At 63.5% G+C, this 789,245-nt stretch carries 774 protein-coding genes, 4 tRNA genes, 42 pseudogenes and 3 riboswitches (1 of these 823 only partly in view); of the genes and pseudogenes, 431 read left to right on the plus strand and 389 right to left on the minus strand.

Annotation, left to right across the window (positions count from 1 at the left end; genetic code table 11):
- Window positions 1-350, minus strand: the 5' portion of a protein-coding gene (locus IPK59_13685; protein MBK8159761.1) for a glutathione S-transferase family protein. It extends 319 nt beyond the left edge of the window; the window shows 350 of its 669 coding nt (coding positions 1-350); the start codon lies at window positions 348-350; its stop codon lies beyond the left edge, outside the window.
- A gap of 104 nt (window positions 351-454) precedes the next feature.
- On the opposite strand from IPK59_13685, the gene IPK59_13690 reads away from it, so the two are divergent.
- The 10 genes from IPK59_13690 (at window position 455) to IPK59_13735 (ending at window position 16,180) form a co-directional block, all read left to right on the plus strand.
- A complete protein-coding gene (locus IPK59_13690) occupies window positions 455-1,438 on the plus strand; it encodes an NADPH:quinone reductase (protein ID MBK8159762.1) in 984 nt (327 codons plus the stop codon).
- A 56-nt stretch (window positions 1,439-1,494) separates the two neighbouring features.
- On the plus strand, window positions 1,495-2,430 hold the full coding sequence (locus tag IPK59_13695) for a polyphosphate kinase 2 family protein (GenBank protein MBK8159763.1): 936 nt from the start codon (window positions 1,495-1,497) through the stop codon (window positions 2,428-2,430).
- Window positions 2,431-2,566: 136 nt separating this feature from the next.
- Window positions 2,567-3,793: a pentapeptide repeat-containing protein gene (locus tag IPK59_13700; protein MBK8159764.1), complete on the plus strand. Its 1,227-nt coding sequence runs from the start codon at window positions 2,567-2,569 to the stop codon at window positions 3,791-3,793.
- A gap of 109 nt (window positions 3,794-3,902) precedes the next feature.
- Window positions 3,903-5,702: an adenylate/guanylate cyclase domain-containing protein gene (locus IPK59_13705; protein ID MBK8159765.1), complete on the plus strand. Its 1,800-nt coding sequence runs from the start codon at window positions 3,903-3,905 to the stop codon at window positions 5,700-5,702.
- A gap of 100 nt (window positions 5,703-5,802) precedes the next feature.
- Window positions 5,803-6,297 carry a hypothetical protein gene (locus IPK59_13710; protein ID MBK8159766.1) on the plus strand — a complete coding sequence of 165 codons (495 nt, stop codon included), beginning with the start codon at window positions 5,803-5,805 and terminating at the stop codon, window positions 6,295-6,297.
- Between the two features lie 62 nt (window positions 6,298-6,359).
- Window positions 6,360-7,412: a PQQ-dependent sugar dehydrogenase gene (locus IPK59_13715; GenBank protein MBK8159767.1), complete on the plus strand. Its 1,053-nt coding sequence runs from the start codon at window positions 6,360-6,362 to the stop codon at window positions 7,410-7,412.
- A 112-nt stretch (window positions 7,413-7,524) separates the two neighbouring features.
- On the plus strand, window positions 7,525-9,678 hold the full coding sequence (scpA, locus tag IPK59_13720) for a methylmalonyl-CoA mutase (GenBank protein MBK8159768.1): 2,154 nt from the start codon (window positions 7,525-7,527) through the stop codon (window positions 9,676-9,678).
- 96 nt (window positions 9,679-9,774) lie between these two features.
- Complete coding sequence (locus IPK59_13725) at window positions 9,775-10,152, plus strand: hypothetical protein (protein MBK8159769.1); 378 nt, start codon at window positions 9,775-9,777, stop codon at window positions 10,150-10,152.
- 233 nt (window positions 10,153-10,385) lie between these two features.
- Window positions 10,386-14,516 (plus strand): hypothetical protein, encoded by a 4,131-nt coding sequence (locus tag IPK59_13730; GenBank protein ID MBK8159770.1) that lies wholly within the window; start codon window positions 10,386-10,388, stop codon window positions 14,514-14,516.
- Window positions 14,447-16,180, plus strand: coding sequence for a hypothetical protein (locus IPK59_13735; protein ID MBK8159771.1), 1,734 nt, complete (start codon window positions 14,447-14,449; stop codon window positions 16,178-16,180). Before IPK59_13730 ends, IPK59_13735 begins: the two co-directional genes overlap by 70 nt.
- A gap of 9 nt (window positions 16,181-16,189) precedes the next feature.
- On the opposite strand, the gene IPK59_13740 is transcribed toward IPK59_13735, so the two are convergent.
- Complete coding sequence (locus tag IPK59_13740; GenBank protein ID MBK8159772.1) at window positions 16,190-16,660, minus strand: PAS domain-containing protein; 471 nt, start codon at window positions 16,658-16,660, stop codon at window positions 16,190-16,192.
- A 220-nt stretch (window positions 16,661-16,880) separates the two neighbouring features.
- Here IPK59_13740 and IPK59_13745 point away from each other — a divergent pair, with 220 nt between their 5' ends.
- The gene (locus IPK59_13745) at window positions 16,881-18,080 is read left to right on the plus strand and encodes a glycine C-acetyltransferase (protein ID MBK8159773.1); all 1,200 of its coding nucleotides are present in this window, start codon (window positions 16,881-16,883) and stop codon (window positions 18,078-18,080) included.
- 12 nt (window positions 18,081-18,092) lie between these two features.
- Window positions 18,093-19,118 carry an L-threonine 3-dehydrogenase gene (tdh, locus tag IPK59_13750; protein MBK8159774.1) on the plus strand — a complete coding sequence of 342 codons (1,026 nt, stop codon included), beginning with the start codon at window positions 18,093-18,095 and terminating at the stop codon, window positions 19,116-19,118.
- A 66-nt stretch (window positions 19,119-19,184) separates the two neighbouring features.
- Here the strand turns inward: tdh and IPK59_13755 are convergent, their stop codons facing one another.
- From IPK59_13755 to IPK59_13765, 3 genes are all read right to left on the minus strand, one after another.
- Entirely contained in the window at window positions 19,185-19,544 is a 360-nt protein-coding gene (locus IPK59_13755; protein ID MBK8159775.1) for a hypothetical protein, read from the minus strand.
- Between the two features lie 81 nt (window positions 19,545-19,625).
- Entirely contained in the window at window positions 19,626-19,769 is a 144-nt protein-coding gene (locus IPK59_13760; protein ID MBK8159776.1) for a hypothetical protein, read from the minus strand.
- A 67-nt stretch (window positions 19,770-19,836) separates the two neighbouring features.
- On the minus strand, window positions 19,837-21,222 hold the full coding sequence (locus IPK59_13765) for a methyltransferase domain-containing protein (GenBank protein ID MBK8159777.1): 1,386 nt from the start codon (window positions 21,220-21,222) through the stop codon (window positions 19,837-19,839).
- Window positions 21,223-21,813: 591 nt separating this feature from the next.
- Here IPK59_13765 and IPK59_13770 point away from each other — a divergent pair.
- The gene (locus IPK59_13770) at window positions 21,814-22,461 is read left to right on the plus strand and encodes a calcium-binding protein (protein ID MBK8159778.1); all 648 of its coding nucleotides are present in this window, start codon (window positions 21,814-21,816) and stop codon (window positions 22,459-22,461) included.
- 28 nt (window positions 22,462-22,489) lie between these two features.
- Here the strand turns inward: IPK59_13770 and IPK59_13775 are convergent, their stop codons facing one another.
- Window positions 22,490-22,639: an ATP-binding protein gene (locus tag IPK59_13775; GenBank protein ID MBK8159779.1), complete on the minus strand. Its 150-nt coding sequence runs from the start codon at window positions 22,637-22,639 to the stop codon at window positions 22,490-22,492.
- The gene (locus tag IPK59_13780) at window positions 22,626-24,278 is read right to left on the minus strand and encodes a PAS domain S-box protein (protein ID MBK8159780.1); all 1,653 of its coding nucleotides are present in this window, start codon (window positions 24,276-24,278) and stop codon (window positions 22,626-22,628) included. The genes IPK59_13775 and IPK59_13780 overlap by 14 nt, the downstream gene beginning before the upstream one ends.
- A 337-nt stretch (window positions 24,279-24,615) precedes the next feature.
- Here IPK59_13780 and IPK59_13785 point away from each other — a divergent pair, with 337 nt between their 5' ends.
- Complete coding sequence (locus tag IPK59_13785) at window positions 24,616-25,317, plus strand: tellurite resistance TerB family protein (GenBank protein MBK8159781.1); 702 nt, start codon at window positions 24,616-24,618, stop codon at window positions 25,315-25,317.
- Between the two features lie 6 nt (window positions 25,318-25,323).
- On the opposite strand, the gene IPK59_13790 is transcribed toward IPK59_13785, so the two are convergent.
- Both IPK59_13790 and IPK59_13795 read right to left on the minus strand, forming a co-directional pair.
- Window positions 25,324-26,148: an alpha/beta hydrolase gene (locus tag IPK59_13790; protein ID MBK8159782.1), complete on the minus strand. Its 825-nt coding sequence runs from the start codon at window positions 26,146-26,148 to the stop codon at window positions 25,324-25,326.
- A 31-nt stretch (window positions 26,149-26,179) separates the two neighbouring features.
- Window positions 26,180-26,740: a cysteine hydrolase gene (locus tag IPK59_13795; GenBank protein MBK8159783.1), complete on the minus strand. Its 561-nt coding sequence runs from the start codon at window positions 26,738-26,740 to the stop codon at window positions 26,180-26,182.
- A gap of 109 nt (window positions 26,741-26,849) precedes the next feature.
- On the opposite strand from IPK59_13795, the gene IPK59_13800 reads away from it, so the two are divergent.
- Entirely contained in the window at window positions 26,850-27,854 is a 1,005-nt protein-coding gene (locus IPK59_13800) for a GlxA family transcriptional regulator (protein ID MBK8159784.1), read from the plus strand.
- Here the strand turns inward: IPK59_13800 and hslU are convergent.
- Together hslU and hslV are read right to left on the minus strand one after the other, a co-directional pair.
- Complete coding sequence (hslU, locus tag IPK59_13805) at window positions 27,844-29,223, minus strand: ATP-dependent protease ATPase subunit HslU (protein MBK8159785.1); 1,380 nt, start codon at window positions 29,221-29,223, stop codon at window positions 27,844-27,846. The two genes, IPK59_13800 and hslU, sit on opposite strands and share 11 nt — an antisense overlap.
- Window positions 29,224-29,227: 4 nt before the next feature.
- The gene (hslV, locus tag IPK59_13810) at window positions 29,228-29,770 is read right to left on the minus strand and encodes an ATP-dependent protease subunit HslV (protein ID MBK8159786.1); all 543 of its coding nucleotides are present in this window, start codon (window positions 29,768-29,770) and stop codon (window positions 29,228-29,230) included.
- A gap of 259 nt (window positions 29,771-30,029) precedes the next feature.
- Between hslV and hisB the strand changes: the two are divergent.
- From hisB to IPK59_13840, 6 genes and pseudogenes are all read left to right on the plus strand, one after another.
- Window positions 30,030-30,657, plus strand: a pseudogene (hisB, locus tag IPK59_13815) (imidazoleglycerol-phosphate dehydratase HisB).
- Entirely contained in the window at window positions 30,654-31,292 is a 639-nt protein-coding gene (gene hisH, locus IPK59_13820; protein ID MBK8159787.1) for an imidazole glycerol phosphate synthase subunit HisH, read from the plus strand. Before hisB ends, hisH begins: the two are co-directional and overlap by 4 nt.
- Window positions 31,293-31,309: 17 nt before the next feature.
- Window positions 31,310-31,837, plus strand: coding sequence for a GNAT family N-acetyltransferase (locus tag IPK59_13825; protein MBK8159788.1), 528 nt, complete (start codon window positions 31,310-31,312; stop codon window positions 31,835-31,837).
- On the plus strand, window positions 31,834-32,583 hold the full coding sequence (gene hisA / locus IPK59_13830; protein ID MBK8159789.1) for a 1-(5-phosphoribosyl)-5-[(5-phosphoribosylamino)methylideneamino]imidazole-4-carboxamide isomerase: 750 nt from the start codon (window positions 31,834-31,836) through the stop codon (window positions 32,581-32,583). The genes IPK59_13825 and hisA overlap by 4 nt, the downstream gene beginning before the upstream one ends.
- Entirely contained in the window at window positions 32,583-33,347 is a 765-nt protein-coding gene (gene hisF, locus IPK59_13835; protein MBK8159790.1) for an imidazole glycerol phosphate synthase subunit HisF, read from the plus strand. Before hisA ends, hisF begins: the two co-directional genes overlap by 1 nt.
- 29 nt (window positions 33,348-33,376) lie before the next feature.
- Window positions 33,377-33,727 carry a phosphoribosyl-ATP diphosphatase gene (locus tag IPK59_13840; GenBank protein MBK8159791.1) on the plus strand — a complete coding sequence of 117 codons (351 nt, stop codon included), beginning with the start codon at window positions 33,377-33,379 and terminating at the stop codon, window positions 33,725-33,727.
- A gap of 55 nt (window positions 33,728-33,782) precedes the next feature.
- Here the strand turns inward: IPK59_13840 and IPK59_13845 are convergent, their stop codons facing one another.
- From IPK59_13845 to IPK59_13855, 3 genes are all read right to left on the minus strand, one after another.
- Entirely contained in the window at window positions 33,783-34,352 is a 570-nt protein-coding gene (locus tag IPK59_13845; GenBank protein MBK8159792.1) for a hypothetical protein, read from the minus strand.
- 79 nt (window positions 34,353-34,431) lie between these two features.
- Window positions 34,432-34,890, minus strand: a complete 459-nt coding sequence (locus IPK59_13850) for a polymer-forming cytoskeletal protein (GenBank protein ID MBK8159793.1) — start codon at window positions 34,888-34,890, stop codon at window positions 34,432-34,434.
- 191 nt (window positions 34,891-35,081) lie between these two features.
- A complete protein-coding gene (locus tag IPK59_13855; GenBank protein ID MBK8159794.1) occupies window positions 35,082-35,744 on the minus strand; it encodes an EI24 domain-containing protein in 663 nt (220 codons plus the stop codon).
- Window positions 35,745-35,874: 130 nt separating this feature from the next.
- Here IPK59_13855 and IPK59_13860 point away from each other — a divergent pair, with 130 nt between their 5' ends.
- The 3 genes from IPK59_13860 to typA all read left to right on the plus strand — a co-directional run bounded on the left by IPK59_13860 (window position 35,875) and on the right by typA (window position 39,444).
- The gene (locus IPK59_13860) at window positions 35,875-36,255 is read left to right on the plus strand and encodes a hypothetical protein (GenBank protein ID MBK8159795.1); all 381 of its coding nucleotides are present in this window, start codon (window positions 35,875-35,877) and stop codon (window positions 36,253-36,255) included.
- Between the two features lie 118 nt (window positions 36,256-36,373).
- Entirely contained in the window at window positions 36,374-37,366 is a 993-nt protein-coding gene (locus IPK59_13865) for an adenosine kinase (GenBank protein ID MBK8159796.1), read from the plus strand.
- Between the two features lie 236 nt (window positions 37,367-37,602).
- On the plus strand, window positions 37,603-39,444 hold the full coding sequence (gene typA / locus IPK59_13870) for a translational GTPase TypA (GenBank protein MBK8159797.1): 1,842 nt from the start codon (window positions 37,603-37,605) through the stop codon (window positions 39,442-39,444).
- Between the two features lie 207 nt (window positions 39,445-39,651).
- Here the strand turns inward: typA and IPK59_13875 are convergent, their stop codons facing one another.
- The 4 genes from IPK59_13875 to IPK59_13890 form a co-directional block, all read right to left on the minus strand.
- Window positions 39,652-40,692 (minus strand): porin, encoded by a 1,041-nt coding sequence (locus IPK59_13875; protein ID MBK8159798.1) that lies wholly within the window; start codon window positions 40,690-40,692, stop codon window positions 39,652-39,654.
- 46 nt (window positions 40,693-40,738) lie between these two features.
- Window positions 40,739-41,410 carry a YggS family pyridoxal phosphate-dependent enzyme gene (locus IPK59_13880; GenBank protein MBK8159799.1) on the minus strand — a complete coding sequence of 224 codons (672 nt, stop codon included), beginning with the start codon at window positions 41,408-41,410 and terminating at the stop codon, window positions 40,739-40,741.
- Between the two features lie 182 nt (window positions 41,411-41,592).
- Entirely contained in the window at window positions 41,593-42,729 is a 1,137-nt protein-coding gene (locus tag IPK59_13885; protein MBK8159800.1) for a porin, read from the minus strand.
- A gap of 424 nt (window positions 42,730-43,153) precedes the next feature.
- Window positions 43,154-43,996: a sulfotransferase domain-containing protein gene (locus IPK59_13890; GenBank protein ID MBK8159801.1), complete on the minus strand. Its 843-nt coding sequence runs from the start codon at window positions 43,994-43,996 to the stop codon at window positions 43,154-43,156.
- A gap of 459 nt (window positions 43,997-44,455) precedes the next feature.
- On the opposite strand from IPK59_13890, the gene IPK59_13895 reads away from it, so the two are divergent.
- The 5 genes and pseudogenes from IPK59_13895 to IPK59_13915 all read left to right on the plus strand — a co-directional run bounded on the left by IPK59_13895 (window position 44,456) and on the right by IPK59_13915 (window position 49,091).
- Window positions 44,456-44,917 carry a DUF3576 domain-containing protein gene (locus IPK59_13895; protein MBK8159802.1) on the plus strand — a complete coding sequence of 154 codons (462 nt, stop codon included), beginning with the start codon at window positions 44,456-44,458 and terminating at the stop codon, window positions 44,915-44,917.
- Window positions 44,918-45,075: 158 nt separating this feature from the next.
- A pseudogene (locus IPK59_13900) lies at window positions 45,076-47,657 on the plus strand (leucine--tRNA ligase).
- Window positions 47,658-47,698: 41 nt separating this feature from the next.
- Complete coding sequence (locus IPK59_13905) at window positions 47,699-48,244, plus strand: hypothetical protein (protein ID MBK8159803.1); 546 nt, start codon at window positions 47,699-47,701, stop codon at window positions 48,242-48,244.
- 140 nt (window positions 48,245-48,384) lie between these two features.
- Window positions 48,385-48,663, plus strand: coding sequence for a hypothetical protein (locus IPK59_13910; protein MBK8159804.1), 279 nt, complete (start codon window positions 48,385-48,387; stop codon window positions 48,661-48,663).
- Complete coding sequence (locus tag IPK59_13915; GenBank protein ID MBK8159805.1) at window positions 48,642-49,091, plus strand: hypothetical protein; 450 nt, start codon at window positions 48,642-48,644, stop codon at window positions 49,089-49,091. Before IPK59_13910 ends, IPK59_13915 begins: the two co-directional genes overlap by 22 nt.
- Here the strand turns inward: IPK59_13915 and IPK59_13920 are convergent.
- On the minus strand, window positions 49,088-49,780 hold the full coding sequence (locus IPK59_13920) for a helix-turn-helix transcriptional regulator (protein MBK8159806.1): 693 nt from the start codon (window positions 49,778-49,780) through the stop codon (window positions 49,088-49,090). The two genes, IPK59_13915 and IPK59_13920, sit on opposite strands and share 4 nt — an antisense overlap.
- A 266-nt stretch (window positions 49,781-50,046) precedes the next feature.
- On the opposite strand from IPK59_13920, the pseudogene IPK59_13925 reads away from it, so the two are divergent.
- Both IPK59_13925 and IPK59_13930 read left to right on the plus strand, forming a co-directional pair.
- A pseudogene (locus tag IPK59_13925) lies at window positions 50,047-51,200 on the plus strand (acyl-CoA dehydrogenase family protein).
- Between the two features lie 89 nt (window positions 51,201-51,289).
- Entirely contained in the window at window positions 51,290-51,748 is a 459-nt protein-coding gene (locus tag IPK59_13930) for a thermonuclease family protein (protein ID MBK8159807.1), read from the plus strand.
- A 124-nt stretch (window positions 51,749-51,872) separates the two neighbouring features.
- On the opposite strand, the gene IPK59_13935 is transcribed toward IPK59_13930, so the two are convergent.
- The 7 genes from IPK59_13935 to IPK59_13965 form a co-directional block, all read right to left on the minus strand.
- A complete protein-coding gene (locus IPK59_13935) occupies window positions 51,873-52,754 on the minus strand; it encodes a ParB/RepB/Spo0J family partition protein (protein MBK8159808.1) in 882 nt (293 codons plus the stop codon).
- A gap of 174 nt (window positions 52,755-52,928) precedes the next feature.
- A complete protein-coding gene (locus tag IPK59_13940) occupies window positions 52,929-53,711 on the minus strand; it encodes a ParA family protein (GenBank protein MBK8159809.1) in 783 nt (260 codons plus the stop codon).
- A 39-nt stretch (window positions 53,712-53,750) separates the two neighbouring features.
- A complete protein-coding gene (gene rsmG, locus IPK59_13945; GenBank protein MBK8159810.1) occupies window positions 53,751-54,353 on the minus strand; it encodes a 16S rRNA (guanine(527)-N(7))-methyltransferase RsmG in 603 nt (200 codons plus the stop codon).
- A gap of 23 nt (window positions 54,354-54,376) precedes the next feature.
- Window positions 54,377-56,257 carry a tRNA uridine-5-carboxymethylaminomethyl(34) synthesis enzyme MnmG gene (mnmG, locus tag IPK59_13950; protein ID MBK8159811.1) on the minus strand — a complete coding sequence of 627 codons (1,881 nt, stop codon included), beginning with the start codon at window positions 56,255-56,257 and terminating at the stop codon, window positions 54,377-54,379.
- A 46-nt stretch (window positions 56,258-56,303) separates the two neighbouring features.
- The gene (gene mnmE / locus IPK59_13955) at window positions 56,304-57,752 is read right to left on the minus strand and encodes a tRNA uridine-5-carboxymethylaminomethyl(34) synthesis GTPase MnmE (GenBank protein MBK8159812.1); all 1,449 of its coding nucleotides are present in this window, start codon (window positions 57,750-57,752) and stop codon (window positions 56,304-56,306) included.
- The gene (locus IPK59_13960) at window positions 57,749-58,147 is read right to left on the minus strand and encodes a (2Fe-2S) ferredoxin domain-containing protein (protein MBK8159813.1); all 399 of its coding nucleotides are present in this window, start codon (window positions 58,145-58,147) and stop codon (window positions 57,749-57,751) included. The genes mnmE and IPK59_13960 overlap by 4 nt, the downstream gene beginning before the upstream one ends.
- A 15-nt stretch (window positions 58,148-58,162) precedes the next feature.
- Window positions 58,163-58,414: a hypothetical protein gene (locus IPK59_13965; protein MBK8159814.1), complete on the minus strand. Its 252-nt coding sequence runs from the start codon at window positions 58,412-58,414 to the stop codon at window positions 58,163-58,165.
- Between the two features lie 174 nt (window positions 58,415-58,588).
- On the opposite strand from IPK59_13965, the gene IPK59_13970 reads away from it, so the two are divergent.
- A complete protein-coding gene (locus tag IPK59_13970; protein MBK8159815.1) occupies window positions 58,589-59,059 on the plus strand; it encodes a hypothetical protein in 471 nt (156 codons plus the stop codon).
- A 4-nt stretch (window positions 59,060-59,063) separates the two neighbouring features.
- Here the strand turns inward: IPK59_13970 and IPK59_13975 are convergent, their stop codons facing one another.
- Window positions 59,064-59,561, minus strand: a complete 498-nt coding sequence (locus tag IPK59_13975; protein MBK8159816.1) for a PAS domain-containing protein — start codon at window positions 59,559-59,561, stop codon at window positions 59,064-59,066.
- A 115-nt stretch (window positions 59,562-59,676) separates the two neighbouring features.
- Between IPK59_13975 and IPK59_13980 the strand changes: the two genes are divergently transcribed.
- From IPK59_13980 to IPK59_14000, 5 genes and pseudogenes are all read left to right on the plus strand, one after another.
- Window positions 59,677-61,764, plus strand: a complete 2,088-nt coding sequence (locus IPK59_13980; protein ID MBK8159817.1) for a thioredoxin domain-containing protein — start codon at window positions 59,677-59,679, stop codon at window positions 61,762-61,764.
- Between the two features lie 183 nt (window positions 61,765-61,947).
- Window positions 61,948-63,000, plus strand: a complete 1,053-nt coding sequence (gene hemH / locus IPK59_13985; GenBank protein ID MBK8159818.1) for a ferrochelatase — start codon at window positions 61,948-61,950, stop codon at window positions 62,998-63,000.
- Window positions 63,001-63,002: 2 nt separating this feature from the next.
- A pseudogene (gene hemJ, locus IPK59_13990) lies at window positions 63,003-63,430 on the plus strand (protoporphyrinogen oxidase HemJ).
- A gap of 262 nt (window positions 63,431-63,692) precedes the next feature.
- A complete protein-coding gene (rho, locus tag IPK59_13995) occupies window positions 63,693-65,054 on the plus strand; it encodes a transcription termination factor Rho (protein ID MBK8159819.1) in 1,362 nt (453 codons plus the stop codon).
- Window positions 65,055-65,262: 208 nt separating this feature from the next.
- Complete coding sequence (locus IPK59_14000; protein MBK8159820.1) at window positions 65,263-66,945, plus strand: CHASE domain-containing protein; 1,683 nt, start codon at window positions 65,263-65,265, stop codon at window positions 66,943-66,945.
- A gap of 10 nt (window positions 66,946-66,955) precedes the next feature.
- Here the strand turns inward: IPK59_14000 and IPK59_14005 are convergent, their stop codons facing one another.
- Window positions 66,956-67,789, minus strand: a complete 834-nt coding sequence (locus tag IPK59_14005) for a hypothetical protein (protein ID MBK8159821.1) — start codon at window positions 67,787-67,789, stop codon at window positions 66,956-66,958.
- A gap of 122 nt (window positions 67,790-67,911) precedes the next feature.
- On the opposite strand from IPK59_14005, the gene IPK59_14010 reads away from it, so the two are divergent.
- From IPK59_14010 to IPK59_14020, 3 genes are read left to right on the plus strand one after another with little or no spacing between them, the layout of a single operon-like run.
- Window positions 67,912-68,850 carry a PAS-domain containing protein gene (locus IPK59_14010; protein ID MBK8159822.1) on the plus strand — a complete coding sequence of 313 codons (939 nt, stop codon included), beginning with the start codon at window positions 67,912-67,914 and terminating at the stop codon, window positions 68,848-68,850.
- A complete protein-coding gene (locus tag IPK59_14015; GenBank protein ID MBK8159823.1) occupies window positions 68,811-69,176 on the plus strand; it encodes a PAS-domain containing protein in 366 nt (121 codons plus the stop codon). The genes IPK59_14010 and IPK59_14015 overlap by 40 nt, the downstream gene beginning before the upstream one ends.
- Window positions 69,166-69,873, plus strand: coding sequence for a HAMP domain-containing histidine kinase (locus tag IPK59_14020; protein MBK8159824.1), 708 nt, complete (start codon window positions 69,166-69,168; stop codon window positions 69,871-69,873). The genes IPK59_14015 and IPK59_14020 overlap by 11 nt, the downstream gene beginning before the upstream one ends.
- A 13-nt stretch (window positions 69,874-69,886) precedes the next feature.
- On the opposite strand, the gene IPK59_14025 is transcribed toward IPK59_14020, so the two are convergent.
- From IPK59_14025 to IPK59_14040, 4 genes are all read right to left on the minus strand, one after another.
- Complete coding sequence (locus IPK59_14025) at window positions 69,887-70,876, minus strand: quinone oxidoreductase (GenBank protein MBK8159825.1); 990 nt, start codon at window positions 70,874-70,876, stop codon at window positions 69,887-69,889.
- Window positions 70,877-70,958: 82 nt separating this feature from the next.
- The gene (gene ribB / locus IPK59_14030) at window positions 70,959-71,615 is read right to left on the minus strand and encodes a 3,4-dihydroxy-2-butanone-4-phosphate synthase (protein MBK8159826.1); all 657 of its coding nucleotides are present in this window, start codon (window positions 71,613-71,615) and stop codon (window positions 70,959-70,961) included.
- A 110-nt stretch (window positions 71,616-71,725) separates the two neighbouring features.
- Window positions 71,726-71,888: riboswitch (FMN riboswitch) on the minus strand.
- A gap of 123 nt (window positions 71,889-72,011) precedes the next feature.
- Window positions 72,012-72,557, minus strand: coding sequence for a methylated-DNA--[protein]-cysteine S-methyltransferase (locus IPK59_14035; protein MBK8159827.1), 546 nt, complete (start codon window positions 72,555-72,557; stop codon window positions 72,012-72,014).
- Complete coding sequence (locus IPK59_14040) at window positions 72,554-73,597, minus strand: uroporphyrinogen decarboxylase (protein ID MBK8159828.1); 1,044 nt, start codon at window positions 73,595-73,597, stop codon at window positions 72,554-72,556. The genes IPK59_14035 and IPK59_14040 overlap by 4 nt, the downstream gene beginning before the upstream one ends.
- Before the next feature lie 460 nt (window positions 73,598-74,057).
- Here IPK59_14040 and IPK59_14045 point away from each other — a divergent pair, with 460 nt between their 5' ends.
- Genes IPK59_14045 through IPK59_14060 form a run of 4 tightly spaced genes read left to right on the plus strand, consistent with a single transcriptional unit; the run spans window position 74,058 to window position 77,118 of the window.
- Window positions 74,058-74,927: a kinase/pyrophosphorylase gene (locus IPK59_14045; protein MBK8159829.1), complete on the plus strand. Its 870-nt coding sequence runs from the start codon at window positions 74,058-74,060 to the stop codon at window positions 74,925-74,927.
- A gap of 6 nt (window positions 74,928-74,933) precedes the next feature.
- On the plus strand, window positions 74,934-75,545 hold the full coding sequence (locus IPK59_14050; protein MBK8159830.1) for a Maf family protein: 612 nt from the start codon (window positions 74,934-74,936) through the stop codon (window positions 75,543-75,545).
- A complete protein-coding gene (locus tag IPK59_14055; GenBank protein ID MBK8159831.1) occupies window positions 75,542-76,408 on the plus strand; it encodes a shikimate dehydrogenase in 867 nt (288 codons plus the stop codon). Before IPK59_14050 ends, IPK59_14055 begins: the two co-directional genes overlap by 4 nt.
- Entirely contained in the window at window positions 76,405-77,118 is a 714-nt protein-coding gene (locus IPK59_14060; protein MBK8159832.1) for a hypothetical protein, read from the plus strand. The genes IPK59_14055 and IPK59_14060 overlap by 4 nt, the downstream gene beginning before the upstream one ends.
- Before the next feature lie 15 nt (window positions 77,119-77,133).
- Here the strand turns inward: IPK59_14060 and IPK59_14065 are convergent, their stop codons facing one another.
- Window positions 77,134-77,931, minus strand: coding sequence for a hypothetical protein (locus tag IPK59_14065; GenBank protein ID MBK8159833.1), 798 nt, complete (start codon window positions 77,929-77,931; stop codon window positions 77,134-77,136).
- A gap of 316 nt (window positions 77,932-78,247) precedes the next feature.
- Window positions 78,248-78,850, minus strand: coding sequence for a TetR/AcrR family transcriptional regulator (locus tag IPK59_14070; GenBank protein ID MBK8159834.1), 603 nt, complete (start codon window positions 78,848-78,850; stop codon window positions 78,248-78,250).
- A gap of 144 nt (window positions 78,851-78,994) precedes the next feature.
- Between IPK59_14070 and IPK59_14075 the strand changes: the two genes are divergently transcribed.
- On the plus strand, window positions 78,995-79,714 hold the full coding sequence (locus IPK59_14075) for an MBL fold metallo-hydrolase (protein ID MBK8159835.1): 720 nt from the start codon (window positions 78,995-78,997) through the stop codon (window positions 79,712-79,714).
- A 46-nt stretch (window positions 79,715-79,760) separates the two neighbouring features.
- Here the strand turns inward: IPK59_14075 and IPK59_14080 are convergent, their stop codons facing one another.
- Entirely contained in the window at window positions 79,761-80,210 is a 450-nt protein-coding gene (locus IPK59_14080; protein MBK8159836.1) for a hypothetical protein, read from the minus strand.
- Window positions 80,211-80,509: 299 nt separating this feature from the next.
- Between IPK59_14080 and lepA the strand changes: the two genes are divergently transcribed.
- Window positions 80,510-82,309 (plus strand): elongation factor 4, encoded by a 1,800-nt coding sequence (lepA, locus tag IPK59_14085; GenBank protein MBK8159837.1) that lies wholly within the window; start codon window positions 80,510-80,512, stop codon window positions 82,307-82,309.
- Between the two features lie 6 nt (window positions 82,310-82,315).
- Here lepA and IPK59_14090 read toward each other — a convergent pair whose 3' ends face one another.
- On the minus strand, window positions 82,316-82,606 hold the full coding sequence (locus IPK59_14090) for a hypothetical protein (GenBank protein MBK8159838.1): 291 nt from the start codon (window positions 82,604-82,606) through the stop codon (window positions 82,316-82,318).
- Window positions 82,607-82,826: 220 nt separating this feature from the next.
- Here IPK59_14090 and IPK59_14095 point away from each other — a divergent pair.
- A tRNA-Ser gene (locus tag IPK59_14095) sits at window positions 82,827-82,916 on the plus strand.
- Between the two features lie 52 nt (window positions 82,917-82,968).
- Here IPK59_14095 and IPK59_14100 read toward each other — a convergent pair.
- Window positions 82,969-83,829, minus strand: a complete 861-nt coding sequence (locus IPK59_14100; GenBank protein MBK8159839.1) for a hypothetical protein — start codon at window positions 83,827-83,829, stop codon at window positions 82,969-82,971.
- Between the two features lie 226 nt (window positions 83,830-84,055).
- Between IPK59_14100 and IPK59_14105 the strand changes: the two genes are divergently transcribed.
- Window positions 84,056-84,565 carry a PAS domain-containing protein gene (locus tag IPK59_14105; protein ID MBK8159840.1) on the plus strand — a complete coding sequence of 170 codons (510 nt, stop codon included), beginning with the start codon at window positions 84,056-84,058 and terminating at the stop codon, window positions 84,563-84,565.
- A gap of 49 nt (window positions 84,566-84,614) precedes the next feature.
- On the opposite strand, the gene IPK59_14110 is transcribed toward IPK59_14105, so the two are convergent.
- From IPK59_14110 to IPK59_14120, 3 genes are all read right to left on the minus strand, one after another.
- The gene (locus IPK59_14110) at window positions 84,615-85,136 is read right to left on the minus strand and encodes a hypothetical protein (GenBank protein ID MBK8159841.1); all 522 of its coding nucleotides are present in this window, start codon (window positions 85,134-85,136) and stop codon (window positions 84,615-84,617) included.
- A gap of 102 nt (window positions 85,137-85,238) precedes the next feature.
- Entirely contained in the window at window positions 85,239-85,883 is a 645-nt protein-coding gene (locus tag IPK59_14115) for a hypothetical protein (protein MBK8159842.1), read from the minus strand.
- Window positions 85,870-86,448 (minus strand): DUF2239 family protein, encoded by a 579-nt coding sequence (locus IPK59_14120; protein MBK8159843.1) that lies wholly within the window; start codon window positions 86,446-86,448, stop codon window positions 85,870-85,872. Before IPK59_14120 ends, IPK59_14115 begins: the two co-directional genes overlap by 14 nt.
- Window positions 86,449-86,615: 167 nt before the next feature.
- Here IPK59_14120 and IPK59_14125 point away from each other — a divergent pair, with 167 nt between their 5' ends.
- From IPK59_14125 to IPK59_14140, 4 genes are all read left to right on the plus strand, one after another.
- A complete protein-coding gene (locus tag IPK59_14125) occupies window positions 86,616-87,431 on the plus strand; it encodes a transporter substrate-binding domain-containing protein (GenBank protein ID MBK8159844.1) in 816 nt (271 codons plus the stop codon).
- Between the two features lie 304 nt (window positions 87,432-87,735).
- The gene (msrB, locus tag IPK59_14130; protein ID MBK8159845.1) at window positions 87,736-88,161 is read left to right on the plus strand and encodes a peptide-methionine (R)-S-oxide reductase MsrB; all 426 of its coding nucleotides are present in this window, start codon (window positions 87,736-87,738) and stop codon (window positions 88,159-88,161) included.
- Window positions 88,158-88,559, plus strand: a complete 402-nt coding sequence (locus IPK59_14135) for a response regulator (protein ID MBK8159846.1) — start codon at window positions 88,158-88,160, stop codon at window positions 88,557-88,559. The genes msrB and IPK59_14135 overlap by 4 nt, the downstream gene beginning before the upstream one ends.
- 157 nt (window positions 88,560-88,716) lie before the next feature.
- Window positions 88,717-91,707 (plus strand): PAS domain-containing protein, encoded by a 2,991-nt coding sequence (locus IPK59_14140; protein MBK8159847.1) that lies wholly within the window; start codon window positions 88,717-88,719, stop codon window positions 91,705-91,707.
- Window positions 91,708-91,765: 58 nt separating this feature from the next.
- Here the strand turns inward: IPK59_14140 and IPK59_14145 are convergent, their stop codons facing one another.
- On the minus strand, window positions 91,766-92,737 hold the full coding sequence (locus IPK59_14145; GenBank protein ID MBK8159848.1) for an endonuclease/exonuclease/phosphatase family protein: 972 nt from the start codon (window positions 92,735-92,737) through the stop codon (window positions 91,766-91,768).
- A 213-nt stretch (window positions 92,738-92,950) separates the two neighbouring features.
- On the opposite strand from IPK59_14145, the gene IPK59_14150 reads away from it, so the two are divergent.
- The gene (locus tag IPK59_14150) at window positions 92,951-93,712 is read left to right on the plus strand and encodes a caspase family protein (GenBank protein ID MBK8159849.1); all 762 of its coding nucleotides are present in this window, start codon (window positions 92,951-92,953) and stop codon (window positions 93,710-93,712) included.
- 153 nt (window positions 93,713-93,865) lie between these two features.
- Window positions 93,866-94,318 carry a PAS domain-containing protein gene (locus IPK59_14155; GenBank protein MBK8159850.1) on the plus strand — a complete coding sequence of 151 codons (453 nt, stop codon included), beginning with the start codon at window positions 93,866-93,868 and terminating at the stop codon, window positions 94,316-94,318.
- A 12-nt stretch (window positions 94,319-94,330) separates the two neighbouring features.
- Here the strand turns inward: IPK59_14155 and IPK59_14160 are convergent, their stop codons facing one another.
- The 5 genes from IPK59_14160 to IPK59_14180 form a co-directional block, all read right to left on the minus strand.
- Window positions 94,331-95,053, minus strand: coding sequence for an SDR family oxidoreductase (locus tag IPK59_14160; protein ID MBK8159851.1), 723 nt, complete (start codon window positions 95,051-95,053; stop codon window positions 94,331-94,333).
- A gap of 120 nt (window positions 95,054-95,173) precedes the next feature.
- A complete protein-coding gene (locus tag IPK59_14165; GenBank protein MBK8159852.1) occupies window positions 95,174-96,187 on the minus strand; it encodes a cytochrome d ubiquinol oxidase subunit II in 1,014 nt (337 codons plus the stop codon).
- A 4-nt stretch (window positions 96,188-96,191) separates the two neighbouring features.
- Window positions 96,192-97,559 carry a cytochrome ubiquinol oxidase subunit I gene (locus tag IPK59_14170; protein ID MBK8159853.1) on the minus strand — a complete coding sequence of 456 codons (1,368 nt, stop codon included), beginning with the start codon at window positions 97,557-97,559 and terminating at the stop codon, window positions 96,192-96,194.
- Window positions 97,560-97,689: 130 nt separating this feature from the next.
- Entirely contained in the window at window positions 97,690-98,943 is a 1,254-nt protein-coding gene (locus IPK59_14175) for an adenylate/guanylate cyclase domain-containing protein (protein MBK8159854.1), read from the minus strand.
- 49 nt (window positions 98,944-98,992) lie between these two features.
- Window positions 98,993-101,482, minus strand: a complete 2,490-nt coding sequence (locus IPK59_14180) for a methyl-accepting chemotaxis protein (protein ID MBK8159855.1) — start codon at window positions 101,480-101,482, stop codon at window positions 98,993-98,995.
- Window positions 101,483-101,883: 401 nt separating this feature from the next.
- On the opposite strand from IPK59_14180, the pseudogene katG reads away from it, so the two are divergent.
- A pseudogene (gene katG, locus IPK59_14185) lies at window positions 101,884-104,073 on the plus strand (catalase/peroxidase HPI).
- A 59-nt stretch (window positions 104,074-104,132) separates the two neighbouring features.
- On the opposite strand, the gene IPK59_14190 reads toward katG, so the two are convergent.
- The 14 genes from IPK59_14190 to IPK59_14255 all read right to left on the minus strand — a co-directional run bounded on the left by IPK59_14190 (window position 104,133) and on the right by IPK59_14255 (window position 118,957).
- A complete protein-coding gene (locus tag IPK59_14190; GenBank protein ID MBK8159856.1) occupies window positions 104,133-104,705 on the minus strand; it encodes a chromate transporter in 573 nt (190 codons plus the stop codon).
- Between the two features lie 181 nt (window positions 104,706-104,886).
- Window positions 104,887-105,459, minus strand: a complete 573-nt coding sequence (locus IPK59_14195; GenBank protein ID MBK8159857.1) for a chromate transporter — start codon at window positions 105,457-105,459, stop codon at window positions 104,887-104,889.
- A complete protein-coding gene (locus IPK59_14200) occupies window positions 105,456-106,277 on the minus strand; it encodes a chromate resistance protein (GenBank protein MBK8159858.1) in 822 nt (273 codons plus the stop codon). Before IPK59_14200 ends, IPK59_14195 begins: the two co-directional genes overlap by 4 nt.
- A gap of 96 nt (window positions 106,278-106,373) precedes the next feature.
- Window positions 106,374-108,176 carry a sulfate permease gene (gene sulP, locus IPK59_14205; protein MBK8159859.1) on the minus strand — a complete coding sequence of 601 codons (1,803 nt, stop codon included), beginning with the start codon at window positions 108,174-108,176 and terminating at the stop codon, window positions 106,374-106,376.
- 10 nt (window positions 108,177-108,186) lie between these two features.
- On the minus strand, window positions 108,187-109,950 hold the full coding sequence (locus tag IPK59_14210; GenBank protein ID MBK8159860.1) for a TIGR01244 family phosphatase: 1,764 nt from the start codon (window positions 109,948-109,950) through the stop codon (window positions 108,187-108,189).
- A gap of 24 nt (window positions 109,951-109,974) precedes the next feature.
- Window positions 109,975-110,850 carry an MBL fold metallo-hydrolase gene (locus tag IPK59_14215; GenBank protein MBK8159861.1) on the minus strand — a complete coding sequence of 292 codons (876 nt, stop codon included), beginning with the start codon at window positions 110,848-110,850 and terminating at the stop codon, window positions 109,975-109,977.
- 96 nt (window positions 110,851-110,946) lie between these two features.
- Window positions 110,947-111,270, minus strand: coding sequence for a helix-turn-helix transcriptional regulator (locus tag IPK59_14220; GenBank protein MBK8159862.1), 324 nt, complete (start codon window positions 111,268-111,270; stop codon window positions 110,947-110,949).
- A 67-nt stretch (window positions 111,271-111,337) separates the two neighbouring features.
- Window positions 111,338-112,231 carry a LysR family transcriptional regulator gene (locus IPK59_14225; protein ID MBK8159863.1) on the minus strand — a complete coding sequence of 298 codons (894 nt, stop codon included), beginning with the start codon at window positions 112,229-112,231 and terminating at the stop codon, window positions 111,338-111,340.
- Window positions 112,232-112,252: 21 nt separating this feature from the next.
- Entirely contained in the window at window positions 112,253-112,465 is a 213-nt protein-coding gene (locus IPK59_14230; protein MBK8159864.1) for a formate dehydrogenase subunit delta, read from the minus strand.
- 36 nt (window positions 112,466-112,501) lie between these two features.
- On the minus strand, window positions 112,502-113,350 hold the full coding sequence (gene fdhD, locus IPK59_14235) for a formate dehydrogenase accessory sulfurtransferase FdhD (protein ID MBK8159865.1): 849 nt from the start codon (window positions 113,348-113,350) through the stop codon (window positions 112,502-112,504).
- Window positions 113,351-113,354: 4 nt separating this feature from the next.
- On the minus strand, window positions 113,355-116,192 hold the full coding sequence (gene fdhF, locus IPK59_14240) for a formate dehydrogenase subunit alpha (GenBank protein MBK8159866.1): 2,838 nt from the start codon (window positions 116,190-116,192) through the stop codon (window positions 113,355-113,357).
- A gap of 7 nt (window positions 116,193-116,199) precedes the next feature.
- The gene (locus IPK59_14245; protein ID MBK8159867.1) at window positions 116,200-117,759 is read right to left on the minus strand and encodes an NADH-quinone oxidoreductase subunit NuoF; all 1,560 of its coding nucleotides are present in this window, start codon (window positions 117,757-117,759) and stop codon (window positions 116,200-116,202) included.
- Window positions 117,756-118,250, minus strand: a complete 495-nt coding sequence (locus IPK59_14250) for a formate dehydrogenase subunit gamma (protein MBK8159868.1) — start codon at window positions 118,248-118,250, stop codon at window positions 117,756-117,758. The genes IPK59_14245 and IPK59_14250 overlap by 4 nt, the downstream gene beginning before the upstream one ends.
- A 179-nt stretch (window positions 118,251-118,429) precedes the next feature.
- Complete coding sequence (locus tag IPK59_14255; GenBank protein MBK8159869.1) at window positions 118,430-118,957, minus strand: N-acetyltransferase; 528 nt, start codon at window positions 118,955-118,957, stop codon at window positions 118,430-118,432.
- A gap of 93 nt (window positions 118,958-119,050) precedes the next feature.
- Between IPK59_14255 and IPK59_14260 the strand changes: the two genes are divergently transcribed.
- From IPK59_14260 to IPK59_14290, 7 genes are all read left to right on the plus strand, one after another.
- Window positions 119,051-119,833 (plus strand): carbon-nitrogen hydrolase family protein, encoded by a 783-nt coding sequence (locus IPK59_14260; GenBank protein ID MBK8159870.1) that lies wholly within the window; start codon window positions 119,051-119,053, stop codon window positions 119,831-119,833.
- A 324-nt stretch (window positions 119,834-120,157) separates the two neighbouring features.
- Window positions 120,158-121,048: a proline iminopeptidase-family hydrolase gene (locus IPK59_14265; protein MBK8159871.1), complete on the plus strand. Its 891-nt coding sequence runs from the start codon at window positions 120,158-120,160 to the stop codon at window positions 121,046-121,048.
- 13 nt (window positions 121,049-121,061) lie between these two features.
- Window positions 121,062-122,006 carry an ABC transporter permease gene (locus IPK59_14270; GenBank protein ID MBK8159872.1) on the plus strand — a complete coding sequence of 315 codons (945 nt, stop codon included), beginning with the start codon at window positions 121,062-121,064 and terminating at the stop codon, window positions 122,004-122,006.
- Window positions 122,003-122,854: an ABC transporter permease gene (locus IPK59_14275; GenBank protein MBK8159873.1), complete on the plus strand. Its 852-nt coding sequence runs from the start codon at window positions 122,003-122,005 to the stop codon at window positions 122,852-122,854. The genes IPK59_14270 and IPK59_14275 overlap by 4 nt, the downstream gene beginning before the upstream one ends.
- Complete coding sequence (locus IPK59_14280) at window positions 122,851-123,831, plus strand: ABC transporter ATP-binding protein (protein MBK8159874.1); 981 nt, start codon at window positions 122,851-122,853, stop codon at window positions 123,829-123,831. The genes IPK59_14275 and IPK59_14280 overlap by 4 nt, the downstream gene beginning before the upstream one ends.
- The gene (locus IPK59_14285; protein ID MBK8159875.1) at window positions 123,828-124,838 is read left to right on the plus strand and encodes an ABC transporter ATP-binding protein; all 1,011 of its coding nucleotides are present in this window, start codon (window positions 123,828-123,830) and stop codon (window positions 124,836-124,838) included. The genes IPK59_14280 and IPK59_14285 overlap by 4 nt, the downstream gene beginning before the upstream one ends.
- Window positions 124,831-126,351, plus strand: coding sequence for an ABC transporter substrate-binding protein (locus IPK59_14290; protein ID MBK8159876.1), 1,521 nt, complete (start codon window positions 124,831-124,833; stop codon window positions 126,349-126,351). The genes IPK59_14285 and IPK59_14290 overlap by 8 nt, the downstream gene beginning before the upstream one ends.
- Window positions 126,352-126,454: 103 nt before the next feature.
- Here IPK59_14290 and IPK59_14295 read toward each other — a convergent pair.
- Window positions 126,455-127,269, minus strand: a pseudogene (locus IPK59_14295) (phosphodiesterase).
- A 182-nt stretch (window positions 127,270-127,451) separates the two neighbouring features.
- On the opposite strand from IPK59_14295, the gene IPK59_14300 reads away from it, so the two are divergent.
- The 7 genes from IPK59_14300 to IPK59_14330 all read left to right on the plus strand — a co-directional run bounded on the left by IPK59_14300 (window position 127,452) and on the right by IPK59_14330 (window position 134,040).
- Window positions 127,452-128,285 carry a pirin family protein gene (locus tag IPK59_14300; GenBank protein MBK8159877.1) on the plus strand — a complete coding sequence of 278 codons (834 nt, stop codon included), beginning with the start codon at window positions 127,452-127,454 and terminating at the stop codon, window positions 128,283-128,285.
- Window positions 128,286-128,438: 153 nt separating this feature from the next.
- Window positions 128,439-130,010, plus strand: a complete 1,572-nt coding sequence (locus tag IPK59_14305; GenBank protein ID MBK8159878.1) for a trimethylamine methyltransferase family protein — start codon at window positions 128,439-128,441, stop codon at window positions 130,008-130,010.
- Between the two features lie 102 nt (window positions 130,011-130,112).
- Window positions 130,113-131,282 (plus strand): polyphosphate kinase 2, encoded by a 1,170-nt coding sequence (ppk2, locus tag IPK59_14310; GenBank protein MBK8159879.1) that lies wholly within the window; start codon window positions 130,113-130,115, stop codon window positions 131,280-131,282.
- Window positions 131,283-131,363: 81 nt separating this feature from the next.
- A complete protein-coding gene (locus IPK59_14315; protein ID MBK8159880.1) occupies window positions 131,364-132,167 on the plus strand; it encodes a M55 family metallopeptidase in 804 nt (267 codons plus the stop codon).
- Window positions 132,168-132,396: 229 nt separating this feature from the next.
- The gene (locus tag IPK59_14320; GenBank protein ID MBK8159881.1) at window positions 132,397-133,134 is read left to right on the plus strand and encodes a hypothetical protein; all 738 of its coding nucleotides are present in this window, start codon (window positions 132,397-132,399) and stop codon (window positions 133,132-133,134) included.
- A complete protein-coding gene (locus tag IPK59_14325) occupies window positions 133,058-133,264 on the plus strand; it encodes a hypothetical protein (GenBank protein MBK8159882.1) in 207 nt (68 codons plus the stop codon). Before IPK59_14320 ends, IPK59_14325 begins: the two co-directional genes overlap by 77 nt.
- 2 nt (window positions 133,265-133,266) lie before the next feature.
- Window positions 133,267-134,040 carry a transporter substrate-binding domain-containing protein gene (locus IPK59_14330; protein MBK8159883.1) on the plus strand — a complete coding sequence of 258 codons (774 nt, stop codon included), beginning with the start codon at window positions 133,267-133,269 and terminating at the stop codon, window positions 134,038-134,040.
- A 13-nt stretch (window positions 134,041-134,053) separates the two neighbouring features.
- On the opposite strand, the gene IPK59_14335 is transcribed toward IPK59_14330, so the two are convergent.
- Window positions 134,054-134,914: a hypothetical protein gene (locus IPK59_14335; GenBank protein ID MBK8159884.1), complete on the minus strand. Its 861-nt coding sequence runs from the start codon at window positions 134,912-134,914 to the stop codon at window positions 134,054-134,056.
- 133 nt (window positions 134,915-135,047) lie between these two features.
- Window positions 135,048-135,941, minus strand: coding sequence for a LysR family transcriptional regulator (locus IPK59_14340; GenBank protein ID MBK8159885.1), 894 nt, complete (start codon window positions 135,939-135,941; stop codon window positions 135,048-135,050).
- A gap of 114 nt (window positions 135,942-136,055) precedes the next feature.
- Here IPK59_14340 and betC point away from each other — a divergent pair, with 114 nt between their 5' ends.
- Complete coding sequence (gene betC, locus IPK59_14345) at window positions 136,056-137,582, plus strand: choline-sulfatase (GenBank protein MBK8159886.1); 1,527 nt, start codon at window positions 136,056-136,058, stop codon at window positions 137,580-137,582.
- 14 nt (window positions 137,583-137,596) lie between these two features.
- Here betC and IPK59_14350 read toward each other — a convergent pair whose 3' ends face one another.
- A complete protein-coding gene (locus IPK59_14350; protein ID MBK8159887.1) occupies window positions 137,597-138,589 on the minus strand; it encodes a zinc-dependent alcohol dehydrogenase family protein in 993 nt (330 codons plus the stop codon).
- A gap of 115 nt (window positions 138,590-138,704) precedes the next feature.
- Between IPK59_14350 and IPK59_14355 the strand changes: the two genes are divergently transcribed.
- The 5 genes from IPK59_14355 to IPK59_14375 are packed head-to-tail and all read left to right on the plus strand — an operon-like array spanning window position 138,705 to window position 141,439.
- Window positions 138,705-139,550 (plus strand): LysR family transcriptional regulator, encoded by an 846-nt coding sequence (locus IPK59_14355; protein MBK8159888.1) that lies wholly within the window; start codon window positions 138,705-138,707, stop codon window positions 139,548-139,550.
- Window positions 139,551-139,592: 42 nt separating this feature from the next.
- Window positions 139,593-139,934, plus strand: a complete 342-nt coding sequence (locus IPK59_14360; protein MBK8159889.1) for a winged helix-turn-helix transcriptional regulator — start codon at window positions 139,593-139,595, stop codon at window positions 139,932-139,934.
- Window positions 139,935-139,945: 11 nt separating this feature from the next.
- A complete protein-coding gene (locus IPK59_14365; protein MBK8159890.1) occupies window positions 139,946-140,383 on the plus strand; it encodes a YeeE/YedE family protein in 438 nt (145 codons plus the stop codon).
- The gene (locus tag IPK59_14370) at window positions 140,380-140,811 is read left to right on the plus strand and encodes a YeeE/YedE family protein (protein MBK8159891.1); all 432 of its coding nucleotides are present in this window, start codon (window positions 140,380-140,382) and stop codon (window positions 140,809-140,811) included. The genes IPK59_14365 and IPK59_14370 overlap by 4 nt, the downstream gene beginning before the upstream one ends.
- A 13-nt stretch (window positions 140,812-140,824) precedes the next feature.
- Entirely contained in the window at window positions 140,825-141,439 is a 615-nt protein-coding gene (locus IPK59_14375; GenBank protein ID MBK8159892.1) for a flavin reductase family protein, read from the plus strand.
- Between the two features lie 21 nt (window positions 141,440-141,460).
- Here IPK59_14375 and IPK59_14380 read toward each other — a convergent pair whose 3' ends face one another.
- The 4 genes from IPK59_14380 to IPK59_14395 form a co-directional block, all read right to left on the minus strand.
- Window positions 141,461-142,321: a TIGR01459 family HAD-type hydrolase gene (locus IPK59_14380; GenBank protein MBK8159893.1), complete on the minus strand. Its 861-nt coding sequence runs from the start codon at window positions 142,319-142,321 to the stop codon at window positions 141,461-141,463.
- 133 nt (window positions 142,322-142,454) lie between these two features.
- Window positions 142,455-143,237: an EAL domain-containing protein gene (locus IPK59_14385; GenBank protein ID MBK8159894.1), complete on the minus strand. Its 783-nt coding sequence runs from the start codon at window positions 143,235-143,237 to the stop codon at window positions 142,455-142,457.
- Complete coding sequence (locus IPK59_14390) at window positions 143,218-143,805, minus strand: hypothetical protein (protein ID MBK8159895.1); 588 nt, start codon at window positions 143,803-143,805, stop codon at window positions 143,218-143,220. The genes IPK59_14385 and IPK59_14390 overlap by 20 nt, the downstream gene beginning before the upstream one ends.
- A gap of 62 nt (window positions 143,806-143,867) precedes the next feature.
- Window positions 143,868-144,929 carry a quinone-dependent dihydroorotate dehydrogenase gene (locus tag IPK59_14395; protein MBK8159896.1) on the minus strand — a complete coding sequence of 354 codons (1,062 nt, stop codon included), beginning with the start codon at window positions 144,927-144,929 and terminating at the stop codon, window positions 143,868-143,870.
- Between the two features lie 522 nt (window positions 144,930-145,451).
- Between IPK59_14395 and IPK59_14400 the strand changes: the two genes are divergently transcribed.
- From IPK59_14400 to IPK59_14410, 3 genes and pseudogenes are all read left to right on the plus strand, one after another.
- Window positions 145,452-146,171, plus strand: coding sequence for a helix-turn-helix transcriptional regulator (locus IPK59_14400; GenBank protein ID MBK8159897.1), 720 nt, complete (start codon window positions 145,452-145,454; stop codon window positions 146,169-146,171).
- 95 nt (window positions 146,172-146,266) lie between these two features.
- On the plus strand, window positions 146,267-146,863 hold the full coding sequence (locus IPK59_14405; protein MBK8159898.1) for a hypothetical protein: 597 nt from the start codon (window positions 146,267-146,269) through the stop codon (window positions 146,861-146,863).
- Window positions 146,864-147,055: 192 nt separating this feature from the next.
- Window positions 147,056-147,908 (plus strand): annotated as a pseudogene (locus tag IPK59_14410) (branched-chain amino acid aminotransferase).
- 130 nt (window positions 147,909-148,038) lie between these two features.
- Here IPK59_14410 and IPK59_14415 read toward each other — a convergent pair.
- From IPK59_14415 to IPK59_14425, 3 genes are all read right to left on the minus strand, one after another.
- Complete coding sequence (locus IPK59_14415) at window positions 148,039-148,449, minus strand: tellurite resistance TerB family protein (GenBank protein ID MBK8159899.1); 411 nt, start codon at window positions 148,447-148,449, stop codon at window positions 148,039-148,041.
- Window positions 148,450-148,555: 106 nt separating this feature from the next.
- Entirely contained in the window at window positions 148,556-151,354 is a 2,799-nt protein-coding gene (locus IPK59_14420) for an ATP-dependent DNA helicase (protein MBK8159900.1), read from the minus strand.
- Window positions 151,355-151,542: 188 nt separating this feature from the next.
- On the minus strand, window positions 151,543-153,324 hold the full coding sequence (locus IPK59_14425) for an EAL domain-containing protein (GenBank protein MBK8159901.1): 1,782 nt from the start codon (window positions 153,322-153,324) through the stop codon (window positions 151,543-151,545).
- Between the two features lie 418 nt (window positions 153,325-153,742).
- Here IPK59_14425 and IPK59_14430 point away from each other — a divergent pair, with 418 nt between their 5' ends.
- The 9 genes from IPK59_14430 to IPK59_14470 all read left to right on the plus strand — a co-directional run bounded on the left by IPK59_14430 (window position 153,743) and on the right by IPK59_14470 (window position 160,631).
- Window positions 153,743-154,255, plus strand: a complete 513-nt coding sequence (locus IPK59_14430; protein MBK8159902.1) for a hypothetical protein — start codon at window positions 153,743-153,745, stop codon at window positions 154,253-154,255.
- A gap of 41 nt (window positions 154,256-154,296) precedes the next feature.
- A complete protein-coding gene (locus IPK59_14435; GenBank protein ID MBK8159903.1) occupies window positions 154,297-154,650 on the plus strand; it encodes a helix-turn-helix domain-containing protein in 354 nt (117 codons plus the stop codon).
- 89 nt (window positions 154,651-154,739) lie between these two features.
- Window positions 154,740-156,065, plus strand: coding sequence for an MFS transporter (locus IPK59_14440; protein ID MBK8159904.1), 1,326 nt, complete (start codon window positions 154,740-154,742; stop codon window positions 156,063-156,065).
- A complete protein-coding gene (locus IPK59_14445) occupies window positions 156,062-156,349 on the plus strand; it encodes a SelT/SelW/SelH family protein (protein MBK8159905.1) in 288 nt (95 codons plus the stop codon). The genes IPK59_14440 and IPK59_14445 overlap by 4 nt, the downstream gene beginning before the upstream one ends.
- Window positions 156,350-156,486: 137 nt before the next feature.
- Window positions 156,487-157,074 carry a histidine phosphatase family protein gene (locus IPK59_14450; protein ID MBK8159906.1) on the plus strand — a complete coding sequence of 196 codons (588 nt, stop codon included), beginning with the start codon at window positions 156,487-156,489 and terminating at the stop codon, window positions 157,072-157,074.
- A gap of 224 nt (window positions 157,075-157,298) precedes the next feature.
- On the plus strand, window positions 157,299-157,910 hold the full coding sequence (gene leuD, locus IPK59_14455; protein ID MBK8159907.1) for a 3-isopropylmalate dehydratase small subunit: 612 nt from the start codon (window positions 157,299-157,301) through the stop codon (window positions 157,908-157,910).
- Window positions 157,911-158,061: 151 nt separating this feature from the next.
- The gene (gene leuB, locus IPK59_14460; protein ID MBK8159908.1) at window positions 158,062-159,177 is read left to right on the plus strand and encodes a 3-isopropylmalate dehydrogenase; all 1,116 of its coding nucleotides are present in this window, start codon (window positions 158,062-158,064) and stop codon (window positions 159,175-159,177) included.
- A gap of 241 nt (window positions 159,178-159,418) precedes the next feature.
- The gene (locus IPK59_14465) at window positions 159,419-160,300 is read left to right on the plus strand and encodes a universal stress protein (protein ID MBK8159909.1); all 882 of its coding nucleotides are present in this window, start codon (window positions 159,419-159,421) and stop codon (window positions 160,298-160,300) included.
- A gap of 28 nt (window positions 160,301-160,328) precedes the next feature.
- A complete protein-coding gene (locus IPK59_14470) occupies window positions 160,329-160,631 on the plus strand; it encodes a hypothetical protein (protein MBK8159910.1) in 303 nt (100 codons plus the stop codon).
- Between the two features lie 127 nt (window positions 160,632-160,758).
- Here IPK59_14470 and IPK59_14475 read toward each other — a convergent pair whose 3' ends face one another.
- Window positions 160,759-160,983 (minus strand): hypothetical protein, encoded by a 225-nt coding sequence (locus IPK59_14475; protein MBK8159911.1) that lies wholly within the window; start codon window positions 160,981-160,983, stop codon window positions 160,759-160,761.
- Here IPK59_14475 and IPK59_14480 point away from each other — a divergent pair.
- Both IPK59_14480 and IPK59_14485 read left to right on the plus strand, forming a co-directional pair.
- Window positions 160,982-162,010, plus strand: a complete 1,029-nt coding sequence (locus tag IPK59_14480; GenBank protein ID MBK8159912.1) for an aspartate-semialdehyde dehydrogenase — start codon at window positions 160,982-160,984, stop codon at window positions 162,008-162,010. The genes IPK59_14475 and IPK59_14480 overlap by 2 nt on opposite strands.
- A 162-nt stretch (window positions 162,011-162,172) precedes the next feature.
- The gene (locus IPK59_14485) at window positions 162,173-162,703 is read left to right on the plus strand and encodes a GNAT family N-acetyltransferase (protein ID MBK8159913.1); all 531 of its coding nucleotides are present in this window, start codon (window positions 162,173-162,175) and stop codon (window positions 162,701-162,703) included.
- Here the strand turns inward: IPK59_14485 and IPK59_14490 are convergent.
- The gene (locus tag IPK59_14490; GenBank protein ID MBK8159914.1) at window positions 162,671-163,594 is read right to left on the minus strand and encodes a hypothetical protein; all 924 of its coding nucleotides are present in this window, start codon (window positions 163,592-163,594) and stop codon (window positions 162,671-162,673) included. The two genes, IPK59_14485 and IPK59_14490, sit on opposite strands and share 33 nt — an antisense overlap.
- A gap of 97 nt (window positions 163,595-163,691) precedes the next feature.
- Window positions 163,692-164,753 carry a hypothetical protein gene (locus tag IPK59_14495; GenBank protein ID MBK8159915.1) on the minus strand — a complete coding sequence of 354 codons (1,062 nt, stop codon included), beginning with the start codon at window positions 164,751-164,753 and terminating at the stop codon, window positions 163,692-163,694.
- A 229-nt stretch (window positions 164,754-164,982) separates the two neighbouring features.
- Between IPK59_14495 and IPK59_14500 the strand changes: the two genes are divergently transcribed.
- Window positions 164,983-165,861: a hypothetical protein gene (locus IPK59_14500; protein ID MBK8159916.1), complete on the plus strand. Its 879-nt coding sequence runs from the start codon at window positions 164,983-164,985 to the stop codon at window positions 165,859-165,861.
- Window positions 165,862-165,876: 15 nt separating this feature from the next.
- Here the strand turns inward: IPK59_14500 and pdxY are convergent, their stop codons facing one another.
- The 4 genes from pdxY to IPK59_14520 form a co-directional block, all read right to left on the minus strand.
- Window positions 165,877-166,722 carry a pyridoxal kinase gene (gene pdxY / locus IPK59_14505; protein ID MBK8159917.1) on the minus strand — a complete coding sequence of 282 codons (846 nt, stop codon included), beginning with the start codon at window positions 166,720-166,722 and terminating at the stop codon, window positions 165,877-165,879.
- A gap of 108 nt (window positions 166,723-166,830) precedes the next feature.
- Window positions 166,831-167,577, minus strand: coding sequence for an SDR family oxidoreductase (locus IPK59_14510; protein MBK8159918.1), 747 nt, complete (start codon window positions 167,575-167,577; stop codon window positions 166,831-166,833).
- Between the two features lie 23 nt (window positions 167,578-167,600).
- Window positions 167,601-168,275: a hypothetical protein gene (locus IPK59_14515; protein MBK8159919.1), complete on the minus strand. Its 675-nt coding sequence runs from the start codon at window positions 168,273-168,275 to the stop codon at window positions 167,601-167,603.
- The gene (locus IPK59_14520; GenBank protein ID MBK8159920.1) at window positions 168,272-168,760 is read right to left on the minus strand and encodes a hypothetical protein; all 489 of its coding nucleotides are present in this window, start codon (window positions 168,758-168,760) and stop codon (window positions 168,272-168,274) included. The genes IPK59_14515 and IPK59_14520 overlap by 4 nt, the downstream gene beginning before the upstream one ends.
- A 148-nt stretch (window positions 168,761-168,908) precedes the next feature.
- On the opposite strand from IPK59_14520, the gene IPK59_14525 reads away from it, so the two are divergent.
- The 5 genes from IPK59_14525 to IPK59_14545 all read left to right on the plus strand — a co-directional run bounded on the left by IPK59_14525 (window position 168,909) and on the right by IPK59_14545 (window position 173,689).
- The gene (locus IPK59_14525; GenBank protein ID MBK8159921.1) at window positions 168,909-169,985 is read left to right on the plus strand and encodes a MaoC family dehydratase; all 1,077 of its coding nucleotides are present in this window, start codon (window positions 168,909-168,911) and stop codon (window positions 169,983-169,985) included.
- Window positions 169,986-170,224: 239 nt separating this feature from the next.
- A complete protein-coding gene (gene sdhC, locus IPK59_14530) occupies window positions 170,225-170,644 on the plus strand; it encodes a succinate dehydrogenase, cytochrome b556 subunit (GenBank protein MBK8159922.1) in 420 nt (139 codons plus the stop codon).
- Window positions 170,644-171,039 (plus strand): succinate dehydrogenase, hydrophobic membrane anchor protein, encoded by a 396-nt coding sequence (gene sdhD, locus IPK59_14535; protein MBK8159923.1) that lies wholly within the window; start codon window positions 170,644-170,646, stop codon window positions 171,037-171,039. Before sdhC ends, sdhD begins: the two co-directional genes overlap by 1 nt.
- Before the next feature lie 27 nt (window positions 171,040-171,066).
- Window positions 171,067-172,902 (plus strand): succinate dehydrogenase flavoprotein subunit, encoded by a 1,836-nt coding sequence (locus IPK59_14540; protein ID MBK8159924.1) that lies wholly within the window; start codon window positions 171,067-171,069, stop codon window positions 172,900-172,902.
- A 10-nt stretch (window positions 172,903-172,912) separates the two neighbouring features.
- A complete protein-coding gene (locus IPK59_14545; protein MBK8159925.1) occupies window positions 172,913-173,689 on the plus strand; it encodes a succinate dehydrogenase iron-sulfur subunit in 777 nt (258 codons plus the stop codon).
- On the opposite strand, the gene IPK59_14550 is transcribed toward IPK59_14545, so the two are convergent.
- The 5 genes from IPK59_14550 to IPK59_14570 form a co-directional block, all read right to left on the minus strand.
- Window positions 173,661-174,866 carry an adenylate/guanylate cyclase domain-containing protein gene (locus IPK59_14550; GenBank protein MBK8159926.1) on the minus strand — a complete coding sequence of 402 codons (1,206 nt, stop codon included), beginning with the start codon at window positions 174,864-174,866 and terminating at the stop codon, window positions 173,661-173,663. The two genes, IPK59_14545 and IPK59_14550, sit on opposite strands and share 29 nt — an antisense overlap.
- Before the next feature lie 3 nt (window positions 174,867-174,869).
- The gene (locus IPK59_14555) at window positions 174,870-175,916 is read right to left on the minus strand and encodes a pentapeptide repeat-containing protein (protein MBK8159927.1); all 1,047 of its coding nucleotides are present in this window, start codon (window positions 175,914-175,916) and stop codon (window positions 174,870-174,872) included.
- A 145-nt stretch (window positions 175,917-176,061) separates the two neighbouring features.
- On the minus strand, window positions 176,062-176,253 hold the full coding sequence (locus IPK59_14560) for a DUF2892 domain-containing protein (GenBank protein MBK8159928.1): 192 nt from the start codon (window positions 176,251-176,253) through the stop codon (window positions 176,062-176,064).
- A gap of 88 nt (window positions 176,254-176,341) precedes the next feature.
- Complete coding sequence (locus IPK59_14565; GenBank protein ID MBK8159929.1) at window positions 176,342-177,004, minus strand: Crp/Fnr family transcriptional regulator; 663 nt, start codon at window positions 177,002-177,004, stop codon at window positions 176,342-176,344.
- The gene (locus IPK59_14570; GenBank protein ID MBK8159930.1) at window positions 177,001-177,564 is read right to left on the minus strand and encodes a histidine phosphatase family protein; all 564 of its coding nucleotides are present in this window, start codon (window positions 177,562-177,564) and stop codon (window positions 177,001-177,003) included. The genes IPK59_14565 and IPK59_14570 overlap by 4 nt, the downstream gene beginning before the upstream one ends.
- Before the next feature lie 309 nt (window positions 177,565-177,873).
- Here IPK59_14570 and IPK59_14575 point away from each other — a divergent pair, with 309 nt between their 5' ends.
- Window positions 177,874-178,296 (plus strand): hypothetical protein, encoded by a 423-nt coding sequence (locus IPK59_14575; GenBank protein MBK8159931.1) that lies wholly within the window; start codon window positions 177,874-177,876, stop codon window positions 178,294-178,296.
- 47 nt (window positions 178,297-178,343) lie between these two features.
- Here the strand turns inward: IPK59_14575 and IPK59_14580 are convergent, their stop codons facing one another.
- The 4 genes from IPK59_14580 to IPK59_14595 are packed head-to-tail and all read right to left on the minus strand — an operon-like array spanning window position 178,344 to window position 185,363.
- A complete protein-coding gene (locus IPK59_14580) occupies window positions 178,344-178,889 on the minus strand; it encodes an alpha/beta hydrolase (GenBank protein ID MBK8159932.1) in 546 nt (181 codons plus the stop codon).
- Window positions 178,889-179,377: an NUDIX domain-containing protein gene (locus IPK59_14585; GenBank protein ID MBK8159933.1), complete on the minus strand. Its 489-nt coding sequence runs from the start codon at window positions 179,375-179,377 to the stop codon at window positions 178,889-178,891. The genes IPK59_14580 and IPK59_14585 overlap by 1 nt, the downstream gene beginning before the upstream one ends.
- 2 nt (window positions 179,378-179,379) lie before the next feature.
- Window positions 179,380-183,912 carry a glutamate synthase large subunit gene (gltB, locus tag IPK59_14590; protein ID MBK8159934.1) on the minus strand — a complete coding sequence of 1,511 codons (4,533 nt, stop codon included), beginning with the start codon at window positions 183,910-183,912 and terminating at the stop codon, window positions 179,380-179,382.
- 11 nt (window positions 183,913-183,923) lie between these two features.
- The gene (locus IPK59_14595; protein MBK8159935.1) at window positions 183,924-185,363 is read right to left on the minus strand and encodes an NAD(P)-dependent oxidoreductase; all 1,440 of its coding nucleotides are present in this window, start codon (window positions 185,361-185,363) and stop codon (window positions 183,924-183,926) included.
- Window positions 185,364-185,708: 345 nt separating this feature from the next.
- Here IPK59_14595 and IPK59_14600 point away from each other — a divergent pair, with 345 nt between their 5' ends.
- The 3 genes from IPK59_14600 (at window position 185,709) to IPK59_14610 (ending at window position 188,354) form a co-directional block, all read left to right on the plus strand.
- Entirely contained in the window at window positions 185,709-186,527 is an 819-nt protein-coding gene (locus IPK59_14600) for an undecaprenyl-diphosphate phosphatase (GenBank protein MBK8159936.1), read from the plus strand.
- Between the two features lie 68 nt (window positions 186,528-186,595).
- Complete coding sequence (locus IPK59_14605) at window positions 186,596-188,020, plus strand: DUF2029 domain-containing protein (protein MBK8159937.1); 1,425 nt, start codon at window positions 186,596-186,598, stop codon at window positions 188,018-188,020.
- A 19-nt stretch (window positions 188,021-188,039) separates the two neighbouring features.
- A complete protein-coding gene (locus IPK59_14610) occupies window positions 188,040-188,354 on the plus strand; it encodes a hypothetical protein (GenBank protein MBK8159938.1) in 315 nt (104 codons plus the stop codon).
- Here the strand turns inward: IPK59_14610 and IPK59_14615 are convergent.
- Both IPK59_14615 and IPK59_14620 read right to left on the minus strand, forming a co-directional pair.
- Window positions 188,323-189,057 (minus strand): type 1 glutamine amidotransferase, encoded by a 735-nt coding sequence (locus tag IPK59_14615; protein MBK8159939.1) that lies wholly within the window; start codon window positions 189,055-189,057, stop codon window positions 188,323-188,325. The genes IPK59_14610 and IPK59_14615 overlap by 32 nt on opposite strands.
- A 26-nt stretch (window positions 189,058-189,083) precedes the next feature.
- The gene (locus tag IPK59_14620) at window positions 189,084-190,025 is read right to left on the minus strand and encodes a complex I NDUFA9 subunit family protein (GenBank protein ID MBK8159940.1); all 942 of its coding nucleotides are present in this window, start codon (window positions 190,023-190,025) and stop codon (window positions 189,084-189,086) included.
- 179 nt (window positions 190,026-190,204) lie between these two features.
- Here IPK59_14620 and IPK59_14625 point away from each other — a divergent pair.
- The 9 genes and pseudogenes from IPK59_14625 to ptsN all read left to right on the plus strand — a co-directional run bounded on the left by IPK59_14625 (window position 190,205) and on the right by ptsN (window position 197,927).
- Window positions 190,205-190,289 (plus strand) — tRNA-Leu (locus tag IPK59_14625).
- A gap of 150 nt (window positions 190,290-190,439) precedes the next feature.
- Complete coding sequence (locus IPK59_14630; GenBank protein MBK8159941.1) at window positions 190,440-191,063, plus strand: ribonuclease D; 624 nt, start codon at window positions 190,440-190,442, stop codon at window positions 191,061-191,063.
- A gap of 225 nt (window positions 191,064-191,288) precedes the next feature.
- On the plus strand, window positions 191,289-192,359 hold the full coding sequence (locus IPK59_14635; GenBank protein MBK8159942.1) for a KpsF/GutQ family sugar-phosphate isomerase: 1,071 nt from the start codon (window positions 191,289-191,291) through the stop codon (window positions 192,357-192,359).
- Window positions 192,360-192,365: 6 nt separating this feature from the next.
- Window positions 192,366-193,046, plus strand: coding sequence for an LPS export ABC transporter periplasmic protein LptC (gene lptC / locus IPK59_14640; protein MBK8159943.1), 681 nt, complete (start codon window positions 192,366-192,368; stop codon window positions 193,044-193,046).
- Complete coding sequence (locus IPK59_14645; GenBank protein ID MBK8159944.1) at window positions 193,043-193,951, plus strand: hypothetical protein; 909 nt, start codon at window positions 193,043-193,045, stop codon at window positions 193,949-193,951. The genes lptC and IPK59_14645 overlap by 4 nt, the downstream gene beginning before the upstream one ends.
- Window positions 193,952-194,070: 119 nt before the next feature.
- Window positions 194,071-194,826 (plus strand): LPS export ABC transporter ATP-binding protein, encoded by a 756-nt coding sequence (lptB, locus tag IPK59_14650; GenBank protein ID MBK8159945.1) that lies wholly within the window; start codon window positions 194,071-194,073, stop codon window positions 194,824-194,826.
- A gap of 13 nt (window positions 194,827-194,839) precedes the next feature.
- Complete coding sequence (gene rpoN / locus IPK59_14655; GenBank protein ID MBK8159946.1) at window positions 194,840-196,432, plus strand: RNA polymerase factor sigma-54; 1,593 nt, start codon at window positions 194,840-194,842, stop codon at window positions 196,430-196,432.
- 376 nt (window positions 196,433-196,808) lie between these two features.
- Window positions 196,809-197,404: pseudogene (gene raiA / locus IPK59_14660) on the plus strand (ribosome-associated translation inhibitor RaiA).
- Window positions 197,405-197,459: 55 nt separating this feature from the next.
- Window positions 197,460-197,927, plus strand: coding sequence for a PTS IIA-like nitrogen regulatory protein PtsN (gene ptsN, locus IPK59_14665; protein ID MBK8159947.1), 468 nt, complete (start codon window positions 197,460-197,462; stop codon window positions 197,925-197,927).
- Between the two features lie 58 nt (window positions 197,928-197,985).
- Here ptsN and IPK59_14670 read toward each other — a convergent pair whose 3' ends face one another.
- Together IPK59_14670 and IPK59_14675 are read right to left on the minus strand one after the other, a co-directional pair.
- The gene (locus tag IPK59_14670; GenBank protein MBK8159948.1) at window positions 197,986-198,219 is read right to left on the minus strand and encodes a DUF1150 family protein; all 234 of its coding nucleotides are present in this window, start codon (window positions 198,217-198,219) and stop codon (window positions 197,986-197,988) included.
- A gap of 5 nt (window positions 198,220-198,224) precedes the next feature.
- Window positions 198,225-198,722: an Hsp20 family protein gene (locus tag IPK59_14675; protein ID MBK8159949.1), complete on the minus strand. Its 498-nt coding sequence runs from the start codon at window positions 198,720-198,722 to the stop codon at window positions 198,225-198,227.
- Between the two features lie 285 nt (window positions 198,723-199,007).
- On the opposite strand from IPK59_14675, the gene IPK59_14680 reads away from it, so the two are divergent.
- The 3 genes from IPK59_14680 (at window position 199,008) to IPK59_14690 (ending at window position 202,121) form a co-directional block, all read left to right on the plus strand.
- Window positions 199,008-199,847 (plus strand): PAS domain-containing protein, encoded by an 840-nt coding sequence (locus tag IPK59_14680; protein ID MBK8159950.1) that lies wholly within the window; start codon window positions 199,008-199,010, stop codon window positions 199,845-199,847.
- 233 nt (window positions 199,848-200,080) lie between these two features.
- Window positions 200,081-201,730, plus strand: a complete 1,650-nt coding sequence (locus tag IPK59_14685; GenBank protein ID MBK8159951.1) for a cache domain-containing protein — start codon at window positions 200,081-200,083, stop codon at window positions 201,728-201,730.
- Window positions 201,731-201,980: 250 nt separating this feature from the next.
- Complete coding sequence (locus tag IPK59_14690; GenBank protein MBK8159952.1) at window positions 201,981-202,121, plus strand: hypothetical protein; 141 nt, start codon at window positions 201,981-201,983, stop codon at window positions 202,119-202,121.
- 76 nt (window positions 202,122-202,197) lie between these two features.
- Here the strand turns inward: IPK59_14690 and IPK59_14695 are convergent, their stop codons facing one another.
- A complete protein-coding gene (locus tag IPK59_14695) occupies window positions 202,198-203,862 on the minus strand; it encodes a hypothetical protein (protein ID MBK8159953.1) in 1,665 nt (554 codons plus the stop codon).
- Between the two features lie 254 nt (window positions 203,863-204,116).
- Between IPK59_14695 and IPK59_14700 the strand changes: the two genes are divergently transcribed.
- Window positions 204,117-204,392: a DUF4242 domain-containing protein gene (locus tag IPK59_14700; GenBank protein MBK8159954.1), complete on the plus strand. Its 276-nt coding sequence runs from the start codon at window positions 204,117-204,119 to the stop codon at window positions 204,390-204,392.
- A 145-nt stretch (window positions 204,393-204,537) separates the two neighbouring features.
- Here IPK59_14700 and IPK59_14705 read toward each other — a convergent pair.
- Together IPK59_14705 and IPK59_14710 are read right to left on the minus strand one after the other, a co-directional pair.
- Window positions 204,538-204,613, minus strand: a tRNA-Ala gene (locus IPK59_14705).
- A 160-nt stretch (window positions 204,614-204,773) separates the two neighbouring features.
- On the minus strand, window positions 204,774-205,106 hold the full coding sequence (locus tag IPK59_14710) for a TIGR02300 family protein (protein ID MBK8159955.1): 333 nt from the start codon (window positions 205,104-205,106) through the stop codon (window positions 204,774-204,776).
- A 271-nt stretch (window positions 205,107-205,377) separates the two neighbouring features.
- Here IPK59_14710 and aroA point away from each other — a divergent pair, with 271 nt between their 5' ends.
- From aroA to IPK59_14755, 9 genes are all read left to right on the plus strand, one after another.
- Window positions 205,378-206,727: a 3-phosphoshikimate 1-carboxyvinyltransferase gene (aroA, locus tag IPK59_14715; GenBank protein ID MBK8159956.1), complete on the plus strand. Its 1,350-nt coding sequence runs from the start codon at window positions 205,378-205,380 to the stop codon at window positions 206,725-206,727.
- Window positions 206,728-206,737: 10 nt separating this feature from the next.
- The gene (locus IPK59_14720) at window positions 206,738-207,409 is read left to right on the plus strand and encodes a (d)CMP kinase (protein ID MBK8159957.1); all 672 of its coding nucleotides are present in this window, start codon (window positions 206,738-206,740) and stop codon (window positions 207,407-207,409) included.
- A gap of 103 nt (window positions 207,410-207,512) precedes the next feature.
- Complete coding sequence (rpsA, locus tag IPK59_14725; protein MBK8159958.1) at window positions 207,513-209,252, plus strand: 30S ribosomal protein S1; 1,740 nt, start codon at window positions 207,513-207,515, stop codon at window positions 209,250-209,252.
- A 266-nt stretch (window positions 209,253-209,518) separates the two neighbouring features.
- On the plus strand, window positions 209,519-209,887 hold the full coding sequence (gene ihfB / locus IPK59_14730) for an integration host factor subunit beta (GenBank protein ID MBK8159959.1): 369 nt from the start codon (window positions 209,519-209,521) through the stop codon (window positions 209,885-209,887).
- A gap of 80 nt (window positions 209,888-209,967) precedes the next feature.
- On the plus strand, window positions 209,968-210,318 hold the full coding sequence (locus IPK59_14735; GenBank protein ID MBK8159960.1) for a LapA family protein: 351 nt from the start codon (window positions 209,968-209,970) through the stop codon (window positions 210,316-210,318).
- 131 nt (window positions 210,319-210,449) lie between these two features.
- On the plus strand, window positions 210,450-210,698 hold the full coding sequence (locus IPK59_14740; GenBank protein ID MBK8159961.1) for a hypothetical protein: 249 nt from the start codon (window positions 210,450-210,452) through the stop codon (window positions 210,696-210,698).
- An 8-nt stretch (window positions 210,699-210,706) separates the two neighbouring features.
- Window positions 210,707-212,101 carry a class I SAM-dependent methyltransferase gene (locus tag IPK59_14745; protein ID MBK8159962.1) on the plus strand — a complete coding sequence of 465 codons (1,395 nt, stop codon included), beginning with the start codon at window positions 210,707-210,709 and terminating at the stop codon, window positions 212,099-212,101.
- 139 nt (window positions 212,102-212,240) lie between these two features.
- Complete coding sequence (locus IPK59_14750; GenBank protein MBK8159963.1) at window positions 212,241-213,698, plus strand: hypothetical protein; 1,458 nt, start codon at window positions 212,241-212,243, stop codon at window positions 213,696-213,698.
- A gap of 37 nt (window positions 213,699-213,735) precedes the next feature.
- A complete protein-coding gene (locus IPK59_14755; protein ID MBK8159964.1) occupies window positions 213,736-215,292 on the plus strand; it encodes a hypothetical protein in 1,557 nt (518 codons plus the stop codon).
- A 12-nt stretch (window positions 215,293-215,304) separates the two neighbouring features.
- Here IPK59_14755 and IPK59_14760 read toward each other — a convergent pair whose 3' ends face one another.
- Window positions 215,305-216,492 (minus strand): ROK family transcriptional regulator, encoded by a 1,188-nt coding sequence (locus tag IPK59_14760; GenBank protein MBK8159965.1) that lies wholly within the window; start codon window positions 216,490-216,492, stop codon window positions 215,305-215,307.
- Window positions 216,493-216,814: 322 nt separating this feature from the next.
- Here IPK59_14760 and xylF point away from each other — a divergent pair, with 322 nt between their 5' ends.
- The 4 genes from xylF to IPK59_14780 all read left to right on the plus strand — a co-directional run bounded on the left by xylF (window position 216,815) and on the right by IPK59_14780 (window position 220,990).
- Window positions 216,815-217,846, plus strand: a complete 1,032-nt coding sequence (gene xylF / locus IPK59_14765) for a D-xylose ABC transporter substrate-binding protein (GenBank protein ID MBK8159966.1) — start codon at window positions 216,815-216,817, stop codon at window positions 217,844-217,846.
- Between the two features lie 119 nt (window positions 217,847-217,965).
- Entirely contained in the window at window positions 217,966-219,201 is a 1,236-nt protein-coding gene (locus IPK59_14770) for a sugar ABC transporter permease (GenBank protein ID MBK8159967.1), read from the plus strand.
- Window positions 219,202-219,215: 14 nt separating this feature from the next.
- Window positions 219,216-219,965 carry a sugar ABC transporter ATP-binding protein gene (locus tag IPK59_14775; GenBank protein ID MBK8159968.1) on the plus strand — a complete coding sequence of 250 codons (750 nt, stop codon included), beginning with the start codon at window positions 219,216-219,218 and terminating at the stop codon, window positions 219,963-219,965.
- Window positions 219,966-220,027: 62 nt separating this feature from the next.
- A complete protein-coding gene (locus IPK59_14780) occupies window positions 220,028-220,990 on the plus strand; it encodes a hypothetical protein (protein MBK8159969.1) in 963 nt (320 codons plus the stop codon).
- Between the two features lie 197 nt (window positions 220,991-221,187).
- Here IPK59_14780 and IPK59_14785 read toward each other — a convergent pair whose 3' ends face one another.
- A complete protein-coding gene (locus tag IPK59_14785; protein ID MBK8159970.1) occupies window positions 221,188-221,691 on the minus strand; it encodes a type II toxin-antitoxin system YhaV family toxin in 504 nt (167 codons plus the stop codon).
- The gene (locus IPK59_14790) at window positions 221,688-222,047 is read right to left on the minus strand and encodes a type II toxin-antitoxin system PrlF family antitoxin (protein ID MBK8159971.1); all 360 of its coding nucleotides are present in this window, start codon (window positions 222,045-222,047) and stop codon (window positions 221,688-221,690) included. Before IPK59_14790 ends, IPK59_14785 begins: the two co-directional genes overlap by 4 nt.
- A 225-nt stretch (window positions 222,048-222,272) precedes the next feature.
- On the opposite strand from IPK59_14790, the gene ffh reads away from it, so the two are divergent.
- The 7 genes from ffh (at window position 222,273) to leuC (ending at window position 227,850) form a co-directional block, all read left to right on the plus strand.
- On the plus strand, window positions 222,273-223,676 hold the full coding sequence (gene ffh / locus IPK59_14795) for a signal recognition particle protein (GenBank protein ID MBK8159972.1): 1,404 nt from the start codon (window positions 222,273-222,275) through the stop codon (window positions 223,674-223,676).
- Entirely contained in the window at window positions 223,673-224,077 is a 405-nt protein-coding gene (locus tag IPK59_14800; protein MBK8159973.1) for a VOC family protein, read from the plus strand. Before ffh ends, IPK59_14800 begins: the two co-directional genes overlap by 4 nt.
- Before the next feature lie 42 nt (window positions 224,078-224,119).
- Complete coding sequence (gene rpsP / locus IPK59_14805; protein MBK8159974.1) at window positions 224,120-224,491, plus strand: 30S ribosomal protein S16; 372 nt, start codon at window positions 224,120-224,122, stop codon at window positions 224,489-224,491.
- A 34-nt stretch (window positions 224,492-224,525) separates the two neighbouring features.
- Window positions 224,526-225,098 (plus strand): ribosome maturation factor RimM, encoded by a 573-nt coding sequence (rimM, locus tag IPK59_14810; GenBank protein ID MBK8159975.1) that lies wholly within the window; start codon window positions 224,526-224,528, stop codon window positions 225,096-225,098.
- A 65-nt stretch (window positions 225,099-225,163) separates the two neighbouring features.
- Window positions 225,164-225,835, plus strand: coding sequence for a tRNA (guanosine(37)-N1)-methyltransferase TrmD (gene trmD / locus IPK59_14815; GenBank protein MBK8159976.1), 672 nt, complete (start codon window positions 225,164-225,166; stop codon window positions 225,833-225,835).
- 54 nt (window positions 225,836-225,889) lie between these two features.
- Window positions 225,890-226,285 carry a 50S ribosomal protein L19 gene (gene rplS, locus IPK59_14820; GenBank protein ID MBK8159977.1) on the plus strand — a complete coding sequence of 132 codons (396 nt, stop codon included), beginning with the start codon at window positions 225,890-225,892 and terminating at the stop codon, window positions 226,283-226,285.
- Window positions 226,286-226,449: 164 nt separating this feature from the next.
- Window positions 226,450-227,850: a 3-isopropylmalate dehydratase large subunit gene (gene leuC / locus IPK59_14825; GenBank protein ID MBK8159978.1), complete on the plus strand. Its 1,401-nt coding sequence runs from the start codon at window positions 226,450-226,452 to the stop codon at window positions 227,848-227,850.
- Here leuC and IPK59_14830 read toward each other — a convergent pair.
- Window positions 227,820-228,794 carry a diguanylate cyclase gene (locus tag IPK59_14830; GenBank protein MBK8159979.1) on the minus strand — a complete coding sequence of 325 codons (975 nt, stop codon included), beginning with the start codon at window positions 228,792-228,794 and terminating at the stop codon, window positions 227,820-227,822. The two genes, leuC and IPK59_14830, sit on opposite strands and share 31 nt — an antisense overlap.
- Before the next feature lie 1,002 nt (window positions 228,795-229,796).
- Here IPK59_14830 and IPK59_14835 point away from each other — a divergent pair.
- On the plus strand, window positions 229,797-231,770 hold the full coding sequence (locus IPK59_14835; GenBank protein MBK8159980.1) for a PAS domain-containing protein: 1,974 nt from the start codon (window positions 229,797-229,799) through the stop codon (window positions 231,768-231,770).
- Between the two features lie 27 nt (window positions 231,771-231,797).
- Here the strand turns inward: IPK59_14835 and IPK59_14840 are convergent, their stop codons facing one another.
- Together IPK59_14840 and IPK59_14845 are read right to left on the minus strand one after the other, a co-directional pair.
- Complete coding sequence (locus IPK59_14840) at window positions 231,798-232,316, minus strand: L,D-transpeptidase family protein (GenBank protein ID MBK8159981.1); 519 nt, start codon at window positions 232,314-232,316, stop codon at window positions 231,798-231,800.
- 9 nt (window positions 232,317-232,325) lie between these two features.
- Complete coding sequence (locus IPK59_14845) at window positions 232,326-233,159, minus strand: MBL fold metallo-hydrolase (protein ID MBK8159982.1); 834 nt, start codon at window positions 233,157-233,159, stop codon at window positions 232,326-232,328.
- Between the two features lie 181 nt (window positions 233,160-233,340).
- On the opposite strand from IPK59_14845, the gene IPK59_14850 reads away from it, so the two are divergent.
- On the plus strand, window positions 233,341-234,534 hold the full coding sequence (locus IPK59_14850; protein MBK8159983.1) for an MFS transporter: 1,194 nt from the start codon (window positions 233,341-233,343) through the stop codon (window positions 234,532-234,534).
- Here IPK59_14850 and IPK59_14855 read toward each other — a convergent pair.
- Entirely contained in the window at window positions 234,516-235,205 is a 690-nt protein-coding gene (locus tag IPK59_14855) for a response regulator transcription factor (protein MBK8159984.1), read from the minus strand. The genes IPK59_14850 and IPK59_14855 overlap by 19 nt on opposite strands.
- Before the next feature lie 264 nt (window positions 235,206-235,469).
- Here IPK59_14855 and ribA point away from each other — a divergent pair, with 264 nt between their 5' ends.
- The 3 genes from ribA (at window position 235,470) to IPK59_14870 (ending at window position 238,755) form a co-directional block, all read left to right on the plus strand.
- Complete coding sequence (gene ribA, locus IPK59_14860) at window positions 235,470-236,651, plus strand: GTP cyclohydrolase II (GenBank protein ID MBK8159985.1); 1,182 nt, start codon at window positions 235,470-235,472, stop codon at window positions 236,649-236,651.
- A gap of 88 nt (window positions 236,652-236,739) precedes the next feature.
- A complete protein-coding gene (locus IPK59_14865) occupies window positions 236,740-237,831 on the plus strand; it encodes a hypothetical protein (GenBank protein MBK8159986.1) in 1,092 nt (363 codons plus the stop codon).
- An 87-nt stretch (window positions 237,832-237,918) separates the two neighbouring features.
- Complete coding sequence (locus tag IPK59_14870) at window positions 237,919-238,755, plus strand: class I SAM-dependent methyltransferase (GenBank protein ID MBK8159987.1); 837 nt, start codon at window positions 237,919-237,921, stop codon at window positions 238,753-238,755.
- Window positions 238,756-238,782: 27 nt separating this feature from the next.
- Here IPK59_14870 and IPK59_14875 read toward each other — a convergent pair whose 3' ends face one another.
- Window positions 238,783-239,697 (minus strand): hypothetical protein, encoded by a 915-nt coding sequence (locus IPK59_14875; GenBank protein ID MBK8159988.1) that lies wholly within the window; start codon window positions 239,695-239,697, stop codon window positions 238,783-238,785.
- 195 nt (window positions 239,698-239,892) lie between these two features.
- On the opposite strand from IPK59_14875, the gene IPK59_14880 reads away from it, so the two are divergent.
- Together IPK59_14880 and IPK59_14885 are read left to right on the plus strand one after the other, a co-directional pair.
- Window positions 239,893-241,221 carry a hypothetical protein gene (locus tag IPK59_14880; GenBank protein MBK8159989.1) on the plus strand — a complete coding sequence of 443 codons (1,329 nt, stop codon included), beginning with the start codon at window positions 239,893-239,895 and terminating at the stop codon, window positions 241,219-241,221.
- A gap of 228 nt (window positions 241,222-241,449) precedes the next feature.
- Window positions 241,450-242,472, plus strand: a complete 1,023-nt coding sequence (locus IPK59_14885; protein ID MBK8159990.1) for a PstS family phosphate ABC transporter substrate-binding protein — start codon at window positions 241,450-241,452, stop codon at window positions 242,470-242,472.
- 21 nt (window positions 242,473-242,493) lie between these two features.
- Here IPK59_14885 and IPK59_14890 read toward each other — a convergent pair whose 3' ends face one another.
- Entirely contained in the window at window positions 242,494-242,856 is a 363-nt protein-coding gene (locus tag IPK59_14890) for a hypothetical protein (protein MBK8159991.1), read from the minus strand.
- Between the two features lie 81 nt (window positions 242,857-242,937).
- Here IPK59_14890 and IPK59_14895 point away from each other — a divergent pair, with 81 nt between their 5' ends.
- Complete coding sequence (locus IPK59_14895) at window positions 242,938-243,810, plus strand: LysR family transcriptional regulator (GenBank protein MBK8159992.1); 873 nt, start codon at window positions 242,938-242,940, stop codon at window positions 243,808-243,810.
- A 3-nt stretch (window positions 243,811-243,813) separates the two neighbouring features.
- Here the strand turns inward: IPK59_14895 and IPK59_14900 are convergent, their stop codons facing one another.
- From IPK59_14900 to fsa, 3 genes are read right to left on the minus strand one after another with little or no spacing between them, the layout of a single operon-like run.
- The gene (locus IPK59_14900; protein ID MBK8159993.1) at window positions 243,814-244,824 is read right to left on the minus strand and encodes a tyrosine recombinase XerC; all 1,011 of its coding nucleotides are present in this window, start codon (window positions 244,822-244,824) and stop codon (window positions 243,814-243,816) included.
- Window positions 244,800-245,522 (minus strand): DUF484 family protein, encoded by a 723-nt coding sequence (locus IPK59_14905; protein ID MBK8159994.1) that lies wholly within the window; start codon window positions 245,520-245,522, stop codon window positions 244,800-244,802. The genes IPK59_14900 and IPK59_14905 overlap by 25 nt, the downstream gene beginning before the upstream one ends.
- Window positions 245,523-245,576: 54 nt before the next feature.
- Entirely contained in the window at window positions 245,577-246,233 is a 657-nt protein-coding gene (gene fsa / locus IPK59_14910) for a fructose-6-phosphate aldolase (GenBank protein MBK8159995.1), read from the minus strand.
- Between the two features lie 173 nt (window positions 246,234-246,406).
- Between fsa and IPK59_14915 the strand changes: the two genes are divergently transcribed.
- The 16 genes and pseudogenes from IPK59_14915 to IPK59_14990 all read left to right on the plus strand — a co-directional run bounded on the left by IPK59_14915 (window position 246,407) and on the right by IPK59_14990 (window position 262,573).
- Window positions 246,407-248,608: a primosomal protein N' gene (locus IPK59_14915; protein MBK8159996.1), complete on the plus strand. Its 2,202-nt coding sequence runs from the start codon at window positions 246,407-246,409 to the stop codon at window positions 248,606-248,608.
- 120 nt (window positions 248,609-248,728) lie between these two features.
- The gene (locus tag IPK59_14920) at window positions 248,729-249,724 is read left to right on the plus strand and encodes a neutral zinc metallopeptidase (GenBank protein ID MBK8159997.1); all 996 of its coding nucleotides are present in this window, start codon (window positions 248,729-248,731) and stop codon (window positions 249,722-249,724) included.
- A gap of 52 nt (window positions 249,725-249,776) precedes the next feature.
- Window positions 249,777-250,601 carry a glycosyltransferase family 2 protein gene (locus IPK59_14925; protein ID MBK8159998.1) on the plus strand — a complete coding sequence of 275 codons (825 nt, stop codon included), beginning with the start codon at window positions 249,777-249,779 and terminating at the stop codon, window positions 250,599-250,601.
- A gap of 46 nt (window positions 250,602-250,647) precedes the next feature.
- Entirely contained in the window at window positions 250,648-251,316 is a 669-nt protein-coding gene (locus tag IPK59_14930; protein ID MBK8159999.1) for a glutathione S-transferase family protein, read from the plus strand.
- Between the two features lie 141 nt (window positions 251,317-251,457).
- Window positions 251,458-252,593 (plus strand): annotated as a pseudogene (locus tag IPK59_14935) (toxic anion resistance protein).
- A 41-nt stretch (window positions 252,594-252,634) separates the two neighbouring features.
- A complete protein-coding gene (locus tag IPK59_14940; GenBank protein MBK8160000.1) occupies window positions 252,635-254,239 on the plus strand; it encodes a substrate-binding domain-containing protein in 1,605 nt (534 codons plus the stop codon).
- 54 nt (window positions 254,240-254,293) lie between these two features.
- The gene (locus tag IPK59_14945; GenBank protein MBK8160001.1) at window positions 254,294-254,467 is read left to right on the plus strand and encodes a hypothetical protein; all 174 of its coding nucleotides are present in this window, start codon (window positions 254,294-254,296) and stop codon (window positions 254,465-254,467) included.
- Window positions 254,457-254,909 (plus strand): 5-bromo-4-chloroindolyl phosphate hydrolysis family protein, encoded by a 453-nt coding sequence (locus IPK59_14950; GenBank protein MBK8160002.1) that lies wholly within the window; start codon window positions 254,457-254,459, stop codon window positions 254,907-254,909. The genes IPK59_14945 and IPK59_14950 overlap by 11 nt, the downstream gene beginning before the upstream one ends.
- Complete coding sequence (locus tag IPK59_14955; GenBank protein MBK8160003.1) at window positions 254,906-256,015, plus strand: substrate-binding domain-containing protein; 1,110 nt, start codon at window positions 254,906-254,908, stop codon at window positions 256,013-256,015. The genes IPK59_14950 and IPK59_14955 overlap by 4 nt, the downstream gene beginning before the upstream one ends.
- 329 nt (window positions 256,016-256,344) lie before the next feature.
- Window positions 256,345-256,908 carry a F0F1 ATP synthase subunit delta gene (locus tag IPK59_14960; protein MBK8160004.1) on the plus strand — a complete coding sequence of 188 codons (564 nt, stop codon included), beginning with the start codon at window positions 256,345-256,347 and terminating at the stop codon, window positions 256,906-256,908.
- Complete coding sequence (locus tag IPK59_14965; GenBank protein ID MBK8160005.1) at window positions 256,908-258,437, plus strand: F0F1 ATP synthase subunit alpha; 1,530 nt, start codon at window positions 256,908-256,910, stop codon at window positions 258,435-258,437. The genes IPK59_14960 and IPK59_14965 overlap by 1 nt, the downstream gene beginning before the upstream one ends.
- A gap of 26 nt (window positions 258,438-258,463) precedes the next feature.
- The gene (locus IPK59_14970; protein MBK8160006.1) at window positions 258,464-259,345 is read left to right on the plus strand and encodes a F0F1 ATP synthase subunit gamma; all 882 of its coding nucleotides are present in this window, start codon (window positions 258,464-258,466) and stop codon (window positions 259,343-259,345) included.
- A 35-nt stretch (window positions 259,346-259,380) separates the two neighbouring features.
- Window positions 259,381-260,802 (plus strand): F0F1 ATP synthase subunit beta, encoded by a 1,422-nt coding sequence (gene atpD, locus IPK59_14975; GenBank protein ID MBK8160007.1) that lies wholly within the window; start codon window positions 259,381-259,383, stop codon window positions 260,800-260,802.
- Window positions 260,803-260,883: 81 nt separating this feature from the next.
- Complete coding sequence (locus IPK59_14980; protein MBK8160008.1) at window positions 260,884-261,087, plus strand: NUDIX domain-containing protein; 204 nt, start codon at window positions 260,884-260,886, stop codon at window positions 261,085-261,087.
- A gap of 185 nt (window positions 261,088-261,272) precedes the next feature.
- Window positions 261,273-261,689: a F0F1 ATP synthase subunit epsilon gene (locus IPK59_14985; protein ID MBK8160009.1), complete on the plus strand. Its 417-nt coding sequence runs from the start codon at window positions 261,273-261,275 to the stop codon at window positions 261,687-261,689.
- Window positions 261,690-261,757: 68 nt separating this feature from the next.
- A complete protein-coding gene (locus IPK59_14990; GenBank protein MBK8160010.1) occupies window positions 261,758-262,573 on the plus strand; it encodes a ferritin-like domain-containing protein in 816 nt (271 codons plus the stop codon).
- Here the strand turns inward: IPK59_14990 and IPK59_14995 are convergent.
- The 7 genes from IPK59_14995 to IPK59_15025 all read right to left on the minus strand — a co-directional run bounded on the left by IPK59_14995 (window position 262,570) and on the right by IPK59_15025 (window position 268,156).
- Window positions 262,570-263,232: a glutathione S-transferase family protein gene (locus IPK59_14995; GenBank protein ID MBK8160011.1), complete on the minus strand. Its 663-nt coding sequence runs from the start codon at window positions 263,230-263,232 to the stop codon at window positions 262,570-262,572. The genes IPK59_14990 and IPK59_14995 overlap by 4 nt on opposite strands.
- On the minus strand, window positions 263,225-263,941 hold the full coding sequence (locus tag IPK59_15000; protein ID MBK8160012.1) for a DUF599 family protein: 717 nt from the start codon (window positions 263,939-263,941) through the stop codon (window positions 263,225-263,227). The genes IPK59_14995 and IPK59_15000 overlap by 8 nt, the downstream gene beginning before the upstream one ends.
- Before the next feature lie 33 nt (window positions 263,942-263,974).
- On the minus strand, window positions 263,975-264,634 hold the full coding sequence (locus tag IPK59_15005; GenBank protein ID MBK8160013.1) for a DUF599 domain-containing protein: 660 nt from the start codon (window positions 264,632-264,634) through the stop codon (window positions 263,975-263,977).
- Between the two features lie 77 nt (window positions 264,635-264,711).
- Window positions 264,712-265,083 (minus strand): PilZ domain-containing protein, encoded by a 372-nt coding sequence (locus IPK59_15010; protein ID MBK8160014.1) that lies wholly within the window; start codon window positions 265,081-265,083, stop codon window positions 264,712-264,714.
- A 122-nt stretch (window positions 265,084-265,205) separates the two neighbouring features.
- On the minus strand, window positions 265,206-265,577 hold the full coding sequence (locus IPK59_15015; GenBank protein MBK8160015.1) for a PilZ domain-containing protein: 372 nt from the start codon (window positions 265,575-265,577) through the stop codon (window positions 265,206-265,208).
- A 112-nt stretch (window positions 265,578-265,689) separates the two neighbouring features.
- Window positions 265,690-267,018 (minus strand): hypothetical protein, encoded by a 1,329-nt coding sequence (locus IPK59_15020; GenBank protein MBK8160016.1) that lies wholly within the window; start codon window positions 267,016-267,018, stop codon window positions 265,690-265,692.
- Window positions 267,019-267,472: 454 nt separating this feature from the next.
- A complete protein-coding gene (locus tag IPK59_15025; protein MBK8160017.1) occupies window positions 267,473-268,156 on the minus strand; it encodes a glutathione S-transferase family protein in 684 nt (227 codons plus the stop codon).
- Window positions 268,157-268,350: 194 nt separating this feature from the next.
- Here IPK59_15025 and IPK59_15030 point away from each other — a divergent pair.
- The 3 genes and pseudogenes from IPK59_15030 to IPK59_15040 all read left to right on the plus strand — a co-directional run bounded on the left by IPK59_15030 (window position 268,351) and on the right by IPK59_15040 (window position 271,015).
- Window positions 268,351-269,876: pseudogene (locus IPK59_15030) on the plus strand (leucyl aminopeptidase family protein).
- 266 nt (window positions 269,877-270,142) lie between these two features.
- The gene (locus IPK59_15035) at window positions 270,143-270,631 is read left to right on the plus strand and encodes a hypothetical protein (protein MBK8160018.1); all 489 of its coding nucleotides are present in this window, start codon (window positions 270,143-270,145) and stop codon (window positions 270,629-270,631) included.
- A gap of 81 nt (window positions 270,632-270,712) precedes the next feature.
- On the plus strand, window positions 270,713-271,015 hold the full coding sequence (locus IPK59_15040) for a YkgJ family cysteine cluster protein (GenBank protein MBK8160019.1): 303 nt from the start codon (window positions 270,713-270,715) through the stop codon (window positions 271,013-271,015).
- A 15-nt stretch (window positions 271,016-271,030) separates the two neighbouring features.
- On the opposite strand, the gene IPK59_15045 is transcribed toward IPK59_15040, so the two are convergent.
- Complete coding sequence (locus IPK59_15045) at window positions 271,031-271,771, minus strand: hypothetical protein (protein MBK8160020.1); 741 nt, start codon at window positions 271,769-271,771, stop codon at window positions 271,031-271,033.
- A complete protein-coding gene (locus IPK59_15050) occupies window positions 271,771-272,727 on the minus strand; it encodes a transcriptional regulator GcvA (protein ID MBK8160021.1) in 957 nt (318 codons plus the stop codon). Before IPK59_15050 ends, IPK59_15045 begins: the two co-directional genes overlap by 1 nt.
- A 152-nt stretch (window positions 272,728-272,879) precedes the next feature.
- On the opposite strand from IPK59_15050, the gene IPK59_15055 reads away from it, so the two are divergent.
- Window positions 272,880-273,137 carry a DUF1127 domain-containing protein gene (locus IPK59_15055; GenBank protein ID MBK8160022.1) on the plus strand — a complete coding sequence of 86 codons (258 nt, stop codon included), beginning with the start codon at window positions 272,880-272,882 and terminating at the stop codon, window positions 273,135-273,137.
- 263 nt (window positions 273,138-273,400) lie between these two features.
- Entirely contained in the window at window positions 273,401-273,904 is a 504-nt protein-coding gene (locus tag IPK59_15060; GenBank protein MBK8160023.1) for a DinB family protein, read from the plus strand.
- Here the strand turns inward: IPK59_15060 and IPK59_15065 are convergent.
- The 6 genes from IPK59_15065 to IPK59_15090 all read right to left on the minus strand — a co-directional run bounded on the left by IPK59_15065 (window position 273,901) and on the right by IPK59_15090 (window position 279,318).
- Window positions 273,901-274,524 (minus strand): phospholipid methyltransferase, encoded by a 624-nt coding sequence (locus IPK59_15065; protein MBK8160024.1) that lies wholly within the window; start codon window positions 274,522-274,524, stop codon window positions 273,901-273,903. The genes IPK59_15060 and IPK59_15065 overlap by 4 nt on opposite strands.
- 127 nt (window positions 274,525-274,651) lie before the next feature.
- Window positions 274,652-275,626, minus strand: coding sequence for an NADPH:quinone oxidoreductase family protein (locus tag IPK59_15070; GenBank protein ID MBK8160025.1), 975 nt, complete (start codon window positions 275,624-275,626; stop codon window positions 274,652-274,654).
- A gap of 135 nt (window positions 275,627-275,761) precedes the next feature.
- Window positions 275,762-276,103, minus strand: a complete 342-nt coding sequence (locus IPK59_15075) for a hypothetical protein (GenBank protein MBK8160026.1) — start codon at window positions 276,101-276,103, stop codon at window positions 275,762-275,764.
- Between the two features lie 134 nt (window positions 276,104-276,237).
- Window positions 276,238-277,512, minus strand: a complete 1,275-nt coding sequence (locus IPK59_15080) for a cystathionine gamma-synthase family protein (GenBank protein MBK8160027.1) — start codon at window positions 277,510-277,512, stop codon at window positions 276,238-276,240.
- Window positions 277,513-277,594: 82 nt separating this feature from the next.
- Window positions 277,595-278,662: an asparaginase gene (locus tag IPK59_15085; protein MBK8160028.1), complete on the minus strand. Its 1,068-nt coding sequence runs from the start codon at window positions 278,660-278,662 to the stop codon at window positions 277,595-277,597.
- A gap of 71 nt (window positions 278,663-278,733) precedes the next feature.
- Window positions 278,734-279,318: a CGNR zinc finger domain-containing protein gene (locus IPK59_15090; protein MBK8160029.1), complete on the minus strand. Its 585-nt coding sequence runs from the start codon at window positions 279,316-279,318 to the stop codon at window positions 278,734-278,736.
- A gap of 74 nt (window positions 279,319-279,392) precedes the next feature.
- On the opposite strand from IPK59_15090, the gene IPK59_15095 reads away from it, so the two are divergent.
- The 7 genes from IPK59_15095 to IPK59_15125 all read left to right on the plus strand — a co-directional run bounded on the left by IPK59_15095 (window position 279,393) and on the right by IPK59_15125 (window position 286,205).
- Window positions 279,393-280,271 carry a DMT family transporter gene (locus IPK59_15095; GenBank protein ID MBK8160030.1) on the plus strand — a complete coding sequence of 293 codons (879 nt, stop codon included), beginning with the start codon at window positions 279,393-279,395 and terminating at the stop codon, window positions 280,269-280,271.
- Window positions 280,272-280,345: 74 nt separating this feature from the next.
- The gene (locus IPK59_15100) at window positions 280,346-280,918 is read left to right on the plus strand and encodes an RNA methyltransferase (GenBank protein MBK8160031.1); all 573 of its coding nucleotides are present in this window, start codon (window positions 280,346-280,348) and stop codon (window positions 280,916-280,918) included.
- Window positions 280,919-280,940: 22 nt separating this feature from the next.
- Complete coding sequence (locus IPK59_15105; protein MBK8160032.1) at window positions 280,941-281,609, plus strand: hypothetical protein; 669 nt, start codon at window positions 280,941-280,943, stop codon at window positions 281,607-281,609.
- A gap of 19 nt (window positions 281,610-281,628) precedes the next feature.
- The gene (rlmN, locus tag IPK59_15110) at window positions 281,629-282,789 is read left to right on the plus strand and encodes a 23S rRNA (adenine(2503)-C(2))-methyltransferase RlmN (GenBank protein MBK8160033.1); all 1,161 of its coding nucleotides are present in this window, start codon (window positions 281,629-281,631) and stop codon (window positions 282,787-282,789) included.
- A gap of 58 nt (window positions 282,790-282,847) precedes the next feature.
- On the plus strand, window positions 282,848-283,876 hold the full coding sequence (locus IPK59_15115; GenBank protein ID MBK8160034.1) for a tetratricopeptide repeat protein: 1,029 nt from the start codon (window positions 282,848-282,850) through the stop codon (window positions 283,874-283,876).
- Between the two features lie 464 nt (window positions 283,877-284,340).
- Window positions 284,341-284,919, plus strand: coding sequence for a hypothetical protein (locus IPK59_15120; protein ID MBK8160035.1), 579 nt, complete (start codon window positions 284,341-284,343; stop codon window positions 284,917-284,919).
- 74 nt (window positions 284,920-284,993) lie between these two features.
- Window positions 284,994-286,205: an argininosuccinate synthase gene (locus IPK59_15125; protein MBK8160036.1), complete on the plus strand. Its 1,212-nt coding sequence runs from the start codon at window positions 284,994-284,996 to the stop codon at window positions 286,203-286,205.
- A gap of 40 nt (window positions 286,206-286,245) precedes the next feature.
- Here the strand turns inward: IPK59_15125 and IPK59_15130 are convergent, their stop codons facing one another.
- Window positions 286,246-288,138, minus strand: a complete 1,893-nt coding sequence (locus IPK59_15130) for a hypothetical protein (protein ID MBK8160037.1) — start codon at window positions 288,136-288,138, stop codon at window positions 286,246-286,248.
- Between the two features lie 444 nt (window positions 288,139-288,582).
- Between IPK59_15130 and IPK59_15135 the strand changes: the two genes are divergently transcribed.
- The 4 genes from IPK59_15135 (at window position 288,583) to IPK59_15150 (ending at window position 293,593) form a co-directional block, all read left to right on the plus strand.
- Window positions 288,583-290,394 (plus strand): LTA synthase family protein, encoded by a 1,812-nt coding sequence (locus tag IPK59_15135; GenBank protein ID MBK8160038.1) that lies wholly within the window; start codon window positions 288,583-288,585, stop codon window positions 290,392-290,394.
- Window positions 290,391-292,055, plus strand: a complete 1,665-nt coding sequence (locus IPK59_15140; GenBank protein ID MBK8160039.1) for an LTA synthase family protein — start codon at window positions 290,391-290,393, stop codon at window positions 292,053-292,055. The genes IPK59_15135 and IPK59_15140 overlap by 4 nt, the downstream gene beginning before the upstream one ends.
- Before the next feature lies 1 nt (window position 292,056).
- A complete protein-coding gene (locus IPK59_15145) occupies window positions 292,057-292,527 on the plus strand; it encodes a GNAT family N-acetyltransferase (protein ID MBK8160040.1) in 471 nt (156 codons plus the stop codon).
- Window positions 292,528-292,600: 73 nt separating this feature from the next.
- Window positions 292,601-293,593 carry a cellulase family glycosylhydrolase gene (locus IPK59_15150; GenBank protein ID MBK8160041.1) on the plus strand — a complete coding sequence of 331 codons (993 nt, stop codon included), beginning with the start codon at window positions 292,601-292,603 and terminating at the stop codon, window positions 293,591-293,593.
- On the opposite strand, the gene IPK59_15155 is transcribed toward IPK59_15150, so the two are convergent.
- The 7 genes and pseudogenes from IPK59_15155 to sucC form a co-directional block, all read right to left on the minus strand.
- Window positions 293,575-295,455 carry a tetratricopeptide repeat-containing sensor histidine kinase gene (locus IPK59_15155; GenBank protein MBK8160042.1) on the minus strand — a complete coding sequence of 627 codons (1,881 nt, stop codon included), beginning with the start codon at window positions 295,453-295,455 and terminating at the stop codon, window positions 293,575-293,577. The two genes, IPK59_15150 and IPK59_15155, sit on opposite strands and share 19 nt — an antisense overlap.
- Before the next feature lie 29 nt (window positions 295,456-295,484).
- Window positions 295,485-296,888, minus strand: a complete 1,404-nt coding sequence (locus tag IPK59_15160; protein MBK8160043.1) for a dihydrolipoyl dehydrogenase — start codon at window positions 296,886-296,888, stop codon at window positions 295,485-295,487.
- Between the two features lie 57 nt (window positions 296,889-296,945).
- Window positions 296,946-297,665: a peptidase C39 family protein gene (locus IPK59_15165; protein ID MBK8160044.1), complete on the minus strand. Its 720-nt coding sequence runs from the start codon at window positions 297,663-297,665 to the stop codon at window positions 296,946-296,948.
- 1 nt (window position 297,666) lies between these two features.
- Window positions 297,667-298,916 (minus strand): annotated as a pseudogene (gene odhB / locus IPK59_15170) (2-oxoglutarate dehydrogenase complex dihydrolipoyllysine-residue succinyltransferase).
- A 49-nt stretch (window positions 298,917-298,965) separates the two neighbouring features.
- Window positions 298,966-301,857, minus strand: a complete 2,892-nt coding sequence (locus tag IPK59_15175; protein ID MBK8160045.1) for a 2-oxoglutarate dehydrogenase E1 component — start codon at window positions 301,855-301,857, stop codon at window positions 298,966-298,968.
- Window positions 301,858-302,207: 350 nt separating this feature from the next.
- Entirely contained in the window at window positions 302,208-303,083 is an 876-nt protein-coding gene (gene sucD / locus IPK59_15180) for a succinate--CoA ligase subunit alpha (GenBank protein ID MBK8160046.1), read from the minus strand.
- Window positions 303,084-303,089: 6 nt separating this feature from the next.
- Window positions 303,090-304,256 (minus strand): ADP-forming succinate--CoA ligase subunit beta, encoded by a 1,167-nt coding sequence (gene sucC, locus IPK59_15185; GenBank protein ID MBK8160047.1) that lies wholly within the window; start codon window positions 304,254-304,256, stop codon window positions 303,090-303,092.
- A gap of 15 nt (window positions 304,257-304,271) precedes the next feature.
- Here sucC and IPK59_15190 point away from each other — a divergent pair, with 15 nt between their 5' ends.
- The gene (locus IPK59_15190; GenBank protein ID MBK8160048.1) at window positions 304,272-304,454 is read left to right on the plus strand and encodes a hypothetical protein; all 183 of its coding nucleotides are present in this window, start codon (window positions 304,272-304,274) and stop codon (window positions 304,452-304,454) included.
- Window positions 304,455-304,533: 79 nt separating this feature from the next.
- Here the strand turns inward: IPK59_15190 and IPK59_15195 are convergent, their stop codons facing one another.
- The 5 genes and pseudogenes from IPK59_15195 to IPK59_15215 form a co-directional block, all read right to left on the minus strand.
- Window positions 304,534-304,686, minus strand: a complete 153-nt coding sequence (locus IPK59_15195; GenBank protein ID MBK8160049.1) for a hypothetical protein — start codon at window positions 304,684-304,686, stop codon at window positions 304,534-304,536.
- Window positions 304,683-305,646 (minus strand): annotated as a pseudogene (mdh, locus tag IPK59_15200) (malate dehydrogenase). Before mdh ends, IPK59_15195 begins: the two are co-directional and overlap by 4 nt.
- Before the next feature lie 153 nt (window positions 305,647-305,799).
- Window positions 305,800-306,948 (minus strand): AFG1 family ATPase, encoded by a 1,149-nt coding sequence (locus tag IPK59_15205; protein MBK8160050.1) that lies wholly within the window; start codon window positions 306,946-306,948, stop codon window positions 305,800-305,802.
- A 291-nt stretch (window positions 306,949-307,239) separates the two neighbouring features.
- Window positions 307,240-308,937 carry a hypothetical protein gene (locus tag IPK59_15210; protein ID MBK8160051.1) on the minus strand — a complete coding sequence of 566 codons (1,698 nt, stop codon included), beginning with the start codon at window positions 308,935-308,937 and terminating at the stop codon, window positions 307,240-307,242.
- Window positions 308,938-309,171: 234 nt separating this feature from the next.
- A complete protein-coding gene (locus IPK59_15215) occupies window positions 309,172-310,539 on the minus strand; it encodes an SEL1-like repeat protein (protein MBK8160052.1) in 1,368 nt (455 codons plus the stop codon).
- A 144-nt stretch (window positions 310,540-310,683) separates the two neighbouring features.
- Between IPK59_15215 and IPK59_15220 the strand changes: the two genes are divergently transcribed.
- On the plus strand, window positions 310,684-311,031 hold the full coding sequence (locus tag IPK59_15220) for a DUF1636 domain-containing protein (protein ID MBK8160053.1): 348 nt from the start codon (window positions 310,684-310,686) through the stop codon (window positions 311,029-311,031).
- A 9-nt stretch (window positions 311,032-311,040) separates the two neighbouring features.
- Here the strand turns inward: IPK59_15220 and IPK59_15225 are convergent, their stop codons facing one another.
- The 8 genes and pseudogenes from IPK59_15225 to IPK59_15260 all read right to left on the minus strand — a co-directional run bounded on the left by IPK59_15225 (window position 311,041) and on the right by IPK59_15260 (window position 318,263).
- Window positions 311,041-311,613: a DUF924 domain-containing protein gene (locus IPK59_15225; GenBank protein ID MBK8160054.1), complete on the minus strand. Its 573-nt coding sequence runs from the start codon at window positions 311,611-311,613 to the stop codon at window positions 311,041-311,043.
- The gene (locus tag IPK59_15230; protein MBK8160055.1) at window positions 311,610-312,239 is read right to left on the minus strand and encodes a hypothetical protein; all 630 of its coding nucleotides are present in this window, start codon (window positions 312,237-312,239) and stop codon (window positions 311,610-311,612) included. Before IPK59_15230 ends, IPK59_15225 begins: the two co-directional genes overlap by 4 nt.
- A 97-nt stretch (window positions 312,240-312,336) precedes the next feature.
- Window positions 312,337-312,978: a glutathione S-transferase family protein gene (locus tag IPK59_15235; GenBank protein MBK8160056.1), complete on the minus strand. Its 642-nt coding sequence runs from the start codon at window positions 312,976-312,978 to the stop codon at window positions 312,337-312,339.
- Between the two features lie 98 nt (window positions 312,979-313,076).
- The gene (locus IPK59_15240) at window positions 313,077-313,892 is read right to left on the minus strand and encodes an ABC transporter permease (GenBank protein MBK8160057.1); all 816 of its coding nucleotides are present in this window, start codon (window positions 313,890-313,892) and stop codon (window positions 313,077-313,079) included.
- Between the two features lie 14 nt (window positions 313,893-313,906).
- Complete coding sequence (locus IPK59_15245; protein ID MBK8160058.1) at window positions 313,907-314,779, minus strand: ABC transporter permease; 873 nt, start codon at window positions 314,777-314,779, stop codon at window positions 313,907-313,909.
- A gap of 152 nt (window positions 314,780-314,931) precedes the next feature.
- Window positions 314,932-316,074 (minus strand): annotated as a pseudogene (locus tag IPK59_15250) (spermidine/putrescine ABC transporter substrate-binding protein).
- A gap of 115 nt (window positions 316,075-316,189) precedes the next feature.
- Window positions 316,190-317,638, minus strand: a complete 1,449-nt coding sequence (locus IPK59_15255) for an ABC transporter ATP-binding protein (GenBank protein ID MBK8160059.1) — start codon at window positions 317,636-317,638, stop codon at window positions 316,190-316,192.
- Complete coding sequence (locus tag IPK59_15260) at window positions 317,529-318,263, minus strand: Bax inhibitor-1/YccA family protein (GenBank protein MBK8160060.1); 735 nt, start codon at window positions 318,261-318,263, stop codon at window positions 317,529-317,531. Before IPK59_15260 ends, IPK59_15255 begins: the two co-directional genes overlap by 110 nt.
- 191 nt (window positions 318,264-318,454) lie before the next feature.
- Here IPK59_15260 and trpS point away from each other — a divergent pair, with 191 nt between their 5' ends.
- The 7 genes and pseudogenes from trpS (at window position 318,455) to IPK59_15295 (ending at window position 323,908) form a co-directional block, all read left to right on the plus strand.
- Window positions 318,455-319,486, plus strand: a complete 1,032-nt coding sequence (trpS, locus tag IPK59_15265) for a tryptophan--tRNA ligase (protein MBK8160061.1) — start codon at window positions 318,455-318,457, stop codon at window positions 319,484-319,486.
- Between the two features lie 105 nt (window positions 319,487-319,591).
- Window positions 319,592-320,095, plus strand: a pseudogene (locus tag IPK59_15270) (DUF2333 family protein).
- Between the two features lie 49 nt (window positions 320,096-320,144).
- Window positions 320,145-320,636, plus strand: a complete 492-nt coding sequence (locus IPK59_15275; protein MBK8160062.1) for a DUF2333 family protein — start codon at window positions 320,145-320,147, stop codon at window positions 320,634-320,636.
- A gap of 245 nt (window positions 320,637-320,881) precedes the next feature.
- Window positions 320,882-321,808 carry a sulfite exporter TauE/SafE family protein gene (locus IPK59_15280; protein MBK8160063.1) on the plus strand — a complete coding sequence of 309 codons (927 nt, stop codon included), beginning with the start codon at window positions 320,882-320,884 and terminating at the stop codon, window positions 321,806-321,808.
- Window positions 321,809-321,849: 41 nt separating this feature from the next.
- On the plus strand, window positions 321,850-322,545 hold the full coding sequence (locus IPK59_15285) for a TIGR02186 family protein (GenBank protein ID MBK8160064.1): 696 nt from the start codon (window positions 321,850-321,852) through the stop codon (window positions 322,543-322,545).
- A gap of 44 nt (window positions 322,546-322,589) precedes the next feature.
- A complete protein-coding gene (locus IPK59_15290) occupies window positions 322,590-323,096 on the plus strand; it encodes a universal stress protein (protein MBK8160065.1) in 507 nt (168 codons plus the stop codon).
- Window positions 323,097-323,215: 119 nt separating this feature from the next.
- Window positions 323,216-323,908: a FecR domain-containing protein gene (locus tag IPK59_15295; protein ID MBK8160066.1), complete on the plus strand. Its 693-nt coding sequence runs from the start codon at window positions 323,216-323,218 to the stop codon at window positions 323,906-323,908.
- A gap of 186 nt (window positions 323,909-324,094) precedes the next feature.
- Here the strand turns inward: IPK59_15295 and IPK59_15300 are convergent, their stop codons facing one another.
- Genes IPK59_15300 through IPK59_15310 form a run of 3 tightly spaced genes read right to left on the minus strand, consistent with a single transcriptional unit; the run spans window position 324,095 to window position 326,022 of the window.
- A complete protein-coding gene (locus IPK59_15300; protein ID MBK8160067.1) occupies window positions 324,095-325,036 on the minus strand; it encodes a threonine/serine dehydratase in 942 nt (313 codons plus the stop codon).
- 17 nt (window positions 325,037-325,053) lie between these two features.
- Window positions 325,054-325,542, minus strand: coding sequence for a cupin domain-containing protein (locus IPK59_15305; GenBank protein ID MBK8160068.1), 489 nt, complete (start codon window positions 325,540-325,542; stop codon window positions 325,054-325,056).
- A gap of 36 nt (window positions 325,543-325,578) precedes the next feature.
- Window positions 325,579-326,022 (minus strand): Lrp/AsnC family transcriptional regulator, encoded by a 444-nt coding sequence (locus IPK59_15310; GenBank protein ID MBK8160069.1) that lies wholly within the window; start codon window positions 326,020-326,022, stop codon window positions 325,579-325,581.
- Window positions 326,023-326,292: 270 nt separating this feature from the next.
- On the opposite strand from IPK59_15310, the gene IPK59_15315 reads away from it, so the two are divergent.
- Window positions 326,293-327,480: an MFS transporter gene (locus IPK59_15315; protein ID MBK8160070.1), complete on the plus strand. Its 1,188-nt coding sequence runs from the start codon at window positions 326,293-326,295 to the stop codon at window positions 327,478-327,480.
- A 177-nt stretch (window positions 327,481-327,657) separates the two neighbouring features.
- A complete protein-coding gene (locus tag IPK59_15320) occupies window positions 327,658-328,119 on the plus strand; it encodes a hypothetical protein (protein MBK8160071.1) in 462 nt (153 codons plus the stop codon).
- 9 nt (window positions 328,120-328,128) lie between these two features.
- On the opposite strand, the gene IPK59_15325 is transcribed toward IPK59_15320, so the two are convergent.
- The 4 genes from IPK59_15325 to IPK59_15340 all read right to left on the minus strand — a co-directional run bounded on the left by IPK59_15325 (window position 328,129) and on the right by IPK59_15340 (window position 330,211).
- Complete coding sequence (locus IPK59_15325) at window positions 328,129-328,734, minus strand: demethoxyubiquinone hydroxylase family protein (GenBank protein ID MBK8160072.1); 606 nt, start codon at window positions 328,732-328,734, stop codon at window positions 328,129-328,131.
- Between the two features lie 15 nt (window positions 328,735-328,749).
- Entirely contained in the window at window positions 328,750-329,226 is a 477-nt protein-coding gene (locus IPK59_15330; GenBank protein MBK8160073.1) for a disulfide bond formation protein B, read from the minus strand.
- A gap of 56 nt (window positions 329,227-329,282) precedes the next feature.
- A complete protein-coding gene (locus IPK59_15335; GenBank protein MBK8160074.1) occupies window positions 329,283-329,861 on the minus strand; it encodes a DedA family protein in 579 nt (192 codons plus the stop codon).
- 86 nt (window positions 329,862-329,947) lie between these two features.
- Window positions 329,948-330,211, minus strand: a complete 264-nt coding sequence (locus tag IPK59_15340) for a Usg family protein (GenBank protein ID MBK8160075.1) — start codon at window positions 330,209-330,211, stop codon at window positions 329,948-329,950.
- A gap of 369 nt (window positions 330,212-330,580) precedes the next feature.
- On the opposite strand from IPK59_15340, the gene groES reads away from it, so the two are divergent.
- The 3 genes from groES (at window position 330,581) to IPK59_15355 (ending at window position 333,547) form a co-directional block, all read left to right on the plus strand.
- The gene (groES, locus tag IPK59_15345; GenBank protein MBK8160076.1) at window positions 330,581-330,898 is read left to right on the plus strand and encodes a co-chaperone GroES; all 318 of its coding nucleotides are present in this window, start codon (window positions 330,581-330,583) and stop codon (window positions 330,896-330,898) included.
- 60 nt (window positions 330,899-330,958) lie between these two features.
- Window positions 330,959-332,602 carry a chaperonin GroEL gene (groL, locus tag IPK59_15350; GenBank protein ID MBK8160077.1) on the plus strand — a complete coding sequence of 548 codons (1,644 nt, stop codon included), beginning with the start codon at window positions 330,959-330,961 and terminating at the stop codon, window positions 332,600-332,602.
- Window positions 332,603-332,953: 351 nt separating this feature from the next.
- Entirely contained in the window at window positions 332,954-333,547 is a 594-nt protein-coding gene (locus tag IPK59_15355) for a tetratricopeptide repeat protein (GenBank protein MBK8160078.1), read from the plus strand.
- A gap of 183 nt (window positions 333,548-333,730) precedes the next feature.
- Here IPK59_15355 and IPK59_15360 read toward each other — a convergent pair whose 3' ends face one another.
- Together IPK59_15360 and IPK59_15365 are read right to left on the minus strand one after the other, a co-directional pair.
- Window positions 333,731-334,879, minus strand: coding sequence for a patatin-like phospholipase family protein (locus tag IPK59_15360; GenBank protein MBK8160079.1), 1,149 nt, complete (start codon window positions 334,877-334,879; stop codon window positions 333,731-333,733).
- 21 nt (window positions 334,880-334,900) lie between these two features.
- Window positions 334,901-335,683, minus strand: coding sequence for a 3-hydroxybutyrate dehydrogenase (locus IPK59_15365; GenBank protein ID MBK8160080.1), 783 nt, complete (start codon window positions 335,681-335,683; stop codon window positions 334,901-334,903).
- Between the two features lie 200 nt (window positions 335,684-335,883).
- On the opposite strand from IPK59_15365, the gene IPK59_15370 reads away from it, so the two are divergent.
- Window positions 335,884-336,252, plus strand: coding sequence for a DUF1850 domain-containing protein (locus IPK59_15370; GenBank protein MBK8160081.1), 369 nt, complete (start codon window positions 335,884-335,886; stop codon window positions 336,250-336,252).
- Here the strand turns inward: IPK59_15370 and IPK59_15375 are convergent.
- Window positions 336,249-336,848: an urea carboxylase-associated family protein gene (locus IPK59_15375; protein ID MBK8160082.1), complete on the minus strand. Its 600-nt coding sequence runs from the start codon at window positions 336,846-336,848 to the stop codon at window positions 336,249-336,251. The two genes, IPK59_15370 and IPK59_15375, sit on opposite strands and share 4 nt — an antisense overlap.
- Window positions 336,849-336,931: 83 nt before the next feature.
- Here IPK59_15375 and hemN point away from each other — a divergent pair, with 83 nt between their 5' ends.
- Window positions 336,932-338,272, plus strand: coding sequence for an oxygen-independent coproporphyrinogen III oxidase (hemN, locus tag IPK59_15380; GenBank protein MBK8160083.1), 1,341 nt, complete (start codon window positions 336,932-336,934; stop codon window positions 338,270-338,272).
- A gap of 1 nt (window position 338,273) precedes the next feature.
- Here hemN and rdgB read toward each other — a convergent pair whose 3' ends face one another.
- The gene (rdgB, locus tag IPK59_15385; GenBank protein MBK8160084.1) at window positions 338,274-338,885 is read right to left on the minus strand and encodes an RdgB/HAM1 family non-canonical purine NTP pyrophosphatase; all 612 of its coding nucleotides are present in this window, start codon (window positions 338,883-338,885) and stop codon (window positions 338,274-338,276) included.
- On the minus strand, window positions 338,885-339,619 hold the full coding sequence (gene rph, locus IPK59_15390; protein MBK8160085.1) for a ribonuclease PH: 735 nt from the start codon (window positions 339,617-339,619) through the stop codon (window positions 338,885-338,887). Before rph ends, rdgB begins: the two co-directional genes overlap by 1 nt.
- 315 nt (window positions 339,620-339,934) lie before the next feature.
- Here rph and IPK59_15395 point away from each other — a divergent pair, with 315 nt between their 5' ends.
- From IPK59_15395 to IPK59_15410, 4 genes and pseudogenes are all read left to right on the plus strand, one after another.
- Window positions 339,935-341,029: a hypothetical protein gene (locus IPK59_15395; GenBank protein MBK8160086.1), complete on the plus strand. Its 1,095-nt coding sequence runs from the start codon at window positions 339,935-339,937 to the stop codon at window positions 341,027-341,029.
- Window positions 341,030-341,278: 249 nt separating this feature from the next.
- Complete coding sequence (locus tag IPK59_15400) at window positions 341,279-343,438, plus strand: PAS domain S-box protein (GenBank protein MBK8160087.1); 2,160 nt, start codon at window positions 341,279-341,281, stop codon at window positions 343,436-343,438.
- Between the two features lie 155 nt (window positions 343,439-343,593).
- The gene (gene tldD, locus IPK59_15405; GenBank protein MBK8160088.1) at window positions 343,594-345,027 is read left to right on the plus strand and encodes a metalloprotease TldD; all 1,434 of its coding nucleotides are present in this window, start codon (window positions 343,594-343,596) and stop codon (window positions 345,025-345,027) included.
- Between the two features lie 248 nt (window positions 345,028-345,275).
- Window positions 345,276-346,003 (plus strand): annotated as a pseudogene (locus IPK59_15410) (class I SAM-dependent methyltransferase).
- A 3-nt stretch (window positions 346,004-346,006) separates the two neighbouring features.
- Here IPK59_15410 and IPK59_15415 read toward each other — a convergent pair.
- The 3 genes from IPK59_15415 to IPK59_15425 all read right to left on the minus strand — a co-directional run bounded on the left by IPK59_15415 (window position 346,007) and on the right by IPK59_15425 (window position 348,419).
- On the minus strand, window positions 346,007-346,927 hold the full coding sequence (locus tag IPK59_15415) for a DMT family transporter (protein ID MBK8160089.1): 921 nt from the start codon (window positions 346,925-346,927) through the stop codon (window positions 346,007-346,009).
- Window positions 346,924-347,109, minus strand: a complete 186-nt coding sequence (locus IPK59_15420; GenBank protein MBK8160090.1) for a DUF1289 domain-containing protein — start codon at window positions 347,107-347,109, stop codon at window positions 346,924-346,926. The genes IPK59_15415 and IPK59_15420 overlap by 4 nt, the downstream gene beginning before the upstream one ends.
- A 92-nt stretch (window positions 347,110-347,201) precedes the next feature.
- Entirely contained in the window at window positions 347,202-348,419 is a 1,218-nt protein-coding gene (locus tag IPK59_15425) for a diaminopropionate ammonia-lyase (protein ID MBK8160091.1), read from the minus strand.
- Window positions 348,420-348,491: 72 nt separating this feature from the next.
- Here IPK59_15425 and IPK59_15430 point away from each other — a divergent pair, with 72 nt between their 5' ends.
- Genes IPK59_15430 through IPK59_15440 form a run of 3 tightly spaced genes read left to right on the plus strand, consistent with a single transcriptional unit; the run spans window position 348,492 to window position 351,822 of the window.
- Window positions 348,492-350,222: an adenylate/guanylate cyclase domain-containing protein gene (locus tag IPK59_15430; protein MBK8160092.1), complete on the plus strand. Its 1,731-nt coding sequence runs from the start codon at window positions 348,492-348,494 to the stop codon at window positions 350,220-350,222.
- A gap of 56 nt (window positions 350,223-350,278) precedes the next feature.
- Window positions 350,279-351,154, plus strand: coding sequence for a fatty acid desaturase (locus IPK59_15435; protein MBK8160093.1), 876 nt, complete (start codon window positions 350,279-350,281; stop codon window positions 351,152-351,154).
- Window positions 351,151-351,822 (plus strand): hypothetical protein, encoded by a 672-nt coding sequence (locus tag IPK59_15440; protein ID MBK8160094.1) that lies wholly within the window; start codon window positions 351,151-351,153, stop codon window positions 351,820-351,822. The genes IPK59_15435 and IPK59_15440 overlap by 4 nt, the downstream gene beginning before the upstream one ends.
- A 118-nt stretch (window positions 351,823-351,940) precedes the next feature.
- Here the strand turns inward: IPK59_15440 and IPK59_15445 are convergent, their stop codons facing one another.
- Together IPK59_15445 and IPK59_15450 are read right to left on the minus strand one after the other, a co-directional pair.
- On the minus strand, window positions 351,941-352,414 hold the full coding sequence (locus IPK59_15445) for a tetratricopeptide repeat protein (GenBank protein ID MBK8160095.1): 474 nt from the start codon (window positions 352,412-352,414) through the stop codon (window positions 351,941-351,943).
- 163 nt (window positions 352,415-352,577) lie between these two features.
- A complete protein-coding gene (locus IPK59_15450) occupies window positions 352,578-353,240 on the minus strand; it encodes a sulfite oxidase-like oxidoreductase (protein MBK8160096.1) in 663 nt (220 codons plus the stop codon).
- 229 nt (window positions 353,241-353,469) lie between these two features.
- Between IPK59_15450 and IPK59_15455 the strand changes: the two are divergent.
- Window positions 353,470-356,942: pseudogene (locus IPK59_15455) on the plus strand (FAD-dependent oxidoreductase).
- Window positions 356,943-357,253: 311 nt separating this feature from the next.
- On the opposite strand, the gene IPK59_15460 reads toward IPK59_15455, so the two are convergent.
- From IPK59_15460 to IPK59_15470, 3 genes are all read right to left on the minus strand, one after another.
- Window positions 357,254-357,451 carry a hypothetical protein gene (locus IPK59_15460; protein MBK8160097.1) on the minus strand — a complete coding sequence of 66 codons (198 nt, stop codon included), beginning with the start codon at window positions 357,449-357,451 and terminating at the stop codon, window positions 357,254-357,256.
- Window positions 357,452-357,764: 313 nt separating this feature from the next.
- On the minus strand, window positions 357,765-359,444 hold the full coding sequence (locus IPK59_15465) for an MCP four helix bundle domain-containing protein (GenBank protein ID MBK8160098.1): 1,680 nt from the start codon (window positions 359,442-359,444) through the stop codon (window positions 357,765-357,767).
- A gap of 262 nt (window positions 359,445-359,706) precedes the next feature.
- Window positions 359,707-361,065 (minus strand): globin-coupled sensor protein, encoded by a 1,359-nt coding sequence (locus IPK59_15470; protein MBK8160099.1) that lies wholly within the window; start codon window positions 361,063-361,065, stop codon window positions 359,707-359,709.
- A 435-nt stretch (window positions 361,066-361,500) separates the two neighbouring features.
- On the opposite strand from IPK59_15470, the gene IPK59_15475 reads away from it, so the two are divergent.
- The 8 genes and pseudogenes from IPK59_15475 to IPK59_15510 all read left to right on the plus strand — a co-directional run bounded on the left by IPK59_15475 (window position 361,501) and on the right by IPK59_15510 (window position 368,911).
- The gene (locus IPK59_15475; GenBank protein ID MBK8160100.1) at window positions 361,501-362,133 is read left to right on the plus strand and encodes a DUF1638 domain-containing protein; all 633 of its coding nucleotides are present in this window, start codon (window positions 361,501-361,503) and stop codon (window positions 362,131-362,133) included.
- Between the two features lie 6 nt (window positions 362,134-362,139).
- Window positions 362,140-362,454 carry a virulence factor gene (locus IPK59_15480; protein MBK8160101.1) on the plus strand — a complete coding sequence of 105 codons (315 nt, stop codon included), beginning with the start codon at window positions 362,140-362,142 and terminating at the stop codon, window positions 362,452-362,454.
- A gap of 5 nt (window positions 362,455-362,459) precedes the next feature.
- Entirely contained in the window at window positions 362,460-363,026 is a 567-nt protein-coding gene (locus tag IPK59_15485) for a methylenetetrahydrofolate reductase C-terminal domain-containing protein (protein ID MBK8160102.1), read from the plus strand.
- Entirely contained in the window at window positions 363,026-364,033 is a 1,008-nt protein-coding gene (locus IPK59_15490; protein ID MBK8160103.1) for a methylenetetrahydrofolate reductase, read from the plus strand. Before IPK59_15485 ends, IPK59_15490 begins: the two co-directional genes overlap by 1 nt.
- A 35-nt stretch (window positions 364,034-364,068) precedes the next feature.
- On the plus strand, window positions 364,069-365,010 hold the full coding sequence (locus tag IPK59_15495) for a methyltetrahydrofolate cobalamin methyltransferase (GenBank protein ID MBK8160104.1): 942 nt from the start codon (window positions 364,069-364,071) through the stop codon (window positions 365,008-365,010).
- Window positions 365,011-365,200: 190 nt separating this feature from the next.
- Window positions 365,201-367,265 (plus strand): annotated as a pseudogene (locus IPK59_15500) (DUF4445 domain-containing protein).
- A 162-nt stretch (window positions 367,266-367,427) separates the two neighbouring features.
- Window positions 367,428-367,754 (plus strand): DUF559 domain-containing protein, encoded by a 327-nt coding sequence (locus tag IPK59_15505; GenBank protein ID MBK8160105.1) that lies wholly within the window; start codon window positions 367,428-367,430, stop codon window positions 367,752-367,754.
- Complete coding sequence (locus tag IPK59_15510) at window positions 367,751-368,911, plus strand: coproporphyrinogen III oxidase (GenBank protein MBK8160106.1); 1,161 nt, start codon at window positions 367,751-367,753, stop codon at window positions 368,909-368,911. The genes IPK59_15505 and IPK59_15510 overlap by 4 nt, the downstream gene beginning before the upstream one ends.
- A gap of 4 nt (window positions 368,912-368,915) precedes the next feature.
- Here IPK59_15510 and IPK59_15515 read toward each other — a convergent pair whose 3' ends face one another.
- Window positions 368,916-370,094: a penicillin-binding protein activator gene (locus tag IPK59_15515; protein ID MBK8160107.1), complete on the minus strand. Its 1,179-nt coding sequence runs from the start codon at window positions 370,092-370,094 to the stop codon at window positions 368,916-368,918.
- 107 nt (window positions 370,095-370,201) lie between these two features.
- Here IPK59_15515 and rsmI point away from each other — a divergent pair, with 107 nt between their 5' ends.
- From rsmI to gshB, 5 genes are all read left to right on the plus strand, one after another.
- On the plus strand, window positions 370,202-371,119 hold the full coding sequence (gene rsmI / locus IPK59_15520) for a 16S rRNA (cytidine(1402)-2'-O)-methyltransferase (GenBank protein MBK8160108.1): 918 nt from the start codon (window positions 370,202-370,204) through the stop codon (window positions 371,117-371,119).
- Window positions 371,109-371,489: a YraN family protein gene (locus tag IPK59_15525; protein ID MBK8160109.1), complete on the plus strand. Its 381-nt coding sequence runs from the start codon at window positions 371,109-371,111 to the stop codon at window positions 371,487-371,489. Before rsmI ends, IPK59_15525 begins: the two co-directional genes overlap by 11 nt.
- Before the next feature lie 208 nt (window positions 371,490-371,697).
- On the plus strand, window positions 371,698-372,384 hold the full coding sequence (locus IPK59_15530; protein ID MBK8160110.1) for a BON domain-containing protein: 687 nt from the start codon (window positions 371,698-371,700) through the stop codon (window positions 372,382-372,384).
- A 51-nt stretch (window positions 372,385-372,435) separates the two neighbouring features.
- Entirely contained in the window at window positions 372,436-373,287 is an 852-nt protein-coding gene (locus tag IPK59_15535) for a transglutaminase family protein (protein MBK8160111.1), read from the plus strand.
- 62 nt (window positions 373,288-373,349) lie between these two features.
- Window positions 373,350-374,288 carry a glutathione synthase gene (gene gshB, locus IPK59_15540; protein MBK8160112.1) on the plus strand — a complete coding sequence of 313 codons (939 nt, stop codon included), beginning with the start codon at window positions 373,350-373,352 and terminating at the stop codon, window positions 374,286-374,288.
- An 18-nt stretch (window positions 374,289-374,306) separates the two neighbouring features.
- Here gshB and IPK59_15545 read toward each other — a convergent pair whose 3' ends face one another.
- Together IPK59_15545 and IPK59_15550 are read right to left on the minus strand one after the other, a co-directional pair.
- Window positions 374,307-375,977, minus strand: a complete 1,671-nt coding sequence (locus IPK59_15545; protein MBK8160113.1) for a calcium-binding protein — start codon at window positions 375,975-375,977, stop codon at window positions 374,307-374,309.
- Between the two features lie 174 nt (window positions 375,978-376,151).
- A complete protein-coding gene (locus IPK59_15550; GenBank protein ID MBK8160114.1) occupies window positions 376,152-377,120 on the minus strand; it encodes a DMT family transporter in 969 nt (322 codons plus the stop codon).
- Between the two features lie 125 nt (window positions 377,121-377,245).
- Between IPK59_15550 and IPK59_15555 the strand changes: the two genes are divergently transcribed.
- From IPK59_15555 to IPK59_15575, 5 genes are all read left to right on the plus strand, one after another.
- Window positions 377,246-379,282: a caspase family protein gene (locus tag IPK59_15555; protein MBK8160115.1), complete on the plus strand. Its 2,037-nt coding sequence runs from the start codon at window positions 377,246-377,248 to the stop codon at window positions 379,280-379,282.
- 106 nt (window positions 379,283-379,388) lie between these two features.
- On the plus strand, window positions 379,389-379,808 hold the full coding sequence (locus IPK59_15560) for a transcriptional repressor (GenBank protein MBK8160116.1): 420 nt from the start codon (window positions 379,389-379,391) through the stop codon (window positions 379,806-379,808).
- 182 nt (window positions 379,809-379,990) lie between these two features.
- Window positions 379,991-380,410, plus strand: a complete 420-nt coding sequence (locus IPK59_15565) for a rubrerythrin (GenBank protein ID MBK8160117.1) — start codon at window positions 379,991-379,993, stop codon at window positions 380,408-380,410.
- 161 nt (window positions 380,411-380,571) lie between these two features.
- Entirely contained in the window at window positions 380,572-381,903 is a 1,332-nt protein-coding gene (locus IPK59_15570) for a glycerol-3-phosphate dehydrogenase (protein ID MBK8160118.1), read from the plus strand.
- Between the two features lie 174 nt (window positions 381,904-382,077).
- Entirely contained in the window at window positions 382,078-382,671 is a 594-nt protein-coding gene (locus IPK59_15575; GenBank protein MBK8160119.1) for a DUF3501 family protein, read from the plus strand.
- A gap of 133 nt (window positions 382,672-382,804) precedes the next feature.
- Here IPK59_15575 and IPK59_15580 read toward each other — a convergent pair whose 3' ends face one another.
- Complete coding sequence (locus IPK59_15580; GenBank protein ID MBK8160120.1) at window positions 382,805-383,170, minus strand: SH3 domain-containing protein; 366 nt, start codon at window positions 383,168-383,170, stop codon at window positions 382,805-382,807.
- 478 nt (window positions 383,171-383,648) lie between these two features.
- Here IPK59_15580 and IPK59_15585 point away from each other — a divergent pair, with 478 nt between their 5' ends.
- Window positions 383,649-384,632, plus strand: coding sequence for a D-glycerate dehydrogenase (locus IPK59_15585; GenBank protein MBK8160121.1), 984 nt, complete (start codon window positions 383,649-383,651; stop codon window positions 384,630-384,632).
- Between the two features lie 110 nt (window positions 384,633-384,742).
- A complete protein-coding gene (locus tag IPK59_15590; GenBank protein MBK8160122.1) occupies window positions 384,743-385,147 on the plus strand; it encodes a hypothetical protein in 405 nt (134 codons plus the stop codon).
- A 12-nt stretch (window positions 385,148-385,159) separates the two neighbouring features.
- Here IPK59_15590 and IPK59_15595 read toward each other — a convergent pair whose 3' ends face one another.
- The 12 genes and pseudogenes from IPK59_15595 to ubiE form a co-directional block, all read right to left on the minus strand.
- Window positions 385,160-385,672 carry a hypothetical protein gene (locus tag IPK59_15595; protein ID MBK8160123.1) on the minus strand — a complete coding sequence of 171 codons (513 nt, stop codon included), beginning with the start codon at window positions 385,670-385,672 and terminating at the stop codon, window positions 385,160-385,162.
- Window positions 385,669-386,436: a molybdopterin-synthase adenylyltransferase MoeB gene (gene moeB, locus IPK59_15600; protein ID MBK8160124.1), complete on the minus strand. Its 768-nt coding sequence runs from the start codon at window positions 386,434-386,436 to the stop codon at window positions 385,669-385,671. The genes IPK59_15595 and moeB overlap by 4 nt, the downstream gene beginning before the upstream one ends.
- 133 nt (window positions 386,437-386,569) lie before the next feature.
- Window positions 386,570-387,532, minus strand: coding sequence for a cysteine synthase A (gene cysK, locus IPK59_15605; GenBank protein ID MBK8160125.1), 963 nt, complete (start codon window positions 387,530-387,532; stop codon window positions 386,570-386,572).
- Between the two features lie 43 nt (window positions 387,533-387,575).
- Window positions 387,576-388,031 (minus strand): Rrf2 family transcriptional regulator, encoded by a 456-nt coding sequence (locus IPK59_15610; protein MBK8160126.1) that lies wholly within the window; start codon window positions 388,029-388,031, stop codon window positions 387,576-387,578.
- 35 nt (window positions 388,032-388,066) lie between these two features.
- The gene (gene dut / locus IPK59_15615) at window positions 388,067-388,531 is read right to left on the minus strand and encodes a dUTP diphosphatase (GenBank protein MBK8160127.1); all 465 of its coding nucleotides are present in this window, start codon (window positions 388,529-388,531) and stop codon (window positions 388,067-388,069) included.
- Window positions 388,528-389,736: a bifunctional phosphopantothenoylcysteine decarboxylase/phosphopantothenate--cysteine ligase CoaBC gene (gene coaBC / locus IPK59_15620; protein MBK8160128.1), complete on the minus strand. Its 1,209-nt coding sequence runs from the start codon at window positions 389,734-389,736 to the stop codon at window positions 388,528-388,530. Before coaBC ends, dut begins: the two co-directional genes overlap by 4 nt.
- Window positions 389,737-389,918: 182 nt before the next feature.
- Window positions 389,919-392,192 carry a hypothetical protein gene (locus tag IPK59_15625; GenBank protein ID MBK8160129.1) on the minus strand — a complete coding sequence of 758 codons (2,274 nt, stop codon included), beginning with the start codon at window positions 392,190-392,192 and terminating at the stop codon, window positions 389,919-389,921.
- Between the two features lie 137 nt (window positions 392,193-392,329).
- Window positions 392,330-394,156 (minus strand): DUF4166 domain-containing protein, encoded by a 1,827-nt coding sequence (locus IPK59_15630; protein MBK8160130.1) that lies wholly within the window; start codon window positions 394,154-394,156, stop codon window positions 392,330-392,332.
- Between the two features lie 355 nt (window positions 394,157-394,511).
- Window positions 394,512-394,959 (minus strand): annotated as a pseudogene (locus IPK59_15635) (DedA family protein).
- A 72-nt stretch (window positions 394,960-395,031) separates the two neighbouring features.
- The gene (locus tag IPK59_15640) at window positions 395,032-395,391 is read right to left on the minus strand and encodes a hypothetical protein (GenBank protein ID MBK8160131.1); all 360 of its coding nucleotides are present in this window, start codon (window positions 395,389-395,391) and stop codon (window positions 395,032-395,034) included.
- A gap of 69 nt (window positions 395,392-395,460) precedes the next feature.
- A complete protein-coding gene (ubiB, locus tag IPK59_15645; protein MBK8160132.1) occupies window positions 395,461-397,014 on the minus strand; it encodes a 2-polyprenylphenol 6-hydroxylase in 1,554 nt (517 codons plus the stop codon).
- On the minus strand, window positions 397,015-397,791 hold the full coding sequence (gene ubiE / locus IPK59_15650) for a bifunctional demethylmenaquinone methyltransferase/2-methoxy-6-polyprenyl-1,4-benzoquinol methylase UbiE (protein MBK8160133.1): 777 nt from the start codon (window positions 397,789-397,791) through the stop codon (window positions 397,015-397,017).
- 107 nt (window positions 397,792-397,898) lie between these two features.
- Here ubiE and mutM point away from each other — a divergent pair, with 107 nt between their 5' ends.
- The 3 genes and pseudogenes from mutM to IPK59_15665 all read left to right on the plus strand — a co-directional run bounded on the left by mutM (window position 397,899) and on the right by IPK59_15665 (window position 400,757).
- Window positions 397,899-398,723, plus strand: a complete 825-nt coding sequence (gene mutM / locus IPK59_15655) for a bifunctional DNA-formamidopyrimidine glycosylase/DNA-(apurinic or apyrimidinic site) lyase (GenBank protein MBK8160134.1) — start codon at window positions 397,899-397,901, stop codon at window positions 398,721-398,723.
- Between the two features lie 170 nt (window positions 398,724-398,893).
- A pseudogene (locus IPK59_15660) lies at window positions 398,894-399,720 on the plus strand (UDP-2,3-diacylglucosamine diphosphatase).
- Window positions 399,642-400,757, plus strand: coding sequence for a glycosyltransferase family 1 protein (locus IPK59_15665; protein ID MBK8160135.1), 1,116 nt, complete (start codon window positions 399,642-399,644; stop codon window positions 400,755-400,757). The pseudogene IPK59_15660 and the gene IPK59_15665 overlap by 79 nt, the downstream one beginning before the upstream one ends.
- Window positions 400,758-400,762: 5 nt before the next feature.
- Here IPK59_15665 and IPK59_15670 read toward each other — a convergent pair whose 3' ends face one another.
- The gene (locus IPK59_15670) at window positions 400,763-401,959 is read right to left on the minus strand and encodes an acetate/propionate family kinase (GenBank protein MBK8160136.1); all 1,197 of its coding nucleotides are present in this window, start codon (window positions 401,957-401,959) and stop codon (window positions 400,763-400,765) included.
- A gap of 126 nt (window positions 401,960-402,085) precedes the next feature.
- On the opposite strand from IPK59_15670, the gene IPK59_15675 reads away from it, so the two are divergent.
- The gene (locus IPK59_15675; GenBank protein ID MBK8160137.1) at window positions 402,086-403,306 is read left to right on the plus strand and encodes a CCA tRNA nucleotidyltransferase; all 1,221 of its coding nucleotides are present in this window, start codon (window positions 402,086-402,088) and stop codon (window positions 403,304-403,306) included.
- Here IPK59_15675 and hemF read toward each other — a convergent pair.
- Window positions 403,303-404,187, minus strand: a complete 885-nt coding sequence (gene hemF, locus IPK59_15680) for an oxygen-dependent coproporphyrinogen oxidase (GenBank protein MBK8160138.1) — start codon at window positions 404,185-404,187, stop codon at window positions 403,303-403,305. The genes IPK59_15675 and hemF overlap by 4 nt on opposite strands.
- Window positions 404,184-404,654, minus strand: a complete 471-nt coding sequence (locus IPK59_15685) for a tRNA methyltransferase (protein ID MBK8160139.1) — start codon at window positions 404,652-404,654, stop codon at window positions 404,184-404,186. Before IPK59_15685 ends, hemF begins: the two co-directional genes overlap by 4 nt.
- A gap of 313 nt (window positions 404,655-404,967) precedes the next feature.
- Here IPK59_15685 and petA point away from each other — a divergent pair, with 313 nt between their 5' ends.
- From petA to IPK59_15710, 5 genes are all read left to right on the plus strand, one after another.
- The gene (petA, locus tag IPK59_15690) at window positions 404,968-405,510 is read left to right on the plus strand and encodes a ubiquinol-cytochrome c reductase iron-sulfur subunit (GenBank protein MBK8160140.1); all 543 of its coding nucleotides are present in this window, start codon (window positions 404,968-404,970) and stop codon (window positions 405,508-405,510) included.
- 13 nt (window positions 405,511-405,523) lie between these two features.
- On the plus strand, window positions 405,524-406,840 hold the full coding sequence (locus tag IPK59_15695; protein MBK8160141.1) for a cytochrome b/b6: 1,317 nt from the start codon (window positions 405,524-405,526) through the stop codon (window positions 406,838-406,840).
- Entirely contained in the window at window positions 406,840-407,634 is a 795-nt protein-coding gene (locus IPK59_15700) for a cytochrome c1 (protein MBK8160142.1), read from the plus strand. The genes IPK59_15695 and IPK59_15700 overlap by 1 nt, the downstream gene beginning before the upstream one ends.
- Before the next feature lie 192 nt (window positions 407,635-407,826).
- Window positions 407,827-408,714, plus strand: a complete 888-nt coding sequence (locus IPK59_15705; GenBank protein ID MBK8160143.1) for a VOC family protein — start codon at window positions 407,827-407,829, stop codon at window positions 408,712-408,714.
- Window positions 408,715-408,724: 10 nt separating this feature from the next.
- The gene (locus IPK59_15710; protein MBK8160144.1) at window positions 408,725-409,477 is read left to right on the plus strand and encodes a class I SAM-dependent methyltransferase; all 753 of its coding nucleotides are present in this window, start codon (window positions 408,725-408,727) and stop codon (window positions 409,475-409,477) included.
- A 9-nt stretch (window positions 409,478-409,486) separates the two neighbouring features.
- Here the strand turns inward: IPK59_15710 and IPK59_15715 are convergent, their stop codons facing one another.
- From IPK59_15715 to IPK59_15740, 6 genes and pseudogenes are all read right to left on the minus strand, one after another.
- Window positions 409,487-410,806 (minus strand): DUF3422 domain-containing protein, encoded by a 1,320-nt coding sequence (locus IPK59_15715; protein ID MBK8160145.1) that lies wholly within the window; start codon window positions 410,804-410,806, stop codon window positions 409,487-409,489.
- Window positions 410,807-410,893: 87 nt separating this feature from the next.
- Window positions 410,894-412,324, minus strand: coding sequence for an MFS transporter (locus tag IPK59_15720; GenBank protein MBK8160146.1), 1,431 nt, complete (start codon window positions 412,322-412,324; stop codon window positions 410,894-410,896).
- Window positions 412,325-412,467: 143 nt separating this feature from the next.
- Complete coding sequence (gene ychF, locus IPK59_15725; protein ID MBK8160147.1) at window positions 412,468-413,571, minus strand: redox-regulated ATPase YchF; 1,104 nt, start codon at window positions 413,569-413,571, stop codon at window positions 412,468-412,470.
- A gap of 176 nt (window positions 413,572-413,747) precedes the next feature.
- Entirely contained in the window at window positions 413,748-414,383 is a 636-nt protein-coding gene (locus IPK59_15730) for an aminoacyl-tRNA hydrolase (protein ID MBK8160148.1), read from the minus strand.
- Between the two features lie 35 nt (window positions 414,384-414,418).
- Window positions 414,419-415,150, minus strand: coding sequence for a 50S ribosomal protein L25/general stress protein Ctc (locus IPK59_15735; GenBank protein MBK8160149.1), 732 nt, complete (start codon window positions 415,148-415,150; stop codon window positions 414,419-414,421).
- Between the two features lie 97 nt (window positions 415,151-415,247).
- A pseudogene (locus tag IPK59_15740) lies at window positions 415,248-416,182 on the minus strand (ribose-phosphate pyrophosphokinase).
- A gap of 713 nt (window positions 416,183-416,895) precedes the next feature.
- On the opposite strand from IPK59_15740, the gene IPK59_15745 reads away from it, so the two are divergent.
- The gene (locus IPK59_15745) at window positions 416,896-418,395 is read left to right on the plus strand and encodes a hypothetical protein (GenBank protein ID MBK8160150.1); all 1,500 of its coding nucleotides are present in this window, start codon (window positions 416,896-416,898) and stop codon (window positions 418,393-418,395) included.
- A gap of 49 nt (window positions 418,396-418,444) precedes the next feature.
- On the opposite strand, the gene IPK59_15750 is transcribed toward IPK59_15745, so the two are convergent.
- Window positions 418,445-419,596, minus strand: a complete 1,152-nt coding sequence (locus IPK59_15750) for an aminopeptidase P family protein (GenBank protein ID MBK8160151.1) — start codon at window positions 419,594-419,596, stop codon at window positions 418,445-418,447.
- A gap of 85 nt (window positions 419,597-419,681) precedes the next feature.
- Window positions 419,682-419,900, minus strand: a complete 219-nt coding sequence (locus tag IPK59_15755) for a DUF1127 domain-containing protein (protein MBK8160152.1) — start codon at window positions 419,898-419,900, stop codon at window positions 419,682-419,684.
- Window positions 419,901-420,035: 135 nt separating this feature from the next.
- Between IPK59_15755 and IPK59_15760 the strand changes: the two genes are divergently transcribed.
- From IPK59_15760 to IPK59_15785, 6 genes are all read left to right on the plus strand, one after another.
- Complete coding sequence (locus tag IPK59_15760; GenBank protein ID MBK8160153.1) at window positions 420,036-420,731, plus strand: helix-turn-helix transcriptional regulator; 696 nt, start codon at window positions 420,036-420,038, stop codon at window positions 420,729-420,731.
- 99 nt (window positions 420,732-420,830) lie between these two features.
- Window positions 420,831-421,196 (plus strand): hypothetical protein, encoded by a 366-nt coding sequence (locus IPK59_15765; GenBank protein MBK8160154.1) that lies wholly within the window; start codon window positions 420,831-420,833, stop codon window positions 421,194-421,196.
- Between the two features lie 15 nt (window positions 421,197-421,211).
- Window positions 421,212-421,988, plus strand: a complete 777-nt coding sequence (locus IPK59_15770; protein MBK8160155.1) for an enoyl-CoA hydratase — start codon at window positions 421,212-421,214, stop codon at window positions 421,986-421,988.
- A 9-nt stretch (window positions 421,989-421,997) separates the two neighbouring features.
- Window positions 421,998-423,161: a DNA alkylation repair protein gene (locus IPK59_15775; protein MBK8160156.1), complete on the plus strand. Its 1,164-nt coding sequence runs from the start codon at window positions 421,998-422,000 to the stop codon at window positions 423,159-423,161.
- Between the two features lie 220 nt (window positions 423,162-423,381).
- A complete protein-coding gene (locus IPK59_15780) occupies window positions 423,382-423,591 on the plus strand; it encodes a cold-shock protein (GenBank protein ID MBK8160157.1) in 210 nt (69 codons plus the stop codon).
- Window positions 423,592-423,768: 177 nt separating this feature from the next.
- Window positions 423,769-423,996 carry a hypothetical protein gene (locus IPK59_15785; GenBank protein MBK8160158.1) on the plus strand — a complete coding sequence of 76 codons (228 nt, stop codon included), beginning with the start codon at window positions 423,769-423,771 and terminating at the stop codon, window positions 423,994-423,996.
- Window positions 423,997-424,114: 118 nt separating this feature from the next.
- On the opposite strand, the gene IPK59_15790 is transcribed toward IPK59_15785, so the two are convergent.
- The 3 genes from IPK59_15790 to hppD are packed head-to-tail and all read right to left on the minus strand — an operon-like array spanning window position 424,115 to window position 426,752.
- On the minus strand, window positions 424,115-425,119 hold the full coding sequence (locus tag IPK59_15790) for a fumarylacetoacetate hydrolase family protein (protein ID MBK8160159.1): 1,005 nt from the start codon (window positions 425,117-425,119) through the stop codon (window positions 424,115-424,117).
- Complete coding sequence (locus tag IPK59_15795) at window positions 425,116-425,667, minus strand: VOC family protein (GenBank protein MBK8160160.1); 552 nt, start codon at window positions 425,665-425,667, stop codon at window positions 425,116-425,118. The genes IPK59_15790 and IPK59_15795 overlap by 4 nt, the downstream gene beginning before the upstream one ends.
- A gap of 11 nt (window positions 425,668-425,678) precedes the next feature.
- Window positions 425,679-426,752: a 4-hydroxyphenylpyruvate dioxygenase gene (hppD, locus tag IPK59_15800; protein ID MBK8160161.1), complete on the minus strand. Its 1,074-nt coding sequence runs from the start codon at window positions 426,750-426,752 to the stop codon at window positions 425,679-425,681.
- 109 nt (window positions 426,753-426,861) lie between these two features.
- On the opposite strand from hppD, the gene IPK59_15805 reads away from it, so the two are divergent.
- Both IPK59_15805 and IPK59_15810 read left to right on the plus strand, forming a co-directional pair.
- Window positions 426,862-427,656 carry a helix-turn-helix domain-containing protein gene (locus tag IPK59_15805; GenBank protein ID MBK8160162.1) on the plus strand — a complete coding sequence of 265 codons (795 nt, stop codon included), beginning with the start codon at window positions 426,862-426,864 and terminating at the stop codon, window positions 427,654-427,656.
- 173 nt (window positions 427,657-427,829) lie between these two features.
- The gene (locus IPK59_15810; protein MBK8160163.1) at window positions 427,830-428,162 is read left to right on the plus strand and encodes a hypothetical protein; all 333 of its coding nucleotides are present in this window, start codon (window positions 427,830-427,832) and stop codon (window positions 428,160-428,162) included.
- Here IPK59_15810 and IPK59_15815 read toward each other — a convergent pair whose 3' ends face one another.
- From IPK59_15815 to IPK59_15825, 3 genes are read right to left on the minus strand one after another with little or no spacing between them, the layout of a single operon-like run.
- Window positions 428,163-428,633: a molybdenum cofactor biosynthesis protein MoaE gene (locus tag IPK59_15815; protein MBK8160164.1), complete on the minus strand. Its 471-nt coding sequence runs from the start codon at window positions 428,631-428,633 to the stop codon at window positions 428,163-428,165.
- A gap of 7 nt (window positions 428,634-428,640) precedes the next feature.
- Window positions 428,641-428,892, minus strand: a complete 252-nt coding sequence (moaD, locus tag IPK59_15820) for a molybdopterin converting factor subunit 1 (protein MBK8160165.1) — start codon at window positions 428,890-428,892, stop codon at window positions 428,641-428,643.
- Entirely contained in the window at window positions 428,889-429,392 is a 504-nt protein-coding gene (locus IPK59_15825) for a PAS domain-containing protein (protein ID MBK8160166.1), read from the minus strand. The genes moaD and IPK59_15825 overlap by 4 nt, the downstream gene beginning before the upstream one ends.
- A gap of 139 nt (window positions 429,393-429,531) precedes the next feature.
- Here IPK59_15825 and arsC point away from each other — a divergent pair, with 139 nt between their 5' ends.
- Window positions 429,532-429,879, plus strand: a complete 348-nt coding sequence (gene arsC, locus IPK59_15830; protein MBK8160167.1) for an arsenate reductase (glutaredoxin) — start codon at window positions 429,532-429,534, stop codon at window positions 429,877-429,879.
- On the opposite strand, the gene IPK59_15835 is transcribed toward arsC, so the two are convergent.
- The 4 genes from IPK59_15835 to IPK59_15850 form a co-directional block, all read right to left on the minus strand.
- Window positions 429,876-430,277 (minus strand): hypothetical protein, encoded by a 402-nt coding sequence (locus IPK59_15835; protein MBK8160168.1) that lies wholly within the window; start codon window positions 430,275-430,277, stop codon window positions 429,876-429,878. The genes arsC and IPK59_15835 overlap by 4 nt on opposite strands.
- Window positions 430,274-430,546, minus strand: coding sequence for a hypothetical protein (locus IPK59_15840; GenBank protein ID MBK8160169.1), 273 nt, complete (start codon window positions 430,544-430,546; stop codon window positions 430,274-430,276). Before IPK59_15840 ends, IPK59_15835 begins: the two co-directional genes overlap by 4 nt.
- A 116-nt stretch (window positions 430,547-430,662) precedes the next feature.
- The gene (locus IPK59_15845) at window positions 430,663-431,424 is read right to left on the minus strand and encodes an SDR family oxidoreductase (GenBank protein MBK8160170.1); all 762 of its coding nucleotides are present in this window, start codon (window positions 431,422-431,424) and stop codon (window positions 430,663-430,665) included.
- 89 nt (window positions 431,425-431,513) lie between these two features.
- Window positions 431,514-432,647, minus strand: coding sequence for a hypothetical protein (locus IPK59_15850; GenBank protein ID MBK8160171.1), 1,134 nt, complete (start codon window positions 432,645-432,647; stop codon window positions 431,514-431,516).
- A 254-nt stretch (window positions 432,648-432,901) separates the two neighbouring features.
- Window positions 432,902-433,133, plus strand: a riboswitch (cobalamin riboswitch).
- A 64-nt stretch (window positions 433,134-433,197) separates the two neighbouring features.
- Here IPK59_15850 and cobU point away from each other — a divergent pair.
- The 5 genes from cobU (at window position 433,198) to IPK59_15875 (ending at window position 440,840) form a co-directional block, all read left to right on the plus strand.
- On the plus strand, window positions 433,198-433,716 hold the full coding sequence (gene cobU, locus IPK59_15855) for a bifunctional adenosylcobinamide kinase/adenosylcobinamide-phosphate guanylyltransferase (protein MBK8160172.1): 519 nt from the start codon (window positions 433,198-433,200) through the stop codon (window positions 433,714-433,716).
- Between the two features lie 35 nt (window positions 433,717-433,751).
- A complete protein-coding gene (gene cobW / locus IPK59_15860; protein MBK8160173.1) occupies window positions 433,752-434,822 on the plus strand; it encodes a cobalamin biosynthesis protein CobW in 1,071 nt (356 codons plus the stop codon).
- 3 nt (window positions 434,823-434,825) lie between these two features.
- Window positions 434,826-438,563, plus strand: coding sequence for a cobaltochelatase subunit CobN (gene cobN, locus IPK59_15865; protein ID MBK8160174.1), 3,738 nt, complete (start codon window positions 434,826-434,828; stop codon window positions 438,561-438,563).
- Window positions 438,560-439,174, plus strand: a complete 615-nt coding sequence (gene cobO / locus IPK59_15870; protein MBK8160175.1) for a cob(I)yrinic acid a,c-diamide adenosyltransferase — start codon at window positions 438,560-438,562, stop codon at window positions 439,172-439,174. Before cobN ends, cobO begins: the two co-directional genes overlap by 4 nt.
- 220 nt (window positions 439,175-439,394) lie before the next feature.
- Window positions 439,395-440,840 (plus strand): cobyric acid synthase, encoded by a 1,446-nt coding sequence (locus tag IPK59_15875; protein ID MBK8160176.1) that lies wholly within the window; start codon window positions 439,395-439,397, stop codon window positions 440,838-440,840.
- On the opposite strand, the gene IPK59_15880 is transcribed toward IPK59_15875, so the two are convergent.
- Window positions 440,829-441,803 carry a cobalamin biosynthesis protein gene (locus tag IPK59_15880; protein ID MBK8160177.1) on the minus strand — a complete coding sequence of 325 codons (975 nt, stop codon included), beginning with the start codon at window positions 441,801-441,803 and terminating at the stop codon, window positions 440,829-440,831. The genes IPK59_15875 and IPK59_15880 overlap by 12 nt on opposite strands.
- Before the next feature lie 92 nt (window positions 441,804-441,895).
- Here IPK59_15880 and IPK59_15885 point away from each other — a divergent pair, with 92 nt between their 5' ends.
- Genes IPK59_15885 through IPK59_15900 form a run of 4 tightly spaced genes read left to right on the plus strand, consistent with a single transcriptional unit; the run spans window position 441,896 to window position 444,720 of the window.
- Window positions 441,896-442,291 carry a GFA family protein gene (locus tag IPK59_15885; protein MBK8160178.1) on the plus strand — a complete coding sequence of 132 codons (396 nt, stop codon included), beginning with the start codon at window positions 441,896-441,898 and terminating at the stop codon, window positions 442,289-442,291.
- A gap of 9 nt (window positions 442,292-442,300) precedes the next feature.
- On the plus strand, window positions 442,301-442,699 hold the full coding sequence (locus IPK59_15890; protein ID MBK8160179.1) for a cobalamin biosynthesis protein: 399 nt from the start codon (window positions 442,301-442,303) through the stop codon (window positions 442,697-442,699).
- A 6-nt stretch (window positions 442,700-442,705) separates the two neighbouring features.
- Window positions 442,706-443,464 (plus strand): precorrin-4 C(11)-methyltransferase, encoded by a 759-nt coding sequence (cobM, locus tag IPK59_15895; GenBank protein ID MBK8160180.1) that lies wholly within the window; start codon window positions 442,706-442,708, stop codon window positions 443,462-443,464.
- Window positions 443,465-443,469: 5 nt separating this feature from the next.
- On the plus strand, window positions 443,470-444,720 hold the full coding sequence (locus IPK59_15900; protein MBK8160181.1) for an MFS transporter: 1,251 nt from the start codon (window positions 443,470-443,472) through the stop codon (window positions 444,718-444,720).
- A gap of 271 nt (window positions 444,721-444,991) precedes the next feature.
- On the opposite strand, the gene IPK59_15905 is transcribed toward IPK59_15900, so the two are convergent.
- Window positions 444,992-446,113 (minus strand): cobalt-precorrin-5B (C(1))-methyltransferase, encoded by a 1,122-nt coding sequence (locus IPK59_15905; GenBank protein MBK8160182.1) that lies wholly within the window; start codon window positions 446,111-446,113, stop codon window positions 444,992-444,994.
- Window positions 446,114-446,182: 69 nt separating this feature from the next.
- Between IPK59_15905 and cobA the strand changes: the two genes are divergently transcribed.
- The 4 genes from cobA (at window position 446,183) to IPK59_15925 (ending at window position 450,436) form a co-directional block, all read left to right on the plus strand.
- The gene (cobA, locus tag IPK59_15910; protein ID MBK8160183.1) at window positions 446,183-447,022 is read left to right on the plus strand and encodes a uroporphyrinogen-III C-methyltransferase; all 840 of its coding nucleotides are present in this window, start codon (window positions 446,183-446,185) and stop codon (window positions 447,020-447,022) included.
- 9 nt (window positions 447,023-447,031) lie between these two features.
- Window positions 447,032-448,354 (plus strand): cobyrinate a,c-diamide synthase, encoded by a 1,323-nt coding sequence (locus IPK59_15915; protein MBK8160184.1) that lies wholly within the window; start codon window positions 447,032-447,034, stop codon window positions 448,352-448,354.
- A gap of 145 nt (window positions 448,355-448,499) precedes the next feature.
- Window positions 448,500-449,084, plus strand: a complete 585-nt coding sequence (locus tag IPK59_15920) for a HupE/UreJ family protein (GenBank protein MBK8160185.1) — start codon at window positions 448,500-448,502, stop codon at window positions 449,082-449,084.
- Between the two features lie 206 nt (window positions 449,085-449,290).
- Window positions 449,291-450,436, plus strand: a complete 1,146-nt coding sequence (locus IPK59_15925; GenBank protein MBK8160186.1) for an MFS transporter — start codon at window positions 449,291-449,293, stop codon at window positions 450,434-450,436.
- Here the strand turns inward: IPK59_15925 and IPK59_15930 are convergent.
- On the minus strand, window positions 450,433-450,915 hold the full coding sequence (locus IPK59_15930; GenBank protein MBK8160187.1) for an ASCH domain-containing protein: 483 nt from the start codon (window positions 450,913-450,915) through the stop codon (window positions 450,433-450,435). The genes IPK59_15925 and IPK59_15930 overlap by 4 nt on opposite strands.
- Before the next feature lie 138 nt (window positions 450,916-451,053).
- On the opposite strand from IPK59_15930, the gene IPK59_15935 reads away from it, so the two are divergent.
- Window positions 451,054-451,548 (plus strand): PAS domain-containing protein, encoded by a 495-nt coding sequence (locus IPK59_15935; GenBank protein MBK8160188.1) that lies wholly within the window; start codon window positions 451,054-451,056, stop codon window positions 451,546-451,548.
- A 10-nt stretch (window positions 451,549-451,558) separates the two neighbouring features.
- On the opposite strand, the gene IPK59_15940 is transcribed toward IPK59_15935, so the two are convergent.
- Window positions 451,559-451,849 carry a 4a-hydroxytetrahydrobiopterin dehydratase gene (locus IPK59_15940; GenBank protein ID MBK8160189.1) on the minus strand — a complete coding sequence of 97 codons (291 nt, stop codon included), beginning with the start codon at window positions 451,847-451,849 and terminating at the stop codon, window positions 451,559-451,561.
- A 20-nt stretch (window positions 451,850-451,869) separates the two neighbouring features.
- The gene (locus IPK59_15945) at window positions 451,870-452,478 is read right to left on the minus strand and encodes a hypothetical protein (protein ID MBK8160190.1); all 609 of its coding nucleotides are present in this window, start codon (window positions 452,476-452,478) and stop codon (window positions 451,870-451,872) included.
- Between the two features lie 215 nt (window positions 452,479-452,693).
- Here IPK59_15945 and IPK59_15950 point away from each other — a divergent pair, with 215 nt between their 5' ends.
- Together IPK59_15950 and IPK59_15955 are read left to right on the plus strand one after the other, a co-directional pair.
- The gene (locus tag IPK59_15950) at window positions 452,694-453,236 is read left to right on the plus strand and encodes a hypothetical protein (protein MBK8160191.1); all 543 of its coding nucleotides are present in this window, start codon (window positions 452,694-452,696) and stop codon (window positions 453,234-453,236) included.
- Between the two features lie 205 nt (window positions 453,237-453,441).
- Complete coding sequence (locus tag IPK59_15955; GenBank protein ID MBK8160192.1) at window positions 453,442-455,265, plus strand: HAMP domain-containing histidine kinase; 1,824 nt, start codon at window positions 453,442-453,444, stop codon at window positions 455,263-455,265.
- Window positions 455,266-455,303: 38 nt separating this feature from the next.
- Here IPK59_15955 and IPK59_15960 read toward each other — a convergent pair whose 3' ends face one another.
- The 22 genes and pseudogenes from IPK59_15960 to IPK59_16065 form a co-directional block, all read right to left on the minus strand.
- Window positions 455,304-456,278: an Hsp33 family molecular chaperone HslO gene (locus IPK59_15960; GenBank protein ID MBK8160193.1), complete on the minus strand. Its 975-nt coding sequence runs from the start codon at window positions 456,276-456,278 to the stop codon at window positions 455,304-455,306.
- Between the two features lie 10 nt (window positions 456,279-456,288).
- Window positions 456,289-457,215, minus strand: a complete 927-nt coding sequence (gene argF / locus IPK59_15965) for an ornithine carbamoyltransferase (protein MBK8160194.1) — start codon at window positions 457,213-457,215, stop codon at window positions 456,289-456,291.
- Between the two features lie 2 nt (window positions 457,216-457,217).
- The gene (locus IPK59_15970) at window positions 457,218-458,411 is read right to left on the minus strand and encodes an aspartate aminotransferase family protein (protein MBK8160195.1); all 1,194 of its coding nucleotides are present in this window, start codon (window positions 458,409-458,411) and stop codon (window positions 457,218-457,220) included.
- 101 nt (window positions 458,412-458,512) lie between these two features.
- Window positions 458,513-458,992 carry a GNAT family N-acetyltransferase gene (locus IPK59_15975; protein ID MBK8160196.1) on the minus strand — a complete coding sequence of 160 codons (480 nt, stop codon included), beginning with the start codon at window positions 458,990-458,992 and terminating at the stop codon, window positions 458,513-458,515.
- A 226-nt stretch (window positions 458,993-459,218) separates the two neighbouring features.
- Window positions 459,219-460,031: an ABC transporter permease gene (locus tag IPK59_15980; protein ID MBK8160197.1), complete on the minus strand. Its 813-nt coding sequence runs from the start codon at window positions 460,029-460,031 to the stop codon at window positions 459,219-459,221.
- Window positions 460,031-460,828 (minus strand): ABC transporter permease, encoded by a 798-nt coding sequence (locus IPK59_15985; protein ID MBK8160198.1) that lies wholly within the window; start codon window positions 460,826-460,828, stop codon window positions 460,031-460,033. Before IPK59_15985 ends, IPK59_15980 begins: the two co-directional genes overlap by 1 nt.
- A 63-nt stretch (window positions 460,829-460,891) precedes the next feature.
- Entirely contained in the window at window positions 460,892-461,620 is a 729-nt protein-coding gene (locus tag IPK59_15990) for an SDR family NAD(P)-dependent oxidoreductase (GenBank protein MBK8160199.1), read from the minus strand.
- Between the two features lie 2 nt (window positions 461,621-461,622).
- Window positions 461,623-463,080 carry an amidophosphoribosyltransferase gene (locus IPK59_15995; protein ID MBK8160200.1) on the minus strand — a complete coding sequence of 486 codons (1,458 nt, stop codon included), beginning with the start codon at window positions 463,078-463,080 and terminating at the stop codon, window positions 461,623-461,625.
- A gap of 25 nt (window positions 463,081-463,105) precedes the next feature.
- Complete coding sequence (locus IPK59_16000) at window positions 463,106-463,831, minus strand: CvpA family protein (protein ID MBK8160201.1); 726 nt, start codon at window positions 463,829-463,831, stop codon at window positions 463,106-463,108.
- Window positions 463,828-465,309, minus strand: a complete 1,482-nt coding sequence (gene radA / locus IPK59_16005) for a DNA repair protein RadA (protein ID MBK8160202.1) — start codon at window positions 465,307-465,309, stop codon at window positions 463,828-463,830. Before radA ends, IPK59_16000 begins: the two co-directional genes overlap by 4 nt.
- Window positions 465,310-465,319: 10 nt before the next feature.
- Window positions 465,320-466,093, minus strand: coding sequence for an ATP-binding cassette domain-containing protein (locus IPK59_16010; GenBank protein ID MBK8160203.1), 774 nt, complete (start codon window positions 466,091-466,093; stop codon window positions 465,320-465,322).
- Complete coding sequence (locus IPK59_16015) at window positions 466,090-466,869, minus strand: ABC transporter permease (GenBank protein MBK8160204.1); 780 nt, start codon at window positions 466,867-466,869, stop codon at window positions 466,090-466,092. The genes IPK59_16010 and IPK59_16015 overlap by 4 nt, the downstream gene beginning before the upstream one ends.
- Window positions 466,866-468,005, minus strand: coding sequence for an alanine racemase (gene alr / locus IPK59_16020; GenBank protein MBK8160205.1), 1,140 nt, complete (start codon window positions 468,003-468,005; stop codon window positions 466,866-466,868). Before alr ends, IPK59_16015 begins: the two co-directional genes overlap by 4 nt.
- Window positions 468,006-468,019: 14 nt before the next feature.
- Window positions 468,020-469,510, minus strand: a complete 1,491-nt coding sequence (locus tag IPK59_16025; GenBank protein MBK8160206.1) for a replicative DNA helicase — start codon at window positions 469,508-469,510, stop codon at window positions 468,020-468,022.
- 187 nt (window positions 469,511-469,697) lie between these two features.
- A complete protein-coding gene (locus IPK59_16030) occupies window positions 469,698-470,210 on the minus strand; it encodes a c-type cytochrome (GenBank protein ID MBK8160207.1) in 513 nt (170 codons plus the stop codon).
- Window positions 470,211-470,220: 10 nt separating this feature from the next.
- Complete coding sequence (locus IPK59_16035) at window positions 470,221-470,691, minus strand: copper chaperone PCu(A)C (GenBank protein ID MBK8160208.1); 471 nt, start codon at window positions 470,689-470,691, stop codon at window positions 470,221-470,223.
- Between the two features lie 4 nt (window positions 470,692-470,695).
- The gene (locus IPK59_16040) at window positions 470,696-471,280 is read right to left on the minus strand and encodes an SCO family protein (protein MBK8160209.1); all 585 of its coding nucleotides are present in this window, start codon (window positions 471,278-471,280) and stop codon (window positions 470,696-470,698) included.
- A 69-nt stretch (window positions 471,281-471,349) separates the two neighbouring features.
- Window positions 471,350-471,781, minus strand: a complete 432-nt coding sequence (locus IPK59_16045; protein ID MBK8160210.1) for a hypothetical protein — start codon at window positions 471,779-471,781, stop codon at window positions 471,350-471,352.
- Window positions 471,782-471,945: 164 nt separating this feature from the next.
- On the minus strand, window positions 471,946-472,521 hold the full coding sequence (gene rplI, locus IPK59_16050; protein MBK8160211.1) for a 50S ribosomal protein L9: 576 nt from the start codon (window positions 472,519-472,521) through the stop codon (window positions 471,946-471,948).
- 13 nt (window positions 472,522-472,534) lie between these two features.
- Window positions 472,535-472,762, minus strand: a pseudogene (locus tag IPK59_16055) (30S ribosomal protein S18).
- 107 nt (window positions 472,763-472,869) lie between these two features.
- Window positions 472,870-473,397: a 30S ribosomal protein S6 gene (gene rpsF, locus IPK59_16060; GenBank protein MBK8160212.1), complete on the minus strand. Its 528-nt coding sequence runs from the start codon at window positions 473,395-473,397 to the stop codon at window positions 472,870-472,872.
- A gap of 276 nt (window positions 473,398-473,673) precedes the next feature.
- Window positions 473,674-474,018 (minus strand): GFA family protein, encoded by a 345-nt coding sequence (locus IPK59_16065; protein ID MBK8160213.1) that lies wholly within the window; start codon window positions 474,016-474,018, stop codon window positions 473,674-473,676.
- Between the two features lie 103 nt (window positions 474,019-474,121).
- Here IPK59_16065 and fabD point away from each other — a divergent pair, with 103 nt between their 5' ends.
- The 8 genes from fabD to IPK59_16105 all read left to right on the plus strand — a co-directional run bounded on the left by fabD (window position 474,122) and on the right by IPK59_16105 (window position 481,687).
- Window positions 474,122-475,072 carry an ACP S-malonyltransferase gene (fabD, locus tag IPK59_16070; GenBank protein MBK8160214.1) on the plus strand — a complete coding sequence of 317 codons (951 nt, stop codon included), beginning with the start codon at window positions 474,122-474,124 and terminating at the stop codon, window positions 475,070-475,072.
- A 16-nt stretch (window positions 475,073-475,088) separates the two neighbouring features.
- Window positions 475,089-475,826, plus strand: coding sequence for a 3-oxoacyl-ACP reductase FabG (fabG, locus tag IPK59_16075; GenBank protein MBK8160215.1), 738 nt, complete (start codon window positions 475,089-475,091; stop codon window positions 475,824-475,826).
- A gap of 202 nt (window positions 475,827-476,028) precedes the next feature.
- Window positions 476,029-476,265, plus strand: coding sequence for an acyl carrier protein (locus tag IPK59_16080; GenBank protein MBK8160216.1), 237 nt, complete (start codon window positions 476,029-476,031; stop codon window positions 476,263-476,265).
- A gap of 193 nt (window positions 476,266-476,458) precedes the next feature.
- Window positions 476,459-477,721 (plus strand): beta-ketoacyl-ACP synthase II, encoded by a 1,263-nt coding sequence (gene fabF, locus IPK59_16085; protein MBK8160217.1) that lies wholly within the window; start codon window positions 476,459-476,461, stop codon window positions 477,719-477,721.
- 107 nt (window positions 477,722-477,828) lie between these two features.
- Window positions 477,829-478,830 carry an endolytic transglycosylase MltG gene (mltG, locus tag IPK59_16090; protein ID MBK8160218.1) on the plus strand — a complete coding sequence of 334 codons (1,002 nt, stop codon included), beginning with the start codon at window positions 477,829-477,831 and terminating at the stop codon, window positions 478,828-478,830.
- A complete protein-coding gene (locus tag IPK59_16095; protein ID MBK8160219.1) occupies window positions 478,791-479,522 on the plus strand; it encodes a hypothetical protein in 732 nt (243 codons plus the stop codon). The genes mltG and IPK59_16095 overlap by 40 nt, the downstream gene beginning before the upstream one ends.
- A 36-nt stretch (window positions 479,523-479,558) precedes the next feature.
- Entirely contained in the window at window positions 479,559-480,005 is a 447-nt protein-coding gene (locus IPK59_16100) for a hypothetical protein (protein ID MBK8160220.1), read from the plus strand.
- 176 nt (window positions 480,006-480,181) lie between these two features.
- On the plus strand, window positions 480,182-481,687 hold the full coding sequence (locus IPK59_16105; protein ID MBK8160221.1) for an endonuclease/exonuclease/phosphatase family protein: 1,506 nt from the start codon (window positions 480,182-480,184) through the stop codon (window positions 481,685-481,687).
- 7 nt (window positions 481,688-481,694) lie between these two features.
- On the opposite strand, the gene IPK59_16110 is transcribed toward IPK59_16105, so the two are convergent.
- From IPK59_16110 to IPK59_16125, 4 genes are read right to left on the minus strand one after another with little or no spacing between them, the layout of a single operon-like run.
- A complete protein-coding gene (locus IPK59_16110) occupies window positions 481,695-482,273 on the minus strand; it encodes a hypothetical protein (protein MBK8160222.1) in 579 nt (192 codons plus the stop codon).
- The gene (gene dapE / locus IPK59_16115; GenBank protein ID MBK8160223.1) at window positions 482,266-483,417 is read right to left on the minus strand and encodes a succinyl-diaminopimelate desuccinylase; all 1,152 of its coding nucleotides are present in this window, start codon (window positions 483,415-483,417) and stop codon (window positions 482,266-482,268) included. Before dapE ends, IPK59_16110 begins: the two co-directional genes overlap by 8 nt.
- The gene (dapD, locus tag IPK59_16120) at window positions 483,417-484,265 is read right to left on the minus strand and encodes a 2,3,4,5-tetrahydropyridine-2,6-dicarboxylate N-succinyltransferase (protein MBK8160224.1); all 849 of its coding nucleotides are present in this window, start codon (window positions 484,263-484,265) and stop codon (window positions 483,417-483,419) included. Before dapD ends, dapE begins: the two co-directional genes overlap by 1 nt.
- Entirely contained in the window at window positions 484,262-484,957 is a 696-nt protein-coding gene (locus tag IPK59_16125; protein MBK8160225.1) for a pyrimidine 5'-nucleotidase, read from the minus strand. Before IPK59_16125 ends, dapD begins: the two co-directional genes overlap by 4 nt.
- Window positions 484,958-485,503: 546 nt before the next feature.
- Here IPK59_16125 and IPK59_16130 point away from each other — a divergent pair.
- The 3 genes from IPK59_16130 to IPK59_16140 all read left to right on the plus strand — a co-directional run bounded on the left by IPK59_16130 (window position 485,504) and on the right by IPK59_16140 (window position 490,064).
- Window positions 485,504-486,841, plus strand: coding sequence for a diguanylate cyclase (locus tag IPK59_16130; GenBank protein MBK8160226.1), 1,338 nt, complete (start codon window positions 485,504-485,506; stop codon window positions 486,839-486,841).
- A 2-nt stretch (window positions 486,842-486,843) separates the two neighbouring features.
- The gene (locus IPK59_16135) at window positions 486,844-488,043 is read left to right on the plus strand and encodes a DUF2336 domain-containing protein (GenBank protein ID MBK8160227.1); all 1,200 of its coding nucleotides are present in this window, start codon (window positions 486,844-486,846) and stop codon (window positions 488,041-488,043) included.
- Window positions 488,044-488,219: 176 nt separating this feature from the next.
- Window positions 488,220-490,064 (plus strand): EAL domain-containing protein, encoded by a 1,845-nt coding sequence (locus IPK59_16140; protein ID MBK8160228.1) that lies wholly within the window; start codon window positions 488,220-488,222, stop codon window positions 490,062-490,064.
- A gap of 130 nt (window positions 490,065-490,194) precedes the next feature.
- On the opposite strand, the gene IPK59_16145 is transcribed toward IPK59_16140, so the two are convergent.
- Window positions 490,195-490,566: a nuclear transport factor 2 family protein gene (locus IPK59_16145; GenBank protein MBK8160229.1), complete on the minus strand. Its 372-nt coding sequence runs from the start codon at window positions 490,564-490,566 to the stop codon at window positions 490,195-490,197.
- Between the two features lie 115 nt (window positions 490,567-490,681).
- Here IPK59_16145 and IPK59_16150 point away from each other — a divergent pair, with 115 nt between their 5' ends.
- A complete protein-coding gene (locus IPK59_16150; protein ID MBK8160230.1) occupies window positions 490,682-491,494 on the plus strand; it encodes a helix-turn-helix transcriptional regulator in 813 nt (270 codons plus the stop codon).
- On the opposite strand, the gene IPK59_16155 is transcribed toward IPK59_16150, so the two are convergent.
- The gene (locus IPK59_16155) at window positions 491,474-491,902 is read right to left on the minus strand and encodes a DUF2000 domain-containing protein (protein ID MBK8160231.1); all 429 of its coding nucleotides are present in this window, start codon (window positions 491,900-491,902) and stop codon (window positions 491,474-491,476) included. The genes IPK59_16150 and IPK59_16155 overlap by 21 nt on opposite strands.
- Here IPK59_16155 and IPK59_16160 point away from each other — a divergent pair.
- The gene (locus IPK59_16160) at window positions 491,901-492,809 is read left to right on the plus strand and encodes an AraC family transcriptional regulator (GenBank protein MBK8160232.1); all 909 of its coding nucleotides are present in this window, start codon (window positions 491,901-491,903) and stop codon (window positions 492,807-492,809) included. The two genes, IPK59_16155 and IPK59_16160, sit on opposite strands and share 2 nt — an antisense overlap.
- A 16-nt stretch (window positions 492,810-492,825) precedes the next feature.
- Here the strand turns inward: IPK59_16160 and IPK59_16165 are convergent, their stop codons facing one another.
- Window positions 492,826-493,551, minus strand: coding sequence for a hypothetical protein (locus IPK59_16165; GenBank protein ID MBK8160233.1), 726 nt, complete (start codon window positions 493,549-493,551; stop codon window positions 492,826-492,828).
- Between the two features lie 142 nt (window positions 493,552-493,693).
- Here IPK59_16165 and IPK59_16170 point away from each other — a divergent pair, with 142 nt between their 5' ends.
- On the plus strand, window positions 493,694-494,209 hold the full coding sequence (locus IPK59_16170) for a DUF1993 domain-containing protein (protein ID MBK8160234.1): 516 nt from the start codon (window positions 493,694-493,696) through the stop codon (window positions 494,207-494,209).
- A 37-nt stretch (window positions 494,210-494,246) separates the two neighbouring features.
- Here the strand turns inward: IPK59_16170 and IPK59_16175 are convergent, their stop codons facing one another.
- On the minus strand, window positions 494,247-495,500 hold the full coding sequence (locus IPK59_16175) for a D-amino acid dehydrogenase (GenBank protein ID MBK8160235.1): 1,254 nt from the start codon (window positions 495,498-495,500) through the stop codon (window positions 494,247-494,249).
- A gap of 181 nt (window positions 495,501-495,681) precedes the next feature.
- Between IPK59_16175 and IPK59_16180 the strand changes: the two genes are divergently transcribed.
- The 4 genes from IPK59_16180 to IPK59_16195 are packed head-to-tail and all read left to right on the plus strand — an operon-like array spanning window position 495,682 to window position 499,953.
- The gene (locus IPK59_16180; GenBank protein ID MBK8160236.1) at window positions 495,682-496,917 is read left to right on the plus strand and encodes an MFS transporter; all 1,236 of its coding nucleotides are present in this window, start codon (window positions 495,682-495,684) and stop codon (window positions 496,915-496,917) included.
- The gene (locus IPK59_16185; protein MBK8160237.1) at window positions 496,917-498,143 is read left to right on the plus strand and encodes a Zn-dependent hydrolase; all 1,227 of its coding nucleotides are present in this window, start codon (window positions 496,917-496,919) and stop codon (window positions 498,141-498,143) included. Before IPK59_16180 ends, IPK59_16185 begins: the two co-directional genes overlap by 1 nt.
- 14 nt (window positions 498,144-498,157) lie before the next feature.
- Window positions 498,158-499,351, plus strand: coding sequence for an OsmC family protein (locus IPK59_16190; protein MBK8160238.1), 1,194 nt, complete (start codon window positions 498,158-498,160; stop codon window positions 499,349-499,351).
- A complete protein-coding gene (locus IPK59_16195; protein ID MBK8160239.1) occupies window positions 499,348-499,953 on the plus strand; it encodes a DUF938 domain-containing protein in 606 nt (201 codons plus the stop codon). Before IPK59_16190 ends, IPK59_16195 begins: the two co-directional genes overlap by 4 nt.
- Here the strand turns inward: IPK59_16195 and IPK59_16200 are convergent.
- Genes IPK59_16200 through IPK59_16210 form a run of 3 tightly spaced genes read right to left on the minus strand, consistent with a single transcriptional unit; the run spans window position 499,950 to window position 500,998 of the window.
- Entirely contained in the window at window positions 499,950-500,507 is a 558-nt protein-coding gene (locus tag IPK59_16200; GenBank protein ID MBK8160240.1) for a GNAT family N-acetyltransferase, read from the minus strand. The two genes, IPK59_16195 and IPK59_16200, sit on opposite strands and share 4 nt — an antisense overlap.
- Before the next feature lies 1 nt (window position 500,508).
- Window positions 500,509-500,694, minus strand: coding sequence for a hypothetical protein (locus IPK59_16205; GenBank protein MBK8160241.1), 186 nt, complete (start codon window positions 500,692-500,694; stop codon window positions 500,509-500,511).
- Between the two features lie 28 nt (window positions 500,695-500,722).
- Window positions 500,723-500,998: a GIY-YIG nuclease family protein gene (locus IPK59_16210; GenBank protein MBK8160242.1), complete on the minus strand. Its 276-nt coding sequence runs from the start codon at window positions 500,996-500,998 to the stop codon at window positions 500,723-500,725.
- 189 nt (window positions 500,999-501,187) lie between these two features.
- Here IPK59_16210 and IPK59_16215 point away from each other — a divergent pair, with 189 nt between their 5' ends.
- The gene (locus IPK59_16215) at window positions 501,188-501,493 is read left to right on the plus strand and encodes a hypothetical protein (GenBank protein ID MBK8160243.1); all 306 of its coding nucleotides are present in this window, start codon (window positions 501,188-501,190) and stop codon (window positions 501,491-501,493) included.
- Window positions 501,490-502,905: a cardiolipin synthase gene (cls, locus tag IPK59_16220; protein MBK8160244.1), complete on the plus strand. Its 1,416-nt coding sequence runs from the start codon at window positions 501,490-501,492 to the stop codon at window positions 502,903-502,905. Before IPK59_16215 ends, cls begins: the two co-directional genes overlap by 4 nt.
- Here the strand turns inward: cls and IPK59_16225 are convergent, their stop codons facing one another.
- Window positions 502,906-503,496 carry an endonuclease/exonuclease/phosphatase family protein gene (locus tag IPK59_16225; GenBank protein ID MBK8160245.1) on the minus strand — a complete coding sequence of 197 codons (591 nt, stop codon included), beginning with the start codon at window positions 503,494-503,496 and terminating at the stop codon, window positions 502,906-502,908.
- A gap of 172 nt (window positions 503,497-503,668) precedes the next feature.
- Here IPK59_16225 and IPK59_16230 point away from each other — a divergent pair, with 172 nt between their 5' ends.
- Together IPK59_16230 and IPK59_16235 are read left to right on the plus strand one after the other, a co-directional pair.
- A complete protein-coding gene (locus tag IPK59_16230) occupies window positions 503,669-504,286 on the plus strand; it encodes a LysE family translocator (protein ID MBK8160246.1) in 618 nt (205 codons plus the stop codon).
- Between the two features lie 7 nt (window positions 504,287-504,293).
- Window positions 504,294-504,701, plus strand: a complete 408-nt coding sequence (locus IPK59_16235; protein MBK8160247.1) for a DOPA 4,5-dioxygenase family protein — start codon at window positions 504,294-504,296, stop codon at window positions 504,699-504,701.
- 3 nt (window positions 504,702-504,704) lie between these two features.
- Here the strand turns inward: IPK59_16235 and IPK59_16240 are convergent, their stop codons facing one another.
- Window positions 504,705-505,073 (minus strand): hypothetical protein, encoded by a 369-nt coding sequence (locus IPK59_16240; GenBank protein MBK8160248.1) that lies wholly within the window; start codon window positions 505,071-505,073, stop codon window positions 504,705-504,707.
- A 148-nt stretch (window positions 505,074-505,221) separates the two neighbouring features.
- Here IPK59_16240 and alkB point away from each other — a divergent pair, with 148 nt between their 5' ends.
- The 3 genes from alkB (at window position 505,222) to IPK59_16255 (ending at window position 507,240) form a co-directional block, all read left to right on the plus strand.
- Window positions 505,222-505,857 carry a DNA oxidative demethylase AlkB gene (gene alkB / locus IPK59_16245; GenBank protein ID MBK8160249.1) on the plus strand — a complete coding sequence of 212 codons (636 nt, stop codon included), beginning with the start codon at window positions 505,222-505,224 and terminating at the stop codon, window positions 505,855-505,857.
- Between the two features lie 79 nt (window positions 505,858-505,936).
- A complete protein-coding gene (locus tag IPK59_16250; protein ID MBK8160250.1) occupies window positions 505,937-506,380 on the plus strand; it encodes a carboxymuconolactone decarboxylase family protein in 444 nt (147 codons plus the stop codon).
- Window positions 506,377-507,240 carry a sigma-70 family RNA polymerase sigma factor gene (locus IPK59_16255; protein MBK8160251.1) on the plus strand — a complete coding sequence of 288 codons (864 nt, stop codon included), beginning with the start codon at window positions 506,377-506,379 and terminating at the stop codon, window positions 507,238-507,240. Before IPK59_16250 ends, IPK59_16255 begins: the two co-directional genes overlap by 4 nt.
- Here IPK59_16255 and IPK59_16260 read toward each other — a convergent pair.
- Window positions 507,237-507,731, minus strand: a complete 495-nt coding sequence (locus tag IPK59_16260; protein ID MBK8160252.1) for a DUF1772 domain-containing protein — start codon at window positions 507,729-507,731, stop codon at window positions 507,237-507,239. The genes IPK59_16255 and IPK59_16260 overlap by 4 nt on opposite strands.
- 178 nt (window positions 507,732-507,909) lie before the next feature.
- Between IPK59_16260 and IPK59_16265 the strand changes: the two genes are divergently transcribed.
- The 5 genes from IPK59_16265 to IPK59_16285 all read left to right on the plus strand — a co-directional run bounded on the left by IPK59_16265 (window position 507,910) and on the right by IPK59_16285 (window position 511,040).
- Entirely contained in the window at window positions 507,910-508,266 is a 357-nt protein-coding gene (locus tag IPK59_16265) for a DUF1428 domain-containing protein (protein MBK8160253.1), read from the plus strand.
- A 92-nt stretch (window positions 508,267-508,358) separates the two neighbouring features.
- A complete protein-coding gene (locus tag IPK59_16270) occupies window positions 508,359-508,769 on the plus strand; it encodes a VOC family protein (protein ID MBK8160254.1) in 411 nt (136 codons plus the stop codon).
- A 201-nt stretch (window positions 508,770-508,970) separates the two neighbouring features.
- Window positions 508,971-509,729 (plus strand): hypothetical protein, encoded by a 759-nt coding sequence (locus IPK59_16275; protein MBK8160255.1) that lies wholly within the window; start codon window positions 508,971-508,973, stop codon window positions 509,727-509,729.
- Window positions 509,730-509,821: 92 nt separating this feature from the next.
- A complete protein-coding gene (locus IPK59_16280; protein ID MBK8160256.1) occupies window positions 509,822-510,418 on the plus strand; it encodes a hypothetical protein in 597 nt (198 codons plus the stop codon).
- Complete coding sequence (locus IPK59_16285) at window positions 510,318-511,040, plus strand: hypothetical protein (protein ID MBK8160257.1); 723 nt, start codon at window positions 510,318-510,320, stop codon at window positions 511,038-511,040. The genes IPK59_16280 and IPK59_16285 overlap by 101 nt, the downstream gene beginning before the upstream one ends.
- 30 nt (window positions 511,041-511,070) lie before the next feature.
- Here the strand turns inward: IPK59_16285 and IPK59_16290 are convergent, their stop codons facing one another.
- From IPK59_16290 to IPK59_16315, 6 genes and pseudogenes are all read right to left on the minus strand, one after another.
- The gene (locus tag IPK59_16290; protein ID MBK8160258.1) at window positions 511,071-512,321 is read right to left on the minus strand and encodes a hypothetical protein; all 1,251 of its coding nucleotides are present in this window, start codon (window positions 512,319-512,321) and stop codon (window positions 511,071-511,073) included.
- A 126-nt stretch (window positions 512,322-512,447) separates the two neighbouring features.
- Window positions 512,448-513,158 (minus strand): DUF1223 domain-containing protein, encoded by a 711-nt coding sequence (locus IPK59_16295; protein MBK8160259.1) that lies wholly within the window; start codon window positions 513,156-513,158, stop codon window positions 512,448-512,450.
- An 82-nt stretch (window positions 513,159-513,240) separates the two neighbouring features.
- A complete protein-coding gene (locus IPK59_16300) occupies window positions 513,241-513,654 on the minus strand; it encodes a DUF3047 domain-containing protein (protein MBK8160260.1) in 414 nt (137 codons plus the stop codon).
- Window positions 513,620-513,961 (minus strand): annotated as a pseudogene (locus tag IPK59_16305) (DUF3047 domain-containing protein). Before IPK59_16305 ends, IPK59_16300 begins: the two are co-directional and overlap by 35 nt.
- Window positions 513,962-514,020: 59 nt before the next feature.
- The gene (locus IPK59_16310; protein MBK8160261.1) at window positions 514,021-515,193 is read right to left on the minus strand and encodes a patatin-like phospholipase family protein; all 1,173 of its coding nucleotides are present in this window, start codon (window positions 515,191-515,193) and stop codon (window positions 514,021-514,023) included.
- A 215-nt stretch (window positions 515,194-515,408) separates the two neighbouring features.
- Window positions 515,409-515,732: a hypothetical protein gene (locus IPK59_16315; protein ID MBK8160262.1), complete on the minus strand. Its 324-nt coding sequence runs from the start codon at window positions 515,730-515,732 to the stop codon at window positions 515,409-515,411.
- 180 nt (window positions 515,733-515,912) lie between these two features.
- On the opposite strand from IPK59_16315, the gene IPK59_16320 reads away from it, so the two are divergent.
- Window positions 515,913-516,809, plus strand: a complete 897-nt coding sequence (locus tag IPK59_16320; protein ID MBK8160263.1) for a DMT family transporter — start codon at window positions 515,913-515,915, stop codon at window positions 516,807-516,809.
- 101 nt (window positions 516,810-516,910) lie between these two features.
- On the opposite strand, the gene IPK59_16325 is transcribed toward IPK59_16320, so the two are convergent.
- A complete protein-coding gene (locus IPK59_16325) occupies window positions 516,911-517,939 on the minus strand; it encodes an endonuclease/exonuclease/phosphatase family protein (GenBank protein ID MBK8160264.1) in 1,029 nt (342 codons plus the stop codon).
- Between the two features lie 197 nt (window positions 517,940-518,136).
- Window positions 518,137-519,327: an MFS transporter gene (locus IPK59_16330; protein ID MBK8160265.1), complete on the minus strand. Its 1,191-nt coding sequence runs from the start codon at window positions 519,325-519,327 to the stop codon at window positions 518,137-518,139.
- A gap of 218 nt (window positions 519,328-519,545) precedes the next feature.
- On the opposite strand from IPK59_16330, the gene IPK59_16335 reads away from it, so the two are divergent.
- The 7 genes from IPK59_16335 to IPK59_16365 all read left to right on the plus strand — a co-directional run bounded on the left by IPK59_16335 (window position 519,546) and on the right by IPK59_16365 (window position 526,279).
- Entirely contained in the window at window positions 519,546-520,424 is an 879-nt protein-coding gene (locus IPK59_16335; protein ID MBK8160266.1) for a phytanoyl-CoA dioxygenase family protein, read from the plus strand.
- On the plus strand, window positions 520,415-521,434 hold the full coding sequence (locus IPK59_16340; protein MBK8160267.1) for a LacI family DNA-binding transcriptional regulator: 1,020 nt from the start codon (window positions 520,415-520,417) through the stop codon (window positions 521,432-521,434). Before IPK59_16335 ends, IPK59_16340 begins: the two co-directional genes overlap by 10 nt.
- Before the next feature lie 193 nt (window positions 521,435-521,627).
- Window positions 521,628-522,494: a hypothetical protein gene (locus IPK59_16345; protein ID MBK8160268.1), complete on the plus strand. Its 867-nt coding sequence runs from the start codon at window positions 521,628-521,630 to the stop codon at window positions 522,492-522,494.
- 144 nt (window positions 522,495-522,638) lie between these two features.
- Entirely contained in the window at window positions 522,639-523,409 is a 771-nt protein-coding gene (locus tag IPK59_16350; GenBank protein ID MBK8160269.1) for an SDR family oxidoreductase, read from the plus strand.
- Between the two features lie 104 nt (window positions 523,410-523,513).
- Window positions 523,514-524,356 carry an alpha/beta hydrolase gene (locus IPK59_16355; protein ID MBK8160270.1) on the plus strand — a complete coding sequence of 281 codons (843 nt, stop codon included), beginning with the start codon at window positions 523,514-523,516 and terminating at the stop codon, window positions 524,354-524,356.
- Between the two features lie 72 nt (window positions 524,357-524,428).
- The gene (locus IPK59_16360) at window positions 524,429-524,911 is read left to right on the plus strand and encodes a PAS domain-containing protein (protein MBK8160271.1); all 483 of its coding nucleotides are present in this window, start codon (window positions 524,429-524,431) and stop codon (window positions 524,909-524,911) included.
- A gap of 165 nt (window positions 524,912-525,076) precedes the next feature.
- Window positions 525,077-526,279, plus strand: coding sequence for a pentapeptide repeat-containing protein (locus tag IPK59_16365; protein MBK8160272.1), 1,203 nt, complete (start codon window positions 525,077-525,079; stop codon window positions 526,277-526,279).
- A 21-nt stretch (window positions 526,280-526,300) separates the two neighbouring features.
- Here the strand turns inward: IPK59_16365 and IPK59_16370 are convergent, their stop codons facing one another.
- The 5 genes from IPK59_16370 to IPK59_16390 all read right to left on the minus strand — a co-directional run bounded on the left by IPK59_16370 (window position 526,301) and on the right by IPK59_16390 (window position 529,151).
- The gene (locus IPK59_16370) at window positions 526,301-526,813 is read right to left on the minus strand and encodes a PAS domain-containing protein (protein ID MBK8160273.1); all 513 of its coding nucleotides are present in this window, start codon (window positions 526,811-526,813) and stop codon (window positions 526,301-526,303) included.
- Between the two features lie 191 nt (window positions 526,814-527,004).
- Window positions 527,005-527,181 carry an antibiotic biosynthesis monooxygenase gene (locus IPK59_16375; protein ID MBK8160274.1) on the minus strand — a complete coding sequence of 59 codons (177 nt, stop codon included), beginning with the start codon at window positions 527,179-527,181 and terminating at the stop codon, window positions 527,005-527,007.
- Window positions 527,182-527,184: 3 nt separating this feature from the next.
- The gene (locus IPK59_16380; GenBank protein ID MBK8160275.1) at window positions 527,185-527,670 is read right to left on the minus strand and encodes a DUF3828 domain-containing protein; all 486 of its coding nucleotides are present in this window, start codon (window positions 527,668-527,670) and stop codon (window positions 527,185-527,187) included.
- Between the two features lie 9 nt (window positions 527,671-527,679).
- Window positions 527,680-528,774, minus strand: a complete 1,095-nt coding sequence (locus IPK59_16385; GenBank protein MBK8160276.1) for a nitronate monooxygenase — start codon at window positions 528,772-528,774, stop codon at window positions 527,680-527,682.
- Complete coding sequence (locus tag IPK59_16390; protein ID MBK8160277.1) at window positions 528,774-529,151, minus strand: nuclear transport factor 2 family protein; 378 nt, start codon at window positions 529,149-529,151, stop codon at window positions 528,774-528,776. Before IPK59_16390 ends, IPK59_16385 begins: the two co-directional genes overlap by 1 nt.
- Window positions 529,152-529,278: 127 nt before the next feature.
- On the opposite strand from IPK59_16390, the gene IPK59_16395 reads away from it, so the two are divergent.
- Both IPK59_16395 and IPK59_16400 read left to right on the plus strand, forming a co-directional pair.
- Window positions 529,279-529,647, plus strand: a complete 369-nt coding sequence (locus IPK59_16395; GenBank protein ID MBK8160278.1) for a helix-turn-helix transcriptional regulator — start codon at window positions 529,279-529,281, stop codon at window positions 529,645-529,647.
- Window position 529,648: 1 nt separating this feature from the next.
- Window positions 529,649-530,098, plus strand: a complete 450-nt coding sequence (locus IPK59_16400) for a transglutaminase-like cysteine peptidase (protein MBK8160279.1) — start codon at window positions 529,649-529,651, stop codon at window positions 530,096-530,098.
- Here the strand turns inward: IPK59_16400 and IPK59_16405 are convergent.
- Window positions 530,099-531,276 (minus strand): annotated as a pseudogene (locus IPK59_16405) (aminotransferase class V-fold PLP-dependent enzyme). It lies immediately after the preceding gene.
- 88 nt (window positions 531,277-531,364) lie between these two features.
- On the opposite strand from IPK59_16405, the gene IPK59_16410 reads away from it, so the two are divergent.
- Window positions 531,365-532,777 carry a CZB domain-containing protein gene (locus IPK59_16410; GenBank protein ID MBK8160280.1) on the plus strand — a complete coding sequence of 471 codons (1,413 nt, stop codon included), beginning with the start codon at window positions 531,365-531,367 and terminating at the stop codon, window positions 532,775-532,777.
- A gap of 20 nt (window positions 532,778-532,797) precedes the next feature.
- Here the strand turns inward: IPK59_16410 and IPK59_16415 are convergent, their stop codons facing one another.
- A complete protein-coding gene (locus tag IPK59_16415; GenBank protein ID MBK8160281.1) occupies window positions 532,798-533,718 on the minus strand; it encodes an AraC family transcriptional regulator in 921 nt (306 codons plus the stop codon).
- A gap of 240 nt (window positions 533,719-533,958) precedes the next feature.
- On the opposite strand from IPK59_16415, the gene IPK59_16420 reads away from it, so the two are divergent.
- The 4 genes from IPK59_16420 (at window position 533,959) to IPK59_16435 (ending at window position 538,612) form a co-directional block, all read left to right on the plus strand.
- Complete coding sequence (locus IPK59_16420) at window positions 533,959-534,693, plus strand: SDR family oxidoreductase (GenBank protein MBK8160282.1); 735 nt, start codon at window positions 533,959-533,961, stop codon at window positions 534,691-534,693.
- A gap of 7 nt (window positions 534,694-534,700) precedes the next feature.
- Entirely contained in the window at window positions 534,701-535,027 is a 327-nt protein-coding gene (locus IPK59_16425) for an Atu4866 domain-containing protein (protein MBK8160283.1), read from the plus strand.
- A 107-nt stretch (window positions 535,028-535,134) separates the two neighbouring features.
- Window positions 535,135-537,636 carry a cation-transporting P-type ATPase gene (locus tag IPK59_16430; protein ID MBK8160284.1) on the plus strand — a complete coding sequence of 834 codons (2,502 nt, stop codon included), beginning with the start codon at window positions 535,135-535,137 and terminating at the stop codon, window positions 537,634-537,636.
- 118 nt (window positions 537,637-537,754) lie between these two features.
- Complete coding sequence (locus IPK59_16435) at window positions 537,755-538,612, plus strand: formate/nitrite transporter family protein (GenBank protein MBK8160285.1); 858 nt, start codon at window positions 537,755-537,757, stop codon at window positions 538,610-538,612.
- Between the two features lie 59 nt (window positions 538,613-538,671).
- Here the strand turns inward: IPK59_16435 and IPK59_16440 are convergent, their stop codons facing one another.
- From IPK59_16440 to IPK59_16455, 4 genes are all read right to left on the minus strand, one after another.
- A complete protein-coding gene (locus IPK59_16440; GenBank protein ID MBK8160286.1) occupies window positions 538,672-538,941 on the minus strand; it encodes a hypothetical protein in 270 nt (89 codons plus the stop codon).
- Window positions 538,942-539,007: 66 nt separating this feature from the next.
- Window positions 539,008-539,199, minus strand: a complete 192-nt coding sequence (locus tag IPK59_16445) for a hypothetical protein (GenBank protein ID MBK8160287.1) — start codon at window positions 539,197-539,199, stop codon at window positions 539,008-539,010.
- Between the two features lie 29 nt (window positions 539,200-539,228).
- Window positions 539,229-539,591 (minus strand): hypothetical protein, encoded by a 363-nt coding sequence (locus IPK59_16450; GenBank protein MBK8160288.1) that lies wholly within the window; start codon window positions 539,589-539,591, stop codon window positions 539,229-539,231.
- Entirely contained in the window at window positions 539,588-540,130 is a 543-nt protein-coding gene (locus IPK59_16455) for a macro domain-containing protein (GenBank protein MBK8160289.1), read from the minus strand. Before IPK59_16455 ends, IPK59_16450 begins: the two co-directional genes overlap by 4 nt.
- Window positions 540,131-540,317: 187 nt before the next feature.
- On the opposite strand from IPK59_16455, the gene IPK59_16460 reads away from it, so the two are divergent.
- Window positions 540,318-540,887 carry a hypothetical protein gene (locus IPK59_16460; GenBank protein ID MBK8160290.1) on the plus strand — a complete coding sequence of 190 codons (570 nt, stop codon included), beginning with the start codon at window positions 540,318-540,320 and terminating at the stop codon, window positions 540,885-540,887.
- On the opposite strand, the gene IPK59_16465 is transcribed toward IPK59_16460, so the two are convergent.
- Window positions 540,866-541,594, minus strand: coding sequence for a hypothetical protein (locus IPK59_16465; protein MBK8160291.1), 729 nt, complete (start codon window positions 541,592-541,594; stop codon window positions 540,866-540,868). The genes IPK59_16460 and IPK59_16465 overlap by 22 nt on opposite strands.
- Before the next feature lie 294 nt (window positions 541,595-541,888).
- Between IPK59_16465 and IPK59_16470 the strand changes: the two genes are divergently transcribed.
- A complete protein-coding gene (locus IPK59_16470) occupies window positions 541,889-542,257 on the plus strand; it encodes a helix-turn-helix transcriptional regulator (GenBank protein ID MBK8160292.1) in 369 nt (122 codons plus the stop codon).
- The gene (locus IPK59_16475) at window positions 542,254-542,796 is read left to right on the plus strand and encodes an ImmA/IrrE family metallo-endopeptidase (GenBank protein ID MBK8160293.1); all 543 of its coding nucleotides are present in this window, start codon (window positions 542,254-542,256) and stop codon (window positions 542,794-542,796) included. The genes IPK59_16470 and IPK59_16475 overlap by 4 nt, the downstream gene beginning before the upstream one ends.
- A gap of 479 nt (window positions 542,797-543,275) precedes the next feature.
- On the opposite strand, the gene IPK59_16480 is transcribed toward IPK59_16475, so the two are convergent.
- A tRNA-Gly gene (locus IPK59_16480) sits at window positions 543,276-543,350 on the minus strand.
- A gap of 222 nt (window positions 543,351-543,572) precedes the next feature.
- On the opposite strand from IPK59_16480, the pseudogene IPK59_16485 reads away from it, so the two are divergent.
- The 5 genes and pseudogenes from IPK59_16485 (at window position 543,573) to IPK59_16505 (ending at window position 546,560) form a co-directional block, all read left to right on the plus strand.
- Window positions 543,573-544,147: pseudogene (locus IPK59_16485) on the plus strand (prolyl-tRNA synthetase associated domain-containing protein).
- Between the two features lie 107 nt (window positions 544,148-544,254).
- Complete coding sequence (gene trxA, locus IPK59_16490; GenBank protein MBK8160294.1) at window positions 544,255-545,187, plus strand: thioredoxin; 933 nt, start codon at window positions 544,255-544,257, stop codon at window positions 545,185-545,187.
- Between the two features lie 22 nt (window positions 545,188-545,209).
- The gene (locus IPK59_16495; protein ID MBK8160295.1) at window positions 545,210-545,905 is read left to right on the plus strand and encodes an LON peptidase substrate-binding domain-containing protein; all 696 of its coding nucleotides are present in this window, start codon (window positions 545,210-545,212) and stop codon (window positions 545,903-545,905) included.
- Between the two features lie 36 nt (window positions 545,906-545,941).
- Window positions 545,942-546,115 carry a Trm112 family protein gene (locus tag IPK59_16500; GenBank protein MBK8160296.1) on the plus strand — a complete coding sequence of 58 codons (174 nt, stop codon included), beginning with the start codon at window positions 545,942-545,944 and terminating at the stop codon, window positions 546,113-546,115.
- A 1-nt stretch (window position 546,116) separates the two neighbouring features.
- On the plus strand, window positions 546,117-546,560 hold the full coding sequence (locus IPK59_16505) for a DUF971 domain-containing protein (GenBank protein ID MBK8160297.1): 444 nt from the start codon (window positions 546,117-546,119) through the stop codon (window positions 546,558-546,560).
- A gap of 49 nt (window positions 546,561-546,609) precedes the next feature.
- On the opposite strand, the gene IPK59_16510 is transcribed toward IPK59_16505, so the two are convergent.
- Both IPK59_16510 and IPK59_16515 read right to left on the minus strand, forming a co-directional pair.
- Window positions 546,610-547,167, minus strand: coding sequence for a YbhB/YbcL family Raf kinase inhibitor-like protein (locus tag IPK59_16510; protein MBK8160298.1), 558 nt, complete (start codon window positions 547,165-547,167; stop codon window positions 546,610-546,612).
- An 86-nt stretch (window positions 547,168-547,253) separates the two neighbouring features.
- Window positions 547,254-548,096 (minus strand): AraC family transcriptional regulator, encoded by an 843-nt coding sequence (locus IPK59_16515; protein ID MBK8160299.1) that lies wholly within the window; start codon window positions 548,094-548,096, stop codon window positions 547,254-547,256.
- A gap of 136 nt (window positions 548,097-548,232) precedes the next feature.
- Between IPK59_16515 and IPK59_16520 the strand changes: the two genes are divergently transcribed.
- The gene (locus tag IPK59_16520) at window positions 548,233-548,619 is read left to right on the plus strand and encodes a cytochrome-c oxidase (GenBank protein ID MBK8160300.1); all 387 of its coding nucleotides are present in this window, start codon (window positions 548,233-548,235) and stop codon (window positions 548,617-548,619) included.
- Window positions 548,620-548,626: 7 nt separating this feature from the next.
- On the opposite strand, the gene IPK59_16525 is transcribed toward IPK59_16520, so the two are convergent.
- On the minus strand, window positions 548,627-548,971 hold the full coding sequence (locus tag IPK59_16525) for an antibiotic biosynthesis monooxygenase (protein MBK8160301.1): 345 nt from the start codon (window positions 548,969-548,971) through the stop codon (window positions 548,627-548,629).
- Entirely contained in the window at window positions 548,968-549,315 is a 348-nt protein-coding gene (locus IPK59_16530) for an NIPSNAP family protein (protein ID MBK8160302.1), read from the minus strand. Before IPK59_16530 ends, IPK59_16525 begins: the two co-directional genes overlap by 4 nt.
- Window positions 549,316-549,488: 173 nt before the next feature.
- Here IPK59_16530 and IPK59_16535 point away from each other — a divergent pair, with 173 nt between their 5' ends.
- Entirely contained in the window at window positions 549,489-549,860 is a 372-nt protein-coding gene (locus IPK59_16535; protein MBK8160303.1) for a cytochrome-c oxidase, read from the plus strand.
- A 76-nt stretch (window positions 549,861-549,936) separates the two neighbouring features.
- Window positions 549,937-550,701, plus strand: a complete 765-nt coding sequence (locus IPK59_16540) for an SDR family oxidoreductase (protein ID MBK8160304.1) — start codon at window positions 549,937-549,939, stop codon at window positions 550,699-550,701.
- A 133-nt stretch (window positions 550,702-550,834) separates the two neighbouring features.
- On the opposite strand, the gene der is transcribed toward IPK59_16540, so the two are convergent.
- Genes der through IPK59_16555 form a run of 3 tightly spaced genes read right to left on the minus strand, consistent with a single transcriptional unit; the run spans window position 550,835 to window position 554,352 of the window.
- Window positions 550,835-552,259, minus strand: a complete 1,425-nt coding sequence (gene der / locus IPK59_16545) for a ribosome biogenesis GTPase Der (GenBank protein ID MBK8160305.1) — start codon at window positions 552,257-552,259, stop codon at window positions 550,835-550,837.
- A gap of 38 nt (window positions 552,260-552,297) precedes the next feature.
- Entirely contained in the window at window positions 552,298-553,650 is a 1,353-nt protein-coding gene (locus IPK59_16550; protein ID MBK8160306.1) for a PQQ-binding-like beta-propeller repeat protein, read from the minus strand.
- Between the two features lie 36 nt (window positions 553,651-553,686).
- The gene (locus tag IPK59_16555; protein ID MBK8160307.1) at window positions 553,687-554,352 is read right to left on the minus strand and encodes a tetratricopeptide repeat protein; all 666 of its coding nucleotides are present in this window, start codon (window positions 554,350-554,352) and stop codon (window positions 553,687-553,689) included.
- A gap of 240 nt (window positions 554,353-554,592) precedes the next feature.
- Here IPK59_16555 and IPK59_16560 point away from each other — a divergent pair, with 240 nt between their 5' ends.
- The 5 genes and pseudogenes from IPK59_16560 to IPK59_16580 all read left to right on the plus strand — a co-directional run bounded on the left by IPK59_16560 (window position 554,593) and on the right by IPK59_16580 (window position 558,271).
- Complete coding sequence (locus IPK59_16560; protein MBK8160308.1) at window positions 554,593-554,949, plus strand: hypothetical protein; 357 nt, start codon at window positions 554,593-554,595, stop codon at window positions 554,947-554,949.
- Window positions 554,950-555,055: 106 nt separating this feature from the next.
- Window positions 555,056-555,391, plus strand: a complete 336-nt coding sequence (locus IPK59_16565) for a DUF2794 domain-containing protein (protein ID MBK8160309.1) — start codon at window positions 555,056-555,058, stop codon at window positions 555,389-555,391.
- A 222-nt stretch (window positions 555,392-555,613) separates the two neighbouring features.
- Window positions 555,614-556,168 (plus strand): GcrA cell cycle regulator, encoded by a 555-nt coding sequence (locus IPK59_16570; protein ID MBK8160310.1) that lies wholly within the window; start codon window positions 555,614-555,616, stop codon window positions 556,166-556,168.
- Between the two features lie 869 nt (window positions 556,169-557,037).
- Window positions 557,038-557,317 (plus strand): annotated as a pseudogene (locus IPK59_16575) (hypothetical protein).
- Window positions 557,318-557,620: 303 nt separating this feature from the next.
- The gene (locus IPK59_16580) at window positions 557,621-558,271 is read left to right on the plus strand and encodes a hypothetical protein (GenBank protein MBK8160311.1); all 651 of its coding nucleotides are present in this window, start codon (window positions 557,621-557,623) and stop codon (window positions 558,269-558,271) included.
- Between the two features lie 80 nt (window positions 558,272-558,351).
- Here the strand turns inward: IPK59_16580 and IPK59_16585 are convergent, their stop codons facing one another.
- The 3 genes from IPK59_16585 to IPK59_16595 all read right to left on the minus strand — a co-directional run bounded on the left by IPK59_16585 (window position 558,352) and on the right by IPK59_16595 (window position 560,622).
- Window positions 558,352-559,425 (minus strand): glycosyl transferase family 2, encoded by a 1,074-nt coding sequence (locus tag IPK59_16585; protein MBK8160312.1) that lies wholly within the window; start codon window positions 559,423-559,425, stop codon window positions 558,352-558,354.
- A 77-nt stretch (window positions 559,426-559,502) separates the two neighbouring features.
- Window positions 559,503-559,907 carry a cell envelope integrity protein TolA gene (locus IPK59_16590; GenBank protein ID MBK8160313.1) on the minus strand — a complete coding sequence of 135 codons (405 nt, stop codon included), beginning with the start codon at window positions 559,905-559,907 and terminating at the stop codon, window positions 559,503-559,505.
- Window positions 559,908-559,992: 85 nt separating this feature from the next.
- Complete coding sequence (locus tag IPK59_16595; protein ID MBK8160314.1) at window positions 559,993-560,622, minus strand: TetR/AcrR family transcriptional regulator; 630 nt, start codon at window positions 560,620-560,622, stop codon at window positions 559,993-559,995.
- A gap of 121 nt (window positions 560,623-560,743) precedes the next feature.
- Between IPK59_16595 and IPK59_16600 the strand changes: the two genes are divergently transcribed.
- Together IPK59_16600 and IPK59_16605 are read left to right on the plus strand one after the other, a co-directional pair.
- A complete protein-coding gene (locus IPK59_16600; protein ID MBK8160315.1) occupies window positions 560,744-561,418 on the plus strand; it encodes an NAD(P)H-binding protein in 675 nt (224 codons plus the stop codon).
- On the plus strand, window positions 561,415-561,630 hold the full coding sequence (locus IPK59_16605) for a hypothetical protein (protein MBK8160316.1): 216 nt from the start codon (window positions 561,415-561,417) through the stop codon (window positions 561,628-561,630). The genes IPK59_16600 and IPK59_16605 overlap by 4 nt, the downstream gene beginning before the upstream one ends.
- 9 nt (window positions 561,631-561,639) lie before the next feature.
- Here the strand turns inward: IPK59_16605 and IPK59_16610 are convergent, their stop codons facing one another.
- A complete protein-coding gene (locus tag IPK59_16610) occupies window positions 561,640-563,058 on the minus strand; it encodes an aspartate aminotransferase family protein (protein ID MBK8160317.1) in 1,419 nt (472 codons plus the stop codon).
- 169 nt (window positions 563,059-563,227) lie between these two features.
- Here IPK59_16610 and IPK59_16615 point away from each other — a divergent pair, with 169 nt between their 5' ends.
- Window positions 563,228-563,878, plus strand: coding sequence for a glutathione S-transferase family protein (locus IPK59_16615; GenBank protein MBK8160318.1), 651 nt, complete (start codon window positions 563,228-563,230; stop codon window positions 563,876-563,878).
- A gap of 4 nt (window positions 563,879-563,882) precedes the next feature.
- Here IPK59_16615 and IPK59_16620 read toward each other — a convergent pair.
- The 3 genes and pseudogenes from IPK59_16620 to IPK59_16630 form a co-directional block, all read right to left on the minus strand.
- Window positions 563,883-564,231: pseudogene (locus IPK59_16620) on the minus strand (ArsC family reductase).
- A gap of 22 nt (window positions 564,232-564,253) precedes the next feature.
- On the minus strand, window positions 564,254-565,102 hold the full coding sequence (locus IPK59_16625; protein MBK8160319.1) for a DMT family transporter: 849 nt from the start codon (window positions 565,100-565,102) through the stop codon (window positions 564,254-564,256).
- Between the two features lie 53 nt (window positions 565,103-565,155).
- Window positions 565,156-565,626 (minus strand): winged helix-turn-helix transcriptional regulator, encoded by a 471-nt coding sequence (locus IPK59_16630; GenBank protein ID MBK8160320.1) that lies wholly within the window; start codon window positions 565,624-565,626, stop codon window positions 565,156-565,158.
- Window positions 565,627-565,671: 45 nt separating this feature from the next.
- On the opposite strand from IPK59_16630, the gene IPK59_16635 reads away from it, so the two are divergent.
- The gene (locus IPK59_16635) at window positions 565,672-566,043 is read left to right on the plus strand and encodes a DUF488 domain-containing protein (GenBank protein ID MBK8160321.1); all 372 of its coding nucleotides are present in this window, start codon (window positions 565,672-565,674) and stop codon (window positions 566,041-566,043) included.
- Window positions 566,040-566,963, plus strand: a complete 924-nt coding sequence (locus IPK59_16640; protein ID MBK8160322.1) for a cysteine synthase family protein — start codon at window positions 566,040-566,042, stop codon at window positions 566,961-566,963. The genes IPK59_16635 and IPK59_16640 overlap by 4 nt, the downstream gene beginning before the upstream one ends.
- A 1-nt stretch (window position 566,964) precedes the next feature.
- On the opposite strand, the gene IPK59_16645 is transcribed toward IPK59_16640, so the two are convergent.
- Both IPK59_16645 and IPK59_16650 read right to left on the minus strand, forming a co-directional pair.
- Window positions 566,965-567,669, minus strand: coding sequence for a glutathione S-transferase N-terminal domain-containing protein (locus IPK59_16645; protein MBK8160323.1), 705 nt, complete (start codon window positions 567,667-567,669; stop codon window positions 566,965-566,967).
- A 109-nt stretch (window positions 567,670-567,778) separates the two neighbouring features.
- A complete protein-coding gene (locus IPK59_16650; protein MBK8160324.1) occupies window positions 567,779-568,825 on the minus strand; it encodes a helix-turn-helix domain-containing protein in 1,047 nt (348 codons plus the stop codon).
- A 179-nt stretch (window positions 568,826-569,004) separates the two neighbouring features.
- Here IPK59_16650 and IPK59_16655 point away from each other — a divergent pair, with 179 nt between their 5' ends.
- Complete coding sequence (locus tag IPK59_16655) at window positions 569,005-570,081, plus strand: methyltransferase domain-containing protein (GenBank protein ID MBK8160325.1); 1,077 nt, start codon at window positions 569,005-569,007, stop codon at window positions 570,079-570,081.
- A 51-nt stretch (window positions 570,082-570,132) separates the two neighbouring features.
- Here the strand turns inward: IPK59_16655 and IPK59_16660 are convergent, their stop codons facing one another.
- The 4 genes from IPK59_16660 to IPK59_16675 all read right to left on the minus strand — a co-directional run bounded on the left by IPK59_16660 (window position 570,133) and on the right by IPK59_16675 (window position 572,652).
- Window positions 570,133-571,356 carry an MFS transporter gene (locus IPK59_16660; GenBank protein ID MBK8160326.1) on the minus strand — a complete coding sequence of 408 codons (1,224 nt, stop codon included), beginning with the start codon at window positions 571,354-571,356 and terminating at the stop codon, window positions 570,133-570,135.
- A 75-nt stretch (window positions 571,357-571,431) separates the two neighbouring features.
- The gene (locus tag IPK59_16665) at window positions 571,432-571,845 is read right to left on the minus strand and encodes a GFA family protein (GenBank protein MBK8160327.1); all 414 of its coding nucleotides are present in this window, start codon (window positions 571,843-571,845) and stop codon (window positions 571,432-571,434) included.
- 31 nt (window positions 571,846-571,876) lie between these two features.
- Complete coding sequence (locus IPK59_16670; protein ID MBK8160328.1) at window positions 571,877-572,356, minus strand: SRPBCC domain-containing protein; 480 nt, start codon at window positions 572,354-572,356, stop codon at window positions 571,877-571,879.
- Window positions 572,353-572,652, minus strand: coding sequence for a helix-turn-helix transcriptional regulator (locus IPK59_16675; GenBank protein ID MBK8160329.1), 300 nt, complete (start codon window positions 572,650-572,652; stop codon window positions 572,353-572,355). Before IPK59_16675 ends, IPK59_16670 begins: the two co-directional genes overlap by 4 nt.
- Before the next feature lie 318 nt (window positions 572,653-572,970).
- Here IPK59_16675 and IPK59_16680 point away from each other — a divergent pair, with 318 nt between their 5' ends.
- Complete coding sequence (locus IPK59_16680; protein MBK8160330.1) at window positions 572,971-575,571, plus strand: hypothetical protein; 2,601 nt, start codon at window positions 572,971-572,973, stop codon at window positions 575,569-575,571.
- Between the two features lie 114 nt (window positions 575,572-575,685).
- Here IPK59_16680 and IPK59_16685 read toward each other — a convergent pair.
- Window positions 575,686-576,580: pseudogene (locus IPK59_16685) on the minus strand (LysR family transcriptional regulator).
- A 135-nt stretch (window positions 576,581-576,715) separates the two neighbouring features.
- Here IPK59_16685 and IPK59_16690 point away from each other — a divergent pair.
- From IPK59_16690 to IPK59_16700, 3 genes and pseudogenes are all read left to right on the plus strand, one after another.
- A pseudogene (locus IPK59_16690) lies at window positions 576,716-578,157 on the plus strand (MFS transporter).
- A 105-nt stretch (window positions 578,158-578,262) separates the two neighbouring features.
- Window positions 578,263-578,628, plus strand: coding sequence for a helix-turn-helix transcriptional regulator (locus IPK59_16695; GenBank protein MBK8160331.1), 366 nt, complete (start codon window positions 578,263-578,265; stop codon window positions 578,626-578,628).
- Window positions 578,606-579,112 (plus strand): SRPBCC family protein, encoded by a 507-nt coding sequence (locus IPK59_16700; GenBank protein ID MBK8160332.1) that lies wholly within the window; start codon window positions 578,606-578,608, stop codon window positions 579,110-579,112. Before IPK59_16695 ends, IPK59_16700 begins: the two co-directional genes overlap by 23 nt.
- 39 nt (window positions 579,113-579,151) lie before the next feature.
- Here the strand turns inward: IPK59_16700 and guaA are convergent, their stop codons facing one another.
- The 3 genes from guaA to IPK59_16715 form a co-directional block, all read right to left on the minus strand.
- Complete coding sequence (gene guaA / locus IPK59_16705) at window positions 579,152-580,699, minus strand: glutamine-hydrolyzing GMP synthase (GenBank protein MBK8160333.1); 1,548 nt, start codon at window positions 580,697-580,699, stop codon at window positions 579,152-579,154.
- A gap of 86 nt (window positions 580,700-580,785) precedes the next feature.
- Window positions 580,786-581,373 carry a GNAT family N-acetyltransferase gene (locus IPK59_16710; GenBank protein MBK8160334.1) on the minus strand — a complete coding sequence of 196 codons (588 nt, stop codon included), beginning with the start codon at window positions 581,371-581,373 and terminating at the stop codon, window positions 580,786-580,788.
- Entirely contained in the window at window positions 581,370-582,143 is a 774-nt protein-coding gene (locus IPK59_16715) for a class I SAM-dependent methyltransferase (GenBank protein MBK8160335.1), read from the minus strand. The genes IPK59_16710 and IPK59_16715 overlap by 4 nt, the downstream gene beginning before the upstream one ends.
- A 103-nt stretch (window positions 582,144-582,246) precedes the next feature.
- On the opposite strand from IPK59_16715, the pseudogene IPK59_16720 reads away from it, so the two are divergent.
- The 3 genes and pseudogenes from IPK59_16720 (at window position 582,247) to IPK59_16730 (ending at window position 584,734) form a co-directional block, all read left to right on the plus strand.
- Window positions 582,247-583,529, plus strand: a pseudogene (locus IPK59_16720) (UbiH/UbiF/VisC/COQ6 family ubiquinone biosynthesis hydroxylase).
- Between the two features lie 11 nt (window positions 583,530-583,540).
- Entirely contained in the window at window positions 583,541-584,200 is a 660-nt protein-coding gene (locus IPK59_16725) for an HAD family hydrolase (protein MBK8160336.1), read from the plus strand.
- Between the two features lie 126 nt (window positions 584,201-584,326).
- Window positions 584,327-584,734: a DoxX family protein gene (locus IPK59_16730; GenBank protein ID MBK8160337.1), complete on the plus strand. Its 408-nt coding sequence runs from the start codon at window positions 584,327-584,329 to the stop codon at window positions 584,732-584,734.
- Window positions 584,735-584,782: 48 nt separating this feature from the next.
- Here IPK59_16730 and IPK59_16735 read toward each other — a convergent pair whose 3' ends face one another.
- The 3 genes and pseudogenes from IPK59_16735 to IPK59_16745 all read right to left on the minus strand — a co-directional run bounded on the left by IPK59_16735 (window position 584,783) and on the right by IPK59_16745 (window position 587,273).
- Window positions 584,783-585,271, minus strand: coding sequence for an NUDIX domain-containing protein (locus tag IPK59_16735; GenBank protein ID MBK8160338.1), 489 nt, complete (start codon window positions 585,269-585,271; stop codon window positions 584,783-584,785).
- 10 nt (window positions 585,272-585,281) lie between these two features.
- Window positions 585,282-585,839: an ActR/PrrA/RegA family redox response regulator transcription factor gene (locus tag IPK59_16740; GenBank protein MBK8160339.1), complete on the minus strand. Its 558-nt coding sequence runs from the start codon at window positions 585,837-585,839 to the stop codon at window positions 585,282-585,284.
- 66 nt (window positions 585,840-585,905) lie between these two features.
- Window positions 585,906-587,273: pseudogene (locus tag IPK59_16745) on the minus strand (ActS/PrrB/RegB family redox-sensitive histidine kinase).
- A gap of 143 nt (window positions 587,274-587,416) precedes the next feature.
- Between IPK59_16745 and IPK59_16750 the strand changes: the two are divergent.
- Both IPK59_16750 and IPK59_16755 read left to right on the plus strand, forming a co-directional pair.
- A complete protein-coding gene (locus IPK59_16750; GenBank protein ID MBK8160340.1) occupies window positions 587,417-588,181 on the plus strand; it encodes an ABC transporter ATP-binding protein in 765 nt (254 codons plus the stop codon).
- A 127-nt stretch (window positions 588,182-588,308) separates the two neighbouring features.
- Window positions 588,309-589,109 carry an ABC transporter permease gene (locus IPK59_16755; protein ID MBK8160341.1) on the plus strand — a complete coding sequence of 267 codons (801 nt, stop codon included), beginning with the start codon at window positions 588,309-588,311 and terminating at the stop codon, window positions 589,107-589,109.
- On the opposite strand, the gene IPK59_16760 is transcribed toward IPK59_16755, so the two are convergent.
- The 4 genes from IPK59_16760 to cobT form a co-directional block, all read right to left on the minus strand.
- Complete coding sequence (locus IPK59_16760; protein MBK8160342.1) at window positions 589,063-590,352, minus strand: CBS domain-containing protein; 1,290 nt, start codon at window positions 590,350-590,352, stop codon at window positions 589,063-589,065. The genes IPK59_16755 and IPK59_16760 overlap by 47 nt on opposite strands.
- A 108-nt stretch (window positions 590,353-590,460) precedes the next feature.
- Window positions 590,461-590,751, minus strand: a complete 291-nt coding sequence (locus IPK59_16765; protein ID MBK8160343.1) for a hypothetical protein — start codon at window positions 590,749-590,751, stop codon at window positions 590,461-590,463.
- Complete coding sequence (locus IPK59_16770) at window positions 590,744-591,925, minus strand: winged helix DNA-binding domain-containing protein (GenBank protein MBK8160344.1); 1,182 nt, start codon at window positions 591,923-591,925, stop codon at window positions 590,744-590,746. The genes IPK59_16765 and IPK59_16770 overlap by 8 nt, the downstream gene beginning before the upstream one ends.
- A 27-nt stretch (window positions 591,926-591,952) precedes the next feature.
- Window positions 591,953-592,978, minus strand: a complete 1,026-nt coding sequence (cobT, locus tag IPK59_16775) for a nicotinate-nucleotide--dimethylbenzimidazole phosphoribosyltransferase (protein MBK8160345.1) — start codon at window positions 592,976-592,978, stop codon at window positions 591,953-591,955.
- Between the two features lie 124 nt (window positions 592,979-593,102).
- Between cobT and cobS the strand changes: the two genes are divergently transcribed.
- Together cobS and IPK59_16785 are read left to right on the plus strand one after the other, a co-directional pair.
- Window positions 593,103-593,933 (plus strand): adenosylcobinamide-GDP ribazoletransferase, encoded by an 831-nt coding sequence (gene cobS, locus IPK59_16780; protein ID MBK8160346.1) that lies wholly within the window; start codon window positions 593,103-593,105, stop codon window positions 593,931-593,933.
- A gap of 11 nt (window positions 593,934-593,944) precedes the next feature.
- Complete coding sequence (locus IPK59_16785) at window positions 593,945-594,583, plus strand: histidine phosphatase family protein (protein ID MBK8160347.1); 639 nt, start codon at window positions 593,945-593,947, stop codon at window positions 594,581-594,583.
- Window positions 594,584-594,707: 124 nt separating this feature from the next.
- Here the strand turns inward: IPK59_16785 and IPK59_16790 are convergent, their stop codons facing one another.
- On the minus strand, window positions 594,708-595,130 hold the full coding sequence (locus IPK59_16790; protein MBK8160348.1) for a VOC family protein: 423 nt from the start codon (window positions 595,128-595,130) through the stop codon (window positions 594,708-594,710).
- 241 nt (window positions 595,131-595,371) lie between these two features.
- Between IPK59_16790 and IPK59_16795 the strand changes: the two genes are divergently transcribed.
- The gene (locus IPK59_16795) at window positions 595,372-596,316 is read left to right on the plus strand and encodes a methylated-DNA--[protein]-cysteine S-methyltransferase (protein MBK8160349.1); all 945 of its coding nucleotides are present in this window, start codon (window positions 595,372-595,374) and stop codon (window positions 596,314-596,316) included.
- Between the two features lie 168 nt (window positions 596,317-596,484).
- Window positions 596,485-597,195 carry a M48 family metallopeptidase gene (locus IPK59_16800; GenBank protein MBK8160350.1) on the plus strand — a complete coding sequence of 237 codons (711 nt, stop codon included), beginning with the start codon at window positions 596,485-596,487 and terminating at the stop codon, window positions 597,193-597,195.
- Between the two features lie 164 nt (window positions 597,196-597,359).
- On the opposite strand, the gene IPK59_16805 is transcribed toward IPK59_16800, so the two are convergent.
- From IPK59_16805 to IPK59_16875, 15 genes are all read right to left on the minus strand, one after another.
- Window positions 597,360-598,337: a threonylcarbamoyl-AMP synthase gene (locus tag IPK59_16805; GenBank protein ID MBK8160351.1), complete on the minus strand. Its 978-nt coding sequence runs from the start codon at window positions 598,335-598,337 to the stop codon at window positions 597,360-597,362.
- A gap of 2 nt (window positions 598,338-598,339) precedes the next feature.
- Window positions 598,340-599,122 carry a 3'(2'),5'-bisphosphate nucleotidase CysQ gene (gene cysQ / locus IPK59_16810; GenBank protein ID MBK8160352.1) on the minus strand — a complete coding sequence of 261 codons (783 nt, stop codon included), beginning with the start codon at window positions 599,120-599,122 and terminating at the stop codon, window positions 598,340-598,342.
- Window positions 599,123-599,271: 149 nt separating this feature from the next.
- The gene (locus tag IPK59_16815) at window positions 599,272-602,145 is read right to left on the minus strand and encodes a response regulator (protein ID MBK8160353.1); all 2,874 of its coding nucleotides are present in this window, start codon (window positions 602,143-602,145) and stop codon (window positions 599,272-599,274) included.
- A 333-nt stretch (window positions 602,146-602,478) separates the two neighbouring features.
- Window positions 602,479-603,828: a c-type cytochrome biogenesis protein CcmI gene (gene ccmI, locus IPK59_16820; GenBank protein ID MBK8160354.1), complete on the minus strand. Its 1,350-nt coding sequence runs from the start codon at window positions 603,826-603,828 to the stop codon at window positions 602,479-602,481.
- Window positions 603,825-604,352, minus strand: a complete 528-nt coding sequence (locus IPK59_16825; GenBank protein ID MBK8160355.1) for a cytochrome c-type biogenesis protein CcmH — start codon at window positions 604,350-604,352, stop codon at window positions 603,825-603,827. Before IPK59_16825 ends, ccmI begins: the two co-directional genes overlap by 4 nt.
- Entirely contained in the window at window positions 604,349-604,882 is a 534-nt protein-coding gene (locus tag IPK59_16830; protein ID MBK8160356.1) for a DsbE family thiol:disulfide interchange protein, read from the minus strand. The genes IPK59_16825 and IPK59_16830 overlap by 4 nt, the downstream gene beginning before the upstream one ends.
- 18 nt (window positions 604,883-604,900) lie before the next feature.
- The gene (locus IPK59_16835; GenBank protein ID MBK8160357.1) at window positions 604,901-606,886 is read right to left on the minus strand and encodes a heme lyase CcmF/NrfE family subunit; all 1,986 of its coding nucleotides are present in this window, start codon (window positions 606,884-606,886) and stop codon (window positions 604,901-604,903) included.
- Entirely contained in the window at window positions 606,883-607,380 is a 498-nt protein-coding gene (gene ccmE, locus IPK59_16840; GenBank protein ID MBK8160358.1) for a cytochrome c maturation protein CcmE, read from the minus strand. The genes IPK59_16835 and ccmE overlap by 4 nt, the downstream gene beginning before the upstream one ends.
- A gap of 3 nt (window positions 607,381-607,383) precedes the next feature.
- Window positions 607,384-607,557: a heme exporter protein CcmD gene (ccmD, locus tag IPK59_16845; GenBank protein ID MBK8160359.1), complete on the minus strand. Its 174-nt coding sequence runs from the start codon at window positions 607,555-607,557 to the stop codon at window positions 607,384-607,386.
- On the minus strand, window positions 607,554-608,294 hold the full coding sequence (locus IPK59_16850; protein MBK8160360.1) for a heme ABC transporter permease: 741 nt from the start codon (window positions 608,292-608,294) through the stop codon (window positions 607,554-607,556). The genes ccmD and IPK59_16850 overlap by 4 nt, the downstream gene beginning before the upstream one ends.
- A gap of 73 nt (window positions 608,295-608,367) precedes the next feature.
- Entirely contained in the window at window positions 608,368-609,159 is a 792-nt protein-coding gene (locus tag IPK59_16855; protein ID MBK8160361.1) for a hypothetical protein, read from the minus strand.
- 134 nt (window positions 609,160-609,293) lie between these two features.
- On the minus strand, window positions 609,294-610,022 hold the full coding sequence (locus IPK59_16860) for an OmpA family protein (protein ID MBK8160362.1): 729 nt from the start codon (window positions 610,020-610,022) through the stop codon (window positions 609,294-609,296).
- A gap of 282 nt (window positions 610,023-610,304) precedes the next feature.
- Window positions 610,305-610,970, minus strand: a complete 666-nt coding sequence (ccmB, locus tag IPK59_16865; GenBank protein ID MBK8160363.1) for a heme exporter protein CcmB — start codon at window positions 610,968-610,970, stop codon at window positions 610,305-610,307.
- The gene (ccmA, locus tag IPK59_16870; protein ID MBK8160364.1) at window positions 610,967-611,626 is read right to left on the minus strand and encodes a heme ABC exporter ATP-binding protein CcmA; all 660 of its coding nucleotides are present in this window, start codon (window positions 611,624-611,626) and stop codon (window positions 610,967-610,969) included. The genes ccmB and ccmA overlap by 4 nt, the downstream gene beginning before the upstream one ends.
- 81 nt (window positions 611,627-611,707) lie before the next feature.
- Window positions 611,708-613,048 (minus strand): TldD/PmbA family protein, encoded by a 1,341-nt coding sequence (locus IPK59_16875; protein MBK8160365.1) that lies wholly within the window; start codon window positions 613,046-613,048, stop codon window positions 611,708-611,710.
- Window positions 613,049-613,223: 175 nt separating this feature from the next.
- Here IPK59_16875 and IPK59_16880 point away from each other — a divergent pair, with 175 nt between their 5' ends.
- The 3 genes from IPK59_16880 (at window position 613,224) to IPK59_16890 (ending at window position 617,439) form a co-directional block, all read left to right on the plus strand.
- Entirely contained in the window at window positions 613,224-614,723 is a 1,500-nt protein-coding gene (locus tag IPK59_16880; GenBank protein MBK8160366.1) for a diguanylate cyclase, read from the plus strand.
- A gap of 68 nt (window positions 614,724-614,791) precedes the next feature.
- Window positions 614,792-615,676, plus strand: coding sequence for a FecR domain-containing protein (locus tag IPK59_16885; GenBank protein MBK8160367.1), 885 nt, complete (start codon window positions 614,792-614,794; stop codon window positions 615,674-615,676).
- Between the two features lie 41 nt (window positions 615,677-615,717).
- The gene (locus IPK59_16890; protein MBK8160368.1) at window positions 615,718-617,439 is read left to right on the plus strand and encodes a cation:proton antiporter; all 1,722 of its coding nucleotides are present in this window, start codon (window positions 615,718-615,720) and stop codon (window positions 617,437-617,439) included.
- Here the strand turns inward: IPK59_16890 and IPK59_16895 are convergent.
- From IPK59_16895 to IPK59_16910, 4 genes are all read right to left on the minus strand, one after another.
- The gene (locus IPK59_16895; protein MBK8160369.1) at window positions 617,436-618,662 is read right to left on the minus strand and encodes a PLP-dependent transferase; all 1,227 of its coding nucleotides are present in this window, start codon (window positions 618,660-618,662) and stop codon (window positions 617,436-617,438) included. The genes IPK59_16890 and IPK59_16895 overlap by 4 nt on opposite strands.
- On the minus strand, window positions 618,659-620,254 hold the full coding sequence (locus IPK59_16900; protein MBK8160370.1) for a lysine--tRNA ligase: 1,596 nt from the start codon (window positions 620,252-620,254) through the stop codon (window positions 618,659-618,661). The genes IPK59_16895 and IPK59_16900 overlap by 4 nt, the downstream gene beginning before the upstream one ends.
- Window positions 620,255-620,359: 105 nt before the next feature.
- Window positions 620,360-621,331: an endonuclease/exonuclease/phosphatase family protein gene (locus tag IPK59_16905; GenBank protein MBK8160371.1), complete on the minus strand. Its 972-nt coding sequence runs from the start codon at window positions 621,329-621,331 to the stop codon at window positions 620,360-620,362.
- A complete protein-coding gene (locus tag IPK59_16910) occupies window positions 621,328-622,461 on the minus strand; it encodes an endonuclease/exonuclease/phosphatase family protein (protein MBK8160372.1) in 1,134 nt (377 codons plus the stop codon). The genes IPK59_16905 and IPK59_16910 overlap by 4 nt, the downstream gene beginning before the upstream one ends.
- Before the next feature lie 231 nt (window positions 622,462-622,692).
- Between IPK59_16910 and IPK59_16915 the strand changes: the two genes are divergently transcribed.
- Window positions 622,693-623,475, plus strand: a complete 783-nt coding sequence (locus IPK59_16915; GenBank protein ID MBK8160373.1) for a hypothetical protein — start codon at window positions 622,693-622,695, stop codon at window positions 623,473-623,475.
- A 10-nt stretch (window positions 623,476-623,485) separates the two neighbouring features.
- On the opposite strand, the gene IPK59_16920 is transcribed toward IPK59_16915, so the two are convergent.
- Window positions 623,486-624,253, minus strand: coding sequence for an MBL fold metallo-hydrolase (locus tag IPK59_16920; GenBank protein MBK8160374.1), 768 nt, complete (start codon window positions 624,251-624,253; stop codon window positions 623,486-623,488).
- A gap of 4 nt (window positions 624,254-624,257) precedes the next feature.
- On the minus strand, window positions 624,258-625,043 hold the full coding sequence (locus IPK59_16925) for an enoyl-CoA hydratase/isomerase family protein (GenBank protein ID MBK8160375.1): 786 nt from the start codon (window positions 625,041-625,043) through the stop codon (window positions 624,258-624,260).
- A gap of 108 nt (window positions 625,044-625,151) precedes the next feature.
- On the opposite strand from IPK59_16925, the gene IPK59_16930 reads away from it, so the two are divergent.
- From IPK59_16930 to IPK59_16950, 5 genes are all read left to right on the plus strand, one after another.
- Complete coding sequence (locus IPK59_16930; GenBank protein ID MBK8160376.1) at window positions 625,152-625,526, plus strand: DUF423 domain-containing protein; 375 nt, start codon at window positions 625,152-625,154, stop codon at window positions 625,524-625,526.
- Entirely contained in the window at window positions 625,526-626,290 is a 765-nt protein-coding gene (locus IPK59_16935; protein MBK8160377.1) for a DUF1311 domain-containing protein, read from the plus strand. The genes IPK59_16930 and IPK59_16935 overlap by 1 nt, the downstream gene beginning before the upstream one ends.
- Complete coding sequence (locus IPK59_16940; GenBank protein ID MBK8160378.1) at window positions 626,287-627,213, plus strand: histone deacetylase family protein; 927 nt, start codon at window positions 626,287-626,289, stop codon at window positions 627,211-627,213. Before IPK59_16935 ends, IPK59_16940 begins: the two co-directional genes overlap by 4 nt.
- Before the next feature lie 136 nt (window positions 627,214-627,349).
- Entirely contained in the window at window positions 627,350-627,868 is a 519-nt protein-coding gene (locus IPK59_16945; GenBank protein ID MBK8160379.1) for a hypothetical protein, read from the plus strand.
- 137 nt (window positions 627,869-628,005) lie between these two features.
- Window positions 628,006-628,293, plus strand: a complete 288-nt coding sequence (locus IPK59_16950) for a GIY-YIG nuclease family protein (protein ID MBK8160380.1) — start codon at window positions 628,006-628,008, stop codon at window positions 628,291-628,293.
- An 88-nt stretch (window positions 628,294-628,381) separates the two neighbouring features.
- Here IPK59_16950 and IPK59_16955 read toward each other — a convergent pair whose 3' ends face one another.
- On the minus strand, window positions 628,382-629,041 hold the full coding sequence (locus IPK59_16955; GenBank protein ID MBK8160381.1) for a DUF2062 domain-containing protein: 660 nt from the start codon (window positions 629,039-629,041) through the stop codon (window positions 628,382-628,384).
- A gap of 346 nt (window positions 629,042-629,387) precedes the next feature.
- On the opposite strand from IPK59_16955, the gene IPK59_16960 reads away from it, so the two are divergent.
- From IPK59_16960 to IPK59_16985, 6 genes are all read left to right on the plus strand, one after another.
- A complete protein-coding gene (locus tag IPK59_16960) occupies window positions 629,388-629,651 on the plus strand; it encodes an exodeoxyribonuclease VII small subunit (protein ID MBK8160382.1) in 264 nt (87 codons plus the stop codon).
- Between the two features lie 129 nt (window positions 629,652-629,780).
- Window positions 629,781-630,560 carry a polyprenyl synthetase family protein gene (locus tag IPK59_16965; GenBank protein ID MBK8160383.1) on the plus strand — a complete coding sequence of 260 codons (780 nt, stop codon included), beginning with the start codon at window positions 629,781-629,783 and terminating at the stop codon, window positions 630,558-630,560.
- Window positions 630,561-630,576: 16 nt separating this feature from the next.
- Window positions 630,577-631,491 carry a hypothetical protein gene (locus IPK59_16970; protein MBK8160384.1) on the plus strand — a complete coding sequence of 305 codons (915 nt, stop codon included), beginning with the start codon at window positions 630,577-630,579 and terminating at the stop codon, window positions 631,489-631,491.
- Complete coding sequence (locus IPK59_16975; protein ID MBK8160385.1) at window positions 631,395-631,994, plus strand: hypothetical protein; 600 nt, start codon at window positions 631,395-631,397, stop codon at window positions 631,992-631,994. Before IPK59_16970 ends, IPK59_16975 begins: the two co-directional genes overlap by 97 nt.
- Window positions 631,995-631,999: 5 nt before the next feature.
- Complete coding sequence (locus IPK59_16980; GenBank protein MBK8160386.1) at window positions 632,000-632,743, plus strand: TlyA family RNA methyltransferase; 744 nt, start codon at window positions 632,000-632,002, stop codon at window positions 632,741-632,743.
- 127 nt (window positions 632,744-632,870) lie between these two features.
- A complete protein-coding gene (locus tag IPK59_16985) occupies window positions 632,871-634,160 on the plus strand; it encodes a class I SAM-dependent RNA methyltransferase (protein ID MBK8160387.1) in 1,290 nt (429 codons plus the stop codon).
- Here IPK59_16985 and IPK59_16990 read toward each other — a convergent pair.
- The 6 genes from IPK59_16990 to IPK59_17015 form a co-directional block, all read right to left on the minus strand.
- Window positions 634,147-634,668: a hypothetical protein gene (locus tag IPK59_16990; protein MBK8160388.1), complete on the minus strand. Its 522-nt coding sequence runs from the start codon at window positions 634,666-634,668 to the stop codon at window positions 634,147-634,149. The genes IPK59_16985 and IPK59_16990 overlap by 14 nt on opposite strands.
- A gap of 43 nt (window positions 634,669-634,711) precedes the next feature.
- Window positions 634,712-635,203, minus strand: coding sequence for a PAS domain-containing protein (locus IPK59_16995; GenBank protein MBK8160389.1), 492 nt, complete (start codon window positions 635,201-635,203; stop codon window positions 634,712-634,714).
- A 117-nt stretch (window positions 635,204-635,320) separates the two neighbouring features.
- The gene (gene aroC / locus IPK59_17000) at window positions 635,321-636,406 is read right to left on the minus strand and encodes a chorismate synthase (protein ID MBK8160390.1); all 1,086 of its coding nucleotides are present in this window, start codon (window positions 636,404-636,406) and stop codon (window positions 635,321-635,323) included.
- Window positions 636,407-636,418: 12 nt separating this feature from the next.
- Window positions 636,419-637,261: an enoyl-ACP reductase FabI gene (gene fabI, locus IPK59_17005; protein ID MBK8160391.1), complete on the minus strand. Its 843-nt coding sequence runs from the start codon at window positions 637,259-637,261 to the stop codon at window positions 636,419-636,421.
- Window positions 637,262-637,385: 124 nt separating this feature from the next.
- Window positions 637,386-638,555: an FAD-dependent oxidoreductase gene (locus tag IPK59_17010; GenBank protein ID MBK8160392.1), complete on the minus strand. Its 1,170-nt coding sequence runs from the start codon at window positions 638,553-638,555 to the stop codon at window positions 637,386-637,388.
- Window positions 638,556-638,614: 59 nt separating this feature from the next.
- Window positions 638,615-639,316: a hypothetical protein gene (locus IPK59_17015; GenBank protein MBK8160393.1), complete on the minus strand. Its 702-nt coding sequence runs from the start codon at window positions 639,314-639,316 to the stop codon at window positions 638,615-638,617.
- Window positions 639,317-639,528: 212 nt separating this feature from the next.
- On the opposite strand from IPK59_17015, the gene IPK59_17020 reads away from it, so the two are divergent.
- Together IPK59_17020 and IPK59_17025 are read left to right on the plus strand one after the other, a co-directional pair.
- Window positions 639,529-639,996 carry a hypothetical protein gene (locus IPK59_17020; protein MBK8160394.1) on the plus strand — a complete coding sequence of 156 codons (468 nt, stop codon included), beginning with the start codon at window positions 639,529-639,531 and terminating at the stop codon, window positions 639,994-639,996.
- A 17-nt stretch (window positions 639,997-640,013) separates the two neighbouring features.
- Complete coding sequence (locus IPK59_17025; protein MBK8160395.1) at window positions 640,014-640,442, plus strand: hypothetical protein; 429 nt, start codon at window positions 640,014-640,016, stop codon at window positions 640,440-640,442.
- Window positions 640,443-640,446: 4 nt separating this feature from the next.
- On the opposite strand, the gene IPK59_17030 is transcribed toward IPK59_17025, so the two are convergent.
- On the minus strand, window positions 640,447-640,839 hold the full coding sequence (locus IPK59_17030; GenBank protein MBK8160396.1) for a low affinity iron permease family protein: 393 nt from the start codon (window positions 640,837-640,839) through the stop codon (window positions 640,447-640,449).
- Between the two features lie 226 nt (window positions 640,840-641,065).
- On the opposite strand from IPK59_17030, the gene IPK59_17035 reads away from it, so the two are divergent.
- The 3 genes from IPK59_17035 to IPK59_17045 all read left to right on the plus strand — a co-directional run bounded on the left by IPK59_17035 (window position 641,066) and on the right by IPK59_17045 (window position 643,757).
- A complete protein-coding gene (locus IPK59_17035) occupies window positions 641,066-641,680 on the plus strand; it encodes a hypothetical protein (protein ID MBK8160397.1) in 615 nt (204 codons plus the stop codon).
- Between the two features lie 197 nt (window positions 641,681-641,877).
- Window positions 641,878-642,828 carry a hypothetical protein gene (locus tag IPK59_17040; GenBank protein MBK8160398.1) on the plus strand — a complete coding sequence of 317 codons (951 nt, stop codon included), beginning with the start codon at window positions 641,878-641,880 and terminating at the stop codon, window positions 642,826-642,828.
- Window positions 642,829-642,842: 14 nt separating this feature from the next.
- Window positions 642,843-643,757, plus strand: a complete 915-nt coding sequence (locus IPK59_17045; GenBank protein MBK8160399.1) for an inositol-1-monophosphatase — start codon at window positions 642,843-642,845, stop codon at window positions 643,755-643,757.
- Window positions 643,758-643,790: 33 nt separating this feature from the next.
- Here IPK59_17045 and IPK59_17050 read toward each other — a convergent pair whose 3' ends face one another.
- A complete protein-coding gene (locus IPK59_17050) occupies window positions 643,791-644,126 on the minus strand; it encodes a hypothetical protein (protein ID MBK8160400.1) in 336 nt (111 codons plus the stop codon).
- The gene (locus IPK59_17055) at window positions 644,113-644,475 is read right to left on the minus strand and encodes a hypothetical protein (protein MBK8160401.1); all 363 of its coding nucleotides are present in this window, start codon (window positions 644,473-644,475) and stop codon (window positions 644,113-644,115) included. The genes IPK59_17050 and IPK59_17055 overlap by 14 nt, the downstream gene beginning before the upstream one ends.
- A gap of 230 nt (window positions 644,476-644,705) precedes the next feature.
- On the opposite strand from IPK59_17055, the gene IPK59_17060 reads away from it, so the two are divergent.
- Window positions 644,706-645,227: a hypothetical protein gene (locus IPK59_17060; GenBank protein ID MBK8160402.1), complete on the plus strand. Its 522-nt coding sequence runs from the start codon at window positions 644,706-644,708 to the stop codon at window positions 645,225-645,227.
- A gap of 58 nt (window positions 645,228-645,285) precedes the next feature.
- Complete coding sequence (locus IPK59_17065) at window positions 645,286-645,759, plus strand: hypothetical protein (GenBank protein MBK8160403.1); 474 nt, start codon at window positions 645,286-645,288, stop codon at window positions 645,757-645,759.
- Between the two features lie 108 nt (window positions 645,760-645,867).
- Here the strand turns inward: IPK59_17065 and IPK59_17070 are convergent, their stop codons facing one another.
- The 5 genes from IPK59_17070 to IPK59_17090 form a co-directional block, all read right to left on the minus strand.
- Entirely contained in the window at window positions 645,868-646,437 is a 570-nt protein-coding gene (locus IPK59_17070) for a fasciclin domain-containing protein (GenBank protein ID MBK8160404.1), read from the minus strand.
- 153 nt (window positions 646,438-646,590) lie between these two features.
- Complete coding sequence (locus IPK59_17075) at window positions 646,591-646,944, minus strand: hypothetical protein (protein ID MBK8160405.1); 354 nt, start codon at window positions 646,942-646,944, stop codon at window positions 646,591-646,593.
- Between the two features lie 86 nt (window positions 646,945-647,030).
- Window positions 647,031-647,564, minus strand: coding sequence for a PAS domain-containing protein (locus IPK59_17080; protein MBK8160406.1), 534 nt, complete (start codon window positions 647,562-647,564; stop codon window positions 647,031-647,033).
- 225 nt (window positions 647,565-647,789) lie between these two features.
- Window positions 647,790-648,446 (minus strand): SOS response-associated peptidase, encoded by a 657-nt coding sequence (locus IPK59_17085; protein MBK8160407.1) that lies wholly within the window; start codon window positions 648,444-648,446, stop codon window positions 647,790-647,792.
- A gap of 177 nt (window positions 648,447-648,623) precedes the next feature.
- Window positions 648,624-650,846 carry a response regulator gene (locus tag IPK59_17090; GenBank protein ID MBK8160408.1) on the minus strand — a complete coding sequence of 741 codons (2,223 nt, stop codon included), beginning with the start codon at window positions 650,844-650,846 and terminating at the stop codon, window positions 648,624-648,626.
- Window positions 650,847-651,110: 264 nt separating this feature from the next.
- Here IPK59_17090 and IPK59_17095 point away from each other — a divergent pair, with 264 nt between their 5' ends.
- Window positions 651,111-651,482, plus strand: coding sequence for a response regulator (locus tag IPK59_17095; protein MBK8160409.1), 372 nt, complete (start codon window positions 651,111-651,113; stop codon window positions 651,480-651,482).
- Between the two features lie 27 nt (window positions 651,483-651,509).
- Here the strand turns inward: IPK59_17095 and IPK59_17100 are convergent, their stop codons facing one another.
- Window positions 651,510-651,983, minus strand: a complete 474-nt coding sequence (locus IPK59_17100) for a PAS domain-containing protein (GenBank protein ID MBK8160410.1) — start codon at window positions 651,981-651,983, stop codon at window positions 651,510-651,512.
- A 426-nt stretch (window positions 651,984-652,409) separates the two neighbouring features.
- Between IPK59_17100 and IPK59_17105 the strand changes: the two genes are divergently transcribed.
- Together IPK59_17105 and IPK59_17110 are read left to right on the plus strand one after the other, a co-directional pair.
- On the plus strand, window positions 652,410-652,991 hold the full coding sequence (locus IPK59_17105; protein ID MBK8160411.1) for a PAS domain-containing protein: 582 nt from the start codon (window positions 652,410-652,412) through the stop codon (window positions 652,989-652,991).
- The gene (locus IPK59_17110; GenBank protein ID MBK8160412.1) at window positions 652,966-654,270 is read left to right on the plus strand and encodes a hypothetical protein; all 1,305 of its coding nucleotides are present in this window, start codon (window positions 652,966-652,968) and stop codon (window positions 654,268-654,270) included. Before IPK59_17105 ends, IPK59_17110 begins: the two co-directional genes overlap by 26 nt.
- Before the next feature lie 28 nt (window positions 654,271-654,298).
- On the opposite strand, the gene IPK59_17115 is transcribed toward IPK59_17110, so the two are convergent.
- From IPK59_17115 to IPK59_17125, 3 genes and pseudogenes are all read right to left on the minus strand, one after another.
- Window positions 654,299-655,231, minus strand: coding sequence for a LysR family transcriptional regulator (locus tag IPK59_17115; protein ID MBK8160413.1), 933 nt, complete (start codon window positions 655,229-655,231; stop codon window positions 654,299-654,301).
- Between the two features lie 147 nt (window positions 655,232-655,378).
- A pseudogene (locus IPK59_17120) lies at window positions 655,379-656,303 on the minus strand (DnaJ domain-containing protein).
- 47 nt (window positions 656,304-656,350) lie between these two features.
- Window positions 656,351-656,884, minus strand: coding sequence for a glycine zipper 2TM domain-containing protein (locus tag IPK59_17125; protein MBK8160414.1), 534 nt, complete (start codon window positions 656,882-656,884; stop codon window positions 656,351-656,353).
- Between the two features lie 120 nt (window positions 656,885-657,004).
- Here IPK59_17125 and pdxH point away from each other — a divergent pair, with 120 nt between their 5' ends.
- The 6 genes from pdxH (at window position 657,005) to IPK59_17155 (ending at window position 664,018) form a co-directional block, all read left to right on the plus strand.
- On the plus strand, window positions 657,005-657,646 hold the full coding sequence (pdxH, locus tag IPK59_17130; GenBank protein ID MBK8160415.1) for a pyridoxamine 5'-phosphate oxidase: 642 nt from the start codon (window positions 657,005-657,007) through the stop codon (window positions 657,644-657,646).
- A gap of 157 nt (window positions 657,647-657,803) precedes the next feature.
- Window positions 657,804-658,781 carry a cation diffusion facilitator family transporter gene (locus IPK59_17135; protein MBK8160416.1) on the plus strand — a complete coding sequence of 326 codons (978 nt, stop codon included), beginning with the start codon at window positions 657,804-657,806 and terminating at the stop codon, window positions 658,779-658,781.
- A 164-nt stretch (window positions 658,782-658,945) separates the two neighbouring features.
- On the plus strand, window positions 658,946-659,689 hold the full coding sequence (locus IPK59_17140; protein ID MBK8160417.1) for an SDR family oxidoreductase: 744 nt from the start codon (window positions 658,946-658,948) through the stop codon (window positions 659,687-659,689).
- A 68-nt stretch (window positions 659,690-659,757) separates the two neighbouring features.
- On the plus strand, window positions 659,758-661,806 hold the full coding sequence (locus tag IPK59_17145) for an ATP-binding protein (GenBank protein MBK8160418.1): 2,049 nt from the start codon (window positions 659,758-659,760) through the stop codon (window positions 661,804-661,806).
- Between the two features lie 336 nt (window positions 661,807-662,142).
- Window positions 662,143-663,345, plus strand: coding sequence for a DUF3800 domain-containing protein (locus tag IPK59_17150; protein ID MBK8160419.1), 1,203 nt, complete (start codon window positions 662,143-662,145; stop codon window positions 663,343-663,345).
- A gap of 28 nt (window positions 663,346-663,373) precedes the next feature.
- On the plus strand, window positions 663,374-664,018 hold the full coding sequence (locus IPK59_17155) for a glutathione S-transferase family protein (protein MBK8160420.1): 645 nt from the start codon (window positions 663,374-663,376) through the stop codon (window positions 664,016-664,018).
- Window positions 664,019-664,159: 141 nt separating this feature from the next.
- Here IPK59_17155 and IPK59_17160 read toward each other — a convergent pair.
- Both IPK59_17160 and IPK59_17165 read right to left on the minus strand, forming a co-directional pair.
- Window positions 664,160-665,250 (minus strand): annotated as a pseudogene (locus IPK59_17160) (IS3 family transposase).
- A gap of 107 nt (window positions 665,251-665,357) precedes the next feature.
- The gene (locus tag IPK59_17165; protein MBK8160421.1) at window positions 665,358-665,528 is read right to left on the minus strand and encodes a DUF3309 family protein; all 171 of its coding nucleotides are present in this window, start codon (window positions 665,526-665,528) and stop codon (window positions 665,358-665,360) included.
- Between the two features lie 226 nt (window positions 665,529-665,754).
- Here IPK59_17165 and IPK59_17170 point away from each other — a divergent pair, with 226 nt between their 5' ends.
- Window positions 665,755-665,976: a hypothetical protein gene (locus tag IPK59_17170; protein MBK8160422.1), complete on the plus strand. Its 222-nt coding sequence runs from the start codon at window positions 665,755-665,757 to the stop codon at window positions 665,974-665,976.
- Window positions 665,977-665,991: 15 nt separating this feature from the next.
- Here the strand turns inward: IPK59_17170 and IPK59_17175 are convergent, their stop codons facing one another.
- Window positions 665,992-666,603, minus strand: coding sequence for a LysE family translocator (locus IPK59_17175; protein ID MBK8160423.1), 612 nt, complete (start codon window positions 666,601-666,603; stop codon window positions 665,992-665,994).
- A gap of 83 nt (window positions 666,604-666,686) precedes the next feature.
- Complete coding sequence (locus IPK59_17180; protein MBK8160424.1) at window positions 666,687-668,672, minus strand: PAS domain S-box protein; 1,986 nt, start codon at window positions 668,670-668,672, stop codon at window positions 666,687-666,689.
- A gap of 166 nt (window positions 668,673-668,838) precedes the next feature.
- Between IPK59_17180 and IPK59_17185 the strand changes: the two genes are divergently transcribed.
- The 4 genes from IPK59_17185 to thrS all read left to right on the plus strand — a co-directional run bounded on the left by IPK59_17185 (window position 668,839) and on the right by thrS (window position 671,975).
- Window positions 668,839-669,498, plus strand: a complete 660-nt coding sequence (locus tag IPK59_17185; protein ID MBK8160425.1) for a TetR/AcrR family transcriptional regulator — start codon at window positions 668,839-668,841, stop codon at window positions 669,496-669,498.
- Complete coding sequence (locus IPK59_17190; protein ID MBK8160426.1) at window positions 669,495-669,980, plus strand: SRPBCC family protein; 486 nt, start codon at window positions 669,495-669,497, stop codon at window positions 669,978-669,980. The genes IPK59_17185 and IPK59_17190 overlap by 4 nt, the downstream gene beginning before the upstream one ends.
- A 14-nt stretch (window positions 669,981-669,994) precedes the next feature.
- Window positions 669,995-670,471: a VOC family protein gene (locus IPK59_17195; GenBank protein MBK8160427.1), complete on the plus strand. Its 477-nt coding sequence runs from the start codon at window positions 669,995-669,997 to the stop codon at window positions 670,469-670,471.
- 226 nt (window positions 670,472-670,697) lie between these two features.
- Window positions 670,698-671,975 carry a threonine--tRNA ligase gene (gene thrS, locus IPK59_17200; GenBank protein ID MBK8160428.1) on the plus strand — a complete coding sequence of 426 codons (1,278 nt, stop codon included), beginning with the start codon at window positions 670,698-670,700 and terminating at the stop codon, window positions 671,973-671,975.
- Here thrS and IPK59_17205 read toward each other — a convergent pair.
- Window positions 671,972-672,256, minus strand: coding sequence for a hypothetical protein (locus IPK59_17205; protein MBK8160429.1), 285 nt, complete (start codon window positions 672,254-672,256; stop codon window positions 671,972-671,974). The two genes, thrS and IPK59_17205, sit on opposite strands and share 4 nt — an antisense overlap.
- Window positions 672,257-672,361: 105 nt before the next feature.
- On the opposite strand from IPK59_17205, the gene IPK59_17210 reads away from it, so the two are divergent.
- Together IPK59_17210 and IPK59_17215 are read left to right on the plus strand one after the other, a co-directional pair.
- A complete protein-coding gene (locus IPK59_17210) occupies window positions 672,362-672,595 on the plus strand; it encodes a hypothetical protein (protein ID MBK8160430.1) in 234 nt (77 codons plus the stop codon).
- Between the two features lie 36 nt (window positions 672,596-672,631).
- Complete coding sequence (locus tag IPK59_17215) at window positions 672,632-672,877, plus strand: hypothetical protein (protein ID MBK8160431.1); 246 nt, start codon at window positions 672,632-672,634, stop codon at window positions 672,875-672,877.
- 7 nt (window positions 672,878-672,884) lie between these two features.
- Here the strand turns inward: IPK59_17215 and IPK59_17220 are convergent, their stop codons facing one another.
- From IPK59_17220 to IPK59_17230, 3 genes are all read right to left on the minus strand, one after another.
- A complete protein-coding gene (locus IPK59_17220) occupies window positions 672,885-673,580 on the minus strand; it encodes a DUF1275 domain-containing protein (protein MBK8160432.1) in 696 nt (231 codons plus the stop codon).
- Between the two features lies 1 nt (window position 673,581).
- Window positions 673,582-675,438 carry an amidohydrolase gene (locus IPK59_17225; GenBank protein MBK8160433.1) on the minus strand — a complete coding sequence of 619 codons (1,857 nt, stop codon included), beginning with the start codon at window positions 675,436-675,438 and terminating at the stop codon, window positions 673,582-673,584.
- A gap of 152 nt (window positions 675,439-675,590) precedes the next feature.
- Window positions 675,591-676,271 carry a hydrolase gene (locus IPK59_17230; protein MBK8160434.1) on the minus strand — a complete coding sequence of 227 codons (681 nt, stop codon included), beginning with the start codon at window positions 676,269-676,271 and terminating at the stop codon, window positions 675,591-675,593.
- Window positions 676,272-676,411: 140 nt separating this feature from the next.
- On the opposite strand from IPK59_17230, the gene IPK59_17235 reads away from it, so the two are divergent.
- Window positions 676,412-677,323, plus strand: coding sequence for a LysR family transcriptional regulator (locus IPK59_17235; GenBank protein MBK8160435.1), 912 nt, complete (start codon window positions 676,412-676,414; stop codon window positions 677,321-677,323).
- A gap of 66 nt (window positions 677,324-677,389) precedes the next feature.
- Entirely contained in the window at window positions 677,390-678,409 is a 1,020-nt protein-coding gene (locus IPK59_17240) for a membrane dipeptidase (protein MBK8160436.1), read from the plus strand.
- On the opposite strand, the gene IPK59_17245 is transcribed toward IPK59_17240, so the two are convergent.
- Entirely contained in the window at window positions 678,399-678,560 is a 162-nt protein-coding gene (locus tag IPK59_17245; protein MBK8160437.1) for an entericidin A/B family lipoprotein, read from the minus strand. The two genes, IPK59_17240 and IPK59_17245, sit on opposite strands and share 11 nt — an antisense overlap.
- Window positions 678,561-678,748: 188 nt before the next feature.
- Here IPK59_17245 and IPK59_17250 point away from each other — a divergent pair, with 188 nt between their 5' ends.
- Complete coding sequence (locus IPK59_17250; GenBank protein ID MBK8160438.1) at window positions 678,749-679,471, plus strand: response regulator transcription factor; 723 nt, start codon at window positions 678,749-678,751, stop codon at window positions 679,469-679,471.
- 3 nt (window positions 679,472-679,474) lie between these two features.
- On the opposite strand, the gene IPK59_17255 is transcribed toward IPK59_17250, so the two are convergent.
- Window positions 679,475-681,796, minus strand: coding sequence for a response regulator (locus IPK59_17255; protein MBK8160439.1), 2,322 nt, complete (start codon window positions 681,794-681,796; stop codon window positions 679,475-679,477).
- Between the two features lie 13 nt (window positions 681,797-681,809).
- Complete coding sequence (locus tag IPK59_17260) at window positions 681,810-682,313, minus strand: molybdopterin-dependent oxidoreductase (protein ID MBK8160440.1); 504 nt, start codon at window positions 682,311-682,313, stop codon at window positions 681,810-681,812.
- A 281-nt stretch (window positions 682,314-682,594) separates the two neighbouring features.
- Between IPK59_17260 and IPK59_17265 the strand changes: the two genes are divergently transcribed.
- Both IPK59_17265 and IPK59_17270 read left to right on the plus strand, forming a co-directional pair.
- Window positions 682,595-683,029: a response regulator gene (locus IPK59_17265; protein ID MBK8160441.1), complete on the plus strand. Its 435-nt coding sequence runs from the start codon at window positions 682,595-682,597 to the stop codon at window positions 683,027-683,029.
- 234 nt (window positions 683,030-683,263) lie between these two features.
- Window positions 683,264-683,959 carry a VIT family protein gene (locus IPK59_17270; GenBank protein MBK8160442.1) on the plus strand — a complete coding sequence of 232 codons (696 nt, stop codon included), beginning with the start codon at window positions 683,264-683,266 and terminating at the stop codon, window positions 683,957-683,959.
- A gap of 20 nt (window positions 683,960-683,979) precedes the next feature.
- On the opposite strand, the gene IPK59_17275 is transcribed toward IPK59_17270, so the two are convergent.
- From IPK59_17275 to IPK59_17285, 3 genes are all read right to left on the minus strand, one after another.
- A complete protein-coding gene (locus tag IPK59_17275; protein ID MBK8160443.1) occupies window positions 683,980-684,339 on the minus strand; it encodes a hypothetical protein in 360 nt (119 codons plus the stop codon).
- A gap of 248 nt (window positions 684,340-684,587) precedes the next feature.
- Window positions 684,588-686,036 carry an aldehyde dehydrogenase family protein gene (locus tag IPK59_17280; GenBank protein MBK8160444.1) on the minus strand — a complete coding sequence of 483 codons (1,449 nt, stop codon included), beginning with the start codon at window positions 686,034-686,036 and terminating at the stop codon, window positions 684,588-684,590.
- 185 nt (window positions 686,037-686,221) lie between these two features.
- Window positions 686,222-688,000, minus strand: coding sequence for an SLC13 family permease (locus IPK59_17285; protein MBK8160445.1), 1,779 nt, complete (start codon window positions 687,998-688,000; stop codon window positions 686,222-686,224).
- Window positions 688,001-688,197: 197 nt separating this feature from the next.
- On the opposite strand from IPK59_17285, the gene IPK59_17290 reads away from it, so the two are divergent.
- The gene (locus IPK59_17290; GenBank protein ID MBK8160446.1) at window positions 688,198-689,175 is read left to right on the plus strand and encodes an ABC transporter ATP-binding protein; all 978 of its coding nucleotides are present in this window, start codon (window positions 688,198-688,200) and stop codon (window positions 689,173-689,175) included.
- Window positions 689,176-689,181: 6 nt separating this feature from the next.
- On the opposite strand, the gene IPK59_17295 is transcribed toward IPK59_17290, so the two are convergent.
- Window positions 689,182-690,051 carry a LysR family transcriptional regulator gene (locus IPK59_17295; protein ID MBK8160447.1) on the minus strand — a complete coding sequence of 290 codons (870 nt, stop codon included), beginning with the start codon at window positions 690,049-690,051 and terminating at the stop codon, window positions 689,182-689,184.
- 100 nt (window positions 690,052-690,151) lie between these two features.
- On the opposite strand from IPK59_17295, the gene IPK59_17300 reads away from it, so the two are divergent.
- Window positions 690,152-690,751 carry a LysE family transporter gene (locus IPK59_17300; GenBank protein ID MBK8160448.1) on the plus strand — a complete coding sequence of 200 codons (600 nt, stop codon included), beginning with the start codon at window positions 690,152-690,154 and terminating at the stop codon, window positions 690,749-690,751.
- The gene (locus IPK59_17305) at window positions 690,748-691,128 is read left to right on the plus strand and encodes a cupin domain-containing protein (GenBank protein MBK8160449.1); all 381 of its coding nucleotides are present in this window, start codon (window positions 690,748-690,750) and stop codon (window positions 691,126-691,128) included. The genes IPK59_17300 and IPK59_17305 overlap by 4 nt, the downstream gene beginning before the upstream one ends.
- Here the strand turns inward: IPK59_17305 and IPK59_17310 are convergent.
- Window positions 691,094-691,351 (minus strand): hypothetical protein, encoded by a 258-nt coding sequence (locus IPK59_17310; protein MBK8160450.1) that lies wholly within the window; start codon window positions 691,349-691,351, stop codon window positions 691,094-691,096. The two genes, IPK59_17305 and IPK59_17310, sit on opposite strands and share 35 nt — an antisense overlap.
- Before the next feature lie 120 nt (window positions 691,352-691,471).
- The gene (locus tag IPK59_17315; protein MBK8160451.1) at window positions 691,472-691,765 is read right to left on the minus strand and encodes a hypothetical protein; all 294 of its coding nucleotides are present in this window, start codon (window positions 691,763-691,765) and stop codon (window positions 691,472-691,474) included.
- Between the two features lie 14 nt (window positions 691,766-691,779).
- Between IPK59_17315 and IPK59_17320 the strand changes: the two genes are divergently transcribed.
- From IPK59_17320 to IPK59_17355, 8 genes and pseudogenes are all read left to right on the plus strand, one after another.
- Complete coding sequence (locus tag IPK59_17320) at window positions 691,780-692,433, plus strand: hypothetical protein (GenBank protein MBK8160452.1); 654 nt, start codon at window positions 691,780-691,782, stop codon at window positions 692,431-692,433.
- Window positions 692,430-693,305, plus strand: coding sequence for a pirin family protein (locus IPK59_17325; GenBank protein ID MBK8160453.1), 876 nt, complete (start codon window positions 692,430-692,432; stop codon window positions 693,303-693,305). Before IPK59_17320 ends, IPK59_17325 begins: the two co-directional genes overlap by 4 nt.
- A gap of 18 nt (window positions 693,306-693,323) precedes the next feature.
- Complete coding sequence (locus IPK59_17330; GenBank protein ID MBK8160454.1) at window positions 693,324-693,833, plus strand: PAS domain-containing protein; 510 nt, start codon at window positions 693,324-693,326, stop codon at window positions 693,831-693,833.
- 146 nt (window positions 693,834-693,979) lie between these two features.
- Window positions 693,980-694,486, plus strand: a complete 507-nt coding sequence (locus IPK59_17335; protein MBK8160455.1) for a PAS domain-containing protein — start codon at window positions 693,980-693,982, stop codon at window positions 694,484-694,486.
- 96 nt (window positions 694,487-694,582) lie between these two features.
- Window positions 694,583-695,263, plus strand: coding sequence for a dienelactone hydrolase family protein (locus tag IPK59_17340; protein MBK8160456.1), 681 nt, complete (start codon window positions 694,583-694,585; stop codon window positions 695,261-695,263).
- Window positions 695,264-695,439: 176 nt separating this feature from the next.
- A complete protein-coding gene (locus tag IPK59_17345; GenBank protein ID MBK8160457.1) occupies window positions 695,440-696,003 on the plus strand; it encodes an HNH endonuclease in 564 nt (187 codons plus the stop codon).
- 124 nt (window positions 696,004-696,127) lie between these two features.
- Window positions 696,128-696,748, plus strand: a complete 621-nt coding sequence (locus IPK59_17350; protein MBK8160458.1) for a hypothetical protein — start codon at window positions 696,128-696,130, stop codon at window positions 696,746-696,748.
- A gap of 48 nt (window positions 696,749-696,796) precedes the next feature.
- Window positions 696,797-699,243, plus strand: a pseudogene (locus IPK59_17355) (alpha/beta hydrolase).
- Between the two features lie 13 nt (window positions 699,244-699,256).
- Here IPK59_17355 and IPK59_17360 read toward each other — a convergent pair.
- The 4 genes and pseudogenes from IPK59_17360 to IPK59_17375 all read right to left on the minus strand — a co-directional run bounded on the left by IPK59_17360 (window position 699,257) and on the right by IPK59_17375 (window position 703,359).
- Complete coding sequence (locus tag IPK59_17360) at window positions 699,257-699,769, minus strand: GNAT family N-acetyltransferase (GenBank protein ID MBK8160459.1); 513 nt, start codon at window positions 699,767-699,769, stop codon at window positions 699,257-699,259.
- A gap of 100 nt (window positions 699,770-699,869) precedes the next feature.
- Window positions 699,870-700,724: a hypothetical protein gene (locus tag IPK59_17365; GenBank protein ID MBK8160460.1), complete on the minus strand. Its 855-nt coding sequence runs from the start codon at window positions 700,722-700,724 to the stop codon at window positions 699,870-699,872.
- Window positions 700,649-702,149: pseudogene (locus IPK59_17370) on the minus strand (malate dehydrogenase). Before IPK59_17370 ends, IPK59_17365 begins: the two are co-directional and overlap by 76 nt.
- Before the next feature lie 175 nt (window positions 702,150-702,324).
- Window positions 702,325-703,359, minus strand: a complete 1,035-nt coding sequence (locus IPK59_17375; protein MBK8160461.1) for a zinc-dependent alcohol dehydrogenase — start codon at window positions 703,357-703,359, stop codon at window positions 702,325-702,327.
- A 177-nt stretch (window positions 703,360-703,536) separates the two neighbouring features.
- Between IPK59_17375 and IPK59_17380 the strand changes: the two genes are divergently transcribed.
- From IPK59_17380 to IPK59_17420, 9 genes and pseudogenes are all read left to right on the plus strand, one after another.
- Window positions 703,537-704,331: a helix-turn-helix transcriptional regulator gene (locus IPK59_17380; GenBank protein MBK8160462.1), complete on the plus strand. Its 795-nt coding sequence runs from the start codon at window positions 703,537-703,539 to the stop codon at window positions 704,329-704,331.
- 147 nt (window positions 704,332-704,478) lie between these two features.
- Window positions 704,479-705,837 carry an extracellular solute-binding protein gene (locus IPK59_17385; protein ID MBK8160463.1) on the plus strand — a complete coding sequence of 453 codons (1,359 nt, stop codon included), beginning with the start codon at window positions 704,479-704,481 and terminating at the stop codon, window positions 705,835-705,837.
- 111 nt (window positions 705,838-705,948) lie between these two features.
- Window positions 705,949-707,052 (plus strand): ABC transporter ATP-binding protein, encoded by a 1,104-nt coding sequence (locus IPK59_17390; protein MBK8160464.1) that lies wholly within the window; start codon window positions 705,949-705,951, stop codon window positions 707,050-707,052.
- On the plus strand, window positions 707,049-707,921 hold the full coding sequence (locus tag IPK59_17395) for an ABC transporter permease (protein MBK8160465.1): 873 nt from the start codon (window positions 707,049-707,051) through the stop codon (window positions 707,919-707,921). Before IPK59_17390 ends, IPK59_17395 begins: the two co-directional genes overlap by 4 nt.
- A complete protein-coding gene (locus tag IPK59_17400; protein MBK8160466.1) occupies window positions 707,921-708,748 on the plus strand; it encodes an ABC transporter permease in 828 nt (275 codons plus the stop codon). Before IPK59_17395 ends, IPK59_17400 begins: the two co-directional genes overlap by 1 nt.
- Before the next feature lie 66 nt (window positions 708,749-708,814).
- Window positions 708,815-711,493 carry a DNA mismatch repair protein MutS gene (gene mutS / locus IPK59_17405; GenBank protein ID MBK8160467.1) on the plus strand — a complete coding sequence of 893 codons (2,679 nt, stop codon included), beginning with the start codon at window positions 708,815-708,817 and terminating at the stop codon, window positions 711,491-711,493.
- A 599-nt stretch (window positions 711,494-712,092) separates the two neighbouring features.
- Window positions 712,093-713,079, plus strand: coding sequence for a tripartite tricarboxylate transporter substrate binding protein (locus IPK59_17410; GenBank protein ID MBK8160468.1), 987 nt, complete (start codon window positions 712,093-712,095; stop codon window positions 713,077-713,079).
- The gene (locus tag IPK59_17415; GenBank protein MBK8160469.1) at window positions 713,076-713,630 is read left to right on the plus strand and encodes a tripartite tricarboxylate transporter TctB family protein; all 555 of its coding nucleotides are present in this window, start codon (window positions 713,076-713,078) and stop codon (window positions 713,628-713,630) included. The genes IPK59_17410 and IPK59_17415 overlap by 4 nt, the downstream gene beginning before the upstream one ends.
- A gap of 5 nt (window positions 713,631-713,635) precedes the next feature.
- A pseudogene (locus tag IPK59_17420) lies at window positions 713,636-715,125 on the plus strand (tripartite tricarboxylate transporter permease).
- A gap of 10 nt (window positions 715,126-715,135) precedes the next feature.
- On the opposite strand, the gene IPK59_17425 reads toward IPK59_17420, so the two are convergent.
- Together IPK59_17425 and IPK59_17430 are read right to left on the minus strand one after the other, a co-directional pair.
- On the minus strand, window positions 715,136-715,639 hold the full coding sequence (locus IPK59_17425; GenBank protein ID MBK8160470.1) for a hypothetical protein: 504 nt from the start codon (window positions 715,637-715,639) through the stop codon (window positions 715,136-715,138).
- A gap of 128 nt (window positions 715,640-715,767) precedes the next feature.
- Window positions 715,768-716,856: an aromatic ring-hydroxylating dioxygenase subunit alpha gene (locus IPK59_17430; GenBank protein MBK8160471.1), complete on the minus strand. Its 1,089-nt coding sequence runs from the start codon at window positions 716,854-716,856 to the stop codon at window positions 715,768-715,770.
- Between the two features lie 168 nt (window positions 716,857-717,024).
- On the opposite strand from IPK59_17430, the gene IPK59_17435 reads away from it, so the two are divergent.
- A complete protein-coding gene (locus IPK59_17435) occupies window positions 717,025-717,723 on the plus strand; it encodes an aspartate/glutamate racemase family protein (GenBank protein MBK8160472.1) in 699 nt (232 codons plus the stop codon).
- Between the two features lie 12 nt (window positions 717,724-717,735).
- Complete coding sequence (locus IPK59_17440) at window positions 717,736-718,740, plus strand: Gfo/Idh/MocA family oxidoreductase (GenBank protein ID MBK8160473.1); 1,005 nt, start codon at window positions 717,736-717,738, stop codon at window positions 718,738-718,740.
- Window positions 718,741-718,777: 37 nt separating this feature from the next.
- Here IPK59_17440 and IPK59_17445 read toward each other — a convergent pair whose 3' ends face one another.
- The 3 genes from IPK59_17445 to IPK59_17455 are packed head-to-tail and all read right to left on the minus strand — an operon-like array spanning window position 718,778 to window position 720,360.
- Window positions 718,778-719,242, minus strand: coding sequence for a hypothetical protein (locus IPK59_17445; protein ID MBK8160474.1), 465 nt, complete (start codon window positions 719,240-719,242; stop codon window positions 718,778-718,780).
- A 12-nt stretch (window positions 719,243-719,254) separates the two neighbouring features.
- Window positions 719,255-720,055 carry a hypothetical protein gene (locus IPK59_17450; GenBank protein ID MBK8160475.1) on the minus strand — a complete coding sequence of 267 codons (801 nt, stop codon included), beginning with the start codon at window positions 720,053-720,055 and terminating at the stop codon, window positions 719,255-719,257.
- Complete coding sequence (locus tag IPK59_17455; protein MBK8160476.1) at window positions 720,055-720,360, minus strand: PepSY domain-containing protein; 306 nt, start codon at window positions 720,358-720,360, stop codon at window positions 720,055-720,057. The genes IPK59_17450 and IPK59_17455 overlap by 1 nt, the downstream gene beginning before the upstream one ends.
- A gap of 182 nt (window positions 720,361-720,542) precedes the next feature.
- On the opposite strand from IPK59_17455, the gene IPK59_17460 reads away from it, so the two are divergent.
- The 4 genes from IPK59_17460 to IPK59_17475 are packed head-to-tail and all read left to right on the plus strand — an operon-like array spanning window position 720,543 to window position 722,926.
- Window positions 720,543-720,914 carry a PepSY domain-containing protein gene (locus IPK59_17460; GenBank protein ID MBK8160477.1) on the plus strand — a complete coding sequence of 124 codons (372 nt, stop codon included), beginning with the start codon at window positions 720,543-720,545 and terminating at the stop codon, window positions 720,912-720,914.
- Window positions 720,911-721,576 (plus strand): response regulator transcription factor, encoded by a 666-nt coding sequence (locus tag IPK59_17465; protein MBK8160478.1) that lies wholly within the window; start codon window positions 720,911-720,913, stop codon window positions 721,574-721,576. Before IPK59_17460 ends, IPK59_17465 begins: the two co-directional genes overlap by 4 nt.
- Window positions 721,573-722,358: a hypothetical protein gene (locus IPK59_17470; GenBank protein ID MBK8160479.1), complete on the plus strand. Its 786-nt coding sequence runs from the start codon at window positions 721,573-721,575 to the stop codon at window positions 722,356-722,358. The genes IPK59_17465 and IPK59_17470 overlap by 4 nt, the downstream gene beginning before the upstream one ends.
- The gene (locus IPK59_17475) at window positions 722,270-722,926 is read left to right on the plus strand and encodes a hypothetical protein (GenBank protein ID MBK8160480.1); all 657 of its coding nucleotides are present in this window, start codon (window positions 722,270-722,272) and stop codon (window positions 722,924-722,926) included. Before IPK59_17470 ends, IPK59_17475 begins: the two co-directional genes overlap by 89 nt.
- Before the next feature lie 32 nt (window positions 722,927-722,958).
- Here the strand turns inward: IPK59_17475 and IPK59_17480 are convergent, their stop codons facing one another.
- Complete coding sequence (locus IPK59_17480) at window positions 722,959-723,825, minus strand: hypothetical protein (protein MBK8160481.1); 867 nt, start codon at window positions 723,823-723,825, stop codon at window positions 722,959-722,961.
- A gap of 392 nt (window positions 723,826-724,217) precedes the next feature.
- On the opposite strand from IPK59_17480, the gene rimP reads away from it, so the two are divergent.
- The 10 genes and pseudogenes from rimP to IPK59_17530 all read left to right on the plus strand — a co-directional run bounded on the left by rimP (window position 724,218) and on the right by IPK59_17530 (window position 736,196).
- A complete protein-coding gene (gene rimP, locus IPK59_17485) occupies window positions 724,218-724,718 on the plus strand; it encodes a ribosome maturation factor RimP (GenBank protein MBK8160482.1) in 501 nt (166 codons plus the stop codon).
- Between the two features lie 17 nt (window positions 724,719-724,735).
- Complete coding sequence (gene nusA / locus IPK59_17490) at window positions 724,736-726,262, plus strand: transcription termination/antitermination protein NusA (GenBank protein MBK8160483.1); 1,527 nt, start codon at window positions 724,736-724,738, stop codon at window positions 726,260-726,262.
- Window positions 726,263-726,313: 51 nt separating this feature from the next.
- On the plus strand, window positions 726,314-726,994 hold the full coding sequence (locus IPK59_17495) for an RNA-binding protein (protein MBK8160484.1): 681 nt from the start codon (window positions 726,314-726,316) through the stop codon (window positions 726,992-726,994).
- A 78-nt stretch (window positions 726,995-727,072) separates the two neighbouring features.
- Window positions 727,073-729,679: a translation initiation factor IF-2 gene (infB, locus tag IPK59_17500; GenBank protein MBK8160485.1), complete on the plus strand. Its 2,607-nt coding sequence runs from the start codon at window positions 727,073-727,075 to the stop codon at window positions 729,677-729,679.
- A 121-nt stretch (window positions 729,680-729,800) separates the two neighbouring features.
- Window positions 729,801-730,290 (plus strand): annotated as a pseudogene (gene rbfA, locus IPK59_17505) (30S ribosome-binding factor RbfA).
- On the plus strand, window positions 730,287-731,213 hold the full coding sequence (gene truB, locus IPK59_17510; GenBank protein MBK8160486.1) for a tRNA pseudouridine(55) synthase TruB: 927 nt from the start codon (window positions 730,287-730,289) through the stop codon (window positions 731,211-731,213). The pseudogene rbfA and the gene truB overlap by 4 nt, the downstream one beginning before the upstream one ends.
- Window positions 731,214-731,232: 19 nt before the next feature.
- Window positions 731,233-731,502: a 30S ribosomal protein S15 gene (gene rpsO / locus IPK59_17515; protein MBK8160487.1), complete on the plus strand. Its 270-nt coding sequence runs from the start codon at window positions 731,233-731,235 to the stop codon at window positions 731,500-731,502.
- 260 nt (window positions 731,503-731,762) lie between these two features.
- Window positions 731,763-733,928, plus strand: a complete 2,166-nt coding sequence (pnp, locus tag IPK59_17520; protein ID MBK8160488.1) for a polyribonucleotide nucleotidyltransferase — start codon at window positions 731,763-731,765, stop codon at window positions 733,926-733,928.
- Window positions 733,929-733,989: 61 nt separating this feature from the next.
- A pseudogene (ugpQ, locus tag IPK59_17525) lies at window positions 733,990-734,738 on the plus strand (glycerophosphodiester phosphodiesterase).
- A 54-nt stretch (window positions 734,739-734,792) separates the two neighbouring features.
- Window positions 734,793-736,196, plus strand: a complete 1,404-nt coding sequence (locus tag IPK59_17530) for a nitronate monooxygenase (GenBank protein MBK8160489.1) — start codon at window positions 734,793-734,795, stop codon at window positions 736,194-736,196.
- A gap of 2 nt (window positions 736,197-736,198) precedes the next feature.
- On the opposite strand, the gene IPK59_17535 is transcribed toward IPK59_17530, so the two are convergent.
- Window positions 736,199-737,578, minus strand: coding sequence for an aminotransferase class III-fold pyridoxal phosphate-dependent enzyme (locus IPK59_17535; GenBank protein MBK8160490.1), 1,380 nt, complete (start codon window positions 737,576-737,578; stop codon window positions 736,199-736,201).
- Window positions 737,579-737,780: 202 nt separating this feature from the next.
- Here IPK59_17535 and IPK59_17540 point away from each other — a divergent pair, with 202 nt between their 5' ends.
- The 4 genes from IPK59_17540 (at window position 737,781) to IPK59_17555 (ending at window position 741,485) form a co-directional block, all read left to right on the plus strand.
- Complete coding sequence (locus IPK59_17540; GenBank protein MBK8160491.1) at window positions 737,781-738,716, plus strand: EamA family transporter; 936 nt, start codon at window positions 737,781-737,783, stop codon at window positions 738,714-738,716.
- Between the two features lie 26 nt (window positions 738,717-738,742).
- Window positions 738,743-739,306, plus strand: a complete 564-nt coding sequence (locus IPK59_17545; GenBank protein ID MBK8160492.1) for a hypothetical protein — start codon at window positions 738,743-738,745, stop codon at window positions 739,304-739,306.
- 90 nt (window positions 739,307-739,396) lie between these two features.
- Window positions 739,397-740,404, plus strand: a complete 1,008-nt coding sequence (locus IPK59_17550) for a hypothetical protein (protein MBK8160493.1) — start codon at window positions 739,397-739,399, stop codon at window positions 740,402-740,404.
- Between the two features lie 151 nt (window positions 740,405-740,555).
- Window positions 740,556-741,485 (plus strand): calcium-binding protein, encoded by a 930-nt coding sequence (locus IPK59_17555; protein ID MBK8160494.1) that lies wholly within the window; start codon window positions 740,556-740,558, stop codon window positions 741,483-741,485.
- A 3-nt stretch (window positions 741,486-741,488) separates the two neighbouring features.
- On the opposite strand, the pseudogene IPK59_17560 reads toward IPK59_17555, so the two are convergent.
- A pseudogene (locus IPK59_17560) lies at window positions 741,489-742,184 on the minus strand (queuosine precursor transporter).
- A 137-nt stretch (window positions 742,185-742,321) separates the two neighbouring features.
- On the opposite strand from IPK59_17560, the gene queA reads away from it, so the two are divergent.
- From queA to IPK59_17585, 5 genes and pseudogenes are all read left to right on the plus strand, one after another.
- Window positions 742,322-743,362, plus strand: a complete 1,041-nt coding sequence (gene queA / locus IPK59_17565) for a tRNA preQ1(34) S-adenosylmethionine ribosyltransferase-isomerase QueA (protein ID MBK8160495.1) — start codon at window positions 742,322-742,324, stop codon at window positions 743,360-743,362.
- A complete protein-coding gene (gene tgt, locus IPK59_17570) occupies window positions 743,359-744,480 on the plus strand; it encodes a tRNA guanosine(34) transglycosylase Tgt (GenBank protein ID MBK8160496.1) in 1,122 nt (373 codons plus the stop codon). Before queA ends, tgt begins: the two co-directional genes overlap by 4 nt.
- A gap of 12 nt (window positions 744,481-744,492) precedes the next feature.
- Window positions 744,493-744,960, plus strand: a complete 468-nt coding sequence (gene queF, locus IPK59_17575; protein ID MBK8160497.1) for an NADPH-dependent 7-cyano-7-deazaguanine reductase QueF — start codon at window positions 744,493-744,495, stop codon at window positions 744,958-744,960.
- 7 nt (window positions 744,961-744,967) lie between these two features.
- On the plus strand, window positions 744,968-746,098 hold the full coding sequence (gene queG, locus IPK59_17580; GenBank protein ID MBK8160498.1) for a tRNA epoxyqueuosine(34) reductase QueG: 1,131 nt from the start codon (window positions 744,968-744,970) through the stop codon (window positions 746,096-746,098).
- 192 nt (window positions 746,099-746,290) lie between these two features.
- Window positions 746,291-747,539, plus strand: a pseudogene (locus IPK59_17585) (class I SAM-dependent methyltransferase).
- Between the two features lie 35 nt (window positions 747,540-747,574).
- Here IPK59_17585 and IPK59_17590 read toward each other — a convergent pair.
- The 3 genes from IPK59_17590 to IPK59_17600 all read right to left on the minus strand — a co-directional run bounded on the left by IPK59_17590 (window position 747,575) and on the right by IPK59_17600 (window position 751,252).
- Window positions 747,575-748,876, minus strand: a complete 1,302-nt coding sequence (locus IPK59_17590; GenBank protein MBK8160499.1) for a GAF domain-containing sensor histidine kinase — start codon at window positions 748,874-748,876, stop codon at window positions 747,575-747,577.
- A gap of 280 nt (window positions 748,877-749,156) precedes the next feature.
- Window positions 749,157-750,512, minus strand: a complete 1,356-nt coding sequence (locus tag IPK59_17595; GenBank protein ID MBK8160500.1) for a HAMP domain-containing protein — start codon at window positions 750,510-750,512, stop codon at window positions 749,157-749,159.
- Window positions 750,509-751,252: a response regulator gene (locus IPK59_17600; GenBank protein MBK8160501.1), complete on the minus strand. Its 744-nt coding sequence runs from the start codon at window positions 751,250-751,252 to the stop codon at window positions 750,509-750,511. Before IPK59_17600 ends, IPK59_17595 begins: the two co-directional genes overlap by 4 nt.
- A 201-nt stretch (window positions 751,253-751,453) precedes the next feature.
- Between IPK59_17600 and IPK59_17605 the strand changes: the two genes are divergently transcribed.
- Together IPK59_17605 and IPK59_17610 are read left to right on the plus strand one after the other, a co-directional pair.
- Window positions 751,454-752,983: a DegQ family serine endoprotease gene (locus tag IPK59_17605; GenBank protein MBK8160502.1), complete on the plus strand. Its 1,530-nt coding sequence runs from the start codon at window positions 751,454-751,456 to the stop codon at window positions 752,981-752,983.
- Window positions 752,984-753,213: 230 nt separating this feature from the next.
- Window positions 753,214-753,576, plus strand: coding sequence for a DUF393 domain-containing protein (locus tag IPK59_17610; protein MBK8160503.1), 363 nt, complete (start codon window positions 753,214-753,216; stop codon window positions 753,574-753,576).
- 63 nt (window positions 753,577-753,639) lie between these two features.
- Here IPK59_17610 and IPK59_17615 read toward each other — a convergent pair whose 3' ends face one another.
- A complete protein-coding gene (locus IPK59_17615; protein ID MBK8160504.1) occupies window positions 753,640-754,512 on the minus strand; it encodes a branched-chain amino acid aminotransferase in 873 nt (290 codons plus the stop codon).
- A gap of 99 nt (window positions 754,513-754,611) precedes the next feature.
- Between IPK59_17615 and IPK59_17620 the strand changes: the two genes are divergently transcribed.
- The 4 genes from IPK59_17620 (at window position 754,612) to IPK59_17635 (ending at window position 758,186) form a co-directional block, all read left to right on the plus strand.
- The gene (locus tag IPK59_17620) at window positions 754,612-755,202 is read left to right on the plus strand and encodes a MarR family transcriptional regulator (protein ID MBK8160505.1); all 591 of its coding nucleotides are present in this window, start codon (window positions 754,612-754,614) and stop codon (window positions 755,200-755,202) included.
- Window positions 755,203-755,205: 3 nt separating this feature from the next.
- Window positions 755,206-755,949 carry a response regulator gene (locus IPK59_17625; GenBank protein ID MBK8160506.1) on the plus strand — a complete coding sequence of 248 codons (744 nt, stop codon included), beginning with the start codon at window positions 755,206-755,208 and terminating at the stop codon, window positions 755,947-755,949.
- 18 nt (window positions 755,950-755,967) lie between these two features.
- Window positions 755,968-757,311, plus strand: a complete 1,344-nt coding sequence (locus IPK59_17630) for a HAMP domain-containing protein (protein ID MBK8160507.1) — start codon at window positions 755,968-755,970, stop codon at window positions 757,309-757,311.
- A gap of 110 nt (window positions 757,312-757,421) precedes the next feature.
- On the plus strand, window positions 757,422-758,186 hold the full coding sequence (locus IPK59_17635) for a hemerythrin domain-containing protein (protein MBK8160508.1): 765 nt from the start codon (window positions 757,422-757,424) through the stop codon (window positions 758,184-758,186).
- A 17-nt stretch (window positions 758,187-758,203) separates the two neighbouring features.
- Here the strand turns inward: IPK59_17635 and IPK59_17640 are convergent, their stop codons facing one another.
- The 8 genes from IPK59_17640 to IPK59_17675 all read right to left on the minus strand — a co-directional run bounded on the left by IPK59_17640 (window position 758,204) and on the right by IPK59_17675 (window position 765,774).
- On the minus strand, window positions 758,204-759,538 hold the full coding sequence (locus tag IPK59_17640) for a GAF domain-containing protein (GenBank protein ID MBK8160509.1): 1,335 nt from the start codon (window positions 759,536-759,538) through the stop codon (window positions 758,204-758,206).
- Window positions 759,535-760,056 carry a hypothetical protein gene (locus IPK59_17645; protein ID MBK8160510.1) on the minus strand — a complete coding sequence of 174 codons (522 nt, stop codon included), beginning with the start codon at window positions 760,054-760,056 and terminating at the stop codon, window positions 759,535-759,537. Before IPK59_17645 ends, IPK59_17640 begins: the two co-directional genes overlap by 4 nt.
- Window positions 760,057-760,226: 170 nt before the next feature.
- A complete protein-coding gene (locus IPK59_17650; protein ID MBK8160511.1) occupies window positions 760,227-761,798 on the minus strand; it encodes a Rieske (2Fe-2S) protein in 1,572 nt (523 codons plus the stop codon).
- 66 nt (window positions 761,799-761,864) lie between these two features.
- Window positions 761,865-762,227, minus strand: a complete 363-nt coding sequence (locus tag IPK59_17655) for a tRNA-binding protein (GenBank protein ID MBK8160512.1) — start codon at window positions 762,225-762,227, stop codon at window positions 761,865-761,867.
- 734 nt (window positions 762,228-762,961) lie between these two features.
- Entirely contained in the window at window positions 762,962-763,192 is a 231-nt protein-coding gene (locus tag IPK59_17660) for a biotin attachment protein (GenBank protein MBK8160513.1), read from the minus strand.
- Entirely contained in the window at window positions 763,189-764,232 is a 1,044-nt protein-coding gene (locus IPK59_17665; protein MBK8160514.1) for an alpha-ketoacid dehydrogenase subunit beta, read from the minus strand. The genes IPK59_17660 and IPK59_17665 overlap by 4 nt, the downstream gene beginning before the upstream one ends.
- A gap of 15 nt (window positions 764,233-764,247) precedes the next feature.
- Complete coding sequence (locus IPK59_17670; protein MBK8160515.1) at window positions 764,248-765,204, minus strand: thiamine pyrophosphate-dependent dehydrogenase E1 component subunit alpha; 957 nt, start codon at window positions 765,202-765,204, stop codon at window positions 764,248-764,250.
- 123 nt (window positions 765,205-765,327) lie between these two features.
- The gene (locus IPK59_17675) at window positions 765,328-765,774 is read right to left on the minus strand and encodes a 2,4'-dihydroxyacetophenone dioxygenase family protein (protein MBK8160516.1); all 447 of its coding nucleotides are present in this window, start codon (window positions 765,772-765,774) and stop codon (window positions 765,328-765,330) included.
- Window positions 765,775-765,919: 145 nt separating this feature from the next.
- On the opposite strand from IPK59_17675, the gene IPK59_17680 reads away from it, so the two are divergent.
- Window positions 765,920-766,864 (plus strand): helix-turn-helix domain-containing protein, encoded by a 945-nt coding sequence (locus IPK59_17680; GenBank protein ID MBK8160517.1) that lies wholly within the window; start codon window positions 765,920-765,922, stop codon window positions 766,862-766,864.
- Window positions 766,865-767,005: 141 nt separating this feature from the next.
- Here the strand turns inward: IPK59_17680 and gcvPB are convergent, their stop codons facing one another.
- The 6 genes from gcvPB to IPK59_17710 all read right to left on the minus strand — a co-directional run bounded on the left by gcvPB (window position 767,006) and on the right by IPK59_17710 (window position 772,864).
- Window positions 767,006-768,520 carry an aminomethyl-transferring glycine dehydrogenase subunit GcvPB gene (gene gcvPB, locus IPK59_17685; protein ID MBK8160518.1) on the minus strand — a complete coding sequence of 505 codons (1,515 nt, stop codon included), beginning with the start codon at window positions 768,518-768,520 and terminating at the stop codon, window positions 767,006-767,008.
- Window positions 768,517-769,863, minus strand: coding sequence for an aminomethyl-transferring glycine dehydrogenase subunit GcvPA (gcvPA, locus tag IPK59_17690; GenBank protein ID MBK8160519.1), 1,347 nt, complete (start codon window positions 769,861-769,863; stop codon window positions 768,517-768,519). The genes gcvPB and gcvPA overlap by 4 nt, the downstream gene beginning before the upstream one ends.
- A 1-nt stretch (window position 769,864) precedes the next feature.
- Entirely contained in the window at window positions 769,865-770,242 is a 378-nt protein-coding gene (gene gcvH, locus IPK59_17695; GenBank protein MBK8160520.1) for a glycine cleavage system protein GcvH, read from the minus strand.
- Window positions 770,243-770,320: 78 nt separating this feature from the next.
- Window positions 770,321-771,463, minus strand: coding sequence for a glycine cleavage system aminomethyltransferase GcvT (gene gcvT, locus IPK59_17700; protein ID MBK8160521.1), 1,143 nt, complete (start codon window positions 771,461-771,463; stop codon window positions 770,321-770,323).
- Window positions 771,464-771,675: 212 nt separating this feature from the next.
- Window positions 771,676-771,797, minus strand: a riboswitch (glycine riboswitch).
- A 236-nt stretch (window positions 771,798-772,033) separates the two neighbouring features.
- Complete coding sequence (locus tag IPK59_17705) at window positions 772,034-772,594, minus strand: hypothetical protein (GenBank protein MBK8160522.1); 561 nt, start codon at window positions 772,592-772,594, stop codon at window positions 772,034-772,036.
- 30 nt (window positions 772,595-772,624) lie between these two features.
- Window positions 772,625-772,864: a CDGSH iron-sulfur domain-containing protein gene (locus IPK59_17710; protein ID MBK8160523.1), complete on the minus strand. Its 240-nt coding sequence runs from the start codon at window positions 772,862-772,864 to the stop codon at window positions 772,625-772,627.
- A gap of 246 nt (window positions 772,865-773,110) precedes the next feature.
- Here IPK59_17710 and ispH point away from each other — a divergent pair.
- The 4 genes and pseudogenes from ispH to IPK59_17730 all read left to right on the plus strand — a co-directional run bounded on the left by ispH (window position 773,111) and on the right by IPK59_17730 (window position 776,056).
- Window positions 773,111-774,055: pseudogene (gene ispH / locus IPK59_17715) on the plus strand (4-hydroxy-3-methylbut-2-enyl diphosphate reductase).
- 18 nt (window positions 774,056-774,073) lie between these two features.
- Window positions 774,074-775,034 (plus strand): annotated as a pseudogene (locus IPK59_17720) (homoserine kinase).
- Complete coding sequence (gene rnhA / locus IPK59_17725) at window positions 775,031-775,480, plus strand: ribonuclease HI (GenBank protein ID MBK8160524.1); 450 nt, start codon at window positions 775,031-775,033, stop codon at window positions 775,478-775,480. The pseudogene IPK59_17720 and the gene rnhA overlap by 4 nt, the downstream one beginning before the upstream one ends.
- Before the next feature lie 16 nt (window positions 775,481-775,496).
- Window positions 775,497-776,056, plus strand: a pseudogene (locus IPK59_17730) (cysteine hydrolase).
- Here IPK59_17730 and recQ read toward each other — a convergent pair.
- The 3 genes from recQ to IPK59_17745 form a co-directional block, all read right to left on the minus strand.
- Window positions 776,053-777,900 carry a DNA helicase RecQ gene (recQ, locus tag IPK59_17735; GenBank protein MBK8160525.1) on the minus strand — a complete coding sequence of 616 codons (1,848 nt, stop codon included), beginning with the start codon at window positions 777,898-777,900 and terminating at the stop codon, window positions 776,053-776,055. The pseudogene IPK59_17730 and the gene recQ overlap by 4 nt on opposite strands.
- Window positions 777,901-777,988: 88 nt before the next feature.
- Entirely contained in the window at window positions 777,989-778,471 is a 483-nt protein-coding gene (locus IPK59_17740) for a peroxiredoxin (protein MBK8160526.1), read from the minus strand.
- A 157-nt stretch (window positions 778,472-778,628) separates the two neighbouring features.
- Window positions 778,629-780,572 carry a thioredoxin family protein gene (locus IPK59_17745; GenBank protein MBK8160527.1) on the minus strand — a complete coding sequence of 648 codons (1,944 nt, stop codon included), beginning with the start codon at window positions 780,570-780,572 and terminating at the stop codon, window positions 778,629-778,631.
- A 143-nt stretch (window positions 780,573-780,715) separates the two neighbouring features.
- Between IPK59_17745 and IPK59_17750 the strand changes: the two genes are divergently transcribed.
- A complete protein-coding gene (locus tag IPK59_17750) occupies window positions 780,716-781,291 on the plus strand; it encodes a YqgE/AlgH family protein (GenBank protein MBK8160528.1) in 576 nt (191 codons plus the stop codon).
- Between the two features lie 130 nt (window positions 781,292-781,421).
- Here the strand turns inward: IPK59_17750 and IPK59_17755 are convergent, their stop codons facing one another.
- The 6 genes from IPK59_17755 to IPK59_17780 form a co-directional block, all read right to left on the minus strand.
- Window positions 781,422-782,060 carry a GNAT family N-acetyltransferase gene (locus tag IPK59_17755; protein ID MBK8160529.1) on the minus strand — a complete coding sequence of 213 codons (639 nt, stop codon included), beginning with the start codon at window positions 782,058-782,060 and terminating at the stop codon, window positions 781,422-781,424.
- 63 nt (window positions 782,061-782,123) lie between these two features.
- Entirely contained in the window at window positions 782,124-783,329 is a 1,206-nt protein-coding gene (locus tag IPK59_17760; GenBank protein ID MBK8160530.1) for an insulinase family protein, read from the minus strand.
- Between the two features lie 98 nt (window positions 783,330-783,427).
- On the minus strand, window positions 783,428-784,843 hold the full coding sequence (locus tag IPK59_17765) for a threonine synthase (protein ID MBK8160531.1): 1,416 nt from the start codon (window positions 784,841-784,843) through the stop codon (window positions 783,428-783,430).
- A 146-nt stretch (window positions 784,844-784,989) separates the two neighbouring features.
- The gene (locus tag IPK59_17770; GenBank protein ID MBK8160532.1) at window positions 784,990-787,080 is read right to left on the minus strand and encodes a PAS domain-containing protein; all 2,091 of its coding nucleotides are present in this window, start codon (window positions 787,078-787,080) and stop codon (window positions 784,990-784,992) included.
- Window positions 787,081-787,251: 171 nt separating this feature from the next.
- Window positions 787,252-788,748 carry a carboxypeptidase M32 gene (locus IPK59_17775; protein ID MBK8160533.1) on the minus strand — a complete coding sequence of 499 codons (1,497 nt, stop codon included), beginning with the start codon at window positions 788,746-788,748 and terminating at the stop codon, window positions 787,252-787,254.
- Window positions 788,745-789,245: SURF1 family protein (locus IPK59_17780; GenBank protein MBK8160534.1), on the minus strand; the 501-nt coding region annotated here is incomplete at its 5' end. The genes IPK59_17780 and IPK59_17775, both read right to left, overlap by 4 nt.

Below are 789,245 nucleotides of genomic sequence, written 5' to 3' on the forward strand. Positions count from 1 at the left end.
TTCAGCATCTTTTCGTGAAACAGGTTCTGCGTCACTTCCCGCTCGAACTTGCCGTCGAACCAGGCGACCAGACGCCGCGTTTCCGCGCGCGCCAGCGCCGTGCGGCCCAGCAGCGGGTTTTCGGCATAGGCATCTTCAAGATATTCGCCGATGGCATAGGCACCGGCGATGATGGCGCCACCCTCTTCCACCAGCACGGGCGTTTCGCCGGCCGGGTTTAACTGCAGCAGGCCTTCGCGCCGCTCCCAGGGTTTCTCTGGCACGGGGTCGAAATCGAGCTTCTTCTCGCGCAGCTGAATGCGCACGCGCCGCGATTGCGGCTGAAGCGAAAAGTGATGGAGCGACCGCATCTTGTCTCCGAATCGGCGGCGGAGACTATCACTGGCCGCCAGCCTCGGCTAGGCTTCGCGACAGCGATATTTCGGTGATTCCCGGCGCGGTGGAGACGAGACAAATGCGGGCGGCTTTCTATGAAAAACTGGGGCCGGCCCGCGCGGTGCTGCAGGTGGCCGAGATGCCGGATCCGCTGCCTCAGGCAGGCGAGGTGCGCGTGCGCGTCCATGCCTCCGGCGTCAACCCCTCGGACGTCAAGATGCGGACCGGGACCGGCAGCGCCGCCAGCGATTTTCCGCGCATCATCCCCCACAGTGACGGGGCCGGCATCATCGACATGGTCGGATCCGGCGTGCCGCCTTCCCGCGTCGGCGAGCGTGTCTGGATGTGGAACGCGCGCTGGAACCGGCCCTTCGGAACGGCGGCGGAATATGTGACCCTGCCCGCGATCCAGGCTGTGCCCTTGCCGGACGGCTCTGACTTCGCCGCCGGCGCCTGTCTTGGCATTCCCGCACTCACGGCCTGGCAGGCGGTCGAAACCGATGGCGGCGTCCTGGCCGGCGATTGGGTCCTGGTCAATGGCGGCGCCGGCGCCGTCGGCCATTACGCGGTGCAGATGGCCAAGGCCAAAGGTGCCCGCGTTATCGCGACGGTGAGTTCGCCGGCGAAGGCCGCCCATGCGCAGGAGGCCGGTGCCGAGTTCGTCATCGATCGCAAGCAGGAAGAAGTTCCCGCCACGATCCGGAAACTCACCCAGGGCAAGGGTGTCGCCCGCGCGATCGAGGTGGATTTTTCCGGCAACATCTCATGGCTCCCATCCGTGATGGCCGATTACGGTCTCATCGCCATTTACGGCTCAAGCCAGCGCGAAGCGATGGTCGGCTTCGGCCCCTCCATCCTCGGCAATATCGGCTATCGCTTTTTCATCGTCTACAACCAGCCGGCGGCACTGCGCGCCCGCGCGATCGCAGCGCTTACCGACATGCTGCGCGGCAACCAGCTTCGGCACAGTATCGCCGCGAGCTATGTCCTGAAGGATATTGCCGTGGCGCATGAGGCCGTCGAGAGCGGTACCGTAATGGGCAACGTCGTGGTGACGCCATGAAGGAATCTAAGAGGAACGGGAACGGCAAGAACGGCGGGGGCAAGTCGACCGCTGGCATGAATGCCAAGGAGATGATCGCGCCCTATCGTGTCGAGACCGGCAAGGGTTTCCGGCTCAAGAACTACGCCGCCGCCAACGCGATCGGCAATGCGATCGACAAGGACAAGGGCGAGGACCTGCTGAAGGAGTGCAGCAAGAAGCTCAACAGCCTGCAGGAACGACTGCACGCCGAAGGCCGCTGGTCGCTGCTCCTCATCCTCCAGGGCATGGATGCCGCGGGCAAGGACGGCGCCATCAAGAATGTCATGTCGGGCGTCGATCCCCAGGGCGTCGACGTCACCTCGTTCAAGGCGCCGGCCGGTGTCGAGCTTGAACATGATTTCCTGTGGCGCTGCAGCCTTGCCATGCCGCGGCGCGGTCGTATCGGCATCTTCAACCGCTCCTATTACGAAGAGGTCGTGGCGGTGCGCGTCTACCAGCACTTCCTGGACGGGCAGCGCCTGCCGGCAAAGATCGTCAGCAAGAGGATCTGGGACGAGCGGCTCGGCGATATCTCGAACTATGAAGATTACCTCGCCCGGAACGGCATCGTCGTACGCAAGATCTTCCTCAACATCTCGCCGGAGGAGCAGAAGAAGCGGCTGCTGGCGCGCATCGAGGATCCGGACAAGATGTGGAAGTTTTCACCGGACGACCTTCGCGACCGCCAGCGCTGGCCGGATTTCATGGCGGCCTATGAGGCAGCCATCGCCGCCACCGCAAGCAAACAGGCGCCCTGGTTTGTCGTGCCGGCGGATGACAAGCCCTTTGCCCGCCTGGTCGTGGCCGGCATTGCCATGGACGCCCTGGAGGAGATGAACCTCGCCTTCCCCACGGTCGACGCGCAAAAGGCGCGCGACGCCCGGAAGGCCGCCGCTCTGCTGGCGGGCGAGACGTTGCCAGGGAGGAATTCTCCAGGAAAGGATTCCTCGGGCAAGAACAGGAAGGCGTGATATTTGTGTGCGCCGCGTTAATATTACTTACACCAGATATTCGAGATACGGTGCCAATTAACTACCATCACTGGATTCTTTAATATTTCTATGGTTAAACTCTCGTCTAGTTGGGGGACGATAGAGAACGATCGCCATGGATATGGACATCTTGCGCGCGACGCTGGTCGCGCACCGTCGATGGCTTCGCCAGGAGCGCGGCGGTAAGCGCGGCGACCTGTCGCTCGTGGTCCTGGAGAATTTCGGCCTGCCGGGCGTGGTCCTGACGCGCGCCAAATTGACCGGCGTGCAGATCCTCAATTCCGACCTCAATGATTCGAAGCTCGACGAAGTCGACTTCTTTGCCGCCAACCTTGCCGGCAGCACCTTGCTGCGTGCCGATTGCCGCGGGTCGGATTTTCGCGGCGCGCATCTGCAGGGAACCGATTTCAGCGAGGCCCTGCTGACCGGCGCCGATTTCCGTGATGGCTCGCTGCTGGTCAATGTCGATGGCAATACCGGCCCGGCGCAACGCAACAACGTGATCACGGCGCAAAACGGCACGGGCATGACGCGCGCCAATCTGGAAGGCGCGAAGCTCCATGCCTCGGTGGTGCGCAAGGCCGATCTCTCCGGCGCCATTTTGCGCAATGCCGATCTCAGCCAGGCCGATTTTTCCGGCTCGTCGCTGAAGGACGCCGATCTGCGCGGCGCCAATATGGCCGGCTGCAACCTCACCGGTGCCATGCTCAACCGGGCCGCCATCGAAGGCGCCAAGCTTGACGGTGCCATCCTCAAGGATGCCAACATCTTCGGCGTCGAGATCGAGAAAGCGAGCTACACAAAACTTGATCTGACCGAGGCGATTGCCGTCGATGATTCCGCCGAAGCCGCGGTGCGTATCGCCGATCTGGTGATGGCCCATGAACTATGGGTGGAAAGCTCCGGCGCCAGCGGCGCACGCGGCGATTTCTCCGGCATGGATCTGTCCGGCGTCGACTTCACCGGTCGCAATCTCAGCGCCGCGATCTTCGTTCATGCGCGCCTGCGCTCGACCAGGTTCAACAAGGCGATCCTCGACCTCACCGATTTCACCATGGCCGATCTCACCGGCGCCAACCTTGCGCATGCCGATCTGCGCGGCGCCAATCTCAGCGACGCCATCCTGCGCCGCGCCAATTTCACCGGCGCCGATCTCAAGATGCAGACCGCGCATCTCCCCAATGGCACGACGCGCGAATTTCCGGTGAGCCTGCGCGGCTGCCGCTTCGGCGAGACGAATTTCAGCGGTGTCGCCTGCGACCGCTTGAAGGCCGCCGGCACCGCCCCCGCCGGCATTATCGCCGAGCCGGAATTCCGCGCCCTGTTCACGGCATCTGCCTGACACACAAACGCCTGACCCACAAACTCCTGGCACACAAACTCCTGGCCAGCCGTCGCCGTGATCCGGCAGGATGACCCACACGTAAAGCTGGGGTCCCGGATGGAGCAGCATGAGCGATCTTCAAAGCAGGTCTTGGACTTGGCGCTTCAAGAATCCACCGGCGGCGATCTGGCCGCTCCTCGCCGATACCGCCCGCTTCAACGAAGCGGCCAATCTGCCACGCCACAAGATCACGGAGATTCCGGGGCCGGATGGGGCCGTCGCCTATTACGGCGCGGTGAAGATGGGGCCGTTCGACATCAAATGGCAGGAACGGCCGGTCAATTGGGTCAGTGAGCAGTTCTTCGAACATATCCGCGATTTTTCGAGCGGCCCGCTGGCCCAGCTTGGTGCGCATCTTGAAATCAAGGCCGATGCCGAGTCGGGCGGCGCCACCGGCACCTACACGCTGAGTGCGGCACCGCGCAACTGGATCGGCCGGTTGCTGCTGGGAACGAAGTTCTTCAACGCCTCGGGCGAGACATTCGGGCGCCTGGTGGCGGAAGCCGATCGCTATGCCGCCGGCGAGACGCCGACCATCTTCACCTATGCGGCCCCCGGGGTCAGCCCCGAAACCCGGACCAAGCTCGACCGCATGGTGGCGGAGATCGAAGCGACACCCAATGGCCATGACCTCGCGCGTCGGCTCGCCGATCATGTGCTGACGGCGCAGGAGGTCGATCTCTGGCATGTTCGGCCACTCGGGCTTGCGCGTGCATGGGCCGTGCCGGAACGCCATGCCATCGAGCTTTGCCTGCAGGCCGTGAAGGCCGGCCTTCTCGAACTGCGCTGGGACATTCTGTGCCCGCGCTGCCGGGTCGCGAAGGCCTGGGCCGGCGGTCTCGATCGCCTGCCCACGGGCGCCCATTGCAGCTCGTGCAACATCGATTACGACCGTGATTTCTCGAAGAATGTCGAGGCGAGCTTTCGCCCGGCAGCGGCTATCCGTGCGCTGGAATCCGGCGAATATTGCATGTGGGGACCGATGTCGGTGCCCCATGTGCGGGCGCAGATCCATCTGGCGCCGGCCGAGATCCGTGACCTGCCGGGTCACCTCGCCCGGGGTCCCTATCGCCTGCGCACCCTGGAACCGGGACCGGAATGCGACATCGTGCATGACGGCGCGGCCTTCCCGGCCGTGATCATCGGCAGGGATGACGTCAGTGCCGGCCAACCGGCGCCGGCCGGCAGGCTGCGCTTCGAGAATCACAGCGACCGCCCGCGCATCGCCATCATCGAAAGCCGGCATTGGGTGGCCGATTGCCTGACCGCCGACCGCCTCACCGCGCTGCAGGCCTTCCGCGACCTCTTTTCCGAAGACGTGCTGCGACCCGGCGACGAAGTCTCGGTCGGCCGCGTCACCCTGCTCTTCTCCGACCTCAAGGCCTCGACGGCGCTTTACCAGCAGATCGGCGATGCCGCCGCCTATCACCTGGTGCGCGATCACTTCGCCTTCATGGCCGACATCATCCGCCACCATGACGGGGCGGTGGTGAAGACCATCGGCGATGCGGTCATGGCTGCCTTCGCGAAGCCCGAGGACGGCTTGCGCGCCGCCCTCGCGATCCAGCGCGACCTCGCAGCGCGGGGCGACGCCGAGAGCAACCGGGCGATCATCGTCAAGCTCGGCCTCCACCAGGGCCCCAGCATCGCCGTGACCCTCAACGACCGGCTGGATTATTTCGGCTCGACCGTCAACATGGCGGCCCGCCTCCAGGGGCAAAGTGTGGGCGGCGATATCGTCCTGTCGCAGGAGATGATCGACGATCCCACCGTCGCACCCGCCTTGGGCGGGTTGCAGCCACTGCCCTACCGCGCGGCGCTCAAGGGATTTGCCGAGCCGCTGACCTTCTACCGGATCACACCCTAAGGGAATTTTTAACCATACTTAGGCTGAATATCGGCGCTATCTGCTTGACGTCGCACCTCTTTTTGGCCCAAGAGGGGTCATGAGCGCCACCAACTCACCCATGGCCACGAGCGAGGCCGAGCAGCGTTTTCGCGAACTGAGCGCGCGCGCCGTTGGCTCCAACGTCAATGAGCGGTCGCTGCTGGCGACCGACTATCTCAACCACATCAATGAAATCGTGATGCTGCTCGAGATCGTGCCGGACGCGCCGGAATGCCTGGATGATTGCAAGGCCTGGGAACCGCTGGAGTATACCGAGCATTTCCGCAATTCCGGCATCGCCGACCGCGAGCTTGCGATCGAGGCCTATCCCTTTTCGCCGCCGCAATACAAAGAGCCTTTCGACCAGCTGGTGCGCGAGATGAACCGCCTCATCGCCATCTCCATCAAGCGGCTGGATGTGATCCTCGCCGAGGGCAATGAAGATCAGACCCGCCATGTGGCGGCGCGCGCCTCGCAGAACCTGCAGGACCTCATCGGCCAGGCCTCGGCCATCATCCATGGCGACGATCATGTCATCGACCAGGCCCAGATCGACGCGTTGATGCAGCTCTGAAGGCTTGATGCCGGCGCTATTCGTCCCACATCCTGGGTTCAGGCTGTAGAGGGATCGAAGTCATGCGTCGCATTCTGCTGGTCATCGCGTCACTGCTGCTGGCAACGCAGCCGGTGCGCGCGGAAGCGCCCTTTACCGTCACGACCCTCACCGATGGTCTCGAACATCCCTGGACGATCGCCGTGACACCCGACGACAAGGTGCTGGTGACCGAAAGGCCGGGCCGCCTGCGCCACATCGATCCCGCGAGCGGCAAGGCCCGCAAGATCGGCGGCCTGCCGGACATCCGTGTTCAAAGCGAATCCGGCCTGATGGGCATGGCGCTCGACCCGGCCTTTGCCGAGAACGGCCATCTCTATCTCTGCTATTCGACCGGCGGTGTGTTGAGTGCCGGCAACCGCCTGTCGCGCTTCACCCTCAAGGGCAATGCGCTGCAGGACGAGCTGGTGCTGATCGACGATCTGCCGGGTGCCCGCTGGCACAATGGCTGTCGCGTCGCCATGTCCCCGGACGGATTCCTCTATGCCAGCATGGGCGATGCGACCGAGGCCGCCGACGCCCAGGACCCGACGACCTTTCACGGCAAGATCTTTCGCCTGAAACGCGATGGCACCATCCCCACCGACAACCCGTTTCCCGGCTCCCCCGTCTGGAGCATCGGTCACCGCAACCCGCAGGGCCTCGCCTTCCGCCCCACGGACGGTGCGCTGTGGTCGACCGAGCATGGGCCGGACAGCCAGGACGAATTGAACCGCATCGTGAAGGGCGGCAATTACGGCTGGCCCAAATGCCGCGGCATCGATCCCTGCAACGGGATCGCCAATTACCAGCCGGCCATTGCCGAATTTGAGCGCAGCTCCACCATCGCCATCTCGGACCTCATCTTCTATCGCGGCGCGGCCTTCCCGGACTGGCAGGGCGACATCCTGTTCGTGGCGCTCAAAACCGGCCGCCTCTATCACCTCGAGCTCGACGGCGACAAGGTCGTGAAGTCGGAGATCCTGATCGACGACCAATTCGGCCGCCTGCGCGATATCGCCGAAGCCCCCGATGGCAGCCTCTATCTTGCCACCGACAATGGGGACGATCAGATCCTGCACCTCGTGCCGCGCTAGGTCTTATCCCTTCGCATCGTCTGGACTCTGTTGCCCGACCTCTGCTAGCTTGAGCAAAATGCTGCACTGCGAAATAGCCGGCAGCGAGAAGATTGGGTGAGGAGGAACGCGCGTGGCCGATTTTCCGAAGAAGTCGCTGGCCGACTGGCAGAAGCTGGCGGCTGCGGAGCTGAAAGGCGCCGATCCCGCGACCCTCAACCGCGAGACGCCGGAAGGCATCACCCTCAAGGCCCTCTATACCGAGGCCGACCTCGCGGGGCTGGAGAGCGTCGGCACCTTGCCGGGCTTTGCGCCCTATACCCGCGGTCCCCGCGCCACCATGTATGCGAACCGCCCCTGGACCATCCGGCAATATGCGGGCTTTTCCACCGCCGAGGATTCCAACGCCTTCTACCGCGAGAATCTGCGTCGCGGGCAGATGGGGCTTTCGGTCGCCTTCGATCTCGCCACCCATCGCGGTTATGACAGCGACCATCCTCGCGTCATGGGCGATGTGGGGAAGGCCGGTGTCGCCATCGATTCCGTCGAGGACATGAAGATCCTGTTCGACGGCATCCCACTCGACAAAATGTCGGTCAGCATGACCATGAACGGCGCGGTGCTCCCGGTGCTCGCGGCCTTCATCGTCGCCGGCGAGGAACAGGGTGTGCCGGCGGCGAAATTGTCGGGCACGATCCAGAACGACATCCTCAAGGAGTTCATGGTCCGCAACACCTATATCTATCCGCCGACGCCCTCGATGCGCATCGTCGCCGACATCATCGAATACACGGCGCAGAACATGCCGAAATTCAATTCGATCTCGATCAGCGGCTATCACATGCAGGAAGCCGGCGCCAATGCGGTGCAGGAGCTGGCCTTCACGCTCGCTGACGGTCTTGAATATGTGCGCGCCGCCTTGTCGAAGGGTCTGAAGGTCGACGAGTTCGCGCCGCGCCTTTCTTTCTTCTTCGCCATCGGCATGAACTTCTTCATGGAGATCGCGAAGCTCCGCGCAGCGCGCTATCTGTGGGCGAAGATGATGGTGCAGTTCGACCCGAAGGACCCGCAATCCTCGGCGCTGCGCACGCATTGTCAAACCTCGGGCGTCTCGCTGCAGGAGCAGGATCCCTATAACAATGTGATCCGCACCACCATCGAGGCGATGGCCGCGGTGCTGGGCGGCACCCAGTCGCTGCATACCAATGCGCTGGATGAAGCGATTGCCTTGCCGACACCCTTCTCCGCCAACATCGCGCGCAACACGCAGCTGGTGATCCAGGAGGAAAGCGGCATTCCCGCGGTCATCGATCCCATGGCCGGCAGCTATTACGTCGAGAGCCTGACGGCGAGCCTTGTGGCTCATGCCGAAAAACTTATCGCGGAAGTGGAAGCATTGGGCGGCATGACCAAGGCTGTGGAAAGCGGCATGCCGAAGCTGCGTATCGAGGAAGCCGCCGCCAAGCGCCAGGCGCGTGTCGATCGCGGTGAAGACGTCATCGTCGGCGTCAACAAATACCAGTCGAACGAGACCACCCATGTCGACGTGCTCGACATCGACAACAGCAAAGTGCGCCTGTCGCAGATCGAGCGCCTCAACAAGATGAAGGCTGCCCGCGATCCGGCGAAGGTCAAGGCCGCGCTCGATGCGCTGACACAGGCGGCCCGGAATAGCAGCGGCAATCTGCTGGCGCTTGCCGTTGATGCGATGCGCGCCCGCGCCTCGGTGGGTGAAGTCTCCAGCGCGCTCGAACTGGTGTATACGCGCCACAAGGCCGAGATCCGCTCGATCGCCGGCGTCTACGGCGCCGCCTATCGCGACGATCCGGACTTCGCCGCGATCCAGCGCAGCATCCAGGATTTTGCGACCGCCGAAGGCCGCCGCCCGCGCATGCTGGTGGTGAAACTGGGCCAGGACGGCCATGACCGCGGCGCGAAGATCATCGCCACCGCCTTTGCCGATCTCGGTTTCGACGTCGATGTGGGGCCGCTGTTCCAATTGCCCGAGGAGGCCGCGCGCCAGGCGATCGAGAACGACGTCCATGTCATCGGCGTCTCCAGCCAGGCGGCCGGACACAAGACCCTGGTGCCGCAGTTGATCCAGGCCTTGAAGGACCAGGGCGCCGACGACATCCGCGTCATCTGCGGTGGCGTCATCCCGGCACAGGATTATCCGATGCTGCGCGACGCGGGCGTCGCCGCCATCTTCGGCCCCGGCACCAACATCCCGAAAGCCGCGGCCGAGATCCTGGGACTGCTGCCGAAGCACGGCAGCAAGGCCGCCTGATATCGTCACCTGAACGTGATCGCCGGGTTCGGCACCGGGATCCGTAGAATCTCATGTCGGCGCCGCGTTCGGCGTCATTCATGAGAAGGGACGATCATGTCAGTCACCACGCGTTTGCAGGTTCTGGGCGCCGTTCTGGCCGTCTTGGCCATTGCCGGCGCGGCAACGCCGGCGGCCGCCAAGGAGCGCTACAAACCGGTGCCGGCGCCGTTCGGCTGGCAGCAGGTCGACCGCGACGGCAATGGCGATGTCACCAAGAAGGAATGGAAATGGGCCGAGAAGCACGGCTATGACCGGCTTGACCGCGACGACAACCACCGCGTCTCGCGCAAGGAATACCAGGCCCGCCTCAACCACTACCTCGCCTTCCGCAATCAGCAACAGGCGCGCTACCAGCGCTGGGACGAGGCGGACCGGTTCGACGATGACGGCAGCCAGGCCTGGCCCGGCGTCTGGCAGGGTGGCCGCCGCTGAGGGCTGACATCCGCCACGCTGAGGGTATCGCAGCCCCACCCCGACCGGGTGGGGCTGTTGCTTTTTACGGCCTTGTCACGCGCCGGGAATTGCACGTGTCGGAACAATGGCTTAGAGTCATCCTTTCATTTACCGCCTGAGCTATGGGTAGGGGCTGCAGGGCCAGCGCGGCCTAGATGCAGCATGTGCCCGTCGAATCAGGCGGCGAGTCAGGGTGCTTCAAGGGGTTTGTCATGGGTAAAGGGGATCAGGAAACCGGCACGGCGCGCGGCCTGCTCAAGGCGGCTGCGGGCGGCGATCCGAACACCCGGCACCACAAGCATGCCGTCATCCTGGGGGCGGCCCTTACCCTGGCCTGGTTCCTGGTCTATGGCTGGCATGTGGCCGATGCCGTTGGCCTCGACAACCTCCAGGATCTGCTCCCCTCGGAACTGGCCCAGATCATCATCGCCTTGTTCGCCCCGGCGGTCTTCGTCTGGGTGGTGATCGGCTATGTGATGCGCGGGCGCGATCTCGAACGCCAGACAGCACTCCTTGCTCAGCAGCTCAACATGCTGACCTACCCCAATCCGCAGGCGGAGCAACGCGTCAGCACGGTGGCCGATGCGATCCGCCGCCAGACGATTGAACTCAAGGCCGCGACCGAGGATGCGGCGGCAGCCTTGTCGCAGATCGAGAACCGCTTCCAGCATCAGCGCGGCGATCTCGACCACGCCGCCGAAGCCGCCCGTGCCGAAACCCGCGCGGTTGAGGCACAGCTTGCCAGCCAGCGGCAGTTGCTGGCCGAGATGCAGGCGACCCTCGCTGAGCAGAAGGGTGCCCTCACGCGGGCCGGCGAACAGGAAAGCGAGGCCCTGCAGCAGATCGCCGTCGATTCCGCCGACCGGATCGTCGCGGTGTTCGAGGAACGGCGCCGCGACATCAGCGCCATTCTCGACCGTGTGCTCGATCATGGCTCGTCCGTGCGTGACGCCGTGGAGCGACAGGCGGAGATCCTGGCCGACAGCGCCGAGAAGGCGACGCTCGGTCTGCGCAACGAGCTGACCGGCATCGGCCGCCGGTTGGACGAAGCGGGCGAAGCGGCGCGGCGCGAAGGCAAGGCCTTGGCCGATGCGGGCGATCAGCAACTGGCCAGCATCAGCGAAATCCTTGGCCGCACCACCAAGGAGTTCAATCACCAGTTGGAACGCCTGGCGCACGAGACCGGCGAAGCCATCGAGGCCGGCAAGCGCAACAGCGCCGAGGCCGAAAACGCCTTGCGCAAGGTGGTCGTGGAAATCACCGCCCAGGCCGGCCGCCATGCCAATGAAGTGGCACAAGGTTTGGCGCTGCAATTGCAGGGGATCAACGCGGCCAAGGTCCAGGCGCTCGATGCCGGCGAGGAATTGCAGGCAGCCCTCACCGCCCAGGCGGCGCGCCTTGCCGAACGCACCACCGACGCGTTTGCCCTGATGCGCGGCGAGATCGCGACCGAGATCAACGCCCTGCACCAGGCGGAAGAGAAAGCCACTGAGCGCTATCGCCAGCTCGACCAGCACATGGCGGGGCATCTCGCCGCGCTGGATCGCAGCTTCGAAAGCGCCAACGAGACATTGGGCGCGCGCTCGGAAGCCGAGCAGGCGGGCATCATGGCCGCCACCGCCGCCACCGAGACGCGCATCAGCGCCGTGTTGGCCGCCATCGAACGCCAGAGCCGGGAAATGCACGACCAGGCCGAGGCCAGCGCCGAGCGTTTCGCCAACACCTTGCGCCGTCACCACGAGCTGGTCTCCGCCACGGCCACCGCGACAGTCGGCGAAGTCATGCGCAAGACGGCCGAGATCCAGCGCCAGATGCGTGAAGAAGGCGATCTCTCGGTCGCCGCCGCCAAGACCCTGGCCGAGGATTTCGTGACCTCGCTCAACCGCATCGGCGACATCGTCGCGGAAAGCTCGACCCGTGCGCGCAGTGACAATGCGGCGCTGGAGGAAACCACGCGCAGCCAGGCGGAGCGACTGACCAGTGCCGCCCTCACCGCCGCCGACCAGTTCCGCCAGTCGCTTGACCGCATGTCGGGCGACACCGCGACCATGATCCGCGCCCTCATGGACAAGATCAGCGAGCAGAACCAGGCCGTGAAGACGGCGCTCCGCGCCGAGGCCAATGATTTCACCGACGCCACTGGCCGTGTCGGCGAGCAGATCGGCCAGCGTTTCTCGGAAATGCTGAAGGAGATCGAGGCGGTTGCCGGCACCACCGGCGAACAGACCGCGTCCCTGGTGACCAAGGTCGATTCCCAGGCCCAGCGCCTGGCGCTTGCCGCAGATGCCGCGGCCCAGCGCCTGCGTCAGCACATCGATGCGGAAACGGCGAAGATCGCCGAGCTCAGTGCCGCCAACGAGTTGCGCCAGACGACCATCGTCCAGGCCGTCGAAGCCGCCACCGGGCAGCTCGATACCGCTGCCGAAAGCCATGCTGAACGCTTTGCGACGCTGTTGAAGCGCCAGGAGGAACGCCTGGTGGTCCTGTCCGATGCCCAGGATGCCGCCAGCCGTCGCCTCGGCACCGCGATCGACGCCCAGGGTCATCTGCTCGAGCAGGCGGCCGACCGAGCCGCCGAGCGCCTCGCGCAACGCCTGCGCGAGAACGAAACCGCCGTGACGACGAGCGTCGCGGCCATCGTCGCCGAAACCAAGGCCCTGGATGCGACCATCGCTTCGCAGCGCGAGCGCCTGCTGGAAGCCGGTGCCGAGGCGAGCGGCAAGGTGCGCAGCGAACTCGACAACCATGCCGCCAGCCTCAACGAAATGGCCGCGGGCCTTGCCGCCAAGGTGGCTTTGCTCAGCAGTGCCGTCGATGCGGAAGGTCTCGCCCTCACCAACGCGCTGCAGGCGGCAGGCGACCAGGCCCTGGCCAAGCTGCGCGGCGAGATCGAGCGCCAGCAGGCCGCCATGAACATGCACGCCGACAATGTCGGTGACCGGATGCGGGCCAACGAGACCGCCATCACCGCCAATGTGAACGAGGTGCTGGAACGCGCCACGGCACTGGAAGCCGCCATGGCGGCACAGCGCGGGCGCCTCGCCGAGGCCGGCTCGGCCGCCAGCGATCTCATCCGCGCCGAATTGGCGACCCATGCCGAGAGCCTCAACGAAATGGCCGCGGGGCTTGCCGCCAAGGTCGCCCTGCTCAGCACCACGGTCGGCACTGAGAGCGGCAATCTTGCCGCTTCCCTGCAGGCCAATACCGACCGCGCGCTCGAGCGGCTGCGCGCCGAAATCGAGCGCCAGCAAGCAGCGATGAATGCCCATGCCGATGCCGTCGGCGAGCGCATGCGCGTGAACGAGGCGGCGATCACCGGCAATGTGACCGAAGTGCTGGAACGCGCCGAAGCCCTGGAAGGCGCCATGCTGGAACAGCGCACACGCCTGGCCGAGGCAGGTGCCGCCGCCAGCGATCTGGTGCGCGCCGAACTTGCCGCCCATGGCGACAGGCTCACCCAGATGTCGGCGGATCTTGGCGCCAAGGTGAAGGAATTGGGCGAGGCCGTCGCCGCCGAAAGCCTCGCCATGGCGGGTGCCGTGCAGAGCGCCGGTGACGGCGCCATCGCGCGCCTCAAAGGCGAAATCGAACGGCAGATCTCCGGCATGGAGGGCCTCACCGCCACCCTCATCACCCGCACCACGGCCTTGGACGGCACCATCCTCAGCCAGCGCGACCAGTTGGTGGAATCGGCCTCGGCCGCCGCCGAAGGGTTCCGCGATATCCTCCGCCGCCAGGCCGATGAATTCGTGTCGGCGGCGGAAGCCGTCGCCAGCCGCTCGGCCGCCCTCGAAGGCGTCACCCACGCCCAGCGCGACGAGCTCATCGCCGCGTCCAAGAGTGCCGCCGAACATTTCGCGGGTGCCCTGCGGCTGCAGGCGCAGGAGATCGCCGCCGCCACCGCAGCGGCCGTGCAGCAGACCGAAGGCCTGGGCGCCGCGGCCCGCGTCCAGGCGGAAAATCTCGCCGCCATGATGGCGGACAGCACCAGGCGCTTCGAGGAAGTGACCGCCCAGCACGGCGAATCCCTGGCCAGCGCGGGCGAGCGCGCCGGCGACACCGTGCGGGCGCGCCTCGCCGATCAATATGCCGAGATCAACCAGCGTTTCAGCGATGTCATCGCTCAAAGCGACCGGCTCCATGCCAGTGCCGATGACCAGGCCGTGACCCTGGGCAAGGCCGCGGAACAGGCGGCCTGCTGGCGGAACAGGCCAAGCATGCCAATCTCGCCGGGCTCGAGATCAACGAGCGGGCGCTTGAAGCCGGCCGCGTCATGCAGCGCCAGGCGAGCGATCTGGCCGACGCGCTGCAGGCGATCGTGCAGAAGAACGCCGCCAACTTGAAGGCCGCCACGGAGACGGCGGGGCTGCAGGCCATCGAACTGGGCCAGACGCTGATGCGCCAGAATGACGACCTCGCCGGTGCGCTCAGCCGCACCCAGGCAGCGACGACCGAGATCCGCAATGCGCTGCAGACGCAGATCGAGGAATTGTCGGCCGTGACGCAGAAGGTCGAGGTCGAGGCGCGCGTGATCGGCACGGTCTTCCGCACCGAGGCCGATACCCTGCGCGAAGCGGCGACCAAGGCCTCCGGCACAGCCGGCGAATTGCAGCAGCAGATGCGCGACGGCCTCACCGCCCTGGAGCAAGTCGCCAGTCGGGCGCTGGAGAAATCGGCCTTGCTGCATCAGGACGTCGCCCGTCAGGGCGAGTTGGTGAAAGCCGCCACCGAGGAAGGCGGCAAGCGCACGGCGGAGCTGGCCAGCCTCTATGAGGGCCATGCGCGGCAATTGTCGGAAGCCTCCGAAATGGCGCGCGAGAAACTGGAGCAGATGGGCCGGTCCCTGGCAGCCCAGGCCGAGATCCTCTCCACCATCACGGATCAGGCCGTGGGGCGCCAGCAGCAGCTCAACGTCACCCTGGGCCAGCGCGTCGAGCAGTTGTCGGCGGTCGGCAAGGAAGGCCAGCACCAGCTCTCGACGCTCAACATCTCCGCCCAGAATCTGGGCGAGTTCCTGCGCGCGACCACGGCGGAAAGCGCGCGCCAGGCCAAGGACACGATCCAGCTGTTCCGCGACGGCGCCGAGGCCTTGTCGCAGGTGACCAAGAAGGCGGCGCAGCAGGTGAGCGGCGTCAAGGCCGCGGTCGCCGAACAGATCACCGAGCTCTCCGACCTCTCGGTCAAGGTCCATGACATGGCGGAGCAGGTGCGCGCCCAATTGCGTGCCCAGGCCAAGGAATTCTCCGACGCCGCCCTGTCGGCAAAGGCCAGCGCCGAAGGTGCGCGCGGCGATGCGCAGCAGGCGAGCGAGATCCTCAATCGCCAGGTTGAATCGCTGGCCCAGGCGGCAGCGCGCATGAACCAGCATCTCGCTGGCCTTGGCACCGATATCGACAAGCGCATCGAATCGATGAGCCGGGCGGCCGAAAATGCCGCCGGGCGCGTGGGTGCCATCGGGCAGAGTTTCGAGCGGCAGGCCGAAGGCTTCGGCCGCGCGCTCGATTTGGCACAGGCCAAGGCCGCCGAACTGGGCGAGACCTTCCGCGGGCAAAGCCTGGAGCTGGCCAAGACCTCGCAGATCGCGCTGGAGCGCATCGACAGGCTGCGCGAGACCCAGAACAATTCGACCCGCGACAGCTTCCTGCGCGCAGCCTCGGTGATGATCGAGGAGTTGAACGGGCTGGCCCTCGATATCCACTCATTGCTCGACAACGAGATCCCGGAGGATATCTGGAAGCGCTACCGCGAGGGCGACCGCTCGATCTTTGCAAGGCGCCTGTTCCGCAACAAGGACTCTTACGTCATCCCGGCGATCGAGCAGCGCTACCAGCGCGACGAAAGGTTCCATGACATCGTCGACCGCTACATCAAGAAGTTCGAGGATCTGCTCACGCAATCGGCCAAGGCCGATCCGGAGGCGGTGCTCAACGCCGCGATCATCACCGCCGATGTCGGCAAGCTTTATCTGGTGATGGCGAAGAGCCTGGGTCGCAGCGCCGAGAACTGATCGCGAAGGCTATTTCTTGGTATCCACTTCGGCGAAGGTCATCACCATGTTGACCGTTTCGTCGTCATCGGAGAGCGGCAACAAGAGTTCCTCCTGGCTGCGCAGGAAACCGGATTTGCTGAGATAGTCGGACCAATCATAGAGCGGGGTCCGCTCCGTGATGACGATGTCGAAATTCTTCAGTGTCTCATCGACACTCATGCCGATGCAGCATTCCTCGACCGTACGGCCGGTCGGGTTGAAACCCCGGAAAGCCACGTCAAGTTCACCCACCAGCCGATAGACCATGCGCCGCGGGTTATGGCTGATATCGATCAGCTGCATGTTGGCAAGCCACGGCTTCATCTCGATGGGGTCGATATCCCGGCGCGAGGGCATCCGCCGCCCGGCACGCTTGCCGTCCCAGTATTCATAAACCGCCCGCGTGCTCGGCAAGCAACGGCCGAACATCAGCGTCATATCGGTGCTGCGTGGATACATGGTCTTTTCTATCGTTTCCCGATGGGCAGATCAATCTGACTAAAGTCGCGCATATGTCTGGGAGAAGGGGCCTGGGAGAAGGGGCCAGGCAGAAGGGGTCCGGCAATACGGGTTCGGTAGAATGCGTTTCGGGCCGGGGACTGCGTTCGCAAAAGTCATTTGCATCGCTCCCGCGATGCGGGATCATGCCGCCCTCGGGTCTGAGGGGAGAATAGGATCGATGGCCGTGGATTTTATCAGCCATATCAGCGGCATCCTGGATGGTATCCGGGCCGACGGCTTCTGGAAGGGCGAGCGCGTGATCGCGACGCCCCAGGGCGCCGACATCGCGCTTGAGGGCGGCCGCAAGGTGCTCAATTTCTGCGCCAACAATTATCTGGGCCTGGCGAATGACCAGCGCCTCATCCAGGCCGCCAAGCGGGCGCTCGACGATCATGGCTTCGGCATGGCGTCGGTGCGCTTCATCTGCGGGACCCAGGATCTGCACAAGGCGCTGGAGGCGGAGATTTCCCGCTTCCTCGGCACCGAGGACACGATCCTCTATTCCTCCTGCTTCGATGCCAATGGCGGCCTGTTCGAGACGGTGCTGGGGGAAGAAGACGCCGTCATCTCCGATGCCCTCAACCACGCCTCGATCATCGATGGCATCCGTCTGTGCAAAGCCAAGCGTTTCCGCTACGCCAATAACGACTTGGCCGATCTCGAAGCGAAGCTGAAGGAAGCGGATGCAGCGGGTGCCCGCTTCAAGCTCATCGCCACGGACGGCGTCTTCTCGATGGACGGCATCATCGCCGATCTGAAGGGCATTACCGACCTCGCCGCGCGCTACAACGCCCTGGTCATGGTCGATGACAGCCATGCGGTGGGTTTTGTGGGTGAGACCGGCCGGGGCTCCGGCGAACACAATGGCGTTCAGGGCAAGATCGACATTTTCACGGGCACCTTCGGCAAGGCCCTGGGCGGTGCCTCGGGCGGCTATATCGCGGGCCGGAAACCGGTCATCGATCTCCTGCGCCAGCGCTCGCGCCCCTATCTCTTCTCCAATTCCCTGATGCCGGCGATCGTCGCGGCAACCAGCGCCTGCCTGGCACTCATCGACAGCGAGGAGGGCGCCGAGCTGCGCGCGACGCTTGCCCGCAATGGCAGGCATTTCCGCGACGCCATGAGCCAGCTCGGCTTCCGCCTCGTGCCGGGCGAGCATCCGATCATCCCGGTCATGCTGGGCGATGCGAAACTCGCTTCCGCCATGGCCGAGGCGCTGCTCAGGCAAGGCATCTATGTCATCGGCTTTTCCTATCCCGTGGTGCCCAAGGGCCAGGCGCGCATCCGCACGCAGATGTCCGCCGCCCACAGTTCCGCCGATATCGACCAGGTCATTGCTGCCTTTGCCAAGGTCGGCAAAGAGCTCGGCGCAATTTAAGGAGTCTGCATCATGAAAGCGCTCGTCAAGGAAAAGGCCGGGCCCGGCCTCACCCTCACCGATGTGCCGAAGCCCGAGGTCGGGCATAACGATGTCCTCATCCGCATCAAGAAGACCGCCATCTGCGGCACCGACATCCATATCTGGAAATGGGACGAATGGGCGGCGAAGACCGTGCCGCTCGGCATGCATGTCGGCCATGAATATGTCGGCGAGATCGTCGCCATGGGCCAGGAAATGCGCGACTTCGAGATCGGCGACCGGGTGTCCGGCGAAGGTCACGTGACCTGCGGCTATTGTCGCAATTGCCGTGCCGGCAGGCGGCATCTGTGCCGCAACACCTTCGGCATCGGCGTCAACCGGCCGGGCGCCTTTGCCGAGTTCCTGGCGCTGCCGGCGGTCAATGCCTTCAAGATCCCCGACAACATCGCCGACGATCTCGCGGCGATCTTCGATCCTTATGGCAATGCGACCCACACGGCGCTGTCCTTCAACCTGGTCGGCGAGGATGTGCTGATCACCGGCGCGGGACCCATCGGCATCATGGCGGTGGCGATCGCCAAGCATGTCGGCGCCCGCCATGTGGTCATTACCGACGTCAATGATTACCGGCTGGACCTTGCCCACAAGATGGGCGCCACCCGCGCCGTCAATGTGACCAAGGAGAAGCTGACCGATGTGATGGCCGAGCTTGGCATGGTCGAGGGCTTCGATGTCGGCATGGAAATGTCCGGCGTGCCGTCGGCCTTTGCGGGCCTGCTCGATGTGATGAACCATGGCGGCAAGGTGGCGCTGCTCGGCATTCCGCCCAGCCAGACGGTGATCGACTGGAACAACGTCATCTTCAAGGGGCTGGAGATCAAGGGCATCTATGGCCGCGAGATGTTCGAGACCTGGTACAAGATGATCGCCATGCTGCAATCCGGCCTCAACCTCAACCCGATCCTCACCCACCAGTTTCCCTTGAGCGCCTATGCCGAGGGGTTCCAGACCATGCTGTCGGGTCAGTCGGGCAAGGTCATCCTGAACTGGCCGTAAAGAAAATCCCGCCCGGGAGGTCCTGGGCGGGAATGAGGTAATGGCTCGCTGGCAAACTAGGGGTCGTCAGAATTCTCTCAGGGTATCAATGCGCACCTTGCGCTTTGGTTCCATGGTATCGGCCTCGGGAATGTTGGCGGTCCCCATCTTGTTGGGCGATGAGGCCGTCTCCGCCGGATCCGCTGCGACGCCCAGCAGCTTGATGGCCTCGCGCACGGTGCGCAAACGTTCGGAGGTCTTGCCGGAATCAGGTCCGGCCATGTTCTCTTCCGCCGCCACCAGCAACAGGCCGAGATCGTAATCCCATTGCTGCAGCAGCTTCAGCTTCTGCGGGCGCGTCAGATCATCATCGGCCAGCAGATCCGCCGGGCTGCCATAGACCTTGGCAACGTCCTGCATGGCGGCATCAAATTGCTTGGTCTCCATCTTTCGTCCTCCGCGTCAAATGCACCCTGTGCACGTCCCAATCAACGGAGGGGCGTCACTTCGGTTCCACCAGCCCGGATATCAGCGGAAGAAGAACCAGATCAGGATGAGAACGGGGATGGGCACGCCCAGCAGCCACAACAATCCATAGCGCATGAAAATTCTCCGTCTTTCGAGGTCAAAATCGTCCGCTCGCCGCGGCTGCTTGCCGCGCCAATGGCACATCTCATGTCCGATAGCCGTGAATAAACTGGTGACGGGCGGAGTGGTTCCCGCAAAGAAGCGGGACGGATCAACCGGCCTTGATGATGCGCGCGGCGAAGAATCCATCGAGGCCGCCCTGGTCGGCGAGATGGCAGGGCAGCGAGCGGAAGTCACCGGCGGGCGAGATGAGCTCGAACAGGCCGCCCACTTCCTCGGTATGAATGCGGTCGCGCTTGAGGCCCGTCTGGCGCGCCAGCAAGGCTTCCACGCGATCGGGACCTTCTTCCGGCTGCAGCGAGCAGGTACAGAAGATGAGCGTGCCGCCGGGCCGCAGAAGGGAGACGGCCTTGTCGAGCAAACGGTCCTGGGTCGCCGTGAGCTTGTTGAGATCGCGCGGATCCTTGAGCCAGGCGACATCCGGATGACGGCGGATGGTGCCGGTGGCCGAGCAGGGCGCATCCAGCAGCACGGCGTCGAAATCGCGGCCGCGATCCCACAGCGCCGCATCGGCCGCTTCCAGTTCGGCATGGAGCCGCAGGCGGTCGAGATTTTCCTTCACCCGTGCGAGGCGCGGCCGTGACCGATCGAGCGCCGTCACCTGGGCACCCGCCGCCGCCAATTGCGCGGTCTTGCCGCCGGGGGCGGCACAGAGATCGATCACGCGCTGGCCAGCCACATTGCCAAGGAGGCGCGCTGGAATCTGCGCGGCGAGATCCTGCACCCACCAGGCACCCTCGGCATAACCCGGCAGGTCTTCGACCCGCTGGTGCAACCGCTCGCCACCTTCCGACGCCACCGGGCGGCGCAGGGTGCCGGGCAGCGACATGGTGCGGGCATGGAGCTGGCTCGCCCAGTAATCGGCCTCGGCCGGTCGCCTGCAGCAGAAATCGAGCGGCGGTTCGTAGAGATGGGCGGTCGCGATCTGCGTTGCCTTGGCGACGCCATAGGCCTTGACCCAGCTCTGCCACAGCCAGTCAGGGAGACTGACGGCGCCGGCCGGGGCGGAGGCGAGATAAGCCTGGGGATCGCGCGAGATGCGGCGCAGCACCGCGTTGATGAGGCCCTTGAAACCGGTCTCGCCGCGCTGGGCGGCGAGCGTCACCATGGTGTCGACGGCGGCATGGGGTGCGGTGGAGAGGAACATGATCTGGGCCGCCCCTAAGCGCAGGATGTTGCGCACGATGAGCGCGCGCGCCGGCAGGGGCTTTTCCAGGCATTGGCCCAGGGCATGGTCGATCTGCCCCATGTGACGCAAGGTGGTGGCGACCAGGGCGCGCACGAATTGCCGGTCGCGCGGCGCGAGCTCGTCGAGTTCGGCATGTTCGCCCAGCGCCTCGTCCAGAGGCTTCCGGAGCCGGAACCCGGCATCCATGAGGTCGAGCGCGATGGAACGGGCCGAGAGGATCGGCGATTCGCCGGCGGCGGCGCTTTCGGCGGCGTCTTTTGGGTCCGATTGGGGGTCTTTTTGCGACATGGCCGCCCTGATAGCGGATAAGGCGGCGCTTGTCTAATGGGCCGAGGCATGCGGAGGGCGTCGAATCTGGGGCGAATCCCCCGCGGTCCGGGTGGATTCGTGATGACCGTCACGCAAACCCGGCGAACATTCCAGGGCGCCGGGGTGACCAAGCTGTAACGGTTCCGGCGCTACCGCCCCTCAGCGCCGACCTTGCGGAGGATATCATGGCTCTGGTCACCAACACCGGCACGACCCCGATCGGTCAGTATCCGGAACCCTATTACCCCTATTATTTCCCGATCTACGGCACCAACGGCGCCGAGACCATCAATGGCACCAATGCCGCCGACACGATCTACGCCCTGGGCGGCCATGACACGGTCAATGCCGGCGGTGGCAATGACACCGTCGATGGTGGGTCGGGCAACGACTCCATCGACGGCGCGGCCGGCAATGATTTGCTGATCGGCGGGCATGGCGACGACAATATCTGGGGCGGCACCGGCAACGACACCATCTTCGGCGACAGCAATGTGCCGCCGAGCCCGGTCGCCGGACCCGCCAGCGGCAATGACAATCTCCATGGCGGCAGCGGCAACGACACGATCGATGGCGGCCTTGGCGACGACTATCTCTATGGCGATGGCGACAACGATCTGCTGTTCGGTGGCGCCGGCTATGACTGGCTCTATGGCGGCAGCGGCAATGACGATTCATGCCGGCACCGAGAATGATCGCCTGTTCGGCGATGCCGGTGACGACAAGCTGTTCGGTGATGAGGGCCAGGACCGGCTCTATGGCGGGCTTGGCAATGATTTCCTCGATGGCGGCGCCGGCAATGATCGCCTCTATGGCGAGGAGAACAACGACGAGCTCAGCGGTGGCGGCGGCAATGATGATCTTTACGGCGAAGCCGGCGACGACGCTCTCTCCGGCGGCGACGGCAATGACCGCCTGTTCGGCGAAGAAGGCTCGGACGTGATGAAGGGCGGCGCCGGCGACGATACCTTCTATGTCGATACGATGCTGGACGGCCACGACATCATCGCCGACCTCGATGTCTCGATGGAAGCTCTCGTGCTCGAAGGCCTGGCCGATGCCAACGCACCCGGCGTCACGGTCACCTCGACCGATGATGGCGACGTGCTGATCAAGTTTGCCAATGGCAGCTCGGTCGAGCTTGACGGCATCCAGAACCAGGGTTGGAGCAATCTCGACCAGCTCGACGATTTCGTGCAGATCAGCTACCAGCCGTAATCGCGCGTGGCACCAGCGAAGGCGCGTATCATCCCTGGATGATGCGCGTCTTCGGCAACCACAAGGTGACCCGCGTCCCCACCCCGATGCGGCTGTGAAGATCGAGCCTGCCGCCCTGTACCTCAGCGAGGGCGCGCGCGATCGGCAGGCCGAGACCGGCACCTTCATGGCCACGCACGAACGCATCCTCGACCTGGCCGAAGGCCGAGAACACCAACGGAATGTCCTCGCTGGCGATCCCGATACCGGTATCGGAAACGGCAAGGACGACGCCCTCGCCGACATCGCCCTGATTGACCAGCGCGCCCTCGACCTTGACCTCGCCGCCGGGCAAGGTGAACTTCACCGCATTGTTGACGAGGTTGAGCAGGATCTGGGTCAGCGCCCGTTCGTCGGCCAGAACCTGCGGCAGCGATTCCGGAACGGCATTGATCAGTTTCAAATTCTTGGTCTGGGCAGCATTGGCGACCAGATTGAGGGGCGTGGCGCGTCAGTTCGAAGAGGTTGCAGGGCGCCTCGCTCAGCACCATGCGGCCGGCCTCGACCTTGGAGAGATCGAGGATATCGTTGATGATGTTGAGCAGCAGGCGCCCGCTCTCGTGAATGTCGGCGGCGTAGGCGCGGGTCTTTTCGGCGCTGATCGGCCCCAGTGAATCGCGCGACAGAATTTCCGAGAAGCCGAGAATGGCATTCAGCGGCGTGCGCAATTCATGGCTCATATTGGCCAGGAACTGCGACTTCGCCTGATTGGCCGCCTCGGCATGTTCCTTGGCCTCGATCAGCTCTTCCTCCGCCAGCTTGGCCGCGGTGATCTCGACGCCGATGCCGCCGATGGCGACGATCGCGCCATGCTCGTCAGGCACGGGGAACTTGATGTCGCGGTACCAGCGCTTGCCGCCATCGCGCTCGTAGCAGATCTCCCGCGTCACCGATGCGCCGAGGGCGCGCATCTCGGTCTCCAACTGGACGACGGTGGGCCCGCCCTTCGATGGTTCGATATCGGTGATCCGGCGGCCGAGAATCTGCTCGGCGGGCAGGCCATAGAACCGCTCGCTGGCATGGTTGACCATCAGGTAGCGGCCGTCGAGGTCCTTCACCGACATGGTGATGGGCGCATGTTGCATGAAGGCGCTCAATCGCGCCTCGGTGGCGCGCAAGGCCTGGGTGCGTGTCGATATCTCCAGCTCCCGCTCGCGCAGCAGGCTGCGCAAGGCGATCTGGTCGCTGCATTGATTGGCGAGGCGGGTCAGTGCCGCGCGTTGTGCGTCGCTGAGCGAATGCGGCCGGTGATCCAGGACCGAGAACGTGCCGAGGATTTCTCCATCGCGGGATTTGATCTGCGCCGCGGCATAGAAGCGGAAGCCGCAATCGCTCACCAGCTCCTCATCCTGGAATCTGGTATCCGACGCCAGGTCAGAGACTTCAAAGATGCCCGGCGCGCGGATGGCATGATCACAGAACGATCTTGTCCGCCGATACTCCTTGAGGTTGCCGCCATGGAAGGATTTGAACCACAGCCGATCGCGGTCGACGAAACAGACCAGCGACAGCGGCGTTTCGCAGATCTGGGCGGCAAGGGCGGTGAGGTCGTCGAAGTTCGGCTCGCTCTCGGTATCGAGGATGCCGCTGTGGTGCAAGGCAGCCAGACGCCGTTCTTCCCACAACAGCGCCTGCTGCGGGTCCTCCGGGCAGGCGCCGACCACGGCCTCGGGATTTTTACCGTCGCGTTGCAAGCCAGTCTCCGGCACGTCCGACCATCTCTTGATCTGTCCATGTCTGCGACCGGCCGCGCCGGTCCGCGTGTTAACCAATTCCATGCGCAAACCCGGATTTCTACATCAGCAGGTAATTTCCCTGACAATTGCCTCGACAATTCCTAGGAGTAGAGGAGGTTGGCCGACAAGTCTTTTCTTGCGGCGGCGCGCGCAATGTCACGGATTAGGGGCAGGGAGTGAACGTTCTGCCTCCCCACTCACACCCGGCTGTCCAGTGCCGGTCCGGCTCGCGTTCGAAGCACCCTGTTTTCCCGGTTGAACAACCGGCCGGCAACCCTATCTGGATACCTCTTGATGTGATCATGGCCGGAGGTAGCGCGTGTTCGATCCGAAGCGGTTGCTGGAAGATTTCCTGGGGAATGGGTCGGCTTCGGCCGGCATGGGTCGCACGGGCGTCGGGGATTTGCTGGGTGGCATCAACCGGCAGAAGGCCGGCACCTTCGCGGCCGGCGCCGCCACCGGTGGTCTGATCGGCCTGCTGCTCGGGTCCAAGAAGGCCAAGAAGATCGGCGGCGGCCTGCTCGGCTATGGCGGTGCGGCGGTCCTCGGCGGCCTTGCCTACAAGGCGTGGCAGAACTATCAGCAGAAGCAGGGCGCGCCGGTGCCGGCACCAGCCGCACGCAGCAGCGTCCCCGCGGCCGGTGTTCCGGTCCTGCCGGCACCGGTCGACAGCCCGTTCGACCCTGCCCACGGCATCTCCAGCGACGGAAGGCCCTTCGCCCTCGCTTTGGTGCGCGCGATGATTTCAGCCGCCAAGGCAGACGGGCATATCGACGCCCAGGAACAGACCCAGCTTTTTGCGCGGATCGAGGAGCTTGGCCTCGACGCCGAGGCCAAGGCCTTCGTGTTCGACGAACTCGGCCGTCCGGCCAATCTCGAGGCGATCGCGGCCTTGCCGAACGGCCCGGAGCAGGCCGCCGAAATCTGGCTCGCCTCCCGCCTCGCCATCGATCCCGATGACGTGCGCGAGAAGGCCTATATCTCGGCCTTGAGCGCCAAGCTCAATCTGCCCAAGGAACTGGTGGATCAGCTGGAAGCCCAGGTCAGCGCCGCGGCAGCACCTATCGCTGCCGCTGGCTGACCATCATCAGGATTTGATGAAGGCGAGCAGATCCGCGTTAAGCTGGTCCTTGTGGGTCTCCGTGATGCCGTGCGGGGCGCCGGGATAGACCTTCAGGGTCGAGCCCTTCACCAGTTTATGTGAGGCGCGGCCCGCGGCGTCGATCGGCACGATCTGATCGTCATCGCCATGGATGATGAGCGTCGGCACGTCGAATTTTTTCAGATCCTCGGTGAAGTCGGTTTCCGAGAACGCCTTGATGCTGTCGAAGGTGTTCTTGTGGCCGCCCATCATGCCCTGGAGCCAGAAGGAATCGATCGCCCCCTGGCTGGGCTTCGCGCCGGGGCGGTTGTAGCCGAAGAACGGCCCGCTCGCGATGTCCTGGTAGAGCTGCGAGCGGTCCTTGAGGCTCCCTGCACGGATGCCATCGAAGACATCGATCGGCAGGCCGCCGGGATTGGCCGCCGTCTTCACCATGAGCGGCGGCACCGCCGAGACCAGCACGGCCTTGGCGACGCGCTTTGTGCCATGACGACCAATATAGCGGGTGATCTCGCCGCCGCCGGTCGAGAAGCCGATCAGAATGACGTCTTTCAGATCAAGCTGCTCGATGAGCGCTGCGAGATCGTCGGCATAATGGTCCATGTCGTTGCCGGCCCAGCTCTGGGTCGAGCGGCCATGGCCGCGACGATCATGGCCGATGGCGCGGTAGCCATTGTTGGCGACATGCAGCATCTGCGCTTCCCAGCTGTCCGAGCTGAGCGGCCAGCCATGGGCGAAGACGACGGGCTGTCCCGTACCCCAATCCTTGTAATAGATCTCGGTACCGTCCTTGGTCTTGATCGTGCTCATCGCATGCGTCCCTCAATGGCGTGGCGGAATCTTACACTGCCTTCAGAGTAGTGTTGATGACATCCGCCGTCGATACGACCTTGGCATAGGAGCCGAGGGCCGACATGAAGGCGGCATGCACCTGGGCCGCCGGCACCGCGATGCCGTTGAAGTCCGCATCGCGTGTCGCACAGGCATCATGTGCCAGTGTCACCTGGTAACCGAAATCAGAAGCGGCACGCGTCGCCGCATCGACGCACATATGGCTCATGGCCCCGCAAACGATGAGGTCTTTGACGCCGGCCGCATCGAGCCTGGCCTTGAGGTCGGTGCCGAGGAAGGCATTCACCTCGCTCTTCACCACCAGGGCTTCGCCCGCAGCCGGCTTTGTCTTGGCATGAATCTCGGCACCATCCGTGCCCTTGGTGAAGAAGGGCGAGCCGGCTTCTTCCATGATGTGCTGCACGTGGAAGACCGGATGGCCGCCGGCGCGGGCGGCGGCGATGAGCTTCGCCACATTGTCGCTGGCCTTGTCCATATCGCTGAGGACGCAGCGGCCGCCGGGGAAGTAATCGTTCTGCACGTCGACGACGAGAAGGCCGTTCTTGCTCATGTCGGATAGCTCCTGACCTGGGTGGTTGCGTTTCGATCTGGCTTTCTTAGCCGGATCCGCCCATCCTGCCCATTGGCGGAACTGACATAGATCTGGTTAAAACTGACAAATGACAACCCCCGTGACATCCCGGGCCAGATTCATCGATATCGGCATCCTCGCTTATCCAGGTGCGCAGGCGGCGGCGCTGCATGGTCTCACCGACATGTTCCTCACCGCCAACCGGCTCTGCGCCGAAGAAGGGCTTCGTGACGTGCCCACCTTGCGGGTAAGCCATTGGGTCCAGGGCGCGGAAGGCCGGGTCACCCGGGGCTTCACCGCGCCCGACGCCATACCCAAACTGCTCGACGTGCTCATTCTGCCGCCCTGCCTCGGCGACCCGGTCTGGACCGCGCAAGGGGCGCCGCTGCTGCGCTTCCTGAAACACCAGCATGGCAAGGGCGCGGTCATGTCCTCGGTCTGCGCCGGCGCCTTCCTGCTGGCCGAGGCGGGCCTCCTCGACGGGCGCCCAGCCACCACCCATTGGTCGCTGGCCGAGAAACTGCAGGCCCGTTTCCCCGAGATCGCGGTCGATGGCGACAAGCTGCTGATCGAGGATGGCGACATCATCACCGCGGGCGGTGTCATGGCCTGGGTGGAACTGGGGCTCAAGATCATCGAGCGCTTTATCAGCCCGGCCATCGTGCTCAGCGTCGCACGCTTCTTCCTGGTGGATGCGGCGGGGCGCGAGCAGCGTTTCTATTCCGCCGTCAGCCCGAAGCTCGCCCATGGCGACGCGGCAATCCTCAAAGTGCAGCATTGGCTGCAGCGCCATGCGGCGGAGAAGTTGACCCTGCCGCAGATGGCTGCTCAGGCGAAACTGGGTGAGCGCACGTTCCTGCGCCGCTTTCAGAAGGCCACGGGTTTCAATCCCACCCGCTATCTGCAGCTCCTGCGCATCGCCAAGGCTCGCGAGATGCTGGAACTCACCAACCACAAGGTCGACCAGATCGCCTGGCGCGTCGGCTATGAAGACGCCGGCGCCTTCACCAAGGTCTTCCAGGCCAGCATGGGCCTGACGCCCAGCGACTATCGCCGACGTTTCAGCGTAGGTGGAAAGCGCGCTACAGAATGAACTTCGAGAGATCCGTGTTCTTGGCGAGCGGGGCCACGCGGTCGCGCACATAGGCGCCGTCGATGGTGATGGTCTTGCCGGTCATCTCGGAGGCGGTGAAGCTCACTTCCTCCAGCAACCGTTCCAGCACCGTGTGCAGGCGTCGCGCACCGATGTTTTCGACCGAGGTGTTGATGTCGGTTGCGAGGTCCGCCAGCGCATCGATGGCGTCATCGGTGAAGTCGAGCGTCACACCTTCGGTGCCGAGCAGCGCCACATATTGCTTGATGAGGCTGGCTTCCGGTTCAGTGAGGATGCGGCGCAGATCTTCTCTGGTCAGCGCATCCAGCTCGACGCGGATCGGCAGGCGGCCTTGCAATTCCGGCAGCAGATCGCTGGGCTTCGCCAAATGGAAGGCGCCCGAGGCGATGAACAGGATGTGGTCGGTTTTCACCGGACCATACTTCGTCGCCACCTGCGTTCCTTCGATGAGCGGCAGCAGATCGCGCTGCACGCCTTCGCGGCTGACATCGGCGCCGGCCCGTTCGGAGCGTGCGCAGATCTTGTCGATCTCATCGAGGAACACGATGCCGTTCTGTTCGACCGCGCGGATCGCCTCAGCCGTCACCTTCTCCTGGTCGAGCAGCTTGTCGGCTTCTTCCGACAGCAGCACTTCGTAGGAATCGGAGACGTTCATGCGCCGCGTCTTGGTGCGGCCGCCCATGACATTGCCCAGCATCTCGTTCAGATTGATCATGCCCATCGAGGCGCCGGGCATGCCGGGGATGTCGATGGTCGGCATGGATGCCGCACCGCTATCCTTCACACTGAGTTCGATCTCCTTGTCGTCGAGCTCGCCCGCGCGCAGCATGCGGCGGAACTTGGCGCGGGTCTCAGGACCCGAGCCTTCGCCGACCAGCGCATCGAGGACACGTTCCTCGGCCAGGGTTTCCGCTTTCGCGCGGACCTGGCGGCGCATCTTCTCCTTCGACATGGCAATCGCAATCTCGATGAGGTCGCGGATGATCTGTTCGACATCGCGCCCGACATAGCCGACTTCCGTGAACTTGGTCGCTTCCACTTTCAGGAACGGTGCCTGGGCGAGCTTGGCCAGACGCCGCGCGATCTCGGTCTTGCCGACACCGGTCGGCCCGATCATGAGAATGTTCTTCGGGCTCACTTCCTCGCGCATGCCAGGGTCCAGCTGCTGCCGGCGCCAGCGGTTGCGCAGCGCAATGGCGACCGCGCGCTTGGCGTCGTTCTGGCCGACGATGAACCGGTCGAGTTCCGAGACGATCTCGCGCGGCGTCAGCGACGAGGTCACCAAGGGTTCTTCGGCCTTGGCAGATGGCTTGCGATCGGCGTTCTGGGCAGCGTTTGAATCGGGCATCGGTTTACAGCTTTTCGATCATGACATTGTGGTTGGTATAGATGCAGATATCGCCGGCGATCTTCATCGCGCGCCTGGCGATCGTCTCGGCATCCAGCCCCTCGATATCAATGAGGGCGCGCGCGGCCGCCAGCGCATAGGCGCCCCCGGACCCGATACCGATGAGCCCGTCTTCCGGTTCCAGCACGTCGCCGGTGCCGGTCAGGATCAGGCTGACGCTGGGGTCAGCGACCGCCATCATGGCTTCCAGGCGCCGCAGATAGCGGTCGGTCCGCCAATCCTTGGCCAGCTCCACGCAGGCACGGGCCAATTGGGCCGGGTATTGCTCCAGTTTCGCTTCCAGCCGCTCGAAGAGGGTGAGGGCGTCGGCGGTCGCCCCGGCAAAACCGGCGATCACCTGGCCCTTGCCGAGCCGGCGCAGCTTCTTGGCGTTGGATTTCATCACCGTGGGTCCCACGGTCACCTGGCCGTCGCCGGCCAGGACCACCTCGGTCCCCTTGCGCACGAGCAGGATGGTGGTGCCATGCCAGGGAGCAAGGCCATGCATCAGGGGGCCATGCTTGTCGTTCTCATCACGCGACATGAATGATCCTCAAAGGGCCCGGCTCGAAAGGTCCGGGGAAAGGGTGCGTCGGGCCGGCTGAATGGGCTACCCGGGGAGATAGGTTAACGTTTGGCGGCAATCAAGCCCGCAATCCGGGACCGTGCCGGCCGCCCGAGGGCGTCTAACCACTGGCCAGAACGGCTCATCGCTGCTAAGAACCCGGCAATTAAGGCCTTTTTACCCAAGCGGGCAGGAATTCGTGATGCGTATTGGCAAGAACGAGCGCAGGACCAAGGAAACCGAGATCGCCGTCGAGGTCAATCTCGACGGCCAGGGACGGTCGGAGATTTCGACCGGCATCGGCTTTCTCGACCATATGCTGGACCAGCTCGCGCGCCATTCGCTGATGGACATCAAGGTTCATGCCAAGGGCGACCTCCATATCGACTATCACCACACGACCGAGGATACCGGCATCGCGCTGGGCCTGGCCGTTTCCGGAGGCTTTTGGCGAGCGCGTCGGCATCAACCGCTATGGCGAAGCGACCATCCCGATGGATGAGACGCTGACCCGCGTCGCCCTCGACGCCTCGAACCGCGCCTATCTCATCTGGAAGGTGACTTTCAGCCGCGACAAATTGGGCGAGATGGATACGGAGCTGTTCAAGGAGTGGTTCCAGGCCTTCGCGCAGAATGCCGGCCTCACCCTCCATGTCGAAAACCTCTATGGCGAGAACAACCACCATATCGTCGAGAGCTGCTTCAAGGCCCTGGCGCGCGCCTTGCGCCACGCGATCGAGATCGATCCGCGCAAGTCGGATTCCGTGCCCTCGACCAAGGGCACACTGAGTGGAAGCCTTGGGGTCGCCTCACGCGCCAAGCAGCCATGACGGTCGCGGTCATCGATTACGGCGCGGGCAATCTCAGATCCGCGGCCAAGGCGCTGGCCTTTGCGGCCAGGACAACCGGCGAGGATGTCATCGTCACCGCTGATCCGGACGCCATCGCGCGGGCCGATCGCGTCGTGCTGCCCGGTGTTGGCGCCTTTGCCGAATGCAAACGGGGCCTGGAAGCCGTGCCCGGCGTGGTGGCGGCGATGTCGGAAGCCGTGATCGTGAAGGGGCGGCCGTTCCTCGGCATCTGCGTCGGCATGCAGTTGATGGCGACGGTCGGTGTCGAATATGGCGAACATCCTGGTCTGGACTGGATCAAGGGCAGGGTAGTGAAGCTGACGCCGAACGATCCCACGCTGAAGATTCCGCAGATGGGCTGGAACGATCTCAATTTGCGCCGACCCGACCACCCGATCTTCGCCGGGCTTAAATCGGGTGCCCATGGCTATTTCGTGCACTCCTATCATTACCTCCTCGACCGCCCGCAGGACCTGCTGGCCGATGTCGATTACGGCGGTCCGGTCGCTGCGGCCATCGGGCGCGACAATCTGGTGGGCCTGCAGTTCCACCCTGAGAAAAGCCAGGCGGTCGGCCTCGCTTTGCTCGGCAATTTTCTGCGCTGGAAGCCGTAGGAGCAGAGGACCGCACCATGGCCGATCTATCGATCAGCATTGTCACCGAATTGAAGCGCAACGAGCTTGAAGAACTGTGCGATGCGACCCAGGCCGCGATCGAGGCCGGCGGCGGCTTCGGCTGGCTGAAGCCGCCCCACCGCAACATCCTCGAAGTGTTCTGGAAGGGCGTTACCCTGGTGCCGGACCGCGCGCTGTTCATCGGCAAGCTCGACGGCACCGTGGCTGGCTCCGCGCAGCTGGTCCGCCCGACGCGCAACAACGAAGCCCAAAGCCATTCGGCTCATCTCACCACGTCTTTCGTCGCCCCCTGGGCGCGCGGCCATGGTCTGGCACGGCTGTTGACGGAAGCGGTCGAGACGGAAGCGCGCGCGCGCAATATCAAGGTGCTCAACCTCGATGTGCGCGAAACGCAGCAGGCGGCAATCAGCCTCTACCGGGCCTTGGGCTATCACGAGATCGGCCGGCATCCGCGCTACGCCCAGGTCGACGGGCACTATGTCGGCGGTCTCTATTTCTGGAAGTCGCTGGAAGGTACCCAATGATCATTTTTCCGGCGATCGACCTCAAGGGCGGTCAATGCGTGCGCCTCATCAAGGGCGACATGGCGCAGGCGACCGTCTTCAACACCGACCCCGCCGACCAGGCCCGCCAGTTTGCCGCCGCCGGGGCCGAATGGTTGCATCTGGTTGATCTCGACGGTGCCTTTGCCGGCGCCCCCGTGAACGAAGCGGCGGTCGAAGGCATATTGGCTGCCACCGCCCTGCCGGTGCAATTGGGCGGTGGGATCCGCGATATGGGCCGCATCGAGGCCTGGCTGAAGAAGGGTGTCGCACGCGTCATTCTCGGTACCGTCGCCTTGAAGAATCCCGACCTCGTCAAGCAGGCCTGCAGGCGCTTTCCGGGCAAGATCGCCGTCGGCATCGATGCCAAGGGCGGCAAGGTCGCCGTCGAAGGCTGGGCGGAAACCTCGGAACTGACGGCGCTCGATCTCGCGCGCCGCTTCGAGGATGCCGGTGTTGCCGCCATCATCTATACCGACATCGATCGCGACGGCCTGCTGCAGGGCGTCAATGTACCAGCGACGGCAGAACTCGCCGCCGCGCTCAGCATCCCCGTCATCGCCTCGGGCGGCGTCTCCTCGCTTGACGATATCCACGCCTTGCTCGATGCGCTGCCCTCATCGCGCGGCAAGGGCGGCGGCATCGTCGGCGTCATCTCAGGCCGCGCCATCTATGACGGCAGGCTCGATCTCAAGGAAGCACTGCAGCTCCTTCGGGAGCGCGCGTGATGCTGAAGATGCGCGTCATACCCTGTCTCGATGTGAAAGACGGCCGTGTCGTGAAGGGCGTCAATTTCGTCAACCTCGTCGATGCCGGTGATCCGGTCGAGCAGGCGAAGCTCTATGACGCCGCCGGCGCCGATGAGCTCACCTTCCTCGACATCACCGCCAGCCACGAGAACCGCGACACGCTTTATGACGTGGTGTCGAAGACCGCCGAGGCCTGCTTCATGCCGCTCACCGTCGGTGGCGGTGTGCGGAAGTCGGAGGACATCCGCAAGCTGCTGCTGGCCGGTGCCGACAAGGTGTCGATCAACACGGCGGCCGTGAACGATCCCGATTTCGTGCGCCAGGCGGCGCAGAAATTCGGCGATCAATGCATCGTGGTCTCGATCGACGCCAAGGAGACGGCGCCTGGCAAATTCGAGATCTTCACCCATGGCGGCCGCAACCCGACCGGCATCGATGCCGTCGAATTTGCCAAACGCATGGCGGAAAACGGCGCCGGCGAATTGCTGGTGACCTCGATGGACCGCGATGGCACCAAGGCCGGCTACAATCTGGCCCTGACCCGCGCCATCGCCGATGCGGTAACAGTACCTGTGATCGCGTCTGGCGGGGTGGGTTCGCTCGACGACCTGGTGGCCGGCATCCGCGAAGGGCATGCGACGGCGGTCCTGGCCGCCTCGATTTTCCATTTCGGGACGTTTACCATTGGTCAAGCAAAAGAGCATATGGTGAGGGCTGGTTTGGCGATGCGCCTGGAGCGCTGATATCTCCTGGAAAGGTAAGGGTTTGCGTCATGTCTGCTGATAAACTCGACGGCACCGTGCTCGATTGTCTGTTCAAGACGATCGAAGGCCGTAAGGGCGGCGACCCGACGCAATCGCATACCGCCAAGCTGTTCAGCAAGGGTACCGCCAAGATCGCGCAGAAAGTGGGCGAGGAAGCGGTCGAAGCCTTGATCGAGGCGATGCGCGGCGACAACGCAGCGCTGGTCGCCGAATCCTCGGACCTGCTTTATCACCTGCTGGTGCTATGGTCCGATCGCGGTGTCGATCCCGCCGATGTCTGGGCGGCCCTCAAGGCGCGCGAAGGTATTTCGGGGATTGCCGAGAAGGCCGCGCGGCGCGAAGCCAAGGGCGGCAAGTAGCCACCAAGGATCAACTGGCCGACAATCAGCTCGCCAGTAGTCAGCTCGCCAATATTCAGCTCGTGGGTGCGTTATCCGCGACGATCGGTGCCGGCAGCGATTTCAGGCATGCATCGACCGGTTTCTTGTCGGCGCGCACCGAGCGCGCCTCGGCATAGGAAACCCGGTAGCTGCCCTCGACACTCTGATAGAGGAAAAGGTCGAGCACGCAATCGCTGCCGATATACTGATAGATGCGTCCGGTTTCTTCATCGCGGATGCGCGCCGGCGCGCCGAGGGCGGCCTGCAGTTCTTCCGGTGCGAGGCCCATCAGCTTGTCGGCGCTTTGCCAGATGGTGGCGATCGAGGGCATTGCCGGTGTCGTCGCTGCGGGTGCCGTCTCCGCGGGCGCCGTCACTTCAGGCGCCGGTGACGTGGCGGCTTCTGCCGCCGGCATCATGATTCCATGCGCCGGCTTCTTGGGCTGCTTGGTGGCGCCGTTAAGTGCCACGGCCTTGCCGGTCTGGGCGCAGGCAGAGAGCAGCACGGCTGTGGCGAGCAACAATGTCGGGAGGGCGGTCGCGCGCGCGGTCTTCAGGACTGCAGTGCGGCGCTTTGATGTAAGAAATGTTTGGGAACGATACACGTTCCACTCTCCCCCAGCACGAACCCCCGAAGCCTGCGGGCCCCCGGCCGACCGGCCGGGGATCCAAAGGCACTAACGCTTAGCGGCCGTTGCCGGAAGCGGGGGGAACCGCAGCGCCGTCGGCGAGCGCTTCGATGGTACCGGAGATGACACCGCCGCGTTCGACCTCGAGCTGGCCGTAGCGGATCTTGCCGAGCACCTTGCCGGTGGCACGGATGGTGAGGCGCTGGCGCACGATGAGGTCGCCGTCGAACCGGCCCGAAATGTCGGCGGATTCGATTTCGGCCGAGCCGCGGAATTCACCGGAGCCGGCGATGTCCATGGCGCGGCAATCGGACAGCACCGCTTCGACCTTGCCTTCGACGACGAGGCTGTCGCAGGTGCGGATCTCGCCATTGAGGAAAATGTCGCGGCCGACGATGAGCTTCTTCTGCTCGGCCTCGGCGGTGGTGCGCTGGGCGGGGCTGGTGCTGCTGCCGGCAGGACGCGGCGCAAAAGCGCTCATGTCCGGGCTGCGGCGGGCGATGTCGGGGTTCATCGCCGGGCGGGCCGGCGCCGAGGCGGCCGCCGCATCGGGCTTTGCATAATTCTTGCTGTCGCCATCGGCCGGGCTCGCGGTCGAACCTTGGGTCGGTTGTTCGTCTTTCTTTTTGCCAAACATGCGGTGCTGGTCCCTAGCCTGAAACTTGAGAAAATGATCCCTGGAAGTTGCGCGCCGTCCCCGAACGCCTACCCCCGACGCGATCCCAGATTTACCACAGATTCAAACATATGCACCATAAAAGCGATGCCGATGATGGGTGCGATGAGGTTGAGGAACGGGATTGTCGACAGGAAGGCGATCACCACCCCGGAGAGGACGAAACGGCCGCGGTGGCGCAGGAACAGGGCCTTGGCCTCGGGCCGCGGCAAGCGCCGGAACGCCGGCATTTCATAATATTCCCGCCCCAGCAGGTAGCCGTTGAGACCATAGGCCACGAACGGGTAGACGAAGGGCACGAACAGGAAGACCAGCGCCAGCACGTTGCCGACGAGGGCGATGACGGCCATTTTCAAGCCATCGGCGATCATTTCCGGGATCGAGACCGAATGGGGCATCTGCCGGCCCGGATAATGCCTGGCCATCACGGCATCGATCACCTGATCGGAGAACAGGGCAGCGAGGGCCACGGCAAACATGGGAAAGGTGAACCAGGCGATGAGGAAGGTCCCGACACCGCTGAGAAGGTTGCCCCACCAGCCGTCCAGGCTGAGATAGGTGGAAATGAGGTAGTCGGCCAGGAAATAGAGACCGACGAACAGGCCCAGGGTGATGGCGAGGCTGAAGCCGATCAGTTTCAGGATGCGCGGATCGCTGAGCTGGCCAAAGGCCAGGGAAAGGGCGTGCAGCAAGAAATTTATCCAGTTCTGTCAGAATGTTGCCATTATTTAGCGGAAACTGGTGGGCTCGGCAATCGGGGGCTGGGCAATCCGGGGCAGGCAGGAGCAGGATCATTTGGCTCATTCAGGAGATAAGCGGGTGATGCGCCGCCGCAAGATGTGCCGTTTCATGGTCGCTGGCCTGATCCTGCCGCTGCTGGCAGGGCCGGCCCAGGCAGCCGAGCGGCTGCTTGGCCATTGGTGCGACGATACCGGCTACCGCATCCATTTGACGGCGGACCGCATCACCTTCAGCGACCGGCAGATGGGCGACCCGCCGGATGGCACGGACCTCGCCTTCGGCGAGGGCATCGCCGTCTACCGGCAGGATTTCCGCAACAGCCCCTGGCCGCATATCGATCTCATCGATTGCACCTTGCGCCTGGTCGGTCCGGACAGTGCCGAGGAGACCTGCCGTGGCCCGGGCTTCGGCTTCGTCCCCATCTATCTGTTGCAGCGGTGCCCCACCGATCATATCAGCTGACCGACCATATCGGCTGACCCCACTGCCTTGCCCAAAACGGCGCGATCCCTATACTTCGCGGCCATTGGCGCCCGGCGCATCTTGCGGTCGGGGCGTAGCCTTATCAGTGCGGGGATGAATGACCGACAAGCTGTTTGACGTGTGCGGCATTGGCAATGCCATTGTTGACGTGCTGGCCCATTGCGATCTCGACTTCATCGAGACCATGCGCCTCAACAAGGGCACCATGACCCTGATCGATGCCCCGCGCGCCGAAGAGCTTTACGAGGCCATGGGACCGGCGGTCGAGGCCTCCGGCGGCTCCTGCGGCAACACCATTGCCGGCATCGCGAGCCTGGGGGGCCGGGGCGCCTATATCGGCAAGGTCGGCAATGACCAGCTGGGCGGCATCTTCCGCCACGACATGCGGGCGACCGGCGTTCATTTCGAAACCGCCACGGCGACCACCACCACGCCGACGGCCCGCAGCATGATTTTCGTGACGCCGGATGCCGAGCGCACCATGAACACCTATCTCGGCGCCTGCGTCGAATTGACGCCGGACGACGTGGATCCCATGGTGGTGACGCGTTCGAAGGTCACCTATCTCGAAGGCTATCTGTGGGATCCGCCTTTGGCCAAGCAGGCCTTCCTGAAGGCCGCCAACCTCGCCCATGGCGCCGGTCGCGAGATTTCGCTGAGCCTTTCCGATCCGTTCTGCGTCGGCCGCTATCTCTCGGAGTTCCAGGACCTGGTGAAGAACCATGTCGATATCCTGTTCGCCAACGAGCATGAGATCACGGCCCTGTGGGAAACCGCCGATTTTGACGAGGCGGTGCGCATCACCCGCGAACATTGCAGCCTTGCCGCCATCACCCGGAGCGCCAAGGGTTCGCTGATCGTGGCCGGCCCGCAGCTCATCGAAGTGCCGGCCTGGCCCGTCGCCAAGGTCGTCGACGTGACCGGGGCGGGGGACCTTTATGCCGCCGGCTTCCTCTATGGCTACACCCAGGGGCGGGACCATGCCGATAGCGGGCGCATCGCGGCCCTGGCCGCCGGCGAGGTGATCAGCCATTTCGGGGCCCGGCCGGAGACCCCCCTTGCAGAGCTTTTGTTGCAGCAAGTGGGCTAATAGGGTAAAAGCCCGCTTGAAAAAGCACCCCTCATTCCAGCCGTTTCCCCAATGTGCGGGGCAAGGGTGAGGAAATCGCGGCCGGTTTGCCGGAAGCGCTAGTAACTGGTTGCCATTCCACAATAATTCCCTCCGCCCTGTTCGCGGGGTGAGGGTTAGGGTGAAGGCGGCCGATGGCGATTGTAACAATCGCCATGGGATGATGGGCGTTACCGCAATTTTTGAAAAGCGAAGCCATGAAACTGCGCAATATCGCCATCATCGCCCACGTCGATCACGGCAAGACGACCCTGGTTGACCAGCTCCTGCGCCAGTCCGGCGCCTTCCGTTCCAACCAGATCGTGGCGGAACGGGTGATGGATTCCAATGATCTGGAAAAGGAACGCGGGATCACCATCCTCGCGAAATGCACCTCGATCCAGTGGAACGATACCCGCATCAACATCGTCGACACCCCGGGCCACGCCGATTTCGGCGGCGAGGTCGAGCGCATCCTCTCCATGGTCGACGGTGTCGTGCTGCTGGTCGATGCCGCCGAAGGCGCCCTGCCGCAGACCAAATTCGTGACCACCAAGGCGCTGCGCCTCGGCCTGCGTCCGATCGTGCTGATCAACAAATGCGACCGCCCCGACGCCGACCCGCATGCCGTCCATGACCAGATCTTCGATCTGTTCGCCGCCCTCGACGCGACGCCGGAACAGCTCGACTTCCCGACGCTGTTTGCCTCCTCGAAGCAGGGCTGGGCGACCGAGGATCTGGAGAAGGGCGAGCGCAAGGATCTGGCGCCGCTTTACGACCTCATCGTCCGCCATGTGCCGGCCCCGACCGTCGAGGAGAACAAGCCGTTCTCGATGCTGGTGACGACGCTCGAATACGACAACTATCTCGGCCGCGTTCTCACGGGGCGCATCGAGACCGGCACCGCCACCGTCAACATGCAGCTCCGCGCCATGCGTCCCGACGGGACCCAGGTCGAAGTGGGCCGCCTGACCAAGCTCCTGGCCTTCCGCGGCATCGAGCGCACGCCGGTTGAATCCGCCGAGGCCGGCGACATCGTCGCCATCGCGGGCCTCACCGACAGCACCGTCGCCGACACCATCGCCGCGATGGAAGTCGAAGTGCCGCTGAAGGCGCAGCCGATCGATCCGCCGACGCTCTCCATGAGCTTCTCGGTCAATGACAGCCCGCTCGCCGGTCGCGATGGCGACAAGGTGACGAGCCGCATGATCCGCGATCGCCTGATGCGTGAGTCGGAAGGCAACGTCGCCATCCACGTCACCGAGACCGAGGACAAGGACGCGTTCCAGGTTTCCGGCCGCGGTGAATTGCAGTTGGGCGTGCTCATCGAGCAGATGCGCCGCGAAGGCTTTGAGCTCTCCATCAGCCGCCCGCGCGTCATTTTCCAGATCGATCCGAAGACCAATCAGCGCCTGGAGCCGATCGAAGAAGTCGTCATCGACGTCGATGATGATTTCACCGGCATCGTCATCGACAAGCTGGGCCAGCGTCGCGGCGAACTGGTCGAGATGCGTCCCTCCGGCGGTGCCAAGACCCGCCTCGTCATGCTGGTCCCGGCGCGCGGCCTCATCGGCTATCACGGCGAGTTCCTGACCGACACCCGCGGCACCGGCGTCATGAGCCGCCTGTTCCACGGCTATGCGCCCTATAAGGGCCCGATCGAAGGCCGTCGCAACGGCGTGTTGATCTCGAATGCCGACGGCATCGCGGTCGCCTATGCGCTGTGGAATCTCGAAGAGCGCGGCAAGCTCATGATCGATGCCGGCGTGCCGATCTATGAAGGCATGATCATCGGCGAGCACAGCCGTGCCAACGATCTTGAAGTCAATCCGCTGAAGTCGAAGCAGCTCACCAACATCCGCACGACGTCGAAGGACGAAGCCATTCGCCTGACGCCGCCGATGAAGCACAGCCTGGAGCAGGCGCTGGCTTACATCGAAGACGATGAGCTGGTGGAAGTGACGCCGAAGGCGATCCGCATCCGCAAGGCGGTCTTGGATCCCAACGAGCGCAAGAAGGCCGAACGCGCCGCTGAATCAGCCCGCGCTGCGCAAGGCTAAGTCTGCGGCGCTGGTTTTCGCAGAATGAAAGAACGGCCGCCTGGCAACAGGCGGCCGTCTTTTTATGTGCCGTCGTGAGAAGGCCAGGTCGTCAGAAGGCCAGTCCGTCAGAAGGTTGGGTCGTCAGAAGGTCAGGGACGAACCGATCGATATTTCGAACGCATCATACTCGTCGGCTGAATCGCCCGCATCATCGGCCGCATCGTTCTAGCTATAGAAAATCCCGGCATCGAGATCGATGCCTGTGGCCATGGCATAGCTGACATCGAGACCGGCACGTTGCAGCAGGTTCTCGTCCTGGAAGCCTTCTTGTTCGGTGCCGAAATAGGCATAGCCGCCGCCGATGGTCCAGGCATCGATCGTGTAGGCAAAGCCCGCACCGAGCACCAGGCCGTCCTCGCCCGGCCCATTGAAGTCATCAAGATATGTGCTGGCGACGCCGAACTCCAACGCGCCGATCGCGATATTGGCGCCGAGATTATAGGCGGCCTGTTCGGTGTCGTCGGCCGATGAGCCTTCGACATCACCTTCCCAATAGCCGGCGCCACCCAACGAAAGACCCCAGCCATCGCCCGCATAGTCATAGTGCAGTCCGATGGCCACATTGTGATTGGCGCTGCCGGTCGATCGATCGGGATGGAACGAGCTGGCGACCGCATCGGTGCCGCTTTGCGTCTTCTCGTCATCATTGGGCGTGTAGGAGAGGCCGAAGCTGAAGCCGTTCCATTCCGGCGAGAAATAGACGAGCTTCATCACCGCGTCCTGCAGCGCCAACGACAATTCGGGAGCGAAGAAGCCGGGACTGAGCACCGCGCCGATGGTGTTTGGAGAATAGGGGCCAAAGTTGGCCGTGGATCCCGGCGGCAGCATATACATGGTGCCGGCGGCGCCATCCAGCGCGCCGATGCGGACATCGCCGAAGCCGCCCTTGAAGAAGGCATAGACATTGTCGATCTGGTCGCCGCTATCATCCTCGGCTTCCAGTTCCACCCGCGCGCCGACGGTCACGCCATTGTCCAGCGCCACCTCGCCCATGAAAAAGATCTCGCCGTCGGACCCGACACCATCGAGATTGCTGTCATGGCCGAGCTCGCCATCGCCATCGTCATCGACCGTGAAGCCATAGGCGCTGCGCAGGAAGCCGCCAAGGCTGAGCTTGACACCGTCCGACGCAGCGGCGGGCGATGCCGCAAGTCCCGTCGCCATGAGCGTGAGGAGAGACGTGGTGGCCAGCAGATTGGTACGCATGGTCGGATTCCCGTCCCTGGTCTCCCGATGACCGAGCGCCCTTGATCTAGCGCTGGCCGAAAATCGCCGTGCCGATCCGGACATGGGTGGCGCCGAAGGCAATGGCCGTTTCGTAATCGCCGCTCATGCCCATGCTGAGGCAGCCGAGGCCATTGCGCCGGGCCATCTCACGCAGCAATGCGAAATGTGGTGCAGGATGCTGGTCATGGGGTGGGATGCACATCAGACCGATGACCGGTAGCTGCAGCTCATCGTGACACAGCTTGGCAAAGTCATCAACGTCCCTGGGGTTTATGCCGGCGTTCTGCGGCTCTTCGCCCGTGTTGACCTGGATGAAGAGGGCTGGCCGTCGCTGCTGCTTCTGCATTTCATCGGCAAGGGCGCGCGCCAGCTTTTCCCGGTCAAGCGTTTCGATGACATCGAACAACGCCACCGCCTCGCGCACCTTGTTGCTCTGCAGGGGTCCGATCAGGTGGAGCTCAAGGGTCGGATGGGCCGCTTTGAGGGTGGGGAATTTTGCCTGCGCTTCCTGCACCCGGTTTTCGCCGAAGACCGATTGGCCGGCGGCGATGGCCGCCGCGACGGCGTCGATGGAATGGGTCTTGGAGACAGCAACCAGATTGATGTCCTGTGGCAGACGTGTGTGCTCGGCGGCAGCGCGTGCGATGCGTTGCCGGATCTCGGACAAATTGCCGGCGATGTGATCGGTCGTGGTCATGGGGCGGGACTATGCCATGGAAATACCAGCCTCGTGGCCGGACAGGCTTTTCCTATAGATCATGCCCGGCCTCAAACCAAGCACAGCGCGCGATAGCAAATGGTCAAAAGCAAGAAGGGGTGCAGTTGCCTGCACCCCTTCAAGTCTAGTCCTGACTTTATCCAGCTTGCGCTGGGCAGAAATCAGAAGCTGATCGACGAACCGACCGCGAACTCGATCGAGTCGTAGTCATCGAGCGCGCTCGAGTCATCGGCGGCTTCAGCCCAGCTGTAGAAGATGCCGGCGTCGAGCGCGATGCCCGGGCCCATCTCATACGAACCGGTCACGCCAAGGCGATCGACGATGTCGTTGTCGCCAAAGCCAGCCTGCTCGGACTCAGAGTGAGCCCAACCGGCACCGACGGTCCACGCGTCGACGTTGTAGCTGACACCGGTACCAACGACCCACGCGTCATCGGTTTCGCTGTTCGCGTCATCGAGATACGTGAAGGCCGCACCGAGGCTCAGACCACCAAAGCCGAGGTTCACACCGACGTTGTAGCCGGCCTGTTCCGGATCACCATCGCTCTCTTCAACGTCGCCTTCGAAATAGGCGGCGCCGCCGAGGGCGAGGTTCCAGCCTTCGCCTTCGTAATCATAGTGCAGACCGAGGCCAACGTTGTGGTTGGCGCTGCCGTCTTCACGGTTCGGATGGAAGGTACCGTCGGCATTGTCGTTGCCGGAGTATGACTCTTCGTCATCGTTCGGCGTGTAGGACAGGCCGAAGCTGAAGCCCGACCAGGTCGGCGAGTAGTAAGCGATCTTCTGCGACTTGTCCTGGACGGCAAGCATGCCTTCCGGATCGAAGATGCCCGGCGAAATGGCCGAGCCGATGGTGTTCGGCGAATACGGGCCGAAGTTGGACGACGAACCCGGCGGCAGCATGTACATGTTGCCGGCAGCACCCGCCTGCGAACCGATACGGATGTCACCGAAACCGCCCTTGAAGAAGGCGTAAGCGGCGTCGATCTGGTCGCCTTCGGTTTCGCCTTCGAGTTCGATACGCGCACCGACCGTCACGCCATTGTCGAGCGTGACCGAGCCGAGGAAGTAGACTTCGGCATCGGTGCCGACGCCGTCGAGGTTACGATCATGGCCGGTATCGCCATCACCGTCATCGTCGAAGGTCATGCCGTAATACGAACGCATGAAGCCGCCAAGGCTCAATTTGACACCATCGGACGCCGCCGCGGTACCGGCCAGAAGGCCAACACCGAGGAGAGCCGAGGTCCCCAGGAGAACTTTTTTCATCTCGAGATTCCCTAAGTTTGCGATTGCCACCGGGACTTTCCCCAACCTTTGCGGTTTTAAGGAAGGCCCGGATGCCCCTCGTTTCGGACCGGCTTGCTGGGTCGATTTTGCCAAGTACTTGACCAGATCGACTCAAAAAGCCCGCTCAGTCCGGAACACGAGCTACCTTCTCGGAATGGTCGGGGGGTGTCAAACCATTTGAGCCTAACACTGTGGCATTTTTCGGTGCCTGTTGCGCAATTACCACATGGCGTGCCCGATTGGCCGCGCGCGGAATTGGCCAGCAATTGCAAGGCGGCCAACCGTCGGTAGGGCGATCCAGTCGGCCCAGTGGGGCATGATTGCCGCAGCGCAACAGCCACAATTTGGGCATTTCAGCCCCACCTTGACGCCTGTTCCGCAGCGCAGCTCGGACACTCGCCCGGGTGGGCCTAGTCGCGATCAAAACCTGCCTTCAGGCGGGCGTCTGATCCGGTAGATAGTTGAAGCGTTGCATCTGTTCCCGGTGATTTTCGACCAACCGGTCAATTTGGGCCTTGGTCAGCACCTTGCGCCATTGGCCGGCCTGGCCGACCCGGAAGAATTTGGTGCCCCGTTCCGATTTCTCGCGGAACCCCTTGGCTTCTTCCTGCTGGCGCAGGTTCTTGAAGGAGGAAAGCTCAATGGCCCGGTCAAGCCGTTCGCGCGGCGTTTTCAGCCCCATGAAACGGGTAATCCCGCCGAATGTGTGGAGCGGCTTTGCCAGCATGTCCTCGTATCTCACGACCAGGAGACCCGGATGCGGCTTCTGGGTCCAGGATCTGACATGGGCGGACCAGGAGCTGTGGATTTCGAACACGATATTGCCATCGGCGAGGCCCCCGTTATTGGGGTCGTTCATGACCTCGATCGCCTTGTCGATGTCGACGCCGTAATGGTCAGCCATGGAAATGACCAGGTCGAGCGGATTGCGCACCACATATATGGCACCCGCGGTGAGATCCATCTGGATGATCTGCTTGCCATGGGGCGCCAGCAGGGCGTTATGGGTCTTGACGATGACCGTATCCGGCTTCGAGGCGACCATGGCGAGCTGTGCCCCGCGGCGCATTTTGGCCACATCCTCGCGGCTCCAGGCCAAAGGCGGGCGCGGGTCGAGATGACGGTACCACTGCACCAGGGAATCCCCGGTGGTCAGGGTGTTCATGTCGTTGATGTCCACCGGGGCCGCCGGGTTGCGCATCAGATTGTGAATAAACGCCCGAAGCCAGGTGTTGCCCGATTTCGGATAGCTGGCCAGCCACAGGATCTTACCCATTCACTCTTCCATTCTTCCCCGGCCACTGCCGGCAGCGCCGCGCGCTGCATCCCCAGCGTTTCCGCCATCCTGGACAGATCCCTGGCTGAATTCCTTGTCCCCGAAAATCTGCCCGGGGCGATTTTTGGCGGGAGGGGCCACAAGATTTGGTCCATTTGACGCGATTCGGTTGACGAAGGCCTACCATTTCGCATACCAGTTCTGGGCTGCTTTCTGGGCTGCTTTTCGGCCGCAGGGTGGCTTTAGGGTGAAGAGCGTCGGGCCGTCAATATGAAACTCCCACATCGTCGTGCCGACCAGTCCGCCTCGGGCGAGTTCAATGCCATGAGCGGTAGCGATTTCAATGCTATGAGCGGTAGCGATTTCAACGCCACAGGCGGTAGCGCTGGATACACCGGTTCCTGTTGATCGTGATGGCGGCTCTGGCAGCCATCACCCCTCTCGGCCTGCAACGCCAATCTGGGCGGCGAGGAGAAATATCCGACCACCCGCGAGAAGGGCGATGCCGGGCCGCAATATGGCGAAGGCAGCACCGTCTTCGGCGAAGGCGGCCTGTTCGGCGGCCAGAGCAAGGAAGACGGTTCCGGTGGCGGTGGTGGCGTCGGCGTCAATTCGCTGCTGTGGCGCGCCAGCCTCGACACCGTCTCCTTCATGCCGCTGGTCTCGGCCGATCCCTTCGGTGGCGTCATCATCACCGATTGGTACACGCCCCCGGCGACACCGGACGAACGCTTCAAGGTCAATGTCTATATTCTCGGCCGCGCCTTGCGCGCCGATGGCATCCGCGCCTCGGTGTTCCGCCAGCAGAACCAGGGCGGCACCTGGATCGACGCCCCGGTCGCCCTCAACACGGCGACCGACCTCGAAAACGCCATCCTTACCCGCGCCCGCCAGCTGCGCCAGTCCGGCCAGCAGGAATAGAGCCTGGGGCGTAAACCGGGCAAGAATATCGGGCCATAATAATATCGTCATGGTCCGCGAAGGCGGACCACCCACGACTACCAAGCCGCTGCTGCTAAACTCGTGGGTGGTCCGCCTTCGCGGACCATGACGTTTAAGACGAGCGGAACGTAGTAATCATGTCGCGATATAATTTCCTGGAAGCGGAAGGCAAATGGCAGGCGGCTTGGGCTGCCCGGAACTGCTTTGTCTCCGCGGTCGATAAATCCCGCCCGAAATATTACGTCCTGGAGATGTTCCCGTACCCGTCGGGCCGCATCCATATGGGCCATGTGCGCAACCTATACGATGGGCGACGTGGTGGCCCGCTACAAGCGTGCCAAGGGGTTCAATGTCCTGCACCCGATGGGTTGGGATGCCTTCGGCCTGCCAGCGGAGAACGCCGCCCGGGACATGAAGGTCCATCCCGCCGCCTGGACCTATGACAACATCGCCACCATGCGCGCCGAGCTGAAGCGCATGGGATTGAGCTTGGATTGGTCGAAGGAACTCGCCACCTGCCATCCCGGCTATTACGCCCAGCAGCAGCGCATCTTCCTCGATTTCTTCAAGGCGGGCCTCGCCTATCGCAAGGAGGCCTTCGTCAATTGGGACCCGATCGACCACACCGTGCTGGCCAATGAGCAGGTGATCGACGGCAAGGGCTGGCGCTCCGGCGCCCCCGTGGAGAAGCGCAAGCTCAGCCAGTGGTTCCTGAAAATCACCGAATATGCCGATGACCTCCTCTCGGCGCTGGGCAGCCTCGACCGCTGGCCGGAAAAAGTCCGCCTGATGCAGGAGAACTGGATCGGCAAATCGACCGGCGCCCATGTGCGCTTCAAGCTGGCCGGCCGAGCCGATCGCATCGAAGTCTTCACCACACGGCCCGACACGCTGTTCGGCGCGAGCTTCATCGCCATCTCGCCGGATCATGCGCTGGCCGATACCGCCGCCAAGGCCGACCCGAAGGTTGCCGCGTTCATCGCCGAATGCCGCGCTGCCGGCACGTCCGAGGCCGCCGTCGAGGCGCAGGAGAAGCGGGGCTATAAGCTCGCCCTCGAAGCCGAGCATCCCCTGATGCCGGGCAAGAGATTGCCGGTCTATATCGCCAATTTCGTGCTCATCGAATACGGCACCGGCGCCATCTTCGGCTGCCCCTCCGGCGACCAGCGCGATCTCGATTTCGCCCGCAAATACGGTCTGCCCGTGATCCCCGTGGTATTGCCGGCGGGCGAAGACCCCAAGACCTTCGCCATCGGCGACACCGCCTATACCGATGACGGCACCATCTTCAATTCGGGCTTCCTTGACGGTCTTGACGTCGAGACCGCCAAGAAGAAGGTCGGCCAGGTTCTGAAAGATCAGGGTGACGGCGAACCCACCACCGTGTTCCGCCTGCGCGACTGGCTGGTCAGCCGCCAGCGTTATTGGGGCTGCCCGATCCCGATCATCCATTGCGATGCCTGCGGCGCGGTGCCGGTGCCGGAGAAGGACATGCCGGTCCTGCTGCCGGACGACGTCACCTTTGAGAAGCCCGGCAACCCGCTCGACCATCACCCGACCTGGAAGCATGTGAACTGCCCCAGTTGCGGCAAGGCGGCACGGCGTGAGACCGACACCTTCGATACCTTTGTCGACTCCTCCTGGTATTTCGCGCGCGCTTCTGCGCACCCGCGATGCCGATCCGGTCGATGCCGAGGCGGTCGATTACTGGCTGGCGGTCGACCAGTATATTGGCGGCGTCGAGCACGCCATTCTCCACCTCCTCTATTCGCGCTTCTTCACCCGCGCCATGAAGCAGGTGGGCCTCGTCAAGCTGGACGAGCCCTTCGCCGGCCTGTTCACGCAAGGCATGGTCTGCCACGAGACCTATCGCGACCCACGGACCGGTGAATGGCTGCTGCCCGACGATATCAAGCGCAAGGGTTCCACCGTCATCCGCACGGATACCGGCGCCCCGATCGAGATCGGCCGTTCCGAGAAGATGTCGAAATCGAAGAAGAACGTGGTGGCGCCCGACGTCATCATCAACGGCTATGGCGCCGATACCGCGCGCTGGTTCGTCCTTTCCGACAGCCCGCCGGAGCGGGATATGGAGTGGACGGCGGCCGGCGTCGATGGCGCCTGGCGCTACTCCCAGCGCCTGTGGCGCCTCTCCTACACCTGGATCGAGGCCCTGCCGGCCCTCAAATCCCCGCAGACCGCCCCGGCGACCTTCCCGGAAGCCGCTCTTGCTCTGCGCCGCGCCAGCCACAAGGCCATTGCCGGCGTCTCGGAGGATATCGAGAAGTTCCGCTTCAACCGGGCCGTGGCCAAGCTCTATGAGTTTGCCAACACGCTGGCGGAAATCCAGGACGGGACCCTCACCGACGCCGCCGGCCTCTATGCCCGCCGCGAGGCGCTGGAAACCCTGGCCCAGCTGATCGGCCCGATGATGCCGCATCTGGCCGAGGAAATGTGGGCGTCCTTGGGGCACCAGACCCTGCTCGCCGAGACCGCTTGGCCAACCGCCATAGCTCAGCTTATCATCGACGAAACCGCGACCGTCGCCATCCAGGTCAACGGCAAGCTGCGCGCGACCATCCAGTTGCCGCGCAATTGCGACCCCAAGGTGGCGGAAGCGGCGGCCCTGGCCGAGGATGCGGTGATCCGCGCCCTCGACGGCAAGGCGCCGAAAAAGGTGGTGGTGGTGCCGAACAGGATCGTCAATGTCGTGGTCTAGAAGAGAATTTATCCGCATGGGGTGCAGCCGGCTTTGCCTTGATGGCCGGCGGCTCGCTGCTGACCGCCTGCGGCTTCAAGCCGCTTTACGGTAATGCCAGCACGACGCCCAGCGGCAATGGCACGGTCGATGCCAATCTGGCCGCGATCTCCATCAAATCGCCCTTCTGGGAACGCGACGCCGCCCCCTATGGCGAGTTCAGCCAAGCCGGCAAGGCGAAATTCGACGCCCGGACGGGTCAGATCCTGCACAACGCCCTGCGCGATGGGCTCAATCCCTATGGCCAGCCGAGTGCGCCGGTCTATACCCTCGCCATCGAATTGTCGGAGCGCATCAACCGCACCATCACCGCCGATGAAGGCGATGCGCGGCGCGAGGATCTGACGCTGAAGGCGAACTTCCTGCTGTCCGGGCCCAAGGGCGAGGAACTGCTCAAGGAACAGACCCGCTCGATCGTCGCCTATACCGTGCTGCAGGATCCCTATCAGGATCTCGTCGCCCGCAACGATGCGCGCGACCGCACCGCGCGCCAGGTCGCCGAACTGATCAAGCTGCGCCTCTCGGCCTATTTCGCGGCACATGGGTGAGGCTGTCATTGATGGCCCCCTCACCCCAACCCCTCTCCCCGGAGGGGCGAGGGGCTTATTAGTCGTCTCGCTCAAAACTCCCTCGCCCCGCCCCGTCGGCGAATGCCGACATTCGTCGGCCGGGCGGGGAGAGGGTCGGGGTGAGGTACGAAGCGCGTGCCATTGCCATGATGGGCGGGCGGCGCGTGGTGCGGGTGACGCGCGTGACCGATGCGGTGGAACCGGCCTTCGCCGCCTTGCTCGCCGACCACAAGGACGGCGCGCAATGCCTGGTCGTGATCGAGGCCGGCGATGTCGACGGCATCGAGATCGGCGCGACGCGCTTTCATATCTTGCCGCCAATCTTGGCGGCGACCGCGGCATCACGCGGGCCGAGCTCGACAAGCTCATTCTCTATATGGGCGCCGAAAAGAAGGTGACGCTCAGTGATGCGCTGGCCTGTGTCGGCGACCAGGCTGCGATCGGCCAGGACGATCTTTGCCAGGCGATCGGCATGGGCGATCTCAAAGGCATCGAGCGCCAGATCGAGCGCAACCTCGCCGAGACCAACGAGATCTCGCTGTTACGCGCCGTCGCGCGGCATTTCATGCGCCTTCACCAGGTGGTCGGCCGCGTTGCGCGCGGCGAGCAATTGGAAAGCGCCATGGCAGGCCTGCGCCCGCCGGTCTTCTGGAAAGCGGTCGACGGGTTCAAGGCACAATGCCGCCGCTGGCCGGTCGAGAGCATCGGCAACGCCCTTCTGCGCCTCACCGAACTCGAAGCCGAAGTGATGCGCCAGCATCAATTCGCCGACACCCTCACCCGTCGCGGGCTGATGGAAATCGCCGTCATGGGCGTGAAGCGCTAGGCGCCTGCGCCCCCCTTCGGATGGGCGAACGGGCTGAGGCCCAGCCAGGTCTGCATCGTGCGCACGATCTCCTTGTCGCCGTCCGCCTCGAAGCGGCCGGCCGCCATCTCGCCTTGCACCGTGGCGATGCCCATCCAGATCGAGGTCATGCTTTTGAGCGACGTCTCGACGAACAGATCCACCTCGAAGCCCGGATCGGCCTGGCACAGATCGACATCCTCGTTCTCCACCACCAGCCACCAATCGCGCCGGTTGGTGAGTTCCGGATAATGAAAGTGAATGGTGTAGCGGCGCGGCGGCATCGGCGTCGGCCGCAGGTTCCGGCGCATGTCCCACATCAGCAGTGAGGGATCGAGGTTCTTCAGCGATTTCTGGGTATCGATCCAGCGCGTCCCCCAGAAGCCCAACCCCATGACCAGGTCGCGGAGGTCCTCGCCGGCCTCGGTGAGATTATACTCGGTGGCGCCGCCGGCGCCTTCAACACAAGTCAGCAATCCCGTCTGCTGCAGTTCCTTGAGGCGCTTCGACAGCAGCGTCGGGGAAATGCGCGGAAGCCCACGCCGCAGATCGTTGAAGTGTTTGCTGCCGCAGAGCAGTTCACGCAGGATGAGCGGCGTCCACCGCGTGCAGAAAATCTCCGCCGCCATGGCGACCGGGCAGAACTGGCCGTAACTGGCCTTGATGTCCATCGCGATCCCTCATGTTCAAGGTTGCCGGGGGCCAAGACTACCGAGGCGGCACCTGACGCTAACGGGCAGACGCTAATTCGCAGCCACGCAAGGCGCGAGTCCAGAAACTGTATCACCCTTTCTTGTCCGTGGCGGCGGAAAGTCAGCCGTCTCACCCTTCATCGCGCCAGGCGTTCGCATCTCGGTACACTTCCTGCACTAGAGGGGAAACGGCCCCCATGAGAGCATCTGGGCAGGGACGCATTACCTCTCAGGAGAAATTCTCGATGACCCTCGCCCAAGCTCTCATTCCGGATGCCGCGCCGATTGACTATCAGGCCCTTGCCCACAAATTGGGTCCGGTCTTTGCAGCCCGTGCCAATGAGGCCGACGATCATGATTCCTTTGTCGCCGCCAATTTTGCTGAACTGAAGGCGGAGGGCCTGGTCGAGGCCGGCGTGCCGGCGGATCTCGGTGGTGGTGGTGCGACGGTTGCGCCCCTTGCCGCCATGCTGCGCGAACTCGCCCATCATTGCGGCTCGACGGCGCTCGCCTTTTCGATGCACACCCACCAGGTGGCGATCCCGGCCTGGCGCTGGACGCGGCAGCAGGCAGCGCCCGTCGTGCCTTTGCTGAAGCGCGTCGCCGCCGAACGCCTCGTTCTCCTTTCCAGCTGCGGCTCCGACTGGATCGCGGGCTCGGGCAAGGCCGAAAGGTGGAGGGCGGCTACCGCATCACCGCGCGCAAATGCTTCACCTCGGCCTCGCCGATCGGCGATCTGCTGATGACCGGCGCCGTCCTGGAGGGCGAGCCGGAAGGTCCGCAGGTCCTGCATTTCGGCATTCCCATGAAGTCGGCGCAGGTCTCGGTCCTCCCCACCTGGAAGACCATGGGCATGCGCGGCACCGGGTCGAACGACGTGATGATCGACGGCCATGTCGTGCCGGAAGCGGGCGTTGCGCTGAAGCGCAAACAGGGCGAATGGCATCCCCTCTTCCACATCATCTCGATGATCGCCTTTCCGCTCATCTACGCCGCTTATCTCGGCGTTGCCGAGGCGGCGCGCGACCGTGCCATCGCGATGGCCGCGAAACGGCGCCCGAGCGATCATGTCGTGAGCCTCGTCGGCCAGATGGACACCGAGCTCCGCGCCGCGCAATACGCCCATGCGGCGATGGTGATGACGGCCGAAACCGCGATGCCGGGTGCTGCCACCACCAACGAGATCATGATCGGCCGCGCTTTGGTCGCGCGCCATGCCTTGGCCGCCGTGGAGCTCGCCATGGAAACCGCCGGTGGCGCCGCCTTCTACCGCGACAATGGATTGGAGCGGATGTTCCGCGACATCCAGGGCGTACGCTATCACCCGATGCAGACCGGCCCGCAACATGAATTCGCCGGCAAGGTCGCGCTGGGCATGGATGTGTCGACGACGTTCTAAAGTCTCTGGAAACAGCACGCGAACAACTCATCGCCCATCACCCGCATCGGTCGCTTGCAACGACTCACGCGATGCGGTGCTGATGGGCGATGCTTCGCCCCCACCAACTCATCCGCGCCCTCATCATCACCGCCCTGCTTTCGCTCGCCGGCACGACCGCCTTTGCCGATACCGTTTCCGATGGCCGCTACGACTGGCCGGTGCTCGGCGCCATTGATGGCGACACGCTGAAAGTCCATCTTCCCGGCCTGCCGATGGAATTGCAGCCGATGAAGGTGCGCGTGCGCGGCATCGACACGCCGGAGATACGCGGCAAATGCGACCGCGAAAAGCAAGCGGCCAACAAGGCCACGGCGCTCACGCGCTTTCTCATTTCGCAAGCCAAGGCGCGGAAGAAATCCATCGTGTTTTCCGAGATCGGCTGGGACAAATATGGTGGCCGTCTTGATGCCATCGTCACCATCGACGGCCAGTCACTCGGCGCCATCTTGATCAGCGCCGGATTGGCGCGCGCCTATGATGGCGGCAAGCGGATGGGATGGTGTTAGCCCCCCACCCCACCCTCCCCCCTGAAGGTGGGAGGGCTTTCAGTCGAGACGGCAGGAATACCTCGCTCCAACTCCTCCCACCTTCAGGGGGGAGGTCGGGAGGGGGGCCGCGCTCAGACCCGCTCTACCCCAGCTTCGCAATGATCCCGTCAAGCTGATCGAGCGATTTATAATGCAGGGTGACGCTGCCGCCCTTGCCGTTGAAATCGATCTCGACCTTGAGGCCGAGCTTCAGACCCAGATCATGTTCGAGCGCCTTGGTGTCGGCGTCCTTTTCCTTGGGCGCCTTCTTCGTGCGCAAGGTCTTGAGCAGTGATTTCGGCTTGTAGTTCTCGGCGAGCTTCTCGGTCTGGCGCACATTCAATCCCTGCGCCACGACTTCACTGGCGAGGCTCACCGGGTCGGAACATTTCAGCAGCGCGCGCGCATGGCCGGCCGTGAGCCTGCCATCGCTCAGCATCGAGCGCACGGCACCCGGCAGGTCCATCAGGCGCATGAGATTGGCGATGCCGGAGCGGCTCTTGCCCATCCGCTCCGCCAACTCCTCCTGCGTGTATTTGAATTCGTCCATCAGGCGGCGATAGCCTTCCGCCTCTTCCAGCGGGCCCAGATCCTGGCGCTGGATATTCTCGATGAGTGCTATCTCGAGCGCATCGCGATCGGTGAGCGACCGCTCGACCACGGGCACTTCATGGAGCTGTGCCATTTGCGCGGCACGCCAGCGGCGCTCGCCGGCGATGATCTCGAACTCGCCCTTGGGCCGGTTGGGGTGCGGCCGCACCAGGATGGGCTGGATGATGCCATTGCTGCGGATCGATTGCGCGAGGTCGTCCATCGCCTGCGGGTTGAAGGTCCCGCGCGGCTGGTACTTGCCGGGATGCAGCAGTTCGATGGGGACATGACGCTGGCCGGCCACAGGTGCCGTCGCCGTTTCGGATGTCACCGCCGCCACCGTGTCATTCCCCAGCAATGCCGAGAGCCCGCGGCCCAGATGTTTTTTCGCCATGATGTGTGTCTCGTTCTACTCGGGCTTCGTTCTTCGGTTTCCCCTCACCCCAACCCTCTCCCCGCAAGCGGGGCGAGGGAGTTTCGAGCGAGTTCGATCTGGAGCCCCTCGCCCCGCCGCCGACGAATGTCGGCATTCGCCGACTGCGGGGAGAGGGGTTGGGGTGACGGGCGCTTACGCCACCTTCAGCGATCGTCCCTCGAGCCCCTGCTCCCGCCGCAGCAACTCGCTCGCCAGATGAATATAGGCCTGGGACCCCGCGCAGCGGATGTCATAGAGCAAAGCGGGCTTGCCATAACTTGGCGCCTCGGCGATGCGGACGTTGCGCGGGATCGCGGTTTCATAAACCTTCGTGCCGAAATGCGCGCGCACATCGGCCGCCACCTGTTCGTTGAGGCTGGAGCGCTTGTCGTACATGGTGAGCACGACGCCCTGGATCTCCAGCACCGGATTGAAATGCTGGCGCACACGCTCGACCGTCTTGATGAGCTGGCTCAAGCCCTCCAGCGCATAGAATTCGCATTGCAGCGGCACCAGCACGCAATCGGCGGCCACCATCGCATTCAAGGTGAGCAGCGAGAGCGAGGGCGGGCAATCAATGAGGATGAAATCATAGGCAAGGTTGGTGGCCGCCAGCGCATCCTTCAGCCGGTATTCGCGGCGCGGCAGATCGATGAGCTCGATTTCAGCACCCGCCAGATCCGGCGTCGTCGAGACGATCGACATGTTCGGTACAATCGTGGGTTGTGTTGCCTCGACGATACTCGCGCCGTGGACCAGGACTTCATAGGAGCCGGTCTCGCGCTGCGCAGCTTCCAGGCCCAATCCGGTCGAGGCATTGCCCTGGGGATAGAGATCGATGATTAGCACCTGCTTGCCGCAGGCGGCGAGCGCCGTGGCGAGGTTGACGGCCGTCGTGGTCTTGCCGACCCCGCCCTTCTGGTTGACGACAGCCATGATCCGCGGCTGCTTCCGATTCTGGCCGTCGCTCAACGCTCAACCCCGCCGCTTGATGTTGTGAAGTTTGAGAATCACGCCGCTGGAATCCGTGAGACTCTGATGACGCTCGACCGCCATTGTCCAAGAGCGGCCGGCCGCGGTCAATTCATCTTCCGCCTTGGCACCCTTTAAGAACAGGCAGGTCGTCTCCGGGGTGAGATAGGGCTCGGCCCAGGCCAGAAGCTGATCCAGCGAGGCCAAGGCCCGGGCGGTGATGATCGGTGCTTTCCAGGCCTTCGCCGCCTCGATCCGGGTCGAATGCACGGTCACCCGGTCAAGGACACCGGTCTGGCGCGCCGCTTCCAGCAGGAAGGCACCCTTCCGCTGGTCGGAATCGACGAGATGCACGTGCCGGTTCGTCATGATGGCCAGCACCAGGCCGGGAAACCCGGCGCCGGAGCCCAGATCCGTGATTGGATCGTCACCCGGCGGGAGCAGCGGCAGGAGTTGGGCTGAATCCAGGAAATGCCGCCGCCAGAGCTCCTGGAGGCTGTCCTTGGCGACCAGATTGATCTTGGCCTGCCATTTCCGCAGCAGGGCGGCATAGGTCTCGAGGGCGGAAAATGTTTCACGTGAAACATTTTGGCCGGCAGCGCTCATGGCCGAGGCGAAGGCGGCTGGGGTCACGCGCTCTGCCGCTCCGCCCGGTACCGCCGCACATGGCGCAGCAGGATGGTGAGGGCCGCCGGGGTGACGCCGGAAATACGCTGCGCAGCACCCAGTGAGGCGGGCCGCGCCGCCTTCAGCTTTTCCCGGACTTCGGTCGAGAGCGAGCCGATCTGGTCGTAATCAAGGTCCTCGGGCAGCAGCAGCGCCTCGTCCTTGCGGAAGGCGATGATGTCGGCATCCTGCCGCTTCAAATAGCCGGCATAGCGCCCGTCGATCTCGATCTGCTCGGCGATCTCCGGGGCGAAACCGGCAATTTCCGGCCAGATCTGGACCAGACGCGGCATGGTGATCTCGGGGTAGGCGAGCAACCCCAGGGCCGTGCGGCGCTGGCCGTCCTGGTTGATATTGAGGCCCTGGGACTTCAATTCATTGGGCGTCGCTGAGAGCGATTGCATGGTGGCCCGGGCCGTCTCGAGCGCCACCATCTTGGCGGAAAAGGCTGATTCCCGGGCTTTTCCGACACATCCCCAGGCCAAGCCCAAGGGCGTCAGGCGCTGGTCGGCATTGTCCTGGCGAAGCTGCAGCCGGTACTCGGCGCGGCTGGTGAACATGCGGTATGGCTCGGCTGTTCCACGTGAAACAAGGTCGTCGATCATGACGCCGATATAGGCGGTGGCCCGATCGAGGGTGACACCCTCCCCGGCCCCACCGGCCAGCCGCGCCGCATTCAACCCCGCCATCAGGCCTTGCGCCGCCGCCTCTTCATAACCCGTGGTGCCGTTGATCTGGCCGGCCAGGAACAGGCCGGGCATGGCGCGCAGCTCCAGGCTGGGCTTCAGGGCGCGTGGGTCGACGAAATCATATTCAATGGCATAGCCCGGCCGCAGCATGACCGCGTGTTCCAGGCCGGCGATGGTCTTCAGCAGCCCGGCCTGCACATCGGCCGGCAGCGAGGTCGAAATACCGTTGGGATAGACCGTGTCGTCGTCGAGACCCTCCGGCTCCAGGAAGATCTGGTGGCGGTCCTTCTCGGCGAAGCGCACGACCTTGTCCTCGATCGAGGGGCAGTAGCGCGGGCCTGTCCCTTCGATCTGGCCCGAATAAATGGGCGCCCGGTGCAGATTCTCGCGAATGAGGGCGTGGCCGGCAGCCGAAGTATAGGTGATGCCGCAGGCGATCTGCGGGGTCGTTATGTCGCGCGTCAGATAGGACATCGGCACCGGCGGGTTGTCGCCGGGCTGAGAATCAAGGGATTTCCAATCGATCGTGCGGCCGTCAAGGCGCGGCGGTGTCCCGGTCTTCAGGCGCCCCATGGGCAGGCCCAGCCGATAAAGGGTCTCCGCCAGCTGCTTCGAGGGCGCCTCGTCGACCCGGCCGGCGGAAATCCGCTCCTCGCCGCAATGGATAAGACCATTGAGGAAGGTGCCGGTGGTCAGCACCACGGCGGCGCAAGCCAGGCGCTCGCCTGTCTCGGTGATGACGGCGGCAACCCGGCCATCGGGGCCGATTTCCAGATCGCCGGCGGCACCGGCCAGGATGGTGAGGTTTGGCTGTTCGGCGAGGAGCGCCTGCACGGCCTGGCGGTAGAGCTTGCGGTCGGCCTGGGCACGGGGGCCGCGAACGGCCGGACCCTTGGACTGGTTCAGCATGCGGAACTGGATGCCGCCCTGGTCGATTGCCTTCGCCATGATCCCGTCGAGGGCGTCGATCTCGCGCACCAGATGGCCCTTGGCCAGGCCGCCAATGGCCGGGTTGCAGGACATCTCGCCGATCTTCTTGGGGTCGTGGGTGAGGAGCAGCGTGCGGGCGCCCAGGCGCGCGGATGCCGCGGCAGCCTCCGTCCCGGCATGGCCACCACCCACCACGATCACGTCGAATTTCAGGTCAGTCGTCATGTTTCACGTGAAACAATTTCATAAATACCATATTTCCATGGCTTGATTACTTGCCGATGCAGAATTCCCGGAAGATCAAATCGAGAACATCATCGACTTCCACCCGGCCGGTGATACGGCCCAAAGCCTGCACCGCCAACCGCAAATCCTCGGCCTTCAGCTCCACAACCGGCGCCTGCAGGCCCCGCTGCAGGGCACCGAGGCACCGCTCCAGCGCCGCCCGGTGCCGCAACCTTGTCAGTGCCGGCTGTGCCCCGGGGCTCAGCGCCTGGGCGGCCTTCTCGCTCAGCGCCGTCACCAGCGCCTCGATCCCGGCCCCGGTCACCGCCGATACCGGCAGCAATTTGCGTCCGGCAATCTCGGCTTCCACCGGCTGCCCGGCCAATTCGGCCTTGTTCAATACGACAATGGCCTCGGCGTCAATCTGTGCTGCGACCTCGGCGTCAAAATCCGGCCAGGTGGCCGCGTCGAACACGATGAGCTTGAGATCGGCATATTCCGCGCGTTTCAGGGCCCGGCGGACACCTTCCTGCTCGATCTCGTCGGGACTTTCGCGGAGGCCCGCCGTGTCGGCGATCAGCACCGGATAGCCGCCGAGATCGAGCTTTACCTCGATGACATCGCGCGTCGTGCCGGCGCGTGCCGAGACGATCGCTGCCTCGCGCCCGGCAAGGCGGTTGAGAAGGCTCGACTTCCCCACATTGGGCGCGCCCAGGATCGCCACCGACAATCCCTCGCGCAGCATCTCGCCGCGATGTCCGTCAGAGAGATGCTGCTCGATGCTTTCAGCCAGCACCCGCATGGTCTCGTCGATGAGCATCATCAGCCCCTCGGGCAGATCCTCGTCGGGAAAATCGATGGCAGCCTCAATGCGCGCCAGCGCCGAGATGAGCGCACCGCGCCAGTTTTCATAGAGTTTCGAGAGCTCCCCTTCCGCCTGGCGCAGGGCCTGCCTGCGCTGCGCTTCGGTTTCCGCGGCGATGAGATCGGCGAGACCCTCGATCTCGACGAGGTCAAGTTTGCCATGATCAAACGCACGCCGCGTGAACTCGCCAGGCTCGGCAAGGCGCAGGCCCAAGGCCTGAAGGGTTGAAGCCATCGCCGCGAGGATCGCGGGTCCGCCATGGGTATGCAGCTCCACCACATCCTCGCCGGTGAAACTGTTGGGTGCCGGGAAATAAAGCGCGAGGCCATCATCGAGGGGGATGCGGGACTCTTCAGTTGCTCCCCCCTCACCCCGACCCTCTCCCCGCAAGCGGGGCGAGGGAGTTTCGAGCGAGCTCGATGCACAGCCCCTCGCCCCTCTGGGGAGAGGGGTTGGGGTGAGGGGGCTTTCTTGTGCATAAAACCGCCGCTTCGCCGCGACGCGCGGTGCTGGCAAGGCCCGGTTTGTCAGCGTTTCCAGCACCTCGCCCGCGCGTGGGCCAGAGAGGCGGAACACGGCGCCGCCGGATCTTCCGGCAGGTGTCGCCAAGGCAAAGATGGTGTCGTTCATCGCTCCGCTTTGACGAGACGGTCTTGCCTCAGGAGGTCTTCCGGCAGCTTGTCGGTCGGCTGCAGCATCAACCGTTCAACCCGCTCGCCCTTGATCAGGTGTCGTTGCAGAATCTCTTCCGCATCCTCGACCGAGTGATAGCTGTACCAGATGCCTTCCGGATAAATCACCATGGTCGGCCCCAACTCGCAGCGGTCGAGGCAACCCGATTGATTGACGCGGATGTTGTCGATGCCCAGCTCCTTGGCGCGCGCCTTCATGTAGTTGCGCAGCGGCTCGGCCCCGCGCGACTTGCAGCAGCCGCGCTTGTGCCCGGCCGGGCGCTCATTCACGCAACAGAAGATATGGGTCTCGAAATAGGGTGCCGGATCACCGGGTTTGGAATGCGAATTCATCTCTGATCTGAAACTCTATTTGCTGCTGTCTTTGCCGGCACCCTGCCCGAAAGCCTGCCAGAACATCTTCTGCATCTGCTCGAGGCCGGCGATGCCGGCCGGCATCCAGGTCTTCATCAACGTCTCGGCATCGGTGCCCTTCATCGACGCCATGACCCGCTCCTGCACTTCCTGCATCACGGCATCCTGCATCGGCGCCACATTGGGCAGGCCGAAAAAGGCCCGCGCTTCTTCCGGTGAACATTCGATATCGACATTGATCTTCATCAAGAACTCCCGCCGCTCTGGGCTCATAGTTAAAGGGACACTAGCCCAAGGCATCACAGAACAAAAGCATGACGGCACACGGGATGACGGCAGGTGGGATGACGGCAGGCGGGGGGACGTGGTAAAGCGGGACAGGCCTGCGGAACCAGATCATTTGGCGGTAATTGGGACGGCATGACCGGCTATATCAACTATCTCGACCGGAATCCCGATCCCCGGCTGCTGCACCTGCAGGAGATCTGGGAGCAATTGGTCAAGGACGGCAAACTGCCGGCCTATTCGGCTGCCGGCCTGGTGAAGTTCCCCGTGGCACCCGACCATGCCAGCATCATCGAGGTGCGGCATGACGGCAAGCGCCGGCGCTATTTCGTGGTCAAGGACGGTGCTGCCGTCGTCGAGGCTGTCGGCATCGATTGCAGCGGCACCTATCTCGACGCCCCCAGCGACACGCCCGAATACCACACCATCCTGATCAGCGATTATGACGGGGTTGTCGCCAGCCGGCGGCCGCGCCTTTATGCCGAGGAACATCATCTCGACAACCGCGCCCGCCTCATCGCCGGCATCCAGCTGCCCTTTGCCGCCGATGGCGAGCATATCGACGTGATTGTGGAGTTCGTCTACGCCCTCGAGGAACTGGCCTGACCGCTCATCGTCGCGATCCGCCAGGACTTGCTCCCTGGCGCGCCCGGTCCAGATCCTCCATCACCAGCAGCCGCTCGACCTTCCCCTGGTCACCATAGGGCAGCACGACGAATTCGGAGATATGGGAGACCCCATGTTCCGACTGCCAGCGATACCAGCCACAGCGCGGCGCGCCCGATAGCGCCACCTCGCGATAGATCGCGGCAATGGCATCCGCCTCCGGGAAAGGCGCCGCCCGGACCTCCGTGCCGGAAAAATCCTGACTGAAGAACTCGCGGTAGCCGGAGCCGAAAAGGCGGAACTTCGGATGGTCCGGATCACGCACATCGACCACGACGAGATCGGTTAGGAATTGCTTCAGTTCGACCGGATCAATCGCCGCGAGCGCCGGAAACGTCGCGCCGGCACAGCCGCCTTCCCATTGTGCGTGAAGCTGCCGCAGGCGCGCCGATTGCAGGGCGGCGGCGCTGTCGTAAAACACGGGCAGTCCATCTTCCGCCATGACGTCTTCGAACCGAACCTCGCTTCCTTGATATGTCAAATGGCCGATACCTGTCATTACCCTTTGGCGGTTTACGGTTGATATGAATGCCGCGGCCCCCCACTCTCTGCCCATCATGACCAGACACGCAGCCGCCACGCACCCGACCAAGCCCAACCCCAACAACCAGCTCGTTCACGAGACCAGTCCCTATCTGCTGCAGCACAAGGACAATCCGGTCGATTGGCGGGCCTGGAACGACGCGACCCTGGCCGAAGCAAAAGCCAGCGACAAGCCGATCCTGCTCTCGGTGGGCTATGCCGCCTGCCATTGGTGCCATGTCATGGCCCATGAGAGTTTCGAGGATGAGGGCATCGCCGCCCTGATGAACCGGCTCTTCATCAACATCAAGATCGACCGCGAGGAGCGCCCCGATCTCGACCAGATCTACCAGCAGGCGCTCTCGCTGCTCGGGCAACAGGGCGGCTGGCCCTTGACCATGTTCCTGACACCCGACGGCCAGCCCTTCTGGGGCGGCACGTATTTTCCGAAGGAGCCGCGCTATGGTCGGCCCGGCTTCGGCGATGTGCTCAATGCGCTGTCCGAGGCCTATCACACCGACAAGGAGAAGGTCGGGAAGAACGTGGCGGGTCTCGCCGAAGCGATGCAGCGTCTATCGTCACCGCAGGGCGGCGGCGACATCCCGGTCGAGGTGATGGACCGCATCGCCGAGCGCCTGCTGCAGGAAGTTGACCTGGTGCGCGGCGGCATCGGGGGTGCTCCGAAATTTCCGCAGCCCTCGGTCATGGGCCTGCTGTGGCGCAGCTACCGGCGCAATGGCGATGGCCGCTACCGCGAGGCGGTCCTCCTCAGCCTCACCCGCATGCTGCAGGGTGGCATCTATGATCACCTCGGCGGTGGTCTTGCGCGCTATGCGACCGATGCCGATTGGCTGGTGCCGCATTTCGAGAAGATGCTCTACGACAATGCCGAACTGCTGGGCCAGCTCGCCGAGGCCTGGCTCGAGACCGGCGAAAAGCTGTTCGAGACCCGCGCCCATGAAATCGTCGGCTGGCTTACGCGCGAGATGCTGGCTGAAGCCGATGCGCAAGGCCACCGCGCTTTCGCAGCCTCGCTCGATGCCGATTCCGAAGGCGTCGAAGGCAAATTCTATGTCTGGGACGAAGCCGAGATCGACGAAGTGCTGCGGGCCGAGTCCAACTTCTTCAAACATGTCTATGACGTCAGTGCCGCCGGCAATTGGGAAGACACCAACATCCTCAACCGCAGCCATCAGATGGGCCTGCTGATCGAGGGCGATGAACAGCGCCTCGAGGTGGCTCGACAGAAATTGCTGGCGCGACGCGCGACGCGCATCCGGCCCGGCTGGGACGACAAGGTGCTGGTCGATTGGAACGGCCTGATGATCGCCAACCTGGCACTTGCCTCGCTGGTCTTTGCGCAACCGACCTGGCTCAAACTTGCCGAAGATGCGTTTGCCTTCATCGACGGCAATATGCGCGATGGATCGGGCCGCTTGAAACATGCCTGGCGCGCGGGACGGCTGGCCCATCCGGCAACGCTCGACGATCACGCCAATCTCGCCCGCGCCGCCCTCATGCTCTGTCAGGCGACCGGCAACGCCGCCTATCTCAAGGCCGCGCAGGCGATCGTTGCCGATCTCGACGCGCATTACTGGGACATACAGGCTGGCGGCTATTTCTTCAGCGCCGACGATACCGCCGACGTCATCATCCGCACCAAATCCGCCAATGACAACGCGACCCCCAGCGGCAACGGCACCATGGTCGAGGTGCTGACGCGCCTCGCCTCGCTGACCGGCGACGATGCCTATGCAAGCCGCGCCACCGATCTGCTCCGCGCCTTTGCCGGCGAGATCCAGCGCAATTTCTTCCCGCTCGCCAATCTCCTCAACGGCAACGACTTCTATCTCCAGGTCGTGGACGTGATCATCATCGGCGACCGGGCCGCCGCCGACACGCAGGCGCTGCTCCAGGCGCTGCACCGGCAGTCGTCGCAGAACCTCGTGCTGCAGGTCGTCGCGGACAGCAGCCATCTGCCGGCGACCCATCCGGCAGCGGCCAAGACGCGGATCGGCGGCAGGGCCACGGCCTATGTCTGTCGTCAGCAAACCTGCTCGGCGCCGGTCACGGAACCGGCCGACCTGGCGCTTGCCTTGAGCCGGCGCGGCGATCTGGGCTAGCTTCGGTCAACCTCGGGTGAACCACGAAGAACCCCCTCACCCCAACCCCTCTCCCCAGAGGGGCGAGGGGCCTAGTAGCAAACTCGTCAGAAACTCCCTCGCCCCGCTTGCGGGGAGAGGGTCGGGGTGAGGGGTGGCAGATCATGGCCGCTCCCACCGTCAGCAACGCAAGTCAGGTCCCTCATGAAGCCGCGCCGTATCGCCATCGTGCTGTTCACTCTCGGCGGCCCCGACGGGCCGGCGGCCGTGAAGCCGTTCCTGTTCAACCTGTTCAACGACAAGAACATCATCGGCGCTCCGGGTCCCATACGCTGGGCGCTCGCCAAATTCATCTCGGCGCGGCGCGGGCCCATCGCCCAGCATGTCTATGACCAGATGGGCGGCGGCTCGCCGATCCTGCCCAACACGTTGGCGCAGGCCGATGCCCTCACCCGCGCCCTCCTCGACCTCGGCGAGGTCAAGACCTTCATCGCCATGCGCTACTGGCATCCCTTCACCGAGGATACCGCGCGCGCGGTGAAAGTGTGGGGACCTGACGAGATCGTGCTCCTGCCGCTCTATCCGCAATTCTCCACCACCACGACGGGCTCGTCGCAGCGCGTCTGGCACGACACTGCGCGCCAGATCGGCCTCACCGTTCCCGCGCATTTCATCTGCTGCTATCCGGACGAGCCGGGTTTCGTGACGGCGCTGGTCGACATCACGAAGCAGGCGATCGCCGCGGCCGCGACGGAAGCGCCGAACAAGGCGCAGATGGTCATCTTCTCGGCCCATGGCCTGCCGCAGAAGATCGTCGACAAGGGCGATCCCTATGTGCGGCAGGTCGAAGCCACGGTGGCGGCGACGGTGGCAGGGCTCGGCCTAGCGCCGGATCAATGGATCATCGCCTATCAAAGCCGCGTCGGCCCGCTGAAATGGGTCGGCCCCTCGACCGATGAGGTGATTACCGAGCATGCCAAGGCAGGCCGCGCCATCATCGTGGTGCCGGTGGCCTTCGTCTCCGAACATTCCGAAACGCTGGTCGAGCTCGACATCGAATACCGGCATCTCGCCACCAGCAACGGCGCCGCCGCTTATGTACGAGCGCCCACCGTGGCAACCCATCCGGCCTTCATCGACGGCCTTGCCTGCCTGGTCAAACAGGCCCGCCGGGACGGCGCCGCCCTCCAACCCGGCTGCAGCCGCGAGGCCTGCCGCGGCCAGAGCCAATGCGCCATGACAAAAGCGGGGATGTGACCATGGACCTCTATCTGTGGCTCAAAGCCCTCCATGTCATCGCCGTCATCGCCTGGATGGCCGGGATGCTCTACCTGCCGCGCCTCTTCGTCTATCACACCGAGGTGCCGGCCGGCTCGGCCGAGAGCGAGCGCTTCAAGGTCATGGAGCGCCGCCTGCTGCGCGCCATCATCAACCCGGCCATGATCGCCGCCTGGGCGCTCGGCCTCACCATGGCCTGGATGGGCGACCTCTGGGCCGAGGGCTGGTTCCAGGCAAGCTGCTGCTGCTTCTCGGCATGCAACTGATCCATGCCGGCTATGCGCGCTGGCGCCGCCATTTCGCGGTGGATGCCAACCGCCACGGCGACAAATTCTACCGCGTCATGAACGAGGTCCCGACACTGCTCATGATCGGCATCGTCATCCTGGTCGTCGTGAAACCGTTCTAGCGGTCACAGCCGGTTGATTTGACTTCCGCCCCGATTTCCGTTAGGGATTTTCGCAGGTTCCGGTTCACCATTCGGGTTGGACCGGCCTGTCTTCGAGAAAACCTCCGCGCCACATTTCAGATCAAAGGCCCTGGACCACAGGGTCACGGCGTTAGGTTCGAAGACCACATTCCCGGCGACGCCGTTCCAAGCACCCATTCCCAAGCATAGCCGAGCCAGCGCCCCAGGGTCCCCTTCTCAGCTTCACAACTCCAGAAAACACATGAACTTACAAGAACTTAAGCGCAAGTCCCCAGCCGAGCTCCTGGCCTTTGCCGAGAGCCTGCAGATCGAAAACGCCAATTCCCTGCGCCGCCAGGACATGCTGTTCGCGATCCTGAAGCACCTCGCCGATAACGACACCGCCATTTTCGGCGCCGGCGTGCTCGAGATCCTGCAGGACGGTTTCGGCTTCCTGCGCAGCCCGGAGGCCAATTACCTCCCCGGCCCCGACGACATCTATTGCTCCCCCTCCCAGGTCCGGCGCTTTGGTCTCCGCACCGGCGACACCGTCGAGGGGCAGATCCGCGGGCCCAAGGAAGGCGAGCGCTATTTCGCCCTCCTCAAGGTCAACACGATCAATTTCGAGGATCCGGACAAGATCCGCCACCGCATCAATTTCGACAACCTCACCCCGCTCTATCCGGATGAGAAGTTGAAGATGGAGCTGGAAGGCAAGGGCGACGACGCCATGCCGGAACCAGCGGCACTGCCCAAGGCGGAAGCCGCCCGCACCGTCGAGATGAGCCGTCGCGCGCTGAAAGCCCGCGAGAACCGCGATATCAACCGGGTCGACATCACGGGGCGCGTCATCGATCTCATCTGCCCGATCGGCAAGGGCCAGCGCGCCCTGGTCGTGGCGCCGCCGCGCACCGGCAAGACCGTGATGCTGCAGAACATCGCCAATTCGATCGCCACCAACCATCCGGAAGCCTATCTCATCGTGCTGCTGATCGACGAGCGGCCGGAAGAAGTCACCGACATGTCGCGCTCGGTGAAGGGCGAGGTCGTCTCCTCGACCTTCGACGAGCCGGCGGCGCGCCACGTGCAGGTTGCCGAGATGGTGATCGAGAAGGCCAAACGCCTGGTCGAGCACAAGCGCGACGTCATCATCCTCTTGGATTCCATCACGCGGTTGGCTCGCGCATACAACACCGTCGTGCCATCGTCCGGCAAGGTGCTGACCGGCGGTGTCGATGCCAATGCGCTGCAGCGCCCCAAGCGCTTCTTCGGTGCCGCGCGCAACATCGAGGAAGGCGGGTCGCTCACCATCATCGCCACCGCCCTCATCGATACCGGCAGCCGCATGGACGAGGTGATCTTCGAAGAATTCAAGGGCACCGGTAACTCGGAAATCATCCTCGACCGCAAGCTCTCCGACAAGCGCACCTTCCCCTCGATCGACATCACCAAATCGGGCACACGCAAGGAAGAGCTGCTGGTCGACCGCGCGACGCTCTCCAAGATGTGGGTGCTGCGCCGCATCCTGATGCCGATGGGCACGGTCGACGCGATGGAGTTCCTGCTCGACAAGCTGAAGCACGCCAAGTCGAACGCCGACTTCTTCCAGTCGATGAACCAGTAGGTGCAAAAGGGCCGGTGCGAAATCACCGGCCCTTCTTTCCTTGCCCCGCCCTGCTCGGCCACATCACGCAGGATATGAAGCTGCCGGGCCTGGTGACCGGCGGCATCCGCGGACGCGCCGCTTGACCGACTGCCATCCCTTAGCAAAGGCTTAATTCTCTCCGCCCATAATCCCCCGTTGTTCTCGATGATGGGGAGACTGCCGCCAGATGCCCCGGACCGCGCCGCCCACAGACCAGCCGGATCGAATCGGCGTATTTTCCTATGGACTGACGCTCGCGCTCGGCGCGATCGGCTACTTCGCCATGGCGCGGCTGGGCCTGTCACTCGCCACGCTCCATGCCAGCGCCTCACCCATCTGGCCCGCCTCCGGTCTCGCCACGGCCCTCCTCGTCGCCTTCGGGCCACGGTTCTGGCCAGCCATCGTGGCTGGCGCCTTTGCCGCCAACCTCCTCTCCGGCGATCCGCTGACGGCGGCCGCCATCAGTATCGGCAACACGGCCGAGGCCTTGCTTGGACAATGGCTGATCCGTCGCCTCGATTCGCTCAGCGGCGATCATTTCCCGATCGGCCGCGCCGCCGGCTTCGCCATGGCGGCGCTGTTCGCCCCGCTCGCCAGCGCGGGCATCGGCGTCGGCACGCTCATGGCCGCCGGTCAGCTCGGCGCTGCGCCGCCGGCCGACGTCGTCATGACCTGGTGGGCCGGCGACGCGCTCGGCATTCTGCTGATCGCCCCACCGCTCCTGGCCCTGCGCAGCGGCATGACCCTTCCCTCCCTGCGCTACGTTATCCCCCTGGCGCTCGCCACACTGGCCAGCAACGGACTTGCCTTCCTGCTGCCGGGCTGGGGCGCGGCCGTCTTCCTCTCGTTCCCGATCCTCATCCTCGCCGTCCGCTGGGGCGGCACCTTCGGTGTAACCTTCGTGGTCCTGCTGACCAGCATCCTCTGGCTGGCCGGCACCAGCAACGGAATGGGTCCCTTCAACGAGCCACGCATCAATGACAGCCTGATCAACATGCAGATCATGCTGGCGCCGCTGGCCATCGCCGGACTCGTCCTGGCCGAGGTCCGCGGCAGCCGACCGCTCATCCCGGCGGCCGTGTATCTGGTCGGCGGCCTCATCAGCTGCGCCATCTTCGTCGCGGTTTCCGCGACGGAGAACGCTGTCGACGACCGGCATATGGCAACCGTCATTACCCGCCTCGAGAGCCATATCAGCGACCGGATGAACCTCTACATCAACGCCCTGAAGGGCGGCGCCAGTCTGTTCGCCGCCTCTCGCGAGGTGAAATCCACGGAATGGGCGGCCTATGCCAATTCGCTCGACCTGACAAACCAGTTTCCAGGGATCAACGGGATGGGCGTCATCATCCCCGTGAACAAGCGATTCGCCGATCCGTTCGCCGAGATGATGCGCATCGATCTCGGCACCGATTTCGCCATCAAGCCGGTACCCAATGTCAGTGCCGACGCCGCGGCCTTTCCGCAGCACTTCGTCATCATCTATGCGCAACCAGAGGTGCGAAACCAAGCTGCCATCGGCCTCGACGTCGCCTCCGAACCGCGACGCCGGGCCGCCGCCATCGCCGCGCGTGATACCGGCAAGCCAACCCTTACCTCACGCATCACCCTGGTCCAGGACGTGAAGCGCGGTCCCGGCTTCCTGGCATTCGTGCCGATATATCGCGACCTGACCGAGCCGCTCGAGCCGAATGGCGCCAAGGGCAGATTCTCCGGCTGGATCTATGCACCCTTCATCGCCGAGGCGTTTTTCCGCGAGGCGCTGATCAACCAAGACCAGGAAATGCGGCTGCGGGTCTTCGACGGACCGCGGGCCGACGCGGCCGAGCTCATCTTCGACAGCGCGGTGCCGGTGGAAAAAGGCGGGTGACCTACCGATTTCAGCGCTGAAAAAACCACGACATTGCAGCTCTACGGTCACGATTTTCAACCTGGCCTGGCAAAGATCCGCCGGCTTCCTCGCCCTGGGCCATCGCAAGCCGGTCCTGTTCAGCGCCGGCATCATCATGTTCGCGACCCTGCTCGCGGCGCTGGTCGCCACCCTTCTGTCGCAGAAGGAACGCGCCACCAAGATCGCCGCGGACATGAACGCCGCCCTCATCGCCAGCAATGACCGCTTCGCCCTCGCCACCGCCTGCACCAAGGACGGGATCTGGGATCGCGATCTGCGCACCGGCAAGGACTGGACCTCCCCGCGCTACGCCGAAATGCTCGGCTACACCCCCGCCGACGTGGAGAATCTCCAAGCCTTCTGGCTCAAGGTCATCGCGCCGGAAGACATCGCGCCGGCACGCCAGCAATATGAGGAACTCCTTTCCGGCAAGCGCGCCACCATCGAGCTCGTGCAGGCCTACCGGCACAAGGATGGCAGCACCATCCATGTGCAGACGCGGGCGATGGCGGTCCGCGCCGCCGACGGCAAGGTCGAGCGCATCGTCGGAGTCCACACGGACATCACGCCGCTCATGCGCCTCGAACAGCAATTCAGGTCCGCGATCAACGTCATGGAAGACGGTTTCGGCCTGTTCGACCGGGATGACCGCATCATTCTCTGCAACGACGCCTTCATAGACGAGGGCACGCGCAAAACCCTGGGCGACCCGATCGGGCACACTTTCGAAGAAGTCGTCCGGGCCTATGCCTACCACGACATGCCGGTGCCCAGCCCGGACTTCGATCGCGAAGCCTGGATCGCCCAGCGCATGGAACGCCACCGCAATCCCCCCGCCGATCCGATCGAGGTCGAATGGAGCGGCGGCCGCACATGCGCATCAGCGAACGCCGCACATCGGATGGCGGCTATGTCGGCACCTGGACGGATGTCACGGCCGAGCGGATGGCGCAACACCGGCTGCGCGACGCCATCGACTCCCTGCCCGACGGCTTTGCCCTGTTCGATGCCGATGATCGCGTCATCATTCATAATGCCGGCTTTCTCGACGCTTACTCCAGCAAGATCAAGAGCGACGTCACCGGCCAGACATTCGAGGAGACGGTCCGCACCTTCGTCGAAAACACCATGCCGGAAGCCCAGGATCCCGCCTTCGACCGCGAAGCCTGGATCGCCCAGCGCATGGCGCGGCACCGCAACCCGCCCCGGGAGCCTTTCGAGGTGAAATGGGGCGGCGACCGCTGGATGCGCGTCAGCGAACAGCGTACGTCCCACGGCGGCTATGTCGGCATCTGGACCGATGTGACGGAAATCAAGCGGATCGGCCAGCGGCTGCAGGATGCCATCAACGCGCTCTCGGACGGTTTTGCCCTGTTCGACGCCGAGGACCGGCTGATCGTCTGCAATGAGGCGTTCCGCAGTCAATCGGCCCTGCACGGTGGCGACGACCTCGTCGGACAGACGATGGAGCAGATTCTGCGGGCCTTCGCCGCGTCCGATGTCACCGATACGCGCGCCAGAACGGATCTCGAAGGCTGGATCGCACAGCGCCTGCAACACCACCGCAACCCGCAGGCCGAGCCCTATGAACAGGTTCTGACGAACGGCCGGATCCTGCATATCTCGGAGAATCGCACCAGCGACGGCGGCATCGTCGGCATCTGGACCGATGTCACCGCCCTCAAGCAGGCGGAGCGGCGCCTCGAGGATGCGATCAAGAGCCTCAACGAAGGCTTCGTGCTGATCGACAAGGACGGACGCTTCGCCGCCTATAACGAGCGCTTTCTGCAGCTCTATCCCAAGACCGCGCCCCATGTGGCGGTCGGCGCGCCTTCGACGAGGTGTTGCGCCAAGGTGCCCGCGCGGGCGAGTATCCCGGCATAACGACGGCGGCGGACATAGACACATTCGTCCAGACCTGGATCGAGCGCTTCGCCAATCCCGAACGGCTGTCGACCATCGCGCAAACGGCGGACGGAAGCTGGCGCATGGTCAGCCATCACGGCACGTCAGATGGCGGCTATGTGAATGTCTATTCCGACATCACCGAACTGAAACAGCGCGAAGCCGCTCTCGCGGAGTCAACAGAGCGTCTGGAAAGACAGGCGCAATCCCTGACCATATTGACCCAGGAACCTGCAAGCCGCACGCATCGCCGCCGAGAACGCCAATGTCAGCAAGTCGCATTTCCTCGCCAATATGTCGCATGAATTGCGCACCCCGCTGAACGGCATCCTCGGCTTCGCCGAGATCATCAAGAACGAATTGTTCGGCGCGATCGATCCGCCCCGCTATCGCACCTATGCCGAGGACATCCACCAGAGCGGCAAGCATCTGTTGACGCTCATCAACGATCTCCTTGATCTGTCCAAGATCGAGGCCGACCGGATGACCCTGGACATCGACGCCATTGAAACCGCGTCGGTCGTGGGTCAGGCCCTCCGCCTCGTGGAGACGCTGGCCGAGGAACGCGGCGTCAAGATAGCACCGCCCGACATCGCCGGCTGTCCGGTGATCCATGCCGACGAGACCCAGGCCCGCCAGATCCTGCTCAACCTGCTCTCGAACGCGGTCAAATTCACCCCCGATAGCGGCACGGTCGCCTTGTGCGCGGCCGAGGCCGGCGATGCGGGGGTCGTCATCACCGTGACGGATACGGGCATCGGCATGACGCCGCAGGAAATCAGCAAGGCCATGGAGCGCTTCGGCCAGGCCGAGGCCAGCTATTCCAAGACGATGCCGGGCACCGGTCTCGGCCTGCCGCTGGTCGAAGGCCTCGTCAAGCTGCATGGCGGCAGCCTGGTCATCGAGAGCAGGAAAGGTCACGGCACCACCGTGACCGTCCGCCTCCCCTGGCACGAGGGTCTCTATCGCCAGCCGGCGCGGCCATCCGCCGCGGTTTCCTGATGCCACCGCTCCCTCAAGGCAGCAGAACCACCGAACCCGTGGTCTTGCGCGCCTCGAGATCGCGCTGCGCCTGGGCCGCTTCCCGCAGCGGATAGGTATGGCCGATGCGGATCTTCACGATGCCCTTCGACACCACGTCCATCAGCGCCTGGGCCGAGAGTTCCAGTTCCTCGCGCGTGGCGGTATAGGCCATCAGCGTGGGGCGGGTGAGGAAGATCGAGCCCTTCTGCGAGAGCGTCAGCGGCTCGATCGCCGGCACCGGGCCCGAGGCGTTGCCGAAGGTCACCAGATAGCCGCGCGGCCGCAGGCAATCCATCGAGGGCACGCAGGTATCCTTGCCGACGCCGTCATAGACCACGTGGACACCCTTGCCGCCGGTGATGTCCTTGACGCGCTTGACCCAATCTTCCGCCCGGTAATCGATCACGTGATCCGCGCCCAGTGATTTCACGATGGCGCATTTTTCCGCGCCGCCGGCGGTGCTGATGACGACGGCACCCAGCGCTTTCAGCCATTGCACCGCGATCGAGCCCACGCCACCGGCCGCGGCATGGAACAGGACAAGGTCGCCGGCCTTTACCGGATAAGTGCGGCGGATGAGATATTCCACCGTCATGCCCTGCAGCATCATGGCGGCGGCGGTCCGGTCGTCGATGCTGTCCGGCAGCTTCACCAGTTTATCGGCCGGGTAGTTGCGCCATTCCGCATAGGCACCGAGCGGCGCCGCGCAATAGGCGACCCGATCACCGATCCCGAGGCCGCCGACACCCGCCCCCAGCGCCTCGACCACCGCGGCGCCTTCGAGCCCGATGCCCGATGGCAGCGCCACCGGATAAAGTCCGCTGCGATGATAGGTATCGATGAAATTAAGCCCGCAAGCCTTGTTGCGCAGCGTGACTTCGCCGGCGCCGGGCGTGCCAAGTTTCACCGTCTCCCATTTCAGGACGTCCGGCCCGCCGGTCTTGTGAAAGCGAATAGCGTTGGTCTCGATGGGAATGGTCATGGATGATGCTCCGGTCAGGATGTTTCCGGGAGCATAGCCAGCGACAGCGCGCGCGTCATCCATCCGCGCGCGCTGTCCGCTGTTACGCCGCTTTCGCCAGCAGATTCTGGCGATAGGCGACGATGTCGGCGATGGTGAGCACCGGGAAGCCGTTGCGCCGGCCATAGGCCTTCGCCTGACGGCCGCGCAGCATCTCGCCATCGCGGGTCATCAGCTCGCACAGCACCGCGGCCGACCCCAGGCCGGCGATCTCGGCGAGATCGACCGAGCCTTCGGTATGGCCGCGCCGGGTCAGCACACCGCCGGGACTGGCGCGCAGCGGGAACATGTGGCCGGGGCTGACGATATCGCCGGGCTTGGCATTTGGCGCGATCGCGGCCTTGACCGTGGTCAGGCGATCCGCCGCCGAGACGCCGGTGGTGACGCCAAGCCGCGCCTCGATCGAGACGGTGAAGGGTGTCCCGAAACGGCTTTCGTTGCGGCTTGCCATCATCGGCAATTGCAGCCGGTCGACAGTTGCCGCATCGAGGCAGAGGCAGACGATGCCGCTGCAATCGCGGATCATGCGGGCCATGACGTCGTGGCTGAGGTTGCTGGCGGCAGCCACCAGGTCGGCTTCGTTTTCGCGGTCGTCATCGTCGAGCACGATGACGGGGAGGCCCGATTGCATTGCCTGGACGGCAGCGTTTATGCGGGACTGGACGCGGTTTAGGTCGATTTGGGAAATCAGTTTGGACATGTGAAACGCTCCTCGCACGTGGTGGCGACAAACGTTCCAGGGCGTGACCACGACAGCCGCTCAAGCCCTTGATCGCGCAAGCGATTCCAGGCCCAATACGGGCGTCATGACCGCGTCTTCTTCCATCCGGACTATGACCGTCGGCTCAGGATTTCGACCTGATCTGCTTGACCCAGTTCCTTGCGGAGCTGGCGCTCGCGGGCTCAACATAAGGGGTGTTCCCCCGTCTGTCCTACCGCCGGTGGGGATTTTCACCCCGCCCTGAAGACGTATTGACGTGTTGCTACAGTAACGAGGGGCAACATGGCAGGTCGCCCCCGATCCCGTCAAGGACCCCCAAATCCGTCACGGAATCGGGGGATATCTGCAAGTTTCCGGGGGATATTGGCAGGTTTCCTAGAACAACCGCCCCTGGCCCTTCTCGAGATCGAGGAGGTAGCGCTTGGCGGTCAGGCCAAGATCGCTGGAATAGCCGCCCAGCGCATTGGAGCCGACGACCCGGTGGCAGGGGATGATGATGGCGATCGGGTTCTGCCCGCAGGCGGTGCCGACGGCCCGGGCATCGGTGTAGTCGCCCTTGCCGAGCAGGGTCGCGAGATGGCCATAGCGCCTGGTCTCGCCATAGGGGATGCGCAGCAGCATTTCCCAGACGCTGACGACAAAGTCGGTGCCGGGATAAGAGAGTGGCAGGTCAAAGCGGGTGAGCCTGCCCTCGAGATAGGCCGCGACCTGGTTCTTCGCTTCCTCGGCCAGGGGTGAGGAAACTACCACCTTGGGTTCGATCTTGCGCCAATAGCATTGGGTGATGGCGGCATCGTCGCAGCGGATCTCGATCCAGCCGATCTTGGCGCGCAAGGTCGCACCCACCGGGATCCCCGATCCGATTTTATCTGGGCCGATCTTCTCGTCGCTTTCAGCAACCACGCTCAACCCATTGCTCATCTGCGGCGCCAGGCCTTCACCAGCTCGACCAGTTCGCCGACATGCTCCGGCGGCGTTTCGGGGACGATGCCGTGGCCGAGGTTGAAGATGAAGGGTCCCTGCCCCAGCGTATCCAATATCTTCGTTGCGGCCTCGCGCATCGCACCGCCGCCGGCCACCAGCAATTGCGGATCGAGATTGCCCTGGAGGGCGATGCGGCCCTGCAACTGGGTGAAGGCCCAGTCGAGCGGTACGCCGGAATCGAGCCCCAGCCCATGCATGAAGCTCGCCCGCGCAAAATCGAGATAACCGGCGCCACAGGCACGCGGGAAGACAATCACCGGCACTTCCGGATGCGACATGCGCACGCGGTCGACGATGGCCTTCATGGGCGCAAGGCTCCAGCGCAGCAGGCTCGCGTGATCCAGGGCACCCGCCCAGCTATCGAAGAGCTGCAGCACTTCGGCCCCCGCCTCGATCTGGGCAATGAGATAGGAAGCGGTCGATTCCACCAGCAGATTGGTCAGGCGCTGGAAGCTTTCCGGGCGCTGATAGGCCCAGGCCTTGGTCTTGGCGAAATCGCGCGAGGAGCCACCCTCGATCATATAGCTCGCCACCGTCCAGGGAGCGCCCGCAAAGCCGATCAGCGCCGTTTCAGGCGGGAGTGCCGCCCGGATGCCGGAGACGGCGCTGTAGACCGGCCGCAGCTTGCCATGGAACTGGTCCATGGCGAGGCGAGAGAGATCATCATCGCCCTTCAGCGCATCGAGGAGCGGCCCGCGTCCTTCCTCGAAACGGAGATCCATCCCCAGCGCATGAGGCACCACCAGGATGTCGGAAAAGAGGATCGCGCCATCAAAACCGAAACGGAGGATCGGCTGCAATGTCACCTCGACGGCGAAGTCGGGATTATAGCAAAGATCGAGGAAGGAGCCGGCCTTGGTGCGCAATGCGCGGTATTCCGGCAGATAGCGCCCGGCCTGGCGCATCAGCCAGATCGGCGGCCGTTCCAGGGTTTCCCCCTTGAGGGCCCGCACCAGCAATTTTTCCGCAGTCTTCATGGCAGATCATATCCTCTCATCAGCTCCCCTTCCTACATCTCTAAAAGATAAGACTCTAGGTGGAAGATGATGATGTGCGGTGAATCAGGAGAATCCCCGCTGTTAGCCACCACTCCCCGATCGGCTGGGGGTAAGACAGCATCGCCGGCAGCAGGGCAATATCCAGGTCAAACGGCGAAGCCTGTGGGTCATATCCCACCATTGCCCGGTGAGCCAGCCGCATCTTGCGCGCCTGGAACAGCGTGAATCACGGGGATGGAATCCGGCCCGCTTGCCAGTCACGTTATCCCCATGATTCAGAGCCCGCGGGACCCGCCCTTGTCAGGCGGGACAAGCGGTGTCATGAAAGTTGGGTGAATGTGGATGAAACAGCGCGGGGTCGCTTATCCACAGCCCATCGGCCGCTTGTCAACCGATCCGCTGTGGATATCTTGCCCCCGCGTGGACAAGCAGGCGCAAGATGCCGATTACCAGTGCCGCAGGGCAATTGCATATCCACCTGGTCTCCGATGCGACCGGGGAAACCTTGAACAGCATCACCCGTGCCTGCCTGGTGCAGTTCGAGCGCGCGCATCCGATCGAGCATCACTGGACCCTCATCCGCACCAATGGACAGATGGACAAGGTGCTGGCAGGGATCGAGGCGCATCCGGGCCTGGTGCTGTTCACGGTGGTCAATGACCGGCTGCGCCAGCATCTCCTCAACGGTTGCCTGCGCCTGGGTGTGAAGGTGGTATCGGTATTGGATCCCATCATGGGCGCGCTCACCGATCATTTCGGCCAGGCGGCGCGCGGCCAGTCGGGACGGCAGCACGCGCTCGATGCCGAATATTTCGACCGGATCGCCGCGATGGATTTTGCCCTCACCCATGATGACGGCCAGTCGGCCAGGTCCTATGAGGATGCCGACGTCATCCTGCTGGGCGTCAGCCGCTCCTCCAAGACGCCGACCTGCATCTATCTCGCCAATCGCGGCATCAAGGCCGCCAATGTGCCGCTGGTGCCGGGCTGTCCGCTGCCGCCCGAGCTTTTCCAGGTGAAGAAGCCGCTCATCATCGGCCTCACCAAGGATGTGAATTCGCTGGTGCAGATCCGCCGCAACCGGATGGCGATGATCGCCAAGGACGAGGAATCGGATTATGTCGATCCGCAATCGGTGCGGGACGAGATCGCTCAGGCGCGGCGGCTCTGCTCCGAACATAACTGGCCGCTCATCGACGTGACGCGCCGCTCGATCGAGGAGACCGCCGCCACCATCGTGCAGATGCTCTCCGAACATCGCGACACGACGCGCGATGCCGGCCAGGTGCAAACCGAGGCGGAAGCCTGACCCACCATGGCAGCGCCGCTCATCCTTGCTTCCGGCAGCACCGCCCGTGCCAAGATGCTGCGCGATGCCGGTGTCGCCCTCGACATCGCCGTGCCGCGCCTCGACGAGGATGAGATCAAGGCCAGCTACCGCGGCGAAGGTGTCGGTGTCGAGGATACCGCGATCGCCCTCGGTGAAATGAAGGCGCTGGCGGTGAGCCGCAAGATGATGGACCAGGAAGCCGGCCGTTACGTGCTGGGTGCCGACCAGATGCTGGAATGCGGCGGCATCTGGTTCGACAAGCCCGTGGATCTCGCCGCCGCCCGCGCGCAGCTCATTGCTTTGCGTGGCCGCCAGCATCATCTGGTGAGTGCCGCGGTGCTGGTGAAGGACGGGGTGCGGATCTGGCATCATGTCGACCGCGCCGAGCTCACCATGCGCGATTTCACGGATGCCTATCTCGACAGCTATCTGGGTGCGATCGGCGCCGATGTGCTTTTGAGTGTCGGTGCCTATCATCTCGAAGGACTGGGGGCGCAATTGTTCTCGCGCGTGCGCGGCGATTTCTTCACCGTGCTGGGCCTTCCTTTGCTGCCGGTCTTGGCGATCCTGCGCCAGCATGGCATGTTGCCGACATGATCGACGATCCCAAGACCCTCACCGGAAAGACATTGGTGGCCGGCGTGTTCGGCTGGCCGATCAACCATTCCAGATCGCCTCGCCTCCATGGTTTCTGGCTGGCGAAATACGGCATCGACGGTGCCTATCTGCCGTTCTCGACGCGGCCGGAAAATCTGGTGGACGCCATCCGCGCGCTGCCGAAGCTGGGCTTTCGCGGCGGCAACATCACGCTGCCGCATAAGGAGCGGGCACTGGCCGCGGTCGATGAGCTGTCGAATGTCGCGCGGCGCATCGGCGCCGTCAACACGCTGATCGTGCGCGAGGATGGGACGATCCTCGGCGATAACACCGATGGCTACGGCTTCCTGCAGCATTTGAAGACGAGCGCGCCGCAGTGGCGGGCGGAAGCTGGCCCCGCCGTGGTGCTGGGGGCGGGTGGCGCCTCACGCGCCATCATCGTGGCGCTCATCGATGCCGGTGTGCCGAAGGTGATCCTCACCAACCGCACGGCGTCACGCGCCGACAATCTGGCGCGGGAACTGGGCGGCGATATCAGCGGCCGGATCGAGGTCATCGACTGGACCTTGCGCGAAGCGGCCCTCGAGGGGGCGGGCCTGCTGGTCAACACCACGCAACTGGGCCAGGCGGGACAAGCACCGCTGGAACTCAACCTGCGGCATCTGCCCATCACCGCCGTGGTCGACGACATCGTCTATGTGCCGCTGGAAACCCATCTGTTGGCTGCAGCCCGCGCGCGCGGCAATGCGGTGGTGGACGGCATCGGCATGCTGCTCCACCAGGCAAGGCCCGGCTTCAAGGCCTGGTTCGGCGTGGAGTCGGAGGTCGATGCGGCCTTGCGGGATTTTGTGTTGCGGGGATGAAGGGACGGGCTGGCCGGTTTGCATCGCGTGGCCGCAATACCTTGCGCGACCTGTGCGCCATCATCGCCTTCATTGCCGCAGCGATCATGTTTTATGCCTTGAACCGCTATAGTTTTCACCTTGACCTGCAACCCGAGGCCGAGCTCTCGGCCTACGCATTGAATGTCGAGCGGCAAACCGGCCGGGTGATCGCCATTACCGGCCGGGTTACGAAGTCGGCGATGGATCTCCCACCTGAGGCGCTGCGTGCCATAAGCCCGTTGGTGGATGGTGCTCTGCAGGCGCGGCATTGTCGCAAGTCAAAGAGGGGCTATCGAAACTGCACAGAATGGGGTGCGACGACAGCGCAGATCATGGGCTATGCCATATCGCCACAGCTTGCCACGGTGCAAATGTCAGCATCTTCGCGCAGAATTGCCGGTGACGGGTGGCGTCTGGAAATCTGGCCTGTCGGCACCCGCTATACGATTGTCGCGTCACTGGACAAAGACGGGCGAACGCTGATCCCTGTCGGCTGGGCGCCGGGCAAGCATTCAGGCCGAGCCGAAGTTATTGACGCCCAGCAGGACCCGACGCGCTACATGGCCGACAAGGCACAGACCGCTTATGCCTGGGCTTGGGGCGCATTCATTGTCTTGATCCTGGCCTTGGCATTTCTGGCAGCCTCCCTCATGCGCCAGAACAAACGCGCCTCAACAACACGGGGATGACGAGGAAGGACCTGATCACCTGTTGAACCACTCGCGCCAGGTGGTCGGGCGGTAGTCCGGCCAGAAGCGCTGCAGGATATGCGTGCGCAGGTTGCGAGGCGCGAAACTCGGTGGCAGCTTTTTATCCAACACCTCGGCCGAGAGCGGATAGAGCGCCGGCTTCTCCACGGACAGCAGCGCTTTCTTCAAGCGCGCATAAAGCTGTTCCGCATGCGACTCAAGATCGGGATGGAAGCATAGCGGATAAACCACCAACTCGTCGTCGGGCGCGCATCTGATACCCAGATAAACGGTTGGTGCGAAGGGCATGCCCAGCCATTCACGCTTCCAGTTCATGCCTTCATGTCGCCGCTTCGGCGGCCCGTCACCCCGGTCGAACTCGACCTGCGAAATCATCGCGGTCGGCAGCGAGACTTCATGGCAAAGATCAAAGCTGGCGAGGTGTAGAGCTGTGTCGTCGGCATTGAGGCGTACACCAGCCGCCGGAACCCAGAGCATTGAGCCCCAGGCCTCAACGAATGGTCCCGGCTCATCGGTCGCAAGGGACAGGGGTGCCGACGGCAAGCGCATCGCCTGGAAGAACGTGTTCCAAAAACGCCGGTGTCGCCGTCCTTCAAATGGAATGGCCGCCAGACCGACGATGGCCGAAGCCATCAGCAATGCCAGAAAGAAGTTTAGCCAGTCGGCAATGCCCAGGTATTTGTCCGAGCAGTAAAAGACAATCCCGAAGACCGCTATGCCGAGCACCCAGCCGGAAAGGTGATAGAGCCCCGATACGACCCCACCCCAGACCCGCCCCCAAAGTCGCTGCACCGTGCACTCCGAATTGCCTGCGCCCGAACCATGTTGCTCAACCGGCGCGAGAGTCAGGTAGTGAGCCGAGCCGCGTTTGGCAAGATGGTGTGCCGGCTATGCTCCCCCTGAAGATGGGAGGGATTGTATCGAGGGCGCTACCCCACTCGTCATCCTCCGCGAAGGCGGAGGACCCACGGTGCTTTCTTCATGTTGCCGACAAACTCGTGGGTGGTCCGCCTTCGCGGACCATGACGATGAAGGATGCGATCAGGCGCGGCGTGCTGCGCTTCTCCTCCCCCCTGAAGGTGGGAGGGATTGGACCGAGCCTGCCCGCTCATTCGCCGAAGATGGCGCGGGACATTGTGGTGAGGGCGGATCTGTGGCTGAGGTCGCTTTCCTGCACCAGGCTGCGCCAGGTGTGGAAGCTCATCGCCAGATGCAGGAGCGGGCGCTGGCGGGCTGGGATGCCGTCGCTGAGGATCTCCGCCATCCGGTTGAGGTGCGGGGTGATGCGGTGGGCGATGGTCTCGGCGGTCACCGGGTGGTGCTCGGCATCGCGCAGGACGGCTGCCACGAGCCGGGCGTTGCGGCCGTACCAGTCATAAAGCGCACCCAGGCCCTTCATCAATCTCGCCTTGGGGTCAGCGACCGCGCGCCAGCCTTCCGCATCGGGCATCGGGTCCTGTTCCTGATGGAGGCCGGAACAGGCGAGGAAGAGGTCGGTCTCGTCGGGGAAATGGGCATAGAAGGTGTGGCGCTGGACGCCGGCGCGGTCGGCGATCATGCTGACCGTGGTCCGGGCCGGGCCGATCGTGCCATGAAGATGGAGGGCCGCCTCGACGATGCGCTGCCTGGTCTCGGCCGCCTGCTCGGCACGCAGCTTCTGTTCATAGGGGCGTTTTTTGGGCGCGCGCTTGGGTAAGGAACTCTTGCTCATATTTCGCTGCACACTAGTGTTTTTCTAATATTGACAGGCCGGGCCAGTTTAGATACACAGCGGCGTGCAATCAAATCATTTCATGCCCAGTCTGGAAAAGAGCGGGCCTGGATGGAAGCGGGCCAACCTGATGAGGAATGAGTCATGGACACCAACGTCACCGAGATCGCCGACGGCATCTACCGTCTGTCCACCTTCGTGGCCGAAATCGCCCCGCCGGCGGGCTTCGTCTTCAACCAGTTCCTGGTCAAAGGCGATGAACCGCTGCTGTTCCATACCGGTCCCCGCCGCATGTTCCCGCTGGTGCAAGCGGCGGTCGCCAAGGTGATGAAGCCCGAAGACCTCCGCTGGATCAGCTTCGGCCATGTCGAGGCCGATGAATGCGGCGCCATGAATGCGTGGCTGAGCATCGCACCCCGCGCGGAAGTGGTGCATGGGCGGACCGCCTGCTTCGTGTCGCTCAATGATCTGGCCGACCGGGCGCCGCGACCGCTGGCGGATGGCGAGGTGCTGGATATCGGCGGCAAGCGGCTGCGCTGGTTCGACACACCCCATGTGCCCCATGGCTGGGAAGCGGGTGTGATGCATGAGGAGACGAGCGGGACCCTGCTGTGCGGCGATCTTTTCACGCAGGTGGGCAACGGGCCGGCGCTGACCTCGGGCGATATCGTGGGGCCGGCCATCGCCGGCGAAGACATGTTCCACGCCTCGAGCCTCGCCCCCAGTTCAGGGGCAACCTTACGGCGCCTGGCCGAGCTGAAGCCGCAGCGCCTGGCGCTGATGCATGGGCCGAGTTTTGCCGGGGATGCGGCAGCGGCACTGAACGCGTTGGCGGCGGATTTTGATCGACGGGTGGGGGTGTAACCCCGTTCGTCATGGTACGCCTTCGCGTACCATGACGATAAAAGGATTACGGCTGGATCATGATCGGTTTCTTGTTCAAGCCGCCGTTGAGCTTGCCGCTGTTCTGCTGGCCGAACTGCTGCTGGCCGATATTGATCTGGCCCGGTTTCACCTTGACCGGATTGGTCGCGGGGTTCTGCACGAAGATCGGCTTCTGGGTGACGATCACCGGGTCGCCCGGATTGATGACCGGCTTCTTCTCGACCAGGATCGGCACATTGTTCGGGTTGATCTCGGGCTTGGGCTGCGGGTTGAGCGCTTCGACCAGGCCCGGATTGAGGGGCATGTAGCCGTTGCCGCCCTGATTTGGATCCTGGGGATCGGGCTGGGGCTGCGGGTTCTGCTGCGGCGGGTTGTTGGCGCTGTTCATATTGCCGCCGCCGCTCTGGGCGACGCAGCCCGACAGCAGCACAGCGAGGGTGAAAATGGTGGCGCCGCTCAACAGGGAAGTCTTCATGATCTGAGTACTCCTTCGTTTGTTGGCGGGGCAGAAGCCGGCGCCTTCAGGAGTTTGGTCGGCCGGGCGGCCAGGAATGTTCGCGGCCGATGCATGGGACTGTGATGGGGGGCACCTAAATAGGCGGGGAAAGCGAGACCGGCGGCCCCCCTCCCGGCCTCCCCCCTGAAGGGGGGAGGGGTTTGGAGCGGGTAAGTGCCTGGAAAAGCATCATCTTTCGCTGGTTGATTATACCGGGCCCCACCCCTATCTTGCGCCGCGACCGAACCCCCCATCATTCCCCTACTTCCATGGGCCAAATGACCGATCTCGCGCATATCCGCAATTTCTCGATTGTTGCCCATATCGACCATGGCAAATCGACGCTCGCCGACCGGCTGATCCAGGCCTGCGGTGGTCTCACCGACCGTGAGATGACCGAGCAGGTGCTCGACAGCATGGATATCGAGAAGGAGCGCGGCATCACCATCAAGGCGCAGACCGTGCGCCTCCAATACAAGGCCGATAATGGCGAGACCTATCAGCTCAACCTGATGGACACGCCGGGCCATGTCGATTTCGCCTATGAGGTCTCGCGCTGTCTTGCCGCCTGCGAAGGCTCGCTGCTCGTGGTCGACGCCTCACAGGGTGTGGAAGCGCAGACGCTCGCCAATGTCTACCAGGCCATCGAGCATGGCCATGAGATCGTGCCGGTCTTGAACAAGGTCGACCTGCCCGCCGCCGAGCCCGAGCGCATTCGCCAGCAGATCGAGGACGTGATCGGCATCGACGCCTCGGAAGCGGTCGAGATCTCGGCGAAGACCGGCCTCAACATCAAGGGTGTGCTGGAAGCGATCGTCACCAAATTGCCGCCGCCCAAGGGCGACCGCGACAAGCCGTTGAAAGCCATGCTGATCGACAGCTGGTACGATCCCTATCTCGGCGTCGTCATCCTGCTGCGCGTCATCGACGGCGTGGTGAAGGTGAAGACCATGGCGCGCATGATGGCCGCCAACGCCGTTTATGAAATCGACCGGGTCGGCTGCTTCACGCCGAAGCAGACCATGACCGGGGAACTCGGGCCGGGCGAAGTGGGCTTCATCACCGCCGGCATCAAGGCGGTGGCCGACTGCCGCATCGGTGACACGATCACCGACGATCGGAAGCCCTGCGCCGAGGCGCTCACCGGTTTCAAGCCTTCCGTGCCGGTGGTGTTCTGCGGCCTCTTCCCGATCGATGCCGCGGACTTTGAAACCCTGCGCGACAGCATGGGGCGCTTGCGCCTCAACGATGCGAGCTTCCAATATGAGATGGAAACCTCGGCGGCTTTGGGCTTCGGCTTCCGCTGCGGGTTCTTAGGCCTGCTGCATCTCGAGATCATCCAGGAGCGGCTCGAGCGCGAGTTCAACCTCGACCTCATCACCACGGCGCCCTCGGTCGTCTACAAGATCCATATGCAGAACGGCGATTTGATCGAGCTGCACAACCCGGCGGATTTCCCGGACATCGTGAAGATCGAGAAGATCGAGGAGCCGTGGATCAAGGCCACCATCATGGTGCCCGATGAATATCTGGGCTCGATCCTGAAACTTTGCCAGGAACGCCGCGGCGTGCAGATCGACCTCACCTATGCCGGCAGCCGCGCCATGGTGGTCTATCGCCTGCCCCTCAACGAAGTGGTGTTCGATTTCTACGACCGCCTGAAGTCGATCAGCCGCGGCTATGCGAGCTTCGACTATCACCTCGATGGCTATGAGGAGAGCGATCTCGTCAAATTGAACATCCTCGTCAACAACGATCCCGTCGATGCGCTCTCCTGCATCGTCCACAAATCACAGGCCGAGAGCCGCGGCCGGGTGCTTTGTGAGAAGCTGAAGGACCTCATCCCGCGGCAGCTCTTCAAGATCCCGATCCAGGCCGCCATCGGCGGCAAGGTCGTGGCCCGCGAAACCATCTCCGCCCTGCGCAAGGACGTGACGGCCAAATGCTATGGCGGCGACGCCAGCCGCAAGCGCAAGCTCCTCGACAAGCAGAAAGAGGGCAAGAAGAAGATGCGCCAGTTCGGCAAGGTGGAGATCCCGCAGGAAGCCTTCATCGCGGCGCTCAAGATCCACGAATAGCTCGGCCTAATCCTCGCCACGCTTGCCGAAGACCAGCATCAGGATGCCGATGGCGAACAGCAGCACCCAGGCCGGCAGCATCAGGATGGGCAGCAATATGCGCTGCCACAGGGTGACCGAGATGCCCTCGATGAAATGCTGCACACCTTGCAGGCTCGCCGGCCAGACCATCGACCAGATATAGCCCGTGGCCATGCCGTTCCAACTGTTGGACAGCAGGTTCTGCATGACGTCCAGCACCAGCAGCAAGGCTGCGGCGGCGAGGATGGCCAAAGCGGTGACGCGGATCGGGTTCATGGGGTCGATTTATGCACGAGCGGCCCTTGGCGGTCGAGCGGGAGAGCGGCAAAACTGCGCCCGCCCCGGCATTTTTTCGATCAGAATCAAGATAATTGCCGCCTTTTGCCGCGGGAAAGGGGCCCGTGCGCGATCCGCCCTTGCCAGAAATGGGACCCTTCGCTAGGTTCCCGCCCGCGCAGTCCGGTGCATGGGCACATGCACCGATTTGACGACATCCGGAGGGATGGCCGAGTGGTTTAAGGCACACGCTTGGAAAGCGTGCATAGGGTAAAACCTATCGTGGGTTCGAATCCCACTTCCTCCGCCATCCTGCTGCGCGCCTGGCGGCGCTTCGCAGGACGGGTCCTGCGCCCCGCTTCCTATTTCTGGATCTTCGAGAGAAGGGTCTTCAGCAGGCCTTTCTTTTCCGCATCCTCATTGGCGGCGAAGCCCACCGTGCCGATCGCGGGATCGTCGGCGCGCTCGGCGAGCTTCTGGCGCATGCCGCGGATCATGCGGGAGATCTCCTCGGCCTCGATATTCTCCTCCAGCGCCTGGGTGGTGCGGCTGAGGCCCAGTTCCTCGGCGCTCACATCCATCTCCGAGGCGGCGGCGATGATGCGGTCCGACATCTGCTGCGCCGACACGCCGCCACCATGCACGACCGCATACTGGCCTTCCTCCGGCTTGGTGACGATGCCGGTGTCGCTGGCATGGATGAGGGCGTCGCCGATCTTCTGGTCAAGCTCGGCGCGGCGTTCCTTGGTCATCTTGCCGAAGCTGCGCTCGGTGACGGCGTTCGAATGGAACAGGGTCACGTCGAGCTTGCCGCCCGCGCGCTTGGCGGCGTTCTTGGCGAGCTGGCCGAATTCGTCGCCGGTTGCCATCGGATCGTTGCTGACCTGGGCCGACAAGGGCAGGTAGCCGCGGAGATTGGAGGCGGAGAGCATCAGCCACCAGGTCTTGGGGCGGGCACTCGCCTGGGCGTCGAGGGCGAAGATCTTCTCGCCGATGATCGGGGTGTGGATGCGCGCGGTGGCGGTGGTGCCGCCCGAGCCCAGCAGCAGCCGCGCCATGAAGCGCAGGAACAGCAGCCGGTCCTCCTGCGCCACGAAGCTGATCAGGTGATCGCCGACGAGACCGCGCAGGGGCTTGCCGAGATGCTTGCCGAAATTGCCGCGCGCCTCATGAATCCTGGTCGACTGATCGATGAGGAGGGACATGTCCCAGGACTCGGCCATCTTGATCCTGTGCTGGCAGTTTCGGGCGGGCCCAACAGTCTCGCCCCGGCTCGTTAAGCAAAGGTAAAGCCCAAGCCCGGCGCCAGCGTGGCCGGGCCTGCCGACCGCACCGCCGGATGTGCGTGGAGTGATTCCTGCAACCGACGCTTGACTTGGCGATCGGGCGCGCCTGCAATGATCGCGGATGGGGCGGCATCCGCCTGCCCGCGCATCCCTGGAACAGAACATGCCGCCCAACCGCCCCGCGCCCGGCCATGGCACACAATATCCGCGCCTGACATCGGTCGATTTCCTCGAGCAATGCAGCGTTCATGTGGCGTCCTTCTATCGCCATTGGGACGCGAAGCGGCTGGGGCGCCGCATGCCGTCGCGGGCCGATTTTGATCCCCTCGAGATGAAGGAATGGCTGCCCGGGATCATCCTGGTCGATGTCACGCACCATCCACGGACGCTCACCTATCGCCTGGTCGGCTCGCGCTCGGTCGCCCTGCGCGCGAGCGACGTCACGGGAAAGACCGTCGAGGAGGGCTATCACGGGCCGACCCTGGATGAGGTCCTCGAAAACTATCGCCTGGTGGTCGACGCGCAACTGCTGGTCTATGACCGCGCCGGCACGCTTGCCAGAAGCGGGCTGATGCGGGATTCGGAAACGCTGATGCTGCCGCTCTCCAGCGACGGCGTCACCGTCGACAAGGTCATCGTCTATCTTGAGATCGAGGAATTGTCGCTGAGATGAAGCCTGTTCCTGGGGACAACTTATTCGTCTGATACAATCGCAGCTCCGTTCAGAAGGCCGGCCCTGGTTGCGGGCCCGTCAGCCAGCAATAATAGAGACCCATCAGCGCCCCGAGGCCGCCGAGATAGAGCGTTGCTCCGATAAAGGCATCGTCGACCAACATCTGTGCGGCAAGCAGGCCGCCGGCCAGCGCGCCGAAGAAAAAGCCAGAGCCGATGGATATCAACCATGCCGGGCCCTGATGACGAACGAAGAGCTCGATGGTAAGCGCATTGAGAACCGCTGCGGGCAGAATCAGTATCTGCCCGAAGATGCCGATGTACAGGACGAACAGCTGGAAGAATCCGATACTCATCGTCATCCCGGTTTCGCTATAGACCTCCGGGGCTATGCCGTAACCGGTGCGCCCATACAGCCAGTGTCCCAGGATCGTGCCGAGCCATATCAGATAGGACAACGAGACAATTATCGTGGGCGTCGCGATACAGATGGCCACGATTGCCCACACACTGCGCGCCCGATTGAAGGCTCGTCTATTTCGTATGCGCGCTGTGAACGATTGCAATGACATGCGCGGCCACTTCCCCGGTCGTGACGTGTTGTGAAAGTTTGCAATGCCGCCGGGCTCAATGCATCAGGCTCGGTGCGAGACTCGTTCACATTGAGTAACGCGTCATGGGACATGAAAGACGATCTCGACATCCGGCGGCCGCATTGTCGCGGCGAAGGCTTGCGCCTGCCGGGTGTGGCCGACGATGAGGTCAGGCGGCGTCTCGGCGAAGACGAGAATGATGTAGACGAGAAGCTGCGCCGTCCCGCTCTCCGGCACCGAGCGCAGTTGCGCGCTTGCCTCTGCCAGCCGCGTGGCGAGTTTCGTGCAGAAGGCTGGTGACAGCGGGGCGGTGCCTGAGACCTTGATGACCTTCACCTCGCATAGAATCTGCGCACCGCCCAGGGCTGCGCGCAGATCCGGTGTCTTGGTGGCCGTGGTGGCGGGGACGAAGTCGATCTCCTTGCAGCCGCGCCCAACCAGATATTGATAGGCATGGGCTTCGCGAAGCCGGTCGAGGGCTTGCGGCCAGCCATGATGGGGATCGCGCCGATGGATCTGGCCCAGCACGGATTGCCGAAGCGCGGCCCAGGCTTCATCGCCGAGTGAGCCGAGGGCCGCCTCGATCTCCAGCAAGCGGCCCCGAGCCGCGCTCTCGGAAATCGCCCGCGCAAAATCCTGTTGCCAGAGCCTGCGGATTTTCGCCGGCGCCATGCCGGCCATGAAATCACCAAGCCTTGGCCAGGCGTCGAGATCAGGCGCCGACATCGGCGAGCTTCATCGCATGGTCGCGGATATCGGCGGGCCAGCCTGCCATCCGTGCCACCATGGTCGCGCGGTCGTCGGCATAGAGGGCGCGGATCGCTTCCTCGAAACCGGGCAGGTCGCCGGCCATGGCCGACATGAAATGATAAGCGGCATCCTGGGCGGCGCGGCGACGCTGCCGGTTGCCGCCTTTGCCGCGGGCCTCCTCGACCAGCCGCCGGAGGGCCACCGAGGCACCGCCCTGCTGCGTCGCCAGCCAGTCCCAATGGCGCGGCAGCAAGGTCACTTCGCGCGCCACCACGCCGAGCCTGGGCCGGCCGCGGCCGCGCGGTTCCGGTTCAGCGACCGGGAGGGCAACCGGCTGAGCGCCGTAGCGCGCGTTGATGTCGGCCTCGGCGCCGCGCAGGTCGAGGTCGATCGCGCGGCCCGTGCGATCATCATAGATCAGGATGACGGCGTCCGGCCGCGCCGCCAAGGCGCGCTTGACCGCCAATGCCACCTCGTTGAGGGGCGCGGTAATGAGGCGGTCTGTGCCGGTAAAGGCGGTCCAGCTGGGGGCGTCGATCATGGCGGCTTCTTTCCGATAGGGCATGGCGCTTAATACCCGGGTAAAAACAGCCTGTCAATATCATCCGGGTAGAAATATGTCATCTGCCGCCAGCCATCAGCCACCGGACGCCGCGGCAACCGAATTTATTAAGCAATCGGAAAGGCAGCGCAGATAGTGTGGCTTTCATGAATCGACGCGGTTTCCTGCTGGGCGGTGCCACGCTGCTTGGGACCTTGCCCCTCGGCAATCTGCTGGGTTTGGGGGCGGATGCGCTGGCCGAAAACCCGGCCGTCGATCCGGCACGCCTGCTCAGAATCGCCTATCCCGACAAATCGCCCCCCAGTTCCTGGCAGAACGACGATCAACGCATGCAGGGGCTGTTGGTCGATGTGATGGCCGAGGTGGCAGAGCGCAGCGGCTATGTGTTCCGCCCGCTGCCCCGCCCGCTGCCGCGCGTGCAGCTCGAAGTCGAAAGCGGCGAAGCGGACGGCATGTGCCTGGTGGTGACCCCGGCGCGCCTCGGCTACGCGGTCCCCAGCAGGGAACCGCTGATGACCGGCCCCATCACCATGTTCGCCCGCCGCGACAACCCGGCGCTCGACCGCCTGATGGCGGTGAAGTCGCTCGACGATCTCGCCCGCGCCGATGTCACCGTCATCGCCTTCACCGGCAATGGCTGGATCAAACGGAACGTCGAGAGCCGCGGCATCCGCACCGAACATGCCAGCGGCACCATCGGCACGGTGCGCATGCTGCTGGCCAGGCGCGGCGACGTCATCATCGACATGTCGTCGCAGATCAACTGGATCCTGAAGAGCGATCCCAACGCCGCCGAGGTGGTGGAGCTGCCGACCGTGATCGAACGCGTCGACTGGCATCTCCTCATCGGCAAACGCTCGCCGGCTCTCAAGGACATGGCCCGGTTCGACGAGGCCATCCACGCGCTGAAAGCCTCGCCCCGCTATGCCGAGATGTTGCGCCGATACGGCATGGATGTGTGACCGGGGGCGAGGTAGGTGATGGCGGGGAAACTGTAAAGCCGGTGGCGATGGCGGCCGCCCCTTCCGACCACCCCCCGGCGCCCCGCTCATCTGTGACCCGGATCACAGACGACACCCGCCGCCGGGGGTAAGGTCCGTCACATGAAGCGGGGCTCACCCAACCGTCCCCATCCCTGCTTCGTATCGCGGGCGCCTGATGCCATCCCCATCGGGCGCCCGCAGCTATATCCCCACCGATGATCCCGGACCGGCATTCCTTGCTTTAGGCGAGCGGCATCGCCATGTTAACGCGATGGAGGGTCCGATGCAGACCAAGACGACATCCGACGCGGTTTTCCCCGTCACCAGGAGCGACGCCGAATGGCGGGCGCGCCTCACACCCGAGCAGTATCACGTGATGCGCGGCCACGGCACCGAGCGGCCGGGTTCCTGCGCGCTCAACTATGAGAAGCGCGCCGGGACGTTTTCCTGCGCGGGCTGCGACAGCAAACTGTTTATCTCCGGCACCAAGTTCGAGAGCGGCACCGGCTGGCCGAGTTTCAACGATCCCGTCCCCGGCTCGATCGACACGACCGTCGATCGCAGCCTGTTCATGACGCGGACCGAAGTGCATTGCGCGACCTGCGGCAGCCATCTCGGCCATGTGTTCGAAGACGGGCCGCCACCCACGCATCTGCGCTATTGCATCAATGGCGTTGCCATGAACTTCACGCCAGACGACACGCTGTGAACAGCGTGGGCGGGCTTGATCTCGGGATCCTCACCGGCAAGAGCGTTCTGGTGGTCGAGGATGACGCCCTCATCGCCCTGGTGCTGGAAGAGGTGCTGGCGGAGGCCGGAATGAACGTTGCCGGCAGCGCCGCATCGGTCGACGCGGCGCTGGCGCAGCTTGCCGGGGGAAAGCCCGACATCGCCATCCTGGATGCCAGTCTCGATGGGCAGAACAGCGGCGAGGTGGCGCGCGAGCTGCAGCGGCGCGGCGTGCCCTTCATCTTTGCCACCGGCCATCGGGAAGCGGGCCTGCAGCAGCACTTCCCGGGCGTGCCGATCCTGACCAAACCCTATCTGGAAGGCGAGCTGCTGGGGGCTTTGGCAGGGCTCTTCCCACCCACCAACACCGGGCGCTGAGCCCTTCGCTGGGCCCTTCGCGGGGCCCGATTTGCCCGGCCGGGAACCAAATCGCCCACGGCGCATTGCACCTGCGGGGCTGCTGATGGCTTTGCCCCGGCTGGCGCATGCTTTCCGTGCGCGGAACCAGGCATGCGCCGCTTCTAGAACAGGCTTCATGACGATGACGACAACGCCGCGGACGATGGCCGTCCCCATTGATCAGCAAGATGGGGATCAGCGCCGGGAGGATGAACGCGGGGAGGATCAACGCGGGGAATATCAACGCGGGGCAGAAGAGGCGATTCCGGCCTTCGGCCTGCCGCCTGGCGGCGAACTGGGCCGATTGATCCGCGCCAGGGAAATGGCGGGGGATTGGGGTCGGCATCCGCTCGGCGCCATCGCCACCTGGCCCCAAAGCCTCAAATGCGCGCTCGGCATCGTGCTGGCATCGCCGGTGCCGATGACCCTGATGTGGGGCGAGGCGGGCTGGCTGCTTTACAATGACGGCTATGCCGCGATCGGCGGGCCCCGCCATCCCGCCATGCTGGGTCAATCCGTGCTGGTGGCCTGGCCGGAGGCGGCCGACTTCAACGGCCGGGTGCTGCGATCGGGACTTGCCGGCAGTTCGCAGAGTTTTCGCGACCAGCATTTTGTCCTGCGCCGAGCCGGCGCCGACGAGGATAGCTGGTTCAACCTCGACTATTCGCCCGTGCTGGATGAGAGCGGCCGGCCGGCAGGCGTCCTTGCCATCGTCACCGAGACCACCGAACGCCTGCGCACGGCGGCGGCCCTTGAGCGCGTCGAGCGGCGCTGGACGGGCCTGTTCGACCAAATGCAGGAAGGCTTCTTCATCGCCGAGGCTATCCGCAACGGGTCGGGCCGTCTCCTCGACATCCGCTTTCTCGACGTCAATCCGGCGTTCCAGACCCTGACCGGTGCCCTCGACGCGGTCGGGCGGACCTTGCACGAGGTCTTCCCCGGCACCGATACCGACATGGTGCTCGCACAATATGCCGAAGTGCTGGCCGGCACCCAGTCACGCCAGTTCGAGCTGTTCGACCCCAGCGCCGGCAACCGCTGGTTCGAGATGCGCGCCCGCGCCCTGGGCGAGGATCGCTTCGCCGCCCTCTTCATCGACATCACCGCGGACAAGCAAGTGGCGAGCGACCTCCTGAAGAGCGAGGGCGAATTCCGCACCCTGGCCGAGGCCGTGCCCAACCATGCCTGGGCCGCCGATGCCGAGGGGCGCCACAACTGGTTCAACCGGCGCACCTATGACTATGCCGGCGTCGAACCCGGTGCGCTCGATGGCGATGGCTGGCTCAGCATCATCCATCCGGAGGATGCGGTCGTGGCCGCCGCCGCCTGGCAGCAGGCCCAATTGACGAAATCGCTCTATCAGGTCGAGTTCCGCCTGCGTCGCGCCGACGGTGCCTATCGCTGGTTCCTGGCCCGTGCCCTGCCGGTACTGGCCAAGGAAGGGCGCGTGTTGCGCTGGATCGGCACCAACACCGATGTCGATGACCAGAAGACCGCGCAGGCCGCCTTGTCGCAGCTCAACGCGACGCTGGAAGAGCGCGTCGCCAAGGCCATGACCGCGCGGCGCCTGTGGGCCGACATCTTCGAGATGACCGGCGCGCCGATTGCCGCGATCGATCCCAATTTCTGCTTCATGGCGCTCAACTCGGCCCATGTCGAGAAGTTCGAGCGGCTCTATGGCGTCAGGCCCAAGGTCGGCGACAACATCCTCGATCTGCTGCAGCACCGGCCGGCCGACCGCGCCATCCTGCGCGAGCGCTGGAGCCGGGCTTTGGCCGGCGAGCATTTCACCCTGATCCACCAGCAGGATGCGGCCGTCGAGGGATCGCCCGCCTACCAGCTCACCTACAACGCGGTGCGCGACCGCAGCGGCGCCCTGACCGGGGCCTTTCAATACGCGCTCGACGTCACCGACCAGTTGCGCGACCAGGCGCGGCTGGCCGAGGCCGAGGCGCAGTTGCGCCAGGCGCAGAAGATGGAAGCGGTGGGCCAGCTCACCGGCGGCGTCGCCCATGATTTCAACAACATCCTGCAGGGCATCACCGGCGCCATGGAAATGGTGCGGCGTCGCATCGCCAGCGGCAAGCTCGAGGGGATCGATCGCTTCCTCGACGGGGCGCTGCAATCGGCCCAGCGCGCGGCCGGCATCACGCAGCGGCTGCTGGCGTTTTCACGCCGCCAATCCCTCGACCCGAAGCCCATCGACGTCAACGCGCATATGACGGACATGCGGGAATTGCTGGGCCGTACGCTGGGCCCCAACATCGAATTGCAGACGCGCCTTGCCCCTGATCTGTGGCCGGCGGAATGCGATGCCAACCAGTTGGAAAGCGCCGTCCTCAACCTCGCCCTCAATGCGCGCGACGCCATGGAAGCGGGCGGCGAACTCATCATCGAGACGCGTAACGTGACGCTGGATGACGACGACGCGCGCAAAGAGGCCGATCTCGTTCCCGGCGACTATGTCGCGATCTATGTCACCGACAGCGGGGTCGGCATGCCGCAGGATGTGATGGAGCGCGCCTTCGATCCCTTCTTCACGACAAAGCCGATCGGCCAGGGTACCGGCCTCGGCCTCTCCATGATCTACGGCTTTGCCAAGCAATCGCACGGCCATGTGGCCCTGATGAGCGCGCCGGGCGCCGGCACCACGGTCCAGCTCTATCTGCCGCGCAGCACGGCGGCACCCGGCAAGGCCGCCCCCTGGGCCCGGGTCCCGCCGGTGAGCCTGCCGGGCGCACCCGATGCCACGGGCCGCAAGGACGAGACGGTGCTGGTGGTGGAAGACGAACCCGCCATCCGCCTGCTGATCGGCGATCTGCTGCAGGAATTGGGCTACCGCGCCATCATCGTCGAGGATGGGCAGCAGGCCATTCCGATCCTGCGCTCGGATGCGCGCATCGACCTCCTCATCTCGGATGTCGGCCTGCCCGGCATGAATGGCCGCGAGGTGGCCGAGATCGGCCGCGCCGGCCGGCCGGATCTACCCGTGCTGTTCATGACCGGCTATGCAGAACATGCCGCCACGCGCGGCGGCTTCCTTGCCCCCGGCATGGACATGATCGCCAAGCCCTTCCCTCTCGAGGCGATGATGGCGAAGATCCGCGCCGGGATGGCGCGGAGCTAGGGGCTGTCACCTTTTGACGGAAACCCCTCTCCCTTCAGGGGGAGGGGAATGGCGCAGTTCAGAATCCGATTTTTGCCACCGTGGCGCGGTGATCGGACGGCCAGGGGGTGACGACGATCTCGGCTGTCTCCGGCTTCTCGCCGACGATGGCGGCGCTGATCACTTTCAAATCCTTGGCGCGGGCGAAGGCGAAATCGATGCGGTCGTGATGATCCTCGGGGTCGCTGGGCTCCGAGGTCGGCGTCCAGGTGTAAGCGGGCTTGGCCACGGGATCCGGGAACGCCGCGCGGTAGGTGTCGGTGAAGCCCGCTTCCTCAATGGCCGCCGTGGTTGGGAATCGGACCGGGATGGGATTGTGCCCGGCCTTCACCGTCTCCGCCGTCCAGTCGCGGAACGAGGGCTCGTTGAAATCGCCGAAGATGAAGGCGGCATCGGCCCCTTCCGCGCTTTTCAGATCCTCGAACAACAGCTTCAGGGCGGGGCCGCGCGTGTCGGTCGCGAATTTCACCGCCTCGGCCTCGGTCTTCAGGAAGGGGAAGGCGCCGTATTCGATGTTGAGCAATTGATAGGGCTGGTAGGGCGAATCATCGAGATGGATGTTGAAGGCATAGACCTTGCGGCCATCGACATCGAGCACCACGCCGAGATCGTTGGGGGTCGCCTGCCCTATCGGATAGCGGCTGATGATGGCATTGGCCCAGAGCGCGTCATTGACCTTGGTCTGGTCGTAATAGTGATAGCCGAGCGCCGTTGCGATGGCTTTGGCCACACTCTCGCCGGCCGGCGGGCAGACATCGGCGGTGCAGGGATCGGCCTCGAGCCGCGTTTCCTGGATGCCGATGATATCGGCGCCGGCGGCCTTGATCACCGCCACCGTCTCGTCGATCGGCTTCTGCTCATTGCCGCCACCGCCCCAGACATTGTAGCTCATGATGGTGAGCTCGGTTTCGGCCGAGGCCGGCGAGATGGCGGCGGCAAGGCCCAGTGGGAATGAGAGTGCGAGTACGGCCGGCAGAAGTGTGAAACGCATGGTGGATCCCCCCGATGTGTTGGATATCGATGAACAGCCCTAGCAGATCGATGTTGCAATTGTCGGACGCTAGCACGGGATAAAAGCGCCTGTCCCGGGCTGCGTCGGGGTCGTTAGCACTCGTGCGATCCATTGGCGGATCTGGGATATTGTCGATCCACGTACCAAGGCATAGGCTTTTGACTTGGGGGTCGATTTCAGCCTGGGGTTCAGATGCGCCTGCTTGTCCGTGTCGTGCGATATGCTTTGCTGCTGATGGCGATGTTGGTGGCAGCACTCTCGCCTGCTCTCGCCGAGCCGCGCCTCGCCCTGGTCATCGCCAACGGTGCCTATGAGGATGGCTTGCCGCAGCTCGCCAACCCGGTCCCTGACGGCAAGCTCATCACGGCCACGCTGGAGAAGACCGGCTTCACCGTGACGCTAGTCAGCGATGTCGACCAGCAGGAGATGACGCGCGCCATCGCACAGTTTGGCGATGCGCTGGGGAAGGCAGGCCCCACCACCACCGGCCTTTTCTATTATGTCGGTGGCGGCGCACAGGTCGACGGGCATGACTATCTGGTGCCGCTCCATACGGCGATCCTGCAGGAGGCTGACTTCGGGATCAACACGATCTCCGCCGAAACCGTCCTGAACCAGATGGCGCATGCCGGCATCAGCACCGGAATTGTGATCCTCGATGCGAACCGCGACAACCCGTTCGGCAGGAGCATCGGCCGGAGAACAGCGGATGCGCCACCAGGATTCTTCATCGCCTATTCGACGGCGCCGGGGGGATTTGCAAGGCAGAGCGATGGCTTGAATTCGCCCTATGCCGAGGCGCTGGCGGCCGAGATGGTGAAGCCGGGCCAGATGATTGAGGAAGTCTTTCGCCATGTGCGCAATCGCGTCATGGAGGCCACATCCGAGAACCAACTGCCCTGGGAGTCCTCGTCTCTGACGAACGCCTTCTATTTTGTCGGTGCCGATGGCTAGCGGCACTCCGCAGGTGGGAACCAATCCCGTTCACGGCGCCGATAAGATGATCCGCCCCTGACATTCTCCTGTTTCCGGACAGGCGATTTCATCGCCCACCCCGCGCGCGCTGGTCTATGCTGTGGGCGGGCGCCACCAGCCAGATCCAGGATCATGCCACCACTTCCCAGTCTCGATGGTTTGCAGCTGATATGGGATGAGCTGTGCGGCGGCAACGCGCTGCCACCGCACAGTGCCTTCGGGCCTGAAATCCTCAAGCCCTGGCTCAGCCATCTTGCCATTGTCGAAGTGCATCAAGGCCCGAGGCGCTTCTACTATCGCCTGGCCGGCAGTGTACTCGAGGACCGCTTCGGGATCGACTTCACCGGCCGCTGGCTGGAGGATCTGCGCATTCCCGGCAGTCCGGGCTATTGGGAACAGCATTATGCGGCGGTGGCGCAAACGCGCCGGCCGCAGCAGGGCAGCGTTGCGCATTTCGATCCGCGCTTCAATCAGAAGGTCTGCAATTGGCTGATGCTGCCGCTGCTGCCCGATCTCAAACCGCGCGGTGGGCCGGGGCCGCTCGATCTTGTCATCCTCGTCGCCGTGGCCTTCGCCAAGGCGTAAGCAGGGCGCGCGCTATCCCTTGGCGCGCAAAGACGAACGGCCGCCATCGATGCCGATCACCTGGCCGCTGATCCAGCCGCTCTCCGGTGAGAGCAGCAAGGCCGCCATGGCGGCGATGTCATCGGGTGTGCCCAGGCGCTGCAGGGCATGCATGGCTGAGATGGCGTCCGCCATCTGCGCATTGGCAAGCAGCGGCTCGGCCAATGCCGTGCGGGTGAGCGAGGGGGCGATGCAATTGACGCGGATGCGGGGTGCGAGTTCAGCCGCCAGCGACCGGGTCAATCCCTCGACGGCGCCCTTCGCCATGGCGATGGCGGCATGGTTGGGGAAACCCTGGGCCACGGCCACGGTCGAGAAGAGCAGGATCGCGGCATCGCCCGCTTGCCTGAGGGCCGGCAAGGCGGCCTGGATGGAAAGGGCCGCCCCCAGCGCGTTGAGGCGGTAGGCCGCCAGCATGTCGTCGGGGCTGAGGCGTGCCAATGGCTTCAGGTTGATCGAGCCCACGGCATAAGCGAGCCCATCCAACGGCCCCTCGATGGCGCCAATGCAGGCCTGGATCGCCGCGGGGTCGGTCACGTCGCAGAGGCTGTGGCCGGCGCCAAGCTCCCCGGCCAGCGCGCCGAGGCGCTGTTCGTCCCGGGCGACGAGATGGAGCTTGCGCCCGGCCGAGGCCAGCCTGCGCGCAAGGGCCGCGCCGATGCCGCCGGTGCCGCCGAAGATGAGGGTGGTGCCCATGATGCCGCCTCTCCTGTTCCGATCTGGTCCTGTGCTCGATACGGGATGGCGGCGGGATCAGTTCAGGGCCCGCGCCGGCAGCGCATTTATGCTGCGCAGCAAATATGTTATATCAATGGGTTAGTCGTAGCTGAGCGGCGTCGCCTTGCCGCGGAAGACATGATAGCTCAAGGCCGAATAGGCGATGATCGCCGGCAGCACGAACAGGGCGCCGAAGAGGATGACCAGCAGGCTTTCGGGGGCGCTCGCTGCCTGGAAGAGGGTGAGCTGGTCGGGCACGACATAGGGATAGAAGGAATAGGCGAGGCCCGCGAAGGCGAGCGCGAAGAGGCCCGTCACCGCGATGAAGGGCAGGCGGCACCAGCGGTCGGCGGCATCGGGCAGGTTGCGCAGGAGCACGGTGAGGCCGATGAAGATGATGGCGGAGCCGATGGGGAGGGGGGCCAGCACCAGGATGGCGGGACCGCCGAACCATTTCTCGAAGATGCGGGGGCTGACCAAAGGCGAGGCGACCGAGATCGCTCCCATGCCGATGGCGGCGAAGATGAGTGCCCGCCGGGCCCAGGCGATGGCGCGGTGCTGCAGCGGCCCTTCCATCTTGATGATGAGCCAGCAGGCACCGACCAGCATGTAGCCGGCGACGAGGCAGATCGCGGTGAGGAACCCGAAGGCGATGGCGGCCGCATCCTGGCGGAGACCCATGATATAGACGCCCAGCATGTAGCCCTGGGTGAGGGCGGTCATCAGCGAGCCCAGGATGAACACCTGGCTCCAGCGGCGCTTGGCGCGCCCCTCCGACTTCGCGCGGAATTCAAAGGCGACACCGCGCAGGATGAGGCCGATCAGCATGAGCGCCACCGGCAGATAGAGGGCGCCGAGGATGATGCCGTGGGCCGCCGGGAAGGCCACCAGCAGCAGCCCCACCGCCAGCACCAGCCAGGTCTCGTTGGCGTCCCAGAACGGCCCGATCGAGGCCATCATGCGGTCCTGTTCACCGTCATCGGCCAGCGCGAACAGCATGCCGATGCCGAGATCGAAACCATCGAGCACGACATAGATGAGGATCGAGAGGCCCATGAGGCCGGCAAAGGCCAGTGGCAGCCAGATCCGGGGATCGCCGAAGAGATCGAGCATGTGCCTACTCCGCCGCGGCGAATGTGCCGGCTTCGACCGGCGCATCGGGTGAGGGTTTCTGACCCCGCGCGGCCTTGCGCGCAAGGTTGGTGATGACGCCCATATAGGCGACGATGAGGACCGTATAGACGATGAGATAGAGGGCGAGACTGAGGCCGATCATCGGTGCCGGCACGGCGCTCGCCGCATCGGCGGTGCGCAGGATGCCGCTGACGAGGTAGGGCTGGCGGCCGATCTCGGTCACGTACCAGCCGGCGATGGTTGCCACCCAGCCGGAAAAGGTCATGGCGATGAGGGTGCGCTGCAGATAACGCGGCAGCTCGCGCCCGCGCCACAGGAAAAAGGCCGCCACCCAGGACACCGCCAGCATGAGGAGGCCGAGGCCGACCATGATGCGGAAGGCGAAGAACAGGGGGAGGACCGGCGGATGCTCGCCGGCAAAGTCGTTGAGGCCGGGCACCACGCCCTCGGCGCCATGACGCAGGATCCAGCTCGCACCATTGGGAATGGCGATCTCGAAATGGTTCTGACGCGTCTCGATATCGGGCCAGGCGAAGAGCAGCAGCGGCACATGGCTGCTGGTCTGCCAATTGCCTTCCATCGCCGCCACTTTCTGCGGCTGGTGTTCGAGCGTGTTGAGGCCATGGAGGTCGCCGGCCGCGATCTGCAGCGGGATGAGGAGGGCGGCGAGATAGACGCCGGTCTTCAGCCCCGCCTTGAGATCGTCGGAGCGCTCGCCCCAGAACCAGCGCAGCGCCGAGACGCCGCTGATCAGGAATGCCGCCGTGAGGCCGGAGGCGAGCAGCATATGCGCGAGGCGATAGGGGAAGGAGGGATTGAAGACGATGGCCCACCAATCCTCGGCATGGGCGACGCCGTTGATCATCACGTGGCCGGTCGGCGTCTGCATCCAGGAATTCAGCGCGATGATCCAGAAGGCCGACATGGTGGTGCCGAAGGCCACCAGGAAGGTGGCGAGCGTGTGCACGCAATTGGGCACGCGGCGGAAGCCGAACAGCATGATGCCGAGGAAGACCGCTTCGAGGAAGAAGGCGGTCATCACCTCATAGGCGAGCAGCGGACCGGCGATATTGCCGACCGTCTCCATATAGCCCGGCCAGTTGGTGCCGAACTGGAAGCTCATGGTGATGCCGGAGACGACCCCCATGGCGAAGGAGAGGGCAAAAACCTTGATCCAGAAACGATAGGCGAGAATCCAGCGATCGTCGGTGGGATCGCTACGCCGCAGGTGGTCATGGCGCAGCTTGAAATAGAGCAGCACCCAGCCCAGGGCGATGGTGATGGTGGGAAAGAGAATGTGGAACGAGATGTTCGCCGCGAATTGCAGCCGGGCCAGAATGATGGCGTCCATGATCTTCGCCTCCTGCGGCCGCAACCGGCGGCACGACAAAATCTGGAATCACTCTAATCGGCAATCATCGCGAAGCCCAACCGGCATTTGGCCGCATGCGGCGCAAACGCCCACAACTGAAGTCGGGATATCAATGCGGGATATCCCGGGGCGCAAAAATATCGATCGGCGCCGAGACGCCCCGCACCGTTCGGGCACCCAGAAATCGCAGGGCCTCGCCGGCCAGTGCGGCGAATTCGCCGGAGGCGAGAATGGGCACGCCCATCTCCTTGGTCAGGTCCTGGATACGGCTCGCCTGGTTGACCGCCGGGCCGATGACGGTGAAGTCGAGCCGCGACTTGGTGCCGATATTGCCGAAGGCGACCGTGCCGGCATGAAGCCCGATGCCGAAATCGACGGGCTGTTTCCCCTCGTCGCGCAAGGCGGCGTTGAGGGTTGCAAGATTGCCGCGCGCGGCCTGGGCCGCCTTCAGTGCCAGGCCATGGACAGCGGTGCGCTCATCCGGACCCGAGATCGGAAAGACCGCGAGCAGTCCGTCGCCCATGAATTTCAGGATCTGCCCGTCATGGGCGGCGATGGCATCGCCCAGCGTGTCGAAATAGCGGTTGAGCAGTTCGACCATGGCGATCTCACCCAATTGCTCGCTCATCTGCGTGAAGCCGCGGAGATCAGCCATGAGGATGGCGGCGTCGATCGGGTCGACGGCACCGCGGTCGATCTGTCCGGCATAGACGCGGGTGCCGGCGATCTTGCCGACATTGGCGTCGAGCAGGTTGAGCGCGATGATGCGGAGCGCCACGCGCTCGACATAGGGTGTCATCAGCCAGGCCACGCGCCGAAGCAGACCCAGGCCCTGCTCGTCGCCGCCGAGATTGCCGAACCCGCCCGCGCGCCGCGTCGCAAAGGACATGGTGCTGGTGCGCGACGTATCCTGGATCGGTAGTGGGAAGAGGCAGTAGTCGGTGATGCCCTGTGCGGCGAGATCCTGGATGAGCGGCATGTCCGGGACGGGCTCGCCCGCGCGCCAGCGCCAGGGCCTGTTGGTCTGTTCCACCACATAGACGGGGCTGCGGAGATAGCCGTCCAACTGTGTGACACCGGCGCGCATCATCTGCGCTTCCTCGATCTCGCCATCGCGCCAATACATGGTGCCGCCGGAGAGTTCCGGATGCAGCACCTCCATGCCGAAGGAGATGCGTGAGAAGGGACCGAGCCAATCGTGCAGGCGGTCGCAGAAACCGGCGAACACATCGATCATCGGCAGGGCGCCGAGATTGTTGTCCGACGATCCATCGGCGCGCTTGCCGGTATCGCCCAGCGCCGCGGTGGCGAGCCAGGCAGCAAGGCGGCCGAATCCGGCATCATCATTGGCGGGTACGGTCATGGGTGGGAGGATAAGCGGGCGTCGCGCCCGGCGCAAACACCCCCTTCTCTTACGACAGCTTCAGCGCCATGCGGACGGCGCCCCAATGCTTGCCGGCGGCCTTGATCGGCGCGTCGATTTCCTTCAGCACGACGAATTTGCCGCCGCCCATGTCGCGGGCATAGGTCTGCACCACGGTCTTGGTGGCGCGGCCGGCGAGGGTCCCGGCGCGGTCGGTATAGATGCGGCGGTTCCTGGAATTGGCGGTGTTCCACACGGTCTCGCCCGGCTTCTGCGGTGCCGAGTATTTCTTGTTGTGGGCGGCGATATAGCCCTTGCGATCGATGATGCAGCAGAAGACCAGGCGCTGGTCCTTCTCGAGCGGCGGCTCGATCAGCGGCGGGAACACGCGTTCCACGAGTTTCGTATGCCGCGCCATGACCTGCTGCGGATCGGTGCCGGGGATCGGTTCGTATTCGACGTCGAAGAGATCGTCGCGCGTGATGCTGCCGTCTTTCAGCGCCCGTTCGAGAGCCTCCGAGGCGCGGTTCGCGACATCGTTGGCAAGCTGCATATAAGGCTCGTCATCCTTGGCTGATTGCAGCAACTGCGCCTCGATGGCGGCCACCCCGGCGGCACCCGGATTGATGAACTGGATATGAATGCCGAGCGGATCCTGGGCGATGAGGCGCGCCTTGAAATGGCCGACACCTTTCAACTCGCAAGCGCCGTCGCCCGGCTTCAGCACGGCATTGCCATCCGCCACCACGAGGACACCAGTGGTCGAGACATCGCCGGTGAAACCGCTGACGGTCTGCCCACCAAACTCGCCGCGGAAGGCCAGGGCCGCCGTGCGGCGTGGGGCACCCCGGCGATTGCCGCCGACCGAGGAGCGCAGGATGACATAGAGCCGCTGCTGCAAGGCGGAGATATCGCGGTTGACCAAGGCGGAGAGATCGTTGACCTGGCCCGCGGTGACGCCGGTGAGTTCGACGCCTTCCAGCATGCGGGCGACATTGCCGGCGACCGACCGTGTCGAGGCCGCGGCCTGGCCGGCGCTTTCCATGATCTCGGCGGTGGCGGCGCGCTGTTCCTCGCTGGCGCGCGCCACCTCGACCGTGACGGCGTCGATATCGCGGATGCCGCCCGCCACGGAATCGACGATGCCCACGGCCTTGGCGGTTGATTGCGTGATAGCCTCCGCCTGGGCATTGACCTGGGCGATGCCGTCCTCGGTCTGCTTGGCAAGGCTTTTGACCTCATCGGCGACGACCGCGAAGCCCTTGCCCATCTCGCCGGCGCGGGCCGCCTCGATGGTGGCGTTCAGGGCCAGCATGCGGGTGCGCGCGGCGATCTCCTGGATCATGGTGACGACATTGCCGATATGGCTCGCGGTCTGGGCGAGGCCGGCCACTTCGGTGTTGGCGATCTCGGCGCCTTCGCGCGCCTGATTGGCCAGCCTGGTGGAATGGCCGATCTGGGAGGAGATCGAGCGGCTCGAGGCTTCCAGCTCCGCGGTGGCGCTGGCCACCGTCTCGACGCTCTGATTGGTGGTCGCCACCAGGCCGTTCACCTCCTGCGCCATGTCGCGCAGATGGCCGGCGGTCTGCGTCAGCTGCAGGGAGCTTGCGGATAGTTTGTTGGACTGGACGGTGATGTCGCCCACGGTCTCCTTGACCTCGTTCTCAAGGGTCTCGGTCAACTGCAGCATCTCGCGCTTCAGCTCTTCCTCGGCAAGCTGGCGGCTTTCCTCCTGTTTGCGCCGTAACGCTTCGTTCTCGCGCGCATTGTTGCGGAAGACCTCGACCGCGCGTGCCATGGCGCCGATCTCGTCACCGCGGCCCGATGAGGGAATCTCGATCTCGCTCTGACCCGCGGCCAGTTGCGTCATGGTTCCGGTCATGCGGATGATCGGGCGGATGACGCCCAGCGCCATGGCGGCGATGCCGCCGGCGACCAGCATCAGCACGACGATGGCGACGGTCCAGACGATGGCGGTATAGCTGCCATCGGTGGTGGCGGCGATGCTCTCGGTCTCGGCATTGGCGGCGTTGGCGCCGGCCACGATTTCATCCACCACCTTGCGATGCGCTTGATAGGCGCTGCTCACCGCGTCATAGGCGGCATCGATCGCGGCCTGGTCGTTCTGTTCGATGGCGGGCAGCAGCGCGTCGATGGCGGCGAAGAATTTCACCACCTCGGCATGGCTGTCCTCGGTGAGCTTCTGGCGGAGGCCCGCATCGTAATCGGCGGTCAGCCAGTATTCGTGGCGCAGATCGTAATCCTTGCGCAACTGCGCCAGGCGGTCGCGGTGTGCGGCGAGCTCACCGGGGTTCTTCACCGCCAGCGTCGCCTCGAGATAGGCCTCGATCACATATTCCGGCGGCGGCAGGATGTCGGCGATGAGATCCTTGCCGAGCACGATCTGGCGGTAATGGGGGCCGCCGACCTTGAGTTCAGTGAGGGCCAGCGAATTGGTGACGAGCACGGAAGCGAAGCCGCCGGCGATGAGGAGGCCAAACAGAATGAGGGCTTTCGCCAGGCTCAGTCGAAATCGCATTGTCGGGTCAACCCACGGATGTTTCCTCGGCGCGCCTGTTGGAGTGTCGACGCATTGATTTAATGCTGGGTTAATCGTCCGGGTTAATAAACACCGACAATGGTCGCAGGCCTGGGGTCGCAGGCCTGGGCTCGCAGGTCTGGGGTCGCAGGTCTGGGCTCGCGGTATGGGGTCGCAGGTCTGGGCTCGCGGTATGGAGGGGCCGACCGACGTCCTATTGTTCACCTGTACTGCAACAGGTGGGACCCGGGCCGCCCGCCACCCGGCCACCGCCTTGCCGGTTGATCGATTTTGTCCATGACCGGGCCCATGACAATCAATTTTACCGCCTTGCGCGATGGGGCCATGATGCGGGCCGTGACAGACAGTCGCCGGAACAAGCACATAAGGGAACCGCAGCCATGAATGACGTCAAAGCCGAGGGAAAATGCCCGTTCCATCCCGCTGCCGCCCGCGGCACGGCGAACAGCGATTGGTGGCCCAACCAGCTGCGCCTCGACATTCTCAACCAGCATTCGGCGCGCTCCGACCCGATGGGGCCGGAATTCGACTATGCCCAGGAATTCAAGAGCCTCGACCTCGAGGCGGTGAAGCAGGATCTGCGCGCGCTTATGACGCAGTCGCAGGATTGGTGGCCGGCGGATTTCGGCCATTACGGGCCGTTCTTCATCCGCATGGCCTGGCATAGCGCGGGCACCTACCGGATCGGCGACGGGTGTGGTGGCGCCGGGGGCGGGCAGCAGCGTTTCGCGCCGCTCAACTCCTGGCCGGACAATGTCAGCCTCGACAAGGCGCGCCGCCTGATCTGGCCGGTGAAGCAGAAATACGGCCGCAAGATCTCCTGGGCCGATCTCATCATCCTCACCGGCAACGTCGCGCTGGAATCGATGGGCTTCAAGACCTTCGGCTTCGGCGGCGGCCGCGCCGATGTGTGGGAGCCGGAAACCAATGTCTATTGGGGGTCCGAGACCGCCTGGCTGAAGGGCGACAAGCGCTATTCGGGCGAGCGGCAGCTGGAAGGGCATCTCGGTGCCGTGCAGATGGGCCTCATCTATGTCAATCCGGAAGGACCGGACGGCAACCCCGATCCGCTCGCCGCCGCCAAGGATATCCGCGAGACGTTCAAGCGCATGGCGATGGATGATGAGGAGACCGTGGCGCTGATCGCCGGCGGCCATACCTTCGGCAAGACCCATGGCGCCGGCCCCGCGAGCCATGTGGGTGCGGAACCGGAAGCAGCCGATCTCGAGCAGCAGGGCCTGGGGTGGAAAAGCAGCTATGGCAGCGGCGTCGGCGCCGATGCGATCACCAGCGGCCTCGAAGTCATCTGGACCTCGACGCCCACCAAATGGAGCAACAATTTCTTCTGGAACCTGTTCGGCTATGAATGGGAACTGACCAAGAGCCCGGCCGGCGCCCATCAATGGGTGCCCAAGGGCGGCGCCGGGGCGGGTTCGGTGCCGGATCCCTTCGACAAGAACAAGCGCCGGGCGCCGGCGATGCTCACCACCGATCTCGCGCTCAAGGTCGATCCCATCTACGAGAAGATCTCGCGGCGCTTCTATGAAGATCCGGATGCCTTTGCCGATGCGTTTGCGCGCGCCTGGTTCAAGCTCACCCATCGCGACATGGGGCCGCGCGTCCGTTATCTGGGGCCGGAGGTGCCGGCCGAGGAACTGATCTGGCAGGACCCGGTGCCGGCGGTCGATCACAAGCTGATCGACGACAAGGATGCCGCGGATCTGAAAGCCAAGGTGCTCGCCTCGGGTCTCACCATCGGCGAATTGGTCGGGACCGCCTGGGCCTCGGCTTCGACCTTCCGCGGCTCCGACAAGCGGGGTGGTGCCAATGGCGCGCGTATCCGCCTTGAGCCCCAGAAGAATTGGGACGCCAATCAGCCGGCGCAGCTTGCCAAGGTGCTGAAGGTCCTGGAAGACATCCAGGCCGAGTTCAACAAAGCGGCTGGCGGCAAGAAGATCTCGCTGGCCGATCTCATCATCCTTGCCGGCAATGCTGGCGTGGAAGCGGCGGCGAAGAAGGCCGGGCATCATGTGACCGTGCCTTTCACGGCCGGCCGCACCGATGCGACCCAGGAACAGACCGATGTCGAAGCCTTTACGGTGCTGGAACCCATCGCCGACGGTTTCCGCAACTACCAGAAGGGTTAGCTCGGATCGGCGGCAAAGCATCTGCTGGTCGACAAGGCCAATCTGCTGACGCTGACGGCGCCGGAACTCACCGTGCTGGTGGGTGGCCTGCGCGTGCTGGGCGCCAATGTCGGCGGCGCGCAGCATGGTGTCTTCACCAGGCGGCCGGAGAGCTTGACCAACGACTTCTTCGTCAACCTCCTCGACATGGGCATGCAGTGGAAGGCGGTCTCGGAGGCAAAGGAGCTCTTTGAGGGCAGCGACCGCAAGACCGGCGAGGTCAGATGGACCGGGACCCGCGTCGACCTGGTGTTCGGTTCGAATTCCGTGCTCCGGGCGCTGGCCGAAGTCTATGGCAGCGCCGATGCGGAAAAGAAGTTCGTAGAGGATTTCGTGGCGGCCTGGGTGAAGGTCATGAACCTCGACCGCTTCGATCTCGCCTGAGTTTCGGTCTGTCTTTGCAGCAAGGGGGCGACCGACCGGTCGCCCCCTTTTTCACGATTCTATATCAGCCTGAGTGCGACACCGCAGGCCGAGGCGAAGGCCAGGGTGCCGAACACGCCGAGTTGCAAGCGGAACAAGGCGATGGCTGCGAGCAGGGACAAGGCGGCGGCCGCAGGATCGATGCTGGCCGGCACCGGCAGGTCGACCGTGAGCGGCCCCATTTTGACCGTCTCCTGCGCGGTGAAGATCACATGGAGCGCGAACCACAGCGCCAGGTTGGCGATGACGCCGACCACGGCCGCGGTGACGGCGGCAAGGCCGCCAGCCAGCAACCGGCTGCCTTGCATCTTCTCGATCCAGGGGGCGCCCAGAAAGACGAAGGCGAAACAGGGCGCAAAGGTGACCCACAGCGTGATCAGCGCCCCGGCCAGCGCGCCCGGCACGCCGCCGTCGCGAAAGCCGGCGAGGAAGCCCACGAATTGCAGCACCAGGATGAGCGGCCCGGGCGTGGTCTCGGCGAGGCCCAGGCCGGTCAGCATCTCGGCCGAGGTCAGCCAGCCATAGGTTGCGACCGCATCCTGTGCCACATAGGCCAGCACCGCATAGGCGCCACCCATCGTCACCACCGCCATCTTGGAAAAAAAGGCGGCGATATCGCCATAGGTCCCGCCGACGAGGAAGATGAGGATCAGCGCCGGCACCAGCCACAGGATGAGGGCGCCGAGGCCGGCCCATCTTGCACCGCGCGCCAGTTCCTGCGCGCGGCCCGGTTCACGCAACAGCAACCCGTCGATGAGCGCCGGTGCATCCCTGTCATCCGCGTCGTGCCAGCGATGGGTGAAGGCGCGGGAAGAGGAGGCCGATCAGCCCCGCGCCGATCACCACCAGCGGGAACGGAATCTTGAGCAGGAACAGGCCGATGAAAGCGGCAGCGGCCATCGCATAGGCCGCACGGCCCTTGAGCGCGCGCCGGCCGATACGCAGCAGGGCCTCGACCACCAGCACCAGCACCGCGCATTTGAGGCCGAAGAACAGGCCCGCCATCAGCGGCAGATGCCCCAGCAGCACGAAGGCGAGCGAGAGCGCCAGCATGACCAGGGCGCCCGGCAGGATGAAGAGGAGGCCCGCGGCGAGGCCCCCCTTCACGCCATGCATCAGCCAGCCGAGATAGGTCGCAAGCTGCTGGGCTTCAGGCCCCGGCAGCAGGGTGCAGAAATTGAGCGCGTGGAGGAAGCGCCGCTCCCCCACCCAGCGCAACTCATCGACCACTACCTTGTGCATGAGGGCGATCTGCCCGGCCGGTCCGCCGAAGGAGAGCAGGCCGATCTTCAGCCAGACGCGGAGCGCCGTGCCGAATGACGGCAGGCTCGAGTGATGATCGCTCATGCGTCACGGGGTCCTGCATTGGGCCAGTTATGCGCTTCCGCCACGGCATCGCGGCACCAGCGATAGAAGGCATCGTAGAGCGCCATGGTGGCATCCAATTGCGCGAGATCGTCGCGGTACATGCGCGAGAAGCCGAGTGAGGCCGCGAGCAGCCCGGCCGATTGCGGGCTGAGGTCGAGCCGGTCGGTATCGGCGCCGCGTACGATCGTGGCGAGGCGCGCGAGCGGCGCGGCATCGAGGCCGAACTCCTGCAGCATGACGTCGAAGCTGCACATCTCGCCGCGATGGCTCCAGAACACGCCGTCGATGTCGAAGGGGGTGGCGTTGAAGCGCTCGGCCACCGCCAACACTTCCGATTGCGCGACATAGAGAAAGATCGCGTCGCGGTCGATGAAGCGGCGGATGAGCCAGGGGCAGGCGATGCGGTCGATCTTGGGCCTGGCGCGGGTGACCCAGACGGTGCGGCCATCGGCCTTTCGCGCCGGCAAGGCCGCATCGCGCAGCAGCGGGCCGCCTGCGGCGACCCAGGCTTCGTGGCCACCTTCCAAACTCTCGGCGGGAATGCCGGCCTGGCGCAGCCAGGCGGCGACGCCCTGGCTCAGCTTCAGGCCGCGCTGGCAGGTGACGATGGCTGTCTTGCCGGCGAAATCCGGTGCCCAATCGGCAACTGTCCGATAGTCGCGCCGGATCGCGGTCGGGACCGAGCGCGGGTCGCTCGCATAATCCTCATCGTCGCGCACATCGATGATGATCGGCGCATCGGGCAGACCGATGCGGCGGGAAAGCTGGGCGGTGGTGATGCTGTCGGGGCCGGCCATGGACGTCCACTCCTAAACGGGAGACAGGACGCGATGCTCTAGCCAAGGCCTCACGGGGCGATCGCGGTCAACCCCTTGAAGCACATCTTGCAGATTCTAGGCGACGCCTGTCAAGGGCGCGCCGATGCTGGGCTCACTCAGCGGACAGGGGCTGCCATCGGCGCGTTTGCCGGTGAGGAGTGCGGGATCGAGCGCGCTCAAAGCCGCGAACTGGCTGAGGAAGATCTGCCCGCCGCCCTTCCGCAGATGGTCGAGGAAGTCGCTGCGGCGGAGCGCATCCATGACCGGGCCTTTCACCTCGGAGAGATGGAACACGGCGCCGGCATCCTTCAGGCGATGCTGGATCGCTTCCAGGCTTTCGAGCGCACTGGCATCGATGAGGTTGACCGCCGGGCACATCAGCACGACATGGCGCAGGGCCGGGTGCGCCGCGATCTCGGCATAGATGCGGTCCTCAAGCGCGCGGGCATTGGCGAAATAGAGGCTCTCATCGACGCGGATGCTGAGCACCGTGTCGCTCACCAGCACTGGGTGGCGCTCAACATTGCGGAAATGCTCGGTCCCGGGCACCAGGCCCACGATCGCGACATGGGGCCGGCTGGTGCGCCACAGGAACAGCACCAGCGACAGCACCACGCCGGTGAGGATGCCGGGTTCGACGCCGACGCCCAGCACCACGATCATGGTCGCGGCCATGGCGCTGAAATCGTGGCGCGAGTAACGCCAGACGCGCGGCAGGGCGCCAAGATCGACCAGCGACAGCACAGCGACGATGATGGTGGCGGCCAGCACCGCCTGCGGCAGGAAGTGAAAGAGCGGGGTCAGCAGAAGTGCGGTGAGCAGGATGCCGAGCGCCGTCAGGCCACCGGCCAAAGGCGTCTCGGCGCCAGCATCGAAATTGACGACCGAGCGGGCAAAGCCGCCGGTCACCGGAAAGCCGCCGGTGAAGGCCGCGGCGAGATTAGCGGCGCCGAGGCCCATCAGCTCATTGTCGGGCGTGATGCGCTGGCGACGCTTGGCGGCCAATGTCTGGGCAACCGAAATCGATTCGACGAAGCCCACCAGGCTGAGGAGCAGCGCACCACCCAGCAGCGACGACCAGAGATCGGCGTCGAAGCGCGGGATGGTGAGCGGCGGCAAGCCTTGCGGAATAGCGCCGACGATCTTGACGCCCTGGCTGTCGAGGGCGAAGAGCGCGACACTCACGGTCGAGACGATGACGGCCGCCACCGGTCCCGCCTTGGCAATCACATCGGCCATGCGCGGACCGAGACCGGTTTTGATCAGCAGCGGCTTCAGTGATTTGCGGACCCAGAACAGGAAGCCGGTGGCGCTCACGCCGATGATGAGGGTGGGTATATTGACGGCGCCCAATTGCGACGCGAGGGCCTCGGCAATTTCCGGCAATGTGTCGCCGCCGGCCTTCAGGCCCAGGATATGTTTCAACTGGCTGGCGGCGATGAGAATGCCGGACGCGCTGATGAAGCCGGAGATGACGGAGTGGCTGAGGAAGTTGGAGAGAAAGCCCAAACGCAGCACCGCCATCGCCACGAGGATCAGACCGGAGAGGAAGGCCAGCACGAGCGCTGCTTCGATGTAGAGCGGCGAGCCGGGTGCCGCGATCTTGGCGGCCGCTGCCGCCGTCATCAGCGAGATGACGGCGACCGGCCCCACGGCCAGCGTACGGCTGGTGCCGAAGATGCCATAGGCGATCAAGGGCAGGATGCTGGCATAGAGGCCGATATAAGGCGGTAGTCCCGCCAGCATCGCATAAGCGAGGCTCTGCGGGATGAGCATGATGGTGACGATGACGGCCGCCACCGCATCATTGCCGAACATCTGCGCGTTATACTGCCGCGCCCAGATGATCGAGGGCAGCCATTGCTCCAGGCGGGACATGCTCTTGTGCCTATTTGCGCGGCGGGACGGCGCTGGGATCGACGCAGGCAGCGGCCGCTTCATGGGCCTGGGGCTGATGCGGCAGGATGGTCGGCGTCGCCAGCCATTCGCGCCCCTTCAGCATGAGGTCGAAATAGAGCCAGGGCAGCAGCGAGACCTTGGCGAACCAGGCGCTCCAGCGCGGCTTGGTGGAATCCCACGGGAAGCTCGGCAGCAATTTGCCGCCATAGCCGAACTCCGCCATGATCACCTTGCCGCGTTCGACGGTGAGCGGGCAGGAACCATAGCCGTCATAGATCGCGCGCGGGTTCTTGCCGTCGATGATGGCGAGCACATTTTCGGCCACGATCGGTGCCTGCTTGCGGATGGCGGCGGCCGTCTTGGCGTTGGGCGTCGAACCGGCATCGCCCAGGGCAAAGACATTGCCGAAGGATTTGTGGCGCAGGGTCTCGGGGTCGACATCGACCCAGCCGGCGCCGTCGGCCAGGGGCGAGTTGCGGATGAAGGCGGGGGCTGATTGCGGCGGCACGACATGGATCATGTCGAAGCTCTTGGTCACGCGATCGACCGAGCCGTCTTCCTGCTTCACCTCGAACACCGCCATCCGATTGGGGCCGTCGATCGATTTCAGATTGCTGTTGAAGGCGAGGTCGGCGCCGTAGCGCGCGACATACTTCATCAGCGGCGGGACGTAATCCTTGACGCCGAACAGCACGCCGCCCGCATTGTTGAACTCGACCTTGATGTTCTTGAGGACGCGTTGCTTCTCCCAGAAGCTGCATGAGAGATACATGGCCTTCTGCGGGGCGCCGGCGCATTTGATCGGCATCGGCGGCTGGGTGAAGAGCGCGGTGCCGCCCTTCATGCCCTGCACCAGTTCCCAGGTATAGGGGGCAAGGTCGAACTGATAATTGGAGGTGACGCCGTTTCGGCCCAGCGTTTCCTTGAGGCCCTCGATGAGATCCCAGCGCAGCTCAAGGCCGGGGGCGGCGATCAGGGTCGAATAGCCGATCGGCGTGCCGTCCTCGAGCAGCACGGCATTGCCGGCGGGTTCAAATTTGGCGACCGCCGCCTTGATCCAGTCGACGCCCTCGGGGATGCAATCCGCCATCGGGCGCGAGGTCTTGCGGCGGTCGAACACGCCGCCGCCGACCAGGGTCCAGCCGGGCTGGTAATAATGCGTGTCCTTGGGCTCGATGATGGCGATCTTGAGCGTGGGGCGGCGGCGCAGGAGGCTCGCCGAGACGGCACAGCCGGCGGCGCCACCGCCGACCACGACCACGTCGAAGCTCTTGGCTGGCCTTGCCGGCGCGCCGATGGCGCCGCTGCTGATCGTGCCGCTGTCGCCGGCCAGCCAGCGTGCCTCGAGGCGCGGTCGCAGCGGGTTGAGGTCGTAGCCCGCATCGGCCGCGACCCCGATGATGACGGCCGGATCAAGACGAGAGGCTTCGGTCAACGCCCACAAGGTGGTCGTGCGCGTGCCGGTGCGGCAGAAGGCGAAGACCGGCCCGCGCAGGTCGCGCAGGGCGGCGCGGAACGCCTCGATATCGGCCTCGGTCACCTGACCGGAGATGACGGGAATGTGGCGATAGGCAAGGCCATGTCGCTTGGCCGCTGCTTCAAGCTCGGCGGAGCCCGGCTGATCGTCGCCTTCGCGGTCCGGCCGGTTGTTGATGATGGCGTGATAGCCGCGCGCGGCCAGCGTGCCGATATCGGCCTCGCTGATCTGGGGGGCGACCGAGAGGAAAGGCGTCAGGCGGCGGAGATGTTCCATGGCATCGATCCTTTGCGGCGAGGGTCAGAGCGCGTTGATGGGCAGCTTCAGATAGGAAACGCCATTGTCCTCGGCCGGCGGCATGTGGCCGGCGCGCATGTTCACCTGCACCGAGGGCAGGATGAGGCGCGGCATGTCGAGCTTGGCATCGCGCGCCTTCCGCATGGCGACGAATTCGTCCTCGCTCTTGCCAGCGCCGACATGGATGTTGTTGTGCTTCTCGGCACCGACCGTGGTTTCCCAGACATAGTCGGTGCGGCCCGTGGGCAGGTAATCGTGGCACATGAAGAGGCGCGTGCTCTCGGGCAGGGCGAAGATCTTCTGGATCGAGCGGTAGAGGATGCGCGCATCGCCGCCGGGGAAGTCGCAGCGCGCGGTGCCGTAATCCGGCATGAACAAAGTGTCGCCGACAAAGCCAGCATCGCCGATGAGATAGGTCATGCAGGCCGGCGTGTGGCCGGGCGTGTGCATGGCTTTGGCTTCGATCGAGCCCAGCTTGAAGGTCTCGCCATCCTTCAGCAGCCGGTCGAACTGGCGACCGTCGCGCGCGAACTCGGTGCCGGCGTTGAAGACCTTGCCGAACACGTTCTGGATGGTGACGATCTCGAAGCCGATGGCGAGCCGGCCGCCGACCTTTTCCTTGAGGTAGGGAGCGGCCGAGAGATGGTCGGCATGGACATGGGTTTCCAGCAGCCATTCGACCGTGACGCCCTTTTCCTTCACATAGGCGATGAGGGCATCGGCGGATTTCGTGCTGGTGCGGCCGGAGGGTGCATCGAAATCGAGCACGGAATCGACGATCGCCGCCTTCTTGGTGGCCGGATCGATGACGACATAACTGACGGTGAAGGTCTCGGGATCGAAGAAGCCCTTCACATCGGGGCGCGTATTGGCGGTCATGTGGCGTCTCCTCCTGGATGTCGATTGTCGTGCTTCGGTTTTCCACCGAATCAGTGTTAAATCTTGCAGGTCTTTCAGAGGCTTACGACGCCCCTGTCAGCCCTGTTCGGGACCCTCTTCGCAAAAGGGCTGGCAATAGGTCGCGTAGAGAAATTCGATCAGCTTGCGCACATCGACGCGGTCGAGGGCATAGAGCATGTTCTGTCCGTCGCGCCGCGCACTGACGATGCCGTCCTTGCGCAGCAGGGCCAGCTGTTGCGACACGGCCGGTTCCTTCATGTCGATGAGGCGCGCCAACTCCGAAACCGAGCGCTCCTGCTCCACCAGCTGGCAGAGGATCAGCAGCCGCTTGGGGTTGCCGAGCGACTTCATCAGCTCGCTCACCTTGTCAGCCGTCTCGAGAAGATCTTGTACCTGCATATCTGCCGATCTCTGCAATTATGCAGGCAAGTACAAGAGATTTCGCCTGCGCCATCCTGACGCAGGTCTATCTGGCGTCGTTAAAGCCCGGAAATTGCATGGAAAAGAGGGCAAGGCTGATGGGCGAGAGGGGCTCGCGGTCGGGGACGACCAGGCCCACCTGGCGGCTGATATCGGGTTCGGTGAGGTCGAGGGCCACGGCACCCGATGGCATGCCCAGGACCTGGATCAGGGATTTGGGCACGATGCTGGAGAGGCGGCCGGAGCGCACATGGGCGCAGAGATTGACCACGGAATTGGTCTCGAGCTGCGGGCGGGGGCTGCAATCCAGCGATTTGAAGATGGCGTCGATGATGCGCCGGTTCTGCATGTTTGGGGTGAGCAGGCAAAGCGGCAGTTCCGCCGCTTGGCGCCAGGTGGCGACCCGCGCGGTGCCCAGGGGGCCATGCTCCGGCGTCAGCAGCACATAGCGCTCGGTGTAAAGCGGGCGCTGCAATACGCCCTTCAGCGGCTCGGATTCGAGATAGGTGATGCCGGCCTCGAGCTCAAAATGATCGATGCCCTGCTGGATCTCGGCCGAGCTTGTCGACCAGACGGTGACGCGCACCTGCGGGTGGCGGTCGTAAAGCGGGTCGGTGACGAGGGGCACCAGAGGCAGCGCCGAGGGAATGACGCCGAGGCGCAGCGTGCCGGTCAAGGACCGCTTGGCGTTCTGGATGCCCTGGCGGAGTGAATCATAGTCGGAGAGGATGCGCCGCGCCCAGAGCAGCACCTCCTGGCCCTCCGGCGTGAAGCCCTTGAAGCGCTTGTCGCGATCGACCAGGGGGACACCGAGTTCCTCCTCGAGCTGCTTGATCGCGGTCGAGAGGGCCGGCTGCGTGATGTTGCAGGCGGCAGCGGCGCGGGCGAAATGCCGCTCGCGGGCAAGGGCTGCGAGATAGACGAGCTGGCGCACGAGCATGCTAGCTCCGGCGCCGCCTGGTCACGCGCTCTTCGACAGATTGGGTTGCGTTTCAGCAAGATGCTGCAGGGCCTTCAAGGCGATCGGCTTCAGCCCGGCGCCGCCGGCGTTGAGATGCGCGAAGATGCCCTGGCGCAGGCGCGGGTCCCAGAATTTGTGGATATGGACCGAGACGCCTTCGACGGCTTCGGCTTCCGGATAGCTCTGGAAGAAATCGGCAATCTGGTTGGCCATCGAGACGAGGCGGTCATTGTTCACGGCCGGAAACTCCTAAAGCGAAATGCGTTCTGGATGGGTGACGGCAAGCGCGCTGTCGTCGCGCGCCAAGGCGAGCAAGGTGATGCCGGCCTCGTCGGCGGTGCGCCGCGCCATCAGGGTCGGCGCCGAGACGGAAACCAGGATGGGCATGCCGGCGATGACCGCCTTCTGCACCATCTCGACCGAGCAGCGGCTGGTGATGACGCAGAAGCCGCGCGTGGGATCGAGGCCCGATCCCATGACCGCGCCGATCAATTTGTCGAGCGCGTTGTGGCGGCCGACATCCTCGCGCACCAGCAGCAGCTTGCCATCCCGGTCGCAGAAGGCCGCGGCATGGAGCGCATAGGCCTGGGCATTGTAGGTCTGCGCCGCGGGCAAAGAGGCCAGGGCATGCTTGATCGCGCCAAGTGAAATCTTCGTATCGGCCGCGACCTTGGGCAGATCGCGCGCCACGGCTTCCAAACTGTCGAGGCCGCAGAGGCCGCAGCCGGTGCGCCCGGCGATGGTGCGGCGGCGCTCCTTCAAGCGCCAGAAGGAGCCGGGGGCGAGATCGATGATGAGCTCGATGCCCTTCGCGTGCGGGATCGCCTCGACACCGCGGATCTCGGATGATTGCTCGATGATGCCTTCGCTCAAGGAGAAACCGCGGGCGAAATCCTCGAGGTCGGCGGGGCTCGCCATCATCACGGCATGAGAGACGCCGTTATAGACGAGGGCCACCGGCACCTCCTCCGCCAGCATGTCGAGCCGGTCGAGGACGGTGCCGTCATAACGCAGCTGTTGCAGCTTCACAGGCATCACCACCGGCGGCATGTCGGCCACCGGTGGTTCGCTGTTGTCCTGCTTCAGGCGCTTGTCCATCGGTCTATTCGGCTGCCTTGTGGATGCGGCGGGTGGCGTCGCGGAACAAGGCGTTTTCGCGCTGCCATTCCGATTGATGGTTGGAGAGCCGCACCTCGACCGCCGTCACCTTGTATTCCGGGCAATTGGTCGCCCAGTCGGAGAAGTCGGTGGTGATGACGTTGGCGCCGGTGCCGACATGGTGGAAGGTGGTGTAGACCACGCCGGGCTGCATGCGTTCGGAGATGACGGCTTTCAAGCTCGTCTCGCCGACGCGGCTCACCACCGCCACATTGTCGCCGTCGCGGATGCCGCGCTGCTCGGCGTCATGGGCGTGGATCTCCAGCACGTCCTCGGGATGCCAGGCGACATTCTCGGTCCGTCGTGTCTGCGCGCCGACATTGTACTGGCTCAAAATTCGGCCCGTGGTGAGGATGAGCGGGAAGCGCGGTCCCACCCGTTCCTCGGTCGGCACGAATTCGGTGATCATGAAGCGGCCAAGCCCACGCACGAACTTGTCGATATGCATGGTAGGCGTGCCTTCGGGTGCCGCGTCATTGCAGGGCCATTGGATCGAGCCCAGCTCCTCGAGGCGCTTGTAGGAGACACCCTTGAAGGTGGGGGTGAGGCGCGCGATCTCGTCCATGATCTCGGACGGATGCGTGTAGTCCATCTTGTAGCCCAGCGCGTTGCTGAGCATCATGGTCACTTCCCAATCGGCATAGCCCGGCATCGGCGGGATGGCCTGGCGCACCATGTTGATGCGGCGTTCGGCATTGGTGAAGGTGCCGTCCTTCTCCAGGAACGTGGTGCCCGGCAGGAAGACATGGGCGTAGTTCGCGGTCTCGTTCAGGAAAATGTCCTGGACGACCACGCATTCCATCGCCTCGAGGCCGGCGGTCACATGCTTGGTGTTGGGATCGGACTGCGCGATGTCCTCACCCTGGATGTAGATGCCCATGAAGGTGCCGTCGACGGCGGCATCCAGCATGTTGGGAATGCGCAAGCCCGGTTCCGGATCCAGCGTCACACCCCAGGCCGCTTCGAACTGGTGGCGCACGGCATCGGTTGCGATATGGCGGTAGCCCGGCAGTTCATGGGGGAACGAGCCCATGTCGCAGGAGCCTTGCACATTGTTCTGCCCGCGCAGGGGATTCACGCCGGCGCCGACATGGCCGATATTGCCGGTCGCCATGGCGAGGTTGGCCATGCCCATGACCATGGTCGAGCCCTGGCTGTGCTCGGTGACGCCGAGGCCGTAATAAATGGCGGCGTTCTTGACACTGGCATAGAGGCGCGCTGCGGCACGGACGTCGGCTGCCTTCACGCCGGTATACTTCTCCATTTCCTCCGGCGCATGGCGCTTGTCGGAGACGAAGTCGCGACAGCGGTTGAATTCCATCATGTCGCAACGCTCGGCGACATAGTCTTCCTGCACCAGCCCCTCGGTCACGATGACATGGGCGATGGCGTTGATCATGGCGACATTGGTGCCGGGCTTGAGCGGCAGGTGGTATTGCGCCTGGATATGCGGCGACTTCACCAGATCGATGCGGCGGGGATCGATGACGATGAGCTTGGCGCCCTGGCGCAGGCGCTTCTTGAGATGGCTCGCGAAGACCGGATGGCCGTCGGTCGGGTTGGCGCCGATCACCATCACGACATCAGCTTCGCGCACCGAATCGAAATTCTGCGTACCGGCCGAGGTGCCAAGGGTGGTCGAGAGGCCGTAGCCGGTCGGGCTGTGGCAGACGCGGGCGCAGGTGTCGACATTGTTCGTGCCGAAGGCCGCGCGAATGAGCTTCTGCACAAGATAGGTTTCTTCATTGGTGCAGCGCGAGCTGGTGATGCCGCCAACCGAGGTGCGGCCGTATTTCTTCTGGATGCGCTTGAATTCGGAAGCCGCGTGGTTGATCGCCTCCTCCCAGGTGACTTCCGTCCAGGGGTCGGTGATCTTGGCGCGGATCATCGGCTTGGTGATGCGGTCCTGATGCGTGGTGTAGCCCCAGGCGAAACGGCCCTTGACGCAGGAATGGCCGTGATTGGCCTGGCCGTCCTTGTAGGGGACCATGTTGACGACTTCGGTGCCGCGCAGCTCGGCCTTGAAGGAGCAGCCGACACCGCAATAGGCGCAGGTGGTGACGACCGAATGTTCCGGCTGGCCGGCCTCGATGATGGTCTTTTCCATGAGCGTCGCCGTGGGGCAGGCCTGCACGCAGGCACCACAGGAGACGCATTCGGAGCCGAGGAAATCTTCCTTCTGGCCGGCCGAGACGGTGGAAGCAAAGCCGCGGCTGTCGATGGTGAGGGCGAAGGTCCCCTGCACTTCCTCGCAGGCGCGCACGCAGCGCGAGCAGACGATGCATTTCGAGGCGTCGAAGGTGAAATAGGGATTGCTCTCATCCTTCTGGGCATCCAGATGATTGGCGCCCTTGAAGCCGTAGCGCACATCGCGAAGGCCCACGACGCCCGCCATGTCCTGCAATTCGCAATTGCCGTTGGCGGGGCAGGTCAGGCAATCCAGCGGATGGTCGGAGATATAGAGTTCCATGATGTTGCGGCGGAGCTTGGCGAGCTTGCCGGTCTGGGTCCAGACCTTGAGCCCGTTCTCGACCGGTGTCGTGCAGGAAGCGGGCGTTCCCCTGCGACCCTCGATCTCGACCGCGCAAAGCCGGCAGGAGCCGAAGGCCTCAATGCTGTCGGTCGCGCAGAGCTTCGGCACCTTGGTGCCCATCTCGGCCGCGGCGCGCATGATCGAGGTGCCCTCGGGCACCGTCACGTCCTGGCCGTCGATGGTGAGCGTCACCAGCTTGGTGGAGAGGCGGATCGGCGTCCCGTAATCGGTTTCTTGGATCAGCATGATCTATCTCCTACTCAGCCGCCGCTTGGGCGTGCGGGCGGTTGAAATCTTCCGGGAAGTGGCGGATGGCGCTTTGCACGGGGAACGGCGTCAGGCCGCCCAGCGCACAGAGCGAACCATCCAGCATGGTGTCGCAAAGGTCGGCCAGCAGCTCCATGTTCTTCTGCCGGTTCTCACCATGGCGGATGCGGTCGATGACTTCGACGCCGCGGGTCGAGCCGATGCGGCAGGGCGTGCACTTGCCACAGGATTCGATGGCGCAGAATTCCATGGCAAAGCGCGCCTGGAGCGAGAGATCGACACTGTCGTCAAAGACGACAATGCCGCCATGGCCCAGCATGCCCTTGGCAGCGGCCATCGCTTCGTAATCGAGCGGCGTATCGAGGAGCGCATCCGGGAAATAGGCGCCCAAGGGACCACCCACCTGCACCGCGCGGAGCGGCCTGCCGGTGGCGGTCCCGCCGCCGAATTCCTCGATCACCTGGCGCAAGGTGATGCCGAAGGCTTTCTCGACCAGGCCGCCATGGCGGATATTGCCGGCGAGCTGCAACGGCATCGTGCCGCGTGAACGGCCCATGCCGTAATCCTTGTAGAACGTCGCCCCCTTGTCGAGGATGGTCGGCACCGCCACGAAGGAGAGCACGTTGTTGATGACGGTGGGTTTGCCGAACAGGCCCTTGATGGCGGGAAGCGGCGGCTTTGCGCGCACCATGCCGCGCTTGCCCTCGAGGCTTTCCAGCAGCGAGGTTTCCTCGCCGCAGATATAGGCGCCGGCGCCTAAGCGCAGTTCGAGATCGAAGGCCTTGCCAGAGCCCATCACGTCGGGGCCGAGATAGCCCTTGCGGTTGGCGGCGACAATGGCTTTTTCGAGTTGCCGGTAGGCGTCGGGATATTCGCTGCGGATATAGATGAAGCCCTTGGTGGCACCCACAGCCAAGCCGGCGATGGTCATGCCTTCCACCAGCAGGAAGGGATCGCCCTCCATGATCATGCGGTCGGCGAAGGTGCCGCTGTCGCCCTCATCGGCATTGCAGACGATGTATTTCTGATCCGACTCAAGGCCCAGCACCGTCTTCCACTTGATACCGGTCGGGAAGCCGGCGCCACCGCGACCGCGCAGGCCGGATTCCGTGACGGCGTCGACGATGGCAGCACCCTGCAGGCGCACGGCGTTCTTCAGGCCGCGATAGCCCTCATGGGCGATGTAATCCTCGATGTCGGTCGGATCGATGATGCCGCAGCGCGCGAAGGTCAGGCGCTCCTGGTTCTTCAAGTACGGAATCTCTTCCGGCTTGCCGAGGTAGAGCGGGTGCTTCTTGTCGCCGTGGAGGAAATTGTCGGCGAGGAGGCCTGGGACATCGCCCGCCGTCACCGGGCCATAAGCGATTCGGCCTTCGGGCGTCACCACTTCCAGCATCGGCTCCAGCCAGAAGAGACCACGGCTGCCGTTGCGGATGATGGTGAGATCGAGCTTGCGGGCAAGGGCCTCGACCTTCAGCGCATGTTCGACCTCGTCGGCGCCCAAGGCGAGGGCGGCTGAATCGCCGGGGAGATAAAGGGTGATGCTCATGAACGCTTCTCCGCGATGAGGGCGTCGAAACGCTGTGGTGTCACGCGGCCGTGCAGTTTGCCGTCGATGCTCATGGCCGGCGAACAGGCGCAGAGGCCGAGGCAATAGACCGCCTCGACGGTGAAGACCTTGTCGGGCGTGGTTTCGCCCATCGCGACACGCAGATGCCGTTTCACATGCTCCTCGAGATCGCGGCCCGCCATCGACTGGCAGGCTTCGGCGCGGCAGATCTTGATGACATGGCGGCCGGCAGGTTCCTTGCGGAAGTCATGATAGAAGGTGAGCACGCCATGAACCTCGGCGCGGCTCAAATTGAGCTCCTCGGCGATCACCGGGACAACGCTGGCATCGACATAGCCGAATTCGTCGTTGAGGGCGTGGAGGATGGGCATGAGCGCGCCATCCAGGCTCTTCTTCTCCTGGACGATGCTCAAGGCGGCATCGTTATCCCAGGATCTCGCGGGGGAATTCGCGGCGGCTAATCCCGACATTGGCTTTCTCTCTCCCGACGGCCGGATCACAATTGGCCTTTGGTGTAAGGCGGAAGTGCCGGCTTTGGTGTCTTGAAAACGACATGGGATCAGTAATCCACAACCGAAGGCCGGGATTCAAATCGCTCTCTATTATGATCTGATAAAAGAAATTTATCAAAAAGGGCGATAGTTGGTTATCAAACCGTCGCCGGGGCGTCCCCGGAGGCTGGAATGCCGAAGGGTGCTGGATAAATGATCCTGCCTTTTCTACCACTTAACGACGCATTGGTCAATTCCAGCGCCATGAAGGCCGGGCCGGAAAAGGGGGCGTCGAACCCTTGCGCGAGGTCGGCCCGGAAACCGAAGCGGGCATAGAATTCCGGATGGCCGAGGACGATGACGGCCTCCCACCCCGCTTTTCGCGCCCGGGCAAGGCCGACCTTGGTGAGGGCCGAGCCGATGCCGCGACGCTGGTGGTCTGGATGGACGGCAAGGGGTGCCAGCGCCAAGGCCAGCACGGTTTCCCCGTCGATCTCGACAATCATCGGGCTGAACAGGATATGGCCGACGATGTTTCCATCTTCGAGCGCTACCAGGGACAAGGCGGCAAGGTCCGCCGCCATGAGCTCGGCCACCAGCTTACCCTCGAACAGGGTGCCGAAGGCCGCATCATGCAGGGCCGTCAGGGCGGCCAGGTCCGCCGCCGATGTCGTTCTGATATCCATCCATGAGATATAAGCCTGTGCCACCTGACGCCAAGCTTAAGCTATAGAGGCTCGCATAGATTTGATGGCGGGCAAGACTTTCCGGGGATGTCCATGCGCCTCGCGCTGCTGCAGAACGATTCGGTGCCGGGTGATAAGGACTGGCAATTGACGGCGATCAGCGAAGTGGCGCGGCATCTCGCCGGCCGCGCCGATCTCCTGGTGACGCCGGAACTGTTCATGACCGGTTATCGCCTGCCCGCAGCCGATCTGCGCGCGCTCGCTGAACCGGCGGACGGCGCCTTTGCGCAAGCCGTGGCATTGCTCGCCCAGGAAACCGGAGTCGCCATCCTCTATGGCTTTCCCGAGCGGGATGGCGATCTCATCTACAATTCGGTGCAGGTGTTCGGCGCCGATGGCAAGAGCCTTGCCCTCTATCGCAAGCTGCATCTGCCGAGCGACGAGGAGCGTGCCGTGTTCGCGGCCGGCGACCGGCTGGTGACCTTCGAGCTCTGCGGCATGAAGGTGGCGCCCGTCATCTGCTACGACGTCGAATTCCCGGAAACCGTGCGCGCCTGCGCGCTGGCCGGCGCCCAATTGGTGGTGGCGCCGACAGCACTCCGCAAACATTGGGCGCAGATCGCGGAGATGATGAGTCCGGTGCGCGCGGTGGAGAACGGGCTGTTCGTGGCCTATGCCAACCAGGCGGGGTCGGAAGCGGATTGGGAGTATGCCGGCCTCTCCTGCATCGTCGGTCCCGACGGCCAGGTGCTGGTGCGCGCGGCGGCCGAACCCGCCGTGATCCTCGCCGAGCTTGATCCCACGTCGGTGGCAACGGCGCGGGCGACACTCGGCTATCTCAGCGATGCGCGGTTCAAGCTCACCGGGCCGCGCTAAACCCCTCACCCCAACCCCTCTCCCCAAAGGGGCGAGGGGCTTAAGAGCTAGCTCGCCAGGAACTCCCTCGCCCCATGAAATGGGGAGAGGGTTGGGGTGAGGGGAACCAGATGCGATGACGGCGCGCCCTTGCGGTCAAGCGTGGGGCGTCAGGCGTCAAGCGGGAGCGAGGCACGCAACCTAGTCTTGCGAGGTTCGGGCAGCGAATGCGCTTGATCTCGCAACTGCGAAAGCCCTAGCATCACAACTGCACACGTGTCGAACAAGAACGCGTGGCATGACAGGTTGGCCGTGACTGGCTGGGTGACGTGAGAGGGACGGGGCATGTGGCGCGAGATGGCGGCCGATGAGCGGCGCGAGATCACGGTCGATGGGTTTAAGGTCGTCACCTACAGTTTCGGCCAGGGAACGGACACCGTTCTGCTGCTGAATGGTGGGCCGGGCCTGCCCTGTGATTACCTGCGCGAGGCGCATTCCTGCCTCGTTGACCAGGGTTTCCGGGTGGTGACCTTCGATCAGCTGGGCACCGGGGCCTCGGACCGGCCGACCGATGCGAAACTCTGGAACATCACGCGCTATGTGGCGGAGGTCGAGACGGTCCGCACCACGCTCGGCCTGGGCAAGGTGCATCTCGTCGGCCATTCCTGGGGCGGCTGGCTCGCCATCGAATATGCGGTGACGCATCCCCAAAATCTGAAGACCCTCATCCTCGAGGACACCAATGCCGACATGCCGCATCTCATCGGCGAGCTGATGCGGCTGCGTGATGCGCTGGGCTCGGAAACGGTCGCCATGATGCAGCGGCATGAGGCGCAGGGGACGCTGACCCATCCGGAATATCAGGCGGCGGTCACCATCCTCAATTACCGGCATGTCTGCAGGCTTCAGGAATGGCCGGCGCCGGTGAAGCGCTCGCTCGACGATTGGAACATGGGGCCCTATGGCACCATGCAGGGACCCAATGAGTTCCTCTATACCGGGAACCTCAAGGATTGGAACCGCGTGCCGGACCTGCACAAGATCCCCTGCCCGGTCCTGATCACCACGGGCCAGCATGACGAGCTGACGCCGGCCTGCTCGCTGCGCATGAAGCTACACCTCAAGGATGCCGAGTTGCACGTCTTCCCGAACAGCAGCCACATGCCGTTTTACGAAGAACCGCATGCCTATTATCCGGTGCTGATCGACTTTCTGACACGCCACGGCGCCAGATGAGCCTGGGCGGCACATGAACCTGCATCGTTACCGCTTTATCCTGGCGCGTCCGCTGCAGCTCATTCCCGTGCTGTTCGGCATCAGCCTTGTGACCTTCGTGCTGGTGCGGCTCATCCCCGGCGATCCGGCGCGGGTGCTGCTGGGGGCGAAATCCACGCCCGAGGCCATCGCCCGCATCCGCGCGCAGTTCGGGTTGGATGAGCCGATCTGGCTGCAATATGTCTATTTCCTGAAGAACCTCAGCCTGGGCGATATGGGGAAGTCGATCCTCTACAAGATCCCCGTTCTGCAATTGGTGGGTGAACGGGTGGGGCCGACGCTGGCCCTCATCCTCGGCAGCGTGCTCCTCTCCTTGTTGCTGGCCATTCCGCTGGCGTCGTTGGCCGCGACGCAGCGCGGGCGCTTTACTGACCATGCCATTCGCCTGTTCTCGACCGCGGGCCTCGGCTTCCCGCCCTTCTGGCTCGCCATCATGCTGATCATCGTCTTCAGCGTGAAGCTCGACCTCTTTCCCGTGGCGGGCTGGGGCGACACGCTCATCGATCAGCTCCATCACCTGGTGCTGCCCTGCTTCACCGTGGCGCTGGCCCTCTCCGCCGTCATCACGCGAAACCTGCGCGCCAGCATGATCGCGGAACTGGCCTCCGACCATGCGACGGCGGCCCGCGCGCGGGGATTGTCGGAGTCGCGCGTGTTCTGGCGACATGTGTTGCCCAATGCGGTCATTCCGGCGATCAATCTGCTCGCGGTCAATATCGGCTGGCTCATCGGCGGCAGCGTCGTCATCGAGACCGTGTTCTCGATCCCCGGCATGGGGCAGCTCTTGGTGCGCGGCATCTTCACGCGCGATTACATGGTGGTGCAGTCCGTCGCTTTGGTCTTTGCCTGCGCCACGGTGGTGGTGAATTTCCTGGCCGACATCCTCACCGTGGCCATCGATCCCCGGGTGGAATTGTGAGCCGTGCGGCGGTGGCAACACGCCCGAACTGGCTGCCGCGCTTTGGCCGCTATCCGCTGCCGCTTTATCTCGGCGGCGGGCTGATCGGTTTCATCATCCTCATCGCGATCTTTGCACCTTGGGTGGCGCCGTTCGATCCCATCGCGCAGAATCTTGCGGTCAAGCTGCAGCCACCGAGCTTCGCCTATCCGTTCGGCACCGACAATTTTGGCCGCGACATTCTCTCGCGCATCATCTGGGGGGCGCGCATCGATCTGCAGATGGGGTTGATCGGCGTCGCCTTCCCCTTCCTCATCGGCACCACCGTGGGCGCCATCGCCGGTTATGCCGGCCGCGCGGTCGATGCCGTCGCCATGCGGGTGGTCGATATCGTGCTGGCCTTTCCCTTCCTGGTCCTGATGCTGGCCATCATCGCCATCCTCAAGCCCGGTCTTTCCAGCTTCTACATCGCCATGGCGCTGGTGGGCTGGGTCTCCTATGCGCGGCTCATCCGCGCGCAGGTGCTGGTGCTGAAGTCGGCGGATTTCGTGCTGGCGGCGCGGAGTCTCGGCTACAGTCATCCGCGCATTCTCTTTCGCCATATCCTCCCCAATGTGCTGACCGGTTCGATCGTGTTCTCGATGTCGGACGTGGTGCTCGTCGTGCTGAGCGGCGCCGCCATCTCCTATCTGGGCTTGGGCGTGCAGCCGCCCACCGCCGAATGGGGCATCATGATCGCCGAGGGGCAGAATTTCATCACCACCGCCTGGTGGATCACCGCCTTCCCGGGCCTTGCCATCGTCGTCATGGCGCTGGGCTTCAGCCTGCTCGCCGATGGGCTCGGCGAACATCTCGGGGTGCGGGAATGACCAAGCCCCTGCTCGATGTCCGCAATCTGCGCGTGACCGCCCGGCGCCACGGGCACTCCTTCGACATTGTCGAGGAAGTGAGCTTCACGGTCGGGCGCGGCGAGGTGCTGGGGCTGGTGGGTGAGAGCGGGTCGGGGAAGAGCGTCACCTGCCGCGCCATCCTGCGCCTGCTGCCCGGCGCCAATCTTCGTCTGAGCGAGGGCGAGGTTATTTTCGACGGGCGCGATTTTGCGCGCATGCCGGAGGCGGAAATCCGCGCCGAGCGCGGCGCCTCGGTCGGCATGATCTTCCAGAATCCGGCGAGCCATCTGGACCCCGTTATGAGCATCGGCGACCAGGTGGCGGAGAGCATCCTCGTCCATCGCGGCGTCAGCCGCGCCGAAGCGTGGAGCCAGGCCATCGACCTGCTGCGCCAGGTGGGCATTCCGGATCCGGCACGCCGGGCGCTCGGCCACGCCCATGAATTTTCCGGTGGCATGCGGCAGCGGGCGATGATCGCGGCGGCCTTGGCCTGCGACCCGCAGCTCCTCATCGCCGACGAACCCACCACGGCGCTGGATGTGACGGTGCAGGCGCAGATCCTGCGCCTGCTGCTCGATCTCCGCGACAGCCGCGGCTTGTCGATCATCCTGGTGACCCATGATCTGGGTGTGGTGGCGCAGGCCTGCGACAGCATCGCGGTCATGTATGGCGGCAGGCTGGTGGAGACGGGACCCAAGCGCGACGTGCTTCAGGCGCCGTTCCATCCCTATACATCGCGCCTCATTGCCTGCCAGCCGGGACACAAGCTGGACGGGCGCCTGCTACCGAGCATTCCCGGCCAGCCGCCCAGTACCGGGCAGATGCCAGATGGCTGCCGCTTTCATCCGCGCTGCGATCTCGCGGTGGCGAGCTGCCGGCAAATGGTGCCGCCCTTGACGTTGCGCGCGGCCCAGCATCTCGCGGCCTGTCCGGTGACGGCGGGTGTCGCGTCATGAGCGCGCCGTTGCTCCGTGTCGAGGACCTCGCGGTTCATTTCAAGGCCGGTGGCGGTCTCGGCCGCAAGGCAAAGCTGGTGCGCGCGGTCAATGGCGTTTCGTTCGAGCTTGCAGCCGGCGAGACCTTGGGACTGGTCGGCGAAAGCGGCTGCGGCAAGAGCACGCTGGGGCGGGCGCTCCTCCATCTCGGTGCCATCACGCAAGGCCGCGTCTTCTTCGATGGGATCGATGTGGGCGGGGCGGATGCGGCCGGCATCGCTCGCCTCCACCGCGAAACGGCGATGATCTTCCAGGACCCCTATAACGCGCTCAATCCCCGCATGGCGATCGGCAACGCCTTCGCCGAGGTGCTGCGCGTGCATAAGAAGGTGCCGGCTGGCGACATCAAGGCGCGTGTTGCCGAGTTGATGGAACTGGTGGGCCTCAGTCCCGATCTTGCCGACCGTAGGCCGGCGGCCTTGAGCGGCGGGCAATGCCAGCGCGCCGGCATCGCCCGGGCGCTCGCCATCAACCCGAAGCTCATCATCGCCGATGAATGCGTGGCGGCCCTCGATGTCTCGATCCAGGCGCAGATCATCAACCTGCTCATCGAGCTGAAAAGCCGGATGAACCTCGCCCTCATCTTCATCGCCCATGATCTTGGCGTGGTGCGGCGCCTGTGCGACCGGGTGATCGTCATGTATCTGGGGCGCATCGTCGAGGAAGGTCTCACCGAAGATGTGTTCGGCAAGCCGCAGCATCCCTATACCAGGGCCTTGATGCGGGCCATTCCGGAGATCGATCCCGATCGCGGCCTGCCCGACGATCCTTTGGGCGGCGAACCGCCAAGCCCGCTCGATATCCCGGCGGGCTGCGCCTTTCATCCGCGCTGCCCGGACGTGATGCCGGTCTGCAGGACAGGCCCGGCGCCGGCGCAGCGCTTCGTCAACAATTGCCATGTTGCGTGCCATCTCTATCAGGACCAAAATTCGACCGATCAACAAACCAGGGAGACGATCCATGCTTAAGAAAAAATGGTTGGGAATATGCGCGGCGAGCGTGTTTGCGCTGCTGACACTGGGAACGAGTATGGCCGAGGCCGACGGGACTTTGAGCATCGGACGGCGCGAGGACGGCACGACCTTCGACCCGATCAAGACCACGCAGAACGTCGATTTCTGGGTCTTCTCGAATGTCTATGACGTGCTGGTGCGGGTGGACAAGAGCGGCGCCAAGCTGGAGCCGGGCCTCGCTGAAAGCTGGGAAATCTCGGATGACGGCCTCACCTATACGTTGAAGATGCGGGACGCGAAATTCTCCGACGGCTCGCCCATCACGGCCAAGGACGGTGCCTTCACCCTGCTGCGCATCCGCGACAATCCGGGTTCGCTCTGGGCCGACAGCTACAAGGTGATCAAGACGGCGGAGGCCAAGGATGACCGCACGCTGGTCATCACGCTCAACCAGGCGGCAGCACCGTTCCTGGCGTCACTTGCCATGCCGGGTGCCTCGGTGCTCTCTGAAAAGAACGTGACCGAGATGGGCGAAGACGCCATCGCGGAAAAGCCCCTGGCGTCGGGCGCCTTCACGATGGAAGAGTGGAAGCGCGGCGAAAAGGTGGTCTTGAAGAAGAATCCCAATTTCTGGGAAGCCGACCGCGTGCAGCTTGACGGCGTCGAGTGGATCTCGGTCCCCGACGACAACACCCGCATGCTGAAGGTGCAGGCGGGCGAACTGGATGCCGCGATCTTCGTGCCCTTCTCGCGCATCGCCGAATTGCAGAAGGATGCCAATCTCAACATCCATCTCGACCCCTCGACGCGCGAGGATCATCTCCTCATCAACCATCGCAACCCGCCGCTCGACAAGGTCGATGTGCGCCGCGCCCTTGACATGGCGATCGACAAGCAGGCGATCGTCGACACGGCGACCTTCGGCTTCGGTGAAGTGGCCAATTCCTACGTGCCGAAGGGCGCTCTCTATCACAACGACAAGAACCTCGCGCGCCCCTACGACCCCGAGGGTGCGAAGAAGCTGCTCGCTGATGCGGGGGCTGCGGACCTCACACTCAACTACATCGTCGATACCGGCGATGAAGTCTCTGAGCAGACCGCGATCCTCATCCAGCAGCAGCTGGCCAAGGCCGGTGTCACCGTCAACATCACCAAGGTCGATCCCAGCTCATCTTGGCAGATGGAAGTGGATGGCGAATATGATGTCGCCACCAATTACTGGACCAACGACGTCATTGATCCCGACCAGAAGACGACCTTCGTGCTGGGCCATGACGCCAACAACAACTACATGACCCATTACAAGAACGACAAGGTGAAGGAACTGGTGGCCGCGGCCCGCGTCGAGATGGACCCGGCGAAGCGCGAGGCCATGTATATCGAGATCCAGACCATCGCCAAGGACGAGGCGCATTGGATCGATCTCTATTACAGCCCCTATCGCAACGTGACGCGGAAGAACATCGAGGGCTTCTACCAGAACCCGCTCGGTCGTTTCTTCCTCGAGGATACGGTGAAGAAGCAATAATCGGGTCAAGCTCGAACGCCTGGTCAGGTCACTGCCCAACCTGGCAAGACGATGCTGTCGATCTGATAAGGCCGGATGTGATCCCACATCCGGCCTTGTTCAGTTACAGCCGGAAGCGCTCAGGCCCGGCCATGAACGGGCGTTGATGCACCAGCACGAGATCGCCCTCGATCAGCACCACGCCGTAATGGGGCGCTTCATGCGATCCCCAGACCGGGGCGTTTTCCACCACCGCCTGGGCCGGCGACAGATAACCGCCCAGCGTCAACGCCACCTGATGGTTCGTGCCATGGAGGGTCGAAAAGGGCAGGCCGCGCCAGCTGCCGGAAACCGGACGATGCACATGGCCAAAGAAGATATGCCGGATGCGCGCGAGATGCGGTGCGATCGCCCGTTCGAATGCCGCGCTGTCGCGCAGGGTCAACCGGTCCATGCCGGGAATGCCCACCGCAAAAGGCGGATGATGGAGGCAGAGATAGATCGGGTCGTCCCCATTCTCGGCCAATGTCCGCGCCAGCCACGCGGCGCGGCGGTCGCAGAACACGCCGTGGGAACAGCCCGGCTCGATCGTGTCCAGGATGAGAAAGCGCCCTTCCGGCGTCGTGACAACGCCCTGGACGAAGCCTGAATATCGCTGAATGCATCCGGAAAGGCTGCGCGCAGCGCAGATCGGTCGTCATGGTTACCCACGGCGAGATGTACCGGCATCGGCAGGGGGGCCAGCACCTCGCGCAGCTCGGCGAAGGCGTCGCTGCTGCCCCAATGGGTGAGATCGCCGGTGATGACGCAGAAGGCGGCATCGCCATGGGCGGCGAGGATGTCGGCGACACAGGCGCGGAGGCGCCAGGCGGGATCGGTGCCATAGAGCGCCGCGCCGCGTCCGACCAGATGCGTATCGGTGAGATGGATGAATTTCAGCACGGTAGGTCTCGCCGCAGGTTGAAATGTCGACACCAGCTATAGCATGCCGGCGCGGCCGGGGAGATTGTTGCAATAAGGGAAACATTCAGGTGACGCCGCGCCTTATTGTTCATGCAGCGTCCAGGCCCTAATCTGTCCCCATGAACGATAGCCCACATGAAGAATCGCGAGGTGCCGCAATGGCCAGACGTCAGACACAGCACATCATCACCGGCCAGGAGACCTCGGACGGCGCCGGCGTCCATATGAAGCGCCTGTTCCCGGTGCAGGGAATCATGCAGATCGATCCCTTCCTGCTGTTCGACGAGTTCGGCTCGGACGATCCTGGTACCTATATCGGCGGCTTTCCCGATCATCCGCATCGCGGCTTCGAGACCGTGACCTACATGCTGGCCGGCCTCATGCGGCATTTCGACAACAAGGGGAACAGCGGGTTGCTGGAGCCGGGCGGTGCGCAATGGATGACGGCCGGGCGCGGCCTCGTCCATTCGGAAATGCCGGAACAGACCGATGGCCTGATGCGCGGTTTCCAGATCTGGATCAACCTGCCGGCGGCGGAAAAGATGGTGGCGCCGCGCTATCAGGATTACCGGCCGGACCAGATCCCCGCGACCACACTCACCAACGGCGTCACGCTGAAGGTCGTCGCCGGGACGGCCGGCGGTCTCAGCGGACCGGTCAACGGCGTGTCGCGCCAGCCGCTGCTGGTCGACGTCACTTTGCCCGCCGGCACGTCGTGGCGGAGCGATGTCGACGCGCAAGCAACGGTGCTGGCCCATGTGTTCGAAGGGTCGGCCCAAATCGGCGGCCGCGATCTCGGTGTGACGCAGATGGCTGTGCTGGGCGAAGGCGACGAGATCGAGATCACGGCTGGTCCCGATGGCGCCCGTGTGCTCATTCTCGCAGCCCGGCCGATCGGCGAGCCGGTGGCGCGCGCCGGTCCCTTCGTGATGAACACCAGGGCCGAAATCGAACAGGCCTTCGCCGACTACCAGGCCGGCCATTTCGGGTGATGATCAAAGCGCATCGCGCCAGTGCATAATTGTCATCGGTCGTTCTGTTCAGGCTGAGCGCGCGGCACTAAGCTCGTTCAAATGCTCTCGACGTCATGCCCGGGCCAAGCCCGGCCATAACGGAAAGAGCGACGTAACGAGGGCAAGCAGATCATGACCAATGAAACCGAGAGCGGGGCGCGCGTGTCCGCCATGCGCCGGCGGCCCGATGCCGAGCATCCGCGCCGCCCGCGCGACAGCGGGCTTTCGCAGGGGCATTTCCCCGCGATCCTCAAACGCCACCTCAAGCCGATCGAGCCGCTCAGCCCCGATCAGCTCGAGGCCATTCACCAGGCTTCCCTCACCATCCTCGACGAGATCGGCATCGAGTTCATGGGGAAGCAGGCGCGTGCCTTGTTCGCCAGGGCCGGGGCCAGGGTCGATGAGGGGAGCGGGCTGGTGCGCATTCCAGCCGAACTGGTGACGGAAGCGCTGGAGACCGTCCCTGGCCGCTTTCGCCTGACGCCGCGCAATCCTCTGCGGACGATTGAACTCGGTGGCGATGCCCTCGCCTTCGGCCTGGTCGCTGGGCCGCCCATGGTCGAGGACCGGATCAACGGGCGGCGCCCCGGCAATCTCAAGGATTATCAGCGCCTCATCCAACTGGCGCAGAGCTTCGACATCATCCATCTCATCGGCAACCAGCCGACGGCACCGCAGGAACTGCCGGCGGTGAGCCGTCATCTCGATTGCTACCTCGCCAACCTCACTTATTCCGACAAGGTGTTCCATTGCACGGCGATCGGTGCCGAGCGCGCCCTCGACGGGATCGACATGATGGCGATCTCACGGGGCAAGACGCGCGAGGATCTCGTGGGTGATCCATCCGTGCTCACCATCATCTCGGTCAACTCGCCGCGTCGCTTCGACGAGGCGATGAGCGACGGGCTGATGGCGATGAGCGAATGGGGCCAGGCTGTCGTGGTGACGCCCTTCACCCTGATGGGGGCGATGGCGCCGGTCAGCCTCGCCGCGGCACTCGCCCAGCAGAATGCGGAGGCGCTCGCCGGCATCGTGCTCACGCAGTTGACCCGGCCGGGCGCACCGGTCGTCTATGGCGCCTTCACCTCGAATGTCGATCTGCGCTCCGGGGCCCCCGCCTTCGGCACGGCGGAGAATGCGCGGGCGACCTTGTGCGGCGGGCAATTGGCACGCCGCTACGGCCTGCCCTACCGCGCCAGCAACGCCAGCGCCAGCAATACGGTGGATGCGCAGGCGGCCTATGAATCGCAGATGTCGCTGTGGTCGTCGGTGATGGGCGGCGCCAACCTCGTCTATCACGGCGCCGGCTGGATGGAAGGCGGACTCTGTGCCTCGTTCGAGAAGATCGTGCTCGATGTCGAGATGCTGCATTTGATGGCGACGCTGGTGCAGCCTTTCGTCATCAACGATGCGGAGCTGGGGCTGGATGCGCAGCGCGAGGTGCAGCCCGGCGGCCATTTCTTCGGTGCGCAGCATACGCTGGAACGCTACCAGAATGCGTTCCACAAGCCGCTGCTCGCCGATTGGCGGAGTTTCCCCGCCTGGGCCGAAGACGGGTCGAAGGACGCCACCATGCGTGCGACCGCGGTCTGGCAGCAGGCGCTGGAGGCCTACACAGCGCCGGCGATGGATGTGGCGGTGGTCGAAGCGCTGGCGGCTTTCGTGGCGCGGCGCAAGGAAGAGCGTCAAAGCGCCCAGGATTAACCTTCGGCCTTCGAGCCAGACGGTCGTTTGACCCAGATCAATGCGGCTCCCGCGGATGTAGATGTCATATTCATGACATCTCAGCGACAGGGGAGTGGATTGATGGCCCAGGACGTGAAGACAACGGCGCTGAAAGCCACGCCGCCTGCCCAGGTCACGGCGCCCGCGAAGGCTGGCCCGAAAGCCCCCGAGCAGGCGCCCGGCAATGCCCCGGTACATGCCCCGACTAGACCTGCGGCCAAGGACCCGGCAAAGGCCGCCGCCAAGGCGGTTGCCCGGGAAATCGCCGCCGGTGCCGCGCAATTGCACGATTTGAGGATTGGCGGCGACGACGATACCGCCCATCACCGCGCCAGCCGACGGGGCGCGCCCTGGGTCAGGGCCGGGCTGTCGGAAGCCGAGACCCTGCCGGGCTATCATGAGCTGCTGCGCGACCCCGCCCGGCTGAAAGCCAATTTCCAGAGTGATTCCTATCCCTATGAGACCGGTCTGCGCGCGTCCCATTACGAGGCGCAGAAGGCGCAGCTGCAGGTCGAACTCCTGAAGGTGCAGGCCTGGATCAAGGATACCGGGCAGCGCATCGTGGTGCTGTTCGAAGGGCGCGACGCGGCCGGCAAGGGCGGTACCATCAAGCGCTTCATGGAACATCTCAACCCGCGCGGCGCCCGCGTCGTGGCGCTGGAGAAGCCCACCGACAAGGAACGCGGGCAATGGTATTTCCAGCGCTATATCGAGCAGTTGCCGACGGCCGGCGAGATCGTGCTGTTCGACCGCTCCTGGTATAACCGCGCCGGGGTCGAACGGGTGATGGGTTTCTGCAGCTCCAGCGAATATCTCGAATTCATGCGGCAATGTCCTGAACTGGAGCGCATGCTGGTCAACAGCGGCATGCGCCTGTTCAAATACTGGTTCTCGGTCGGGCGCGCGGAACAGCGCAAGCGCTTCCACGGCCGCAAGAACGATCCGCTGAAATTGTGGAAGCTCAGTCCCATCGACCTGCAATCGATCGACAAGTGGCACGACTACACCCAGGCCAAGGAGGCGATGTTTTTTTATACCGACACAGCCGATGCGCCCTGGACCATCATCAAGGCCAATGACAAGAAGCGCGCGCGGCTCAACTGCATGCTGCATTTCCTGAGCTGCCTGCCCTATCCCAACAAGGATTTGGAAGTGGCGACGACACCCGATCCGCTCATCGTCGGCTCGGCCACCCATGTCATCGACCGCGCCGGCCTGCAGCCGAGCCTGACCCTCTCGAAGCGAAACTGAAGGAGCGCGCAATTTGCTTTTTGGGACTGCTTGAGGCATCAATCGCGACAGCTTTTTACAGCCGTACGATTGGGAAGCATCATGAAGGTCTTCATCAGCAGCGACATCGAAGGCACCGCCGGCATCACCCATTGGGACGAGGCCGAGAAGGGGCATTTCTCGTATCAGGAATTTCGCGAGCTGATGACGGGCGAGGTCCTGGCGGCGATCGAGGGCGCGATCGAAGGTGGCGCGACCGAGATCCTGCTCAAGGACGCCCATGATTCCGGGCGCAACATCATCACCGAGAAGCTGCCCTCCTGTGTCCGCATCATCCGCGGCTGGAGCGGGCATCCCTTGAGCATGGTGCAGGGGATCGAAGACGGGTTCGACGCGGTGATCTTCACCGGCTATCACAGTCGCGCGGGATCGGAGACCAATCCGCTGGCCCATACCATGAACCTGCGCATCAGCGAGTTTCGGCTCAACGGCGTGCCGGCGTCGGAGTTTCATCTTCATGCGACGGCCGCTGCCTATTACAAGGTGCCGGCCCTGTTCATTTCCGGCGACAAGGGCATCTGCCTTGACGCGCAGAAACTCAATCCCGGCATGGTGACCGTGACCACCATGGAAGGGATCGGCCGGTCGACCATTTCCGTGGCACCCAGCGTGGCGCGCGCCAACATCAAGGCCGGGGTGAAGAAGGCCCTGGGCCTGGACCGTGCCGCCTGCCTGCTGCCGGTGCCCAAGGAGATCACCCTCGACGTGGTGTTCAACAACCCGACCGATGCCTATCGCGCCGCCTGGTATCCGGGCGCCAGGCATGTCGGCAATCGCACGGTGCAGTTCGCCAGCAACGACTTCTTCGAGATCATGCGGGCGCAGAAATTCATCCTGGGCATTTGATTCCCGGTGATCTGATCCTGTACTTCCGTACAAAACGGCGATGAGGGTGCCCTGTGGAACGACAGCCTGCTGCTGCCGATCCGGGACAGTGCCGGCCGCATCACCCATGGCGATGGCGTCTCGCGCAATAGCAGGATGCTTGCGGCATAACGGGTCCTGTTGCGGGGCATCGGGCTGGGCTATCGTCGGGCGAGGCTATGTGGGGAAAGACCTTGGGTAGAGGGATGCCATGACCGAAGCGCGGCCCGTTACCATCTCGATCGCCCAGTTCAACGCCCAGGATGACGACAAGCCGGGCAATCTGGCGCGTGCCTGCCATTATCTGGAGCTTGCCGGCACGCGCGGCAGCAACATCGTGGTGCTGCCGGAGCTTTTCAGCGGCACCGGCTTTTCCAGCGGTGAGGCCCATCAACTGCTCGCGGAACCGATCCCCGGACCGACTCTCACGATGATGGCGGCAGCGGCGCGCAAACACGCCATGTATGTGACCGGCTCGTTCTACGAGCGCGGTGCCGATGGGCGGATCTACAACACCGCGCCGGTGCTGGGGCCGGGCGGCGACCTGCTGGGCTGTTACCGGAAGACGCATCTCTTCGACGTGCCTAACCGCACCGATCTGCCGCCCGGCATCATGGAATCGAAGAAAGTGTCGCCGGGCGCCGAACTGCAGCTTTACGACACCAATCTATGCCGCTTCGGGATCGGCATCTGCGCCGACATCCGCTTCCCGGAAATGTTCCGCGCCTATGCCAAGGCCGGGGCCGAGCTCATCCTGCTGCCGACCGCTTTCTTGAGCCCCCCGCTTCGATCACTGGGATTTCCTGTTGAAGGCGCGGGCGACCGATCATCAGATGTTCATCGCCGCCTCCGGCATGACAGGGCGCGAGAAGGTGACCGGCATCGGCTTCATCGGCCGCTCGACCGTGGTCGATCCCTGGGGCGTCATCCTGGCCGGCGCGCCCGATGAGGAGGCGCTGCTGACCACCACCATCGATCTCGACCAGGTGCGCCGCGTGCGCAACTGGTGGCCGCTCAACGAGCAGATCCGCCCCGAGCTCTATGGCAAGGTGGCGGTGAAGTCGGTGACGACAAGCTGATCATGCGGTCCCTCCTCCTCATCCTGTTGGTGCTTTTGGCGCCGGCCCTGCCCGCCCCCTTTGCCCGTGCCGACGAACCGTTTCAACTCGTGGCCGAGGATGACTGGTTTCCCTATTCCGGCGAACGGAACAATGTGGCTGAGGGGATGGCCGTCGATCTGGTGCGTGCCGCCTATGACGCCGCCGGGCATCAGGTGACCTTCATCAGCCAGCCCTATGCGCGCTGTCTCGAGGAGGTGGAACAGGGCTTGCAGCTCGGCTGCTTCGACACGACACGGGAGCCGGAGAACGAGGCACGCTTCCTGTTCCACAAGGTGCCGCTGTTCGCAGCACGCATCGTGATCATCGCGCCGGTCGATTCAGCGGCGGCGGACCTCGTCGCCGGCGACCTCCAGGGTGAGCGCGTCGCCGTCACCAACGGCTATACCTATGGCGAGCCGTTCCAGAGCGATGCCACGGTCGACAAGGACGTGGTGACGTCGGATCTTGCGGTGCTGCGGCTGGTGGCACTGAGGCGCGCATCCTATGGCGTGATCTATGACCGGGTGATGGCCAGCCTTATCGCCGAAAACGCCGGGGAGCTGGGCGGCAAGGTGAAGGTGGTGGGTTTGCTGGCCGAGCCGGAGCTCTATGTTTCCTTCTCGAAGCAGCGGCCGGAGGCCGCCGAGGCGATGGCGGCCCTGGACCGGGGCATCGCCCTCATCAAGGCCAACGGCACCTATGCGGCGATCGAAGAGAGATGGGCGGCGCGCTTCAGCGTGGCTGGATCGCTCTAGCCGGGCTGGATCGTCAGTTCGCAGCCGACAGCAGATAGGCTTCCGCCCCTTCGAGATTGCGCACCGGATAGCCAAGATCGATCAGCACCGCGGCGAGCCAATGGGCTGCCGGACCTTCGGCGCCATCGGTCGCAAGATCGGTGTCGCGGTCGATGCCCTGCCCGTCGAGCCAGGCCTGGATCACGGCGCCGGGCTTGCGGTGGCCGTCTTCGGTGAGGAGATCGGGGGCTGATGCCGCCTTCAGCAGAACGAGACCATGGGCGGCCTCGGCAGGCAGGAGCGACCAATCATCGTGCCGCTCGACCACAAAATTGCCGGCCCCCAAAGGCGGCTGGATGGTGGGGAGGCCGGAAGCGAGAAGGGCCGGCAGGCCGCCATCGACCATGACGGTCTGGCCATGGCCGAGGGTGCGCAGCGCCCAGACCACCCGCGCATCTTCGCCCAAGGCCTGGAACGGGTCGGCCAGCACCACGACCGGCTGGTCGGCAGAGAGCCCGAGGGATTGGAGCCGCAGGGACAAAGCGGCGTAATCGGTCGACAGGCTGCCATCGGCAGAACTGAGGTCGCGCCAGCGGATCGGCTGGGCGTTCCTGACCGGGGAAGCTGTGCGGAGATCGGCATTGCGGGCATCGAGCACCAGGGCGCCGCTTGCCATGAGGGCGCGCGCTTCATCGACCGAGACCAGCCATTTCTGCTGGAAGCCGATCACATCGATGGCCACGGCTGGTGTGGCGGCGAGGCCCGTGAGGGTCGCGAGAGTTCCCACAGCGATCGGCGTGCCGGCGATAAAAGCGGCCGCAATCAGTGACTTGGGCTGAAAAAGACGACGAAAATTCATGATCTGCACCGTCCCGGAAACCGGTTGGCGGTTCACCCCTGTCCCCATGGCTTGCGCCAAAAAGGTCAGCACAGCGAACCCATCAGGCTGCTTTTAAACACTATCAGATCGATAGAGTAAAGAGAGAAATGCTTGGGGCGGCTTCAAGGATTTCTTGATGATGGGTCGCTCAGCCCGCCGCCTCGGCCAGGACCCAGTCGCGGAAAAGGCGCGCCGGGCGCGGCAGGCGCTCGCCGGCGCGTTCCACCAGATAGAAGGCTTCGCTGCTTTTGATCTTGGCGGCGAAGGGGGCGACCAGGTCGCCCTTGGCGAGGTAGGAATCGACGAAGCAGGAGCGGCCCAGCATGAAACCGCCGCCGCTGAGCGTGAGATCGACGGCGAGGGTCGCGGTGTCGAAGATGATGGTCGAGCTGTCGGTGACGGGGCCGGCCCCCCCGGCGCCGCGGAACCATTCCGGCCAACCTTCGGCAAAGCTCTGGATATGGATGAGGCGCTGCTGCTGCAGGAAATCGGGGGCGAGCGGCCGGTCCATCCCCGCAACCAGTTCCGGCGCGCAGACCGGGAACAGCCGGTCGCGGGTCAAGGGATAGGCGGCGAGGTCCGGCCAGGCGCCGATGCCGCAGCGGATTTCGAAATCGGCATCGCGGTCCAGCTCCAGCGGCGTCCAAAGGGCGGTCAGCAACCGCAGCCGCAGATGCGGCGCCTGTTCCAGAAAGCGCGGCAGACGCGGTGCCAGCCACAGATGGGCAAAGCCCGCCGTGACGCGGAGCGAGACCACATCCGGGCTGCGGCCATGAAACAGCTCATCGGTCCCCGCCCCCATGCGATCGAAGGCATCGCGCAGTACGGTGAGATAGGAAAGGCCGGCCTCGGTGAGGCTCAGCCCCTGCGCGCGGCGCAGGAACAGGGCTTGGCCGAGATGTTCCTCAAGGCCCCGCACCTGCTGGCTGATGGCAGCGGCGGTGACACCCAGTTCGGCCCCGGCCCGGGCGAAGCTCACATGGCGGGCCGCCGCCTCGAACGCGCGCAGCATGGCCAAGGGCGGCAGTTTCCGGAACGTCATCGGAGACTCAAGGCTAAGGTCGACTAAGCCTAGGACTCTAGTATTTATCGTTTGTCCCGGCCAGATACAAAGATGACACTTAGCGTATATCGATTTTCATGGGGAGCGACCGTCATGGCAGCCAGACAGCCCAATTTCGTCATTTTCATGCTCGATCAGTTGGCGCCGCAATTCATGCCGAGCTACGGCCATAAACTGGTCAAGATGCCGGCGATGCAGGCCTTCGCCGACAAATCGGTCGTGTTCGACGCGGCCTATTGCAACTACCCGCTCTGCGCCCCCGCCCGCTATTCCTTCATGTCCGGGCGCCTGCCCACCAAGATCGGCGCCTGGGACAATGCCGCCGAATTCGCGGCCGAGATCCCGACCTTCGCCCATCACCTCTCGGCGCTGGGCTACGACACCACCCTCTCCGGCAAGATGCATTTCTGCGGGCCGGACCAGCTCCATGGATTCCACCGCCGCCTTACCACCGATGTCTATCCGTCGGACTTCGCCTGGGTTCCCAATTGGGACCAGCCGGAGGCCAAGCTCGACTGGTTCCACAACATGGATGTCGTGCATCAGGCCGGCATCTGCACACGCTCGGCCTATCTCGATTTCGACGACGAGGTGGTGTTCCAGGCGAAACGCCATCTGTTCGACCTGGCCCGCAAAGGCGACGACAAGCCGTTCTGCCTCGTCGTCTCGCTGATCAGCCCGCACGATCCCTATCTCGCGCGCCGCGAACATTGGGATCTCTACCGGCATGACGATATCGACATGCCGAAACTGAAAGCCGGCTCCGTGCCGCTCGACCCGCACAGTCAACGCATTTCCAACGGCATCGGCATGCTGGATCCGGCCCCGAGCGAAGAGGCGATCCGCAATGCGCGCCACGCCTATTACGGCTCGGTCTCCTATATCGATGAACGCTTTGCCGATTTGATGCAGAGCCTCAATGAATCGGGCTTTGCCGACAACACCGTCACCATCGTCACGGGCGATCATGGCGACATGCTGGGCGAGCGCGGGCTGTGGTTCAAGATGAACTGGTACGAGAATTCGGCACGCATTCCGATGATCATCAACGGCCCCGGCATCAAGGCCGCGCGCGTGAAGGCCGCCGTCTCGCAGATCGACATCCTGCCGACGCTGCTCGATCTCGCCAGCAATGGCGCGCCCTTGCATGACGAGGTGATCACCGAGGGCCGCTCGCTGGTACCGCATCTCACGGGCGGGCAAGGTCATGACGAGGTGATCGGCGAATATATGGGCGAGGGGGCCAAGGCGCCCGGTGTCATGATCCGCCGCGGTCGCTACAAATTCGTGCATTTCCAGTCGGACCCAGACCAGCTCTATGATGTCGAGGCCGATCCGCTCGAGGTGACCAACCTCGCCAAGGATCCGGCGCATGCCGCGCGTGTCGCCGCCTTGCGCGCAGAGATTGCCAAGGGCTGGGACATGGAATCGATCCGGCAACAGGTGGTGGCCAGCCAGCGCCGCCGCCGCTATCTCAACGACATCATCCGCGCGCAGGGTGTGGCCTGGGATTACCAGCCGGTGGCCGATGCGCGGAATCTCTATATCCGCAACACCGTGCCGATCTTCGAGCTCGAAATGCGCTCGCGCTTTCCAGCGTTCAAGAAGGCTGCGGAGTAGACACGCGGAGGGGTCTACGCGATCTCGATGACGACTTTGCCTTTCGCATTTCGGTCTCGGACAGCAGCGTGGGCAGCTTCGGCCTCGGCCAGCGCGTAGCGCGTTGGATCGAGGCGCGGGCGCAGCCGGCCGGCTTCGGCGAGCCTGGATGCTTCGCTAAGAATCTCGCCATGATGGGCGCGGCCTTTACCGGTGAGGAGCGGCAACAAAGTAAAGACGCCGCTATAGCTCGCAGCCCGGAAGGAGAGCGGGGCCAGCGCATGCGTGCCCCAGCCAAGGCAGCTCACCACGCGGCCGGTATAGGGGCGCACAGCCGTGAAGGCCGCGTCGAGTGCCGCTCCGCCCACCGTGTCATAGACAATATCGAAACCCTCGCCACCGGTATGGGCGGCGACGATCTCCTCGACGGGGCTGTTGCGATCGATCGCCGTCGCGCCGTCAGCTTCGATGATGGTCTTTTTCGCGGCCGCATCGACCGCAAACACCTCGGCGCCGCGTGCCTTCGCCAATTGCGCGACCATGTGCCCGACACCCCCGGCGCCACCCAGCACCAGGACGCGCTCGCCGGCCCGCAGTTTCGCGCGGTCGATGAGACCCTCCCAGGCGGTGATGAAAATGAGCGGCAAAGCGGCCGCCTCACGCATCGGCATGCTGCCCGGTTTCACGGCAAGGAGATCGGCATCGACCGCGGCGAACTCAGCGAGCGAGCCTTGATGGCCACCGACGCCGCCGGTCATGCCGAAGACCTCATCGCCGAGGCGGAAGCGGGTGTCGCCATCGCCCACACCCGCCACCACGCCGGCAAGGTCGATGCCGAGGATGGCGGGCAACGGGTGGCGCGCATGGGAAGCCTCGCCGGCGCGGATCTTGAGGTCGAGCGGGTTGACGCCGCTGGCGCGAATGCGGACCAGCACCTGGCCGGGGCCGGCAACCGGGCGCGGCTGGTTGACCGATTGGAGCGGTGCTCCGGGGGCGGCGGCATGTTGGGCGCGCATCTCATTCGACATGGCCGTTTCCTTTGATTGAGCGGATAACCAAACCTGGCCCATGCGGGAATATTTACCAATCAACGAGATTGTATAATATCCATGCAAATTCGCATGATCCGGGCTATTGTTGCGCATGGAATGGAGCGATCTCAGGCTGTTTCTGGCCATTGCCCGGGCCGGCACGCTGGGGGCGGCGGGCCGCAAGCTCGGCCTCACCCAGCCGACCATGGGACGCCGCTTGCGCGCGCTGGAGCTGGCGTTGGGCCAGACCCTCTTGCAGCGCAGCAAGGACGGCTTCGTGCTGACCGATGAGGGCCAGGCGGTGCTGGTCCATGCCGAACGCATGGAGGAGGAAGCACTGGCGGTTGAGCGGGCCCTGGCCGGTGGTGCGCAACTTCAAGGGCAGCTGCGGGTCACGGCCTCCGACTGGTTCGGCGCCCATGTGCTGACGCCGATTTTTGCCGATTTCGTGAAAGGGAATCCGGGCGTCACGGTGGAACTGCTGACCGATCAGCGGCGCCTCAGCCTCGCGCGGCGGGAAGCCGATCTTGCCTTCCGCATCACGCCCTTCGAGGAGCCGGAAATTGTGCAGCGGAAAGTGCTGCGAATCGATTACGCGCTCTATGGACCATCTGGAACCGGAAAGGTGATGCGTGGCGACGGGCGCGGCCAGTCGCTGGTGACGATGGATGCGGCGCTCGGCAGCTTTCCCGACCTCACCTGGCTGCTCCTGATGCTGCCGCAGGCGCATATTGCCTTTCGCAGCAACAACCGCGATGTCCAGGCCCAGGCCTGCCGCGCCGGTGCTGGTCTTGCCGTGCTGCCGCGGCCGCTGGGCGATCAAGTTCCGGGCCTGGAAATCGTCGATCTGGGCGAAGCACCGCCCAGCCGCGATGTCTGGGTCGGCTATCACCGCGACTTGAGGCGCCTCGCGAGGCTGCGGGCGCTGCTCGATCACACCCTGCAGCGCCTAAGCTGATGCCGGCTTGACAGACGCCTTTATATTCGTATATTCGAATATATGAATAAAAAGACCAACATCGCCAAACCGACCGATCTCCTCGCCAAGGCCGGCGAGGCGGCGGCGTTTCTGCGCTCGCTCGCCCATGAGCATCGCCTGGCCATCCTCTGCGTGCTGGAGGACGGGCCCCTGAGCGTCGGCGAAATCGCGTTGGCGCTGGACCTCGCCCAGCCCAAGGTCTCGCAGCATCTGATGCGGCTGCGGGCCGAGGGGCTGGTGGCCACGGAACGGGCGGGGACGACGATCCATTACAGCGTCACCAGCGAGCCGGCGCGTGCCATCGCCGGGCTGCTGAAAGCGGCCTTCTGCCCGCCCGCCCGCAGAAGCCGCACGAAAAAGTAAGGAGACCGAATATGGACTGGACTGAATTCAACCCATTGGCAGCGCTGAGCGGCGGCGCGCTCATCGGGTTTGCCGCCCTCATCCTCTTCCTGGGGTTGGGCCGCATCGCCGGGGTGAGCGGTGTGCTCGGCCAGGTGCTGCAACGACCCGACAGCGAGACCGGCTGGCGCCTTGCCTTCCTCATCGGCCTGCCTGTGGGCGCGCTGCTGATGGCCAAGGTGCTGGGCGATGTGACGCCCCGTGTCGCCACCGGCACGCTCGGCCTCGTCGCTGCCGGCCTCCTGGTCGGCTATGGCACGCGCCTCGGTTCTGGCTGCACCAGCGGCCATGGCATCTGTGGATTGGCGCGCCTGTCGCCGCGCTCGCTGGTCGCGGTGCTGCTGTTCATGGCCAGCGCCATGGCGACCGTCTTCGTCACCCGCCACCTCCTCGGCGTGTCATCATCATGACGCGCATCATCACAGCCCTCCTCGCGGGCCTCATCTTCGGCGCCGGCCTTGCCCTCTCCGGCATGGCCGATCCGCAGAAGGTGCTGGCCTTCCTCGATCTCGGCGCCATCGCCACGGGTGGCTGGGATCCGAGCCTGGCCTTCGTGATGGGCGGCGGGCTCATCGTCACCCTGCCCGGCTTTGCCATTGCCCGGCGCCGCAGCCGGCCGGTCGTGGCTGAAACCTTCGCCTGGCCGACGGCCAGTGCCATCGACAAGCCGCTGATGGCAGGCGCCGTCCTGTTCGGCATCGGCTGGGGCTTGGCCGGCATCTGCCCGGGACCGGCCCTCACCTTGTTGGCGCTTGACGGCACCGCCGCCATCATCTTCTTTGGCGCGATGCTGGCCGGCATGATCCTCTTTGCCGCGCAGAAGCAGATCGGCCGCTGATCCGGAGAGCAGAATGTTTTACGAGCCGCGCCTCAAGAACAGCGGGTTGCAGATCGATCCGCTGAAGGCGCTGGTGGTGCCGCGGCCGATCGGCTGGATCAGCAGCGTCGATCTCGAAGGGCGGGTCAATCTGGCGCCGTTCAGCTTCTTCAACCTGGTGGCGAATTCGCCGCCGATCGTGATGTTCGCGCCCAACGGCCGCAAACCCAATGGCGAGATCAAGGATTCACGCCGCAATGTCGAGGCGACCGGCGCCTTCGTCGCCAACCTCGCCACCTGGGATCTGCGCGAAGAAATGAATGCGACCTCGGCCTCCCCGCCCGCCGGCACCGATGAGGCGGCCGTGAGCGGGTTGGCGATGGTGCCGTCCAGCATCGTGGCACCGCCGAGGGTTGCCGCCTCGCCGGTGGCGCTGGAATGCCGTTATCTGCGGACGGTGGAACTGCCGAGCGACGATGCGGATGAGCCCAATGCCGTGCTGTTCGGCGAGGTGATCGGCATTCATATCGGCGATCATCTCATCGCGGATGGCCGCGTCGACATCACCAAGGCAAAACCCATCGCCCGCATGGGCTATTCGCTCTATGCCGTGATCGACGAGACGTTCCGGATGGTCCGGCCGGGGTAAGATTGTCTCTCGATTGGGGCGCTACCACGCCAGATAGGACAGCGCGTAATCCGGCTGCGGGCCGCCTTCGGCGAGGCGCGCCAGGGCGTCCTGGTCAAGCACGGTGCCTTCCAGCAGCTCGGTGTGATGAATGCCGCCGGCGATGAGCAGTGATTTGGCGCCCACCCCCTTGGCGCCGGCGACGTCGGTGCGCAGCGCATCGCCGATGCCCAGCACCCGCCTGGGATCGGTAATGCCGAAATCCTTGAACGCGCGGCGATAGATGCCGGGATAGGGCTTGCCTTCGATGATGACCTTGCCGCCCATCTCCCGGTAGGCTTCCGCGATGGCGCCGGCGCAGATCTCGGCGATGCCGCCGCGATGCACGATGAGATCGGGATTGGCGCAGACCAAGGGCAGTTTCCGCGCGCGGGCCGTCTCCAGCACCGGCATGAAATCGGCCACCATATCATTGGGGCTGTCGACGCCGATCACCAGCACGAAATCGGCTGACGAGACATCGTCCACAGCACTCACCTCAAGCCCGTCAAGGAAGGAAAGATCCTGCCCGCCGACGATCTGATAGACGCGGGACCCCAGGGCCGCGTAGTCCGGCTGGTCCTTCCTGGCGATATGATTCCAGACTTCCTCGCCCGAGGTGTAGAGGCCGGCATAGAGCTCGTCGGCGATGCCGATCTCGCGCATGCGCGGACGAACCACCTCGATGCGGCGCGGGGCGTTGGAGACGAGCGCCACCTTGATTCCGGCCAGCTTCAACTGTCGCAGCGCCTCAAGGGCCGCCGGATAGGCGGCGATGCCGTCATGCATGCAGCCCCACAGATCCATCACGACAAGGTTGATATCGTCGATGATGGCGCCAAGGCCATTCGGGAAACGAGTCATGGTTTGAGTACCTTCGGTCTATTATTTACGTCATGCCCGGACTTGGTCAGGGCATCCACGACTTTCTTGTCGCTGGCAAACTCGTGGATGCCCGTGCCGAGCACGGGCATGACGGATCGGTGGTTGTGTAACATCAGTGAATGGCGCTGGTTTCGGCCCGCGCGATGCGTGGTTCGCCGAACAGATAGCCCTGGCCGTAATCAAGATGCATGTCGAGAAGCTCGAGCAGCATCGGTTCGGATTCGACATGGTCGGCGATGAGATCGATGGCGAAGGAATCCAGCATGCGCTTGAACTCCTGCGGGTCTTCGCCCAAGGCACCGGCGCGTGCCGCAGCGATCAGGCGTTCGGCCTCGATCTTCATGAAGCGGAAATGATGGCTGGAGAGCTGCGACGGGTTGATGTCGAAATGGGTGACCTGGTCGAGGCTGAAGCGATAGCCGAGCTGTGCCAGGCGATCGAGATCGCGCAGCAGGGCCTCGTCGGCCATCTCCATCGCCCGCTGGGAGAATTCAAAGACGATGGCAGGGGCCAGTTCCGCATTCTGCGCCATGAGGTTGATGAACTCGCGGAAGAAGTCGCGATCGGCCAGCGTATGATGCGAGATGTTGAGGAAGAAGCCGACACTGGCATTCGATTTCCGGATCCGGCGCAGGGTCTGGATGCAGCGAAAGAGCTGCATGTTGTCGATGGCGGTGACCAGGCCATGGCGTTCGGCAAGGTCGAGATATTGTTCCGGCGTGAGCACGCGGCCATCCGAGATGCGCACGCGTGAGAAGCATTCGAAGAAGCGGCGCTTGCGCTGTGGCAAGGTCACCACCGGCTGCAAGGCAAGTTCGACGCCGTTCTCGCGCAGCCCATCGCGCAGCGCATCCAGAATCTCGTCCTCAGCCAGGTCATAGGCGATGGGTGGCATCGGCAGGCTGGCGCTGCCGCCGGCCGGCGATGCGGGGCATGGCGGGAGCGGAAGGCATCGCAGCGTTGGGCGGCGTGGTCGCGGCGATGCCGGGCGATGCCGAGGCGGGAGCAGGTGACGCGGCTTTTGGCGCGGCAACAGCAGGCTTCACCGCCGCCTTGGCGGCCACTTTGTTGGGCGCGCCGGTGCGGGCGGTGTAGAGCTGCTCGATGAGGGTCTGCAGCACCTTCACCTCATTGACGACATCGCCCACATCCTGCTGCGGCGAGGTGGCGAGGTTGGCCAAGGTCGCGCGCAATTGCAGCATGTCGTCTTCGAGCTTGCGCTGATCGCGGAGAATATCGGTCAGCATGCGGTTGAGGTCGCCCAGCGATTGCGCCTGGACCCGGTGGTGGCCCTTGGCGAGCGCTGCCTGATGCAGCAGCGCGCCCGCCATCACCACGAAGCCGCCGGCGATGGCGCCGAGGATCGGCGAGACGCTCGGCAGGAATTCGGGCAGCCAGAAGGCCAGCACAACCGCCGCCAGCGCATAAAGCAGGAAGATGAGGATATGAGCGCGTGCCGTCATGGGATAGCACTAGCCTTTGCTTGGTTAAGACGATGTTAAGATAGCGGCGGGCGACAGGTTCATCATCTGTGATCTGCGCCGATGGCGTCGGAAATCGTGGCAAAGCCATCGGCCGCGAGCAAGGCGGGCAGGTCGCCGGCAAGACGCGCCGCGAGGCCCGGCCCCTCATAGACCATGGCGGAGTAGATCTGCACCAGAGAGGCACCGGCGCGGATCTTGGCATAGGCGTCCCTCGCGGTGGCGATGCCGCCGACGCCGATCAGCGGCAGCTTGCCCTCGGTGAGCTGGTACATGCGGCCGAGCAGGGCGGTCGACGGGGCGAACAGCGGCGCCCCGGAGAGGCCGCCCGTTTCACCGGCATGGCGGGTCGCCAGCAAAGGCGGCCGGGCGATGGTGGTGTTGCTGATGATGAGACCGTCCAGCCCTGAGTCCTGCGCCACGGCGGCGATGTCGCGCTGGTCATCATCGGTGAGGTCGGGGGCGATCTTCAACAGCAGTGGCGGGCGGACCGCGAGCAGGTTGCGCGCGGCGCGGGTGCGGAAGATGAGATCTGCCAGCGGTTCCTTGCCCTGGAGCGCGCGCAGCCCCGGCGTGTTGGGCGAGGAGACATTGATCACGAGATAATCGGCAAGCGGCCCCAATCTTGCCACGCCCAGTTCGTAATCGGCGGCGGCGTCGGCCGTTTCCTTGTTCTTGCCGAGATTGACGCCGACGATGCCGGCCTTGGGGTCGCGGCCGGCAAGACGTGCCGCCACAGCGTCCATGCCGTCATTGTTGAACCCCATGCGGTTGATGACGGCGCGGTCCTCGATTAGGCGGAAGAGGCGCGGGCGCGGATTGCCGGCCTGGGGGCGCGGGGTAACGCTGCCGATCTCGACGAAGCCGAATCCCAAGCCGAGCGCGCTGCGATAGCATTCGGCATTCTTGTCGAAGCCGGCGGCCAGCCCGATCGGGTTGGGAAAATCGAGCGACCAGAGGCTTTGCCGCAAGGCCGGCTGCGGTGCTGCACCAGGCCCTACGGGTCCGGCACCCAGCAGACGGACGGCCAGGCGATGTGCCCGTTCCGCCTCGAGCTGGAACAGGGCCGGCCGCAGGAGCCGATAGAGGGAATCCGGGAAAGTCATGATGTCCTGATGGGAAAGTCCTGATGGGAAAGTCCCGATGAGAAAGTACCGATGTGAAAGTACCGGGCGACGCCTGATTGCGATCACCGAGCTATAGAAACTTGGCAAAGGGACAAGAGCCACGCCGCGTCGGTTGGGAATAAAGCACTCGTCCGCTGCATAATACAACTTGGGCGGGATGCCGGCGCGATCTCGGAATGGGCCGGGATGGGCTCAAATAAACGTTTGCCGGGCTGCGGATACTTAGGCGGGACAAGGGAATCGGCATTCATTCTTAAGGGCCCTTGAGAATTATTCTGATCTGATTATTTGTAAATGAACTGTTCTTTCTATGGGTTTCCTAGGTTAAACTAGGTTCGCTAATCGTTGGTGATCGCCTGTCTTCGGGGGGGGACGGCAAGCTGGCGGAACATGGTCCTGGATCAGGAATGATTCAGGTCTCAATTGAAATAAAGGAGACGCTTCGTCCTGGGGCTGCGGCAAGCGCGTCGTATTCTGGCTTGATTTTTAGGAGAAGCGATCGTGTCAGTTCCCATGTTGCAGCATGCCGATGTCTGGCGTGGTATCGATAAACTTGCCGCCAAACACGGCCTTTCGGCGTCAGGTCTCGCGCGTCGTGCTGGATTGGACCCGACCGCTTTCAACCCCTCGAAGCGCATCACGCGCGAAGGCCGCCCACGCTGGCCATCGACCGAATCCCTCTCCAAAATCCTGACTGTGACCGGCGAGCCCTTCGTCGATTTCGTGCTCCTCACCGGCGCCAGCGGCAGCGATGCCAGCAGTAACGGCCATGGCGGTGCAGCCGGGTTCGACCAGCCGGCCGCTGGCGGGCGCGTCGTGGCGCGGACCCCGGCGAACCGGGCCATTCCCGTCATTTCCCTGGACCGGCTCGCAGCCGGCGATTGCTTCGACAGTGCCGGCCAGCCGACTGGTCCGGAATGGGGCCATCTCGATTTTGCCGGCGCGACCGGGCGCGAGACCTTCGGGGTGGAAGTCACCGGCGCCGATTTTGACCCGGTGTTTCGCGACGGCGATACGCTGATTGCCTCCCGTGCCGCCGAGGTTCGGCGCAATGACCGCATCATCGTCGTCACCGCGTCCAACCATGTGCTGGTGCGCAAGGTCGCCCGTCACGATGCGGACGGCTATTACCTGGAGGCGATCCGCCAGCCGGGACAGCCGCAATTCGTGCCGCAGGAGCAGGTTCGCTTCGCCGCTCGGATTCTGTGGGTCAGCCAGTAAGTCCCTGAATGTGACCGCGAGCACTTGCGGCAAGGGCATTTGACGCCCATATATGTTCCTGTTATGTTCTATCCGCGAACAACAGGAGCAGGGCCATGGCCCGGAACCCCGGTATCGAAACAGAAAAAAGCAGATCCGAGGCGCTGCATGTCCAGGCGGCCTTCGACTTCCTGCCCCAGGAAATGCGGCACCGGATGCGTTTCAAGGATGTGCTGCAGGCCGGCCGTGCCGATCTCCGGAACCACTCCCGCCTGATCGACCGGCAGGTCGTCGGCATCGGGTCGCGCATCGCCGCTGCGCGCCTGCGTGAAATCCTCAGGCCCGCTGATGAGGTCGCAGCTGGGTGGGCGCAGTCGGCGCCAGGCATGAATATGCCGGAAGGTGCCGCGGCGGAGACCAAAAGCCTGGAGATGGACGCCATGACCACCGATACAGGATTAATCTCGCAGGCAAGGTCGAATACGGTGGCGCTGGCTCAGCAGCGCGAGATCCTGCGCGAGATCGGCACCGCGGTGTTCTACTTCCGCGATGAAGACGAAACACCGTCCACCAGCATAGGGATGCAGCGCCTGCATCCGCGGCCCCTGCCGGCGCGCTATTATGGCGCCCCGCCGCAACAGGCCGGTGCCGCCGTTACCCTGGCGCGCGATTCCGGCGATCGGGTATCGGCCCCGTCGCGCAGGATCGCCTGAAACGAGCGAGCCGTCGCGGCGTGCTACACCTGCTGCCCGCGCAGATTGCCGCAGCTGCGGCATGCCACGGACCTTGACGCGCCGGGAAGAAGCGTCCTAGCGTTTCACTCTGGTATCCGATGATCCTTGCTGCCGACGCCGCGATGGCGCGATGGCGCGCTTTTCAGGATCTTCTCGAGAGTGAGGTTCGCCATGGAACAATGGCATTTCGTTGACGGCAAATGGGTGACCGGCAATCCGCCCTTGATGCGCGCGTTCGATCACGCGACCTGGCTGATGGGCGGCATCTTCGACGGCGCGCGCGCCTTCGATGGCGTGACACCGGATCTCGATCTCCATTGCCGCCGTTCCGTCCGCTCCGCCACCAATGTCGGTCTACGTTCACCCCTGTCGGCCGGCGAGATCGAGGAGATCTGCCGCGACGGCATCGCGCGCTTTCCGCGCGGCAGCCATCTCTATATCCGTCCGTTCATGTGGTCGGAAAGCGGCTGGATGGCGCCGGACCCGGCCAGCACGCGCATCTGCATTTCCGTCGTGCTCGAACCGCTGCCCGAACCAAAGGGGGCGAGTGCCATGATCTCTCGCTTCCGCCGGCCCTCGCCGGAAACGGCGCCGACCGATGCGAAGGCCGTTTGCCTCTATGCGCAGGCGGGCCGGGCGTCGGGGGAAGCACGCGCGCGCGGCATCGACGAAGCAGTCATGCTGGATCCGCTCGGCAACATCGCCAGAATTCGCCTCCGCCAATCTGTGGATCGCCGAGGATGGCGCCGCGATCACGCCGGCCGCCAGCGGCTGTTTCCTCAACGGCATCACGCGCCAGCGGCTCATCCGCCTGTTCAACGCGGCGAAGATTCCGGTCTATGAACGGACGCTGACGCCCAAGGACATCCTGGAATGCGACGAGCTGTTCTCATCGGGCAATTTCGGCAAGGTGATGCCGATGACCTCGATCGAGGACCGCAAGCTGGAGATCGGCCCGATCTTCCGCCGCGCCCGCGAACTCTACATGGACTTCGCTCATGGCGGGCTGAGGTCGGCGGCGTAGCAACTTATCAACTCAATCGTCATCCCCGCACTTGGTGCGGGGATCCACGAGTTTCCATCATCCACTCAATAAAGTCGTGGATGCCCGGGCCAAGCCCGGGCATGACGAGAGTTTCTAGCTGAGAAAATTCTTAGACCGTCAGATGCCGTGCACGCGCGCCGCGTTCGATGGCGGCGGCGACGAGTTTGCCGATCTTCAGTTCAAAGCGGATGAGGTCGAGGAGGCGCGCTTCTTCCGCCGTCATCTGGCTGTCGGCGGCCGCGACGTCGCAGGCCAGCGCATAGGCGGTCTCGCGCAGCTTCTCCGGCAGGCTCTCGCCGATTTTCTTCAGCACGGCGTCCAACCCATCCGTGCCGCTCAGCAGATCGACGCAGGAGGCGGCGGTCTTGGCGATCTTGGCGCGGTCGTAATCGCGGAACACCGGCAGATGGCCGACCATGTCGCCGATCGAGGACATTTCCGCATCCGACATGTCGCGGTCCGCCGCGGCCATGAGCACCATGGTGTAGATCAGCGCGGCATGATGATTGAGAGCAGCCATAATTTTTCAGATCCTATTGCTTAACCCATGAACAGGCGGGACGCCCGAAATCGCCGGAACAATAGCGGCGGTGCCGGTTGCGCTCAACCCCCCGGTTGCCCCAGCGTCAGTCCTGGGAAACCGGCAATTCCTTAACGTTTTCAGCCAGAAACGCCGCCGTCTGCTCGATGACGGCCTTGAGGCCAATGCGTTCCACCGTCACATCGGCCGGAAATGCGGTGAGCAGGCGGGATGGCATGGCCTTGTCGAGCAGCACGAATACGCCGTGGTCGTCGGCGCGGCGGATGAGGCGCCCGAAAGCCTGTTTGAGCTTGAGGCGCGTCAGCTGGTCCTCATAGGCGGTGCCGCCGAAGGCCTGTTTCCGGGCACGATGGAGGAGGTCGGGGCGCGGCCAGGGCACGCGGTCGAAGACGATGAGGCGGAGCGCATTGCCCGGCACATCGACGCCGTCGCGCACCGCATCGGTGCCCAGCAGGCAGGCATCGACATCGCCGCGGAAAATGTCGATGAGGGTCGCGTTGTCCATGGCATCGACATGCTGTGCGAGGAGATTGAGCCCGGCGCCTTCGATGGCAGGTGCGATGCGCCGATGCACCTCGCGCAAGCGCTGGATCGCTGTGAAGAGGCCCAAGGCACCACCGCGCGCCGCCAGGAACAGGGTGCGATAGGCGGACGCCACCTGCGCCATGTCGTCCTTGTCGAGATCGGTCACGATGAAGACGCGCGTCTGCTTGGCGTAATCGAAGGGCGAGGGCACGCGCAGGCGATAGGCCGGCAGCGGCAGATGATTGGTGCCGGCGCGCACCTCGGCGCCCATCCAGGATTGCTCCGACCCGCTGCCATCGGTGAGGGTCGCCGAGGTCACGACGATGCCGTGGGCGGGCTTCATCACGGCTTCGGCAAAGGGGCGGGTGGGATCGAGGAAATGGCGGTACATGCCGACATCAAGCTCGCGCCCGTCGATCCGCTCCAGGCCGAACCAGTCGACGAACATGGGTGCGTCCTGCAGCGGATCGGGTAGCTGTTGCGTCGAGAGCGCCTTCAGCATCGCGCGCCAGGCGCCGATCTCCATGTCGCCGCGCCGCTGCAGCCCGCGCGCCATGGCGTCGATGCGCTGGCGTTGCGCGGATTCGAGATCTTCGGCTTCATCATCGAGGCGGCGCAGGAGTTTGGCAGCGAGTTGCAGCATCGGTTCCATGAGGGCGCTGAGTGCGCGATCAAGCGCGACGCTCGCCAGGGCAACATCCGGCTCCAGCGGCGCGCAGGCGCATTCGAGTGAATAGCCGCTGCGCGGGGCTGTTGCGCGCGCCAGCACCTGGTGGCGCACGGTGATCAGAAATTTTTCGGCAGCACCCATCGGTTGGCCATCGGCCATGCGCTGCTGCCAGCCTTCACCGGCCAGTGACTTCGCGGCGGCCAGAATGTCGTCGACCAGAGCCGGCATGTCGGTGTCGTCAAGGATGAGATCATCGAGGCGGCGTTTCAAGCCGCGCGCACGGCTTGAGCGGCCGCCCTCGGCGCCGAGCAGCCAGCGGCGGAGATCCGACATCTCCTGTCCGGTGAGATGGGCCGCGAAGGCGCCGTCCGTGGCGCTGAACAGATGATGGCCTTCGTCGAACACATAGCGGGTGGGGAGGCGCTGATCCTCGCCGCCACCCATCGCGGCTTGAATCATGACGAGGGCATGATTGGCGATGACGATCTCGGCCTTCTTCGCGCGGCGGGCAGATCGTTCAATGAAGCAGCGTGTATATTGAGGGCAGGCGGCATAGATGCATTCGCCGCGCCGGTCGGCCAGGGCATAGCTGCGACCCTGGCCGATGAGGTCCGGCAGCCAGCCTGGAAAATCGCCGCCGACCATGTCGCCGTCGCGGGTCTGCATCGCCCAGCGCGCGACCAGGCCGAAGGCCACGGCATCCATGGGCCGACCGGAAATCCCGCCGCCCATTTCGGCAAGATTGAGGAGGCAGAGATAATTCTCGCGCCCCTTGCGGATGACAACCTTCTGCGCCTTCTGCGCGGGATTGGGATAGAGCCGGTCAAGCTCGCCGTCGATCTGGTGCTGGAGATGGCGCGTGTAGGTGCTGATCCAGACGGGCCCCTGATTGCGCGCCGCCCAGATGCTGGCGGGCGCGATATAGCCCAGCGTCTTGCCGACACCGGTGCCGGCTTCGGCGAGGACGACATTGGGAGCCCCGTCTTCCGAGCGCGGCACGAAAGCCGGCGTCAAACCGGCGGCGAAATCCGCCTGTGCGGCGCGCTGCTCGGCACCTTCGCCGATGAGCTCGGCCAAGCGCCGCCGCGTTTCTTCCGCCGTGATGGGGAGGTGATCGGGTTCCGGCGGCGGGGCGCCGTCGGCCCATTCGGGCAAGTCGTCCCAGACGGCAACACCCGGCGCAGTGACGCCCCCCTCGGCCTGGAAGTCGAGGGCGCGCAGCACGAAAGGCCCCCAGGCCCAGCCGGCCTTGGCCATCGCCCAGGCGAGACCCGTCGTGCGGCGACGCTGGCGGCCAAGGGCAGAGAGTTCCACCAGCAGCAGCCGCGCGCTTTCATGAAGCAGTCTTGCTTCCAGCAGCGGGTCGTGGTGGGGCGGCACGGTCTGGCCGAGGACCTCGGCGATGCCCTTGGGCGTCGGCAGGCAGAAACTCGCCGGGCGCACGAAGGCATAAAGCTCAAGTAGATCGAAGGCCGCGAAGCGCTCGACCTTGAGGCGCCGTGCCGTGGCCGGGGCATGGACCACCAGCGGCGCCCGCGCCCGGGCGGACAAAGCGGCGGTGCCATGGCTGACACGCTGCGGCGCCCCGCGCCCCTGATCCAGCCAGGCCGCCTCGGCGTGGAAGGCGACCAGGGCGGGCAGGGCGCCAAGCGACAGCGTGGCCGGGGAGGATGTACCGGTTTCGTTCATCACGCCGCTTTATGGACCAGGGAAGGGCCAGGATCAATTGAGAAGGTCCCCTCACCCCAACCCTCCCCCCGCTATCGCGGGGCGAGGGAGTTTCCAACGAGTTTGGCTCAGAGCCCCTCGCCCCGTTCTTGCGGGGAGAGGGGTTGGGGTGAGGGGATCATGGCGATGCGATTTGCCCGGGTGGCGGCTCAAGTCGACAGGATGCGGGCGCCGATGGCCCAGGGGCGGTCGAATTGCGGGCGGCCGTAATGATAGCCCTGGAGATAATGGACCCCGGCATTGATCAGGACCTGGGCATCGGCTTCGTTCTCGACGAACTCGGCCACGGTCTCAAGGCCGAAGGTGCCGGCAAGGCCCATCAGATTGCGGATGAAGAGCTGCTGGTCGACATTGTTGGCAAGGTTGCGCACGAAGGAGCCGTCGATCTTGACGAGGTCGACGGTGAGCGCCTTCAGGTGCCGGAAGCTGGTGAAGCCGGCGCCGAAATCGTCGATTGCGACCCGGCAACCGACATCGCGCACGACGTTCACGAAGCGCGCCGATTCCTCGATATCATGGAGCGCCGCCGTCTCGGTGATTTCGACAATGAGGCGCGAGGCGATGCTGGGTGTCGATTTCACCGCGGCGATCAGGGCGCGCAGCCAGGATTGATCGGTGGCGGTGAGGCCGGAAATGTTGAGCGAGAGCACGGCCGCGGGATCGTTGCGCAGTTCGGCAACCGTCATGTCGAGGACATAGCGGTCGAGCAGCCGCGTCATGCCCAATTGCTCGACGACCGGGATGAAGGCGCCGGCGGGCAGGATGTCGCCTTTCAGATCCTTCATGCGGATCAGGCATTCATATTTCGAGACCGTCATCGATTGCGCGTGGATGATCGGCTGATAGGTGAAGATGAGGCGCTGGTCGCGCATCGCCTGCTGCACCTGGGTCCCGATATCCATGGCGCGGCGATGCAGCAGGGTCTGCTGTTCCGACGGACGGTAGACATTGTAGCAGCAGCGCCCGGCCTTCTTGGCGTAGGTGAGGGCCGATTCCGCCTTGGTCATCACCTCATAGGCGGTGTTGACGAGGCCCGGGAACAGCACGCAACCCACCGAGACGGTGATGGGGATCGACTGGCCGTTGATCTCGATCGCCTGGTCGCGCATCGCTTCGATGATGCGGTCCATGCAGTTGACGACGCAATCTTCCGGGCAATTGCTGAGCAACACGCCGAAGCGGTCGCCGCCCAGACGTCCGATGACATCGGCGGCGCGGAGAGTCCGGTCGAGGCGCTGGCCGATCGCCACCAGCACGGCATCGCCGATCTCGTAGCCATAGGCGTTGTTGACCATGGCGAGCTTGTCGACGCCGATGACCAGGAAGGCGCCCTCGACCTTGAAGCGGCGGCTGAAGGAGATGGCCTGTTCCAGTTCGTCGCGCAGGCGCGCGCGGTTGAAATGGCCGGTGAGCTCGTCGTAATTGGCGATGCGCTCGAGGCGCGCCTCGTTCTGCTTGCGCTGCGTGATGATGCGCATGGCGCCGGACATGGCGACCGGCATGCCGTTGGCATCGATCTCGACCCGGCCGCGGTCATGGACCCAGATGACCAGGCCCTGGCCGTTCCTGACACGGTATTCGCAATCGTAATTGTCGCCCTGGCTGAAATGATCCGAGAGCGCCTTCAAGCGCCGCGGCAGATCTTCCGGGTGGATGCGGTTGTTGAAGCCATGGCCGCTGGCGATGGCATTCTCGCCTTCGCCCAGCACTTCCTCGATCTCACCGGCCCAGATCAGCCGGTCGGAGAGGATGTCCCATTTGTAAAGGATGTCGCCGGAGGCGCTGATCGCATTGCGCAGCCAATCCGGGGAGGTCGGCAAGCCTTGGGAAATGCCGTTCTGAAGGTCGGTCAGGGACTCGGCATGATTGGAAACCTGACCCGTTGCCGGCGTCAGGGATCCCAGTCCTTGCTCGCTCCTCAAAGCCGTCACGAGCGCTCCTGTGTCGCCGCCACCCGGTACCATCGGCAAACCTTAATGGGAGAGTCTAAACAAAGTCCTAAAACCTGACTGATCGGGCATTTTTCGAGCGAATGGTGGGTCCGCGGGTGGGTGGTCAAGCCCGGTCCGGAACGGGTCGGCGATGGTCGCTGCAGCATGGTAAATATTTGGTAAATCTCAGTAAATGTGAACAACCGACTCACGATGATGTGCGCAGAATCCGCGACTCGCCCCTTGAATCGGCTTGTGCCTACCTCCAATTTATCTAAAATTCTATCTATTCCTGAAGTCGGGTGATAACGCCGCGCTTGGCCGACCCGAATGATGGTCTGACGGTGTGCCAGACTTGCTCTTTCTGACCTTGCTTCTGCTGACCGGCTTTTTCTGATTTTGGGGAAACCTGGACCTTATGGCCGATATCGGTCGCCTTCTTCTGCCGCCACTGTCCATCGTCGCCGGACGGAGCAGCCTTGTCCGCATTTCGGACGGCAAGGGTGGGGACCGCGATGCTGCGCGCGATGAGCAGGGGCAGGTCACCCGGATTGACGAAACGCCGGATGCCACCAGCGGCGGACGCGCCAAGCAGTTCCGCTTCCGCGTGGTCGATGGTGGGCGCAGTGACCAGCTGGCCGGCAATGCGGAAGTGCCGGCCAGGACCCAGCCCAATCAGGACAGCACCGCGGAAGCAACCGGTGCCAAAAGCAGCCAGGCGGCCACTGGGCGCGGATCCCAAGGAAATGCCGTGCCGCTGGGCACGCCGCAGGCCACCTTCCTCGCCCAATTGATCGCCCAGGAGCAGTTGGCACCTGGCCTCTATGACCCGCCGGTGAAGGCGGCCGACCGCGCCTATCGCCAGGCCGGCGGCGAACCGGCGCTCTCGGACAGCACACGGTCGACCTCGCGCTACCAGATCGCGGTCTGAGGTTGCTCAGGACAGCGTGCTGTCTCTAAGCTCCACCCCGCATGACACCCTTCGGACAGAAACTGCGCGAGCTCAGGCAGGCCCATGGCCGGCAACTCAAGGATATGGCGAAGGCGCTACGGGTCAGCTCTGCCTATCTCTCGGCGCTGGAGCATGGCCACCGGGCGCGGCCCAAGACCGGCTTCGTGCAGCAGGTGGCGGCCTTCTTCAACCTCGCCTGGGATGAGGTCGACGAGTTGAAGGCCTTGGCCGACATATCAGACCCCAAGGTCACGATCGATACCGGCGGCCTCTCGCCCTTGGCCACCGAACTCGCCAACCGCCTCGCCCAGTGCATCGGCGAGCTGGACGAGCCCTCACTGCTGGCGCTCAACGAGCAGCTGAAGCCCAAATAGCCGCGCATTGCCCCGCACGCCAAGATGATTCAGCATGGCGCGGAACGCCGCGCCTGAGTCGAGAGCCGCGCTGAAGGCAAGGAAAGATTATGGCGGTAGAACGATCGGTCGGTTGGCTTGAGGCGATGGGAGTCTATTTCACGCGGCGCCAGCTCATCATCCTGGTGATGGGGTTTGCCAGCGGGTTGCCACTGCTGCTGACGCTGTCGACACTATCGTTCTGGCTGTCCAAGCTCGGCGTGGACAAAACGACCATCGGTCTTTTTGCCCTCGTCGGCATTCCGTATACCTTCAAGTTTGCCTGGTCGCCGATCATTGATCAATTGCCGATCCCGGTACTGACGCGCATCCTCGGGCGGCGCAAGAGTTGGCTGCTGGTGTTGCAGATCGGCCTTGCCGCGGCGATCTTCGGTATGGGTCAGACAGACCCGGTGGCAGCACCGAGCGCCACGGCGCTCATGACCATCCTGATGGCATTCTTCGCCGCCAGCCAGGATATCGTCATCGATGCCTATCGCATCGAACTTCTCGATGATCGCGAGCAGGGTGCCGGTGCCGGCACGACACAGGTCGGCTACCGCATCGGCATGCTGCTGGCGGGCGCGGGGGCCGTTGCGATGTCGGATTTCATTTCCTGGCCGACGATCTTCGCAACTCTTGCAGCGGCGATGCTGCTTTGCGCGGCCTTTACCCTGGCGATCCCGGAGCCAAAGGCAGGCATCCACGAGGTTCGACGGACGACTGGCTATGTCGAATGGATCAAGGGTGCCGCCATCCGCCCCTTTGTGGATTTTCTCGGGCGCCGCGGTTGGATTGCCATTCTGCTCTTCATCTTGTTCTACAAGTTCGGCGATGCCTTTGGCGGCACGATGGCGACGCCCTTCTACAACGAGCTCGGATTTACCGGCACCGAGATCGCGGCGATGTCGAAAATCTATGGCCTCATCGCCTCGCTGGTCGGTGGTGTCCTGGGCGGGCTGATCGTCGTGCGCATCGGCCTATTCAGAACTTTGATCATCGGCGGGGTCCTGCAGGCCGTCACCAATCTGCTGTTCAGCTATCTGGCGATCAAAGGCAACAGCCTGCTATGGCTTGGCATCGCGATCACGGCCGACAATCTTGCCGGCGGGGTTGCGGCCGCCGCCTTCGTGGCTTATCTCTCCGGTCTCTGCAATGTCGCCTTCACGGCTACACAATACGCCTTGCTGACCTCATTCATGGCGCAAGGGCGGACGGTGATGTCGAGCGGCAGCGGGTGGCTGGCCGATCATATGGATTGGGTGAGCTTCTGGGCGTTGACGGGGCTCATGGCCTTGCCCGGCCTCCTCCTCCTTCTATGGATCGCACGCCTCTACCCGCAGGGGCTCATCAGCAGGAGAGTATCTGAAACCGTCGCCGATACGAGTGTCTTTTGACAGCCAAACCCGTCGTCGCCATCACCTATTGCACGCAATGCCGCTGGTTGTTGCGGGCCGGGTGGTGTGCGCAGGAGTTGCTGGTGACATTTGAAGACGAGCTGGGCGGCGTTACGCTCATCCCCGGCACCGGCGGCGTGTTCGACGTGAAGGTTGATGGCCAGTTGGTCTGGTCGCGCAAGACCGAGGGTCGATTCCCGGAGCTCAAGGAATTGAAGCAGCGGGTGCGCGATGTGGTGGCGCCCGATCTCCCGCTGGGGCATTCCGATCACAAGGCCGACTAAGTCTGTGACCTGTCGCATAGCTGACGGGATCGTGACTGCTTTTCCCTGAATTTTCATGACGCTGCCCCATTTCCGCCCCGATTGCGGGCGAGTCTCCGGCGCATCACGAATCGCGACCGAGGGAAGGGGAAACCCCCATGCAGCTACTCCGCCAAACTCTCGAATTTCTGCCTTTCTATTTTCTGCGCCACGGCGAAACCGATTGGAACCGCATCGGTCTCGTCCAGGGTCAGGTTAACATGCCTTTGAACGGCACCGGCCTTGCCCAGGCGCGCGCCGCCCGCCAGGTGCTGGCCGACCAGGGCATTGGCACGATCTGCACCTCGCCCCTCGACCGCGCGCGCCTCACCGCCGACATCATCGCCGCCGGTCTCCATGTCCCGGTGCGCGAGATCGACAACCTCAAGGAATGCAATTTCGGCGCCCGCGAGGGCCATCCCAAGGGCGCCTGGTACGATGCCTGGCGGCAGGGTGAAACGCCGCTGGGCGCCGAGCGCTTCGTCCATTTCATGGAGCGGGCGCTCGACGGCATCAACGAGGCGCTGCGCAATCCGGGTCCGGTCCTCATCGTCGCCCATGGCGGGATCTATTGGGCGATCGAGCGCTTCGCCGGCATCGCGCGGCGCGACCGTATCCCCAACGGTGTTCCTCTGTTCCACGCCCCGCCGCCCAAGCCGCTTTTGCCCTGGCACCGGCAGCGGATCGGGGCATTCGTGGCAGCTTAAAAGTGTTTTTTTCCAGATAGATACTGCCGAAATAGCTCTCCCCCTCTCCCCTCGCGGGAGAGGGGAGAGGGGGAGATCACCGGGCAATGGTTGGGCTGCGACGCCCCATAATCTTGCACCCGTTCCCCTCGCGTGACATAACAACCGCCGCCTGTTCCGGACGTGCCGGAACGCTCAGAACCTGTTCCGGCATGGCCGGGACGCCCAGAACAAGTTGGCGGATTATGGACAAATTCACACAGTTGAGCGGGATCGCGGCACCCATGCCGATCCGCAATGTCGACACCGACATGATCATCCCGAAACAGTTCCTGAAAACCATCAAGCGCACCGGCTTGGGCAAGAACCTGTTCGACGAGATGCGCTATACGCCGGACGGCAAGGAAATCCCGGATTTCGTGCTCAACAAGCCGCAATACCGCAAGGCGCAGATCCTGGTGACCGGCGACAATTTCGGCTGCGGCTCGTCGCGTGAGCATGCGCCCTGGGCCTTGGCCGATTTCGGCATCCGCTGCATCATCGCCACGAGCTTTGCCGACATCTTCTATAACAACTGCTTCAAGAACGGCATCCTGCCGATCAAGCTTTCCAAGGAAGACGTGGCGAAGCTGATGGACGACGCCGAGCGCGGCGCCAATGCGGTCGTCTCGATCGATCTCGACAAACAGGAGATCAAGGGCCCGGATGGCGGCACGATCAAGTTCGACATCGACGCCTTCCGCAAGCATTGCCTCATGAACGGCCTCGACGACATCGCGCTCAGCCTCGAGAAGAAGCCGGCGATGGATGATTTCGAGATGAAGAACAAGCTCAGCCAGCCCTGGCTGTGGAATTGACCTTGACCTAGTCCCCCTCACCCCAACCCCTCTCCCCGGAGGGGCGAGGGGCTCTAAGATCGAACTCGCTCGAAACTCCCTCGCCCCGCTTGCGGGGAGAGGGTCGGGGTGAGGGGCCCTTCACAACCGTCCCGCTTCCCATGAGAAAAACATGACCAGCAATTCGAAGAAAATCCTGATCCTGGCCGGCGACGGCATCGGCCCCGAAGTGATGGGCGAAGTGAAGCGCACCCTGGGCTGGTTCGAGAAACGCCGTGGCTCGGGCTTCGAGACCGAGGACGGGCTGGTCGGCGGCTGCTCCTATGACAAATACAAGACACCGCTCACCGATGAGACGATGCAGAAGGCGATCGATGCCGATGCCGTTTTGCTGGGTGCGGTGGGTGGCCCCAAGTGGGACAACCTGCCCTTCGCCGACAAGCCGGAGCGTGGCCTGCTGCGCTTGCGCAAGGACATGGCGCTGTTTGCGAACCTGCGTCCCGCTCTGGTGTTCGATGCGCTGGCCGAGGCGTCGTCCTTGAAGACCGAACTGGTCAAAGGCCTCGACATCATGATCGTGCGCGAGCTCACGGGCGGTGTCTATTTCGGCAACCCGCGCGGTATCGAAACATTGCCCAATGGCGAGCGGCGCGGCGTCAACACCCAGGTCTATACGACCAGCGAAATCCAGCGCGTGGCGCGGGTGGCGTTTGAACTCGCGCGCAAGCGCAACAACAAGCTGTGCTCGGTCGAAAAGGCCAATGTCATGGAATCCGGCGTGCTGTGGCGCGAGGAAGTGCAGAAGCTGGGCGACACGGAATACAAGGACGTGCAGCTTTCCCACATGTATGCCGACAATTGCGCGATGCAGCTGGTGCGCCAGCCCAAGCAGTTCGACGTCATCGTCACCGACAATCTCTTTGGCGATATCCTCTCCGATTGCGCGGCGATGTTGACAGGCTCCCTCGGCATGCTGCCGTCGGCGAGCCTCGGTGCGGCCGATGCCGGTGGAAAGCGCAAAGCGCTCTATGAGCCGGTGCATGGTTCCGCCCCGGATATCGCCGGCCAGGGCAAGGCCAATCCCTTGGCCTGCCTGCTCTCGCTGTCGATGATGCTGCGCTATTCCTTCAACCAGGATGCGGATGCCGATCTCCTCGACAAGGCAGCCAGCAATGTGGTGGCCAAGGGCTTCCGCACCGGCGACATCATGGCGCCGGGCTGCACCCTGGTCTCAACCACGCAGATGGGTGACGAGATCCTGAAGGAACTCGACCGCCTCGGTGCCTGATCGCCGACGCTGGGCAACAAGTGGCCATTTCTTCGCACGGACCCGCCCTTTCGGCGGGTCCTTTGCATTTGTGGCCGGGCAGTTGCGCGTCTCAAGGGAAGCGCCATGCTTGCCGCCCGCACCTGATCTAAGTCAAACTGCGGCAGGATTTTCGTGATAGTTAATTGATCCTGTCGAGATGCCCGGAGATGGCAGGTCGATCCGCCCCGAATGGGCGCAAGGACAACAGGGAGATGAAGTCATGACCATCCGACATATCCTCGTGCCGCTGTTCGGCTATGACGGCGACCGCACCTCGCTCGACGCGGCCCTGGTCGTGGCCAAGCGCCATGGCGCCCATATCGCGGCACTTCATGTCGAGACCGATCCCCTGGAGCAGACGCCGCTCATGGTCGATGTCGGCGTCGCCATCACCGAATTGGTGGAAGCGGCCGAGCGCCATGCCGCCCACCGCGCCAAGAATGCCGCCAAGACCTTCGCCGATTGGCAAGCCGCGAGCGCCGTGCCGATCGACGGCACGCCCACCGTGCACCCGGCGGTCACCACCGCCTTCCGGAACATCAAGGGCAATGAGGAGGACCTCATCGGCCGCTTCGGGCGCCTGACCGATCTCGTGGTGCTCGCGCGACCGAAGAAGAACGAAGCAGCCGACCTCATCGCGGTGCGCATCGAAGACGTGCTGTTCGGCGCTGGAAGGCCCGTGCTGCTGGTGCCCAACGGCATGTCCGCCGAGGCCCTGGCGCGGATCGAAGAGGGCCCGGCCCTGGTCGCCTGGAACGGCAGCATCGAGGCGACGCGGGCGGTGACCGCCGGCCTCGACCTCATCAAGGCGATGGGCAAGGTGCGCGTGCTCTCGGTCAAGGAAGGCAAGCGCGAGGCGCATCCGGCGGCCGATCTCACCCATTTCCTCGCCTGGCACGGTGTCGCCGCCTCGGTCGGCGAAGCCCCGGCCGACGCCCACAAGGCGACAGCGGAGCATTTCCTCAGCGCCGCGCGAGAGGCGAAGGCCACCCTCATCGTCATGGGCGCCTATAGCCATGGCCGCTTGCGCCAGCTAGTCTTGGGCGGTGTGACCAGCCACATGATCGATGCCGCCGATTTGCCGGTGCTGATGGCGCACTGATCGCGATATCGGGAGCGATGGGACGGGTATGCGGGCTGCGGGCTTCTTGTGCATCGTTCTGGTGGGGACCCTGATCGGCGCGGCACCGCTGGCCGCCGGCGGCTGCCCCTGCCCGAAAGCGAAGATGGTCGAGCTCTACGGCAGCGTCTCGATGTTCCCGCCCAAGATGCCGGGGTCTCGCGTTCACCGCCAGCCCAGAGCCTCCAAGGAACCCCCGGTCCCCGTCACCGCGCTTCCCAGCATGGCGGAGATCACAGGATCGGTGCCGGTCAGTGCCCTCGACCCGATGGCCGCCCCCCGGGGGTGGGAGCCCTTGTTCGTCCAGCAATAAAATTACCAAACTCGCTGCGGCGCAAAGTCTCTCGACAAGTTTCCGCCCTGCGGTATAAATGGCCCGTTTTCGGCGGAATGGTTCCGCCCGTTTTCAGGATGATGATGGCGATGCGCGCTGTTGCGGATCAGATGTGGGCGATGTTGGACCGGGCGGCTCTGCCGACCGCGAAGGCTGTTGCCACGACCATCACCACCACCACCAAAACCACCGGCAAAAAGACCGGGGGTTGAGACGCGGCCATTTGGGTTTCATCCCAATACAAAGGCCGCATCCCGATGCGGCCTTTTTGTTTTTGGGCGGGTTTGATCGGCGTCTTGTGACGCCACAGCGAAAGAAGTGAGGATGTCATGGGTTATCGCGTAGCCGTGGTCGGCGCCACGGGCAATGTCGGGCGGGAAATGCTGCAGATCCTGTCGGAGCGCCAGTTTCCGGTCGACGACGTCATTCCGCTGGCCTCCGAGCGCTCGTCCGGCGCCGAGGTCTCGTTCGGCGAGGACCAGGTGCTGAAGGTGCGGCCCCTGGACAGCTTCGACTTCAAGGGCACCGACATCGTGCTGTCCTCGGCCGGCGCCAAGATCTCGGCAGCCTTCGCGCCGAAGGCCGCGGCGGCGGGCGCCGTCATCATCGACAATACCAGCCATTTCCGCATGGATCCGGATGTGCCCCTGGTGGTCCCGGAAGTGAATCCGCAGGCCATCGCCGGCTACAAGAAGAAGGGCATCATCGCCAACCCCAACTGTTCGACCATCCAGATGGTGGTGGCGCTCAAACCCCTCCACGACATCGCGAAGATCACGCGCGTCGTCGTGGCGACCTATCAATCGGTCTCGGGTGCCGGCAAGGAGGGCATGGACGAGCTCTTCAACCAGACGCGCGGCGTCTACATGAACCAGTCGCCGGAACGCACCAAGTTCACCAAGCAGATCGCCTTCAACGTGATCCCGCATATCGACGTCTTCATGCAGGACGGGTTCACCAAGGAAGAATGGAAGATGACGGTCGAGACCAAGAAGATCCTCGATCCCAATATCCAGGTGGTGGCGACCTGCGTGCGCGTGCCGGTGTTCATTGCGCATTCCGAAGCGGTGCATATCGAGTTCGAGAACGAGATGAGCGTCGAAGCGGCACGCGCCGCCTTGCGCTCGGCGCCCGGCATCACGGTCGTCGATCACCGCGCCGATGAAGGCTATGTGACGCCCTTGGAAGTGGCCGGCGAGGACAATGTCTATGTCAGCCGCATCCGCAAGGACCCGACGGTGAAGCACGGCCTCGCCCTCTGGATCGTCGGCGACAATCTCAGGAAGGGTGCGGCCTTGAACGCCGTGCAGATCGCCGAAGTGCTGGCCCAGGATTATTTGAAGCGCCAGGCGGCGTAACGCCGAAAGAAGACCCCTCACCCCCAGCCCTCTCCCCGCTATCGCGGGGCGAGGGAGTTTAGATCGAGCTTGAGCAACAAGCCCCTCGCCCCGCCCCGTCGGCGAATGCCGACATTCGTCGGCAGGGCGGGGAGAGGGGTTGGGGTGAGGGGCTCTTTAAACATGCCGGTTTCCATTATGCCCACCCCACCCATCACGCTCCGCGCAGCAACATCCGCCGATCACGGCGCCTTGCGCGCCTTCGATGCGCGGCTGATTGCCGAGGCGTCACTGCCCGGCGCCACGCGCGACGATTTCATCCGCTTCCAGCGGAATTTCACCGACAAGGCTCTTGCCGACATCAACCCCGACAGCCGGCTGATCGTGGCCTGCGATGCGGCGGGTGTCGTCTGCGGCTACATTCACCTGCAGCCGATTCATGACGAGGTCCTCGACCAAGCGATCGGCTATGTCAGCATCATCGCCGTATCGGAGAATGCGGGCGGCCAGGGCATCGGCCGCAAGCTCATGCAGGCGGCGGAGGATTGGGCGCGCGAGATGAACTATCCGGCCATCGTGCTCGATGTCTTCGCCAGCAACGAAACTGCGAGGCGATTCTATGAAAAAGCTGGATATGGCGAAGATAGCCTGAGGCTAAGAAAAGAAATCGAGCGCCCGACCCTAGGGGTCCTTCCAAGTGTCAGGATCGATTGATTTTGGCAGTCGCTTGTCGAGGCCCTGTTCCCTGCGGGCAGCGAAGTCCATCCGAGTCAGCTTCTTAACGTCTTTGGGCAAAGTCTTGCGTCCGTATGGCATCCCGGCCTCCAGACGCACCCGTTTCAGAACCCGGGGCGCTGGTCCGATGAACGACACCCGACCTTCCTGATTGGCACCCGGGCCAATATAAAGATCATCCTCCAAGGCACATCGTCGATGCAGGCGAAGGCTCGTGCCGAGAGTTTTGAATGTATCCAAGGGCTCTCTTGTCAAAATGTCGTAGGAACCTTCTACAGTCGTCATCAGTCCGCGCAAGCACAAGCGGACCAGCTTCTCAAACTCAAGCATCTCCGGATCGCTGGCATCATAGAGAAATCCGATGTTGCTATATGACATGTGGTGTCGGAAGAAACGGATCTCCGGGATATCTCCAGGATCGACCCGTAAGAGGTCGGCAATCGCTGACCGATCAACTGTGACGACCTCTTCGCTGATTCCGCCGTTGAGGTACACGACTCGGCCGAAACATCTGAATTTCTCTGGCCCATCTTCGTAAGCGTGTCTATTGCGCCCACCAATCAATCGCTCCGGATCGCCCGAACGCAGGTCCTCCGGCCAGGGTATCCGCAGGACGAGGCCATGGGGAGACAGGCCGCCAGCTAGTAGGGGGTCACTGCAGTAGTGACTAGGGCTATCCCAGAAACGAATCGGCACATTCTCATAAAGATCGCCCTTGAGGTTTGGGCGATGATGCAAGCAGCGTGGAAAAAGAACCAACTCCGGACAATGGATGCGCAATCTCTCGACAAATTCGTCCATATCGGCCAGGAGCAGCCTTGCGCCCACTTCATGCCATCGCAAAGGCAAATTCGGATTGCCATAGGACATAAAAATACCGCCGTTAATGCCGCTGCCGTGCAGAACTACAAGAAGGTGAAATTATCACCTTTTGGCTTTCATTCACACACTGCCTATTAGGCCATGCTTACTCTCTGAATTCAGGATCGTTCGGATCGTCTAGCGGGAAGATATCGGGCTCTCCTACCGGCAGACAGTCCTTGTAGAGTTGATCATATAGCTGCTCAACCTTGCGGCGCACATGTCGCCGAATTTTGTCTAACTCCCAACCCCATTTTTTGCCATATACCCACACATGTCCCGGACGGTTAATGGCTCGATGAAGCTCCTTAAGTAATCTTGGGTCTGCAGCCAATTGTTTTTCGGTGTTTCGCAAGATTTGTTGCGCCGAAGCTATTTCTCGCACGATCGGCGTTATCAGGTCAGCTTTCGTTGAAGCAGTATTGACATAAATGGCGCCTTTATTGCCGTGGCCAGAAAGATTAGTCGTAGCATCAGGTTGCGCGCTGCCCCTATGACCCGGTTGACCGATATCCGTGATCCGGCTTTGAGAACCCTTGGTTCCTCCATAGATAGATTTCCCGTCCTCTCGAGGTGATGTCGGATCTGGCTCCGGATCGCAGCCTCGCGAAGATGCTACGTCTATGATTGCCTCAATGATGATCTGATCCGTAGCGGTCGTGTGTGGATGTTGTACCAGGACCACATCACCGATCTGTATGGTCACCTCGTCGAAATTGATCAAGCTCTCTCGGAATTGACGCATGCTCATGGTCTTGAGCTTTGGTCCGCTACTTGTCTTGCTCGTTTCGAGCGCTTGCGGTTCCGAGGGCGATGAAGTTTGGACGGAATCTTGAGTGTCCTCAAAAATATCCGGCAATTCCACCGGCCCATCCAGGGCGCGGTCGATGTTGAGAGCGGTGACCAGGGCCTTTGCCGGCAGATTCAGGCGCGCGTCGAGCAGTAGCCGGCCAATGGCTTTCATCCGGTCCAACGGCATTCCCCTGATGACGCGCGCGGCGGCGACCGTGCCGCCGAGAAGACTTTGTGTCATCTCGACATTGAGATTGTCGACGGCGACATGGAAGGGCACGGTCGTCTCTGCGGCTGGACCCCAGTCGAGTTCCAGCCGCATTGCCTTGAGCACATCCTCCATATAGTCGGGATTGGCTTCCTGCGGCGCGAACACGATGCCCCTTGGGCGAAGCGCTCCTGATATCGGCCAGCCGCGCTTCTTCCTCGTCGGATAAATCCTCGCCGGCCTGTGCTTTTCTGACGATGGCGATCAGCTGCGGCATCTGCGCCGTGGCGTTGCGCAGACGGTCCATCGCCACAGCATCAAGATCATCATCAGACGGCGTCGCTGCGTCCGACGGTCGGGGCGATGTGGCTTCCGATCGTGTATCGCGATCCAGATAATGTCGCGCTATCTGCCCGATCAGTTCAGGATCGTTGTCATTGGCGTTCTCCGCGCCGGCTTGCCCAAGCCTTATCCTCCGCACCTCCTCGCTTTCCCGGGTCGATGCATTGGGCCGGTAGATCCAGCCATCGTCGAAGCCCTGATAGAACAGGGGCAGGCCGCCGATCTCCGACTTGTCGCCGGGAAGTGTTCTCTCGATCTGGGCTTTCAGCTGCTCCTGCGCCTTTCTATCCACCGGATCGCCGAGATGCGCCTTGTCAGGATCGACGCCGGCTTGCGCATAGTGGCGGATGAGGGCGGTACGTTCTTCGGCAAGGCTCATGTCATTGGCAGGTCGTTCATGGTGCGGTGTGCCGAACGGATGCTTGAGCGGAACCTCGTCGATGTCGACCAGATCCTCGATCTTGGGCGTCGGCGTAACAGGGCTGCCTTTGCCCGATCGTTCAGCGATGTAAGCGTCTGCAATAGCCTTCGCTTGTTGCGGCGTTGCGGTCACGACCGGCGACCAGTCGTAGAGCTTGCCGCCGACCTCGAACTGGTTGTCCTTTGGCTTCCGGCCGGTCGTTCGAAACGTCGCCTGATCGGATTGCGGCGCCGGATGCGCCTCTGTCCAGCGGACCGGGTTGATCCCCTGGTCATGGAGATGCTGGGCGAGTTTCCGTTGTTCTGCGGTGACCTCGCGCCGGGATTCAACCTGGGGCGCGTCGGTGAGATGGCTGTCGAGGGGCTTATTCACGGGTGGACGCATGGTTTCACTCCTCCAAAGGGAGTACGTAAATTACCAAACGTCTATTGCGTACGCAAGAGAAATGTTCGTTATTTGTTCTTGTTGAGGTCGCGCGATGAAAATCCCTGCAAAACAAAACTATGTCAATGATTTAGGATCGTGAAGTCACGCCCCGAGTGCCGCCACCCACTTGTCCTGGGTCTCGATGATCTTCAGCTCATCCGACCCGGTCGCGGCGGTTTCAGAGACGATGTGGCTCATGCCGGCGACCGCCGCTTCGATGGCGCTTTTCAGATTCTGGTCGCGGAGGTAGCGGGCGGTGAAGAGGGCGGCGAAGGCGTCGCCCGTGCCGGAGGCGAAGATCGGGTGGCGCCGTGTGACCGCCATCGAGATCGTGCCGGGGTCCGATTTGCTGCTGCGGGCCAAGGCCAGCACGGCGAGTTCGTCCGGGTGGTCGGGATCGGGGATGCCGGTGCCGATGATGGCGCGGGCCGGCGTACGTTTCGCCAGGGCATGGAGCGCACCCACCGCTTGCGCGCGCGAATGGACCTCGAGCCCCGTGAGATGCCCCAGCTCATAGACATTGGGCGAGAGCACGTCGGCGATGGGGACGAGGATCGAGGACAAGGCCAGCGCCAGCTCCGGCTTCACATACATGGCGCCCTGGTCGCCAATGACGGGATCGAAGATATAGAGGGCATGCGGGTTGAGCGCCTTCACCTCGGCCACCACCTCGGCGACGAGCGCCGCCGTCTCTGGGGCGCCCAGATAGCCGGTGAGGATCGCATTGGCCTTGCCCAGCACGCCCAGCTTCCGGACACCGTCGATGAGCTCGCGCACTTCGGCTGCCGGCAGCACACGCCCCGTCACCGTCTTGTGGGCGAGATGGTTGGAGAACAGCACCGTGGGCGCCGCCCAGACCGGATGGCCCATGCGCTCCAGGATGAAGCGCGAGGCCTGATGGCCGACATGGCCGTAAACGACCTCGGACTGGATGGAGAGAATGGGCATGGTTGCTGGTTCTGGGCCGATATGTCAGGGAAAAGCACGGTTTCCGAGCCTAGGCAATCGCCGAACCCCACGCAACGCCGATCATGTCTGGATACAGTCGGGCGGCGTTCAGCGCCCGCCGCTTACATCGAGCAGGGCCCCGGTGATGTAGGAAGACTCGTCGGAGAGCAGGAAGAGGATGGCGTTCGCGACCTCATCCGCCGTGCCGGGACGGGCGAGTGGGACCATGGAGGCGAGGCGAAAGGCGCGATCCGGGGCGCCGCCGCTCGCATGGATCTCGGTATCGATGAGGCCGGGGCGGATCGCGTTGACGCGGATGCCCGCGGGCGCCAGTTCCTTGGAAAGGCCGATGGTCATGGTATCGATGGCACCCTTCGAGCCCGCGTAATCGACATATGCAGTGGGCGAGCCAAGGCGGGCCGCCGCCGAGGAAAGGTTGACGAGGCTGCCACCTTTCCCACCGCGATCTGTGCCCATCCGCCGCGCCGTCTCGCGCGCCACCAGATAGGCGCCGGTCACGTTGACCGCGAACATGCGGGTGAAACGCTCGGCGCTCATCTCGGCAAGCTTCATGCCCGGTGCGACGATGCCGGCATTGTTGACGACACCGGTGATGGGGCCGAAGGCCTTTTCGGTTGCATCGAACATGCGGATGATATCGGCCTCAAGTGCCACATCGCCCTGGATGGCGATGGCCTTGCCGCCTTCCGCCTCGATGGCGGTCACGGTCGCCATGGCCGCCTGCTCATTGCCGGCATAGTTGACGCCGACCGACCAGCCGCGCCTGCCGCATTGGATGGCCACCGCGCGCCCGATGCCGCGCGATGCGCCGGTGATGAGGATGGTTCGGGTCATATAAGTCTCCCTTGTCGCTGCCATCAACTCAGGCGGCGAATGATCCAAGTCGAAAGGGCTGCGCATTGAGCGATAAAGACACAATACCGGTCAACACCCTCGACATGGAATATGCTAATCCACCCAACCAGAATAAGGATTGCAACGGAAAGGAATTGAAACGGGTATCGCTCAACGCTCCAATAACCGCGCAGCCAGCTAAAGAGGCCTTCGCAGGCGCCCCATAGTGCGACCCCAACTATGCCGCCTGTCACCAGTGCGATCAGCATTGGACCCAGTGGGGGAAGAACCGTCGGGCTCGCTGGTGCTAACTCCAGGAGGGCCATCAGAACAGTGGGAGACAAGCCCAGAAAAACAGCGGACGTGCTGGGAAGTTGCCGGATCAGCGCCAACCAGCGGCGTAGTGTGGGCAACAGGAGAACGACACAAAGGGTGCTCAGCCACAGCGCCAGCAGATAGCTCTGGCACCAGACGATTTCAGAGTCTGGTAGAAAAGGTGTCGAGTCTTTAACATTGCCGAAAAGCGGCGACATGACGCGCCATACTGAATCGCCAGCCACACTGAAGGGAAACCAAATCAAGAGGGCGAGCAAGTTTCGTGGCCGGAGCTTGGGCTCGGACAGAGCGATCGTGTTGAATTGTGGATCTTCGGTGTAGTCAACAAAGGCAGCCAAGCAGCCAGCCAGCATGATTGTCAAAAATACCCTTGGCGCGTCGCGCCTTGAACAAAACCATCCAAGCCGTGGAGCGATACGAGATAGAGAGAGATTCCGGCACCAATTGCGGAGCCGAGCGCGATCATGTCAACGGCAACGGTATCGTCGCTCGCTACGTCGTTGCCTTCTTCCGTCTGATCACGTCTGCGTTGCCCCACCGCACCGACGACAAAGAAGCCGCCGCTGCCGCCACAGCCCATGGCGATCATGACCAGGGCGAACGTCTCCAAGCCCGACCCATTGGCAAGGAATCGGAAGGCAGCGATGGTCACGATGAGAAGCAGGAAGCCTACTGCAAATTTCAGACGGGTGGCGGCACTGAATTTTTGCCAGAGTGAAGCCGTCGCCGGCGGCCCTGTGACTGTGGTCGGTTGCGCAAACAAAAGACCGAGCCGCGACGCAGCCGCAACAAGGATGGCGACAATCAGAACTGCAATGGTGGCTGGGAAAAGTGAAGTTGAGGGCATAGCGGGTCAATGAGCTCTTGAAAGGATTGTCGGCGCAATGCCGCTACGCGCCAGGGTTGTCTAGCGCCTGTCATTTCCCCCTGAATTGCCACGCGATGCCGACCTGTGTCATATCCTCTCGCAGGCGGCGAGAGACGGGGATAATCCAGTGACCACACCGAAAACCAACCCAGGCAACTTCTTCGAGGATTTCAAGCTCGGGCAGGATATCCTTCATGCCATTCCGCGCACGGTGAGCGAGGGGGATGTGGCCCTCTATATCGGCCTCACGGGATCGCGCTTTGCGCTGCATTCCTCGGACAGTTTTGCGCAGAGCCTGGGTCTGCCCTCGGCGCCGATCGATGATCTGCTGGCCTTCCATCTCATCTTCGGGCGGACGGTCGCGGACATTTCGCTCAATGCCGTCGCCAATCTCGGCTACGCGGTCGGGCGCTTCGGCGTGCCGCTTTATGCCGGCGACACGATCATCGCGCAGTCGAAAGTGATCGGGCTCAAGGAAAACTCGAACCACGAGACCGGCATCGTCTATGTGCATTCGGTGGGGCGCAACCAGGCTGGCGAAATCGTGCTGGATTATGTGCGCTGGGTGATGGTGCGGAAACGCGATCGCCTGGCGCCGGCGCCGGAGCCTTCGGTGCCGGACCTGCCGGACGTGCTTGATGTCGCCGATATCGAGGTGCCGGGGGAACTGGATCTTGCCGCCTATGATGACGAGCTCGCGGGCTCCCCCTTTCTCTGGGACGATTATCTGGCGGGCGAGCGGATCGATCATGTCGACGGCATGACGCTGGAAGAATCCGACCATATGACCGCGACGCGGCTCTACCAGAACAATGCCAAGGTGCATTTCAACCAGCATACCGAGGGGCAGGGGCGGTTCGGCCGGCGCCTCATCTATGGCGGGCATATCATCAGCCTGGCCCGCGCGCTCAGCTTCAACGGTCTCGCCAACGCGTTCCGGATCGCCGCCATCAATGGCGGGCGCCATGTGAATCCGAGCTTTGCCGGCGATACGATCTACGCCTGGTCCGAGGTGGTCGAGAAGATCGAGCTGCCCGGCCGGCCCGATATGGGGGCGCTGCGCCTGCGCACCATCGCCACCAAGGACCAGCCCTGCGCCGGCTTTCCGGGTGCAGCCGCAACTGGTGCGGGGGCGACAGGAAAATATCCTGATTGCGTCGTTCTTGATCTGGACTATACGGTGTTGATGAAACGGCGCGGCTAGGCGCTTAAATGTCGCTATCGGCGTGTGTTCGTTGACGGTGTGGTAACAATTAAGTATCAAGATCACGCTTTCTGCTGCACCGCGGAAGCACTTGGACCGTATCAAGGTTCAAGACCCAGGGAATCCGGTCCGGGATGGCGTTGGATTTCTGAGGCAAACCAGCTTGCGTCGCCACCACCCAAAGGGCCCAGCTCAGGGTCTTCCCAAGGGGCGGCGCGAGGTATCGGACGGGAAATATCATGGCCGAAAGCCTGTCGAACGGGGCGAAGCCCCATCCAAGACCGCTCTCACCGCATCTGCAGGTCTATAAGCCGCAGCTCACCTCGATTACCTCGATCCTGCACCGCTTCTCCGGCATCGCGCTCTCGGCGGGCGTTCTTTACCTGCTGTGCTGGCTGCTGGCCGTGGCGGGCGGGGCCGAGACCTTCGACCGGCTGCAGGACTTCAATGGCAGCCTCATCGGGCGCCTGCTGCTGCTCGGCTGGTCGGTCGCGTTCTTCTATCATCTCCTCAACGGTATCCGGCATCTGGCCTGGGATGCGGGCTTCGGCTTTGAACTGCCCACGGCCTACAAATCCGGCTATGCGGTGCTGATCGGCACGGCGGTGCTCACCATCGCCGCCTGGGTCATCGGCTATTTCCAGATGGGGGCGTTCTGATGAGCGGTCCTGAGAATTCGCTGCGCTCCCGCCTCGGCCGCGCGCGGGGCCTGGGCTCGGCCCATGAGGGTGTCCATCATTGGTGGGCGCAGCGCATGTCGGCGCTGGCGCTCATTCCCTTGAGCCTGTGGCTGGTGGCGTCGCTGGTCTGCAATGCCGGCGCCGATTACGCGGTGGTGAGCGCCTGGCTTTCCGGCCCGTTCACCCTGGGGGCGCTCGGCCTCACCATCCTCATCACCGTCTATCACGCGGTGCTGGGCCTGCAGGTGGTGGTCGAGGATTACATCCATGGCCAGCCGACGAAGCTCATCCTCCTCATTCTGCTGCCGATGGGCGGCGTTGCCCTGGTCGTCGCGGCGATCGTCTCGCTGCTGGTGATCGCCTTCGCCGGTTGAGCCGTACACATTCAAAAGTGAAACATCATGGCTGATACAGCAAATACCCAGATCGGCACCGCACCGCACATCACCGGGAACGCCTATCCCTTCGTCGATCATGTCTATGACGTGGTCGTGGTGGGGGCGGGTGGCGCGGGTCTCCGCGCCGCGTTCGGCATGGCGGAAAAGGGCCTGAAGACGGCCTGCATCTCCAAGGTCTATCCGACGCGTTCACATACCGTGGCGGCGCAGGGCGGCATCTCCGCCTCGCTCGGCAATATGGGTCCGGACGATTGGCGCTGGCACATGTACGACACCGTTAAGGGGTCGGACTGGCTGGGCGACCAGGATGCGATCGAATACATGGTGCGCGAGGCGGTGCCCGCCATCGTCGAGCTCGAACATTACGGCCTGCCCTTCAGCCGCAACGAGGAAGGCAAGATCTATCAGCGACCCTTCGGCGGCATGACCACGGAATATGGCAAGGGCATCGCGCAGCGCACTTGCGCCGCCGCCGACCGCACGGGACACGCCATCCTCCACACGCTCTATCAGCAGGCGCTGAAGCACCGCGCCGAATTCTTCGTCGAATATTTCGCCCTCGACCTCATCATGGATGATGACGGCGCCTGTGTCGGCGTCGTTGCCTGGAATCTCGACGACGGCAAGATCCACCGCTTCCATGCCAAACTCGTCGTGCTGGCGACCGGCGGCTATGGCCGTGTGTTTTTCTCGGCGACCTCGGCGCACACCTGCACTGGCGACGGCAATGCGATGGCGCTGCGCGCCGGATTGCCGCTGCAGGATATGGAATTCATCCAGTTCCACCCGACCGGCATCTATGGCGCCGGCTGCCTCATCACCGAAGGTGTGCGCGGCGAGGGTGGCTATCTCACCAACTCGGCCGGCGAGCGTTTCATGGAACGCTATGCGCCGTCGGCGAAGGATCTGGCCTCGCGCGATGTCGTCAGCCGCGCGATGACGATGGAAATCCGTGACGGCCGTGGTGTCGGTCCCAACAAGGACCACATCCATCTTCATATCGAGCATCTCGACCCGAAGATCATTCATGAGCGCCTGCCCGGCATTTCGGAAACGGCGCGCATCTTCGCCGGTGTCGACGTAACCCGCGAACCCATCCCGGTGCTGCCCACCTGCCATTACAATATGGGCGGTGTGCCGACCAATTTCCGCACCGAGGTCGTGACCAAGAAGGACGGCAATCCGGACAGTGTCGTCCCCGGCCTGATGGCGATCGGCGAAGCGGCCTGCGTTTCGGTCCATGGCGCCAACCGGTTGGGGTCGAACTCGCTTCTGGATCTCGTGGTGTTCGGCCGCTCGGCCGCGATCCGTGCTGCCGAGATCGTGAAGCCCGGCGAGGCCCATCGCAACCTGCCCAAGAATGCCGGCGACTATGCCGTGGCCAGGCTCGACAAACTACGCAACGCCAAGGGCGACATTCCGACCTCGAAACTGCGCCTCGACATGCAGAAGATCATGCAGAACGATTGCGCGGTCTATCGCACGGGCAAGACGCTCAACGAAGGTGTCGCCAAGATCAACGATGTCTGGAACCAGCGCGACCGCGTGAAGGTCGAGGACCGCTCGCTCATCTGGAACAGCGATCTGGCCGAGACGCTGGAGCTCGACAACCTCATGTACCAGGCCAAGGTCTCGATCGAATCCGCCGCCAACCGCGAGGAAAGCCGCGGCGCCCATGCGCGCGAGGATTTCCCGGACCGCAATGACGAAAAATGGATGAAGCACTCCATTGCCTGGCTGGGCGAAGACGGCAAGACGAAGATCGATTACCGCCCGGTGCATATGACGACCTTGACCAACGACGTCCAGGTCTTCCCGCCCAAAGCCCGGGTGTACTAAGGACCGCATCATGGCCGAGTTGACACTGCCAGCGAATTCGAAACCCACCACCGGCAAGCTCTGGAAAGCGCCGGCGGGGACGAAGAACATCAAGACGTTCAAGATCTATCGCTGGGATCCGGATACCGGCGCCAATCCGCGCATCGATTCTTACGAAGTCGACATGGATGCCTGCGGACCGATGATCCTGGACGCGATCATCTGGATCAAGACCAACGTCGATGCGACGCTGACCTTCCGCCGCTCCTGCCGCGAAGGTGTCTGCGGATCTTGCGCCATGAACATCGACGGCACCAACACGCTGGCCTGCACGAAGTTCACGTCGGAAGTGAAGGGCGATGTGAAGATCTATCCGCTGCCGCATATGCCGGTGGTGAAGGATCTGGTCCCCGACCTCAACCATATCTTCGCGCAGTATGAGACGATCGAGCCCTGGCTGAAATCGGACACGCCACCGGCCACCCGCGAACGCCTGCAATCGCCCGATGAGCGCGCGAAGCTCGACGGATTGTGGGAGTGCATCCTGTGCTTTTGCTGCTCGACCTCCTGCCCCAGCTATTGGTGGAACGGCGACCGGTATCTCGGCCCCGCCATCCTGCTGCAGGCTTATCGCTTCATCGCCGATTCCCGCGACGAGGCGACCGGCGACAGGCTGGATGCGCTTGAGGATCCGTTCCGCCTCTATCGCTGCCACACGATCATGAACTGCACCAAGACCTGCCCCAAGGGCTTGAACCCCGCGAAGGCCATCGGCGAGATCAAGAAGCTGATGGTGGAGCGGCGCTGACCGCGTAGACATTCATCCGGTTCGCAAGACCACGCAACGCCTGGGGCCCTAACGGTCTCAGGCGTTCTGCCTTCTGGGGTAGCAGTTTGGCGAGATCGCCCGACACCAGAATCGATTCCCCCAGCGCACCACAGAGCGATTCCATGCGCGCCACTTCGTTGACGGCCTGGCCGATGACGGTGAAGTCCAGGCGCCGTGCCGTGCCAATATTGCCGTAATTGACCGTGCCGACATGAAGCGCGATGTCGAGGGCGAGGGGCAATGCGGCGGCGGCCAGCAGGCGTTGTGCCTCGATGGCGGCGGTGATGGCATTCTGAGCCACGATGTCGTCGGGCTGGTTCTGATCCAGCAGGAAGATCGCCAGCACGCCGTCGCCCATGAATTTCAGGATCTGGCCGCCTTGCGTCTCGATCGCGTCACCGACGCAATCGAAACTGTCATTGAGGGTGGCGAGCGTCAAATCGATCGGCTGTTCGGCGCTGTAGCGGGTGAAGCCGCGGAGATCGGCGAACATGAGGACGGCGCGAACGTTGTCGACGCTGCCGCGCGTGATGGCGCCGCGCATGACGCGGTGGCCGGCATCCTCGCCGACATAGGCGGAGAGCACATTGCCGGCGCTCTCGACGACGACGAGCGATTTCACGGTGGCGGCGAGGGCACGCACGCGCGGCCGCAGGAAGGCAATTTGCGCGTCCGAAAAACCCGCCGGGTCGCGTGTCGCCCAGGAGCTGACCATGCCCATGCCGCCCCCCTCGATATGCTCGGCATCCCAATGGAACATGTGCGTGAGTGCCAGCCAGTCGGTGAGGCCCTGTTCCTTGAGGTCACGGAAGAGGTCGTAGTCGCCCTCGGCCAAGGGATCCGCGAGGTGCCGGCGCATGTGCCCCGTACCGGTGCGGATCATCATGGCAAGCGGTCCCTGCCGCCAGGCAAGGCTCGATTCACCATGCGGGAAGGAAACTTCATGGGTGCCCTCGCCGCGCGACCAGGTCAACGATCGGGCGCGGATCGCCGGATGGAGTGACGCCATGGCAATGAGACCGCGGGAAAGATCGATGCCCTGCTGGTTCAGGCGCTCGCAGAAACCCTGGAGCAAGTCCTTGAGCGGCGTGTTGCTGAGCCCCGCCTCGGCCAGCCAGTCATAAAGATCGGAGCCGGGGGTATAGGATTGTGGCACCGGTCAGCTCCGGAAGCCGCGCGTCTTCATGCCGACCCCAGGGATCTCGCCAGTCTTTGCTTCGTCGGCGGTGAGACCGCGCTGATGCGCCTCACGCAAATCAGCACCGCGCAGATCGGCGCCGCTGAGATCCGCTTCCGACATGTTGGCGCCTTGCAGATCGGTGGCCAGCAGCCAGGCGCGGCGCAGATTGGTGCGCGTCAGGCGGCAGCCGACCAGCCTTGCCGCCGCAAGGTTGGTGCGGGAGAGGTCGAGGCCGGAGAGATCGAAACCTTCGAGTTCCAAGCGCTGACCAGCCTGACCCAGCGTGTTGACCCAGCGCGCATGAAGGCCGAGGCGTTCCTTCACTTCGCCGGGCGACAGGCGCGGCGCCGATCCAACCGGCAATTGCGCGGCGCGGACCTGGTCGCGGGTCATCTGGTCGACCGAGGCATGGCTGAAATCGGCATCCTCCAGCTCGGCTTGGGTGAGGCGGATTCCCTGCAGTTCGGCGGCGGCGAAATTGGTGCGGCGCATATCGGCGCCGGAAAAATCGGTCTCCAGCATGTAGGAGCCGGAAAAGTCGACGCTCACGAGCTTTGCGTCCTTGAAGATGGTCTGGGCCAGCTTGGCACCGCGGAAGCGGCAGGCCGGCGCCTCGTCCCATTGGGTCCCGGCCCCGCCCGTGCGCTGGCTGAAATCATGCCTGAGATCGGCGGCGGCCAACGCCGTCCGCGTCATGTCGGTGCCGTGGAAGACGGCGCCGCGCATATCGGCACGCTCGAAATTGGCGCCGGTGAGATCCGCTTCATCGAAGATCGAGCCGGTAAGGACGGCGCCGCGGAAGATGGTGCCGCGCAGATTGGTCCGTTCCAGATTGCAGCGCACCAGATAGGCGTCGGTGAACTCCATCAGGCTGAGGTCGAGCTTGGCGAGGTTGCATTCGCTGAGCATCAGGCGCTGGCCGTTGACCCGGCCGAGACGCCAGTTGCGGTGCACCTCTGCCAGCCGGCGCAGGGCACCGGCATTGAGGGTGAGCTTCTTGAGAACCTTGGGCGCCTGGGGATCCATCACCGGACCAGTAACAACGACTCGATGGCGCCCATCGTGCCGTTCCGGACCCCGCCTCACAAGCCCGATGTTCCGTCCCCGATATTCCCCTGGTGTTCCCTGTCCCGGGGCGGCTCAATCGCCCCGGGACATCAGCGAAACAGTCCTATTTACGCAGGCCACACGTATTGAGACCAATGAGGCGGTAGGCCGGGCAGAAGCCGATGAGGGCGGTGGCGAGCGGCACGATGCCGATCCAGCCCCAAGGCGTCTGCGGGCCGACAAAGACCAGTGCGATCAGCACGATGCCGACGATGAGGCGCATGGCCCGGTCGAGCGTTCCGATATTCTTGCCCATGACGATATCTCCATTTCCGCTGGTTGTTATGGCGGAAGACTAGGCTGATCGAGGGGGCGGGTCAGTGATTTCGTCACCGACAGCAGCGTCAATCGGCGGTGTGGAGCTGCGACAAGGCGTCCCGGTCGGCAATCTCGATCTGGCCGCGGGTGAGTTTGACCCAGGCGCGGCGTTCGAACTCCTTCAATTGCCGGCTGACGACCTCACGCGCCGTGCCCAGTTCGGCAGCAATTTCCTGATGCGTGACGCTGAGCGGCCGCGCGGAATCCTGCGCCAGCAGATAGGCGGCAAGCCGCGCATCGATGCGGCGGAAGGCGACATCCTCGAGCAGCGCCACGATCTCCTGCAGGCGCGCGCCGAAGGTGGCGAAGATCAATTGGCGAAAGGCGGGTGCCGTCGCCATCAGCTGCTGGAAAACGGAATCAGGCAAGGCAAAGCCGGCGATATCGGATTCCGCCACCAGCTCGGCGCCGAGGGACAGATGGCCCAGCAGGGCCGCGGAAGAAAGGACGCAGGTTTCCCCCGCCGCCACCCGGTAGAGCACGATCTCGCGACCGCCTTCGCTGAGGCCCCGCACCTTGACGGTGCCCCTGGTGAGGAAGACGAAATGCGGCAGCGCCTCGCCCGGCCGTGCCAGGATGGTGCCGGCGGGTGCTGCGATCGGGCGCGCCTGCTCCGTGAGGTGCCGCGCCGCCACAGCATCAAGCTCACCCAATTGCGGAAAGCGGATGAGGAGTTCGGAATCGATCATGCCCGTGTCTCCAGCACATCGATCCGCCAGCGCGGTGCTGTATCGGGAGTCGGCCTGAAATGGGCCAACGTGGTGTTGGCAAGATCGGTTTCGACCGGCAGGCCCATCAGATGTTCGAGCGCCCAGACGACACCGCCATGGGCGACGACCAGCACCGGCCCTGGCAGTGCCAGCACCTGCTGCATGGCGGAGCGGATGCGGGTGGCAAAATCGGCAAAGCTCTCGACGCCGGCCACAGGCTGCCCGAGGCGCCAATCCAGGAACCAGTCGCGTGCCTCGGACCCCTCATAGGGACCGACATCGAATTCCTGCAACTCATCGAACAGGTGCAGCGGCAATTTCAGGTCGCGGTTGAGAATCTCGGCCGTGCGCCTTGCGCGCGACAGGGGCGAGGCGGCAATTGTGCGGAAACCATGGCCGCCGATATGTGGCCGCAATTTTTCGGCCTGGGCCTCGCCGGTCGCGTTCAAGGCGATATCCCGTCTTCCCTGCATGCGGCCGGTCTTGTTCCAATCGGTCTCGCCGTGGCGCACGAAATGGAAGGGAATGGGGGGAATCATGAATCTGTTGCTGCCTGCTGATGCCTTGGGAGCCAGCAACTTGACGTAATCCGAGGCTTTGTTAAAGTCCCCCCATGTCTCGACGCTTTCATCGCGCGCATGCGCCGCGAATTATAAACCCGGCCTGATCCGTTCAGGCCGGGCCCGATCGCGCGCCCAGGGTTCAAGATCGATCATCCGCCATTTTCCCGATCGACCCGGCGTCCAGCAGAGATATTCCGGAAAGCCCGTATCCAGCGCCCGAATTGCGCGGGCGGCGTTCCGAAAGCCCCAAGGTCACAAACCATGTATGCCGAAACCACTTCTTCGATGCGCGCATCCGCGCGTGCCCGTGCGTCGCAACCGGTGCCAAAGCCGGATCCGACGGCGGACCTCCAATGCCTGTTCAAAGCCTATGACGCGGCCTGGTTCGATTTTGATGCCGATGCGGTCGCCGGCTTCTACGACCTGCCTTGCCTGCTCTCATCGTTGGGTGGCAATGCGAGCTTCACCGCGCGGGGCGAGTTGCGGGCGGCGATGGCGCGGCTCTTCACCCACTACCGGCAACGCGGGCTGGTCTCGGCCAGCATCGTGGATCTGAAGCTGAGGATCCTCGCCGGCGATTTCGCGCGCGGAGCTGCGCTGGTCGCTCAGCAATGCGCGCGGCATGGAGATCACGGGCTTTGCCAGCCTCTATACGCTGCGCCACGCCGACAGACGCTGGCGCATCGCCCATGCCGTGTCGTTGGATGACGTGACACCGCCTGCAGAGCTTGCGCCGCGTGGACCCGTTCTCAGCCTCACGCCCCGCTAGCGGCGCAGAGTTCGTCGAGCAGCAGACGGCCAAACTGCCAGGCGCCGAAGCCGGACGCCGTGTTGATATGGCCGGCAGCGCCGATATCGACGAAGCGGCTGCCCCAGGCCGCGGCGAAGGTGGCTGCCCGCTTGCGATCGACATAGGGGTCGTCGCTGCTGGCGATGACAATGCTCTCGAAGGGCAAGGCAGTCATGGGCATCGGCCGGAAAGCACGCGTCTCCGGCGGCGTGTGCGCATCCGAATCGACATCGGCCGGCGCCACCAACATGGCGCCGGCGATGGCATGGTTCTGTTGGACCGACCAATGCGCCACCAGGGCGCAGGAAAGGCTGTGCGCCACCAGCACCGGCGGCTCAAGGCTGGTCGCAATCGCGGCATCAAGGCGCGCGACCCAGTCGGCAAAATCGGGCCGGTCCCAATCGGCCTGTTCGACGGCGCGCGCCTGCGGCCCCAATTCCGCCTGCCACAGGCGCTGCCAATGCTGCGGACCGGAATTGCCGAGGCCCGGAACAATCAAGACGGGGTGCATCAGAGAACTCTCCTGAACGGGGCCGGAGCCCGGTCGACGAAATCATGCCAGATATCGGCCAAGGCCCGGCGCTGTCCGGCAAAGCTGAACAGCTCCAGAGCCTCCGCGCGGCTGCACCAGCGAAACTGATCGCTGCCATGATCCAGCGTCGCCGTGACCGGCGCCGGCACATAGGAGACAAAGATAGGCATCAGCTCAAGTACACTATCTGGACCGAAGTAGAAGGTCTCGGTAAGGCCCGTGGTGAACAGTTCCGGCACCTTGATCCCGGTCTCCTCAGCGATCTCGCGCTGGACGGCGGCGATTGCGGTTTCACCGGGCTCGATGCTGCCCGTGATCAGTCCCCAGGCACCGCCGGCCACGTCGCCGGCACGGCGCAAGGCTAGAATGCGCGCCGCCTCGCCCCCCTCTGAACCCAAAGGCCCGGCAAGGATGGCGGCCGCCACGGCGCGGCACCTGATGGGCACGTCGCCATAGCGGCCGCTCACCTCTACTTCGCCTTCTTCGCCGTGGGTTTCGCCGGCTGGTCCGACAGGGGATGGGTGAGCTTGTCCAGCATCTCCTTGGGCGCCACCTGCCAGAAGCGCTTCTTCTCCTCGGCCCAGTCATTGAGGATTCGCCCGGCGAATTTCGACTGCGTTTCAGCCGCATGTTCCTCGATGAGGGATTTGAGATGCGCCTCCCAATAGGCGCTTTCGAGGCGCTGCGACACCGCCGTCTCGCCATTGATGCGCAAGGGGAAGCGGCCGTCCTCGTCATAGACGAAGGCCATGCCGCCGGACATGCCGGCCGCGAAATTGTCGCCGACCGCCCCCAGGATTACCGCCGTGCCGCCGGTCATGTATTCGCAGCCATTGGAGCCGCAGCCTTCGATGACGACGTCGGCGCCCGAGTTGCGGACCGCGAAGCGCTCGCCGGCCTGGCCCGCGGCGAAGAGCCGCCCGGCCGTGGCGCCGTAGAGCACCGTGTTGCCGATGATGGTGTTGCGGTTGCTCTCGAGCGGCGAGGAAGGCAAAGGCCGCACCACGATGGTGCCGCCGGACAATCCCTTGCCGACGTAATCGTTGGCGTCGCCGAACACTTCGAGTTTCAACCCTTGCACCGCAAAGGCGCCGAGTGACTGGCCCGCCGACCCACGCAGGCGCACGGTGAGGTGGTTGGGCTTCAGCCCCATCATGCCGAAGCGCTTGGTGATGTGCGAGGAGAGGCGCGTACCGATGGCACGGAAGGTGTTGCGGATGTTGTATTGTAGCTGCATCTTTTCGCCGGCCTGGAACAGGGCCGCGGCATCCGTCACCATGCGGGCATCCAGCGTGTCAGGCACCTCGTTGCGGCCTTCCAGCGTGCAATAGCGCGCCTCGTTGCCAGGATCGGCCTGGGAGAGGATCGGGTTGAGATCCAGATCGTCGAGATCGGCGGCACCGCGGCTGACTTGTTCGATCAACTCCGTGCGGCCGATGACGTCGTTCAGGGTCTTGACGCCGAGTTGCGCCAGCACTTCGCGGACTTCCTCGGCAATGAAGCTGAACAAGTTGACGACCTTCTCCGGCGTGCCGGTGAACTTCTCGCGCAACGCCTTGTCCTGGGTGCAGACGCCCACGGGACAGGTATTGGAATGGCATTGCCGCACCATGATGCAGCCCATGGCGACCAACGACGCCGTGCCGATGCCGAACTCCTCGGCGCCGAGGATGGCGGCGATGACCACGTCGCGGCCGGTCTTGATGCCGCCATCGGTCCTGAGCTTCACGCGGTGGCGCAGGCGATTGAGCGTCAGCACCTGATGCACTTCCGCCAAGCCCATTTCCCAGGGGATGCCGGCATATTTGATGCTGGTATGGGGCGAGGCACCCGTGCCGCCGACATGACCGGAAATCAGAATCACATCCGCCTTGGCCTTGGCAACACCCGCCGCGATCGTGCCGATGCCGGACCGCGCCACCAGCTTCACGCAGACCTTGGCCTCCGGGTTGATCTGCTTGAGATCGTAAATGAGCTGCGCCAGATCCTCGATTGAATAGATGTCGTGGTGCGGCGGCGGCGAAATGAGCGAGACACCGGGTGTCGCGTGACGCAGCTTGGCGATCTCGACCGTGACCTTGAAGGCCGGCAGCTGGCCGCCTTCGCCGGGCTTGGCACCCTGCGCCACCTTGATCTCGATCTCGCGGCAATTGACGAGATATTCCGCGGTGACACCAAAGCGCCCGGACGCAATCTGCTTGATCGCGGAATTGGCGTTGTCGCCATTGGGCTGCGGCTTGAAGCGCAAGGGATCCTCGCCGCCCTCGCCGGAGTCCGACTTTGCGCCGATGCGGTTCATGGCGATGTTGAGCGTGCCGTGGGCCTCCGGCGACAACGCACCCAGCGACATGCCCGGGGTGACGAAGCGCTTGCGGATCTCGGTGATGCTCTCGACCTCATCGGTCGAGATCGGTGTCGTGCCCGGCACGAAATCGAGGAGATCGCGGATGGCGACCGGCGGCAGCTTGGCGACCGCCTCCGAATAGCGCTTGAAGGTCTGGTAGGATTCGGAAGCTACCGCCGTCTGCAGGGTATGAATGAGCTCCGGCGCCCAGGCATGGGTTTCGCCGGATTTGCGGAATTTGTAGAAGCCGCCCACCGGCAGGGTAACGATGTTCTCGCTCCAGGCGCGCTCATGCAATTCGACGACGCGGTGCTGGATGCCGGTCATGCCGATGCCGGAAATGCGGCTCGGCATGGAAGGGAAGTATTCGGCGACGAGGGTGCGCGAAAGGCCGAGCGCTTCGAAATTGGCGCCACCGCGATAGGAGGAGATGACGGAGATGCCCATCTTCGACATCACCTTGAGCAGACCCTGATCGACCGCATAGCCGAAATTGTCGAGGCATTGCTCGAGGCTGAGATCGCCGAAGAGGCCGCGGCGGCGGCGATCCTCGATCGCGGCTTCGGCGACATAGGCATTGACGGTGGTGGCGCCGACACCAATCAAGACAGCGAAGTGATGCACATCGAGGCATTCGCCGGAGCGGATGTTGAGGCTGGTGAAGGTGCGGAGCTGCTGGCGCAGCAGATGCACATGCACGGCACCTGTCGCGAGGATCGTCGGAATAGCGGCGCGCGTCGCACTCACCTGCTCGTCCGACAGAACCAGATGCATGGCGCCACCACGCACGGCGTCCTCGGCCTGGCGGCGCACCAGCTGGATCGCCTCGCGCAAAGCGTTGTCACCGCCGTTCACATCGAAGGTGCAATCGATCTCGGCGACGCTCGATCCCATATAGGCACGCATCGCCTGGAATTCGGCGGTGGTGAGGACGGGGCTATCGAGCTGCAGCAGGCGGCACTGACTCTCATCCTGGTCGAGCACGTTGCCGAGATTGCCAAGCCGCGTCTTCAAGCTCATCACCCGCTTCTCGCGCAGGCTGTCGATCGGCGGGTTGGTGACCTGGCTGAAATTCTGCCGGAAGAACTGATGAAGGCCCCGGTAGCGGTCGGAGAGGACGGCCAGAGGCGTGTCGTCACCCATCGAGACCACGGCTTCCTTGGCCTCCTCGACCATCGGCTGGAGGACCACTTCCATGTCTTCCATGGTGAGGCCGGCGGCGACCTGCCGGCGGCGCAGGTAATCCTTCTCGAAGATCGCGGGCTCGCCGCGTGTCTTCTTGATGAGGTCGTCGATGACGGTGATGTTCTTGACCCAGCCGGAGAAGTCGGCGGTCGCGGCCAGCTTGTCGAGGATCGCATTGTTGTCGTAGAGCTTGCCCTCGGCCAGATCGAGCGCCAGCATCTGCCCCGGCCCGAGGCGGCCCTTGGTCTTCAACCGCGTCTCGTCCAATCGCACCATGCCGGTTTCCGAGCCGGCAACCAGGATGCCGTCCTCGGTGATGGCATAGCGGAGCGGCCGCAGGCCGTTCCGGTCGAGACCGGCCACGACCCAATGGCCAGCGAAGCCGCAGATGGCGGCGGGCCCGTCCCAGGGTTCCATGACCGAATTGCAGTAGCTGAACATGTCCTTGATGTTCTGCGGCATGGTCACGCGCCCGTCCCAGACATCTGGGATGAGCAGGCTTTTCACCATCGGCAGCGGCCGATCCTCGGTGGTCAGGATCTCGAACACATTGTCGAGCTGCGCCGAATCCGAGCCGCCGGCCTGGATCACGGGTTTGAGATCGCTCATGCGGTCGCCATAGACGCTGGAATAGAGCCGCGTCTCATGGGCACTCATCCAGTTGACATTGCCCTTCAGCGTATTGATCTCGCCATTATGGGCGATGACGCGGAAGGGCTGGGCGAGGCTCCAGGTCGGAAAAGTGTTGGTCGAATAGCGCTGGTGATAAATGGCGAAGTTGGAGACGAAGCGCTCGTCGAGGAGATCGGGATAGAAGGAGGTCAGCTGTTCGGCCAGGAACATACCCTTGTAGATGATCGAGCGGCAGGAGAGGGAGCAGATATAAAGCTCGCTCACCTGGGCCGCGATGGCGGCGCGCTCGATGCGGCGGCGGATGACATAAAGATCGGTCTCGAAATCCTCTTCAGAGACACCCTTCGCGTTGGCGATCATGATCTGCTCGATCTCGGGCCGCGTCGCATTGGCCTTCTCGCCGATGATGCTGATATCGATCGGCACCTGGCGCCAGCCATAGATCGTGTAGCCGGCGTTGAGGATTTCCTGCTCGACAATGACGCGGCAGCTCTCCTGCTTGCCGAGATCATTGCGCGGCAGGAAGATCTGGCCGACCGCGAACTTGCCTGCCTGCAGGGTCTGCCCGGCGCGGCGGATGAAATCCTCGAAGAAGGCGTGCGGAATCTGCACATGGATGCCGGCGCCATCGCCGGTCTTGCCATCGGCATCGACCGCTCCCCGGTGCCACACGGCCTTCAGGGCTTCGACACCCATCAGCACAACTTCGCGGCGCGGCTTGCCGTCGATGGCGGCAATGAGACCCACACCACAGGCATCGCCTTCATCGGCCGGGTCATACATGCCGGTCGCGGCAAGGTGGGCTGCGTTCTTGCGGAACATCTCGATTTCGTCGGACATGAAGCTGCTCCTTATTCCGCCGCGACTTTGCGCGTGTTTTCCTTAAGGTACGCGTCGATCCCGGCGGCGGCATCGCGGCCGTCGCGGATCGCCCAGACCACCAATGACGCCCCGCGCACGATGTCGCCCGCCGCGAACACGCCGGGAATGGTGGTGGTGAGGTTGCGCCAGTTGACGCGCACCGTGCTGGCCTTGGTGATCGACAAGGCCGGCGCCTTCAGGCGCTGCGGCAGATCTTCAGGCTCGAAGCCCAGCGCCTTGATGACGATGTCGGCCGGAAGGTCGAACGCCGATCCCTCGATGACGCGCGGCGTCTGGCGGCCGGTCGCATCGACCATGCCGAGATGGATGCGTTCGGCGCGGACCGCGCGCACATAGCCGTTATCATCGTCGAGGAAGGCCGAGGGCGAGGATTGCCAGATGAACTCGACGCCTTCCTCCTCGGCATTCTGCACCTCGCGCTGCGAGCCCGGCATGTTGGCGCGGTCGCGGCGATAGAGGCATTTCACGGATTTCGCCCCCTGGCGGATGGCGGTGCGCACGCAATCCATGGCGGTGTCGCCGCCGCCGATGACGACGATATTTTTGCCCTTGGCATTGAGTTCGCCATTGGCGATCTCGACCACCTTGTCGCCGAGGCCGTCGCGGTTGGCGGCGGTGAGATATTGCAGGGCGGGGACGATGCCTTTCGACCCCGAGCCGGGGGCCAGATCGCGCGCCTTGTAGACGCCGGTCGCAATGAGGACCGCGTCGTGGCGCTGCCTGAGATCATCCAGGCTGATATCGCGGCCAATCTCGACATTCAGTTCGAACTTGATGCCGGATTGGCGCAGCAGCTTCTCGCGCCGCGCCACCACCTGCTTGTCGAGCTTGAAGTTGGGAATGCCGTAAATGAGGAGGCCGCCGACGCGGTCATACCGGTCATAGATGGTGACCTGATAGCCCTTGCGGCGCAGTGCCTCGCCAGCCGCCAATCCGGCCGGCCCCGCGCCGATGATGCCGACGCTCTGCGCCAGTTCGTGGACCGGCTTTACCGGCTGGACCCAGCCCTTTTCAAAGGCTGTGTCGGTGACATGGCGTTCGATGGCGCCGATGGTGACGGTGCCGTGGCCGGCCTGCTCGATGACGCAGTTCCCTTCGCACAGGCGGTCCTGGGGGCAGATGCGGCCGCAGATCTCGGGGAAGGTGTTGGTGGCGGCCGAGATCTCGTAGGCCTCCTCCAGCCGGCCCTCGGCCGTCAGCTTCAGCCAGTCGGGGATGTTGTTGTTGAGCGGGCAATGCACCTGGCAGAAGGGCACGCCGCATTGCGAGCAGCGGCTGGCCTGGACCTGGGCGGATTTGGCGGCGAAATCGGCATAGATCTCGCCGAAATCGTCGCGGCGATCGCTGGCGGAGCGCTTGTCGGGCATCGACCGGTTGATCGACACGAATTTCAGCAGCTTTTCCGCCATGGCATTCCCTCGCTTTGGCTCATTCGACAGGCTTGGTCCCGGCCTTCTGAGGCGGCCGGGCGGGAAACAATATCAGCCAGATTTGTCAGAGCAATGACGAAATGACGAATAAGGACATATCTACTGACTTATTTTTTGTCCAGAAGGTCAAATTCAAGGGTCGTCCGAGCATTCTCCGGGGACGCCTCGAAGAAATAGTGCCGAAAAGGGACTAATTATCCAATCGGCAGGATTCGGGTCACGTGCTATAAGCCAACGCACTGATTCTGCTGATAGTCTTGCAAGCAAAGCGGCGCGTGGGGCGATTGACCGTCCCGACGCCCGCCCGGTGGGGATTGCTGTAGCGTGCCCAATATCGACATCCTGGTCCTGGCGGTGGTGCAAGGCATCACCGAATTCCTGCCCATTTCCTCCTCCGGCCACCTCATCCTGGTGCCGAAATTGTTCTGCTGGACGGATCAGGGCCTGACCCTGGATGTGGCGGCCCATGTCGGGACCCTGCTTGCCGTGCTGGCCTATTTCTGGCGCGACGTCGCCAACATGACGGGCGGCCTGGTGAAGATCGCGCAGGGCAAGCGCGACAACCGGGCGCGGCTGATCTGGCTGCTGCTGGTGGCCTCGGTGCCGGCGCTGGCGATCGGCTTCATGCTGGACCGCTGGGCGGGCGACGCCCTGCGCGATTACCGCATCATTGCTGGAACCCTCATCGGCTTCGGCATCCTGCTCTATGTCGCCGATCGCATGGGCCTCACCGTGCGGCGCATCGAGCACATGACCGCCGGTTCCGCGCTGGCCATCGGCTTCTTCCAATGCCTCGCCTTCATTCCCGGCACCAGCCGGTCCGGCATCACCATGACCATGGCGCGGTTGCTCGGCTATGAGCGCCAGGAAGCGGCGCGCTTCTCCTTCCTGCTGTCGATCCCGACCATTGCCGCGGCCGGGATCTGGAAGAGCATCCAGCTCTACCAGTCGGGCGATTATGCCGATGTGGAACGCGCCCTGATGATGGTGGCCTTCTCCGCCGTCACCGGCTTCTTCGCCATCGCCTTCATGATGTACTGGCTGCGCCGCGCAAGCTTCGCGCCCGTCGTGATCTACCGGATCATTCTCGGCTGCGTGCTGCTCTATGGCATCTATACCGGCTGGTCGGGCGAATGCCTCTGACGGCGGATCAATCTCCGTCGCCACTCAAGGGCCGGATCGGAACCGGCCCCCTCATCTTCGCAAATGTCATGGTCATGCTCGCGGTCGTGGCGCAGTGGGTGCACGCCGCCATCACCGGCGACCTCGGCTTTCGCGGCCATGTGATCGGCCTCGACTTTGTCAACACCTGGACCGGCGCGCGCCTGGCGCTCAGTGGCGACGTCACGGCCCTGTTCGATTTCGCCGCCTATGACGCCTTGCTGCAGAGCGAGTTCGGCGCCGGCTTCCCGGGCCATATGTGGTCCTATCCACCGCATCTTCTGCCGCTGATCATGCCGCTGGGCGGGCTCGGCTATGTGCCGGCCTATATTCTCTGGTGCGCGATCACGACGCTCATCTTCCTGTGGGGCGCGCGTGCCATCGGCTTTCGCGGTCCTGAGCTGCTGCTGCTGGCCACATCACCGGCCCTCGCCATGAACATCGTCGTCGGGCAGACGGGCGCGCTCACCGCCGGGCTGCTGATGGGGGCGCTGGGCTTTATCGGCCGGCAGCCGATCGTGGCGGGCGTGTCGGCGGCACTCCTCACCGTCAAGCCGCAATTCGGCCTGCTCATTCCGATCGTGCTGCTGCTGCGGAGGAACTTCACCATCATCGTTGTGGCGGCGCTCACGACGGCTGCACTCGTGGCGCTCACCGTGCTGTTGCTGGGCTGGTCACCTTGGCGGGGTTTCATCGACGTGACTACGCCCGCCATGCGCGAGGTGATGATGTCGGGCGACCTGCCGGCCGCCAGCGTCATGCGACCGAACTGGGCGAGCGCGCTCCAGTTGCTGCAGGTGCCGACACAGGTCGCGTTTGCTATTCAGTCGGCAATCTCGCTGGTACTCGTGGGATTGTGGCTGTGGCTCTTCTGGCCTAGTCGCAATTCACCGCAGCCGCTGAGCCACGACCGAGCGCGTCTTGCGCTGCTGCTGCTGGTGAGCGTGCTGGCGACACCCTACATCCATAATTACGACCTCGTCATCGTGGCGCCGGTGATCCTGTGGTGCTGGCGCGATCCGGAAAATTCTGGGTGTCATGCCCGGACCGTTGCGCAGGCTCCTGCTGATCTTCGCGTGGATCCTGCCCTGGGCGATGATCCCCTTGCATCAGGGCCGCATCATCCTGGCGCCGTTCCTGCTGACAGCCCTTGCCTTGCTGCTGATCTGGGCGATCTGGCGCCGACAGGCTGCCCAGAAATAGTTTCGAACCAAAAGCAGGGCGACCGCGACAGACGATCCGGCAGCCGATTCCGGCCGGCCGTCCCCTGTGCCAGGGCGGCTGCCTCGGGCGTCGCAGCCGGATCCCCAAGGTCCGGTGGCGGCGTCCGATTGGTATTGCTCGAAATAGATGTTCACGACATGATGCGACCGAAAAGATCACTCTGCGTGGGATCATGTTTCGGTGGGGTCGATGGAAAAGCAATCTGTAGCGGCCGCTGGGCGCCGTGGATTTCCGCCTTTTGGAAAGCTTGATTGGATCGTCAGCCGAGGAATGCTCGGCTGGGGCACCGGGACCGCACTCTTTACCTTGCTTTGGAAGATTTATGATGGCCAACCGCTGACGTTTGAGAACGCGGCAGTGATTGCAGCAATCAATGTTCTTCTTGGCGGTCCGCTTTTCGGGTTTACGATGTGGCGGTTCATGGGGCGCCGGTCCGGTGGCGACAGCGGACATGCTGACAATACCCACATGCCCGAACTTCTGCTGACAAACGTGGTTTCCGCAGGTGCTGCGACCGGATTCTCGCGACTGGGCGGCGGCACCCGGACAGGAGCTATTGTGCAGCGCGCTTCGCGTCGCGAATGAGGCCCATCCAGTTGTCGTAGAGCCCCTTCGCTGCGCGGTTGAAGTCCGGCATCAGCTTGGCCGCATCATCGCGCAGGCGCGGCAGGGCGCCTTTGCCCAGCGTGTCATCGAGCGCGCAGGCATAGGCCGGCACGTCGCCCCATTCGGGCACGGTGCGGCTGGTAAGCTCGACATGATATTGGAGGCCATAGGCATGCGGGCCGACGCGCATCGCCTGGATGGGGCAGAGCGGCGAAGAGGCGAGCAGCACCGCATCCCTGGGCAGGGATTTCACCTCGGCGCCGTGCCATTGCAGGGCCTTTTGCCGCGCCGGCAATCCCGCCATCAGCGGATCGGCCAATCCCGCCGGGGTGAGCTCGACATCAAGCAGGCCAACCTCGGGGGCTGACATCTTGCCGACCGCGACACCCAAGGCCGATCCCAGCAATTGATGGCCGAGGCACAGGCCCATATAGGGCATTCGCCGGTCGAGCACAGCTTCGCGGATGGCGGCCTTTTCCGGAATCAGCCAGGGATGCTGGTCTTCTTCCCACACATCCATCGGCCCGCCCATGACCCAGAGCGCGTCATAGCCGTCGAGCGCGGGGATGGCCTCGCCTTCATCGAGTTCAATGGCGTCGCAAGCGATGCCGTCCGCCTTGAAGAAATCGCGGAAGATGCCGGGATGCTCGCAGGCGATGTGCTGGAACACCAGGAACCGCATGCGAGGCCTCCCTAGCGTGCCTTGGATCAGGCCCGGTTGTAATAGCCGAGCGGACGATACTTATCGAGATAGGTCGGCAGCACCGCTTCGAGGGCTGTGGGTGTGAGGCCCAGCTCCTTGAAGCCCAACGCGCCGGCCGTAACGACATTGTCCTTCTTCAGCAGGCGGACCTGGTCGACGGTGAGGAGCGGCATCGGCAGCAATTGCAGGAAGCTCGCCTTCAGCATGGCAAGCGGGAAAGGCAGCGGCACCAGCAGGCGGCAGCGGCCGATCTCCTTCAGCATCATGCCGAGGAGATCGCGGAAGGTATAGGCGCGGGCGCCGCCGAGTTCGTAGGTCTTGCCGCTGGTGCCGTCATCCTCAAGCACCCGTTCCACCGCGGCCGCCACGTCGGCGACATAGACCGGCTGGAACCTGGTGTGGCCACCGCCGATGAGCGGCAGGGCGGGGGACAGCATGGCCATGCGGGCGAAGCGGTTGAAGAAATCATCTTCCGGCCCGAACACGATCGAGGGGCGCAGGATGGTGGCGCCGGGGAAGGCGAGCTTCACCGCCTGCTCCCCTTCGGCCTTCGAGCGGGCATAAAGGGAATCAGAGGTGGCATCGGCGCCGATGGCCGAGATCTGGACGAAGCGTGTGGCACCCGCAGCCCTGGCGGCGGCGGCGACGCGGGCGGCACCCTTGGCCTGCACCGTGTCGAATTTCTGCCGGCCGGATTGATAGAGAATGCCCACCAGATTGACGACGGCATCGGCCCCGGCGACGGCGGCCGCCACGGAACGGTCGTCGCGGATGTTGGCGGCGACCGGCGTTACCTGGCCGACATCGCCGGCCGTCTTGAGGAACAGCGCCTCGTCGGGCCTCCGTACCGCCACCCGCACCTGCCAGCCGGCGCGCGCCAGGCGCTGCACCACATAGCGTCCGATGAAGCCCGAACCGCCGAACACGGTCACCAAGCCGCGAGCCATGATCTCATCCTTATTCACGTCGTGATCTGCCGGAAAGAAGCCTTAAAATACGGATATCGGGGCTGATTTGGCAATGTATTCACGCATCGCGCCTTGGATCGTAAATACTTGGAAAAAGTCCCAAATCAGGGTTGACATTCAGTCGCGCCTGACGAGAATGCGCGGGCTTTCGGCCCCCTGCCCAGGTGGCGGAATTGGTAGACGCGCAGGTTTCAGGTATCTGTGGGGCAACCCGTGGAAGTTCGAGTCTTCTCCTGGGCACCATTCTCCAGCTTCATGTTGGGGGGCTTCTCTCCCATAGGGGCGAAGCCCCGTTGAAAACGGTGGGCGGGGTTTGCAGCCCCCTACCATCGGCGGGAGCAGCCGAAGCCTTGGCCCCGTAAGGGCCCAAGGATCATCAGGTTGGGAGGCGATATGAGCATCCATCTCCATCAGGGCGATTTGCCGGAGGGCCTCGACTTCGGCGCCTCTGTCGCCATCGATACTGAAACCATGGGCCTCAATGCCCATCGCGACCGTCTTTGCCTGGTGCAATTGTCGTCGGGGAACGGCATCTGCCATCTGGTCCAGATCCCGCTCTGCCGCCCGGACAAGCCGCACCGCGCCCCGCGCCTCAAGGCGCTGCTGGAAGACCCGGCGGTCGTCAAACTGTTCCATTTCGCGCGCTTCGACCTTGGGGTGCTGTGGCACTATCTCGGCATCGACTGCCGCCCGGTCTATTGCACCAAGATCGCCGCCAAGATGACGCGGACCTTCACCGACCGGCATGGTCTGAAGGATCTGTGCAAGGAGTTGCTGGGCGTTGAAATCTCGAAACAGCAGCAGAGTTCCGATTGGGGCGCCCCGCAACTGACCGAGGAGCAGCTGAAATATGCCGCTTCCGACGTCCTCCATCTCCATCGCCTGAAGGAGAAGTTCGACGAGATCCTGGTCCGCGAGGGCCGCACGGAGCTGGCGCGCGCCTGTTTCGACTTCCTGCCAGCCCGTGCGCGCGTCGATTTGCTGGGCTATGACGAGCCCGACATCTTCGCCCATTGAGGGGCCGCGGGGCGCGCCGCGGCGATTTGCCGGTTTAACAGCTAAGCCATTGTCCCATATGGGGGCTTTTCCTTGACAGCGCGGTTGGCTGACCCTAGTTAGGGGGTGGGTGCGCGCTGCTGGTGGATTCGCCCCGGAAATGGCGGTAGTTTGATGCCAGCCAGCGATTTTACTGAAATTTGACCCACTGGATTTGACCTTCTGGGATTTGCCTCGGTGCCGAGAATGAGCCAAGCGAGCGCCACGAAGTCTGGGGATGCGTTGCGCGGGGCCAACCCGTCCGGCGGCGCCTCGGCACAGCCCGGCAGCGGCGCCCCTGCCGATCGGTCCGCCCGGGGTCTGAGGGCTGCCCTTTCCGTCCTCCATGAGGAAGCCGACGCGCTTTCGCAACTGCTTGCGACTTTCGAAGCAGCCGATGGACGCCTGCTGGTCGACCGCGCGCTCGATCTGCTGCACGGCGCCACTGGGCGGGTCATCGTCACCGGCATGGGCAAGTCCGGTCACATCGCCCGCAAGATCGCCGCCACCATGGCCTCGACCGGCACGCCGGCCCAGTTCGTCCATCCGGCGGAAGCCAGCCATGGCGATATGGGCATGATCACCTCCGCCGATGCGGTGCTGGCGCTCTCGAATTCCGGTGAGACGGCGGAACTCAACGACCTCATCGCCTATTCGCGCCGTTGGCGTATCCCGTTGATCGGCATTACCAGTCGCGGCAACAGCACGCTGGGCAACGCCGCGGATGTCACCCTGGCCCTGCCGCCGACGGGCGAAGCCGGGGCGCTCGGCCTTGCGCCAACCTCGTCCACGACGATGATGCTGGCCCTGGGCGACGCGCTGGCCCTGGGCCTTCTTGAGCGCAAGGGCTTCTCGGCCGAGGATTTTCACCAATTGCATCCGGGCGGCAAACTGGGCCAGCGCCTGTTGCGGGTCGCCGACCTCATGCATCGCGGCCACGAAGTGCCGCTGATCGACAAGGCGGCGCTGATGTCGCAGGCGCTCATCGAAATGTCGAGCAAGACCTTCGGCTGCGTGGGCGCGACGGACGCGCTGGGCCGGCTGGTCGGCATCGTTACCGATGGCGATTTGCGCCGGCATATGGGCGCCGACCTCGTGGCGCAGCAAGTGGGTGCCGTGATGACGCCCAAGCCCCTCACCATTGGCACCCAGGCGCTCGCGGCCGAAGCGGTGCGCATCATGAACGAGCGGCAGATCACGACCCTGTTCGTCATCGATGACGAGAAGCCGGTCGGCATCATCCGCCTGCATGATTGCCTGCGCGCCGGGGTGGCATAAGCAATCATGGCGATGCGCGATTTCATGGACAAGCTGCGGGCGCCCAAGGATCTGGCGGGACCGGCCATATCCGGCCCGCGGGCGATCTTCAATCGCAAGCGCGACCGCCTGCTGTGGCTGAAGATCAGCTTGCCGATCCTTGCCATCGGCATCATCGGCTATCTCACCTACAGCTCCTATGACAGGCAGTCCGACACGGTCGTGACCATTCCGGTGGACACGGACATGCCCAAGCTCGATGCCGGCATGAAGGTGAGCGGCATCGCCTTCGAAGGCATGAGCAAGTCAGATCGACCCTTCACCGTGACGGCGCTGTCGGCAGCCGAGACGACGGGCAACAAGGATCTCATCGACCTTGAAGAGCCGCAGGCCGAAATCGAACTGTCCGAGATCACCTGGATCGCGATCACGGCGGAACATGGTCGCTATGACCGGAAGCTCGACCGCGTCGACCTCACCGGCGCGGTGACGGTCTATCACGATAACGGCCTGACCTTCACGACCGAGCAGGCCGCGATGGATCTGCAGGCCAACACCGCCTCGGGCACGGCGCCGGTCACCGGCAGCGACGACCGGCGCGAATTGTCGGCGGAAGGTTTCGAAATGCTCGATGATGGTGCGACCGTTCTTTTCAAAGGCCGGGCGCATCTCAAGATCCTGCCCAAGCAAAAGGGGACCGGTGGATGAGGGGGCTTGCAATCGCTGTGGCGGAGACCGCCTGGCGCAGGAAGAACTGGCTTTGGGCTGGCGCCATCGCGCTGCCGCTCCTGCTGGCGGCATGGCCTGGCGTGGCGCAAGAGGCGACGCCCGATGCGGTCGCGGTTGATGCGGGTGCCAGCGGCGGCTCCGGCATGGATTTTGGTGACGAGACCCAACCCTTTGAACTTGGCGCCGATCAGGGCATCGAATGGCGCAGCAAGGAAAAGACCTATACGGCGCGCGGCAATGCGGTCGCCAAGCAGGGCGATTCATCGATCGCCGCCGACACGCTGGTATTCTACACCAGCGGCGATGAGGGCTCCTTCGACCGCATCGTCGCCACCGGCAACGTCAAGGTGATCTCCGGCAGTTCCGTGGGCTATGGCGACCAGGGCGAGTACAACGCCACCGAAAAGCTGCTGCTCCTGACCGGCAGCAATCTCAGGATCGTCAGCGACAGCGATACCGTGACAGCGCGCGACCGCATCGAATACTGGACCGGGCGCAATGCCATCACGGCGCGCGGCAATGCCGTGGTGGTACGCGAGGACACGCGGATCAACGGCGATGTGGCGACGCTTTATTTCGCCGACGATGCGGAAGGCAAGAGCAAGCTCAGCCAGATCGAAGCCGACGGCAAGGTCAAGGTCATCAACGGCACCCAGACCATCTATTCCAAGCATTTTGCCTTCAACCCGGAGACTGACATCGCGCTCATGACCGGCGACGTGCGCATCATCGACGGCGGCAATGAATATTCCGGCCAGCGCGCCGAGATCGACAACAAGCGCAAGATCAGCCGCATCCTGGGCGGTGGGTCCTCGAACCGGGTGCACACGCTCATCAAGCCGAAATCGAGCAGCGGCAACCCGTCGGGTAATGCGACACAATGATTGACGGTGCCGATAACGCCCAGCAGGCGGACGAACAGCCGGCCGCTGCCGATCAGCCATCAGCGGCCGATAGGGAAACGCGCGAGAAAGAGGGTCGGGTGAACGGTCAGGCCTCGTTCATGGTCAATGGCGTCGCGGTCGATCCCGCCGGGGTCGAGGGCCTGTGCGCCTATCATCTCGGCAAACAGTACAAGAAGAAGCCTGTGTTGCGCGATGTTTCCATCGGCGTCCAGCGCGGCGAGGCGGTCGGCCTGCTGGGCCCCAACGGTGCCGGCAAGACCACCTGTTTCTACATCATCACCGGCCTCATCAAGGCGGATGCCGGGGCCATCTATCTCGATGGCAGCGAGGTGACCGATCAGCCGATGTTCGAGCGCGCCCGCGGCGGTATCGGCTATCTGCCCCAGGAAGCGTCGATCTTTCGCGGCATGTCGGTCGAAGACAATATCATGGCCGTGCTTGAGGTGGTCGACAACGATGCGGCCTCAAGGACGACCCGGCTCGATGCGTTGCTGGGCGATTTTTCGATCGCCCATCTTCGCAAGGTGCCGGCGATGGCGCTGTCCGGCGGCGAGCGCCGCCGGGTGGAAATCGCCCGGGCGCTCGCGACCAGGCCCAGCTACATCCTGCTCGATGAGCCGCTGGCCGGCATCGATCCCATCGCCGTCAACGATATCCGTGACATCATTTCGCATTTGAAGGATCGCGGCATCGGCGTGCTGATTACCGATCACAATGTCCGCGACACGCTGGAGATCGTCGACCGGGCCTATATCCTCCACGAAGGCGAGGTCCTGCGCGAAGGCAGCCCGGCCGACATCGTGTCGGACCCGAATGTCCGCCGCGTTTACCTTGGAGAAAGATTCTCCCTGTAGTACGCTTGTTGTCATGGCGATAACGCAGCGCATGGATTTGCGCCAGGCCCAGAGCCTGGTGATGACGCCGCAGCTTCAGCAGGCGATCAAGCTCCTTGAGCTTTCCAACCAGGAGCTCGCGGCCTATGTCGAGCAGGAGCTCGAGCAGAACCCGCTGCTGGAACGCGGCGAGGACGAACGCGCCATCGCGGGCGACGCCGGCGAGGAAGGCGGGCGTCTCGCCAGCCTTGAAGCGATGACCAGCGATCCCATCGAGGCACCCGGCCCTGACCGCGTCATGGACAGCAGCGAATATGTCCAGACCGAGACCCTGGGCGATGACCGGCGCTCGCCGCTCGATACCGACTATGACAATCTCTACAACACCGCCGAGGACACGCGCGCCGAGCGCGCCGTGGGCGAGGGTGCCGTCAGCCAGGAATCAGGCTTTGCCGACAACTGGTCCGGCACCGGCTCCGGCGGCGGCCGCAGCGATTTCTCCGATTCGGAATTCGGCCTGGAGCAGACGCTGAGCAAGCCGGAGACGCTGCGCGAACATCTCGAACGCCAGCTCTATCTCGACATCCAGGATCCGACAGAGCGGATGATCGGCCTGCAGCTGATCGATCTCGTCGACGAGGCGGGCTATGTCACCGGCGATCTCGCCCAGTTGGCCGAGCGGCTCGGCTGCACCCTGGCGCAGGTCGAAGCGGTGCTGGCGCGCGTGCAGCAATTCGACCCTTGCGGCGTATTCGCGCGCAATCTTGCCGAATGCCTGGCGCTGCAGCTGAAGGAGCGGAACCGTCTCGATCCGGCGATGCAGGCGTTGCTCGACAATCTTGAGCTACTGGCCAAGCATGATCGGCATCAGTTGATGAAGCTGTGCGGCATCGATGCCGAGGATCTCGCCGACATGGTGGCTGAGATCCGCGCCTTGAACCCGAAGCCCGGCGCCAGTTTCGAGCAGGCCGATGTGCAGGCCGTGGTGCCGGACATCATGGTCTGGCGGCGCCAGGATGGCTCCTGGTCGATCGAACTCAACAGCGAACAATTGCCGCGCCTGCTGGTCAACCAGCAATACCATGCGCGCATTCTGCCAAAGACGCACAACAAGGCTGAGAAGGATTATCTCAACGAACGGCTCGCCACCGCGAACTGGCTGGTGAAGACGTTGCACCAGCGCGCCACCACGATCCTCAAGGTCGCCACTGAAATCGTGCGGCAGCAGGAAGAGTTTTTTCTGCACGGCGTGCAGCATCTCAAACCGCTGATCCGGCGCGATATCGCGGACGCCATCGGCATGCATGAGAGTACGGTGAGCCGTGTTACCACCAACAAATTCATGGCGACACAGCGCGGTGTGTTCGAGCTCCGGTACTTCTTCACCGCCGCCATACAGGGGTCCGACGGGCAGGCGGCGCATTCGGCCGAAGCGGTGCGCCAGCGCATCAAGGAACTGATCGACGCGGAAGGTGCAGCCGATATCCTGTCCGATGACAGGCTTGTCACCATTCTGCAGGGACAAGGTGTCGATATAGCCCGTCGTACAGTCGCCAAGTATCGAGAATCATTGAAAATATCATCATCTGTGCAGCGCCGTCGCGAGAAAGCCTTGCGTTCCGCCTGAGAGGGGCCACATCATCTTAAGTGGGGATTTTGGACGGCGTGCCCGTCGCAGCGATTCCTTAACGCCCAGCAGTGTATAGGAGGTGTTAACGCCAGAAGGATAAGGCTCTGACTGCCGATCCTTGACCCCCGCCGTTGGGGCGTTGACATCGCCAAGAAGGTCGCTATGGTCCCTGCCGCGCCGCCGGATCCTCCATGGAGACCGGCGGCGTGACGCTTCTGAGGGAAGTTCCTCGGTCCCGGGGTCCAGGATTTCCGTTGGTTGGCATTGCGCGCGCGTCTTGTTACGCGGGCGCTGAAATGACCGGCTGAAGTGTCGATGGGTTCGACGGCGAGATAAATCCCGATCGTCGCACCACGTTTGCAGGAACACGCTCATGAACCTGACCGTCAAAGGTAAGAACATCGATGTTGGCGATGCGCTGAAGACGCGCGCCTCCGAAAGCCTCGATCATATCTTCGGGAAGTATTTCTCGAATCCGATCGAAGCCAACGTCACGATGTCCAAGCAGGCGAACATCTTTACCGCGCAGATCTCCGTCCATGTCGGTCGCGGCATCTTGCTGCAATCGGAAGGCGAAGCCGATCAGGCGAATTCCGCCTACGACCTCGCTGCGGAAACGCTGGCCAAGCGCCTGCGCCGGTACAAGCGACGCCTGCGCGATCATCATCGCTCCGAGACGGAAGACCGTCGTGTTTCGCAATACACCGTGCTCGCTGCCGAGGCCGACGAGGGCGAGAGCCCGAGGTCGATCATGGCAATGGTGAAGCGCATCCCGTCGTGGTCGCAGAAATGCAGACCACCATTCCAATGCTCACGGTGGGCGAGGCTGTCATGCGCCTCGATCTCGCCAATCAACAGGCCATGATGTTTCTGAACAGAGCCCATGGCGGGCTCAACATGGTCTACCGACGCAACGACGGCAATATCGGCTGGGTCGATCCTGGTCTGGAGGCCGGCACGCGCCAATAGTCGCGTTTCTTTCGACGCCCCCGGGTTTCCGCCCGGGCGGCGTGTAGAGGCAAAAATGGAAATTGAAGATCTGCTCGGAAGCCCAGCGCATGTTTTGGCGCGATTGAAGGCCAGCAACAAGAAACAGGCTTTGCAGGACATGGCGCGACGGGCGGCCGAATTATCGGGTCTGCACGAGCGCGCCATCTTCGACGTGTTGCTCGAGCGCGAGCGCCTCGGCACCACCGGTGTCGGCAACGGCATCGCCATTCCGCATGGCAAGTTGCCCGAGGCCAAGAAGATGTTCGGCCTCTTTGGCAGGCTTGAAACGCCGATCGACTTCGATGCGATCGACGAACAGCCGGTTGATCTCATTTTCCTGCTGCTGGCGCCGGAAGGTGCCGGTGCGGATCATCTGAAGGCTCTGGCGCGAGTCTCGCGCCTGCTGCGTGACCGGGCGATCTGCGAAAAGCTGCGCGGCACCGATCAGGCCGATGCGATCTATGCGCTGTTGACGGATGGGGCGCATTCACACGCCGCCTGAGCAGCCTGCCCATCTCGCCTGTTCCTGACAACGCCCCGCATCCGCGGGGCGTTCGTCTTTAGTGCAAGGTCACCGGTGCCAGGCCATTTTCCCAGGCGGCGGCAATCGCTGCTTCGCGGTCCGGCATGATGGCGAGCTGTTGGCCGTTGGCAGCGAAGATGCCGAAGGCGGTGGCGCCGTCTACATCGACATCCCGCACATAGGCAACGTCGTTGAGGCCAAGGGCCAGCAACTGCTGGCGGGTGATCTCGCGCGCCGACTCGATATCTGTCTTGGTTTCAGTCTTGGTCATGATCGTCACTCCTCTCGTGGCGCACGTTGGGCGGCACTGTTGCCGTCAATAGCGACACGGCCTTCTCTCTTGCGGTCGCCGATATCATCGGCGCCTGCCCGCTTGATCGGTACGGTGCGAATCTGCGTTTCGATCCGTGGCCGATCGAGATCGATGGCGAGCAAGCCGTTATCGAGCGTGGCACCGGCGACTTCGATGCCCTCGGCAAGGACGAAGCTGCGCTGGAACTGCCGCGCAGCGATGCCACGGTAGAGGAACACCCGCGCCGGATCATCCTTCTGCTTGCCGCGGATGGTGAGCTGGTTGTCTTCCAGCTGGATCTCGAGATCCTCGATGGCAAAGCCGGCGACAGCGAGCGTGATGCGCAGCCGATAATCGCTGACCTGCTCGATGTTATAGGGTGGGTAGCCTTCGGCACCCGCCTTGGCGACGCGGTCGAGCGTGCGCTCGAAATGGTCGAAGCCCAGCAGGAGCGGGCTGTTGAAGAGCGACAAACGTGACATGGCCCCTCCTTTCGAGCGAGCACTTGAACCCTGGTCATCCGGCGCCCGCCAGCGGCGCGCCGGTCCTCCGGTCCCAATTGGCAAACACGCCGGATGGTCGTGTTCCACCGCACAGGGCACCTTAGAGAGAGAAATAGTAATCTAGGTTAAGAAATCAAGGCATGCTCGCGCCGGAACCCACTTGCGTGTGCGGTTTCAAGCGCTAAAGTATTACGGGGACATGAAATTCGGGGGAATCAGATGATTTGCAATACACGCCGCCGCCTTTTGACCGGCTTCTTGTCCGTGAGTGTCCTCGGTGCCGGGTCGCTGCTGCTCACGGCCTGCGCCGGACCGAGTGGTGGCGCAAACACCGGTCTCGGTCGTCTTGAGATTCCGGACCAGCCGGCGAGCCAGGCCACCAAGGATCTGTGGCGCGCCGCGGAGACGGGTGACGTGGCCGGTGTCAAGGCCGCCCTGGCGGCCGGCGCGGACATTGAAGGGATCGATTTCTCGGAGAACAAGAACGGCCGTCGCGCGCTCAATTACGCGGCTCTCAACAACCAGTCCGCGGTGATCGACGTTCTTCTGCTCTGCTCCTGGTGCCATGACGCTTTTGGGCATGCACAATCGGGCCGCATGAACGGGCAGACGCAGCATCAGGTACTGCGCCGCGAGACCGACATTGCGCGCATTGCCTCTCCGATCATAAGTGAGCTGCATGCCTATTGGACGGCCAAGCGCGGTCTGAAAGAGATGCCGGCATGGGCCGACATTGAACCGACCGAGATGCGCGGATTGCTGCCGAATTTGATCGTCGCCGGCATCGAACATGATCCATTGCGCGTATTCTACCGCTTGGCGGGAACGCTGATCGTCGAATTCCGTGGCGAAATCACCGGTCATTTTCTGGAAGAGGTTCCCTGGAGTTCCCCAGCCGGCCAGGCCAATGCCAAAGAGGCCTTTGCGCGCGTGGTCGCTTCCCGGGCGCCCCTTTTTTCGGAGGTCGACATCACGACCTCGCGCGGCGCCGTCCACCGCATGTTTTCCGGTGTGTGGCCTCTGGCACCGACGCCCGGCGGCGTGATCGACCGCTGCCTTGCCGCGGAAGACTATGGTGATCTGACACGCACCGACCTCGCCTGATGTCGAGCGCTACCGGGCGCCGCGTGGCAACCCTGCGGCGATCCAGCGCAACGCCCTGGTCCTAAGGAAAGCCAGAAAAGGATCAAAAGCCTAGAGTCGGCCGAATATAGTCAAACGGCTTTAATGAAGCGTTAGAGGATGGCTCCTAAGCTGCTGCACAAGAGCGCAACGTAAGTGTGGTCTTTGAACCGGCACCGTTGCGCTGCAGCCCAGTTCAGTGAGGATCCGCCCCCATGCGTTTTCAGGACTTCCGCATTGCTACGCGCCTCGCCATGGTCGTGCTCATCGCGATGGTTGGCATGATCATCATCGGCGGCGTCGCTGGCTTCAATCTGCGCCAGACGCTGCTCGAGGATCGCAAGATCAAGACACAACATGTCGTCGAGGTCGCCCATGGTGTCGTGAATTATTTCGGCGAGCTGGCCAAGGCAGGCACACTAACGGAAGATCAGGCCAAGTCACAGGCGATGGTTGCGCTCGAGCAGTTGCGCTACGACGAGAAGGAATATTTCTGGATCAACGATATGACGCCGCGGATGCTGATGCATCCCTTTGCCAAGAAGCTCCTCGACCAACCAACACTGGCCGAGCTCAAGGATCCCAACGGCAAATTCATCTTCTCGGACATGCTGGCCGTCGTCAAAGCGCAGGGTGCGGGTTTTGTCGATTATATGTGGCCGCAGCCGGGCGCCGAGCAGCCGGTCCCGAAAATCTCCTATGTCAAAGGCTATGCGCCCTGGGGATGGATCATCGGCTCGGGCATTTATATCGACGACGTGAACAAGATCTTCATGGACCAGATGCTGACCCAGGGTGCCATCATCATCGGCATCATGGTGCTCACAGCGCTCATCAGCGCCCTGATCGCCCGCAGCATCTCGCGGCCCTTGGCGCGCACCACCGGCAACATGATGCGCCTCGCTGACGGCGACAAGAGCATCACCATCGAAGGCACCGAGAACAAGGCCGAGATGGGCGCGCTTGCGCGGGCCCTTGCGGTGTTCAAGGACAATGCCCTGGCGATGGATCAATTGGCGCTCGAACGCGCCGCACAGGATGAACGTGCCCGCGCCGAGAAGCGGCAGGCGATGCTCGATCTGGCCGACAATTTCGAAAGCTCGGTCCAGCATGTCGTGGGCCAGGTATCAGCCGCCTCGGTCGAGCTGCAGACATCGGCCCAATCGATGGCTGGCAACACCGACCAGACCACCAACCAGGCAGCGCGTGTATCGAGCGCCTCGGAGCAGGCCTTCGGCAATGTGCAATCGGTGGCGGCAGCGACCGAGGAGCTCAGCGCCTCGATCAGCGAGATCAGCCAGCAGGTCACTCAATCGACCAATATCGCCTCGAAGGCCGTGGCGGAAGCGAAGCAGACCGATCAGACCATCAATGGCCTGGCGCAGGCCAGCCAGCGGATCGGCGATGTCGCCAACCTCATCCGCGACATTGCCAACCAGACCAACCTGCTGGCACTCAATGCCACCATCGAGGCTGCCCGCGCCGGTGATGCCGGCAAGGGCTTTGCGGTGGTTGCCTCCGAAGTGAAGAACCTCGCGAACCAGACGGCACAGGCGACCGAAGAGATCACCGGTCAGATCAGCAGCATCCAGGGGGCCACCGGCGAGGCGGTGACCGCCATTCGCGGCATCACCAACACCATCACCGAAATCGACCAGATCGCCAGCGCCATCGCGGCGGCGGTGGAGCAGCAGGGGGCAGCTACCCGCGATGTCTCGCAGAATATCGCGGGCGTGTCCGAGGCCTTGACTGAATCCGGCCGGCTTGCCGAAGGCCTGCTTGGTGCTGCCTCCGATCTCTCGCGCCAGGCCGATGTCATGCGCACCGAGATCAGCCGCTTCGTCGAACGCGTGCGCGCGTCCTGATCCATCACCTCAGGCGGCGCCCAGTGCGCCGCCTGACGCTGATCAGCCCGGTAGGCCCAGGCCAGCGCCGGCCGGCGGCTCTGAGCGGCGTGGAATGTCCAGGTTACAGCCCCGCGCCCTTGCGCTATGGTACGAACGCGCTCGCATCGGTGCCCATCCATCTTGCCGGCCAATCCTGCCGGCCCGGCCTGGCCGGGTGTCCGTCTGCTTAAGCCCGCGCATCGGAGAAACTCAACTAGGGAGACGTGCCGTGGCTAAAGGTCAAATGAAGAGCAATCGCGAAAAGAAGAAACCGAAGCAGGACAAGGTGAAGTCGGCACCGGCCGGCACCGGTTTTGCGTCGGCCACCTCCAACCCGGCTTCCTCGGGCTATTCCGGCAAGAAGAAGTGAGAGGGGCGCGAACAGCGCCCACTTTCTCCAAACAAAACCCCCGCACGATGGCTCGTGGCGGGGGTTTCGTTTGAGTTCACCATGCAGCCGCCAGGGCCTGACGCAAATGGGCATCGGCATGGGTTCTGGCCGCCATCGAGACGAGCTGGCGGGTGTGAAAACCAGCCTGTTCCGCAGCACCGGCAAGCCGGCTGCATTTTGCCAGATCGGCGAAGATCTCCACGAGCAGCGCCGCATAAGGGTCCGACACGCGCGCACAATGATCGCGCGCCCGAACCAGCCATTGCAGGGCCGTGTCGTGTGCGTCCGTGGCAGCAAAGGTCAGCGCCATGGCCCGGGCGGTGGCGGCTTCCCAGCAGGGATCGCCCAATTGACAACTCAGCGCGAAGGCGTCCTCCAGCCCGGGACGCAGCGATACCGGATCCACTGCCAGCCTTATCTGCGCTTCGGCCAGGAGAGCGAGCGGCCAGGGGCGAAAGGCCAGCCAGCGCATATCGTCGCATTGCCCGAGGCAGTTTGTCAGCCATTGCCGCGCCATGTCCGGTTTGCCGGCCGCCAGCTGTCCCCATCCACCCATGCCCAAGGCCCATATTTCCCGCCGGCGATTGCCGGCGCTGCGGGCATGGTCCAGCGCCATGTCATACTGCGCGAGGCCATCTTCGACCTTGCCCCAATCAACCAGATTGAAGGCGATGACGGCATGAATGCCGGCAAGGCTGTCGTGACTGCCATCGGCGCTTTCAAGAGCTGCCTGCAGTATCTTGGCAGCGGCGGGACGGCGCCCGGCGAGTGCGTCCACATAGCCGAGTTCGCGCTGACCGGTCGCAGCGATGTCGTGGGCGCCGCACTGCCGGGCATGTTCGACGGATTGTCGCAGGAGGATGGCGCCTTCGTCGTCATAGCCCCGTACCGAATGAACCAAGGCGGCGCCCAACTCCAGCAGCGCTTTCGCTTGCAGGTAGCGATCCTTGATCAACTCGGCATCGGCCGCGGCGCGGCGCAGGCAATCGAGACCGGCCTCGACGGCACCGGCGGACAAGGCAGCGACACCGGAATTGATGAGGGACTCGATGAAGGTCCTTGCCGGGATGCCGCCCGGTGGCGCTGCGATCGTCCGGCGCGCGGCGCTGCGCAATGCCGGTGACGGCTTCTCGCCAATTTCAGCGAGGAACATGCGCTCAGTTGCGTCGACATGTTCCAGCGCCACCTCCGGTCGTCCACTCAGGGCGAGACTCTTGGCGAGCAGGATATGCGCACTTTCTTCGAAGGGCCGGCGGCGCACGCCGAGTTCGGCAAGACGGATGGCGCGGTCGTAATTGCCGGCTGATATGGCGACCATCGTCTCCTGCCGGAGGCGCGCATCGACGCGGCCGGCGGTTCGCTCTCGTTCGATCAGCAGCCAGGTCGTGAACTCGGCGCTGGCGCGGGGCTCGACGTCTTCAAGCAGATTGCCGGCATTTTCGACAGACAGATCGCCCTCTTCGATATGCTGGACATCAACATGGGTGCCGACCGGCAGGTTCGCCATGATCGGGTCGCCGGAGAGCGTCTCACGGCCGATCGCACGCCGCAGCGACGCGAGGCACCAGCGCACCGAGCCGAGAGGATCGACCGTATCGGGAAACAATTCAGCGGCAAGGTCACGCCGGTATATCGGCCGCTCGGTGAGAAGGATGCGGGCCAGCACGGCCCAGGCTTGATGGCCACGGACCAAGCGCGGCTCGCGCTCGTCATCGGCCATGATGGTGGGTCTTCCCAGAAGGCGGATATCAAGGCCCATCGCCCGCAATCACTCCCGTGCAATCATTGCCATAGCGGCTTCGAAATCTGTTCTGCATCGGGTCACATGGCCGTTTGCGCAACCGTGTGACGGCCGGGATCGGAAAAACCGGCGCACCCCACGATCGCGCCATCGGCCTGCTGCAATGATGCAGGCGTCCGTCCAACAGCCAGTCTGTTCAACAAGCGGACTGTTCAGCAATAGGAGATTCATTCATGCCAAAGTTTCTCATCGAACGTAACATTCCAGGAGCCAGCATGCTGACCCGCGACGAGTTGCGCGACATCTCAGCCAAGTCCAACGCAGTCGCCGCCGGGCTTGGCGAGCCCTATACGTGGCACACCAGCTATGTGGCCGGCGACATGGTCTATTGCGTCCATGAAGCCAAGAGCGCCGATGTGATCTACCGGCATGCCAAGGAAGGTGGCTTTCCTGCCGACAAGGTCACCAAGATCGAAGCGGAGATCGGCCCGAAAACGGCCGCCGCCTAGCGCTTTTTCACGGCCAAGCGCCAATCCGCGGCCTGAATCGCCGACTCCCAGTTCGGGCGATCGTTGGTCTCCCTGGAGTCGCTGCGCCGTGAAGCCGCAAACGAAAACCCCCACCCGAGATCTCTCGCGGCGGGGGTTTTCAATTTGGTGGACCCAAGCGGGATCGAACCGCTGACCTCCACAATGCCATTGTGGCGCTCTCCCAGCTGAGCTATGGGCCCGAAGATCGGGTGATCGCCGGACGGTGCCCAAATCAATCCTTGGGGCCGTCTCCGGGTGGGCGATCGAACGGGCTGGAACCTAAGTGGCCGACGCCCGGAATTCAAGCACAAAAAAGGACAATGATATCAAAGGCTCGATATCAACGGCAGTGCTGACCGCTCAGCGTTCGCCCTCATCCTCGCCTTTCTCGATGGCTTCCGAGATATCTTCATCATCTTCGCCGAGTTCGGAGGCGTCCTCGAGGACCACATCCTCCTCATCGCCCAGATCCTCCTCCTCGACATCGGTCTCGACATCGACCACGGGATCGTCGATCACGGCGGCCTTCACCGGCGTCATCTTCTCGGCGACGCGGCGGCGGCTTTTCATGACGGCGTCGGGATCATAGACCGTCTTGCATTTCGGGCAGACGATCGTTGCCTTGCGCATGTCGTAAAAATGCGCACCACAGCTTGGGCAAACGCGCTTGGTGCCCCATTCCGGCTTGGTCACGTGATCTCTCCGCTGAATTCCATCTCGGGGTGCCAATTGCCATAGCCCTTGCGGCCTGTCAACGCCCTCAAACGGCCGCCGAAAGCGGCCCCCCTTTCTGCGCGGATGTCCACTGGAAAGCTGTATTTCCGAGGTGGCTGCAGGAACCTCGGAACGGCACTAAATCGGTCTTTTTACCGAATCCGGGTTTACGCCGGGCACCCCGCCTGTGCTAGAGAAACGCGCCCCTCTTGCGCAGAGGGCCCGATTTCTTTGAGAGGCCGGAACTGGCATGAGCAAGCATGAGTCGAAACCCCGCGCCCTCACCTCGGGCACTGGTGGCGGATTGCGCGGCAGGTTGCGGGTTCCCGGCGACAAATCCGTGTCGCACCGCGCGCTGATGCTGGGGGCCCTGGCCTTGGGCGAGACGGAGATTCATGGCCTGCTGGAGGGCGAGGATGTGCTGCGCACCGCCAGCGCCATGCGCCAGCTGGGTGGTGAAACCGAGAAGGGTGCCGACGGTATCTGGCGCGCGCGGGGCCGTGGCAATGGCGGCCTTGCGGAAGCTGCCGATGTGCTGGACCTCGGCAATGCCGGAACCGGGACGCGCCTCTTGATGGGTCTGGTGACGCCCTATCCGATGACGACCTTCTTCACCGGCGATGCGTCGCTGCGCTCGCGGCCGATGGCACGCGTGACCGATCCCCTGCAGTTGATGGGCGCCCGCTTTGCCACGCGCAGCAAAGGCCGTCCGCCGCTGGCGGTCATCGGGACATCGTCCCCCCTGCCCATCACCTACAAGCTGCCGGTCGCCAGCGCCCAGGTGAAATCCGCCATTCTGCTGGCCGGCCTCAACACGCCGGGTATCACCACGGTGATCGAGCCGGAAGCGACGCGCGATCATACGGAGTTGATGCTGCGCGGCTTCGGCGTCGACGTGAAGGTTGAGGAAACGCCTGAAGGACGGGCGTCTTCGATCATTGGCCAGGTGGAACTCACCGGCCGCAAGATCATCGTGCCGGGCGATCCGAGCTCCGCCGCTTTCCCGATCGTGGCCGCGCTGATCCTGCCAGGATCCGAGATCGTCATCGAGAATGTCGGCCTCAACCCGCATCGCATCGGCCTCATCGAGACGCTGCTCGAGATGGGCGCCGCGATCGAGATCGAGAATGCGCGCATCGAGGCGGGCGAGAAAGTGGGCGACCTCAAGGTCAAGCATTCGCATCTGAACGGCGTCACGGTGCCGGCATCGCGCGCGCCGTCGATGATCGACGAATACCCGATCCTCGCCGTGGCGGCGTCCTTCGCCGAGGGCGAAACGAAGATGCTGGGCCTTGGCGAGTTGCGCGTCAAAGAGAGCGACCGTCTCGGCGCCATGGCGCGGGGCCTCGCCGCCTGCGGCGTCACGGTCGAAGAAGGCCCGGACTGGCTGAGCGTCAAAGGGACCGGCAAGCGCCCCAAGGGTGGCGCCCATATCGCCGTCAATCTCGATCACCGGCCGGCGATGTCGTTCCTGGTTTTGGGCATGGCCGCCGAGAAACCGGTCAGCATCGATGATGGCAGCCCGATCGACACCAGCTTCCCGGGCTTTGCCGACCTCATCAATGGGTTGGGCGGCAGTATTTCGGCGGTGAAGGGGTGAGCGTTTCGCAATGACCGGCAAGCCCTTCGTCATCGCCCTCGATGGACCTGCCGCGGCCGGCAAGGGGACCCTTGCCAAGCGGCTGGCCGCCCATTTCAACCTTGCTTATCTCGATACGGGGTCGCTCTACCGGGCGGTGGGCCTCAGCGTTCTGCGTCAGGGCAAGGACCCGACCGACCCGGTTGCCGCGACGGAAGCCGCCAGGAATCTGCCGGCGGAGCTGCTCCAGGACCCCGATTTGCGCTCGGCCGCGGCGGGCGACGCCTCGTCCAAGGTGGCGGCCATCCCCGGGGTTCGGGCCGCCCTCTTCGATTGGCAGCGTCGATTCGCGGCCGACCCACAACCGGCGGGGGATGGACGCCCATGTTCCGGCTCTGTTCTTGACGGTCGCGACATCGGGACGGTCATCTGCCCCGATGCCGAGGTGAAGATTTTTGTGACGGCTAGCCCCGAAGCCCGCGCCAACCGGCGCCTCAAAGAGTTGCAAGCGCGCGGCGAGAAGGCTATATACGCCCGGGTTTTAGAGGATATCGTGGCCCGCGACGCCCGTGACACAGCGCGCGCCGATGCCCCGATGAAAGCGGCCGAAGATGCCGTGCACCTCGACACCTCGGATCTCGACATCGATCAGGTCTTTGCGAAAGCCAAAGCGATCGTCGATGAGCGCCTGAAACCGTCATAGGTCTTCAGCGCTGATTGCGGGTTTCGATTTTTCAACGCGTACCCAAGACCGCCGGAGACAACCGGCTGGCCGGAAAAAATGTTTGTGAAAGGAACTACCTCTAATGGCTAGATCAGCTACGGCGCGTGTCGCCACCCATGAAGTTGCCGCTGCGAAGGAAAGCTTTGCCGCGTTGCTCGAAGAATCATTGGGCTTTGCCCAGGGCCTCGAAGGCTCGGTGCTCTCCGGCACCGTTGTCGGTATCGACGGCGAATTTGCCCTCATTGATGTTGGCTTGAAGTCCGAAGGCCGCGTGGCCTTGCGTGAGTTCGGTGGCCCGGCCGGCAAGGCTGAAATCAAGGTCGGCGATGTGGTCGAGGTGTTCCTCGAGCGCATGGAAGACAAGAACGGCGAAGCGATGCTGAGCCGCGAGAAGGCGAAGCGCGAAGAAGCGTGGACCGCCCTCGAAAAGCAGTTCAAGGACAACCAGCGCGTCACCGGCGTGATCTTCGGTCGCGTGAAGGGTGGCTTTACGGTCGACCTCTCCGGCGCCGTCGCCTTCCTGCCCGGCAGCCAGGTCGACATCCGCCCGGTGCGCGATGTGGGCCCGCTCATGGGCACGCCGCAACCGTTCCAGATCCTCAAGATGGACCGTGCGCGCGGCAACATCGTCGTTTCGCGTCGCGCTGTGCTCGAAGAGAGCCGCGCGGAAGCCCGCAGCGAACTCGTCGCCAACCTCAAGGAAGGCCAGGTCCTGCAGGGCGTCGTGAAGAACATCACCGATTACGGTGCGTTCGTTGACCTCGGCGGCGTCGATGGCCTGCTGCACGTCACCGATATCGCGTGGCGTCGCATCAACCATCCGTCGGAAGCCTTGCATATCGGCCAGAACGTCAACGTTCAGGTCGTGCGCTTCAATCCGGAAACCCAGCGTATCTCTCTCGGCATGAAGCAGCTCGAGGCGGATCCCTGGGAAGGCGTTGCCGCGAAGTACCCGGTGGGTGCGAAGCTGAAGGGCCGCGTCACCAACATCACCGACTACGGCGCGTTCGTCGAACTCGAGCCGGGCATCGAAGGCCTGGTCCACGTCTCCGAAATGAGCTGGACCAAGAAGAACGTGCATCCGGGCAAGATCGTCTCGACCAGCCAGGAAGTCGAAGTGATGGTGCTCGACGTGGATCCCACGAAGCGCCGTATCAGCCTCGGCTTGAAGCAGTGCATGGACAATCCGTGGTCGTCCTTCATTGATAAGCATCCGGCCGGTTCCGAACTCGAAGGCGAGATCAAGAACATCACCGAATTTGGTCTGTTCGTTGGCCTCCCCGGCGAGATCGACGGCATGGTCCATCTTTCGGATCTCGATTGGGATCGTCCGGGCGAAGAAGCCGTCCAGGATTTCAAGAAGGGCCAGATGGTCAAGGTGAAGCTGCTCGATGTGGATATCGAGAAAGAGCGCATCAGCCTCGGCATCAAGCAGCTCAAGAAAGACAACTACGCTGAGACGGCCGGCACCCTGAAGAAGGGCGACGTTGTCACCTGCACCGTGACCGCGGTCACCGATGGTGGTCTCGAAGTCACGGTCGGCGACGGCATCTCCGGCTTCATCAAGAAGATCGACATTGCCCGCGAACGTGGCGAGCAGCGTCCCGATCGCTTCGCCGTCGGCGAAAAGGTCGATGCCAAGGTCACCCAGAACGACGCCAAGACCCGGAAGCTCACGCTCTCGATCAAGGCGCGCGAGATGGAAGAGGACAAGCAGGCGATGGCCGAATTCGGGTCGTCCGATTCGGGCGCGAGCCTCGGCGACATCCTCGGTGCGGCCCTCAACAAGGCCAAGAAGACCAAAAAGGGCGACGACGAGTAACTCAAATTTGAGTAATTTTGTTGCGCCCATGACACGGTAACAGTGTCAAAACACGTCAAGACGGGCCGGGAAGGGCGACCTTTCCGGCCCGTTGTCGTTTGAGGATGACCTTTCCGCCAAAAAACATAGAGAAATGAGCGGCTTATCCTTGACGAGGCCGCTTTTTCCCGGCACGCTTGCGCACAATATGGGCAGGGGATGCGCCCATGGCCTTGGCGGGCAAGGAAAATGACCGTTTGGGCCGGGGGCGGATGGGGACCGAAAACATGACCAAATCGGAATTGATTCTGCGCATTGGCGAGCTCAATCCACACCTTTACCACCGGGATGTGGAACGCATCGTCACAGCCATCTTCGAAGAAATAACCAATGCGCTGGCGCGGTCGGACCGTGTCGAGCTGCGCGGCTTCGGCGCCTTTTCGGTGAAGCAGCGTGACGCCCGCAAGGGCCGCAACCCGCGCACCGGGGAAACCGTCGCGGTTGATGAAAAAGTGGTGCCTTTCTTCAAGACCGGCAAGGAACTGCGCGACCGGCTCAACAGCCGCGCCGAACCGGCGCCCAAGGCCGGCAGCGGCAGTGAACCAGCCCAGCCCGGCATGACACAGCCTGCCAAGGACCCCGGCGCCGGCAATTGATGCTCCATGCCCGGTGATCGACTGGAATTGGTGGGCGCTGCCCGAAAAGCTGTTGCGGCAGTTGGATAGAAGCAAAGCCCATGAAGCGCATCACCTGGATCGTCACCCTGCCTGCAGCCCTGCTGGTGATTCTGTTCGTGTTGATGAACCGGCAGGAAGTGGTGCTGAGCCTGTGGCCGCTGCCCGGCGAGACGCCGCCGCTCATTCTGTCGGTCCTGCTGTTTGCGACGGCGGTCATCGGCTTCCTGGTCGGCGCCTTGGCTGCCTGGCTATCCGCCGGTGCCACGCGTCAAAAATTGCGCGCCGCCAATCGCGCGCTTGCGGAAACGCGTGACGAGATCGCGATGCTCCGACGCCAGCAGACGCAGCCAGGGAGCCAGACAGGACGCATCGAGCGACGGCCGCCGCCGGCACTACCGCCCGCGGCCTAAGCAAGCGCGGCGGCATTTGAACAATGTCGACAAGGCATATCGCTTGAATTTACCGAAAGTTGCGGTGGTTGCGAGACTCTGTCGTTGCGCCTATCGTGATGGCATCCCGAACGTTCCAAGACAGGTCCCACATGATTGAACGCAGTATCGGCTTGGCCGCCTGGCTTGCGATGGTCTATCTCGGCCTCGGAATCAGCAGCGCCCATGCGTATCTGGATCCGGGGACCGGTAGCATCATCCTGCAGGCGGTGATCGGTGCCGTCACCGGCGCCCTCATCGTCATCAAGCTCTATTGGTACAAGCTGAAGCAGTTGTTAAAAGGTGACGGCAAGCATGGGGCAGGCGGCGGCAACGAGGGTGGCGACAAGGGCCAATCGTGACCGACGCGGTGCGTGACCCAGGATCGTTCCGCGATCCCAGCGGCCATGTCTATGATCATGAGGGGCGCATTCTCCGCACGGTCATGCCGCCGGCAGCCGAGAGCTATCGCGCGCTCCGCGATTCCGGACTGCTGGCTGATCTCACAGCGCGTGGCCTGTTGCTGCCGGCGCAGGAGATCGATCCGGCCACGGTCAACCTGACGGGTCCGCTGCCAGCCCATCTTCTTGAACATCCGCGCCTGCCTTTCGTCTCCTACCCCTATGAATGGGGGTTTGCATCACGGCGTGCGGCGGCCTTGAAGCATCTCGACCTTCATCTGGCAGCCCTCGACAAGGGCTTCACCCTCAGCGACGCCAGCGCCTATAACATCCAGTTCCGTGGACCCGAACCGGTCTTCATCGATCATTTGTCGCTGCGGCCCTATCGGCCGGGCGAGATCTGGGCGGGCCACCGGCAGTTCTGCATGCAGTTCCTCAATCCGCTGCTGCTCGAGGCCAAGCTCGATATCAGCCCGCAAGCCTGGCTGCGCGGTCAGATCGAGGGGATCGATCCTGGCGATCTTGCAAAAATGCTGCGCTGGAAGCACAGACTATCCTGGACCATTCTCGCCCATGTCTTCCTGCAGGCGCGCTTTCAGTCGGGCGCGCTCGGCAGCGCGCGGCAATCAGAGGCGAAACTGAAGCAGGCGCAATTACCCTTGCCGGCATTCCGGAACATGCTGGTGTCCTTGCGCGACTTCATCAGCGGCCTGGTCCGCCGTGGCGGACAGACCGTCTGGTCCGACTATGCCGGCCATACCAGCTATGCCGACGCTGAAACCGAACTGAAGCGCGCATTCGTCGCCGCCATGGTGGATGCTGTGAAACCAGCGCGGCTCATCGATCTGGGCTGCAACACCGGCGACTATTCAGCACTGGCCCTGGCCCATGGCGCCGGTACCGTGATCGGCTTCGATTTCGATCTCGGCGCGCTCGATCAGGCTTTTGCGCGGGCGCAACGTGACCGGCTCTCGTTCCTGCCATTGTGGCTCGATGCCGCCAGCCCCAGTCCCGATCAAGGCTGGGCGCAGCGCGAGCGCAAGGGATTCGCCGCGCGCGCAAGGGTCGATGGGTTGCTGGCACTGGCGCTGCTCCATCATCTGGTGATCGGCCGCAACATACCGATGGACGATGCGGTGGAATGGCTGATGGCGATGGCGCCGCAGGGCGTCATAGAATTCGTCCCGAAAAGCGATCCGATGGTGCAGCGCCTCCTGGCACTCCGCGAGGATATTTTTCCGGCATACGATGAAGCAGCCTTTCGCGCCGCGGTCGAACGTCGCGGCCGCCTCCTGCGGGCGGAACAGCTTTCGCCGAGCGGTCGCCTCCTGATCTGGTACGAGCGGACAGGCGGTGCTGCGTGAGTGTCGCGGGTAGGTCCATCCACCGCGATGGTCTCCTGGCGCGGCTACCAATTCATCCACTGTTCCTGCCGGTCTGCTTCGCCCTCACCGTCTATGCGCGCAACCGATACGAAGCGGATCTTGCGGGTGTTCTCTGGTCATGCTGGCGCTGGTGTCGGGCGCGATGGTGTTGCTCCTGCTGCTGCGTCCGTTCTACGGCACCTGGCGCCGTGGCGCGGTGGCGGCCAGCGCCATTCTGTTCTATCTCCTCTATGAACCCAGTCTTCTGTTCTGGCTTGAGCCGAGCAACGGCCTCAGCGTCGCGATCTTTGCCGGCGCCACCCTGTTGCTGCTGATCGTGCTGCTGCGTTTGTGGCGCAGCCCGACGCGTGCAGCAGGCTTGACCCTTGCCTTGAATGCCATTGTCCTGGTCGCACCCTTGCCGGACATCTGGCAGCTTGCCAACTGGGCCGCAGAGACCCGATCGGCCACCGTTGCTGCCAGCGAGGTCTTTCCCGATCTGCCGCTGCCGGCCGTTGCCGGCATGCGCGACGAAGACCAGCCGGACATCTGGTATCTGGTACCGGACCGGTACAGCAACGAGGCCATCCTGCGCGGCAGCTTCGGCTTCGATAACGGCCCCTTCCTCGCCACCTTGCGCGACAAGGGATTCACGGTCGTCGACAACGCCCATGCCAACTACCAGCGCACGGCCGTGTCCATGGCCTCGACCCTCAATCTCGACTATCTCGACCCCTTGTATCAGTATCCTGAAATTGATGGGCGCGACTGGCGACCGCTCTATCGAACGCTCACCGACAACCGCGTCAGCCGCTTTCTCGATCGGCTTGGCTATCGGATCTACCGGTTGGGCTCCCATTGGGAGCCGACCAGACGCGACCCTTACGCGGATGCGCATTTCAATGTGTTCGACATGCCGGAATTCGGCCAGCGCCTCCTCACGGTGACGGTGCCGGGGCAACTTGCCTATGCGACCGGGTTCGGCGCCATCGATGGCTGGCACGCCCATTGCCAACGATTGCAGCGACAGTTCGACGATCTGGTGGCATTGGCCGGGCGCGATGAGCGCAAATATGTGCTGGCGCATCTCCTGATCACGCACCCGCCATTTGTCATGGATGACCGGGGGAACTGTCTTGCGCGCGCGCAAGCCAGCGCGCGACCGGGCGGACAGCCTTATGTCGACAGCGTGAAGGTCGCCAATACGCAGTTCACCAGGCTGATCGATGCCATCCAGGCAGGCCCAAGACCAGCCGTGATCGTGCTCATGGCGGATGAGGGGCCATGGCCACCATCGATGACGCTGCTGAAGCCCGCGACCTTCGCTAGCAGCGAAATGGTCGATTGGACGACCCTTTCGCCCGAACAACTCGACCTCAAGATGGGCATCCTGATGGCGGTCCATCTGCCGAAGACCCTGCCATCCAACGCGGCGACTGACGATCCATTGCCGCCATCGCCGGTCAATGTCTTCCGCATGATCTTCAGGCGATATTTCGATATGCCGCTGCCGCCCCTGAAGGACCGCCATTTCATCTACCGCAGCGATGAATCGATTTATGATTTCATCGACGTGACCGATCGGTTGCCGAAATGAAGCGCGACAGGTCAGCGACATTCCACAGTGAGGCTTCATGAGAAACATCCTGGGGCGCTGGCCACTTGCCCCCATTCTCGCCGGTTTCAACCTGTTCCTGCCCTATGCCGCAGGCAACATCACGCAGCTCGAGCTCTATGAAATCGGCATCGTGGCCGCCACCGTGCTGGGTTTCGCGGCGCTCCTCACCCTGCTGCTCTATTTTGTCGTCGGCAGCTGGCAGCGTGCCGGGATCTGCGCCACGGCCGTCATCTATGTGCTGTTCATCCTGCCGCCGGCGATCGCCAAGCCGGGAGAAGCCGGCTTTGTGGGCTGGTTCATGATGCTGTCGGCAATCGCACTGGCGATCGTGCTGATCGTGCAATCGCGCCGCTCGCAGAACGATTACCGGCTGCCGAACATCATCATCAACAGTCTGCTGATCGGGCTGCTGGCGGTGCCGACAATATCGGTGGTCCAGGCAGCTTATTACCTGCGCGGGGCGAGGCCGGCCCCTGACGCCCTGTTTCCCGACCTGCCCGCGGCGCCCGGCGTCACGCCTGGGCCTGATATCTGGCACCTGGTGCTCGACCGCTATGCCGGCGCCGAGACATTGCGCAAGGTCTATGCTTACGACAACGGTCCGTTCCTCGCGGCCCTCCAGGCCCGTGGCTTTGCTGTTGCCGATGACGCCGCGGCAAATTACCAGCGCACGGCGCATTCCCTGGCCTCGACCCTCAACCTCGATTTCCTTGATGTGTTTGCCGGGCAAAAGGCCATGATGCGCGACGACCTGCTGCCGCTCTATCGCAGCATCCGCAACAACCGGGCGGCGCGCTTCCTGCGCGCACAGGATTACCGGCTGATTCATTTCGGGCCGTGGTGGGAACCCACGCGGCACAGCGATCTTGCGGAGACCCATGTCAATTATCTCGACAATCCGGACTTTCTGCGCCTGACCCTGGAGCGCTCGATCCTCAGCCACATTGCGGCTGCCACCGGATTGATCCCGGGAGACGGGCGTGCCGATCAATGCCGGCGGCTGCATTTCCAGTTTGATGAATTGGAACGCCTGGCCCGGACCGATGGCGCGGCGCGCCGCAAACAGGTCTTCGCGCATCTCCTGCTGCCGCACCCGCCTTTCGTGGTGGATGCGACAGGGCGCTGCAAGACGCTTGCCGAAGCGCGCGCCCATAGTCGCGCAGACAATTATGCGGCCCAGGTGGCATATGCCAACCAACGTGTCCTGGCCTTGTTGGACGCGATCACGGCGGCTGGGCGGCCCGCGGTCGTGATCGTGCAGGCCGATGAGGGGCCCTGGCCCGAGGATTTCGCCGGCGATGAGACAACGCTCGGCCTCGATACCAGCAATGTCGATTGGTCGAAAGCAACGACCGAGCAGCTCCGCGAAAAAATGTTGATCCTGCTGGCCGTGAAGGGCGTGGCGGTCGGCGATCTACCGCTCGCTGCTGACGCGACGCCGGTCAATGTCTATCGCCAGGTCTTTGCGCGCTATTTCGGCAGCGACCTGCCACCACTCCCTGATCGCAGCTTTCTGTTCAAGGATCGCGATCACCCCTACCGCTTCATCGATGTGACAGATCGACTGCGCTGAGTGGTTGCGGTCTCAACCCGCCCTGGCGCCGCCCAGCACCTGGAGGACGATGCCGCGGATGGTGAGGTCCTCGTCCCACGGATAGGCGCGGATTTCAGTCTGTTCGAGGAGCGTGTCGACCAGCGCCTCTTCCAGGCTGCGGCGCATCTCTTCCTCCATCTGGGCATAGCCGCGCACGCCGCTGCCCGTGAGCAGCACGAGGTCAGGGCCGATGAGGGCGATGAGGTTGGAAAGGCCGTAGCCCAGTGCGCGGCCGGCCTGCTGGAACAGGCTGGTCGCGACCGGATGGCCGTTGCGGGCAAGCTCCACCAGCGCCTGCATCTGTTCTTCGGACGGGTGCAGCGCATCGGTGTTGGGCAAATCGAGCATGGAACGCGCGTCGCGATAGAGCGCGTAATCGCCGACGAAGCTTTCGATGCAGCCGCGCCGGCCGCAATGGCAGAGCGGCCCGTCGAGCTGGTATTTGGTGTGGCCGAATTCGGCGCCGGCGCCGGAGCTCGCGGAATGCAGCTTGCCGCCCAGAATGAGGCCCATGCCGACGCCCGCACCCAGCATGACCACGGCCAGATTCTCGACCGCCTGCAATTCCGGCCGATGGCGGATGGCAAGGGCGATGCAATCGGCGTCGTTCATGGCGATGACGGGCAAATGGAAGCGCCGCGCCAGGGGTGCTGCGATGTTGACGTTGCGCACGGTCAGCGCCGGGGACCAGACCAGGGTTTCGTTCTTATGCACCAGCCCCTGGACAGCAAGGCCGATGCCGGTGAGCGGCCCGAACTCCGCAGGGATGGACGCGATACAGGCATCGATCATGTCGGCCAGGGCCTCGATCAGGCCGGAATCGGTGAGCTCCAACGTGTTCAAGGCGCGTACCTGCAAGGGACCGATGCCGCCCGCAAAATTGCCCAGGGCCACTTCGATGCGGTTGATCGAAAGCTTGACCGCGATCATGCAGGCGGCGGTGGGGGTGAGCTCGATCATCACCTTGGGTCGGCCACGGCCGCGACCGGCATCATTGCCGGGTACTTCGCGAATGAGGCCGTCGCGCATCAGATCGCCGGTGATGCTGGAGACACTCGCTGGACTGAGAGCCACGATCGCGCCGAGATCGACCCGCGCCAGGGGGCCATGCAGCCGCACCGCCTGCAGGATGCGGTGGCGGTTGAGCGGCTGGCTGTGGTCGAGGTCGATCTTGTCCATCACGTCTCTGGGGCAATCCGGAAGCCAGTCTATGCCCGACCAGCACTCCTTTTTATTTCATAGCATGAATGAAATCGAGCCAATTTTCTGCAGGCGGACGCCACTATTAGCGCGGAATATCCTCCCGCACTTGCGAAATAGACAATTCCCTTGACGCAAAGAAGATCGTCGGGTGATATTAATTTCGTTAGATGAAGATAATAGATCGGGGAAAACCCGGCTTTCACCGCGCAGCCCTGTCTGCGCGCAAACAGGACTTACCTCTGGGAGGAGATGAGATATGAAGAATTTTCTGGTCCGTCCGTTGGGACGGCGTGTTGCCATGGCCGCACTCGGCGCTGGCCTGCTGACCGGCGCCTCGGTGCTGGGCTTGCAGCCGGCACAGGCCGAGGATCTGGTCGTCGGCGTCAGCTGGTCGAACTTCCAGGAAGAACGCTGGAAGACCGATGAAGCGGCGATCAAGGCGGTGCTCGACGCCGCCGGTGCCAAATACACTTCGGCCGACGCGCAGAGCAATCCGTCGAAGCAGCTGTCCGACATCGAAAGCCTGATCGCGGGCGGCGCCAATGCGCTCATCGTGCTGGCGCAGGATTCGGCCTCGATCGGCCCGGCCATCACGGCCGCCACCAATGCCGGCATTCCGGTGGTGGGCTATGACCGCCTCATTGAGGATCCGGCCGCCTACTACCTCACCTTCGACAACAAGGAAGTGGGCCGCCTGCAGGCAGCGGGCGTGTTCGCGGCACAGCCCAAGGGCAATTATGTCTTCATCAAGGGCAACCAGGCCGATCCCAATGCGGACTTCCTGCATGAAGGCCAGCTCGAGGTGCTGAAAGCCGCGATCGATGCGGGCGATATCAAGGTGGTCGGCGAGCAATATACCGAGAACTGGGATCCAGCCGTTGCCCAGCGCAACATGGAACAGATCCTGACCGCGGCCGACAACAAGGTCGATGCGGTGGTGGCGTCCAATGACGGCACCGCCGGTGGCGCCGTCGCGGCGCTGACCGCGCAAGGCCTCGCCGGCATCCCGGTCTCCGGCCAGGATGGCGACAAGGCAGCCCTCAACCGCATCGCGCTCGGGACGCAGACGGTTTCCGTCTGGAAGGACTCGCGCGAACTCGGCAAGGCCGCGGCCACCATCGCCCTCGATCTTGCCAAGGGTGCCAAGCTTGCCGACGTGCCGGGCACCATCAAATGGCAGAGCCCCAAGGGCGTCGAGATGAACGCCACCTTCCTGAAGCCGGTCGCCATCACCAAGGATAATCTTGATGTGGTGATCACTGCCGGCTGGATAGCCAAGGCCGAAGCCTGCCAGGGCGCCGACGCCGCCAAAGTCGCGGCCTGCAAGTAAGAGCAACTTAGACCCGAGACCGTGGTTGCCAACACCGGCAGCCACGGTACTCTTTTTTGATCACATCCGAATCCGAAGAAGCGTTGGCCATGAGCACTGTCAGGGGCATTTTCGCGCGGCTGGAAATCGACGAGCGCCTGCTCGGCATGATCCTGTGTCTCGTGGGAATCTGGATCGGCTTCCACCTCCTCTCCGACGGCCGCTTCATCACGCCGCGCAATCTCTATAACCTGTCGCTGCAGACGGCCTCCGTCGCCATCATGGCGATCGGCATGGTGCTGATCATCATCATCCGCCAGATCGATCTCTCGGTGGGCTCGATGCTGGGCGTCACCGCCATGATCGTCGGCGTGGTGCAGACTTTCTGGCTGCCGCAGATCCTCGGCGGCGGTCATCCGATGATCATGGTCATCGCCGTGGTGTGCGGCATCACCATTGGTGCAGCCCTCGGCGGTCTCAACGGCTTGATGATCGGCTATCTCGGCGTGCCCTCCTTCGTCGTCACCCTGGGCGGCCTGCTCATCTGGCGCGGCTGTGCCTGGTGGGTGACGCAGGGCCAGACCGTGGCGCCGCTCGATGAGAATTTCACGCTGCTGGGTGGCGGCGTCTACGGCACGATCGGCTCGACGGCGAGCTGGATCTGCGCCATCCTCGCTGCCATCGTCATCGCCTTCGCCGCCCATCGCCGCCGTCGCCGGCACATCTCCTTCGGTTTTCCGGTGCGGCCGGCCTGGGCGGAAATCGCCGTGGTGGTCGCGCAATGCGCGCTGCCCTTGGGCTTTGCCGCCGTCATGAACGCCTATGAAATGCCGGCGGTCGCGGCGCAGAAACTGGCCGAGATGAAGGGCTGGGACATTCCCGAAGGCGGCATCCATATCTTCATGGGCATTCCCATTCCCGTGCTCATCCTGGTGGCGCTCGCGATCAGCGTCTCGCTGCTCCTGAACAAGACGCGCTTCGGCCGCTATGTCTTCGCCATGGGCGGCAATCTGGAAGCCGCCGAACGGGCCGGCATCAACGTGAAGCGCATGACCGTGTGGGTGTTCGTCCTCATGGGCGCCTTGGTCGGTGTCTCCGCGATCGTGGCCTCGGCGCGCCTGCAATCGGCCGGCAACTCGATCGGCCAGCTGGATGAGCTGCGCGTTATCGCGGCAGCAGTCATCGGCGGCTGCACCTTGGCGGGCGGCGCCGGCACGATATCGGGCGCCATCCTCGGCGCCGTCGTCATTCAATCCCTGCAGAGTGGCATGTCCTTGCTGGGCTATGACGCCAGTCTGCAGAACATCGTCACCGGGCTGGTGCTGGTGCTGGCTGTCTATATCGACCGGCTCTATCAGCAGCGCCGGCCGGGTTGAGGGGGAGAGAGAAGATGGCGACACCCCTTGTTGAAATGCGCAACATCTCGATCAGCTTCGGCGGTGTCCGCGCCGTCGACGATGTCTCGATCGATCTTTATCCGGGCGAAGTCGTGGGATTGCTCGGCCATAACGGTGCCGGCAAATCGACCCTCATCAAGATCCTGTCCGGCGCCTATCAGGCCGACAAGGGCGAGATCCTGATCGACGGCGCGGTGGCTGACATCAAGAGCTCACGCGACGCGCGCGACCATCGGATCGAGACGATCTACCAGAACCTCGCCTTGGCCGACAATCTCGACGCCTGCGCCAATCTGTTCCTGGGCCGCGAGATGACCAGCATGGGCCTCCTCGATGAACCAGCGATGGAAGCGGCGGCGAGGCAAGTCATCGGCCGCCTCAATCCCAATTTCAAGAAATACCACGCGCCGGTCTCGGCCTTGTCCGGCGGCCAGCGCCAGTCGGTGGCGATTGCCCGCGCCGTGCATTTCGATGCGCGCATTCTCATCATGGACGAACCGACGGCGGCCCTCGGCGTTCAGGAAACCAAGATGGTGGCCGAACTCATCCAGCAGCTGAAGCGCGAAGGCATCGGCATCTTCCTCATCAGCCACGACCTCCACGACGTGTTCGATCTCTCCGATCGCCTGTCGGTGATGAAGAACGGCAAACTGGTCGGCACCGTTCGGACGCAGGATGTGACCAAGGACGACGTGCTCGGCATGATCATCCTCGGGAAACAGCCGGGAGCTGCCGCTGCTTAGCTAGATTTTATATGCACCAGAGGGCAAGATGCAGGTCTGCTATAATAGATGGCACCGGTATCATGTGGTTTACTCCGCCGCGCATTTCGGCCCTCAACTTGCGACTTCGCAGCCTGAATGGTGGCGGGAGCTACCCGTCACAATTCGATGGTGTGACAGAAGATGGCCGACCAATCTTTGTGCATTATCGGGGTGGGTACATATCAATCGATCAAGGAGATATCGGCGCGTCCCCGGGCGATCCAATGAAGGAATTGCTCTCGACGCGGATTGGCCCGCCATTGCACGGTGTGATATTGATCGAACAAGCTTGCGAGATTCTCGGCCTGAGCGCCCCTGGAATTTCAAAGCTGACCAAAGAGCGCTTCGATGCCGCAGTCGATAAAGACCCTATTGAGGATCTATCCGGCGCGACGACATTTTGGGATCGCTCTCTTCTTGCTCATCAAGAAGACATCGTCGATTTAGTTCATTATTTAGGCGCGCACTTCAGTCGAGTGGCGATCCTTGAACCATATTTGGAAGGTTCCAAGAGGCGCTACCGCCAGTCCGAAACGGTTCCCGACGGCGCTTCATTTCTACAGCTTGGCTTCGAAGGCGAAGACGTCGCGATAGGGCGGCTCATCACAGAACCGAATGTATCGATATCAGAATTCAAGGATGCGTTTGCTGTAATCCTGAATATTCGAATACACAGGATCACCGCCGCCAATCCGAACGACGAGTTCCCGGATGAGGAAATTGCAGCTTGCCACACGATTTTCCTAAGCATGCAATGCCCGACGCAATCTGGAAGTCGGCGCGACATGGCGGAAGAAATCGCTGCCGCAATTGCATCGCAGATAGAACGTCGCGTTGACAGAATTGAGATAGAGACAGGTCGAGTGCTGGAACGGAACGACATCTGGCACGGTCGCAGTCTCGCCAATTGGTGCAAGCAAAAGCCGAATCGTTTCCTTCGGATCTTCAATGATAGAAGTACCGGAGAAAAGCAAAGAATCGGCCTGCAGTCAGGGAGCGATTAAGGGCGGAGCCGCTAGAGCTCATGGATGAACACGGCGATGCCCATTCCATCGCCGCCAAGAATCCGGCCGGTCGCGCATCAACTGCGTTCGCGTGCAAGGGCTTCACTTGGTCAAAACTCAGCGGGACCTCAGGGCCTCCAATCATCATCACGCGCGGCGCAGAGATCGTGCATGATTTGGCCGGAGCAGCCGGGTGTCTAGTCGAGCTCGATCTGCGCGGACAATGATTGCATTCGGGTTCTCGCCGCTTCGCTCTCGGCCTTTAGCGCCGCCCAATCATCCGGCGGCTGGTCCCGCGCCAGCATCTTCTTGAACACGGCATAGGCGTCGGTCTTGGCTCCATAGGCACGTAGGGTCGCCGTGTCGTTGACCCAGGCATAGAGGATGATCCTTTCGGTTTTGCGGTAGCGGAAGAATAGCCGGTACTGCTGGAAGAATTTGGCGCGCAGCCAGTGCTTGTGCTCCGGCCCCAGTGTATCGCCATGGCGATACTCGTCCCGTTCGGGGTCCTGCGGGATGACCTCGAAGGCGAGCTTGGCAATGGCGGCTAGGCGTTTGGTGACGTTATTCTGGCGATATCCGGCGGGGTCCTTTGCGCGCGCGCGTTCGACCTCGGCAATCAGCGCTTCCAGCTGATCCAGGAAGAGGCTGTGGGCAAGGATGGTCCATCCTTGGATGGTAAGAGGTCGCTGGTCGCTCACGCGTCTTCATCATCCGATGGCAAGGGTTGGTCGAGATCGATAGCCGTCCCGTTGGTCAGGGCGCCGATGCGGTCTACCAACTCATGCGTCACCGGCCGGATTGAGGCCGTGCCGGCCGCGATATCGCTTGCCAGGAAATCGAGGAACCGTCCCAGCGCGGGGTCTTCCTCAGGGTTACTCTGCCGTTCGAGGATCACCGTGTTCTCATCAATTACCTTGAAGACGATCTTGTCGTGCTTCATCAGGTGGAGGGCACGGCGAACGCTGGCTGGGATCGTCGTCTGGTAACGTTCGGTGAGCGTTCCCACATTTTCGATGATAGCCACGGCGCTTCTCCTGCAGCAATGCACATGCATTACTATATGTAATGCGTTCGCATTACCTGGTCAAGCACCTCCCGCAAACATTGACTCTCCCCCCCAAAACGCCTAGTTTCCGGCCGCTTTACCGAATTTGGCAGAGCCTTTGGCCCCGAGGGGCCCCGCCCGTCTGCGAGTGTCGCACACGGGCGTGAATGCGTTTTGGGCCATCGGCCCGACATTCAAGGCATTGACCGGATTTGGAAATTTGACGGAACACGCATGTTCGAGAAGCTGAGTGAACGGTTAGGCGGGGTACTCGAGAAACTGACCAAGCGCGGTCAGTTGTCCGAGGCTGACGTCGACGAGGCGCTGCGCGAAGTACGCGTGGCGCTGCTCGAGGCCGACGTCGCTCTGCCGGTGGTGAAGGATTTCATCACCCGGGTCCGCGTCGAAGCGGTGGGCGAAAAGGTCGTCAAATCCGTCAGCCCCGGCCAGATGGTCATCAAGATCGTCCATGACGAGCTGGTGAATGTGCTGAAACCCGCCGAGGGTGAAGGCGCCGGGCTCGACCTCAACCACCCGTCACCCGTGCCCATCCTGATGCTGGGCCTGCAGGGTTCCGGCAAGACCACCTCGACCGCCAAGATTGCGCGCCGCTTTGCCGAAAAACAGGGCAAGAAGGTGCTGATGGCGTCGCTCGACACGCGCCGTCCAGCAGCCCAGCAGCAGCTTGCCATCCTTGGCGAACAGACCGGCGTCAAGACGCTCCCCATCGTCCCGGGTGAGCCGCCGGTCGCCATCGCCAAGCGCGCCATGAACACCGGCCGCCTCGAGGGCTATGACATCGTCATGCTCGATACCGCGGGCCGCCTCGCGATCGACGAAGAATTGATGGCCGAGATCGTCGCGATCCGCGATGCCGTGAAGCCCCATGAAAGCCTGCTGGTCGCCGATGCGATGACCGGCCAGGACGCGGTCAACACGGCAAAGCATTTCCAGGACAAGGTCGGCATTACCGGCATCATGCTGACCCGCATCGACGGCGATGCGCGCGGTGGTGCGGCGCTCTCGATGCGCGCCATCACCGGCAAGCCGATCAAATTGCTGGGCACCGGCGAAAAGCTCGACCAGCTTGAAGATTTCCACGCCGACCGCGTCGCCGGCCGCATCCTCGGTATGGGCGACATCGTCTCGCTCGTCGAAAAGGCGATGGAGGCCACGGAACAGGCCGAAGCCGAAAAACTCGCCCTCAAGATGCAGAAGGGCCAGTTCGACTTGAACGATCTCGCCCAGCAGATGAAGCAGCTGCAGAAGATGGGCGGGCTTGGCGGCATCATGGGCATGCTGCCCGGCATCGGCAAAATGCAGAAGCAGCTCGAAGGCAAGGTCGACGACAAGGTGGTGAAGCGGTCGCTTGCCATCATCTCGGCGATGACGCCCAAGGAACGCCGTGTCCCCGACATCATCAAGGCGTCGCGCAAGACCCGCATCGCCAAGGGCGCCGGCGTCCAGGTGCAGGACGTGAACAAGCTCCTGAAGCAGCATCAGGAAATGTCGCGCATGATGAAGCAGGTCTCGAAGATGGGCCAGAAGGGCCTGATGCGCCACGGCATGGCCGCCCTCATGAAGGGTGGCGCCGGTGGACTTGGTGGCGGCGGTGGTGGTTTTGGAGGGATGCGATGATCGATCACGTCTCCATTGGTGTTTCAGACCTCAAGAAGGCGCGCGCTTTCTACGACGTCGTGTTCCTGGCGCTCTCTTATGTGCGCGTCCATGATGTTGAGATCCCGGGTCAGGGCATGGTGGCCCATGGCTATGGCGAGGCCGGCAGCCAGGCGCGCTTCTGGATCGGCGTGCCCGACAAGGTCGACGCCGCGGCCAACCGTGCCGGCGGCAATCACTTCGCCTTCCAGGCCAAGTCGCGCCTTGAAGTCGATGCCTTCTATCTCGCGGCCATTCGCGGCGGCGCCAAGGACAATGGCGCGCCCGGCATCCGCGCCCACTATCACCCGAATTACTACGGCGCCTTCGCCTTTGATCCCGACGGGAACAAGATCGAAGCGTGCTGCCATCTTCCGGAATAACGATCGAATACGCAGTTTGAATCTGAAAGGAGAACTACCCTCATGTCTTTGAAAATCCGTCTTGCCCGTGGTGGCGCCAAGAAGCGTCCGTTCTATCGCATCGTTGTGGCCGAGAGCCGCTTCGCCCGCGATGGCCGCTTCGTGGAACGTATCGGCTCGTACAACCCGATGCTGACCAAGGAAGACCCGAACCGCGTGCTGATCGAAGTCGAGCGCGCCAAGCATTGGCTGTCGAAGGGTGCCCTGCCGACCGAGCGCGTGCAGCATTTCTTCGCGAAGCTCGGTCTCATGGACGCGCCGAAGCGCCATGACCAGACCAAGCAGGACAAGCCGAAGGCGAAGGCCGTCGAGCGCGCCAAGGCGAATGCCGAAGCCGCCGCCAAGGCCGCTGAAGCCCCGGCCGCCGAAGCCTGAGCTGAGCAGGCCTTAAGTGGGTGAGAAACCGGCAATGGTTCTGATGGGCGCGATCATCGGTGCGCATGGCATCAAGGGCGAGGTGAAGGTGAAGTCCTTCGCCGGCACGCCCGCTGCCATCGCGGCCTATGGCGCCCTGGCGGATGCCAAGGGCCGGAGTTTCGATGTCACTTTGGTCGGCAAGGCCACCCCGGGAAAAGGTCCTGGTGGGAAGGATACCCTCATCGCCCGCATCACTGGTGTTGGTGATCGCAATGCAGCCGAGGCGCTCAAGGGCGTCGAGCTTTATGTGGCGCGCGATCGCCTGCCACAGATTGCCGGCGACGAGGAATTCTATCTGGCGGATCTGATCGGTCTTGCGGTTGTCGACCAGCATAATGCGGCCTTGGGCCGCGTCGTGTCGGTCGAGAATTACGGCGCTGGCGATGTGCTGAGTATCGAGGGCGGCCCTAAGGGTGCCTTCGATGTGGCCTTCACCCGCGCTCTGGTGCCGGTGGTCGATGTGGCCGGTGGTCGCGTCGGCCTAGATCTGCCGGACGGTTTCTTCGACCGTCCGGAAGGCGAGCCGGAAAGTGATGAACCAGCAGTTCGCTCGGCTGCGAACTGACGGATGTGGAGGTGACCGACGTCTCCAAAAGCTGGACGGCGCGCATTCTGACCCTGTTCCCGGAAATGTTTCCGGGCCCGTTGGGCCAGAGTCTTGCCGGCAAGGCCTTGGAGAAGGGCATCTGGCGATTGGAGACGATGCAGATCCGCGACTTTGCGCGCGACAAGCATCGGACCGTCGACGATACCCCCTTCGGCGGCGGTGCCGGGATGGTAATGCGGCCCGACGTGATCGATGCGGCTTTGGCAGCGGCGACCGCGGATGGGTTGAAACCGGCGATCTATCTGACACCGCGCGGCAGGTTGCTGACGCAGGGGTTGGTGGAAGAGCTGGCGGCGGGACCGGGGGCGGTTGTGCTCTGCGGCCGCTACGAAGGGTTGGACGAACGGGTGATCGAGGCGCGCGGATTGATCGAGGTGAGCCTCGGCGATTTTGTGCTCTCGGGTGGCGAGCCGGCTGCCCTGGCCTTGATCGATGCGTGTGTACGGCTGCTGCCCGGCGTGATGGGTGCCGAGGCGACGCTGGACGAAGAGAGTTTCGAGAACGGCCTGTTGGAGTATCCGCACTACACCAGGCCGGCGGTATGGAATGAGCGAGCGGTGCCCGAGATTCTGATGTCCGGGCATCACGAGAAGATCAAGGCCTGGCGGCAAGCACAGGCCGAGGAGACGACCAGATCACGGCGGCCCGATTTGTGGGACGCCTACAGGAAACGCGGGACCCAAGGGGACCGTTGACAGAAACGACTGGTGCAAGCCGGTCGACCGTTGAAAGAAGAAAGGACCAAGACCATGACCATGTTGCATGACTTCGAAGCCTCGCAGCTCTCCAAGCTGCAGAACGCCAGCAAGGTGCCGGATTTCCGCCCAGGCGATTCGGTGAAGGTGAACGTGAAGGTTGTCGAAGGCGAGCGCGAGCGCGTTCAGGCTTTCGAGGGCGTTTGCATCGGCCGCAAGAATGCCGGCGTGAACTCGTCCTTCACGCTGCGCAAGATTTCCTATGGCGAAGGCGTGGAGCGCGTCTTCCCGCTTTTCTCGCCGCGTCTGGTGAGCATCGAGGTCGTGCGTCACGGTGACGTGCGCCGCGCGAAGCTCTATTACCTCCGCGGCCTCCGCGGCAAGGCCGCGCGCATCACCGAGCGCGCGCAGGTCCAGGCCGAGAAGACCACGGATACGGCCGGCGAGTAATCGCCCCACCTGCCGGTGGCAATCGCCGGCAGCTGGGACCAAGTATCTACCCCGTCCTTTCTCACTGCGGTCGTCCCAAGCGGGATGGCCGCAGGATGAGAGAAGGATTTCGGCAATACCGGCCCTGATGCAGGCTAGATGCTGGCGGGCCCCAAGGACGTAAAATGGCGAAGACGCTGTTCGACAAGATCTGGGAAAACCATCTGGTGCATCGCCAGGATGACGGCACCTGCCTCATCTATGTGGATCGCCATCTCGTGCATGAAGTGACCTCTCCGCAGGCCTTCGAAGGCCTGCGCATGACCGGCCGCAAGGTGCACCGACCGCAGGCGACCCTCGCCGTGGCCGACCACAACGTGCCGACCTCGGACCGCTCCAAGGGGATCGTCGAGGCCGAAAGCCGAATCCAGGTCGAAACCCTCGAACAGAACACCCGCGATTTCGGCGTGCCCTATTTCTCGATGGACGATATCCGCCAGGGCATCGTGCACATCATCGGACCGGAACAGGGCTTCACCCAGCCGGGCATGACGATCGTGTGCGGCGATTCGCACACCTCGACCCATGGCGCCTTCGGTGCGCTCGCCTTCGGTATCGGCACTTCGGAAGTCGAACATGTGCTGGCGACGCAGACGCTCATTCAGCGTCCGGCCAAGAACATGCGCATCTCGGTCGAAGGCAGCTTGCTGCCGGGTGTGACCGCGAAGGACGTGGTGCTCGCCATCATCGGCAAGATCGGCACTGCGGGCGGCACGGGCTATGTCGTCGAATTCGCCGGCTCCGTCATTCGCGGCCTGTCCATGGAAGGCCGCATGACCGTCTGCAACATGACGATCGAAGCCGGCGCCCGCGCCGGCCTCATCGCGCCGGACGAGACCACTTTCGAATATCTCAAGGGCCGCCCGATGGCCCCCAAGGGTGCGGCCTTCGAACAGGCGCTGGCCTTCTGGAAGACGCTGCCTTCCGACCCGGGTGCCAAATACGACGTCGAGATCGAGCTCAAGGCCGAAGACATCATCCCGCAGGTCACCTGGGGCACCAGCCCGGAAGACGTGCTGCCCATCACGGCCAAGGTGCCGAACCCGGCCGATGTCGCCGACGAGGACAAGCGCCGCGCCATGCAGCGGGCGCTCGACTATATGGGCCTTACCGCCGGCACGCCGCTGACGGAGGTGAAGATCGACCGCGTCTTCATCGGCTCCTGCACCAATGGTCGTATCGAGGATCTCCGGGAAGTGGCGAAGCTCGCCGCGGGCCGCAAGGTGGCATCCCATGTCAATGCCATGGTGGTCCCCGGTTCAGGTCTCGTGAAGGCGCAGGCGGAAGCCGAAGGCCTCGACAAGATATTCATCGAAGCCGGCTTCGACTGGCGTGAGCCGGGCTGCTCCATGTGCCTTGCCATGAACCCCGACAAGCTCGCCCCTGGCGAACGCTGTGCCTCGACCTCCAACCGCAATTTCGAAGGCCGCCAGGGCCGCGGTGGCCGCACGCATCTGGTCAGTCCCGCCATGGCCGCCGCCGCGGCGATATCGGGTCACTTGACCGATGTGCGAGATTTTGCCTGATCGGAACGGGTATGTCCGTCTATGTTGAGGTCAACATAGACGGCTTGATTCCGTCCCGCGGATTTCGCGCAGTACAATGCCTTGTCGACTTCCTTGAACAAGCTGCTCTCCGTGTGGTGTTCCTGGGGACCGACGGACAAGAAGCCGATGCTGACACTGACCTGGGTCGACTGCTCGGGACAGATCCTGATATCTCGGGCCGCACTGAGGATCGACTCTCCGATCCCATGCACCACTTTGAGTCCGCTGTCGCCGAGGTCCAGAATAAGGGCAAACTCATCGCCGCCGAAGCGTACGGCTAGATCGCCCGGTCGGCGCGCATGGGCCAGCAGAATCTGCCCGATGGCGTTGAGCAGCTGATCGCCTGCGGCATGGCCGTATAGATCATTGAAGCTCTTGAAATTGTCGACATCAACGAGTGCCAGGCCAATCGCTCTTCCCGCGCGCACATTGCGGCGAATTTCCCGGTCGAGGAATAGCTTGTAGGCCCGCCGGTTGCTCAGCTCGGTAAGCGGGTCCCGCATGGCCAGCTCTTCCACCAGCTCCTCGGCCAATTTGCGCTGGGTGATGTTGTGATGCGAGATCACAAACAGCGCCCCTTGTCCCAAGCCATGCAGCGCGCTAACGCGCATTGTGAACCAACGTTTCTCGCGCGGGCTATGGCAAGGATACTCGCAGTAGAAGGAATCACGCCTCCGTGCGAGTACATCCGCGATGCCGTGCATCGCCTCGTCCGTGAAGCTATCTCCTGCAGAAGTCGAGCAGGCCAGCGTGTCGAGATAGTTCTTGCCACGACAATCGTACGATTCCGGCATCCCGTTTTCGGTGCCAAAGTTCTGCCAGGCGAGATTGAAGTCAAGAATTGTCCCCGCGCTGTCGATCACCGCGATTTGTTCGTCGAGCGAATGATACACTGCGGTATGAAGAGCAACTGGCAACTGCATCGCGATGGTCTCAGGGACTGACATTCGATGTGGAGCGGTGCAATCTTCGAGTATTGATACCCTTTGTACAAGCGCGGTTTTCCAGCGTTTCCTTGATGTGCCTTACGACCTATCAATTGCCGAGATGCTTGCAGCAACCGGACCAGTTTCCTCGAATCCAGCGCACTATGATGTCAGGAGCTTCCAGTCCTCTGCAGATAGGTGGCCCAGCCTAACCTGGGTTCACGATCCTCAGTTTGAAGCGATCTGCCTATGAGCCAACCGCTACCGCGCTGTAGAAGGAATACCTTCACGTCAATCGCGCATATTGGGTGCTGGCGAATGGGATCGAACTCAATCCACCAACAGCACCTACGAGATCGAAAAGATCGCCGAAGAGATCCACGTTGCGGCGGAAGCCACTGTCCAGGAGCTATCGGCGGCGACAGCCGAGATCGCGCGCAATGTCGGTCAGGCGGCCGAAGCCGCCGAGGACCTTGCCGAACGAATCTATCTCATGGCCGAACAGACGGAAAAACCGGCGGCCAGGCTGCCAATGCCAAAGCTCTGGCCGATGATGTCGACAGCTCGATCCGCGATCTGCTCTCAGCTTTGGTGCGCGCCGCGCGACATGTCGATGCCTCGGTCAACCGGCGCCAGCACGAACGCGACAGCATCGCCCGCAAGGCCGTCAGGGCCGCGGTGGCCGCACCGGTCTGGTCAGCCCCGCCATGGCGACGGCTGCTGCCATCACCGGCCAACTGGCCGACGTGCGAAAACTGACCTGAAGAGCCAAGCATCGCGATGTGCCAAGCATAGGCTGAGTGAGAAGACAATCTCATCCAGTCTTTTCTGCTATGGGACTAATGTCAGTATTTGATTATGACGCTTTTAATACGCACACCATTATACACCTTCCTTCATGTTACATTAACTTTTGATAGGTATTCCATCCGATAGTTCTGACCAGGGATGGAGCCCATCATGCGCCTTAATAACCCTATTTTTGATAAGGAAATACTGATGCCCGATGGCGCGGTGCTCGTCACGAGAACCGATTCCGCCGGGCGGATTACTTTCGTCAACCAGGCCTTCCTCGACATCAGCGGCTTTTCCGAAGAGGAACTGATGGGTCAGCCGCACAACATCGTGCGCCACCCGCACATGCCGCCGGCAGCCTTCGCCGATCTTTGGGCGACAATCAAATCTGGCCATGCCTGGGAGGCGCCGGTGAAGAACCGGACCAAGGCGGGCGAGTATTATTGGGTCCGGGCCAACGTCACGCCGGTCGTTGAAAATGGTGCCGTGACCGGCTTCATCTCTGTGCGCAGCAAACCAGGCCGTGACGAGGTGGCAGCGGCGGCGCAGATCTACGAAGCGATCCGCACCGGGCGCCAAGGTGGAGTGGAGCTCGCCGGCGGGCGCATCCAGCGCAACGGATTCATGGCGCGGCTTGCCCAGATCAGGCAGAGCATCGCCGCACGCTTCGCCGGCACGCTGAGCTTCCTGCTCGTTTGCCTTGGCGCCACCATCTGGCTTGGTCTCGGCGGTTTGGCAGATGCCGTCAGCGCATTGCAGGCATTGTGGGTGGTGGCGGCTTCCGGTTTTGCCGGCGCCTTCTTGATGTGCCTCTTCCTCTATCGAAGCCTCAAAGGACCAATCGCTAGGCTCGAGCAGCAGTTGACGGCCATCGCCCGTGGCGAGTTCGGCAAACCGGTACCGGACGATCCGATGGTCGAGTACCGGGGCATCAGCAATGTGGTCCGGGCGATGAAGGCGCAACTCAGTTTCGCAGCGGAGGAGAAGGCGCAACTCGACCAAACCGCTATTGCCAAGCGTAGCCGCGATCTTCAGGAAATGGCCGACGCGGTCGAAACGCAGACCACGCAAGCAGTCAGCAATGTGGCCGGCTTTACCCAGAACATGTCGGCCAACGCACGCCAGATGGCCGCCGCCGCCAAGAACGTCAGCGAAAATTCTCAGGCAGTGTCGGCCGCTGCGACGCAGATGCTGACAACCACGCAGACAGTCAGCTCCGCAACCGAGGAACTGGCTGCATCGATCCAAGAGATTGCCGGCCAACTCGACCAAACCGTGACGGTCAGTCGCGCGACGATGATGTCGTCGCAATCGACCAAGGACGACATCCAGAACCTGGCGGACGTGGTCGACCGGATATCAGCCATCACCGGCGTCATCCGCGACGTGGCCGCGCAAACCAATCTGCTGGCGCTCAATGCCACCATCGAAGCGGCCCGTGCCGGTGATGCCGGCAAGGGCTTCGCCGTGGTTGCCAACGAAGTCAAAAATCTCGCCGCGCAGACGGCCAACAGCACGGCGGAAATTGAAAAGACCGTCACGGAGATCCGGACCGCCACCAACGTATCGGTGGCCTCGGTGACGGCGATCGTCGACAAAATCCGCGAAGTCGATTCCTTTGCCAGCAGCATCGCGGCGGCGGTCGAGGAGCAATCATCGGCCACCAGTGAAATCGCGCGCAGCGTCGGCCAGGCGGCCGATGCCGCCAAGGAAGTGGCCGAGCGCATCACCCTCGTTGCCGGGCAAGCGGAAGTCACGGGCACGCAGGCAGCCTCGGTCCACACCCTCGCCAACGATGTCGACAGCAGCATCCAGGATCTGCGCTCGACGGTCGTGCGCGTCGTCCGCCATGTTGATGCCGCCGTCAACCGGCGCAAATCGCCACGCTTCAACCTGCCGATCGGAATTGAGGTGACGAATGGAGAGGAGCGTTGGGACACCCAGCTGGTGGACATCTCGCTGGGCGGTGCGCGTCTGGTGTGGCCCTCGGACAAGAAGGCGGCACCGGCGATCACCATCAAGCTGGGCGTCGGTGGACTCAAGCTGCGCTTGGTGGTGATGGAGCAAAAAGGCACCATGCTGCGCGGCCAGTTCGATCTTGCGCCAGCCGAGCAACAGGCATTGGCGGGCTTCCTGGCGCGGGCCGACGGGGTCGGGCAGACTGGAAAAGTCGCCTAGGCCATTGCCACAATGGGCGGGTGATTGTCAGGGCTGCCTGACCGCCACCCGGTCGGTGGGGCCGATCTGGCCCAGGATCGTCTCGAGATCCGCGCGCTTGAACGCGATGCAGCCTTCGGTCGGGCGGTAATCGTCATGGGCGAGATGGATGAAAACGGCGCTGCCCATGCCCCTGACCACCGGATCGTCATTATGGCCGATGACCAGCACCAGGTCATAAAGATGATCGTCGCGCCACAGTCGCTCATGGCTCGCGGCATAGGGGAGAGCCACGGCGCGGTTATAGGCGATGTCACCCGGCGCATCGCACCAGCCGTCGTCTTCGTCGATGACGGTGATCGGCAGTTGCGACTTGGGTATCGCGCCTTTGTCCGTGCGCACCAGCAGGCGGCGCAAGGGAAACGCGCCGACTGGCGTGCCGCCATCGCCTTCGCGCTTATCGGCGATGATGCCACCGCGGCCAAGCGCGCAGCGAAAGCGTCGAGTGCCCAACGTCGCCCAGCCCTGCTTCGCATCCGGTGAATCGGCGGTGACGATAAGGTCCATTGCTGCCCCTTAAGGTGTCAGGACAAGGCCTTCCTGCGCGACGATGGTGCCGGGCCGCAGCTTCGCGGCTTCCGCCGCCACCTTGTCCATGAAGGTGTCGTCATGGCTGGGATCGTGGTGGAACAGCACCAGCGTCTTGACATGTGCTGACTCGGCGAGGCGCACGGCTTCCTGCCAGGTCGAATGGCCCCAGCCTTTGAAGCGCGTGTATTCTTCGTCGGTATAGGTGCTGTCATAGACGACGATATCGGCACCTTCGATCAAGGTCAGAATCACCGGATCGAGCGCCTTTGGGTCATGCTCGCAATCGGTGACGTAGCAGATCGACTTGCCTTCCCAGTCGACCCGATAGCCGGTGGCGCCGTTGGGATGGTTGAGCGGGCAGGTCTGGACCTTGAGGCCCGGATAGGGTTCCAGCGTCTCCCCGGCGATGAAATCATGGTACACGGGCTGGGCGGAAAAGATCTCGAGGGGCACCGGGAAGAACGGCTCGGCCATCAGCCCGGCGAGCGATTCCTTCAACGTGCGGTCCGGCTTCAGATGACCAGCCCAGATGCGGATCTGGCTGCCCGGGACATAAAGGGGCGCAAAGAAGGGCAGGCCGACGACATGATCGATATGAGTATGCGTGAAAAAGAGATCCGCATCGACCGGGCCTTGGGCGGCGAGCTCGCGTCCCAACTGGCGAATACCGGTGCCGGCGTCGAACACAAGAACGTGGGGGCCAGCGCGCACTTCGAGGCAGGAGGTATTGCCACCGTAGCGCACATATTCTGGACCGGAACAGGAAAGGGAGCCACGTACTCCCCAAAAGCGAACGGAGAAACCACCCGATTGCGACAAAACACTCAATCCTTTTTCGGCGTCCCCGTCTATTAGACCGCCATCCCTTAAGGCCGGTTTCACCCTGCTACCCGGCGCGCCCGAATGATGGCATTGTTTGCGGCGATTGCAAAGTGAGGCGGTAAGCTTTTGCCAAAGTTCAGTTTATGGCCGTTTAGAGCCCGATACCGGAGTATGGTTATTGAACGTTAACAGAGAGCAGACCTTTTGGCCGGTGGTCCTGCTCGGGGTCGGGATCAGTGCCTTCGGAGCCTTTCTGCAGTTCAAACTGCCCCCGGTCCTGCCGGCCTTTCTGAACGACTATCCGCACAGCGCCGATGTCGCTGCCGGTTTCATGTCGGTCTTTGCCGCGGTCGGTCTGCTTGCCTCGGCGCCGATCGGGCGCCTCCTGGAGCGGCATGCCCTGATGTGGGCACTCCTGGTCGGACTCGGTGTGGCCGGCCTTGGCATCGCGCTTGGCCTTGTCGCGCCGCAATCCGGGTTGCTGATGCTGGTGGCGCGCGGACTCGAGGGTTTCACCTTCGCCATCTTCGCCCTCATCGGTCCGGTGATCGCGAACTCGGCGGCTTCGCGCCGCGACCTTGGCCTGGTTACCGGTTTCATTGCCGCGTGGATCCCCATCGGACAATTGCTGGCTGGCCTGCTCGCCCTGGCGGGCGCCGATTGGCGTGCCTTGTGGCTGATCAATCTTGCCCTCATGGTGCCGTTGCTCGGGCTGGCTCTGTTCCAGCGTCGCTGGCTGGGACCGATCAAGCGTCCCACGGCTGCCGCCCGCACTATCAAGACCGATCTTGGCCTTGTGATCGGCGCCGGCATCTTCCTGCTGTGGTCGCTGCAGTTCTTTGCCTTCATGACATGGCTCACCAAATATCTCACCGGCGAGCTGCATCTCAGCGCCAGGCTGGCGATCACGGCCTATCTGCTGCCGGTGGTGGTCGTGATGCTGTTCAACATCGCCACCGGTTGGCTACTGGCACGAGGCCTGAAACTGCTGCCGGCGCTGGTGGCGGCATTGCTGCTGCAAGCGGTCGTCTGGTTGTCGGCACCTTGGCTTGACGGCATTCCAGGCATTCTGATGCTGATCGCCTTCGGGATCGGCGCCGGCGTGGCACCCGCCTGCTTTTTCCATCTGCCGCATCATCTCGGGCAGGCGGGTCCCAAGGCTTATGGCGTGCCGATGACCGGGCGCAATTCCGGCGTGTTCCTGGGGCCGATCCTGATGGCCTGGCTGTTCCAGGGCACCCTTGGCTGGGCAGGCGCTGCCTTCGTCGTGGCAGGCATCACGACGCTGGCGGCAGTGCTGGCCCTGTTCCTTGCGCCACGCCTCAGGCTGCGCGATCACCTCAGGCAGCGCGCTCAGGGAACCAGCTTGTAGCCGCCGGCATCGGTGATCAGGATCTGCGCCTTGGCCGGATCCTTCTCGATCTTCTGGCGCAGGCGATAGACATGGGTCTCCAGCGTGTGCGTGGTGACGCCGGCATTGTAGCCCCAGACCTCGCCCAGCAATGTTTCGCGACCGACCGCGCGCTGCTCGGCGCGGTAGAGATATTTCAGGATCGCGGTCTCTTTCTCGGTAAGGCGGATCTTCTTGTTGGCCTTCTCGTCGACCAGCATCTTCACATTGGGCTTGAAGACATAGGGACCGATCGGGATCAGCGCGTCCTCGCTATGCTCATGCTGGCGCAGATGGGCGCGGAGGCGCGCCAGCAATTCACCCAGGCGAAAGGGTTTGGAGATGTAGTCATTGGCGCCCATATCGAGGCCGCGGATGGTATCCGCCTCGCCGGACGATGCGGTCACCATGATGATGGGCACGCTGATGCCGGCCTTGCGCAGCGACTGGCATACCTGGCGACCATCGCCATCGGGCAGCCCGACATCGAGCAGGATCGCATCGGGCTTTTCGCGCTGCGCGACCGTCAAGGCTTCTGCTGCCGTGCCGGCTTCGACGCAGGTGAATTCGCCGTCGACGGCCAATTGTTCGGCCAGGGTCTTGCGCAGGGCCTCGTCATCGTCGACGAGCAGAATGCGGCGCTGGTGGGTCAAGCTCATGAGTGAGGCAACTCCCCTAATTCTCTGGTTGAGATAACATCGCCCCTGGCGACTGACAAGGGATTCACGAGAATATTACGTAATCTCGCGGGTTTAGCGGCGGGGACAGGATGCCGCGGCAGGGCCTTCCGGCCCTGGGGTGGGCTTGACCGGATCAATAAATAATCCCCATATGCGCAAGAAGCTATCACGGCCGCGCGGGTTCTTTCCTGCGGCCGCGCCCAGCCACCCAAGCCAGTATCGCGACCCGGGATTGCCATGACGCCGATCGATCCGGCCGCCCTCGACCCAAGTGTCTGGACGGCAACCTGCCTTGCCCAAGTTGAACGCGCCGTGGCCGAACTGCGCCGCGGCGGCGTTGTCGCCTTGCTGGAAGGGGAGAAGGCGGCTCTGGTGCTGGCGGCCGAGACGGTCGAGCAGCCCGCCCTGGCGGCCCTGCTGACGGCGAGCGCTGCCGGCAAGAAGGGCGAAGTTCGCCTGGTCCTGACGGCCGAACGCGCCCAGGCGCTGCAGAAACGGGGGCTGGGTCCTTTGCCGGCCAACATCCCCGACCAGGATTACCGCCTGCTGGCGGTGGCCGGCAACCTCGCCGCCGAGGCGGTCCGGCAACTGGCCGACCCGACCGTGCCGGCCTTCGATGCCCAGGCCCTCGGCGTGACCTTGGTCAGCGATATTTCGCCGGCCTTCTGCCAGGGATCGATTGAGCTCGCCAAGGCGGCGCGCCTGCTGCCGGCGGCCATTCTGGTGCTGGTGCCGCGTGCCGGTCTCGATCATTGGGTCGACGCGGCCTTCCGGCTGGAAGCACGGGATCTTGCCCATTGGCGCCGCAATGCCGCCGCCAATCTGCGCCGGGTCAGTTCGGCGCGCGTGCCGCTGGAGGGTGCCGAAGAGGCGGAGATCATCGCCTTCCGCCCCCATGACGGCGGCAAGGAGCACCTCGCCATCGTCATCGGCAAGCTGGATACCACCAAGCCCGTGCTGACGCGGCTGCATTCGGAATGCTTCACCGGTGACCTTCTGGGGTCGCTGCGCTGCGATTGCGGCGAACAGCTGCGCGGCGCCATCTCGGCGATCGCCAATTCGGCACCTGATGGCGGCGGCAACGGCATTCTCCTCTATCTTGCCCAGGAAGGCCGCGGCATTGGCCTCGTCAACAAGCTCCGCGCCTATCGCCTCCAGGATGCCGGGGCGGATACGCTGGATGCCAACCTGCAACTGGGTTTCGGCGCCGATGAACGGCTCTACCAGCCGGCGGCTGAAATGCTGCGGCAGATGGGGGTGGGGGCGGTGCGCCTCCTCACCAATAACCCCGACAAGGTGACGGGCCTCGCGCAATGCGGCATCAATGTCACCGAACGCGTTCCGCATGTGTTCCCGTCGAACGACCATAACGAACGCTATCTCACCACCAAGGCGATGCGCTTCGGCCATATGTTCTGAAGCCGATCGACGGACTGGCACGACCATTGCTTGGTTAACCCTGACGGATCCCGGGTCGGTGCCTGGGATGGGTGCAGGGAAATTGCCGGTGGCCGAATACCCGAACATCACAGCGACCCCTTCAACGATACCGACCTATAGCCAGAACGGCGCGGTCAGTGGCGGAATCCTGCGACCTGGCGCCATCGACCAGACCGCCTTCCAGGAGCAGCTCCAAGCCCAATATCGACTGCAGAATCAAGGCAAGGCGCCTGCCGCCCCGACCGGATTGACGCTGGCCGACTATCGACGCCTGGCCGGGATACCATCGGTCGCAAGCGCCCCGCCACCACCCGCCGCGCAGGCCAACGCCGACGTCGCGAGCGGCCCCCAGATCGGGCCGATTTCGACGCCCACGGCACCATCGGGCGACGGCATCCCGACGCTGAGCTTGGCACAATTTGCCGCGCTGACCGGCATAACCCCGCCGGACGCGCCCCCGGCCGTCCCTGCCGAGGCGCCCCAGATCGCCGAGCTCACGACGGGCAATGCCGTCGGGACCGAAGACGTTGGCGTGCCGCTCGACCTGGCCGACGGCGTCCCGGTACAGGCTCCGGCCGAAGAAGTGGAGACCACTCCAGACACAACGACGGCAGATTCCGCGGTGACGGATAGCCGCATGGTGCTGCTCGATACCTATCCGGACCGCGATGAACAGCGCGCTCTTGCCGCCCAGGGCAAAAGCTGGCGAATGAATGAGACGCCCGGCGCGCGTGAACTGTTCCTGGGGCCTGACGGCGAATTCGGCTGGGATGATTTTGTCGACATCATCAACCCGCTCCAGCATATCCCGGTCGTGGCACAGATCTATCGTGCCGTGACGGGCGACCAGGCCTATGGCCTCTCGGCGTTCATTGGGGCAGCGCCTTTCGGTCCCTTGTCTCTGGCGGGCGCTGTGGTTGATACCGTCATCCGGAGCCAGACGGGCCACGACGCCGGCACCGACATGGCGGCGAAGATCCTCGGCATCGACAATCGGACGCCGGAAGAAGCCGATCTGCGCTTGAGCCCGGGCTATGCCGATGGCGCGGAATTGGCGCAGTCCGGCAGCGCGCCGATTCAGGTTGCGGATGCCAGCATGTCGCCAGCGAACACCGAGTCGGCCTGGACGCGCGATTCCGCCGGTATTGGCCGCGACTGAAACACCTGCATCTTCAAGCCCGGCTCTTGCCTGATGGTAGCCGAAAGGCCATGGTCGCCGCGGTGATTCGCATCATAGGTTTCTGGCATGCCGATCGGTTCCTGGCGCAAACTGGCTCTCGGCCTGCCCACATTGCTAGGCGCGCGGGCGCGCGGCTTCTTCATTCCCTATCGCTATGCGCATCGGGTGCGCCCGCCCGCAGGTTATGAGGTAGCCGGCGAACTCTTCAGGCGGTCGGCCGCCGATTTCATCGCATCACTGGCACAGCTCGATCGCTATCGCGATGACCTTGCGCGGATCGAGGCGATGGCACCGGCGCCGGCACCGCGCTGGAATCAGGATTGGTTTGGCACGCTCGATGCCGCCCTGCTCTATGCGATCATCCGCGCGCGTGCGCCGCGGTTGTTGCTGGAGATCGGCTCGGGTCATTCGACGCGCTTTGCAGCACGGGCGATCGCCGATGGCACCCTGTCGACGCGCCATATCGCCATCGACCCGGCACCACGCGCCGATTGCAGCCAATTGCCGGTCGATTTGCGCCGCTGTGTGCTGGAAGAGGCAGATTCCGGCATCTTCGCCAACCTCGCGGCAGGCGACATCCTGTTCATCGATTCCAGCCATATCCTGATGCCCGGCACCGACGTCGATCAATTGCTCAACAGCGTCCTGCCGCGCCTGCCAAAGGGCGTGCTGGTGCATATTCATGACATCTTCCTGCCGGACGACTATCCGCGTGATTGGCACTGGCGGAGTTACAACGAGCAGTCGGCGGTGTTGCCGTTGCTCACGGGCGGTGCCTATCGCCCGCTCTTTGCCAGCCGCTTTGTACAGACGCGGATGCAAAAAGAACTGGCAGCGTCGCTGGTGGCGACGCTGCCATGTCATCAGAACCTGGCGACGTCTCTCTGGCTCGAGAAAGCCTGAGAGGGCGACGCTGAGAGGGCGACGCTGCTAGGGCAGCGGCTTCACGGCCACTTCGCGGATCCAATAGCTGCCGCCGACATTGGTGAGCAGGATGCCGTCGAAATCGCCTGTCAGGCTCTTGTCGCTGGCGGCGATGACGGTCTGGCCGTCGAGCAGCACCGTCATCTTGCCGGTGGAATCGCGGCTGAATGTCAGCTCATGAGCATTGCCGTCTTCCAGATTGATGGCGCCGTTATAGCTGCCAAGCAAGGTGGCGCCGCTCGCCGCCACGCGCTGCAACAGCAGCGCCTGGGAATTGCCGGGCTGATAGGAGACGCGGTACTGGTTCTGCGCCGAGGCACCCTGATAGAGGCTGAGCTGCAGGCCGCCATAGCGATCCTTCGAGGTGAACTTGGTGCTGGCGGTGAAATTGCCCGGCAACTTTGCCTTGGTGTAGATCGCCGCATATTGCGGGTTGGCCTGCTGCGCCGTGCCCTGCGGGTTGAGAAGATTCCCGAGCAGCGAGTTGAGATTGGCTTGCTGGCGGATCTTGCTGACCAAGCCGCGATTGCTGCCTGATTTGTCAACCTGCCATGTACCGGCGGTGACTTTCCAGGTCGGGTTGGTTGCGAATTCGTTGTCGCTGAAATTGTCGAGGAAGGGCTGCGCCTGAGACACCATGGTGGCAGCTTCGTAATCCGCGATCAGCTTCTTGAGGTCGTCCAGAAAGTCCGGCGACGCTGCCTGGTCCTTTTCGGCCTGGGCGACCTTGGCCTTGAGGTCGGTCAGCAGCTTCTGCGTGGCCTTCCCTTGCTGGGTGCCGGTCCAGGGCTGGTAGGTGGGCACGGCGTTTTCGGCCAGGGCCGGGATGGTGGGCGCAAAGACGCTGCCGAAGGCGATGCCGGCACCGACCAGCACGGCAAGGGCCTTGATCGAGCCTGATTTGCGGCGTGAATTATCCATGACAGGGTTTCCTCTCTTCGGAAAGTTTCTTTACCTTGGTCCGATTCGCCCTCTGCTGCGACACTGGCAGGGCGGCGTGACATTGGGAGCGCGGCGCTTGGGTGTTGGAGTTGACCGGATCGTCGCCGGTTGCAGGCATTTTATCTTAACTACTGCAGCCAGCCTTCGTTCCCATTATGGGGTGAGATAGGTACCGTGCGGAAGGGCTTTGCCATACTTTTTCGTGATCTGGCCATTGTCGTCGTGTTCATGACGGCGGTGGTCGGGTTTACCGGTCGGAACGATTGGCCGCTCCTGGTCGTGTTGCTGGCGACAGCCCTTTCAGCCCTGGCCTTCATCGTGCTGCGGCACCAATCACCCCAGCCGGATGTCGCTGTGTCAGGGCCACTATCGGCGGGGACCGCGGGCCATGTGCCGGACGTCTTGGACGGCATCAGAGCTGTTCTCGATGCCCTGCCGGAGCCGGTCCTGGTGCTGGACGCGCAACGCCAGATCCGCATCGCCAACATGGCCGCCCGATCCCTGCTTGGTGCTGAAATCGAATCGCGGAGCCTGCTTGCGGTGCTGCGCCAGCCCGGGCTGCTCACAGCGCTGGACGCGCTGGCGAACGGTGAATCGCCCGAGGCCATGGAACTGCCGGAAATCGCCGGTCACTCCCTGGTCGCGAACCTGGCCTTGATCGATCCAGGCGGCGCCGATATCGGACACACGCTCATCGTCTTTCATGACGTCTCGAACCTGCGCCGCGCCGAATCCCTGCGCAGCGATTTCGTGGCGAATGTCAGCCACGAACTGAAGACGCCGCTGGCGACCCTCATCGGCTTCCTGGAGACGCTCAAAGGTCCGGCCCGCAATGACGAGGCGGCGCGCGCCCGTTTCCTCGACATCATGCTGACCGAGGCGCAACGCATGAGCCGGATCGTGGCCGACCTGCTGTCGCTTTCAAGGATCGAGCTCAACGAGCACCAGCCGCCGGAAGGCGAGGCCGATCTCAAGCGTTTGCTTGCCGCCGTGGTCGACGGCCTCACGCTGAAAGCGGAGCAGCGCGGCATCGTCATCAGGACGCCGGATCCCGCCATGTTGCCAATCGTGCCGGGCGACGCCGACGAATTGACCCAGGTGGTGCAGAACCTGGTCGACAATGCCCTCAAATACAGCCGTGACCAGTCAATGGTGACGATCGGCGCCGAGATTTTGACCGATCCGGCGCTGTTGCGGCTGCATCTGCCGCATCCAAAGGGTGTGCCCGCGGCGATTGCCTTGAGCTTCCGCGATCAGGGACCGGGCATTGCGCGTGAGCATCTGCCGCGGCTGACCGAGCGCTTCTACCGGGTCGACACGGCACGGTCGCGGGAGATGGGCGGGACGGGGCTGGGCCTTGCCATCGTCAAGCACATCGTCAATCGCCATCGCGGCAAGCTCGAAATCCAGTCGGTCATGGGTGAGGGCAGCACCTTCATGGTCTACCTGCCATTGGATGATGCGCCAAAACCTGCCGCCGCGCTGACCCAACACGGATCCTGACGCGGCGTATTTTCCTATTGATCAAGAACGCGTCGTGACATGAAAGCGTCACGGCTGCCGACTTCTCTGGATTTTTCATTGCGCCAGACCTGGATAGCCCGGCTGGCTCAGCGGAAATCCGAAGAAAGGCCGGCGACGTCATCGAACTGTCACAAAAACGAAAACCGGCTGTCATGGAAGCGACCTAATAACGGCCCTGCTTGGTTTCACCCAAAAAAGGCTTCTGCCATGAAACGATTTTCTCTTGCTCTCGCCGCGACCGGTATCGTCATTCTGACGGCTGGCGCCGCTGAGGCCCGCGACCAGCTGCACATCGTCGGTTCGTCGACTGTCTATCCGTTCTCGACCGCGGTCGCCGAGGAATTCGGCAAGAGCGGCAAGTTCAAGACCCCGATCGTCGAATCGACCGGCACCGGTGGCGGTCTGAAACTGTTCTGCGCCGGCGTCGGCGTTGACAGCCCGGACATCGCCAATGCCAGCCGCAAGATCAAAGACAGCGAAATCGAAGATTGCAAGAAGAACGGCGTCACCTCGATCACCGAAGTGGCGATCGGCTATGACGGCATCGTGCTCTCCAATTCCAAGGCAAGCGGCCGCATGGAACTCACCGTGAAGGACGTCTGGCTGGCCTTGGCCAAGGAAGTTCCCGTGAATGGCGCGCTCGCCGCCAACCCCTACAAGACCTGGAATGAAGTCAACCCGGCGCTCCCCGCCGAGAAGATTGAAGTCCTGGGCCCGCCGCCCACTTCCGGCACCCGCGACGCGTTCATCGAACTCGTCATGGACAAGGGCTGCAAGGGCATCGCCGAAATCGACGCCATCGAAGACAAGAAGGCCAAGGCCGGTGCCTGCGCCTCGATCCGCGAAGACGGCGCCTATATCGACGCCGGCGAGAACGACAACCTCATCGTCCAGAAGCTCGAAGCCAATCCGAAGGCGCTCGGCATTTTCGGCTACTCCTTCCTGGAGCAGAACGAAGACAAGCTGCAGGGCAGCATCATGGACGGCGTCGAGCCGACCTTCGAGAACATCGTCGGTGGCAAGTACGAGATCAGCCGCACGCTGTACTTCTACGTGAAGAACCAGCATGAAGGCCAGGTCCCGGGCATCCGCGAATTCGTCGCCGAATTCACCAGCGACAAGGCTGCCGGTGAAGAAGGCTATCTCGCCGACAAGGGCATGATCCCCTTCCCGGCCGAGATGCTGAAGGAAGTCCAGCAGAAGGCTGGTAGCCTCACCCCGATGATGTAAGTCATCGCTCTCGATAAAGCCTCAGGCCTCAAGACCCTTCCCCGGCAACGGGGGAGGGTTTCTTGTCTCTATCGTTGGCGCAGTGGGTGCCAGAGTTCGGCCCTGATGAAACACGCGCTGCCATTCGAGGATGCGATGAGACCGTCGCAACCCCACCGGCCAGAAGGGATCAGCCTCGATCAGTTTCGAGACGCTGTCGGCATCCTCTGCATCGACCAGCCATAGGCCGCCCATTGGTTCGCCCGCAACGTCGCGCAGCGGACCGGCCGTCAGAATGGCGCTGCCATGCCTCTCGAGAAAAGATAGATGCTCTGGCATGAAGCGCCTGCGGATCTCCACGGCGCGGGCAAAATCATCCTCAAACAGTACGGCAAATATCATCACGGCCTCCTTGGCTGGACAGGGTCATGATAGTGCGGCAGAATTGCAGGTCGACGAGCAATGCAGCCGGAGTGAACTGCAAAAATGCAGCCTCTCGATTGGAACGATCTTCGTTACCTGCTGGCACTTGCCAGGACCGGCTCGTTTTCGCTTGCCGCGCGCCTGTTGCGGGTCAACGGGACGACGGTCGCGCGGAGACTGAAGGTCATCGAGGCGCAATTGGCGGTTCGCCTTTTCGAGCGCGATGCAAATGGAACGATGCAGCCGACCGGCCCCGGCCGTATCGCCATCTCCCAGGCCGAGATAATCGAGGCTGAGGTCGGCAGCCTGACCGCGGCAATCAAGGGTGCCGACATGCCCGCCATCGGCACTGTTCGGCTGACTGCCGTGCCGGCCTTTGCGAATCGGCTCCTCATTCCAGCTTTGCCCGCCTTGCTGGCCAAGCATCGCGGCCTGCGGGTCGACCTCATCGCTGATCCGCGCGGCTTCAACCTCACCCGCCGCGAAGCGGATATTGCCCTGCGCCTTGCGCGACCGGAGGCTGCCCTGGGTGCCCGGGTCCTGGCGCGGCGCATCGTGACATTGAGCTACGCTGCCTACATGCCGATCTCACGGCCGGGCAAAGGCGCCGACCTGCCGTGGCTCACATATGAAGAGGGCATGGCTCATCTGCCCCAGGCGCGTTGGATGGAGAAGGCCGCAACCAGGCAAGGCGGGCTCGCAGCCCTGGCGGTCAACGATGGGGACGTACTCATCCACGCTGTCCAGGCCGGGTTGGGCCGCACCTTGTTACCATGCATCATCGGCGACCAAACGGCCGGCATAAAGCGCATTACGCTGCCGGGCGAGGCGCCGCCGGGGCGCGAACTCTGGCTGCTCACCCACCGCGATCTGCGCCCGCTTGCGCGCATTGCTGCCGTGATCGATTGGCTGGAGGAGCTCTTCAAAAAAACCTGAACGCTAGGCCTTCGCCCTGGGATGGGCCGCCTGATAGACGCTCATCAATTGCGTGGCGTCGATCTCGGTATAGCGCTGGGTGGTGGAGAGCGACGCGTGTCCCAGCAATTCCTGGATAGCGCGGAGATCGCCGCCGCCGGCCAGGAGATGCGTGGCGAAGGAGTGGCGCAGGGCATGCGGTGTCGCTGTCTCCGGCAATCCCAATTGCGCGCGGAGTTTCTGCAACGACCGCTGGATGAGCCGCGCCTTCAGCGGCCCGCCCTTGGCGCCGACGAACAAGGCGCCGTCTTTGGCAATCGGCCAGGGACAGATGGCGAGATAGTCGGCAATCGCCTCCGCCACCACGGGCAGGACAGGGACGATCCGCGTCTTGTTGCCCTTGCCGGTGATGCGCAGCGTCCCACCGGCCTGGGGAGCTTCCCTGCGGGCGAGGCCCAGGGCCTCGGAGATGCGCAGGCCGCAGCCATAGAGCAACAGCAGGACGGCGAGGTCGCGCTTTTGCAGCCAGGGCTCGTCATGAAGCATGTCGACATTGTCGAGCGTCGCTTCCGCCTCCGCGGCGTTGAGCGGCTTCGGCACGGAGCGCGGCAGGCGTGGCCCGCGCTGTGTCCCCAGCACGCCGATCTCGATCTTGCCGTCCCGCACCAGGCGGCGGGCGAGGCTCTTGATGGCAGAAAGAGCGCGGGCATTGCTGGCAGCTACCAGGCCGCGACCACCCCGTTGCGACAGCCAGGCGCGGATATCGCCGCGGGTGAGGGCGCCAAGGCGCGCCACGTTCGGCGCGTCGCCGTCATAGAAGCTCAGGAATTTGAGGAAGTCGCCGACATCGGTCTGATAGGCACTGATGGTGTGGGCGGAGGCGCGGCGTTCCTGGGCGAGGTAGGCCAGCCAGTTCTTCAAAGCAGCCACGAGATCGGCCTTGGCAAAGAGCAGCGGATTGGCGGCGAGTTCGGCCGTCGCATCGGCCGAGCGGGCTTGTGACGGCGTCTTCAGGGTTTTGGCAGATCCAGCCATGAGCGGACGCCGAATTCGATGATGCGGCCGAGGAAGCTCATCAACTCGGTCCCCTGGCCGGCATGGAAATAGCCGGGATGGCGCGTGCCGAAGGCGATGAGGCCGGCCGGCGCCACTTTGCTGATCGACAGACGCAGGACAGCGTCGGAGCGGACCAGGTCGGCCGCCCCGCCATAGATCTCAGGGTCACCCTCGACCTCGTCACGCAGCCAGACCTTGCGGTTCTTGCCGATGAGCCGGTCGACGGCACCCCGGTCGAGGAACTGGATGCCGTCATGCTTGGGTCGGCGCGAGGTGACGTCGGTCAGTTCCAGGCACAGGCAGACGACGTCAACCTCGAGCAGGAACGCCAAGTCGCCGGTGACGATCTCGATGAACTGCTCGAAGCTCTCCGCCTCGAGCAAGGCGATGACCGCATTGTGGATCCGCTCGGTGGTGTTGAGATTGTCGCGGCTGTTGGCGATGATCTCGTCCTGGTCGGCGCGCAGGCGCTGCACATCCGTCTTCAGCCGTTCCATCATGAACTGCTGCAGATCGACGACGCCTTCACCCTTGTGGCGCTTGGGGCTGACCTGGGCATCGAGCAATTCCGGATGACGCGACAGAAAATCCGGATTGCGCTTCAGGTAAGCAGCAACCTGCGCGGCGCTGACGCCCGCATTCGGTTTCGCTTTGACGTCTTCGACCGGTTCCGACATCGCTACTCGTGATCAGCCGTTACGTTCTCAAACGAACTTACAGAATGGCCATTCTTACAGAATAGACTGGCCGGTCTTGGCCCAATCCGCAAGGAACGCGGACAGGCCCTTATCGGTCAGCGGGTGGTTGTACATCTGCTTCAAAATCGCCGGCGGCAGGGTGGCGACATCGGCGCCCATCTTGGCAGCAGCGATGACATGCACCGGATGACGGACGGAAGCCACCAGCACCTCGGTCTTCAGCGCAGAGTAGGACGAATAGATCTGGATGATGTCGGCGATGAGTTCCATGCCGTCCTGGCCAATATCGTCGAGGCGACCGACGAAGGGCGAAATATAGGTGGCGCCGGCCTTGGCGGCGAGCAGCGCTTGTGCTGCCGAGAAGCATAGCGTCACGTTGACCTTGGTGCCTTCCGAGGAGAGGACCTTGCAGGTCTTGAGGCCATCGACCGTGAGCGGCACCTTGACACAGACATTGGTCGCGAGCTTGGCGAGCTTATGACCTTCCGCCAGCATGGTCTTGTGATCGGTCGCGGTCACTTCGGCGCTGACCGGCCCATCGACGATGGTGCAGATCTCCTTGATCACATCCAGGAACGGACGTCCGGATTTGGCGACCAGGGACGGATTGGTTGTTACACCATCAAGCAAGCCTGTGGACGCAAGCTCCTGGATTTCCTTGACGTCTGCGGTGTCGACGAAAAACTTCATGACAGGGTTCCTGAAAGTAACGCCCGGAAACCTCCAGGCCTTTATCGGTGATGCGCCACGCACTAGGCTATATAGATCGCCCAATCAAGTGCCAGTATGAGCATCTGTGCGGCGAATCAAATTCACCCCGAGTCTAGCCCCCGAGCTCCGCAATGCCAACCGAAACCGATAACATGCCGGAGACCCTGCCGGGCCTGCCTGTGGTTTCGCCGCCACCCGCGGTTGGTGTGCTTGTACCCTTGGCGCTGTTTCAGCCTTATGACTATCTGGTACCGCCGGAACTGACGTCAGCCGGCGTGACCCTCGCCCGGGGCGATTTCGTGACCGTGCCCTTGGGACGGCGCACAGTCACCGGCGTCGTGTGGGGTGCTGCTGCCGGCGATGTCGATCCGGCCAAACTGAAACCTGTCACCGCGCGCTTGGCCTTGCCCCCGCTGCCGGAGGCTACCTGCGCCTTCATCGACTGGGTGGCGCAGTATACGATGGCGCCGGTCGGGGCCGTGCTGCGCATGGCAATGAGCGTGCCGGATGCGCTGGAGCCCGAGCGCGCGCTCAAGGGTTGGGCGATCGGCGCCACGGAAGGTGCAAAACTCACACCGACGCGCCAACGCGTTCTCGATGTGCTGCAGCAATCGCCGCCCTTGCCACCGACGGAACTGGCGCGGCTTGCCGGTGTCAGTGCCGGTGTCATCAGCGACATGGGGAAGACGGGTTTGTTGCGCGCGGTGACGCTCAGCCAGAAGCGGCCCTTCGGCCAGCCGGATCCCGCGACCCTTGGTCCGTCCCTGTCATCGGCACAGGCAGCAGCGGCGCAGGATTTGGCACAATTGCAGCATGGCGTCACGCTGATCGACGGCGTCACCGGCTCGGGCAAGACGGAGGTCTATTTCGAGGCGATCGCCGCCGCGTTGCGCGCCGGCCGGCAGGCGCTGGTGATGGTGCCGGAAATCGCATTGACGCCGGAATGGCTGAAGCGCTTTGCGATACGCTTTGGCGCGCTGCCGGCGCAGTGGCATTCGGAACTGACCGGGCTGGAACGCCGCCTGACCTGGCGCGCGGTGCTTGATGGCACGGCGCGCGTCGTCGTGGGCGCACGCTCAAGCCTGTTCCTGCCGTTCCGCGATCTGGGCCTCATCATCGTCGACGAGGAACATGAAAGCGGATTCAAGCAGGAAGAGGGCGTCATCTACCAGGCGCGCGACATGGCGGTGGTGCGCGGCCACCTTGCCAGGATCCCGGTGGTGCTTGCCTCGGCGACGCCATCGCTGGAAACCATGGTGAATGTCGAAACCGGCCGCTATCGCGCACTCCACATGCCCGACCGTCACGGCGGCGCCACCATGCCGGTGATCGACATCATCGATCTCAGGCGTGACAAGCCGCTCAAGAATTCGTGGATCGCACCAAGCCTGCGGGCCGAGATCGACCGCGTCCTTTCGGCCGGCGAACAGGCGTTGCTGTTCCTCAACCGGCGTGGCTATGCGCCGCTGACTTTGTGTCGTGGTTGCGGGCACCGTCTGCAATGTCCGCGCTGCACGGCCTGGCTGGTCGAGCATCGCTTTCATCAGAAGCTGATGTGCCATCATTGCGGCTTCGAAGCGCCAGTGCCGCCATCGTGCCCCGCCTGTGGCGCCGAGGGGCATTTTGCCGCCTGCGGTCCCGGTGTTGAGCGGTTGGCGGAGGAAACGGCGGCATTGTTCCCGGATGCGCGCCGCCTGGTGCTGACCAGTGACACGGTGACGGGTCCAGCAAAGGCCGAGAGCCTGATGCGCAGTGTGGCCGAACGCGAGGTCGATCTTGTCATCGGCACGCAGATCATCGCCAAGGGCCACAATTTCCCGCATCTCACACTGGTCGGCGTGGTCGATGCCGATCTTGGTCTTCACGGCGGCGATCTGCGCGCGGCCGAACGCACCTATCAACTGATGCAACAGGTGGCGGGCCGTGCCGGGCGCGGCGACAAGCCCGGCCGGGTCTATCTCCAGACCTATGATCCGGACCGCGCCGTGATGCAGGCCTTGAAATCCGGCGACCGCGACTCCTTCATGGCGGCCGAGGCGGAAGATCGCCGTCTCTCCGGCATGCCACCTTATGGTCGTCTCGCAGCTCTCATCATCTCAGGCCGTGAATTGCCTGCCGTGACGGCCAAGGCGCAGGAGCTTGCGCGCCAGGCGCCGCATCGCGAGGGCGTTACAGTCCTTGGACCAGCACCAGCACCGCTCGCCTTGCTGCGCGGTCGTCATCGCATCCGCTTCCTGTTGAAAACCCGGCGCGATATCGCGCCGCAAACAATCCTAAGGACCTGGCTGCGCGGCCAGAAATTCCCCGGCGACCTGCGCCTGCAGATCGACATCGATCCCTACAGCTTCGTCTGATGCTGCGGAAGTACCGCTGGGAACTGCAACGCCCCTGAGCTGTTATGGGCGGGGGTGATTCTGAATCCCGGCTCCGTCGTGCTAGTCTGGTTGCACGACACGATAGGGGAGTGCCACGTCATGCAATGGCGGGGTGGGCGACGCAGTTCAAACGTTTCGGATCAGCGCGGGTCGGGCGGCTCTCGCGGTGGATTTGGCGGGCTCGGTGGCCTGGGCGGCGGGGGCCTGGGTGGTGGCCGGGGCCCCCGTATCGGCGGCCTTGGCATCGTCGGTATCATCGCCTTCTTCGTGATCGCGAGCTTCATGGGCGTCGACCCAATGGCGATCCTCTCCGGCATGACCGGTGGAACATCGGGTGGCAGCAGCTATGATGGCACCGGTGGCAATGGCGATGTCGTCGGCGACGTCCTCGGCGGCAAGTCGAGCTATGTTCCCTCTTCAACCACAGGCAGCGGCGATGCCACGGAATCCGAATTGAAGGACTTCGTCGCCGTGATCCTCGGCAGCACCGAAGATGTCTGGGGCGGCATCTTCGCGGAGGCCGGCGGCACCTACCAGGTCCCGACACTGGTGTTGTTCTCAGGCGCGGTGCAATCGGCCTGCGGCTATGCGCAATCCGCCATGGGACCCTTCTATTGCCCGCCCGACCAGAAGGTCTATATCGACCTCGATTTCTATCGCGACCTCAGAAGCCGGTTCGCAGCGCCCGGCGACTTCGCCCAGGCCTATGTCATCGCGCACGAGGTCGGGCACCATGTGCAGAACCTGCTGGGCATCGATGAAAAGGTGCGCGAGGCTACCGCGCAGATGAGCGAAACGGATGCCAACGCTCTCTCCGTCCGCGTCGAGTTGCAGGCCGATTGCTTCGCCGGCATCTGGGCACATCAGGTCGAGGCGCAGGACGAAAACCTGCGGTTGGAGCCTGGCGATATCGATGAGGGGCTGGGAGCCGCCAGCGCCATCGGTGATGATCGCCTGCAAAAGGAAGCCAGCGGCCGGGTGACACCCGACAGCTTCACCCATGGCAGTTCCGCGCAACGCGTGCGCTGGTTCAAACGCGGGCTCGACACCGGCGATATGGAAGCCTGTGACACCTTCAATGCGTCACAGCTCTAGCGCGGCGGATTGCGGAATTGAGGAACCCGGTGCACTTGGCTAATCTCCTTGTGTGAGCACAGCACCCGAGGTCTCCATCATCATCGCGGCCTTTCAGGCCGTCGACTTCATCGCAGACGCTGTGCAGTCTGCGCTGGCGCAGGGTCATGCGAATTTTGAAGTTCTCATTGCGCCCGATGAGCCGCGCGCAGCGACCGACTACACGTTCCTGCAGGCGCTCGATCCGCGCGTGCGTGTCCTTGGCGAAGTGTCCGGGCCAACCGGCGCCGGGATGGCCCGCAACCGCGCCTTGGGTGCGGCGCGGGGCACCTTCATCGCGCTCCTTGATGCCGACGATTTGTGGGCGCCGGACTATCTCGCTCAGCTGATGCCCTTGGCGGAACGTCATGGTGCCGCCTTCGGCTCGACCCACCTCACCGATTGGGACGGCAAGCTTGTGCGCAGGATCGGGCCTCTGGGCGATGTGATCGATTTTGCTGATTTTGCCCACGCCTTCGGCTCCCTTCACGGCATCACACGGCGTCGCGCCGATCGGCTCTGGCGAGACGTCCTTGCAGAGGATGTGCTGTTCGATCTGGAGACGCTGGCGCTGTGCGATGGGCGGGCGCCTTTCGCATCGGCAGCAACTTATGAGCTTCGATTGCGACCGAATTCGACGACCAGGGGCGATCATTTCATCACCGAGATCGGGGCCGGCTATGACCGCCTGATGGCGATGATCGCCAGTGGCGCGACGTTGATTCCGCCGGCCCATCACGCCGCGGCCATGGCGGTCTTTCGCCGGTGGCAACGCATGAATGCGAATTTCGGCGTGGCGGCGGCGATTGATCCGGCGCTCGACTTCCAAAGCTTCGTTGCCAGGGGCTTGTCCGACTAGGTGTGTTCTTGTATTGTTCCCGCCCAATTCGACGAGGCACATCATGCTGAAGCTCTATCTCGGGCCGCTAAGTCTCTTTTCGCGCAAGGTCGAGATCGCCCTCAATGAGAAGGGCATCCCCTATGAGCGCGAGTTTGTCGCCTTCACCCAGGAGCGGGGCTACGAACCGCGCCATCCGGCGGTGGTGGCGGTGAACCCTAAGCGCCAGGTGCCGGTGCTGGTCGATGGCGATCTCGCCCTGTTCGATTCGACCGTGATGCTGGAGTACCTCGACGAGCTTTACCCCAACCCACCACTCTACCCGGCGACACCGCAGGAACGGGCCCGCTGCCGCCTCTTGGAGCTCGATGCCGACGAGATCCTGTTTGTACCGGTCCGGCAACTCCTGTTCCGGACCGAACCACCCCATCCTGACCCGGCACGCCATGCGGCGCATGAGGCCGCCGGCAAGGCGGCCGAGGGGGTGATCGAGGCGCGGTTCGCCGATCTCGACCGGAAGCTGGGCGGCCAGGATTTCTTCTGCGGCAGCCTCAGCGTCGCCGATATCGGCCTGTTCATGACCGTTCTCTTCACCCAGCGTCTGAATGGTCCGGCTCTTTCCCCTCACAAGGGGCTCGCGGCCTGGTACCGTCGGCTTCTGGCGCGGCCTGCTTTCGCCAAGGCGGCCAGCGAAATCGCCGCGGCAGACCGAGAATTGTCGCCGGCTTTGGGCTGATGCCCCCTTCCAGTTCACCATGTAACTGCAACAAAAACGTCACATTTGCCTCCCTTATCACTGGGATTGCTCTTCATTAGGTTCTTCCTGTGGTAGCAGCGACAAGTCGTCGTGCGGCCACAGCAACGGGCGTCAACGCAAATGGGGGCAATTTTGACAAACTCAGTGACCGTATCAGCAATCGCACCGGTCAACAGTGGTACTGATACGTCCGACCTGCCGGCGCTCATTCCATCCGCCGAGTTGGTGACGCGTATCAGATCGGAACTGCGGCTTGACGATCGGGCAGCCTTGATCGATTTCGGCGATTAGGCCCAGCGCAGTGTCACCGACTTTGCCGAACGCGTGCTCCGCCAGACCAAGAACAAGGAGTTGGGCGACACCGGCAACCTGCTGACCGACATCATCGCCAAGGCGAAGGGTCTCGATCCGGCGACCCTGGAGCAAGCAGGCTTCTTCGAACGGCTACTGGGCTCGGTTGAGCGGCGCATTCTCAAATTCCGCGCTCGTTTCGAAGAAGTTTCCGGCCAGATCGAGGGCCTGTGTTTGGAGCTGGAAAAGCGCAAGGAGATCCTCCGCCGCGATATTGCTCTCCTTGATCAACTGCATGACGAGACCCAAACCTCGATCCTAGCGCTCAGTGCCTATATCGAGGCGGGCAAGGCCTTTGCCGATCAGTTCGAGAGAGAGGAACTGCCGAAGCTGAAGGCAGCCGTCGATGGTGCGGCATCCAGCGGCAATGACGGCTTGCTGCAGGCGCAGGCCTATCAGGATGCAGTGCAGGCGGTCGAGCGCCTGCGCAAGCGTGTCTTTATCTGCAACAGGCCCGTCAGATCGGCATCCAGCAACTGCCGCAGATCCGTATCGTGCAGGCCGGCGACGAGACGTTGATCGAAAATTTGCAGGCCTCGGTCTCACTGACCGTGCCCGCCTGGAAGCAGAAAATGATCCTCCTGCTTGGCCTCAATCGACAGAAGGAAGCGCTGGAACTCCAGAAGACGGTCACGGACGCGACCGATCAAATGATCCGGCAGGCATCGGAAATGATGAAAACGCAGGCGGTGGAGATTGAGCGGCAAAGTCAGGAAGGCCTAGTCAGCATGGAGACGCTGGCGAAGGCCAACCAGGATCTTATCGACACCATCAATTCAGTGGTGAGGGTCCAGAGTGAAGGCACGGCCAAGCGGGCGGCTGCGGAAAAGCAGATGGAACAGATGACCGAAAACCTACGCAAGACACTGTCCGAGGCCGGCCAATTGAAGGTTGCCCGGTCATAGCCTTCTTGCCGATTTCCCTTGCCGTTCTGGAGCCAAGAACCATGAAAACAGGTTGGTTGTTGCCGAGGGCTGGCCAAAAGGGCGCCCTGCATGTCTGTGCGATGTTGATGGCGATCCTGCTCTGCGCCTGCGAACAGAAAGCCCCGGTGGATTTCAAGATTGTGGCCGGCTCGGAAAACATGACATTGGAGCCGATCGTCGCGGATTTCTGCCGGTCGCAGAACATGACCTGCAGCTTCGACTATAAGGGCTCGCTTGATATCGGCATCATGCTGGCACCCGGCACCAAACCGGAGGTCGACGCCATCTGGCCGGCAGCGTCACTTTGGGTCGATCTGTTCGATACGGGTCGTCAGGTGAAAGATCTGCAGTCCATCAGCCAATCGCCGGTTGTTCTCGGTGTGCGCCTTGGCAAGGCCAAAGAGCTGGGTTGGATCGATCGACCGGTGTCGACCAACGAGATTGTCGAAGCGGTCAAAGCGGGCAAGCTCAAATTCCTGATGACGTCTGCGACGCAATCGAATTCCGGCGCGTCGGCTTATCTCGCCATGCTGGCAGTGCTGATCGGCAAAGGTGATGTCCTCGAACCCGGCGACCTCGACGATCCGCAGCTGCAAGACAAGATCCGCGGCCTGCTTGCGGGTGTCGAACGGTCCTCCGGTTCGAGTGGCTGGTTGAAGGACTTGTTCCTGGCCAAGCGGGCCGATGGCACCGAATTCGACGCGATGTGGAATTACGAGGCGGTGCTGAAGGAAACGAACGACGCGGTGGCAAAAACGGGCGGCGAGAAACTATGGGCGGTCTATCCCAGCGACGGTGTTTTCATTGCCGACTCGCCTTTGGGCTTCATTGATCGCGGACGTGGCGCTGATGTCGTGGCGCGTTTCGCCGCGCTGCAGGAGTATCTGCATTCGCCGGATGTACAGGCGAAGATCGCGGCCACTGGCCGGCGTGTGGCCGCTGCCGGGGGTGCTGCGGCAGAGGCGAAGGCCGAACCAGATTGGAATTTCGATCCCGGTCGCTTGGTGACCACCGTGCGCAGCCCGGCGCCGGCCGTCATCAGCCATGCCCTGACGCTCTACCAGGAAAGCCTGCGACGACCTTCGCTGACGGCTTTCTGTCTCGATTATTCGGGTAGCATGGCCGGCGAAGGCGAAAGCCAACTGAAGGAAGCCATGCGCTTCGTCTTGACGCCCAGCGAGGCGGCCCAGGCTTTGGTGCAATGGACGCCAAAGGATAAGATCAACGTGATCATTTTCAACAACCGTGTCGTCGCGTCGCACCATGGTAGCGGCACCCCGGACGACCAGGACGGCCTCCTCGATTTCGTCACGCAGCATCGCGCGGATGGTGGGACCGATATGTATGGCTGCCTGGAAGCGGCCGAGGCCTGGATCAATCAGCAGCCGGATCGCGACGCCTATCTGCCGGCCATCCTGGTCATGACCGATGGCCGTAGCGAAGGTGACGCAGCGGGTTTCCGCAAATCCTGGAGCAGCAAGCCGGCCGTGCCCATTTTCAGCATTACCTTTGGTGATGCCGATCAAAGCCAGCTCGATGAACTGGCAAACCTGTCGCGTGCCCGCGTCTTCGATGGTAAGCAGGATCTGCGTGCCGCCTTTCGGGCCGCACGCGGCTACAATTAAATCGGCGACGCAGATGATGATCTCGACAATGGCTGTCGCCAGCGGGCGGATGACATGGATGTAAGGGGCGACGGCCGCTATCTGATTGCTGGACTGGCAGCGGCTGGTGCTTTGCCGGCGGCGGTGTTTGGCGCCGATATTCCGTTCTATGCGGCCGTACCGATTGCCATCGTGCTGTTTGCCGCCTTGGCCCTCATTCTGGCGCCACGACGTCCGCTTGAGGGTTGATGCGGCCGCATTGGGGCGCGGCAATGTCCTGGCGGCGCAGGCGGCCCTCCAAGATGCAGACGACGATCTCGATGCCATTGAGGCAGCCGCCAAGCGCATCCGCACGCCAGATGTCGCCAAAACCGTTGGCCATCTGGTCATTACGGCGCGGAACCTGTTGAAGCAGGTCGAGGCGGAGCCAGCCAAGCTTGCCGATATCCGTCGTCTCGTCGCCGTCTACTTGCCGCGCACGCGCGACATCACGGAAAGTTATGCCGATATCGAATCCGGCGGCAAACTCGACCCGGCGCGCGTCGAGCGCGTCCGGGTCGTTCTTGGGCGCATCGACGATACCTTTCAACATTTCGGCCAGCGCCTCGTCGAGGGCCAGGCGAAATCGCTGGATGTCGATCTGGCGCTGCTGGAAAGCAGTATCAAACAGGAATTGGAGTCACGGCCATGAGCTTGACGCGCCGACAGCTTGGCTTGGGTCTGCTGGGTGGTGCCATTGCCCTGACTGGTGGCGGCCTCTATTTGCGCGACCATAATTTCCTGATGAAGCCGACGCCCAAACAACTGTTCGGCTTCATAGGCGGCGAGAAGAAGCAATTGCTATCGAACGAGAGGGTGAAGGCACTGCTGGCTGACAAATTCGGCCTTGCTCTCGACGCGCGGCAGGCAGGCAGCGTCGAAATGGTGCGCGAAGAAGCGCTGCTGGCACAGAAGCCGCAGTTCTTGTGGCCGTCATCCGACGTCATGGTGGAGTTGGCCAAGCAGAGCAAGGTCAAGATCCAGAGGTCGCAGGTGATCGTCAATTCGCCGATCGTCATCTACAGCTGGGAGCCGGTCGCGCAGGGCTTGATGAAGGCCGGGATCGTGACGCAGGATAGGGGCAACTACTACATCACCGAAACCAAGCGGCTGCTACAGGCGCATATCGACGGCGGCAGCTGGGCCAGTGTCAATGTGCCTGAACTCTACGGCAAGTTGCGTATCCTATCGACCGACCCAAACCGCTCCAACAGTGGGTTCATGTTTGCCGGACTGGCGGCCGACATCCTGAATGATGATGTGGCGACGCTTGGCAGTGTTGGTCGGGATCGGGACATGCTGAACACGATCTTCAGGCGCATGGGCTTCATGGCGCCATCCTCGGGTAAATTGTTCGAGGATTACCTGGTGGGCGGCATGGGCGCCTATCCGCTGGTCGTAGGCTACGAAAGCCAACTTCTGGAATGGAGCCTCGCGGATCCGGGGCGTTGGGAGCGGGTGAGGCAGTCCGGCGGACCGCAGCCCGTGATGCTCTATCCGACACCGACGGTTTTCTCGGCGCACCCGCTGATCGCCGTCGCGCCGGAGGCCCTGACCCTGATTGATGCCCTCCAGTCTGACGACTTTCTGGGCATTGCCTGGACAGAGCATGGTTTTCGCGGGCCACTGGGCGCCGTCGACGGAGCGGCGCACGCGGCTTCCGGCTTCACCATTCCGCAGACCCTGACAGCGATCGTGCCGATGCCGGACGCCGACGTTATGCTGAGCCTGACGGCCGAATTGGCGACCGCTGGGTAACCGCCAGATGCGCCATCGACGCCGATCTTCGCCCCTCTGGCAAACTTGTTAACGGCGGGGCCCTGTCCTCACGGCTGCGGCATCTCGCGCAGGTAATATTTCAGGCTAGGGGGCGACAGCGAATTATCGTCCGATTTCAGAGACTTGATGAATCGATCGGCAGCCCGGCTTGGGCCTGTTGATTAGCCCGAAACCATATGTTACTAACCCGCCGCCTGTCGCAGCGCGGAAATCTGCTGAGACGGGCCGGTTGAGTTTGTGCCGGCGCCGATGCCGTTTCGGAATTCTCCGTAAAATCAATATTTAAGACCAGGGATGGGGGCGACATCGTGGCAGCCCAGAACGCGACAGAAACAGGCAGCCTTGCGAAGCGTTACGCAGGTGCCCTGTTTGATCTCGCTGACGACAAGCAGCAGCTCGACGCCGTGGTGGCGGATCTTGCCGCTATCTCCAAGATGGCCAATGAATCAGCCGATTTCCGGCGCCTGATCAATTCCCCCATTCTCACGCGTACCGAGCAGGGAAAGGCGATCGCCAGCATCGCCCAGGCGGCCCAGTTCGGGCCGCTCACGGCAAAGTTTCTCGGCCTTCTCGCGCAGAACCGGCGCCTTTTTGCGCTGCCGGCGATGATCCAGGCCTTCAAGAAAATGCTGGCCGATCACCGCGGTGAAATGACCGCGCTGGTCTGGTCGGCCAGGCCGCTCTCGGCCGAACAACAGAATGCTCTCACTGAAACCATCAAGCGGGCCCATGGCGCCAAGGTGACGATGGAGGTCAAGATTGATCCTGACCTTATCGGCGGCCTGATCGTCAAAGTGGGTAGCCGCATGATTGATTCGTCTATTCGAACCAAGCTGCAAAAGCTGCAGCTCTCCATGAAAGGGGTTGGATAATGGAAATCCGTGCCGCCGAAATCTCTGCAATCCTCAAGCAGCAGATCGAAAATTTCGGCAACGAGGCCGATGTCACCGAAGTGGGGCAGGTCCTCAGCGTGGGCGACGGTGTTGCCCGCGTGCATGGGTTGGACAATGTCCAGGCCGGCGAAATGGTCGAGTTCCCGGGCGGTATCCGCGGCATGGCCCTCAACCTCGAATCCGACAATGTCGGCGTCGTCATCTTCGGTGACGACCGCGACATTAAAGAAGGCGACACCGTCAAGCGCACCGGCGCCATCGTCGACGTGCCGGTCGGCAAGGGCCTGCTCGGCCGCGTGGTCGACGGCCTCGGCAACCCGATCGACGGCAAGGGCCCGCTCACCGATGTGAAGCGCACCCGCGTCGAAGTGAAGGCGCCCGGCATCATCCCGCGCAAATCGGTGCATGAGCCGATGCAGACGGGCTTGAAGGCCATCGACAGCCTGGTGCCGATCGGACGTGGCCAGCGCGAGCTGATCATCGGCGATCGCCAGACCGGCAAGACCGCCGTCATCCTCGACACCATTCTCAATCAGAAGGCCGCCAACGCCGGCGCCGACGAATCGAAGAAGCTCTATTGCGTCTACGTCGCCATCGGCCAGAAGCGCTCGACGGTTGCGCAGTTCGTGAAGACCCTGGAAGACAACGGCGCGCTTGAATATTCGATCGTCGTTGCCGCGACCGCGTCGGAACCGGCGCCGCTGCAGTTCCTGGCCCCCTATTCGGGCTGCGCCATGGGCGAATTCTTCCGCGATAACGGCATGCATGCCGTTATCTTCTATGACGATCTCTCGAAGCAGGCCGTCGCCTACCGCCAGATGTCGCTGTTGCTGCGCCGCCCGCCGGGACGCGAAGCCTATCCGGGCGACGTGTTCTACGTGCACAGCCGCCTCCTTGAACGCGCCGCCAAGATGAGCGACAATTTCGGCAATGGCTCGCTGACGGCACTGCCGGTCATCGAAACCCAGGCCGGCGACGTCTCGGCCTACATTCCGACCAACGTGATTTCGATCACCGACGGCCAGATCTTCCTGGAAACGGGCCTCTTCTATAAGGGCATCCGACCCGCCATCAACGTCGGTCTGTCGGTCAGCCGCGTCGGCTCCGCCGCCCAGATCAAGGCGATGAAGCAGGTTGCGGGTACCATCAAGCTCGAGCTCGCGCAGTACCGCGAAATGGCGGCGTTCGCGCAGTTCGCCTCCGATCTCGATGCCTCGACGCAGAAGCTGCTCGCCCGTGGCGCTCGCCTCACCGAGCTCCTGAAGCAGGGCCAGTACAAGCCGATGCCGGTCGAAGAGCAGGTCGTCTCGATCTTCTCCGGCGTGCGCGGTTATCTCGACGGCATCGCAGTCAACGCGATCAACCGTTTTGAGACCAGCCTGCTCGGCGAGATCAAGGCAAAGAATCCGGAAATCCTGAATGCGATCCGGTCCGAGCGTGAGATTTCGAAAGCGACGGAGGCCAAGCTGCACGAGGTCCTCGGCGCGTTCACCAAGTCGTTCGCTTAAATCCCGATCGTTGAGAAGGGGCAGCAATGCCGAGCCTTAAGGATCTAAAGATCCGCATCAACAGCACCAAGAACACGCAGAAGATCACTTCTGCGATGAAGATGGTGTCGGCGGCGAAACTGCGACGCGCCCAGGAACAGGCGATTGCCGCCCGTCCCTATGCCGAGCGCATGGAACGTGTGCTGGGGTCCTTGGCCGCCAGCATGGCCGGCAAGGACAACGCTCCGGCACTGCTCGCCGGGACCGGCCGCGACCAGGTGCATCTGCTGGTCGTCATGACCTCTGATCGAGGCCTGTGCGGCGCCTTCAACTCGTCGATCGTGCGCCAGGCGCGCAAGATCGCGCGTGACCTGAAGGCTGCCGGCAAGACCGTGAAGATCCTCTGCGTCGGCCGCAAGGCCAAGGACCAGTTGAAGCGCGAATTCGCGAACGACGTTGTCGGCGCCATCGAGGATGTGGCAAAGCCGCGCCTCACCTTCGAAGCCGCCGCCAAGATCGCCGTGCAGATCCGCCTGATGTTCGAAGCCGGCGAATTCGACGTCTGCACGATCATCTACAACAAGTTCAAATCGGCTATCGCCCAGATCGTGACGCCCCAGCAGCTCATTCCGTTTGCCCTGCCGTCGGCAAACGAGAACACCGCGGCTGTGTCCCAGCTCTATGAATATGAGCCGGACGAGGAATCGATCCTGGCGGACTTGCTGCCGCGGAACATGAGCATGCAGATCTATCGCGCGCTACTGGAAAACGCTGCCTCCGAGCACGGCGCGCGCATGACCGCCATGGACAACGCGACCCGCAACGCGGGCGAAATGATCAACAAGCTGACCATCAATTACAACCGGACACGTCAGGCCAACATCACCAAGGAGCTGATCGAAATCATCTCCGGCGCTGAAGCCGTCTGATCCGGAACACGAGATCGTTGTAAGGAGCAACCAGTATGTCGAAGAACATCGTCGGCAAGATCACGCAGGTCACGGGTGCCGTCGTTGACGTGCATTTCGATGGCGAGCTGCCCTCGATCTTGAACGCGCTGCATGTGCAGAACCAGGGCAAGCTGCTGGTTCTTGAAGTCGCCCAGCATCTCGGCGAAAGCACCGTGCGCGCCATTGCCATGGACACGACCGATGGTCTGGTGCGCGGTACCGAAGCGGTCGACACGGGTGCGGCCATCACCGTGCCGGTTGGTCCGGAAACGCTGGGTCGCATCATCAACGTGATCGGCGAGCCGATAGATGAGCGCGGTCCGGTGGGCGCCAAGGAATCGGCGCCGATCCATGCCAAGGCCCCGGAATTCGTCGAGCAGTCGACCGAAGCCCAGATCCTCATCACCGGCATCAAGGTCGTCGATCTGCTGGCGCCCTATCTGAAGGGCGGCAAGATCGGCCTGTTCGGCGGTGCCGGCGTCGGCAAGACCGTCACCATTCAGGAACTGATCAACAACATCGCTAAGGCCCACGGCGGCTATTCCGTGTTCGCCGGCGTCGGCGAACGCACCCGCGAAGGCAACGATCTCTATCACGAGATGATCGACTCGGGCGTCATCAAGCTCGATGGCGGTGAGTCGAAAGTGGCCCTTGTCCATCGCCAGATGAACGAGCCGCCGGGAGCCCGCGCCCGCGTCGCCCTCTCCGGCCTGACCATGGCGGAATACTTCCGCGACAAGCAGGGCCAGGACGTTCTCTTCTTCATCGACAACATCTTCCGCTTCACCCAGGCGGGTTCGGAAGTGTCGGCGCTCTTGGGCCGTATCCCGTCGGCCGTGGGCTATCAGCCGACGCTCGCCACCGACATGGGCGCGCTGCAGGAACGCATCACCTCGACCAAGAAGGGCTCGATCACCTCGGTGCAGGCCATCTACGTGCCCGCCGACGATTTGACCGACCCGGCGCCGGCGACCTCCTTCGCCCATTTGGACGCGACCACCGTGCTCAGCCGTTCGATCGCTGAAATGGCCATCTTCCCGGCCGTCGATCCGCTCGATTCGACCAGCCGCGCCCTCGATCCGCGCGTCGTCGGTGAGGAGCACTACAACACCGCCCGCCGCGTGCAGGAAGTGCTGCAGGGCTACAAGGCGCTCCAGGACATCATCGCCATTCTCGGCATGGACGAGCTTTCGGAAGACGACAAACTGGTCGTGGCCCGCGCCCGCAAGATCCAGCGTTTCCTCAGCCAGCCGTTCCACGTCGCCGAAGTGTTCACCGGTACGCCCGGCGTGTTCGTGAAGCTCGAAGACACCATCAAGGGCTTCAAGGGCATCGTCGAAGGCAAGTATGACGACCTCCCCGAATCGGCCTTCTACATGGTCGGCACGATCGAGGACGCCGTTGCCAAGGCCCGCAAGATGGCCGAAGCGGCGTAACAAGGCTCCGGGGAGCCAGTTGTGGAACAAGCAACCGGCTCCCCTGTTCATCTCGGGAAACCGCCCGTTTGGCCGGTTTCGATCAAGGGAGTTCTGCTCGTCGCAAATGAGGTCGTTCTGCTGAAGAACGAGCGTGACGAGTGGGAGCTTCCGGGCGGCCGGCTTGAAGCCGGTGAGGAACCAGATCTCTGCCTCGCCCGTGAAATCACGGAAGAGCTGGGGATCGCGGTGAGGGTCGCGGACCTTCTCGATTGCTGGCGCTATCCGGTGCTGGCCGATCGCTAGGTTCTGATCGTCACCTTCGGGGTGCAGCCCCTGGCGCAAGCCGAGCTGCATCTCAGTCATGAACACAAGGCGCTGGGACGCTTTCCGATCCAAGAGATCGCGACGCTCCAGATGCCGGAAGGTTATCGGCGCAGCATCCGCGATTGGGCGAAACGCTGCGGCCTATAGATGGAGTGGGTTGCGTCATGGCGGATCAGGTGCATTTCGAGCTCGTCTCGCCGGAACGGTTGATGTTCTCGGCCACTGTCGGCGAAGTCATCATCCCGGGCACCGAGGGTGATTTCGGTGTGCTGGCCGGCCACAGCAACCTCATTTCCACCGTCCGCCCCGGCGTCATCAACATTCTCGACGAGGGTGCCCGCGTCACCGACCGGATCTTCGTCGAAGGCGGCTTTGCCGAGGTGAACGCCACCAGCTGCACCGTGCTCGCCGAACGCGCCCAGAAGGTCGACGAGATCGACCGCGCCAAGGCCGAGCAGGCGCTCGCTGATGCGCGCGAAGACGTGGCTGACGCCAAGAATGATATCGAGCGGGCGATTGCCGTTGCGGCCCTGGACATCGCCGAAGCGCGCGTCCACGCCCTCGCTGTCAGCGTTTACTAAGGGACCGGCGTTACACTTGAGCTTGAGCGAGTTGGGCGAAGACCGATAGACGGGAGCATCGGCCCAAGATGGCGCATTGGACCCTCGACCAGATCCCCTGGGATCAATTCGACGCGAGCAGGGTCGATCCCGAGTTGGTCAAGCTCGTGAAGGCGGCAGCGCTCGTCGAATATAACGGCGGCGACTACGCCACTTATCTCAACAATGTGTTTCACGATGATGACGGCTTCCAGGCTGTTGCCCGTGCCTGGGCCCTGGAAGAGGTACAGCATGGCGCTGCCCTTGCACGCTGGGCAAAATTGGCCGATCCCAACTTCGACTTCGACGCCAGCTTCAAGCGCTTTACCGACGGCTACCGAATTGCGCTCGATGTGAACGCCTCGGTGCGCGGCAGCCGCTCTGGCGAATTGGTCGCGCGCTGCATCGTCGAAACCGGCACCTCGTCCTATTACACGGCGCTTGCCGAAGCCTGTGCCGAGCCGGTACTGCACGCCATCTGTCGCAAGATCGCCGCCGACGAACTGCGCCACTACAAGCTCTTCTACACGCATCTGCAGCGCTATCTGGGTTACGAAGGGTTGGGCGCCTGGGGTCGAGTCAAGGTGGCGCTCTCGCGCATTACCGAATCCGAAGACGACGAGCTGGCCTACGCCTATTACGCCGCCAACCACGCCACTGAGCCCTATGAACGCAAGCGCTTCTCCAGCGCCTATGCCCGGCGCGCCTATGCCTACTATCAACCGCCGCATATCCAGCGCGGGATCAGTATGGTGCTGAAGGCCGCCGGCCTCAACCCCCAGGGCCTGCTGCACATGCCGCTCAGCAATCTTGCCATGTGGTTCATGCGCCGGCGCGTGGCAAAGCTGAACGCTGCCGGGGCTTAAGGCGCCTTTCCTTCGGCCTGATAACGAGTTGCCGCCATGCTGGGCCGCGCATTCATACGCTCCCACCATCGGACGAGACGCGGCTGCTCCCGCAGCAGGGCAAGACCCTCGGCAGTCAGGCAGCCATAGGCGATCATCGGCGCTACGTGAAGGTCGGCCAGGGATAGCGCCGGACCCGACAACCATTCACCGCCATCGCAGAGGCCTGCAAGTGCCGCCAATGCCAGCCGCGAAGTGGCAACCGCCGCATCGAAGGGCGCTTGATCCAACGCCACGTTGTTCTTGGCCGCCTCATCGCGGGCGACATAAATCCCCCAGACCAGCGGCCGGTAGAGATAGTTGTCGGCGATGCTGATGATCTGGTTCATGCGGGCGCGTGCCATCGCGTCGGTGGGCTGCAGCCTTGCGCCAGCGAAGGCCTCATCGACATAGCGCGTGATGGCAGTGGTTTCGTAGAGCGCGAAGTCGCCATGCACCAAGGTTGGAATCCGCGCAAAGGGATTCAGGCGCATATAATCAGCCGGCGGACCGCCCGCCGCGAAGATATCGACCTCGTGTGTGTCATGGGCGATGCCCTTCTCGAGCAAGGCAAGCCTGGCGATGCGGACATACACGCTGTAATGCGCGCCAAAAAGCTGCGGCCGCGTCGGGTCAATCATCCGGTTTGTGCGCTGTCGGGGATTCTGGCGGGTTCAATTCGACATAGCGCTGGATGGCGTGTGCGCTGTGCGAGGAAACCTGACGCCGCAGCAGGACCAGCATGATGCCAATCGTCGCGACAATGAAGGCCACGGGGTCGATCAGCCAGGCAAGCCAGGCGAGGGCGAAATAATAGCAGCGGATGCCGCCGCCGAAGCTGTTAAGGGCGCTGGTATAGACCCGCGCCATCTGGTCGGCGAGTTCCAGCCGGTGCGGGTAATCGTTTTTCGCGAGCGGCGCGGCGCCGATCAAGGTGCAGCAGTAATTGTATTGCCGCAGCGCCCAGGTGAACCGGAAGAAGCCATAGACGAAGACCGCGACCAGTCCGATGATCTTCAGTTGAAACAGCGTGGCACTGCTATGGACGACGAAAACCCAGCCCGCCACGACCGCTTGTGCTTCTTCCGCCTGGCCGAGCACACCCAACAGACCGGCCACGACCAGGATCGTGGCGGAGCTGAAGAAGGACATCGAATTGACGGTATGTCCGGTCAGTGCTGCGTCGACGATGCGATCCGGCCGCTCCATCATGCGCTGCATCCAGGCGCGCCGCACTTCATGCATCAGGGAATTCACATTCTTGCCACGACCGGCGAGGTCGGCGATGCGCGCATATCCGAAAAAGGCGATGGCAAAGAGGCCGAGGCCGATGAGATCAATCATCATCATGCGATCACCTCGAGATGTCGCCGTGCCAAGGCCTCATCCTCCGGTCGCATCGTAATACTCGGCGACGCTTGCCTGGCTGCGACTGTTGACCTGGCGCTTCAACAGGACGAGGACGACGATGCCGTTGGCGACCGCGAAAGCGAGCGGATGAATGAACCAGCACAGCCAGGCCATGGCAAAGTAATAGGAGCGGATGCCACCATTGAAACTCACGACCGCGAGCGACATGACCCGTGCGGCCTGGTCGGCGAATTTGTCACGCGCCCTCATGTCAACAGGCGGCAAGGGTGCCGCCCCGATCAAGGTGCAGGCGAAATTGAACTGCCGCAGCGCCCAGGTGAACTTGTAGAAGCCCACCATGAACAGGCAGATGAGGCCCAGCACCTTCAGTTCAAACAACAGTTCGGAGGATATCACGGCGAAACCAAAGGACTGTATGACGGCGTGGGCATCTGCTGCCTTGCCCAGTACGCCCAGCAAGCCGGCAATGATCAGCATCGAGGTTGAAGCGAAGAAGGTCGTCGAATTGACCTGATGGCCGGTCAGTGATGAGTCAAGAATCCGCTCCGGCCGGTCGAGCATGCGCCGCATCCACAGCCTGCGAAGCTGGTGCATCATCTGATTGAGGTTCTTCGGCGCCACCTCATCGGCAGGCAGTTTGTCGGCGAAACGACCATAGACAAACCACAGCATCAACATCCACGCGAAAGCCAGAGAGTCCGGCCAATTCCATTCCGACCAAGATATTTCCATAAGGTCGACCAATCGCGCTAGGCGGGTGACCGTTCCCGGCCGTGGAAGCGCTTGTTGAACCCGCGCTCGAAGAAGTCGTAGATGGATGGGCTGAGTTCGTCGTATTTGACCGCAAGGCGTCGGTTTTCGCGGTCGTTCCGCACTACCTTGGCCTGGATCTTCATGGCGAATTCAGCGTGCTCGTCCTTGATCTTGATATCGATCACGACCGGCATTTCAACCAGCAACTGGCCATCATAGTTTTCAATCAGCAGCCCGCCCAGCGACCAGTTGAGGGTATCGCAGACCTGCCCACCCACCTTGACCGTGAAGATCGGCAGCGGCATGCGCTTATCGCGCCGGTGTTCCGGGCCCCGGGCCTTGCTGAAACCCATGGTGAAGCTGGTCATCCAAACTCTCCCGACATGTATGCCTGCAACTCTAACAGATGGCTGGATTCCTGTACCAGCCGATTGGGGCCCTAAGGCCAATGCCGGCGACGGTCCTCGGGTCGCTCCAGTCGACCGCGCCGTCAGCGAACCCGATGGCGATGTGCTAGGTAGCTCCGCTCCAGAAAACGGATCGCGGCCGGCGTCAGTTTGACGAATTTAAGGGCCAGGAGTCGCTTCTGACGGTCATTTCGCACCACCCTTGCCTCGACCGACACGACGTTCTGCGCGCGCTGGTCTCGGGTGTCGCCCTTCACTTTGATATGAACCAGCACCAGCATATTGGCAAAGAAGCGCCCATCATAGTTGCGCAGCAGAAGGCCACCCAGGGACCAGTTCTCGGTGTCGTAGCGGTAATCGTCGATCTCTACCGAGAGGGTTGGCTCGTAGAAGCGCTTGTCGCGGCGCAACTCGACTTTGCCGACCTTTCGGAACCCCAATGTGAAAGAGATCATTCGTAGAACCTTGAAAATGCTAAATAATTTCAACGTACCGACGGATAAACCCAGCATCGGTCCGAGGCGCAGCGGAGCCCATCATGGCAAAGAAAGTGTTAAGCTGTGCTTACTAGAAATTGCTGTTGAGCGTTTTGCCCTTGGTTGCGGTCACGGCGCTGGTCGGCCAGATCGCGACCCAGCGGTCCCGGGCGACGCCGCGATAATAGGGCAACGCCGGCAGGCGCAGCGGGCTGCCGTCGAAATAGCTGACGATGACACCCGCCGGATTGGCCCTTGCCCAGGCCAGCGCGGCATCGCGATCCGGCAGCGAAATCGGCGCGGCGGAGAGGCGGCCATAGAAATCGAATTCACCGCGATAGGGGCCATAAACCGCCAGGGGCTGACCAGCCTCCTCCAACTGCCGCAGCCGCTGGGCCACGGGTTCAAGGTCGAAGAACTGTCGCAGGTTGAAGGGAAATTCGATGTTGATGCAGGTCATGAGCAGGACCGGCAGGGTCGCCACCTGAATCGTCCGCGAGAGCAGATGAGTCGGTGAAAGCTGGGCGATGCCATAGCCGGCCACCAGCAGGACCAGGCCGGACGTCATACCGATACCGCCGATCCAGATCGGCAGCGGTACGTCGAACAATTGTCGCCACAGGGCATCAAGATGCGCAGTGGGCACAATGTTCATCAGAAAGAAGAACAGCCCGAGCAGCAATGCGAGGAGCGAGGGCACGATGGCATGAAAATCCTTGGCACGGATTTCCTGTGTCGACAGCAGCCGTGCGCCAAGAAGCGACAGTGGCAGGATGATGTAGATCATTCCCTGCATTTGCCATCCGCTGGCCATGCCGCCGATCAATGTCGTTGCCAGAAACAGCAGGCACAGGCGAAAGCTGCGACCGACGCGGCTGCGCCATTGCTTGGCCATGGCGCGCCACAAGGTCTTCCAGCAGATCCAGGGATAGAGCAGGATCGGGGCCAGAAACAGCGACCACAATTCGCGTCGGCTCGCTTCCGTGGCCGGATGCGCCCAGCCATTGCCAAAACCGATGAAGCTCGCCGTGTTGCCGGTCTGGCGCAGATACTGAATCCAGGCGAGCCAGGCGATCGCCGCCGGCAGCAGGCTGACCAACAAAGCCAGATGCCATGCCGGGGAAAATTTGAGAACGATCCGTGCCGAGCCGGCGACGGATTGCGCCGGCGCCGTGCGGATGCCGACCGGATTCTGCCGCGGCGCCAGGGCCGCAATCACCGGCAGGATGAGCCAAACGATGTTGCCGATCGCAAACAGGGCCAACAGGATCGTGCTACCGAAGATGGCCCACCACATCATTGCCGCGCCGGCGGAAATGTTGCTGTGCCACAATCTGGTCAGCGCGTGAAAGCCAAGCGCGGTGAACAGCAGGCCCAGCGGTTCCGCCTGGACCATGGTGGCGATCAGAGCGAAGGCCATCACGCCGGCCAGCAGAATGCGGGCATAGCTCCGTCATCCGCCGGTGTGGCCAAAGAGAGACGGCGCTGAGGCCGATCAGAATGAGCGTCGCGAGGCTGCACGCCACGCTGAGGATTCGTGGCCAGCCATCGCCGATACCGAAGATTTTCCAGCCGACCAGAATGGCCCATAGCTGCAAGGGCGGCTGGTCACCGCTGCCAATGCCGCTGCGCAACGGAATCCAGATATTGGCCTGCCACATATGCCAGGCCGAGGCGAGCATCTCCAACTCATAGGGTGCCGTCGGCGGTCGACCAAGCAAGGCACCCACGACAATAATGAGCCAGAGCAGGAAGGGCGCCACATACCCCCAGCGCAGGAAGCCGATGCTGGGCGGCGTCATCTCGTCGGGTCGGCTCAAAGATGTATCGATCTCCGGGCTCGCCTTGTTGCTCATGGGCTGGGTGCCAGTCACTCAGTCGGCCTTCTGAAAGACGTCAAACTGGAAGACGGCAGTTTCCTGAAGCGCTGCCGCTTCCCATTCCTTGAATCCCGGCCAGGCAAAGATCGCATCGCAGTAAAGTTGGCTGGTTTCGTCCAATTTGATGCCATAGGTTCGAAATCTTGTCGCCACAGGCGCGAACATCGCATCTGCAATCGTGAATCCGCCAAGCAGGAAGGGTCCCGTGCCATTGGCCCCGCGGGCGCCAAATCTCTCCCGCGCTTCGTTCCAGATGGCGGTGACGCGCGCGATCTGATCGGCCACGAGATGCGCGCGCGATTCATGCCGCCGGTCCCGTGCGAGATCCATCGGCATGTTCTGACGCAGCGCGGCAAATCCGGCATGCATCTCGTTGGCGATCGACCGGCCAAATGCGCGGGCTTCCGCGTCCTTCGGCCACAGATTGGCCCCGGGCGCCAATTCAGCCACATATTCGCAGATTGCCAGGCTCTCCCAGACCTTGATGGCGCCGTCGAGCAGAACGGGCACCGTGCCGGATGGGGAATAGAGACGGATATGCCGATAGGTGTCCTCGGTCCGCAAGGGGATCAGCATTTCGCGGAACGGCAGGCCGGCCGCCTTCAAAGCCAGATAGGGTCGCAACGACCATGACGAATAATTCTTGCTGCCGATGATCAGCGTCAGGTCGTTTGTCATGCGAGGCTCCGCTAGTCCTTCTGGTTCGGTCAATTGTTCGGTCATCATAAGCGAACTGGCCGTCCTGTGAACCATGACGATTCAGCCAGTTACCATCGGACCTGCCAGGCGGTACAATTTATCGCTACAATCCGGGCGAATCAGACGGGTAAGTCATCCCGTCCGCCCCAAAGACCCATTCAAGGACCACGCCCTTGCTCGATCATCTCGTTTTGCGCACCTCGAAAGCCGGCGGCAAGGCCGCGGTCAAAGCGACAGCTATCCTCCCGCTCAGCGAAAAGACACTGGCTGCCTGGCTCAAATCGCAATCGTCATCATTGTCGGCCTGGACAAAGGCTGCCGGATTCAAGGCCAAGCCCGGAACCTTCGTGTTGCTGCCGGACAGCGCCGGCCGTGTCACCCGAATTCTCGCCGGTGTCGAAGACGGGATCGACCGCTGGTCGCTGGCTGGCCTGCCGGCTGCCTTGCCCGTTGGACTCTACGAGTTGGAGGAGGACGATCTGTCGCCGGTACAGGCGTCAGCCCATGCCTTTGCCTGGGCCATGGGCTGCTATCGCTTCGCGCGCTATCGCAGCGACAGCAAGGAATTTGCGACGCTGGTCTGGCCCAAGGGCGCCGACAAGGCGGCCGTCGAACGGGCGGCCAGGGCCATCGGCCTCGGCCGCGACCTCATCAACACACCGGCAGAGGATATGGGGCCGGCGCATCTGCAGAAGGCCGTGGAGAAGGTCGGCGCGGCCTACAAGGCCAAGGTCACCAGCATTGTCGGTGACGCGCTGCTGAAACAGAACTACCCGACCATTCATGCCGTCGGCCGGGGTGCGGCGACTTCCGGTGTCCGTGCGCCGCGCCTGATCGACCTCACCTGGGTGGGGACCGGCGGCGACAAGGGGCCGTTGCTGACATTGGTCGGCAAAGGGTGTCTGCTTTTGATACCGGCGGCCTCGATATCAAGCCACGTGGCGGCATGATGATGAAGAATGACATGGGTGGTGCGGCCACCGTGCTGGGCCTCGCCCAGATGATCATGGACGCCAATCTGCCCCTGCGCCTGCGCCTGATGATTCCGGCGGTCGAGAACTCGATCTCCGGCAATGCCATCCGCCCGCTGGATGTGGTGAAGACCCGCAAGGGCATCACCGTCGAAATCAACGACACCGATGCGGAAGGCCGCCTCATCCTCGGCGACGCGCTGGCGGAAGCCGACACGCAAAAGCCGGACCTCATCATCGACATGGCGACACTGACCGGTGCGGCCCGCGTGGCACTCGGCCCCGATCTCCCGGTGCTGTTCGCCAATGACGATGATCTGGCCGACAGCCTGCTGCGCCATGGGCGCAATGAAGGCGACCCCTTCTGGCGCCTGCCGCTGTGGAAGCCCTATCGCAAGATGCTGGAGAGCAAGGTCGCGGATATCGCCAATTGCGAACCGGGAGCCTTTGGCGGCGCCATCACGGCAGCCTTGTACCTTGCCGAGTTCGTCTCGCCGACCACCAAATGGCTGCATATCGATACCTATGGCTGGACCGCGGGCAAGGGTGCCGGCCGGCCGGATGGCGGGGAGCCGCTGGGCCTGCGCGGTCTCTTCGCCTTCGTGTCGGATTGGGTGAAACAGGCGACCAAGACGGCCGTTCTGCCGCAGCGGGCGGCCCCGCGGGCAAAACCGCTCGCCCGTGCGGCAAGCAAGCGACCTTTGCCGCGGCCACGGGCACGCCGGTGAGGGCGTCGCAACGAAAAGCCATAGGTCACGCATCATCCGTCAAAAATGTCTCGTCCTGGAAATTAACTTCATTTCGGTTAATCGTTGAGACTGAAGGCGATTTTTCCAGTATTACCTCTGTAATGACTGGATATTTCTGACGGCGTGGCGCTGCGGCTCTTTAGGTTGCATATGTCGAAAATGCCCGATAACGCAATTTTCTTCCTAGCTATTTTATACAATCGGTCCAACATCTGAGTAGCTGAACTCAGTAAGGACTAAGTGAAATGCATACATCATCGTATGCGAATGAGCTTCTCGCACCGCCAGTGGCGGCCATCTGGCTCGAGGCCGCAGCGGAGATCCAGGAATTCTGCGCGCATTGGGACCGCTCCCGGGCCGGCCGGCCGATGCCCCGGCGTGGCGATATCGACTTTGCCGAGATAGCCGGTGCCTTTGCCGGTGTGCTGCTGGCGGAACGGTTACCGGGCAGCGAAGGCCCGGCAACCTACCGCTATCTCCCGATCGATACGCTGGAGGACAAGGAGCATGCGGGGATCGACCCGGCTCTGTTCCAGCATATTCCGATCAGCGGCTGCCACACTGCGACCGAGACGGGGGCGCCACATCTCGAACAACACAGCCTGTTATCGGGTGACGGCGTCCTGCTCGATTACGATATCATCTTCCTCCCGCTGGCTGCCGCCGGCGGATCGGATGCTGATGTCGTCGAGGGGCTGCTGGTCTTCGCGGTCGAATTGCTGCCGGTCGCCTAGGTCCTGCGCAATGGAACGGGTGCCGGGGGTCCGGTTGCGCTATACCGGCTCACATCAACCCGGATGGGACCGCTTCGCCGTATGACGGATGTCGCCACGTCACCTTGCCAGACCTGTGGCGCCTGCTGCGCCTATGACAAGAGCTGGCCCCGCTTCTCGCTCGAGGCCGAGGAAGACCTCGCCCTCATTCCGGAGGCGCTGGTCGCACTCGACAAGAGCGGCATGCGCTGTGAGGAGAACCGCTGCGCGGCACTGGGTGGCGAGATCGGTGTCGCCACCGCCTGCACGATCTATGGCCTGCGCCCGGATGTCTGCCGCGCCTGCCAGCCGGGTGATGCCGAATGCAACATCGCCCGCGCACATTACGGCTTCGCGCCGATCTAGCGGCGGCCGCCTGCTTTAGTGGGCGAGGTTGAAGACCGTTTGCGCCCGCCCGAGATCGAGCAATTCGCTTTGCAGGCCCTGAAGGCGGCCCTGGAATGCTGTCAGCATGACGATGGCGCCGCGGAAGTTGCTGCCTAATATCTTCGCCCGGCGCTGCAAGTCCATGCTCCAGAAATCCAGGAAGTCCTCATGGTCGAGGGCCAATGGATCGGGCAGGGCTGCGAGGATCGCGGCGCGTTCGGCGCTCCCAAGCGCAGGATCCACCATGATCAGGATCGCATTGCCCGGCCAATCCGCGGCCGTAACGATCCGATCCGGCTTGCCGAAACTCCCTTCCACCATCTGCATCACCTGGGCAATCCCGGTTTCGTCGGCAGCGCCTTCAAGCGGCTTGCGCGTGCGGATCCAGAAGAGCCGGTGCTGATCGGCGGCGCTGGAAAAATAGAGATCCATCTGCTCGTGGCGGGAATCGCTCTCGACCGCCTGGTTTGCATCCCCTTCGGCAAGCTTGCCGCCCACCTTCAAGGTCGAATGAATGTGATAGCTCGGCCATTCGGTGAGCACGCTGTACATCAGTCGGTCGTGCAGCTTCTCCTGGTAGATGCCCTCCAGGAATTCACCGTTCAGCGCGTCATCGAGCGGCATGTCGAGAGGAATATTGTTGATGCGCCAGCGCGTGGCGCCGTCGTCGGCGTGCGCCGGCACATTGCTGGCGATGCACAGGGCGATCAACAAGCAGGCGAGATGGCGCAGCATCAGACGGCGCCCTCGCTCCGGGCAATGCCGGGTTTGGCGGCAGCCCCGATCTTCTTGTCGCGGAAGGTGGACATCTGGCCCAGGATCCAGTCGCGGAAGGCCTTCACCTTGGCCTGGCGCAGGGCGCCCTTGCCATAGATGAGATAATAGCCGGTCTCCAGCAGGACGGTCTGCGGGAAGGGCTGCACCAATCGCCCGTTCCGCAAATCGTCGCCGGCCAGCATGGTATTGCCGAGCGCGATGCCCAGCCCGTCGATCGCCGCCTGGATCATCAGATTGGAATAGTTGAAGGTCAGGTTGGTCTTGAGTTCAAGGTCGGGAACGCCGGCGGCAGCCAGCCAGCGCGGCCAGAAATCGAACTGCGCGCGCCGCCAATCCATATCGGAGATGAGCGAGAAGCGGGCAAGATCGCGCGGTTCCTTCAGCGGCTGTGCGCCATCCAGGATGCTGGGCGCGCAAACCGGGAATACTTCGTCCTGCAACAGCAGTTCCGCCTCGACCCCGGCCCATTGGCCGCGGCCATAGCGGATACCGATATCGACATCGCCTTCGCCGACGGGATCGAGCCGGTCGGTGGCGGAGATGCGAACCTCGATCTCCGGGTGGCGGGCCTGGAAATCATAGAGCCGCGGCACCAGCCATTTCGAGGCGAGGGAAGGAAGCGCGCTGACCGTGAGCGGGCCACCGCCCGGGAAGAGCCGCATCTCGGCCGATGCCTCGGCCAATTGATGAAAGGCGGCGCGGACCGGGGGCAGATACCGCCTCCCGGCTTCGGTGAGACTGAGGGAGCGGGCGCCGCGATCGAACAGGCTGATCCCCAGCCATTCCTCCAGCGCCTTGATCTGATGGCTGATGGCGCTGTGGGTGACGCTCAGCTCATCGGCGGCCTTGGTGAAGCTCAGATGGCGCGCGGCACATTCGAAATATCGCACGGCTTTCAAGGGCGGCAGGCGCATCGCGGGACTTCCTCAATGGAATCAATATCAAGCCGTTCTGGTGTTACGCAGGCTAACAGAACAAGTTAGAAACGGTCGTTTGTACCCGCAGCAATGCAAGCATAATCTCTGACCAACGGCAATGGTGCCGGTTAGTTAAATGTGAGGATACAATGACTCAGATCAGCCTCTTCGCCGGGTCGCAGGCGTCTTCGCAGGGCGCTTCCCACCAGTTCGGCCGAGCCTATCACGCGACCAAATTTGTGCCCACCAGCCGACTCGGCGGTCTTGTCGTCGCCTTCTTCGAGTGGCAGGAGCGCCATCGGTCCCGCCGCGACCTGATGCGCCTCTCCGATTACCAGCTCAAGGATATCGGTCTGTCGCGCCTGGATGCCGAGGAAGAATACAGCAAGCCCTTCTGGCGTGGGTAATGGCCTTGCCCGCCGCGCCGGATTTGGGCTGGACCCAGTTTGCGATTGCTACCTTCGTTCCTCCCCATCACGGCGCTCTCGCCGGTGATCGGGGATGGAACATTGTGAAGGGCGGTCACGCCGCCCTTGGGCATCCGACCCCGGATGCCCTTTGGGCCAACTCCCCCCTTGGCCCTGCCCTGGATGACTAGGCCGCCGGTCCGAAGATCTCCCTGATCGTTCGGACCGGTGGCGCATTTTTTTGGACAGGCTAGAATCACCTGATGAAAGACTATTTCGCCAGCCTCGCCCGCTACAATCAATGGGCCAATCGGCGCATCTATGGTGCCGTGGGCGAGTTGTCGCCGGCAGAAATCGACGCACCGCGCATCGGCTTCTTTCCGTCGCTGCTCAAGACATTCAACCACCTGATTGTCGCCGATCGCATCTGGCTGAGCCGCCTCACCGGCATTGCGGATCCCGAGATGCGGGCACTGGACCAGATCGTGGCAGCGGAATTTGCTGCCCTGACGACGGCCCGCGCGGCACTCGACCAGCGCATCATCGCCTTCGTCAACGACATGCCGCCTTCGCAACTGTCCGAGGTGCTCTCCTACCGGACCGTCGCCGGCATCGCGCACGAAACGCCAATAACCCTGGTGCTGGGGCATATGTTCAATCACCAGACCCATCATCGTGGGCAGGCGCATGGCATGCTTTCGGGCACGAGGGTGCCGCCACCCTCGCTTGATCTCATCGCATTTCTCCGAGAGGAAGGATCGCTTTAGGCAGCGATCTCCAGCTTGCTCTTGGCCTTGCCATGGCTGCCGGATTTGACGGCACTGCCGGCCGGGCGCGAATAGCGCCACACGCTGGCGGGCGGCAGGTTCTGAAGCACCCGTTCCTCGACCTCACCGGTGATGCCGAGGCGGCTGCGCGGCAAGGGCGAAAACAGACCATAGGTGAACTGGATGAACGGCGCGCCCGGCTGCAGCACGGCAAAGGCCTGGGCACCGATGCGGAGCTGAATCGATTTCTTGAGGCTGAGGAGCGGCAGGCTGGAGACGATCGCCGTGACCGGTTCGACGCCGTGCCGCCGCAGAAGCGAGGGGAGATGCATGGCATCTCCCAGCAGAATCTTCACGCCGGGAAACCGGTCGACCAGATGCTTGTGCAGCATCGGGTCGCGCTCCACCACGATCAGCCGCTCCGGTGCAACACCCGCGGCCAGAATGGCACGGGTGACGGCACCGGTGCCGCCACCCAGTTCGACCACATAGCCGAGACCGTTCTTGGGCACCTGGCGCGCCATGGCGGCCGCCAGTTCCGGGCTCGACACCGTGACGGCGCCGATGCTGCGCGGGTTCTTCAGCCACAATTTGAACAGCAGACGGGAATCTTTAAGCATCGCTATGCGTGATCGTTTCTTGAAGGCCCTTGGACAATAGGGCCAATCTGTCACTTCAACGCCCTGACGGCAATCGGCTTCGGCCAACGTCACAGGTAAATCGGGCCAATCGCGCGCCCTCTACCCTTCAGGGTGTCAGCACGATCTTGCCCGCCGACCGACGACCCAGGAGGGTTTCGAACCCCTCCCGCCAGGCGCCCAGAGGCAGTGTATGGGAGACATGCGGACGCAACTGGCCGTTTTGCACCATCCGAGCCAGCGCAAGGAAGCTGTCAGCCAGCAGGTCCGGCGCCTCGCGCCAATAAAAACCCCAATAAAAACCAAGGACGTCGACATTCTTGACCAGCAGAATGTTGGCGGGAATCTGCTGCACCTTGCCGGCAGCGAAGCCGATCACCACCAGCCGCGCATTCCAGGCCACGGCCCGGAGCGAGGCCTCGAAGATATCACCCCCCACCGGGTCATAGACCACATCGACTCCGCGCCCAGCGGTCAGGGCCTTCACGCGCTCGCGGACATCCTCGACCTTGTAGTCGATCAGCTCGTCGGCGCCGTGGGCCGCCGCGATCGCGCATTTGTCGGCCCCGCCCGCCGTGGCGATGACCCGGGCACCCAATGCCTTGCCGATCTCGACCGCCGTCAGGCCAACCCCGCCCGCGGCGCCATGGACCAGCAGCGTTTCGCCCTTCTGCAGCCGCGCCTTCCAGACCAGGGCGCCATAGGAAGTGCCGTAGGCAATCGGAAAGCCCGCGGCCTCATGAAAATCCAGTCCGTCCGGGATGGGAAAGACATCGGCCCGGCGGGCCGTCGCGAAGGTGGCAAAGGCGCCATGATCGACCACGGCCATCACGCGCTGCCCGATGGCGAGCCCATCGGCCCCGGCACCCAGCCCAGCCACAACGCCCGCCAGTTCCAGCCCCGGCACAAAGGGCGGTTCTGGTTTCACCTGGTACTTGCCGGCGACCATCAGCGAATCAGCGAAGTTCATGCCGGCCGCCTTGACCTCGATCAGGACCTCGCCAGGACCCGCCTGGGGCGACGGCATCTCGCCGAGCCGCAGATTCTCATAACCGTCGGGCTGATCGCAAATGAGGGCCTGCATGAATCTTTCCTTCCGTTCCGCGGCCGGAATGTCGCGGCCGGCACGAAAGGATATAACGGCTGTTGCAGGTCCGGCAAAGCAGATCGGGAAGGGCGCTTGCTTGCCCTTCCCGTCGCATCCAAGGGAAATGCCGGTTCAGTCGAACAGCGGCACGACAATGTTGATCGATGGCCGTTGATAGATCACCGGTGCTGGTTCGTAATAGACCGGTGCCGGCTGTACATAGACCCGCTCGCGGACAACAACCGGACGTGGCTGCACATAGATCACATCCGGGCCATCATAATAGCGCACCTCGTCATAGCGATGATCGTGACCATGGTGCTTGCCGTGGTCATGCTGCCAGTTCTTGTGCTTGCGATCGGCCAGCGCCGGCGAAGCCGATGCCACAGCCAATCCCGCTGCCACCAGCAGTCCAACGGCCATGCGCGATCGTGTCGCCTTGATGATAGTCATGTCCCCGCTCCTTGAGGTCATTTGTCGACAGGGAGCCTTTGCCGCCTGTCGACAATAATCATACGGTTCGGAGTCAAGGCCGACTTGTGAGGTCTCTGTGGCAGGCGCCGTGACGCCTTCACATTCCGGTGAGCCGCAGCGAGCCCAATACCATGTCAGATCTTCTCCAGCGCCTCGGCGAGATCGGCAATGAGGTCGTCGGGATTCTCCAGGCCGACCGAGACGCGGATCAGGCTGTCGGTGACACCGACCTTGTCGCGAATCTCCTTGGCGACGCCGGAATGTGTGGTGGAGGCGGGATGCGAGATCAGCGATTCGGTACCGCCGAGACTGACGGCGAGCGTAAAGAGATGAAGGTCGTTGACGAAACGGAAGGCTCCCTCCTGGCCGCTCTTCAGGGTGAAGGAAAAGGTCGAACCACCAGCCTGCGCCGTCCTCTTGTAGACGCGTTGATAGCTGCCGTGATCGATGAGGTCGGGGTGATAGACCTGATCGACCTTCGCCTGGTCATGCAGCCAGCGCGCGATCTTCGCAGCACTGTTGCTGGCGCGCTCCATGCGCAGATGCAGGGTCTCGAGCGAGCGGCCCAGCATCCAGCTGGAATGCGGGTCGAGCTGCATGCCGAAGGCGCTGCGGATCTTCTTGATGGGGACGAGGTCCGCCGCGCGGCCGATGACGCCACCAGCCACGAGGTCGCTGTGCCCGCCGACATATTTGGTCAGCGAATAGACGATGATATCGGCGCCATGCTGCAACGGCTGCTGGAAGATTGGGCCCAGCATGGTGTTGTCGACCACAATCAGCGGCCGCGATCCCTGGCGTTTCTCGATCGCATCGGCAGCTTTGACCATGAGCTCGAAATCGACAATGCCGCAGGTGGGATTGGCGGGGGATTCGACATAGATGATCGGCACCTTGGAGCCGGCGGTCTGTGCGACGGCCGCGTTGATCACCTGCTCGTCCAGCCCGTCCATAAAGCCGACAGCCTTCAACCCGAACGGTGCCAAGGTGCCCACCAGCAAAGTTTCGGTGCCGCCATAGAGCGGCTGGCTGTGGAGGATCGTGTCGCCCGGCCGCGCGAAGGCCAGGATCGATGCCGTGATGGCTGCCATGCCGCTGGCAAACATCAGGGCGCCTTCGCCGCCTTCAAGGACGGCCAGCCGTTCTTCGACAATCTGCAGATTGGGATGATTGAAGCGCGAATAGACGAGGCCTGCATCCTGCGCATTGGGTGGAGTCTTGCGGCCGGCGACATAGTCGAAGAAATCCTTGCCGTCCTCGGCCGATCTGAAGGCGAAGGTCGAGGTGAGAAAGACCGGTGGCTTCACCGATCCCTCCGACAGGAAAGGATCGTAGCCATAACTGGTCATCAAGGTTTCGGGGCTGAGCTTCCGGTTGCCGATCGACCGCTGGCGATAGCTGGATTTCATGACGGGCTCCTCATGAGCGATGAGATGCCGTCATCATGTCACCCAAAAAGTCGCGAGGAGAAACGATTAATTTGTCGTGCAGCTAGAACGGCGCCGTCTCATTGAGGTCGGGTGACGGCTTGATGGAACCCACCGCCGTCCCGGCCCAGTTCTTGAGGGTCGGCTGCAGCGATTGCTGCAACTGCTCTGCTTGCGCCGCGTCGATGATGCCGAAATGGCGCAGCAACTGGCCCATCACCAACTCGGCGCCGCGACCATTGCCGTCCTCGACCTTCAGGCAGATGCCGAGGCCCAGTTCCGGCAGCGCACCCATATAGACGCCCTCGGCGCCGGTCTTGATGGCGGCCTTGGTGCCGGTCACCTTCATCACCTCGGTGCAGAAACGGCCCGTGCCGGCGACGTACCAGGGCTCGTGCGACATGGCGGTGAGAATCCGCGCACAGGCCGCGGCGCGCGCTGGCGACAGATCCTTCGTGTCCGCCATCTTCGCCATGCCGAGCGCATGGTGTCCCACTGGAATGGCGATGGTGGGGATGCCGCAGCCATCGATGCCGCGCGGGACATGCGACAGATCCTGACCGCACATCTGTTCAAGGATGCCGAGCAGGCGCTGCTGCACGCTATGTTCGTATTGAATGTAGCCAGCGGTCTTTTCGCCGAGATGAACGGCGGTCGACAGGAACCCGGTATGCTTGCCGGAGCAATTATTGTGCGAGCGTGTCGGCGTGATGCCGCCGCGCACCATGTCGTGAAGCGCCGGCTCGTAATAGGGAAAGTGCGCGCCGCATTCGAGATCGTCGGCCGACAGGCCGATCTTCGCCAGCCAGGCATTGACGGCCTCGACATGGCCGGGCTCGCCGCTGTGGGAGGCGCAGGCCAGCGCAATCTCGCGCTCGGTCAGGCCGTATTTGTCGGCGGCGCCCGATTCCACCAGCGGGATGGCCAGCAGCGGCTTGATCGACGAGCGGCCATAGATCGGCGTCTCGATATCGCCCCAGGCCTTTACCACGTCGCCATCGGAATCGACCACGGCGGCGATGGCGCGGTGGCGGCTCTCCACCATATTGCCGCGCCACACCTCGACCAGGATCGGCGCGTCACCTCGCGGCAGGTCGGCATGGATATGGAGGTGCTGGTGGGGCTTGCTCATGGTGGTGGTCTCTCGCGCCAAATCGGTTCGGCGCGCACAATGCCCCTCTCCGCCGATACTGGCAACAAGCGCTAGAAAGCGGGCTGCTTGCGGCGAAAACGCCGAACCTTGTCCTTCACCCCGCAATCGGCCATGGCGCACCAGCGGCGCGTGCCGTTACGGCTGGTATCGAAAAAGAACCAGCGGCAATCATGGGCAGGGCAGCGCTTGATGCGCGCCTGGGCGGTGCCGGTGAGGAGATCGACGGCATCGGCGATAAGTGCCTGGCGCAGCTGGTCGAGCTTGCCGCCGGCGGCAATCGGCAGCGCGCGTCCTGCCACCCTGTCCCAGACCAGCCGCGGCGGAAGGCTGATGCCGGAAAGCCAGTCCAGGGCCGCTTGAGGTGGCGGCTTGCAATCGGCCAGGGCCTCAAAAATCGCCCTTAGCTCGCTGCGCAGGGTGATGCAGGCATCAAAGTCGGCCGGTCCCGGCACGCCATCCAGCGGATAACCCGCCCGAAGCGCCCAGGCGGCCAGGCCCTCAGGGTCGGCAAATCGGTCGGCGGCATCGGGCAGGGCCACGGTGTTGCAGAAGGCGAGGCAAAGCCGGCCGGCCACGAATTCCGATCTCGGCACCCGGTTCGGCAAGGCGACGATCTGGCTCACAGCTGTCACCATTAAAACTCAATTGACTGGTTACAGTACCGGATTATGATGTAACCATCAAATCATAAATAGACGGTTGCACCCGAATGACCCGATCGACCTGCAATCCAGCACTCCTGGCACTCTTCGCCGGGATCTTCCTGTCGGGTTTCAGTCCGATTCTGGTGCGCCTCAGTCCCCTGGATCCGGCTGCTACCGCCTGCTGGCGGCTGCTGGTGGCGGCCCTCCTGTCGCTCATCTTTGCGCGCCTTAAGGTGGCCCTGCCACCACGAGTCCTGCTGGCGGTGATCTTCGCCGGTTTCCTGCTGGCGGCCGATCTGGTGCTGTGGAACATCGCCATCATGACCACGACGGTGATGGAGGCGGCTCTTCTGGTCATGCTCTATCCGTTGCTGGTGGCGGCGGTAGAGATCATCTTTCTGAGGCGCCCGCTGGGCTGGCAATTGGTGGCGGGCGGGCTCATCGCCTTTACCGGTGTCGCGGTGATGACGGCGGGGCCGAGCCTGGGATCCTTCGGATCGGGCCAGTCCAGCACGACCGGGAATCTCCTCGCGCTGACGGCCGCGTTCTTCTATGCCGGCTGCCTGCTGATCACGGCGCGGTCCTGTCGCGGCCATGACGTGCGGGCGGTGACCTTCTGGGAACTGATCAGCGCCGGCCTGTTCTGCATTCCGCTGCTGTTCTGGGAGGATCATGGCGTGCCCGTCGATGCCGGCGAAACCGGCTTCATGGCGCTCTACGGCCTCATCACCTTTGCCGGGTACTATCTTATGAACATCGGCCTGACGCGCATTTCGGCCAGTGTGGCCGCTGTATTGGGCTATGGTCAGCCGGTCATCGCCAGCGTCATCGCCTTCTTCCTGCTCCGCGAAGTGCCGAGTGGGATGGCCCTGGCCGGCGGGGTCACGGTCTTGTTCGGCCTCGCCTTTGCCAGCCGTGCGGCCCGGGCGCCCGTCTCAAGCTGACTGAAGCGACAAGCCGACTGGTCTTTTTGCCGGCCCTTCGCTAATTTGCGCCGCGTCACGGCCAAGGGCAGAAGATGAGCACAAATCCGGTCAATCGCGGCTATTTCGGGATCGGCGTCGAGGGCATCTCGAAGCCGATGAACCTGGGCGCGGTGCTGCGCACGGCGCATGCGTTTCATGCCAGCTTCTGCTTCACCATCGGCGCCTGTTTCAATGTGCGCGATGTGCTGGCCTCCGACACCTCGGTCGCCTTCGACAGCATGCCGGTCCAGGTCTATCCGGACGTGGCCTCGTTTTTGCCCCCCTTGGGCTGCCGCATCGTCGGTATCGAGATTACCGATGAGGCCATCGACCTGCCGACCTTCACCCATCCGCCGGCCGCCATCTATGTGCTGGGGGCGGAAAAGGACTCGCTGTCGCCCGCCATGCAGGCGCGTTGCGATTTCATCATCAAGATTCCGACCCGCTTTTGCGTCAACCTCTCGGTCGCCGGCGCCATCGTCATGTATGACCGCATGATCAGCCTGGGGCGCTTTGCAGAACGGCCGGTCCGGGTCGGCGGACCCACGCAAGCCCTTGCGGCACATAAGCGCGGACTTCCCGTGTGGAAGCAGAAACAACTGAAAAAACAGAGTAATTCGGATTGATCCACAGGCGGACACGTCGCCTTTGGGTGGATTTTCGCGCCAATCCTTGCTACAGGAGGACCACCAGCCGCCCCCATTCCGCCCTATTTTGCGGGTAGATGGGCTGCCGCTGGAAAATGTCGCCTTCCCCAAGGATTTGAGCATGCGCGTTGCCACCGCCATTCATCAGGACCTGATTGCTATCGCCCGCGGACTCATGCTGGGCCTGGTCGTGCTGAGCGCAACACTGGCCCCGGCCTTTGCGGAGGCCCCGAAGAATCTGGGGGCGTTCAAGAAATGGCGGGCGATGACGGTCAATGCCGATGGCACCCGCACCTGTTATGCGATGAGCCAACCCGTTACCAAACAGGGTAACGTCAAGGAGCGCGGCCAGGTGGCGGCGATGGTGACTCATTTCCCGGAGATCGGCGCGCTCGATCAGGTTTCCATCGTGCTCGGATTCGAGCCGGCCGCAAAGAGCCCCGTCATCGTCAAGATTGGTGGCTTCACTGTCAAGTTCACCGAATTGGAAGAGGACCGCGCCTGGGCCAAGACCCACGCCAATGACAAGGCGCTGGTGCAGGCCATGCGCAAGTCGAACCAGATGATCGTGACCGCGACCACGACGAAGGGCCTCAAGGTACAGGACACCTATGATCTGTCCGGGTTTACCAAGGCCTATCAGACCATGAGCAAGGCTTGCTCAAGCTAAAGATCGGAAGTTTCCTGAGATGAGTACCGAAAAACACGCAGCGTCTTTCGCCCCGCCTTCCGTGGATGCCAGCGGCCGGCGCGACCTCATCGGTCTCGATCGTGGTGAACTCGAGGCCCTGATGCTTGAGGTGGGTGAGCCGAAGTTTCGTGCCAGGCAGCTGTGGCATTGGCTCTATCATCGCGGCGAGCGTGATTTTTCAAAGATGCTCAACCTGTCGAAGGACTTCCGCGTCCGGCTGGAAAACCAGTTCTTCGTGGGCCGTCCCGGAATCGCCGTTGATCTGGCCTCGAAGGACGGGACGCATAAGTGGCTGCTCAACCTGCGCGACGGACAGCAGGTCGAAACGGTGCATATCCCCGAAGAAGATCGCGGCACGCTGTGCGTGTCGTCGCAGGTCGGCTGCACCCTCACCTGCAAATTCTGCCATACCGGCACACAGCGCCTGGTGCGCAACCTTGCGACCGACGAAATCGTCGGCCAGGTGATGATGGCGCGCGATCATCTGGGCGAATGGCCGAGCCCCAAAGATGGCCGCCTGCTGTCCAACATCGTGATGATGGGCATGGGGGAGCCGCTCTATAACTTTGACGCCGTGGCAAAGGCGTTGAAGATCGTGATGGATGGGGAGGGCATTGCCATCTCCAAGCGACGCATCACGCTGTCAACGGCAGGCGTGGTACCGATGATCGAGCGCTGCGGCGCCGAGCTCGGCGTCAATCTTGCGGTTTCGCTGCATGCGGTGACGGACGAGTTGCGCGACCAGATCGTACCGATCAACAAGAAGTACCCGCTGAAGGAATTGATGAAGGCGCTTGAGAATTATCCGGGCCTTTCCAACGCGCGGCGCATCACGTTTGAATATGTGATGCTGAAGGGCGTCAACGACAGTCCGGCCGATGCCAGGGCGTTGGTGAAGCTGATCTCACGCGTGCCGGCCAAGGTCAATCTTATCCCCTTCAATCCATGGCCGGGGGCACCCTTCGAGCGCTCGACGCCGGCCTCCATTCGCGACTTCTCCGACATCATTTTCGATGCGGGCTATTCGAGCCCGGTGCGTACGCCGCGTGGCGAGGACATCATGGCGGCCTGCGGCCAGCTGAAGAGCGAAAGCGTCAAACAAAGGCGCTCGGACCGCGACAAGGCCGCTGCCGATACCAGTGCCGGCGAGGCGGCGTAAGTTGCGCCTTACCGCATGGTGCTGCCGGGCCGGGTTGATCATTGCCTTGGGTGCCTGCATGGCTGTTCCGGCAATCGCCGAGGATGCACCGAAGAAGGCGGCGGTGCCCCTCAATCCGCTGTTGGAAATCTGCCTCAAGCCAGCCGATACCCAGTCCGCTATCGTCAGCTGCACGACGGCTATCGAGAGTCGGCAGTTGCAAGGCGATCAGCTTGCCGCGGGCCTCTATCGGCGCGGTTTGGCGCAGGGACAGCGTGGACAACTCACCGCGGCCGTCAATGATTTCGCGGCCGCGCTCAAACTGACGCCCGATGCTGCCGACATTCTTTATGCGCGGGCTTCTGCTTATGGTGCGCTGAAGCGCCATGATCTCGCCATTGCCGACTATGATGCGCTGCTGAAGCTCGTGCCGAATGATCCGGACTCGCTCTATCGACGCGCCTGGTCACGCTCGGCCCTGGGCAAGGACGAGGCGGCGGTCGCCGATCTCACCGCCTTGCTGGCCGCCGTCAAGGATGATGTCGATGCGTTGATGGATCGTGGTGGGCTTTATCTGCGCCTCGGCCAGTTCGACAAGGCGGCGGCGGATTTTTCAACCATCGTCAAGCTCGACCCCAAGGCCGCGGCCGGCTTCTACAATCGCGGCCGCGCAGCGTTCCTCAAGGGAGATCTCAAGGCGGCAACCAAGGATTTCACGCAGGCCCAGTCATTGCGGTCCGACAATCCCTATGCTGCTTTGCGCCGTTATCTCGCCGCAGGTCAGGGTGTCGGCGACGGAAAGAGCAAGGTGCATGCTGAATTCCTGACGGAGGCCATGGCGAAGTTTCCGCCGGACCAATGGCCGGTGCCGATCCTTGCCACGCTTGCGGGGCAGATGACAGACCGGGATTTGCTGTCGGCAGCGGCCGTCGGCGACAAGGCGGTGGCGCGGCGGCTGGATGCCGAAATCCACTACTATCTTGGCGAAGCGGCCCTTCTGAAGAAGGACGCGAAATCCGCGCGAGACCATTTCTCGGCAGCGGCCAAGGGCGATCGCGGCGTTCCCGAAGTCGTGGATGCCGGCTGGCGGCTCAAACAGCTGAACTAAACGCTGGCGCCGGGTGTGCTCTCGGCGAGAGAGGGGCGCCCGGCAAGCCATCTGCACGATGGGGGGGAGTGTGCAAACGCGATGGCCTGCCGGGTGCTCTTGGGGGTTATCCGGGGCTGCGGATAAATCCCCAAGTCGACCAAGAAACTATTTACCCACTTAACCTCGTCGCCCTGGCGACGCCGGTTCGACAGCACGACAGATCCCAGCAATTCGATATACGCCATCTTTTGGGTCGTGGATTACCGATAGGATCAAAACCGACATCCGAGCCGCAAATCCGACATGTTTGCGTACAATAAATGGTCAAATATTACGAAAACCTGAAGGTTTCCCGGTTTGATTGCCGTTAGCTCAGGTAAAGAGTTAATTTTTCAGCCTAGATCTCATTAAAAGGGTAGGTGCGGGGTGAAGTGCATCATGACGCCAGGTGAGTTGCCGTGAAGCTGGGATGGATAGCGACGATGGGAATTGCCGTCTGGGCCAGCTTCACGGTGCCCGTCTCGGCGCAGACAGCCGCATTCGACGCCTGCTTGCTGTTCGACCGAACGGCTTGCAGCGCCGTCCTGTCGACCGAACCTGAGAATCTCACAGCCCTCTTCATGCGTGGGCTGTCGGCTGAACTTGTTGGCGACGATGCCGCCGCCCTGGCGGATTTCGACGCTACCGCCGCGCGTGAGCCCCGTCATTTCGGGGCCCAGCTATGGCGACATGTGGCCGCGATGTCGCTGGGTCAAAGCCGGGCCGCCGAACTCAGCGCCTATCTTGCGAGCGCCAAGATGCTGGGACCATGGCCAAGGGCGTTGGCTGAGCTTTATCTCGGTCAGACGTCGCCGGCGGACACCTTGGCATTGGCCGGCCAGCAACCAGCGTCGGCTCGGGCGGAAGCCTTGTGTGCCGCCGAATACCATATTGGCCGCGCGGCCCTTCTTGCCGGCGGCGCGGATGCTGCGACGTCGCATTTCCGCGCCGCCTTAGCGACCGGCGCCGGACATGTGTTCGAGTATCAGGCGGCCGACCGGGCCATTCGGGAGATGCCCTAGGGCCCCCCCTCACTCTTGCCACCACCCCCCATTTCCCCTAGGTTCCGGCCGCTTTCTTTTGATGAGGATGGTTCATGTCGCGCGATATCAAGAAGGTCGTTCTGGCCTATTCCGGCGGTCTCGATACCTCGGTCATTCTGAAATGGCTGCAGGAAACCTATGACTGCGAGGTGGTGACCTTCACCGCCGATCTGGGGCAGGGCGAAGAACTGGCACCGGCGCGCAAGAAGGCCGAGATGCTCGGCATCAAAGAGATCTTCATCGAGGATCTGCGCGAGGAATTCACCCGCGACTTCGTTTATCCCATGTTCCGCGCCAACGCCCTTTACGAAGGCCAGTATCTGCTCGGCACCTCGATCGCGCGGCCACTGATCGCCAAGCGTCAGATCGAGATCGCCAAGCTCACCGGCGCCGATGCGGTCGCCCATGGCGCCACGGGCAAGGGCAACGACCAGGTGCGCTTCGAGCTTTCCTATTACGGCCTCAACCCTGATATCAAGGTGATCGCCCCCTGGCGCGAGTGGGACCTCACCTCGCGCACGACACTCATCGAATATGCCGAGAAGCACCAGATCCCGGTTGCCAAGGACAAGCGCGGCGAAGCGCCGTTCTCGGTCGATGCCAACCTCCTGCACTCGTCGAGTGAAGGCAAGGTGCTGGAGGATCCTTGGGAAGAGCCCGAGGAGATGGTCTATCAGCGCACCATCTCGCCGGAAGCCGCCCCGGACAAGGCCACCTATATCGAGATCGGCTTCCTGAAGGGCGATGCGGTTTCCATCGATGGCGAGAAACTGTCGCCGGCCAGTCTGCTGACCAAACTCAACGAACTTGGCAAGGCGAATGGCATCGGCCGGCTTGATCTGGTCGAGAACCGCTTCGTCGGCATGAAGTCGCGCGGTGTCTATGAGACGCCGGGCGGTACGATCCTGCACGCAGCTCATCGCGGGATCGAGAGCATCACGCTCGACCGGGGTGCGGCACATCTCAAGGACGAGTTGATGCCGCGCTATGCCGCGCTGATCTACAACGGCTTCTGGTTCAGCCCGGAACGCGAGATGCTGCAGGCGCTGATCGACAAGAGCCAGGAGCATGTCGAAGGCACGGTTCGCCTCAAGCTCTACAAGGGCAACACCACGGTGGTCGGGCGCAAGTCACCGAAATCCCTCTACAGCCTGAAGCACGTCACCTTCGAAGACGATGCCGGCGCCTATGATCAGCGCGATGCCCAGGGCTTCATCAAACTGAACGCCCTGCGGCTCAGGCTGCTGAAGAAGTCCGATCGGTAGGAGTCGGCCATTGGTCGTCATGCGGGCGCTGACAAGCGGATCAACCGGCCTCACCCAATAGAGACCGGCGCAAGTCGCGCTTGACATGCCAGGCCATCAATCGGCCAAGCCGCGCCGACCCCAAGGGCTGTCGGGCGGTGCGCTGGATGATGTCGAGGTCCGGCGCGCCATTGGCCTCGATGATGCACGGCCCATCGGGCAGGATTGCGACATCCCAGCCGATCACGGCAAAATCGCTGAAATGCGGATGCGCACGTTCGACCAGAGCGCGCGCTTCCTGCCAGTAGGGCAGCACGCGACCGTCGATCAGGGCGCCACTAACCGGATGCGTTTCGAACCATCCTGATGTGGGACTGAGGCCGAGATCCGTTGCCGGCCCCAGGCGACCAACTGAGATATCGACCGCGGCGGCGATGCCGCCGGCGTGGAAGTTGTCGACTGCCGAGCCCGTCACGCGCGGCATGCGGAAGGCGGCATTCGTCACTTCATATTGCCCGCTCTCGTTGCGGCAGGTCACGATTCGGATTGTCGCCAAGGTCCCGCAATTGATGTCCGATAGATCGGGGTGATTGACCAGAGTCGCTTGGACAAGCAGGGGCTTCTCGCGTGATTGGTCGATGATTCGCTGACGCAAGGCGGCGCCCGTCAGGCGCGTCCCGTTCTTGTCGATGAAATCGGGTGCGACGAACTGCCACTTCTCCGCCCCACGGCCGCCGCTGCCCTTGCGCGGTTTGATGAACAGGTCCTGGGCCGGTAGATCGGTCGTGTCGACAAATTGTCCATCCGCAGCGCCATCGATGGCGGAAAAGACCACGGGTGCCACCGGCAGGCCGAGATCCCGGCAGCGATTGTGGAAGACCAGTTTTTCGCTCAGCCGATGGCCGGTGTGCCGATGCATGATCTTGTAGGCCGAAGCCTTGGTCTCGTTACGCTGCAGATATTGCGCGGCGATGCGTTCGCGGGCCGGATCAAAAAGCTCAAAGAGATAGTAGGTCTTGGGCGCCAGTCCAAAGGCGAGCATCAAGCGCATCTGCGTGGTGAACTGACCCAGCAGGGATTTGCCGGTTCGGCGTCTGATGCTGGGACCAAGACGTCGCGTGATCTGGACTCCGTTCACAAAACCGCCCAGGCCACCACCGGCGATCAACCCAAGGATAGCGCGGGAAAGACGACGGCGATTGATCCTGTTGGAGCAGAAGGCGGCGGTGACAAAGGCGAGTTGGGCGGCGCGCAGACAGGCAGCCGGATCGTCGATGCGTTCCGTCCTGGCGATCTGGGCGCGCAGGGCATTGTGTGCCGAAATCTCAGCCGCGAGACCGATGAGGCCCAGAAGATAGAGTTGAAGAAAGATGAATTCGATAAGGTCGCTGAAATTATCGAAACTCTGCGAATCCATGCCGAGCTGGCCCGGGAGGTCGGATACGCCGATGTCCAGGCCGAGGGCGATGCCTTGCAAGGCGAAGCCGGCCGCCAGCAGAGCCAGGACCGGCGCGACGATCTTCTCTGAGCGCTTTCGATGGCGCCGCGACCGCACCGCCAACAGGATGAAAATGCCGGCTGCCAGCCAGCAGACCAGGTCGCCGAGCCAAGCCGGTGACAGTTTGGTTTCGTACTGTTCGATGATGTCCCCGCCCAGTTCCGACAGGACGAAGACCGCGCAGAATCCGGCGGCGATAAGCCAGAAGAACCTGCCAAATGGGCCTGTGGCAGCGGGCCTGTCCGCCTCGGCCGGCAGCGCTGACTGGCGTGCCAGAGCGACAGCCAACAATCCGCCGAAGGCATAGATCAGGGCATTCACCATATCGACGAGGTCGATGTCGATCAGCTCGCCGCCCAGAAACGCAAGCAAGGCCAGGGGAATCAGCAGCGCCCAGAGCATAACGGAGTAGATGAGGTTGCGAGGATCGAGGACTCGGAAAACAGCGGTCGTCATGATGCCGGGGAAAGTCCTTCGTAGTGACTGCTGACAGCCTCGCGGGCCGCTATCGGGTGTCGACCGCTGCGCCTGACTGGCTGCAAGGCGCACAGTGTTCATGACGGCTTAGTCGAAAACCGGCGCAGTGTGATGACTGTTTGCTGACAAACAGCTTACGGCCGCGGATTACCCCGCAAATCGCAGTTAAATAATTGTTCTATAATTATTTTTCGAGATCCAGGCCCATCTTCATCGGACGCCCGCCCCAACCCGTCGATCACGGTCTTTTGTGACGATCAACGGCACCAACTCAAGACTCTTTTGTTAAATTCGGCTAGAAAGGCGCCGTTTGGGCGCTCAATCGCCCGTGCAAGTGGGCGACAGGCGGGCGTGATGGCAAGGTCTGACAAGATTGGGCGCAGAATCAGGCGCCGTGCCGCCCCATTCTGGGCGAGATGGAGGGTGCCGATCGTTACGACCGGCATCTGCTATCTGATTGCCTATCTTGTCTCAGCGGCGGCTTTTGGTGTCGTCGTCGAGCCCCTGCGCGCCATTCCTGATTTCATGACCCTCTCGCTCATCGCCTGCCTCGTTTTCACGGCGACGCGCCGGACTTGGGCCTATGCGGCTTTCATGGCCCTGCTGATCGGTGCCTTCTTTGTCGGCTCCAGCGCCAAGATCGCGTTTCTGGGTCGGCCGGTCATGCCCGACGACGTCTACAGCGTGGTGGCGCTGGTTCGCATCATGGGCTGGCTCGGCTGGGTCGTCGTGGCGCTGCCCTTGCTGGTGATGGCGGGCCTTTTGCTCGGCAATCTGCAACTTCGCGGGCGCGCAGCGCAGAAGGCGCTCGCTATCCTGGTCGGTATTCCGCTCGGTCTCGGCGCGCTCGGCGATTCAGCCCTCAGAGGTGCCGACATCGCGATCGGCAACCATCCCTGGGATCAGCGCGAAAACTTCACCATGCGCGGGCCGACACTGCACATGCTGCAGGAGACCTTGCGCGCCTATGCGACCAGGAAACCGGCGCCCAGCGAAGCCGAGGTAGCCGCGGCCATCGATCGTTTGGACGATCAATCGGGCGGCAGCAACCAGGCGATGAATGGTGCGCCTTTGGTGCCGATCAATTTTGACCAGTCAAAACCACGCAACGTGCACATCATCCTGCTGGAGAGTTTCTGGGATCCGACGCCCCTGCTGTCCAAGGATCGCACGACGCCGTTGTTGGATCCGCGCTTCTATGCCTTGTGGGACGAGACAGGCCGCAGCACGGCCCTGTCGCCGACCTTCAGCGGCGGCACGGCCAATGCCGAGTTCGAGGTACTGTGCGGCGTTCCGGTCGACAGCTGGGCGGTGAAGTTCGAGCAGGGCTTCAACACCGTGCCGTGCCTGCCGGCGCTGCTCAAGGACCAGGGCTATCGCACAGTGGCCTCGCATCCGAATGCGCCTGGCTTCTGGAACCGAACCACGGCCTATCGGCGGCTTGGCTTCGAGACCTTCTGGTCGAAGGGTGATTTTGATCTCGACGAGATGATCGTCTGGATGCTGTCAGATAGATCGCTCTATCGTCAGATCGCGGCCAAGCTGCAGGCGGAAACCGAACGGCGGCCGGTGCTCAATTTTGTCGTGACGCTCTATGGTCACTGGACCTACGACATGGTGCCGGAGCGGCCGGCGGTGGTGCCGATCGATCCTGAGCGTACCGAGCTCGGGCAATTTGCGACCGCCATGCACTACAAATCAATCGAACTCATGGACGAGATCGAGCGGTTGCGCCGCGACGATCCCACAGCGCTTATCGTCGCCTTCGGCGACCACTTGCCGAATCTCGGCTATAACTGGGGCGAGTACAAGAACAACGGCTTCTTCGCCGGTGGCTGGGGCGATTTTCCGGCGGATATGTATGCGCGCTCGCGCGCGACACCCCTCATCGTCATAGATGGCGCGAAAGGGCCGCAACGGCTCGGCCAGATGCCGCTTTACCTGCTCAATCAGCTGGTGGTCGAGCGGCTTGGCATCGTCCAGCCGAATATCGGCGCGCTGGTGCCGCCGCCCAAGGACCTCATCGTCCGCCCAGTTCCCGATACGGTGATCGGCTTCGATGCCCAGCAACAGCCTTTCCTGTGCAAACAGGCCGAAGCAGTCGGCGACTGCGGCAAGATCGCCACCTGGCTGGAAGATGTCAAACTGGTCGCACGTGATATCTTTGATGGCGACGGACACGCCCTGTCCTTGATGTCGCGGCAGCGTCACGACGTGACGGCCCATCTCCAATGATCAGGACGGGCAGGCTATCCGGCGGTCATCGTCTGCGCTGGCTGCTGCCCCTCATCTCTACGCTCGTCCTCTATGCGGCCGCCTACGTTGCTTCTGCCTGGCTGTTCAACGTGGCTATCGTCCCGCGCCGCGTCCCAGCCGATTTTGCGGCGCTGTTGGGCATTTCACTTCTGGTTTTTGCCGTTTCACGCCGCGTCGTTCTGTTCCTGCTGCTCCAGTCATTGCTGGTGGCGACCCTTTACCTGGGCAGCGCCGCCAAAAGCGCCATTGTCGGCCGGCCATTGATGCCCGATGACATCTACAGTCTCGATGCTTTCATCCGATTGATGGGGCCTCTTGGATGGCTCGTCGCCGGAATTCCCTGCCTGCTGATCCTGGGTCTCTTTATCGGCAACCTTCACATCCGGGGGCGCTTGCGCCACGCGGCTTTTGCAGCCGTCATCGGCCTGCCGGTCACTGCCCAGGCCGGATCGACCGGCCTGGTTGACTGGATGGATGCGCTGTGGGGTGACAAGCCCTGGGACCAGCGCGAAAACTTTGTCTGGCGCGGCGGCACCATTCACCTGCTGCAGGAATTGATCCGGACGGCCGCCCTGGTGCGACCGGCACCTGACGCTGACGCCGTCGAGGCGGCAATCGCCCGGCGCCTGGATGCGGCTGACCTCGATCCCTCGCCCGTGGGCGCAAAGCCCCGCAATCTCCATGTCGTGCTGGAAGAGAGCTTCTGGGATCCGGCACCGCTCACGGCCGCCGGGCTACGGCAATCGCCGCTCGATCCGCGCTTTCTGGCAATGTGGGCGCAGGCCGGACATTCGACCGCAATGTCGCCGGCCTTTGGCGGTCAGACCGCCAATGCGGAATTTGAAGTGCTGTGCGGCTTTCCGCTGGCGCAAGGAGCTGTTCGTTTTGAGCAGGTGCTCAACGACGATCTGCCTTGCCTGCCCCGATTGCTGCGGGAGATAGGCTACCGGACCGTGGCCTCCCATCCCAACACGCCAGGTTTCTGGAACCGGCAGGCAAGTTATGACCGGATCGGGTTCGAGACCTTCTGGTCGATCGGTGATTTTGTCCAGGACGACATGACATCCATCTTCCTGTCGGATGCGTCCCTGCATCGACAGGTCGCCGAGAAGCTGAGCGCCGGGCAAGATAAGCGGCCGGTACTGGACTATATCGTCACCTATTACGGCCATTGGATGTACGACCTTGATGCGGAGAGGCCGCAGGTCGTCGACAGCAAGACCGAGGTCGAAGACCTATCGCGCTATCTCAGTATCGTGCACTGGAAGTCGCGCGAGATGATGGACGCGATCGAGCGCTGGCAGCGCGAGGATCCCGATTCTCGTTGCAGCTTGGCTCGCTGCCGATGTACCGCCTGTCCTCGGTACTGCTGGGGCTTCTCGGACTTCCGGCCAAGGGAATTGCCGATCTTGCAGCACCACCAGCGGATCTTGCGCTGCGGCCGCTCCCTGGGCATGTGGTTGGTGTCAGTGGCGACGGGCAGCCCTTCCTGTGCCAGGGCAATGACCGGACCCCGCCCTGCGATGCGGTCGCCGCCTGGCAGGCGGATACGGCAATTCTCGCCCACGACATCTTTGCCGGATTTAGTCATGCCAGCGACTGGCAGGGCCAGGTCCAGCCAGATCTCATGGCCAGAATGAAATGACGATCACCCGCCCGCTTCTTGTCACTGATGTCGACATCGTTCAGGACATGGTCCTGGAGTTCGGTGCTTATCTCACCGGTCTCGGCGATTCCTGGCGGCATAATTTCACGGCCGAACGCTACCTCGCCGATGGCTTTGGACCCAATCCGGCCTTTCGCGGATTCCTCGCCGAAGGTGACGGGCAGGCCCTGGGCTATCTGCTCATGGCACCCAACTATGATGTCGATCAGGGCATCCGCATCGAGATTGTGATCGATCTTTGGGTGCGTCCGACCGCGCGTCGCAGCGGAGCCGGCCGTGCCCTGATGCGGGCTGCCGGGGCGTCGGCGCTGGCGGCCGGCGCCAAGCAACTGCTCTGGTCGGTTTATCGTCCCAACCGCCTTGCCACCGACTTCTACCTGGCCATTGGCGGTCAAATGGTGCGCGATCTCGACTGGATGTATCTGGACCTCGTTGAGCCGGGCTGATCCACGCGCCGTGGATGCCGAGGTCAGTGGCGCGACAGGGGCTAGCCAGATCGGCTAGACTGACAGGATGCCGATGCCTAGATCGCTGCCAATCCTGGTCACCATGATCGTCCTGCTGCTATCGGCAGGGCCTGGTTTGCAATCGGCTGCGGCCCTTGAGATCCGAGGTCACCACTTTATCGACCAGGGACAGATCCTGCGCCTCAAGGGAATTGCCATGGGCGATGTCGGCGATCTGCCGGCCAATGAAGACCCCTATCCGGAGATCGCCCAGGAATGGGGCGCCAACGTCGTGCGCCTGTCGATTCATCCCGGCTACTGGCGCGACGATTCCGTGGGAGCCCTGGCGCGCTTGACGCAGCATGTCGAATGGGCGCGCGCGGCCGGGCTCTATGTCATCATCGACTATCACGTCATTGGCTGGCCGGACGGTTACATGCAGAAGTTCTTCGTCGCGGGCGATGCCGAGACGACGGATTGGTACGATACGCGCATGTCCCTGGCGCTCGACTTCTGGCGCGCCATTGCCGGCACGTTCAAGGACGACGACATCCTGTTCGAATTGTGGAACGAACCGGTTTCGGGCAATGACGAGGATATGACCGGCGACGGCGCGCGCTGGCGAAAACTGACGCCCTATTGGCAGCAGTTGACGCATCTCATCCGCGGCCAGGGCAACAGCAATGTCATCCTGGCTGCCGGATCGCAATGGGCCTTCGACCTGTCCGGCATCGAAGACTATCCGCTGCCCGACGCCAACACCGCCTATGTCTGGCATGTCTATCCACGCGACGATCTCAAGGACTGGGAGAAGGGCCTGGCCAGTCTGGCCGAGGCGAGGCCGATCATCGTCACCGAATGGGGTTTTGAGCCCGGCGCCAAGGAGCACTGGTCGGGAACGGCAAAGAGCTTCGGCGAGCCTTTCGCGGGCATGATGGATGGCTACGGGCTGTCCTATACAGGGTGGTGCTGGAATGTCGATTACGGCCCGAGCCTGCGCAGCAGCGACGGCAGGTCGCTCACGCCCTGGGGCGCATTCCTCAAACGCTATCTGCGGGTGAATTGATTCCGCGCAGCGGGGCCGGGTGCCAGCGTTTCCGGGACGAGGTTGGGCAGGCGAATGATGACGCTGGTGCCTTGATGCAGCGCTGAACTGATCGACAGTGTCCCGCCATGCAGTTCGACCAGGGATTTGGCAAGCGGCAGGCCGAGGCCCGAACCCGTGTTCTGGCGCGCATAGGCGTTGTCGAGCTGGCCGAAAACGGTGAGGGCGCGCGGAATGTCGGCCTCCGCCATGCCAATCCCGTTATCGGTGACGGAAATCTCGACGCCACTCTCGATCCTGGCCGCGCGCATGGCGATCCTGCCGCCACGTGGCGTGAATTTGAGGGCATTCCCGAGCAGGTTGACCAATACCTGTTTGAGGGCGCGCGGATCGGCCTGGACGATCAGGCCGGCCGGGATATCGTCAGCAACCAGCGCGAGGTCTTTCTGTTCCGCCTGCACCATGATCAGCGCCAGGCAGTCGTCGACCAGCGTGCGGACCGGCAAGGTCTCGCGGTAGATCTCCATCCGGCCGGCCTCGACCTTTGAGAGATCAAGGACCGAATTGATGAGCGACAGAAGATGCTGACCGCTGGTCCAGATGTTGCGGGCATATTCGACATAGCGCGCCTCGCCCATGCGCCCGAACAGTTCGAGAGCCATCGCTTCCGAATAGCCATTGATGGCATTGAGGGGCGTGCGCAATTCATGGCTCATATTGGCAAGAAACATGCTCTTGGTGCGGTTGGCCCGTTCCGCCGCTTCCTTGGCAGCGCGCAGCTCCACGGTCCGGGCGGCGACCTGGCGTTCCAATTCCTGGCGCGCGAGGTCGACTTCGCTATGGCGCGACCTTTCCTGTTCAACCTCCAGCCGCAGCCGATCGAGCCTGATGTCGGTCCGGCTGTTCATCAGGTCGGCTTCGAGCCGCCGCAAGGTCTTCAAGTGCTCAAGCGCCAGGACCACATTGCCGCCGCGCTCGCAGATCTGCGCGAGTTCAGAGTGGCATTTTAGAGTGAGGTCCTGGATCCCGGCGAGCACGGCCGTCTCAAGCGCTTCCGAGAGCAAAGCCTGTGCCTGGCTGAAATCACCCAAGGCGTCGCGGGCGCGGCCGAGATGCATCAGGCAGCCGACGCGCTCATAGGGTGACTCGGCGCGAGCCAGGGCATGGCGCGCCGTGGCCGCCGTAGCGAGACTGGCGGCGCCATCCCCCTGGCGGGCTTGCGCCAAGGCCGCCATGCTGTGGCAATAGGCTTCGAGATTGCTGTTGCCGATGGTACAGACCTGCTCGAGTACGCGACCCACCGTGGCCAGCACGCGCGTGTCGTCGCCAGCCTCCAGGCAGGCATCCAGGAGGCCGCCACCAAGATGCGCCTGGGAACGCGTGATGGCCATTTCCGGCGGCAACTCATCCAGCAAGGACAACCCGTTCTCGAAGGCAGCTATGGCTTCGGCATGATAGCCGCGCCGACGCATGATGTTGCCGGTATCTTCAAAGCAGATGGCCCTGAAATGGGTCTCGTTGATCTCTTCAAACAGAGCGAGGGCGCGCTGGTTACTGTCCAGGGCCTCGTCGAACAAGCCGACTTCATCATAGATCGCCGCATAGGTGCGAAGCGCTATTCCCTCGTGCAGCCGGTCGCCAGACTGCCTGAAGAAACGGAGGCTGTCTTCCAGATTGGCCTGTGCTTCGCCATATCGACACATGACCCGCTGCTGCCGGGCGCATTCCAGCTGACAGCGCGCGACAAGCTCCGCATCACCATCACTCAGGGCCAAGGCAAGCGCTTTCAGAGTCAGCCCCAGGGCCTGCGCGTGACTCCCTTCAAACGCATTCTCTGCTTCCGCAAGCAGGGCAACTATGGTCGGTCTTGCATCTTCCGGCATTGCCTCTTCGATTCCGACCTTCCGCGAGACTACATGTGGATTGTCTTGCTGCTGATGGCGAGTGCCGCTTCCTTGATCGCCTCATTGTGCGTCGGGTGGCCGTGGAAGGCGCGGGCGACATCCTCCGCCGACGCCTGAAATTCCATCGCCATGACGCATTCATGGATCAAGGTGCCAGCACCCGGGCCAAGAATATGGGCGCCGAGCAGCCGATCGGTCTTGGCATCGGCCAGCAGCTTGACGCTGCCATCGGTATCGCCTGCTGCCTTCGCCCGCGCATTGACCATGAACGGGAACTTGCCCACCTTGTAGGCGATACCGGCTGCCTTCAATTCCTCCTCGGTCTTGCCGACCGAGGCGAGTTCCGGCTGGGTATAGACGATGTTCGGACAGGTGTCGTAATTCACATGGCCCTTCTGGCCGGCGAGAATCTCGGCCAGGGCAACACCTTCTTCCTCGGCCTTGTGCGCCAGCATGGGGCCGACGATGACATCGCCGATGGCAAAGATGCCAGGGACATTGGTCGCGAAATGGCCATTGGTGGCGATGCGGCCCTTCTCATCCAGCTTCACACCAGCCTTGTCGAGGCCGAGGCCCTCGACATAGGGGCGCCGGCCGATCGAGACCAGCACGATGTCGGCGACGATGCTTTCTCCAGTACCGCCCTTCGCTGGCTCGACAGTCAGTTCGGTCTTGGCGCCCTTGGCTTTCGCGCCGGTCACTTTCTGGCCAAGGCGGAACTCGATACCTTGCTTGGCGAGGAGCTTCTGGAACTGCGCACCGATCTCGGTGTCCATGGTGGGGACGATGCGGTCGAGAAATTCGACCACGGTCACCTTGGCCCCCAAACGTCGCCAGACGGAACCGAGCTCCAGGCCGATGACGCCCCCGCCCACCACCACGAGATGCTCCGGCACCTTGTCGAGGGTGAGAGCGCCGGTCGAGGTCACGATTTTCTTCTCGTCGATGGTGAGGCCGGGCAGCGGAGTTGAATCCGAGCCCGTCGCGATGACGATGTTCTTGGCGGTCACCACCTGCTTCGTCTCGCCGCTCACTGCAACCTTGCCGTTACCCTGCAGGGTGCCGGTGCCCTTGAGATAGGTGATCTTGTTCTTCTTGAACAGGAACTCGATGCCCTTGGTGAGTTCACCCACCACCTTGTCCTTGCGCGCCTGCATGGCGGCAAGATCGAGGGCGACGCCGCTCACCTTGATGCCATGGGCCGCCAGGTGATGACCGGCCTCTTCATATTTCTCGGAAGACGCCAGCAGGGCCTTCGAGGGAATGCAGCCGACATTGAGGCAGGTGCCGCCGAGTGCGCCGCGCTTTTCGATGCAGGCGACGCTGAGACCCAGTTGCGCCGCCTTGATGGCGCAGACATAGCCGCCTGGACCACCACCGATGACGACGACGTCGAAGGATTCTTCAGCCATAGCCTAACTCCCTTGTGGCGCCGGCGCGCCGCTTCGTTTCTCTACGCGGTCTCGTCTCTAGATCTGCGGCCCGCGGATCAGAACGACGGCTCGTTCATTGCGCGGACCATACTTCGCCATGTTCATGAAAGCCGCATGCGTGGCAGCGCGGCCGGTCTGGAATTTTGCGGTCTGACCCTTGTTGCGCGAGATCCAAGGGTCATTGATATAGACTTGGCTGTCGTCGCTGTCCGCGAACACCACCCAATGCGGGGTATTGTCGCCGTGGAAGGCCTTGGTCGACACGAGAACAATGGGCACGGCACCCTCGGCGCGGGCCTGCGCCAGATCGGCTATATCCCATTTGCGCTTCTCGACCGGCATGCCCAACTCCCGCACGCTGGCCTCGTCAGCTTCCTGCATCAACTTGCCGGCCTTCCGCCATTCAGGCTTCTTCTGGTAATCCAGCAGCACGGCACCCTTGTGGCTGACCCAGATCTCGGCATGGAAGCCACGGCGCCAGGCGGCCAGGGCGATACCGTAAGGCGACGAGCCGGCATGGCCGGCACCCATGTAGACGGTGTTGGCTTCCCGCCAGACCTGCAACTCATGCACCCGGTCGAAGGGAATATCCTTGTCCAGCCCACGCATCGCCATCAGCAGCGACGCAGCCCCGCAGCTGAAATCGGTGGTCTGATTGTAATAGGGCAGCCGCCGCCGTTTCGACTTCACGACGGCGACCTTCTTAGCGCTCTTGCTCTCGGCGGCCGATCCGGGTTTCCGCTTTGCGATCGCCATCTCACATCTCGATCAGCAGGCGCTGCGGATCCTCGAGGCTTTCCTTGAGGCGCACCAGGAAGGTGACGGCCTCGCGGCCATCAATGATGCGATGATCATAGGAGAGGGCCAGATACATCATCGGACGGATCTCGATCTTGCCGTCGATGACCATCGGGCGCTGCTGGATCTTGTGCATGCCGAGGATGGCCGATTGCGGCGGATTGATGATCGGCGTCGACATCAGCGAGCCATAGGTGCCGCCATTGGAGATGGTGAAGGTGCCGCCGGTCAGATCCTCGATGGAAAGTTTGCCGTCGCGGGCCTTCTTGCCAAGCTCGGCAATGGTGCTTTCGATGCCGGCAAAGCTCATGGCGTCGACGTCGCGTACAACCGGGACCACCAGTCCCTGTTCGGTACCGACCGCGACGCCGATGTCGTAATGGTTCTTGTAGATGATGTCGCCGCCGTCGATCTCGGCATTGACCGCCGGAATCTCCTTCAATGCCTGGATGGCAGCCTTCACGAAGAAGGACATGAAGCCCAGCTTCACCTTGTGGCGTTTTTCGAAACCTTCCTTGTACTTCTCGCGGAGCGCCATGACGGCCGACATATCCACCTCGTTGAAGGTGGTCAGCATGGCGGCCGTGTTCTGCGCCTGCTTCAATCGCTCGGCGATACGCTTCCTGAGACGCGACATCGGCACGCGCTCCTCGCGCTCACCGAGTGCCCGCGGGACATGGGGCGCCGCGGGGGCGGCCGGCGCGGCAACTGCGACCGGTGCCGGGGCGGCAGCGGGGGCCGACTTCTTTTCTCCAGATGCTCCAGCACATCCGCCTTGGTCAGGCGGCCGTCCTTCCCGCTCGCCGAGATGTCGGCGGGATTGAGGCCGCTTTCCTCGATCAGCTTGCGCACGGCGGGGGCCAGGCGATCATCGCCACTGGCGACCGGGGCGGCTGGCGCCACCTTGGCGACGGAAGGTGCCGGTGCCGCGGCGGCCGCAGGCGCCTTGGCGGCGGGTGCTGCGGCCGCGCCACCGGCGGTGATATTGCCGATCAGTGTGCCGACGGCGACCGTGGTGCCGGCGGGAGCGATGATCTCACCCAAGGTGCCGGCGACACTGGCGAAGACCTCGACAGTGACCTTGTCAGTCTCCAGCTCGACCAGCGCCTCATCCTTTTTCACGGCATCGCCGACATTCTTCATCCATTTGGCGACCGTTGCCTCGCTGACCGATTCACCCAAGGCGGGAACCGTGATCGGGGTTGTCATTCTCTACCTCCAGAAGCCGATGATTTGGGGCGATGCCAGGGACGTTTCGTCAGCTGAAGCTGAGCGCTTCGTCGACCAGTTTCGCCTGTTCCTTGATATGTCTCTTGTAAAGGCCGGTGGCGGGCGAGGCCGAAGCGGGCCTACCCACATAACGCACGCGGCGCTGTTTGGTGCCAAGGGTCTCCATTACCGTGTCGATTTCCGGCGCCACGAAGGTCCAGCCACCCATATTCTTGGGCTCTTCCTGGCACCAGACGATCTCGGCGCCGGGGAAACGGGCCAATTCCTTGTTGAGCGCCTTGTCCGGGAAGGGGAACAATTGCTCGACGCGCATGATGTAGACGTCGTCAATTTCACGCTTCTCGCGCTCCTCGAACAGGTCGTAATAGACCTTGCCGGAACACAGCACGACCCGCTTCACCTTCTTGTCGACGAGCTTGGTGTTGTCGTCCCACAGCAACCGGTGGAAGCTGGTGCCAGGGCCCATCTCCGAGAGCTTCGAGACCGCAAGCTTGTGCCGCAGCAGCGATTTCGGGGTCATGACGATCAGCGGCTTGCGGAAATTCCGATGCAGCTGACGGCGCAAGGCATGGAAGTAGTTGGCCGGCGTGGTGAGGTTCACCACCTGCATGTTGTCATCGGCGCAGGATTGCAGATAGCGCTCCATGCGGGCGGATGAGTGCTCCGGCCCCTGGCCCTCATAGCCATGGGGCAGCAGCATGACGAGGCCCGACATGCGCAGCCATTTTGATTCGCCCGATGAGATGAACTGGTCGATGATGACCTGGGCGCCGTTGGCGAAATCGCCGAACTGGGCTTCCCACAGCACCAGGGTCTTCGGTTCGGCAAGGCTGTAGCCGTAATCGAAGCCAAGCACGCCGGCTTCGGACAATGGGCTGTTGATCACCTCGAAGAAGGCCTGCCCGTCGCGAATATGGTTCAGGGGAACGAACTCGTCCTCGTTCTCCTGGTCGACCAGGGCCGCGTGCCGCTGGCTGAATGTGCCGCGCTTGCAATCCTGGCCGGAGAGGCGAACGCCGAAACCCTCATCCAGCAGCCCGCCAAAGGCCAGGGCTTCGCCGGTCGCCCAGTCGATGCCTTCGCCCGTCTTGAACATCTCTTCCTTCTGGGCGAGCTGGCGGGTGATCTTGCGGTTGAGATTGAACGTTGCCGGGGTCGTGGTGAGCGCCTTGCCGATCATCTGCAGTTTTTCATCGCTGAGCGATGTCTCGCCTCGGCGATCGTCACCTGACGCCGCCGCAAGGCCGGCCCAGGCGCCCTCCAGCCAATCGGCCTTGTTGGGCTTGTAGGAGGTTGATGCTTCAAACTCGGCTTCCAGCCTGGCCTGGAAGGCGTTCATGATGCCATCCACCTCCGCCTGGCTCATCGTGCCTTCATCGATGAGCTTTTGTGCGTAGATCTGTCGCGTGGTCGGCTGGGTGGCGATCTTCTTGTACATCAAGGGCTGGGTGAAGGCCGGCTCGTCGCTTTCGTTGTGACCGAAGCGGCGATAGCAGAACATGTCGATGATCACGTCGTGATTGAACTCGTGACGGAATTCCATGGCAATGCGCGCGACATGCAGCACGGCTTCCGGATCGTCGCCATTGACGTGGAAGATCGGTGCCTGCACCGCCTTGGCGACGTCCGAGCAATAGGGGCCGGAGCGCGAGGCAGTCGGGCTGGTGGTGAAGCCGATCTGGTTGTTGATGATGAAGTGGATCGTGCCGCCGACCTCGTAATCGAAGAGCTGGCTGAGGTCGAGGCATTCCGGGACCAGGCCCTGGCCCGAGAACGCGGCGTCGCCATGCAGCAGCAGGCCCATGACCTGCTCGCGGTTCTTGTCCTTGCGCTGGTCCTGCTTGGCGCGAACCTTGCCGAGGACGACCGTGTTCACGCATTCCAGATGCGACGGGTTGGCGGTCAGTGACAGGTGCACGATGCGGCCGTCGAACTCGCGGTCGGCCGAGGTGCCGAGATGGTATTTGACGTCGGCCGAGCCCTGCACGTCCTCCGGATTCGAGGCATTGCCCTGGAATTCCGAGAAGATCGCCGCATAGGGCTTGTTCATGAAATTGGCAAGCACCGACAGACGGCCGCGATGGGCCATGCCGATGACGACTTCCTTGATGCCGAGCTGGCTGCCCCGCTTGATGATCTGCTCAAGCGCCGGGATGGTGGTTTCGCCGCCATCTAGGCCGAAACGCTTGGTGCCGGTGTATTTCTTGTCGAGGAAGTTCTCGAACATCTGTGCTTCGGTCAGGCGCTCGAGGATGGCCCGCTTGCCACGATCCGTGAAGTCGCGCTGGTTGCGGCTGCCTTCCATCTTCTGCTGCAGCCATTTGCGCTGATCGGAATCCTGGATGTGCATGTATTCGACGCCGATCGACCCGCAATAGGTCTGGCGGAGCGCGTGCATCAATTGTCGGAGCGTCGCCGTCTCGAAGCCCATGGCGCCATCAAGGAAAATCTCGCGGTCGAGATCGGCATCGGTGAAGCCGTGGGTGCGGTAGTCGAGATCGGCATGCTTCTCGCGCGGTTTCAGATCGAGTGGATCGAGATTGGCTTCGAGATGGCCGCGGACACGGTAGACGCGCACCAGCATGATGGCGCGGAGGCTGTCCTGGGCCGCGCGCCGCTGCTCCGCCGCGCTGACATGCCCGCCGGCAAAAGTGCGAATGCCGCTGTCCATGGCGGTGCCATTGGCGCTGCCGTTGCCGCCACGGTCGCCCTTGCGGGCGATTTCAACGTCGCGTTCGCGCGGTGCCCAGCTGGCGCCGCGCAGGTCCTTCAGCGCGAGCGGCGCCTCTTCCTTGAGATCCTCGAAGAAGCCGCGCCAGGAAGCGTCGACCGAGTTGGGGTCGGCGAGATACTTCGCATAGAGCTCTTCGATGAAGGGCGCGTTGGGACCGGAAAGAAAATTGGCGATTGGCTGGTTCATAGTTCACCCGTTTGGGCCGATGCCCTGAGTAGGTCAAGCCACCAAAAGGTCTAGCCCCTGTTACCCAAGGCCTTCAGGAAAGCAGTTCTGGTTCAGTAGCCCGGTAGCTGGGTCTCATGCCCATTTGCCCGGGAGGGGATCTCCCCTCAGGAAATTGCCTGATTATGCCGGCGAGAACCCCGCGGATATTTGCGCATGGGATGGTTACCCAATGGTTACGATTTCCCGCAGCACACGGCCGGAGAAGGACTTTTTCCAGATAGCAACCAGATCCCGGGATATCAACCCGGGATCTGGCATGGCAGTGGTGTTTGGTCGGTAACCGGACCCATTTGGGATCGGCAGCACCCTTACTTGCCCATCGCTTTCAGCATGGACGAGCCGAGGCTGGCGGGGGAATCGGCGACTACGTAGCCAGCCGAGCGCATGGCTTCGATCTTGTCGCCCGAACCGCCCTTGCCACCGCTGATGATGGCGCCGGCATGGCCCATGCGGCGGCCCGGAGGCGCCGTGACGCCGGCGATGAAGCCGACGATGGGTTTCTTCTTCTTGGAGGCCTTGTAGAACTCGGCTGCGTCTTCCTCGGCATTGCCACCGATTTCGCCGATCATGACGATGCCCTGGGTCTCGTCATCGGCCATGAACAGTTCCAGGCAGTCGACGAAATTGGTGCCGTTGACCGGGTCGCCGCCGATGCCGATGCAGGTCGACTGGCCGAGACCGGCCGCCGTCGTCTGCGCCACGGCTTCATAGGTGAGCGTGCCGGAACGCGACACGATACCGATTTTGCCCTTGCGGTGGATATGGCCCGGCATGATGCCGATCTTGCATTCTTCCGGCGTGATGACGCCCGGGCAGTTGGGCCCGATGAGACGCGTGCCGGAATTGGCCAGCGCGCGCTTCACGCGCACCATATCGAGGACCGGGATGCCCTCGGTGATGCAAACGACCAGCGGCAGCCTGGCGTCGATTGCTTCCAGGATCGCATCTGCCGCGAAGGGAGGCGGGACATAGATGACGCTGGCATTCGCGCCGGTCTTGGCGACCGCGTCGATGACCGTGTCGAAGACCGGCAGGTCGAGATGCTTGGTGCCGCCCTTACCGGGGGTGACGCCGCCCACCATCTTGGTGCCATAGGCAATGGCCTGCTCCGAATGGAACGTGCCTTGCGCACCGGTGAAACCCTGACAGATGACTTTGGTGTTCTTATTGACGAGTACGGACATGATTCCTCAAGCCTCCTTCACGGCTTTGACGACCTTTTCGGCCGCGTCCGCAAGATTGTCGGCGGACAGGATGGGAAGCCCGGACTGCGCCAGAATTTTCTTTCCCAATTCGACATTGGTGCCTTCGAGACGCACGACCAGTGGCACATGCAGGCTCACTTCGCGCGCGGCCGCGACCACGCCCTCGGCGATGACATCGCAGCGCATGATGCCGCCGAAGATATTGACCAGGATGCCTTCGACATTGGGATCGGACAGAATGATCTTGAAGGCCGCCGTGACACGTTCCTTGGTGGCGCCACCGCCGACGTCGAGGAAGTTCGCCGGCGACCCGCCATAGAGTTTGATGATGTCCATCGTCGCCATGGCAAGGCCGGCACCGTTGACCATGCAGCCGATCGAGCCGTCGAGCTTGATGTAGTTGAGGCTGTGCTTGGCGGCTTCAAGCTCGGCCGGATCTTCTTCATCCGGATCGCGCAGATCTTCGACGTCCTTATGACGGAAGAGGGCGTTGTCGTCGAAATTGATCTTGGCATCCAAGGCCAGCACGTCGCCGGCGCCGGTGATGACCAGCGGATTGACTTCGACGATCGAGCAATCGAGCTCGGTGAACGCCTTGTAGAGGGCCATGATGAATTTGGTGGCTGAGCCGATCTGGTTGCCGGTCAGCTTCAGGAAGAAGGCGACCTGGCGCGCGTGGAAGGGCTGCACGCCCATCACCGGGTCGATCGCAATCTTCAGGATCTTTTCGGGGTGCGAGGCGGCGACCTCTTCGATCTCCATGCCGCCTTCTTCGGAGGCCATGATGGTGATGCGCGAGGTGGCGCGGTCGACCAGCATGCCGAGATAGAGCTCGCGTTTGATGTCGCAGCCGGCTTCGACATAGATCCGCTTCACGACCTTGCCCACGGGGCCGGTCTGATGCGTGACCAGGGTCATGCCGAGCATGGATTTGGCGAGGTCGCGGACCTCACCCTCCGTCTTGGCGACCTTGACGCCGCCCGCCTTACCGCGGCCGCCGGCATGGATCTGTGCCTTTACGACACAAAGACCGCCACCTAATTTCTGCGATGCTTGGACGGCTTCGTCGGCGGAATAGGCGACATGACCGTCCGGGACGGCGACGCCAAATTTCCGGATCAGGGCTTTCGCCTGATATTCATGGATGTTCATCCAGGGTGACCCGCTTTGCTGCGTTGCGAAGGACTGCACCTCGGCGGTCGTTCGCCAGCCACCGAGCCGCGCGATTATTTCCTAGGAAGTTCTTATAAATTCTTAAGAAAAAAAGCGGGCGACAGCGACAGCCGACGATTTGCTGTGGTGCAGCAGATCGCACTCTATCACCATGCCCGCCGGGTTCAAGCCAATTGAACTGAAACCCGTCGTAACAACATGGAAATAGGACTGTCGCCGTCGCAGGCCGTTTTGAGCTTCGAAAAGAAGCCCGAAACTACTTCTTCTTGGCGGCCTTCTTTGCCGTCTTTTTCGCAGTCTTCTTCGCTGCCGGCTTCTTGGCAGCGGCCTTCTTCGTGGTCTTCTTCACGGTCTTCTTAGCAGCTTTTTTGGCAACCTTCTTGGCCGCCAGTTCGATGGTCTTCTTCATTGCTTCTCTCCTCGTTGAAGCTTCCTCACCACATCGATGAGGCCCCTTACGGCCGCGACCGACTTATCAAACATCGACTTTTCAGCCTTGTTGAGGTCGATCTCGACCACTCTCTACGCCAGACGCACCGATGACGACCGGTACGCCGACATAGAGTCCCTTTACCCCATACTGGCCCGTCAGATAGGCCGCGCAGGGGAGAACCCGTTTCTTGTCCTTGAGATAGGATTCGGCCATCGCGATCGCGGAACTGGCCGGCGCGTAGAAGGCGGAACCCGTTTTCAGGAGATTGACGATCTCAGCGCCGCCGTCACGGGTGCGCTGGATGATGGTGTTGAGCTTTTCCTGGGTGGTCCAGCCCATCTTCACCAGATCGGGCAAAGGAATGCCGGCAACCGTGGAGTAGCGGGCGAGCGGCACCATGGTATCGCCATGGCCACCCAGCACGAAGGCGGTGACGTCCTCGACCGAGACCTTGAACTCCTCGGCCAGGAAATAGCGGAAGCGGGCGGAATCCAAGACACCCGCCATGCCGACAACATGGCTCTCCGGCAGGCCAGAGGCCTGCTGCAGAACATAGACCATGACGTCCAATGGATTGGTGATGCAGATGACGAAGGCCTTGGGGGCGTATTTCTTGATCCCCTTGCCGACGCTGTCCATGACCTTGGCATTGGTGGCGATGAGATCGTCGCGGCTCATCCCCGGCTTACGCGGGATGCCGGCGGTGACGATGATGACATCGGCACCCTTGATGGCCTTGTAGTCGCTGGCGCCGACATATTTGCCGTCGAAGCCTTCGACCGGAGACGCCTGCGCGATGTCGAGCGCCTTGCCCTGCGGTACTCCGTCGACAACGTCGAACATGACGATATCGCCGAGGTCCTTGAGGCCAGCCAACAGCGCCAATGTGCCGCCGATCTGACCCGCGCCGATAAGGGCTATCTTCTTCCGTGCCATTCTGTAATCCTGATGCCTCTTACGCATTGCCACGATTTCGATTAGGCAATGCACCTGCGCTTTAAGCGCACTCCTCTAGATGTTGAGTTAATAACTCGAAATTGCCACAAGGGCAAGAGGCATTAACTCTTCTCGCGAAAATTCTCACTCAAGTCACGTCAAATGCGGTCGGGTCAGGTAATCGACCGACTGCATTTCGTTCAAGCGCGAGATCGTGCGCTCGAATTCGAACACGCCGTCGCCGGCCGGGTAGAGACGCTCCGGTCTGTCCGCCGCGGCAACGATCGTTGTCACCTTGTGTTCGTAAAGTTCGTCGATCAGCGTCATGAAGCGGCGTGCTTCGTTGCGGCGATCTGCATCCAGCTTCGGGACCTGGTCCAACAGAACCACGTCATAATGGGTCGCGATGGCGAGGTAGTCGGCTGCCCCCAAGGGGCGCGCGCATAATTCGTCGAAGTCAAACCAGGCGACCCGGCCGTGGGCGTTGCTGACCTGGCGCAGGATTTCGAGCTGGCGCCCCTGGACGAGGAGGGTCGCTGCGATCGGTGGCTGGTTATCGGTCATCCGGGCAAAGGCATCGCGCATCTGGCGGCTGCTCAGTTCGCCCAGCGGATAGTGATAAACGGTCATGTCCTTGAGACGCGCCATCCGGTAATCGCGGCCGCCATCCAGCTCCAGGACGTCCAGCTTCTCCTTCAGCAGAGCGATGAAGGGCAGGAATTGGTCACGCTGCAGGCCGCCCTTGTAGAGATCGTCCGGCGCCCAGTTCGAGGTTGCCACCATCACCACGCCGCGCTCGAAGAGGGCGCTGAAGAGACGCCCCAGGATCATCGCGTCGGCGATGTTGGTGACATGGAATTCGTCAAAGCAGATGAGTGTGCATTGGGCGGCGAGGTGTTCTGCCAATGCCGGAATCAGGTCTACCTGTGTGGGCTTTTCCTGGCGCGATTGATGCAGCTGGTCATGCACTTCCAGCATGAAGGCGTGGAAATGAACGCGGCGACGGCGCTCCACCGGAGCATGCGCGAAGAACAGATCCATCAGCATCGACTTGCCGCGGCCGACCCCGCCATAGAGGTAGAGACCCTGCGGTGCCGCTTCATCGCGGCGGCGCGCAAGACCCAGGCGCTCCGCCCAGCTGCGCAGGCCACCGGCCTCGCCGACCGGATCGGGGCGATAATTCTTGAGAGCGTTGTAAAGCGATTGCAGCTTCTCCGCTGCGAGCTCTTGCGCAGCGTCATGGTGCAGGCGACCGCCACGCTGCATCGCGCGATAGGCGGGGAGGGGCCCGTCATCACTCATGGATGCGACCAACATGTCGGTCGTTGCAGAAATCGCGACTCGGTCAATATGCATGTCACGCATATCACAACATATTTTTTTGCGCTTATCCACACAGAAGTGATTCGGGCGTGGCGCGACCACCACAGATTCCGCAGCGACTGAGTCATCGATGCAACAGTTCACGCGCCATCACCGCGCATCCAGTCGTCTTCGTTGCCTGGCTTGATCCTCATTTCGATCAACCAAAAAAAACCGCGCCGATCAGCTGTGACCGACGCGGTTCTAGCATCACGAAAGTGAAGAAAGGGTTCACATACCGGACAGCGACATGCCGTTCACCTTGGCGTCGCCCATCGCATCGACCTCCAGCTTCAGCTTGTCGACCGGCTTGCCGTCGCTGCCGTCTTCGCGCTTTGCCATCGACTGGATCATGGCAAGACCACCGACGATCTGGGCGGCTTCAGGCGAACTCTGGGCCGCCTCATTGGCCAGCTTCATGGCTTCGTCGAGACCGTGCAGGCCGATATCGAGCGCCCCCACAAGGCCAAAGACAGCGTCGGGCTTCACATCAAAGGCACCTGTCGCATCGAGCTGGAGCACCTCCGAAGAGAGGCCTGACGGGGCGACGGTGAGCTTCATCGGGGCCTTCTGCAGCAATTGTTGCATGGCAATGAACATCACCCCGGCGGCCGCCTCGGCCTGTGCCGGATTGGATGAGACCAATGTCGGGAAGTTGTCGCCGAGCAGCTGCCACAGCTCCTTGGACGGCACATCGGCAAGGTTCAGGTCAAGCTTGCCGGAAGCCGGCAGCAGCTTGGCAAAGAGCGGCAACTGGTTGAGTTCCGGGCTGCTGATCTTAAGCCCGTCATGGCTGAATCCAAGATTGACGGCGGCCTTCTCAGTGTTGAGACCCGCGATGCCCATCGCAAACCCGATCTTGGCCAGGCTGAAGGGCTCGGTGCCCGACAGATCGGTGGTGTGGAGGTTCTCCATCGCCACGTCATAGCTGAAGCCGCCGAACAACCCGGCGATGCTTTTGATCAGATCGCCCATTTGCTTGGCTTCTTCCGGCGACATCGGCGCCGGAACCGGCGGATTGGCAGGATCGGTCGCAGTCCCGTTACCCGCCGTCGCCGCTGCCTGCTTGGCCGCTTCCGACCGCTCGGCCATGTCGCTCATCAGCTTCTGGACTTCGCGGCCCTTGGCAGCAGCTTCCTTCAGCTTGATATCGGTATAGCCGCCACTGCCGGACACTTTGCCGATCTTGACGTTGACGCCGTCGGTGGTCTTGATCAGGAAATCACCGGCCGAGAACGTGCTGATCTGGTCGTAGACGCCATTGCCCTTGTCAGCACTGGTTGTCTTCCAATCGACGCTGGCGATCTGGAGGCCGCCGGCCTTGGCATCCGGGACCCCTGCCGCATCGAGCGGCGACACGGCGATGCTTGCCGCCTGCCAATCGAGGTTCATGACGTTGCCGATCTCGGTCGACCAGTCGGCGGAAAAGGCCTTCGTGGTCATGCCGAAGATGCCCGTCTTCTTGTTGTCCTTGTCGAGGACCGGCATCTCGGCAGCGTGTTTGAGGTCGCTGGCGCGGTAGCCCTTGCCTTCCGTCGGAACCAGGCGGTAGGTCACGGTGCCGACTTCCAGGCGGCTGTCGGCCCATTGGTCGCCGATCTTGACGCCCACGACGAGGTTTTCGATCGCAACGTCGAAGGCGTCAGACCCGGGGGTCACCTTCACGGCACTGAAATGGATGATGCGCTGCTCGGCATTGCCCGCCGCAAGCTGCAGATATTCTTCGGTCGCTTTCTGGATGATGGGCGCCTCTGCGGGGTCGATCACCACCGCCGAAACGGTCTCGGCCGCATTCTCGCCGGCCGCTTTATCGGCATCATCGCCACAGGCCGCCACCAGCAGCAGGGCAGCGACACTGCCCGCAGCCAAGGTCTCTCTCGATACCAGGCCCAGCTTCGAGATATGCCCGGATTTCCACCAACGCCCCATCATACTCACTCCTCAATTGAACAACCGCCGACAATGAGACAAAGCCATTGCGGCGGAAAGATGACCTGCAAGCGACCATCGCTGGCGGATCGCGTTTCTCGTTGCCGCCGCCTATATCAGATGGGTGGTGGCAAGCAATGCATAGCTGACGTTTATGTGATCCGACGCACAATGTCACCGGTCCGGTCGGGCCGGATGCCGGACATTCGCGACAAATGGAACCCAGTTCCCGAGCTAGGGCGTCGGTACAAAAGGCTTCGCCCCCGGCTGCGGCGCGCCCGGTATCAGCGGAAGGGTTGGATCGGTGGTCGGTGCCGTCGGCGTCGAGGTGGGCAAGGGCGCTTGCGCCGGCATGGTGACAACAGGCGTAGCCGGCTCCGTCGTCAGGACCGGCGCTGGCGCTGTCATGGCAGGCTCAGCCGGGATGATGGGTGCCGGCGCGTCAGCAAGTGGCTGGGTGGCACTCGGCGCCATTTCCTCGAACAAGGGCGGCAAATCGGGCGCCGGCGCATTTGCTGCTGGCTCTGGTGCTACTGGCGCAACCGGTTGCGCGGCGACCGGTTCGCTGACATCCGATTGGGGGACTGCTACGGGTGCCACGCTCGGTTCGGGCAGGGCGGCCTCCTTGGCCTTAGGCTGCCAGCTATCGTGCAAGGCCGTGGCCGTGGCCATTTCCTGCGGTGTCATCAGTGCGGCGAGCGAAGCGGCCTTGGCCGTGCCATCGGCGGCGCCATAATCGGCAGCAAGCCTGTACCAGGCATGAGCCTGCGAGCGATCCGGCGGCAGGCCCTGACCCGCTGCATAGAGATCGCCCAGCGCCATCATCGATGCCGCATCCTTGGCGTTGGCGCCGCGCTCAAAGTGCTCGACAGCCCGCACATAATCCGGCTGGCCGCCAATACCGGCGCGGTAGAGTTGACCCAGATTATACTCTGCGGCGACGCTGCCGCCCGCGGCGGCTTTCTCGAACCAGCGCGCCGCTTCCTGCTGGTTTGGGATCACGCCAAGGCCATTGAGATAGGCCCGACCCAGTTCATTCATGGCGGCGATGCTGCCGGAATCGGCGGCTCGCTGCAGCCAGGATGCGCTGCGCTCCAGGTCAGGTGCTACCCCAGGCAGGCCGTCACGGTGCAGGATCGCAAGCTTCAGCATCGCCTGAATATTGCCGAGATCGGCGGACCGCGTGTACCAGGCCAGCGCCTCGAGATTGTCCTGCGGCACGCCCTTGCCGCTTTCATAAAGACGGCCGAGGGCGAACTGCCCGTATTTCTGTGCCGCCGCGATCAACTGCGGACCCTGCACACCAAGGGCCGCTCCATTATACCGCGGCGCCGTGTCGATTTCGGCGGCGATCCGGTAATAGGTGGCGGCCTGGGTGAAATCGGGGACGCCGGCGGCACCATCTTCGTAGATCTTGGCGAGGTTGAACGCCGCCACCGGGTTGCCGAGCTTGGCCTCCTCGGCCAGCAGCGGGATGGCGGTGGCGATATCGCCCGCCTGCAGTGCCGTCTCGGCGGCAATGTAGTCGGCGGAAGCGGGCAGGCTCAGGCCGACTTGCGCCGACAGAAGAATGGCAGCGGTGGACAGCAGAAGGCGGCGCATCAGGGGCTCGTTCCGGTTGCTTCGTGGCGCGCAATCTACATAAACAGCCTGCCAAAAGCCAGCTTGCCCCGGAAGTCCATCCCGCTTGCGCAGGCAGCATCCCCTTGCTAAGGCTGCCACCCCTCATCAGGAGCGCTGGAAGCCGTGACCCATACCCTCTTCGTCTGCACCACCTGTAAGCGCGGCCCCACCGAGGCGCCGCTGGGGCCGGGTCTTATCGACGATCTTGCAGATGCCGGCCTGCCGGCGGATTTCCAGGTGATCGGCACCGCCTGCATGTCGAACTGCACGCGGCCCCTGAGTGTCGCCCTGAGCGCGCCGGGCAAGGCCACCTATATGCTGGCCGAGATCGACCCGGCCGAGGATCGCGCGGCACTTGTCGAACTGGCGCAGATCTATGCCGCGAAACCCGATGGCCAGACCAAACTGCTGGAACGTCCCAAGGCGATCCGGCGCAAGATCATCGGACGGATACCGGCCCAGCCCAGCTAGATCAACCAGCTAGAACGAACTGCCCGGCGCTTTCAGGAAAGCAATCTCATCGTCCGTCGAGGGCCGGCCCAGCGCCTCATTGCGATGGGGATAGCGGCCAAAGCGCCTGATGATGTCGCGATGGCGATGGGCGTAATCGAGCTGGACCTCGGCATCTTTCTTGTCCGCACCGGCCGTTTCTTGATAGAGCCGGGTGAACAGGTCGATCGAGCGGTCCTGATTGGCCATGTCCTCGGCATGTTCGAAGGGCAGATAGAAGAAGCGCCGCTGGTCGAACGGCAGGCCCTTGTCGAGATCACGGTCGATGGCCACCTTGGCGATGGCAAGGGCCCGCCCATCGCCGAGAAAGGCCTTCGCCTGGCCGCGATAGATGTTGCGCGCCATCTGGTCGAGGAGGATGAGGAGCGCCAACGCGCCCATCTGCGTTGCCGCCCAGGAATCGAGCTCGCCCATCTGTGCCGCAAGGACGGCGGTGCCAAAACGCGCGCGGATTTCCTCGTCGAAGGCTTTGTCCTTCTCGAACCAGAGCGCGTGTGCGCCGGGCGCGTACCAGAAATCGATAACGGAACGGGGGTCGGTCATAACGCGCCCAGTGCCGATTTGGGGCGGTGAAAGTTGACTTGGCGGACCAGTTCGCGAGCTTTGTCGACGTGTGGCTGATGCAACGGTAAATCGACACTCTGCCCGTTAACGTCCGTCTGTCGCAGCATCATAGCGGTCTTGGGCTGCAGACCCAGGACGTGCCGGAGTCGATTGCCAAGTCCGGAAAGCGGACCTTCGAGCACTTCGAGTTGTGTCAGTGTTTCAAATCCGTATATCCAATCCATGTGTATCGCCTTCGACAGGCTGAAGACACAACGCGCCAGTTGATGTTGGGGATCAAAGCCGATCGCGATGCTGCGATGTCTAAGCCAGAAAGCGCCTTTCGGTTGGAAGCGATCTTTGCTGCCGTCATTGAACACCAGGCTCTCAGTTGAGCTGCCTGCCAAGGTCAGAATATCCTGCCGCAGCTTTTCTTCGTGCAAGCCGGGTCGATAGAACTCCAGATACCAGAACATCAGGAGAAGTGCCGCGCCGCCGGGTAAAAATGCATAGCCGAGGGAATCCGGCGGCGCAACCAATGCGCCCGCTGCGAATCCAACAGCACCGGCACCGATCGAGACAAGCGCAATGATGGAATTGCGATCTTCACTCTCATAAAATGCCAAGCATCATCCCATCGCGAACGGGGGGCCGGGCGCGTCAAATAGACTTCCCTCGGCTGTATCCCAGGGACATTTCGCTTAGCGGCCGAAATGCCGTCGCTCACGCCGCGACCGGCCCCACATCGTTCATTTCGGCGACGCGGGCGATGGCCGGGCGGGCACGGACCTTCTCAGCGAGGCGGCGCAAGGACGGAAAACGCTTATAGGTGCCGGGGCAGCAATCCTGCCAGGTGGAGAGCATGTAGCAGAGCGCATCGGCGGCCGAGAAACGATCGCCCAGCAGGAAGGGGCCGTTCTTGGCGAGATGCGCGTCGATGCGCGACCAGAGATCGGCGATTTCCGCCTGCGCCATGTCCTGGACACCCTTGATCCCGGCGGCGTCAGAGGTGACGCGGTCGGGATAATAGTAGCGCAGCATCGCCGGCTGCAGCGTGTTGTTGAGGTGGAAGAGCCACATCAGGAAAGGCCCGCGCTGCGGGTCGGTGGCGGCGGGGGCAAGGCCGGCTTGCGGAAAGCGGTCGGCGATGAGCAGCGAGATGGCGGCGCATTCGGTGATGTAGCCGCCTTCCGGCAGCTTCATGGCGGGAAGCTTGCCGGCCGGGCTTACTTTAAGGAAGTCCGGCTGCTTGTGACCGTCCTTCGACATGTCGACCAGCACGGTGTCGTATTTCGCACCGGCTTCCTCCAGGCAATAATGCGCGGCGATCGAGGCCGAATTGTGCGACCAGAAAAGCGTGTACATGTGGTCTCCCCTGTTTTCAATTCAGCTACTTTATAGGGCAAGCCATGGCCCCGCGCCAATGCCCTGGCGGCAGGCTGACAATGCGTGGGCAGGATGGATCAGCGACCCTGCTTGCCGCCGCGGCGCAGCAAAACCTGTGCCGTGATGAGGGCGGTGAGCGAGAACAGCATGACGGCCGTGCCGATCGCGTTGATCTCGGGTGTCACCCCGCGGCGGATCGAGGAGAAGACATAGATCGGCAAGGTGTTCTTGGAACCTGCCACGAAGAACGCGATGACGAAATCGTCGAAGCTGAAGGTGAAGGAGAGCAGGAAGCCGGCAACGATACCCGGCATCAGCTGCGGCAATGTCACCTGGCGGAAGGTGGCCATCGGATCGGCATAGAGATCGGCCGAAGCTTCGATGAGACTGCGGTCCATCCCGGCGATGCGGGCGCGCACGATGATGATCACGAGCGCCATGGCGAACAATGTATGGGCGGCGATGATCGATCCGTAACCCAGGCTGAGCTTGGGCGGCGTTTCGCCCGGCCAGATGGTGGCCAGCACGGTATTGGCGGCGTCGAAGGTCGTGACCAGCGCGATCAAGGTCGCAATGCCGATGACGATGCCGGGCACCATGATGGCGATATAGGTGAGCCCATCGAAGATCGTGCGCAGGGGGCCGCGCACATTCTGCAAGGCGATCGCTGCCATCGTCCCCATCACCGTCGCCAGTACGGAGGAGGTCGCAGCAACGATGATGCTGTTCTGCAAGGCAGCCAGCATCAGGCTGTTATTGGCTGCCTTGAAGTACCAGTCGACACCGAAGCCCTGGAAGTCCGAGGCGTTGTTGCCGCTGTTGAAGCTGAACACGACGATGAGGGCGATCGGCGCATAGAGGAACAGATAGATGAAGGCGGAATAGGCGCGCAGCATGATCCGATCCCTCACATCAACGACACGTCGCGACCACCGGTCGCGCGCGTCGCCTTGAGATACAGACCCACGGTCACCATCATGATGACGACCAGCGCCATGGCACAGGCCGATCCGAACGGCCAGTTGAGGCTTTGCAGGAACAGGTCCACCAGCGCATTGCCGATGAAGAACACCTTGCCGCCCCCCAGCATCGCGGGGATCAGGAACTCGCCCATGAGAAGGATGAAAACCAGCATGCATCCCGTGATCATGCCCGGCGCCGACAAGGGCAGCGTGATCTGGCGAAAGGTCGCAAAGGGCGAGGCCCCAAGGTCGTCGGAGGCTTCCAGCAGGCGTTTGTCGAGCTTTTCAAGGCTGACGAAGATCGGGAACACCATCAGCGGCAGATAGCCGTAGACGATGCCGACCAGCACCGCGAAGGGCGTGTTGATGAACCGCACACCCTCGATGCCGATCAACTCCAGGAGATGCGGCAGGCCGCGACCCCCTAAGATGAACATCCAGGCATAGGTGCGGATGAGGAAGCTGGTCCAGAACGGCACCACCACCAGGATGAGGAGGAAGAGGCGCATCCGCGGATTGGCCTTCACCGCCAGGAAATAGGCCAGCGGATAGCCGGCGAGCAAACAGATGAGGGTCCCGGTTGGCGCCAGCATCAGCGTGTTCTTGAACGCCGTCCAGCGCGCGCCGATGTTGAGATAGTTGTCGAAGGTGAAGCCCGCCTGATAGCCGCCGGTCGGCGCCCGCTCGCCCACCGAATAGACCATGATGACAATGAGCGGCAGGATGAGCAGCATCAGATACCACAGCCCGGAGGGCGCCAGCAGCAGCGCATTCCATCGGCCTTGCCGGCGTTTTTCCTTGAGAGCGGCTGTGGTCATTTGGATAGTCTAAAGTCTCGATGCAAACCCTCTCCCCTCGCGAGAGAGGGTAGGGTGAGGGGTGGTGACGGCGGACTCGCGGATGGACCCCCTCACCCAACCCTCTCCCGCGAGGGAGAGGGGCTACGAGCGAAGTGGGATAGAGCGAGATTCTACGCCGACTTGAACCGCGCCATGATTTCGGCGCGGGCCGGGTTGGTCAGCACATTGCCGGCACCGAACTCGAGCGGCGAGAGCAGTTCGGCCGCCGGGTACATGATCGGGTCGGTGGCCACCTCCGGCGGCAGCAGGGCGATGACCCGCTTGTCGGCGATGGGATAGCCGTGGACGGCGAGTTCGGCCGCGTTCACCGTTGGATCGAGCAGGAAGTTGATGAGCGCATAGGCGCCCTTCTTGTTCGGCGCTTCCTTCGGCACGGCATAGAAATCGGACCAGATCTCGCCGCCTTCCTTGCCCAGCACATAGATGATTTCCGGAATGTCCTTGTGCAACTGCTTGCCATCGCCGGTCCAGGCCACCGACATCCAGGCATCGCCATTGCGAAGCGCGGGCTGGTAGTCGCTGCTGATGCCAAAGAGATGCGGCTTCACCTCGAGCAGCAGCTTCTCCGCGTCGGCCAATTCCTTCTCGTCGATCGAGTTGAACGAGTAGCCGAAATATTTGAGCGCATTGCCGATGGTGGTGAGCTGGTAGTCATGGACCATGACGCGGCCCGTGGCCTTGTCCTTGGTCACATCCCAGAATTCCTTCCACGATGTCAGCTTGTCGGGCAGGTTCTTCGTGTTCTGGACAAAGCCGGTGGTGCCCCAATCCTTGTGCAGCGCGTAGATCTTGCCGTTGACCGTGCCAGGCTCGGTCATGCGCGGATCGGCATAGGAGGCCGGGTCAAAGTTTGGCACCTGCGCCACGTCGAGCGGATCGATAAGATCTGCCTCGACATAGTTGGCGATGGTGTAGTTGGTCGGTACGAAGACGTCCTAGCCGGTGCCGCCGGCCTTGAGCTTCGCATACATCTCTTCGTTCGAGCCGAACACGGTGAGTTCGACCGCGGCCCCCGTCAGCTCCTTGAACTTTTCGAGATTGGCGGGGTCGTGATAGTTTGGCCAGCTGGTCAGCGAGACCTTGTCGCCGATATCGCCGGCAAAGCTCGGACGCGGACGAAAGCCGGGGACGGCGCCGGCCATCACGGCCATCGCGGTGCCAAGGCCGGTGACGCCGAGGAAGTGCCGGCGCGAGATCGAGCCCATCTGGTAGCGGCGCAGCTGGGCGATAAATTCCTTGCGTGGATCGGTCATCTCATTCTCCTGAGGAAAGACGTGAAAGCCTCAAAACCCGTTTCGATCGGCGGCGTTCTTGTGGTCGTGTCGGATGCGTCCGCCGCCGCCGGCAGCGCATCCTTCTTGAATTCTGTCAGGTTTCGCTGAGCGCCAGCGCACGGTCGCGCTTCCAGCCCATGATCACCTGGTCACCCGGCTCGAGAGCCTGGCCCTCGGTCGAATGTTTCGGCAGGCGGACGAGCACGGCGCCAAGACCTTCGGCCTCGACCTGGAACTCGCTGTGATCGCCAAGATAGATGCGGTTCAAGAGTCGCGCCGGCCGTGTGATATCGAGGCCGCCGGGAACAGCTCCCGGCTGCCACAGGCCGATGACTTCGGGGCGCACGGCAATGGCGCCGCGACTGCCCGGCTGCAGCTTGCCGCCCAGGCGACTGAAGGGTGCCCGCAGCGTGAGGCCGCTTGCCGTCGTGATGGTGGCGCCTGACTCATCGCTGGCGGAAACGGCACCGCTGAAGAAGTTGGACTCGCCCACGAAATCGGCGACGTAGCGATTGACCGGCGCGTCATAGAGTTCTTCCGGCGTGCCGAACTGCACGACCTTGCCATCCTTCATGATGCCGATCGTGTCTGACATGGAGAGGGCTTCTTCCTGGTCATGCGTAACGAGGACGAAGGTGATGCCGACTTCGCGCTGCAGGTTCTGCAACTCGATCTGCATTTCGCGTCGCAGCTTCCGATCAAGTGCTGCCAATGGCTCATCGAGCAGCAGGACGGTCGGCCGGTTGATGAGGGCCCGGGCCAGCGCCACGCGCTGCTGCTGACCGCCGGAGAGTTCCCAGGTCCGGCGCTTGCCGAGGTGCGGCAGGCGCACCAGTTCGAGGGCCTCGGCCACGCGTTTGTCGATCTCGGCCGCCTCGGCGCGGGGTTTCCGCTGGCGCAGGCCGTAGCCGACATTGGCCGCCACATCCATATGCGGGAACAGGGCGTAATGCTGGAATACCATGTTGACCGGGCGGCGATAGGCGGGGACGCCAACAACCGACTGCCCGGCAATCTCGACGCTGCCGCTATCGGGTTGCTCGAATCCGGCGATGAGGCGGAGCGAGGTGGTCTTGCCGCAACCCGATGGCCCCAGGAAGGAATGGAACGAGCCTTGCCGCAGCGCAAAGCTCACATCGTCGACGGCGCGGACATCGGCGAAATGTTTGACGACCGAGCGGAACTCGACGTCGTAAGCAGATCGGGACTCAGATGACGCCACGAATGCCGCACTCCCCAATGATCGCCCCAATAGTCGCCTCGGCCATCGCTTGCGGGTCCATCCCCCGACGTCGTCGCAAGCCGCCAAAACGACTCTTACTGCGTTTGACCCCCAATGAAAAGGACCGATGTATTTTTCATTCTTGGTTGCGGACAAACAAAAACGGCGGCACCAGGAGTGCCGCCGTTCTGCCGATTGTGGGGGCTGATGCCTACTCGCGGTTGCCGAGGAAGCGCAGCATGAACAGGAAGAGGTTGATGAAATCGGTGTAGAGGGCGAAGGCGCCCAGGATCGATTTCTTGGTCGCCACTTCGTGGCCATCGGCTTCCCAGTAGAATTCCTTGATCTTCTGCGTGTCATAGGCGGCAAGGCCGGTGAAGACCAGCACGCCAATGGCCGAGATTGCGAATTCCAGGGCCGACGACTGCAGGAAGATATTGACGATCATGGCAATGAAGAGGCCGATCACGCCCATGAACAGGAAGGTCCCCATGCCGGAGAGGTCCTTCTTGGTGGTGTAGCCGTAAAGGCTGACCGCCATGAAGGTCGCCGCCGTCACGAAGAAGGTCTTCACGATGGAAACGTCGGTATAGACCGCGAAGATGATCGACAGGCTGATGCCCATCAAGGCCGCGTAAGCCCAGAACAGCGCCTGGGCGGTCACGGCGCGCATCGCATGGATCCGGAAGCCGAACATGAGCGAAATGCCCAGCGGGGCAAAGATCGCCACCCAGCGCAGCGGCGAATTCCAGATCGACGCCATCAATGCTTCATTGCTGCCAATGAAGTAGGAAATCACGCCGGTCAGAAGGAGGCCGCCGCCCATATAGGCGTAGACCTTCTGCATATGCGCGCGCAGGCCGGCATCAATCTCGGCTGTTTGGCTCCGCGCGTAACCGCCCTGGATGGTACGGCTGCCTAAACCACGATCCGGTCCGTTGACCATATTGTTCTCTCCCCGTTCTATATCCCAACCGCGCATCGTCGCGGATAGGCGTGAATTTAGGCCAGACTGGGCGGAATTCAATAGGTCCGGCCGCCATTTCTTGGGGCGAAAGCCATTGCCGAACGGGCTTTTAGCCGCCATAAACCGGCCCGCAACTGTCGGATAAGCGAAGTGCAGGGGAATTAAGGATCATGAAGGGCCGCATCTTTTCGGGTGTCCAGCCGACCCATACGCTGCATCTGGGGAATTATCTGGGCGCCGTGCGCAATTGGGTGCGCATGCAGAAGGAATATGAGTGCATCTTCTGCGTGGTCGACATGCATGCCATTACCGTGTTCCAGGACCCGGCCGAACTCACCAAAAATACCCGCGAAGTGACCGCCGCCTTCATGGCGTCCGGCATCGATGTCTCCCATTCCATCATCTTCGCCCAGAGCCAGAACCGCGTTCATGCCCAATTAGCCTGGATTCTCAATTGCGTAGCCCGCGTAGGCTGGCTTAACCGCATGACCCAGTTCAAGGAAAAGGCCGGCAAGGACCGCGAGAACGCCTCGGTCGGCCTCTACACCTATCCTGTGCTGATGGCCGCCGATATCCTCGGCTACCGCGCCACCCATGTGCCGGTGGGCGAGGACCAGAAGCAGCATCTGGAACTGGCACGCGACATCGCCCAGAAGTTCAACACGGATTTCGGGATCGAGTGCCTGGTGCCGCCGGCGCCGGTGATCGGTGGTCCCGCGGCCCGTGTCATGTCCCTGCGCGACGGTACCAAGAAGATGTCGAAATCGGATCCATCCGATTACAGCCGCATCAACATGACCGACGATGCCGACACGATCGCCCTCAAGTTCCGCAAGGCGAAGACCGATCCGGCGCCGCTGCCCGGGCTCGACGTGCTGGACGACAAGGGTTTTGTGAAGGCTGAGGCGGAAGCGCTGCGTCCCGAAGCCTATAACCTGATGGCGATCTTCGCCGCTCTTTCCGACCAGGAAATCGGGATGGTGATCGGCAAGTACGAGGGCAAGGAATTCTCCGCCTTCAAGCGCGACTTGACCGACCTGGCCGTGTCCGTTCTGGGGCCGATCGGGGCTGAGATGAAGCGTCTCCTCGACCACCCGGCCGAAATCGACGCCGTCCTGTCCCGCGGCGCCGCCAAGGCGCGGGCCATTTCGGAGCCGATCCTTCTGGAGATCGAGCGGGCGGTCGGCTTCCTGCCGGCGTAGGGGATCAGGCGAGACCCTGTGTCATTGTTTTGACTAAGGCGATTGCCTATGTCCTCCTGCACCGACTGATATCCAGCGATTGCCAGACCAGGGATTAGCCGATTCATGAGCGACGATTTTGAGCTAGAGCCGCAGCCGAAGGCGGGATGGCGCCGATTCCTGCCATCCGTGAAAATGCCGTCCTGGGGATCCCGGGACGCGGTGGCGGACCTGGAATCGGCCGTTGGCCGCCATCGCCTGGTCACCGCCGCGCGCTGGGCTGGCGGCATCCTGCTGGCGGTCATGCTGCTTTACTACCCCGTCGGTGCCATCATTGCGCATCGCATCGATGACGACATCGACTTTGCAGCACCCACGATCCCGCCGGAAGCCAGCCAGACCGTCGCCTTGGCCGCGGCGCTGATAGACCGCGAGGTCAACGGCACGAGCTGGCCTGCGAATGCGCCCTGGTTCTTCCCGAGCAGCATTCTCGACAACATGCCGAATTTCCAATCCGGCGAGATTCAGGCGCTGCAGCGCGTGGTGACGGAGCTCCGGGACCAGATCGGCCGCGCCCGCGGCACCAGCAGTGCCGACAAGGCGCTGGAGGCTGCTGCCGGCTACCTCAACAACCCGCCGGACCTGCTGGTACATCGATCTCAGCCGCTCCTGGGCGCCGATGAAGCCCTCGGAGAGCTATTATCTCGATGCCATGAAGGCGCTCATCGATTTCAACGGCCGCATGACGCGCGGCGATGCGGTGTTCGAGCGCCGGGCCGACAATCTGCTCTCGACCCTGGACCGGATCGGCAAGGATCTGGGGGCTGCTTCCAACAAGATCGACGAGGAAATCGACATGGAATCCGGCGCCTGGTTCGATCTCGGCGCCGACGACACCTTCTACTTCAACAAGGGCCAGCTTTATGCCTATGGCCTGCTGCTGAAGGCGTTGGGGCAGGATTTCAAGCCGGTGCTGGTGGAAAAGGGCGCCCTCAACATCTGGGATCGCATGGTCGAGTCCATGCTCGAAGGTGCTGTCCTGCAGCCCTGGGTGGTCATCAACGGCGAGACGGCCTCGCTGGCCCAGCCCAACCACCTCGCCGAGCAAGGCTTCTATCTGCTCCGCGCCAGGGCCCAGCTCGAGGAGATTACCGATATCTTGCAGAAGTGAGAAATCGGTAGGGCCAACAGCGGTTTCTGCATGATCTGCGCAATGTGTCGCTTCCCCTTGGAATCGCTGTGATTTAGATTGCTCACAATGGCACCGCGGCGCCCGAGTCGCGGTTGTGAAGCGATGGCCGAAGATGCGGCCGGGGCCAGATCGGCGGCGGCGTAGTCAGATCAGCGTTTCGGTCGCGCTCCCGTCCTGTGGGGGAAGTGCCGGTGACCTGGGCGACAGCCATCCTCGACTGGTTTCTGGGGCTCCAGATCTATCTGCCGATCGCGGAAGTGGCGCTCAATGTCTTTTTGCTGCTGGGCCTGGGTGCCGGGGTCGGAATCCTCTCCGGCCTGTTCGGTGTCGGTGGCGGCTTCCTGCTGACACCCCTGCTGATCTTTGTCGGCGTCCCCCCGGCCGTCGCCGTGGCGACACAATCCAACCAGGTGGTGGCGTCCTCCGTTTCCGGTGTGCTCGCCCATTGGTCGCGCGGCAATGTCGACATCAAAATGGGCAGTGTCATGCTGGCCGGCGGCATGCTGGGTGCCAGCGTCGGCGTTGGCCTGTTCACCTTGCTGCGCAGCCTCGGCCAGATCGACCTCGTGATCGCCATCGCCTATGTCATCACATTGTCCGGTATCGGCATCATGATGGCCGTGGAATCGATCCGCGCCTTGCGCCGTTCCCGCCGCTCCATGGCGCCGGCCAAACTGCACCAGCATAACTGGGCACAAGGCCTTCCCTTCAAGATGCGCTTCCGGAAGTCGCGTCTCTATATCTCGGCCCTCCTGCCCGGCGGCATCGGCTTCATCGTCGGCATCATGTCGGCCATCATGGGTGTCGGCGGCGCCTTCCTGCTTGTCCCGGCCATGATCTATCTGCTCGGCATGGCAACGGGCGTGGTGATCGGCACGTCGCTCTTTCAGATCATCTTCGTCCAGGCCTGGGTGACGTTCTGGCAGGCCAATACCAATCAGACCGTCGATGTCCTCCTGGCGCTGATTCTGACCATCGGTGGCGTGGTGGGGGCACAGATCGGCGGCCGGCTCGGTGGCAAGCTGCCCGCCGAGCAACTGCGCTTCCTGATGGCGATCGTCATCCTGGTGACCGCTGGCGGCCTGCTCTATGAACTGGTTGCGCGGCCATCGGAACTGTACTCGATCGTCATTGCCGGGGGCGGGCATTGACCATCAGGCTCACCCTGTTCGTCTTCCTGGTCGCGCTGGCCATGGCGCGCCCGGCCTTGGCGCAAGCGCCACTCATTGCCGATCTCGATGACCACCTCATCGCCATCACGACCGGATTTGCGGGCGCGGATGTCCTGTTGTTTGGCACGACCGATGGGCCGGGAGATGTCATCGTCGTGGTCAAGGGTCCGGTGGCCGATGTCGAAGTGCTGCGCAAGGAGCGGGTCGGCGGCATCTGGATCAACCGCAAGGGACTTGGGTTCCAGAATGTGCCCGCAGTCTACATGCTGGCCAGTTCGAAGCCGCTTGATGTCTTGCTGCCGGTTGATCAACGCGCCTTCTATCAGATGGGAATTGAGAATGTCCGCATGGTGCCCGTTTCGCCCGATGATAGCGATCTTGGAACCTTCTCCGACGCGCTGATCCGCGCCAAGCAGAAGAGCGGCCTGTTCTCGGACCAGCCCGCGCGCATCCTGTTCATCGGTGACAGGCTGTTTCGGGTCAATCTACGGGTTCCGTCGACCGTGCCGACGGGTACCTATCTGGCAGAAGTCTATCTGGTTCGTGATCAGAAAATTGTTGGTGCGCAAACGACGCCGCTGGTCATCAGCAAGATCGGTTTCGGCGCCGATATTTACGACTTTGCGCACCGTCACAGCGCCACCTATGGTGTGATTGCCGTGCTGGTGGCCTTGTTTGCCGGCTGGATGGCGCATCTGGCCTTCCGCCGCCGCTAGGGCCTCTGGTGCGGGGAGTTTAGGCAGGAAATGGAGCGACTGGGATGAGCGATGCTGCCGATCTGAAGCCAGGTGACAAGCCGCCGACCACCGGCCGCGTCTTCCTGGTCATCATCGACGATTCGCCTGAACTGAAAGTGGCGCTGCGCTACGCCTGTCGTCGTGCCGCAAAGACCGGCGGGCGCATCGCGATGGCCTATGTGATGGAACCGGGCGACTATCAGGAATGGGTGGGCGTCAGCAATCTCATCCGCGACGAAGCCCGCCAACAGGCTGAAGCCATCATGCAGAAAATGGCGGGCGAGGTGCAGAAGCTCTCCGGCAATTTCCCGATCCTCTTTTTCCGCGAGGGCGACCGGCAGGAAGAGGTGATGAAGCTCATTGATGAGGAGCCGAGCATTTCGATCCTGGTCCTGGGCGCATCCACCGGGCCAAAGGGACCCGGGCCCCTGATCTCGGCCCTTACCGGCAAGTCGATTGCCAAGTTGCGCATTCCGATCACCATCGTTCCGGGCAATCTGACCGACGCCGATATCGAGAACATCGCCTGAGGGTCGCCGCCCCATCAATTGTGTGATGTCGGTCATTGCGGCGGGGCTGATCCCGGCCCAATATCCAGGACTGCGATCGGGCGGAAAACCCGCCGAGACCTACTGTGAGTGAAGGCATCATGTCAGCGCAGCTTACCCGACAGCATTTCCTGCGTCTCCTGCTGGGCCTGGGCTTCGCCATGCCCGCCTCGGCCCTGTGGTTGGGGCGTGACGCCCGGGCTGCGATCGTTGCGGTTGGCTCGGTCACCAAGGTGAAGGGCACGGCCTCGCTGTTGCGCGACGGCCAGCAGACCATCCTGCAGGGCGGCGAGGACATCGCTGCGGGCGACGTGGTGACCACCCTTGCCGATAGCCGCCTGCGTCTGGCGCTCAAGGACGGGTCGCAACTCAATCTCGGCGAACTCACCAAGGTGACCGTCGCGCAATTCGACTTTGCCGAGGAAACCCTCTCGCGCGAAGCTGCCTTCGATCTCACCTCGGGCCTGCTTGAAGCCATCACGGCCAAGGCGGCGACTGGCTCCAGCTTCGTCATCCGCACCAGCAATGCGGTGGCGGCGACGCGGGCAACCGAATGGATCGTCGAAGCGAAGAAGGCAGAAACCTCGGTCTATGTGCTGGAAGGCAAGGTCGACGTCGCGGCATCCGCCTTGGGTTTCCGCAGCCTGCCCAGCATCGACCAGGACAAGGCGATGCTGCTCTCTGCCGGCCAAACCACAACTATCGGCAAGATTTCCCTGGGGCCGACGGCGGGTCCGAAGACGTCGGATGCGAAGAAGCTCGCGGCCTTGAAAGCTGGCCTGGCGCTGGAGTAGGTGCGGCAAAGCCCCCTCACACTAACCCTCTCCCGCGAGGGGAGAGGGAATGAGACCTGCCGGCAAGACCCAATCAAGAAAGTTGGTCTGATCTGAGAGGCGTGACGAAGCCCCCTCTCCCCCTGTCGGCAAAGGCCGACATTCGTCGGCGGGCGGGAGAGGGGTTGGGGTGAGGGGGTGGGGCCGCTACTCGGTGGTGACCGCGTTCAAGCTCGCCGGGTCGACATTGCCACCACACAAAATGACGGCGACCTTTTCACCCAGAGCCGGCTTGTAGGCGCCTGACAGCAGCGCCGCCAAGGCGGTGGCGCCACCGGGCTCGCTGGCGATGCGCAGATCGCGCCACAGCACATGCTGCGCGGCGCGGATGGCATCGTCCTCCACCAGCACCACGCCTTCGACGAAATCCTTGGCAATGGCGAATGGCAGGGTGCCGATCCGCCGCGCGCCAAGTGAATCCGCGGCGATGCCGCCGACCTCGACATCGACCGGCTGCTTGGCGGCAAAGGCACGCTGCAGCGTCGGACAATTGACCGGCTCGACACCGACCACCCGCACGCGGTTCTGGAACCAGGCAGCAAGTCCGCCGATAAGCCCGCCGCCACCGACGGCCACCAGCACCGTGTCGAGCATGGTGCATGTCGCGTCGAGCTCGCGCCCGAGTGTGCCTTGACCGGCAACGGTGGCCGGCGCGTCATAGGCATGAATGGCCAGCGCCCCGGTCTCGGCCTTGCGCCGCTCGGCGGCGGCCAGCGCATCGGCATAGGCGCCGGGAACGACGGTGACGTGGGCGCCGAAGGAGTCGATGCGGGCGATCTTGGCAGCACTCGCCAGGGCCGGCACGAAGATCTCGGCTTTGTGGCCCAGGCTCTGCGCGGCAAATGCCACCGCGGCGCCGTGATTGCCGCCCGATGCTGCAATGAGGCCGGCAGCGGGTACCGGCATCGAGAGGAGCGAGTTGAAGGCGCCGCGTGCCTTGAACGATCCGCTATGCTGCAGCAGTTCCAGCTTTAAGGTGAGATGCGCATGGGTGCCGAGCGCCCCAAGCTCCAATGGCAAGATCGGCGTGCGGCGGACATGGCCATGGAGGCGCCGTGCCGCGGCCTCGATATCGTCGGCAGTGATCATGATCCGTGTCCTGAAAGTCAGCGTGGATAGAAGCGGCCGTCCTTGTGCGCGGGCAGGACCTCGTCCGGACATTCGACCCAGAGCAGATCATCGTCGGGATAGAAACCGTTATCGCCGGCGATGCGGCTGCCGACCACAAGAAAGCTGCCGGGTGCCGCGCCGCGATTGACCAGATGATGGGCGTCGCGCACGCCACCCTTGAAACCGACGCACTGCCCGGCCCGAAGCGTGGTGGCGCCGGCATCCGTGATCAGCGTCAGTTCGCCTGACAGCATGAAGACGAACTCGTCTTCCTGGGTGTGCCAGTGGCGCAGGGCCGATTCCGATCCCGGCTGCAGGGTGACGAGGTTGACCCCGAACTGGGTCAGTCCGAACAGGTCGCCCAGGCCCTGCTTTTCGCGACCGGCGACCCGCTGGACCAGCGGCTCAGGATAGCTGGAACTGATGCGCTTCGGCACCTCGGCCGCGGTGACGGGGCGGGCCGACGATATCGGATTCTGGGACATGATGATCTGCCGGTGGAAACTGAACCGGTGACGATCCTAGCGGCGCTCCACCACGGTGGATAGCAGGATCGAGGAAGTCGTGCGCTGGACACCGGGCAGATGCCCGATCCGCGTCAGGATCTCGTCGAGATGGGCGGCATTGCTGGCGCTGACGATGGCAATGGCATCGAAGGAGCCGGAGACAGTGTAAGCTGATTGCACTTCGGGCAGCTTCTTCAAGGCGCCGATCGCCTGGTCATGGGCCTTGGGATCGACCGAGAGGAGGACATGGGCACCGACGCCAGGTGCCTCGCCATCCTTGCCGACGACCAGGGTATAGCCGGCGATGATGCCGTCCCGTTCCAGCCGCTTCAGGCGCTCCTGCACGGCGCTGCGTGATAAGGAAAGCTGGCGTCCCAGGGCCGCGGTCGGTGTGCGCGCGTTGCCGCGCAACAGCGTGAGAAGCTTGCGATCGATATCGTCTAGGCTGCGTTTCGCCATCTGGTCCGTCGAAGTGCCGGTAAGTTTATTTCTTGTCGCCTTTTTGCCGCCAGAACGCAAGGAGCTTTGGATGGCGAACCTGCTGTACGCAACTGCACAATTTCCGCCCCGTTGCCCATCCATGCCATCTTGCCGAGATGCTCCTTTGCGACGGGGCTATGCCGATTTGTGACAGAGCCATGCCGGTTCCGCTCACGACGCTCGTCGCGGCCCATGTTATTGAAGATCGGCGCCCCACCGTTCATCGCCGCATTCCGAAAATCCCTCCCGATGGCCATTGAGTCACCCTCCCTGCCGCTTACCGGTCACAAGCCCGGCGCGATGGTGTTTGCCATTCTCTATATGCTGGAATCGATCACGCGGGCATTGGTGCTCACCGTCATGCCGCTGCAGGCGCTGGAGATTTTCGGATCGGACGCCAAGGTCAGCGCGCTCTATTTCGGCGTCACCATCTTCGGCCTCATTGCCGGTTTCGGCGTGCCGATCCTCATCCACCGCTATCGCCGCCGCTGGGTCTATTCCATGGGTCTTCTCGTGGGCGGCCTTGCCGTGGTCGCGCTGGCCTTCGACGATCCGCTGGGCCAGTTCATCGGCCAGGTGCTGCGCACCCTCTCCAGCACGGCGTGCATCATTGCGCTGACGCTCTATGTCCTCGACTTCATCCCGCGCAATGATCTGGTGCGCTACGAGCCCCTGAAACTGCTGCTCGGCACCTTGCCCTGGGGGCTGGGGCCATGGATCGGAATCCGGCTCTATGAATCCTACGGCGTGTGGTCGGTGGCCGCGGCCGGCATGGGCACGGCACTCCTGGCGATGGCCTTGTTCGGCTATCTGCGCCTCACCGAAAATCCGGCGGTCGCCGCCGCCACCAAGCCGCCGCCCAACCCGATCCAGAGCATCGGCCGCTTCGTCGAGCAGCCGCGCCTGCGCCTTGCCTGGGCCATCGCCTTCGGCCGCTCCGGCTGGTGGTCCTTGTTCTTCGTCTATCCGGCGCTTTATTTCGATGCGCGCGGCGTCGACCGCGATTGGTCGGGGGCGTTGACCGGCGCCGCCAATATCCTGCTCGTCCTCTCGCCGCTGTTCGGCTGGTTGGGGCGGCGCTATGGCATCCGTCTGCCGATCATGGTGGCGTTTTTCGGCGCCGGCCTCACTACGCTTGCCATCCCCTTCGTCTTCCACTCACCGCTGCTGGTTGCCATCCTGCTGCTGATCGCGGCGTTCTTCGTGGTGATGCTGGATTCGCTCGGCAACATTCCGTTCCTGCGCGCCGTCCGGCCGCTCGAACGGCCACAGATGATGTCGGTGTTCCGCACCTATATCGATATCGGCAATCTCCTCCCCTTCGCCGTCTTCACGGCCCTCCTGCTGTTCTTCGACCAGCGCGCCGTCTACATCGCCTATGGCATCCTGATGCTGGTGGTGGGGGCGTTCGCCAAATATTTGCCGCGCCGCATGTAGTTGCGAGAGCTGGCTGCATCGCCCAGGAAATTTGCCGGCAAGCCCCCGCGGCAAAACCATCCCCTAGGCTAATCAGGGCGAAGAGGTTAGTATAACCCGTTGATTCTTCACTGAAGGGGCCGGGCAGCCGGCCGCGGAATGCAAGACCGGATGGACGAGGAAAGCAAAGAAAGCGAGATGGCGCGGCGTCTGGCCCGCGCCGAGGCGGCTGTCGCCGATCTCGCCAAGAGCTATGTGGGCTGGGCTTTGGCGGATGTCGACAGATGTGTCGCTTTCCTGGCCTCGGCCCGGGAAGCGAATACCGCCCCGGACCTGCCGAACGGCGCCGTCGACGATCGCATCATCGCGGTCCAGGCGCTCTATGCCATCGCCCACAACATCAAGGGGCAAGGCTCATCCTTCGGCTTTCCCTTGATGACACGCCTCGGCGACTCGCTCTGCCGTCTCACGCGCGTCAAACGGCCTTTCCCGAATGCCGATCTCGACCTGGTGGCCGCTCATCTCGACGCCATGCGCCTGGTGCTCAGTCAGGAAATTCGCGGCGATGGCGGGACGCTCGGCGACAAGCTCGCCCAGCGGCTGGAAACCCTGGTAGCTCAGGCCATGGGGTCCGAAGCCGATGCGGACCTCATCAGATAGCGCTGGACCTCAGATCCGTTCGGCGAGCCAGATGGCAAGGCGAGAGCCGGCCTTGATGGCGCTGCTGAGCACCGGATAGGCCGGCGCCTGCTCCGCGCCGTGGGCAAGGCCCGTGTCGCGGTGCTGCACTTCCTCGGCGCGGAAGGTCTCGATCTTCTCGCGGATCGCCGGCTCGGTGGCGCCGAGTTCAGCGGTCTGCTGCCGGTAATGTTCGTCGATGACTTCTTCCACGGCGACCGTGCAGGCCATGGCGGCCTTCGGCCCCATCAGGGCGGTCGCCGCGCCAAGTGCAAAGCCCGCGACATGCCAGACCGGGAACAGGACCGAGGGCCGCGCGCGGCGCTCGACCATCAGCTTCTCGAAGGCCTGCAGATGGACCAATTCCTGCTCCAGCATGTGCCGGATGACATGGCCTTCGGGTTTTTTCCCCAGGACGGCCAATTGCCCCTCATAGATCCGCTTCGCGCCATATTCGCCGGCATGGTCGACGCGGATGATGCGGTCGAGCAGTGCCGCGGGGCTGAGGTCGCCGGGCAGCCGGCGGCCGGAAGGCTGTACCGCAGTCGGTGACGTCGGCGCAGTTCCAGCATCCGCCTGTTCAACCGGGATCGACATGGAAGCCAGTTCTCCTCAACGCGCGGTGCGGGCAAAGCCCCAGAAGGCGAAGGCCGCCAGCGCCAATGATAGCAGTCCATTGTAGCCTGCCATGGAAATGCCGAACAATTCAAAGGCGACTTCGTCGCAGCGCGTGACGGGCGCGTTCATGATGGCAGCCTCGAGGTCTGCGCCGGAGAGACCGGATATGCCGCCGACGCAGCTCGCGGCACCTTCCCACCAGCCCTGTTCGACCCCGACATGATGAAGCGCAATGCCGGCACCGGTGAGAAAGGCGACGCCGATGAGGGCAATGACCCAGCGCCGCCAGGGAGAGCGACGCCCCAGCACGATCGCCACGACGGAGAGGGCGATCGCCGCCCAATAGGCATCTCGCTGCAACAGGCAAAGATGGCAGGGCGCCAGGCCGAATCCATATTGCGACAGCCAGGCCACGCACAGGGCGGCGAGGCTGGAGCCGGCCGTCAGCCACGGAACATGGTGCGGATCAATGAAGCTTTGGTGGCCTTGACGGGACACGATCAATCCTTTCGCGCCAGGATGATTCTTCAGAAGATGTATTTAAGGGCGACGAAGCCACCCACCAACAGCACGACGAACAGGGTGGTGACCAGGGTCAGCCGTTTTTCGATGAAGGCCCGCACCGGCTCGCCGAAGAAATAGAGCAGGGTGGCGATGATGAAGAAGCGCCCACCGCGTGTGGCGATCGAGGCCATGATGAAGATATTGAGGTCGAATTCCGCCATGCCGGAAGCGATGGTGACGAATTTGTAGGGGATCGGGGTCAGGCCCTTGATGAGGATGATCCACAGGCCCCATTCGGCGAACATGGCCTGGAACTCGGCCATGGCATCGCGGTGGCCGTAGAAGGCCAGGATGGATTGGCCGAGGCTTTCCAGCGAATAGCCGATGAAATAGCCGGCTATACCGCCGAGCACCGAGGCAATGGTCGCCACGCTGGCAAATGCCCAGGCGCGGCGCCGGTTCGCCAGCACCATCGGGATGAGCATCGGATCGGGCGGGATGGGAAAGAACGAGCTTTCGGCGAAGGAGACCGCGGCCAGCGCCCAAAGCGCGCGCGGGCTTTCGGCCAGACGCATGATCCAGTCATAGAGGCGACGCAGCACGTAAGGCACCGATCCAGCTTAAGAAGGTGACCCTCGTAACAGGTCGTTCGCGGCCGCACAATGCCGGCTATGCGCCGGCCACGGCTTTAATGCAGGCTGAGCAGCGTTTCGGCATGGCGCCATTTGCCGGGCGTGATGATGTCCGCCTTCGCCACCTTTACGGAATGCAGCTTGCCGTCGAGGTTGTGGCTCCAGAAATCCAGGAATTTGCGCAGGATCGGGAGCTTGGGGGCGAGATCGTAATCCTGCCAGACATAACTCTGCAGCAGGCCGGGGTGATCGGGCAGATGGTAGAGGATTTCGGCGGTGACCAGCCGATAGTCGCGAAGTTGCAGGCCGAACGCACTCATCTCCATAAAGAACCTCCTCAGCTGCTGAGACGGGACCCTGTGAACCTTTGCTGACCTTTTGCCGACGGAAATATTACCCACATGATGCCGAGTCGGTTGCTAAGAAAGTATAAAAATCTTTGTGATTACAGATATTTAGCACTCGATAGATCAGATTGCTGCCAGGGTGATACACAGGCTCCGCCGCCCGAAAATAACGCTCCGACCCCTGCGGCCATGCGTCCGGCGGACTTGACCTTTGCACTGGAACGCCCTACCTGTCTGGCACTCGTCGACCCAGAGTGCTAGCAGCCGTCAGTCAAGCGGCGCTGGGAACTGGGCAGGCGCGCAGGGAAAACACTATTTTTCAGACATTTACGGAGGATCACCATGAAGTTCCGTCCGCTCCACGACCGCGTACTCGTGCGTCGTATCGAGGGCATTGAAAAGACTGCCGGCGGGATCATCATCCCCGACACCGCCAAGGAAAAGCCGCAAGAGGGCGAAGTCATCGCCGCTGGCGCTGGCGTGAAGAACGAAGACGGCAAGTTGACGCCGCTCGACGTCAAGGCGGGCGACCGCATCCTGTTCGGCAAGTGGTCGGGCACGGAAGTGAAGGTCGACGGTGAGGACCTCCTCATCATGAAGGAATCGGACATCCTCGGCATCATCGAGGGCACCACCGCTTCCAAGAAGAAGGTTGCCTGAGCGAGCTTGCTCGCTTGATGGCGCCGCTTCGACCCATATCAATTCAGGAGTTTAAATAACATGGCTGCTAAAGACGTACGTTTTTCAGCTGACGCCCGTGAGCGCATGCTGCGCGGTGTCGACATCCTCGCCAATGCCGTGAAGGTGACCTTGGGCCCGAAGGGCCGCAACGTCGTCATCGACAAGGCCTTCGGCGCGCCCCGTATCACCAAGGACGGTGTGACGGTCGCCAAGGAAATCGAGTTGGCCGACAAGTTCGAGAACATGGGCGCCCAGATGGTGCGCGAAGTGGCCTCGAAGACCAACGACCTCGCCGGCGACGGCACCACCACCGCGACCGTGCTGGCCCAGGCCATCGTGCGCGAGGGTGCCAAGGCCGTTGCCGCCGGCATCAACCCGATGGATCTGAAGCGCGGCATCGACTTCGCGGTCGAAGCTGTCGTCGAAGACATCAAGAAGCGCGCCAAGAAGGTCTCGACCTCGGAAGAAATCGCCCAGGTCGGCACCATCTCGGCCAACGGTGAAAAAGACATCGGTGCCATGATCGCCAAGGCGATGCAGAAGGTTGGCAACGAAGGCGTCATCACCGTCGAAGAAGCCAAGGGCCTCGACACCGAGCTCGAAGTCGTCGAAGGCATGCAGTTCGACCGCGGCTATCTCTCGCCGTACTTCATCACCAACGCCGAGAAGATGATCACCGATCTCGACAATCCGTACATCCTCCTGCACGAGAAGAAGCTCTCGAACCTGCAGGCGATGCTGCCGATCCTCGAAGCGGTGGTGCAGTCGGGTCGTCCGCTGCTCATCATCGCGGAAGACGTCGAAGGCGAAGCGCTGGCGACCCTGGTCGTCAACAAGCTGCGCGGCGGCTTGAAGGCCGCGGCCGTCAAGGCCCCGGGCTTCGGTGACCGCCGCAAGGCGATGCTCGAAGACATCGCCATCCTCACCGGTGGCCAGGTCATCAGCGAAGATCTCGGCATTAAGCTCGAGACCGTCACCATCGACATGCTCGGCAAGGCCAAGAAGGTCGTGATCGAGAAGGAAAACACCACCATCGTCGACGGCGCCGGCAAGAAGAAAGAGATCGAAGGCCGTTGCGCCCAGATCCGCGCCCAGATCGATGAGACCTCGTCCGAATACGACAAGGAAAAGCTGGCTGAGCGTCTCGCCAAGCTGGCTGGCGGCGTTGCCGTCATCCGCGTCGGCGGTGCGACCGAAGTCGAAGTCAAGGAACGCAAGGACCGCGTTGACGACGCCATGCACGCGACCCGTGCGGCCGTCGAAGAAGGCATCGTCGCCGGTGGCGGCGTGGCCCTCCTCTATGCGATCCGCGCCCTTGAGAAGATCAAGGTCGACAACGACGAACAGAAGGTCGGTGTCGAAATCATCCGCCGCGCGCTGCAGGCGCCGGTCCGTCAGATCGCCGAGAATGCCGGCGTCGACGGTGCCGTCATTGCCGGCAAGTTGCTCGAAGGGAAGAACACCAACTGGGGTTACAACGCCCAGACGGCGGAATTCCAGGACCTGGTGAAGGCCGGCGTCATCGACCCCGCGAAGGTCGTGCGTTGCGCCCTGCAGGATGCGGCCTCGGTCGCCGGCCTGCTGATCACCACCGAAGCGATGATCGCCGATCGCCCGGAAAAGAAGCCCGCCCCGATGGGTGGCGCTCCTGACATGGGCGGCATGGGCGGCATGGACTTCTAAGTCCAGCCAAGCCCCACGCTGATTGCTACAGAGAACCCCGCGGCAGCGATGCCGCGGGGTTTTTGTTTGGGTCGATGCCTAGGGGCGACCGCGAGACCCACAACGAAATGACCTATCTTGACGGGTTGTATTTGTTATGTTCTATTCAGCCAATAAGATTAGAACAGCCGGATCTTCGCGATGCCTATTCTCGCTCTTGCCGTTGTCGGTCTGCAGATCTTCATGGCGGTCCATGCTATCCGTCATGGCAAGACCTGCTGATGGATCAGCCTCATCCTCCTCTTTCCGCTGGTCGGAAGCCTCGCCTATTTCTTTGTCGAGGTTTACCCCACGCTGCAGGGCTCGCCCCAGGTGCTGCGCATGGATCAGGCGCGCTGGCAGCGGGCGCAGGCGGAGTGGGAGCGGGAGGTCAAATCGCGCCGCGTCGAAGACGTCATCGACGCGGGCTCGATCAACGACAAGATAGCGCTGGCCGAAGAATGCATGGCGCGGGAACGTTATGGCGATGCCGTGCGCCTCTATGAAAGTGCGCGCGAGGGCTATTTCGTCAACGCGGCCGACATTCTCATCGGACTTTCCCGCGCGCTCTTCGAGAACGGCAACCATGCCAAGGCGCGACAGGTGCTGCGCGAACTGGCGGAGGCGCATCCCAACTCCTACTCGCAGGAGCGTACCATCCTCGGCGCGCGGGCCGTTGCCGCGGCGGGCGACCTCGCGACCGCCATCGCCGAGCTGGACGCGCTGCTGCAGCGCAAAGACAGTCTGGAAGCGCGCCGCCTGGAAGCGCGCTATTTCTTTGCCGAGATGCTGTGGAAGCAGGGCGCCCAGGACCGCGCCCGCGCTGAACTCGCCCAGGTCGTGCAGCACGGCAAGCTCTTCAACATGACGGAAGAAGAGGAACACTGGGTCCGTCGCGCGGGTGAGGTGCAGGCGGCGATATCGTGATAGAGCGGTACTGTCGTTGACACCCCCTCACCCTGACCCTCTCCCGCGAGGGGAGAGGGAAGGAGACCTGCCGGCAATACTCGGTACTAAACAGCGATCTCAGATGGAGTGCGTGGCACTAGCCCCTCTCCCCTCGCGGGAGAGGGGTTGGGGTGAGGGGGTTTATCAAGCGACGAGGAGCCCCTACCCCTCCACCCGATGCACATCATGCGTGACCACGCCGGTAGCGCCGGACGGCCGGGCCAGGAATTCCGGGTGCTTCAGCGTCTCGCGGATGTCGTCGAGGCCCTGGCGCCAGTGTTCACGCATGTTGAGGAGGCTGAACTCATAATCCTTGCTGTGGGTCTCGAACTGCTTGTCGCGGTAGATGAGCTGGATGGTGTTGTAGACTTTTGAACAGGAAAGCTCGCGTAACGCGGCGACATCGGCATCGTTCTGGAATTCGGCCGGAATCTTGTCGATAGCCTTCTTCAGCGCGCGGCGCAGGCGCTGCATCTGTCCGGCGACATCGGTGACGAGGCGCGTCCGGCTGGAATAGGTGATGTCCTTGCGGCGTTCGTCGACATCGAGCAGGTTCTGCGGTAGCTGGCCTTTGGCCGACCACAGATCGACCTGGAAAGTGAGCGTGTCGCGCCGCGGTGGGCAGGAGAGCACTTCCATCAACGGCGTGTTGGAAACGAGGCCGCCATCCCAGTAATGCTTGCCCTCGATCTCCACCGCCGGGAAGCCCGGCGGCAAGGCGCCGGACGCCATGAAATGCTCGGCCTGCAGCTTCCTGTTGGCATTGTCGAAATATTCAAAATTGCCGGTCTCGACATCGACGGCGCCCACCGAGACGCGCGTCTCGCGAGCATTGATGCGGTCGAAATCACAGAGCCGTTCCAGGGTCGCCTTCAACGGCGCGGTATCATAGAAGCTGCTCGCCTCCGGCCCACCGAAGGTGTTGAGGAAAGGCGGCGGCAGGCGCGGGGTGAAGAAACCGCGCTGGCCCTCGATCATGGCCCGCATCGACGACCAGGCGCCGGCCAGGGTGCGCATGTCGCCATCGCCGAGATAGCTCGCAACCTCGGCGCCGAGGGTGAAGGCGGGAAACAAAGCCGATTGGCAGATTGTCTCCCAGAACTCGTGGAGCTTTTCGAGGCGCTTCTCCGGCGCATTGCCGCCGAGGATCGCCGCATTGAGCGCACCGATGGAAATGCCGGCGAACCAGTTGGGCTGGATGCCGGCCTCATGGAGCCCTTCATAGACGCCGGCCTGATAGCTGCCGAGCGCCCCGCCGCCCTGCAACACCAGGGCGACGGTCTCATAGGCCGGTAGCTCGATCTTCGGCATGTCGCTCCCCGCCCCGTCCAACTACTGCATATGCCAGCCATGGCTGACCGTGATCGACTGGCCGGTGAGCGCTGCCGACGGGAAGCTCGCCAGGAACAGCGCCGTCTGTGCCACGTCTTCGACCGTCGTGAAGATGCCGTCGACGGTATCCTTCAGCATGATGGTCTTGATCACCTGCTCCTCGGTGATGCCGAACGCCTTGGCCTGTTCGGGAATCTGCTTGTCGACGAGCGGCGTGCGCACGAAGCCCGGGCAGATCACGTTGACGCGGACATTGTACTCGGCACCTTCCTTGGCGGCGACGCGGGCGAGGCCGAGGAGACCATGCTTGGCTGCGACATAGGGCGCCTTCAGCTTCGAGGCCTCGTGGGAATGCACCGAGCCCATATAGATGATCGAACCGCCGCGCTTGTCCTTGTACATGCGCCGCATGGCAGCGCGCGTGGTGAGGAAGGCGCCGTCCATGTGAATGGCCAGCATCTTCTTCCAATCGGCGAAGGCGAACTCGACGATGGGTTTGACGATCTGGATCCCGGCATTGGAGATCATGATGTCGAGCCCGCCCAGCTTCTGGACGGCAAGGTCGGTGCCCTGATCGACCGCTGCCTCGTTCGTCACGTCCATGGCAATGCCGATGGCCTTGCCGCCTTTGGCCACGATCTCGGCCGCGGCCTGATCGGCGCCGGCCTGGTTGAGATCGGCGATGGCGATGGCGGCACCCGCCGCCGCATAGGTCAGGGCGATCTCTTTGCCGATGCCGCTGGCCGCCCCGGTGATGAGGGCCACTTTGCCGTGGAGTTGCATGATTTATCCTTCTCGTGGAAATGGGTTGCCGTTATCTAACAACGATCATGGCAGATGGTGCATTGCGGCATTTTGACCGGATTGCCGAGACTTGCCCATCGGAAACAGACTTCCCGGCCAAAATCCCCGTTTTGCGCACGGAGCATCATCGTGCCAGTCTTTGTCGCCGGTCATTCCTGGCTGAATTGAGGGACTTTTCGATGAACGCCTGCCTGCTTCTCGCCGGTGCCAAGCAGTTGCTGTTGGCCGGCAGTGCCTTCACCCTGGCCTGGTCGCAACCGACCGACACGTCGCGCTGGGAGGAAGACTGGAATGTCGGCCTCAGCGGATTCCAGCTCGTGGAAACCCGCGTGCATGGCGAGGGCATCCCACCGCCGGACGGCGCCGTCCGGGAGGGAGATGTCTGGCGCTATCACCCGGCACTGGCCTTCATCGAAGACCGCCTGTTGCTGGCGCGTCCTGGCGCCAAGCCCGGCAACTGGCAGATCTGCGAACAGGGTAGCTGCACACCGATCCCGGAATCAGCGACCGCGAATGGCGCCACGGCGATCCTGGTGCCCTGCCCCTAGCTCACCGCCACATGGGCGTCGCGGATCACGCCATCCTTGCCATTGATCGGCAGCAGATCCATCGGACAGGCGGAGAAGACGGCCACCAGATCCATCTCGGCGCGGAAGGTGATGCCATCGCCGGGCAGGCTCATCGGCTCGTTCCAGAAGAGATCGCCGTTGGGTTCCCAGGGAATGTTCATGAAGAGGTTGAGCGGCGCCGGCGTTTCCGGGGGTGCGAGGCCGAGCATGGCCAGTGCATCGCGCAGGTTCTCGGTGCAATTGTCGTGATGGCCGACATGGCCCAGGGCCTGGTAGCGGTAAACATCGCAGGCTGCGATCAAGGTGTCGTGGCGCCCCGGCGAGGTGTCGTCGGTCACGGTCAGGATCGGCCGCCGCTTGTTGGTGAGATAGGCATCGCCGACCCGGCTGCACAGGCGCCGGAAGCCGGCCCGGCTGTGCTCCATCGACATGAACTCGGCCATATCGGCCCCATTGAAGGCCCAGGTGTCGACCACCTGGGTGCCATGGGTGTTGACGACCGTGAAGGTCCGGCCCGCCTCGATGCGCACGGCCAGGCCCTTGCGCGCCGGAATGGTCAATTTTGTCGCACCCATCTGGTCCTGTTCCCCCTGCCAAGCCTGTCCGGGGTTGATTTGAATCAAGGTGGCGGCCCCGGTCAATCCATAACCTGCGACCCATGATTACCGATCATCTCATCGCGATCTACGACCGTCCGGTGCCGCGCTACACGTCCTACCCGACGGCGCCCCATTTCCATGCCGGCATCACGCCCGGAACGGCGACCGAGTGGCTGCAGGCCCTGCCGACCGAGGCGCCGCTCTCGCTCTATCTTCATATCCCCTTCTGCCAGCAGATGTGCTGGTATTGCGGGTGCAACACCCAGATCGTCGCCCGCCACAAGCCGATCGCCGATTTTGCCGATACGCTGCTTGCTGAAATCGCCCATATCGGCGACATGCTGAGGGCCAGCGGCCATCGGCGCATCGTCAGCTCCATCCATTTCGGCGGCGGAACGCCCAACAGCCTGGACGCGGACGAGTTTGAGCGCATCATGGCCGCACTCGCGCATCACTTCGCGCTGGAGCCCGATCTCGACCTCGCCATCGAACTTGACCCGCGCACGGTGAGCGACGAGTTCCTGGCTGCCATGCGCCGCGTCGGCGTCAACCGTGCCTCATTGGGCGTGCAGGATTTCGACCCCGTCGTGCAGGCGGCGGTGAACCGCGTGCAGCCTTTCGATCTGGTGAAGGATTGCGTCGCGAAGCTGCGCGCCAATGGCATCCGCTCGCTCAATCTCGATCTCATCTATGGCCTGCCTTTCCAGAGCGTCTCGGGCCTCCGGCACACGGTAGGCCAGGCGGCCGACCTGGCGCCCGAGCGGATAGCACTCTTCGGCTATGCCCATGTGCCATGGATGAAGCCGCACCAGCGCCTTATCGATGAGGCGTCGCTCCCCGACGCCTATGCCCGCTTCCGCCAGTTCGAAGCAGCAGCCCAGGCGCTGGCGGCACTGGATTACAGCCGCATCGGCCTCGATCATTTCGCCAAAGCGGGAGATGCGCTGGTGCTGGCGCGCGACAGCCGCACGCTGAAGCGCAACTTCCAGGGTTACACCATCGACCGTGCCGACGCCCTCATCGGCTTTGGCCCATCCGCCATCTCGGCCCTGCCGCAGGGCTATCTTCAGAACGCCCCGGACAATACGCCCTGGGCGCGTTCGGTCGGCGAGGGGCGGCTGCCCATTGTGAAAGGCGTCGCCCTGACGGCCGAGGACAGACGGCGCCGCGCGATCATCGAGCAGTTGATGTGCTATGGCACTGTTGATCTCGGCGCCTTCGACTTCGAGCCGGCCATGATCATGGCCCAGCTTTCGCCCCTGATCGAGGACGGGCTCATTCACCTGGTCGGCCGGCATGTCACCGTGACGGAACGCGGCCTGCCCTTCCAGCGGGTGGTTGCCGCGGCCTTCGACGCCTATCTAGCACCCGACAACACGCGTCACAGCCGGGCGGTCTAGATCAGGCCTTGAAGCAGGCCGCCACGAACTGGCGGAAGGCCACGGCGCGGTGGCTCATCTCGTGCTTGTGCGCCGGATCCATTTCACCGAACGTGATGGCGTAGCCGTCAGGCCGGAAAATGGGGTCGTAGCCGAAACCCTTGGATCCCAAAGGCGCCTCCACGATGTCGCCCCAGACATCCCCCTCGAACTCGTCGCAATGACCGTCCGGCCAGGCCAGGGCCAGGGCGGAGACGAAGCGCGCCCGGCGATCGTCGCTCCCCTTGAGGAGATCCAGGACACGCGCCATGGCCATGGCGAAATCCTTCGTCGGACCCGCCCAGCGCGCCGAATAGATGCCTGGATCGCGGCCCAGCGCCATGACCTCGAGGCCGGAATCATCGGCCAGCGCCGGCAGCCCACTGGCTTTGGCCGCAGCCACCGCCTTCAGCCGCGCATTGCCAATGAACGTGGCCTCCGTCTCCTCGGGCTCGGGCAGGCCCAGGGCGCCCGCTGACACCACATCAATGCCGTAAGGCGCCAGCAATTCGACGATCTCGCGCAGCTTGCCGGGATTGTGGCTGGCCAGGACCAGCTTCCCGCCTTGGCCACCCGGGGCGAATTGCCGCGCCATTACTTCTTCGCCGCCAAGGCCGCGGCCAGGGCCGCGCGCTGCATCTCGAATAGCTGTGTCGTGCCGTGACGGGCGAGGGCCAGCAATTCGGCGAATTGCACATCGCTGAAGGCCTCCTTTTCCGCCGTCGCCTGGACTTCGACCATGCCGCCCTTGTTGGTAAGGACGAAATTGGCGTCGGCCTCGGCGTTGGAATCTTCCGGATAGTCGAGATCGAGGACCGCATTGCCGTTGTAAAGGCCACAGGAAATGGCAGCCACCTGGTCGATGAGCGGGATTGCCTTGATGGCGCCCATTTCCTTCATCAGGCGGAAGCATTCATGGAGCGCGATATAGGACCCCGTGATGGCGGCGGTGCGTGTGCCGCCATCTGCCTGGATGACGTCGCAATCGATCTTGATCTGTCGTTCGCCGAAGGCCTTCAGATCGGTGACGGCGCGCAGCGCCCGGCCGATCAGGCGCTGGATTTCCTGGGTGCGGCCGGATTGTTTGCCCTTGGCGGCTTCGCGGTCGCCACGGGTATGGGTCGCGCGCGGCAGCATACCGTATTCGGCGGTCACCCAGCCCTTGCCGGAATTCTTCAGGAAGGGTGGCACCTTCTCATCGAGCGAAGCCGTGCAGATGACGTGTGTGTCACCGAATTTAACCAGGCACGAACCTTCGGCATGGCGATTGAAACCAACGAGGAATTCGACTTGGCGCAGCTGGTTGGCGGCGCGACCGGATGGACGCATGGGATTTTTGTCTTTCCTTGGATGAATTTGGCCGGACCCTACACGTCGACCACCCTGGCTTGCAATGTGCCTATTTCCGCCGCCGCTCGTCAGGCTGGGTGGTGGCAATCAGGCCTTTTCCCCGCGCCGGCTCGACCTCACCGGGGGGCGGGATGGAGGATCGTCCGCCGGGGAAGGTGGCCCTGAGCGGAATCTAGCGCGTTTCGGTGACGCCGGTCACAGCCCGGACGCCGATTCCGGCGAACGCCGCCGTGCCGCCCGGCGACAGATCGGCAAGTCCTTTGATACATCCGCTGATTCCGGGGGAACGCCAGCATGCCGATCGAAATCAATCCGACCATCCTCAAGAAGCTTGGCTACATCTTCTACAATTACGTGGCCGGCAACAATGCCGACAACGCCTTTGCCGGCACCGACAAGGCCGATTGGATACAGAGCTTCGGCGGGCAGGACACCGTTCACGGGCTCGGCGGCAATGACAGGATTGAAGGTGGCGAGGGCAATGACGCTCTCTATGGCGATGAAGGCCACGATGTCGTCTGGGGCGAGACTGGCAATGACGCCCTCTATGGTGGTGCCGGCAACGATATCCCGGATGGCGGCAGCGGCCATGACGTATTGACTGGCGGCGACCATTTCGACCAGCTTTACGGCGGCGAAGGCAATGACTGGCTGTTCGGCGAAGGTGGCGATGACAGCCTGGTCGGCGATGAAGGCCAAGACAAACTGTTCGGCGACGAAGGCAATGACGGCCTGCATGGCGGCGACGGAAATGACGTGCTCTATGGCGCGGTCGGCAATGACACGCTCTATGGTGCCGGCGACAATGACGAACTCTATGGCGGCGACGGCAACGACAAGCTCGATGGCGGCAGCGGCCATGACAAATTATGGGGTGGTGCCGGGACAGACACCCTCGCTGGCGGGAGCGGCGATGATGAGCTTCACGGCGAAGGCGACCATGATTCGCTCAGCGGCGGCGACGGCAACGACAAGCTCTTTGGTGACGCCGGCAGCGATATCCTGAACGGCGACGGTGGTAACGACACGATTTATGGCGGCACCGGCAATGACTTCATCACGGGCGGCGCCGGCGTCAATGCGATCTTTGCCGAGGATGGCGACGATTACCTGACCTTCGACGGCATTCTGGACTATGCCTGGAGCGGCTCTGGTCACGACAAGCTTGCCTTCTCCGTCGAAGATTATGACGGCAAGGCGTCGATCAATGATTTCGACCTCTGGGACGACACGCTGGTCTTCAACGGCTGGGCGGGTAACGTTGATATCGGCCAGACCGCTGGCGGCGACGTGCAGTTCACTTTCGCCAATGGTGGATCGGTCATCCTGACCAATATCGACTATCAGCCGGGCATGACCCTCGACACTTTCAACATTGAGTGGAACTAGTTCCTAGGGCCAAAGGCCAGCTTGGTGGATCGGTCGCTGCGCGCCCGCAACCGCCTTGTCCAGCAAGGGCGCTGACCTCCATCAGCGTCCTTGCCTTTCCGGACGGCATCACCCGGCAATCCCGTTTCACATCAACGCCTTGAAAAACTAAGAAATCCTTAGCATCTCAGACCGTACCCTGGGTCCTTGTTGCTGAATGACCCCAGGCAGGATCGGATCTGGCCAGGAACGGCCGTCGAGATCGGGAACATGAAGAAAGCCGATGTGAAGAGGCCAATGTTGCGCGGCGCCAAGCGTCAAGCCGACATATCGGCAAAGCCACCCAGTTCCTTCGACCCAAAGGAATTGCAGGCAGCGGCCGACCAGGTCGCTCGTCCGGAGAAGTCCTATCCCGCGGTGTCGGCGGTGGATGAACAAGAGGAAGCGGAATCTCTTTTTCGCGCTGTCTTCGAGCAGGCCGCCATCGGCATCTGCTATTCCGATTTCGAGGGCGTGTTCATTCGGGTCAACCAACGCTTCTGCGGCATCGTCGGCTACGACCCCGCGGAATTGGTCGGCCGCAGCTTTGCCGACATTACGCATCCGGATGATGTCGCGATCGACAATCAACTGGGCGATGACCTCATTGCCGGCAAGCGCGGCCCCTATACGCTGGAAAAGAGATATATCGGCAAGGCCGGGCAGATTATCTGGGTCCGCCTGACAGTGACCTTGGCACGCACGCGCAACGGCGCACCGCACCGGCTGATTGGCGTGGTGGAGGACATCAACGATGTCATGCGCACCGAACAGGCCCTGAAACGAAGTGAAACAAGGCTACAGGAAGCGCAGCGGATCGCCCATCTCGGCGCCTGGGAAATCGACCACGCCGATGGCAGCCGCGTCTGGTCCGACGAAGTCTTCAACATCCTCGAGCTTGACCGTTCGACCTCGGGAAATTTCTATCTGGCTTTCGAGAACGCCATTCATCCAGAAGACCGCGACGGAGTGGCGCGTGTCTATGCGGACTCGCTTGCCAATCATCTGCCTTTTGACATGACCTACCGCGTTGTGATGCCAGACGGCCGCATCAAGCATGTCGACGTGCATGGCCGCAGCTTCTATGATTCCGTCGGCAAGCCGACCCGTTCCATCGGCACCGTGCAGGACATCACGGTGCAGAAGCAGGGCGAAATCGCTTTGCGCCAGGCCAAGGAAAGTGCCGAGACGGCCAATCGTGCCAAATCCGATTTCCTCGCCAATATGAGCCATGAACTGCGTACACCGCTCAATGCAGTGCTCGGTTACGCGCAGCTGCTGGAAACGGAACGCGCCGGCCCCCTGCTGCCCAAGCAACGCGAATATCTGCGTGATATCATGGCGGGCGGAAAGCACCTCCTTGAGCTGATCCAGGACATCCTGGAGCTGGCCAAGATAGATGCCGGTCGCATCGGTTTGAAGATCGAACCGATTGATGCTTTCGCGGTCATTGACGATGCATTGCCGCTGATTGAAAGCATGGGTGCTGCCCGCGCCATCAAGCTGAAGGTTGCGCGGCCTGGCGATCCCCTGCCATGGGTTCTGGCGGACCGGGTCCGCTTGCGCCAGGTGTTCCTCAATCTGCTGACCAACGCGATCAAGTACAACCGGCCGGGCGGTGATGTGGATCTGGCGTGCTCGGTTGTAAGGCCGGGCTTCCTGCGCGTCTCGGTGCGCGACACCGGCTACGGCATTCCGGCGGAGCGACAGGCGGAATTGTTCGTGCCGTTCAATCGCCTTGGCGCCGAGATGCTGGCGGTCGAAGGGACCGGCATTGGTCTGTCCATCAGCAAACGGTTGACCGAACTGATGAACGGCAAGATCGGCTTCAAGAGTGGGCTGGACCAGGGCAGCACCTTCTGGGTCGACCTGCCGATCGCCGATGCCAAGCTGGCGGCACCGGAGCAGACTGAGCCACCATCCGTCGCGGGCGTGCCCTCGTCCCCGACATTGTCACCCGCGGCGTCGACTCCGGGGGAACTAACGCGGGTCTTCAGGCCGCATCGGCGTATTCTCTATGTCGAGGACAATCCAGCCCATGTGCGCCTGATCGAGCGGGCGCTGGCCCAGCTCGATAACGTTTCGCTCACAACGGTACATACCGCTGAACTCGGATTGGTGGCCATGCGCTCGCACGCGCCGGATCTCATCTTGATCGATCTTGGGGACGCCGCGCTCGTCCGGCAGGAATCCCACCGTCGCCTGATGGCCATGGCTGACGAGCGGCATGTTCCGGTTCTCGATCTCGGCGCCAACCAGGCGATTGCCCGTGACCGCCTGGCAAACGATGCCGATCCTCCCTTTGCCGGCGATCTGGGCCCCGGCGCCGACCTGGTCGATATCCCGCGGTTGCTCTGCGAAATCGAACGGCGGATCGGCCTCCTGGGCTGATTTGATGCCGGTCCGCAGGCTGGTTGCCGACAGGGCCGGTGGCTGCCATCCAGGCAGAGGCCAGGCAGAGGCCAGGCAGAGGTGGGTGGCAAAACCCGCCCGGGCGTCCTATATCAGAACCCAGATCCCCGAAGACCGCGCCGGAGCCCCAAGCCATGTCGAATTTAGCCACCACCAATCAGCTGTTCTTTGAACGCGCCGGCCTCGACCAGCGCAAGGTTGACAGGCTGGTGGCGGATGCCCTCAACGGCGCCGATGACGGCGAGCTCTATCTCGAATACGAGCAGTCCGAAGCGCTGTCTTTTGATGACGGGCGGCTCAAAAGCGCCAGCTTTGATACCACCCAGGGATTCGGCCTGCGCGCCATCGCCGGCGAGATTTCGGGCTATGCCCATGCGAGCGACCTCTCCGAGGCGGCGCTCGCCCGCGCCGCCCAGACCGTGAAGGCGGTCCATGCCGGCCATAACGGCGCCCTCGATGTGGGTCCGGTCGGAACCAACCGGCAGCTCTATTCCCCCGACAATCCCTTGGGCCTTTTGCCGTTTGAACGGAAGGTAAAACTGCTCGAGGAGATCGATGCCTATGCGCGGGCCAAGGATCCACGGGTGCGGCAGGTGATGTGTTCGATCTCCGGCTCCTGGTCGGCCATCCAGATCATCCGCGGTGACGGCCAGCGCATGGCCGATGTTCGCCCGCTGGTGCGGCTCAACATCTCCGTCATGGTGGAGCAGGATGGTCGCATGGAGACCGGCTCGTTCGGCTCCGGCGGCCGCGTCACCTATGACGGCGTGGTCGATCCGGCCCATTGGCAGGCAGGTGCTGATGAAGCGCTGCGCCAGGCGATCGTCAATCTGGGGTCGATTCCGGCCCCCGCCGGTGAAATGCCCGTGGTGCTTGGGCCCGGCTGGCCGGGTATCCTGCTTCATGAAGCGATCGGGCATGGGCTTGAAGGCGATTTCAATCGGAAGAAGACCTCGGCCTTTGCTGGCCTGATGGGCAGCCGCATTGCAGCACCCGGTGTCACTGTCGTCGATGACGGGACGCTCACCGACCGGCGCGGCTCGCTGACCATCGATGATGAAGGCACGCCGACGCAATGCACGACCCTGATCGAGGACGGCATTCTGAAGGGCTATCTCCAGGACCGGCAGAATGCGCGCCTCATGGGCATGAAGCCGACCGGCAATGGCAGGCGCCAGAGCTTCGCCCATAACCCGATGCCGCGCATGACCAACACCATCATGCTGAACGGCAAGCATGCGCCGGAAGAAGTTCTGGCCTCCGTCAAGAAGGGACTCTACGCGGTCAATTTCGGCGGCGGCCAGGTCGACATCACCTCGGGCAAATTCGTGTTCTCGGCGTCCGAAGCCTATCTCATCGAAGACGGCAAGATCGGCCCGGCGGTCAAGGGGGCGACCCTCATCGGCAATGGCCCGGACGTGCTCACCAAGGTTGGCATGATCGGCAATGACATGAAGCTTGATACCGGTGTGGGCACCTGCGGCAAGGAAGGCCAGGGCGTGCCTGTGGGCGTTGGCCAGCCGACCTTGCGCATCGATGCGCTCACGGTGGGTGGCACGGCGGCTTAGAGCGGAACCGTTCTATCCACCCCCTCACCCTGACCCTCTCCCGCCCCGCCGACGAATGTCGGCATTCGCCGACAGGGGGAGAGGGGATGAGTCTCGTTCGGCAATAGCCGGCCTATCCCAACGAATTCGATATTGCACGGTTCGCATCAAGCCCCTCTCCCCTCGCGGGAGAGGGGTTGGGGTGAGGGGGCCCTCGCTATCGCGTGAGGGCTCTTGCCAGCGGCGACTCAGAATGGCATCAACATCTGATGGACTCGCCCGCCTATCAGCGCAATGACGCGATCAATGCCAGCATGTTCGTGCCGGAATCGCGCTTTGGCGTGTGGTTCCTCAAGACCGAGACCTGGGCAATCCATGTGTTGCAGCGGGCGCTGGGCGATCTCGAGCGCTTGATCGACGATCGCCGGCCTCGTTATGCAACCATTGTCGATGTGGGCTGTGGTCGCGGTCGCTCTTTCAGGCTGTTGAAGGAGCGCTTCCGCCCGACCCGCATGATCGGTATCGATGTCGACGGCGCCATGCTGGAGATCGCCGCCGCCGAAACGGCGCGTGACGGCATGACGGTGGAATTCCAGCAGACGACATCTTCGCGGATGCTGCTGCCCAATGAGTCCGTCGACATGATCTTCTGCCACCAGACCTTTCACCACCTGATGGATCAGGAACCTGCGCTCAGGGAATTCCATCGCGTGCTGAAGCCGGGCGGCCTCTTCCTGTTCGCGGAATCGACCCGGAAGTATATCCACTCGCCCATGATCCGCCTGCTGTTCCGCCATCCGATGGATGTCCAGCGCACGGCAAAGAATATCTCGCCATGATCCGTGCTGCCGGATTCGACGTGGCCGAGCGGTCGATCTCCTATCCTTATCTGTGGTGGAGCCGCAACGATCTGGGCATTCTTGAGCGCTGGTTCGGCATTGCACCGGCAAGCGACCGTGAAGAGACTTTGCTCAACTGCGTCGCGGTGAAGCGCTGAACCTCAGCGCTTCCGCAATTGCGGTGCTACCAGCACCAGGAACAGCGCGAAGACCACAAGAACCAAGGACAAGATTTCGTCCCATCCCACGGGATCGCCGGTGATCATGGCAGATGAGATGATGCCGACCACAGGGATCGCCAGGGTGCCGATGGCTGCCACGACGGCCGGATAGAGGCCGACGACGCGAAACCAGGCCCAATGACAGAACACCATCGGGATGAGGGCGGCATAGGCCACCGCCCACCAGCCCAGCGAACTGACAGCAGTGGGGTCGAAGTCAAAATCGAAGATCAGCGCGCCAAGGAAAATCGGGATGCCGCCCAGCAGCATCTGCCAGGCGACCAGCGATGTGGTCGGCATCGAATAGGTGTGCGTCTTGAGAGCCACCGTCCCGAGGGCCCAGGAGATGGCTGCGAGCAGCATGAAGATCGGGCCCATGGGGGCGGCACTGAGATTGGCCCAGTCCGGGATCACGAGCACGAGCAGGCCGATCATGCCGACGCCAAGGCCCGCAAGGCGCAGACCGTCGATCCGCTCGCGCAACCAGATGGCGGCGATGGGGGCCGCCCAGAGCGGCATGGTGAAGGCGAGGATCGACGCTCGGCCCGGCAACATCATGGTGACGCCGAGCGCCGAGAACAGGTGCCAGCCGGTGATATTGCCAAGAGCAGCGATCAAGAGCGGCCTCAGATCCTGGCGCGGTATGCGTAGGGAAAGGCGTGCCATGGCGGCGATGGCGAAGAGTCCGCCGGCACCGGCCAACAGGCAGATTGTGCGAAACGCCCAGACCGGCACCTCATTGACCGAGAGCTTGATTGCCGGCCAGTTGACGCCCCAGAAAATGGTAATCAGCGCCAGCAGGATGAGGCCCGTGGCGTCGCTGTCAGCGCGGACGCCAGCCGGCTTGACCTGATCGGTCATCGGGAGGCTGCCTTCGCGCGGCGCTCGGCGATGCGCGCCAGGATGGCATTGCGCGCATCGGGGTTGGAGATGATCCAGTCGCGGATCTCGTCGATGGTGCGGGTGCAGCCCACGCAATAGCCGGTCATCGGGTCCATCTGACAGACGCTGATGCAGGGTGAGGGCGGGCCGGACGCCAGCATGCGCATGCGTTCTTCCCGGCGCTGCTGGCGCGCGAGCTTGTCCTGCATCAGGCGGCGGCCTTCGATCTGTCCCTTTTCCCTGAGATCGTCGCTCATGCCGCTACCTCTTCTGGCGTTTGGCCGACGAGCTTTGCATAGAGAACCGGGTCGGTGGCGCCTTCGCTACCGATGATGAGGATATTGGCGTTCCTGTCGAGCAGCAAAGCGGACCTTGCGGCAGGGTCGATCGCCGCCGCGATGAGCCCGGCCAGACCACCGACACCTGCTTCGCCGCCAACAACCTTGGCATCCCTGTCATTGCCAGCGGCCAGCGTCTTCATGGCAAACACCGCCGCATCGTCCGGCACGGTCATGAAGGCGAAGCTCGCCTTGTCGAGGAGCGACCAGGCAAGGGGCGACACCTCACCACAGGCGAGACCGGCCATCAGCGTATCCAGCTTGCCGGTGACGGCGGTGGGTGTGCCGGCCTGGGCGCTCACAAAATGGCAAGCAGCCTTTTCGGGTTCGACGACCACGATCTTGGGCCGCAGCGCATCCAGCTCCAGCCACAGATAGCCGGCAACCGCCGCCGGCAAGCCGCCGACGCCGGCCTGGATAAAGACGTGGCTGATGTTCTGGTGGTCCGGCAACTGCTGCATCACCTCATCCATCATCACGCTATAGCCATGCATGACGTGGCGCGGAATCTCCTGATAGCCTTCCCAGGTGGTGTCCGAGATCACCTGCCAGCCATTCTTCGCGGCATCGGCCGCACAGGCGCGGACCGAGGCGTCATAATTGTCCGGGATGCGCCGCATTTCCGCGCCGAATGCGGCAATGGCCTTCTCGCGCCCGACACTGACGCCGGCATGGATGTAGATGACGGCGCGGCACCCGAACAGCCTGGCGCCCCAGGCAACGGATTTGCCGTGGTTGCCGTCGGTCGCCGTGCAAACCGTGATATCCCTGGTGCGGTCGCGGTATTTGCCGGCGAGGAGATCGGCAAGCGTGACGTCGCCACCCAACCGGTCCTGCAGATGACGCAGGACCGCATAGGCACCGCCGACCGCCTTGAAGGCGCCGAGGCCGAACCGCGCGCTCTCGTCCTTGTAGAAGATCTTCCCCACGGCCAGTTGATCCGCCAGCCCGTCGAGAGAGCGGAGGGGTGTGGGCTCATAGCCGGGCCAGGCCTTGATCTCGGCGCAGGCGCGGGCAAAACCCGCGGCATCCACCACGCCAGGAGCCGCCATCTCCAGCCGGTCTTCGGCCGGGCTGAGGCGCGGATTGACGAAGATCTTGGCGGGCAAGCGAGGTGGTTTCCATTCGGTCATGGCTGCGACTATTATCAAACCGCCGGTTCTTAATCAAACCCGCCCGGCACTTGCTACCTATGTGGGAGCTGCATGACCTTGCCGGCCATCGGGCGAATCACCGCAAACTGGAACAGGTATCTCGGCCGCACCCGGCTCATGACCGGGTTGGTGCTGTTCTTCTATGTGCTGACCCACAATCTCAATCACGCGCTGGGCATCGTCTCGCTGCAATGGCTGGAAGCCGGGCGTTCGGTCTTCCTCGGTTTCTGGCGGTTCAAACCAGTCGAAGGGCTGCTGTTCATGGCCGCCTTTCTCCATATTCTGGTGGCGCTGATCGCCCTCTACCGCCGCCATTCCCTGAAGATGCCATTCTGGGAAGCAGCGCAGCTGGTGCTGGGTCTTGCGACACCGCCTTTGTTGATGCTTCACGTCCTGGGCACGGCCTATGCCAGCGAGCAGTACCATTTCAAGGATTCCTATGCCTATGTGCTGTTGACGTTGTGGGTGTTCCAGCCCTGGAATGGTGCGCTGCAGGCAATCGCCACTCTTGTCACCTGGATCCATGGCTGCATCGGCATGGCCTATTGGCTGCGCCTCAAGCCGTGGTATCCGCGGGCGCGGGCCTATCTCTTCGCGCTCGCCGTGACGATTCCCGTGCTGTCACTGATCGGCTTTGCCGATTCCGGCCGCGCCATCGCCGAGAAACTCGAAGACGAGACCTGGTTGCCGGCTCTCATCGAACGGGACAACCTCCCCAACCAGGAGGCGGCGGCCGAAGTCTATGCGCTCCGCGACCTGGGGTTCTGGATCTGCGGCGGGCTGCTTACCTTTGTCCTCGGCGCCCGCCTGGTCCGCGCCCAGCTCAATCGCCGCCGTGCCATCGCGATCTCCTATGAAGGCGGCGCGGTTGTTCATATCCAATCCGGCACCACCGTGCTGGAAGCCAGCCGCAGCGCCAGCATCCCCCATGCCTCGGTGTGCGGTGGGCGGGGTCGTTGCTCGACCTGCCGCATCAAGGTCCTGAAAGGTGCGGCCCAATTGCCCGTGCCCAGCGATGACGAGAGGCGTGTGCTGGCGCGTGTTGGCGCCGCACCTGATACCAGGCTTGCCTGCCAATTGCGGCCGGTGGCGCCGGTCACCGTGACGCCGCTGCTGCCAGCCCAGGCAGGCCCGCAGCAGGCACATGCGCGCGGCGACTATCATTCCGGGCGCGAGATGGAAATTGCCGTGCTGTTTGCTGATCTGCGTGGTTTCACGCAGCTTTCCGAGCGACGCCTGCCCTACGATGTGGTCTTCCTCCTCAACCGGTACTTCAAGGCCATGGGCGAGGCGGTGAGCGGCGCGGGCGGACATCTCGACAAATTCATCGGTGATGGCGTCATGGCGCTTTTCGGCATCAAGAGCGGCATGGAGGGTGGTGACGGCAAGGCCGCCTGCACCCAGGCGCTGGAAGCCGCGCGGCGCATGTCCGTCAATCTCGAGGAACTCAACCGGCATCTGAAGGACGATCTGCCGATGCCGCTTCGGATCGGCATCGGCATTCATTTCGGTCCGGCCATCGTTGGCGATATGGGCTACGGTCCCAATCAGCACCTGACCGCCATCGGCGATACGGTGAATACGGCGAGCAGGCTGGAAACCGCCACCAAGGAACTTGATTGCCAATTGGTGATCTCGGAAAATGTCGCGCGTGCGGCCGGCATTGCCCTTGATCCCGCACTCATGCATCAGCTGCAGGTCCGCGGGCGGGAACAGACATTGGGCGTGCTGGCGATCAAATCGGCGCAGAATTTCGGCGAGGCCGCCGCAGCAGCGGATTGACGTGAATGAGCGAGCTCAGCGCCACACCGGTTGATCGCGTTTCCACCCCGGCGGACATGCGCGCGCTGATGCACCGGAATGACCGGCGCGGCCTCGCGCAGCTCGGTGGCCACCTCATGCTGCTGCTGCTGACCGGCATGCTCATATCGCGCACGGGCAGTTCGCCCTGGATCTGGCCGGCAATGTTTCTGCACGGCGTGGTGCTCGTCTTCCTGTTCGCGCCGCTCCATGAAACCATCCATCGCACGGCCTTTGCCAGCCGCGCGCTCAATGATGCCGTCGCTCTGGTCATCGGACTTCTGCTGGTGCTGCCGCGCGCGTATTTCCGCGCCTTCCATTTCGCCCATCATCGCCACACCCAGGACCCGGCGCGTGATCCCGAAATATCATCCCCACGCCCAGCGACGCGCCGCCAATGGCTGATCCATGTCTCTGGCCTGCCCTATTGGCGCTGGCAGATCGCAGGGCTTGTCAGGCGGGCCCTTGGGCAGGTGGCTGAGGATTTCTACGGCAATGACAGTCAGCGGCAAAAGGTGGTCCGGGAATCGCGCGTCGTGCTGGCCATCTATGCTGTGCTGCTGATCGGTTCATTGATCGCTCACAGCGATCTGCTGCTGCGGTATTGGATCATCCCGGTATTGCTTGGCCAGCCCTTGTTGCGGCTCTATCTGCTGGCCGAGCATTGGGGCTGCCCATTGTCGCCAGCCGAGGCACCGATCGACATGCTGGCGCGATCGCGCACGACCTATACCGGTGCGCTGGTGAATTTCCTGGCCTGGAACATGCCTTTTCATGCCGAACATCACGCCAATCCGGCCGTGCCGTTCCACGCACTCCCGCGGGCCAATGCGCTGTTGCGCGACCGGCTCGGCATGACCAGCCCTGGCTACATCGCCGTGACACATTGGATCTTCGCGAGGCTGCAACCATGAACGACCTCACCGCGATCAGCGCTCGACTGGTGCCGCTGGCACGTGATAACGCCTATGTGCGCCAGCATCCGACGCCCAACTTCTGGGCGCTGATGCCGCACCAACTGCATCAGCACACCGATTCGGCCTGTTCGCTCGCCAGCGCCGTCATGGTGCTGAACGCGGCGCGCGGCCTTGCCCATGGCAACCGCATCGGTGGCCTGGTGAGCGAGAAGCGATTGCTGGAGCTGTTCAAGGATACGACATGGCCGGCCGGTGTCGCCTTGAATGGTGGTGGCCGGAAATTGGCGGAACTCGCCGATCATCTGGAAGTCGCCTTGCGGCACTATGGCCTGGAAGATTGGCGCGTGGAGCGGCGCCCGATATCAGCCGCTGATCCTGCAACCGCCAGACAACTGCGTGCCGATCTCGCAGCACTGGAAAGCAGCGCCGGCTGTTTCCCGATTGCCAATTTCCATCTCGATGATTTCTACGGCGACGGCAGCGATATCGGCCATTTCTCGCCGCTCGCTGCCTATGATCCCGATACCGATCGTGTGCTGGTGCTGGATGTCTACAAGGCCGATTACGAGCCTGCCTGGGCGCCGGTCGATCATCTGCTCCACGCCATGGTGCGCCCGTGCGATGACGGCAAACTGCGCGGCTATCTGGTGGTGCGACGGGATTGAGGCCCCTCACCCCAACCCCTCTCCCCAGAGGGGCGAGGGGCTATAGAGCGAGATCGGTCGAAACTCCCTCGCCCCGCTTGCGGGGAGAGGGTGGGGGTGAGGGGTCGCTATCTCAACCTCAATTGATGTTGTTGTCGTCCTTGTAGTCGTCGATCGAGTCTTCGAGTTCATCAAATTCGTCGCAATCGCCACAGGCGGCCTTCAGGATCGCGAGCTGCTTCTCGGCGTTGGGCAGATCCTTCTGTTCGAGATAGAGCTCGCCCAGATATTCGTTGGCGCCGAGATGATTGGGCTCGAGCGAGAGTGCCTTCAGGTAATACTCCATGCCCGCCTTCCAATTGCCCATCTTGCGATTGGCAAAGCCCAGCTGGTTGAGGGCATCGGCGTACTCGCCCTTTTCCTTGATGGATTTCTGCAGCAGGGGAATGGCGGCGCTGTATTTCTCGTCTTCGATCAGGTCGACCGCTTTCTTGTAATCATCGGCTTTCTTGGCCGGCGTGGTCGAATCCGACCCCATGGAAAAGGCGGAGCTGGCAAAGCCCAGGCTGAGCGCGGTGAGGGCGGTGATAAGTGCGAGGCGGTGGTTCATCATGATTGGTCTCCTGTTTGTGGTTGTTTCTGTTGTATACGGCCCTGGTGGCTGTCCGAACCCACCCGACTGCCGCCTTCGCCCAAAGACTTAACCGATACTGCCGGGACCCGCTGTGAACCGGATCACAAGGGGGATCGCCCCAATGCCGTGGTCCTCTCCAACCTTAGCCATAGCGCTGTTCCTGCCAGGGGTCGCCAAGATTGTGGTAGCCACGCTGCTCCCAGAAGCCCGGCCGGTCCGTCTCGGCAAAATCGATCCGGCGCAGCCATTTGGCGCTTTTCCAGAAATAGAGCTGCGGAACCACCAGTCGAACCGGGGCGCCGTGTTCGACGCTCAGCTTCTGGCCCTGCCAATGCGTCGCCAGGACCACGTCGCTGCGCGCAAAGGAGTCGAGGGGCAGGTTGGTGGTGTAGCCGTCATAGGCTTCCAGCTGGACGAAACGCGCCCTTTCAAGCGGTTTGACGTCGGCGATGAGGTCCGTGGCGGCGACCCCCAACCAGTCATTGTCGAAGCGCGACCAGGATGTGACACAGTGGATATCGCTGCGCTGGGCGGTCTGCGGCAAGGCGGCGAATGTTGCCTGATCGAAGCTCGCCGGCCGCTGCACCAATCCGCCGACATCAAGCCGCCAGCTTTCCGGCCGGATGGTTGGGGTCACGCCGATATCCAGCACGGGCCAGCTTGTCACCAGGCGCTGCCCTGGCGGCAGTCGGCCGGCATCCCTGTGCGGGTGCGTTTCGCCGGTCAGCAATCGGCCATCCCTGGCCCATTGCTTCTTGGCTGCGATCAACTTCTCTTTGCCATCGCTCGGCTCTGTGCGGTCCATGCTGCACTCGGTCTCCAGTAGGTGGGCAAGTATTTGGAATAGCGCACGAAAAGTCCAAGCACGAATTCGCGATATAGCCAGGAAATGTTACGCCCTGCGCATCAATTGCGGCAGCTCGCGGTGAGTGGCGCCCGGGAAAGGCCTTGCTTGTTTTTGTTTGTGTACGAATAATATCCCGCAGGAGCCACCGCAAGCCGCGCGTTTCGTGTGATATTGAGGAAGCCACCGAATGGAAGATCTCGCCCTGGCGCACGGCCTGCGTTTTGACGATCTTTATGACCCGGCAGGTCTCGCCCGGCTTGATGCGCTTTTCCTGACCGATCTTGGCGCCGGGGATCCGGCGCTCTCCTGGGACGGCTGCTCGCCGGCCGCGCAGCGCCCAAATCGCTGGATGACAAGGCGCAGTCGCAACTCATCCTCGATCTGTCAGGGCATCTGGAAGACTTCCTCGGCACCTTGTTCGGCATTGGATCCGAACTGGGCGCCCTGCAGGCACGGCACAACGATCTGGCGCCGCTCTATACCTGCAAGCGCCTGTTCGTGCAGCGCCGCGCGCTGAAAGCCTATGGGCCCGACAAGATCGCCGCCATCGACGCGGATGCCGTGCGCCGTGAACTTGCAGCCCTGTTCGGCGGCACCTTCGACGAGATCCTGTTTGCCCGTCATGTTGAAGAATGGGGCAAGGATGAAACGGCGCATGGAAGGGGCATCGATCTTGCGCTGCAATATGCCGCCTGGGCGGCGCAGTCGGAGGATGGCAGGGCACTGCACCGCAACGGCGTGCTGTTCAAGGCACCCCGCAAGATCGATCCGCAGCATCTGGTCCATATGGAGACCGAGACGCGCGATGGCGTTACCTCCTTCAAACTGGCGGCCGACAAACTGCGCCACCGGGAAGGATTCGCCCTCACCGATCGCGGCATGGATCTGGTCGGTGCGCTCGATCAGGCGAACTATTGCATCTGGTGCCACAACCAGGGCAAGGACAGCTGCGCCAAGGGCCTGAAGGAAAAGGACGGGACCTTCAAGAAGAGCGTGTTCGGCGTGACGCTCGCGGGTTGTCCGCTGGAAGAAAAGATTTCCGAGATGCATACCGCCAAGGCCGGCGGTCAGCCCTTGGGCGCCTTGGCGATCATTGCCATCGACAACCCGATGGTGGCGGCGACCGGGCATCGCATCTGCAACGATTGCATGAAGGCCTGCATCTATCAGAAGCAGGAACCGGTCGACATCCCGCAGGCGGAAACACGCACGCTGAAGGATATCCTGGCGCTGCCCTATGGTTTCGAGATCTACAGCCTGCTCACGCGCTGGAACCCGCTCAATCTGAAGCAGCCGATGGCAAAGCCAGCTACCGGCAAGAAGGTGCTGGTGGTGGGGCTGGGGCCGGCCGGCTACACGCTCTCTCACTATCTCCTCAACGATGGCCATACCGTGGTGGCGGTCGATGGGTTGAAGATCGAGCCACTGGCACCGGAACTCTCGGGTGTGGCGCGGGATGGCAGCCGCGTGCCCTTCAAGCCGATCCGCCATGTGTCCGACCTCACCGAGGATCTGGGCACGCGCAGCATGGCCGGTTTCGGCGGTGTGGCGGAGTACGGCATCACCGTGCGCTGGGACAAGAACTTCCTGAAGATCATCCGGCTGCTGATCGAGCGCCGTCACACTTTCGCGATGTTCGGCGGGGTCCGCTTCGGCGGGACCATCACGCTGCCCCAGGCCTGGGAGATGGGCTTCGATCATGTGGCGCTGGCGATGGGGGCGGGTAAGCCGACCCTGCTCGACATGCCGGGCGGCCTTGCCAAGGGTGTCCGCATGGCATCCGACTTCCTGATGGCGCTGCAATTGACCGGTGCCGCCAAGGCGGATTCCATCGCCAATCTGCAATTGCGGCTGCCGGCGGTGGTGATCGGTGGCGGATTGACGGCGATCGATACCGCGACCGAGGCCATGGCCTATTATCCGGTGCAGGTCGAAAAATTCCTCAGCCGCTATGAGACGTTGACATCCGAAACGGGCGAGGCTGCCTTGCGGGCACAATGGTCGCCGACGGAGCTGGAGATCGTCGACGAGTTCCTGAACCATGCCCGCCTCATCCGCGCCGAACGCGGGCGTGCTTCGGCTGCCGGTACGGCGCCGCGCATTTCCGAACTGCTGCAGGAATGGGGCGGGGTGACACTCGCCTATCGCCGGCGCCTGATCGATGCACCGTCCTATACCCTCAATCACGAGGAAGTGGAAAAGGCGCTGGAGGAGAATATCCGCTTCGCCGAGAGCCTGACGCCGACCAGCATCGATGTTGATGGGCAGGGCTTTGCCGAACGCATTCATCTGAAACATGCCGACGGCAGTACCCATGTGCTGCCGGCGCGGTCCATTCTGGTGGCTGCCGGCACGCGGCCGAACACCGTGCTGGCACGTGAAGACAGCAGCAATTTCAGCCTGGACGGCCAGTATTTCCGGGCGCTTGGCGATGACGGTGCCGTGGTGACGCCGGAAAAACTCGCCAAGCCCAACGAGGTGCGCGTCATCACGCAATCTCATGCCGATGGTCGCGCGGTCAGTTTCTTCGGCGACCTCCATCCAAGCTTTGCCGGCAATGTGGTGAAGGCGATGGGCAGCGCCAAACAGGGCTGGCCGGTCGTCTCGGCAGCTCTCCAGCATCGTGCCGCCCCGATGGAGACGAGCACCGATAACTTCCTCGCCCGGATGAACCAGCGCCTGCGGGCTCGGGTGCGCGCGGTCAACCGCCTGACGCCGACGATCGTCGAAGTGGTGGTGGAAGCGCCGCAGGCCGCCGGCAATTTCCAGCCCGGCGAGTTCTATCGTCTGCAGAATTTCGAGACTTTGGCGCCGCGCACCAAGGACACGGTGCTGGCCATGGAGGGTCTCGCTTTGACCGGCGCCTGGACCGACGCCGAGAACGGCCTGGTGGGCCTTATCGTGTTGGAAATGGGTGGTTCATCGGAACTTTGCGCGCAGCTTGAGGTGGGTGAGCCCGTGATCCTGATGGGCCCGACCGGGGCGCCCACGGAAACACCGGCGGGCGAAACGGTGCTGCTGGCCGGCGGCGGCCTCGGCAATGCGGTGCTGTTCTCGATCGGCCGCGCGCTCCGCGCCGCGGGCTCCAAGGTGCTCTATTTCGCCGGCTACAAGAAATTGCAGGACCGCTACAAGGTGGCCGACATCGAGGCCGCGGCTGATATCGTCATCTGGTCCAGCGACGAGGCGCCGGGCTTCGTCCCCACGCGCCCGCAGGACAAGACCCATGTCGGCAACATCATCGAGAGCATCCAGTATTACGCGGAAGGCAAGCTGGGCGAGACGCCCATTCGCCTGCAGGATGTCGACCGCATCATCGCGATCGGCTCCGATGGCATGATGGCCGCCGTGCAGCGCGCGCGGCACCAGGTGCTGAAGCCCTATCTCAAGGCATCGCATTGCGCGGTGGGCTCGATCAACTCGCCCATGCAATGCATGATGAAGGAAATCTGCGCCCAATGCCTGCAGCCGCATAAGGACCCGGTTACGGGCAAGGAGACGGTCGTGTTCTCCTGCTTCAACCAGGACCAGGAACTCGACCATGTCGATTTCGCCGGCCTGCGGCAGCGATTGGGGCAGAACTCGGTGCAGGAGAAACTGACGCGGGCGTGGATCACGCACAGTTTGGCGACACTCGACCGCAACAAGGCGGCGCAGTAGGTCTTTCTGGCCAGTAGGTCTTTCTGGCCAGGAGGTCTTTCCCGATTGTCGGAAAGGTCATTCCCGTCGCCGCCCCGCCATCGGCCTCGGTCAGTACATTCGTGATCCGAGGCAAAGGGCAGGGACGTGGGCAGGCCGTTGGGCCAATTGAATTCGGTGCCAGTCCCAGGACCTGGTCAGTCAGTACATCCGTGATCTGACGAGGGGGTTTGGGAAGGGCCGATCCCTTCGCCGCCCTGCCTATGACACCAGTCAGTACATCCGTGATCTGACGAGAAGGGCAGGTGGCGGACCTTTGGTCGTTCGGCCGATCAGATCAGGCGAACAGAGGCAAAGGCCTTGGGGTCGATACCGAGCGCCAGGAGATCTTCATCTGCCGGGCGTCGGTTGAATTCGATCGCGGCCGCGCTTGCGCGGGCTGCGGACCATGCCGCGAAAAACGACGCGACAAGTTTCCATATGGGGGTCGAACGGTCGCTTTCAAGAGCGTGAATGGAAAAATCAGTCATTTCTCAAGCCTTCCATCCCCCAACGATTTGAATATAAGGATTTTGCTGCGACGCAACAAGGTGACATTGCGACGCAGCAAAGGAAAATGTTTCACGTGAAACATTTTGCGTACTGAACCGTTAAATACGGCTCTCTGGAAGCCCTGTCTCTCGTTCGTCCGTCATGGCCGGGCTTGGCCCGGCCATCCACGAATTGGCGGCTGGCTGTGAGCAACGCCTGGATCGTCATCCCCGTGCCAAGCAGGTGATGACGATCCAGGCGTGAAGACGAGAGGGTAGGGCGTTGGACGACGATTTCGGGACCAACTCCCTCCTACAGACTCCGTACCTTTTGCAGGAAAGTGTCGACATCGGCCTTGAGGCGTTCGCCATTGCGGGCAAGTTCGGACGCGGCCCCCAGGACCTGGGTCGAGCCGGCGCTGGTCTGCTGCGAGGCCTCGGTGACACCGGTGATGTTGGTGGCGACTTCCGCGCTGCCGGACGCTGCCTGCTGGACGTTGCGCGAAATCTCCTGGGTCGCGGCGCCCTGTTCCTCGACAGCCGAGGCGATCGCGGTCGAGATTTCATTGACGCGCCCAATGGTCTGCGTAATGCCGGCGATGGCGGTAGCCGAACTGTCGGTCGCCTCCTGGATCGAGCGAACCTGCGAGGCGATCTCGTCGGTGGCACGCGCCGTCTGCGTGGCCAGGGTCTTCACCTCAGAGGCCACCACGGCAAAACCCTTGCCGGCCTCGCCGGCGCGGGCGGCTTCGATCGTGGCGTTGAGCGCCAGCAGATTGGTCTGCCCCGCAATGTCGTTGATGAGGTTGACCACGTCGCCGATCTTCTGCGCCGCTTCGGCCAGGCTCTTTACCTTCGCGTTGGTGTCGGTGGCCTGATTGACGGCATCGCCGACAATGCGGGTCGACTCGCTCACCTGATTCGAGATCTCGCTAATCGAGGCGGAGAGTTCCTCGGTCGCCGACGCGACCGTCTGCACATTCTGGGTCATCTCCTCCGAGGCCGCAGCGACGACCGTCGATTGGCGCGAAGTCTCCTCCGCCGTGGCGGAGAGTCCCTGGGCGGTTGCCTGAAGTTGCGTGGCGGCCGATGTGACCACTGCCACCACTTCGGTGATGACCTTGTCAAACTGGGTGATCGCCGCTTCCATCTGGACGCCGCGTTCAACTTGTCTTTGCTGCTCTTTCTGCTGGGCGGTCGCAAGATCGCGCGCCTTGATCATGCCTTCCTGGAAGACCAGGCTCGCCTTGGCAATATCGCCCATCTCGTCCTTGCGCTCCACGCCCGGGACCGACACGTCCAGATTGCCGGTCGACATGGTCTGCAGACAGATGGCGATGTCGCGGGCCGGCCCGCTGATGCCGCGCACCAGCGCCCAGCCGACCGACACGCCAAAGGCCAGCATCACGACAAACACGCAGATGATGATGAGGCGGGACTGGGCGTAAATTTCATCACCCGCGGCGCTGGCGTCGTCGGCGCCTTTCTTGTTAAGCGCCGCCAAGGCGGCCAGAGTGACCGATGCATCGTCGAAATGCTGGCGCGCTTCGCCCTTGAACAAGGCGGAAGCTTCGTCATTGGCATTCTTGCGCGACAGCTCGATGACCTCGGCGCTCACGGCCAGATAGTCTTCCCATTGCTTGGCGAATTGGTCGTAAAGCCCGCGCTCCTCGTCACTCGAAATCAGCGGCTCATAGATCTTCCGGTTATCGGTGATGACCTTGCCCACTGCCTCGATATCGGCCTCGGCCTTCGCCATTTCGGCTTCATCCGTTGACATGATATGCGTGCCCTGGGCGATGCGATAATCCGAGGTGTTCATGTTGAGCTTGTCGGTGATGTCGACGCTTGGCAGCCAGTTGGTGGCGATGATCGTCGACTGGTCGTTGACCACGGCGAGATTGTAGATCGCGAGACCTCCCAGGGAGATCAGGCCCAGAAGGAGAATGCCGATGGCAATGGACAGTTTGGTTCCGATACGCAGGTTCTTCATGCTGAGCTCCACCCTCTGAATAAGTCATGATCACCGCGCCTCAAACGCGGCATCGAAAATTCCAGAATTGTGTGGCATCGACTGCCGACAAATCGTGTCGATGCTGCCAGAGGCAAATAAAGATTCACCTAACGAATCAACGGATGATGAAGTCTTCGCAACGCTGCCGCGTAACAACTTTCCTAGCGATGCGGCTTTGCGACCCAGTGCTAAGAAATGAATCCCTGAACAGCGATGACGTCAGGTTTTAGTTCGCAGATCATCACTTGCGCGCCAGGCTGCCGAGGAAGCCGTCGACTTCGCGTTCGAGGGCGCCGGTCTGGGTGATCAGATCGCCGATCTCCAGCGCGACAGTGTCGGCGATGCGGGTGGCGACGGAGATCGACTTCGCGACGGCGGCGATGCGGCTGTTGACCGAGCTGGTGCTCTGCGAGACGTTTTCGACGCTGCGCGCGATCTCGGTGGTGGCCGCTCCCTGCTGCTCGACAGCGGCGGCGATTGCCGTGGTCGTATCGCTGATGCGGCCGATCGTGCCGGCGATGGTATGGATCGATCCCGCCGAGAGCGCGGTCGCCGATTGCATCGCCTTGATCTCGTCGGTGATCTGGCTGGTGGCATCCGCCGTCTGTCGGGAGAGGCCTTTCACTTCCGCTGCCACGATCTGGAAGCCGCGGCCGGCATCGCCGGCACGCGCCGCTTCGATGGTGGCGTTGAGGGCCAGCAGATTGGTGTGGCCGGCGATGTCGTCGATCAGCTTCACGACATTGCCGATATGCCCGGCGGCCTGCTCAAGTGCCGCAAAGGAGTCGTTGGACTTGTTGGCGTCGGTGACCGCCTGGTGGGCGATGTCGCTGGCGCTTGCCGTCTGGCGCTGGATCTCGCCGATGGCGACGGTCAGTTCCTCGGCGGCGGCGGCGACGCTTTCGACATTCTGCGCGGTAATCTGCGAGGCTTCGGAGACGGCCTGGGCATCTGCCGCGGCGGAATTGGCGCTGGACAGCAGTTCGGTCGAGCCGGATTGCAGATGTGTCGATACGGTCTTCAGGGCCGTGATGACACCGCCCACCTTGCCGCGGAAATCCTCGCCGATCCGCACCAGGTCCTGGGCGTGACGGTTCTGCAACTCCTCGAAATAGGCCGAAACCGCGATATCCATGTCGAGCATGGCGAGCTGCGTCATGGCTGAGACAATGTCGCCCAGTTCAATGGTCGCGCGGTGGGTATTGACGCGGGAATAGCAGGCCGACACGGCCTTGCGGATGAGATGCGCCAGGGTGCGGTGATAGGCAGCAATGTACCAGCGCGGTTCCAGTCCGATGCGGGCATGCACCAGGCCGATTTTCAGCGCCGATTGGAAATAGGCATCGTCGAGGGTGCCGGAGAACAGGCGCTTCCAATGGGTGATCTGCGCGCTCTTGGCATATTCCATGCGCTTGGGGTCGGAGAACAGGCCGGTGAGCTGGGGATATTTCGAGAGGTGGCCGCAGAAATCGGCCATGGCGGCCGGCAGCACCTCCTCGATCTCCGCCCGGAAGCCGCCGATCACGGCCAGAATGGTCTGGTCGATCCCGGCAAAGGCCAGCCGTTCGGCAATGTGCAGATCCTGCTTGGTGGCTTGCATCCCTTATCCCCCAGGTCTCTGTGGCTGACGTTCTTGCGCGTATTCATCGTGCGCGCACCCGGTTACTTTTGACGAGGTTCCGGGCCGGCATTTTGATTTAGATCAGAAATTCGTAAAAATACCTATATAATTCAATTAGTTAATATGATTTAACGAAAGGGATAAATGCCCGGGCCGACCCATCTGCTAGGCTGAGATTGCTATCAAAAGGAGAATTTACGCATTCATGCCGCTGTTCGTTCTAGTAGTCCTAGCAGCGTCCGACCGATTTTTGCGGCGCGTCCGCGTGGCAAGGCATGACGCGCGTTCACCTGCGGGTGAGAAAAGTTCAGTTTGCGACATAACGCCCCGTCGTTATTCGACTATCAGCGGTCGCCCCAATTGCAGCCATATTGGGGTCAGACGCCTACCAATGGGGCGAAAGTGAGTAGCTGTATGGAGCTTGAGGCCGAGAAGGGTGGATGCCTGATCATTGCCTGCGGCGCGCTGGCGAAGGAATTCGTGGCGGTGCGCGCGGCAAATGGATGGACTGACGCGCAATTGGCGGTGACCTGCCTGCCGGCGATCTGGCATAACCGGCCGGAAAAGATCCCACCCGGCGTCCGGGCCAAGATCCGCTGGGGCCGGAAGCGTTTCAAGCGCATTTTCGTGCTCTATGGCGATTGCGGCAGCGGCGGGTTGCTGGACGACGTGCTGCGGGAAGAAGGGGTTGAACGGATCGACGGGCCGCATTGCTACGATTTCTTTGCGGGATCCGCGGTGTTCGACCAGATGATGGAAGAGGAGTTGGGCAGCTTCTTCCTGACCGACTATATCGCCCGGCATTTCGAGCGGCTGATCTGGCAGGGCATGGGGCTGGATCGCCATCCGGAATTGCGCGATGCCTATTTCGGCCATTACCGCCGCGTCGTTTATCTGGCACAGATCGACGATCCGGCGCTGACGGTGAAGGCGGCGGCGGCGGCCAAGAGGTTGGGGTTGGATTTCGAGCGGCGGTTTACCGGTTACGGCGAGATGGCGACCTTCATGAAAAAGGCCGTCGCGGCCGGATCAGAACAACAGGATTAGGAAGAGATGGCTCAGCTCATCGTCGTTTACTGGCGCGACATCCCCGCCCAGGTCATCGTGAAGAAGGGCCGCGACAGCGCCAAGAAGCAGCTCGACGAGCGCTTTGAAAAGGCGATCGACCGCGCCGCCATGCGCGCCAAGCTGCGCGACACGGATTCGTATCTCGGCGAATGGCGCCGCGCAGCTCCGGTCGAGGTGAGCGACGATCTGGAAGCCGAGGCGCAGAAGGCCCAGGCCGAGATCGAGGCCGCCTTCCCGGAAGAGCGTCTGAAGGAATTCGTTGAACGCGGTGGCCTTGCCACCGCCGCAGTCGAGGGCTAACTCCCATGTACGCAGTGCGCCTCTGGTCGGTGCGCCACGCAAAGGGTCTCAACCGCTTTTACCAGGCCTTCGAAAAGGTCGTGGTGGCGCTGCATCCGCTGTGGAACAGGATCGGCTACGACAAGCTCGAGGCACCGTTCCAGGTGCTGGAAAAAACCACCAAGGGCTTTCTGTTCGACTGCCAGATGTGCGGGCAATGCGCCCTGTCGTCGACCGGCATGTCCTGCCCGATGAACTGCCCGAAGACCTTGCGCAACGGCCCCTGCGGCGGCGTGCGTCCGAACGGCAATTGCGAAGTGAAGCCGGACATGAAATGCGTCTGGGTGCAGGGCTGGGCCGGCGCCGAGCGCATGGACGGCAATCTGACCAAGATCAAGGACGTGCAGATCCAGGTCAATAACGCGATCAAGGGCAAATCCGCCTGGTTGCGCGTCGTGCGCATAACCAGACGCGTGGGCGAGTTCGCGCCGAAGCCGCCGAAAGCGCCGCCGGCGAAGAAGCCGGCCTCACCCGCGGGTGCGGATCTGGTGGCAAAGCCGGCGACACCCGGCGGCGAAGGGAAGGCTGCGTGATGGACCCGCAGATCGATCCCTCAGCGCCACTCCCCAGCCTGCCCGGCCATTCCTCGGGCGGCCGTCTGGAGCGCATCCTGCGTGCCGGCAAATTTGCCGTGACGGCTGAGCTCAACCCGCCGGATTCCGCCGACCCGCGCGACGTCTATGACCGCGCGCTGGTGCTCTCCGAAGTGTGCGACGCGATCAACGCCACCGATGCGTCTGGTGCCAACTGCCATATGTCGTCGGTCGGCATCTGCGCGCTGCTCACACGCGCCGGCTATTCGGTGATCATGCAGATCTCGTGTCGCGACCGGAACCGCATCGCCATCCAGGGCGACGTGCTGGGCGCAGCTGCCATGGGTGTCCAGAACATTCTGTGCCTCACCGGCGACGGTGTGCAGGCGGGTGACCAGCCGGAAGCCAAGCCGGTCTTCGATTTTGATTCCACCTCGCTGCTCAACTGCATCCGCGGCATGCGGGACGATGGCAAGTTCCTCTCGGGGCGCAAGATCACGGTGCCGCCGCGCGTGTTCCTGGGCGGTGCCGCCAATCCCTTCGTGCCGCCCTATGAACATCGCGCCACGCATATCGGCAAGAAGATCGCCGCCGGCGCGCAGTTCATCCAGACGCAATATTGCTATGATGTGCCGATGCTTCGCACATTCATGGACAAGGTGCGCGCTCAAGGGTTGCATGAGAAGGCCTTCTTCCTGATCGGCGTCGGACCCCTGCCATCCTCGAAGACCGCGCGCTGGATGCGCAGCAATGTGCCCGGCGTGCATATTCCCGATGCGGTCATCGAGCGGATGGAAAAGTCCAAGAATGAGAAGGCCGAAGGCAAGCAGCTCGCCATCGACCTCATCCAGGAAATCAAGGAGATCGAGGGCGTGCATGGCCTCCATGTCATGGCCTATCGCCAGGAAGAATTCGTCAACGACATCATCCACGCATCCGGCGTGATGAAGAATCGCCAGCCCAAGCGCGCGCCGCGACCCGCGGCGCCTGTCAGCGTCTTGGCGTAAGCTAAGCAATTGCGTTTCAGAAAGGACTATCAGTTATGACCGATACCGTTATCAGCTCGGCCACCAAGGAAATCGTGATCGGCTTCGATCGCCCCTTCTGTGTCATCGGCGAGCGTATCAACCCGACCGGCCGCAAGCTGCTGGCCGCCGAAATGGCCGCCGGCGATTACAGCCGCGTCAAATCCGACGCGCTCGCCCAGGTCGAAGCCGGCGCCCACATGCTCGACGTCAATGCCGGCATCCCGATGGCCGATGAGCCCCGCATCCTCGCTGAAGCCATCCAGCTGGTGCAGTCGCTGACCGACACGCCGCTTTCGATCGACAGCTCGATCGTGGCGGCGCTCGAAGCGGGCCTTGCCGTCTACAAGGGCAAGGCGCTGGTCAATTCGGTCACCGGTGAGGAAGAGCGTCTCGAAGTCGTGTTGCCGCTGGTGAAGAAATACGGCGCCGCCGTCGTTGCCATCTCGAATGACGAGACCGGCATTTCGGAAGATCCCGATGTGCGCTTCGAAGTGGCGAAGAAGATCGTCCAGCGCGCCGCCGATTACGGCATTCCGTATAAGGACATCGTGGTGGATCCCTTGGTCATGCCGATCGGCGCGCTGGGCCAGGCCGGCCGCGCGGCCTTCAGCCTCATCCGTCGCCTGCGCGAAGAGTTGAAGGTCAACACGACCTGCGGGGCTTCCAATATCAGCTTCGGCCTGCCCAATCGCCACAGCCTCAATCAGGCCTTCCTGTCGATGGCGATCGGTGCCGGCATGACCTCGGCCATCATGAACCCGCTGCACATGGAAGAGATGACCGGCATCTGGGGCGCTGACGTCTTGATGGGCACGGATGCGCATTGCGCCCATTGGATCAAGCGCTTCCGCGAACCGGCCGCTGAAGGCGACGCCGCCGGTGGGCGCGGCCGCCGCGAGCGCAGCGGCCGTCGTGGCGGCGGCGGTGCGACGACGCCGGAGACGGCGGGGGCGTAAGCTACGGATAACCCCCTCACCCCAACCCCTCTCCCGCCCGCCGACGAATGTCGGCCTTCGCCGCAGGGGGAGAGGGTCAGGGTGAGGGGGAGCGACTGAAGACTCTCTCTTCCCCATCCTTGAACCCAAGGATGGGGTTTGGCATTTTTGGGCCCTTAAAGACCACACGATTATTGCAGGAACACATGTCATGGCAGATGTCGGCACGGCTAACCTCGATCAAGGCAACGGCGCTGAAAACGGCGACAATGCCTGGCTGGTGTTCATGCCGTCCGGCAAGCGCGGCCGGTTCCAGAAGGGTACGCCGATCCTGACCGCGGCGCGCCAGCTCGGCGTCGACATCGATTCGGTCTGTGGCGGCCGTGGCATCTGCGGGCGCTGCCAGGTCGTCGTCTCGGAGGGTGAGTTTGCCAAGCTCGGCGTCGTTTCCGACGCGCATCATCTTTCGGATTTTTCGTCGACCGAGCAGCGCTATGCCGACAAGCGCGGCATGAAACCGGGGCGCCGCCTCTCCTGCTCGGCGCAATTGCTGGGCGATCTTGTCATCGACGTGCCGGCCGACAGCCAGGTACACAAGCAGGTCGTGCGGAAGCGCGCCGAGATGCGCGACATCACCGTGGATCCGGTTATCCGCCTGCACTATGTCGAAGTGCAGGAACCGGACATGCACGATCCGACCGGCGATCTCCAGCGCCTGGAAAAGGCGCTCAAAAGCCAATGGAATCTCGAAGGTCTCGATTGCGACGTGCGCGCGATCCAGGGTCTGCAGCAGGCGTTGCGCAAGGGCGAGTGGAAGGTGACGGTCGCCGTCCATATGGGCAAGCAGATCACGGCGGTGTGGCCGGGCTTCCACGACAAGATCTACGGCCTTGCCGTCGATGTGGGCTCGACCACGATCGCGGCGCATCTCTGCGATCTCGGCACCGGCGAAGTCGTCGCCTCTTCCGGCCTCATGAATCCGCAGATCCGCTTCGGCGAGGATCTGATGAGCCGCGTCTCCTATGTCATGATGAATCCGGGCGGCGAGGTCGACATGACCAAGGCCGTGCGCGAAGCCTTGAACGATCTGGTCCAGGCGGTGGTCAAGGAAGCTGGCTGCACCCAGGAAGACGTGCTGGAATGCACCTTCGTCGGCAACCCGATCATGCATCATCTGCTGCTCGGGATTAATCCCATTGAGCTCGGCTGGGCGCCGTTTGCGCTGGCGACCGACGGGCCGGTGCAGATCTGGGCCACCGAAATCGACCTCAAGGTCCACCCCAATGCGCGCATCTATGTGCTGCCCTGCATCGCGGGCCATGTCGGCGCCGATACCGCCGGCGTCATCCTCTCCGAGACGCCCTATGACGTCGACGAGATGACGCTCATCGTCGATGTCGGCACCAATGCGGAAATCGTGCTGGGCAACCGGCATCGGCTGCTTGCCGCCTCTTCGCCGACCGGCCCAGCCTTCGAAGGCGCGCAGATTTCCTGCGGCCAGCGCGCGGCACCGGGTGCGGTCGAGCGTGTGCGCATCAACCGCGAGACGCTGGAACCGCGTTTCAAGGTGATCGGCTCGGATCTCTGGTCGGATCATCCGGACTTTGCCAAGGAGACAGAGGCGTTCGGTGTCACCGGCGTGTGCGGGTCGGGGGTGATCCGAAGCATTGGCGGAAATGTTCCTCGCCGGCATCCTCACGCAGGACGGCGTTATCGACGGCGGCATGGCGGCGAAGAGCCCGCGCATCCAGGCCGACGGTCGCACGTTCTTCTATCTGCTGCATGACGGCCATCCGCAGCTGAAGATCACGCAGAACGATATCCGCGCGATTCAGCTCGCCAAGGCCGCCCTCTATGCCGGTGCCAGATTGCTGATGGACAAGCTCGGCGTCGACAAGGTCGATCGGATCACCTTGGCGGGTGCCTTCGGCAGCCATATCGACGTCAAATACGCCATGGTGCTGGGCATGATCCCGGATTGCGATCTGGCCAAGGTGACTTCCGCCGGCAACGCGGCCGGCACCGGTGCGCGCATCGCGCTCCTCAACCGCGGGGCACGAGACGAGATCGCGCGCGTGGTCAAGCAGGTCGAAAAAATCGAGACCGCGGTCGAGGCGAAATTCCAGGAGCATTTCATCGAGGCCATGGCCCTGCCCCACAAGACTGCGCCCTACCCGCATCTCGCCAAGGCCGTGAACCTGCCGGAGCCCAAGGTTGCCACACAGCCGGACGGTGGCGATGACGGCGGCCGCCGCCGCAGCCGCCGGCGCGGGTAGCTTTCCTTCAGTCGCTCCCCCTCACCCCAACCCCTCTCCCGCGAGGGGAGAGGGGCTTTTGCCACGCATTTCGATTACCATCGCTTTGCAGGACTGGGTTCTGCCGTAAGATCTTTTTCCCTCTCCCCTCGCGGGAGAGGGTCAGGGTGAGGGGGTGGCGCCGTGGCGAAGACGGCTCAGGCAAAGGTCCTAAGGCGAAATTCGACGGAAGCTGAAAAGAAGCTCTGGTCGCTCCTGCGTGATCGACGGTTGCAGGGTTGGAAATTCCGTCGGCAGGTTCCGCTCGGCCCCTATATTGTCGACTTCTATTGTTCGGACGCGAAGCTGGTCATTGAAGCGGATGGTGGCCAGCACGCAGATTCTGCCGACGATGCAATCAGAACGGCTTGGCTCTCGAAGAACGGCTTTCGCGTGAAGCGCTATTGGAATAACGAAATACTCGCCAATCCGGAAGGGGTCATCATTGACCTTGTTGAGACTTTGAAGTGACGGAAGACCCCCGCGGCTTCGGCATCTATATCCATTGGCCGTTCTGCAAGGCCAAGTGCCCTTATTGCGACTTCAATTCCCATGTGCGAGAGCGCATTGAAGAAGCAGATTGGCGCGACTCATATCTCAAGGAACTGGCGCATTACGCAGCGCTGGCGCCGGGCCGGACAGTGACCAGCATCTTCTTTGGCGGCGGAACGCCCTCGTTGATGGATCCTGGGACAGCAGAGACAGTCATAGACGCGGTCGCCCGGCATTGGCGGGTTGCCAACGATATCGAGATCACGCTGGAGGCCAATCCCACATCGGTCGAGAGCGCCAAACTCAAGAGCTTTCGCCAGGCCGGCGTCAACCGCATCTCGCTCGGCATCCAGGCGCTTGATGATGCCGATCTCAGATTTCTGGGGCGCCAGCACAATCAGCATGAAGCGTTGACCGCCCTTGAACTGGCCGCCAGTATTTTTGATCGCTTCACCTTTGACCTCATCTATGCGCGCCCCGGCCAGACGCCGGTGGCTTGGGAGAAGGAACTCGCCCGCGCAATGACCTTCGCCGCCGACCACCTCTCGCTCTACCAGCTCACCATCGAGCCTGGCACGATGTTCGAGCAGGCCTATGCGCGCGGCGATTTCGTGCTGCCGACTGAAGATGTGCAGGCGGAGCTGTTCGAACTCACCCAAGCGCGCCTGGGCGATGCCGGGCTGGTCGCCTACGAAATTTCCAACCATGCGCGGCCGGGTTCGGAATCACGCCACAATTTGACCTATTGGCGCTATGGCGATTATGTCGGCATCGGCCCCGGCGCGCATGGCCGCCTGACGCTGGAGGACCGCAAATTCGCCACCCGCCAGCACCGCGCGCCTGAACGCTGGCTGGAAATGGTGGCTGAGCAGGGCCATGCCACGCGGCAATATGACGAGGTCGGTCGCGATGCCCGGGTGAGCGAAATCACCATGATGGGCCTGCGGCTCGCCGAGGGTATTCCGCTTGCGCGTTTCGAAGCGGAGGCCGGCCGACCATTCGCCGAGTGCTTCGATCCCGCGCACGTGAAGCGGCTGACGGAGGGCGGCTTTATCGAAATCCGCCATGAACGCCTGACCGCCACGGAAGCTGGCCGTCAGCGCCTCGATGCTGTGCTGGGCGGGTTGCTCGGCTAGGGCGTCAGTTGATCATCGCGGCGAAGCTGCCGGGCGCCGGGTCCTTGACGGTGAAGGTGCCTGGCGCCACTTCCATGACGGCGAGGCCGCGCTCCGTCTTGCCATCGGCATTCAAACGAAAGACGCCGGTTACGCCGGCAAAGCCCGATGGGTCTGTCATGCGCGTCGGCGAGAAGTCGCCACCTTCCTTTGACTGCGCCAAGGCCACAGCCAGCGTAACGGCATCATAGACAATGCCGGCGCGGGGGTCCGGCTGCGTGCCATAGAGGGCGGTGTAGCGCTGTGCGAAGGATTGCCAGCGTTCCGGCGCGGGGGCGGCAAACCAGCCACCCACGAGGGCGCCTTCGGCGGCCGTCGCCGGATCCTGCCATTGCGACGTGCCGAGAAGTCGAACGAGTCCGGTCGGGATCTCGAAGGCCGGCAGCATGGCGGCAAATGCCCGCAGCTTCTGGCCGCCTTCCGGGATCATCAGCGCGTCGAACCCGCTGCGCTTGTAGGCATCGGCTATTTCGCGCACGGGCAAAGTAAGGTCAGGCGATTTGGGGTCGTAAAACACCACTTGCGAGATGGTGCCGCCGACCTTGACCACCGCCTCCTGATAGGCACTGAGCACGATCCGCCCGAAGGGCGAATTCGGCGTCATGATGGCAAAGCGCTTGACCTGCTGCGACGCGGCATAGGCGACGACGCGGCTGATCTGGCTTTCAGGCGTGACGCCGAGGACGTAGACACCCGGCTGTGCCTGGGAATTGTCGTTGCTGAAGCTCACCATCGGCACGCGGGCGGCCATGGCCGGAATGGCGGCCTGCTTCAATTCGGCACCGAAGAGCGGCCCCAGCATGATGTCGACCTTGTCGGCCAGTGCATCGCGGGCGGCGGCGGCGGGGCCGCCGGAAGTTGCACTGTCCCGCGGGACCAGCTTGAAATTGTCGCCGCCGACGTCAAACAGGCCCATTTCAGCCGCCTGAAGCATGGAACGTCCGAGGGTCGCCTGCGGCCCGGAGAGGGGCAGCAGGAGCCCGACCTTGATATCGGTATCGATTGGCTCGACCGGGGTGCTTGGCGCCTGAACCACGGGCGCAGGTGCTGGGGCGGGGGCTGGCTGGCTTACCGGCGGTGGTGGAGCTACGGTGGGGGCGCAGGCGGTCAGAACCGTGGCGGCCAGCAGCACGAAGCTCGACAAAGCAGTGCCGGCCAGTGCAGGTAGAAAGCGCCGTGGCCGCGAATGGCACCTATACCCGCGCGTCGAAACAAACATGATGACTCCGGCAATAATCAGAATGAGCAATGATGGCGAAGCCTAACGACAGAGACCGCTCAAGTAAACCGGCGCCAGGCGAGATCAGGCCGGTACAGGTCGGTGAATTGGGCCTGGTGGCGACGCCGATCGGCAATCTTGGTGACCTTTCCGTCCGCGCCGCCGACTATCTCCGGACGGCGGATTCGATCGCCTGCGAAGATTCCCGGATCACCATCCGTCTGCTGCAGCATTTGGGTATCAAGAAGCCGCTTCTCTCCTATCACGACCACAATGCCGACGAAATGCGGCCAAGGCTGATCGAACGCCTGCAGCGTGGCGAAAAGATGGCATTGGTGTCGGATGCCGGCACGCCGCTGATCTCGGATCCGGGTTTCAAGCTGGTGCGGGAGGTGGCGAGTCTCGGCATTCCGGTGACGGCACTGCCCGGCCCCTCCGCGCCGATCATGGCACTCATCCTCTCAGGCCTGCCGACGGACCGGTTCCTGTTCCTGGGCTTCCTCTCTGCCAAATCCGCCGCCAGGCGGTCGGAACTGGAAGACGTGTCCAGCCTGCGCGCGTCGCTGATCCTGTTCGAGACGGCACCGCGCCTGGTGGCTGCCTTGGGTGATCTGCGCGCAGTCCTGGGCGACCGGCCGGCGGCGGTGGCGCGCGAACTCACCAAGATGTTCGAGGAGGTGCGCCGGGGGTCACTGCAGGAATTGCTCGACCACTACACCGAGGCCGGCCCCCCCAAGGGGGAGATCGTCATCGTGATCGGGCCGCCCTTGGCCGAGCTGGCCAATGCGGCCATCGACCTTGATGCCGCCCTGCTGAAGGCATTGGGCGCCATGAGGGTCAAGGAAGCCGCCGAAGCGGTGGCCGCTGCCACCAACCTACCCAAGCGGCAGGTCTATCAGCGGGCTCTTGAGCTCAAGCAGCAGGGTGGGGAGGCGGAGGGTGACGACTGACCGCCGCCGCCAGCGCGGTGCCAAGGCCCGGCGGCGCGGCCATCTGGCCGAGATTCTGGCCGTCGCCTATCTCCGGCTGAAGGGCTACCGGATCCTGGAGCGGAACTGGCGCTCGAAGCTTGGCGAGATCGATATCCTGGTCAGGAAAGGCGGAATCCTGGCATTGGTTGAGGTCAAGACCCGTGCCGATGCCGGATTGGCCAGCGGGGCCCTGCTGGGGCCGCAGCGCCACCGGTTGATGCGGGCCCTCGCGCATTACCTGAAGACCCGGCCCGAACTCGCCGGCCTGGATCTGCGCTGCGATGTGGTGGCTTTGGGGCGGTTCGGCTGGCCGGTCCACCTCAAGGATGCCTGGCGCCCTGAGGGGTGATCTGGGCTTCCGACAGCAAGGCCTGACAGCTACTTAGCAGCCGTCCTTTATCCGTCTCTTGAGCTCGACTCGCACTTAGGGCATGATTCGGCCCATGAATCCGGCCTTGCCGTCCATTTTGATCGCTGACCGTCCAGACCAGCCGCGACACCGTGTCGGCGGGTGGTCTTGGTGTTTGATGGGTGCGGCGCTCCTGATTCCGGGGTTTTTGACCGGCTGCTCGCCGATCGGCACCGCGGTCGGTGTCGCCGCCACGACCATCAACCTGGCGACCCAGGAACGGGGCCTGGTGAAGGGTGTCGACGATAATCTGACCTGGATCGGCATCAACCAGCGCCTTCTCGAAAAGGATCAGTACCTGTTTCAGAAGGTCAGCCTGCAGGTCCACGAAGGCAGGGTGCTGCTCACCGGGTTCGTGCAGAAGCCCGAAGACCGGCTGGAAGCGACCAACATCGCCTGGCAGTCGAGCGGCGTGCGCGAGGTGATGAACGAGATCAAGATCGGGCGTGGTCTCGACCTTGGCGACTATTCCGAAGACGCGTGGCTGATACAGCGCCTGCGCCTCAAGATCATGGCCGACAGTCAGGTCCGGGCCAACAATTTCAGCATCGATTGCATTCGCTCGACGATCTATCTGATGGGTGTCGCGCAGGACGCCACGGAACGCCAGCGCGTGATCGACCATGCCCGCGATATCGCCTATGTGCACGACGTGGTGAGCCGCGTTCGCCTGGCCGATGATCCATTGCCACCGGTACCGGCAAAGCCCGCGCCGGAGGTGGCGCCGGTCATGGCGGCGCAGCAGGAACCTCTGCCGGCAGCTCCCGGTCAGCCCTCTTCCACATCGACGCCGGAATCGTCGGACGGTGTTCCGCAGGCATTGCCATTGCCTTGATGCGCTCGTCGTGAAACTCATTCCTCGGTAACATCATCAGACCATGACAGCATGAACGGCAGCGCGGATATCGAGGCTGACCTCAACCGGATTGGCGCACAACCCGACGCCCTGATCGATCTTGCCGAGGCGGCGTTGGCGTTGGCGGCATGCAACCGACCTGATGTCGACCGTCACGCCTATCGTGCGCATCTTGCTGCCATCGCCGACGCGATGCGGCAGGCATCGGTTCTGCCGGAGATAGCGCAACCAGGTGCTGATGGCCTCGATGCGCGTTGCCGAACTCTCGCCGATATCATGGCTGGCCAGTTTTCCTACCGCGGCGACCGGGTCAACTATGACGATGTCCAGAATGCGGACCTGATGCGCGTGATTGACCGCCGGCAGGGGCTGCCCGTGGCGCTGGCCATCCTCTACATCCATGCCGCGCGCAGCCTGGGATGGGCCGTGGAAGGGGTCAATTTCCCCGGTCATTTTGTCATCCGCCTGTTTCACGACGGCAAGGCAGCGATTCTCGATCCCTTTGATGGTGGGCGCATGCTGGAAACCGGCGATCTCCGGCAGCGCCTCAAATCCACCATCGGCGAGGCAGCCGAGCTGCAGCCCAGCCACTACGCGGCCGTCGGGAATCGCGATATCCTGTTGCGCCTGCAAAACAACATCAAGGTGCGACTGATCCAGGATGGCGATCTGCCCGGCGCAGCGGCGGTGGTGGAACGCATGTTGCTGGTGGCGCCCGAGGCAGCAGGCTTCTGGCGGGAGGCTGGCCTCATCCATTCACGCCTTGGCAACCTCCTGGCAGCGAGATTGGCTTTGTCACGGTTCCTGGAGCTTGCCGACAACGAAACGCAACGGCATCAGGTGGCCCGGCTGCTCCAGGACATCACGCAGCGCCTGCAATAGGTCATTGCGCCCCATCCCGACACCGCTAAACTGCCGGCCACACAAGACAAGAGAGTTCAACCATGTCGCTGACTGTCGCCATTCAAATGGATCCTGTTGAAAGCATCGATATTGATGGTGATTCCAGCTTTGTCCTGGGCCTGGCAGCGCAGCGTCGCGGCTATCGCCTGTACCACTATCATCCCCGCCAGCTTTCCTGGCGCGACGGCAAGGTGACGGCACGGGCGCGGCCGGTCGAGTTCCGCCGCGAGCGTGGCAACCATGCGACCTTGGGCGCGGAGGAGGTCGTCGACCTGTCGAAGCTTGATGTGATCCTGATGCGACAGGATCCGCCCTTCGACATGGCCTATATCACCGCGACCCATATTCTGGAGCGCATCCACCCCGATACGCTGGTGGTGAACGATCCGGGTCATGTTCGCAATGCACCGGAAAAACTCTCGGTGACCGAGTTCCAGAATGTGATGCCGCCGACGCTCATCACCAGCGACCGGCAGGAGATCCTGGCGTTCCGCGCCGAGCACAAGGACATCATCGTCAAGCCGTTGTTCGGCAATGGCGGCGCCGGTGTCTTTCATGTGAAGCCCGATGATGAGAACCTCGCCTCGCTCCTGGAGATGTTTACGCAGTTCTATCGCGAGCCGATCCAGATCCAGCGCTATGAACCGGCGGTGCGGCTGGGCGACAAGCGCATCATCCTGATCGACGGCAAGGCAGTGGGTGCGATCAACCGGGTCCCGGCCGCGGGCGAGGCGCGCAGCAACATGCATGTCGGGGGGCAGGCGGTGAAGTCGACACTGACCAAGCGTGAAGTGGAAATCTGCGAAATCATCGGGCCGGAATTGAAGAAGCGTGGCCTGATCTTCGTCGGTATTGATGTGATTGGCGACTACCTCACCGAAATCAACGTGACCTCACCCACCGGCCTGCAGCAGATAAACCGCTTCGATGGCGTCTGCCTCGAAGACCAGATCTGGGACGCGATCGAAGCCAGGCTCTGACCGCGTCCCTTTTTCTGACTAGGCGAACTCGAAATTCGACGTGGTGAGATCGGTGGTCGTGGTGGCGAAGCGCGTCAGTGCCACCGCGCCTTCCGACCCGCTGCCATCGGCATCCCACCAGACCGCGCCGGTCGAGACCAGGAAATAGCCATGGCCGGCATCGGGCGGTGTCGGCAGGGTCTTGCTCGCCGAGAACAGCAGGTAATCCTCGATCGCGGCATCGTCGGCAATGCCAAAGGCCGCCCGGTCGAAGGCAATGCTGTCTTCGGCGACGTTGAAGTCCTTGATCGTGTCGATACCGGCTTCAAGGCCGAAGGAGAAGGTGTCGGCGCCGGCACCGCCCGTCAGCGTGTCATTGCCGACACCGCCGATGAGGACGTCGTCACCGGCATCGCCGAAGATCCGGTCCTCGCCCTCGACTCCCCACAGAACGTCGCCGTCATTGCCGCCATAGAGTGAGTCATTGCCGGTTTCGCCAGTCATCTGATCGGCGCCATCGCCGCCAGTCAGACTGTCGTTGCCGTCCCCGCCAAGAAGGACATCACTGCCGGTCCCGCCATCGAGCGAATCGTTCCCTCCATCGCCCTGCAGCGTGTCATCACCGGCATCGCCAAACAGCTTGTCGATGCCGTCGGCGCCCCACAGGTAGTCGCTGCCGTCGCCACCCGAGAGCGTGTCATTGCCGGCATCGCCAATGAGTTGGTCGTTGCCGATACCGCCATTGAGCGTGTCCGTGCCTTCCCCACCCCAGGCCGTGTCGTCACCGTCGCCGCCATTGAGGGTGTCATTGCCGATTTCGCCGCTGAGGCTGTCATTGCCGGCCCCGCCATTGAGCGTATCGATGCCGTCGCCGCCCATCAGGAAATCGTTGTCGGCATCGCCGTTCAGCGTGTCGTTGCCGGCATCACCCCAGATGACATCTGAGCCGAGGCCACCGGCGATCACGTCATTGCCGTTGCCGCCCAGCAACTGATCGTCGCCGACATCGCCCGACAGGGTGTCTTCGCCGTCTTCGCCGAACAGAATGTCATTGCCGTCGCCGCCCGCGAGCGTATCGTTGCCGAATTCGCCATTGAGTTGGTCATTGCCGGCCTCGCCATAGACCTTGTCGTCGCCGAAACCACCCCACAGGCGGTCGTCGCCGTTATTGCCGTAGAGCTTGTCATTGCCGTCGTCGCCGATGACCTGATCATTGCCTTCGCCACCGGAGACCGTATCGTTGCCGGCGCCGCCTCGAACGTCGTCGTCACCATTGCCGCCATTGACGAAGTCGTCGCCCTCATCGGCGGCGATATAGTCGTTGCCATCGTCGCCGCGCAAGGTGTCGATCCCGGCGCCGCCCCAGATGAAGTCGTTGCCGCTACCGCCGGAAACGTAGTCGTTTCCATTTTCGCCATAAAGCTGGTCGTCGCCGGCATCGCCGCGCAGGGAATCGTTCTCCTCGCCGCCCCACAGCCCGTCATTGCCATTGCCGCCATAGAGCTGGTCCAGGCCGATATCGCCGATCAGAAAATCATGGCCGTTGCCGCCATTGAGAATGTCGTTGCCGGCAAATCCGAACAGCGAATCATTGTCGTCAGCCGGTCCCTGATCACCGGGCAGATTGGAGATCGCCCAGCCGCTGATCGTGTCGGCAAGCTCGGTGCCGAGTATTTCTTCCGACGCATTCGTCCCGTTGATGATAGCCACGATTGCCTACTCCCCATGACGTTGCAGAGGAGAAAAGCATAGTAAAAAGGCCCCGTTTTGCGGCACGAATTAAGTCATCATTGATTTCGCTTGGGAATGCCGGAAAACATTTAGATCATGGTGATAGGTCGGCAGAATATCGTCAAAATCAGGCGACAACTGAGCTCTTGAATCCTATTGGCTGACGGGCAGCGACGGCGTCGCTTGTCGCCGGCGCGCGCGGGCGAGCGTTGTTTCGCGGTGAATGATGTAGATGCCGCTTGCCACCACAACCAGGCCGCCGATGATCAAATACCTGTCCGGTAATTCATCGAACAGCATGGACCCGAGCAGGAAGCCATAGACCAGGGCCATGTAGTCGAACGGCGCCACGACGGAGACCGAGGCGCGGCGGAAGGCGGTGGTGAGAGCAATCTGGGCGATTCCGCCCATGATGCCGATGGCCACCAGCAGGCCGATTTCGGGCCCGAATTGCGGCCAGTGCCAGCGGAGCGCGGGATCAACGGCACCCAGCGGCAAGGTGAACAGCGACGCGACGGTCGCGAACAGCGTGAAATAGAAGACAATCGTGGTCGGTGGTTCGGTATCGGCGAGGCGGCGGATCGAGATCATCGCGAGCGCATAGAACACGGATGCCAGCAGCGGCACGAGGGCCGCGGGGTCGAACACGCCGGAGCCGGGACGCGTCATGATGAGCACCCCGACAAACCCCACAATGACCGCGCTCCAGCGGCGCCAGCCGACCTTCTCGCCAAGCAAGGGGACCGAGAGCACCGTCAGGAAGATCGGGCCGGAAAGGCCAAGGGCGATCGCCTCGGACAGCGGCAGCAGCTTGTAGGACCAGAAGAAGAAATACATCGCCGACACGCCGAAGAGGCTGCGCCAGACATGCCCCCAGGGCCGCGCGGTGCGGAACTGCAGGCGCCGCTCCACCAACAGCATGTAGCTGAGCAGCGGCAGGAATGCGAACAGGTTGCGCACGAAGACCAGTTCGCCGGTCGGGTAATGGTAGGTTTCCGACACATGCTTGATGATGCTGTCCATCGATGTGAAGAGAAAGACAGCAAGGTTCATCAGCAGGATCGCCTGGACGGGGCGGTCGCCAGACGCAAGGTTCCGGGCGGGTTTGGGCAAGGCGGGCATAGGGGGAATTCTGACCTGGATACGCGGCGGGAAGGGAACAAGCACCATAACGTGCTGCTGACTGTGGCGGAAGGCGGCGTATCGCGCTATTTATGGCGGCTGGGGTAGCTGCGACGGGTAACAACGTGCCGAACCCGCTTTTCGCCAAGACGTTCGCACTTGCGCTGGCCATCGGCCTGTCGTTGCTGGGACATCTGTCACCGGCGCGGGCCGAACCGCGCGTGGCCCTGGTGATCGGCAACGCCGAATATGGCAGCGAGATGGGGCGTTTGCCCAACCCCGCACGCGACGCCGCCTTGATGGAAAAATCCCTGAGCGCCGCCGGGTTCGAGGTGATCGCCATCACCGATGCCGACCAGAAGGCCATGAAACGGGCGATCAGCGACTTCGGCAAACGCCTGACCGCAGCCGGCCCAGACGCCACCGCCCTGTTCTACTACTCAGGCCATGGCCTGCAGGTGGCGGGCGAGAACTACCTCAGTCCGGTCCAGGCCCATATCACGGCCGAAGCCGATGTCGATCTTGAGGCGATCTCCGCCGACACGATCCTAAAACAGATGCAGTTCGCATCGGCGCGCGTGAACATCATCATCCTTGATGCCTGCCGCAACAATCCTCTGCCGCGTGGATTTCGGTCGGCGCAGATGGGACTTGCCCGCATGGAGGCGCCGCGTGGCTCCTTCGTCGCATATTCGACAGCGCCGGGTGAAGTGGCGACCGATGGCAGTGGGCAGAACTCGCCCTATACAGCAGCCCTGGCTGCCGCGATCACCACGCCCGGCCTCTCCATCGAGGAGGCCTTTCGCACGGTGCGCGGGAGTGTCCTCACCGAAACCGGCAACACGCAGACGCCTTGGGAATCCTCGTCGCTGACAGCGCCGTTCTTTTTCACCCCGGTCGACGTGCCAGCCGAAGCGCCGGACGTCGCGCAGGGTCCAAGGGAGGTAGAACTTGCTTTCTGGAATTCGATCAAGGACAGCAAGGATCCGGCCGATTTTGTTGCCTATCTTGAAGAATACCCGCAGGGAAATTTTACCCGTCTCGCCAGGAACCGCCTCAACATGCTGACTGGGGCAAGTGTCGCGCAAGCCGCGCCGCCGACCGTGGAGACGGCACCAGCGACGTCGCCGGACGTGGCAAGTGCCGCGACCGACGCGCCGGAGAAGGCGCTGGACAATGCACCGAGCGATCCGGTTGCCGCCGCCGAAATCTGCCACAGTGAAACCGCCGCCGCCGAGCAGCGACTTACCGCTTGCCAGACTGCCTTGAACCGGGAGGGCCTCGACGATATTGCCAAGGCCGATTTCACGAATGAGATCGGTCGTGCCCATTACGAGCTTTCGCACTATGACGAGGCCATTGCCGCCTATCGCGCGGCGATGTTGCTCGATCCCAAGCAGCCCGCCTATCCTGCCAATCTCGGATTGGCGTTGTCCGATAGCGGAAAGTATCAGGAGGCGATCGCTGCCTACGACCAGGCCGTGGCACTCGACCCGAAGAATGTCTGGAATTTCTACAACCGCGGTTCTGCCTATCTCAACACCGGCGCGCCGGCCAAGGCCGCGGCCGATCTCGATGCAGCACTCGCCATCGACGAGAACTTCGACCTGCTGGCATCGCGTGGCTTCATCAGTCTCGCTGAGGGCAAGGAATCGGATGCTGCGGATTACACCGTGCGCGCCATGGCGACGGATGGCGAGGCGGCCAGCCTGCAGAGCATCGCCCTTCTCTATCTCCTGGAGCGCGACAGCGACGCGGTCGCCATGGTCGATCGTCTGATCAGGCAGAATACCGGCTACGGCTATGGCGAGATCTGGAAGGCCATGTTGCTCATGCGGCAGGGCAATTCGGGTGCTGCGCGGTCGCTCATGGCCAAGACCCTGGAGGATCACGGCAAGGACTGGCCGGGCATGCTGATGCGCTGGATGCTCGGCAAATATGACGATGCGACCCTGCTCTCCAAGGCCCATGAGGGCACCAGGCAGGATGTCCAGAACCAGTTATGCGAAGCCAATTTCTATCTGGGTGTCCGTAGCCTGGAAAATGGCGACAAGGCCCAAGCCATCGCTTTCTTCACCGATGCCGCGGCGACCGAGGTCTTCAATTACATCGAATACCATGTCGCCAACGCCTACCTGCTTCGCCTCAAGGCCGCCGATTGATGCCCGCCAGCTCAATGATCTGGGGCCTTATTCCCATCGGGTCACAATCTTGAGCGGTTTTAGATTTCGGCTTTTCACTCTGATCCCGTTGCATTAAGGTTTTTGCATGGAAACCAAGCGGCCCTTCACATCGATTCTCGCCAAGCTCAAGGATGCTGGCTTGCGCCCCACCCGTCAGCGCTTGTCACTCGCCAAGCTCCTGTTCGAGGGCGGCGACCGCCACATCTCGGCGGAGGATCTCCATGCCGAGGCCGTGGCGAACCGGATCTCGGTGTCGCTGGCCACGATCTACAACACGCTCCACCAGTTCACGAGTGCGGGCCTGCTGCGGGAAGTGGTGGTTGAGCCGGGCCGCTCCTACTTCGACAACAACATCACCTCGCATCATCATTTCTTCGTCGAGGGCGAGGGGAAGCTGATCGACATTCCGGCATCGGAAGTGGCCCTGAGCCAGCTGCCGGCGGCGCCCGCGGGCATGAAAGTCTCGCGCGTGGACGTCATCGTTCGACTTGCGAATGATAATTAATTCGCTAATTAGATCAGTCACTAAACCTACTCATTAAAACGATTCCAATCTGTTGACAGGGTCTGGGCCGAGGCATAGATTCGGTCCACCAACAAGCTTGTCGCGGCGCGCTCTGCCTGTTTCAAAAGAAGACGGAACCCCGCACCAAGATCCGCGCAACCCATTTAGCTAGGGAGACGAAAATGGCCGCTCTGAAGGGCTCCAAGACCGAGGGCAATCTGAAGGACGCATTTGCCGGCGAAAGCCAGGCTAACCGACGCTACCTCTATTTCGCACAGAAGGCCGATGTCGAAGGTTACAACGACGTCGCCGCCGTGTTCCGCTCGACCGCGGAAGGCGAGACCGGCCACGCGCACGGCCATCTCGAATTCCTCGAGGAAGTCGGCGATCCGGCGACGGGTCTGCCGATCGGCGCGACCGCGCCCAATCTGAAAGCCTCGATTGCCGGTGAAACCCACGAATACACCGACATGTATCCGGGCATGGCGCGCACCGCGCGCGAAGAAGGCTTCGACGAGATCGCCGACTGGTTCGAGACTCTGGCGAAGGCTGAAAAGTCCCATGCCGGCCGCTTCCAGAAAGCGCTCGACACCCTGGGCTGACGCACAAGACCCCTCACCCCAACCCCTCTCCCCGCAAGCGCGGGGCGAGGGGCCAGTTGCCGGTCTCGCTGGAAACTCCCTCGCCCCACGAAGTGGGGAGAGGGTCGGGGTGAGGGGTCTTCAAGTTTTCTCCTGCAACCGAACGTGCGAGGGATGGGTCCATGCGCGAAGGCAGCCTGGAGGCACCGGTTCGCCACAAGATCGATTGGCAGAACCCCGATTTCTACGACAAGGGCAAGCTCGACGCGGAAATGCACCGCGCCTTCGAGATCTGTCACGGGTGCCGTCGTTGTTTCAACCTGTGCGATTCATTCCCGCGCCTCTTCGACCTCGTGGATGCCAGCCCCGACGAAGTAGCCGGTGTCGCCACCGCGGATTACAAGCAGGTGGTCGATGCCTGCACGTTGTGCGACCTCTGCTTCATGACGAAATGCCCCTATGTGCCGCCGCATGAATGGGCGCTCGATTTTCCGCACCTCATGCTGCGCTACCGTGCCGCCGAGTTACAACAAGGCAGGAACGACAAGATCTATGGCCAGCTGACCGAGACCGATCGCAACGGCAAGGCCGCCGGCATGCTGGCGCCGATTGCCAATGCCGTCACAGAAAGCACTGTCGCGCGCCAGGTGATGGAAAAGGTCGTGGGCATCGACCACCGCGCCCATCTGCCGAAATTCCACGGCCGCACTTTGGTGCTGCGCGCCATGGAGAACAAGCCGGAGGTCAACAAGGAAGCCCCCGCCTATGGCCGCAAGGCCGTGCTCTATGCGACCTGCTTTGCCAATTACAACAACCCGGATATCGGCATGGCCGCGATCCAGGTGCTGGCGAAGAACGGCGTCGAGACCGAGGTCGTCTATCCGCGCTGCTGCGGCATGCCGCAGCTGGAGCAGGGCGACATCGCCCGCGTCGCCGACCATGCCCACTCCGTCGCGGATGCGTTGCTGCCCTATGTCGAGCAGGGCTATGACGTGGTGGCTCTGGTGCCGTCCTGCTCGCTCATGCTGAAATTTGAATGGCCGCTCATTCTGCCCGACGAGGACAAGATCAAGCGGCTCTCGCAAGCGACGTTCGACATTTCGGAATATGTCGTCGACATCGCCAAGCGCGATGGCCTGGCGCCTGGACTGCAGCCGATGGAGGGTGGTGTTGCCTTGCACATCGCCTGCCATGCGCGGGCGCAGAACATGGGCCAGAAGGCCACCGAGATGCTGAAGCTCATTCCGGAGGCGGATCTTGCCGTGATCGAGCGCTGCTCGGGCCATGGCGGCGCCTGGGGCGTGCTCAAGGAGAATTTCGACATCGCCCTCAAGATCGGCAAGCCGGTGGCGCGCCAAATGATGAACTCCGGCAAGCGCCAGATTTCGTCGGAATGCCCGCTGGCAGGTGCCCATATCCTGCAAGGCATCGGTGTCCTGAAGCCAGGCGAACAACTGGCTGAAGAGGCGCCGCACCCGATCGAGCTGTTTGCCCGGGCCTACGGGTTGATGTGAGGACGCATTTGATCGGTCTGCCCTGATAGAACACGCCCCCTCTCCCCTCGCGGGAGAGGGTCGGGGTGAGGGGTTAGATCGAGCGAGACTGAAATCAAAGACCCCTCACCCAACCCTCTCCCGCGAGGGGAGAGGGCTTGAGGTTCACTCCGCAAGAACCGAACGGACTCCGACATGACCACCCGTAAAAAATCCATCACCGCTGCCGATATCCTGCCGATCGCCGACTACACCAAGATCCGGTCGGAGAAACGGAAGGCCGTGGTCGCCATCAAGAAAAAGCGCCGCATGGAAGTTGGCCCCGTGGCGACGTTCTATTTCGAGAGCTACGACACCATGCTGCAGCAGGTGCAGGAAATGCTCTATATCGAGAAGGGCGGCGATGCGCAGCTGGTCGATGAATTGCGCGCCTACAACCCGCTCATCCCCAAGGGTCGCGAGCTGGTGGCGACCGTCATGTTCGAGATCGACGATCCGGTGCGGCGCACCAACTTCCTCAACCGCCTCGGCGGTGTCGAGCATACCGCCTTCCTGAAATTCGCCGGCGAGACCGTGAAGGGCGTGCCGGAGGAAGACCAGGACCGCACCAACGAACAGGGCAAGGCCTCATCCGTGCAGTTCATCCACTTCCCGCTTACGGATGCGCAGGCGGCGGCGTTCAAGCAAGGCGGCCAGCAGATCATCCTGGGCTTCGATCACCCGGCCTATGCGCATATGGCGGTGATCGGCGAAGAAACGCGGGCGGCGCTGGCGGGCGATCTGGACTGAGGCTCACGCTCCTTCGTCATGGTCGGCGTAGGCCGACCACCCACGAGTTTCTGTCCGTCGATCGAGCAGTAGCCAGCAAAGTCGTGGGTGGTACGCCTTCGCGTACCATGACGATAAAGAGTAGGGCGGCGCCCTAGTCTTCCAGCGTTTCGGCGGCGTAGACGCCCCAGAATTCCGTCTTCATCATCCAGCCCTTGTAGCCCTGGACTTCCAGCCGGCACCAATCGCCGGCGCATTCCAGCACGTTGAGGATGACGCCGGGATCGACCAGCGCCACCGGCAGGGCGCCGGCTTCGGGGGATTTGCGCAAAGGCCGTTGCGTGTCCCGCACCAGGACATGGCGCTTGCCGACCAGCAGGGTCGACTTTACCCAGCCCACTACCCCGTCATGGTCGCGGATGCGGCGCCAGATATCGAATTCCTCGATGATCTCGACCGGCAGCCCGGCCCGCTGATAGGTCCACAGGATGGGGTAAGTCTCGCCGGGACCGGCCCGCATATTGACCTCGCCCGATTGCAGGCTGGCAAAGCGCGGCAGCGGCAGCTTTTCCTGGGCTTGGGCCACGCCAAAAAAATGCAGGCACTCCGAATAGAGTTCAAAAGGCTCGGCGCCCGGGATTGGGCCGGATCGGATCAGCGCAGGGTTGGCAAAGACGACCAGGGCCAGGACGAGAAGAACCAGTCGCGCCAACCGGCCCAGCCGATTGCTACGGGAAGAGTGGGGGGGGATGGCCCGATTCGCGCTCATATCCAGGCGATAAAGGGGTGCAGGGCTCGGGTCAAGTCATTGAAACCATAAGAGAGGTGCCAAGCGACGCCTTTGCGTCAATTGGGGCCGCGTTTGAGCCAGGGTGCGGCTGATTCGGGCCGTTCGGGCCCAGCCCCTCGACAAGCAAGGCAACCGCTTGCTACCACTCTTCCTGAGAAACGGGCGCCCAGACAACTTGCAAAGGCCCGTGCCGGGAGAAGTTGAGACCATGAGCAACAAGCCTTTGGTGGTGGTGACGCGGAAGCTGCCGGATGTCATCGAGACGCGGATGATGGAATTGTTCAATGTGAAATTGAACCTCGATGACCATCCGCTGACCCAGGCCGAACTGATCGAGGCGGTGAAGATCGCTGACGTCCTTGTCCCGACCGTCACCGACCGGATCGATGCGGGCGTATTGGCGCAGGCCGGCGAGAAGCTGCGCCTGATCGCCTCCTTCGGCACGGGCGTCGATCATATCGACCTTGCTACCGCCAGGCAGCGTGGCATCACCGTCACCAACACGCCGGGTGTCCTCACCGAGGATACCGCCGACATGACCATGGCGCTCATCCTCGCCGTGTCCCGCCGCGTGTCGGAAGGCGAACGCCTGATCCGCTCCGGCAAATGGCAGGGCTGGGGACCGATGAGCATGCTCGGCCATCGTATCTACGGGAAGCGCCTCGGCATCATCGGCATGGGTCGCATCGGCCAGGCGGTCGCCCGTCGCGCCAGGGGCTTCGGCCTCTCGGTTCATTACCATAATCGCCGCCGGGTCAGCACCGCGGTCGAGCAAGCGCTGGAAGCCACCTATTGGGAGAGCCTCGACCAGATGCTCTCGCGCATGGACATCATCTCGGTCAACTGCCCGCACACGCCGGCCACCTATCACCTGCTCTCGGCGCGGCGTCTCAAGCTCCTGCAGAAGCATGTATACGTCGTCAACACCGCCCGCGGCGAGATCGTCGACGAGAATGCCTTGACCCGCATGCTCGACAAGAACGAGATCGCCGGCGCCGGCCTCGACGTGTTCGAGCATGAACCGGCCCTGAACCCCAAGCTCATGAAGCTCGACAATGTCGTTCTCCTGCCGCATATGGGCTCGGCCACGATCGAGGGCCGCACCGATATGGGCGAAAAGGTCATCATCAACATCAAGACTTTCGCCGACGGTCACAAGCCGCCGGACCGGGTATTGGAAGCATTGCTTTGACATTGACGGCCCGCGGCGATCATCGCCGCGGGCCGTTTTTGCAAAAGAGCGGAAATGGTCGCACAGCGTAACGCTATCCTGGTGATCCGATCGAAGACAGGCGGAGTTCGATGAAGAGCTGGACCGACAAGCTGCAATCCACCACGCCGCACGAAATCAAGCGGATGCCGGTGACGCGTGCCGGCGTTGCCAAGGGCGGCGCCATGCTGCTCCCCTCCGTGCGCATGATCGATGAGTTCATACGCGATATTCCGCGCCGCCAGCAAATGAGTGTCGTGGAAATGCGCGCCGAGCTTGCAAAACGGCACAAGGCGGACGGCGCCTGCCCGGTCTATACCGGCTATCACCTGCGCACCTGCGCGGAAGCCGCCTTCGAAGCCTATGCCCAAGGCATGCCACTTACCAAGGTGACGCCGGTCTGGCGTGTGCTGGATGAAAAGGCGCTGACGCTGAAGAAGTTGAGTGCCGCCAATCGGGAGTTGATCCTGGCGCAGCGCAAACGCGAAGGGCTTTAGGAAGCGCCCGTATCAGAAGACCTCGGTTTTGGATCGCGGGACTGCCGGTGCGATGCCAATCCGCCAGAAGATCCAGCCGGACAGGGCGCCAGCCGGTGCCAGGACCGAGCCAAGGATGGCAGCGCCGAGATGCCAATCGCGCATGGTCCCCAATACCACGCCAGGAAAGAATACCATGTAGGGAAGCGGGCCAAAGAGGTCCAGCACGCCCGAGCCGACGAAGAATCCGAGCGCCAGCAGAAACACGGCAATGGTGCCCACCGCAATGCATTCGACCATGCCGACACGACCGCGGAAGCGCGCGACGACGTTGAGATAGACAAATGTGAACAGGATCGAGAATGCCCAGACAAAGGCGCCCGTTTCCGTCACATGCCCAAGCACGGCATAGATATTGCGGTCGCTATAAGACAGCACAAAGGCGGCAAAGCCGATATAGAGAGCCGGGAGCGGCGCAAGGAGAGCCGCGGCAATCAGCCGTCTCCAGCGCAGTGACGCCCAGTCGCGCACAAGCTCGCCGCTCATGCGGCGCTTCCGCAAGTCTGGCAATGCGGATCGCGCTTGAAGCGCACCTCACGGAAGGCAGGGCCCAGCGCGTCATACATGACAAGGCGGCCCGAAAGACTGTCGCCGATGCCGAGAATCTCCTTCAGCACCTCGGTCGCCTGCAGGGAGCCCATGACGCCGGCGACGGGGCCAAGAATGCCGGCCTGTTCGCAGCGGGGGATGAGATCTTCCGGTGGCTGCTCCGGAAAAAGGCAGCGATAGCAAGGGTGTGGGTCGCCAAGATGCGCCTTGAAGGTCGAGAGTTGCGCCTCGAAGCGCAGAAGGGCTGCCGAAACCAGGGGCTTCTTCAGGCGGTAGCAGAGGTCGTTCAAGAGATAGCGGGTGTTGAAATTGTCGCTGCCATCGGCCACCAGGTCGAAGCGGGCGATGATAGCGGCCGCATTCTCGGCGTTGAGGCGCGCCGCGATCGGTTCAATGACGATATCGGGGTTGAGGGCGCGCAGGCGGGCGGCGGCACTCTCCACCTTGGGACGATCGACGGCGTTTGAATCGTGAATCACCTGGCGCTGCAGATTGGTGAGATCGACCGTATCGTCATCGATCACCCCCAACGTGCCGATGCCGGCCGCAGCCAAATAGAGCAGCAGCGGGGCACCCAGTCCACCGGCGCCCACCACCAGCACCTTGGCGGCAAGCAATTTCAGCTGACCATCCTCGCCCACCTCATCGAGGATGACGTTGCGGGCGTAACGTTCCAGCTGATGGTCAGTGAGTTCGGTCATGGGGACCTCATCGATTACGAGACCCCTCACCCCAACCCCTCTCCCCGGAGGGGCGAGGGACTTAGAAGCAAGGCTCGCTAGAAACCCCCTCGCCCCGCGCTTGCGGGGAGAGGGTCGGGGTGAGGGGGTTTACTTACTCCAGCCCCTCGAACAAAGCCGTCGATAGATAACGTTCTGCCGACGAAGGAAGGATGACCAGGATGCGCTTGCCTTCATGGCCGGGGCGCTGGCCGATCTCGATGCCGGCGGTGAGGGCGGCACCGGATGAGATGCCGACCGGCATGCCTTCGATCTTTGCGACCTTGCGCGCCATGGCGAAGGCGTTGGCATTGGAGATGCGCAGCACCTCGTCGATGATTCCGCGGTTGAGAATGTCGGGCACGAAGCCCGCACCGATGCCCTGGATCTTGTGCGGGCCGGGCTGGCCGCCGGACAGCACCGGGCTGTCTTCCGGTTCGACCGCGACGATCTTCACGCCGGGGATTTCCTTCTTCAGGATCTCACCCACGCCGGTGATGGTGCCGCCCGTGCCGACGCCGGAGACGAAGTAGTCGAGCTTGCCGCCGCAATCGGCGATGATTTCCTGTGCCGTCGTGTGACGATGCACTTCCGGGTTGGCGGCATTCTTGAATTGCTGCGGGATGACGGCGCCGGGCATCGCCGCGGCCAGCTCCTCGGCGCGCTGGATGGCGCCGGTCATGCCACGCGCGGCCGGCGTCAGTTCCAGCTCGGCTCCCAACAGACGCAGCATCTTGCGGCGCACCAGCGACATGCTTTCCGGCATGGTGAGGATAAGACGATAGCCCTTGGCCGCCGCCACGAAAGCGAGCGCGATGCCGGTATTGCCGCTGGTCGGTTCGATGAGCGTGCCGCCCGGCTGCAGCTTGCCGCTGGCCTCCAGCGCCTCGATCATGGCCAGGCCGATGCGGTCCTTGACCGAGGACAGCGGGTTGAAGAATTCGAGCTTGGCCAGTAATTCGGCCTTCACACCCTCGGCGCGGCCGAGCTTGCCCAGGCGCACGATGGGTGTGGCGCCGATGGTGGCGAGGAAATTGTCGTAGATCTTGCCGCGGAAGGTGGCTTTGCTCATGGTCATGTTCCTTGTCTGGCGGAAGCGGCCCCTTGGGGGCCGGCGTTTCTTAGATGCTGAAATCAAGACGCTGCAGGGCGTCGGTCTGGATGCCGGCAGCCTGTGCCTTCTGGCACAGATCCTCCAGCGTCATCTCGTCGAGCTTGGTCAGCATTTCCTGTTGCAGCTCGCGCCAGACCGGCCGGACGATCTCCAGCGCCACGCGTGAGCCGGCCGCCGTCTGCACCGGGTCCGGCGAACCCTCGAACTGGCGCACGGCACGGACGATCTCGCCCAGGTTGATGCGGCGCTTCTCGCGCGCCAGCACATAGCCGCCCTTGGGGCCGCGATGGCCGGCAAGGATGCCGGTGCGCACCAGATGCTGCAGCACCTGCTCGAGATAGCGGCGCGGGATTCCCTGGCGCGCGGAAATGTCGCCGGATTGCACCGGTTGCGAGCCACCGTAATAGGCGATGTCGAGCACAGCTTCGATGGCGAAGAGAAGTCGTTTGGATGGATGTAGCACGGAGCTTCCCCGTTCCTGTTTCTATCGTTTCTTGGTCATGAATTGGCGGTCTTTAGGCCAGTCGAGCCGAAGCCGCCGCTGCCACGCTCGGTCGATGGCAGTTCGGCCACTTCGTGCCAGGCCAGGCGCTCCACCTTCGCCAGCAGCAATTGCGCAATGCGCTCGCCGCGGCGCAGGGTCACCGGCACATCGGAGAGGTTAATGAGAATGATACCAACCTCGCCGCGGTAATCGGCATCGATCGTGCCCGGCGCGTTGAGGACGGTGATCCCCTGCTTGAGCGCCAGGCCAGACCGCGGCCGCACCTGTGCCTCATATCCCAGCGGCAGCGCGATGCTGATACCGGTCGGCACCAGGGCGCGACCCAAGGGCGGCAAAGTCAGATCGCTCACGATCGCCGCCAGAAGATCGAGCCCAGCGGCACCAGACGTCGCATAGGCCGGTAACGGCAGGTCGGCGCCATGGGGCAGGCGGGTGATGGCGACCTTGACGTCCGTCATGTAGATGCTTTCTTGAAGTCGGCGGCGATGCGGGCAACGAGGCGCTGGGCAAGGTCGGTCTTGCTGAGGCGTGGCCACTCCTCCGCCCCCGCGGCATCGATGAAATAGACCTTGTTGTCTGCGCCGCCAAAGGTGCCGGTGTCCGGCGAGACGTCATTGGCGAGAATCCAGTCGCACTGCTTCTTGCGTCGCTTGGCGGTGGCGTGTTCGACCACTTTTTCGGTCTCGGCGGCAAAGCCGATGACGAGTTTCGGCCGTTTCGGACCGGGCGCGGCGACGGTCGCCAGGATGTCGGGATTGGTGGTGAGGTCGAGGCGCGGTGGCGCGTCGTTCTCGCGCTTTTTCATCTTCTGTCCGGCCAGTGTCGCCGGCCGCCAGTCGCTGACAGCCGCGGCGGCGACCATGATGTCGGCCGGCAGGTGTTCCAGCGTTTTTGCCAGCATCTCGGCCGCACTCTCGATATGGCGCACATGGCAGCCGGCCGGATCGGGCAAGGCGGTCGGGCCTGTGATCAGCGTCGTCTCGGCCCCGGCGGCGGCAAGGGCCGCGGCGATGGCGTGGCCCTGCTTGCCGGAGGATCGGTTGCCGATGAACCGCACCGGGTCGATCGCCTCATAAGTGGGGCCGGACGTGACCAGCGCCTTGAGCCCGGTGAGCGGGCCGGGCGAGAGGATCGCAAGGGCCGCCGCGACGATATCCAGGGGTTCGGCAAGCCGCCCGTCGCCGATCTCGCCACAGGCGAGGTCGCCCGCCCCCGGGCCAACCGTCCTCACGCCGCGCGCGCGCAGGGTGGCGACATTGGCCTGCACCGCCGGATGCGCCCACATGACGGCATTCATCGAGGGGGCGATCAGCACCGGACGGTCATTGGCGAGGAGGGCGGTCGTGGCGAGATCGTCGGCCAGACCATGGGCCATCTTGCCGATGATATCGGCGGTGGCGGGTGCCACCAGGACCAGATCGGCTTCCCGCACCAGCCGGATATGCCCCATCTCGGCTTCGTCGGTCAGGGAGAAGAGTTCGCTATAGACCTTGTCGCCAGCGAGCGAGGCCACAGAAAGCGGTGTCACGAACTCAGCGCCACCCTTGGTCAGGATGACGCGGAAGGCGAGTCCGCGCTCGCGGCCTCGGCGGATGATATCCAGCGCCTTATAGGCGGCGATGCCACCTGAGATGATCAGGAGAACCCGTTTTCCGGCGGTCATGTCGCGTCATTCCACAGTGAACTTTAGTATTTACTGTTTGCACTGGAGAAATTCAAGATATGCCCGGTCGGTCCCGTAGATTGCGCCCGACGCGCAGAAGGTATGAAAAAATCCTCTAAGATGCTGAAATATCAAGCAATATAACGTATCCTCGGCGACGGGTAAGCAGCATCCGTGCAGTTTCAGAAAATGAAGAAGTCGTCTGCCGTAATATCCGCCGGCAGGTTGGCGAGAGTCGCGACGAGCATTGCATCGTTATGCTGATTGCCGGTCGGGTCGTAGTAGAGGTTGCCGTTGCCCTTGTCATAGAGGATGCGATCGTCCGCATCACCTGCATCCTGCCACGCGGCGAATGACCCAGCGGCCAGAGACCCCAGCGCACCGGCCTGCCCGAAAACGGCGTGGTCCAGCCAGATCGTGTCGGAGGGTGCCGAAAAATCGGTGATCGTGTCGGCATTGGCGGCAATCGGGGTCACGTCGAAGACGAAGCAATCCTTGTCGGCGCCACCCAGCAGCGTGTCCTGGCCGGCACCGCCGTCGAGTGAATCGTTGCCTGGCTGCCCGGACAGATAGTCATCGCCGTCGCCACCCACGAGCTGATCGCTGTTGGCGCCGCCATAGAGCTTGTCATTGCCAGCGCCACCCTCAACGACGTCATTGTTGTTTTCGCCATAGAGGGTGTCATTTCCGGCACCGCCACGGATAAGGTCGTTTCCAGAGCCACCCAACAGCGTGTCGCTGCCGATACCACCGGTCAGGTGATTTGCCAGGCTGTTGCCGATACCCGAGAACTTTCCACTGCCGGCAAAGGCCAGATCTTCGACATTGGCGCCCAGCGTGTATTTGGACAGCGATGTTGTGACGAGGTCGATGCCCTGGCCGGCAAGCTCCGTCACGGTATCGCCGCTGGCATTGACGATATAGCCGTCATCGCCCGCGCCACCGCGCATCGCATCATTTCCGCTGGTGCCGATGATGAGGTCGTTGCCGGCCGTGCCATTGCCACCTTCGACCATGTCGCGGACGACGATGTCGATGACGTCGCTATGGCTGAGCCCGTCCTGGTCCGTCACCGTGACGGTCAGGTCGTGGCGGGAATCCGCTTCGAAATCCAGGCTGGCGCCCGCCCGGACACGGATCTCGGTGCCGATGATGTCAAACAGGCCGGCGCTCGCCCCGCCAAGGGTAAAGACATGGTGATCCCCGGCATCGGCGTCGATCGCCGTAAGGGTCGCCACGACGGTGCCACCTGCAGCATTCTCGTCCACCAAGCCGCCGGCGACAACAAATCCGGCTGGTGCTGTGTTGCTGTTCGTCACGACTGTCTCGATCGTCGATCCATTGAGCAGCCAAATGAGATCGGCGTAGCTCTCGGGAATGAGCGTGTCGACAAGGATGAGATGGGCCTGCCCCTGAGACAGGTCGAACAGCGTCTGCAACATGTCCCCGTCGGTGAATGTAAAATTCCTGATAGTGGTATCGGCATCGGCCGCCAGCCAGACATGCGCGGTCCCGCCAATGCCTCCGCTATGCGTCGGGTTGAGGCTGGTGCTGTTCTCAAGTGTTACCGAATCGCTCCAGATACGGAAACCGCGATTGTTTTCGTCGGCCACCGCGCCGACAAGAATGGTGTTGCTGGATTTGATGTCATAACCCGCATCGGTGTTGCCGCGTGCCACCGTGTCCTCGAAACGTATGTTGTAGACACCCCTCTCGGTCGTGAAGCCGTCGCCATTCCAATAGGTGCTGGCAGCACCCGTGGCCTTGCTGTTCGACATTTCGACCGCGCGCAACACGATGTCGTGGGCGGTTCCTTCAATCAGAACGCCGGATATGAAGGGGTCGGTGGTCTGTACACCACCATCTGCCGTCACATCCTCGATCAGCACGTCATGGCTGTCATATTTGAGGTGGATGGCACCCTTCGCATAGCCGGTGATATCGACGTCGCGCACGGTAAGGCCGCTGATCGTGGCCGTGGTCGCAGAGCCGGATACATTGTTCTCGATGAACCGATAAACATTATCGGCGTCGACATGCTCGATGGTGAGGTTGTCGATATCGGCACCGATGCGGAATGCGCCATTACCGACATTGCGGATCGCGAGATCCGCGAAATGGAGGTTGTCGGCGCCATCCAGCAAGCGGAACAGTTCCGAGCCTTGAGCTCCGCCGTCTGTCCAGTTCGGGGCCCGCATGCCGCTGATATCCGCCGCCATGGGATTGCCGAAACTGTCGACGCCCCGGATTGTCACGGGTGCGTCCAAGCTACCACCCGCCGTCAGGGAGATCTGCCCGCTGGGGTGATAGGTGCCCTGGTCAGCCAGCAGGAGAACCTCGCCACCTGGACCGGCGGCCGTGATCATTTTCGAGAGGTTCGTCAGGGTCGCCGCATTTTCGGGTGACGAACCATCCTTGAGGCCGCTGCCGGTGGGCGAAATGTAGCGAATGGTCATGGCACTATCCTGCGAGGGGCAAGCAAGCGATCGCTGTGATCGGCTCGGTCACGCCTTCCGAATAGCGCTGCAAAAACTTAACGAACTGATACGCCTGTCAATCCATAGCTATTTGTAACAGCTCGGTAAAATACCTACTAAGGTTGACGCGCATGGTCACGTTCCAAATCACCCTGGTAGTGAACGATCAGCGGCCCCCAAGGCAGGGCAATACGAACATCAAAGTAGAAGAGCCCATCACGCACCTGCTCCGTGGCGTCGATCCTGGGCGCGAGAAATCCGGGCAAGGGCAGGCCGAGCAGGCGCCAGGACTGGATCTCCATCTCCAGGCCATCGGCATCTCCGCGAAGATGGAAATCGAATGTCAGCGGCCAGAAAGTTTCTGTGAGGATCGTTTGGCCGTTTTTCACGCGCGACGACAGACGGCTGCTGAAACGATGGCCGGCAAAGTCACGTTGCCAGATCTCGCCGGTTGGAGCGATGGTGAAGGTGACGGCGACCGGCACGTCTTCCTGCGCAGGTGGAAAGCGAATCATCCACCCCAGCAACCGCGCGACCGGGTCATCTCCGCGCCGCACCCGTCCGCGACCAGTGACATATGCGTCGGCGACAAAGCTGTGCATTGCCTGGACAGGTTTCGGCATCTGCATAAAGGCGGGGCCGAGGACACGCGCATACAGCGGCGATGGCAGGTCGGTCCGGCGAATGTCGCTGAACAGATGGAATTGCGCAAAGAGCGGCTCGAAATCCAGCAAGCTCAGCAAGCCTATGGCGGGACCGGCACCAACCGGGATCTTGCCGGCCGCCAGTTTCTGCACCAGCAGCACCGAGGCGAAACTCGGGACCCATGGGCCATGTCCGTCCTCGGCAATCAGGGTCCAGATGTATTCGGCAGCGGTTTCCGAAATGTCCGATCCGGTGACGCTGACCGACATCGCGGACCGATCGCTGCCGAGAAAACCGGTGAGTTTCTGCAATCGATTGATGAAGGGGGCAAAGGGGCTGAGGCTCTTCAGCAGCCGCCATCGCACCGCGAAACTCAAGAGCCACAGGGTGACATTCTGCACGAACAACTCGGCGCCGGCGCGAAAGATGATCCGGCCGGCTTCCGGATAGCGCCGAGGCAGCAGATCCAGGTCCGGCACGTCGCATAACCCCACGAGCCGCCGCTTGATCGGCCGACGGCCGCGGACAGAAAAGGACTTTCGGGCCAGGTACTGCCAGCCATAGCCCTCAATCCAAATGCCCATCCGGGGAATGCGGATCGGCTGGCCGATATAAGAGAGAATCGCAGCATTGACGCTAGGCCCCGCTGTCGCGCGATTGCTGGCCGAAAGTGCAATGTCGATCGCAGCAACGTGCGTGAGGTCCGTGGCCAGCCTGTCGACCACCGCCATGCTCAAAGCCGGCACGCTGCTGGCACCGGAAAGAACCGCCACACCGGCTGTCCGGGCGGCGGAATCAAGCGCGTCGATACCCAGCACGAAGGCGCGGCTGTCGGCCAAGTCGATATAGTGGATGCCATGCCGGATGCAGGCCTCCGGTACGGCATACCGGGTTGGGCTTGCATCCTGAAACGGCCCAGCCGCGTCGATCACCGCCCAAGGCGCCAGGTGACGCAATTGCCCATCGACATCGCCCTTGCGATCGAACTGGGCAAAATGGATATCACCGTCAGGGAGAGATTGTATCAGCAGCTGCGCCTTGGCTGCGTCGCGGCCACCGATGATCAGGCGGAACTGCCCAGACTTTGCCAGGAGTCGCAAGGCCCGGCTGCCGAACGTACCCGACCCGCCGATGATCAGGACGGAGTTCAAGCCAGGAACCGATCCGCTTGCGAAGGTTCCGGCACCACGCACAGATCGTGGCGGCCGAACCAGCGATAGCGATTGCCGGCGATTCGGTCGTAGCACCAATCGCGCCAGGCCCTGGGCAGGAACCGGAAGATCGCAGCGGCGCGCCACCACCCGGCAAAGCTGCTGACGATCTCGATGGCCGCCTCGCTGCGCACGAACAATTGGCCCTCCTTGATCAACACGTTGGTTTCCCAATGATCGGTGGGGAGCCCGTAATGGCGATAGAGGGCTGTCGCAAGGTCGGTTTGTGCCGCGAGGAAACGGTACTGACCGCGCCCGTCATGCCGCAGGACGAAACGCACGAAGCCCGAGCACAGGGCACACACGCCATCGAAGACGATGAGTGGCCGGTCATCCGGAAATGCCGGGACCGCCTCGTCGGTGCGATAGCTGTAGGCCTCAGTCATGTGCTTGAACCCCGCTGGCTATCCTTCTATCACGGCGGGCGGCGCCGGATCACGCGTCACGATCCGCCGCCGCCGAATCCATCCAGAACGGCCCAGGCGATCACGGCATAGCGCACCGTCTTGCCAATCAGAACCAGTACCAGGAAGGGCAGGAACCGCGCCCGCAGAACGCCGGCCGCGACGGTGATCGGATCGCCGATGATGGGGACCCAGGACAGGAGCAGGAGGATATCCGTAACGCTGGAAAAGCGCATTTGCCTGATCCAGGCGGCGCCTGCTCACGGGAAACCATTTCCGGTCCTGCCAATGCAGGAGAAAGCGCCCGAGCAGCCAGTTGGCGACGCCCCCCAGCGTGTTGCCGGCGGTGGCCACCAGCAGCAGCAAAACCCAAGCCTGCGGGTGTTGCGACAGCAGCGTGGTGAGCACGGCTTCGGAGAAACCGGGCAGGATCGTGGCGGCACCAAAGGCCGCGAGGAACAGGGTGAGATAGGAGAGGAAGGTCATGGCCAGCGGCACTATAGCCGCGGCAGATACCGGCGAGGAAGATGCGCCACCCCGCCGGTTCGGTCGTGGTTATCAGAAATTGTTGGGGTTGCCCGGCAGGATGGTGCCGCTGCCGCCGGACTTGCCGTCCTTCCACCATTTCACCTGGTCGCCGGTGATCTCTACGGCCCAGCAATCCTTCGGGCTGCCGTCATAGAGGAAGCACATCGTGTCTCCTTCGACAGTCCACTTGGCCGCGTAATCCTTGCCCTTGATGACGCCGTCGGCCTGATAGAACTCCGCATAGGGGCCGCTCGCATCCATGTTGCCCTGTATGCTGTTGCCGCTGACGGCTGCCTTTATGGCATCGCCGGTGGTCGGGGCCGCCAGCGCGGTACCCAGGCTGAGCAGCGTGATGCCGCCGGCGAGGAAGATCTTCCGCAATATTGTCATGTGTCGTCTCTCCCAGATTTGAACTTGGCCGATCGTCTACGGTCGCGAGGGCCGATTGGATGTGTGGCCCTAGCGGAACAACAAGGCAGCGACCAGCACGATGACCAGCAGCCACAGCCACCAATTGGATCCCTGGCGATTGATGACCCGCAACGCTTCCGGGTCCAGTTTCAGACCGCCATCGGCGAGATGGCTCACCAGCCGGTCGACGGTCTTCAGCACGCCCGGACCACGTTCGACCACGTCGAGGAAATCGGCGATACCCTGTTCGATGCGCGCCTTGGGCCCGCGATTTTCAATCATCCACTGCTCGATGAGCGGGCGCGCCAGGGTCCAGATGTTGAGCGTCGGGTTCAACTGGCGCGAGACACCTTCCGCCATCAGCATGTTCTTCTGCAGCAGCAGCAATTGCGGCTGCACTTCCATGTCGAAGGTCTCGGCGATGGCGAAAAGCTGGCCCAGCATGCGGGCAAAGCTGATCTCATGCAGCGGCCGGCCCTGAATGGGTTCGCCGATCGAGCGCAGGGCGAGGGCGAATTCGTCGATCGACTGCGTCTGCGGCAGGTAGCCCGCTTCGATATGCATCTTGGCCACACGCACATAATCGCGTTCCAGGAAGCCCAGCAGCATGTCGGCCAGATAGAAACGGGTCTTCTTCTCCAACCGCCCCATGATGCCGAAATCGACCACCTGGATGGCGCCGTCAAAGCCCACGGTCATGTTGCCGGGATGCTGGTCGCCATGGAAGTCACCGTCGCGGAAAGCCTGGTTGAAGAAGATATTGGCGGCCTTGGTCAGCACGTCGTCGACATCAAGCCCGGCCGCGCGCATGGCGGCGCCGTCATCCATGGGAATGCCGGTCATGCGTTCCTGCGTCATGACGCGCCTGGCGGTGCGCGCCCAATCAATCGCCGGCACGCGGTAGCTGGGGTCACCCTCGAAATTGTCGCGCAATTCCGAGGCGGAGGCTGCTTCCAGGCGCAGGTCCATTTCGATATGCACGGTCGCCGCGAACGTCTTCACCACCTCGACCGGTTTCAGACGACGCAGTTTCGGCTGGGTGCGTTCGATGATTTCCGCCACCCACAGCAGCAGGTCGATATCCGCCTGGAACGCTTCTTCAATGCCCGGCCGCAGCACCTTGACGGCGACGGGATGGCCATCGGGCGCATCAAGCGAGGGCGTCGTGACCGCAAAATGGACCTGGCTGATCGAGGCGGCGGAGACCGGCTCATCATCGAAGCTCGTAAAGCGGTCGGCCAGCGGCGCGCCCAGCTCAGCCTCGATCCGGCTCTTGGCGGCAAAGGAGCTGAAGGCCGGCAGCTGATCCTGCAGCTTGGCCAGGTCGGACGCCACCTGTTCGCCCAGGAGATCGGATCGGGTGGAGAGAACCTGACCCAGTTTGATGAAGGCCGGGCCGAGCTCGGCAAGGGCTGCGGCAAGGCGCTCGCCTGGGCGCTGGCCGGCTACCTCGCCGCCGAACAGGATGCGGGCGAAGAACAGCAAGACGGGGGCGAGGCCGGCATTCGACAATGCCGCCTCGAAGGGCGCCAGGGCACCGTGACGCGCAAAGACACGGGCGATGACGAACAGGCGATAGAGCGAGCGAAGAGTGCGGATCATCTAGACTCGCCAGCCGGAATGGAGGGCCGCGATGCCGCCCGTGAGGTTGCGATAGGTAACGTTGCGGAAACCGGCGGCACTCATCATGCCGGCCAGATTGTCCTGGGTCGGGAATTTGCGGATCGATTCCACCAGATACTGGTAGGAATCGCGGTCGCCCGCGACCTGCTGCCCCAACCATGGCAGGACCTTGAAGGAATAGACGTCATAAAGCTTGGCCAGCGCCGGCAATCCCACATGGCTGAACTCCAGGCACAGGAAACGACCGCCGGGCCGCAGGGTCCGATAGGCTTCCTCCAGCGCCCGCTGCTGACGACCTACATTCCGCAGGCCAAAGGCGATCGTGTAGCTGTCGAAGCGCATCTCCTCGAAGGGCAGGTCCTCGGCATTGCCGCTGACCCAGTCGAGCCCGCTGAGGATGCCCTTGTCGATGGCCCGGTCGCGGCCGACCTCCAGCATGGCGGGGGTGAGGTCGCACACGGTCACATGGGCACTGGGTTGCCGTTCCAGGATACGAAAGGCGATGTCGCCGGTGCCGCCGGCCACATCGAGGCTGTTCCAGCCCGGCCTTGGATTCAGCCAATCCAGCATGGCCGATTTCCACAGGCGGTGGATGCCCCCCGACATGAGGTCATTCATGAGGTCGTATTTGCCGGCGACCGACGAGAACACGCCCTGGACCAGGGCGGCCTTCTGCCCGGGCTCAATGCGGCGGAAGCCGAACCAGGTACTGTCCTGGCCGTCGGTATCTGGATCGTGTGCGTTTTCGACCGGCATGTTTCTTTCCCGTTTGGCCGGGACTTTAGCCGCTGCCGCTGCCGGATACCAGTCTTTGAGATCAATAACTTGACGAGGAGCAGTCGCCCCAGTACCGCTAGCAAATCATGCCTGAATTACCCGAAGTCGAGACGGTTTGTCGCGGCCTGGCGCTGAAGCTCCTGGGCCGGCGCTTTGCAGCCGTGGAACAGCGTCGGCCCAATCTGCGCTTTCCCTTCCCGCCGGATTTCGCAGCGCGCCTCACCGGCCGGCGGATCGACACCATCCGGCGGCGGGCCAAATACATCGTCATCGAGCTCGATGACGGGATGGTCCTGCTGGTCCATCTCGGCATGTCCGGCTCGATGGTGGTCAATGAAAAGCGGCCCCTGCTGCTCGACCGGCATGACCATGTCGTGTTCGACATCGACAACGGCACCTGCGTCCGCTTCAACGATGCGCGCCGGTTCGGCCTCATGGATCTCGTCAGCGCCGCGGAACTGGGCCATCACAAACTCATCCGCGGGCTGGGGCTGGAACCGCTTTCGCCGGAATTCGACGGACCCGCCCTCGCGGCCATGCTCAAGGGTCGCAAGACGTCAGTGAAGCTTGCCATCATGGACCAGCGCCTGGTGGTGGGTGTGGGCAATATCTATGCGTCCGAAGCCCTGTTCCGCGCCGGGATCAGTCCGAAGCGCCTGGCCGGCACCATCCAGGGTGAGCGTGCGGTGAAACTCGCGGCCGCCATCAAGACCGTGTTGAAGGAGGCGATCAAAGCCGGCGGCTCCTCCTTGCGGGACTATGTCCAGGCGAATGGCGAGCTCGGCTATTTCCAGCATCGCTGGAAAGTCTATGACCGCGACGGCGAACCGTGCCGCCACTGCGGCGGGTTGATCAAGAAGATCACCCAGGGTGCCAGGTCGACCTTCTATTGCCCGAAAGACCAGCGCTAGCGCCCGGCCCTCGGCCCGTCGCCCCATGACATATCCGCGTCGTTCCGATGACGACCCCATGAAAACATTTGCAAATTCGCCTTGGCGCAGGCGGCGTCATCATCCTGCAACGGATATGTCGTTAAGAGCGGGGCCAGTTAGAAGCAGCCCTGCGAGTCGAAACGACTGACATGAACGCGATGTCCCAGATAGCGAATGACACAGTGCGTTACCGGGCGATCTTCATCTCCGACGTGCATCTCGGCACGCGCGGCTGCAAGGCCAGTACCTCCTGGACTTCCTCAAGCATAACGAGGCCGACTACGTCTACCTGGTCGGCGACATCATCGATTGCTGGCGGCTGTCCAAGGGTTGGTTCTGGCCGCAAAGCCATAATGATGTGGTGCAGAAGCTGCTACGCAAGGCCCGCAAGGGCACACAGGTGATTTATGTGCCGGGCAATCATGACGAGCCCTTGCGCGACTATGACGATCACGCCTTTGGCGATGTGCAGGTGATGAACGAGGCGGTGCATGTTACCGCCGACGGCAAGCGCCTTCTCATCATTCATGGCGATGCTTTCGACGGCATCATGCGCTATGCGCCGTGGCTGGCGCGGCTCGGCGACTCCGCCTACACCTTGGCGCTGGCGCTCAATCAATGGTTCAATCGCGCCCGCCATGTCATGGGCTATCCCTATTGGTCGCTCTCCGCCTACCTGAAGTCGCGCGTCAAGGATGCGGTAAAATTCATCGGTGATTTCGAACACACGGTCGCGGCCGAGGCCAAGCGGCGTGGCTTCGACGGCGTGGTGTGCGGTCATATCCATCAGGCGGCACTGAAGGAAATCGATGGTATTACCTACGCCAATGACGGCGACTGGGTGGAGAGCTGCACGGCCCTGGTCGAGCATCGCGACGGCAGATTGGAGATTGTCGAATGGGCGGCCAACCGGCAGTTGTCGATGCTGACGCCGACCATCGTGCCGGCGGTGCCGGCCAAAATGGCCTTGAAGTGATATCCTCGCTCAACATCGTGATCGTCACCGATGCCTGGGCGCCACAGGTCAATGGCGTGGTGCGCACGATCGGCCGCACCATCGATGAGCTGCAGCAGGCGGGGCATCGCCCGACCATTATATCCCCGCAATCATTCCGCTCGGTGGCGTGCCCGACCTACCCCGAGATCCGCCTCGCTTTGTTTCCTTATCGCCGCATGGCGGCAAGGCTCGACGCCTTGGCGCCCAATGCCATTCACATCGCGACCGAAGGACCGCTCGGCCTGGCGGCGCGGCGCTATTGTCTGCGCCGTGGAATGCCGTTCACAACGGCTTATCACACGCGCTTTCCCGAATATGTCGCGGCTCGCTTCGGCTTGCCCTTGCGGCTGACCTATGCCTGGCTTCGTCGATTTCATGGGGCTGCGCAGGCGACTATGGTGGCGACCCCGTCGATCGAGGCCGACCTGCGCAGCCGAGGCTTCCAGCGCATCAAGCGTTGGTCGCGCGGTGTCGATACAAGATTGTTCCGGCCGCGTCCGCTCGCCAATGAAGCGCCGCCGCTTGTTGACCTGCCGCGGCCGATCCATCTCTATGTTGGGCGACTCGCGATCGAGAAGAATGTCGAGGCCTTCCTGACACTCGATCTGCCCGGCAGCCAGGTCGTGATCGGCGACGGTCCGCAACATGCCGAACTCAAGAATCGCTTCCCGAAGGCAGTCTTCCTTAGCCAGAAGGTGGGCGAGGATCTGGCTCAGCTCTATGCTGCGGCCGATGTCTTCGTCTTCCCCAGCCTCACGGATACGTTCGGCTTGGTGATCCTGGAAGCGCTGGCCAGCGGTGTCCCGGTCGCGGCCTTTCCGGTCGCCGGGCCAAGGGACATCCTGCGCGAAGGTATCTCGGGCGCTCTCGACCTGGATTTGGGCCGGGCCATCAAGCGCGCACTCAGCATTCCGCGCGCGCATTGCCGGGCCGAGGCCGAGCGCTTCTCCTGGCGGGCTGCGACGGGGCAGTTTCTGGCCAATCTCGTCCTGGTGCCGGCGCGGCTCTTTGGTTGATCGAACTAAGCCGACGCCAGAACGCGCTGGGTGTGGCGCGCGATCATCAACTCTTCATCGGTCGGAACAATCAGCACGCGCGGTCCTTCGCGGCGGGCGCTGATGTCGGATTGCCGCGCCTTGTTGGCCGCGGCATCGATGGCAAGGCCCAACCAGGCTGAGCCATCGACGATACGCCGGCGGATATCGGCACCATTCTCGCCGATGCCGGCAGTGAACACCAAGGCATCCCATCCACCGAGAACGGCGGACAATGCGCCGATCTCCTTGATGATGCGATAGACGAAGTGATCCAAGGCAAGGCGAGCCATGGGATCGCTGCTGGCTTCGAGCACTCGGACATCATTGCTGATCCCGGACAGGCCCTTCAGCCCGCATTGGTGATAGAGAAAATGCTCGACATCGGCCGCGCTCATGCCTTTCTCGCGCAAGAGGTAGAGCACGACGCCAGGATCGATCGCACCCGGGCGGGTTCCCATCGGAATGCCATCGAGAGCGGTAAAGCCCATGGTGCTGTCGATACTACGACCGTCCCTCAGTGCACAAAGCGAACAGCCATTGCCGAGATGCGCCACGATGATGCGCCCTTGCGCAACCGCCGGCACCAGATCCGGCAGGAGCTGCGCGATATACTCGTAGGATAGTCCGTGAAATCCGTAGCGGCGGACCCCTTCGCGATAGAGCGCGTCCGGAATGGCGAACCGATCGGCAAGATCGCTATGGCCACGATGGAAGGCGGTATCGAAACAGGCGATCTGCGCCAGGTCCGGCCGCCGCCGCTGCCAGGCAAGAATTGGCGCCAGATTCTTGGGCTGATGAAGCGGCGCCAGCGATGTGAGGGCGGTGATGCGGGAGAGGACCTGATCGTCGATGCGGAGGGGGCCGGCGAAATCGGCCCCGCCATGAACCACACGGTGACCGCTGGCGGTGAGCGAGCCGCCGATTGCCGCAGCGCCGGATGGCCCTTCGCGCCAATCGCCGACGATCTCCTGTGCTGCTTCGACGCTGGCGATGGCCTCCGGCGTGAACATCTGCTCAACCAGCATCTCGCCAAGGCCGTTGCGGATGATCAGGCGTGGGTGGTTGCCAATTCCCTCCAGCAGCCCGGACACGCGGCGTTCCAATCCGCTGGCTTGCGCGGCAAAGGCCTGGAATTTGATGCTGGAGGAACCAGCATTGATGGCGAGGATGATCTGCTGCATGCGTTGGAGTCTAGGCCATGACGGCCCATCCCTGGCAAGGGCCAATATGCGAACGAACCCCGTGCCAGGGGATCGTCCTGACGCTGACACCTATCAGTGTGATCAGGTCTCCGCTAGGATGACGGCATGCGAATCACGACGACGCTCGACCCAAATCTATGGCCTCATGCTGCCGCGGCTCACAAGGTCCTGCAGGCCTTGGCCAAGGCCGGCGGTGAGGGGCGCTTTGTCGGCGGATGTGTGCGCGACGGGCTGCTTGGACGCCCGGTCCGGGACCTCGACATCGCCACCAACATGGCGCCGGAGGCGGTCATCGCCGCCTTGGCCGCCGCCGATCTCAAATCCGTGCCGACCGGCATCAAACACGGCACGATCACCGCCGTCGCCGACCATGTCTGGTTTGAAGTGACGACCTTGCGTCACGATATTGAAACAGACGGTCGCCATGCCGTCGTGGCCTTTACCGATGATTGGCAGCAGGACGCGGCCAGGCGCGATCTCACCATGAACGCGCTGTTCTGCGATGCTGATGGCCATCTCTACGACTATTTCGATGGACTTGCCGATCTGCAGGCCGGGCGAGTCCGCTTTGTCGGCGATCCGGCGCAACGCATGGACGAGGATTACCTGCGCATCCTGCGTTTCTTTCGATTCCACGCAGACTATGCGACCGGGCATTTTGATGAAGAGGCCATCGCCGCCGCGACGGCGCGGCGTGGGGAATTGAAGCGGCTTTCCGGTGAACGACTTCGGCAGGAAACACTGAAACTCCTCGCAGCGCGGCGCGGTGTCGAGGTCTGGGGCGAGATGCTGCTGCGGGATTTTGCCGAGGCCTATCTTCCCTGGGCGACGACGCAACACCGCCTGATCAAGGTGGCCGCCCTGGAGGCGGAACTGGGGATCACGCCCGATCCTGTGCGCCGGCTGGCGGCGCTTACCCTGACCGGCAGTGGCTTGGCGATCGCCGAAACCCTGAAACTCTCGAATGCCGAGCGCGACCGGTTGGTGTCGGCCAGCGATGCACGGCCCGCTTTCAACGTTTCCGATGCGCATCTGGTGCGACGCCAGATCTATGACCTTGGCAATGCCCGCGCCCTCGACCTCCTGTTGCTGGATTGGGGTGCCACGGAACCCGACAGCGATTGGCGACGGGCATTCGATATCATCCAGAGCTGGCCGCGGCCGAATTTTCCTCTGGCGGGCCGCGATCTGCTGGCCCTGGGATTCGCCGCCGGACCTGATCTCGGCACCAGGCTCGCCGAAATAGAAGCATGGTGGATTGCCGGCGACTTTGCCGCCGATCACGCGGCCTGTCTGGCGCGGGCGCGGATTTCGCTGGCGACCTAGGGCCAGATCACCTCTGGTGGCAATGACATCAGGATGGCCTCGGTATTGCCGCCGGTCTTCAGGCCGAAGGTGGTGCCGCGGTCATAGAGCAGATTGAACTCGACATAGCGGCCGCGGCGAATGAGCTGCCGATGCCGCTCTTCCGGATTCCAGGGCCGGCCCATGTTCCGCCGAACGATCTCCGGATAGACATCGCGGAATGCGCGGCCGACCGATTGTGTGAAGGAAAAGTCCCGAGCCCAGTCGCCGGTATTGTGCTGATCATAGAAAATGCCACCCAGGCCGCGGGGCTCATTGCGATGCGGCAGGTAAAAATACTCGTCACACCATTTCTTGAAGCGCGGGTAATAGCCCGGGTCCTGCGAGTCGCAGACCAGCTGGAGCGCTCGATGAAAAATTGCGCCGTCCTCGCCATGTTCTTCCGGAAACATGGGCGTGAGGTCGGCACCGCCGCCAAACCAGGCCTTGGATGTCACGATCAGGCGGGTGTTCATATGCACCGCCGGCACATGGGGCGAGCGCATATGGGCAACCAGGCTGATGCCGCTCGCCCAGAAGGTGCCGTCTTCCGACGTGCCGGGAATCTGCTGGCGGAACTCAGGCGAAAAAGCACCGAACACGGTTGAGATATTGACGCCGACCTTCTCAAAAAGGCGGCCCTTCATGACCGACATGGTGCCGCCCCCACCACCCTCGCGTTCCCAATTCTTGCGGGCGAACCGGCCGGGCTCTGACCCTTCGGGCAAATTCGGATGCGTGGAGAACGCGTCCTCGAGATCTTCGAAACTGCGGCATATATCGTCGCGGAGGGTCTGGAACCAGGCCCGCGCCTGTTCCTGATAGTCGGCGGGGTAGGGCGCTCGGTCGCTATAGGGAATCATGTAAGGTCCGAAAATCCGGTTTGGCGGAGGGCTTCCGCGGTCACGATGGCGGCGGCGATGGCGACATTGAGCGATCTCATGCCGGGGCGCAACGGGATGACCAGCCGGTGATCCGCCGCGGCATGCACCGACTCCGGCACACCGCTCGATTCGCGCCCGACCATGACACTGTCGTCGGGGCGGTAGGCAAAGGTTTGATAAGGCGTCGCCGCCTTGGTGGAGAGCAGCAGCAATCGCCCGGCCAGTGCCGTATTTTCGCCGCGCCAGGCCTGATAGGCCGCCCAGGACGCGTGCTGTCTGACGTCGACATCTGCCAGGTAATCCATGCCCGCACGCTTCATGCGGCGGTCGTCGAAGATGAAACCGCAGGGGAAAATCACGTCGACAGCGAGATTCCAGCAGGCAGCCAGGCGCAAAAGCGTCCCGGTATTCTGCGGAATGTCCGGCTCGAACAAGACCAAACGCATGATTCAGTTATACTTTCGGTAACCATTCCTGGTCGGCGCGTCCGCGCCGAACCTTGCAAATCAACCGGAAATGTTTATACCCTTGGCTCGGTTAAGGGGGAATGCCGAGGCCCGAGGGGTCGCGGCCGGGATGGGGACGGGATGTTGTCCTTATGCGGCGTTCTGTCGCGTCTCAGGCCTGCGGTCGGTTTCGGGCGTCATGGTATAAACCCTAGATAATTTTGGGTATTCGAGGCTTGTCTGCGTTCCCAGAGCCACTTTTCCAGGTGGTGATAGGCGCGGGCAAGTTTCTCTTGCCGGAGGGACAAGACATATGGCGGATCACGCGCAATCGCCGGGCGACCATGGCACGCGGCGCGACTTTCTCTTTTTGACGGCAGCATCGGTGACCGCGTTCGGCGCGGCCTCCGCGGTGTGGCCGTTTGTCAGCAGCATGAATCCGTCGAAGGATGTCCTGGCGCTGTCATCGATCGAGGTCGATATGGCGCCGGTCGCCGAAGGCCAGGCAATCACGGTCAAATGGCGCGGCAAGCCCGTCTTCATCCGCCATCGCACGGCGGCCGAGATCGCGCAGGCGGTCCAGGATGACGGTGCCGACATGAAGGATCCGCAGAAGGACGAGGTCCGCGCGCAAAAGCCGGAATATCTGGTCCTGGTCGGTGTCTGCACCCATCTCGGCTGCGTGCCGCTGGGGCAGAAGGATGCCGAGCCCAAGGGCGAATTCGGTGGTTGGTATTGCCCCTGCCACGGGTCGCAATACGACACATCCGGCCGTATCCGCAAAGGTCCCGCGCCGATCAATCTGGAGGTTCCGGCCTACCAGTATCTGAGCGATACCGTCGTCAAGATCGGCTGAGGGAGCGCGAAAGATGAGTGCCAATTTCAAGAATCCGGTCGTCCGTTGGATCGACCATCGCCTGCCGATCTTCACCTTCCTGCATCACGAGGCCAACGAATATCCGACTCCGAAGAACCTCAGCTACTGGTGGAACTTCGGCAGTCTCGCCGGCTTCATGCTGATGGTCATGATGGCCTCGGGCATTTTCCTCGCCATGCAGTACACGCCGCATGTCGACCATGCCTTCAATTCGGTCGAGCGCATCATGCGCGACGTGAATTACGGCTGGCTGCTGCGCTACATCCACATGAACGGCGCGTCGATGTTCTTCATCGTCGTCTACATCCACATGTTCCGCGGCCTCTATTTCGGATCCTACAAGGCACCGCGCGAACTGCTGTGGCAGATCGGCGTTGTCATCCTGCTCCTGATGATGGCCACTGCCTTCATGGGCTATGTGCTGCCCTGGGGTCAGATGAGCTTCTGGGGCGCCACCGTCATCACCAACCTGTTCTCGGCCCTGCCGGTGGTTGGCGAATCCATCGTGACGCTGCTCTGGGGTGGTTTCTCGGTCGACAACCCGACCCTCAACCGCTTCTTCTCGCTCCACTACCTGCTGCCCTTCGTGCTGCTGGGCGTGGTCGTGCTCCACGTCGTCGCCTTGCACCGCTTCGGGTCCAACAACCCGATCGGCATCGACACCAAGGGCCCGCAGGACAGCATCCCCTTCCACCCCTATTATACGGTGAAGGATCTGTTCGGCCTCGGCGTGTTCATGATCTTCTTCGCCTACTGGGTCTTCTATGCCCCGGTGACCTTGGGCGATCCGGACAATTTCATCCCGGCCAATCCGCTCTCGACCCCGCAGCACATCGTGCCTGAATGGTACTTCCTGCCATACTACGCGATCCTGCGTTCGATCCCGGACAAGCTGATGGGCGTCATTGCCATGTTCGCCTCGATCCTGGTGCTGTTCGTGCTGCCCTGGCTCGACCGCTCGCCGGTCCGCTCGGGTCGCTATCGCCCGGCCTTCAAATGGTTCTTCTGGATGCTGGTGTTCGATTGCGCGATCCTGACCATCTGCGGCAAGAACGCCCCGGATTGGATCTGGTCGCCGCTCTCGTTCAGCATCGGTCCCGATGTCGGCCAGGCTGGCGTCAGCATCATCACCATGGGTCAGTTGGCCACGACCTATTACTTTGGCTACTTCCTGGTGATCCTGCCGCTGCTCTCGATCTTCGAGCGCGCCTTGCCGGTTCCCCTCTCGATCTCACGCCCGGTCCTTGGTGCCGGTGGCAGCCACGCCGCCATTGCCTCAGGCCAAGCCAAGCCGATGGAGAAGCTCTGATGAGCGCGAAGTCTCTGCTCCTCAAGGGCATCACCGCATTGGTCGGTGTCACTGCCGTGCTGTTCGTGGCGGCAACGCCCTTCCACGAAGTGCATGTCGAGAAGGAATCCTGGTCCTTCCAGGGCTTCTTCGGCAAATTCGACCGACCGCAGATCAAGCGCGGCTTCCAGGTCTACAAGGAAGTCTGCTCGGCCTGCCATTCCCTGAACCTCGTTTCCTACCGTAACCTGCAGGATGTCGGCTTCTCGGAGGCCGAGGTGAAGGAAATCGCCGCCTCGGTCACCGTCATGGACGGCCCGAACGACGATGGCGAGATGTTCGAGCGTCCGGGCAAGCCGTCCGACGCGTTCAAGGCACCTTTCGCCAATGAACAGGCGGCACGCGCGAGCAACAACGGCGCCTTGCCGCCGGATCTGTCGCTGCTTGCCCGCAGCCGTGCCGGCAAGGGTTTCGGCGCCTATGAAGGGGCCGATTACATCCACGGCGTACTGGTGGGCTACAAGGAGCCGCCGGCGGACTTCAAGCTGAACGACGGCATGAACTACAATGTGGGCTTTGCCGGGCATCAGATTGCGATGCCGGCGCCGCTTGCCGAAGACGGCGTCACCTATGAGGACGGCACCAAGGCCACGATCGAGCAGATGTCGCGCGACGTCTCGGTGTTCCTGACCTGGGCCGGCGAGCCGAACTATGAAAGCCGCCTGCATACGGGTCTGAAGGCGATGCTGTTCCTGATCGTGTTCACGCTCATCGCTTATGCCGCCAAGCGGAAGATCTGGGCCAGAATTCACTAAGCCCGGATATCCGCAGCGCCGCCAAGGCCGTGCAAGTTGAAAGGTATCGCCGTCCCGGGTAACCGGGGCGGCGTTTCTTTTGGTCCGGACCGATCGCAAGCGTGAATTGCGCCGCTGTCACGCAGGCAGGCGCAGGGTCGATCACGGCGTTTACCGATTCGCCGATCTAAGTTATCAACGGGAGCCACTCGGATGGGAGAGAAGATGCTGCCGGCCCTGGAAATGCAAAACCCAGTTCCAGCGATTGCCGGCATCGACCACGTGCTGGTCGGCGTCAGGGATCTGGCCGGGGCCGCCGCGCGTTGGGAAATGCTCGGCTTTCATCTGACGCCGCGCGGTCGCCATATCGGCTGGGGCACCGGCAACTACTGCATCATGTTCCCGGACAATTACATCGAGATTCTCGGCATCATCGATCCGGCGCAATTCACCAACAACCTCGATAAATTCCTGGCGACCCGGGAAGGACTTATGGGCCTCGCCTTCGCCTCCGAGGATGAAAATACCTGTCGCGATCAATTGCAGGCTGCCGGCATTGAGGCTGACTCTCCGAAGGTCCTGAAGCGGGAATTGGAGCTGCCGGAGGGCGTCGTATTTCCGGAATTCGGCCTGGTCATGCTGCCACCCGCGGCAACGCCCGGATTGTCCGCCTTCGTCTGCAGCCACAAGACCCCGGCGCTGATCCGGCGGCCCGGCTGGTTGCATCACGCCAACCGGGCAACCGGCATTGTCTCCTTGACGGTGGTGGTGGAAGATCCGGTCGAGGTTGCCTTCGGTTGGCTGCCTGTCTTCGGACCGGATCGCATCCAGACCACGAACCTGATGACGGTGCTGGACACTGGCTCAGGGCATATCCGCTTCACCACAAAGGCCGGCCTTGCGCAACTCTATCAGGCGCTTCTGCCCTTGCCCGACTATCCTGCGCCCTGGGTCGCGGCCATCAAGATCTCGGTTGCCGACAAGGCACGGTGTCGCGACCATCTGCGTTTTGCCAATGTCCTGGCGCTGAAAACCGGCAAGGGCTGCATTGTCCCCCCGGAAGAAGCCAATGGGGTCATCGTCGAATTTGTCCAGGAATAGGCCTGTCGCCATGGCCCAATCACGTCTCAACGATCCGCTCTACCATGACCCACGCCTTGCAGATTTCTACGATCTCGAGAATGGCTGGGCTGACGACACGCGCACCTGCTTTGCCTTGGCACAAGCGGCAACGTCCGTCCTCGATCTGGGCTGCGGCACCGGCCTGCTGGCGAGTGCCTGCGCCGTGCAAGGGGCAAAGGTTGTGGGCGTCGATCCCGCGCCGGCGATGCTCGACATTGCCCGGCAGCGCGACGGTGGCGACCGCGTAACCTGGGTCGAAGGTGATGCCCGCACCATACGCCTGGGACAACAGTTTGACCTGATCGTCATGACGGGACACGCTTTCCAGGTATTCCTGACCGATGAGGATCAGCGCGCGGCGTTGTCCACCATCGCCCGACATCTCGCGCCACAGGGCCGCTTTATCTTCGACAGCCGCAATCCCCTGCGCCAGGAGTGGCTGGAATGGTCCCCAACAGAGTCGCGCCGCATGGTGGCGCATCCGATCCATGGCGACGTCGAATCCTGGAATGATGTCGCTCATGAGCCGCTGACCGGCATCGTCACTTACGGCACCTATTATCGGCTGCCGGGCGGCGAGCTGCTGGCAGCCAAGTCGCAGATCAGGTTCGTGTTGCAGGAGCACCTGGCCGCGCTGGTCAAGGCTGCCGGTCTCACAGTTGAAAAATGGATGGGCGATTGGCAGGGCAGTGCCTTCGCGTCTGCCAGCAAGGAGATTATCCCATTGGGCCGACTTGCCTAAGGCGAGCCTCTAACGCTTCCCCCTGTCCCCCTTGATGGCATGTCGCAATCGGCGGACGCCGAGCCACACGGCACCAAGCACAATCGGCACGGCAACAGCGGAGAGCAACAGATGGGCGTGTCCCATGCTGTCCGGCAGCAGCCCTTCCGCCACCACCTTCAGCAGGCCGATGAGATAGTAGCTGATGGCGAAGACCGACAGGCCTTCGACCGCCTCCTGGATGCGTAGCTGCACCCGGCTGCGGCTTTCCATATCGCGCAGCAGGGCGCCATTCTGCGCCTGCAGATTGACATCGACCCTGGTGCGCAGCATGTCGCTGGCCCGGTCGATGCCGGTTTCCAGCTGATCGAGCCTGCGCGCGAAGGCCTCGCACGTGCGCATCGCGGGTGTGAAACGCCGGTTGAGAAAGCTCGACAGCCGCGAGAGGCCATCGACCCTTCCCTCGCGGATGTCGGCCAGGCGCCGTGCCACAAGTTCGGCATAGGCGCCGCCGGCACTCAGCCGATAGCGCGTCGTGGTGCTGAGGCTGGCCGATTCGGCCGCCAATCTGGTCAACTCATTGAGGAGCAGCCGGTCGGCGTCATCATTCGTCGGCTGTTCGCTGGTGCCCAGGCCAGCCGTCCGCTCGATCAATGTCTTGAGACGCCCCTCCAACCCAGCCAGAGCCCCCCCGGTGCGACGTGTCAGCGCCAATCCCAGCAGGGCCATCAGGCGGTAGGTCTCGATTTCCACCAGGCGCTGGACCATGCGGCCGGCGCGGCCGGCGGTGAGTCCCCGATTGAGCAACAGCAGGCGGCCAAAGCCATCCCCGTCCAGGCGGAAATCAGTCCAGATTTCGGCCGCGCCATCGCCGACACTCGAGGCCACCACGTCACCCGACGGGAACAACTTGCCGACCATGTCCAGGTCAGTGTCGTCGGTGTCGGCCGATCGAAACTCCAGTATGAGCGCTGCCACGCATTCGCCGGGACATTGCGCAGCGAGCTTCAGCGCGTCCTCGGGCAGGTCGGCCCACTGCGTAGCGCCGGGCTTCAAATCGGGGCGTGGCATGACCAGCGTATAGCTGGTGAATTCGGTATGCAGCTCCCACTTCAACTGGGTCTCGCCACGCGGCAGAATGCCGTATCGGCTGGCCGGATTCGGGGCCGGTGCGCCGTGATGCCTTGCCAGATCGGCAATGAAACGAAGATCCGGATTGCCGGCCGAATCACCCGCCGCCCGCAGACAGGCCAGATGAAGCACGACCGCCGGGCCATCGATGCGCAGCGGTGGTCGCGCATGCACTTCGTCATTGAGTTCCCGTCGCAGGGGATGTTCTGCGAACATCATCGATCTCCGCCAGTCTCGACAAATGAATCAATGTGCCGAGCATAACAGGTTCAGTGCCGGGCCGCGCTTGTCTTGCGGCGGCGCGATCTAGCGGGATCGGGTTTCCTTGATTTCCTGGACCGCGGCGGCCTGGCGCATGTTACCGCTGACATTGGCGCCGGCGTCTTTTCTGAGGCCGACAAAGAACAGGGCCGACACCAGCACGATGCCGCCGATGAGGAGATAGGCCGGCTGGAAATCCGACGCCTGCAAGGTCTCGCCCTGTCGCTGGGCGAGGGTGAGATGCAAGGCCAGCGCAGCCGTGCCTGCCCCGATGCTCAACGACAATTGCTGCATCATCGCCGAGAAGGTCGCGGCTCCGCTCATGGCGGTTTCCTGGATGTCGGCATAGGACAGGGCATTAAGGCCGGTGAATTGCAGCGAACGCAGGAATCCGCCGAAGAGCAGGGCTGCAAAGATGACTCCATGAGGCAGGCTCGGCGTGAACAGCGCATAGCCCATCATCACCAGACCACTGAGGATGGCATTGACGATCAGGACGCGGCGAAAGCCGAAGCTGCGCAGGACGAACTGGGTTGCCCCCTTCATCACGAGGGCCCCGGCGGCGCTGGCAAAGGTGAGCAGCCCGGAGGCGAACGCGCTGAGGCCGAAGCCAAGCTGCAGCATCAGCGGCAGCAGAACGGGCAGGGCGCCGATGCCGATGCGGAACACGCTGCCCCCCAGGATGGCGCGCCGGAATGTATTGATCCGCAGCAGGCGCAGATTGACCACCGGTTCGGCCATGTCGCGTGACCGGATCCAATAGGTCACCAGGCACAGGATGCCGCCACTGGCGATCACAGCAAGGATCCAATTTGGCAGCGGGAAACGGCCCATCGCCTCGAAGGCAAAGACGAGGCTGGCAAGACCCAGTGCCGTCAGGAGATACCCGATCCAGTCCAGCTTCGGCGCCACCGGTGCCTTGATCTGCGGAATGTAGATGAGGCTGAGGATGATGCCGACGATGCCCACCGGAATGTTGAGCAGGAAGATCCAGCGCCAGGAAGAATAGGTGACGATGAAGCCGCCGATCGGCGGTCCCAGGACGGGTCCCAGCAGTGCGGGAATGGTGAGATAGGTCATCGCCTTGATCAATTCGCCTTTCGGCACGGCGCGCAGGATCACCAGGCGCCCGACCGGCACCATCATGGCGCCACCGAATCCTTGAAGAATTCGGGCGGCGACCAATTCCAGCAGCGAGTTGGCAGCAGCGCAGGCGATTGAGCCCGCCATGAACACGGCGATGGCGAGGCTGAACACGCGTCGGGCGCCGAAGCGATCCGCCATCCAGCCGCTTACCGGAATGAAGATCGAAAGGCTGAGCAGGTAGGAGGTGATGGCGAGATTGACCTTGAGCGGCTCGGCGCCGATATCCCGCGCGATATCGGGCAGCGCGGTCGCAATGATCGTGGTGTCCAGATTCTCCATGAAGAGAGCGGCGGCCACGATCAGGGCCAAGGTGCGGTAGCTGGCTTGCATAGGAGACTTCGTGCAGCGGCAGTACCCCAGCATAGGGAATGCCGCCGCCGGCCACTACGCCCGATCCGGGAACGCAGCTATGCGCCGCCGGCTTGGTCGCGCAGGAACCTCAATTCCATGGCCTGAACGAGGGGTATTTCCCCTCAGACGTTGAACCTGAAGTTGAAGATATCGCCATCCTGGACGACATACTCCTTGCCTTCCTGGCGGAACTTTCCGGCTTCCTTGACACCCGCTTCACCGCCATAGGCGATGAAATCGTCACACGACATGGTCTCGGCGCGGATGAAGCCGCGCTCGAAATCGGTGTGGATGACGCCGGCTGCCTCCGGTGCCTTGGCACCGTGACGCACGGTCCAGGCGCGCGCTTCCTTGGGGCCGATGGTGAAGAAGGTGATGAGATCGAGGAGTTTGTAGCCGGCGCGGATGACGCGGGTCAGACCGGTTTCCTCGAGACCCAAGGTCACCAGGAACTCCTGCTTCTCTTTCTCGTCGGTCAGCTGCGCCACTTCGGCCTCGATGGCGGCGGAAATGACGACGGTGGCCGCACCCTGGGCCTTCGCCATCACGGCGACCTTCTCCGACCAGGCATTGCCGGTGGCGGCTGAGCCCTCATCCACATTGCAGACATAGAGCACGGGCTTGCCCGTCATCAGCTGCAACTGGCGGAACTGCACGCGCTGTTCCGGCGAGAGCGTCGGCAGCACGGTCCGCGCCGACTTGCCGGCGCGCAGCGCGTCGACCGCGGGGGTGAGGATGTCAGAGAGGGCCTTGGCTTCCTTGTCACCGCTCTTGGCTTTCTTATTGGCAGCATCCAGGCGCTTCTCGACGCTTTCCATATCGGCCAGCATCAACTCTGTCTCGACCGTCTCGGCATCGCGGATCGGATCGACCGATCCTTCGACATGGGTCACTTCGCCGTCGAAGCAGCGCAGCACATGGACGATGGCATCCACTTCGCGGATGTTGGCGAGGAACTTGTTGCCGAGGCCTTCGCCTTTGCTGGCGCCGCGCACCAGGCCGGCGATGTCGACGAATTCCAGCTGGGTCGGGATGAGCTTGGCGGATTTTGCAATGACCGCACATTTCTCCAGCCGATCATCGGGCACCGAGACACGGCCGACATTGGGCTCGATCGTGCAGAACGGGTAATTCGCCGCCTGCGCCGCCGCGGTGGCCGTGAGCGCATTGAACAAGGTCGATTTGCCGACATTTGGCAGGCCGACGATACCGCAATTGAAACCCATGATCTTAATACCTTCTGTCTTGTTCGCTCTGCCCCGGGGCACCTCGTGAACCCTCTCCCCTCGCGGGAGAGGGCAGGGTGAGGGGGCTCTTACAACCAGTCCGCTCTCTCCACCCCCTCACCCCGACCCTCTCCCGCGAGGGGAGAGGGGGAGGAGGCAGGTCGGCAAGAGCTTGGTTACTTCTTCTCTTCTTCGTCCGCCTTCGCCCGACGATCCGTCTTCAACGTCTCGTCTTTCGGCACCGGCGGATGCAAGGTCACGTTGACCTTGTTCATGAACTTGTTCTCATCCTGCGCAAACAGGATCGGCAGGTTGTCGGAACACACCTGGTTGATCTCTTCGACCAGCTTGCGTTCCTCTTTGCCGAAATCCATCAGCACGAAATTCTTCACCAGCGACTTCACGCCGGGATGGCCGACGCCTAAGCGGATGCGCCAGTAATCGGGCCCGATATGGGCGTCGATCGAGCGGATGCCGTTATGGCCGCCGGCCCCGCCGCCCCGCTTCACCTTCACCTTGCCGAGCGGCAGGTCGATTTCGTCATGTATGACGACGATATCGCCGGGCTCGATCTTGTAGAACTGCATGGCCGCCTGCACGGCGCGGCCGGATTCGTTCATGAAGGTCGTGGGGCACAGGCAGATCGCTTTTTCGGAACCGACGTTCCCTTCGGCAACGGCACCGTGGAACTTGGTCTTGATCGGCCCAAAAGAATAGCGGCGGACGATCGTGTCCACCGCCATGAAACCGATATTGTGCCGGTTGTCGGCGTAGCGGGGCCCGGGATTGCCCAATCCAACGATAAGGCGCATCGCGGGCCCCACTTAAACCGACAATGATCGGCGTCTTACTTCTTCTTCGGAGCCGGAGCAGCCGCCTTGGCCGGAGCTGCAGCCGCACCACCCTTGGCCGGCGCTGCCGCAGCAGCACCCTTGGCCGGGGCCGCAGCCGCCGCACCAGCAGCGGGCGCCGCAGCGCCAGCAGCAGGCGTCGCTTCCGCATCGGCCTTCATGCCAGACGGCGCGCCGATGGTGACCAGCGTGAAATCGCGTTCACGAATGGTCGGCGTTGCACCTTCCGGCAGCTTCACGGCACTGATGTGGATGCTGCCACCGATATCGAGACCGGTCAGATCGACTTCCACCGACTGCGGGATATTATCCGGCGAGCAGATGAATTCGATCTCGTGACGCACCAGGTTGAGCACACCACCGCGCTTGATGCCCGGAGCGGCCGCTTCGTTGCGGACCACGACCGGCACGTTCACGTGGATCTTGGTGTCCTTGTTCACGCGCTGGAAATCGACATGCAGCGTGCGGTCGGTGACGACGTCGAATTGGACGTCGCGCGGCAGGACGCGATGCTTCTTGCCGTCGAGTTCGACGTCGAGCAGAGTGGCGAAGAAAGCCTTTTTGTGGATCAGCTTGTCGATCGACTTGGGGTCGAGCGAAATCAGGGTAGCTTCCTTCTTGTCGCCATAGATAACGGCGGGCACACGACCGGCACGACGGGTTGCACGGGCGGCCCCCTTCCCGGCGCGGTCGCGAGCTTCCGCGCTTACAGATTCAACTGCGGACATTGCTGTCTCCTATTTCGCAGTTCCGACACCCGGACCATCCGGGCCTCGACCGATCGACCTCCAGGGGTGCCGATCGGATTACAGTCTCGTGTCCTCTTCAATCGAACAGGGACGAGACCGATTTCTCCTCACTGATCCGCGCCATGGCTTCGGCCAGCAGTGGTGCGATCGAGAGTTGGCGCACCGTCTGCGACACGCGCACGGCTTCGGTGGCCTGAATTGAATCGGTGATGACGAGGCTCTCCAGCGGCGAGGCCGAGACGCGGGCCACTGCGCCGCCCGAGAGCACGCCATGGGTGACGTAAGCAGCGACCGACAAGGCGCCGGCCTCTTTCAGCGCCACGGCGGCGTTGCAGAGCGTTCCGGCTGAATCGACGATGTCATCGACCAGGATGCAGCGCTTGCCATCGACTTCACCGATGATGTTCATGACTTCAGAGACGCCAGCGCGTTCACGGCGCTTGTCGACGATGGCGAGTTCCGCGTCCAACCGCTTGGCAAAGGCGCGGGCACGCACCACGCCGCCGACATCGGGGCTGACGATGCACAGATTGTTGCCCGTGCCGAAGCGCTCCTTGATGTCCTTGGTGAGGACGGGGCGGCAAAGAGATTGTCGGTCGGGATGTCGAAGAAGCCCTGGATCTGGCCGGCATGGAGATCGAGCGTCAGCACGCGGTCGACACCGGCGGTGGTGATGAGGTTGGCGACCAGTTTCGCTGAGATTGGGGTGCGCGGACCTGATTTCCGGTCCTGCCTGGCATAGCCGTAATAGGGGATGACGGCGGTGATGCGGCGCGCAGAGCTGCGCTTCAACGCATCGATCGTCACCAGCAGTTCCATCAGATTGTCATTGGTCGGAAACGACGTCGGCTGGATGATGAAGACATCCTCGCCGCGGATGTTCTCGTTGATCTCGACGAACACTTCCATGTCGGAGAAGCGCCGCACGCTGGCATTCACCAACGGCAGGTTGAGATAGGCCGAAATCGCTTCCGCCAGGGGCCGGTTGCTGTTGCCGGTAAGGATCTTCATCTTGTGCCGTCTCTGTCCCGCTAAAGGACGGCCCGCTCGCTCCTTGCGAAAACCGGCCGTTCTACCCATCTCCAGCTCTCGTCGGATGATTCCCCTCGACCGGCGGCATGGCTGGCCAAGACAAAAAATCCCCTCCCCTAAGCCGCTTTATCCTGGTTGCGGGGGGTCGAAAGGCGCGCGGAATGTATCAGCGGGTCGAAAACCAGTAAAGCGCGGCGTGTGCGCTGCGACGGAATTGTTATCTATTTGATAAATAATGATTAAATATGGATTCTGCAACCTCGCCGACCAGGCTGGTCGAGGATTCGGTCATGAGCTGCCTCACAGCACCACGATAATCATGAGCAGGGCCACCATCAGGCCGGCCGTGACAACCATGAAATAGGGCATCGATAACTCTCTCTGTGCCGGCGAAGATGGTTTCGACTTAACGCGGCCGCGGCTTCGGGGCAAGGGCGGCGGGCCGCCTCACAAGACCCAATTGTTGCCGCAGCATTGCCACAACTGGCGGGCATCATATCCCTTGTTGCCGCTCTCGGACCGGCTTAGCTTGTCTACTCCTAATACAAGATAATATTGGAGCAGAAATGAATTTTAGTCGCTTTTGCACGATTTGCGCGCTATTCATCGGAACGACGGTCATCTTGCCGATCCGGGCCACTGCCCAGCAAGAACCTGCCATTGATCCACGGCTGCAAAAGATGTCGCCTGAGATGATCAACCGCCTGGCCGGCGCGGAGACGGTCGAGGACTTTACGGCTGCTGTGAGCAAATCCTTCCGCGCGGTCGCCGGGCGTGATGGCACCCTCAGCAAAGAGGATGTCGCCGACCGGAATGCGGCCGAGGATGCAAGGCGGCGCAGCGAGATCATCGGCAAATTGCTGGACAACGATCTCAGCGGCGACGGTCTCCTCACCCGCGACGAGGTGGTGCGCGCTGTCGCCATGCGCCGAGGGGCACGCGAGGGCGATACGGCCGCTGTGCAGAAGGCCGAAGAAAAGGCCGTCCGCAGAATCATGCATGCGGATGGCGATGGCGACGGCACGATCTCCTTTGCCGAAATGCTGGTTGAGGCGGGAAATTCGGTCGACATGCGCATGGAAGGCCGCGAGACGGCACGGGCCGACGCCTTGATGGAATTTGATTCGAACACCGACGGCATTGTGACGCTGCAGGAAGTGCGTGCGGGCGCCCCCAAGATATTCGCAATGGTCGATCTTGACGGCGATGCTTTGCTGAGCGAGACGGAGCGCGCCGCCTTTCAACGCCAGGCGCAGCAGATCAGGGCGCGTCAATTTGAAGAAGCGGCGATGTCAGGCTGCGACTTTATCCGGCCGACACCGGAGCAGCAGATTGCCGTTTTGGCGGTTGGTCGCGGCCTGGATATCCCGCGCGTCAGTCTGGCGGGGCTTGCCGAAACAACCTGGTCCGCGGCGTTGACGATCGAAGCCGGTACCAAACCCTTATGGCTTCTGGTCAGTGCCGACGATCCCATGCTGTGGCGTCTTGAGGGCGCCACCGATAGGGTCGCCCGGTTGGTGGTTGTGCCTGGTCAACGCGATGATCTCCCGGCAGCCGGTGTCATCGGCCTTGCGCCGGAGAAAATTGAGTTCGTCAGTTCCAGCAAGTGCCAGTTGCAGGCAGTCCTCGGTGAAAATCGGCAGAGAATGCCGGAAACCCTGACGCGCCTTCTTGGCCGGGCACCTGACAGCGCGGTCTCAGTCGGCACGTTTCTCGCCGCGAGCTTGCCTACCGGCGAACTTGTCAAGAAACAACCACCGACGCTGGAGACGGCCAACAACATTCCGTTGGACAGCTGGCAGAAGGCGCAGGGCTTCGGCACCGCGCGGATCATCGAGGTCGATCCAACGCAGGTGACGGCAACCAGTGCCGTCGAGGCTTATGATGTCCTGCCGCAGGAGAGCGGCATCGTGCAGCTTGTGAAAGAGGGCCGCATCGTAGCCCGGCCTCTCAAATCCTTTGTCGCGCCGGATAACACGCCGCTGCAGATGGCCACTCAGTATCGGGGTTATCTGTTCGAGATCGTCAAGCCGATCCCGCACTTTCCGGCAGGCCTGACGGGCTCGCATGCAGTGACCTTCGTTCTCGCCAAGGGCGTGCCGATGCCTGCCGGCGATCCCGGCCTTTCCTGCATATTGGACGGCGCCACCGGTAAACCGCTTAATCGTTCGCCCATCTGCCGCCGCGATTGAGACAGCGCCTAGACAGTTAAAGAGCCGCAGGGCCCGGGTGAGGTGCCGCCTAGCGCGTGACGAGGTCCGTCGATCGTTGCGACAGCACGCGGCAACCGGTCTCGGTCACCACCACGGTCTGGCCCGATGTCATGGCAAGTCCGCTTTCCGAATCAAAGATGATGAGGTGGATGAAGAACACCTGATTGGGTGCCGCCGGCTCAGGGTTGCCGTGATAGAACATCGGCCAGTCCATCCAGTTGGGCGCATAGGTTGTGCCAAGGGAGTAACCGGTGGCGTTCATGCGGTGCTTCTCGTAGCCGGCGGCATCAAGGACGCGGGCATGGGCGTCAAACACCTCGCCAATCGGACGGCCCGGTTTCAACGCCGCCTTGCAGGCTTCAAGCGCATCCACTGCGACTTTATGCATCTCGATCTGACGTGGCGGCACCTTGCCCACGGGAATCGTACGCATCAGCGCCGAATGGTAGTGGCGGAACACCCCGGCAAATTCGAGCGTCAACTGGTCCTGGGGATCGAGGATGCGGCGGCCAGAGTGGTATCGGCACAGCAAGGCTTCTGGCCCGGAGCCGATGATGAATTCATTGGCCGGGTCGTCGCCGTCATTGCGGATGATGATGCTCTGCATGGCGGCCAGGATATCGGCTTCTGACACGCCGGGCGCCGTCAGGCGATGCGCCTCATCCAGTGCCAGATCCGCAAGATGTGCGGCCTGTTCCACATAGCGTAGTTCCGATGCCGATTTGACCAGGCGCTGCCGCGAAACCAGATCACTCGCATCGACCAGCGTCGCGAAGCCGTCAAAGGCTGCCTGGACCCGCATGCCATTGCGCGCCGTGAGCCCATAGGAATCCCATTCGACGCCGAACTTCTTGCCCGACAACCCCAACGCCTTCAACATGTCGCGCAACTCCGCCGCCGGATTCGCGTCCGGTCCGTCAACCCAGATCCGGATATCGGCGATGTCGGATGTTAGCTGCGCCTGCCGCAAGTCGGGTGCGCGGGTCAGCAAAAAGATCCGGCCATCGGCACCGAGATAGAGGCATTGGAAGAACACATAGCCGAACGTGTCGTAGCCGGTCAGGTAATACATGCTCTCTTGCCGGAACATCAGCAGGCCGTCGAGGCCGCGCTTTTCCATCGCAACAATGGAATTACGGCGGCGGTCGGCAAGCTCGTCGCGGGTGAAATGCAGCGGCATGATGGTCCCCTCCGGCAATGGTTGGTCTGCCAAGAGGTTTAGTTGGCTGTGCCGGCCGCGGCAAGTGGCCTCGCCGCAAGGCAGCCTAAATGCGCCAGAATGGCTTCAAGGCTTCCGCCACCGCATCCCGGCGCGTAAGGCCGATATCCTTGAGCTGGCTGTCGCTCAGGGATGCCAGGTCCCGGCGCTGCCGCGCGCGTTCGTGGCAGCCAATCACCCAAGCCGAAATTGCCACAAAGGTCGAAAGATCATTCTCTGTCCGCAGCGCGGACTGCTTGGAACCCGTGATGAATTTCATGAACATGCTGCGCCTCGCCATCTGTCTCTCACCCCCTGGCAAGGATGAGCGCCAAGCGCTGTGCTGTCTAAGCGGAACGCTTCGCTGGCGGACGAAGCATTCGCCCTTGTTGTGGGCTCAGCTGGTTTTTATGATGACCTCATGACACAGGGATCGAGTTTGGCGGAAGTGACCGCCCTCATCGGCGATCCGGCGCGGGCCAACATGCTCGCTGCCCTGATGGATGGTCGTGCCTTGACCGCGAGCGAACTCGCCTATGTGGCGGGAATCGGGGCCTCAACGGCCAGCGCGCATCTCGCCAAGCTCCAGGATGCCAACTTGCTCTCGGTGGTGAAACAGGGGCGACATCGCTATTTCCGTCTGGCGTCGCCCCTGGTCAGCCGAATGCTGGAAGGGATCATGACATTCGCAGCGATCGGGTCGCCGCCGCGCTACCGGCCGCGCACCACCAATGACATGGCCATGCGTCTCGCCCGCACCTGCTATGACCATCTTGCCGGTCGCCTCGGCGTGGCGCTGGCGGATGCATTGGTCGCCCGCGGTCATGTCGTGCTGGGCGACGATGCCGGCGAACTGACCGCGGCGGGCGTTCTTGCCCTCAACGGGCTTGGCATTGCCAAGGATACCCTGCAGCACAGCCCTAAACGCGTCTTTTGCCGGCCTTGTCTTGACTGGAGCGAACGGCGGCCACATCTGGCCGGGGCCATCGGGGCCGCCTTGGCCAGGCATTGCTTCGACAATCATTGGATCGAGCATATCCGTGACAGTCGCGCGGTCAGAATCACCGCCGCCGGCCGCACTGGTCTGCGCGCCGCCTTCGGCATCGAGCTTGCCTGAATTCGTCACTGAAATGTCGCCGGCGGATATCCCGGCATCGACCTTGTGAGTCGCCATTCATCCGGGCTAGAAAGAAGCCCCTTTTGTGGAGGCTGTTTCATGAGCCGATTGCTGGCCACCCTTCTGTTTGTTCTGCTCGCCTTTTCGGGCGTTTCCTCCCCCGCGCGGGCGACCGAATATTTGTCAGGTATCAGCGATCTGCCGTTGCCCGACGGTTTGGTCGAGGCCAAGGACAAATCGACGGTCTTCGATTCGGCCGTCGGCAAGGTCGTTACCGCCTATGCCAGCGGTCCAGGTACCGCCGATGCGGTTCATGACTTCTACGAGGCGACTCTGCCGCAACTCGGCTGGACCGAGACGGACGAAGGCAATTGGCGGCGGGAAAACGAGACCCTCAAAATCGATGTCCTGGGGCCTGCCGCCGGTCCGGTGACGGCGACCTTCACGCTTTCCTCTGACAACTGATTGGATCACGGGATCATGGCTTTTGCCACCATCGAACTTGAACGCAAGGGTCGTGTCGGGCTCATCCGCCTGAACCGGCCGCAGGCGCTCAATGCACTGTGCGACGAACTGGTACGTGAACTGGGCGCAGCCTTTGACGCGTTGGAAGCGGATACCGACATCGGCGCCATTGTGCTGACGGGCTCGGAGAAGGCGTTCGCGGCCGGCGCCGATATCAAGGAGATGAAGGATCGTGGTTTCGTCGACGTGCTGGTCAGCGACTTCGTCACCAAGGGCTGGGAGCGCGTCGCCGATTGCCGCAAGCCGGTGATCGCCGCGGTCGCCGGCTTCGCCTTGGGCGGCGGCTGCGAGATGGCGATGATGTGCGACTTCATCATCGCCGCCGAGAACGCCAAGTTCGGCCAGCCGGAAATTTCGCTGGGCGTCATTCCTGGCGCCGGCGGCACGCAACGCCTGACCCGCGCCATCGGCAAGGCAAAGGCGATGGATCTTGTCCTCACCGGCCGTATGATGGATGCTGCGGAAGCCGAGCGCAGCGGGCTCGTTTCGCGGGTTGTCCCGCTCGAAAAACTGCTTGAGGAAGCTCTGGCTGCCGCCGAGAAGATTGCCAATTTCTCCGCGCCGATCACGCTGATGGCCAAGGAAAGCGTCAACCGCGCCTTCGAGACCAGCCTGGCCGAAGGCATCAAATTCGAACGCCGCCTGTTCCATGCCGCCTTTGCGACCGAGGATCAGAAGGAAGGCATGAGCGCCTTTGCCGAAAAGCGGAAGCCCAGCTTCAAGCATCGCTGAGCGTGAGACGTGGCCGAGGCACTCAAGGAGATCTTCAACGCGGCGGCGGTAAGCTGGCTCGGTGAACGTCTGAGTGCCGCTTGGCCGGACTTTCCAGGGGCGAAGTTCAAGAAGGCCATCCTCGCCGACCTGCCATCGCTTGAACTGAAGGCGCGCATCGAGCGCATCGCTCTTGAGATGCAGCGGCAATTGCCGCCGGATTTCAGAAAATCGATCAAGATCGTTGCCAAGGCCCTGGGTGCGCCGCCACCTGCGGGAGATGGCACCGATTTTGGGAATTTCCGCGTCTGGGCCTGTCACCGCTTTGTCTCGCTGGCGGGGCTCGACCATCCCGATCTGGCGCTCGACTATTTCGCCAAGGCGACGCGCCACTTCTCCGCCGAATTCGATATCCGGCCCTTTCTCCAGCAGGACCAGGATGGCGTGCTGATCGTCATGCAGGGATGGGCGTCGAGCCGGGATTGGCGTGTGCGGCGCCTTGCCAGTGAAGGGGCGCGGCCGCGCCTTCCCTGGGGGCTGCGGCTGCAGGGACTGGTGGCGGACCCGACACCGCTCTTTCCCATCCTGGAGATGCTGCGCGATGATCCGATCGAGGCCGTACGCCGGTCGGTCGCCAACAACCTCAACGATATTGCCAAGGATCATCCGGATCTGCTGGTGACTTATCTGGAGCCCTGGCTCAAGGCTGAGGCGCGCAGGCCGCTGGTCCGCCATGCCCTTCGCCATCTGGTGAAACAGGGGCATGTCGGCGCATTGAGCCTCATGGGGGTGGATCACACCGCCGACCTGCGTGTTGCCAAACTCACACTCGATGCCAGGCGGGTGGCGATCGGCGGGTCGATCGGCATCGCCGCAGAGTTCACCAATGCCGGCTCGACGCCTGCGTATGCCATCGTCGACTACGCCGTGCATCACCTCGGCGCGCGTGGCGAAGCTCAACCGAAGGTCTTCAAATGGTCGACGCTGACCCTGGCGCCAGGTGCCACCGTGGCGCTGTCACGGCGCCATTCCCTGAAGCCCGTAACGACGCGTCGTTACTATCCCGGCAGCCACTTTATCGACCTCAGGATCAACGGCCGCGTGCTCGCAAAACAGGGTTTTGAGCTCCTCGCAGGTCCGGATTCAGACAAAAAGCCGACCCCAGGGACGTTTTCGGGTCGTTATCGCCGATAAAAAAACTATTGATAACAATTATTTAACTAAAAGGGCGCGACGGGTTGTCGCCTTTCTTCTTGCGTCTTTGGCAAGATTTTCTATCTTAGGGCTGTCATTCTGCTTCGTGCTGCCGACCTGCTACGCCCTCCGGGTGCCCAGATCGCGTCATATCGAGACACAGTCTGATGCGTTGCTCATGGGGAGCGGCGCCACCCAACTAGTTACGTGGAGGACAGCAATGCCCACCGGCACTGTCAAATGGTTCAACAGCACCAAGGGTTACGGTTTCATTCAGCCGGAAAACGGCGGCCCGGACGTTTTCGTCCACATTTCGGCCGTCGAGCGCGCTGGTCTCGGTACTCTTAACGATGGCCAGAAGGTCTCGTACGAAGAGCAGCGCGACCCGAAGCGCGGCAAGACCTCGGCCGAGAATCTCAAGGCCGTCTAAGGTTTCGTTTAGCGCCGCTTCAGGCGACGCTTGCGACGATGGGGCACCAGGAAACTGGTGCCCCATTGCTTTTCCAGGCCCACCGCTGAGCAGGCCTGGCATTTACACCAATCGGGTTCGTCCGTGCCGCTCTTGCGGCCGCGCGCATTTGCTCAAGCCAGAAATTGGAGTTTCCCCGTGGCGCGCAAGAAACCAGCCGTCGATACCAGTTCGGTCCTGTTCGACGTGATCTACGAAGACGGTCGCCTGACCTCGAACCGCAAAGTACCGGGTTCGGAGCTTGGCGGCTTTGATGGCGACACGCCGGCAAAGACCTTCATTGAAGAGCAGGATCGCAAGATCGCCGAAATGTCCGGCCAGTCGCGTGGCAAGATCAAGTCGATCAAGCGCTCACCGAACCAGTAAATTGGCGCATTCGCGAGCTGTCGGTGCGAAGGGCGTCAGAGCGAGCTCGCTAGAAGCTCCCTCGCCCCGCTTGCGGGGAGAGGGTCGGGGTGAGGGGCAGTTCTCGTTGCCCGCGCCCTTACGCCACCACTTGGTCGATCGCGCCGAAGATCGACGCGCCTGCCGCATCCAGCATCTCGATCCGCACTCGGTCGCCTTTCGCGAGGAACGGCGTGACGGCAGCGCCGCTCGCAATCGTTTCCACCATGCGCCGTTCGGCAATGCAGGAATAGCCGCGCCCGTCTTCATTCACCAGTTTGCCCGGCCCGCCATCCGCATCGCGGTTGGACACCGTGCCCGAGCCGATGATCGTGCCGGCGCAGAGCGCCCGCGTCTTGGCGGCATGGGCAATCAAGGTCGGGAAGTCGAATGTCATGTCTGTCCCGGCATCGGGCCAACCGAACAGCGTGCCGTTGAGATAGGAACGCAAAGCCAGATGCAGGCGCTTGCCGTCCCAGGCCTTGCCCAGTTCATCGGGCGTCACCGCGACCGGCGAGAAGGCCGATGCCGGCTTTGACTGGAAAAAGCCGAACCCCTTGGCAAGCTCTTCAGGAATGAGGCCACGCAACGACACATCGTTGACCAGCATGACCAAGCGGATCTGTCCCGCGGCAGTTTCGACACTGCAGCCTGGCGGGACGTCACCGGTCACCACCGCCACCTCTGCCTCGAAATCGCCACCCCAGCGGGGATCGGCAAGGGGGATCGGATCGTGCGGGGCAAGGAATCCATCGGACCCGCCCTGATACATTAAGGGATCGGTCCAGAAGCTTGCCGGAAGCTCTACCCCGCGTGCCTTCCTGACCAGCGCCACATGATTGACATAGGCCGAACCGTCCGCCCATTGATAGGCGCGCGGCAGCGGCGACAGGCAGGCCTTCTGATCGAAGGCTACGGTCCCGTCAAGCTGCCCATCTTTCAGACGTTGCGCATAGGCCTTCAGAACCGGTTCCGCATGCACCCAGTCATCGAGCGCCATCTGCAAGGTCGCGATCTCCGTGACCGGCAGGGCGCGTATCAAAGCGCCATCCACGACATGCAGCGCACCGTCGCGCCGACCATTCCTCAGCGAGGCCAGCTTCATGTCTTCACACTGCCGTCATGCAGCCAGTTGGCATGTTTTGGGGCTCGTTTCGTGCGCGACCATTCCTCCAGCATCGGCCATTTGACCTCGTCGAGGCGGCGCTTCATTTCCGCGGTCTGGGTCTCGCAGGCAAGCTCAATGCGGTGGCCGTTGGGGTCGAAGAAATAGATCGACAGGAACAACGTGTGATCGATCGGGCCGATCACCTTGATCCCCGCACTCTCCAGCCGAGCCTTGGCGGCGAGGAGATCAGCCTCGCTCTCGACCTTCAGCGCCAGATGCTGCACCCAGAGTGGCGTGTTGCGGTCACGGTCCATCTCGGTCTTGGTCGGCAATTCGAAGAAGGCGAGGATATTGCCGCCGCCCGCATCCAGAAAGACATGCATATAGGGATCCGGCTCCTTGGTGGAGGGCACTTCGTCCTCGGCGATCGCCAGGACGAAATCCATGCCGAGATGCTTTCCGTACCACTCAACCGTTTCCTTGGCGTCGCGGCAGCGATAGGCGACGTGATGGACGCCGTTCAGCTTGAAGCTGGGCGCGTTCATGGCAGCCTCCTTCATTTCTGGCCGATTACGCGGCGTTCGACCTGCTCGCGTTCGATCGAGCGGAACAAGGCGGCGAAATTGCCCTCGCCAAAACCCTCCTCGCGTTTCCGCTGGATGATCTCGAAGAACACCGGTCCGAGCAGCGTGGTCGTGAAGATCTGGATGAGGATGCGCGGATCGTTGTTCTCGGTGCTGCCGTCGATCAGCAGGCCCCGCGATTGCAGGGCGCCGACATCTTCGCCATGACCTGGCAGGCGTTCTGCCAGCATGTCGTAATAGGCGGCAGGTGGCGCCTTCATGAAGGGCACACCGTTCTGGCGCAGGCGATCCACCGTGCCAAAGATGTCGTCGGTGGAGAGCGCGATGTGCTGGATGCCTTCGCCATTGAAGCGCATCAGGAATTCCTCGATCTGGCCGGTTTCTTGCGAGGCCTCCTCATTCAGGGGGATGCGGATGCGGCCGTCGGGTGCAGACATGGCCTTGGAGTGAAGGCCGGTATACTCGCCCTTGATGTCGAAATAGCGGACCTGGCGGAAGTTGAACAGACGCTCGTAATAGCCGGCCCAGAACGCCATGCGGCCTTTATAGACATTGTGGGTCAGGTGATCGATTGCAGTAAGGCCCAGGCCAACCGGATGCCGCTCATCGCTCACATAGCGGAAGTCGATGTCATAGATGCTGGCACCCGGTGCATATCGGTCGATGAGATAGATCGGCGCCCCGCCAATACCCTTGATCGCCGGCAGCTTCAGCTCCATCGGCCCAGGCGCGATATCGATCGGCTGCGCTCCCCGGCGCAGCAGTTCGGCATAAGCCTGATGGGCATCTGCCACGCGGAACGCCATGCCGCAGGCGGATGGGCCGTGTTCCTCGGCAAAGTAATGGGCGAGGCTGGTCTTTTCCTGGTTGAGGACGAAATTGATCCCACCCTGGCGATAGAGCCGGACGTTCTTTGAGCGGTGCTGCGCCACCTGGGCAAACCCCAGGCTCCGGAAAACCAGGTCGAGCTGCCCGGGATCCGGGGCCGCGAACTCGACGAATTCAAAGCCGTCGAGACCGATTGGGTTGCCGTTGTCGACGTTCATCCGCGCGCTCCCAGGATTTCCAATGTCTCACCAACACCTGACCACCAAGCTAGGATCCGCTGGCGACCGGGCCTAGACAGTTGTGTCACCTGGTGAAACACTATCCTTCATGATCAAGACCAATCGCAGCCTTGAGCGGGGGTTGCTGCTGCTCGACATCCTGGCGCGCCGCGGTCCCAATACCCTGGCCGCTCTGGCGCGCCATGCCGATCTGCCCAAAGCAACCGCCTATCGATTGCTGCGGACGCTGGTCGAGCAGGGCTGGATCTATCGCCGTCACAATGATGGCCGCTATGTTCCGACCCTCCCCAGCCCGATCGTCGCCGTGCAACCAATCTTGGGCGCCGCGGTCGCCCGACTGGCGTTGCCGCAGCTTGTGGCGCTCAGCCAGGCCACTGGTCTTGCTGCCGACCTCACCTGGGTCATCGAAGATGGTGTTCTGGAAGTGATCGAATCGACCCGCCAGCCGGGCGCTGGCCATGTCGATCCAAAGGTAGCTGGCTTCCGCCCTTCACTGGCCTTTTCCGCTCCCGGTCGTGCCTTGCTGGCAGCCAGCAGTGCTGATGTTGCCGCCCGGCATCTGCAACATCTCATGCGCACTGACTCCCCTGCCGAGCGCCATGCCATTACCAGCGGGCAATTGGCGGCGGAGATCGAAGCCACCCGCCAACGCGGATATGGTGTGCGTGCCGCGGGCTATTGGCCGGATTCCTCCGATTATGGCGCCGAGCCGATGGACATCGCCGTCGCGCTCATGATCGGCGGCACGGCTGCGGGTTGTCTCAGCCTGGTTTGGCCCGGCGCAGAGCACAGGGCGGAGGAAATGGCGCGGCTCCATCTGGCCGAGATGCGCGCTGCAGCGAGGAAGGTTGCCGACAGCGTCGCAAAGCTCAAATCGGCCTGACCGGCGCGCTGAGACCGGCAATCAGGGAAGAGAGATTCTGTTCCTAATCAGACGATTATCTTGGCCGCGACGATGCATGGCTCTTCCTATAAACCAATTCCTAACCATCTTGAGGCAGTGTGGAGACACCGAGATCCCCGGCATGTGCAAGGGGACTCAGGAGAGGTTTCAGAATGCAGGCCCCGAACGCCCAGTCACTGCCACGACTGACACTCAAAAATATGCATGTGATGGTCGACCGCAAGGTGCATCCCATCATCAACATGAACATCCAGGACGTGCTCATTGGTGGCATGCCTGATTGGATGGCGGTCGGCCAGCGTGTCGAATTTTCATTCGTCATTACGCTGAAGGATTGGGAGCGCAGTCTGCCGACCTATGGCGTGGTGCTGAAGAATGACTCTGGCGGGCTGGATGTCCGCTATACGCCGCCGACACCGAGTTGGCGCAACATTCTGATGAAGTTGGTCACCGACGAGGCGCGTGCGGCGCCCGTCAGGAAATAATCAATCCGGTTTCGTCTCGATCGCCCATTTGGCGGCGGCGGCATCGTCGCTGCCCTTGGCGGCGACCCAACGTTGTTCGCTGCCATCGTCCTCGAGTTTCCAGAACGGTGCCTTGGTCTTGAGCCAGTCGATCAGGAAAGCGCAGGACGACAAGGCAGCTTCGCGATGCGCCGAGGCGGTCGCCACAAGCACGATCCGGTCGCCTGGCATCAATCGCCCAAAGCGATGGATGATGAGGCATGCATCGAGCGGCCAGCGTTTCACCGCCTCCCCGGCAATGGCTTCAAGCTGCTTCTCGGTCATGCCGGGATAGTGCTCCAGCGTCATGCTCGATGTTGCGGCCAGAGGCCCAGCGATATCGCGTACCAGCCCCGTGAAGCTCGCGATTCCGCCGATCTGGGTGTTGCCGGCGGAGAGGGCTGCAAGCTCGGCCCCGATATCGAAATCTTCCGACTGCACCTTAATTGTGATCATGGCATCAGCCGCCCGTCACCGGCGGAAACAGGGCAACTTCGTCGCCCGGCTGCAAGGCATGATCAGCGGCGACATACTCCTGGTTGACGGCAACCTTGACGACACTGCGCTCCTTGAGCGCAGCCGCGTAATTGGGGCCGCGCGATCCCAGCCAGTCAAGCAATTGACCGACATTTCGCACATCGGGCGGCAAAACGACTTGTTCTTCGGCCGTGCCGATCTTGGCCCGGATCCAGGCAAAATAAAGTAGCTTCATGGAACATCATTTAGGACGGCCGAGGGCTCACGTCCAGATTCTTCCGCGTTCAGCCACAACTCACGAAAATGATCCGGTTGACCGGAGATGAACTCGTAATAGGCCAGCAGAAGCAGATGCGATACGCGCGTCTGATCGTCGGACAAGGCAAGGCCCAGGCGCCGTACCCGTCTCGACAAGCGCGGCTGGATATGGGCCGAGGCGTCGAGAAAATGACCATGACCCAGGTCCGCCATGCGATTGAGCGATTCGAAGATTCGGCCAGAGTGATGGCCCCAATCCAGATTCTCGAGATACTCGCCTGCCAGGCTGCGGCCGTAGATGCGTTCGACCTGGGTACCTGCCAATCGCACGCGCAGGCGCGCTGCTTCGCTGCCCGACGGTCGTGGGATCACTTCTATGATCCAGACGTTGGGGAGCAGCATGGGGATGTCACTTGGGTCGATATCGACACGGGCGGCCCAACGATTCGCGCCGCGTTTGCCCTCGACATAGTTCAACAATCGACCAAAACGTGGGTCGCACGGCAACGCGGTCAAATCCGTGATGTCCGGTAGTGAAACTGGCAAGATGCCTCCGGCGCCGCTAGGCTGGGTGGATCCCGAAACAACGGCACAGGAAGATCAGAGGTCGCCTCGCATGCCTATTACGATCTATCATAATCCGAATTGCAGCACGTCGCGCAAGGTGATCGGCATGTTGCGCGAGAAGGGCCACCAGCCGCACGTGATTGAATACCTAAAGACCCCGCCCAGCGTTGCTGATCTGAAAAGGATACTGAAGGCCATGGGCGCTGCGCCGCAGGACATTGTGCGGCGCAAGGGCGACGCCTATGCAGCATTGGGTGATCCGGCCGACATGGATGCTGAGGCCTTGCTGGCAAGGATGGTGGCCGAACCCGTGCTCATCGAACGCCCGATCGTCGTCAGTGGCAGCCGCGCCGTCCTCTGCCGACCACCCGAGCGGGTTTGGGATGTGGTGGATTAGGCGACGCGCTGCGTTGCTGCGCCGCGATCAGGCAGCAGAAAGATGCGCCGCGCCAACGGGTCTGCCAGGCGCTCTGGTGTGTAGAAGGCGGCGAGCGGCTGGCCTGTGACAAGGTCAAGGTTGTGCGCTTCGAAATTCGGCCAGTCGGCCGCCGGTTCGCACGCCATGCGCTCGTTGATCAATGTCATGAAGGCAACGGTGATGGTCTCATGATAAAGGTCTGCTTTGCCGATACTTGCAGCAAGGGCCTTGATCGCCCGGCGCATGGCGCCAAGCGCCTCGGCGAAATCGTGGCGCTGAAGATAAAGAAAGGCGGCGCGCACATGTGCCGCATGCGTGAATGCGGCAGCCGGAATTCGGCAGCTTTCCAGGGCAGCGAGGAATTCGTCGTCGCTCATCTTTCGTCACCGGCAATGTTGCGCTCTTCGAGGCGATGGCTCGCCTCTGCTGTAAGTGTCAGGCCGTAGACTTTCTTGAGGTCGGCAATCTGCCGCACGGTCGCTGGGTCGAAGGCACATTTCCCCTCGAAGGCGTGCAGTGTCATGCCCTCGATCAGGTCGCCGAGCGAGATATCCTTCAACTCAGCGACGGCTTTCAGGACCTTGAGCAGGCGTTTCTCCAGCCGCATGCCGGTCTGAACGCGTTCGATTGGTTCCAGGGGCGGCATGGATGTTCGCCTCGACTTGGCCATTGATCTCTCCAATTCGGTACAATGTTACCAAGGTACCGAATTGGAGTCAACGAGGCACTGCGCTAGCGGCCGGCATGAAGGCCTTGGAGTGCTCAGCGAATGACCAGACCGCCGTCGACGTGAAGGACCTGGCCAGTCATGTAGCGCGCAGCGGGCGAACAGAGGAACGCAACCGCCGCTGCGATATCGCTGGGTTTGCCGAGATCGCCCATCGGAATGCGCGCTTTCAGCCGCTCCCATTCCTCCGCCGACAAGGTCTGTTCGCCGCTGTCGCTGTCCTTGGCGATGAGGCCTGGGGCGATGGCGTTGACGGTCACGCCATCTGGCGCCAGTTGCAGGGCCAGCGATTTGACCATGGTCTCCAGCGCGGCCTTGGCGGCGGCCGAGGCGGGGAAATTGAGATAACCCGGCAGGAAGAGATGTGCGTTGTGAGTTGAAATTGCGACGACGCGGCCGCGGGATCCGGCCGCCTTCAGATATGGCAAGGCAGCGCTTGAGAGAGCGAAGAATCCGCCGGCAATGACAGCATAGGCATGATCGAGTTCAGCCCGGGTCAATGTGCCAATGAGTGGGCGCAGCGGAAACCCCGCATTGGCCACCAACACGTCAAGTCCACCAAAGGCTGCGACGGACATTTCCACCAGGCGTGTGCCAGTGGTCGGGTCGGCGAGATCACCCAGGGCAAGCAATGTTCGCGCGCCTTTGGCCTCAATCTCTGCCGCCACTTTCTCAATCCCGGCGCGATTGCTCCTGGTATGGAGAACGACATTTACATTGGGCGCCGCCATCGCGCGCGCCGTGGCGGCGCCGATACCGGACGCTGCTCCCGTGATCAGAATCGATGTTGCAGTCACTTTGCCCCCCTAGCTGGAAAGCAAAGCTGGCATGACTTCATTCTGTCAGCAAGTTGGGGTTTCCGTAACGGCGGCAAGGCCCTTGCGGTTCAGCGGACCTTGGGCAGCGTCAAGGTGATGGTTGTTCCGACATTGGGAACAGACTGAATATCGAGTTTGCCGCCATGCAGTTCCACCAGCGATGCAACGATCGGCAGGCCGAGGCCCGTGCCGACCTGGGCATAGGGGCTCTCCGTCGCGACTTGACCGAAGGGCTGCAGGGCAATCTTGATCTGATCGGCTGTCATGCCGATGCCGGAATCGGCGATATCGATCACGATGTTACCTTGCTCCTGATGTGCCGTGATCATCACCATGCCGCCGGCGAAGGTGAATTTGATGGCGTTGCTGACGACATTCATCATCATCTGCCGCAGACGGCGGCGATCTGCTACCAGGGACAATGGTGAACGGCCGAGATCAACAACGAGCTGTACGCCACGTTTTTCCGCCATGGGCGCCATCAACTGCACCGATCCGTGGATCAGCTCCTTGAGTTCGATCGGCTCCAGGGTCAGTTGCAGTTCGCCCGCCTCGACTTTCGACAGGTCGAGAATATCGTTGATCAACGCCAGCAGGTGAGTGCCGGCCTCATGGATGTTCTTGGCATAATCCTCGTACCGATCGACACCTTGCGGCCCGAACACCTGGTCGGCGATGACCTCCGAGAAGCCCAGGATGGCGTTCAAGGGCGATCGCAGTTCATGGCTCATGCGGGCCAGGAAGTCGCTTTTGGCCCGGCTGGCGGTGATGGCAACCTGGCGCTGACTCTTGAGCTCGCGGTTGAGCTGCGCCGTGGCCGCGGCCTGCGTGCGCAACTGTTCGGTCGCCTGTGCCAATTGCACCTCGCGCGCTTTCTGCGCCGAGATGTCGACAACCGACGCAACCACGACGTCATCGCCATTGTAATCTGCGATCTGACCCGAAAGCAGGCCCCAGAACCGGCGACCTCGACAGGTCAATAACTCGATTTCCAGGTTGAGGACTTCACCATCCTGCCGTAACCGGCCGATCAGCTCCGTGCGGGCTTGCGGGTCGGCGTAGTAGCCCTCTGTCAGGCTGGACTGGTTGTTGTCCTCGGGCCATTCGAACAGCCGTCGGGCAGCGGCGTTCGCATAAAACACTTCCGATCTGGCCAGATGGGTGATCACGACCGGCGTCGCCACGACGTCGAACACAGTCAATCCGCTCGCCGACAGGGAGGACCCAAGTCGCGGAAAAGCACTGCTCGGCCGTAAGCTGCGATCGTTCGAATTGGGCAAGATTTCTCCGCTCGCCGTTGAAGGGTGCTGCGACATTTAAATAGATAATCTGAACCAGATTGACAGCGGGTAAATAAGAATGGGTAAATATTATGCTCAGATATCATCCTATGGTGTGCATTCCTAGCCGCTGAACTTCAGTAATTCCTACTGAAGCAATAGGGGAAACAAAACCCCGCTGGCAATGCTGCATCGCTTTGGATAGGTTGGCGCCCGATCGCAGTGAGGGAAGCCGGTCAGCTGTGGAGACACAGGGATTCCGGCGCTGCCCCCGCAACTGTAGGACCGTTATCTCAATTGTTGATTGGGATGCCGCGGGTTCAAGGCCACTGGCTGGTGACAGCTGGGAAGGCGACCCCGCAGGAACAGGTCGAGCCAGGAAACCTCGGCGATCAGTCGACTTCGGCAACGACCTCGGAGGGAGGCGCGCGTCATCTTGTCTACCCAAGCGAAAGCCGTTGGCTCCAGCCTGATTACCCCGCTCCCGGCCATCACCTTGGTGCTGGGCGGCGCGCGGTCGGGCAAAAGCCGCTATGCGGAAGAACTGCTCGACCGCCACACAGGCGCCCGGACTTATATCGCCACCGCCGAAATCCGCGACGCCGAGATGGCGGAACGCGTGAAGCTGCATCGCGACCGGCGCGATCCCGATTGGCGGCTGGTTGAGGAGCCGCTGGCGCTCCCTCAGGCCCTTGTGTCGGAAACAGAGAAGGGCGCGGCGGTCCTGGTGGATTGTCTGACGCTCTGGCTCACCAATGTGATGCTGGCGGAACGCGATGTCGTGGCGGAATGCGCCGCCCTCGAACAGGCGCTCGGCCAATGCGGCGGACCGATCATTTTTGTGGCCAATGAAGTGGGCCTTGGCATCGTGCCCGACAACAAACTGGCGCGCGATTTCCGCGACCATGCCGGGCGGCTCAACCAGCGCCTCGCGGCCCGCGCCGATCATGTGCTGTTCGTGGCGGCGGGCCTGCCGCTCATTTTGAAATAACGACGCCGAGCGCGTCAGCGGATCAAGGAAACATCATGTCCATCACAGCAGCCAAGACCGCCGGGAAAATTCCCGCCACCATCGTCACCGGATTCCTGGGTGCCGGCAAGACCAGCCTCATCCAGCATCTCCTCAAGAATGCCGGCGGCAAGCGCCTCGCTCTCATCATCAACGAGTTCGGCGAGCTTGGCGTCGATGGCGAAATCGTCAAGGGCTGCAAGATCGAGGGCTGCCCGGAGGAGAACATCGTCGAACTGGCCAATGGCTGCATCTGCTGCACCGTGGCCGATGATTTCCTGCCCACCATCAAGGCGCTCCTCGACCGGCCGAATCCGCCCGATCACATCGTCATCGAAACGTCCGGTCTCGCTCTGCCGAAACCGCTGGTGAAGGCGTTCAACTGGCCGGAGATCCGCACCCGTGTCACCGTGGATGGCGTCATCGCCGTGGTCGACGGTCCGGCGGTGGCGGCAGGGCGCTTTGCCGATAACCCGGCCGCGGTCGACAACCAGCGGAAGATGGATGAAGGCCTCGATCACGACAGCCCCTTGGCTGAATTGTTCGAAGACCAGATCAACTGCGCCGATCTCATCATCGTCAACAAGGCGGACCAGATGTCGGGGGCCGAGCACGAAGCGGCACAGGCCCATATCATCAAGGAATTGCAGCGCCCGGCGAAGATGATCACCGCCCGCTTCGGCGAAGTCGATCCCCGCGTGCTGCTGGGGCTGGATGCCGCCGCCGAAGACGATCTCGCCCAGCGTCACTCGCATCATGAACTGGAAGGCGAGGATCACAACCACGACGATTTCGAAAGCTTCCACATCGACGTCGCCGAACTGGGTCAGCCGCAGGATTTGCTGGCGAGGCTCATTCCCGTCATCGAACAGCATGATATCCTGCGCGTGAAGGGCTTCCTCGCCGTCGCCGGCAAGGACATGCGCCTGGTGTTGCAGGGTGTCGGCAACCGCCTGCAGCATTATTACGACCGGGCCTGGGAAGCGTCGGAAGGCCGCCGCGGCCAGATCGTCATCATCGGCCTGCAAGGCCTCGACCGCGCCGTCATTACGGCTGCTCTCGCAACGCCGCTCGGCAAAGCCGCCTGATCCATGCATCTCCTCGCCGCCAAACCCGGAACCATCAGTGACGGCGGCGAGGCCGTCGATCTCGGCCAGTCACCGGCCGAGATCGTGGTGCTGAGTGCGGCGGATACGGAATTGGCAGCCCTCGCCGCGGCGCATGCGGCCCTGCCCGAACCCAAGCCGACTTTGCGCCTCGTCAATCTGCTGCAGCTGCAGCACAACATGTCGGTCGATCTCTATCTCGACCAGGTGATTGCCGATCCCCGGTCGCCCGCCAGGCTGGTGATCCTGCGTCTCATCGGCGGTGAGCGCTATTGGCCCTATGGCGTGGAACAATTGGCCGCCATCACTGCTACGCATCACATCCAGTTTGCCTGTCTCTCGGGTGACGACCAGCCGGACAGCGAATTGTCGCGTCGCTCAAACATTGATGACGAGGCAGCGCACCGCCTGTGGCAGTTCCAGGTCCATGGGGGCCGGAGCAATGCGGAAGAATTTCTGAACTATGCCGCGAGCCTCATCGGCTATGACACGGTCTGGCAGGAACCGCGGCCCTTGCTGCGCGCCGGCCTCTATTGGCCGGGCGCCTCGGTGCTCAGCCTCACCGATCTCGCGCCGCATTGGCAGGAAGGCGCACCGGTCGCCGGCATCGTGTTCTACCGCGCCCTCCTGCAGGCAGGCACGCTGGCGCCGATCGATGCGCTGATCATGGCGCTCGCTGCGCGCGGCCTCAACCCGATGCCGATCTTCGTCAACTCGCTGAAGGAAGCCGTGGCGGCCGACCTCATCCGCTCGCTCTATGCCGAGACGTCGCCGGACATCACCCTCAATTGCACCGGCTTTGCGATCTCGCAGCCGGGTGCGGTGAACTTCTCGACACCGTTCGACGGCGCCGATCATCCCGTGCTGCAGGTCATGCTGTCGAGCGAGAGCGAGGCGCAATGGCAGACCAGCCTGCGCGGCCTATCTCCGCGCGATCTTGCCATGCAGGTGGCACTGCCGGAACTGGATGGCCGCATCATCACCCGCGCCATCTCCTGGAAATCCGCCGCGCGCTATGACGAGGCGACCCAATGCACCATCGTGGCGCCGCAGCCGGTCGAAGACCGCGTGGCCTTCACCTGTGACTTGGCCGCTAATTGGGTAAAGCTGCGGCGGACAACAGCGCCCGACCGGCATGTGGCGCTGATCCTTGCCAACTACCCCAACCGTGATGGCCGCATCGGCAATGGCGTCGGCCTCGACACGCCGGCCGGCACGATCGAGGTTTTGCGCGCGATGAAGGGCGCCGGCTACGGGGTTGCAGATATTCCGCAGGATGGCGAGCAGTTGATGAACCGGCTGCTGGCGCGGCCCGCCGGCGCCTTCCGTCTCACGGGTGCCGACTACGCCGCCTTCTTCAGCACCCTGCCGGCCGCGATGCAGGCGGCAGTCATCACGCGCTGGGGTGCGCCGAAGGATGACCTGCTCTACAAAGATGGTGCCTTCGACCTGCCGCTGATGTCATTGGGCCAGGTGGTGATCGGCATCCAGCCGGCACGCGGCTACAACGTCGATCCGACGACCAGCTATCACGATCCCGATCTCGTCCCGCCCCATGGCTATTTCGCCTTCTATGCGTATCTCAGGCGGCAGTTCGGCGCCCATGTGATCGTGCATATGGGCAAGCATGGCAATCTCGAATGGCTGCCGGGCAAATCCCTGGCCCTCTCCGCCGATTGTTATCCGGAGGCGATCTTCGGTCCCCTGCCGCATCTCTATCCCTTCATCGTCAATGATCCGGGCGAAGGCGCCCAGGCCAAGCGCCGCGCTCAGGCTGTCATCATCGATCACATGACACCGCCGCTGACGCGCGCCGAAAGTTATGGCCCGCTGCGCGACCTCGAACGATTGGTCGATGAATATTTCGAGGAGAGCCAGGTCGACCCCCGGCGCTGCCTCGATCTCAAGCGCCAGATTCTCGACCTCGCCATATCCAGCGGCTTGGCCGCCGATTGCGGCGTGCTGCCGACGGATGATACCGATGCGGCCCTCGCCAAGCTCGACAACCATCTCTGCGAGTTGAAAGAAGCGCAGATCCGCGACGGACTGCACATCTTCGGGAAGGCGCCGGAAGGTGCCATGCTCGATGAATTGCTGGTGGCCCTCACACGCCTGCCGCGCGGCAAGGGCGATGGCCGCAGCCAATCGCTCATTCGCGCGCTGGCCGCCGACCTTGATCTCGGCCTCGATTTCGATCCGCTGAACACGAAGCTGGGGGATCCCTGGCGCGGCCCCAAGCCAGCCGCCCTGCAGAAGGTCAGCGACGATGCTTGGCGCCTGGCGGGCGACACGGTCGAGCGGTTGGAGATTCTGGCGCTGGGTCTTGTCTCCGGCACCCACGAGATCACCGCCGATTGGCCGCGTACCCGCGACGTGCTCGGCTTCATCGATGAAGATCTGCGCCCCCGCGTCGCCGGCTGCGGCCCGGCCGAGATCAGCGCCATCCTGCGCGGCCTCGACGGACGCTTCATCGCCCCCGGCCCCTCCGGCGCGCCGACGCGCGGCCGCCTCGATGTGCTGCCCACGGGGCGCAACTTCTATTCGGTCGACACGCGCTCAGTGCCGACGCCGACCGCCTGGGCGCTGGGCTGGCAATCGGCGCTCCTGGTGCTCGACCGTCACCGCCAGGAACATGGCGCCTGGCCGAAGGCCATCGTGCTCTCCGCCTGGGGCACGGCCAACATGCGCACCGGTGGTGATGATATCGCCCAGGCCCTGGCGCTCATGGGCGTCAAGCCGACCTGGGATCCCGGCGGATCGGGCCGCATCGCCGGATTCGAAATTCTGCCGCTCTCTGTGCTCGACCGCCCGCGCGTCGACGTGACCCTGCGGGTCTCCGGCTTCTTCCGCGATGCTTTTCCGGCACAGATCGACCTTTTCGATTCAGCGGCGCGCGATGTGGCAGCGCTCGATGAGCCGGACCATCTCAATCCCCTGGCGGCGCGCGTGCGCGGCGAACGCCAATCCCTGATGGCCGACGGCATGTCGGATGTCGATGCGACCCGCCGTGCCGGCTACCGGGTGTTCGGCTCGAAGCCAGGCGCCTATGGTGCGGGTCTGCAATCGCTCATCGACGAAAAGGGCTGGACCGAGACCGGCGATCTCGCGCGGGCCTATCTTGCCTGGGGCGGTTACGCCTATGGACAAGGGTCGAGCGGCGAAGCGCAGCAGCAGTTGTTTGCGCAGCGCCTGACGGGTGTCGAGGCGGTCCTGCATAACCAGGACAATGCCGAACACGACCTTCTCGACAGCGACAATTACTACCAGTTCGAAGGTGGCCTGGCCGCGACCATCAAGCATTTGACCGGCAAGCGCGCCGTCGTCTGGCACAACGACCATTCGCGGCCGGAGGCGCCCAAAATCCGCGCCCTCGACGAAGAAATCGCACGCATCGTGCGTGCCCGCGTCGTCAATCCGAAATGGATCAGCGGCATCATGCGCCACGGCTACAAAGGCGGCTTCGAACTCGCCGCCACGGTCGATTACCTCTTCGCCTTCGCGGCCACGGCGGATTGCGTGGCGGATCATCATTTCGACGCGGTCTTCGACGCCTATCTGGTCGATGACGAGGTCCGCGCCTTTCTCGAACGGCACAATCCGGCGGCGCTCAAGGACATTGCCGACCGGCTGCTGGAAGCGCAGACGCGCGGCCTCTGGCAGGCAAAATCAAACTCGGCCTGGCTGCGCCTGCATGCCTGGGCGACAGGGAGCGAAGCAGCATGACCGAGCAACTCGACAGCGACCACCAGCGCGCCAATGAAAAGGCTGCCCGCCGCAAGGAAGCCCGCGACCGCATGATGGCGGAGAAGACCCGCGAGAAGGGCCTCATCATCGTCAACACCGGCAAGGGCAAGGGCAAGTCCACGGCCGCCTTCGGCATGGTCATGCGCTGCATCGGCCACGGCATGAAGGTGGGCGTCATCCAGTTCATCAAGGGGAAATGGGATACCGGCGAACGCACGGTGCTCGAGCGCTTCCCCGACCAGATCGAGATCAAGGCGCTGGGCGAAGGCTTCACCTGGGAAACCCAGGACCGCGCCCGCGACATCGCCTTCGCCCGCGCCGCCTGGGATGAAGGCAAGCGCATGATGCTTGATCCCAGCTTCCAGTTCGTGCTGATGGACGAGATCAACATCGCGCTGCGCTACGACTATCTCCCGGTCGAGGAAGTGGTCGAGTTCCTGAAGAACAAGCGCCCCGACCTCCATGTCTGCGTCACCGGCCGCAACGCCAAGGACGAAATCATCGCCATCGCCGATCTGGTGACCGAGATGGAAATGATCAAGCACCCGTTCCGCGACGGCGTGAAGGCGCAAGCGGGGATCGAGTTCTGAGGGCGGTGAGCGTTGTGCAGTCGATAGACCCCCTGACCCTGACCCTCTCCCGCGAGGGGAGAGGGGATGAGATCGCGTTGGCAGTAATGCGCCAGTTCCAACTAGTTCGATATTGCCGAGCGCGCACCAAGCCCCTCTCCCCTCGCGGGAGAGGGGTTGGGGTGAGGGGGGCCGACAAGCTCGCTCCCATCGTGCGCGCCCCATGAAAACACCCACCATCATGTTCCAGGGGACCGGCTCCGACGTCGGCAAATCGATGATCGTCGCGGGCCTCGCGCGCGCCTTCACGAATCGCGGCCTCAGGGTGCGGCCGTTCAAGCCGCAGAACATGTCGAACAACGCCGCCGTCACCGCCGATGGCGGCGAGATCGGCCGCGCCCAGGCGCTGCAGGCGCGCGCCGCGCGGGTGGCAAGCTCGGTGCACATGAACCCGGTGCTCCTCAAACCGCAGAGTGATGTCGGCTCCCAGGTCATCGTGCAGGGCAGGATCTTCGGCAATGCCAAGGCCGCGGATTATCACCGGCTGAAGCCGCAATTGCTGCAAGCGGTCCTCGACAGTTACCAGCATCTGGCTGCTGAGGCCGATCTGGTCCTGGTCGAGGGTGCTGGCTCGCCGGCTGAAATCAATCTCCGCGCTGGCGACATCGCCAATATGGGCTTTGCCGAGGCTGCCGATATTCCGGTGGTGCTGGTGGGCGACATCGACCGCGGTGGCGTCATCGCCAGCATCGTCGGCACCCTGCAATTGCTGGCGCCGGCGGAAGCCGCGCGCATCAAAGGCTTTCTCATCAACAAATTCCGCGGCGATCCAGCACTCTTTGCCGACGGCATGAAACTGATAGGAGAGAAGACGGGTCTTGCCGCACTCGGCCTCGTGCCGTGGTTCAAGGGCGCCGACCGCCTCCCGCCGGAAGACGCCGTGGCCCTCGACAGCTACCGCGCCAACACAGCGGCACAGATCAAGATTGTCGTGCCGCAACTCCCGCGCATCTCGAATTTCGATGATCTCGACCCCTTGCGCGCCGAACCCGATGTCAGCGTCGAACTGGTGCGCCCCGGCCGCGCCTTGCCCGGTGACGCCGATCTCATCCTGCTGCCGGGCTCGAAGGCCACCATCGCCGATCTCCGCGCGCTCTATGACACCGGCTGGGATATCGATATCCGCGCCCATCACCGCCGCGGCGGTGCGATCCTCGGCCTATGCGGCGGCTATCAGATGCTGGGCAAGCGCGTCGAGGATCCTGGCGGCATCGAAGGGCCCAAGGGCGGCATCGACGGTCTGGGCCTCCTCGATATCGTGACGACGTTGACCGCCGACAAATCTCTCATTGAGGTGCGCGCCCGCGCGTTCGGTCAAGATGTCCATGGCTATGAAATGCATGTCGGTGTCAGCGATGGCGCTGATTGCGCCCGGCCGTTTCTCACCATCGGCAACCGCCCGGACGGCGCGGTTTCAGTGGATGAACGCGTCATGGGCTGCTACGTCCACGGTCTTTTCGCCGCAGATACTTTTCGCCACGCCTTTCTTTCTCGCCTGCGTCCGCGCCCTGAAACAGGCATCGCCTATGAGCTGGGCGTTGAACAGGCACTCGACGATCTGGCGGCGCATCTGGAGCGCCATGCCGATCTGGATGCCATGCTGGCGATCGCTCGGTCAGGCAACTAGCGCTACCACCAACACACCCAACCCCAGCACCGCACAAGCCCGCCAATAGAGCCGCAGCGACTGCCGGATGTCGGCCGCGGTCAATTGCCAGCGCCCGCCATCATTCATCCAGGGGTCCGACACCAGCCGGCCGTGATAGCTGCGCGGCCCGGCGATGGCAAAGCCCAGCGCACCCGCCATCGCCGCTTCCGGCCAGCCGGCATTGGGCGATTTATGGCGCTTGGCATCGCGCCGGACAGCGCGGATCGCAGCCGCCGGGTTGGCGCCGCGCAGGACCACGGCGGCCACGATCAGCAACACCGCCGACAAGCGCGAGGCCGGCAGGTTCACCACATCGTCCAGCCGCGCCGCCGCCCGGCCGAAGTCGAGATGCCGCGGCGTCTTGTGGCCGATCATGCTGTCCATCGTGTTGATGACCTTGTAGGCGAGCATACCGGGCAGTCCCAGGACCAGCCCCCAGAAGATCGGTGCCACGATCCCATCGGAGAAATTCTCGGCCAGGCTCTCGATGGCGGCGCGGGCGACACCGCCTTCGTCGAGCGCCTCCGGATCGCGCCCGACGATGCGGGCGACGGCAATGCGCCCGCCCTCCAGTCCCGAGAGCTCCATGGCCTTGGCGACGTCGGCCACATGGTGATAGAGGCTCTGCTGGGCGATGAGCGTTGACATGATCAGGCCCAGCCACAGCGGGCCGAGGGGCAGCGACAGCAGCGCCGCCTGGATCGCCCAGCCAAGGCCCAATGCCAGACCCGTCAGCGCAAGGGTGACGGCGAGGCCACGCGCCTTGCGTCGCGCGGCCGGATCGCTCTCCCGGTTGAACCGGCGGTCGGCCCATGCGATGACAGCACCGATGGCGACGATCGGATGTGGCAGCCGGCGATAGAACCAGGCCGGCTCGCCCAAGAGGGCGTCGGCCAGGACGGCGATGAGGAGGGCTGCAGGATGAAGGAATTGGTCGAACATCAGATCGCGATCCTGCCGATTGCCGCGCGAACGTCAAGCGTGCCGGCGCCGCCGATGCTCGAATTCGCGCCACTGCCAGGGGAGAGATCGCGATGACCCGGCATGAAGGGGGCTGCTTGTGCGGTGCGGTCCGGTTCGAAGCCTTGGGGACACCCCGCTCGGTCTTTCATTGCCATTGCTTTTCCTGCCGCCGGCAGACGGGGGCGGCGGTGGCGAGTTTCGCGGCCTTCCAGGTCAGCGGCACGTTCCGCTGGACCAAGGCCGAGCCCGCCGCCTATGCATCGTCCCCCGGCGTCATCCGGAAGTTCTGCGCCCATTGCGGCACGCCGCTCAGCTACCAGGCCGAGAAGTATGTCGACGAGATTCACCTCAGCATTGGGTGCTTCGAGCCCGCCGGCGATCTGATCTCCGTCGCGCATTGGCATGTGGAGGAGAAGCTTCCCTGGTTCGAGACGGCGGATGATCTGCCGCGCCATCACGGCGAATAGGCACATCAGATGGCGGCCACGCATTTTCTGGGTATCGGCCATGAGACCCGTGCAGATCCGGCAGCGGCCATGGCACTGGTGCAGGATTGCTGCCGGCAAGTCGGACTGACGCCCGGCGAGATCGCACTGATTGCCTCGCTCGAGTCGAAGGCGGCAGACGACATCATTGCCGGCCTCGCGCGGCATTTCGGCTGGGCGGTGCAATACTTCAGCGCGGCCACCCTTGAGGCCGAGACGCCAAGACTGCTCAACCCGTCCGATGCGGTCTTCCGGGCTGTCGGCTGCCATGGGGTTGCCGAAGCCGCCGCCTTGGCCGCCGGTGGACCAGAGGCCATCCTTCTTCTGCCCAAGATTAACGGTGACGGTGTCACCTGCGCCATTGCCCGGCGCCTCGACCATGGGCGATAAAGGGCCATGAGCATCGTTCATTTCATCGGCGCCGGCCCAGGCGACCCGGACCTCATCACCGTCAAGGGAAAGCGCCTCATCGAGCAGGCGCCGGTGGTGCTGTATGCCGGATCGCTCGTGCCCCAGGCCATCGTTGCTCTGGCGCGGAGCGATGCCCGCGTGATCGATACCGCCCCCCTGCATCTCGACGAGATCATCGCCGAGATGAGCCGCGCCCATGAAGCTGATCACGACGTGGCGCGGGTTCATTCCGGCGACCCCTCGATCTATGGTGCGATTGGTGAGCAGATGCGCAGGCTGGATGCACTGGGCATCCCCTATGATGTCATTCCCGGCGTCCCCGCCTTCGCCGCTGCCGCCGCCTTGCTGAAGACGGAGCTGACCCTGCCCGGCATCAGCCAAAGCATTGTCATCACCCGCGTGCAGGGCGCGTCTTCGCCGATGCCACCGCGTGAGGATTTGGCGACCCTCGGTGCCGCTGGCGCCACGCTGGCGCTGCATCTCTCCGTCAAAAGCATGGCCAAGGTGGTGCGCGAGCTCACGCCGCATTACGGTGCCGACTGTCCGGTGGTGGTTGTCTATCGCGCTTCCTGGCCTGACGAAGCCGTGCTCCGCGGGACGCTCAGCGACATCGAAGGCAAGCTTGTCGGCACAGACATCGCTCGCACGGCGCTTATCATGGTCGGTCGTGTCTTCGGTGGCGGCACGTTCAACGACAGCCAGCTCTACAACGCCAGTCACCAGCATCTGCACCGGCCGGCCTGACGCCGATGCCGGGCCGTGGCGATGCGGGTTCGATCTGGCGGCAGGCGGATTTCCGCAACCTCATCGCGGCCCTTGGCATCTCGCAACTGGGCGCCAAGCTGGCGCGCGAGGCATTGCCGCTGACCGCGGTCCTCGTCCTTGGGGCAGGACCCTTGGCCATGAGCGGGTTGACCGCAGCCAGTGCGCTTCCCACCTTGCTGCTGGCGCTTCATGCCGGCGCATTCCTCGACCGGGTGCGGCGCCGGCCGGCGATGATCCTTGCCGACCTGCTGCGCTTTCTGCTGCTGCTTTCGGTGCCGGTGGCGGCTTTCCTGGGCCTGCTCGGCATCGGCCAGCTATGCCTGGTTGCCTTCTGCGTCTCGGCGGCGACACTCGCCTTCGACATTGCCGACCAGGCCTATCTGCCGGGACTTGTGGGGCAGGACCGCATCCTGCGTGCCAATGCCGTCAAGGAAGCGACCGATGCGTCGACGGAGATCGTCGGTCCACCGCTGGGCGGCGTGCTGGTGCAGACAATCGGCGGACCGCTGACGATCCTGCTCGATGCGGTGAGCTATCTGATTTCGGCCCTGTTGCTGTGGCGCATCGGCGTGGGCGAGCCAAGGCCGGCGCCCCAGGCGGCGCTCAATCTGCGGCGAGAGATCGCCGATGGCCTGCGCGTGATGTGGCGCGATTCTGTGCTGCGGCCGCTGCTCTATGCACGCTTCATCCGGACGTTCTTCGGCGGCATGCTGGGGCCCCTTTATGTGCTCTATCTGGTGAGCGATCTCAAACTGTCGCCGGCCATGCTGGGTATCGTCGTCGCGGTCGGTGGCATTGCCAGTCTCATCGGCGCCGCCGCCGTACCGCGCCTGGCAACAATCCTGCCGGTCGGTCCTGGCCTTATTCTGGCCTTCGCCATCAAGACCCTCGGCCTTGCCTGCATCCCCCTGGCCGGGAGCCTCAGTGGCGTCGCGCCCTATCTGGTCCTGCCGCTCCTGCTGGCACAGCAGATCCTGGCCGATGGCAGCACCGGTCATTTCGCCGTGGTCGAGCGCAGCCTGCGCCAGCGGCGCGTGCCGCCTGAACTGCTGGGGCGTGCCGGCGCCACGACCCGCCTCGTCAATGACGGACCGGTACCTTTCGCGGCCTTGCTCGGCGGGGTTATCGCCGAACACTACGGCATCACCATCGTCATGTGGCTCGCCGTTGCCGGCTATGCCCTGTCGCCGACCGTGACGTTCTTTTCCGGCGTCAGGCGGGTGCGGAATATCTAGCGGGCTGGCAAATACCTGCCACAAGCAACGCGGAGAAAATGACGGGCACTATGTGCGTCGCGGTCATGGAATTTCGGGATCGGCATAACCAGACCCTGGCTGCTCCTAGGGGATCTGCGACGAATGGCACATGGAAGGACAGGTGAATGAGGCACCCTTTCGTGATCAGTGCCGTCAGGGCCGCGATGCTGGCAGCCTGCACCGGCGGGGCGCCGGCATTTCCGTGACATCAAGAAGGCGGTTGCTGATGCGACCGCGCCGATCCCTGAATTCAGCGCGGCGTGAACCCGGCTTCTCCCACCATGTTTCCCTTGCGGTCGAAGACCAGCAATTCGATGTCGATCTGATGATCGGATTCTTTGAGGGCCACCTCACGTGCCGATCGTGCGATATCGGTGCCGATGGGGATGCCGGCTTCGGTGCACAATTCCAGCGCTTCCATGGCCGTGTTGCCGGCGCGGATACGGTCAGCCAGTTCGGCGCTGCCGCCAAGTGCCGTGGCGCGCTCGGCAAGACGCGCGAGGTCTACCTGGCTGCGGCCGGAATGGAGGTCGAGATGGCCTTCGGCAAGCTTCGCCATCTTGGCAAAGCCACCGGCGAGTGTCAGGTGCTGGATCGGATGATGGCGCAGATACTTCAACACGCCGCCGGCAAAGTCGCCCATGTCGATGAAGGCGAATTCCGGCAGGTCGTGAATCTTCGCCACCGCCGCTTCCGTGGTAGACCCGGTGCAAGCGGCGGCATGATTCAAGCCCGCCGCGCGGATCACGTCGATACCGCGATGGATCGAGGCGATCCAGGCCGCGCAGGAAAAGGGGTGCACGATCCCTGTCGTGCCGAGAATGGAAATTCCGCCGACGATGCCGAGGCGCGGGTTCCAGGTCTGCTTGGCGATCTCCGCCCCGCCGATGACCGAGATGGTGATTTCCGCATCCGGATGCGTGCCGTGGGTGGCGGCAATTTCGGCCAGCACAGCCGCCATCATCGCCCTGGGGGCGGGGTTGATGGCCGGCTCCCCAGGTGGAATCAGCAGGCCGGCCTTGGTCACGGTGCCGACCCCCTCGCCGGCTTTGAAGACGGTGCCGGAACCTGCCGGCAAACGCCGGACTGAGGCACGAATATGGGCGCCATGGGTCACATCCGGGTCATCACCGGCATCCTTGATGATGCCCACGCTGGCAGAATCTGCCCCCAAGGCTGGTTCCAGGAGTGGAAAGGTCGGCTTTTCGCCCTTTGGCAGCGTTATTGACACGGAATCAGCAAATTTTCCGGTCAAAAGGGCTGAAAATGCCGCCTTTGTGGCCGCTGTGGCGCAGCAACCGGTGGTCCAGCCGCGCCGCAATTCGCCATCAGGGCGCCGGACATTGCCGGATATCGTCTTTTTGTCGCTCATGACGCTATTTTATGGGCCGATGTCTTTTGCTGGCTAGTGCGGCGGCGATACTGAGCTAATTTAGCGTTCATGAATAAGCTATTCGCGACATTGCCGGATCTGGAACCGGGCTGGGTCTGGTTGACCGGCGCCGGTCCGGGCGATCCCGGCCTCCTGACCATGCTCGCCGTCAAGGCGCTGAGCACGGCGGATGTCATCGTCTATGACGCCCTGGTCGACAAATCCATTCTCGACCTCGCCCGTCCGGGCGCCGTCCTCGAATATGCCGGCAAGCGCGGCGGCAAGCCGTCGGCCAAGCAGCCCGACATCTCGCTGCGTTTGGTGCAGTTGGCGCGGGATGGCAAGCGTGTGCTGCGCCTCAAAGGTGGCGACCCCTTCGTGTTTGGCCGTGGCGGCGAGGAAGCGCTGACCCTGGTCGATAACAACATTCCCTTTCGCATCGTGCCGGGTATTTCTGCCGGGATCGGCGGTCTCGCTTACGCCGGCATTCCGGTCACCCATCGCGACTGCAACGCGGCGGTCGCCTTCGTCACCGGCCATGATGCCACCGGCGAGATTCCCGATTCGGTCGATTGGGCGTCTCTTGCCAAGGGCGCCCCGGTGATCGTGCTCTACATGGCCTTGAAGCATATCGAGCGCATCGCCGAACGGCTGATGGCGGGTGGCCGCCTGGCCAGCGAGCCGGTGGCCGTCATCGCCAAGGCGACGACCGCCGAGCAGCGCGTGCTGGAGACCACTTTGGCGCGCGCGGCCATCGACGTGGCCGAAGCCGGCATCGAACCGCCGGCCATGGTGGTGGTGGGCGAAGTGGTGCGCCTGCGCGCGGCGATGGACTGGCTGGGCGCGCTGGGTGGCAAGCGCCTCGTGTCGGATCCGCTCGGCCAGCGCCAGCAAGACCAGACCGGCTAAGGCAAGATCTTGGCCCGGGGCCTCATCATCGCCGCCCCGTCCTCGGGCAGCGGCAAGACCCTCATCACCCTGTCACTCCTCAGCCTGCTGAAGGCGCGCGGGATCCGCGTGGCCGGTTGCAAGGCCGGGCCCGATTACATCGACCCGGAATTCCACGCCGCCGCCACGGGCGTCCCTTGCTTCAACCTCGACATCTGGGCCATGCGCTCGGCATCGCTGGGAAATTTGCTGTCGCATCAAGCGGCGCTGGCCGATCTCGTCATTGTCGAAGGGGTCATGGGTCTGTTCGACGGCGTGCCCGGCAAAGGCGGCCGCGACAACGGCTCCACGGCACAACTCGCGCGCCATCTGAATCTGCCGATCCTGCTGGTGGTCAACGCCAAGGGACAGGGGGCGACTGCCGGTGCCGTGCTTGAAGGCTTGATGCGCCACGACCCGGCGTTGAACTTCGCCGGCGTGATCTTCAACAATGTCGGCGGCGGGGTTCACGGTGAAATTCTGGCCGCCGCCGCCGCGACGGCCGGCATCAAGGTGCTGGGCTACCTGCCGCGTGTTCCCGCCCTCAAGGTGCCGGAACGCCATCTCGGCCTCGTCCAGGCGCGCGAGCATCAAGGCCTCGACGACTTCTTTGCCGCCGCCCGCAACGCCTTCATCGATTGCCTCGATCTCGACGGCATTGCAGATGCGGCCGGCTCGATCAACGCCGTCGACGCCAAGCTCACGCCCTTGCTGCCGCCCTTGGGTCAGCGCATTGCCGTGGCCGACGATGCAGCCTTCGCCTTCGCCTATCCCTTCCATCTCAAAGCCTGGGCAGCAGCGGGTGCCGAGATCACCTCGTTCTCGCCGCTCGCCAACGAAGCGCCGCGCGCGGATGCCGATGCTGTCTACCTCCCCGGCGGCTATCCCGAACTCCATGCCGGACGTCTGGCCGGCAATGCGGCCTTCATGGACGGCCTGCGCTCGGCCGCCGCAAGCAACACGCTCATCTATGGCGAATGCGGCGGCTACATGGCTCTGGGTGCCGGCATGGTCGATGCCGCGGGCGCCCGCCACGCCATGGCCGGGCTGCTGCCGGTCGAAACCAGCTTCGCGGCGCGCAAGCTCCATCTCGGCTATCGCCAGGCGACACTCCTCGATGCGGCACCCTTCGGTGCAGGGCTGGCTTCGTTCCGCGGCCACGAATTCCACTATGCCAGCATCCTCAGCGAGGGTGCTGGCCCGGCCCTGTTCCAGGCCACGGATTCCCGCGGTCGCGATCTCGGCCCCGTCGGCCGCCGCCAGGGCAGCGTCATGGGCTCCTTCATGCATCTCATCGACCGGGTCGCGGATTGAACCGCTTGCCAAGGGTCGGCGCTTTCATGCACCTTGGACTTCTCAGTTGATTGAGACGCGACGCGACCAATAAACGCGCTGTCAGGGATAAGGCGCCCGCGGATCTGTCACGAGGCAACCATCATCCGTTTGCCGAGGACATATCATGACCAGGACCCTGACCCGCCTCGCGGCCGCGGCCGCGCTCATCTCTCTTGCCACACCCGCCTTCGCCCATACCGGGCATCACGCCGCCGGATTTGCGGCCGGTCTCGCGCACCCCTTCAGCGGTCTCGACCACCTGCTGGCCATGGCCGGTATCGGCGTCTGGGCCGCGCAATTGGGCGGCCACAATCGCTGGCGGGTGCCGCTGGCCTTTGTCGGCACCATGCTTCTCGGTGCCGGACTGGCGCTGGTTGGTTTCCCATTGCCGCAGGTGGGACTTGGCATCGCCGGCTCGGTCATCGCCATCGGCCTCCTCGTCGGCCTCGGGACGAAGCTGCCAAATGCTGCCGCCATCGCCCTGGCGGCGCTGGTGGCCCTTTTCCACGGCCATGCCCATGGCACCGAACTGCCGACGATGGCCTCGGCCTGGAACTATGGCATGGGCTTCGTGCTAGCCACCAGCTTGCTTCACATGGCGGGGCTCGGGCTTGGCCATATTGCGTTCCGAACCGCGCGGCCCGTGCTCCTCAAGCTTGCCGGTCTGGCAACGGCGCTGGCCGGGGGCGTCTTGGTCGCTGGCATCTGATCTCTGCTGCAGCGCGGCCATCCGCCCGAGTTCGTCACGGCGCGGATGGCCGCTATGCAAAGCCGTGCCTCGCATCGCCGGGCGCAATCGCTATGATGGCGCGGTCAGGTCAATCAGAACCGCGATAAAGCGATCATTCCATCACCATGAATACCGAAGCCCTCGCCACCCGACCCACTCTGGGTCGATCCCCCTGGCATGCGCCCGTGACGCGCCCGGGTCCGGTATTGTTCGCCACCCTGTTCACCCTCGATTCCGTCGCCCGCGCCATCATCGCACCCGTCATTCCGCTGGAGGCGCTGCATCTCCTGGGGTCGGCCCGCAATGTCAGCGTCGCGGTGACAGTGGCCGGCATCGCCGGCGTCTGCATGTCCCTGGTGCTGCCGACCATCATCCATCGCTGGCGGCCGCGGGCCAGCTACCTGCTGGCGATCGCCTTGCTCGGCATCGCCTCGTTGCTGATGGCCTCTCAGACCCTCACCGGCTTCGGTCTCGGCTGGATGCTGCGGGCGATGGCGGCCGCCGGTCTGCTCGGCCTCCTCAACATCTATATCGCAGGCTTCATCGAGAAGCGCGACCTCGCCAAGTCGGAGCCGCTGCGCACATTCTTTTCCGCGACCGCCTGGGTCGGCGGACCGTTTCTCGGCATCCGACTCTACGAATGGTCGCCCATTCTGCCCTTCCTGGTGTCGATCGCCGCGGCGATCATCCTGTTCGTTTATTTTCGCGCGCTCAATCTGCAGGCACCATCGCCGAGCCTGAGCGGAACCAGCTTTACACCCTTGCGCAACATCAGCCGTTTCTTCGTTCAGAAGCGCCTGGTGCTGGCCTGGGTGCTCAATTTCGGCCGTGAGATGTGGTGGGTGACCCTGTTCACCTATGCGCCGATCTATCTGGTGCAGGCCGGCAAGCCCAATGTCGAAGCCGGCGACCTCATCTCCTCCTGCACGGCCTTGCTGTTCGTCAGCCTGTTCCTTGGCTGGCTCGGTCGTCGCATTGGCCTCAGGCGTTTCATCGCCGGCGCCTTCATCTGGGTGTCAGCCGCGACCTTTGCCGTGGTCTGGTTCAGCGATGACCCGGATCTGGTCAATCTCATGCTGATCCTCTCGGCGGTGGGCGCCGTCTCGCTGGATTCAGTCTGTGTCGTGACCTTCCTGCGCGCCGTGCGTGGGTGGGAGCGGCCGCAGATGACCATGGTCTTCAGCATCTATCGTGACGCAGCAGCTCTCATTCCACCTGCCATCTTCGCACTGCTGCTGAGCTTCTTTCCGCTGCCGGTGGTGTTTCTGGTGAATGCGAGCTTTGCGCTCTTCTGCGGCCTGCTGGCTCTTAAGCTGCCGCGCGGTCTCTAGGCCGGCCGCGGATAGAGCAATTCGAAACACTCGCACACGACCAGCATATCCGGCCGCCATGCCAGGCCGAGCCGCGCGCAGCTCCGGCCGAAGAAACCTTCATGGGCGTCCTGCCAATAGGCAAGGCTCCCATCGCCTTCGCCCTCCACGGCGGCGAAGTCGGCATCGACGTCGCGAAAGGGCAATATCTCGACGCGGGTCGAACGCAGCACCATCAGCGGCGCGCCGTGGAAATCGGTGACGAGGCTGAGGCCGCCGGTCTGTGGCAAGGGCAGTCCTTCGGCTTCCATTTCAGCGAGCAAGCCTGTGGTCGCGCGCTTCCGGCCCATGAGGACCAGCTTGGCCAAATTGTCGGCAAGCTCCGGACTGTCACCAAAGAACCAGATGTCGTGCGGCAGATCCTGCGGCAAGGATGCGACATGCTGCCGGGCAATCTCCCAGAAGTCGTCGAGGATCGCCGTCCTTTTGCGCGTTGCCATCGTCAACCTATCTTCCAGTTACCCCGATACACAATATGCCAGAAAGATGGTCGGTCCGTAGGGTGGAACATGTTAGTCTTCCGGCGTCACACCTTGTCGGGCAGTGGACCGGTTGATGAAGGATCGGGAGTATCTTAGGTGACAGGACTTTTTCCTGATTTCTCGCCATCTTCCGAATTCATCACCTCCGACCGCATTCATCGGCTTGAAGTCTATTGGGAATCCTGTCGTCGCGACCGGCCAACACCCTTGCGTACCGACATAGAGCCTGGCGACATCGCTGACTTGCTTCCCAACGTTGTCATGGCGGAGATTGAAGATCCGTTTCGGGTGCGCTATCGGCTGGTCGGCACAAAGGTGGTCGATTTCAACCGACTCGACTTCACCGGCAGGTATCTCGACGAGTTGCGCTGGGATATAGGCGGACGCTATACGCGGGCCTATCGTCTTCTGGCCGAGGCGTGCCAGCCGCTCTATGGCATCGATGCCTGGCCCCTGGCCGGCGCCATGAGCGGTCGAAGTGAAGTCGTGATGCTTCCCTTATCGAGTGACGGCCACAGAATAGATCGCTGTCTTTCCCTGGAGGACTTCCTGTTCTCCCAGCACGAACTGCCGATCGAGACTCCCAACTAGGTAGCGAAGCTCATGCCCCCAGTTTATCGATGTCCAGGGCAAGCTTGACGTCGCGTGCGCTCAGCCCCTTGCAGTCATGGGTGGTGAGCGTGATCTCGACCCGGTTATAGACGTTTGACCATTCGGGATGATGGTCCTGTGCTTGCGCCAACAAGGCGACCTTGCTCATGAAACCCCAGGCCTCGACAAAATCCTTGAAGCGGAAGCTGCGCTGGATGGCGTCCTTGCCCGCCACCATTTGCCAGGCAGGCAATGTGGTGAGGGCAGCAGTGCGTTCGGTCTCGGTCAGCTTCGCGATCATGTTTTTGATCCTGGTTCAGTTCAGCGGATGAGGGGCGCCAGATATTGCGGAATGCTCTTCTCAAGACGCTGGTTGAGATCCTTCATCGCCGCGTCGAGCAGGTTGAACAGCATCGCCTCGCGCTGATTGAGCGTCATGTTCTCCGGCACTGTCTGCGAGCGGGTGACTGTCTCGGTGACGGTGCCGGATTTGCCGCTGATCGGGTTGCCGGCGTCAAGGCGCACGGTGATGGCGAGATCGTAGCGGTCTGACTGTTCCGTCTTGAGCGCCGCGCTGATGCCGCTGGAACGGGGGAGGGGGACGCGTACGGCACGGGCCTCGACCACGGTATAGGTCGCCTGGCCGCGCTCACCCGCCGCCTGCAGCCGCTCGCGCGCCCAATCCGCCACCAGCGTTTCCGGAGCTTCCGGGTAGTCGGCAGCGTTGTCGTCGGGGTGCTCGGCACTGCGATACCCAGACAGGATCTCGATCCGGGCGACATCGAGCCGGATCGGCGCCAGGTGCTGGAACGTGATCTCGGGGAAACGCTGCCGCGCCGGCGGCGTGTCACAGGCAGCAAGGCTGGCCGATGCGACGAGGCCGAGCAGCAGCAGGCCAATCTGGCGTGGAACAAAGGCTAGGACACTCATGGCGGATACCGACTCGCGTACAGTGGATGGGTTGTGACCAGCAGAACCTGCCATATCTCGCATGGTTCCGCAGCGCTCCAAGGGGGGCCGCCCAGGACCGGGCGGGCTGCACGGGCGGCAAGCCCATATACAGTTGCAAATGAGTTGCAATTGCATATGGGCTTGTCTAGGATGTGCGGCGGGGGGACAGATTCCATAAGTCACAAGGATTGCGCATGGCCGCCAACGACAATGCCTGCACCGATCACACGGACAGCCTGCTGGCAGAGGATGCCAGCGAGATCTTTATCGAATCGCTGCCCTTTGCCAGCCAGTTCGCGATCTGGGCGGCACGCAGTTGGGTCACGGCCCTGAAGCTCGACCAGCCTTTCGAGGTGGTCAGCGGTGGCACTTTCCGCCGGCTTGACCTGTTGCCGGCCCAAATCGCGCTCGATGGTTTCTTTCGCACGGTCGCCAGTTCGGCCACTCAGCTGATCGATATCCGCTGCATGAAGTGCCGCTATGTCAGTGCCGACGAGATGATCTTCCATCAGGCGCTCTCCGGCGCGCAGCAGGGGGATTCCTTTGCTGCCTATCATGCTCTGCGCAACTGGCTGCCGCCGGCTGCCGCGCGCATTGCCTTCGGCTCCCTCAAGACACTCGCCACTCAACTCGCGCAGGCCGATCTGCGCCTGGCATCACCGACGACTGTCGCGTCGTCGGTGGACAAGCCGGCGCTTATGAATGAGCGGGCGATGCCCTCTCTGGCGCTTCACTAAATGTGCCGAGCGGATTTTTCTCCCAGGCAAATATACCAATTGCTCTAAGGTGTTAGCAATCAATTAACCTTGTACCATCAGGCGACCCGTCTCATGATTGCGAGATGACGCCCAGGAGAAATTCGACCCGGCCCTGCCGCCAAAATGTATCGGCTGGCTGTGCTGCATTGAGTATCGTGCAGGGCGGTCGGGTGTGGCCGCTATCATGATGCAGATTGTCGAGCATGCATCGCAGACAGCCCCCCAGGCCAATGTCGATTACGCCGGCAACAGGCAAAAAAACCGCCCGGCTGGACGAGCCTCGCTCCTGCTGATCGCCATTCCGCTGGTGATATTGCTGGTGGGTTGCCTTGCCACCTATGCTGTCTATGGCGAGCTGCTGCGGCGCGCCGAAGATCTGTGGCGCGAAGGGGCGCAGAACCAAACTGAACGGCTTGATGCGGCGTTTGCCGATGCGCTGCGGGCGACTCAGGTGCCCCTGCGCGCAATTACCGGCCTGTTCCTGGGATCGGAAACCGTCACCAGGGTGGAGTTTGAACGGGCTGTAGCGGCGCTCGCCAGAAATGATCTGGCGCCCGGCGATATTTCTATTGCCCATCTCCTCGCCGATGAGGGTGGCGACTATTACATGCCCTTCGGTATTGGCCTCGAGCGCTACGGCAAAGTCAGCCGCGATCCGGTCAACTGGTCAGGCCTGGAGAGCGCGGTGGCATTGGCCGCGCAGCAACCGCAACACCTGCTGTTGTCCCCACATCCCATGTTCGAGGACGATATTGGTCCACGCTTTGCGCTGGTGGTTGCCCTCGCCACCGGAGACAGTCCGCCATTGCTGGTGGCGCCGCTCAATCTCGAGGAGATCCTCGCGAACTTTGTGGCGGCCAATGTACCGCCCGGCCTCCACCTCAGTGTTTCCCATGGAGCCTTGATCGAGAGCGAACTCTATCCGATCGCCTACCGACCGCTACCAGCCCAACCGGGCTTCAACATGCTCGACCAGTTCCAGGTCGCAGCGATGCAGACATTGGCTTCCCGCATTGTCTATGCCGGGGCAGAGTGGCAGCTCACCTGGGCTGTGGCGCCGACCTATCAGGGCGGCCCGAACCGCAACCTGGCCAATGCGGTGCTCATCGGCGGGCTCTGCTTCTCGGTCCTCTGTGCCCTGCTGTTTCTTCTGGCGCGGCATGAGATCAAGCGTGAACGCGCGCTGTCGGCGACCGCCAAGCAGGCCGCCGACATGTTCCGCCAGCATATGGTGCAGTTGTCCCTGGCCCGCGATGCGGCCGAGCAAGCCAATCGTGCCAAATCACAGTTCCTGGCCAATATGAGTCACGAATTGCGCACACCGTTGAATGCCATCATCGGCTTCTCGGACATGATGAAACTCGGCATTGGCGGCCGGGTGGAGAATGAGCGGCACCTGGAATGCGTCAAGCATATCAGCGACAGCGGCACGTTGCTGTTCAAGCTCATCGACCAGCTGTTCGATACGGCCAAGATCGAGAGTGGGCAGCTTGAGCTCACGGAAGAACCGCACGATGCCGTTGCCTTGGCGCGCGAGGCTATTGCATTGGTGCAGCCGGTCGCCAATACCAAGCAGATCCGCCTCACCTTGGAAGCTGGTGCGGATCTCCCGGCCTGGCTGGTCGATTATCGCGCGGCGTTGCAGATCCTCAACAATCTCCTCACCAATGCGGTGAAGTTCTCCGGCCGGGACACGGTCGTGGAAACGCGCCTGCAATCCATGGCGGATGGCGGCCTGATGATCGCGGTCATCGATCAAGGCCCCGGCATTGCGCCTGAGATCCTGCCCCGGATATTCGATCGCTTCTCGCGCGGCGATCCCATGGTCTCAGGGAAGGAAGAAGGACTTGGCCTTGGGCTCTGGATCGTGCGCAACCTGGTCGAGATGCATCGCGGCGGCATCAGCGTGGAAAGCGTGGTGGGACAGGGCACCACCATCAGGATGCGCTTTCCACCCCCGGCCAGCGTTCGGTCGGCGATAGATCCAGCAACCATTCCCGCCGATTGATGTCGGCGCCCCCAGATTCCTGCGTATGAAAATCCGGCTCAGGCGCCCGGTGTGACGTCACCCAGCGCAAAGCGGTACTCGCTGTTGCAGAATTCGCAGGTCACGACCAGCGCGCCATCGATGGCCAGGTCCTGGAGTTCGTCTGCCGCCAGTGATTTGAGGACATTCTCGACACGGCCGCGCGAGCAGCGGCACTGCGCCTTGAGATCGTGACCGCTGAAGACGCGAACGCCGTCTTCATGGAACAGGCGATAGAGCAGATCATGCATGCCGGTCTCTGGCCCCAGCAGCTCCCTGTCCTGGGTGCTGGCCATCAGGACGACGGCCCGACGCCAGGCATCTTCCGCTTCTTCGGTGCCGGCATCGAAGGAATCCTCGTTGCGGCCATGCCAATCATGGGGTGTCGAGCCGTCCGGCGTCCAGCCACCTTGCGACGTGCCTTGCATCGGCAGGCGCTGCAGCATGATGGCGCCGGCGCGCCAGCCGCCGGGATGATGCTCGACGGCGAGCTTGAACGCCGCCTGCAGCTGTTCCGACTGCCGGAAATAATGATGGATGCATTCCACAAGGCTGGTGCCTTCCAGCTCGACAATGCCCTGGTAGCGCTCGGCATGCTCGCCCTGGTCCACGGTAAAGGCGAGATAGCCGCCACCGGTCAAACGCATGAGATTGGCGGAGGCTGCCGGTATGGCGACCACCGCTTTCTCGTCGAACTGCGCATAGCCGCGCACATTGCCGGCCGACGTCACGTCGGCGACCAGCACCTTGACGGCGCCATTGCCCTTGGCCTGCAGGGTGAAGACACCCTCATACTTCAACGTCGCCGCCAGGATGGCCGCCAACGCCATCATCTCCGTGAGGAGATGCGCCACAGGTTCCGGATAGGCGTGTTTGGCGATGATTTCGCTCGCCACCTGGTCGATGCGGATCAGGCGGCCACGGACGCCATGGCCCTCGATCTGGAACGGTTGGACATAGTCGCTGGCGGGTGGGGCTTGGACGGCTGCTTCCATGGATTTCATACTAAAGCAGACCGAGGCACCAATAAAGAATCCCCTGCTGGGCATGCAAGCGATTCTCCGCCTCTTCCCAGACCACCGATTGCGGCCCGTCGATGACCGCGGCGGTCATTTCGTCGCCGCGATGGGCCGGCAGGCAATGCATGAAAATAGCATCGGCTTTGGCCAGCTTCATCAGCTTCTCGTCGACCTGGAAACGGCGCAGTTGTTCAGTGCGGTCGAAGGAATCGGCATCGCCCATCGAGACCCAGGTGTCGGTCACGATACAATCAGCGCCCTTCACGGCTTCCTGCGGATTGTCGGAAATCTTCACCTTGCCGCCTTGTTCATGCGCCCAGTTGATGACGTCGCGCGGTGGCGCCAGATTGGCGGGGCAGGCGATGTTGAGTTCGAAGTCGAAGCGAACGGCGGCGTGGATCCAGCTCGTCGCCATGTTGTTGCCGTCGCCCGACCAGGTCACGCGCTTGCCCTTGATCGGCCCCCGATGTTCCTCGAAGGTCATGACATCGGCCATCAGCTGGCAGGGATGGGTGCGGTCGGTCAAGCCGTTGATGACCGGCACGGTGGCGTGTTCGGCCAATTCCATCAGCTTCTGCTCGCGCGTGGTCCGGACCATGATGCAATCGACATAGCGCGACAGCACGCGGGCGGTATCGGCCACGGTTTCGCCACGGCCGAGCTGCGAGCTTTCACGTTCAAGGACGACAACCTCGCCGCCCAGCCGCTTCATGCCGATCTCGAACGAGACGCGGGTGCGGGTCGATGGCTTCTCGAAGATCATGGCCAGCGCCTTGCCGGCGAAAGGCTTTTCGTTGCCGTCCGGAAAATTCTTGGCCTTCACGGCTTTCGACGTGTCGATGATGCGCCTGAGATCGGCGGCCGACATGATATCGAGGTCGAGGAAGTGCTTTGGTGTCGTGGTCTGGGTCATTTTCAGGCAGCCTTGGCTTGGGCCGCGACGGCGGCCAGCATGTCGATGGCGGAATCGATCTCCGCGTTGGTGACGATGAGCGGCGGCAACAGGCGGATGGTGTTGTCGGCGGCACCCACGGTCAGCAGACCGACACCGCGCAGACTTTCCACCATCTCTGTATTGACGACACCGCTCGCGCATTTGAGGCCGCGCATCAAACCCTTGCCGCGCTTGCCCTCGAATGCGCCGGGGAATCGTCGCAGCAACTCGTCGATGCGCGCATCGAGGTGCGCGCCGACCTTGTTCACCGCCGGCAGGAAGTCATCGGCCAGGATGATGTCGAGCACGGCATTGCCGACCGCCATGGCGAGCGGGTTGCCGCCGAAGGTGGTGCCGTGGGACCCCGGACCGAAAGCTGCCGCCACCTTGTTGCTGGCAAGGCAGACGCCCATCGGGAAACCGCCGCCGATGCCCTTGGCGGTGGCGACGATATCCGGGGTGACGCCGGCCCATTCATGGGCAAAGAACTTGCCGGTCCGCCCGACGCCCGACTGCACTTCGTCGAACATCAGCAGCAGCCCGAATTCGTCGCACACCTTGCGCAGGCCTTGCAGGAACTCGATATCGGCGGCGCGCATGCCGCCTTCGCCCTGTACCGGCTCGATCATGATGGCGGCCGTCTCCGGCCCCACCTTGGCGCGCACTTCATTGAGGTTGTTGAAGGCGCAATGATCGAACCCGTCCACCACCGGGGCATAGCCCTTGAGGTATTTCTCGTTGCCGGCGGCGGCCAGGGTCGAGAGGGTGCGGCCGTGGAACGAGCCTTCAAAGGCGATGACGCGATAACGTGCCGGATCGCCGAAATCATCCTGGTATTTGCGAATGAGCTTCAGGCCGCACTCGATCGCCTCGGCGCCGGAATTGGCGAAGAAGGCCTGGTCGGCGAAGGTGGCGGCGGTCAGGCGTTCGGCAAGCCGCGTCTGTCCCGGCACCTGATAGAGGTTGGAGGTGTGCCACAGCTTCTGCGCCTGGTCGACCAGGGCCTTCACCAGATGCGGATGGCTGTGCCCCAGTGCCGTCACGGCGATGCCGCTGGCAAAATCGAGGAAACGTCGGCCGTCCGCCGTGAAGAGATAGGCCCCTTCGCCGCGCTCGAAGGCGAGTTCGGAACGGGCATAGGTCTGCATCAGGCTGGAGGGCTTTTGGACGGTCATTTTTGCCTCTGAAGGGTCGAAAAAGGGCTCATTCATGCTGGAAAGCGGCGACTATCGGGAGATGGCTCCCCGCTGTCAACCGGCGAGGGGGAATTGGGGGGTCATCGCGAAAGCTTCTTGCTCATATAGACGGTGGTTCCGTTCATAAAGGCCTCCTCCCGCTCCACGACATAGCCCAGTCGCCGATAGAGCAGGACATTGGCCTCAAATGCGCCGTTTGTGAGCAGGCGGAGTTCGAAGCAGCCCGCGTCCATGGCCTTCTGCTCGGCATGGGCGAGGAGGTGCCGCCCGATCCCCTGGCCTTGGGCGGCTGGCGCGACGGCGACATTCTCGATCCAAAGGTGATCAGGGCGCTGCATGGTTTCGATCAATCCGACGATGGGGCCACCTATCCGGCCCTGCTCGACCATGACATCGAATTGGTGTTCCAGCAGGGCCTGGCCGTAATCGGTTCGCATCGGCAGCGGCTCGCGGCCGATCACCGGCACCCATTTGGCATAGGCGGCGTGCACGATATCGGTGATCGCCGCAGCCTCGTGCGGTTCGGCCGGCCGGATCATGAAGGTGAAATCGCGCGTCATGGCTGTTGTTCCAGAATATGGACATGAAAAACCCCGCCGACCGGTTGGGTGGGCAGGGATACTTTGGTGGACGGTGGCTGGGACCTATCGTCCCGCTGGTATTCCCGTTCGCGCCAAAAGCTGAGCCTTCCGCACCTTGATGCAGAATCGACGTCGCTGGGCAGATGCGGAAATATGCGTGGACATGCGGCCATCCTAAAAAGGAAAGGTGACGCGGTCAAGTTAGCTAGGGTTTGAGGCGATAACCGCGCCGGAACCAGGTGTAGGCCAGGGCAAAGAGCATCGCGTTCATCGCCAGCAGCACGGCAGCGCCGATCCAGGGATTGGACGAGCCGGTGCCGGTCATGCCGAAGCGGAAGCCGTCGATGATGTAAAAGACGGGGTTGAGGCGCACCAGTTCCTGCGCCAGCGGCGGCAGGTTTTCGACCCGGTAGAACAGGCCCGACAGGAAGGAAAGCGGCAGCAGCAGGAAGGTATGGACCGCGGCATAGGAGTCCCATTTCTCCGCCCAGATGCCGACCAGGATGCCGATCAAGCCATGCATCATGGTGCCCATGATGGCAAAGAACAGGATCGCCCAGGGCTGCACAAAGGTGAGGTCGGCAAAGAACAAGGTGATGAGGGCGACCGCGATGCCGACGGCGCTCCCCGCGAGACAGGCGCCCGCGAGATAGCCGCAGACACGTTCGACGGAGGAGAGCGGCGCCATGAGAAGATCTGCCATCACCCGTTCATGCTTGTCGAAGATGAACGAGCCGCAGGCATTTTCGAACGCTTTTTCGCAGGCGACGAAGATGATGAGGCCGGGGGCGATGAAGTTGAGGAGATCCGCATTGCTGCCGCTGCTCCCGCCCACGGTGCGGATCGCCAGATGGAAGACGGCAAGATAGAGCAGGCTGGAAACCACGGGGCCGAGGATCTGGTAATTATAGTCCTTGAGGCCGCGGCTGGTTTCGCGCCGTGCCAGCGTGAACAGGCCCAGCCAGTTGACCGCACCGAAGCGCCGCAGCCGGCCGCTATGCGAGAGAATACCCGCCATCATGCCTTCAACCGGCTGCCGCGCTCAAAACTCAGGTAATTGGCGAGCAGCAGGGCGGCGTTGACGCCGATCAGCGCCAGGGCACCCAGCAGCAGCGACCCGTCGGCATGGCCTATGAAGCCATAGCGAAAGCCGTCGATCATGTAGAAGAAGGGGTTGAGATGGGCGAGCACCTGCCCGAACTCAGGCAGGCGCGCCGTCGAATAGAAGGTGCCGGACAGGAAGGCCAGCGGCGTGATGATGAAATTCGTCACCGCTGCCATATGGTCGAACTTCTCGGCATAGATCCCGGCGACGATGCCGAGCTGCGCCAGCATCAGGCTGGCCATGATGCCGTAGAACAGCAGGGGCAGCACATTGCTGACCTGCAGCGGCACGAACAGCCAGATGGCGGCCGCGGTCGCAACACCCACCACCAGGCCCCGTGTCAGACCACCCAGGGCCAGGCCCAGCGTGATCTCCAGTGCTGACAGTGGGGGCATCAGCAGGTCGACGATATTGCCCTGGATCTTGGCGATCATCAGCGAGGAGGAGGCGTTGGCAAAGGCGTTCTGCGTCATCGCCATCATGATGAGGCCGGGTGCCAGGAATTCCATGTAGGGAACGCCGCCCACCAGTTCGACCGAATGGCCCATGGCCAGCACGAAGATCGCCAGGAACAGGAGCGTCGTCACCATCGGCGCCAGCACCGTCTGCGTGCCCACGGCCAGGAAGCGGCGCACCTCCTTCCGGTAGAGGGTCCAGAGGCCGATCCAGTTGACGGCACCATAGCGGCGCGGGGTGAGGGCGGGGATCATGATGGCGGGAAGGTAGGGCCCTCTGCTGTCGCGCGCAAATGCGTTCTCTGCAAGGGGCCCGTGCTACTGTGCCTTCACCATTTCGCCATTGCCGGTGAAGGTGGCGGTGGCCAGCTCGACGAACTTGTCCATGATCTCGTCCGGCGTCTTCAGGCTCTGCGGATCTTCGCCGGGATAGGCCTTGGCGCGCATGCGGGTGCGGGTGCGGCCGGGGTCGATCATGTTGGCGCGCACCTTGGTCTGCTGGATTTCCTGGGCATAGATGCCAACCATCATCTCCAGCGCCGCCTTGGAAATGGCGTAGGTGCCCCAATAGGCGCGGGGACCGCGCGCGGCGCCTGAGGTGAGGAAGATGGCCCGCCCGGCATCGGATTGCCGCAGCAATGGATCCAGCGAGCGCAGCAGGCGCCAGTTGGCAGTGAGGTTGATGTCGATGACCTCCTGGAACTCCTTGGGCGAAATATGCCCGAGAGGTGAGAGGGTGCCGAGCACACCTGCATTGCCGACCAGGATGTCGAGCTTGCCGAAGCGCTCGTAAAGTGCGGCACCCAGCCGGTCGATGGCGTCGAAATCCTTGAGGTCGAAGGGCACCAGCAGGCTGGTCTTGCCGCTGATGCCGCGGATTTCGTCATCGAGTTCCTCAAGCCCGCCGGTGGTCCGCGCGGTGAGGATCAGCTCGGCGCCTTCTTTGGCATAGGCTCTGGCGATGGCGGCACCGATGCCGCGCGAGGCGCCGGTGACAAGGGCGATACGCCCGGCGAGTCTGCCGGGCTTAGCAACGGTCGCCGTCATGCTTAAGCGCTCTTTTCGGCCAGCAGCGAGAGCTGCGTGATGTTCTCGTTGCTCTGGTCGGTAAGCTCGGTCGGATAGTCGCCGGTGAAGCAGGCATCGCAATATTGCGGCGATTTGCTGTTGCGGCCCTCGGCATGGCCCATGGCGCGGTAGAGGCCATCCAATGAAATGAAGGCGAGGGAATCGCAGCCGATGAAATCGGCCATTTCCTGGACGCTCATGCGCGCGGCCAGCAGCTTGCTGCGCTCCGGCGTATCGATGCCGTAGAAGCAGGAATAGGAGGTGGGCGGGCTGGAGATGCGCATATGCACCTCGGTGGCGCCGGCCTGGCGCATCATCTCGACGATCTTCTTCGAGGTGGTGCCGCGCACGATCGAATCATCGACCAGGATGATGCGCTTGCCGCTGACCTTCGCACGGTTGGCATTGTGCTTCAGCTTGACGCCGAGATGACGGATCTGGTCGGTGGGTTCGATGAAGGTGCGGCCGACATAGTGGTTGCGGATGATGCCGTATTCGAACGGGATGCCCGACCCTTCGGCATAACCCAGTGCCGCCGGCACGCCGGAATCCGGCACCGGGATGACCACGTCCGCATCGACGCCGGCTTCCTTGGCGAGTTCCGCGCCGATGCGCTTGCGTGCATCATAGACGCTGACACCTTCCATGACGGAATCGGGCCGGGCGAAGTAGATGTATTCGAACACGCAGAAGCGATGCTTGGTGGGCGAGAAGGGACGCAGCGAGGTGACGCCGTTCTTGTCCAGGATCACCATTTCGCCGGCTTCGACATCGCGGATGTAATCGGCGCTCATGATGTCGAGCGCACAGGTCTCCGAGGCGAGGATGTAGCCGTCGCCGAGCTTGCCCAGCACCATCGGCCTGACACCCAGCGGATCGCGCACACCGATCACCATGTCCTTGGCGATGGCGACGATCGAATAGGCGCCTTCGACCTGGTGCAGCGCATTGATCAAACGATCCACCACGTTGCCGCGGAGATGCGTCGCCATCAGATGCGGGATGACTTCGGTGTCGGAGGAAGCCTGGAAGATCGAGCCGCGCTTCACCATCTCGCGGCGGATCGCGGCGGCATTGGTGAGGTTGCCGTTATGGCCGATGGCGATGCCGCCGAAGGCGAGTTCGGCGAAGAAGGGTTGTACGTTGCGGAGCGCCGTTTCGCCGGTGGTCGAATAGCGCACATGGCCAATGGCGGCGCGGCCCTTCAGGCGGCCGACCACGTCGTGATGCGAGAAATTGTCGGCGACATGACCCATCGCGCGATGGGCATGGAAATCCTCGCCATCGTGAGACACGATGCCGGCTGCTTCCTGGCCTCGGTGCTGCAGGGCATGGAGGCCCAGAACGGTGCGGGTGGCGGCTTCTTCGACACCAAAGATGCCGATAATGCCGCACTCCTCCTTCAATTTGTCGTCATCGAAGGGATTGGTCGTGAGCATCGGCATTTACCTTTTTCCGGCCGGGTTATTCGGAACCCTGGATGAGTCGGTTTAGGTCGTTGCGTTCGGCGTCCTTATACCCCGATCCGTCGCCTTGTCCACCCGGTTCTTGGCCATCAGCACCTTCGTTTGTGCTGCTTGGCCCTGTGCCGGTTGCATTGGTGCCATTCGTATTCGACGGATCCGGTGTAATCGTCTGCAGGGCGTTGCCGAGCTGCTGACCCTGATCGACCGCTTTCAGCCCCTGATTTATGGCGTCTTCGCCGGTTTTCAGCAGATCTTCGGGGAGCAGCGTCTCGATGAAATTCGCCCCGCGCTCGACAACCGGCAAGAGCCTCGCTTCAGTCACGATATCCGGAAATTCGGTGCGGTTGGGCTGGAAGAAGGTGAGCAGGATGAAGGCGGCGCAGACCACCACAGACCCGCGCACGAGCCCGAAGACCAGACCCAGCGACCGGTCGAGCGCGCCCAGCCCATTGCCACGGACCTGCGCCGAAATCCAGTGATTGAGCATGCCGCAAAGGACCAGCGTCACAACGAAGATGCCGATGCCGGCGGCAATATCCGCCAGCAGGGGCTCCGCGATGTATTGCCGCATGAGCGCTCGGCCAGGGGCGAAAAAGGCCACGGTGGCGATGACGGCGCCGATCCAGCCCAGGATCGACAACATCTCCTTGATGAACCCGCGTGAAAAGGCCAGCAGGGTGGAGAGACCGATCACGCCGAGGATGATGAGATCGAGGAAATTCACCGCGGCCCTTCCTTTGTTGGAGACTTGTCTCCTGCGTGCTGCTGTCTGCTGGCGGCCACCGTCGCCTGCAGCGCGTTCGAACGAACCTCATTATAGAGCCAATCGATCATTTCTTGGAGATGTCCGATTTCGATAAGCTCCAGTCCTTCGACTTTCAGTTTCTTGGCCGCGGCCTGATTGAGGCGCTTTGGCAAGATGGCGCGCTTGAATCCGAGCTTGGCCGCTTCCTTGAGCCGAGTTTCAGCCTGCGCCACCATGCGTACCTCGCCGGAAAGGCCGATCTCGCCAAAGGCGATGAGGTCGGAGGGTACCGGCCGGTCGGAGAGCGAGGAAATGAGGGCCAGCGCCACGGAAAGGTCGGCTGCCGGCTCGCTGATGCGCAGGCCGCCGGCGATGTTGAGATAGACCTCGCTGCCGGCCAACCCTAAACCGCAACGCGTCTCGAGCACGGCCAGCGTCATGGCAAGGCGCGCACTGTCCCAGCCGACCACGGCGCGGCGCGGGGTGGCGAGCGGCGAGGGTGAGACCAGGGCCTGCACCTCGACCAGCACGGGACGGGTGCCCTCGATGCCGGCAAAGACCGAGACGCCGGAAATATTGCCGTGGCGTTCGGCGAGGAACAGCGCGGAGGGGTTGGGCACTTCGGCGAGGCCCCGATCGGTCATCTCGAAGACGCCGATTTCATTCGCCGGGCCGAAGCGGTTCTTGACGGAGCGCAGGATTCGGAAGTGATGACCGCGTTCGCCTTCGAAATAGAGCACCGTATCGACCATGTGCTCCAGCACCCGGGGACCCGCGATCTGGCCTTCCTTGGTGACGTGACCCACCAGCAGCAGGGTGAAGCCACGGGATTTCGCAAGCCGGATCAATTCGGCGGAACAGGTCCGCACCTGCGCCACGGTACCGGGCGCCGAATCGAGGCTGTCGAGATAGAGCGTCTGAATGGAATCGATGACGACGACCTGCGGCGCATCGGGCCGGTCGAGGCTCGCCATGATGTCGCGCAAGGATGTGGCGGCGGCAAGCTCGGTGGTGATATCGGCAGGCTTGTGTCCATCGGGTCCGAGGCCCAGGCGGCGCGCCCGAAGCTGCACCTGTTCCACGGCCTCTTCACCGGAAATATAGGCGACACGGACGCCGCGCAGCATGGTGGCTACCTGCAGCATCAGGGTCGATTTGCCGATCCCGGGATCGCCGCCGATCAGCACGGCCGAGCCGCGCACCAGGCCGCCCCCGGTGACGCGGTCGAATTCCGCCATGCCGGTCGGGCGGCGGATGGTCTGCGGCACGTCGCCGTCGAGCGCCACGAAGGTGACGCCCTTGCCGCGCTTGCCGGAAAGGCCCTTGGGCACGTCGCCGCCGCCAACGGGCTCCTCGACGATCGAGTTCCAGGCACCGCACGCCTCGCATTTGCCGGCCCATTTCGGGAAGGCGGAACCGCAGGACTGGCAGACATAGTTGCGAAGGGCTTTGGCCATCACGCCGCGCTCAAAGCGGCCGGACGGGCATGCGGATGGGGCCTTCGGCGCGGCCTTGCACGAACTGGTCGACGAAATCATTGCCGCAGCGATCGATATTCTTGGCGTCACCGGACCAGATGATGCGGCCTTCATAGATCATGGCAGCCCGGTCGGCGATGGCACGCAGCGAATGCATGTCGTGGGTGATGGAAAGGGCCGTGGCGCCGAGCGATTTCACGCATTTGACGATGAGCTCGTTGATCACCTGCGCCATGATCGGGTCGAGCCCGGTGGTCGGTTCGTCGAAGAAGATGATCTCCGGTTCCGCCGCGATGGCGCGGGCCAGCGCCACCCGCTTCTGCATGCCGCCGGAAAGTTCGGAGGGTATCAGTTCGCCCACTTCCGGCCCGAGGCCCACGGCGGCGAGTTTCCGCAGAGCCACTTCCTTGGCGGCTTTCCGGTTCATGCCGCGGCCGGCGATGAGCCCGAAGCCGACATTCTCCCAGACCGGCAGGCTGTCGAACAGCGCGGCACCCTGGAACAGCATGCCGAATTTGCGCATGATCTCTTCGCGTTTGGCAGCAGGTATGCCGACGGTTTCCTCGCCGTCGATCTCGATCGAGCCGGCATCCGGTTCCACGAGGCCCAGGATGCATTTGATCAGCACCGACTTGCCGGAGCCGGAACCGCCGATCACCACCAGCGATTGGCCACGCGGCACATCGAGATCGACGCCGTTCAGCACCTGCTTCGGGCCGAACGCCTTCTTCAATCCACGCACCTTGATCTTGAGATCGCTCATCGGCTGAAGAAAATCCCGGTGATGATGAAGTTGGCGGCAAGGATCAGGATCGAGGCACCGACCACGGCATCCGTGGTGGCCTTGCCGACGCCCTGGGCGCCGCCTTTGGATTCGAACCCGTTATAGGTGCCCATAAGCGCCACGATGAAGCCGAAGGCCGCGGCCTTCACCAGGCCGGAGACGATGTCGATCGTCTCGACGAAATCGACCGTGTTCTTCAAGTAGATCGACGGGCTGAAGTCGAGTTTGAACACGCTCACCAGATAACCGCCGAACACGCCGATGATATCGGCAATGCCGACCAGGACCGGCAGCATCAGCACGGCGGCAATCAGGCGCGGCGCGATGAGATACTTGAAAGGATTGGTTGAGAGCGTACGCAAGGCGTCGATCTGCTCGGTGACACGCATGGTGCCGATCTCGGCCGCCATCGCGGCGCCGACGCGCCCGGCCAGCATCAGGCCGGCCAGCACCGGTCCCAGTTCGCGCGTCAAGGAGATGACCACGACATAGGGGATGGTGGATTCGGCATTCAGCCGGGAGACGGCGACATAGGTCTGCAGCACCAGCACCATGCCGGTGAAGATTGCCGTCATGCCGATGACCGGCAGCGAATAATAGCCGATCTCGATCATCTGCTTGAAGATGAGGCGCGGATAGAAAGGCGGCGTCAGGCAATGCAACACCGCGCGGAGCGTGAACAGGGCCAGACGGCCGATGGCTTCCAGGCTGCTGAGAAAGGTGCGGCCGATGGGTTGCAGGACCGGTACGCTCATCCCCCGGCACCTACATAGCGACGTTGAAACCGCGTACCGAGATTGGTCAGGATCTCATACCCGATCGTCCCCGCATCGCGCGCCAAGTCGTCGACCGATTGCTCCGGCCCGATGATATCGACGGTCATGCCGGGCTGACAGGCGGCCTGGGGCAAATGTCCGACATCGACCGTGATTAAATCCATCGAGATGCGCCCCACGATCGGGGCCCGCTGGCCAGCCACGAAGACCGACCCCTGATTACCCAGCGACCTGAAAATCCCGTCCGCATAGCCAACCCCGATTGTGGCCAGGACAGATGGCCCCCGAACCTGATGCGAGGCACCATAACCAACGGTCATATTCAAGTCAACCTCACGTAATTGCAGGATTTTTGCCTGCAACCGCACGACTTGGCGGAGGGGATTCTGTGCCCCCAGGACGGGGTTGATGCCATAAAGCGCGGCCCCCGGCCGACTGAGGTCGAAATGAAAGTCGGCGCCCAGAAAGATGCTCGACGAGGCTGCCAGCGAATAGAGCGGCTTCGTCTTGCCAGGCAGTTTGAGGCCGGGCAGCTTGAGATTGTCGGCAACATCCCGAAAACCGCCGAGCTGGGCCCGGTTTGCCGGATGCTCCGGATCATCGGCGCAGGCAAGATGGCTCATCACCAGGGTGATATCGAGACCGTCCAGCAGATGCGGGTCGGCGATCAGCCGCAGGGCGTCCTCCCGACCCAATCCCAGGCGATTGAGTCCGGTGTCGAATTGCAGGCCGGCGGGGCGGGTCGTGGTGGCGCGGGTAAAGTCACGCCAGCGCGCGATCTCGGCCAGGGAGTTGAGGATGGGAATGAGGTCACTACCGGCGATGTCGCGCTCCGCCCCCTGCGGCAGGCCGTTCATGAGGTAGATCCGGTTGCCCTGGTCAAAGGCCGGCAGTTGCTGGCGCAGCGCCAGCCCTTCATCCACCGTCGCCACGAAGAAATGGGTGCAACCGGCGCGCCTGAGATGCGGCGCGATCATGGCGGCGCCCAGGCCATAGGCATCGGCCTTCAGGGCGACGCCGCACTGGGCCGGCGCGACGCGGCCGGCCAACAGACGGTAATTGGCCAGAATGGCGCCGAGATCGACCGTCAGCACCGGCGAAAAGGAATCGGGCATGGCTCAGCCCAACCCTATTCGGTCTGCGCCGGTATGTAGTCGCTCCGCAGCAGATCGCTGAACTTGGTCAGCATGCCCTCGAATTGCAGCGGGACCGTGCCGATCGGACCATGGCGCTGCTTTGCGATGATCACTTCGGCGACGTTGTGGACGCGCTCCATCTCGCGCTGCCATTCCTGCATCTTGTCGGCCTCGTGGTCCCCGGGCTTCCTGCGCTCGTGATAATATTCCTCGCGGAAGACGAACATCACCACGTCGGCGTCCTGTTCGATCGAACCCGATTCACGCAGATCGGAGAGCATCGGGCGCTTGTCGTCGCGCTGTTCGACGGCGCGGGAAAGCTGCGAGAGCGCCACCACGGGCACGTTCAATTCCTTGGCGATGGCCTTGAGGCCGCGGGTGATTTCCGAAATTTCCTGCACCCGGTTCTCCGAGCCGCGGTTGTTGGCCGAGCGCATCAGCTGCAGGTAATCGATGATGATGAGGTCGAGCCCATGCTGGCGCTTCAACCGCCTCGCGCGGGTGCGGAGCGCTGGAATGGTGAGCGCCGGGGTGTCGTCGATGAAGAAACCGGCCGAACTCATCTCGTTGGCGGATTCCACGACGCGGATGAACTCCTCATCGCCCTTGATGTCGCCGCGGCGGATCCGGTCCGATGACACCCCCGACTTCTCCGCCATGATACGCAAGGCGAGCTGTTCCGATGACATTTCCATCGAAAAGAAGGCGACCTTGTAGCGGGTCCCGGTATCGCCTTCCTTGAAGGCGCTGGCCGCATTGAAACCCATATTGGTGGCCAAGGCCGTCTTGCCCATGGAGGGGCGACCGGCCAGGATGATGAGGTCGGAGGGCTGCAAACCGCCCAGTTTGCGGTCGATATCGGTCAAGCCCGTGGTGACGCCGGTCAGATGGCTGTCACGCTTATAGGCCGCTTCCGCCATCTGCAGCGCGGAAACCACGATCGTCTTGAAATCCTTGGGGCCGCCCTCGACCTGGCCGGTTTCGGCCAGAACAAACAGCTTCGATTCCGCCTGCTCGATCTGCTGCATGGCGGTAACGTCGGTATCGTGGATGAAGGCCTCGTTGACCGTCACCTCGCCAAGATCGATCAACTGCCGCCGCAGATAGAGGTCGTGAATGGTGCGGCCGTAATCCTCGGCATTGATCACCGTGACGACGGCCTGCGCCAATTGCACGAGATAGGTGGCACCGCCGATTTCGGACAGCGCCCCGTCCTGGTCGAACAGGTTCTTGAGGGTCACCGGATTGGCGATCTGCCCGCGTTCGATGAGCTTGCCGATGGCGGCGAAGATGCGGCCATGCAAGGGATCGGCAAAATGTTCCGGGCGCAGGAATTCGTTGACCCGGTCATAGACCAGATTGTTGGCGAGCACGGCGCCGAGCAAGGCCTGCTCGGCTTCGTAATTGACGGGTGGCGTGCGCGTCGGCGTCGAGCCGTCATTCCCGCGCAGCCGCGTGACATTGGTCTGTTGTGTTGCTTCCATGGCGGCGACCCTAACAGAGGCTTCCGGCGATAGCGCGCACCATCACCTGTGGATAGCTGTGGATAACGGGGATGATAACATTATCTGCGAGTCGCAAATCGCTGCATTGACAATGTGGAAATCACAGATTCTCGATCGTCATGCCGGGCCTTCGCCGGGCATGACGATCGAGAGCAATTGCAGCAGTCTAAAAGCGTGGCGTCAAAGCACCAGGTGCGGCACCCGGCTCGCAGGCCGGCGGGTAGGTCCAATCCGTCGGGAGGTCGGCGGGCAGCAAGGCATAGGGATCGCCCGCCATCTGAAAGCGACGGACACTTTCGGGCCAGTGACTTTTGACAAAAGCGAAAACCTGCCAGATCTGATTGTCCGATAGTTTTTCGCCGAATGCCGGCATGGGTGAACCAGCCGCGCCATTCTTGACGTGCTGGAACAAGGCCTTGTCGTCATGCATCCAGGCATGACCGGATGCGGTCAAGGGCGGTGCGCGCCAGCCTTGCGCGGCGAGACTGCCAAGCTGCCAGCCTTCCTGCCCATCCAACGCGCTGCCATGGCAGGCGGCGCAATGTGCCTGATAGAGGACAGCGCCTTGCCTGGTCCCATAGGAATCGATGGCGCTCATCGTCGCCTGATAGAGCGTGTAGAGAAAGGCGCCGGCACAAAGCAATGCCGGCGCCCACAGCCAGGAACGGTCGAAAGCCAATTGGCCTCCCTTAATGATCGGCGTCCATCGCATCGACCTTTTCGACCACGACCTGCAGGGTCACGGACCCGGCCTTGGCGAATGTCAGGGTGACCGCGAAGGTATCGCCCTCGGCAAAGCGCTGCTTCAACCCCATCAGCATGATATGCAGGCCATGGGGTTTCAACTCCACCTTGCCATGGGCCGGAATATCGAGGATTCCGGCCGGCTTCATGGTCATGACGTCGTTTTCCATCGACATCTGGTGCACCTCGGTCATGGCGGCGACGTCGGAACTGGCACCCAGCAACTGGTCGGGTGTATCGCCGGTATTCTCGATGGTGACGAAGACGGCGCCGCTCTTGGCGCCGGCGGGATTGGCGCGCGACCAGGCGTGGTGCAGCACCAAATCGCCCAGTTTTTGTTCGTGGGCCGAGGCGACACTGCCGAGACCGGTGAACGTCAGCAGGCAGGCAAGCAGGAACGTGGCAAGACGGGTCATAAGTTCAGGCTCCTTGAGCAATGATTTCCTTGAGCCGGATGACCATTTCATCCGGCTGCATGTTGCCGGCGAGAACGCCGGCATATTCGTATTCGGGGTTCATGACGATGATCGCCGTGCTGTGATCCATCAGATAGAACTCGCCTTCGCCCTGTTTGGCGTAATAAACGCGGAAGGATTTGGCGGTTTCTGCGATCACCTCTGGTGACCCGGTGAGGCCCATGATGCGCGGATCGAAGGAACTGAGATATTCCTTCAGCACCGCGGGTGTATCGCGGGCGGGATCGATCGAGACGAAGACCGGCTGGACCTTGTCGGCATCCGGCCCGAGCTTCCCCAGCACCAGCGAGAAGGTGTTGAGGGCGGTCGGGCAGGCATCGGGGCAGAAGGTGAAGCCGAAGAAGAACAGGGAATACTTCCCCTTCAGCGCCGCTTCCGTGACTTCCTGCCCATCGGTGCCGATGAGCTTGAAGGGGCCGCCCACGGACAGGGTCTGGGTCACCTGCTTGTTGTTGAGAAAATAACTGGCGCCGATGCCCGAAGCGGCCGCAACGGCCACGGCGGAAACCAGCAAGGCGCGCCGGTTCATGGGATGTCTCCCTCGAATGAACAATCTGGGAATGAACAATCTGGCCGGTGCAGGGCACCGGTGCGGTGGTCAGGCGATGGAGCTTGCCGGCGGTGCGCGCGAGGCGAAGGCGGCCGCAGCCAGGGACTGCGCGGGCCGAGTGGCCGGCATGCTGGCCACGATCGGCAGCGCCCAAGCCGTCATTGTTGGAGGATCGACCGGGGCGGGGGCGAAGCCGTGGGACTGCGCCAGGGTGAAGCAGACCGGGCAGCTGGCATGATTGCCGGACTTGGCCGGCTGTCCATCACTGCGCTGGCTGAAGCCGAGGCAGGTACCGGCAAAGCTCTGCATCTCGTCGGCGGTAGCGGCCGCCACGCGCATGGCGTTCTGCATGGCATCGGCCGGCATCACCTGCGCCATGGCCTGCAGGCACAGCGCCAGCATTCCAGCGGCCAGTGTGATCCAGCGACGGGTCTTGGGAGCCGGTTGGATGCCGGCGCGCGGGGTGAAGAACTGTTTCATGTCGTTGATGGCAGTCTAGTCCGGCCGCGTACTGGCTCGCAAGCAATGCACCCGGCCCGCGACCGCCTGTCCCAGGTCCGCAAACAAAAACGGCCGCCCCCCAGAGATTTCGTGGGGGACGGCCGTTCTGGTAGCGAACCTGGCCTTGCGACCAGGCTTTAGGCTCAGGCTTCTTCCGACGCGGTCTCGCCGGTGGCCTCGGCGGCCTCGGCAAGCAGCTTGTCGAGATCGGGGGTGTCATCGTCCTCGGTCTTGGCGATGAAACCACCGGCCTTTTCCTGCATGACGGCTTCGTCTTCCGACTTCGCGACGTTCGCGGTGACGGTGACGACGACTTCAGGATGCAGGGCAACCCGAACCGGGTGCAGCCCCAGGGTCTTGATCGGCTTGTCGAGGACCACCTGGCGGCGGTCGACGGTGAAGCCGGCCTTGGTGACGCCTTCGGCGATATCGCGGCTTGAGACCGAGCCGAACAGGATGCCGGTTTCCGAGGCCTGGCGGATAAGGACCACCTTCAGCCCGTCAACCTTGCCGGCAATCTTCTGCGCTTCTTCTTTAAGCTTCAGATTGTTGGCTTCGATCTGCGCGCGCTGCGTCTCGAAACGCTTCTTGTTCTCTTCGGTGGCGCGGAGCGCCTTCTTCTGCGGCAGCAGGAAGTTGCGCGCAAAGCCCGGCTTCACATTGACGACGTCGCCGATGTGACCCAGCTTTTCGACGCGTTGGAGCAGGATGATTTCCATGATCCTATTCTCCTTACTTCAACACGTAGGGCAGCAGGCCAAGGAAGCGAGCGCGCTTGATCGCCTGGGCGAGCAGACGCTGCTTCTTGTTGCTGACCGCGGTGATGCGGCTCGGCACGATCTTGCCGCGTTCGGAGATGAAGCGGCCAAGCAGCTTCACATCCTTGTAATCGATCTTCGGCGCCTGGGGGCCGGAGAAGGGGCAGGACTTCCGGCGACGGAAGAACGGACGACGGCCACCCGCGGCGCCGCCACGACCACCTTCGCGGCCGCCTTCACGACCACCGTCTCGGCCGCCATCGCGTCCACCCTCACGACCGCCTTCGCGGCCGCCACGATCAAACTCGCTCATGAACGATCTCCTTCACCTTCGGCAGCGACAGCGGCCGGGCGTTCGCCACGGTCACGGCCACCAAAACCACCCTCGCGCGGGGCACCGTCGCGACCCGGACGCAGACGGTCGTCACGATCACGGCCGCCGCCAAAGCTGCGACCACCTTCGCGACCACCCTCACGCTCGCCACGGCCACCTTCGCGGCCTTCGCGATCACGGCCCTTGGACTGCAGCATGGCGCTGGGACCGGCCTCGAGTTCGTCGACGCGCACGGTCAGATAGCGCAGCACGTCTTCGTTGAGGCGCATGTTGCGCTCAACTTCGGCGATGGCACCGGCCGGGGCATCGATGTTGAAGAGCACGTAATGGCCCTTGCGGTTCTTGTTGATGCGGTAGGTGAGACCCTTGAGGCCCCAATATTCCTTCTTGAGCACCTGACCGCCCTGGGCGGTGATGATGCCGGTGAAGGTTTCGGCCAAGGTGTCGACCTGCTGGGCAGTGACATCCTGGCGCGCAATAAAGACGTTCTCGTAGAACGGCATTAAGCAACTCCCTCTGGCTCTTAGCGGCCCGTTGCTGGTTTGCCGACGATCGGCAACGCATCAGCGGATCTGACTGGAAAATCCAATCATTTCACGGACCTAGCCGATCCCCTCGCACCGTCAGCGGGTGGCACTCAGAAGAGTGACGGAGGGTCGGCAGGGCTATGGACGGGCGGGTTATACACAGGCCCCCCGGAAATGCAAGGGATTGGGCGGGATTCGGCCTGAAAGGCCCCTCACCCCGCCCTCGCCCCGCTCTTGCGGGGAGAGGGGACCTTAAGCACTCCGCCCGTCATAGGGAATCCGCGTCAGGGTGGTGAGGTCGATCCCCTCCAGGCAGCGGACATTGACGGCGGCCGTGGCGGACCCATCGGGGCCAACGCCGAAACCGAAGGGCGCGCAGCCGCAGGTCGGGCAAAAATGGTGTGCGATCACATGCTTATTGAACTTGTAGGTGCCCAATTGGACCTCCGGCGAGCTGAGGCGCAGCTTGTCCCGGGGCACGAACCACAAGAGATAGCCCTTGCGGCTGCAATGCGAGCAATTGCACTCGATAACGTCGCCATAGGTCCCTTCGACCTCGAATTTCACCTGGCCGCAATGGCAGCTGCCTCTTTGCATGGCTTGCCCTCCCGTTTGACAGGTCCTGACTATATAGCCCGTTCCGGGTTGACGGCAGGGGGCCAGTTGGGGTCTAAGCCCGGCACTCTTCATGGGAGGGACGTTGATGCGCGCTTTCGTGTTTCCGGGCCAGGGGTCACAGGCCGTCGGCATGGGCAAGGCCCTGGCCGAGGCCTTCACATCGGCAAGGCTGGTGTTCGAGGAAGTCGACGAGGCGCTGGTGCAGAAACTCTCCAAGCTCATGTTCGAGGGTCCGGAGAGCGATCTGACGCTCACCGAAAATGCCCAGCCGGCCTTGATGGCGGTCTCGATCGCGGTCCTCCGTGTGCTGGAGACGGAAGGGAATTTCCGCCTCGCCGACAAGGCAGGCTTTGTCGCCGGCCACAGCCTTGGTGAGTATTCGGCGCTGGCCGCCGCCGGTGCCTTCACGCTGGCGGATACCGCGCGCCTCCTCAAACTGCGCGGCCAGGCGATGCAGAAGGCCGTGCCGGTGGGCGAGGGCGCCATGGCGGCCCTTCTCAATTTTGATCTCGAACGCGCCCAGAAAGTGGCAGCGCAGGCGGCGGAAGAAACCAAACTCGTCTGTGCGATCGCCAATGACAATGATCCAAGCCAGGTCGTCGTCTCCGGCGCGCTGGCTGCCGTCGAGCGGGCGGGCGTGTTGGCGCTGGAAGCCGGCGCCAAGCGTTCGGTCATGCTGCCGGTCTCGGCGCCCTTCCATTGCCCGCTGATGCAGCCCGCGGCCGACGCCATGGCGGAGGCTTTGGGCAAGACCAACATCATGATGCCCGTGGTCCCCGTCATCGCCAATGTGACGGCGCAGCCGGTCTCCGATCCCACTACCATCGCCAAGCTGCTGGTCGAGCAGGTGACCGCAACGGTGCGCTGGCGCGAAAGCGTCCAGACCCTGAAAACACTGGGTGTGTCGCGAATCTTCGAACTGGGCGCCGGCAAGGTGCTCTCTGGTCTCGTGAAGCGCATCGACAAGGAAATCGAGAGCCAATCCGTGGGCCAGCCCGCTGATATCGATGCTGCCCTCAAAATCCTAGGCTAATGGAGTTCATGCCATGATGTTCGACCTGACCGGCAAGACAGCACTTGTGACGGGCGCTTCCGGCGGTATCGGTGGCGCCATCGCCAAGGCATTACATGCGCAAGGTGCGACTGTGGCTTTGTCCGGCACGCGGCGCGATGCGTTGGAAGCGGTCGCGGCCGAGCTCAAGGAACGCGTTCATGTGGTGGTGGCCGACCTCTCCGACGCCGCCTCGACCGAAGGCCTGGTGAAAGAAGCCGAAGCTGCCATGGGCAAGCTCGACATCCTGGTCAACAATGCCGGCATCACCCGCGACAATCTCGCCATGCGCATGAAGGACGAGGAATGGCAGAAGGTCCTCGACGTCAACCTCACGGCCGGCTTCCGCCTGGCGCGCGCCGCCATGCGCGGCATGATGAAGCGCCGCTTCGGCCGCATCATCGGCATCACCTCGATCGTCGGCGTTACCGGCAATCCCGGCCAGGCCAATTACGCCGCGGCCAAGGCCGGCATGATCGGCATGTCGAAGGCGCTGGCGCAGGAACTGGCGTCGCGCAGTATCACAGTAAACTGCGTCGCCCCCGGTTTCATCGAAACCGCCATGACTGGCGCCCTCAATGAGGAGCAGCACAGCCAGTTGCTGCCCAAGATCCCGATGGGACGCATGGGCCAAAGCAGTGAGATCGCCGCAGCGGTCGTGTATCTGGCCAGCGACGAGGCCGCCTACATGACTGGTCAGACACTCCACGTGAATGGCGGTATGGCCATGATCTGATTACATTTTTATGTGATCGACCGACCTTGCGCGGGCACTACTGGTCAAGTCCCGCAGAGTTGTGTTAAGTGACCGCTGACCAATGGCTTCTGATTCACCTGACATAGCGGGACGGAACCAATATTCGGGTGCGGAATTCGGGTAATAACTGCAAGGACCGTCGGCCAGGATCAATGGCCGGCTCAAACAAGGGAAGACAGAGATGAGCGATGTTGCTGAGCGCGTGAAGAAGATCGTGATCGAGCACCTCGGCGTGGAAGAAGCCAAGGTCACCGAAGGTGCGAATTTCATCGACGATCTGGGCGCGGACAGCCTCGATACGGTCGAGCTGGTCATGGCCTTCGAAGAGGAATTCGGTTGCGAAATCCCTGATGACGCGGCCGAGAAGATCCTGACCGTGAAAGACGCCATCGACTACATCAAGTCGAAATCCGCCTAAGCCAAAATCCGACCGATGCACAAGGTCAAGCAATTGATCCTGAAAATCGGTCGGGGTGTTTAGGAATTCCCGTGCGGGCCCCTGTTTCGGGGCCCAAACGATTTCTGGATCCAGTGATGCGGGACCCGAGCAATCGGCCCCCTATCGGTGGATGGGTACCTGAGGTTAACGGCAAAGAGTGAGCGAGGACATCATGCGTCGCGTGGTCGTCACCGGTATGGGCATCGTGTCGCCCCTGGGTGTTGGTGTGGAACATGTTTGGAAGCGGTTGCTGAAAGCCGAATCCGGCCTCAGCGGCATTCAGAGCTTCGATGTCTCCGACCTGCCCTGCAAGGTGGCGGGCCAGGTACCGCTGGGCGACAAAGCTTCGGGCAATTTCAATCCCGATGAATATGTCTCCGGCAAAGACCAGAAGAAGATGGAGCCGTTCATCATCATGGGTGTCGCTGCCGCGACCGAAGCGGTGGAAGACAGCGGCTGGGCGCCCACCGACCAGGAACAGCTCGACCGAACCGGCGTTCTCATCGGCTCCGGCATCGGCGGCCTCAATGGCATTTACGACACGGCGATCATCCTCAAGGAAAAGGGGCCGCGCCGGGTCAGCCCGTTCTTCGTGCCGTCCTGCCTTATCAATCTTGTCTCCGGCCATGTCTCGATCAAATACGGCTTCCGCGGACCCAACCATTCCGTGGTGACGGCCTGTGCGACCGGCAGCCACGCGATCGGCGATGCCGCGCGCATGATCATGCTGGATGACGCCGACGTCATGGTCGCCGGCGGTGCCGAGGCCACGATCGGGCGGATCGGCTTTGCCGGTTTCTGCGCCGCGCGTGCCATGTCGACCGCGTTCAACGACGATCCGACCGCCGCGTCACGTCCCTGGGACAAGGACCGCGACGGCTTCGTCATGGGCGAAGGCGCCGGCATCGTGGTGCTCGAGGAATACGAGCACGCCAAGAAGCGCGGCGCCAAGATCTATGCCGAGGTGATCGGCTACGGCATGTCGGGCGATGCCTATCACATCACCGCCCCGTCCGAGGACGGCAATGGCGGCTTCCGCGCCATGACCGCCGCCCTCAAGCGCGCCAAGCTGAATATTGAGGATATCGACTATATCAATGCCCACGGCACCTCGACGCCGCTCGGTGACGAGATCGAATTGAATGCGGTGAAGCGCCTGTTTGGCGACCACGCCTACAAGCTCACCATGTCATCGACCAAATCGGCGATCGGCCATCTGCTGGGTGCAGCAGGTGCGGTCGAGGCGATCTTCTCGATCCTCGCGATCCGCGACCAGGTCGCGCCGCCGACGCTCAACCTCACCAATCCGTCCGAGGGCTGCGACATCGACCTGGCGCCCAAGCAGGCCAAGCCCCGCAAGATCAAGACCGCCTTGTCGAACTCCTTCGGCTTCGGCGGCACCAATGCCAGCGTCATTTTCACCGGCGTGAACTGACGGCCGCCAGCGCGAGCCGCCCGATATGAACGTGGGTCCGGCATGACCGCCCATCTGTCGCTCCTGATGCCGCTCATCCTCATGACGCTGCTGATGGGGTTGCTGCCATGAGTCTCCGCGGCAAGACGCTGATCGAAATCGTCGCCGGGTTCCTGTTCATCATCGTCCTGATCGGCGGCGGTGCCGGTGCCTGGTTCTGGAACGCCTTCAATGCCGGCGGTCCCCTGCGGAACGAGACCGTGCTGGTGATCCCCAAGGGCAGCGGCGTGGGGGCCATCGCCGATCTCCTCGCCAAGGAAGGTGTCATCGAGAACCCGCTGGTCTTCAAGCTCGGCGTCAAGTTCTTTGCCAAGGACCAGCCGCTCCATGCCGGCGAATTCCGCTTCCCGACCGCGGCGTCTCCGCGCGGCGCCATGCAGGTGCTGATCGAGGGGAAATCCGTCCTCCACCGCATCACGCTGGCCGAAGGCTGGACCGTGCGCGAAATGTTCGATGCGCTGCAGGCTTCGCCCCTGCTCGAAGGCCCGCTGCCGCCGCCCCCTGCCGAGGGCACCTTGCTGCCGGAGACCTATTTCTTCGTGCGGGGCGACAGCCGGGGTGCGCTGGTTGAGCGCATGAAAGGCAACATGACCGAGATGCTGGCGCGGCTCTGGGAGAAGCGCGATCCCAAGGTCAACCTCGACAGCCCGTATGAGGCGGTCATCCTGGCCTCGATCGTGGAGAAGGAAACCGGTCTCAAGGACGAACGCGCCCGCGTCGCCGCCGTGTTTCACAATCGCCTGAAAAAGGGCATGGCCCTGCAATCGGATCCGACGGTCATCTATGCCGTGACGCTCGGCAAGGCGCCCTTGGGCCGCGATCTCACCTATGCCGATCTCAAGCTCGACAGTCCCTACAACACCTATGTCATCGCCGGCCTGCCGCCGTCGCCGATCGCCAATCCGGGCGAGGCGGCGTTGACCGCGGTGCTGCATCCCAAGGACACCAAGGAACTCTATTTCGTGGCCGATGGCACAGGCGGTCATGCCTTTGCCGAAACCATGGACGGCCATCTCAAGAACGTCGCCAAATGGCGCAAATTCCAGAAACAGAACAAGCAGGCCAACTGATGTTCTTTCGTGCAATGCGGCGTCGGGGATTGGTCTTTGCGGTTTGTTCGCTTGGTCTTTGCTTTTGCCAAGGTGTAGCTGCTGCGCAAGACACCCTCGCCGATAGCGGGACGGTCGCTCCCACGTTTCGCCAGAACGTCATTGTTCTCCTTCAAGGTCAGCAGCTATCCGTGCCGCTCACCTTCGAACAAGTTCAGTCTGATCCTGACTATGTCGCGGATGATGGACGCCAATCCCTTGTCGAATTCGTTCCGAACGGTCAAACGGTTTACGAGTGGACGGAGCTTGTCAGCGTTCGCAGTTTCGCCCTTGACGTTTTTCCAGGCGCCAAGGCCATGCAAGTCATGGAGTTGCTTGCCCAGAGCATCTATCAGGCTTGCCCAACATCTTTCGTCTATGAGCCATTGCCAGGAAAGTCCGTCGCGGGATTTCCCGCGACCACGGCGCTTCTGGGGTGCCGAGCGACTGAAAACATGGTCGTTCCAGGGCTTGAAATTGGTCAGTCTGAAGTCGGCGTCTACACTGTCGTTGAGACTCCAGCGGCATATGTCGAGGCGCACTACTCGCGTCGAACCGGAGACGTGACCGAATTTGACAGCCCGTCAGATCCCGCCGTCGTGGCGGCATTGAACGGGTTCGTGCAGGGTCTGAAATTTTGTGCAGGCAGTCCTGATGCCTCGCCTTGCAAGTAAACAACAACATTTGTCTAACCTGGGTGAAGTTCAGTCATGAGCAACGACAATAGTACCAACCGCATGGAGCCGGTCCTCAACGTGGGCAAGCAATGCGCGCTCTATCTTGGCGTGGTGGCGGCTCTGGCCGGCGGTGTCGCTTTCTTCGGGCCGCTCGACCGCACGTCCGCCGAAGCGCAGGAGCAGACCATCATCCCGCTTGAAGGCGAGTTCGACATGATGCCGCGACTCGATGCCGAGAGCGACGCAGCCCCCAAGGACGTTGCCGTCTTCTATATCACCGGTGCGCCGGCGCAGAAGATGTGGGACGCCTTCCCGATGCAGCCTGTCGAGGATGAATGCGTCGGGCGCCTCTCCAAATACGGCAACGGCATGGTGTGCTACGGCGCCAATGGCGATGGCTCGGTGCCGGATGAACCTTACGAATGCACCTTCGGCGTCGACATGAAGAGCCAATCGCTCATTCTGGCGCAGGATTGCTGATAGCTCGATAAGACGGGAAAAATATCCGTGAGGTTGGTATATCCAAGCATTTGATTCCATGCCAAATATATTGAATGACAGTTCAGATATTCACTATTAAAAAACTGAAATAATTGACTTTATTCAACATTAATTGGAAACTCCCCCACACTTGAAAAAGAGCGGGGGAGGCGGGCATGCTTTTTTGGCTTCGGCGTTTGGCCGTGTTCATGGCGTTGTCGCTGCTGCCGGGAACGGCCGTTGCGGCCGACGCGCCGCTCTCGCTGAAGGTGATGACCTTCAACATCTTCCTGGGCGGCGATCAGGTGAATTTCGCCAAGGTGATCGAGGCAATCGAGGCCTCCGGCGCCGACATCGTCTGCCTGCAGGAAGCGGAAGGCCGCACCGCCGAGATTGCCGCGGCGTTGGGCTGGCCCTATGCCGCCGCCAACCGCAACATCCTCGCGCGCGTACCCCTCTTTGCGCCACCGACCGCGATCGGCCCGGACGGCAACGATCTCAACTATGTCTTTGCCGAAGTAAGCCCCGGCAAGTTCATCGCGGTCGCCGATGTGCATCTGCCCTCCGATCCTTACGGCCCCTACGCCTTGCGCGACGAGGGGAAATCAGTGGATGAGATCGTGGCGCTGGAAAAGGAAACGCGTCTGCCGGCGATCGAAGCCTATATCGCGCCGCTGCAGGCCTTGGCTGAAGGCGGCACGCCGGTCGTCATCGTCGGCGATTTCAACACCCCCTCGCATCTCGACTGGACCGCTGCCATGGTGGGCCAGCGCGCGCAGATCACCGCGACCATCGACTGGCCGGTGACCAGGGCGCTTTCCGATGCGGGCTTCACCGACGCCTATCGCGCGGTGCATCCCGATCCGGTGACGAAGCCCGGCATCACCTGGAGCTACGGCTATCCGTTCCCGCATGTCGACGCCAATGAAGCCCTCGACCGGATCGACCTCATCCAGATCCTGGGGCCGGTGAAAGCAACGGCGGCGGAAATCCTCGGCGACCCCGCGATGCCCGATACGGACATCGCCGTCTCGCCCTGGCCCTCCGATCACCGCGCGGTGGTGGCGACATTGGAAGTAACACCTGGTCCGGCACCGACCATGGTGTCGCCGCTCAAGCGCGGCGTCATGGCGGGCGATGCGGTCGATGTGCGCTTTCACGGCGCGACCGATGATGGCCGTGTTCAAGACGGGCGCGTCGCCCTTTTGCCATCGGGCGGCGATGTCGCAGCGCCCTTGGCAACCCTCTACACCAACAACGGCACCGACCGCGCGAGCCTCATGAGTTTCGGCACATCGACGTTGGCGCCTGGCGCCTATGATGCGGCGCTGGTCGATTCCGCCGGCAAGGAGTTGGCGCGGGCACCGTTCTGGGTGCGCGCCGCCGGCACGCGGCCCAGCGTCGCCACCGACAAGACGACCTATGCCAGCGGCGATGCGATCACCGTCACCTGGGCCGATGCGCCAGGCAATCGCTTCGACTGGCTGGGCATCTATGCCAAGGACGATCCGGCCGAGGACAATTACCAGTACTTCTTCTACGTCAACTCGGCGGTGAGCGGATCGCTGGTGCTCGACAAGGACATGCTGGGCGATGTGCTGCCGGCGGGCAATTACGATGTGCGGCTGATGCGCGACGACGCCTATATGCGCCTTGCCGGGGCGAGCTTCTCGGTCAAATGACGCCGCCCTAGCTGCTGGGCAGATAGATCACCGGCGACATCAGCAGGATGAAGAGGCTCCACATCAGCAGGTAATCGACCACGGCAAGGAGGATGGCGCCGCCATAGCCGATGCCGAGCAGCACGCGCAGCATATAGGCTTCGTAGATCAAGGAGGCCAGAACGAGGAGTGTGGAGGCCGTCTCCGACCAATCGCCGAGCAGTCCCGCACTTCCCGCAAACGTCAGCAGGCAGGCCAGGATCGCCCAGGCGAAGTTGACCCAGTTATAGCAGGCGATCGCGGCAATCGCCTGTCCCTCGCGCTCGATGGCGCGGCCAAGGACGATGAGGATCAGCGGAAACATGATCCAGCTCAGGGCGTAATTGATCAGCGTCAGGCTGACGACCCGGAAGGCCGTCGCGTCCGGCGATACACCGAACTCCCCGAACCGCAGATAGAGGAACAGCGGAAAGACCGGGATCATCAGGTAGAAGGACCGCAATGCACCGGCATGGCTGCGGTCGAACCATTGCACGAAGCCGGCCTCGAAGCGCAGCAGCAGCTTCATGCCGATGACCGCCGCCCGTGCCTCGGTCCAGCTAGGCATCCAGGTAAGCGTCTAGCACGCGTTCATAGATGCGGCTCAGGGCCTCGATATCCGCCACCGGCACATGTTCATCGACCTTGTGCATGGTGGCACCGGCCAGGCCGAACTCGATCACCGGGCAGAAATTCTTGATGAAGCGCGCATCCGAGGTGCCGCCCGTGGTGGAGAGTTCCGGCGTAAGGCCCGTCTCGGCCTTGACCGCCGCGACCAGCAAGGCGGACAAATCACCCGGCGGGGTCAGGAAGGATTCGCCCGAGCATTCGCAGATGAGATCATAGCGGCCGCCAACCGAATCCAATCGGCGCCGGATCTCGGCTTCGAGGCTCTTCGCCGTATAAAGATCGTTGAAGCGCGAATTGAACACCGCTTTGGCTTCCGCCGGGATGACGTTGTTGGCCGGGTTGCCGACATCGACCGTCACGAATTGCAGGCTGGTCGCCGGAAAATGCTCTGATCCCTCGTCGAGCGGCACGGTGAGTGCTGCGATCATCGCCGAGAGGCGATGGATGGGATTGTCGGCCAGATGCGGATAGGCGGAATGACCCTGGATCCCGTGCACGGTGAGACGCCCCGTGAAGCTGCCGCGCCGGCCGATCTTGGCCATCTCGCCCAGCTTCGCGGGATTGGTCGGCTCGCCGACGATGCAGGCGTCGAGCTTTTCGCCTTTGTCCGCCAGCCAATCAAGGACCGGCTTGGTGCCGTTGACCGCCGGGCCTTCCTCGTCGCCGGTGATGAGCAATGAGATGGCGCCGGCGAATTTGCCCTGGCGCTTCGCCACGAAACGGGCGGCCGCCGCGGCGAAGGCAGCGATGGCGCTCTTCATGTCGGCGGCACCCCGGCCATAGAGCTGGCCGCCCACGATCTCCCCCGCAAAGGGATCGACCGTCCAGCTTTCGACCCTTCCGACCGGCACCACATCGGTATGGCCGGCAAAGCAGATGTTCCGGCCCGGCCGGTCGCCGCTCACCCGGGCATAGAGGTTCTGGATCTCGGCCGTGCCGGGTGCGGCGAAGGCGAGCCGGTGATTGCTGAACCCCGCCGCTGCCAGGGCCGCTTCCAGCACGCCGATGGCGCCTTCATCCTTCGGTGTGACCGAAGGACGGCGGATGAGCTCCTGGGCAAGCTTGACGGGGTCCAAGATCATCAATCCCGCAGCAGATCGTTGATCGAGGTCTTCGAGCGCGTCTTCTCATCGACCCGCTTGATGATGACCGCGCAATAGAGGCTGGGGCCAGGTGTCCCGTCCGGCAGGGGCTTGCCGGGCAGGGCGCCGGGGACCACCACGGAATAGGCCGGGACGCGGCCGTAATGCACGTCGCCCGTGGCACGGTCGATGATCTTGGTCGAGGCGCCGATGAAGACGCCCATGGAAATGACCGAACCGGTCTCGACCACGACGCCCTCGACCACTTCCGAGCGCGCACCGACGAAGCAATCATCCTCGATGATGACCGGGCCAGCCTGCAGGGGCTCCAGCACACCGCCGAGGCCGACACCGCCCGAAATGTGGCAGTTCTTGCCAACCTGGGCGCAGGACCCGATCGTCACCCAGGTATCGACCATGGTGCCGCTATCCACATAGGCGCCGACATTGATGAAGCTCGGCATGACGACGACGCTGGGCGCCACATAGGCGCTCTGGCGCACCACGGCGCCGGGTACCGCGCGGAAGCCCGCGGCCTTGAAGCGCGCTTCGTCCCAGCCGGCGAATTTCGACGGCACCTTGTCGAACCAGGCCGACTGGCCGGATGGGAACATGCCGCCACCCGGCACATGGTAGGAATCGTTGAGGCGGAAGCTCAGCAGCACCGCTTTCTTCAGCCACTGATGGGTCTGCCACTTGCCGCCGACCTTCTCGGCGACGCGGTAGCTGCCGTCATCCAGCTTGGCCAGCGCCTCGGTGACGGCATCACGCACATCGCCCTTGGTGGCCGAACTGATCTCGGTCCGCTTTTCCCAGGCGGCGTCGATGATCTCCGACAAATTACTCATAGCTTGCTCTCCAAAGTGGATGTCTTGGGCGTGCCATAGGGCGCCAGGAAACCGGCGAGGTCCTCGGTCACGTGATGGATGAAAGATGGATCGACCTCTGGCCCGGCCCATTCGTCATCGGTTTTGACCAGCACCGTGGTCATGCCGAGCTGATGTGCCGGGGCAAGGTTGCGCGGCATGTCGTCGATCATGACCGCGGTCGTGGGATCGATGCGGTACTGATCGCACAGTTGCCGGTAGACGCCGGGATCGGGCTTCGGCACGAAATCCGAGGCGACGATGTCGAAGATCGCCTCGAAATGCGCCCCGATGCCGACCCGCGCCATGACCCGTTCGGCATGCTGGACCGAGCCGTTGGTGAAGATCACCTTGCGGCCGGGCAGGGCGGCGATCGCCGCATCCAGCGTCGGATTGGGTTGAAGCCCGTCGAGGTCGATCGCATGCACGAAATCGAGGAACCCGTGGGGATCGATCCCGTCATTGACGATGAGGCCGCGCAAGGTCGTCATATGCTCTTGGAAATAACGTTTCTGCAGGGCCAGGGCCCCCGTTTCGGAAAGCCCCAGATTTGTCCGGATATACTGACGGATGCGCACCTGCACCTGGTCGAACAGCCGGCAGGACGCAGGATAGAGCGTGTTGTCGAGGTCGAAAATCCAGGTACCGACCGGTTTTGTTCCGCTTGAGGACATTATTGGCCCGAACCTTGTTGGCCCGAACTTTGTCGACCTGACGAGACTACTGGCGACGACATGGCAGCCAACGGCTTTCCGCGAATTGCACAACCCGAAAACTCTCGCCCGGACCTTATGGCCTGAGGCCGCGGCTCGCAAGCCGTGACGCGGGGCTTAACACGGTATTAATCATGGAAAAGGCAATCTCTCCGCCATGATGGCCACGATCACCCCGCCAGAACCCGGATCAGACGAGTCGCCGCTTGCCGCGGCCCACCGCCTGTCTGCCGCTGACGCGCCCTTCTCGGTGGACCGCAACCCGGCCCTGCTGCTGGGCGGCGACGACCGGATCCTGGCAGCCAATGCGGCTGCGGCCCCGCTCATCTCCCTGCTGGCGGCACCGCCCCGGAACTCGCCAACGCCCTGCTGGCGGCGAAGGGCGGGACGGCCAGCCGCATCGCGGCCCTCGAAATCACTGCCGCCGATGGCAAGGTCCAGTCACTCGACCTCTCGCTCCTGCCCTGTGGCAATGGCCAGGCCCTGGCGGCGGCCGGGGAGGGCGTGTTGTTGCTCGGCCGCGACATCAGCCTGGAACGGGCGCTCCGCGGCGCGCTGATCGATTCACGGCAGCGTTTCAAGGAGCTCATCGACGCCGCCGCTGATTTCACCTGGGAAGTGGATGGCGAGGGCGCCTTCGCCTTTGTCTCCGGTCCCCTCGCCATGGGCTATGCACCCAGCGAGCTCATCGGCCGCAAGCCGCAGGAATTCGCCCTTGCCGAGGGCGCCGAGCAGGCTTTCGCCGGCACCGGCGTCCATGGCGGCACCGAGATCTGGATGCAGGCCCAGGGCGACCGCCCGATCTGCCTGCTGGTCCAGGGCCAGCCCCTGGCGACATCCGGCCCCTTCCGTGGTGCCCGGGGCCTTGCCCGCGACATCACTGCGCAGAAGGCACGCGAAACGGAACTGGCGGAGGCGCGCCACCGCGAGCGCCTGGTCGTCCATCTGCTCCGCACCCTGCGCCGCACGATCGAACCGGCGGCTGCCATCGCCACCGCGCTCAACACCGCCATTCAGGCCGTGGGTGCCGAGATCGGCAGCGTCGGTCGCTTGGCCAGCGACGGCATCGGGGTAGAGCATCTCGGCGGCACATCGAGCGCCGCCGATCCGCTGCTGATCCAGGCCGCGGCCCGTGCGCCGGAAGGTGTTGCGATCAGCCAGGACGGCCAGCTGCTGGGCCGTGCCTTTCTATGCCGCTACGATGGCCGCAAAGTGGGTGTCCTGCTCCTGTGGCGGGACATCGCGCGGGGTGATTGGTTGGCCGACGATCTCTTCCTGCTGGGGGAACTCGCCGAACAGCTGGCTGTCCTCATGGAGCAGTTGAAGGGTCATGAGCAGTTGCAGCATCTCTCGACCACCGACGCGCTCACCGGTCTCCTCAATCGGCGCGGCTTCGAGCACACGCTGGCACGGATGGTCGAACGCGCGCGCCACGACCAGCATGGCGGTGCGCTCATCTATGTCGACCTCGACAACTTCAAACAGGTCAACGATCGCTTCGGCCATGCCCAGGGCGATGCCGCCCTGGTGGCCACCGCCGATATCCTGCGTACCCAACTGCGCGCGCGCGATCCCATCGGCCGGCTGGGCGGCGACGAGTTCGTGGCCTGGCTCGACGATATCGACCGCGACGAAGCGGTGGTGAAGGCGGAAGCGCTGCAGGTGGCGGCGAAATCGCTGGCGCGTTTTGCGCCGGGTTGCGAAAAGCCGCTCGGCTTTTCCATCGGTATCGCCATGCTGCGCGGGAGCGAACCTGATTCGCTGGAAGCGCTGATGGCGCGGGCCGACGACGCCATGTACCGGATCAAGCATGGCGGCAAGGGCGGTTTCGTGCTGGTGGAGTAGAGATGGAATACGAAGAAGCCAAGCGGCTGGCGGCGGCCGGCAGTGATGCGCAACGCCGCGCGCTGGCGGCGCGCAACGATCTGCGGCCGGAAATCCTCTATTTCCTGGCCGAGGACAAATCGGCCGATGTGCGTCGTGCCATCGCCGGCAACGAAACAACGCCGCGCCAGGCCGATCTGCTTTTGGCGCGCGATACCGATATCGGCGTCCGTGAATTGCTGGCCGTCAAGATCGCGCGCCTCGCCCCGCAGCTTTCGCAGGAAGCGCGCACCCAGATCCGCGACCTCACCATCGAGGTGCTGGAAACCCTGGCCCGCGACCAGGCGCTGAAGGTGCGGCGCATCGTTGCCGAGGCATTGAAAGACCTCACCGACGCACCCGCCCATCTCATCCAGGAACTGGCCCGCGATCTCGAGATCAAGGTCGCCGGGCCGGTGCTGCAATATTCACCGATCCTCACCGATGACGATCTCATGGAGATCATCAGCAGCGGCCCCATTCGCGGCGCGCTGACCGCCATCGCCAAGCGGCGCCGGATCGGCGACCGGCTGGCGGATGCGATCGTCGCGGCGGCGGTCGAGGTGCCGGACGAGACCGATACCATCACCGACCTCCTCAACAACAAGAGCGCGCAGATCCGGGAAGAGACGCTTGACCTCATCCTCGACAAGGCGCCCGCCGTCGAGGAATGGCAGGAACCGCTGGTGCGCCGGCCGCTGCTGCCGATGAACGCGGTCAAGCGCCTCGCGGAATTCGTCTCCTCCTCGCTGTTCGATCTGCTCACTGCGCGGCCCGATCTCGACAAATCGACGGCGAAGGCCGTGGCCAAGGCGGTCAAGAAGCGCCTCGCCGCCGAAGCCAAGCAGAAGGATGCCGGCGACAGCCAGGCAACACCGCCCGTGGGCGACGAGGAGGCGATGAGTGCCGCCATCGCCGGCGGCAAGCGCGACCAGGTCATGGCGGCGCTGGGGCGCGATGCCGGGCTCAACCCGGTCATCGTCAAGAAGATCATGTCGTCGATGAGCGCCAAGGCGGTCACGGCCTTGGCCTGGAAGTCCAAGCTCACCATGCGCCAGGCGCTGCAACTGCAATTGAAGATTGCCGGCATCCCGCCGCATCAGGCGTTGAATCCGCGCGGTGGCACCGACTATCCGCTGACCACCGCCGAAATGGAGTGGCAGCTGGAACTCTTCGTCGGCTGAGGCAGCTGGAAAGGCGTTCCTCCTGGTGTGACTGCCCCAGGAATATTTTCAGCTCATACTATCGTGTGGGCACGTTAATCTCTGATTCAGACTCTCCTGTTTATAAGGCTTGGACGGCCCGGATCTGACCGGGTGGCCAACCGGGGATGGCTCCGGGGAATCGAAAAAGGCCCTAGATGCTGCGCGCCCTTGAGATATTTGCCGAGCACCCGGTCCAGCTGTCATTTGCGCTGGCCTCATTGCTGGCCTTGCTCGGTCTCGGCCTGGTCGTCTTGCGGCTGCTGCCGCGCTCGGCAAGGGCGACGGCGGAAGCGGCCGAGTTGCGGGCCAGCGAGGTTCGGCTGCGGGCAAGTGAAGCGCGCTTTCGCCAATTGGCAGATGCCACCTTCGAAGGTCTCGTCATCCACCGCGATGGCATTGTCATCGACGCCAACACCGCCATGGCCGCGATTGTCGGCTGGCCCCAGGAAATGCTGATCGGTCGCAACCTCTTCGATCTCTGCGCTCCCTCCAGCCATGACCAGCTCCGCGCGCAACTGGCGAAGTTGGCAAGGGGCGAAGCGCCGGTCGCCGGCGATCCACCCATCGAGATCAATCTGCGCCATGCCGATGGCAGCGCCATTCCGGTCGAAATTCACGCCCGCACCATGCCGTTCGAGAATGGCGATGCGCGGGTCGTCGCCGTGCGCGACATCCGCGAGCGGAAGGCCGCGGAGGAGCGCATCCTGCATATGGCGCATCACGATGCGCTGACCTCGCTGCCCAATCGCAACCTGTTTCGTGACCGTCTCGGCCAGGCGATGGCGCGTGCCAAGCGCGGTGGCAATACCGTGGCTGTGCTCTGTCTCGACCTCGACCGCTTCAAACCGGTCAATGATCTGCTGGGTCCGGAAATCGCCGACGAACTGCTGCGTCAGGTAGCGCTCCGCCTCACCGAATCGATCCGCGCCGACGACACCGTGGCGCGTCTCGGCGCCGACGAGTTCGCCCTCATCCAGGTCGGCCTCTCGCATCCCGACGGGCCGGCGGTGATGGCCGACCGGTTGGTGAAGGCGATCGCCGAACCCTTCTGCATCTGCGGCCATCACATCGTCATCGGCACCAGCATCGGTATCGCCCTCTATCCCAGCGACGGAATCAGCGGCGATGAGCTGGTGCGTGCCGCCGATAACGCCCTCGACCGCGCCAAGGCGTCGGGCGGCGGCACCTTCCGCTTCTTCGAATCCGAGATGGACCTGCGGCTGCAGGAGCGCCGGCATCTGGAACGCGATCTGCGCCAGGCCTTGATGACCGAGCAGTTGGAGCTCCACTACCAGCCGCTGCTCGATTGTGATCAATTGACCGTGCTGGGCTGCGAAGCGCTGCTGCGCTGGCGCCATCCGGAACGCGGCCCCATCTCGCCGGCGGACTTCATCCCGCTGGCCGAGGAAAGCGGGCTTATCATGCAATTGGGCGCCTGGGTCCTGCGCACCGCCTGCAGCGAGGCGGCCGGCTGGCCCGATGACAAGATTGTGGCCGTCAACCTCTCGCCCATTCAGTTCCGCCAACCGGACCTTGCCGAGCAGATCCTCGCCATTCTAGCCGAAACGGGCCTTGCCCCGAACCGGCTCGAACTGGAAATCACCGAGGGTGTGCTGATCGAAGATACCGAGCGTACGCTGGCGGCTCTCACCATTCTCAAGAATGCCGGTATCCACATCTCGCTCGATGATTTCGGCACCGGCTTCTCATCCTTGAGCTACCTGCAGCGTTTCCCCCTTCGACAAGATCAAGATCGACCGCTCCTTCATCTGGGCGATGGAGCAGAATCCGGATTCCATGTCGATCGTGCGCGCGGTCATCGCGCTCGGCCGCTCGCTGCGGATCACGGTCACGGCGGAAGGCGTGGAGACGCCGACCCAGCTCGCCTGGCTGCAGAACGAGGATTGCGACCAGGCCCAAGGCTATCTGCTGGGCAAGCCCATGCCACGGGGCGACATTGCCAAGCTCTGGGCAACGCCACCGCTGCGGGCCCAGACTGAACTGCCCCTGTCCGAACTGCCCCTGCGCCAGTCCAAGGCGGCGGAGTAACCGCACGCCCCGGATCTCTGCGGACCGCTTCCGACACGCGACGGGATTTCCCGCCAACTTACCAGCATCGGGTGACCGGTTTCACGCTGCGACCTGGTCGAGAAAGCCGGTGACGCTCGCGATCCGCCCGTCGCCGCTGACGATCACGAAATCGGTGCCATGGGCGATGGGTGAAGCCGCTCGGTCGCCATTGGCACCGAGGAACCAGGAAAAGCGCAGGCGGTTGTTATGCGCCACGGCCCCCTCCTTCAGCGTGAAGCTATGGCCGGGAAAGCGCGCATGTACCGCGGCGATGAGGGCGTCGATTTCCTGGCGGCCGGTCCCTTGCATCATCGGATCGACATATTCCGCATCGGTGCACCAGTTCGTTTCCAACATGGCTCGCCGCCGGTCGATATCGATCTCGTTCCAGCAGGCGATGTAAGTCCGGGCCAGTTCCTGTGCATTGATCATGATGTTCCTCCTCAGGGGTTTCGTCGAACGAACGGAATTTGGCGCGGCCAAAACCATGCGTCGATTACCCGGGAGGTAATGGCGGCGATAATGTCGCCACGCTATGATCGGCCCCATGCAGATACCAGCCGTCACCACGACATTGCAGAGCGCCGGCGATCATCTGCGCCATTGGCGCCAGCGTCGGCGCCTGAGCCAGCTCGATCTTGCCTTGGAGGCGGAGATTTCGGCCCGGCATCTGTCCTTCCTGGAAACCGGCCGCGCGGCGCCCAGCCGCGAGATGGTGCTGCGCCTGGCCGACCGGCTGGAGATTCCCTTGCGCGATCGCAACCTGCTGCTGCTGGCGGCGGGTTTTGCACCGCTCTATCCGGAACGCGGTCTCGACGATCCGTCCTTGGCCCCGGCGCGGGCTGCGATCGACGCGCTGCTCGCCGCCCATGAACCCTATCCAGCGCTCGCCATCGACCGGCATTGGCAATTGATCACCGCCAATCGCGCGGTGGCGCCACTGGTTGCGGGGGCCGCGCCGCATCTTCTGGCCGCACCGGTCAATGTGCTGCGCCTCAGCCTGCATCCCCAGGGTCTCTCACCGCACATCGTCAATCTCGGGGAATGGCGCCATCACCTGCTCGACCGGCTCAAGCGGCAGATCGCCATCAGCGGCGATCAGCTGCTGCAGGATCTGCTGAGGGAGTTGCTGGACTATCCAACGCCCGTCCATGACGCTGGCCCGGCCGCGCCTGGATCGGCGATTGCCGTGCCGCTGCGCCTGCGGACATCCCAGGGCGTCCTATCCTTTCTCAGCACAACGATGGTGTTCGGCACGCCGGTCGACGTCACCCTCGCCGAACTGGCCATCGAGACCTTCCTGCCGGCCGATCCCGAAACAGCGGTAGGACTGCGGCAGCTAATCGCCGTGGAGGCTTAGTCCCTTCACCACCTTGTCGACTTCCTTGCGCGGGGCGTGGATGGCGAGCCCCACGAGGTCGAGGGCCTCCGTCGGCACGGCGGCCACCGCGGCCCGGTTGTCCTGGTCGTTGCCGGTCGCAAACAATTCCCGGGTATAGATCGAAACCTGCAGGTTGCGGTCGCTGGCCCGCTGGCGGGTGCGCGCGAGTTCCGCGCCGCTGGCGGCAAAGATCAGGATCGGCTGGCGGATGAGCTTGCCGTAATGCTTGCCCGATCCGTCGCGATAGAATTCACCCGGTAATTCCGGGTAGGATCCGGGCAGGCCGCCGGCCAGGAAGCTGGCGACATTGAGCTTCTGCCAGGTGGCGAGGTCCGCGCGGACCAGGATGGCGATCTTGGTGTCGAAACGTTGAGGCATGTCTGTCATGGGCCGGAAAATAGCCGAGCCGAAATCAGTGGGTCTTGAACGATCCTGCGGAAATGGGCACCGGGACTGGCTGCGCTATGCCCCGGCCGCACCGGGCATCGGGCGGTTGGAAGCCTTTTTTACCGGTCATGCCTATGATGATCATCGCCACGACACCTATGCCTTGGGACTCACTTTGTCCGGCGTGCAGAGCTTCGATTATCGCGGCGCGCGCCAGGACAGTGCTGCTGGCCAGGTCATGGTGCTGCATCCCGACGAGTCCCATAACGGCCGCGCCGGCGTCGTCGAGGGTTTTCGCTATCGCATGATCTATGTGGCGCCGCACCTCATCACCGCGGCGCTGGGTGGCCGTGTCCGGCATCTTCCCTTCCTGCGCGAGGCGGTCTCGCAAGAGCCGCATCTGGTTGCCGCCTTACGCCAGGCCCTGGGCGATATCGATCAGCCACTGGAAGAACTGGCGGCCGACAATGTGGTAACGACCCTGGCCGAGGCGCTCATCGCCAATGATCCCACCGCGCGGAAATCAGCGCGCGGCAGGCCGCAGAAAAATGCCTACCGCGAAGCCGACCTTGCGCGGCAGTTCCTCGATGCACATTGCGCCGAACTGGTGACCTCGGACGCGCTGGAGAAAGTGAGCGGCCTCGACCGTTTTTCACTGACACGCCAGTTCCGCACCCATTTCGGGACAGCGCCCTATAACTATCTGGTCATGCGGCGCCTGGAACGGGCGCGTGACCTGCTGGTGGCCGGCGAGAGCTTCGCCGAGGCGGCGCTGCAGGCGGGCTTTGCCGACCAAAGCCACTTCATCCGCCAGTTCAAGCGCGCCTATGGCGTCACACCCGGGCATTGGCGGCAGATGATCCGTGCTGCGGGCCGCGGCGCCAACGGTTCCGGGCCAGTCGCCTAATCGGAGGAATGGCCTGTCAACTGCCGCCGCGGGCCGCGGCCCGGGCCAGATAATCGCGCGCCGCCGCATCGATTGTCGCCCAGTGCGGCAGCAGGTCGCGGCGGAACAGCACCCGGTAGCCGTAATCCCGCCCGATCTGCCGGCGCAGTGAGCAATAGCTGCCGGTGCCGGTCGAGGGCGGCACGTCGGTGCGGCAATCGATCGATGTGTCGACGATCTTGCCGGACCGCCGCAGGTAGAAGATGGGGGCGGTCTCGTCCGGCTGCGCCGGCTCCAGTGCCTCCAGTCCCGCCTCCGCGACATTGCGCCGGACATAGACCGCGCGGCCACCGTCGGGTAGCAGCTTGGAGCGCGGATCATAGTGATACTCTGTGCCGGCAATGCGGGCCTCGCGTCCCGGCCAGTCGGCGAAGTTGACGATCAGGGGACGATCCGCCGCCGGATTGCTTTCCGGTGCCAGGACATCGATCTGAACGACACTGCCGGCAGCCTTAGGAAAACCGGCGATCAGCCTGCCCGGCTGCATCTGCAGGGCCACGCGGGCCAGGTTTGGTGGCGTCTCAAACGGCAACACCGGCCAGATCTGCAACACCTCGGCGCCGGCAAAGTCAAATGTGGCACCCCCGACCCGGTAAAGCTCCGCCTTGGGGGTTGGCGGGGGCGGCGTCTGGCTGCAACCGAGCAGTGCGGCACAGGCGCCAAGCAGCAGTGCAACCCCGAAGGTTCTGCAAAGATCGCGCATGACGACATCTCCCTGCCGGGCATGAGGATTAGCCGATACCAACATAACATAGCCTTGGTCGATTTATGCCGCCAGCCGTCTGCGAATAGGGTATCTCTGCCGCCATTCAGCCACCGCCAAACCCGGAAAGAGGGAACCAGCCATGATGCATAAGATCGTCGTTTCGCAATTCACCAAGATGCTGGGCAATCTCAGCGCCATCCTCGACAAGGCCGCAGCCTTTGCCGAGCCGAAGAAGATCGACATGGAGGTGCTCTTGAACGCGCGCCTCGCCCCCGATCAGTTCAACCTGCTGCGCCAGATCCAGATCGCCTGCGATACCGCCAATCTCGGCGCCGCGCGCCTGACGGGCAAGGAAGCAACCACGCCGTCCTTCCCCGACACGGAGAAGACCCTGGCCGAGGCGAAGGCGCGCATCGCCAGCACGATCGAGATCCTGCGCAAGCTGACCGAGGCCGACTTTGCCGAGTCCGCCACGCGCCGCATCTCGCAGCCGCGCTGGGAAGGCAAGACCCTGTCGGGCGAGGAATTCCTCATTCAGCACGTGGTGCCGAACTTCTACTTCCACCTCACCACCGCCTACGCGATCCTGCGCCATAACGGGGTCGATGTCGGCAAGAAGGATTATCTCGGCGCCATGCCCTACCGGGCTGCGTAAGCGGCTTGCCCCTCTCCTTGCTGGGGAGGGGCTGCCGTCACCGGTACCGCTCAAGCCCCAGGCCGCTCACATCGATCTCGGGCTTGCGGCCGGCGATCATATCCGCCACGACGCGGCCGGAACCACAGGCCATGGTCCAGCCCAGGGTCCCGTGGCCGGTGTTGAGATAGAGATTGGCAAAGCGCGTGCGGCCGATGATCGGCGGCCCGTCCGGCGTCATTGGCCGCAGGCCGCACCAGAATTCGGCGCGTGACGCGTCACCACCCTGCGGGAACAGGTCGCTCACCACATGCGTCAGCGTTCCGCGCCGACCTTCGCGCAAGGTGAGATTGTAGCCGGCGAGTTCCGCCGTCCCGCCCACCCGGATACGATCACCCAGCCGCGTGATGGCGACCTTGTGCGTCTCATCCATCACCGTGGATTGTGGCGCGCCCTCATCCGACGTCACCGGCAATGTCAGCGAATAGCCCTTCACCGGATAGATTGGCAGCTTCAAGCCCAGCGGCGCCAACAGCAGCGGCGAATAGCTGCCCAGCGCCACGACATAGGTATCGCCCGTGACGGTGCCGCTTGCCGTGGTGACGCCGCTGATCCGGTCGCCCTCGCGCATCATGCCATTGATCGTGACATCGTAGCGGAACTGTGCCCCCGCAGCTTCGGCGAGGCTGCGCAGCGCGTTGGTGAACTTGAAGCAATCGCCGGTCTCGTCCTGCGGCAGCCGCAATCCGCCGACGAACTTCTCGCGCACATGCTTCAGGCCCGGCTCGACTTTCAGGCAGCCCTCGACATCCAACACTTCATAGGGAATCCCGGTCGCTTTCAGCACCCGCGTGTCGGACTCGATGCCGTCCATCTGCTTCGAGAGGCGGAAGAGCTGCAGGGTCCCCTGCATGCGCGCGTCATACTGGATGTTGGTTTCGGCGCGCAAAGCCGCCAGCACCGCGCGGCTGTAGCTGGCGATGGGCAGCATCAGGCCCTTATTGTGCGCATAGCGTGCGGCGGTGCAGTTGCGCAGCATCCGCAGGCCCCACAGCCACATGGCGGGGTCGAGCTTGGGCCAGATCACCAGCGGCCGGTGCCGCATGAACAGCCATTTCAGCGCCTTCAGCGGAATGCCGGGTGCAGCCCAAGGCGCCGAATAGCCGGGCGAAACTTCGCCGGCATTGGCAAAGCTGGTCTCGAGGGCCGGCCCCGCCTGGCGGTCGAGCACCACCACCTCATGCCCGTCGCGGGCCAGGAAATAGGCCGTGGCGACACCGATGACACCGCTGCCCAGGACGACGATCTTCACGATGAACTTCTCCAAGAAGCAAAGACTGATAGGCCCTTCTAGCCGATCGCGTGCCCGGCGCCCAGTTGCCAGGTCGGTTTGGAAGGCTGCCCGCCTCACATGACAGGCATGCCGCAGCGGGAATTGTCGGCTCGGGCCCATTCCGCTACCAAGAGCAGCAATAAGTCAGGGAAGAAAACCTATGAACCATCCAAGAGGCGCGCGTGCGATCGAGGCGCCGGACAGCCGCTATGCCTGGCTGCGCCTGCTGGCCGCCCTCGCCATCGCCACCATCGGCGGCATCGGCCTGTGGTCGGCGGTGGTGATCCTGCCGACCATCGAGCTCGAATTCGGCGTCGGCCGTGGTGGCGCGTCGCTACCCTATACCGCCACCATGATCGGCTTTGCCGCCGGCGGGGTGATGATGGGGCGCCTTGCCGACCGCCGCGGTATCATGGTCCCGCTGCTCCTTGGCACCTGCGTCCTTGGCATCGGATTCGTGGCCGCGTCCTTCGCGCAAACCTATTGGCAGTTCATCATCGCCCAGGCGCTCCTCATCGGCATGCTGGGCAGTTCCGCGACCTTCGGCCCGCTGGTCGCCGATGTCTCGCTCTGGTTCCAGCGCAAGCGCGGCATCGCCATCGCCATCGTCGCCAGCGGCAATTATCTGGCCGGCGCCATCTGGCCGCCCTTGCTGCAGCAGGCGATCACCAGCTTCGGCTGGCGCCATGCCTATGCCGGCATCGGTGTCGTCTGCGTGGTGACCATGCTGCCACTGGTGCTGCTGTTGCGCCGCCGCCCGCATATCGAGCCCGCGCCGGCTCTCTCCGCCGATACGCCCGCCAGCGCCTTGCCCAGCACCACGCCGCCCTATCTCCAGGGCCTGCTGCTGTTCGCCGGCATCGCCTGCTGCGTCGCCATGTCGATGCCGCAGGTGCATATGATCGCCTATTGCGGCGATCTCGGCTATGGCGCCGCGCGTGGTGCCGAGATGCTCTCCATCATGCTGTTCATGGGTGTCGTCAGCCGGCTTGCCTCCGGTCTCATCGCCGATCGTATCGGCGGCCTGGGGACGCTCATCCTTGGTTCCACCCTGCAATGTTTGGCACTCATCTTCTATCTGCCCTTCGACGGGCTGACCTCGCTCTACATCGTCTCGGCCCTGTTCGGCCTCAGCCAAGGTGGCATCGTGCCGAGCTATGCCCTCATCGTGCGCGACTATTTCCCGGCGCGTCAGGCCGGCATGCGCGTCAGCATGGTCCTGATGGCAACCGTGGTCGGCATGGCGCTGGGCGGCTGGCTATCGGGCGCCATCTACGATCTCACCGGCTCCTATGACGCGGCCTTCCTCAACGGCATCGCCTGGAACCTGGCCAATATGGCCGTCGCCCTGTGGCTGTTGCTGCGCCGCGCGCAGATGCAGCGCGTGCTGGCCTGATGCCGCGGGTCAACGGCCAGCGGCTGCTGGACGATCTCCGGCGCCTGCGCGCATTCGGGGCCACCGGCACGGGCGTTGTGCGCCTTGCTCTGTCACCGGTTGACCTGGCTGCCCGCCAATGGCTGGCGGATCGCATGAGCGATGCCGGGCTCGATGCCGCGATCGATGGTGTCGGCACCGTTTATGGTCGCGCCCGCCAATCCGGTAAGGCGCTTCTCATCGGCTCCCACACCGATACGCAGCCGAGCGGCGGCTGGCTCGACGGCGCTTACGGCGTCATCTGCGGGCTCGAAATCGCGCGCGCCCTCCGCGAAGATCCAGCCACCAGGGGCCTCGCCATCGATGTCGCCGCCTGGATGGATGAGGAGGGGACCTATGCCGGCTATCTCGGCAGCCGCAGTTTCGCGGGCGAGCCGGTCGACGACCTCATCGCCAGCGCCGGCAACGCAGAAGGTGAAAGCCTTTCCGCGGCACTCACGCGCGCCGGCTATGCCGAGCGGCCGCGCGTCACCTTCGATCCCGACCGCCATGTCGCCTATCTGGAGCCGCATATCGAACAGGGCGGCCGGCTCGAATCTGCCGGCAAGTCGCTCGGGGTCGTCACCACCATCGTCGGCATCCGCGAAATGCGCGTGAGTTTCACCGGCGCCCGCAACCATGCCGGCACCACGCCGATGGCGATCCGCCGCGACGCCGGCGCGGCGCTCATTGATTTCGTGCCGCGCCTTGATGCCGCCTTCCGCGCGCTGGCCGATGCCGACACGGTCTGGACCATCGGCCGCATCTCGCTCGATCCCGGCTCGCTCAGCGTCATCCCCGGCCGGGCGGAATTCCTGCTGCAATTCCGCGACGGCGATCCCGTGCGCCTTGCGCGGATGGAAGCCGCCTTGGCCGATCTGGTCCGTGCGGTCGATGCCGCCGGCCCCGTGCGGGTGACCCTCGACGAACATGACCTGCCGGCCGATCCGGTCGCCATGGACGGCGCCCTGCAGCAGCATCTGGCCGACGCGGCGCAGGCACTGGCACCCGGCAAATGGCTGCATATGCCCAGCGGCGCCGGCCACGATGCCCAGGTGATTGCCAGGGTGATGCCGGCCGCCCTGCTGTTCGTCCCCAGCATCGGCGGCATCAGCCATGACTTTGGCGAAGATACCGGCGATGATGATCTGGTGCTGGGATGCGAGGTCGCGGCGCAAGCGGCCGCCGCCATCCTGCGCGGAAGCTGACAAGGAGTTTGCCGATGGCGACCGAGCCCTTTGATTTCAAAAGCGCCGATGGGCATCAACTGTCTGGGCGCCTCGATTTGCCGCAAGGCTCGCCGCGCGCTTATGCGCTCTTTGCGCATTGCTTCACCTGCACGAAGAACTCGATCGCCGCGGTGCGCATCGCCCGCGCCCTCACCCAGCGCGGCATCGGCGTGCTGCGCTTCGACTTCACCGGCCTTGGCGACAGCGAAGGGGAGTTCGCCGACAGCACCTTCAGCGGCAATGTCCGTGACCTGGTGGCTGCCGCCGCACAGATGACAGCGGCCGGCATGCCGCCCAAACTGCTCATCGGTCATAGTCTCGGTGGCGCCGCCGTGCTGGCCGCCGCCGGCGATATCGACAGTGTCACCGCCGTGGCGGTGCTGGCGGCCCCGTTCGACGTGCAGCATGTCACCCAGCAATTCGGCGAGGGCCTCGCCACTTTGATGGAACATGGCGAGGCCAAAGTCGATCTCGGCGGGCGGCCTTTCAATATGCGCCGCTCCTTCATCGACGATCTCCGGCAACATGACCAGGGTGCCCGCATCGCCGATCTCAAGCGCGCGCTGCTGGTCCTGCATTCGCCGACCGACCAGACTGTGGGCGTCGAGCACGCCGGCGCCATCTTCCAGGCAGCAAAACACCCCAAAAGCTATGTCTCGCTGGCCGATGCCGATCACCTGCTGACGCGCCCCAGCGACGCGGCCTACGCCGCCGATGTCATTGCCGCCTGGGCCTCGCGCTATCTGGGGTCCGACCAGGAACTTGCCGCCGAGATTCCCGACGACCGCATCGTGGTCGAGGAAACCGGCGGCGGCAAATATCAGGTTGTGGTCAAGGCCGGCACGACACGCTTCATCGCCGATGAGCCGGTCTCGGTGGGTGGGCTCGGCTCCGGCCCATCGCCCTTCGACCTGCTGGCTTCTGCGCTTGGTGCCTGCACCACCATGACTTTGCGCATGTATGCTGAACAGAAGGGCTGGTCGGTCAACCAGATCCGCACCAGCATCGATCATGAGAAGGACAAGGAGCAGTCGCCGCCGGACCTCTTCACCCGCGAGATCACCTTGGCGGGTGACCTCGATGAGGCGCAGCGCGCGCGTTTGATCGAGATCGCGGAACGCTGCCCGGTGCACCGCACCCTGACGGCGGGTGCCCGCATCGCCACCACGGAAAGGCGCGGCGGATGACCGGCGATCCCAGGCGCTACGCCCCCGCCACGCAACGCAACCGCGATGCCATCCTTGCCGTCCTGCGCGATGTCCTGCCCACCACGGGCACCGTGCTCGAAGTAGCAAGCGGCAGCGGCGAGCATGTCATCCATTTTGCCCGCCATCTGCCCGACCTCACTTTCCAGCCGAGCGACCCGATGGCTGAAAGCCTGGAGAGTGTCGCGGCCTGGGTGGGGTCGAGCGGCGTCGCCAACATCCTGCCGCCGCTCAGGCTGGATGCGACCGAGCGACCCTGGCCGATCGAGACGGCCGACGCCATCCTGTGCATCAACATGATCCACATCGCCCCCTGGGCGGCCGCGGAAGGGCTGCTGGCGGGCGCTGCCGCCCTCTTGCGGTCCGGCGCCCCGCTTTACCTCTACGGCCCCTATAAGCGTGGCGGCCGGCAGACGGCGGACAGCAATCAGGCATTCGACGACCAGTTGCGGGCGCAAAACCCTGCCTGGGGGGTGCGGGACCTGGAAAAGGTCGCCGATCTGGCGGAATCCCTGGGGTTTTCGGCCCCCAGCATCACCGAAATGCCAGCCAACAACCTCAGCGTCGTCTTCCGCCGCCGTTAAGGTCGGTTGAGCCGGTAGAGGAGATGCGGCCGCAGCCAGTGCCCCTCGGCAAAGCGGGGGTCCTGGAAATCGCCGTCCGGGTCGCGCTGCATGCCGAGCTTTTCCATGACCCGGTGCGAGGCGGTGTTCTCGACATGGGCCGCTGCCACGATCTCTTCCACGTCATGTTCCGCCCAGGCCCGGGCAAGGCACCCGGCGGCGGCTTCCGTGGCATAGCCCTGGCCCCAGAAATCCCGGCCGATGGTCCAGCCGGCTTCGACCAGGGGTGCGCCGCGCATCACGGCGCGGGAGGGTTCGTCGACGAGGCCGATGCCGGCATCGCCGATCAGCGCGCCATCTGATTTCCGTTCAACGGCGCGCCAGCCGAATCCGGTTTCCGCCAGTTCCTCGATATAGCCATCGATCCAGCGGCTGGCTGTTTCGGCATCGATCACACTGCGGAAAAATCTGCGTGAGATCGGATCGGCGAGGAAGGCGGCATAGGGCAGGCGGTCGCGGTCTTCCCAATTGCGGATGATGAGGCGCTCGGTTTCGATCGGCGCAATGCTGCGCACGTCAGCGCGGCTGTTCGATCAGGCGCTCGACGGCGGTGAGGACCATGAGTGACCGGCGATGCATTTTCCAATCGCCCGCACCTTCGAATTGCGCGACGCGGCTCTTGGCGATCTGCAACGCGCTGTCGCGATAGCGCGCGACCAGTTCGGCGGCAGCCGTGTCATAAGCTTCGACAGTGTCCATCATGATTTTTCTCCACCCCCAACAACCGAATTCAGTCTTCTTCTTTTGGCCGGACGCTGCGCCGGAACTGCCGGTCACGCTTCAGGTACCATTCCCGGCTCATTGCTTCCCGCCGTGTCGCATATTGCTCACTATAGAGCAATGTCCAAGCGCCGCCACGAGTCGACTTGGCCCCAGTTCCGTTATTATGTTGCGCCAGCCGCCGGTCCAGATACAGCGTCCAACCCACATAGGTTCGGTAGCCACGCGCGGTTTGGCACCCTAGAATGTAGACGAAACAAGGCGATGGCTGTTCCTCATCGGGCATGACATCACTTAACGACCTTAACGCGGGCGAGGGCATATCTAATATATTTCTGCCAAACTGCAACAGGGTCCGGAAAATCGTCCGCCGGAACCGATCGGATGGCACCCCGTTATGCTCGCAGCAAGACAAGGATGTTCCAGCCTGATGACTGATCCACTGCCCGCCCGATCCGGCAGCCCATCGCCACGGTTGGACGAAGATGCCCAATCGGCAGAAAATCTGGCGGAAAAAAATATCGAGAAGCTGATCGCGCGTTTGCCGGATTGGGCGGCGAACGCAGCGCGGTTCATTCGCCAACCACGCGCGCGCTGGGTGCGTTTGCCGGTGGCGATCTGCCTCATTCCCGGTGGGTTGCTGGGCTTCCTGCCGGTGCTCGGTCTGTGGATGCTGCCCCTCGCATTTCTGCTGTTGTCCGTCGACATGCCCATCCTGCGCCGCTACACACACCGCTTCATCAATTGGCTTGCCGCGCGGCATCCAGCCTGGTTCCGATGAACGAGAGCCTCTCCTTTCTCGCCACCGAATGGCTGACGATCCTGCACGTGCTCTCGGCCATTGCCGTGACCTTCCATGTGCTCATCTACAAGCGCGATGTGCGGTCCGCAGCCGGCTGGATGGGCCTCGCCTGGCTGTCGCCGGTGATCGGCAGCGTTCTCTATGCGCTGTTCGGCGTCAACCGCGTGCAGCGCAAGGCCACCCGCATCCTGCGCCGTCGCCGCGCGCTTCATCAGCATGTCTATGAAGAAGGCGCTGCGAGAGAGGACTATCTCGCACCGCTGCAGATCGCCGTGGGCAGGATCACGCGCCGCCCGACCCAGGCCGGCAACGCCATCAAGCTGCTGCGCAATGGCGACGAAGCCTATCCCGCCATGCTGGCGGCGATCAGCCGGGCCAAGGTCAGCGTCGCGCTCTCCAGCTACATCTTCGAGGACGATGCGGCCGGCCGGCAATTCATCGAGGCGCTGGTCGCGGCCGAGGCGCGCAAGGTCGAAATCCGCGTCATTCTGGACGGTGTTGGCAGCGGCTACATCCGCGCCCCGGCCTTTGCTAGGCTGCGCCGCGAAGGCATCAACGTCGCGCGCTTCATGCATTCCTTCGTGCCCTGGCACATGGCCTTCCTCAACCTGCGCAGCCACAAGAAGATCCTGGTGGTGGACGGCAAGGTCGCCTTCCTCGGCGGCATCAATATCAGCAGCGGCAATCTGCTGAAGGAGAAGCCATCACACCCGGTCCGCGACGAGCATTTCGAAGTGAAGGGTCCGGTCGTGGCCCAGATCATGGAGGCGTTCGCCGCCGACTGGATCTTCACCACCGGCGAAGAGCTGCGCGGCAATATCTGGTTTCCGCCGCTGACGCCGGCAGGTCGTGCCGATGCACGCATCATCACCTCCGGACCCGATCAGGACATCGACAAGATCGAGTTCATGTTCCTGCAGGCGATCGGTTGCGCGCGCCAGTCGATCAAGGTGGTGACCCCCTATTTCCTGCCCGAAGACCGATTGATCACCGCCCTCTCTCTCGCTGCCATGCGCGGTGTCGCTGTCGAAGTGGTGGTGCCGGCCGATTCCGACCATGCCTTCATCGATTGGGCGACGCGGGCTCATGTCGAACCCTTCCTGCAGGCCGGCGGCCATATCTGGCGCGCGCCCAAACCGTTCGAACATTCGAAGCTCTTCACCATCGATGGAAACTGGTCCCTGGTCGGCAGCGCCAATTGGGACGTGCGCAGCATGCGGCTCAATTTCGAAATCAACCTCGAAATCTACGACAAGGCCTTTGCCCGGGAAATCGAGGCGGAGGTCGAGCGCAAGAAAGGCCGTGCCTTTACCCTGAAGCGGTTGAAGCAGCGTCCCTTCCTCATCCGACTGCGCGACCGCGCCGCGCGCCTCTTTCTGCCCTATCTCTGATCAGCTGCGCCTGAGATGCACTTCGATCGGATGGTGATCCGAGGGGCCGCGCGCCAGCACGCGCGCCTGGCTGCAGGCCAATTCACGCACCATGCAGCGATCCAGCCGGGTGCGCAATTTGTGCGTGGGATCGAGCGGTCCCACCTCGGTGAAGTCCGGCAGGATGATGCGCCCGACGGCATTGCAGTCACCGATGATGACCGTGGGGCCGCTGGTTGCTTGCGCAATGGTGAGCAATTGCCGCCGGTTCAGCATCTGGCCGTGCGACAAATGCACATTGGCAAAGGAGATGCCGTCGAATTTCAGCAATTGCGCGAGACGCGGCGGCACCCGCAGCGGCAAGGGCGAGACGGGCAGGGGAATGGAATGCGCCTCGCCCAGGTCATGGGGCGACCAGAAAGCGAGCCCATAGACCCGCCGCTGCATCCCTTGCCAGTGGAACGTGCCGCCGACGAAATGCGGCAGCGCCTCCAGCGGCTGCTTGGCTTCCTGCATCAGGAGGAGATCCGGCCGTTCCGCTTCGATGAGGGCGACGAGGTCGCCCACCACGGCGCCCCCGCGATGCCAGAGATTCCAGCTGATTACCTTGATCGTGTCGGTCATTCCCCGCTTGTCATCCACCGTTCGCATTGCCCCCATCCTAGCGCAATCAACCGCCTATGTGTGATGGGGTTCCGGCGGGGAGGGGGTCGCCACCGCCGTCGATTTGTTCTAGAACAGCGCCACAAGGATCCCACCCCCAAGGACCTCATCCTCGGAGCCAATTCCCATGACCCCCATGGCCCTGCTGATCTTCGCCGGCATCTATGCCCTGGCGGTCGTGACACCCGGCCCCGGTGTCGCCGCGGTCATCGCCCGCGCCATGGCGACCGGCCACAGGCGCACCCTGCCTTTCATCCTCGGCATGGTGTGCGGCGATCTCCTGTGGTTCGGCCTGGTGGTGAGCGGACTTGCCGTGCTGGCGCAGAATTTCTACCTGGTCTTCACCGTCATCAAATATGCGGGTGCCGCCTATCTGCTGTTCCTCGCCTGGAAACTGTGGCGGGCGCCCGCCACTTCGCCGGAGGAACAGGTCTATGTGAAGGGCGAAGGCCTGCGGCTTGCGGTTGGCGGCCTTTCCATGACCCTTGGCAATCCGAAGACGATGGTGTTCTTCCTCGCCATCCTGCCCCAGGTGGTGGCGCTCGAAAACATGACCGGCCTCGCCATCCTGGAACTTTGCCTGCTGATGGCAGTCATCCTCACCGCGATCATGATGGGCTATGCGCTGCTGGCGGCTCGGGCGCGCCGTTTTGTGGCGTCGCCCCGGCAGATGAAGCTGGTCAACCGCGCCACCGGCGGCGTCATGGCTGGTGTCGCCGTGGCCGTGGCGGGGCGCTGAGGCTGCCGTGGATCTCCATCCCATCGCCGAGATCGCCAGCTACCACGCCCATATCTATTTCGATGGGCCGGACCAGCGGGCCATCGCGCTGGCCTTGCGCGAGCGGATCGCCGAGCGCTTCAGTGTGTCTTTGGGGCGCGTCCATGACCGGCTGGTGGGACCCCACACGCGCGCCATGTATCAGATCAGTTTCGACGTGGCGACGTTCGCACAACTGGTGCCTTGGCTGATGATCAACCGCCACGGGCTTGCCGTGCTGATCCATCCCAATACCGGGCGCGAGCGAGCCGATCATCTCACCCACTCCCTTTGGCTGGGCGAGATGCTGCCGCTCGTCAATCAGGAGATGCTGGCGGAACAGGCCGAGGCGGAGGCCGCGCGAACCCCCAACACCGCTCCCACGCTCACCCCCTGATCCTCAATAGGCGCGCATCTCGTAATCGACCACGATCTCGGCGCCCTTGGCAAAAATGATGCAGTTGCGGCTGGGTGGCGAAACATCCTCGCAGCGCTTGATCGCCTCGGCTTCGCTGACGCCCGTGCCACCGCTGGGACCCGGCAGGCATTTGATGAGGCTGCAGCCGGATGGCGCCCCGCCGAGCCCGTCGGGTGTCACCGCGTAATAGGCTTCGTTGGCACCCAAATTCTTCAAGTAAATCTGATAGTCGGCCCAGATCGCGGGGGCGAGCGCGACGCGGTCGCCGGCGGCGGCCGGCAGGGCCACAAACCCGATGGCGATCAGGATCAACCACAATACGGTAAGGATAACGGCGGCAATCCAGCGCATGACACCCTCCCTGATGGGACGCTGATCGGTCCGGTATGTGAACCCAAAAACGGGTGCCGGGTTCCTGGACCCCATAAGTCATCGTTGTTGCCGCCGCTCTCGTCACTGGACAGCACCACATGCTGGGGATCATCTTTCACGCCGCATCATGACCCTGGATCTTTTCGCCCCACCCACTGAAACGCTTGCCGAGGGCGCGCTGTTGCTGCGCGGCTTTGCTCTGGATGCGGCGCCGGACCTGCTCGCCGCCATCACGGCCGTTGCGGCGGCTGCACCCTTTCGCCATCTGGTGACGCCGGGCGGCTTCCGCATGTCGGTCGCCATGACCAATTGTGGGGGTTATGGCTGGGTGTCGGACCGCAGGGGCTACCGCTATGACCCGGTCGATCCCGAAAACGGGCGCCCCTGGCCACCCCTGCCGCCGCTCTTTCTCGACCTCGCCCGGCGTGCCGCTGCCGCCGCCGGTTTCTCCGACTTTCGGTCCGATGTCTGCCTGATCAACCGCTATCTTCCCGGCACCAGGCTCACCCTCCACCAGGACAAGGACGAGGGCGATTTTACCCAACCGATCGTGTCGGTCTCGCTGGGGCTGCCCGCCACCTTCCTGTGGGGCGGATTGGCGCGCGCCGACAAGGCCCAGCGCATCCCCCTTGCCCATGGTGATATTGTGGTCTGGGGTGGGCCGTCGCGCCTGCGTTATCACGGCATCGCGCCCCTGAAGCCGGGATCGCATCCGCTGCTGGGCGAGCAGCGCCTCAATCTCACCTTCCGCCGGGCGCGCTGAATTTCTTTCGGGCGCCGTGTCACACCGACCAGGGCCCGCTCGTCATATCTGCGTAACGCCATAAACGCAGGAAAAGATCATGAAAGCCCGCCTCAACGCCTTTCACGCAGCGCCCAAGACCATGCAGGCCCTGTTGGACCTCAGCGAGCATGTGGAAAAATGCGGCCTGGAACACAGCCTTCTGGAATTGGTGAAGACCCGCGCTTCCCAGATCAATGGCTGCGCCTTCTGTCTCCACATGCACACCCGCGACGCCCGCGCCCAGGGCGAAACCGAAATGCGCCTCTATTTGCTGAGTGCCTGGCGCGAATCGCCGCTTTATAGTGAGCGCGAGCGCGCTGCCCTGGCCTGGACCGAGGCCGTGACCGGGATCAACCATGCGCCCGTGTCGGACGCTGATTTCCAGGCCCTGCAGGCGCAGTTCACGCCGGAGGAACAGGTGAAACTCACCTTGGCGATCACCACCATCAATGCCTGGAACCGGGTCAACGTCGCCTTCCAGACACCGCATCCGAAATCATGACCGAGCAGCTCGACTCCGCCGCCACCTTCGCGCCGCACCGGGCGCGGCTGGTCCGCATCGCCTACCGGATGCTGGGCTCGGTGGCGGAGGCCGAGGACATGGTCCAGGAAGCCTATCTGCGCTGGCACCAGGCGGACCGTGCCGCAGTCTTGAACGACCAGGCCTTCCTCTCCAAGGTGGTGACCAGGCTCTGCCTCGATCACCTGAAATCCGCCCGGGTGCAGCGCGAGACCTATATCGGTCCCTGGCTGCCCGAACCCGTGGTCGAGGTGGTGGCCGAGGCCGATGCCGACGATCTGACCTTCGCCCTGATGACCATCCTTGAGCGTCTGTCGCCGCTGGAGCGCGCGGCCTTCCTGCTCCATGATGTGTTCGGCATGGAATTCGATGAGGTGGCGGCGGCGATCGAGCGCGACCCCGCCGCCTGCCGCCAATTGGCAAGCCGCGCCCGCAGCCATGTGCGCGCCGCCCGGCCGCGCTTTCCCGTCTCTCCTGAGCAGGGGCGCAACATCGCCAACGCCTTCTTCGCCGCCGCGCGGCACGGCGACATGGCGGGACTGCAGCAATTGCTGGCCGAGGACGTGATCGTCTATGCCGATGGCGGCGGCAAGAAGACGGCGGCCCGCAAACCGATCATCGGGCGCGACAAGGTGCTGAGATTGTTCGAAGCCTTCACGCATTATTCGGGCTATGACAGCCCGCAGCTGCTCTATGACGGCGAAATCGACGGCCTGCCCGGTTTCGTCACGCGCGAGCAGGATGGCACGCTGCAGACCATGGCCTTCGTCCTCGAGGATGGCAGGATCAGCACCATCTATGTCGTGCGCAATCCCGACAAGCTGCGCCACCTGCAGAATTAGGCGGGGGCCCCACCACGCATCGCCAGGATGAATCCGGCGCTGGCGAGTGTTGCTGCCAGCATGCGGACATGGTTCCACAGCAGCCATTGCCGGAGATAGCGGACCCAGAGCGCCGCGGCCTCGGCACTCTCCGGCTGCATGGCGGCCAGCGCGTTGTTGAGCGGGACATTGCCGATCATGGTCACCCCGAACGTGCCGACGAGATAGAGTGCGCTGGCGCAAGTCAGGTAGCCGACGCCGCCGGTGGCAATGCCGAACCAGCCCAGGATTGCCACCGCCGCCGCCAGCACCGCCGTTCCCATGAAGACGCCCAGGAACAGCGGGTTGATCACCACGATGTTGATCGCTTGCATGGCGGCGATGGCTTCCGGCGCCGGCCGTTGCCCCAGCGCCCGCATCACGAAGCTCGAGAACGCGAAGAAGACCCCGCCGATGAGGCCGGCACCCAGGGCCGCGGCCAGGGTCAGGGGAAAGAGCAGAATCTCCGTCATGCTTGGCTCCGGAAATGGGGCATCGCGAACCGCGACGATACCCGACTTTTGTCACAGCGCGAAGGTTTGACAAGTGGTCAATAGGTTGATATCAACCTTTTACACAAGAACCGGAAGTAACTGCGGCAGGGCTCCGATCAGGACGCGCGTGGCCGCGCTCAATGAATCGGAGGAAACGATGCACTATGTCGACGGATTCCTGTTGCCCGTGCCGAAGAAGAACTTGACGGCCTATCGCAATCTGGCGCGCAAGGCGGCGAAGATCTGGCGCGAACATGGCGCGCTCGCGGTGTGCGAATGCGTGGGCGACCAGCTCGACACCAAAATGGGCCTGCCCTTTCCGCGCGTCATCAAGACCAGGCCCGGCGAAACCGTGATCTTTTCCTGGATTGTCTACAAGTCCCGCGCCCATCGCGACAAGGTCAATGCCAAGGTGATGGCCGATCCGCGCCTGGCCGGGATGGACATGAACAAGATGCCCTTCGATTTCAAGCGCATGGGCTATGGCGGATTCAAGGTGATCGTCAGCGCCTGATTCGCTCCCTTAGCCCAGCCGCGATGAATTTCATTCTCTCAGCTGCCATCCGGCAGCAACAACCCACCCAACGTAACCCGATGGAGACGATGATGAAGCTCAACCCCTATCTGACCTTCAACGGCCAGTGCAAGGAGGCCATGGAATTCTATGCCAAGACCTTGCGTGGCCAGGTTGTCATGATGATGAAGAACAGCGACCTAGCGCCAGGCGACCAGATGCCGGGCGTGAAACCCGATCTCATCATGCATGCCCGCATCATGATGGGCGATCAGGTGCTGATGGCCTCCGACGCCACGGCCGACTGCCAGGTCGATACCAAGGGCATGATGGTCTCGACCGTGGTCGAGACACCGGAAGAGGCCGAGCGCATCTATGGCGAGCTCAGCGCCGGCGGCCAGATCACCATGCCGATGGAGGAGACCTTCTGGGCCCACCGTTTCGGCATGCTCACCGACCGCTACGGCATCCCCTGGATGGTCAATTGCGAAAAGTCGATGTGAGGTATCCCGGCCACGAGTTAACGATTATGTAAGCTTCCAGTAAGAAAACCCCTTGTCAGCTTCCTGTAAGGAAAGCTATTGAAAAGCGGCCACGGCATTGGCGGTGATTCGAAATCATCGCCAATGCCATTGAAATATAGACGTTTTTCAGAGCTTTCGGCCGCGGCGCCGCCGTCGGCTGCAGGCAGGGGGAAATTGAGAATGCCGGATGCCAACCCGCTCAGGCGGAAAATGCTGGCTGGCAGCGCCTGTCTTGGCGCATGGCTCTTAACCAATTCGGCTGATGTCGCCGAAATCCTCGCCTTTGGTGGTTTCGACTTCATCCTGATCGACCATGAGCACGGCCAGGGCAATATCGGCGACGCCATCGCCCAGCTGCGCGCCGTCAAAGGCAGCGATTGCGCGGGCATTCTGCGCGTTCCAAGTCACGATCCCATCTACATCAAGCGCGTCCTCGACGCGGGCGTCGACGGCATCATGGTTCCCAATGTCAGCGATGCGGAGGAAGCGCGCCAAGTCGTCGCTGCCTGCCGCTATCCACCACGCGGCAAGCGTGGTGCCTTCGGCGGCATGCGGGCCATGGATTACGGCTTCAATCCCGGCTACTACGCCAGCGCGGCCGACAAGGTATTTGTCATTGTGCAGGTGGAGAACGCCGCCGCCATCGATCACATCGCGGAAATCGCCGCTGTCGACGGCATCGACATGATCTTCATCGGTCCACGCGATCTTTCCGCCAGCCTCGGCAAGCTCAACGAATTTTCAGATCCCTTCGTGCGCGCGGAGATCGAGCGTGCCGAACAGGCGATCCAGCGCAGCGGCAAACTCCTCGGCAGCACAGCCATCAATGGCAAGGTGGCAAAGGATATGGCTGATCGCGGCTACCACTTGATCGTCCCTGGCAGCGACGTGACGCTGCTCAGTCTTGGCATCCGAGCCACCATGGCGGAGGCTAGGTGATGGCTTTCCTTCAGACTGTTCTACGTTGAGGGCCGGACCGCATGGCCTATCTGCGTTTGCCCTTCTGTTCGCCCTATAAGCTGATCCTGCCCTTGCTGAAGGTTCCGACCACGCCGGCGGACATCATCCACAGTAGTTATGCGCGCTATGTCTGGAAAATGCACGGGCGCCAGGTTCTTGGCCGGACCCTGCTCTACGGGCTGTTGTGGCCGATTCCCTTTGCCTATCTGTCGTGGAAACATACCCGCAAGCTCGGCGACCGGGTACGCGCGGCGACCGGAAAGGGGAAGCTGCGTCAGGTGACAGAACAGTTCTCCGTCGCTCTCCGATACTCGATTTCGCCTAGGAAATACTACGTCTTCGAATTGTTCCGACCAGAGCGGCTGCGCCATGCCGGCAGCTACATTGCGCGCTACGAGTTCAAAGGTGGCCTGCATACATTTCTGGAATCACGCATTGAGCGACCGACCCGGCGCATCCTAAATGACAAGGCCGCGTTCTTTCGGCAATGCCAGAAGAATGACATCGCGACCATGCCGACCTACCTTGTCGTTCACAGCGATGGCAATCTGGAAAGGCTGACACCCTTTGCTCATCAAGCCGCTGAAGGGGCGTGGCGGGCGCGGTTGCGAACGTTGGCTGCGGCAGGCAGACGGCCGCTATCTGGACCAGAATGGCATCACGCGTGATGCCACGGAACTCTTGGTCCACATCGTTACGCTAGCCGCTGGCAAGGCAATGCTGGTGCAGGGCGCCATGCTCGCGCATCCTGAATTGCGGGATCTGGCCGTCAACGTCCTCACCTCCTGCCGCATCATGAGTATCCGGAACGAAACCGGTGGCTTCGAAGCCACGCATGCGGTGTTCAAATCCTCAACCAAGCCGGAAGCAATTGTCGACAACTTTCACAAGGGCGGTATCGTTTCGCGCGTCGATATGACGACCGGCGAACTGGGGCCGGCCTCGGATGCGGGCACGGCTCAGCCATGCGTATGGTACGACAAGCATCCACTCACCGGCGCCGAGATCAAAGGACGCATCCTGCCGCAATGGCGCGAGACGATCGACCTCGTGTGCCGGGCGCATGCTGCCTTTCCCGACCGCATCACGGTTGGCTGGGATGTGGCGATTACGGATCAGGGTCCGCGCATCATCGAAGGCAATGTTCAATCCGGCTGCGACATGATCCAACGTACTCACGATTTGCCGGCCGGTATCGGGCGCCTTGCCGAATGTTACGCACACCATGTCGATCTGGCGTTCCTGCGTGACATGTCCGCCGCCTGGAAGGAGCGCAAGGGCCTCACCTAGTCCGCGATAGACTCGGCCCGAACGCCGCGTTTAGTCCAGTTCCATGCGCTGGAGATGCCAGTACATCAACTCGGCATAGCGCGACTGGCCGAGCGGCCCCTGATGCGGGCGCTGGATATTGTCCACATCGGGCGCCGCATTGCCTTCGACGATCAGCAGCCCGTCCGTGGTGATGGCGATGTCCCAGCCGACGACGATCCGGTCGGCGAAATGCGCATGGGCGCGCTGTGCCAGCGCCACGACCTCGTCCCATTGCGGCAGCCTGCGCCCGGGAATGCGGGCACCCGTTTCAGGATGCTGGTCTAGCCAGCCGACGCTGGGCGCCAGGCCGAAATCGGTTGCCCTGCCCAGCTCACCGGTGACGAGGTCGATCGGTGCCGCGATGCAGCCGGAATGGAAATTATCGACGATGCTGGCGGAACTCTGACCCATGCGGAACACGGCCCGCACCGCTTCAAAACCGCCTTTCTCGTCGATCATGGTGACGAGGCGCACGGTGGCCAGCGCACCTGGTGACAGGTCGGCGATGTCCGCATGGTTGATCAGCCGGACCTGAACCATGTAGGGCTCGCGGCGCGACAGGTCAATGAGACGCGCAAGCAGCCTGCTTTCATCCAGACTTGCGCCATCGGCGCGGTGATAGAGACCATCGCGATAGTGCCACAGTTCGGCGCGCGTACCGCCGCGACCGCGCGTGCGCTTGACGAAGAGATCACGCGGCGGCAGAGCGGCTCGTCCTGTCCCCTCGATGCGCCCGTCCGACAAGGACAATTCCGTCGCCGAGACGGGCAGGCCGCGTGCCTGGCAGTAGCTGGTGAATCCGTCCTTGCCGGTCATGGGCGAAGTGGTCCCATCCGCTTTCAGGCGACGATAGAGCCCGTCCTTGACGACGAAGCGATGGATGTAGTCACCAGCCAGTCGCCGCCGTTCGGGCAGGAAGAATTCCATGACGTAATAGGCCTGCGGGCGAAAGCCGAAGCGCGCGGCGAGCCAGGCCTGCTCGGCCATCTGCCGGATAATACCCTTGCCGGTTCGCGCCCTCACCATGGCGGCGTTGCGCCTAGTCAAGTCGATCACCCGCGGCGCCAGCAGGGCCGGCCACAGCAGCAGCAATAGCACCATCTCGATGGTGCCGAAGAAGCCGAGGCTGTGCCAAATGGCTCGGTAGTGGATTTTGTGCAGCCGCTCCGCTGCTTCGGTGCCGGCTGGTAGGAACGCCCAGAGGAGTGGCAGCGGTGGTGGGAATTTCTGCACACTGATCTTGATCTCGTTTGCCGCCATGATGCGCGACGCCTTCAGCCAATCGTTTTCGACCCCACGGCCTCTAGCAGAATCGGGGAGTCGGGTCACGTGAAAGCTCAGTCGGGGCGTGGCAGGAAAGCGCCACAATCTTGAGCAGTTAAGCGATTACAGCTTCGCCGCCGCCAGGATCTCGCCGCCCAGCGGCAGTTGGACGAGGACAGCGCTGGCCAGCCCGTCGGGTACCGGCGGCAGGTCGAGCGCCACGGCATCACCGTTCCACCCGCCTAGCCGGATGAGTTCCCGGACGCTGTTCTTGATCGGCAGCACGCGCCGCCGGTTCTCACCCCGCGCCACCGGGACCTCGGTGATGCGCGGATCATAGCGCACCAGCCAGATATCTGCCGGCAGCATTGGCGCAGCGCCCGCGCCGATCTCGAGCCGGTCGCCGTCGCGCTGGATCGGCGGTGGTGCCTCCGCGCCGCGCAACACCGCTTCCGCGTCGATCAGCGCCTGCAATTCGCCAAGATCATGGCCGATCACATCCCGGCGGCCATTCACCACGATCTGCGGCGTGAAGGCGCCGGGATGGCCGAGCGGCCGTTCATAGACCATCTGCCGCTGCGTGAACTCCTTCCGCGCGAAGGTATCTTCCCAGCCCAGGTAATCCCAATAGGTGACGCCGAAGCTCAGGGCCAGCACATCGGCCCGCCCACTCACCTCGATGAGATTGGCATCCGCCGGTGGGCAGGACGAACAGCCCTGGCTGGTGAACAGCTCGACCACGACGGGGTGGGCCGCCAATTCCTCCGACCGGGCCGGCAGGGCTGTCGCGAAGGCCATGCCCAGTAAAACCACAAGCGGCGAACGCCATGCCATGATGCAACTCCCTTACCCGTGGCATCCGGACGCGGATGCCCCACTGGCAGTTCGCACCGCGCGGCGATTTGTTACGGAACCTTCACTTCGCCGCAAAGCTCACATCGCCATACCAGCCTTCGCTGATCCCGCCGGCATTGTCGGCATCGGTCATGATGGCGATGACATCGACCCGGTCGATCGTCTCGCCGAACAGCTCTTGGAAATCGTCGCGCAGGTTGCGGCTATGCGCCACCATCTCGCCCGCGGGAGCCGCACCGCTGTCGATGGCGATCTGCTTGACGCTGGGCGCAAACGGGTTGGGCCAGGACGCACCCACCGGCTGCGACAGTGACCAGACATATTGCACGGCGATGGTGTCGAGGTTGAAGAGGCCGCGCTTCACCACGAAGTAAAGGCGTAGCGGATAATCGTCGCCATCCTTCCGGCGCGGATCGAGCCCGGCTTTGCCCGCCCCCCAAAGCCCAGCGCCACTTGACCACCGGCGTCTTGGCAAGATCGATCTCCATCTCGCGATAGAGTCCGGACGCTGTGCCGTTGGCCTTGGCATGGAGGGCCGTGCCGCCGGCAAAGGGCACAAGATCATAGAGCGTCTTGCCGGCGAAGATCTCCTCCTGCCACTGGCCGCGATCGCCGGCCCCAAAGCGCGCGACGGCGACCGGGTCCGGCCCGCTTTGCCCGAAGGCTGTCACCGGGGAGGCCGTCACCGGGACGAGGGCGCCCAGCAGGGCGGCGAGCAGCATTCGACGTGTTGTCATCATGCCTCTTATACGCGGGGCGGCGCGTCTCTGGATCCCCCCCATTGGGATCCCCCTATATGATGCGCGAGGGTGCGGCACCCGCGCGTCGCAGCAGGCTGGCCTCACACACCGCGCGTCGGATAGGGCAATGCCGCCGCCGGCAGGTTGCCATCGACATGCTTGCGCAACGACGCATCGGCGATGCCGTAGCCCCAATTGATCAGCCGCTCCTGCCGCGCGTCGGGCATGGCTTCGAGGCGCGTCGGCGTCTCGGCGAGGTCCCTGGTGTGGTCGGGCGGGAATTGCGTGGCCGAGCCGCCATACTTCGTGATGTCCCCACGGATGCTCCAATAGGCGCCGCGCCGGCTGCCGTCGATATAGGAGCCGATCAACTGCCGCTTGCGCAGGCTGCGCACCTGGTTGTCGACGAGGTCGAGCACGCGCAGGGAATGCAGCGCCCAATCCTCGGCGGGCTCGCCTTCATCGGCGATCTTGGCGCCGGCATCGCTCACCAGCACGGTCTGGTATCGCTTCCACACCGTCTCCAGGCCAAGATTGTCATAGACCCCGCCATCGCTGAGCACGACGCGTTTGTTGAAGGGCGGATGGTCCAGCGTCGCCCCTTTCTCCGGCGGGCCGAAACTCGCCGGGTCGAGCTTGATCACCAGCGGCGAGAGGATCGGTGGAAAGGCCGAGGAGGCGGCGACGGCGGTCGCCAGCGACAAGGTCGGCTTGTCGACGAGGCCGACCCGGTAATCGCCCATATAGGGTTTCGAGAAGCGCCACAGCGCGCCAGTCTGCACATTGGTGGCGTTGATGACGAAGCGCGGATGGTCGGGCAGCGATTGCAGCGTCGCCGAGCCATAGAGATGTTTGGCATAGGCGGCAGCCACCTTCTCGCCGATCGTGCCGGGAAAGAAGATGCCGCTGAGCACGGATTTTACATCGAGGGTGTGGCGGGCGAGCGCGCGGATCGGCGCCACCACCTGGGGCTCGAAATCGGCGCGCACCTTCAGTGGGTCGAAGCTGAGCTTGCTCCATTTCAGGGCGAGCTGAGCCGCCGTGATCGACCCGCCCGAGACGCTGGAAATGCGCACCAGCTTGTCAAGCAGCCCCGCATCGTACAATCGCCACAGCGTGCCGACAGGAAACAGCATGGCCCGATAGCCACCGCCCGACAGAGCAAGCGCTGTCCCGGGCTCGGGGCCGCCTTGGGCATCCGGCCGATTGACGGGCGACTGGCGCTGGGCCGGGTCGGCGCTGACGGGTGGCAGGGCGGTCTCGTTGGTCGGCATGGCGGGCCCCTCTCAACGTGCGATACCCAAGCGTATCACCCGCAATAGTTAACAGCAAATCTTGACGCCGCGCAGCCCGTATTTTCATCCTGGGTGAATTGGAGGTATTTGTGGAATGGCACACGTCGTCTCAGCGACACCGTGGGACGCGCGCCCCTGCCTTCGTAGCTGCCGAACCTCGAATAGTCGCCCCATCGTATTGCCGGCACGCAAAATCACGCGTTGTGGCCCAGTGCGAGACGGCCCAGTGCGACACGGCCCAGTTCGACACGGCCCAGTTCGACACGGCCCTGTGCGACACGGCCCTGTGCGACACGGCCCTGTGCGACACGGCCCTGTACGACACGGCGGTACGCATCACCCGCATCTCGCGCCGCTCCGACACGGCTGCCTTTCAGTTTCGAGAATGTCGCGATGCCGCTTTCCGCCAGCACCGGCGTCGCCGTTAACCCCAGGACGGGACGGAAATCGATTTTCTCATCGACCGGGCTGATCAGGAGATATACCGGGCAAAGCGCGCGCGGCGGGCTGTGTAGCAACCCGGCCCAGCGCGCGGGGCCGATCTCGCGAAATTCTTCACTTTGCCCTGATGAGCCGGCATGAGCGATGGCTCGGGACTGTGAGCACCGCGCTCTGCGCCCAGGGCCATGACGCCGTTGCGTGCCTGGACTTTGAAGAATGTTGCTAGTCTCGTTCGGGGCCATCGGGGAGACATCTGCATGGGCGAGATCTGGGGCGTGATGGCGGCGGTGCTCTCGAGCGGGATCGGTGGCACGGCGGTGGTGGCGACGCGCTATGTAATGGATGCCATCGACCCGCTGGCCCTGGGTGCGTTGCGCTTTGGCATCGGCTTTGTCCTCCTGCTGCCGTTGGCCCTTCTGCAGCGCGCGACATGGCCGGGGCGGCGGGACTGGCCGGGTGTCGCGGGGCTGGGGCTGCTGTTCTTTGCGCTGTTCCCGATCCTCTTCAACGCGTCGCTGATCTACACAACGGCGGCGCGCGGCGCACTCGCCTTGTCGACCCTGCCGCTCCTCACCTTGCTGGTAGGCGCCTTGCTCGGCATCGAGAAACTCACCCTGCGCAAGACGGTCGGCGTGTTGATCGCGATGTCGGGCGTGGCGCTGGCCTTGCTGTCGGGCCTTGCCACCGTGCCGGAAGGCGCCTGGCGCGGCGATCTGCTGATGATCGGCGCCGCCCTCTGCATGGCGCTCTACAATGTCTGGTCGCGCCCATTCATCCGCCGCTCGGGTCCCATTCCATTTGCGACCGCCGGGATGGGTGTCGGGGCGCTTTGTCTCCTCATCGTGTCGGGAGCGCGCGGCGGATTTGCGCCGCTCGCCGCGTTCGACGTGCCGCAATGGTCGGCGGTCGCCTATCTCGGCGTGTTCGGCGGGGCCGTGACCTTTTTCCTCTGGGCCTTTGCCCTCGGCCGCGCATCGCCGACGCGGGTCGCGATCTCGGTCACGGTCAACCCGATCACCGCATCGCTGTTCGGCGCGGCTCTGCTCGGCGAGGCGATCCGCTGGAATCTCGTGGTGGGCTTGGTGACCGTATTTGCCGGGATCTGGCTCGCGGTGACTAATGCGAAATCCGTCGATGAGGTCGGCCCGGCCTGATCCGCGGCCGGTCTTGCCTTACTCTGCCGGTGCTGCTTCCGGTTCATAGACCGGACCTTGCCTCTTTTGTGGCATGGGCATCGGGTCCTTGCCGTCGTTCATCACTTGTCCAGCGCAGCCAGCTCTTTCAAATAGGCGTTGGTTTCGTCAACGCCGAATTCGCTCCACATGATGAGATGGTCGGACATCTGGTATGTCCGCCAGTCGTTGAACGCCTTCACCGTCCTGGCTTTCGTGATGTGACGGAACTTCTTCGGGTCATTGAAGACATAGTCGAAGAAATCGAAGATTCCCGCTTGGGTATTCTTCGCGGTCGCCTTGTGTTTGAAGAAAGCAATCTGGTCGTAAAACTTGTCCATCTTGACATTCGAGCCTTTGGGCAGCGCCGCCAGTTTTTCCGGCACGAAGAACTTGTTCTTGGTCAAACCGGCAAAGGTCTTGTCGCTGCGCTTGAAGATATTGAAATCGCCAAGCAGTACCAGATGCTCCGGTGAATAGTTCTTGGGAGCCGCGATGTCGATATAGTCCTTCGCTTTGCTGGCGAGGATTTTGGCGAGCTTGTCTATTTCCTCAACGCGCCGTTTCGGATCAGGTTTTCCCTCGCCGTAATAGATGTGAACCGTGCAGAGGTTGAATTTTGTCCAGCCGACCTGAAAACCGCAGATGAACGGCGTCCGCGCTATCTGCGCGACTTCCGCGCTCGCCTCCTTGTTTGGCAGGACCATTTCGCCTGCCAGACCCGTAAAGCTCACCTTCCCCTTATTGAAGATGAAGGCCATGCGTTCAAAATTGCCACCGTCGGCATAGCTGACATCGGAATACACCACGTCCCATTGCGGGCCGAGAATTCGCACCACGTCCTTAAGCGCGCGAAGATCGGCCCGCACTTCCTGAACGGCGATGAGATCAAATCGGCTGAGACATTCGGCGATAAAATAAAGCGCTTCCGGCAGCCGTGGTCCCATTTTCTCGCCGCCGAATTCTCGGATGTTCCAGGTGGCAAGCAGGAAATTTCCTTCGCTCTTCGCTGGAATCTTCCGCGAGAGCCCTCTTCGGATGTTGAAAAGGCCGTAGATGGCCCGGCGACGTTCTTCAACATCTTTGATTTGACGCAAGCCGGTGTAATTCATCGAATTCCCCCGTCGGTTCAAACCCTGGTCCAGATCCCATGACCTGATGGAAAATACCATAGGTAGTAGAGATCGTCAAAATGACCGTGTTACGGTTAGGTGACGGCGGGAGGAGTCGGCCACGAAGAGGGCGCCAGAGGCTGCTGATACTCGGACCTGGATAGGCTGTCTCGTGACGAAGGTATGGTGACCGCGACCTATTCGGCCGGTGCTGCTTCCGGTTCATAGACCGGCTCACTCCCGCCCGTCCGTCTGGTGAGCCAGAGCGAGAAAAGCGCGACGCCGCAGGCGGCAAACGCCACGGCGGCACCCATCCACGGCACGCTCTCATAGCCAAAGCCATGGGCGATGGGCAGGCCGCCCAGGAACGCCCCCGAGGCGCAGCCGATGTTGAAGCCGGCATGATTGAGGACCGAGACCATGTTGGGCGCCCCCTTGGCCTCGTTCACCACATGCATCTGCAAGGGCGCCACCACGGCGAAACCAGCGACACCCCAGACGATGAGGGTTGCGATCGCCGTCACCGGGTTGAAGGCCGTCACGGTGAAGAGGGCGAGCAAGCCGCCGGTCAGCAGGAAGAGGCCGATGAGCGAGGGCATGAGCTTCCAATCGGCAAGTCGCCCGCCGAGGAGATTGCCGACGGTGAGGCCGATGCCGAACACCACCAGCACATAGGTGACCGAGGCGGCGGCGATGCCGGTGACATTGGTGAGGATCGGCGTGATGTAGGTGTAGACCGAGAACATGGCGGCGGCCGAGAGCGCGCTCATGGCCATGCCGAGGGCGACCTGCGGGCGCTTCAGCACCGCGAACTCGCCCAGCAGCGATTTTGATCTGAGGGCCGCCATGCGCGGCACCATGATGGCGACCGCGATGGCGGCAATGACCCCGATCATCGCCACGGCGAGGAAGGTGAAGCGCCAGCCGAAGGCCTGGCCAAGGGCGGTGCCGCCGGGCACGCCCAGCACATTGGCGACCGTGAGGCCTGCCATGGTGAGCGACATCGCCTGCGCCCGCTGATGCTTCGGGGCGAGGTCGGCTGCGACCACCGCGCCGATCCCCATGAAAGCCGCATGCGCAAAGGCGGTGAAGATGCGGGCCGCCAGCATCAATTCGTAAGTGGGGGCGAGGGCGCAGAAGAGATTGCCGAGCACGAACACGCCCATGAGGCCGAGCAGCGCCCCCTTGCGCGGCAGGCGCGCGGTGAGGATGGCAAGGATGGGCGCGCCGATGACGACGCCGACCGCATAGCCCGTGACCAGCAGGCCCGCCTGCGGAATGTCGACGTTGAGATCGCGCGCCACATCGGGGAGGAGGCCCATCACCACGAATTCAGTCGTGCCGATGCCGAAACAGCCGGCGGCAAGGGCGAGGATCGAACGCGGCAGGGCCATCTGGACCATCATCCGGACTAAGGTCGGGGAAGGTCATTCTTCGCACATGCAGCAAAAGCGCAAAAGTTAATTCGTCATACCAATGGCGCGGGTGGCTTTGCCCGAAAAGCATGCCTCGCTTGCCCGCCCCCGATACCTGTGATTTGCTGCCAGCTAATCGATTAGCTAAACGATTAGCTGGCAGCTAACAGCGACTTTTCGGGAGAAGCGCCATGTACACCAAGCGAGCCCTCCACGACCTCGGCGTCACCGGCGCCGATTTCACCGACGGCGAACGCCGCCAGCTCGACGAGGACGGCTACTTCATCCGCAAGGGCATCTTCTCACCCGCCGAATGCCGGGCGATGGCGGATGCCTTCGACCATCTCTCGGCCATCGAAGGCGCGCAGGGCGGGCATGAGGTCCATGTCGAACCAGGCGCCCCGCGCGTCTCCAACATCTTCAACAAATCGACCGCATTCGACCGCTGCCTCGAGATCAAGACGGTGCTGGCTGCCTCCGCCTATCTGCTGGGCGAGATCAAGGTACATGGCGCCAATCTGCGCGAGCCGTTGCGGGGCAGGGGCCAGCAGGATCTCCATGTCGATGTGCCCAAGCATTTCGACGGCGATTGGTGGGTCCTCAACGTCATCATCTGCTTCGACGACATGACGCTGGAGAACGGCCCGACCCGCGTCGTGCCGGGCTCGCATCATTGGGCGCCCTTCAACTGCTCGATCGTCAACCGCTTCGACTGGACCCCGCAGCCTTTGTCGCCCGAGGACGAGGCGCGCGTGCCCCAGGACGCCGGCGCACCCTATCCCGGCGAGGTATTGGTGGAAGCGCCGGCAGGTTCGATCATCGTGTGCAATTCATCGATCTGGCATAGCGGTACCCGCAACAACAACGGCGCCCGCCGCCGCGTGTTGCATCTGACTTATACCCGCCGCGATCTGCCCCAGCAGCTGGTGCAGCGCGAACATCTGGTTCAGGCGACCTATGAGCGCATGAGCGATGTGCAGCGATATCTGCTCGACATCGAGCCGATGGCGCCGGGTGCCATCCTGCAATCGGCCCGAGCACCCGGTGCCAGCAAGGATTGGTGGGCCTGACCGCCGTCATGGCAACGATGCGCGATGTGGCGGATGAGGCCGAGGTCTCGGTCGCGACCGTTTCTGCCTGCGTCAGCGGCCGGCGCTTCGTGAGCCCGGCGCTGAAGGCGCGGGTCGAGCGCGCCATTGCGACGCTGGGCTATCAGCCGGACGGGATCGCGCGTTCCTTGCGCACCGGCAGCACCGACCTCATCGGCCTGGTCATCCCCGACATCACCAACCCGTTCTTCACCGAATTCGTGCACGGCGTCGAGTTGATGGCCAAGGCCTATGGCTATGCGACGATCCTTGCCGACAGCAATTACGACATCGCAGCCGAGGCGAAGATGATGAGCCTCATGCGCCAGCAGCGGGTCGACGGCCTCATCCTCTGTCCGGCCGGCAGCCGCAGTGACTACCGCTTCGACGGCTGGTCGCGCGACATCCCGGTGGTGATCGTCGACAATGCCTGGGATGACACGCCCTTCGACACCATCACGCTCGACAATGTCGTGGCCGGGCTGGAGACGACGCGGCACATCCTCCAGCAGGGGCACCGCGACATCGCCATCATCGCCGGCCCCAAAGGCAACCATACCAGCGACGAACGTCTCCAGGGCTTCGAACGCGCCATGGGCTCAGCGAAATTGAGGCTGCAGCCCGATTTCATCCGCCATGCCGATTTCCGCGAAGCCGGCGGCTATCGGGAAGCCCAGGCCCTCATCGATCTCAAGCGGCGCCCAAGCGCCATCTTCGTTGCCAACAACAACATGCTGATCGGCGTCATGCGCGCGCTGCATGATCGCGGCCTCAAGGCACCCGATGACATGTCGGTGGCCAGCATCGACGATTTCCCCTGGGCCGGCGCCTTCAGGCCGGGCCTCACCACGGCGCGCCAGCCGGTGGGCGAAATGGCCCAGCACGCCCTGCGCCTCATCCGCAAGCGCGCTTTCGAGGAAGAGGTGTCGCCGCGCGAACAGGTCATGCTGCCGGCGCAACTGATCGTCCGGGATTCTGTCCGGCGGCATTAAGCAGACCCTGTGACGCATCGCACAATTTGTCACATGATTTCGCTGTCAGATATATTATCATATTGATATATAACGATATTAAAGAAGCAATAAAGACGCATTTCATTTGAACTTATAGACCGATCCGCGCCACCAATCGGCATCGGCCCAGCATGACGCAGGGCCTTATGCAGAAACCAAGAGACGGTGGATCATGAACAAGACTCAACTTCTTTCCGCGATTGCCTTCACGACTTTGACGATTACCTGGATGCCCATCGCAGCCCAGGCCAACGCCGGCACCTGCACCCAGCTTTCGGGCCAGGCACTGCAGCAGCGCATCAATGCCGGCAAATGCGACACGGCCACGCATCTCAGCCCGGAAATGACCACGGCTCTCGCCATGGCCGAGAAGGGCAAGAAGGCCGGCGACACGTTTATCGAACAGCCCGTGACCGAAGACGGCGAGGAGCCTGGTGATGAAGAAGCCAAGAATGATGGCGGCGAACCGAGCAAGGAGAATGGTAGCGACGTGGACGGCGATTCCGGCAACGGGTCGGGCAACGGCGGCGGCAAGCAGAAGAAGCTCCCGGGTGACGAGATTGTCATGAAGAATCCGGGCGGCAAGATCAACATTGGCGACAAGCCGGTGCTGAAGAAGCACAAGCAGCCCAATGGTGACGAAGCGATCGGCGAAAAGATCGAAGAGCTGGAATTTGGGACGCCGGAACATGACCTGGCGATCGCCGAGGAAGTCGAGGTTCTTGGGCTCGCCGATCCGAAGGAGCCGAATCTGGGTCTCGCCGCTCCGAAGGAACCGATCAAGGCTCTGGCTGAGCCTGAGGATCCGATCAAGACGCTCGCGGAGCCGAAAGACAAGCTGCGGGTGCTGGCCGATCCGAAGAAGTCGGAGCCGGCGCTGTTCGAAAAGATCGGCGATCTGCTGTTCGGTGCGCCGAACGACGTCAAGGGCGCCTTTCAGAACGGCCGTGACGGCAAGGACGCCAAGGGGAATGACGGCGGCAAGAAGGACAAAGACAGCGGCCGCGGGTCGAGAGGTGGCAGCGGCATCGCCGGCTGATCCGCCGCTGGCCATTCGACCGCCCCAAGGGGCAAACCCGCGACCGCGCCTCGGTCGCGGGTCTTTCTTTTACTGTCGCCTTGCGAGACACCCGTCACGGGTTTGGCTACACTCCAGCACAATGCAGCTGGAGGAAGATAAGAGATGAGCCAGAGATTGAACAGCAAGGTGGCACTGGTCACCGGCGCCACTTCGGGGATCGGCCTTGCCATCGCCGAGCGATTCGCCGCGGACGGGGCGAAGCTTGTCCTCACCGGCCGCAACCAGGCACCAGGCGAGGCGCTGGCGAAGAAACTCGGTGCGACCTTCTTTGCCGGCGACGTGCTGGAAAAGGGTCTGGCCGACGATCTTGTGGCGCGCTCGGTCGCCTTGCATGGCCGCCTCGATATCCTGGTCAACAATGCCGGCATCATCCATCGCGGCAATATCCTGGAGACATCCGACGATGATTTCGCCCGCGTGATGGGCGTCAATGTCGATGCGGTGTTCCGCTTCAGCCGCGCCGCCATCCGCCAGATGGTGGCGCAGTTTGAGGCAAGCGGCAAAGGTGGCGCCATCGTCAACATCGCGTCCGACTGGGCCGTGGTGGCGGGCAAGCGCGAACTGGCCTACTGCACCTCGAAGGGCGCCGTCGTGATGCTGACCAAGGCCGCGGCCCTCGACCATGCGCGCCAGGGCATCCGCGTCAACGCGGTCTGCCCGGGCGATGTGGAAACGCCCATGCTGCTGGGTGGCATCGAGCATCGCGGCGACGATCCCAAGCTGGGCTTGCAGAAGAATGGCGACTCAATCCCCATGGGCCGCGTCGGCCAGCCGTCGGAAATCGCCCAGGCCGTTTCCTTCCTGGCCTCGGATGAAGCGAGCTTCATGACCGGCCATGCCATGCTGGTGGATGGCGGCAACACCGCGCAATAGGCCCGTCCAGAAAATCGCCGCCGGGATTGCGCGCAGGGTTTGTGCTGGCCGGCCGTGATGATCCTTGCCACCGCACGTCATCATTTCTGAGGGGAGACAACGCCGTGATAAAATTCCTGTCGGGTTGCCTGGTACTCCTGCTTCTGCTGGCCCATCCGGCCGCGGCCGTCGACCTGCCGCCCGGTGTCACGGTCCAGAAGAACATCGCCTATGGCGCCGACCGGAATCAGCGCTTCGACGTCTATCTGCCGGCCAATCCGCAGAACGCGCCCATTCTGTTCATGGTCCATGGCGGCGGCTGGAAGCGCGGCGACAAGGATGCGCGCGGCGTGGTCGACAACAAGATCGCGCGCTGGCTGCCCAAGGGCATCATCTTCGTCACGGTCAATTATCGCATGATGCCGGAAGAAGAACCATTGGTGCAGGCCGAGGATGTGGCGGCGGCTCTCGCCAAGGTGCAGGCACTGGCGCCGAGCTGGGGCGGCGATCCCGACAATGTGATCCTGATGGGCCATTCGGCGGGTGCCCATCTTGTCACCCTCATCACCATGGCGCCCGAGATTGCGACGGCCGCCGGCGCGCGCAATTGGAAGGGCACGGTCTCGCTCGATTCCGGCGCGATGAACGTGCCGGCGATCATGACCAAACGGCATCTCGGCCTCTATGACGAGGCCTTCGGCGACGACCCCGCCGAATGGGAAGCCGTTTCGCCCTATCACCGCGTGAAGGGGCCGACGCTGCCGGTCTTCGCCATCTGCCGCAAGCGCGGCGACGTCTCCTGCCCGGCCAACCAGGAACTGGCCAAGAAGGCCATCGACTTGGGCGGCAAGATCGAGGTCCTGCCCATGGCCCTCACCCATGGCGAGATCAACCTGGAACTCGGCAAGCCCGGCGCCTATACCGACCGCGTCGAAACCTTCATGCGCGGTTTGGGGTGGAAGCTGTAGGAACGCCGGTTGTAGGGACAGGGAGAGACGCCTATTCTGGCCGTCCTACCTTCGGGCCGCCGGAACAGGTGCATGAGCGGATTCGATGCCGACGCTTTTGCCGCACAGATTCGCCATCCCGTCCTGAGGCGGATGTTCGCCTATTGGCGCGACAAGGCCGGTGCGCGCAACATGCCGACCCGGGCCGATCTTGATCCGATCGATTTTCCCTATGCGCTTGGCTATGTGATGCTGGTCGAGGTGGAGCGGGCACCTTTGCGCTTCCGCTTCCGCCTCTATGGCAGCGCGCTCGTCAAATACTTCGCCGATGGCGACTATACCGGCAAATATGCCGACCAATTGCTGCCGCCCGATTACGCCCCCTTTGTTGTCGCTGCCTATACCACGGCCGTCGAAGGTGGTGTGCCGCGCCATGCCCAGCGCGAGATGGTGATCGACCGCCAGATACTCAACTACGATGTTCTCACCTTGCCGCTGGCGCATGTCCGAAACCCCGACGAAATCGCCATGCTGCTCGTGGTCATGATTCCGGCGCCGAGCATGCCCGTGCTGTGATAGTTGAGGTCGCCATTTTTCGCGCGACAGTCGCTGAGCGCCTGCGATGATGCGGCGCAAAAGATGCGGTGGGGAAAACGCACCTGTCGCAATTATCGGCGGAGACGCGCAAGATCACCCACAAGGGTGAGGCCTTGGCCAGGGATGGCCGCCAAGAGGTGTTGGATGGCGAGCGGGACGGATGCCAGCTTGCGGGATGTTCTTCTCGCGCATGGACGCTGGCTGCACAGCGCACGTGACGGCCAGCGCGCCGATCTGACGTTGCGCACGTTCCGCCAGCTCGACCTCAAGGGCATCGATCTCAGCCGTGCGAAAATGACCGGCGTGCAATTCCTGCGCTGCGATCTCAGCATGGCAAAACTGGCCGAGGCGGATCTCTTCGGCGCCAATCTGGTCGGCTCCGATTTCGTGCGCGCCGATTGCCGGCGCGCCGATTTCCGTGGCGCGCAACTGGCCGGCGCCGATTTCACCGAAGCGCGACTTGCCCACGCCGATTTCCGGGACGGGTCATTGCTGGTGAGCTTCGGCGGTGTGGTGGCGCCGGCGCAATTGCGCCTGGAGCCCGGCCAGGATGAGAACCTCACCATGAAGCGTGCCGACCTTGCCGGCGCCAAGCTGCACCAGGCGCTGATCCGCCGCACCGATCTCTCGGGCGCGGTGCTGCGCCAGGCCGATCTCTCCGAAGCCGACCTCACCGGCTGCTCCTTGAAGGATGCCGATCTGCGCGGCGCCAATCTGATGAATTGCAACCTCACCGGGGCGCAGCTCAACCGCGCGCTGGTCGAAGGCGCGCAGATGGGTGGCGCCATCCTCAAGGAAGCCAACGTCTTCGGAGTCGATTTCACCAAGGCGGTGTTCGACCAGCTCGACGTCACCGACACGATCAGCGTGGACGATTCAGCCGCCGCCGCCGCGCAGCTCGCAGACATCGTCAAGGCCCATGAAATCTGGGTGGAGACCTCGGGTGGCAAGGGTGCCCGTGCCGATTTCACCGAGAAGGACCTGTCGGGGGCGGCCTTTGCCGGACGCAACCTCACCGGCGCCGTCTTCACGCGCGCCAAGCTGCGCGCGGCCCATTTCGACAAGGCGCTGCTGTCGCTGGCCAATTTCAACCGCGCCGATCTCACCGGGGCGAGCTTCACCGCCGCCGACCTCAAAGGCGCCGACCTCGGCGAGGTCATCGCCCGGCGCGCCGATTTCCGCGATGCCGATCTTGGAAGCCAATCGGCGGTGCTGCCGGATGGCAGCGTGCGGCAATGGCCGACGCGCATGAGCTATGCGCGCCTCGAACAGGCGAACTTCACAGGCGCCAATCTCGACGGCGCGTTGCTGGAGGGGGCGACCATCGCCAAGGCGATCAAATCCTAGCTGGACCGAAGCTTCGGGATGTCAGCCCCGCGGTGCGGCCGACTTGGCCGGATCCTCGACCGGCACCGCCTCGAGTTCGGCCTCGGCCGGGAAACTGGTGTAATCCTCGATGGCGAGGCATTGGCGCACGACACCATCGACCAGCAGCGGATACATGCCGAACTTCACGGTGAGCGGATAGCCGGCACGCATCGGCCATTGATAGGCGCCGAATACCGGCTGGCCGCTGGCCTGCGCCTCGGCATAACAATCGAGCAGAATCTGATTGGCGCCGCTCGTGTCGGTGGCGATGAACTCGTCGACATAGCGACCGGTCAGGTTCATCCCGTTCCAGCGATCGACTTCGGTGCCGGTCAGGATATAGCGCACACGAAAGGGGTCGAATTCATAGGCGATGATATAGAGATAGGGCAGCAGCGCCTTGATGGCGGCCGGGTCGATCAACGCGCGTTGCGGCGTCGCACCATCGGCGAGGCTGCGCCAGTAGCGGTGCAGGGGGTCGATGCTGCCGGCTGGTTCGCGCTGCAGGGGCATGCAGCGATCATGGCCAGAAATGACCGACCCTGTCGAGTCTTCCAGAGCCGGTCGATCTGGTCAATTCAGGCGAGGTCCGGTGTCATCTGGTCGAGGATAGTTTCCGCCACCAGATGCCCGGCCTTGGCACGGAACTGCAGGAGGGCCGGGGCTTTCATGTGATCCTGCCAGAGGTCGTAGCTTTCCCAGCTCTAGACGAAGATGACGCGGCCGGTCTTCTCGTTCGAGACATGGAGCTCATAGCGGAGGCAGCCCGGCTCCTTGACCACGCCCGCGACCAGTTCCTGTTGCGCCGCCAGCAGCTCGGCTTCCTTGCCGGGATGGGCCTGGACCTGGGCGATGATGGTGAGGGGCTTCTTGCTGGGCATGATCTATTCCTGCAGAATTTTGGTGAGGGTGTCATAGCCCCAATCGATATCGGCGATCTGCCAGCCCTTTGTGGACAGCGCGAGGTGGAGTTTCACTTCCGCCGGCTGGCCGTAATTCATGAACTTGACGATGGCCATGGTCTTGTCGGGCTCGGCGGACTTTGCGACGGCCTTGTCGAGGTCGGTGATCTGCCAATCCTGGGAGCCGACGAAGGGATCGCCGTCGAGAACGGGCACGTCATTCGCGGCTTTGGCGCGCGCGGTGTCGGCCTCGATGAGCGCCGCGGTCTCGGGCGTGAAATAGCGCGCGACAATACCCGGCGCGGCCAGGTCGATGCCGCTCCCGGCCGGCTGGTCGGCATATTGGCCATAGATGTCGTCGAGCAGGGCCTGCGGACTGTCAAAGCCGCCCGGGGCCGGGGCGGTGCAGGCGGCAAGCGCCAGGCCGGCGGCCAGCAGCACCGCGCGCAGGGTGTTGGTGAGCATCATCTTCCCTTCTTATCGTTTCAGTCTTTCCAGGGTCTCGGCGGCGAGCAGGCGCGTGAGATTGCCGGCCCCCATGTCGCGCCCGAGACTAGCCGCCTGGCCCGACCAGAGCGAGCCGAAATCGCCGGAGCCTTGCGCCTCCGCCTTGGCCTTCACGGGGGCCAGCGCACCGCCGGCCGTGGGGAAAGCCGGGGCATCGCGGGTGATCGGCCCTATTTCGCGCATGATGCGGTTGATGATGCCGCGCGCCGGCCGCCCGGTGAAGATGTTGGTGAGCGCCGTCTGATTGTCCTTGGCCTGCTGCAGGGCCACGCGGTGCGGGGCCGAGATGCGCGCTTCGGAGCTGAAGAGATAGGCGGTGCCGAGCTGCACGGCGGCGGCACCCAGGGCAAAGGCCGCGTGGATGCCGCGCGCATCGCCGATGCCGCCCGCGGCGATCACCGGCACCTTCACAGCGTCAACCACCTGCGGCACCAGCGCCATGGTGCCGGCCTGGGTCGCCACGAGATCGAGCGGATCGCCGCCCAGGAACATGCCGCGATGGCCGCCGGCCTCGGCGCCTTGCGCGATGATGGCATCGGCGCCGTGGCGCTCCAGCCAGTCGGCTTCCTCGGCGCTGGTGGCGGATGAGATGATCTTGGCGCCGGTCGCCCGCACGCGCTTCAGGAGCGCCGGCTCCGGCAGGCCGAAATGAAAGCTCACCACCCGCGGCTTGAACTCCTCGACCAGCCGGCACATCGCATCGTCGAAGGGCAGGCGATTGCTGGTGGGGATGGGGGCTGTGGGGTCGATGCCGAACTCGGCGTAATAGGGCGCGAGGCGCGCGCGCCAGTTCGCCTCGCGCGCGGGATCGATCACCGGCGCCTGGTGGCAGAAGAAATTGAGGTTGATGGGCTTTGCCGTCTGCTGGCGGATGAGCTGCAGCTCGGCCTGCGCCTGTTCCGGCGTGAAGGTCGCGGTCGGCAGCGAACCGAGGCCGCCGGCTTCCGACACCGCCACGGCCATGTCGGCATAACAGGGTCCCGCCATCGGCGCCTGGATGATGGGCATTTCGATGCCGAAGAGATCGATGATCCGGCGATCCGGCCACATGCTGGTTCTCTCCATCAGGCTGCGGTGAGGTCGAAATGAAACACCTTGGCCATGATCTGCCAACGCCCGTCCAGTTTGACAAAGGTGAGCAGATCCGTGAAGGCCTTGGGACCGATGGCGCAGTTCACCACGGCCACCGCCGTGACGGGTCCGGCGAACTCGATGGAGACGATGCGGTCGGCGCGCTTCTGCTGGCTGGCGGCCGGCGCCGGGCGCGCATCGACGATCGGGAAATAGCTCGCCATGGTGTGGTAGGTGAGGGTCCCGTCGGTGGCGCAGGCATAGATCGCCTGCGGGTGGAACACCTGGGCCAGGCGCTTGGTGTCCGAATGATAAAGCCCGTCGAAATAGAGATCGAGGGCCGCGACGAGTTCGGGGTAGCGCGCATCCATCTGGGCAGTCTCCGCAAGGCTGGGGTTGCTGGAGCGGAGCTTAGAGGGATATGGTAACCGATGTATACTGCCACGCCGCGTCGCTGCCGATTTTCCGGTAACCGCGCGGTAACGGGAGGAAGCGCCCATGGCCTTGAAGCTGCGCCGCAACCAATCGCCGCCACCGCCGCCCAGCTGTGCTGTCGGCGAATGCATGGCCCTGCTGGGGGGTGCCTGGACGCCCAATGTCATCTGGTATCTGAGCGGCGGGCCGCGGCGCTTTGGCGAGCTTCGCCGCGACATGCCGCCCATTTCGCCCAAGATGCTGAGCGCGCGGCTGAAGGATCTGGAAATGAAGGGCGTCGTTGCGCGCAGCACACGCCCGACCTCGCCACCCTCGGTCGATTATGCGCTGACCCCCTTGGGCCGCGAGCTGGTGCCGGCCATCGAGGCCATCGTCGCGGTGGGGCAGAAATTGAAGGCGCAGCAGGCCCTGGCGGCACGGGCGGCGGAATAGGATGCGCGCGCTCTTTCTGCTGCTGCTGGTGATGTCGTTGCCGACCGTGGCCGAGGCGCGCGTCTATCCGCCGCTCTTCGGCTCCCATGAGTTCGCCAACAAGGGCATCAAGAAATTTCCCAAATGGTTCGACATGCTGTCGCGCTGGCAAGGCAGCGCACTTTGGGCGACGCCCTTCCAGTTCCTGAAGATGGAGGGCGATTGCGAGGATTACGCCATCGCCAAGTTCATGGCCTTGAAAGCGCTGGGCATTCCCATCGAGGATATGCGCGTGCTGGCGCTGCGCGACATGAATCTCGATATCGGCCATGCGGTGCTGATCGTCTATGACGGCGACACGGCGCTCCTCCTCGACAACCAGATCAAGAGCGTGGTGCCGGCCGATACGGTGAAGCATTACATGCCGATCTTCTCCCTGAGCGAAACCGGCTGGTGGCTGCACCGGCGCTGATCAGCGCAATCCGGCGCACAGAGCGATCAGGCGGTCGACTTCCTCTTCCGTGTTGTAGTAATGCGGCGAGGCGCGGACCAGGATCGGGAGCGCGCGGCGCTCGGCATCGATCCGCGTGCTGCTGGGGTCCGAAGCGCCGATGGTGATATGGGCCGCTTTCGCCGTCGCCACGACATCTTCGGCGGCGATGCCATCCAGCGTGAAGCTGACGATGGCGGACGGGTTGGCGCCGAGGTCGCGCACAACGGCGCCGGAATCGCGCGCAGCCCCGCGCGCAGGCGCTGGCTCAACAGCCGGCAACGGGCTTCGATCTCATCCATGCCGATCGCCAGCGCGTAGTCGACGGCGAGGCCGAGGCCCAGGCGGGCCGCGTAGTTGTTCTCCCAATTCTCGAAGCGCCTGGCATCGTCGCGCAGTTGATAGCGGTCGCGCGCCACCCAATCGGCGGCGAAATGGTCGATCATCGGCGGCTCCAGCCGCAGCATGAGATCGCGCCGCATGTAGAGAAAGCCGCTGCCGCGCGGGCCCCGCAGGAACTTGCGGCCGGTGGCCGAGAACATGTCGCAACCCAAGGCCGCGACATCCACCACCATCTGCCCCACCGTCTGGCAGCCATCGAGCAGATAGGGAATGTTGTGCGCCCGCGCGATCCGGCCGACCTCCGCCGCTGGATTGGCAAGCCCGCCATTGGTGGGGACCCAGGTGATGGCGATGAGCTTCACGCGGGGATCGATCATGCGCGCGAGGGCCGCCACATCGAGGGCGCCGGTTTCATCCGACGGCACCACCGCGATCTCGACGTCGCTGCGTTTAGCAATCTGCAGGAAGGCCACGTAATTGGCGGCATATTCCGCTTCCGCGGTGAGGATCCGGTCGCCGGGCTTGAAGGTGAGGGCCAGGGCGTAGAAGGCCATCTGCCAGGCGACCGTCGCATTCTCGACGAGGGCGATCTCATCGGGCCGGGCATTCAGCAACCTCGCCACGGATGTGTAGACACCGTCGAGTCGCAAGGCTTCGCGGTCTGCCGCGGCATAGCCGCCGATCTCCGCCTCGAGTGCCAGGTAATCCTGCATCGCCTGCACGATGGGGGCCGGCGTCAGCGCCGCCCCGGCATTGTGCAGGTAGGCGCGCCGCCGGGTGGCCGGTGTCTCGGCGCGGATGCGGGCAAGATCGAGCATCTGTGGGCGTTCCATGAGTCAAATTTACGATTGCTTAACTCTAATGACGACATAATGCACAAGACAACATTCAAATTATGGAAAAGTCATGCTGGGATTCGGTCGGGGAAAAAGTGACGCCATTCGGTCACTGGACGAGGCATCGGATGTGGCACGCGCGGAGATGAACGCCTTTCACCTCGCCCTGACACAATGCCTGCGCGACATTGCCGCCGGCGATTTCGAGAAGGATCTTGATTGTCACGGTGCCCTGCCGGCTTCCGACCCGGTCGTGCAAGGCCTGGCCGAGGCCGTGCGGGGTCTGGCGCATAAGCTGCAGGAACAGGCATCCGGCGACCTTGATGCCAATGTCGCTCTGACCATCAACAGCAACGAGGCGGCAATTCGCAGCGCCAGGATGATCGCCGCGGCACGCAACACGTCAGACCGGACGCAGGTCCTCGCCAGTGCCTCGACCGAAATGGTGGCCTCCGTCAAGGCGATCAGCGAGACCAGCCAGGCCGCCGCGGACGAGGCCGGCGCCATGCGCTCGATCGTCGAAGCGGGTGTCAGCGCCGTGCGGCGGGCGACGACGACCATGGAAGGGATCGCCGCGTCGGTTGCCGACGCATCCGGCAAGGTGACTGCCCTCAGCGTCGCTTCCGAAGAAATCGGGTCGATCGTGGGAACGATCGAGGCGATCGCGCGCCAGACCAATCTCCTCGCCCTCAACGCGACCATCGAAGCGGCGCGGGCCGGCGAGTATGGCAAGGGCTTTGCCGTTGTCGCGACCGAGGTCAAGAATCTGTCGAAGCAGACCAGTCAGGCGACGGAGGATATCAAGTCCCGCATCGATCGCCTGCGCAGCGAGATGGAGCAGATCGTCGAAGCGATGTCACATGGCGGCGTTGCCGTGGCCACCGGCACGCGCGAGATGAGCGATCTTGCCGCCAAGATCGACGAAGCCGGCGAACGCACGGTCGTCGTCAGCGGCAAGATGGATGAGATCGCCGGCATTCTCTCCGAACAGAATGCCGCCATCGACGAAGTCTCGCGCGGCATCACCGGTATCGCCGAACTGGCGGCGCAGAATGTGGCCGAAGTGACCAGCCTGTCCGAAGTCATCGACAACAACCAGACCCAGCTCGGCGCGCAGCTGCAGCGCCTGGCGCAATGCAGCTTCCCGCACAAGATCACGCGCCTGGCCAAGGCCGATCACGTGATCTGGAAGAAGCGCCTGGTGGACATGTCGGTTGGGCGCGCCAATCTGCGGGCCGAGGAATTGAGCGACCATCAATCCTGCCGCCTCGGCAAATGGTATTACAGCGACGCCTCGGCGGCGCTCAGACAGAATGCCGATTTCAGGCAGCTGGAAGCGCCCCATGCCGCCGTGCACCGCCACGGCAAGGACGCCGCCCGCCTGTTCGCGGCCGGCCAATTCGACAAGGCGCTGGCCGAGATCGAAGCGGTGGAAAGCGCCTCGGTCGAAGTCCTCCGCCATCTCGACGCGCTCAGCCGCTAGCGGCCGGGCGGCGCGCGCTCTCACGCACTCATCAGCATATCTGGTGACGTCTTCAGCCGGTTGGCGTCGCGCACCGGCGGGGCGCCGAACAGGCGGCTGTATTCGCGGCTGAACTGCGAGGGCGATTCATAGCCCACCTGATGACCGGCGGTGGCGGCATCCGATCCCTGCAGCAGGATGAGGCGGCGCGCTTCCTGGAGGCGCAGCTGCTTCTGGAACTGCAGCGGGCTCATCGCCGTCACGGCCTTGAAATGATGATGGAGCGCCGAGGCGCTCATGCGCGCTTCCGCGGCCAGGGTCTCGATGCTGAACGGTTCGGCGAAATGCTGCTTGATCCAGCCGATGGCGCGGGTGATCTGGTGCAGCTTGCTGTCGGCCTGGGCGATCTGGCGCAATCTCGCCTCATCGGCGCCGGTCAGCAGCCGGTAGAGGATCTCGCGCTCGGCCAGTGGGGCGAGGATCGGCAGGTCCCGGGGGTTGGCGAGCAGCCGGAGGAGCCGGATGCAGGCGTCGAGCAGTTCCGGCGTCACGGTGCTGAGCGACAGGCCGGTGCCGGGATTCTGGCGCGCGGTCGCGGCCACGGCCCCGGCGCGGTCGAGCCCGGTTTCCATGATGAGCGTGCTGATCGTCGCCGGGTCGAGGTTGAGGCGGAAGCAGAGATAGGGTTTTTCCGGACTGGCCTCGGTCACCTGGGCCACCACCGGCACGTCGACCGCGGCCACGAGATATTGCGTGGCATCGTAGAAAAAGACCCGGTCGCCGAGGACCACCTGCTTGCGGCCCTGGGCCAGGATGCAGAGCGCCGGCTGGTGGACGCCGTGGATCGGCTCGGATGGCTTGGTCGCCTTGATTACCGCGACGCGTGGCAAAGCGGTCTGGTGGATACCGTCACCCTTGCTGTATTGATCAATCAAAGCGGCGAATTCAGCCTGCTGGGTCATGGCTCAGATCCTCAAATTTCCGCAAAAATCCGCAATTAATCAGGGGCTAATGCCCGGTTGCCTGAGGCCAAAGATATAGCGGTCCCGGACAATCGGAAAAGCCAAAAGAGGGGCGCGTGGAGGATCAGGCAAGAATTAGGCAGTTTCAGTCTACCGGATCGGCGGCGCTGTCCCCCATCTTCCGCTCATACCAGCGCAAAACTGCGCCGGGCCTGATGAGGAGAGACACGCATGACTTCCCTGGAGAATGTGACCGGCAAGGTCGTGGCCATCACCGGCGCCAGCAGCGGCATCGGCGCTGCAACGGCCAGATTGCTGGCGGCGCAGGGCGCCAATGTGGTGCTGGGTGCGAGACGCACGGACCGGCTGGAACAGCTGGTGGCGGAGATCGTGGCTGCCGGCGGCAAGGCGGCGTGCCGGACCCTCGACGTCACCAACCGCGCCGACACCACGTCCTTCGTCGACTTCGCCACGGCGCAGTTCGGAAAGCTCGACGTGCTGGTCAACAATGCCGGTGTCATGCCGCTCTCGCCGATCTCCGCGCTGAAACTCGACGAATGGGACCGCATGATCGACGTCAACATCCGCGGCGTACTCCACGGCATCGCCGCCGCCTTGCCCGTGATGGAGGCTCAGGGCTTCGGGCAGATCATCAACATCTCCTCGATTGCCGGTCACCGCGTGATCCCGACGGCGGCGGTCTATTGCGGGACGAAGTTCGCGGTCGGCGCCATTTCCGAAGGGTTGCGCCAGGAGAACAGCAAGATCCGCGTCACGGTGGTGTCGCCCGGCGTCACGGAATCGGAACTGGCCGAAACCATCAGCGTGCCGGAAGTGCGCGCCCGCATCGAGGAACACCGCAAGGTCGCCCTCGGCGCCGATGCGATCGCGCGGGCCATCAGCTATGCCATCGCCCAACCGGCCGATGTCGATGTGGGTGAGATCATCGTGCGGCCGACGGCGACCCAGGTCTGATGTGATCATGGAGCATTCAGCAAGCGGAGTGACCGACATGGACCATCTCGACACGATGCGACCCCACTTGTCGGCATTCGTCCTCGACACGCGCGATGCTGACGACGTGATCGCCAGCGGCATCTGGATCAATGAGAGCGGCGAGACCCGTCTCGCCCTCTCGCCCGACGGCCGCTACGACAAGATGCAGGGCAGGCGCCAGAGCACCTATAGCGGCCGCTATGCCTGCGACGGCAGCACCATCCGCTTCATCGATGATTTCGACTTCGTCCTCACCGGCGAGATCATCGGCGATGTGCTGCGCATCGGCACCTATGTCTATCGGCGGGCCTAGGGTCGGGTTGGGGCCCGCGCTCTTTTGACGGTCGACAGGTTCGCCGTTTCGTGCCTCAAATCGATCACCCGTCCCGGGGGTGACCGGGGTTCGAGCGAGCGTGATCCATGCCACAACGTCCCGTACCGGCAGATCGCCTGGCCGATCTTCAGCGCGACCCAGCACTGGGGCTGAGCGAGGCGGAAGCGGCCGACCGCCGCGCACGGTTCGGCTGGAACGATATCGTGGTGGCGGCGCCCTCGACCTGGATCGACCTCCTGCGCAACACGCTGCGCGATCCGCAGATCTGGTTCCTGATCGTGGTGAGCGGCCTCTTCGTGATCACCGGCGACTATACCGAGGCGGTCATCCTGGTGCTGGCGATGGTGCCGCTGGTGGGCATGGACGCCTTTCTCCATCGCCGGACACAGGCCTCGACGCAGGGGCTGGCGAGCCGACTTGCCGCCCAGGCGACGATCCTGCGCGATGGCGGCAAAGTGAGCGCGCCGGCGCGGGCGGTGGTGCCGGGCGACCTCGTTGAAATCGCCGCCGGCGCTGCCTTCCCGGCCGATGGGCTGGTGGTCGCGGGCGACGACTTGCAGGTCGATGAATCGTCGCTGACCGGCGAGGCCTATCCCGTGAGGAAGCAGGCACTCGCTGTCGGTGGCGTGGCCGTGCGGTCGGCCGAGACCCTGCATTGGGTCTTTGCCGGCACAAGGCTGCTGACCGGTACGGCGCGCTGCCGCGTGATCCATACCGGCGGCGAAACGCTCTATGGCGAAATCGTGCGCTCGGCCCTGTCGGGCAGCCATGCGCGAACACCGCTGCAGATCGCGGTGATGCGGCTGGTCACGGTGATGCTGGTGGGCGCACTGCTGTTATGCGTGGCCCTTGCCGCCATTCGCGTCATTCAGGGTCATGGCTGGCTCGATGCGTTCCTGAGTGCCGCGACCCTTGCGATCGCCGCCTTGCCGGAGGAATTCCCGGTCGTCTTCACCTTCTTCCTCGGCGTCGGCGTCTATCGTCTGGCGCGGCGCCAGGCGCTGGTGCGGCGCGCCGTGGCGGTCGAGAATATCGGCCGCGTCACCTGCATCTGCTCCGACAAGACCGGCACGATCACCGAAGGGAAGCTCGCACTCGCGCATCATGTGCCGGCACAGGGCCTGTCGCCGGATGACCTGGTGGGCTGGGCGGCGCTGGCGGCACGCCCGGAAAGCGGCGATCCGCTCGATGTCGCCCTCCTGGGGGCAGCGCCGGCGCGCCCACCGGTGGTTCAACTGGCGACCTTCCCCTTCACCGAGGATCGCCGCCGCGAGACGTCGATCGTCCGGCTGGCAGATGGCGCATTGGCGGCGGTGGTGAAGGGTGCGCCGGAGACGGTCTTTGCCATGTGCGGCGAGACGGCCGACGCACTCGACGCCTGGCGCGCGGAGGTCACGACCTATGCCGCGACCGGTCACAAGGTGATTGCCGCCGCCAGCCGGCGGTTGGAACTGGCTGAAGCGCCGGCAGAGGAACCCGAGAGCGGCTATACGCTCCATGGCCTGCTGGCGCTGGAGGATCCGGTCCGTGCCGGCGTGCGCGATGCGGTGCTGTCCTGCCGTGCTGCCGGCATCCGCGTCATCATGATCACCGGCGATCATCCGGCGACCGCCGGCGCCATCGCGCGCGATGTGGGCCTTGGTGGCGCGGATGGGGTGCCGGTGGTGGTGCTGGCCGACGATCTCGACCGCGAGGGAGCGGGGCCGGGCATCGCGGACATCACCAAGGTCGATGTCGTGGCGCGGGCGGCACCGGGGCAGAAGCTCCGCTGGGTCGAGGCTTTGCAGCGCGCCGGCGAGATCGTCGCCGTGACCGGCGACGGGGTCAACGACGTACCCGCCCTGCAGAGAGCCGATATCGGCATCGCCATGGGTGAGCGTGGCACGCAGAGCGCCCGCGAGGTCGCTGCCATCGTGCTGCTCGATGACAATTTCCGCACCATCATCAGCGCCATCGCCGAAGGCCGGCAATTGTTCCGCAACCTGCAACTGGCCTTCGCCTATCTGCTGCTGATCCATATTCCCTTCGTGCTGAGTGCCGCCGCCATTCCCCTGGCGGACAACCCGCTGCTCTATCTGCCGATCCATATCGTGTGGCTGGAACTCATCATCCATCCCACCATGTTGCTGGTGTTCCAGGATTTGCCCACGAGCGACCGCCTGCTGCCGACGACGCGCAACGGGGCGCAGTTCTTCCGGCCGTCGGCCTGGGCGATGATCGTGTTCGCCGGCGTTATTCTCGCGGCTTTGCTGTCGGTCGGCTTCGAATATGCCCTAGGCCCCACGGCGGACGTGCCCCATGCCCGCGCCCTCACAATCGCAGCCTTGATCGCGGCGAGCACGGCCATCACCATCGTGCTCAGCGGGCTGAAAACCTTGAACGCGCGGCTGGTGGTGGCAGCCAGCCTTATCAGCCTGGTGGCGTTGGTGCAGATTCCGACCCTGGCCACCCTCCTGCACCTGCGGCCGCTGCATCTCATCGATTGGGCGATGGTGTCGGGTGCCGGCGTCATTGCCGCCCTGCTGGCGGCCCTGGTGGCCCGGTCGCTGCGCGGGCAGCGGCCCGGCCCTTTGCCTGGTGCCGTGTGATCTAAATCAAGTCGGATCATCACCCCACCGGTAAAAATGCGGCCATCCGGAAGGCGCCGACGTGGCAGCCGCGGATGTCAGCAGTAGGCCAGGCAGGTTGAGAGACGATGGCGAGATCATGAACGCGACGCTTGATGCCCTCCTGCCCGAAGACGTGGCGCGGAAGGCCGAGGCCACCGGTGTCGCCAAGGCGCAGCGCGATACGCTCACCTTGTTCACCCTGGCCCTCCTGGCCGGCGCCTTCATCGCCCTCGGTGCCATGTTCTCCACCTTGGTCTCGGTCGGCATCGGCGACCTGCTGCCCTATGGCCTTGCGCGCCTTGCCATCGGCACGGTCTTTGCGCTTGGCCTTATCCTGGTCGTCGTGTGCGGGGCGGAACTCTTTACCGGCGATGTGCTAATGACCATCGCCTGGGCCGGGCGGCGCCTGAAGACGGGCGCCATGCTGCGGGTCTGGGCCATCGTGCTTGTCGGCAATCTGGTGGGCGCCGCCGGCACGGCGCTGCTCGTCTTCCTGTCCGGCCATCCCTTTGCCGGTGCCGGCGGTGTCGCCGTGGCGGCGCTCGACATCGCCCGCGCCAAATCGGAACTGGGGCTGGTCCAAGCCTTCTTTCTCGGCGTGATGTGCAATGTGCTGGTCTGTCTCGCGGTCTGGGCGTCGCTGGCCGCAAGGTCGGTCACCGACAAGATCCTGGTGATCGTGCCGCCGGTCGCCGCTTTTGTTGCCGCGGGCTTCGAGCATTCGGTTGCCAATTTCTATTACCTGACCATGGGCCTGCTGCTCCGGCATCTGGCACCGGACTCGTTCTGGCATGGGCGCGGCCTTGCGCCCGATCAGTTCGCGATGCTGACGCCCGGCACATTCGTGATCGGTCAGGCGGTGGTCGTCCTTGGTAATCTTTTGGGTGGGGCGGCCCTGGTGGCGCTGGTCTACTGGCTGGCCTATCTGCGCCCGCGCGGCGAAGGGCGGCCTTGAGACCTTGGTTTTCTCTATGACCGGATCCTGCCGCCCGCCGCTTGAGCGTGCGGCACCAATCAGGAAAGCGTGGAACCTGGATGGGTGGCGATGAAATGTTTCAGCACCGCCGTCAGCACCAACCCATGGTGATGATCGCCGCGCGCTTCGGCTGCCGCGATGTCGTCCAGGATGAATCGCTTGATGCAGCGTTCGCCGGCCGCGTTCTGGCACAGATAGTTGGCCATCTCGGCCGCGGCGATGAGCGGGATATGCTCATGTTCGGCAATGGCCTCGATCTCGCGCTTGCTGGCAGCGCACAGTGCCACGCAGTCGTCATAGGTGAGCATGGGCCAACCTCCTTCGCGCGCTGGACGGCGTTCTCCGGGCGGCCAGACGTCGGGGCAACCCGGCTTCTAGGGCAGCGGTTGCCAGCGTGCCTTGTCGTGCAACTCGGATTCCAGCACGATTGCCTGGTCGTCGACACTTTTGTCCGCATTGTGCAGCACCCAGTGGATCGGATGCTCGATCTCGCTGCTGGGGCCTAGCACGATATAGACTTGCCCGGCATGGGGTCCCGTCAGTCTCCGGTAGCGGGCGTCGATCATTTTATCCAACTCCACATTGCAGCGCGCATTTATTTGATCGCAGTGACATTGAACGGGCGGGTGATCCCGTCATGTTCGGTGATCGAGACATATTCGCCGACGACAAAGCGGTGCTTCTCGAATTTGAAAGCCGGCTCGTCATCCTCGGTGCCGGGCGCATAGGAGAATACCCAGCGATCGGGGCCGAGATGCCGGAGGGCACCTTGTTCCGTTTTCTCGCCCTCCCAGAAGCGTACCACCCGGCAGGCCGCCTTGTTGGCCTTGAAGCCCGCGGCATCGAGATGGCCATCGGCCGTGAGGGGCGCCGTGAATTCATAGCCGCAACGCGGATTGCCCTCGGGATTGTCCTTGGTGCGGCCGAGTTCCAGGCGAATGGTCTTCAGGCCACTCATGAGGCGTTCTTGCCCTGGGTCGACGCCGCGGCCATCTGGCCCTTTTCCACGACGCCCAGTTCCATCGCCGCCACATTCTTGTGATAGACGGTGTAGACGAAAACCGGAATGTCGAGACCGCCCAGATGCTTCTCGACCAGCAGCTTCACATCGCTCCAATCGAGGCCGCCGACACCGGTGGCTAGGCGCGGCAGGGCCAGGCTCTTGATGCCTTCGGCCGCGACCAGCTTGGCCAGCGCCTTCAGCGCATGGTGCACATTCTCCAGATTCGCCTTGCCCGGCTTCTCGCCATGGCCATAGGCGGATTGCTGCACCATCAGATTGACGATGGCCGGACCCTCGGCGCCGCCCCAATACCAGATCTCGCCGGCCTTCGGGTGGCTGGCCTGGCAGAAATGGCGGAAATCCTTGACCATCGCCGGCCAGCGTTCGCGCAGGGCCAGCGCCAGACCAGTGTCGAAATGGTCCCCCGGCGCCACGCCATGGGCCACGACCTGGGCCTTGGAGAGGAGAATGTCGCCTTCGACTTCGCGAATCATGATGAGTCCGTCCTTCGCTCGAGATGAATGATCTTGAGGGAAAGGTTAGCCCCGTCCTGGATGGCGTCCTTGATATAGGTCAACGCGGCCTCGGTATCGGAGAGTCTCGCGGACGGGAGCCGGGCCGCCTATAATGATCTTGAAAGCCCGGTTGTCGTGGGGGCGGCGGGCGGATAGGACAGCAACGATGTCGCGCAGCAGCATTCTGGGTCCGGCACTCATCGCCTTGGGCGTGGCGTTCGGCGCACCGGCCGCTGATGCCGAGGATAATTGCGTCCCGGTTCCCGGCATCGGGCCGGAAATCGACCGGTTCCTCGACCAGGCCGTGGCGGCGCAGGCGGCCGGCAAGGGGGTCATGCCAATCACCGACGTGCTGTTCGGCGTCACCGAGATCAGCGCGGCGGACCGGCAGGACCTGGCCCAGCGACCGCCGGTCGAACTCACGCGCCGCACCGCCACCGGCGGCGACTATGTCAGCCGTGGTCCCGGCCGCATCACGGTCGAAGGCGTCTTTGCCGAACGTGATACGCTGTTTCGCCTGCCCGAACTCATCATCGGCCGCTACCGATTGACCGAGGCGGGGCAACGCTGCTCTACGACCCGGCGCACACGGTCGATGTCGGCGAGAGCATGCTCGGCATCAACTTCTTCATGTCGGTCAACCGAAACCGAGATCAGCAAGGACAAGCTCGCCTTCTTTTTCGAGGACAATGACGGTGATGAGCCGGACCGCTGCTATCTGGTGAAGCGGGGTTGAGGGAGGCCAGGCACGTGGTTCATCAATGGCGAGGAGACTGCATCTTGAAGAAGATCTGGCTGGCAGCTTTGTTCCTGCTGCTTGCGACACCGCTCCGGGCGGAACAGGCGCCGGTTGTCGTGACGCCGGTCCTGCGCAGCGCCGTCACGGCAAGCGGCCAGCCGATCGTGCTGCCGCGGAAGGATGCGGAAGTCGTCGTCGCCCAGTACGAGATCGCCCCCGGCGCCAGCCTGCCTGTCCACAAGCACCCGTTCCCGCGCTACGCCTATGTCCTGGCCGGCACCCTCAAGGTCACTGCGGCTCAGGGAGACGCCGAAGTATGCGAACAACAGGTGGTCGTTCTTCGGCTGGTAAAGCATGTCCTCGATTTCGCCGCGACCCCAGAGGTAAGCCTCGCTGAGGCCCTTCTCTCGGGCAATCCGCCTGAACTCGTCGCGGGCCTTGATCGAGAAGTCGCATGCCGCCGCGAAGATGACGCCGTGCAGTGGCGGATCGACAGCAGCTGGCAGGTCGCCCATGTAGTCGGCCAGCTTTTTGGGACCGATGGCGCGCTCGCGCTTGCACTGGATCAGCCACTGACGGTCGGCAGTGGGCTGCGGGTCATCGGCCGCCTCTGCCTCATCAGCCTCGACCCCGACGGTCCCGTCCACGATCTCCCAGGCCCGCGTCGAACCCTCGATCGTCGCCGGGGCGGCCGGTGGCCTCAATCTGGCGCCATCGGCGGAAGTCGTATGCCAGCTGCCGGATCAGGTCCTCAAAACGCCTCGGGTCCAGGTCCTCGAAGTGGATTGGTCCAAGTGTCTTAGTAAACGCCATCACATTCCTCCCCGCTGATCTCCCCGCCAAACATCAACACCAAGGATCATGGTCCTAGTATTCACCCCAACCAGCTGGAGAAGATGGAAAAAATCTCCACCCGGCACTTGACGGGAACAGTTCCGAGGCTTATTTATTAACCTGGGTAGGTTGATTTGTCACCTGTAACTACGAGGAGAAACATCATGGCACGGCTCACGCCCTTTGGCAGGCTCGTCCGCAAGCATCGGATTGATGCTGGCCTGCTGCTGAAGGATATGGCTGAGCAACTCAGGCGCTCGGCCGCCTTCCTGTCTGCGGTGGAGATGGGTGAGAAGCCCATCCCCGCAGGTCTCGCAAAGCAGATCGCGGAATACCTGAAGCTAGACCACGAAAAGACAGGGGAACTGGAGGAAGCTGCGGAAAGGTCGCAGCGCGAATACCGCATCACCGTCGGCAGGGGGGCTTCTGACAGTCAGCGCGAGGTGGCGGCGATGTTCGCTCGCAGGTTTAGCTCGCTGACCCCGGAAGATCTCGAGCAGTTCAAAGATGTTCTGACGAAGAGGCAAGGATGAGCAACCTGATGTTCATGGCGCGACCGCTGTCGCGCGCAAAAATTACCGATGTGGCCGATCGCTTCCGCAAGATGTTTGGCCTGGAAGATGACCCCTACTTCCCTGTGCCAGAGGTGCTGGAGTTCATGTTGCCGAGGGCCAGTGAAGACTATGCATTCAGCGTGGGAGAAGTAGCTGACATGGGGCCCGATCACGGCCGCACCCTCCTTGACGACTTCGAGATCAGGCTGCGCAAAGACGTCTATGACAACATGGTGCTCGGTGCTGGCAGAGACCGCTTTACGGCCTGCCACGAGATCGGGCACCTGGTGTTGCACCAGCCGCAATACCTGTCACGTCGGCTGGAACACCGAGAGATGCGGACCTTTGAAGACCCGGAGTGGCAGGCCAACACATTCGCCTCGGCATTGATGATGCCGGAACGCTTCGTCAAGAAATGTCACTCGATCGAGATGATGGTGGAGATGTTCGGCGTAAGTGAACCGGCAGCTCGCTCCCGTCTGCGAAACCTGAATATCCAATTGCGGGGAGCTAAATAGACAGAGGGGCAGACCAAGACGCCAATCTCGGTCCGCCCCTGGAACTTGGAAACTCTGTGGAAGGAGCAGCGGCCTAACCGCAGGACCCATCCCCCAGGCCCCCATCGTTCGGTCTGCACCGGAAAGATAGGGCCAACCTGCGGAGATGGGAAGAGGCAACTAGCCGCAGGAGGACTTCTAGATGAAGACCCCACGCAAGCCGGCACCGCCCGGCTGGAAGTGGATCTTCACGCGTTTTCGCCGCGTGAAGAATTCATCGAAGGTGCTCGACGCCCACGACTACGGGCACGAGTGCTGGGCCTTTCTTGTAAGAGCATCAAAGGCTTAACGGCGGGGGGCGGACATTGTTCCGCCCCCTTTGCTCTCGAGGCAGAAAAGACCAATTCGGCCCCCCATGCGGCCCCCGTAGGCGCAAATAGGAGACCGCCCGCAGAAGCGGGAAGCTCACCTAACTTATTCAATTATTTTAGATTTCAAACTGGAGCGGGCGAAGGGATTCGAACCCTCGACCCCAACCTTGGCAAGGTTGTGCTCTACCCCTGAGCTACGCCCGCACCCTGTTTGCGCGGCCCGCGATGCCTTGGCGTCACGAGCGCGGCGCATCATACGCATCGCCGCCGCATTTGCAAGTGGGCTTATTCTGACGCCGAATCAAGGGTTCAGGGAAATTGCTCGATTCCGGCCAGGGCCAAGCCCGGGCGGAATCAGCCCCATTATCAGCGGGCGCCTTCCCCGGCTATACCCGGCGTCACCACCGCTCACGAAAGACCCACCCGATGTCCGAGACCGAAGCACCCATCGACCGCGCCGCCGAAATCGCCGCCGCCATTGCCGCGCAGAGTGCCATTCCCACCAGCCCGGCCCAGCTGCTGGCGCGCCTCGCCGCGCTTGGCATCACGACCCAAACCACCGACCATGACCCGGTCTTCACGGTCGAGGAAAGCCAGCAGGTCAGCGGCGATATGCGCGGTGGGCACATCAGAACCTGTTCCTGCGCAACCGCAAGGAAGAGATGTGGCTGGTGACGGTCGAGGAAAACCGCCGTGTCGATCTGAAATGGCTGGGCGAGAAGCTGACCGGCGAGACCGGCGGGGCAGCGAAGCTCTCCTTCGGCTCGGCCGACCGCCTCATGACCTATCTCGGCGTGATCCCGGGTGCCGTGACACCCTTTGCCGTCATCAACGACAAGGCGAAGAAGGTGAAGATGGTGCTGGACCGCCATCTCCTGGGCTGCGACCCGGTCTTTGCCCATCCGCTGGTCAATTTCAAAACCACCGCGATCGCACCAGCGGACCTGCTGGCGTTCCTGGAGGCCGAAGGGCACAAGCCGCAGTTGCTCGACTTCGCCTAAGTACTTGACCTCATTCGATTTAGGGCTTTCGGCTCCATGGTTGATTCAGGGGCCGGAAAGGCCCATTTATAGAGCCAAATCTCGTTAGCTTTTGGGAGTAGACTTTGATGGACAATTTGATTGGCGCCAGTTCGGATCTGGCAGGCGCCGCGGCCGCCGACCTCGTCAAGGACAGCAGCCAGCAGACGTTCAAGGCCGATGTCATCGATGTCTCGATGCAGGTGCCGGTGATCGTCGATTTCTGGGCGCCCTGGTGCGGGCCGTGCAAGCAGCTTGGTCCCGTCCTCGAGAAGGTCGTCAAGGAAGCGCGCGGTGCCGTGCGCATGGTCAAGATCAATGTCGACGAGAACCAGCAGCTCGCCGGGCAATTGCGCATCCAGTCGATCCCGGCGGTGTTCGCCTTCTTCCAGGGCCGACCCGTCGATGCCTTCCAGGGCGCGCAGCCGGAAGGCCAGTTGAAGGCCTTCGTCGGCCGCCTGGCCAAGCTTGCCGGCGGTGAAGCGGGTCCCTCGCCGATCGAGGAAGCGCTGGAACATGCCGAGGAAGCCCATGCCGCCGGCGATCACGCCACGGCGACCGAAGTGTTCGGCCAGATCCTCGAACATGAGCCGGAGAATCTGAAGGCGATCAGCGGCATGGTGCGCTGCCTCATCGCCCTGGGCGAATTGGAGCAGGCGGCCGAGTTTCTGGGCCACACGCCCAAGGACAAGTTGGGCGATCCCGCCATCGCCGCCGCGAAGGCGCAGCTCGACGTGGCCCAGGCCGGGCAGAAGGCCGCCGGCCAGTCCGATGCCTTGCGCGCGCGCGTCGATGCCAATCCGAAGGATCATGAGGCGCGTATCGAACTTGCCCAGGCGCTGTTTGCCACGGGCGACAAGGAAGGCGCGGTCGATCAACTGCTGGAAAGCATCCGTATCAACCGCGCCCATAACGAAGAGGCGGCGCGCAAGCAGCTCGTCACCTTCTTCGAGGCGTTGGGGCCGATGGATCCGCTCACCCTGAGTGCTCGTCGGCGTCTTTCGTCGCTGCTGTTCTCGTAAACGCCGAACGGAGGCATCACCCATGCGGCCCGGCCCCAGCAATCTCGGCCCTTTCGACCCCGGCTATGCCGACCTGCCGACGGAATTGCCGATCTTTCCGCTGACCAACGCGCTGCTGCTGCCGGGCGGCCGCCTGCCGTTGAACGTGTTCGAGCCGCGCTATCTCGCCATGGTGCGCGCGGCGCTGCAATCGCCGGACCGCCTCATCGGCATGGTGCAGCCGATCGATGCCAATGCCGACCGCAACCTGCAGGCCGATCACCGGCCGGCGGTGCATCAGGTGGGTTGCGCCGGGCGCATCGTCTCCTTCGAGGAGACGCCGGACGGGCGCTACCAGCTCATTCTCTCCGGCCTCATCCGCTTCCGCATCAAGGAAGAACTCCCCATGGCCAAGGGCGGCTATCGCCGCGTCGTGCCGAACTATCAACCCTTCGCCCATGACATGGCGGAACATGAGTTCCAACTGGCCGACCGGCCGCGCTTCCTTGCCATCCTGCAGGAATATCTGAAGACGCGTCAGGCGCGGCTCGACTGGAAGGGCATCGAGGAAGTGGCCGATGATGAACTGGTCGTCGCCATGGCACAAATGTCGCCGCTCGATCCGGAGGAAAAACAGTCGCTGCTCGAATGTCCCGACCTCGATGCCGTGGTCGAGATGATGGTGGCCTTGTTCGAGGTCCATGGCGTCACCAGCGGCGGCGAACACCGCCTGCACTAGGATTGGAAAAGCCCCGTGCCCGAGAACGACATCCTCATCGACCCCAAGCTGCTTGAGATCCTCGTCTGCCCGGTGAGCAAGGGACCGCTCATCTTCGACCGGCAGAAGCAGGAGCTGATCAGCAAGGTGGCGGGCCTCGCTTATCCGATCCGCGACGGGATCCCGATCATGCTGGTCGATGAAGCCCGCGCCCTGGACGGTGACGAGTAGCATGAGCGAGAAGATGGGCACCGATCATTGGCCGGTCGAAATCCGCCACCGCCAGGCGGAGAAGCTGATCGAGATCGAATTCGACGACGGCAACACCTATCAATACCCGGCGGAACTGCTGCGCGTGGAAAGTCCATCCGCAGAAGTGCAGGGCCACGGCCCCAGCCAGAAGACCATCGTGCCCGGGCGGCGCGATGTCGGCATCATGGCGGTGGAGCCGGTCGGCCATTACGCGATCCGCATCCAGTTCGACGACATGCACGATACCGGCATCTTCTCCTGGCGCTATCTCTACGATCTTGGCCGCGACAAGGAGCGGATCTGGCAGGGCTATCTCGACGCGCTGGCCGAACACGGCCTCAGCCGGGACCCGCGCGCGGCGAAGGCCCCGGCCCATGATCATGGCGGTGGTTGCGGCAGCGGCGGCTGCGGGCACAAGCACTGAAGGCCCTGGCGCGTCGCGCCTGTTTGCGCGGTGGCCGACGCAGCCCCGGTTATCTTCCCTGCGTCACCGTAAAGCGCGCTTCGCCCAGGCTGTTCGCCTTCGCCATGAAGCCGACCAGCGCCGGCGTCGCATCGGCATCCACCGGCAGCCTGTCCACTTTCAAGGCGGTCAGCGTGAAGACGTAATCGTGGACCTGACCTTCCGGCGGACACGGCCCCATATAGCCGGGCACACCCAGATCGCTGCGTGTTTCGAGCGCACCTGAAGGCAGGCCCGCCGCATCGCCGCTGACACCGCGCGGCAATGAGTCCGCCGTGACTGGGATGTTGGCCACCACCCAATGCATCCAGCCGATGCCGGTCGGCGCGTCCTCATCATGGATCATGAGAACGAAGCTCCTGGTGCCCTCGGGCGCATGCTGCCAGGTGAGGGCGGGTGAGAGATTGCGCCCGGTGCAGCCAAAGCCAAAGTTCTCGGAGAGAGCGAAGGCCGGCGGGAGCTTGCCATCGACAAGATCCGGGCTGCTCAGGGTGAAGTCCTCGGCCGCGGCCGTTCCAGCGAGGGTCGCCGACATCAGGACGGCGCAGAACAGGGTCGAAAAGCGCATTTCATGCTCCTTGTTGTGATGTGGGAGCATGGCACGCATCGACCTGTGAGGCGCTGCGGTGCCGATCAGATATTGCGCCGAAACGATCAATCTGCGGTGCGGATCGACGTCGGGCTGACGCCGAATCTGGCACGAAAGCGCGTGGCAAAGCGCGAGGCGCTTTCATAGCCGACGTCATGGGCGATCTCGCCCACCGATTTGTCGGTCACCTGCAGCAGGGTGAGGGCCAGCGACATGCGCAGGTCGGTGAGCTGCGCCGTGAGCGAGGTGTCTTCCGCCGCCAGGCGTCGGCGGAGGGTGGCCTCGCTCATGCCGAGCGCACCGGCGATGTCGGTCGCCGCCCAATCCCGCGCCGGCGCGGCCGAGAGCAAGGCGCGCAGGCGATGGGTCACGGTCGGTACGCGGCGTGTCGCCAGATGGAAGCCCTTATGCTCGACCCAGGCCAGCATCTCCAGGAGGCGTTGGGCGGCGATGCCGTCGGGGAGATCGCGCGCGGTGATGCTGGCGGTGCCCCGGTCGAAGGATTGGTGGAATTCCGCCGGCATGCCACGCAGCGCCAGATGGCCGGCGATCGCCGGTGTCATGCTGGTCGCGGCAAAGCGGTCGATGAGGGCCGGCGCCACCATCAGCCAGCTTGCCTCATAGGTGCCGCTCATACCGGGCCGGTTGATGACGTCATAGACGGTGCCGCCGGTGATCGCCACGGCGTCGCCGGAGCCAAGGACTGTTTCGCTGTCGCCCTGGCGCAGAACCTTTTCGCCCCGCCGCACCAGGATCAACACGCCATGGTCGATGACGAGACGCGCGAGCAACAGGTCGCGGCGCTGGACGACATGGCCGCAGGCGCCCAGTCCCACACGCTGTTCGATCCGCCGCGCGACCGCCGCCGCCGTCAGGGCGAGGTCGCGGTCGTGGCGGATGATCGGCAAGATTTCCGCTGTCGCCGCTTTTCCCATCGCCCGACTATAGGGGGCGGGATTTCCGGCGACAATCAGGGAACGAAGGGGCGATTTTCCGGTTCATCCTCTCGCCGCGCGGATCGCGCGCTTGCAAGAGGGGTTCTCCATGATCACGCGTGTCCTGCTCGCCGCCGCCACCATATACTTCGTGCTAGGGCTGGCGCTGGGCCTTCATATGGGCCTCATCGCCGATTACCGCCTCTGGGTGGTCTATGCGCATATCGCCGGTCTCGGCTGGCTCGGCCGCGGCCTGGTGGGTGCCATCTATCTCGCCCAGCCTGCCCTGGCGCAGACGGTCTTCGGCTTGGCTCATTTCTGGCTGCACATGATCGGGCTGCCGGTCCTGCTCATCGGCCTCACCCTGACCCAGCTCGATGCCTTTGCGACCGGGCACCTCCTTGGCCTTGTCGGCATCATCCTGCTGCTCATCGGCGCGCTCGCCTTGCTCGCCAATCTCTGGACCTATGCCGGACGCGACGGCCAGCGGGCTTAGCGTGCGCCTAGCCATGGACCTCGCGGCTGTCACCGGGCGCCTCTGTGCGCTCGGCAAGGCCGTAATCGCGCAACACCTGCGTCACGCGCAGGCGATAGCCGGCGAACACACCATTGCGGCCCGCCGCCTGGGCCTGGCGATGTGAGTCGAGATTGCGCCATTGCCGGACGGCATGCTCGTCGCGGAAGAAGGAGAGCGACAGCATCTTGCCGGGATTGGTGATGCTCTGGAACCTCTCCACTGAAATGAAACCGTCGATCTTTTCCAGTTCAGGCTTCAGTTTCGCGGCGATGTCGAGATAGGCGTCGCGGTGCCCCTCGGCCGGTTCCACTTCGAAGATGATGGCGATCATGCTGGCTCTCCCTGGAAGGCTGGCCTCTGGTCGCGTGTTTCCGCGACATCGCGCAAGAATGTCCGTTCCTCGCGCAGGATGAAACGCTTTTCCTGCGCCAGAGCGAAATTGGCTTTCCCCGCCGCATCCGATCGCAGTCGCGCGCGATAGGTTTCGTAGGCGGCGAGGTCGGGGAAGGAGATCAAGCCCCAGGCGATGTCGTTGGTCCCTTCATGGGGCAGAAAATAGCCGATCAGATGCCCGCCACAGGCCGGGATGATGCGTCCCCAATTTTCCGCATAGATGCGGAAGGCATCGAGCTGGAACGGATCGATCTGGTAGCGGATGAAGACGGTGACGGTCATGGCTGGCTCCTGATTTACAGGCCATTTTTCTAGCCTGGATCCATGCGCCGATGCTTCGTCCGCGAACGAAGTATGTCATCATCCCTGTGATTGCGTTCACTGCCGGGGGGCGGTGCCTGGGCGATAGAACGCCCTGGTTTCGCAACGTCAATCACTTGGGGAGTTTTACCGGAATGGCTCATCGCCTGTTGAAAATCGCCGCCGTCTATTTCCTGCTCGCCGTCTGCCTCGGCGCCTTCATGGGCATCGCCGAGGATTTCGCGTTGGCAAGTGTGCATGCCCATCTCAACCTGCTGGGCTGGGTGAGCCTCGCCATCATCGGCTGCCTTTATCTGCTGAAGCCGCAACTGGCCGGCACGCGCCTGGCCCTGGTCCATTTCTGGCTGCACAATCTGGGTACGCCGGTTCTGCTCACCGGCGTCGCCCTCATCCATCTTGGCAACATGGCGGCGGGTGGGCCGCTGGCCGGCATCGGCACAATCGTCACGGTTGCCGGCATAGCGAGCTTCACCGTCAATCTGTGGCGCAATCTGGGGCGCGCCTGATCGAACTCGATTTGACAGGTGAAAACCTCCCCGGCTACGACTGGGGCGGTTTTCATCTCATCCGCGGAGTGCATGCATGATCAGCGCCGATCTCACCGGCAAAGTGGCCTTCATCACCGGGGCAGCGTCCGGCATCGGCTTGGCGACCGTCGAACGGCTCGCAGCCAACAAGGCCAAGGTTGCCATCAACGATCTGGCCGGCAATCCGCGCCTGGATGAGGTGGTCGCCCGGCTGACGGCAGAAGGCCATGACGTGGCGGCTTTCCCGGGCGATGTCTCGAAACCGGATGATGTCGATGCCATGATCCATGCCGCCGCCGATCATTTCGGGCGGCTCGACTATCTCGTCAACAATGCCGGCACGCCCGGTACGGCGGCCCCCATCCCGGTCGACGATTTTGCCCGCATGGACGAAGCCTTCTGGGCGAAGCTGGTCTCCATCAACCAGATCGGCCCCTATCGCTGCCTCAAAGCCGCGGCGCCGTATCTGAAAAGAAGCAAGGGTGCCGTGGTCAACGTGGCCTCGACCGCGGGCCTTGGCTATGGCGGATCGTCCAGTGTCTATGCCTCGACCAAGGCGGCGATCATCCTGCTCACCACCGAATGGGCCCATGCCATGGGGCCGGAGGTGCGCGTCAATGCGATCGCGCCCAATGTGGTCGACGGGTCCGGCTGGGATTGTCGCTTCGATCCGGACCAGCTCACAAAATATGTGGCGAAGCTGCCCTTGAAACGCCCCGGCACGCCAGCCGACTATGCCGAGACGATCTTCTATCTGCTGGCGGGTGCGCCCTACATCACCGGCCAGACCATCGTCATGGATGGCGGCGGGGCCAGGTGATGCCAGATACATCTGGCGTCATGCCCACACCTGGTGCGGGCATCCATGAGTTTGGGTATGGCGTGCAGAAACTCGTGGATGCCCGGGCCAAGCCCGGGCATGACGAACGAGTTAGCGACAGCGGTTAAAGCTACTAATCCCGGTCCTTGTCGTAGGGATTGTCCGTCCGGCGCAGAACCAGCCGGATCGGTGTGCCCGGCAGGTCGAACACATCGCGCAAGCTCTTCACCAGATAGCGGTGATAGCTCTCCGGCAGGTCCTCCGCCTTCGAGGCGAAGATCGCGAAGGTGGGCGGGCGCGTCTTGATCTGGGTCATGTAGCGGATCTTGATGCGACGGCCGCCGACCAGGGGGGGCGGATGCTGCGCGGTGATCTCGGAAAGCCAGCGGTTGAGCTTCGAGGTCGAGACGCGCTTGTTCCAGGTCACATAGATGTCGAGCACCGCCTGCATCAGCTTATCAAGACCGCGTTCGGTCATGGCGCTGATGGTGATGACGGGAATGCCCTTGGCCTGGGGCAGCGACCATTCGATGCGGTCATGGAGTTTCTTCAAGGCCGCGTTCTTGTCCTCGACCGCGTCCCATTTGTTGGCGGCGATGATGAGGGCGCGGCCTTCCTCCACCACCTGGCGCGCGATGGTGAGATCCTGCTTTTCCAGCATGTCGTTGCCGTCCAGCACCAGCACCACGACATGGGCGTATTGGATGGCGCGGCGCGTGTCGGCCCCGGACAGGCGCTCCAGTTTCTCGACCACGCGGGCATGACGGCGCAGACCCGCCGTGTCGATGAGGCGGATGGCCTGGCCCTTCCATGCCCAGTCGATGGCGATGGAATCGCGCGTGATGCCGGCCTCAGGGCCGGTGAGCAGCCGATCCTCGCCGAGGAGCGCGTTGACCAAAGTCGACTTTCCCACATTGGGCCGGCCGACGATGGCAAGCTGCATATGCTTGGGGGCCGGCGGCGCCTCGACGAAATCGTTTTCGCCGTCATCCCCGTCGAGATCGATCGGGGCCACTTCCTCAAGCTCGGCATCGGGATTGACGCCGGATTCCTCGCCGGCCTTCTTCAGCGCAAACGGCTCCAGCGCGTCGAAGAGATCGCCCAATCCCTCGCCATGTTCGGCCGAGAGCGGGATCGGCTGACCGAGGCCCAGGCTGAAGCCTTCATTGACGGCAGCACCGCCGACGCGACCCTCCGCCTTGTTGGCGATGAGGATGACCGGCTTCTTCATCTTGCGGATGATGCGCGCGAAATATTCGTCGATCGGTGTCACGCCGGCGCGGGAATCGAACACCATCAGCGTCACGTCCGATTCCTTGATGGCGGCCTCGGTCTGCTGGCGCATGCGCCCTTCGAGGCTTTCATCGACCGCGTCTTCGAGGCCGGCCGTATCGATCACGGTGAAGGTAAGGTCGCCCAGATGCGCCTCGCCATAGCGGCGGTCGCGCGTGACGCCCGGCGTATCGTCAACGATGGCGAGACGCTTGCGGATCAAACGGTTGAACAGCGTCGACTTGCCCACATTCGGGCGGCCGACAATGGCGACGGTCAAAGACATCAGTTCTGTAGCCGATCAATAAAAAAGTGGCGCCAATTCTACTTGAGCGCGATGAGGTCGGCGTCGTCCGACAGCATATAGACCATCTCGTTCGCCACCACGGGCGGCAGATGCGAGCGGTCGGGCAGTTCCTGCTTGCCCAGCAACGCGCCGGTATAGGGCGAGATCGAGAGGGCAAGTCCGTTCGAGCCCGTGACCAGCAATCGGTCGCCGACCAGCACGGGGCCTGACCAATAGACCGGATCCTCGCGGTCGACCATGTCCTCGAAGGGCGGCAAGGGGGTCAGCCATTTGACGCGGCCATCCTCGCGGGTGAGGCACACGACTTCGCTCTGCGAGGTCAGCACATAGATGAAATCGCCGGCTGCCCACGGCATCTGCGTGCCGCCCAGATCCTTGTCCCAATAGCGCTCGCCGCGGCGGATGTCGATCGCCGCCATGACGCCGCCATTGCCGATGGCGATGACGCGGTCGCGGTCGATGACCGGCCGGCCGCGAATATCGGAAAGGGCCGCGACCGAGGAGGTGCGCGCCTTGCCGGCAAGGCTGTCGGTCCACAGCGAGTTGCCGTTGACGACATCGAAGGCCAGCAATTCGCCGGAGGTATAGGCAGCGACCACGACATTGCCGAGCACGGTCGGGGTCGAGCCGCCAAGGAGGCCTGCTGCTTCCTCGACACCGGCATTCGACCAGAGCCTGCGCCCGTCATCGATGGCGAAGGCCACCAGCTGGTTGTCGATGGTGGTGACGAACACGCGGCCATCGCTCACCGCGGGGGCGGCGCGCATCGGTGCGGGCGCCTTGCCTTCCCAGATGAAAGCGCCGGTCTTGGCGTCGAGCGCATAGATCTTGGCGTAAGGGGTGGTGACGAAGACCTTGCCCTCGGCAACGGCGATGCCGCCACCGAACAGATCGTCATCCTCGTCCTCGGGCGTGAAATCCGCCTGCCAGAGCCTGGCGCCGGTGTTGGCGTCGAAGGCCCGTACCAGCGCCTCGGCATCCAGCGTATACACAATGCCCTCGGCCACGACCGGCTCGGCCAGCAGGCGGTTGGCGGAATCAGCCGAGGAGCCGATATCGGCCGACCACACTTCGCTGAGCACGTCGGAGCTTGCCTGCAGGTGATACATGGCGTGGCTCTGATTGCCGCCGACCTGCGCCCAGTCGGCATTGACATAGGGGCGCGGCAGCCGCACGGCGATGTCGTCGAGGGTCGGATCAGCCGCCAGGTCGCTGTTCAACTGCAGCACGGAAACGCGCTCGCCCGGCAGCGGTACTTCGGTCTTGTCGCAGGCACCGAGCAGCAGCGCCAGGGCAAGTCCGGCACCCAGCCATTTGGTCGTGTAAATGTTATTGGTGCTGCAAAGCCGATTGGGCCGTATCGCCGTCATGTTCTCAAAATTCCCTTTGGCTCAATCTTTGGTCGCTCACTCGGCGAGACGGTCCAGCATGATGGCGACGCGGTCCCGGAGATTGGCCGGCGTCGTCACCAGGCCCGCTTCGTCTTCCTTCTTGAAGCTGTCATCCAGCCCCTGGAAAATCTCCTTGGCCTTCGCCTTGTCGCCGGTCGCATAGGCGGCGAGCCCGGTGATCTCCAGCGCCGAAAAGCGATAGGGCTGGCCTTCGATGGTGAGGGACTGCGCCAGCGCGATAGCTGCATCCGCCTTGCCGAGGTCGAGCGCCACATAGCCGCCCATCAGGGCCGCGGCACCCTTGAGCGGCGCCGGGTAGGCGGCATCGCCGGCCATCGCGGTGAGGAGGTCGAGGGCCTGCTGCTTGTCGCCGGCCTTGAGGGCCGCATGGGCGAGGTCGAAGCGCGCCAGATTGGCAAAGGCGCCGCCGGCATGGATCAGCTGGCCCAGGACCTCAGGCGCCGATTTCGGGTCCAGCGTCGTCGCCTGCAGGGCGTTAAGATAGTCCGTGCCGGCTTTCTCCCGCGCCTGGCGGTCGTAAATCTGCCAGCCGGTCACCGCCGCGGTGCCGAGAACAATGAGGGCCACCAGCCCATAGACCAGATTCTGGTACTTCGCCCATAGCGCAGAGGCTGTGTCTCGGCGCAGATCCTCGTCGACTTCTTGAAAAATATCAGCCACTTATGACCCCTGGAACCCCGTAAGGCACACTTATTGCGCCCTGGATCGATGGACCAGGGCGGTTATTTGCGGGCTAACATACAAGGAAGCCCATCCCCTTGCCAACCAAGGCTTTGCCGCAGGGGCGCCCATCTGGGGACCGCGCTTGGCTGGAAGTGGAACGGTAATTGCTTCTATCTGACCGGTAAGTTTGGCAGAGGATCGATCGGGGTGGCTGAGATGGCACGGATGCAGTGGAAAATGACGGCTCTTCTGGCGGCGGCGGCGTTCCTGCCCGGCTGCGATACCACCACCATTCCGGCCTTTGTGTCCGGCACCACCGCCTATGCCGTGGTCGAGGGCGTCTCCCTCAACCAGACCGGCAAGACCGCCTCCGACCACCTGGCGTCGATCGCCACGGGCAATGATTGTTCGCTGATCGACTATACCAAGACGGGCAAATACTGCCGGACCGCGGCCGAGATCGCCCAGGAACAGGCCGAAAAGACCCGGCCCTATCCCGGCTTTTGCCACCGCCAGCGGGCCAATGTGGTCTGCTACGACACGCCCGATCGCACCGCCACCAACGAGGTCGACATCTATCCGGTGCCGCGCTGATCCGAGCTTTACGGATTCCCCGCTTTGGGCGACACTTTGCAGAGGCTCGGGCCTGACCCGAGTCGCCTGACCGTGATCATCCAACCGTGATCATCATAAGGACCGAATGGCGCAGCTCGTCCTTCTCAATGATTACCGCCGCCATGGCCGCCGGGTCTTCTTCAACCGCGACGAACTCAATCTTTTGCTGGGGATCTACAGCCGCAAGGTGGCCCATGCGGTCTGGCGCGATTACGCCATCGACCATCGCAGCAACATGGCTGTGTTTTCGGTCTACAGGCGGGCCCAGGAACAGCCGACCTTCGCCATCACCAAGGTGATGCTGCGGGGCGACAAGGATCCCAACTACATCCTTCTGGCCGGCAAACGGCAGATCAAATCCTCGCGGCGGCTCCCGGAACTCATCGATCATCTCGACCGCCAGCTCAATTTGGTGGACTAAAGGCCGCAGGCGAGGCCCCTGCCTGGGGGACCATTTCAGCCACGAACACCATATGTTCCAATAGAATCTGCTGTTATCCACAACATTTTGAGTTTCTCCCCTTGCCTCCCTGCATCTTGTGGGGTGAAATGCTGGTCACTCAACATCTTGAGCTGGCCCCGCCTTTGTGGCTTATGGCGCCAGCCATTATCGCCAGCACAGAACCGGTGGGGAGAAGACATCATGGAATGGACCGAACAGCGGATTGACATGCTGCGCAAGCTCTGGGGCCAAGGTCAGACGGCCAGCCAGATTGCGACACTTTTGGGCGGCGTCACCCGCAATGCGGTGATCGGCAAGGCGCATCGTCTCGGCCTCACCGGCCGGCCGTCGCCGATCAAGCGCGAAGGAACCGATGTGGCAGCACCCCGCCGCAAGCCAGCGGCCCAGCGCCGGCAGCAGCCGAGCCTGGCTCCCATGCCGCCGGCCCGCCATGCCGTGAGCCAGCCGGCCGCCGCCCAGGCGGAAGCGACTTTCGCCGGCGTCTCGGCTCCGCAGGCGCCCGCCGCCAGCGACTACACCGAAACCCGGGCCGAAACCCGGGCGCCGGCCATGCCGACCTCGCGCGCATCGGCGCCCCGCGCCGCGACCCAGACCGGGTCCAAATCCTGCTCCTGGCCGGTGGGCGATCCCAAGCAGCCGGGCTTCCATTTCTGCGGCGACGCCGCCGAGATCGGCCGGCCCTATTGCGCCCATCATTGCGCCATCGCCTATCACCGCAAATCCGAAGCGGCGTAACGGACATCCTTATCTGGGGACGGTGACCTTAAAAGGCGCCGAACCGGTGGGGGCCAAACTGGGGCGGTCAACCGAGGTTGACCGCCCCTTTTGCTTGCCTGCCGCACACGGGGCTTCACAAGGATTGGTCTCACGAAGGTGAGGCCCTGCCCTGTGTGATTGATATGGGGCGATCTGGAATGCCCCAAATGGTTGATTTAAAGCCGGCAAACACTGATTAACACATTGTTAATCATATAAAAATTTAGGATAAATTGCGGAAAATACAATGTGTCTCACTATAGTGTGAGAATGATAGCACACACTATGTTGCAGTCATATGACCACCCGCTCATGTTGATTCCTTAACGACCTGCGAATCGGCCGATATCCGCAATTTCCCGCGTTCGGCAACGCGCAGGCTTTCTCGGAGGGACACGGGAATCATGGCGAGCACACAGAGCAACAGTCAGGATGGCATCGGCATAGTGCCAGAGGGCAGCGGGACGATCCGCATCCAGGCGGTGCCGGGTGCCACAGTCAATCTGCCTTTCGGGGACAATGATATCGTTGCCCGCCTGGCTGAAAACGGCAATCTCGCCATTCGTTCCAAGGACCAGACCATCATTCTCCTGGGCTATGCCGAGGCCAACCAGATAGCGCCCATGACGATCACGACCGACGGTCGCCCGCTCGACATCGCCGATGTCATCGCTGCAACCGACCCGGCCCTCGATATCGAGACGGCGGCGGGACCTGCCGCCGGTGCGCCGGGTGCCGCCGGGGTCGACAATAATGGCGCCCTGTTCACGCCGTTTGAGCCTGGCCAGGGAGTCGGTGGATTTTCGGCCGTCGGTGGTCTTGATCCGACAGCCCTCGATTACGCCACCATCCAGCGCGCGGCCCCGCTCCTGATCGAGGAAGCAGAAGATGTGCTTGTCGGCCCGACCGGGGAGACAGGCGAAACAGGCGAAACTGGTCCAACGGGTGAAACCGGCCCAACGGGTGAAACGGGTAACCGGCCCAACGGGTGAAACAGGTGCAACCGGACCAACGGGCGAAACCGGCTCGACCGGCCCAACGGGCGAAACAGGTCCAACCGGCCCAACGGGTGAAACCGGGCCAACCGGCGAAACCGGTATGACCGGTGAAACTGGACCTTCAGGTGCCGCGCCAAAGGTTGTCGAGATCGAGGGTCTTGCCGATCCGGCGCTGCGGTCCGACTGGAACGACATTTCCAGCTCTTATCTGGCGCGACTCCCGGGCAACTTTGCGTCCGCCCCGAACTTCTACAACGGCAGCATCCTCAGCGGCGTCGATTCGAATGATGGTCTGCCGGTCCATGGCACGTCTACCAATGATCATCTGGCCGGCACGAATGCCGTCAGCCTTCTTCAGGGCGACGGTGGCAACGATACGCTTGAAGGCAATGGTGGCGACGATCAACTGTCGGGCAATGAAGGCCATGACGTGATGTATGGCGGTGACGGCAACGACACCATCCATGGCGGAGCCGACAGCGACTATCTCTATGGCGAGAACAGCGATGGTTCCGGCCAGGGCGATGACATCATCCACGGCGATGGCGGCAACGACATCATCGGCGGCGGTGACGGCAACGACACGATCACGGGCGATGACGGCAACGACCAGATCAATGGTGGCGCCGGCAGCGATCACATGAGCGGCGGCGCCGGCGGCGATGTCTTCTTCAGCGTCGACGATGCCGATCTTTCCGGGACCGGCCTGGTCGATGGGGGCGATGGCGACGACATTGCGTACATGGCGGATGTCACGATTCTGGGGACGGGCCAGGCTGCCCATATCCAGAATATCGAGATGCTCAACTTCGAGGGCGGGGCAGCCACCACGATCACCCTTGATGTGGCGAGCGTCCTCGGCATGACGGATGGCGATGACGTCCTTTACATCCAAGGCGACGCGGCCGATGCCCTGACATTGACGGGCGACTGGACCAAGGATCCCGATCAGTATCACACGGTTGCAGGCGGCAACTATGCGGATGCCGCCGAACACACCTATGCCCTTTACACATCGACGGTTGGCGGCAACACGGTGAGCGTCTATGTCGACACAGCGGTGCAGACCGACATCGCCCCCTGACGTCCACCGACACTGGCTGAAAAAGGAACAGGCGCCCACAATCGGGGCGCCTGTTTTCTTTCCGGATCGTTCGCGCGCGACTATTCCGTCCCGAAGATCCAGTCGCCATTCTTAATCAGGCGCGGATTGGCAGGCTCATATTCCAGTGCTTTGGTCAGCCATTCCCGCGCCAGATCCTTCTGCCCGTTGTAGAAGGCGCAGATGCTGCCGATGTCATAAGGGCCGACACCCCAGGCCTTGGCGTCGCGCGTATGGTCGCTGGGCATGCGGGTGATGGCAAGCGCCCGGTGCACGGCCCAGACGCCGCCCGGCCAATCCTTCTGGTCCATGCAGAACTTGGCAAAATCATGCCATGGCTCGCGTGCCAGCGGCGCTTCGGCGCAGGCCTGCAGATAGGTGGCGCGCGCCTCGTCAATCTGGCCGAGCGCCTTCTGGCAGCGCGCGATATAGCGCATCGAGGCCGAGCGTTCCGCTTTCCAGGTGGTGCGCGGCAGTGAGAGATGCCGCTTCAACTCGGCAATCGCCTCGTCGTATTTCTTGTAGAACATCAGCTCGCGGCCGTAATAATGCGCCAGGCGATCGTCGCTCGGATCTTCCGCGGCGGCACTTGCCAGCATCGGCAGATACTGGCCGCGCGATTTTTCGTCATCGGGCAGGTGCCGCATGCGCACACCATCGCAGCTCACCACCCGCTCGGTGGTGCCGGGCACAGGCACCAGCAATTCATGGATCGGATATTTCCACTGATAGCCATGCCGCTGGTGGACGCGGCTCGAGAAGAAATGCCGCTTCGCGACACCATCTGCGCCTATATCGATCTCCAACGGACCGCGCAGGCGCGTGGTGCCGGGGACCCAGGCTTCCAGCAGGGCCTCGCGCCAGCCCGGCATCAGCACCTCGTCCATGTCGAGTGACAGACAGATATCGGCATCGGCCGGCAGCAATGCCAGGGCCGCATTGCGCGCGACGTCAAAACGCCAGGGCCTGACCGAGATGGACTGCACGTCGATCCCCGCCTTGATCAACTTCACCACGGTTGCATCGGTCGAGCCGGTATCTGCCACCAGCCGGAAATCCGCCGCCGCCGTGGCCTCGGCCCAGCGCTCGACGAATTTTTCTTCATTGAGGGCGATGGTGTAGACGGCGATTTTCATGGACGTACGCGGTCTCTGCTTGTCGAAAGGACAATCAATCTAACCAAGCACGCGCCATCTGGCAAAGAGTCGCAGACTTACCAGTCCATCTCATCAGGATTGAAGCGAAGGCGGATTGCCGATGGATAGTTCCCGCTCGGGAATATCAATGGGCTGGCGATCAGGACCGCACGGCGTGCCGATTCCGCCGATTGACGACAGGCATCGCTGAACTCGTCGCCCGTGGGCATGTCGACCTTTGTGACGGTCCCGTCCGGGTCCAAGGCAATGCGCAGTTCAAGGACCTTGCCGCACTGTTGGAAGACGTAGGGGTCCACGTTCCAGTTCCGCACGACCTGCTCGTTGATCGCCTCGTCATCGTATTTGATCGCAGCGCTATCGTCTCTGGTCATGGGTCCAGTCGACGTCAGTTCCTCGGCCATAGCCGGCGGGAGCGATATCAGCAGTGCCACAAGCAGCGCCGCAAAACGAAAGATCTTCATGGCGCTCGCTCCAGAGGATTCGGTGGATGCCCAATGATAAGCAGCGGATCGGCAATGACAACGAGAAAGCGAAGCCACTCCGTCGCTAGGCCTTAAGTTCGTCCACCCCCAGCAGCCATTCGGCATGGCGGGTGAGGGCCGTGATCGGGCCGCCGCCATGGCCGATTGTCTGCAACGAGACCCCCGCACCGTCGAGCAGCATGAGGAGCTGGTCGGCGATCATGTCGGCGCGCTTCAACCCGGCCTTGCGGCAATTTTCGGCAAAGCGCCGGCGCATGCCGCGCTTATGATCCTCGATCACCTGGCGGCCGGGATGGCCGGCTTCCGGAATCTCGATGGCGGCATTGGTGATGGGACAGCCGCGGCTCTCCGGCCGCTCCATCTGCCGGCCCATGTCTTTGAGCCAGGCGAGGATATGACCGCGCGGATCATCGGCATGCCTGGCGCCGATCCGGTCCCAGCCGGCCTCGATCTCGGCTGCCACCTCGCGCAGGTATTCGGCCACCAACTCGTCCTTCGAGGTGAAGTGGCGATAGAGCGTCATCTTGTTGGTGCCGGCGGTGGCGGCCACCGCCTCGACGCCCACGGCGCGGATGCCCTGGCCATAGAACAGCGCGTGGGCCGCCTGCAGAATGCGCTCGCGCGGCGGCATGTCGGCGAGGTCGACAGCCGGCGATGGTATCTTGCGGGCAGGGCTCGTTTTTCGCGTCGCCATGAAATGTCACTTGACGTTGATGTTACCGATCGGTAACAGTACGCACGTTACCGATCGGTAACATACACGAATTCGGCCAGAACGCGACAGGTTTTTCGCAGCGGCCATCAAGGAGAACGACATGAAAATCGGTGTGACGGGTGCAAGCGGGCAGTTGGGTGGCCTGGTGTTGGAAAGCCTGCTTGGCCGGGGTATTGCCGCAACCGACATCGTGGCGTTGACCCGCGACCCAGCGAAGCTTTCGGCCTATGCCGCCAGGGGTGTGACAGTGCGCGCCGGCGATTTCGACAAGCCGGCGGACCTGACCGCGTCGCTCCAGGGCGTCGAGCGATTGCTGATCATCCCGGCCTCCGATCTCCGTCCCGGCATCCGCACGCCGCAACATCGGAACGCGGTCAACGCCGCGAAATCTGCCGGCGTGAAACACGTCATCTACATCTCGACCATGGGTGCTCATCGCGGGCAGGACCTGTTCGCAGCGCATCTCGAGACCGAGCAGGCGATCTACGCCTCTGGCCTAGCGTGGACCATCCTACGCATGGGCATGTATTACGACAATCTGTGGATGGGCTCGATCGCTTATGCGCTCAGCGCCGGCGTCTATGCCGCGACCGCACCGACCCCAGCCGCCAATGTCGCGCGCAGCGATGTGGCCGCGGCCGCCGCGGCGCTGCTTGCAAGCCCGGGCCATGACAGCTTCCTCTATCATGCGACCGGACCGGCTTCGCAAACCCCGGCCGAAATCGCCGCGACCATTGCCGAGGTCTTCGGCAAAAGGTCGAGGCCGTCACCGTGACCCAGGATCAGTTCAACGGCGCGCTGAAGGGTGCGGGCCTGCCGGATTTCGTGGTCGATGCCATCGGCGGCATAGAAGAAGCCCGCGCCAAGGGATTGCTCGATGTGGTGACCCACGATATCGAACACCTCACCGGCAAGAAGGCGCTGACCCTCGCGCAATATCTCGCCAGCACGAAACATCTCGCCGCCGCGACGGCCGCGGCGCACTGACGGGCATGATCAGCGCGGCTGCTGGCGCAGGATGCGCCAGGCCGCGCAGATCGCGTCGGCGGCGATGCGGCCTTCCGCTTCCGTCGTCTCGCCCGAGATGATGGAGAGCCGCATCACCTGCTGGCCGCGCCATTTCGCCCCGCCGGCAAAGCAGATGCCGTCCTGCTGGATGCGCGCGATGGTCCGTTGCGTGAGACGGTCGGCCTCATCCGGCGCCGTATCGGTGCCGAAGCGCAGCAGCATCTGGTTGAGCGTCACGTCGTTGAGGACGCTGATACCGGGCTCTGATCGGAACTGCTCTGCCATCGCCTGCGCGACGTTGCAATGACGCTCGACCATGGCGGCGATGCCCGCCCGCCCCAGATGCTTGATGATGGCCCAGGTGGCAAATCCCCGCGCCCGGCGCGAGAGTTCCGGCACGTAATGGCTGGGATCGCGCTCGCCCTCTTGCGTCGGCGGCAGGTAGCTTGCCGCAATCGTCATGGCGCGGCGATGCGCCCCCTCGTCACGCACGATCGCATAGCCGCAATCATAGGGCGTCTGCAGCCATTTATGACCGTCGGTCGCCCAGGAATCCGCCTGATCCAGATCCGCCGCCTGAGGTTTCAGCCGGGCGCTGGCGCGGGCCCAGAGGCCGAAGGCGCCATCGACATGAATCCAGGCGCCTTTTGCGCGCGCCAGCGGGATGAGCGTCGCAAAATTGTCGAAGGCGCCGGTGTTGATCTGGCCCGCCTGCAGGATGACGACGCTGGGTCCAGCCACCTTTGCCATCGCCGCCGCAAAATCATCGACCAGCATGCGGCCCTGCGCATCGGTCTTCACCCGCACGACCCGGTCATGGCCTAAGCCTAAGAACTGCAGCGCTGAAAAGACCGTCGTGTGCGCATCGTCGCCGATCAGCACGGTGATGGGTGGCGCGCCGAACAGGCCGGCAGCTTCCGCGTCCCATCCCACGCGCCGCAGCACCTCGCCGCGTGCTGCCGCGAGACAGACAAAATTGGCGGCAGTGGCGCCGGTCACGAAGCCCACCGAGCAGGCGCGCGGCAGGTCGAGAAGGTCGAGCAGCCAGCCGGCGGCCACAGCTTCGACCGCGGCTGCCGCGGGGGTCGCGACATGATTGCCGGCATTCTGGCCCCAGGCGCTGGTCAGCCAATCGGCGGCAACGCCCACCGGATGCGAGGCGCCGATCACCCAGCCGAAAAAGCGCGGACCGGTCATGGCGTTGAGCCCGGGTTCAGCGTCACGGGCCAAATGGTCGATGAGGGTCTGTGCGTCAGCCCCGCTTTCCGGGACGGGCTCGGCAAAGGTCTGACGCATCTCCGAAAAGGATCGCCGCGCCCCCTGGAATCCGTCCGCGACGCCGGCGCGGTAGCGGATGGCATGGCCTGCCGCCAGTTCCAGGAGTTGCTCCAATGCCTGCGGGTCCATCTCACGCATCTCCCCATTTTTTCGGGCGCATCTTGGGCAGGTTTTCCCGGGCCGGCAAGGCGCCGGTACCCGGGCACGAGCCGGTCTTTTCCATCTTGCGCGTCACCGGAATCCTGGGTAAGTTCCAGACCGATTGCAATATGCAAGCAGTTATCCGGAGTGCCCGCCGATGTCGCTGACCCTCTATGCCCATCCCTTGTCCTCCTATTGCCAGAAGGTGCTGGTGGCCTTCTACGAGAACGGCATCGCCTTCGATGTCCGGCAGCTCTTCGATGGCGACCCGGAGATCGGGCGCGACTTTGCGGCATTGTGGCCGATCCAGCGTATGCCGCTGCTGGTCGATGATGGGCGCGTGGTCGCCGAATCCAGCATCATCATCGAGCATCTGCAGCGCCATCACCCGGGACCCGTCCAGCTCATTCCGGAGGAATCCCTGGAGGTGCGCTTCATGGACCGTGTGTTCGACAATTACCTCCAGACCCCACAGCAGAGGATCGTGTTCGACGCGCTCCGTCCGGCGGAACATCGCGATCCATTTGGTGTCGCCGAGGCCCGCAAGCAGTTGGAGACGAGTTATCGCTGGCTGGATGCGCATCTCGCCGGCCGGCGCTGGGCCGCGGGCGATGTGTTCACACTTGCCGATTGCTCGGCGGCCCCCGCCTTGTTCTATGCCGATTGGACGCATCCCATCGCGCCGGAATTTGCTACGCTCAAAGCCTATCGCCAGCGCCTGCTGGCCCGGCCGAGCTTCGCGCGCGCCGTCGATGAGGCCAGGCCTTATCGCCACCTTTTCCCCTTGGGTGCCCCCGATCGGGATTGAGGCCCTATTTGAACGCCGCCTGATAGCTTTCCGGCTTGAAGCCCAGCAGCCGCTTTTTGCCGAGATCCAGCACCGGCCGCTTGATCATCGAGGGGCTGCGCCAGCATGAGGGCAACAGCCTTGGCGGCATTGAGATCGGCGCGGTCCGCATCGGGAAGCTTGCGGAGGGTGGTGCCGGCGCGGTTGAGGACACTCTCCCAGCCCAACTCCTCGCACCAGGCTGCCAGCCTCTGCTTGTCGATGCTCGCCACCTTGTAATCGTGGAAGGCATAAGCGATGCCGTGATCATCCAGCCAGGCGCGCGCCTTCTTCATCGTGTCGCAGTTCTTGATGCCGTAAATCGTGATCGTCATGTCGGACGCATTTTCCTGAAGTTCAGCGCGGCTTCGGCGCGTGGATGGTGAGCCAGATACCGCCGAGGACCAGCACCGTAACCGCCGCCAGTTTCAGCGACAAGGATTCGCCCAGCCACAGGATGCCACCTGTGGCCGCCACCACCGGCACCAGCAATTGCGCGGCCCCCGCCGTCGCCACCTTCAGCCGCGGCAGCACCGCGTACCAGACGACATAACCGAGGCCCGAGGTGACGGCGCCGGAGGCGATGGCGAGGGCGGCGCCGTGAAATGTCGGCACCGTCAGCTGGGCGAAGGGCAGCAACAGCAGGGCCAGGGGGGCGGCACCGATGAAATTGCGCGCCGTCCGTGCAAAAGGATCGGCCGCCCCCTTGCCCAGCATCGTGTAGATGCCCCAGGCGATGCCGGCCAGCACCATGAGGAGGGCCGCAACCAGGGGCGGCGCCGTGGCGCCCGGCGCCAGCAGCCAGGCCATGCCGGCAAAGGCGATGACAAGGCCCAGCCGGTCGCGTCCCGAAAGCGGCGTGCCGCGCAAGGTCGCCCAGAGGGCAAGGGTGAGCTGCACGGTCGCGAACAGGATGAGCGCGCCAGTCGCGGCCCCGAGGGTGAGATAGGCGAAGGTGAAGGCCTCGCCATAGGCCAGCAGCGACAGCACACCGCCAAGATCGGCGCGGCGCGGCAGGACATCGGCGCGCTGCCGCAAGGCAAGGAGCGCCAGCATCAGGGCGCCCGCGACGAGGCGCAGCGTCACGAATTCAGCAGCGCCGATCGCTGGCACACCGTCGGGCAAGGGCGCGAGTGCCCAGCGCGTCAGCAGCGAATTGCCGGCAAAGGCCAGGATGGCGAGCGCGGTGAGTGCGATGACTCTCAATCTGTGGCCCCAGTCGGTTCGGAATGTGCCGTGCAGTGATACCAGCCGGCCGCTCAGACCGGAAGCGCCGCGGCGGCACGGGCGAGGCGCGGCGACAGGCTGGCCGCCATGAGTTTGCCGAGCTTGGCCTGGGCCTTGCGCCAGACCGGGATCGCCGCCTCCAGGCGCCGCGCACCCGTTTCGGTGAGCCAGACGGCGCGGCGGCGGAGGTCGTTCTCAACCAGCGTGATCTCGATAAGGCACATGCCTTCCAGCGTGCGGAGATTGCGCGACAGGGTGGATTGCTCAAGGCCGGTGCGCCTGGCGAGCGCCCCCAGCGTATCGTCGGTGAGCGACGCAATCTCCGCCAGCAATCCGATCTGCGCGGCACTGAAACCGGTCTCGGCGAGTTCCCGGTCGAGAAACAAGGATATCCGACGCGCCGCCAGCCGGCTGTTCCAGCCGGCGCAGGTGGCGACCAGATGGCGGGCATCAGCGACCAGGGATTTTGGTCGCTGCCTTGACGATTGATTTTGTGAGCTCATAGATCTATGTATATACATAAAATGTAGATACATGGAAATACTTTTATGCTCCGACCCCGCAAACAAGAGCTTTCAGTCAAGCGCATCTACGATCCGCCGGCCAGGACGGACGGCCAGCGCATCCTGGTCGACCGGCTGTGGCCGCGCGGCATCAACAAGGACAAGGCCGCCATCGATCTGTGGCTGAAGGATCTCGCCCCCAGCAACGAACTGCGCCAGCGCTTCCATGGGCATCCCGCCGAATGGGACGCCTTCCGCGCCGCCTATGCGCACGAGCTAGAAGGGGAGGCGGCGATGGCGGCGGTCGCGACCTTGCGCGCACGACTTGCCCAAGGACCGGTCACCTTGCTCTATGCCGCGCGCGATACCGCGCACAACAATGCGCTCGCCCTCAAGGCCTGGCTGGAGGAATCATGATCAACGCGAAAGAAACCATCCTCAGCGGTATCGGCGGCACCAGCCTGCTGCCCCTGCGCCGCATCCGGCCCGGAACCGGCGCCCGCATCCTCCTCAAGCTGGAAAGCGAGAATCCCACCGGCAGCATGAAGGACCGCATGGCGCTGGCCATGATCGAGGCTGCCGAGAAGGACGGCCGCCTTTTGCCTGGCGGGTCGGTAGTCGAATATACCGGCGGCAGCACCGGCGTCTCCCTGGCGCTGGTCTGCGCGGTCAAGGGCTATCCGCTCCACATCGTGACCTCGGATGCCTTCGCCGCCGAGAAGCTCGAACATATGAGGCGGCTGGGCGCAGAGCTCCAGGTGCTCCGCAGCGACAGCGGCCGCATGACCGAAAAACTCACTCGCGACATGATCGAGGCGGCACGCATCGTCGCCGAGCGGACCGCCAGCTTCTGGACCGACCAGATGAAGAACACCGACCAGCTTGCCGCCTATCATCGGATGGCGGAGGAGATCTGGGCGCAGACGGCGGGCAAGGTCGACGCCTTCGTGCAGAGCGTCGGCACCGCGGCCTCCCTGCGCGGCAATGCCGAAGCCCTGCGCCGCTTTAATCCCGCCACCCGCATCATCGCCGTCGAACCAGCCGAATCCTCGGTCCTCTCGGGCGGTGCCACCGGCGCCCACAAGATCGACGGCATCGGCGCGGGCTACGTCGTACCCCTATGGCAAAGAGATATCGCCCAACGCATCGAACGCATCTCGACGGAGGAGGCGAAGGACATGGCAGCAAGGCTTGGCCGCGAGGAAGGCATTTTCGCCGGCACCTCGACCGGCGCCAATGTCGTGGCGGCCCTGCGCGACGCCGAAGCGATGGGGCCGGATGCCACAATCGTCACGGTCATGTGCGATACGGGCATGAAATATCTCAGCCGGCGCTGACCTAGGGCCGCTTCGGAATCTCCAGCCCGCGTTGCACGGCGGGGCGTGCCAAGCCACGCGCGAGCCAGGCCGGCACGTTTTTGAAGCTGGCATAGTCGACCAGATCGCCGGCGCCATAGAAGCCAACGAGATTGCGCACCCAGCCCAGCGTCGCCACATCGGCGATGGTGAACGCGTCGCCCATCAGCCATTGCCGCCCGGCAAGGCGCGTCTCCAGCACACCGAGCAGCCGCTTCGATTCATCGACATAACGCTGCAGCGGCCGCTTGTCCTCATAGTCGCGGCCGGCGAACTTATGGAAGAAGCCGACCTGGCCGAACATCGGGCCGATCGCAGCCATCTGGAAGAACACCCATTGGATGGTTTCATGACGCAGGGCCAGATCCTGCGGCAACAGTTTCCCGGTCTTCTCGGCGAGATAGAGCAGGATAGCGCCTGATTCAAAGAGACCCAGCGGCTTGCCGCCGGGGCCATCGGGATCGATGATCGCCGGGATCTTGCCATTGGGGTTGAGTGCCAGATATTCCGGAATCCAGGTCTCGTTCTTGCCGATATCGATCATGTGCGGCTCATAGGGGAGGCCGATCTCCTCCAGCATGATCGAGACCTTGACGCCATTGGGTGTCGGCAGCGAATAAAGCTGCAGCCGGTCCGGATGCTGCGCCGGCCAGCGCCGGGTGATGGGAAAATCGGAGAGATCGGGCATTCAGGCACTCCATGGATTGCACTGGCAGGGTCGCACTATGAAAGGCGACCACACCGCCGTCCAGTCAGGCAAGCGTTTCATTTGAGCATCGCTGGCATGCAGCCGCGTGCTAGCGGCCCTTCGCCATCGGCCGAGCGAAGGCCGGGATCCGGAAGCGGCGGCGATAGGTGCCGGGGGTGAGGCCGGTGATGCGTTTGAACAGGCGGCGGAAGAAGGCCGCTTCCTCATAGCCCACCAGCCAGCTGATCTCGTCGACGGCAACCTCGGTCCGCTCCAAGCGGCGCTTGGCATCCTCGATGCGCAGGCGCTGCACATAGGCGATCGGGCTCAGGCCCGTGGCGCTGGTGAAGCGGCGCTTGAAGGTGCGCTCGGTCAAACCTGCGCGCTTGATCATCTCCTCCAGCGGATTGGCGACCGAGAAATGCGACGCCACCCAATCCTGCGCGGCCCTGATGGCAAGGTCGCCATGATCGTTGCGCCCCTCGAACACCATATAGGGCGCCAAGCCGTCCTGATGCCATTGGAGGGCGAAGGAGCGCGCCACTTCCTGCGCCGCGGTGGCACCGGCATGGCGGCCGATGAGATAGAGCACCAGATCGTGCCAGGTCATCGAGGCGCCCGATGATACGAGCTCATCGCGTTTCCCGGCGATCACCAGCACCCGTTCCGGATGGATCTTGACCTTGGGGAAGGCGGCGGCGAATTCACGCGTATGGGCAAAATGCACCGTTGCATCCATGCCGTCGAACAGCCCCGTCTCGGCGATGACGAAAATGCCCGAACAGGCCGAGCAGATGAGGGCACCTCGCCTGTGCATGGCGCGCAGCCAGTCGACCAGTTCGGGATGCCGCCCCTTGATCCACCCTTCCGGCCCCAGCAGGATCGAGGGCACGATGATGATGTCGCTCTGCTCGATCTTCAGGAAGCTGCGCTGCACAGTCATCGGCACCCGGCTTGCCAGCTGCAGAGGGCCGGTCCGCAAGCCGACGATCTCGACCTTGAAGGGCGGCGCCCCGCGGGTCGCCATGGCCGGCAGGATCGCAAAGGCGTTCATCACATCGAAGATGCCACCCAGCGTCGACACCACGGCTTCGGGTATGGCGACAAGGCTCACATGGAGCGGCGCCGATCCGGCGGATGGGGTATGTCGCGGCATGTCGGAACTCTGTTGGTGGACGCGCGCCAAGATTAGCATCGGCCTGCAGGTCATGCCACCGCATGGCCCAAATGACCCGATTTTGGACAGGACGGCTCTGCCGCCAGCAGGGCGCCCCTGCGATCTTCCGTTCCGAGCTCGGCACAACGCCGGGCACCGTGACGTAAGGAGATATGACCATGGATACCGTGCAACCCAATGCCATCGACCCCACGAAGCTCAACGCGCTCATCGGGCGGATGGTGGGCGACCTCTCGGCCGGTTATGGCGGCGTGATGGTGAGCCTCGGCCACCGGCTCGGCCTCTACCAGGCGATGGCTGGCGCCGGCCCGCTCAACGCCCGCGAGGTGGCGGCCCGCGCCAACTGCGCCGAGCGCTATGTGCGCGAATGGCTGAACTCCCAGGTGGCCGGTGGCTATTTGGAATATCACGCCATCAGCGAATCCTATGAGCTGACGCCGGAACAGGCTTTCCTGCTCGCCGATCCCGACAGCCCGGTCTTCATCCCCAATGCCTGGGGCACGCCCGCCTCGATGTGGTTCGACGAGCACAAGGCCATCGAGGCCTTCCGCACCGGCAACGGCATTCCCTGGGGCGATCATGACGGCAGGCTCTATTGCGGTGTCGCCTCCTTCTACCGCAACGCCTATCGCGCGAGCCTCGTCCCCGACTGGCTGCCCGCCATGGATGGCGTGGTCGAGAAGCTGCAACGCGGCGCCCGCGTCGCTGATATCGGCTGCGGCCACGGCCATTCGACCGTGCTGATGGCGGAGGCCTTTCCCAAGTCCAAGTTCCACGGCTTCGACACGCATCACCAATCCATCATCGAGGCACAGAAGGTCGCAGGCGAAGGCAAGGTCGCGGGGCGCACCACCTTCATGACCGCGCAGGCGGACACGTATCCGGGCAGCGGCTACGACCTCATCTGCTTCTTCGATTGCCTCCACGACATGGGCGATCCGGTCGCCGCCGCCGCCCATGCCGCCAAGGCGCTCGCCCCCGATGGCACCGTCATGCTGGTGGAGCCCTTCGCCAACGACAAGGTCGAGGACAATATCTCACCCGTGGCCCGCATCTATTACGCGGCCTCGACCATGATCTGCTGCGCGCATGCGATCTCGGAAGGCGGCCGCCTGGTGCTGGGCGCCCAGGCGGGCGAGGCGCGCTTGGCCGACGTGTTCCGCAAAGCGGGCTTCACCCGCTTCCGCCGCGCGGCGGCGACACCCTTCAACCTCATCCTCGAAGCCAGGCTCTGATGGAATAGACTCTGGCGGAATAGACTCTGGCGCGCCGAGCCGCGGCACCCCTCACGCGATGAGCGGTGCCGCGGCCGGTCGCGCCGTTGGCACGGGCTTGAACGTCATCGCGATGAGGAAGGCACCCAGGCCCAGGCCGAACGAGGCGATATAGAGCCAGGTGTAGCTGGCAAACGTATCGAAGATGAGGCCGCCCGCGACCGGCCCCGCCGCCATGCCGAGGCTGCCCGCCATCGCCGTCCCGCCGATCACCGTCCCCATCATCTTCAAGGGGAAGTTCTCGCGCGCCAGCACGGCGTAAAGCGGCATGGTGCCGGCATAGATGAAGCCGAAGATCGCCGCGATGACATAGAAGGCGCTCAAGGATCCGGCGAACACATAAGCGAGCGCCCCGAAGGCCTGCAGCAGCAGGCCAATGACCAGCAGGCGCTTGGCGCCGAACCGGTCGCCGAGAATGCCGAAGGCGACGCGCCCGCCCATGCCGGCCAACCCTTCCAGGCTGTAGATGGAGACAGCGGCGATGAGCGGGATGCCACAGGTGACGGCATAGCTCACCGTGTGGAAGATCGGCCCGGAATGCGTGGCGCAGCAGAAGAAATTGGTGAGCAGCAGGATGATGAAGGGCGGCGATTTCAGCACTTCTCTCACCGACATCCCGGCCGGTTGCGCCTCGCCGGCCGGCATCGCGGCAGGTGCCGCCTCCAGCGCCGGCGGCCGCCGCACCAGCAGCGAGACCGGAATCATCACCACCGCGCACAGCAGTGCGATGATCTGCAGCGAGGCGCGCCAGTCCTGATTGGTCTCGATGAGCCAGGCCGCGAAGGGCGACATGGTCATCGGCGCCATGCCCATGCCGGCCGAGACCAGCGAGACCGCGAGGCTGCGATGGGTGTCGAACCAGCCGGTGACGCAGGCCATCATCGGCGCAAAGATCGCGGCGACCGCCGCTCCCACCAGCAATCCGAAGATCAGCTGGAACGCCAGCAATGAGGTGACCAGGCTGGCGAGCCCCAGGCTCACAGCAAGGAGGGCCGAGCCCATGACCGCGACGGGACGCGGCCCCACCCGGTCCGAGAGGCCGCCCCAGGCCATGCTGGCAAAGGCCAGCGACAGGAAGCCGATGGTCATGGCGCTGGAAACGCCCGTCACCGACCAGCCGGTCTCGGCGGCGATCGGCTGCAGGAAGACCGGCAGCGAAAACATGGCGCCGATGGCAAGGCACCCCAGCACGCCGCCCGCAGCGACGATCACCCAGCGATAGCGGGATTGGCTCATGATCGGGTCTCCCATCGAGTGCGCAGGTTTCGGTCCGGATCAGGCCGCGCATTATGTTGATATCAACCTAACAGGTCAACCCGGCATCTTGTCGAAGGCGGTGAGGGTGGGGTCGAGCCGGTCCCAGGCATGACCGCGCGCATGATAGGTCACCGCCTGCGGCTGGTAGCGGGCTGGATCGTCGAGGCTCGCGGCCGTGATGGAGAAGAGATCCGGCATGGCGGCGAAGGTGAGATAGACCGGCGATCCGCAGATGGGACAGAAGGCGTGGCTCTTCATGTTGCCGCTGTCGGCGGCAAGGCGCCATTCCGTGGCTTTCCCCTCGACCTTCACGGCGCTTCTGCCTGCGAAGGTGAGGTAGGAGCCGTGCCCCGTGCCGCTCCGCTGCTGGCAATGGCGGCACTGGCAATCGTTCTGGAAGATCGGCTCAGCATCGATCTCATAGCGCACGGCGCCGCAGGCGCAGCCGCCGGTAAAGGCCTCGCTCATCTCGTCTCTCTCCTTGAGTATGCGAAAGGGGTCAGTCTTGCTGGCCGGCGATGGTGCCGAGATTGTGGACGACCTTCTTCCACCCGTTGCTCATGCTGGTATAGGCCGTCTCGTTCCGGGGCAGATCGAAGCCCGCATGGACGACCTTGAGCCGCGTGCCCACGCCGACCGAGGTCAGCGCGAAGGTGACGGTGGTGTCGAGCAGCGAGCCATAGCCGACATTCGCCGCATGCCCGCCGCGCCAGGCATAGACCAGGCGCTGGTTCGGCACGACCTCAAGGATCTCGCAGCGGATGATCCCGTCCCAGCCGCCTGCCGCCGTCGTCTGGAAGGTGAAGCGGTTGCCGACGCGCGCCTCAAAGCCGGTCGGCTGCATCATCCAGCGCGCCATCAGCGCCCCATCGGTGAGCGCCCGCCAGATCGTCTCCGGCGCATGATGGAACACCTCATCGACGACGATCTGCTGGACGCCAGAATCTTGCGACGTGGATTTCAACGCGGAATCGGTCATGGGTCGATATCCTTCAGCAAGGTGCGGAGGTCGGCAAACCGGTCGCGCCAGAAGATGCCGTAATGGCTCATCCAGTCGAAGAGGGGGGCAAGGCCCTTGGGCTCCGCCCGGTAAAACACCTGGCGCCCCTGCGCCCGCTCAGCCACCAGGCCCGCAAGCTTCAGGGATTTGAGATGCTGCGAAATGGCCCCCTGGCTCACCCCGCTCCCTTCGGTGAGGTCCCGGACCGAGATCTCATCCGTCCCCACAATGCGCTCAAACACAGCCCGCCGCGTGGGATCGGCCAGGGTCTTCATCACGGCATCAATGGGGCGGGGCTTGTCATGCGGAGAATGATTAGCAGATGCTAATGCATTAGTCAATGCTAATTAATTAAAAATCGTGTACCGAGAATCTTAAAATCTTGGGACTGAAGGCCGTGAGCTCTATGCTCAGTTGTAGGCATTACGATCCTGCTTTTCAGGCAGCCCGGAACTGGTGAATCACAATGCGCGGTCACCACCACGATTCTGTTATCGCCGCCCTAAGGCGAATTTCGGCAAACGATCTTCAGATGCTCGCGGAAGATATGGCGTGCGTAAAGTTTCCAGCCCGCTTTCGACAGGGGAACACTGATGCGGAGGGGCCGCAATGTCAATCAGCAGACAACTAAGAACTGGCCCGACGCGTGTGTCTCGACTGGCGATGGTGAAGTCGACGGTATCGAAGCAACGCGCCAAGATCGCTGGGCGGATCACCTGGAGGAAGATTTAAAGAAGGCGCGCGGTTACGGCAATGACAAGTTGACGGGCTATTTCTTTGTCGGTGGCAATGCGGCTAGTAAGCCGTCCGCAGAGGATGTTCCTAACTGGACCAATAAGTTCGCAGCATTGGGTATTCCACGAGATCGCATCACGCTGTTGATTGGCAATGATCTTGTCTCAGAGTTGGAACGGCCGGAATATGCTCAGATATTACTGAGGCGCCTCGGAATAGTTCCTGTGAGCTGCTGGTATGAACCCCTTGGTCGATCCGAGATAATCAAGCGGCCATTGGGCGCATTTGGGCCGTCAATGGAGGAATTTGTAAACGGACAAGTCGGCGCACCCGCCATTCTCGTTGAGGTCGAAACTAGACTCGTGAACGAGGGTGTTGCATTCGTTCGGGGGTATGGTGCTGCTGGCAAGACCACTCTTGCTTATCTTATTGGCCTAAGTATTGATCGTGCGCCGATGTCGGTCTGGTACTGCGACCTAGCGACTAAAACGGATGCGCCAAGTGCAATAGCGCTCAATGAACTAGTGGAGCTTGCTGGGCCTGGGGCGTTGTTCATCGTCGACAATGTCCATATTGATGAAACTCTAGCGGCAAGAATTGAAAAGCAATGGCGAGATTTTGCCAAGGTGCTGGGCGCCACGCTCTTCCTCTTGGGGCGTGTTACAACGCACTCGAAGGATGGACCGCTGGATCACATCGAGAGCATTGAGCTAAGGGCCGGGTTTGATGAAATGCGTTCTGTCGTACGGCGGCTCGCAGCGCGATCAAATGCTGCATCACTACCAATCGCAGATGAAGTTGTTGCTAAGTGGGCTGGAACATTTGGTGGGAATGAAGACCCAGATAAGACAGCAGTCGATCTCATAGCGTTCACTGCCTCAGTCGATAGGCGGCTATGTGATTTTATTGTTGGCGACTATCGCCTTTCGGCGGCAGACGCGATCGATGGAATTCGAGCACGATACTTGCAGCCACTGGCCGATGACAAGGAGCTTGGAAACCTACTTGCACTCGCGACACTCGCTGAATTTGAGATTGAGGCTACGGACGATCTGTTACCCAACACAATTAAGAGATTAGATCGTTCAACGAACGAACTTGGGATCGTGTTGCACGGCCAGAACCGCTTTAACGGAGGCCGTACGTATCGCCTAATTCATGCGGCCATTGGCGATCTCCTTCTCCAGGCCGCAGGGAACGCCGTTCATATCGAGACCCAACTTGCTGAGATTTGTAGCCGAAGCCCTGCCACGGGACTACGCATAATGGCGGCGCTGCGCAAGGCAGACGATGAAAGTGACCGCATTTCCCTGGTCGAGAGGTGCATCTTGGATGCGCTCGCAGAAGGTGACATCGCGCGTGATGCCGCCAACCTTTATGAGCTAGCGGCGTTGGTTCGACACGCCCTAACCACTAAGATTCGTACACCTCAAGATTTGGACCGTCATTTGGCAAAGAGTATGCGACTCTTCAATCTACTCGAAAGCGTCCGAGACCTATGGGGCGTGACCAATTTTCTCTCATGGATCAGCAAATTAGGCCTATCAGCGATCGCGGATCTTGTTTGCGCGCAAGCTGCAGCGGCTGGAACTGCGGCGCATGAAGCGATTTACCGCGCCTCGGTAATCGACGCATGTGCTCTGATCCGAACGGCTCCGAGTCCACACCTAGTGCTCCACAGCATCGCCGTTGAGCGCTGGTCCGAGGGCCACGCCATATCGCCATCTCAGCCGATTGGAGAGGTCGTTGGCGCAATAACTTATCTTGAGGATGTGGGTTTCAAACATCTCGCAACCTCGCCGGCGCTGAGACAAGTTAGCTTAGCTGAACCACGACAATGGTCGAGGTGTGACCTCAGTCATCTTTCGCATCTAGTCAGGTTGTCGCAATGCTCGCAGGTCGAAAGTAATCATCTGGTAGAAGTTTTAGCCGAAAGCGGCTGGATCCATAAGGCATTTGAAGACGGTCCCATTGGGTCTCTGTGCGGTGCGCTGCTCTCACTCGCGAATCACGCACCCAGTAGCCTCCGGGCCATCCTTCTTGTGCCATCGCTCGATAGTCGAGTGGCTCGCGAGATTCACGCTCCGCGTGAGGGCCGCGCCAAGCGTGCAGCGCGCGGTATCTGTTTGGCCGGAGCATATTCGGCGCTTGGTGGTAGAGTGGCAAAGGAGCCTCCCCTGTCAATGGAGCCCGCCACCGCGGAGTGGTTTCTAAACGATTTAATTATGAAGAAGCGGCCGTCGGAACTCGGCATGTACGAGTTACAATTTTGGCTCGGCTTAAAAGCACTTTATGAAGCTGGGATCGGCCCAAGCGCGATGAAGTTGAGCCTGGGAGAGGCATTTCTGGCGAAACTAACCGCGTCAACTGTTCCAACTAGTCAGGCGGCAGTAATTAAGCAAGAGCTTGTGGCTTGGCTCAACGCGCGCAAAGCGGACGGATGGCTGAAAGATTTGTAGGAATCGAAGGGCTGCGTCTCGCCGCCTATCAATCGAGCGAATCTTGGGCCATTTGGCGTTATCCGCTCGGCATCAGCTGCTATTCCGCGTGTCACTGAGATCAATGGTTGCCCCTCATCCCCCACAAACCTCCTTCACACACCCCCTCAGCCACCGATGCGCGGGATCCGCATCCAGTCTTGGGTGCCAGAGCAGCGAGATGGTGATCTCCGGCAAGGCGATCGGCAAAGGGAAGCTCACCATCCCGGCGCGCAGATTGCCGGTCTGGCGTTCGGGGACGGTGGCGATGAGGTCGGTGGCGCGCGCCAGCGCCAGGGCTTCGCCGAAATCGCCGACGATGGTGGCGATCTCGCGCGTCAAGCCCAGCGGCGCCAGGGCGGTGTCGACCAGCCCCCGATCGTCGCCGCGCCGTGAGACGAGGATGTGGCGGCCGGCGGCGTAGCGCGCTGGAGTGAGCTTCGCCTTCGCCTTGACGAGCGGGTGGGCCTTGCGCACGACACCGACGAAGCGGTCGCGGAACAGCGCCAGCGTGCGGAGCTCCGGTCCCAGCGTCGCAGCCACGACACCGGTCTCGAGATCGACGCTGCCATCGCGTAAAGGTGTGCTGTCCATGTCCGGCTTCGGCACGAAGCGGAGGCGCACGCCCGGCGCCTCGCGGCCGACGCGGGCGACGAGCCTTGCCCCGAAATTCTCGACGAAGCCATCGCGGTTCCTGAGCGTGAAGCTGCGCTTGAGCTGCGTGAGGTCGAGCATCGCCGCCGGCCGCAATACGGCCACCGTCGCCGCCACCAGCTCGGCGACCTGAGATCGGAGTTCCAGCGCGCGGTGTCGGCACCAGGCCGCGCCCGGCGCGCACCAGGAGCGGATCGCCCATCGTCTCGCGGAGGCGGGCCAATGCCCGGCTCATCGCCGAGGGGCTGAGGCGGAGATGCTTTGCCGCCCGCGCGACGCTGCCCTCGCGCAGCAGCACGTCGAGGGTGATGAGCAAATTAAGATCGGGATGGGCCATGGCGGCAGCCTAGCATGGCAGGCGATTGAGATATAGCGTCAGACGCACGAATAGAGTGCAAATGCTGCGCCTTCCGCCCTGTCTGGCCCGGCGCTAGATTTTCGGAAACCTCACCAGAAGATCGAGCCTATTCAAATGACAAGTCTTGCAGAACAGGATGTGGGCGCCGCCCCGGGTACCGGATTGACCGTCTCGGCGCGGCTGGCGCTGGCCGCCCTCTCACTCTCCATGTTGCTGGCTGCCCTTGGCACCAGCATCGCCAATGTCGGCCTGCCGACCCTGGCTGAGGCCTTCGGCGCCAGCTTCCAGGACGTGCAATGGGTGGTGCTGGCCTATCTCCTTTCCATCACCACCCTCATCGTCAGCGTGGGGCGCCTCGGCGATCTCATCGGCCGCCGGCGCCTGCTGCTGGCCGGCATCAGCCTCTTCACGCTGGCGTCGGTTTTGTCGGGCCTCGCCCCCAGCCTCGGCCTCCTCATCGCGGCCCGCGCAATGCAGGGGCTGGGTGCCGCCATCATGATGGCGCTCACCATGGCCATGGTCGGCGAGACGGTGCCGAAGGCCAAGACCGGCAGCGCCATGGGGCTGCTCGGCACCATGTCGGCGATCGGCACGGCGCTGGGGCCGACACTGGGCGGTGCGCTCATCACCGGCTTCGGCTGGCAGGCCTTGTTCCTCATCAACCTGCCGCTGGGCCTCGCCGCCCTCGCGCTGGCTTGGCGTTATCTGCCCATCGATCGCGCCGCCGCGAACGCCCCCGGCGCCAACGCAGCCCGCGCGCGCTTCGATTATGCCGGCACGCTGATCCTCGCCTTGACGCTCACCGCCTATGCCCTGGCCATGACCTTGGGCCGCGGCAGTTTCGGCCCGCTCAACCTCGCTTTGCTGGCGGCTTCCCTGACCTGTGGCGGGCTCTTCGTGCTGGTCCAGGCGAAGGTCGCATCGCCCCTCATCCGCCTTAGCGCCTTCCGCGACCGGGCCTTGAGCGCCAGCCTGGTCATGAACGCGCTGGTCGCCACGGTGATGATGGCAACCCTCGTGGTCGGCCCCTTTATCTCGCCCGCTCGCTGGGGCTGGCTGCAGCGATGGTGGGGCTCGTCATGTCGATCGGCCCGATCATCTCGGCGCTCTCCGGAATTGTCGCCGGCCGCCTGGTCGACCGCTTCGGCGCGTCCTTCATGGTCATCGCCGGCCTGGTCGCCATGGTGGCGGGCGCCATGGGCCTTGCTTCCCTGCCGGGGATGTTCGGCCTTGCCGGCTATATCGCCGCCATCGCGCTGCTCACCCCCGGCTACCAGCTGTTCCAGGCCGCCAACAACACGGCCGTGATGATGGAGGTGCGGGCAGAGCAACGCGGCGTCATCTCCGGCCTTCTCAACCTCTCGCGCAATCTCGGCCTCGTCAGCGGCGCGTCGCTCATGGGGGCGGTGTTCGCGATTGCCTCCGGTGCCAGCGATATCGCCATCGCGGATCCGCTCACCGTGGCCACCGGCATGGCGATGACCTTCTTGGTCGCGGGGTTCATGATCCTGGCGGCGCTTGGCCTGGCACTCGCCGCCCGCCAGCGCGCGGCGTGAGATAAGAAAGCCGGGCACTGAGCCCGGCTTCTTGATCCCTCATTTCCACTTGTTCGTGCCTTCTCCCTTGCGCGCCGCCAATCCGGGTGCTACATACTGAACCAGATGGTTCAGTATGTAGCACCTCGTCTCGATGCCTCGTTCGCCGCGCTCTCGGACGCCACAAGGCGTGGCGTTCTGAAGCAGCTTGCGCGAGCAGACGCCACGATCACGGAGCTCGCCGAGAAGTTCCACATGACCCTCACGGGCATGAAGAAGCATGTCGGCGTCCTGGAGGCTGCCGGGTTCGTCACCACGGAGAAGGTCGGGCGCGTGCGAACCTGCCGGCTCGGCCAGTCCCGGCTGGCGGAAGAGGCGGCCTGGATCGAGAGCTACCGTCAGCTCTGGGATGCCCGCTTCGATGGGTTGGACAGGGTGATCGAGGACATGAAACGGAAGGAGAAGGGCGATGGGCGCAGGAAGAGATCGTGAACCCACCTCCGGCAACCGCGCGACGGTCGAGCGGACATCCGACCGGGATCTCGTCATCACGCGAACCTTCGATGCGCCGGCGCGCCTGGTGTACGAGGCGTGGACCAGGCCGGAACTGTTCATACAGTGGTGGGCGCCGAAATCGGCCGGTGTCCCGTTGTTCTCCTGCGAGATGGATGTGCGCGTGGGTGGCCGTTACCGTGTCGCCTTCGGCCATGATGCCGCCAGTGCCATGGCCTTCGTCGGCAAGTATCTCGACGTGATCCCGAATGCGCGCCTCGCCTGGACGAATGAGGAAAGTGCTGACGGCGCCGTGACCACGGTGACCTTCAAGGAAGTTGGCGGCAAGACGCTGCTGACCTTGCACGAGCTTTATCCCTCGAAGGAAGCGCTTGACGAGGCCCTCTCCGGGATGGAGGAGGGGATGCCGGAGCAGTTCGCGCAACTGGACGAGCTCCTCGCCGCCCACCAGCGCGGGGCGTAGCACAAAAAAGCCGGGCGATGAGCCCGGCTTTTTGATCCCTCACTCCCATTCGATCGTTCCGGGCGGCTTCGACGTGTAGTCATAGACCACACGGTTGATGCCCTTCACTTCGTTGACGATGCGCGTCGCCACACGTCCCAGGAACGCCGGTTCGAACGGGTAGAAATCGGCCGTCATGCCGTCGGTGGACGTCACCGCACGCAGCGCGCAGACGAAATCATAGGTCCGCCCGTCACCCATGACACCGACCGTGCGCACGGGGAGGAGGACCGCGAAGGCCTGCCAGATCTTCTCGTAGAGCCCAGCCTTGTCGATTTCCTCGAGATAGATCGTGTCGGCCTTGCGGAGGATGTCGCATTTCTCCTTCGAGACGGCGCCCGGAATGCGGATGGCAAGGCCGGGGCCGGGGAAGGGATGGCGGCGGATCATCTTCTCCGGCAGGCCCAACTCGCGGCCGAGCAGCCGCACCTCGTCCTTGAACAATTCGCGCAAGGGCTCGACCAGCTTCATGCGCATGCGTTCCGGCAGGCCGCCGACATTGTGATGGCTCTTGATGGTGACCGAGGGGCCGCCGGTGAAGGAGACACTTTCGATGACGTCGGGATAGAGCGTCCCCTGCGCCAGGAAATCGGCGCCGCCGATTTTCTTCGCTTCCTCCTCGAACACCTCGATGAACAAACGCCCGATGGTCTTGCGCTTGGTCTCGGGGTCCGAGACGCCATCAAGCTGGCCCAGGAACATGTCGGAGGCATCACGGTGGACGAGTGGAATGTTGTAGCTGTCGCGGAAGAGCGCCACCACCTGGTCCGCCTCGCCCGCGCGTAAGAGTCCGTGATCGACGAAGATGCAGGTGAGCTGATCGCCGATCGCCTGATGAATGAGCACGGCCGCGACCGCTGAATCGACACCGCCCGAGAGGCCGCAGATTACCTTGCCCTTGCCGACCTGGGCGCGGATCTTGGCGATCTCCTGGTCGCGGAAGGCCGCCATGGTCCAGTCGCTCTTGCAGCCGCAGATCTTGTGGACGAAGTTGGACAGCAGCTTCGCCCCATCGGGTGTGTGCGCCACTTCCGGGTGGAACTGCACCGCGTAGCGCTTGTCCTTCACATTGGCGATGGCGGCATAGGGTGCGCCTGATGATACCGCGATGACTTCAAAGCCCGGCGGGATGGAGGCGACGCGGTCGCCATGGCTCATCCACACCTGGTAGGAGCCGCCCTTGACCCAGACACCTTCGAACAGCGGCACTTCCTTCTGCACCCGCAATTCGGCGCGGCCGAATTCGCGGTGATCCGATCCCTCGACATGCCCGCCCAACTGCGCGCACATCGTCTGCTCGCCATAGCAGATACCAAGAACCGGCAGCTTCGACTCCCACACATATTCCGGCGCCCGCGGCCCATCATCGGTCGTCACCGAATGCGGCGAGCCGGAGAGGATGATGCCCTTGGGATCAAACGCCTTGATGCGGGCTGCATCCGCGCTGAACGGGAAGATCTCGCAATAAACCCCGGCCTCGCGCAGGCGCCGCGCAATCAACTGCGTCACTTGCGAGCCGAAATCGAGAATAAGAATGCGGTCGGTCATTCGGTCTCCTTGACTTTAAGTAGCAAGAGCGAGGGTAACCCCCTCACCCCGACCCTCTCCCCCTTGCAGGGGCGAGGGAGTGTTCATCAATTCTCCACGCCAACAACTCCCTCGCCCCGCTTGCGGGGAGAGGGCGGGGTGAGGGGTGTTTCGATCAGTTCCGATAGTGCCGTCAAATCCCGCCAGCCATAGGCGATGTCGGGGATGCCGTCATCGATGCCCTGGGCGATCAGTTCGCCACCGATGCGTTCGTAGAATTTCCGGTAGGCATTGTCGGCATAGGCCCAGAGCATCAGTGCCTGGCGGCCTTCAGCAGCCCACTCCGCGGCAGCGGCACTGATGAGCGCGCGGCCCAGACCTTTCCCTTGCGTCTCGGCGCGGCAGTGGAGCGAATAGATCTCGCAATCGAAGCCGCCGAGATTGCCTTCGGTGATCTCGTGATCCTTGACCGGTCCGCCCAGCACGAAGCCGTCGATGCCGCTGCTGATACTGCCCACCAGAATGAGTTTCTTGGGATCAGCAAGCCAGCCCTGCCACAGCGGCAGGCGGCGTTCGGGCTGCATGGCGGCCAACTGGTCTGCCGGCATGAAGGCGCCGTAGGCAAGCTCCCAGCCCTTGAGGTGGATCTCGGCGATCTCGGGAAGGTCGGCGGGCAAAGCGGAGCGAATCTTCATGAGGGCTTGCGCCCCCAGAGCGCCACCAATCGATGCGGCACCGGCACGAGATCGCCGGGAAACTTCGCTGCCAGCATAGCCGCCAGTTCAGCGTCGAATTTTTCGACCTCAGCAGCCCCAAGGCTAGCCGCTATTCCAGCCGAGCCGCGAATGCGCCCGCGCCAGGCCTCGGGACTGTAGGGAATGTCGTAATCGACCGAAGCGGATTCGCGTGCCGTGAAACCGCCGTCGATGAGATCGCGCTGCTGGTCGGCATAGTGTCCTTCCCAGCCGCCGAGATGCCAGGCTGGATTATGCCCTTTGATCAGCGCCTCGGTCTCGGCAGCGACATTGTCCGGCAGTGGCAGCCAGACGAGATTGGCAATGAGGAGATGGCCGCCGGGTTTGAGGAGCCGCATCGCTTCCCTGGCGGCCCTGGGTGCATCGAACCAATGCCAGCAGGTCCCGGCACTCACCAGATCGAAGCTGGCATCGGGCAATCCCGTCGCTTCTGCCGGCGCTTCTAGGTAGCGAATCGAAACCCCAGCCGCGGCGTCCTCGGCACTGGCTGCCGCCATCATGCCGGCGGCAAGGTCGAGCCCGGTGACCGAGCAGCCGCACAAGGCGAAGCCGCGCGCGAGGTGGCCGGTGCCGGTGCCGATATCGAGGATTTGCGCGCCGGGGCGCAACAGGCCGCGTTCGGCCATCCGCTCAAAGAACCAGTCCGGGAAGCCGGCCCTGTGGCGGGCGTAATCCTGGGCGGTCCTGTTCCAATCGGGGGCCGGTTTCATGCGGCCTTATAGCCGCTGGACAGCGCGCCCGTAAACCGGGATTGTGCGGCCTATGAGCGCTTCATCTTTAACCCAGAATTCTCAATCAGATACCTTGGCACATATGCTCGAAACCGAGGTGCTGATCGTCGGTGGCGGCATGGTCGGCATGGCCATGGCGGCGGCTTTGGGCGGCGCTGGGGTGCCTACCCTGCTGGTCGAGGCGGAAAAGCTGCCCGACATGGCCGATCCCATGTTCGATGGCCGTTCCTCGGCCATCGCCTATGGTTCGCAGCAGGTGCTCGCCGGCATCGGCGCCTGGGACTATCTCGCCCCCTTTGCCGAACCCATCCGCGACATCCGCGTGTCCGACGGCGGCTGGCAGTTCAGGGAAGCAAGCCCCTTCTTCGTCCATTATCATTTCGCCGATCTGCAGCCGGATTCCATTCCGGGCGCCGAGGGCACTCAGCCGCCCTTCGGCTGGATCATCGAGAACCGCGCCGTGCGCCAGGTCCTCATCCGCCGCCTCCAGGAACTGCCCAGTGTCACCCACATTCCGGCCATGACCGTGACCGCGATCGATTTCCAGGGGCAAGCAACCTTGCTACCTTGAGCGACGGGCGGCAGGTGCAAGCGCGCCTGGTCATCGGCGCCGACGGGCGGCAATCGGCCGTGCGCCGCATGGCCGGCATCGGCGCCCGTGAGCTTGGCTACAAGCACAGCGCCATCGTCTGCACCGTCACTCATGAACTGCCCCACGACGGGGTAGCCCATGAGCATTTCCTGCCCATCGGTCCCTTCGCCATGCTGCCGATGAAGGATGATGTCGACGCGGCCGGCAACATCCGCCACCGCTCCTCGATCGTCTGGACCGAGGATCAGCGCATCATCCCGATGCTGCTCGGTCTCACCGACGCGGATCTCGGCCGGGAGATCGAGCGGCGCTTCGGCCACACCCTCGGCCGCATTCTGCCCATCGGCCCGCGCTTCAACTATCCGCTCAAGATGGTGCTGGCCGACACCTATATCAAAGAAGGCCTGGCACTCACCGGCGACGCCGCCCATGGCATGCATCCCATCGCGGGGCAGGGCTTCAACATGGGTGTCCGCGATGTGGCGGCACTTGCTGAAAAGCTGGTCGATGCGCACAGGCTCGGCCTCGATATCGGCAGCCTGGCCGTGCTCGAAGGCTATGCGCGCTGGCGCCGCTTCGACAATCTGATGATGGTGCTGGTGACCGACGGCTTGACGCGCCTCTTCTCCAACGACCTGCCGCCGGTGCGGCTGCTGCGCGATATCGGCTTCTTCCTGTTCAACAAGGCCAAGCCGCTGAAGCGCGTCGCCATGCGCCATGCCATGGGCATCGTCGGCGACCTGCCACGGCTCGTGCGCGGCCAGCGCCTCTGACCGGAGAAACAATGTTCGCGCCGTCCCTGGTCATCTTCGATTGCGACGGTGTCCTCATCGACAGCGAGCATCTGGCCAGCATCGCCGAGACGCGCGTGTTCCGCCGCTACGGTCTCGACATGGCGGATGATTTCATCGTCAATCATTGCGTCGGCTTGAATTGGGCGAGCGGTCTGGCCGTCGTGGAGAAGCACTTCCAATGGACCGCGCCGCCGGAGTTCGTCGCGATGGCGGAAGAGGAGACGCACCGTGTCTTCGAAACCGAGCTCAAGGCCATCACCGGCATCGCTGAACTCCTCGATTGCCTGCCCATGCCCCGCTGCGTCGCCTCGTCGAGCGCGCCGGATCGGCTGCGCCGGACTTTGAGCCTCGTGGGACTTCATGATCGCCTGGCGCCGCATATTTTCAGCGCCACGATGGTTGCGAACGGCAAGCCGGCGCCGGATCTGTTCCTGTATGCCGCGCACGAGATGGGCTACGAACCGGGATCGAGTCTGGTGATCGAGGACAGTGTTGCGGGCGTTACCGCAGCGAAGGCTGCCGGCATGCAGGTCATCGGTTTCACCGGCGGCAGTCATGCCAAGCCGGATCTTGGGCCAAGGCTCACCGCGCTCGGCGCCGACGCCATCGCTGCCGACATGCAAAAAGTCGCAATTATTTTAGGGGTTTAGGGTCTACGAGCCGCGCCTGCCGCCTTGGCAGCGCCGGAGTCGCTCACTTATGGTCGCAGGAGCCCGCCCATCGGCGGTGGCCAGATTGCGGACCGCTTGTGGCCGCATCGAAAAGGAGAACCCACAATGGCTCTTCGCGATTCGCTCAATTCATGGTCGCCCAGGATTCGCAGCGTGCTGCGCATCATGTCCGGCCTGCTTTTCATGGCCCACGGAATCCAGAAACATCTTGGTTTCCCGCCCGCCGACTGGACACCGGAACCGTTCTCGGCCCCCTGGTTCGCCGGTTGGATCGAACTCATTACCGGCGGCCTGATCGTGCTCGGCCTGTTGACGCGTCCTGCCGCCTTTCTTGCTTCCGGCGCCATGGCGGCGGCGTATTTTGTCGGCCATGCGTCGCTTGAAGGCAGCGGATTCTTCCCGATCGTGAACCAGGGTGAACTGGCCATCCTCTATTGCTTCATCTTCTTCTATTTTGTCTTCGCAGGCCCAGGTCCCTGGAGCCTTGACGCGAAGCTCGGCAAGGATCGCTGAGCGACACAGGCGATTTGATCCCTCCCCTGACAGGGGAGGGGTTTCTCTTCAAACCATCTGGAACTGGCCCGTCTTGCGGTAGCGCAGATAGGCGGCGATGCTGACCGGCGTCGAGGGCATGATCTCGCGCGGCAGATCATCCGGCGCGAACCAGCCGAACTCGAAGGATTCCGCCGACGTCACCGGCACAGCGCCCGCTGGCCATTCGGCATAGAACATCAGGGCGAAGAACTGGCACTGGTGTCGGTTGGGAAAGGTGATGCGCTTGGTCGCGGGATCCGAGCCGAAGCCATAGGGAATGACATGCTCGATGGCCAGGCCGGTCTCTTCCAGCATCTCGCGACGGATCGCCGTGACGATGTCCTCGCCCGGCTCGGGGCTGCCGGCGGGAATGCCCCAGATGCCGAAATCGCTGCGCCGCTCCAGTAGGACGCGCCCATCCCCCTGCACAAACAGGCATGACGCCCCGGGCAGCAGCAGCAGATCGTTGCCGACCTTCTCGCGCAGCCTGGCGACATAGCTGTCGGCGAAGCTCATCGCGGCGCGCTCACGCCCTGGGCGCGTATTTGGCGAGGATCCGCTGCAATGTCCGCCGATGCATGCGCAGGCGGCGCGCGGTTTCCGAGACGTTGCGGTCGCATTGTTCATAGACCCGCTGGATATGTTCCCAGCGCACCCGGTCGGCGGTCATCGGCTGCTCGGGCGGCGGCGGCAGCGCATCGCGATGCTCAAGGAGCGCTGCTTCCACCTGGTCGGCATCGGCGGGCTTGGGCAGGTAATCGATGGCGCCCGATTTGATGGCGGCGACGGCGGTCGCGATATTGCCGTAGCCGGTCAGGATGACGACGCGGCAATCCGGGCGGCTCTTCTTGATCTCCGGCACGACGTCGAGGCCACTGCCGTCGGCCAGACGCAGATCGACCACGGCATAACGCGGCGGATGTGCCTTGGCACTGGCGATGCCGGCTTCGACGCTTTCGGCCTGGGCCACCTGGAAGCCGCGCTTCTCCAGCGCCAGCGCCAGGCGCTGGCGATAGGGCGCATCGTCGTCGATGATCAGCAGCGACTTCTCGGCCAGCTGGGCTTTATCCGGCATATCGTTCATTGGCTCTCGACCCTCATTCCTCATGCCGCGTCGCCGGTGAGGGGCGCTGCGCGGCCAAATGACTTTGACTTCGGCACCGCGGAAATCGTTATTGCTGAACTGGACAATCCCGCCCGACCGTTCCAGCAGGTTCTGGGCGATGAAAATGCCCAGTCCCATGTGATCCCCTTCGCGCCGCTTGGTGGCCCGGCGCGCATTCTGGCGGCCGCTGGAGGAAACACCGCCACGACCCACCAGTTTGCCACCATAGCGCCCCAGGGCGGCGGAGATATAGGGGTCCCCCAGCCGATCGAGCAAATCCGGCGGAAAACCGACCCCGTCATCGGTAATCGTGACGCTGAGCTCCTGCCGGGTCCAGGCGATGGCGACGCGCACCTCTTCCTTGGCGAACTCGATGGCATTTTGCAGCAGATTGCCCAATCCATGCATGATTTCAGGGCGCCGGGGCATCACCGGCGGGTCCTGCTCGCCTTCCCCGGGATGGGCCTCGATGCGCAGTGCGACCGATGGGCGCAGGAAGGGTTCCGCCGCCACCTCGACCAACAGGGGGGCGGGGAGGACATGAAAATGGTCCTTCGATGATTGTTCCGGCCTTGCCGCGATCTCGGCCAGGATCTGGCGGCAGCGGTCGGCCTGGCTCAGCAGCAGCTCGGCATCCGGCCGGTAGGGTGAATCGGCCGGCAAATCCCGGGTCAGCTCCTTGGCGATGAGCGAGATGGTGCCCAAGGGCGAGCCCAGCTCATGGGCGGCGGCGGCGGCCAGCGCCCCCACCGAGGAGATGCGCTGTTCGCGATCAAGGGCCGATTGCACCGCCATCAGCGCATCGGCCACCCGGCGCGATTCCTCGGCCACCTTGAACACGTAGACGGATATGAACACTGCTGCCAGGCCCAGGGCGATGGCGAGGCCGAACACGAAGACCGGCGGCAGGTCGAACTGCGCCATCGGCCAGGGCAGCGGCAGATGGAAGAAAGCCAGGATGTTGATGCAGGTGATGGCCAGTGCCGTCAGGCCCAGCGTGCTGCGATAGCTGAGCGCCGCGGCCGAGACCGTGACCGGCGCCAGCAGCAGCAACGAGAACGGATTGTGGAGCCCGCCGGTCAATCCCAGCAGCACGGTGAGCTGCACCATGTCGAAGGCGAAATAGAGCGCCGATTCCCGGTCGGTGAGGCGGGCATTCGATTTCTGCCGCAGATGCGGCACCAATGTCGCCACGGCCAGCGCCGCCACCACCAGGATCGCAGGCCCGAGCGGAATCGGATAGCCCAGCACCAGATCCACGAACAGCAGGGAGGCGGCCTGGCCCACCACCGCCACCCAGCGGATGGCCAGCAGGGTGCGCAGGCGCACACGACCGCGTTGCGGCCGGCGCCGGTGGTCAAAACGCCCCCCATCCGGGGGGGTGGGCAGCGATGGGGCAATAACCTCACTCATGGCGGGGCATAAAGGGCATTTCCGGGCCAATTTGCAACCGGTCTATTTTACACAAGGCCGGTGAATCGGCTATCAAGGGCTGCGCCGCACCCCATCCACCGCCACCAGCCCACCGCCCGCTACCCACCGAGCAAACACCCCGCATGCATGCCGCCCCGACCATTGTCCGCGTCGCACAGCTGGAAAAGCATTTCGGCACGGTGAAGGCCGTCGACGGGGTGAGCTTCACGGTCGAAGCCGGCCGCACGGTGGCCTTGCTGGGCGGCAACGGCGCCGGCAAGACCACCACCATCTCGATGCTGCTAGGATTGCTGGTGCCCAGCGCCGGCCGCATTTCGCTGTTCGATCACGACATCGCCCGGCAGCGCCACAAGGTGCTGGGGCGGATGAATTTCTCCTCGCCCTATGTCGATTTGCCGCACCGCCTGTCGGCGCGCGAAAACCTCATCATCTTTGCCAAGCTCTACGGCATCAAGGACGTGGCGGGCCGTATCAAGGAGATGGCGAAGGCGCTCGATCTCGACGGTCTCCTCGACCGGCGCACCGGCTCCCTCTCCGCTGGTCAGAAGACGCGCGTCGCCTTGGCGAAGGCGCTGCTCAACCGGCCGGAACTATTGCTCCTCGACGAACCCACCGCCTCGCTCGATCCGGACACGGCCGATTGGGTGCGCCGCTATCTCGAAAACTATCAGCGCGACCAGGGGGCGGCGATCCTCTTGGCCTCCCACAACATGGGCGAGGTCGAGCGCTTGGCCGACGAAGTGCTGATCCTGCGCAAAGGCCGAATCGTCGACAAGGGCACGCCGGACGATCTCATCCATCGTTTCGGCCGCCAGACTCTCGAAGAGGTATTCCTCGACATCGCGCGTGATCGCCGGGTGGGTGATGCGGCGGAGGCGGTATCGTGATGCCAACAAGACCCCTCACCCCAACCCTCTCCCCGCTATCGCGGGGCGAGGGGGTTCCGACCGAGCATGGCCCAGAGCCCCTCGCCCCGCTTGCGGGGAGAGGGGTTGGGGTGAGGGGCATCTCACCATGACCACCTTCTCCTTCACCCGTGTCGGCGCCATGTGCCAGCGGCACTTTTATGTGCTGCGCCGCTCCTGGCCGCGCCTCGTGGAGATGGCCTATTGGCCGACCATGCAGATGGTGATCTGGGGGTTTCTCTCGCAATTCCTTGCCACCAACAGCTCCTACATCGCGGGTGCGTTCGGCGTGCTCATCTCAGGCGTCATGCTGTGGGACGTGCTGTTCCGCGGCCAGCTCGGCTTCTCGATTTCCTTCCTCGAGGAACTCTGGTCGCGCAATCTTGCCAATCTCTATTGCTCGCCACTGACGCCGCTCGAACATATCGTGGCGCTGGTCGCCATGTCCTTCGTGCGCGCCGTGATCGGCGTCGTGCCGGCGATGCTGCTCGCCATCCCGTTCTACGATTTCTCGATCTTCACGCTGGGCGTGCCCTTGCTCGCCTTCTTCTTCAACCTGCTGTTCATGGGCTGTGCGCTGGGCCTCATGGTCACGGCCATGATCCTGCGCTACGGCCTTGCCGCCGAGAACATGGCCTGGTTCCTGGTCTTCTTCCTCGCGCCCTTCTCCTGCGCCTATTATCCGGTGACCGCGCTACCCGGCTGGGCGCAGATCTTCGCCCAGATACTGCCCTCGACCCATGTTTTCGAAGGCATGCGCGCCGTGCTCTTTCACGGCACCTTCCTTTGGGGTCACTTCTTTCTGGCGACGGGGCTCAACGCGGTGCTCTGCCTCATCGGCATCGCGGCCTATCTCGCGAGCTTCACGCGGGCGCGCAGGATGGGCCTGCTGCTGCAGGTTGGGGAATAGCATCCGCCATCATCGATTGCGGCGGCAGGGTCATGATCGCGATGGTGCCCTGGCCCGGCCGCGAGATCAGGCGCAACTCGCCGCCATGCAATGCCATGATCTGGCGTGAGAGAGGCAGCCCCAGCCCGGTCCCGTCATTCTTGCGGTTGAGATGGTTCTCGACCTGCACGAAGGGTTCGAACACACGCTCGATATCCTCCGCCTTGATCCCGATGCCGCGATCCTCGATCTCGATGACCGGCGAGCCGGCGAGATCGCGCTGCGCGCGCAGGGTCACCACGGCGTCACTGGGCGAAAACTTGATCGCGTTGGAAAGCAGGTTGATCACCACCTGACGCAGGCGCCGTTCATCAGCCAGCACCGGAATGGGGCCCGTGGAGACCAATTCCAGATGCACCTGTCGGGCGGCCGCCTGGCCGCGCGTCACACCCAGGGCCGATTGCAGCATCTCGTCCAGCTGGAACGTGCCCTCGTTCAGCGTCAGCGCGCCGGCTTCCAGTTTCGAATAATCGAGAATGTCGTTGATGAGGCCGAGGAGATGCTGCCCGCTCTGGCGGATATCGCCGATATAGTCGGGCAGTTGCGGCGCATCGCGCCCGGCCCCCGGCAGACCCAGCAGCAACTCGGAAAAGCCGATGATGGCGTTCAAGGGCGTGCGCAGCTCATGGCTCATGGTGGCGAGGAATTTCGCGCGCGAGCTTGCCGCGAACTCGGCCGCATGGCGCGCCTCGTCCAATTGCTGCAGGCGGCGCTGCGCCTGTTCGACGGTCAGCTCCAGCAGCTTCGCCATGGTGCCGATGCCGCTGAAGCGCCCGCCGCGCGTCACCAGGAAGCCCGATTGAATGGCCTCGGGGTGGCTGGCCGTGATGAGCCGCTTGATCTCGTCCAAGGGCGTCTCTTCATCCACCACCAGCGGCTGCCGGTTCATCAGCGCCTGGATCGAGCGTTTGAAATAGACATCGAACCACAAGGGCTGCGCAAAGACCGACAGCAGCCGGTCACGCTCGACTGCGCCATAGACGATACCCTCGGCATCGGTGACAGCCAGGAGCGGCAAGGCGGTGTTGCTGCGGAACAGTTCCAGCACCTTGGCGCCGGTCGTCTCCGGTCCGATCGTCACGGCGTCTGATGCCAATTGCCGCGCCGTCAGCGTGAAGGCCTGTACCTTCAAGGGCTGTTCCGCGGCCGCGATCTCCGCCGGGCGCAGCTCAGCTTCGCTCCGTTCCTGCGGCTCCGGCTTCATATCCACCTTCGTCTGCAACATAGGGTGTTATGTGCCACGCCATGTGTGACAGTGGGATGACAGGCTGGGGATAGAATCACATCGGGGAGTGTGCTCGGCGGGATTCCGTCAATCGCAACAGGCGTTTTTGGCGGCCGGATCGCCGAGCGCCGCCGTGACCGAGGCGCGCTGCTGGGGTTCCGTCACCGCCGGAATCGGCATCAGATCGAGCGGCCCGGCGCTGCCGGCGCCCTCATATTGCCCATCGCGGCGCCAATGGCAGGGACCGACCATCGGCACGATGCCACTGATGCGCCCGGTTTCTGCGTCGACCGAGGTCACGGTCACATCCCGCCGGTCGCGCGTGCGAAGGCTCACGCCAGCCTGGGCCAATGCCGCGATGTCGCGGGGGTCATCCATCGATCTTGCCGACCAGCCCGGCCCGCAGCGCCTTGGGAATGCCGCGATTGCCGGTGACCTTGCTGCACCCCGCGATGCGCGCGAAACGATGCACCGCCGCGCGCAGGGCTTCCACCGGCACCGGGGCATGTAGATCGAGCCCGGTGATGCGCCACTCTTCGCCTTCGCGTTTGCCGTCGATGAGCCCCACCGCTTTGTCGCGGTAGAGGAGGGGCATGGCGAAATAGAAGCGGCGTTGTGCCTCCGGCGTATAGGCTTCGAACTTGTAGGTGAAGCCGAACAGTTCCGTGAAGCGCCGCCGGCTGAACATGAGGTTGTCGAGCGGCGGCACCAGGCGCACGGTCTCATCCTGCGGCTGGAAGCTGGTCCTGAAGTGATCGAGATCGGATTTCAAAGCCAGATAGCGATGATGCGTGTCGCCTTCCAGCGCCTCGATCCAGTCGATGAGCTGATGATCGAGCGCCTCCTCGATCAACTTGCGTGCGACCGGCAATCCGCCGCCGCGCCATGTACCCATATGATGCGAGACGCGCTCGGCCAATTGCTGCGGTGTCGCGAGCTTGAGGACCGAGAGCGCCGAATGCACGAAGAACTCCTTGTGCCGCGCGCGGTAGTCGGGCATCGGGGTCAGGAGTTCCGGTGCCACGCGTTCGGTGAGGTCGAACAGGCGGTGGAAGTTCTTCGATCGCCCGCTGATCTGCACCTGTCCCGTATGATAGAGATATTCCAGCGCCCTTGTCGTCGCCTTGATGGTGTTGAAGCCGCCAATGACGCGCTCGGAGTCGAGATCGGCCGGCGAGATCGGGCCATTCTCGGCGATATGCTGCTTCACCTTGCGCATCATCGGGCGCATTTCCCGGAGGCGATCCTGGTTGACCGCCTTGCCGAAATCCTTCAGGAAAAACGGCACCCAATCGCGCCTCGTTGCAAACAGCGGGTAATGCGTCTCCAGCATCAACCGGTCGCGGTAATAGACGTCGTAAAGCTCAGCGATAGGCGCATCGGTGCGCGCCACCCAGGCGATCTCGTGATTGCGCAGGCCCGTCGAGCGGATGCTGTCGATCTGCATCATGCCGAGGCCCACAGCGCGGGCCGAGGCCTCTTTGGCCGGCCAGAAGGCTCCGCGCAGACCCAGACGATCGAGCAGAAACGCGCGGGCGAGATCTTGACTCATGAGATGCGCGCTTCCTGCTCTGGCGAATTACCCCTTATCGCTCACCCCGGCTTCGGCAAAGGTCGCCATGCCGCTGTGGCAGAGGGCCGCCGCGCGCAGAATCGGGATGCACAAGGCAGCGCCGGAACCCTCGCCCAGTCGCATGCCGAAATCAAGCAGCGGCTTTTTGGCAATTTTCTCCAACAATTTCCGGTGCCCGGGTTCCGCCGAGCAATGCGACACCACGCAATGATCAAGCGCCTGTGGGTCGAGCTTCAACAGCACGGCCGCAGCAACCGTGCTGGCAAATCCATCGAGCAGTACCGGCACGCGCGCCATGCGCGCCGCAATCACGGCACCCGTGATGGCCGCCAGCTCATGACCGCCGAGGGCAGCCAGGATCGCGAGCGGGTCGTCGAAGCTCGCGCGGTGCTTGGCGAGGCCCAGATCGATCACCTCGGCCTTGCGGCTGAGCTGCGCGCCCTGGACGCCGGTGCCGGGACCCGCCCAATCCGTGCCCGTCCCACCGAAGAGCGCTGCCGCCATGGCGGAGGCCGAGGTGGTGTTGGCAATGCCCATCTCGCCCACGCAGAGGAGATCAACACCGGGCTCCACCGCCATCATGCCATAGGCCATGGCACGTGCGGCATCGACCTCGCCCAGGGCCGGCTCTTGCGTGAAATCCCGGGTCGGCTGGTCCAATGACATTTCATAGACGCGGAGATCGGCATCGGCGTTCTTGCACAGCTGGTTCACCGCGGCGCCGCCATGAGTGAAGTTCAAGACCATCTGCCGCGTCACCTCCGCCGGGAAGGCCGAAACGCCCAGCGCCGCCACGCCATGATTGCCGGCAAAGACCGCGACGCGCGGATGGTTGATCGCAGGCGGCGCCTTGCCCTGCCAGCTCGCAAGCCACAGCGCCAGTTCCTCGAGACGCCCCAGGGCGCCGGCGGGCTTGGTCAATTGCCCCTCGCGCGCGGTGGTGGTGCCGGCTGCGTCATGATCCGGTCCCGGAAATTCCGCTACAATGCGCCGCATCTCGGCAAAACTGGCAATCGACTTGTTGTCCAACATCAGGCGTTACTCCAAAATCGGCGCCGTTCCGGGCCGATGCATGATCAAATTCAGCCCGTCCTATACCCCGGGCGCGGCACTTGTTACAACGTCACCCAGCCCCCCTAGTGGAACCGAGCCAGCCATGAGCGACGCCAACCAGTCACCGCCCCCGGACGAACCGGCCGCCCCTGAGTCCGAGGCGCCCAGCCAGGCAATGCCCAAATCCCTCCCCTGGCTCGGCTGGCTGCGCGATTTCTGGCTGGTGCTGGGCTTCTTCACGCGACTGCCGGTGGTCTCGGTGACCGGGCATCTCGGCGAAGCTGCTAGGGCCTTTCCGCTCGCCGGGCTGGTGGTGGGGCTGATCGGTGCCTTCGTCTATTTTGTGGCCATGGAGATCGGCCTCTCTGGCCTGCTCGCGGCATTGCTTGCCGTGGCCGCGACCGGGATCGTGACCGGCGCCCTCCACGAGGATGGCTGGGCCGATGTCTGCGATGCGCTGGGCGCCCGCGGCGGGGTGGAAAAGCGCCTCGAAATCCTGCGCGACAGCCGCCTTGGCTCCTTTGGTGGCCTCGCCCTCATCTTTGCGACCTCGATCAAGGTCGCGGCCATCGCCAATCTCGGCGCCCCGGAACTGGTGGCGGGCGCCCTGGTGGCCGCTCACACGCTGGCACGCGGTGTCCTGCCCCTGGTGATGGCGCGCATGACTCTCGCGCGCAGCAATGGCCTTGCCGCCGATGCCGGCCGCTCGACCCAATCCGCCGCCAACTGGTCGCTCATCATCGCCCTCCTCATCGCCGTGCTGGTGGTGGCGCCGATCGCGGCATTGGTGGCGCTGCTGGCGGCCCTTGCCGCCACCTGGGCCGTCGCCAAGCTCGCGCAGAAGAAATTCGGCGGCTATACCGGCGATGTCCTGGGCGCCGTCGAGCAGGTCGCGGAAATGGCGATCCTCATCAACCTCGTGACGCTGACGTGAAGTAGCTGTCGATGGATCACACGGAAACCAGCCATACCGAAACCAGGCTGTGGCTGGTGCGCCACGCACCGGTCATCGGCTCCCTCGGCCGCATCTACGGCCAGGACGATCTCGAAGCCGATTGCACCGACGCGCCCGCCTTCCAGGCGCTGGCGGGCTTCCTGCCGGTGGCCCCCATCTGGGTCGCCACCCAATTGAAGCGCACGCACCAGACGCTCGCCGCCGTCCATCGCGGCCGCGGGCTTGATCCCATCCAGCCGCAGATCGAGCATGACCTTGTGGAGCAGCATTTCGGTGATTGGCAGGGCCTCACCTATGCCGAGCTCGACGCCAGCCGCGACGGCGCCTATCACCGCTTCTGGCACGCGCCCGCGACCGAGCGCCCGCCGAACGGCGAAAGCTTCGCCGACGTGGTCGAGCGTGTGGAAAAGGCGCTCTTGCGATTGACCCTCGCACATGCGGGGCAGGACATCGTGGTCGTGGCCCATGGCGGCTCGATCCGCGCTGCCTTGGCGGCCGCCCTCAACATCGAACCGGAACGGGCACTGGGTTTCTCAGTCGACAATCTCTCGGTCACGCGCCTCGATCACATCGAAGGCAAAAGCTTCGGCGCCGCCTGGCGCGTGGCGTTTGTGAATAGACGGTTGTAGGCCTGATAACTAGGCGCGTCATGGCCGGGCTTGGCCCGGCCATCCACGATTTTCATTTCGCGCATACGAACTCGTGGATGCCCGCACCAAGTGCGGGCATGACGGCGTAATATGGAACGCCGTCTCACGCCACCGCGAAAACCTGTGCGGGGTCTTCGAAGGATTTGAACTCCAGCGCGTTGCCGCTGGGGTCGAGGAAGAACATGGTGGCCTGCTCGCCCACTTCGCCCTTGAAGCGGACATGGGGCTCGATGATGAACTTCACCTTGGCCGCCTGCAGCTTCTCGGCCAAGCGATGCCAATCGCCCCAGGGCAGGATGGCGCCGAAATGGCGGACCGGCACATTGTCGCCGTCGACCTGGTTGGTGCTGGCGACCCGCGTCTCCTCGGGCTTCAGATGCGCCGAGATCTGGTGGCCGAAGAAATCGAAATCGATCCATTTGACGTCGCGCCGGCCGATCCGGCAGCCGAGCAGCCCGGCATAGAAGGCCTCGGTCGCGGGAATGTCATGGACCGGGAAGGCCAGGTGGAACGGCGGGATCGACATGGACGGGAGTCTCCGTGGGGCGCTGAAATGGGCCTGAGCTTAGCGCGCCCGATCGCGCGCGGCGAGAGGGCGCTTTAGAGCAGCGCCAAGGTGGCCGGGCCTGAAAAGGATCGCCGAGCCATGGTTCAGGCTTTCGCCATCTAACCGCTGCCGGCACCCCCACCGCAAGGGCCGGATAGCGGGGGTGGGCCGAGAAGCTTATCCCTTTCCCATATGACCCGCTAGAATGGGACCCAAACAGATGATGCCGAACGTAACCATGCCCGATCGGAAACCCGCCAAGAGCCCGGCTGCCAAGGTGCCAGCCAACGTCACGGCCGCCGTGCGCCGTGCGGCCGCCTATATCGATGCGCGCCAGCAGGACGAGGCCGACGGGCCGATCACGCTGGAGGAGTTGGGGCGCCATTGCGGCCTCTCGCCCTGGCACCTGCAGCGCCAGTTCAAGCGCGTCATGGGCGTCACCCCGCGCGATTACGAGGAAAGCCTGCGTCTTGCGCGTTTCAAGAAGGGCCTGCGCACCGGCGCCGGTGTGGCGGCCGCGACCTTCGATGCGGGCTTCGGGTCATCCAGCCGGGTCTATGAGCGCGCCGGCGCGGCGCTGGGCATGACGCCGGCCAGCTATGCCAGCGGCGGCAAGGGGGCCGCCATCCGCTATGCGCTCGCCCCCTCAACCCTCGGCCAGGTGCTGGTGGCAGCGACGGGGAAGGGCCTCTGCCGGGTCGAGATGGGCGCGGATGCGGACACCCTCATCGAGGATCTCACCGCCGAATTCCCGGAAGCCGATTCCATCGACCGCGACGACCGGGCGCTGGGGCCGTACCTCGCCGAAATCCTCCGCCGCATCGCCGGCAAGGCGCCGCTGGCCGAACTCCCCCTCGACATCCGCATGACCGCCTTCCAGCGCCAGGTCTGGCAGGCCTTGGCCCAGATCCCGACCGGCGAAACGCGCAGCTATGGCGAGGTGGCGGCATCGATCGGTCACCCCAAGGCGGCGCGGGCGGTGGGCAATACCTGCGGCGCCAACCCGGTGGCGGTCGCCATCCCCTGTCACCGCGTGCTGCGTAACGATGGGGCAATTGGCGGTTACGCCTGGGGATCTGAGCGAAAACAGGCTCTTATCGCGGCAGAATCCACTTCGTTAACGACGCATAGCCGCCCTGCTGGCAAAAAAAGAGTAACCGGTTGAAAGCGACGCATACGGGGCCGTAAAGTGGTCGCCAGGGGAATTTGGGTAACCCTGGGGATATGTGGATTGTTTTTGACCACCATGCGGAAAGTAGCGAAAAATCTGGCTAAGTCGTTAACCGGCGCGAGCTCGGCAGCGGTTGATAAGGCGCGTGTAAAGCGCAAGCGCATGGCTGAGGCGAGCGACATTCACATGCTCTCTTTTGCCACCCGCAAGGTGCCGCTGGTGTTCAAGCCGAACAAGCGCGCACAGCGCATCATCCTGCGGCTCGATCACGGCAATTCCTCCATCATCGTGGTGCTGCCGAAACGCACTTCGCGCGATGAAGGCAAGCGATTTGCGTTAAGCAACAAGGATTGGATCGAGCAGCGCCTCGACCAGTTGCACGAGCCCGTGCCCTTCCTCCACAACGCCGTCATTCCTATTCTCGGCACGCCGCATCGCATCCGCCACAAGCCCAATGCACGTGGTGTCGTCTGGTGCGAATCCGAAGAGATCAACGTCGCGGGCCATGAGGAGCATGTGCCGCGCCGGGTCCAGGACTGGCTGAAGATCGAGGCCAAGCGCGAGATCGAACTGCGCGCCCATCAGAAAGCCGAGGCGATCGGCCGGAAGATCAAGAAGATCACCATCCGCGACACCAAGAGCCGCTGGGGCTCCTGCACCAGCGAAGGCGAGCTCGCCTTCTCCTGGCGCCTGATCTTCGCCCCCCGCCACGTCATGGATTATGTCATCGCCCATGAGGTGGCCCATCTCCGCGAGATGAACCACGGGCCCAAGTTCTGGAAACTCTGCGGCGAGATCTGCCGCCAGGTGGAACCAGCCAGACTCTGGCTTGAGAACCATGGGACGGATCTCTATCGCTACGGAAGGTTTTAGGGCAATCCTTCGGCCCCCTCACCCCAACCCCTCTCCCGCGAGGGGAGAGGGGCTAGTGCCACGCTCTCTCACTCCGATCTCACTGCTAGTTTGAGTATTGCCGGCAGATCTCATTCCCTCTCCCTTCGCGGGAGAGGGTCAGGGTGAAGGGGGTCTTCGAGGTCCTATCTCGGTGCCGCCGCGCGGTTCAGCCGGTCGTTGATCGCGATCCCCAATCCCGTCATCGGCACCGGCATCACGGCGATGCCGACGACATCCGACCGGTCCAATTCCCGCAGCATGGCAAATAGATTGGCGGCGGCCTCGTTGAGGTCGCCCGTGGTGCTGAGGTTGCGCATCACCTTGGCCGGCGGCACTTCGGGTCCGAAGGCCAGCAAGGCCTCGCCGGGTGCGGCCGAAACGGCATTCAACCGCACAGGCCGCTCCGGCGCATAATGGCTGAGGAGCCGCCCCGGCCCCTGCAGCCCCGCCTCGATATCGCCCACCGCCGGTGCGAACTCGACGCGGCACCCCAGCAGGCCCGCGATCTCTTCCGCGCTGACGCCGCCTGGGCGCAGCAGCGTCGGCGTGGCGTCAAGCAGGCTGATGACCGTGGATTCGACACCGATCCGGCACGGCCCGCCATCGAGGATCATGGCGACCTTGTCACCCAGCCCCTCTTCGACATGTTGCGCCGTGGTGGGACTGATGCGGCCGGACGGATTGGCGCTGGGTCCCGCCAGCGGCCGCTCGGCGAGCATGAGCAGCGCCTGCGCCGTCGGGTGCGCCGGCACGCGGAGGGCGACGCTGTCCATCCCCGCACTCACCAGCAGCGACAGGCGGCAATCCCGCCGTCGCGGCACCACCAGGGTCAAAGGTCCCGGCCAGAATTTCCGCGCCAGCGTGACCGCCGCGGGTGAGAGGTCGGCCAGGGCCGCCGCCGCCGACAGGCTGCCCACATGGACGATGAGCGGATTGAAGCTCGGCCGTCCCTTGGCTTCATAGATCGCGGCCACGGCGCGGTCGTTGGTCGCATCTCCCCCTAAGCCATAGACCGTCTCGGTCGGAAAGCTCACCAGCAATCCCTGCTGCAGCGCCTTGGCCGCTGCCGTGATGTGCTGAAGGTCAGCCGGGAAAATCCTGGAGGGCACGATCTTCGACATCGCTATCGAATTCCACGCGCAATAAAATGCGGGTTGCGGAAACCGGGCTTGCCATAGCTGAGCGCGGCGCCGTCCAGCGTGGTGACCGTGCCGCCTGCCGCCAGCAGCACGCCATGGCCGGCCGCCGTGTCCCATTCCATGGTCGGCCCGAAGCGCGGATAGAGATCGGCCGACCCTTCAGCGATGCGGCAGAATTTGAGCGACGAGCCGGCGACCACGGTGCCAGCCACATGCTCGCCCAGCATCTCGGCCTTCACCAGCTCGCGCGCCGCGTGCGACCGGCTGATGGTCATGGTGGCACCTTCCGGCGGCAGTTCCCGCGCGCTGATCCGTTCCTCGGCCCGGCCGCGGCGCCTGATCGCGACATCACCCGACCCGGCATACATCTCATCCAGCACCGGCAGATAGACCACCCCCAGGACGGGCACACCATCCTCGATCAGGGCGATGTTCACCGTGAATTCGCCGTTGCGGTTGATGAATTCCTTGGTCCCGTCCAGCGGGTCGACCAGCCAGAAGCGTCGCCCGATCGAGGCCGGCAGGCCATCGACTGCTGCCTGTTCCTCGGCGATCACGGGAATGTCGGGTGCATGGGCCTTGAGCGCCGCCAGGATCAGCTTCTCGGCGGCGACATCGGCCGCGGTGACCGGCGAGCGGTCGGCCTTGTGGGTGCTCGCAAAATCGCTGGCATAGACCGCCATGATGGCGGCCCCCGCCTCATAGGCGGCAAGGATCAGCGCATCGCGCAGCGGCAGATAGGGGGTGGCGGGTTGGGCAATGGGCATGGTCCGGGTGGCTTTCGGCAGCGGGCGAGTTCGCCGCTTTCCTAGCCTGTTTGCCGGGAAAGCGCCACTCGGGCCCATGACTCACCGGACCGACTTGCCAGGCCGCCTTGCCAGACCGCCTTGCCAGGCCACCCTTCCAGGCCGCGCGACTATCTCGTCGTAGTCGAGCGCTGCTGGCCGCCGGTGGACGCACCGGGCGCCGGGGGCGTGGGATCGTCGGCGGTGGCCGATTCGAGCGAGGAGAGGAGGCTGGCGAGCGCATCCTGCTGTTCCATCGACAACGGCGTGATGGCCGGTGCCGCCTCATGCTCGGCGGCGGTGGCGCGCGCCTCCTCCTCGATGAGCCTCACCCTGGCGTGAAGGGCGATCTTCTGGATGAGGTCGTTGGCATCAATGGGCTTGGCCATGAAATCGTTCATGCCGGCCTCGAGGCATTGCCGCCGGTCTTCCTGCGTGGCGTTGGCGGTCAGCGCGATGATCGGCACGCGCGACGGTGCCCCGCCCAGCTCACGGATGCGCCTGGTGGCTTCCAATCCATCCAGTTCCGGCATGCGCATGTCCATGAGGACGATGTCATAGGCGCGGCTGCGCATCGCCTCGATCGCTTCCAGCCCGTTGCCGGCGATATCGGCCCTTGCGCCGGCGCGCGCCAGGATGGCGGTCACCAGCATCTGATTCACCTGATTGTCCTCGGCCAACAGGATGCGCAGCGCCGCCCCGTCGGCGAAGACCGCGAGCTCGGCACCGGCATGGCCGCGCCGCATCAACGCATGGGGCGATCCTTCCACCAGCCGCATCATGCAGGCAAGGAAGCTCGAGCGCCGCACGGGCTTGGGCAGTTGCGCATCGATCCCCTCATGCACCTCATGCTGGTCGATGAACAGGGCTGAGGAGGAAAGTACGATATTCTCGACGATGATGCCGGGCAGGGGGCGCAGGCGTCGCGCAAAATCGACGCCCGACATGTTCGGCATCACCTGGTCGACGATGGCCAGTGCAATGGGTTGGCGCGGTGGGCGGTCGCGCAGTTCGTCGAGGATGATCTCCGGCTCGCTCGCCGAAATCGCGATGGCGCCGATGCTGGCCACATAGCGTTCGAAGATCTCGCGGTTGATCTGGTTGTCATCGACGATCAGCACCTGGCGGCCGCCGAAGGCCGCGGCGATCGCGTTCTGGTCGGGCGGGGCGGCGGCGCTGGCCTCGCCCCGCGTCGGACCGAACCAGGCGGTGAACCAGAAGGTCGATCCGCTGCGCGCACCGGTATGGGAATCGACCCCGATCGCGCCATGCATCAGGTCGACCAGCTGCTTGCAGATGGCGAGACCCAGGCCCGTCCCGCCGAAGCGGCGCGTGGTCGAGGCGTCGACCTGGCTGAAATGATGGAACAGGCGGTTCTGCGCCTCCGCCGGAATGCCGATGCCGGTATCGCGGACGGCAAAGCGCAGCTTGGCGCCATCGGTCGTGCTGTCCGACAGTTCCACGGTCAGGCTGACGCCGCCGCTCTCGGTGAACTTCACGGCATTGCTGAGGAGGTTGAGGAGAATCTGCCGCAACCGGCCCGGATCGCCGTTGAGCCTCGTCGGCACATCGGGTGCCACGAAGCAGGCAAGCTCGATGCCCTTGGCGTGCGCCCGGCTCACCACCAGTTCCAGCACCGATTCGATTTCTGGCACGATGTCGAAATCGATCTGCTCCATCTCCAGCTTGCCGGTCTCGGCCTTGGCGAAATCGAGGATGTCGTTGATGATGGCAAGGAGTGCCTCGCCCGATTGATGCAGCACGTCGACATAATGCTGCTGGCGCTGGTCGAGCGCGGTGTCGGCGAGCAGGCCCGCCATGCCCAGCACGCCGTTCATCGGCGTGCGGATCTCGTGGCTCATCATCGCCAGGAACTGGGTCTTGGCGATCGAGGCCTGCTCGGCCACTTCCTTGGCCGCGCGCAGATCGCTGGTCATCGAGCGCGCGAGGCCTTCGGCCCGGTAACGCGCCGCCACCATGAACCACAACAGCACGCCGGCAAGGATCGAGATGACCGATCCGCCCAGCATCACCAGGAGCGGCACCATCGCGGCACCCGGTGGCTGCAGCGAGGAATGCGATCGGTATTCCAGGCTGAAACTCTGCCCGGCGATGATCATGGTATGGGCGCGCCGGTAAAGGCTGCCGTCGCGCTGGCCGCGCGGTGTCGACATCTCGACATTGCCGAGATCGCGGCGGCGGCTGTCGAACACCAGGCGCTTGGAATCGGTATCGGCGCCCGTATAGAGGATGACGTCGAGCTCGTTGCCGATATCGAGGAGCGCGCCTTCGATGGCCGTGCCGATGACGATCGGCATCGCCACCCAGCCTTTCAGGAACTGGCGCCGCTCATCGTAGGAGAAGGGCGCCGAATCGCGCTCATAGACCGGCGCCACCAGCAGCAGGCCCGGCCGGCTCTGCTTGTTGAAGATGAGCGGGATGATGCCGCTCATGGTGACTTCGCCGCTCAGCATCGACCAGTCGAGCACGCGGCGCCGATTGACCTCGCTGGCGAGATCCAGGCCGATGCTGGCCGTCGTGTTCGACATCGGCTCGGAAAGGCGCAGCACATAAAGCTCGTCTGTGACGTTGGACGTGATCTGGCGGATGTTGATCGCCTCGCCGTTGAGGGCGGCGGCCCGGACGCGATAGCGGTTGAGATCGACGCGCTTCACCCGCTCGATATAGCCAAGGCCCATGCCGCCCGTCATGTCGCGCCAGTTGAGGCCGGAGACGAAACGCTGCCAGTCGCGCCGCGTGATGTAGTCGCTGAGCGTCGCCATGCCCATGCCCATATTGACCACCAGGTCGTAGGCATTGAAGCGGTCGCTCAGGCGCTTCTCGAACCGCTCGATGAGATAGTTGAAGCGCTGCAGCGCAGCCTCTTCGGATTGATTGTGGAGCAGGACCGCCACATAGACGCAGAACACGATGCCGATCAGGCTGACCATGGCGCCCCACGCCCAGGCGAGGCCACGGCCGCGCGCCCGGGCAAAGCCCGGCACGGTCGATCGCCTTCTCCATCCTGTGCGGTTGCGCGTCAATCGACCCTCTGTTACCTGGCGACCCCGGATCCCTCGCCCAATCCGGGCCGACTGGGTCGTCGCGTGATCGGCCGCGCCATCGCGACGCCGCCCGGCCGGGATGGCCGTCTTGCGGATATAGGGCGCATTGTCGGCAAAGATGGTGAAACAATGGTTAAGTCACGCCCGAACGCGCTGGGGTAACGCCCTGGCATCACGGCGCTATTGTCATACCAATGAGAATGGCCAATGCGACTGGCCAATGCGGATTGGGCCGATTCCGGCGCGCCTCGCGCAAAGCCGCTGCCGTCGGGTTCAGGGCAGCAGGGAATCCAGTTCCTTGCGCAGTTCGGCACGCTGCGGCGCATCGGCCGGCAGCTGCTCCAGCACCTCGGTCCACAGCCGGCGCGCTTCGACCTTGTTGCCGGCGACGCGGGCGACCAGGCCGCCGTAATAGAGGCCCAGCGGATTCCTGGGGTCGAGGGTCCGCACCCTCCCCACCGCCTCGACGAATTCCGGCGGCAGATAGCGGTCGAGATCGGACCGGCCGGCGATGATCGCATCGGCATAGTCGAGCTGCACGTCGAGCCGTGCCGGGGCGAGGGCCGCGGCCTTCCCCCAGGCTGTCCGCGCATCATCGCCACGCTGCAGCACCTGATAGGCGCGCGCCAGGCGCACCCAACCATCGAGATCGTCGGGATTGTCCTTGAGCCTGTCCGCGAGCCGCCCGACCATGTCGTTGACGAAGGCCTGCTGCTGTTCCGGCGTCATCGACGCGGCGGCCGCGATATCGGCCTCGCTGGGCCCGGTGGCGGTGTCGGGTGCCGGCGCATCGTCCATGCCGGCCGGCACGTCCTTGCCCAGGCGCTGGGCCGCCTTGGCGATATGATCCTCCAGCGTCGCGCGCCAGGGCGCATCCTTTGGCGTGTCCTTTTCCAGCGCCATCCAGTCGGTGAGGGCACCCTCGACATCGCCGGCCTGCGCCTTGCCCAGCGCCAGGAAGAAGCGCGCCGTGGGATTGCTGGGCTCGACCGCGATCGCGCGGCGGAAGGCATCGCCCGCCGCCGCGTTCATCTCGCCCTGGTTGGCCAGCAGCAGCGCCTGGCCGAAGGCGGCGAGCGTGGTGCCGTCCTGGGCGCCCAGCGCCACGGCCTTGCCATAGGCGGTGGCGGCATCCTTGGCCCGGCCGGCGGCGTCATAGCCGGCGGCCAGCGAGATCCAGGCCTTGGCATCGGTCGGGCGCGCGCTGACCTCGGCTTCGAGGGCCGCGAGTTCGGCGCTGACCGGGACCGCGGCCGTCGCGCTGAAGGGTTGTCCCGGCAGGGCCGGTTCGCCCAGCATCAGGTAAAGGCCGAAGCCGAGCAGGGGGAGCACCACCGCCGCCGTGATCAGCAAGCCGTGGGAGGGCGCCCGGCCCGGCTGCCATTGCGGGCTTTCGGTCAGGGCCAGGATGCGCCGCTCGATTTCGATCTGCGCCGATTTCGCCTCGCTGGCGCCGATGAGGCCTGCTTCGGCATCGCGGTTGAGTTCCTGCATCTGGTCGCGATAGACGGCCAGTGCAAACACCGCCTCGTTCTTCACCTTGCGCGTATAGAACAGCGGCAGCGCCAGCAGCACCGCCGTCGCCAATGTCATCGCGGCAAAGACCAGCCAGACCAGAATCATGCGCCACTCCCGTGAGTGGGTCTTGTGGCGGGTTCCGGTTCCCCTTGCAAGGCTGCGGTGACACGGCGCATCTCCTCGGCGCTCAATGTCGCCGGTGCGGGGGCACGCGCGCGCCGGCGGAAGAACAGCACCATGGTGACGGCGCCCATGGCCAGGAGCAGGAAGGGTCCCGCCCACAGCAGGGCGGTCGATATCTTGAAGGGCGGCTTGAACAGCACGAAATCGCCATAGCGGTCGGCGAGAAACCGGCGGATCTCCTCATCCGATTTGCCCGCCGCGATCTCGACGCGGATCAATTTGCGCATGTCGCTGGCGATGCCGGCATCGGATTCGGCGATCGACTGCGCCTGGCACACCACACAGCGCACATCCTTCATCAGCTGCCGCGCGCGCGCTTCCAGCACCGGATCCGCCAAGGGCTGGTCCGGCTGCGCGCTCTGCGCCAAAGCCGGTGGCGATGGCAAGGCCAAGGCGGCGCCGGCAAAGAGGCACAGCAGCAGCACGATTGACGGCCACCGCTTCATTGCGTGAGCTCCAGGAGCAGCGGCTGGAGTTCGTCCTTGAGGCGGCCGGGATCGAGCGGCTGCGCCAGGCGATAGCGGATGATGCCGTCGCGGTCGATGACATAGGTCTCCGGCACGCCGGTCAGGCCGAATTCCATGCCGGCGCGGCCGGTCTCGTCGACGCCGATCGCCGCGTAAGGATCGCCGAGTTCAGCGAGGTATTTTTCGGAATCCGCCGGCGCATCCTTGAAGGTGATGCCGACCACGCGCACGCCGGGCATCGCCTTGAGTTCCTGGATGAGCGGATGCTCGGCTCGGCAGGGCGCGCACCAGGAGGCAAAGAAATTGAGCACCGTGACGTCGCCCGCAAATTCCGCGGTGTTGATGCCGGGCCGACCACCCAATCCGGGCAGGTTGACCGCGGCGATCTTCTTGCCGATGAGGACCGAGGGCAGGCTCGATGGATCGCGCGCGGGATCGAGCCCGCGCCAGAACAGCACGACGAGGGCTGCCAGGCACAGCAACGGCAGGATGAAGAACAGGCGGCGCATGATGCTCCGGGCCTCCAGCTATTCGCCGGCCGCGGGCAGGGCCTGCGCCACGTTGCTGCGGCTCGGTGCCCCCACGCGGTAGCGCCGGTCGCTGAGCGACACGATGCCGCCCAGCACCATCAGCAGGCAGCCCGACCAGATCCACGGCACCAGCGGTTCCTCATAGATGCGCACGGTCCAGGCACCCTTGCCGTCGCCCTCGCCGATCACGGCATAAAGATCGCCGAACAGATGCGATTCGATGGCGGCCTCGGTGGTCGGCATCGGCTGCACCATGTATTGCCGCCGCTCCGGATAGAGGTCGGTATAAAACACGCCGTCCTTCATCACCTTGAAATGCGCGCGCTCGGCGATGTAGTTCTCGCCGCGCGCCGGCGTCACACCCTGCAGCACATAGCTGAAACTGCCGATGGTGAGGCTGTCATTGGGCTTCATCTGGCGCACCTCCTCGCTCTTCCAGGCGGAGGAGGCGGTGATGCCGATGATGGCGACGGCCAGGCCCGCATGGGCGAGGCTCATGCCATAGGCCGCGCGCGGCAGATGGATGGCACGCCGCAACGAAGCACCCAGCCCGATGCGGAACAGGCGGATGCGCTCGGCCCATTCGGTGACGGTGGCAGCCAGCATCCAGACACCGAGGCCGATGCCGGCCGCGGCCAGCGCCTGTTTGCCGAAATCGATCCACAGCGCGATCCCCATGGCGAGAATGGCAAGGCCTCCCGCCACCCACAGCCGGTGCAAGGCCCCTTTGAGATCGCCACGCTTCCAGCCCAGCAGCGGCCCGATGCCGGCCAGGGCGACGAGCGGCATCGCCAGCGGCACGAAGGTCGCCGTGTAATAGGGCGTCCCCACCGAAACCGATCCGCCACCCAGGATATCGAGGGCGAGGGGATAAAGCGTGCCGAGCAGCACCGTGGCGGTCGCCGTCGCCAGCAGCAGGTTGTTGAGCATCAGTGAGCCTTCGCGGCTCACCGGCGCGAACAGGCCGCCCGCTTTCAAGCTCGGCGCGCGCCAGGCAAAGAGGGTGAGCGACCCACCCAGCGCCAAGGCGAGGATGCCGAGGATGAACAGGCCGCGCGCCGGATCCTGCGCGAAGGCATGGACCGAGGTGATGACGCCGGAGCGGACCAGGAACGTGCCCAGCAGCGAGAAGCCGAAGGTGAGGATGGCGAGCAGCAGGGTCCAGGCCTTGAGCGCATCGCGCTTCTCGACCACGATCGCCGAATGAAGGAGGGCGGTGCCCATCAGCCAGGGCATGAAGCTCGCATTCTCGACCGGATCCCAGAACCACCAGCCGCCCCAGCCCAGTTCGTAATAGGCCCAGCGCGCGCCCAGTGCGATGCCGCCGGTGAGGCATACCCAGGACAGAAGCGTCCAGGGCCGGACCCAGCGTGCCCAGGCGGCGTCGATCTTGCCTTCGATGAGTGCTGCCACGGCAAAGGAGAACGCCATCGAGAAACCGACATAGCCGATGTAGAGCATGGGCGGATGGAAGGCGAGGCCGGGATCCTGCAGCAGCGGGTTGAGTTCCTGCCCCTCGAGCGGGGCGGGCGACAGGCGCGCGAAGGGATTCGAGGTAAAGAGCGCGAACAGGATGAAGGCGCTGCCGATCATCGCCTGCACCGCGAGCGCGCGGGCTTTGAGGCGCGGTGGCAGGTTGTCGCCGAAGAACGCGACCAGCGCGCCGAAGAACGCGAGAATGAGAACCCACAGCAGCAGCGAGCCTTCATGCTGGCCCCAGGCGGCGGCGATCTTGTAGATGAGCGGCGTCTGCGAATGGGCATGCTGATAGACCACCAGCACGGAAAAATCGGCGACCACGAAGGCATGCACCAGCGCGCCATAGGCAATGAGCAGGAAGGCGAACTGGCCGAGGGCCGCGGGCTTGGCCAGCGCCATCCAGGCGCGGATGCCGCGCTGGGCGCCGATCAGCGGCAGGGTCGCCTGCGCCAGTGCCAGCACCAGTGCGAGCACCAGCGCGAAATGGCCGATTTCGATGATCACGGGCTGTTTCCTTCACCGCTAGTGCCGGGATCGGCAACCGGGCTTGCTTCGGTGCCGGCACCTTCCTGCCAGCGGCCCGAGGCCTTCAAGGCCTTGGCCACTTCCGGCGGCAGGTAGTTCTCATCGTGTTTGGCCAGCACTTCGCTGGCGACGAAATTGCCGCTCTCGTTGAAGGTGCCCTGCACCACCACACCCTGTCCCTCGCGGAACAGATCCGGCAGCACACCGCGATAGGCGATCGAGGTCGAGGCCTTGAGGTCGGTGATGCGGAAGCTGAAGGTGGCGCCGTCGCCAAGCTTCGTGACGCTGCCCGTTTCGACCAGGCCGCCCAGTCGAATGACGCGGCCGGGTGCCGGCTGTTCGGCGGCGATCTCGCTCGGGCTGAAGAAGAACACCAGCTCGCGGTCGAACGCGTTCAACACCAGCGCGGTCGCCGTGCCGAGCAGGCCCAGGCTGATGAGGACGAGATAGAGCCGCAGGGTTTTGCGCTTCATCTTCTAGGCATCATTCTCGCGGGATTGGGCGACAGCCTGCAGCGCGCGTTCGACGGCGCGGCGCCGGCGCTGGCCATCGAACCAGACCGCCGCCAGGATCACGACACCGGCACCATAGGCAGGCCAGACATAGGCAGCATAGCCGCCCATCGCAAGGAAGCTGCCGAGATCTGTCATTCAAAGGACTCCGCCTGCACGCGGTCGAAGGCGGCGAGACGCTGGTTGCGCAACTTCGCCTCCAGCAGCAGCGTGCGCATGCGCTCGATGAGGGCGGCCAGCAGGAAGACATGGAACGCCGCCGCCATGGTGAAGAGCGGCCACAGCATGGATGGATCGATGCTGGGGCCGTCCATGCGCGCGATCGAGGCCGGCTGGTGCAGCGTGTTCCACCAATCGACCGAGAATTTGATGATCGGCAGATTGATGAGGCCAACGAGAGCCAGCACCGCCGCCGAACGCTGGCCGCGGCCGCGGTCGTCGAAGGCGCCCAGCAGGGCCATGTGACCGAGATAAAGAAAGAACAGCAGCAGGAACGAGGTGAGGCGTGCATCCCAGACCCAATAGGTGCCCCACATCGGCTTGCCCCAGAGCGAACCGGTGATGAGCGCCAGCAGCGTGAAGGCGGCGCCCAACGGCGAAATGGCCTCGGCCGCAATGTCAGCCAGCGGATGCCGCCAGATCAGGGCCGACGCGCTGGCAAGGCCCAGGATCAGATAGGCCAGCAGTGCCATCCAGGCCGCCGGCACATGGATATACATGATGCGGACCGTCTCGCCCTGTTGGTAATCCGGCGGCGAGCCCCACAGCGCCAAATATAGCCCAAGCAAAAACCCCAGCGCTGTCAAGGCTTTAAGCCAGGGCTGGATCCGATTGGCCAGGCGCAGGAACCGGCCGGGATTGGCGAAACGATGCATGGGCGTGGGTTATACAAGGCCCCGGACTCCAGTGCCAGAGGCAGTGTGGCACACCTTCGGGCCCCGCAGCTCTCTACCGGCCGCGGATCACACTGGGTTCGCGCCGCCCGCGAGGTGTCGGGTCTGAAATTGTCGCCGGGCTGTCCGGACGCGGATCCCGCGCGATGGTGGCGGCATTCAGCCAGTTTGGCACCGTGATCACCGCCCCAGGCGCCAAATCGCCCTGATCGGCCCGGGCACGCAGGTCGTTGAGCCAGTCGACGACCTGCTCGGCCCGTGCCCTCGTGGCCGCGCCTTGGCAGAAATCGGCCAGTTCGAACTGGACCTGGGGCCGGTCGTAAAATCCGAACTCGCTGGTGGCGCCGTCATCGGTCAGCTTGGCGGCCTCGATCCAGTACGCGCCGCTATGGCTTGGCGGTGGCGGGTCCGGCAGGTCGGCGCGCTTGAAGTCATGCCCCTCAACATCTGCGCCCGCCAGAACCCAACGAAAGCGTGTCAGGCTCGACCATGTCGCATCCTCGTCTACCGAACCACGACACAATATCCGTGTGGGAAAGATGTCGATGCGGCACTTTGGGCCGTTAGTCTGGTCTTTTTCCGGCGGGAACCGCCATTTCAGGATCTGGTAGCCGACGATCAGCGCCAGTGGCGGAATCGCCGCGCCGACATAGGTGACCAGGTCATCGTGGAAAAGACGATGCAGGACAACGCCGACGATTAGAGCCGGGAAACCCAGAACCGCAAGAATACCGGCTGACAGGATGAGGCGACCGCGCGTCTTGGCAGCAACCGTCCGCTGCAGGCGCAGGGGCAGGGTCATCATGCGCTGTGCGTCGGTGGCGGTGGGGAGAAGGTGTTCGCTCATGGCTCCCAACGCTGCCCGAAATCAGCCGGTTTATGCAAGCCCCACAAACACCAAGGGCGCCACCTTGCGGTGACGCCCTTGGCTTAACACTTCAACCGAAAGATCCGGAAAGGATCGGTCGGATCGTCGTGCGCTTACATGCCCTTGTTATAGGTACCATGCGGCTGCACGATGATGTCGACGCGACGGTTTTCCTGGCTCTCCGTGTTGTCGGCGCCTTCGGCTTCGCCAACGGCCTTGACCGAGACGTCGGCCGCGAGCGGCACGCCGGCATCGGACATGGCATCCATGACGGCCTTCGCACGACGCTTCGCCAGAGCGGCGTTCGCGTTGGTCGAACCGACGGTGTCGGTGTAGGCGTCGATCTGGACGTGGGCGATCGGATACTGGCTGAGGAAGTTGCCGGCATCGGTCATCGCCGCAGCTTCGCTCTCACGAATCTTGGCGCTGCCGGTGTCGAAGTAGACCGAGGTCTTCTGCGGGCCGACATCCTGCGGAACGTGCAGCGATTCGAGATAGGCAAGACGCGCGCGGATCGGGTCGAGGAAGCGGTTGAGCGCAGCTTCGGCCTTGGCGCGATGCTCGGCGGCTTCTTCCGCGAGCTGGACGCCTTCCTGACGCAGCGGCAGGTTGGTGTAGAGATACGGCGCATCGGCATCGATGCTCGCCTTGATTTCCTCAGCCGTGCGGGCCTTGTCGCCAGCATGGTTCAGGTTATAGAGCAGCTCGCCGAAATCGCCTTCATAGGTCTTGTCGACATTCGCCTGAATGTTCGACAGATCCGGTTCGCGGTTCGGTGCGGCGCAAGCGGTGACGGCGAGAAGGGCCGTGCCGAGCAGCGCGAGTTTGAAATAACGGTTCATGGTTTGAAACCCCCTGGGACGTTCACGTGAAGAGGTGCGATGACAGCGGATCGCAACCGCCCGACATTTGGATGCCGGATGATTAAGCATATGCCGATTCAACTTAAGGAATCCACGTTGATTCGGGGTCTTTACGCGACCTGTGTCAAAATGCCCGTATCTGTTGCAGATAAGCCACAAGACGCTGGCATTGAACGGTTTGTCGTCCCATCGCACGCGGGGTTCAACGGGGAACAACTTCCTGTGCGCTTTGTCACACCGGCACGGCGGCCGACTGCGTCCTTAGCGCAACAGTTGGCGGAGCGCCATGGCCATCGCCCAGGGGACTAGCGCCAGGAAGGCGAGGTCGAGCGCCAGCAGCAATTGCAGGGCGCTCAAGGGGCTTTCGCCCAGCGCCACGGCGCTCACCGCCCCCATGCCCAGGATGAGAATAGGAATAAATAACGGCAGGATCACGAAGGCCAGCAGCAGCCCACCGCGCCGCGCGCCCAGGGTGAGGGCCGCGCCCAGCCCGCCCAGCAGCGACAGGGCCGGCGTTACGGCCAGCAGCGCCAGCAGGAGAATCGGATAGAGGGCGGCGGGCAGGTTGAGCAGCAGGCCGAGGAGGGGGGCGGCCACCAGCAGCGGCAGGCCGGTCATCAGCCAATGGCTGATGACCTTGGCGAGCCCCACCAGTTCCAGGGACAAAGGCGACAGGGCCAGGCCGTCCAGGCTGCCATCCTCGAGATCTCCGGCGAACAGCCGGTCGAGGGAGAGGAGGGAGGCCAGGGCCGCCATCGCCATGACGATCCCGGCGGCGATCCGGGCCAGGAGCTGCGGTTCCGGTCCCAGGGCAAAGGGGAACAGGGCGCCCGCCGCCAGGAAAAACAGCACCACAACCAAGGCGTCGATTCCTTGACGGAAACCCAGACGCAAATCGCGGCGCAGAAGGGCAAAAAATGCGTTCATGCGGCGCCCCCCCCGCCGCCATTTCCAGGACCGGCCAATCCGGTCCCCAGCACCAGGGTCGTGATTTCGGGCAAGGCGAGATCGTCATGGCTCGAGATGATGGCGATGCCGCCCGCCGCCCGATGCCGGGTGATGAGGTCGAGGGCCAGTTTCTGGCCCGCGGCGTCGAGCGCCGTGCTGGGTTCGTCGAGCAGCCAGATCGGCACGGGTTTGAGCAGCAAACGCGCGAGGCCGAAGCGCCGCCTCTGCCCGGCCGAAAGATGCTGTGCCGGAAACGCGGCGCAGGGCCCGAGCCCAACCTTGGCCAAGGCCCTTTCGACCGGCACCGTCGCGCCGACCAGATCCGCCCAGAACTGCAAATTCTCCTGCACGAGCAATTGCGGCTTCAAGGCATCGAGATGCCCCAGATAGGCAAGGTCGCTGCGATAGCCGGCGCGATCGGTGCGCACATCCTGGCCGCGCCAGGTGAGCGACCCCGCTTCCGCCGGCAGCAGGCCCGCGAGCAGCCGCAGCAGGCTCGACTTGCCGCTGCCATTGGGCCCGCGCAGCAGCAGCGCCTGCCCCGCTTGCAGCGTAAAATTGAGATCGCGGAACAGCAACCGCTCCGCCCGCCGGCAGGCGAGGTCCTGGGCGATGAGTTTATGTGACGACGTCATCCCCGGGCTTGACCCCGGGATGACGGATAGATTTGAGACAGCTCTCTCATCTGCGCTTCCCCCGCGCGGACCATAGCAGATTCACGCCCCGGCGAGGGTCATGCCGTCGATGCGGAGCGTGGGCGCGTTGGTGCCGTATTTGAAGGTGAGGTCGTCGGCCGGCGTCACATGCTGGAAGATCTCTTTGAGATTGCCGGCCAGCGTCACTTCCGAGACCGGATAGGCAAGCTCGCCATTCTCGATCCAGAAGCCGGCCGCCCCCCGGCTGTAATCGCCGGTGACGCCATTGACGCCGGACCCGATCATCTCGGTCACATAGAGCCCCTGTTTGATTTCGCCGATCAGCTGCTGGCGGCTGATCTTGCCAGCCGCCATATGCACGTTGCTGGGGGCCGGCGAGGGCGGGCTCGACGTCCCGCGCGAGGCATGGCCGTTCGACACCAACCCCAATTGCCGCGCGGACCGGCAATCGAGCAGCCACATGGTGAGGCGGCCATTGTCGATGAGCTTGGCCATCACCGTCGGCAATCCCTCGCCGTCGAAGGGGCGCGAACGGAGGCCCCGGTGGCGATGCGGATCGTCGATGATGTCGATGCCGGCCGAGAAGATATCCTTGCCGAGGCTGTCTTTCAGGAACGAGGTACCGCGCGCGATGCCGGCCCCGTTGATGGCGCCGACCAGATGGCCGACGATGGAATTGCTGATCCGGGGATCGAACACGACGGGCACCACCGCCGTCTTGGCCTTGCGCGGGTTGAGCCGCCGCACGGCGCGTTCGCCCGCCGATTTCCCGAGCGTCACCGGATCCTCGAGATCGGCAAGATAGACGGTCGAGCTGTAATCGTAATCGCGCTCCATGCCGGTGCCCTCGCCGGCCAGCACCGAGACGGAGAGGCCGAAATGGCTGCTGGAATAGGCGCCCTGGAATCCGTTGCTGGCGGCGATGGCGACATCGGATCGGCCGTAGCCCGCCTCCGCCCCTTCGGAATTGGTAACACCCTTCACGCTGCGCGCCGCGTCCTCGGCCGCGCGCACCATTTCGGTGAGCTGGGCTTCCGAGGGATCGGTGTCGTCGCACATGTCGAGGGTCGGCCAGCTCTTCGCCAATTGGCTGGAATCGGCGAGGCCGCAATGCGGGTCTTCCGGCACCGCCTTCGCCATGGCGACGGCGCGGGCAGTGAGCTCGGCCAATGAGCCGGGCGTGAAGTCGCTGGTCGAGACGATCGCCTGACGCTTGCCCACGAAGACACGCAGGCCCAGATCCTGGCTCTCCGCCCGCTCCAGCTTCTCCTTGGCGCCCAGGCGCTCGCCCAGCGACAGGGAAATGCTGCGGCCGATCAGGGCATCGGCGGAATCGGCGCCGGCGGCCTTGGCCTTGGTGAGCACGGTCTCGAGAAGGGCAAGCTGATCGGAACTGGACATGCGGTCTTTCACGGATGGGGGAAGAGGCGGGATCCCATAGATGGCCCTCGCCTCAAGGTTCCGCAAGCTGGGACAAACGCGCGCAAAAGACAAGCCCTCCCCCGGCTCATCGTTCCCAAAGGCGCCCGAATCCACCTATGATCGCCGACAGGGTTAAAGGGGGGCGGGCACTTTCATGAACAGGCATCCCGGCGCGGGTGGTGACGGGACCTCGGAACGGTTGTTCCCGGTCAGCATCTCCGTGCTGATCTTCGCTTTCGCGGCAGCCCTCATCGTGCTGTTCGCCTTGGCCATGCTCTATGTCGGCATGCGCTCCTCGGACGAGGCCGACCGGCGCGCCTATGAGAGCGATCTCGAGCTGTTCGACAACACGCTCAACAACCGCTTTGCCCTGCTGGCGCGCGACCAGTACTCCTTCGCCGGTTGGAACCGGCATCTGGCACCGGATGCCCAAGGGGTGGGCGCATCTGCTGGCGGCAATCTGCTCGACCGCATGGCAGGCGCGCTCTGGTACCCGTTCGGCCATGACCGCACCCTCCTCATCAACCCGGATGGCAGCCTGCGCGCCTATGCCGGCAAGGACGCTGTCGGCAGTGCGCCGGCGGGTCTCGATCGCGATCCCGAACTCAGACAGCTCATCGCCCAAACCCAGGCCGCGACCCAGGCCGCCTTGCGCGACGCCGCCGGGGACGCGGCCAGCGATGTCTTCACCGCCTCCTTCCAGACCATCGAGGGCGAACCCGCTCTGCTCAGCGCCATGGCACTGCCCGATGCGACACCCGATGCGCAGGGCCGACCCGCCATTCTCATCGCCGTCAAATTCATCGATGGCGACCTTCTTGAGTATCTCAACGCGCAGCTCGCCTTCAACGCGCTGCATTTCAACACCAACCCGCCGGCCGATCTGCCGACGACGCACAAGATGCTGACCTCGCTCTCCGGAGGGAAGCTCGGCGCCTTCATCTGGGCCGACAATGATCCGGGAGCCGAGATCTGGTCCGTGGTCTGGCCTCTCATCGTCGTGATCGGCCTGGTGATGGCGGTGGCGGCGCTCCTCATCGCGCGCAAGCTCGGCGGCATGACCAACATCGTCGAGCACAGCGAACGCCGCACACGCTACATGGCGCGCCACGATCCGCTGACCGGTCTCGCCAACCGCCTCGCTTTCGGCGAGGCGCTGATGGCCGCCGTCGATGGCAGCGCCAACAAGCCCTTCGCCGTCATCGCCTGCGACCTCGACCGCTTCAAGGCGGTCAACGACACCTATGGCCATGCCGCCGGCGACACGGTCATCCGCGAGGTGGCGGCGCGCATGGCATCCACCGTGGGCAATGCCGGCCTCGTCAGCCGCACCGGCGGTGACGAGTTCATCATCCTCATGCAGCAGGATACCGACCCGTCGCGGCTGGCCGATCTCGGCCGGCGCCTGATCGCCGCCGTCACCGCGCCGATCGCCCTGGGCGAGGGAAAGGTGACCGATGTCGGCGTCAGCCTCGGCATCGCGCCGGCGCCCGGCTGCGGGCAAACGGCCGCCGCCATCATGCGCGCGGCCGACGAAGCGCTCTACGAGGCGAAGGCCACCGGGCGCGGCCGCCTGGTCTTCGCCGGCGACCGCCTGCTGCGCCAGGAGCCAACCGGGGATGTCCCCGCACCGGGCGCGGCGGCGCTGATGTAACCAGCCATCGCTTGTTCGCCGACCGCCGGCCACCTAAGCTGCCGCGTCCGTCACCTTTGGAGTCGATGATGAAATTCGGGAATGCCGGCCGTACCGCCGGGCTGTTTGCCGTCATGGCAGTGCTCTTCCACCTCTTGCCCGCAACGGTGCCCGCCGCCCGGGCCGAGATCGCTGTGGGCGCCACGGTCGGTGGCTTCGTGCGCGTGGCCGGCGCCGTCTCCGGCAACCTGCCCGACCAGGCACCTGCCAGCAAGGCGGCGAAATCGCCGGCCTTCTTCGGCGAGAACGTCACCACCGGCGACGCCAGCAGCGCCACGATCGGCTTCATCGATCATTCGCACCTGCTGCTCAGCGAGCGCGCCACCATCACCATCGACACCATGGTGTTCAATCCGAAGACCGGCGTCGAGGAAGCGGTCTACACCTTGACCCAGGGCGCCGCGCGCTTCATCTCCGGCGCGATCAAGGGCGATTCCCTGCGTATCGAAACGCCCACCGCCACCCTGGTCATCCGCGGCACCAATGTGAAGATGCGCGTCCGCGAGGATGGCAGCACGCTGGTCTCGGTCAACACCGGCGAGGTCGAGATCAATGCCCGCAGCGGCGGCGACAGCGTCCGCCTGCGCGCGGGGCAAAGCGCCAATGTCGACCGCGGCGGCGTCGGCGATGTCGGCGAGAACGAGGTCGAAGTTGACGATGCCACCATCGATGATCCGGCACTCGATGGCGAGCCGGATCTGCCCGATGCCGATCTTGCCGATCTCGGCTTCTCCGACGAGGACATCGCCGCCATCGACGCGGCGCTGGCCGAAGCGGAGGCTGAAGCTGAAGCGGAGGCTGAAGCCGAAGCTGAGGCCGAGGCGGAGAGTGAGGGCGAGGCGGATGCCGATTCCGGCGACAGCGACGGTGGCGACGGTGGTGACGGCGGCGGCGATGGTGGCGGTGGTGACTGATTCCGCACCCCATCGCGCCCACCTGATCCGCTGAGGTGGGCATGCACAGCGACGCCATCACCGATATCCTGATCGTGCTCATGGCGGCGCTGGTGCTGGTGCCCTTTCTGCACCGGGCCGGCATCTCCTCGGTGCTAGGCTATCTCGCTGTCGGCATGATCATCGGCCCCTCCGGCCTCCAGGCGATCAAGGATCCGGAGGAGGCGGCCTGGCTTGCCGAGCTCGGCGTCGTCTTCATGCTGTTCGCGATCGGCCTCGAACTGCCGCTCGAACGCTTGAAGACCATGCGCTATTACGTCTTCGGCCTGGGCGGCGCGCAGATGGGCGTCACCCTGCTGGTGATCGGCGGGACCGCCCTGCTGCTGGGGGCGGAACCTTCGGCCGCCATCGTCATCGGCGGCATCCTCGCCTTGTCCTCGACGGCCACTGTGCTGAAACTGCTGCTCGACCGCGGCGAGGCGGCGGCGCGCTTCGGCCGCATCGCGGTCGCTGTGCTGCTGTTCCAGGATCTCGCCGTGGTGCCGATGCTGGCGCTCATCCCGCTGCTCGGTGCCGAGGGCGGCAGCCTGTGGTTCGCCCTGGGCCTTGCCGCCGTCAAGGCAACATTGGCGCTGGGCATCATCATGCTGGCCGGCCGCTTCCTCATTCGCCCGCTGTTCCGCCAGATCGCGGCCACCGGCAATTCAGAACTCTTCACCGCCGCCAGCCTGTTCATCCTGTTGGGGCTGGGCTGGGTCACCCGTGAAGCCGGCATGTCGATGGGCCTTGGCGCGTTCCTGGCCGGCATGTTGCTCGCCGGGACGCCCTACCGCCACCAGATCGAGGCCGACATCCAGCCCTTCCGCGGCCTGCTGATCGGCCTGTTCTTCGTTACCGTCGGCATGACCTTCGATCTTGCCGCGGTGGCGGCGAACATCCTCGCCATCCTCGGCATTACGCTCATCTTCGTGCTGATCAAGATCCTGCTCACCGCCCTGGTCGCGCGCGCCTTCGGCCTCAAGATCGACACCGCCTTGCGCGCCGCCCTGATCCTCGCCCAGGGCAGCGAGTTCGGTTTCGTCCTCACCAGCCTTGCCGGCAATCACGGCATTCTGCCGGCCGGCACGATCCTCAATCTCAATGCCGCGATCGTGCTCAGCATCGCACTGACACCCTTCCTAGCCACGCTCGGCAGATATGCGGCGACCCGGATCCGCGACCGCCGCGGGCGACGCGCGAGTTCGCTCGCCGACGAATCCGAGCATCTTGCCGAACATGTGCTGGTGGCGGGCTTTGGCCGCGTCGGCCAGGCCATCTGCCGGCTGCTCGACAATGCCGAGATCGGCTATGTCGTGCTCGACCTCGACGTCCAGCGCGTGATCCGCGCCCGCGCCCGCGGCCTGCCGGTCTATTTCGGTGATGCCGGCCGCATCGACGTGCTGCGCGCCGCCGGTGCCGACCGCGCCTCGCTCGCGGTCATCGCCATCGACAGCCCGGTCATGGCCGAACGCATGGCGGCAGCGCTCCATGAAATCGTGCCAGACCTCGTCATCGTCGCCCGCGCCTGGGACGCCGGCCACGCCAAGCGCCTCGCTCAACTCGGCGTCAACGAAGCCATTCCGGAAGATATCGAGATCGGCCTGGGGCTGGGCAGCGCCATGCTGCGGCGCCTCGGCCGCGACCAAACCGATGTTGCCAATTACCTCGCCGCCTTCCGCGCCGAACTCCAGACCTATGGCAGCGCCGAGCCGGACAAGACGACCGAGCGGATCACGAAGGATTAATCCGCCAGCGCCCGGTCAAGATCGGCGATGATGTCCTCGGCCGCCTCAAGCCCCACGGACAGGCGGAACAAGCCCTCGCCGGCATAGCGGCGATAATCGGCTTCCGCTTCCGCCCCCAGGCGGAAGGTGGATTGCATCATTTCGGCGGTGTCGAGATAGACGATAATGCTGCGCTGATGCCCGAGCGAGAAGGCATAGTGGATATAACGCAGCCGATCCGGCATGCGTGCTGCGAGACTCTGCGGGTTGTGCGTCTGGAACGAGATGAGGCCGCCGAAGAAATCCATCTGCCGGTGGGCAAGCGCCGCCTGCGGATGCGAGGGCAGACCCGGATAATTCACCCCGATCACGCTGGGATGGGCTGCCAAATACGCGGCGATCTTCTGGGCGCTGGCGCCCACCTGCGCCATGCGCGGGAAGAGGGTGTCGATGCCGCGCAGGATGAGCCAGGCATTGCCGGCGCTCATGGCCGCACCCAGATAGACGCCGGACAGCGAGCGAATGCGCGCGATGTCAGCTTTGCGGCCGATAAGGATGCCGCCCAGCGCATCGCCATGGCCGTTGATGAATTTGGTCAGCGAATGGATGACGAAGTCGACGCCGAGGTCGAGCGGGCGGGTGGCGACCGGTGTCGCCACGGTGGAATCGACCGAGACCAGCGCGCCATGGGCATGCGCCAGCTTTGCCAGCTCGGCAAGGTCGGTCAGGCGCAGCAGCGGGTTGCACGGCGTCTCGGCATGGATAAGGCGCGTGTTGGGGCGTAACGCCGCGCGCACCGCGTCGAGGTTGGAGAGATTGACGGCACTCACTGCTATGCCGAAGCCCGGCAGCAGCTTGTCCGCCATCTCGCGCGCACCCGCATAGCAGACATCGCTGATGATGAGGTGGTCGCCGGATCTCAAATTGCCCAGGAACAGGGCCGCGATGGCGGCGACACCGGTCGCCGTCGCCATGGCTTCATCGGCATGCTCAAGCGCCGCCATGCGCTGTTCCAGCTGCCGCACCGTGGGATTGGTCCAGCGCGCATAAAGATAGGGCAGGTCGACCAGATCGCCGGCTTCAGCGGCCGAAAACGCGCCGTCGCCGGGGCGGAACGCGTTGTTGACCGACATGCTGATATTGGGCGCGATGGCGCCCGTCGCCGCATCGACGGCGAGGCCGGCATGCACCGCCACCGTCATCGGTTGCGGTGTCATGTCCGGCTTGGCGGTCTTGTCGGTCATGCGGCGATCGTGCCGTCGAGGGCCTTGCGGATGAGGGCCGCGGATTCCTTGCGGCCATAGAGCGCAAAGAACGAACCCATGCGCGGGCCTGTTTCCTGGCCGAGCAGAGTCTCATAGAGCGCCTTGAACCAGGCACGGAGTTCGGGGAAGGGATGTTTCTTGCCGATCTCGAAGACGATGTTCTGGAGATCCTCGGCGCTGGCCGCCTCCGGCGCCGCTTCCAGGGCCGCGAGCAGCTCGGTCAAGGCCACGCGTTCCATCGCGTCCGGCGCCTTGTACTTCTTATGCGGCTTCACATGGTCGCGGTAATAGTTGATGGCAAAGCCGACCATCTTGTCGAGGAAGGGCGCGCTGACCGGATTGGCCTCCGGCAGATAGCGGCTGACGAAACCCCACAGCGTATCCTTGGTCTCGGCATTGGCGACCGAGGCCAAGTTGAGGAGGATGCCGAAGCTCAGCGCATTCCGCGGAATGCCGTTGCCGGTGACCGGCGGCTTGCCGTTATGGATATGCCAGGCCGGGTTCTCCAGCTTCTGCGCCGGCGCCTCGCCCTCGAACTTCTCGACGAAGGTCAGGTACTCGTCCACCGCGCGCGGGATGACGTCGAAATAGAGCCGCTTCGCCGCCTTGGGCTTCTGGAACATGTAGAGCGACAGGCTCTCGGGGGGCGCATATTCCAGCCACTCCTCGACCGTGAGGCCGTTGCCCTTCGACTTCGAGATCTTCTGGCCCTTGTCGTCGAGAAAGAGTTCGTAGTTGAAACCTTCCGGCGGTGGCGACCCAAGCTCGCGGCAGATCTTGTTGGCGAGCTGTACCGAGGGGATGAGGTCCTTGCCCGACATTTCATAGTCGACATTCATCACATGCCAGCGCATCGCCCAATCGGGCTTCCATTGCAGCTTGCAGCGACCGCCGGTGACCGGCGTCTCGACCTTGGTGCCGTCCTCGTCCTGATAGACGATGGTGCCGGCCGCCGCATTGGTCTCGAGGATCGGCACCTGCAGCACACGGCCGGTCTTCTGGCACACCGGCAGGAAGGGCGAATAGCTGGCCGCGCGCTCTTCGCGCAAACTGGGCAGCATGATTTCCTGCACCTGTTCATAGTGGCGCAGCACGTCGAGCAGGCCCTCATCAAAGCGGCCCGACATGTACCAATCGGTCGAGGACTGGAATTCGTACTCAAACCCGAAGCCGTCGAGGAAGCCGCGCAGCATGGCGTTGTTGTGGTGGCCGAAGCTCTCATGGGTCCCGAAGGGATCCGGCACCAGGGTCAGGCGCTTGCCGAGATGCTGCGCCAGCATCTCCTGGTTGGGGACATTGGTCGGCACCTTGCGGAGCCCGTCCATGTCGTCCGAGAAGGCAAAGAGGCGTGTGGGAATATCGGACAGACGCTGGAACGCCTGGCGCACCATGGTCGTGCGCGCCACCTCGCCGAACGTGCCGATATGCGGCAGGCCGGACGGGCCGTAACCGGTCTCGAACAGCACATAGCCCTTTTTCGGCGGCGCGGATTTATAGCGTTCGACCAGCTTGCGGGCTTCCTCGAACGGCCAGGCACGCGCGGCTTGGGCATAGATACGGTCGTCGGTCATCTCGTCTCTCGGGCGGTAATTTCAGTGAAAAGCCGCCGGAGACTAGGGATTAAGCCCCCCTCCCGCAAGTGCGAAACAGGCGGGCATAGCCGCCATGCACGAGGTTCAGCGTGGCGGCAGCGCGATGATCGCCAGCACGGGCAGGTGCACCGAGCCCACATCGGGCCCGGCGGCGACCGAGACGATCTGCAGCCCGCCGCTCACCCGGATCTGGTCGATGGGCAGTTTCAGCGGCGACCAGGCGGGAAAGGTGCCGACCCAGGGTGCTGCCGGGGCCGCCATGGTGCCGCTCCACATGGCAGAGGTGAGATGGTCGAGCGCCCCGGACCAGGGCAAGGCGTTGAAATCCCCGGCGAGGATGGTGGGCCTCGGAATATCGGCCATTTGTCCGGCAAGCGCGCGAACCTGCCTGACCTGCCTGCCCCATTCCGCGAGCGGAAAGGGCCTGTTCAAATGCACCATGGCGATGGTGAGGTCGGTGCCGGCGATTCTGGCATCGGCCACCAGCGCATAAGTGGGGGTCCGTTCATCGCGCAGGCGCAGATCGTTGGCCCGGACCAGCCCATCGCGCAGGAAGATCCCCATGCCGTCCGTCGGCTTCAGGATCCAGGGCCGGTAAGCCGGGACGAGGTCCGGCAGGGTTGCCCCCAGTTCGGGCTGCGAGGCGGGCGTCGGCACGACGCCCGAAGACGTGCCCAGCGCCTTCCCCATGCCGTCGCTGAAATCGGGAATGAGGATGATGTCGGCCTTTTCCCCGATTGCATAGGCGATGGCCTCCGGGCTGGAACTGGGCAGGATGACGAGCTTCACCTGCGGCATGTCGGCGTTGACCGGCACGCGCCCGCTGGAAAGCCAGGGCGCCAGCAGCGCAAGACTGAGCAGCATCACCGCTAGGCTATGGCGCCAGCGCTTGCGCCACAACAGGCCGGCAAGCAAGGGCAGTCCGGCCAGCAGCAGCGGCCCACGCAACCCGTCGAACACCACCAGGTGCAATGAAAGGGGCGCCAGCAGAACAGCGGGCGCGAGGACCAGCCACGCGACCAGGGCGATGGGTACGCCGGTGCGGATGCGCCTCACCGCGCCGACAAGGCGACCAGCGCCTCGACCGGCAGGTGGTCGGAGCCGACATTGGGGCCGGGCTCGAATGACAGGAGCTGCGGTGTGCCGCGAGTCATGATGTGATCGATCGGCAGACGGATGAAAGACGGGCCCCAGGCGGGCCAGGTCAAAGCGAGATCGGCATGGTTGTTAAATGCCCCGTTCTGGCGGAGATATTGCTGGGTTCGACTCCACGGAGCGGCGTTGAAATCCCCCATCAGCACAAGATTGCGCCCCAGGCTGTTGACCCCCAGGCTGTTGACCCCCTGGCTGTTGACCTCCAGGCCGTTGACGGCCTCCGTCAGCGTCGCCACCTGCTCCGCCTGCACCAATCGAGGCAGCCCGGAGGGGAGCGACCTCAGGCCGGCATTGGCGGCCGGCGCCTCGGGCGGGTCAGCGACCTGCAATGGCCAGGCGACATGGCTGACCGCAAACGTGACAGGCTCGCTGCCGCCGGGTGGCATGATCTCGGCCCAGACCAGAACCGGCAGATCATCATGGATGCGCCCGGCCCCTTGTTGCTGAAACGGATGCTTGGAGAGCAGCATTTCCTCGCACCGCTCGACCACGTCAATGCAGTCGATGCGGAACGGATAGACGGACTCAAGCGATGCCAGCTCCATCTTCCAACGTCGCGACATCTCGACCAGGCCGATCACATCGGCATCGCTGTCCCTGAGATACTGCCGCACCGCCTCAAAGGATCGGCCGCTGTGATGGACATTGAGCGAGATCACCTTCATCGTCCGCGCCGCCTGATCGGCAACCGGTGTTACTGGCACGGTCGGCTTCGGCCAATAGGGATGGATGGTCCAGATCTGGATGAGGGCCACCGCCACCACCACGCTGAGCCAGCGCCAGCGGCGCAGGAGAAGGGCGAGGGCGCCCAGCGCCAGGGCACCCATCAGCACCTGGACCGCGAAATGCTCGGCGACCGAAGCCAGCGGCCATAGCGGATGCAGCAGCGGCAGGAAGGTTGCGATCACCAGCACGACCCCGCCCAGGCCCAGCCCGGTATGGAGCCCGCGCCGGAAGGCGCCGGCCACGCGCCGCGCCGGCTGTGGGGTTTCGTCCAGGTCCGGTCCGTCCGGCGATGTCGATAGCTCCATCAATTTGACCTCTCTGGTCTGCGTCTTCGGCCGGAAGCGCCGGCTTTCAATAACCCGGCGCCGATGGCCTGGCTACCGGTTGCCTGCCTATATGCGCGAGGTGCCATGGCGACATTGTGGCGGGGGAGGTGCAATCCAAAGGCAAATCATGCCATGCTGCCGGCAATGGGGCAGGATGGCGCGGGCGGATCAATGCGGGCAGGTCGATCGCGAACGGGTCGGTGGCGGGCAATGCGGCGCTGCGCCGCCGTTTTGGGCGTGGCGGCGGCGATGGGCGTGGTGCCGACCGTGCGCGCCAGCGACATCAACGACGATGTGATCCTGGGCGCCCTGGTCGCCGAATTCCATATCAGCGTCGCTGCCTCCCTGCTGCCCGATGCGACGCCGGAAACCGTGCCCGATGCCGCGACCTCCGAAGCTGCCATCATCGGTGCGGCACAACTCATCCTCCTCACCGGTATCATCGACCGGCCCCAGGCCGGCGAAGCCGATCTCGGCAAGGCGCTGGATGCGTTCCTGAGCTTCGCCGTCACCCTCGAACCCACGCGCGAGGCGCCGCTCACCCCCACTTTCGCCCGCGTGCTGGCCTGCCAGCTCATCGGCGCCGATCCCGTGGCCCATGCCGCCCTGGGCTCGACCATCGGCGTCAAGACCGAGGCCGCCGCCGATTGCCAGAAATCCTTCGCCAAGGCCGCGGCCCTCTGGAACGAACGCCTCGCCCCCTATCGGCGCGGTCCGGGCCTGACACCGCCCAAGGATTCCGGCCCGCGTTATGTCGAGATCGCCCCGGTGATCGACGAGGCCAATGAAGCGATCGCACAGGCGCTGCGCGGCAACGGCCTCTATGACAGCCTCGCCGAACGCCTCAACGCGGAGCTGGCGCTGCCCTTTGCGCGCATGCTGCTGGTGACCGAATGCGGTGGCCCCAACGCCTTCTTCAACCCCGACCGCCGCGAAATCGTGCTGTGCGACGAACGCATCGCCGCCTGGATCGCCGTGCTGGGGAAAGGGTAGGCGGGTCGGCTTACGCCCGCTTCTTCAGATATTCATCGCACAATTCAACCAACCGCTCCCGCCCGAAGCTCGGATCATGCCCGGCATGCACCACGGTGACCGGCAGCTCGCGCAGCCGCTTCATGGTGCGTACATAGGCCGGGATGTCGGAATGGCCGAGTTCGTCGAGCAGCGGCCCGTCATAAAGCGCATCGCCCGAGAACAGCGTGCCGGTTGAGGCTTCCCACAATCCCATCGAGCCCGGCGAGTGGCCGGGCAGATGCAGGATTTCAAAACGCCGGTCGCCGGTCTCCACCACATCGCCTTCCTCGACGATCTCGGTCACCCGCGCCGGATGGATCCTGTAGCTTCGCAGGTCATAGCCCGCATGGGGCAAGGCCGTGATGAGGTCGCTGTCGATCTCGTAGCCTGCCACCCGGATCTTGATCAGCTCGTCATCGGTGAAATCGGAAAACAGCAGCGTGCCCTCTTCGCTGGGTTTGCCGAGGTTCTCGGCCTCGTGCTTGTGGACGATGGTGCTCTCGAATTCATGATGGCTGCCGATATGATCGGCATGGGTATGTGTGGCGACCGCCGTCACCGCCTTGCCGAGCAGGTTCTTCGCAGCCTCGGTCAAGCTCGCGATCCCCATGCCGGTATCGATCATGAGGTCGCGGTCCCGGCCGCGCACATGCCAGATATTGCAGCGCATGAGCGGGATGACATGGGGCTCCCACAGCAGGGTGATGCCGTCATCAATGCGCGTCATCTCGAACCAGCGGTCGGCGATGGGAATCATGCTCTCACATCCCCTTGAAGATGGCCGGACGCTTGCCGAGGAAGGCCGCCAATCCTTCCTGGAAATCCTCGCTGTCGGCGGCCTGCGATTGCAACTCCGCTTCCAGCGCCAATTGCTGTTCCAGGCTGTGGTGCCCGCCGGCATTGAACGCCTTCTTCATCAGCGCGAGAGCCATGGTCGGTGCCTTCGCCAGGCGCTGGGCCAGCGCATCCACCTCGGCCGCGAACGCCGCATCCGGCACCGCGCGCCAGATGAGCCCCATCTCGACCGCTTGGCTTGCCGTGAGCTTCTCGCCCAGCATCGCCAATGCCATCGCGCGTGCCGGCCCCAGCAATCGCTGCAGCTGATAGGTGCCGCCCGCATCGGGGATGAGGCCGATGCGCGCGAAGGCAAGATCGAACACAGCACTTTCATTGGCGAGCGTGATGTCGGCGGCAAGCGCCAGGCTCATGCCGGCGCCGGCCGCGATGCCGTTGACCGCGGCGATCACCGGCACATTCAGGCTGCGGATCTGCCGCACCACCGGATTGTAATAGCGCTCGACCGTGTCGCGGCAGGTGCGGCCATCCTCGACCGCGCCCTTGTCGGTCAAATCCTGCCCGGCACAGAAGCCGCGCCCCGCGCCGCTGATGATCAGCACCCGCGCGCTATCGTCGGCGGCGATGTCGGCCAGCGCATCGGACAATTGGCCAAGAAGGTCCCGCGTCAGTGCATTGAGGCGCTGCGGCCGGTTGAGGGTGAGGCGGCGGATGGCGCCCTCTGCTGAGACAAGGATGTCGGCTTCGCTCATGATGATTGGATCGCTTTGCTGTGGGGTCAACGGGTCGCAGGCGAGGGATGATGCCATATCCCGCGGGGCATGCGATAGTTCCCGCAAGAGCAATGTTCGGGTGATGACATGAACAAATGGCTGGCCGCTGCCGGCTTTCACGGGGCGATGGCGGTGGCGATCGGCGCCTGGGCCGCCCATGGTGCCGAGGCAATCCTGCCACCGCACGCCATCGACTGGGTCAGGACCGGGTCTTCCTACCAGCTGTGGCATGCGGTAGCGCTCATTGGCATTGCGGCCCTCAGCCAACGCACATCTGTGCGTCTTGTCACAATCTCCGGCCTCGCCTTCGCCCTGGGCGCGCTGCTATTTTCGGGTAGTCTTTATCTATTGGCCGCTGACGGGCCGCGTATACTGGTCTATCTCACCCCGATCGGCGGCAGCCTGCTCATCCTCGGCTGGCTCCTGCTGCTGATTGCGGGCCTCAAAAAGGGTTCCATCTGATGTTCCGCAGCCTTGCCATCCTCTCGACCTTTGCACTTTTGTTGGCGACGCCCGCCTTCGCACAGGACGCACAGCCGAGCTTCGATTGCGCGAAGGCCTCGACCACCCTCGAACACGCAATCTGTTCCGATGACATCCTCTCCGGCATCGATGCGGATCTTGCCGCCATCTATACCGAGGCGCTGGCGCAAGCCGCCGATCCTGAAACCCTGCGGGCTGAGCAGCGCGACTGGGCAAGCCAGCGTTCCGCCGCCTGCGGCATCGTGCCCGGTGCCGATGACGATATGGTCGAGATCAGCAGCGCCGCCCATACCTGCCTCATCGAGCTCTACACCGCGCGCATGGCGAATCTGGCCGAGGCATCACCGGTCGCGGGCGAAGTGCCCGATCCCGCCCGTCTCCTCACCGGCCTCTGGCAATTGAGCGATCTCATCGAGGCGCAGGATCCGGCTCTGACCGGCTCCGGGCAGAAGGGCCGCCTCATCCGCCTCGACCGCCACAGCTTGAGCACCTTGGGTGGTGCCGGTTGCGCCGGTCCCACGCTCCAGCCTCTGGCCGAGGCGCGCGCGCGGCCGCTGGATGCCGAGGAAGCAGCCCTCATCGCCAAGGCCGACGCCGCCCAGGCGAACAGCGTCGAGGGCGTCGCCGGCTTCTGCCTCGGGCGCCTGTTCGCGCTCTATCTGCCGGGCGCTGATGGTTCGCTGCTGGTGGCCGATGCCAGTGCCACCTATCGCCTGACGCGCCTCTCCAGCGGGACGCCATGACCACCGGCCTCTATACCCATGCGTCCTGCCTCGGCCACGATACCGGACCAGGTCATCCCGAACGCATCCAGCGCCTCGTGGCCATCCTCCGCCTGCTCGACGATCCGATCTACGCCGCCCTCGACCGGCGCGACGCACCGGAAGTCACGCGCGATCAGCTCGCCCGTGTGCATACCCGTGCCTATATCGATGAAGTCTTCGCGGCCATTCCCACGGTCGGCCAGGGCGAGCTCGACGGCGACACCGTGCTCTCGCCCGGCTCCGGTGCCGCGGCGCTCCATGCCGCCGGCGCCGTGACGGCGGCGGTGGGCGCCGTGCTGAAGGGTGAGTTGACCAACGCCTTCTGCGCCGTGCGCCCACCGGGGCATCATGCCGAGCGCGATCTCGCCATGGGCTTCTGCATCTTCAACAATGTCGCGGTGGGGGCGGCCGAGGCGCTCGATGCCTTCGGCCTCGACCGTGTCGCCATTTTCGATTTCGACGTCCATCACGGCAACGGCACGCAGCACATCTTCGACCATGATCCGCGCGTGCTCTATGCCTCGACCCATCAAAGCCCGCTTTATCCCGGCACGGGTGCAAAGAACGAGAAGGGCGTCGGCAACATCGTCAACGCGCCGCTACCACCTTATGCGGGTTCCGAGGAATTCTGCGACGCCGTCGAGGAGACGATCCTCCCCGCTTTGGAAAAATTCCGCCCGGACCTGCTGCTCATCTCCGCCGGCTTCGACGCCCACCGCGCCGATCCCCTGGCCAGCCTCGAATTCGAAACCGAGGATTACGCCTGGGTCACCGACCAGCTCGTGACGCTGGCGGCAGGCTTGTGCGGCGGCCGCATCGTCTCGACCCTCGAAGGCGGCTATGATTTGAACGCGCTCGCCGAATCCGTCACAGCGCATGTGGCGGCATTGCAGCGGGCGTAAGCTTCTCGATTTCTTGCGTGTAAAAATTCGTCATGGTCCGCGAAGGCGGACCACCCACGAGTTTCTTGAACGCCGCAAAATCGCCATCATCCCCGGCAAGTGTGACGGCCCGCTTTATGCCAGTCACGAGTTCTCGATGCTGCCCACCGGCAAATCCATTTGGCTAGCCATCGCCGTCGCGACGATGTTCTGCGCGGCCGGAATGCCATATCCGGCCGCCGCGGACGGTCCGCCGACCTATCGCATCCATTGCAGTGGCGCGACCTACGGCGTTGATCGAGTCATCTGCGACAATCTTGCGCTTACTCTGAGCTACAACAAGATCATCCGGGCACTCGACGGCAAGCGGGGAATCTACTATGCGGACAATATCGGCAACGGTATCCCAAAGGGGAGTGCGATGGTCCACCTGGCGCGCGCCCAATGGGGACGGGATTGCGATATCGCGCCGGCTCATGGCCGCGACCCAGCCTTTTCAAGGATGACGACGGCCTGCCTCGTCGATTCATTGCGGTCCGCGCATTTCTCCATTCGTTGCCCGCTCTTCCTAACGCTCGTCGGATTGCCCAGCGAAGCCCAGCAGCGAAAGTGGGGCGATCTCAACCAGGATTTCTGTGAGGAAGAGGCACGGCTTCAGTTTGCCGAACCCGAATGACGGGCACGAAGCTCCTCCTCCCCCACACCCCAATCGTCATGGTCCGCGAAGGCGGACCACCCACGAGTTTCTTGCTTATAACACTATTATTAGTATATAATCTGAAGCGAAGATAAACCAACGCACGTTGCTACCCAATGCAGCTTGGCGGCTGGGTTTACATCCTGACCAATCGCCCGAACGGGACGCTCTATGTCGGCGTTACGAGTGACCTTGCGCAACGCATGGCACAGCATCGCGACGGCACATTCGAAGGGTTCACCAAATACTATGGCCTGAAGCGCTTGGTCTATGCCGAGCGGCACGAAGAGATTGCTGAGGCGATAGCTCGTGAGAAGCGATTGAAGACTTGGCTCCGTGCGTGGACGGTCCGATTGATCGTGGCCGACAATCCTGATTGGCGGGACCTCAGCGCGGAAATGTAGGGATGTAACTCGTGGGTGGTCCGCCTTCGCGGACCATGACGAGCTTTTTTCAACCGCTCGTTTGGACCAGCGCTTGCGGCCGGCCCCCTTACGCCTTCAGCGCATCAATCGCGGCCAGCTGTTCGCGGCGGCGTTGCATGCGTTTTTCGCGCATGTGGCGATAGGCCAGCACGACCTTGAGGCTCCAGCGATAGCCGAGCCAGCCGCAGACCGCGGCCCAGGGGATGAAACCCACCCACATGGCGAGCGCCCAGTCGAGGAAGAGGAGGCGCGAGATCACCTTGACCTGGTCCCAGAGGCCGAGCTGGTCGTTGACGAGATCGCGCGACATGGTGACGAAGCGATCGAAGCCCGAAAGGTCGTCCCAGTTCCCCATCATCACCTGGCCGGTGACATAGAATCCATAGAACATCGGTGCCGTGGTGAGCGGGTTGCTGATGAAGGTCCACAGCGCCGCCACCACCACGTTGAAGCCCCAGTTGAAGCGTCGCGCCACCAGCCAGACCGCGACCACGATGGTCGACTGGCCGATGATCGGCATCAAACCGCAGATGACGCCCACCAGCACCGCCCGCGCGCTGTATTCGGCCGGGTGCCGCGCGCGCAGCATCGGTGTCACCAGTCGATAGCGGATATAGCGGCTGGCACGGCGGAAGAGGCCCGCCGGCTTCTGGCGGCCAGTGCCATTGCTGCGGCCATTTTGGGGGGTGGCAATCCGGCTGCCGTGATTGTGGTTCGCTGAATTCATCTTGGTGTTCTGACTTCCCTGTTGCGGTCATTTGGCAAGATCGAGCCGTAAATTGCAATCATCGAACAAATGCCTGCGACCAACGTCTAGGGTGGCGATTCGCCGGGGTCGGTCCGCCAACTATCTGAATCATCACGTTTCCCCGCTATTGTCGCGGACCCGGCGCGTCAGTAGAATGCGGCCCATCGGCGCTTGCGCGGCCGCCTTGCGACAGAAGGCCGCGCCGGCGCCATTTTGATTGGCCACGTCACCAGACCGGCAGCTCTCTTTTGCCTGCCGAACGTGACGGAAATTTGACAAAAGAAGCGCCGCCCGCGACCCCCAGGCGGCGCCAGGGGAGCCTTCCATGGTGGACAACAAGACCGGCGCCAAGCCCGGCGCAGATATTGCGGGCATGAGCTTCGAGGAAGCACTCGCCGAATTGCAGGATCTGGTGAAGCGGCTGGAGCGCGGCGACAACAAGCTCGACGAGGCGATCAACGCCTATGAGCGGGGTGCTGCCCTGAAACAGCATTGCGAAATGAAGCTCAAGGAAGCCCAGCTCAAGGTCGAGAAGATCGTGCTGGGGCCGGACGGCAAGGTCCAGGCGGTTCCCGCCAATATTGACTAACGAATTCAGTGATTGAGGTTATCCGTGTCCATCCAGAACGCCCTTAACGACGCAGCCTTGTCGGTCAACCGCAAGCTCGACGAACTCATTCAGCCCGTGAGCGATGCCGAGGGCCGCGTCTATGACGCGATGCGCTATGCGACCATGGTCGGCGGCAAGCGTATCCGGCCCTATCTCCTCATCAACAGCGCCGCGATCTTCAATGTCCATGCCGATTACGCGCTGCGCGCGGCGGCCGCCATCGAGATGCTGCATTGCTACAGCCTGGTGCATGACGATCTGCCCGCCATGGACAACAGCGATCTCCGCCGTGGCCAGCCGACCGCCCACAAGAAGTTCGACGAGGCGACCGCGATCCTCGCCGGCGACGGGCTCCTCACCATGGCCTTCGAGGTGCTGGCCCATCCCGACACCCATCCAGACGGCGTGGTGCGCGCCGAATTGTGCCTGGCGCTCGCCGTCTCCGGCGGGGCTGCCGGCATGGTCGGCGGGCAGATGATCGATCTTGCCTCCGAGAACAAGGATCTCGACATCGGCGCCATCACCCGCCTGCAGCGTTTGAAGACCGGCGCCATCATCGCCTTCTCCTGCGAAGCCGGCGCCATCCTCGGCCATGCCTCCAAGGAACAGCGCCACGCCCTCATCGGCTATGCCCATGATCTGGGCCTCGCCTTCCAGATCGTCGACGATCTCCTGGATGCCGAGGGCGACGCCGCCGAGACGGGGAAGCCCACCGGTGCCGATGCCGCCGCGGGCAAGGCGACCTTCGTCTCGATCCTGGGGTTGGACCGTGCCCGCCAGCAGGCGCGGATGCTGGGCGACCAGGCCAATGCCCATCTCGACATTTTCGGCCACAAGGCCGATCCCCTGCGCTGGATGACGGAATTCGTCATCAGCCGAAAAAGCTGACGGAACGGGGCACACGATGACCGCCTCTCCCGCCGGCTCCCACCAGGGTGCACCGGCGGGAAGCCGGTTGTCCCGCTTCGCCGATATCCGCGCCACCATCTGGCTCGCGGCACCGATCTCGGTCGCCCTGCTGGTGGAAATGGCGATGGGCGTCACCGAATATGCCATGGCGGGTCGCCTCGGTGCCGCGGCCTTCGCGGCCGCCGGCTTCGGCGCGCAGTTCCTCTATGTGCCGAAGATCCTCGCCATGGGCGCGCTCTATGCCGTGGCGGCGCTGGGGTCGCACGCCCATGGTGCCGGCAAACCCGACGAGTTGTTGCGCATCCTGCGCCAGGGCCTGCGCCTTGCCACCATCCTCTCTATCCCGGTGATGCTGGTGATGCTGGGCCTGGCGCCGGTGCTGCGCCTCTTCGCCGCCCGCAATCCCGGCTTCGAGCTCGACATCGATGCCATTGAGCAGTTGATGTGGTGGGCGCTCCCGTCGGTGACGCCGTTCCTCTGGTTCCAGGTGCTGCGCAGCTTCGTCACCGTGCTCGGCCGCCCCGTCGCCATCACCATCATCGGCCTCTCGATCCTGCCGGTCTTCGTCGGCATGCTCTATCTCCTCATGTACGGCGCGTTCGGCTGGCAAGGCATGGGCGTGCCCGCGATCGGTCTCGCGACCACGCTCATCTCCTGGCTGCAACTGGGTCTGGGCATCCTCTATGTGCGCCGCTTCGAGCCCTTCGCCTCCTACCCGATCTTCGCCCATCTGCGCGACAGCGACGGCAAGCTCCTGAAGGAGATGCTGGTGGTTGGCGCCCCATCGCCGGCGCCTATCTGTTCGAGACCGGCATGTTCTTCGGCTCGACCGCCGCCATGGCCGGCTTCGGCACCGATGCGCTGGCCGCCCATAACATCGTCCTCAACGTCACCAGCATCACCTTCATGATCCCCTATGCGCTGGGTCAGGCGGGCACGGTCCGTGTCGGCTGGGCGCTCGGTGCCGGGCGGCCGCACGATGCGCGCCAGGCCGGCTTGACCGCGATCGGCCTTGCCTTGCTGTGGATGCTGTTCGGTGCCCTCGTCATGTGGCAGGCGCCGGTCCTCCTCGCCGGCTTCTATCTCGACCTTGACGATCTCGGCAATGCGGCGGCCCTTGCGGTTGCTGTGACGCTGTTCCCGATCGCCGCCATCTTCCAGTTCTTCGACGGGCTGCAGGTCTCGGCGCTGGGTGCCTTGCGCGGCTACAAGGATACCAAGGTGCCGATGGTCATCGCCTTCTTCGGCTATTGGGTGATCGGCATCGGCGGCGGCGTTGTCATGGCCTATACTTTCGACGTGCGCGGCCCCGGCGTGTGGTGGGGTCTTGCCATCGGACTCCTCGCCTCTGGGACCTTGCTGCTGTTGCGCTTCCAGCATATCTCGCGCCGCCATCTGCCGATCGTGGTGTAGGCGCCATGGCCAAGGAACGCGTCGATAAGCTGCTGGTGGATCGGGGTCTTGTTGAAACCCGCGCCAAGGCCCAGGCGCTGATCCTGGCCGGTCTCGTCTACAGCGACACCAAGCGCATCGCCAAGGCCGGCGACCAGATCCAGCTCGATGCGCCGCTCAACGTCAAGGGCCAGGACCATCCCTGGGTCAGCCGCGGCGGCTTGAAGCTTGCCAAGGGGATCGAGGCGTTCTCGCTGCCCGTGAAGGATCTCATCGCCGCCGATATCGGCGCCTCGACCGGCGGCTTCACCGACGTGCTGCTGGCCAACGGCGCCGCCAAGGTCTATGCGGTCGATGTCGGACACGGCCAGCTCGCCTGGAAACTGCGCCAGGACCCCCGCGTGGTGGTGCTGGAAAAAACCAATGCGCGCCATCTGACACCCGCGCAGATTCCTGATCCTCTCGACATCGTCGTGTGCGACGCAAGCTTCATCGGTCTTGAAACCGTCCTGCCCGCGGCCCTGGCGCTTACGAAACCACAGGCCTGGGCCGTGGCGCTCATCAAGCCGCAATTCGAGGTGGGTCGCGAGAATATCGGCAAGGGCGGCGTGGTGCGCGATCCGCTCCTCCATGAACAGGTCTGCACCCGCATCGAAGCCTGGTTCGGTCGCCAGCCCGGCTGGTCGGTGCTGGGCATCGTCGAAAGCCCTATCCTGGGGCCGGAAGGCAACAAGGAATTCCTCATCGCGGCGCGCAAGGGTGAGGGATGATACGCTCCACCCTCTCGTCATGGTCCGCGAAGGCGGACCACCCACGAGTTTGTGGGCAACTGAAGAAAGCAATTCGTGGGTGGTCCGCCTTCGCGGACCATGACGGTTAAAGGAATGGCGACGCAACATGGCTAAGCCGATTCAAACAATCACCGAAACCGTCGATCTCACCATCGACGCGTTGGGTGCCCAAGGTGACGGCATCGCGCGCTATCAGGGCGCATCGGTGTTTGTGGCCTATGCGCTGCCCGGCGACCGCGTGCGCGTGTCATTGTCGCCCAAGGGCAATGCCGCCTTCACCGGCCGCGTGACGGAGGTCGTGACACCGGCCCCCAACCGTGTCGTGGCACCCTGTCCGGTCTTCACCCAATGTGGTGGCTGCCAGATGCAGCACATGGCACTCGCCGATTACAGCGCCTGGAAAAAGGCGCAGGTGGCAGCGACCTTGGCCACGCGCGGCATCGCGATGCCGGAAGGAACCCCGCTCATCACCACCGAGCCGGGCCAGCGCCGGCGCGCCAATTTCGCCGCCACCAAGGATAATGACCGGGTGACGCTGGGCTTCCACGAAGCCATGAGCAGCAATATCGTGCCGCTCGAGGATTGCCTGCTGCTGACCCCTGCCTTGCGCGCAAGCCTGCCGCATCTCCGCGCCCTCATCCATGCGGCCCTTCACAACAAGCAGGCCGCCGACATCCAGGTGACCGAGACGCTGACCGGCCTCGATGTGCTGGTGCTCTCCGCCGTCAACCTTGCCGAGGCGCGCCGCCAGCCCTTGATCAGTGTGGCGCGCGAAGCCGATTTCGCCCGCGTCGCCTGGGCTCATGGCAAGGCGCAGCCAGAACCCATCCTCATGGCGCGCGTGCCGCAAATCCGTTTCGGCGGTCATCTCCTCGACTTGCCCATCGGCGCCTTCCTGCAGCCCAGTGTCGCCGGCGAAGCCACCCTGGTGGAGGCGGTGCTGAAGGGTGTGGGCAAGGCCAAGCGCGTGGCCGATCTCTATTCGGGCTGCGGCACGTTCAGCTTCCCGCTCTCAGCCAAGGCCCGTGTGCTCTCCATCGACAGCGCCAAGCCCGCGATCGCTGCCCTCACGACCGCCGCCAACCGCGCCGGACTTGCCGGCCGTCTGGAAGCGATGGCGCGCGATCTCGACCAATCGCCGCTGCCGCCCCAGGATCTGAAACCCTTCGATGCCGTGGTCTTCGATCCGCCCCGCGCCGGGGCCGAGATGCAGGCGCGCATGCTGGTGAAAAGCCGTGTACCCCTGGTGGTCGCGGTCTCCTGCAACCCGGCAAGCTTCGCCCGCGATGCCCGCCTGCTGCTGGATGGCGGCTATGAACTCACCCAGCTCACCATCCTCGACCAGTTCCTCTGGTCGCATCACGCCGAACTGGTGGCGGTGTTCAAACGCCGCTAGCAGCTGGGTCCATGTCGCTCTCCTCGATGCGCGCGAAGGTGCACAGCACGAAGCCCACTTCGCCCGGAACCCGGTCGAAGGGCAGCACCAGGATTTCCAGGGTCAGATAATCATGGCCGGTATCGATCGGCTGGCCTTCGAAATAGCAGGGCGAAAGCGCCTGTCGCGCCGAATCATAGACTGCGAACCAGCGATCGAGATAAGGCTGCTCAAGGTCGCTGAGCAGGCGACGCTCCTGGCGCGACGAGAAGTAATAGGCGAATTCACGCCCGACATAGCGGATCAGCAGATCATAGGGAATGGCGGTCATGCCCGGTGCCGCCGGGACGATCTCGGCGAACAGCATCCACGGCATCAGGCTGGTAAAATTCAGCGGATCGAACTGTGTGCGCAGCGGCAGCCCGCCATCAACCGACCACCCGCGCCAGGTCCGCTCCAGCGCGCGCAAGGCGGGCGAGGTGATCTCGCCCTTGGTCTGCCATGGCATATCGTTCGGCATGTCACTCACGACTTTCGCGGCCGGGCTGCGATCTTGCCGCCATCTCGGCCACTCACAGCAGCAATTCCTCCGTGCGCGCAAAGGCGCACAACACGAAGCCGACCTCGCCATCCTCGCCGGCAAACGGCAAGGCCAGCATCTCCAGTGAAATATACTCGAAGCCGGTGCCCAGCGGCGTGCCGCTGAAATAGCAGGGCGCCCTGGCTTTCCGGACCGCATCGGTGACGGCGAACCAGCGCTCGGCATAAGGTGGCCCGACTTCGCTCAGGTGCATGCGGGTGATCGCCTGGGCCTGGAAATAATGTGCGAACTCCGTGCCGATATAACGGAAGAACACGTCATAGGGCCGCGTATCGTTGGGCTTGTCGGCAAGCTCGCCCAGGATCACCCAGGGCAGGATCAGGGGGAAATGGGCTGGATCGAAGCGCGTCCGTTTCGGTATGCCGTCTGCAGAAGCCCAGTCCTGCCAAGCAGCTTCCAGCGCCAGGAGGGCCGTTGACTCGATCGCCGTTTTCTTCTTCCAGCGCGATTTATCTGCGGCCATGTGGTCCTGGGTTCATGCACGGGCAGCGGGTCGTCGGGCCGGCACACCGGCGAAGCCACACGTTAACACTCTGCGTAGGAATTTATAACCAATTGTTTCCGGGCCGGTTGGAAAATTTCAACCGACCTGCCCGCGGTGCCGCAACAGGTGATCGGCGAGCACAATCGCCAGCATCGCTTCGCCCACCGGCACCGCGCGGATGCCGACGCAGGGATCGTGGCGCCCGGTGGTTACCACATCAACCTCTTCGCCGGTCGTGGTGACGCCCTTCCTGGGCGTGTTGATCGACGATGTCGGCTTCACCGCGAAACGCACCACGACATCCTGGCCCGTCGAGATGCCGCCGAGGATACCGCCCGCCTTGTTGGAGAGGAACGCGACCTTGCCGTCCTTCATGCGCATCTCGTCGGCATTCTCCTCGCCCGAGAGGGCGGCAGAGTCGAAGCCGGCGCCGATCTCGACACCCTTCACCGCATTGATGCTCATCATCGCCGACGCAAGATCCGCATCGAGCTTGCCATAGAGCGGCGCACCAAGTCCCACCGGCACGTTCTGCGCCACCACCTCGATGACGGCACCGATGGATGAGCCTGATTTCCGCACACCGTCGAGATATTCCTCCCACACGGCCGCCGTGGCGGCGTCGGGCGACCAGAACGGATTCTTCTCGACCTCGTCCCAATCCCAGGCGCGGCGGTCGATCTTGTGATGGCCGATCTGCACCAGCGCACCCTTGATCACGATCGGGTCGGGCAGCAGGTGATCCAGCACCTTGCGAGCGATCGCACCGGCCGCGACCCTCGCTGCCGTCTCGCGCGCCGAGGAGCGGCCGCCGCCGCGATAGTCGCGGTTGCCCTGATACTTGGCCCAATAGGTGTAATCGGCGTGCCCCGGGCGGAACTGCTCGGCGATCTTGCCGTAATCCTTGCTGCGCTGGTCCTCGTTGCGGATCATGAGCGAAATGGGTGTGCCCGTGGTCTTGCCCTCGAACACGCCGGAGAGGATCTCGACCGCATCCGGCTCCCGCCGTTGTGTGACAAAGCGCGACTGGCCGGGCTTGCGCTTGTCCAGCCAGCGCTGGATGTCGCTGGCCTCGATCGCAATGCCCGGCGGCGTGCCGTCGACAACGCAGCCCAAGGCCGGCCCATGGCTTTCGCCCCAGGTGGTGAACCGAAACAGATGCCCGAATGTGTTGTGCGACATCGACCGGCTGCTTCAGGACTCGGTCTTCGAGAAATTGCGCAGCATCTCGGTGAGCTCGACCGCCGATTCCGGGCGCAGCATGCCGACGACATTGTAGCCGCTGTCGACATGGTGGATCTCGCCGGTCACACCCTTCGAGAGGTCGGAGACGAAATAGAGGCCGGCGCCGCCGACATCCTCGATGGTGACGTTGCGCACCATCGGCGCGTTGAGCTCGTTCCAGCGCAGGATCTGCCGGAAATCGCCGATGCCCGACGCTGCCAGCGTCTTGATGGGACCCGCCGAGATCGCATTGACGCGGATGCCGCGATCGCCGAGATCGGCCGCGAGATACCGCACCGAACATTCCAGCGCCGCCTTTGCCACACCCATCACATTGTAATGCGGCATGACGCGCTCGGCGCCGAGATAGGTGAGCGTCACCAGCGAGCCGCCATTGGTCATCAGCGCCTGGGCGCGGGCGGCCACAGCCGTGAAGCTGAAGCAGGAGATGTCGAGCGTCCGCAGGAAATTGCCGCGCGTCGTGTCGACATATTTGCCCTTCAGCTCTTCCTTGTCGGAAAAGGCCACGGCATGGATCACGAAATCGAGGCTGCCCCAGCGCTCTTTCAGCGTGGCGAAGGTGGCGTCGATACTGGCTTCGTCGGTGACGTCGCAGGGCACCACGATATCGGCATTGATGGATGTGGCCAGCGGCTTCACCCGGCGCTCCAGCGCCTCGCCCTGATAGGTGAAGGCGAGCTCGCCGCCTTGCGCCGCCACGGCCTTGGCTATCCCCCAGGCAATCGACCGGTCGTTGGCAACGCCCATCACCAGGCCGCGCTTGCCAGCCATCAGCCCCTTCGAATCACTCATCTAGCAACCCCAATTCCTTGATTTAACAAAGGTTATGGCCGTCATCCTACACCATCGCGGCACCGGGTCAATTCGCCGCCGCAACATGGGGCCCGTGCGAAAACAAGGGGATAGCGCCGCAGATTCAGCGCGTGATCGGCGCCGTCGCCAGGGGGGCTGGCGACAGCAGCCCCGGCCGGTCCAGCCGCAGCAGGGGCGGGCGGACATTCTGCTCCACGAGGTCCGCCACCAGCCGGCCCAAAGCCGGGCCGAACTTGAAGGCATGACCCGAACAACCGCAGGCCAGCACCAATGTCTCGCCCCACGCGCCGCCCGCATGATCGACGATGAAATCGGCATCCGGCGTCATGGTCCAGGGATGGCGCTGGGTGCGCGCGACCTTGACCGGCACCTCGGGGAAGCGCGCGTGGAACCAGTCGAGCAGGCGCCGCTCTTCATCGAGGTCGGGATTCCACGATGTGGCGTCAGGATCCCAGCCGGCCTGTCCGGCATCGAAGGCGATCTTGTAGCCGATGCCCGGCACCGGATGGCCATAGGTGCCGCACGCCGCGCCGCCATCGCTGGTCGCCTGCCATTCGGCAAAGCCCGGCCGCTCGGTCAAGTCCGGCGCATCCAGGAACGTCACCTGCGCCACGGCGGGTGCCAGTGGCAGTTGGATACCCATCTGGCGCAGCAGCGCGCCACTCCAGGGTCCCGCCGCCATCACCACCCGCGCGGCACTCAGCACGCGCCGCTCGGTGGTGACGCGCACGGCAATTCCCTCGTGGTTGACGGCCACCACCGCCTCGGGCGCAAACATCGTCACCCCAGCCCTGGCCGCTTCCTCAACCAGCGCCGTCAATCCGGCTTCCGCGAGCACGGTCCCGGCCCGGCGGTGGAAGAGGGCGCCTTCATCCGCGCCAAGCCGCATCTCCGGGAACAGCTCGCGCAATGTCTCGCCATCGAGCGCATCGATCTCGACCCCCGCCGCGCGCACCTGCTGCGCCAGTGCCGTGAGCTTCGCCGCCGGCCCCAGATCGACCTGGCCGGTGAGATGCAGAATCCTGTGCCCGCTGCTGGCCTCGAGATCGTGCCAGGCGGCAATCGCCTCCAGCGCGAGGTTCACATAAAAGGGATGGTCATAGGCAATGCGGATCGAGCGCGAGGCACCGGTCGAGGAGGTGACGTCATGGCCCGGCCCGAACCGGTCGACCATCGCCACCCTCTGCCCCCGCCGCCCCAGCTCGAAGGCGCTCGCCATGCCGAACACCCCACCGCCGATGACGATCGTGTCGAAGATTGATTCAGTGGTCATGTCGTGGGTCCCGAAAAATGTCTCGAAAAGAACGCAGGATGATTACGAGCTGCTGTCGATCATTCCCTCCAGACTCGTGCGTTGAACTGGTCGCTGGTTATCGTCTTGCCCGTCGCTTTTTCAGACCAGGCGCTGATCTTGCTGCGCTGGACGACGATTTCCTCATACTCATCGACATGCGCGAGCGGGCAATAGAGAGTAAACGCATCGTCGCCATCCCAATGATCGAATTCGCAATAGGCATGTGCAAAGTCCTCGGCGACGATTGCAAAGCCGGCGGCCTTTCGCGCGATGACCAAGACCAGGCCCAACCCGTAACCACTGTCTGAATCGGCAACCGCCCAGTATTTCCCCGAGGGAGACACATGCGGTGGGTCGTCGAGATCGATGGTCGCGCCGCTGGCAAGGTCGATCAACACGGCGCCATGCCCTTCATAGAATTGGGCGAACACGGTCGCCGTCTGGTTGTCTTTGTCGAGATCATAAAGCCGGTAGAGCAGGCAATCCTCCTGCCCATTGCAGGCCGTCATATCCTGAAACGGTGCCACTGCATCGTCGGCGCCGAGGCGAATCACCAGTCGCGTACCCTCGCGCTGGGCATATTGCGGCATCGACGCCAGAAGTCTTGTTTCGTGTGCGACAATCACATCGTCGAAAAAATTCCCGGTCAGCGGCGGCGGATCGGCTTGGCACCCGAAGAGGCAGATCGCGGCGACAGCACCGCCAAACGGGCGCAGGAATCGCAAGAGAACGGAAGCCATGACACCCTCAATTCCTGCCGTCGCTGCCGATTCGACGTGACGCGGTTTGTGGCTCGCCGCGCGACAACTTGTAGCCATGGTCTTAGCCCATGCGCCGACTTTTCGCCAGCATGCGCAATGCTATCTCCCGCAATGATTGTCGCTGGCTGGATTCCATGCTACTTGGCAATTGTCCGTTTCTGGCCGGGCCTTTGCGACAGCAGGATGACGAGATGCGCGTGCGATGGGAAATCCTGCTCGTACTGGTCGGCGGGGCCATGATCTATCTCGGCCACAGCGGCACGGCCGAACTGATCTATCGTCACCTGCCCGGTTTCCTGGTCGACCAATCATTCGTCTATCTGGCGCCGGCGGGTGCCGAGAATTCCGACGTGCCGATCTATCTGATACCCGCCATCGGCGTCGGCCTGGCCTTGCAGGCGAGTGGCATCCTCTGGTCCTTCTGCGGTGGCCTGCTTGTCGGATTGATGTCGCCGCGCCGCGCCGTGCTCAGCGCGGTTCTCCTCGCCGGCCTCTTCCTGCTGCCGTTCTGGTGGATCAAGGCGCTGTTTGCGCCAAGCTGGGTCGGAGTGCCGGCCTATCTTGCCGCCGCATCGCTCCTGCTGGCAGGCGCCTGGCTCGCCCGCTTTCTGCGGCCCCGCGCGGCGAGGGTGCGCGACCCTGACATGTCGCTGTGGTAGGTGGGCTGGCATCGGAGATGCGCTTCTTTGCCGCCATGCTGACCGGCCTCCTCTTCTGCCTCGCTGGACCGGTCTTTTTTGTGTTCACCGCGCTGATCGGTGTCGGCGTCTATTTCGAGCTGCGCCACCGGGTGCCGGCGGCCCTCGCCATCCATCAGATCACCAGCTGGATCGATCGCGGCGGACCCCCGATTGCGCTCGCCATCGCGGCCGTTCTGGCGCTTCTCTCGGCCTTCGCGGGCGGCGTTGCCATCGCGCGCATCCTGCCGAAAGCGCCCTATGACTGCTGCACTTTCGTCGCCTTCATCCTGTTCGGCGCAGCCATGGTGCTTGGTCTTGCGGCGCCCGGCCCGCGCCTGTGGCTGGTGGCGATCGCGGCCCTTATCTGGGTGGCGACGATCTACCTCGGTGCCAGGCTCGGCCGGCCGCGCGGCGCGGGGACCTGAACCCTCAGCCGGCCTTCCGCCGGCCTGCCTTCTTGCGGGCGACGGTGGCCGCGGCTTCGCAGGTGCTGCGCAATTCTTCGAGCTCCTCCTCGGTCAAATGCTCGACACCGATGAAGGCGTCGCTCGCTGGCCGGTGCGAGCGCAGCAATTCGTCAAGCTTCACCTGGATGGCGGCGCTGTCGCGGTTCTGTGTGTTCTGGATGAGGAACACCATCAGGAAGGTGATGATCGTGGTGCCGGTGTTGATGAGGAGCTGCCAGGTCTCGGAAAAGCCGAACACCGGCCCGCAAGCGGCCCACACCACGACGGTCGCGCAGCACAGCACGAAGGTCATGGGCTTGCCGGTGGTGCGCGCAATGGCGTTGGCGAAGGTGGTGAACTTCTGTGACAGGGACATGAGACGGCTTTCCCGCTGCTGAGGTGGGGGAAGAAACCGGCAGCCGCGGCCTTCGTTCCCAGAGATCGTCACAGCTCCTGTCACAGGCCCCACCACAAGGCGGCATTATCTCCGAAAAACCCAGGGTCGCGCGGATATCGCGCGCACCGCCGGAACAAGCCGGCAGCCGCGGCATTGGGCCTTCAAGTCTCACCCACTTGCCTTGCGACATAACAGGAGGTCGACCATGACCAAGACCATCAGCGCGCTTTACGACACCTATGACAAGGCCGCAGCGGCGGTCCTGGAACTGGAACAGGCCGGCGTGCCGGCGGCTGATATCAGCCTCGTCTCCAACAATATCGAGGGTCGCCACCGCACTGACAAGGAAGCCGAGACTGCCGGCGACATCGCCGCCGACGGCGCCGGTGCTGGTTCACTGATCGGCGGTGGTGCCGGCTTGCTGGCCGGTCTCGGCATGATCGCCATTCCCGGCATCGGTCCCGTGGTCGCGGCCGGCTGGCTCGCCGCCACCGCCGTGGGTGCTGCGGCGGGCGCCATTGCGGGCGCCATCGGCGGCGGCATCGTCGGCGCCATGACCCGCGCCGGTGTGACCGAGGAAGATGCGCATTTCTATGCCGAGGGTGTCCGGCGCGGCGGCAGCCTGGTCTCCGCCCGCGTCACTGACGAATTGGCGCCGCTTGCGCAGGAGATCCTCGACGGCCATGACCATGTCGACATCAATGCCCGTCGCGACGTGTTCCGCGACAATGGCTGGCGCCAGTTCGACGAAAGCGGCCGCGCCCTTTCGGAAGAGGAAATCGCCCGCGCCCGCCAGGATCCGCGGATGCCCATGCTCTAGGGTCGATGCTCTGACCAGAGCCGATACCAGGCCGCATCGTCCCGCCAAAGCGTTTCTTAGATCTCGTCCCGCGATGTGAGCGACGCGGCGGAACGATACGGGGCCTGGCGATGGGGGCGGTCCAGCGATGGATCGCCCCCATCTTCTTCAAGGCACCCTGCCGGGGAACACTTGCCGCGCCATGTTGTTGAGATCCCATGCAGACACTCCTCATCCACAATGATTCCGCCGGCGCCGGCCATCTCACCGCCGCCGAACTGACCGAGGCACTCTGCCATGGCGGCCTGGATATCCGGCATTGCGCGCCCGACGATCCAAGGCTTGATGCGCTTCTGGCCCAGCCATCGGAGATGGTGGTGCTGGCGGGCGGCGACGGCACCATCGCAAGGATCCTCGCGAAGATGCCGTTCCAGCAGAGGAAGGTGGCGATCGTGCCCTTGGGCACCGCCAACAACATCGCGCAATCCCTGGGTATCCTCGACGCCGCCAATCCCGGTGCCGGCAACGAGATCGTCAGCGCCTGGCGCCATGCCGACAGCCAGGCTTTCGATATCGGCCGCGTCACCGGCCCCTGGGGCGAGACCCGCTTTGCCGAGGCGGTCGGCATCGGCCCACTCGCCCGCGTGATCCTGCAGTTCAAGACCCAAGATGTGGCACCGGCCGACAGCATCCGCCTCGGTCGCGCGGCGTTTCACCATGCGCTGACCCATGCCGAACCGCTGCGCTCAAACATCCGTCTCGACGGCCATCCGCTCAATGGTCATCCGCAGGGTGGCGATCTGCTGCTGATGGAAGCGATGAACATCCGCCATGCGGGCTCGCGCCTGTGCCTTGCCCCCGATGCCGACATCGCCGACGGTCTGTTCGACGTGGTGACCATCGCCGTCGACCAGCGCCAGGCGATGCTGGATTGGGTGGCAAACGGCACCGATCAGGACAAGCCACCCTTGACCATCACCCGCGCCCGCTCGGTCGAGATCGACTGGCTGGGCGATCCCCTGCGCATTGACGATCATGCGCCGAAGATCACGGTCATGGTAGGCCCGGTCTCGATCGCTTTCGTCGCCGCGCAGCTCGACATCCTGGTGCCTTCGCGCCGCGACCGGTCCGGCCATGAGCAACCGGCGACCGAGGCGCTCGCCTCATGACCTTCAGGATCGTGATGCCGCCCACCCTCAGCGATGATCCGGTCGCCTTCGCGGCGGCGGAATTGGGTCTCGAGGCGGCAACTTTGCGCCGCATCGAAGCGACCGCCGTTGACCTCGCCCAGCTGGCCGGATCGGAAATCGTGCAGGCCCTGGGCCGCAGCCTCACCATCCGCTACAAATCCGTCGACCCGGCGAAGCTCACCGATCCCGCGGCGCCGATCAATCTCTTCCGCGATCCCGTCTCCGAGGTCGACCAGCGTGTCGAAAAGCTGATCCGCGCGCGCCTCGCCGACAAATTTCCCGACCACGATATCCTGGGCGAGGAGATCGATACGGCGATCGGACACGAGAGCGATTTCATGTGGGCGGTCGATCCCATCGACGGCACCACCAATTTCATCAACGGCTTTCCGCTCTTTGCCGCCTCCATCGGCGTGCTCCATCGCGGCCGGCCGATCGCCGGCGCCATCTGGTGCTCGGTCAGCCACGCGCTTTATGCCGGCGTCTATCACGCCTGCCTCGGCGGCGACCTCCATTTCGACGGCGAGGCGATGCGCCCGCGTCTCACCCCCGGCATCCGCCGCCGGCTTGCCGGCGAACCCCATGCCGAACCCGATATCGACCTGCCCTGGGACGTGCGCAAGACCGGCTCGGCCGCCCTCGAATGCGCCTTCGTGGCGGCGGGCCTGCTGCGTGTCGCGCGCTTCGAGCGGCCGAACATCTGGGACGTGGCCGCGGGCTTCGCTCTGGTCGAGGCCGCGGGCGGCAGCGTGCTCTCTTATGCCGAGCGCCAGTGGATGCCCTTCACGACCTTCGAGGCCCCGGCCGCCACGGACGGACTCGCCTCCCGGATCCGCGCCTGGCACCGGCCCATCATCATCGGCGATCCCGAAGGTGTGGCCCTCTTGCGCGCGCGCAACAGCGCCTAGCAGGTCCGGCCAGACTCATCAGGCCAGCGCTCTTCACTGCAACGCTTTGGGGATGCGCGGTGGCAGGTTGCTGGGCCTCTTCGGATTGGTCGGCATCGCATCGTTGTCGAGCGACGGCACGGCGCGCGGCAGCAGCGGTTTTTGTCGCGGCTTGTTGATCGTCTCGCGGGGATTGGGGCGGGGGTCGATCGCGGCGCGGCACTTCGCGCGGCGCGGTTCGATGAGGTCCTGGCAATCGGTGCCGGGCGGATAGCCGGTATTATTCCCGCCATTGTACTGGGCGACAGCCGGCGCCGCGCCATCTGCCAGCAAGATCAACAGGCCCAGCAGACAGGCGACGCCAAGCTGTCGCGCGCTATTCCTTGGCACCCAGAATATTGCCCTCCGCATCGACCACGATGTCATAGGTGGCACCGTCCAGCATGGCCGTGCCGCGATAGACATAGCGGCCCTCGCGGGTGAGGCCGGATACCTGATTGTAGCCGGCATTCAGCACCCAAAGCTGCGCCTCCTGTTCGGAAAAATCCACCGGTTGCAGCGCCTGGTCGACGACATTGGCCTCGATCACATTGGCCGGGATCACATTGGTCGGGATCACATGGGCGCCGATCACATGGGCCGTATCGAAACCTTCGTCCGCCGCGACCGGCACGGTCCAGACTGCGCTGCCAAGCAGCAGTACCATCACCATCGATTTCCGCATTGTCATAAACTGCATCGCTGACCTCCTTGGGGAAAACCCCCTCCAGTCACCTACCCAAAGAAACACCCTGGGCGGGATGGCGGTTCCCATCTCCGGCGGGCTCCCTTGTTTCAGCAATGAGTCCAACAGCTTGCCGTGGCCGCATTAAGGCAATTTCAGGGTATTGTCGCGCCCCGGTTGTAGCGACGCTGGCATGCCCCTATAAAGACAACAGCGATTTCACCGACCACGCACGAGTCCACACCATGCGCTTCCTGGCCGCTCTCGCCGCGGGAATGCTGATCTACATCGCCGGCGCCTCGCCCTTTAGCAGTTTCCTGCACGTCCTGGCGATCACCGGCCTTCTTCAGGTCGAGCGCTTGCCGGACGAGCCGGCGATCTTCTACTTGTTCATTTTTCGGGTCGATCCGACGCTCGGTCTCAGCATACTGAATTTTCAGATGGCGTCTTTCGCCTGCCTTGCCGGTTGTGCCGTGGCAATGCTGGTGCGCCGGTGGGCCTATCTCGTCGCAATGCTCCTGCTGGTCGCCATTTTCCTGGTGCCTTACTGGTACTATCTGCCAATTGATATGGACATCCTTGCCAACATGGACTGGTATCGGGCCCATGTGGCGCCCTGGTGGCCCTATGCGATCTGGCGCGGCAATCTGTTTGGCGGCTTGATGGTCGCTGGCACCTGTCTCGGCATCTATCTCACCTGCCGCCTGCGCGCGGTGCCTGCCACGCCTGTCGCCCAGTCGGCGCCGCAACCGGTCGTGGCCGGCTAGCCGTCATGCGGCGATTGACCGGTGCCGCCCGCTACCTCGGACCCAGGATTCGTTGGCCATGATGCGGCTGCTTGGCGCAACCCTCAGCGGTGTCATCTTCTGCTTTGTCGGGCCGCCCTTTGCGCTCCTGGCGATGGTCGGCCTGGGCACCCTCTATTTCATGCGTATCGGTTACACGGGCAGCGACGCCCTCCGGCGCTTCATCGACATGATGGACCAGCTGTCGGAGGCGATCGGCCTCACCGCGACGCTGGTGCTGCTGCTTGGGCTCTGCGCCGTCGCCGCCCTGTCGGCGGGGATCGCCGCAGCGCGAATCACGCGCCCATACGCCTATGTGGCCAGCTCCTTCATCATTCTCATCTGCGCCGGCACATTGCTCTTCATCGGCCGCCGCGCGCCCGAGCCGCTCTATCTGTGGCTGTTCATCCTTGGCGGAACGGTCTCAGTGCTGGTGGGTGCCTGGGTCGGCGGCCGCACTTACTGGCCGGACCCGCGCCCCACCTCTCAACCGGCGCCGCGCGACCGCGCCTGATGCGCCTGCAACTTGGCGCTCAGTCGTCTGCTGATCAGAACGAAAAGAGCGGAGTCCGGCCCGCTGGGGCGCTGGCCGGACTCCGCCCGTCACTGTCCCGACAGGATCTTACGGGAGCAGCACGGTATCGATCACGTGAATGACGCCGTTCGACTGGTTGACATCGGCGATGGTGACCTTGGCGACATGGCCCTTCGCGTCGGTGATGGTGATGCCGTCGGCGGTCTCGGCGAAGGTGAGCTCAGCGCCGTTCACCGTCTTCACCATGGCCTTGCCGTTGCCGGCCTTGATCGCCGCATCGACCGCGGCCGCGTCCACTTTGCCCGGCACGACGTGATAGGTGAGGATCGCGGTGAGCGTCTCCTTGCTCTCCGGCTTCAGCAGTGTCTCGACGGTGCCGGCGGGCAGCGCCGCGAACGCCTCATTGGTGGGGGCAAACACCGTGAACGGGCCCGGGCCCTGCAGCGTTTCGACGAGACCGGCCGCCTTCACCGCCGCCACCAGCGTGGTGTGGTCCTTGGAATTGGCGGCATTCTCGACGATGTTCTTGCTGTCATACATGGCAGCGCCGCCGACCATCGGATTCTCGGCCGCGATGGCCAGCATCGATCCACCCGACAGCAGGCCCACAACCGTCAACGTGGCCAGAAAATTGGTGGCCAGAAATTTGCGCGTCATCTCATCACTCCCGATCTGTGGCGCGGCTGAGTTGATCTCGGCCGCATGAAATCACTTACGGGGCGATTTCGGCGCTGGATGTGCGGGAAAAAATATCGCGGAAAGGCCACGGCAGGCGGTGATCCAAGAATCGCCGCAGCACCTATAACCGCCTCAATGCCCGATGCTGGATTTGCGCCGTGGATGGGTCGCAAGGCCGGTCGAGCCCTTGTCGAGCCCGGTTGAGCTCGGCTCGCTGGGCGGCCGCTGCAGCCATTCGCTGGGCAGCGGCGACGTTTTCATCCGGGCCGGGTTGCGGTCGGTCTTCGGCCGCTGGTCGCTCTCGCCGCGCGGCGTGTCCTTGATCCGGTCGCTGTTTGAGGGCGGCAGCTTGCGGCAATTGGCACCGGCCTGGCCGCAGCGCGTCGGATCGCGCAACTGTCCGCTATCGGCCAGCGCCGGCTGAGCCGCGAGGAGCAGGCTCGACGCCAGCGCGGCCAGGGCAATATGTCTGCATAACTGTCGCATGGCGTGACCGCCTTTCTGTCTGTTCTACAGAAATGGCGTCTCCCCTGGCCGATGTCATCGGCTGGGCGTCAAAATAAAGGGGACCTTCAAACCGGCCGGGCGAGGCGCAGCCGGCCGGCCTCGAAACCTTCCCGGGCGACATAGTCCTCGATCACCAGGCATTGGCGCACCTGCCCCTGCCCATCGCCGAGCGGGCAGATGAGATATTCGACGTCGAGCGCCGATTGATGCGTGATCTGCGCAAAGGCCATGCCCTGTCCCGGCCGGCGCGTGTCGCTGACCAGGCGATAGGCGCGCGTCAGGTCCGCCGTCGCGCAGATGTCGAACGCCAGCTCGTCGAGATAGGTGTTGGTGAAATCCATGCCGGAGAAATGCACCACCGCCGTTCCCACCAGCCGGTAGAAGACGCGGAACGGATTCTGGTGGAGATCGACGATCAGCACATAGGGCAGCAATGCCTTGATCTCCGCGGGATCGATGTCGCTGCGCTGCGGCAGGGCGCCCAGGCGCCGTGACTGCCAATAGCGGTAGAGCGCCGCGACCCGGTTCGAGCGGAAGGCAGGCGTCGCCTCGCCCCTGAACAGGTCAAACGAGGCGCGGTCCGGTTTGATAAAGTTCACCGCTACGTCCATCACCTGGTACATCCCTGAAATGGCGTCTGGCGCGGCCCAGTCCAATTTTCCCAGTCCAATTTTCCCTGGCCCACCTTCTCCCAGGAGGACAACCATGGGTGGGAAAGCCGCGCCGGCAATACCAGCGAGTGTGGCGGGCAAAATGTTAACGCATGGTAAAGGTCTGCGGCGGAACGAGCCCCTGTCACAGGAAAAGTGGTCCAATCTCACACGTCAGTCCAACAGGTCCGGCCCCTCATTCTTCACGCTGTTGACCCGCGTCGAGACGATGCGCTCCGTCAGCACCTCTTCGCCCGGCGCTTTCAACAGCAGGGCCGCCGCCTCGGGCGGGCCGCTGAGCCAGGTTTCCAGCTCGGCTTCCTCCAGGATCACCGGCATGCGGTCGTGGAAGCTGGACATCCAGCGATTGGCGGCGGTGACGACGATGGTGAAGCTGGCGATGGTCTCGCTGCCGTCCTTCGCGCGCCAGCTGTCATAGAGCCCGGCCAGGGCCAGCATCGCGCCGTCCTGCCGTTCGAAGAGATGCGGGATCTTGGCGCCCTTGGGGCCGGTCCATTCATAGAACCCGTCGGCCGGCACGATGCACCGCCGCTTGGCGAAGGGCTGGGCAAAGGTCGGCTTCTCGCGCACCGATTCCGCGCGCGCGTTGAAGGTGGCGAAGCTGGCCTTGCCCTCCTTCGACCAGGATGGAATGAGGCCCCATTTCTTCAGCGCGAGGCGCCGGCTGGCCGGATCCTCGGCCAGAACCACCGCCACCTCCTGGGTCGGTGCCACATTTTCGCGCTGGCCGAAATTCGGCACCGGTCCCTTGATGCTGAAAAAGCTCTGCATCTGGTTGGCGGAGCTCTTCTGCACAAACCGTCCGCACATGATCCCTCCACCTTGTCCGTTCCGCCTTGTCCGTTCCTGGCGCCTGGCAATCAGGCTGGTTTGCGCCCATTGCCGGTGATGGCAGCGGGCGCCCGGTGCTTGCGACAAAGCTGGGTGACCGGCTGCAGCCCTTGATCCAGCAGTCGCGACATGATGCTCCCTCAGCCCATCATTCCTTCAGTGCGATCGATCGAGGATGCTGCGCAGTTTCGCCGCCAGCTCCTGGTGCCGGAAGGGTTTGGCGAGGAAATGGCTGCCTTGCGCCAGGCGTCCCTGCAGCTTGACCGCCTGTTCGGTATAGCCGGAGGTGAACAGGATCGGCAGCGCTGGCCATTGCTGCGCCACGCTGGCTGCCAGTTGCTGCCCGTCCATGCCGCCCGGCATGACGATGTCGGTGAAGAGCAGGTCGCAGGCCGTGCCCGATGACAGGGTTGCAAGGGCCTCGGCGCCGCTCGCCACCGCCACCACTTGGTAGCCGAGATCGCCGAGCTGGCGGGCGACATGGTCGCGCACCAGCGCGTCATCCTCGACCAGCAGGATGTTCTCGCTGCCACCGCGCACGGAAGCGGGCAGGTCCCGGCCGGTTTGGGAGGCAGCGCCGATGGCGCGCGGCAGATAGAGCTTGACGCTCGTCCCATGCCCCGGCTCCGAATAAAGCAGCACATGGCCCAGCGATTGTTTCACGAAGCCATAGACCATGCTGAGGCCAAGGCCGCTGCCGCGCCCCAGTTCCTTGGTGGTGAAGAACGGCTCGAAGGCGCGCTCCAGGGTGGCGCTGTCCATGCCGGTGCCGCTGTCCGACACCGCGATCATGACATATTCTCCCACCGCCCCTTCACCGCCAACCTTGTTGTCGGGTGCGAAGGTGACGTTGCTGGTCTCCAGCGTCAGGCGCCCGCCTTCCTTCATGGCGTCGCGCGCATTGATGCACAGATTGAGCAGCGCATTCTCCAGCTGTCCCTGATCCACCAGGGCCGGCCAAAGATCCGCCTGCGGTACGCGCGTGATATCGATCTGCTCGCCCAATGTCCGGCGCAGCAACCCGTCCATGCCCTCGATGAGCTGGTTGACGTCGGTGGCTTTCGGATCCAGCGGCTGGCGGCGCGCAAAGGCCAGCAACCGGCTGGTGAGCTCGGCGCCGCGGAGCGCGGCCTTCACCGTCATCTCCGCCAGCCCCTTCAACTGCCGGTCGGCATCGAGGCGCTCGGCCAGCATCTCGGCATTGCCGAGCACCACGGTGAGGAGATTGTTGAAATCATGCGCGATCCCGCCGGTGAGCTGGCCGATCGCTTCCATCTTCTGCGACTGTCGCAGCTTCTGGTCCAGCTCCTCGATCGCGTCGCGCTGGCGCTTCAACGACTCCGCCGTGCCGTTGAGGAGCACCATCAGCTTGCCGAGATCGCCCGTGGGATGGGGTGGGGGAATGCGCGCATCGAGATCGCCTTGCCCCAGCCTGGCGATCATCGCCGAAATGAGCTCGACCCGGCGCCTGATGCTGAACTCGGCGAAGGTCCAGACACCGGCAAAGAGCAGCAACGACAGGGCGACCAGGCTCGCCAGATCCACCAGCAGGCGCTTGTTCGCCACAGCCACCAGCTCGCGCTCGGGCAGGCCCACCAGCACATAGAGGCCGGCATCCTGTGACCGCGCGGCATCCGCCACGGCCCACACCTTGCCATCCTCCTCGATGACCGCGACCCCGTTCCCGGCTTCCGCCAGCCCCTTGACCACCGCGCCGAACAGATCGGTCTCCGCCATCGAGGCGCCCAGCGGCACGGCATGTTCCGTGCCCGGCTGCCACACCAGAATCGTGCCCTTCTTGTTGACCAGCAGGATTTCACGTCTCCCCAGCGGCACCTGGTACGCCTCGACCAGCTTCTGGAGATTGAGCGAGGCGAGCAGGACGAATCTCGGCTCGGCAGTCTCCGCCCGCGCCGGATGAGCGATCTGCAGCACCGCAAGGCCGGTAAGGCGGCCGAAGGTCGTCTCCAGCGCGACGCCGCCCTTGAGCGCCAGCGCGCTCTTGAAATAGCCTCGGTCGGAAAGATCGAGATCGCGCCCGGACTGCAGCGAATCGCAGAACAGCGCGCCGTCCGTCCGGATCGTGAGGATGCCGGTATATTGCGGGTTCTGCTCACGCACATCGGACAGGAAGCGCGAACAGGCGGCCCGGTCCTGCGTCTCGAGGTCGCGGGCGCGCGCCAATCCATAGAGCAGCTGGTTCGTGCCCTTGATCTTCTCGTCGAGTTCATGGGTGAGGGCTTCGGCCAGGGTCCGGAGATCGGCCTGCGCTTGCCGGATGCCGGCGCCGCGGTCCTGCAGGAACCGCAGGCCGATGAGCAGTCCCGGCACCAGCGTCGCCAGCAGGACCAGGATCAGGAGACGGGTGCGAATGCTCATGAGGTACTATCCATCTTCCCCAAAGGGCGGCGACCCGCGCGGCAAGTTGGCTCTTGGCGACGACGGAGATCCGTGGACCATAGCCCGAATGGACAAATCCTTGCAGCCCTGTTGTGGCGGCGCTCGGCCGGGCAGGGCGTTAACCGCTTGATAAGGCGCGGTGGCCTAGGGTGCCCGCGGCCGACCGACGGCAAGGTGCGGCCATGGAATGAGGCGTCCATGGACTGACATAGGCCGGGCGGCCGGCGTGAGGGATATGGACTGATGGTACATGTACTGCTGATTGAAGATGACCCGCTGGTCCAGGACATGCTGCAGGTGGCCCTGCAACTTGCCGGCTATGAGGTCACCCTGGCCAGCAATGGGCGCGAGGGATTGCGCAAATTCGCCGCGCAAAAGCCCGACATCGTCGTCACCGACATCATCATGCCGGAACAGGAGGGGATCGAGACCATCCTCGCCATCCGCAAAATCGACCAGGCCCTGCCGATCATCGCGATGAGCGGCGGTTCCAGCATCGGCGCCCTCGACTTCCTCGACGCCGCCAGGACCTTCGGCGCCAGCCGCATCCTCACCAAGCCCTTCAGCCCCAAGGACCTCATCGCGGCCCTCAAGGACTGCCTGATCGCCCATTGATCCGGCCGCGGGGCAGCAGTCGCCCGCTCACCGCGACAGCGGCACGCCGTCATAGAGCCGGGGCAATGCGCTGTAATCCTCGATGCCGAGGCATTGGCAGACCATCCCGTTGCTGGCCAGCGGGAACAGGCCGTACCGTACCGTGAGAAAGCCGCCCGACCGCGCTGGCCAGTCATATCGATCGATCACAGGTGCGGCGCTGTCATGGCATTGGCGATAGCTGGCCATCAGCTTGGCGATGGCGCCATGATCGCCCTCATCGTTCAATTCGTCGAGATAGAGGCCGGCGAGGTTCATCCCGTTCCACTCATCGACCCTGGTCCCGGTCAGGCGATAGCGCACGCGAAACGGATCCTGTTCGAACGCCGTCAACAGCAGCAGCGGCAGCAGGGAGGGGATGGCGGATAGCTCGACCATCGCCCGCTCCGGCACGCGGCCTTCATTGAGGCTCGACCAGTAGGCGGAGAGGGCTGCGATCGGATCCTGGAACGACTGTCCCATCCCGGTCAAAGACCTCTCGCTGGGCAGGTGGCTGGCGCAATCCGCATGGCGGTTTCCTCGGATACCCCAACGTAGCACTCGTGAATGCGCGACGACGACATTTGATCATCATCCTAGGGAGTCCTGGTCGGCAAGACAAAACTTGCGATCATAATCCTATAACGATGGCCTGAACGGCATCTCCACCCACTTTCGGACTTAATTCCCGCATTGCAGCAGCATTTTGCTGCGCTGCTTCGGCAAATACTGGCATTTTTAGAAGGGTCTTGGCACTCCGCGCGTAGCGCCCTTGCTGGCTCGCGTCCACTCTCCCGCCGCTGCACCCGCGCCTTGACCGCGACGCGCGGCCGCCATTGCAAGAAGCCGACACAGGAACGACGCCTCCCGCCAGCGGGACCGCCGCCGATTGTGCCGCAAGGAGGAAGAATGTCGACCGCCACAAATGTACTGACTGCACCGCCGCGTCAGGGTCCGGCCGCGCGCAAATTATCGCGCACCGTGACACCGACCCAGACCGAGGTGTTTTTCGAGCGCAACGATCTCATCGTCAGCAAGACCGATCTCAAGGGCAATCTCACCTATGTCAACGAGATCTTCCTGCGCATTTCCGAATATTCGGAAGCGGAGCTGCTCGGCCAGCCGCACAGCTTCATCCGTCATCCCAGCATGCCGCGGTGCGTTTTCAAGCTGCTCTGGGACCGGCTGCAGGCCGGTGCCGAGATCTTCGCCTATGTGAAGAACATGACCAAGAGCGGCGCCTATTACTGGGTGCTGGCCCATGCGACACCCAGCGTCACCGCGAGCGGCGAGGTGGTCGGCTACCATTCCAACCGCCGTGTCCCGGAACGCAAGGCCGTCGACGTGATCGTGCCGCTCTACGCCGCGCTGAAATCGATCGAGGACACCGAGACCGACCGCCGTGCCGGCCTCATGAAATCATCGCAGCACCTGCAGGACATTCTCTCGAAGAAGGGTATCGGTTATGACGAATTCATTCACGGCCTCTAAAATCCTCGGGGCCGCCGCCACGGCCGCGGCCATTCTGGCCATCGCCGCGCTGGACATGGCGGAGGTCTACCAGCCGCTGGTGGCGGGTGTTGCGGCGCTCATCGGCCTCATCGGTCTAGGCTTCTTGCTGTTCGGCGCCCGTGCCGGTGGTGGTGGCAACCGCGCCATCGCCTATGCGCGCCAGATCTGTCTCGACGCCGCCGCCGGCAATTTCGAGGCCCGCATCATCAACATCGAGGACAAGGGCGAACTCGGCCAGTTGTTCGGCGCCATCAACAATCTCATCGACCGTTCCGACGCCTATCTGCGTGAATCGGCGGCGGCGATGGATCATGTGGCGCGCGGTGTGTTCTACCGCCGCATCATCGAAACCGGCACGGTCGGCAGTTTCCTCGCCGGGGCACGGCGCATCAACAGCGCCATCGACACGATGTCCGGAAAGATGCAGGAAACGCGCCGCATCGTCGACAAGATCACCCATGTCATGGGCTCGGTCTCCTCGGCGGCGACCGAGCTGGAATCGACCTCGCTCTCGATGCAATCGACGGCGGAACGCGCCAGCTCCCGCGCCGAGGCCGCGACCAGCGGCGCCGAGCAGGCCTCGACCAGTGTGGGCACCGTAGCCGCCGCGGCCGAGGAACTCTCCAGCTCGATCCACGAGATCAGCCAGCAGGTCACCCGCTCGAACGAGATCACGCGGCTGGCCGTGCAGGAAACGCAGAAGACCAGCCAGCAGATGCTCGACCTTGCCAAGGTGACCGAGCGGATCGACGGCGTGGTCGTGCTCATCTCCAACATCGCCAGCCAGACCAACCTGCTGGCCTTGAACGCGACGATCGAAGCCGCCCGCGCCGGAGAGGCCGGCAAGGGCTTCGCCGTGGTGGCGTCCGAGGTGAAGCAGCTCGCCAGCCAGACCGCGCGCGCCACCGAGGAGATCACTGAGCAGATCTCGGCCATCCGCAACGCCACCGGCGCTGCCGTGGACAGTGTTCAGGGCATCGGCCGCACGGTGAGTGAGGTGAGCGAGATCGCCGGCTCCATCGCCGCCGCCATCGAGCAGCAGGGGGCGGCCACCAAGGAGATCGCCGCCAGCGTCGCGCGCGCCTCCGACGGCACCATCGACGTGCGCGAGAATATTGCCGAAGTCATGACCATCGCCAGCGAATCCCGCGAAGCGGCGACCGGCGTGCTCGGCGCTTCGGGCGAACTCGCCAAGCAGGCCGAAGGCCTCACCGCCGAAATGGCCGTCTTCGTCGACGTCATGAACCGCGTCGGGTAAGGCACGCGAGCGCCCGACGGTCGCTTCCTCACCGCTCCGCTGTGAGGAAGCGCGCAATCGCATCCGCCGGCACCTTCGCCTCGGCGCAGATGCGGCGGGCGAGGTTTGCTGCCGCGTCGCGCACCGGGCCCGGCGGGCGGTCCAGCCAATAGGAGGAGGGGTTGAGCGCCGTGCGCTGGTCGAGCATGACGAGCTTCCCCTGTTTAATGAGATCGGCGGCGAGCGGTGGCCGTGCAAGCGCTACACCCAGCCCGTTCATCGCCGCATCCAGCACCAGATTGTAATCCTCGAAGCGGCGGTCATGAGGCCTTGGCTTGTAGTCGAGCTGCTGCGCCATGAACCAGGCGCGCCAGCCAGCCGCATCGGAATCATGGATGAGCGGCTGCTCGAGCAGGCGCGCCGCATCACCATTTCTGCCGATCTCGTCGGCCAGTTGCGGCGCGGCGATCGGGAAGCAGTATTCCTCGAACAGCTGCAGCGAGATGCGACCGGGAATGGCCCCGCGCCCGCAGCGGATGGCGAGGTCGATCCCGTCATCGGCCAGATCCACATGGCGATGATCGGCGCTCAATGTCACGCGCAGGCTCGGCTTGCCGCTCTCGAATTTCTTGAGGCGCGGCATCAGCCACAAGCCGCAGACCGAGGGAATGGTCGACAGCCGCACCACCGCCGACCCTCTCGATTCCGTCCAGCGATCCGAGGTGTCGGCGATGAGCGCGAAGGCCTCATTGGTGCGGAGATACAGCCGCTGCCCTTCCGGCGTCAGGGCGACACCACGCGCCTGCCGGTCGAAGAGTTTGAGGCCCAGCCAATGTTCGAGCTTCGCCACCTGCCGACTGACCGCGCCATGGGTGATGTTGAGGGCGCTGGCGGCCGCCGAGAAGCTGCCGCCCCGCGCCGCCGCCTCGAAAGCACGCAGCGTGTCCAAGGGCGGGAGAGGGTTGGCTGAGCTGTGATCCATGGTCACAGCTCAGCGTCCAACTGTTCGCTTGTCAAGGGGTTCAGGTAAGCGAGATTGCGGCTTCAGGGGCCGACAGCACTGGAGAAACATGCAGATATCCCCCGAAAACGCGACAATATCCCCCGTTTTGCTGACCGAAAAATCGTCTCAGGACGTGAATTTCGCCCGCACGTCGTAATGATGCGCCTTCGCCCAGTCGCGCACCTTGGCCTCGAGATCGGCATCGATGGTGGTGGGCAGCGTCACCACGAAGCGCACATATTGATCGCCGCGCAGCTTTGCTCTTGGGGTTGAGGATCCCCTTGCCCTTTAGGCGTAACTGCGTCCCCGAATTGCTGCCGACCGGCACCTTGAGTGCCACACGGCCATCGATCGTCGGCACCTGCACGGTCCCGCCCAGCACCGCTTCGCTGAGGGTGATCGGGCATTCCAGCAGGATGTCGAGGCCATCGCGCTCGAAAAAGGGATGCGGTTTCACGCCGATCTCGACGAAGGCATCGCCATTGGGGGCGCCACCCTGGCCGGGCATGCCCTGGCCCTTCAAGCGCAGCTGGCTGCCATCCTCGGTGCCGGGCGGGAGCGTCACGTCGAGGGTCTTGCCATCGGCCAATCCCAGCCGCTTCTTGCCGCCATTGACCGCATCGATGAACTCGACCTCGAGCCGGTAGGTGACGTCGGCGCCGCGCATCTTGAGGCCGCTGCGGCCGCGGCCGAACCCGAAGAAATCCTTGAAGATCTCGTCATTCTCGCCCTCGTCGAGGCCGAAATCCTTGGCGGTGCGGGCGCGCCCCCCAGCCTGACCGGGCCGGCCATTGCCCCAGGGTCCGCCGGGCTGGAAACCGGCACGGGGATTGCCATTGTCATCCAATTCGCCGCGATCGTATTTCCGCCGCTTCTCGACATCCGAGAGCATGTCATAGGCGGCGCTGATCTCCTTGAACTGGCTTTCGATCTTCTTGTCGCCGGGGTTGAGATCGGGGTGCAGCTTCTTGGCGAGCTTGCGGTAAGCCTTCTTGATCTCATCTGCCGTGGCGACGCGACCGACGCCGAGCGTCTTATAGGGATCGGGCATAAGTCTTTCCGCCACACGAATAATTCGTCATGGCGGGAAAATAGGGGCTAGCGGATGATTTTCCAAGTGCCATCGAGCTGGCGGCAGGCGGTGCCGGTGCCGGCGGTGGTCTGCCCCTGCGCGGTGACGCCGGTCTGGAACTCGCGGCAGGTCTGGCCGGTGGCGGTCTTCACCGTCTCGATCGGCTTGGTATAGCCGCTGGTCTGGTTCTGCGGATTGGACCAGGTGGCCTGCTGCCCGTCCGGCACGGTGTTGAGCGCGCGGTTGGCGGTCTGGTAGGAGGTCTGCTGATCCTGGCGGTCGAGATAGGCGCCGACCTGGTTGCCGACGACACCGCCGGCCAGGGCACCAAGGCCCGCCGCCCACCACCAATTATCCTCGCCGCCGATGGCAGCACCCGCCGCAGCCCCACCCAGGGCGCCCAGCACGGTGCCGGTGTTCTGCTTGCCACCGCCATAGGAATTGGCCGAGCAGGCGGCGAGCGGCAGCGCGAGGCCGGCCACCAGGACGCCCGCCAGCAACTTGCGGCCCAGCGACTTGCGGTCAAGCCCGGCGGCGTGAATGTGTGCAGACATGTTCATCGGGAATTCCTGTGTCAAAACAACGCGACTCCGCGCCGCAACCATAACGAAAATGGCGTCAACTGGTTCCGATTTCAATGCTATAGAGTTGGCTCAAAGGAATGTGATGGACCCGCAATCATGAGTGATGCCACCGCCGACGCCGACCTCAACCCAGCAGCGCGCCATCCCTGGGGCGAACCGTTCGCAAAATTCGCGGCCTGGCTCGCGGAAGCTGAAGTCTCCGAACCCAACGACCCCAACGGCATGGCCCTGGCGACTGTCGGGCCCGACGGCATGCCCTCGGTGCGCATGGTGCTGCTCAAGGATTTCGACGAACGCGGCTTCGTCTTCTACACGAATTTCGAGAGCAAGAAGGGCACGCAGATCCTCTCCAACATGAAGGCCGCGATTGTGCTCCACTGGAAGTCGCTCCGCCGCCAGATCCGCGTCGAGGGCGAGGTCGAGACGGTGACCGACCAGGAGGCCGACGATTATTATCATTCGCGCCCGCGCAGCAGCCAGCTGGGCGCCTGGGCCTCGATCCAGTCGCGGCCGATGCAGCATCGTTTCGATCTCGAAAAGCGCGTGGCGATGTTCACGGCCAAGCACCCGCTCGGTACCATCCCGCGCCCGCCGCATTGGTCGGGCTTCCGCATCAAGCCGACCTATATCGAGTTCTGGGAAGACCGCCCGTTCCGCCTCCATGACCGGCTGATCTTCAAACCGGCGCCGGATGTGGCCCATGGCCAGGGTTGGGTGACGGAGAAACTGTATCCGTGACAGTCAGGACGACACTGTTACCGCTTCCCAATTCGTCATGGTCGGCCGTCGGCGAATGCCGACATTCGTCGGCTGTGGCCAACCATCCACGAGTCACTTTCTTTGCGCGGATGGAAACTCGTGGGTGGTCGGCCTTCGCCGACCATGACGTTTTAAGATGACCGCTCCCATCACCCGCGAGGAAGCCGGGCGGCTGATGCGGCTGGCCTCCAACGCCGCGGTGGCGGCGGCGCTCCTCATGATCGGCCTCAAATTCTATGCCTATCTCGCGACCGGGTCGGTGAGCCTGCTCTCGACCCTCTTTGATTCAGCGCTCGATATCGCGGCCTCACTGGTCAATCTGCTGGCGGTGCGCCATGCCTTGATGCCGGCCGATGCCGAGCATCGCTTCGGCCATGGCAAGGCGGAACCCTTGGCCGGGTTGATGCAGGTGGCCTTCATCCTCGGCTCCTCGCTGCTGCTGCTGATGGAGGTCTATGACCATTTCGTCCACCCCAAGCCGGTGACCAGGCCGGGCGTCGGCATCGCCGTCATGGGCCTGTCGATCGTCATCACCGGTGCGCTCATCCTGCTGCAGCGCCATGTGGTGGCGCGCACCGGCTCGGTTGCCATCAAGGCCGATTCCGCCCATTACGGCAGCGATTTCCTGGTCAATTTCAGCGTCATCGCGGCGCTGCTCATCTCCTGGAATTTCGGCCTGTGGTGGACCGATCCGCTGTTCGGTCTTCTCGTCGCCCTCTACATCGCCTACACCGCGATCACGATCGGCCGGCAGAGCTATGACATGCTGATGGACCGCGAGATGGACGAGGCGGAACGCGCGCGCATCATCGACATCGTGGAAAGCCACCCGCAGGCGGTGAGCCTCCACGACCTCCGCACCCGCCGCGCGGGGCAGGACATGTTCATCCAGTTCCATCTGGAACTCCCCGACACGATCTCCCTCATCGAAGCGCATCTCATCTCCGACGCGGTCGAAGCCAGCCTCCACGAAGCCTTCCCCAGCGCCGAGATCATCATCCACCAGGACCCGCATTCCGTGGTCGAGCGCCGGCAGGATCTGCGTGCCAGGATGGATCAGACCAGGCCCGGCCGGAGCGCGCTGCTGGATGCGGATGCGAAGCGGGGTGTGTGAGGTGCGCGGTTTGCGAAGCGCCCCTCACCCAGACCCTCTCCCCGCAAGCGGGGCGAGGGAGTTCCCGCCGAGTTTGCTTCTAAGCCCCTCGCCCCATGAAATGGGGAGAGGGGTTGGGGTGAGGGGGAGCGACTGATGACTGGAAATTCAAGGACGACGAACAGATGACGAGCGAGACCAGAAAGACCGTGATCCTGACCGGCGCCAGCCGCGGCATCGGCCATGCGACGGTGCAGCGTTTTTCCGCGGAAGGCTGGCGCATCATCACCTGCTCGCGCGATGCGATCCCCGAAGAATGCAAGCGCGACCCCAACTGGGCGCATCACATCACGGTCGACCTCGCCGAACCCGGCGACGCGCCTCGCTTTGTGGCCGAAGCCCTCGAGGTGCTGGGCGGCGCCCCGGTCCATGCCCTCATCAACAACGCCGCCATTTCGCCTAAGACCTCGTTCAAGGAGCGCCTCGGCACCTTGAACGGCGACGTCGCGGCCTGGCGCGAGGTTTATGAGCTCAACCTGTTTGCGCCGTTGCAGCTCGCCAAGGGCTTCGCGACACCGCTGGCGCGGGGCAAGGGCGCCATCGTCAACATCACCTCGATCGCGGGGCATTCGATCCACCCCTTCGCGGGTGCCGCCTATTCAACCTCGAAGGCAGCCCTCTCCGCGCTCACCCGCGAGATGGCGGGCGAGTTCGCGCCCTTGGGCGTCCGCGTGAATGCCGTGGCACCGGGCGAGATCGAGACCGCCATGATCGGCCCGGAATACGAAGCCCTCATCCCGCGCATCCCGATGGGCCGCATGGGCACACCCGCCGAAGTGGCCGGCGTCGTGTTCCAGCTCTGCGGGCCTGATTTTGCCTATGTGACGGGGACCGAGGTGTTTCTCACGGGCGGGCAGCACTTGCTGTGAATTAAAAATGATAATATAAAAGATTGCACTTCTGGAAACATGATCCACCAAAAGAATATGGAACTCAGATGCCAGATGCTCACTACAGAGTCAGAGTGGAAGGCGATCACTTGCAGAAACTGGCAAGCGCAAAGCCAATACAAGCGGTGTCTGAACTTCTATGGAACGCTGTGGATGCTGACGCGACGCGGATCGACCTAGAGATAGAGTCGGACGAGATCGCGATGCGTTCAGTGGTAATCAGCGACAATGGCCACGGCATCCCGCACGAAGATGTGGAGGCCCTCTTTGGTCAGCTCGGTGGCTCGTGGAAGGGGCTTCGCAATCGCTCCAAGAAGAAGGGCCGTCTTCTTCACGGTAAAGAGGGAAAAGGTCGTTTTAAGGCTCTCGCATTGGGACGAGTAGCGGAATGGAACGTCCGATATCTGAGCGACGAAAAACTCCTCGGATACAAAGTAACTCTGATTAGGGATGATCTTGTAGATGTTCGTGTGACTGAGCCCGAAGAACTAGATGCTGCGCTTGGTACTGGCGTAGAAGTGAGGGTTACAGAACTCGATCGAACATATCGATCTTTAGAGACCAAGTCCGCAATTCAGTCGCTATCTGAGATTTTCGCGTTGTATTTAACTGACTATTCGGATGTAGGCATCTACGTTGATCACCAGCGTCTTGACCCATCAAAGTTGATTGCTAGCCGTGTAAAGTTTGATTTGTCGCCAATAGATGACGGCGGTAAGGTTTATCCCGCCCAGATAGAGGTCATTGAATGGACATCAGCTTCTGAGCGCTGGTTCTTTTTGTGTGGAGCTGAGGGTTTTCCTTTTCTCCGAGTGACCCCAAAGTTTCACGCGCCAAATTTTCAGTTCTCTGCATACCTGAAGTCCTCTTACGTCACGACTCTTCAGTCGCAAGGAATTCTCGATTTGGTGGAGATGAACGCGCCGCTTCAAGCCGCGTGCGATGAGGCCTCTGAGCATATCAAACAACTCTACCGGAGCAGGGAAATAGAAGCGGCTCGATCTGAAGTTGAGCAGTGGAAAGTCGACGAGATTTATCCGTATCCAACGGAGCCTAAGACCACAGTCGAAAAAGCCGAACGCCAGGTGTTTGAAATCGTGGCGCTGAACGTCAATAGGCATCTCCAAGATTTTGCGGACCAAAGCAAGCGCACGAAAGCATTTCAACTCAGAATGCTAAGGCAGGCAATTGAGAGAGGTCCTGACGAACTCCAACACATTCTCACCGAGGTATTGGAGCTGCCGGAGAAAACTCAGAAGGAGTTGTCGAAGTTACTAGAGGAAGCTAATCTCGCGAATGTAATAAGTGCCTCAAAATTAGTTGCCGACCGCCTAAAGTTCATTCGTGGCCTTGAAGCACTTTTATTTGATCCTGAGAGCAAAAAACTGCTGAAGGAACGAAGCCAGCTTCACCAGATGATTGCAGACAACAACACGTGGATTTTCGGTGAGGAGTTTAACCTCACCGTAAGTGATCAATCGCTGACTGAGGTTTTGCGGAAGCACAGAAGGCTGCTTGGCGAAGATATAGTAATTGACAGGCCGGTAAGGCGGATAGACGGCAAAGTCGGCATCGTTGATCTAATGCTGTCGAAATCAGTACCACAAAACCATGCCGAAGACCGAGAGCATCTTGTCGTGGAGTTAAAGAGGCCATCTGTGAAGATAGGGGCCGAAGAAATTACGCAGATTAAGAGCTATGCTTACGCCGTAGCCGATGACGAAAGATTTCGCCACTTGCATACGCGTTGGAGCTTCTGGGTTGTCTCCAACGATTTGGATGGTTTTGCCAGAGCGGAGACACGCCAGAAGGGTAAGCCTCGAGGGCAAATTTTTCAGGCCGAGGACGGAAATATAGAAGTATGGGTAAAGTCATGGTCGGAAATCATAGCGGAATGCCAATCCCGCCTGCGATTCGTGCAAGATCATCTTCAGGCGAACGTCGATAAGAAAAGTGCCCTTAGCTATCTCAAGAAAACTTATGAGAAGTATCTTAGTGGTGTGGCGGAGATAAACTCGGATAATGAAGGCGCACACGAAGAATCGGCAAATGCAGACGCTGATTTAGTTTCTGAAGGAGCGCAGTCTGCTGAGTGACTTGCGTGAAACTTTAGGTTCAGCTTGTGTTTCTCGCAGGAGGGGCCGCAGTTCCATTGCCCTTGGGTCGAGTGTTCGGCCCTGCGCATGAAGTTCTGCCGCAAGAACTTGCGTCATTTGCTTTCCCGACGCTGTTTTAAGAAACGGGGTGCATTTGGCGCAATGGGTGGTCTCAGCCGCTAAGGGAGCTGATATCAGGCTGTGCGCCCTCGCTTCTCGTAGTCCGCATTAGCTTGATGGAAGAAGCACGCTCAACGTCGAAGACTCGTGCCCAACAGGAAATCTGTTCTAGCCAGATCACATGGGAACTTTTCGAGAAAGACATCGGGGGTCGTTGTGGGAGAGTCTAAACGGAAACTTTATGCTTTCGTTGATGAGACAGGAAACACCGGACACAATTTGTTCGATGAAGGGCAGCCCGACTTCTTTACCGCCGCGCTTGTTACCAAAGGAGATTTCGATACTCGTTTCGGCGATTCCATTGCATCAATAGCGCGATCGATCGGGACTGACAGCTTGCATGCGCGGAAGTTGGGTGTTGGAAGGTTGGAGAAGATCGCGCCTTCTCTGCTAAAGGTTCTTATTAAGGCAAACGCTAGTTTCTTCGTTTCAAGAGTAGAAAAGAGGTATCTGCTTGCAACAAAGCTATTCGACTCACTATTTGACTCTGGAGAAAATGCGGGAGTCGCGTGGCATCACTACAATGTGAGACCACTCCGCCTAACTCTCGCGTTTAAAATGGCTTTTCTTGTGGACGAGCAAACGGCAAGACTCTTTTGGGAATGCGTGGTCGGTCAAAAAAGAAACGAGATTGTTCGCAAGCTGCCCACCATCTGCGATCGGCTAATCGAGAATATACTCAGATTGCCGGATAAGCGCTCACAAGAAGTACTCAAGGAAGGATTGGAATGGGCTCGTGATCACCCCGATTCGATTCAGTTGAATGTAGATCAGGAAGCCAGTCGCCATACGCACTTTCCAAATCTTGTTGCCTTCACCAACTTGTTGGATGGCTTGGATACATTTTCGAAAGATCGCAAAACATCTGTCGCCAGAATCACACATGACGAACAGAGTGAATTTGAGCGGACTCTTGCAGCATGCCACAAGATGTTCACCAATGCTCCTGCGGACGAAATTTCTTGGGCAGGTGAAAAGTACTCGCTTCAAAAGGTCGCTGGAAGCACATTTGAAGTTAAGCAAGATTCGAATAGCGCGGGCATCCAAATCTCGGATGTAGTGCTCTGGCTTTATTCTCAGTTTCATAAAAACCGCCCTCTTCCCGAGGGCTGTCAGTCGATCATTATGTATGTGATGGCGAATGGATGGGAAAACGACTTCTCATTTTCTGGCGTTGAACGCATGTTGATTCAAAGTTACGGCAAGGTATTTGCGGAACCTCTTACTCCCGAACAATTGACTGCAGCACAAGACTTGCTCGGTAAATTTGAAGAGGCAAAAACAGCGTCGATGCAGCAGTATGAGCGAGATCAGCTACCGCCGTTTATGCGCAGCACCTCGTCAAGATCAGTTGAGTAGCTCACATTACTTGCGGTAATCTGCCTTCATGATCCTCGTCGGCCAATATGATTCCCCCTATGTCCGCCGCGTGGCCGTTTCGCTGCGGTTACTCAGCTTCGACTACACGCACGACACGCGTTCGGTGTTCGGCGACTTTGATGACATGCGCAGGACCAATCCGCTGGGGCGGATTCCCTCGCTCATCCTCGATGATGGCGAGGTGCTCATTGATTCCGGCGCCATCCTGGATTGGCTCGATGAAACGGTGGGACCGGCGCGGGCGTTGATCCCCACTTCCGGACTTGCGCGGCGGCGGTGCCTGCAACTTCTGGCGCTTAGCTGTGGCGCCAGCGACAAGGCGGGGGCCAGCAATTATGAGCGGCTCATCCGGCCGCAACAATATCGCTGGCCGGAGTGGATCGCACGCCTGCGCATTCAGGCCAAGGGCGCCATCGCGGCGCTGGCGGCGGTGGACTGGCCGGATATCTCCGGCGGCGCCAGGCTGACCCAAGCGGAGATCACCACCGCCTGCCTGTGGCGCTATCTTGAGATGACTGATCCCGAGCTGTTGCTCGATCCGCAATCGGGCGAGAGGTACAGACACCTCGTAGCCCTCTCCGCGCAATGCGAGAGGCTACCGGCCTTCGCCGCCACCTATCCGCCCGACGTGGTCTATCCCCTGAGCGATTGACCTTTTGAGCGATTGACCTTTTGAGCGATTGACCTGCCACTGAAGCGTCATCCAGTCGCTTTTAGAGTCTCGCTGTTTGATACGCCGTGTGGCGCGGTGGTAGCAAGGGGCTCTGGCGCGGAGCTTTCAGTGCGCGCAGCGTCAGGGCCTTGCGGCTTTCAGGATGGCGGCGTAGGCCACCGGAGTTCGGTAGTTGAGCGCGGAATGTGGTCGCGCTGTGTTGTAATCTTCAGCCCACCTGGCAATGACCGACCTGGCGTGATCGAGGCCGCGGAACAGGGTCTCGTTCAGCAGCTCGTCGCGCATCCGGCCGTTGAAGCTCTCGACAAAGCCGTTCTGCATCGGCTTTCCTGGTGTGATGTAGTGCCATTCGACAGCGTGATCCTTGGCCCAGGCGAAGATGGCATTCGAGGTCAGCTCGGTGCCATTGTCCGATACGATCATGCCGGGCTTGCCACGTCGGGTGATGAGCGCTGTCAGTTCCCGCGCCACGCGCTGTCCGAGATCGACGTGTCGGGGATGGCAGCCAGGCACTCCCGGGTCACATCATCAACCACGTTGAGGATGCGGAAGCGGCGGCCGTTCGCCATCTGGTCATGAACGAAATCCAGCGACCAGCGGGCGTTGACTCTGGCCTCGACCAGGATCGGCGCCCGAATGCCGACAGCGCGCCGCCGGGCACGGCGCTTGCGCACGGTCAGACCCTCCTCGCGATAGAGGCGGTAGATCCGGTTGATGCCGGATGCCTCGCCCTCCTGGCGCAGCAGGATGAACAGGCGCCGATAGCCGAAGCGGCGGCGCTCATTGGCCAAATCCCGCAACCTGGCCCGAAGGGCTGGTTCTGGCGGTCGCCTCTAGCAATAGCGGATCATCTTGCGATCGGCGGCTATGACGGAACAGGCCCGGCGCTCGCTTATCTGAAACCGACCCTTCAGAAAAAGCGACAGCCTCACGCTTGGCGGCGGGCCTTACCATTTTTGCCAGAAGCTCCCGCAGCGCCGACGCGTCCAGCATGCTATCGGCCAGCAGTCGCTTCAGCTTGCCGTTCTCGTCCTCCAGGGCCCGCAGCCGCTTGGCCTCAGAAACATCCAGCCCGCCAAACTTGGCCTTCCAGTTGTAGAGCGTCGCCTCCGATACCCCGTGCTTGCGGGCCAGATCCGCCGTCTTCGCCCCGCCTCATGTTCCCGCAGCACCGCGATAATCTGCTCTTCCGTAAACCGCCTCTTCTTCATCGTCTGTCTCCATTGCTGGGCCAGACTCTAATCCGTTTTGGAGGAATTCTTCAGTGGCAGGTCAGAGGGTCGATCCCCCGCCTGGCGCGCCTGCTTCCGCGGGCTTCTTAGACGTGACCGGCGCCAAGGATGCCGAGCAGCCACAGCACGACGAGAACGACGAGGATGAGGCCCAGCACGCCGCCGAGGCCGCGGCCGCCGAAATTGCGATGGGCGTAATAGCCACCGCCGCCGCCGAACAGAATGATCAGGATTATGACAATAAGTATCGTGCTCATGATGGGGTGCCCCTGCGTGAATGAGTGCCGGCACGGCCGGCATGCAAGCTGGATAACTGTGCTTTGCGGGGAAAGTTCCCACCCAGTCCCGGCGCGCCGGTTTATTGCGCCACCGCCGCAACCCAGGGGCGCGGCCGACGTTGGGGTCATGCGCAATCCCGCAGCCGCAGGGCCAAACCGCTATGTCAGCGACCGCCTGGGCCGGGCAAAGGTCAAGGAGACCCACATGAACGACACCACCAGAAGCAGCAATAACGGGCTCTACTTCATCGTCGGCGGCCTTGTGGTCGCGGCCGCTCTCGCCTTCTTCGCCTATCAGAACGGCTATATCGGCAGCGGCTCCAGTGCCGGCAGCACCAGCAGCAGCACGACGACCGAGCAGACCACGACGGCGCCGGCCACCGGCAACACCACGACCACCACGACCAAAGAGACCGTGACGCCCTAACGCCTCACCACCGCGTCACCGTTCTGCCAGAGCCAGCTTCGCCCCCAGCGCCACGAAGGCGGCGGCGAAGCTGCGCCGCAACCAGGCCAGCACGCGCGGGCGCTGGATGACATGGTCCCGCATCGCCGCGGCCATGACGCCGTAGAGCGCGAACACGACGAAGGTCATCGCCATGAACACGCCGGACAGCTCCAGCATGGTTGCCAGCGGCTGCGTTTCGCCCGCGTCGATGAATTGCGGCAGGAAGGCCAGGAAGAAGATCGAGAGCTTGGGGTTGAGGATGTTGACGAGGATCGCCGTCACCGTCACCTGGAGGGCCGAGCGCGCGCCGAGTTCCGTTTCGATGCGCAGCGTGCCGCGCTCGCGCCAGGTCATCCAGGCCATGTAGAGGAGATAGGCGACACCGAGATATTTGAAGAGTTCGAAGGCCAGGGCGCTGGTGTGGAGGAGGGCGGCCAAGCCCAGGATCGCCGCGGCGAGATGCGGCACGATGCCCAGGGTGCAGCCGAACGCCGCCACGATGCTGGCGCGCCGCCCGCGGGTGAGGCCCGCCGCCAGCGTGTAGAGAACGCCGGTGCCGGGCGAGGCCACGATGATGAGGCAGGTGAGGAGGAATTCCGGCGACATCGCTGGACTCCGGCTGTTGGCGGAAATGGTCCGGAACTGTGGCGTTCTCCCGCGGCGCTGGCAAGAGCGATGGCGGCGCAGGTCTATCTGCTGGCAGCGCCGGGATGCCGGGGCAGGCGGATCGTGACGGTGGTGCCCTGCGGTCCGCTGTCGCCGACGCTGGAGCGGATCTCGAGGGTGCCGCCCATGCGCTCGGTGAGCGCCTTGCTGATGGCGAGGCCCAGACCCGTGCCGGTGCTGCTGGCATTATAGGCATTGCCGGCCTGGATGAAGGGCTGGCCGATCTTCTCGATGACGGCGGCCGGGATGCCCTTGCCGTTGTCGCTGACCCAGAAGGTGGTGGTGTTTCCGTCCTCGGCCGGGCGCGCACCCAGTTCCACGGTGCCGCCCTTGGGCGTGAATTTGAGGGCGTTGGAGAGGAGGTTGAGGGCGATCTGCCGCGTCGCCCGTTCGTCGCCGAAGGCCGTGAGGCCGTCTGGCACGCGGGTCACGAGATGCAAGCCCTTCTCGCTCAGCAGGCGGCGCACGGTTTCGCCGGTGTGCCGCAGCATCTCGGTCAGATCGAAGATGTCGCGGCTGAGGGTGAACGAGCCGGCTTCAATCTTGGAAAGATCGAGGATGTCGTTGACGATGCCGAGCAGATGCTCGCCGCTGCTCTTGATGTCCTTCATGTAGTCGAGATATTTCGGATGCCCGAGCGGGCCGTGAATTTCGCGCAGCGTCAGCTCGGAAAAGCCGATGACGGCATTGAGCGGCGTGCGCAATTCGTGGCTCATGGTGGCCAGGAACATCGATTTGGCGCGCGAGGCGTCTTCGGCGCGCTGTGCCGCGGCGTCCTTTTCCTCGGCCAGCCTGACCAGCCGCTCGGTCATGATCTCGACATCGGTCATGTCGCGCAGGATCGCGGTCATCAGCGGCCGGTCCTCGAACATCAGCTTGCTCAGCGAGACCATGACGGGAAAGCTGGTGCCGTCGGCGCGCCGGCCGCGGATCTTGCGCCAACTGCCCATGGCGCGGCGATCTTCGCCGGAGGTCATGAAGCCAGCCACCTGGGTGCGGTGCTGCTGGCGCGCTTCGTCGGGCATGACGATGTCGAGCGACTTTCCCAGCATCGCCTGCGCCGCGCGACCGAACATGCGCTCGGCAGCCGGGTTGAACACCTGGATGCGCTGGGCCGCGTCGATCGTGACGATGGCATCGGGTGCCGCATCGAGGATGTTGGACAGTATGGTCTGGCGCTGCGTCGCCTTGTGACGCGTCGCGAGGCCGGCATAGAGCAGCGCTGCCGACAGGAGCGAGAGCGCCATGCCGACCAGGAAAATGCGGTCGTCGTCGACAGGCGATGTCGCGGTGGGGTCGCCGGTGACGGTGATGATCAGTTCCTTGTCGAGCAGGGGCACGGCATAGAGCGCGGCGCCGGGGGGCGCTGTGTTGCCATCGGCCTGCATGCGATCGACCAGCAGCAGCGAGACGGTCACGCCCCCCGCCTGCGTTGTCCGCAGCAGCTCTTCCATGCCTTCCACGCGGAACACGCCGTTGATGTAGCCAAGGAAGGTGCCGTCGCGCCAGATCGGGAAATAGGTGGCGACACCCTTGCCGCCCTGGAACAGATCGACGAGATAGGTGGCGCGGGGCGATCCGGCATCGCGCGCCTCCTCGATCAGTTTGAGGATCTCCGGCGTCTGCCCGACAATCTTGCCGACCGCCGCCTCATTGCCGCGCAACGGCCAGACGCGGCGGATGCGGCGGTCCGGATCGACGAGATTGATGGCGAGGAATTCGCGCGCGAGCTGGTGGGTGGCGCTGGCCGCGATATCGAAGCGCGCATCATCGCCGATCTCGCCGCTTGCGGCCATGTCGGCCAGGTTCTGCAGGCCGCGGAGCCGGGTCGTGAGCCGCTCGGCAATGGCGTGATGGGCATCCTCGGCGCTGGCGGTGAACCGCTCATTCTCGGTCAGGTGCCGGGCACGCTCGGTCACCGCCGCGACATAAGTCACGGTCGTTGTGAGGGCTGCCAACAGAAGCAGCGCCGGCAGCGCGTTCCGCCACAGGCTGGCTCGCACGCCCAAGATTCAGCTCCCGTTCCAACCCAGCTACCAAGGTCAGATACCGGATGCGGCGGGGCGCGGAGTTGATGCACATCAACACCGGTCGCGGCACCCGCATTAGGGGTCGGAGATTTTAGCGATTGACGGACATACCAACTGGTTGGTATGTACCTGTGAGGAGGCCAAGATGGCTGAAAAAACGGCAAAAACTGACCCCAGGGCCGACAAGCCCACCCCTGCGGGCGCCCGCACCAGGCTGCTCGACGCCGCGATGCGGGTGATCCGCGAACGCGGCTACGGCGCCAGCACGGTGGATGACATCTGCGCCGCGGCCGGCGTCACCAAGGGGGCGTTCTTCCATCATTTCCCGAGCAAGGAAGACCTCGCCGTGGCGGCCGCCGCCCATTTCGGCGCCATGGCGGACGGGATCTTCGTCAAAGCCCCCTACCGCGCCTATCCCAGGGCCGCAGACCGGGTGCTGGGCTATGTCGCCTTCCGCAAGGCGATCCTGCGGGGGGAGCTGGCCGAGTTTACCTGCCTGCTGGGGACCCTGGTGCAGGAGACCTATGACACGCATCCGGCGATCCGCGCCGCCTGCGACCGGCATATGAGCGAACATGCCGCGATGGTCGCCAGCGATATCGCGGTGGCGATGCGGGAGGACAACATCAAGGCGGATTGGACGGCGGAGAGTCTCGCCTATCACACCCAGGCGGTCATTCAGGGCTCGTTCATTTTCGCCAAGGCCAAGCACGGCACCAAAATCGCCGAGGATTGTCTCGACCATCTCACGGCCTATCTCACGACGATTTTCAAAAGCACGGAACCGCACGGAGGAAATCCATGACCGCAACGGCCAAGACCAGCCAGAACAACGGCACGCGCGAACTGGTGCTCGACCGCCTGCTCGACGCACCGCGCGAGAAACTGTTCAAGATCTGGACCGATCCCAGCACCTATGCGCAATGGTTCTGTCCCAAGCCCTGGACCGTGACCAAGGCGGAACTTGATGTGCGCCCCGGCGGCAGATCGCTCATCGTGATGCAGGGGCCGGAGGGGCAGGAATTCCCCAATCACGGCATCTATCTTGAGGTCATCCCGAACGAGAAGATCGTCTTCACCGACGCCTTCGTCGATGCCTGGACCCCGTCAGAGCGCGCCTTCATAGTGGCGACTGTCACCTTCGCCGACGAGGGCGGCAAGACCCGCTACCGCGCCGTCGTGCGCCACTGGTCGGCGGAAGCCTGCGCCGAGCATGAGAAGATGGGCTTTCATGAAGGCTGGGGTGTCGTCGCCAGCCAGCTCGAAGCGCTGGCAAAGTCGATCTGAGGGAGGGTGCGATCATGGCTCTCACGCAGAAAGTCAGTACCCATCTGTGGTTCGACGACGGCGCCGAGGAAGCGGCGAGGTTCTATACCTCGCTCCTTCCCAATTCGAGGATCGAGTCGGTGCTGCAATTCGACCGCGCCAAGAATCTCTACGGCGTCGTCTTCATCCTGGCCGGCCAGGAATACCGGGCCTTGAACGCGGGGCCGATGTTCAAGCTCAATCAGGCGGTCTCGCTCTGGGTCAAATGCGATGATCAGGCGGAGATCGACCGCATCTGGGATGCGATCCTGAAGAACGGCGGCAAGGAACAAGCCTGCGGCTGGGTACAGGACAAATGGGGCCTCTGCTGGCAGGTGATCCCGACGGCGCTCGAAAAGATGTTGGGTGGTCCGGACGAAGCCGCACGCAACCGCGTGCTGCAGGCAGTCTGGGGCATGATCAAGCTCGACATCGCGAAACTTGAAGACGCTTATCGGGGTGCGGCAGCTTGACACGCTGCCGTTTCCACCCTTAGTCTCCGCGCCATGGCACAGATGCGCAAACAACAACGAGTTACCACGACCTGGACCGCCGTTTGGCGGGCGAGGGGTGTTGGTGCGCGTTAAGTTTGCGTGATCCGACTGCCACCCAAAGCCCCGCCGGTACCGGACGGGGCTTTTTCATTGGGGAAAAGTCACCGTTCGTCTCGGCCCACACGAGAGACCAACGGAGACGAACATGGACGCGTTCGACCATCGAAGTATCGGGCAGAAGCTGGATCTCTTCCATTTCCAGGAAGAGGGGCCAGGCATGGTGTTCTGGCATCCCAAGGGCTGGGCGCTCTATCGCCTGGTCGAGGACTACATCCGCCGCCGCATGAAGGCCGCTGGCTTCCAGGAGATCAAGACGCCGCAGATCATGGCGCGCGCCTTCTGGGAGAAGAGCGGTCATTGGCAGAAATTCGGGCCGCACATGTTTGCGCTCGAAGATGGCGAGCGGCAGTTTGCGGTCAAGCCGATGAGCTGCCCGGGCCATCTGCAGATCTTCAACAGCCGCCTGCGCTCCTATCGCGATCTGCCGTTGCGCTATGCCGAATTCGGCGCCTGCCACCGTAACGAACCGTCCGGTGCGCTGATGGGGCTGATGCGCACGCGCGCTTTCGTCCAGGACGACGCGCATGTGCTCTGCCGCATGGATCAGGTGGCTGACGAGGTAAAGCGCTTCTCGCAGCTCCTGCGCGTGGTCTACCGGGATTTCGGCTTTGCCGATTTTGCGGTCGCCTTCTCGACGCGACCCGTCCTGCGCGAGGGCAGCGAGGAGTTATGGGATGTGGCCGAACGCGTCCTGCAGGGCGCCGCGCGCAGCGCCGGGCTCGATTTTGATGTGCAGCCGGGCGAAGGCGCCTTCTATGGGCCCAAGCTCGAATTCTCGCTGCAGGACCGGCTGGGGCGGCGCTGGCAGTGCGGCACGATCCAGCTCGACCTGGTGCTGCCGGGGAAACTCGGCGCACGTTATATCGGCGAGGACGGCGCCAGTGAGGTGCCGATCATGATTCATCACGCCGTGCTGGGCAGCCTGGAGCGATTCATCGGCATGCTGCTGGAGCATTGGCAGGGACGCCTGCCACTCTGGTTGGCGCCGGACCAGGTGCTGATCGCCGCGGTTTCCGACCAGTATCTGGGCTATGCCGAGGAAGCAGCCATCCAGCTCGAGTCCGAAGGCTACCGGGTGACACTCGATGCCAGCAACGAGACGTTGCCGAAAAAGATCGTCGCCTGGCGCGAACGCGGCGTGCCGATCCTGGGTGTCGTCGGTGCGCGCGAGGTGGAGAAATACCGCATCAGCCTGCGCACGCTTGCCGATGATGTGCGAACCGAGCTGCCGTTGGGCGAGGCCGGCGCCTGGATCAAGCGGGTTGCCGCGCGGCAATACACCGTCACGGCCATGGCGTCAGCCGGCGAAGAGGGGGCGCCCATCGGATGCCCGTATGATTTAGGCTTGGTGGAACAGACCTAGCTCTTGCTCAGGCGCCGGCGGTTGGCGCGCACCTTGCGGCGGTAATGTGCCAGGGTCTTGGCGACCGCGGCCGGGCCGCTCGCGCCCATCTGACCGGTCATGAACATGGTCTGCAGATCGAGGGCGGAATCGATCTTCTCCTGCACCATGCGCTGGGACTCGGTGTCGGCGGCGGCACCCCCCAGGGCGATCTTGGCGGTGCGCAGCGACATCACCGTCGCTGCCTCCATCCCCAGGGAAAAGAGGTCAAAACTGGCGCGAAACCAGGGATTCTTGCGCATAATGTGTCTTTCCTGTTGACGCAATCTGCGCGTCGTCCGCCGATTGGGCTGGCTTATTTGCCTGACAAGTGACCTTACTGGCAGAGCAATCTCCCTAGAGGTACCATGCTTTACGACATCTATCGGCGCGAAAACCTGATGCTGGTGTTTGAAGCCGGCAAGCCACCCAGCGATATGAACCTCAACGGCTGGAAACGGTTGCATATGGGCGTCAACAGCCTGATGCTCAGCGACCGGACCAAATCGCCCAACACCAAGCCGATCGTGCAGATCGACCGCGAGATCAAGCAGAACGGGATGACGACATTTCACGTCCCCCAGGTTTCGCGCGCCGGCTAAGGCCGTCTCGGCTCAATCAACCGAAGTGAGATTCTGATGCGTTTTGATATTTATCAGCGTGGCCCGCGCGATCTGCTGGCCTGCAAGGCCGGCCAGTCGCTCGATACCTTCAAGGCCAACGGCAAGGATGTCGGGATCGGCGAAGGCTGGGAACTCGCGGAATCCGGCGTCGGCAATGTCCGTTTTGCCAACGGTTCGAAATCCGCCCGCCAGATCGAAGACGATGTGATCCGTGAGGGCCGCTCGCTCTACAGCCGCAACCGCGTCGCCAAGACCGGCTGAACCGCCCTCACGCCGCTTCTGTTGCCGGCGGCGACGCCTGGCTCAGGACGAAGGCGGCGAGGATTGCTGACATCGGCAATGCCAGGCACCAGAATCCCACCCAGACATAGCTGAGCGCGCCGGCAAGGGCGCCCAGGGCAAATGTGGCGACCGGCGGCGCCATTTTGGCAAGCCGTGCGCGAACCACATCCTTTTGCCCTGACTCCATTGCGAGATCGACGAGATCGATCACAATCTGCGTCACGTTGCCGGTCATCACCGTGGTGGGCGACAGGGTGGCAAACACCGTGCGCGCCGCCGCATTCTGTACCGCCATGGCGACGACACCCATCATGCCGGTCGCGATGGTGAGCGGTGCATCGGCATCCGTGAAGGGCGCCGCCGCGACACCAACCGCCATGAACAGGAGCAGGAAGGTGAATTCCGAGAGCAGCGACGCGCCGGCCGCATTCGTCTTTCGCCGTTCTGCTTGCAGCACATAGAGACGCGTTAGGGCCACCACCAGCACGAAGACCGGCAAAGCCAGCAGCTTGCCGAGGATACCGACATGAAACGCGGCGATCGACGCGCCGATGAGCACGAAGTTGCCGGTGACATGGGCGGTGAACAGGCCAAAGAGCGCGATGAAGCCGGCCGTGTCGACGAAACCGGCGGTGAAGGCCAGCAATGCGCCGATTGAATTGTCGCGGGCGTTCCGGCTCATCTCACACCGCCCAGCAGTTGCAGCCGAAACTGCCCCAGAAGCTCGCGGCATCGGCGGCCGGTGTCGTGCTGGTCCAGGCGGTCGCGTGGGCATGGCCATGGACGTTGCAGCCATTGGCGCAGCCGCAGGATGCCGCCGCGACCTTCTGCAATTGCTGAACAGACCGGTCCTGATAACCACCGAATTGCTTGACCGGCGACCACTCCGGCGTGGGCGGCGGCAAGGCCGGCGCCAGCGGTTTGAAATCACCAGCACCATGGACGATCCGGCCGCCCAGCAGCGTCAGCACGGATGAAAGATGGGCGATGTCGTCTTCCGCCACGCTGAGGTAATCGGCGGAGAGCACGGCAAGGTCGGCAAGCGCACCCACCTCAATGCGGCCTTTCTTCCCTTCTTCGCGCGAGAACCAGGTATTGGCGTCGGTCCACAGGCGCAGCGCTTCCAGGCGGTCGAGGCGGTTCCCCGGCAGATAGAGCCTGGTGCCGCCCACTGTCTTGCCGCTCACCAGCCAGGACAGCGAGACCCAGGGATTGTAGCTGGCGACACGCGTCGCATCGGTGCCGGCACCGACCGGGACACCGGCCGCCAGCATGCGCTTGATCGGCGGCGATGCCTCGGCGGCCTTGGCACCATAGCGGTCGATGAAATATTCGCCCTGGAACGCCATGCGGTGCTGCACGGCGATGCCGCCGCCAAGCCTGGCGATGCGGTCGATGTTGCGGTCGCTGACCGTCTCGGCATGGTCGAAGAACCAATGCAGCCGGTCGATCGGCGTATCCTTGTGCACCTTCTCGAACACATCGAGCGCGCGGCTGATGCTCTCGTCATAGGTGGCGTGGAGCCGCCAGGGCCAGTTCTTCTCCGCCAGCACCCGCACGACCTGTTCGAGATCGCCTTCCATGGCGGGGTCGAGATCCGGGCGCGGCTCGCGGAAGTCTTCGAAATCCGCGGCGGAGAAGACCAGCATTTCGCCCGCGCCATTGACGCGGTAGAGATCGTCGCCCTGGCCTGGCTTGACCATGCCGGTCCAGCGCGTGAGGTCGGCCACTTCCTCGCCCTTTTTCTGGGTGAATAGGTTGTAGGCGATGCGCAGCGTCATCAGGCCATCGGCATGCAGCTTCTCGATGATGTTGTAATCGTCGGGATAGTTCTGATAGCCGCCGCCGGCATCGATGACGCTCGTCACCCCCAGCCGGTTGAGCTCGCGCATGAAATGGCGCGTCGAATTCAACTGCTGTTCGGGGGCGAGCTTCGGCCCCTTGGCCAGCGTCGCATAGAGGATGACCGCGTTGGGTTTGGCCAGCAGCAGGCCGGTGGGATTGCCTTGGGCATCGCGCTGGATCTCGCCGCCCGGCGGATTCGGCGTGTCCTTGTTGTAACCCACCGCGCGCAAGGCTGCGGCGTTGAGCAGCGCACGGTCATAGAGATGCAGGATGAAGACCGGCGTGTCGGGGGCCGCGGCGTTGATCTCCGCCAGGGTCGGAAGGCGCTTTTCGGCGAATTGATGTTCGGTGAACCCGCCCACCACGCGCACCCAATGGGGCGGCGGGGTGATCTCCGCCTGGCGTTTCAGCATCGCCATGGCGTCGGCCAGGCTCGGCACGCCGTCCCAGCGCAATTCGATGTTGTAGCTGAGCCCGCCGCGGATGACATGGATATGGCTGTCGATGAGGCCCGGGATGGCGCGCCGGCCGCCGAGATCGATGATCTTTGTCTCCGGACCTTTGCTGGCCATGATGTCGCGGGCGTCGCCCACCGCGCTGAAGCGGCCATCGGTGATGGAGACGGCTTCGGGATTGGGCTGAGCTCGGTCGAGGGTCGTGAAGCTGCCGTTGACGAGGATCATATCCGGATGCATCGAAGCTCCTAGCGCGCGGTGGGCAAAGGTGTTGAGGCCGAAAGCGAAGGCGGCTGATCCGGCCAGGATATCGCGGCGGCGGAAACGTTTCATCATTGCGTTACTACTCCGCGAAACCTCCCCCCCGGAAGGGGGGAGGTGTGTTGCAAATCCTACTTCGCCGGTCCGGCTTCGCTGGCATGTTCGCCCAGCATCGCGCGGGCATAGGTGATGCCGAGGCCATAGGCGCCGCCGAAGCGCTGGGCCGTCCGGTTGGTGTGTTCGTAGGTTTCCGACCGGGCCCAATCACGCTGCAGTTCCAGGAGATATTGCAGCGACGTCATCGGGCGGGCACCTGCCTGGATCATGCGGGCCATCGCCTGGTTGTGCGCCTCGTCGGTGATATCGCCGCTGGCATCGGCGATCACATAGACCTCGAAGCCCTGGTCGAGCGCCGAGAGCGCCGGGCCGACAATGCAGACACTCGTCCAGAGACCGGCGAAGACGATGCGGCCCTTGCCGATCTCGTTGACGCGCGCCGCGATGCGCGGGTCTTCCCAGGTATTCATGCTGGTGCGGTCGATCGCGACCACATCCGGGAAGGCTTCCTTGATTTCCGCGAACATCGGGCCGGAGAAGCTCTTCTCGGCCACCGTGGTGAGGATGGTCGGCACCTTGAATTCGGCGGCGGCGTGGGCGACCAAGGCGGCGTTGTTCCTGAGCTGGGTCATGTCGATCGACTTGGTGGCGAAGGCCATCTGCGACTGGTGGTCGATCATGATGAGGGTGTGGTCGGCGCCATTGATCAGGTCCTTGCCGGGGGTCGGGGTGGCGGTCGGGATCTTGTTGGTCATCGGAACTCTCCTTGTTTAGGCTAACTATTTGAAGTAGTTGATCTTTTGAAGCCACCGTGGCTCTGGAAGGAAGATTACCCTTGACCCGCTGAAGCAACAATTGTCTAAGTTTTCAAAGAACTGTTGCAGGAAATGGGACAATGGACCGCCTCAGTACGATGGAAGCCTTCACCAAGGTGGCGGAGACCCAATCCTTTTCCGAAGCCGCGCGACGTCTGCGGACCTCAAAATCCCTGGTGAGCCGGCAGGTGGCGGCGCTGGAAACGCAACTCGGCGTCAGGCTGTTTCAGCGCACCACGCGTTCCCTCACGCTGACGGAAGAGGGACGCGGCTATCATGAGCAGGTGACGCGCATCCTCGCGGAGATCGAAGACGCCAATCTGTCGGTGAGCGCCACCCGTGCCGCCCCACGCGGGCGCCTGCGGGTGAGTGCGCCGATGAGCTTCGGGCTGCTGCATCTGGCGCCGGCGGTGCCGCGCTTTCTGGCACGCTATCCCGATGTCGAACTCGATCTCAGCCTCAACGACCGCTATGTCGATCTCATCGACGAGGGCATCGACCTTTCGATCCGCGTCGGCCGGTTGGCGGAATCGAGCCTGGTGGCGCGGCGGCTGGCGCCGTTCCGCATGATTCTCTCCGCCAGCCCTGCCTATCTCGCCGAACATGGCACGCCGCAACGGCCGGAGGATCTGAAAGACCATCAATGCCTTTGCTACAGCAGCAACAGCCTTACCCCGGAATGGCGCCTGCAGAAGCTCGACGGGACGCCCTGGCCGGTGCCGATCCAGGGCCATCTTCATGCCGACAATGGCGATGTGCTGCGCCTCGCTGCCCTGGCCGGGACCGGCATCGCCTATCTGCCGAGCTTTATCGTCGGCGGCGACCTGCAGGCCGCCAAGCTGGTGGCCCTGTTGCCGGATTATGTGCCGACCGATTCCGCGATCTATGCCGTCTATCCCACCTCCCGGCATCTCTCGCCAAAGGTGCGTGCCTTCATCGATTTCATGCTGGAGCATATCGGTCCGCGTCCGATATGGGATTTGCAGGATTAGCGCGCGCTGCGTCATGCTGTAGATTGTCTGCAAATGGCGCGCAGACTTTAACCACAGGACCCGCTGATGAGCCTCTTGACCCTTGAACCCGCCGACGAGATCCTCGCCACCCATCTGGTGTGGGACAACCACGCGGGCTTTGCCTTCCAGCAGGCGCAGGACCTCGCCGAACTGTCGCGCTGGCGGCAATCCGGCATCGATTTCGTCTCGGTCAACATCGGCTACGATCTCGAGCCCTGGACGCGCGCAATCGAGGCGGCATCGCAATACCGCCACTGGATCCGCGAGAATCATCAGCATTTCGTGCAGGTCGAGACGATCGCCGATGTGCTGGCCGCCAAGAGCAGCGGGCGGCTTGCCATCTCCTTCGATCTCGAAGGCATGGATGCGCTCCACGGCGATCTCGGCATGGTCGATGTCTATTACCGGCTGGGCGTGCGGCAGATGCTGTTTGCCTACAACCGCAATAATCTAGCCGGTGGCGGCTGCCATGATTCGGATGGTGGGCTCACCCCGTTCGGGCGCGAGGTGGTGCGCGAGATGAACCGGGTCGGCATGCTGGTCGATTGCAGCCATTGCAGTCATCGGACCAGCATGGAAGTGATGGAGCTGTCGCACTCGCCGGTGATCTTCTCCCATTCGAATGCGCGCGGGCTCCATGATCATGAGCGCAACATCCGCGACGACCAGATCGAGGCCTGTGCCGCGCAGGGCGGCGTCATCGGGGTGACGGGGGTCAGTCTGTTCCTGGGGAACGGCCAGGATCTCACGGCGCAGATGCTGGCGCATATTGACTATCTTTGTCAGAAGGTGGGCCCGCAGCATGTGGGCCTCGGCCTCGACAGTATCCTCATGTGCCAGAAGGAAGATGGGCCGGAGAATGAATCGCTGGGCGACCGGGCCAGGCTCTATTGGCCACCGGCGCAATACCCGGACGGCAAGCTCGACTTCATCAGGCCGGAAGTCGTGCCGGATCTCGCGCGCGGCATGCTTGAGCGCGGCTATAGCGCCGCGGATATTGCCGCCATCCTCGGCGGCAATTTCGCGCGGCTGGCCGGCCTTGTCTGGAAGCCGGTCAATTCGTGATATCGTCGTGCACTTCTTCGGCGCCGTCCTGGATGGCTTCGCCGCCTTTTTCAATGTCCTTGCCGGCGCCCTTGACCGTATTGCAGGCGCCAAGGGCCGGAATGGCGAGGGCAACAAGGCTGAGCAGAACCAGCTTGCGCGCGGAAATCATTGTCAGCGACATGAACGTCACTCCCGATTGATGATGAGCCCACGAAAGCGGGGCGTGCACCAACAACCGGATGCGGGGCGATTTGTTCCGCCGGTCTTGCAATCGGCCGGCTTTAACCATCTAATTTGCACCGCCTGAATGCCAGGCTCGCCGACCGCGTCGGCGACAATGAGGATTGATTGCACAAGATGAATTCGAGCGAGACGACGCCCTCCGACAGCCAGCCGCCGGCCGGACCGCCACCGGCCGGAACATCCTGGCGCATCCTCCTTGCTGACGACCACGCGATGGTGCGCGAGGCATTGTCGCAGATGCTGGAACGGCTGGATGACAAGCTGCAAGTCGCCCAGGCGCGAGATCTCCACGAGGCATTGTCGATGCTCGCGGCGGACAGCGCCTTCTCGCTGCTGCTGCTCGATTACAACATGCCCGGCATGGCCGGCGTTGCGTCGGTCAGCAGCCTTCGCACGCAATATCCCAGGCTGCCGGTGGGCGTCATCTCGGGCTACCTTACCAGTGCCGAGGTCGAACCGCTGATCGCTGCCGGGGCGATCGGCGTTTTCCCCAAGACGATGTCCGGGCCGGCCCTGATGATGGCGCTGAAGCTTGCCTTGTCCGGCCAGACCTATGTGCCCTGGAGCGGCGATCTGGGTCAGGCGGCACCGCAGGCAGCGAGGTCACCGACGGATGCCGATCTGCCGAAGCTGAGCGCGCGACAGATCGAGGTGCTGGGGCATGTCGCGGCAGGATCCCCCAACAAGGAAATCGCCCGCGCCCTGGGCTTGAGCGAAGTCACCATCAAGATCCATGTCGCAGCCTTGTGCCGGAAGTTCACCGTTGCCAACCGGACGCAACTTGCGACCGCGGCCCTGCGCGCCGGCGTGATCCCCGTCAAGGACACAACGGGTTGACCGTCAGGGAACGATCTCCGGTGTCTCGCGTGGCGGCAGCGGCGTGATGCGGACGGGACTGGAGATCGCGTCACCGACCTGAGCGCGGTGCGCCACTGTCCAGACCATCTCGCCGACGTCGCGCAGGGTGAATGGCTTGGGCAGCAACACGTCGATGCCAAGTCGTTCGCGCTCGCTGGCCGGGACGTCCTGCAAGCGGCCGCTGGTCAGCACGATCGGGCGCGTATAACCCCGCCCGCGCAGTTCGGCCGCGAGTTCCATGCCGTTCATGTCGGGCATGATGTAATCGGTGATCACCAGGTCGAAGAGATCCGGTTCGTCATGGATCACGGCCAGTGCCTCGCGGCCATTGTCGCAGGAAGAGGCCTCGCAACCGATCTTCTCCAGGATCGTTTCCAGTGCATCCCGCGTCTGCGGGTCGTCATCGACCACCAGAATGCGCATCTCGGTCAAATGCGACGGGCGTTCCGCCGCCGGCTGGGCAGGGTCTGGTGCCGCCGTCATTTCCGGCAGCAAGGGCAACAGGATGTCGAAGCTGGTCCCCCTGCCCATGGCGCTGTCGACGGCGATGGCGCCACCATGCGCAGAGACGATGCCCAGCACCGAGGAAAGGCCGAGTCCGGTGCCTTCGCCGATGCTCTTGGTGGTGAAGAAGGGCTCGAACATCTGCCGCATGACCGGCTCGCTGATGCCGCAACCGTCATCGGCGACCCGGATCCGCAGATACTCGGCAGGCGCGTTGGTGAGCAGGCCAACGAGCATCTTGGTTCGCCTGGGACCGGTGGCTTCAACCAGGATCGGCGCTTCGGCCGGGGACAGGCTGAAGGTGCCGCGCATGCCGGACATGCGGCCGCCATCGATATGCACCCTGCGGACCTGCAACTGAACGGTGCCACGCGCATCGGCCAGGGCATCGCGCGCGTTGAGGCACAGATTGACCACGGCCCGGTCGATCTGCGTCACATTGCCAAGAACCGGCAGCGGGCCGGCTTCAATGTCGACGTCGAAATGCGCCCGGCCGGTCATCGAGACGCCAGCAATGGTGGCTGCCTCACGGCACACATCGCCGGCGTCAATCACGTTGCGATCGGCCTGTTCGGCGCGGCTGAAGGTCATGATGCTGTGCACCAGTTCCTTGCCGCGATTGGCGGCGGTGGCAATCTGGCGCAGCATGTGTCGCTGTTTGGGATTGTCGCCGGCGTCAAGCTCAAGCAGCGAGGCAAAGCCCGAGATGGCGGCGAGGATGTTGTTGAAGTCATGGGCCACACCACCCGCGACGCGGCCGATGGCGCCCATCTTGTCGGCGTGATGCAGGGTCTGCAGCAAGCTCTCGCGCTGTTGTTCCGACTGGTGCCGGTCGGTAAGGTCGCGGACCAGGGCGATATGGCCGCCTTCCTGGCGCGGCATCACATGGACGTCCCAGGAACGTCGCTCGCCACTCAGAGTCTTGCCGGCAACCTCGCCCTGCCAAGGCCGGTTGCTGCGCCTGAAGTGGCGCGCAATATTGTACATCGCCCGTCGCCCCAGGAAGGTGTGCCAGTCCATGCGCGTAGTGTCGCGCGAAAAATCATCATGGATCAGGTTGTGGAAAGCTTCGTTCGAATAGTGCAGGCGACCGCGCTCGTCGAACATGGCGATACCCTCGCCGCTGCTCTCGATGGCGGCCAGCTGCGTCGCACGCTCCTGTTCCGTCACTTGTTGCCGGTCAAGGAGTTCCTGCATGCGCTGGGTCTTCAGCAGATTCCCGATAATCAGCCCGACGCCAGCCAGGATCGCCACCACGAAGGCGCCGACGGTCAGCCACAATCCACCCGAGAGATCGCGTGTCTGCTGCCGCATCTCGTCCTGAACCAGCAGGATTCGAACCATTTCCTCCAGCGGTGTCTCAACCGTCGCAAGGGTGTTTATGAACGGCTCGACCGACTGCCGGTCGCCAATCTTCACCAGCGTCAATTCCTGCTCAAGGGCTGGCAGGGCATCGAACACGATGGTCGCGTTGGTCAAGATCTTGGGAATGCGACGCACACCTTCGCCCTCATCCGACTTGAGAATGAGGGGCAGGCGGCTCCAGAAGACGTCGAAACGCAGCTTGAGTTGGTCGAGCGCCGCGGCGTCCGGTGTCAATTGATAGGACTGGGCGGCGAGTTGGGTCATGTGAAACTCCTCCTGTGCTTCCACCACCAGCCAGGTGCCGGTGCGGTAGTTGAGGAGGAGCGAGGTCATGGCGTCGAAGGTGCGGACGCCACCGAACAGGGCTGCCGGCAGGAAGATCACGATGGCAATCACCAGCCAGATGCCACCAATATTCTTGCCCTTGCCGAACATCACGGAATCCTGACTAGCGGATATCGAGCCGGTTCAACTGCCAGATCATCTTGGATTTCGTTTCTTCAGTCTCCAGATCAGGTTCGTCCGTCAGGGGATAGATGATCCAGAGCGGCCCCTTCTCGCGAACCTGCATCAGGGCGCCGTTCATGCGAATGGCGACGATGACATGGGGATTGTCGGCATCGCTCATCGGAACATCCACGGCATAATCGTTGATGGCGCTGGCCTGGATGGTCTGTCCCTTGGCGCCGGCAAGCGCCAGCAGGTCCTTGATGGCCACGCCTTCAAACTCGACCAGTCCTTCGGTCCAAGGGGTTTGGGTCCGGACGATGGTCCTGGGAAGCCCGTCGAGGGCGGCCTGGTCCAGTTTCAGGGTATCGCCATCATTGGTCACGCTGATCGCCCCGGACAGGGTCAGGAGGACCGGGCCGCTTGGCGCATCGATGGCCCGGGCGCCGGACGGCATCACCGTGAACAGCGCTAAAGCCATGAGCAAGCAACGAATTGGGGTCATGACGTCAGGTCCTTCCTTGATGTTCGAAGAGGTAGATGCTGCTGCTGATCTGTTTGGCCATTGCCAGGGCCAGCATGGCCATCATTGGTTAACAGGCCTTTGCCTGGGCCGCCAATCTGCATCCGCCTCCCCCGACCATACTTTCGTATAGGGGCCACTGCCAAAGGTGGGATGGGCCGGCTGAACACCAGCCTTATGCACAATCGATTAAGAATCCGGAAAGGCGCACAAACGCCGCCATGGAAACCGCGACAGAGACCGGGACGCAACAGGAGAAGATCATGCAGCAGCAAGCACGCCAGACAGCCCTGGTCATTGAAGATGATGCGCTGATGCGCGATCTGGTCGGTGAGATCCTGCGGCGGGCCGGCTATCAGGTCCTTGAAGCCATCGACGGGCTCGACGGCATGGCGCAACTCACCGCGCTGACCCCCGAACTGGTGGTCACTGACGTGTTCATGCCGGATTGCGACGGGATCGAGGTGCTGCGCGAAACCAAACGCCGCAACCCGGTGACGCGCGTCGTGGTCATCTCCGGCGGCTCGCCGCTCATCCCGCGCATGGATTTTCTCGAGGTTGCGAGCAAGCTCGGCGCTGATGCCGTGCTGGCAAAGCCATTCACGCCGGCGGAATTGCTGTCCGCGGTCACGGCTTCAAACTGGGACAAGGGTGGCAATATCCGACCGTTCAACCCTGCGACCGCCCACGTCGCGTAACCTCGTGCTTGTCCGAGACATCGGTCTACGACGCAGGTGTATTGCGAGACTGACAGTCAAACAGGCGCTGGTATATGCGCCTGATCCGGTTTCGGCCTGATCCGGTTTCGGCCTGACTCGGCATGTTCCAGTATCGGGCGCATTTTCGTGGCTGGAGCGCAAAGCTGCATACCGCTGGGGCCGCAAACAGGCTAGCTTGCAACAGTCCTGTTGACCCGAATGGAAAGACCCCCAATGGCCCTGCGTCATATCGAGCGGCACCGCACCGCGCATATCGGCTGGCTGCGGGCCTCGGTCCTTGGTGCCAATGACGGCATCGTGTCGACCGCCAGCCTGGTCCTGGGCGTGGCAGCGGCCGATGGCACCCAGAGCAGCGTGCTTATTGCCGGAATAGCCGGACTTGTGGCGGGCGCCATGTCGATGGCGGCCGGCGAATATGTCTCGGTGCATTCCCAGGCCGATACCGAGGCTGCCGACCTCGCCCGCGAGCGCGCCGAGCTGAAGGCGGATGACAGTGGCGAACACAGCGAACTGACCGAGATCTATGTGGCGCGGGGCCTCGATCCCGCACTTGCCAGGGAAGTTGCCAACCAGCTGATGAAGCATGACGCGCTGGGCGCCCATGCCCGCGATGAGCTCGGCATTTCCAAGGAACTGCAGGCGCGGCCGATCCAGGCGGCGCTGGCCTCGGCAGCGAGCTTCGCGGTGGGTGCCGCCTTGCCGCTGATCATTGCCGTTCTCATTGCCGGCAGCACCCTGATCCCCGCCGTGGCCGGTACTTCGTTGCTGTTTCTGGCGACCCTTGGGGCGGTGGCGGCCCGCGTGGGTGGAGCAGCCTTGTGGCCCAGCATCCTGCGCGTCACCTTCTGGGGTGCGCTGGCGATGGCCATCACGGCGGGCGTCGGCGCCCTGTTCGGGACAGTGGTCTAGATTGCGGTTCTGGCTGTCGGCTATTGCGGTGGCGTAAACTCGATCTTGGGGACCCGGTTGACCGCGAAGAGGACGCAGGTATAGCCCGGATTCTGGGCTTCGCAGTTGGCGATGGCGCGTGCCGGATATTCATTCACTTTGGTGCAGAGGGCGGCCATGCAGACCCAGCTTGATCCGCCCTTGCCGTCGCTGGCGATGGCGAACGCCCCCTGCCCGGTGGTGCCGATCGTCTCCAGATACCTTTGATAGGCCGCCCAGGTATTGTCCCCGATCCGGACCGGCTCGCCCTGCCGTAAAGCGGTGGCGGTCGTCGGCAGGCGGAACTCCATGCAGGCGGTGAGCAGCAGGCAGGAAGCTGCCAGGAAGACCCAGAGACGCATCAAGTTCCCCCGTTCGGTTGTCGCGACCGGGAGAGGTTTAGCGCGCCCAGCCGGCTTGGGCTAGGGGGAGCCTGCCTGGCCTCACTTGAAGCCCGCAAGCTTCATGCCGTCCTCCCAATGCTGTCGCTCAGGCGGGTTCCACCCATGGCAACACCGCATCGAAGCCGGGTGATAGATGGTTCGGAGGGTTCGCTACACGAGCCTTTATCGGGCGCGACCGGATGAGTCTCCGGTCGCGCCCGGGAATCCTAGTTACCGTCGAACGTGTAGGCGGTCTTCACCGTCGTGTAGAACTCGGCGGCGTAGCGGCCCTGTTCGCGCGGGCCGTAGCTCGATCCCTTGCGTCCGCCGAACGGCACGTGATAATCGACGCCGGCGGTCGGCAGATTGACCATCACCATGCCGGCTTCCGAATTGCGCTTGAAATGGTTGGCATGCTTCAGCGACGAGGTGCAGATGCCGGCCGACAGACCGAACTCCGTGTCGTTGGCGCTGGCCAGGGCCGCGTCGTAATCCTTGACACGCGTGACCGTCGCCACGGGCCCGAAGATCTCCTCGCGCGAGATGCGCATGTTGCTGGTGACCTCGGTAAACAAAGCCGGCGCCAGGTAGAATCCGGGGGTCTCGCGGTTGAGCAACTCGCCGCCCGCCACCAGCTTGGCGCCTTCCTTCTGGCCGATGCTGATGTAATCGAGATCCTGGTCGAGCTGCGACTGGTCGACCACCGGGCCGATATGGACGCCGTCCTTCAAGGCATCGCCGATGACCAAGCCCTTCATGCGCTCGGTCATGGCGGTGACGAACTTGTCATGAATGCCTTCGGTGACGATGAGGCGCGATGAGGCCGTGCAGCGCTGGCCCGTGGAGAAGAAGGCACCGTTGACGGCGCATTCGACCGCGATCTTGAGATCGGCGTCATCGAGCACCACCATCGGGTTCTTGCCGCCCATCTCCAACTGGATCTTCTTCATCGGATTGGTGCCGACGCAGGTGGCGGCGATCTTGCGGCCGGTGCCGACCGACCCGGTGAAGGAAATGGCGCTGACATCCTTGTGCTTCAGCATGGCTTCGCCGACCACGGAACCGCGGCCCATGACCAGGTTGAAGACACCGGCCGGGAGCCCGGCGCGCGAGATGATCTCGGACAAGGCATGGGCGCTGGCCGGGACCAGATCCGCCGGCTTGAACACCACGCAATTGCCATAGGCCAAGGCCGGGGCGATCTTCCAGGCCGGAATGGCGATCGGGAAATTCCACGGCGTGATGATGCCGATGACGCCCAAGGGCTCGCGGGTGATTTCGACATCGACGCCGGGACGGACCGAGCCCAGTTTCTCGCCGGCCTGGCGCAAGGTTTCACCGGCGAAAAACAGGAAGATCTGCCCGGCGCGCATGGTCTCGCCGATGCCTTCGGCCAGCGTCTTGCCTTCTTCGCGGGAGAGCAGGCGGCCGATCTCGTCCTTGCGGGCGATGATCTCGTCGCCGATCTTCTTCAGGATGTCATGGCGCTGCTGGACGGTCGAGCGGCTCCAGGCCGGGAAGGCGGCCTTGGCGGCGGCGATCGCGGTTTCGGCTTCGGCGGCACCGGCTTGCGGGAATTCGCCGATCACGTCGCCGGTGTTGGACGGATTGATGTCTTTCGACGCATTGGCCCCCTTGCTCCAGGCGCCGGCGATGAAGTTCTGGGCTTGAATCATGATGGGGAATCTCCTGGTCTGTCTGGGGGATGATGTTGCCGGCCGATATGTCGCTGGGCCGCGCGTCGGCGCCATCTTTAACAAGATGTGCGGGAATCACAACCATTCCATGGCGCGGGATCTGTGACGACCTGTCACGCCCGAATAACCGGCAAATCCGTGGGGTTTGCCAGCGCCGACGAGTTCTAGGAGAGCGGCCAGAAATAAAGGAGCGCCGGCACCGAGACAAGAATGACGATGAGCGAGAGCGGGCCGCCGAGGCGCGCATAGTCGCCGAAGCGATAACCGCCCGGCCCCATCACCAGCGTGTTGCATTGATGCCCGATGGGGGTGAGGAAATCGCAGCCCGCCCCGATCGCCACCGCCATCAGGAAGGCATCCGGCTGGTAACCCAAGGCGGTCGAGAAGCTCGCGGCAATGGGCGCCATGATCAGCACGGTGGCGGCATTGTTGAGGAACGGCGTCACTGCCATGGCGGCGGCAAGGATGAGGGTCAGCGCGCCATAGGGCGGCAAGCCGGTGGCAGCGGTCGAGAGCCAGCCGGCCACCAGATCGGTTGCCCCCGTGGTGTGCAGCGCCTCACTCACCGGGATGAGGGCTGCCAGCATGAGGACGATCGGCCATTCGACGATCTGATAGACCTGGCGCAAGGCGATGGCGCCGGTCAGCACCATGAGCACGGCGGCGCCGAAAAAGGCGATGGCCACAGGTACCAGGCCGAAGGCGGTGAGGCCCATCGCTGCCACCAGGATGAGAACCGGCAGCAAGGCCGCGCGCGGTCGCCCCAGAAACAGTTCACGCTCGGCCAAAGGCAGGCAGTTAAGGGCCCGCAGCTTCTCCGGCAGACCGGCGAAATTGCCCTGCAGCACGACGACATCGCCCATCTGCAGTTCGATCGTGCCGAGGCGTTCGGTCAGGCGCTCGCCGGTGCGGCTCACCGCCAGCAGATTGACGCCGAAGCGCTCGAACAGGTCGGAGCCCTGCGCCGACAGGCCGATCAATTGCGAATTCAAGCCGATCACCGCCTCGATGCTGCGGATCTCGGCCTGGGGTTCCGGGGCGTCCGGCGTGCGATGGCCGGATTCCAGTTTCAATTTGCCGCGCGAGACGATGCGCTCCAACGCGTCCTGGTCACCCTCCAGGATGACGGTGTGACCGATCTTGAGGATAGCGTCGGGCAGCGGCACGATGCGCCTGTCATCCTCTTCGAGCAACGCCGTCACCTTGGCGTCGCCATCGGCCAGGGCCTGCAGCTGCGAGATGGTCTTGCCGACCATGGGCGAGCCGCCGGTGATGAGCGCTTCGGTCACATAGTTCTTGATCATGACCGCTTCGTCGAGGGAGGCGGTGGCGCGCTGGCGCTCGGGGAGCAGGCGATGGCCGACCATCAGGAAGGCGACACCGGCCACGGCGAGGATCGCGCCCACGGGCGTGAAATCGAACATCGAGAAAGGCTGCCCGGTGAGCTGGCCGCGCACCTCGGAGACGATGATGTTGGGCGAGGTGCCGATCTGGGTCATGAGGCCGCCCAGCAAGGCGCCGAACGACATCGGCATCAGGAAGCGCGAAGGCGAGACCCCGGAGCGGCGCGCCATCTGGAAGGCGACCGGTATCATGATGGCAAGGGCCCCGATATTCTTGATGAAGGCGGAGAGCACCGTCACCGCCACGACCAGCACGAGCATCTGCAACTGCATGGAATGGCCGCTGGGCAGGATGCGCTTGATCAGCGCCTCGAGGATACCGGTCTGGGCGATGGCGCTGCTCACCACCAGGGCCGCGGCCACGATCAGCACGATGTCGTTGCTGAACCCTTTGAACGCCTCATCCGGCTTGACGATGCCGACACCGACCGCCACCAGGAGGGCGAGACATGCGGTCAGGTCATAGCGCGGACGGCCCCACAGGAACAGCACCATCATCACGGCGATGATGGCAAAGGCAAGGCCCTGGTCGATGGTCATGATCCGCTTTCTCCACGCTAGCCCCGCCGCCCAAACCGCGCAGGTGGGTTTTGGTTCCCGTCCAGCACCCATCGGGGACCGTTGGAATGACAGCAAAAGCCTACGCAGGCGACAAAAAATGGGGCTAGACTGCGGTATTGCCGGCTGAGTCGCGCTGGCCATCCTCGGATCGTCGGGACAGGCTCCCTTTTCGCATCATGCCCAAATCACTGTTCGCCTTCATCTGGCAGGTCAGCGGCCGCAAGCAGATCCTGCTGTGCAGCCTCACCATCATCGTCTCGCTGCTCACCACGGTGCCGCTCGAATTGCAGCGGCGCATTGTCGATGAGGCGATCCATACCGGCGCGGTCAGCTACCTCTTCACACTAAGCGGCATTTATCTTGGGGTGCTGCTGCTGCAGGGCGGCCTCAAATACAGTCTCAACGTTTACCGCGGCTGGATGGTCGAGGATGTGGCGCGGCTGCTGCGGCAAACCATCTTCGATGGCACGCAGAAGGCGGGGGAACCCGGCGCGGTCAAGAAGGGCGCCGTCGTCTCGATGGTCGCGGCCGAGACCGAGGACCTCGCCGGCTTCGTCGGCGACAGCATCTCATTTCCGCTATTGCAGGCCGGGACGGCGCTCTCCGCCATTGGCTATCTCATCTGGGTCGAGCCCCGGATCGCCATCTTCGCCGCGGCGCTCTACATGCCGCAGATGCTGGTGGTGCCTCTGGGACAGCGGCGCATCAATCGCTGGGGCAATATCCATGCAAGGCTCTTGCGCAGGATGGGCGACACTATCGTCGGCTCCGAACTCGACCGAAAGGGACAGCCGAAATTCCAGCGCCGCTTCAAACGCCTGGTCGACGGCGCCTTCCGCACCAGGATCAGTATCTACCGGGTGAAGTACTTTCTCACCTTCTTCGGCAATCTCCTCGATGCGCTGGCGCCACTCATTGTGCTGTCGGTCGGCGGCTGGCTGGTGATCAAGGGCGAGGTCGAGGTGAGCACGCTGGTCGTCTTCATCACCGGCTTCCAGAAGGTGGCCGATCCCTGGGACCAGTTGTTGACCTTCTATCGCACTGCCTCCAACGCGGCGGTCAAATACCACCTCATCGCCGACGCCCTGCCGGCGGATGCGATCATCAAGCGGCCGTCAAGCGGCCGGTCAGTCGCAGGCCGGTCTGCAGATTGAGCGACGCTACGCCGCGCTGCGCTGGCGCAGCAGGCCGTCGCGGATGAAGCGGGCGAATTCCAATGTGGCGGGACTGTTGTTGGCGGATGCCAGATGGAGGTTAATGGCAAAGCTCGGCAGCTCCGGCAAGGTGGCGTCCGCTGCCAGGATGTCGAGATCGGCCGGCACGGTGGAGGCGAGCCAGGCGGTGATGGCAAGGTCCGTGCGCACGGTGGCGCGCGTCGCCTCGATATTGCCGTTCTCGAACAGGGTCCGCCACGGAATGCCTTTTGCCTCCAGCGCGTTCAAAACCAGGGGACGGAACGCGCAGGTATCGGTCACCATCGAGATGGGCAGCGGTCGCTTCTCATGGGCGGCACCGGCGCGGGCGCCGACCCAGACCAGCTTTTCGACCGCGAGGCATTCGCCCGTCGTGGGGCCGAGCGGCTCCTCGATCACCGCAAGATCGACATCGCCCTTGCCCAATGCCACGGCGAGATCGGGCGACGAGGCGCAGACCAGCGAGACATCGACTTGCGGCCAGGCCTCAGTATAGGCCTTCAGGACCGGGGAAAGGATCGTGCCGACCAGGTCATAGGGCACGCCCAGCCGCACTCGGCCGGTGACCGTGTTGCCGGTCATCTCGGCCCAGATCTCGTCATTGAGGCCCAGCAGGCGCTTGGCCTTGCCGAACAGGCGCTCGCCCTCGGCCGTCAGGCGCAAGCTGCGGCGATCGCGGGCAAAAAGCGGGCAGCCCAGCACATCCTCCAGCCGTTTCACCTGCTGGCTGACGGCGCCCTGGGTGAGGTGGAGCGCGCTCGCGGCCGCGGTCATGCTGTGGCTTTCGGCGACGGCGACGAAGGTCCGCATCAGGCTGGTATCAAGGTTCTGGGGCATGATCATCATTACGATATCTAATATATAATTGTAATAATATTGCATTTACTGATGAATTGCCAGGACCTAGCTTGCGGCCGACCCCTCGAAAGGCCGCTTCATGACTCTCCAATCGCTTCTCCCCATCCTCCTTTTTGCGGTCGTGGCCACCACCACCCCCGGTGCCGCGACGGCGCTCGCCACCGCATCGGGCGCGAGCTTTGGATTCAAGCGTTCGGTGCCGCTCCTGGCCGGGGTCGGTCTTGGCCTTGCCACCTTGGCGGCCGCCGCGGCGAGTGGCCTTGCCGGCCTGTTGCTGGCAGCGCCCTTCCTGCATCTCTTCCTCAAGATTGCGGGATCGGCCTATCTGCTGTGGCTCGCCACCCAGATCGGCCGCAAGGGTCGGCCCCATCCGGCGACGGACCTTGCGGCCCCAACCAGCCTGGTCGGCGGCGCCTGCCTGCAATGGCTGAACCCCAAGGCCTGGGCGATGACTTTGGGCGCGGCCGCGTCCTTTGCGACGCTCGCCAGCGGTCCGGGAGAGTTGGCGCTGCTGCTTGGGACGGCGTTCGGTCTCACGGGCATCCTGTCGATGGCGCTGTGGTGCACGGCGGGCCTGATGTTGTCCCGCCTGTTGCAGAGCGACCTGCAATGGCGCGTCCTCAACATCAGCCTCGGCCTGCTGCTCGCGATATCCATTGTGCCGATGTGGCGGGCATGAGCGGCTTTCCCACCACCATCGACCTGCTGACAGCGGCCGAGGCGCTCACCGACTATTGGTCACCCAGGATCGTGGCGCAGGTGAACGACCAGTACGTGAAGGTTGCCAAGCTCCGCGGCAGCTTCGTCTGGCATGCCCACGCGGATGAAGACGAACTGTTCCACGTGCTGCGCGGCCATCTGCGCATCGAGTATCAGGACCGGCCGACGGTCGATCTGCCGGCCGGCTCGATCCATGTCGTGCCGCGCGGCGTCCAGCACAATCCCGTGGCGGTCGCGGAATGCTGGATCGTGCTCATCGAGCCCGTCACCACCCGCCACACCGGCGCCACGGAATCGCCCCTCAGCAAGACGATCGCCCAGCAGCTGGGGCGCTAGGCACAGCGCGCCTCCCGCCATCCAGCAAGTCAAGTGCGACGCGCAGCCAGCGACGGGCCGGGCGGGGTGGCGCTGGCACCAGATGGGTCGGATCCTCTGCCAGGGCCAGCGCGCCGGATTCCGTCCGGGTGAGGCCGATATCGCGCAGCAGACGTTCGTCATGCACCCGCTGGTCGGCATGGGGGGTATAGCTGAAGAACAGCGAATTGAAATCGTTCGGCATCATGGCACCTCATAGCTTTCCTTAAGTGCTGATGCCTGGAAGGAGTTTCCAGGACCAGCCGATACTGGCTATATTGGCGGGATCACGGCCGAAGTCAGCTTAGAAGCCGTACCAAGTGGATTAAGCAAAACTTAACAGGACAAGATGGCCGAGAGGATGCCGATGTTGCCAGCCTTGCGCGCCTTCGAGGCGGTGGCGCGGCTGGGCAGCGTGCGGGCGGCGGCGGCGGAGCTGCATGTGACGCCGGCGGCCGTCAGCCAGCAGGTGAAGGCGATGGAAGCCGATCTCGGCCTCCAACTCATCCGCCGGCGTGGCAATGCGCTGGAACTGACCGAGGCGGCGCGCGCCGGCAGCGATACGCTGAGCGCTGGCTTTCGCCTGCTGTCGGAAGCCGTTCGGCAGTTCCGCGATCACCAGGCGAGCCCCAGATCCGGCTCAGCGTCGATCCAACCCTGGCCGCGAGCTGGCTCATCGCGCGGCTGCCGCGCTACCGCGCGCTGCCGGGCAGCGTCGATCTGCTGCTCGATGCCAATCGCCGCTATGCCGATTTTGGCCGCGACCAGGTCGATGCCGCGATTCGCTTCGGCGTTGGCAAGTTCCCGGGGCTGGATGCGCATTTCCTGCTGGCCGAGGAATTGTTCCCAGTCTGCAGCCCCAAGCTGCTGCGCGGAACCCATCCGCTGAAAACCCCCGCCGACCTCCGGCATCACACATTGCTCCACAATGACTGGTCGTCGCGCCAGGGCAAATGGCCGACCTGGCAGGATTGGTTGACGCAAGCCGGGGTAAAAGGCGTCGATGCCAGAAGCGGGCTTCACTTCAATGACGGCCTTGTGGTGATCGAGGCGGCTCTGGGCGGGCAGGGGGTCTATCTCGCCAACACCACCGCGGTGCAGGATCTCATCCTGGCCAAGAAGCTGGTGGCGCCCTTTGCCGCCCGCGTCAAAAGCGATCTCGGCTATTACTTCGTCTGCCCGGAACATGCTGCCCGCCGCCGCGAAATCGCGACCTTGCGCGATTGGCTGCTGGCGGAAGCGGCCGCCGACAGGCAAGCTGGCCTCAACCAGGGAAGCGCCACATGACCGAGCCCGTGCCTGTCGAAACGATCATCGTGCCGCGCACGCGCGACATCGGCGATTTTTCAGTCATGCGCGTGCTGCCGGCGGCGGCCCGGCGCATGGTGGGGCCGTTCGTGTTCCTCGATCAGTTCGGCCCGGTGACCCTCGCCGCCGGCAAGGGCATGGATGTGCGGCCCCATCCCCATATCGGCCTCTCCACCGTCACCTATCTGCTCGCGGGATCGATCGTGCATCGCGACAGCCTCGGCTTCGAGCAATCGATCGAGCCCGGCGATGTCAACTGGATGACGGCCGGGCGCGGCATCGTGCATTCGGAACGCTCCGATGCCGAGCTCCGGAAAAGGCCGCAATCGCTTTATGGCCTGCAATCCTGGGTGGCCATGCCGCGGCGTGACGAAGAGACCGATCCCGCCTTCCTGCATTTTGCCGGCACCACGCTGCCGGAAGCATCGGATGGCGGCATGCATCTCAAGATGATTGCCGGAACCCTTCAGGGTCTCACCTCACCGGTCGCGACCCATTCGGCGCTCTTCTATGGCGACGTCACCCTGCAGGCGGGTGCACGCTTCCTGCTCGACACGAGCTACGACGAGCGCGCCGCCTATCTCATCGAAGGTATCGTTGCGATCGACGGCGTGTCATTCGAACCCGGGCGCCTGCTGGCCTTCGGTGCCGGCGATATCGTGCTCACGGCGGTGCCGCCGGCGCGCTTTGTCGTGCTGGGCGGCGAGCCCATGGATGGCCCCCGCCATATCTGGTGGAATTTTGTCTCATCGCGTCCAGACCGGATCGAGCAGGCCAAAGAGGATTGGCGCCGCGACCAGTTCGGCGTCAGAATTCCGGGCGAGCACGAGTTCATTCCCCTGCCTGAATAGGGGACGGATAGGGGATTCATGCAGCTGGTCCAGTTCGATGCCGACGATCCCGAGGGGCTGGCGCGCGGCATGGCATCGCTCGATATGCATTCACCCTTGGTCCGCGCCGGTTTTCGCTATTGGAACAGCCGGCGGCAGGGTCGTGCGGCGCCGGCGCGGGCCGATCTCGATCCGCTCATCGATATTCCGCGGCTGGTCCCCAATGTCATGCTGTTCGACGTGCGGCACGAGCCGCTCGACTTTCGCTGGCGCCTGGTCGGCAGCAAGGTGCGGCAGAATTTCTGGCATGACTATACCGGCCAATGGTTCTCGGAAGACCCGAACTACAGCAATCGCGAAAGTTCGGTCTGGCGGTCCCTTGATCTTGTCGAGCGGAATCAGCAGCCGGTGCTGCTGCGGCCCGTCTATGTCGGTCCCCATGATGACTTCATGTATGTCGAGAATATCCTGCTGCCGCTCAGCGTCGCGCGGGATGGCTGGGGCATGCAGATGATCTTCATCGACTTCATCCGGAAGAAATCGCCCTAGCGCCGCCAGGTCTGGGCAAAATCGACGGTGCTGCTGTGCAGCATGAGTTTAAGGGCCAGCGCACGCCGCCATCAACCAAAGAAGTATTGGCGCCACGGCTCTTTCGGCGCCACAATTCCGCGCGGGGTATGGTCGCCAGAGGCTTCATGCAGCAGGTTCAATTCGACGCCGATGATGCGGATGGCCTGGCGCGCGGCATGGCGGAGCTCGGGATGAGCTCGCCGCTGATCGTCGCAGGATTTCGCTACTGGAACAGCCGCCGCTTGGGCCGCAAGATGCCGTTGCGCAGCGATCTCGATCCGATCATCGATATCCCGAGCCTGGTGCCGCATATCATCCTGTTCGATGTGCGGCGCGAGCCGCTCGATTTCCGTTTTCGCCTGGTGGGCAGCCATGTGCGGCAAAATCTGTCGCGGGACTATGCCGGCCACTGGTTCTCGGAGTTTCTCAATTACGATGCCAACAGCTCGATCTGGCCGCGGCACAAGCTCCTCGATGAGACCGGCCGGCCCATGCTGCAGCGGCCCAACTATGTCGGCCCGAACAATGATTTCATCTATGTCGAAAATATCCTGCTGCCGCTTGGCGTGGCAGAGCCGGGCTGGAGCATGCAGCTGATGTTCATAGATTTCATCCGCAAGCCGGTGCCCTGAGGGGCGAATCGGCTGGCTCGGCGGGCGCATCTTCCTTGGTGGGATTTCTCCTGCTAAGAGGAGGGCTTCGCGCAACTCACCGAAGGCAATCCACCGATGATCAAACTCGACGGTCCCTCGCATCCGCCCCTGGCCGGCGGCAAGCCCGAGCAATTGGTGGTGTTCCTGCACGGCTACGGCTCCAATGGCGAGGATCTGATCAGCCTGGCCCCCTATTTGGCGCCGGCCTTGCCCGAGGCCGAGTTCCTCTCGCCCAACGCGCCCTTCCCCTGCGAGGCCAACCCGTTCGGCGGCTATCAATGGTTCGGTCTTGAGGAGCGCAACGACGAAACGCGTCTCCAGGGTGCCCGCGAAGCGGCGCCCATCCTTGATGCCTATCTTGATGAACAGCTGGCGGCGCGCGGCCTCACCGAGGCGCAGCTGGCCCTCATCGGCTTCAGCCAGGGCACCATGATGGCGCTCCATGTCGGCCTGCGCCGGCCCAACCCGGCGGCCGCCATCATCGGCTATTCCGGCATGCTGGTGGCGCCCGACCTGCTCGCCAGCGAGATCCGGTCGAAACCCCCGGTGCTGCTGGTCCATGGCATGGCCGACCAGGTTCTGCCCTTTGCCGCCATGGCCGAGGCCGAGGAAGCGCTGAAGGCCGCCGGCGTTCGCGTCGCCGCCGAAGGCCGGCCGGGCCTGCCGCACTCCATTGACCAGCGCGGCCTGGAACTGGGTGCCTCGATGCTGCATCAATTGATGTGCACGCATCACGACCATGGGCACCATCATTAAGGTGTCACACACTGGGGAATGACAACATCGTGAAAGATCGCCGAGGGTTACCCGCTACATCTTGAGTTTTCTTTCCGCCCCGGCTATTCCTAGCACGTTGGGTTGCGGTCATCCGCAGATCAGCGGATGAGTGGCGGCCCCCGAGAGGAGTCTTGGGAAGTGCGGGAGATGGCATTATGATGGCCTCACCTGAGGCATGTCCGGCCCTGGTCCTCAACGCCGATTTCCGGCCGTTGAGCTACTTCCCGTTGTCCCTGTGGCCCTGGCAGGAAGCCGTCAAGGCGGTGTTCCTCGACCGGGTCAACATTCTCAGCGAATACGATGAAATGGTGCACAGCCCCAGCCTCGCCATGCGGCTGCCCTCGGTCATTTCACTGAAAGAATATGTCCCGCAGGAGCGCAGGCCAGCCTTCACGCGGTTCAACGTCTTCCTGCGCGACCGGTTCCGCTGCCAGTATTGCGGCCGGCATTCGGCAGCCCATGACCTCACCTTTGATCACGTCGTGCCGCGCGCCCGCGGTGGCCGCACTTCGTGGCAGAATGTCGTCGCGGCCTGCCAGGCCTGCAACCTCAGGAAGGGCAGCAAACTGCCGCACCAGGTCGGCATGTTCCCCAAAAGGAGGCCGTTGCAACCGACGACCTTCGAGCTTCAGGAAAACGGCCGTGCCTTCCCGCCAAATTATCTCCACCGGAGTTGGCGGGATTTTCTTTACTGGGACAGCGAACTCGAAACCGGTTGATTGTCCCCGGACAATTGCGGCAATGGGACTATGCGACGCATGGCTGGCGTGCGTGCCGCCGCTGTTGTCAGCGCCCCGCACCTCCCCTAAGCATGGGGCACACCAGCGTCGGGGCCAAATCTCCATGTTCGATTTCCTGCTGAAGCGGCTGCTGCCGCTGCTGATCGGCTTCGTCATCTGGGGCCTCGCCGTGGCGCTGCAGGTGCGCGCCGATCTCGGCCTCTCGCCCTGGGATGTGTTCCACCAGGGCCTGGGGCATCATCTTGGCATCGGCATCGGCTGGGCCGGTGTCGTCACCAGCGTCGGTGTGCTGCTGCTCTGGATCCCCTTGAAGATGAAGCCCGGCATCGGCACGGTGTTGAATGCGCTGGTGATCGGTCCCTCGGCGGAATTCTTTCTCTCCATCCTGGACGCCCCTGACAACATCGTCATCCGCTGGAGCTACATGCTGGGCGGCATCCTCCTGATGGCAATTGGCAGCGCGCTCTATCTGCCGGCCCGCCTCGGCACAGGCCCGCGCGACGGGGTGATGGTCGGGCTCAACAAGAAATTCGAATTCTCGATCCGCCTGTCGCGCACCATCGTCGAGGTGATGGCGCTGATAATCGGCTTCCTGCTGGGCGGCACGGTGGGTCTCGGCACGATCATCATCGCGGTCGGGCTCGGCCCCACGGTGCAGGCCTGCCTGCAAGCCCGCCGCTGGCTCGTCGAACGCGTGACGGGCGTGCCGCAGAGCGTGTTGTAGGCGGGATTACAGGGCAACTCGTCAACAGGGCGGGACCAGGCGACGGACATGAACAGACCGGTTCTCTATCTGCTCGCCGGTAATGGAAGCGCCGCCGATTGGTGGGACGACACCCTGCAGTTTTTCGGTCGCTACCGGCCGGTTCCCTGGAATTGCCGGGATTCGGCGACAATCCGGCACCCCCTTGCCGCGATCTCGTGGCATATGCGGACGCCTTGCTGGCGATGACGCAGCCGGGCGCCGCCATTCTTGCCGTTGGCGTCAATGCGCTGCCAGTGCTCCACGCCTTGCAGCGAAGGCCTGGCCACTTCTCCCACACGATCCTGCTTGCGCCGGTCGGCGCCTTTCTGTGGCAGCGACGCCTGCCCGCGCTGATGGCGTGGCGGCCGCTCCGCAAGCTGGCGCACTGGCTGTTGGCACACCGCCCACACTGGCTTGCCGGGAAATTCTCCAACAAGCAATGGACGGCGGACCAATATCGGCGGATGGGGCGCGGCTATCGTCGGTGCCGGGCATTCCAGCCCTATTGGGACATGATGCGCGCCGAAACGGCATTGCCTTTGCTGGAATGGATTGCCGATCCGATCGACCTGGTTTGGGGGACGCAGGACGGCGTCATTTCCGCGGATCAGGCGGCGGCCTGGTCGGCCATTCTGGCGCGCGCCGCCCTCACCGTCGGCATCCGGGAGGATTGGGGCCACTATCCCTGGATCGACGACCCGGCAGGGTTTGTCGCCTGGCTTGAGCAAGGCGAGGCCGGGTTCACAGCGCACAGCAAGGGCGGCCGTCTGCAACTGGCGATTTTGGCCGGCCTGCCAGTACCGGCGGCAACCACGATCCGGACAGCAGGCAACCCTGCCCTGGCGGCCTTCCTGGCCGAGCACAGCGATGGCGTCTTTGCGGTGCGCTCCTCCAGCACCACGGAAGACAAGGCCGATGCCGCCAATGCCGGATTGAGCGCCACTTTTCTGCGCCAGAATGCGGGCGAGGTACCCTTCCGTGTCGCCGAACTGCACCGCGCCGGCGTGGACGAGGTGGTCGTCCAGCGTTACGTCGCGCCGCGTCTCTCCGGCATAGCCTTCGTGCGCCATCTCGCTGCCGAGATCGAATGGCTCGACGGGCATCTCGCCGCGCTGGCGGATGGCGACGTGCAGCCGCACAAGGTCACGCTGTCGCGCCTCGGCAGCGATTGGGCCGATGGTACGTTCGGTCAAACGCAGGGTCTCAGCCAGCACGCTTTATGGACCTTCCTGCAGGACGTGCTGCGGGCGTTCCACTATGTACCGGGTGATGTCGAATGGGCCTGGGACGGCCAGCAATTATGGCTGCTGCAATACCGGCCGGTCACGATCTATGGCTGGCGGCGGCATCTGACCTCCGCCAATATCGCGGAAATACTCCCTTCACGACCCAGCCGACTGGTGGAATATGCGCAACGGCGCGCGGACGCCAGCATACCGGCGGTTATGGCGCGCTGGGATTCCCGGGTGCTGGCCGACAATGAGCCCTTTACCGCTCTGTTCGACGAGGCATCCTATATCAACAATGATCTGTTCCTGGCGCGGCTGAAAGATTGGGGCTTCTCCTCCCGGCGCTATGCGCGTGAAGTCGGTGGCGCCGTGCCGGTATTTGCCGCACATCCGTGGCGGTGCCTGCGCAACCTCAGCTGCTTTTGGCGCATGCAGCGGGAAAGTCGCCGCGCCATGCTGGCGCTAGAGGAATCGCTGCGCCGGTTCGATCTGGAACTGGCGGCACTGGTTGCCGCCGGTGCCGATGGCCAGTGTTTGGCGGATTGGTTCACGCGCTTTTATCTCTTCACCGTGCAGGGCAATCTGTGCATCGCAACAGCGATCGCCAGCGCTGGCGGCAGCTACCTCGGTCAGCCTGCGACCGTCTATGGCGACATGCCGGGAGCACCGCACCGCCTGCCGTGGGAAACCGACCCCGCGACGCCACGCCCGCTGCCAGACGGGAGTGGCGACGGCTTGCCGATCACGCCCTTGCCGACTTGGCCGACGGCGATCAGATGGGCGCATGGGCTGGGCCTGCCCGGCATGCGCGGCCATTATGTGCAATTGCGCGAATGGTACCGCGACAATCTCATGCGCATCTTCTTTCGCCTGCATCACGCCTTTTTGCCGCAAGACCGGCTCGTCTGGTTTGCGCCGCATCCCCGTGCGCGGCTCCGACAGGGCAGTTTCTGGCAGGACGGGCGCGATGGACCCGGCAAGGCCGACGCCTTTGTGATCTATCCAGGCGCGGTGACGGGCGTGCTGGGAACCGATATTCTCCTGGTTGAGACCCTGGACCCAGGTCGTTACGAAGAATACCGCGCGGCACGGGCGGTCATCGCGCGCATGGGCGGCAAGCTGTCCCACGGCGCCACCTTGCTGCGAGAACTGCGCAAACCGTCGGCGGTGGTGCCGGACATCGACGCCGCCTGGTTGGGGCGACAAGTGCGCTATGAGAGCGGTGTGCTCGGTCTCATCGACTGAGCCGCTCCCCCAATCACAGTTCCTTGTAGAACACCACCGTGTCGTGGAAGCTGCCGTCGGCGTTCTTGGCATAGCGCGGTATGACGCCCACCTCGACATAGCCCAAATTGCGATAGAGCGCCTCGCCATCGTCGCCGCGGCGGGTGTCGAGGGTGAGGAGGGTGCGGCCGAGCGCTTTGGCTTCCGCTTCCGCCGCCAGCATCAGCGCACGGCCGATCCCCTTGCGGCGGGCCTTGGTGTGCACCAGCAGTTTGGCGATCTCGGCGCGGTGGGGCTGGTTGGGCATGGCGGCCGGGATCAACTGCACGCTGCCCTGGATGCGGCCGGCGGCATCGCGCGCCACCAGGATGCTGCGATGGGAGAGATCAGAGAGCGCCTTGTCCCAGAAAGCCCCAGCCTCGCCCTCGGTCATCGGCGGCAGGAAGCTGATCGCGGCCCCTGCCTCGACCACATCCATCAGCAGTTCGATGAGGGCGAAGCGGTCCTTGGTCGCGAATTTGGGGGTCAGGGTTTCGATCTGGGGCATGACGTCTCTCACAGCGATTTCCAGGCGCCAATCTGCGCAAATCGATGCCGGAATGCAATCGTACGCGGCGCGACCAATGGCAGCAGCGGGTGCCGATTCCCTAGCGCAACGTACTGAGCGGTGTTGTGGCGAGCGAGGCGAAGGCTGCCGCGGTCACCAGTTCGTTGACCGTGGCGCCGGTCTGGACGATCTGCACCGATTTGGACAGGCCGACCAGGACCGGGCCGAAGGATGTGCCGCCCAATTCCTGCATCAGCTTCGCGGCGATGTTGGCGGAATGCAACGCCGGCATGATGAGGATGTTGGCGGGACCGGAGAGGCGCGTGAAGGGGTAAAGCTCCTTCATCAACCCATAGTTCAAGGCGACGTTCGCCTGCATCTCGCCTTCATATTCAAAATCGACCCGGCGCTGGTCCAAGACCAGCACGGCCTCGCGGATGCGCACGGCTTTCTCACGCGGCGGGTTGCCGAAATTGGAGAAGGAGAGGAGGGCTATGCGTGGCTCGTGGCCAAGCTGTCTGGCGATGGCCGCCGTCTGCACGGCGAAGTCGGCAAGCTGCTCGGCCGAGGGCAGTTCATGGACGTTGGTATCGGCCAGCAGCACCGTGCGCCCGCCGGCCACCAGGATGGTCAGACCCATCAGGGTCTGCCCGGGCCGGGGGTCGATGACCCGCATGGCATCGTCGAGGCAGACATTGAAGCTGCGCGTCACACCCGTGACCATGGCATCGGCGTGGCCCGCCGCCACCATGCAGGCGGCAAAGACATTGCGGTCCTGGTTGACCATGCGCTGCACGTCGCGCGACAGGATGCCCTTGCGCTGCAAGCGTTCATAAAGCATGTCGTGATAGTGCTGTCGGTGCGGCGTGTTGGCGGCGGTCACCACCTCGAGCCCGTCGGCATCATGCAGGCTTTGGCTCTTGATGACCTCGGCGATGCGCTCGGGCCTGCCCACCAATACCGGCGTGCCATAGCCCGACGAGCGGAAGGCGATGGCGGCGCGGATGACCTTTTCCTCCTCGCCCTCGGCGAAGACGACGCGCTTCGGGTTGTGGCGCACGCGCTCGAAGATGAGCTGCAACGAGCCTGCGGCGGGGTCGAGCCTGCCGGCCAGTGAGGCCACAAAGGCGTCCATGTCGATGATCGGCTTACGAGCCACACCGCTGTCCATGGCGGCCTTGGCGACCGCCGGCGGCACATGGGTGATGAGGCGGGGATCGAACGGCACCGGGATGATGTAGTCGGGACCAAAGCGCAGGCGCCGGCCGGAATAGGCGGCATCCACTTCCTCCGGCACGTCGGCGCGGGCGAGGTCGGCGATGGCGTGTGCGGCGGCGATCTTCATCGCATCGTTGATGGTGGAGGCGCGCACATCGAGGGCGCCGCGGAAGATATAGGGGAAGCCCAGCACATTGTTGACCTGGTTCACATAATCAGAGCGCCCGGTGGCGACGATGGCGTCGGAGCGCACCGCCTGCACTTCCTCCGGCGTCACCTCGGGGTCCGGATTGGCCATGGCGAAGATGATCGGCTTGTCGGCCATGCTTTTCACCATGGCGGGTGTCACGGCACCCTTCACGGAGAGGCCCAGGAACACGTCGGCGCCCTTCATCGCTTCTTCGAGCGTGCGCGCATCGGTCTTCACCGCATGGGCCGATTTCCACTGATTCATGCCTTCGGTGCGGCCCTGATAGATGACGCCCTTGGTGTCGCACAGGATGGCATTGTCATGGGGCAGGCCCATGGCCTTCACCAGCTCGACGCAGGCGATCGAGGCGGCACCGGCGCCATTGACCACGATCTTGGTGTTCTTGAAATCGCGCCCGGTGAGATGCATCGCGTTGAGGATGCCCGCCGCCGCGATGATCGCCGTGCCATGCTGGTCGTCATGGAAGACGGGGATGTCCATCAGCTCGCGCAATTGCTGCTCGATGATGAAGCACTCCGGCGCCTTGATATCCTCGAGATTGATGCCGCCGAAACTTGGCCCCAGATAGCGCACCGAATTCACGAACTCGGTCACGTCCTTGGTGTCGACCTCAAGATCGATGGAATCGATGTCGGCAAAGCGCTTGAAGAGGACGGCCTTGCCCTCCATCACCGGTTTCGAGGCGAGCGCCCCCAGATCGCCCAGCCCCAGCACCGCGGTACCGTTGGAGATGACCGCCACGAGATTTCCCTTGGCGGTATAATCATAGGCGGTCGAGGGGTCGCGGGCGATGTGCAGGCAGGGATAGGCGACGCCGGGGGAATAGGCCAGGGACAGGTCCCGCTGCGTCGTCAGCGGCTTCGAGGCGATGATCTCGATCTTGCCCGGCCGCCCCATGACATGGAACTGCAGCGCATCTTCCTCGGTGATGGTCGGCTTCTTGGTGCTCATGATTTGGCGAACTCTCCCTGACCTCTTTCCCGCAGGCTTGCATGAAACGGCCCGGAGTTAAAGGGGAACAGCGAGAAGAACAAAGATGTCGGCGGCGGGTTGGCGGCCGAAACCAACTCATTCTAGCCGTCATGGCCGGGCTTGGCCCGGCCATGACGATTTAGCTCAGACTACATCACGCGATATCGAGAACCATACGGCCGACGATCTTGCCCTTGCGCATGGCGTCGAAGATCTTGTTGATCTGGGTGAGCGGTGCCTTCTGGATCTTGGCCTTCACCAGGCCGTTCAAGGCAAAGGCCACCGCCTCGTTGAGATCGAGACGCGTTCCCACGTTGGAGCCGGTGACGGTCAGTTCCCAATTGGTGATCTGCGAGATCGAGGCGCGGATCTGGTCGGATTTGCCGCCGGGGAGGCCGATATAGGCCACCGTGCCCGCCGGGCGCAGCACGCCGATCGCCTGCTCGAAGGCCTGGGGTGCCACCGCGGTGACGACGGCGCCATGGCTGCCGCCGATCTTCGCCTGGATCTCGGCGACCGGATCGACCTTTTTCGCGTTGACGGTCAACTCGGCGCCCAATTTCTTGGCGAGCTTCAGCTTCACATCGTCGACATCGACCGCCACCACGCGCATCCCCATGGCGACCGCATACTGCACGGCAATGTGGCCAAGGCCGCCGATGCCGAACACGGTCATCCACTGGCCGGGACGCGTCTTGGTGCGCTTCAATCCGCGATAGGTGGTGACGCCGGCGCAGAGGATGGGGGCGATCTCATAGAGGTTGGCGCTCTTGGGCAGGCGCGCCACGAATTTGGCGTCCGCCACCATGAACTCGGCATAGCCGCCGGGCTTCGAATAGCCGCTGGCCTCACCCGCCTTGCAGATCGTCTCCATGCCGGCGAGGCAGAACTCGCAGGTGCCGCAGGCGCTGTACATCCACGGCACGCCGACGGCATCCCCCAAGCGGAAGCCCTTCACACCGGCGCCGATGGCCGCCACATGGCCAGCCACTTCATGGCCGGGGATGAGCGGCAGCACGGGACCTGGCGTCCAATCGCCGTCGATCGCGTGGAGATCGGAATGGCACACGCCGCAGGCCGTGACCTTGATCAGGATCTCGCCGGGGCCGGCCTCGGGGATCGGCAGCTTCTCGATCTTCAATGCCGTGCCGGCCTTGCGCTGGATGGCGGCTTTCATGGTGCCTTGCATGGGGAATCCTCTTCGGGTTGGGTCGCGCAATTGACAGCTTTCCGCCGCAATGGGCATTCTCAGCCCGCGGCAAGAAACTGGCCGATTGGCGGAGTATAGACCCTGACCCATGCGCGACCCCATATCTCCAAAGCGATAGCGCCGGAGGCTGCGTCGCTGGAAGCGCGGCGCCTGCCGATGACCCGCTCCAGCCAGCTGCTGGAACAATGGAATCGCGGCGTGGCCGATCTAGTTGCGAACCTCGACCAGGACAGTTTCGGGCCGACGCTGCTGCGCTCGGTGACGCGGCTCATCCATTTCGACTTCCTGATGGTCTTCGCCTATCGTGGCACCGGGCGACCGCTGGCGCTGGGCGACACCTTGCCGGCACCGCAGCGCCAGGTGGTGATCAACGCCTATTGCGCGGCCCCCTATGTGCTCGACCCCTTCTTCCAGAAGGTGGCGGCGGGTGTGCAGGCCGGCTGCTACCGATTGCGCGACATCGCCCCCGACCGCTTCCGCCAGAGCGAATATTTCCGCACACATTACAGCTTGACCGGAATCCGCGAAGAGGTCGGCTTCTATTTCCCGCTGGCGGACGCGACCGGTGTTCTCTCCCTGGCGCGGTGGGATGCGGGGCCGGCCTTGGGCCGGTCGGATATGGATCTGCTGCAGGCCTTGGCCCCGGCGATCTCCGGCCTTTGCTCCAGGCATTGGGCGAGCATTACCGCCCCCGCCAGCCTGACGCGGCCGCGCCACCGGGATGCCGCGCAAGTGACCGCGGCCTATACGGAATTCGGTGCGAGGCAGCTCTCCGAGCGGGAACGCCAGATCGTCTCGCTCATCCTCCAGGGCCATTCGACGGGCTCGGTGGCGCATCTCCTCGACATCTCGGCCGGCACCGTGAAGGTTCACCGCAAGAACATCTACCGGAAGCTGGGATTGTCGACCCAGGCGGAGCTGTTCGCGGCGTTTTTGAGTTTCGTGGGGTAGAAACACACGCTCGTTGGTAGCCTGCGATTTTGAGCCCTCTCCCCTCGCGGGAGAGGGTGGCGAGCAAAGCGAGCCGGTGAGGGGGCGTCCAGCGCGCTCGAACTGACCACCCCCTCACCCTGACCCTCTCCCGCGAGGGGAGAGGGGATGAGACCGTGCCGGCAATATCCCGTCAGTCCGTTCTATCTCCCCGGGGATATCGCCAGTGCCAGCGAAAGGGGCCAAGATGCCCTTGGCTTTGCGGCGGCCCAGAAGACGCATTCGCGCAACATCCGGCCAGCCCGCATCTTTCATGGCCGCACGTTTCAAGGGAGGGATTCCGAGATGTCCTGGTACAGTGACCTGCCGCAATTCTATCAGAACCAGATCCGCGCCATGGGTTTGGACGACGCTGGCATGACGCGCCGTCGCCTGTTGAAATCCGCCGGCGCCGCGGCGGGTGTCGCCGCCATGTCGGGCTTGAGCTTCGGCAAGCCCGCGCGGGCCGCCACGCAGATGAGCTACATGGCCTGGGAAGGCTATAACGACCCCCGCATCATCGACCCGTTCAAGGCCGCCAACGATGTCGACATCGCCTTCGACCTCATCGTCGATTCACCGGGCGGTTTTGCGAAACTCCAGGCCGGCGCCTCGCGCGAGATCGACATCGTCTCCTCCGACATGCCGTGGATCACGCGCATGGGCCCGGCGGGCCTCGCCCTCGAACTCAACCCGGACGATTACGCCGACGTCTATGCAAGCTTCTACGACCAGTTCAAGCCGCCCTTCGAACCGCTGCTGAACGACGGCAAGACCATCGGTGTCGCCACACGCTGGGGCTGGGTCGGCGGCTGCATCAACACCGACATCACCAATCCCGACGATTGGAAGAGCTACGACCCGGTGTTCGACGCCAAGAACAAGGACAAGATCTGCGTCATGGATTGGGGCGATTGGCCGATCCTACCCATGGCGCTCCATGCCGGCATCGATCCCTATCAGGAACTCGATGCCGCGGCGCTCGAGGAAATACGCAAGGTGCTGCGCGCCATGTTCAAGAACACGCGCACGCTGGTGGCCGATTTGACCCAGGCGCAGAAGGGCCTGCTCGACGGTTCGCTGCTGGGCTGCATCGGTGCCGGGTCCTATCTCACCTCGGCGGTCAGGAAGCAGGGTCACAAGAACATCATCGCCACCGTGCCCGACCCCAAGAACGGTTTGAAGCAGGGAATCATCTGGGTCGAGGCGACCGCCATCGTCAAGGAAACCGACCAGCCGGACCTCGCGCAGAAGCTCCTGAAGCATGTCGTCTCCAAGGAAGCGGGCCACGTGCTCTCGCTCCTCGACACCACCTGCAACGTGGTGACCAATAAGTCGGTGGAAGAGCTCTATTCGGATGAGGAAAAGAGCATCCTGCAGACCGATTACATGTGGCACGCCTGGGACAATTCCCAGATGCACCGCATCGCCCCGCAGATCGACGAGATGCTGGCGATCTGGCAGGAAGAGCTGGCGGCGGCGCAGTAATCGCCGGCTGACCGGACGCGCTTATCTCGCGCCCCCGGATTCGACCTTTGCGGGTCGGCCGGGGGCGTTTATTGTGACGAACCCAAAAACAAGAAAACACACAGGGCCGGCATGGCGCGCAACATCCTCGAGATCCGCGATCTCAAAAAGAACTTCGGTGCCTATCAGGCACTGAAGGGCGTTTCGCTCGACGTGGCCCAGGGTGAGTTCATCGCCCTCGTCGGCCCGTCGGGTTGCGGCAAGACGACCCTCCTCAAACACATCGCCGGTTTCGAGGAGCCGGACGCCGGCACCATCGCCATCGACGGCCAGCCCATGCTGGGCGTGCCGGCGGCGGCGCGCCCCACCAGCATGGTGTTCCAGAAACTGGCGCTCTTCCCGCATATGACGGTCGCCGACAATATCGGTTTTCCGCTGAAGCTGCGGAAGGTCGATCCAGCCACCATCGCCAAACGCGTCATGGCGATGATCGAGCTCATGCAGTTGAAGCCCGAATATCTCAGCCGCTTCCCGCGCCAATTGTCCGGCGGCGAGCAGCAGCGCGTGGCACTCGCGCGCTCGATGATCTCGGAACCAAAGCTGCTGCTGCTGGATGAGCCGCTCTCGGCCCTCGACGTCAAGCTGAAGAAAGTGCTGCAGGCGGAACTGAAACGCCTCCACCGCAGCGTCGGCGTCACCTTCGTGCATGTGACCCATGATCTCGAGGAAGCGATCATGCTCGCCGACCGCATCTGCGTCATGCGCGCGGGCGAAATCCTGCAGATGGGTGGCCCCAACGACATCTATTACCGCCCGGCCGACAGTTTCGTGGCGGGCTTCATCGGCGATACCAACCTCATCCCGGTGCAAATTGCCGAGAACAATGCCCAGGGCGCCGTGCTGCAGGCACCTGGCCTCACCGCCGCCGATCCGCGCGTGCCGGCAAGCTTCGTGGCGCCGGGACTTGGGGTGGGACCTGCCTTGCTGATGGTGCGCCCCGAATTGCTGACACCGCTCGCCCCCCATGAAAGCGCCGATTTCACGCTTGAGGTCACCATCACGGAAGTGTTCTGCAAGGGCGGCACCGTGCAGTTCCGCAGCGCGATGGCCGACGGGTCGCCGCTCATCTTCGAACTGCCGGGTGCGTCCCGCCAGCCGGCCGAGATCGGCGACACCTTGCGCCTGGGCTTTCCCAAGCGCGACATCTATGTGTTCCGCGAGCGAGTGGCGGCATGAGCGGCGAGATCGACCGCAGCTGGCGCGATCCGGAGCTCTTTGCCAAGGCGCTGCCCAGCGTGCTGCTGCAGACCGGCTTCTTCCTGGCGCCCCTCCTGATGACGGTGGCGCTCACCTTCCAGCGCACCAAGAATTTCCAGCTGACCTGGACCTGGTCGCTGGAAACCTGGACCGACATCTTCACCAAGCCGCATTACTGGACCATCCTCGGCCACACCCTGTTCATGGCGATCACCTGCGTGATCCTGTGTCTGCTCATCGCCTTTCCGGTGGCCTATGCGCTGGCGACGCGCCTCAGGGCTTTCCAGGATCATGTGAAGGTGCTGATCACCTTCGCCTTCCTGACCGACGCCACCTTGAAGACCTTCGGCTGGGTGCTGTTTCTCGACAAGAACGGTGCTGCCAATTATCTCGCGCGCGGCTTGGGGTTCGAGGGCGACGCGGTCAACATCCTCTTCACCGATTGGGCGACCATGCTGGGCATGGTCTATAACCTCCTGGCCTTCGCCATCTTCACCATCTATCTCTCGATCGACGCCATCGACCGCTCGCTGATCCTGGCCGCATACGATGCCGGCGCCAGCAAGTTCCGCGCCTTCTGGGAAGTGACTTTGCCCTTGGCGCGGCCCGGCATCTGGGCGGCGTCGGTGCTCATTTTCCTCCTCGCGGTGGGCGTGTTCCTGGAGCCCAAGGTGCTGGGCGGCGGCAAGTCGCCGATGTCGGCGGAACTCATCCGCCAGACCTTCGAGACGCGCGTCAACTGGCCGCTGGGCGCGGCGCTCACTTTGGTGCTGATGGTGGTGGCGGTGTTCATCGTGCTGCTCTTCAACCGGGTCTATTCCCTGAAGCGTCATATGGGGCCCATCTGATGGCTTATCCGACGCCGACACCCTGGCTGAATGCGCGCACCGAGGCGCGGCTTGCCAATCTGCTCCTTTACGGCACCACGGCCGCGGTGCTCATCTTCTTCTACATCCCGATCTTCACGCTCATCGCCTTCTCGTTCCAGGAGGGACGCTATCCGACCCTGCCCTTTGAGGGCGTGTCGCTGAAATGGTATGCTTCCCTGTTCCAGAACAGCAGTGCCGGCGATGCGCTCTATAACTCGACGGTCATTGCCGTGGTGGCGACCCTGTTTGCGACCTTGATCGGTTCGGCGGCCGCCATCGTCGCCGTGCGCTATCGCTTCCGTTTCCGCATCCCCTTCACGGGCTTGAGCGCCGCGCCTTTGGCCTTCCCGCAATTGCTGCTCGGCATCGTGCTGCTGCTGTGGTTCTCGGTGCTGGGGCGGACCTTCGACTTCACCACCGGGGTCACGACGGCGATCATCGGCCATGTCGTCTACATCACGCCGTTCGCCATGGTGATCGTGGCGGTGCAGGTGTTCAATTTCGACAGCACCCTCGAAGATGCGGCGCGGGATTGCGGTGCTTCGACCCTCGACGTCTATCGCTACATCACGCTGCCGCTGCTGTGGCCGGGCATCTTCTCGGCCGGCATTTTCGCCTTCCTCCTGAGCTGGGGAAATTTCTACCTCACCTACAGCCTCGCCGGCTCCACCCGGACGCTCCCCACCTTCGTCTTCTCCGGCATCGCCACCGGCTCCTCGCCGCTCTACCCGGCGATCGCCACGGTGGTGTTCATCCCGGGGATATTGCTGGTGATCCTGGCCGACCGGATGCGCCGGAAGGGGTAGAAACCCTCTGCACGGAGGGGGAGGGGCCTTTGCGAATCCCCACCCTCAATGCTAAGCCTGCCGGCCATGAACGATAAAGCCGGACATAGTCCCGTGGAAACGCCCCAATGGGCGCGCGAGTCAGCCGATGCGACGCCGATGATGGCGCAGTATCTCGGCGCCAAGCGCGAACATCCGGACGCGCTGCTGTTCTACCGGATGGGCGATTTCTACGAGATGTTCTTCGAGGATGCGGTCAAGGCCTCGGCCGCCCTCGACATTGCGCTGACCAAGCGCGGGCGGCATGCTGGCGAGGAGATCCCCATGTGCGGGGTCCCGGTCCATGCCCATGAGGCCTATCTTTCCAAGCTGGTGCGCCAGGGTTTCAAGGTCGCGGTCTGCGAACAGGTCGAAGACCCGGCGGAAGCCAAGAAGCGCGGCTCCAAATCGGTGGTGAAGCGCGCTGTGACGCGCATCGTCACACCGGGCACGCTTACCGAAGATGCGCTCCTCGAAGCGCGCCGGCACAATTTCCTGGCCGCCGTCACCGAGGCCGGCGGCGAACTGGGTCTCGCCTGGGTCGATATTTCGACCGGCAGCTTCTTCGTCCAGAAGGTCTCCGAGCGCGATCTCGCGGCCGCGATGGCCAGGCTCGATCCCACCGAGATCCTCATTGCCGACCGGTTGCTGGCGCGCCCCGACCTCTTCGAATTCTTCGCCGATTACAAGCGCCGCCTGTCGCCCTTGCCCTCGGCGCGCTTCGACAGCGACAATGCCAGGAAGCGCCTGCAGAAATTCCTCGGCACCGCGACCTTGGATGCCTTCGGCAGCTTCACCCGCGCCGAAGTGGCGGCGGCCGGCGCCGTGCTGGATTATGTCGAACTTACGCAACAGGGCCGCGTGCCGCGCCTCTCCGCCCCGCGCCAGGTGGTCGATGGTGCGCTCATGGAGATCGACGCCGCGACCAGGCGCAATCTCGAACTCATCCGATCGCTCAACGGCGAACGCCAGGGTTCGCTGCTGGCCGCCATAGACCGCTGCCTCACCGGTGCCGGCGGGCGCCTGCTCTCCGACTGGCTGGCGGCACCCTTGACCGAGGTCGAGGGCATCAGCGCGCGGCTCGACCTCGTGCAATATCTCGTCGGCGAAGACGATCTCCGCAATCTCCTGCGCGATTCCTTGCGCCGCGTGCCGGATCTCGAACGCGCGCTCTCGCGCCTCACCGCCGGGCGCGGCGGGCCGCGTGATCTCGCCGCCATCCGCGACGGATTGCTGGCCACCGCCGATTTCCGGGCGCTCATCGAGAAGCAGCGCCTGGCGCCCATTCCGGCGCTGCTGCAGGCGGCCAATGCTGATCTTGGCCATCATGCAGATCTCGTGGAACGGCTCGGCCGGGCGCTGGCCGAGGAATTGCCGCTCCTCAACCGCGACGGCGGCTTCATCGCCAAGGGCTATCATGCCGAACTCGACGAATACCGCGGCCTTAAGGAGGATTCGCGCACGCTCATCCTGGAGCTGGAGGCGCGCCTCAAGACCGAGACCGGCATTTCCGGCCTCAAGGTCCGGCACAACAATGTCATCGGCTATTACATCGAGATCACCCCGCTCCATGCCGAGAAGCTGAAGGGCGATGCGCGCTTCATCCACCGCCAGAGCATGGCCAATGCCATGCGGTTTTCCACCGGCGAGCTGGCCGAGCTTGAAAGCAAGATCGTCCATGCTGGCGACCGCGCCGTGGCACTTGAGCTGCGCCTGTTCGACGATCTGGTCACGGAGGTCATCGGCCGGCAGGAGATGATCGCGAAGGCAGCAGGCGCCCTTGCCCTCATCGATGTGGGGGCCGCCTTGGCCGAACTCGCCCGCGAAGGCGATTGGGTACGGCCGGAGATCGACGAAGGCGCCGAGTTCATCATCACCGCCGGGCGCCATCCGGTGGTGGAAGCAGCACTCCTGCGCGCGCAAGGCGGCAGCTTCGTCGCCAACGATTGCGACCTCTCGCCGGAACGCCGCCTATGGCTGGTGACCGGCCCTAACATGGCCGGCAAATCCACCTTCCTGCGGCAGAACGCGCTCATCGCGATCCTCGCCCAGATGGGCAGTTACGTGCCGGCCAAAGCTGCCCGCATCGGCATCGTCGATCGCCTGTTCAGTCGGGTGGGGGCGGCCGACGATCTTGCGCGCGGGCGCTCGACCTTCATGGTCGAGATGGTGGAGACGGCGGCGATCCTCAACCGCGCCACGCCGCGCTCCTTGGTGATCCTCGACGAGATCGGACGTGGGACCGCGACCTTCGATGGCCTCTCCATCGCCTGGGCGTGCCTCGAACATCTTCACGAGGTGAATGGCTGCCGTGCCCTCTTCGCCACGCACTACCATGAGCTGACACATCTTGCCGCGACACTCAGCGCGCTCAAGCCCTATACGATGCGCGTCATGGAATGGCAGGGCGAGGTGAAGTTCCTGCACGAGATCGGACCCGGGGCCGCCGACCGCTCCTACGGCATCCATGTGGCCAAGCTCGCCGGCCTGCCCGCCGCCGCCATCCACCGCGCCGAGGAAGTGCTGAGCACCCTGGAGAAGGGCGACCAGGCCAGTGCCCTTTCGCGCCTCACCGACGATCTGCCGCTCTTTTCCGTGCAGGCTCCGGCCGCCCCGGCCCTCAAGGGCAGCGCGGTCGAGGCCAGCCTCAAGGCGATCAATCCCGACGAACTCTCGCCCCGGGAAGCCCTGGAGCAGCTTTACAAGCTGCGCGGCCTGCTCTCCTGAACAAAGCCGTGTGAAATACAGGCGCGGGTCTCCGTTTCTGCCTGTGTTCTCATAAATCTCATATATTTCAAATCATTAGTTCTTTTCCGGCAGGGCCGCGTCCTGGCCGTCGCGTAAGTTTTTCTAACGCCCCCGCGAGTTTATATCAACTATTCACACCAACGATGTGCTTGAATGCATGAAAAGATGTGAAATATACATTGTGTCATTCCCGGATCGGAGTTTTCACAATGACCTTACGTAATCTGGCCCGGCTGGGGTTGGGCATCCTGCTGCTGACCGGCCTCGTCGCCGGCGGGGTTCACGCCCAGGCGGAGAATTTGCCGCTGGTCGTGCCGAACCTCGCCCGCTAGCGGGCGATCGTCACCAAGCCCTCCCAAAACAATCGCCCGACGAACGCCCCGACAAAAGCCCCGACAAAAGCCCCGGCAAGACCTGGGCGCATCCCTGCATTGACCACCCGGTTTCAGACTGTAATGTTTGCCCCAGCACCATGCGGGCAGGGGAGTGTCCGGTCTGGAGCGTTCTTCAAACGCCGGTGCGCGTGTCTCTGGGGAGAGGTGCGCGCGCTCAAGCGAAACATGAACCGGGAGGATACCATGAACAATCTGACGCGCCGCCAAGCCCTGAAGACGGGCGCGGCCCTCGCTGCTTTGGCCACCGCCGGTGGCCTGCTGCTGCCGGGCGCTGCCCTTGCCGCCATTGATGCCCTCACCGTGGTGGCCCCGGCCAAGCCCGGCGGCGGCTGGGACCAGACCGCGCGCTCGATGCAGGAAGTGCTGCAGGGTGCCGGCATCGTGACGGCCGTGCAGGTCGAGAATGTCGCCGGCGCCGGCGGCACGGTAGGCTTGGCGCAATTTGCCAACCGCAAGGGTGATGCGAGCGCCGTGCTGGTGGGTGGTCTCGTCATGCTGGGCGCCATCCTCACCAACAAATCGCCGGTCTCGTTCAAGGATGTGACGCCCCTGGCGCGCCTCACCGGCGAATATGAAGTGATCGTCGTGCCGGCCGCCTCCGAATTGAAGAGCATGGCCGACCTCACCGCGAAGCTGAAAGCCGATACCGGTTCCGTCTCCTGGGGCGGCGGCTCGGCCGGTGGCACCGACCATATCCTCGCCGGCCTCATCGCCAAGGCGGTGGGCGCCGATGTCACCAAGCTCAACTATGTCGCCTTCTCGGGCGGCGGCGAAGCGCTGGCGGCGATCGTCGGCGGCCATGTCACCTGCGGCGTCAGCGGTCTCGGCGAATTCGAAGCCCAGATCAAGGCCGGCGAACTCCGCGCCATCGGCATCTCGTCCGGCGAGCGCCTGGCCGGTCTCGATGCGCCGACGCTGAAAGAGTCCGGCATCGATGTCGAACTCGCCAACTGGCGCGCCGTGTTCGGTGCCGGTGAACTCGCCGATGGCGACAAGGCGGCGCTGCTCGACGCCGTCGACCAGATGGTGAAGTCTGATGGCTGGAAGCAGACGCTGGCCACCAAGGGCTGGATGGACACCTATCTCGCCGGTGACGATTTTGCCGCCTACCTCACCGAGGAAGAAGCACGCGTCACCACCGTGCTCAAGGAAATCGGTCTGGTTTCGTGACCTCACCGAAATACCAGCCGGGCGGGGTTCAGCCCGGCGGCTTCGAACGCTGGCAGGGCATCGCGGTCGGCGGTGTCCTGCTGGCCGTCGGCCTCGGCATCTGTGTGACGACCTTCGGGACGGGCACCTTGCCGGGGCAGGACACGCTGGGGCCGCGCCTGTTTCCGGTCCTCATTGGCGGCGGGCTCATGATCCTGGGCCTTGCCAACGCCTGGGCCGGCTGGCGCACGCTCCGCCAGGGGGCCGCCCATGAAGGTGCCCTCATCCCGGTGAGCGATGCCGAGAACGTCACCGAGCCCGGCGACTGGCCGACCCTCCTCTGGGTGGTGGCCGGCCTCTGTGTGGGCGCGCTTGGCTACAAGACCCTGGGCTTCATCCCCTCTGCCTGGCTAGTGTTTATCCTGACCGCGCGCGGCTTTGCAGCGCGGTGGAACTGGAAACACGCGCTGGTCGGCCTCATCGTCGTGCTCATCGCCTTCTTCGGCTTCACCAAGGGCCTCGGCCTACCGCTGCCCACGGGCATTCTCGCCAGCATCCTTGGGGGAAAATAACCGTCATGGATACCCTCAGCGGCCTGATGCAGGGCTTCGCCATCGCCTTCACGCCAGTCAATCTCCTCTGGTCGCTCTTGGGTGTGACCCTCGGCACCGCCATCGGTGTGCTGCCCGGCATCGGCCCGGCACTCACCATCGCGCTACTGCTGCCGGTCACTTATCACCTCGATCCGACCGCGGCCTTCATCATCTTCGGCGGCATCTATTACGGCGCCATGTATGGCAGCTCGACCACCTCGATACTCTTGAACGTGCCAGGCGAGACCGGCTCGATCGTGACCGCCATCGATGGGCATATGATGGCGAAGAAGGGCCGTGCGGCAGCAGCCCTTGCCACCGCCGCCATCGGCTCCTTCGTCGCCGGCACCATCGCCACCGTGGGCTTGAGCTTCCTCTCGCCGATCATGGTCCGGATCGCTTTGCTGTTCGGCCCGGCCGAATATTTCAGCCTGATGGTGCTGGCCTTCGTCACCGTCTCGGCTTTGCTCGGCAGTTCCATCCTGCGCGGCATGTCGGCGTTGTTCGTGGGGCTTGCGATCGGCCTCATCGGCATCGACACGCAGACAGGGCAGGCCCGCTTCACCTTCGGCCAGTTGCCGCTGCTGGACGGCATCGATGTCGTGGTGGTGGCGGTCGGCCTCTTTGCGCTGGGCGAGGCGTTCCATGTCGCCTTCCGCGAAGCAAGGCGGCCGGAGGAGTTGAGCCGCGTCGTCGGCAGCCTGTGGATGTCGAAAGCGATTGGGCGCGCTCCTGGAAACCGTGGCTGCGCGGCACGGCGCTGGGTTTCCCGCTGGGTTCGCTGCCGGCGGGCGGGACCGAGATCCCCACCTTCCTCTCCTATCTCATCGAAAAGCGGCTTGCGAAAAAGCCGGAGGAATTCGGCCAGGGCGCCATCGAGGCGGTGGCCGGTCCCGAGGCCGCCAACAATGCGGCGGTCGCTGGCGTCCTGGTGCCGCTGCTCTCCTTCGGCCTCCCGACCTCGGCCACCGCAGCCATCCTGCTTGCCGCGTTCCAGCAATACGGCATTCAGCCGGGGCCGATGCTGTTCTCCAGCAACAGCACCCTGGTCTGGGCGCTCATCGCCAGCCTCTATCTCGGCAATCTCATGCTGCTGGTCCTCAATCTGCCGCTGGTGGGGCTGTGGGCGAAGCTGCTGCTCATCCCGCGGCCGCTGCTCTATGGCGGCATCCTGGTGCTCTCGATGCTGGGCGTCTATTCGCTCAACAATTCGGTGTTCGACTTGTGGCTGTTGCTCTGAATCGGCCTCGTCGGCTTTGCCATGCGGCAGTTCGAATATCCGGTGGCGCCGCTGGTGGTGGGATTGATCCTGGGGCCGATGGCGGAAGAACAGTTCCGGCGCGCCTATGCGATTGCGCAAGGGGATGTCAGCGTCTTTTTCACCCATCCGATCTCGGCGCTGCTGCTGGCGATTGCCGCCGCCTGCGTCATCGGGCCCTACCTCCTGCGCCGGAGCAAGGCCGCGCGCGGTTAACCCAGGGCGGTTAGCGGGGTGCGGGCGGGACAGTCTGGAAGGCGCGGCGGTTGACGCCGTCATCGAGGTCGACCGCCAGCACATAGCGCTGCCAGTTCTGGCGATAGGCGGCGGGATCCGGAATGCGCAGCTGTACGCGGCTCTCGGTGATGCGGTGGGTGGCGCCGCCGCCCGATGAGAAGATCGGGAAGCCGATGCCGATCCCGGTCGAAACGCCGCCGCTCGAGCCGCCGCTCACCCCCACGCCGACATTGGGCCGCACACCACCGCCCTCGCTATAGGTCTGGCGGTCGCGGTCGATGGCAAAGGCCTCAGTGATACTGCCGTCGGGGGCGATGAGGCGCGCGGCGGCGACCGGCAGCGGATCGGTCACCGTGACGATGATGATGCTCTCATCCTCGGCACTGAGGGTGCTCCGCACCGATTCCTCGATGCCGCCGGGTGCCGCGGAATTGTAGCCGCACCCCGAAAGTGCCAGGAGGGTGAGGGCAAGGACTTTGAGTTGGATCTGCATCACTGAAATGTGGCCCACATTTTTCCGCCGGCCTAGTCCAGACACGGAAATGTGATGGGTGGTCCCCTCATTGATCTAGATCGTCATCCCCGGGTCAAACCCGGGGATGACGTCGGAGCCAAAGCCAGCTACTCCCGGATCCCCTGCGTGCCCAGCGCCGCACGAACCTCGTCATGGTAATACTTCACGCCCATTTCGTGGCGTGGGCTCAAGGGGCCGCGCTGGTAGATGCCGCCTTCCAGATTGGCCTGGGACTGTTCGCAGATGCCGAAATCCTCGCGCACGATCTGGCAATTGGTATCGATGGTCTTCTGCTGCGCTTCCGCCAGTTCCGGCGCCAGGCTCTGGAAATAGAAGCTGTAATGGAGCGTGGTCGAGCGCGGTCCATGGGGCACGATGCGCGAGGCGTTCATGCCGTCGGGATAGACCGAGAGCGTCATGTTGGGCCAGATCCACAGCCACAGCCCGCCATAGATCGAGCCCGATTTCTGCGGCGCCTTCATGATCACGACATGCTTGCCGTAGGTCGTCTCGAAGCCGTTGAAATCGATCGACTGGATGAGGCCGGGATGGATGCCGGGGATGTGGTAGCCTTCCACGAAATTGTCGGTATAGGTCTTCCAGTTGCACTTGATGGCGAAATCCTCATCGGCCCGCTTGGTGAAGCTCTCGATCGGGTAGCTGGCCACCAGATCCGGCACGTCGCCGAGGAAATCGAGGAGCGGTTCGGCTTTGCCGTCGATGTTGACGAACAGCAGGCCGCGCCAGGAATCGAGGCGCACAGGCTTCAGCCCGTTCTCATCCTTCTTGAACCAGTCGCAGTCGCCGAAATGTGGCGCCACCTTCAGCTTGCCGTCATGGTCGAACATCCAGCCGTGATAGCGGCAGCGCAGGACATCGCAATGACCGGTGCCTTCGGCGAACAAGGGGGCCGCGCGGTGGGAGCAGAGATTGTGGAACGCCTTCAGCTGGCCATCGCGGCCGCGCAGGATGAAGATGTCGAAACCGGCGACCTTCACCGCGCTGTAATCGCCGGGCTGCGGCAGATCGGCTTCTCGGCAGACGAATTGCCAGGTGCCGGCGAAGATCGACCAGCGCTCGGCCTCGTAAACGCCGGCGTCGTGATACCAGCGCGCCGGCAAGGTGTAGAGCGGCGTCGTCTTGCCGTCGATCTGCGCCACCTTGGGCGCGGTGTGGGTGCCTGTATCCGGTGCCATGGGCGATCATCCCGCTAAAATTCATCTGTATCATATCAGGCAGGCGGCGCCTTGCCAGCGCTCATACATTGTCGCGGGTCACATGACCCTGTCGCAAGGATTGCAGCGGGGTTGCCGCGCCGAAACCGCTATGGTCCTATGCCCACCTCATTTTGCCGGAACCCATCCATGCTTCTGATCGGCCTCATCGGCGGCCTCTCCTGGGAATCGACTGCCGAATACTACCGCATCATCAACCGCGGCGCGCAGGCGCGCCTGGGCGGGGTGCATTCGGCGCGCTCGCTCATCTATTCCTTCGATTTCGGCGAGATAGAGGCCCTGCAGAAGGCAGGTGATTGGGATGCGGCCAGCGCCCTCATGGTCGATGCGGCGCAGCGCCTGGAACGGGGTGGCGCCGACTTCCTGGTGATCTGCTCCAACACCATGCACCGCATGGCGCCCATGATCGAGGCCGGCGTCAAGATCCCGCTGCTCCATATCGCCGATCCGACCGGCGCTGCCATCGTCGCGCGGAAATTGACGCGCATCGGCCTTCTTGGCACCGCCTTCACCATGGAACAGCCCTTCTACCGGTCGCGGCTGGAAGCCAATTTCGGGCTTGAGGTTCTGGTGCCGGACGATGCGGGGCGCGCGGCGGTCCACCGCATCATCTATGAGGAACTGGTCAAGGGCATCGTGCGCGATTCCTCGCGCGAGATCTATCGCGGCGTCATACGCCAATTGATCGATTCCGGGGCCGAGGCCATCATCCTCGGCTGTACCGAGATCATGCTGCTGGTGGGGGATGCCGATTCCGCCGTGCCGCTGTTCGACACCACCACCTTGCATGCCGAAGCGGCCCTTGGCCGCGCGCTTGGCACCATCTAGAAGGGGAAATCCATGAAACCGGTCAAATGGGGCATCGTCAGCACCGCCGATATCGGCGTCAAAAAGGTCATCCCGGCCATGCTGCGCGCGAAGGGCGTCGAGATTGTCGGCATCGCGTCGCGTGACGCCGCACGGGCGAAGGAAGCGGCGGCGAAACTCGGTATTCCCAGATCCTATGGCTCGTATGAGGCGCTCCTCGCCGACCCTGAGATCGAGGCGGTCTATAACCCGCTGCCCAATCATCTCCATGTGCCGGTGACCCTGCATGCATTGGCCGCCGGCAAGCATGTGCTCTGTGAAAAGCCCATCGCCATGACTGCCGCCGAGGCCCGGCAATTGACCGAGGCCGCCAAGAAGGCCGGCAAGCTGGTGAGCGAGGCCTTCATGGTGCGCTATCACCCGCAATGGCGCCGCGCCCGCGAGCTGGCGCAATCCGGGCGCCTGGGCGAGGTCAGCCTGATCAGTTCGGTCTTCTCCTATTACAATGTCGATCCCGCCAATGTGCGCAACATGGGCGATATCGGCGGCGGTGCGCTCTATGACATCGGCTGCTATCCGATCGTCACCGCGCGCTTCGTGTTCGGTGCCGAGCCCATCCGCGTCAGCGCCGCCATCGATTGGGATCCCAAGTTCAAGACAGATCGCCTGAGTTCCGCGATCGCCGAATTTCCCGGCGGCCGGCACCTCGTCTTCTCGACCGCCACGCAATTGGTACCGCGCCAGCATGTGCAGATCTTGGGGACCAAGGCGCGGGCCGAGGTGATGATCCCGTTCAACGCCCCACCCAACCAGACGACCACCCTGCGCATTGATGACGGCTCGGATTTGACCGGTGCCAACATCGTCACGGAAGTGATGCCGGCCTGCGATCAATACACCTTGCAGGGCGAGGTATTCTCGGCTGCCATCCGCGGCGAGACGGAGCTCGAATTCGGGATCGAGGATGCGATTCTGAACATGCGCGTCATCGACGCCATGTTCGCCGCCGCGAAGAGCGGCAAGTGGGAGACTGTGTAGGTTCAAGCCAGGCCGTCATGCCCGGGCATGATGTGGTTTAGCCGTCGCTCTCCAGCCGCTGGAGATACCCCCGCAACAGCGGCCCCAGCCTGCTGCTGCCGATCGGCTGGCGATGGACGCGCTGCAGGAAGGCGACGTCGGGCAGCGCATTGCCTTCGATCACCACGATCCCCTGCGGCGTCACGGCAATGTCCCAGCCGAGAAGGATGCGGTCGGTAAAGGCGCGGTGGGCGGTACAGGCAGCCTCACGCACCGCGGGCCATGCGGCGAGGATGCGCCCGGCGACAGGTGCCCCCGTCACCGGATGATGGAGGTGCCAGTCGAGGGCGGCGTCGAGCTTGTCGCCGGTCATGGCGCCCATGCGGCCGGTCGCAAGGTCGATGGGGGCTGCGTATTCGGTGGCGTCGTGCCAATGGGGCTCCAGCTTGCCGATCAGCCGCAGCATGCCGTGGGTGACGACGGGCTGATGGTCGGCATCCAGGCAGGTGATGACCCGCACCACCAGCAGCGAATCTCAGGCAAGATCGGCGATGTCGCGATGATTGGTGAGGCGCGGCTGCAGCAGATAGGGCGTTTCCAGCGAGCGCCGGGCAAGATCCGCCAGCATCGCCTCGGTCGAAAAGATGCCGCCGTCATCGCTGCGATAATGGTTGTCGCCAAGATGGCGCAGCAAGCCGGCACCCCGCGCGCCCTTGCCATGGCGTGGCTTCATGAACAGGTCTATGCCCGGGACAATGCCGTCGAGCATCTCGCATTGTCCGCGCGTGGCGCTGAGCAGGATCGGCACGGTGGCAACGCCATGCCGGCGGCAGCGCGCATGAAAGGCGAGCTTGTCGCCGAGCGGTGACCTTCCGGCCGCGCGGCGCGGGGCGAGCCGCTTCAATGCCGAGAGCAGCCCGTTCTTGGTCTCGAAGCGGGTCAGCGTCTGCGTTGCACGCCGGACGCCCTGCTCGGCATAAAGTTCCTGCATGTAATAGGTCTGGGCATCGAATCCGTCGCGAAAGGCAAAATCGGTGATCTCGAGGAGCTGGCGCCAGTGCGACTTCCCAAAGCGCGCCTTCACGGCCCCGCCGACACGGCAGAGGCAGTAAAGCGCATGAATGGCGAGGGCAATCTGGCGCAGGACCGGCACATGCAGCAACCGGGCGCGCGGATGGCGCGGCCGGTCATAGAGCCTCAGCGCCCGGAACAGGCGCCGCGCCTGCCGCCCGATGGGCTCGTCCTGGTCGGCTTGCGGCACCAGCCAGGTTTGGGCCGATGCCAGCATGTCCGGACGGCGCTCCAGGACGGGCGGATGGCGCAGCGGCGCGTTCATCAATGCGCTCCGGTCTCGGGCAGGATCTTGCCGCCATAGGGATTAATGGTGAGTTCGATGCTGGCCCCGTTACGGTCGGTGCCGGACAGCTCGAAGCAGCCATGCTCGGTTTCAACCTTGGTGACGCTGTAGCCCAGCGATTGACCGAAGGTGACGGCCTCGCTGCGGGTCATGGTGGCGACATTCTGCTGTGCCTTGCAGACATGATCGTCGCTGGCGACGGCCAGCCCCACCACGACGGGCAGGCTGCTCAGGCCGAAGAAGAGGGCGGCCGCGAGGGTCGTTTGCTGCATTGTCTTCCACATGATCGTCTCCCTGGACTATTTGGTGGGGGATAGCTGAGCGGCGGGCTTGGCGTTGATCGCCGCGTTCAGGCACACTAGGCGAGCCGACCTGAACGGCGGGTAACCTGAGCTGTCAGCGACTTGTCAGCTTGGCTTTGCCATCTAGGGTGAAATCATCCCTGCCAAAGACTGGACTTGCCGCCATGTTGCTTTTCCCACCCGCCAAAAACCCTGCGCGACTGCTGGCCTTGGCCCTGTGCCTCAGCATGGTGCCGGCCTTCCTGCCGGCACAGCCGGTGCTGGCGCAAAGTGCCAGCCCGACCCCCGTGCCGGAGGAGGAAGATGATCAGGAGACCGCGCGCAAGGCGCTCGAGAACAAGGAGATACTGCCGCTCTCGACCGTGCTGGCGCGGATCGAGGGCGAGTTCACCGGCGACGTGGTCGAGATCGAGCTGGAAAGGAAACGCGGCGCCTGGGTTTATGAGATCGAGATCATCGACGCCGACGGCCGCGTCCGCGACATCGATGTCGATGCCAGGACCGGCGACGTCATCACGATCGAATTCGACGAATGAAGGTCCTGCTGGTTGAGGACGATGCCCGCATCGCCGGTGAAGTCACGCTGGCGCTGCAGGGGGCCGGCTACATCGTCGATGCGGTGGCCGATGGCGAGGATGCCTGGTTCCGGGGCGATACCGAGGAGTATGACGCGGTCGTGCTCGATCTGGGTCTGCCGCGCATGGACGGTCTCTCCATCCTGAAGAAATGGCGCGCCAATGATCGGCGCTTCCCGATCCTCATCCTCTCGGCGCGCGGCAGCTGGAGCGAACGGGTCGAGGGCATCGACAGCGGCGCCGATGAATATCTGCCCAAGCCCTTCCATATGGCGGAGCTGCTGGCGCGCCTTCGGGCCATCATCCGCCGTTCCGCGGGAAATGCCACCACCATCCTCAGCATCGGCTCCCTCTCGCTGGATCCCCGCCAGATGCGGGTGGTGCAGGACGGCCAGCCGATCAACCTGTCGCCCCAGGAATACCGGTTGCTCAGCTATCTCATGCACCATGCCGGCCGCGTGGTGACGCAGATCGAGTTGACCGAGCATCTTTACGCCCAGGATTTCGAGCGCGACAGCAACGCGATCGAGGTGCTGGTCGGGCGCGTGCGCAAGAAGCTGAAGGCCGACCTCATCGAAACCCGGCGCGGCTTCGGCTACATCATTAACGGCCCCGAGTCATGAGCCGACGCTCGCTCCGCCTTCGCCTGCTGCTGGCGGCGGCGATCTCGGTGGGCCTTGCCCTGGTGATGGCGGGACTGGGGCTGGTAGCGTTGTTCGACCGGCATGTCGAGCGCCGTGTGAACCTCGAACTCCACACCTTTGTCACCCAGATCGCCGGCGCCATCGACTTCCAGCCGGACGGCATGCCGACGCTCTCCCGCGCCTTGGCCGATCCGCGCTTCGAGCGACCCTATGGCGGTCTCTATTGGCAGGTCGAGAGCGGCGACCACCCCAAGCTGCGCTCGCGCTCCCTCTGGGATGTCGTGCTCACCCTGCCGCCGCCCGATGGCGAGATCGGCCGCCCCCAGCGTTATGCGCTCCAAGGGCCGCAGGGCGAGGAACTTCACGCCTATGAACGGCGCATCGTGTTCCCGCAGGGCGGCACCGAGCGGGTTCTGCGCATCGTCGTCGCCGTCGACCAGCAGGAACTGGATACGGCGCGCGATGCCTTCATCGCCGATATCGCCCCGGCCCTTATCGTGCTGGCGCTCATCCTCACCGCTGCCGCCTGGGCCCAGGTCAATGTCGGGCTGAAGCCGCTGGAGGCGATCCGCCAGGGCGTCATCGCCATCCGCGCAACGCGCACGGCGCCTGTCGGGAAATTTTCCGGACGAGATCATGCCACTGGTGCAGGAAGTCAACGATCTCTTGGACGTGCAGGACCAGACGGTCGAACGCGCGCGCATGCGGGCGGCCGATCTAGCCCATGGCCTGAAGACGCCGCTCACGGTGCTGGCCCATGATGCCGACAAATTGCGCCGCCGCGGCGAGGCCGAGATCGCCGGCGAGATCGAGGAGCTGGTGCACGCCATGCAGCGCCATGTCGATCATGAACTGGCGCGGGTGCGGGTCGCGGCCAACACCCGCCGGCAGGATGCGCAGGCGGATCTGGCCAAGGTGCTGCGCGGCATCACCGAGACCATCAAGCGCTCGCCCCATGGCGAAAGGCTCACCTGGCAGGTCGATCCGGCGGCGGTCGGCCCCGTCGCCATCGATCCCCATGACCTTGCCGAACTGCTCGGCAATCTCATCGACAACGCCGCGAAATGGGCGGAAGGCGAGGTCCATGTCGCGACGGCCGTGGATGGCGGCATGGCGGTTGTGACGATCCGCGACGATGGCCCGGGCGTACCCGAGGCTGCGTTGGAAGCCCTCGGGCGGCGGGGCCTCCGCCTGGATGAACGGGTGGCCGGCAGCGGCTTGGGTCTTGCCATCGTCCGTGAACTGCTCGACGCCTATGGCGGCTCGCTGACGCTGGCCAACGCGGCCGCGGGCGGGCTTCAGGCCGAGGTCAGGCTGCCGCTCGCCTGACCCCGGCCCCAAACTCCCGGCCCGGTTAGACCCTAGGCCGACGGCTCCGGATTCCAGGCGATGAGGTTGATGCCGCTGACACCCGCATTGTAATCATGCAGCAGGAACGGGATCTGGCCATTGTTGAGATGGACCTCCGTCACATTCAAGCCGGCGTTATAGGTCCAGAAATCGCCCTCGACCATGTCGCCCTCATCCGCGGAATAGTCCCAGACATTGTGCTGCTGGCTATTGTCGAAGCTCACGAAGCTGTCGGCCCCGGCCCCGCCATACATCTCGTCGGTACCGCCCGACGTGCCGACCAGTATGTCGTCGCCGTCTTCGCCATCCAGGAAGTCGGTGCCGCTGCCGCCCATCAGCATGTCGTCGCCACCGGCACCGTACAGGATGTCGTTGCCGCTGCCGCCGTCGAGAAAGTCGTTGCCGTCGAGCGGCGTGCCGTCGGCATCGACGAAATCGCCGAGAATATTGTCGTTGCCGGCGCCGCCCTGGATCCAGTCATTGCCGCCTTCGCCCAGTGCGTAATCATTGCCGTCGCCAAGGTCGATCGTGTCATGGTCATCGCCGCCATAGACGTCATCGTCGCCGCCATGGGCGTTGATGATATCGTCATACTCGCTGCCATGAAGTTCATCGCCGCCGTTGGTGCCTTCGATCGGGAAGGGGTCGCCGCCAACGCCGAACACCGGATCGGGCACCGGATGAAGGTTGCCACCATCCTTGGTCGGCGGGTCCTGGTCGGCCACGGCGATGATTTTATCGGGGAAGAACAGGCCGCCATCGGGCGGCGGCGGTGCCAGGACCGCCTTGTCCAGCCGCATAATCGCGTCGGCCTGGCTCCCGATCTCCAGGAGGCGCTTTGTTTCGATCAGATCGGTCTTGGTTGAACGTGTCGACATGATGCTGTCTCCTTCAAAAAGAGGATCATCCCGTGTCGTCCTTGAGAGGGTAGTCGTTCGGCCGGGTGGCCCGGTTCAATGCGTCCGCCCGCTGGCCCCGCCCTATCACGGTGGGCGCCCGTTGCCACAACCTTGACAGATCCACGCTATTTCAATGGTTTAGGGCGTAGCGATCGGACCGGGCAGTTGCCGGGTGGTCGCCACAATGTCCTTGCATCCCGCCTTGAAATGCCTATATTCCCGAGCAAATCCCAGGGTCCGATGAGATCCAGCTAGAGGGTGGGCCCAACGGCCCGCCTTTTTTGTTGGGCAGCTTTCGGCACAGCGTCCCTTTTGGGCGCCCTTTCCTGGGATCACCACCCGATCACGACCCAGTTCAACGACCAGATTGCATGCCTTTGACCGATCACATTGCAGACCTGATTTCCCCCAGCATCGAAGCTCTCGGTTATGAGCTGGTGCGGGTGACTCTTGCCGGCAATACACGGAAAGTGCTGCAGATCATGGCCGAGCCCAAGGATGGGCGCGTGATGTCGGTCGAGGATTGCGCGCGGGTCAGCCGGGCCGTTTCCGCCATCCTCGATGTCGAGGACCCGATTTCCGGCGCCTATTCCCTCGAAGTCTCGTCGCCCGGCATCGACCGGCCGCTGACCAGGCCCAAGGATTTTGACCGCTATGCCGGTCACGAGGCCAAGATCGAGACCCATGAGCCGATCGAGGGCCGCAAACGCTTCAAGGGCATCCTCAAGGGTGTCGCCAACGAGAATGTGAAGATCGACAGCGAAGGGGCCGAACTTGCCCTGCCGCTCAACCAAATCGCCAAGGCGAAACTGGTGCTGACCGATGCGCTCATTGCAGCGCATGAGGCAGCCGCAGACGCCGAATTGAATTGACGCCAACCGAGGTCATTATGGAAACGAGCATCGCCATTCCCCGTATGGAGCTTCTGCAGGTCGCTGACGCGGTCGCACGCGAGAAGGGCATCGACCGCGACGATGTGCTGACCGCCATGGAGCAAGCGATCCAAAAGGCCGGCCGGTCGAAATACGGCCACGAGCACGACATCCGCGCCCAGATCGACCGCAAGACGGGCGAGATCAAGCTGATCCGCGTCCAGGAAGTGGTCGATGTGGTCGAGAACGAGGTGACCCAGATCCCCGTGAAGTCGGCGCTGCGCCGCAAGGCCGATGCCAAGGTGGGCGACCTCCTCATCGACGAATTGCCGCCCATCGATTTCGGCCGCATCGCCGCCCAGACGGCGAAGCAGGTCATCGTCCAGAAAGTGCGTGAATCGGAGCGCAAGCGCCAGTTCGACGAGTTCAAGGATCGGAAGGGCGAAGTCATCAACGGCCTCGTGAAGCGCGTCGAGTTCGGCAACATCACGGTCGATCTCGGCCGCGGCGAAGCCATGCTGCGCCGTGACGAGCTGCTGCCGCGCGAAACCTTCCGCACCGGCGATCGTGTCCGCGCCATCATCTTCGACGTCCGCGAAGAACAGCGTGGCCCGCAGATTTTCCTCAGCCGCACCCATCCCGATTTCATGGCGAAGCTGTTCGCCCAGGAAGTCCCGGAAGTCTATGACGGCATCATCGAGATCAAGTCGGTGGCCCGCGACCCTGGCAGCCGCGCCAAGATCGCCGTCATGTCGAATGACAGCGGGATCGATCCCGTCGGCGCCTGCGTCGGTATGCGCGGCAGCCGCGTCCAGGCGGTCGTCCAGGAGTTGCAGGGCGAAAAGATCGACATCATTCCCTGGAGCCAGGACCAGGCGACCTTCGTGGTCAATGCCCTGGCGCCGGCCGAAGTCTCCAAGGTCGTCATCGACGAGGATACCGGCCGCATTGAAGTGGTTGTGCCGGACGACCAGCTTAGTTTGGCGATCGGCCGTCGCGGCCAGAATGTGCGCCTCGCGTCCCAGCTCACCGGTTTCGACATCGATATCCTGACCGACGCCCAGGAATCCGAACGCCGCCAGGAAGAGTTCAAGTCGCGCTCGCAGACCTTCATGGACGCCCTCGACGTCGACGACGTCATCGCCCATCTGCTGGTCACCGAAGGCTTTGCCTCGGTTGAGGAAGTGGCGTTTGTGCCGACCGAAGACCTTGCCGGCATCGAAGGTTTCGATACCGACGTGGCGGGCGAGTTGAAGGCCCGCGCCCAGGCCTGGATCGAAGCTGAATCGGAGCGCTCGACGGTGAAACGCAAGGAACTGGGTGTCACCGACGAGGTCGCTGCCATCGACAAGCTGACCCCGCCGATGCTGGTGGCTCTGGGCGAAAAGGGTGTGAAGACCCTCGACGACCTCGCCGACCTCGCCGCCGACGAGTTGGTCGATTCGAAGGACGGCATCCTCAAGGAATTCGACCTCACCGCCGACGATGCCAACGGCATCATCATGGCGGCGCGGGCCCATTGGTTCGACGACGAGAAGAAGTAAGGCGGAAAACGAGGCGCAATGGATCGCAGCCATCACCAGGACCTGGCAGTCATGACCCCGCAACCGGACGAGACCCAACCGGCGGCGGTGGATATGGACGAGTCTGTTCCCGAGATGGGCGAAATGACCGGTCCGGCGCGCACCTGCATCGTGACTCGCGAGGTCCTCGACAAGAGCCAGATGATCCGCTTCGTGGCTGGACCGACTGGTGATATTGTGCCGGACCTCAAGGGCGATCTGCCGGGCCGAGGCTTCTGGGTGACGGCGGATCGAAAGACCCTGGACGAAGCGGTGCGGAAGCACATCTTTACCAAGGTTACCAAGGGCAAGGCCAAGGCGGATGCCGGTTTGGCGGACCGCGTGGCAGCCCTTCTTGAACGCCAGGTGCTGGATCAGCTGGGCCTGGCCAAGAAATCGGGCCATCTGGTCGCCGGCTTCGACAAGGTCGAGATCGCGCTTCGGTCCGGCAAGGTCAAACTGCTCCTGGAAGCCAGCGATGGCGCCGCCGAAGGGCGGGGCAAGCTGGCGCGACTGGCAGGTCCTGGGGTAGAGATATGGGCACCGCTCCCCTCGGAAGCGCTGGCGCCGGCCCTGGGCCGGCTGCATGCGGTCCATGTGGCGGTCAAGCCGGGCGGCATGGCCGATCGACTGAGTGTCACACTGCGGCGCCATGCTGGCTTCATGCCGGCTGTGGGTTCCACGGGAGGTACCGCTGTGCCCGGGACACTTTAATGAGATTTGACGACGCCCCTTGTGGCGCAACCTGATGTCTACCTAACGACGTACTTTACGAACGGAAATACGCGCAGCATGTCCAGTGATACCGATACGCCAACCCGCAAGCCGCTGAAGCTCTCTTCCTCGGGCACGCTCGAGTTGAAGAAGACGGTGGATGGCGGTCAGGTGCGCCAGAGCTTCCCGCATGGCCGCACGAAGACGGTCGCGGTCGAGGTGAAGAAGAAGCGCACCTATGCGACAGGTGCCGCTGCTGGCAAGCCTGCTGAAGTGGCGCCCGAGCCCGAGGTGAAAGCCCCGGTCGCACCGGCGCCCGTGGCCCCCGTGGTCGAGGTCGATACCAGGCCGCATCACACGCTGACCGATCAGGAACGGCAGAACCGCCTGAAGGTGCTCGAGCAGGCCAAGAAGGACGAAGACGTCCGCAAGGTCTCCGAGGCCGAGGAAGCGCGCAAGGTCTCCGAGCGCACCGATCGCGAGCGCGCCGAGCTCGATCGCCGCAAGCGCGAGGAAGAGGAACGCAAGGCCGCCGAGGACGCGGCCCGCAAGGCACGCGAGACCCCGGTCGAAGCGCCCAAGGCCAAGGTCGCCGTGGCGCCCGAGCCGGACGCCGCCGCGGCTGTCGCCGTGCCGGGTGCCGTGCCCCATGTCGGGCGCATGCATCTTGCCAAGGCCGTCGCCAAGCAGGGCGAGGAAGAAAACGAAGAAGCGCGCCGCCGCACCACCGGCCATCGCGCCCCGGCGGCGAAGCCTGTCGCCGGCCGCGGCAAGGACGAGCCGCGCCGTCGCGCCGGCAAGCTTTCGGTGACCCAGGCGCTCGATGCCGATGGCGGCGAACGCCAACGCTCGCTGGCGGCCTTCCGTCGCCGCACCGAAAAGGAAAAGCGCGCCTTGATGATGGCCAACCAGCAGCAGACGAAAGTGCTGCGCGAGGTTGTGCTGCCAGAGGCGATCACGGTTCAGGAACTGGCCAATCGTATGGCCGAACGCGGCGCCGACGTCATCAAGGCGCTGATGAAAATGGGTGTAATGGCCACGATCAACCAGACCATCGATGCCGATACGGCGGAACTGGTCATCAGCGAATTCGGCCACAAGGTCCGCCGCGTCTCGGCGGCCGATGTGGAACTCGGCCTCGACGGCGACGTCGATGCGACGGAAACGCTGGTACCGCGTCCCCCGGTCGTCACCATCATGGGCCATGTCGATCACGGCAAGACGTCGCTGCTTGACGCCCTGCGCCAGACCGATGTCGCCGCGCATGAAGCCGGCGGCATCACCCAGCATATCGGCGCCTATCAGGTGACCCTGCCCACGGGCAAGAAGATCACCTTCATCGATACGCCGGGCCATGCCGCGTTTACCGAAATGCGTGCCCGCGGCGCCAATGTGACCGACATCGTCGTCCTCGTTGTGGCGGCCGATGATGGCATCATGCCGCAGACGATCGAGGCCATCCATCACGCGAAGGCCGCGAAGGTGCCGATCATCGTCGCCATCAACAAGATGGACAAGCCGGGTGCCGACGCCACGCGCGTGCGTCGCGAATTGCTCAACCATGAGCTCGTCACCGAAGACATGGGCGGCGATGTGCTGTCGGTCGAAGTCTCGGCCAAGTCCAAGATGAATCTCGACAAGCTCGAGGAAACCCTGCTGCTGCAGGCGGAAATCCTCGATTTGAAGTCGAACCCGGACCGCCAGGCCATGGGCGCCGTCGTCGAAGCCAAGGTCGAGCGCGGCCGCGGCACGGTGGCGACACTCCTGGTGCAGAAGGGCACGCTCAAAGTGGGCGACATCTTCGTGGCCGGCGCCGAATGGGGCCGCGTCCGCGCGCTCCAGGACGATCGCGGCCGCACCATCGACAGTGCCGGTCCCGCAACCCCGGTCGAAGTGCTGGGTCTGCAGGGTACGCCGCTCGCCGGTGACGTCTTCGTCGTCGTCGATACCGAAGCCCGCGCCCGCGAAATCACCGAGTTCCGCCTGCATCGTCAGCGCGAACAGCTGGCGCTCACCGCCGGCCGCTCGACGCTGGAACAGATGTTCTCGCGCATCCAGGCCGGCGAAGCCAAGGAAGTGCCCGTGGTCATCAAGGCCGACGTGCAGGGTTCCGTGGAAGCCATCTCGGGCAGCTTGAAGCAGCTCGGCACCGACGAAGTGAAGGCGCGTATCCTTCACGCGGCGGTGGGCGGCATCAACGAAAGCGACATCACGCTGGCCCGTGCGTCCGGCGGCATGATCATCGGCTTCAACGTGCGCGCCAATCCGCAGGCCCGCGAAATGGCCCGCCGCGACCATGTCGACATCCGTTACTACTCGATCATCTATAACGTGGTGGATGACATCAAGGCGGCGATGTCCGGCATGCTGGCGCCGACGCTCCGCGAGAAGTTCCTCGGCAATGCCGAGATCCGCGAAGTGTTCAACGTCACCAAGACCGGCAAGGTCGCCGGTTGCATGGTGACCGAGGGCATGGTCAAGCGCGGCGGCAAGGTCCGCCTGCTGCGCGACAACGTCGTCATCCACGAAGGTACGCTCAAAACCCTCCGCCGCTTCAAGGACGAAGTCCGCGAAGTCAAGGAAGGTTTCGAATGCGGCATGGCCTTCGAGAATTACGACAACATCAACAAGGGCGACATCATCGAATGCTTCGAGATGGAAGAAGTTGCGCGCGAACTCGCCTGAGGCGAGACGCGGGCGGTTCACGCCAGAGCGACCTGTTGCGAATGCCAGTGTCATGATCTCGCCGCCCCGGTTTGGGGCGGCGAGCGTCATTTGAGGCGTCGGCAAGCGAAAGCGATCCAAGATGCAAAAGCACAAGAACAAGAACGTCACTCCCCAGGCCGGCCAGCGGCAGCTGCGCATCGCGGAAGAAATCCGCCATGTGCTGGCGGGGGATCATTGCCGACAACAATCTCGCCGACCCCGATCTTGCCGGCCGCATGGTGACGGTGACGGTGGTGAAGATCAGCCCCGACCTGCGCAACGCCACCATCTTCATGGCGCCCTTCGGGGGCACCCAGGAACCGGGCGATGCCGAGAAGGTCGTGCGTGCGCTCAACCGTGCCGCCGGCTATTTCCGCGGCGAACTCGCGCGCCAGGTCGAGATGCGCGTCTCCCCGCAATTGCGCTTTAAGATCGATGACAGCTTCGAGGAAGCAAGCCGCATCGAGGCGCTGCTGCACGATCCCGTCGTCCGCGCCGACCTTGCCAAGGCTCGCGAAGAGGCGAAGGCCGCCAAGCTGAAGGATGCGGAACCCAAGGTCGTTGTTCCGGGCGACGATTCAGCAGAATGAGCCGGCGCAAGAAGGGCCAGAAGGTCGATGGCTGGCTGATCCTCGACAAGCCGTTAGGCATGACCTCGACCCAGGCCGTCGCCGTCGTGCGGCGCATTTTCGATGCGCAGAAGGCGGGCCATGGCGGAACCCTCGATCCACTGGCGACCGGCATCCTGCCGATTGCGCTGGGCGAAGCCACCAAGACCGTGCCTTACGTCATGGACGGCACCAAGACCTATCGCTTTACCCTGAAATTCGGCGAGCAGCGCTCGACCGACGATGCGGAAGGCGAGGTGATCGCCACGTCCGATGTCCGGCCAAGTGTCGCCGCGATCGACGCGGCCCTCCCGCATTTCATCGGCCTCATCGAGCAGGTGCCGCCCCAGTTTTCGGCCATCAAGGTGGGTGGCGAGCGCGCCTATGACCTGGCGCGCGACGGCGAAACGGTCGATCTGGCCCCGCGCCAGATCCGGATCGACGAATTCCGCTTCATCGAATTCCAGAACCCCGACGAGGCGGTCTTTGAGGTCAAATCGGGAAAAGGCGCCTATATGCGGAGCCTGGCGCGCGATCTGGCTCTACATGTTGGGTCTGTCGGCCATATTTCCGCCCTCCGGCGACTATCTGTTGGGGGTTTCACGGAGGAAAGGGCGATTTCGCTGGACGCTCTCAAGTCATTGGGGCATATTCCGGCCGCTTTTGAGCATTTGTTGCCGATAGAGACCGCGCTGGACGACATCCCGGCACTGGCCTTATCGGCCACCGAGGCGATACGCCTTCGGTCCGGGCAACCGGTTGGATTACTCCACCGCCAAGACCGCGATCGATTACGGGAGTTCACTCCCGGCGGCATGGTTTGCGCCATGTCGGAAGGCAAAATCGTGGCCCTCACCCGTTACGAGGGCGGCGAGCTCGTCCCGGTGCGCGTCATCAACCATTAGGACCAGAAGGAGTAGGTCGATGTCGATCACTGCCGAACGTAAGCAAGAAGTTCTCAAGGAATTTGCCAAGGCCGCCAACGATACCGGCTCGCCTGAAGTGCAGATCGCGCTCCTCACCGAGCGGATCAAGAATCTGACCGAGCATCTGCAGAGCCACGACAAGGATTTCCATTCCCGTCGCGGTCTGCTGGTCATGGTCGGGCAGCGTCGCCGCTTGCTCGATTACTTGAAGAAGACCAGCAACCAGCGTTACCAGGAAATCCTGGCAAAGCTCGGCCTGCGCCGCTAAACCCATCGGGGATCCCGCCCACGGCATTCAGTCATGGGCGGGATTGTCGTATTGGGGGAATTGCGTTTCTCCTCCATACGCGTCCCTTCCCAAACCGGCCGGCGCGGTTCATCGACCGCCGCGCTTCAGCCGCAACGAGCCGGGCCGACGCAAGCAACGCCTAAGTTCCATCGCGTTGCTTTCGCGGGTCCGGCATTCATCCGGTCGAGATGACTGGCTGCTGCCCCATTGGATGGGTGGAGCCTTGAAAGGACCATTACATGTTCAAGATCTATCGCAAGGAACTGATGTGGGGCGGGCGTAAGCTGACGCTCGAAACCGGCCGCATCGCGCGCCAGGCTGACGGCGCGGTGCTCGCCACCTACGGCGAAACCGTCGTGATGTGCACCGCCGTCGGCGCCAAGCAGCCCAAGCCCGGCATCGACTTCTTCCCGCTCACCGTCAACTACCAGGAAAAGACCTTCGCCGCCGGCAAGATCCCCGGTGGTTTCTTCAAGCGCGAAGGCCGTCCGACCGAGAAGGAAGTGCTGACCAGCCGCCTGATCGATCGCCCGATCCGTCCGCTGTTCCATTCGACCTATCGCAACGAGACCCAGGTCGTCTGCACGACCCTCTCCCATGATCTCGAAAACGATCCCGACATCGTGGCGCTCATCGGCGCCTCGGCCGCCCTCACCATTTCCGGCATCCCCTTCTTGGGCCCGATCGGTGCGGCGCGCGTCGGCTATATCAACGGCGAATACGTCATCAACCCGAAGCGCAGCGACTTGCCCGAATCGAAGCTCGACCTCGTGCTGGCCGGTACGTCGGAAGGCGTGCTGATGGTGGAATCGGAAGCCCAGGAGCTGTCCGAGGAAGTCATGCTGGGTGCCGTCAATTTCGGCTTCCAGAGCTTCCAGCCGGTGATCAACGCGATCATCGAACTGGCTGAGCAATGCGCCAAGGATCCGCGCGACTTGACGCCGCCGGACGCCGCTGCCGCCGAAGTCTACGACGCCCTGAACGCCCAGTTCGCGGCCAAGCTCACCACCGCCTATCAGGAAACCGCCAAGCAGGCGCGTACCGACAAAGTGGCGGCTGTGAAGGACGAAGCCAAGAAAACGCTCGGCACCGACGACAAGAAGATTGAACTCGTTGGCAAGCAGTTCAAGGAGCTTGAGAAGAACATCGTTCGCGGCAACATCCTGAAAACGGGTCTCCGCATCGATGGTCGCGACACCAAGACGGTGCGCCCGATCACGGCCGAAGTCGGCATCCTGCCGCGCGCCCATGGTTCGGCGCTGTTCACCCGCGGCGAAACCCAGGCGCTGGTCGTGACCACGCTCGGCACCGGCGATGACGAGCAGATCATCGACGCGCTGGAAGGCGAATTCCGCGAGACCTTCATGCTGCACTACAACTTCCCGCCCTATTCGACCGGTGAAGCCGGCCGCATGGGCTCGCCCGGCCGCCGCGAAATCGGCCATGGCAAGCTCGCCTGGCGCGCCGTGCATCCGATGATGCCGAAGAAGGATGAGTTCCCCTACACCATCCGCGTGGTGTCCGAGATCACCGAATCCAACGGCTCCTCGTCGATGGCCTCGGTGTGCGGTTCCTCGCTCGCGATGATGGATGCCGGTGTGCCGTTGAAGCGCCCGGTCGCTGGTATCGCCATGGGCCTCATCAAGGAAAAGGACGGCTTTGCCGTTCTCTCCGACATCCTCGGCGACGAAGATCATCTCGGCGACATGGATTTCAAGGTGGCCGGTACCGACCAGGGCATCACTGCCCTGCAGATGGATATCAAGATCACCTCGATCACGGCCGAGATCATGCAGATCGCCCTCGGCCAGGCCAAGGATGGCCGGTTGCACATCCTCGGCGAGATGGCGAAGGCGATGACCGGTGCCCGTGACGGCGTCAACCAGAACGCCCCGCGCATCACCGTGATCAACATCCCGAAGGACAAGATCCGTGAAGTGATCGGCCAGGGCGGCAAGGTCATTCGCGAAATCTGCGAAGTCACCGGCGCCAAGATCGACATCGAAGACGACGGCACCATCAAGGTGGCGGCGGTCGATGCCAAGGCCGGCGAAGCGGCCATCAACTGGATCCGCGGCATCGTCGCCGAACCGGAAACCGGCGTGATCTATGACGGCAAGGTCGTGAAGCTGATGGATTTCGGCGCCTTCGTGAACTTTTTGGGTTCCAAGGACGGCCTCGTCCATATCAGCGAACTGGCCCCGCAGCGCGTCAAGCAGACCTCGGACGTGGTCGAAGTCGGCCAGGCCGTAAAGGTCAAGGTGCTGGGTATGGACGATCGCGGCAAGGTGAAGCTCTCGATGCGCGTCGTCGACCAGAAGACCGGCGCCGACCTGTCGGAAGAGATGGCCAAGGCCGATGCCGAGCGTCGTGCCTCGCGCGGCTCCGAGCGCGTCGAACAGTGAAGATCTGGCGATGGCGGTCAAAAGCCGCCATCGCCGCCTTCGCTTCTGGTAGAATAACCCGATGCCAATACCTTCGCTTTCCCTGCCACGGGTGATCGGCCATCGGGGCGCTGCGGAAGCCGCCCGGAAAACACCCTGGCGAGCTTCCGGGAAGCCAAGCGCCAGGGCGCCCTGTGGGTCGAATTCGATGCCAAGCTCTCGGCCGACGACCGCGCCTTTCTCCTCCATGACGACAATCTCGACCGCACCAGCAATGGCAAGGGTCCGGCGCGCGCCCTCACCTATGACGAGCTGCGCCAGCTCGATGCCGGCAGCTGGAAGGCAGGCGTCTTCGCCGGCGAGAAGATGCCGCTGCTGGCCGACGCCCTCAAATTCTTCGCCCAGGAAGATCTGCAGTTCAATCTCGAGCTGAAGCCCTGTCCCGGCCGCGCCCGCGACACCGCCAACATCATCCTCGACGAGCTGAAGCATCTCTGGCCGGCAGCCAAGCCCAGGCCCCTCATCTCCAGCTTCGTGCTGGAATGCCTCGAAATCGCCCGCGACCGGGCGCCCGATTACCCGCGTGGCCTGCTGCTCGAGGAGCATCCGGCCAATTGGCTGGACCTCGCCCGGAACCTGAAAGTCGCCACGGTCAATATCTGGGACCGCGACGCAATCCCCGACTGGATCAGCGAAATCAAGGCTGAAGGTTACGGTCTTCTGGTCTATACCGTTAACGATGCCGCCCGCGCCAAGCAGTTGATCGACTGGGGCGTCGACGGCGTCTTTACCGATGCGCCGGCCCGCATCTTGGCGACCGTCGCACAATAGCTATATAAGACAGAATGCTGGATCCGGGATGGGGCCAGCGAGCGGGAGGCTCGGGTGAAATCATTGAAGCCGTTGATCATTTCGGGACGCGAGGTCCTGCCCCTCATTGAAGGCGGCAAGGGCATTTCGGTCTCGAACGGGCAATCATCCGGCGCTTGGGCGCTGGCTGGCGGCGTCGGCACCTTCTCCGGCGTCAATGCCGATTCCTATGACGAGAACGGCAAGCCGATCCCGCAGCTCTATCACGGCAAGACACGCCGCGACCGCCATGAGGAACTGCTCAACTACGCGATCAAGGGCGGCATCGCCCAGGCCCGCATCGCTCATGATTGCATGGGCGGCAATGGCCGCCTGCACATGAATGTGCTGTGGGAAATGGCCGGCGCCGAGCGCGTGCTCCACGGCGTCCTCGAAGGCGCCAAGGACCTCATCCACGGCGTTACCTGCGGTGCCGGCATGCCCTACCGCATCGCCGAGATCTGCGCCCAGTACGGCATCCATTATTACCCGATCGTCTCCTCGGCCCGCGCGTTCCGGGCGCTGTGGAAACGCGCCTATCACAAATTCCAGGATCTGCTGGGCGGCGTCGTCTATGAGGATCCGTGGCTGGCCGGCGGCCATAACGGCCTCTCCAACAGCGAAGATCCCAACCATCCGCAGGATCCCTTCGACCGCGTGCGCGAATTGCGCAACACGATGCGTGACGAATGCGGCCTTGGCCAAACGCCGATCATCATGGCGGGTGGCGTCTGGTACCTGCGTGAATGGGAAAACTGGATCGACAACCCTGATCTCGGGCCGATCGCCTTCCAGTTCGGCACACGCCCGCTGCTCACCCAGGAAAGCCCGATCTCGGACGCCTGGAAGAAGCGCCTCGTCACCTTGAAGAAGGGCGACGTGTTCCTCAACCGCTTCAGTCCCACGGGCTTCTACTCGTCGGCGGTCAACAACGATTTCATCCAGGAACTGCGCCAGCGCTCGGAACGCCAGGTCGCCTATTCGCAGCACAAGGTGGGCGAACATGAATGGGCGTTCGCCGTCGGTGCCCGCGGCAGGCTCGTCTATCTCACCGCCGCAGACAAGTTGCGCGCCGAGCAATGGGTCTCCCAGGGCTTCGCCGAAACCCTGCGCACGCCGGAATCGACGCTCATCTTCGTGACCCGCGAAAAGGCCGACGAGATCCTGAAGGACCAGATCGACTGCATGGGCTGCCTGTCCGCCTGCCGCTTCTCCAACTGGTCGCAGCACGAGCCGGACTTCAGCACCGGCAAGAAGGCCGATCCGCGCAGCTTCTGCATCCAGAAGACGCTGCAGGAGATCAGCCATTCCGACAAGATCGAAGACCAGCTGATGTTCGCCGGCAACAAGGCCTATCGCTTCTCCGACGATCCCTTCTACGCGAACGGCTTCGTGCCCACGGTCAAGCAACTGGTCGAACGGCTGGTGACGGGCGACTGATCCTACCCGACGATCTCGCCCAGGAATTCATCCGCCACCGCGGCATAGCGGTCGATATCGGCCGGCACATGGGCAAAGGATACCTGCGGGCCGGCAGATGCGACCGCCTCCCAGATGCCCCGATTGGCCATGAAGACGCGCCGCGCGTCGATGATTTCGGTATCGATCGATCGCGCCGCCTCGGCGGCATTGCGCGGCAGCTCGTCGCTGAGGCAATAGCCGGAGCGCGGACCGCAGCGGAAGGCGCGCCAGGCGAGGCCGCGTTGCCTGAAGATTGTCTCCAGATTGTCGGCAAGGCGATTACCGAGCGCGCCGATCCGCGCATAGCCATCTTCGGTGAGGACTTCTTCCAGTGCCGCGCGGGCCGCGGCGACGGCAATGGCGCCGCCATAGGTCGTGCCGCCGGTCGCAAGCCCCTTCTGCCCGTAATAGACATCGAGATGTGTTTCCATCACCGCCGCCACCTCCTCGCTCATGCCATAGAGCGCGAAGGGGATGCCGGAACCCAGCCCTTTGCCCAGGGTCACGAAATCGCTGGCAAGGCGCCCGCTGCCGGCCAATCCGCCATAGGCGAACTGGAAGGTATGCGCCTCATCGAGACAGAGGAGGGCGCCATGGCGCGCGGCCAGTTCCTTCAGCCCGGCCAGGAACCCCGGCGCCGGTTCCACCAGCAGGCAATTGGTGAGCGCCGGTTCGGTGAGGACGAGGGCCACATCATTGCCGCGCAAGGCGGCCTCGGCGGCGGCAAGATCGTTGAACGGCACGATCACCGATTCCTGCGCCACCCGGGCGGACAGGCCGAGATGGCCGGGCACCGTGCCGGTGTCGCTCGCCTCGACCAGGGATTCGTCGATATGGCCATGATACTGGCCGTCGAACAGCAGGATCTTGGTCCGTTCCGTCATGAAACGGGCGATGCGGATGATCTCGGTATTGGCGCCGGAGGCGGAAAGGGTGAACTGCCACGCCGGCAGGCCCACGCGGCGCGCGAGTTCCTCGGTGACCCACAGCGTCTCCTCCACGGGCAGCAGGAACTGGGCGCCGGTCCGGACAGCGCGCGAGACCGCCGCCACGATCGGCGCCGGCGCGAAGCCCATGGTCATGGCCAGGTCGGAGACGTTGAAATCGCAATAGCGATGGCCGTCGATATCCTCGAAATAGGCGCCCTCGCCACCTTTGGCGACCATCGGCGCGTGACGATAGAGGCCGACCATCCACGCGACCGGCACACCGTTCGGCATGCTGTGCCGGGCGCGGGCGACCCAGGCTTGCGAGCGCGGCGTGCGTTCCCGGAACAGCGCATCTTCGCGCTGGCGCAAGGTGGCCAAAGCCCGGCGGTCAATCACCCGGTGATCGATCGGGTCGCGGCTGCGGTCAGGCATGGGTGACTCTGCGTCTCTGGGGAAGGGCCAGAAATCTAGGCGTCTGGCGCTGCGGCTGTCAAACCGGTGGCCGCCTTCGCAGCTGGACCTGACCGCTGCTGCGGAAGCCATGCGTTGGCGCAATCTGGCCTTGTGAAATTGCCTGTCCCGATACGCGGGGCAGGAGGCTAGGGTGTTGGCCCCTGAGGGAAATTATCCACCGATGAACACGACGCATAAACTGACACTCACGCGCTGGCAGGCGCTGGCCCTTATCGCGACCCTGTCGCTGATCTGGGGCTATAACTGGGTGATGATGAAAGTGGCGGTGACCTATGCACCGCCCTTTGCCTTCGCAGCGCTCCGCTTCCTCGGCGGTGCCATCGTCCTCATGCTGACCCTGAAGCTGATGGGCCGCTCGCTGCGGTTCCGCGAGCTGCTGCCGCGCTGGCGTGTCCTTGTATTGATCGGCCTGCTGCAGACGTCGCTCTGCTTCGGCCTCGTCACCTGGGCGCTCTCGACCGGCACCGCCGGGCGCAGCGCCGTCCTCAACTATACGATGCCGCTCTGGGTGCTGGTGTTCTCCGTGCTGCTGCTCAAGGAACGCGTGCCGGCGGCGCAATGGTGGGCGGCGGGCCTTGCCCTCATCGGCATCACCCTCATCTCGGTCGATGGCGGCAAATCCGGCTCGCTCCCCGCCGTCATGCTGGCGCTGGGTGCGGGCCTTACCTGGGGCCTCGGTGTCGTCGTCACCAAGCGCGCGACCAGGGCCGGCCCCATCGATCCCCTGGCGCTCACCGCCTGGCAGATGCTGGCCGGCGCCATCATGCTGTGCCTTGTGGCGCTTATCGTGCCGGAAGCGCCGATCGACTGGACCCCCGCTTTCATCACGGCGCTCCTCTACAATATCGGCCCGGCGACACCGCTCGCCTATGTCATCTGGTTCACGCTGCTGGGCCGCCTCGATGCGGGCTTGGCCGCCCTCGGGATCCTCCTCACACCGCTCCTCGGCCTTCTCCTCTCGACCCTACAACTGGGTGAGCGGCCGGGGCTTGTCGAAGGGGCGGGGATGGTGCTTATCCTGATAGCCATTGCCGGCTTGGGCTGGGTCAGTGGACGGCAGGCGCGCGACGCATCGGCACGCAACCGCGCCGGCTGACCGCCGCCCGATAGGGGGCATCGATCGTGGGGATCACCGGACGGGTACTCTGCGGCGCCACGGCGCTGTTTCTGTTGCTGTCACCCGAGGTGGTGGCGGAAGAACCGCTTACCGTCGCCAATCTCGAACGCGACGCCATGGCCGATGTCGTGGCCGGCCAGTACGGCCCGGCCGATGAGAAGATCCGCGCCGCCATCGGCCTGGCCGACAATGACGAATTCAACCGCCTTGCCTTGCTGCAGGGCCTTATCGCCACCCGCATGGGCAGCGACGGGCGCAGCCTGCTGGGGGCTGCCATCGGTGCCCATGAAAGCACCGCCTGGCCGCGGCCGATCATCACCTATCTCCTCGGCGAACGCAGCCTGCAGCAGGTGGCCGATGGCGTGCGCCGTTCCGGCGACAACATGGCGGTGAAGCAGCGGCAGATCTGCGAGCTTTCCTTCTATGCCGGGGCCTTTGCGCTGGCCGATGGCGAGAAGCGCTTTGCCGGCCAGCTCTTCGACAAGGCCTTGAAGACCTGTGACCGGGCCGACCCGGTCTACGCCCTCACCGTGGCAGAAGTGGCCACCATCGCGGCGCCCGAACCCTGAAATTTATCGGATTATGAGAAATTGCTCTTTACAACTATTGGAGAAGGCACCAATCTATGGAACATAACATGAACTGATGGAGGGTTCGGCATGGCGCGGCGACCGGCCAACAATAACGGCGAGGGGATTTTCTGCGGCAGCATCATGGGCCGCAGCGACCGCGCGGAGCAGATGAACTTCATCTCGGCCCTCCTGATGATCGCCGAGGCAGACGATCTGCGGGCGGCCGGCGATGCGGCGGGGGCCGTCGGCCTTTATCGGTTGGCCATCCGGCAATGTCCGCCATCCTCGGAGCGAGGCGATTTCCAATTGCTCCTGGGCGATATGCTGTTCGAACAAGGTGATGCCGTGGCGGCGGCGGTCGAATGCCGGAACGCGCTCGACGCGGGTTGCCACCACCTCAACGAAGCCTGGCGTCGCCTCGGCTTTGCATTGGCGGCGCAGGGCGATGACGACGGGGCGCGCGAGGCGCTGCTGGCGGCGCTGGCCGCGGGCGAGGATGCGGCCTTCACCGCCCAGGCGCTAGCCATCGTCGACCTCGCGCAGCATGGCCTGGGTGCCGCCCTCCGCCGCGCCGAACCAGGCCCCACCCATGCCGGCGCGCAAGCCGAATATCGCTGTCGCCTCGCCTTGCTGCGTGCCGATCTTCAGCGCCTGGCCGGCAACCGCGCGGCGGCCCTGACCGATCTCGAACTTGCGGCCGAGACGGCGCGGGAGGAGGGGCTGGATGCCGAACTGGCGCTCTGGTTCGCGGTGCTCGACCGGCAATTCGGCCGCGCCGCCTTGCGACCCGAGATCGCGGCAGCCTTTGCCGACCGGCCCGATCATTGGGCGACGCGCGCCTGGGAAATTCTCAGCGGTACCGGTACGCGCGACGATCTGGTCCGGCATCTAGCCACGCTCGCGGCGACATTGCAGGCCGAGAGCCTCGCCATCTTCGATCGCTATGCCGGCATGCTGGCGCTCGCGGCCGGCGACAACGAAGCGGCGCGCAGGAACTTCGCCGCCGCCCGCACGGCACCCTATACCCGCTGGTGCGCGGACTATCACCTGGCCGGGCTTGAGCTTCAGCAATTGGACAAGGCGACCCCGCCCTGAGGGACCCAGCCCTGAGGGACAAGGCCCTGAGCGACAAGGCCCTGACGCGCCGACCGCCCGGATTGTGACGGCCGTCACAGGCAAAGCACCTCGGGGGGGCGACAGAGGAACAGGCATCTCCGGATGCAACCCTGTCCCTCAGGAGGCGATCATGGCGACTGGCAAGCAGAAGCTGATCTCGCAGACGATGCACAAGCTCGATCTCGGCGGCACCACCACCTATGCCGCCGGCGTGATCGAGATAGGCGATGATGAGGATGACCTGCTGGTCGGCAGCAACCGCGCCAATGACTGGCTCTATGGCGGCGCCGGCGATGACGGCATCACCGGCAATGGCGGCAACGACACGCTGATCGGCGGCGAAGGTGCCGACATCCTCAATGGTGGTTCCGGCAGCGATACCATCGTCTATGCCGGTTCAGACGAAGCCGTCACCATCGATCTCCACTGGCATAGCGGGTCTGGCGGCGAGGCCGAGGGCGACACGATCTGGGAGGTCGAGAACATCGTCGGTTCCGCCCATCACGACTGGCTGATGGGAGATGCGCTCGGCAACTATGTCCAGGCTGGTACCGGCTATGACACCGTCTTTGGCCGTGACGGCGACGATTTTCTCGATGGCGGCGCTGGTGAGGACAATCTGCAGGGCGATGCCGGCAACGATACGATTTGGGGTGGCGCGGACGCCGATGTGTTGCGCGGTGGCAGCGGCGATGACACGCTCCTGGGCGATGCCGGCGATGACCGGATCTTCGGCAATGACGGCGCCGATCTTATCATCGGCGGGGCCGGATTCGACGAGATGAATGGCGGTGCCGGCGCGGACACCTTCGTGTTCCACGGCGATGCCCTGGACGGGCTCGACATCATCAGCGATTTCAACCCGGCGGAAGATATCCTGCGCCTGGCTGGCGTCAGCGGTCCCGACGATTGGCAGAACGCGCTGGTCCACACCAATCAGGACGGATTCGTCGTCATCACCTTCCCGGGCAGCAGCGTCACCCTGGAGAACCCCGCTCGCGGCCCAATCGGCACGCTGGCCGAACTCGACGCGCTCATCAATATCGAATACGCGGCCTGACGATCAGTCGCGCACGGCAAAGGGTGTGAAGCGCGTGTCGGTGTCGTAGACGTCGATCCCCTCGGCACGCTTCAGCTTGTTGACGATGAGATAGGTGAATGGCGTCGCCAGCGCCTCATAGCTGACCTTGAACAGCCACTGGCTGAAGATGACCGAGACCAGCAGCTCATTGGGCCAGACGCCGTAGAAGGCGATGCTGAGGAAGATCACCGTGTCGAAGCCCTGGCCCAGCACCGTGGAGCCGATCGTGCGCATCCACAGATGGCGCCCCTGCATCCAGACCTTCATCTTTGCCAGCACCACCGAGTTCACGAACTCGCCCACCAGATAGGCGCAGAACGAAGCGGCGAGGATGCGCGGTTGGTTGCCGAGGATCGCCTCATAGGCGCCCTGGTCGTGCTAATCGGGATGTGCCGGCAGATGGAGGCCGATCTGGATTGCCACCATGGCGAAGAAGTTGCAGGCAAAGCCGATCCAGATGACACGCCGCGCGCGCTTGAAGCCATAGACCTCGGTCAGCACATCGCCCAGGATATAGGAGATCGGGAAGATGAGGTCGGCCGCCTGCAGCGGATAGCCGAACAGCTCGATGGCCTTGTTGGCGATCACGTTCGAGATGAGCAGGTTGGTGACGAACAGCGCCACCACCACCACGAACAAGGTGGAATGCTGGCCAATCGGCTGGGTGGGTCGGGTCATGACAGAACTCTAGTAGAAACAGGTGAATTTCCGGGGTTATAGCCCTCGATCCCTCCCCCGCCAAGCGGCGATTTGGCACCGGCGCCCTGCGGCGAAAAGGCTGGCACCGGCCGGTCTTGCTGGCTAAAACCGGCGCCATGCGCCTCTTGGATTTCGATTTCGACCTGCCCCCCGACCGGATCGCCCTCCATCCCGTGGAGCCGCGCGACGCCGCAAGGTTGCTTCATGTCCGGCAGGACGGTCTTTCCGACAGGATCGTGCGCGACCTGCCGCAGATCCTGCGGCCGGGCGACGTCCTGGTGTCGAATGACACCAAGGTCATCCCGGCCCAGCTCGAGGGACGGCGGAAAGACGCCCGCATCGAGGTCACTTTGCTCACCCAGGAAAAGGGCGCTGAAACCGTCCGCTGGTGGTCCTTCGCCCGCCCGGGCAAGAAACTGAAACTCGGCGACCGGGTCGATTTTGCGCCCGATTTTGCGGCGCATGTCGCGGCCAAGGCCGAGGACGGCCAGGTACTCCTCGATTTTGGGTCCGACCCGGCTGCTTTCACCGAGCGCCTGGCGCGCCATGGCTGGATGCCGCTCCCACCCTATATCCGCAAGTCCCGCGCCGTCGAACGGCGCGATGACCAGGACTACCAGACCATCTTCGCGCAGCGCGAAGGCGCCGTGGCGGCGCCCACCGCCGGTCTCCATTTCACGCCAGACCTGTTGGCGTCGCTCACGGCCCTGGGCGTCGAGAGCCACCGCGTGACACTCCATGTCGGTGCCGGCACCTTCCTGCCGGTGAAGACCGACAATGTCGCCGAGCACAGGATGCATGCCGAATATGGCGAGATCTCTGCCGTGACCGCCGACGCCATCAACCGCGCGAAGGACCAGGGCCGCCGCATCGTCGCCGTGGGCACCACCTCGCTGCGCCTCCTAGAAAGTGCCGCCCGGGACGGCCGGCTTTTGCCCTTTGCCGCCTCCACCGATATCTTCATCACGCCCGGCTTCAAATTTCAGATTGTCGACCTGCTCATGACCAATTTCCACCTGCCGAAATCGACCCTGTTCATGCTGGTCTCCGCCTTCGCCGGACGGGATCGGATGCGCGAGGCCTATGCCCACGCCATCGCCCAAGGCTATCGCTTCTTCTCCTATGGCGATGCCAGTCTGCTGGAGCGCGCCTCATGAGCGGTAAGTTCGATCTCATCACCACCGACGGCAAGGCAAGGCGTGGGCGCATCCACACGGCCCATGGCGTGGTCAACACGCCGGCCTTCATGCCGGTCGGCACCGCCGGCACAGTGAAGGCCATGCTGCCGGAATCAGTGAAGGCGACGGGCGCCGAGATCGTGCTGGGCAATACCTATCACCTGATGCTGCGGCCGGGTGCCGAGCGCGTGGCAAGCTTCGGGGGCCTGCACAAATTCATGAACTGGCCGGGGCCGATCCTCACCGACAGCGGCGGCTTCCAGGCGATGAGCCTCTCGGATCTCCGCAAGATCAATGAGAACGGCGTCGAGTTCCGCTCGCATATCGACGGCTCCAAGCACATGCTGACACCGGAGCGCTCGATCGAAATCCAGGACCTCCTCGATTCCAACATCACCATGGTGCTCGATGAATGCACTGCCTTCCCGGCCACGCCCGAGGAAGCGGCCAGTTCCATGCGTCGCTCGATGCGCTGGGCGGAACGCTGCCGCAAGGCCTTCCGCGACCGCGACGGCTATCTCCTCTTCGGCATCGTGCAAGGCGGCATCTATCCGCATCTGCGTGAGGAATCAGCGAAGGCTCTGACAGCCATTGGGTTCGATGGCTACGCCATCGGGGGCCTTGCCATCGGCGAAGGCCAGCAGCAGATGTTCTCCGTGCTTGACTACACACCGGACTTCCTGCCTGCCGAAAAGCCGCGCTATCTCATGGGCGTCGGCCGCCCCGGCGATCTGGTGGGGGCGGTTGCCCGCGGCATCGACATGTTCGATTGCGTGATGCCGACCCGCTCGGGGCGCACCGGTCTCGCCCACACCCGCTACGGCGACCTCAACATGCGCAACGCGCGCCACGCGACCGACGACCGGCCGATCGATCCCCTGTGCACATGCCCCGCCTGCACCTCCTATGTGCGCGGCTATATTCATCATCTGATGAAGACCAAGGAGATCCTGGGCGCAATGCTGCTCACCTGGCACAATCTCCATTACTATCAGGAACTGATGCAGGGCATGCGCAACGCCATCGAGCAAGGCAGCCTCACGGAATTCACCGCCGAGTTTGAACGGCAACAGCAGCTGGGCGACATCCCGGCTTGAAGGAATCGGATCATGGCCAGGAAGCCAGCCTATAGCGACCTCACCCAACTCGGCGCCAAGGTCGAGACCGCGGCCTCGCCGGAAGCGGCGATCCTGGAACGCGTGCCAAATCCACATCCCGGCACGCTCTATGTGGCCCGCTACACGGCGCCGGAATTCACCTGCCTCTGCCCCGTGACCGGCCAGCCGGACTTCGCGCATCTCGTCATCGACTATGTGCCGGATAAATGGCTGGTCGAATCGAAATCGCTGAAGCTCTATCTGACCTCCTTCCGCAACCATGGCGGCTTCCACGAAGGCACCACCATCGACATTGCCAAGCGCTTCATTGCGGTGGCCAAGCCCAAATGGCTGCGCATCGGCGGCTATTGGTATCCGCGCGGCGGCATCCCGATCGACGTCTTCTTCGAACATGGCAAGCGGCCCAAGGATCTGTTCCTGCCCGACCAGGCCGTCGCCCCCTATCGCGGCCGCGGTTGACAGGGCGATGAGTCCCACGGCGGAGGTGATCAAATCCGCCATCCGCCAGAAAGCCCTGGCGGTGGGCTTCGACGCGATCGGCTTTGCGCCGGCCGCCCTCTCTGCCGAAACACGCGCGCATCTTGCCGACTTTCTGCGCCAGGGCCGCCATGGTGACATGGGCTGGATGGTCGAGAAGGCGGACCGTCGCGGTGATCCGCAAACGCTGTGGCCGGATGCCCGGAGCGTCATCGTGCTTGGCCAGAATTACGGCCCCGACCTCGACCCCCTCGCCATCCTCGACCAGCCGGATCGCGGCGGCATCTCGGTCTATGCGCGCCACCGCGACTATCATGATGTGGTGAAGAAGCGCTTGAAGGAACTCGGCCGCTGGATCGCCGACACATACAAGATCGAGATCAAGGTCTTCGTCGACACCGCCCCCGTGATGGAAAAGCCGCTTGCCGCACAGGCTGGAATCGGCTGGCAGGGCAAGCACACCAATCTCGTCTCGCGCGAGCTTGGTTCCTGGCTGTTTCTGGGGGAAATCTTCCTGGCGTTCGACCTGCCGCCGGATGCGCCGGAGGAAGATCATTGCGGCCAGTGCCGGCGCTGTCTCGACGTCTGCCCGACCAACGCCTTCCCGGCGCCCTACCAGCTGGATGCGCGGCGCTGCATCTCCTACCTCACCATCGAACATGCGGGGCCGATCCCGCGCGATCTCAGGCCGCTCATGGGCAACCGCATCTATGGTTGCGACGATTGCCTCAGCGTTTGCCCGTGGAACAAGTTCGCGCAGGCGACGCCGCACGCGCCCCTGGTCGCGCGCGACGATCTCACCGCGCCGTGCCTGGCCGATCTTGCCCGCCTCGACGATGCCGCCTTCCGCGCGCTCTTTTCCGGCTCGCCGGTGAAGCGCATCGGCCGCGACCGCTTCGTCCGCAATGTCCTCATCGCCATCGGCAATAGCGGTCGCAGGGAACTTTTGCCGGTGGTCGGGGGTTTACTGTCCGACCCCGCCCCGCTCGTGCGGGGGGCGGCCGTCTGGGCACTTTCGCGTCTCGACGCCGATCTGTGGAAGGCGCGCGGGGCAGGGGCGCGGCGCGATGAAGAAGATTCCGGTGTGCGCGCGGAATGGGCTCCGCCGGAGCCTGTTTGACAGATTTATAGGACTTCCAGTTTCCCTCTGATCCCTTTGTTGCGGCGCGAACATTCGATATCAGCCTTGCTGATAAAGCAGAGCTGGAATTGCTCTGGGTAATTGACGCCGCAAAGATTCCTTACCTATTCTTAACCAAGATGACAGTGTCGGGACCGGGATGGGCTGCCGACATGGAAAGGGAGGTGGGCGATGTTTGCCAGTCTCTTGCGCGCCGGGATCAAGACCGGCCATATCGCGCTCATTGATCATCGGGGCCGCCGCCAGGATTTCGGCAGCGGGGTCCCTTCCGTCACCTTGCGCCTCCATGACTCGGCGCTGAAATGGCAGCTTGGCCTCAATCCGTGGCTGAAGGTCGGCGAAGCCTATATGGACGGCACGCTCACCGTCGAGCAGGGCACGCTCTACGACTTCATCGACATCGCGATGAAGAACACCAGACTCATTGCTCGGCGCCAAGACGCAGAAACTGTTCGACGTGTTGAATTATGCGCTGCGCTGGCTGCATCAGCATAATCCGATCGGCACGGCGCAACAGCATGTGGCGCATCACTACGATCTCAGCCGCAAGCTGTTCGAACAGTTCCTCGACGAGAGCATGCAGTATTCCTGCGCCTATTTCCTCCATCCGGAGGCGACGCTCGCCGAGGCCCAGCAGGCCAAGATGCGCCACATCGCCTCGAAGCTGCTGCTGCAGCCGGGCCAGCGCCTGCTCGATATCGGCTGCGGCTGGGGTGGCCTTGGCATCTATCTCGCCAAGACGGCCGGCGTGAAGGTCACCGGTGTGACGCTTTCCAAGGAGCAGCACGAAATTGCCGTGGCGCGGGTGAAAGCCGCCGGGCTCGAAGGTGAGGTCGAGTTCAAGTTGCAGGACTACCGGCTGGAACCAGGCCGCTTCGACCGTATCGTCTCGGTCGGCATGTTCGAGCATGTCGGCCTGAAGCATTTCCCGGAATTCTTTGCCAAGGTCGAGGAATTGCTGGTGCCGGGTGGCGTTGCCTTGCTGCACGCGATCGGCCGGCGTGACGGTCCTGGCCACACCAATCCGTGGCTGCGCAAATACATCTTCCCCGGCGGCTATTCGCCGGCCTTGTCCGAAGTGCTGCCGGTGGTCGAGAAGACCGGATTGTGGGTCACCGATATCGAGATCCTGCGCCTCCATTACGCCGAGACGATCCGCCATTGGCGCGCCAATTTCGCCCACAACCGCGATGCTATCTCAAAGCTCTATGACGAGCGCTTCTGCCGCATGTGGGAGTTTTATCTGGTCGGCAGCGAGTTATCCTTCCGCCACGACATCAACATGGTGTTCCAGATGCAGCTTGCCCGCGGCATCAACGCGGTACCGATGACCCGCGACTACATGTTCGACTGGGAACGCGCGGAAGCCGCCCGGCCCAAGGCGCAGATCATCTGGGATAACGGCCAGGCGGCGGAATAGGGACCGCCGGGCAGGCGCATTGCTGCGTCGGGACTTCAGCCCGGGCCGTGCTGGCCCGGCCGCAGCACGCAATCCTCGGGCAGGTCGATGGTGATGGTCGTGCCCAGGCCAAGCTCGCTCGTGACCTCGAGCGCGCCATTATGGCCTTTCACCAACTGCCGGCTGATATAGAGACCAAGTCCGGTGCCGCCATATTTCCGGCTATAGGCAGCCTCGCCCGACCGGAAGGGCTGACCCAGATCGGTGAGGATCTCCGGCGGTATGCCGGGGCCGGTATCGATCACGCGCAGGCGCAGGCCTGGGGGCACGCAATCCACGCTGATGGTGATGGTGCCGCTCTGGGGCGTGAACTTCGCCGCATTGCCGACGATGTTGAGGATGACCTGCCGGAACGAGCGGATGTCGACCAGCAGGTCGGCGCAGTTCCCGGGCAGCTTGATGCTGATCGGCGGTGCCTCGGGAAAGGCGTGGCGCACCAGATCGACCTGCTCGGCGAGATTTTCGCCCAGATTGAAGCGCTGGCGGTTGAGCTTCGCCGTGCCGGATTCGATGCGCCCGACATCCAGGAGATCGTTGATGAGGTCGAGCAGCTGCCGGCCGCTGCGGTGAATGTCATGGGCATATTCAAGAGTCTTCTCAGGCCCCACCAATTGCCGCTCGATGGCTTCCGAAAACCCCAGGATGGCGTTCAAGGGCGTGCGCAGCTCGTGGCTCATATTGGCCAGGAACTCCGATTTTGCGCGGCTCGCCGCTTCGGCCTTTTCCTTCTCCGCGATGAGCGCCTCGTCGAGCTGCTTCCTCTGGATGGCGACCGCCGCGGAGGCCGCGAGGCGCCAGGCAACGTCGAGTTCGCGCTGGTTCGGCCGATAGGGTGTGCGGTGATACGTGGCAAAGGTGCCGAGCACGGTGCCGCCCTTCGACTTCAGCGGGATCGACCAGCAGGCGCGCAGGCCATGGGCCGCCGCCAGGGCCTTGTAGTCAGCCCAGAGCGGGTCGGTCTCGATATCCTCGACGATCACCATCTCATTGCGATAGGCCGCGGTGCCGCAGGAACCGACCGCCGGGCCGATGGGCGCACCGTCGATGGCGGCGGAATAGGCTTTCGGCAGCGAAGGGGCGGCCCCATGCAGCAGATGCTTGCCGTCTGGCGACAGCAGCAGGACCGAGCACAAGGCGCCTGAGAGCACGCTTTCCAGTGTGCGGCAGGCAAGCTCAAGGATATCGCCCAAAGGACGACTTTCGACGATCGCGCGCAGGATCTGCTGCTCGGCATCCTTGAGCGCATCTTCCTGTCTGCGCTGCGCCATCAGCTCAATCAGCTCGGTGCTCGACGCCATGTCCCTGCCGCCCCAATTGCGTCCACTTCCAGCACGCTCGATAAGAAAAGGCGCGCTGCCTGGACGGTTTTTGCTTTTTGATAGCATCGAGGCGACGGGATGGGTGATCACCCGTCCCGGCGCCGTCCTGCCATTCTCTGGTTTCCGTCCTGACTAAAGCATGTGGCTGCGATCAACAAGTGCGGTTCATGGTGAATAAATCGTAAATTACGCGTGAAACGCGTTAACAATTATGACCCGCGCCTGTGATCCACGCCGACGACCCGTGCCTGGCGCGGACTCAGATCGGCAGCAGGACCCGCGCGGTCAGCCCGACCACTTTGCCGTCGCTGTTTGTACGGTTGTACAATTCCACGTCGCCGCCTTGCGCCAGGATCGCATTGCGGGCGATGGCGAGGCCCAGCCCGCTGCCACCGGACATCCGGTTGCGTGATGGCTCAAGGCGGTAGAAGGGCCGGAATACCCGCTCCATCTCGTCCTGCGGAATGCCGGGGCCGCGATCGTCGATGCGGATCTCGAAGCGCGGCGCGCCCCTTTCATCCTGGCCACGTGAAAGGGTCACCACCGCCTCGCCGCCATAATTGACGGCATTGTCGATGAGGTTGGCGATGGCGCGCTTCAGCGCCAGGGGCTGTACTGCGATCTCCCACGGCCCCTGGCCGGCGATGCCAAGGCGCATGGCCGGCTGATGCTCGCCGGCCTCCTTCACCAGGGCGCGCAGATCAATCTGCTGCCGGGGCTCCGGATTGCCCTCCTCGCGGGCGAAAGCGAGGGTGGAACCGATCATCGCCTCCATCTCGTCGAGATCCTTGATCAGCTTCTGCCGGGTCTCGACATCCTCCATCAGCTCGGCGCGCAGGCGCAGGCGCGTGATGGGCGTTTTGAGATCATGCGAGATGGCGGCGATCATCTGCAGCCGGTCTTCGATCAGGCGGCCGATGCGCGCCTGCATCCGGTTGAAGGCGCTGGCGGCGCGCCGCACCTCACCGACGCCGGTCTCGGGCAAGGGCTGCGCCGTGCCGGAACGACCCAGCGCCTCGGCGGCCCGCGTCAACCGTTCCAGCGGGCGCATCAGGCGCAGCAGCGCATAAAGACAGAGGCCCAGCACTGCGACGACCGATCCCAATGTGAGGCCGAGAAGTTGCGGCGAGGCCCAGGGCAGGCTCGCCACCATGCGGAACTCGAAATTGAGCCAGGTGCCGTCGACAAGGCCGATAGCAACGCGCACCGGTACCAGATCCGCCGCCCGTTCCTTGCCGCTGGGTTCGGCACTCCCCACCCTGATCTCCCGCCAGGCGGCACCTTGCAGGCGTTCGGCGAGGGCCGCTGCCAGCGGTGCCAGTTCGCGCGCGGTGGCGGCATCGGCGACCAGCGGCCGGTCGGAAACGCCGGCATTGAGCGAGGGGCCGCTCATGGCATCCGCCACCCCCCGGCGCAGCACCGGGGCGGTATGATCGAGGAATACGGCAAGGGCCGCGATCCGTTCCGCCGCGCGCTGGTCCTCGAGATGCAGCAGCACCTCGTTGCGGTTGAGGTTGTGGAGCAGGACGGTGACGGCCTGGCTCGCCAGGACACCCGTGACCAGGATCAGCAGCAGCCAGGCAAGAATGCTGTCGGGGAAGAAGCGGCGCTTCATGCGGACTCGGTTTCCCGCGTCACCTTGGCTGCGAACATGTAGCCGCCGCCGCGCACGGTGGTGATGAATTTGGGCTGCGCCGGATCAGGCTCGATCTTGCTCCGCAGGCGCCCGATCTGCACGTCGATGCTGCGGTCGAAGGGCTGCGCCATGCGCCCCTTGGTCAGATCGAGCAACTGGTCGCGGGAGAGCACGCGCTGCGGCCGTTCCGCCAGCGCCACCAGCAAGTCGAACTCCCCGGTCGACAACTCCACCTCGCCCAGCGGTCCCTGAACGCGCCGGCTGGAGAGATCGATGCGGTAGGCGTCGAACGCCAGTACCTGGCTCGCTGCCTCGGCGGCGCCCGCCTCCAGCCCGCCCCGGCGCAGCACGGCGCGGATGCGCGCCAGCAATTCGCGCGGGCTGAAAGGCTTCGCCAGATAATCGTCGGCCCCCATCTCCAGGCCGATGATGCGATCGGTTTCCTCGGCCGCCGCCGTCAGCATGATGATCGGCAGGCGGGCAAGCTGGCTGTTTTTCTCGGCGCGAAGCTGGGCGCAAAGCTGCAGCCCGGTCTCGCTCGGCATCATGACGTCGAGCACGATCAGATCGACCCTGGCATCGCCCAACTGGCGGCGCATGTCTCGGCCGTCCGCGGCCGTTGAGCAGCGCAGGCCGTGCTTTTCCAGGAAGCGCTGCAGCAGGTCACGGATCTCGCGATCATCGTCGACAATCAGGATATGCGGTGTCTTTTCGCTCATGAACCCAGTGATATCCGGCAGGGCGGACCCGCCGCCAGCCAATTTGGTAACGTTCTGTAACAACGCGGGCCCCGGTCGCAATCCGTTGCCAAATAGCATGTGGCCGGACATGGCGCTGTGACAGGCCTGGAACAATATCCCTTCCCAGGACGGCGCCTCACGACCACGGAAGCCCGGGGCGCCGGCAAAATGGAGAGATAGATGACCGCACCCGTTTCTGCAAACACAGTTCCAACCCCCGAGGCCCGGCGCAGTCGCCTGTTCGTGACCGTGGGGCGCGCCGCCTTGTTCATGGGGGCGCTCGCCTTCGTGCCGCCGGCGCTCAGCCTCGCCCATGTCGCCGAGGCACAGGCTGATCAGACGGCCGTTGAGCAGGCCAGGCCCGCAAGCTTCGCCGATCTGGCCGCCAAGGTGTCGCCGGCGGTGGTCAACATCTCGTCCGCGCGCAAGGTCGCCGACCAGGACAGGCCGCAATTGCCGCAATTTCCCAAGGGCTCGCCTTTCGAGGAATTCTTCAAGCAGTTCGAGCAACAACAGGGCGGCGGCCATCAGCCGATGCGGAAAGCCATGTCGCTGGGTTCCGGCTTCGTCATCGACCCCAGCGGCTATGTCGTCACCAACAATCATGTGGTCGAGGAGTCGACCGACATCACCGTGACCTTGGCCGACGGTACCGAATATCCGGCCAAGCTCATCGGTACCGATCCCAAGACCGATCTTGCCTTGCTCAAGGTCGAACCGAAGACGCCGCTGCCCTTCGTCCCCTGGGGCGATTCCGACAAGGCGCGCGTCGGCGACTGGGTGATGGCGGTCGGCAATCCGTTCGGCCTCGGCGGCTCGGTCACCACCGGCATCGTATCGGCCAGAAGCCGCGACATCCATGAAGGCCCGTTCGACGATTTCCTGCAGATCGACGCCGCCATCAACCAGGGCAATTCCGGCGGCCCGACCTTCGACATGAACGGCCATGTGGTCGGCATCAACACGGCGATCTTCTCGCCCTCCGGTGGTTCGGTCGGCATCGGTTTCGCCATTCCCAGCAATCTGGCGAAGACCGTGGTCGCTGAATTGCGCGAGAAGGGCTCGATCGAACGCGGCTGGCTCGGCGTCGAGATCCAGCAGGTGACGCCGGATCTGGCCAAGGGTGTCGGCCTTGATGAACCCAAGGGCGCCATCATCGCCAACATCGATCCGGACTCGCCCGCGGGCAAGGCCGACCTCAAACCCGGCGACGTGGTGCTTGCCTTCAACGGCACCAAGGTCTTGGAGATGCGCGACCTGCCGCGTCTGGTGGCCAGCGCCGATCCCGACTCGACGGCCACCCTCGACATCCTGCGCGATGGCCGCGAGAAGGAAATCAGCGTCAAGATCGGCAAACTTAAGAACGAGGCCGTCGCCAGCAACGACGCCCAGTCAGGCGACGGGTCGGAAAGCGCCATCCTCGGCGCCCGCCTCGCGGCCCTCACCCCGGAATCGCGCCAGACCCTTGGCCTTGATGCCGATGCGAAAGGCGTCGTCATCGTCGACCTAGCGGATGACTCACCGCTGGTCGATCAGGGCCTGAAGGTGGGCGACGTGATCGAGCGCGTCGGCAATGCCGAGGTGAGCGACCCCGCCGAAATCACGCGCCTTGCCGAAGCGGCGCAGAAAAGCGACCGGCCGATCCTCGTCATGCTGGTCAACCGCGACGGCCGCGACCAGTTCATCGCCGTCAATCTTAAGCAAGCTTGATGCGCTAAAGACCAGACAAGGCCGGGCGTCGTCACCGCCCCTGTCCCCGCGGGAGCAACCTCCCGCAGCGGCGCCCGGTCAGGCCGAATTCGAACCCCATCCCCCTCGGATTCGGCCACCCCCTTTCCTCCCTGTCGCCAACTCTCCCGGGCTGCTACATGCTGTAGCAGCCTGTTTTCCTGGGTCCCGTGCTAGGTTGCAGAGGTTGGAATGTGGCGCGAGAGGGATGCTTGGCCAAGCTCGAGATCTTCTACAACAGCGCCTGCCCGGTCTGCGCCGCCGGCATCAACAGCCAGCGCCAGCGCATGGCCCAGGACATGACGGCCTGGAAGGACATCGCAACAGACGAAAATCTGGTGTGCGAGATCGGCGCCGCCCTCGACACGGTGCGCCACAGCCTCCATGTGCGCGATGAGACCGGTACGATTTTCGTCGGCGCCGATGCGATTGCCCGGCTGATGCTGGAGACCCCGGGCCAGCGATGGCTCGGCCGCCTGATGATGTGGCCACCCTTCCGGCCGGTATCGCGCTTTCTCTACGACCGCTTTGCCGATCAACTGTTCGCCTGGAACAAGCGGCACGGGCGTTGGTGAGCGCCAATAAAAAAACGCGGGAGTGTTGCTCCCGCGCTTTTCAAGAACCGATGAACCGAACGCTCAGGCGCCCACTTCCTTCAGATAGTCTTCGCGCATCTGCCGTGTGATCGGGCCGACCTTGAACTTGTATTCGCTGATCTCGCCCACCGGCGTCACCTCGGCGGCGGAGCCGACCAGGAAGACTTCATCGGTCTTGGCCAGTTCCTCGGGCTGGATCGCGCGCTCGACCACTTTGAGCTGGCGGCGCTGGGCAAGCTCGATCACGGTCTGGCGAGTGAGGCCGTTGAGGAAGCAATCGGGCTTGGGCGTATGCAGCTCACCATTCTGCACCAGGAACACATTGGCGCCGGTGGCTTCGGCGAGCAGGCCGCGATAATCCAGCATCATCGCGTCCTGATAGCCGTCACGCTCGGCCTCATGCTTCGAGATCGTGCAGATCTGATAAAGGCCGGAGGCCTTGGCGGCGACGGGGGCCGTGTCCGGCGCCGGGCGCTTGTACTTCGCCCATTTGAGGCGGATGCCGTTGGCCAGCAGCTCCGGCGAGAAGTAGGACGGCCATTCCCAGGCGGCGATGGCGAGGTGGATGGTATTCTTCTGGGCTGAGACGCCCATCATCTCGCTGCCGCGCCAGGCAATCGCGCGGACATAGCAGTTCTGGTAGCCGGTGCGCTTCACCAGTTCGGTCTTGGCGGCCTCGATCGCGTCGACCGAGAAGGGGATGGTATAACCGACGATCTCGGCCGATTTATGGAGGCGCTCGGTATGGGCGCGCGATTTGAAGACCTTGCCGTTATAGGACCGTTCGCCTTCGAACACGGCTGATGCATAATGGAGGGCGTGGGTCAGGACATGCAGCTTCGCTTCCCGCCAGGGAATGAACTTGCCGTCCATCCAGATTTCGCCGTCACGGTCATCAAAAGGCACTAAACTCATGAATTCCTCCATTTGGCTTCCTGTCGGGTTATAAAGGAACCCGGAATGAGCTGGTTTTAAAATATTCGGTTAGATAAGTCAACATGGCTGACATAAAAAATGCCTGATTTGAAATCCACGCCTAACCCTTTGTTCCTGCGGGACGATGAGCTTCGCCAGGGAATCGAGCTGCTGTTTTTCGGCTACCGCGATTTTACCGCCCGGGCCGACCAGACCCTGGCCGCCTATGATTTTGGGCGCGCCCATCACCGCGTCATCTATTTCGTCGGCCGCAATCCGGGCATGACCGTCTCCGATCTCCTCGACATCCTGAAGATCACCAAGCAAAGCCTGTCCCGCGTGCTCTCGCAGCTGGTGCGCGAGGGCTTCATCGTGCAGCGCCCCGGTACCACCGACCGCCGCCAGCGCCTGCTCAGCCTGACCGACAAGGGTGCCGAGCTCGAACGACGCCTGACAGAAGACCAGCGCGCCCTCGTCGCCCGCGCCTACAAGGCCGCCGGCGCCGAAGCGGTCGAGGGCTTCAAGAAGGTGCTCCTGGGCTTGGTCAACGAGGAGGACCGCATCCGCTTCCGCGCCACCAACACAGCCCTGCCCGGTCAGTCCGGACCCTCTGGATCGACTCCATCCGGGTCGAATTCCGGTGGTAGCCAGTCGGGTGGCGGCAGTTCGGGCGGCCCTGGTTCGCGCTGATAGATGGCGGGGCAAGCTCATATCCTGGTCGTCGATGACGACAAGCGGTTGCGCGACCTCATCGCGCGCTATCTCGGCGAACAGGGTTTCCGCGTGACGGTGGCGACCGACGCCGCCGAGGCACGGGCGAAATTGAAGAGCATCGCCTTCGACCTCCTGGTGCTCGACATCATGATGCCGGGCGAAAGCGGCCTCGACCTCACCCGCGCCCTGCGCCACGACAGTGCTGTGCCCATCCTGCTGCTGACCGCGATGGGCGAGGTGCAGGATCGCATCAACGGCCTGGAGACCGGCGCCGACGATTATCTCGGCAAGCCCTTCGAACCCAAGGAACTGGTGCTGCGCATCAACGCCATCCTCAAGCGCGCGCAGCCCCGTGCGGCCGTCCCGGCCCCTGCCGCCGGCACGGTGCGCTTCGGCGCCTTCGCTTTCGAGATTGACCGCCGCCGGCTCTACAAGGGCGGAGAAATCGTGCATCTGACGGAAGGCGAGGGCGACCTTCTGCTCCTTCTTGCCCGCCGCGCCGGCCAACCGGTCAGCCGCGACGAATTGTCGATGCGCGCCGCCGCGACCGAAGGCGAGGATCTGGCGCCTGAGGCGGGCGATGCCACGGTCATCGAACTCGGCGTCTCGCGCCTCATCGATGTGCAGATGACCAGGCTCCGGCGCAAGATCGAGGACGATCCGCGCTTCCCGCGCTATCTCCAGACCGTGCGCGGCATCGGCTATGTCCTGCGGCCGGACTGATCACGCATGAACACGGGCATGCAGGAATGGCTGGTGGCGGTCGAGCGCATGTTGCCGCGTTCGCTGCTCGGCCGCTCGATCCTCATCATCGTGACGCCCATCGTGCTGCTCCAGGTGATCTCGGCCTGGGTGTTCTATGACAGCCATTGGAACACGGTCACCAAGCGCCTTGCGCAATCGGTGGCGGGCGAGATCGGCGCGGTGACGCGCCTCATGCCGCGCGCCGGCACGGCTCCCTCGGACAGCGAAGTCGCCATCAACGCCTTGTTCGCGACGGCGCGCGACGATCTGGAGCTCGATCTCGACTTCAAGCCGGGCGAAATCCTGCCCAACGATCCCACCATCATGCGCCAGAATCTCGTCGACCGGCAATTGGCCAAGGCGCTTGAGGATCGCGTCCAGCGCCCCTTCATCATCGACAGCCGCAGCCTCGAGAAATACATCGAGATCCATGTGCAGCTGGCTGATGGCGTGCTTCATGTGGTCGTGCTGCGGCGCCGCCTGTTCAGCTCCACGACCTATGTCTTCCTGCTGTGGATGGTCGGCACCTCGCTGGCCCTGCTCGCGGTCGCCACCTTGTTCATGCGCAACCAGGTGAAGCCGATCAAGCGCCTGGCCCAGGCCGCCGACGATTTCGGCAAGGGACGCGAGGTCGAGGATTTCCGCGCGGAGGGAGCGACCGAAGTGGCGCTCGCTGGCCAGGCCTTCAACCAGATGCGCAATCGCATCCGCCGCCAGATCGGCCAGCGCACGGAAATGCTGGCCGGGGTCAGCCACGATCTTCGGACCCCGCTCACGCGCATGAAGCTGCAGCTCGCCATGATGGGCGATGGCGGGGATATCGGCGACCTCAAGAAAGACGTCGCCGACATGGAGCGCATGATCGGCGCCTATCTCGCCTTCGCGCGCGGCGAGGGCATGGAACAGCCGGCGCCGACCGACCTTGCCGAACTGGTGGTCGACGTGGTGGGCGATGCACGCCGCCAGGGCGCCACGATCGATCTCACCCTGCCTGAGCGAAGCGTGGTGGTGCCGCTGCGCCGCGACGCCTTTCGCCGCGCTCTCGACAACGTCATCGGCAATGCCCATCGCTATGCCGGCACCATCGCCGTCACCATGGCGCTGCGCCCGCGCCATGCCGAGGTGATGGTCGACGATGACGGTCCCGGCATCCCGGCCGACGCGCGCGAGGATGTGTTCAAGCCGTTCTTCCGCCTTGAGCAATCGCGCAACCAGGCGACCGGCGGCACCGGATTGGGCCTCACCATCGCCCGCGACATCATCCGCGGCCATGGCGGCGACCTCGTCCTCTCGGATGCACCGGGTGGTGGCCTCCGCGCGGTGTTGCGGCTGCCGCTCTGACGCGCGTTTTAGCGAAAAGTTAGGGTTCCGTTAGCGGGAAATTAGCGTGTGCGGCGGGTGCCGCGGGATCATGGTTGCGCCGATCCGCAACCCACCCCGAGGTGAGATTCATGACCGCCCATTCGCATGCCTTCCCGATTGTGCCCAACTACCAGCCGCGCAAGCTCGCAGCCAGCGCACCGTCCCCAGATTTCATCGCCGGCATGGCCGCCAATGACCTGGCTCCGCAGCGCCGCGAGATTTACCATCTCGTCCACAAGGGCCTGCGCGCGGCGATGAGCGACGCGCTGGCGCGCCTCGGCCGGGTCGATCTCGACGCACCCGACGCGACGCTGGATGCCGTGGCTGACCTCTTGCAGCTTTGTGCCGAGCATCTCGCCCATGAAAACGCCTTCCTGCACACGGCCATGGAGCGCGTTGTGCCGGGTTCGGCGCAACGCTGCGCCGAGGATCATCTTCATCATGAGAAGAGCATCCGCGAACTGGAGGCGCGCCTCAAGGCTGCGCGCGAGACGCCGATGCCGGCCCGCGAGCGTGCCTTGAAAGTGCTCTACCGGCTGCTCGCCGCTTTCGTCGCCGAGAATTTCCAGCATATGGAAATCGAGGAAAGCACAAACACGGCGCTGCTCTGGGCCCATTACACGGACCAGGATCTGCTCGCGATCGAGCAGCAGATCCATGCCCATATCAAGCCGGAACGCATGCTGACCTGGTTGCGCTGGATCCTGCCCAGCGTCACCCGTCAGCAGCGCGCCACCATGATGCGCGGCATGCAGGCCGGCATGCCGCCGGAACTCTTCGGCGCCATCCTCGACATGGTGAAGCCGCATCTCAGCGACCTGGAGCGGACTGCCCTGGTGGCCGACCTCGCCTGATCGACCCGCGCCGGCTTCTAGGGTTCGATCAATTGCACGGGGCGGCTGAGATTGAGCCGGAAGCGGCCGCGGCCCGCCTTGTCGAGCGCCAGCACCTGGCTGCGCTCGGCAAGGCGGCGGCGCAGCAGGATGAGTCGTGCCTCGAGATTCTCCGAGAACTCCGGCAGCCGGATCTGCGGTGCGAGGCGCAGTTCCTTGTTGCTGAACTCGACGCGCCCCGAGCGCGCATGTTCCGAGAGCAGGAACCACAGGATGGCCCCCGCCACACCCTTGATGACATATTCATCGTCGATGAAGACGCTGTCGTCGGCCGGATAGTGGCGTACCAGCAATGGTGTCCCTGATTCGGTCGAGGTCGCGAGATCGTCGGCTGTCACATTGTCATCGGCCTCGGCCGCCATCTGCCGCATCGCCGCCGCGGCTTCCGCCGCCAGGATCATCAGCGCATCTTCCTCGTCATAGCCGAAGCGTCCGGCCTCCGGGCTTTCCGCATAGATGATGCCGAGGAGCAGCGTGCCGTCGAGGATCGGTACGGCGATCTGGCTGCCGCTGTCGGGCAGGCCCGGCAGGGGAATTTCGGTCTCCAGCTGCGCCGCCATCGGACTCGCGCGCAGCGCATCGCGGATGGCGCGGCCATAAAGATAGTCGCGCGTCGCATGGGTGATGCGGATGGGTGTGCGCTCGCGCGCCGCGACGCCGATGACGCCTTGCCCCGGCAGGATCTCGGCGCCCACACCGGATTCCGGATAGCCTTGGCTGGCCACGGTATAAAGCCTGTCACAGGCATCGTCGGCCATCAGCAGCATGACATGGGGCAGGCGGAACTCGCTGCGCAAAGCCGCCAGCAGGCTGGCCACCAGCCCATCGAGATCGCGCGCCGCGCGCAGCTTCGGCAGCGTCTGGCGCAAGGCGGCCAGCAGCGGTGCATGGGGCGGTGGCAAGGGCAGCAGGTCACCGCGCACGATTTCAGCTCCGTTGACGTGATAGATATCGGCCCCCAAAAGATGAAAGATGCCGGACATGCCTTCATGCGACGCGATGCCGGCGAGTTTGGCGCGCATGGTTTCGAACAGGGGCCCGGCGAGCTCGGTGCGCAGATAGGTGAGCTGCAGCCGGTACTGGGCACAGGTGTTGGGATGCTTCAGCAGTACGGTCGCATGCGGGTTGGCGAGGATGTTGGCGCGCGTCTTGCTGAAGAACTGATACGAAATGGCGACATGATCGGTATCGACGTAATGCACGTCGGAAATCACGCTGACATTGGGAATGCCCTGCGCATCGCAGGTCGCGATCTCCGAGGGGATGGCGCCTTCCAGCGCCGCGCGCAGGGCGGTGAGCGAGACGGCACTCATGCCGCGCCCGCCTTGTCGTCATGGGAGTGATCGAGTTTGGCACCCTTGCCGAGCTTGTCGCCGGCACCCGGTCCCGGCGTCTGCCGGAACACATCGCGGGGGGCGAATTCGATGGTCACGAAATCGGCCTTGGCCGGCACGCTGAAATAGCCATGGGCGAGCGCGCTCGGATAGCCGAGCGCCAACAACTCATCGGCGGTGATGCGGCCATGGGCAAGGCGCTGCTGCACATCGGCCGTATCGAACGGCACGATGCGCGCATCCTGTCCCTTGATCTGCACCGAGCGGAAGCTGCGCACATCGCTATAGACCGTGGCCACCTCGCCATTGGCATTGATGTCGGCCAGCAATTGCCGCGTCTCCTCGCGCAGCACGAAGACGCGAATGAGCTTGCCGCCCTCTAACGTGCGACAGCCATAGGCATGGGCGACGCTGGGGCATAGCTCGGCATTGCGGCCGGCGACGGAGATGGCAACGGGCCCGGCCAGCAAGGCCAGGACGACGGGGTCGAGCGACATGATTGTGGGACCGGATGTTCCTGTGCCTGAAAAGATAGGCGCAGGGTTGAATACCGTCCAGTGCGCGCTGTCACGCATCAACGACTATGGCGTGAACCTATTTCGGGATACCGAATCTGGCTCTATGGCCGCGGCGCGCCTGCCCCCATTTCCGGCCCATTTCCGGCGATCTATTCCTGGGCCACCAGGTCCAGCATCTGCCGGGCGGTGCGCCGGATATGCTGTTCCTTGAGTGGCTCATGCAGCAGGCGGTTGACCGCCGAGGCCAGCAGGGGCGCCAGCGCCGGATGCCGGCCGCCAAGATTTTCCGCCGCGCACAAGGTCTTGATGCAATGGGCTGAGATGATGAAACGGGCCTGCCCATGGTCGAACAGGTTCGCGCGTTCCAGCGCAAAGAACGCCGCCGGGTCCGTGACTGTGAAGCCCGTCACATCCTGGTCCGCATCGACATGGCCGGCATTGCGGCCGATGAAGCAGGCAAGCTGCAGCTGAATGGATGGCCACAGTTCCGGCGACAGGGCTGCCGCCACGGCGCCGGCATCGGCGAAGGTGAGCGCGTGGGTGAGGTCGAGGCGGCTCGCGGTCCCGGCCAGTGACAGATCGATCCGGCGGAACTTCGCCTCATCCATGTGCAGCAATTGCCACGCCGCCGTCTCGATGAGGATCGGCCAGATCAATTGGCAGCCGGCCAGCGCCGACCAGCCACGCACCGTCGTCATCGCCGATTTGGCGGAGGTCTTGCGGAACGCCGCCGCGGTGAAGATCTCGGCCGGCCGGTCAGCCCCGCCCCAGGCTTTGAGCTCGGCCCCAAAGCTGCGGAATTCCGGCAGCAGATCTTCGCGCGTGGCGAAACAGAGCGACCGCACAAGCATGGCAAGGAGCGGTTCGGCCACCTCCATGCCCAGCATCTCCATGAGGTCGACCGATTTCATGGCATAGATGAGCGCATGGCCGAAATCGGCATAATGCGCCAGCGCCACCTTCGCCAGCACGCGCCGCCAGTCATCGGGCGACAACGGAACTGCCAGCCCACCACGCATCAACCGCATGGCCACGGCCTCATCCTGCGCCTCGATGGCGGTGGCAAAGCGTGTTGAATCCCAGGCGCTCACACCTTCGGCAAAGGGATAGGTGTTGCGGTCACGCGCATCGTCGCTGAGATGGCCAAGGATTTCCCCATAGGCGATCAGCGCATCCTCGGTCCCGGCATTGCGGGCCAGCATCAACCAGTCGGGTGCCGCGCCGATGGCATGGGTGGTGCCGAACTCCAGCCGGTCATGGGCCCAGTGGATGGCATGACGGATGCCGTCGAGCGGATCGAGACCGACCCGCAGGAGGCGCGCCATCTCGCGCACCTGGCGCTGCCGGTCGTCGTCATGGAGGGCGCGCGCCAATCCCAGGAGGATGCCGGCGCGCCGCTCGGCTTTGTTGTCAGGCACGATCTCGATGAGGATGCGGTCATTCTCCCGGCGGATGGGAAAGCGCCTGAGCTTGTCGCCCCCCACCAGCGTCAGCCCGCTCGTGAGATCAAACTTCCAATTGTGCCAATTGCAGGTGAGGACGCAGCCATCGCCGTCAAGCGTGCCCTCGCGCAGCGGATAGCCTTCATGGGGGCAGCGGTTGACGCAGGCAAACAGGCCAGCCTGCGTGCTCAGGAGCAGGATCTGCCGCCCCTCATGCCGCACCACCAGCTTGCGGCTTTTGTCGAGCTCAGGTGCCGCCGCAACATCAATCCAGGCCATGCCGCTTTCCTCCCATGGGAGGAGCATGGTCGCGCCGTATATTAGAAAAGTAAATACTTGTTAAAGCTAGTAGAGCCGGCCGCCATTGGGGATGCCGAGAGTGGGAGAGATCAGCACCACCTCGCCGTTCTCGTCGGGAAAGCCCAGCACCAGCACCTCGGACATGAACTTGCCGATCTGCTTCTTCGGGAAATTGACCACCGCCGCCACCTGGCGCCCGACCAGTTCGTCGAGCCGGTAGCGTGCCGTGATCTGCGCCGAGGAGCGCTTCTCCCCGATCTCCGGCCCGAAATCGACCGTGAGCTTGTAGGCCGGCCGGCGTGCTTCGGGGTAAGGCTCGGCGGCGACGATGGTGCCCACCCGCACATCCACCTTGCGGAAATCGTCATATGAAATCTCTGCGGCGACCGGTTCGGCTGTGGCGGACATGCGGATCAACTCATTCCCTGGTTTCTGCTGCCGCGATGTAAGCGGGGAATCGTTGTGGCGCAAGCTGTCGCGGATCGCGTCCAACACGCCTGCCATCACATCGGCCGAACCCAGATGCGCACCAAGCGTCGTCGCCGCCTCGAGCCGCCACTTCCGGCCTGGCATGAAAGAGTCCTCGAAATCGGCCAGCGCCGCGAACGGCGTTGCAACATCGCCCGTCACCAGCAGGCAGGCATGGGCGAGGACTGCCTGGCCGCCATCCAGGGCACGCCGCCGGCGCTGGGCAAGGCCCGCGATCTTGCGGCCCTTGATGCTGAGGTCATAGCGGCCTGGACAGAAGGCGTCGGCGATCTCGCCCACCTCGGCCACCAGATCCAGCCGCGTCAGCGCACCGGTCAACACCTGTGCGAGATGCCGATAGCCGTCATCGAGCGACCAGGGCCACTGGGCCGGCAAATGATAGGCCAGCGCCAGATTGAGCATGCCGGGAAACTGCGGCACCGGGGCACCGCCGGTGGCTCGGACAATGACCGGCCAACCCCGCGCAGCGGACCGGACGGTTGCTTCCGCAAAGCCGGGGAGGGCTGCAATGCGCGACGGCACGGCAAGGCACGCAGCCGTCTGCCACAGCCGCGCCCGCGCGGTGGCACCCGCACTGACCTCATCGAGCAGCCGCGCATCCCCCTCGATATCGCCGTCGAATGCCGTCTCGATCTGCCAGATAGGCGCAGTCCTCAGCCGATCGCGGCGATGATGGCGCCGCGCTTGAAGGGTGTTTCCGCCGGAATGCGGATCTGCAGCATACCATCAGCGGGCGCCGTCACGTCATAGCTGGTTTTCTCGACCATCACCTCGGCGATGAGGTCGCCCGTGCGCACCGTATCCCCCTCGGCGAATAGCCAGGCGGAGACGGCCCCTTCAACATCCCCTTCCCAGAGGTCGGGGGGAATCACCACCGGAATCATCGACCGCCCCGCAACAAGGCCGTGACCGCCGCCACGATCTTCTCGGCGCTGGGCAAAGCCGGTCGTTCCAGGGTCGGGCTGAAGGGAATGGGAATGTCTGGAAAGGCAATGCGCCTGGGTGGCGATTTGAGAACCGTGCCGGCTTCCACCACCGAGGCGATGATCTCGCCCGAGACGCCATAACTCATGTAATCCTCATCGACCACCAGCAGCCGCCCGGTCTTCGTGACCGATGCGCAGACTGTGGCGCGGTCGAGCGGCACCAGCGAGCGAAGATCGACTACCTCCGCCTCGATCCCGGCGGCAATGAGTTCCTGCGCGGCATCAAGCGCCAGATGCACGGTGGCGCCGAGGCCGACGATGGTGACATCCTTGCCCGCGCGCGCGATCGCCGCCTGGCCGAACGGCACCACATAATCATCCTCCGGCACATCGTTGATGCTGCCCTGCACGGTGCCGAGCCAACCCATGCCTTGGAGCGCCTTGTGGAACATGAAGATGACCGGGTTGTTGTCGCGGATGGCGCCGAGCATCAGCCCCTTGGCGTCATAGGCATTGCTCGGCACCACCACCTTCATGCCGGGCAAATGCGCGAAGGTGCCATAGAGGCATTGGCTGTGCTGCCCGGCATCGCCATAGCCGCCGCCGACCGAGGTCATCAGCACCATCGGGACATTGGCCTGCCCGCCCGAGAAATAGCAGTTCTTGGCAGCCATGTTGTAGATCGCATCCATGCACACGCCGAAGAAATCGACGAACATCAGTTCCACCACCGGCCGCATGCCGACCGCCGCCATGCCGACGGCGGCCCCGATGAAGGCCGTCTCCGAAATAGGCGTGTCGCGGATGCGCGCCGGGCCGAATTCCTCGAGGAGCCCGCGCGTATTGCCGAAGACACCGCCCAAAGCGGCGATATCCTCGCCCATCACCAGCACCGAGGGATCGCGCCGCATCTCCTGCGCCAGTGCCTCCGCCATTGCCTTCGCGATGGTGAGGTTGCGCTTGGCGCGGTTCTCTCGAATGGTCGCTGTCGCAGTCATCAGATGTACTCCGGATCAGGCGAAGACATGGTCGAAGGCTTCGGCGGCAGCGGGGAAGGGTGCGGCGCGCGCCCTGGCTATGGCCTGCTCGACTGCGCTCTCGGCCCGCTTGACGAGCACGAGATCATCCGCCTCGCTCATCATCTTCTCGCCCAGCAGTTTTCCACGCAAAGCCGGGATGGGATCGCGCGCGAACAGCGCATCCTTCTCACCTGCCGGGCGATAGCCTTCGGCATCACCGATGAAATGACCGGCCAGACGTGACGTCTCGATCTCGATGAGGCTGGGGCCGCCCCCGGCACGCGCCCGGGCGATGGCCTCGCCAGCAGCGGCGAAGATGGCGGCCGGATCATTGCCGGTGACTCGGTGCCCCGGCATGCCATAGCTGGCTGCGCGATTGTCATTGTGCGCGACGGCGGTCGACTGCGCTTTCGCAACCGAAATGCCCCAGCCATTGTCCTCGATCACGAACACGACCGGCGCCTGCCAGACGGCGGCGAGGTTCAAGGATTCATGGAAGGCACCCTGGTTGGCCGCCCCCTCGCCGATGAAGGCGACCGCGACGCGCTTCTCGTCGCGCAGTTTGAAGGCGGTGGCAGCCCCCACCGCCGGGCCCATTCCTTGCGCGATGATGCCGGAACAGGCGAAATTGACCCGGGCATCGAAGAGATGCATATGCCCGCCGCGTCCCCCGGACAGGCCGGTCTTCTTGCCGAAGATCTCCGCCGCCATGGCATCGAGATCGACGCCCTTGGCGATGGCGATGTGATGCGGCCGGTGCGTCGCCGTCACGAAATCGGCGGCATCAAGATGCGCGCAGACACCGACCGCGCAGGGCTCCTGCCCGTTCGACAGATGCATCTCGCCCGGGATCGGCCCGTTGGCCATGTTGAAGACCGGCGACTTCCCTTCGAAATAGGCGGTCGCGATGCGCTCTTCGAAAGCACGGCTTTTCACCATGGTCTCGTACATCCAGAGCCATTGCGGCTTGGTTGGAAGCATGGAACTCTCCCGCACGCTGATGAAGAAACTCAGGCAACCCCGGACTCAGGCAACCCCGGGCTCAGGCAACCCCGGACTTAGGCAGCCCCGGACCTAGGCAGCCAGTGCCTGCTTGGCCTGCGCGTCGGCGAAGAACTTCCAATCCAGCATGATCAGGATCGATTTGTCGGGATTGACGAAGGCGACCGGCCCGTGGTTCGAGAACCACAGCACCGTATCTTCGACAAATTCGGTGCGTTCGTGATAGACGCCCAAGGGCTCATAGCCGTAATCGCCGGCATGTGCCACGCCGGCACGGTAATCCATCACGCCCTTGATCATCAGATATTCGCCGGCGCCGTAATGGAAATGCGGGGCGAAGGATGATCCTTTGTCGCATTTGAACAGCACCGTCCAGGTGCCGGTTTCGGCACTGACGCGCAGCACCTTGTAGGAGATGGCGTCGGTGAAGGGGATCCAGGCCATCTTCTCGGTCTGGCACATGATATCGGCGGGATTGCTATCGGCGGGCGCATGGGTTCCCGATTGGCTGTCGGCCATTTTTGTCTCCTCCTGAAGCTCCGGATACTCGTTGAATTGACTGGTCCCGGATTCTGGGGGAAACTATGGGCGCGCAGCTTCCGCGGGTCTTGCCCGACGCTGCCCAATTAATTGCTTCACCGTGCCAGCCAGGTGAGTGCCAGCGATGCAGCTTGATACGCCGACCCATCACAGCAGCGCCCACCTGCCGGGCCCGCGCCAATATGATTGGTGGCGCGAGGCGGTGAGCGAGACACATCTGCCCTGGGATTTGCCGCGCCGCAGCGACGGCAGCTATCGGGCGCGCGTCCGCCAGCAGGCGCTGGGCGTTTCCCAGATCATCCATTGCGTCTGCGATCCTTGCGAAGGCCGCCGCGGCAAGGCCGAGATCGCGCAATTGCAGAACCCGGTCTATGGCATCCTCTACATCCTCAAAGGTCGCGAGAGTCTCAAGCAGGCGGGGCGAGAGACGGTGCTGGAGCAAGGCTCCTTCACCCTCTGGGACAGCACGCGGCCGATCGAATTCGGCCTCCCGCAGGATCTCGAAAAGATCACGCTGCTGCTGCCACAGGATCTCGTAACGGAAACGCTGCCGATGGCGGCCGATCTAATCATGCGGCCGATCAGCGGCCAGCGTGGACCGGGTGCGCTCTTTGCCACCCATCTCCGGGCATTGGCACGCGAAGGCGGCGATCTGATGCCCGCGCGCGCGACACCCGTGCTGCGCGCGACCCTCGATCTCCTCACCGCTGCCATCGCCCCGCAGGAAGGTGATGGCGAGGGCGCCTATCACCGCGCGCTGCGGGCACGCATCCAGGATTTCATCCTGCGCAATCTCGACGATCCCGATCTTGACCCCGACCGAGTAGCAGCCGGCATGGGCATATCCGCCCGGCAACTGCATCGCCTATTCCACGACAGCGGCCTCACGGTCGATCGCTGGATCTGGCGCCAGCGCCTGCAACGCTGCCGCGATGCGCTGCTGACAAGCCCTCAGGCGCGAATCTCCGAGATCGCCTTTACCCACGGCTTCAGCGACGCCGCCCATTTCAGCCGCGCCTTCCGCGACGCCTTCGGCGTCTCGCCCAGGGAGTTCCGGCAGGGGAAATAGGTGGCAATGAATAGGTCTTTGCCAAAAGGCCCCTCACCCCGACCCTCTCCCCGCAAGCGGGGCGAGGGAGTCTCTGGCAAGTTCGGTCTAAAGCCCCTCGCCCCATGAAATGGGGAGAGGGGTTGGGGTGAGGGGTGTTTCCTACTCCGCCGCCTTCTTCGTTTCCTCAGGTTTCCAGCGCAGGACCGGCTGGCGCGCGGCCAGCGTCTCATCCAACCGCCGGCGCGGCGTGTGATAGGGGGCGCCGTGGAAATAAGCGGCATCGCCACCTTTGGCGCGGCGGGCCAATCCCTGCACCACCTCGATATAGCGATCGAGGCCGATCTTGCTCTCCGTCTCGGTCGGCTCCATCAGCAGCGCGCCGTGGACCACCAGCGGGAAATACATGGTCATCGGGTGATAACCCTCGTCGATCATCGCCTTTGCGAAATCGAGCGTGGTGACGCCGGTCCCTTCCAGGAAATCGTCGTTGAACAGCGCCTCATGCATGCAGGTGCCGGGGAAGGCGGCCGTAAGATCGCTCTTGAGGCTTGCCTGCAGGTAATTGGCGTTCAAAACGGCATCGCCCGACACCTGGCGCAAGCCGTCGGCACCATGGCTGAGGATGTAGGAAAGTGCCCGGCTGAACATGCCCATCTGGCCATGGAAGCCCTTCAAGCGCCCGAACGCCTTGCCGCCATCATGCTCGACCAAGTCGAACCCATTCGCCCCATGCGTCACATAGGGGAGCGGCGCGTAAGGGGCCAGCGCTTCCGACAGCACCACCGGACCCGAACCCGGCCCACCGCCGCCATGGGGCGTTGAGAAGGTCTTGTGGAGGTTGATATGCATCGCATCGACGCCCAGATCGCCCGGCCGCACGCGACCCACGATGGCGTTGAAATTGGCGCCGTCGCAATAGAAATAGCCGCCGATGCCGTGGATCGCGTCGGCGATGTCGATGATGTCGTTCTCGAACAGCCCGCAGGTATTGGGGTTGGTGATCATCGTGCCCGCAACATCGGGGCCGAGCTTCGCCTTGAAGGCGGCGAGATCGACGCGACCGCGCGCATCGGCCGGCACCGGATCAACCTCATAGCCGATCGAGGCGGCGGTCGCGGGGTTGGTGCCATGGGCCGATTCCGGCACCAGGATGCGCTTTCTTGCATCGCCCTTGGCCAGATGGGCGGCGCGGATGGTGAGCATGCCGCAGAGCTCGCCATGGGCACCGGCCGCCGGTGACATGGCGACTGCCGGCATGCCGGTCAGGGTCTTCAGCCAATGCGCCAGCGTGTCGATCAGTTCCAAAGCGCCCTGCACGGTCGAGACCGGCTGCATCGGGTGAAGATCCGCAATGCCCGGCAACCGCGCGATCTTCTCATTGATGCGCGGGTTGTGCTTCATGGTGCACGATCCCAGCGGATAGACCGACATGTCGATCGCGTAGTTCTTCTGACTGAGTTTCGTGTAGTGCCGCACGACCTGGCTTTCCGCGAGGCCCGGCAGGCCGACCTTGGCCTTCCGCTTCATGCCGCCCAGGCGCTCCTTGTGCTTCGGCACATCGGGGAGATCGACGCCGGAACGGCCCGGCACATCCATCTCGAAGATCAACGGCTCTTCAAGCTGCAGGCCGCGATTGCCCGAGATGGTGTTGGTGAGGGGATTTGGTGTGGTCATTTCAGAACCTCTCTGAGGCCGGCTTCGAGCGCTGCCATCTCAGCCTCGGTGGTGAGTTCGGTGGCGGCGACGAGCAACAGCTTCTCAGCCTCTTTGTCTTTCACTAGGCGCGCCACCGGCACGCCGCCCAGGATGCGTTTCTTCGCCAGCGCCTCGACCACGCCGATGGCGGGTTTCGGCAATTCCAGCGTAAACTCGTTGAAGAAGCTCTCGTTCAACAGCTTCACGCCGGGGATGGCGGAAAGGCGATCGGCAAGATTGCTCGCCGTTGCATGGTTGAGCGTCGCCAGCTGGTTGAGGCCCGCCTCGCCCAGCAAGGTCATGTGGATGGTGAAGGCCAGCGCACAGAGGCCCGAATTGGTGCAGATGTTGCTGGTAGCCTTCTCCCGGCGGATATGCTGCTCGCGCGTGGAAAGGGTCAGCACCCAGCCGCGCCGCCCGTCGACGTCGACGGTCTGCCCGGTGACGCGGCCCGGCATCTGCCGCACGAACTTGTCACGCACGGCAAAGAGGCCGACATAGGGACCGCCGAAGCCCAGCGGGTTGCCGATCGACTGGCCTTCCGCCACCACGATGTCGGCGCCCATTTCGCCCGGCGGTGTGAGGAGGCCCAGAGACACGACTTCGGTCACCGCCACGATCAGCAGCGCGCCCGCGGCATGCACCGCCTCGGCCAGCTTGGTGAAATCGTGGATATGGCCGAAGAAGCTCGGATTCTGCACCACGACGCAGGAAACATCGGGCCCGAGATGCTTCGCGAGATCTTCGCGGCCCAGCGCATCCAGGGGTGCCGACACGGTCTCGAAGCCGGTATGGCGCCCATGGGTCTCTACCACCTCGCGGTAATGCGGATGAAGGCCGCCGGAGATCACCGCCTTCTTCCGGCGCGTGATGCGGTTGGCCATGGCGACTGCTTCGGTGGTCGCGGTGGCGCCGTCATACATCGAGGCGTTGGCGACATCCATGCCGGTCAGCAGCGCCACCTGGGTCTGGAACTCGAACAGGTATTGCAGCGTGCCCTGCGCCACTTCCGGCTGATAGGGCGTGTAGGAGGTGAGGAACTCGCCGCGCTGGATGAGATGATCGACCGCCGCCGGGATGTGATGGCGATATGCCCCGGCACCGAGGAAACTCGGCGCCGCATTGGTGCCGATATTCTTTGCAGCCATGGCGCCGATGACGCGCTCGACCTCCATCTCCGGCATGTGGTTGGAAAGACCGGCGATGGGTGCCTTTTGCAGCGCGCCGTTCGGCACGTCGGCATAAAGGCTCTCGACCGAACTGGCTCCGACCGTCGCCAGCATGGCTTTGCGGTCGGGCTCGGTCAGCGGCAGAAAGCGCATCTCAGTGCAACCCCTCGCAATAGGTCTTGTAGGCGGCTTCATCCATGAGGCTGTCGAGCTCGGCCTTGTTGGCAAGCTTCACCTTGGCGAACCAGCCCTTGCCGAGCGCGTCCTCGTTGACCGTGCCGGGCGCATCGCCCAGCGCCGTGTTGACCTCGACCACTTCGCCCGAGACCGGCGCATAGACTTCGCTCGCGGCCTTCACCGATTCCACCACCGCCAGTTCCTTGCCCTTCTCGACCTTCTTGCCGATCGCGGGCAGGTCGACGAACACCACATCGCCCAGCTGGTCCTGGGCATAGGGGCTGATGCCGATGGTGGCGATATCGCCGTCGACCTTCACCCATTCATGATCCTTGGCAAAGCGAATGCCGCTCATGGAACTCATCTCCTCAGTTTTGTTGTGGCGCTTCGACGGATCGTCGCGCCGTTCTCCGGTGAAACTGACCATCGCCGGTCAGCGTTGGTAACGATGCGGCACGAAGGGCATGGTGGCGACCTTGGCGGACAGCGCCTTGCCGCGCACCATGAGGTTGACCGCCGTGCCGACAGCAGCATGGGCGCTTTCGACATAGCCCATGGCGACCGGCGCCCCGAGGCTCGGCCCGAAGCCGCCCGAGGTGATCTCGCCGATGACCCGGCCGCTCAAATCGGTGATCTCGGTATGGGCGCGGGCCGGCGCCTTGCCCTCGGGCAGGATGCCGACGCGCTTCCGTGCCGGCCCCTCGGCCAATTGCCGCTGCACGATGCCGGCACCCGGGAAGCCACCTTCCTCGCGGCGGCGCTTCTGCATCGCCCAGACGAGGCTCGCCTCGACCGGGTTGGTCTTCTCGGTGATGTCATTGCCATAGAGGCAGAGCCCGGCTTCGAGACGCAGCGAATCGCGCGCACCGAGGCCAATCGGCTTCACCTCGGGTTCGGCGAGCAGCCGCCGCGCGAAGGCCTCGGCATCCTTGTTGGCGACCGAGATTTCGAACCCGTCCTCGCCGGTATAACCGGACCGCGTCGCGATCACCTCGAACCCGCCGGCCTGCAAGGCGGCGCCGGTCATGAATTTGAGCTGGCCGCTGTCGGGTGCCATGCGCGCGAAGACGGCGGCGGCCTTGGGTCCCTGCAGGGCCACGAGCGCGCGGTCCGCCAGCACCTCGATCTCGCAGCGCCCGTTGAGATTGGCTTTGAGATGCGCGATGTCGGCATCCTTGCAGCCGGCATTGACCACCATGAAGAGGTGATCGCTCTCGTCGCCTTTCCCCATGCGCGTCACCATCAGGTCATCGAGGATGCCCGCCTGGTTGTCGGTGAAGAAGCTGTAGCGCTGCTGGCCGGGTTTCAGGGCCTGAAAATCCGCCGGACACAGGCGCTCAAGCGCCGCCGCGGCCGCCGTGAATGTCTCCGCCTTGATGCGGATCTGGCCCATATGCGAGACATCGAACAGCCCGGCGCTGTCGCGCGTGTGCAAATGTTCGGTGAGGATGCCGGAAGGATACTGGACCGGCATGTCATAGCCCGCGAACGGCACCATCTTGGCGCCGAGCTCGACATGAAGGGCATGCAATTGGGTGACGAGAAGGGGCGCATCGGCCCCGCTAGGCGAACTCACGAAAAACCCTCCGACGCATGGCGACCGCGACCGGGAATTCCTCACAAGGAAAACCCGCGCGACCCCCCTCTGTCTTCGGGACCTGAGAGATTGGCCGTCGGCCCTGGCACGCGCTGGTGGCGTGCCAAACTAGGCTGGCGGTTTACTCCTTCGGTGGGATGAAGCCCCAATACGCCAGGCTCGGCTGTGGGGTCATCCGCTTTCCAGAGTTTTTCCCCGTGTCGGTCCTTTTGCCTGAGAGTTTCCGGGGGCGGTTGCTCCTTCGGCGCCTGCCCCTAGTCACCCCATTGAAAACACTGGGGCTAGGGGGTGAGGTCTCTCCCAACACGGGTTTTGTCGCGCGCAAGATGGGCCGCCGGGCGACTATCCGTCAAGCGGCATTTTTATGTGCATATGCGGCATATGCGGGGCCGGCAACCGGGCAAGGCTACCCCACATCGTCATGGTCCGCGCAGGCGGACCACCCACGAGTTACTTTCTTCGTGACGGATGCAAGTTCGTGGGTGGTCGGCCTGCGCCGACCATGACGAAAAGGGGAAAGGCCCGCCTCAGAATTGCGGGTTGCGGCGGTTATAGGCGAGTTCCTCTCTCGCTCACCGCGAGGCCGACATAGATGCGGTAGAAATCGCCGTTCTCGCCCTGCTTCAGAGGCACGAAGACATCGACCGAATCCTGGGTGACACCCTGGATCTTGGCGGCGGTGAAGGGAATCTCGACATCCAGCTCCTGGCTCGAGAGCTGGCTGCTGCCCGGGCCGGTGACGCGGATCCAGTAATTGAACTTGGCCGAGCTGTCCGGATTGTTCGGCCCGCGCGAGGCGGCGAATTCGACGCTGAGCTCGGTGCGGATCACGCGCTCGCCGGTATCCGTATTGGTCTGGTAGTAGCAGATCGACTTCGACCGCGCGATGCGCGCCTCGAACGAGGTGTCGGTGAGATCTTCGGTGGCGCCCGCAAAGCGCGTCATATAGGCGGCATCCTGCACAACCTTGACCATCGGGCAGGGGCGCGATTGCTGCGGGATGGGATCGGTGCAACCGGCAAGGGCCAGCAATGAGAGCGCGCCGGCCAGGGCGCAGAGTTGCTTCTGCCCGAATTTGGCCAACCCGAAATTGGTCGTCGTGATCATCATGATCCTTTCCGCGCGCGCCTTAAGCCGCACTCAAAGTTTCGAATGCGAACCGTCGCAGAGCGGCGATTTGTGAGTATGTTTGCAGCCGCAGAAGAACACGGCCTTGGCTTCGGTGGCGTCGAATTTCACGGGGCTGAAACCGGTCCCTTTATGCGACCCATCGCAGAAGGGCTGTTTCTTGCTTTGGCCGCAGGCGCACCAGAAATAGGATTTTCCAGCCTCGACCTCGACCTTGAACGGACCCTTTTGCGCGATCTGCGGATTCGTCATGACTGCCTCTGGCCCCCAGGCGACGGGTCCGGCTGTGGCCCTTGGGGCACCGCCGATTCCCGACCGCATTAACGCTGTGGCGACTTTAGTAGAGCGCCAGCGCTTCCAAGCCGCCCGGTACCCGCTAACCTGCGGTAAATCGATGGCATTATGAGGCGTTTGGCATTGCCTCGGGGGCTGAAAACCCTATATTCCAGACCATCGTATTTGGCCAAAATCGGCCATCCCGACCCCGATGAGCATCCGATGACCAAGAGCAAGCTGACCGTCTATCTGGCCGCCCCGCGCGGTTTTTGCGCAGGTGTCGACCGCGCCATCCAGATCGTCGAGCGGGCGCTCGAGCGCTACGGCGCCCCGGTCTATGTCCGCCACGAAATCGTCCACAATCGCCATGTGGTCGAAGCCCTGGAAAAGAAGGGCGCCGTCTTCGTCGAGGAGCTCGATGAAATTCCCGGCCAGTTCCCGGTGGTCTTTTCCGCCCATGGCGTCCCGAAGGCGATCCCGGCCGAGGCCGAGCGGCGCGAACTCATGTATCTCGACGCGACCTGCCCCCTGGTCTCCAAGGTGCACCGCTAGGCGGAAGGCCATCACGCCGCCGGCCAGCACATCATCCTCATCGGCCATGCCGGGCACCCGGAAGTGATCGGCACCATCGGCCAATTGCCGGAAGGTGCCGTCTCCCTGGTCGAGACCGCCGAGGATGCCGAGAAGATCGCCGTCAAGAATCCCCTGGCCCTGGCCTATATCACCCAGACGACGCTCTCGATCGACGACACCATCGGCATCATCTCGGTGCTGAAGCGCCGTTTCCCCAACATCCACGGGCCGCGCAAGGAAGACATCTGCTACGCCACCACCAACCGCCAGCAGGCGGTGAAGGCGATCGCCGAGAAATGCGATCTCATGCTGGTGATCGGCGCGCCCAATTCCTCGAACTCGCGGCGCCTCGTTGAAGTGGCGCTGGTCGCCGGCTGCGCCAACGCCTATCTCGTGCAGAAGGCGGCCGAGATCGACTGGGCCTGGTTCGACGGCATCGACACGGTCGGCATTACCGCCGGCGCCTCGGCGCCGGAAATCCTGGTCCAGGAAGTGGTGGGCGCCGTGCGCGACCGCTTCGACATCACCACGAACGAAGTGTCGGTCACCACTGAGACCACACATTTCAAACTGCCCCGCGCGCTGACGGCGTAATCAAACCGGATCTTCGACATGGCTGTTTACACCGAAGTGCCGGATGGCGACCTCGCTGCCTTCGTGAAGGCTTATGACATCGGCGACGTCGTCTCCTGCAAGGGCATCGCCGAGGGCGTCGAGAATTCCAACTTCCTCATGCGCACGACCCGGGGCAGCTACATCCTGACCCTCTATGAAAAGCGCGTGCACCGCGAGGACCTGCCTTTTTTCCTGGGGCTGATGGAGCATCTCGCGGCCAAGGGATTGAGCTGCCCAACGCCGATCAAGGCCCGGGACGGCCAGTCCTTGCGCGAACTCTGCGGCCGGCCCGCCGCCATCATCAGCTTCCTCGAAGGCATGTGGCCGCGCCGCCCCACGGAACGGCATTGCCAGCTGCTCGGCACCGCGATGGCGGAATTCCATATCAAGGGCCGCGACTTCGCGCTGAAGCGCCCGAACAACCTCTCATTGTCCGGTTGGCATACGCTGGTCACGAACACCAAGGACCGTGCCGACGAAGTCTCACCCGGTCTCTCGCAGGTGATCCAGGACGAACTGGCCTTCCTGGAGCAGCATTGGCCCAAGGATCTGGAGGTGGGTGTCATCCATGCCGATCTCTTCCCGGACAATGTCTTCTTCCTCGGCGACCGCCTCTCCGGCCTCATCGATTTTTACTTCGCCTGCACCGATTTCCTGACCTACGATCTCGCCATCTGCCTCAATGCCTGGTGCTTCGAGGTGAAGGGCGAGTTCAACATCACCAAGGCAAAGGCCATGGTCGACAGCTACACGAAGCTGCGGCCGTTGCCGGAGAAGGAACTGGCCGCCTCTGCCGATCCTCGCCCGGGGCGGTGCGCTGCGTTTCCTGCTGACGCGGCTTTATGACTGGCTCAACCATCCGCCGGGCGCCTTCGTGAGCCCCAAGGACCCGCTGGAATACCTGAAGAAGCTGCGCTTCCACCAGCAGGCCAGATCCGCCGCGGCCTACGGCCTATGACGACCCCACACGATCTGAAAACTGTCGACGTCTTCACCGACGGCGCCTGCAGCGGCAATCCCGGCCCCGGTGGCTGGGGCGCCATCCTACGCTATGGTGCGGTCGAGAAGGAATTGTCCGGCGGCGAGGCAGCCACCACCAACAACCGTATGGAATTGATGGCGGCGATCGCGGCGATCGAGGCCATGAAGTCGACCACCCATGTGCGCCTCCACACCGACAGCCAGTATGTGAAGAACGGCATCACCACCTGGATCCACAATTGGAAGCGCACCGGCTGGAAAACCTCGGACAAGAAGCCGGTCAAGAATGTCGATCTGTGGCAGCGCCCAGATGCCGCCGTGAAAAGCCACAAGATCGAATGGATCTGGGTTCGCGGCCATGACGGCCATGTCGAAAACGAACGCGCCGACGCGCTGGCACGGGCTGCCATTCCGGGGCGCTGATCAGGGAGACGCTGCCATGACCACGGCCTTGCTCATCATCGACGTACAAAAGGCGATCCTGGATGGAGCTGGCACACCGGCGCGCCAGCCGGTGCTGGACAAGGCGCTCGATGAGTTGTGCCTACGCCTGCAGAATGTCGAGGCGCGGGCACGCAAGGCCGGCGTGCCGGTCATCGTCGTGCAGCACAACGATGCCGGCGATCATCGCCTCGCCAAGGGCCAGCCCGGCTGGGAACTGCGCCCGGAAATAGCGCCGCTGCCAGGTGAGAAACTCGTTCACAAGACCGCCTGCGATTCCTTCTCTACGAGACCGATCTCGAAGAGCATCTCAAGGCCAAGGGCATCACCCATCTCGTGATCGGCGGCTGCATGACGCAATACTGCGTCGACACAACGACCCGCCGCGCGGTTTCGCTGGGCTATGACGTGACCCTGCTCGGCGACGGCCACATGACCGGCGACAGGGGTGCCCTCACCTACGACCAGATCATCGCTCACCACAACCTGCTCCTCGATGGTTTCGATGCGGGGAAGCATGCGGTCACGGTGAAGAAATCGGCAGAAATCGCGTTCTAGCGATACGCCGCCAGTACCTCGAGGAAATCCGAGCCGTAGCGCTTCATCTTGCGTTCGCCGATGCCGGGGATGGCGAGAAAGGCGGCGAGGTTCTCCGGCATGCGGTGGGCGATCTCCAGCAGCGTCGCATCGTGGAAGATCACATAAGGCGGCAGGTTCTGGGCCGTGGCGAGATCCCGCCGCCTGGCGCGCAACGCATCCCACAATTCCGGCGCCACATCGGCCCGTGCCAGGGCCGCGGCCGTGGTCGCTTCCGCCGTGCCGTTGCGGCGCAGCTTCTTGGCGCGGCCCATATTGACCGTGGCGCGGCGGAGCGTCAGCGTCTCTTCGCCTTTCAAAATGGGCCGCGCCGTCTCGCTCACCGCCAGCGTGTTGAACTGGTCACTCTGCACAATGAGATAGCCCAGCGACACCAACTGCCGCGCCAGCGACTTCCAGGCCTGCGCGTCAATGTCCCGGCCGATGCCGAAGACCGGCAACTGTTCGTGGCCGAAGCGCGTCACCTTCTCGGTCGCCTCCCCGCGCAGCACGTCGATGAGCTGCCCGACGCCGAAGCGCTGTCCCGTCCGCCAGCAGACCGACAGCAGCTTCTGTGCCGCGATGCTGGCATCCCAGGTCTCGCCGGGCTCCAGGCAGATATCGCAATTGCCGCAGGGCTGCGATTTTTCGCCGAGATAATCGAGGAGCGCCATGCGGCGGCAGGTGGTCGCCTCGCAGAAGCCCAGCAGCGCATCGAGCTTGCGCCGGCTCACTACCTTGCGCGCATCCGAGAGTTCCGATTCCTCGATCCGCCGCCGCAGCAGCACGACGTCCGACAGGCCGAAGGCCAGGAACGCATCGGCCGGCGCCCCGTCGCGGCCCGCGCGGCCGGTCTCCTGGTAATAGGCCTCGATGGTCGAGGGCAGGTCGAGATGTGCCACGAAGCGCACATCGGGCTTGTCGATCCCCATGCCGAAGGCGACGGTTGCCACCATCACGACCCCGTCCTCGCGCAGGAAACGCTGCTGGTTCCGGCGCCTCGCATCGGCATCCATGCCGGCATGATAGGGCAGCGCATTGACCTTGCGCTCCTGCAGCCAGGCGGCCGTCTCGTCGACCTTCTTCCTCGACTGGCAATAGACGATGCCGGCCGAACCCCGATGGTCGCGCTCGATGATCTCCAGCAATTGCCGCTTGGCATCGGTCCGCTCGACCACACGGTAGCGGATGTTCGGCCGGTCGAAGGAGTTGAGATAGATCTCGGCATCGTCAAGTGCCAGCCGCGTGCGGATCTCGGCCTGCGTCTCCTTGTCGGCGGTGGCGGTCAAGGCAATGCGCGGCACATTCGGGAATTGCTGGTGCAGGACCGAGAGCTGGATGTATTCCGGGCGGAAATCATGGCCCCATTGCGACACGCAATGTGCCTCGTCGATCGCAAACAGCGCCACCTTCAGCGTGTGCAGCAGTTCGAGGAATCGCGGCGTCATCAACCGCTCCGGCGCCACATAGAGGAGCTGCAGCGCGCCGTTGCGCAACTGAGCCTCGACCGCGCGCATCTCATCCAGCGTCTGGCTGGAATTCAGCACGTCGGCGGCGACACCCATCTGCTGCAGGGCCGCCACCTGGTCCTGCATAAGGGCTATGAGCGGCGAGACCACGATGCCCACACCCTCGCGAAGCATGGCCGGGATCTGGTAGCAGACCGATTTGCCGCCGCCGGTCGGCATCAAGACCAGAGCATCGCCGCCTGACACCACATGGTCGATGATGGCCGCCTGCTGGCCGCGGAACTTCTCATGGCCATAGACCCGGCGCAGGATTTCCAGAGCCGGAGGTTCGGAAAGCAGCGGCGAATCAGCCGTCATAAAAGGTTCCAATGGCGAGGCAAAGAAAGAGGGCGGCACCCCAGGAACGAATCCTGGGCTACCGCCCCGTGTTCGGCAAGCCTTAAGCTTAGAGAACCTTGAGCACTGCTTCGGCGCTGGAGACTTCGAAGGCGCCCGGCGCCTCGACGTTGAGGGCCTTTACGGTGCCATTGTCGACTACCATGGCATAGCGGCTGGCGCGCGTGCCCATGCCGTAACCCGTGCCGTCCATGGTGAGGCCGACCGCCTTCGAGAAATCGGCATTGCCGTCGGCCAGCATCAGCACCTTGTCGCCGACGTTCTGGTCCTTGCCCCAGGCGCCCATCACGAAGGCATCGTTGACCGAGAGGCAGGCGATGGCGTCGACGCCCTTGGCCTTCAGCGCCTCGTGCTGCGCCAGGAAGCCCGGCACGTGCTTGGCGGAGCAGGTCGGCGTGAAGGCGCCGGGCAGGGCGAACAGCGCGACCTTCTTGCCCTTGAAGATGTCGTCGGTGGAGAGGGTCTGCATGCCGTCCTTGTCCATGGTCTTCAACGAGACCGCGGGAATCTTGTCGCCAACTTTGATCGTCATGACTGAATCCTTCCTTGAGTTCCGACGCCCGCCGGAGAGCAGCGAGCCGTCTTCGCCTATGAATCCCCAAACGCCGTCGGGGGTCGGCAATAGGGCCTAGATATAGGCCCCCCTTGCCCCCCTTGCCAAGCGCCCAAAGCCATTCCTGGGGATACGGCTATTTTGCCTGTTTCAACGCGGTCATGACATCGTCACTGGACAGCAATTCCGGCAGCAGGATGCCGTCCGGGGCGCCAGGGCCATAGACCACGTTCATGGGAATACCGAATCGGCCGAAGCTCGCAAGATAGGCGCTGATGGCCGGGTCCGGCCGCGTCCAATCCGCCAGCATCGCCGCCGTCTCGGCCAGGGCCGACGCCACCGGTTCCTGGTTGATGACGAATTCCTTGTTGGCCTTGCAGGTGATGCACCATTCCGCCGTCACATCGACGAACACGACATGGCCCTGGGCGACCAGTTCCGGAATAGCCGCCGCGTCGAATTTCCGCCAGGCGGCCGCATCGTCGCGCGCGGCAAGTGTCACAAAACCCGTCTGCTGCAGCAGCACGAAGCCCAGCCACAATCCCGTGGCGGCAAGCGACAGGCCCAGCAGTCTTTTGAGCCCCAGCATCCAGCGGCCGGGGCGCGGCAGCAGGCTAATGAGGCGCGGCGCCGCGGCGATCGCGAGATAGGGAAGCGCCAGCCCCACGCCAAGCGTGAGGAAGATCGCCATGATCTCGATGGGTCCCCGCGCCAGCGCAAAGCCCACCGCCGTGCCGACAAACGGTGCCGAGCAGGGGGTGGCGAGGATCGTGGCGAGAATACCGCCCAGGAACGCGCCCAGCAGCGGCCGGCGTTTTTCCTCACGGTCGCTCAATGTCCCCACCGCGCCGGCAAAGGCCGGCACCGGAATCTGGAACCAGCCCCAGATATTGGCGGCCAGCACGAAGCACAACAGCGCCAGGGCACCGAGGAAGATCGGCTGCTGGAACTGGATGCCCCAGCCGATGCTTTGCCCGCCTTGCTTGATGCCGATGAGGATGGCGGCCAGCACCGCGAACGCAAAGACGATGCCCGCGGCGCTGGCGAGGAACCGCTGCCGGATCTGGCGCCGCGCCGCCCCCGCATGCTCCAGCACATGGCTGAGTTTGAGGAGCAGCACCGGCAGCACGCAGGGCATGATGTTGAGGATGAGCCCGCCCAGCAATGCCACCGCCAGCATCGGCCACAATTGCGGCGCCTCGCTCACGGCGACCGGCGCAGCCGTCACGGACTCGGCGAAGATCTCCGGCACCACATTCTGTTCCAGCGCGCGCTGCCCATCGAACAGGGTCAGCGTCAGCGCGGTGCTGGCGGGATCGGGTGCCGCCGGATCGCGCTCGATCGCCAGCGTGAAATCCGCCTGCCGCCCATCTTCGGAGACCATCACGCTGGGCTTGTTGAAATAGAGCCCGTCCGGCCCCTCGACCACCGCATCGGGGTTGACGAGCGGCGCGCCGTCGGACCTCAGGCTGATCCGGAGATCGCTGCCGGTCACGCGCACATCGCTCAACGTGAAGCGCGCCTTGGCACCCGCATCCGGCACCAGCGCCTGGTAGCGGCTGATGAGCGCCGCATCGCCCCCGACACCGGCCACACCCGCCGGCAGGTCGAGGCTCAGGTCATGCTCATAAGGAATGCAGATCTGCTCGCACACCAGATAACGCAGCTTCGCCTTGAGACTGACCGGCTGGCCCTGGGTCTGCGGCGTGATGCTGAGGGGGAACACCACCTCCTCGCCATAGCCGAAGGTCTGCAGGCCGAAGAGTTCGAAGCGGTGCGGCACCGGAAAGGCGAGGCTGGCCGCCGCCACATTGCTCGACCCGCTCGTCTCGATGGTGGGCGCAAAGCCCGCATCCCCGGGGCTGCGCCAATAGGTCTTCCAGCCGGATTTCAGCACCATATGAATGCCGAGCGGAATCTGGGTGAGATCGCCCACCGCCGTCACCGCCGAGACCAGCGAGACCTCGGTCTGCGGCGTGGTGGCACTCACCTCCGCGCGGGCAGGTAGGGTGCCGAGGCACAGCAGCATCAGCAGCGCCAGGAGGCCCAAATTGCGGCCGTGCTGTGACAGCTGTGACATGGGTCGCCGGATCGTGATGTGACGCAATGGATTCACTATTTGCCAACTTTCCTGGGCAATTATACCCTTGATGCTTACGAAAGGCGCTGCCGGCTTGTTTCTGGCCCGACGCGTCGAATTGCCGCTCGAACCGGATGGTTGAGATGAATAAAGGGCTTTTACATCAGGGCTTTATGACGGGGCAACTGCTCGTCGCGATGCCGCAGATGCGCGACGCCCGTTTTACCCGCACGGTGATCTATCTCTGCGCCCATACCAGCGACGGCGCCATGGGCCTGGTGCTCAACCGGCTGGTGGGGGCGCTGAGCTTCCCCGACCTTTTGAGCCAGCTCGGCATCGACTCGGTGCAGGATGCCGAACATATCCGCATCCGCTCCGGCGGCCCGGTCGAAACCGGCCGCGGTTTCGTGCTGCATTCGGCTGATTATCTCGAGGATGCCACCTTGAAGGTGGGCGAGGAGATCGGCCTCACCGCCACCCTCGACATCCTGCGCGACATCGCCGCCGGCGCTGGCCCCCGCCGCTCGGTCCTGGCCTTAGGGTATGCCGGCTGGGGTCCCGGTCAATTGGACGCCGAGATGCAGGCCAATGCCTGGCTCAACGTGCCGGCCGACGAGGAACTGATTTTCGACGACGACCTCAACGAAAAATGGGAACGCTGCATCGGCAAGCTCGGCGTCAACCTCAGCTCGTTATCAGGCGACATCGGCCACGCGTAAGCTAAATATTTCGTCATGGTCCGCCGTCGGCGAAGGCCGACATTCGTCGGCTGTGGCGGACCACCCACGAATTGCTTTCTTCAGTTGCCCACAAACTCGTGGGTCCTCCGCCTTCGCGGAGGATGACGATCTATGAGGTTGTCCCCCTCCCACCCAAATAATCCCCCGCCAGCAGCTGGTGGCAGATGTGATCGCGCCAGTCGCCGCCGATCTTGAGGTATCTGGGGGCAAGGCCCACCTCCTCGAAGCCGCAGCGGCGCAGCAGTTTTTTGCTCGGCAGGTTTTCCGGAATGCAGGCGGCGTCGATCCGGTGGAGGCCCAAACCCGGCCGCTCACCTAACTCCGGTGCGAAGACATAGGGCAGCAAGGCCGCGAGGGCGGCATGCATCAGGCCGCGTCCGGCATAGGGCTCGCCCATCCAATAGCCGAGCGTGCAGGCCTGGGCCGACAGCCTGCGCACCGCGTTGAGGTTGACGCCGCCCAGCAATTGTCCGCGCGGAATCTCGCCATGGCCGTCGGCGAAGATGTGGAATGAATAACCCTGGTCGCTGTTCCAGTCGCGCACCATGCGGCTGATGCGGGCGCGATAGGTGCCGCGCGTGAGCGCCCGTTCGCCCCAGAGCGGCTCCCACGGTTCCAGGAAGGCGCGGCTGCGGCCGCGCAGATCCGCCCAGACGGCATAGTCCGCCATCAGTGGCGGGCGCAGATAAACATGTCTTCCGGTCAGCACCGGCGGTCTTGGCCGATAGACCGGTTCGAACAGGAACATGGATTGCCCTCGTCGACCGCCCAATCATCGTTCAGCGCGGTCAAGGCCGGCGCTGGATCCCGCTCAAGCCTGCAGGCGGCCGCGCAAAGATGCAAGATCCATGACGTTGCCGACCGGCCCCATGGCGGTGAGGGTCGGTGCCGAGGCAAGCAAGCGCCTGGCCACACGGGCGAGATCCGCCGGCCCCACCGCATCCACCTTGGCGACGATCTCGGCCGGGGTGTAGACGCGGTCATGGACCAGCAATTGCGAGGCGATATGCTCGCAGCGCGCGCTGGTCTTCTCACGCGCCATCAGGATGCCGGCCTTCAACTGTGCGCTGGCGCGGCAGCGTTCTTCTTCCGAAATATCGTGCGGCAGCTTCAAGAGCTCGTCACACACGATCGGCAGCAATTCCTTGGCCTCCTCGGCACCGGTCCCGGCATAGATCCCGAACAGGCCCGCATCGTGCCAGGCACTCGCAAAACTATGGATGCCGTAGACGAGGCCGCGCTTCTCGCGCACTTCCTGGAACAGGCGCGACGACATGCCGCCGCCGAACAATTGCGACAGCACGGCACTCGCATAATAATCGGGATCGTGGATGCCGATCCCCTCGAAGCCCAGCAGGATATGCGCCTGCTCCAGCTCGCGCTCATAACGTGATTCACCGCCCTGGTAGCTGGCTGGCTCCAGTGCCGCCGCATTGCCGCGCGGCAGGCTGTCGAAGGCTTTCAAGGCAAGGTCGACCAGGCGGGCATGTTCCAGCTTGCCCGCCGCCGCCAGCACCATATTGCCGGGCCGATAGCGGCTGGTCTGGTAGCGCGCGATAGCCTCGGCCTTTAGGCCTTCGATAATCTCGGCGCGGCCCAGCACCGGGCAGCCCATGCTCTGGTCGGGAAAGGCCGCTTCTTGAAAGTAGTCGAACACGATGTCGTCCGGCGTGTCCTCGGCCTGGCCGATCTCCTGCAGGATGACTCCGCGCTCGCGCTCCAGCTCGCCTGCGTCATAGGTCGAATGCTGCAGGATGTCGGCGATGATATCGACCGCCAGCGGCAGATCATTGCTCAGGACCTTGGCGTAATAGGCGGTCTGTTCGCGCCCGGTATAGGCATTGAGGACGCCACCCACATTCTCGATCTCGACCGCGATGTCGCGGGCCGAGCGGCGCCTGGTGCCTTTGAAAGCCATGTGTTCGAGGAGATGCGAGACGCCGTTCTCGGCCGCCTCTTCATGGCGCGTGCCAATGCCGACCCAGACACCCAGTGAGATGGTCTCGACCGAGGCCATCGCATCGGTGACGATGCGGAAACCATTGTCGAGCGTGGTGATCCTGACGCTGTCGTCGCTGTTCTCGGGGGTAGGAATGTCCACGAAGTCTGACCTGCTTATCTGTTATGCCCAAGCCTGGTATGGGCCAGCACATAGTCTTGCACCTTCCCGAGGTCGTTGGGTAGCTCGGAGAGGCGTTCCTTGCGATCGAGGAGGTCGGCCAGATGCGCAGGCAGGGCCGGCCGGATGCCCGTGGCCTTCTCGACCGCGTCCGGGAACTTCGCCGGATGCGCGGTGGCGAGCGCAATGGTCGGTATTCCATCCGACTTCTTGCCCTTGCGCTCTGCCAGAGCCGCCACGATGCCGATCGCCGAATGCGGATCGACCAGCATGCCGGTCTTTTTGTGGATGTCGCGCATGGCGGCAAGCGTCTCGCGGTCGTCGAGGCGGTGCGCCTTGAACAGCCTGGCGGTCCTGGCCCAGCCCTTCTTCGGCGCCTCGAACTTCCCGCTCTTGCGGAAATCGCCCATGGCGGCACCCAGTTTCTCCCCCTTGCGATCGAACAGGTCGAACAGCAGCCGCTCGAGATTGCTCGAGACCTGGATGTCCATCGAGGGCGAGAGCGAAGGTGTCACCTTGCTCATCTTCATGGCACCCGTGGTGAAGAAGCGGGTGAGGATATCGTTGCGGTTCGAGCCCACGATGAGCTGGTTGATCGGCAATCCCATCGACCGCGCGGCGTAGCCCGCAAACACATTGCCGAAATTCCCCGACGGCACGGCGAAATTGACGGCCCGGCCCGGCGCGCCCAGCGCCAGGGCGCCGGTCACGTAATAGACGATCTGCGCCATGACGCGCGCCCAGTTGATCGAATTGACCGCCGCCATATTGACCCGGTCGCGGAAGGACGGGTCGTTGAACATCGCCTTCACCATGTCCTGGCAATCGTCGAACGAGCCGTCGATGGCGATGTTGTGGATGTTGTCGGCCTCGATCGTCGTCATCTGCCGGCGCTGCACTTCGGAGACGCGGCCCTTCGGGTGCAGGATGAAGATGTCGATCGCCGCCCGGTTCTTGCAGGCCTCGAGCGCTGCCGAGCCGGTATCGCCCGACGTCGCCCCCACCACCGTGATGCGCTCGCCGCGCGCCTTCAGCACCATGTCGTAAAGCTGCCCCAGCAATTGGAGCGCCACATCCTTGAAGGCCAGCGTCGGTCCATGGAACAGTTCCATCAGCCACAGGCTTTCATCGATCTCAACCAGCGGCGCCACCGCCTGGTGGCGGAAGCTGCCATAGGCGGCCTTGATCGCCTGGTCGAGCTGGGCTGGCTTCAGGCTGCTGCCGATGAAGGGCTTCATCACGGCGCTGGCGACCTCGGCATAGGGCTTCCCGGCCAGTTTCTGGAACTGCGCAGCGCTCATGCTCGGCCAGGTTTCCGGCACATAAAGGCCGCCGTCGCGGGCAAGACCGGTGAGCAGCGCGCCCTCGAAATTGAGCTTCGGGGCCTGGCCGCGGGTGCTGATATAGCGCAAGGGAAACCTCGTCTGGATCGGGAGCGGAACACGGGCCTCAAATTAGGCGGCAAGCCCGGTCCTGACAAGCAAAGCCGGGTGCCCTGGCCGGGCAGGGGCCTTGCGAAATTGTCATGCGCGCCCGTCCCCCACCGCAAACAGCGGCGTCAGCGGGTCGCCTGCAGGGCCGGGGCCTGGGCGATCGCCTGCAGGCGCTCTTCCGGCAGGTAGAGGGTGACGGTGGTTCCCTCACCCAGCACGCTCTCGATGGTGACGCTGCCGCCATGCATCTGCGCCAGCTTCTGCGAAATGGCGAGGCCCAATCCGGTCCCCTCGCGCTTGTGGCGGAAATCGGCGCCCGAGCCCTGGAAGAACGGCTCGAAGATGCGCGCCAGCGTCTCCGGCCCCATGCCGATGCCCTGGTCGCTGACCGCGATGACGATCCCTGCACCCGGACTGAGGCGCACCCGCACCCGCACCACACCCTGTGGCCTGCTGAACTTCACGGCATTGGAAATGAGGTTGATGAGGATCTGGCGGATGCTGCGCTGGTCGGCATGGATGCCGACACCGGTCACCGGATTGTCGACCTCGATCGTGACCGCGAATTTTGCTGCCTCCCGGTCGTTGAGCCGGACCGAGGCGTTGATCAGCGGCGCAAGCTCGCCCAGTTCCTCGTTGAGCTCGAAGCGTCCGGCCTCGATCTTCGACATGTCGAGAATGTCGTTGATGAGGGTGAGGAGGTGCTGGCCCGAGGCGGCGATATCCTCGATATACTCGCGCTGCTTCGCGGTGAGCGGGCCGAAGGCTTCGGCGTTCAGCACCTCGGCAAAGCCGATGATCGAGTTCATCGGCGTTCTGAGCTCGTGGCTCATCGAGGCGAGGAAGCTCGATTTGGCGCGGTTGGCCTGTTCGGCATTGTTGCGCGCTTCCTGCAATTCATGCTCGCGCTCGGCCAGCGCGATCTCGCGGCTTTTCAGGACCGTGACGTCGGTCATCATGCCGCGGAGTTCCAGCGAGCCGTCGGATTTGCGGTCGATGCGGAACAGGTCGCGGATCCAGATCGTCGAGCCGTCGCGGTGAATGAGGCGGTATTCCCACTCGTAATCCTGCTCCAGGCTGAGGTCGCGCGCGGTGATCTGCTCCATGCGCTTGCGGTCCTGCGGCGCCATGAAGCTGAACCAGGCCTTGGGCTTGCTCCACTCGGCGACCGAATAGCCGGTCATCGCCTCGATTCGGTCGCTGATATAGCTGTAGGTGATGAATTCCGGCCCGGGCATCGCATAGGGCGAGACCTTGGTGTTGTCGATGAGGATGCGCAGGCGCGATTCATTGGCGGCGATGCGGTCCTGTTGCCGGTCATGCTCGGCCCGTGCGATGGCGACCGCCACCAGCCCCAGCTGGCACGCCAGCACGAACAGGACGAGCGCGGCATGGTCGTGCGCCGGGGCGATATGCTGGAACAGCGTGACGCCCTGGCTGGCCCCGCTCATCATGATGAAGGCGAAGATCATGGCGGCATAGCTCGCCCCCCGCCGGCCATAACGGGTGAGGGCATAGAAGGCGAGCGGCAAAGCGAGGAGCGAGAAGAACACCAGCGGGCCGATCCAGCTCGCGGGTGGCGCCAGGGTCAGCCACAACAGCAGCAGGGCGGCGCCCCCGACCCAGGCCAGTTCCGCGCGGTGCGGTCGGCGGCCCTGGGACTGGGTCGTCCAGACCAGCATGAAGGGGCAGGCTGCCAGCAGGGCGACACCATTGCCGGCCAGCATCACGGCGAAGGCGGGCAGCAGCTGCCCGGCGGCGACGGCACCGGTCAGCAGGGCGACGAGCAGGCTGGCGGCGGCGAGTGCCGCCGGCCCGATGACGCCCGCCACCAGCGCCAATTGCCACAGATCGGCCTGCTGGCGCAGGCGGAGGTCGACCGGCGCCCGGCGCCAGAGCATGAGATAGACGAGGGCCGCCCCGGCAGTATCGCCCAGGGCGGCGAGCAGGGCCGCCGGCAGCGAGGCCTGCAGCAGGAGCTGGGCAAGAAGGGCCACGGCGAACAGGGCCGGCAGGGCGCGCCAGCCGAGCAGCAGCAGGGGGCCGAGCAGGAAGGCGGGCGCTGCCCACAACACCGGCACCAGGCCCGGCCAGCAGGCGGCGACGTCATAGCCAATGCGATAGGCAAAGACAGCACTGACCAACGCCAGCAGCACCACATAGGGGCGCTGGGTCGGATCAATCGTCTGCCAGGATCTGCCGCCGCTTTTCTTCATCCAATCCCGATCCACGCTGAGGTCCCAATCCCGAATTGGGGCCATGCTGCCAATGCCGGCCGGACGACTCAAGCGATTAAGTGTTTTCGTCATCACCTTACAGATGTAGGTGTGCGCCGGCTGGGCCAATCGGGCGATTTTCCCGGATTCAGGGGCCGGAAAGGGGGTTTTTCAGGCCTGGCCCAGATAACGCCGCTCGAGATGCCGGCGGAAGATACCGGCATCGAGGGGCTGGCCGGTCGCCGCCTTGACGATCTCCGGCGTGGTGCGGCTGGAGCCCCGCTCATGGACATGCTGGCGCAGCCAGCCGATCAGCGGGCTGAAATCGCCCTGTTCGATGGCGCCGGGGATTTCGGGCACATCGCGCAAGGCGGCATCGAAGAACTGGGCGGCACTCATGGCACCCAGGCTGTAGCAGGGGAAATAGCCAAAGGCGCCGTCGAACCAGTGAATATCCTGCAGGCACCCCTCGCGGTCATTGGTGACGGTGAGGCCGAGCAGTTCCTTCATGCCGGCATTCCACGCCTCGGGCAGGTCCTTCAGCTGAAGATCGCCGCTGATCAGCGCCTGTTCCAGCCGGTAGCGTAGGATGACATGGGCGGGATAGGTCACCTCATCGGCCGAGACGCGGATGAAGCCGGGCTCGACCCGGGTATAGAAGCGGGCAAGGTTGCCGGGCTCGAAGGCGGCCTCATTGCCGGGATAGACCTCATTGAGAATGGGTGAGAGGAACCGGCAGAAGGCAGGGCTGCGCGCCGCCTGCATCTCGACGATGAGCGACTGGCTCTCGTGGAGTGCCATGCCGCGCGCCTGGCCCACGGGCTGGCGGCGCCATGCCTTGGGCAGGCCGCGCTCATACATGGCATGGCCCGTCTCATGCACCACACCCATCAGCGCATCGGCGAACTGGTCCTCGTTATAGCGAGTGGTGATGCGCACATCGTCGGGGGTCCCGCCGCAGAACGGGTGCAGCGACGTATCCAGCCGGCCATGGTTGAAGTCGAACCCGATGGCGGCCATCAGCCGCTCGCCCAGCGCCTTCTGCGAGGCGATGCTGAACGGCCCTTTGGGCACAATGGCCGGCCCCTGCTGCTTCTGCCGCTCCAGCACTTGTCCCAGGAATTCCGGCAGGAACGCCGCGTAATCGTCGAACACCGGCGTGATGTCGGCGGCCCGTGCGCCGGGCTCATATTCATCCATCAACGCGTCATAGGGGCTGAGGCCGAGCTTCGCGGCCTTGGCCTGCGCACTTTCGCGGGTGAGGTCGAGCAGCGCCTGGAGCTGTGGCAGCACCAGGGCGAAATCGCCCTTGGGCCGCGCCGCGCGCCAGGTCTTTTCGCAGGCGGCCCGCGCCCGTGTGATGGCCTCGACCAAATCCGGCCGCAAGGCGGTGGCATGGCCGTGGATGCGCTTCATTTCATGAAGGTTGGCGCGCTGCCATTCGTCGAGCCCCGCCTCGCCGGCAAGCTCCAGCAGGTCGGCCATCTCGGGGGCCGTCAGCATCTCATGGCCGATGACGTTGAGAGTTGCCAATTGCTCGGCGCGCGACTCATGCCCGCCCTCGGGCATCACCGCCGCCATGTCCCAATGCAGCATGCCGGTGGCCTCGCTGATGGCCCCCATGCGCGCAAAGCGCTGTTCCAGCTGGCGATAGGCGTTCGAACTCATGCGGCCTGATCCTCTTCCGGCGCGGTGGTGGCGGGCGTTGCAGCGGGCTGCAGGTGGAACATCAAATAGATGACGATGAGGGCGATCGCGAGCGCTCCCCAGGTGACGGCATAGGTCAAATGATCGTTGGGCAGGTTGATGCGCGTCTGCCCGCCGATGGGAAAGCCGCCCGGCACATCGCTCTTCACCGCGTCGAGATAGACGTCCTCGCGCAAGGGCAGGCCGCTTGCCACCGCCATCTCGGCCGGCGACAGATAATACCAGACATTCTTCACCGGCTCGTTGGCCGGCTGGAACCAGCTCTGGCGCTGCGGCTGGCGGATGATGCCCTCGACCGTCACCTCGCCGCCGACCTGGCCTTCCACGCGCTGCTGCGGTTCCTTGCGCTCGGTGGGGACCCAGCCGCGATTGACCAGGATGGCGCTCCCCGCATCTTCGACCAGCAGCGGCGTCACGATCCAATAGCCGGGATTGCCGTTCTGCGAACGCGCCGCCAC

The sequence above is a fragment of the Rhodospirillaceae bacterium genome, assembly GCA_016712715.1.
Lineage (GTDB): Bacteria > Pseudomonadota > Alphaproteobacteria > Dongiales > Dongiaceae > Dongia.

Excerpts from the sequence above, each read along its gene's own strand:
- IPK59_13690 (MBK8159762.1), top strand. The coding sequence starts at position 455 with ATGCGGGCGGCTTTCTATGAAAAACTGGGGCCGGCCCGCGCGGTGCTG.
- IPK59_13695 (MBK8159763.1), top strand. The coding sequence starts at position 1,495 with ATGAATGCCAAGGAGATGATCGCGCCCTATCGTGTCGAGACCGGCAAG.
- IPK59_13700 (MBK8159764.1), top strand. The coding sequence starts at position 2,567 with ATGGATATGGACATCTTGCGCGCGACGCTGGTCGCGCACCGTCGATGG.
- IPK59_13705 (MBK8159765.1), top strand. The coding sequence starts at position 3,903 with ATGAGCGATCTTCAAAGCAGGTCTTGGACTTGGCGCTTCAAGAATCCA.
- IPK59_13710 (MBK8159766.1), top strand. The coding sequence starts at position 5,803 with ATGGCCACGAGCGAGGCCGAGCAGCGTTTTCGCGAACTGAGCGCGCGC.
- IPK59_13715 (MBK8159767.1), top strand. The coding sequence starts at position 6,360 with ATGCGTCGCATTCTGCTGGTCATCGCGTCACTGCTGCTGGCAACGCAG.
- IPK59_13725 (MBK8159769.1), top strand. The coding sequence starts at position 9,775 with ATGTCAGTCACCACGCGTTTGCAGGTTCTGGGCGCCGTTCTGGCCGTC.
- IPK59_13730 (MBK8159770.1), top strand. The coding sequence starts at position 10,386 with ATGGGTAAAGGGGATCAGGAAACCGGCACGGCGCGCGGCCTGCTCAAG.
- IPK59_13735 (MBK8159771.1), top strand. The coding sequence starts at position 14,447 with ATGCAGCGCCAGGCGAGCGATCTGGCCGACGCGCTGCAGGCGATCGTG.
- IPK59_13740 (MBK8159772.1), bottom strand. The coding sequence starts at position 16,660 with ATGTATCCACGCAGCACCGATATGACGCTGATGTTCGGCCGTTGCTTG.
- IPK59_13745 (MBK8159773.1), top strand. The coding sequence starts at position 16,881 with ATGGCCGTGGATTTTATCAGCCATATCAGCGGCATCCTGGATGGTATC.
- tdh (MBK8159774.1), top strand. The coding sequence starts at position 18,093 with ATGAAAGCGCTCGTCAAGGAAAAGGCCGGGCCCGGCCTCACCCTCACC.
- IPK59_13755 (MBK8159775.1), bottom strand. The coding sequence starts at position 19,544 with ATGGAGACCAAGCAATTTGATGCCGCCATGCAGGACGTTGCCAAGGTC.
- IPK59_13760 (MBK8159776.1), bottom strand. The coding sequence starts at position 19,769 with ATGTGCCATTGGCGCGGCAAGCAGCCGCGGCGAGCGGACGATTTTGAC.
- IPK59_13765 (MBK8159777.1), bottom strand. The coding sequence starts at position 21,222 with ATGTCGCAAAAAGACCCCCAATCGGACCCAAAAGACGCCGCCGAAAGC.
- IPK59_13770 (MBK8159778.1), top strand. The coding sequence starts at position 21,814 with ATGGCGGCCTTGGCGACGACTATCTCTATGGCGATGGCGACAACGATC.
- IPK59_13780 (MBK8159780.1), bottom strand. The coding sequence starts at position 24,278 with ATGGAATTGGTTAACACGCGGACCGGCGCGGCCGGTCGCAGACATGGA.
- IPK59_13785 (MBK8159781.1), top strand. The coding sequence starts at position 24,616 with ATGGGTCGCACGGGCGTCGGGGATTTGCTGGGTGGCATCAACCGGCAG.
- IPK59_13790 (MBK8159782.1), bottom strand. The coding sequence starts at position 26,148 with ATGAGCACGATCAAGACCAAGGACGGTACCGAGATCTATTACAAGGAT.
- IPK59_13795 (MBK8159783.1), bottom strand. The coding sequence starts at position 26,740 with ATGAGCAAGAACGGCCTTCTCGTCGTCGACGTGCAGAACGATTACTTC.
- IPK59_13800 (MBK8159784.1), top strand. The coding sequence starts at position 26,850 with ATGACAACCCCCGTGACATCCCGGGCCAGATTCATCGATATCGGCATC.
- hslU (MBK8159785.1), bottom strand. The coding sequence starts at position 29,223 with ATGCCCGATTCAAACGCTGCCCAGAACGCCGATCGCAAGCCATCTGCC.
- hslV (MBK8159786.1), bottom strand. The coding sequence starts at position 29,770 with ATGCATGGCCTTGCTCCCTGGCATGGCACCACCATCCTGCTCGTGCGC.
- hisH (MBK8159787.1), top strand. The coding sequence starts at position 30,654 with ATGACGGTCGCGGTCATCGATTACGGCGCGGGCAATCTCAGATCCGCG.
- IPK59_13825 (MBK8159788.1), top strand. The coding sequence starts at position 31,310 with ATGGCCGATCTATCGATCAGCATTGTCACCGAATTGAAGCGCAACGAG.
- hisA (MBK8159789.1), top strand. The coding sequence starts at position 31,834 with ATGATCATTTTTCCGGCGATCGACCTCAAGGGCGGTCAATGCGTGCGC.
- hisF (MBK8159790.1), top strand. The coding sequence starts at position 32,583 with ATGCTGAAGATGCGCGTCATACCCTGTCTCGATGTGAAAGACGGCCGT.
- IPK59_13840 (MBK8159791.1), top strand. The coding sequence starts at position 33,377 with ATGTCTGCTGATAAACTCGACGGCACCGTGCTCGATTGTCTGTTCAAG.
- IPK59_13850 (MBK8159793.1), bottom strand. The coding sequence starts at position 34,890 with ATGAACCCCGACATCGCCCGCCGCAGCCCGGACATGAGCGCTTTTGCG.
- IPK59_13860 (MBK8159795.1), top strand. The coding sequence starts at position 35,875 with ATGCGCCGCCGCAAGATGTGCCGTTTCATGGTCGCTGGCCTGATCCTG.
- IPK59_13865 (MBK8159796.1), top strand. The coding sequence starts at position 36,374 with ATGACCGACAAGCTGTTTGACGTGTGCGGCATTGGCAATGCCATTGTT.
- typA (MBK8159797.1), top strand. The coding sequence starts at position 37,603 with ATGAAACTGCGCAATATCGCCATCATCGCCCACGTCGATCACGGCAAG.
- IPK59_13875 (MBK8159798.1), bottom strand. The coding sequence starts at position 40,692 with ATGCGTACCAATCTGCTGGCCACCACGTCTCTCCTCACGCTCATGGCG.
- IPK59_13880 (MBK8159799.1), bottom strand. The coding sequence starts at position 41,410 with ATGACCACGACCGATCACATCGCCGGCAATTTGTCCGAGATCCGGCAA.
- IPK59_13890 (MBK8159801.1), bottom strand. The coding sequence starts at position 43,996 with ATGGGTAAGATCCTGTGGCTGGCCAGCTATCCGAAATCGGGCAACACC.
- IPK59_13905 (MBK8159803.1), top strand. The coding sequence starts at position 47,699 with ATGGCCGGCGGCTCGCTGCTGACCGCCTGCGGCTTCAAGCCGCTTTAC.
- IPK59_13915 (MBK8159805.1), top strand. The coding sequence starts at position 48,642 with ATGGGCGCCGAAAAGAAGGTGACGCTCAGTGATGCGCTGGCCTGTGTC.
- IPK59_13920 (MBK8159806.1), bottom strand. The coding sequence starts at position 49,780 with ATGGACATCAAGGCCAGTTACGGCCAGTTCTGCCCGGTCGCCATGGCG.
- IPK59_13930 (MBK8159807.1), top strand. The coding sequence starts at position 51,290 with ATGCTTCGCCCCCACCAACTCATCCGCGCCCTCATCATCACCGCCCTG.
- IPK59_13935 (MBK8159808.1), bottom strand. The coding sequence starts at position 52,754 with ATGGCGAAAAAACATCTGGGCCGCGGGCTCTCGGCATTGCTGGGGAAT.
- IPK59_13940 (MBK8159809.1), bottom strand. The coding sequence starts at position 53,711 with ATGGCTGTCGTCAACCAGAAGGGCGGGGTCGGCAAGACCACGACGGCC.
- rsmG (MBK8159810.1), bottom strand. The coding sequence starts at position 54,353 with ATGAGCGCTGCCGGCCAAAATGTTTCACGTGAAACATTTTCCGCCCTC.
- mnmG (MBK8159811.1), bottom strand. The coding sequence starts at position 56,257 with ATGACGACTGACCTGAAATTCGACGTGATCGTGGTGGGTGGTGGCCAT.
- mnmE (MBK8159812.1), bottom strand. The coding sequence starts at position 57,752 with ATGAACGACACCATCTTTGCCTTGGCGACACCTGCCGGAAGATCCGGC.
- IPK59_13960 (MBK8159813.1), bottom strand. The coding sequence starts at position 58,147 with ATGAATTCGCATTCCAAACCCGGTGATCCGGCACCCTATTTCGAGACC.
- IPK59_13965 (MBK8159814.1), bottom strand. The coding sequence starts at position 58,414 with ATGAAGATCAATGTCGATATCGAATGTTCACCGGAAGAAGCGCGGGCC.
- IPK59_13970 (MBK8159815.1), top strand. The coding sequence starts at position 58,589 with ATGACCGGCTATATCAACTATCTCGACCGGAATCCCGATCCCCGGCTG.
- IPK59_13975 (MBK8159816.1), bottom strand. The coding sequence starts at position 59,561 with ATGGCGGAAGATGGACTGCCCGTGTTTTACGACAGCGCCGCCGCCCTG.
- IPK59_13980 (MBK8159817.1), top strand. The coding sequence starts at position 59,677 with ATGACCAGACACGCAGCCGCCACGCACCCGACCAAGCCCAACCCCAAC.
- hemH (MBK8159818.1), top strand. The coding sequence starts at position 61,948 with ATGAAGCCGCGCCGTATCGCCATCGTGCTGTTCACTCTCGGCGGCCCC.
- rho (MBK8159819.1), top strand. The coding sequence starts at position 63,693 with ATGAACTTACAAGAACTTAAGCGCAAGTCCCCAGCCGAGCTCCTGGCC.
- IPK59_14000 (MBK8159820.1), top strand. The coding sequence starts at position 65,263 with ATGCCCCGGACCGCGCCGCCCACAGACCAGCCGGATCGAATCGGCGTA.
- IPK59_14010 (MBK8159822.1), top strand. The coding sequence starts at position 67,912 with ATGGCGCAACACCGGCTGCGCGACGCCATCGACTCCCTGCCCGACGGC.
- IPK59_14020 (MBK8159824.1), top strand. The coding sequence starts at position 69,166 with ATGTCGCATGAATTGCGCACCCCGCTGAACGGCATCCTCGGCTTCGCC.
- IPK59_14025 (MBK8159825.1), bottom strand. The coding sequence starts at position 70,876 with ATGACCATTCCCATCGAGACCAACGCTATTCGCTTTCACAAGACCGGC.
- ribB (MBK8159826.1), bottom strand. The coding sequence starts at position 71,615 with ATGTCCAAACTGATTTCCCAAATCGACCTAAACCGCGTCCAGTCCCGC.
- IPK59_14035 (MBK8159827.1), bottom strand. The coding sequence starts at position 72,557 with ATGAGCAATGGGTTGAGCGTGGTTGCTGAAAGCGACGAGAAGATCGGC.
- IPK59_14040 (MBK8159828.1), bottom strand. The coding sequence starts at position 73,597 with ATGAAGACTGCGGAAAAATTGCTGGTGCGGGCCCTCAAGGGGGAAACC.
- IPK59_14045 (MBK8159829.1), top strand. The coding sequence starts at position 74,058 with ATGCCGATTACCAGTGCCGCAGGGCAATTGCATATCCACCTGGTCTCC.
- IPK59_14050 (MBK8159830.1), top strand. The coding sequence starts at position 74,934 with ATGGCAGCGCCGCTCATCCTTGCTTCCGGCAGCACCGCCCGTGCCAAG.
- IPK59_14055 (MBK8159831.1), top strand. The coding sequence starts at position 75,542 with ATGATCGACGATCCCAAGACCCTCACCGGAAAGACATTGGTGGCCGGC.
- IPK59_14060 (MBK8159832.1), top strand. The coding sequence starts at position 76,405 with ATGAAGGGACGGGCTGGCCGGTTTGCATCGCGTGGCCGCAATACCTTG.
- IPK59_14070 (MBK8159834.1), bottom strand. The coding sequence starts at position 78,850 with ATGAGCAAGAGTTCCTTACCCAAGCGCGCGCCCAAAAAACGCCCCTAT.
- IPK59_14075 (MBK8159835.1), top strand. The coding sequence starts at position 78,995 with ATGGACACCAACGTCACCGAGATCGCCGACGGCATCTACCGTCTGTCC.
- IPK59_14080 (MBK8159836.1), bottom strand. The coding sequence starts at position 80,210 with ATGAAGACTTCCCTGTTGAGCGGCGCCACCATTTTCACCCTCGCTGTG.
- lepA (MBK8159837.1), top strand. The coding sequence starts at position 80,510 with ATGACCGATCTCGCGCATATCCGCAATTTCTCGATTGTTGCCCATATC.
- IPK59_14090 (MBK8159838.1), bottom strand. The coding sequence starts at position 82,606 with ATGAACCCGATCCGCGTCACCGCTTTGGCCATCCTCGCCGCCGCAGCC.
- IPK59_14100 (MBK8159839.1), bottom strand. The coding sequence starts at position 83,829 with ATGGCCGAGTCCTGGGACATGTCCCTCCTCATCGATCAGTCGACCAGG.
- IPK59_14105 (MBK8159840.1), top strand. The coding sequence starts at position 84,056 with ATGCCGCCCAACCGCCCCGCGCCCGGCCATGGCACACAATATCCGCGC.
- IPK59_14110 (MBK8159841.1), bottom strand. The coding sequence starts at position 85,136 with ATGTCATTGCAATCGTTCACAGCGCGCATACGAAATAGACGAGCCTTC.
- IPK59_14115 (MBK8159842.1), bottom strand. The coding sequence starts at position 85,883 with ATGTCGGCGCCTGATCTCGACGCCTGGCCAAGGCTTGGTGATTTCATG.
- IPK59_14120 (MBK8159843.1), bottom strand. The coding sequence starts at position 86,448 with ATGATCGACGCCCCCAGCTGGACCGCCTTTACCGGCACAGACCGCCTC.
- IPK59_14125 (MBK8159844.1), top strand. The coding sequence starts at position 86,616 with ATGAATCGACGCGGTTTCCTGCTGGGCGGTGCCACGCTGCTTGGGACC.
- msrB (MBK8159845.1), top strand. The coding sequence starts at position 87,736 with ATGCAGACCAAGACGACATCCGACGCGGTTTTCCCCGTCACCAGGAGC.
- IPK59_14140 (MBK8159847.1), top strand. The coding sequence starts at position 88,717 with ATGACGATGACGACAACGCCGCGGACGATGGCCGTCCCCATTGATCAG.
- IPK59_14145 (MBK8159848.1), bottom strand. The coding sequence starts at position 92,737 with ATGCGTTTCACACTTCTGCCGGCCGTACTCGCACTCTCATTCCCACTG.
- IPK59_14150 (MBK8159849.1), top strand. The coding sequence starts at position 92,951 with ATGCGCCTGCTTGTCCGTGTCGTGCGATATGCTTTGCTGCTGATGGCG.
- IPK59_14155 (MBK8159850.1), top strand. The coding sequence starts at position 93,866 with ATGCCACCACTTCCCAGTCTCGATGGTTTGCAGCTGATATGGGATGAG.
- IPK59_14160 (MBK8159851.1), bottom strand. The coding sequence starts at position 95,053 with ATGGGCACCACCCTCATCTTCGGCGGCACCGGCGGCATCGGCGCGGCC.
- IPK59_14165 (MBK8159852.1), bottom strand. The coding sequence starts at position 96,187 with ATGCTCGATCTCTTCGGCGATCCCCGGATCTGGCTGCCACTGGCCTTT.
- IPK59_14170 (MBK8159853.1), bottom strand. The coding sequence starts at position 97,559 with ATGGACGCCATCATTCTGGCCCGGCTGCAATTCGCGGCGAACATCTCG.
- IPK59_14175 (MBK8159854.1), bottom strand. The coding sequence starts at position 98,943 with ATGACCGTACCCGCCAATGATGATGCCGGATTCGGCCGCCTTGCTGCC.
- IPK59_14180 (MBK8159855.1), bottom strand. The coding sequence starts at position 101,482 with ATGCGATTTCGACTGAGCCTGGCGAAAGCCCTCATTCTGTTTGGCCTC.
- IPK59_14190 (MBK8159856.1), bottom strand. The coding sequence starts at position 104,705 with ATGGCGGTGGTGACGATGGGTGGCGCCTATGCGGTGCTGGCCTATGTG.
- IPK59_14195 (MBK8159857.1), bottom strand. The coding sequence starts at position 105,459 with ATGAGCGATCATCACTCGAGCCTGCCGTCATTCGGCACGGCGCTCCGC.
- IPK59_14200 (MBK8159858.1), bottom strand. The coding sequence starts at position 106,277 with ATGGCCGGCCCCGACAGCATCACCACCGCCCAGCTTTCCCGCCGCATC.
- sulP (MBK8159859.1), bottom strand. The coding sequence starts at position 108,176 with ATGTCCCGCCTGGAGCAATGGCTGCCCTCGATCATCTGGGCGCGGCAG.
- IPK59_14210 (MBK8159860.1), bottom strand. The coding sequence starts at position 109,950 with ATGGAACATCTCCGCCGCCTGACGCCTTTCCTCTCGGTCGCCCCCCAG.
- IPK59_14215 (MBK8159861.1), bottom strand. The coding sequence starts at position 110,850 with ATGACCGCCAATACGCGCCCCGATGTGAAGGGCTTCTTCGATCCCGAG.
- IPK59_14220 (MBK8159862.1), bottom strand. The coding sequence starts at position 111,270 with ATGCAGGTACAAGATCTTCTCGAGACGGCTGACAAGGTGAGCGAGCTG.
- IPK59_14225 (MBK8159863.1), bottom strand. The coding sequence starts at position 112,231 with ATGCTCGTGCGCCAGCTCGTCTATCTCGCAGCCCTTGCCCGCGAGCGG.
- IPK59_14230 (MBK8159864.1), bottom strand. The coding sequence starts at position 112,465 with ATGGCCAACCAGATTGCCGATTTCTTCCAGAGCTATCCGGAAGCCGAA.
- fdhD (MBK8159865.1), bottom strand. The coding sequence starts at position 113,350 with ATGGACAAGCGCCTGAAGCAGGACAACAGCGAACCACCGGTGGCCGAC.
- IPK59_14245 (MBK8159867.1), bottom strand. The coding sequence starts at position 117,759 with ATGAGCATCACCCTTTATCTCCCCGGCGATTCAGCCGCCCTCGCCTTG.
- IPK59_14250 (MBK8159868.1), bottom strand. The coding sequence starts at position 118,250 with ATGTCGGGATTAGCCGCCGCGAATTCCCCCGCGAGATCCTGGGATAAC.
- IPK59_14255 (MBK8159869.1), bottom strand. The coding sequence starts at position 118,957 with ATGGATATCAGAACGACATCGGCGGCGGACCTGGCCGCCCTGACGGCC.
- IPK59_14260 (MBK8159870.1), top strand. The coding sequence starts at position 119,051 with ATGCGCCTCGCGCTGCTGCAGAACGATTCGGTGCCGGGTGATAAGGAC.
- IPK59_14265 (MBK8159871.1), top strand. The coding sequence starts at position 120,158 with ATGTGGCGCGAGATGGCGGCCGATGAGCGGCGCGAGATCACGGTCGAT.
- IPK59_14270 (MBK8159872.1), top strand. The coding sequence starts at position 121,062 with ATGAACCTGCATCGTTACCGCTTTATCCTGGCGCGTCCGCTGCAGCTC.
- IPK59_14280 (MBK8159874.1), top strand. The coding sequence starts at position 122,851 with ATGACCAAGCCCCTGCTCGATGTCCGCAATCTGCGCGTGACCGCCCGG.
- IPK59_14285 (MBK8159875.1), top strand. The coding sequence starts at position 123,828 with ATGAGCGCGCCGTTGCTCCGTGTCGAGGACCTCGCGGTTCATTTCAAG.
- IPK59_14290 (MBK8159876.1), top strand. The coding sequence starts at position 124,831 with ATGCTTAAGAAAAAATGGTTGGGAATATGCGCGGCGAGCGTGTTTGCG.
- IPK59_14300 (MBK8159877.1), top strand. The coding sequence starts at position 127,452 with ATGGCCAGACGTCAGACACAGCACATCATCACCGGCCAGGAGACCTCG.
- IPK59_14305 (MBK8159878.1), top strand. The coding sequence starts at position 128,439 with ATGACCAATGAAACCGAGAGCGGGGCGCGCGTGTCCGCCATGCGCCGG.
- ppk2 (MBK8159879.1), top strand. The coding sequence starts at position 130,113 with ATGGCCCAGGACGTGAAGACAACGGCGCTGAAAGCCACGCCGCCTGCC.
- IPK59_14315 (MBK8159880.1), top strand. The coding sequence starts at position 131,364 with ATGAAGGTCTTCATCAGCAGCGACATCGAAGGCACCGCCGGCATCACC.
- IPK59_14320 (MBK8159881.1), top strand. The coding sequence starts at position 132,397 with ATGACCGAAGCGCGGCCCGTTACCATCTCGATCGCCCAGTTCAACGCC.
- IPK59_14330 (MBK8159883.1), top strand. The coding sequence starts at position 133,267 with ATGCGGTCCCTCCTCCTCATCCTGTTGGTGCTTTTGGCGCCGGCCCTG.
- IPK59_14340 (MBK8159885.1), bottom strand. The coding sequence starts at position 135,941 with ATGACGTTCCGGAAACTGCCGCCCTTGGCCATGCTGCGCGCGTTCGAG.
- betC (MBK8159886.1), top strand. The coding sequence starts at position 136,056 with ATGGCAGCCAGACAGCCCAATTTCGTCATTTTCATGCTCGATCAGTTG.
- IPK59_14350 (MBK8159887.1), bottom strand. The coding sequence starts at position 138,589 with ATGTCGAATGAGATGCGCGCCCAACATGCCGCCGCCCCCGGAGCACCG.
- IPK59_14355 (MBK8159888.1), top strand. The coding sequence starts at position 138,705 with ATGGAATGGAGCGATCTCAGGCTGTTTCTGGCCATTGCCCGGGCCGGC.
- IPK59_14360 (MBK8159889.1), top strand. The coding sequence starts at position 139,593 with ATGAATAAAAAGACCAACATCGCCAAACCGACCGATCTCCTCGCCAAG.
- IPK59_14365 (MBK8159890.1), top strand. The coding sequence starts at position 139,946 with ATGGACTGGACTGAATTCAACCCATTGGCAGCGCTGAGCGGCGGCGCG.
- IPK59_14370 (MBK8159891.1), top strand. The coding sequence starts at position 140,380 with ATGACGCGCATCATCACAGCCCTCCTCGCGGGCCTCATCTTCGGCGCC.
- IPK59_14375 (MBK8159892.1), top strand. The coding sequence starts at position 140,825 with ATGTTTTACGAGCCGCGCCTCAAGAACAGCGGGTTGCAGATCGATCCG.
- IPK59_14380 (MBK8159893.1), bottom strand. The coding sequence starts at position 142,321 with ATGACTCGTTTCCCGAATGGCCTTGGCGCCATCATCGACGATATCAAC.
- IPK59_14385 (MBK8159894.1), bottom strand. The coding sequence starts at position 143,237 with ATGCCACCCATCGCCTATGACCTGGCTGAGGACGAGATTCTGGATGCG.
- IPK59_14390 (MBK8159895.1), bottom strand. The coding sequence starts at position 143,805 with ATGACGGCACGCGCTCATATCCTCATCTTCCTGCTTTATGCGCTGGCG.
- IPK59_14395 (MBK8159896.1), bottom strand. The coding sequence starts at position 144,929 with ATGACTTTCCCGGATTCCCTCTATCGGCTCCTGCGGCCGGCCCTGTTC.
- IPK59_14405 (MBK8159898.1), top strand. The coding sequence starts at position 146,267 with ATGGCCCGGAACCCCGGTATCGAAACAGAAAAAAGCAGATCCGAGGCG.
- IPK59_14415 (MBK8159899.1), bottom strand. The coding sequence starts at position 148,449 with ATGGCTGCTCTCAATCATCATGCCGCGCTGATCTACACCATGGTGCTC.
- IPK59_14420 (MBK8159900.1), bottom strand. The coding sequence starts at position 151,354 with ATGAACGAAACCGGTACATCCTCCCCGGCCACGCTGTCGCTTGGCGCC.
- IPK59_14430 (MBK8159902.1), top strand. The coding sequence starts at position 153,743 with ATGGCCGATATCGGTCGCCTTCTTCTGCCGCCACTGTCCATCGTCGCC.
- IPK59_14435 (MBK8159903.1), top strand. The coding sequence starts at position 154,297 with ATGACACCCTTCGGACAGAAACTGCGCGAGCTCAGGCAGGCCCATGGC.
- IPK59_14440 (MBK8159904.1), top strand. The coding sequence starts at position 154,740 with ATGGCGGTAGAACGATCGGTCGGTTGGCTTGAGGCGATGGGAGTCTAT.
- IPK59_14450 (MBK8159906.1), top strand. The coding sequence starts at position 156,487 with ATGCAGCTACTCCGCCAAACTCTCGAATTTCTGCCTTTCTATTTTCTG.
- leuD (MBK8159907.1), top strand. The coding sequence starts at position 157,299 with ATGGACAAATTCACACAGTTGAGCGGGATCGCGGCACCCATGCCGATC.
- leuB (MBK8159908.1), top strand. The coding sequence starts at position 158,062 with ATGACCAGCAATTCGAAGAAAATCCTGATCCTGGCCGGCGACGGCATC.
- IPK59_14465 (MBK8159909.1), top strand. The coding sequence starts at position 159,419 with ATGACCATCCGACATATCCTCGTGCCGCTGTTCGGCTATGACGGCGAC.
- IPK59_14470 (MBK8159910.1), top strand. The coding sequence starts at position 160,329 with ATGCGGGCTGCGGGCTTCTTGTGCATCGTTCTGGTGGGGACCCTGATC.
- IPK59_14480 (MBK8159912.1), top strand. The coding sequence starts at position 160,982 with ATGGGTTATCGCGTAGCCGTGGTCGGCGCCACGGGCAATGTCGGGCGG.
- IPK59_14475 (MBK8159911.1), bottom strand. The coding sequence starts at position 160,983 with ATGACATCCTCACTTCTTTCGCTGTGGCGTCACAAGACGCCGATCAAA.
- IPK59_14485 (MBK8159913.1), top strand. The coding sequence starts at position 162,173 with ATGCCGGTTTCCATTATGCCCACCCCACCCATCACGCTCCGCGCAGCA.
- IPK59_14490 (MBK8159914.1), bottom strand. The coding sequence starts at position 163,594 with ATGTCCTATGGCAATCCGAATTTGCCTTTGCGATGGCATGAAGTGGGC.
- IPK59_14500 (MBK8159916.1), top strand. The coding sequence starts at position 164,983 with ATGTCGCGCTATCTGCCCGATCAGTTCAGGATCGTTGTCATTGGCGTT.
- pdxY (MBK8159917.1), bottom strand. The coding sequence starts at position 166,722 with ATGCCCATTCTCTCCATCCAGTCCGAGGTCGTTTACGGCCATGTCGGC.
- IPK59_14510 (MBK8159918.1), bottom strand. The coding sequence starts at position 167,577 with ATGACCCGAACCATCCTCATCACCGGCGCATCGCGCGGCATCGGGCGC.
- IPK59_14520 (MBK8159920.1), bottom strand. The coding sequence starts at position 168,760 with ATGCCCTCAACTTCACTTTTCCCAGCCACCATTGCAGTTCTGATTGTC.
- sdhC (MBK8159922.1), top strand. The coding sequence starts at position 170,225 with ATGGCCGAAAGCCTGTCGAACGGGGCGAAGCCCCATCCAAGACCGCTC.
- sdhD (MBK8159923.1), top strand. The coding sequence starts at position 170,644 with ATGAGCGGTCCTGAGAATTCGCTGCGCTCCCGCCTCGGCCGCGCGCGG.
- IPK59_14540 (MBK8159924.1), top strand. The coding sequence starts at position 171,067 with ATGGCTGATACAGCAAATACCCAGATCGGCACCGCACCGCACATCACC.
- IPK59_14545 (MBK8159925.1), top strand. The coding sequence starts at position 172,913 with ATGGCCGAGTTGACACTGCCAGCGAATTCGAAACCCACCACCGGCAAG.
- IPK59_14555 (MBK8159927.1), bottom strand. The coding sequence starts at position 175,916 with ATGGATCCCCAGGCGCCCAAGGTTCTCAAGAAGCTCACCCTCAATGCC.
- IPK59_14560 (MBK8159928.1), bottom strand. The coding sequence starts at position 176,253 with ATGGGCAAGAATATCGGAACGCTCGACCGGGCCATGCGCCTCATCGTC.
- IPK59_14565 (MBK8159929.1), bottom strand. The coding sequence starts at position 177,004 with ATGATCGATTCCGAACTCCTCATCCGCTTTCCGCAATTGGGTGAGCTT.
- IPK59_14570 (MBK8159930.1), bottom strand. The coding sequence starts at position 177,564 with ATGATTCCCCCCATTCCCTTCCATTTCGTGCGCCACGGCGAGACCGAT.
- IPK59_14575 (MBK8159931.1), top strand. The coding sequence starts at position 177,874 with ATGCGCGCATCCGCGCGTGCCCGTGCGTCGCAACCGGTGCCAAAGCCG.
- IPK59_14580 (MBK8159932.1), bottom strand. The coding sequence starts at position 178,889 with ATGCACCCCGTCTTGATTGTTCCGGGCCTCGGCAATTCCGGTCCGCAG.
- gltB (MBK8159934.1), bottom strand. The coding sequence starts at position 183,912 with ATGTCCGACGAAATCGAGATGTTCCGCAAGAACGCAGCCCACCTTGCC.
- IPK59_14595 (MBK8159935.1), bottom strand. The coding sequence starts at position 185,363 with ATGGCGGAAAAGCTGCTGAAATTCGTGTCGATCAACCGGTCGATGCCC.
- IPK59_14605 (MBK8159937.1), top strand. The coding sequence starts at position 186,596 with ATGGTCATGCTCGCGGTCGTGGCGCAGTGGGTGCACGCCGCCATCACC.
- IPK59_14610 (MBK8159938.1), top strand. The coding sequence starts at position 188,040 with ATGCTCGGCTGGGGCACCGGGACCGCACTCTTTACCTTGCTTTGGAAG.
- IPK59_14615 (MBK8159939.1), bottom strand. The coding sequence starts at position 189,057 with ATGCGGTTCCTGGTGTTCCAGCACATCGCCTGCGAGCATCCCGGCATC.
- IPK59_14620 (MBK8159940.1), bottom strand. The coding sequence starts at position 190,025 with ATGGCTCGCGGCTTGGTGACCGTGTTCGGCGGTTCGGGCTTCATCGGA.
- IPK59_14630 (MBK8159941.1), top strand. The coding sequence starts at position 190,440 with ATGAGCATCCATCTCCATCAGGGCGATTTGCCGGAGGGCCTCGACTTC.
- IPK59_14635 (MBK8159942.1), top strand. The coding sequence starts at position 191,289 with ATGAGCCAAGCGAGCGCCACGAAGTCTGGGGATGCGTTGCGCGGGGCC.
- lptC (MBK8159943.1), top strand. The coding sequence starts at position 192,366 with ATGGCGATGCGCGATTTCATGGACAAGCTGCGGGCGCCCAAGGATCTG.
- IPK59_14645 (MBK8159944.1), top strand. The coding sequence starts at position 193,043 with ATGAGGGGGCTTGCAATCGCTGTGGCGGAGACCGCCTGGCGCAGGAAG.
- lptB (MBK8159945.1), top strand. The coding sequence starts at position 194,071 with ATGGTCAATGGCGTCGCGGTCGATCCCGCCGGGGTCGAGGGCCTGTGC.
- rpoN (MBK8159946.1), top strand. The coding sequence starts at position 194,840 with ATGGCGATAACGCAGCGCATGGATTTGCGCCAGGCCCAGAGCCTGGTG.
- ptsN (MBK8159947.1), top strand. The coding sequence starts at position 197,460 with ATGGAAATTGAAGATCTGCTCGGAAGCCCAGCGCATGTTTTGGCGCGA.
- IPK59_14670 (MBK8159948.1), bottom strand. The coding sequence starts at position 198,219 with ATGACCAAGACTGAAACCAAGACAGATATCGAGTCGGCGCGCGAGATC.
- IPK59_14675 (MBK8159949.1), bottom strand. The coding sequence starts at position 198,722 with ATGTCACGTTTGTCGCTCTTCAACAGCCCGCTCCTGCTGGGCTTCGAC.
- IPK59_14685 (MBK8159951.1), top strand. The coding sequence starts at position 200,081 with ATGCGTTTTCAGGACTTCCGCATTGCTACGCGCCTCGCCATGGTCGTG.
- IPK59_14695 (MBK8159953.1), bottom strand. The coding sequence starts at position 203,862 with ATGGCCGATGACGAGCGCGAGCCGCGCTTGGTCCGTGGCCATCAAGCC.
- IPK59_14700 (MBK8159954.1), top strand. The coding sequence starts at position 204,117 with ATGCCAAAGTTTCTCATCGAACGTAACATTCCAGGAGCCAGCATGCTG.
- aroA (MBK8159956.1), top strand. The coding sequence starts at position 205,378 with ATGAGCAAGCATGAGTCGAAACCCCGCGCCCTCACCTCGGGCACTGGT.
- IPK59_14720 (MBK8159957.1), top strand. The coding sequence starts at position 206,738 with ATGACCGGCAAGCCCTTCGTCATCGCCCTCGATGGACCTGCCGCGGCC.
- rpsA (MBK8159958.1), top strand. The coding sequence starts at position 207,513 with ATGGCTAGATCAGCTACGGCGCGTGTCGCCACCCATGAAGTTGCCGCT.
- ihfB (MBK8159959.1), top strand. The coding sequence starts at position 209,519 with ATGACCAAATCGGAATTGATTCTGCGCATTGGCGAGCTCAATCCACAC.
- IPK59_14735 (MBK8159960.1), top strand. The coding sequence starts at position 209,968 with ATGAAGCGCATCACCTGGATCGTCACCCTGCCTGCAGCCCTGCTGGTG.
- IPK59_14740 (MBK8159961.1), top strand. The coding sequence starts at position 210,450 with ATGATTGAACGCAGTATCGGCTTGGCCGCCTGGCTTGCGATGGTCTAT.
- IPK59_14750 (MBK8159963.1), top strand. The coding sequence starts at position 212,241 with ATGCTGGCGCTGGTGTCGGGCGCGATGGTGTTGCTCCTGCTGCTGCGT.
- IPK59_14755 (MBK8159964.1), top strand. The coding sequence starts at position 213,736 with ATGAGAAACATCCTGGGGCGCTGGCCACTTGCCCCCATTCTCGCCGGT.
- IPK59_14760 (MBK8159965.1), bottom strand. The coding sequence starts at position 216,492 with ATGGACAAGATCGACCTCGACCACAGCCAGCCGCTCAACCGCCACCGC.
- xylF (MBK8159966.1), top strand. The coding sequence starts at position 216,815 with ATGGCCGCACTCGGCGCTGGCCTGCTGACCGGCGCCTCGGTGCTGGGC.
- IPK59_14775 (MBK8159968.1), top strand. The coding sequence starts at position 219,216 with ATGGCGACACCCCTTGTTGAAATGCGCAACATCTCGATCAGCTTCGGC.
- IPK59_14780 (MBK8159969.1), top strand. The coding sequence starts at position 220,028 with ATGTGGTTTACTCCGCCGCGCATTTCGGCCCTCAACTTGCGACTTCGC.
- IPK59_14790 (MBK8159971.1), bottom strand. The coding sequence starts at position 222,047 with ATGCATGTGCATTGCTGCAGGAGAAGCGCCGTGGCTATCATCGAAAAT.
- ffh (MBK8159972.1), top strand. The coding sequence starts at position 222,273 with ATGTTCGAGAAGCTGAGTGAACGGTTAGGCGGGGTACTCGAGAAACTG.
- IPK59_14800 (MBK8159973.1), top strand. The coding sequence starts at position 223,673 with ATGATCGATCACGTCTCCATTGGTGTTTCAGACCTCAAGAAGGCGCGC.
- rpsP (MBK8159974.1), top strand. The coding sequence starts at position 224,120 with ATGTCTTTGAAAATCCGTCTTGCCCGTGGTGGCGCCAAGAAGCGTCCG.
- rimM (MBK8159975.1), top strand. The coding sequence starts at position 224,526 with ATGGTTCTGATGGGCGCGATCATCGGTGCGCATGGCATCAAGGGCGAG.
- trmD (MBK8159976.1), top strand. The coding sequence starts at position 225,164 with ATGTTTCCGGGCCCGTTGGGCCAGAGTCTTGCCGGCAAGGCCTTGGAG.
- rplS (MBK8159977.1), top strand. The coding sequence starts at position 225,890 with ATGACCATGTTGCATGACTTCGAAGCCTCGCAGCTCTCCAAGCTGCAG.
- leuC (MBK8159978.1), top strand. The coding sequence starts at position 226,450 with ATGGCGAAGACGCTGTTCGACAAGATCTGGGAAAACCATCTGGTGCAT.
- IPK59_14830 (MBK8159979.1), bottom strand. The coding sequence starts at position 228,794 with ATGCAGTTGCCAGTTGCTCTTCATACCGCAGTGTATCATTCGCTCGAC.
- IPK59_14835 (MBK8159980.1), top strand. The coding sequence starts at position 229,797 with ATGCCCGATGGCGCGGTGCTCGTCACGAGAACCGATTCCGCCGGGCGG.
- IPK59_14840 (MBK8159981.1), bottom strand. The coding sequence starts at position 232,316 with ATGGACCTTATCGTCACCGCCGATTCACCGGATGCGAAGCAGGGCTGG.
- ribA (MBK8159985.1), top strand. The coding sequence starts at position 235,470 with ATGACGCCGATCGATCCGGCCGCCCTCGACCCAAGTGTCTGGACGGCA.
- IPK59_14870 (MBK8159987.1), top strand. The coding sequence starts at position 237,919 with ATGCCGATCGGTTCCTGGCGCAAACTGGCTCTCGGCCTGCCCACATTG.
- IPK59_14875 (MBK8159988.1), bottom strand. The coding sequence starts at position 239,697 with ATGGATAATTCACGCCGCAAATCAGGCTCGATCAAGGCCCTTGCCGTG.
- IPK59_14885 (MBK8159990.1), top strand. The coding sequence starts at position 241,450 with ATGAAACGATTTTCTCTTGCTCTCGCCGCGACCGGTATCGTCATTCTG.
- IPK59_14895 (MBK8159992.1), top strand. The coding sequence starts at position 242,938 with ATGCAGCCTCTCGATTGGAACGATCTTCGTTACCTGCTGGCACTTGCC.
- IPK59_14900 (MBK8159993.1), bottom strand. The coding sequence starts at position 244,824 with ATGGCTGGATCTGCCAAAACCCTGAAGACGCCGTCACAAGCCCGCTCG.
- IPK59_14905 (MBK8159994.1), bottom strand. The coding sequence starts at position 245,522 with ATGTCGGAACCGGTCGAAGACGTCAAAGCGAAACCGAATGCGGGCGTC.
- fsa (MBK8159995.1), bottom strand. The coding sequence starts at position 246,233 with ATGAAGTTTTTCGTCGACACCGCAGACGTCAAGGAAATCCAGGAGCTT.
- IPK59_14915 (MBK8159996.1), top strand. The coding sequence starts at position 246,407 with ATGCCGGAGACCCTGCCGGGCCTGCCTGTGGTTTCGCCGCCACCCGCG.
- IPK59_14920 (MBK8159997.1), top strand. The coding sequence starts at position 248,729 with ATGCAATGGCGGGGTGGGCGACGCAGTTCAAACGTTTCGGATCAGCGC.
- IPK59_14940 (MBK8160000.1), top strand. The coding sequence starts at position 252,635 with ATGAAAACAGGTTGGTTGTTGCCGAGGGCTGGCCAAAAGGGCGCCCTG.
- IPK59_14945 (MBK8160001.1), top strand. The coding sequence starts at position 254,294 with ATGGATGTAAGGGGCGACGGCCGCTATCTGATTGCTGGACTGGCAGCG.
- IPK59_14955 (MBK8160003.1), top strand. The coding sequence starts at position 254,906 with ATGAGCTTGACGCGCCGACAGCTTGGCTTGGGTCTGCTGGGTGGTGCC.
- IPK59_14965 (MBK8160005.1), top strand. The coding sequence starts at position 256,908 with ATGGAAATCCGTGCCGCCGAAATCTCTGCAATCCTCAAGCAGCAGATC.
- IPK59_14970 (MBK8160006.1), top strand. The coding sequence starts at position 258,464 with ATGCCGAGCCTTAAGGATCTAAAGATCCGCATCAACAGCACCAAGAAC.
- atpD (MBK8160007.1), top strand. The coding sequence starts at position 259,381 with ATGTCGAAGAACATCGTCGGCAAGATCACGCAGGTCACGGGTGCCGTC.
- IPK59_14985 (MBK8160009.1), top strand. The coding sequence starts at position 261,273 with ATGGCGGATCAGGTGCATTTCGAGCTCGTCTCGCCGGAACGGTTGATG.
- IPK59_14990 (MBK8160010.1), top strand. The coding sequence starts at position 261,758 with ATGGCGCATTGGACCCTCGACCAGATCCCCTGGGATCAATTCGACGCG.
- IPK59_14995 (MBK8160011.1), bottom strand. The coding sequence starts at position 263,232 with ATGATTGACCCGACGCGGCCGCAGCTTTTTGGCGCGCATTACAGCGTG.
- IPK59_15000 (MBK8160012.1), bottom strand. The coding sequence starts at position 263,941 with ATGATGATGATTGATCTCATCGGCCTCGGCCTCTTTGCCATCGCCTTT.
- IPK59_15005 (MBK8160013.1), bottom strand. The coding sequence starts at position 264,634 with ATGCTGTGGTTTGTCTATGGTCGTTTCGCCGACAAACTGCCTGCCGAT.
- IPK59_15010 (MBK8160014.1), bottom strand. The coding sequence starts at position 265,083 with ATGACCAGCTTCACCATGGGTTTCAGCAAGGCCCGGGGCCCGGAACAC.
- IPK59_15015 (MBK8160015.1), bottom strand. The coding sequence starts at position 265,577 with ATGATCTCTTTCACATTGGGGTTCCGAAAGGTCGGCAAAGTCGAGTTG.
- IPK59_15020 (MBK8160016.1), bottom strand. The coding sequence starts at position 267,018 with ATGGCCTTCGCTCTGATCGCCACCATGGTCCAGGCGGAACCGCTGGGC.
- IPK59_15025 (MBK8160017.1), bottom strand. The coding sequence starts at position 268,156 with ATGACAAACGACCTGACGCTGATCATCGGCAGCAAGAATTATTCGTCA.
- IPK59_15035 (MBK8160018.1), top strand. The coding sequence starts at position 270,143 with ATGCATACATCATCGTATGCGAATGAGCTTCTCGCACCGCCAGTGGCG.
- IPK59_15040 (MBK8160019.1), top strand. The coding sequence starts at position 270,713 with ATGACGGATGTCGCCACGTCACCTTGCCAGACCTGTGGCGCCTGCTGC.
- IPK59_15045 (MBK8160020.1), bottom strand. The coding sequence starts at position 271,771 with ATGCTGCGCCATCTCGCCTGCTTGTTGATCGCCCTGTGCATCGCCAGC.
- IPK59_15050 (MBK8160021.1), bottom strand. The coding sequence starts at position 272,727 with ATGCGCCTGCCGCCCTTGAAAGCCGTGCGATATTTCGAATGTGCCGCG.
- IPK59_15055 (MBK8160022.1), top strand. The coding sequence starts at position 272,880 with ATGACTCAGATCAGCCTCTTCGCCGGGTCGCAGGCGTCTTCGCAGGGC.
- IPK59_15060 (MBK8160023.1), top strand. The coding sequence starts at position 273,401 with ATGAAAGACTATTTCGCCAGCCTCGCCCGCTACAATCAATGGGCCAAT.
- IPK59_15065 (MBK8160024.1), bottom strand. The coding sequence starts at position 274,524 with ATGCTTAAAGATTCCCGTCTGCTGTTCAAATTGTGGCTGAAGAACCCG.
- IPK59_15070 (MBK8160025.1), bottom strand. The coding sequence starts at position 275,626 with ATGCAGGCCCTCATTTGCGATCAGCCCGACGGTTATGAGAATCTGCGG.
- IPK59_15075 (MBK8160026.1), bottom strand. The coding sequence starts at position 276,103 with ATGACCTCAAGGAGCGGGGACATGACTATCATCAAGGCGACACGATCG.
- IPK59_15080 (MBK8160027.1), bottom strand. The coding sequence starts at position 277,512 with ATGAAATCCAGCTATCGCCAGCGGTCGATCGGCAACCGGAAGCTCAGC.
- IPK59_15085 (MBK8160028.1), bottom strand. The coding sequence starts at position 278,662 with ATGAGCAAGCCCCACCAGCACCTCCATATCCATGCCGACCTGCCGCGA.
- IPK59_15090 (MBK8160029.1), bottom strand. The coding sequence starts at position 279,318 with ATGGTGACAGCTGTGAGCCAGATCGTCGCCTTGCCGAACCGGGTGCCG.
- IPK59_15095 (MBK8160030.1), top strand. The coding sequence starts at position 279,393 with ATGACCCGATCGACCTGCAATCCAGCACTCCTGGCACTCTTCGCCGGG.
- IPK59_15100 (MBK8160031.1), top strand. The coding sequence starts at position 280,346 with ATGAGCACAAATCCGGTCAATCGCGGCTATTTCGGGATCGGCGTCGAG.
- rlmN (MBK8160033.1), top strand. The coding sequence starts at position 281,629 with ATGAGTACCGAAAAACACGCAGCGTCTTTCGCCCCGCCTTCCGTGGAT.
- IPK59_15115 (MBK8160034.1), top strand. The coding sequence starts at position 282,848 with ATGGCTGTTCCGGCAATCGCCGAGGATGCACCGAAGAAGGCGGCGGTG.
- IPK59_15120 (MBK8160035.1), top strand. The coding sequence starts at position 284,341 with ATGGGAATTGCCGTCTGGGCCAGCTTCACGGTGCCCGTCTCGGCGCAG.
- IPK59_15125 (MBK8160036.1), top strand. The coding sequence starts at position 284,994 with ATGTCGCGCGATATCAAGAAGGTCGTTCTGGCCTATTCCGGCGGTCTC.
- IPK59_15130 (MBK8160037.1), bottom strand. The coding sequence starts at position 288,138 with ATGACGACCGCTGTTTTCCGAGTCCTCGATCCTCGCAACCTCATCTAC.
- IPK59_15140 (MBK8160039.1), top strand. The coding sequence starts at position 290,391 with ATGATCAGGACGGGCAGGCTATCCGGCGGTCATCGTCTGCGCTGGCTG.
- IPK59_15145 (MBK8160040.1), top strand. The coding sequence starts at position 292,057 with ATGACGATCACCCGCCCGCTTCTTGTCACTGATGTCGACATCGTTCAG.
- IPK59_15150 (MBK8160041.1), top strand. The coding sequence starts at position 292,601 with ATGCCTAGATCGCTGCCAATCCTGGTCACCATGATCGTCCTGCTGCTA.
- IPK59_15155 (MBK8160042.1), bottom strand. The coding sequence starts at position 295,455 with ATGCCGGAAGATGCAAGACCGACCATAGTTGCCCTGCTTGCGGAAGCA.
- IPK59_15160 (MBK8160043.1), bottom strand. The coding sequence starts at position 296,888 with ATGGCTGAAGAATCCTTCGACGTCGTCGTCATCGGTGGTGGTCCAGGC.
- IPK59_15165 (MBK8160044.1), bottom strand. The coding sequence starts at position 297,665 with ATGGCGATCGCAAAGCGGAAACCCGGATCGGCCGCCGAGAGCAAGAGC.
- IPK59_15175 (MBK8160045.1), bottom strand. The coding sequence starts at position 301,857 with ATGAACCAGCCAATCGCCAATTTTCTTTCCGGTCCCAACGCGCCCTTC.
- sucD (MBK8160046.1), bottom strand. The coding sequence starts at position 303,083 with ATGTCCGTACTCGTCAATAAGAACACCAAAGTCATCTGTCAGGGTTTC.
- sucC (MBK8160047.1), bottom strand. The coding sequence starts at position 304,256 with ATGAACATCCATGAATATCAGGCGAAAGCCCTGATCCGGAAATTTGGC.
- IPK59_15195 (MBK8160049.1), bottom strand. The coding sequence starts at position 304,686 with ATGAAGAAGACCATCGAACTGGCGGCCAAGAAGGTTGCCAAAAAAGCT.
- IPK59_15205 (MBK8160050.1), bottom strand. The coding sequence starts at position 306,948 with ATGAGTGATGACGGGCCCCTCCCCGCCTATCGCGCGATGCAGCGTGGC.
- IPK59_15210 (MBK8160051.1), bottom strand. The coding sequence starts at position 308,937 with ATGGGGCGTTGGTGGAAATCCGGGCATATCTCGAAGCTGGGCCTGGTA.
- IPK59_15215 (MBK8160052.1), bottom strand. The coding sequence starts at position 310,539 with ATGCGCCGCCTTCTGCTGTCCACCGCTGCCATTCTTCTGTCGGCGCAA.
- IPK59_15225 (MBK8160054.1), bottom strand. The coding sequence starts at position 311,613 with ATGACCGACCCCCGTTCCGTTATCGATTTCTGGTACGCGCCCGGCGCA.
- IPK59_15235 (MBK8160056.1), bottom strand. The coding sequence starts at position 312,978 with ATGTACACGCTTTTCTGGTCGCACAATTCGGCCTCGATCGCCGCGCAT.
- IPK59_15245 (MBK8160058.1), bottom strand. The coding sequence starts at position 314,779 with ATGACCACAGCCGCTCTCAAGGAAAAACGCCGGCAAGGCCGATGGAAT.
- IPK59_15255 (MBK8160059.1), bottom strand. The coding sequence starts at position 317,638 with ATGGCCACGAAGTGGCGACCAAGAAATCGATCCTGGGCGCCTTCGCCC.
- IPK59_15260 (MBK8160060.1), bottom strand. The coding sequence starts at position 318,263 with ATGGTCAACGGACCGGATCGTGGTTTAGGCAGCCGTACCATCCAGGGC.
- trpS (MBK8160061.1), top strand. The coding sequence starts at position 318,455 with ATGAAGGGCCGCATCTTTTCGGGTGTCCAGCCGACCCATACGCTGCAT.
- IPK59_15275 (MBK8160062.1), top strand. The coding sequence starts at position 320,145 with ATGAAGCCCTCGGAGAGCTATTATCTCGATGCCATGAAGGCGCTCATC.
- IPK59_15285 (MBK8160064.1), top strand. The coding sequence starts at position 321,850 with ATGGCGCGCCCGGCCTTGGCGCAAGCGCCACTCATTGCCGATCTCGAT.
- IPK59_15290 (MBK8160065.1), top strand. The coding sequence starts at position 322,590 with ATGAGCGATGCTGCCGATCTGAAGCCAGGTGACAAGCCGCCGACCACC.
- IPK59_15295 (MBK8160066.1), top strand. The coding sequence starts at position 323,216 with ATGTCAGCGCAGCTTACCCGACAGCATTTCCTGCGTCTCCTGCTGGGC.
- IPK59_15300 (MBK8160067.1), bottom strand. The coding sequence starts at position 325,036 with ATGATCACTGCCGACGATATCGAGGCCGCGGCACGGCGCCTCCATGGC.
- IPK59_15305 (MBK8160068.1), bottom strand. The coding sequence starts at position 325,542 with ATGTCCCAGAATCCGATATCGTCGGCCCGCCCCGTCACCGCGGCCGAG.
- IPK59_15310 (MBK8160069.1), bottom strand. The coding sequence starts at position 326,022 with ATGGCGAAACGCAGCCTAGACGATATCGATCGCAAGCTTCTCACGCTG.
- IPK59_15315 (MBK8160070.1), top strand. The coding sequence starts at position 326,293 with ATGGCCATTGAGTCACCCTCCCTGCCGCTTACCGGTCACAAGCCCGGC.
- IPK59_15320 (MBK8160071.1), top strand. The coding sequence starts at position 327,658 with ATGGCGCGGCGTCTGGCCCGCGCCGAGGCGGCTGTCGCCGATCTCGCC.
- IPK59_15325 (MBK8160072.1), bottom strand. The coding sequence starts at position 328,734 with ATGTCGATCCCGGTTGAACAGGCGGATGCTGGAACTGCGCCGACGTCA.
- IPK59_15340 (MBK8160075.1), bottom strand. The coding sequence starts at position 330,211 with ATGAGTGCGTTCGGCCTGCAACTTCGCGACTATCGGCTGGTCACCGCC.
- groES (MBK8160076.1), top strand. The coding sequence starts at position 330,581 with ATGAAGTTCCGTCCGCTCCACGACCGCGTACTCGTGCGTCGTATCGAG.
- groL (MBK8160077.1), top strand. The coding sequence starts at position 330,959 with ATGGCTGCTAAAGACGTACGTTTTTCAGCTGACGCCCGTGAGCGCATG.
- IPK59_15360 (MBK8160079.1), bottom strand. The coding sequence starts at position 334,879 with ATGCCGAAGATCGAGCTACCGGCCTATGAGACCGTCGCCCTGGTGTTG.
- IPK59_15365 (MBK8160080.1), bottom strand. The coding sequence starts at position 335,683 with ATGCAACTCCACGGCAAAGTGGCCCTCATCACCGGGGCGGCCAGCGGC.
- IPK59_15370 (MBK8160081.1), top strand. The coding sequence starts at position 335,884 with ATGAACGCCTGCCTGCTTCTCGCCGGTGCCAAGCAGTTGCTGTTGGCC.
- IPK59_15375 (MBK8160082.1), bottom strand. The coding sequence starts at position 336,848 with ATGGGTGCGACAAAATTGACCATTCCGGCGCGCAAGGGCCTGGCCGTG.
- hemN (MBK8160083.1), top strand. The coding sequence starts at position 336,932 with ATGATTACCGATCATCTCATCGCGATCTACGACCGTCCGGTGCCGCGC.
- rdgB (MBK8160084.1), bottom strand. The coding sequence starts at position 338,885 with ATGGCGCGGCAATTCGCCCCGGGTGGCCAAGGCGGGAAGCTGGTCCTG.
- rph (MBK8160085.1), bottom strand. The coding sequence starts at position 339,619 with ATGCGTCCATCCGGTCGCGCCGCCAACCAGCTGCGCCAAGTCGAATTC.
- IPK59_15395 (MBK8160086.1), top strand. The coding sequence starts at position 339,935 with ATGCCGATCGAAATCAATCCGACCATCCTCAAGAAGCTTGGCTACATC.
- IPK59_15400 (MBK8160087.1), top strand. The coding sequence starts at position 341,279 with ATGAAGAAAGCCGATGTGAAGAGGCCAATGTTGCGCGGCGCCAAGCGT.
- tldD (MBK8160088.1), top strand. The coding sequence starts at position 343,594 with ATGTCGAATTTAGCCACCACCAATCAGCTGTTCTTTGAACGCGCCGGC.
- IPK59_15415 (MBK8160089.1), bottom strand. The coding sequence starts at position 346,927 with ATGACCGATCAGGTCAAGCCGGCTGGCGTCCGCGCTGACAGCGACGCC.
- IPK59_15420 (MBK8160090.1), bottom strand. The coding sequence starts at position 347,109 with ATGCTGGCGTCCGGCCCGCCCTCACCCTGCATCAGCGTCTGTCAGATG.
- IPK59_15425 (MBK8160091.1), bottom strand. The coding sequence starts at position 348,419 with ATGACCGAATGGAAACCACCTCGCTTGCCCGCCAAGATCTTCGTCAAT.
- IPK59_15430 (MBK8160092.1), top strand. The coding sequence starts at position 348,492 with ATGACCTTGCCGGCCATCGGGCGAATCACCGCAAACTGGAACAGGTAT.
- IPK59_15435 (MBK8160093.1), top strand. The coding sequence starts at position 350,279 with ATGCGCGCGCTGATGCACCGGAATGACCGGCGCGGCCTCGCGCAGCTC.
- IPK59_15440 (MBK8160094.1), top strand. The coding sequence starts at position 351,151 with ATGAACGACCTCACCGCGATCAGCGCTCGACTGGTGCCGCTGGCACGT.
- IPK59_15445 (MBK8160095.1), bottom strand. The coding sequence starts at position 352,414 with ATGATGAACCACCGCCTCGCACTTATCACCGCCCTCACCGCGCTCAGC.
- IPK59_15450 (MBK8160096.1), bottom strand. The coding sequence starts at position 353,240 with ATGGACCGCACAGAGCCGAGCGATGGCAAAGAGAAGTTGATCGCAGCC.
- IPK59_15460 (MBK8160097.1), bottom strand. The coding sequence starts at position 357,451 with ATGACTGATTTTTCCATTCACGCTCTTGAAAGCGACCGTTCGACCCCC.
- IPK59_15465 (MBK8160098.1), bottom strand. The coding sequence starts at position 359,444 with ATGAAGAACCTGCGTATCGGAACCAAACTGTCCATTGCCATCGGCATT.
- IPK59_15470 (MBK8160099.1), bottom strand. The coding sequence starts at position 361,065 with ATGCAAGCCACCAAGCAGGATCTGCACATTGCCGAACGGCTGGCCTTT.
- IPK59_15475 (MBK8160100.1), top strand. The coding sequence starts at position 361,501 with ATGGAGCTTGAGGCCGAGAAGGGTGGATGCCTGATCATTGCCTGCGGC.
- IPK59_15480 (MBK8160101.1), top strand. The coding sequence starts at position 362,140 with ATGGCTCAGCTCATCGTCGTTTACTGGCGCGACATCCCCGCCCAGGTC.
- IPK59_15485 (MBK8160102.1), top strand. The coding sequence starts at position 362,460 with ATGTACGCAGTGCGCCTCTGGTCGGTGCGCCACGCAAAGGGTCTCAAC.
- IPK59_15490 (MBK8160103.1), top strand. The coding sequence starts at position 363,026 with ATGGACCCGCAGATCGATCCCTCAGCGCCACTCCCCAGCCTGCCCGGC.
- IPK59_15495 (MBK8160104.1), top strand. The coding sequence starts at position 364,069 with ATGACCGATACCGTTATCAGCTCGGCCACCAAGGAAATCGTGATCGGC.
- rsmI (MBK8160108.1), top strand. The coding sequence starts at position 370,202 with ATGGCGAAGCCTAACGACAGAGACCGCTCAAGTAAACCGGCGCCAGGC.
- IPK59_15535 (MBK8160111.1), top strand. The coding sequence starts at position 372,436 with ATGAACGGCAGCGCGGATATCGAGGCTGACCTCAACCGGATTGGCGCA.
- gshB (MBK8160112.1), top strand. The coding sequence starts at position 373,350 with ATGTCGCTGACTGTCGCCATTCAAATGGATCCTGTTGAAAGCATCGAT.
- IPK59_15550 (MBK8160114.1), bottom strand. The coding sequence starts at position 377,120 with ATGCCCGCCTTGCCCAAACCCGCCCGGAACCTTGCGTCTGGCGACCGC.
- IPK59_15560 (MBK8160116.1), top strand. The coding sequence starts at position 379,389 with ATGGAAACCAAGCGGCCCTTCACATCGATTCTCGCCAAGCTCAAGGAT.
- IPK59_15565 (MBK8160117.1), top strand. The coding sequence starts at position 379,991 with ATGGCCGCTCTGAAGGGCTCCAAGACCGAGGGCAATCTGAAGGACGCA.
- IPK59_15570 (MBK8160118.1), top strand. The coding sequence starts at position 380,572 with ATGCGCGAAGGCAGCCTGGAGGCACCGGTTCGCCACAAGATCGATTGG.
- IPK59_15575 (MBK8160119.1), top strand. The coding sequence starts at position 382,078 with ATGACCACCCGTAAAAAATCCATCACCGCTGCCGATATCCTGCCGATC.
- IPK59_15580 (MBK8160120.1), bottom strand. The coding sequence starts at position 383,170 with ATGCGGGCCGGTCCCGGCGAGACTTACCCCATCCTGTGGACCTATCAG.
- IPK59_15585 (MBK8160121.1), top strand. The coding sequence starts at position 383,649 with ATGAGCAACAAGCCTTTGGTGGTGGTGACGCGGAAGCTGCCGGATGTC.
- IPK59_15590 (MBK8160122.1), top strand. The coding sequence starts at position 384,743 with ATGAAGAGCTGGACCGACAAGCTGCAATCCACCACGCCGCACGAAATC.
- IPK59_15595 (MBK8160123.1), bottom strand. The coding sequence starts at position 385,672 with ATGAGCGGCGAGCTTGTGCGCGACTGGGCGTCACTGCGCTGGAGACGG.
- moeB (MBK8160124.1), bottom strand. The coding sequence starts at position 386,436 with ATGACCGAACTCACTGACCATCAGCTGGAACGTTACGCCCGCAACGTC.
- cysK (MBK8160125.1), bottom strand. The coding sequence starts at position 387,532 with ATGACCATGAGCAAAGCCACCTTCCGCGGCAAGATCTACGACAATTTC.
- dut (MBK8160127.1), bottom strand. The coding sequence starts at position 388,531 with ATGACGGACGTCAAGGTCGCCATCACCCGCCTGCCCCATGGCGCCGAC.
- coaBC (MBK8160128.1), bottom strand. The coding sequence starts at position 389,736 with ATGACCGCCGGAAAACGGGTTCTCCTGATCATCTCAGGTGGCATCGCC.
- IPK59_15625 (MBK8160129.1), bottom strand. The coding sequence starts at position 392,192 with ATGACCATTCGCTACATTTCGCCCACCGGCAGCGGCCTCAAGGATGGT.
- IPK59_15640 (MBK8160131.1), bottom strand. The coding sequence starts at position 395,391 with ATGACAATATTGCGGAAGATCTTCCTCGCCGGCGGCATCACGCTGCTC.
- ubiB (MBK8160132.1), bottom strand. The coding sequence starts at position 397,014 with ATGATCCGCACTCTTCGCTCGCTCTATCGCCTGTTCGTCATCGCCCGT.
- ubiE (MBK8160133.1), bottom strand. The coding sequence starts at position 397,791 with ATGCCGGTCGAAAACGCACACGATCCAGATACCGACGGCCAGGACAGT.
- mutM (MBK8160134.1), top strand. The coding sequence starts at position 397,899 with ATGCCTGAATTACCCGAAGTCGAGACGGTTTGTCGCGGCCTGGCGCTG.
- IPK59_15665 (MBK8160135.1), top strand. The coding sequence starts at position 399,642 with ATGGGCGGCCAACCGGCAGTTGTCGATGCTGACGCCGACCATCGTGCC.
- IPK59_15670 (MBK8160136.1), bottom strand. The coding sequence starts at position 401,959 with ATGCAGCAGATCATCCTCGCCATCAATGCTGGTTCCTCCAGCATCAAA.
- IPK59_15675 (MBK8160137.1), top strand. The coding sequence starts at position 402,086 with ATGCGAATCACGACGACGCTCGACCCAAATCTATGGCCTCATGCTGCC.
- hemF (MBK8160138.1), bottom strand. The coding sequence starts at position 404,187 with ATGATTCCCTATAGCGACCGAGCGCCCTACCCCGCCGACTATCAGGAA.
- IPK59_15685 (MBK8160139.1), bottom strand. The coding sequence starts at position 404,654 with ATGCGTTTGGTCTTGTTCGAGCCGGACATTCCGCAGAATACCGGGACG.
- petA (MBK8160140.1), top strand. The coding sequence starts at position 404,968 with ATGGCGGATCACGCGCAATCGCCGGGCGACCATGGCACGCGGCGCGAC.
- IPK59_15695 (MBK8160141.1), top strand. The coding sequence starts at position 405,524 with ATGAGTGCCAATTTCAAGAATCCGGTCGTCCGTTGGATCGACCATCGC.
- IPK59_15700 (MBK8160142.1), top strand. The coding sequence starts at position 406,840 with ATGAGCGCGAAGTCTCTGCTCCTCAAGGGCATCACCGCATTGGTCGGT.
- IPK59_15705 (MBK8160143.1), top strand. The coding sequence starts at position 407,827 with ATGGGAGAGAAGATGCTGCCGGCCCTGGAAATGCAAAACCCAGTTCCA.
- IPK59_15710 (MBK8160144.1), top strand. The coding sequence starts at position 408,725 with ATGGCCCAATCACGTCTCAACGATCCGCTCTACCATGACCCACGCCTT.
- IPK59_15715 (MBK8160145.1), bottom strand. The coding sequence starts at position 410,806 with ATGATGTTCGCAGAACATCCCCTGCGACGGGAACTCAATGACGAAGTG.
- IPK59_15720 (MBK8160146.1), bottom strand. The coding sequence starts at position 412,324 with ATGCAAGCCAGCTACCGCACCTTGGCCCTGATCGTGGCCGCCGCTCTC.
- ychF (MBK8160147.1), bottom strand. The coding sequence starts at position 413,571 with ATGGGTTTCAATTGCGGTATCGTCGGCCTGCCAAATGTCGGCAAATCG.
- IPK59_15730 (MBK8160148.1), bottom strand. The coding sequence starts at position 414,383 with ATGCGCCTTATCGTTGGATTGGGCAATCCCGGGCCCCGCTACGCCGAC.
- IPK59_15735 (MBK8160149.1), bottom strand. The coding sequence starts at position 415,150 with ATGTCCGCAGTTGAATCTGTAAGCGCGGAAGCTCGCGACCGCGCCGGG.
- IPK59_15745 (MBK8160150.1), top strand. The coding sequence starts at position 416,896 with ATGATCAACCGCCTGGCCGGCGCGGAGACGGTCGAGGACTTTACGGCT.
- IPK59_15750 (MBK8160151.1), bottom strand. The coding sequence starts at position 419,596 with ATGCCGCTGCATTTCACCCGCGACGAGCTTGCCGACCGCCGCCGTAAT.
- IPK59_15755 (MBK8160152.1), bottom strand. The coding sequence starts at position 419,900 with ATGTTCATGAAATTCATCACGGGTTCCAAGCAGTCCGCGCTGCGGACA.
- IPK59_15760 (MBK8160153.1), top strand. The coding sequence starts at position 420,036 with ATGACACAGGGATCGAGTTTGGCGGAAGTGACCGCCCTCATCGGCGAT.
- IPK59_15765 (MBK8160154.1), top strand. The coding sequence starts at position 420,831 with ATGAGCCGATTGCTGGCCACCCTTCTGTTTGTTCTGCTCGCCTTTTCG.
- IPK59_15770 (MBK8160155.1), top strand. The coding sequence starts at position 421,212 with ATGGCTTTTGCCACCATCGAACTTGAACGCAAGGGTCGTGTCGGGCTC.
- IPK59_15780 (MBK8160157.1), top strand. The coding sequence starts at position 423,382 with ATGCCCACCGGCACTGTCAAATGGTTCAACAGCACCAAGGGTTACGGT.
- IPK59_15790 (MBK8160159.1), bottom strand. The coding sequence starts at position 425,119 with ATGAAGCTGGCCTCGCTGAGGAATGGTCGGCGCGACGGTGCGCTGCAT.
- IPK59_15795 (MBK8160160.1), bottom strand. The coding sequence starts at position 425,667 with ATGAACGCGCCCAGCTTCAAGCTGAACGGCGTCCATCACGTCGCCTAT.
- hppD (MBK8160161.1), bottom strand. The coding sequence starts at position 426,752 with ATGAACGTCGACAACGGCAACCCAATCGGTCTCGACGGCTTTGAATTC.
- IPK59_15805 (MBK8160162.1), top strand. The coding sequence starts at position 426,862 with ATGATCAAGACCAATCGCAGCCTTGAGCGGGGGTTGCTGCTGCTCGAC.
- IPK59_15810 (MBK8160163.1), top strand. The coding sequence starts at position 427,830 with ATGCAGGCCCCGAACGCCCAGTCACTGCCACGACTGACACTCAAAAAT.
- moaD (MBK8160165.1), bottom strand. The coding sequence starts at position 428,892 with ATGAAGCTACTTTATTTTGCCTGGATCCGGGCCAAGATCGGCACGGCC.
- arsC (MBK8160167.1), top strand. The coding sequence starts at position 429,532 with ATGCCTATTACGATCTATCATAATCCGAATTGCAGCACGTCGCGCAAG.
- IPK59_15835 (MBK8160168.1), bottom strand. The coding sequence starts at position 430,277 with ATGAGCGACGACGAATTCCTCGCTGCCCTGGAAAGCTGCCGAATTCCG.
- IPK59_15840 (MBK8160169.1), bottom strand. The coding sequence starts at position 430,546 with ATGCCGCCCCTGGAACCAATCGAACGCGTTCAGACCGGCATGCGGCTG.
- cobW (MBK8160173.1), top strand. The coding sequence starts at position 433,752 with ATGTCCATCACAGCAGCCAAGACCGCCGGGAAAATTCCCGCCACCATC.
- cobN (MBK8160174.1), top strand. The coding sequence starts at position 434,826 with ATGCATCTCCTCGCCGCCAAACCCGGAACCATCAGTGACGGCGGCGAG.
- cobO (MBK8160175.1), top strand. The coding sequence starts at position 438,560 with ATGACCGAGCAACTCGACAGCGACCACCAGCGCGCCAATGAAAAGGCT.
- IPK59_15875 (MBK8160176.1), top strand. The coding sequence starts at position 439,395 with ATGTTCCAGGGGACCGGCTCCGACGTCGGCAAATCGATGATCGTCGCG.
- IPK59_15880 (MBK8160177.1), bottom strand. The coding sequence starts at position 441,803 with ATGTTCGACCAATTCCTTCATCCTGCAGCCCTCCTCATCGCCGTCCTG.
- IPK59_15885 (MBK8160178.1), top strand. The coding sequence starts at position 441,896 with ATGACCCGGCATGAAGGGGGCTGCTTGTGCGGTGCGGTCCGGTTCGAA.
- IPK59_15890 (MBK8160179.1), top strand. The coding sequence starts at position 442,301 with ATGGCGGCCACGCATTTTCTGGGTATCGGCCATGAGACCCGTGCAGAT.
- cobM (MBK8160180.1), top strand. The coding sequence starts at position 442,706 with ATGAGCATCGTTCATTTCATCGGCGCCGGCCCAGGCGACCCGGACCTC.
- IPK59_15900 (MBK8160181.1), top strand. The coding sequence starts at position 443,470 with ATGCCGGGCCGTGGCGATGCGGGTTCGATCTGGCGGCAGGCGGATTTC.
- IPK59_15905 (MBK8160182.1), bottom strand. The coding sequence starts at position 446,113 with ATGAGCGACAAAAAGACGATATCCGGCAATGTCCGGCGCCCTGATGGC.
- cobA (MBK8160183.1), top strand. The coding sequence starts at position 446,183 with ATGAATAAGCTATTCGCGACATTGCCGGATCTGGAACCGGGCTGGGTC.
- IPK59_15920 (MBK8160185.1), top strand. The coding sequence starts at position 448,500 with ATGACCAGGACCCTGACCCGCCTCGCGGCCGCGGCCGCGCTCATCTCT.
- IPK59_15930 (MBK8160187.1), bottom strand. The coding sequence starts at position 450,915 with ATGGCAACGCGCAAAAGGACGGCGATCCTCGACGACTTCTGGGAGATT.
- IPK59_15940 (MBK8160189.1), bottom strand. The coding sequence starts at position 451,849 with ATGATCGCGAAGCTGACCGAGACCGAACGCACTGCTGCCCTCACCACA.
- IPK59_15945 (MBK8160190.1), bottom strand. The coding sequence starts at position 452,478 with ATGAGTGTCCTAGCCTTTGTTCCACGCCAGATTGGCCTGCTGCTGCTC.
- IPK59_15950 (MBK8160191.1), top strand. The coding sequence starts at position 452,694 with ATGGCCGCCAACGACAATGCCTGCACCGATCACACGGACAGCCTGCTG.
- IPK59_15955 (MBK8160192.1), top strand. The coding sequence starts at position 453,442 with ATGATGCAGATTGTCGAGCATGCATCGCAGACAGCCCCCCAGGCCAAT.
- IPK59_15960 (MBK8160193.1), bottom strand. The coding sequence starts at position 456,278 with ATGGAAGCAGCCGTCCAAGCCCCACCCGCCAGCGACTATGTCCAACCG.
- argF (MBK8160194.1), bottom strand. The coding sequence starts at position 457,215 with ATGACCCAGACCACGACACCAAAGCACTTCCTCGACCTCGATATCATG.
- IPK59_15970 (MBK8160195.1), bottom strand. The coding sequence starts at position 458,411 with ATGACCGTCCAAAAGCCCTCCAGCCTGATGCAGACCTATGCCCGTTCC.
- IPK59_15975 (MBK8160196.1), bottom strand. The coding sequence starts at position 458,992 with ATGACGCGCGATTTCACCTTCATGATCCGGCCGGCCGAACCGCACGAG.
- IPK59_15980 (MBK8160197.1), bottom strand. The coding sequence starts at position 460,031 with ATGGCGGGTATTCTCTCGCATAGCGGCCGGCTGCGGCGCTTCGGTGCG.
- IPK59_15985 (MBK8160198.1), bottom strand. The coding sequence starts at position 460,828 with ATGATCCCCGCCCTCACCCCGCGCCGCTATGGTGCCGTCAACTGGATC.
- IPK59_15990 (MBK8160199.1), bottom strand. The coding sequence starts at position 461,620 with ATGACGGCGACCGTTGCTAAGCCCGGCAGACTCGCCGGGCGTATCGCC.
- IPK59_15995 (MBK8160200.1), bottom strand. The coding sequence starts at position 463,080 with ATGCTCACGACCAATCCCTTCGATGACGACAAATTGAAGGAGGAGTGC.
- radA (MBK8160202.1), bottom strand. The coding sequence starts at position 465,309 with ATGGCCAAAGCCCTTCGCAACTATGTCTGCCAGTCCTGCGGTTCCGCC.
- IPK59_16010 (MBK8160203.1), bottom strand. The coding sequence starts at position 466,093 with ATGAGCGATCTCAAGATCAAGGTGCGTGGATTGAAGAAGGCGTTCGGC.
- IPK59_16015 (MBK8160204.1), bottom strand. The coding sequence starts at position 466,869 with ATGAGCGTACCGGTCCTGCAACCCATCGGCCGCACCTTTCTCAGCAGC.
- alr (MBK8160205.1), bottom strand. The coding sequence starts at position 468,005 with ATGCCCGATTCCTTTTCGCCGGTGCTGACGGTCGATCTCGGCGCCATT.
- IPK59_16025 (MBK8160206.1), bottom strand. The coding sequence starts at position 469,510 with ATGGAAGCAACACAACAGACCAATGTCACGCGGCTGCGCGGGAATGAC.
- IPK59_16035 (MBK8160208.1), bottom strand. The coding sequence starts at position 470,691 with ATGACCCGTCTTGCCACGTTCCTGCTTGCCTGCCTGCTGACGTTCACC.
- IPK59_16040 (MBK8160209.1), bottom strand. The coding sequence starts at position 471,280 with ATGAACCGGCGCGCCTTGCTGGTTTCCGCCGTGGCCGTTGCGGCCGCT.
- IPK59_16045 (MBK8160210.1), bottom strand. The coding sequence starts at position 471,781 with ATGAAACAGTTCTTCACCCCGCGCGCCGGCATCCAACCGGCTCCCAAG.
- rplI (MBK8160211.1), bottom strand. The coding sequence starts at position 472,521 with ATGGAAATCATCCTGCTCCAACGCGTCGAAAAGCTGGGTCACATCGGC.
- rpsF (MBK8160212.1), bottom strand. The coding sequence starts at position 473,397 with ATGCCGTTCTACGAGAACGTCTTTATTGCGCGCCAGGATGTCACTGCC.
- IPK59_16065 (MBK8160213.1), bottom strand. The coding sequence starts at position 474,018 with ATGCAAAGAGGCAGCTGCCATTGCGGCCAGGTGAAATTCGAGGTCGAA.
- fabG (MBK8160215.1), top strand. The coding sequence starts at position 475,089 with ATGTTCGACCTGACCGGCAAGACAGCACTTGTGACGGGCGCTTCCGGC.
- IPK59_16080 (MBK8160216.1), top strand. The coding sequence starts at position 476,029 with ATGAGCGATGTTGCTGAGCGCGTGAAGAAGATCGTGATCGAGCACCTC.
- fabF (MBK8160217.1), top strand. The coding sequence starts at position 476,459 with ATGCGTCGCGTGGTCGTCACCGGTATGGGCATCGTGTCGCCCCTGGGT.
- mltG (MBK8160218.1), top strand. The coding sequence starts at position 477,829 with ATGAGTCTCCGCGGCAAGACGCTGATCGAAATCGTCGCCGGGTTCCTG.
- IPK59_16095 (MBK8160219.1), top strand. The coding sequence starts at position 478,791 with ATGGCGCAAATTCCAGAAACAGAACAAGCAGGCCAACTGATGTTCTTT.
- IPK59_16100 (MBK8160220.1), top strand. The coding sequence starts at position 479,559 with ATGAGCAACGACAATAGTACCAACCGCATGGAGCCGGTCCTCAACGTG.
- IPK59_16105 (MBK8160221.1), top strand. The coding sequence starts at position 480,182 with ATGCTTTTTTGGCTTCGGCGTTTGGCCGTGTTCATGGCGTTGTCGCTG.
- IPK59_16110 (MBK8160222.1), bottom strand. The coding sequence starts at position 482,273 with ATGCCTAGCTGGACCGAGGCACGGGCGGCGGTCATCGGCATGAAGCTG.
- dapE (MBK8160223.1), bottom strand. The coding sequence starts at position 483,417 with ATGATCTTGGACCCCGTCAAGCTTGCCCAGGAGCTCATCCGCCGTCCT.
- dapD (MBK8160224.1), bottom strand. The coding sequence starts at position 484,265 with ATGAGTAATTTGTCGGAGATCATCGACGCCGCCTGGGAAAAGCGGACC.
- IPK59_16125 (MBK8160225.1), bottom strand. The coding sequence starts at position 484,957 with ATGTCCTCAAGCGGAACAAAACCGGTCGGTACCTGGATTTTCGACCTC.
- IPK59_16135 (MBK8160227.1), top strand. The coding sequence starts at position 486,844 with ATGGAATACGAAGAAGCCAAGCGGCTGGCGGCGGCCGGCAGTGATGCG.
- IPK59_16140 (MBK8160228.1), top strand. The coding sequence starts at position 488,220 with ATGCTGCGCGCCCTTGAGATATTTGCCGAGCACCCGGTCCAGCTGTCA.
- IPK59_16145 (MBK8160229.1), bottom strand. The coding sequence starts at position 490,566 with ATGATCAATGCACAGGAACTGGCCCGGACTTACATCGCCTGCTGGAAC.
- IPK59_16150 (MBK8160230.1), top strand. The coding sequence starts at position 490,682 with ATGCAGATACCAGCCGTCACCACGACATTGCAGAGCGCCGGCGATCAT.
- IPK59_16160 (MBK8160232.1), top strand. The coding sequence starts at position 491,901 with ATGGGCCGGAAAATAGCCGAGCCGAAATCAGTGGGTCTTGAACGATCC.
- IPK59_16155 (MBK8160231.1), bottom strand. The coding sequence starts at position 491,902 with ATGACAGACATGCCTCAACGTTTCGACACCAAGATCGCCATCCTGGTC.
- IPK59_16165 (MBK8160233.1), bottom strand. The coding sequence starts at position 493,551 with ATGCGCGATCTTTGCAGAACCTTCGGGGTTGCACTGCTGCTTGGCGCC.
- IPK59_16170 (MBK8160234.1), top strand. The coding sequence starts at position 493,694 with ATGATGCATAAGATCGTCGTTTCGCAATTCACCAAGATGCTGGGCAAT.
- IPK59_16180 (MBK8160236.1), top strand. The coding sequence starts at position 495,682 with ATGAACCATCCAAGAGGCGCGCGTGCGATCGAGGCGCCGGACAGCCGC.
- IPK59_16185 (MBK8160237.1), top strand. The coding sequence starts at position 496,917 with ATGCCGCGGGTCAACGGCCAGCGGCTGCTGGACGATCTCCGGCGCCTG.
- IPK59_16190 (MBK8160238.1), top strand. The coding sequence starts at position 498,158 with ATGGCGACCGAGCCCTTTGATTTCAAAAGCGCCGATGGGCATCAACTG.
- IPK59_16195 (MBK8160239.1), top strand. The coding sequence starts at position 499,348 with ATGACCGGCGATCCCAGGCGCTACGCCCCCGCCACGCAACGCAACCGC.
- IPK59_16205 (MBK8160241.1), bottom strand. The coding sequence starts at position 500,694 with ATGATGGACACTGTCGAAGCTTATGACACGGCTGCCGCCGAACTGGTC.
- IPK59_16210 (MBK8160242.1), bottom strand. The coding sequence starts at position 500,998 with ATGCCCGATGAGGAACAGCCATCGCCTTGTTTCGTCTACATTCTAGGG.
- cls (MBK8160244.1), top strand. The coding sequence starts at position 501,490 with ATGAACGAGAGCCTCTCCTTTCTCGCCACCGAATGGCTGACGATCCTG.
- IPK59_16240 (MBK8160248.1), bottom strand. The coding sequence starts at position 505,073 with ATGCGCTGGATTGCCGCCGTTATCCTTACCGTATTGTGGTTGATCCTG.
- alkB (MBK8160249.1), top strand. The coding sequence starts at position 505,222 with ATGACCCTGGATCTTTTCGCCCCACCCACTGAAACGCTTGCCGAGGGC.
- IPK59_16250 (MBK8160250.1), top strand. The coding sequence starts at position 505,937 with ATGAAAGCCCGCCTCAACGCCTTTCACGCAGCGCCCAAGACCATGCAG.
- IPK59_16255 (MBK8160251.1), top strand. The coding sequence starts at position 506,377 with ATGACCGAGCAGCTCGACTCCGCCGCCACCTTCGCGCCGCACCGGGCG.
- IPK59_16260 (MBK8160252.1), bottom strand. The coding sequence starts at position 507,731 with ATGACGGAGATTCTGCTCTTTCCCCTGACCCTGGCCGCGGCCCTGGGT.
- IPK59_16265 (MBK8160253.1), top strand. The coding sequence starts at position 507,910 with ATGCACTATGTCGACGGATTCCTGTTGCCCGTGCCGAAGAAGAACTTG.
- IPK59_16270 (MBK8160254.1), top strand. The coding sequence starts at position 508,359 with ATGAAGCTCAACCCCTATCTGACCTTCAACGGCCAGTGCAAGGAGGCC.
- IPK59_16275 (MBK8160255.1), top strand. The coding sequence starts at position 508,971 with ATGCCGGATGCCAACCCGCTCAGGCGGAAAATGCTGGCTGGCAGCGCC.
- IPK59_16290 (MBK8160258.1), bottom strand. The coding sequence starts at position 512,321 with ATGGCGGCAAACGAGATCAAGATCAGTGTGCAGAAATTCCCACCACCG.
- IPK59_16295 (MBK8160259.1), bottom strand. The coding sequence starts at position 513,158 with ATGGCATGGCGTTCGCCGCTTGTGGTTTTACTGGGCATGGCCTTCGCG.
- IPK59_16310 (MBK8160261.1), bottom strand. The coding sequence starts at position 515,193 with ATGCCGACCAACGAGACCGCCCTGCCACCCGTCAGCGCCGACCCGGCC.
- IPK59_16320 (MBK8160263.1), top strand. The coding sequence starts at position 515,913 with ATGGGCGAGATCTGGGGCGTGATGGCGGCGGTGCTCTCGAGCGGGATC.
- IPK59_16325 (MBK8160264.1), bottom strand. The coding sequence starts at position 517,939 with ATGAATTACACCGGCTTGCGTCAAATCAAAGATGTTGAAGAACGTCGC.
- IPK59_16335 (MBK8160266.1), top strand. The coding sequence starts at position 519,546 with ATGTACACCAAGCGAGCCCTCCACGACCTCGGCGTCACCGGCGCCGAT.
- IPK59_16345 (MBK8160268.1), top strand. The coding sequence starts at position 521,628 with ATGAACAAGACTCAACTTCTTTCCGCGATTGCCTTCACGACTTTGACG.
- IPK59_16350 (MBK8160269.1), top strand. The coding sequence starts at position 522,639 with ATGAGCCAGAGATTGAACAGCAAGGTGGCACTGGTCACCGGCGCCACT.
- IPK59_16360 (MBK8160271.1), top strand. The coding sequence starts at position 524,429 with ATGAGCGGATTCGATGCCGACGCTTTTGCCGCACAGATTCGCCATCCC.
- IPK59_16365 (MBK8160272.1), top strand. The coding sequence starts at position 525,077 with ATGGCGAGCGGGACGGATGCCAGCTTGCGGGATGTTCTTCTCGCGCAT.
- IPK59_16370 (MBK8160273.1), bottom strand. The coding sequence starts at position 526,813 with ATGCCCCTGCAGCGCGAACCAGCCGGCAGCATCGACCCCCTGCACCGC.
- IPK59_16375 (MBK8160274.1), bottom strand. The coding sequence starts at position 527,181 with ATGCCCAGCAAGAAGCCCCTCACCATCATCGCCCAGGTCCAGGCCCAT.
- IPK59_16380 (MBK8160275.1), bottom strand. The coding sequence starts at position 527,670 with ATGATGCTCACCAACACCCTGCGCGCGGTGCTGCTGGCCGCCGGCCTG.
- IPK59_16385 (MBK8160276.1), bottom strand. The coding sequence starts at position 528,774 with ATGGAGAGAACCAGCATGTGGCCGGATCGCCGGATCATCGATCTCTTC.
- IPK59_16390 (MBK8160277.1), bottom strand. The coding sequence starts at position 529,151 with ATGGATGCGCGCTACCCCGAACTCGTCGCGGCCCTCGATCTCTATTTC.
- IPK59_16395 (MBK8160278.1), top strand. The coding sequence starts at position 529,279 with ATGGCCTTGAAGCTGCGCCGCAACCAATCGCCGCCACCGCCGCCCAGC.
- IPK59_16400 (MBK8160279.1), top strand. The coding sequence starts at position 529,649 with ATGCGCGCGCTCTTTCTGCTGCTGCTGGTGATGTCGTTGCCGACCGTG.
- IPK59_16410 (MBK8160280.1), top strand. The coding sequence starts at position 531,365 with ATGCTGGGATTCGGTCGGGGAAAAAGTGACGCCATTCGGTCACTGGAC.
- IPK59_16415 (MBK8160281.1), bottom strand. The coding sequence starts at position 533,718 with ATGACCCAGCAGGCTGAATTCGCCGCTTTGATTGATCAATACAGCAAG.
- IPK59_16425 (MBK8160283.1), top strand. The coding sequence starts at position 534,701 with ATGGAGCATTCAGCAAGCGGAGTGACCGACATGGACCATCTCGACACG.
- IPK59_16430 (MBK8160284.1), top strand. The coding sequence starts at position 535,135 with ATGCCACAACGTCCCGTACCGGCAGATCGCCTGGCCGATCTTCAGCGC.
- IPK59_16435 (MBK8160285.1), top strand. The coding sequence starts at position 537,755 with ATGAACGCGACGCTTGATGCCCTCCTGCCCGAAGACGTGGCGCGGAAG.
- IPK59_16440 (MBK8160286.1), bottom strand. The coding sequence starts at position 538,941 with ATGCTCACCTATGACGACTGCGTGGCACTGTGCGCTGCCAGCAAGCGC.
- IPK59_16445 (MBK8160287.1), bottom strand. The coding sequence starts at position 539,199 with ATGATCGACGCCCGCTACCGGAGACTGACGGGACCCCATGCCGGGCAA.
- IPK59_16450 (MBK8160288.1), bottom strand. The coding sequence starts at position 539,591 with ATGAGTGGCCTGAAGACCATTCGCCTGGAACTCGGCCGCACCAAGGAC.
- IPK59_16455 (MBK8160289.1), bottom strand. The coding sequence starts at position 540,130 with ATGATTCGCGAAGTCGAAGGCGACATTCTCCTCTCCAAGGCCCAGGTC.
- IPK59_16460 (MBK8160290.1), top strand. The coding sequence starts at position 540,318 with ATGTCGCGCAGCAGCATTCTGGGTCCGGCACTCATCGCCTTGGGCGTG.
- IPK59_16470 (MBK8160292.1), top strand. The coding sequence starts at position 541,889 with ATGGCACGGCTCACGCCCTTTGGCAGGCTCGTCCGCAAGCATCGGATT.
- IPK59_16475 (MBK8160293.1), top strand. The coding sequence starts at position 542,254 with ATGAGCAACCTGATGTTCATGGCGCGACCGCTGTCGCGCGCAAAAATT.
- trxA (MBK8160294.1), top strand. The coding sequence starts at position 544,255 with ATGGACAATTTGATTGGCGCCAGTTCGGATCTGGCAGGCGCCGCGGCC.
- IPK59_16495 (MBK8160295.1), top strand. The coding sequence starts at position 545,210 with ATGCGGCCCGGCCCCAGCAATCTCGGCCCTTTCGACCCCGGCTATGCC.
- IPK59_16505 (MBK8160297.1), top strand. The coding sequence starts at position 546,117 with ATGAGCGAGAAGATGGGCACCGATCATTGGCCGGTCGAAATCCGCCAC.
- IPK59_16510 (MBK8160298.1), bottom strand. The coding sequence starts at position 547,167 with ATGCGCTTTTCGACCCTGTTCTGCGCCGTCCTGATGTCGGCGACCCTC.
- IPK59_16520 (MBK8160300.1), top strand. The coding sequence starts at position 548,233 with ATGATCACGCGTGTCCTGCTCGCCGCCGCCACCATATACTTCGTGCTA.
- IPK59_16525 (MBK8160301.1), bottom strand. The coding sequence starts at position 548,971 with ATGATCGCCATCATCTTCGAAGTGGAACCGGCCGAGGGGCACCGCGAC.
- IPK59_16530 (MBK8160302.1), bottom strand. The coding sequence starts at position 549,315 with ATGACCGTCACCGTCTTCATCCGCTACCAGATCGATCCGTTCCAGCTC.
- IPK59_16535 (MBK8160303.1), top strand. The coding sequence starts at position 549,489 with ATGGCTCATCGCCTGTTGAAAATCGCCGCCGTCTATTTCCTGCTCGCC.
- IPK59_16540 (MBK8160304.1), top strand. The coding sequence starts at position 549,937 with ATGATCAGCGCCGATCTCACCGGCAAAGTGGCCTTCATCACCGGGGCA.
- der (MBK8160305.1), bottom strand. The coding sequence starts at position 552,259 with ATGTCTTTGACCGTCGCCATTGTCGGCCGCCCGAATGTGGGCAAGTCG.
- IPK59_16550 (MBK8160306.1), bottom strand. The coding sequence starts at position 553,650 with ATGACGGCGATACGGCCCAATCGGCTTTGCAGCACCAATAACATTTAC.
- IPK59_16560 (MBK8160308.1), top strand. The coding sequence starts at position 554,593 with ATGACGGCTCTTCTGGCGGCGGCGGCGTTCCTGCCCGGCTGCGATACC.
- IPK59_16565 (MBK8160309.1), top strand. The coding sequence starts at position 555,056 with ATGGCGCAGCTCGTCCTTCTCAATGATTACCGCCGCCATGGCCGCCGG.
- IPK59_16570 (MBK8160310.1), top strand. The coding sequence starts at position 555,614 with ATGGAATGGACCGAACAGCGGATTGACATGCTGCGCAAGCTCTGGGGC.
- IPK59_16580 (MBK8160311.1), top strand. The coding sequence starts at position 557,621 with ATGTATGGCGGTGACGGCAACGACACCATCCATGGCGGAGCCGACAGC.
- IPK59_16585 (MBK8160312.1), bottom strand. The coding sequence starts at position 559,425 with ATGAAAATCGCCGTCTACACCATCGCCCTCAATGAAGAAAAATTCGTC.
- IPK59_16590 (MBK8160313.1), bottom strand. The coding sequence starts at position 559,907 with ATGAAGATCTTTCGTTTTGCGGCGCTGCTTGTGGCACTGCTGATATCG.
- IPK59_16595 (MBK8160314.1), bottom strand. The coding sequence starts at position 560,622 with ATGGCGACGCGAAAAACGAGCCCTGCCCGCAAGATACCATCGCCGGCT.
- IPK59_16600 (MBK8160315.1), top strand. The coding sequence starts at position 560,744 with ATGAAAATCGGTGTGACGGGTGCAAGCGGGCAGTTGGGTGGCCTGGTG.
- IPK59_16610 (MBK8160317.1), bottom strand. The coding sequence starts at position 563,058 with ATGGACCCGCAGGCATTGGAGCAACTCCTGGAACTGGCGGCAGGCCAT.
- IPK59_16615 (MBK8160318.1), top strand. The coding sequence starts at position 563,228 with ATGTCGCTGACCCTCTATGCCCATCCCTTGTCCTCCTATTGCCAGAAG.
- IPK59_16630 (MBK8160320.1), bottom strand. The coding sequence starts at position 565,626 with ATGAGCTCACAAAATCAATCGTCAAGGCAGCGACCAAAATCCCTGGTC.
- IPK59_16635 (MBK8160321.1), top strand. The coding sequence starts at position 565,672 with ATGCTCCGACCCCGCAAACAAGAGCTTTCAGTCAAGCGCATCTACGAT.
- IPK59_16640 (MBK8160322.1), top strand. The coding sequence starts at position 566,040 with ATGATCAACGCGAAAGAAACCATCCTCAGCGGTATCGGCGGCACCAGC.
- IPK59_16645 (MBK8160323.1), bottom strand. The coding sequence starts at position 567,669 with ATGCCCGATCTCTCCGATTTTCCCATCACCCGGCGCTGGCCGGCGCAG.
- IPK59_16650 (MBK8160324.1), bottom strand. The coding sequence starts at position 568,825 with ATGCCGCGACATACCCCATCCGCCGGATCGGCGCCGCTCCATGTGAGC.
- IPK59_16655 (MBK8160325.1), top strand. The coding sequence starts at position 569,005 with ATGGATACCGTGCAACCCAATGCCATCGACCCCACGAAGCTCAACGCG.
- IPK59_16660 (MBK8160326.1), bottom strand. The coding sequence starts at position 571,356 with ATGAGCCAATCCCGCTATCGCTGGGTGATCGTCGCTGCGGGCGGCGTG.
- IPK59_16665 (MBK8160327.1), bottom strand. The coding sequence starts at position 571,845 with ATGAGCGAGGCCTTTACCGGCGGCTGCGCCTGCGGCGCCGTGCGCTAT.
- IPK59_16670 (MBK8160328.1), bottom strand. The coding sequence starts at position 572,356 with ATGACCGATTCCGCGTTGAAATCCACGTCGCAAGATTCTGGCGTCCAG.
- IPK59_16675 (MBK8160329.1), bottom strand. The coding sequence starts at position 572,652 with ATGAAGACCCTGGCCGATCCCACGCGGCGGGCTGTGTTTGAGCGCATT.
- IPK59_16680 (MBK8160330.1), top strand. The coding sequence starts at position 572,971 with ATGCGGAGGGGCCGCAATGTCAATCAGCAGACAACTAAGAACTGGCCC.
- IPK59_16695 (MBK8160331.1), top strand. The coding sequence starts at position 578,263 with ATGGTTCAGTATGTAGCACCTCGTCTCGATGCCTCGTTCGCCGCGCTC.
- IPK59_16700 (MBK8160332.1), top strand. The coding sequence starts at position 578,606 with ATGGGCGCAGGAAGAGATCGTGAACCCACCTCCGGCAACCGCGCGACG.
- guaA (MBK8160333.1), bottom strand. The coding sequence starts at position 580,699 with ATGACCGACCGCATTCTTATTCTCGATTTCGGCTCGCAAGTGACGCAG.
- IPK59_16710 (MBK8160334.1), bottom strand. The coding sequence starts at position 581,373 with ATGAAGATTCGCTCCGCTTTGCCCGCCGACCTTCCCGAGATCGCCGAG.
- IPK59_16715 (MBK8160335.1), bottom strand. The coding sequence starts at position 582,143 with ATGAAACCGGCCCCCGATTGGAACAGGACCGCCCAGGATTACGCCCGC.
- IPK59_16725 (MBK8160336.1), top strand. The coding sequence starts at position 583,541 with ATGTTCGCGCCGTCCCTGGTCATCTTCGATTGCGACGGTGTCCTCATC.
- IPK59_16730 (MBK8160337.1), top strand. The coding sequence starts at position 584,327 with ATGGCTCTTCGCGATTCGCTCAATTCATGGTCGCCCAGGATTCGCAGC.
- IPK59_16735 (MBK8160338.1), bottom strand. The coding sequence starts at position 585,271 with ATGAGCTTCGCCGACAGCTATGTCGCCAGGCTGCGCGAGAAGGTCGGC.
- IPK59_16740 (MBK8160339.1), bottom strand. The coding sequence starts at position 585,839 with ATGAACGATATGCCGGATAAAGCCCAGCTGGCCGAGAAGTCGCTGCTG.
- IPK59_16750 (MBK8160340.1), top strand. The coding sequence starts at position 587,417 with ATGCATGCCGCCCCGACCATTGTCCGCGTCGCACAGCTGGAAAAGCAT.
- IPK59_16755 (MBK8160341.1), top strand. The coding sequence starts at position 588,309 with ATGACCACCTTCTCCTTCACCCGTGTCGGCGCCATGTGCCAGCGGCAC.
- IPK59_16760 (MBK8160342.1), bottom strand. The coding sequence starts at position 590,352 with ATGAAGCCGGAGCCGCAGGAACGGAGCGAAGCTGAGCTGCGCCCGGCG.
- IPK59_16765 (MBK8160343.1), bottom strand. The coding sequence starts at position 590,751 with ATGGATGACCCCCGCGACATCGCGGCATTGGCCCAGGCTGGCGTGAGC.
- IPK59_16770 (MBK8160344.1), bottom strand. The coding sequence starts at position 591,925 with ATGAGTCAAGATCTCGCCCGCGCGTTTCTGCTCGATCGTCTGGGTCTG.
- cobT (MBK8160345.1), bottom strand. The coding sequence starts at position 592,978 with ATGTTGGACAACAAGTCGATTGCCAGTTTTGCCGAGATGCGGCGCATT.
- cobS (MBK8160346.1), top strand. The coding sequence starts at position 593,103 with ATGAGCGACGCCAACCAGTCACCGCCCCCGGACGAACCGGCCGCCCCT.
- IPK59_16785 (MBK8160347.1), top strand. The coding sequence starts at position 593,945 with ATGGATCACACGGAAACCAGCCATACCGAAACCAGGCTGTGGCTGGTG.
- IPK59_16790 (MBK8160348.1), bottom strand. The coding sequence starts at position 595,130 with ATGTCGATCCCGCCGTTCCACCTGGCCTTCCCGGTCCATGACATTCCC.
- IPK59_16795 (MBK8160349.1), top strand. The coding sequence starts at position 595,372 with ATGATGCCGAACGTAACCATGCCCGATCGGAAACCCGCCAAGAGCCCG.
- IPK59_16800 (MBK8160350.1), top strand. The coding sequence starts at position 596,485 with ATGGCTGAGGCGAGCGACATTCACATGCTCTCTTTTGCCACCCGCAAG.
- IPK59_16805 (MBK8160351.1), bottom strand. The coding sequence starts at position 598,337 with ATGTCGAAGATCGTGCCCTCCAGGATTTTCCCGGCTGACCTTCAGCAC.
- cysQ (MBK8160352.1), bottom strand. The coding sequence starts at position 599,122 with ATGCCCATTGCCCAACCCGCCACCCCCTATCTGCCGCTGCGCGATGCG.
- ccmI (MBK8160354.1), bottom strand. The coding sequence starts at position 603,828 with ATGATTCTGGTCTGGCTGGTCTTTGCCGCGATGACATTGGCGACGGCG.
- IPK59_16825 (MBK8160355.1), bottom strand. The coding sequence starts at position 604,352 with ATGAAGCGGTGGCCGTCAATCGTGCTGCTGCTGTGCCTCTTTGCCGGC.
- IPK59_16830 (MBK8160356.1), bottom strand. The coding sequence starts at position 604,882 with ATGCGCCGCCTGTTCTTCATCCTGCCGTTGCTGTGCCTGGCAGCCCTC.
- ccmE (MBK8160358.1), bottom strand. The coding sequence starts at position 607,380 with ATGAAGCGCAAAACCCTGCGGCTCTATCTCGTCCTCATCAGCCTGGGC.
- ccmD (MBK8160359.1), bottom strand. The coding sequence starts at position 607,557 with ATGACAGATCTCGGCAGCTTCCTTGCGATGGGCGGCTATGCTGCCTAT.
- IPK59_16850 (MBK8160360.1), bottom strand. The coding sequence starts at position 608,294 with ATGCATCGTTTCGCCAATCCCGGCCGGTTCCTGCGCCTGGCCAATCGG.
- IPK59_16855 (MBK8160361.1), bottom strand. The coding sequence starts at position 609,159 with ATGAGCGAACACCTTCTCCCCACCGCCACCGACGCACAGCGCATGATG.
- IPK59_16860 (MBK8160362.1), bottom strand. The coding sequence starts at position 610,022 with ATGAACCGTTATTTCAAACTCGCGCTGCTCGGCACGGCCCTTCTCGCC.
- ccmB (MBK8160363.1), bottom strand. The coding sequence starts at position 610,970 with ATGAACGCATTTTTTGCCCTTCTGCGCCGCGATTTGCGTCTGGGTTTC.
- ccmA (MBK8160364.1), bottom strand. The coding sequence starts at position 611,626 with ATGACGTCGTCACATAAACTCATCGCCCAGGACCTCGCCTGCCGGCGG.
- IPK59_16875 (MBK8160365.1), bottom strand. The coding sequence starts at position 613,048 with ATGTCCAGTTCCGATCAGCTTGCCCTTCTCGAGACCGTGCTCACCAAG.
- IPK59_16880 (MBK8160366.1), top strand. The coding sequence starts at position 613,224 with ATGAACAGGCATCCCGGCGCGGGTGGTGACGGGACCTCGGAACGGTTG.
- IPK59_16885 (MBK8160367.1), top strand. The coding sequence starts at position 614,792 with ATGAAATTCGGGAATGCCGGCCGTACCGCCGGGCTGTTTGCCGTCATG.
- IPK59_16890 (MBK8160368.1), top strand. The coding sequence starts at position 615,718 with ATGCACAGCGACGCCATCACCGATATCCTGATCGTGCTCATGGCGGCG.
- IPK59_16895 (MBK8160369.1), bottom strand. The coding sequence starts at position 618,662 with ATGACCGACAAGACCGCCAAGCCGGACATGACACCGCAACCGATGACG.
- IPK59_16900 (MBK8160370.1), bottom strand. The coding sequence starts at position 620,254 with ATGACCGACGACCGTATCTATGCCCAAGCCGCGCGTGCCTGGCCGTTC.
- IPK59_16910 (MBK8160372.1), bottom strand. The coding sequence starts at position 622,461 with ATGGAGCTATCGACATCGCCGGACGGACCGGACCTGGACGAAACCCCA.
- IPK59_16915 (MBK8160373.1), top strand. The coding sequence starts at position 622,693 with ATGCGGCGCTGCGCCGCCGTTTTGGGCGTGGCGGCGGCGATGGGCGTG.
- IPK59_16920 (MBK8160374.1), bottom strand. The coding sequence starts at position 624,253 with ATGATTCCCATCGCCGACCGCTGGTTCGAGATGACGCGCATTGATGAC.
- IPK59_16925 (MBK8160375.1), bottom strand. The coding sequence starts at position 625,043 with ATGAGCGAAGCCGACATCCTTGTCTCAGCAGAGGGCGCCATCCGCCGC.
- IPK59_16930 (MBK8160376.1), top strand. The coding sequence starts at position 625,152 with ATGAACAAATGGCTGGCCGCTGCCGGCTTTCACGGGGCGATGGCGGTG.
- IPK59_16935 (MBK8160377.1), top strand. The coding sequence starts at position 625,526 with ATGTTCCGCAGCCTTGCCATCCTCTCGACCTTTGCACTTTTGTTGGCG.
- IPK59_16940 (MBK8160378.1), top strand. The coding sequence starts at position 626,287 with ATGACCACCGGCCTCTATACCCATGCGTCCTGCCTCGGCCACGATACC.
- IPK59_16945 (MBK8160379.1), top strand. The coding sequence starts at position 627,350 with ATGCTGCCCACCGGCAAATCCATTTGGCTAGCCATCGCCGTCGCGACG.
- IPK59_16950 (MBK8160380.1), top strand. The coding sequence starts at position 628,006 with ATGCAGCTTGGCGGCTGGGTTTACATCCTGACCAATCGCCCGAACGGG.
- IPK59_16955 (MBK8160381.1), bottom strand. The coding sequence starts at position 629,041 with ATGAATTCAGCGAACCACAATCACGGCAGCCGGATTGCCACCCCCCAA.
- IPK59_16960 (MBK8160382.1), top strand. The coding sequence starts at position 629,388 with ATGGTGGACAACAAGACCGGCGCCAAGCCCGGCGCAGATATTGCGGGC.
- IPK59_16965 (MBK8160383.1), top strand. The coding sequence starts at position 629,781 with ATGCGCTATGCGACCATGGTCGGCGGCAAGCGTATCCGGCCCTATCTC.
- IPK59_16970 (MBK8160384.1), top strand. The coding sequence starts at position 630,577 with ATGACCGCCTCTCCCGCCGGCTCCCACCAGGGTGCACCGGCGGGAAGC.
- IPK59_16975 (MBK8160385.1), top strand. The coding sequence starts at position 631,395 with ATGTTCTTCGGCTCGACCGCCGCCATGGCCGGCTTCGGCACCGATGCG.
- IPK59_16980 (MBK8160386.1), top strand. The coding sequence starts at position 632,000 with ATGGCCAAGGAACGCGTCGATAAGCTGCTGGTGGATCGGGGTCTTGTT.
- IPK59_16985 (MBK8160387.1), top strand. The coding sequence starts at position 632,871 with ATGGCTAAGCCGATTCAAACAATCACCGAAACCGTCGATCTCACCATC.
- IPK59_16995 (MBK8160389.1), bottom strand. The coding sequence starts at position 635,203 with ATGGCCGCAGATAAATCGCGCTGGAAGAAGAAAACGGCGATCGAGTCA.
- aroC (MBK8160390.1), bottom strand. The coding sequence starts at position 636,406 with ATGTCGCACAACACATTCGGGCATCTGTTTCGGTTCACCACCTGGGGC.
- fabI (MBK8160391.1), bottom strand. The coding sequence starts at position 637,261 with ATGAGTGATTCGAAGGGGCTGATGGCTGGCAAGCGCGGCCTGGTGATG.
- IPK59_17010 (MBK8160392.1), bottom strand. The coding sequence starts at position 638,555 with ATGACCACTGAATCAATCTTCGACACGATCGTCATCGGCGGTGGGGTG.
- IPK59_17015 (MBK8160393.1), bottom strand. The coding sequence starts at position 639,316 with ATGGCTTCCGTTCTCTTGCGATTCCTGCGCCCGTTTGGCGGTGCTGTC.
- IPK59_17020 (MBK8160394.1), top strand. The coding sequence starts at position 639,529 with ATGCGCGTGCGATGGGAAATCCTGCTCGTACTGGTCGGCGGGGCCATG.
- IPK59_17025 (MBK8160395.1), top strand. The coding sequence starts at position 640,014 with ATGCGCTTCTTTGCCGCCATGCTGACCGGCCTCCTCTTCTGCCTCGCT.
- IPK59_17030 (MBK8160396.1), bottom strand. The coding sequence starts at position 640,839 with ATGTCCCTGTCACAGAAGTTCACCACCTTCGCCAACGCCATTGCGCGC.
- IPK59_17035 (MBK8160397.1), top strand. The coding sequence starts at position 641,066 with ATGACCAAGACCATCAGCGCGCTTTACGACACCTATGACAAGGCCGCA.
- IPK59_17040 (MBK8160398.1), top strand. The coding sequence starts at position 641,878 with ATGCAGACACTCCTCATCCACAATGATTCCGCCGGCGCCGGCCATCTC.
- IPK59_17045 (MBK8160399.1), top strand. The coding sequence starts at position 642,843 with ATGCCGCCCACCCTCAGCGATGATCCGGTCGCCTTCGCGGCGGCGGAA.
- IPK59_17055 (MBK8160401.1), bottom strand. The coding sequence starts at position 644,475 with ATGCAGTTTATGACAATGCGGAAATCGATGGTGATGGTACTGCTGCTT.
- IPK59_17060 (MBK8160402.1), top strand. The coding sequence starts at position 644,706 with ATGCGCTTCCTGGCCGCTCTCGCCGCGGGAATGCTGATCTACATCGCC.
- IPK59_17065 (MBK8160403.1), top strand. The coding sequence starts at position 645,286 with ATGATGCGGCTGCTTGGCGCAACCCTCAGCGGTGTCATCTTCTGCTTT.
- IPK59_17070 (MBK8160404.1), bottom strand. The coding sequence starts at position 646,437 with ATGACGCGCAAATTTCTGGCCACCAATTTTCTGGCCACGTTGACGGTT.
- IPK59_17075 (MBK8160405.1), bottom strand. The coding sequence starts at position 646,944 with ATGCGACAGTTATGCAGACATATTGCCCTGGCCGCGCTGGCGTCGAGC.
- IPK59_17085 (MBK8160407.1), bottom strand. The coding sequence starts at position 648,446 with ATGTGCGGACGGTTTGTGCAGAAGAGCTCCGCCAACCAGATGCAGAGC.
- IPK59_17090 (MBK8160408.1), bottom strand. The coding sequence starts at position 650,846 with ATGAGCATTCGCACCCGTCTCCTGATCCTGGTCCTGCTGGCGACGCTG.
- IPK59_17095 (MBK8160409.1), top strand. The coding sequence starts at position 651,111 with ATGGTACATGTACTGCTGATTGAAGATGACCCGCTGGTCCAGGACATG.
- IPK59_17100 (MBK8160410.1), bottom strand. The coding sequence starts at position 651,983 with ATGGGACAGTCGTTCCAGGATCCGATCGCAGCCCTCTCCGCCTACTGG.
- IPK59_17105 (MBK8160411.1), top strand. The coding sequence starts at position 652,410 with ATGTCGACCGCCACAAATGTACTGACTGCACCGCCGCGTCAGGGTCCG.
- IPK59_17110 (MBK8160412.1), top strand. The coding sequence starts at position 652,966 with ATGACGAATTCATTCACGGCCTCTAAAATCCTCGGGGCCGCCGCCACG.
- IPK59_17115 (MBK8160413.1), bottom strand. The coding sequence starts at position 655,231 with ATGGATCACAGCTCAGCCAACCCTCTCCCGCCCTTGGACACGCTGCGT.
- IPK59_17125 (MBK8160414.1), bottom strand. The coding sequence starts at position 656,884 with ATGAACATGTCTGCACACATTCACGCCGCCGGGCTTGACCGCAAGTCG.
- pdxH (MBK8160415.1), top strand. The coding sequence starts at position 657,005 with ATGAGTGATGCCACCGCCGACGCCGACCTCAACCCAGCAGCGCGCCAT.
- IPK59_17135 (MBK8160416.1), top strand. The coding sequence starts at position 657,804 with ATGACCGCTCCCATCACCCGCGAGGAAGCCGGGCGGCTGATGCGGCTG.
- IPK59_17140 (MBK8160417.1), top strand. The coding sequence starts at position 658,946 with ATGACGAGCGAGACCAGAAAGACCGTGATCCTGACCGGCGCCAGCCGC.
- IPK59_17145 (MBK8160418.1), top strand. The coding sequence starts at position 659,758 with ATGCCAGATGCTCACTACAGAGTCAGAGTGGAAGGCGATCACTTGCAG.
- IPK59_17155 (MBK8160420.1), top strand. The coding sequence starts at position 663,374 with ATGATCCTCGTCGGCCAATATGATTCCCCCTATGTCCGCCGCGTGGCC.
- IPK59_17165 (MBK8160421.1), bottom strand. The coding sequence starts at position 665,528 with ATGAGCACGATACTTATTGTCATAATCCTGATCATTCTGTTCGGCGGC.
- IPK59_17170 (MBK8160422.1), top strand. The coding sequence starts at position 665,755 with ATGAACGACACCACCAGAAGCAGCAATAACGGGCTCTACTTCATCGTC.
- IPK59_17175 (MBK8160423.1), bottom strand. The coding sequence starts at position 666,603 with ATGTCGCCGGAATTCCTCCTCACCTGCCTCATCATCGTGGCCTCGCCC.
- IPK59_17185 (MBK8160425.1), top strand. The coding sequence starts at position 668,839 with ATGGCTGAAAAAACGGCAAAAACTGACCCCAGGGCCGACAAGCCCACC.
- IPK59_17190 (MBK8160426.1), top strand. The coding sequence starts at position 669,495 with ATGACCGCAACGGCCAAGACCAGCCAGAACAACGGCACGCGCGAACTG.
- IPK59_17195 (MBK8160427.1), top strand. The coding sequence starts at position 669,995 with ATGGCTCTCACGCAGAAAGTCAGTACCCATCTGTGGTTCGACGACGGC.
- thrS (MBK8160428.1), top strand. The coding sequence starts at position 670,698 with ATGGACGCGTTCGACCATCGAAGTATCGGGCAGAAGCTGGATCTCTTC.
- IPK59_17205 (MBK8160429.1), bottom strand. The coding sequence starts at position 672,256 with ATGCGCAAGAATCCCTGGTTTCGCGCCAGTTTTGACCTCTTTTCCCTG.
- IPK59_17210 (MBK8160430.1), top strand. The coding sequence starts at position 672,362 with ATGCTTTACGACATCTATCGGCGCGAAAACCTGATGCTGGTGTTTGAA.
- IPK59_17215 (MBK8160431.1), top strand. The coding sequence starts at position 672,632 with ATGCGTTTTGATATTTATCAGCGTGGCCCGCGCGATCTGCTGGCCTGC.
- IPK59_17220 (MBK8160432.1), bottom strand. The coding sequence starts at position 673,580 with ATGAGCCGGAACGCCCGCGACAATTCAATCGGCGCATTGCTGGCCTTC.
- IPK59_17225 (MBK8160433.1), bottom strand. The coding sequence starts at position 675,438 with ATGCATCCGGATATGATCCTCGTCAACGGCAGCTTCACGACCCTCGAC.
- IPK59_17230 (MBK8160434.1), bottom strand. The coding sequence starts at position 676,271 with ATGACCAACAAGATCCCGACCGCCACCCCGACCCCCGGCAAGGACCTG.
- IPK59_17235 (MBK8160435.1), top strand. The coding sequence starts at position 676,412 with ATGGACCGCCTCAGTACGATGGAAGCCTTCACCAAGGTGGCGGAGACC.
- IPK59_17240 (MBK8160436.1), top strand. The coding sequence starts at position 677,390 with ATGAGCCTCTTGACCCTTGAACCCGCCGACGAGATCCTCGCCACCCAT.
- IPK59_17245 (MBK8160437.1), bottom strand. The coding sequence starts at position 678,560 with ATGATTTCCGCGCGCAAGCTGGTTCTGCTCAGCCTTGTTGCCCTCGCC.
- IPK59_17250 (MBK8160438.1), top strand. The coding sequence starts at position 678,749 with ATGAATTCGAGCGAGACGACGCCCTCCGACAGCCAGCCGCCGGCCGGA.
- IPK59_17255 (MBK8160439.1), bottom strand. The coding sequence starts at position 681,796 with ATGTTCGGCAAGGGCAAGAATATTGGTGGCATCTGGCTGGTGATTGCC.
- IPK59_17260 (MBK8160440.1), bottom strand. The coding sequence starts at position 682,313 with ATGACCCCAATTCGTTGCTTGCTCATGGCTTTAGCGCTGTTCACGGTG.
- IPK59_17265 (MBK8160441.1), top strand. The coding sequence starts at position 682,595 with ATGCAGCAGCAAGCACGCCAGACAGCCCTGGTCATTGAAGATGATGCG.
- IPK59_17270 (MBK8160442.1), top strand. The coding sequence starts at position 683,264 with ATGGCCCTGCGTCATATCGAGCGGCACCGCACCGCGCATATCGGCTGG.
- IPK59_17275 (MBK8160443.1), bottom strand. The coding sequence starts at position 684,339 with ATGCGTCTCTGGGTCTTCCTGGCAGCTTCCTGCCTGCTGCTCACCGCC.
- IPK59_17280 (MBK8160444.1), bottom strand. The coding sequence starts at position 686,036 with ATGATTCAAGCCCAGAACTTCATCGCCGGCGCCTGGAGCAAGGGGGCC.
- IPK59_17285 (MBK8160445.1), bottom strand. The coding sequence starts at position 688,000 with ATGACCATCGACCAGGGCCTTGCCTTTGCCATCATCGCCGTGATGATG.
- IPK59_17290 (MBK8160446.1), top strand. The coding sequence starts at position 688,198 with ATGCCCAAATCACTGTTCGCCTTCATCTGGCAGGTCAGCGGCCGCAAG.
- IPK59_17295 (MBK8160447.1), bottom strand. The coding sequence starts at position 690,051 with ATGCCCCAGAACCTTGATACCAGCCTGATGCGGACCTTCGTCGCCGTC.
- IPK59_17300 (MBK8160448.1), top strand. The coding sequence starts at position 690,152 with ATGACTCTCCAATCGCTTCTCCCCATCCTCCTTTTTGCGGTCGTGGCC.
- IPK59_17305 (MBK8160449.1), top strand. The coding sequence starts at position 690,748 with ATGAGCGGCTTTCCCACCACCATCGACCTGCTGACAGCGGCCGAGGCG.
- IPK59_17310 (MBK8160450.1), bottom strand. The coding sequence starts at position 691,351 with ATGCCGAACGATTTCAATTCGCTGTTCTTCAGCTATACCCCCCATGCC.
- IPK59_17325 (MBK8160453.1), top strand. The coding sequence starts at position 692,430 with ATGACCGAGCCCGTGCCTGTCGAAACGATCATCGTGCCGCGCACGCGC.
- IPK59_17330 (MBK8160454.1), top strand. The coding sequence starts at position 693,324 with ATGCAGCTGGTCCAGTTCGATGCCGACGATCCCGAGGGGCTGGCGCGC.
- IPK59_17335 (MBK8160455.1), top strand. The coding sequence starts at position 693,980 with ATGCAGCAGGTTCAATTCGACGCCGATGATGCGGATGGCCTGGCGCGC.
- IPK59_17340 (MBK8160456.1), top strand. The coding sequence starts at position 694,583 with ATGATCAAACTCGACGGTCCCTCGCATCCGCCCCTGGCCGGCGGCAAG.
- IPK59_17345 (MBK8160457.1), top strand. The coding sequence starts at position 695,440 with ATGATGGCCTCACCTGAGGCATGTCCGGCCCTGGTCCTCAACGCCGAT.
- IPK59_17350 (MBK8160458.1), top strand. The coding sequence starts at position 696,128 with ATGTTCGATTTCCTGCTGAAGCGGCTGCTGCCGCTGCTGATCGGCTTC.
- IPK59_17360 (MBK8160459.1), bottom strand. The coding sequence starts at position 699,769 with ATGCCCCAGATCGAAACCCTGACCCCCAAATTCGCGACCAAGGACCGC.
- IPK59_17375 (MBK8160461.1), bottom strand. The coding sequence starts at position 703,359 with ATGCAAGGCACCATGAAAGCCGCCATCCAGCGCAAGGCCGGCACGGCA.
- IPK59_17380 (MBK8160462.1), top strand. The coding sequence starts at position 703,537 with ATGACCCGCTCCAGCCAGCTGCTGGAACAATGGAATCGCGGCGTGGCC.
- IPK59_17385 (MBK8160463.1), top strand. The coding sequence starts at position 704,479 with ATGAGACCGTGCCGGCAATATCCCGTCAGTCCGTTCTATCTCCCCGGG.
- IPK59_17390 (MBK8160464.1), top strand. The coding sequence starts at position 705,949 with ATGGCGCGCAACATCCTCGAGATCCGCGATCTCAAAAAGAACTTCGGT.
- IPK59_17395 (MBK8160465.1), top strand. The coding sequence starts at position 707,049 with ATGAGCGGCGAGATCGACCGCAGCTGGCGCGATCCGGAGCTCTTTGCC.
- IPK59_17400 (MBK8160466.1), top strand. The coding sequence starts at position 707,921 with ATGGCTTATCCGACGCCGACACCCTGGCTGAATGCGCGCACCGAGGCG.
- mutS (MBK8160467.1), top strand. The coding sequence starts at position 708,815 with ATGAACGATAAAGCCGGACATAGTCCCGTGGAAACGCCCCAATGGGCG.
- IPK59_17410 (MBK8160468.1), top strand. The coding sequence starts at position 712,093 with ATGAACAATCTGACGCGCCGCCAAGCCCTGAAGACGGGCGCGGCCCTC.
- IPK59_17425 (MBK8160470.1), bottom strand. The coding sequence starts at position 715,639 with ATGCAGATCCAACTCAAAGTCCTTGCCCTCACCCTCCTGGCACTTTCG.
- IPK59_17430 (MBK8160471.1), bottom strand. The coding sequence starts at position 716,856 with ATGGCACCGGATACAGGCACCCACACCGCGCCCAAGGTGGCGCAGATC.
- IPK59_17435 (MBK8160472.1), top strand. The coding sequence starts at position 717,025 with ATGCTTCTGATCGGCCTCATCGGCGGCCTCTCCTGGGAATCGACTGCC.
- IPK59_17440 (MBK8160473.1), top strand. The coding sequence starts at position 717,736 with ATGAAACCGGTCAAATGGGGCATCGTCAGCACCGCCGATATCGGCGTC.
- IPK59_17450 (MBK8160475.1), bottom strand. The coding sequence starts at position 720,055 with ATGAACGCGCCGCTGCGCCATCCGCCCGTCCTGGAGCGCCGTCCGGAC.
- IPK59_17455 (MBK8160476.1), bottom strand. The coding sequence starts at position 720,360 with ATGTGGAAGACAATGCAGCAAACGACCCTCGCGGCCGCCCTCTTCTTC.
- IPK59_17460 (MBK8160477.1), top strand. The coding sequence starts at position 720,543 with ATGTTGCTTTTCCCACCCGCCAAAAACCCTGCGCGACTGCTGGCCTTG.
- IPK59_17465 (MBK8160478.1), top strand. The coding sequence starts at position 720,911 with ATGAAGGTCCTGCTGGTTGAGGACGATGCCCGCATCGCCGGTGAAGTC.
- IPK59_17470 (MBK8160479.1), top strand. The coding sequence starts at position 721,573 with ATGAGCCGACGCTCGCTCCGCCTTCGCCTGCTGCTGGCGGCGGCGATC.
- IPK59_17480 (MBK8160481.1), bottom strand. The coding sequence starts at position 723,825 with ATGTCGACACGTTCAACCAAGACCGATCTGATCGAAACAAAGCGCCTC.
- rimP (MBK8160482.1), top strand. The coding sequence starts at position 724,218 with ATGCCTTTGACCGATCACATTGCAGACCTGATTTCCCCCAGCATCGAA.
- nusA (MBK8160483.1), top strand. The coding sequence starts at position 724,736 with ATGGAAACGAGCATCGCCATTCCCCGTATGGAGCTTCTGCAGGTCGCT.
- IPK59_17495 (MBK8160484.1), top strand. The coding sequence starts at position 726,314 with ATGACCCCGCAACCGGACGAGACCCAACCGGCGGCGGTGGATATGGAC.
- infB (MBK8160485.1), top strand. The coding sequence starts at position 727,073 with ATGTCCAGTGATACCGATACGCCAACCCGCAAGCCGCTGAAGCTCTCT.
- truB (MBK8160486.1), top strand. The coding sequence starts at position 730,287 with ATGAGCCGGCGCAAGAAGGGCCAGAAGGTCGATGGCTGGCTGATCCTC.
- rpsO (MBK8160487.1), top strand. The coding sequence starts at position 731,233 with ATGTCGATCACTGCCGAACGTAAGCAAGAAGTTCTCAAGGAATTTGCC.
- pnp (MBK8160488.1), top strand. The coding sequence starts at position 731,763 with ATGTTCAAGATCTATCGCAAGGAACTGATGTGGGGCGGGCGTAAGCTG.
- IPK59_17535 (MBK8160490.1), bottom strand. The coding sequence starts at position 737,578 with ATGCCTGACCGCAGCCGCGACCCGATCGATCACCGGGTGATTGACCGC.
- IPK59_17540 (MBK8160491.1), top strand. The coding sequence starts at position 737,781 with ATGAACACGACGCATAAACTGACACTCACGCGCTGGCAGGCGCTGGCC.
- IPK59_17550 (MBK8160493.1), top strand. The coding sequence starts at position 739,397 with ATGGCGCGGCGACCGGCCAACAATAACGGCGAGGGGATTTTCTGCGGC.
- IPK59_17555 (MBK8160494.1), top strand. The coding sequence starts at position 740,556 with ATGGCGACTGGCAAGCAGAAGCTGATCTCGCAGACGATGCACAAGCTC.
- queA (MBK8160495.1), top strand. The coding sequence starts at position 742,322 with ATGCGCCTCTTGGATTTCGATTTCGACCTGCCCCCCGACCGGATCGCC.
- tgt (MBK8160496.1), top strand. The coding sequence starts at position 743,359 with ATGAGCGGTAAGTTCGATCTCATCACCACCGACGGCAAGGCAAGGCGT.
- queF (MBK8160497.1), top strand. The coding sequence starts at position 744,493 with ATGGCCAGGAAGCCAGCCTATAGCGACCTCACCCAACTCGGCGCCAAG.
- queG (MBK8160498.1), top strand. The coding sequence starts at position 744,968 with ATGAGTCCCACGGCGGAGGTGATCAAATCCGCCATCCGCCAGAAAGCC.
- IPK59_17590 (MBK8160499.1), bottom strand. The coding sequence starts at position 748,876 with ATGGCGTCGAGCACCGAGCTGATTGAGCTGATGGCGCAGCGCAGACAG.
- IPK59_17595 (MBK8160500.1), bottom strand. The coding sequence starts at position 750,512 with ATGAAGCGCCGCTTCTTCCCCGACAGCATTCTTGCCTGGCTGCTGCTG.
- IPK59_17600 (MBK8160501.1), bottom strand. The coding sequence starts at position 751,252 with ATGAGCGAAAAGACACCGCATATCCTGATTGTCGACGATGATCGCGAG.
- IPK59_17605 (MBK8160502.1), top strand. The coding sequence starts at position 751,454 with ATGACCGCACCCGTTTCTGCAAACACAGTTCCAACCCCCGAGGCCCGG.
- IPK59_17615 (MBK8160504.1), bottom strand. The coding sequence starts at position 754,512 with ATGAGTTTAGTGCCTTTTGATGACCGTGACGGCGAAATCTGGATGGAC.
- IPK59_17620 (MBK8160505.1), top strand. The coding sequence starts at position 754,612 with ATGCCTGATTTGAAATCCACGCCTAACCCTTTGTTCCTGCGGGACGAT.
- IPK59_17625 (MBK8160506.1), top strand. The coding sequence starts at position 755,206 with ATGGCGGGGCAAGCTCATATCCTGGTCGTCGATGACGACAAGCGGTTG.
- IPK59_17630 (MBK8160507.1), top strand. The coding sequence starts at position 755,968 with ATGCAGGAATGGCTGGTGGCGGTCGAGCGCATGTTGCCGCGTTCGCTG.
- IPK59_17635 (MBK8160508.1), top strand. The coding sequence starts at position 757,422 with ATGACCGCCCATTCGCATGCCTTCCCGATTGTGCCCAACTACCAGCCG.
- IPK59_17640 (MBK8160509.1), bottom strand. The coding sequence starts at position 759,538 with ATGAGTGCCGTCTCGCTCACCGCCCTGCGCGCGGCGCTGGAAGGCGCC.
- IPK59_17645 (MBK8160510.1), bottom strand. The coding sequence starts at position 760,056 with ATGTCGCTCGACCCCGTCGTCCTGGCCTTGCTGGCCGGGCCCGTTGCC.
- IPK59_17650 (MBK8160511.1), bottom strand. The coding sequence starts at position 761,798 with ATGGCCTGGATTGATGTTGCGGCGGCACCTGAGCTCGACAAAAGCCGC.
- IPK59_17655 (MBK8160512.1), bottom strand. The coding sequence starts at position 762,227 with ATGTCCGCCACAGCCGAACCGGTCGCCGCAGAGATTTCATATGACGAT.
- IPK59_17660 (MBK8160513.1), bottom strand. The coding sequence starts at position 763,192 with ATGATTCCGGTGGTGATTCCCCCCGACCTCTGGGAAGGGGATGTTGAA.
- IPK59_17665 (MBK8160514.1), bottom strand. The coding sequence starts at position 764,232 with ATGACTGCGACAGCGACCATTCGAGAGAACCGCGCCAAGCGCAACCTC.
- IPK59_17670 (MBK8160515.1), bottom strand. The coding sequence starts at position 765,204 with ATGTACGAGACCATGGTGAAAAGCCGTGCTTTCGAAGAGCGCATCGCG.
- IPK59_17675 (MBK8160516.1), bottom strand. The coding sequence starts at position 765,774 with ATGGCCGACAGCCAATCGGGAACCCATGCGCCCGCCGATAGCAATCCC.
- IPK59_17680 (MBK8160517.1), top strand. The coding sequence starts at position 765,920 with ATGCAGCTTGATACGCCGACCCATCACAGCAGCGCCCACCTGCCGGGC.
- gcvPB (MBK8160518.1), bottom strand. The coding sequence starts at position 768,520 with ATGACCACACCAAATCCCCTCACCAACACCATCTCGGGCAATCGCGGC.
- gcvPA (MBK8160519.1), bottom strand. The coding sequence starts at position 769,863 with ATGCGCTTTCTGCCGCTGACCGAGCCCGACCGCAAAGCCATGCTGGCG.
- gcvH (MBK8160520.1), bottom strand. The coding sequence starts at position 770,242 with ATGAGCGGCATTCGCTTTGCCAAGGATCATGAATGGGTGAAGGTCGAC.
- IPK59_17705 (MBK8160522.1), bottom strand. The coding sequence starts at position 772,594 with ATGATGATCACGACGACCAATTTCGGGTTGGCCAAATTCGGGCAGAAG.
- IPK59_17710 (MBK8160523.1), bottom strand. The coding sequence starts at position 772,864 with ATGACGAATCCGCAGATCGCGCAAAAGGGTCCGTTCAAGGTCGAGGTC.
- rnhA (MBK8160524.1), top strand. The coding sequence starts at position 775,031 with ATGACGACCCCACACGATCTGAAAACTGTCGACGTCTTCACCGACGGC.
- recQ (MBK8160525.1), bottom strand. The coding sequence starts at position 777,900 with ATGACGGCTGATTCGCCGCTGCTTTCCGAACCTCCGGCTCTGGAAATC.
- IPK59_17740 (MBK8160526.1), bottom strand. The coding sequence starts at position 778,471 with ATGACGATCAAAGTTGGCGACAAGATTCCCGCGGTCTCGTTGAAGACC.
- IPK59_17745 (MBK8160527.1), bottom strand. The coding sequence starts at position 780,572 with ATGTCACAGCTGTCACAGCACGGCCGCAATTTGGGCCTCCTGGCGCTG.
- IPK59_17750 (MBK8160528.1), top strand. The coding sequence starts at position 780,716 with ATGAATAAAGGGCTTTTACATCAGGGCTTTATGACGGGGCAACTGCTC.
- IPK59_17755 (MBK8160529.1), bottom strand. The coding sequence starts at position 782,060 with ATGTTCCTGTTCGAACCGGTCTATCGGCCAAGACCGCCGGTGCTGACC.
- IPK59_17760 (MBK8160530.1), bottom strand. The coding sequence starts at position 783,329 with ATGGCCTCGGTCGAGACCATCTCACTGGGTGTCTGGGTCGGCATTGGC.
- IPK59_17770 (MBK8160532.1), bottom strand. The coding sequence starts at position 787,080 with ATGAAGAAAAGCGGCGGCAGATCCTGGCAGACGATTGATCCGACCCAG.
- IPK59_17775 (MBK8160533.1), bottom strand. The coding sequence starts at position 788,748 with ATGAGTTCGAACGCCTATCGCCAGCTGGAACAGCGCTTTGCGCGCATG.